The organism is Novosphingobium sp. G106, from assembly GCF_019075875.1.
Classification (GTDB): Bacteria; Pseudomonadota; Alphaproteobacteria; order Sphingomonadales; family Sphingomonadaceae; genus Novosphingobium.
Genome location: NZ_JAHOOZ010000001.1, coordinates 1 through 908,489 on the forward strand (window position 1 = coordinate 1; position 908,489 = coordinate 908,489).

The window sequence follows — 908,489 nt, forward strand, 5'->3', positions numbered from 1 at the left end:
GCCACCGCGACGACGTCGCCCGAGGCGGCCGCGGCCTGCTTGGCGGTCTTGTCGCCCTCGAGCACGAACAGCGAGCCGGTGCGTGCCGATCTGTCGCCGACGATCAACTCGTCGCCCCTCGTGGGATCCTGCACCGAGCACGCGGCCGAGCGCGAGCCGGCTCATGGCGCCGCCGTTGGCGATCTTGAACACGTGCAGCGCGTGCTGTTCTCGACGCCGAGCCGGATCGCGGCGATCTCGGGCCTGGGCACTTCCGGCGCAGAAGCTCGAGCAGCCGGTGCACGCCGCCGCCGGTCAGCGCCGCCGAGCCGAGCAGCACGTGGGCACGACCTTGCCCGTCGCCGTATCGATCGCGAGGTCGGCCATGACCAGTGACGGATCGGGCGTTTCGTCCATCAGCAAGGTCTCGAGCAGCGCGTCGTCGAAATCGGCCAGCGTCTCGAGCAGATGGCCGCGCTCCTCGCGCTCGCGCTCGAGCAGTTCGCCGGGGATTTCGATTCGTTCCGATCTCTTTGCCCGGCCGGTAGCGGTAGGCGGCGCGCTCCATCGCGAGATCGACATAGCCGGTGACGTGCTCGCCCTCGCGAACGGGAATCTGGCGCAGCGCCAGCGGCTCGCCGCTCATCGGCTGCAGTTCGGCGATCAGGTCGCGGATTGCGCCCGCGCGGGCGTTCTCGATCTTGTTGACGAAGATGGCATGCGGCACGCCCAGTTCGTCGAGCCGGCGCAGCATCGGTTCGGCCAGCGCCGCGCGCTCGGGCGCGGGGTCGATCACGACGAGTGCCATGTCAGCGGACTGCAGCGCGGCGAGGCCGTCGGCGGCGAAGCCGGTGCCGCCGGGCATGTCGATCAGGGCGAAGTGGTCGCCCAGGTAATCGAGATGCATGAGGTTGATTTCGGTCGAACCGCGGCGGGCCCGCGCCTCGGGGCTGGCATCGCCGACCGTGGTTCCGGCCTCGACGCTGCCTTGTCGGTTGATCGCGCCGCTGGCGAAGAGCAGCGCCTCGGCGAGGCTGGTCTTTCCCTGTGCCCGCCGGCCCCACCAGCGCTATGGCGCGTGTCAGGGGAGCACGGGCAGAAACTGCCGCCGTTGGCGGAACCTTTATGTGTGACGTTGCCCATCGTCGCCTCCTCTCTTTGTGAAGGCGCGCTGGCGCTGTTTTGCGCTCAGACGCGCAAGACGGGATGGGGATGCTGTGCCTCTATGCGATGAGTCGCAAGTGGAATCTTGCTGTGCCGGGCGGCCTGTCTTCCTACTTTCCTAGGTTCCGGCGCGAGGAACAGAGCCGCCTCGCGGCGCATTGTGGCGATTGTCATGGCGAGCCCGCTTCCAGTGCTGATCAACCATGCCGGCGGCACCCGCCGCGGCGCTTGGCGAATCGCTGCGTGAGACGGTGGAACAAGCCTTTGCCGCGGCCGGCCAGGAGATCGAACTCGAGCTGGTCGACGGGGCCGGGATGGCCGAAGCCGTGGCGCGCCACCGCGGCAAGCCGCGCGTGGTAGTGGGCGGCGGCGACGGTACGCCAGGCTGCGCCGCGACCGTGCTGGCCAATACCCCTACCGCTCTCGCGATCCTGCCGCTGGGCACGCGCAACCACCTTGGCGCGCCAGCTAGAGATCCCGCTCGAACTCGACGCTGCGGTGGCAGTGGCGGTCGGCGGCCAGCGCCGGCGCATCGATCTCGGCGCGGCGGGCGAGCGGGTGTTCGTCAACAATGCCTCGTTCGGCATCTACACGCGGTTCGTGCGCCAGGCGACCAGCAGAACGGGCCCAGGTGGCTGAATTCGATCCTGGCGACCTGGCACGTGCTGCGCCATATGCGCGCGCAGCAGTTCACGCTCGACCTCGACGGCGAGCCGCGCACGGTGGCCACGCCGCTGCCTTCGTCGGCAACAACCAGTATTCGATCGATCCAGGGCGCCTCGGCGAGCGCGAGGCGATGGACGATGGCCAGCTCTCGATCTTCGCCGTGGCCGCGCAGGGACCGCACAAGCTGGTCGCTTTCGCCCTGCGCGCACTGGTCGGCCTGGCCCGGCCCGAGCGCGACTTCGCAGAGTGCGCAAGCGCGGCCGAAGTCGTGATCGACGGGCAGGGCTGGATCGAAGGCGCCTTCGACGGCGAGCTCGAATGGATGGCCCTGCCGCTGCGCCTGCGCAGCCTGCCGAGCGCGCTCGGCGTGGTGACCCGCGTGGAAACCACGCAACCCGAACGGAATCTGTTCAAGATTCACGGTTCCAGGACGCACTGAGCCCCGCTTCCTGCTTGTCGCACGCCCGCGCGTCGCTTATCGGCGCGTCTATGAGCTCGACCAACGGAAATCCGCCGGTCCTTCCTCGACTATTTCGCGGCCAACGGCCACGAGGCCGTGCCGTCCGCACCGCTGGTGTGCCGTACAACGACCCGACCTTGATGTTCGTCAACGCGGGCATGGTCCCGTTCAAGAACGTCTTCACCGGCCTCGAAGCGCGCGGCGTGCCGCGGGCGGCCTCGTCGCAGAAGTGCGTGCGGGCGGGCGGCAAGCACAACGATCTCGACAACGTCGGCTATACCGCGCGGCACCATACCTTCTTCGAGATGTTGGGGAATTTCTCCTTCGGCGACTATTTCCCAAGGAACAGGCGATCACCCACGCCTGGACCCTGCTGACCAAGGAATGGGGCCTGCCGGCGGACAAGCTGACCGCCACGGTCTATCACACCGACGACGAGGCCTTCGACCTCTGGCGCAAGATCGCCGGCCTGCCTGAGGAGCGGATCATCCGCATCGCCACCTCGGACAACTTCTGGTCGATGGGCGACACCGGCCCCTGCGGACCCTGCTCGGAAATCTTCTTCGACCACGGCGATCACACCTGGGGCGGCCCCCGGGATCGCCCGAGGAGGACGGCGATCGCTTCATCGAGATCTGGAATCCGTGTTCATGCAGTTCGACCAGCAGTCGGGCGGGGATCGCATTCCGCTGCCCAAGCCGTCGATCGACACCGGCATGGGGCTGGAGCGCATCTCCGCGGTCATGCAGGGCGTGCACGACAACTACGACACCGACACCTTCAAGGCGCTGATCGCGGCTTCGGAGAGCCTGACCGGGGTCAAGGCCGAGGGCGATACCCAGGCCAGTCACCGCGTCATCGCCGACCACCTGCGCTCGACCTCGTTCCTGCTCGCCGACGGCGTGCTGCCTTCGAACGAGGGCCGCGGTTACGTGCTGCGCCGGATCATGCGCCGCGCCATGCGCCACGCGCACCTGCTCGGCGCCAAGGATCCGCTGATGCACCGCCTGGTGCCCGCGCTGATCGCCGAGATGGGCCAGGCCTATCCCGAGCTCGGCCGTGCACAGCCGCTGATCGAGGAAATGCCGCAGCGCGAGGAAGTCCAGTTCCGCCGCACCTTGACCAACGGCCTGCGCCTGCTCGACGAGGCGACGCAAAGCTTGGGCGAAGGGCGACAGCCTGCCCGGCGACACCGCCCGGCTCTACGACACCTTCGGCTTCCCCTACGACCTGACCGAGGACGCGCTGCGTGCCCGCGGCATCGGCGTCGACAGCAGGGCTTTGATGCTGCGATGGCGCAGCAGAAGGCAGCGGCACGCGCGGCCTGGAAGGGCTCGGGCGACGCAGCGGCGGGCGAGGTCTGGTTCGACATCGCCGAGCGCGAAGGCGCGACCGAATTTACCGGCTACACCGCGACGAGCGGCGAAGGCGGTGTCGTGGCGCTGGTCAAGAACGGCGCCGAAGTCGATGCGGCCCAGGCCGGCGACGAGGTCATCGTCCTGACCAACCAGACGCCGTTCTACGGCGAGAGCGGCGGCCAGAGCGGCGATACCGGCGTGATCAGCGGCGGTGACGGACTGAAGCTCACCGTGTCCGATACCGCGAAGCCGCTCGGCCGGCTCCACGCGCATCACGCCAAGGTCGAGAGCGGCACGATCCGCACCGGCGACACCGTCCACCTCGAAGCCGATCTCGAGCGCCGCGACGCGATCCGCGCCAACCATTCGGCGACGCACCTGCTGCACGCCGCGCTGCGCGGCCGCCTCGGCGGTCATGTCACGCAGAAGGGCTCGCTCGTCGCCGCCGACCGGCTGCGCTTCGACTTCTCGCATCCCGCCGCGCTGACCGCCGGGGACATCGCTGCGATCGAAGCCGAAGTGAACGCGGAGATCCGCCACAACGAACCCGTCACCACGCGGCTGATGACGCCCGAGGACGCGATCAACGCCGGCGCCATGGCGCTGTTCGGCGAGAAGTACGGCGACGAGGTTCGCGTGCTGTCGATGGGGCGGACCAACTGGCAGGACAGCGGCCATAACTATTCGGTCGAGCTCTGCGGCGGCACCCACGTTGCCGCCACGGGCGACATCGGCGTGTTCCGCGTGATCAGCGAGAGCGCGGTCAGCTCGGGCGTGCGCCGGATCGAGGCGCTGACGGGTGAGGGCGCGCGCAAGTGGCTGGTCGGCCGCGAGGACGCGCTCAAGGGCACCGCGAGCCTGCTGCGCACCACGCCCGAAGACGTCGAGGCGCGCGTCGCCGCGCTGCTTGACGAGCGCCGCAAGATGGAACGCGAACTGGCCGAAGCGAAGAAGGCGCTGGCGCTCGGTGGCGGCGGGGCGAAAGCCGAGGCGGCCGACGAGGAAGTCGGCGGGGTCAAGTTCTCCGGCCAGGTCATCGACGGACTCGACGCCAAGGAACTGCGCGGCCTGCTCGATCAGGAGAAGCAGCGCATGGGCTCGGGTGTGGCCGCGATCGTCGTGGTCAACGAAGGCAAGGCCAGCATCGCGGCGGCGGTGACCGAGGACCTGACCGGCAAGGTCAGCGCGGTCGACCTGGTCCGCGCTGGCGTCGAAGCGCTCGGCGGCAGAGGGCGGCGGCGGCCGACCCGACATGGCCCAGGGCGGCGGTCCCGACGGCGCCAAGGCGGCCGAGGCGATCGCGGCGGTGAAGGCGGTGCTTGTAGGTTAATGCGCGCGGGGCTGGCTTCTCGCTATGCTCGTATCGCTAGCCCCCGGTACTGCATTGGCCAAGGCGCCGCTGTCTTGGCCGATCGGACTTTTCAGCAATGTGCGAACGAGCCACGAAACCGGCGATCTGATCGGTCTCGAGGTGCGGTTCTACGAGGAAGCGGGGCGGCACATGGCCGAGCTCGCCAATTGCGAGGGCTGGTGCAACGAAACCCATGTCACCGAGGTTACCCGCGGCGACAGCGGCTTTGTCCTTCACTACACCGAGATTTTCACTGGCGCGCAGGGCGACGTGCCGGTCGAAATCCGCTTCGTCGTCTGGCCTGGGGGAACGGGACTAAACTTCTCGACCTATCAAGGCGGTGAGAACATCGACCCGAACGGCAAGCCCCAGCGCCTGCGCCGTGCAACCAAGCTTTTCGGGATCGCCGTCGCCAAGAGCGGCAAGGAATAGGCGACTACGCCAGCCGTTCGCTGAGCGAGGTGCTCTTGAGCTTCGGCTTCTCGACCAGTTCGCCTTCTTCCATGATCTGCGCGCGCAGTTCGTCGCGCTTCTCGTGGATCGAGGCGATCACCGGGCCCATCGCCACGCCGAGGTCGACGAGCACGGCTTCGGAAAGCTGCAGCGAGGCTTCGAGCGTCTCGGGCACGGCATGGCTGGCGCCGGCGCGGTAGAGCTGGGCGGCGTGGCTGGCGTCGCGCGCACGGGCGATCAGCGGCAGGACGGGGTAGCGCCTGCGCAGCTTCTTGACGAGCCGCTGGATCGCGACCGGCTCGTCCATCGTAAAGATGATCGCGGTCGCATTGTCTGCGCCCAGCCGTTCGAGCGCGTCGGCGCGCGAGGCATCGCCGAACACGGCGCTGTAGCCCTCGCGCTGCCCGTCGCGGATCAGGTCCGCATCCGAATCGACCGCGACATAGGGCTGCTTGTGACTGGCGAGCATGTCGGCGACGAGCCGGCCGACGCGGCCGAAGCCGACGATGATCGCATGGCGCTCGGCCACGTCGGGCTGCTGCATCGCCGCGGCATCGACGTCAACCGAGCGCGCCAGCCTGCGACCCGCGAGCGCCAGCAGCGGGGTGACCATCATGCCGAGCGCGGTGACCGTCTGCCAGAACCGTCCCGTCTCGGGCGAAATCAGCTGGGCCGAAAGCGCGGCGGTCAGAACGATCAGCGTGGTTTCCGACGGACTCGACATCAGGATGCCGGCCTCCGTCGAAGTGCCGCGGCGGGCGCCCATCACGCGCAGCAGCAGCGCTGTGACCACCGCCTTGAGCAGCAGCACGGCGGCCGTCGCGAGCAGGATCGGGCCGAGGTCGTCCCACACGGCTTCGAGGTCGATCGACATGCCGATGGTGATCAGGAAGATACCTAGGGCGAGGCCCTGGAACGGCGCGGTGATCGCTTCGACCTCGGTGTGATATTCGGTCTCGGCGATGAGCAGGCCTGCGATCAGCGCGCCGACAATGGGGGGATAGTCCGACCCCCGCGGTCGCCAGCGCGGCGACGATCACCACGAGCAGGCTGGCGGCGAGGAACACCTCGGGGCTCTTGGTCCGTGCCGCCTGGGCGAACAGCGGCGGCAGCAGGAAGCGCCCGAAGACGAGCAGCCCGAGGATCATCGCCAGCCCCAGCAGCAGGGTGTGCAGCAGGTCGCCGATGCCGCCGCCCGCCGCCGGGGCGAGCGCGCCGAGCAGGAAGATGATCGGGACGAGCGCGATGTCCTCGAACAGCAGCATGGCGAGCGCCGCCTTGCCGACCGGCGTGCCGCTGTCGGCGATCTTCAGGACCAGCGCGGTCGAGGACATGGCGAGCGCCAGGCCCAGTGCCAGCGCGCCGGTGGGCGTTTCGCCCGTTGCGACGAGGCCGATGGCGAGCGCCACGCCACAGACGATCAGTTCGAGCGCGCCGACCCCGAACACCTGCTTGCGCATCTGCCAGAGGCGGTTGAACGACAGCTCTAGCCCGATCGTGAACAGCAGCAGGATGATGCCGAACTCGGCGAAAGGCCCCAATCCTTGTGGATCGGTGATGGTGAAATGGACCAGCCACGGATAGTCGCGGACATGCGCGCCGAGGCCGTAGGGGCCGACCAGCAGGCCGACGAAGATGAACCCGATGATCGGCGTGATCCGGAAGCGCGCGAACAGCGGGATGACGATCCCAGCGGCCCCCAAAATGACAAGTGCGTCGGAAAGTACGGGCGAATAAAGTTCTGAGCCTGCCATTGTCCGGCATTATGGCATGATGCGCCGAATTGTCACGGAGGCAGCATGACACAGGCAGACAAAAAGCCCGATGTGATCCCCGACGTCATCATTGTCGGCGGCGGGCCGGCGGGCATGATGGCGGGCATGCTGCTCGCCCGTTCGGGCATTTCCACGCTGGTCCTGGAGAAGCACGCGGATTTCTTCCGCGATTTCCGCGGCGACACGGTGCACCCCTCGACGATGGAGCTGCTGTCCGAGCTCGGCATGCTCGATCGTTTCCTGGCCCGGCCGCACCACCGGCTGAATGGCGCCGAGATTTCGTGGGAAGGGCGGCTGTTCAAGGTCGCCGACCTCAGCCACCTGCCGACGCCTGCACCGTTCATCGCGATGATGCCGCAGTGGGATTTCCTCGATTTCCTGCGCGACGAGGCGGCGGCTTTCCCTGCGTTTCAGCTGCGCATGACGGCCCCGGTCACTGGCTTCATCGAGGAAGCCGGCCGGATCGTCGGAGTAACCGTGGCGCCGGGCGAGGACCTGCGCGCGGGCAAGCTCGTGCTCGCCTGCGACGGGCGCGATCTGCTGGTGCGGGGGCAGCAATTGCTCCCGGTCGAAGACCTCGGCGCGCCGATCGACGTGTTCTGGTTCGCGGTGCCCAAGCCTAAACAGGGCCACGCGGTGCGCGGTGCCATTCGCGGCAACCACATGATCGTCCAGATCGACCGCGGCGACTACTGGCAATGCGCCTATGTGATCACCAAGGGCAGCGCCGAGGCCATTCGCGAGCGCGGGATCGAGGCGTTCCGCGCCGAAGTGCGCGCCTCGGCGCCGCAACTGGAGAACCTGGAGAGCGCCTTGCCCGATTTCTCCGCCGTAAAGCTGCTGTCGGTCTCGCTCGACCGGCTGACGCGCTGGCATCGGCCGGGCCTGCTGGCGATCGGCGACGCGGCCCATGCGATGAGCCCGGTCGGCGGTGTCGGCATCAACCTGGCGATCCAGGATGCCGTGGCGACCGCGAACCTGCTGGCCGAGCCGCTGACCTCTGCGGGCCATGCCAATGCTGACGATGACCTGCACCGCGTCCAGGACCGGCGCCTGCTGCCCACGCGCGTGATCCAGGCCGGCCAGCGCGCCGCGCACGAATCGCTGCTGCGGCCGCTGATCTCGGGCGAGCCCGAGCAGCGCAGCGAGCCGCCGGCCTTCCTCAAGCTCTTGAACCGTTTCGCCGTGCTGCAGCGCCTGCCGGCGCGTGCAATCGGCCTGGGCTTCCGGCGCGAGCATCTGACCGCGCCGAAGGCCTGATGCACACAAAGAAAAACCCTCTCCCCGGCGGGGGAGAGGGTTTTCTGTTCAGCCCGAAAGGGGCGTGAGGCTTAGTTCCACTTCGCCATTTCGGCGTCGAGGCCCTTGACGATTTCCTCGAAGAAGCCCTCGGTCGTCAGCCAGTTCTGGTCGGGACCGATCAGCAGCGCGAGATCCTTGGTCATCTTGCCGGCTTCGACGGTCTCGATGCAGACGCGCTCGATCGTCTCGGCGAACTTCACCACGTCGGGGGTGTCGTCGAACTTGCCGCGGTACATCAGGCCGCGCGTCCAGGCGAAGATCGAGGCGATCGGGTTGGTCGAGGTCGACTTGCCCTGCTGGTGCATGCGGTAGTGGCGGGTGACCGTGCCGTGGGCGGCTTCGGCCTCGACGGTCTTGCCGTCGGGCGAGAGCAGCACCGAGGTCATCAGGCCCAGCGAGCCGAAGCCCTGGGCGACGGTGTCCGACTGGACGTCGCCGTCGTAGTTCTTGCAGGCCCAGACGAACTTGCCCGACCACTTGAGCGCCGAGGCGACCATGTCGTCGATCAGGCGGTGCTCGTAGGTGATGCCGGCAGCGTCGAACTTGGCCTTGAACTCGGCGTTGAACACCTCTTCGAACAGATCCTTGAAGCGGCCGTCATAGGCCTTCATGATCGTGTTCTTGGTCGACAGGTACAGCGGCCAGCCGAGGTTGAGCGAATAGTTCATCGAGGCGCGGGCGAAGTCGCGGATCGAATCGTCGAGGTTGTACATCGTCATCGCGACGCCGGAGGTCGGGAAGTCGAATACCTCGAGGTCGATCGTCTTGCCGTCGGCGCCGTCGAACACCATGCGCAGCTTGCCGGGGCCCGGGATCAGCGTGTCGGTGGCGCGATACTGGTCGCCGAAGGCGTGACGGCCGATGACGATCGGGTCGGTCCAGCCGGGCACCAGGCGGGGCACGTTCGAGATCACGATCGGCTCGCGGAAGACGACGCCGCCCAGGATGTTGCGGATCGTGCCGTTGGGCGACTTCCACATTTTCTTGAGCTTGAATTCCTCGACGCGCTGCTCGTCGGGCGTGATCGTCGCGCACTTCACGGCGACGCCGAATTCCTTGGTCGCGTTGGCCAGATCGACGGTGATCTGGTCGTTGGTCTCGTCGCGCTTCTCGATCGACAGGTCGTAATACTTGAGGTCGATGTCGAGGTAGGGGAGGATCAGCCGCTCGCGGATCCACTGCCAGATGATCCGCGTCATCTCGTCGCCGTCCATCTCGACGACGGGGTTCTTCACCTTGATCTTAGCCATAGCGCTCAACACTCCCGGGGATTGGAAAACGGGGAGCCTCTGACACGTCCTAAACCGGCTGGCAAGGCCAACCGCGGCGCTAATATCGACTGGACAGGGGCGCAAGTGCGGGCCACTTCGAGGTAACGAAACACGAGAGGAGCATTCGATGAGCGAGGAAGTTCTGGTCAGCGTCGCCGACGGCGTCATCGAGGTGACGATCAACCGGCCCGAAGCGCGCAACGCCATGTCGAAAGCCGCTGCCGAGGGCATTTCCGCGGCGATGGACCGGCTCGATGCCGAGAACGACCTGCGTTGCGCGATCCTGACCGGCGCGGGCGGCACCTTCTGCTCGGGCATGGACCTCAAGGGCTTCCTTTCGGGCGAGATGCCGGTCGTGCCGGGGGCGCGGTTTCGGCGGGCTGACCGACTGGACGCCGAAGAAGCCGGTGATCGCCGCGGTCGACGGTTTCGCGCTCGCCGGCGGCATGGAACTGGCGCTGGCCTGCGACCTCATCGTCGCCAACGTCAACGCCAAGTTCGGCGTCCCCGAAGTGAAGCGCGGCCTCGTCGCCGCGGGCGGTGGCGTGGTCCAGCTACCGCGCCTGCTGCCGCGTCCGCTGGCGATGGAACTTGCGCTGACCGGCGATCCGATCACCGCGCAGCGCGCTTATGATCTGGGGCTGGTCAATCGCGTCACCGACGGCCCGGCGATCGAGGCGGCGCGCGAACTGGCGCGCACTATTGCCGAGAACGGCCCGCTGGCGGTCGCCGCATCGAAGGGCATCGTGCGCGACTCCTGGCTCTGGGACGTGTCGGAGATCAATGCCAAGCAGGGCCCCTACATCGCCCACGTCTTCACCTCCGAGGATGCGCGCGAGGGCGCCACCGCCTTCGCCCAGAAGCGCAAGCCTAACTGGCAGGGTAAGTAAGGGCCTTTCCAGCCTGACGGGTGCCGCAAGGCAAGGACGGATGTCCTTGCCGTACCCGATAAAAACGAAAAAGGCGCCCCGGGTGCGGCGCCTTTTCAAGCCTGGCGAATGGTGGGCGTAGCAAAGGATTGAACTTGCGACCCCTACGATGTCCTCGACAATGTCACGCCGTTCTGGCTGACCAATACGGGCGTCTCGTCGGGCCGTCTCTACTGGGAAAACAAGACCGGCTTTTTCAGCCCCAAAGGCGTCAAGGTTCCGGTGGCTGTGAGCGATTTCACTGACGAAATCTACGGCACGCCGCGCGCGTGGGCCGAGCAGGCATATCCGGGCCTCGTCTACTACAACCAGCCGGCGAAGGGCGGTCACTTCGCCTCCTGGGAACAGCCCGAACTGCCGGTCCACGATCTCCGGGAAGGCTTCCGTTCGCTTTGCTCGGTCTGACCGTTGCCGGGCGGAGCTTGGGCGCGGCACCTGCATTCCCCGCAGGTGTCGCGCCCACCTTTCATCGACATGCGCGAGGTACCATATGTACCCGCGCGCAATGGAGGCATTCATGACCCAGTATCGCAAGACAACAGAAGCCGTCGCCGCCCTTTCATCCGAAGAGTTTCGCGTGACGCAACAGAGCGGCACCGAGCGGCCCGGCACCGGTAAATACCTGAACAACAAGGAATCCGGTATCTACGTCGATATCGTATCCGGAGAACCGTTGTTCGCATCATCCGACAAATACGGATCGGGCTGCGGCTGGCCGAGCTTTACCAAGCCGATCGAACCAGCGAACGTCAGCGAGCTCAAGGACAACACGCACGGCATGATCCGCACCGAAGTGCGCTCGGCAGGCGGCGACAGCCACCTCGGCCATGTCTTCGACGACGGTCCGCCCGATCGTGGCGGGCTGCGCTATTGCATCAACTCGGCCTCGCTCCGCTTCGTCCCCCGCGCCGAAATGGAGGCGCAAGGCTACGGCGCTTATCTCGATCAGGTGGAGGACGTGGCATGAACCAGGAACGCGCTATCCTCGCCGGGGGCTGCTTCTGGGGCATGCAGGATCTCGTCCGCCGGCAGCCCGGCGTAATCTCGACCCGCGTCGGCTATTCGGGCGGTGAAGTGCCCAACGCGACCTACCGGAATCACGGCAACCATGCCGAAGCGCTGGAGATCATATTCGACCCCGACCAGACTAGTTTCCGCGCTCTGCTGGAGTTCTTCTTCCAGATCCACGACCCGACGACGGTCAACCGGCAGGGCAACGATATCGGCGCCAGCTATCGCTCGGCCATCTTCTACACGAGCGAAGAACAGAAGCGGGTTGCCGAAGATACTATCGCCGATGTCGAGGCTTCGGGGCTCTGGCCGGGCAAGGTCGTGACCGAAGTGACCCCAGCTGGCGATTTCGGGGAGGCAGAGCCCGAGCACCAGGACTATCTGGAGCGGATTCCGAACGGTTACACCTGCCATTTCCCCGGCCGGGCTGGAAATTGCCGCACCGTTCCGTTGCAGGCTGACGCATCAAAGGAAGGCGCATCAAAGCCGGAGATGCGCCTTCCGTCCAATCTCGGGATCCGGCGCGCGACTTTCAGGATCATCGTGATGAAGGGCTATATTGAGGCTTTGCTCGCCGCTACGGTTGTCACGTTCTCCGCCCCGTCTGGAGCGCAGGTTTCCCCTGGAGGTGTCACGCGCACGGATCTTCAACGTCACGATCTCTCGATTGCCGGGCATGAGACAGTTCAGGCGCGGATTGATATTGCCCCCGGCGCTGTCGCGCCGTGGCACAGACATCCTGGTGAAGAGGTGATCTACATAATCGAGGGGACGCTCGAATATCAGCTTGAGGGACACCAGCCCGTCACGCTGAAGGCAGGACAGATTCTCTTCGTCCCCGCTGGCGTGGCGCATATGGCGCGCAACCGCGGGAGTACCAATGGCGCGGAACTCGCGACCTATATCGTGGAAAAGGGCAAGCCACTTCTCGTGCCCGCGCCCGACATCACGCCCTGATACCGTAGGAAGTCCCAGCTTATTTGGCTTGGCGGTCAGTGCCGACAAAGCCGACATTCAGCCGGCGCTACCCGCTCCCTGAAAGCGGTCATTCGTTCATGCCGCATCTCTGCTGCCTTGCGCTGAAATTACTTGGGTGGGCGTGAAGGTGCCAAGTCCAGCGCTTGTCCATTTCCGACGAGCTTTAGCCCGATCACGCCTGCGAGGATCAGTGCGATGGACAAGATCTTGAGGGGCGACGCGGACTCACTCAAGAGTGCGATGCCGATGATTGCGGTGCCTGCCGCACCGATACCCGTCCGCACAGCGTAGCCGGTCCCAACCGGTAAAGTGCGGAGCGCGTTCGAGAGAAGGACGACACTCGTCAGACCCGTAATGACGGTGAGAGCCGCGGGAGGCCCGCGCCGGCACGTTGGCCGTAGTAAGTGGCCATCATGGCGTTGGGAATGTCGCCTTCGGATGTCCGGGTGCGGGTCATCGGCGGCATGGCGATGCGGTTCTTGAGCGGAACGATGCCGCCAAGCAGATGGGGCTCGAACAAGTCTGTCATTGCATTTTCCTTCGATCAGATTTGATCGGAGGTTCACTTTCCGGCGGCCGCGACCATCTACACACCGTTTGGTAAGTGGTGGCCTATGAAGCTCATCAACAGATTGCCCGGCCTGCCCGCGGAACGTGCGCTCAAGATCCTTTCGGGGCGCTGGAAAGCGGTGCTCCTGCACACGCTGCTGGAGGGGCCTCAACGTACTTGCGACTTGCAGAACCGGATCGCCGGCATTTCGCAGAAAGTCTTGATCGAGCAGCTTCGGGCGTTCGAGGAGCATGGCATGCTGGTGCGACAAGACTGCGCCGTCCACGAGCAAGGGGTCGAGTATCTTCTGACCCCGCTTGGCCAAAGCATGCGGCCCATCCTGGAAGCGTTGATCGACTGGCGCGCGCATCACGCCCATGAGGTGGGTGAGGGCCACCGCCTGTTCCCCTGCGAAGCCGTCGTAGGGGCTCGGACGGCAAAGGAGGGTTCAAGCGCGCCCGCGAGCTTCGAAGCGGTCGATGACGTCGAAGAGCCTGCCGCAGGTCAGGTCGATGTTTCGCGTCGGCGCCGTCGCGACGCCAAGCAGCAGGCCGGTCCCGGCGTTGTCGGCTGAGGCATACCAGGCCGAGAGCGGTGAAGGTGATATGCCGAAGGCAAGGAGTTCGCGGGCGACAGCAACATCCGGGACGCCGCGCGGCAATCTGAGCAGAACGGCAAGGCCGGGCGCAGCGAGTTGATTCGCGTCAGCGCTCATGCTCAGGCAATCGAGGATCGCCTGCCGCTTGGCAGCGTAGGCGCGCTTCGTTCGGCGCAGGTGCCGCATGTAGTGGCCCTCGCGGATGAACTCTGCCGTCGCGCGTTGCAGCGCGGGCGCCGGGGCTGGTGCCAGGCAGGCGGCAATGTCGGCGAACCGGGAGGTCAGCTCGACCGGCGCGATAAGGAAGCCGAGCCGAAGGCTTGGGCTGATCGTCTTGCTGAATGATCCGATGTGGATGACCCTGCCGTCCCGATCGAGCGACGCGAGTGCCGGCGCTGCCCTGCCAGCCAGTTGCAGTTCGCTGAGATAGTCATCCTCAATGATCCAGGCGGAATTGGCGGCAGCCCATTCGAGCAGGCGGAGCCGGCGCTCGAGTGAAAGCGTGAAGCCGAGCGGTGCCTGCTGGCCCGGGGTCACGAGTGCTAGCTTGGCATCGCGATGGTCCCGGATGCCGCGATCGATGTCGATACCGTCAGCATCCACAGGTATCGGGGCGACGCTGAGGCCTGCGAGCTCAAGGCCCTTTCGGGACCACGGAAAGCCTGGCTCTTCGAACCAAGCTGTCCGGCCCGCGAGCTTGAGGACGCTGAGCGCGAGGCCAAGCCCGCCTGAGAAGCCGGCCGTGATGAAGACCTGGGACGGCAGGCAGGTGATCCCCCCGCGCGACGGCGAGATAGCCGGCGATTTCGCGTCTCAGTTCCAATTCGCCGCGGGGATCGGGGTAGAGCGGGGCCGAGCTTGCCTCCGCGCGGACCGATTGCGCGCGGAGCCGAGTGAACAGGGTCGCGGGGAAGGTGTCGGTCGCAGGAATGCCCATCTGGAAGAGCGCTGGGCCCTGCGTCATCTCCTGATACAGGCCGATGAACCCGCCTTCATCCGGTGGCGTTGCGGAATGAATGATCGCGCGCGGCCGCCGGGCGACGCGTGTCCCCGCCGCACGCGAGGCTTCGATCAGCTGGGCCGCCGAGAGTTTCTCATAGGCGGTCCGTACAGTCCCGCGCGCGACGCCGAGTTGGGCGGCGAGATCCTGCCATGAAGGGAGGCGAGCGCCCGGTTCCAGGACGCCGCCCTCGATCGCTGCGACGATACCGCATCGTATCTGTTCGGCCAGAGGCGTCCTCGCCGAGCGATCAAGGGCGAGTTCGAAGGGTTCGGTCATGCCGGCGTGGTCCAGCCTTTATTGGGGTTCTTGGTGCTTTTCTGTAGCCCAAGTGGGGCGCATCTTGAACGGGTAGTTGGAGAAAGCCCATGAAAGGCCTCGGCATCCTTGCTGCCGGTTGTGCAGTCCTCAGCCTCGCGATCGCAAGGCCCACGCCCGCAGATGCGGCGGAGGCCGCCACGGTCGGCGATCTGTCGGAAGTCGCCATTCCCGCCAGCCCATTGGCGCGCGACGCGGCTGAGGCCGTGCGCAGCGCCGAAGGCGAATTCCTCTATCAGCACTCGGTACGCGTCTATTACTGGGCGGCTCTGGCCGGCAGGCGCAAGGGCCTGAAGTTCGACCCCGAACTGCTCTACATCGCGGCCATGTTCCACGATTTCGGCCTGACTGCCGGCTATGGTGGCAGCCACCTGCGCTACGAGGTCGACGGTGCGAACGCGGCCCGAGACTTCCTGCGGAAACATGGCGTCTCGGAAGCCGAAAGCCAGAAGATGTGGTTCGCGATCGCGCTGCACACGACGAACGGGGTCTCGCCGCATCTGCATCCGATCGCCGCATTGCTTGCGGAAGCTGCGAACATGGATCTGGTCGGCGCCGGCTACAACGACTTCACCGCCGCCCAGCGGAGCGCCGTCGATGCAGTGCATCCCCATCCTCCGCGATTTGCCGAGGATTTCCTGCAGACGCTCTACGACAGCCTCAAGCATCGGCCCGAGACGACCCAGGGCACCGGCCTTGCCGACGTTATGGCCTACAAGGATCCCGATTTCCGCCGCCGGGACTTCAGCAGCCTGATGCTGAAGTCGCCCTGGGCCGCCGCAAAGTGACCATTGGAAGGAGAATGCCGATGACGCCCCGCACCCTCGTCACTGCCTTTGCCTGCGCTGCTCTTGCGATCGCGGGGGCCAGCCGCGGCGCATGACGGCCGCGCCGAAACTGTCACGCCAAAATTCGACCAGGCGATCCCGAACATCCCGGGAAAGTCGCTGGTCGCGGTCGAGGTTGACTACGCGCCGGGTGCGGCCTCTCCGCCGCACGCCCATGCCAAGTCCGCTTTTATCTTCGCCTATGTCGTCGCGGGCGCGATCGAGTCAAAAGTGAACGACGGCGATACGCGGGTCTATCGCGCCGGCGAGAGCTGGTCCGAGCCGCCAGGCGCGACCCACAGCGTCAGCCGCAATGCCAGCAGCAGCAGTCCCGCCAGGCTGCTCGCAGTCTTCGTCGTCGATTCCGATGACAAAACGCTCACCACCCCCTTGAAGTAGGACCGAAGAGGAGCGAACCTATGTCGCAGAGACTGGACTATAACCGGGTCGCACCCGGCGGCGCCAAGGCGCTGGGCGGGGTCTATGCCTACGTCATGCAGAGCGGCCTCGACGCCGAGCTGGTGGATTTGGTCTACTTGCGGGTCTCCCAGATTAACGGCTGCGCCTATTGCCTCGACATGCACACGCGCGACCTCGTCAAAAAGGGTGTTAAGATCGAGAAGCTGGCGCTGGTTCAAGCCTGGCGCGAAGGTGGCAGCCTGTTCACCGAGGTGGAACGCGCCGCCCTGGCCTGGGCCGAGAGCGTAACCCTCGTCGCTGAGACGGGCGTGCCGGACAGCGCCTATGAAGCCGCGCGCTCCGTGTTCGACGAGAAGCAACTCGTCGACCTCACGATCGCGATCAGCCTGATGAACGGCTACAACCGCATGGCAATCAGCTTCCGCAACAGGCCGCAGGCGGTCCACGAAAGCTGATGGGGGCGGAGCCATGACGATCGCCGAAAGAGCGGGGATGAAGATTCCAGACAGCAAGCTCGCACGCGAGGTGACGCAGTTCATCCGCGACACGGAAAGCGACCTGCTCTTCCGCCATTCCCAGCGCGTCTACTGCTGGGGCGCCCTTATGGGCGCGCGGACCGGTCTCAGCTTCGATCCGGAACTGCTCTATGCCGCGGCGATGTTCCACGACATCGGCCTTACCGAGCACTACGGACATAGCCATCATCGCTTCGAAGTGGACGGGGCCAATGCGGCCCGCGATTTCCTGAGGCAGCGCGGGATCTCCGAGCGCAATGTCGAGACGGTATGGAACGCCGTTGCGCTCCATACGACGCCGGGCATCCCGGAATTCATACGCCCCGAGATCGCGCTGGTGCAGGCAGGCGCCGGAATGGACGTCGCTGGCCGTGGCTACGAGACGTTCACGGATGCCCAGCGCGATGCGGTCGTCGCTGCCTTTCCGCGCGAGGACGACTTCAAGCACGGGATCATCGACGCCTTCTATCAGGGCATGAAGCATCGCCCGGACAGCACGTTCGGAACGTTCAACGACGATGTGCTGGCGTTCAAGGATCCGCAGTTCCGGCGGATCGACATGTGCAGCGTAATCCTGGCTTCAAGCTGGAGTGGCTGATGCGACCTGTGCTGGTAGCCCAGTCGTAGTGCAGGAATTTTCCGCGTTCTTGGTCCTTTCCCTTGATCCAGCGAGTGCCATCTTGGGTTCGAAAAATTGACCGAGGAGAGTATGGCCATGAAGGCGATCGTGGTGACGGACCTAGCTGCTGGAACGGCAGGGATGAAGCTGGTGGAACGGCCTGCGCCGCAACCGTCGATAAACGATGTCGTCGTTCAGATTCATGCAGCGGGCTTCGTCAACACGGAGCTCGATTGGCCTTCTACCTGGACGGACCGCCTGGACCGCGACCGGACGCCTTCGATCCCCGGGCACGAACTGGCCGGCGTGGTCACCGCTCTCGGCTACGGCACGACAGGGCTATCGGTAGGGCAGCGGGTGTTCGGCCTTTCGGATTGGTCGCGCGACGGCACTCTGGCGGAGTACGCGGCAATCGAGGCGCGCAATCTCGCGCCGCTGCCGGGTGATGTCGATTTTGCGACAGGAGCGAGTCTGCCGATCTCGGGCCTGACGGCGTGGCAGGGATTGGTCGTGCACGGCCAGCTTCGGGCAGGGCAGGCGGTCGTAGCGCATGGCGCGGCGGGGGCGGTCGGCTCAATGGTGACCCAACTCGCACGTGAGCTAGGGGCTTATGTCATCGGCACGGGGCGCGGCGCCGATCGCCAGGCTGCGCTCGATTTCGGAGCCAATGAATTCGTCGATCTCGACAACGAGCGACTGGAAGATGTCGGCGAAGTCGATCTCGTGTTCGATCTCATTGGCGGCGATATTGCCGCACGATCGGCGCGCTTGGTTCGGGCCGGTGGGACGCTGGTGTCCATTGTCGGACCGTCCGACGTACGACCGAAAGAAGGTTTGGCGATCGATTTCGTCGTTGAGGCCGATCGGGCCCAACTGACCGAGATCGTCCAGCGGGTCAGGGACGGGCGGCTGCGGACAAACATTGGCATGGTTGTGCCTCTGGAAGAGGCTGTCGTTGCCTTCAATCCGACCAAGAGGCGACCAGGCAAGACGGTCATTTGCGTTCACCCTTGAGGGCGCGGAAGGGGGACGGCTCCTGCCGCGCAGAATGGCGTCGTCCTCCCCGCGGTCCGCATGCGGCGAAGCGGGCTAAGCGCTGCGCCTCAACGCTTCGCCTTTCCGAGGTCTTATGTCGCAAGTCGACTGGTTGAGCACACTCCTTCAGATGATCACGATCAGCGGCCGGATCGAGGTGCGCTGCGCCTACGGCGCGCCATGGCGCGTGGCTTGGGACCGAGCTCCCGCCCGCGAGATTCCCTATCACGTCGTCCTCAAGGGAAAGGCCATTATCGAAGATCCGGAAGGCAGGACCGTCAGAGAGCTGGCAGGCGGAGATATCGTCCTGTTGCCACATGGTTCGTCGCACGTGCTTCACGATGGCAGCGGAAATGCGCCTGCCCCGACGCACGAGCGCTTCGTGGCAGGACTGATGGTCAGCGAAAACGACAGCCATGGCGAGCCACTCGACATGTTGTGCGGCCGGTTCCTCGTCGGGCCACCGCACGATCGCCTGATCCGCAGCTACTTGCCAACGAATCTGATCGTTCGGGCCGGAAACGACGATGATCCTCCTGGCGCTGTCCCGGCGTCTACGCAGCTGGCCGACCTCGTCGGGCTGATGCGGATGGAGTCCGCCGGTGACAAGGCCGGAGCCCAAGCCGTCCTGAACTCACTCTCTTCGGCGCTTTTTGCTCTGGTGCTTCGAGCGGCAAGCGCATCGAACCAGGTTTCCGAAGGTCTCTTGGCGCTAGCTGGTCACGTTCGTCTCGCTCCCGCCATTTCGGCGATGTTCGCCGACCCGGCGCGCGCCTGGAGCCAGCCAGACCTGGCAGGCCTATGCGGCATGTCGCGCGCGACCTTCGTTCGCCACTTCCAGGACAAGCTCGGGCGCTCAGCCGCCGACCTGTTGATCGACATTCGCATGAGCCTAGCGGCAAACGAGCTGAAGAAGCCTGGGGTTGGCACTGAAGCCGTCGCCGATCTGGTCGGGTATCAATCCGTTTCAGCTTTTCGGCGCGTTTTTAGCGCGACCATGGGCATGACGCCCGGCCAATGGCGTCGTCAGGCACGCGAAACCGCGTAGCCTTTTGTGGGCATCGAATGACTCCGGCAATTTTGAGCGTTCGGAGCACTTATTTGAGCCGTTCGCGTCTCGAAGGAAATGGCTGCCCGCGGTTAGAAATGGCCCGTCAAATCCATGAATAGGAATGTGCCATGACAAACCAGGTTATAGAAAACATTCTCGGTCGAAGTGCGGCCAAGTATTATGATCCGACGGCGGTGCTCAGTGACGAGCAAATTCGTGAACTCGTGCGCATCGGAACTTCTGCGCCGACTTCATTCCATCTGCAGAACTGGCGCTTCATCGCCGTCCGAACGCCGGAGGCGAAAGCGCGCCTCAGTCCGATCGCCTGGAGCCAGCCGCCGATCACCGAAGCAGCGGTCACCTTCATCATCATCATCGGCCAACTAGCCGATGCCAGCGTCGTTCCGCATCGCCTGGCTCCTGTCGTCGAGGCAGGCATCATGCCGGCGCATCTGATCCCCGAATGGGAAAATCCGGCGCGAGGTCTCTACGACAGCAATGCGCAGCTCCAGCGGGACGAGGCAATCCGCACCGCCACCTTTGGCGCCGCCGCGATAATCTACGCTGCTCGCTCACTCGGCTGGGGATCGACACCGATGATTGGGTTCGACTTCGATGCGGTGTCCCGCGAGTTCAGTCTCGCCGACAACGAGGTGCCGGCGCTGCTCTTGTCCGTAGGGCCTGAGCGTCAGGGGAACTGGCCGCAGAAGCCGCGGCTCCCGGTGCTCGACGTCCTCCATTTCGCATAATTTTCCGACAGTAACTCAATATCTTCAGGAGACCACCATGCCCCGCACTACCGCACTGCGCCCGGAACACATCCCGGCCGAATCCAGGCCCGCGCTCGACACCTTCACCAAAAATATTGGCTTCACGCCCAACATGATGACGGCCTTCGCGCATAGCCCGATCGCCTTCAATGCGTGGGCGACACTGCTCGGATCGCTCAGCAAGGCGCTCGACGTGAAGACCCGCGACAGCATCGGCCTCGCCGTGTCCGAAGTGAATGGCTGCAATTACTGCCTGACCGTTCACAGCTACACGGCCGAGCACATGGCGAAACTGCCGGAAGACGAGATCATTCTCGCTCGAAAAGGCCATGCCAGCGAGCCGAAGCGGGATGCCGCCGTCCAATTCGCGCGCAAGGTCATCGAAACTCGTGGTCACGTCACGGACGCCGACTTGGAGGCCGTCGTCGGCGCCGGTTACACCCATGCCAATGTGATGGAGATCGTTGCTCTGGTCGCGATGTTTTCGCTGACGAACTTCTTCAACAATGTCTTCGACCCCGAGAAAGACTTTCCGGCTGTCTGGCCAGCAGGCTCACTCTGACCGGAACTGTCCCCCGTAGCATCCGTCGTTCGTCGGAGGCTACGGGGTCGTGGGACTTGCCACTTACGCACGTCGGAACGCGAACGTGTCGCCGGCGCGGGTGGACGTAAACACGAAATGACGGAAGCAATAGAGATGGAAGATGCACCTCGCATCGGTGCGAGGATCACCGACAAATCGGCAATACCCGATGACGAAATGGTCCATTCTTGGATCGGAACTGAGGCATTCGCATATTGGCTCGAACTGCGGGCCTGGATCGAGCAATTCTACCCTGGCCTTTTCATGCCTGAATGGTTGTATGGCGGGCAGAACAAGGGCTGGTCGCTTCGTTACAAAAACATCAAGGCCTTCTGCACCTTTTGTCCCTGAATACAGGCAACTTTCTGCGATTGTGGTGCTGGGCGGCGTGGAACGCGAGAAGTTCGACGATCGGCGGTCGCGCTGGCGCCCGGAACTGGTGAAAATCTATGACGAGGCCAAAATATATCCTGACGGGAAATTTCTGACCGTGCCAATTTCATCAACGGAAGATAGTCAGGAACTCAGGGAGCTTTTGGCGATGAAGCGTCCTCCCATCTTGCCCGGCTGAAATGCCGCAAGTCTGAAGCAAGATCCGCCGACATAGCAGACATCCGACGGCGCAAATTGCGTCCCTGAAAGCTGTCGGATATTCACGGCGTCCGGAGCTTCCAGCGCGGTGATCATTGCCAACATAGCAGTCATCGCGTCGGGCACTCGCGCGTTGAGCAGTCGTAGTGTTGAAAGGGGGGATCAGGGTGCGGCTCTTCATTTCTCGTAGAAGTAGTAGCAGCCGACCAAGGTCGTCTTGTCGTTCGGTTCATCATAGGACATCAGCATGACAGTCCGCTGTTCTGCGATCGAGAGTTCACACGTTCGCATTCCGTCGCTGGCTTCGCAGCCTTGGAGCGGCTTGCCGAGATCTCGCTCAAGCGCCTGCTTGGCCACGTCGAATGACGCATCGACCATGACTGAAAAGCCCAGGCCCATGCCGATACTCTCCGGGAACACCTGGGTGACCTTAAGCCCACCGACAGACATGGCCGACTTTGGCGTGAAAAACGCGTCATTTTCGCTGTGCGTGAAGTCCGAACGCAGAAAGGCGCCGAAACTTTGTAACTTGGCAGGCGCGATGCTCTTCCAGTCCAGCCAGGAGTCACGGCACAGCGCGAGATTTTCGATCCCGGGGTCGCTTGTACTCCAGGCCGGCGCGGCCACGGGCAGAACCATGAGTATCGTCCCTACTCGCCATGCGCATTTCATGATCGTTGGTCCTCAGCCAGGCGCGGCGGCGAATGCCCGGGTTTTGGCTACACGTGCGACATTAAATCTGCGAGGAAATTGCAGAACTCCCTGCAGTCAGCCTTTCAGGCACCAGAATATCTGAATGCCGCAACGATGATCGGGTAGGAAGTTGCCAGAGAGCTGGCGGCAAAAAGACCCATCGACGTCCAGTACCAGAACGGGCCTTGCTGCCTCGTGATGGCGCTTCCCGCGGTCCCCTTTCTTAAGCCCTCAAACAGGCAGAACACACTCAGCGCAGCACCGGCCGTCCACGCGGGCAACTCTCCATCAGCCCCGGCCTGCCGAGCCTTCCTCAGGCTGAGAACAGGAGCGACGACCGACTAGCGAAGCCGCGTTCAAATCCGTGAGCACGGGGTGCCCTGCCCTTGAGGCCGTCGACCTACCGGTTCCCTGTACAAGCTGCCTTTTCAAGGCGAGCTTGGATGATGCGTGAGACTTGTGTCGCCAACAATTCCCACGCCTTGGCAGCTGCGAGATGCTTCTCGCGAACGTTTTCGAGGACTTCGGTCTTGGCTGCAGCGCGAGCATGCATTGCACGGGCCAAACATTCCTTGGGGTTTTCGGTCTCAGGCCATCTCCAGTCGGCGCATAAATTGCGCCTTCGGATCGACTCCGATTGGCCTCGCGCCTCGCCCCGCGACAATCCCCGAATACCTGGGCGCTGCCTTGCGCTGTGCGATGTGCCAGACGCCGCGCCGGCCGTGACTGACGGTGCATTGGTAGGATCCGTCACGGTAGACATCGGTCTCACCAAGCGCTGAGCGCATGGCGATTTCCAGGATGGATGAGGCGCTAACGGCATCAAACTCGATGCATCTTAGCTGGTTATTCAATGGTATCAGCTTGAAGTGAGCCACTGCACCGCTTCCCTTTTTGGGCGGGAGCACGAGCGATGTCTCTCAGGCGCCGGCATGCCGAATCGGAGCTGGCGATAGCGCTCAGTACACCTACCGAAGGCTAAAGGCACGCGGTTGCTGCAGTGCGGCAGAATGGGCGGCGCAGCGTCGGGAGCGCGACGGGCACTATCGGCCGACCCACCCCGATTTTGGCCCCGACGGCTTCTCGGAAAGCCTGCCAATCTTCAACGCCTGTAATGGCATTTTGCCTCGAAAGGCCGATTGAGCGCGCTATCTCCGGCCAGAGCGAGTAGGCGGTACCGGCGGCCGGATATCGCAACCGATGCGAGCGGCGCGTTTCCTGCCTGGCACATTGTCACCGGCCGCGATTGTGGCTGTCGAGCCAGTTTTCATCTTTGAGAGATCTCACGCCGCAATGTCGATATTAGATTTGTTCTCCCTAACGCCGGCCGGCCTGGCCATCGATCTTGGTACCGCAAACACCGTTGTTTATGTGAAAGGTACGGGAGTAGTTCTTGCCGAGCCATCGGTCGTTGCCATCGAGACCGTCGATGGGATCGAGCGTGTCCTGGCCGTGGGCGAAGATGCCAAGCTGATGATGGGCAAGACACCCGAGAACATCAAAACGGTTCGACCCCTGCGCAACGGTGTTATCTCCGATCTCGAAGTCGCAGAGCAGATGATCAAGCACTTCATCGGCAAGGCGCTGGGGCGACAGGGTTTCTTTCATGTTGGGCCTGAAATCGTCATCTGCGTGCCTTCCGGTTCAACCCAGGTGGAGCGCCGGGCCATTCGCGATGCTGCCTCAAACGCGGGCGCCAGAAAGGTGTGGTTGATCGATGAACCCATGGCGGCTGCGATCGGGGCAGATTTGCCGGTTACGCATCCCGTGGGATCTATGGTCGTCGATATCGGCGGCGGGACGACCGAGGTCGGAGTGATCTCGATCGGCGGCATGAACATGAGCATGTCGGCCCGGGTAGGCGGCGACAGCATGGATGAGGCCATCACGCTGCATGTTCGCAGGCATCACAATCTCCTGATCGGGGAGGCGACCGCGGAGCGTGTTAAGAAGACGCTGGGAGCGGCGATGGTCGACGACGCTGCCGCGGCCAAGCCAACGACGGCGCTGATCAAGGGCCGCGATATAGGGCAGGGCAGACCCAAAGAGATCGCTATCACCCAGGTCGAAATCGCAGACGCTCTGGCCGATTGCGTCGGCCAGATCGTTCAGGTCGTTCGCAGCACGCTTGAAAGCACGGCGCCGGAGATCGCAGCGGATATCATCGAAGGTGGTATCATCCTGACGGGAGGAGGCTCGCTTCTCACCGGGATCGATACAGTTCTGGCCCTCGCCACCGGGCTGCCTGTCCGCGTCGCGGATAACCCGCTCAATTGTGTAGCGATCGGAGCGGGCCGGACGCTTGAGGACCCAGTCTATCAGAGCGTACTCCATGGTGCCTAAAATGGTGCCGGAGAACCGATCGCTTGATCTGCGGCTCGACGGCGAAGGCATCATTTCGTGCATCGGCCCGGCGTGCCAACTATGCTTCCGCAAAGGGACGTGAAGGGTACTCCATGGCCAAGCTGCAACTGAAAATCGGCGATCTCGTCCGGCGTGATCCGGGAGACGTTTGGCGCATCCTCTCGATACCCGCCGGCTACAATCCGGTTACAGACCGAGCAGAATGTCTTTGCGAGCGGCCGCCTCTTGGTTGGCTCCAGCCCGATGGAAAGCGCGGTACGCCTTGGGCAAAGCAAGGGCGAACAGAGCGCTTCGATATTTCGGATCTCAAGCTTCTCGACACGGATACGCTCGAGCGGCCGCAGGATTGAGGCAGTTTTGCACTTCGTCGCGAAAGGCAAATTCGCTGGTCAGCTGAACGTGAGGTCGATCTGCGCCCACATTGCTGCTGTTCGAAGGTCAATTTCATTCTCTCGAAAGCTGCCACCCCTTCAGTCGTCTCGGCCGAGGTGCGCCAGCAAGCCAGACGCGGCCAGACTTCGGATCTATCCGATCATATTTGCCTACGGCTCGACGCATGGTGGACGGCCTCGGAACATGCGCTGGAATCGCCAGTTTAGTGATGCAGGGCATTGCCAGTGGGAGCGAGCTATGAAGAAGCTTATCGGAACATTGGCGTTGATTTCTGCGGTCGGCATTTCCGGATCTGCTGAGGCCAAAGGTGCGGTTAAGGGGGCAGTCGTGGGCGCTGCCGCCGGTCACATGGTTGGGCACGGCCATGCGGTGGCAGGGGCCGCCGCGGGCGCGGCAATCGGACATCACCACGCAAAGGTAAAGGCGCGCAAAGCCGCGGCGGCCTGATCTCCTGCATCAACATTGTCGATTTCGTAGCTCGGTAGCGTCGCTGGCGTTTTGCTGCGGCCCTGAACGTCCGGGACTGGCGAAGCAGCTAGGACAAACCTGTGCGCAAGCTATTTGACCGCCTGACGGCTGGGTGTGCTCGATTCACCGGCCGGCCAGCGATGTTTGGAATTTGCATTCTCCTGGCACTCATAGGCGTCGCAGCCTATGTTTCAGGCGACGATCACTTCTTGAATGGCGCTAACCTCGGCCTCAGCGTTGTCACTTTGCTATTGCTGCCGATCCTCCAGGCCACACAAAATCGCGACGGCGCGGCTCTCCAGGCAAAGCTGGATGAGCTAATCAAATCGAACATCCATGCCCGAGACGCGCTCATTGGGCTCGAAAGCAAAGGCGAACAGGAAATCGAAGCGCTACGCCAGAGCGTCGTTGATCCGGCGCGAGAATAGCGTGCGCCACTTCGCGCCGCTGGTCCCTGGAATGGTCGGCGCCCTATGCGTTTCGAGCGGGAACGCAGCATTTGCAGACGACAAGGCGCCACCATCGTTCTCTCTTTCGCTGCGCGATACGCTGGATGGCTGGGACAATGCAGCCGGGCGTGTGACACGCGGCGCCGACGTCCTGAATAAACTGCAGGTGGCCGCCACGCTCCAAGGCGATCAGTTTGCATTGGACGGTCTGAGTACTCATCGCCAGATATTTCTGGAAGGCAGGGCCTGGATTAGGCATGTTGATTGTGCGGCAGTGAGTTCGAGCGTGATTGGCGCGGGTTGATGCTTCAGTTGGTTCCACCACTGGCGTTGGAACTGTGACCTGTATCCCGTCGTTGTATGAGCAGATGACGATCACAGCCTGGACTCAGCAATGCACACGATGACAGATGCCGACCGAGAAGCGGCAAATGCACTCCGCGAGATATTGGCGGATATCTCAGGGTTCTGGCACCGAGCCGGCGATGATAGTCCGCTCTGCCAGGCCATGGCGCGACATCGTATGGAAGCCGAGCATCGCCTTGCCGATAAACTTGCACCTTTTGTGACCGTTCCTCCGCCCGCAAAGGCCGCGCCGGCCTACGAGCAAACTGTCAGATCGGTGCAACAGGAAATGATATCGCTGCCGCGCTTTCACGGACCGGTGCTGGCGCACGCGCACAGGGGAATCAAATCCTAAACGCCGTCTATTGGAGGACTAAGCATCGGGTCTGCTCAAACATCGGGAGAGGCTTTCGCTTCCTCCATCGCTTGCGCCAAAATCCGGGCGATACGCTCCCATCCCCGCTCGTCGAAAATCTCGTTCTGTCTTATCTCGAGTTCGACGTATGGAATTTTCGCCGCGAAGGCATGGCTTGGAACGGTGAAATCGGTTTCGTCCATCCGGTAGGGCTCGTTGTCTCCGATCGTCAAACCCTCGATGGATTGTAGGGACGCAAGCACAGCTTGGGCGAAACGCGTGTTGCCTTCCGAATGCAGCACGCCGATTTCCCAAGGCCTGTCGATTTCGCCAAGCCGCGGCGTGAAGCTGTGGAGCGATACCAGGATTGTCGCCCGTCCAGCGGCGTTACGCTCGGCGAGCAGGCCCGCGATCGCCGCGTGATAGGGAAGAAATATCGCGTCGATGCGCTCCTGCGCGCTCCGCAGGGACAAGCCGATGTTGCCAGGAATGGCCGTTCCATCGCAGACCTGCGCAATCGAACCCCCATGGCCGACTTGGCGATTGCAGTCGATGACGAGCCGCGAATAGCGCTGCTCGACGAACGGCGCGTCGAGGATCGCAGAGAGCCGCTGACCGAGACGCGACACCCCGATGTCGAGTGCGATGTGTCGGCTGAGCTCCTGCGCGGCGAGGCCGAGGTTGTCGAGGCGTTCGGGGACCAAATTACCGGCGTGATCGCCCAGCAGCAGGAACAATGAACTTCCGCTGCGGTTAGTGATCCTGACCGGCGCAGCATCCCGAAAAGTGAGCAAGCCGCGGCTCGAACTGCTTGTCATGCTTCGTGGATTTCCGATGCCTTTGGTAAACCTGTCACACGTCACCACCTATACCTACAGCCAGCCGGTGCGTTTCGGCGAGCATAGGCTCATGGTGCGTCCGCGCGAGAGCTATGACCAGCACCTCCTGACCGCCGAGCTTGCAATCGATCCGGAGCCAAGCTCCGTTCGTTGGCTCCACGACGTCTTCGGCAATGCGGTGGCCATCGCCACCTTCGATCACCGCGCCGACTATCTGCGGATCGAGAGTACTGCCCGCCTAATCCACCATCCGAGCGAGCTCGAGGACGTTCACATCGAGGAATACGCGCGAACCTATCCCTTCACCTACTCTTCTGAAGAAATGCCGGATCTCCTACGCTCGATCGAGCGCCAGCATCTGGATCCGGCCCGCGCGATCGATACCTGGGCCAGGCGCTTCGTCGGCGCCCCCGACGCGAGCACGCTCGCCATGCTCACCGACATGACGAGCGCGATAAAGCGAGAGTTTACCTACTTGCCGCGCTATCAGAAGGGTACTCAGACGCCGCTCGAAACGCTGGAGCGCAAGACCGGCACTTGCCGTGACTACGCAATGCTGATGATCGAGGCCGTGCGCGCGCTCGGCCTCGCTGCGCGGTTCGTCTCGGGCTACGTCTACAATCCCTCGGGCCGTCGCCGGCGGCTCGGCGGCGGCAACACCCATGCTTGGGTGCGCGTCTACCTACCGGGATCGGGCTGGGTGGAGTTCGACCCGACCAACGCGATCACCGGCACAAGCGGCCTCATCCGCGTCGCGGTCGCGCGCGACATCTATCAGGCTATCCCTGTCTCCGGGACGTGGTCGGGTTTTCCCGGAAGCTACCTCGGCATGGACGTTTCGGTCGATGCCCATGTCGAGATCTCAGAGCCGTCCGGCTCGACCCCGCCAACCCTGTCTTCTGGAGTTTCCTGAATGCTCATCCGGGCCGGCTACAACATCCGTTTGGAAAGCGACGTGGCGACGCCGATGCTGGCGGCGCTCAGCATTCACCCCTCGCGAAACAAGGATCTGCGCACACCGCATCGGATCGTCACGACGCCGGAGGTGCCGATCTACGACTATATCGACCAGTTCGGGAATATCTGCTCGCGCGTGACGATCCCAAGCGGCGGGCTGACCTTGGCCTGCGATTTCACCATTGAGGACGATGGACAGCCGGATCCTGCCGCACCGGACGCGATCCAGCATGCGATCGAGGATCTGCCCGATGACATCCTCGTCTACTTGCTCGCCAGCCGCTACTGCGAAACCGACCGGCTCGCCGAGACAGCCTGGTCGCTATTCGGTGCCACGCAGCCCGGTTGGGTCCGTGTGCAGGCGATAGTCGCTTTCGTGCATGATCATATCGAGTTCGGCTACCATCACGCGCGGTCGTCGCGCACGGCTTGGGAAGGCTATCAGGAGCAGATCGGCGTCTGCCGCGACTTCGCGCACCTGGCGATTACCCTGTGCCGCTGCATGAATATCCCCGCGCGTTATTGCACCGGCTATCTCGGTGATATCGGCGTACCGGCGGTCGACGCACCAATGGACTTCTCTGCCTGGTTCGATGTCTATTTGGGCGGTGAATGGTACACTTTCGATGCGCGCCATAACGCACCGCGGATCGGTCGCATCCTGATGGCGCGGGGGCGGGATGCGACTGACGCAGCTCTGACCACCACCTTTGGGCCGACAAGTCTTGCCAATTTTGAAGTCCATACAGATGAGGTCGCCGGGGATAATTTACGCTAGGCCAAGTTTGGCCGATGGCAGTTCACCCAGGCGATCTCACAGGCGGAATTCGGGTAAGACCATGTGCTCAGGCACCAAGGGTTCGGGTCATATATGTTGCGCCCGCGCCGTAGCTGGCGAGCTTCTCCCTCATTGCAGGTTCGTCAGCCTCCGCAAATCCCGCTTTGGCCCAGAAGGCGGTGGCGTCATTGACTGCGACAAGCGCGATCGCGCGCCAACCGTCGCGGCGTGCCTGATCGGCTAACCGGTCGATGATGATCCGCGTGAGGTTCTTGCCCTGCGCCTCGCGGAGAAGAGCCAGATCATGCAGATAGAGCACCTCGGCGTCGTTCGGGAGGGCTTGGACCAGGCTATTGAGCGGCGGCGCGCTTCGCGCCGTCCACGGATAGGCAATGAGGTACCCCAGCATCCTGCCGGTTCCCTCGTCGAGTACGAAGCATCCCTGAGGAAAGAGCTTAAGCCGCTCGGCAAAGCAGCGCCTGTCCTCGAAGTGATCAGGAAAGGCTTCGCGAGCAACGCGAATGACACCATCGAGATCACTGATCGCCATTTCGCGCCAGAAGGCCTCGCTTGCCGGCCCTCCCATATCAAAAGCCGGTTTTCGCGCTGAACCGGTAGGGATCAAAGCAGGCTGCATCAGGATCGATCCGTCCGGCGAAGCCCTCGGACAGCAGATCGGCCGCGAGCGCCGCAAATGCGATGCCGTTGCCGCCGAAGCCGGCGGCAAGCCAGACACGGTGCATATGGGCGGCACGTCCGATGGCAGGGAGGCCGTCGGGAGAACTGCCGAAAGTCGCCGACCACGCGCTATCGACGGGCAGCGGGTCCGAACCCAGCAAGGCAGCAAGCTTGGCGGCGATCGTGCCGGCCTTGGTTCCGATCAAGGCATCGCGTCGTTGGGCATCGATCACGCTTTCGTCCTCGCCGCCGGCGATGACCCGGCCCTCGGCATCCACGCGGATATAGAGATAGGGATCCGATGCCTCCCAGATCATGGCATTCTCGCGCCACAGCGGCGCAGTGCCCGGGGATGTGGCCATGACGAATGTCGAAAGGAGTTTGAACTGCGACGGCAGAAACAGCGTCGCACGCTCATAGCCGCTGGCTAAGACCACCTGACGCGCCTCTAGCCTATTCCCCTCGGCCAGCGAGAGGGTCACGCCCTGTTCGTGCTCGTCCATCGCGATGACGTCGCAGGGGTAGTGGACCCGCGCGCCGCGCGCTCTCGCGATATCGAGCATCCCGTGCGCCAGTTGCACCGGATCGACTTCGAAGCCGCCATCGGAAACGATCGCCGCGCGCGGCCGAATGCCGAAGCGCCGTGCGACCGCATCGCCATCCAGAAAGGCGCTGGGCAAACCATGACGCTCGTGGAACGCCGCCTCTCGTCGCAGGCCGTCCGCATCGAGCTGGCCGCCCGCAAGATAGACGGTGGGGCGATCTAGCCGCGCGCAATCGATCCCGAGCGCGTCGATCCGATCGGCGAGACCGCGAACCGCGTGGTAGACGCGCGTCCAGCGCCGCGCGGCTTCCGCCTCTCCGATATCCGCCGCAAGCGTGCTCATCGGAACGTCCATCGCCCACATCGATTCGGCCGTCGAAGCTGCGGTGCTCCCCATTCCGGAAGGGCGACGGTCGAGCACTACTACCGAATGTCCCTCGGCGCTGAAGCGTTCGGCGAGGATCGAACCCATGACGCCCGAGCCGATGACGGCGACGTCGCTTCGCCCATCCGCCAGCGGATCGGCCCGAGGAATGTCCCAGGCATCCTCATTCCACGACGGGCGCCCGCCGCGTAGATCCCGGGATTCGGTCAGGGTCACAGGCGCTGTGCCAGGCGTGCGAATTCGATGGCCGCGAGCCTCATGCCAGGGTTCGAAGCTTTGGCTCGCGGGCGTAGAAGCGGCGCGAAGCAGCCTTCAAGAATTTCGCGTCGAGGCCCGTGACCCCGTCGTCCGGCTCCACGCCCGCCTTGTCGAGCAGAGGTCTGGCAGCCGAACTCGCGCCAATGGCCTTGAGGTGGCCGAAGGCATCCATGACGAACTGGACCGCGGCGCCCTCCTTGAGCAGGGCGGCGGTGCCCGCCTCGGACAGTACGAGTGCGACTGCATCGAAAATCTGACTGGGCGATCCCGCAAGTTGGCCATCGGCCTTGCAGACCCTGCCGTCGCTCAGCTTCGCGCCGCCCACCTTGGGTGCGACGATGACAGGCTTGCCCTTGGCTTTCTTCACCGCTGCGACCACGGCGTCGAGCTCCGTCGCATCGGTTCCGTCGGCGATCAGAATGCCGACCGCGCGGCCTTCGAGCGTGTCGTGCATGTTCTTGTGGATCGACAGGGCATCGGATTGCGGCATGTCCACCGGCGCGCGGGCGGCCGGCGCCTTCTTCGGCAAAGGAATGCCCAGCCCTTCGGCGACGCGCTTGGCCAGGTCCTCGTCGACGTTGCGCAGATTGGCGACCATACGACCAGGAACCTGGTCGAGCAGGCCGACCTTCGACAGTTCGAACACGAAGGACGAGGCGATATGCGCCTGCTCGCTTTCCGTCTGCGAGATAAAAAACAGCCTGGCCTGGCTATAATGGTCGGCAAAGGTCTCTGAGCGCACGCGCAGCTTGTCGCCTTCCTCGCTTTCGCCGGTCGGCTCGGTCGTCGTGGCGAAGCCCTTGGCCGGGGTCTCGCGCGGCCCGCCTTCCTCGCCGTGATCGGTGAGGCTGTTGGGTTCGTAGTTGCCGCGGCCCTTGGGCACCATCATTTGCATCTGGCCGTCGCGCTGGAAGTTCTGGAAGGGGCAGCGCGGTGCGTTGACCGGGATCTGGTGAAAGTTGGCCGTGCCCAGGCGCGATTTCTGCGTGTCGAGATAGGAGAACAGCCGGCCCTGGAGCAGTGGGTCGTTCGAGAAGTCGATGCCCGGCACGATATTGGCCGGACAGAAGGCAACCTGCTCGGTTTCGGCGAAGAAGTTGTCGACGTTGCGGTCCAGCACCAGCCGGCCGATGATGCGGACTGGCACGTCGTCTTCGGGGATCAGCTTGGTGGGGTCGAGCACGTCATAAGGCTGAGCTTCCGCGAAAGCCTTGTCGAAAACCTGAATGCCGAGCTCCCACTCGGGGAAATTGCCGCTGTCGATCGCCTCGAACAGGTCGCGGCGATGATAGTCGTTATCGGCGGCCTGGAGCTTGAGAGCTTCGTCCCAAATCGTCGACTGCAGGCCGAGCTTGGGTTTCCAGTGGAACTTCACGAAGTGACTTTCGCCCGCCTCATTCACCAGAACGAAGGTGTGGATGCCGAAGCCCTCCATCGTGCGCAGCGAACGTGGCAGGGTGCGGTCGGACATCGCCCACATCAACATGTGGGTCGTCTCCGGCATCAGCGAAGCCCAGTCCCAGAAGGTATCGTGCGCGCTCCCCGCCTGCGGATAGCCGCGGTCGGCCTCCATCTTCACGGCATGGACCAGGTCGGGAAATTTAATCGCGTCCTGGATGAAGAAAACCGGGATGTTGTTGCCGACGAGGTCCCAATTGCCTTCGGTGGTGTAGAACTTGACCGCGAAGCCGCGGACGTCGCGCGGTGTGTCGACCGAACCTGCGCCTCCGGCGACGGTGGAGAAGCGAACGAAGGTCTCGGTCCGCTCGCCCTTACGGAACAGCGCGGCCTTGGTGAGATCGGAAATGTCGGCAGTCGCTTCGAAATAGCCGTGCGCGCCCGAACCGCGGGCATGGACGATCCGCTCGGGAATCCGTTCATGGTCGAAGTGGAAGATCTTCTCGCGCAGGACGAAGTCCTCAAGCAGCGTCGGCCCGCGCGCGCCACTGCGTAGCGAATTCTGGTTGTCCGAAACCGCGATGCCCTGGTTCGTCGTCAGCATCTCAGCCGAGGCGCGGCCGTCGACTGTCTGGTGGGTCTCGCCGCCATTGCTGCCGGGGGTCTTCTTGGTGGGCTGGGCCATGATCGATCCTTGTGCGGGCTAAGTTACCGTCCAACACGCGAGGCGCGGATTTGATGCGTGCCGGATGTTTTTCGGCTGGGCATTCGCCATCCCATGGCGCGACGCAGGACCGCTGGTTCGGAACGTTCGCTCACCCCGCGCATTTGCAGGCGATGATCCCCGCTCGGCGGCAAGTCAAAGTCGCCATCATCCTTGCCGCGGTCTTCACCGCTTTTTTGGCTCTGGTCGCGGGTGCCTTTCCGGCGAGCTGGCTCAAGGGACTTGCAGAACGCAAGCTTAGCGCCGAGCTCGCGCGCCCGGTGACGATCGCGGCGCTGGAGCGCGAAAGCCCGTTCTCGTTCACGCCGATCCTCCGCGTGAAGGGTGTCGACATCCCGCAGGCCAAGTGGGCAGGGCCGGGCAAACTCGCGTCGATCGCGTCATTGCGGGTGCGGGTTGCGGTTCTGCCCGCGATTTTCGGCCGTGCAAATCCGCAAGTGCTGTCAGCCGAAGGAGTCACGCTCGATTTCGTGCGCGATGCCGACAAGCGCGTGAACTGGCGGAATGGCACGCCGGGCGAAGACGGATCGGGCACTCCTATTTCGCTCGCCGCAATCCAATCGGTAAAGGCTGAAGTTCGCTACCGCGACGCGCATCAGAAGCGCTCGCTGCGCCTCCAGGTCACGATCGATCCGCACCGCGGGCTTGTCGCGGCGGGAACCGGAGAGATAGACGGCAATCCCGTCACGCTCGCCTTGAAAGGCCCCGCGAGCAAGGCCGACGAGCGCTGGCCGTTCGAAGCGAGCATTTCGGGGCCGGCGATCGACATGCGCATGAAAGGCGAGATGGTGGGCCCGTTGCGCACCGATGACATGACGCTGCGCATGACCGCACGAGCCAGCGACCTGAAGCTCATCGATCGCGTGATCGAGGCTGGCTTGTTCGGGACGCAGCCCGTCCATCTCGCCGCAGACGTCACTCACAAGGCTAGGCGATGGACGATCAGCGATCTGTCCGGGACGATCGGAACGAGCCGGCTTGCCGGCCGGCTTGTCGTCGACAAGGTCGGCGGCCGGTCCAAGCTCGACGGCGATATCCGGTTCGCTCGCCTCGACTTCGGGGACCTATCGACCGATGCCGGGCAGGCGGCTGCGCGCGCGTTGGAACAGCGCGAGGGCAAGAAGCTCATTCCCAACACGCGGATCAACATCCGCAAGATCAAGAACACCGACGGGCGCCTCGCGATCCGCATAGACAACATAGTGGGTGCCGGCTCTTCGGCGCTGCGCAGCATGGAAGGCGTGCTCACCCTCGACCACCGCCTGCTGGTCGCCAAGCCGTTCACGATGCGCCTCAGCCGAGGGGTCATTGCGGGCGAGGTTCGCGTCGACCAGCGCCAGGGTCAGGCGCAGCCGACGGTCGCCATCGCGCTCGACATGCGCGGCAGCAGCATCGATGCGCTCGCCGGCGGCACGGGCGAGATCGACGCACCGGTCGACGGGAGAGCACGCCTGACCGGCGTGGGCGACACCATCCGTGAGGTCGTGGGGCAATCCGACGGCACGATCGGCGTCATGGCTCAAGGTGGCTCGTTGCCGGCGAAACTCGCGAGCCTGCTGGGCTTCGATGTCGGTAAAGGACTCTTCACCGGTGAGGGCAAGCAGGCCGCGCTGCGCTGCGCGGCGCTGCGCCTCGACATGCGTCGCGGAATCGGTACGGCGGCGCCGGTCCTTGTCGACACCAGCGAAAGCCAGACGCGAGGCGTAGGCACGATAACGTTCCCCGAAGAGCGGATCGCCTTGACGCTGACCGGCGCGCCCAAACGCAATTCCGTTCTTCGCCTGCCCGGATCGGTCTCTGCGCTTGGAACGATCCGCGATCCCTCGATCATGGTCCCGCGAGACGTCAAGTCGTTCGGCAACGTGCTGAAGGCGGTCGGCCGCGCGTTGACCGGCAAACAGGGTCCCGAGGCGGTCGATACCGATTGCGCGGCGCTGCGCAATCGAACGCTCGGCTTCTGACGCCAACATAGCCGACCTTCAGCGGTTCAAAACGGCTCCCCAATATCTGCCATCGGTTCATCTGCTCCTTGCCGAACCTAGGTGGATCAGGATCCACAACCCTTCGACAATCGTTTGGCATAAGTCGTGGACGATGGACTGACCGATCGCTGGAATTATCCGGCAGAGATTGCCGACGGGCGTGACGCCCTATGTTCAAGGCATGGTCTGCTCAAGGCCGCTTTTGAACTATGCCTTCAAGGCCCGCCGCACCGCTACGTCCCACCGCTTACGCACAAGACCCGCAACCAGGTGACGCCGGGGCGGACGTACCGACTGTCTGTGAATGCGATCGGCGAGCTTCTGGACTATAGTGTGCGCGGGGCGGGGAACTACGCTGGGCACGCGGATCGGCTTCTTCCCTTTCGCCGATATCTGAGCGCCGCGATTTGCACGCTGGCGCGCCCCGACGCGATCTACGACATGAACGTAGATCGCAACCGCGAACAGTGGATGCAGAACGAGCGGATGTTCGCGCTCAATCCGGCCGGGAGGATCCAGACCAAGAAGTTCCGTCCGATCGGCGGTTGTAGATCTCCTGCATTTCTGGCTTTCGTCGACGGATGAGTGGTTCGTCTGTTCGGAACGCAGCAGCTACGATGACTCCGAGGGGAGGGATGTGGTGACCCAGGTCAAGCCGGCCTCGTCCGCTCCGCCTGGGATGGCGCGCGCCAGCACCTTGGCATCCCAGACGGCTGAGGTGCCAAATTGATCCGCCACAGCATGGCGACGATCCTCGCGGATCGCCGGGTCGATCTCATCGAGCTCGAGATGGCGCTAGGGCATAGGGTTTTTGGCAGAACAACGAGCCGCTATGCCGTCTTCGATCCGGAGTATCTGGGCACCATCGCGGGGGGAATCGACGACGTGGTTTCGGACCTAGCCAAGATGGCTGCCGCTTTCATTTCACGCAAAAAATCCAATGAAATACTGGCACTGCCGAGCTTAGGGCGAGAGCAAAAAGCCCCGCTAACGTCTTGCGTTAGCGGGGCTTTTTACTGAATGGCGACTGGTGGGCGTAGCAAGGATTGAACTTGCGACCCCTACGATGTCAACGAAATGGTTGGCGTCAAAAATGGCGGTTTTCCGTCATTTTTCGCATTCATAACCGCGGAACGTGCCATGAACATATCGTGATTCTGCGCGAAGTTCACCCAAGTTTCACCCAAAAATTTTGGGCACAATAGCCGCCAAGGAGCTTAGCGGCGTCGCTAGCTGATCGGTCGCTTGTCGCGGACTGATAGCCCACTTATTTCGTCTCGAACTGCCGTGTGAGAAAACCGCGACCGCGCCTCATAAATTGAGACTGCACGTCGTTGTTTCCCAGAACGAGGACAAGCGAATCACCCCAATGAGCAATCCCAGGTCGATGCGTGTCGACGAATCCCGAGCGAATTTCATCACGATCAACGAGTTTGCGGCCATCGTAAAACCCCCTGATCACGGACATTCGACCGCGGGTGATGGGCTCTCAAAAGCGGTGATCCATTGAGGTCGCTGCCAAGTCTGCGAAGCCGCTTAGGACCAGTTTTATTTCGGAACCTGGACAACCGTGACCGAGCGCGCGGGCAGAGTGAAATGCAGTTTCTCGTCTTTGAGCGGTGCTCGAATGAGACGGGGCGGGACTGCATTGGGTCTCTCGAAGCTGTTGATCTCATCGAGCCTCTCGGCGGTCAGTGTTTCACCCTGGGCTCCTTTGGCTGGAACCCCGTCATTCGCCAAGTCCAACTCTACCGACTTGTCGGGATCGAGATTGGTCATTGCCAGCCAAATGTGGCCGTCTCTCGCCTTTGCAGCCATCGCATCGAGACTCGGCAGATTGATCTGGCCCGAGACATAACGCCCGGCGTCGATTTCAATGGGCAGCGCCGTTGCATCCTGAAAAGGAACGTACATGCGAAACACGTGGTAGCTCGGCGTAAGGTTCAATCTGGGTCCGTCAGTCAGGACCATCGACTGCAGAATGTTCACCACCCGCGCGATGTTCGCCATGCGCACGCGGTCGGCGAGATTGATCGCCGCGGTGATGGCGTCGCGAATGGAGTTCTGTTGTTGAATGTACATGGCGGGGGTTCCTGCCAGAGGCTTGAGCCAGTTCCCCCATCCATCACGACGAGCGCGACCTGCTTCTGCGGATCGTATTTGTCCATGTTCGCCGAATTTTTTTGGATCAGAAGATCCATCTCATAAGCGTTATGGACAGGCCCTCGTCTGTGGAGATATCGACTCCGCCGCTACGCTTGCCGCAGTTCGGGTGCTTCATCATGCCGTTGCGCAGCGGATCGACCTTGCGACCGAACGAACTAATGAAGCCGCGCTGGGTGTCGCCGGGCACCGGGCGCTCGATTTTGATAAAATCCGCCCCCCAATCGGAAAGCACTCCGCCCGCCGCCGGTACGAAAGTGAACTGCGCCACTTCAAGGGCCCCCAATGCCCTTCATAACTTGCGTCATCGATGGTCCTTCCACTGTGCCATTATGTCACCGCGACGACGGGTAAAGGCCGTCCGTCGGCAGGCACATAACTTCCGACTATGCCCTGGTCGCGATGACCTTGGTTTCGAGATATTCCTCGAAGCCTTCGAGGCCCCATTCCTTGCCAAGCCCGCTCTGCTTGTATCCGCCGAAGGGGAGATCGACATCCATCGACATACCGCCGTTGACACCGACCGTGCCGGTGCGGATGCGCTTGGCAACGCGGACCGCGCGGGCCTCGTCGCCCGACACGACACTGCCAGACAGTCCGTATTCGCTGTCGTTGGCGATACGGATCGCGTCTTCATCGTCTTTGAAAGGTATGACTACGAGAACGGGACCAAAGATTTCCTCACGCGCAATTGTCATGTCGTTGGTAACGTCGACAAAACAGGTCGGCTCGATGAAGAAGCCGCCGCCCTTATCGGTGGCTATCTGACCGCCGGCGATCAACCTGGCGCCTTCGCTTTTGCCGGCTTCGATATAGCCCATGACCCGGTCACGCTGGCGCTGCGAAATCAACGGTCCCATGAAATTCGTGGGGTCCTCTGCCTTGCCCCACAACTGCGCGTAAGCGTCATAGGCGTGTTCCAGCACCGTCACCGCTTCGTCGTAGCGGCTTTCCGGTACCAACAGTCGCGTGATCGTCGCGCAGCCTTGCCCCGCGTGATAGCAAACGATCGACTGACCCACAGCCTCGGCGAAATTGGGGGCGTCCTCGAAGATAATAGCTGCGGACTTGCCGCCCAGCTCAAGGAACAGGCGCTTGAGCGTCGGAGCGCCTATCTCCATGATGCGGCGGCCCACCCCAGTCGAGCCGGTGAAGGAAATCACGTCGACGCGCGGATCGGTAACCAGTATTTCACCCAGCAGGGCCGGCTCCTTGCCGCTCACCACGTTCAGCACGCCCGCGGGGAAGCCGGCCTCGGCTGCGAGTTCGCCGATGATCGTGCTCATCAAAGGCGTGTCCGGCGCCGGCTTCAGGATCACGGTACAGCCGAGCAGCAGCGCAGGGATCACCTTGCCCACCGTGATATAGAGCGGCACGTTCCAGGGTATGATAGCCCCCACCACGCCAGCCGGCTCCTTGACCAGGAGGCGGCGATGGACAGAGCCCCAAACCTCCTTGTCGAGCATGGCCTTCTCCCACTCGATCGTGCCGTAGATCTCGAATAGCTTGTCGAAGTGATTCAGAGGGCCATCGACATTGGCCATATTGACGGCGCCCATGGCCGCCCCCGTTTCGTGGATGGCAATGTCGACTAGCCTCTGGCGATTGGCCTTCATCAGTTCGGCCAGCTTGTGCACCAGCGCCAGGCGTTTGTCCGAATTGGTGGGCCAATCGCTATGATCGAACGCGCGCCGCGCCGCGGCGATCGCTTCTTCCATGTCCTCGGCGGAGGCATCGGCCGCATAGGCGACCACCTCACCGGTCCAGGGACTGATATCCTCGTATTTGGCGCCGTTTGCCGCATCGCGCAGCTGGCCATCGATGTAGAGTTTGCCTTCGGGAAGAAATGTCATGGAGTAATCCTGCTCAATTGAGACCGGCCTTGCCGTGCCATAGCGATCAAATGGAAACGATCAGCCGGACTTGCGCGCTTGGTAGGTGGCTATGTCGAGATGCATATCGGCGGGTAGATCGATCAGATACCGAAACAGGCCGGTCGCCGATTCATATTGGGTCGAGCCCCGCTCCATCGGATTGAAACCTCGTTGGAGGCACGCTTGGAAGAAACGCATCCCTGCTTCGGGTTCCATGACGGCCGACTGGCCCGGCCCGGTCATTTGACCCGCGCGAACCGTTGTGACCCGGATATCCCGGTTTTCCAGTTCGAGCTGCAGGCCCTTGGAGAAACGCTCCAACCCTGCCTTTGTGGACTGGTAGACCAGCAAGTGCGGGAACGGCATGTCGACCGATTCCGAGCTGATGTTGATAATCAGCCCTCCCCGTTCCAGCATGGGAATGGCCGACCGCGAGCAGAGCATTGGTCCCGCAAGATTAGTTAGGATGCCGTTCATGATCTGATCGTCGGACGCTTCTTCGATCAAGAAAGGATCGAAGACCGCGGCGTTGTTGATCAAAACGTCGATCCGGGGATGGACGCCGGCGATCTCCGCGAATGCGGCCTTGACCGATGCGGGCGACATGACGTCGCAGGCGGCCGCCATGGCACGCTCGCCGATGCTGCTTGCCACCTCCTGCACCTTGGCCAGCGTACGGCCCAGCAACACGACCTGCTCCCCGTCGCTCGCAAACCGCTGCGCCAACGCCCTGCCCAAACCACCATTTGCACCCGTGATCACGATCACCTTATCGACCATTCGGATACTCCCAATAACGCCGTAAGAGCCTGTATCAGGCGGTTTCGGCGTGCTTCATGAACATCTGCACGATGTCTCCAGACGTGATCGGACGCGCCTCTTCCCCTTCGGCGAGGGGGGCCGAGCCGCCGCTCGAGCGAACTGACGTATCGACGCCCTGCTCCGCCGCTTGGCGCCGCAGAGCCGCCACGGTTAGGTCTTCGCGGCGATGATGCTGGAACGGATCGAACTTGAAATCCCGCATGGCATTGCCGTGGGTTATCTTTTCGATCTGGACCTCTGTCAGATGCTTAATCGTATCCCACAGGCGTTCTGGAACGTGGGGCCACAGCGTGTCGGAATGCGGATAGTCGCATTCGTAGGCGATATTGTCTTCGCCGATTTCGTCGATGTTCTTCAGGCCATAGGCATCGTCGATGAAGCAGCTCGTGAAGTGCTGCTTGAACACTTCGCTCGGCTTTCGCGACCCAAAAATTGCGTTAGAATGGGTCCAGGCCTTGTGCTGTTCGTGCGAGAAGTCGGCGCGTTCCATCAGATAGGGAACCCAGCCGATGCCGCTTTCCGACAGGGCGATGCGTAATGTCGGATGGTTTCGGAGCGCCTTGAGGTTCAGCCAATCGGCTGCGCCGATCGACACCGACATCGGCATTGTCGTGATCCAGGCTTCAATCGGCGTTTCCATCGACGCGTGCGGCGCGGGATTGCCGCCGCCAATGTGCAGGCAAAGCGTTGTGCCGACTTCCGCCGCGACCGCATAGAGCGGTTCCCAATAGGGATTGTGGATGCTGGGCAGCCCGCGCACGGTCGGATTATCGTTCAACGAAACGGCATGACAGCCCTTGTCCGACAGTCGCCTGATCTCCGCCACTGTCGCGTCCATGTCCCACACCGGCAAGAGCCCGCAGGGGATAAAGCGGCCGGGATAAGCGCCGCACCACGCGTCCACATGCCAATCATTGTAGGCCCGCAAGTGGGTAAGTGCCTGCGCCTTGTCCTCCGCCTGGATGAACAGCCCCCCGTCGATCATCGGGAAGCTGGCAAAATTGAGCGACGCTGCGACACCGTTGATGTTCATGTCGGCGATGCGGGCATCGACGTCGTAGCACCCCGGGCGAAGCTGGTCGAACGAGGTTGGCTCCATGCCGTATTCCTCGCGCGGACGCCCGACGACGGCATTGAGCCCGACCGACGGGATGCTCTTGCCTTGGTATTCCCAAAAATTGGTGCCGTCGGTTTTCGTGCGCAGCTTGGGTGCGGTCGCCAGCGCTTCACCCGAGAGGTGCTTGTCGAACATATCTCCCGGCTCGGTGATGTGATCGTCTACGCTAATGATCACGAGATCGTTCATACCCATGATGTGTCGCCTTTTTACGGCCGTCAGGCCTTGAGTTAAGCTCAATCCCAGCGCCGCGGCAGGGAATCGATCGCGATGATGTTACGAGCATGGAACGTCGCCGCTGTGCTCTCATCGAAGCCCGGCGCCAGCCGGCACATTTCCGTATCCGCTCGTCAAAATTAAACACACCGTCGGAACGTCGATAAACGTATTTGTCCTGCCATGGTTGAACTGATGCCGCCGGCCAAGAGTCCCGTCAGAACAGGACACCAAGACGCGCACCCGCGGTGACGGGCTGTGACCAGACCGCGTAATCGCCCGTGAAGGAGCCATTATAGGCCATCTTGTAAGACTTGTTTGTCACGTTATTTGCATAGACTGTGATTTTGTAGCGATCGTCCATGTCCGAGAGGCTCGCCTGCAGATTGAGCGTGGCATACGCGCCCTGACGGAAACGCTGTACCTTCTGCATGGCCGGCGAGGCGGTTGAGCCATAAAGCGAGGGATTGTTGGGGACGAAGGATGATGTGAACTGCACGTTTCCGGCGAGGTTAAGTTTGCCGCCCGCGATCCCTTCGATCGTATAGTCCAGCGCGGCATTCCCCGAAAATTCCGGTGCCCGCGCCATCTCTTGATCGGTCCAATCCTGGACTTGATTAGTGATGTTAGTCTGAGTGAGGGAATTTAAGCCCGTTCCCAGTGCATTGGCAAATGCACCATATCTTGCATGTAGATAGGCAACCCCAATTCGCGCATTGAGGTTGTGCACCGGCTGGGCAGAGAGCAGGGCATCTACCCCGTAAACCTTTGCCTTGGGCGAGTTGCTAACGATATTGATCAAGCCGCCAGATGGAAGGAGCTGTGTTTGACCAACTTGCAAATCACGGTAATCATAATAAAAACCCGCCGTCTCGAATTGAAACACAGAATTGGCGGTTTTTAAGCCTATCTCGTAAGCAGTGTTTCGTTCGGGTTTGAACGGGTTAAACTGTCCATTCGCGTCGGGACCATTGGGATTGAACCCGCCGGTCCGAAATCCTCTTGAAATAGATGCATACACATTAGTGCGGGGGCTGATCTCGTAACGCACAGACGCCTTCGGCGTAAAAGCGTCGAACTTAACGTTTTGATCCATAGGGGCAATTATTACCGCATTTGTGGTGCGGCTGTATCTGGCAAATCGTACACGTTTATCTTCGTGTGTGTAACGCGCGCCAACGTTGAGAACGAACTGGTCCGTTACGTTAAGCGAAGCATCCACGTAGCCGGCGAAGGCCTCCGCGTTGAGTTGGATCGAGGTTCGCGTGTTGCCAGAGAAAGGGCCAAAACCGAGGGAGTTGGTCGACTTCAAATCATCGTGATAGTAGCTGGCGCCGACTATCAAATTCAATCCCTCGATAGTAGTCACGTTGAAATCGAGCGTCTGTTGGATCGTCTTTTGAGTAAAATCGGCCGTCGAGATGATGAGGTCTGCAGGACTGGAGTCGAAATCGTAGGCGCTTTTTGTCTTGCGAACCGCATAGCCAGTGTACGAGGTAATTTTTCCGGATCCGGCACTATGCTCGAGCTTAAAAGTGCCCTCGCCGAGTTTTACTCTTTGGACGGACGGAATTGTTCCCGAGGCTGTCCGGGGTTGGGCAGCCCTGGCGGGCGGCGCAGGCAGCAGTGGCGAGGCATGATCAAAGACAGTGAAGATGACACCGCGGGGATCCGATGCCAGCGCGTAATTGGCGCCGATGGTCGCAGTGGTGTTTTCACCCAGATCGAATGCGAGCTTCGCGCGCGCCGACCTCTGTTTTATCGGGGCGGCGTTGCCGACAACCCGGCCAGTGCTGTCGAGCTGCTTGTAGTAACCATCGCTTTCGCGGTTGTAGGCGGACAGGCTGAAGCGGATCTTGTCCGTCACTGGGCCAGAGAGGTAACCGCTGAGGGAGACTTCGTCGTAACGGGCATACCCTGCTTCAAATTTGCCGGTCAGTACATCGGACGGCGCCTTGGTGTTCATGAGGATGGCTCCGCCCGTGGCGTTGCGTCCCCACAGCGTGCCCTGCGGACCCTTCAGAATTTCGATACTTGCCAAGTTGGAGATGTCGCCGTTGATCGAAAGATTGTCCGGAACATAGAAGCCATCGACGTAGATCGCGACGTTATTCTCGAACCCCACGCCGGTAGTCAGGGTCGTAATGCCGCGGATTGCGGGCTGCGTGCAGCAGCCGGCAAAATTGATCTGAACGCCTGGCGCCAGTCGGTTAAGGTCGTGCACACTGACTACGCCGGATTTTGCGACGGACTCTTCGGAAATCGCGACGATCGACATTGGCACATCGGCCAGTCTTTCGTCACGGCGCTGACCAGTAACAACGATGTCAGCCGGAGAGTACGCAACAGCAGACTCGGAAGCAGGGGAGGGCTTCGACTGGGCGCAAGCGGGACTGGTCGCCAGCGACAACAATGCCGCTCCGCTGAGCAAAGCAATCTTGAACGGATCGAATATGCGTGAACCCATCATTATCCCCCCTCGGCGGACCTTAGCTATCTCGCGAAAACAGACGTCACAGCCGGTTCAAAAAATGCAGCTATAGGCGCGTATTGCATTTGTCAACGACGGGCCATTGGTGGCGGAGCGCTATATGGTTCATCGGTCAAGACGGCGGTCACTGCGACGTTCATGCCATTGCGGCGGGTGGCGAAAACTACGCAATCGAGTCCGGCGAACCGGATGCTGAAACCCTCGGCCTGTGGCTTGAAGCCGCGGTGTTCCAGCCTTTCTAAGAGTGAAATAAACATAGAGAGTTGCAAATTATATATGCGTGCGTATCAGGGTCTCTCCCGTGTGAATGCATGAGCAAAAGAGCATTAGATCCTTCGCGGTTCTGCACAGCTCGAAGTCCATCCCGGATGACGTTACGAAACATTCCAGATTTCGAGAGCCAGTTATGAAATGGACTGAAAAAACCGATCCTAGCGGCTTCCAGACTCGGTGGTCGGACGAACTCGCCCAACGTTATCTCGGGGAGGGTCACTGGACCGATAGTACTCTCGTGGATGCTGCCCGCACCGCAGTGGCCCTGGATCCGGACCATCTCTTGCTCATAGAAGGCGAGAGGCGACTAACCCGCCGGGACGCCTGGGAACAGGCCCTCAGGCTTGCTGGGTTCTTCCTGTCACGCGGCCTCAGACCGGGCGACGTCATCTCTTTCCAGCTTCCCAACTGGATTGAAACCGCGATCATCGCCCTTGCCGCGCGAATGACCGGGCTTGTCATCAACCCGGTTCCACCGATCTACCGAGAATCGGAACTCGCCTATATCCTCGCCGATTGCCGCTCGAAGCTGATCTTCGTTCCTGGCACGTTCCGGAAGCACGATTATCGCGCAATGCTGGACGGATTGCGAGCCTCGCTGCCGCACCTACAGGAGGTCGTGGTCGTGCGCGACAATGGGGGGGCTCACTTGGGAAGACGCGATGACCCTCGCGCCCGCCGACGAGGCGTCCTTGCCGGAGGTTGATCCCGCCTCCGTGATGATGGCCATGTATACCTCTGGCACTACCGGCAAACCGAAGGGTGTGCTGCACACCCACTACAGCTATGACCATCGTGCCCGTGCCATGGGCGAGGCTTGGAAGATCGGCCCGGACGATGTCGTGTTCATGCCCTCGCCGGTCACCCACATCACTGGTGCGCTCTGGGCATTCGATATGACCTGGATCCATGGCTCGGCCAGCGTGCTGATGGACGTCTGGACCGCCGAGGAAGGCGTTCGCTGCATCGAGGAGCACCGCTGCACAGTGAACGGCGGTGCAACACCCTTCTTGCAGCAACTGCTGGATACGGCTGGCGATCGCCCCGAAGCCATCGCGTCGCTGCGCCTGTTCTTCTGCGGCGGCACGACGGTTTCGCCCGATCTCATCCGCAAGGCGAGCGAAACCTTCCCGAATTGTCTCTTCTTCCGTTGCTATGGTTCGACCGAGATGGTTACCGCGACACTGGGCATCCGGGATCGTTCGCAGGCCCGACTTGGTGCCGAAACGGACGGCGAAATCGTCTATCCTGCGGAGTTGAAAATCGTTGACCCGGCCGGCGACTCGCCGCTTCCCGAAGGTGAGGAAGGAGAGATCGTCGCCCGCGGTCCGGGCCTGTTTTTCGGTTATGCCCATCCTTCGGACAACGATGGCAATTTCGACCAGGAGGGCTTCTTCCGCATGGGTGACCTCGGCCGCATTGTGCACGGCAACTATATCGTCATCACCGGGCGCAAGAAGGACATCATCATCCGTTCGGGCGAAAACATCAGCCCCAAGGAAGTGGAGGACCTACTCTACACGCATCCGGCTGTGGCGGATGTCGCGATCGTCGCGATGCCGAGCCCAACGACGGGCGAGAAGGGCTGCGCTTTCATCATCCCACGTCCAGGCACCTCGGTCGACCTGCCCGAGATCCGCCGCTTCCTGGACGCGGCGGGTCTCGCGCGGCAGAAGTTTCCCGAACATCTGGTCTTGGCCGAGGATTTGCCTCGTGTTCCGTCAGGCAAGATCAAAAAGGATGTTCTGCGCATCCGCGCCAGAGAGATCGCAGAAGCAGAGGGCTTGCCCCGCTAACTGGGCCCGGGACACGGATGCAACGCGCGCATCGATATTGGGAGAGGAAGCATGATCTTCCGTAAGACGATCGCCCGCGCCGCGGCAGGTCTCATTCTATCCGTCCAACCCGCGGCAGCGGCCAGCGAATCCGCTGGTGCTCCGGTCGCCGCTGCTGATCGAGCGCTGCCGCAGGTATTGGGCCCGATTCCGGTGACCGCGCAGTCGAGGCCGTTTCTCGGTGCGCCAGCAGCAGCAATCCAAGCCGCCGGCTATGTCGAGGAAGAGTATTTCCTCTCCGGCAACGCTAACACTTATGATTAGACCGGATATCGCCGCAATGTGAAGGTGGTCGCAGGGTCCGGCAAATACGTCACGCGGATACTGGTGATGCGGCCGCGCGATCCGGCGAAGTTCAGCGACAATGCCGACCATCGTGCCTATGTGGCCAAATTCTCGTCAGCGACTGACCGGTTGCTCTCAGAGCGACGGATTTCTGCATAGGATGCTGCCCCCATGAAGGTGTTCGCCAATGAGTCACCCTTTCGGCCAAACATTGACCGACTGGTCCCTGCTCAATCACTGATCTGGGCAGAGTCTGCAAGAAGCTGGGCCAGCCTGTCTGACTGAATCCCCGAACGTTTCTGTGTGGGCCCCGCACCGCGAACAGTCCAAAAGAAACCAGAGCGGGACCGCGCGCCCAGTACCCGGCGTGCCGGCGCCCACGGCAAGTTTCGCAATATATATGCCCGAAGCTGGGAGGTGTCGATGATCAGGCAGGTGGGGCCGGACAGCGCGGTCATCCACCAGATCCAAGCCGCTCGGCCAGCGTCAATCATTCCAAATCGATTTGCCAATGAAATGTATCTGTTGCAATAAGATTTGGCGCAGAAAATCCCGCTTAGCAGGCGTCCGGGTGCCCACGCCGGCACAGATCGCTTCTGCGAAATCGTGCGCGGATTTGCCAATGCCTGGTGTCACGCGATGAAGGCGGACGCCCGGGAAGAAGGGAAGGGACTGCCTCATGCGAATCGATTCCACCATCGCCGCCGTCGTCACCGGCGGTGCATCGGGCCTCGGCCTCGCCACGGTGAACGCGCTGTGCGAAGCGGGAGTGAAGGTGGCGATCTTCGACCTCAATGCCGAATCCGGCGCTCGCGCGGCCGAGGCAACCGGAGCCGTCTTCTGCCAAGCCGACGTGCTGTCCGACGACAGCCTCGACGCTGCCTTCGCCAAAGCGCGCGCGGCGAACGGGCAGGAACGTATCCTCGTCTCCTGCGCTGGCGGCGGCAATGCCAGGACCACGATCCGCAAGGACCGCGAGACTGGAGCGCTAATGGTGTTCCCAACGGCGGAGTTCGCCCGGGTGGTCAACCTCAACGCCGTGGGCACATTCGCCACGATCACGCGCTTTGCGGCGGGAGCCGCGACGCTCGATCCGGTCGGCGGCGAGCGTGGCGCGATCGTCTGCACCGCCTCTGTCGCGGCGCAGGACGGGCAGATGGGGCAGGCGGCCTATGCCGCCGGCAAGGCGGCGATCGCCGGCATGACGCTGCCGATCGCGCGCGACCTCGCGCGCTTCGGCATCCGCATCAACACTATCCTGCCGGGCATCTTCAGCACGCCACTGATGAACCAGGCGGGGCAGGAGATGAAGGACCGGCTGAGCGCGATGACCGCCTATCCGAACCGTTTCGGCGATCCGGCGGAATATGCCAGCCTCGCGCTCGAGCTCTGCCGAAACACCTATATGAACGCGCAGGCTATCCGGCTCGACGCCGGTATACGCTTCGCGGCGAAGTAAGGGGAATACAGTGATCGAACTGATTCCGCTCTGCACCGCTATCATTGATGTTGCGCCTCCGCTTGCCGTCGGAGCCGGGCCGGCAGGCGTTCGAAGCATCAGCGATATCCGCTCTGTCCGAGTTGAGGGCGACCGCATGCGCGCGAGCCTCGCAGGCGCTGCCGCGGCGGATTGGATGGTGCTGAACGGCGTGGTCGGGATCATCGACGTGCGCATGACGCTGCGCACCGACGACGATGCGCTGATCTTTGTTCAGTACGGCGGCAGGCTCGATCTGGCGAATCGGGCCGACGGCCTCTTTGCGCACGTCGCGCCCGTATTCGAAACCGGTGACGAGCGCTATGCGTGGCTGAATGCGATACAAGCGATCGGGAAGGGCCGGCTCGTGACGGGCCCCGACGGTACGCGGATCGAATATGAGTTCTGCGAAGTGCGCTAATGAACGACATGACGCTCGAAGATCTGAACGCCTTCAACATCGAATGGCTGCGGTCTTGGACCGCGAAGGACATTGCCCGCATCGCGGCGATGTACGCCGAGGATTGCAGCTACAAGGACGGCGCCAACACCATGGGCCTGAGCGGGCGCACGATGCTGGTGGCCTATATCGAGAAGCTGTTCCCGGCGGTGCCCGACTGGATCTACACGCCCGACGAGATCTGGCCGGTCGAAGGCGGTTTCTGCGCGCGCTGGTTCCTCGACATGGGCGGGAAGAAGTTGCGTGGCTTCGAACTCGTCCTGCTCCGCGGGCGCGAGATCGTCGCCAACGAGGTCTATACGCACGAACTCTAGGTAATTGCTGCCAGCCCGTCCCAATCTTGCACCGCTGCGGTATTGCGGGTGACAAGCACCTCGAGGAGCTGTGCGTTGTGTGCGTTTCGCTCGACAAAAGCGGCGGCGATCACCGTAAGCCACAGGCCCGAGACGATGTGGCGCCGATAGCTCTCGAGCGCTCTCTCGACCGTGTAATGCGGATCGGCCGCGGCCATCAGGCGCGCATGTTCGGCAATTAGATCGCGCTCGCAGGCGCGTCGCTCTTCGACCGACAGGCTGCCGGAGAGAAAATAGGCGACGTCGTGCTGCGGATCGCCGCTGCCGAGGCTCTGCCAGTCGATCAGGCAGGCGCGCAGGCTTTCGCCCTTGTCCTCGAACAGGACGTTGTCGACCCGCGGGTCGCCGTGAATCAGTGTGCGATAGGCGGGTACGTGTTCGAGCCAGCGTTCGGTGAGCGCACCGAAGCGATCGATTACGGCGAAGGATGCAGCGGGGATGCGGTCGCCCAGCCAGTCGCGCAGCTCGGCCGCGCCCTTGGCATAGGCTGGGAGCAGCGGCCTGGGGCGGCTCAGCCAGGCGAGTTCGAACAAGTCCGGCCGCTGGCAATAGCCGCGGTGGAAGCGCGCCAGTTCGCGAACGACGGCGCCGGCTTCGGTAACCGAGCAGCCGGCGATCTGGTCGCCTGCGCGCGCCGTGCCGGACAAGTCCTCGATTAGCAGGTTGCTCAGGCCGCTATTGTCGCTGGCGCCATAGTAGAGCCGCGGCACGCGAAAGGCGGGCGCGTCGCCGAACAGCGCATAAGCCTGGCACTCGCGTTCGAACGGGCTGATCGCGCTGGCGCCGCCCGGCCACTTGCCGATCTTGCAGATCGCGCTGCGCGGCGCGATGATGTGGCCGTCATTGTAGGCCGCGCGCACCCGCACAGTGGCGCTGGTGGTGCCGTGCCCGATCGGGGTGATCTCGGGTTCCATTGCCAGACGTTGCACCGCGACCGCACCGCCCGCGGCGAACGCGCGCTGCAGCCAGTCGGCAGTGATCCCAGCCGGCGCCTCGATCAGCAGCGGCGGCTCCAGCGCGGCGAGATCGAACATGTCGCCGTCCTCGCCCCAGAAACCTTTGGCATAGCTCGAGTTCCAGCAGCGGGTGAAGCGACCGTCTTGCGCCTCGAACACTTCGATCCCGCACAAAGTGATGTCGCGCCCGTCGCGGCTCACCATGTTCCAAACCGAGGTGACGAATGTGTCGTCGGCATGGAGCACCCGGTGGGTGAACAGCGGCTTCATCGCCAGGCTGCGGTGGATGCGGACGATCTGCTCGTCGTGGCTGAGCGTGGTGACGAAGCCCGGATCGTGGCGGATGATCGGATCGGCGCAAACCTCACGGACGAGCTCGACCTCGCCGGCATTGTAGATCTGCTCCCAATAGATCTCGATCAGCTCGCGCGGCGTGCGGACGGTCATGGCGTCGTCGCGAACTCGGCCACGCCCTCGGGTACGAGGTGGAAGGGCTGGCGATCGACCAGGAAGATCGCGGCCTGCGGTTGACCGTAACTAGCGGGATCGTCGAGCCCGCCGACCTTGAGCACGACCGAGGGGAAGGCCTTCAGCCGGGTGACGAGATGCGTGCCGCAAGTGCCGCAGAACTCGCGCGTGACGGGGTTCGCGATGTCGCTGCGGGCGAAGCTCGCCGGGGTGCCGGCGACATAGCGGAATCCGTCCTGCGGCATCATCATGAAGTAGTTGGGCCCGCCGCCGGTGATGTACTGGCATTCGCGGCAATGGCATTGCGCGCGCAGCGTTGGTTCGCCCTCGGCGACATAGCGCACCGCGCCGCAGTAGCATCCGCCGGTCAGCTGCATGGCGTTCTATCCCCTGAAATCACGCGATGTAGTGCTCGCCCGAGGCGCGCACCGTGATGTCGCTGATCGATATGCCCCACGGCTGATTGACCGTGTGAACGATGGCGTCGGCGATGTGCTCGGGGGTGAGGAAGGCGTAGCCGATGTTTTCGGGATCGGCCAGCGCGCCCGGTGCGTCGCCCTTCAGCTTGCCGTAGTCCTCATAGAAGCTGGCGACGTTATGGCCCATGATGCCGACGCCTGCCGCCTGGTTGACGACGGTGCCCATCAGGGCCGTCGCCATCACGCCGGTCGGCTTGATCACTGTCACCTTGATCCGCCCACGCGCCTCCTGGCGCAGGGCGTGCGAGAAATAGTCGACCGCCGCCTTGGTCGCGCCATAGACCGCGGCACCGGCGGAGGGACGATTGCCGTAGATCGACGAGAGATTGACGATATGGCCGCGCCCCTGCGCCATCATCTGGTCGTAGACGGCGATGCTGCCATGCATGACACCCTTGAAATTGATGTCGATGCAGCGGCTCCAGGCGGGCAGGGCAGCGGCATGATCGGCGATGAAGGCGAGCGGCATTGTCCCGGCATTGTTCACCATGACGTCGATCGCGCCGTAGGCGGTGATCGTGGTGGCGGCGGCGCGGCGCATGTCGTCGATGCTGGTGACGTCGGCGACGAACGCCTGCGCCTCGCCGCCGCCGGCACGGATCGCCGCTGCGGTCGTTTCGGCGGCGTTGCCGTCGATATCGAGGCAAGTGAGCCGGGCGCCTTCGGCGCCCAGCTTCTCGGCCGTCAGCTTGCCGAAGCCGCTGCCCGCGCCGGTGATGATGACGGACTTGCCGGCGATGTGATCACCCATGGCTATTCCGCCTTCTTCGGCGCGCTGGCCATTGCCGGCAGGTTCGTAGTGTCCATGCCATAGCCGAACAGGCGGAAATTCTGCTGGTGGCAGAGGTGGTGGAGCGAGAAGGCCAGGTCGATGGCGTTCATCTGCCCCTGGATATCGAGCGTCTTGTTGACCGCCTCCTTGGCCAGCTTGAGCGCGAACGCGGGCTTGGCGGCGATCTTCTGCGCCATGGCGAGAGTGAAGCTCTTGAGCTCGGCCAGCGGCACGACATGGTTGACCATGCCCAGCCGGTGCGCTTCCTCGGCGTTCCAGGCATCGGCGGTGAACAGGAATTCCTTGGCCTTGCGCGCGCCGAGTTCCCAGGGATGCGCGAGCCACTCGACGCCCGAGACGCCGAAGTTCACGACCGGATCGGAGAACAGGGCATTGTCCGCGGCGATGATGATGTCGCAGACCCAGGCATAGATCAGCGCGCCAGCGATGCATTTGCCTTGCACCGCGCAGATCGTCGGCTTCGAGATATTGCGAATGCGCCGCGCGCTCTCGAGGTAGCCTTCCTTTTCAGAGGCGTACCAGCCATGCGCGCCGGGCTCCATGAAGCCGCTCCAGGTCGAGACGCCAGGGCTCGAGTCCTGCATTGCCTGCTGGTACTGCTCGACCGTGTCGGCGATGTCGTGGCCGGCGGAGAAGTTGCGTCCGTCGGCGGCGAGGATGATCACTTTCACACTATCGTCGCGCAAGGCGCGGTCGAACGCCTCGTTGATCGCGAAGATCAGCGCGGGATTGATGGCGTTGTGCTTGTCCGCGCGGGCGAGGACGACGCGGGCAACGCCCGGTGCGGGCTCGTCGTAGCGGACGAGGTCTTCGTTGCAGACGGGAGCTTCGGTCATGAGACGGAATCTTTCGGTTCTCGGGAGAAATTCAGGCGTTGAGTAAGGGGCGCTTTGCCGACTTCCACGCCTCGCGGTGCTGGGCGGTCTGCTCCACGACCTTGTCCCAGAAACCTTCGTTCTTTGCCAAATTGACGAAGTTGAAGCTGGCGGCTTGGCGGATTTCGAGCAGTTCGACGCCGTCGGGGCCGGGCTTGTAAGTGTAGGGCACGCCGGAAGGAATGAAGAAGCTGTCGCGCGGGCCAAGCTCCTCGGTGCCGAGCCGGATGCTGCCGGCGATGATGTAATAGAGGCAGTCGCAATCGTGGCTGTGCAGGGGCAGGACGTAGCCTTCCTTGAACCAGACGTGGGTCAGGCTGAAGCCCGGGAGCTGACAGAGTACCTGGATCTCGTCGCCTTCGAGATAGCCGGCGGCGAGCGCCCTATCCATTCCAGCGCGCTGGATGGGCGTGAAGGGCTCCACCGACATGCATTCTGCTTCCATCAATCCCGGCGCATCCTTGGCGCGGAAAATCTGGAACCGGGGCGTGTCTTGTTGATCCTTTGCCATGTTCAAAACCATCCTGTCATCTGCCTTGGCCTTGGATTCGGCCTTCCGGCGCATGCCTAGGGCTCTTTTGTAATGAATGCATTGCAGATTGTGAATTGCTTTATTGTCAGGCCTGATCGAGCATTAGGGCGATATGCGCGCGTCAGCGCCAGCGATCGAAGAAGCCAGCGACTTCCGAGGCAAACAACTCGGGCTCTTCCCAAGCCGCGAAGTGCCCGCCCTTTGGCATATCCTGCCAGTGGACGATGTTGAAGCGCTTCCCGGCCGCTTCGCGTGGCGGCGGAGCAGTCTCGCGCGGAAAGCGGGCGAAGCCCATGGGCACCGCGATCGGTCCCCCGTCGGTCGGCCGCGCGGTCACCATTGAATTGTAGAGCCACATCGCCGCCTGGACGTTGTCGCTGACCAGGAAGGTCATGATATTGGTGATCAGCTGGTCCTTGCTGAAAGCGGTTTCGATATTGCCATCGTTGTCCGACCAGGCGCGGTATTTCTCGAGGACCCATGAGGCAAAGCCGATCGGTGAATCGGCCAGCGCGAGGCCGATGGTTTGCGGCCGCGAGGTCATCTGCTTCGAATAGGCGCCGACGTCATTCATCCGCTTCTTGGCGGTCTTGAACCACTCCGCTTCCTCGGGAGACATCGCGCCACTCGGTCGATAGGCGAGGTAATTGAGGTGAAAGGCTGCGACGACGTCTTTGTGGTCGCGGGCAAGCGCGGTGGTTACCGAGGCACCCCAGTCGCCGCCCTGTGCGCCGAAGCGCGCATAGCCAAGCACCTCGACCATGAGCGTGCGCCACATCCGCGCGATGTCGCCTGCGCCGATTGGCCGCCGGGGCCGTCCGGAAAATCCGTAGCCGGGCAGCGACGGCACGACGACGTCGTAGCCGCGCGCCGCCAGCAGCGGCAATGCCTCGAGAAATTCGAGCACCGAGCCCGGCCAACCATGGCTGAGGATGATCGGGTAACCCTTTTGCCCATTGGTCGCCGGCAAATGATAGAAATGGACCGCGACGCCTTCGATCTCGGCGACATATTGCGGGTAGGCGTTGAACGCCTCCTGAGCGGCCGCCCAATCGTAGCGGTCGCGCCAGTAGTCGCGCAGCTCGGCGAGGTAGCGCGCATCGGTCCCATATTTCCAGTCGGCGTCATCATCGGGCGCATAGCCGATCACCGCGTCTGCCACACGGCGCGAGATCCATTCGAGCCGGGCTTGCGGAATCGCGAGGCGGAAGGGTCTCTGCACGAAGGTTGCTTCCGGTGAAAATGTCGCGAAAGAAACGTGAACGTAATCTCTGATCATGTGAAACGCAAATAACGCGTTGCATTTATTCCGAGGTCGGGATTACGCTCGCGGCCATTGGAAGAAGGAACATGCAGAGGCACAGGCCTGCTTGCCTACGATCAGGCGCATGTCGATACGGGGCGGCGAGCCGGCCCGCGTCCGAAGCGCCGAGCATGCCTTTTTTCGACTATGAGGCCTACGACAATCTGACTTGCATCAACGAGCAGGTCTTCATCGATTCGATCAGTAATCCGCAAGGCATGGCGCGGGTCGCCGAGAACGAGGTTGGCCGCCGGCGCATCAAATGAACGAAAGACCGACGATGGCGAGTGAAAGCGAAAGGCAATCCGACAAACGCTGGTCGATCCGGCCCGAGGGCTCCAACTGGGGCGATTTCGGCGTCGACGACCAGATCGGGCGCCTGAATCTGATCACTCCCGAGCGCCGCCGCGCGGCCGCGGCCGAAGTGACCGAGGGGCTGGCCTTCTGCCTGTCGCTGCCGCTCGACTGCCCGCGCGTACAGCTCAACCCGCGCCGTTTCCCACCGCAGATGTCGTTTGCGATGCGTGGGCAAGATCCGGCGATGAACTATCCCTACGACCGGACCTTTCCCGGCCAGAAGGACGTCGTCTGTGATGACCGCGCGCTGCTGAGCCTGCAGTATTCGACGCAGTGGGACGCGCTCTGCCACATGGGGTTCCTGTTCGATGCACAGGGGAACGGCGAGGCGGAAGCGACCTATTACAACGGCTACCGGGCGAACGAGCACATCCATGGTCCGTTCGATTACCTCCATGACCGCGAGCCCAAAGACGGCCCCTATGGCGCGCATGCACTGGGGATCGAGAGGTTGGCCGAGACCGGGCTGCAGGCGCGCGGGGTGATGATCGATCTCTTCGCCCATGTCGGGCTGGAGGCGGTGGCGGTCGGCTACGACCGGCTCATGCGCATCCTCGACGCGGATCGGGTGGTAGTCGAGCCGGGTGACGTGCTGTGCTTCCGCACCGGCTTCGACCGGGCTCTGTTGACGCAATATGCCGACCCGGCCGCGCCGTTCGATCCGCACCGCTGTTCGGGCCTCGACGGTTTCGACGAGGGTGTCCTGCGATGGATCGACGAGTGCGGCGCGGCGGCGCTGGTATCGGACAACGAGGCGGTGGAGTTCATGCCCGACTTCAAGCGCGAGACGCCGCATGGCTCGCGCGTGCCGCTGCACAACCACTGCCTGTTCAAGCTGGGTATCCCGCTCGGCGAGCTGTTCCTGCTGAGCGACCTCGCCGACTGGCTGCGCGCCAACGGCCGCTCGCGCTTCCTGTTCACCGCGCCGCCGCTGCGTCTGCCGAGCGCGGTGGGGTCGCCGGTGACCGGGGTAGGGACGGTATGATCTCAAGGATGGATTTGCCGGCGGGGGCGCCTCACGCCCGCGCCCAAGTCGTCTGCCCGATCCTGCCAGCCTGGATGAGTCGCCGTCGTCTTCCGGTTCTGGATTGGACTCTACGGCTTGCTGGAACGGCAGTCTCAAGCCTCCGCCACAGCGTCGATGGGGAAATCTGGCGCGCCATGCGCGATTTCGAAATGGCGCGCGCGCCCGCGCGGATGACCGCCGCTATTCGCGCGGCGGCAGCCCCAGCACTTTGGCGGCATTGTCGTAGAGGAACTTCGGCCAGACCTCGGCCTTAAACGGCACTTCGTCCATTTCGGCGAAGATCCGCGTCAACTCGAGGCCCATGGGAAAATAGCCGCCATAGATCACCTTGTCGGACCCGCGCGAGTTGGCGAACCTGATGATCGCCTCGGGCCAGTATTTCGGCGCGAAGGCGGAGGTCGAATAATAGAGGTTAGGCCATTTCAGCAGCAGCTTTACCGCCAGGTCCTCCCAGGGCTCGGCGCCGTGGCGCATGACCAGCTTGAGCTCGGGCAGGTCGTAACAGACCTCGTCGAGATGGCCGACATATTGCGGCATCATCGGGATACGCGGGCCGGGCACGCCGACGTTGACGAAAATCGGCAAGTCGAGTTCGATGCACTTGGCGTAGATCGGATAGGCGCGTCTGTCGTTGATTGGCACCGGCGGTTGCTGGCCCGAGGGGAAGAAGGATACGCCCTTGATTAGCCCCTCGTCGTACTCGCGCTGGATCAGCCGGACCGCGTCCATGCCCTTGTTGGGATCGACCGGACGGATCGCGGCGAAGCGGTCCGGATGGCGGCGCATTGCCTCGAGCGCGCGGTCGTCCGACATGTGGATCACGCCGACGCGGATGTTGTGCGCGTCCATCTGGGCAAGCGTTTCCGCGATCGAGGCGAGGCGGTCGTCGGCTTCCCCGATTTCTTCGGGAATGTCCTTGAACATATATTCGGCCGGGTGGCGCTGCCAGTCGCCCTTGGTGCTGGCGACGCCCATCTGGTGCGTGTCGCGAAAGCCGATCAGCGTGTCGATCACGGGGATATCGTGGGGGCGTGGCACAGATCGGCGTCCTTTTGATTGCGAGCGGGTGGACCGCGACCGCACGGCGATATTGCAACAGGCGCGGAGTATTGTAAAGCTGCCAGCCGATCCGAACGGCTCCGGCGGCGTCGACGAACGGGCTGCGCTGCTAATGCCCGGCCGCGAGCTGGCTCTGCTTTTGTTCCTGGCGCCAGCGCGTCTCGAGGCCGCCGGGATCAGTCTTCATTGCCGACTCCATCGGCGTGTTCTGAGGTCTCTCAGCGTTCTGTTTCGATGTCATAGGGCCTGACGTTATGTCCTTCGCCCGATGCTACCTCGATCGCGTCGAGCAGGCGGTGTAGCTTTACCGCCATGTCGAAGTCGGCGACCGTTCTATTGCCCGAGCGGATATCCTGTTCGAATCGGCGATAGAGCTCAGCGACGTTGATCGCTGCGCCCTCGAGTCCCTGCAGGTCCGACGACGGTTGCGGCTCGCTCCCCGGCGGGCCCGTAACCGTGAGCGCGGCACACTGATAGCCGCCGGGATGGCGTCCGGTGATCTCCAGCTTACCCTCTGTGCCTTGGAGCTCGAAGCGCAGCGGCATGCCGTCGCCGCTGACGATCTCGATGCTGGAGACGCAGCCGCCCGCATGCCGGCCATGGATCAGCAGGTGATCGGCGCAGGTCCGCTCGACCAGTTCGCCGGTCCCGGCGATCTCGACGCGGTCGCGCAGGATCGAATTGCAGGCACCGACCTCGACGAAGGGCCCGATCACTGCGGCAGCCATGGCGAGCGTGTGGCCGCCGGCGATCGTGGCCAGGGTCGCGCCGTTGCGCCGGTCCTGGAGATAGGCGTAGTGCGGCGGCGCTATCGCGCCCCAACCGGCGGTCGCCGACACGACTCGGAGATTGAGCGGCCGCCCGATCGCCCCTTCGTGCACCAGCCGGGAGGCATGGCGCACCGCGAGCGAATTTGCACCCTGCAACCCGATCGCGACATGGACGCCGGCCTTGTGCGCTGCCTCGGCGAGCTCCTCGGCCTCGGCCGTGTCACGTGCCAGCGGCCATTCGCAGTAGACATGCTTGCCGGCTTGCAGTGCGGCTAGGACGATGGCCCGGTGCTCGGGCACCTTAACCGTAACCGCGACAACATCGATTTCTGGATCGCGCGCGAGGTCGAGCGAATTGTCATAGGCGCGGGCAGCGCCGAAGGCGCTTGCTGCCTGATCGGCGATCTCTCGCGTCCGCGCCGATACTGCATGGATCACCAGACCCGGCAACGCCTTGAGTGCCGGGATATGCGCATCGCGCGCCCAGCCACGCTCCGCATTGGCGCCTGCAAAGCCGATCCTGAGCGGGGCGCCTGTCATCAGCGCGCCCTCGGCAGCCCGAGCACCCGGTCCGCGGTGATCTCGCGCTGGATCTCGTTGGTGCCGCCGGAAATCGAGAAGACCCAGCTCCACAGATAGTCGTAGGTCCAGGGATGGGCGCTGCGGTCACCATCGAATTCGAGGAAGCTCCAGCCCAGGATATCGCTGACGACTTCGCTCAGCGCCTTGTGCGTCGCCGTGACCATCAGCTTCATCATCGATCCCTTGGGACCGGGGACGCCGGTGCGGTCGGTCTCGGTGATGTCGCCCAGCGTCATCGAGCGGATGGCGATGCAGTCCGCCTTGATCGCGGCGAGGCGTTGGGCCACGCCGTCGTCCTCGATCGCCCGGCGGCCGTCTTCCAGTCTGGTCTTCTCGGCCAACTCGATTGCGCGGTTCACGCGCTCGTAGAGCTCGAGCTGGTCGCCGATGAAGCCCAGGCCGCGCTCGAAGCTCAGCGTCGCCAGTGCGGTTGACCAGCCCTGGCCGATCTCGCCGACGACATTCGCGATGGGTATGCGCACGTCGTCGTAGAACACCATGGAGACGTGCTCGTCCTGCAACATCGTGCGAACCGGTTTGATGTCGATGCCCGGCGTCTTCATGTCGCAGATGATCCAGGTCAACCCCTTGTGTCGTTCGGAGCCGGGATCGGTGCGGATCAGCAGTTCCTGGAAGTCGGCATATTGCGCGTCGGTGGTCCACATCTTGGCGCCCGTGACGACGATGTGGTCGCCGTCGATCACGCCGCGCGTCTTGAGTGCGGCGAGGTCCGACCCGGCGTTGGGTTCGGAAAACCCCTGGCACCACAGCACCTCACCCGACAGGATGCGGTGCAGGTGGAAGCTCTTCTGTGCGTCGGTGCCGCGCGCGATTACGGTGGGGCCCGCGTGCATCATTGCGACATAAGTGGTGTTGATGTGGTGCGGCGCGCGGGCGCGCGCCAGTTCCTCGTACCAGATGACCTGCCGCAGTCCGGACAGGCCGAGGCCGCCGTACTCCTTGGGCCAGGCGACGCCAGCCCAGCCATGATCGTAAAGCTTGCGCTGCCAGTCGCGGTCGAATTGCGCCGCCGCAAAGCCTTCGGCCGGCCGGCTATGCTGCGGGACATTGGTTTTGAGCCATTCGCGGGCCCTGGCGCGGAAGTCCCGGTCGGCATCGGAATATTGGAGATCCATTTCAGTCCTCCACTCGCGCGTCGAGCAGCCGGCCGAGCAACATGCGCTTCGCGCCGAACAGGCGCGAAAGCAGCAGCGCATGCTTCATCAGTAGATGCGCATTGTGCTCGTCGGTCACGCCAATGCCGCCGTGGAGCTGGATATTCGCGTCGGTATTGGCGAGCGCGGCGACATTGGCCATGTGCTTGGCGACGTCGAGATGGACGGCGGCGTCAACGCGCCTTTCCTTGACCGCCGCAGCGGCATACCAAAGCTGCGAGCGCGCCGCCTCGAGGCGCACTGCCATGTCGGCGCAGGGGTGGCGCACGGCCTGCCACGAGCCGATCTTGCGGCCGAAGGTCTCGCGGATCTTGGCATAGTCGACGATGAGATCGAGCGCCGCCTCGGCGATACCGACCAGCATGGCGGCCGCGCCGAGTTGACCGAGTTGCCAGGTGCGCTCGCTGTCGATGCTCTCCAGCGGCGCGGGCAGCGTCTCCACGATGCGCAGCGAGTTCGCTGGATCGAGCGAAGGACGCGGCGCCGCTGGCACTGCTGCTAGGGAAAAGAGACGTGCGCATCCGAGTTCGACCGACAGCCCAAGATCGCTATCGGCCGAGCCGATCAGTCTGTGCGCTTCGCCATCGGCGACCAGCAGCGCGACTCCGCGTCTACCGGCGATGATCTCACCGCGCAGCCCGCCATCAATAGCCGCATTCGCGGCAAGGCACTGCGCGAGAACGTCGACTGGACCGCATTGCCGGCCCACTTCGCGAAAGAACAAGGCATGCTCGACCGCCGATAGCCCGCTGCCGCCCTCACACTCGGGTACGGCAAGAGCGAACCAGCCCATGTCACCGAAGAGCCGGCGCACTGTGGCAGTCGTGTCGGCGGAACCGGGCGAATGAAGGCGGTCGATCGGCATCGCGTCGGCGAGGAAAGTGCCTGCCGCATCCGCGATTTCGACTTCGTCTCCGTCAGGCGCGAGATACATGCCGCGCCCCCCGTTCCTGCGCGATCGATTTGCTCATCGTAGAATGATCCACAGCTTATGCATTAATCCGAATTGCCTCTCCTACGCGAGCGTCAAGGAATTGCAACAGGCGAAGTTTATTTAGTTCCATAAGTGCCTGCAAAAGAGCCAAGAACCATCGCTTTTCAACCGGTGAACGGCACTTCAGCGACACCGGTCTCGCCAGGCTCGAAGGCGAAAAGGGGTCCGTTCGACACGGTTGAGGCCGTGACGGGGGGCATCGCCATCTGCGTGCTCGTGACATAGAGCGTCTTGAACTCGGGGCCGCCGAACGCGGGCTTGGTCGGATTGGAGAACGGCAGGGCGACGATCCGGTCGAGCGTCCCGTCGGGCAGATAGCGGCGCAGCGCGCCGGCGGCGACATTGGCCAGCCAGTAGCCGCCCTCGCTGTCCACGGTCGCCCCGTCGGCGAAGCCTTCGCCATCGCCCAGCTTCACGAAAGAGCGGCGGTTCGAGAGCTCGCCGGTGGCGGGATCGAGGTCGAAGGCTTCGACCTGGCGCGTCGGCGAGGTGACCGCGTACATCGTCGAGCCGTCGGGGCTGAAGGCAAGACCGTTGGCGACATGGACGCCGGTGATCACGAGGGTCAGCCGGTCGCCGTCTAGCCGGCAATAGCCCGAATCCGCCGATGTCCGGTCGGTGGGATAGCGGGTGTCGAAGCCGCCGATCCAGAACCGTCCCTGCCGGTCGCAATGGCATTCGTGGAGTTTCACGTGCGCGGGGAAGGGTGAGGGCACGCGGAAGGACAACTCGCCGCTCTCCGGATCGAAATCGTAGAGCCCGTCGGCGAGTGCCACGAGCAGGCCGCCTTTCGCCTTGGGCACGAAGCCGCCGATGCGTTGTGGCATCGGCCACATTGCGTGTGCGCCGCTTTCTGGATGCCAGCGATGCAGTTCGGGCGGATGTTCGCAATTGACCCACCACAGCGACTGTTCGCTCGCCGACCAGATCGGCGTTTCGCCGAGATGGTTGCCGGCGTCGAAGGCGACTCGAACTTCGGTCATTAGGCGGTCTCCAGCAATTTGCCGATGAAGTCGGCGGCGCGGCGCAGGCCTGTATCCTCGCCTTCCGCCTGCAGCCGCGGTCCGATGATCTCCAGATCGAACCACCCGGTAAAGCCCGCGCGGATGATCGCCGGGATCAGCCGGTCCAGCGGTACCGCGCCGTCGCCCGGCACCGCCCGGCAAGGCAGGCCGCGGTCGCCGTAGACGTAGTCGCTCACCTGGACGAGCGCGGTGAGCGGCGCGGCATCGGCCATCGCGGTGTCGATGTCGGTATCGACCCAGCAGGCGAAGAGGTCGATCGTCACGTCGATCCCCGCCCTGCGCGCCAGCGTCGTGGGATCGGCAAGCCGGTGCGCGAGCGAGGCGTCGGCATAGAGATGCGAGGTGGGTTCGATTCCGAGCCGGATTCCCACCGCGCGCGCGGCCTCGGCGTAAGGCGCCATCGCTTCGGCGAAGCGCTCGGCGGCTTGCGGCCAGCTCAGCGCGCCGCGTCCGCCGGTGGTCATGGTGATCGTCCGCGCGCCGATCTCGCCCGCGATGTCGATCGTCCGGCTGAGCCGCTCGCGGCCCGCCTCGGCTTCGGACGGTGTGGCATAGGCAAAAGCGCGATGGGTCAGCGTCGCCACTTCGAGGCCGGCGTCACCCATCGTCTGCGCGCTCTCGCGCACGCCGAAGGCTAGGATCTGCTCGAGATCGGGGCTGATCCCGCGCGCGCCGATACGCGCCACTCGATCCGCCAGGGCGCCCAGCGGAGCGAACGGCAGGCACAGCGTGTTGATCGAGATCGCGGGATGCATCGTTCAACCCGCCAGCGGCGTCGACTGGACGGCGACGAGGCGCCAGTCGTCGCCCGCCTTGCTCCAGACGGTGATGACCCGGTTGTTGAGCCGCTTGTCGACGCCTTCGACACGCACGTCGGTGGTCATCCGTCCGGTGAGCAGGGCGGCATCGGGCCCGAGCGGCGTCACCTTCTCCTCCGACCAGGTGATGGCGACATAGTGGATACGGCCGGCGGCCATCTTGGCGAGCAGGGCGGCCTTGTCGTCGATCGCGCCGGTGGCGTGGCTGAAGTGCAGGCGCGGATCGAGCAGGGCCTCGAGCGCGGCATTGTCGTTCGCCAGCATCGCGTCGCAGCGCCGCTTTTCGGCCGCCAGTACCGCGCTTTCGATAGATCCGCTCAAGTTCCGTTCCTTCCCGGTCCGCGCCGAATCGCGGCACGCCTACAGGCCACAGGCATAGCCACTCGCATCGCGCGGAAAAAGGAAATGCACCAGAGGCATTGACTAAATACCGCGATTACCCGAGCCAGCGATGAAACGTGAGGAAGGTGGATGATGGCAAGGTTTGACGGCAAAGTCGCGATCGTCACTGGCGGCGCGCGCGGGATTGGCGCGGCGATCGTCGCGCGGCTCGCGTCCGAGGGCGCGAAAGTGATGATCGCCGATGTCAACGCCCCGGCCGAGACAGGCGAACACGTCGCCTTCCTCAAGACCGATGCGACCGTGGCCGCTGATGTTCAGGCCGTCGTCGCGGCGACGCTCGATCGCTGGGGGCGGCTCGATATCCTGGTCAACAACGCCGGCATCGGTGCGCTGGTGGAAACGCCCGAGATGGCGGAGGAGGTCTGGGACCGGGTCTTCGCCATCAACACCCGGGCGATCTTCCTGTTCTGCAAGGCGGCGATCCCGGCCATACGTGAGGCCGGCGGCGGCGCCATCGTCAACATCGCCTCGATCTCAGGCCTGTTGGGCGATTACGCGATGGGGGCTTATAACGCGTCCAAAGGCGCCGTGGTGAACTACACGCGCTCGCTGGCACTGGATTGCGGGCGAGACGGGATTCGGGTCAATGCGCTCTGTCCAGGCCTGATCGAGACCGAGATGGCGAGGGCGGCCGTCGCCGATCCGCTCGACCGGGCCTTCTGGTTCGATCGCATACCGCTGGGCCGCTCGGGCACACCCGAGGAGATGGCAGCGGTGGCCGCGTTCCTGGCGTCGGACGACGCCTCCTACCTGACCGGTGTGATCCTGGCGGCCGATGGTGGTATCACCGCCCATTCCGGCCAGCCCAACGCCCCGCAGCGCATTCGCGAACGCACCCGGCGGCAGGGCTGATCCGACGCACAAACTCGCGATGCGCGAGGAATAGGCACGCATCTGGCTGAGACGCGGAGACGAGCAGAACGAGGATATCGTGAACACCAGCCCCGCTGGTCGATGTACTTTTTGCCGGGTGGAGCGCAAAGGATAGCCAGCGGGTGAACGCCGGTTTTGCGGCAGGTGCCGATCATGCTTGCTACAAGTCGCCGGAGTCAGCCACGGCCGCGATATCGTTATACTTGGTCCTGCTTGGCCGAGCTGGCGGCCGCGTTGCCATATGCGCGCTTCGGGCACTGGCCGGCCGCAAGGCGTGCTTCGTGCCCGATGCCGCCGTCAGGTTGAGTGAAATGCATCGTTTCAGAATCATTCTATTTATGTTACGCGATGTCACACTAAGCAGCGCGTCCAGTCTCTGGCTGTCTGGACGGCCAAGTCGGGAATGGAGGCATGCCATGGAAATTCGTTTGCTGATCAAAGGTGGAACAATCGTCGATGGGTCTGGTGCGCCGGCTTATGCGGCGGATGTCCGCGTGGCCGACGGACGAATCACGGAGATCGGAACCGGCCTTCAGGCTGGCCCGGGAGAGCGCATCATCGATGCCGCTGACTGCTATGTCGCCCCGGGCTTCATCGAGACGCATAACCATTGGGATGGCGGCGTCTGGTGGAATCCCAATCTCGAGCCGCTTCCGGGCTATGGCGCTACGACCTCGATCAACGGCAATTGCGGCTTCTCGCTCGCGCCCGCGCCGCAGACCGACGAAGACCGGCAGAACGTCATCGATATCTTCAATTACTTCGAGGACATCCCCGAAGAGCCGATGCGCCAGATCGTCCCGTGGGACTGGAAGAAATGGAGCGAGTACAAGGCTTCGATGCAGGCCAAGGTGAAGCTGCCGCTGCATTTTGGCGCCTTCTGCGGCCACATTCCGCTGCGCCTCTGCGTGATGGGCCAGGAGGCCTGGAACCGCGCGGCGACACCTGCGGAAATCGACCTAATGTGCGAACTGCTCGACGATGCGCTGGCCGCCGGCGCGATGGGGCTGTCGTCGAACTATCTCGACTACGACAAGTTCGAACGTCCGCTGCCCTCGCAGCAGGCCGACGATGCGGAGTTCGAGGCGCTATTGGGTGTGCTGGCCCGTTATCCCGGTGCGACCTTCCAGATCATCCTAGACTACTTCATGCGCAAGACCGCCAATGCATCGCTCGAACGCTTCGGCCGGCTGGCGAAGGCGGCCGGTATCCGGATGCAATGGGCCGGCATGCCGGCGCTCGAATACATGGCCGACCAGCTGCCCCGGGCCGAGGAACTGCACGAGGAGTTCAAGGCCGAGGGCCTGGAAATCTACACCTCCTTCAACGTGATATCGCCGACCTCGGTGATCAATTTCGGTCGCACCCTCGTCTTCGGGCAGAACGGCAATCCGGTGTGGCAGGAACTGGTCAACACGCCGGGCTGGGACGCCAAGGCGGCCATGCTTGCCGATCCGGAATGGCGGGCGCGGGCGCGTGCCTCATGGGATAACCAGTTCGCTCATTCGTACCTGCATGTCCCCAGCGCCAATCTGCTGCGCGAGAGCGAATCCGGCTATGGGCCCACCGGCGTCACGCTAGCGGACTACATGGCGCAGACCGGTATCGAGCACGCCTCGGACGCCATGGCGGAATGGGTGCTCAACAACGGCCAGGAATCGACCATCCTCAAGAAGAGCTGGGAGAAGAGCGAGCCGGTACTCGAGAAGCTGCTGGTCGATAGCCACTCGCTGGCCAACGTCAGCGACGCCGGCGCGCATGGCAAGCTGTTCTGCGGCGCGGGCTACAACGTCTTCCTGCTCACCGACTATGTGCGCGACCGCAAGGTGATCTCGCTCGAACAGGGCGTGCACATGCTGACGTGGCGGCTGGCCGATTTCTTCGGCCTGCACGACCGCGGACTGATCGAAGTGGGCAAAGTGGCTGACATCACCGTGTTCAACCTTGATGAGATAGAGATGCGGCCGGAAAAGAAAATCTGGGACGTGTGGGACGGCACCGGTGGACGCACCTATCGCTACACCCGCGACCCGGCGCCGATGCGGCTAACGCTGGTCGCCGGCGTTCCGACTTTCGACAACGGCGAGTTCACCGGGCGTTATCCGGGTGAATTCATCGGCCCGGAAACGGCGCACGCCCATTCATTGGCAGAGGCCGCGGAGTAGGCACGTGTCAGCCGTGCCAGCAGTATCGCGCCCGGCGTTGGGGGAATTCCAGCGCCGGCGCAAGCAGGACAGCCGCCAGCAATTGCTGGCGGCTGCGACCGAGGCCTTTTGCGCGAACGGCTATTTCGCGATTTCCGTGGACGAGATCGCCACCGCGGCCGGGGTCAGCCGGATGACGTTCTACCGCCATTTCAGCAGCAAGGCAGCGCTTGCGGCCGAGCTGTTCCGCCAGAGTTCCGAAGCTGCCATGCCCCGCCTCCTTGCCATCGGCCAGCGTGATTTCCGCGAGCGTCAGGTCGTTCTGGCCTGGATCGCCGAGCTTTTCGAAGCCAATCGCGCCAGTGGCCCGATCCTGCGCGTATTCATGCAAGCGAACGCCGAAGAGCTCGGCTTTACCCAGACGGGCCACAGCTTCATCACTGATCTGATCGTCCGCCTCGGTCAGTACATTCCTGCATTCGCGCTTGATCCCGATGATCCGAGAGACCGTCGTGGGTGGGTTGCGGCCTGGCTGCTGCTTTATGAAATTCTCGATCAGGGTAATCATGCCGCGCGCGGCGCGGGCGTCGCCACGGATCCGCTGGCTATCGAAATCCTGGGCGAACGTTTCCTTGGCTTTGTGAACGCGGAGGTACGTCGCGGCAGGTAAAGCCGGGCATGAAGTTTCTCCTGCCTCTGAAAACGAACCCGCCAAACGCTGCACAACATTGTGCTTAGAGGCATTTGAATAGCCAAGAGCCAGCTGGTGATCTGGGACCAATGGGCAAAGGCCGGACGTCCCCAATTTTGTGCCGGCCGGGGAAGGAAAGCCATGAAATCTATCGCGCAATATGCAGGCAACCTGCTGAACCATGTCGAGGCGCTGTACCGCCCTGGCGAGCGGGAGCTTGCGATCGAATTGGTCGAAGCGCTCGGCTGCGCAGTTACCGATACCGGCTTCAAGGGCGACGGAGTCGATACCTTTCTGGCTGTTCACCCTAATCCCGACGACAGAAATCCAAACAACAACGTCTTCTATATTTCTCAGATAAGGTCGAATCAGCTGGCAGTTGAAGAGCGATTGAGGCGGTTGAACGAGGAAGATAGCGAATTCGCCGCGCTGCTCGAAAATTATCGTCAGGAGGCCTGCACGAAGCCGTTCGGAATACCGCATTTCGCGCTACGATACCCCTCGTCGCAAGACGTCGACGACGTTTCAAAACGTATCAATGCCTCGCTGAAGCACCGGCTCAAGGATCGGCTGCACCTCCGCATCTTTCGCCCGGGAGATGCAGATGCGGCGGTCTGCAGCCTGACTCAGGGATTCCTTTTTCAGGATGTGATCGTTTCGGGCTCGTTCTTGATGGGCCAACTCATCGAGCTTCAAACCCAATCCTGAGGCGATTGCCTGCTCCACCGATATCAGCGCATACGATAGCGCACGGGTAGATATTTCACCCCGCCGACAAAGCTTCCTTCAACGATGCGCGGCGTGTCCGCCAGTTCGATGTGCTCGACCCGTGCGATCAGTTCACGGAAGAAGGAAACAAGTTCAAACCGCGCCAGATACTGGCCGAGGCAGACATGGGGCCCGGTTCCGAAGGCGAGGTGGCGATTTGGTTGGCGATCGATGCGGAAGGTGAAGGGATCTTCATAGACCGTCTCGTCGAAGCTCGCGGAAGGATAGCTGAGCAACAGGTGATCGCCCGCCTTCACCTTTTTTCCTGCAACTTCGCTATTTTCGACAGCTGTGCGGCAGAAGTGCTTGACCGGCGTGGTCCACCGCAGAATTTCCTCCACGGCAAGCGGCAGCAGCGACGGATCGGCACGCAGTTTTGCCATTTCCTCCGAATGATCGAGCAGAGCGAGCAGGCCGCCCGTCAGGCTGTAACTGGTGGTGTCGTGGCCGGCCGTGGCAATGATGTTGAAATAGCCGAAGACGTCGCGGTCGGAGAGGTGTTCGCCGTTGATACGTGCATTTGCGATCACGCTGGAAAGATCGCCATTAGGTTTGCTGCGCCGGTCCGCGATGATTTTCTGGAAATACGCGTACATTTCCATCATGGCCGTTCGCGCGCCACCACCTTCCGCCTGGAATTCCGGATCCTGGCTCGACAGTGTCTGTTGGGTCAGGCGCATCATCATCGGCTCGTCTTCCTGCGGCACGCCCAGCATTGACATGATAACACGCAGCGGGAACGGCATGGCGATCTGGGCGAAATCACATTCGCCATCGCTCTTCGCCATCTGGGAGATGAATTCGCCGGCCAGCGTTTCGATGTCCCGAAGGGTCGCTTCAAGGCCCTTGGGGGTGAAGTAGCTCTGGGTTATCGCACGATAGGCAAGGTGCTCTTCCCCATCCATCAGGATGAGGTTGCGCATGAAATCCTTGGTATCCTTTCCGCCTGCTGCCTGCCGTGCCATCGCCTCATAGGACAGGGGCAATAGTACCTGGCGAGGTTCATTGATGAAGCGCTTCGCGTTCCGTTCAATTGCCATGATATCTGCGTGGCGGGTCACTAGCCAGAACGGCGCGTAATCCTCGGCCTGGATATAGGGCAGTGGATCGGTCCGCCGCAGCCTTGCGAGCAATCCGTGCAGCGCCCGATTGTCGGTAAAGGTGCGGGGGTCGGCAATGGCTTCTGCCGGCAGGTCGGTGTCATGCATGCGTTCTCTCCGATGCGATGTACTGCAGGGCCTCGGGACGGCCAGCAGCGGCAACGGCCGACGGTGTCGTGACCTGTCGATGCAATGCTTGCTCCTCTCGGCGTACTCGGCAATAAGGTACGTAGAAAGAAATGCAACAGGTGCCTTGCAATGCGAATCGGTAGGTCCAGTTCGGCCGTGGTCACGGGCAGGGCATCCGGCCTCGGCCTAGCCCGCGTCCAGGCCGCCGGCGTAGAAGCGGCAATCTTCCGACCTCGACCCCGAAGCAGGGAAAAAAGCTGCAGCGGAAACCGGCGCGCGGTTCTGCCAGGCCGCGGTGCTATCAGGCAACGGTCCCGACGCCGCCTACGCCAAGGCGCGCGCGGCGAACGGGCAGGAGCACATCCTGATTACCGGCGCTGGCGGCGGTAAAGCCATGATTACGATCCGTAAGGACCGCGAGACCGGCGCGATGAAGCTGTTCCCGACCGCCGAATTATGGCCGCACAGGCAGCTGTTCGTAGATGCCCACGGCGGGCGCCCCCATTTTGAATCCTGTGAAATCCGCTGACGGGAATACGCAGTCCATGCTGACCAAGGCGGATGATATTGCGATTCATCGAACGTCGAAGCCGATCGGCCATGCGTGCACGGACCAGAGTTTCTGCGGCCGCTATTTCTTAAGCGACAATTGCAAGGGAGTCTGAGAGCGATGGAGCGGCGCCTCAAGCATTACATTGCCAGCCACATGCCCGATGCGAGCGATCTATCGGTCGACGGACTGACCCGGATATATGGCGGCAGCAGCCAGGAAACGTTTCGCTTCCGAGCGTGCTGGAATGAGCGTGGCAAATCGATCGAACGGCGGCTGATCCTCCGACGCGACGCGGCCGCGGGCTTGGTGGTGGCCGAACGCGACCTCGAATATAAGGTTTACAGGGCGCTGGCGGGCCACGGTATTCCCATACCTGCGGTCTATTTCCTGGAACTCGATCCGCAATGGCTCGACCGGCCCTTCTTCATCATGGATCTTTGCCCGGGCAAGCCAGGAAACCCATTCATTACCGCCGACCCCTATGAGGGCCATGGCGAGGCGATCGGTCGGCAGTTCTGGGCGATCATGGGCAGGCTGGCGGCGATCGACCATCGCGCGGTCGGTCTCGAAACGCTGCGCAATGGAAAGGCAGGAGGTGGTTTCTGGTCGCTTGAGCTCGATCGCTGGGAAACGATCCTGGACGAGGGCGAGTGGGTGATCGAGCCGATCGTGCGAGGTTCGCTGCGCTGGCTGCGGCGCAATCCGCCGCCAGAGCCCATGAAACCTGCCATCGTGCATGGCGATTACCGTTCGGGTAATTTCCTGTTCACTCCGGAGGGGGAAATCAGTGCGATTCTCGATTGGGAAATGTGCCACATCGGCGATCCCATGGAGGATATCGCTTGGGCCATCGATCCCTTCTGGCCGATCACCCGGCATCTCCCGCTGGAGGAAGGGTTGGTCCGGTGGGAGCAGGCCAGCGGCTCGCCAGTCGATCGCTCGGCGCTCGGCTGGTGGCGCCTGTTCAGCGCGGTCAAGGCCTGCGCGATCTGGACGACGGCAGAAGCGAGTGTTGCGTCCGGTGCCAGCTACGAGATGACCGTCGCCCTATCTGGCATTCGTGCCGGACATTTCCACCGAAAGCATTTGCTGGCGCTGCTGCGCGAAGTGGGAGCAATCGCATGAAGTTGACGCTCGAAGCTTCGCTCCAGCGGATCGGCCAGATGCTGCGCGAACGGGTCGCTCCCGAACTGCAAAGCGATTTCATTGCGCAATCGGCACGTCTGGCTGGCGGCCTACTCAATATCTGTGCCAACTGGGTCGATGATGCAGCCGAACTGCGCGTTCTGGAAAACGCGGCGATCCGCGCGCTGCTGGGTGAGGCGGCGACCGTTGTGAGCGGCGAATGGTCGATGCGGCTTGCCGAGGCTGCGCGGTCCGCCGATCCCGGATTGAAGATCAGCGTCCTTGATGCCGAGAACCATCGCCTGCGTGCGCTGCTCGTGGAACTGCATGCCCAGGTTGAAACATTGGCTGATTCCAATGCCAAGGCCACAGACCAGCGCATCTGGCAATTGCTGGAAGACATCGAATTGAAGCGCGCCCCGCGTGAGTAAGCGCTTCTAATTTGCGGGCCAGTAACGAGCCTTCAGCTCCTTTTTGTAGAGCTTACCGGTTTCGGCGCGGGGCAACTCCTTCTCGAAATCGATGCTGCGAGGGCACTTCACGTTCGCCAGTCGCTCGCGGCACCAATCGATCAGTTCGTTGGCGAATTCTTCGGTAGCGGACTCCCAGCAGGCTGGCTGGATCACAGCTTTCACTTCTTCGCCGAAATCGGGATGCGGCACTCCGAAGACCGCGGCATCCGCCACCGCGGGATGAGTCGCCAGCAGGTTTTCGACTTCCTGCGGGTAGACGTTAACGCCGCCCGAAATGATCATGAAGTCCTTGCGATCCGACAGGAAGAGGTAGCCTTCCTCGTCAACGTGGCCGACATCGCCCATGGTCGTCCAGTCCGGGCGCAATGGGTTCTGCGCCGCAGCGGTCTTTGCCGGATCGTTGTGGTAGCGGAACGGCTTCCCGCCGCTAAAAAAGATCGTTCCGGTCTCGCCTATCGGCAACTCCGTGCCGTCGTCGTCGCAGATGTGGATCTCGCCAACCACCGCGCGGCCGACAGAACCGGGTTTGCGCAGCCATTCCTCGCTGTTGATCGTGACATGGCCATTGCCCTCGGATCCGGCGTAGAATTCGTCGATGATCGGGCCGAGCCAGTCGATCATCGCCTGCTTCACCGGAATGGGACAGGGGGCGGCCGCGTGGATCACCGTCTTCAGCGAAGAGATATCGTAGCGGTCCCTGACCTCCTCGGGCAGCCTGAGCAGGCGGATAAACATGGTCGGTACCACCATCGCCGCGTTGATCCTCCACCGTGCGATCGCACCCAGGAAACTTTCCGCATCGAACTTGGGCATGATCACGGTCGTGCCGCCCAGCGCCTGGATCCCGGCGGTGAAGCCGAGCGGTGCGGCGTGATAGAGCGGGGCAGGTGACAAGTAGATCGTGTGCTTGCCCACCCCATACAGGCGGCCGAACAATTGCGCGCCGGGATTGGGTTGGACAGGCGACCCGCCAGTTGAGGCGTAGCGAATCCCCTTGGGGCGGCCGGTCGTACCCGACGAATAGGACATTCTTCCGCCGATCTGCTCATCGTCAATCGGCGACGCGGGCTGGTCGAGGCAAAGACCCCGCCACTCCGGAAGATTGCCAACGGTGCCGATCGTCAAGACATGAGCCAGCCCCGGCATGCCGCCGCGTTTCGTCGCAACATCGCGCGCGGTATCCGCGAGCGCGTCGGACACCAGCAGTGCCTTTGCCTCGCTGTCGTTCACGATATAGGCGATTTCGTCGGACTTGAGCCGGGCCGAGAGAGGCACCAGAATCAATCCGGCACGCTGAGCCGCCCAGTAGATGTCGAACACCTCGGGCCGATTGTCGCTGGCCAATGCAAGCGTGTCGCCGTTGCCCAGGCCCAGTGCTCGGAGCGCATGAGCGCCGCGATTGGCACGCTCCTCAAGTTCGCCATAGCTGATTGTCTCACCTGTCCCGGCCATGATCACGGCAGCCTTTTCGGGGAAGGTCTCGGCATGGAGGCGTGGATGCATGGACGTCGACTTTTTTTGAGATGGAATGGCTGGCGAGCCTTGAGAGACCCGTCTCGGCGTGTAAAGGGTGTCGGAAAATATCGCAATGAATCGATTGCAATTCGAAAATAGACACCAGCAAGATTCCCGGCCTGGCCCGCCGGAAACCCGAAAGAGGATGCCATGGGAACGACAACGGCGCGGCAGGAATGGGCCTTGATGTGGCCGCTACCGCTCGCCTCGACGGTGGGCGTCTCGAGCGGCGCCATGTTCGCCTTCTCAAGCGGCGTATTCATGGAGGAAATGACCGGCGCCTTTGGCTGGACCCGCGCGCAGTTCTCGTCGACTTTCGTGATAATGATGGGGCTTGGCCTGTTCCTCGGGCCGGCGGTCGGCTGGCTGATCGACCGGATAGGGCCGCGGCGGGTGGCGCTGATCGGCATCTTGCCCTTCGTCGTCACTTTTTCGATGCTGGGGCTGGCGAGCGGACCGCTGTGGCAATGGTCAGCGCTTTGCGTCCTGTTTGCGCTCTTCCAGATCGCTCTCGGCCAGGTGACCTGGGTTACCGCAGTTATCGGCCGTTTTGAGGCTTCGCGCGGGCTGGCGCTGGCGGTGACACTGGCGGGTTTGGGGCTTGGCAGTTTCGTCTGGCCGCAACTTGCTGCCATCTATATCGAGCGGTTGGGCTGGCGTCTGGCGTTTCCGGCAATGGCTTTGACCTGGATGATCGTCGCGCTGCCCCTGACACTGGCCTTCTTCTACGGGGCCAATGATCGCAGCGCCTTACCCCGGCAGAAGCAGGTGCGGAGGCCCTACGGTCCTGCGCTCAGATCACGCAGCTTCATCGGGCTGGTGTTGGCGGGCGGGCTGTTCGCCAGCGCCTATTTCGGACTTCAGGTCCATCTGGCGCCCTTGCTCAAGAGTGGCGGAATGACGTTGACCTCAGCCGCGGGCATCGTCGGGCTGATCGGTATCTTCTCGGTAATCGGCCGACTCGCGACCGGCCATTTGCTCGACCACCTGCCGACGCGGCTCATCGGCGTCGTCGCCTTCCTGCTCCCGGCGGTTTCGGCGCTACTGCTGATGCTGTTGCCCGGTTCGGTGCCGGCGGCCATCGCCGCGGTCGCGTTGCTCGGACTAGCTTCCGGGGCGGAGCTGGACATCATCACATTCATCGCGGCACGCCGCTTCGGTCGTGACGTGTTCGGCTCGATCTATGCGCTGTTCATGGCGATCATATCGGTCTGTGCGAGCGTCGGGCCGGTTGTCGCCGGAAGTCTGTTTGATGCTGCGGGATCTTACCACGGCTTCCTTGTCTACATGGTCGCGGCGGTCGTCACTGCCGCCGCATTGATCGCGTGGATTCCGATCAGCTCCGAACGGGAGACCGCTCCAGTTCCCGCCACAGCATAACTGGCGAAGGGCGGTTCTAGGCGCGGCTTCGCGGCAGGCCCAGGCGCCGTTCCGCGACCATGCTGCGAAGCACTTCGCTGGTGCCGCCATAGATCGAGGTTGCGGTCGAGTGCCGGTAGCCCTTTTCCACGACCCCGAGCCCTGTCTTGCCTCGGATGAGCGATGCCGGCGCAGCGAGGTCGAGCAGATCCGCCGAATCGTCGATGAAGGCCTGGGTCGAGAAGATCTTCGATGCTGGGCCGTAGGCGAGATCGGGCTGGCCGATCAACCGCATCCAAAGGGCCCGTGCGGATAGCGCCTCGCCGATGCAGGCATCGGTATAGACGTCGGCGAGCCGCGCAAGCGTACCGGCATCCTCGATGGCCGGCCGCCCGTCGCGCTTGGCACCGCGCGCCCATTCGGTCACCGCGTCAATCATGGCGTGGAGCTGGTGGTGATAGTGACTGCCGCCCTGTTCCATGGTTAGCGCCGCCGCCATGACCTTGACCCCACCGTTGACCTCGCCCAGCCGGTAGCGATCCGGGATGCGGACGTCGGCATAGAAGGAAGCGTTGGTGCGTTCGTCCATGAAGGTATGGACGGGATGGATTTCGACTCCCGGCACATCGAGTGGCACCAGGAACATCGTTAGTCCCTTGTGCTTGGGCACTTCGGGATCGGTCCGCGTCAGCAGCAGAACATAGCTGGCGAGCTCTGCGCCCGAAGTGAACATCTTCTGCCCGTTGATGATCCAGCCGTCGGCATCGCGCACCGCACGCGTCTTTGCGGCGAAGACGTCGGACCCGCCCGATGGCTCGGTGAAGCCGAGACAGGCGGTCTTCTCGCCGCGGGCAAAAGGCAGCAGAACTTCATCCTGGAGTTCCGGCGATCCGAAGCGCAGCGCCATGATGCCGGCCATACCGGTCACCCCGCGGGCCAGGCCGGCATAGCCAACCTCTGCCCAGACAGCGTTGCAGGCACGCGCCGCATCGGCATCGGCGTCGCGCCCGCCCCATTTTGCGGGCCAGTCGGGGAAGAGCAGTCCGGCCTTGCCCATGGCGCGGTGGACCTCCCAGTCGTGCGCCTCGAAATTCTCTTCGCCCAGTTGATGCTTCTCGGGATCGATAATCCCCGCGAAGATCGCGCGTGTCTCGTCGGCCAGCATATGCTTCTCGTCGGGAGCCCGGAAGTCGATTTCGACCGGTCCGGTATCCGGCAAGCTTGCCGCCTCGCCCAGCAGCAGCCGTCGGCCAGCTGTTACTAGCTCTGCTCGCGGGTCGCCCAGTGCCAGGGCCCAGGCCTTGGCACGCCGATGATAGAGCTGGATGTCGTATTCGTTGGTCAGGCCGTAACCGCCAAACGTGTGGAGGGCATGGGCGACACTGCGGGTCGCCGTGCGGCTGGCGCGGGCGAACAGCATCGAGATCAGCGCGCCGGCGTCGGGCTTGCCGTCGGCAATCGCGCGCAGCGTCCACCAGAGCAGATAGGCGGTGCCGTCGCCATCAATGATGTCCACGGCAAGCGGATGGGCGAGGCCCTGGTTTGCGCCGATCGGCTGGCCGAAGGCGAAGCGCTCGGTCGCATAGGCGGCGGCCATGGTCACCGCTTCGCGGGCAAGGCCGACAAGCGCGGCCGACGTCAGAAGCTTCCATTCCTCGACGCCCGCCTGCCAGATCCTCTGGGCGTTGGCATTACCGTCGAGCGGAATGCGTTTGCCCGTTCCGGGAACGAACCATGCCAGCGCCGCGCCGCCCAGGGTCTCCGACGCATTGAGGGGAGCTGACGGAATTTCGATGGCGAGCTGCTCACCGTCAAACAGGAGTATCCCCTTGGCCACCGCGCCGCCGGGGACGAGCTGCGGCGCGCCGTCGCGAACAGGGCCGAGCGCGAATGCAATGGGGCCTTCACCGTCGCGGACACGAGCGATCCAGTCGCGCGCGGTTGCGCCGCCGATTTCGCCCAGGATGCGCAGCGCGACCACTGCTTCCGCTAACGGGGCAGGGGCAAGCCTGCGCCCTGCCTGCTCCATCATCACACAGGCGTCGAACAGGCTCATGCCGGCCCCACCAGCCTCAGCATCGAGCCGCAAGAACGGGGCATCGAGCGCCACCAGGTCATTCCACAGCGCGGGATCGAAGCCCACCGGTTCCGCCGCGCGCACGCGCGCCGAAGCGGCTTCGGAGGCGAAGAAGCGTTCGAACATATCCTGGACGGGAATGCTTTCGCTGGGCAGGCTGAGTTGCATGGGGCGGGTCCTCTGGAAGTCGGCTGTTGGAATCAGGCGGGCACGTATGCGGTTCTGGATAGGCCCCAAATACGACAGACCGTATCGTCAAAATAAAGTAATTGCATCGTTGCATTTTATTGATTTGCACCATAGTCGGCAAGCGATTTCCCGCTCGTCTGGCGGCGGGAGGCGGGTAATCGCGTAGGGTCGATGGCCACGTGCACCGACAGGCAATGCCCGCTTTCGTGCATAGGGAGGGAAATGACATGCCGTTAGAGACCGTGACCGAGGGACCAGTTCTCTTCGAGCGCCTCACCACTCATATCGGGCAAGCGACTCTCAACCGGCCCGAGAAGCGTAACGCCGTGAACGCCGAACTGGCCTCGGCGCTGGAGCGGATTGTCGAGGGCGCCGAAAACGATCCCGAGATCCGCGTCATGATCCTTACCTCGTGCGATGACCGCGTGTTCTGCGCCGGAGCGGACCTCGGCGCGGTTGCCGCAGGCAAGGCAGAGGGTCTGGAAACCTCACGCGGCGGCTTTGGCGGTTTCGTCTATTCCACTCGTGTGAAACCCTGGATCGCCGCGGTAGAAGGCATCGCGGTCGCCGGGGGCATGGAACTGGTGCTCGCTTGCGACATGCTCGTGGCTTCGGAAAACGCCCGCTTCGGCCTGCCCGAAGTCAAGCGCGGGTTGATGGCGGCGGCGGGCGGGATCCATAGAATCGCTTCAGCCGTTCCGCGCAACATCGCCAGCGAACTGCTCGCGACAGGCGAACCCATGGACGGTGCAGCCGCCTTCCGCTGGGGCCTTGCCAACAGGCTGACCGCGCCAGGGGGAGACCCGCGCGCAAGCGCGCAAGCTCGCCGAAGCGATCGCCGAGAATTCACCGCTGGCCGTGCAGCGCACGCTGTGCGCGGGACGCGAGAGCCTCGGTCAGGCCGATGGCGCGGGGCGAGCGCTGGTCGCCCGGCACCTGAACGCGCTTCGCCATACGGAGGACTTTCGCGAGGGCCCGCGCGCCTTCGTCGAAAAGCGCGCGCCGGTGTGGAAGGGGCGGTAGCGGGTTAGCCCTGCCAGACGACCAGAGCGTCGAGTGCCTCGACGGCATCGCCCCGCACCCAAAGCGGGTTGATTTCCAGTGCCGCAAGTCGCGGTCCGAGTGCGAGCGCGGCGTTGCCGATTGCCACGATCACTTCCGCCAGCCGGTCCAGATCCGCGGCCGGTGCGCCGCGATAGCCGTCGAGCAGCGGGGCCGCGCGCAGCGAGCGGAGCATTTCGTGTGCATCGGCCTTGCCAATGGGCAGCAGCCGCACTGCGCTGTCCTTAAGAATCTCGACCCAGACCCCGCCCAATCCGACCGCGATCGCCAGTCCCCAGTCGGCATCGCGCGCTACGCCGACGAAAAGTTCCAGGCCGCCCGACCGCATCGGCGAGACGATGACGCCGTCGATTCGTGCATCCGGCAGCGTCCGCGCCACATTGGCGCGGAGCTCGTCGTGAACATGCCCGGCGTCGCCTGGGGCGATCCCGAGCCTAATGCCGCCCGCCTCGGTCTTGTGCGCAATGTCGGGGGAGGCGATCTTGAGCACCACCGGTCCGGCCAGGCTTGCGGCTCCGGCCATGGCCTCGCTGGCGTTCTGCGCCACCATTGCCGGCACCACGGGAACACCACTCTCGGCCAAAAAGTCGAGCGCGGCACGCTCGCCCTCGAGCATTGGCGGATCTTCAAGCGCCGAGACTTCGGCGGCCAGTTCGACGGCATTGTTGATGCGCTGTGACCACCGCGCCAAATGGCCAAGCGCACGGGTGCCGAAATCCATGCCAAAGACGATGTCGCGCAGACCGCTCGACTCCGCAACCTGCCTCGCCTCGGGTCCCATCGGCTGGATCACCTGGCTGAGAAGCAGCGGACGCTTGCCTGCATCGCGATAGGCCTTGGCGATCACCGGCCAATGGACCTGGCAAGTCGGCATCTCAGCGTCGGCGCCCGGCATTGCTATCAGCGTAACGACAAGGCCTATGGTCGGATCGTCGAACAGGATCGGCAGCGCCTTGCTCCAAAGCGAGGTGTCCTGGAGCACCACCCCGGTCATGTCGAGCGGGTTGAGCGTAGAGGCGAAGGACGGCAGCACTTCGGCCAGCTTCCGCCGTGTCTCGAGCGCGAAAGCCGGCGTCGGCACGCCGTGCTGCTCAGCGAGATCGGCGAACATGCCGCAGCCGCCGCCCGAGACCGAGGCGAGTGCAATACCCGGACGGTCGAGCGGGCCAGTCGCCTCGATCAGCGCCGCCGTCACCATCATTTCCTCGATCGAGCGAACGCGGATCAGACCAAGCTGCCGGCAGGCCGCGTCAAACACGCGGTCATCGCCAACCATCGCGCCGGTATGCGCCTTGGCGACTTCGGCGGACATCGCGCTCGAGCCGACCTTGAGCACGATGATCGGCTTCTTGGCGGCAAGCGCGCGGCGCGCCGCTGCGCCGAGGCGGTCGGTGGCGCTGACCGCCTCGATATAGGCGGCGATCACGCGTGTCGCGGGATCGTCGACCAGATAGTCGATGACATCGGCGGTCGTGACCATCGCTTCATTGCCCGTGGCGCAGATGAAACTCAGGCCCATGCCCTGCTGATGCGCGAACTTGCCGATCTCGTTGGCGACCGCGCCCGATTGTGAGACGACCGCGATCCTGCCTTTGAGGACGGGAGCGCGCGTGCCGATGGCCGTCGCCACCGCGCCGCTGGCGATATTGGCGAAGCCCAGCGAGTTGGGCCCGAAGAACGTCACACCGCGCTGCCTTGCGGTCTCGACCAGCTCGCGCTGGAGCCTTTCGCCATCTGCTCCCGCCTCGGCAAAGCCCGAACTGAGCACGACCGTGCTGGCGATCCCAGCATCTGCCGCATCTTCCAGCGCGCCCGCGACGCTGTGCGCGGGAACGAAGATGATAGCCGTATCAGGTGGCTCCGGAATGTCGCGGCACGAGCGGTAACCGGGCAAGCCGTGCGCCTCCTTGCCATCGCGATTCACCGCGTAGAGTCGTCCCTGATGGCCGAAATCGTGGAAGCGGCGGACAATCATTTGGCTCCAAGTGGAGCGTTCGGACGCGCCGACCAGAGCGACGTTCTGCGCGGTGAACAGCTGGCGCAGCACCTCGAAGGTCACGCGCGGATCGGTCATTGGGCACTCCAGATCAGGCTGTCGCCCGACCTCCGATTGCGACCCATCTTGCCAACCGGCTCGACGCTACCGTCGGTGAGGAAGGCGAGCGAGTTCGCATCCTCGCCCTCGACCTTAGCAATGACCCGCTCGCCGTTCGGCCCGCGCGACAGGACGACGCCTTGCCGCGGCGCTCCCTCTCGATCGTAGAGCACTGTGTAGGTCTCCACCGGGAAATCCCCCTCCACCGCATCGGTCAGCGGCGGGATCGGGCCGCGCCGGGCATCGGCGATCGCCTGCGCATCGTAATCCTGCGGAAAGACGGCGCGCGCCAACGCATCGCGCGAAAGCACGATGCAGTGATTATGCTCGCAAAATCCGCCGTTGCCGAACAGGAAGCCGGTCCGCCCTTCCACGCGCAGCTTTCGGACCATCGCCGCGATCGCATGGGTCATGTAGTTGGCCACAGGACCGCCGCCGAAAGTGAGCCGGCCATGGACGGTGGCCGGTCGCTCCGCCGGCCAGTCGAGCAAGCGCCGCGCCATCTTCGGCACGCAGGGGAAGCACGAATAGAGCTCGACATGGTCGATGTCGCCACTCGTCAGGCCGTTGCGCGACAGAGTCTCCTCGATCGCGACCTGCATGCCCATCGGCGTGGTCCATTCGGCGCGCGACATCGCTTCATGCGCCTCATGCGCCGCCGCGCCCGCGCCGATACGCACGAGCCTGTCCTCGGGCAAGCCGGCCTTCCTCGCCGCCGCCAGGCTCGTGACGAGTACCGCCGCGCCCTGGTTGACCGAAGCGTTGGCGACCATCAGCTTGGTATAGGGAAAGGCGATCGGGCGATTGTCCGTGGTGGGCTCGATGATCTCGGCCGGCGTCTTGCGGCTGCGCAGCCATGCTCCCTCGCTGCCTTCCGCAACCTCGGACATCAGCGACCAGAGCAGCCCGGTTTCCGCCTGGCCCTCGGCGAGCGACTGCCCTTCCTCAGCACGGAAGGCGTTTTCATAGAGCGGATAGATTTCCGCTGGCTGGAGCAGGCCATAACGCCGGCGCAATTCGGAGGCGCTCTTCTGTGCGTTGGGAAACAGCGGCTTGCCGGCGCGCAGTGCGGTGCGCATCGCTTCTGCGCCGACGATGGCGCACGCGGTGACCTCGCCCGCACCGATAGCATTCGCGGCATCGTTCAACAGGCGAACCGGCGTGTCGCCCGAAGGCACTTCGGCCTGGCGGATCGCCGACAAGTCCCGCCCCATCGCGACGGCAAGTTCCCGCGGGACATCGATTTCGCTGAAGGAAAGCTGCGGCACGACGAGGATGCGCTCGCAGCGCTCCAGCCAGCCGCCGCCTGCATCGGTGTCCGCCGCCGTCAGCGCGGCCAGCATGAGCTGCAGCGAGTCACGTGCCGCCTCGTCGCAAAGGGGCCGGTCGTTGACCTCGCCGACGCCGACGATCACCGGCACGCGTGAGGCATCCTGCTGCAGCATGTCTATTTACCCTCGCCTTGCGGTTCGACCAGACGTCCACTGTCACTGGAGCGCCCGTCCTCGATCCTCGGGTCAGCGCCAGGAAAAACCGCCATCGACCGGGAGTTCCGTACCGGTCGTAAAGCCGGAATCCTCCGTACTGAAAAACAGCGCCGCACGCGAAACGTCATCTGTTTCTCCCAGCCGCTTGAGTGACACGCGTTCGGTTGCACGGGCCGTGTGCTCGGGATTTTCCCAGAGGAAGCGGGTCATTTCTGTCCTGATCACGCCCGGGCAAATGCTGTTGGCGCGGATATTGGGCCCGAGATCCATGCCGAGGCATTTGGTGAACATGGCGACGCCGGCTTTGCTCGCCGAATAGCCGCTCGTGCCGGGCATCGGCATCAGCGCGCTGACCGAGGCGATGGTGACGATCGTTGCCCGTTCAGCCTGTCGCAGGAACGGCAGCGCCGCCTTGACGACGTTGAACGGCCCGGTGAGGTTGACCGCGATCATTCGGTCCCAGCTGTCCGGATCAAGATCGTCGAACGGTGTGATATCGAGGATGCCCGCGGCATTGACCACCCCGTCGAGCCCCGCCAGCGCTTCGCCTGCCGCAGCTACGATCCGGCCAACCGCCGGTCGGTCGGCGACATCGCAGCCAAAGGCCTTGGCCGAGAGCTCGTCGGCGATGGCCTTAACTCCGGCTTCATCCCGGTCGAGCAGGGCCAAGTCCGCTCCCTCCCGGGAAAACAGCCTGGCAATCTCGCGGCCCATGCCGCTTGCGGCCCCGGTAATCAGGATCCTGCGACTCTCGAGCTTTCCAATCATCGTACGATCTCACCCATATTCTGTTCGCCTCCGGCCGTGATCGCCGCAGGGGGGTCGGACTCAGTCTGCGGACTCATGATGAACCCGCGGTACCTGTCGCGGGCGATATCGGCGCAACGCGCGGCATAGCTGTCGAAACCGCCCGCGTAGGCGAGGAACCGGCGCGGCTTGCCCGGCACGTTGTCGCCCATGTACCAGGAGCGTGCCAGCGGATAGAGCGTCCTTGCGCCAACCGCCTGCACTTCGTCAGACCAAGCCGCTTCGGACGGCCCGTCCGGTTCGATGGTGTCGATACCATTGTCCAGCATGTGCCCGATGCATTCCGCGATCCAGTCGATGTGGTGCTCGATGGTTACCAGCATGTTGACCAGCACCGAAGGGCTGCCCGGACCGTTCACCGTGAACAGGTTGGGGAAACCCGCCATCATCAACCCGAGATAGTTGGCGTGGCCGTCGCGCCAGTGTTCGCGGAGCGTCAAGCCCTTGCGGCCGACGATGTTCATCGCCAGCAGCGAACCGGTCATTGCATCGAAGCCGGTGGCGAAGACGATCAGGTCGGCCGGATATTCACGGTCACCGATCCGTATTCCCAGCGGCGTAATCCGTTCGATGGGCTGCTCGCTGATATCCACCAGCTCGACATTGTCGCGGTTGAAGGTCGCGAAATAATTGGTGTCCAGGCACAGGCGCTTCGCGGCGAAAGGGTAATCGCGCGGGGTGAGCAGCGCCGCCGTCTTCGGATCGCTGACAATCTCGCCAATCTTCGAAGCCACGAAATTGGCGGCTATCTTGTTCGCCGGCAATTCGGCGAGGATGTCGCGGTACAGCACCTGCATGCCGGGGCCGCCGAACGTCCAGGCGTGTTCGAAAGCTTCCGCTCGCTCGGCCTCGGATACTTCGTGAACCGATAGTCCGGTAGCAAGGCGCGACTGGGTGCCGCCTTTGGTCAGCTTGTTGCGGACCGTATGCGCGACGTAGTCCGCGCGCACCTTTGCCTCGTAGTCCGGATTGATCGGAGCGTTGCGCGCAGGCAGGGTGTAGTTGGGCGTCCGCTGGAATACCGTGAGGTGCGCTGCCTCCTGCGCAATCAAGGGGATCGACTGGATACCGGATGATCCGGTGCCGATGACCGCGACGCGCTTGCCGGAAAGCTCGACCGGTTCCTTCGGCCAGAGCGAGGTCTGTATCCATTGCCCGGTGAAGTCCTCCAGCCCCGCGAACTCGGGCGCCTTGGGCTCGGACAAGCAGCCGCTCGCGGCAATGACGAACCGCGCCGAGACCCGGTGGCCGCGATTGGTCTCGACGATCCAGCGCCGCGCCGACTCATCGAACCGCACCGATATGACCCGCGTGTCGAACGCGATGTCGCGGCGCAGATCGAACCGCTCGGCGACGTGTTCGATGTAGCTGAGGATTTCCGGCTGGGTCGCATAGCGTTCGCTCCAGCGCCACTCGTCGAGTAGCTCGGGCGAGAAGGAATAGCAGTAGTCGAGGCTTTCGACATCGCAGCGTGCGCCGGGATAGCCATTCCAGAACCAGACGCCGCCAACGTCCGGGCCGGCCTCGAAGCCCATAAGCGACAGGCCGAGGCCGCGCAGCCGGTAATGGGCATAGAGCCCACTGAATCCGGCCCCGACGATAACGACATCGGTCTCGATGTCAGGCCGGGCCACTGATTGGTCTGGGTGTGCCATGGGCATTTCCTGTCCGTACTATTGCGCGGCCTTTGGCGCGGTCTCGAACACCATGGTCTTGGCTTCTAGATAGGGGTGCAGACCTTCGATTCCGCCTTCACGGCCAAGGCCCGACTGCTTGAAGCCGCCGAAGGCAATGCCGAAATCGGTCTTGAAGCCGTTATGGCCGACCGTACCCGCGCGCAGTCGGCGGCCGACCGCATAGGCACGTTCGGGATCATCAGTGAACACACTGCTGTTCAGCCCGTAGATAGTGTCATTGGCGATCTCGATCGCCTGCTCCTCGCTAGCGGCCGGGATAACGCTTAGCACCGGTCCGAAAATCTCCTCGCGCGCGATGGTCGAGTTGTTGTTGACGTTGGCGAACACGGTCGGTTCGATGAAATAGCCGCGGTTGAGATGCGGCGGACGCCCCCCCGGTCGCGAGCCGCGCGCCTTCAGCTTGCGCCCGCGCAATTAAGCTCTCGACCCGGTCGCGCTGCCGCGCCATCGCCAGAGGCCCCATCTGGCTCCCAGGGTCGAAGGGATCGCCGACCTTCAGGCTACCGAACGCGCTTGCAAGCGCATCGACGAACTCGTCATGGCGCTTTTCGCTGACGATGATGCGGGTGAGCGAAGAGCAGACCTGTCCGGTCATCAGCGGCGCGGTGCGTGCGATCGAGGCCGCTGCCTTGCCAACATCGTAGTCATCGAGGATCAGCGCGGGCGACTTGCCGCCCAGCTCCAGCGTGACGCGGGCGATCCGCTCGCCGCAGATCGACGCGATCTTGCGGCCCGCCGCGGTCGACCCGGTAAAGCTCACCTTGTCGATGCCGGGATTTCGGACCAGCAGTTCGGACACCTCCCGGTCGGCAGTCAGCACGTTGACCACGCCCGCTGGCAGGCCCACTTCCTCGCAGATTTCAGCAAAGAAATAGGGCGACGCCGGCGCTTCGGGCGAGGCCTTGACGATGATCGTGCAGCCCGCAATGAGCGCAGCTGCCGCCTTGTAGGCCATCAGCGAATGCGGCGCGTTCCAGGGAATGATCGCCGCGACCACGCCGACGGGCTCGCGCACCAACAGCGCCGGCTGCCCGGTCGAAGAGGTGTGCTTCTCCTCCCAGGCGAAAGTTTCACCCAAGCCCGCGTAGTAGCGGAAGACGTCCGCGACGCCTTTGGCGGAATGGATCGACATCGAGCGTAACACGCCAGATTCGAGCGACCAGGTATCGGCGAGCGCTTCGCCGCGGAGCTCCCACGCGTCCGCGATCTTGCCAAGCCAGACACCCCGCTCCGCCGGGCACATTCGTGGCCAGGGCCCGTGATCGAAGGCGTCGCGCGCGGCCGCGACCGCACGTTCGACATCCGCAGCTTGTGCTTCGGCAACCGTGAGGAATACCTCCTCGGTGGCGCTGTCCACCACGTCGAACGTCGATGACGACGACGGGGCAATCCATGCACCGCCTATGAACAGTGAACGGGGGTTTCGGACATGGCCCTGGCGGACGGTGGCAATCGTCATCAATACTCTCCTGCGTCTACGCGATGTGGCGCGCGGCTGATTTCCAACTGTGTGCTTGGTTCAATGATCGAACATGATCACGCTGCGGGCGGTCTCCCCGGCTATCAACTGCTCGTACCCCCGGTTGATGTCCTCGAGCGCAATGCGTTGAGAGATCAGCGGGTCAAGCGTCAGGCGGCCGTCCAGATAGAGCTGAGCGTAAGTCGGTATCACCCGCTGGAAGGGGATCGAGCCCATCAGCGAGCCGATCACGCGCGTCTCGCGGGTGATCATTGCCAATGCGGGGATGCTCAGCTCCGAGCCCATCTTGGGCAAACCAACCAGCACCAAGGTTCCGCGCCGGCGCAACATCAGGAACGCTTGTCGCTGGGCTGACGCGAGTCCGATCACCTCGAACGCATAGTCCGCACCGCCCCCGGTCAGCTCCAGAACCCGCTCGACCAAGCCCTCACCGGCTTCCACCGTGTCGGTCGCCCCAAATGTGCGCGCGAGTTCCAGCTTTGCCGGGTTTAGGTCGATGGCGATGATCTGCGCCGCCCCGGCGAGCCGCGCGCCCTGAACGACATTGAGGCCGACGCCGCCGCAGCCGACCACTACGACGCGGCTTCCCGGACGGACTTGCGCGCCCTCGGTGACCGAGCCGATACCGGTAAGAACTGCGCAGCCCAGCATTGAGGCAATGTCGAGCGGCATCCCCTCGGGAAGCTTTGACACGGCGCTGTTGTGCACGACCATTTCTTCGGCAAAAGCGCCAAGATTGCAGAACTGATGAATCACCTCGCCGTTCTGCCGGATCGGTGAACTCGGCTCCGGCTGCTGTCGGAGCGGCTTGTCGGTGCAGAGGTGATTGTGCCCGGCCTGGCAATCATCGCAATGGCCGCAGTAGATCGAGGTGCAGGTCACAACTCGGTCGCCTCGCGCCAGGCCGCGCACATCGCTGCCGACCGCCTCGACGATGCCCGATGCCTCATGCCCGAGCACGATGGGGAACGCCGATCCCAGATCGCCGGAGATGACGTGATAGTCGCTATGGCATAGCCCGCTTGCCGCGATCCGGATGCGGACTTCCTCGGGACGGGGACCATCGAGTTCCACCGTCTCGATTGTTAGGGGCGTGCGCGCGGCGCGAAGGATGGCAGCTTTCATCGTATTTCCTCAAGATCGGCTAATTGGGCTGCGAGCGATGTCGAGGGGAGGGCGGGACCACCACGACGTCCACCATTGGCGACACATGTCGTCCGGTGTTGCCCGTCTCGCCACGGTGTCGCGTTGCCCACTCAATCTTCTCCCAAACTGATTTTACCCGCCTTTTTTCCAGGGCCGTTCTCCGGCGGCGGCGCCGCCTTCGAACTAGGTCGATGAAACGGTCTGCCAACACCTCGATCATCATCGGATTGGCTATCCCGGGTAGCTCCATAGTGCGCCTGACGAGGCGTAAACACTCATCTCACGACTTACAAGAAATTTGCATCGAACGAAACGCATTGCGATTTTCGGAAAGGGATATATGCCACAAACCGGAAGCAGGAAAGCGATGACCTCTTCCGGAACATCCGGCCATGAGGCCAGCATTTTGCACCAGGACACATGCATTGCGCATGACGTTCTATCGGCGCCGGCAGCGGCAACCATGACGTTTGGAGGGAACATGAGCCGCCATCTGGTCGATCCCGAGCTTAGCGTCGGACTCGACGCGAACATGCCGCAACAGAAACTCGATGCCGAAACGCTGCCACAGTATCGTCAGATGTTGCTCGACATGGTCGCGGCGATCCCGAAGCCGACGTCGGAGGCCATGCTGAACGTCGGACGCGCGGATCGGCGGATCCCGGGTCCGGAGGGTGCGCCGGACGTAAATGTGCTTGTCTACACTCCCGGTGACCGCGGCGAAGACCTTCTCCCGGCGATCCTGCACATCCACGGCGGCGGTTTCGTCAGCGGCAGTGCGGCAATGAGCGATCCAAACAGCCGCTCCTATAGCGCGGAGATGAACTGCGTTGTGGTCTCGGTCGACTATAGACTGGCACCCGAGACGCCCTTTCCCGGGCCACTGGAGGATTGCTACGCAGCCTTGCTCTGGCTTCACTCCGCAGCGCAGGAGCTGGGTATCGACCCGGAACGCATTATGGTTGCCGGCGAAAGTGCGGGCGCCGGTCTCGTCGCTGCCCTTTGCCTGGTCGCTCGTGATCGTGGACACATCCGTCCGTTCTTCCAGTATTTGGCTGAGCCAATGCTCGACCACCGCAGCGTCAGCAGCGATCATCCGCATGTCGGCCACTTCGGCTGGACGCGGGACCATAACCGCTTCGGCTGGTCGTCGATGCTTGGCGGAACGACGGGCGAGGAGACATCGCCCTATTGCTCGCCTGCCATGGCAGAAGACCTGTCGGGACTGCCGCCGACGTTCATTCACATCGGTGCCATCGACCTCTTCCTGGAAGAGTCGCTCGACTATGCCCGGCGACTCACGCGGGCTGGTGTCAGCGTCGAGCTGCACGTCTGGCCGGGCGCTTTCCATGCGTTTCAATCGACTGATGCGCACGTTTCGCGCGAGGCCCGCCGAGTGGCCCGGACCGCCATTCACCGTGCGCTGCACGGGCCAACCCAAGGCTGAGCTGCTCGGCCCGCTCTGCGCGGGCCGGCGGATATCGAAGGTGAGATGACGTGAGCAAAATTGTCAAAATCGGCGCGGCCACCGCCTTCTTCAACGACAGCCGCATGGGCATTGCCCAGCTGCTCGGGAAAACCGACGGGCTCGATTACATCATCTTCGATTTCCTCGCCGAATCCGTCATGGGCGGGCTTGGCCGCGGCATGGCCGACGGCACCGGCCCGGGCTTCGCCGCGGATTTCGTCGACGGCTACATCCTGCCGCATCTGCGGATGCTGCTCGACCGGCGCATCCGCATCGTCGCCAATGCCGGCGGCCTCAATCCTGCGGCTTGCGCCCAAGCGTTGCGGCGCGGCGCCGAGGCAGCGGGATTGCGCCTGCGCGTCGGCGTCGTCGAAGGCGACAATCTCACCGCAGACCTTGCCGCCGTCATCGGCCCGGACACGTGCGACATGTTCGATGGCTCCTCCGTCCAGGAGAAGGTCGAGCGTGCCGACCGCGTCAACAGCCTTGTCGCCTATACCGGCGCCTTTCCGATCGCGGCGGCGCTTGCCGCCGGGGCTGATATCGTCATCACCGGCCGCGCGGTCGACAGCGCCATGGCGCTCGGGCCGTTGATCCACGAATTCGGATGGGGACCGGACGATTTCGATCTTCTGGCCGCGGGAACGCTGGCTGGCCACCTGCTTGAATGCTCGGCGCAAGTCACGGGCGGCACTTTCACCGACTGGCGGGATGTGTCCGACTGGGCCGGCATCGGCATGCCGATCGGCGAATGCAGCGCCGATGGCGGGCTGGTCATAACCAAGCCGGAATGCACCGGCGGACTCGTTTCGGTTGGAACGGTCGCGGAGCAGCTGCTCTACGAAGTCAGCGACCCGCAGCGCTACATCGTCCCGGATGTGATTTGCGACTTCACCGCAGTGAGCCTGACGCAAGTTGGACCGGATCGTGTCGAAGTGACGGGTGCCCGCGGCCTTGGACGAACGGCGACCCACAAGGCCAGTCTGACCTATGACGCCGGCTGGCGCGCAACGGCGCTCATTCCGATCATCGGCCTGGAAGCGGCGGCCAAGGCGCGCCGCGTCGGCGAGGAACTGTTCGCCCGGGCCGACACCATGCTCCGCCAGAGCCAGCTTCCTCCCCTGACGAGAACGCGCTGCGACGTCATCGGTGGAGACGGCGACGGTCCGGCCACCGCCTTGTGCCGGCTTGTCGCCGATCACCCGGACCGGGCGGGCGCGCAATTGCTGGTTCGCGAGCAAGGCTCCGCCATCAGTCACATGTCGGTAGGTGTTACCTTAGGGTTGGGCGCCTCGGTCCGCCCGGTGCAGTGGATCAGCGGCTTCTTGATTCCAAAATCCTCCATTTCGCTCCGCGTCACTCTCGATGGTGATCTGGTGCCCTTTGCGCTGGAGGCAGACGCCAAGGCGCATGGGGGTGCCATCGCACCCGCGCTGCCGCCGGCGCCGGGCGATGCGGAACCCACCCGGACAGTGCCCTTGATCCGGCTTGCCTGGGCGCGGAGCGGCGACAAGGGCAACCTGTTCAATGTGGCGGTGATAGCCCGAAAGCCCGAATACCTCCCGTACATAGCCGCCGCGCTGACGCGGACGGCGGTGGGAGAGCAGTATGGTCGGATCCTTGGTCAGGAGGGTCCGCTCGCCGTCGAACGCTTCAGCGTACCGGGCCTGTCCGCGCTCAACTTCGTTGTGGCCAATTCGATGGACGGCGGCGTGCTGGCATCCACCTGGATCGATCCCGTTGCCAAGGGCATGGCACAATTGCTGCTCGACTTCCCGGTTCCGATCAACGCTGCCTTGCAAGGGGCGTTGGATCTGTAAGTGCGAAGAAATAGTGCACAGAGGAGGAGTGTGTTTCACAGTTTTTCGCGGATATGCCGAGATTAGTTGCGTATTTACCGTTCGATAGGGGTGGATTATTCAATAATAATATCTCTCAATTTAATTGATGCGTGAATTTAGTGACGACATTAATTTTGGTTTGTCTACTGGATAGAGGAGAATGTTCGTGCCAACGCAATGGCGTCTTGCCTTGATGTTCGATGCATCCGGCAATAACCTGGCGGCGCTTGAGGAGAATCTCAAGCGCGTCGGTGATGCAATTCGCACTGCAGCGCGGGCGAATCCAGTGCGTCTGGGCGTGGCTGACCGTCACCCCGATCTCGTCGCCGGTGCGCGAAGCGTCGATGGTGCGGTCGAAGTTACATTCGCGAATGCGCGGCTCGAGGAAATCGTTGCAATCAGTCGCGCCTTGCATCCCTTGGTTGCGGGTCTGGCAGAGCTGTCCTCGATTGAAATCATGACCGGGCCAATGTTCTCTATGGTTCCGGTGCGCCAAGGGGGCACATTTCTGTCGCTGGCCTTCCGCCGCTTTCCCGGCACAACCTCGCGGCAGTTTCGTGACTGGTGGTTCAACCAGCATTCGCAAGTGGCAATCCCCGTGCTCGGGCCGGGCTTGCTGGCCTACGACCAAGTGCATGTCGAACAAGCGGCGAGTGAAGCGGCAGCGGAGGCGTTTGGCGTTCCTGCCGTGGAATATGATGCCTATGACAATCTGACCTGGGCCGACCGCGATGCTTTCCTGCACAGCTGCAGCGACACCGAAGGCATGGCTACGATCGCCCAGGACGAAGTCGGGCGCATCGATGATCCCAGCCGGCGGTCTGCGCTCATGTACGAGGTCCATTGACCAGGGCCGGGTTCAGGTCGTTTTTATGGGAGTTTCGATGAAGACACTTACTGATCGCACCTGCCTCATCACCGGCGCCTCCTCGGGCTTTGGCGCCCATTTCGCGCGGCTTGCGGCCGGCGCCGGCGCGCGCCTGGCGCTGGCGGCGCGGCGCAAGGAGCGGGTCGAGGCGCTGGCCGAGGAGCTGCGCGCGGGCGGCGCCGAGGCGGTCGCCCTAGCCATGGACGTGACCGACGAGGCCTCGGTTCGCGCCGGCTATGACGCGGCCGAGGCTGCGCTCGGGCTGGTCGACACGGTGATCGCCAACGCCGGGGTTTCGGCGCCCGGCCGGTCGACCGAGGTGCCGGCCGATGCGCTCGGCGGCATTCTCGACACCAATGTCTTGGGCGTGTTCCTCACCGCCCGCGAAGGCGCCAGGCGACTCATCGCCGCGGGCAGCCGCGAAACGGGCAAGGGCCGCATCCTCCTGATCGGCTCGATGGGCGCGGAAATGCCGGTCAAGGGCGAGGTCATGTACTGCGCCAGCAAGGCCGCGGTGGCGAGCCTCGGGCGCAATCTAGCCGGCGAATGGCTGCGCAGCGGGATCAACGTCAACGTCATCCAGCCCGGCTTCATCCAGACCGAAATGGCCGGCGAATGGTTCACCAGCGAGGGCGGCAAGGCGCAGATTGCCGGCTTCCCGCGCCGCCGGCTGCAGCCGATCGAATCGCTCGACGCCATGATACTCTATCTCTGTTCCGATGCGTCTTTCGGCATGACGGGATCGGTCATCACTCTCGACGACGGACAATCGCTATGACCACGCTTTCTCCGGTTTCTGACCGCGCCCTCCAAATCGCCGACAAGGTCGAAGCTTTCGTCCGGCAGGTGGTCGTCCCCTACGAGCAGGACCCACGCCGCGACCACCACGGCGCACCGACCGACGAGCTGGTCTTCGAATTGAAGGACAAGGCCCGCGCCGCCGGTGTGCTGAGCCCGCATATCCTGCCCGGCGGCGATCACCTGACCCAGCGCGAGACCGCGGTGGTGCTGATCCGCTCGGGCCTTTCGCCGCTGGGGCCGCTCGCCTGCAACACCAACGCGCCCGACGAGGGCAACATGTACCTGCTCGGCAAGGTCGGTAGCCCGGCGATCCAGGAGCGCTTCCTGAAACCGCTGGTCGAGGGCCGCGCGCGCTCGGCCTTCTTCATGACCGAGCCCGCCGACTGGGGCGGCGCCGGCTCCGACCCGTCGATGATGAAGACCACCTGCCGGCGGGACGGGAACCACTGGGTGATCGACGGGCGCAAGACCTTCATCACCGGGTGCCTCGGCGCCAGGGTCGGCATCGTCATGGCCAAGGCGCCAGATGTCGAACAGGGCGGAGGCGCCTGCATGTTCCTGATAGACTTGCCCGACCCGGCGATCCGCATCGAGCATATTCCCAATACGATCGACAATTCGATGCCCGGCGGCCATGCCACGCTCACCATCGACAATCTGCGCGTGCCGGCGGACCAGATGCTGGGCGAGGCCGGCGAAGGGTTCAAGTACGCCCAGGTGCGCCTCAGTCCCGCCCGCCTGTCGCACTGCATGCGCTGGCTCGGGGCGTGCATTCGCGCGCACGAGATCGCCACCGACTATGCCTGTCGGCGCGAGGCCTTCGGCAAGGTGCTGATCGACCACGAGGGCGTCGGCTTCATGCTCGCCGAGAACCTGATCGAATTGAAACAGGCCGAGTTGATGATCGACTGGTGCGCCGCGGTGCTCGACACCGGCTCGCTGGGCACCGCCGAAAGCTCGATGGCCAAGGTCGCGGTGAGCGAGGCGCTGCAGCGCATCGCCGACCGCTGCGTCCAGGTCATGGGCGGCACCGGGGTCACCGACAAGACCATCGTCGAGCAGGTTTACCGCGAGATCCGCGCCTTCCGCATCTACGACGGCCCGACCGAGGTCCACAAATGGAGCCTCGCCAAGAAGATCAAGCGCGACTGGCGGCAGGCCCAGGCGGACAAGGCGCAATGAACGACGACCTCACCGCTGCCAATTCGGGCACCGATCCGGTCCGCGAGGGCTATGGCTTCGACGAAGCGGCTTTGGCCAAATGGATGACGGCCAACGTCGAAGGTTTCCGCGGCCCGATGGAGGTCCGCCAGTTCAAGGGCGGGCAGTCGAACCCGACCTATCAGCTGGTCACGCCGGCGCAAAAATACGTCCTGCGCCGCAAGCCGCCCGGCGAACTGCTGCCCGGCGCTCATGCCGTCGATCGCGAGGCGCTGGTGCTCTCGAAGCTTGGCGCGGCGGGATTCCCGGTCGCGAAGGTCTATGGCCTGTGCACCGACGATGCGGTGATCGGCACCTGGTTCTTCGTCATGGAGATGGTCGAGGGCCGCATCTTCTGGGATGCGACCTTTCCCGAGGTCTCCCGCGACGAGCGCCCGCGCTATCTCGATGCGATGAACCAGACGATCGCGCTGCTGCACAGCTACGATCCCGCAGCCATCGGGCTTGGCGAATACGGCAAGCCGGGCAACTACTTTGCCCGCCAGATCTCGCGCTGGTCAAGGCAGTACCTGGCCGACGACCTCGCCGGCCGCAACGCGGACATGGACGCGCTGGTCGAGTGGCTGCCGGGCAATATCCCCGAAGGCGACGAAAGCACCGTCGTCCACGGCGACTTCCGCTGCGACAACATGATCTTCCATCCCACGCAGCCGCGTGTGCTCGCGGTGCTCGACTGGGAGCTGTCGACGCTCGGCCATCCCATCGCCGATTTTGCCAACCACGCGATGATGTACCGCATGCCGCCCGACATCGTCGCCGGTCTCGAGGGGGCGGACCTCGCCGCGCTCAATATCCCGAGCGAGGCCGAATATGTCGCCGCCTACTGCGCGCGGACGGGGCGCAGCAGCATTGAAAACTGGCACTTCTACCTGGCCTTCAATCTATTCCGGCTCGCAGCCATCTTCCATGGCATCAAGGGCCGCGTGCTGCGCGGGACGGCATCCTCGGTCAACGCCCGCGACCGCGCAGAGGCCTTTCCCCGACTTGCCGGTCTCGCTCGCGAGGCGATGGAACAATGCCGAGGTTAACCGGCGCCTCTCCCAATATATTGTAGGCCGGTCCTTGCTTGAGCCGCCCTGTCTTTTCCGGCGCGGTCAGACGGCCAGCAAGGGCCAGAGCACCATGCCAAGTCCGATCACGCTGACCATAAAGATCAGCGTCCTGACTTTGGGAACTCCCAGCGCGTAGAGCGGCAAGTAAACCACGCGGGTGCCGAGCCAGATCCAGCCACCGATCGCGGTCCACTCGCTGGTCCGCCCGGCGATGACGACACCGATCAGCGCGGCGATGGCAATTGGGAAAGTCTCCTGGAAATTGGCCTGCGCTCGAACCAGCCGGCCGGGGAGAGGCTCCATCGGCGGTAGCATCTCGTCGCGGGCGCCCATGTTCCATTCCGAGCCATACTGGCGCGTCTTTACGATTGCGGCAGCGAAGATGTGAACGAGCAGGAGTAGAGTTCCGAGCCCGAGAATCAGGATTTCCGTGTGCATCTTCTCTCCGTTGCGTGAGTCAGCGGCGTGATGGCAACCCCATGGTCCCCATCACGCCGCATGGCGTTTGCAGCTTTCATGCTCTCTCAGGCTATGCGGCCGATGCGATCAGATGCCCGGCCGCCTGGATCATCCCGGCCTTGGTTAAAGCATCGCTTGCCGGCATTGACTCCGACCCCGACGCGGCGCGGATTGAATCGATGATGGATCCGGGGTCGTCACCTTCGAGTTCGTAGATCGTCATCAGCGTCCACTGCGGCGCCTCGTCCAGCTCATAGACACGTTGGAAATCCATGCGGAACAGCTTGCCGCTGATCACGCCGGGCATGCGGCAGACATCGGCCAGGTGACGATCGCGATACCAGGCGATAAATTCCTCTTCCCGGCCCGGAACCGCACGAGAGAGAATGGTATAATGGAAGCGGGCCATCTTTGCGTTTGTCCTTGTCCCTATGGCTTTGCGTGTCAGGCGATTACGCTGGCGCTTTTCAGGATTTCGATCCGGTCCCACTCGAGGCCCAGTTCCATCAGGAACATCTCGGTATGTTCCGAAGCCTGAGGTGCGCGGGTGGAGGCGATCGGTGTGTGATTGAACTGAACCGGATTGCGCACGAGCTTGATCGGAGCACCGCCGTCGCTGGCCTCGACCTCAAAGATCATGTCGTTGGCCAGCGCCTGCTCGTCGGTTGCAAGGTCGAGGAAGCTCTGCACTGGTGCCCACTGGCCCGAATAGGTCCTGAGATGGCTGCGCCAGTAATCAAACGTCTGGCCGGCAAAGGCAGCGGCGATCAGGTCGCTGGCTGCCTTCCAGTTGGCCATCAGCTTTTCGGCGCTGTCGAAGCGCGGATCGTCTGCCAGTTCGGGCATCCCCATGTGGGCAAACAGATCTCGGGCATAGGGACCAGGCGTAAGCGTGCACAAGTTGATCGTGCCGCCATCGGACGTGCTGAAATTGCCGAGGAACGGATTGCCTGCGCCAGAGCCCGATATCGGCATCGACGCGCGTGAAACGCTGCCAGCCTCGATCGCCTGATCGATGGCGGAACCACAGGCCCACCAGCCCGTGCTGAGCAATGAGACGTCGATTTCGACCACTTCGCCCGTGCGTTCGCGGTGGAACAGCGCCGCCGAGATGCCGCCGGCAATGTTCATGCCGCCCATGGAATCGCCGAATGCGCCGATAGGCTGCATGAAGGCGCCGCCCAGCTCCTCGGGAGTCATCGCATAGGCAACACCGCTCCGCGTCCAGAACGCAGTGTTGTCAAATCCCCCCGCCTCGCGTTCCGGGCCCTTATCGCCGAAGGCGGAGCCGCGGGCATAGATGATGTTCGGATTGGCGGCGCGGATATGTTCAAGATCGATCTTCAACTTCCGCCGCGCAGAGGGTAGATAATTGGTCAGGAAGACGTCGGCGGTCCTGGCGATCTCGTAGATCAGCTGCTGGCCCTCCTCGGTCGAGATATCGATACCGACGCTGCGTTTGCCGCGGTTGGGATGCTCGATCATGCCGTTGCGCAGCGGATTGATCTTCTTGCCGAACGAATTGATGAAGCCGCGCTGTGTGTCGCCGCGAACCGGGTGCTCGATCTTGATGACGTCAGCACCCCAATCGGCCAGTACCGCGCCAGCGGCGGGTACGAAGGTAAACTGCGCCACCTCGAGAACCCGAATACCCTTCATGACCTGCGTCATCGTCAAATCTCCTAAGCGGGGAAGACTGCCAAAACGTGCTTTGCGCTGTGCACTTCTCGTGGTTCGTCGCACGCTGCCCACTGGCCCGATATTAATGCACATAGTGGCGAGCATTAGTGCTGGCTAGTCTTTGATTCCATAAATATGGATCGGACAAATCGCGTGGTGGCGGACTGGCGAGATGGCAGCAATGACACGGGGCATGGTGAGCGGCGCCTTCCAGCCCGTTGCAGGCGCATCAAGTGGGATCAGCGTTCGTATCAAACCGACGATCCATACCGCTCCCTGTCTGGATAGGGGCCGAGCAGCAGGAACAGCAGCGCGGAAAACAGGCAGATTGGGATCGCCGCCCATAAGGCGTAAATGTACGAGCCGGTGGCATCGAAACTGGCGTTGAGGAGGATTGGGCCATTGCCCCCGGCAAGCCCGATGAAACCGCCGATCGTGCCGAACAGGAAACCGAAGTTCTCCACCTTGAAATATCGCGAAGTCAGGTAGGCTATGAGGTCCAACTCAGCGCCGAGCGAGAGCCCCAGGATCAGCACCGCGAGCGATGCTGCCAAAGTGGAACCAGGACACTGGATCAGGATCAGGATGCCGACAATCGGTAGTGTCACGCAGAAAGCTGCGAGGAAGCGGCCGCTCATTCGGTCGAGCAGCGTCCCGATCGCCAGACGCCCCGCAATTGAGGACAGGCCAAGCAGCGAGGCGATGCCGGCTGCCTGTCCGCGGGTGAGGCCATTGGAAGAGAGAAGCGGGACAAGGCTGACGCCCAGCGTCACGACAACTCCGGCAATACAGACGCCTGCTACCAGCAATTGGGGAAAACGGCGCGTCAGTAGGCCGCTTTGCCATAGCGATCGCGGAGGACCCGCAGTCGCTGGCGCTTCTGCCGGCGCTGATAGCCGTTGCCGGTCTTTCGCGCTGGAAAAGAAGAACCAGATCGGCGGTAGCGTCAACACCGCCCAAAAAGCGGCCAGACCCGCCCAGGCCATGCGCCAGCCGTAAGTCTCGATGAGGAAGTAGGTCAGCGGCGGGATGACGATCGCGGCGACGCTCGACCCGCAAAGAGTAACCGCCAGCGCGAATCCGCGACCAGAGTCGAAAAGACTGGTCACCGCCGCGGTCCACACCGATGGCTGGATCAATACGATGGCGAAAGCGATTGGCAGCCACAATGCCCGCCAGCCCCAGATGTTCGATCCGGTGAGGCCGAGCATAGCGGTTGATGCGCAAAGAGAGACGACCGCGGCGATGCCGAGGCGACGAGGTCCGATCTTGTCGACAAGCAGGCCGGTGAACGGTGCGCAGATCACCCCGGCGACCGAAGCGATTGCGTGGCCGGACATGGCCTGCGCCCGCGTCCAGCCGAACTCGTGCTGGAGCGGCTCTATGAACAGGCTGCTGGAGTAGGAAATGATGGTCGAAACCGCGACACCTGCGAAGGCAGCCATGACAACCTTCCAATTCTGCCGCCACTCGGCCGCGGCAGAGGCGTGGTGTCCTTGGGAGTCCTGGTAAACTGCCGACAAGATGTTTCTCCCAAGTCAAAATGCATTTCTTGCATTGCATAAAGGCAATGATGTAGCTTGTCTTGCGTCATGGTCGATCGAAGATGCAGGAGCCAAGTGGTCGGATGACCTTTCCTGTCTCATGCGCAATCGGAATTTGGCGCGGAGAGAAGGTCGGGAGAGTAGGCAATGTCGCAGGATTTGGCTGGTTTTGCAGGTGAGAGCGCAAATGCTCGGCCGGTCAACCTCAGGGACCCGCTGGCCGAGCGGATGCTCGGCCCGGGCGGTTCGCATACGCTCGAAACCGTTGATGTGGCGGGCTTTCCGCAGCAGGTGTTCAAGGGTGCGGCCCGCAACCTAGCCGGCCTCTACCGGCAGGGCATGGTCTTTGGCGATCGCCTGATGGTGGTGCAGGACGATTTGCAGCTGACCTATGCCGATGCCTTTGCCCGCGCCGCCGCGCTGGCCGACGCCTTGCGGCATCGGTTTGGCGTAACACATGGCACCAGGGTTGCCGTCGTGATGGGCAACCGTGCCGAATGGATCGTAAGCGTCCTGGCGATCACGGCGGTGGGCGGCGTCGCGGCCCTGGTCAACAGCCGCGGCGCGGCAGAGGAAATGTTGCGCGCCATTGCCACGGCGAGCTGCGAGTTGGCGATCCTTGATGCGGAGCGCGCCGCCATTGTCGCGGCCGAAAGACCAGATCCGGTGTGGCCGCGAATCGTCGTCGGCGCTGCGGCCGCCTCCTTGCGTCCCGGCAAGGACGGCGACTTTGGCGAATTGTCTGAACCGCGCCCGGAAATTGCTTTCGAGCCGAACGATCTCGGCCCGGAAGACGGTGGGATCATCCTGTTCACATCTGGCACCACCGGCTTTCCCAAGGGCGCGTTGCTGAGCCACGGTGCCTTGGCCCATTCGGTGTCGATCGCATGCTTCATGGGCCTCGTGCAGGACGCGCGCTATGAAGAGGAAACCGGCGAAGTCCTGCCGCCGGAACGCCGCTCGATGGCAACGCCTGCGGTGATCCTCGGGCCGATGTTCCACCTTTCCGGCATCATGCCAATCTTTCGGGCGATAAGCCTGGGCACGACGATTCACATCATGAGCAAGTGGAACGTCGATATCGCGTTTGATACGATCGAAAATGTTGGGATGAGCCGACTGTCCTTCGTCCCCGCCATGCTGTGGGACATGCTGCGGTCCCCGCGCGCCACGTCGGAGACGCTGGGCAAAGTAGCCTACATGGCCAATGGTGCGGCCTCGCTCAATCCAACGCTGCTAGCGGAAATCCGCGCACGCATGCCCAATTGCCTGTTGTCCAATACCTATGGGCAGACCGAGACGACAGCCTGGACCTGCTCGATCAGCGGTCAGGCCTATCTGGATAATCCCGCGTCGTGCGGCTGGGCCGCACCGACCATTCGGGTCAGCGTGCGCCGTGACGATGGTAGCGAGGCCGAAATCGGCGAGGCCGGCGAACTGTGGGTCAGCAGCGCCGGACTGATGAGCGAATACGTCGGCGATGCCAAATCCACTGCGGAAACTTTGCAAGAGGGCTGGCTCGCTTCGGGCGACGTGGCCATCGTCGATGCCAACGGTATCTTCACCATCGTCGACCGCAAGAAGAACATGGTCATCTCGGGCGGCGAGAACATCTACTGCGCCGAGGTCGAACGCGTGCTTTCCGATCACGCCGATGTGCGCGATTGCATCGCCTATGGCCAGCCAGACGAGCGCCTGGGCGAGCGGCTGGCGGCGACTTTAGTGGTTCCCTCGGGATCGGTGGTCAGCGAGGACGACATCAAGGCGCACTGCCGTAAGCATCTTGCCATCTACAAAGTGCCGCGCAGCGTCGTGCTGACCAGCGATCCGTTACCGCGCACCGCATCGGGAAAAGTCGATCGCGGCAAGTTCCTCAAGCAGCTTCACGGCAAGTAGATCCTGTGAGTTATGCATTCATCCGCTACCAGGTAGCCGACCAAGTCGCCCTGCTGACGCTGGCCCGGCCCGACAAGCTCAACGCGATCAGCGGCGCGATGGTCGCCGAACTGCGAGAGGCGCTGGAACGCGCCGATACCGACGATGATGTCCGCGTCCTCATCGTCACCGGGGAAGGCCGCGCCTTCTGCGCCGGGGCGGACATGTCGCGCGGGGCGGAAACCTTCAAGGCGCCGAAATCCGATGGCCTATTCGCTGCCGATGGCACGGCGGATTATGCCGCCGAAGCCGCGCGCGAGGTGGGCGGCATCTTCGCGCTTCAGCTCTATGCCATGACCAAGCCGGTGATCGCCGCAATCAACGGTGCGGCGGTAGGCATGGGGGCGACAATGATCCTGCCCATGGACATCCGCATCGCCAGCGAGGAGGCGCGCTTTGGCTTTGTTTTTGCCCGCCGCGGAATGGTGCCAGAAGTTGGATCGTCGTGGTTCCTGCCGCGAGTCGTCGGCATTGCCAAGTCGCTGGAATGGTGCCTGACCGGACGCCTGGTACCGGCAACCGAAGCACTGCGCGAGGGCCTGGTGAGCGCCGTCGTGCCAGCTGCCGATCTGTTGCCCGAAGCGCACCGAGTCGCGCGTGAAATCGCCGAGAATACAGCCCCGGTCGCCGTCGCACTAACACGGCAGATGTTGTGGCGCGGGCTGGGCATGAACCATCCCATGGAAGCGCACCGGATCGAAAGCCGCGGAACGCTTTCACGCGGTCGTAGCACGGATGCTGCTGAGGGTGTGGCCGCCTTCCTCGAAAAACGCGCGCCAGAATTCCCCGGCCGCGTGTCGACCGACATGCCCGACTACTATCCCTGGTGGGAAGACCCGAACTATTCGTGAAAGCGAAGTTCGGCTCGTCCTCGCAAGAGGTGGGGCCTGACGGAAACCCGCCCGATCGCCAAATGCATCAGATCAGGGCTTGTGCGAGCGTTCGCCATGCCGGCCGCAACGCACCGATATCGGCGATCCCCGGGCGAGGACCGACCACCTGCAGGCAGACATGGTCGGCGCCGGCGGCAAAATGGGCGCTAACCCGTTCGGCAATCCTGTCCGCACCGCCCCAAGCGAACAGGGCATCGACGAGCCGGTCGCTGGTATCGGCGATATCGGCCTCGGAAAAACCCAGGCGCCGCCAGCTGTTCGCATAGTTCGCAAGCTGGCCATAGCCTTTGACATAGGGCCGCGCGATATCGCGCGCGCGCGCCGGATCGGTTTCCAGCACGACACCTTGTTCTGGCGCCAGCAGGGGGCCGATGCCCAGCGCTTCGCGCGCGATGGCCGTGTGTTCCGGCGTCACCAGATAAGGATGCGCGCCGGCGGTCCGGTCACGGGCCAGTTCGAGCATTTTTGGCCCCAGCGCAGCAAGGCAGATCCCGTCAGCGGACAATCCTTCGCCCGAAAGTTTCGCCAGATAGTCCTTCATGGCGCTGAGCGGCTTGCGATAGGCGTCGCCGACGGTGGCACCGTGGCTGACGCCAAGGCCGAGCAGGAAGCGCGCGCGATGGTCCTCGGACAGTTCGCGCCACCAGTTGGCGACATCGTGCGGATCATGCATCCAAATGTTGAGAATGCCGGTGGCAATGGTCGCGGTCTTCGTGGCGGACAGAAGTCGGCTGACGTCTTTCAGAAGATCCCCGCCCATGGCCCCAGGTATCCATAGAGCGCCGTAGCCAAGATCGTCGAGTTCGCCTGCCGCGTCGTTGATCTCACCTGGGTCGCCCTGACGTAGCTCCATCGACCATATGCCGATTCGTCCCAGTCGCGAGGCAGTGGCCTGGTGGGTCATGGTTTCTGTTGTCCGATTTCACGAAGCATCATGGGACCTGAGTTTCGCATCAGTTCCCCGGGCATCGTGGCTAGGGTCATGGGATGGGTGATCCGGCCACTTCGCTGGCGAAAGCGAACTCCGGCCCGGTCGGCAGAGTCCGCATGCGGTCGATCACCTGTGCCCTGTGTCCGGCCGGCGTTCCGAAAGCGGTCTTGAGCGCGAGAGCGCGCTTGAGGAAGAAGTGGACGTCGACTTCCCAGGTCATGCCCATGGCACCGTGGACTTGCACGGCGGTGCGGGCCGCGAGGTCGGCCGCTTCGGCAGCGGCAAGCTTGGCGTGGGCGACGCGTGCCTTCGCCGCGACGTTTCCTCGCGACAGCTCCGCCGCAGCGGCGTGGACCACCGGCCGGGCGAACTCGATCTTCACTTGCGCGGTTGCGAGGAGGTGCTTGACCGCCTGGTAGCTGCCGATCGGTTTGCCGAACTGGTGGCGATCCTTGGCATAGGCGACCGCCATGTCGATGCAGCGCTGGCCGAGGCCGAGCATCTGCGCCGCTGCGAGGACGGCGCCGCGTTCGGCGGCATCGCCCCAAGTGCTGCCGACGCGGGTTTTGTCCGAGGGCGTCCACTTGACGCGGAACAGGCGGCGGAAGGGATCGAAGCTTTCCGCGCGCGTCAGCGCGACGGCATCGCGTTCGACCAGATGCAATTCGTCGCCATGGCCGAGCAACAAGGCGGCGGCGCTGTCGGCATCCGCGACGAAGGGATTGGCGGGATGGCCGATGGCGACGATCTCGCCCGACAGAACACGCGCGAGCCAGCCCTTGTCGTCTTTCAGACCGGCCAGCAGCGGCACGGCAATGCCCGCCTGCTCGACCAGCGGTTCGGGCAACGCAACATAGCCGGCCGCCTCGGCAATGCCGACCAAATCGATCAGGCCGAGCCCGAGGCCGCCCTTGTCCTCCGGGGCACAGATGCCGGGCAGTCCCATGTCGACGATCGTCTGCCAGCGTATATTGTCCAGCGTCTCGCCACTCGCCAGCAGGCGGCGCAGGTCGGCAGGAGTGCAGCTTTCGACCAGCATCTCGCTCGCGGCTTCGGTGATCGCGAGCTGGTCCTCGGTGAAGGCGAAATGCATGGCGCTCTAGCCTTTCGGCAGTCCGAGCATGCGCTCGGCGATGATGTTGCGCTGGATCTCATTCGAGCCGGCGTAGATCGGGCCCGCAAGCGCGAAGATGTAGTAGTCGAGCCAGCGTTCGGGATCGCCATCCACCAGTTCGGCGCGCGCTCCCAGGATGTCGAGCGCCGTCTGGGACAGCGCCATGTCCATCTCGGACCAGAAGATCTTGTTGGTCGAGCTTTCGGGCCCGATCGTGCCGCCGGCCGCGAGCCGCGAGCACATGGCATAGATCGCCAGCGCATAGGCGTCGGCGTCCATCCAGCTCTGCGCGACGCGTTCGGCGATCGAGGCTGGCAGGTCTTCCTTGTGGCGTTCGTACAGCGCAATCAGCTTGGCTGCGGCGTGCTGGTAGCGCGCCGGCGAGCGCAGCAGCAGCCCCCGCTCGAACCCGGCGGTGGCCATGCAGACTTTCCAGCCTTCGCCTTCGCCGCCAAGCCGGTCGGCCACGGGGACGCGGACGTTGTCGAGAAAGATCTCGGCGAAGACCTTCTCGCCGTCCATGCGCTCGATCGCGCGGCGGGTGATGCCGGGCGCGTCGAGCGGGAACAGGATCAGGCTCATGCCCTTGTGGCGTTCGCTGCCCGGTTCGCGGAACAGGCCGAAGGCCCAGTCCGCGAAGACCGCGCGGCTCGACCAGATCTTCTGGCCGTTGAGGACGTAGTGGTCGCCGTCACGCGTGCAGGTCGAGCGCACGCCGGCGAGATCGCTGCCCGCGCCGGGTTCTGACCAGGCCTGGGCCCAGATCACGTCGCCAGCGGCCATCGAGGGCAGGAAGCGCTGCTTCTGCTCTTCGGTGCCGAATTCCATCATCGTCGGGCCGAGCAGGAAGATGCCGTTCTGGTTGACCCGGGTCGGCGCTTCGGCGCGGTAGTATTCCTCCTCGAAGATCAGCCAGCGGATCAGGTCGAGCCCACGACCGCCGAGTTCCTCAGGCCAGGTGACCATGCCCCAGCGGCCATCGCTCAGCTTGCGCTCCCAGTCGCGATGCGCCTCGAAGCCTTCACGCGTGAGGTCGAACGAGGGCAGGCGCTCCTTGGGGACGTTAGCTTCCATCCAGTCGCGCACTTCCTGGCGGAAGGCGCGCTGTTCGGCCGTATACTCGAGGTTCACTCGCCAGCCGCTTTCTTGTTCGCCGCCGCCGCCGCCTTGCCGCTCATGCCGCCGATCGAACTGCCAGTGACCAGATCGTTCTGGGCATGGGCGAAGTGGTGCATGTGGAACACGGCGTCCATCGCCGAGCGCTTGCCGCGCAGTTCCTCGACGTGGTTGACCGCCTGCTTGGTCAGCCAGTTGCCGAGGCGGCCCTGGCCGGCGAGCTTGGTCGCCCAGGCTTCGGTTGCCGCGCGCAATTCCTCGCGCGGGACCACCTTGTTGACCATGCCGAACTGTTCGGCGCGTTGCGCGGTCATGCGCTCACCCAGCAGCAGGAATTCCTTGGCGACGCGCGGCGGCAGTTCATAGGCGTGGGCGAAGTATTCGACGCCCGGGATGCCCATCAGCGGGTTCACGGGATCCTGGAAGAAAGCGTCCTCGCTGGCGACGATCAGATCGCAAACCCAGGCGAGCATCAGCCCGCCGGCGATGCAGGCGCCCTGGACCATGGCGATGGTCGGCTTGGGCACGTCGCGCCAGCGGCGGCACATGCCGAGGTATTGCTCCTGCTCGCGGGTGTAGAGCAGCTCGGCCGCGGGCTTGTTGGTATGGCCGGGCAGTATCTCGCGCTTGTCGAACTCGTGGTGCAGGTCGCGCCCCGGGGTGCCGATGTCGTGGCCGGCGGAGAAGTGCTTGCCGTTCCCCGCCAAGACGATGCAGCGCACGGCGTCGTCGTTGGTCGCACGGCGGAAGGCATCGTCGAGCGCATAGGTCATCTGCCCGTTTTGGGCATTGTTGAACTGCGGCCGGTTCATCGTGATCCAGGCGATGCCATCCGCCACTTCATAGAGGATCGGCTCGTCGGTTTCGTAGACGATGTCGACCTCTTGCGGGGTCACCAGGTCGTCGCTCATGCCAGTTCCTCCTCTTGGCTGGCGACCGCATTCAGCAGCACCAGCGCATCGACCGCAACGGCGCCCTTTCCTTCGGGCAGCACCAGCAGCGGATTGATCTCCACTTCGCGCAGCCGCTCTCCGCCAGCCAGCACGGCCTCGCCCAGCGCGGCGATAGCTTTGGCGGCAGCAGCGACGTCGGCCTTCGGCGAGCCGCGGTAGCCGTCGAGCAGCTCGAAGCCCTTGAGGCTGCGCAACATGGCCTCGGCCTCGCCGGCATCGACCGGCAACAGGCTGTGGCAGGCGTCCTGCATCAGCTCGGTCCAGACCCCGCCGAGCCCGACGGTCAGCATCCACCCGAACACCGGATCGCGGGTGACGCCGGCCAGAATCTCGACCCCGCCCTGGAGCATCGGCTCGAGCGTGACGCCTTCGATATGGACGCCGGCCATCGAACGAGCCTTGGCCGCCATCGTGTCGAAAGCGTCGGCTACGGCATCGGCGTTTTGAAGGCCGAGGCGGATGAGGCCGTGTTCGGTCTTGTGCGCGACGTCGGGGCTGACCAGCTTGGCAACCAGCGGGTAGCCGATCTTCTCGGCGGCTGCACGGGCCTCAGCGGCGCTGTGCACCAGGACATCATGCACAACGGGCACGCCGAAGGCGGCAAGCGCGTCTTTGCCTTCGGTCTCGGACAACGCGCTGCGGTCGGCGGGGAGGGCGGGCCAACTAGCCTTGGATGTCGGCGCGCTAGCATTCTTGCCGCCGGCCTTCTTCCATTGACCATAGGCAGCGATGGCACGGGCCGCGCGGTCGAAGTCCTCGAAATAGCCTATTCCCGCCGCCGCGAGCCGGTCACGGTCGGCCATGGCGAAGGTATCGATCACGACGATCGCCTTGCCGCTCGCCGCCGCCGCCTTTTCGACCTGGTCGAGCGCGAGGAAGGCGCCCGGCGTGTAGAGCAGCAGCAGGTCGATCTCGTCGGGGCTTAGCGCCAGGCGAATGCACTCGCTGAGGAAGTCGTTCGAATTGACCACGTTACCCGTCATGTCGATAGGGTTGGAGACCATCGAATGGCCCGGGATCTGCTCGCTGAGTGCGCGCTGCACGGCATCCGGCAGCGTCGGCACCTCGGCACCATTCAGCGCCAGCGCATCGGCGAGGATTGCTCCGGCCGCGCCCGAAATCGACAGGATCGCACAGTTGCTGCCACCGATCCTGCCGCCGAGGCTGTGCAGGTAGGCGAGATCCGCCAGCACCGACAGCTCGCTCGCCCGCGCGACGCCGGCCCGCGTGAAGGCGGCATCGTACGCGGCCGAATCCCCCGCCAGAGCGGCGGTGTGCGACCGCGTCGCCTCGGCGCCCTTTTCGGAGGCACCGACCTTGTAGACGGCCAGCAGCTTGCCTGCCTCGCGGAACCGGGCAGCGGCGGCGAGGAACTTCGGGCCATTGCGCAGTTCTTCGATGTAACAGAGCGCCGAGGTCGTGTTGGGATCGCCGGAAAGGTTGTCGAGATAGTCGCTGAGCTCGACGCTGGCCTCGTTGCCCGTGTTGATCACCTGGCTGAAGGTCACGCCCGCGCGCCGGGCGATGCGGAACACGGTCGCGCACATGTTGCCGCTCTGGGTGACGAGCGCCGTGTTGCCAGCCGCCTCACCTGGCTGGAAAGACTGGCCGAAGGTGGTGAAGACCGCCTGGTTGAAGTTGGCATTGCCCATACAGTTGGGGCCGGCAACTTTCATCCCGGTGCGCTGCGCGAAGGCGGCCAGTTCCGCCTGCTTGGCTGCTCCTTCCGGCTCGCCCGTCTCGGCATAGCCCGAGGCGAAGACAATGGCCGCCGGGATGCCGAGCGCGTGGCAGCGTTCGAGATAGGGCAGGGTGGTCTCGGCCGAGAGCGCGACGATCACGAGGTCGACGACTTCGGGAACGTCCTCGATGTCCTTGTAGGCGGCAAGCCCCTGGATCGTCTCGTTCTTGGGATTGACCGGATAGAGCCTTTCGAAGCCCGCGCGCTTCAACAGATCCACCGGCACGCCGCCGATCCGCTTGGGATTGTCGGACGCGCCGACGACGGCGATCGAGCGCGGGCTGAGGAGGGGGTCGAGGCTCACGCGTTCACCTTGGCATCTTTTGGGGCGGTCTTGATGTCGTAGTCCGCGGGATCGAACGCTGCGGTCATGTTGCGATAGCGCGAAAGCGGCCAGGGGTTGTTCGTCACCACGCGGCCCGACTTGTTGCGATACCAGTTGTTCACGCCTGGATGTGACCAGACAAGCTGTTCGTGCTCGGCGTCGAACTCCGCCTGATAGGCGTCGAAAGGTTCGCGGCGAACGTCGAGGCTGCCAGCCTCGCGCTCGATCAGCTCGCGCAGGGCCAGCATGGTGTATCGGACCTGGCATTCGGAATTGAATACCGCGCTGCCGCCATGTCCGCCGTTCGTGCCCGGGCCATAGAGAATGAACAGGTTGGGGAATTCGGGCACGGTGATCCCGAGGTGTGCGCGCGGATCATCGTCGCCCCAGTGATCGCGGAGCGACCCGTTGGTGCCGACGATCTCCATCGGGAACAGCGGTGTCTGCGCCTTGAAGCCCGTCGCCAGGACCACGACGTCCGCGCGATGCTCGACTCCGTCCTTGTCGACGACGCCAGTCGCGATGATCTTCTGCACCGGGCCCGTGACCAGCTCGACATTGTCGCGGGTCAGCGTGCTGAACCATTTGCTGTCGCGCAGCATGCGCTTGCCGTAGGGCGGAAAAGACGGCGTGACTTTGGCGAGCAGTTCCTCGTCACCGTTCAGCTCGGCGCGCATTTCCGCGATTAACTGTTCGCGGATCGCCTTGTTGAAGGCGTTGAGTGAGGTCTCCGGTTCGGGCCAGTTCGGATCCCTCCGCAAGTGGGGCAGCATACCGTCCGACGTTGCGTAGAGGAGCTGGAAGCGCCACCACTTGGTGTAGAATGGGACGTGCTCCAGCCCCCATTTGAGGCCGTCGCTCACCTCGGCGAAGAGCAGAGGGTTCTTGCGCGCCCAGTGCGGCGAGCGCTGGAAGATGGTCAGATGGCCGACCTTGGGCGCGATCGACGGGCCGAGTTGCATGCCGCTCGCGCCGGTGCCGATCTGCACGACGCGCTTGCCGGTGAGGTCGACGCCGTGATCCCAGCGCGCCGAATGAAACATCGGGCCCTTGAAGTCTTCAAGGCCCGGGATTGGCGGGATCGACGGGCGGTTGAGCAGGCCGGTGCCGCTGACCAGCACGTTGACCTTCATCTCGTATTGGGTGCCGTCCTTGCGCCGGATCGTGACGGCCCAGAGCTGGCTTTCCTCGTCCCAGACGGCGCGGACGACCTCCTGCTCGAAACGCATGTAATCGGCCACGCCGGACTCGCGGTAGACGGTCCGGATGTAGTTGATGATCTCCGGACCCTGCGCGAAATAATGGTCCCAGTCGGACGAGGTGCGGAACGAGTAAGAATAGAAGTGGTTGGGCGTGTCGACCGCGACGCCCGGATAGGAGTTCTCGTACCAGGTGCCGCCGACGTCGTCGTTCTTCTCGATGACGGTGAAGGGGATGCCGGCTTCCTTGAGCTTGATCGCCATGGCGAGGCCTGAATAGCCCGAGCCGATCACCAGCACGTGATAGCGGTCCATCACTTCGCGCGAGACGGGCTTGCGCCAGGGGACGGACTTGGCATCCGCCTTGTCGAAGTTGAGCTCTTCGAGGACCATCGGCAGGTATTCGGGCGGAACGGCCTGACCGACGGCGACGTCGCACATATGCTGGAGGCGATCTAAGTCGGGCGCCGGTGGCAGCGGGCGATCGTTCTCCGCATAGTCCTTGAACGTCGCGATCACCTTTTCGCGCAGTTCGGCCTGGAGCGCTTCAGGCACGTCGACCTCAAAACTCCAGGCCCCATTGATATGGGGATGAAACTTTTCGAGCAGCGACTCGTCGCCCGAAAGGTGCGTGTACACCAGCAGCAAGGGCACCGGATCGAGCGCGGCGAGATGTGCATCCAAGAGCTGCGGTTCATTGGCGACGAGGTCCTTCAGCGCCTGCAAGTCGGGATTGCTTGTCATTCCGATCCAGCTCTCGAAGTGGGGCGGCGCGTGAATCCGGCCCGCAGTTTCCTATTCCAGTCGCGTTGCTGCTTGTCAGGACGTTCGCGTCGGCAGCGGCAAGCTGGTGTGCATCGCTGCCCTAGCTGTAAACGAAAATATTGCAATAGGTCGTATTCATTCTTTACTCGCATCGTCGCTGCGCTATGACAATGCACGCTTCTCGCGACTGACCATGGATCAGATGAAGTTTCCTGCAATGAGGGTTGGGCCGGGTGCGCCGAGGAGAGATGACTTGACGGCAGATAGCATGGTGGCGCCGAAGCCCGGCAGTAGCGTGATCCGCATCGGTGCGGGCGGCCGCCCCTCGATCGAAGGGTTTCGTTGCGGTGACTGCGGCGCGGTCGTTACCGAACAGACCATGGCCTGCCGCAGTTGCGCTAGTCGCACTGCCCCGGAGGCATTTCGCGCGGCCAATACCGGCAAGGTCCATAGCTGGTCGGTGGTCCATCGCTCCTATCCGGGCATCGCGGTGCCCTTCGTTTCGGCGATCGTCGATCTCGATGACGGCCTGACACTCAAGGGCACGCTGCGCGGCGTCGATCCGGCGGCCGTGCGGCAGGGAATGCCGGTCGGGCTGGTGTTCGACGATGCCGGCGGCGCGCGCGACAAGGAAGGCGTGCCCTACGTCGGGTTCCACTTCGTGCCCCAGGGAGATGTGCAATGAGCGACGTCTATATCGTCGGCGCCGACATGATCGCCTTCGGGCGCTATCCCGACAGAACCTATTACCAGCTCGGCGCCGAAGCATCGCTCAAAGCTCTCGACGACGCTGGGCTGTCGATCAAGGATATCGGCGCGGTCTATGCCTCGTCGTGCTTCAATGCGCAGTCGATGCTCGGGCAGAAGGTGCTCAAGGAGATCGGCCAGACCGGGGTGCCCTGCATCAACGTCTCCAATGCCTGCGCCTCGGGTGCAACTGCGGTGCGCGAGGCGTTCATCGGCATCAAGAGCGGCATCTACGACTGCGTGCTCGCGGTCGGCGCCGAGAAGAACCCGCGCGGTATGCTCGGCGGTGCGCCCCAGGAAGGCCCGCCGCCAGAGGGACTGTTCGGTTCGGGAATCGATGCCCGCGGTCTTCGCCGAGGCAGGCATGGTCCATGCCGCAGCCTATGGCACGACGATCGAGCAGTTCGCCCAGGTCGCCGTCAAGAACCACCACCACGCGACGATGAATCCCAAGGCGGCGTACCGCAAGGAAACGCCGCTCGAGGAAGTGCTCGCCAGCGAGATGATCGCCTGGCCGCTAACCAAGCTCATGTGCTCGGCCAATGTCGATGGCGCCGCGGCGCTCGTGCTTGTCTCCGAGAAGAAGGCGCGCGAACTCGGCATGAGCCGCGCGGTGCGCATCCGCGCCTCGATGCTGACCTCCGATCCCTACGAGCTGCGCAACCCGGTGATGTTCGATGCCAATTCGGTGACGCGGCTCGCGGCTGCGAAAGCCTACGAGATGGCGGGCCTCGGTCCCAAGGATCTCGATCTCGTCGAACTGCACGACTGCTTCGCCACGGCAGAGATCCTGCATTACGAAAACCTCGGCCTCTGCGGCGAAGGCGAGGCGGGCCGCCTGATCGACAGCGGCGCCACCGCGCTCGGCGGGCGGATCCCGGTCAACGTTTCGGGCGGTCTTCTCTCCAAGGGGCACCCGATCGGTGCGACCGGAGTCGCTAACATGGTCGAGATCGTCGAGCATCTGCGCGGCGAGGCGGGCGCGCGGCAGGTTGCGGGCGCCAGGATCGGCCTCTCTCACGTGCTGGGTTTCGGCGCCGCCGCTGGAGTGCATATCCTCGAGAGCGCGTGAGGATTTAGACATGACAGGCACTTCCGAAGGATGGATCGACCTTACCGGCAAGCTCGCGTTAGTGACCGGCGCGGCGGCGGGCATCGGCCGTGCCTCGGCCATGGCGATGGCGTCTGCCGGCGCCGTGACCATCGTCCTGGACCGTGACGAACACGGCGCCGCCCAAGCGGCCAATGCAATCCAGGCGGCAGGAGGCAGGGCCATCGCGCGCCAGCTCGACGTAACCAGCGAGCCCGCCTGGCATGATCTCGCGGACTGGCTCGAGCGCGAATGGGGCCGGGTCGACATCCTGGTCAACTGCGCTGGCATCGCCCGCTTCGACCGCGTCGACGAGGCGATGTTCGAGACCTATCGCGAAGTCTTCGGCGTCAATGTCGATGGAACGCTCTTCGGCATGACGATGGCTCTGCGCTTCATGCGCAAGACCGGGCAGGGCGCGATCGTGAACATCTCTTCGACGGCCTCGCTCAAGGGTAACCCGGCGATGGCGTCCTACGGCGCCAGCAAGGCGGCTGTGTCGCATTTCACCCGCAGCGCGGCCCTCGAAACCAACCGGGCCGGGCTCGACATCCGGATCAACGCCGTGCTGCCGGGCTTCACCGACACTGCTATGGCGCAGGCGGTCCATGACCGGTTCGACGAGAAGCTCGGCGGTCACGACAAGACCCTCGCGATCTTCAGCAGCGGCCGCGCCGCGCAACCCGAGGAAATCGCCAACCTCGTGCTGTTCCTCGCCTCGGAGCGCGCCAGCTTCGTCTCCGGGTCCACAATCTCCATCGATCGCGCCCAAGGTGCCTGATCGCCCCAAAGGACTTTCTGTGATTGATCCCGTGCTGCAGTCCTTTCAAGACAGCAGCCTGACCTTCGGGAACCTACGGAACTACGATTCGCGATGCTGCCTTTCTGGCATGCCCGTACCAATGCAATGCAACTGGTGAAAACACGCATGCAAAGGACTTGTCTCCAGGGCCGAAATTGACCATTTGAGCGGTATCGCGTTGCATTTTCTGTTCTGTAAGCACGTGTTTCCGCCGCTAGCGAGGTGAAATGTTGGATAAAGTTGCCCCAGCTTCGAAGAAGGCTAGCGGCCGGAAACTCGCCGCAACTTCGCGCGCCAAGGCGCCGGCCAAGCGCAAGCGCAACCGCGCGGGCAGGCCGACGGCGGACGAGCTCGAACGGCGCAAGCTCAAGGTCATGGAAGTCGCGACCGCCATGTTCGTCGGCCGCGGCTTTGCGGCGACGACACTGCTCGACATCGCCAAGAAGGCCGGCGTTGCCACGCGCACGCTCTATCAGCACTTCGGTGACAAGGAGGCGATCTTCCGCGAGGTTATCTTCGCGCGCGACAGCGCCAGGATCGATCGACCGGAGCTGGGGGAGGGTGAGGATCTCGTCGCGGCATTGCACAAGGCGGCGAATTATTCCTACGAGGTTGCGCTGCGCCCGCGCTCGATCGAGCTGATGCGGCTGATGATCGCGGAAAGTGCCCGCTTTCCCGAATTGATGAGCAAAATTGCGACAATGATTTTCACCCGCTTCACCGGCAATGTCGCAGTTCTCTTCCGCGAGCTTGCCGACAAGGGTCTGATCCCTGAGGGCGATCATGACGAGTCGGCCGATCTGTTCGTCGATCTCCTGCTGGGGAACCGCACGGTCATGATCTATTTCGGCTGGGCGAGCGTGGCACCGACCGAAAAGGATATCGAGGTCAAGATCGCGCTGTTCATCAATGGCCGGTTTGGCGGACAAAGCGCTAAGGCCGGGGCCAAGGCTGCTAAGGCGGCATTCAAGCGCAAGGCCTGATCCGCCGCCGCATTCAGGGCTACCGAACCCACTCGTACCAGAGTGGCGCATGATTACTTTGGGCCCGCCCAGCAGGTTGAGTGCGTAGCTCGTCGAGCTGTACAAGCAGATTGCACTGCATTGGCGCAGGCTGCTTGTGCGCTTAATCGGTCGATTCGGCGCGTATTGCGCGTTTTTGCCATGGCGTCGGCTCCCGAGGCTGAGTCCGCGGGGGCGGCCCAGAGCAGTTTGGCGGGGTTGTGGTGGAATGACTTCGGTCAAGTCCTGTTCCTAATTGGAAACCTGTCCATTTCGCCGAAGACGCGCGATGCCCAAGGCGCATGGGAAAGTGCCGGGCGATATCACCCTTGCTAGTGCCGCGCGAGTTGATGAACCGGTGATCGCCATGGGCCAATGGGGCGAAATTCGAGCTTGGCAATAGCAGCCGGCCAGGCGAATATCATCGAAACTATTGCAACAGGCGTGGAGTATTGTAAAGCCGATCGGCCGCCGGGAGGAATGCCGTGAATTTCGACTATACCGATGAGCAGAAGGCGTTGAAGGACGAAGCGCGGCGTTTCCTCGCCGCCGTGTCGCCGCTGTCGGTGGTTCGCACCGCGCTGGAAAACCCGACCGAGGGTTTTGACCGGGCGCTGTGGCAGCGCATTGGCGAGCAAGGCTGGTGCGGCGCCGCGATCCCCGAGGAACATGGCGGCATCGGCATGGGCTACGTCGAACTCTGCGCGCTGGCCGAGGAACTGGGCCGCGCGCTGGCGCCGGTGCCTTTCGCCTCCACGGTCTATCAGTTCGCGGAAGGCCTGCTGCTTGCGGGCTCGGAGGCGCAGAAGGCGGATCTCCTGCCGCAAGTCGCCGCGGGCACTCTGATCGGAACGCTGGCCGTGACCGAAGGGCCGGGGGTGCTGACGGCCGAGCGGATTGCGACACGCTTTTCGGGCGGCGCGCTGACCGGGAGCAAGCTGCCGGTGACCGATGGTCTTGCTGCCGATCGCGCGATCGTTCTCGCCATGGCCGATGCGGAGCCGGGACTCTATCTCGTCGATCTCACGGGTGAAGGGGTCGAGCGCCGCTCGGTCTCGACGATCGATCCCACGCGCGGCGCCGCCGAGATCACTTTCAGTGGAGCACCGGCTCAGCCGCTCGGGCAGCCCGGCAAAGGTCTCGAAGAGCTGGCGCGGATAGAGGATCGCGCGGCGATCCTTCTCGCCTTCGAGCAGCTCGGCGGCGCCGACCGCTGCCTTGAGATGGCACGCGACTATGCGCTGGAGCGCTATGCCTTCGGCCGCCCGATCGGCAGCTACCAGGCGATCAAGCACAAGCTCGCCGACGTCTTCATCCGCAATGAGGTCGCTCGCGCCAACGCCTATTACGGCGCCTGGGCGCTCTCGACCGACGCGCCCGAGCTGCCGCTGGCCGCCGCCGCCGCGCGCGTCGCGGGATCGGCGGCCTATCTCCTCGCTTCGCGCGAAAACATCCAGACGCATGGCGGCATCGGTTTCACCTGGGAAGCCGACTGCCACTTCTTCTACCGCCGCGCTCGCCATCTCGGGCTGATTCTTGGCGCCCCGCGCGACTGGAAGCGCCGCGTCGCCGACCGGCTCGAACAGCGCGTTGCCTCGGAAAACGAAGGGAAGGCCGCATGAACTTCGACGAAAGCCCCGAAGAAGCCGCCTACCGTGCTAAGGTCCGCACCTGGATCGCCGCCAATGCGCCCGATCTGAGCGTGCTATCACCGACCGAGCAACGCCAGTGGCACCCGCGGCACAAGGAGGTCGCGCGCCTGTGGCAGACGGCCAAGGCAGATGCCGGCTATGCCTGCATCTCCTGGCCGAAAGCGTGGGGCGGGGCGGATGGCACGGCGATCGAGGAGGCAGTCTTCGGCCAGGAGGAGACCCGCGCGGGAATGCAGTTCAACTATTTTCGGACCGGGCTGGACATGTTGCTGCCCGCGCTGATGGAGCACAACAAGGACGAGGCCTCGCTCGCCCGCGTGCCGCCGGCGGTGCGCGGGGAGGAGATTTGGTGCCAGCTCTTCTCGGAGCCGGCGAGCGGTTCCGACTCGGCCGGCGTGCGCTGCGCGGCCGTCCGCGACCCCGGATCGGGGTCCGGGGCAGGTGGCGACGACTGGGTGATCAACGGCCAGAAGGTGTGGAACAGCGGCGCGCAGATCGCCGACTACGGCATGCTGGTCGCGCGGACCAATCCCGACGTGCCCAAGCACAAGGGCCTGACCGTGTTCTGGCTCGACATGAAGACGCCCGGCGTCGAAGTCCGACCGATCCGCATGATGTCGGGCGACAACGAACTGAACGAGGTCTTCCTCACCGACGTGCGCCTGCCCGACAGCCAACGCGTTGGCGAAGAGGGTGGCGGATGGAAGGTCATCATCACCACCTTGATGAACGAACGCGCCTCGCTGGGCTCGGGCACCGGACTAAATTGGCGCGATATTCTTGACTTGGCACGCGAGACGCCTTCGTTTGACGGTCCGGCGCTCGATGATCCGGCATTCCGCGAATGGCTGGCCGATCTCTATGTCGATGCCGAGGCGATCCGCCTGCTGAGCTTCCGCACGCTAACCTCGCTATCCAAGGGCGCGACGCCGGGACCAGAGGGCTCGGCGGGCAAGCTGCTCTGGTCGAACCTGGCGCAGACGCTGACTGACAAGGCGCTCGACATTCTCGACCATCAGGGGCTGCTCGATGATCCCGACGAAGCGGCGATGAACGGCGCGTTCCAGCACCGTTTCCTGTGGGCGCCAGGGCTCAGGCTCGGCGGCGGGACGGACGAGATCATGAAGAACATTATCGCGGAACGCGTGCTCGGCCTGCCGGGCGACATCCGCGTCGACAAGACCGTGCCCTTCCGGGAGATCCCGACCGGGCGATGATCGTCGGCGCGTTTTGACCTGCTCGCCGCGGCACGATAGAATGAAATCCACCTAGTGCATTAATTGAGTCGATGCGCCGGGCTTTTTCGGAGTTTGCGATGGACGCTGCCACCTCTCCCCTCGATCGCGGCTTTGCCAAGTTTCCGATCCCCTTCGGCTGGTTCGCGGTCGCCATGTCGGGCGACATCGCACCGGGCGAGGTGAAGACCTTGCGCTACTTCGCCACCGAGTTCGTCATGTGGCGCGGGGCGGATGGCGAGATCCACGCGGTCGATCCCTTCTGCCCGCATCTCGGCGCGCATCTGGGTGTCGGCAGCGAAGTTGTCGGCAATGACCTGCGCTGCGCCTTCCATCATTGGAGCTTCGACGGCAAAGGCGCGGTGACCAACATTCCCTACACCGACGTCATCCCCCCGCAGGCGAAGCGCGGCTGCCTGCCGACCTGGCCGGTCACGGAGTCGGACGGGGTCGTCTACGTTTGGTACCATCCCAGGAGGGTGGCGCCGAAGTGGGAGGTCGCCCGCCTGCCCGAATGCCCCGACGGCGAATGGACGCTGCACAGCACTTACGACTGGGTGATCAACATCCACGTCCAGGAAATCACCGAAAACGGCCAGGACCACGCCCATTTCGGCGCCGTCCACGGCGTGCCTTTCGCACCCAAGGGCGAGTTCAAGCTCGATGGCTGGATGCGCCGCAATACGGTGGTGGCGGAAATGAACACGCCGCGCGGTCCTATGACCGGCAGGATCGAAACAACTGCTGTCGGCCCGGGCCAGTCGATGGTCGAATATGTCGACGTCTGCCATGTCGTGCAGGCTCAGCAAGTGACGCCGATCGACGCGGAACATACCCATCTGCGCTGGCAGATGTTTACCCCGCCGGGGATCAGCGAGGGCAAAGCCCGGGTTACTGCAGCGCGCATCCGTGACCTCGTCAAGCAAGTGCACCAGGACATTCCGATCTGGAACGCCAAGCGTTTCCAAGAGCAGCCGATGTTGGTCAAGGGCGACGGCCCGCTGCTCGCCTACCGTCGGCAATACGCCCGCTTCTATCAGTTCGACGATCCCGAACCCGAGAGCGCCGCAGCATGAGCGCGATGGGACCCGGCGGCAGGCGTATCAAAAAGACCCGGCGAACGGAGTGGCGGAGGAACGATCTTGCCACTCATCGAACAGCCCGGGATACCCTTGCAATTGCCGCTTCTTGACAATTCCAATCGCTCATACTGGAAAAGGGGAGCCGATGGACGGCTTCGCATTTGCCATTGCGGGGACTGCGGTCGGTATACCCATCCGCCGCAGCCGCGCTGTAGCGTTTGTCGTAGCGCATATATCGACCGAGTCTGTGTAAAAACGGCGTTTATGTTTGCAGGATCGCCCGCGCTGGCTCGAAGGTTTTGTCGGCGATGACGTGTATTTTCAGGTGTGGTCGCATCGATCAGCGGTTCGATACCCATGATGCTATTTTGGAGTCGTCGTGATGGGACAGGGAAATCTTGGAATCGAACCCGAAATCCTCAAGGCGATCTACGGTCAGATGGCGCGCATCCGCGCCGTCGACAAGGCGGTCCAGGCCGGGCTTTCGTCGGGCAGGTTCCAGTTCACCTACTGGCCGATGACTGGCCAGGAGTGCATCCCCGCGACGATCTCGCAGCTCACCACGAGCCGCGACTACATGATCACCACCTATCGCGGCATTCATGACCAGGTGGCCAAGGGCGTCGACCTCTACGGCATGTTTGCCGAAGCGCTCGGCCGCGAGGACGGCGTCAACAAGGGCAAGGGCGGATCCCCGCACATTTCCGATCCCTCGTCGGGTTCGATGGTCACCACCGCGATCGTCGGCGCCGGCGCCCCGATCGCCAACGGCCTGGCCATCTCGGCCAAGGAGCGCGGCGAGGACCGTGTCACCATCGTCAACTTCGGCGACGGCGCCACCTCGATCGGCGCGGTGCACGAAGCGATGAACCTTGCCGGCGCCTGGAAGCTGCCGGTGATCTTCCTATGCCAGAACAACGCCTGGGGCGAATACACGCGTATCCCGACCTACACCGCCAGCCCGAACTTTTTCGGCCGCGCCGAAGCCCTAGGCTTCAAGGGTGTGCAGCTCGACGGCAACGACCCCGCAGCCTTCTACAAGGGCATGAAGGAAGTGATCGACTACGTCCGCGCCGGTAGCGGCCCGGTCTTCGTGGAAGCCATGACCTATCGTCTCGGGCCGCACGCGGGCGTTGGCGATAACTACAACGCCACGAAGGAAGAGCTCGCCGCCGGCAGGGAGCGCGCGCCCTACGAGAAGACCCGCGCGCTGCTGCTCGAGGCCGGCATCTCCAGCGAGGAGGAGCTCACCGCGCTCGAAGCTGCTGCCAAGGCCGAAGTCGACGACGCCATCGTCCGGGCGCTGGAAAGCAAGGTCACGCCCGCGAGCGAGACCCTGGTCGACGTCTTCGCCGACGTCGATTGCGTGCCCAAGCGCGGCCACTATCCGGTCCGCGAAGCTGAAGGCGAGTTCTCGGGCTCGACCGAAACGATGACCATGGCTCAGGCGATCCAGAATGCTCAGCACATCGCCATGTCCGCTAACAATGAGGTCTTTATCCTCGGCGAGGACGTCGGCGATCCGCATGGCGGAGCATTCGGCACCAACAAGGATCTAGAAACCGATTTCGGAGGCCGTCGCGTGCGCCCGACGCCGATCGCCGAACAGGCTATTATCGGCGCCGCGATCGGCTCGTCGATCGCAGGTATGAACCCAATCGCCGAGATCATGTTCGCGGACTTCATGGGCGTCTGCCTCGATCAGATCGCCAACCACGCCGCCAAGCAGCGCTACATGTCGGGTTCGGCCACACATGCGCCGATGACGATCCGCATGCAGCTGGGTGGCGGCATGGGCGGCTTCGGTGCGCAGCATTCGCAGTCGCTGGAGGCCTGGCTCACTCATACGCCTGGTATCAAGGTGGCGTTTCCGAGCAACCCGATCGACGCCAAGGGCCTGCTTCTGTCGGCAATTGACGATCCCGATCCCGTGGTCTTGTTGGAATCGATCATGCTCCTCTTCGCCCAAAAGGGCGAAGTCCCGACTGGCGCTTACAAGATCCCGCTGGGCGTCGCCAAGGTGAAGCGTGAAGGTACTGACGTCTCCCTGATAAGTTATGGCTGGATGGTGCACCAAGCGCTCGCCGCCGCCGAGGAACTGGCCAAGGAAGGCATCAGCGCCGAAGTCATCGACCTGCGCTCGCTGGTGCCGATCGACTATCACCGCATTCTCGAATCGGTGAAGAAGACCGGCCGTGCCGTGGTCGTCCATGCCGCCGTCGAGTTCTGCGGGTTGGGCGCCGAGATCTGCAGCACGATCAACGAGGAACTGTGGGGCAAGCTCAAGTCTCCCGCCATCCGCCTCGGCGCCGAATATGCCCCGATCGCCTATTCGAAGGAGATCGAGACAGGCCAGGTGCCGAGCGCCAACTCCATCGCTGCACGTGTCCGAGCGGCCGTCAAATAGGCCTGCACCGTAAAAAGGATTGAGATGCTATGTCGGATGATTGCCTACGAAAGGTCGCAGACGAATTGGCTATTCGCCGAGTGCTCGATGAATATTGCCTGCGACTTGAAATTAACAAGTTTGACGAATGGTTGGACCTCTTCACCCAAGACACGGTCTATGATGTATTCCGCCAAAGCCTTCGTGGCCGCGAGGAGGTTTCCGCCATGCTTTCGCAGGCACCACATGGCGTGCATCTTCCCGGTGCGGCGCGGATCGACCTTGAGGGCGACCGCGCCGAGACGGTCCAAAGCTATCTGTTCATACCGGCGAGTGATGACCGGTGGAACTCGGGCTGGTATCTGCGAACCCTGGTACGCGAGGGCGATGAGTGGAAGATCGCCCATACCCGGGTCAAGATCGCTCGGATCGGTGAACTGGCTCCCGACGAGAAGGCGCGGCAGCTCCAGTTTCCGGTCTCGTTCGGATGAATTGGAACGTGCTACTGGGCATCGATCACGTCACGATCACCGTGGCGGATCTTGAGGTGACCAGGGCTTCTACAAACGCCTTTTCGGGGCCCAGGGGCTGTTTTCGCGCGGTGCGTGCCCATTAATGCGCGTCGAGGGACTGCTCGCCGCGCCCGTTAAGACCGTCCAACCATTCGGAGCGACACGTGCCCTAAGTCGGCAAACGAGCGATTTGCTTGGCCTACGGCAATTGTAAACCATCTCGGAGTTTCCTGCGGGATGTGTCCGAGCTGGGAATGTGGGGTACGGTCGGGGGTGTCCCGACCGCGCTCCCCGGCCGACATCAGCAAATCGATGCGGAACGGCGCGTTGCTGAGCGTCGATATTTGTCCACTCAACGGTTCGTCTGAAGACCGCCAAGCAGGGCGAGGAAAGCCTTTCCGACTTCCTCACTGGCTTGTGCGGGATTGTCCGAGTTAGCGATCGTCAGTGCGGCATCGTTCAGTGCCGCTTGCAGCAGGTTTGCCAAAGGCGCCGTCGGCTGCCGTGCAACGTGACCGCTGTTCATTAGCATTTCGAGAGCATCAGCAGTTCCGCTCGCAATGAACTCGGACTGCAGATGGCGCCATCGGGCCCAACCTAGTACGGAGGGTCCATCGATGAGCAGGATGCGCTGATATTCCTCATTTTCCGCAACCAACCGCAGATACTGGGTGAATGCAGCGCTTATTTGTGCCTGAAGATTGCCCGAGAGCGTTGCGACCGAAGCGTTTGCTTGATTGACCAGTTCTTCGGCTACGGTACGGAAAACTTCCGCGAACAAATCCTCCTTGTCGGCGAAGTGATGGTACAATGCGCCGCGTGTCATGTCCGCCCGTGCAACGATATCTGTCGTGCCGGTGGCGTGGTATCCCGCTTCTGCGAACAATTTGCGGGCGGCTTGAACGATGGCGGCGCGGGTCGCGACAGCCCTGTCTCGCTGCGCCTTTAGGGTGCCGCCGCGATTTGATTTTACTTGCTCGGTCATGGCCAGCAGCGGCCTTTGCGGCCGAAAAGTCATACCACGCGAACGCCGGGGTATTCGCCGAGAATGATGCTTTCCATGTCGCCGTATCCCGTATTCCCACCCTCACTTATGCGCACCGGCCGATCGCGAATCTGCCAGCGATAGGTTTCCGCCAGCTTCACCGAATTATTGACATCGTCGATGCATTCACCGTCCAGGAATTCCTCGCCTTTGAAGCTGCCATGCACTTGGCCTTTCCACTCGCCATACATGCCGGGGAGCAGGCGGAAGCCCATTTCCGGATCGATCGCTTCGATCTCGAAGACGCGCTCGACCATTTCCTTGCCTTTGCCTGCCAGCAATGCCGTCACCCGGCCGCGCATCGCGCCTTTATCGGAGGCGCGGTAGTCGATCTCCGGGTAGAGGTGCAATATCGGTGTCTGCCGGCCGTCGCTTTCGTTGATGTAGCCGCTGAAGAAATCCGGAGGGCCGTCGCCGCCGAAGTCCCGGAAATAGTAGGCGAGGTCGTAGCTGCTGCCGTCGGGCCGGTCGATCTTCGATACCAGCCAGTTGAAGTGATAGCCGCCGGTCTTGGCGCTGCCAGTGTTGCCGACACTGCCAGGCACGAGGTCGGTCGGATCGAGGCCGACATGCTCGCGAACGCCCCAGCTGCGGTCGCGGAACCCGAACCACTCTTCCGGGTCCACTGAAATGCGCTCGCCCTCGATATCGATCCAGCCGGAGATGGTGCCCGCCTGGTGAAAGCGGATGACGTCTGAGGCGGTGCGGCCGGCGCTAATCACGACGTCGCGCTTCTCGAAGAAGGCGGGCATGGCCGAGTGGAACGTTAGCTCAAAGCGAAGTGGCTGCGCCGTGTTCTCGGCCAGGGTCAGCCGGATGGTCTTGAACGGCTCGATCACCTCGTAGCCGAGCGGACCGACGCTCATGTCCTCAATGCGCGGCGCAAGCACCCGGCTGGCACGCACGGTGCGCTGCTGCGTGCTGCGCTGCACGCCGGCGAAGCCGTCAAGCACGTTGCGGTTGGCATATTTGCCCAGCCCGAAATTGATCTGCAGCTGGCCGTCCTTGCGCATCAGCGTGAACCAGGCCTTCTCGGTCCAGGCCCGATCGGCGGTGCCCACGGCGGCATGGGTATTGACGATCTGGTGATTGAAGAACTCATCGGCGTCGGTCAGCAGCGCAATGGTGTCGATCATGGTCTTTCCTTGAAATCTCAGAAGCCGCCGCCGTCCAGCATGGCTTCCATCACGCCGAGGTAGTAGTCGAGGTTCTTCTGGAATAGGGCGAGCTTCGGGTCGCTGCTCCGTCCTGTGACGTACATGTTCGTGCCTTCGGCGATGATCGCACCGATCTTCCCAATCTGCGCGATCTCGTGCCAAAAAAGACCTTCGGCTGACCGGCCCGAAACATCCGACCATAGCGCGATCACTTCGTCACGCGTCAGCATTCCCGGCAGCTTCTGGGCCCGGGTTGCGCCGTGGTATTCGCTTTCGAAGGAATAGAGCATGTAGCCGAGATCGGCGAGCGGCTCACCGTTCAGGGCCATTTCCCAGTCGAGCACGGCGCTTACTTCAGCGTGCCGCCACATGAGATTCGACAGCTTTGTATCGCCATGGACGACAGCGGGTGGGCCGCTGCGCGAAGCCGGCTCGGCGAGCAGGCGATCGAAGAGCGCGACGAGTCTACCGCTGTCGGCCCGCCCGGCGAATTCGCGCCACGTCCTGGCATCGTCCTCGGGCGTGAGCGCCGGGCCAAGAACCCGCAACGGAGCCAGCTTCGCCAGCTGCGCGAACGACGACACCCAATTGCGGCAAATCTGCCCACGCAATGCGTCGGTCCCCTCGGCGAACCAAGGTTGCATAGAAATGTCGTCGATGGATTCGCCGGGCACGCGCTCCATGACGAAGAAGGGCGTGCCAATCAGAGTGTCGTCTTCGCCGATCGAAACGATCTGCGGCACCGGCGGCGCGTCATCGATCGAACCGAGCTCCGCATAGATACGCGCTTGCGCCAGGACGTCATGTCCATCCAGCATCGCACCCGCCGACGGGGGCAGCCGAAGGATCAAGTCGGGGCCCTCGATCCGGTAGGTCTCGTTGGAAAAACCGGTAGTGAGGGGGGTGATCGCGGTGATGCGCGTGCTTCCCGGCAGGGAATCCTGCAACGCGCTGGCAAGGTGGCCCAAGTCCCGCATTAGCGACAACCTTGATTTAAGCGCGCCGCTGGCGGGCAGATTCTCGTCATTTCACCGCCTCTAAAATAATGCATCGCATTTTGCTCAATTCATCTACATACAGGCTGTATCTCGATTCGGGCTGCCATAGCAAGCCCCCCGACCAGCAGAGCGGGGAAAGACTTGGCCGGCCTGTGCGGATTGCCCCTTGGGAGGACCAGTGACCGATCCACTTCTGCAGCCGTTTCAGACGCGCAATCTGACTTTCCGTAACCGGATGGTCCATGCGCCGACGACGATGAACATGTCGGACGACCGCGGTTATGTAACGCGCCAGGCGGTTGGCGCCTATGAGGCCCTTGCGGCGGGTGGCTTCGGCGCTGTCTGCGTTGGCGCCACGAACGTGCGCTGGGACGGCCTGATCAACGAGCGCATGTTCGGCTTCTACGACGACACCTACATCATCAGCCAGCGCGAGCTGGTCGAGGTCATCCACAACAACGGCGCACTCGCAGGCATCCAGCTGTTCTACGGCGGGCTGATTCCCGGCGTCGGCGCGACCTTCCCGCTCGAGCCGGGCAAGGGCTGGATTCCGGGCACGGTGTCTTGGGGGCCGACCGGCAAGTACCCGATCGGCAACCAGCAGCCAGGGGTTGTGTCCACAGAAACCTATCGCGAACTCGTCGAGGCCTATGCCCAGGCTGCCCGCCGCTCGAAGGAAGCGGGCTACGACTATGTCTCGTTCCACTTCTGCCACGGCTCGCTGCCGCATGTGACGTTGTCGCTGCTCGAAAACACCGGCCGCAACGACGAATATTCTGACCGTTTCCTGTTCTGCGAGCAGATCCTGCAGCGCACGCAGGAGCTTTGCGGCAAGGACTACCCGATCATCCCGCGCCTGGTCTGCGACGAGAACTTCGTCGGCGGCTACGACCTCGACTACTTCATCGAGAACTACGCGCCGCGCCTCCACGCGCTGGGCATCGACGCGCTCGACTGCACCTTCGGCTCAATGCTGCCCGCCAAGAGCCGTGATCCCGAGGTTTCCTCCGGCGAGATCATCGGCGGTGGCTTCTACGTGCCGAACCTCGTGGCGCTGCCCTACATCAAGCGCATGCGCGAGGGCCTCGATGCACGGGGCATCGGCATGCCCCTGATGGGATCGTGCAACATCAACACGCCCGCGCAGATGCGTGCGATGGTGGGCGAAGGCGCGGCGGACTTCTTCGCCTCGTGCCGCCAGTCGCTCGACGATCCCGACTTCCCGCGCAAGATCGCCGAGGGCCGCGAAGACGAAATCCGCAAATCGACACGCACCGGCGCCTCGCTGCTGGCCGGCAACATCTTCGGCAAGGGCGTTGCCGGCTCGGCGCAGAACGCGGCCTTCAGTCGCGATCGCGAATATCGTCTGGTCCCGACGCTGCATCCCCGCCGCGTGCTGATCGCCGGCGGCGGCTCCGGCGGCATGGAATATGCTATTACTGCAAGCGAGGCCGGCCATCGTGTCACGCTCTTTGAGAAGAGCGGGCAACTGGGCGGGGCAATGGCCTGGGCGGGCAACTACCGGACTCTGCCGAACATGGAGCAGATCGCCTACCAACCCGACTGGCACCGGACGATGATCGCGAAGCTGGGCGTCGACGTGCGGCTGAACGAGGAACTCAGCCTAGAGAGGATTCTCGCGGAAAAGCCCGACGTGGTCGTCGTCGCGACCGGAGCGCTGCCCGCCATGCCCGAGGCTCCGGGCCTCGATGCGGCGCTCGAATCCGGATCGCCCGCAGCATCGACCGGGTGCTGTGCGCGGGCCCCGAGGCGCTGCCCGATGGCCCGATAGTAGTCTGGGGTGCGGGGGAGGGTGTGGAATTGGCGCTCGACCTCGCGCGGGCCGGCCGGCAGGTGCGCTTGCTCGATCCGGCCCCCCGCTTCGTGCCTGCCGCGTACATCGGTTCGCGCTCCAAGGCGGTGCTTCGCTGGGCCGAGGAAGCGCGCCTCGTTACGGAATCGGGCGTCGAACTCGTCGAGATCGGACAAGATGCGATCCTGGTCCGCCATGCCGATGGTCGCTCCGAACGCATTGCCTGCAAGGTCCTCGCCATTGCGCCGGGCCGGGTCGCTCATGACCCGCTGTCACAAGCGCTGCTGGGCTCGGGTATCCAGGTGCAGGTGGTTGGCGATGCCCGCAAACCCCGTTCCTATGGCAATGCGATCCACGAAGCGGCCTATCTGGCGCGACGGATTTGAGGGAGAAATGCAAGCGATGGACTGGCTGAGCGAAGACCAACGCGCGCTGCGCGACATGGCCGCGACTTTCGCCCGCAAGGAGGTGGAGCCGATCGCCAACCGGATCGATCTCGACGAGCACACGCCCGACGAACTGATCTCCAAGGCAGCGGAGCTCGGTCTCTTCGGCCTCTACACCTCGCCCGAGTACGGCGGCGTCGGCGCCGATCTCGTTTCGGTCTGCCTCGTGAGCGAAGAGCTGGCCAAGGCGAGTCCTGCTTTCGCCGGCATGCTTACCGTCCAGATCGTGCTCTGCCCGAAGACGGTCGAAATTCTGGGCACCGAGGTGCAAAAGCAGCGCATCTTGCCCAGGAACGCCTCGGGCGAGCGTCTCATGGCATATTCGCAGAGCGAGCCAGCCGGCGCCGCCAATATCGGCAGCCATCTCACCCGGATAGTCCCGGATGGCGACGGCTATCGGATCGATGGGGCCAAGTTGTTTTGCACCCAGGGCTCCGCAGAAACCTATCTCGTCATGGGCAAAACCAAGGACCGGGCTGGCAATGAGGGCTATGGCTGTGTCATCGTCGAGCGCGAGGACGCGGGTTTTCGCGTCGACCCCTATGAAGACAAGCTCGGCTGGCGTGGTACCAATACCGGGCCGATCTCGTTCAACAATGTCTTCCTCGAAGCGGACGACATCCTCGGCGACATCCTGACTGGCGGGTTTTCGCACAGGGCGGCAAACCAATCGAACCTGCTGGCTCACGTCGCCACGTCGATCGGCTGCGCCCAGGGCCTGTTCGACAAGACGCTGGACTATGTGAAGCAGCGCCGGCTCTACGGGCGGGACATGGCCGACCTGCAGCCGTTGGGCTATTGGCTCGCCGAAGCGCATGCCAGGATCACCGCCTGCCGCGAACTGCTCTACAACGCCGTGCGCCAGTTCGAGGCGGGAACCATGGCGCCCGAAATGCCCAATATCTGCAAGGCCTATATCGGCGAAACGTGCTTTGAGGTCTGCGTCAAGCTCGTGCAAATGTGGGGGGAAGCGGCATCATGAATTCGACCGGAGTCAACCGCTACATGCGCGACGCAAGAGCCAAATGCGTGGCCGAAGGCGCGACCGAAATGCACTATGCGATCATCGCAAACCAGCTGCTTCACGGCCAGCCCACATTGGTGCCCAAAAATATCGTCAAGACGGCGGACTGACTATGACCGATCCGCTTCTGCTGCGCCCCATCAGCACGCTCGACATGATCGCGCAGGCGCTATCGCGAGACCTGGACCGGCTCGTCGCCGTAGGGGCCAATGGCGAGCGCCTGACCGCTGGGGAATTCGCACAGGAGATCAGCCGCTACAGGCAGTATCTTGAGGCCCTGGAACCGCGCCCGCAGCGTGCAGCGCTGCTCGCGAAAAACCGGATCGAGGTCCTCTACGTCTCGAACGGTCTGAACTTTGCCGGCATCGTCAGCACCGCGCTCCATCCGATGGGGTCGGTGGAGGATTACCTCTATGTCCTCGAAGACGCCGGGATCGATACGCTGGTTTTCGATGCCGATCACTACGAGGAGATGGCGACTGCTCTGCGTGACCGGGCGCCGGGCCTCAGGCACCTGCTGGCGCTGGGCGAGAGCAAGGTCGGCCGCCCCATGGCCCGGGAGGTCGCCGGCCATGCACCGGACAGGCTGATCGCGCCTGCAAGCGATCCGGAAGCGCTGTTTCGCATTGCCTATTCGGGCGGCACGACCGGAAACCCCAAGGGCATCATGACGACCCATCGGACGGCGGCCACTTCCGCGCTGATCCAGTTGATCAGCTGGGAGTGGCCGAAGGAGGTACGCCACCTCATCTGTGCGCCACTCAGCCACTCCGGCGCTGCGGTGCTGAGCTCGGTCCTTGTCAAGGGCGGCGCGATGTTCGTCCTGCCCGGCTTCGAACCGGTCGCCGTGATGGAAGCGATCGAGCGGCACCGGATCACGTCGGTGCTGATGGTGCCTACGATGGTTCTCGCCATGATCGACCATCCGCGCTTCGGCGAGTTCGATCTCTCCAGCCTCGAAGTGATCTTCTATGGAGCCTCGGCCTTTCCGGCGGCGCGGCTGAAGGATGCGATCGCCCGGCTGGGACCTGTCTTCTTCCAGTTCTACGGCCAATCCGAGGCGCCGATGTCGATCACTGTCATGCGTCGTGACGAGCACGACGTGAATGATCCGCTGCGGCTCGCGAGCTGCGGGCGGCCGACGCCGCTCGTGCGCGTCGCGCTGCTCGACGACGATGGCAACGAGGTTTCCCGCGGCGAGCCTGGTGAGATTTGCGTCCAGGGGCCTCTGTTGATGGGCGGCTATCTCAACAAGCCCGAAGAGACCGCCAAGGCGCTTGAGGGCGGCTGGCTCCACACCGGCGATATTGCCATCGAGAGCGCGGACGGCTTCCTTCGCATCGTCGATCGCAAGAAGGACATGATCATCACCGGCGGCTTCAATGTCTTCGCGCGCGAAGTGGAAGACGTGCTAGTTGAGCACCCGCTGGTCCGCCAGGCGGCGGTTATCGGGGTGCCCGACGCGAAATGGGGCGAGGCGGTGAAGGCAGTTGTCGTGATCGAACCGGGCGCAGAAGTGAGGGCAGAAGAGCTGATTGCCCTCGTCCGCGAGCGCAAGGGAGCAGTGCAGGCGCCCAAGAGCATCGAATTTGTAGACGCCCTGCCGCTGTCCGCCCTGGGTAAGCCTGACAAGAAAGCGCTCCGCCTTCAATACACCAGTTGACCCGTTGAAGCCCAAGCCAGGAAATGCAGGCAGGCCGGCGAAGCGGCAGCGCTTTGAATCTTCAACAATCGCAGCGTATTTTCCGTTAGCCGTCTCGCACTCTTTTCGACGCGGATGACGGATCAGACAAGATGTTACCGATTTTGGCGTATTACCGCGCGTCAGTTAGCGGCTACTTAGCTCCAGTCCCGCAAGTGAGCCTTCTGCGCGCCAGTCGGCGATGATCCTGTAGAAGGCGAGCGGGCCTCCGCCATAGGCGCTGTTGCGGGCGTTGAGCCGGCTAACGTCGCCTTCATGGTTGAAGTAGCTCGGCGTACATTCGCGCAGCGCTTCGACCATCGAGACGGCGGCCCTGTCGATCTCTGCGACCCAGGAGTCTTCGGCCTCGCGCGTCACCTCGATGCGGGTCGCGTCCCGCTCTCGCGCCTCGCACAGGATGTAGGCGATATGCCGCGTCTGCTCGCCGATCATGTGCGGGAAGTTAAGCGAGAGGCCCGTCTGGACATGCGCCATGATGAAGAGGTTGGGGAAGCCGTGCGTGCCGTAGCCGTGGAACGTGGCCGCGCCGTTCGCCCACTTTTCCTTCAGGGTCAGCGCGCCGCGCCCGGCGATGTCGAAGCTGATGCGTTTGGCGAAAGGGCTGCTCGCGTCATAGCCGGTGCTGTAAATCAGTCAGTCGAGTAGATACTCGCGCCCGCCTGCAACCACGCCGTTCGGCGTAATTCGCTCGACTCCGTGCCCCTCGGTGTCGATCAGCGTCACGTTTGGGCTATTGAAGGTCGGCAGGTAATCGTCGTGGAAGCAGGGCCGTTTGCAGAAGCGGTCGTACCAGGGCTTGAGCGCTTCGGCGGTCGCCTTGTCGGCGACGACATCGCCCACCCGCGCGCGGATCTCCTCCATCTTCACGAAATCGGCGAGCGGTGCGACCTCGTAGGGATCGCCTATTTCGATACTCATTTCCTGCGCGTGGCCGAGCAGCTTGAGGATATTGCGCGGGATCGAGGTCCAGCCGTCGCCGACCAGGTCCTCCTCGAGGATCGCGCCGCCGACCAGCGCGGTGAAGTTCTCCATCCGCTTTTGCTGCCAACCCGGCTCCAGGCTCGCGAATTCGGCGGGATCGAGCGCCCGGTCGTCGCGCCGGTCGATTGAGGACGGGGTGCGCTGGAAGACGTAGAGCTGCTTTGCCGATGCGCCGAGGTGCGGCACGCATTGGACCGCGGTCGCGCCGGTGCCGATAATGCCGACGACTTTGTCCGCAAGCCCTGTCAGCCCGCCATCGGAGGTGCCGCCGGTGTAGCCATAGTCCCAGCGACTGGTGTGGAACGCATGGCCCCGGAAGTCTTCGAGCCCCGGCAGGTCGGCCAGCTTCGGGCGGTCCATCACCCCGGCCGAGACGACCACGAAGCGCGCCTTCATGGCGTCGCCGCGGTCGGTGCGGATGGTCCAGAGGCCGCTCGCCTCGTCCCAGGCGATTTCGGTGACGTCGGTGTGGAAGCAGGTGTCGCGGTAGAGGTCGTAGGTCTCGGCGATCAGCTTGCAATGCGCGTGGATTTCGGGGCCTTTGGCATATTTGCGCTCGGGCAGGACACCGAGTTCTTCCAGCAGCGGCAGGTAGATCGGTGCCTCGGTGTCACAGGCGGCGCCCGGGTAGCGGTTCCAGTACCAGACCCCGCCGAAGTCGCCTGCGCGGTCGATGAAGCGCAGGCCCTCGATGCCCGCCTTGCGCAGCTCCGCGCCCAGGAGGAGGCCGCCGAAGCCCGCACCGATCACCGCGATCTCAATCTGATCGGTCAGCGGCTCGCGGTCGGGGCTGCCGGCAAATCCCGGATCCTCCTCGTAGCGATGGTGGTGGCCGCGATCGATCCGGACGAACTGCCCGAGGCCGTCAGGCGTCAGGCGCCTGTCGCGCTCGGCGCGGTACCGGGCGCGCAGGACTGCGGGATCGATGCCATAGGCGTCCGCCAGCGGCTTCAGCTTGTCCGTCATGGGAGCATTGCCAGCGTCTGGCGCACGACCAGCGCCTCGTCGTAGACGCTCAGCGGCTCGACGAGCACGCCGGCATCGCAGATCTCCGGCCAGTGCGCGGCGATGTCCTCGGCGCTCGGCAGCGCGGGAGCAACCCAGCCTGTCGCGGCGCTGATTGCCACGCGGGCATAGCGCCCGCTGCAGGCGGAAAAAAATGCCGTGCGTCATCCCCGAATCTTCGCTGACGAGATGCATCGCCAGTGGCACGACCCAGTCGGCATCGAGCCGTTCGCCGCCGCCCGAAGGCGTGGCAATTAACTCGTCCAGCGCGGCGCCGACTTCGCTCACTTCGGCCTTCCAGCTAAAGTCCACGCTGTCGGCCATAGACGTGCGCGCGTTGGGCATGATGACGTTGCACAGCACTCCGTGGTCCTTGCCTTCAAGCGCGATCGTGTTCGCCAACCCTACGATCCCCGCTTTCGCGGCGGCATAGCTCGCTTGCCAGGGATGGCCGAACAGGCCCGACGAGGATGCCGTGAACAGCATGCGGCCATAGCCCTGCCGTTTCATCGCGGCGAAGGCGGGCTGGCCGACGTGGAAGCTGCCCTTGAGATGGACGTCTATGACGCTGTTAATGTCCGCCTCGGTCATCTCGTCGAAACGGGCATGGCGCAGGATGCCGGCGTTGCTGATCAGGACGTCGATCCGACCGAACGCCTCAATGGCGAGGTCGACGATGGCCCTGCCGCCGGCGCGCGTTGCCACGCTATCGCGATTTGCCGCGGCCAAGCCGCCCTGGGCGGCGATTTCGGCGACGACCTTGTCCGCAGCGGCAGGCCCGATATCGTTGACCACCACGCGCGCGCCGCGCCGGGCCAGTTCGAGCGCATAGGCGCGGCCGAGCCCGCCGCCCGCGCCAGTAACGATCGCGACCCGGCGGTCGAAACGTATTGTACTTTCGCTTCCGTTCATCGGCAGTCCGTTCCCTTACGCGCGCCTGTTCGGCCTAGGCGGCCGGGCTGAAGCTGCCGGCACGGTCGAGGTATTCGTCGAGCCGCTTTATGCGCTCGCCATCCATGACAACGACAACGCAGACTTCCCAGGACAAGCGATGTCCATCGGCGGTGCGGACCGTCATCACATGCTGCCGGATGAAGCCGCTGGCCGTTGGTTGACTGCGGATATCGGTGAAGGTCCGCCCGGGAAAATTGTCGACGAAACGGGCCCATTCGCGTGCAGTGCCTTCGCGATCATGCGCGATCCGATCGAAGCAATGCGAGATATGCGCGTCGGGGCTGAGCCATTCGAGCGCCGCCGCAACATCGCCCGCGGCCAAGTGGTCGAACACGATATCGAGCACGTTCTCGTTACGCATATTAGATCCTCTCCATTCCGTTCACACGGCCCATCACCTGGGATCGAAAGCCGAACAAGGTCTGCAAGATTTCCGAGCCGAACTGGCGCACGGCCGGGTTCAACGAGACGAACCAGTTCTCCTGCGGGGGGCGGGGGGGGCAGGGAAGGGGCTGCAGCTCGATGAGCTGTCCCATGAGGAGGCAGCCCGAGACGATCGCATCCTGATTGCACGAGACTGCCGGCGGCCGCGTCCTCGTCGCCCGGCCAAAAGATCAGCATGTTGAGCCGATCCTGCAATTTTGGCTTGAGCGATATATTGATCCGTTCCGAAACGTCCTGGACTTCCCGACCCGACCCATACCGCAAAGCGAAATGCGGAACGCCAGAGGCACGGTGCGGGCTGCTTGGCGATATCGCTTCCGGTCTTCCGCAAGATCATCATCTTCTAGGCTGAGGCGCTGCAGTCGCTCCTCGATCGCCAACTGCTCGGGCCTGATCTGTGACATATAGAATACATTGTTTTGGACGTTCTGATCGTCTCGATTGGGGTCGACGGCGAGAAACGTGTCCACGCCATCCCCCTTGAAGCCCGTGTCGGTTACCACGCACCCGAGCGCTTCGACCGGTTCGAACGCTAGCTGGCGCTCGCCGGGCCAATAAAGGGTCTCCACAGGGTTTAGAAGCCGACCTTCATAGTGGGCGATCTGTTTCATCTTCTCGATGTCCTCGACCAATGTTCATGCGTCCAGCACGATGTCTATGAATCGCCTTGATTTCCCAAATGCGCAGCGTGTTTGGCCGCGATGTAGCCGAAGACGAAGCTCGGCCCCACGCTCGATCCCGCGCCGGGATAGATCCGGCCCATGACCGAGGCGGTGCTGATGCCGGTGGCGTAAAGCCCCTCGATCACCGAGCCGTCCTGGCGCAGCACGCGGGCGTTCTCGTCGGTCACCACGCCACCATAAGTGCCAACGTCACCGGGCACCACGGGCGCGGCGTAGAACGGTCCCGTCTCGATCGGCCCCAGCGTGTGTGAGCCGTCCTTGCGGTGGAAATCGCCGAGCCAGTTGTCGTAGGCGCGGTTGCCGCGGCCAAACTCCGCATCGATGCCCTTGCGCGCGCCGTCGTTGTACGTGTCGATAGTCTTGCGCAGTACCGCCGGATTGATGCCGATCTGGCCCGCCAGCCCTACGATCGTTCTGTCTCGCTTTATGAAGCCGGAGTCGAGCCATGCCTTCGGCGGGTTTCCGCCGTGGTAGTTGTCCCGCCCCCTTTGATCGCCGATCCACCAGCTCGGCACCGCGGGCACGATCTTGTCGCGTGTCAGCATGTTCTGGCAGAACTCCATGTAGGAGCCGCCCTCGTTCATGTACCGCACACCTGATTGGTCGACGACGATCGAATGCGGCTTGGCGTAGTGCATCTGACCGCCCGCGAGTTCGCCCAGCGCGACACCATTGCCCTGGTTTTCCTTGCCCGGCGGGATCGACATCTGATTGCCGACCATTTCCTCCATCTGGCCGATGGCGGCGCCGATCTTCATCATCTCCAGGATCATCTCGCCGGTGCTGCCCGCCGTGGCGGCAGTCCACTTGGCGGAGGTGCCAGGCTGGTACTTGTCGCGCATCTCCTGATTGTGGCTGAAGCCGCCGGCGTTCACCAGCACGCCCAGGTCCGCGCCCACACGCCACGGCTTTCCGTCCTTCTGAGTGACGACACCCTTCACCGCGCCGCTCTCGTCGCTGATGAAGCTCGTCACCTTGCTGTTGACGCGCAGGTCAACGCCCGCGGCCAGGCTGGCCTGCAGCATCCGGCCCTGCAGCGCGCCGCCCGCCGTGACCCAGCGCTTGCCCGTGAGCTTGGCCATGATCATGCGCATGCCGACCTTGAGCATTTCGGTCTTGCCCTTCCACGAGGTCTTGGCGAGACCGATCTCGAACCCCTCGTAATGATAGGCCGGGACATTGCCGAGGAAGTTGGGTTCGAGCCGGTCGCGCCACCCGCCGAGTTCGTTCGAGTTGAACAGGTCGGCGACGATAGTACGGCCGGGGACCGAGCCGCCCGGGCGATCGTCGTAGTAATCGGGCCACCACGGGCAGCGGCGCATCTTGATGCCATTCGCCACCAGGAAATCGACCATCTTGGGGCCTTCAGTAACGTAGGCTCTGCGTTTGGCTGGCGTCGTACCCGGCGCATCGATCGACTGGCCCGCGGTTGCCTCCATGTAGGTCATGGCTTTTTTCGTAGCTGTCTTCGACCCCTTCTTCCTTCATGAAGCGGTTGTTCGGGATCCACATGACCCCGCCCGAGCGCGAGGTCGTGCCGCCGATCAGCCCGGTTTTCTCCAGCACCACGACGCTCTTGCCGAGCCTGCGCATGAGCAGCGCCGAACACATCGATCCGCCCCCGCTGCCGACGCTGATGAAATCGAAGGTCTCATCGAATTCGAGATTGCTCATTCAGCCCATCCTCTTGTTCTATCGAAATATCGTGGTGTTCAGGCCTGTTCGCGCAGCGCCTTGAGAAACTTGCCGCGATCGACCTTGCCCGAGGCCGTGCGCGGCAGCGCCTCGCGGGTCACGACGACCTCGCGTGGGACCTTGTAGATCGCCAGCTACGCTTTTATGCGCCTTGATCTCGTCCTCGGTCACATATCACTCGAGCTAGCCAACACGCCTTGCTCCAAAAATGTATTGCGCGCGATGCATATTCTTCTGCGGCAGATTGGCAAGTGCCCGTCGAGCGAGAACAGCCGCGATAGGAGCGAATGGCAGAAGGGGTTTCTTCCCTGATGCCTCTCACACATTGAGGACGAGCGCAGCCCCTAAGCCTTTTCGGAAAATCACCTGGAAGTCAGGCGGACGCAAAACGCAAAATCGGCGTGCGGTTCCTCGGAAAAACTGTCTGCCGGAGATGCAGAATAGTATCCCTTCCGATCATGTGGCTTGAGCCAGTGTGGCTCTTCGTCGCGCAACCCGGTGCCGCCGGCTTCCACTTCAGGTTTCGGCGCATACGTGGAGGCATTTGCGACTCGTTTTTCGAGCGGTTCAAGATCAGATGGAGGAGCTTTGTGGCAGCGTCATCTCTGAGGAAGTAGCCCCTGGCCAGGACCGCCCGCCTGAGCTTCGAGTACAAAGCTTCAATGTCGTTCGAGACGTTCAAGGATGTCGCCGCTTTTGTCGTTAGTCGACGGCATCTACAATCGAACCCGGCTGCATTCCGCTTTGGGCCATCTCAGTCCTGTTCTGTTTGAGGAGCAACACGCTCGCCTGAGGGTTAAATCTGCCGCCTGACTTCTGTCAGACCGCAGGGCCTGGTCCACGCCGATGGCGCAGTCCCAAATACTTCGCCCAATGGAAGTTAACCCGGTCAGTCGATGCTGCGCCGCTGCGCCCACTCGTCGTATGATGAGATTGACGCCGAAGACGTCCTACGGGTCTCAAGCCCCTACGGAACCGCGCGCCCGAAGTGGCGAATAGCCTCAGAGGCCACAATGAAATGGTACTGGATGCCGCAAAGGCGTTGGGACTTCGTAACGGCAAAAATTCCGCCGCGTTGGCCCGGGCACCTTGACCAATTTCTGCCCAAAGCGACCCTGCTGATAGAGGATTGACTAGTACCCGATCGAAGACGCCCGGACCCATGGCCCGGGCGCCCCGCATTAGTTGATGGTTTTCAGAATTTCAGGATCAAATCGGCACCGATCGTACGTGCCGGGACGTAGTTCGCCGAACCGTAAACCCCCAGCGTAGTGAGCGCGAAGGTCGCCTCGCGATTCTGCGTCAGGTTCTTGGCCCAGACTGCGAGTTCAGTATCCACGCCGCCGATCTTCATGTTTCTAAGGGCAGCGCGGGCGTTTACAATCCAGCTCGCTCCGACCTGTCGGATGCCGGCAAACTGCGGAATCCCTCTCAACCCTGTTCTGGGCCAACCAAAATGAGGAATGCCAGTTGCCATCGGCCCGTAGCAGCAGCGTAGTATCGCCCACGAGCGGTTCGGTTTCGAATTGGCCCCACAGACCGCCGGTCCATTTCGCCCTAAGCGCGGGCTGATAGTCGCCGCGATTCTGCGCGATCAGCACGGGATTAACGGCCTCGAACTTAGTGTCGGTATAAGACAGGCTGCCGCCGATCGTCAGGCCGTGCGCCGGTGCTGCAGTCGCTTCGAATTCGAAGCCTTGGGCCTTCACCGGGCCGCCCTGCGGAACGACGATGGTGCCGACCGTATTGCTAAATCCGATTGGGAATGGCGGCGTGGGAAACAGAGCCGGGAAATTGCCGCCGCTCTGCGCCGTTTGCAGATTCTTATAGACCACATGGAACAGCGACAGATTGGTGCGCAACCGTTTGTCCAGAATATCCGCCTTGATACCAGCTTCCCATGAGGTCGCGGTCTCGGGGAGGAACTCCAGTCCCGAGACGGAGCCACCCGACACGAAGGCCGTCGAGAACTTGCCGTAGAGCAGGATATCGTCGCTGGGCTTGTAGTTCACACCGACCAGGTAATTGGGCTTGGTTTTCTTGTAGTCGAACGGCGGAAAGCTGATGCGCGCGTTGGCCGGGCCCGCTACCAGCTGGCCAGTCTTGTGGTCGTAGGTAATGCGGGCGCCGCCAATTAGGTCGAGCTGCGGAGTGACATGGATTTCGAGCTGCGCATAGCCGGCCAGCGATGTCGCTTTGTTGTAGTTGACCGCCTGGCTGCCGGTGATCACCCCGTTTGGAACGACTGAGAACGAAGTGGTGCCGGGAATGTTGAGCGCCCCGTTACGTTCATTCGAATGGTACCAAATGCCGCCAGCGGTCAGGGTGAAGAGATCGGAATCATAGTTGATCTGGACCTCGTCGCTCCACTGCTTGATATACGATTCGGCTTGAACGCCAAGCGCTACAAACGGTTGCCCAACTCTCGCCTGAAGGCCTGCCGCAATCACCGGAATGAATGAGGCCGGAAGCCCGCCGGCAATCGCTTGGAACGTCGCCAGGGGCACAACGGCCTGCTGGGTGAAAGGCAGTCCGCTGAAGCCGTCGATAGGAGATGGGGCGAAGATATGCGAATAACGATAGGCGAAGATATTCTTCACTGACAGCCGGTCGTTGAGCACGAGCGTGCTCGTCAGACTATGGCCGTAGGTCTTCTGGTCGGATGGAATAACCCAACTGTTGTTTACGACCGAGGGTCGCTTTCCGTCAGCCGCGATATTGACCGGAGTGCTTTGACTGGTGAGAAGCGCATTGGTCAGTGGGCCGAGCAGCGCGCCAATTCCAGGCGCCGCCGCATTGATGCCGACGAGTCCAGTGCCTTCCGGCGTTCCCTCCTCGCGGCTGTAGTCGAACTTGTAGACGGTCTTGAAGCTATCGCTCGGCTCGAACTTCACGGCGGCGAAATAGGAATCGGACTTCCTAGTGCCGAGCCAATCAGGCGAACGACCGACACCCAATCCAGCCACCGTACGATCCCAGATCGCGCCTGCGCCAGCATTGCGGATGTCGCCGCGCTTATAGTTGTGAACGAACGTGCCATAGGCGCTAAACGGTCCGATTTGCGGCGTGTCGACGCTCAAACGCATGCGATATTGATCATAATTGCCCACGGTGAAGGCAGCCTTCACCCCGACCTCGCCGCTGGGGTCACGTGTCGAGATGCTGACAGCGCCAGCCGTTGCGTTGCGACCGAACAGAGTGCCCTGCGGCCCGCGCAGCATTTCGATACGCTCGACATCGGGAAGATCGAAAATACCGCCGCGGCCCGAACCGATGTAGACCCCGTCGATATAGATCGACACCTGCTTGTCCGATCCGGGCACGACGCCATAGCTAATCGCGCCGCGGATCGAGAACGACGGCACCTGCGAACCGCCAGCCGCTGTGCGTACGATCACGCCCGGCGCAAGACCTGATAGATCGGAAACGCTGCTGACGCGATTGACCTCGAGCGTGTTCCCTGTGAGCGCAGTGACGGCGATTGGCACATCTTGGAGGCTCTGCTCACGCTTCTGCGCGGTGACGACGATTTCTTCGAGTCCACCGCTGTCGCTCGCGGCCTGGGCGTGGGCGGCGCTAGCCAACAGGCCGCTTGTCACCAAGGCTGAGGTCAACAGCAGGCCGGTATGAAAACTGTGCGGTTTAACCATTAGTCTCTCCCCTGATTGTATGGCGCAGCCTTCAAGAGCGTGCGTTCGGTAGTGAGTGGCTCGAATCGCTTCGAGCGGCTCAGAAAACTAATTCCTAACGACCGTTAGCCTAAAGCATGCGATATTCAAATGCACCTTATGAAATGCAATGTGCATCAAGCAAGCTTTTGAGTTGGTCTGTGACTTTGTGGCCACACGAAGCGCTGCGCAGATGGGTGCCGCCCGGCGGGGCGACTATGAAGATGATCGACCCGGTGTGCGGTTATGGGGACAACGTCAGTATGGCATCGAGCGCAGCTCGCTTCCGCAAGTGCGACGTTGCCGACTCTCGCGCCACACCCTCTACTGACCGCTTGCCGAGCTCCGGTGGCTTCTTGTGGTTGGTGATTACCCTGGCACTACCAATGGCTTCGCATAGGCGAACAGAATCGCCGATAACAGTGATGCCACCACGGCCGCCCACAACGCCGGTGCGTAAGAGCCAGCGGCGTCGTGAACGACACTTGCCAAAAGCGGCCCAAGTGCACCGCCAAGCGCTGTCAGGCTCAGTAGCACCGCATACACCGAGCCGAATACCGACGGCGCAAAGAAGCGCGGAGTCAGGCAAGCGAGCAGCGCCACCAGGCCTCCAGAGCAGATGCCCATTAAAAGACTAGCTGTAAGCGCAATAGTAATACTTGAGGACGGGAGTGCCATCAATGCGCAGGCCAGGGCGAACGTCACCATCACTCCGACGGAAACAACGGCTGTCCCCGCCCGATCAAATAGGGCTCCGAGAGCAATCTTTCCGGGAATGGCAGCCAGCCCCGCAGATCCCGCAATGGACGCCGCAGTCATCGGGGAGAAACCCCTGTCGGAGAGTGCAGGGGCCAGGTGAATCAGGCAGCCCGCAGAAGCGGTAAACGAGACGAGCACGGAAATGGCCAGTTTTAGAAATGTCGGCGAAAGGTAGATCGCACGCAGCGGAGGGCGAACTATCGGCAACGGGGCACCTACGTGCCGGCTTTCCCCAAATGATCGACGGTCGAAGAAGAAGACTGTGCAAACAAAAAATGCCGGCAGTGCAACGACGACCGCCAGCAACTGGTAAGCACTCCGCCAACCAAATTCATCGATCAGCATTCTGGCAAGCGGCGGTGCGACGGCCGCAGGCAGGCTGACGCCGCACAGTGCGACAGCCATTGCGAGACTGCGACCCTTGTCGAATGCATGAGCGATCACTGCCAGCCACACCGCTGGACCTATAAGGGCCGCGGCCAGAGCGTGGCAGGCCCAAATTACCAGCCATAGGGCTGGGCTGGCGGTTGCGAGGGAAAATCCGGCTAGCGCCAGCGCCGAAAGTACGATGCCAGGTATCACCAAGCGGCGAGCATTGACCCGATCCACCACGCGGCCCGCCAACGGCGTGACGAGGAACGATAGGATGAGCGCGGCCGACATGCCGGCTGAGGTCTCGGTACGGGACCAGCCGAATTCGTGTTCAAGCGAAGGAAGGAATTGGCCTAACGAATAAATCGCGAAAATGGGCACTGGAATGCCGAGTAAGCTGCAAAGGACCAAAGGCCAGTTATTTGCCCATTCGCGCCTTGCACTAATCTCTCGCTCGGGGGCCATGGCCGCATCCTCTTTGGGACTCGTTAAAAACAGAAAACGTGAAGAATCTCATGGTACTTTTAGGCAAGGAAACGCTTTTGATAGCATTCACAATTTTTACCACTTGCGTCGCATCTGCGCCCCCAAGCGACGATCACGCACTCGCCGATCACGCTCATCAGATGATATCCTGAGCGTATTGGCGGGTAAGACTTTTGATAGGTTGCTTAGTTTGACCACTGTCGCAGTCGGCACCGGCGCTGAATCGCAAGTGTTCCAGCGCCCCTGGATTACGCCTTCGTTATACCCGCCGGTATCGAGCCAGTTCGCCACGCCGGGATCGCGCTTAGCGATCACTGCGCGGAACTTTCCATCGCTGTCGAGCGTCGCCTGCACGGCATTCAGACTCGCCTGATGATTAGCATAGTCGACGGTCCTGAATTGCATGTCCCCGACCAGGAAGGACCAGTAAAGGCATTTACTGGGAACCGTCGTCTCGAGAACCAGTGCCTCATCGTCGGCGATGCGGTACAATCCTTCAAGATAGACCTGTCCGGGGAAGGTTCCCCATGGCTCGACCGCCACGCGGTTCCACATGTTCTTCGCCTGCAGATCCTTCATGTGGTTGAACCAGACCATGCTGTCCCTCTTGACGAAGTCAACTACCGACTGGAGCCTAGTCGAAATGGCTCTGGCCGAGGGGCGGCCGGCGCCGACTGGCGTGTCGAGCCGCTCGATTCCGACAACAGGGTCTCGTTCATTTAGCCAATCGTAGGCGACTGACCGCATGAACATTCCCGTTGAGCGCGGATCCATCTGAACCCACTCCCCGGTATACCCTTGCGGTCGTTCCGCGCTGAGAATAAAGTCGAATTTACCGTCCGCGCTGACTGACATTTGATCGAGGCGGAAGAAGTTGAACATCGACGTTTTATTTTGCTTCGGATCTTGGGAATTGTTCGTGCCTATTAGCTGGATAAAGGTGAAGAGGTTGCTCCCCTTGAACCCGCGCAGCCGATAGATGCCCTTCCCATCGAGCGGAGTGCCATAATAGACGTAGTCCGGATTCGGTGCGGCAATGTTGTAGCCCATGTTGAAAGTCGGCACGAATTGAGGGTTATTAGGATCAACAGTTGCATAGGTTAACCATGCCCGCGAGAGCTGCCCGAACAAAAGATTCCAGGCTTCTTGGCGATTTTGAGGGTCATGCGAGTTGTAGACACTCCCGATCACGTCGTCGCCGGCAGCCGAAAGTGTTGCTATATAATCTTTCCACTCGGGCAGCCTATTTGCCGCCGGAGACTCCGCAGACAGAGGGCTAGCGGTCACAAAAAGGCTGAATATCGCCAATCCATTTATCAGCTTGCGTTTCGGCATATTGATCTCCTGTTTGAGTTCAGAACCGGTAGGCTGCAGATACACCGTATGTTCGTGGATCGCCCGGATAGCCGCTTAGGAACCCCAGCGTCGGAATCGAGGTTGTTCGGTTAAGATACCGCTTGTTAGCGAGGTTCTTCCCGAACACCGAAAAGGTGAATCCATTCGCTAGCTTCGCGGCAAGCGATGCGTTGATTAGCCCGTAGCTCGCCTGTTGGTTGAGGGGGTCATTAGGTGGAACCGGCGCGAAGTAGACGCGCGAGCGCCAAGCGTAATCGGCATGGAGTACAACATCTGTCGAGGCTAGCGACACCGTGTAGTCTCCGCTCAGCGTAAAGGTTGTCTTGGGCGTGTACGCGAACGGCGATCCGGCCACGAGGCCAACCACGGTCGGCGAGAGCTTCTTGTATTTGGCGTCCAGTAAGGCCAACGAGCCGCTGAGCCGGAGGGCGCCCAGCGCAGCTTCGGCTTCAAGCTCGAGACCCCTGATGCGCGCGGTGCCGGCGTTCTGACTAAGGGCGACCGTTGTGCCAGGACCGAAGGCGACATTTGCCAATATCTGGATGTCCGTGAAATCTGACTGGAAGACATCGCCACTGACGCGAAGAGCGCGAGCTACCTCAAACTTGGCACCCAGCTCGTAACTGTCAACTTTCTCCGGCCCGAACGGAAGCAAGGTGTTGGCAGAGACGCCGCGCGTATTGTAACCTCCTGAACGGAAGCCGCGCGACCACTTGAGATAGATTAGCGCATTACTGCTTGGCTTGTAATTCACACCCACGGTCAGCGGCACATATGAAAAGGTCTTGTTCGGCAGTGGAACAAGGCAGGTCGGAACGGTCGCTCCCGTGATCGCGCAGGAAGCAATTGTGCCGGGGGCGCCATTGGTGGTGGATGCATTGCGGCTGTAAACATCAAGCCGCCGCCGGTCGCTAGCATAGCGAATTCCACCGACGAACTGGATCTGGTTGGTTATCGAATAGGTCACTTGGCCGAATACCGCGAGATTCCGGTTGAACGCCGTTCCATCGGTTATAGTAAAGTTTGGCCCGAGCGGGTAGACGAAGTGAGAAATTACTTCATCTCTACCTTTTTCAGAAAAATAATAGGCGCCAACTATCCAGTCTAGGTCGTTGTCCAGCGCTTTGCCGTAAAACTGTAGTTCTTGACTGAATTGATGTTGCTTGGACGAATTGCGGTATATCTGCAGCATCTCGAACGGCGTGGCGTCTTGGTCGAGGTTGTTAAGTGTGCGGTTCACCTCGCGATAAGCCGTAATTGACTTAATGCTTGTTTCCCCGATCGCGCCCTCGACCACCAGCGAGCTCCCCCAACTGCGGGACATTAATGGGCCCTTCGTCTGGGAGCTCGGTCGGGTGCTAAATGGACTGACGAACTGAGCGGCCGTTTGCGTTCCGCCCGAGACTGTTTTTGCGAGCGTCTCGCCAATGGGGAAGGTTTTGAGCAAGGTGAACCATTGTCCGTCTGAGTGCAGAATCGGAGTAGTCGGCACTGGCCAGCAGTTGCCATCCATCTGCCACGTCAGCTCTGAGCGAGGCCCGTCCATATTCCTGATTCTGGCCGTTAAGGTCCGCGCCAGTGACCGCGCTCTTAGCATAGCCATCGTGCTGGGTATGACTTCCAACTACGCGGATGGCGGCTTCCTCCCCGAGCGGGATGTTAAGAACGCTGGTGAGTGACAGGGTATTGAAATTGCCAATTCGGCCGCTGACCATTCCCTCAAATTTGTCCGTCGGGTGGTTGGGTGTGATGGAGACTGCCCCGCCGATGGTATTACGGCCAAACAACGTTCCTTGCGGACCGCGCAGCACCTCCACCCGTTCGACGTCGAGGAACGCCATGTTGCCGCCCGTGAATCGGCCCAGGTAGACCCCATCAATATATATTCCAACAGCCGGATCGACGGCCGCGACGATGTCTTGTGCAACCTGTCCGCGAATTGTGAGCAACTGACTGGACCCGTCGCCGAACGGAGCAGCCGAAAGGCTTGGTGCGATGCGTTGCAGCGATTCCACGTCTGAAATTTGGCGCGTTTCCAGCGTGTTTGCCTGAAGCGCAGTGACGGCAACAGGAACGTTCATGAGGTTTTCCTCACGTCGGGTCGCAGTTACAATGATCTCCTGCAGCCCGTCCTTGCTCGCGTCACGTTCGTTTTGCGCAAGCGCGAGCCCACCGTGGAGCACCGCCGCTGCGCTAGCGACGCCAGAAAGCAATCTCCAATATTTTCGCCCTAGCATAGTCACCACCCTATATAGTCTGGAGTGCGAAAAGATCGTGACATTCTCGTGCATATGTCGCCGGTCTGTTCGGTAGTTTGTTTTATCCCGATTTATCGGAGCGCGAAGTATAAAGTAAGTCGATTCATCGTGATGGGAAAAGTCTGCCAATTGCGCCGGGCATGATTAGAGAAATCAAACTAGAATCTAAACTCTGCCCGCACGCCATACGTGCGAGGATCGCCGTAGTTTCCGCCATCTGCGAAATTGGAAACGAGGAAATTTGCCAGATAGGCCTTGTCGGTCAGGTTCTTTCCCCAAAGAACCAGTCGAAGACCTTCCAGCGCCGAGGGTGAAAAGGCCAGCTCACCGGAAACCGTTGCGTAGTGGCTCGGCCCCAGCCGGTTCGACACTTCGTAGCCATAGCCATCGTTGTAATATACAGATCCAAACGCCTCGACGCGACCGGCACTGATCTTCACAGTGTAGTTCGCGGAGAATGTCGCGGTGACTTTGGGAGTGCGCAGCATCCTCTTGCCGCTCAGGTCAACTGCGATTGTGTCATTGGCGCCGCCGGTCGCGTTAAGCGTACCTGCCGGAAGGTGTGGCACGAAGACCTGTGCGCCGGGAAACTTGCGGTATTTGCCGTCAAGCAGGCTGATACCGCCCGCCAAGGTCAGTTGGGGCGTTACAGCCCAGTTTAGGTCGACATCCACTCCCTTGATTCTAGCTGACGCGGCATTTTGCTGGATGTAAACTGGCGGCGCATAGGCGACGACCTGCAGGTCCTTATAGTCATAGTAGAAGGCGGCCAAATTGAAATGAACGCCGGGAAGAGGGGTCCCCTTGTAACCGACCTCGTAGGCAGTGATTACCTCGGGATTGACTGGATCCTGGCTCAGGTTGGCCGCGTTGATCACTCCGCTCTTGAAGCCCTGGCTGTAGCTTGCATAGATATTCGAATGTTGATCGAGCTCATACCGTGCCGTCACCCGCGGGGTAAACTTCGAGAAGCTTGCTGGTCCTTTCGGCCGCTCCTCTAAATTGCCGGTCGTGAAGTTTTTTGCGAAACCGTGCTGCTTCTCGTACGTGAAGCGGCCGCCAGCGGTTAGAACTAGCGATGACGTTGGACGATACGTTATCTCAGCGTATCCAGCATAGACTTCCTTGTCGAGCCGCTGCCAGTTCTCAAGCAGGAAGGTTGGCGCTATTGGCGCGCTCGGGGGGAGGTTGGGTGACCTTAGTCGAAAGATATTGGGGAACAGCTCCTCGGTTCCGGTCAGGTACAGCCCGCCGACGATGAAGCTTACGGGTCCCATATCCTTCGATACGAAGTTCATTTCCTGAACGAAGTAGTGGCCGCTATTGGTCGCTTGAGATTCTGCAAAGTTTGTGGGGCTATAATCGACGTCGGCTAGCCAGTTTATTCGGTTATTCGTGTATGCGGTCATAGTGTTTAGCGTGCCCGGACCGACATCGATCTCGGCATGGATATTTCCACCGTAGACCCTGGCTGTGAAGAATACGTCGGGGTTAGTTCCGAAATTCTTGGCGCTCGTCACACGCGGTGCGCCAGGGATCAGCACATAGCCCGTCGAATTCCCATTCAGCGCGAACCCAGCATATGCGCTGGAATCTGTCCGTTTCGAGTAGAATCCAGTTACTGTGACACGAGCTGTTTCCGATAACTCGAACAACAACTTGCCGCGCGCTACGGCCGACTCTAAGCCGCTTTCGCGCTGCCCAGTTACGATATGGGTACGAAAGCCGTCGCGGTTCTGAATACCACCCGAGAGGCTGGCGGCGATATTATTATTGATAGGACCGCTGACGAACCCGCGCACGTTGATGTCGTTGTAATTGCCGTAGCTGGCGCTAATCTTTCCGGTAATGTCGAAGCTCGGGGCCATCGTGCTGATGAGGATCGCACCTCCTGTCGCGTTCTGACCGTAAAGTGACCCTTGTGGACCTTTAAGCACCTCAATACTTTGGACATCAGGCAAATCCATCTGGGTGGCGGATTGCTGCGGCTGGTATACGCCGTCAAGATAGATGGCTACGTTTGAGTTGTCCCCTACGTTGGCACCGGTCGACGACACGCCCCGGATTGCGGGCTGCAGGAAGCCGCCCTGCAGCTGCATCACTACGGAAGGCGCGACCTGCGCGATATCGGAGGTCGAATTCACACCTGACCGGGCCAAATCATCCGCGGACAGCACTTTGATCGACATCGGGACATCCTGAAGCAATTCCGATCGCCGCTGTGCTGTCACGACGATATCGCTGCCCGTGTCGACCGCTTGTGCGGCTGGACCTTTAACCTCGGTTTGCGCGAAGGTCTTTGCCGGTAAGAGAAGAATAGCGCCAGCAAACAAGGCACTGCGAAACTGTGGTCCCGTACTATTCATGAACGGCTCCCCCCGTTGTTGGATGTAGGTAGATTATTTTGCAAGTATAGGTATTGTCTTGTGCTAATTAGGTATTAACAATCCCATCACTCTGTAAGAACAATGTCGTTCTTAGAATTCAATTCAATTTATGGTGACGCGGAGTCCGTCTTTTTTTCGCAGACTCCCGGATCGCATCAATGACCTTCATGCAGGCAAGGCCATCAGCGAAGGTTGCCGGTGCCGCCGGACTGGGAGAGCACTTGCCTTCGATCCGCGCTCGCAGCACCTCGCAGAGCCGCGTATAGGGAGCGATCTCGTGCGAAGTGAGGAACTGCCATTCGGTGCTTTCGTGACGAGGATCCAGAAGGGGCTCAGTCACTGTCGGCAGGGCGAGATCGGCGGGAACGGTTAGCTCGCGCGCGCCTTCCATGTTGGCGAGCCACACCGCTTCACCCTCGGTCCACAGTGTTCCTTTGGTGCCGGCGACGCGGTAAAGGCCGGTCGCTGGTCCCAACGCGCCCGAGGTCTGCTGCATGATACCCGACACGCCGTTGACCAGCCGAAAGCGCACCACGAAGGAGTCTTCTATTCGCTCAGCTGCATCGCACACTTTCGTCAAGTCGGCGCTCACTGAGGCGAATTCGCCGATCTCGGTGCGGATCTGATCGATGATGTGCGACCCCGACGCGCCGAGCCAGCCTCCCCCCATTGCAGGATCGAACCACCAGCGCGGCAAGTCGGAAGCAAAATCCCTTACGTAGCCGCCAAAGCCGACGAGCGATGCAAAGCGGGGCTCGCCGATCAGGCCCTGAGCAATCGCGCGGGCAACGAGCGCGCGTTGCGGGACGAAGCGAAACTCGTGGCCAAGCATGTGCACCTTGCCTGCAGTCACCGCCGCGTCGAGCAAGGTTTGTGCTTCGCCTACGCTGGTGACGAAAGGCTTCTCGCACAGGACGTGGCAGCCGAGCGCCAACGCATCGAGCGAAAGCGCCGAGTGTTCATACGGCGGCGCGGCGATCGCAACGGTGCCGGCGCCAGTATGCGCTATTGCCTCTGTGAGGTCAGTGAACGAATTGGGGACTTGGTTGATGGCCGCGCGAGCGGAGGTTCGCGCGCGGTCGGTGCCGACGAGGCCCACCACGTCGAAACCCGCTGCGCGCAGGGCCGGAACCTGGATTCTGCACCCGAAGCCCGTGCCGACGACTATCGCGCGCAGCGCAGGATTCGCGGCGGAATTATCTAATGTCATGGTAAATCCTCATTCAATATCGCGGCATGGAGCGGAGCCGGCGCTACATCACCACGTGGACCTTCGTCTGGTCGTTGGATGAGCGTAGCTGCTCGAACGTCGCGGGCAGGTCGTCGAGGCTGACCTCGGAGGTGATCATCATCTTCGGGTCTACTTTGCCCGCCAGCATGATGTCCGCGACCCGCTCGAACTCCTCGGGCGAGTAGGTGAGCGGAAAGCTAATTCGGACCTGCTTGAAGGCCGCTGTGGCGGGAACGACTGCGTCGGGAGACGTGCAGAAGCCGAGCGACACCACTTGCCCGAACACGGCGACGTGGTTGATGGACTGCTCGAGGAGGCCGAGCGCGCCAACGCATTCGAAAACGATCTCAGGGGAGTTCCCCAGTGCTTCGATGACTTCTCCCACTTCGTCAGGGCCGGTCTGTACGAATACGTCGGCACCCATAGCCAATGCCATCGGCGACCTGGCTACCGAGCGTGATGCGGCGACGATACGACCCGCTCCGAGACGCCGAGCCCAGAAAATGGTCGCGAGGCCCACGGATCCTGCCCCGATAACGAGCACTCTCGCACCGAGCCGCATATTGGCCATGGCGACGCCATGCATGCCGATCGCCAGCGGCTCGACAAGCGCGCCATCGGCAAGCGAAAGGGTCGCTGGAAGGCGCGTCGCGGCCCGATCGTGGATGCGCACGTATTCGCCGAAGCCACCGCCCAAAGTCATCGCGCCATTTGGACAGAACAACGGCAAACCGCGAAAACAGGCTTCGCAAGCACCGCAGCCCGCCTTGGCCATTCCGCTGACCCGGTCTCCTACGCGATGGCGTTCAACGTCCCTGCCGACCGCAACAACTTCGCCTGCAAATTCATGACCGAGTACAGATCCCACCGGGAAGTCCCAGCCATGTCCTGAGGTCATATGCAAATCCGTCCCGCATATTCCGCAGCGGCCGACCTTGACCAATAGATCGCTCGGCCCTGGTACAGGGTCCTGTAGCGTCTCGATTTGGAGGGCCTGGGCACGGTTGGGCCCCTTGAACACCGCCGCCTTCATAGCACTGCCTCTCCCGGTTTCCCGCGCCCTTTGTGGCGGCGCCCGGCGAAATCCCAGTTACCCGTCACGCTGCCGATCTCAGAGCGAGATCATAGCGCTCGACGTAATCGCCAAACCGATCGCGTATGGCTCCTTCAGTCAGGCCGAAGTCGCGCACGTCGTAGCGATGGGCGCCGTGACTATTTTCAGGCGACGCCTCTATGCGCTTGGCCATCCTGGCCTCGACTTCGGGGGTGAATTCGAGCCCCACGAAAGCATAGATCTTTTGAACCGTGGCGATCGGATTTGAGTGGAAGTCGGAATGCATGACATCGAGTACTTGAGTGGGATGCCTGGCTCGCACGCCCTCCGCCTCGCGAACGCCCTTGGCCCATTTTGCGACCTCGCGTTCGCACATGTTCCGCGCACGTTGCGCGGTTCGCCCAAGTTCCATTACGGCATGACTGTGCATAAGCAGCGCACAAAGTGACGGAATGGCCTTCGCCGGATCGCGGTGCGTCTGGATTATGCAGGCGTCGGGAAACATTTCGAAGACCCGATCGAGATGCAGGATATGCGATGGGTTCTTCAGCAGCCATCGCCGTTCGGGGTCATTGCTACCGATCAGCTGAATGCACTTGCGCACGTAGCGGGCCGAGTTGCGCTCATCCTGTGCCTGCCACCACGCATCATAAGTCGCAGCCGACCATCCGCCGTTCCAAAAGTTCGATACAAAGCTCTGACGTTGTAAGAAGATGCACTCGTCCACCTCGTCGGCGACAATATTGTGGGCAGCGCGCTGCTGGGGGCCCCAGCGCGCAGCAAGCGACGCGACTTCGGCCTGGAACAACTGATGGGAGGGCCAGCTTTCTCGCGGCGGCCGCGGCATCGGCGCGGTCAGCAGCCATTTCTCCAGTCCCTGGAACCGCGGATCGACGGCCAGCAGTTTGTGCAGCGCCGTGGTCCCTGTCCGAGGCACGCCGGTGATGACGATTGGCTTTACGATCCTAACGTCCTTGAAGCGCGGATTTTGCGCCATCGACTGATGCGCCACGGCCCGGCTGCCAAGGGCCTCGATCAACGCCGCCCAAGCCATCGCGCGACCCTGCTCAGAGAAGCTTGGGTCGTAATCCATTGACTGCAAAAGCACGTCCAAGCCTTCGCGGTAGTCGTCGCTACCGAAATCGTCATAACCCACTTTCCCGGCGGCGGCAGCGTGTAGTTGATCGAGCGCATGCCTGAAGGCTCGCGGCGCTGTTGCTGGATCGGTCATGACCTCACCACCTCCGGCGGCGTTGTGCAGCGCGTACTCGCGCGCGTAGGGCATCGGCGCGCTCTTCTGGCGTCACAACCGGCGTGTCGGGAGGCAAATGCGCGCGCAATTCGCTCAGCGCCACGCGGTGGATGACGGGCATCGGGTTCGGATCGCAATCGTACCATCGCCCGTAAATGGTGCCCTCGTTGAACCCGCCAGGATCAAGCCAGTTTGGCACTCCCGGATCTTCAAACGAGACGACGGCACGCAGCTTTCCATCAGAGCTGATGACAGAATTGGCGGCATTGAGACTAGAAAAGCGATAGACAATCTCAATTGCGTTGAAATACGGATCATTGATTTGGATATTCCAATAATGCCGTTTTTTCGGCATTTCCGTCTCTAGTATGAGCGCCTCGTCGTCATTGAGTTCGAACACGGCGGGCCAGTAAATCTGCTTTGAAAGTCCGCCGCCAGGGTATTGCACGTGAACGAACTTGTTAACGCCGACCTGGGCCTTGACTTCGTTTTGATTCCTATAAAACGCGGTGTTGTAACGAACAGGAAGTTTCGTCATTTCCTGAATGCGCTCGATAATTTGATCGGGCGTGAGCCTTGGCTTATAAGGTACGGCGTCTAGGCATTCTATCGATAGCTGCGGATCGCGCTCGTTGATCCAATCCACCATACGATAGCGAAGGATCATAGTGTCTGCCTCGCGGGCGATCTGGTGCCAGGTGCCGGTATGTCCCACTGGCCTCTCGGCGCTGAAAATCATGTCGATCTCACCGCTAGGGCCGACTTCGATGTCGCGATCGTCGAAGTCCCGCGCGAATTCCGGGTTCGACGGGCCATCTGATAGGCCCACCCAGCCCTTTTGAACGTTGAAGGTCAGCAGCGCGCACGTGCCTCTATTGCCGCTGACGCGATAGGTCAGGTCTCCCCGAATGGGCGTGTAGAGATAGATGTCATCGGGATTGGGCTGATCGGTGTAGACTGGGTTCCACAGTGGCGCCCAGTCAGGATGCTCAGCATCGGCGTGGAATTGCGCAAAATAGGCATAGGACAGGTTCATCATGATCTGCCGATAGACGTCAGCGCGATAGCGCGGGTCATCGGGCTTCCAGGTATCCGAAAGCTGGTCCACGGCGGTCTCTAATTCGGCGAGATACTCGCCAATAGTTGGTGCAACTTTGGTCATTTAATTCATCCTTCGAAACATTTTAATCACATGGCATAGTGAGCCGAGCTCAAGACCCCGGGATGCTTTCGAAAAAGGCAATTCCTTCTGCATCAAGAAGAAAATACTCCAAGTAGTGACCCAGTTCCTCGGCGTAAACATAGCAGAACCTCATATATCCCGGTGTATCGCCGCGAAGTGGAACCGATCTCTCTTCTGCCGCAATTCGATCCTCCAACTCATTCCACGCCGTAAGTCCGTCGAGAATGTAGGCCACATGATGAAATTGGATGGAAAACTGATCGACCGGTAATCGATCAGTATAAAATGCGGTGCCGGGTCCGCTGGCCTCGATAAGCTCCAACATCGTGCCGCCAGACCAGGCAAGCTTCACCCGCATATTTCCGCCTGCGGGAAGATCTGCGTCTAGGTTTGCAAACTCCTTCACCCCGTAGCGATCGCAGAAGATCGCGCAGGCACGATCGAGATCGTTTGTCACATAGGCGATTTGAACATGCTCACCGCACAGCAAGCCATTGCGGGGACTGCCATTCGTTTTGGGACGATTTACGATTTTCGTCACGCTGATCCTCTCAAGCCACTGTTATGGCGGCGCCCCGCTTCAAGCGGCTTTCCCAATCCGCAATCGACGCGCCTCCGCTACGGCGACCGGCGGCCAAATCGATAGTGGCTACTATACCTTGATTCGCTGCGCGGTCAATCATGGCTAGGCGTTTTACCACGCTTCCGCCTGAGATCCGCTCGACGGAGCTAAAATTGGAGTGATGCTCTAATAGGAATAGGATACTGAAAATATGAGAAATGATATGAAAACATTCCGTCGAAGAGCATATTTGTTCGGCGGGAAGTGCCCCTCGCAATCCCAGCGCTCCCGTGCTCTCCCGGTGGACATAGAATGATGTTCCTACTATCAAATGGCTTACGGTGTGGGAATGGCCGCCAAGGGGCCATATAAGTTTCCGCCGCGGTTTGGATCATGGTAGGACGCTGGCGTCGGCTTAATCGCCAGGCCGAAGAGCCTCGCCATCGGTACCAATCAATTGTGTCGCGGTGTGATTGAGCTGCTGTCTTGATGCACGACGAAAGGAAAAAATCCGTGCGAGACGAGATGAGGAAAAGAAAGTATCGCTCCACTGAGGAAATTGTTACCCGAATACGGGAGGCAGCCTTAGTAGAATTCAAGGCAAATGGTTTCGAACGGTCGACGACATCGAGTATAGCCAAGCGAGCGGGCGTTACCGAGCCTCAGATATTTCGGCATTTCGGATCCAAGGCGAAGTTATTTCGCAGTGCAATCTTTGAAACACTGAGCGAACAGCTTGATGAGATTTCGAAAGAGTTTCATTGGGAGGAGACGGGTCTGATGGATGCCCGTCGAAAGACTGGCTCTTTGCGACATACGGAGAGGTTGCAGGCGTTCTTGCTAGACAATTCCGATCTGATAAAATCCTTATTCATCGCGAATGCCTACGGCGCATTTGATGCGCCGCAGGTCGGTGTCGATGACAGTTTGGCAAATTACTTTCAGCTTGGAACCTCGATAATGGAGCGGCAGTCTCCCGCCTCCGACGGTGTCCCACCGCGGATCATGGTTCGCGTTTCATTTGGCGCGATTCTAGGCTGTGTGTTGTTCCGGGACTGGCTTTTCCCGCCAGGTGTGGCGAGCGAAGAGGAAATTATGCACGGTATCTCGCAGTTTGTATTTGCCGGTCTTGACGCGAGTCATCCGGAGCGGAGCTCCACATAGCTGCAGGGGTTCGATATTTTCGGTTTTCCGCTGTCGACTACTAGAATTTAGCCGAGAGGTCTTGGGGGTAATGCGGTTGCGGTCAGATGCTGGACCTCATTCCCCTGTCGGCGGCGGAGAGCGCGGGAGGGGGGCTGGCCCTTCAGCTAGAGACCAGTGAGGGAGTACCTCTGCCTCAGGCCACACCTCAAGTTCACCGAGACGCGGCATTGGTTGTCGTGGGGTGCGGGCAGCTTGCCCGCCGGTATGTCGTAGTAGCTGGGTGTCCCGACAAGGTCAGGCTCTGCGTTGTGCCTGCCGGGCTTTTGCGCCAATGACAAGCCGAGCTTCGCCGCCTCGCCTCAGGTTGCCGGTTGTCCAATTAGCCCTCACTTGAGGGCGAAACAACTTGCCCGACAAAGCCCCGCGCCCGGCGATGGCGCTGACACTGCCAGGTTCAACGTGAGTCGAGCAATGGCGATCATTCTGACCGATATCAGGTAGCGCCGGTGACAAACGTTTCTGGGCGACGACGGAAGGAACCGATCTTGGATTGGGAGAGCAAAGCACTACGTAAGCACTGCTACAGCCTCGTCCATCCGATGAGCGACGCTGGCAGCCCCGATGACTATGAAGCGCGCCCCGTCCATCGAGTTCCGGCCTTGCGCTCCCGATGTCATGCAAAATCAAGAAAACACGTCACCTCGTCGAAATTGAGCCTCAATGATCGCGGCCCGACTTGTGGGTCTTTCCTCGCTCTCGGCGACCCGGCACTCATTGCAGCCCAAACGCGACTTCAGCCGGATAACGCCATCACATGATCGACATCTCCAAACTAATTCGAACCGCTACTGAGGACACGGGCTTGTCGAATTTCGGCGAGGACACGTGGCAGGAAGGGCTGGAGGTCCTGGCAAAATCCGTCAAGGAGGAAGCCGATCTCAACGCTGCAGGGCAGGCTTCATTTGAAAGGACGGTCGTCTCGCTTCTAAGCCGGAGACTTGAAGTCGAAGATTGGCACGTGCGTTATCCCGAAATCGATGAGGAAAGCCTCGAGGCGCCGCTGATCGTGCTTGGACTCCCCCGCACCGGCTCAACTGCCCTGCATAACCTACTCGCGCAAGACCCCAAGGTCCGGGTGCTGCGCAACTGGGAATCAACGTTCCCTTGCCCGCCGCCGGAAACGGCAACTCAGTTCAGCGATCCACGCATCGCGCTTGTCGAGCGTCAGTTAGCGCTCGGCGATAAGGCCATGCCGCGGATGAAGCAAATGCTACCGATGACGGCAACGTCACCGATCGAAGACCAGTTCATCATGGGCCACGATTTCAAGTCCCAGGTCTTCATGCCGATGTTTCACGTCCCTTCCTACGTGAAATGGTTCGATGATGAAGCCGACCTGGTTCCAACGTTTCGCTACGTAAAACGCGTTTTAAAGCTACTGCAATGGAGGTGTCCGCCAAAGAAATGGCGACTGAAAAATCCAAGCTACTCGCAGTGCATAGACGCGCTGGATCAGGTCTTTCCTGGCGCGCAATATTGCATGACGCATCGTCCAGTAGAGGAGGTAATTCCATCGATGGCGGATCTCTATCTTGAGATCGCCAGCGTGAACACCGACTCTGTTGACCCCCTTTGGCTCGGTGAGGTTGCTGCAAATAATTGCGAAAATGGTATGCGCCGGATGCTTTCATTTCGAGAGGCGGGCAATGAGCATCGCTTCTTCGATATTCATTTCAAAGCCTTGCAGACCGAACCCATTCAGGTGATCGAAAATCTCTATGTCTTCCTCGGAGAAAAGTTCACAGCCGATGCTGGAGCAGCGATGCTATCTTGGCGTGAGGAGACGCCCCGTGACAAACATGGTCGTCATGAGTACAGTGCCGCGGATTTCGGATTGGACCGGGATACTTTACGCGAGAGATTCAGATTCTACTCAGAAAAATTGGGTTCGTCCATTGTTTGACATCAATCCACGCGGTGGATCAATAAAGGGTAGCATCGGTATCGTATCTCAGTTGGGTCACAAGGTCGATCTTACAGCACCTTTTGAAGGGTTTGGCGGTCTTCTCCCCGATGCGCGGCTGAATTCGATTGCCAGCCATCATCAACGATTGGACCCCTTCGTCGGGGGGGCGATCGCAATGAAGACCTCTCGACGAGAATGGGCGGCAGACTGGCCATTGCCGTTCCTCGCCATGCTGGGCGTCATGGGTTCTACGATTTTTCCTTACGTCAGCGGGCTGCTTATGGAGCCGCTGACCCATTCCTTTGGCTGGACACGCTCGCAATTTTCATTCGCTTTCTTGCTTCAGGTACTCGTTGGACTGGTTGCGGGGCCATTTTTTGGTCGACTGATTGACCGCTATGGCCCCCGCCGCATTATCTTGGCCGGGATACCCGTGGCGGCCTTCGGATTGTCGCTGCTCGGCTTGGTTGGGCAACACATATGGCAATGGTGGACCCTCGTCGTCTTTCAGGGCCTGACGATGGCGCCGGTGCTGCCTGTGGGATGGATGGCGGTGGTGGTTGCACGTTTTGAGATCAATCGCGGGTTGGCGCTGGCTGTCGCGCTCGCAGGCGTTGGCCTCGGTGCCGCGGTCTGGCCGGTACTGGGTACTCTCGTTATGGGTACTCTCGGCTGGCGAGCAACGTTTCCAGCACTCGGAGGCAGCTGGGGGGCTCATAGTGTTCGCTCTTGCGTACCTCCTCCTAAAGGACGAGCCGAGAGGCCATGACACGAAAAGCAAGGAGCGTCCCGACGGGTCGCTCAGCGCTGCGTTGAGATCACCGACATTCCTTCTACTGACGGCGGCGGGGAGCGTTTTCATCACCGTTATCTACGGCTTCAACCTGCATCTTGTTGCGATACTCAAGGGGCTAGGATTTTCACTGACCGCAGCGGCGACTGTGGCTGGGTTCGCTGGGGTTTCAGCCGTTGTGGGCCGACTCCTGACGGGCCTTCTGCTCGACCGATTGCCGACCAGACCAATGGCAGTGGGTATTTTCATGCTCCCACTTCTCGCGATTGCGCTGTTCTGGAGCGCCAATGAAGCGAATTGGGTACCGATGGCTGCCGTCATCCTCCTGGGTTTGTCCCTGGGCGCTGAAACGGACATCATTGCCTTCGTCGCATCGCGTCAGTTGGAGGCTCGAGTGTTCGCGTCCTCATATGCCGTTGCGGCCGCTGTGTTCGGCGCCTGCTCAGCGGTGGGGCCACTTCTGGCAAGCCTGGCATTTGACTCAACGCACTCATATAAAGCGTTTTTTTCTTGCAGCTTGCCCAGCGATTTTGTTCGGCACGGCCTTGATCGCCATGCTTCCGATGAGACCTAAAACAGGCTGAGTGCGGTTGGTTGCCTTGGGAATGACTTCCTGCTATTGCATTTTCATAAGTCGGGATGGGATGCAGGAAACAGTCGATGGCGCAGGTCGAGCATCTGGAAGCTGGAACCGATGGGTCGGTTAGCGCTCTGGAAACGCATGAGACCAAGTACGAATTTGCTTTTTCGCAAGGCGAAGTCAGCGTTGTTGAGCACTCTTGGAAATGCCCGACCTCGGACCTTTGGCATTCAGAAGACTATTTTCTGAATGCCGCCCTTTCCGGGAGGACAGGGCCAGCCTTCGCGAGCTACCTGGACGGGAACAGGGGAATATCAGAAAAAATTGGCCGCATCATGGTCGTTCCACCAGGCAACACTGTGCGCAGCGGTGGCTGCGAGGGTAACCAGCGGACCATGCTGTGCGTTCTGAGGCCCGCAGCCGTGAATGAATTGCTCGAACATGCCCCCTCATGGAGCAAGGCCTCGCTGCTGGAAGGGCTTCACCTCAATAGTCCTGAGGTCGAATGGTTTTTAATGAAAATCCATGATGAACTGGCTCGTCCGGGATTCGCCCAGGGTGTCATGATCGACTGTCTCGCGAGCAGCCTGGCTGTAGCCATTGTTCGTGCCTTCCACCTTCAGGACGATGGCGATCGGCGCAATATCGGTGGGCTCGCGCCATGGCGAATGCGTCTTGTTCGAGAACGCATTCATTCGGATGGACCTCTGCCGCAGTTATCCGAGCTCGCAGAACTGTGCGGCATGTCGGTGCGGCAATTGACCCGCGCGTTTCGGGCCGATGCGAATATGACTGTCGCTAAGTACGTCGAAAACGCCATGGTTGAACGCGCCCGAAAGTTGCTCGCGACGTCACAATCCGTCAGCGAGGTTGCAAGCCTCCTGGGCTTCTCTGGCTCGAGCAGCTTCGCGTACGCATTCCGGCGCGCGACCGGAATGCTTCCAAGTGACCTGCGTCATTACGCTTAGCGCTTTATCCCTGTGGGCTGGTTGCACCGGTTGAGCCGGTACGAGAGAGTCCAAGGACGATGAGCGGCGCCACCAGACGCTCATCGTCGATTTTGGAATGGCGCGCATGCCAATTTTCTACTTAAGGCGCCGGCTCGGGAGCGAGACGACCATTCATTCAACTGAAGCTCGCCCTGCGGTATTGAATTTGGCCTCCCGTTCGACGGATTCAGCCAAGACCTCAAGACCTTCCTGCCAAGTGCCCGCGCCGAAGTTGGAAAGTCCAGTATTGTCAGTTGCAGATCGAATGAATTTAAAGATGTCGATTATGAGATGGCGCCATCCGCCTGGAATCGTGCCTTCAGCGCACTGAGTGCCGGCAAGCCGATGGCGAGGAAAAACCCTGAAATCTGGCGACGATCATTAAGGCTCAAATTCGAGGAAGTGTCGCATTTTCTTGATTTCGCACTGCGTCGGAATTTGCAATGGCTTGGTGCGGCCGAGAACACTCGGCAGTATCAATTCACGTCGGGGGGTTGGAGCATGGTTAGGTCGGTTAAGGTTGCATTGTTGGCTGGAGCGGCCTTGCAGGTTGTAAATCCGGCAACGGCGTTCGCGCAATCTGGCCCAGATGCCGCCGAAAGAGAGATTCTGGTCACAGCCCGTCGCGAGGCAGAGAATCTGCAGGATGTACCGGTGTCGGTGCAGGTCGTGTCCGGCGATGAAATCCAGAAGCTTTCGATCGCGACCGTAAATGAAATCGCCAAGCTCAGCCCTGGCCTAACACTGGCTGGAAATGCTTCCAACGAAACCGTCATAGTTCGCGGAGTTCGCTGGACACCGGGTGCGGGCACGCCGGCAACTCCGATTTACCTTAACGAAATCTCTTTCGATCCCGCCAACGTGTTGCAGACTCTATTCGACGTTGGTCAGGTTGAAATCCTGCGTGGCCCGCAGGGAACGTCGCGCGGCGCGGCCTCCATCTCGGGCGCGATCACGTTTACTACGCGTCGCCCCGATCTGGACGAATTCGGTGGTTACGCACAAGGTTCTTACGGATCGGGCGACCGCGTGAATCTGCAGGGGGCCATCAACATTCCGGTGGTCAAGGATGTCCTTGCGCTTCGCCTTGCGGCCAATTACGAGCGCAACGAATTTGACCGGGTGCGCAGCCTCAACAGCAATGTGGATCCGCGATTGAAGGGCACAACGCTAAGGCTGTCGGCTTTGTTCAAGCCGACCGACGCGCTCTCCGTCGATGTTATGTTCCAACGTAGCCGACAGACGGCACGTTATTTCAACCAGGTGGTTGGCACAGGCAGTCCGGGTTTCGCCGCGCTTGGCATTCGAGCGAATTACAATGGCCCGGCGCTCACGGTCGAGGACCGAAAGTCGGTTCAGGATGGCCCTGCCTACTATCCCAAGGACACGGACCTGCTAACCGTCAACGCAAGCTGGGACATCTTTGGTCAGCGGTTGAGCTACAACTTCGGCCGCCAGTTTGCCTATAATGCGGACCGCTACTGGAGCGAGACTGACGCTGCGAACGTCCTGCCGGGATTTTCGCCGCAACAGTCGGTTCGCAACTTGGGAATGCCCAAATTCAACATTCACGAAATTAGACTATCTTCGATCCGGAAACCCGATCGTTTCTTTGATTACGATATCGGCTACTACCGGAAGAGCTCTGGCGGGACGATCCAGATTCGCGGCCAAGCCTTTCTACCGGGAGCGTTCGGAGCGCCTTTCGTATCTGCTCCTGGTGCGGTCACGAACCCAGTTTCTCGCTACACCATCGACACTGTAACGGACTTTGGGCTCGCCCAGACGTATGAGTCCATCTACGGCAATGTTCAGCTGCATATTGACGATAAGACCGAACTGAGCGCTGGCATTCGCCAGATCTGGGACAAAGTGCCCATAAGGCTGCAAACTTCGCTTTCCACCTCTTTCGTCACGTTCCCCCGTTTTCTGCCTGCGGCATCTGGCGGATGTCCTTCTCCATTGCTGCCTAACAGCCCAGTCTACGGCGCCGGCTATTGCGACGCACAGGCCACGACTGCAGGCCCTCTGCCGGCCGATGCTCACAACGACAAGCATACAGCGACAATCTACAACGTTTCGCTGTCACGAAAGTTCTCGGATAATGTAATGGTATATGCGACCGTAGGCAGCTCGTTCCGGACAGGCCTGCCTTCCATCGGCGGACAGGGGCTACCCGCCAATCTCGTCACTGCCCTGCCAGAGAAAGCGACGTCCTATGAGCTTGGTGTCAAGACAACACCGACCAGGGCTGTTCGGTTCAATGCCGCAATCTTCCAGATAGACTACAAGAACCAGCTGACCCAGTTCCAAGGCGTTGAATACCTCGACCGATTCACCGGTCAGAGTTCCCGAACCAGCTTGTCCTTCTACACCAATGTTGACTCCCGTATCAGGGGCATCGAAGCAGAACTGGTTTTCAGTCCAGTTGAAAATCTCAACCTTTCAGCGAATATTGCTTATTCTAAGACGGAAGCCCTTGGTAGTCTGGTGCCCTGCAACGCAGCGACCCCGCTAACAACAGTCAATCCGATCAATTACTGCCCGTTAGCTAAAGGAGCGAAGATAAACTCGTCAGCTCCGTTCCAGGCAGTGTTCAACGGAGATTACACGCATTCGCTGGGTGCGGTAGACGGTTATTTCCGTTTCAACATTAATTATCAGGGGAGTAACCCTAACTTCAGCACGTCCACTGTGGCGGCGAAGGCATATACTCTGGTCGATCTGTTCGCGGGCGTGAATGGCAACGATGGAGCCTGGGATGTGGGCTTTTATGCTAAGAACGTTTTCAACAAGCGTGTCTTGCTGACCAGCCTGCCGATTTCAAACCCCTATCCACTCTTCGCTGCGCCTCTCGGCTACGAAACGGTGTCGTCAAATCTTCCGCGTGAATTGGGAGTGACCGTTCGTTGGAGTTTCGGCTCCCGCTGACGTCGAGCGGCGACTATCCTCCCTACGCGATCCAACTGGCTGATTAATCCTACCGCGCAGGTCAGCGTTGAAATCGACATCAGTTCGATCGAGGCGGATGGTTCCGGACGGGCCGAGTCCTTGGCCGGTCTGGGCGGGCCAAGGGAGACGTCAGGTTGCATCCTTGCCGCCGCACGTCGCTTTTGCCGAGCATCGGGCGTCCGTGCCTGAGCGGGGCGCGTCAGCAAATACGGACGCCAATCACGAAAACTAGCCACAACCGTCTGTGGTCCGCATCTCCCCCTATGGCGTCTTCAATCGGATGCAGCCAGTCCGTGCACACCGCATGTGCGCGCATCTTTTGCGTCACGGCAACTTGCCCGCAGGCACGATCATAAAACAGGGAGACGTTTGAGTGGGAACTGGGGAACGAGGATCGATCAATTCATGTGATTGCCTAAAGTCAGTTGCCTCGCTGCGGAGGACTAATACGGTTTTGGTTGGCGGCGTATCGGCGACGGCCTTGTTCCTTTCCATGCTGGGCTCGGCGATCGCGGCAGAGCCGGCGAGCGAGGCGACCTCCACGGGCGTCGAAGAAATCATCGTCACCGCGCAGAAGCGCGAGGAGCGACTGCAGGACGTGCCGATCGCGGTCACAGCGATCGGGCAGAACACGCTCCAGGTGAACCGTGTCGCCAGCGTGACGGATCTCAATGGCCTCGCCCCAGGCCTCGCTGTGCGGGCCAATGCAGGTGGACTCAGTGCGCCCGCATACACACTGCGCGGAGCGTTCGCCACCGCAGCAGTGGCAGCACAGGACCGCCAAATCTCAAGTTATATCGACGGAGTCTACGTCGGCGGCACCCGCGGCGCCGTTTTCGATCTGCCGGACCTGGAGCGGATCGAGGTTCTGCGGGGCCCGCAGGGCACTCTATTCGGGCGTAATGCCACGGCAGGCGCGGTCAACGTTGTCACGCGGGACCCTAGCGGCAACCTGCACTTCCGTCAGGAAGTGACCGTCGGAAACCTATCGCAACTGCGCACCCGCACGACTATCGAATCGCCTCAAATGGGGATCCTCAGCGCCTACGTCACCTTCGTGCATGACGAGCGCCGGGGTGACGTACGCAACTTGGGCGCGGGAACGGTGTTCGACCGAACCAGCCCTGTTCAGAACATCGTTGGGCGCACCACCTCGCCAAAATGGCTTGGAGGCAAAAACGCCAACAATGTGTTTGCCGCAGTCAAGCTGACGCCGAGCGACAGCTTCGCACTGACCTATAAATTCGACTACTCGCACAACCACTTCACTCCTGAAGCGCGTGCGACTCTCGTCATAAATCCGACCGATTTCGTCGGCGGTGTACTGAACGCGGTCGTTGCTGCCCAGCCGGCCGGTGGCGGCGCGTTCGGTCCCGTTCCGCTGTTTCCCGATTTCAAACGACCTAGCGCTGTCAACAACGCCTGGACCATGCCTGGCTTTGTAAAGTCCTCGGGTCACAACGTAACGATGACGTGGCAAGCGACGGACAGTTTGTCGTTCAAAAATGTCACCGCCTACCGCCAGGCCGAGGCCATGGGTATTTCTTCGATCATGGGGCTGGACGGGCTCGAATATACGCCGGCAGCAAAGGCGTTCTTCACGGCACCCCGAGCGTTTCTCGGCGGCGCTTCCTACGCTCAGGCTCTCGGCGCGAATGGGGGGCTGCCAGCCGGAAGCTATTTTGCCGGCTACGAAGGCCAGAGCTACGGTAAATATTGGCAGGTGAGCGACGAACTGCAGGCCAATTACCAGTCCGAATTGCTAACGCTTACGCTGGGCGCTATCTGGTTCCATTCGCACGAGCTGTCGAGCGGCGTACCCGGATTCGCCCCCAACGTGGCCTTCACGCCGACGCCTTCGCTGCTCGCGCCGGGCAATGTGCAGCAGACCGTGCAAAATACCACGTCGATCGCGGCCTACAGCCAGGCCGAAGTCCACGTGAACAAGAAGCTTGACATCGTGCTCGGCGCCCGCCTCACCAGCGACAGGAAATACAACTATTTCACGTTTGGGGGGGCGTACAACGCTACCCAAAATATGATTTCCGGCGCCACTTTGACGCAGAACACATACAAAAAGACCAAGCCCAGCTTCAACGTTGGGGTAAACTATAAGGTAACTGACGACGTCCTTGCTTACGCCAAGTTCTCTACTGCCTTTCTATCTGGTGGTAGCTCTGGACCACTCAATTTCGAGCCCGAAACCGTCGCATCTTGGGAGGCGGGTCTGAAGTCGCAATGGCTTGATCATCGCCTCCTTTTCAATGCCGCGCTTTTCCTTGCAAATTACAAGCATTCGCAGTCCGCACAAAGCGGCACCAATGTGATCCTCAACGGTCAGAGACTTTCCCAGTACGGTGTGGTCGTAGTCGATAATGGGTCCATCAGAGCGAAAGGGGTGGAGCTCGAACTGTCGGCATCGCCGGTGATAGGCCTGAACCTCGGAGCTTCGTTCAGCTATACCGACACGACTTGGTTGAGTCCCAGCCCGCTGCTCACATCCAATGGGGCACATCCGGCCAAGCCCAATGGCCTCCCAGACTTCATGGGCGGCGTGAACGCCCAGTACGTCACCCCTGCGTTGTTCAGCGAGGCGACCCTTCTCTTCCGCATCGACGGCATTTATCAGGGTAAGTATCGCAATTCGGCTCTCAGCGACTTTGCGATCACCAACCCTGTTTTAGCGCCTTACACCTCCACGCCTGCGCGGTGGATCTGGAACGGTCGAGTGGCTCTGCGTGATGTGCCCATCGGCCCGCTCAAGGGTGAAATCGGGATTTGGGGACGTAATCTTTCCAACAATCGAGACCCGATTTACACGCTCATATTCGGCACGATCCAGGCCAACGCCAGCTACCAACAGGCGCGGACATTTGGCGCTGATTTCATGGTCAAATTTTAGACTTAGGCCGGCTGCGTTGCTTCAATCACGGGTACCGGATCGCAACCGTCAGTTCTTTTGATCTGAATATGAAAAGAGGAAATTCAATGACTATTGATCTCACCGGCGGTCTTCCCAGGGAATGGGACCATGTGTTTTCCGAAGTTCCGGAAACACCGGAGATGCGCGAGGCGGTCAATATTTGGGTTTGGGACGATAGCGGTGAAATTGGTTTTCCGCGGTTTGCCGTCGAAGCGGTTGCACCGGAATGGGATGAACATGAGTTATATCTAAGCGTGGCGTTTCCGAATGGACGATTGCTTCGGAACTGGAGCAAAGGACCTTCTCATCCCGTGATCGGGCCCTCTGGTGAGCCCTCCGTTTTTGGCGCCGGTCCGCTTGAATTCCAGTGCATCGAACCTTTCGCCAAATTTCGGACCGTGTTCGATGGTGACGCCGCCGACGCGACCTTCAGTGAAATGGTTCGGCCCGGCTTCCAGGCGGACAAGCGCGCGCCGATTAAGTTCGAGATCGACTACGAACCGATTGTTCCTCCCTTCATCCAGGGCACCTTGTCCGAGGAGGCGAAGGCCATGATGGCATCGGGCACAGAAGCGGATTTCATGGGCGGCGACCGTCTTGAACAGCTTTGCAGGGCTCGCGGCCGCGTGACTGTAGACGGGGTTGAACGAGAGTTCACCGGCGGTGCACTGCGTATCCGGCGCAGAGGAGTACGCAAGATATCCGGCTTTTGGGGCCATTGCTGGCAATCCGCGGTTTTCCCCAGTGGTAAGGCATTCGGCTATATCGCCTATCCGCCGCGAAAGGACGGCTCACCATCATACAATGAGGGTTTTGTCTTCCTTGGTGATGGCGAACTCCTTCCCGCTCGTGTCGTTAAAGCGCCCTGGCTCACGCATTTTCAGTATTCGGGCGAAGATGTGAGTGCGGTAATCGAGACGCCTCAAGGCGAAATAATAATCACGGCCGAGTCTACAATGGGCATGCCGTCAATCTCGCGGGGCGACGGTTCGTCTCCCGCCTATCCGCATCTCTTCCAATCAATCGCTCGCTACCGGTGGGATGGAGAGGAGACCTTCGGAATGATGGAGCGCTCCAGCCTTCCAGAGCGTGTCACTCTCCCGGCTTGATGTTTGAATAGGATTCCTCGTGACTTTCATCGCTAATGTTGGCCTTCCATTCGATCAACTCGACGCCGAAGGTGAGTTCGTTTCCATGGCTGCTATCCGTGAGATATCACGGGTGGCGGAGGAAGCCGGGTTTTGCGGGGGTTCGGTTACCGATCATCCGGCCCCTTCGAACAATTGGCTCGAGAATGGCGGTCATCATGCGCAGGATCCCTTTGCGCTGCTCGGTATGGTGGCTGCGGCGACGGACAAATTGAGACTTCAGACTGGGATTTTGGTTCTTCCTTACCGGAACCCCTTTATCACCGCGCGCGCCGTTGCCACCCTCGATGTATTCTCGGGCGGGCGGGTGACGCTAGGCGTTGGTGCGGGCTACATGAAGAAGGAATATGCTGCGCTTGGCGTCGACTTTGAGACGCGAAACGATCTGATGGACGAGTTCATCCTGGCAATGAAGGCTGCCTGGACCGGCGATGAATTCAGCTTTGTCGGTAGCGACTACAGCGCTAACGGCATCCGTATAAATCCCCCGCCAGCGCAGCGGCCGCACCCACCCTTGTTGATCGGCGGCAATGCCAAGCGCGCCATTCGCCGCGCAGTGGATCTCGGCGACGCTTGGTATCCCTTCCTGTCGCCGGAGATGGTCACCAATACGGCTCGTACGGTAAATCTCAGCGACGAGGCGGATTTGCGTCGCAGTCTCGACTATTTCCATGACTATGCTGCTAAGTCTGACCGACCGACGCCCCCCATCGTCGTATGCTCGGGCCTGTTCAGCGTCCAGCCGGGCTGGAGCGCCCAAGAGGCGCTCGATAGGATTGGGAAGTATCGCGAGCTTGGATTTTCTGGAGGTGATGTAGGTATCGTTGCGGCAAAGCGATCTGAATGGTGTGATCAAGCTAGAAAATTTGGCGAAGAGGTTTTGGCGAAGCTGGGCTAGATAACGGCACCGAGACCTCAGTATGTCAATCTGCGGGCACCATCGCCGTCGTGTGCCACAGACGTTGCTGGACATCAGGACAGGATCTCTCAGATCGCGAACAATAGGTTTTTCGCTTATACCGGCGGAGCTAGGCGTATCAAATCGCGGACGCGTCCGTGCGGATAGCCGACAAGTCCGGATCGAGAGCTGTCTCGAAATAGTATCGCGGACACCTAAATACAAATCGAGTCGGGCAATCCGCGGGAATAAGTCCGCGCATCTGGCTCATGCCTTTTCCAGAACACTGGCGCTCCCGGTGAACGCACTTTCGCTCAGAATAAATTCTGCGGCCCGCAAGCCGATCATCATCGCCGGGCCGTTGGTATTCCCCGAAACAAGCGTAGGCATAATAGAGGTGTCGGCAACGCGCAGTCCGGAAACGCCGCGCACGCGTAGCTGCGGGTCCACCACGGCGAGCTCGTCCGAACCCATGCGTGCCGTTCCTGCCGAATGAAAACACGATCCGCCCAGGCTCATCGCGTTAGCGAGAATATCGTCATCGCTTTCGAGAGAACGGGAAGGCAAGCATTCCTCTACCACCCAAGCCTTGAGTGCGGGCTGCTGCCCGAGGCGCCGGTTCCAGCGAAACGCCGCGACAAAGCGCTGACGATCGATCTCTGCGGACAGGTGATTGGCGTTGATATAGGGCGAGGTGCCGTCAGCCTTGGTGAGCCGAACTTCTCCCTGGCTTTCCGGACGGGTAAAGTACGTGACAAACGTAATGCCGGGAAAAGGGTCGAGCGCGATGTCTCCCTCTTTGCCGGAGCTGCTGGCAGAAACCGTCATCAGGCCAAACTGCAAGTCGGCATGGGGAAGGGCAGGGTCGGACTTGGCGAAGCCGCCGACCTCGTGCGCGGAGTGAGTCATCGGCCCTTTGCGCCCGGCCAAATATCGGAACATCGAAAGGCCCGCTCGCCAGCCGCCCAGGTCACGGTTCTGGCTGCGGCCACGCACCTGCAAACGCAAGTCGGCATGGCGATGCTCGCGCAAATTGCGGCCTACCTCGGGCGCATCGACGACAACCGGAATATCGAGGGACTGCAGAAGCGAAGCCGGGCCGATGCCCGATCTCTGCAGCAGCAGCGGGGTCTCGATCGCGCCCGCAGAGACGATGACTTCGCGCATCGCGGCTACGCTGCGTTCGCCCGACTTGCTTCTGATCCGGATACCGTGGGCGCGCTGGCCATCGAATTCGACACGCAGCACATCGGTTTCCGTGGCAACGTGAAGATTAGGCCGACCCCGTGCGCCTTCCAGGAAAGCCCGCGCCGAACTGTAGCGCTGACCCTGCCACCGTGTGGAGGGCTGATAGCCTATGCCACCTTCGCGCACCGCCTCGGTGCCATTGACATCCGCCACGCGGCTGATTCCCATTTCCTGCGCGGCATCGAGGATGGCGTCGCACAGCGGATCGCCAGCCGGATGCGTGGTGATACGTTGGGGGCCGCCTGCGCCGCGATCGGGGCCAGGCCCGAGATCATGGTCTTCCAGAGCCACGAATACTGGTGCGACATCGCGCCAGTTCCACCCATGGCAGCCCATCGCTGCCCAGCTATCATAGTCTAGCGGCGCTCCGCGCATGTAGATCATGCCGTTGACTGAACTCGAGCCACCCAGGGTGCGCCCACGGTACCAGCGTTCGGTAGGTCGATTGTCGCCGGTCTCGACCTGATAGTCCCAGATGTATTTGCTGCCGGGATTAAGCAGGAGGCCGAGCCCGCGCGGCATGTGAACGAAGAGGCTTTTGTCGGGCGGACCGCTCTCAACCAGCAGCACTGTGCGCGCCGGATCCGCCGAGAGCCTCTCTGCAAGCGGGCATCCGGCCGAACCGGCGCCCACGATGATGTAGTCGTACTGATCTCTCATGACAGTGTTTTCTGCGGCAGGAATCGTGCAAGTGCCGCGCTCGAAGGCGACCAACCGCCGAGCCGCTCACACTCAGGCTGCATCAAATTTCTTCTTCGACGATTTTGATAATGCGTTCCGGGCACGCTCTGGCGCCTCTTCGCGCGAGTAACTCGTCCTCCGATCTCACAGTGAAGCCTTCGATCGCGACGTAGCCTTCGTCGTCGAGCGGAAACAGGGTGCCAGCGACAGCATGGCAGCGGGCATTGCCGACGCATTGCGCCTTCTCGATCCGGACTTTCAGCTTCCCCACCACGACTCTCCAGAATTGGCCAGATTTTCGCCGCCCTGAAGACTGCGCGAAGCGATATGCTCACGCCCTAATAGCACATAACGGAATGCTCGTACAAGGATTGCACTTCGTGGCACGCATTATCCGCGTTGCAGCCGAAATACCAGTATATACCGACTCAAAATGGGCGTGGCAGTTGACACAATGAACATCGACAGCGGCGAAAACGTCCCGAGCTATCCCTTTCACCAGCAATGGCTCGCGACGGGAGGCTGGGGAATCGAGGGTTTAGTCAATCTCGGGTCGGTACCACCCAAGGGCGCGATACTGATTGTGGGCGTGCCACCCATAGAATCAGCAACAGGGATGCCACTCCGCGCCATTGCAATGTTCTAATCTGGCGCCGCTAGAATCGGGTAATTTGTCGACGAGCAAGTCTTGGCAAAGAGTCCAGCTTTCATCGATCAGGCATCCTCGTCCACGGGTCAGGTGTGTACTCATCATAAGAGGCCACGCCATAGTGGCGGTGTCTGGCGTTTGCGCCTATATCGGATCCGATACCAATATGGCGGCAGACGTTCCAAGATCCCCCACAAAATCCGCCGCACGATCATTGCCCCTTGGTATCGCAGCATTATCGGGTCGGTGGCATACGGGCACCGGCGAAATCCGCAGCGAAAGCCCATTGAATGGCGTAGGGGAAACATATGGCCTCAAAGAATTTGCGATACCCGACATCGAGCATTCAGACGGCCGAAATTGTTCATGGAGCCTGGAGCTATTGACTGGAAGCCGGCTCGGTCGAACCGGCTTCCAGATACCGCTTCCTGCAGATGAGGCGCTTAGCCGCAATCATCGGCAGCTTACATCGGCTGAGGGGCCAGTCGCTACGGCGGGGCGCTCCGTGAATGACCCACTGCTGGGGCGAATTGTGACCCCAACCTCGCGCGCGCCGCGGGCTTGCTGAATAACCAGCCAGGCAGAGGTTGGCGAGGAGACCACCTTGCCTCCAGTAACCTCGGCGGTGTATCCTTGTGGATAATGCCGCGCGGGCACGAATATCTCGGTGTCTGCTCCCGCGCATGGCCTGCGTTTACCGACCGGCTTCGTCGAGTAGCCAAAGCGCACAACCTTGGTGCTACGGTCGAAAGACCAGGATTTTGGGGTGCCCGCAACGAGCTGGGGGTAGGGCACAACCATCGAATCGAAACGAGCGGACTTCACGTTGGCGTCGGAGGCAGGGAGAGACGGATCAATCAGCAACGACGTGTTTTCAGCACCCGGGTCCGGCATCCCCTTGTAGGTATAAAAGAACCAGGGGATGAAGCGGCTGCCAAGGAGATCGGTGAGAATCGCATACTGCTCTTCATTTTTTGCAAGCCGATAACCAGTCACCACCAGCGCAACGTCGGCGCGACGCGCGTAGTTGCTTGCCGTACTCATAGTTTGACCGAGCTTCTCGACAAAGTCGTTGTTAGAAACGCCACCCAGATCAGAAGGCCCGAAATGGAAACTGAGCCCGAGATTCGGGTCGTTCGAAAAATGAGGCGGGACGTGGATTCCGGCCTTCGCCGTATTTTCTAGCGTCCAATAATTCGATATCTGGAAATAGATAGAAGGGTTTGGGGCGGAATGGCGTACCCCATCGGCGACCGTTTTGTAAAATGGCGGCAGGCCATCGCGTTCGAACGTTGCCGGCTCACTAAAGAACCTTCTCTCGCCCTTCCGGACATACCGCAAACCGGGTGCCGGCTCGTGGAATAGATCCAGCGCGAAGACATTATTCTTGTCTTTTAGCCGCCCCGCAAGTCGCTGCCAGGTGCGAGTGAAATGGGTCAGTACTCCAACACCGTCGGGCGCAGGCGCATTATCGTAAAAGTTGTCCCAGGCCTCGTATTCACCGTCCAGTCCGAGATAACGATCCTGGATATTCTTGAGGCAGATTCTCTGCTCATCAGGTTTGGTACAATATTGCCGGTTCACCGAGGCCCAAAGTGGCGCGCCGAACCCACCAAATTTTGAGGAGAAGGAATTGTTCGCTGAGCCGATTAACGTGCGAATGCCGTATTTGGCCATTTGGTCATTCAAAGCGACGACCTGGTCAAAGTGGCCATCTTCAAAATGGCCGGGGCTTGGTTCCGCCGCTTCCCAAATCCAGTTGATCCGAAACGCGTTGAAACCTTCGCGCGTCACATAGTCGAGGTCGCTGTCGCTCACCTCATCCAAGAAAGGCGGTTTCTTCTTGTACAGAGTCAGTCCGTGCAATTGTACGACGCGGCCAACCGAGTCTACGAGCCATGGGCCCACATGCGTAAGCGGACGCATGGAGGCGGGATCGGCCCCAGCAGACCGTGTCTGGACGGTTTGTCCGTGCAGCGGTTGCACCGTTGTCGACGCAAGGGCGGCGATACCCATCAATCTAAGTGCTCTAATGGCGCCGAATTTCGGCTTGCCAAATGGGGAACGTTTCATAGTACCTTCTTCTCAGTAAAACAGCTAAAACGAAAAAAAGAGTAATTTGTATGGCGATAGTAAAAGAAAGCCACTTTTCCAGGGCATCTCAAAGAATATATTGTCTCGATTGCAAGGGATGTATCTGGAGTAAACCTTAGAATCCAAGCTGACTTGCGATTTCACGACTCATTTGATTCGCAGTATGAACGAGTGTCGGTCCCATCTCATCAATCCGCGATTGGCTGAGTCTACCGACGCTGTCCGAGATAGAGAGCGCTGCTTTAGGCAAGCCATGACGATCGAACACGATGGCCGCGACGCAGCGCAAGCCATCGGCATGCTCCTCGTCATCGATTGCGTAGCCCCGATTTCGGATAGTCCCGAGCTCGTCGCGCAGAGCAGCGGGGGCGACGATGCTGCGTGCAGTGCTTTTCTCGAAGAAGCGGCGGTCAAGGAACCGCTCGAGTTCGTCATCCTGCCAGTGAGCCATAAGCACCTTGCCGGAGGCTGTCGTATGCATGGGCAGGCGGGCACCCGTACGAATAAATGGACGGCTACCGCCCTCGGCCGTCTCCTGTGCAACGTAGTACATTCCGCCTAGTCCAGGCAGCACAAAATTGATGGGGTGATCAACTTCACTCATGAGCGAGCGCATGATGGGTCGTCCGAGTTGACCGAGATCGCGGCTCTGCGCGAAGGCCGCACCGACCGTGTAGGCCTGCAGTCCGATTGCCCATTCGTGTCTGTTTCTGTGGAACTCGACGTAGCGCATCGCCTCCATCGTCGTCAGCAGGCGATGGACCGTGGAGCGCGGCAGTTTCACCCGCCGGGTGAGTTCACTGAGACTGAGGCCTTGGGTCATTGCCAACTCATCGAGGAGCGCGAACGCACGAACGAGGGACTGGACTCGCCCCAGAACTTGATCGCCCTCGTCGTTCGCGACCCCGCTGTGCACAGCTCGCTCCCTAAACTCGCCGCTTCATCAATGAATCCATTTGAACATTGAATCCGCCCGGTGGCATGGAACTGGGAGGCGTCCGTACCACCGGGCAGACCCGACCTCGGCCTATCTGGAGCCGAAGGCGTAGCGAAGGGTGACACCGATTTCGCGCGGAGAAGACACGCTTGCGGAGTAATAACCTGGAGGAGCCGACGCGTAGTTGGGGTAGAGATTGCTCAAGATCGTCGCGCGGTTCAGCTCAACCTGTCTGTCGAAGATGTTCTTTGCATAAAGGCCGAGATCCCAGGCGCCGTCCCCGCCGGATACGCCGGCAAAAAGGTCGAGGATCGCATAAGCGGGCGTCTTTACAGCATTTCCGTAATTGGGGTTATTGCCCTGATAATTGAGATTGAAACGAACGTAACCCTCTACGGAAGATGCCAGGGGCAATTGATAGCTCCCGTTCAAGGCGGCTTGGAAAGGCGCAGTCTGACTCAGCACCTGCCCCTTGACCGACGGACAGAGATTGATGCGGTTGGTGGCCGTGATCGGACGGGTGGCATCATTGCAAGGAACAGTGCCGCCCTGCGACTTGATCTGCGAATAACTGACGTTCGCGCTCAACGACAGGTTATCGATCGGCTCTGCCGCCATTTCCAGTTCGAAGCCACGGAGCCTGGAATCTACATTGCGGTAGAACGCTAGGCTGGTTTGAGAGACGGCGTTCCTCACGGAATTGTAGTAGTTAATACCCTGAAATGTCGTTAGCTGATTGTCGTAGTCTATCTGGAAAACTGCGGCATTGAGCCGTACGCTCCGCCCCCAACTGGTTTTTACACCGAGTTCGTAGGACTTCGCTCTTTCCGGTGCAGGGACCAGAAAGCCTGCGGGGAGGCCGCTGTTAGCGATTGCTGGTAGTCCGGAACGGTAGGAGCTGCCAGTCGTAACATATGCGAGTACCTCATCCGAGAATTTGTGCGACAAAGAGAAGTTATAGATGGTCGCGTGGTAGAGGTCATTGTGTGTTTCGACGAGATTACCCGATCCCGCAGGAACATTGGCATCGCAGAAACCAGGATAGACGCTGTTGACAAGGCCGGCCGCGCTGCAGGGCGCACCGCGAAGGTTGGCGAGCGCAGTCGCAACAGTCGAGGCGGCGCTTGTCGTCACGTTGAGATCTACCGGAACTCTATCGCGGATGCGGCGGAGGCCGCCGCTGAGCTCGGTGTTGTTGCCCAAATGAAACTGAAGGTTGCCGTAGAAGGAATCGTATACCTGCCCAAGCGCGATGCTGGTGTTAGGTGTCAGGATATATCGCGGGTTTGGTGTCGTCACCGCCCCGGGCGGAGTGCCTGGCGCCCCAAATGCGCCCGACAGAAAGACCGGCGAACTGACCAGAATCGTGCCGCTGGAATGCTTCTGGAAAAAGCCGATATCATAGTCGAAGAAGCGACCTTCTTCGCGAATGGAGGAAAGGCGGACCTCTTGTGTGTGAAAATGCGGTCGTCCTGCCCTTCCTTGGGTTTGAAATGGCGTATACCCCGGCAAGTAATTGCCGGGATCCTGTGCGCTGAACATAGTCGGGCCTTGGTCGAACTGGCGGCCGTAGTTATAGTTAAACTGCTGACCAAGTATGTCCCAGCTGGCGTGGGTAGTTAGCAGGTCGGTGTTATTGAGGAGCCCTGACGGACTCTCCTGAACAGACTTTCGGTCAGCCACGGTCAGTGCGGGCCCGTTGAAGTTGGCCGGAATACCTGCCGCCGCGGCGCCCGGGCTACCGGTGCCGACGACTTGGGCATAAGTCCGCGTCAACTGGCGGCGGCGTTGGTACATAGCTTCGAAGGTGAGAGTGTCGGTCGGTTTGAATAGTGCTGAGATGCGATAGGTCCGACTTCTCAGCTTGGGCTTCACCGAACTATAAATGCTATGTACGCGGTCAGCTTCGCTGTCTTCAATATTGGCAGCAGCGCGGATCGCGAGCACGTCCCTTATGACTGGTACGTTGATCGCTCCTTGCACATCCCAATGATTGGCCGTGCCGTACATGCCCTGAACGTAACCGCCGATGTCTTCCAGGTCGGGTCGGCGGGTCGTAATCGTCACAGCGCCCGAGATCGAGGGGGCGCCGCGCGTGGTGCCCTGAGGCCCGCGCAGTACTTCGATCTGGCCAATGTCGAAGACCGACTGAACGACCTGCTGCGGATCGAAGGGAATTTCGTTCAAATAGATTGGGGTTGCGGGCGTGCCCGAACCGGGTTTCCAGGCTACTCCGCGCAGCACGACCAGTGTACTGGGGCCGTTGTTGACCAAGTTCAGGCCTGGCGCGACTTTGCTGAGCTCGCTGGCATCGGTAATCGACAGCTTCTGGATCGTATCGCCGGTGACCACCTTCACGGAAACCGGCACGTCCTGGATATTCTCACTCTCGCGGCGGGCGGTGACGATGATGTCGCCCCCGCCGTTATCGACGCCCTCTGCGTCAGCGGCCTGCGCAAACGCTTGAGATGTTGCGGTTAGCGCCGTGGTGGCAGCGAATAAGAATAGAAGCTTTCTGGCCATCTCAATCCCCCCTCGGATGTTTGGCGAACGCCCCGCCTCATGCGCAGAGAGCAAAGTTCGCCAGCACGCTACCCGTGTTCGGATATTGCAATGCTTGCATCGCATTTGCAGGATTCTGAGGCTGCGTCAAGCTGACCATACAACCGGTCAGTGAAATAATTTTTGTCAGGATCTGGCGGCGCGCGCTCGTGCCGCAAGCCGAGGCGTTAGGGGCCGCTGGGACTGAGCGGACGAATAGTGGGAGCGTCGCGCGGAGAAGAAGCTCCGCGCTTGCCGTCCTGAAAAGGGGACAGAAGAGAGGCATGCCGGCCAATACGACGATGGCTTCCGGTTAGGAGCCATCCGCTGGCTTCGGCCGCTCCTTAGTCCCAGCGGATCGGGAGAGAGTCGATGGCGATGATGTTGCCAGCGTGAAATTTAGCGGGCTGGTTGGGATCCAGACGAAATTCGGGCAAGCGCGCTAGCATCTGCTCGTAGATTACTTGCAGTTCGATTCGCGCAAGGTGGGAGCCCAGGCAGCGATGTGGTCCAACCCCGAATGCAATGTGGACATTATTTTCCCGACCGAGGTCGAAGGTATGGGGATCGGCAAATTCTCGGGGATCGAGGTCTCCACCTGGAAGGAAGAGCTGGACCCGTTCACCCACCTTCATCTGCCACCCAGCGAACTCGGTATCCTTGGCCACTCGGCGCGTCGGGACGGTAAATGTGTATCGACGCAGCAACTCCTCTGCCGCGTCCACAATCAGTTTGGGATTGGCGCGCAAGGCCTTTTGAAAATCAGTGTGGAGTGCGAGATGACGGACGCCGAAGCCCATGCCGTTGATCACCGTATCCAGGCCAGCGATAAACAGGAGAACGCCGAAATCCTCCATCAATTCGGCGGTCATCGGCCGGCCTTCGATCTCGGACGCCCAGAGCAGACTCAATAGATCGTCTCTCGGCTGAGTACGGCGGGCTTCTATGTCGTCCTTCATCGCGTCTGCGACCTTGCGCATGCGTAGGATGGGGTCGATTGGCGAGGTCGGGGGAGCAAGAAATTCGTGGACCAGCGCACGAAATTCGGCGAGCCGCTCAAGGGGAAGCCCGAGCATCTTCAGAAACACCTGAACCGGCAAGGGTTCGGCGATATCGGGAATGAAATCGCAAGACCCTCTGTCGATCACTTGATCGATAAGCTCATTGGCCAGCTCGCGGATTTCCTCCTTCCGAGCCATCATTGCGCGCGGCGAGAATGCGGCCTGCAAAGGGGCGCGAAATTTAGTATGGCTCGGGGGGTCAAGATTGATCGGCGTCGGAAGCGGAATGTGGGTGACGTCGGCGGGCAACAAGGGGCGGATCATCGCGATCATTTCAGCCGGAATAAGCTCGCTCGAGAACGTCTCGGTATTGCGCGAAGCCTCATAGTTCTCGGCGTAGCCCACGATCATCCAATGTCCACCGTTTCGCGGCGTCCAGAATACCGGGGGAGCGTCCCGCAGAATTTCGCGAACGCGTTCGTGCGGGTCCAACAGGAGGCCGGCATCCAGGAACATATCAAAATCGAATACCGCGGCGTCCGGGACATGGTTGGGGCGATCCGCCATCTGGTTTTCCAACATCAATCAATATCTCCAATTTGGGGTGCCGCGTCGCGGCACGATTGCGCCGGGCGAGACATTGCACCTTGCATGGTGCATTAAAAATGTTCTTGAGGGAAGGGGCGCGGCGAAATTCTGCCGGCACTCCTCGGCAAGGCGATGCTTCGTCAGATTCGCCTGGACCCAGGCCAAGCACTGTGTTGCAACTGCGGGGAACTAACCGACACTGCCCATGACATAGCGCAGCGGCAGGTGTTTTACCCCTCCGACAAATGTTCCTTCAACTCGAGTGGGCGTCCCAGAGATCTCAACTCGATCCGTGCGTGAGATGAATTCCTTCAGCAACGCGACGAGCTCGAATCGGGCGAGGAACTGTCCCAGGCAGACGTGCGGACCCGTGCCGAACGCGAGATGGCGGTTTGGCTTTCTGGTCACGGAAAAGCGAAACGGTTCATCAAAGACCGTTTCGTCCCGGTTCGCGGACGGATAACTGAGTACCAAAATATCGCCTTTGCGAACGCTGTGCCCGAACAGCTCGCAGTCCTCGGTGGCAGTTCGGCAGAAGTGCTTTATGGGGGACGTCCATCGCAAAATCTCTTCCACTGCGTTGGGCAGCAGCTTTGGATCCGCTCGAAGCCTTTCCAGTTCATCAGGATTTTCGAGCAGCGCGAGAATACCACCCGTGAGGGCATAGCTCGTAGTGTCATGCCCCGCCGTCGCCACAACGAAGAAGTAACCGAGAATTTCTCGGTCCGGTAGGTGCTCGCCGTTCAGCCGCGCGTTGGCGATGACACTGGCGAGATCGTCGCCCGGCCGCGCTCGGCGCTCGGCGACGATACTAGCGAACAGTCCGAACGCCTCGAATAGCACTGCTGCCGGGCCGTCTGCATGCCTTAGGTCCGGATCTTGGCTGGTCAACGTCTGCTGCGTCATGCGCAGCATCAGGGGCTCGTGTTCCGGTGGTACGCCAAGCATCTGCATAATGACGCGAAGCGGGTAGGACATCGCCACTTTGGCGAAGTCGCACTCGCCGCCCTCGGCCGCCATTTCGTCGATGTAGTGCGCTGCCAGCCCCTCGATGTCGCGTAGCAGGCCAGCTAGGCCTTTTGGTGTGAAGTACGACTGGGTGATCTCGCGATAGTCTTTGTGTTCCTGGCCGTCCATGCCGGCAACGTTGCGCATAAATTGGGCGGGATCAGCGCCGTTCGCCATACGCAGCATTGCGGTCTGCTGGCTGAGCGATAGGAGGCCTTGACGCGGAGCATTGATGAACCGCGCGGAATCTTTCTCGATCGCCAGGATGTCTGCATGATGGGTCACCAGCCAAAAGGGTTCGTAGTCCGGTGCCTCTATCCTGTGCATCCTATCACTTGCCCGGAAGCGGGACAGGAGATCATGCAAGCGCTGGTCATCCGCATATGTGCTCGGATAAGCGATCGCTTCCGGCGGTAGCTGGTCGGGAATATCTTGAATCTTGGACATACTGAACCGTCCTCAATCTGGCCGACTGGCTGCGAGCTACAGCCCCAATGGTGCTTTCAACGCCGGCCTGCAGCTTAGCATCATGACCGGGGCGCGAAGGATGAACACGAGCTGTTCGCGGTCACAGGAGCACCGCCCAACATTTGACAATTGCCGCATCCACCCTCTCCGGCAGTGAAGAAATTGCAGCCGCCGCAGCGGCGCTTGGGATCAACTGCCACATCCATAAATCCGAGCGAGCGCCGTCGGCTCTTCTGGCTAAATGTCAGTGCTTCGGGCGAATAACAAGGTGCCGATTGAGCCAGCGCATTTCCTGCTCCTAGCAGGACTAACGGCGAGAGCCCCGCGAACGCCAGAAAGCGGCGTCGATCACTTTCCATCAGTCTTCATTCCTATTTGACAAGGTTGCCTTGCACGAGTTCGAGGTAATTTTGGTCTGGGTCCGACGCGGTCATCACGCGAAATCCCTGGCCGACATCATGGATCGGACTGTGCACGAATCCGGCCCGGTCAAGACGTGCGGCGAGGGCATCAAGGTTCGATATTCGTAATATGATTCGCGTGCTGCCCTGGCCCTTGACCTTGCTTTCGCCTGAAGCCGGAGTGGCGCTCACCAAGAGAATTCCAGGCTGTGCCGCATCCCCGCCGAAGCTCAGCATGTGTTCGTGTTTCGCGCCGAGATCGCGTTCCATTGACAGCCTCATGCCGAGCGTATCGCGATAAAATGTCAGCTCGCGCTGGGGTTCGGCAGTCCTTATGACCACGGACATGAGCGCTGCGGTAAAATCGGGCGTCGCCTGCTCAGCTGAGGCGGGTGATACCATCGATATTGCCACCGCGGCCAACATCCATCTCATGTGAGTATCCCTTGATGCCGGGCGGCCGGCGCCGCAATCTGAGGCGGGGCGAGCGCGGTAACGCGTACATAAATGTTTGCGATGCGGAGCAGCGGCCTTGACATAGACTCTCCGAACGCATGCTCGCGACATCGGTCATTTCAGAACCAGGCCCTCTATGGGCATGGGCCTCAAATGCCAGCGTGTTGTTGTGCTATCCCACGATGCGGGAAATCGTAGGCGTCGCCCCCCCCCGCGGGCATATGGGAGAGCGAACTGCGAAACGCGCAGTCAGCTATGCGGCGGCACCAGCCGCCAAGCAGCCGCGCGGGCCTAGATCATTGCCTCAGCCGCAAAGGAAAGTTTTCCGTCGTATGTGGCATCGTAGCGAAGCGCGGTTTGCTAAGGGGCGCAGCCCATTTCGCGCGGTCACTAGGTTTGTAGTATCCAGTCACTGTGGTCCGAATCGTCCGCGGATGAAAAGGTCTACCTTCACCTTGATGTCTGTCTTCGTAGGCGGGCTGGGCAGCCAACCGAAGTAGAACATCACGGTCTGATTTCCGAGCAAAAGGTCGACAAACAGTTCGGCAGACTGATCGTGATCACCGTGAGGAATCACTTTTTGAGCAGCCAATTGCTGAAAGAGAACGGAAAGGTTGCCCTGCAGTCGGGTGAAAATTTCCGTAGCCACCTGGCTCATCAAGTCAGGAAACCGCCCACTTTCTGCAATAAGCAAGCGTATTAGATCAACTGTTCTTGCCTGGCGTGTAGTATCGTAGCAATATTGGGCGGCATGGGCTAGTGATTCGGACAGGCTACCCGAGAAATCCCGTAAAGGGTCGGGCATGGAAAGCGTCGACATGGCCAAGACTGCCTGACGGAAGATTTCGTCTTTGTTGCCAATATGCTTGTGGATCGTTCTGCTGCAAACATGGGACTTCTTCGCAATCGCAGAAACGGTGGTGTCTTCATATCCGTGTCTTGCGAACAATCGTTCGGCGACAGTCCTGACGCGGGTCTTTCGCCGTTCCATATCAGCTACTGTCGTGCGCCCTGCGCGGCTCCGCCTCCGGCGTCTATCTGCAATTGTTTTTACCACGGCAGGATTTCCACCACGTTTGCTCGCCTGCGGCACAGGCAGGATTGAAGCGCCCCTTCGACCGGGAGATTCCCTATTGCCGGACGGCCCTGATCCTATTGAGATGTGCTTGGAGCATTTATCTGTATAATCGCTCGCGTCAAGCTGACTGACTGGCTGGTCATTGATATTTGGTTTTCGACAGGTGTGCTGAGAATGACGACAGTAGCAGTTGGTAGCCGCGCGGCTCAAAAGCAGGCCACCCGTCGCCGCATCCTGGACCTAGCTGCCCAGATAATTGGCGAGAAGGGCTATTACGGCTTTAGCCTGCACGATCTAGCCCAACGTTGCGGGCTCACGAACGGCGGCCTGCTCTACCATTTTGCTTCCAAGGATTCGTTGTTGGTCGCAGTGCTGCGGGATCGCGACACCAAAAATGCCGAGGCCATCATGGCGGAATTCGGCCACGACAAAGCCGTGTATGAAGATCTCGACGTACTGATTAAGACCCTGCACGCGATCGCGGTGCGCGCGAGCCGACAGCCCGAACTCGTTCGATTGTTCGCGATGCTGCAGGGTGAGGCCCTAAGTCCCGAGCACCCCGCGTATTCCTTTTTTGAAGATCGAGATGCTGCATTGCAAGCCGGCTTCACGGCGATGGTTGCGCCTCATGTGTGCGATCCTCAAGCAACGGCCTGCCAGCTTTTAGCCATGCTTTCCGGCCTGGAGATGATCTGGCTGAAGGCGAATTGCAGCCTTGACCTTGTCGAGCTGTGGGATCGATCGCTTGCTTTGCTGCTGCCGGCGCCCAGCTCCCGCGATTAGCGCAGGCACAAGCGTCCACTGGCCAGAATCTACTTCATATTCGGAACTTGCTTATTTCATTTTAAGAAATAATATACATCCCTCCGATGCCGAGATGGCACCGAGCGAGAGGATAGTATGAAGCGGGTTTTCTTGATCGGCCTTCTGGCGGCCGGCGCCTTGGTTATAGGGTCTTCTGCGCTTCTCGCAGCGCCTTCGGATGTCGTCAGAGCGCGAATTACGGGCCTGCGCGAGCTTGGTGCCGCTTTTAAGGCTGTGAACGACGGCCTGCGCGGGAGCGAAATGCAATCGGTCCTTATCCAACAATCGGCGCGCCAGATACGCAATGCCGCTCGCGACCAGTATCGCTGGTTTCCGCAAGGCAGTGGTCCTCAACCCGGCGTAAAGACGGCGGCGAAACCGGAAATCTGGTCGCAGGCGGCGCGGTTTCGCGCCGCGCAAGATGCATTTGCTCGGCAGGCAGATGTCTTTTTTCAAGCGGCGAGCGCCGGCTCTCCCGCTGCAATCCGGGCAGAAGCGCGCAAGCTGGGTGCCAATTGCAAATCATGTCACGACACTTTCCGTTTACCCCAGAGCTGATCCATGAGACTTGCGAATGCCAAACTAGCCGCTTTCTCCTGCCTGGCCGTCGACCTCGCCGTCGCGGCTTGCACTTCGCAATCGTTCTCGGCGATTGCCGCCGCGCAGTCGGCTGCGGCACCGAAAGATGAGCCCGACCCAGCCGCCTATCCTCCTGCGGTCAAGACGATCAGGTATAGCGAGGGCTATCGCTACGTCACGCCAGCCGGGCTGACGCTCTACCTTGTCGATCCGCGGGTGGCTCGTCCATCGCGCGGGACAATCATCGAATACTGCGTGGCGGCATGTGCAGCGAACTTCAAGCCGCTAGCCGCTGCGCCGAACGCCGAGCCGATTGGTCTCTGGCGGCCCGCAGACAGCAGCCGAGGCCGGATTTGGACCTATCGGCAAAGCCCGGTTTTCACGTTCAACGCAGACCAGCGCCCAGGCGATGTCGGCGGAGCGGGCTTCGAGAATGCCTTGAATCCGATAGACTACGTCCCCCATCCACCTGCCTATATAGCGCCGCCCGCCGCAACGGCGCTCTACGCCAAGGGCACTTGGTTTCTCGCTGACAAGGACGGCCGCGGACTCGTTACGGCAAGACGCCCGATGGCCTGCACAGAGGCTTGCGAGCCGCCCGAGCCCTTCCGCGCGGGCAGTGCTGCCCTCCCTGTTGGCGCCTGGACCAAAGTGCATGCGGGAGGCTTCACCCAATGGGCGTGGCGCAAGCAGCCCGTTTTCGTTGCCCCTCTCGTAGATGGAATGCCGTCGGCACCGGGGCTCGATCCAATTTTGCTGGGATCAAAATGAGCAAGACGCGAGGAAAACCGGAAATGGAAAACAAGTCCCGGCGAGTTCGTGCTTTCATAGGTGTGTCGGGCTGCGCTGCGCTTGTGGCGCTGGGGGCGGGTGCCGGAGCGTTCTTGCCTGGCACCGCTGAACCCGCTCTCGCACAGCAGCAACTTCCGGCTCCGCCCGCGAACGGCGAGATGGGGTTTGTTTTCAACGTTTTTGCCCCTGCCATTTATCACGGAAAGGATGATTGCCCGAACGGGCTGGCTGGAACCGTTCGCGAAAATTACCTCGCGACTTTACCTGCGGCCGAGCAAGCCCGCTTGAACCTGAAAGAGAACGAGGAAGAGCTCACTCGGCGTTGGAAGACCTGGACCCAAGGACCGGACAAGACCAATATTTGCTCCAACCCGGAGATGTTTAGTCGCTCAGTCCAGCGCACGGTACAAGGCAAGACGTCCTACGGTCTCAACCTTGACGGACAAGTGAACGGCGCTGCGGAAAATGGCTGCCAGCACGAGGATTTTACCGGGGTCGGCGGTGAGGCAGGGGTCGACAACCAGCTTTACCGGGCGATGGGTTGCTCGCGGATCTGGCGCGGCGTTGAAGGCACGACCACGGGAGAGATCTATACCGCCGCCAACCACTCGTTGGAGACCGGAGAACACACGATCGTTATGCTCCTGCGCGGTGTCGACAGTCTCAAAGACGACGACAGCGTTGAGGTCATTCTGGCAAGCTCCGACGATCGTCCCGTATTGGATAGTCGGCGCAACTTCATCGCCAAGGCTAGCTTCACCATTGCGAGCAACCCGCGATGGCGCAATGTGCTGAAGGGTCACATCCATGATGGCGTCCTCACCACTGATCCACAGGACATCAAGCTTAATCGTCGGCAGGGGATTGGCGGCAAGCGCGGCGAGCGGGCGGAACACGACCTGCGCCAGGGTCGTTTCCGTCTGACATTGAAATCGGATGGTGCCGCCGAGGGCGTGCTGGGCGCTTACCAGATCCCGTTGACCCTCCTGGATTCGATGGTGTTTGGCGGGTCTGGTACCGCGACGGTCGCTGGTATCGATTGCGCCGCGCAGCTCACTACGCTGTTGAAGTTGGCAGATGGGATCAAGGATCCCGTGTCCGGCAAATGCACCGCTGTCTCGTCAGCCCTCAATGTTGCCGCCGTACCCGCTTTCGTCATCGACAGACCAGAACTCGCCGGAAAGAGCGGAGCCGCCCGATGATCGCGCGTAAGCTGAGAATTAGCGGGTTGGCGGCGCTAGCACTGGGTGTGGCAGGTATCGCGATAGCGGACGGGCCCAGTTACGCTCGCGATGAGAGCTCACCCGCTGTGAGCCAGTCCAGGCATATCGTCGCCCTCCGCCGCTTGACCGAAGCCCAGTATCGAAACTCGATCGCGGATATCTTTGGTCCTGATATTCAGCCGGCCGGCCGGTTCGAACCTATCGTGCGTGTCGCGCACCGGTTGATTGCAAGCGGCGCCAGCTCTTCTGCGATCTCGCCGACAGGGCTCGAACAGTTTGAGGTTATGGCCCGTGTCATATCCGCGCAAGTTTTTGACGAGCGGCATCGCTCCACCTTTGTGCCATGCAAGCCGAGGAACGAGACGGACAGCACATGCGCCGCGGCGACGCTGACGGCAATAGGTCGGCAGGTTCTACGCCGCCCTCTCACTAAGCCTGAAATTGACCGCTACGTCGGCATGGTAACAGCAGCAGCTGTCCGCACGGGATCTTTCTATGAAGGGTTGGAACTGGGACTTGCAGCCATGCTGGTCTCTCCTGAATTCCTCTACATCATTGAAATTGCGGAGCCTGACCCGGAGCACCCGGGGCAATTCCGGCTAGACAACTACTCCCGCGCCTCGAGGCTGAGCTATTTTTTGTGGAATTCCACGCCCGACGACGAGCTGCTGGCCGCTGCTGCAGCTGGCGAGCTCTCTAATCCGGACGAACTTCGCAAGCAGGCACAGCGGCTAGCTGGCAGCGTTCGGCTGGAGCAAGGTGTGCGTGCGTTCTTTGCGGACATGTTGATGTTCGAAAAGTTCGATGGGTTGGCCAAGGATCCAATCGTCTATCCGCGCTTCAATCAGGACGTCGCCAAGGCCCTCCCTGAGCAAATGGCTTTGACGATTGTCGATCATTTGGTCCGGCGTCGGGGCGATTACCGCACCCTGTTCACCACGCCGCGCACATGGGTGAGCCGACCGCTTGGTGCGCTGTATGAAATCCCGGTCAAGCGTCAGACCGGCTGGGAGCCCTATGAGTTCGCCGAGGGCGATGGCCGCGCGGGTCTCGTCGGGCAGGCTGGGTTCCTGGCGATGTATTCGCAATCGGGACGAAGTTCACCCACTCTGCGGGGGCGGGCGGTCAGGGAGCTCTTGCTATGCCAACCCGTACCCGATCCTCCGGGGAACGTGAATTTCACCGTCGTACAAGAAACCACCAATCCGGTGCTGCGCACGGCGCGAGAGCGCCTTTCGGCGCACGCGACTGATCCGTCGTGCTCCGGTTGTCACAAAATCACCGATCCGATCGGTCTTTCGCTTGAAAGTTTCGATGGAATGGGTGCGCATCGTTGGACCGAGAACGGCGTCAAATTGAATCTGGAGGGCGAGATGGGGCCTGCGAAGTTCGATGGACCGCTGGGTCTTGGACAGACTCTGGCGAAGGACCCTGCACTCGGTGAATGCGCTGCCTCGCGGACCTTGGAATACCTGATGGGACGGCCGGTAGAGGATGACGGCGATTTGATAGAGGCAGCGCTCTCAGCCTTCGTTGCCAGCGGATATAAGTTCCCGGATCTCATGGTGGCTGTCGCTACCATGCCGCAGACCTTTCAGGTGAAGTCCAGTCCCTTGTCCGCACCGCTCAGAGTTACCCAGGCCGCGGTCCCTAACAACTCGGGAGGCATTCGATGAAATTTGACCGTCGCTCCGCTTTGCGCGGAGTCCTGAACGGCGCCGCGATTACAGTGGCCTTGCCAGTGCTCGACCTGTTTCTTGACGGTAACGGGACGGCGTACGCCGCGACCGGCGCACCTCTCCCGGCCCGTTTCGGCACATGGTTTTGGGGGTTAGGGTGCAATCCGCAGCGGTTCTTCCCGAGCAAGGTCGGAGCCGACTACGATCTCAAAGTCGAGCTCGAGCCCATCAAGGCCTTCAAGCAGAAGGTCAATATATTCAGCGATTTCAATGTGCCGCTCGACGGCGTCGCGAACCTGCCGCATATCAGTGGCGGCATTGGCATTCGAACTGGTATGGCCACGAAGGCGGAAGGCGGCTTGCCCGCTCCATCTTTCGATGTGCTGATCGGTGATGTCATCGGCGCCAATTCCCGGTTCCGCAGCCTGGAAATCTCCTGCGTTGGCGATCCGCGCAACAGCCTGTCAGGTCGCGGGAATGGCAATCTCAATCCGGCGGAAATTTCACCTGTCGCCCTTTATCAGCGAATGTTCGGTACGGGTTTCCAAGATCCAAATTCCGGAACATTTACGCCAAACCCGAAGGTCATGGCACGGCGCAGCGTCCTTTCAGCGGTCGGCGATCAGCGCAAGGAGCTTGAAGCGAGCGTCGGCGCCACCGACCGGCAGCGGCTCGACCAATACTTCACCTCATTGCGGCAGTTGGAAAACCAGCTCGATGTCGAGCTTTCTCCGCCTCAACCGCGGGAGGCCTGCTTGATCCCTAAGCTGCCCACCGAGGCAAAAATCGACGCGATGATCGACAACGTAATCAGCAATCACAAGCTGATGGCTGATCTACTGGTCATGGCCCTGGCGTGTGACCAGACTCGCGTTTTCAATCTCAACTTCAACAACGGGGCCTCCTCGCTGACTCGGCTGGGGAGCACGATCACACACCACCAGCTTACGCACGAGGAGCAGATCGATAATCGGCTGGGTTACCAGCCGGAGTCGACCTATTTCGTAAACCGGATCATGGAGGGATGGGCCTATTTCGTAGCCGCGCTCGATGCGGTGAAGGAGGGCGATGGAACGCTTCTCGACAACACTCTAGTCTTTGCACACTCTGAGACGGACTTGGCCAAATTCCATAGCATTGATACCATTCCGATGATGACCGCCGGCAGCGGTGGAGGTCGAATCAAGACGGGTGTGCATGTCGCAGGAAACGCGACGCCGGCCAGCCGGATCGGGCTCACACTGCAGCAGGTCATGGGGGTACCGGTTGAAAAGTGGGGTGTGGGCAGCATGGAAACACGAAAGACCGTAAGTGAGATCGTGATTTGAAGTCAGTTCGTCCCTTGTTTGAGGCCATGCAGATCGTTGAGGTAAGTCTTTAATGGCTTCGCCTACTCGAGAAGAAATCCTTGCCTGGCTGACCAAGAATCTGAGCGATGGGGTGCCGCCGCCTGAACAAGATACTGGCGGCGATCTTTCACGAGTTGAGCTGGGTTTGATCTTTGATGGTCTCTCCCAGGCCCTTCGACCAATTCGCGTTGCGGTATCGGAAATTACAAAGGAATTTGATCTCGGCCCGCGGGGTGCCTTTATCCTTTCGCTGATCGATGGTGGCGTCGTTCACCCTCTAGACGTGGCAGTAGCACTTGGGATACGGCCCAGCTCGGCGACGGCGGAGCTCCGGCGCTTAGCAGATGCGGGGCTGGTGCAGTCCCGCCAGGACGAAATTGATCGCCGAAAGACCGTACTTTCCTTAACCCCGGACGGGCAGGTCGCCAGCAATAGGAATTTTCAGGCTATGACGAGGGTCGTCCTTGAAAATTTAAAGGGCTACTCATCCAGTGAATTGCGGCTGTTTTCGCGAATGTTGAGCGACGTTCGCAAGGGATGCTCTGTGATCGAGGAGTGATCGCTTAGTCATTCTGAATAGTCGATGTTGCATCAACGGATGCACGCGGTCCGGATCAACCCAATGCTAAACGTAGTCGTCGTTGTCGGGCCGTTCGATCCGGTGAATAGTTCCGTGGGTAATCTTGCGCAGCTGCGACGGGTCGAGCCCGCTGTAGCCCAGAATTATACAGCGAATTGTAATGTGCATGGCATCGCCTGGGAACCGATCTGAACAATTTGGCGAAGCTGGGAAGATGCGCGTCGGCGAATTTTGGCACGTCCACATTCCGTCCGAGCTTGCCTATGGACCGGCCGGTCCTGCGCCCCTCGGTGGCAAAGTTCTGCAATTTCGCATTTTCCTCTTGGAGATCGGCGAACTTCCTCCGCAAGGACCACCGTTTCTGCTCGTGATGCCGCGCGAGCTCCCTTATCGATTCTCGTTAAGATGAACTCATGCTCTGGCATGATACCAAGTTGACTACAGTCCTGATAAATTGGCTTGCGTGCGTTCATCCCGACGTAATTCGATCGCGTTGAAGAAGCGACGAAGATCGGTCAGCAGCAGCGCCGGTTGCTCCAACGCGGCGAAATGACCTCCCGCCGGCATGTCACACCATTGGACGACGTCGTAACTTTTTTCGACCAAGGACCGGGGAGGCATCAGGAAGACAGGATCGCGAAACGCCGCGATGGCGGTCGGAACAGTAACGCGGTGGCCTGGCTCAAAATGCCTCGAGCTCTCAAGGACGTTACCGCGATAGAACCAGGTCGACGTTACAATCGCATTGGTCGCCAGATAAAGCATAAGATTGGTCAACAGCAACTCTTCGTCGAATGCCTTCCACACGTCGGGACGCCCCTCGGCATCGCGTGGCACGTCGGACCATGCGGCGAACTTTTCCAGGATCCAGCCCGCCACGCCGACTGGGCTGTCCGCGAGGGAAACAGACAGGGTCTGCGGCCGGGTGCCCTGTTCGATGGCATAGCCCATCTCCTCAGCAGTCGTGCGCTGGCGAGCCTCAGCCCACAAAAGCTCATCCTCTGTTGCGGCTATCGCATCGCGCGTTTGAACCATAACCATATTGAGGTGGAGCCCCAAACAGCGCTCGGGGAAATCATGCGCGATCCAGGCTGCGACAGCGGACCCCCAATCACCTCCCTGCACAAGATAGGGCATTTCACCAAAGAGCCTATCCATGAGCTCATTGCACAACATTGCGGTCCGACGCGAACCGATCGGCGAGGAGGGACGCCCTGAAAAAGCGTACCCGGGCAGCGACGGGACCACGATGTCGTGCCCGTCGGCCACGAGAGGGGCGATGACATCCTTGAATTCGAGGAACGAGCCCGGCCAGCCGTGCAGCAGGAGGACCGGCGCTCGGGTCCCATCGCCCTTGCTGTGGAGGAAATGAAGATCCTGATCATCGATTGTCGTAATGAAGTGCGGTTGACTATTCAATTGCGCCTCGGCGGCCCGCCAATCATACCGGTTCAACCAATAGGCCATGAGCCGGCGCAGATCAGCTATTCCGACGCCAGACTTCCATCCGCCTGCGTCCGACAGATCATCCCAATTATATTGTTCAACCCGCTCGCGGATTTGATCGAGACGGGCCTGCGGGATGTCGATGCAAAAGGCGCTAATCACGTCCGTTCTCCCAGAATGGATCTGCCACCCGAGCAGGTCTGACAGCTTGCAGGTACAACGTTGAAAAGAAGGGCTGCACCAATCACCGAAACCATGCCCCTGATCGCACGGCAATCAGCATTGTCAGCCCATAGGTAACCAACGCCAGGCCGAGGGCACCAAAAAGCCCGTCGAGCGAGCCGGTCATTCGCAAGGCGACCTCCCCCCCCGCCAAGCGCGATGGTGATGCGCAGGACGCCACCGGCGAATGGCCAGAGTGGTCGACCGGCGCCTTGTGCAACAGAGTATAGCGCCAGCCCAAGGCCGAAAAAGCCATAAGTCGGCCCGACGATCCGCAGATAGGCGCTTCCGGTTTCGATCATATCGGGCTCGGAGCTGAACAGCCTCAACCACTGTTCGGGCCATATCGCCGCAACCAGACCGATCGTCTCGGTCAGGGCAAATGCGACCGCCCCGCCCGTGATGGCCATCGTGAGGGCGCGTTGGGGCTGTCCGGCTCCCATGTTCGTTGCGACCATGACGACGAGCGGTGACCCGAGCCCGAAAATGAGGGGAACGAGGAGATAATCGAGGCGAACGCCCGTGCCGAAGCCTGCGACCGAACCAACGCCGCCGACCGAGGCGACCAGGGCGGTGGCGCCAGCGATGGTGACATTTGTCTGGATCGAGGTGAAAGCCGAAATCGCCCCGACCCGCATGATGCTGGCGATGGTGATGCCACGAAGCCCGGCCCAACGGAGGCGGACCGCGCACTTTCCAGCCAGGATATACCAGGCCATAGCTCCCGTGCCGGCGACGTAGAAGACTACAAGTGCCGTTCCGCCGCCAGCAATTCCCATCGCCGGGATCGGGCCAAAGCCGAAAATCAGAAGCGGCGAAAAGGGGACGAGGAAAATGACGCCCGAGCACGTGACTATGGCTGGGTATAGCATATTGCCGGTTCCGCGAATGACACTGGCGAGTCCATTCATCAGCCAGATGAAGATATTCCCGGCGAACACCACGTTCGAATAGATCAGGGCAGCTTCAAGTTCCGCTCCCTCCCCACCAAGTAGTTGGTAGAGCGGCTTTCCAAACAGCAGGAATATCACGGAAAAGGCCGCGCCCAAGACGATGTTGATCACAGCCGCGTGCAAGACCAGTGAATCCGCGTCGTGACGGCGAGCACCGCCGAGTGCTTGTGCGACCGCCGAAGCTATGCCCCCGCCCATGGCGCCGGCCGATATCATCGACATCAGCATCACTGCGGGGAACACCAGTGCCATTCCGGCGAGTGCTGCAGTTCCGAGTTTCGCGACCCACCAGGTTTCGATCAGACCGGTCGAGGCCTGCGCAACCATGATCAGGACGTTGGGCGCCGCCATTTGCAGCAGCAGCGGGAGAACTGGCGCCTCCAGGAGGCGCTGGGTGCGTCCGTCTATCTGGTTGCTATCGGAAGTGATCGGGGCAGTATGTGTCACAATCTGTCCCAAGGAAGCTGCCGCGCGTTCTTCCGCCGCGGCGGCTGTTAATGCCTGTATTGCAGGGGTTTTTGCCCGGACTTGTCCGCGCTGCAGCATCGCCGCTGGATCTTGCGGGCCCTACAACTTCATGGTGACGGATTTCACCGAGGTATAGGCTTCCACGCCTTCCTGGGCTAGTTCCTGGCCCCAGCCTGACTGCTTGAAACCACCGAAGGGAAGATGCGGATCGAATACGCCGTGGCAATTCACCCATACCGCGCCCGCGCCGATCTTTCTGGCCATCATGTGGGCCGTCGAAAGATCGCGGGTCCAGATGCTTGCCGCCAGCCCATATTCGTCATGGTCGGCCAGGGGCAGGACCAGTTCGGCACTGTCGAACGGCGTGGAGCAGAGCACGGGTCCGAAGATCTCCTCCCGCTGCACCACCATATCCGGCGTGGTGCCCAGAAGCACCGTTGGCGGGTAGAAATAGCCCGGACCGTCAAGCGGTTCGCCGCCCAAAACAATTTCCGCTCCAGCCTTTCGCCCTTCCTCTACATAGCCGGCGACGCGATTGCGCTGCACCGCCGAAACGAGCGGTCCAAGATCCGTGTCCTCGTTGAGACCAGCGCCGATCCGCAGCGTCTGGGCATGGTCGATAATGCCCTGCATCACCTTGTCATAAATAGGACGCTCCACGAACAGGCGCGAACCTGCCACGCAGACTTGGCCGCTATTGCCAAAAATGGCGTTCGCTGCCGCGAGAATGGCGACGTCCAAGTCTGCGTCTGCGAAAATTATGAGCGGTGACTTGCCACCCAGTTCGAGCGATACGCGCTTCAAATTTCCCGAAGCCGCCTGCACCAGCATCTTGCCGACCTGAGTAGATCCGGTGAACGACACTTTGCGCACCAACGGATGATCCACCAGCGCCGCGCCGGTGATGCGTCCAAAGCCGGTCAGTATGTTGACGACCCCTTTGGGAAAGCCGGCTTCGACAATCAGTTCGGCCAGCCGGATCGCCGTCAACGGCGTTTGCTCGGCGGGTTTGAGGATCATCGTGCAGCCAGCCGCCAGCGCTGGTCCCAGTTTGAAGGCCGCCTGGAGGAAGGGGTAATTCCATGGGATAATGCCCGCAACCACGCCGATCGGCGCTCTCAGAGTATATCCATGATAGTCGTGCGACGCCAGCGACAAGCCGAACGTCTTGCCCGTCAATTTGGTGGCCCAGCCCGCATAGTAGCGGATGATCTCGATCGCGAAGGGAATATCAAGCGAACGCGTCACGCTAAGCGGCTTGCCATTGTCGAGACTTTCAAGCTCCGCCAGTTCATCGACATGCTCCGTCAGCAGATTGGCAAGCCCGAGCATGAGCGCCGCCCGCGCCGCCGGCGTCGTGTCGCGCCAGCGATTCTCGAAGGCATCGTGGCTGGAGCGGACGGCCGCGTCGACATCGGAAGAAGTCGCTGCGGCAAAATCGCAGATTTTGATCCCGGTGGCCGGATCTTCGGAGGCGAACACGCCGCCATCGACGGCATCGCGAAACGTATTGTCGATAAACAACTGCTTCGGCCGCGCTGCAAATGCGGCAGCCTCCGCGGAAATCTGCGTCTTGGCGTCGTGAAACAGGCGGTTCTTAAGCGGAGCATTCATGTGATTTCTCCTCGTTGCTAACGCGGAAGCGGTGTGGTGGTGGAATGTGCCGGTCGGACTGAGGGCAGGCTGTCGTGAGCAAGCGACAGCGCTGATACCCTAGCCGATAAAATCGGCGCGCCCGTAAGCGGGACCGGGATAGGTGTAGAATCCCTCACCGCTCTGGATGCCGAGCTTGCCCTTATCGATGAACTCTTCTTTGAGATATTGCATGATCGGCAGAAATTCAGTCTTGCCGGCCGTATCCGATAGGTTTTTCAGCCCATTATAGACCGTTTGGATGCCCATCAGATCCACCATCGCGATCGGGCCGTATGTGGATTTCGTACCGAACATCCAGAGCCGGTCGACATCGTCATATGTGGCCACCCCGCGCATCACCAGATCGAGGCCCGCGATGACGAACGGCGCAATGATCGAATTGGAAACATAGCCGACCTGTTCTTTGAGCAGCACGATCGGAATGAGGCCGATCCGGCGGGAAAATACCCTGATCTCGTCCAAGAGTTCGGGATCGGTCCCTTCGTGCGGCATGATTTCGAGCAGCTTGGCCTCCCAGACCGGGCGACCGACATGACAGGCCAGAAAGCGGTTCGGGCGATCGGTAAACTTGGCGAGCTCGCTTGGCAGCATTGTCGACGTATTGGTCGTAAAGATGGTTTTGGGAGGGCAATGATCCGAGAGAGCGCGATATGTCGCCGCCTTCACCTCCCATGTTTCCGTGACAGATTCGCTTACGATATCCGCGTCATTGGCGGCGATCGCTATATCGGTTTCATAGCTGATGCGCGCTAGTAGCGCGTCGGCCTCGACATCCGTCAGTCGACCATCCTTCTGAAACAGCTCCGCGAACGCGGCATGGCTCGCGCGCGATGTATCGAGTGATTTCTCCGAGATGTCGAACATCGCAACCTCCAGCCCGCCATAGGCGCACTGGAACCCTATTTCCGAACCCACGACACCCGCCCCAGCAATAAGTGCTTTCATTTGCTCGTCATCCTTTGCTGGCCCGACGGGAATTCGATGTCTGATTGACGCCCCCGGTTACCCGGGGCCTAGTCAAATACCGCATTGAAATAGCTGCGTGCTCCGGCATTTGGATCACTCTCCAAATCGATAGCGCAATGTCGCTCCGTAGGTCGCAGGCATGCCCGTATACCTGTAGACATAGTCCGAGATACGATTGGCGTTCGTCGCGTAATATTTGTCGGTGACGTTCCGGCCCCAAATTTCCAAGCGCAGGTTGCCATCCGCTGTCTCGATACCCGCCCGCAGATCCAGCAGCGTATAGCCGTCTATGACCAGAAGCTTCTCCAGTGACGAAATGGTCGCATCGCCGTTGAACAGAGCGGCGGTCGTTTTCGAGCGTGAGGTAATGCTTCCACCGAGAAACGCATCAATGTGCGACGATAAGGCGAATTTATAGGTTGCGTTGACAACGCCCTGCCATTTTGGCGTGAACGGAAAACTATTCCCGATGAAGCTTCCTTGGCTGCCAAACGCTCCGGTCGGGTTGACCGGATCGGACAGAACCCTGGTTTTCAGATAGGTTCCGCCGCCATCGATGGTCAGCCCTCGGAACGGGGCCGCGCGGAAGCCGAGTTCCAACCCTTCGACCCTGGACTTGGGAATACTGACCAGGCCAGGCAGGAACCCGAACGGGAACACCGCGCGCGTGCCGACCAGCTGCTTCTTGCGGTAATCATAGTAGAATGCCGCAGCGGTTAGTTCCAGTTTGCGATCGAATATATCGACTTTCGTACCGACTTCATAAGCTAAAACGGACTCCTGCTTCACGGGTGCAAGTTGCGATACGGCCGCTGCAGGCAAAGTCGGGAAGCTGCCCGCTTTATATCCTTTGGTGATGTTGGTATATACCAGAGCATGGTCGCTGAACTTGTAGTTTGCGCTGACCCGCCACGAGAGGCTGTTTTCATTGAGGTTGTCGGTGACAATCGGTACTGCGAGACCGGTCTGGTCGCTCAAGGTTACGCATGCACCCGGTGCAATCGTTTGCTGCTGCCCGGTTATGAGGGAAGACAGAAAGCTCACCGCCGCTGCAAGGTCGCCTGCTCCACCGTCGCGGGTGCAGCCTCTGAATTTTCTGTCCTGATCGGAGTAACGCAGCGAACCCTGCAAGGTCAGATGGTCGGTCAGGTCGAAATCCAGGCTGCCGAAGGCGCTTTTCGTTTCGATGTTCTGAAAATTCGTGGCGATGAAATCGTTATAATAAAAAGGGCCGATCTTGACCTGCGTCGCGATCTGCGGGTTCAGCCGGATACTTTCGTCAACCTTATCCTTCTGGTAGTTCCCCCCCGATCATCCAGCGCAAGCCAGAGCCAAAGCTTCCTGCGAGACGAAGTTCCTCAGAGAAGCTCTTGATCGTGCCGTCTGTCGAATTTCTGGCCGCCGGGTAGATTGTACCGTCGAGATCAAGGGGGATATGCGTTTCAAATCGCGCGTAGGACGCGATGTTCGTCAGTTGGATGCGATCCGACAGATCGACATCTCCGCGCATGGCGAACTGATAGAAACTGTCGTTTTTCGAGAAATCGAAGCCGGGATCCCATGACGCCGCATGCGCATTATCTGGTGCCTTTGGGTAGGTAGAGATCGGGAACGGGAGAGGCCTGGGATTGGGATCCGACGGATTTTGCCCGCGGAAAAGCTGGAATTGCTCCTGCTGCACATCCGACTTGTCCCGCCAGCCTGTAGCAGAGAAGGACAGTTTAACAGCCTGGCTGGGTTCCCAGTCGATAATCGCACGCCCATTCAGGAATTTCTTTTTCCCGATCATGTTGCCGTTTACGTAGTCCTTTTGCCAGTCGCCGCGATATTCACGGCGAACGGCGACGCGCACTTTCAAGGTTTCGGTTATCGGCCCGCTGATGAAGCCTTCGACATCCACCGCGTCAAACCGGCCACCCGATAGATCGAATCCGGCGACCAAATGATCAGTAGGCTTGGCGGCAATATAGTTGATTGCGCCGCCGGTTGAATTCTGTCCAAACAGCGTACCTTGTGGGCCCTTGAGCACTTCGACGCGCTCAAGATCGAGCGTCGCGCCTCGCGACATTGGGGAGAAGGGCAGAGGCGTCTGATCTACATAGACTGTAACTGCCGGGCTCACGCCGAGCGTCGTGTCGCTGAAACCGATACCACGGATAAAATAGACCGGGAGGCCATAATTGCCCTGCAAGAACGTAAATCCGGGAACGAGCTTGCCGAGATCATCGGTGCTGGTCACGCCCAGATCCTTAAGCTGCTCAGCTGAACTTGCGGTGATCGACATGGGAACGTCACTTAACCGCTCTGATCGCTTCTGCGCCGTGACCACAATGTCGGCTAGCGAATCTGCCGAGCCGGAACCGCTTGATTCCCCCTTGCGAGCATCACTTCCTGGCTGGGAAGGTTGAACGTCAGCGGACCGAGCATATGACGATGTCGCACACCATAACGTCACGATCGGAATTATCGCTCCAAAATAGTGCCTAGCATTCATTTCATCCTCCCCGTTTTATATACTTATTTGTATCAGGAATTATTTTGCGTGTATTTCTGAGCTAAATTTTATGACGAAGCCGTTGCCAATTCAACGAGCTGTCATTGCCGTATTCTTTTCAAGTGCCCGATTCTGGATAGAGCGAGGTCCTTCGCTTGAGGTACGACCTGTACGACGACAGCATCGAGGTAATTTGCTCTTTGGCGCCATATTCATGGCGGATTACGCCATTGCCCCGCGTGGTTGGGTTCCGTCAAAAGGCGGCGTCCGAGTTCGATGCCCGGATAGAGCGTTGGCGAGATGGTCTCGTCGGTTCCTTCGACAATGGCATCGTCCGCGACATCGCAGCTGTTCGCGCTGCCGTTGCTATTAGCTGGTCTAACAGTCAGCACGAGAGACAGGTCTTCATGCTTAAGCTCGTCAAACGAGATGTACGGGGCGCGGCAGGCTCGTCCTGCTGGGGGCCTGACAAGCTGCGTCTTTGGCGTACAGGATCATCAAGAGCGCGTCAGAGCCCTTCTTGCACGCCGGACTCCACCTCGGGGAAGGGCGTGAAGGTTGCGTCGAAGCTCTCGGGTTCTGGCATCGGCAATGTCGAAAGGATTTCGATGCGGGCCATATGATGGCAAAGCGCATCCAAATATTCCGGCGCGGCGAACCTGATCGATATAGGGTTCGAGATAGCTGGCGAAGGGCTCGATCACATCGAGGCCGAAATAGCGGAGCGTGCCTCGGAGAAATTGCCGCAACATACCGGTTTCAAGTTCGCCATGGAGCGATCCGGGGCCGAACATATGATCGCGTCCGCCCAGGCTGAACGCGGCCAGCGTGCGATTCCGCCCTTTAGTCAGCCGCTGCGGCAGATTTACCGTCCGTCGTAAAAGAGGCCGGAGATGAATACACGGTCGATCCATCCTTGCAGGAGCGCCGGAACGCTGAACCAGAAAACCGGGAAACTGAACATGACGAAGTCGGCCGCTAGCACGTTGCCGAGCTCGGCCATGATGTCATCGGGAAGCGTGCCCGCGTCGTAGTCACGGCGCTGTTCAAGGGCGTAGACGAAATGGTCGTCATTCTTCCACGTGGAAAGTCCGTTTGGGAGAGGACAGGATTGACATCCATTGCATGGAGATCGAATCTCGCGACCGTAAATCCGGCGACGGCCAATTTGCTGCAGATGGTGGCGCGCATGGCAGCGACGAGGCTGTCCGCCGGATGGACATTGAGATGATCAAGGCGTGGCGCCCCGTGGCCGATCCTGGAGGTGGCTGCTTCCCATCAATCATTCCTCATCGTATTATTGTTTCCTATGCTCACACAGCCTGCTGGCGGAAGATCAGTACTATCTGGCGCGCGATTTCCTTTGGCGCCAACCGGCCGTCGCGATACCAGCCGCTTACATTGTTGAGCAGTGTGAGGAGCAGCAGGCGATAGACGCCGCGATCCACCGACGGGTCCAATGGCAGGTCGCGCACGAGGTTGCGGAAAATCGTCTCGAACGCATCGCGCTTGGCGACCAGCCGCTCCCGGATTTCCGGCGGCACAGTCCCGAAATCATTCATCAGCGGCATCGTGAGGGAAGCCGGGTCGAGCTGGATTTCCAACATGGTCACACACGCCGCTTCCAGCCTGTCCCAAGGATCGACCGCTCGCGAAACGGCCAGAGCTATGCGATCCTCGGCCATCTGCAGCGCAATATCGTGGACCCGGACAAACAGCGCTTCCTTCGACTTGATGTGGTGATAGAGCGAGCCGCCCAGCAGGCCGACCTGTTCGCCAATGTCACGCACAGAGGTCGCCGCATATCCACGCTGCGCAAACAAGGTTGCCGCGGCCTCCAAGATATCCATTTGGCGATCGCTCGAGCCCTCCTGCTTTAACGCGTACGTCGGTTTGCCCGCCACTTTTGCTGACCTGGTGCCGCGGTCTGTTCCATCGATAGTCAATCCGGCTGCCTTCCCTGAATGACGTGCGCGCACCGGCTGATGGCACACCTCCCAACAGCGCTGCGCTACCATTCCCTTTCCCAACACACAATTTCGCTTGCTGACTGTATCAAACGTTTGTTACAGAATGCGAGGCGGGCCGGCAACGTTTCTTATGCCCGCCCGATAGCGGCGCCGATGCGGCGCCTTGCGGTGTTCACGGGAATTGAAGGAAGAGACATGACCGCAGCCTATATCGTCGACTATCTGCGCAGTCCGTTCACGCCGGCCTATCGCGGTGCGCTCGCTGAGGCGCGCCCTGACGATCTGGCCGCAGCCGTCATCAAAGCGCTGGTAGGGCGCTCCGGGATCGACCCGGCCGATATTGAGGACATCATCCTGGGCTGCGCTTTCCCAGAAGGGGAGCAAGGTCTCAATATCGCTCGGTGTGCAGCGCTAATTGCGGGCCTGCCCCAGTCGGTGGGGGGTAGCACGATCAATCGCTGGTGCGGATCGTCGATGCAGGCTGTTCAGATGGCCGCGGGGGCCATCGCAATGGGGGCGGGCGACGTCTTCGTCGCCGGGGGCGTCGAGTCGATGAGCCGGGTGCCGATGATGGGCTTCAACCCCATGCCCAACCCCGCCTGGAGCGATGCGCAGCGCACCGCTTTCCTCAACATGGGCCTGACGGCCGAAAACCTTACCGACCGTTATGCCATCTCGCGAGAAGCGCAGGATACCTATTCGCTCGGAAGCCAGGCAAAGGCCCTGGCCGCCCTTGCCGACGGGCGATTGGCCGCGGAACTGACGCCGATCGGCGACGTAACGGAAGATGGTTGCCCGCGTGCGACGGACAACGAGAAACTGGCCGGGCTGAAGGCTGCGTTCAAAGCGGACGGGTCGGTCACGGCGGGCAATTCCTCACCGTTGACGGATGGCGCGTCGGCGGCGCTGGTCTGCTCGGAAGATTTCGTGAAGCGCCATAATCTGACCCCGCTGGCGCGGATCGCCGGCTATGCGATCTCTGGATGCGCCCCCGAAATCATGGGCATCGGCCCGGTTGAGGCCAGTCGCAAGGCATTGAACCGCGCCGGCCTTACCGCCGGGCAGATCGACGTCATTGAAATGAACGAAGCCTTCGCCGCCCAGGTTCTGGCCTGTTGCCGCGATCTTGATATCGAGCCGGCGCGCCTCAACCGCGATGGCGGGGCCATTGCGCTGGGTCATCCGCTGGGCGCGACCGGCGCCAGGCTGGTGGGCAAGGCTTCGCTTCTGTTGAGGCGTGATGGCGGCCGTTATGGGCTGGCGACCCAGTGCATCGGCGGCGGGCAAGGCATTGCCATGGTGCTGGAGGCGGCATGACCATGAGAACGATCCGCACCGCCGCTGTCATCGGCGCAGGCGTCATGGGTTCGGGCATCGCCGCGCACCTCGCCAATGCAGGGCTCGGTGTGGTCCTGCTGGACCGGGAAAAGGCGCTCGCCGACGCCGGGATCGTCCGGCAGCTGAAGGCAGGCGGCTTTATGGACCCCGCATTCGCCAGGCGGATAAGCACCGGGTCCACACAGCAAGATTTGGCGCGCCTCGCCGATGCCGATTGGATCGTGGAGGCGGTGGCCGAAGACGTCGCGATAAAGCAGACGCTCTATCGTAGCATCGACCGAGTGCGGAAGGCCGGATCAATCGTGTCGTCCAACACATCGACCATCCCGTTGGCGGATCTGGTTGCGGACATGCCACAAGGGTTCGCGGCCGACTTCCTCATCACCCATTTCTTCAATCCGCCCCGCGTCATGCGCCTGCTGGAATTGGTTTCGGGCGAGGCGACCAAGCCAGACGTGACCGAAACGATCCGCGCTTTTGCCGACCGATCGCTCGGCAAGTCCGTCGTCATCTGCAACGATACGCCCGGTTTCATCGGCAATCGCATCGGCAACTACTGGCTATCCGCGGCGCTTAACGAAGCGATTGCGCTGGGCATCGATGTCGAAGAAGCCGATGCCGTCATCGGCAAGCCCTTCGGCATCCCGGCCACCGGCATATTCGGACTGATTGACCTTATCGGCATAGACCTGTTGCCGATGGTCTTGCGAAGCTTGCAGGGCGCGACCGGGCGTGATGATCCCATCCAGGATTATCCCGCCGAGCCGGCGCTGATCGCAAAGATGATCGCACAGAACCGTCTCGGCCGTAAAAGCGGCGCTGGTTTCGCGCGCCTTTCACCCGATCGCAAGACCCGCGAGGTGGTCGACCTTGCGACGGGTGACTATCGACCACATCGGTCGGTCGCGTCGGAAAGCCTGGCCGCTGCCCATAGCGACGCGCGCGCGTTGATGGAGCATCCTGGGCTGGGCGGCCGCTACGCCGCCATCGTCATGGAAAAGATGCTGGCCTATGCGGCGTCTCTGGTGCCGGAGATTGTCAACACGCCCGATGCGGTGGATGAGGCCATGCGCTCGGGCTATGGCTGGCAGCAGGGACCGTTCGAGCTGATCGACCGTCTGGGCGCAGGCTGGCTGAAGGCCCGGCTGGAAGCGCGCGGCGCTACCGTTCCGCCCTATCTGGCGATGGCCACCGAACAGGGTGGCTTTTATGCGCTCCGCGACGGCGAACGCGCCAGCCTTCGGCCCGATGGCGTCGTAACCCACTTGTCCCGCAGCAAGGATGTACTGCGGCTGTCGGACGTTACTCTGGTAGCAAAGCCGGTGGCTTCCTGGGCCAGCGCGAACATATGGGATCTGGGCGATGGCGTCGCCTGTCTCGCAATCCGTAGCAAGATGAACACGTTCTCTCCCGACCTGCTCGATGCGATCGGGCAGGCGCTGGACCACTGCGGCACCGACTTCCGGGCGCTGGTGATCGGTAGCGACGCTCCCTATTTCAGCGCCGGGGCGGACCTTCGGATTTTCGTCGAGACGTTTGAGAAGGGCGGTCGCGAAGCGATCGGCGCCTTTATTGACCATGGTCAGCGCACGTTCCAGGCGATCAAATATGCGCCTTTCCCGGTCGTGGCGGCAGCAACCGGAGCGGCACTGGGCGGCGGCTGCGAGCTGCTGCTGCACTGCGACGCCGTTCAGGCCCATGCGGAACTATCGATGGGACTGGTCGAGACCAGCGTCGGGCTGATCCCGGGCTGGGGCGGCTGCAAGGAAATGATGATCCGGCTCGCGTCCGCTTCCGTTGCGCCGCACGGGCCGGTCGCTGCGGCGCTGGCGGCCTATAACCTGATCGCGTCGGCCAAAGTCTCCACAAGTGCCTTCGATGCTCGCGCGCGGGGGCTTCTGCGCTCCTCTGATGCGATCTCCATGAACCGGGATCATTTGATCGCGGACGCCAAGGCAAAGGCGCTCTCCTTGGCCGACGGCTATGTGGCGCCGGAGCCGTCATTGCTGTCGCTCTCCGGCCCGTCGGGCGCCAGCGCGATCGCCAATGTGATCGACGGCGAAGTGCTGGCCGGCCGGATCAGCGCGCATGACAAGGTAATAGGCAAGGCGCTTGCCAATGTCCTGACAGGTGGCCCGGCCGCCGACCCCCTCAGGCCGCTGACCCAAGAGGCCGTTTTGCTGCTCGAACGCACGGCGTTTGTCGATCTTCTCGCGACGCCCGCTTCCTTCGATCGCATCCGGCATATGCTGAAAAGCGGCAAGCAGCTGCGTAACTGATCTTCGAGACAAGGACATGCCATGGCCGGCTATACGCCTCCGATGAACGATGTGACATTCCTGCTGGGCGAAGTCTTCGACTTCGATGCTGCGATGGCGGCCCTACCGGAATATGAAGGCGTGGATACGTCCCTCGCCACAACCATTTTGGAAGAAGGCGGGAAATTCTGCGCCGAAGTGCTGGAACCCCTCAATCGTCCAGCGGACGAAGAGGGGTGCCGCCTGAAGGACGGGCTGGTCACGACGCCCAAAGGCATGGCGCAGGCCTATAAGGCATTTGTCGAGGCCGGTTGGGCGGGCCTGTCGGGCGATACCGACTATGGCGGGCAGGGGCTGCCGCGCGTGATCCAAATATTGCTCGACGAAATGCTTTCATCGGCCAATCTCTCCTTCGGCCTGTTTACGGGTCTGACCCGCGGCGCGGTCGAAGCCATCAGTCATCATGCGAGCGACGACCTGAAAGCTCGTTACCTGCCGAAGCTGATTTCCGGCGAGTGGACGGGAGCGATGGCGCTGACGGAGTCCTCGGCTGGCACCGACCTGGGACTGCTTTCCACCCGTGCGGAACCGGTCGGAGGCGGATCCTACGCGATCACGGGCACCAAGATATTCATCTCGTCGGGCGATCATGATTTTGGCGGCAATATCGTCCATCTCGTCCTCGCCCGCCTTCCCGGCGCACCCAAGGGGGTAAAGGGAATCAGCCTGTTCCTCTCGCCGAAATTCCTGGTCGAGGAGAACGGTGCGCTTGGGGCCCGCAACGGCATGTCGGTCGGGTCGCTCGAACACAAGATGGGCATCCACGCGCAGCCGACCTGCGTCATGAACTATGACGGGGCGATCGGATGGCTGGTCGGCGAACCGGGGCGCGGACTGAACGCCATGTTCACGATGATGAATGCCGAACGCCTGTTCGTCGGTATCCAGGGGCTTGGGGTCGGGGAAGCCGCCAACCAGAGGGCAGTCGCCTATGCCCGCGAACGATTGCAGGGCCGGTCGGCGGACGGCGCGCGCAGCCCTGTGCCGATCATCGAGCACGCCGACGTGCGCAAGATGTTGCTGACCGGACGCGCGCTCACCGATGCCGGGCGTGCGCTGGCCGTCTGGACGGCGTTGCAGATGGACATCGCTGCGCGCCACCCCGATCCCGATACGCGGCGCGTGGCCGATGGCTTCGTTTCCCTGCTGACACCTGTTGTGAAAGCCGCTTTCTCCGACTTTGGTTTCGAGATCGCCGTCATGTCGCAACAGGTGTTCGGCGGCCATGGCTACATCCGCGAGTGGGGCATGGAGCAATATGTCCGCGATGCCCGCATCACGCAGATTTATGAAGGCACCAATGGCGTGCAGGCGATGGACCTGGTCAGCCGCAAGCTGCCGATGGAGAATGGCGATCTTGCCCGGCGTTTCTTCGCGCTGATCGGTTCGGATCTGGGCGCGGCCGATGGTGCCGCAGATCTTGGCGAAACAGTCGACGCGGTCAGGCAATCGCTGGCCCGACTGGAAGGCCTGACCGACCATCTGCTGACGAACGGCGCCGATCTGGAGGAAGCTGGCGCGGCAGCCACCGACTATCTGCGCCACTTTGCGCTCGTGACCTATGGGTGGCTGTGGGTGCGAATGGCCGCCCGCGCGACGGCAGCGGACAGGACGTCGGCATCGATATCCCGCTACGTGGATCTAGCCCGTTTCTTCACGGCCCGTCTTCTGCCCCAGACACTTGCGCTCGACGCGGCGATCCGAGCCGGCGCCGCCCCTGTCGTTGCGTATGACGCCATTCTGCCTTGAGGAACGAAATGCCAAATGGACTTCGCCAAAAGGCAAGCCTGTCGGTCTGCGTCGCGGCAGCCTGTCCATAGGATTCAGGGTTGAGAATCTGGCCTGACGCCACTTTTGCCCGTGCCTGCCGAAGCAAGACCGGACGCATCACCGTGTCGATCCGGGCATGATACACCAGGAGGCCGATTGCGCGCAGCCCGGAAGTGTTCGCTGCAGATGTGAACGAGGATGTGCTCCACTACGATCCGAAGGGATAATTTACCATGCCTGTGACGTCACATCGGTCGTTGATTGGCAGTGCGGCGACCGTCCAGGCTAGGCCGTTGCCCCGAGCATAATACTCCTGCCGAGCGCTGCTCAACCCGTGGCCATCCCCTTTCCGGCATCAGAGGGCAGGGCGGCGGCGTGATCAGTGGTGGCCGCGTTCTCCCCGGCCGCCGCCGCAATGAGCACGGGCACGCGATCAATCGCGATGAGGAACGCGCCCGTTCACGAGAATGTGGAACCGTCGCTACAGGCGACCAATTTCACCGGACATCCAGCTCATCGTGCGATCCCGACGCGACGCCGAGCGGGTGCTCAACACCGCCAGTGCCTCCAACGTATTAAGTTGAAAAAGACAAGAGTGCCGCGCTGACAACTGCCGATTTCCAGCAGCTGCTCGCAGGTAACCCTGCGCGATGCTGTACGGTCAAATTTCACCGAGTTGGCCTTCGGCGGCGTCGGCCATCGATCAGCGACAAAAAGTATATTTATATTGACGTGATACATATCACGTAATAGTATCTATCAGCAACGGGGCCGTGAGGCCGGTTTCCGGTTGCGCTGATTGTCGAGCCGCTGGGCTCAGGAACGGAACCCGAAAGCCAAGCTATTCGAAATTTTGTGAATCGCGACGTCGAGGCAATCGGCGCAATCCGATCGGAGGGGAAAAGCATGCTCTACAAACACTTTTTGCACGTTTTGATGGTGTCCACGGCTTTGCTTCCGGCATCTGCCCTTGCGCAGTCTTCGGGAGCCGCGGCTGAAGGTTCCGCCCAGGAAGTCGGCGAGATCGGGGATATCGTAGTTACGGCTCAGAAGCGTAGTGAATCGGTCCAGAAGGTTCCACTGGCGGTCACGGCAATCGGCAGTGACGCGCTTCGCGAGGCCGGCATCACCAATGTTGATGCACTGTCTTCAAGCGTGCCGGCGTTGCAAATCGGCCAGAGTTACGGCTCGGCAAATATTTCGTTGCGCGGCATCAGCCTCAACGCCGTCAATTTCGGAGCTGAGAATCCCGTTGCTTTCCATGTGGATGGCGTCTTCCTCGCGCGTCCGACGGGGGTGCTCGGCAGCTTCTTTGATATGCAGCGGGTCGAGGTTCTGCGCGGCGCGCAGGGCACGCTTTACGGCCGAAACGCGACGGGTGGGTCCATCAATCTGATTACCGCGGACCCGACCCGGGAACTGTCGGGTTATGCGCAACTGACCTATGGTGAGTATAATCACATCGGCGGCGAAGGAGCGATCAGCGGTCCTCTGGGCAGCGAAGACCTGCTGTTCCGCTTGTCCTTTCGTACCGACGACCGCGACGGTTGGGGGAAGAACGAATTCACCGGCCGGGATATCGACGACAACAAGGAAAGAGCAATCCGCGGCAAGCTGCTCTTCAACGCGACCGACACACTTCGGATTAAGTTGCAGGCCGACTACGCCGAGTCAGACGATCATCAGACGCCGCACTATGGCGGAACCCCGTTGGGTACTGTGCCATGGGGCGTGTTGCTGCCCAGTGCCTTTTCGCCGGCCCCGATCCCGCTTGGCGGCACTCTGCCGACGCGGACGCGCGATATATCGAGCGAGGCGGAGCCATCGCGGCACAACAGTTTCTGGGGCGCTTCGATGACCGTGGACTGGGCTCTGGGCGCGGTCGATCTGAAGTCGATCACCGCCTATCGCGGCATCGATACGACGAATCAGGGCGATCTTGACCAGACCAGTGCCGTGCTTGCGGTGGCGGGGTTGTTCGAGAAATCCCGGCAGGTGAGCCAAGAATTCCAGCTCTCCCATCAGGGCGACAAGTCGAACTGGATCCTCGGCGCATTCTACTTTCATGAGAAGGACGATGGACAGGCGCCGGTCGCGTTCAGTGACATTCTGTTTCAGCCGCTAGGGATCGCGCCTATTCCGGCTCCAGGTACACTCAGGCAGGGATATTATGCTGGGTCACAGGTGAAGACGGATGCCTATGCGCTGTTTGGCCAGTACACGCGCGAGGTCGTCGATCGGCTGAGGGTCACCATAGGCGCGCGATACAGTATCGAGCGCAAATCGGCGATCAACCAGGGCGCATTCAACCTGGTCGATGCTTTCGATCAGCGCGTTTTCGAGACGCGGCCCGATTCATCGACGCTCACGATCCAGTGCGGCAAGGGGCTACCGACGATCGGGTTCGGCACCGTGCCCTGCACGCCGTCCAAAACGTTTCGCGCTTTCACGCCGAAGCTGGGCCTGGAGTTCCAGGCAACATCGTCCACGCTGCTCTATGCATCGGTGTCGAAGGGGTTCAAGAGCGGCGTCTACAATCTCGGCGCGGTCCAGCCGCCGGTCAATCCGGAGAATATCTGGGATTACGAGGCCGGCATCAAATCGACGCTTCTGGGCGGGCGCCTTCGTGCCAACCTCTCGGGCTTCTACTATGACTACAAGGACCTGCAGGTAAACCGGGTCGTCATTGCCAACGCGCTTCTGGAGAATGCTGCAGTGGCGAAGATCTATGGTCTCGAGGCTGAGATCGTCGCCAAGCCGACGGAGGCTTTCCAGATTGACCTGACGGCCGCCTATCTGAACGCCACTTTCTCCAGTTTCATCACGGCGGACAATGCCCGGCCGGCTGGCGACGGCGTCACGATCGACGAGTTCGGCAATCCGGCCTTCAACCTGAAGGGCAATCGTCTGGCACAATCCCCGAAGTTTTCTGGCAAGTTCGGGGCGACCTACACGATCCCGGTGTCGCCGGGCAACATCTCCGTGCGCGGAGAGGCGGTCTACACCAGCAAGATCTTCTGGACGCCCTACAATCTCGAGGCGACATCAACCGCCGCACGCACCCGGTTCAACGCTTCGATAAACTTCGAGAGTGTCGATCGACATTGGACCGCAAGCCTGAACGCCCGGAATATCGCCAACAAGGTACGGGTGACGAACGGCTTCGTTTCCACCTTGCTGACCGGCTTTGTAGTCAACGGATATGTCGAGGCGCCGCGTACGATCGACTTCACTGTCGGATATCATTTTTGATATAATTGTTGAGGCAAGTGCCATGAAGGTAACCTTGACGTTTGACAACGGGCCCAGTCCGGAAGGGACCACCGATCAAGTTCTCAAGCTTCTTGACGCGCGTGGGATCAAGGCGACCTTCTTCGTGACGGGTCAACAGATCAGACGTCCCGGCGGGCGCGTATTGGCAGAACGCGCCCATGCCGAAGGGCATTGGATCGGAAACCACACTTTCAGCCATACAGTCATTTTCGGCGATAACGGGACACCGGAGTCTCCGCGTGACGAGATCGGCGTGACGCAGGATCTGCTCGATGGACTGGTGCATAGAGACAAGTTTTTCCGGCCCTATGGCGGCGGCGGTATCATCGGCCCCAAGCTGCTCAGTCCACACGCCGTCGATTATCTGACCGCTGGTGGCTTCAGTATGGTTCTGTGGAATTCCGTTCCCCGCGACTGGGAGGGGGATGCAGCCTGGATTGACCGTTGCATAGACGATGTCCAGCGCAAGGACTGGTCGGTGGTCGTCGTGCACGACCTTCCAACCGGCGCGATGGACCACTTGCCGCGCCTGCTGGACAGGCTCGACGAAATCGGCGCCGAGCATGTCCAGGATTTCCCAGCATCATGCGTTCCCATCCGCCGCGGGGCCATACAGGCGGACATTTCTGGCATGGTCACCCTACCCTTGGTTCATCATGCCTGATTGCCGCATCACCGATTGTCTCGTCGAAACGGTCCCAATGGACTTTCCCCACCGACCGACAAGTCCCGGAAAGGATGACATATGGCCAAGCATCTCATGCTGGCGATGACCAACCCGCTGTCTGGCCGGGAAGCGGAGTATAATAGATGGTATGATGAGGTTGCTTATCCCATCTATAAATCTCTTCCGGGACTGGCGCCGCTAGGCCGTTTCAAGGCGGTCGATGTTCCGGCCATGTTTCCGTTCCAGATGGACAACAATTTCCAATATCTGTCGCTCTATACGTTTGAGACCGAAGACCCGGTGGCGTTTGTTGAGAAGGTCGGAATGACGCTTCACAGCAGGGGCGACTATTATTTTTCCGAAACGATTGATCAGAGCCGTTTTTGCGAACCTATCTATGTGTCGATCAACGAAATCAATTTCGAACCGATTGATCGCTATGAGCGGCTAAAGTCGCGGTTACCACATTCGACAGAATGCGGCGATCTGCACAACGGACAACAGTGAGCAAGAATTTAATCTATTTTTACGATGGAGTCTTGGTATGAGCAATCGCCTCAACCCGATTTTTAACAGTAACAGGATGAAGCTGGGCACTTTCGGAACGAATGGCGTCGGCCCGCTCACCACCGTGCCGGAAAATTACACGGCAGAATGGGCGAATTCGCTGCAACTCGCGCAGACGGCGGATCGCGCGGGGCTGGAAGCGATCATTCCCTATTCGCGATGGAAGGGCTATGTGACCGGACAGCCCGACGATCGAACGGGACGGGTCATGGATGCCTTCACTTGGGCAGCGGCAGTTGCGGCGTCCACAGACTATTCCGCCATCTTCTCGACGGCGCAGGCGCCTACCTTTCATCCGATCGTCGCGGCGAAGCAATGCGCAACCATCGACATAATTTCCAATGGCCGCTTCGGCCTGAACGTCGTTGGCGGATGGAATCGCCCCGAGCTCGAGATGTTCGGCGCGCCCATGAAGGAGCATGATGAACGCTACGCCTATCTTGCCGAATGGCTCGAAATCATGACCAGGCTGTGGCAGTCGGACACGGCGTTCGATCATCATGGGCAGTTCTTCGATATCGTCGGGGGCGCGGCCGCGCCCCGGCCGATCCAAACGCCGCGGCTGCCGATCATGAATGCCGGCGGCTCGCCGCGCGGAATGCAGTTCGCGGCGGAACATGCCGACATGTGTTTCGTCATCGTCCAGGGCGACGATCCTGCAAAGATCCGCGCCCAAGTGGACGAATATAAGCTGATGGCCAAGCGGGACTACAATCGCGACGTGCAAGTGTGGAGCAGCGCTTATGTGGTCCAGCGTGACACGGACGAGGAAGCCCAAGCCTACCTGCAACACTATAGTGTCGATCATGAGGATACGGCCGCCGTCGACGCTTGGTTGAAGCTCCTGTCGGTAGAATCCAAATTGATGGCGCCGGACGCATTACGGGCGGCAAGGCAGCGTTTTGCGGCGGGCGCCGGCGGCTTCCCGCTGGTGGGGACACCGGACCGCATCGTTTCGCGGCTTCAGCTACTCTCGGACAGCGGCATCGACGGGGTCGTGCTTACCTGGGTCGATTTCGTCGACGGGTTGGCCCGCTTCATACGCGACTGCCTCCCCTTGATGGAAGAGGCCGGCCTGCGCGAAAAGTTCAGTGGAGCAAGAATGCGCGCAGCGTAAGCCGCAGCACGACCCCCTGGCAAACCAAACAGGTCGACCATTAGTCATACTACGGGCTTTTGAGAGTGTCTTTCGGCGTGCAACAGCATCATCAGGAGGTTTGGTAGTCGGTCGGGCCACCTGAAGCGAGAGTACCGTCAAGCTTCAGATAATTTGTCATCGATATTGTCTAAGGAGACTCTCGAAACAATGTCAGCTGTCCGTTGCAGATGCTGGGCCATCAAGGCGCAGGCGAGATCAGCATTGCGCTCGAGCACAGCTTCCATGATGGCGCGATGCTCGTTGACTACGTCACGGTCCACCTTAGTGGAAATGGCCATGAGGCGCCGATACCGATCAGCTTGGTCGAAAAGCATCGCACGAATGCGAAGCAGCCAGTTGCTGCGACAGGCTGAAACCAAAGCGGAATGAAACGTCTCATTCGCAGAACTCCAAGCCTGAACGTCCGTGGCTCCACTGATCGCGAACGCGTCGGGTAGGCGCGATAGCCTGTGGAACGCTCCGACGATGTCCGTTTCCCATTCAAGCTCGCCGAGTTTAATCGCTTCGCGAAGACACAGGTCTTCGATCGCGATGCGCGTTTTGGTGAGGTCTTCGAGATCTTCTACCGAGACGGGAGAGACTCTGAAGCCCTTCTGAGCCGAGGATTCCAGAAAGCCTTCTGCCGCCAGACGGGACATCGCTTCGCGTACCGCCCCGAGGCTGGCTCCCATCTCGTCACATAGCATTTTGATGTTCAAGCGCGTCCCAGGCCGATGGCGGCAGGACAGAATGTCGTCCCTGATCCGGAAATAGGTCTGCTCGGTAAGACTCTTCATGGGCATTGCGGTCATGCGACTCTCTCAAATGTAACGTTGATACGATCCTAAGTTAGGACTCACGCTCGCTCAGAGCCAGCGTCAAATATGAATCGCAGCGTTAAAACCGAATTCCGGCAAGATAAATATATTTTAATTGACGTAATAGATTGTCGTGACTTAATATTTATCTGCAAGGCAAGGCGCGGCTTCTCGTGCGACGGCGTCCCGAGAGCGCATCGCAGGTGCAATCCCGCTCAGAACTGGAGTAGGCATGAAACTCGTTTCCTTCATACAGGACGGTAGAACTGGGCTAGCGGCCGAGTTCGATGGTGGCAGGCTGGTGGGCCTTGATGAGAGCGATGCTGCATACCCTGGCAACCTGCACTTGCTACTTTCGAGGGGAAATGGATCGCTGCAGGCGGCCGAAAAGGCACTTGCAGGAGGACGCGAGATTGACCGAGCCGCTATCGAATTCGCTCCGCCGATTGCGCAGCCGGGAAAGATCATCTGCATTGGGTTGAACTACAAGGATCATGCCGACGAAAGCGGCATGGAGGCGCCGACCCATCCGACCGTTTTCGCCCGCTTCGCTTCGGGTCTCGTCGGCAGCGACCAGCCCATGGTGTTGCCGAATGACTCTGCGGCGTTCGATTACGAAGGTGAATTCGTCGCCGTGATCGGCAAGCGAGGGCGTCGGATTCCTCGTGAACGGGCCCTCGATCATGTTGCCGGTTATTCGCTGTTCAACGATGGCTCGATCCGCGACGTCCAGTTTCAGACATCGCAATGGACCGTCGGCAAGAATTATGACGGGACCGGCGCTTTTGGCCCCTATTTCGTGACGGCCGATGCATTGCCGAAGGGCTGTGAGGGGCTTCGGTTGGTGACGCGCCTCAACGGGCAGGTTTTGCAGGACGCCTCGACGAGCGACATGATCTTCGATGTCGCGACCCTCATTTCGCAGTTGAGCAATGCCTTCACGCTGGAGCCGGGCGATCTCATCGTCACCGGCACACCCTCCGGCGTGGGCGGCGCGCGCAACCCGCCGCTGTACATGAAGGAAGGCGATGTCTGCGAGATCGAGATGGAAGGGCTTGGCATCCTTCGCAATTCGATCGTCGCGGAAAAGGTCGGATGACGATGCGCTCGTTCGGCCAGGTCGCTGCAACATCCTGCTTGCTGTGCGTGCGCCTTTCATGATCGCGCGTGCTGCGCTCCGAACCTGAACATCAAGGACGATCCATGCGTGCCCAGATCCCGATCATCGATGCCCATCACCATATTTGGCGTATGACTGATTGCCCCATGATTTCGGGACCGATGGTCCCCCGATTGTTCGGCGACTATACCGCGATAAAGCGCGATTACCTGATGGAGGAGTTCCTGGAAGACGTGCGTCCCTCGGGCGTCGTCAACTCGATCTACGTCAAGGGCGCGTGGCCATTCGAACAGGCGGTCGAGGAAGCGGAGTGGGTGCAGGCGGAGTTCGACCGCACGGGCTGGCCTCTGGGGATAGTCACCTATGCGGATTTTACCGGTCCCGACGTGGCCGCCACACTCTCTCGGCTGGCGACGATCCCTAATGTGAAGGGGATTCGCCAACAGTTGAACTGGCACAAGAATCCGTTGCTGACCTATACGAAGCGACCGGACGTGATGGCGGACCCGCAGTTCGTTCAGGGCTTTTCATACATACAGGATCATGACCTGCTTTTCGAGTTGCAGGTGTTCAGTAGCCAGATGCAGGACAGTATCGATTTCGTGGCAAGGTTTCCGAACGTGCGCTTCGTGCTGTTGCATGGTGGAATGCTCGAAGATCTCAGTCGGGAGGGCAGGGCCGAATGGAAGCGCATGCTCCACGGCCTGGCGGCATTTCCCAACGTATCGGTGAAGCTGTCTGGCCTGGGTACCTTCGTCCATCGGGTGGACCCGACTCTGGTCGACAATATCATAACCGAATGCCTGGCCGCGTTCGGCGTGGAGCGCTGCATCTATGGCAGCAATTTCCCGATCGAAAAGATCTGGAGCGACTATGACACACTGATCACCACCTATCGCGCCTCGCTCGACCATCTGGACGAGAGCGAGCAGAGGGCGATCCTGCACGACAACGCCGTGCGAACCTACAAATTATAAGGGGGAGGCCCCGCGTTTCGGCGGCATCGCCGCCGAGGCTCGATCGAACTGTTTCGTCGCCTTTCCTGGCGAGTGCCGCAGCCTTGCATTGCCGGACCAACCATAATCCTCGCGCATAGGCGACGGTCAGGCGGTCGATCGACACAAACATTCGAGCCCTTGGCGCTGTGATCGAGGGAATATGAGGAGGGGACATCATGAAATTATCACTAGGATTGGGTGTGACCTTAGGCGCCTGCGCGGCCATGCTCCTTTATGCGCAGGTCTGCGCCGCTGCGACCGAACAAGCGACGGAGACCACACGTGCGGAAATCCACGAAGAAGACATCATCGTTACCGCACAGAAACGGTCGGAAAATGTTCGGGACGTTCCGCTCGCGATCTCTGCCTTTGGCAGCGAAACGCTCGCGAAAAGCAATGTAGTCCAGCTCTATGATCTCCAGCGCCTGGCACCCAGCCTGCGCGTCGACCTGGGTGCGCGTGCCGACAAGCTGCGCATCGTCATACGCGGTGTAGGGTCATCGGGCGGAACGGCAATCGAACCCAGCGTCGCGACCTTCCTCGATGGTGTCTACATCCCTCGTGAAGGGGCTACCACCGCGGCCTATCTCGATATCGAAGCGGTTGAGGTGCTGCGCGGTCCGCAGGGGACGCTGTTCGGTAGAAACGCATCGGTCGGCGCCATCAACCTTCGATCCGCAGAGCCGGGCAACAGCATGGACGGCCGGTTGAGTGCGGAATTCGGGACAGGCGAGCGCTACAAGCTCGACGGCTTCGTTAACCTTCCCCTGAACGAAAAACTTTCGGTGCGGTTCGCGGCCATCGGGGAAGTTTTCAACGGTCTTTACGACAACAAGGCCGATGGGCGTCGCGTGGGCGGCATCGACACGTTGTCGGTCCGCGCGAGCGCAAAACTCGCCCTCACGGACTCGCTCACCAATGTCTTGCGGATCGCTTACTCGAGCAGGCAGGGCAACGATATCAATAATATGTATGCGCTGCTGCCCGACAGTTTTCCGGCCGGCGGCCTGGCGACCTACCTCGCTCGTTTCGCTGCGATCGGCAGTCGCGACGTCGATTTGAACCCCTTCGACCGCAAGGTGAACGAGTTTATCGACGACCGGCTCGACGACACGCGCTTCAGCGTTACCAACAAGCTGTCCTGGGAAAGCGAATCGGGTTTCACCGTCAATCTGATCGGCGCCTATCAGGATTGGCGTAACCGGCAGGAGGGCAATTATATCCTGTCAACACAAACCCAGTCGCTGATCCAGTTTGGACAGGCCGACAGCGAATCCCATTCACAGGAACTCCAGCTCATTTCGCCCGAGAATATGCTTGGGGGACGGCTGAGCTTCGTCGGGGGGAATTTATTATTCGCACGAAAAACTGCGGATCGGCGAGGCATTCCAGTTCAAGTCGGATCTCTGCAATCTCATCCTGCCCGCGAATGCCCTTTACGCATCGTGTTTGGCCGGCACGGGCGGCCTCGCGACGAATGCCCAGTTCCATCAGAAGACGGACAGTATCGCCGCCTACGGCCAGGCGACGGTCCATGTCGTTCCAACGGTCGATCTGACGCTTGGCGCGCGCTGGTCACAGGACAAGAAGACGGCTCTTCTCGACCAGCAGGCGGTGATCGCGGCTGGTGGGCTTCTGGTCGCCAGCGAGACCGTCCCGCTCAAGCTGAAGGAAGATCGTCCGACCTATCGGGCCAATCTGAGCTGGAAGCCTTCGGACCGGGCGTTGCTGTTCGTCAGCTACACGACCGGCTTCAAATCCGGCGGTTTCAATTCGGCGACATCCAACGTTCGCTTGGGACAGACCCGAAAGCTCAATCCCGAAACGGTAAAGAGTTACGAATTCGGTGTGAAGACGAGCTGGTTCGATCGCCTGCTGCAACTGGATGTCGTGGCATATCGGATGGATATTTCGAATTTCCAGGATCGCAGCTTCAACGGCCTCGCGTTCGCGCTCCAGAACGCAGGAGACATCCGGAACAAAGGCGTGGAGATCGACGCGGTCCTGCGCCCGATCAGGGGGCTTCGTTTCAACGCCAATGTCGCCTATCTCGACTCGGTCTTCACCAGCTACCCCGGAGGTTCGAACCTTCCGGGCCGCCCCGGTACGCAGGATCTTTCCGGGAAGCGGCCTACCTTCACACCGAAATGGAGCGGTTCCATCGGTGCCGAATACGAAGGTGGCCTGGGGGCGACCGGATGGACCTGGCTGGCGCGAACCGACCTGTCCTTCACCGCCCGCGCCAACATCGGCGGTGTCAATAATGCCGATCCCAACACCGTGTGGCCATCCTATGCGCTGCTCGGTGGACGTATAACCGTTTCCAGTTCCGACACGAAATGGTCTGTCTCGATCTTCGGACAGAATCTCACCGACAAGGGCTATTGCACCTCGGTCGCGTACCAACCGTTCGGCGCGCTGCTAGGTGCCATCGCCGGCGGGCAGTCGGCCCTGCGCTGCAATGTCGTAGGTCCGCCGCGAACCTTCGGCTTGGCCGTCTCCCATCACTTCTAGTCCCATGCTTCCGGCGGCTGGCGCGTCTTCGCCATCCGCGGTCGGGTACATGCGAAAGTTCAGATGCACGAAACCGCTGCGATACCATCATCCCCGCGCCACGACGCATTATCGGGGCGTTCGGAGTTGCGGCGGCATTGGAAGGCCCTTCTTGGTGCCTGCCTTGGCATGGGTGTCGGGGCGGCCGCTTATCCGATCTACATTATCCCGGTGATTGGACTGCGGCTCGAGGACTCGTTCGGCTGGACGCACACCCAGACCGCTTCGCTCTCTTCGCTTGCCCTTCTTGGCGGTGCGGACGGCGCCCCCTTCGCTGGACGGTTCGTCGACACATCGTCGGTGCGCATTCCAGCCCTGACCTCAACGGTCGCCGTCTGCCTGCTTCTGTTCATGGCCGGTTTCGCGGGCGAGCACATCCTGTCCTGGCAGATTGGCGCGTTCCTGTTGATGTGCCTTGGATCGGCGTCGCTCTCCGGCGCCTATTCCAAACTGATCTGCTCGCTGTTCTTAGAGATGCGCGGCCTGGCTCTGGGCATCGTCCTGGGCAACGCCAGCCTTCTGAGCCTCTCGAGCCTCAGCCTGATGGACGCGCTGTTCGATAGGCTTTCGATCAGAAGCGCGTTCATCGCTGCGGGCATGATCTATGTTTTGCTGTTTCTTCCTCTTCTCGCGTTTCTCCTCCCCCCTGCGCAGAGAGGCGCCAGCTATGAAGATGACCTGGTCACAGAAGCGGCAGTGTCGGTCGATTGGCGCGCGCTTGTCCTGATCAGCGCTGCTGCGTTGCTGATCACGATGGCGACCACTGGTAGCGCGGCGCAACTCCCTCAGATAGCAAGACAACAAGGCGAGGTTTCCCCGGTCGCGCTCGGTTCGATACTGGCGTTCGGAGTGCTTCTTGTGCGCCCGGCCACAGGGTTCCTCGTGGATCGGCTCCCCGCATGGGCGGTGACGTCTGCCGTATTCGGCGCTGCCGCGGTGGGCCTCATTTTGCTAATGCTGCAGATCCCTGGCGTGGCGGTCGCGGGCACGCTACTGATTGCGGGCGCGCTGGGAGGCGAACTCGACCTCATCGCCTATCTGGTGGCGCGTTACGTCCCGGCTAGGCGGTTCGGAACGGTTTTCGGAAGGATATATGCTGGAATGCTATTGGCGGGCGCGGCCGGACCGATTTTGCTGGCGACCGTCCGCGATCGGACTGGCGACTATGGGGCCGCCTTCGGGCTTGCAGCCGGAGCGGCGGCATTGGCAGCCCTGTTGATCACAATGCTCGCCGCGATGCCGGCCCGCCGCTCGGCGTTATGAGTAAGGTCATCTTCCATTGACGCAAAATACTATGGCGCCATCGACCAGCTTGGTATGTCTGCATGATTGAAATGCAGCCGCCACCGGACGACCGGGGAGGTTCAACCAGATCGGCAGCGACACCCCGATGTTGACGATAACGCAGCCCTCGCCTTTCGACATCTTCCAGTGGCTGCCGATCGATGTGCGCGCGGCGTTTGAGAGCGAAGCGCGCGTTCAGCATGTTCGCAAGGGAGATCACATCTACATCGAGGGTGATCCCGGAGATGCGATGTATCGTCTGGTGTCGGGAAACGTACGGTTGTCCGTCGTGGATGCTGACGGCCGTGAGTTATTGTATCTTCTTTTTGAACCGGGAGATTGTTTCGGTATCAGCAGTTGTATCGACGACGAACCGCGGCCGCACACAGCTCGGGCGAACAGCGACGTCGAGTTGCAGGTTCTCGGCAAAGCGGCAGTCGATCGCTTGCGCACGCTCCATCGGCCGTTCGATGACGCCATCATGAGGCTTCTTGCGCGGCATATGCGTATGCTTAGCCAATTCTTCGCCGAGACATCGTTGAAATCCCTGCGCGAGCGGGTGGCGAGCCGCCTACTCTCCACCGCTCGATCCTTCGGCGTGAAGACACCTGAGGGTATAGCGCTCTCGATCGAACTGCCTCAATCGGAGCTGGCATTCATGGTGGGCGGTTCGCGCCAATCCATCAACAAGACACTCCAGCGGTTTCGGGACGAGGGAGCGATCGAGATCAATCACGGCAAGGTCATCATCACGAATATCGAGCGACTCCGGGGCGCTGCGGGCAACCAGTGAGCGTTCGGTTCCTGCTTTACGGGCAAGAGAGTCAATGGGAGCCACATGTCGCCAAACCCTCTTCACGTCATGAGCTAATCTCTGCGATCGGCGTTGATGGGGACGATAGGGGCGGCGACAACATGACGAGCTCGCAGCAAACCTTCCCGTTGAGGCAAGCATCGCCGGCTGGTTCCTGAAAATTTGGCGCTGCATGACCGATGCTTCGAATAGATGTAACGCCGAGGCCACCAAGCCCAAGCGCTTCATAACAGGTCAAACACTCCGCATGGATCATTTTGGAGGAGGCCATCGGGACGCCCGGCTCTCCAGCAAGCGCGATGCCTGGTGACAGCGCAAGGGCCAATAGAAGCCACACTGTTACCCAATCAGGTTCTGAAAATATCGCGGGATATACCGGACGCCTCGAACAGATAATCGCGGCTGGCTTCCAGTTCGCTCCTGAGTTTAGCAACATCTACGCCGACGACTTCCCCCCGCCATTTGCGGATCGCACCGGCGACCATCACGGTGTCGACGTTGGAGCGTTCCATCAGCGTGACGATGGCCCCGGTCACATGGTTGAGCGGGGCGACGTTAATCGCCGATGCGTCGAGCAACAGGATGTCGGCGTCCTTGCCGGGCGTCAGGCTGCCGATCTTGCGATCAAGTTTCAGGCCTTTCGCGCCCTCGATCGTCGCGAAGCGTATCGCGTCGCGTGAGGTCACCATATCCGGCAGGTCGCTGTCGCCACTGAGTGCCCGTTCGTTGACGAAGGCACGCTGGAGCGTCATCGCGCTGCGCATCTGCGTGAACGGGTCGGCCGTCATCGTGCATTCGACATCGCTCGAGAGCGACGGCTGCATGCCCAGATCGAGCGCCTTCTGGATCGGCGGCATGCCGTGCCGCATCGTCATCTCGATCGGGACCGACAGCGAGATATGGGCACCCGCATCAGCCGCCGCCTTCCAGGCGAGATCGGACATGCCGGTCATATGGATGAAGATATTGTCCGCACCGAACTGGCCGGAACGGGCGAGCTCATCGAAGGCGGCTTGCACGCCGAAGGTACCAACCACATGCAGGGCGATCGGAATGGCCAGTTCCCGACCGATCTTCCAGGCTTCCGCATGGCCGGGCATATAGATTTCGCCGCCCATGGCCATGGTCAGGAGCTGGTCGTCAGATGAGAAATGTTCCGATTTCAACCGCCGTGCATCGAGCGGGTATTGCGCGCGGTCGCCCCAACCCTCGAAATAACCGAAAACCGCACGACGACCGGCTTCACGCAGCGCCTGTATGGCGGCATCCGAATGTTCGGGAGAATGATGGATCTGGGACACGTCCATGACAGTCGTCACCCCGGCGTCGATCTGCGACAGCGAGCCGAAGAGCTCGCTAATGTAGACGTCCTGCGGACGATAGACCATCGAGAACTTCTGGAGGATGTCCTCATGATAGTTGATCGCGCTATGCGGAAGCCCGTCGTTGATCAGGATGCCGTCCGCCAGGAAGCCGCGCAGCGCTGTCTCGAATTGATGGTGATGGGTATCGACGAAACCCGGCAGCACGATCATGCCCCGCGCATCGAGGATCGCGGCGTCCCCCGCGTCGATATTTGGACCAACGGCCTCGATACGCCGGCCGGACACGAGGACGTCGGCGCAGGCGAAATCGCCGACGTGTGGATCCATCGACAAGACGCTGCCCCCACGGATGAGAAGCCGCCGACCAGCCTCGCCGGATGCGCTCGGCATCTGTGACGGTGTCGACCTCCGGGCATTGTCTAGAATAGGCGAGCCGCCGCCAGCCTCGCCCCCAGGATGATATTGGCCGGGCGTTGCGGCCGTCGGCAGCGCGCCGGCATTATCCTGGCTACGGTGCTTGCACATACGGCTTCTCCCCAAGATTTCGATATTATCCTTGGTTTCCGCCGATGGATTGTCCGCGATCGACGCTGATCTCCTGTCCGGTGATTTCTGATGCGCCGTCAGACGCCAGGAACATATAGGCGCCAGCCAGATGCTTGGGATCTATCAGGCCGGGGCGGATCACCATCTGCGCCATCAGCGCCGCCTGATCGTCGGCCGTCAGCCCGTTCATGTTCATTTCGGTCGCCATTGAACCAGGACATACCGCGTTGACCGTGATGCCCTTCTCCCCGAGATCGCAGGCCAGAGACCGCACCATGCCCAGGACCGCGTGCTTGGACGAGATATAGGCCAGGAAGTTGCCCTTCATCGCCAGGCGCGCCCAGATCGACGCCGTGAAGATGACCTTCCCGCCGGGCTTCATGCGGGCGATGGCTTCCTGCGCGCACCAATAAAGGCCGAACACGTTCACCTCGAAATGGCGAACGAAATTCTCGGCATTCTTGTCGCTGCGATCGTCCGGAGGGGTCGGGATGCCGATGCCGGCGTTGTTCACCAGGACGTCGATATCGCCAATGTCCGCAAAGGCGGCGATCACCTCCTCCCGGCGAGAAATATCGAATTTCAGGGCGGTGACTTTCGCGCCGGTCTCCTTCTGGATAGCGTCCCGCGCCTCAAAGACGTCGTCGAGATGCGAGGTAATTGTCAGATCTACGCCTTGCCGCGCAAATTCTGTCGCAACGGCCAGTCCGATCCCGCTGCTTGCGCCCACGAAAACGATCTTCTTGCGCGACAATCCGTAATTAGCCTTGGTCATTGGTAAATCCTCTCATGATTCATTGTGCAGACATCGCGTTGTCACCCGGCCCTCACGAGCGGTCGCGGCGTATCGCTGGCAATCGGGGTTTCTCGAAAGGCGGCGTCGAGTTCGACCAGCTTGGTCCGATAAGCGGCAACCGCCTGTTCCTTCACAGGACCGTAGCCGCGTATCTCATCCGCCGCGGCCAGCAGCGCTACGGCCCGGTCGTAATTGGCCGGCATGAGGGCTGCGAGTGTCGCCGACAGCAGCTGCGTATAATCCGCGATCAACCCGCGCTCCATACGGCGTTCGGCGGTATAACCGAAGGGATCGAAAGCGGTGCCGCGCAAACCACGCAGCCGGGCCAGCACGCGGAGCGGGCTGAGTATCCAGGATCCGAACTCGCGCTTGCGCGGCCTGCCGTTCACCAGGCCGCCTCCCAGGATCGGCGGGGCGAGGTTGAAGGCGATGCGGGCCCTGTCGTCGAACGCCTTGGCGATATCCGCGCGCAGGCGATTGTCGGTCAGCATTCGGGCGACCTCATATTCGTCCTTATAGGCCAGCAGCTTGGCGTAGGTCCGCGCTACGGTTCGCGACAATGTATCGCGACCTGACGCGATGCCCGCGTCGACAGCCCGAACCTGCGCCATGACGTCGCGATAGCGCTGCGCCAGTGCCGCATTCTGATAAGCGGTCAGATGCGCGGCGCGATGTTCGATGATCTCATCGACGGTATCTGCGTGTGGAGCCTGATGCGGCGTGGCGCCCCGCGCCATGTCCAGCACAGCCTGCGGATCGGCGGCATAAAGCCGTCCCAGCCGGAAAGCGCGGATATTGAATGGCACCGCCACGCCATTCAGCGCCACCGCCTGCTCGATCGCCTCGACCCCGACGGGCAGCTTGCCGCCCTGCGCCGCCACGCCCAGCAGGAACAGATTGGCGCCGATCGTGTCCCCCATGATGGCCAGCGCGATCGCGGAGGCGTTCGCCCCGGTGAAGTTGTCCGTGTCCACCGCGCGGCGCAATTGCGCGGTCAGCAACGTGGTATCGGGATCGAAGTCGCGGTTGAACTGGAACGCCAGCGTCGGGGACACATCGCCATTGACGACGGCGCTGGTGCGCACCCGACTGAGCGTCATCGCGGCCTCCGCGCCCAGCGCAGCGACCAGATCGAACGCCAGCAACAGGTCCGCTTCACCCCGGCCCAGCCGCTGGGCATGGACCGCGCCGTGACTGGCGGCGATCCGCACATGGCTGTAGACCGCGCCGTTCTTCTGGCTGAGGCCGGTCATGTCGAACAGCGACATCGACAGGCCCTCGATATGCGCGGCCATGCCCAGCAGCGCGCCGACGGTGACGACGCCGGTGCCGCCGATGCCCGTGATCATGACATTATAGCCCGCGTCCCCGATCATGGCGCGCGGCGCATCCGCAAGGTCGGCAAACAGTGCCTCGTCGATCGTCAACGCCTTGGGCTTGCGCGGTTCGGCGTCGTACACCGTCACGAAGGAGGGGCAAAAGCCGTTGAGGCAGCTATAATCCTTGTTGCAGCTCGACTGGTCGATCGCGCGTTTGCGGCCAAACTCGGTTTCCATCGGGACCAGGCTGACGCAGGTGGATTGCACTGAACAATCCCCGCACCCTTCGCAGACCGATGGCGCGATGAACAGCCGCTTGGGCGGATTGGGAAAGGCGCCGGTCTTGCGGCGGCGACGCTTCTCCGCCGCGCAGGTCTGTTCGTAGATCAGGACCGTACAGCCGCTGACCTCCCGCAGCCGCTTCTGCACATCGTCCAGCGTGTCGCGATGCCCGATCTCTACACCCGCAGGCAGTTCGCGATTGCCCTCGTGCCGCGATGGATCATCGCTCAGCAGGATGATGGTCTTCACGCCCTCATCCTGCACCTGCCGTGCGATTTCGGCGACGGAGATGGGACCGTCAACCGGCTGCCCGCCGGTCATCGCCACCGCATCATTGTAGAGGATCTTGTAGGTGATGTTGACGCCGGACGCGACGGCCGCGCGGATCGCCAGCAGACCCGAATGATAATAGGTGCCATCACCCATATTCTGGAAAATATGCGGCGTGTCGGTGAACGGCGCCAGACCGATCCAGTTGCCGCCTTCCCCGCCCATTTGCGTGGGCAGCAACGCCACGTCGGGGCGGACGAAATTGACCATCGTGTGGCAACCGATGCCGGTCATGCTGACGCTGCCGTCCGGCACGCGGGTCGACCGGTTATGCGGGCAGCCGGAGCAGAAATAGGGGCTGCGACGTAGCGGTGCCGCGACCGCCTGGCCGGCACCCGCCAGACGGGATCGCGTCGCCCGCACAGCATCATTCGACAGGCCGAGCCGGTCGAGTCGATCGGCGATGGCAATCGCCAGCCCGGACGGGTCAAGCTGCACGATCGACGACAACAAGGGGGCGCCGTCCTCATCGGCCTTGCCGATGATCCGCGGATGACCGGGGATATTGACCAGCGTGGCCGCGATCTGCTGTTCGAGGAAGCTGCGCTTCTCTTCGATCACCAACAGCGTATCCTGTCCCTGAGCCAACTCGATCAGGCCGACAGGTTCAAGCGGCCAGATGCACCCAACCTTGTAAAGCGAAAGGCCCAGGGCAGCGGCGGCACCCTCGTCCAGACCCAGCAAAGCGAGCGCGGCGCGGACATCGCCATAGGATTTGCCTGCCGCGACGATACCCAGCGCTCGCTTCGGCGCGTCAATCACTACCCGGTCAATGCCGTTGGCCCGCACGAAGGCATGGACCAGGGGAAGACGATGCTCGACGACAATCTGCTCCTCGCGCAGCGGATTATAGGTCGCCTGCTCGATATTGATCCCGATCGGCAGGTCAGCGGGCCGTTCGGGCACCACTATCTCGAACCCATCAAGGTCGAGGTCGATGGTGGCGGTCTGCTCGGCCACCTCGTTGACGCATTTGATGCCAACCCACGACCCGCTGAAGCGGGACAGCGCGATGCCGAGTAGCCCGAAGCGCAATATCTCCTCTACATTGGCGGGATAGAGCGACGGGATGAGGCTTGCCGCCACTGCTTGTTCGCTCTGGTGCGCGACGGTGGAGGATTTGCCCCCATGATCGTCACCATAGAAGACGAGCACGCCACCGTTGCGATGCGCGCCGACATAATTGCCGTGCTTGAACGCGTCACCGGACCGGTCGACCCCCGGACCCTTGCCGTACCAAGCTGCGAACACACCATCATAGCGTGGGTTTGGCACAGCATCGAGCTGCTGCGTGCCGCGGACGGCGGTGGCGGCGATGTCTTCGTTGACCCCAGGCTGGAACCGGATATTCGCAGCTGCCAATCGATCGCCGATTGACCATAAGGTGGTATCGACATTGCCCAGCGGCGATCCACGATATCCAGTGATGTAGCCTGCGGTATTGAGTCCGCGGCGTTGATCCAAATCCTTCTGCGCGAGCATCACGCGTGCAATCGCCTGCGTGCCGTTCATTACGACACGCCCCCGGCTCAAGGCCCATTTGTCGTCCAGAGACACCGTCCGTAACGCCACAATCGCTGATCCAGGCACACCATTCTCCCAATGGAATGGCACTTTAGCGGGGGATCGTCCCGTCCGCTGTCAATCTGGCGACACCCACCCACAAAAGATCTGCGGTGTCGCGAAAGCGACAGCGAAAGCACATCGCGCCCGCTAGGTTGCTGACAGGGGGGACGGACTCATCCATGCAAAATCATCATAATATTATGGACCTGCGTCGTGCGGCCGTACGGGCGTTACCGCGTCCGATCTTCGACTATCTCGACGGCGGGGCGGAAGACGAAATCGTTCTGCGCCGTGCGACCAGCGCTTATGATGACATCGAGTTGCTTCCGCAGGCGCTGGTTGATCTATCGGCGTCCAATCACGAAACGCAGATTTTCGGACGCACCATCCCGTTCCCCTTGATGCTAGCGCCGACGGGTCTGACCCGCTTGTTTCACAAGGATGCCGAAGTCGCGGTCGCCGAAGCAGCTAACAAGGCCGGATTACCTTATTGCCTTTCCACCCTGGGCACGACCACGATGGAGGAGTTCGCACGCATGACCACAGCGCCGCGGCTGTTCCAGATCTATATCTTTAAGGATCGCGGGCTGACCGAGGAGTTCATCTCGCGCGCCCAGGAAGGCGGATATGACGGTCTGGTATTGACTGTCGATACGCTGGTCGCGGGCAAGCGTGAGCGCGATCTCGTCAATGGCCTCAGCCTTCCGCCCCGTCTTAACGCGCGAACCTTCCTGCAATTTGCAGCAAAGCCGCGATGGTCGCTTCCCGCTCTGTTTGGACGCAAGTTCGATTTTGTCAACGTCGCGCACCGCGTCGCGACGATGTCGGACAAGCAGGTACCGCTACACGTTTATGTCGCCGGGCAGTTCGACAATTCCATAACTTGGAAAGATGTCGAATGGCTGGCTGCACGGTGGAAGGGTCCGCTGGCGGTCAAGGGCATCCTGAGGGCAGAGGATGCCTGGCAGGCGAGCGAATGCGGAGCCGACACGGTGATGATCTCCAACCACGGCGGCCGCCAGCTAGAGACGGCGGTGGCGCCGATCGACCAGATCGCGTCCGTTGCCGGTGCGGTCGGGGGCAGGGTCAAGATCATCTGCGACGGCGGGATCCGGCGGGGCTCGCATATGGTCAAGGCCTTGGCGCTCGGCGCCGATGCCTGCTCGATCGGCCGTCCCTATCTTTACGGGCTTGCCGGCGGCGGCGCGCAGGGCGTGTCGCGCGCGCTGGACATCATGCGAGAAGAATATGAGCGCACGATGGCGCTGCTCGGCGCGGCGACGCCGCGGGATCTTAAGCCGTCCATGCTCAAGAAGATCGGGCCACGCGCATCAAGTGCCTGCTGACGACCAGCGAGGCGCTGCGCATCCAGCCCTGAGACAAGTAACCCTTGGCTGGCTATACGCCCCGGGTAGCGAAGAAGGCTGCCGGCTGGAAGACGGGCTGGTGATGTCGACGACGGAGATGATCGAGGCGGTAGAGCGTCCGTTGCGACCGACTGGCTCGGGCTTTCGGGCGACGCGCAATTCGGACGCCAGACCTGTTGCGGGTGCGTCAAATCCTGTCCGACGAGAGGCTGTCCTCGGCCAATCGTTTATTCGGCTTGTTTCCAGGTCTTGCCTGCCGCGCGATGGATTTGATCAACCACCATGGGAGCGACGAATTAATGGCTCTCACCGGCGCAGGATAGGTTCGAGGGAGTGGTCAGGCGCATTGGCGCTGACAGAAACAAGCCGAGTAAGCTGGTCGTCGCTGGCATCTTCGCCACGCTTGCTCGTCTCTTGGTGTTTCACCCCTGGAGGCCTGCTCGCCAGTCGGCCAAACGATCCAGTGCCGGCCGCAGAGTATCCGCCATGGGGGCGAGCTCATAGACATGGCTCGCAGCGGGTGGCGGAAGATAGTTGCGTCTCACTAGTCCTGCAGATTCGAGCGCGCGCATGCGCGTAGTCAGGACGTTTGCGCTGATCGCAGGGAGGGCATGTCGCAGATCCGAGAAGCGCCGCTGCCTTTCTCGCAGTAAGAGCAGGATTTGCAACGTCCATCGATTTTCGAGGACCTCGAACGAGCGTTCGGGTTCAGGCGCATCCAAAATTGCGGGCTTATGCAGCTTGGTTATCGTACATACCCCGATCACTGGTGGATATGTTCAGCGTACACCGCGACGATGCGATTGTTCGGGTGTGTCAGGAGCAATCGGGCCATTGGCATGACGCCTGTCGTGTTGCAGTTTCGGCACCAATACGTTACTTCAATGATTGAAGTCAACTATTGGCCGAACACGATGAAGCCGAAATCTTTCGCCGGAATGCGTTGCTCGATCGCCGGCGCTCTCGATCTTGTTGGGGATCGGTGGACACTCCTGTTGGTCCGGGATTTGTTGCTTGGCGTTGGTCGTTATGATGATCTGCGGGCGAGCACCGGCATACCCGATGCCACGCTGGCCGCACGTTTGAAGTATATGGCACTGCATGGCGTTGTGGAACGGGTGCGGTATCAGGACAGGCCCCCGCGTGATGAATATCAGCTAACGCCCAAGGGGCTAGATCTCTGGAAAGTCAGCCTAGCGTTGCGTGAATGGGGCGATCAATGGGACGCGACCGGCTTCGGCGCGCCGACGGTTGAAACGATCGACAGCGAGACTGGTCGCCCGCTCCGCCTCGCGCTCGTCGATCTAGAGAGCGGAATGGCGGTTCCTGATCACCGCCTGCGGCTACGAGCCACGCCTAACGCCGACGACACTATACGAAGCCTTCTCGATCGTTCCAGCAGGGTATCCCGCTGATAATCGATCTGCCGGCAACTTCACGCGGGAGAACCCGAGGATGTAGGCCCTTTTCGTGCACGACGACTACCAAGGTCACCCGGTTAACTTTAGGCGACGCCCGCGGAGAAGGCACGCAAGCGTCCTGCCTTGAGCTTTGTGCCCCGGAACCAAGGAGATAAATACCTGCTCGGAACCTGGCAGTAATGGCGTGATCGTGCGCCAAAGGCCTGCCTTGGGATATCTTACCGGCTTTTGTGGCCCATATGTTCATCAAGGGCGCTGGCGATCGCCGTCATCGCTCCAATGTTTGGGTGATACGGAGAAAATTGCCAGGCGCCTTCCACGGGAATGAAACCCGTAACCCATGGTTCGGCAGCGCACACATGATGGTCTCGCGACAGGGCCGACGCACGGACAATGTCCGCCCCCGATCGCTTTGCGACTGCGGCCGTAATCTCCGCAAGACGGGCAGCGGTGGTTCGTGTCTGGGTGGCCGCAATTCCTTCCAGGGGAAACTGCTGGCAGCCATGATCAGGCGGAGCGACCGTGACGTAGTCAACGAATATCAGACGAGCTTGTGGTGAGCGGCGCCGAACCTCCTGAGCAATTCGATAAAGTCCTGCCTCCACTTTCTCCCAAGCATCACCGGATCGTGCGCCCGCGGCGCTGGGTGCCTGCGCTGCTGACGCTGCCCATCTCGCCGTCATAGCGTCGCAAATCCTGGCGGCCGCCGACGATCGTGATGCGGGATCGCCGTTGCCCATGCACGTTCCCGCGAGCAGATCAGCAATGAATCCGACGTCGTTACCGCCGATCGTCACCGTGACCAGGGCCGTATCAGGAGTCAGCGCGTCAATTTGCGCGGGCAAGCCCTGTGATGGACCTAGCACGTCGGCAGTGGTCGCACCGCTGCAGCTGACATCGACCAGGCGGAGCATATGATTGCGCGCGAATTGATGCGCATAATTGTCGGCCGATCGCGCGCACCGATTGCTCGGCGTCTCGGTCGGCCCCCCACGCCAGGCCCGGCCGCGAAGGAGCTTCCCATGGCCACATATTTCGCCCCGGCGGCGATCAGATGTGAAGTTGGCCTCGGTCCAACGGAGCAGGCATTCAGGATAAGCACTAGGCAGGCGGGAACGGCGGCCGAAAGCCCCAAGCCCCATCTGTTCGTCGCGTTTGCCAAGATTATCCTCCTTCGTATCGGGATGCCTGCTGACCTCGGAATCGGCCTGCTGACGATTTGGCGAGCCATCCCGCATTGATGTCTGTGATAGTGTCGTCCGCGTCCGAGCTGGTCTCACTAGATCACGTTCGCGCGTGCGATGTGGCCCAATACAGCCGCGCTTGGCTTTGGCGTTCGCACAAACGTGGCACGATCCACGGAAGCCAGACCAAACGCCGGATGATATGCCAGCGACGCCGGGTGGCAACATCCATCGGAAGGTGCTGGCCGAACTCCCTCCATTTCAGGCGGACACGGCCATTCTCCGGTGCGCGATCAATGCCCGAGGGGATTGGTCGTGCCAGCGCCGGCAGGCGCGGGAATAGCTGCTCTGCTCGGCATAGCCGAGCATCGTCGCGATCTGGGCGACTTGCATGCCCGTCGCAGAGAGTTGCCAGGACATGTCGCGTCGAACATTGTCGAGGATGCCCTCGAAGGACGTGCCGATTTCGGCCAATTTGCGCTGGAGCACCCGAGGATGAAGCCCCATCTCGTGCGCAACGACTACCAGGGCCGCCCGATTTACTTTCAGCAATCGATGGACCATCTCCTGAACGTGATCGTGCAAGCTGAGCGCGGGCTTGATCTGGGCAAGGTATGTTTCGGCCAGCGCGAATGCCGCTGCGTCCCGTCCGCGGATCGGCTTGTCCAATGCATCGTTGGGCAAATGAACAGAATTCACCTCGCTCTCAAACTCCACCGCACAGCCGAACTGTTGGCGATATCGTTCCGGGGGAGAGATGCGGCGATGCTGCATCGTAACCCGAGCCGGAACAAAATCCTCGCCGAGCAGAAACCGGAATGCGTCCATGGCGATCACCAGCCCCTTCTCGACCATCTGCTCCCGATAGGCGATCTGGCGCAGCGCGATGCTGAGCGTAAATACAGCTGAACGGCCTGAGCGTTCCAGCGTGGCGACGTCGGGCGGCGCGCAGCAATATAGAAAACGACAGACGCCCTGGATCGCGCAAGCTGCCGTTTCGGAATGCCGGATAAGAACGGCGACGGGACCAAGAACGGATATGCCTTGCTCGGTGCCGAGGCGCAGACCGAAATCAGGGCACTTGAGGATCACTGCCGCCTCGCCGATGGCCGCGGCATAGCTTGTATAGGGAATTAGGAATTCATATTCCCCCCACCATCGATGGATCGACGCCCTGCGCACGCAGGATAGCATCGGCGTCTCCACCCATGCTGGAAACCAGCTCCTTGAAGTGCAGGAGCGAACTGCCGCGAATCAAATCCGTCATAGTCGCCAAATGATAAGGTAAATTCGTATTGAGACAAGTCTCAAGCGGCCTGATCTGTCATAATCGGATTCCGAACAAGTGCATTGCCAAGCAAGGTCATCGGCGAGGATGGGGCTAATGGATGGCAGCGTACTGGATTACGCTCGCGATACCGCGAGCCACAAATATGCGGACATGGTTCGGCAGGACGCGCGCATCGAGCCGTCATCAAGCCAATTGTCGCGAAATCATCGCCGCTGCGCTGCTCCCCGCGAGTCCGGTGGCAACACGTGCGTGAAAATGAACGCTTGGCTAAGACTTACGGAGAAAAAATGACCGCAGAACTGACCGAACGCAAAGCTCCCGTATTCTCGCTTCCGCAGGACCGGCTGCTGACCCTGAACGTGAATGATATTCCCGTGTTGAAGGATGCGGCAGGGCCGGGGGTCAGTTTTCAGCCGCTTTACCTCGATCCGGAAGTCGGCCTGTGGACCGTGATGGGTATTTTTGCTCCCGGTGCCGAACTGCCCGCGCATTTGCACACGGGCGCGGTTCATGGCTACACGCTCAGCGGCAGCTGGATCTATAAGGAATATCCCGATCAGGTCCAGATAGCCGGGTCCTATCTCTATGAGCCTGCATCTTCTTTCCATACGTTCTACGTGCCCGACACGAATACGGAAGAAACGCTCGTACTGTTCATCGTATATGGCGCCAATGTGGGTTTCACTGATGACGGTCAGTTCCACTCCATTCTCGACGCGCTGACGGTTCAGAAACTTGCGGAGCAATGGGCTCAGGCCAATGACGCCGGTACCATTCATTACCTGAAAGGCGGCAGCGCGGGATACACTAACGGCGCGTAATTCGCCCGTGGTCAGCCGCAATTGATTGGGCATGGAATGAAGGGCAGGCAATGACTATCGCCAAATGGGAAACGAAGACCGTCCAAGCCAACGGTCACCGCATCCACCTGACAATTGCGGGGACATCCGGCCCGTTGGTCCTGTTGTGTCATGGCTTCCCTGAGTCTTGGTACGCATGGCGCCACCAGCTTGGTGCCTTGGCCCAGGCGGGATATCGCGCCGTCGCGATGGACATGCCGGGTTACGGACGGTCTTCAAAGCCCACAGACGCCGTCGCATACCGGATGTTGGAACTTGTCGAAGTCTGCGTTGGCGTGGTCCAGGCTCTTGGTGAAGCCGGTGCGGTGATCGTCGGGCATGACCTGGGCGCCCCCGTCGCCTGGACGGCCGCCTGGACCCGGCCCGACATCTTCCGCGCCGTCGCGGGCATCAGCCTGCCGTTCGGTGCGCGCGGGCTGGCCTGCCTTCCGGGCAACCCCTTTGGCGAATTGCGGCCGGGCGTGGCGAGCCGGGCGTTGGCCGGGCCGGGCATGATGTTTTATCATGAGTATTTTGCCCTGCCCGGTGATGTCGCGGCACGGGAAGCGGAAAAAGATATCAGGAGCTGGCTGACCAGCACGCTCTACACCCTGTCCGCAGACCGACCGTTGCCGCCCGAACTTGCGGGCGTCGATCTCACCAGACTGCCCAAGGATATGCTTTGCGGGTTGGTCCGCGCGGCAATGGCCGTCCCCGGAGCGGGTGCTCTCCAATCCGTGTTGGAGTTGCCGGATGTGTTGCCCGGCTGGCTCAGTCAGGAAGATCTGGATTATTGCGTGGCGGAGCTGGAATATAGCGGGCTGCGCGGTCCGCTGAACTATTATCGCAACGCGGAACTGGATTGGGAAACGCTGGGCCAGTATCAAGCCACACCCGTCAGCGTGCCCGCCCTGTTTATCGGCGGCGACCGCGACATCGTTACGATCTGGAGTCAGGAGGCGATCGCGCGCGCCGGCGAGGTAGTCGCAGATCTGCGCGGCACCGTGATCATTCCGAATTGCGGGCATTGGATTACGCAGGAGCAGCCGCAAGCCGTCAACGAGGCGCTGCTCGCATTCCTGCAATCCCTATGACCGATAGGCCATCAATCTGGAGTTCTACATATGGCGGAGCCTAAGCTGCTCGCAATGGCAGGACGGGAAGCATATCACTATCCCCTGCTGCTCCGACAATTGCTCCTGAATGTCGGACAGCAATCGACGCAGATAGTAAGCGCCGGCCGACGGTTTACCTATCCGATGTTCCTCGAGCGGATAAACCGGCTCGCCTCAATGCTTCGCGGTCATGGCGTTCGGCCCGGCGACACGGTTGCCGTGATGGATTGGGACAGCCACCGTTATCTCGAATGCTATTTCGCGGTGCCGATGATGGGGGCGGTTCTCCAAACGGTGAACGTGCGCCTGGCGCGCGACGTCATCGCCTTCACGCTGCGTCAGGCAGAGGCGAAAGTTCTTCTATATCATTCCGATTTCGCGCCCATCGTGAACGAATTGTGCCAGGCGCTGCCAAACCTTGAGCATGTCATTCGTCTCAGCGACGATAATGAGGATGGTACTTACGAAGTCTTGATCGGCAATGCCGCTCCCGACTTCACCTTCGAGGATTTCGATGAAAACGCCATAGCCACGACCTTTCACACCACGGGAACCACGGGTGACCCGAAACAGGTCTTCTTCAGCCACAGGCAATTGGTGCTCCACACGCTTGCCGTAAGCGCCACATTCGCAAATCAGCCGGATGGGCAGTCGTTTCGACGCAACGATGTCTATATGCCCATGACCCCCCATGTTTCATGTCCATGCCTGGGGCATGCCCTATGTTGCCACTATGCTGGGGGTGAAGCAGGTCTATCCCGGCCGCTATGACGCCGCGACACTTCTTTCGCTGAAGGCAGGGGGAGGGGGTTACTTTCTCCCATTGCGTGCCCACGCTCCTGCGCATGATACTCGACGCCGCCAGCTCCGGAGGGCATGATCTGGCGCCTTGGACAATCGTGATCGGCGGCTCCGCGCTGCCTCCTGATCTGCTGGAAGAAGCGGTGCGCAGCGGCATCACAGTGTTTGGCGGCTATGGAATGTCTGAAACGGGGCCGATTGTTTCGGTTGCGCGCGTGCAACGGGGCGAAGGGGCGCAGACCGCCGCCCGCGCAGGGCTTCCCATTCCGCTGGTCGAAGTGCGTACCGACCCGCCCGGCCGCGGGGAGCTGCTGCTGCGCGCGCCCTGGCTGACGGCAGGCTATGGCGTGCAGAATTCTTCCGATCAGCTTTGGGAGGGCGGATGGCTGCACACCCAGGACATCGCGGAAATCGACGCTGACGGGGGTGTTCGCATCGTTGATCGTATCAAGGATGTCATAAAAACGGGCGGCGAGTGGGTTTCATCCATCGAGATCGAAGCGCTGCTGGTTGAGCATCCAGGCGTCGCCGAAGCGGCGGTCGTTGGGGAGCCGTGCGCCAAATGGGGCGAGCGGCCCGTGGGGTTTGTCGTCCAGACCAGCGATGGGCCTGCTTTCACGGCGGACGAACTACGCAATTTTGTCGCAAGCCATGTGACTGAAGGTCGGATCAGCCGCTACGCGGTGCCGGACAGGATCCTATTTCAGGAGGCGCTGCCTCGGACCAGCGTCGGGAAAATCGACAAGAAGCTGCTGCGTCAAAGCCTGTAGCGTCGGAGCGGGCCGCGGCCGTAGCTCGTCGTGAAATGATAAATTAAATTCGTGTACGGGCAAGTCTCGCGCGACGCTATCTGCCATTATGACTGGGCAATAACAACGAGCGGGAGATGCTTCCCGCCGCGGAGGATCGGCGCGATGCCATTCAGTAATTTCAACGAAATCAATTCCGATGCGAGGCGCATGCGATGAACATGCAGGCCGTCATTATGCGCCGAGGCAAGCTCGCGATGTCCGAAGCGCCCATCCCGCAACCGGGCGCGGGCGAGGTGCTGGTCAAGGTGCTTGCCTGCGGCATCTGCGGAAGCGATCTGCATTGCCTCACGCATGGCCCGCAGCTTCTCGCGAGCGCCCGTGAAGTCGCCGGTATCGAGCTATTCGACCCGGAAGAGCCTATCGTCCTGGGCCATGAAATCTGTGCGGAGATAGTTGATTACGGCCAGGGTGCGCGGCGGGATAGTGCGATCGGCACCCGCGTGGTTTCGGCCCCCTTCCTGCTCCGGCCGCAGCCGGTTACTTTGGGTTTCGGTGGTCTGGATACGCCGGGTGGTTTTGCCGAATATATGGTGCTGTCGGAAGATCTCCTGATCCCGGTGCCGGACGATATACCCAATGACATCGCGACCCTCGCCGAACCGCTTTCCGTCGCGCTGCATGCTGTAAACCGTGGCAATCTCGGGTCCGATGAAGTGCCGATCGTCATTGGCTGCGGTCCCATCGGGCTTGCCGTGATCGCGGTGCTTAAGATGCGCGGCATCGGCCCGATTGTCGCTGCGGACTTCTCGCCGTCGAGGCGGGCTATGGCAGAAGCGCTGGGCGCCGACATCGTGGTCGATCCGCGAGAGGCGTCGCCCTATGACTCATGGAGATCGGTAGCTGCCGCGCCAGACCCGTCGCGCAACGGGCGCCAGACCCAGATGTTTCCTGGATTTCCATTCCGTCCGTCGGTCATATTCGAATGCGTCGGTGTTCCCGGCATTATCCAGCAGATACTAGCGGGTGCGCCGCCCTGCTCAAAAGTTATCGTCGCTGGCCTGTGCATGGAGCCGGACAATTTCTACCCGACCTTTGCAATCATGAAGGAGATCGATCTGGCCTTCTGCATTGCTTACACGCCGCAGGAGTTCGCGGAAGCCTTCGCCCATATCGTCTCGGGCCGATTGCAGGTCGGCGGGTTGATAACCAGCCATGTCGGACTTGGCGGCATCGAGGACGCTTTCGCCAGGCTCGGCGATCCCGAGGGGGGGGTCAAAGTCGTCGTCCTTCCCCAATCGGGCGGCGCCTAGCAACTCGCGAACAGAAAATCAGGAAATACCCCTTCGGGTCGCACCGAAATTCGGGGCCACAGGAGAGTATCATGAACGACCAAACGGCATCCAGAGCACCTGTCTTTTCGCTTCCGCAGGATGAACTGCTGACCCTCAACGTCAACGATATCCCGGTCATGAAGGACGCGCTTGGACCGGGGATTCACTTTCAGCCGCTGTTAGCCGATCCTGAGGCAGGGATCTCCGCGGTGATCGGCATCTTCTCGCCTGGTATTGTCGTGTCGTCTCACCTGCACACCGGCGCTGTCCACGGATACACGCTCAAGGGCAGCTGGTTCTATAAGGAATATCCGGATCAGGTGCAGGTCCCGGGCTCGTACCTGTACGAGCCGTCCTCGTCGATGCACACCTTCTGCGTCCCGGAAACCAACACCGAAGACACGGTGGTCTTCTTCATCGTCTTCGGCGGAAACATCCATTTCGACGACGAGGGCAGGTTCGTGTCGATCCTCGATGCCATCACCATCCAGAACCTGGTCAAGTCGTGTGCTGCGGCCCAGGGCCTCGGTGCCGTCCAGTATCTGAAGGGCGGTTCGGCCGGCTATGCCGTCGAAAAGGTCAAGGAAAGCGCGCGCGTCAGCGAACCGGTCTGACGGATCATGCCGGCATCGGCGCTGGCGTCCGTGACGGCACGCTGAGCGGCGTGCGCAGGCGCCACCTATGCCGTCTACGAGCCGCACCGGGCTCAAAATACGGTCATTCAGGCGTGAACGATAATTGTACCGCCTGACGCAAACAGGAGATGATCTATGACCATTGGCACTGCCCTGGTGACCGGAGCATCTTCCGGCATTGGCGCTATCTACGCGGACCGTCTTGCCAAACGTGGTCACGACCTCGTTCTCGTAGCGCGCAATCGTGCTCGTCTGGACGCGATCGCCGAACGGCTCCGGGGAGAGACGAGCCGGCGGGTCGACACGGTGGCTGCCGATCTTGGTGATAGCGGCCAACTACTCGGTGTCGAGCAACTACTACGCACGCGGGACGATATCTCCATGCTCGTCAACAATGCAGGTGTTGGAGGGGTGGCACCGTTGCTCCAGTCCGACGTCGCTGCAATGGACGCGATGATCAACCTGAACGTAAGTGCCTTGACCCGGCTGACTTATGCTGCGGTTCCGGGCTTTGTGTCGCGTGGCGGTGGTACGATCATCAACATATCATCCATCGTCGCGGTATGTCCCGAGCTGCTGAATGGGGTCTACGGCGCGTCGAAGGCCTTTGTCCTGGCGCTGACGCAATCCTTGCAGCACGAGCTTTCGGACAAGGCCGTCCGTATCCAGGTGGTGTTGCCCGGTGCCACGGCGACGGAATTCTGGAGCATTGCCGGACTGCCCCATGAAAATCTCCCGCAAGAGATCGTGATGGGGGCCGAAGAAATGGTCGATGCTGCCTTGTCAGGGTTGGACCTCGGCGAGGTGGTGACGGTTCCCGCGCTTCAAGACGGCGCTGATTGGGATCGCTTTGACGCCTTGCGCCGCGATTTGGCACCCCGGCTGTCGCTGTCTTTTGCAGCCTCTCGATACAAGGCTCCGGCGCATGCAAGTCAATGAATGAACTGGCGGGATACCTGAAATCGTAAGTGACATTACTAATAGATTTTAGAAATCCAAAGTAATGAGCTTAAGATCAATATATATAATGTGCGCTTTATAAATTATATTAATATAATAATATAATTACAGGACGAGGGTGACATGGACAGAAAATATTTGCTCTTCGGTAGTGCTTTGGCTGCTTTTACGGCAACACCGGCGTTTGCGCAGGATGCAAACGCGCCACAGTCCGATGCCACATCCGGACTCCAGGATATCGTAGTAACTGCACAGGCGCGTAATCAAAGCCTCAAAGATGTGCCCGTTTCAGTATCTGTCGTCGATGGCGCCACGTTGCAGGATAAAAACCTGTTGAGACTGGATGACATCCAGTTCTACGTTCCAAACTTTAAGATGACGGAAGTCGGGATCACCACAAGTATCTTCATCCGGGGCATCGGCTCTGGTGAAAATCAGGGATTCGAGCAGTCGGTCGGCTTATATATCGATGGCGTGCACTATGGGCGCGCGAAGCAAACGCAGGCGCCCTTCCTCGATATCGATCGGGTCGAGGTTCTGCGCGGGCCGCAGTCGATCCTGTTCGGCAAGAATAGCGTCGCCGGCGCGCTTTCCATTACCACGGCGAAACCGACCCGTTCGTTCAAAGCCTCGGTTGTGTCGTCTTACGAATTCAACGCCAACGATTTCGTTACCGAAGGCTATGTATCAGGCCCGATAACGGATCATGTGCGTGCGCGTCTCGCGATGCGGTACCGTGACGCGCAGGGCTTTGAGTTCAATCTACGCACGGGCAAGAAAAACCCGCAGCGTGACGAATTCGCCGTGCGCGGAACGGTTGAGGTCGACTTGACGGATAACCTCACCGCGACGGCCAAGGCGGAAATGTCGAGGTTTGACCGAACCGGACGCACCGGCCAGACCTTCGTGTCTGACCCTATCGCGGTGGGCCCCTTTGCCGGCCTCACCTATGGCCAAGTTCTGTATAATGTGTTCGGCCAGGACGCCTCTGTCCTTGACGAAAAGCGGGATGGACGCAGGGCGGCGACGGGCGAATTTTCTAATAATAAAATGCAGACTTACTCCCTTGGTCTGGATTGGAAGATCGGTGACTACACTCTGAAAAGCACATCGGCCTTTACGAGGTTAAAATATAACGATAATTGCGATTGCGATTTCATCGGCGCCGATATTTTTAGCGCCGGGTTTCGGGAGAAATTTGATCAGACCAGTCAGGAGATTCGTCTGATATCGCCGGAGTTCGACAGTTTCGACTTCATTCTCGGTGGATACTATGAACACACCAAGCAAGATTACGGAGACCAGATCGTCGTCCCCGGCAACTCGCTCTTGATCCCTGCAATCAACGCCCAGGCACCGGGGTTTGGCAATCTGCTTGCGAACACGCAGGCTGCTCGAACAGCCCGCGTGAAGGGGGGATGTGCTGTCAGCCTTCGCGCAGGCGAATTGGCATTTCACGCCTGACGTAACGCTGCAACTCGGGGGGGCGCTATACCTACGAATGGAAGACCGGCTCGCGTGGTATGGTGATCCGTGGCACCGATGGAAATGCGTTGCCGGCCGCTCAGGTCGCCGCGCCGCTGGTCTATGCAAATCTGTTCGGGATCACGTCCGAGAACCTTGCTGGTCTTGGCGCGCAAGGGGCATTCTTCATAGACCAGTTGGGTCGGCTTCCCATTTCAGGCTCACTGAAGAAGGGCCGGTTTTCACCGGACGTGAAGCTGAAATGGGAAATCGCACACAATCGAATGATTTATGCGTCCTGGTCGCGCGGGTATAAATCGGGCGGTTTCGATTTTCGAGCCAATAATCGCTCCGTTTTCCCCACCCTTGCAGACTCATTTCAGTTCAAAGATGAGTCGGCGACAAATTATGAGATTGGCGGGAAATTCAGTTTCGGCCGCAAATTCGAAATCAACGTGGCGGCATACCACACCGTATATAAGGATCTTCAGGTCGCCATCTATGATGGCATTCTCGGATACAACGTCGGAAATGCTGCCAAGGCCAGGGTTCAGGGCGTCGAGGTCGATGGCCGCTGGGCGGTAACTGACCGCCTGACCCTTTCGGGATCGGCTGCTTTTACGGATTTCAAGTTTACCGACTATCCTAATGGCCAGTGCTATTTTGGGCAGGCGCCGACCACTGATTTGAATGGCGACGGGATATTGGACCATTGCAGCTATAACGGTCAGTCGAACCAGCTCGTCTCAAAATTGGAAGGAACGCTGGCGGCGGATTATCATTATCCAATAATTCCCGGATATGCTCTCGACGTGACCGCGGACATGTCCTTCAAGAGCAAGTATAACGCCTCTCCGCTCTTCGATCCACATGCCATCCAGGGGGCCTACCAACTGGTCAATCTGCGTCTCGCCTTGTCGCCTGATAGCGAAAGATGGCAGATTGCCGTGCTCGGCAAAAACATCTTCGACCAGCGGCCTTTGACCTACGCGGGTGCTCTGCCGTTAGCGTCTGGTACGTTCGGCTCCGACGCCCTTACCGGTTTATTCCTGCAAGGTCGTCAGATATCCATACAGGGTCGTATCAACTTCTGAAATGGCGTTCATCGAGACATGATCCTGCGCACGTGAGCAGTTCCATATCTGAGCGATTGGAGCTTCCCGGCAGCTTTTTTCCGGGAATCGTCTAAAGTTCGCTCGGTGTGAGTGATCAACGATGGGGTGGTCGATCTGTTCGAGCCCGGCGAATAGGCGAACCGATCGACCATATCCCGCTGCCGGGCGGGGCGCTCGAAGTGTGGATTGAGCCAATCTGGCCGGTGGCCGAAATTCCGGATATCGATAATCGCAATTTCGAAGGGAGGGACCAAGGGTCGTACCGTGGTCGACGCCAATGCCTGACCGGCTGTCCCTATCGAAGCTTTCGGGCGCTCAGCATCCCTTGGAGAACGTACGGCATGAAAACCCTTATCCTCGATCGCGGTCAGAGGAAGAGAACAACAACGGCTTCATTTCTCCGCAACGTCCGGTTTGTCCCTCCCAGACAGATCTGTAGCGCGGTGAGCAGGGCGTTGCGCCTATCGATTGGGAACCCAGGGTGATTATGTCTCGACCCGCCTGTTACGCTGACTCAGGGGCATCATTGCCGACGTTCAAACACGAGCAGAGTTGACGCCGCGGCGCAGAGGCGGCCCGCACCGTCTGAAGGGTTGCTTCGGCGAAGGCGACGCGCCTTCCCATCGACGCGACGCGGCCTACGGCTCTCACGGTACCGCTCGCATCGCTCAGACCGCGAAGGTACGAGAGACCTTCAGCTCGAGGGTCGTATATCCCTGATCGGCAGTCAGGCTTGAATGGACGGCGACGCCGCAGGCACTATCGAGCAGTGTCGCCGCATAGCTCCCAAGGTCCATCGACGGCGATCTTGGCTACTGCAGATGCCTTAAATAGTGCGCAAAAGGGTGCCAATCAGCCGATCCCTTAGGTCGAGTGCCTGCCGAGAGTCGCGTAATGACAAACTAATATCGTGTGCAGGCAAGTCTCGGGTGGCCCGATCTGCCATACAGAGTAAGCAAATTGCAGCGAGAGAATTCGCGACGCCTTCGCTCAAAGTGCTTTCGCCAGGCTCGGCGATCCCGAGGGGGGGTCAAAGTCGTCGTCCTTCCCCAATCGGGCGGCGCCTAGCAACTCGCGAACAGAAAATCAGGAAATACCCCTTCGGGTCGCACCGAAATTCGGGGCCACAGGAGAGTATCATGAACGACCAAACGGCATCCAGAGCACCTGTCTTTTCGCTTCCGCAGGATGAACTGCTGACCCTCAACGTCAACGATATCCCGGTCATGAAGGACGCGCTTGGACCGGGGATTCACTTTCAGCCGCTGTTAGCCGATCCTGAGGCAGGGATCTCCGCGGTGATCGGCATCTTCTCGCCTGGTATTGTCGTGTCGTCTCACCTGCACACCGGCGCTGTCCACGGATACACGCTCAAGGGCAGCTGGTTCTATAAGGAATATCCGGATCAGGTGCAGGTCCCGGGCTCGTACCTGTACGAGCCGTCCTCGTCGATGCACACCTTCTGCGTCCCGGAAACCAACACCGAAGACACGGTGGTCTTCTTCATCGTCTTCGGCGGAAACATCCATTTCGACGACGAGGGCAGGTTCGTGTCGATCCTCGATGCCATCACCATCCAGAACCTGGTCAAGTCGTGTGCTGCGGCCCAGGGCCTCGGTGCCGTCCAGTATCTGAAGGGCGGTTCGGCCGGCTATGCCGTCGAAAAGGTCAAGGAAAGCGCGCGCGTCAGCGAACCGGTCTGACGGATCATGCCGGCACGCCCAGGGTTACCTACAAGTGGCGGGAGGAATCGTGGGCGGCGAATCGAAAATAGTCTAAAAATCAGGCTTGTAGAACGATTGCGTTCCCCACCGAGGGGGTAAGGAGATGATCGATGTCCATCGGCGGTGGTCAGGGTGTCGCGCTGGTTCTTGAAGCGCTGTGAACGGCAACGCGGTGCCCGTGAGCGATACTGTGTCGCGAGATTGTGTCCTGCAGAAGGAGGCGGTCATCGATGAAAGCACGCGGCGCCTGCTCGAGGCGCCGATCCTGCCGCTCCTGATCCGCCTTGCCTGGCCGAATATGGTGATCATGGTGGCGCAGGCCTCTACGGGCTTGATTGAGACATGGTGGGTGGCCAAGCTGGGCACTGACGCGCTTGCTGGTATGGCGCTGGTCTTTCCGCCAGTCATGCTGATGACAATGATCTCGGGAGGCGCACTCGGGGGGAGCGATCTCATCGGCGGTGGCCCGTGCGCTGGGGGCTGGGCGCCGGCAGGACGCGGACGCGCTTATTCTACACGCGGTCGCCATCAATATCGTCGTCGCGCTGGGGTTCACGACCTTGTTCCTGTTTTTTGGGACGCCGATTTACCGAATGCTGGGCGGCAGAGCCGGAGAACTCGAGGCAGCGCTCGTCTATTCCAACGTTGTCTTTGCCAGTGTCGTCTTCATCTGGCTGATGAACGGGCTCGCGAGTGTCATTCGGGGCACTGGAAATATGCTCTACCCTGCGTTGGTGACTTGCGTTGGTGTCATCGTCCTCATTCCCATCTCGCCGGCGCTGATCTTTGGTTTTGGCCCGATACCGGCGATGGGGATCGTCGGAGGCGGGTTGGCAATGGCTGCCTATTATGTAGCGGGAACGCTCGCCATGGCGTGGTACATCCTCGCCAATAGAACTCCTGTTCGGTTTCGTTGGGTGCGGCTGGACTGGACGTTGCTCGCAGGAATCCTGCGGGTCGGCGCCCTCTCCGCTGTAAATTCGATCCAATCCAATGCCGTCATCGCAGGAGCAACGGCGCTTGTCGCGACGAGTGTTGGCGTCAGCGCGGTTGCTGGCTTCGGAACTGGCGTGCGACTCGAATATCTGCTCGTCCCGTTGATCTTCGGTATTGGAGCGCCAATGGTCGCCATGATCGGTACGAATATCGGCGCGGGACGGCAGGATCGGGCGCTCAGTATCGCCATGGCTGGCGCCGGCATTGCCTTTATCGTTACTGAGGCCCTTGGTCTCGCAGCAGCCCTGTTTCCCGAGGTGTGGCTCGGCCTGTTCAGCGCCGAGCCGGACATGATCCTAGCGGGCACCGCCTATTTGCGGATCGTTGGCCCGGTGTACGGATTTTTTGGCCTAGGGCTTTCGCTTTATTTCGCTTCGCAGGGTGCAGGAAAACTGTTCTGGCCGATCACGGGTGGGTTTCTCCGCGTGGTGATCGCACTTGGCGGTGGTTGGCTTGCCCTTAAACTCACGGGGTCGATCGAGTGGCTTTTTGTAGCGCTTGCCGTTGCGCTCGTGGTTTATGGGTTGATTGTCTTTGCTGCCGTCCGCTCGGGACTTTGGTTTCGCCCACTGGCGATAGAGCGGCCGCGAGCAGCCATTTCGCCTACGGTGTCATAGCATCCCAAGGCGCAGTTCGCGGCGCCTCGGATGAAGTCGTCAGGAGCGCTGCCGAACGAACGGCTTGGGTCTGCATCAACCAGTCGTACGCCGAGACGGGGTGAAGACGCGGTGCGATCACCGCCAGTCGTGCGGGCGTGGGGGCGCCGAAGTCATAGGGGGCAATCAGGCCTGACTCCGAACGAACTCGAACAGCCTTTTGGTACGGACTCGCACGAGCCGGGTTGAAAAGAATCATGATAGTCATCATATATCGCTAAGAATGACCGGCATCATCAAAAAGTGGCCGAGTCTGGCTGCCTTCTGCGGCGGCCGCCGGCGGTGTATAAAGGAGTAAAGGTCAATGGCGATGAATGGGGCAAAGGCGCTCAAGAAAACAGCGCTTCTCACTGGGGCATCGAGTGGTATCGGCAAAGCTGCAGCTTCTGCGCTGGTGAATGCAGGTTACCGTGTAATTGGCACGAGCCGTGGCGCTACGCCTGACGAGGTACGCGACGGCATCCGGATGATTGCATGCGATGTCACATCCGACGAGTCCGTCGCAGCGGCTGTGGCGCTGGCGCATGCCGAACTCGGGCAGATCGATTTGCTCGTCAACAATGCCGGCTTCGGAGTCACAGGCGCAGCCGAAGAAAGCTCGATCGCGCAAGTCCACGCTCTGTTCGAGACCAATTTTTACGGTGTCGTTCGGATGACCAATTCGGTCCTGCCGATCATGAGGGAGCAGGGTAGTGGACGCATTCTCAATGTTGGTTCTGCGTTGGGGTTCATTCCCGCCCCCTACAGCGCCTATTATTCGGCGACCAAGCACGCCGTGGAGGGCTATTCGGAATCACTCGATCATGAGGTCCGTGAATTCGGTGTCCGCGTCGCGGTGATCGAGCCTGCCTCTACACGGACATCATTCGAGAGCAGCAATGTCCCCTCCGACACACGGCTTGCGGCCTATGATGCGAGCCGAGCGAAGTATCTTGTCGCCTTCGGGAACGCAATGTCCGTGGCGGATACCGCGGAAAGCGTCGCGGAAACCATTGTGCTGGCGGCACGCAACGAAAACCTGCTTCTTCGCTACCCTTCTGGCAAGGCGGCGCGACAGACCGCATTCGCCCGTCGTTTCCTCCCTCGGTCTCTCTTCGACAAGATACTGCATAAGCAATTCGGCTTGGCATAATCAGCGAGAGTGATCCCCATGCGCGCACTGGGAATTCCCTTCACGGCGAAGGTTTGTTTTTCGAAGCCTTATAGTCAGCGCCGGACAAAGGAAATCGATGAGAGTTCCTCATAGAAGCGTTGGATTGGGTTCGCGTTTTATCGAGGCGCTTTTATTTTCTTCCGATAGGTGGCCGTTGGTATTTTACTCCATCTGTGACGTTTACGAGCAGACCGGAGCCGTGGGCGCCATCGATCTCGCGCCGCGGGTAAGTCGCGAACTGAAGCCATCATCTTGGTGCGTGCCGACGTTGTGGCGACGGCCGCATTATATGGGCGATTTTCATAGGAGCCGGGAGACAGGCTATGTTTGAGGGCTTCAGGACCGAACGCATAGCGCAGTCTAATGGCGTTTCGATCCAAACCCGGATCGGGGGTATTGGGTCGCCAGTGCTGTTATTGCACGGCTATCCCCAGACCTCGGCCTGCTGGCATGCCGTTGCCCCAAGGCTTGTCGCGGCGGGATTTAGCGTGATCGTGCCCGATCTTCGAGGATATGGGGCGTCCGATAAACCCGAGTCCAGTGCCGACCACGGCACCTATTCCAAGCGCGTCATGGCGGCGGATCAGGTCGAACTGATGCGCCATCTCGGCCATCAGCGCTTTTTTGTGGCTGGTCATGACCGGGGAGGCAGGGTCGCCCATCGCCGCGCGCTCGATCACCAGGACAGTGTGAAGCGGCTCGCGGTACTGGACATCGCACCGACTGCAACGATGTATGAAAGCACCGACCGCGACTTTGCGACAGGCTATTATCACTGGTTTTTCCTGATCCAGCCGGCCCCTCTGCCAGAGACGCTTATCGGCGCCGATCCCGACTTTTACCTCAAGAGCAAACTCGCGGCATGGAGCAAAAGCGGCATGGATGTTTTTGCCAGCGACGCTCTGGAGGAATATTGCCGCGCGTTTCGCGAGCCTGCCTGCGTCGCCGCTACCTGCGAGGACTATCGCGCCGCCGCGAGTATCGATCTGATTCATGACGCGGTCGATAAGGATCGTCGGATCATGGTGCCCCTGCTGGCCCTTTGGGGGACGAAAGGGCTGGTGGGCCGGCTGTTCGATGTTCTTGCATCGTGGAGTGCCAAGGCATCCACCGTAACGGGCCAGGGGTTTCCAGTGGGACATTTCCTGCCGGAAGAAGCTCCCGCTGAAACTGCCGAGGCGCTCGTCGCGTTCTTCTCGGCCGACGAATGATGTTTGTTCGTGATACTTGGCGATCTTTGGGCGAAGGCTGCAGGGAGCAAGAAGCTGCAGCAAAACCACGGTCGTGGATCGCCTGTGTCGATTCCGGTGAAGATGCGCATCCTTGGAGCCTGATCATCGAAGAAGCGTAAGGATATCGGCAATTGCAAGGGACCAGGCAGGCGATCACGAGATCGAGAACAGCGTCGATCGCTTGTGACTATTGGTCGTTTCACATTATCGATGAGATTGACGCTGGCCTGGTTCGCTTTAAGGATCTGCTTGCGGCGTTGCCAATTGCGCCGAACATATTGGCCCGAAGGCTCGCTGACCTAAGGGAGCTTGGTCTGATCGATCGCAGGCAATGCGAACGAGACTTGCGCTGTTTCAACTACAAAATCACTAAGCAGGGCCGTCAATTGTTACCCGTGATCGCTGCTCTTCGGGAGTGGGAAGGGTGGGACGGCCGGCTTGGTGTGCACACAGCCCAGGACGTCCCGGGCTCGGTCGGGGAGCGGAGCTTTCGCCCGGACGTGAGAGTGTAGACTAGGGGGATTTCCTCAGGACAAGGCGGGTGCCGGGTTGATCCCTCCATCAATCCACGCGCGCGTCTGTTCCAGGACTTCATCCGACAAAGCCGGATCGTCGACTGCCCTAGCGAGGATCACTGCTCCTACCATCGCTGCCCACGTCCCGATTGCCGCCCGGCGCCGGTCTTGTGCGCTTGCTCCGGGTACCGCCGCGCTGACGCGATCGATCTGCGATCGCAGGCCATCTGTCATGGCCAAGCGTACCGCCTCGCTCTGATGCCGAATGTCCGCGGCCAGACCGGCGGTTGGGCAGCCTTCGCCAGCATTGTCGCGGTGGTGCGGCGAAAGATAGGCGTCAAGATATGCACGAATGTCTCCCGCTCCGCCTGGCTCCCTGGCGAGAACATGCGCCAGGGTCTGAGCTATCAAATCGTCTTTCGAACTGAAGTGACCATAGAAGCCGCCATGGGTGAGGCCTGCGGCTTTCATAACCTCCACGACGCTGACCGCGTCGAAGCCTTTCGACCGAAAAAGCCGGCTGGCCTCATCAAGAATCCGCCCTCGATTCTCCGCCATCCGTTCTCGACTGACTCTCATTCCAAATTCTCCGCTCGGTCCGTTGACATTGGCATGACGCGATTCATATCTGCCATCAATCATGATATCGGTCATAAATATAGGTTCGCGGACAAGGAGCGCAATATATGATCACAATGCCCGCCGCAGACATAGTTTGCTCAACGTTCTGAAGGGCGCCTAACCCTTGGCATGGGCGATGCGATTTTGCGCATCAGCCTCAATGCAGAGCGGCAGTGGCAGACGCTTGCAGGAAAGAACAATAAGGAGCCGGCTTTTGATAATAACCGAACTGAACGATCGCATAGCCTTTATCAAGCTCGCGCGGCCCGCAACGCGAAACGCGTTGGCAATCGAGGACTGGGTTGCGTTGAAAACAGCCATCGAGCGTATCGCCTCGACATCTGCGCGGGTCATTGTGCTGGCGTCTAACCTCGACGCCACATTTTGTGCCGGCTCTGACCTCAAGGCGATGGAAGCTCTGGTGGGGCAGCCAGAACTGGTCGTGGAATTTCGCTTGGCCATGCGCGAGGCGATCGAAGCTTTAGCTGCTGCGGCCATTCCTACCGTGGCGAACATCCAGGGCGATTGTTTCGGCGCAGGCGTTGCTCTTGCTCTGGCCTGCGATATTCGCGTGGCGGGCGAGCGGGCTCGGTTCGGCGTTACTCCGGCGAAGTTGGGCATCTCCTATCCGGCTGAGGATATCGCGCGTCTGATTGGGGCCGTCGGATCGGGACAGGCTAGCCGGTTGCTGCTGGTCGCCGACACGATTTCTGCAGCCGATGCGCATCGCGCAGGTCTCGTGCAATTGCTTGGCGAGGCCGTTGAGGCAGAGCGGATCGCAATGGCGATCGCCAACAATGCGCCGCAAAGCGTAGCTACCATGAAGCGGCTAATCCGGGCCACCATGCAGGGCAGCGAACTTGCGTCCGACGAAATCTTCGACGGCTTCTTCGCATCTGAGGCATTCGCGGAAGGGTTGAACGCATTTAAGGCCAAGCGTCCGCCCATTTACGCTGACGAGCCTCGCTCGCTCGAGAAATGACGATCCGCAGGCGATCCGCTTCGTGCACTCGGCCCGGCTTGAGCGGGTGCCGAGTGTCTCCGTTGCCCGGTTGACATTTAGATGATGCACATCATATTGGCGCTAATCATGATAAATGTCATGAATAATAAAATTGTGTCATGGAGTGCGAACAGGCCATCATGAAAGCGTTCATCCTTGATCGATATAAGAACAAATCACTGCGCTTTGGTGATTTGCCGGAACCCGTTTTGGGTTCAGGCGATGTGCTGGTTGAGGTCCATGCCGCTGGGCTGAATCCTCTCGATGTCAAAATCCGCGATGGGGAATTCAAGCCGATCCTGCCGTATCGCCCGCCCTTGGTCCTAGGGCATGACGTGGCCGGAACCGTGGTTCAGGTCGGCACTGGCGTCCGACGCCTCAAACTGGGTGACGAGGTCTACGCCCGGCCGCGGGATGGCCGGATCGGGACATTCGCGCAGTTCATCGCCATCGACGAAGCCGATGTGGCACTCAAGCCCAGGAGCTTGAGCATGAAGGAGGCGGCCTCCGTTCCCCTGGCCGGTCTGACCGCCTGGCAGGTGCTGGTCGAACGAGCGAACTTGAAGCGGGGGCAGAAGGTGCTGATCCATGCCGGCTCCGGTGGCGTGGGCATCTTCGCGATACAGTTGGCAAAGCATCTGGGCGCCACGGTCGCAACGACCGCAAGCACGACGAACGCAGCGCTGGTCAAAAGCCTCGGGGCCGATATCCTCATCGACTACAAGAAGCAGGATTTCGAAAAAAATCCTCTCGGGCTATGACGTCGTCCTCAACAGCCTGGACGGCAAAACGCTCGAGAAATCGCTGGGGGTGCTGAAGCCCGGCGGCAAGCTAATCTCTATCTCGGGCCCTCCCGACCCCGATTTCGCAAGACAACAGGGACTGAACTGGGTCCTGCGGCAAGTCCTGCGGCTGTTGAGCGCGAGCATCCGGCGCAAGGCCCGGGGCAAGCGGGTCGGCTATTCCTTCGTGTTCATGCGCGCGAACGGCGAGCAGTTGAGCGAGCTTGCCTCGTTGATCGATGCCGGGATCATTCGCCCGGTGGTGGATCGAACCTTCCCGTTCGAAGCGACCAACGAAGCGCTGGCCTATGTCGAAACGGGACGCGCAAAGGGCAAAATCGTCGTCACGCTGAAATGAAGGGCGTGCCCCAAGACATGATACCGCCGCTCAACAAGGTGGCGCGTCCGAGCATACCAGCGAACCTCCAATAATACGGGCCGAGCGCGCCGCTATGGCCATCCGTTGCGATCGCGGTCTGAGCGCGCGGCCGCAGCGCATCGAGGATCTCGATCAGCCGCGCGGCGAACGAATAAACCTGCGTCTCGACCAGTGGCGCCAGCGCGAGCAGATTCTGGAACGCGGCGCGATCATTTGCCAGAATGCCCTGCATGGCGCGTTCGGCGAGCGTGTCTGCCTTTGACCATGATGCACTCCGTTGGACTTTATTTGTGACGGCCTGTGATTGGGAGAGTGCGGTATATGGCCTTTCGGGATGACGCGGACCGTTCGTCCGCGCAACCGTGGAGGATGGTGCATCGATAAGCAGCCATCCATCGGAGTGGGCCAGCTTGAACGCCAATGCTGGCTCGCCATCGAGCGCAGCCAGACGCGCCGCCTTGTCGTGCGCGAGCGTCAGGGCGAAGCGGAGCTGGGCGTGAATCCCCGCCAATGCCTCGCTCATCTTCACCTGAAGGTCGTTTTCAATCGGAAGGCGCATCAGACGAGCTCGCGACGCTCCTTGAGCGGACGCCAGAACGCGTGGAGAGTTTGGTTGCCTGTCGGTTCAAGCGATGCCGCATAAATGCTTTCCTACGGTCATATCCTACCTCCCGATATTCAATCCGCAGACCAATCGTAGAGCGAATGAACGGCGTCTCGGGGCGAGCTGCGACACGGGTAGGCCGGTCAACAGCGTGAATTTCATGTTCTGGCGCCCGCTATGTCCTGATGCGGCGTCGTGGATTGTGCGTCGCTTGCAGCAATGGGGTCACGATGCTGGGCTTCGATATGACGAATGCGCGCCTCGAGGCTGAGCAGATAGTCGCCACGGGGATCGTCGAGGCCCGCAAGAGCCTCGAGGAAGGTTCGCGACTTGTCGATCAGCTTGGCAGTCAATGTTCTAATCGTCCTGAGCATCTTCTCTCCTCCCTGGTTGACAATGGTTGAGTGCTTTCCATCGATGGCGGCGCTCAAAGCTCGAGGCGACTGATCATGCGTTGACGTCGACCACCGTGCGGCCCTGGACCTTTCCTTCAAGGATGGCGGCTGCGATATCTGGCACCTCTGCGAGCCCGATGACCTTCATCGCCCGGGCGAGCTTTTTGAGATTGAGATCGCGTGCCAGACGCGTCCAGGCTTCAACGCGAACGGCCTGCGGTGCGTTGACTGAATCGATGCCGGCAAGGGTGATGTTGCGCAGGATGAAAGGCAGCACCGTTGTTGCAAGATCAAGGCCCTGGGCGAGGCCACAAGCCGTAACCACACCGCGATATTGGGTCTGCGCGAGCGCATTTGCCAGTGTATGGCTGCCGACGGAGTCCACAACGCCGGCCCAGCGTTCCGCCGTGATAGGCGCACCCGGTTCAGATAGTGTGCGGCGGTCGATGATTTCGGCTGCGCCAAGATCGCGGAGATATTCGGTCTCTTCAAGACGCCCCGTTGAGGCTACGACACGGTAGCCAAGCCCGGACAACAGCGCGATCGCAATCGATCCGACGCCGCCACTGGCACCCGTCACGAGGATGTCGCCTCGATCCGGCGTTATCCCGCCATGTTCGAGTGCAAGCACGCACAGCATGGCCGTGTAGCCTGCCGTACCAAGCGCCATGGCATCCTTCGTCGAAAAAGGCTGCGGGATCTTGACGAGCCAGTCGCCGCTCAGCCGCGCTTTCTGGGCGTAGCCGCCGTGATGTGTCTGGCTAAGACCCCAACCGTTAGCGACGACCTTGTCACCGACGTCAATGCCTGGATAGGAGGACGCTTCGACAATGCCGGAAAGATCGATACCGGCGATCAGTGGAAACGTCTGGATGATATCTGCGCGACCCGAAAGAGCCAGTCCATCCTTGAAGTTCACCGTCGAGTAGTCGACCGCGATCGTGACATCGCCCGGCATGAGGACCTTTTCGTCCAATTCGACCAGATCCGACGAGATTCTACCGCCGGCTTTGCTGGCCAGAAGCGCCTTGAATGTCATGGGTTCATCCTGTGAGGGAAGCCGCCGATTGCAGCGAGAGGCTTAATCGGCCGACCGGTAGCGCTCGGCGGGAAGGGCTTGGGCGAACCCTGGAAGCATTGCCTGCCGCAGCCCTTGGTAGGCGTCCCATTGCCCGGCGTCATAAAGCGGCGGGATGGTGACCGGTTCACGGCGATCGAAGCCGATCAGCGCCGCGTCGACGAGGTCGGCGACTTCCATGACCGCAGGAAGCGTGTCGACGTCGACGCCGGTATGATCCCAGATTTCCGTGCGCGTCGCGCCGGGAAGCACGGCCTGGACATAGACGCCCCTGGGGCCAAGCTCGAGACTAAGCCCCTGGGACAGGAACGTGACGAAGGCTTTGGTCGCGCCGTACACCGCCATACCGAATTCCGGCGCGAGCCCAACCACCGATGAAATATTGACGATAGCGCCTTCCCCGGCTTCGGCAAGCCTTGGCGCCACGGCGCTGGCGAGGCGCGCGACAGCCGCCGTGTTCAGCGCTACAAGTTGGGCGACATCCCCGGTCTTCTGCTCAACGAAGCTTCCACTGAGGCTGCCTCCGGCATTGTTGATGAGCACGCCGATCCGGCGATCGTCCCGCAGTCGCGTTTCGACCGCGGCAATCTCCTCAAGATTGGTAAGATCGGCCTGCAGGATGTCGATCTTTACACCCGTTTCTTCGCGGAGCCGTGCCGCGACGTCTTCCAGCCGCGTCCCGTTGCGCGCGACTAGCACGAGGTCATGCCCGCGGCGGGCGAAGCGATCCGCATAGGCGGCGCCGATTCCAGTCGACGCTCCGGTGATGAGGACTGCGGGGGTAGCGGTCATGGTATTGCTCTTTCTTCGCTCTAGCGATTATTCATGATGGACATCATCTTTGATGTCCATCATCAAAATGTCAACACGGCCGAGAAAATCAGCCTGGCGTCGGTAGCGGCCATCGAATTTTGAACCATGCCGACGTTCCTCATGCCGCCGGATATTCGATGTCGGAGGCGACCTTGCCGCTGCCGAACGACCAGTCTTCCATTACCGTGTTCGCTGAGAGGCGGACGAAAACGTCGTTCGGCGCCAGGCCTGGCGATGTGGCGAGCTTTTCAACGAGGCGGGCCACGAACGCCTGCTTCTCGTCGCGCCGCCGTGCGTCGGACTCGATGTTGATGAGGACGAAATCGTCGCTTCGCTCGCCCTCGATCCCGAACCGCCGGTCGTAGATGAGCGCCTCAGGTTCCAGCTGTTCGATGATCTGGAACATGTCATTTTCGGGCATGAGATATGCCTCGACAAGGCTCTCGTAGATGCTCTGTGACAGCTGCTTGATATACTCAGGGGACTTGCCCTTGATCATAGTGACGCGAACGAGTGGCATGGTCTTTTCCTCCTTTTATGTGGTTCAGGGTGACCGCAAGAATGATCCTTCGAGCAACAAACCTGTCTGCTACGCTGGCTTGAACCGCTATTCCTCGGTGCTGAAGCTCACCCCTGCGTGCATTTGCAGCCGCTCGACCAGACGGCCCTGGAGCGCAGCGCCAGGGGTCCAGATGCCACCGGGCACATCGGGTGCGCCGGCCAAGGCGATCGCCGTTTCGGCCAACATCTTCGATGACGCGCCATAGCCCGGGTCGACGTCGCCTTTTACCGACGTGCGCACCTGACGCCCGTCCGCGGCGATTGCGATGAACACGATGTGGTAGAAGCCGGCTTCGCGCTCCTCTTCGGTCGGCCCCTCGCCAGGCTTGGGCAGTTCGCCCATATCCTCGACGCTCGGTATTTCGCCGCCGCCAATCACCATCTCGTCGTAGACGAAGTCTCTGCCATAGGGATGACCCATCAGCATGTTCGAGCGATGGACATTCTTGGTGTCGACCGGCGCCATGATGAACGGTCCGACAGGCCCCACATCGGGATCCTCTCCGACCTGGTCGCCAAGCGGTTGATCTGGCCCCTCAAAGCCGGGCGTGAGGCCAAACGGGCTCATCATCACCGCGCGCTGCACAGCATCATTCTGGACTGCGGCCATCGTCGCCATCACGCTCGCGACCGAGCCGCCCGAGGGACCGCCCTGCATGCCCCGCAGCCGGGCCTTTACGCGCGGCACGGTAGCGCCCAGCTTGGCTTTTGCCGTTTCCTGGGCGTGATAGACTCCCAATTCGAACGCCATCGAATCGAACCCGCATGAGAATAGGATTCGTGCGCCGGCCGCTTTTGCTGTCGCCTCGTGCGCATCGATCATCTGGCGTATCCAGGCGGGCTCTCCGCACAGGTCCAGATAGTCGACCCCCGCTGCCGCGCAGGCGGCCACCAAATTCGAACCGTACAACTGATAGGGGCCAACGGTGGTGATGATCGCCCTGGCGCTCCCGATCATCGCGGCGAGCTGGACCGGGTCGCTTGCGTTGGCCACCACCAATGGCGTGTCCTTGGGGGCGCCGATCTGCTCGCGCACCTCTGCCAGCCTGGCTTCGCTGCGACCGGCCATGGCCCAGGTCAGCTCACCGTCCACGCCATAGCGCTTTACCAAATGCTCGGCGACGAGCCGGCCTGTGTAGCCACTTGCCCCATAGAGGATGATGTCGAACTTCGCCGCCAGGTTCATCGCGGGCTCCTTGGTTTGTGAATTCGTCGCGCGCGCCGGGCGCGCGACCAGATTGTTGAATGGGCCCTTTTGAGGCCAGGTCAGATGTGGCTGGCATCGAATAGATCGTCCCAAAGGCCACCATCAATCGCCGGAGGGATGGCGCGTCCAGGCTAATGATCAGCACTCCCCGCACCAGCCATCCGGCCCCCAGGGAAGTGAACGACCCTGGGGAAACGCTTCTCAAACGGGCCTTCTCTATGCCCATGGCTTGAGGATCGTCTTGCCGATGGCATGACGCTGCTCGATGAGACGATGCGCGTCGGCGGCGCGCTCCAGCGGGAATTTTTCAGAAATCTCTACCTTGAGGTGTCCCGCTTGGACGAGGCTTACCAAAGTATCGAATGCCCTCTTCGATTCCACAGGCCGCGCGGCAAACCATTGCCCGACATAATAGCCCGCCACGCTTTGCCCCAACCCGAGTAGTCGCACGGGCGCAAGATTGGCAAGTTCACCCGAAGCATTACCATAGACGACGAGACGGCCGAAGGGAGCAAGAGCATCCAGGCTCTGGTCAAAAAAGCTCCCGCCGATCATATCCAGAATGACATCGGCGCCTTTCCCATCCGTCAGTATTTTGACTTCATCGGGCCAGGTCGCGAGGCCGTAATCGAGAGCATGGTCCGCGCCATTGGCCAGCGCCTGCTTGCGACGATCCTCACTGCCGGCAGCCGCGATAATGAGTTTGGCGCCCAGGATGCGGGCGATTTGCACTGCATAGGTGCCAACTCCGCCGGCAGCACCAGGAATGAACACGGTATCGCCGGCGTCTACTCGCGCGACTTCCGCCAACATTTGATAAGCGGTCACCCCAGCGACGACGAGCGTGCAGGCAATGTCGAGATCGAAGCCCTCTGGGAGCTTGAATGTTCCCTGCGCCTCCGTGACCAGATACTGCGAATATCCGCCCAGGTCTGTGATGCCGAACACGGCGTCTCCGACCACCAGATCCTCGACGCCTTCACCCACCGCCTCAACGAACCCGGCGACCTCGCTGCCAGGAACCGCGGGGATCTGGGTTGGAACCGGGTAGGGATCGCCGCGCCGACGCACCACATCGGCGAAGTTTACGCTCGCCGATTCGACGCGGATCAGCACCTGACCAGGACCTGGTTCCGGCCGCGCCACTTCCGCCACCTTCAGAACGTCCGCGCCGCCAGTTTCAGAGAATTGCACTTGTTTCATACTTTGCGCTCCATATGTCCGCGCTGGCGGATGCGAAGGGCATTCTTCGCATGGCTGCAGTCACGGCCCGAATGTCGAACGATTCCGGCATTCTGGTTTAATTCTGCAACTATGGTGGACTCACTGCCCTGCATGGTTTAAATTTGCAACTGGAATCTTGTCGGGCGGCCGATTTGGTACAGAATGCGAACGCCGGATGGATTTTGGCACTAAAGGGCCTTAATCGTCGGAAGCGACAACGGCTGGTCAGGCACCGGCGTGAAGGAGTGCAATGAAGGGGAAACGGACGACGCTGGAAACGAGCGCATGCGCGATCGCGCGATCCCTTGGGGTAATCGGCGATTGGTGGTCGCTGCTGATCGTTCGTGACGCTTTGGCCGGGACGCGTCGTTTTGGAGAGTTTCAGCAAAGCCTAGGATTGGCCAAGAACATCCTGACCACCCGTCTGCGCAAGCTCGTGGCCTGCGGCGTTCTGACCACGGCACCTGCCTCCGACGGGTCCTCCTATAAGGAGTATGTCCTGACCGATAGAGGTGAACGGCTCTATCTGGTGGTCGCCGCGCTTTGGCAATGGGGAGAAGAATTCTGCTTCGAGCCCGGGCAACTTTCCTACGATCTGGTAGACAGCCAAAGTCATAAAAAACTACGCCCACTTGAGCTGAAGTCGCAGGACGGCCGTACTCTCGGCCCGCACGACTTTATCCCACGCGCGCGTGGAGACTGAGCATCGCTTCCGCCGAATGAACGCCTTGCCGCACGCCATTTATTTGTTGGCCTGCAATGGAAAATGCCAGCCGAGCCATAGTTCTATGGCTCGGCCAGTGTCATAGTATCTCTGCAGCGTGTCCGGTTCTCAATCCTTTACGGATTGGCGCAACTAGAACATTGTATTGCTGTTTGCTGCTTCAGCCGGCACTTCTTGAATGACGTCCCAGTGCTCCACGATCTTGCCGTTTTCGACACGGAATATCTCGACTGTTGCAAGCTCCTTCCCGAAGAAAAAGCTCTTCGCATGAATCCAGACCAGATCGCCGTCGGCGGCCACACGCTTGACTTCCGCGTTGATCGGCACACCGCTGTCGATGGCGCCCTGAATAAGTGCTCGAATCTGTTCCTTCCCATCAGGGTAGAGCGGGTTGTGCTGAATATAGGTATCCCCCCAATAACGATCGATCGCGGTCAGATCCAGATTGCCGAAGAGCTCCTGCGCCGCTGTGAGGACGAGTTGCTTATTGGTCTCGGCCGTCGATGATGATGTCGTCATGATTTTAGTCCTTCTTGTTGATGATTATGGGGTAGGGTGGTTGGACAATAGGGGAGGGTGCCCTGTCTGGCGGTTCTGAACGTCAAGAGTCCCATCGGCCGCTCAAATCGCCTTCCCCCGATACATTGAGATGCGCACTCGGGATGGCTCTTCGCCGCGTTACCCATGCAAAGACGGATGCCCCGGCCTAGATCAGTTCGCCGATCGCTGCGGGATCGAAGCCCTTCATGCCGCCGCGATGGTTTCCTCTGACCTTTTCGACCCAGTGGGAATCGCTGATAAGCGCGCGACCGACCGCGATCAGGTCGAACTCTTCGCGCTCCATTCGCTCGATCAGCCGGTCGAGACTTGCCGCACCGGAAAGCTCGCCGCCATTGGAACTGAAGAAATCGTTGGTCAATCCGACAGAGCCGACGCTGATGGTCGGCGCACCGGTTAGCTTCTTCGCCCATCCAGCGAGGTTGAGACCGTTCTCGCCGTCAAGTTCCGGGAATTCCGGGTCCCAGAAGCGGCGTTGCGAGCAGTGAAGGATGTCGACCCCGGCCTCGACCAACGGAAGCAACCAATCTTCCAATTCCTGCGGTGTCTCAGCGATGCGCGCGGCATAGTCCTTCAGTTTCCATTGGCTGACGCGCAAAAGGATCGGGAAATCGGGACCGACCGCCTTGCGGATCTCGGTGACGAGTTCCATTGCGAAGCGCGAACGATCGCGGATGCCCGGACCGCCATAGCGATCATTGCGCTCGTTGGTGCCGGACCAGAAGAACTGGTCAACCAGATAACCATGCGCGCCGTGGATCTCGACCGTGTCGAAACCGAGGCGTTTCGCATCGGCGGCCGCAGCAGCGAAGGCAGCGATGGTGTCCGCGATATCTTCCTCGCTCATGGTCTTGCCATGCGTGGCGCCGGGCGCGAGCAGGCCAGACGGGCTTTCAACGAGGCCCTCGGGCGTCCAGTCAGGGTCAACCGGCTCAGCGGCGCCAGTGTGCCAGATCTGCGGGCCCATGCGTCCGCCGGCGTCATGTACCGCATCGATCACAGTCTTCCATCCGGCCAGGGCTGACTCGCCGTGGAAGAATGGGATAGCGGCATGGCTGCGCGAGGCAGGTCGGCCGACGACTGTTCCTTCGGACAAGATAAGCCCGACCTGTCCTTCGGCGCGGCGCCGATAGTAAGCGGCGTTGCTCTCGCCAGGAACGCCAGCCGGCGCATGGAAGCGCGTCATCGGCGCCATGACGAACCGATTTTTCAGTTCGAGGGACTTCACGCGAAAGGGTCGAAACAGAACGTCATTGGGGGCTGAGGACATTTGTAAGGCTCCGCTAGGGACGGCCTTAGAGGTATAAATTGTAAACCTGGCGTCAATAAGGTACTTTGGATCGCCCAGGTATCTTTAAGGAAACCGCCTCATGGAAGCTTGCCAGGCCACGCGTTTCGCCGCCGAATGTCCCGCCCGCGTGCTGTTTGATCAGATCGCCGATAAGTGGTCGATGATGGTCCTGACTGTCCTGGATTCAGGGCCCTTGCGTTTCAATGCCGTAAAACGTCAATTGGAGGGCGTCACGCAAAAGGCGCTTACGCAATGTCTCCGCCGGCTAGAGCGCAACGGGCTGGTCACTCGCCGGGTGATCCCTGCGTCCCCGGTTGCCGTTGAATATGAGATCACGCCGCTGGGCCGTTCGCTGCAAGAGCCGTTCAAGGCGCTTTACGAATGGACTCTTGCGAGTTTGCCGCAGGTGGAACTGGCGCGGCAATCCTTTGACGAGCGCATTGCGGCCTGACTACTGACACTGCAATCCCGGCTCCAGGGGCCGCCCTACTGCGACGCGAAGATGCCGCCGACCCGGCGGCGCACCTTGAGAACCGAACTGCAGGGCCGCGCTTTATCCGGTACGCCACGAACCGTCGCGCTACGATGCGGGTTTATGTGCTCGAATTCTTGCCCGCATCACCAACAACTTCTCCGGATCGAGATCGCTACTTGCGCCCGCCAACTCCCCTCCGGCCCGGTGACGTAACTCGCCAACAGTTTGGCGTCTTTGGGCAAGTTAGACGAACCCGGCGGACTTAGTACCCTTCTCCATGACGTGCGCTCGAATGAGCGTGAAAAGCATCCAGGAGAGCGGCATGAACGGTGGGGTTACCGGTTTCTCGATCGACGGCATCGATGTGGACGGCTTGCGCACGAGGTACGCAGAAGAACGCGAGCGGCGCCTTAATCCGGCGAAGTTGGACCAATATGCCGAGGTCGAGGGCAAACTGGATCATTTTCGCGACGATGCTCGCGTGGAAACGCCACTCATCCGCGATCCCGTCGATGAAACCGTTGAAGCACTCGTCATCGGTGGCGGTTTCGGCGGGCTGCTGATGGCGGGAAATTTGAAGAAGGCGGGCATCGACGAACTTCGGATCATCGAAAAGGCAGGCGACTTTGGCGGGGTCTGGTATTGGAACCGATATCCCGGCGCGCAGTGCGACATCGAATCCTACATCTATCTACCGATGCTCGAAGAAGTCGGTTACGCTCCGAAAGAGAAATACGCTTACGCAACTGAAATCTTTGAACATGCCCGCCGCCTGGGCAACCATTTTGACCTTTACGACAAGGCGCTGTTTCAAACGCAGGTCGAGAGCATGACCTGGGATGAAGCGGCGGCGCGATGGACTGTCCGCACCGATCGGGGCGACATTGTCAGGGCGCGCTATGTCATGACGGCCAGCGGGCCGCTCAATCGCCCCAAGCTGCCTCGCATTGCGGGCATCGATCGTTTCAACGGCAAGCTGTTCCACACCAGCAGATGGGATTATCGCTATACGGGTGGCGATCAGGATGGCGGTCTGACGGGTCTTGCGGACAAGCGGGTGGCCGTGCTGGGCACAGGCGCGACGGCCATTCAATGCGTGCCCTTTCTAGCGCGCGACGCAGAGCATCTTTATGTCGTGCAGCGCACACCCTCGAGCGTCGGAAGGCGCGGCAACGCGCCCACGGATGCGGCATGGTGGGGGTCGCTTGTCCCCGGATGGCAGCGTGATCGGATGGACAATTTCAACGCGATAATCGCCGGTGCCAAGACCGAGAAAGATCTCGTACAGGATGGCTGGACGGAGATATTCCATGATCTCTTCGTCGGCTGGCGTCCGGACGATGACCAAGCACTGACACCGCAGGAGGCGGGGCGCCTCGCCGAGCTTGCCGATCTTCGCAAGGGCGAGCAGATGCGGGCGTGGGTAGAAGCGCATGTGGATCGCACGGAAGTCGCCGAAGGCCTGAAGCCCTGGTATGGTGCGCTGTGCAAGCGGCCAGCGTTTAACGATGACTATCTGCCGACATTCAATCGCGACAATGTGACCCTGATCGATACGCGCGGGCTCGGATTGGACGAGGTTACCGAAACGGCGATGATTTTCGCTGGCGTAGAATATCCGGTCGATTGCATCATTTTTGCAACCGGGTTCGAGGTTGGCACCGCAAAGAACCGCAGTTCCGGTGTCGCAATACGCGGCGTCGGTGGCGAGTTGCTGACCGATCATTTCGCGAACGGCCCTCGGACATTTCATGGCTTTTATGTCCATGGATTCCCGAACCTGTTCCTGCTCGGATCGGGCAACAACGGCATAAAGGCTAACTTTACCGACATGTTGGGGGAGCAGGCCGAACATATTGCCGGGGTCATTGCCCGCGCGCGCGCGCGCGGCGCGCAGCGGATCGAAGCGACCGCCGAGGCGGAAGCCGCCTGGCGCGAGACCATTGTCGAGAAATCACAGCCGCTGCGGTCGGTTCTTGCCCACTGCACGCCGGGCTATTTCAGCGGAGAAGGCGACATCGAGAAAAGCTGGTCCGCAAACACATATGGCGGCGGACCGTTAGAGTTCTCCGCGCTGCTCAAAGACTGGCGCGACCGCGGCGACCATGCGGGTCTGAGCATCACCTAGGATACCGATCGAGCTGGCCCTTAAGTTCCCGCAGACATCAGGAACTCCGGCAGATGCCGTTGAAATTCACCCATAACACGCCGGAAGCCTATCCCTTCCCGCTGCTGATCGGAAAACTTTTGGGCGGACTTGGCCAGCGCCGTGATCAGCATATCATCAGCAATGGAACGGCCTTCACGCACGCGCAGCTGGATCGCCGTAGCACGCAACTGGCTGTGGGTCTGTTGGCAAGTGGTGTCATCCACCGCCCTCGAGGAATCACTGTGCTGCGTCGCCTCCGTTTCGAAGACGAGCGCCGGGAAGATCGACAAGACAGCGATCCGAGCGCCGCCGATATCGATGCAAGGTCAATAATTTATAAGGTGAGAGGATTAGGCATGTCGGACGTCGAATTTGAATCCAGGACGATTTATGCAAATGATCACCGGATCCATATGAGGATTGCGGGTTCATCTGGTCCGCTGGTCCTGTTCTGCCATGGCTTCCCGGAATCCTGGTATTCCTGGCGCCATCAACTTCGTGCATTGGCGGCGGCTGGGTATCGCGGCGTTGCGATGGACATGCGCGGCTATGGGCGATCAGGCAAACCCGTCGAGGCTTCGGAATATCGTGTGACGAAGCTGGTTGCCGATTGCATCGCGGTTGTAGAGGCAATGGGCTCGAGCGACGCAGTGATCGTCGGCCATGATCTGGGCGCGCCGGTGGCCTGGACAGCGGCCTGGACCCGGCCCGACATTTTCCGCGCCATCGCCGCCCTCAGTGTTCCCTTCAGCGGGAGCGGCTTTGCCGCTTTCCCCGGCAGCCCATTTGGCGAACTGTCCCCCAGTGAAGTTCAGAAGCAGATCGCCGGGCCGGACAGGATTTTTTACAGCGAATATTTCTGTCTGCCGGGCGATATCGCGGCGCGTGAGGCCGAACGCGATGTGCGAGCCTGGTTGACCAGCGCCATGTACGCCTTGTCCGCGGAGCCTCCGCTTCCGCCCGAACTTCAGGGCGTCGACCTGTTGAAACTACCGCGAGACGCGCTTCAGGCCTTCGTCCGGGAAGTGATGAGTGTGCCGCGCGACGGCGACATCGCGGCGATGCTCAAGGCGCAAGGCCAGCAACCGAGCTGGCTGAGCACCGAGGATCTCGATTTCGGGATTGCCGAGCTGGAATATAGCGGGCTTGCTGCCCCGATGAAGAATTACAGGAATGGCGAGATCGACTGGGAAACATTGCGGCAATATGGCGACATTCCGGTGACAGTGCCGGCCCTTTTCATCGGTGGTGACCGCGATATCAACACGATCTGGGGCCAGGAGGCGATCGCGCGCGCGCATGAGAGGGTGCCGCATCAGCGCGATGTCATCATCGCCAATTGCGGGCATTGGATCCAGCAAGAACATCCCGAAGAAGTCAATGCCGCGTTGCTCGACTTTCTTGGTTCGCTTTGATCCACCTTCGGGCCGGGGCAGGCGCTCTCGCGCCGCCCATACCCTTCCCTGATCGTTTGGAAGGCGCAGGCCTCTAGAAGAATGTCCAACGCTTTCCCTGGAGCGCGGGTGGGTTGTCAAGAGATCCGGACGCGACTGCTCCTACCTTCCGCGGCCCATCGCTCAAAGCGCGGCCGCACCTCCCGTCTACGTGACATTTTCGCTCACATCGGATGGCTGACGAGATCGGCTAAGCGACTGGTCCCCGTGGCGCAAGCATGGCTCAGGAAAGCCATGGTCAGTCTTGGGGCGGGCAAGGGTGCCACTGCGGTTCGTTCGCGCATTGCCGCAGACCGTCCGAATATGCTCATTAAAATATATTTCTATTGTTATGATACATATAATGAGGTAGTATCTATCTTCTAACGTTAGGGGGGAGAGGTTAATGACAAAAGATCGCCTTGCGCTTGCCGCACAGACCACGGCGTCGCAGTTCGTAATGGGGATTGCATTGTGTTTGGCTGGGGCAGCCTCGCAGGCACACGCTCAAGACGCGCCCGTAGCCGAGAATGCCGCCCCCGTGAGTGGCGATATCCTCGTCACCGCTCGGAAACGAACGGAGACAGTGCAAAGGGTACCGGCAACCGTCGGCGTTGTAGGCCCGGAAACGCTTGCGGCGACAAGTTCGACAAGTCTGTTGGAGCTTCCCAGCGTTGCCAGCGGCATCAATATCACCAGGCCGGGTATCGGCAACGAAGTCGGGATCACGATCCGCGGTCTCGGGTCCGATGCATTCGAGCCGTCATTCCACACATCGGTTGGTCTGTTTGCCGATGAGATTTACATCCCTCACAATAGAGGGTTCGCTACATCGATGTTCGATGTCGAGCGCATTGAAATCATTCGCGGTACCCAGTCCGCGTTGCTGGGCAGGAACAGCACCCTGGGGGCCGTCAAATTGGTCAGCCGTAAGCCGGGTAATGAATTTTCTGCCGACTTTCGTACTTCGTATGAATTCGAGCGGGGTTCGACCCAATTTGCTGGCGGTGTGGATATTCCGATTGCAGAGAATCTGGCCGTGCGTGTCGCGGGTTTGGTCTCGGATGATCAAGGCTGGGTTTATAATCGGGTTAGCCAGGACTATGGGGCGCATCGCAAGGATACGGCGTACAGAGCGGTGCTACGCTGGCAGCCCAGCGATCGCCTGGACATCACTGCCATAGCGCAACATGGGGTGAGCCAGAATCATGGATTGGCGATCGAATTCATCGACGACAACGGGGGGCACGGCTGAATTTCTCGCCGCGCTTGCCGGCTATCCTGGGGTTGTCGATGAAAAACTGGATCTGGTAACTGCATACGGCGGCAAGATAAGACCGATCGATCGTCTCGGGGCTGATCGCTACTTGTTGGCGGCGAACCTGCAGCTGGGCGATTACACACTGACCTCCGCTACCGGGTATTACGATTATCATGAGAATGACATTCATGACGTAGATGTCCTCCCGGGAGATTATTACCAGCGTATTGTGAACGAATCGGGCCAGCAGTTCAGCCAAGAAGTTCGCATCGCGTCACCCACCGATCGTCCGTTCGACTTCATTGCCGGGGCTCTCTACCTTCACGAAAAATTCGACAACAAGACTGTCTATGACCTCAACTATCCCTTCGGGCCTGCGCCGGGGGGTGAACCTCGCAGGCGCATTCCGGGTCCATTTAGCCCAGGATACTGACGTTTTCTCCGTCTTCGGCCAGGCGAACTACAAATTTACCGAGCAATTGCATATCTCGCTTGGCGGTCGTTGGACTGATGAACGCAAGAATGGCAATCTGGGTCGCGAGATCGTGAAGCCGGGCCTCGTATCACTTTTCGCGTTCCCTGCTTACGCCCCTTTTCCCGTCAAACGCACCGACAGCACCTTCGATTATTCGGCTAGCGTCCAATATGATGTAAGCTCCAATGCGATGCTCTTCGCCACTTATAGCAAAGGCGCCAAGGCTGGCGGTTTCGCTCTAACGCCCATGCTTCTGCAGAATGCGGGCTATGGTAGGGAGACTGCCAGGACCGCCGAAATCGGTCTCAAGTTGCAGGATGCAGGCCGCCGATGGCTCTTCAATATTTCCGCCTTCAATACCAATGTAGACGACTTTCAGCAGGTCTTGATCAAGGGGCCCGTCGTCATCGTAGAAAACGCTGATCTCAGAAGCAGGGGGGTGGAGTTGGAAGCTTATTGGCGACCTGTTGCGGGATTTCAAATTCGGTTGAACAACACATATGCCGATGCCAAGAATAAGACTACCGCAGAACCCGCCCCGATTGCACCAAAATGGTCTGGGAGCGCGGGGATTAACTATCGGGCCGGAATCGACCGGGATGTCGACGTCATCCTGGATTGCTCGGTGGATTATCGTAGCCGTCGCTACTACCTGCCTACCGCTACTACGCCCAGCGGAGCGCCATTTACACCGATCAATATCAGCCTTGCGGTCGCCAAGCACGACGATAGTTGGGAAGTGCGGCTGATCGGGAGAAATATCACCAACGAACTGGTGCTGGCATCCGCCGGTCCGGCACCGGGAATGCCGTTCGGCAGCATCGGTATTGCCGAGCGAGCGCGCACATTCGCGCTTCAGTTGAGCGGTCGATTTTAACAGGCATGAGGATTCTGGCTTGGGTCTTCTTCCCAGGTCCAGCTCAATATTACGAAGATCGTGCGTCGCGACTTGGCGGTCTTTGGGGCAATCATCCAGCAATGCGAGTGCGTGCTTCCACTTCCAAATTTCGCAAAACTCTCGCGCCGGCGTTGAAATGTCTCTTGAGGTATCGGCTGGCACTGGTTGCGTCGCTATAACCTAATCGATGCGCGAGCTGGATTATGTTAGGTCGTCGTTCGGTACGAAAATATTCGACCACAATGCGCTGGCGAACTCTATCGAGGATGGTCGCGAAATTGGTTCCGAATGCCGATAGCTGTCGTTGTAGCGTCCGTTCGCTCATGGCAAGTGCATGTGCGACTTGATTGAGTGTTGCACGACCATCCGTGATGTTTGCAGTTACGATCTGTTCAACTTCATATTGCAGGTCGATGGGAAGGTCACGCGCCAAACTCTCCAGATGTTTTTCAAGATAGGCGAACATGTGCGGATTGCCGCTAGCAGATGGACGGGTGAAATCGCTGCGACGAATAATCATTGCATTGCGATCGGCTCCGAACTCTAGCGGACAGCGAAAAATAGTACGGTGACATCGCGTGTTGCTTGGGGCTGGGTGATCAAATTCGATCCTGACCGGAGACCAGCTTTCGCCAAGCACCAGGCGTGCGATACGCAGGTCGAGGGTTATTGACGCCTCGATGAACTGCGATCCTCCATAACGTAGCGGTATCATCAGCAGATGCTGGAGGGCCAACTCCTCGCCCTCATCTTCAATGTGGAGTGCGATGGCAGCGTTTGAAGTATGAACAAACCGCTCGTTCACCCGGATAGCGTCCTTAAAAGTGGGAGCGTGATCCCAAAGGAGGCTGAGCGGACCATAGGCTCCGCGGAAATTGGCCCAAGTCGCCGCCGCAGCGCCAAGGTCGGCACGACCGGTGATCACCGAGCAAATCTGCATCATGTCGATTAGGGCGTGTGCTGGTACACGATCGACAGTGGCGCTGGCCACAAGGATTGCTCTGAGTTCATCGTCAAGCAGCGGTTCGAGAGCTATGCCATTCTCCCGTACATAACGCTCAAACTGGCGCAGAGCGCCAGCATTCGCCATAGCCTCCATTACCTCTCCTCCGAACTCACATTCTCACGTCATCGCGGATGATTGGTCGATCTGCACGCCGATCCACTTGCGTGTTTGTTCCAGAACCTCGTTCGAAAACGCAGGGTCGTCGATTACTAGGGATGAGGATCACTGCCCCTACTATCGCCGCCCAGCTTCCGATTGCGATGCGGCGCCGGTCGGCTGGGTGATCCCCTGGAAGCTCCGCACTTGTGCGGTCGATCTGCGATTTTAAGCCGCTGCTCATGGCCAACCGCGCCGCCACGGTCTGATGGCGGATGTCGGCCAGACCGGCCGTTGGGCACCGGTGGGCCGCATTGTCGCGCTGGCGCGGCGACAAATAAGCATCCAAATAGGCAAGAATATCGTCCCCGCCGCCAGCGACCTTAGCGAGAGCATGGGCAATGGATTGGGCTATCAAGTCATCCTTCGAGCTGAAATGCCCATAAAAGCCGCCATGGGTGAGGTCCGCGGCTTTCATCGCTTCCGCCACGCTGACCGTTTCGAACCCCTTCGCTCGAATAAGCCGGCTTGCCTCATCAAGAATCCGACCTCGGTGCTCCGCCATCTGTTCTCGACTAGCTCTCATTCCATAATTCTCCGCCCGCTCCATTGACATTGGAACGATGGAATTCACATTCGGCATCAATCATGACGAATGTCATGAATATAGACTTCATCAACGAGGACCGCAATACGGCCGCTCGTTGTTCGTTAACGCCAGCGTGGACGATCGCGGGCTGTTGAAGGCGCCCACCCTCACGGTCGCGCGGCTGCGCGAGTAGGTGATCCGGTGCGGCGTTGATCTCGCGACTCATATGAGGGCGAACAGTTCGCCACCGGCCAGACAATTGCGACGGCGCTCGATAGCTCGCAGGAGGGCGGCGCTGGTTTCTCGCACTGCTTGCTCGGCCAGGCACTTTCACAGATGTGGAAAGGGTGAAGAAGGCGCATGGACGTCTGGATCTGCTATTTCATCGGCATCCAGATTTGTCGGCAATTGAAAGCTTCAAACCAAGCTTGCATCAATGCGGCATCCTCAGCGGGGTGAGGCGAAGAGGCGATCAATCGCATTCAACACGAACGCCTTGACACTGGCGGCTGAATTCCCGGGGCGGCGGGGCGCCAGATGCGCAAGAGCGATGCGGCCGTGAGCGAGCGAGATCAAGAGCAGGGTGGAAGATGCCTTGTCATCGCTTGGCAGACGCCCCCCCTCGGCGATGAACGCTTCAATGCTTTGGAGCACCTGGCGGTAAGCAGGGCGCAAGTGCCCCTGCATCTCGTCTTCTTCCTTCGCCCCGATCGGATGCAACGCGAACAGCAGTTGATACCGGGACGGTCGCCCCATGGCATAATCAACGAACGCGCTGAACTGTCTCTTGAGCCGGGTTAGCGCATCCGCTGCTGGCGAGGTCGCTGCCGCCTCGCCCATCTCCTCGCCGACCTGTCGCCAGCATTCCCGCACAATTTCGGTCATCATCGTACGCACGTCGACGAAGTGCGGATAGACCGATGGCGCCGCGACACCAGCCTCGCGCGCAACCAGGCGGAGGCTGAGCTGGCTTCCTGGAGCGCTGTCGAGAGCCCGCATGGCGGCCTGGATCAATTCCTCTCTAAGGCGGGATCCTTCCCCCTTCTGATTGCGCTGCCGCTTGGCTTCTGGTTGGATTTCCTGACTTGCCATCACCGCTTCATTCCCTGTCGTTCAGGTCGAACGATTGTCTGTGTCCGAGCAAGGGCGTTACCGAAAAAACGGTTGGTTACTCGGCAGCGTCGCGAATTTCATCGTCGTCCAAATGTGTCCCGACCCGGGCCAGTTCGTAACCTTCTGGATAAATCTGACGGACCATCTTCTCAAGCTCGTTGGGCGCCCCGTCGGGGACGGGGTCGCGCCGGCCGATGCGCTTCATAATAGAATGGGCGACAGCGCGGATTGGCGCGGAAGGAATTGGCACGCCGCATGCGTCTGCGATCCTGGGGTCCAGGTGTGAAAACAGGAATGGTGCGATCAGCGGGCGTAAGGGGGAGGGCAGCAATTGCCGAAACCAGGCGACGAAGGCGTCTGCCATTCGCCGGTTCTGCAGCTCGAAGCCCAATTGTGTGTCGAGGTACCTTTCGAAAAACGCGCGCATTTCGGGCACCGAACCTGGTAGCGGCTGAGGTGAGCCGAACGCCCTCGCCTGGTAGCTGTAAAAAATGCGCACGCCTTCGCGTTCGATTTCCGTAACCGGGCGCCACCCGAATTTTTCTGCAAGGTCGAGCGATCCTATCGTCTCTTCGATACCGACCGCGACGAAATCATCAGCATGGATGTCATATCGGCTATGCATGTCGTTCACGCGCCGGGCAGCCTCGCGGCCTTTGGGCGTGCCAAACCCATGCTGCATCACCGCAGTCGACAGTAGTGTCGTATCCAAGATGCGCTTGGCAATGCGATGGTCGATCTCCCCCGTAGCGCCCAAAATGCGAGAAATCCGGGGCGCGGCAAAAGTGAACATGAAACCGTTGAAGGCCTTGAGCAGCATCACCGACTGAAAATCGGCGTAGAAGAGATTGGTGATCTCGAGGTAGTCCTTGGCGGGATCGAGCTGCTCGATACGCCGTAAGCGCGCATGGGGATCCGGCTGGCCGAGCCAGAGCGGCTTCTGCTTCATCGATCGTTATTCCTGTTCGAGCGTCGGCGACATGCGCACATGGGTGCGCTTGAGCTGACGAGTGGTGAAAAGCCAGGTCCCATCGCGCTTCTCATAGGTCTCGTGATAGAAGCCGAAGCCGTGGATCAGGAGCTCCTTGGTCTCGGCGTCGAAGATCATGTCTTCCATGCCCCAGATGCCCTTCGCCCGGGTCGGCGTCTCGAAAGTGATCTCGGGCGTGTGCGAGTGATGGACCGTGATGCGGTGATCGCCCATCAGCTGGCTGACGTTGTCGATCATTTCCTGCGCGCTGCCCCAGCGCGGAAAACCTTCGTTGTGCGAGACGTGATCGGGCGCATGCAGCGCGAGGTACAGCGCCCAGTCCTTGGTGTCCGCCGCGCGGTCTCGCCGCGCCTTGAGCAGCTTGATGTCTTCGAGCGCGAGTAGCCGCTCGAGTTCGGTCATGCCTTCCATGTCTGCATCCTTTCCATTGGTCAGTTCGCCGCACCGTCGATCGGCGGAGGGAAGATCGCGCCTGGTGAACGCCAGGTGTGGTAATATTTCAGCCGCCGGCTGGTGAAGTGCCAGCGCCCGTCGCGCTTCTCATAGGTTTCGTGATAATGCCCGAAGGCTTGGAACCAATGCTCCTCGCCGCCCTGCTTCCATAGCGACAGGCCTTCCATCGCCCAGATGCCGTTCGCCTTGGTCGGCGATTCGAAGGTGATCTCAGGCGTGTGCGAGTGATGCAGCGTCGTCAGGTTCGCCATCGACGCCTTGACCGTCACCATCATCTCGGCGGCGGTCGCCGTGCCGCCGTAGTCGTCATTGTACGAATGGTGATCGGGCGCGTGCAGCGCCTCGTAGAGCGCCCAGTCCTTGGTGTCCGCGGCACGATCGCGGCGCGCCTTGAGCAAGCCGATTTCATCCAGCGCGGCGAGCCTCTCCAGGCCGGAGACGTGATCAGCCATAAATTCCGTTCCAGCTATCTTCAAAACCATCTTGACCCATTACCTAACATACGTTAGCTGACAAGTGAATAATGCATTACGTGGGACGTATTGTAGAGTTGGGGAACGGAATGACGGGACGGCTCGAAGGCAAGGTTGCCATCATCACCGGGGCGAGCTCGGGGTGCGGTCCCGTCATGGCCAGGCTCTTCGTCGAGCAGGGCGCGAAGGTGCTGCTGTCGGCACGGCGCGAGGAGCTCGTGCTCGAAGCGGCGAGGGCAGCTGGCGAAGGTGCAATTGGCCTGCGCTGCGACGTCACCGACGAAGCCGACGTTCACGCCATGGTCGACCGTGCCATGCAGGAGTTCGGACAGATCGACATCCTGCTCAACAATGCGGCTGCGCCCGGCCAGGATAAGTGGGTCTGGGAACAGACCGTCGAGAACTTCAACGACACGCTCGCGATCGATCTGACTGCGGCGATGATTTGCACCCGGGAGGTGCTCAACCGATCCATGCTCGAACGCAAGACGGGGTCGATCATCAACTTCTCGTCCACCGCCGGCTGGACCGGCATGGTGCGCAAGACGCACTACACCGCCGCCAAGGCGGCGCTGCGGGCGATGACCAAGACGATCGCACTCGAAGTCGGCCAGTACGGCATCCGCTGCAACTGCCTGGTGCCCGGCAGCATCGAAACCGAGCTCTGGGTCAATTGGGGAAGGCGGATGGCGGCGGAGCAGGGCAAGACCTACGAGGAATGGAAGGAGAAGACGCTGCAAGGCGTGCCGCTGCGCACGATCTCGCAGCCGATCGACGTCGCCAACCTGGCGCTGTTCCTCGCCAGTGAAGAGAGTCGCACGATCACCGGGCAGTCGATCAACTGCGATGCCGGCGGCTACATGGTCGGCTGAGGGAGACGAGATAATGGTATCGGCAAGGCTCTCGGTCGAAGAGCGGCTTCTTGCGCTCGAGGATCGCCAGGCGATCTACCAGGTGGTCTGCGGCTACGGCTATTCCGTCGACGGCTGCAACACGCAGTCGGTCGGCGATTTCTATGTCGAGGACGGCGTCTACGCGGTGGGCGACATGCCCGCATGGGTGGGGCGCGAATCTATCGCGAACATCACTCGCGATCCGGGCCACCTCAAGCTCGTCGGTGCGGGCTGCGCACATATGTCGACGCTGCCCTTTGTCGTGATCGATGGCGAATACGCTGTCGCCACCTGCCACACGATGGTTCCCATGCATGGGGAGAAAGGCTTCTTCATCGGCCGGCTCAGCGCGTCGCGGATAGAGCTCGCGCGCCAGGACGATGGAGGCTGGAAGATCGTGCGCCGCCAGAACTACATGCTCGACGGAAGTCCCGACGGCCCTGCGCTGTTGGCGCGGCTAAAGGACGGCCCTGAAAACATGGGAAGGATTGCGCATGGCTGACACGATCGCAACGGCACTTGACCAGGTTCCGTACCGGATAACCAACCCAGAGTTGATCCCGACCAGGCGCTATTACGACGAGGCTTTCTTCCAGCTGGAGAAGGAGAGGCTCTGGCCGCACATGTGGCAGATGGCCTGCCGGCTCGAGGAGATTCCCGACGTCGGCGACTACACCGTCTACACCATCCTCGAGCATTCGGTGCTCATGCTGCACACCCAGAGCGGGGTGAAGGCGTTCAAGAACGCCTGCCGCCACCGCGGCGTGCGGCTCGCCCACGGTCCAGGCCATTGCGGAGCGGAAGGCCTCGTCTGCCCGTTTCACGGCTGGCGCTGGAACGCGGAGGGCGAGAACACTTTCGTCTTCGGTCGGCAGATCTTCTCCGAGGAACTGCTGGACCGCGCCGAGATCGACCTCGCCCCGGTCCGCGTTGAATTCTGGGCGGGCTGCGCCTTCATCAATTTCGATGACGACGCCCCCTCGCTGCGCGAGTTCCTCGGCCCAGTGGCGGATCGCATGGACGCGCGCCATGCCGACAAGCTCAAGATGGATTGGTGGTGCGGCACGATCCTGCCGACCAACTGGAAGTTGGCAATGGAAGCCTTCCAAGAAGGCTACCACACGATGCAGACGCATCCGCAGCTCTTCCACGTGTCGCCCAATGCCACCAAGTCCCTGGGCCGGCGCGCTGATGGACAACCCGTCAACGAAGACCTCGACGCGCGGCAAACGATCGACATGAGCGTCGATTTCATGGCGAAGCTCAGCGAGGGCATGGACGGCATGGTCCACAAGACCGAAGTCGCCGTGCTCGAAAAGATGCGCGACATGGACGTACCCGAGGACCCCGCGATCGCCGGCCAGATGTTCTACGGCCGCGCCTATCAGGACGTCACCGAGGACGCCCGGGCCCGCGGCGCGCCGATCTTCGATCTGCTCCAGGTAGCGCAAAGCCAGGAATTCCATGCGGTGGAGTTCATGTTCCCGCACTACTTCCTGCTGCCGATGCTCGGCGCAATGTCGTCGTACCGCATCCGTCCGCTGACCGCCGAGACCTGCCTGTTCGAGATCTGGTCGCTGGTTATCCGGCCCGAAGGCGAGCCTTACGAGACGCCCACCGAGCCGACGATGTTGCCCTACAATTCGCCGGACTTCCCCGAAATCCCGCGCCAGGACTATTATAACCTGCCGCTCCAGCAGCTCGGCTTGCACGACATCGAGCACATGCGCTTGTCGAAGACGAGTGAGGGCATGTTGAGTAACTATCAGCGGCTGATCGACGGCTACATTGCGCGCCTCGACCGCGAGCTGCTGACCAAGGCTGGCCAGCTCGTCAACAGCGGTTTCGAGGCGCCCGTTCTCGACATCGGATTCTGAGTACAATCATATGAAATTCACCATGGCCATCCCGCTGGGCGATATCACTCCTGGCGAATACCAGACCCCGAAGGCGATCCGCGAGATGTCGGTCGCCTTGGAAACTGCAGGCATCGACGCTTGCTACCTGACCGACCATCCGGCCCCCGATGCCGGCTGGCTACATGCAAATGGCCACGATGCGCTCGATCCGTTCGCCGCCTTTGCTTTCGTCGCCGCCGCCACGACGCGCCTGCAGATGCACACCAACATCGTCGTCATGGCCTACCGCAACCCCTTTCTGACCGCCAAGTCGGCCGCGACCGTACAGGTGCTGTCGGGTGGCCGCCTGATCCTGGGCGTCGGCGCGGGCTATCAGAAGGGGGAGTTCGAGGCGCTTGGTGTCGACTTCCACAAGCGTGGCAAGCTGTTCGACGAAGCGCTGGAAGTCATCCGTCAAGCCTGGGCTGGCGGGCCGGTCGAATATCGCGGCACTAATTTCTACGCGGCCGGCAACGAACCGCGGCCCGCCCCGCATGCGCCGCCACCGATCTGGATTGGGGGCGGCAGTGACAAGGCCGTAGAGCGTGCCGCACGCTGGGGCGACGGCTGGAGCCCGTTCTACGCGGCGCCGACAATGTCGCAGCTCAATCGTGACACCGGCATCCATACCGTTGACCAACTTGGCGAGAAAATCGACATGCTCCAGGTGCTGCGCCAGCAGTTGGGCAAGACCGCACCGTTCGATGTCGCCATCGGTCCCAAGGCGCGGCTGAACTATGGACAGCCGGGCGGCGCCGACAGGTTCCTCGATGAATTGCGCGGACTGGCGAACGTCGGCGTAACCTGGGCAATGGTGGAGCCGCCGCATCCCAGCCGGCAGGCCTACATTGAGCACGTCCAATGGTTTGGCGACGAAGTCGTCGCCAAGCTTCGATAGGCCCGGCGATGATCGAACACATCTCGTCCGACCCTTACCGCTACGCCGGCAAGCATGTGGTGGTGACCGGCTGCGCGTCGGGCATCGGCCATGCCGCCGCGCGCCTCCTGATCGAGGCCGGCGCGGAAGTTCACGGCATCGACTGGCGCGAGCCAGACCTTGCGCTCGCGCACTTTTCGAAGGTCGATCTAAGGGATCGGTCGGCAATCGACCAAGTCGCTCGCGCAATCTCCCGCCCGGTAGATGCGCTCCTCAATTGCGCTGGCCTCCCGCCGATGCATCCATGGGCGGACGTCATGAAGGTAAACTTCATCGGCATGCGCCATCTGAGCGAAGCGATAGCAAGCACGATGCCGCCCGGCAGCGCCATCGTCACGGTTGGCTCCAACGGCGGCGCTGGCTGGCGTCAGCGGCTTGCGGAACTGCGCGACTTCATTGGGACCACCACTTTCGAAGATGCGGTCCGCTGGTGTGAAGCGCGCGAGGCGCCGCAGACTGCGGCTTACAATTTCGCGAAGGAAGCGATCGTGGTCTGGACCCTGACTTGGTCCGCCCAGACCATCGCCCGCGGGATCAGGCTGAATTGTACGAGTCCGGGAGCGGTGCAGACACCAATGTTGGCGGCGATCGAGGAGGTCACACCAGCAGGCCTGATCGACGCCGTCGCGCAGCCGATTGGCCGTCGGTCGACGCCAGAGGAACAAGCCGACGTCTTGCTCATGCTGAACAGTCAGCAAGCCTCCTATGTCAACGGTGTCGACCTTCCCGTCGATGGGGGATTCATCGCTGCGCGAACGGTCGCTGATTGAACGCGGTTTCATCCGATCATCGCAGAGGTAATTGGGATATGGACGAGGAATTCGATTTTGTCGTGGTCGGTAGCGGCGGGGGCTCGATGTGTGCAGCGCTTGTCCTGCGCGCAGCAGGCAAGTCTGTCATTGTGCTGGAAAAGACATCGCTACTCGGCGGCACGACCGCGCGTTCGGGCGGCGTCATGTGGATCCCGAATAACCGCTTCATGAAGCGTGACGGGGTCGAGGACAGCCTGGAGCAGGCCCGCACATATCTCGATGGCGTGGTCGGCGATCACAACGATACGCCCGGCGCCACAGCTCAGCGCCGTGAAGCCTATTTGGTCGAAGCGCCTAAAATGGTCGATTTTCTGGTCGATCAGGGGATCAAGCTAGACCGCGTGTCCTATTGGCCGGATTATTACGATGATCGACCGGGCGGCTCTGAACAAGGCCGTACCGTTGTCGCCGAACTGTTCGACGTAAATGAACTCGGCGAATGGAAAGCCAGGCTGCGCCCCAATTTCATCTCGATGATGAGCACGCTCGACGAGATGCTCAAGCTGCGCTTCATCAAGCAATCGTGGAGTTCGAAGATAATCGCAGTGAGGATGGTGCTGCGAACCATCGCCGCGAAGCTGACGGGCAAGCATTATGTGACAGCGGGTGGGGCGCTTCAGGGCCGCATGTTGAAGGCTTCGCTGAATGCTGGCGTGGAATTGCGTACAGACTCTCCGGTCGATGAGCTGATCGCGATGAACGGTGCTGTCAGGGGCGTCGTGACGTCGAAGGACGGCAAGCCATACCGGATCGGGGCCCGGCTCGGCGTGCTCGTCAACGCCGGCGGTTTTTCGCGCAATCAATCGATGCGTGACCAGTATCAGCCCGGAACTCAGGCAGACTGGAGCCTCACCGCGGAAGGTGACACGGGCGAGATGATCCTCGAGATGATGCGTCACGGCGCCTCCATCGCCCAGATGGAGGAAATGGTCGGCAATCAGATCGCAATCCCGCCAGGCATGGAGAATGAAGCGGTCAAGCCGGTTGTCCAGGGCGTGACGGCTGCGCCCCATGCGATTCTCGTCGACCAGTCGGGCGTGCGCTACATGAACGAAGCGGGCTCCTACATGGCCTATTGCAAGGGCATGCTGGAACGGAACCGCACGGTTCCCGCCGTTCCCAGTTGGGCGATCATGGATGAACAGTTCATGCGCAGCTACATGCTCGCGGGCACTATGCCGGGATCGAAGAAGCCAGCCATTTGGTTCGAAAAAGGCTTCCTGAAAAAAGCCGATACAATCGAAGACCTTGCCGCATTGATCCGCGTCGATCGGGCCTCGCTACGCACAACGGTCGATCGCTTCAACGGCTTCGTGGCGCGCGGCCGCGATGAGGATTTCCATCGGGGCGAGCGCGCCTACGATCGTTGGCTGGGTGATCGCTACCATGAGCAAAACGCGTCTCTGGGTTCAATCAACCGCGCCCCCTTCTATGCCATGAAAGTCATGCCCGGGGATGTTGGCACTTACGGCGGCGTCGTCACGGATGCCAACGCCCGCGTGCTGCGCGAGGATGGCTCGGTGATCGAAGGCCTCTACGCGACCGGAATCTCAACCGCTTCAGTCATGGGCCGCTTCTACCCTGGCGCAGGCGCGAGTGTCGGGCCCTCCTTCGTCTGGGGCTACGTCGCTGCCAAGCACGCCGCGCAGTCCGGCGGCGAGACGGTTTAGATGAAAGAAGGGTATGGCACTAATGCTGAACCATCTTGAAACGCTCTATCGTTTAGGCGAACGGGAGGTCGCGTTTGAGTTGGCCGAGGCGCTTGGCTGCGCGGTCAGCTATGCCGGGGCCAACGGCGATGGCGTCGATACGTTTCTGGCGGTCCGCCCCAATCCGGACAATCATAATGTGCAGAGCAATGTGTTCTACATGTCCCAGGTCACGCCGGAGCAGCAGGCGCTCGAGCGGGAATTGCTGCGGCTGAGCGGTGAGGCCTCCGACCTTGCCCAAAAGTTGGAGAGCTATCGCCAGGCTGCCCGCGTGCGGCCTTATGGTTTGCCACATTTTTCGTTACGCTACGGGTCCGCAGACGAGATCGAGGAAGTGGTCGATCGGATCAACAAGTCTTTGACAAGCAGGCTGCCGGACCGGCTTCACCTCCACATTATTCGGCCCGGCGCCGAGAACGCGGCGGGGAGCGCTTCCATTCAAGGTTTCCTCTACCAAGACGTGATCGTCTCGGGCTCGTTTCTTATGGGGCAGCTCATCGAGCTGCAAATTCAGCGCTAGGATAGCAAGCCGCTCACAGTTGGCCCGCTCATGCTGATTGCACGCCAGCGACGATGATCTCTTTGGCGACCCGCGGCACGGTAAGAACGGCCGGACATGCGCAACTGTCGATGTTTGAGCTGACGACCGCCTTCGGTTGCGCTTGAAGGCCAGTATCCGCGGCCCTGCAAGTATCCCCAAGCACTGTTCTCAGCGCAAAAGGATAACATGTTACTCCTGAACGAATGTCACGGCAATCCTGAGGAACGGTCCGCGATCGAGAAATGTAAAATCCCTGAATTGACTGCCATAAAAGACAGCCCGACCAGTTATGGCCGGGCTGTTTAAGGTGTGGAGAGAATGCCATTCAAGGCAATGGTACCTTGCTAGAATGCCAAAATAGCATCAAGAGCAAAATGCTAAGCATGCTTTGGTTATCAGCCTATATCGTGATCGCGATGATAGGTGCACCCCCTGGTTCCACCAGCGGGTCGCGTCACGGACGCTATTCCCCCGCCAGTTTCTCGCGGCAGCGGCGCGGTAGGGTGAATTGCTTCTGGTCTGCTAACTGGTCCGAGTTTGATTCGATTTGGAGCAAGCGTCTAACATGGTGGAGGAGTCTTCTCTGGTCAAAGCAACGAGGGCTCGCTCTGCGCGCATGACGCCCGATCAACGACGCGACGAGATACTGGCGACAGCAACGCGGCTCATCTCTCAGTCGGGATTTAACGCAGTCTCTCAGGCTGACATCGCCAATGCCTGTGGCGTAGGTAAGTCACTGGTAACGCATTATTTTGCGTCTATGAAGGCTCTCCTGGCGGCAGTTCTCGATGCCAAGGACATGGGCGACTTTGCCACACTGTCGGACGCAACCTATCCGCCCAGCCGACCTGCTCCGGTGCGCACTTTCTTTACTCGGCACATCGAGAACAACTTGAAGCGATGGGAGCTCATCCGGCTGCACCGGATGCTGGACGCCGAGGCACTGGATCCCGCGCACCCAGCGCATGACTACTTTGTCGATCGCTACCGTCGGACGCGGGAGGTGGCCCGTGACTTGCTGGCCTTCAAGCGAGATCCTGAGTGCGCCACGCAGGAGCTGTTGGCGTTTTGGCATGGACTGGAATTGGAATGGGTCCGCAACCGGGATCTACCTGTGCTGCCCATTTGGAACAGCTTTGCAGATCGGTTTTTTGCCTCAGACGCGCAGGGATCGCCACCGCGATAGCACACTCCCCTCATTGAATCGCGAGAAGTGTAATAAACACCGTTATATAACAATGATATAAGTTCATTCTTCTTCCAGAATTCCCTCGCGACTTGACGCGGGAGAAAGACCCTCATAACGCTGTTGTCCGATCGGACAATAGTTTGATGTTGAGTCGATTTGGCACATTCCATCCCGACAGGGTGGAAGGCGATATGGGGGATGATGAGGATGAAAGCACGAATTCCAACCGGTAGCGAACCACTCCGTAAGGTCCTAGCCGCGGCCTTGGCTTCCGCGGGCATAGCAGCCCTTTGCACTCCTGTAATCGCACATGCGCAGCAGGCTGAATCGAAAGCAGACCAGCCTGCTGTAGATGATAGTGCCATCGTCGTATTCGCCCGCCGCGAAGCGGAAAACGTTCAAGACGTCCCGGTCTCCATTCAGGTCGTGACCGGCGAGACCCTTCAAAAGCAACTGATCACCCGGGCCGAAGATATTTCCAAGTTTGCCGCAGGGCTGCGGCTGACGAGCCAAAATGACAGCAGCGGCGGGTTGATCATCCTGCGCGGCGTTCGCTGGGCGCCCGGATCGGGCACGGAAGCAATTCCGATCTATTTGAACGACATCAGCTTTCAGCCGGGCGACGTCCTTCAAAGCCTGTTCGATATCCAACAGGTCGAGGTGCTGCGCGGCCCGCAGGGAACCATTCGCGGCGCCCCGTCAATTGCAGGCGCTGTAACGATTACCTCTCGCAAACCCGACCTCGATCAGTTCGGAGGATATGCGTCCGGTCTGCTTGGCACGCACAATCGCTGGTATGTCCAAGGGGCGATCAACGCACCGATCATCACGGACAAGCTTGCAATCCGCATTGCCGGCATGGTCGACAATAGCGAGGCCAATCGCGTCCACAGTTTGGCGCCCGGTGCCAAGGGCCCAAGGCTGAGAACCGAGAATATTCGCGCATCGTTGCTTTTTCAGCCGACCGACACATTGTCGATCAATGCGTCTTATCAGTACATGAAGAACAGCGGCACGATCTATTCCCAGGTCGCAGGACCCGGTAGTCCGGGAGTTCAAGCCCGCAACATCCGCGCTAATTACAACGGGCCGGCTTTGCAGGCCGACGACTACAACGCGGTATCTGATCTCGGTAGGGATGCAAAAGCCAGCCGGCAGCTGATCACGGTCAATGCCAGTTGGGACATCCTGGGCCAAAGATTGAGTTACAACTACGGATACCGCCACGCGGGTGACGGTGGTTCAGCCAACGTTGACGTGGGCAACGTCGTGCCGGGGTTCGATCGCCGCTCAAGCGATGGCCCGCAGCCACCACAAGGCAAAAGCTATTACAACGTTCATGAATTGAGACTTTCATCGATCAGGGGCGGGGACCGTTTCTTCGATTATGACATCGGCTATTATCGTAATCGGGCCGAAGGCACGCCGACGCCAACATCGCTGATCTACCGGCCAGGCTCCTTTGGCTTGCCGGGCACCGAGGTTCCGGGCGCAGTCACGACGCCCGTGGATCGCTATGCCATACCGATCACGACCCGGATCAAGTTGGCGATCCGTAATGAATCGTACTACGGCAATCTCCAGCTCCATCTGCCGGGCGATACCGAATTCAGCGGCGGCATTCGTCACATTCGTGACCGGCGCCCAGCCAACATCAACATCACCAGCGGCAGCTTCTTCTCGCTATTCAGGAATCCCACCGGCGGCTTTCTGCCATGCACTAGCCCCCTTTTTGGTGGCGCCATTACCAGTCCAGTCTATCCTGGCTATTGCGACTTTCCCGTCGCCGCGGGCGTCGCGTTCTCGGCGACCGAGAACTACAACAAGCAGTACTCCGCGACGATCTGGAATGCGTCGCTGTCGCACAAATTCACGCCAGATATTCTCGGTTATGCGACGGTCGGCACCTCCTGGCGGCAGGGTCTTCCTGCTATCGCTAACACCGGCCTCCCGTCGAGCCTGCTGTTCCCAAATCCCGAAAAGGCCACGTCCTATGAAGTCGGCCTCAAGACGACAATCGACGGAAAATTGCGAATCAATGTCGATGTGTTTCAGATCGACTACAAGGGTCAGCTCACGACAGGCGAAGGCGTAAACTATTACGACGCGGTCAACCAGAATATCGGCACGACGAGCCTCGCCTTTTACACTAACGTCGACGCCAAGGTACGCGGCGTCGAGGCCGAAGTGAACTTCCAGCCGACGCGAGCAATCAACCTCGGCCTCAACCTGAGCTATTCCAAGATCAAGTCTCAGGGTGGGATCGTCCCCTGCAATGACCCGTCCAGGCCGCTTTCGCCGGCAAATCCGATCAATACCTGCCCCTCTCCCAAGGGGAAGACACTAAATGTGTCGTCGCCATTCCAGGCTAGTGCGAACGGCAGTTACACCGTGCCCCTGGGTCCGGTTGAAGGCTACTTCCGGTTCAATGTCGATTTCCAGGGCCGCAATCCCAACATTTCCTCCTCGGCTCCGGCCCGCGGCCGCTCTGTAACGCCGACGCCGGCCTACGCGATCGTGGACCTTTTCGCTGGACTGACCGGTGGAGAAGGCGGCTGGGACGTCGGTGTCTATGCCAAGAATGTCTTCAATAAGAAGCAAGAACTAAGCAGTCTGCCACTAAACAATGGCGTATTCTCTGATTTCGGACCTCCCGGATATGACGTGATCAACACTACGGTCCCGCGCGAAGTGGGTCTTTCCGTGAGGTATTCGTTTGGGTCACGGTAAATAGATCAGGGTAATAGGAGACTGCCGGTTCGTCTCTAGGTTGAACCGGCAGTCTCCGTCCTACATTGAATAAGTTTGTTGACGAGCGGGCAGGGTCCTCAAATCTGGAGTCCTTGAAGTGATAGACAGAAGGGCACTTATAAGAGGGGGCGCGAGCGCACTGCTTGCGTCATTTTATTTTGAACCGCTACAGGCTGTCCCTCACCCATTTTTCTTGCATCATCGCCTTCCGATCGGCCTTCAGATGGGCGTGATGGGGCCCGACTTTCTAGCCGCGCCGCTCGAGACCCTGCAACAGATCCGTGCGATTGGTTATCGATCCGTCGAGGTCAGCGTTGCAACTCCGGATCCAGCCCTACTGCGCAAGCAACTCGATGATGTCGGTCTTGCTTGTACCAGTGGCATGGTGGGCGGCGGTCCAGTCAACCTGTCGACCCCCGACGCATTGATTAAGGCGGCCCACAGCCTTCGTCTCACGGATGTAGTGCTATCCGCCTTGAGCCCACCCGGAGGTTTCAAACCCACCAAGGCCACCGATATCATAGGTGCCTATGTCGAGATGACAACGACGCTAACCGCGGATGACTATCTGAAGACAGCGGAGCAGCTCAATCGTCAGGGTCAGGCGCTCGCCCGGGAGGGGCTACGCCTGGGATACCACAATCATAATTTTGAGCTGCGTAGGTTTGGAGATCTGAGCGGCCTGGAGATCCTGTTGCAGAACACGGATCCTTCGGCCGTTTCATTCGAGATGGACGTGGGCTGGATCACCGCGGGCGGCTTGGACCCGATACCGCTGCTCGACGCTCACCCCGGGCGCTTTACACAAATGCACGTGAAGGAAGTGGCAAGAGGGACTGCGCCTAATACGGTCTTGAACATCGTCGCCGCGCCGATTGGTATGGGCCAGATCGATTGGCCGCGAGTCCTTAGCGCTGCCCGGGCCCATGGCATCAAACACTTCTATGTCGAGCAGGATCCTCCCTTCACTATCCCGCGCTCGCAGATGATTACCGAAGCGTTCGGTTACCTATCTCGGGTCCGGGCACCGTGACGTCCGAACCTGCCAACGGTCCGCACAATGGGAGCGGTAAATGATCAATCGACGGACAATGCTGAAAGCGGCTGGCGCTACGGGCGCCGCAGGGACCGCCGAGCTGATCTGGAAACAAAACTCGGCTTCTGCCGCCGAGACCAGCAGCACCAGCACTGGGGAGGTGGCCCTTCGGCCTGATGAGTTCGCACTCATTGCGGCAATGGCGGAAGGGGTCATTCCCAAGACAGATACACCGGGCGCCATAGGGGCGGGGGGTGCCGGAGTTCTTTCGGCTGATTTTTGACGAGTGGTTCTTGAAAGAGCAGCAGGTGGCGTTCCGCTTGTCCTTGCAGTCTTACGATAAGCAGGCCCGAGAGCTATTCGGTCGCGATTTCGTCAAATGCAGCGCCTCTGAGCAAATGAAGCTGCTCACTGAATGGGACAAGCAGGGATCGAACCCTTACGCGAGTCCGCCTCATCCTTTCGGCGAGTTCAAGAGGCTGACGCTGCACGGATATTATACGTCCCAAGTCGGTCAGAACGAAGAACTGAAGACGACGATGGACGGCGCGGAGGACAATCCGAACGGCCCGGTCATGTACGGCATAGCCGGCATGTTTTGATGCTCGAAAATACATTCAGATCAGGAATTTCTCATGGAAGATAGCTATGACGCAATCGTCGTCGGATCGGGCATCTCGGGCGGATGGGCCGCCAAAGAGCTGACCGAGCGCGGCCTGCGGGTCCTGATGCTCGATCGCGGCCGCATGGTCCGGCATGGCGAAGACTATCCCACCGAACATCAGCCTTCCTACGAGATGAAGTTCCGCGGGTTAGGTGACAATCGCAAGTACCACATGGAATACCCAGGCCGGCCAGGATCGGGGAACGAGGCGAGCGGTCACTTTTTCGCGAATACACGCGATCATCCCTACACAACTGCCCCCGACCGGCCGTTCAAATGGACCCGCGGCAATCAGGTTGGCGGCAAATCCTTGATGTGGGCGCGTCAGAGCTACCGCTACGCACCCATCAATTTCGAGGAAAACGCTCTCGACGGGCACGGCGTGGACTGGCCTGTGCGGTATTCCGACATCGAACCATGGTATGATCGCGTCGAGCAGTTCATCGGCATTTCTGGGTCGGTTCTTGACTATCCGACGGCACCGGGCGGCAAGTATTTTCAGCCCCCGATGCCGATGAATCCGATTGAACGCGACATGCAGGCGCGGATGAGCAAGGCGTTTCCGGACCGGCCACTGACGATGGCGCGGCTTGCCAATCTAACGCAGGCCATCGGCGATGACCGTCAACCATGCCACTATTGCGGCCCATGCGACCGAGGCTGCTCAACTGGCTCCTATTTCTCGACCCAGTCCTCGACGCTGCCGGCGGCGATGGCCACCAAACGCCTCACGGTCATGGCGGACAGCATCGCTACTCGAATCCTGACTAACGAAACCGGCGAACGCGCGACCGGTGTCGAAGTGATGGATGCGAAAACGCGCCAGAAACGCACCTATCACGCCAAGATGGTTTTCGTCTGCGCTTCGGCACTCGAAAGTGTCAGGTTGCTGCTGCTTTCCGCAAACGAAAAGCACCCCAAAGGCCTCGGAAATTCCACTGGCCTGGTCGGGAAATATATCATGGATCATCTGCTTTCCGACTTTGCGACTGCAACAACTCCTGGGCCCCAGATGCCGCACATCACCGGTGGCCGGCCAGGTGCTCTCTGGATGCCGCGTTTCAGGAACATTCGCGGCGAAGAGCGCCAAGACTATGTGCGGGGCTTCCAGTGCAATGCAGTCGTGTTCAACGATGACTGGCAGCGCGGTGCACGTACGCCGGGCATCGGGGTGGGTCTCAAAAATCAACTGCGTCAGACGGGCGACTGGCATGTCCTGATCGGAGCATTGTGCGAGATGCTGCCTTCGCTGAGCAACCAAGTTACTCTCGATCCCAAGGTCCGCGACGCTTGGGATAGCCCCGTGTTGCGGATGGATGTGACATTCGGACCGAACGAGCTGGCCATGAGCAAGGCGGCCGGGGACGACATGGTCGAGATGATGAAAGCGCTGGGCTATCAAGGCGTGATGCGTATCGGCGGCGAAAAGCCAGTTCCTGGTTCGCAAATTCACGAAATGGGCGGCGCGGTAATGGGGCGCGACAAGCGGACGTCGGTGCTTGATGCGCACAATCGCTCTCACGACATACCCAACCTGTTCGTCACGGATGGCGCAGCCATGTCATCGTCTTCGCAGTCCAATCCGTCGATCACCTATATGGCGTTCACGGCACGGGCAGCCGCTTTCGCGGCGGGCGAATTTAAAGCGGGAAGGCTGTGATTCCGGTCTTCACTGGGATGGTCCTGAACCTGCCGAAGTGGCGCGGCCGCGCTGCTGGCTGCATGGCCAAGTCCGAGTTGCGCTTGGCGCTTGACCCAAAGGCGAGGCCAACTTCCACTGAGTTTCTGTGCGGCCACGCGCCAATCTCGCGGCGGCGGACATTTGTAGCCTACGCCCCGCCGGGTTCAATGAACTCAATCTCACAAAAATACCTGATGGAAAGCCAAGGTGCCCGATGCGACTGAAATCTTTTATTGTCATTATTTTGGTCACCATAGCTTCGACCTCGGCGCAGCAGGCGGCCGTCGCGGCGACAGGCCGATCCGATGGGGAAACCGTGTTCCGCCAGCGGTGCCAAGCCTGCCATAGTGTCGTGGCGGGGGCAACCTAACCGGGTTGGCCCAAATCTGGCTGGCGTGGTGGGCCGCAAGTCAGCCTCGGCTCGGGCGTTCAACTATTCGGCCGCGCTCAAGGCTTCGGGCCTCACTTGGACGCGGGCCAATCTCGATCGCTTTCTGCAAGGGCCGGCGCGTATGGTGCCCGGCACGCGCATGGCCGTTGCATTGACCGACAACGCCCAACGTGCCGCGGTGCTCACTTATCTGGCTGCACAGAAATGAGGCGCATTGGCACAGTGCCCCAAGGGGGGGCTTCCGCGTGAAAAAAACGATCAAGCGCGTAGTGCTCTGGGGTTTGCTGCCAATCGCGACAATCATCGCGATCATGGTGGTGTTCAATTGGGACCTCGTCGAGCGCGTGTTTTTGGGCGGCGTAAAAGTCTACGAAACCCAGCCGCCCGCTCTTCCGGGCGACCTCAAGCATCCGGCTGTCCTCGTTTTCTCCAAGACCAACGGTTATCGTCACGAAGAGGCGATCCCGGCGGCCAATGCGCTGTTTGCCCAGATCGCGAAGGACAAGGGCTGGGGCTATTTCCAGACCGAGAACGGCGCGACCTTCTCGCCCGAGATCCTTTCGCGTTTCGACGCTGTCGTGTTCAACAACGTCAGCGGCGACGTGTTCACTCCGGCACAGCGCGAAGCCTTCAAGACCTGGCTCGAGAGCGGCGGCGGCTTTGTCGGCATCCATGCGGCGGGCGACAGTTCGCACGAGAAATGGGGCTGGTACATGAACGACGTCATCGGCGCCGTCTTCACCCAGCACACGATGAAGCCGCAGTTCCAGAAGGCGACCGTTCATGTCGAGGATGCGAGGCACCCGGCGACGCAGGGCCTGCCGGCCTCTTGGGCTCGCACCGAGGAGTGGTACTCGTTCGCCAAGTCGCCGCGCGGCAAGGGCTACGGCATTCTCGTGACGGTCGACGAGAAGACCTACAATCCCGAGGGTGTGTTCGGGAAGGACCTGCACATGGGCGATCACCCGATGGTGTGGTGGCACTGCGCGGGCAAGGGCCGGGTGCTCTACTCCGCCTTCGGTCACCAAGCGGCCGCCTATGCCGAGCCGGAATACCGCACGCTGCTGACCAGCGCCGTTACCTGGGCCGCGCACCAGCAGGGCAGCGAATGCGGCGCGACGCCGGCTGCTCCACCCGCAGCGGAGAAGGTGCCGTGAAACCCGTCCGCTACGGCATGGTCGGCGGCGGCCAGGGCGCCTTCATCGGCTGCGTCCACCGCACTGCTGCGGCGATTGCCGGCAACTGGCAACTCGTCGCCGGCGCATTCTCCTCGACGCCGGAGAAGTCGAAGGCTTCGGGTCTCGAGATCGGTGTCGATCCCGAGCGGACTTACGGTTCGTGGGCCGAAATGCTCGAGGCCGAGGTTGCGCTGCCCGCCGACCGGCGGATCGAGGCGGTCTCGATCGTCACGCCCAATCACATGCACGCCCCGCCGGCCATTGCCGCGATGGAAGCGGGCTTCGACGTCATCATCGACAAGCCGCTCGCCGATAGCCTGGCGAACGCGCAGGCCATCGCCGATGCCGCCGCGCGCACCGGCCGCAGGATCGCGGTGACGCACACCTATACCGGCTATCCGCTGGTCAAGCTGATGCGCAAGCTGGTCGCGGGCGGTGAGGTCGGGGCGGTACGCCGTGTCTCGGTCAAATACACGCAGGACTGGCTCAGCCGCGCCGAGGACCTCGAAGGCAACAAGCAGGCCGAATGGCGCGTCGATCCGACGCGCTCTGGCGACGCCGGCGCATTCGGCGACATCGGCACCCATGCCGCTAACCTCGTCGAATTCATCACCGGCGAGCGCATTGCTGCGCTCTGCGCCGAGCTCAGCATGCTGCCCGGGCGCCGCATCGACGACGACGGCGCGGCGCTGTTCCGCCTCGCCGGCGGCGGCAAGGGCACGCTGACCGCGAGCCAGGTCTGCGTCGGCGACATGAACGACCTCGCCATCGCGGTCTATTGCGAGGAGGCCGGGCTGCACTGGCGCCAGGAACAGCCCAACACCTTGACGATCAAGCGGCGCGAACGGCCCGACGAGGTGTACCACGCCGGTGCCAACCGGGCCTACGTACCCGGCGACATCGCCGCGATCCAGCGCACGCCCGGCGGCCATCCCGAAGGCTACCTCGAAGCCTTCGCCAACATCTACCGGGCCTTCGGCGAGCAGCTCCGCGGTGCTCCGGCACCGCAGGACGAGCCCGGCTATGCGACGATGGCCGACGCGCTCGCCGGCATGAATTTCCTGCGCGCCGCGCTCCAGTCCAGCCGCGACGGCGCGGTCTGGATCGACCTCTGAAGAGGATGCAATGATGAAGGGTCCCGCCATCTTCCTCGCCCAGTTCGCCGGAGACGAGGCGCCGTTCAACTCGCTGGGTGCGATCACGAAATGGGCCGGTTCGCTCGGTTACAAGGGCGTGCAGATACCAACCTGGGACGGCCGTCTATTCGACCTGGAGAAGGCGGCTGAGAGCCAGGACTACGTCGATGAAGTCAAAGGCATCTGCGCCGAGGCCGGCGTCGAGGTGACCGAGCTGTCGACGCATCTCCAGGGCCAGCTCGTCGCGAGCCACCCGGCTTACGATACGCTGTTCGATGGCTTCGCCCCGCCGCAGGTCCACAACAACGTCGGCGCGCGCACCGATTGGGCGGTCGAGCAGCTGGGCCTCGCCGCCAAGGCCAGCCGGCGCTTCGGCTGCACGGCCCACGCGACTTTCTCGGGCGCGCTGATGTGGCACATGGTCTACCCCTGGCCGCAGCGCCCCGCCGGTCTGGTCGAGGAAGGCTTCGCCGAACTCGGTCGCCGCTGGAAACCGATCCTGGACAAGTTCGACGAGAACGGCGTCGACGCCTGCTACGAACTACATCCCGGCGAAGACCTGCACGACGGCGTCACTTTCGACCGCTTCCTCGAAGCGGTCGGCAACCATGCGCGCTCGAATATCCTCTACGATCCGTCGCACTTCGTGCTGCAGCAGCTCGACTACCTGGCCTTCATCGACATCTACCACGAGCGGATCAAGGCCTTCCACGTCAAGGACGCAGAGTTCCGCCCGAACGGCCGCGCCGGGGTCTATGGCTCCTATTCGGGCTGGGTAGACCGGCCGGGCCGGTTCCGCTCGCTGGGCGATGGGCAGATCGATTTCGGCGCCATTTTCTCGAAGCTGACGCAGTATGGCTACGACGGTTGGGCGGTGCTCGAATGGGAGTGCGCGCTCAAGCATCCCGAGCAGGGCGCGGCCGAGGGCGCACCGTTCATCGCCCGCCACATGATCCGCAAGGCAGAGAAGGCGTTCGACGACTTCGCCGGAACGGGTTCCGACAAGGCCCTGATCGCCAAGGTCCTCGGGCTCGGCGCGTGAAACGATAACAGAACGGGATTGAGGGATATGGCCGAAGGTTACAACCGCAGAAGCATCTTCTGGATCTGCGTGCTGGCGCTGTTCACGGCGGCGCTGTCGTTCTCGATCCGCACCGGTGCGTCGGGCGCGATCAAGGCGGCGGTGCTCGATCCGGCGGTTCCGGCCCATTCGGGCGAATGGATCGCCGCGGCGCTGGGCAACTCGTTCCTCGGTTTCGCGCTGAGCCTGCTGGTGATCAGTCCGTTGCTCGATCTGATCGGCGCCAAGCGGGCGATCCTCTTCGCCTCGGCCTGCTTCATCGTCGGGCCGGCGTTGATTCTGCTGTCGCCGAGCATGACCGGGATTGGCCAGGTCTATGGCCTGCTGACTGCGGGTATGGTCGTCTCGGGCTTCGGTTGGGGGGCCTCCGAAGCGTCGATCAATCCCGTTGTCGCGACGCTCTTTCCGGACGAGAAGACTGGCAAGCTCAATGCTCTCCACGCCTGGTGGCCGGCGGGCATCGTCACTGGCGGCCTGGCCAGTCTGCTGTTCTTCCAACAGCTCGGCCTGAGCTGGCAGGCGCTGATCGGCCTGATCCCTATCTCGGGTGCGGTGTTCGGGCTCTGGGCGCTGACCCAGCGCTTTCCCAAGACCGAGAGCACGGTTCAGGGCGTGCCGTTCATAGCCATGCTGGCGGAGCCGTTCAAGCGGCCGACCTTCTGGATATTCCCGGCGATCATGTTCCTCACCGCCTCTGCCGAGCTAGCGCCGGGGTCCTGGGTCGATATCGCGCTGACCCAGACCGTCGGCATGCCGGGCATCCTGGTGTTGATCTACGTCTCGGCGATCATGTTCGTCATGCGCCATTTCGCAGGTGCGCTCGAAAAGCGCTTCTCCGACATGGGCCTGCTTTGCATGTGCACGATCCCGGCCGCTATCGGGCTCTACCTGCTCAGCGTGGCGAATTCGCCGTTGACCGCGATCGTCGCGGCAACGCTCTGGGCCTTCGGCGTCTGTTTCATGTGGCCGACGATGATCGCCGCCTCGGCGCGGCGCTTTCCACGCGGCGGGCCGTGGTCGATCGGCATCGTCGGCTTCGCCGGGGCCATGGCGATCTATTTCGTGCTGCCCGAGATCGGCAAGATCTACGACAAGGCCAAGCTCGACAAGGCCGGCGGCGAGAGCGCCTTCGCCGCGCTCCAGCCCGGCCCCGAGCTCAGTCATGTCCTGGCCTATGCCGCCCAGCAGTCGTTCCAGGTGATCGCGCTCGTGCCCACCGTACTGTTCTTCATTTTCGGCGCGGTCTGGCTGGCCGAACGCGGCGGCAGGGCCAAGCGGGGCGGTGCCGTGGCAGCGGAGCAATCGGCATGAAGATTGGCATGAACCTGTTGCTCTGGACCGGCCATGTCGGCGAGGAGCATGTCCCCGTCCTGCGCGCGCTCAAGGCCGCCGGCTTCGACGGGGTCGAGGTGCCGGTCTTCGACGCCAACGACGGACAAGTCTACACCGAGAGCTACCAAATCATCCGCGATTGCTGGGACCGCGCAGCATGATCGGCACCGGTCGCCGCGCGTTCCTGAAAGGAGGGATCGCCACTATCATGGCCCTGTCTACGAAATCCGCCTCGGCGCGCAGCGCGCGCGGCTTCTTCGCACGGAACGGTCGCCCTATCGGTCTGCAACTCTACACGCTCGGCGAGGAAGCGGGGAACGATCTCGATGCGACTTTCGCCGCCGTAGCCGAGATCGGCTATCGTGACATCGAGCTGCCCAATCTATACGGTCACACTCCGGCGGAAGTGCGCGCTGCCGCCGACAAGGCGGGCGTTTCGATCAGCAGCCTCCATCTAGCGATGAGCACGCAGGGTGCCACCACGGGACTTTCGCTATCGAGCAGTCCGTCTGAGATCGCCGATGGGCTCGGCGCACTCGGTGCCAGACGGGCGGTCTTGCCTATCGCGCTGTTTCCCGAGAACTTCCGTCCGAAGATGGACGCCAATATCCAGGCCGCGATCGTGGAAGCGTTCGCTGCAGCCGGCGCGGACATCTGGAAACGCACCGCCGCGGTGCTCAACGAACGTGGCACCGCGTTGAAGCCGCTCGGCGTCAGCCTGGGCTATCACAATCACAACCTCGAGTTCGCGCCAATCGGCAACACGACGGGCTGGGACATCCTCGTTGCCGAATGCGATCCCGCGCTGGTCGATTTTGAGGTCGACGTGGGCTGGATCGCGACCGCCGGGCTTGATCCCGCCGTGTTCCTCGCGAAGCACAAGGGCCGTGTCAGTCAGCTTCACGTCAAGGACGTCGCGGCGTCCAATAGCGTCAATTTCGCGCTGTCTATGCAGCCCGCCGAAGTGGGTTCGGGCAAGCTCGACTGGGCTCGCATCCTGCCAGCCGCGCAGGCGGCGGGCGTGCAGCACTTCTACGTCGAGCAGGAAGCGCCCTTCGCCTTGCCGAGGTTAGAATCCATCCGCCGATCCTTCGCATTCCTGTCCGGACTCCAGGCATGAGCCGCAGTGCAACGACCTTCGATATCCATCCATGCCAGGCGTCAGATCCGGCAGAAGGGGAGTACCATCCATGACTGACATTTCGCAGATCGACCGCCGGTCGCTGCTCAGCGCGGCGCTCACGTTGGTGGGCGCGACGGCCGCCGCGGGCTTCAGCCCCGAGGCCTTCGCCAAGGCCGCGGCGCGGCCCAAGCCCTATCTCGATCCGGCGAGCTTTGCGTTGCTCAGCGCGATTGCCGATACGATCATTCCGCAGACCGACACGCCCGGCGCAATCGGAGCGCACGTGCCTGCGAAATTCGATGCCTTGTTGATCAACTGGGCTGCGCCCCAGCGCCGGGCCGAGCTTTCCGGTGCGATGGCCGGGATCGACCGCGAGGCCAAGGAAAAGCGAGGCAAGGGTTTTGCCGAGCTATCGCCAGATCAGCGCAAGGAGCTACTCGCCGCGCACGATATTGCCGGACTAAAGCCAGTCCCGCGCACCGACAAGCTGACGGGCATGCGCGCGATGATGGCAGGCCCGTCCGTGGCGGACCCCGGCTACGCGAAGCTCAAAGAGCTGATCGTGCTGCTCTATTACTATTCCGAAGAGGCCCTGACCACCGAGCTCGTCTACGAGCACGTCCCCGGCGGCTGGACACCCTCGGTCAAGGCAACCCCCGAAACCCGCAACACCGGCGGGTTGGGCATGTTTTAAGCGGAGATCCAGACAATGTTCGATGCAATCGTAGTCGGCTCCGGCATGAGCGGCGGGATTTCCGCCAAGGAACTGTGCGAGCGGGGCCTCAAGGTCCTGGTGATCGAGCGCGGGCGCAAGCTCGTGCACGGCGAATCCTACACGGACAATCTCCAGCCCTGGGAAGTGCCCAATGCGGGCATGGTCCCCGAGGAGGATCTCGCGCGCCACTACAAGATCCAGGGCGAGAGCTTCATGACCTCGCCGACCCAGCGATACTGGGTGAAGGACGACGAGAACCCCTACATCACCCCCGAAGGCAAGCCTTTCGACTGGATCCGCGGTTATCACCTGGGTGGCCGCTCGATCATGTGGGGCCGCCAGTCGTACCGCCTGTCAGCGCAGGACTTCGAAGCCAATGCCAAGGACGGCCATGGCTCGGACTGGCCGATCCGCTACGACGACCTTGCGCCGTGGTATTCGCATATCGAGAAGTTCATCGGCGTCGCCGGCGACCGGGACGGCCTGCCGCAACTTCCCGACGGCGAGTACCTGCCGGCCTTCGGGCTCAACGACGGCGAACTCATGTTCAAGGCCGCGATCGAGAAGGCGTTCCCGGGCCGCAAGGTGATATCGGGACGCACGGCCAACCTGTCGAAGGCCCAGCCGCATCACGAGGAGCTGGGCCGCACCGATTGCCAGGCGCGCTCGCTCTGCGATCGCGGCTGTTCCTACGGCGCCTACCACTCGAGTCTGTCCTCGTCGCTGCCGGCTGCCGAGCGCACCGGCAACCTGACGATCGTCACCGATGCCATCGTCCATTCACTGGTCCATGACCCGAAGACCGGCAAGGTCACCGGCGTGCGGACGATCGATCAGAACACCAAGGTGGGCAAGACCTACCAGGCCAAGGTCGTATTTCTCAACGCCTCGACGATCGGCACCGCGCAGATCCTGCTCAACTCGAAGTCCGAGGCCATGCCGCGTGGGCTCGCCAATTCGTCGGACATGGTCGGGCGCAACCTGATGGACCATCTGTTCGCGCTGTCCGTCTCCGGGATTTTACCAAACGGCCCCCAGGACAGCTTCTACCACGGCCGCCGTCCGACCGGGATCTACATTCCGCGCTTCCGCAATGTCACCGAGCCCGGCGACTTCCTGCGCGGCTTCGGTTATCAGGGCGGCGTGTCCCGGATGAGCTGGCGGGCAGCCGTGGGACAGCCGGGGATCGGCGCGGAGCTCAAGGCGCGCACGCGCAAGCTGGGGCCTTGGTTTACCTACGTGTCGGGCTTCGGAGAAATGCTTCCGAACCGGGAAAACCGCGTGACGCTAAGTGCTACCAAGATTGATAAGTGGGGCATTCCGATCGTCGAGGTCAACTGCGCGCACGGTGAGAACGAGGCAAAGATGGCCAAGCAGATCATCGAGGATGGCAAGGCTATGGTCCAGGCCGCCGGCGGTATCGTCGTCTCGGTGAACGAAGAGCCGGGGGCGCCGGGCCTTGGCATCCATGAGATGGGCACGGCCTGCATGGGCAAGGATCCCAAGAGCTCGGTACTCAACAAGCACAACCAGTCGCATGACGTGCCAAACCTGTTCATCACCGACGGTGCTGCGATGGCTTCGAGCGGTTGCCAGAACCCGTCGCTGACCTACATGGCGCTGAGCGCACGCGCGGCGCACCATGCCACCGAGTTCCTTAAGGCGGGGACTATCTGAGGGGAACGCAGACGTGGCCAGCAATCCAGGCATGGCTGCTGTCGCCGTTACCCCGCTTCAGGTGCCGGGGCGGCGCGGTCGGCCAACGGCCCCACATGTTGCGGCGATCGAGGACGAAATCCTCGACGCCGCGCACGCGCTGTTTCTCGAATTTGGCTACGCAGCCGTCTCGATGGAGGGCATCTCCGAGCGCGCCGGTATCTCCAAGGGCGCGCTCTATGCGCGGTACGCGGGCAAGGAGGCGCTGTTCCGCGCGGTCATCCGCAAGCGGTCGGACATATGGTCGGCCGAAGCGGGCACGCAGGATCATCTTATGCCGCGCGAGCTTGGGCTGCGGCTAATTCACCACGCCCGGATGCTTGTGCGCATGTTTGCCCGGACCAAGTACTGTCAGACCTCGCAGTTGATCCAAACTACTGCAATCTCCTTTCCAGATATCGCGATCTACTGGCAGCAAAATGGCGCCCGGAAATACATTGATTACCTGGCAGCGGATATGGCTTCGGTCGAGGGCCCAAACCGAGGAGACTGTCCAGATTGGCAGTTCCTCGCGTGGCTGCTCCTCGATGGATTGTCCGGCTGGTACGGCCTCGAGGCTTTGTTAGGCGCGGTTTCGGACGAGCGGATGGATTGCTTTGCCGGGCAACTCATTGAAACGATCCTTGCGGCGATTGCCGCGCATGAAAATCCGCTGTGATCGCAGTTCAACTAAGGGGCATCCCATGAAACGCTTCGTAATCGCTTTTGCAGCGCTAACCGCTTCTCATCTGGCGAGCACTGCCGCATCCGCCGCCGCGCCCGTTACCGATTGCCCACTGCGCGACGCGCCGTTCTCTATCGACTCTCCGCTGCTCGACATCCTGCTGAGCCCCGCGGCCAAGGCGGTGATGGAGAAGACGGCTCCTGGTCACCTCGACAAGATTCCCGCGCAATTCGCAGGCACGACTCCTCCGACCTTCGCCGCCATCCTAAGCGGACGGGAGGCCAGCATGTTCACCGGGATCAAGCCTGAAGCACTGCCTGCGATCGATGCCGCGCTGCGAGCACTGCCGGTGACGGCTGCCGACAAGGTGGCCCGCTGCGCTCGCTACGACAACGATCGTCCCGCCTTCAACCTGCCCGCCGGCAAGTCGCACCTGCTGCTGTTCGAGAAGATCAACGGCTTCAAGGATGAGCCCTCGGTCAATGCCGCTCACGCGGCTTTCGTCGCCATGGCCGCACGCAAGGGCTGGGCGGTCGAAGTGACAGACAAGGCCGGCGCGTTTAATCCCGCGACGCTGCGCCAATTCGACGCGGTGATCTGGAACAACATCAGCGGTGACGTCCTGACTCTGTCGCAACGCCGTGCGTTCCAGGGCTGGCTTGAGCAGGGCGGCGCGTTTCTGGGCGTCCACGGCACCAACGGCGATCCGGTCGCATTCTGGCCCTGGTTCACAGATACATTGATCGGCGCCCGCTTCCTCATGCATCCGATGGCGCCGCAGTTCCAGGACGCGCGTGTCGTGGTCGATGATCCGAGCCATCCGATCGCGAAGGGGCTCCCGCGCGAATGGGTGATGAACGACGAATGGTACTCGTTCAAGAGCAACCCCCGCGCTGCTGGCGCCAGGGTGATCGCGACGCTCGACGAGGGCACCTACAATCCCGCAGGCATGATGAAGATGAATCTGCGCATGGGCGACCATCCGATCGCCTGGACCAAATGCATCGGCAAGGGACGCATGTTCTATTCGGCGATCGGCCATCGGCCGGAGACCTATTCGGAACCCCACTACGTCGCGATGCTCGAAGCTGCGGCCGACTGGGCGGCGGTGTCGGGCAAGGGCGATTGTCCGGCGCGCAAATGAACGAGGAATATTGATGGGCAACCGCGGATCGCTGCTTGGCATCGCGCTCGCCGCGGCCACTGCCATGTCTATCTGGCCTGCGCTTGCCGAAACTCCCCCCGCGGCGCCCGTCGCCGCTCAGGAGCCTCAGACCTCGCTCGAGCAGCAGTTTCGCGACCCGCCGGATTCCGCCCGTCCGCGCGTCTGGTGGCACTGGATGAATGGGAACATCACCAAGGACGGGATCGCGAAAGACCTTGCCTGGATGAGGCGCGTCGGCATTGGCGGTCTGCAGAACTTCGACGCCGACTTGATGACGCCGCAGATCGTCACAGACCGGCTGGTCTACATGCACCCCGACTGGAAGGACGCGTTCCGCTTCGCCGCGAGCGAGGCTGACCGGCTGGGCCTCGAGCTAGCGATCGCCTCGTCGCCAGGCTGGTCCGAGACCGGCGGACCCTGGGTCAAACCCCAGGACGCGCTCAAGAAGCTCGTGTGGAGCGAGACCGAACTCGCTGGCGGCAAGCGCTTCACCGGCAAACTTGCGCCGCCGCCTGTGGTGACGGGACCATTTCAATCGCTCGGGATCAACGACATCATGGCCGGCCCGCCGAGCAAGGATGCCAAGCCGCCGCCGACCTATTATGGCGATGTCGCAATCATCGCATATCCGCTCGCCGATGATGTCGCGTCGCCATCGCCAAAGGTGGAAACGCTTGACGGTCCGGTGACCGATCCCGCCGCACTCTTCGACGGTGATCTCGACAGCGGCATCAAGGTCAATCGCGGCACAGTAAACAGGCCCGGTGTAGTGACGATCAGTTATGCCGCGCCGCAGACGATCAGATCGGCCACGTTGTTTCTGCCTGATCCGCTGGCGGCACTGATTGGATCGACCGTCGTGCCTCGGCTCGAGGCGAGCGATGACGGCGCCGCTTGGCGCACCGTCAAAGAGATCCAGTCGGGCTCGGTCCCTGTTACGGTCAGCTTTGCTCCCGTCACTGCGCGGCACTTTCGGATCGTTCTTGCGCCGGGTGCACCTTTGGACATCTTGCGCGCCGATTCCGCGCCGGGCGTCGCCATGCCCGATTATAAAACTATGCTGGCCAGCATGGCCAGCGAAGGGCCGACCACGGTCAACCAGTTCACCCTGTCACCGGACGTCAAGGTCGATCGCTTCCAGGCGAAAGCCGGCTTCTCTATCGAGCGCGACTATTATGCGCTGAGCGCGGGCTTGCCCGACGAGCCCGGCGTGCCGGCCTCGCGGGTCATCGACCTGACCTCGCGGCTCAAGCCCGACGGCACGCTCGACTGGATCCCGCCGAAAGGCCAGTGGCGCGTGCTGCGCCTCGGCTATTCGCTGCTGGGCACGACCAACCACCCTGCGCCGCCCGAGGCGACGGGGCTCGAGGTCGACAAGTTCGACGGAGCCGCGGTACGCCGCTACCTCGAGCACTATATCGGCATGTACAAGGACGCCGCCGGACCGGGAATGGTCGGCGACAAGGGCGTCCGCGCGATCCTGACCGACAGCATCGAGGTGGGCGCCGCGAACTGGACGCCGCAGATGGTCGCGCAGTTCAAGCGGCTGCGCGGCTATGACCCGACGCCGTGGCTGCCGGCACTGACCGGCACGGTGATTGGCTCGCGCGCCGAGAGCGACAAGTTCCTCTACGACTACCGCCGCACGCTGGCCGACCTGATGGCCAGCGAGCATTACGGCACCGTCGCCAAGGTCGCGCATGAGAACGGTCTGAAGGTCTACGGCGAGGCGCTCGAGGACCACCGCCCGTCGCTCGGCGACGACATGGCGATGCGCCGCCATGCCGACGTGCCGATGGCGGCGATGTGGACCCATTCGCGCGAGCAGGGGCCGAAGCTCACCTATCTGGCGGACATCAAGGGCGCCGCGTCGGTCGCGCATATCTATGGCCAGAACCTCGTCGCGGCCGAATCGATGACCGCGTCGATGAACCCATGGAACTATGCGCCGCGCGACCTCAAGCGGGTCATCGACCTGGAGTTCGTGACCGGGGTGAACCTTCCGGTGGTTCACACTTCGGTGCACCAGCCGGTCGACGACAAGATTCCCGGCCTATCTCTGTATGTCGTCGGCCAGTACTTCAACCGCCACGAGACCTGGGCCGAGATGGCGAAGCCCTGGGTGGACTACATGGCGCGCAATTCGCTGATGTTGCAGCAGGGGCGTAACGTCGCCGACGTCGGCTATTTCTACGGCGAGGAACCGCCGCTCACCGGCCTATATGGTGACAAGGCGGTGGCCGATGCGCCGACGCGCTACGCCTATGACTTCGTCAATGCCGATGCCCTGGCCGGTGCGCTGACCAACGATGGCGCCGAGCTCGCGGCGCCCGGCGGCGCGCGTTATCGCGTGCTGTACCTGGGCGGATCGTCACGGAAGATGACGCTGGGCACCCTGCGCAAGCTGGCCGCGCTGGTCGAAGGCGGGGCGACCGTCGTCGGCATGAAGCCCGAAGGCGATCCGGGCCGCGACGGTGCCGCATCCGAATACGCCGCGCTTACCGCCAGGCTCTGGGGCGGGGGCGCGGAGACCACGGTGGGCAAGGGCCGCGTCATCGCCTCCGCCGACATCGAAGCGGCCCTTACCCGCATTGGCGTCGCGCCCGATTTCCGCTTCACCGGCGGGCAGGGCGGGGCGGACATTCCCTTCGTCCACCGCATGCTCGCGGATGGAGACAGCTACTTCCTGGTCAACCGCAAGGACCGTGCCGAGACGATCGAGGCGCATTTCCGCGTGACTGGCAAGGCGCCCGAACTGTGGCACGCCGACACCGGAACATCCGAAAAGGTCAGCTACCGGATCGCCGGCGGCGAGACCGTGGTACCGCTGACGCTGGCGGCCGACGAGTCGGTCCATGTCGTGTTCCGCCAGCCCTCCCAGCACGATGCGCTGGCGATCAAGAAGCTGGTTCCCGCGCCGCTCGCCGAGCTGGGCGGGGCCTGGATGGTCAGCTTCCAGAAGGATCGCGGCGCGCCGGCGTCGGCGAGCCTGCCCGCGCTCGCGCCGCTCGACGAAAGCACCGATCAGGGGATCAGGTATTTCTCCGGCATCGCCACTTACGCCAAGGACTTCTCCGCCCCGCGCGGCTGGAAGCCCGGCCAACCGCTGTGGATCGACCTCGGCGACGTGCGCGAGTTGGCCGAGGTGACGGTCAACGGCAAGAGCATCGGCACCGCCTGGCACGCGCCGTTCCGGCTCGACATCGGCGGCGCGGTGCGCAGCGGACGCAACCGGCTGGAGGTTCGGGTCGCGAACCTGTGGGTCAACCGCCTGATCGGCGACGCCCGGCCCGGCGCGAGCAAGATCACATGGACCGCGACGCCGAGTTACAAGCCCGATGCGCCGCTGCGGCCTTCGGGCTTGATTGGGCCGGTACTGCTACTGGGGCAGCGAGGCCCATAGATCAGACACCTTACTCACATTGGCAGACATCCGCAGCGGTCATGTTTGCACGTTCAGCGTAGGTGCCGCACCATGCGAGTGCATCGTGAAGGTTGCGCCTGTCCGTTTGACGCGCAAACCGTGATCAACCTCCAAACAGACTTTAGGCGACTATCCGTCATCAAGAAACGGATTCAAGATGACGGCTAATTTTGCACCGAGTTGGATGTTTTTTCAATATTTTCTGAATTGAAATAGTGGGTGCACAATTGTACGAAGAAGAAATTCCGTTCGCGTGAGGAGTGCGGCGTTGTCACTGCAAACCGATGCACAAGATTGCCTGCTCGACGCCGTTGCAGATCGAAATGGCGTCGATGTGCCACCCGAAAAGATGGGAGATGTGAAACCATCGGACGGCGAAATCGGTGCGCAAAACGGACTGGCTTGGCAACTGACGCTCGAGGATGCGGCCAACCGTCTGCGCGACCGCCAATATTCCACGCGGGAGCCGACGCTTGATAAGGCGAACATCCTCGTCAACAAGGTGCTTACGGCGTCACAGGCCTATCTGGAGGAGTTGAGTCGCCCAACCAAGAGTGCCGCCGGCACGTTCTTGCTTTGGGGCGGCGGCGCCGCAGCGGCCGGAATAGTCGCTGCGATAGTTTATCATTTGTCGCAGCGCCGCTCATGATGCGGGTGTTTTCTTCCTGCACTGGTCTCGCGGCGCTTCTGCTCGCCCACGGCGCGTCTGCTCAAGAATTTGCAAAAGCGCTCTGTGATGATGCTCCGGCGGCAGACCGGACAATCGATCCCATCACGCTTCGCAGCACTGCTCTTCAGGGTGTCGACTACGACACGCTCGACTACGATCATGATGGAACGCCGACAGCCGATGAAATATTTCGCGCGCTGACGACCGATGCCTACCTATTCTGCACCGTGAAGACCGCAGATACGGACGGTCGAGCGAAGGCTTGCGGGGACGGTCAGGAACAAGCTCTGCGTGTGGCCAATGCCAAGCTGACGGGGTTCTGGCAGCAGAATGGCGCGCTCTACGATGTAACCGTTGTAGCAAAGCCAACCAATGAAGATGTGCGGCTGCGGCCTGGGTTGAGTGCCAGACCCTGGGCGGCATTGCTCGATGAGCGCGGCCGCTACGCTAAGGCAGTGTGCCGAAGTGCGCCTGGCGTCCAGATCGCGGCCGCGGGAGAAGAGAAGAAGCGACCTGCATTTCTACTTGGTAAAGATATCGACAGCCTGACGGTGTCTCGAGAAGGCGAAGGGCGGGACCGTCTGGCTAAGGTAACGCCGGCCGAAGTCAGTTTTATGTCTGACAATGTCGCCGACACGCGAACCTTTGCCATCGATGCCGTGGCGGGCCTGCGCGTGGCCGACAGTGCGCGCTTTAAGTTTACGCCGTTCCTGCAATATTCTCGGTCGGAAGTACGGGATCGGAAGGCCGGGACAAGCGAACTGACCGGCAAATTCGCTGCCGGTGCGGTCAGCACCGTCATTTTGGGGTTCGATCAGTTCGACCTCACACCTCTCTATGCGCGTGATCTTAAAAATCATGCCGAGCTATTGACGGGCCGCATAGCATGGCGCCCCGGATTTCTTTATCGTGCTCGACCCTTCAATAACTCATGGCATTTCGCATGCAAACGGTCACCGCGAGGCGCCTGTGAATTCGGTAACGGTCTTGCGGTTTGGGCTGATTTTCAAGTCATCAGTTCGTTCGGCACTGTCCTAGATAAGGGCAATGATCCGACGTTCATCGACGGCAAGAGTTATGTTCGCTTTGGCCCCTCCGGAGCACTGCACATATATGGGCTGAGCGGCCTTGCAGAAGACATGTCGCTCGACGTAACCTACAAGCGGCTGTTTCGGATTTCAGGCGACGGGAAGCCGGTGTACGCTTTCAAAGCAGACCTCAGCTATTGGATCGCCGGATCCGAGCATGTATCGCTGACAAGCGGCTATGAACGCAGCCGTGACGAAGATACTCTCGAGCTGTCCGACGAGTGGAAAGTCGCGCTCGGGGTGCGTTTCTGATTTGGAAGAGTATTGTCGCGCGAGAACCCGGCGGTAAGCGTCGGGGATAGACGGACGCCGCCGATCCGTCTCGGTTACCCGCGCGAGCCCTGCGCCTTGTCACGCATCAAGAGCGGAAAATTCTCCTTGGTCAAGCTCCGGCTCAGCAGCGACCATTGAGCGCGGCCATCCAGCCCGCGATGTCAGCGGATCGGCGGCGCGCCCTCACGAGCGTATCCTTGAGTCAGCGCCGGACTAGCTCTCTCCATCATCGACCTGCAGAGACTGTCGCAAAGGGTCGATTACGGAATAAGTCCAGGCATCTTGGAGCCGCTGATGCACTGCTTGAGCGGTGCTGTGAGCGGCAGGGCTGATTTCAAACCACTCACGCCAGATCGCCGCAACGTCGTGCTTGTAGCCGGCGCCAAGTCCGTAACGCCCATTGCTTTTCGCCCAGCTCTCGCTCTCGCCAGAGAGCAACAGCCCAAAAGCATCGCTTCCGATAGCGCGCGCGGTGGCGAGAAACTGCTGCCGATGCTCGTCCATACGCTCCCTGATTGCCTGCAGGGTCTGCACGATCGTCGGGAGGTCCTGGTATTGATCCTGCAATTCGTCGAGCTTGTGCGCAATGCGCAGCGCCATCGGCGCGGTTCGCAGATTGGCGTCTATGCGAACGCCTTGCCCCAGGATGTGATCGAACTGGAACTGATTCCAGTCGCCTTTTCGGGCGATTGAGGCGGCGATCGAGCTGTGATGCCCGACAGCCATTTGATCGATCAAGTTCTGATGGGCAGGGCGGATGCCGATCGGAAGTGAGGCCACCATGTCCAGGATGCGGCCGAGCTGTGTTCCGACATCCCGGCGCGCTTCGGCGGCTCGAACGTCCTGAATGTTCTCGCGTAGATTTTGGACGCCGGCAGCTGCCGTGTTTGCGCGCTCAACGTAGTGGCCTCGCATCGCGCTGATTTGACCGCGCAAAGTCTTCCAGATCTTGTCCGGATCGTCATTGCGAGCATCGAAGAAGTAGATGGGAGTCTTGGGAAGGTTCGCGCTGACGAGTGCTTGATCGACCTCCTTCCGGCGCACGGCGTAGCCTTGCTGGCGCGAGGAAGGCGGCGTCTCGAAGCCCGACATTTCCAGCGCCTCGTCGCCACGTGGAAGAACGAGGATGCATTGCCGCATATTCGTGGCAACGTCGTATCCGGCCTCCACGGACTCCTGCAAGAGGCGTTGTACGGTGGCATTCGGCGCGTCGGCGAATTTGGTACACAGCACCATCAAGGTGCGAGGGTCTTCGGCCAGATCTGCAAGGTCGGGGCGTTGCGTCACGCTTTCGACCCCTTTGGTGTCGACGACCTGGAGCACCTGTCCATCCGCGCTTAGATGGCGCGATGGCATGAGAACGGTAATGCGGGCGGGTACGCTGAAACGCGGGTCGAGGCCGCCGTTGATGGCGGATACGAGCCGGGACAACCACAATAGGCCATCTTCGCTGCCTTCCGGAAGCAGGATCTGGCGTTCCTTGCGAGCGGGAAGGTCCATTTTCGAGACCACCCGGTCCGTAACTTCGTCGATGCCAATTCCTGAGGCGAGTAATTCTGCGATCGGGTCATTGGAGACGGTCTCGTCGTCGACGACTGTTTCTGTGGTGCGCATCGCCGACATCGTCCGCAGGACGCGGCTCACTTCCGCAGGCACGCCCACGCCCGCGGCCCCCGGAGCAAGGCTGGAGACAAGGTCGCGCGTCAGTCGCAGCACTTCCTCGTCTTCGATGGTGTCGACCATAATGCCGAATGTGGGGGCAACCCGGATCGCGGTCTCGCACACTGTAGTTCGTCCCGATCCCACGGGAAAGGCCGGCCGGCGGCCGCTTCTACCATCGCCTACGAGCAATCCCACAGCATGAGTGAGGGCAGTCGTCTTCCCAACACCAATATCGCCGACCCACGCCACAACATGGTCGCGTCGACGCAGATAGGCCTCCGCCATGCGCAGCTTCGCTCGGAGCAAGCCAATCGGACTACGCAGGATCGGGTCGTCGTTATCTACCTCGAACTCTTGGAGGTCCCGAAGAGCCTGATCGATCGTCCAAAGGGCATCCTTGTCGGGATGGAGAAATGTCGGGGGTTCCTGTTGGAGCCAGGAACGGGCGTAATAGTCTCGTACATCGTGGGCGAGCTCGGATCCGATTGCGCTCAGATAGCGATCTGCCATTTCGGCATCGGCTTCGTCGGCCTTCTCCAGCTTGGATAGGACACTCGCAACGGTTCCCATCGCCTTGGCAAGCGCGGTCTGGCTAAGCCCACTCGCTTCGCGCACGTGCTTGAGCACGTCTGCTGGTATGGTGTAGACCATGGAATTCTCCGACTTTCTCCATTCCATATTCCATATAACGCGAAATTTCGCAAGATAGGATTAGGTTTCTTGGAAAATCATCGGATAAAGTCCAATTCTAAGCGCACTCCTATGAAAACGAGTGCAATCCACTCGAAAGTCACCTAACTTTCGCGCATCTCAGATGCGGAAAAGTTATGGCGCTCCATTTGGTGGGGGAAACCCTCGACAGGCATCGCGCCCACGCGTTGGCGCGCACTGGCAAACTCCTAAGCTTGCACCGCGGCGTCTATGTGGACGCGGATGACGATATCGACAAGGTCGTCGTCGATCACGCGGTCCGCATAGCGGCTTTCCTCTATCCGCAAGCCTACCTTTCCGGTGCAAGCGCTAGCCGGCTGGCTGCTACGGAGGATGGCCAGCTGTTCCTCTCGGGCCGGCGCAACAACCGCACGCGCATCCGCGGGCTGGAGATCATTCAGAACCAGGCGCCCGCGCAGCCATCCACGATCCCCGTCATCGTAGGCGATGACATGGGCGAACTCCATCTTACCGCCTCTTCACTTCGTCAGCGCTTTCTTGAAGCTTTTCGCCAACGCAGCCAGCATGCCAACGCGATTGACCCCGCAATGCGCCGGCAGATGGCAGATCGACTGATCGAGGAATTCGGCCATGCCGATGCCGCTGCCGACCAGCTGTGGGCGCTTGGCCGGGTTAACCAGTGGATCCGGGAAACGGAAGCTGCCGAACACTACCTCAGGACCGACGCTCGCCAGGCGGCGCCCATAAACAAGGCCGGCTTCGAACTCGTAGTCGCCTGGCATGGAGACGTGGTGGGGCACCTCACGCACGACGGCGCAGAGTGGAGGTGGATTGCAGCGGACGGTCCGAACCCGCCGTTGGTCAGGGAAAATCGTCCGGGGAGCCTACCCGCTTTTATCGAATCCCTATTGCCAGAAGGTTGGCTCGCTCAGGTCCTTGACCAGCGCGACGAGCGAGAGACCCTGCGAACGGGAAGCAGGTACATGTCGAACATCGCCATCGTCGCCGACCTTGATCAGTTGGCGGAGCTTCCTGCCGACGTCATCGAGGGACGTCTCGCGCAGTTCGATGACGCTGGCCTCTTCACCGGCCGATATCTTGGCCCTGCCAAGCAAGCGCTCGAAGATTCGTTCCAGGAAAAACTGGCCCGCCTCTTCGCCGACCGGCATACTCCGCGACTGTCAGGCATCCAGATCAAGGCTCCCATGTCTCTGCGTGTGGACGGTCATCTGATCCCGGCGGTGGAAGCGCCCTTCACGCACATCCTCAAGCCTGCGGGTACAGGGGGATACGAGCAGCTGCCCATTGTCGAATGGATATGTCTCGGCCTTGCGCGCGCAGCGGGCTTCGAACTTCCGGAAGTGGCCTTGATAGATATGCCAGACGGCATGGCGCCTGCGCTGCTCGTCGAGCGCTTCGACATACGCCGATCCGGCAACGATACGCGGCGCCTGGCTCTGGAGGACTTCTGTTCGGTGCTCGACCTTCCTCCAGCCCGAAAATACGATGGCACGGTCGAGCGAATGGCACGGGGACTTCGAAGCCTGTCCACTGACCCCGCAGCCGATCTCGAGATTCTATTTCAGCGTGCACTATTCGCCTGGCTCATCGCGGACGGCGACATGCATCTTAAGAATCTCGCGCTTCTCAAGGTCGCCGAGGCTGGCGCCGACCGGTTTAGGGATGTCCGCTTTTCCCCCGTTTACGATGCCGTCACCACGCACGTCTTCCCAGGGCTCGAGAGCGATCGAATGGCTTTCAAACTCAACGGCAAAGACAATCGTCTGACCCCTGACGACTTCCATGCGTTGGCTCGGACAATTGAACTGCCGCAGGCACGCGCAAGTGAGCTGATGGCATCTTGCGCGCGCCGAGTGGCCGATGCAGCGCCGGCCCTCGCACTGCCCGCGCCCTTCGCAAATCGAGGCGATCGCACGCTCGACCGCATTCGTCAGATCGTCCAGGAACGCGCTCAACCATTCGTGTGAGCGGGGAGGAGGGGCGCCTCATCGGCCCTGACGGACCTTCGCGCGTCACTTTTACGCTTCCTCACAAAGCGGGCCCGTGATGTCGGCGATGGGTGATGGGCTCGTTCGCAGATAGCAAATGCGCCCACACGATGCCCTCGCCAAGCATATCGGTGATCTGTCCAAAGACATCACGATTGATCTTCACGCCCGACTAGCTTGGCGGGAGGAGTCTATTGGGTTCTCGTTCCGCCGACTTTCGGCCATTCAACGCGCCAAATCGGATTCCCGAGAACTGCCGTACATTCAGCAGTCAATCGTTGTGGTTCCGAAAAGAAACGAACCCTTTGGGGCGTCGTTGATATCAACCGCTGGATCGCCGATGTAAAAGGCGATGTCGGGGCGTGACCCGCGCCAAGCGCACGACATGTCATGGCCTGGCACCGCACGAGTGAACGCCAATTCGCCACAATCTTGTAAGCGAGAAATAGTAAATCTAACGGTCGGAGCACAATGCTTGGAGACCCTCGCAATCTACACTAGATTGACGGCCTCGACGGCAAGGGAGGGGAAATTGGCGAAAGACGTTCCGATTCCGGAAAAGATATTTGTCGCTATCTCGGTCGCCAATCCTGAAAAGCTGACTCCGCTTGCTGGTGCCACGACCGCGGCTCTGCGGATGGCCAGGTGGGCGCGCCGCATGGGTTACCTGGTAGTTCCGGTCCACGACGCCGACGGAGAGGTCACCATCTCGCTCCTTCAACGAAAAATCGTGGAGGCTATCGAACTTGTTCAGCAGGAAAAAGTACTGCGGAGGATTGTCGTATTCTTCGCGGGGCACGGCGGGACCAAGGATATCGAAGAGCCCTATTGGCTCCTCTCCAATTGGTGGAGCCAGCCGCAAGAAGCTGTCGATATCATCCGGTTTCGCCGGATGCTTCGATACTATGCTCCGATCCAGGTTACGCTCATCGGCGACGCCTGCCAAGTCGTTGATAAGGCCTTTCTTGAGCTAAAAGGCAGTGGGGTCCTCGACCGAAAGGACGAGGACAATCCATTCCCCGAGCTCGATCAGTTCTTTGCCGCAGACGCCGGCGAAGAAGCCTTCATGATCAAATCACGAAGCGCAGACGGCGATTTCTGCATTTTTACCGAAGTCTTGCTCGATGCCCTCGAGGGCGATGCGCCGAACGCGTTCGATCAGCACCGACAAGGCGACCCTGTCGTCACCAGCACGTCGTTGGCGCGCTATCTGCAAGAACAAATTCCGATCGAGGCGGGGCGGCACAATGTCTCGATGAAGCCTTGGCCAGTTCCGGGGTTCTTCACCGATACCGTCTACGCCCAGTTTCCCTCCGGTCTCGGCACCGACGGGCTGGATGTCCCCATCGATTGCACTGACGCGGGGCCGCGCGCTGGCGAATTGATCGTGACCGACATGGATGACCAGCTTGGTCCCAAGATCGATTTCGCCGAGATCAAAGCGCAGAAGCAGTCGCGTGCTGTCGGCATATTTCGGGATCTTATATTTACCGACACGCCCAACTACTCGATCTCGGGCAGCGGGCTTGTCGTTATCGGTCTCAAGGTCGCGGCAATCCATGGTGGCGGGTACGAGGCGGATCCCGGTCATCACGGCGCGTTCCGGCTCTATTTGTCTAGTGAGCCAAACAATCTGTCTTGGAAGGATTATGTCGTCGAGCTCGTCGATGGCCGCTGCGTCTATGTGTGCGGGGTCCAGTGGTTCATGGCCAAGCTTTTCGTGCACGAGCATGGCGAGATCAGTCTCGTGCACCGTCACATCTCCGAGAAAGCCAAGCCCGCGCCGGTCGTCTCCGGTGCGCTCGCCGATCTTGCCGCGGGCCGGATCGGACGGGTCAGCGCCGTCGACCTGGCAGCTCAGGTGCGGCGCGGCAAGCATCTCGATTACACGCTGGGGCTGCTCGCGGCCTACCTCTACAACGCGATCGGTGACATTGACGGCATTCGGTCGATCGCCTGGTACTACCACCGGGAAGGGCAAGTCATTCCGCTCGACATCGCGTTGCTGACGGGCGGGAAGCTCCATATGGGCGATGACGGGACGCTAACCGTCGACATTCCCGCAACGCAGAAGCGCAAGCCGCGCACCGATGTTGAAGACGGCCTTGCCTTCACCACCTCGGCCACATCGGCAGTCTCGGGAGCGGCGGTAGGCGGCCGGGCTCCTTGGCTGCGCAGCGGGTGGCGGGCAATCGAAACGGCACTTCTCCACGAAAGCGCGGAGGAATGGCGCCAATGCGCGATGAACGTCGTGCCCCATCTTACCGAAGGCCAGTTCCTCACCGTGCGACCCGAGGGGAAAGCGGCATTGCTGAAGTTGATCGAACGGGCGCGGTCGATCTCGATGGAAATGGTTAGGGACGCGTGAGGCGATGAGACTGGTCTTTGTTCACGGTATCAACCAGCAAACGAAGAGCAGCGCCTCGATCCAACAGGCTTGGCTCGACGTGCTGCGGCCGACCGGGAGCCCCGGGGATTGGCCCGGTGATGCTGTCAGCGGCGTCGCGACCCCGTTCTACGGCGACCAGCTCTTCGCCTTGTCCGAGGCCGGCCGAAGGGCCGCGGCGATTGCCCAGGGCGCTGGCGAAATTCCCGATGAGTTCGCAGAATTCGCAGGCCCGGCGTTGGCCGAGATGGCGTTTCGGGCGGGCGCCGACGAAAGCGCTATGGCGGCCGAGGCCGATAAGATCGCCATCGCCCAGGGCGCTGGACCGCACAAGACCTGGCTCAAGGCAGCGGCGCGCGCGATTGAGGCGATCTCGCCGCTCAAAGGGGAGATCGCGCTTCGCTTGCTCGGTCAGGCACATGCCTATCTGAAGCGACCTCACATTATGGCGGAGATCGACGATGTCGTGCGACCTGCGCTCGAAGGTGATGAGCCGATGATCATCGTCGCGCACTCGCTTGGCACGATCGTCACCTACAAGCTGCTGCGCGAATTCTCCGCTGCAGGAAAGCCCCGGCAATGCCCACTCTATGTCACGCTCGGCTCGCCTTTGGGAATCGACGTGGTGCGCAAGAGCTTTGCCCTACCGCGGGGCCGCCCGGCCGACGTCGCCCGCTGGGTCAACGGGGCCGACCCAGAGGACTTCGTCGCACTACGGTCCGTGCTCGATGCGACGACCTTTGGCAGCGGCATCGAGAACATCTCGAATATCGAAAACGGCTATGACGATCCGCACGCGATCACCCGCTATCTGGCCAATGCGGATATCGCGTCATTGATCCGCACAGCGATCGGATGACCCAGCCACTCTAGGGTCATTGCGTCCATTCGAATGTGGGACACCCGGTCCTGCCTTGCTCATCGCCGTCGACGGGCGTTGCCATAAGCTTTCGCGCCACCGAGGTCAGACCGTGCATGCCGTGCATAATCGCGGTGAAGAGCACTTTCGGCGACCCCGTCATCGCGTCTTCCAATTGCCGTAGCATCGTTGTGTAGCGGATATTGAAAAGGTGATTGAGCTCCGCAGCGCGCGAGCCGACCGTGTAGTCCGCCGCTTTTGCATTCTCGAGGATCGGGTAGACCTTTGCATAGTCGATCTCGATCGCCGGCCCCGTAGGCTTGCCGGCCGGATCGTCCGCCGGCGTAAAATGCTTGCCGAAATGGATCTCCGCAAAGCGGTAGTAATGGCCGATACCAAACGGCCGCACGACATCCTCGGCGAAGCCGGCAGGGGTTGCGGGCCATGAACCCTCGCCCTGGGTTATGGCCTGGGTAAGCGCGGCCTTGGCGCTTGCCAGATCAGTGACGGGCGTGACCTGGCCGCCTCCGGCCCAATAATAGTCGCTGTCCAGCTGCCGGGCGGGATCGCCGACGAACAATGATCCGGGCGCTTCCGCCTCGATTTCCTCGAGCAGCTTGATCAGGTCGTCGTAGAATTGCCCGATGGTCGGCGCGGGAACATCGATCTTCCCGCCCAGCGCGACGGCTGCGATCATCGACGCGGGCTTCTCGATCTCCATGAAGGTCTTGATGGTGTTCGGCGAGAAGGCCGCGAGCGGCACCGGAAAACGGCGATCAGCAAAAGCCTTGCCGTTGAATTTCAGCACAAGAGGGTAGACGGGATTGGCGTTTCGATCGATCCGGACAGTGCCGCCGACGGCGTTGATGACATTGGCGACCAGCGCCAGATGCAGCATCTCCTCGATCGCAACGCTGCGGATCCGCTCGGCGGCGTCGCGGTTTTGCGGAAGCTTGATGCTGAGCAGCGCCACGAGATAGGCAGGGATGGTCGCCAGTTCGAGCTCGAGCGCGGTCTGCAACCCCGCCGACAGAGCTGCGCGCTTTTCGTCGATCGACATTGCCATCTTATGGGCCCGTCCTTACGAGATGATCGCCGAGCCGGTAAGCGAGCGCGGCAAGCGTGAGGGTGGGATTGACCGACCCAAGGTTCGGCATCACGGCGTTCGAAATCACGTAGACGTTGTCGGTGCCATGCACTTTGAGGTTGGCGTCAACCACACCCACCTTCTCGTCTTCACTCATCCGGCACGTCGAGGCGGCGTGGTCCGCCCGCCACGAGACGGTATAAGCACCATCGAGTTTGGCGCCCATGGCGGCGAAGATCTCGCTGACCTTCTTCTCGATCGTCAGCATTCTGCCGTTGAAGGCGCCGTCCTGAGCAAATGAGACGGTGGTCATTGGCAGGCCCACCTTGTTGAGGGCGCCCATATTCCTGACGGTATTCGTCGAGCGGCCGAAGACCTCGACCATCCCCTGGATCGTGACCTTGTTGGGACCGGCAAGGTTCTGATCGATCTTCGCCCGATCGGCTCCGCCTTGCATCTGAGCCGCGAGCGAGAAAGCGGGCGTGTCGGGTGGTGCCACCATCATGAACTTTCCCGCCGCCTGTTCGGTCGGGCTGTCGAAGTGCCGCGAAACCAGCGTCGGGAAATTCAATTCCGGTTGCAGCCGCAGCTTGTTGTCCGGCAGGATGGCCGTCATGACGAAATAGGGGTGCGTGATCAGATAACGCCCCACCTGGTCGTTGTGATTGCCGATCCCGTCTAGCCAATCATCGGATTTCGATCTGAGAAGCAGCTTAGCGGACTCGATCGCGCCGGCCGCGACGATCACCCGATCAGCCGCGACACGAACGACGTCGCCGCTCGCCTTGTCGTAGTAGACTACGGCGCTGGCCTGGCGTTTTGTCCCGGTCTCGATCGCCAGCACCGGCGTACCGGTTCTGATCTCGAGGCCCGGAAAATCGTTCCATTCGATGAGGTCGTCGAGATAGTTGCTGGCCACGTAGCGTGCGCCAAACGGGCAATATTTGCAGGTTCCGGTGGTTTGGCACGGCGCGTGGCGCGACGGCACCTCCGAAACGCCGCGGCGGGCGATCGGTAGCTGTCCATAGCCTATACCGAGCTTATCGAAGGCATCCGCGTAGATCTTGTCTTCGAGCGTGAAGGGGAAAGCCGCGAATGGAAACTCGCGCGTGCGCGGCACAACCGCATCCTTAGAATCCCCTGAGACCGCGAGATGATGTTCGGCTTGGCAATAGAATTCCTCGAGCTCCGCATAGCCAAACGGCCAGTCGATGCTCTCGCCGGTGTTATGTTGGAGCAGGAAATCCTCCGGCTTCATCCGGAACGCCCAGCCGCCCCAGTGCAGCGTCGTGCCGCCATAAGCGAAGAGGCGGGCACCGCGCAGCGGGACCTCGGTGGCCCCCGCGTTCTGGTTCTCGCCAGGATCGTCACGCTGCGGATAGTTGGCGTCGCGGGCGTTGTCGTAAGGCAGTCCGCCCGTTACGAGATAGTTCTCCCACAGTCCGAAATCCTTCGTCGTCACGCGGCTGCCGGCCTCGAGCACGACGATCTCGGCATGCCTGTTATTGGCGAGCAAAGTCTCGATGACGACAGTGGCGGCAACGCCCGATCCAATGATGACCGTCTTCATCAGGCGCCCTCGTCGATGCCGCGATACGGTCTATCCGACGGGTCGTTCGTGCCCCCGAAATAGCCGTTGAAATTGCGGGCTCCGAACGATTTGAAGCCGCCAAAGGCCAACCTCATGGTGATGAATTCGTTGACGACGAAGCGCTTGGCCACGTCGATCGCGGTGCTGGGCACCCCGTCCGGGACCTTGATCTTGAACAGCGTCTCGAACGCCTTCTCGTTACCCTGCGCCGCAATCAAATCCGCGATCACTTCGGCGGCGGTCGAATAATAGCCGCGATACAGCGGACTGATCGCGATCCGGTTGTCCATGAACACTTTGAGGCGCGATCGGTAGGGCTCGGGATCATCCCCAAGCTTCCAATAGGTGCCGATGGCGACGAACATCGTCCACAAGGGCTCCGGGATGCCATAGGGCGCCTCGAGGATCTCGCGCGACAGCGGATGGACAATCTTGTTTTGATACATGCGAGAATTCCCTGGAGGAGTTGCCGTCAGACCTTCAGTGTGATGCTCGCTCCCGGGTTGAAGGCAGCGCTGAGCGTGCCGTTCGATTGCTGGACCAATTGCGCGATATGGGCTTCCACGGCGGCATAGGTCTTCTGCTCGTCGCTGCCCGGCTCCTGCGCGGACGAGGTGGTGCTGAACCAGAACTTGAATTTGCGCCCTTCCGCGGCCGGATTGAGCGTACGCTGCGCCGCCTTGCCCAAGCGCGATTGATAGATGAGGTCGATCACCGAAAGCTCGGGATTCCCATTCTCGCCGTTCCCGCAGAAGATGTAGTGGTCGGCGGAAACGTGCTTAGCGAAGTTCTCGTCGAGATTATATTCCGAGGCGTGATGCTGCACTTTGAGCACATCAAGATGAATGCTGCCGCCTTCGAGAAAACCCGTCTGCTCAAGACCCGCGAGGATGAAATCCTGCTGCGAGTCTCCGGTGAGGAGGAGCCGCTTGCCATTCTCCTCGACCATGAACATCAGCGAGGCGATGTTCGGCGCTGTCACGCCCTTGTAGGGCGCGATCCCATTCCACCGGCTGCCGACCGTGGTGAGATCGCTCACGCCGTCGAGCTTCTCCTTGATCTCGCGGCGAACCCGGGCGAGCCCTGCATGCCCATCGGTGGATTCGAGCCAGGTATTCCAGCCCTTCTTCAGCGCCTCGAGCTCCTTGGTTCCCGGGCCGACGATTGTCAGGATCATCGAGCCGACGGGGATGGACTGCTGGTCGCGCCGCATCATAAGCAGTTTTGCCGGCCCCTGGGCGCCAGGCAGCTGGTTGGTGGGAATCTTGAGCAGATCGGCGGACGCGAGGCGTGACACCTTCAGTGCCTCGGGGATCGACAGCGCGATCTCCTGATAGACGATCCCCAAGCCCCTGAGCTCCGCGTCCCCAGTGGCGAGCAGGGTGGCGGCCGATGCCGCCAGCAGCTCCTCTACCTTGTCGGCGTTTTGTCCCACCTGGTCACGGAAGGCATTGTGCCAGATACCGCCGATCTCAGGCGGGCGGGGCACCTTGGGTTTGGGCTTCGGCGTGCCTTTCGCCTTGTGGTGATCGTAGAGCCGCCACTCGAGCTCGTCCTCGAGCAGCGCGAGGACGCCGGAAATGTGATCCTGATCGATATGCGACACGTAGACGTAGTCGATCTTGATGTTCCGGGTGCGTAGCTTCGCGAGCTCCTTGCGCACCACGCCTCGCATGCTGTCGTGCATGCCGCCGTCGCAGAGTATCCGGGCGCCGTCATTGGCCTCTAGGAGCAGGCAATCACCCTTCGACGATTGGAAGATTTCAATCTTCATCGCTCAGACCTCCCTGCGATCGCTGAACGTGCGCGCTTCGGCCACCGCCGCGGCAGCGTCGATGACGCCGAAACCGGCATCATTCGCCCAGCTGTATGACGCGCCCGGAAGCGGCTTTGCCGTGCGTTGCAGGATGCCCGAGCATTGCGCGGAGGTGAGATCGGGATTGACCGCGAGCATGAGCCCCACGACGCCCGTGACATAGGGGCTCGCCATGCTGGTCCCGGTCATCGAGAGCCATGCCTTGCCATCCTCGCTGAACCCTTTGGCCGCGACTATGTCGGTGCCGGGCGCCGATACCTCGGGTTTGCAGCGACGGTCGCGCGTGGGACCTTGGCTGCTCGACGCGTTGATCCGCTGCTTGGTCTCGTCGAGATTGGCGACGGCGATGACGCGGTGGCCGCAAGCCAGCGAGCTGATCGAATGGGAATCGACATTGCTCTCCTCGGAAAAGAACGATGGGAAGCGGATGAGGCGCACGCCCCGCTGACTGCCGACATCGATCGGATCGTCGCGCTCGATCCAGCAGTCGAAACGCCCATCTCTGACTTCCTCGCCAACGAGCCTGACCGTCCAGACGCCCGATGCCACGCCGCGCAGATTCGCCCGGTCAAGATTGGGCGTGAGGTAGATTGCGGCGTAATTGGCGCCGTTGGTTGGATGATAGAGCTCATTGTAGATCGAGACCGTCGTGCCGCTCGGCAGCCGCCGGTTCTCGACATATTCGCACGGCTTGACGGTGATCCATTCGCTCGACCCTGGGGCCTTCAGCATGACCGTCAGCCGATCTTGCGCGCCGTACCAAATTTCGAGCTCGTTCTCCGACATGTCCTCCATGCCGTTGCCGATCACCGTCCATTCCAGATCAACCGCAAGTCCGCTAGCGGCGATCTGACCGCTTGCGTGAATGCGCCCCATGACGAAGCCGAGATCGTCGTCACTCAGTGCTTTTTGCTGGCCGGCGTTGCCTGCCGCCACCGAGATAGCGCGTCCCGGGGTCGAGAGAAGCGCATCAAGCCAGCGTGAGACCCCGTTCGAGCCGTCATGTGCTGCACCGTTGGTGCCCAGACTGATGTTGATCGAGATGGGTTTCTTCTCGCGCGCGGCGATCTCCAGAAGATATTCGACGGCATCGACTATCCGTGTCGTGTCAGTGAAAGTGGCCCGCCGTTCTTCGAGCGCCGTGTTTTGCAACGGTACGGAAATCAGCACGGCAGCAATCTCCGCCTTCGGGCAGACGCCGGCGTTACCCGCTGCGATACTGGCAACGTGCGTGCCGTGCGATCCCTCGCTCGATTGCGACTGCCTTTCGACATAGGTCGCGGGGAATTCCCCGGCCTTTTCCGCGGCGATCGCCGCGTTCAGCAGCGGCGCGGTCAATTCGCTCCCATAATCGAACCGCGTCTTGCGATTGCCCGACGGCGGTTTGCGGGAGTCGCCACCCTGATCCCAGATCGAGAGGAACCGGGTTTTGCCTTGCGCATCGAGAAAATCCTCGTGGGCGAAGTCGAAACCGCCGACATCGATAATGCCTACGATGACACCTTGACCGTCCTTGTGCTCGGCTATCAGCGCGGCGTCGCCGACCGTTCGCGGCGTGGGAGCAGGGCCGCCATTGCGCACGACCGTTGGTCGGTCCAAGGTCAGCGGCTCGGAAGGGTGGACAAAGGCTATCTCGGGATCGCGCTCGAGATCCTTCAATGCCGAGACGGGGATCGCAGCTGAGACGAAATTGCGTCGGACAAGCACCTGCCGCCGCCGCTGCATCTCGCCGTCGCCGTCCTTTGCCGCAAGCGCTTCCAATTTTCGGATCGTTTTAGGGCTGGTGTCTCCAGACTCTCCAGATCGCACCAGTTCCACAAACACGTTCACGAAGGAGTTGTTCGCCTGCGGCTCATTCTTGAGCTTTGGACGCCTCTTAAGCCGCGGCCGACTTTCCCTTGGGGCTTCGGCCAGGCCGGACGAAAGAAGGTCGAGCCCGGCAGCCAGGCCAGGGGAACCTACTAAAGATTTGAGAGTCTGCAACGGTGCCTGGGCAGGAGCCGGAGAGCTCGCGACAATCGAACTCAGGTCAGAACGGAGAAGATTTACTTCGGCCGCACCGTTTCGGATGCATCGGAGTCGCGGATGAAGTTTGCGTGAAAAGCGGTCCTTACTTGCCACAACCTGTCCCCCGGCCCATCTGTTGCTTGGATAGCACGTGGTCGGCGAACCGTCTCAAAGAAATTGCTCCATTTAGGCGCTTTTAGGAGCAGGGAAGCGCAACATTATTTTTAACAGTCGCTATCTTGAGTGTTCGACCGGCGGCGGTCGCCGAGGAAAGCGCTTAAAGTTGTCGTACTGGTGGAGTGGGTCCTTTCCGTGCTGACATGGTTCGTTTTCAGCCCACGCGGCACTGCTTATCGTCGGTAGTGCAGACTGACGTGCGGGTTCAGCGGCTGGTGCGTTTGGCCTTAGCAGGCATTCGGCATTCAATTGGTCGATAGCGATCGCATCAAAACTGTGCGCATTAGCGCCCGTCTCAAGATTCCAACAATATTTACCGGTCAAAATTCATGGCATTTGCTCTGATGTTCACCAGCGTGTTTCTGATAACATCCATTATTAATAAATATAATATTTAAAAAGTTCGAGTCCCTCCCGTTAAAGCAATTGGTCGCCTGCCGCCGAAATTCCGGCCGTTCGAGCGCAGAAATGCGATCCCTCAAAGGTGCCGCTCGTTCAGATTAGCCTTGCCTGCGAGGGGTCCAGCACCAACGAAAAGTTCGGTTGCCTGATGCGCCCATGCACGCCGTTGCTCGGAATCAGGCAAGCGCGAAGTTAGAATTGCGGTGCTGAGCCAGCCAGAAAGAAGAGTAAGGAACAGTTCGGCGATTTCTCGCGGTTCTCTGTATTCACCTGTCTCGCGCTGCAAGCGTGCGGCGATTTCGTCAGTGAGATATTCTACTCCCAATTTCATTCTCTCTTCCGCGATCGCCGCAAGTTCCGGGAACCTCCCGGACTCACTGTAGAGCAAGCGATTGATGTGAATGAACTCGGGGCTCGTGCCAGCACGAATGGCGAGATCTCCATAGGCAAGCAGCAACTCGCTCACGCTGGTATCAGTCTCGATTGGTGTGCTGTTCGCGCCGCTGCCCCATTCGGCGGTGTGCTTTGCGACCATCGCTCTGAAAAGGTCAGCCTTCGTCGGGAACCTAGAATAGAGCGTGGTCTTGGAAACCCGCGCTGCCGCCGCCACAGCTGCCATAGTTGCATGGCCATAGCCCTTATCGAAGAAGACCAGGCTGGCCTCGCGGATCAGGTGATCCTCGATAGCCCCCAGATCGTTGGCCTTGGGTCGCCCGCGCGAACGTCGCTCGATCATCAATAGTTATCTCCGAACGGTCTTGCGGACTGGTACATGGGCCTGATAAACCGGAAACGTACAAAATTGTACTATTGTTTGCGCCCAGGCTCCGTTAGGCACCGCACGAGACAAAGGCTACGGGTGAGGTGATCATGCAGCGGCGGACCTTCATGGGGGAATATCGGGCGCCTCAGGCGGCAAACTTGCGACTGCGCAAGCGGGCGCTCACTCAGCGATCCCTTGTTTGCGCCGCGTTCTTGGTTGGTGCAGCCACAATGGCTGCGGCGAAGAGCGGGCAGGATACCGACTGGCGCGTCTATGGCGGCAATGCCGCAGGACAGCGCTATTCCGAGCTGGACCAAATCAATCGATTGAATGTTTCCCGCCTTCAAGTGGCGTGGCGATATGACAGCGGGGAAGGAACGCTTCAGACCAGCCCGCTGGTCGTCGGGCGAACCGTGTTCGGCTATACCCCGGAACAGGCGGCCATCGCGCTCGATGCGACGACGGGCCGCCTCTTGTGGCGTTTCCAGCCCGGCAGTGGCAGCAAACAGCCTGCCCGCGGGATGACCTACTGGGAAAGCGGATCAGATCGGCGGCTGTTCGTGACCAACAAGAATGACATGTGGGCACTTGATCCCGCGACCGGAAATCCCATCGCCGCCTTCGGCGAGGGCGGCAAGATCGACCTGCGCAAGAACCTGGGGCTGGGTAGCGCCAACAGCAACGCGGTGTTCCTGACCACGCCCGGCGTTATCTACAAGGACGTCATCATTACGGGGTTCCGCACCTCCGAAGCGCCCCCCGGCGGCGCCCGGCGACATCCGTGCATACGACGTGCGAACTGGCAAACTGCGCTGGACGTTCCACACGATTCCCCGGCCGGGCGAGGCCGGTCATGAGACCTGGCCCGCCGAAGCATGGCGCACCGCCGGCGGCGCCAACGCATGGGCGGGAATGGTCGTCGACGAGAAACGGGGAATCGTCTTCGCCCCGACGGGGTCGACGGCCTACGACTTCTTCGGCGGTGATCGGCTGGGTAACAATCTCTATGCCAACAGCCTGATTGCGCTCGATGCCAATACCGGCAAGCGCCTGTGGCATTTCCAGGCCGTGCACCACGACATCTGGGACCGCGACTTTCCTTCGCCGCCCGTGCTGTTGACGGTTCGGCACAACGGGAAAATGGTCGATGCGGTCGCACAGGCGACGAAGCAGGGCTTTCTGTTCGTGTTCGACCGCGTGACCGGCAAGCCGCTTTTTCCGATCGAGGAACGCCCGGTTCCGGCCAGCGACGTTCCAGGCGAAAAGGCCGCGCCCACACAACCGTTCGCGCTCAAACCCGAGCCGTTCGCGCGGCAGCTCCTGACGGAGGACATGCTGACGACGCGAACGCCGGAAGCGCGTGCCGCCGTGCTCAGTCGGTTTCGCGAGATGCGCAGCGCGGGGTTGTTCGTTCCGTTCGCGCTCGACAAGCAAACGGTCGTCTTTCCGGGATTCGATGGCGGCGCGGAATGGGGCGGCCAAGCGGTCGATCCTTCGGGAGTGATCTACATCAACGGGACGGACGTCCCCTATTACTCGGGTTTGCGCCCAAACAAGACGACCAGCGCAACTCCGCTCGGCGAACGGATTTATGTGGAACAATGCTCGGGTTGCCACGGTGTCGACCGCCAGGGCACCCCGCCGCAAATGCCGACGGTGGTAGGCGTCCAGTTCCGCCGTGAGCGCCCACAAGTCGATGCGCTGATCCAGAGCGGAACAGGGCGCATGCCAGGCTTTCCGCAATTGAGCGCAGAAGAGCGGGCCTCAGTCATCGATTACCTGATGGGCGCGTCCCGCATGGGGGATTCCGATTTGCACTCCTTGATCGGAGACATGCGGGGCCTTCCCTATCTTTTCTCCAACTATAACCGCTTCAACGACCCCGATGGCTATCCCGCAGTCAAGCCGCCGTGGGGCACCCTGAGCGCGATCGATCTCAACACCGGCGAATATCGTTGGCGTGTCCCATTGGGCGAATATCCGGCCCTGGTCGCCCAGGGGGTGCTCGGCACGGGATCCGAAAACTACGGCGGACCATTGGTGACGCGAAGCGGGCTGGTAATCATTGCCGCCACCGTTTTCGATCGGAAGATGCGCGCGTTCGATAGCCGCAACGGAGCGCTGCTGTGGCAGACCGAGCTTCCTTACACCGGACTGGCGACGCCGATCACTTATATGATCGATGGACGACAGTACGTGCTCATTGCGACAAGCGGTGGCCGTGACCCGAAAGGCCCGAAGGGCTCAGCGTATGTTGCGTTCTCGCTTCCAAGCCGATGATGCAGTCAGAAACGGCAGGTCTGGTCGCGAAGCTTTTATCGCATTGGTCGCGCCTTGCTGTGGAACCCGAGTGATCGACGGTAGCTTCAGGAGCCGCCGACTTTTCGGCCGTTCAACCGCACGCAACCGTCTCCCGAAAGGGGGCCTTCGTTCAGTCGGCCCGATGCGCACCTAATTGCAGACGCATTTCGGGGTGACCGCGGGCCGCGGGAGGTTTGCCAGCCGCCTTATGTACGATCCTTCGGTTCAGGCCCCGCGAGCACCTGGGCAGCATAGACTCCCGCTGCAAGGATACGATCCGACAATGGCGTACCTTCCACCGATCGCGCGAGCTGCAGCGCGCCGATGAGGGGCGCGTAGATGCCGAGCGCAACGCCCTCCGGATCATCGGTCTCCGGCGGAAGCGTCAACGCCATCTCAAACCCGGCATGTTTCAACGCTGCGGGGGCGATATCCTGTGGGCCCCGGTAAAAGCGCCCACTCACGGTCTAGGCAATGCCTTTGCGCCGGATTAGGCCCTGCGCTTTGCTGCAGGTGCGAAGGAATCTGGAATGAGTGTCGTGGGGGTCATTGGTGCGGGGCAGATGGGTCAGGGTATTGCCCAGACCGCGGCACAATTCGGCCACTACGTCCTGCTGACCGACGTCTCCCTGGACGTCGCGGAGAAGGGCAAAGCGGGCATCGCCAAGGCGCTCGACAAGCTGGTGAGCCGCAGCAGGCTCGATGCGGCCGAAGCCAAGACCATCCTCCAGCGCATCATCCCAATCAGCGAGTACGGTCCGATGACTGAAGCTGGGATCATCATCGAGGCGGCGACCGAGCGTGAGGAGATCAAGCACAAGATTTTCGAGGAAGCGGTGAAGGTGCTGCGCCCGGATGCAATCCTGGCATCCAACACCAGCTCGATTCCGATCACCCGCATGGCCGCGCGCGTTCCCGATCCCTCGCGCTTCATCGGCATGCACTTCTTCAATCCGGTGCCGGTGATGGGCCTGATCGAAGTGATCCCGGGCCTACCCACCTCGAAAGAAACCACCGCCAAGGCCCGCGCCTTCTGCGAAAGCCTGCGCAAGGAAGTGGTGCTCGCGGGCGACGAGCCGGGCTTCGTCGTCAACCGCATCCTCTGCCCGATGCTCAACGAGGCGATCTTCGTGCTCGGCGCCGGCATGGGCTCGATCGAGGATATCGACACCGGTTGCCGCATCGGCCTCAACCACCCGATGGGCCCGCTGACGCTGGCCGATTTCATTGGGCTCGACACGCTCTTCGAGATCATTAAGGTGCTCTACAAGACCACCGGCGACAGCAAGTACCGCCCAGCGCCGCTGCTGGTGAAGTACGTCGAAGCCGGCTGGATCGGCCGCAAAGTCGGCCGCGGCTTCTACGACTACACAGGCGACAAGCCCGTCCCGACGCGCTGACCAAGTCCATGGGAAAAGTGTGTCTTTCCGCCAACCGAGCCGACGTTCGGCCGCCCGAACGGCATCCGTGGAAGCTGCCGTTCGTTCAGCGGCTCCGGCGGGGCGATTAAGCCCCTCAAGGCGCAGATTTGCGCCTCGACCCGCTATGCCCAGTAGCAGTCGTTGGATGGCAGAAAATTTTTTCCCTCCTGCGAAGCGCTTAGAGGATGAGAAGTCGCGTCACTTTTGCGTATCGAGCGCGTGTCGAGCAGGTCCGCAGAGGATGACGAACGGCCCGCAGTCCCCCATTAGTTTCAAAGTCTATCGATGGGCCAGATGGATGGCATTTGCGTGAAAATAGACAATCCGTGTGGCGCATTGCAGAATCAAAGCTATGATATACTGATGGGGTGGGAGCATGATCATTATCGGGCGACGTGCACAGATTGCGGCCGAACAGGAACCGTCATAATATCATCTGATGACTGGGGAAGGCGTGCGCGCCGTTATGAGGGCTTCGATAATATCGAGCCTTCAAGCACGGCGGTCGGACGGGCACGGCAAGATCGCCGCGAGATGATCGGTCGCTGCGCATGCGGCAGCACCAAAATAGCGCAAGGCAGTCCGGTACCGCCGCCCATATCCAACGACAGTGGATTTTCGCGCTGACAACGCGGTGCATATCAGCCAGTAGGATCGGAGTGGCCTCGCGGAAGAGGCAAAGTGCCGATTGGCAGGGGGGAATTATTGTTTTCGACCAATCCAGTAGCGCTTGCTTTTGATCGGGTGTGGCGACCATTAATCAGGCATTGCAAGGGATTGGCCGCATGAGGTTCCGCGTAACCGCGCGCACCATCCTTCATCTTGGGTCCGACCTCATCAGCTCCGATGGGGTGGCCTTCTACGAGCTGGTGAAAAACTCGCTGGACGCGAAGTCGCCCGAGGTCAGGGTGGACGTACTTGTCCGCATGCCGTTCGAAGTATACGACGAGCTCCTTCGCGAGCTTGGCGAGCGCAGGGAGCCGAATGAGCGCGGCATCGCTGCGCCCGCGCGTGCCCCCAGGACCTGGAAGCATCTACGTGAGACCGCCATTGCCGCGATCGACCAAGAAGCCCCGGAGAGTGGCGATCTGATCGAAGCGCTTCGAGACGCCGATACCAAGCGAGAGTTCGTGGCGGCCCTGCGGGACGCCAATAGGATCGACGTCGATGACGACGGCGACGGAATGGACATTGAGACCCTAGAGAGCGTCTACTTGACGATTGGGACGGGGCAGCGAGCGCGGGAGCGCGACGCGCAGGCGGCTCGACCACTGGATCCCCTCGAAGACGAGGATCAGGCGCATGTAATACTGGGCGAGAAGGGGCTTGGCCGTCTGTCGGCCATGCGGCTTGGAGACGCACTTGAAGTTCTGACCGCCACAGCCAGCGACAGGCATTGGAATGTCCTCAACATCAACTGGAACGAGTTTGCGGACGCCGCGGACGAGGACATCTCTTCGGTTGAGGTGACTCCAGAGGAGGGCGGGCCGAAGGATTCTATCCGCAAGGGAACTCTCATTAGGATTACGGCGCTCACGTCTGCGTGGAGCTATGATAAGCTCGAGCTCCTCGCGCGGGAGCACTTCTCGAAGCTTGTGGACCCGTTCAGCAGGCGAACATTGCCATTAAGGCTCAAGTTCAATGAGATCAGCGTGGAGATCCCGCCGTTCTCATCCTTCATCCTCGACCATGCGCACGGCGTCTTCGATGCGCACCTGGGTTTCGATGAAGGCGGGCAGCCGATCTTGTCCGGAATGATGAACTACCGCATGCGCGGTCGCCGGCGTCCGTTCGCGTTCCGGGGGTGGAGGTCGCGAGTCTGGCGGGCGATGTGACGGCCGAGACGCTCCGGCGCATGGGCCCGTTTCGTGTGGAAGTCTACTGGTTCAATCGGCGGGTTCTGAAGAAGATCGAGGGCATTGGCGACTTAAACGCTGTCCGCCGGCTGCTGGCCCTCTGGGCGGGCGGTGTGATGCTGTTCCGCGACGGCTACAGGGTCAATCCCTATGGAGGGCAGAACGACGATTGGCTGGATCTGGACCGAAACGCGTTCTCAACGAGCGGTTTCAAGTTGAACCGTGGTCAGATCGTAGGGCGCGCTCTAATCACCAAGTCTTCGAACAAGTATCTGGTCGATCAGTCCAACCGCGAAGGATTGAAGGACACGCCCGAGAAGGCCGCCTTCGTTGCGCTGCTGGGAGAGACCATGGAGTATTTCCGCGGCTTCGTGGTGCAGATCGATGAGGAAATATCTCGTGCCAACAGGGTTGAGGCGGGCGACGCCCTAGACCGGTTCAGGGCGGAGGATGCTAAGCTTGAGGAGATCATGCCTGCGCTCCTCGCGCTGTTGAAGACGACTCCCGACGGGCGGCTCCTTTCAAAACAGGTTAAAGACGCGGTTACTTCGCTTCGCGAAGCGGCGTCGGAAGTCGAGACGGCGGCGCGGGCGCAAGAACTCGAACGCAATCGGGTCATGCATCTCGCCAGCGTGGGCTTGTTGATAGAGGTCTTGGCGCACGAACTTTATCGTGCCACAGCCGGTGGCTTAAAGACGATCGCTAGCGCGCGCGCTGCACGAGATCCCCAGTCTACGGGGACCCAGTTGCGCGTTCTCGACGCCCAGCTTCGGACACTGCAGAAGCGTCTAAAGGTTCTGGATCCACTCTCAACCAATGCAAGGCAGACCAAGGAGGAGTTCGATCTTGCCGATTGGGTGAAGGACATCGTCGAGGGATACGCGACCCAGAATGCGCGTGCGAACATCCTTATCCGGACAGTGGTGAGGCCCCGGGGCGCGCAACGACGGGTCCGAGCCGTCAAGGGGATGTTCGTTCAAATCATTGAGAATCTTCTTTCGAATTCGGTTTACTGGATCAGGCAGCAAGACAAGTACGACCGGAGCATCGTCGAGCCCGCGCACGATGGGCCCATCGGTCACATCACGGTGCTCGTGGAACCCGAGGCGGGTCGGGTGACCATCACCGATGATGGGCCGGGCATCCCGGAGGATCGCCGCGAGCTCGTGTTCGAACCCTTCTTCACAACGAAGCGCCAAAAGCAGGGACGGGGCTTGGGACTATACATTGGCCGGGAGATTGCGGCCTATCATGGGGCGACACTCTCGTTGGGCGACGAGGACGACGACGGTTACATTCACTCCGTCATACTGGAACTGGGGCACGATGACTGACAATCTGGCAGTGGCTGAGGCGGCTGCGCCCGCGGCCGTTTTCACCGCGATCGCGATGATCGATGACGACCTGCAGCCGCTAACATTCAAGAGGGTTCCGGAGGACCAGAGAGCGGCCGTCATGGAGTTGCTCAAGGACGCCGACGTCCTTGAGGACCTGGCTGCTCGCGGGATGAATTCAGAAGCGGTGGCGGCAGACCCCGATGCGGCGATTGATGCCCTGACGGATCCGGCGTTAGAATTGGGTCTGGCATATGCCAAGATGCGGGACGTCTCGGAGACCACGCAGGTTCTGATTGAGCGTCGCAGGACAATGAGACAGATCGCCTCTTCGATCCGCAGCGGTGGGGGATGCGAGGTTATCGAGCTTGGTCCGGACGACAGCCTCACTGACATCGCTCGGTTCGACTTAGTCTTTATTGATTATTATCTTGACGAAAAGTCCGCTGACGGAAGCCGCGCCGAGGCGATCGCGGGCCAGGTTCGGGATCGCAAGGAGGGCTCTCAACAGATCGTTCTCATGTCGACAAAGGAGGGCGTCCGCGCGATCAGAGCGGAGTTCCGCAAGATAGCCCGCATCGAGGCGGCGTCCTTCGCATTCGTTTCGAAGATGGACCTAGACGAGGACTGGAAGGTCAAGGCGCACCTGGAGATGCTTGCCCGTGGGATGCAGCACTCGGGAGCTCTGGGCGAATACATCGACGCTGTGAAGAAGGGGGCGAAGGCGGCCGCTAAGGCCCTCGCGGCGACGGTGGACGACCTGGACATCGGCGACTTCGCCTACATCCAGCGCATCGCGTTGCACGCGGACGGGCATCCCCTTGGCGATTACCTGTCTTGGCTCCTCTCCTCGCAGCTCACTGCCATGGCTTTCGAGACCGATCTACGAACGCAGCAGGCCGCTGTCGATCGGATGGAATTTGCCGATGGTCCACTAAGCCCGACCGAGCCGTCGGTCGCGGTGGCGGCATTGTATCACAACGCCCTCTTCGCCCGAAACCTGGGGCCTCTCGGAGGCCATCCGCGCGCCGAGGTGGGCTCTGAGTTCGCGGACGTACCGTTTGTGCAACTTGGGGACGTGTTCCTGAACGAGGACCGCTCGCGCTCGGTCGTCGTCCTAAGCCCCGACTGCGATCTGGCCTTTTCCACCCATGGCCGCCCGCCGGAGCGCGACCTAGGGGTAATTCTCCTCTTCGGTGATCCGAACGCAGTCACGGAACCGGCTGCCAAGGACACGGATTCGTCGACTGAAGGCCTGCTTCACGGAGCGGAGGTCTATCGGATCGACTGGCGGTTCAACACATTCCGCACGGTTCGGCTTGGAGAATTGACAAACTTTCTAGTGGAGGAGGGGTTCGACCTTACCAACCGGGATCGGTTGCGCCCCATCTACTCGCTGAAGCTGCAGCAGGAGCTCAGCAGCCATCTCACCAGGGTGGGCCCCCCCGGTAATGCCGCCGATCGCTCGTCATACGAAGAGCAAGATACGGTATCACTCCCGTGACGGGGTAGTTGAGATTGTCCTGCCCGCCGAAGAGGTAGTCACCTCACGGTTCAAAAAGATCAGCACGGTTCGGCTGACACCGGCGCTTATTTCGAAGCTCAAGGCCGCATGTGCTGACCATCTCGTCTACCTGCAGGGTCAGCTCGCCGTGATGAAGGAGGACACGGAGGATGAGGTGAAGGCGCGTAGGCCGCTGGCATCAAAAGTAAAATCTCTTGAGGACCAGCTTGGGGGTTCCGAGACGTGGCTCGGCCTATTCGGCGACAGGGCGCTTCCAGCAGTCGGAAAGTGCGACAAGATGCGCGGATGCATATACGTCGCCCAGGGCCCTGGCTGGACTCACCCTGCGCATCCCGCTGTAGTATTGATCGTCGGCGAGGAAGAATCCGAGCCGAAAGGAGATAATCCGGTGGCTGACGATGGAGAGGTCGCCGCTGGCCAAGCGAGATCTCAGCAAGTGGATCTCGAACTCGTGGCAGACGTTGGCGGCAAGGCAGCCGTGGAGCCTGTGTTGATCAGAAAAGATCAGGGCCGCGAAAGGCGAGCGAAGCCATTAAGAGAAAAGCCCGAATCTCGTCGCGACTGAGCTTCCTTTTGAAACGGCCGGAATTATGCGGTCCAGTGGAGCGATGCTACAAGGTGCAGATGAGGCAACCCTCGGGCTCTTCCTCCTCGACCTCCGCGCCAGCGAGCACCGCCGCCAGCGGAAGATTTTCCCGGCGAGCCGCGCGGTCTGCGTTCTTCTTCTCCCAGTTCTTCTCGATCTGGGCCATCCGCTCCGGCCGTTCTAGTTCGGCCAGGGATTCGCGGCTGCACCACGTGAAGCCCGCGCTTACCATTGCGCTGCGCTCCTCATATTCTTTGGCACGGTCGAACAGGGCGGGGTGCTGTCGCTTGAGGCGGACCCACTCGATCTTCTGCTGATAGAAGCAAAAGTAGCAGCCCGAGCGCGTCCTTCCCCATTCCATATAGGGCGGCAGGCCGAGGCCGCTGTCGTGCAGGATACGGAAGACGTCGGCGCGGACTAGACCGTCATCCTGAAACGGATAGACCGCCGTGATATTGGGCTTCGTGCTGATGTATCCGGTGCGTTTCTCGTCCGCGCGCAGGCCCACGTAGTTTATGCAAGGATCGTCGCCGATGTAATTCTCGAACGGCTTCAACTTGAGCATTTTGGTGCACCAGCGTCGATGGTTCGACGGTAGCATATCGCCGTAGACGGCCAGCCAGTGCTCGAACGGATCCTCCGGGGTAGTGCGGGTGACGGGCCGGCCGAGAATGCTCTCCAGCCGGGCCATGTAGTCGTAGGTCTCGGGCAGCTCCTTGCCGGTGTCGTGGAAGATGTATTCCATGTCCGGCACCCGGTCGCGAAGATAGACCGCAAGGGCCGCACTGTCCTTGCCGCCCGAGAGGCTGAGGATGTGTCTTGTCATGCGCTTTCCCGCTTCTCGTCTGGCTGCGACGGTGCCGCCTTTTCGCGCTGCATGCTGCCGAGCGATAGCAGCGCTGCGACTATGTCCAGGCTCAGTTCGGCGGTCTTCGCAAGGCGTTCGATCGCGCCGATTGCCTTGGACTGCTCGTCGTTCAGGCCGTCGATATCGACAACTACGGCACGTTCATGGCCGTCCGCCCGCGTCAAGCACACCCGAACCGCGTTGCGTTTCGTCGCGCCTTTGCCGAACGCCGCGGCCTCGACGCGGAGGAACTGGCCAACCAACTCGGCCATCTGCGATCGCCATGATTCCACGTCATAGTCGAGCCACCGCATCGGCGGCTTGCCGATGACCGCCCCTCCGAGCGCTTCGGTCCACGGGTCCTCGCCGAGCGCGTTGTCCGCAAGCCGCATCGCAAAGGTGCGGAGATTCTGCTCGTGCACGCGAAACACCATCGCCGCCGCGCGCTCGGCGAGCGAGGCTCGGTCTGGGGCCCCTAACGCCTTCAGCGTTTCCTCGCGCATCGTCTCAAGGAGTCTCGGGTAACAGCTGCGCAGTTCTGAAACCGCTTCGCTGAGAAGTGAGACGAAACGGCCTGCGGCGTCGGCGTCGGGCGTCGCGCACGGAGCGAACGGCTCCACGCCCAGCGCCGTGGGGAGTTCGGCGAACAGAAGGTCGACAGGGCTGCGGGATTGCGACAGCAATTGACGGACTGCGCGGGCCTCCGGACCTAGCACAGCCGTGTGAGTCACGTGGAAGGGCAGTCCGACTCCGAAGTGGATCAGGGGATCGACGACCAGGCGGATGCCCGAATCCGCGGGAGGCTTGTCTAGAAGCTGGGCAAGCCGGTGGAACACGTCCGCGCGAATGCCCTCCAGGGCGACCCACTGGAGCGCGAAATGGCCGGGCGCCTTGAGGATGCGCATGAATGCGGCGCCGTCCAGCCGGGTGCAGTATGTTCCGCGTTCGAAGAGGGCGACCCTATGCCCCGCTGAGACCAGCTTTATCGCCAATAACAGTGGAGCGAGTCCCCGCCGCACGCCGTAGGGCGCCGTCTCCACGAGCTGGTAGATTTCGGGGAGCGGGACGCGGCCGCTGTCGCCTGCCAGGCGACGCTCGATGGCATCCAGCGCGGGAAGCAGCCTGAGGGGGTCATCGCTGGCCTTAGGTGGCGTGATCGACCATTCGCCATCCACCTGCCGGTGGACGCGACCGCGACGGAGCAGCGACAGGTAAAGGGCGCGTTCCGGCGGGTTCTTTCCCGATGCAAAGCCGAGTTCAGGATCGTGCCCGTAGTCGAACATGCTCTCGATGAGGCGCTGGCGCCCCCCGGCGCCGGCGCTTGTCAGCGAGTGACGGTTGACCAGCTCGTTCTCGACCTTCGGGGCTTCGCGGTAGATCTCGTCGCAAAGCGTCGAGACAACAGTGTGGATCGGTGCGTCGAGCTTGATGGCGGCGCCCTTGCGGAACACCTCTAGCTCGGCGGTCGGTGCGTGCCCCCGTAGACCTAGAGCCAGCTCCATTGAGCTGATGAGCCTGGCTTCGAGATCCGTCACCGAGCGCTCTATCTCGGCCATTGCGAAGGCGTCCTCCTGGAGCGCCGCGGCGTTGGACACGACCCACCGATGGCGTAGCAGATCGACCATCAGCGGACCGAGTTCGGGCATCGCTGGCACGACCAGCGCGAGCATGGCGTCGTCGCCGGCGGTGATCTCAGCCGACAGCGCGCGGGCCATGAGAAGGTCCTCGTCGTTCCCGCAGAGTACCGCCACAATGGCTCCGTCGCCATCGCCGTGTCCCGCGTCGGCGACCTTCCCCGAAGCGTGGGTGAACCGGACGGAAAACCTTCGGCTCGTGCCCGTCAACACGGAGTGCTTCCGCGCCATGACGTGCTGGCGCATTGGAAGCACGGCGAGGTGGCGTGGAAGGTCGCGTGTCACATCCCGCGTGTCGACAGCGGTCTCGGCCTCTGCCCAGATCGTCGAAAGGTCGACGCGGCGACTTGTCCATAGACGCAGATCGGATCGGCCGGGGCGCGTGAATACCAGGCCGTCTGTCACAAGGCGGTCGATTGCACCGTCTACCTCATCCGCGGAGAACGCGGGGACTAGGCTTTCTCGGACCGTGTCGGCGTTCGCGAAAAGGTCAGGCGCGTCCAGAAGGTTCAGCATGCCGATCGTTTTGAGGACCGTCGTCTCCGCGGCGTCAGCGTCTGCGGCGCGATCGAGGACGGCGCGGATGCGATCCCATTCGCCGGCGCCGCCGCGCGACGTCAGGCGATGTCCGAAAGACGAGGTCACATAGTCGAAGAAGTGGTGAATGCCGTAGAGGGCGTTTCCCATCGGGGTTTCGGCCGCGAAGGCTCGAAGCGAGTTCGGCTCCTCGCTAGCGGCAAATCCAAACAGGGAGCGCTCATTCTGACCGAAGCTCGCGAAGAAGCGCGCCATCACGGGGACCGCGGCGGGATGCACGGGCCAACTGCCCGTGGTCCCCGTCGCGTTGCGGGGACCCAGCCAGCCAAGTGCGCGCACGCGCTTCAGCACGTCCTCGTGCGAGCGCCGCACCCTTGCCAGCATGGCCGCCTGGTCGACGCCCAAGGCCGCCGAGAGCAGTGCCGCGGTGTGCGAAAGAGGATGATCAAACACCATCTCCTCGAATCGCTCCGAAACCTTCTCCCATTCGCTTCGGCGGGCGGTGCGCCAGTCTTCCGTGTAGGATTGGAAACCCTTGTGGAGAATCAGCACGACCCCCAGCGGCGCCTTGCCAGACCGCGATGCCGTCTCGGCGAGCGCTTGGAGCTGGAAGACGTCGAAGCCATGCTCCTCGCCTGAGACCTCCAGGAACTTGCCCATCTCGTCGATGACTATGAGTAGGCCATCGAATTGTTTGGTGGCGCGCAGCGCGTCGCGAAGCGCGGTGACGGCAGCGAAGGGATCGTCGAATGACCTGACCTTCTTGGCGGATGCCCGGGGGAGAAGGTCTTCTGTGCCGAGCACGCCATCTATGGCCGTCGCAAGCGCTACCGACAGCCCGTCCTTTGAGCCGGTGACGAGGAGCGGGAACATCCTCGGCACGTCGCCTAGCCGGTCGGCGAGCTGGCCCATCGGCATCTCGGCCTCGCGCACGCGGGGATCCAAGGCTTGGAGAAGGGCCAGGGCGAGCGCCGATTTCCCCACCCCGAAATCACCGATGATCCGCCAGGCGCGACGGGTACCACCGGGACGCATTCCGGAAATGATTTCGGAGGCGCCGCGCTCCAGCCACGGCGTTAAGACAAATGAGCGGCCTGCCGAGGGATCGGCCGCGTCCCGCTCGAGTGCCACGGAGCGATAGAACATTCCTGGCCGGCTCAGCAGGTCGGCGATGGTCGATGCACGCTTCACGCGTAAATCTCCGTGAGTTGTCGATTTGCATCCGGAGGGATGACGGCGATGACACTGCCTGCATCACCGGACGGGCGGTAGGACCAGAGCGCCTTGGACCGCTCGAGATGGTCGCGAAGGTCTTCCGCCTCGAGCCGTAGGGTCGCGCCGGGCGAGCCCTCTGCGTGCGCGAGGTCGCGGAACGTCACCATCGTCTCGCTCGAGCGGCGATTCTGCCAGAAGTCCGCGATGGCGTAATCGACGACGGAGGGGCCGACCTCGTCGATGGAGACGCGGCCTAGCGCGAAAACGGGCTCCATCCGATCGGCTCCGCCACGGCGGCGGCCAAGGCGCCGAACCAGGCCCAGGTCGACCAGTGGGCCGTCGAGGGTGTCCTCGGGTGACGTGGACGTGAGTGATCCCACGTAGCTGTGGAGGAAGGCGTCGGCGTGTTGGAGGAGGGTCACGTCGGAATGCTCATAGCCCAGTCGCTCCCCCTCCGACCGCATTTCGGCGAGAAGCTCTGACCGGGTGAAGTCAGCGCGCATCCGCCGGTAGAGTATATGTCGCCAAGCGAAGAGCGGAGCCTCCACCGGTGTGCTGAGCTGCCAGTGAAGCAGCCACTGCGTCTCGACTCGCTCGAGGTAGGGATCCCGGCCGTCCTTCCCAAAAATCGCTTCGCCGAAGGGCAGCAGCGACCATTGGCCCGACTTGGCGAATGCGACGCCAAAAGCCTCGAGCCAGAATCGAAGTGCCCGGACCATGTTTTTGCCGATGCCCAGTTCGAGGATAGCGGTCTCATCGTCGGAGAGCGCGGCGGGTTCTCGGGCCATCAGCTTGACTGCCTTCGGCAGCCAGGCGAACCGGCATGCAAACGTCTCGTGTCCGGTGAACCGGGGACGAACTGCTAACATAGTCATGCTCGCCTCCGTGCTGGTTCGGACGGAGCGAGGGCGGCAGCGATGATCTCGCTGGCCTCATCTATCTCGTCATCTGTGTTGAAGCGCCCTACGCCGATGCGGACGGCGCCTTCTCGTGCCCACTCGGGAATCTCCATAGCCGTCATCACGTGAGACGGACCTGGGACGCCGGATTGGCACGCCGCACCAGTGGAGACCGCGACGCGCGCCCATAGCCGGCTCACTGCGGCCTCGCCGGGTAGATGCGGCGTGGAAACATGGAGGCAACCCGAGATCCTGGCCGCCTGCATGCAATTTATTCGCAGTTCGGGCACAAGCTCGAGCAACCGCACCTGGATGCGATCGCGCAATGTTGCGATCCTGGCTTCATCCCGGCCGCGCTCACCTTCTCGCAGGTCCAGCGCAAACGCTAGCGCGGAGGCTGCGGGTGCATCGGGGCTACCGAAGAGGTCGTGAGCGAGCTCCGAGGCTTGACGGCTTATCGTGCCGATCAGCGCTCCGACCCGGCGCGGACCGTAGACCTTTGCCCCGCTGACGACCACCAAGTCGGCGGCGACGATATCGCCCATCTCGATGCGTCCGGCTGCTTGACTGGCATCGACCAGGTGGCGGGTCCCATGACGCGCCGCCAGGGCGCCCATCGCCCGGACGTCGGAGATTGTCCCGACCTCGTTGTTCACCGCCATCGTGCACAACAGGTCGACACTGCTAGTGAGCGCTGCCTCCACCGCATCCAGGCGCGGGGTGGCGGTATCGTTCACCGGCAGGAGCTCCAGATGAATTCGCCCATCTTGCTTGGCGCGGCGAAGGGCACTCAGGAGCGCGGGGTGCTCAACGACGCTAGCCGCAATGCGCGCCTGCCGGGGGAACGCGCGTGCGATCGCGTCCTCTACCGCGAGCCAAAGCGCGGCAGATGCGCCTGGCGTGAAGGTGACGGATTCGACTTCCGACCCCAGCGACCGCAGGACGGCCGCGGCCGCGTCATCAAGTGCAGCACGCGCTTCCGCGCCAGCCTTGTGCTCGACGCTGTGCGCGTTCGCGACGAGACGTGTCATCGCCGCACCATGATGCTCGGTAACCCTCGGGTCGATTGGCGTGGCGGCCATATTGTCCAAGTAAATCGTCAAGTTGGATCTTCTTCGTTAAATCTTCGCTCGACGCTACACGACCGAGACTCTGGGGTCATTAGGGCAACAGCGACGATGCACACGTTAGTGGGCCGATCTCAAACTCATTCATCGCCTTCGGCAGGACCCAGCTCCATTGCGTCACGGGCGGAAGCGGGCCAGCGGACGGCGAGGTACTCGACCACCTCCTCGATGAACTCGGGCGAGGCGAACGGCACTTGCGCATAGATCAGATCGCTTTCGCCTTCGAGCTTGGCGATGAGGTGCCCGCGGCCAAGCAGCCTCTCAGCGCCCCGCTCGCCGAGTGCGATCTCTGAAGTGCCTTCCAGAATCGACGCGGAGGATTAACCTGTTGCCGAGTTGCGAGCGCAACTGCATCGGCATCACGTTTGCCTCCGGCCTCTGCGCCGCGAAGATGAGGTGTATCCCAGCGGCGCGCGCTTTCACGCCCAAACGCCCGACAGTCGAAGTGACCGCGGCCTTGTATTCGTCGGTCAGCATCCAGTCGGCGAACTCGTCGTGGATGACCCAGTAGGTCGCGAGCCGGTGCGCCGGCGACACCTTCGCGTTATAGGTGCCGACACCGTTGGCCCTGTGCTCGCGGAAGAGACGGTATCGGCGCTCCATCTCCGCGACCAGCCACTCTAGCCGTTCCACCGCCGCGTCCTGCGTGTCCACTACGCCGCCGTCAAGATGGGGAAGGGCGTCGAAGGCGAAGTAGTCGACGCCCTGCTTCGGATCGATGAGGATTATCCGGGCTTGTTCGGGTGAGTTCGTGACCGCCAAGCCCAGGAGGATCGACTGCATGAGCACGGACTTGCCTGAACCGGTGCTGCCGGCGATGAGGGTGTGTGGCGCGTGGAGATTGCCGGGCGAGAAGGTAAGGAGCGAATTGTCGTCCTCCTTCAGGCCGATCACGACGTCCTGGTTGGCGGCCTCCGTCGCCTGGGGGGACCAGCGGTCCCAGACCTGCTCGATCGTCACCAACCGCCGCTTAGGCCTGGCGATCGCGATCGCGACGACGCCCGGTTCCGGCCGTACGGATATCACGTTCAGCCCGAAGGTCGTCAGCAGTTCCGAGCGTTTCCGATTGACCTGATCCACCGTCAGGTTCGCGCTTCCCGCGAACCGGAGGATGGCGGAGTTCGGCGTGAGCGTCTGCCCGACCGGCTTGGCCTGCAGAGAGAGCTGCTGGAGCGCGCTGCGCGCCGCTGTCGCCACGGTCGCGAGCCAGGGCTCGTCGTCCTCCTCGACGCGAAGCGTCGAGCGCACGATCTGCGCGATGGCGTCGCCTTTCCCAGCAGGGATCTGGTCGATGGGCGCAGGCGCGTGGACGGGCTCCGGGCCGGGGAGGCGGGCGGGTTCTCGGACGATGGCGCGGGTTGGGGCGGTGAGGAGGGCTCGGCTTCGATGGCAATGCCGGCGGATGAACCCGCCTCTCGCCGGATCGAGGTCGGATCCTGGTCCGCGGCAAAGGCCAGAAGGAGCCTCTTGAGATCCGCGCGGCCATACACCTCCTGCTCGCACCCTTCCACACCAGCGATCGGCGCCACGTCAGTCGGGCTCGCCGCGTCTCCTCCCGTGGGGACGAATACGTGGCTGTAACCCCGGACCCTGACGTCGCAGTCGCCTTCGCGGATCATGCGCCGCCAGATGGAGAGGTCGATGGCGCTCGCGGCCGGCAGCTGTATGCCGTCCAGCACGAGGTCCGCCAGTCGGGAGCGCCATGCCTCGCGGTCGAGCCGGTCGCCCGAACCGAGGAGCGCCTCCCGAATCCGTCTTACCGTGTCGCGCACCTGGCGTTCCGACTCCTTCCGCTTGGCAGAGAGGATCCCGGCGCTGACGTATTTGGCCTCCGTGACCAGGATGGTCAGCTCGAGACGACCGTCCTCCCCTTCCTTGGGGGACAGCGCCAGAATGTCAGCCTGCGTCTCCTCGCGCGCGCCGAGCCAGGCAGCGTAGTCGTCCAGGAAATACCATCCGACCTGCGTGTCGATGCCGATCTCGCGGCTCGCCAGGTAGCGGCTCAGGACGACGCCGATGAGCTCGCTCGCGGCCTCCCCGCGCTTCGCCGCACGCAGGACGATGTCGCCCGAGACGTCGTTCGCGGCCTCTATGAGCCGCTCGGCGAGTGAACCGAGCTCCGCGTCGGCAAGTCCGAGGTTGAGGTCGGCTAGCCTTGAACGGACCATAGCCCGGAGCAGGCCGAGCGGAGCCTGCGAGGAGATCACGACGTTGCGCCCCTGCGTGGCCGACTGCTTAAAGCGGATCACGCGCACGTTCTGGTTCCTGAGCTGCCGGCGATCCAGGAGCTCGTCGTAGTTCACGACCCAGGCGCCCAGGTCGTGAGTCTCCGAGAAGATGCGCGCCGTCTGCGGATCGTGGAAGTCGAGCTGCCGGGTGGGAAGGAGCCGGCGGCCGGCCTCCTCGCGCAGATCGCCCTTCAGGAAGGTCGTGGCCGCGGACAGGAAGGACCATCCCTCCGCGCTCTGCACGGGGCAGCAGAGGTAGACGGCCGACTTGAGGTCGTCAGCGGCGGCCGGACGGCGCCGCGACCAGCGGGCGGGTAGCAGGGTCTCCAGGTCGGCGGGCCGTGCGCTCTCGTGATGCCATTCCAGCACCGCGTGACGCGATATCACGTCCTGGCTGAAGACGATGTCGTAGGGCCTTCCGTCGCGCGGGTCGGGCGGAGGGGCCTCGTCCGCGATCACGCTGATGCGGAGCCTCGCCATGAAGTCCTGTGTGGCCTCGGATGCTGAGTAGGCGTCGGCGTCCTCGTCGTCCATCAAGATGGACCGGTAGAGGTCGCGCAGGCGCGATGGGTCGATGTGGCGCAGTAGGACTTGGCACCGCACGTCCTCAGCGTCGTCGTTGATGCCGCCCATGCCCTGGACGACCTGCTGGGGGAGCCGGGCGGAGTCGCAATTGAAGAGGACGACTGACATGTTGGCGCGTTCGTGCGGATGGAGCGCCAGGTATCTCCGGACGAGTTCGAGGACGGCGGAGGCGCCCTGGGTCGGATCGTCATTCACGTCGGCGGAAGCGTCAGCGCGCCAGACCGGGAGTTCGTGGAGCGAGTAGTCGGAACGCGAGTCCACGAGGGAGAGCAGGTCCGCCTTGCGCTCGGTCCAGGAAACCACGACCTCCGGATACATCGGGTGCTCAAGGTCTGCCGCGAGGTCCCGGAAGTAAAGGCGGGTGTCGCCCTCCTGCACCGTGCCCGCGAGAGTCATCCTAACGACGGAGGCGACAAGTTGCGCCTTCCGCCACATCGCGGCCAATCGCAGGGGGTGCCAAGGGGCGACGATCGCCGCCGGATCGCCGTCGTCGACCGCCACCGTTCCGAGTTCCAGCACCGGGCGCAGGAGCGCCTCGCGGTTGCGGTCGCCCGGCGTCAGCCGGGTGAGCACGTCCAGGAGCTGCGCGTATGCGGCGGCCTGGTCGCGGTTGGTCTGGGCGCCGGCGCCGTCGCTGCGGAAGACCGCCACGGCGGCCGAGTAAGCAGCTTCGAACTTACGGAAGGCGTCCTCGACGGCCTGCAGGTGCTCGGCCGCAACTAGACCCGCGTCGGCTTGCTCCTTCAGCCTCTCGGGCCACACCCGGGAGAGGTCGTTCGCCCGCCGGTAGGCGGGCAGTAGAGAGCCTCGGTCGCGATCGTATGCCGGGACGAGCGTCCGGACGTCCGCTAGGTCGATTGAGCCCGCCCGCCGCCCCAGGACTGCCGGTTCGCGGGCGGTCCTTCCCGACGTGAGGGGGTGGGCCTCGAGCCGAGACCAGTCGTCGACGAACTGGGACGAGATCGCCTTCGGGTCGTAGCGCCAGATTAGTTGCGTCGACCATGTCTGGCTCGATCCCGTCATGGACTCCGTCTCGAAATCCAAGTGGAAGCGGAGCTGGTAAGCGGGTTTGGCTGTCGATCGGTTAGGAACGCCCTTCACCTTGTCCCGGCGCCAGGTCTCAACCAGCTCGGGGAAGTCCAGTAGATGGCCCAGGTCTAGCTCGACCTCTGGGCCCAACAGCCGCTGCAGGCCGGCATACCTCAGCGCGAAGTATTCGCCCGCGTCGACATTGAGGCCCTTCAGGTCGCGCTTCGTGGCCTTGTCGCACCGGATACGCAGCTTCCGGCTGGTTCCCGGCTGGAGCATGAAGGACTCCATGGCGGCCGCGATACCGGCCAGGAAGTCGGTCGTCTCGCGCGCCTTGCCGTAGATCAGCTTGTCCCACGCGGACCGGAGCTTGCGATCGCCGCCGAGCTCGTCGCGGTGGGCCTCATAGAACTCGTTGTCGTCCTCAAGCGGCTCGGACGGATTGCGTATGACGAGGAGGCGGAGATACTCCTCGTCCTCCGGTGTCAGCACGCCCGCCTCTCCCTCGGCGTAGAAGCGCTGCGTCTCGGTCCCGATGTTGAACTTCTCGCGCGCTAGGCCCTCGAAGAGCGGCTTCACCTGCTCCCAATCGCGCTCAGCCAGTTCGGCCGCCGCCTCGTTCCAACCGGGATGGGCGGCGATGAAGGCATCGATGGCCGCGTGGTGCTCTTCCGGTATGACGTCGCGCGACTTGGCGAAGGCGGTGCGTAGATCGTCTTCGTTGAGGATGAGCTGGGTCGAGGTCTCCTTGAGCAGGTATCCGCGCCGGCGGCGGTAGAGGCCGGCGAACTCGCGCTGCCAGGCCGACGTGTGGCGCCTAGAACGCTCCTTCACGCCCGCGAAGGCCTTGCGGTCGTTGGGGAGGCGCAGCGCGGGCAGCGCGGCACCGAGTGCGTCGACTAGCGGGTGGCCCTCCGTCTCGACCGCCGCCCTCACGCGCAGGACGTAGCTGGCGAACCGGTCGAGCGAGGTCGCGCGCAGCAGCGCGAGTCCGTTCAACGCCCGCTCGAAAACCATTCTGGACTCCTCGTCGAGCCCTAGGCCATCGTCGACGGCGTCCACCCAGCCCGCCATCCGCTCCAGCATTTCGGCTCCGCCCAGACGGCTGAGGTCCTGAAGCGACTGTCCTTCTCCGCCCTCGCCGACGCTCGTGACGAGGTATGCGGCTCGCTCGCAGTCGGCGTCGCGGAATACCGTTGCGGGATGGACGGTCAGGACCTCGTCCGGGAGTCCTTCGGTGGCGAAGACGTCCACTGGCAGCCGAATGGCGACCCGGTCAGCGATCAGAGGGTCGGCGAGCACGGCCCGCGCCACGGCGGCCGTCTGCTCGACGCCCAGGCCGTCGATGACGTAGCGAGCGACGCTGTCCTCGTCGTTGCCCGAAAGTTCCCTTCGCAGGTAGGCGGCCGCAACGCGGCCAATCAACTCGCGCGACGTCATCGGGCGATCCTCGTCATCGGGTTCTCGACATAAGCGCAGGCATCGGAGAGACGGCGCAGCATACCTAGGGTCCGCAGACGTCGCTCAAGCCTCTCGGAGTTGGCCGCGAAGGCCTTCTCGTCGTAGTCGTCGGGGTCGAGGGCGAGCTTGGCTTCGGTCTCGCCGATGACGAGCCCGTAGCGCTCGTGGAGCTGCTGGAGGAGCGCGCGGTAGTCCATGCGGGTCTCCACGTTGGCGAGAATGAGCGCCTTGAGGAGGGCGTCGGTGGGGGCGTATCGCATGCGCGTCGTGCCGCGGCGGGAGACCAGGCCGGAACCGGAGCCGTAGGACTTGTGCACGTTGGCGACGTGGTTGCGGTGCCTTCCGACGGCCGCCCGGCGGAACTCGGCCAGCAGTTGGTCGGGCTCGTGGGGGCCTTCGTAATCGTCGGTCGAGGGCCACCTGACGCGCTCGACCAGGATCCGACGGCAGTCGGTGTAGGGCGCCTCGCCGGAGACCGCGGCCAGCCAGTCGGGGGCCTCGCCGATCCTGGCGACGAAGCTCTCCACAGCGCGCTCGGGAAGCGTGTTGTTGCGCTGGTAGCTCGTGACCGACAGTTCGCGCACCAGGGTCTTCCTCGGCGCCACAATCTCGCAGACGAAGTTCGGAGCCTCCCGTCCTGACAATTTCGCCGCGACGACAAGATGGTAGCGCAGCAGGTGCAGGGTGCCCAGTGTCGCCAGGTGCGGATAGGCATCGAACCGGGGGAGGCCGAGTTCCAGCACCGCGAGCCAATCACGGCCGAGTTCGTCAAAGCAGTCATGGCGCCGGTAGGGAAGGTATGAGTTTCCGCGCGTCTGGCGATCTTCCTCGTAGTCCGGCTCCACGAGCGCCAGGAGGCGGTCGCAGGGATCGCCCTCGAATGCCTTTTTCAGATGCGGACGGAGAGCCTCCGCAGAGGACGATCGGCATAGCATCTGGTAGATGAGTTCACCCGGGAGGCCGAAGTTGATATATTCGCGGGAAGCACTGCCGGTCGAAAGATTGAGGTCCTCGTAGAGCGCGTGTCGTCCGAACGGGAAGACGAAGCGCGAGCTCCAGCGCTTGTTAGCGCTGCTCTCGATGGCCGATGAGCGGAGCATGCCCATCAGGTTGGCGAAGTCGCGGAAGGATGAGAAGCGTCGGCGAAGGTAGGCGAATTCGCGCACGGGCACGCCCTGCGCCTTCTCGTTCATGAACGAGATCCAGTCGTCCCACGCGGCAGCGTCGTTGCCGCCGCGGTTTGCGATCCGCGTCAGCGACTCACTGTTGAAGAGGATGTTGCGCAGATAGAGGCGGCGGGCCGGCTTGAACCTGAGGGGGTAGGGCTGCCCTCCGTCGTCGAGCAACCGGCCCTCGCGGTCGCACGCTTCCGCGACCCCGAGGAATTCGAGGAAGATCAGCCACGGCGTGGTCGAATCCCAGAGGCGATGGCCCCAGATCTGTTCGTCCACCCACATGTCGTTCCGCGGATGGTCGTGGACGGGCGGCGAAGGGAGCGCGTCAAGCATCGAGCACCTCGATGACCTCGTCGGCGGGCTCGCCCGCCGCGTTCAGGGTGAGGAGCTTGAAGACGAGGTCGCCCAGCTCCTCGGGCGGCCGCACGCGCTCCAGCGCCGACAGGATCGCGCTTTTGAAGGCGAGGATGTCCTCATGGCACTCGCGCGAGAAGCTTCCGGGGAGCGCGCCGGATGCGACGCGCATCAGGAATTCATAGCGGACTAGGTTCAGGGGGGAGCCTACACCTGACGTCCTGGTCGAGCTGGACGACGAGGACCGCTTGGTCGCCCTCCAGGACGATGTCGACTCGCTCGTGGCGCTTCGGCGCCACCGAAAGGCGCTCCTCCAGCAGCTGGCTCACGCCGGCGCCGGTGTATGAGAGGTTGGTCGCTAGCAGCAGCTCGCGCTCGGTGGTCACGAGCATACCGGTGAAGACGCGGTTCAAACCGTTGACGAGTCCCGACAGGATTCGCCTCGGCACGCGACTTTCTCTGCGGAGCGGTTCGACGAGCTCCCGGAGGTACTCCCCGGCCCGCGAGAAGACGCTCAGGCTCCAGGGGCTCATCTCCTCCGTCATCTTGTCTGGAATTCGGAAGAACATGGCGCGCCTTTGCGAGGCAAGGGTGGCGAGGAACGGGTGGCCGCCGTCGGCTTCTGCGTCCGGCGATTCGAGGTAGGCCGCGCGGGCGGTCCGGAGCTCGGCCAGCCGCCGAGGAGATGCGTCCTGTTCAACGAGGAGCTGGAAGTAGTCATGGAGGACATCGTCCTCGGATCCGAAAAGTAGGATGTTGTCGATGCGGTTGGTAGTCTCGCCGCCGATTCCGAAACGCGAGAGGAATTCCATAATCTCAAGCCCGTCCCTGCGAGCAGGCGTCAAGTTCTCGCCAAAGGCGTTGTCATAGATGTCGGACCGGTGCGCGGTGCCTTCGGCGATCATGGTCGGGACGTCCGCGGGGACCAGGAGCCTGTCTCTTGCCCCGGGGTGGCCCAGCAGGATGTTGGCGAGGAGCAGGAGCACGCGGCGGATGGGAACGTGCAGTCCGCTGTGGTCGAGCAGCTCGACAAGTTCGCGCAGACGGGTGCGGAACAGCGGCTGGCCGAGCGTCTCGTAATTCCGGCGGATCGGACACTCCGGGCCGAAAAAGCCGAACTCAGTCGCGTCCTCGTAGGCGGCTTTCCATCCCTCGTGGGAAAGGATGGTCTCCAGGGCCAGGTCGAGGATGTCGGCCCCGGGGATCACGCTCAGGTTGAAGAACGCCAGTCCGGCGGCTGCTGGATCGGGCTCGCCAACCAGTAGGTTCTCGAGCACCCGGTGCGCTCGGATTCCGTCGGCGTCCTCCAGGCGGCGCCACGTCTCCATCAGCTGCCCGTCATTGGCGGCGACGAGGAAGATGCGGTCCGGATCCGACGAGAACATCGCGCGGCTGATCTCCAGCAGCAGCTCCCCACGGCTCGCGTAGGATCCGAAGGAGCCACCGCGCAACTTGGTAAGGTCGCGGATCACTCCTACCGTGCGCTGTCGTCCGGCGACGTTGGCCACCGTCTCGTAGTAGACCTCGTCCGCCGCCCAGACCTCCTCGTCGCCGCCGATCAGTGTCCAGGCGTGTGCGCAGAGCCGGCTTTTCCCGTCCCCCGCGGTGCCCGTCAGGATCACCGACCTGGCGCGGTCCGCATCCGCCGCCAGGACCTTGTGCACCTCGCCTTCGATGGGGTGGGGGAACGTGATCGGACGCACGCCCAGGCGCCTTGCGGAGCGTTGGATGTGCTCGTCGTACATGTTCTCGTTCTTCGGCGTCGGTCCGTAAAGTCGAAGAAATCGAACCCAACGCTCTCCTAATCCGTTCATTCATTCCCCCGTTCGAAGCGGTTCTGGCCGCTTCGCGCCGCAGTTGTCGAGCCAATTTCCTAGAGAGCGGTGAATCCGGACGGGGCGCCGTCGTGAAAGATGGTATTCGGCAAACGGCTGCGGACCGAAAGGATGCCGCAGTGTGGTTTGAAATGAGTGTCCGCGCGATTCGGTCAAGTTGCCCTGGCCGATACGAAAGGCTCGCCGCGCCGGCTTCACTCGCCGGACTTCACCCGTTCCCACTCCTTTTTTAGGATGGCCTGCGTGTGGGCCACGATCTTCTCGCGGCGAGCCTCACTCAGGCCCTCGGTCTGCGCGGCCTGCAGCATTTCCACGAGCGCGGTGCTCTCGCCCTCGGTCGGGTTGATCAGCAGCTTGACCTTGAAGACGTGGGCGGTCAGCGCGCGGGCCGCCCGGAACTGCTCAGCGCCGCGTTCGGTGGAGATTGGCATCTCGTCGCGCACGACGTCAATCATGTGCGCGTCGGTGAGAAAGCCCGTCACCTCGTCGCGCAGCGAATTGATCCAGGCCTGCCGGTTGTTGGACACAGAGGTCGCGCGGGCCTGTATCACCGCGGCGTCGCGGACCGCCTCGAGCTGGCGATCCAGGGCCTGCGCGGCGGCAGCGATCTGAGCCGACACGCTCTCGCCGGAGGCGACGATCTGGTCGTGCGCGACCTCGCGCGCCGCTTGGACCGCCCGCCGCGAGGCCGTGTTGGTCCACAATGCCAGGAGCAGCGTCGCCCCGGCGTAGACGCCGCCCACGATCGCGAGCCAGGCGTTCGAACCCAATCCGAGGAACCTGTCCATGATGTTGACCTTGCGCTGAGGGTTGGATGCATGTCCGCGGGAGCCGGGAGCCGGGAGCCGGGAGCCGGGAGCCGGGACGTATCCGGACCTCGGCAGCGACGGAAGCTCAATCGTCGGCTATCAGCGTAAACGCCTGCGCGAAAGTGGCGTTCAGCGCCTCCAACTCCTCGATCGCCCCGTCGTAGACGGTTTCGAGGATCTGTCCCCAGCCGCCTGCCGAAGTGCGGAGGTTGAGGTCGAATTGCGCGAGTGCACCTTCGATCTTCGCGTCCACTTCCTTCTTCCGGTTCGACCTCTTTGCCTTCGATTGAGTGGCGAAAGGGAAGGGGGTAGGTGAAGGCATCGTCGTCGAATAAATTTGCCGCTGATCTCTTGCTGGGGAGGCTTGCCGCCAAGCCGGATCGGTTCGGGCTGTTCATCGACGCAACCCTCCAATAGGAATGCCACAAATGCGAACCGATCTCGACCATCTGCCTCCCGAAAAGCAGCGCGAGCTTGAGCACGTGATTCAAGTGCTCTTCGAGGAATTCTCGGCGGCACAGGAAAATGCCAAAGGGCGGCGTACCAGAGGGCGGATCGTGAAGGTCGTGCTTTATGGAAGCCACGCCCGCGGCGGCTGGGTGGACGAGCCTCACACCTCGAAAGGCTACGTGTCGGACTTTGATGTGCTGGTGATCGTCAATCAGAAGGAGCTAACGGAAAGGGCAACACATTGGACGAAGGCGGACGAGCGCCTGATCGAGGAAAAGCTGGCTGGGCACCTTCGCACGCCGGTCAATTTCGTCGTTCACTCATTGCAGCAGGTCAACGATGCCCTGGCCCACGGCCGGTTCTTCTTTATGGACATCGCGCGCGACGGGATTGCCCTGTTTGAAGCGGATGAAAAGCCGTTAGCGGAGCCGAAGCCGAAAACGCCGGAGGCCAACCTCGTGATGGCGAAGGAATACTTCGACGAGTGGTTTCCAGGAGCCGCCGCGATGAAAGAGGGCGCCGAGTTTTTCGTTCAACGTCGAAGGCCGAAGGAGGCCGCGTTCTCCCTGCATCAGGCGGCGGAGCGCCTGTATCACTGTGTGCTTTTAGTCTGCACGTTTTACTCACCACATAATCACAATTTGGCATTTCTACGTACCCAGGCCGAGCGCATCGACATCCGCCTCGTTGACGCTTGGCCGCGCACAGCACGCAAGGATCGCGCGATGTTCGAGAAGCTGAAGGAAGCCTATGTGAAGGCAAGGTATTCCAAGCACTACCGGATCAGCGTCGAGGAGCTTTCGTGGCTAAGCGAGCGTGTTTCCGAACTTGGCAGCATCGTACACGTAGTTTGCACGGATCGGATTTCTGCGCTGGAAGCGACTGCGAGGACTGCATGACTGAATTGGCGACCCGCCTGCAATTCGAACCTTTCATTCGGCGCCAATATGGTTGGATCAGCTTGTTCGTTGGTTGCTAGGTGTGGTAATATTCTGGCCCAGGAAGCTTTCCCATGACCGACGCGACCATCTCTTCTGAAGTTGATCAGACCGAACCCGTGATCGAACGTCCGATCCTGTCCCATTGGGTCTGGCGTCCGTGGTACGCAAAGCTGTGGTGGTCGTCGATCGCCGTCTACTGGACGTTGGGGCTGGGAGCTTTGCTGTTCGAGCCTCTCTCCGATTTCTATTCGTCGACCTTGGCCGGATTCCTCAACATCGCGTTCTACCCTGTGTTCGCGCTCTTCATCCTATCTATTGGTTGGATGATGGCGTGGAAGGACGCCCTGGACTACGTGGCGGAGCATCCTGAGACAGAGAACACGCTCGGGTGGGAATGGCAGCCGTATGATTTCGCGGGCGAATGGACGCGTCGCCTTAACGACACAACTGACCCTGCCAGCCCATCATACATCGCCGGCAACAATCATCGACTGTTCGATCACTGATTACTCACCTCTCTCCGTCTCCGGTGCCGTTTTCCGGATCCAACGAGAAGCGGCCCGTTCCCAGGATCGAGCGTTGATCGATTGACGTTATGGGCCCGGTTGCGTCGAAAGTGCCACGACCAGCACGCGCGTCTTCCAGATAGCGGTTCCTAAGCCCCCCCACGCCGGTGATTTGGCGGCCGAGCTCGTTAGCGAAGGCAGATTCAGGGCTATTGCTCCGTGCTGCGGCGCGCTCAGCAATGCTAATGGCACTTCGAACATCGTAGTTCATTACGTCCAAATTGGCGCGCGCCGATTCACTCTCAATCCCAACATCCCTGCTGGTGAACCCTATTTTCCCGCCAACTTCCCCCGATGCAGCGGAAGTCGACTTTGTCGGTGAGGAAGCCCTGCCGCCACCTCCAGATGCCCTTGAGCTACCGACCGCCCCTCCAATGCTGGCGTCGATTGACGTTCCCATCGTCACCTGATCTTGGGCACTCCTCTCAATCGAACGCTGCCATCCTGTCTGCGCCATGATGGCCTGGACGTCGCGCTGCAGCGTGTCGGCGACCTGGGGCTTGAGGCGCCAGTTGCCGTTGCGGTCCATCTCGAACCCGCCTTTGAGCCAATTGGCCATCTGGGCCTGGCCTTCGGGGCCGGCCGAGAGAAAATGCTCAATCGTGTCGGGGCCCGCCTGCTTGCCGGCTTCGAAGCGCGTGCTGGTGTCGCTTCGGGCGGATTGCTGCGAGCTGGTGGCGCTGGAGACGAGGACGTCATTGGCGGAGAAACTGAACCTTGCGGTACCGCCGTTGGCGATGGCACCGAGCTGGCTTTCGTTGATGAGGCCGCCGCGCCAGAGCTGGGCGGCCTGTGCGGGGCTGACGTTGAGGCTGACGTCGCCGTTTTGCGCAAGGGCGATCTCGCGCTTCGACATGGTGACGCCGTTGTCCTTGAGGAGCTGCTGCATGCGGCTGAGGCGTTCGTTTTCGACGTTTCTGCTGATCCGCTCGTTTCGGGCCCTGTCGGCGATGCCGGCAGTCCCGCCATCGGCGATGTCCTCCTGGTTGCCGGCACCTTGCGAGAGGGCCCTGATGAAGCTGTCGAGATTGGCCGCCTGGCGCACGGGCATACCTGCAGCCGCGGCACCGTCGGCGAATCCGGCGTTTTCTGCCTGCCGGCGTTGCTCGCCGATTCTGGCATTGGCGCGCGTGCCCGCCTGGTCGACTTCTCGCTGGGCATCGAGTTTCCCCGAGCGCTCCGCAAAATCGAAACCGGCAGCCTCCCCGGTGCGGGCATAGACGCTCGTGCCCTCGTGCGCCGCCTCGGCGCTCGCCCCGTCGGCCGTGCCGACCTGGACGGCGGCATTGTAGGTCTCGAGTGCCCGCATGACCTGGGCTTCGTTTCTGCCGGTGGCACGGGAGAGTTGGCTGATGGCGCTGGAGCGCGCTTCGCCCGAGAGGGCGTTAATGAAGGTAATGCGCCGAGCGATCTCGCTGACCGGCAGGCCGAGCTGGCCAGCGGCCTCGCGCTGGCCGACATTGCTCCCCATGCGGTGGGCCTGTTCTGTCGCAACATTGCTGCGCTCGACCTGGGCGACGATACCTTCTGCAAAATCGCGCCGCCCTGCCATGGCACCCGCCTGGATCTCGGCGCCGGTGAGGTCATTTCGTAGCATCGCTTCCTGGTCGTAGGCGTTGGCGATGAGCTTGGCGAAGACCGGGTCCGCCGAGGCTTGGGCGACGACGTTTGATGCCTTGAGCACGGCGTCCTTGGGCGTGTAGCCTTTGCGTTCGTAGTGCTGCTGGGCGCCGGTCAGGAGCATGTCATAAGCCTGCGCATCGCCGAAGGCTTTCCACTGCACGAGGCCCTGCGAGAATGCGGCGAAAGCAGTTTCGCCCTTTTGGCCCTCCCCGAAATAGGCCGTGCCGAGCTCGCGTAGCGCGTCTTTCTCCACGAAATTGTGGATGGCCGTCGTCGTGGCGTTGGCGCGGACCGCCTGGACCGTCGCCGGGTCGCTCAAGTCCTTGCCCTTGAGGGCTGGGGAGAGGCCGCCAAGTTCGCGGGCGCCATCGGTGCGGCCCATGCCGAATGCCGCGCCGCCGGGAAGCGCGTTGCCGTGCTCGCCCAGGACCGCGCCGGCGGCACCGAACGCGCGATTGCTGCCGAAATTCGTGCGCTCGCCGAAATCGGCGAAGCTCGAGGACCTGGAGGCGCGTGCCATCGTGCCCGCGGCCGAAGCATGGGCTTCGAGCGCCGAGGCATAGCCTTCCCGGGTGGCGAGCGGTGCGGCGGCCGATACGCCCTGCTGTTGGACGCCAAGCGCGCTGCCCGTGAACGACGAGAAGACGTTGCCGGAGAAGCGGAAGATCGTGAAGACGAACGCACCGGCGAGGCCCGCAGCGGCCGTGCGAAACGAGCCGAAGATCGCGAGGGCCTTTGTGGCCGCAGATGGCGCGAGCATCCAGGCGTTGGCCGCGACGTTGTTAGCGCGGATTTCGGCCAGCATGTCGGTCGCTCGGCCCAGCGTCAGTTGATAGATGCCCGCATCGATCACGCCCCACAGGCTCACGAAGACGAAGAGGCCGATGGCGAAGCTCGCGACGCGCATGTTGATCGGCGTCAGGATGAACAGGAGCGCGATCGGGATCGTGAAGAGCATGATGCCGAAGACCGCCGCCCTGATCGTTGGCATCCATTCATTGGCCGTCGACATCGTCGAGAGCCCGCTCGAAATGACCGCCCGGTTGGCCATGACCCTTGCCGCGGAAGCCGGACTGTCCTCGAACAGAACGTCGCCCACAGTGTTGCCGAGCATGACGTCGGTCAGGAACTGTTGGAGCGTCAGCGGCGTCCCCAGCATCATCTGGCCCATCTCGCCGAGGTTGCTGCGGCAGCGCGCAATCTGCGCGGCATTGGTGACGTCGTAGCCCGTTCGCATGCACACTTGGCGGCTGTATGAATCGAAGAGAGCAGGCTCGCTGAGGCGCGTCGCGATATGCGACCAAGCCTCCTCACAGCTCACGGTCGTCCCGCCCTTGTCCGCGTCCGTGTAGACCGTGCTGAAAGTGGCGGGGCCGGCCATGGCGGCGAAAGCCGCGGGCAGGTCGGTCGCCGTTCGAAACAGCTTGTCATCATCGATGCCGTAGGCCGCCGAGACGCGCGCGACCGGATAACACTGCCGCACGTAGTCCTTGATCGTCGCATCGAGGAACGTGTCGGTCATCGGACCGCGAGGGGAAACGGCATTGAGGAACAGATCGAACGAATGACCGCCGGCGCCGAACTCGAGCTTGGCGTTTGGATCGAGCGTGTTGTCGTCGATGATTTCGGCAAGCGCCCGCTCGGTGAGGTTGGTCACGCCGGCCACCAGAATGAGAAGATTGGGAACATCACCAACGGGTTGGTAGGCATTCCTCACGCGATCATAGATATGAACGGTACCCGTGGTCGCGACCAGGCCAACGAAGAGGCCTATCCCGACGAGGATCTGGAAGCCGAAGGCGACGAGGCCCATGCCCTGGCCGCGGACGCTTGCAATAATTGCGCCCAGCGCGATGCCGATGACCGCGAAGATCAGGACGAGCGTCTCGTATCGCGGGTCGCCGAAAATCATCGACACGAGCCGGAAGGCGTCCACGGTTTCGGCAAAGCCATCGTAAGTGTGAAAGCTGGTCTCAAGGGCCAGTGCGGGCTGGGCGATGAGAGCGAGGGCGAGCGCGAGAATCGCGAAGATGCGGCGGGACATCGGGCGTTTCCTTGGGTTAGCGGTTGCCGTAGGCGGCGGCGCCGGCCGCATCGCGCGCGTCGCGGTCGCGCTGGCGGATGAGCCCTGCGTAGCTTGCCGAGAGGTTCGCCTGGTTCATCGCCGCCATGTAGGATTGGCGCATCTGCGCGCGTTGGCGCAGGACCTCGTCGCGCAGTCCTCTGAGCTGCTCGAGCCCCTTGGTCAGGATTCGCGTCTGGCAGGCCTTCATATTGGTCTCATCGGCGGCGCCCGCGGTGCTTGCGCCGCGCTCGGCGTTCGAGACCGCGAAGTCGATAGTCCGCGTAAGATCGTTGAGCATCTGATAGGCGAGGGTTAGCGCGACGAGTTCGTCGGTATCCCCGATGACCGAATCGACCGTCCCCTGGCGCACGCCCCATTCGAGCATGCGGTAGACCGGGAGCGTCTTCACATTGGCAACGAACTGGCGTTCCTCGTCCGTCAGCGCGGCACGGCCGCGGATCTTGGTCGCGATCGTTTCCATCCTTGAGCGGGCGAGAACGAGCGCGCCCTTGCCGCTGCCGTCGAGGCTGCAGTCTGAACCTGTCGCGGGGACAGCAAGCGAGCGTGTGCGCACCTTTCCTGTCAGGAAATCATCTACGCTTTCTGTATCTTGTGCGGCACAAGCAGGAATCGCTGTGAAGATCGGAACCTTGTCGGCCGGATCCCAGCGCATGTAGATGTCGCCGACCCTTGCCCGCATGACGCCGGTCCATTCGGCCGCGCCGACGCGGCTTGCGGCATGGGCTAGCAGCGAGCCCGTCCGGAAGATGTCGGTCACTTCGGCGGGGCAGTTCTCGAGCGCGTCCTTCAGATCTTCTGTGGGATTGTTGCGGTTGGCCTCAATCTTCTCGCGGCTCTGCTGGTAGCTCTTGGCGAAGCCTTCCTTGACCGACTTGTAGCCCGTCATCTCCTCAATGATCCCGCTCATATTGTCGTCGCCTTTGGCGATCTGGACCATGCGGTTGGCGAGGCGGCAGTCGTTGACCTGGATCGAGTTCAGGAAGTTGGTCGCCGCCTCCATCTTCGAGATGATATTTCCCATCTTCTCGTCGAGCGTTTCGAGAAGATACTGGAAGGCCACCGCGGGCGCTGCCTGCAGGATGCTTTCGAGCTTCTGGACGAGATAGTCGGGGTCGAGGAAGCTCATGCCGCCCAGGAACATGTCGATGCCGCCGCAGCCGGCGCGGACCTTGGGGAGCGCGAGCGTCATCAGATAGTCGTTGTGGACATCGACGCGCCCCGACATGCCTCCTGCCGTGACATAGCCGCGGGTCTGATCGCTGAAGCTGCCGGGACTCGTGTAAGTGACATTGTCGAACCAGGTTTCCGCCCATCCCTGGGCTCTGGCGGGCGCGGTCGCTGCACCGAGGCAGGCGAGGGCGAGGGCAAAGGCTAGGGGGTAGCGGATATGACGCATGGCGGGTTTCCTCGTTCGATTTTTCGAGAGAGCCGCTCCGCCAAGCGCGGCTGGTTTTGGAAAATAACCTTGCAAATTCGGAATTGAACTCCGAAAATACATGGATGATTGAGCGCAGAATAAGATCCGAGCTGGTTGATCGGTTGGACCAGGCCCCCGCCGTTGCCCTTCTGGGGCCGCGCCAGGTCGGCAAGACGACACTGGCGCGCGAGATCGGGGATACCCGGTCTTCGCTCTATCTCGATCTCGAATCGGATGCCGATCGCGCCAAGCTTTCCGATCCAGAACTCTATCTCGAGAGTCACGAAGACAAGCTCGTAATTCTCGACGAAGTGCACCGGTTGCCGGGCCTTTTCCAGAACTTGCGCGGCCTCATCGACCGAGGAAGGCGCAAGGGTCTGAAGGCCGGCCGGTTCCTTTTGCTCGGCTCGGCCTCGGTCGATCTTCTGGCCCAATCGGGCGAAAGCCTTGCCGGCCGGATCAGTTACCTTGAGATGAACCCGCTCGACGCGTTTGAGACGGGCGGCGAAAACATCGATCGCCTTTGGACGCGAGGCGGATTTCCAGACAGCTATCTGGCTACAACGGATCCGCAGAGCATGCAGTGGCGGCGGGATTTCATCCGCACCTATCTCGAACGGGATATTCCGGCGCTGGGGCCGCGAATCGCTGCTGAAACCCTGCGGCGCTTCTGGACCATGCTCGCGCACAACCAGTCGGGACTGCTGAATGCCTCCGAACTGGCGCGCAGCCTCGGCGTCGATTCCAAGACTGCGGGCGGCTATCTCGATCTTCTCGTCGACCTGCTGCTCGTGCGCAGGCTCGAGCCGTGGCACCGCAATGTTGGAAAACGCCTGGTGAAATCCCCCAAGATCTACATCCGGGATAGCGGCTTGCTGCACGCGCTGCTCGGCCTGCCGACCCGAGACGACGTTCTGGGTCATCCAGTGGCAGGTGGAAGCTGGGAAGGCTTCGCGATCGAGAACCTGATCGACGCAGCGCCCGTGGGCAGCCAGGTCAATTTTTACCGCACGTCGGGCGGCGCGGAAGTCGACCTGCTTCTTACCTTGCCGGGCGAGGCCGTCTGGGCATTCGAGATCAAGCGTAGCTCCGCCCCGAAAGTCGCACGGGGATTTCATCAGGCTTGTGAGGATTTGCAGCCGGCGCGCCGCATCGTGATCTATCCGGGTGCCGAGACCTACCCGGCTGGCAACGGCATCGACGTGATGCCGCTCGAGGAAGCCGGGCGGCTGCTTTTCGCGCACTGAGGAGTGGTTGCGGTGGGCGGCTGACATTGTCACCGCCCTCCTGTGGGGCGCTCGCGCGAAGCGCCCACGATCCCGGTGAATTTCGCCATGCCGCGCACACCGACGGCCGGCTTGACGCCCGTCAGCATCTTTGCCGCCAGATAGAGGTTGCGGGCGAGATTGGGGGCGTGGTCCGTGCCGATCGCGACCGGGATCGTTCGTCTCTGGTCGGCGATCGGACGAACCCAGGCCACCGGATGTCCGACCCAGGGCAGCCCCAGGCGTCCCGACCGGGTCATGGCTTCGCTTTCGTTTATCGCGCGCAGCCGCCAGCCGTAGCGGCGCGCGAGAACGCGGAGTCGCGCCCAGAGGTCCGCGCAGGGCAGGCAGTCCGGGGCGGTGCTCATCTCGACGACGAGGAGTTGGCCCTGGCCTTGCAATGTTTCTGCGAAGTCTGGCGGCCAGTCCCGCGTCACCGGCACCCGGGCGAGCCAAGTGTTCATCTGGGCGGCGTCGGCAACGGGATGGACGGCTGCGCGCGCGGCCTGCTGCGGTGGCACGGGCTGCGCTAGCGCAGAAGTAGAAGGGGCCAAGTTAACGGCTAAAGCCAAATAGATAGCCTGGCTTTTCACTGCTTTGCCTCAAGAAGGTTTGCCTCGGATCTGCTTGTGATCGAACGAGGGTCAGATGCGGAGACCGGACCATTGGCGAGGGCGTCGAAGAAGCCATTCTCCTCGCCGGCACCTGTGAGAAACTGTTCGGGGCGGATGTCGCCCGAGAGCAGGCGGACGGCCTGGTACGCCGTCTGGACGAGGTTGGGATAGGCCTCGACGCCCGTTGCGATCACCATGCGTTGCCGGCTATTCCGCCGGATAAGCATGGTCGTCGGCGTCACCTCGACGCCGAAGCGGCGGCCAAGGTCCGGCTTCATGTCCATGTCCTGAAGGGTGACTTGCCAGCCCGTCTCGTCCTGGAACCGCTGGATGATCGGCCACTGGACGCGGCAGTAGCCGCAAGCACCACGCGAGAACATGACGAGCGCGAATTCCTGGGCGCGGCTGCGCAGATAGCGCCGCCGGAGCGCGTCCTTCTCGGCCGTCATCTCGGCGCGCGCATCGCCGACCATCGGATTGGCCGAGCGGGAATTGAGCTCGGGGTTCTGGAGCATGGCGAGCTGGGTCACGCCGGCAAAGGCGCGGGCCTTGCGCCGCGCGAAGTCCTGGAGGCGCCAGAAATCGGCGACGGCATCGATCGTGAGCACGGTTGCGGCATAGTCGCGCTGCTGCTCGATCAGCTTGCGGATCTTCGGCGGCGTCCAGCTCGCGAGCTCGGCCATGGGCGGGATCGCGGGTTTCGCGAGGGCATCGAGCTCTGGCTGGACCGGTTCCCTGGGCGGCGGCGCTTGATACCACCAGTAGCCCTGCTTGGGCTCGCCATTCTCCTCTTTGGCATGGGCGATCGGCGCCTGAGTGACGGTGAGCGCGGCACCCACGCAGGCGAGCGCAAGGCGAAGGCGAGTGCGGATCACAGGATCTTCTCCATTCGGGTCAGCCGAGTAGTCGCCACCGGGCCATAGTAGCGGCTGTCGAAGCCGCTCGGATGAGTAGAGCCTACATAGACGAAACCTGGGGGGATGATTCGGTAGGCGGGGCGCCAGAACGCGAGGGGCCTGCCGTCGTGGCCCTTGGGCTTGCTGATCCCGAGGAGCCGGTCCTCGCAATAGTACCAGGCTTCCCAGGCGCCCCGCCTGGTCATGGCCGGCTTCTCGAGCCAATCGATGTGCTCGCCGGGCAGGCACAGCGCATATTTGGTGACTCGGACAGGCGCGGGGCCCGCGAGCGGATGCGAAAGGACGAACGTGACGAGATCGCCACGGTGGATCGTGCCGGGCGCCTCGTGCAAGAGCACGGCGTTGATCGAGGGGCTCATGACCAGCGTCAGACGCGGGAGGACGATAGCAGCAATACCCGCGATGGGCAGGATGATGGCCATGGCTTGCCATAGACGGGCGCGAGCGGGCGTCTGCTCGGGCCCGCTAGCGCCCAGGGCTGTTGCTGCCTGACGCGGAAGGCGGATCAAGGCTGGGATGAGCCGCTTAGCGGCTCTCGATGCGCGCAGCAGCATCGCTGACCTCCTCTTTGCCGCCGAGGCGGGCATATTCTTCGAACAATCCGCCGAGCGCTGCGTCGCCGAGCACGAGATGATGCCCGCGCTCGCTGTCATCCTCGCGCTCGCAGTAGGGCTGGGCCGGATCTCCCGAGATCATGGTCAGCGCGGGAACCCGCGTGACCCCGTGCTGGCGGAACAGGAGCGGATCGACGATGAGCTGGACATTGCGCATCGCGCAGGCGGGACCCTCGCAGCCGGCGTCCAGGCGCAAGATCTGGGCCGCAAGCTTTGCCATCGGCGCGACCTTGGTGAGACCGCCAGGCAACCCCCGAAATGCCAAGACGCCGCGGGCGAGTTCCAGCTGAGCAGCATAGGCGCGCAGCGTGGCGACCGGCATCGAGGATGAGGCGAAAAGCACCGGTACCCAGGCTTTGCTGGCCGGTGGCGCGGCCACGCCGGCGATCGCCTTGATGTCGGGAGCCTCTAGGCCGAGTGCCTGACCAAGCCGGCGGGCCATGGCCTCACGCTCCGCTGTGACACCGTCGCGCGCCTTTTCGAGCGCGGCGCGCGCGGGCATCGATGTCAGGCGCGCGCGCGCTTTTGCGCAGACCCTCGAACGCTCGCTTTCGCTGGGTCTCGGAGGGGATGGAAATCGATGTCGGACCTTGCACCGCGGCGGGTGCCGCTTGCCTGGCCCGCGCCGCGCGCAGCCTTTCGAGCGGGTTCGGAGTGCTGGTCTCGGAAGGCGAGGACTCACTCTGGTGGCTCGTTCCATCCTGCGCAGACGCGGGGATTGGCAGAATGGGCAGTAGGGAGAGCGCCAGCAAGGCGCGCGCGCTACTGGCCCGTGGCTCGCATGAAGCCATCGATCTTCTCCTTGATATCGACCTGGATTTGGGATTGGGCTCGGGCCTCGATGTCCGCGTAGTATTCGGACAGGTCCATCTTGCTGAAATCGAGCGCTTGGAACTCTTCAGGCGTGAAGCCGCGGCAATAGGGCGCCTTAGGTGTTCCCCATCCTTGGGCATTGAAGCTTCTGAGTTGCGGCCGGCCCTGTTCCTGGATGATCCGGCCGAGCTTGGTGTTGAAGCAGCAGTGGCCCTTCGATTTCTGCACGCAGATCCCAAGGATCTTGGTCGAGCAATAAGTGCCGACCTCGTGGCACATGCCCGAGCCGCGCAGCATGCCCACTTCCATGTCCTGTTGGTCACAGCCGGACAGCAGGAAATCGACCATGAAGTTGACCGCGAGGCTGATCGCGATCGAGGCGGGATCGAAGCCGGCGATGATCGCGTTAGCACCCGCGCCGGCGGCCTGGCCTGCCGTGGCGCCCGCCTTGAAGGCGACGTAGGCGGCCTTCATCCCCGTGAACACCGCCTTGGCGACGGCGATTTTGGTCTGCAGCGAGGCGAGCGACGAGCCCATCCCGTCCTTCACGATCTTGCCACGGTCCTTGCAGCAGTTCGAGAACGTGGTCCTGAGCCCTGGCGGCCGGCAGCGCAGCGCGCGGCCGGCAAAGATCTCGATTGAGCCCAGGCAATTGCCCTGGCTATCCACCAGACCATCGGCCGGAGCACCGGGATCGTCTGCCACCGGCTCGTCGACGATCTCCGAACTGCTGGTTGCCGTGCAGCTGGCCGGCGAACACATCGGTGTGCCGCCGCCTTGCGGGGTGATGCATGCGTGCTCGGCCCCGAGCGGGCAGCTATAGGTGCCGGTAGGCTCCTGCGAGCAGGCCACGCGCTGCAACGGGCATGACCAAGTGTCCGTGTCCTCTCCAGCCTCGCAGGCAACAACTTCGCCGGGGTCGTCCGCTGCGCCGCTGGCGTTGAGATCGAGGGCGCAGATCTGCTCAGCGCGGGCATGAGACGCTCCGGCAATCAGGAAGAGCGCAGCGCCGATGGCGGCGAGAAGGCTCGGGCGCCGCAGGGCGGAGAGGAGCATGGGCATCACCGCGCGGCGCCCGTGCAGACGAGATCGGCGCCGCCGAGGCGGACGGTCTGCATCATAACCACGGCTTCGGGAAAATCGTCGAGACAACCGCAAGCCGAAACGAGTTCCTCGCCGGGGCCTAGCGGGCAGCTGTTGGCATCATCGCAAGCGTGGTAGAATGTGTCCCAGCCCGCCGGATCGTTTTGATTGGACCCGACGACGCCGGCGGGCGCCACCGCGGTGTTGGCCGTGCGCGCGCGGGTCTTGCACACCGGTTCGCAGGCCGCGACCGAGCCACGATCGGGCAGCGCGAAAGCGCGAGTTGGGGTCTGGGCCGTACCATCGGCCGTCGTGATCCGATCGGCGAGCATCGTCTCGGTCGAATGATCGATGATGTAGGCGCCTCGGCTCAGATCGGGCTGGGCCTGGCCCGAGCTATCCGTTTGGCACAGGTATGTTCGCTCGCGCTCGAAGAAGTCGCGGGTCAGTTGAAGCGTGCAGGCTCCCGTGCCGAACAGGCGGGTCATGGGCAGGGGCTTCAGGCCCGTCGCGACACCGCTGCGGAAGATCTCCACCCCATCGACACTCTCTTCCGCGAGCTGACATTTGGCATCGCCGGCATAGCCTGCGCAAAGGTCGACGACGCGTTCGCTCGTCAGGCAGCTCGTATCGACCTCGGCATGGATCTGTGCGTAGCCATTGCCTTTGTCGGCGACCGCGATCCGCAGCCAGATCTCGTGGCTGCCCTTTGCGAGATAGGGCTTCAGGTCGGTGTTTGGCGTGAAAGTCGTCGTGCCGTCGCGCTCGCACTTGCCCGGCGGGAGGCCGGAGCCTGTCCAGGACGCGGGGCCCGCGGTGACCAGCTGGCCGTCGATTCGGAGCTGGGCCCAGTCGTCGGCAGAGAGCAACGGGAGGGTCACGGCGCGCAGGCGATCAGGATCCCCGACTGTCAGAGTCATCCGGAAATCGAACAGGCGGCAGCCACTCGACCTGAGACTGTGGGTGGTCGGCGATCCCAAGACGAAATCGACGCCGCTTGCGCCATCGCTGTAGGCCGCGACGCCGCCCGCGGTGCGCGCGATGACGTCATCGATGGTGACTTCCTTGATCGTGATCTCGCGGCTGACCGTGCATCTGCGCCGCTGCTGCGCCGAACCCGCGCCTGCCGGTGAGGCGGCCAGTGTCTGGAAGACCTGGCTAGTCCGCGACGCCGCGAAAGCATCGCCCTGGATCGCGGTCGGATTGGAGCGATAGGCGGTTCCAGTGACCGCGGGGTTGTTGGTGCAAGAGGTGGTCTGCGCGCCGGTGTAGCGAATGACCGGACCATCGATCAGCGCCTGAGCGACACCGAGGCGCGGATCGGCGGTTGTGATCGCGCCAATGACCCCGCCGCCCAGGTCCTTCAGCACCGAAGCCATGTTGCCCCAAGCGAGGTTCGCGCCGCAGCTGTTGTTGATGCAATAGCAGCCGGCAAGGTCCTTGAGCTCGACTTCGCCGAGAGACAGGGCGCCGCGGGCCGCCTTCCACTGAAAGCTGCGGCACTGCGCCCAGGTGCCGGGCTGGCACGAGACGATCCCGTTGGCGCAGACCCCCGAGACCGGCATCGGGAGGGTCAACGTCTGGTCGTAGGTGCCATTGAGATCGGTGTCGCGAGAGATCCGCAAGGCGCCGATGTCGCCGCTCGAGGACGGCTGGGCGATCAACTCCAGGAGATTTGCCGTTTTCTGGCAGGCGATCGTGGGGACGAAGGCCTTGCTGCTGTCGATCGTGGAGATGGCTTGCCCTGCCATGCCCGGCGTCACGTAGTTTTGCTGAAGCCTATCGCTGTCGCTGGTCTTGGCGCGCGATGCGGCAGCGGCCGCTCGCGCGCGATCCTGGACACTTTGCGCGGCCGCCGGGGTAAGCGGAAGGAGGGTGGCTGCGGCAAGTAACGCGAGGCGGGCGGGGAAATCGCGATGCCGCAAGGGGAGCGACAAAGCGGCCGGCACGGCAGCGATGGTAGCGGACGACGGGGGGGATGTCGTCCGGGACCTGAATGGCGGCCGTGCCGGCCTGAGGTGAAGCGCCGACCGGGGAGGAGGGGTCGTGCGGCGGCGCTTCTTCCCCGCGGGGGACCAGGCAGCCCGTAAGGCTGTGGCGGGCAGACCGGTGGAATGCTGGTCCAGCCGCGGGAACGGGTGACGCTGGGAATATTGGGCGGTCTCGGCTCACGGGGTCGATACTCCCGCGCAACAGATCGCCTTTTCGAAAACCATGAACTGAGCGTTGTCTTTGCCCGGCGCATGTTTGCCCGAGCTCCACAGGGCGCCGGGGCGGCCTATGTTGACGCACTTGCCGCCCTTCACGGGCTCCATGATCTGGAGTTTGTAGCGGCTCTTGGTCCAGATCGGCTGCGGCTTGAACGAGCAGCCGTCTTCGGAGCTGATCGTCAGGAGCCCGAGGCGTCCCATCATGAAGATCCCGCGCGAAGCAAGGCCTGCCCAGGCCTCGACCCGGTCGCTCATGTGGATGTCGCCGGCGACGGGATAGGTTGAACCCCACGACCCCATGCACCAGAACAAGGCATCGGTCGCCTTGCCCGCCGCCGCTGCGGCGCTGTCGGCCATGCAGGCGAGCCCCGCGGCCGGATTGCCGAACAGGATGCCTTCGGGCTGGATGATCGCGCCGAGCGTTCCCGATTGCCAGGTCGGCAGCACCTCGGTGATCATCGCGACGTCGAAACCGTCGTCCTCGATGCACGGTAGGTCGGTGAACATGTCGAGCATCTTCCAGACCGGCGCGATGTAGTAGTGCATCTGTGCGAAGAGCTTGGTCGTGTTGGTACCGTCGGCCATCGAAGACTGGCTGCCTTGCAGTTTGCCACCCGTGGGCATGAGATCGGCGCCGAGCGCCATCATGCAGCCGGGCTCTGTCACGACATCGACCATACGGTTCGGCGACCAGAAGCTGACCTTGACGCCGAACCAGAACGTCGCGCCCTTGCGGCAGGCGCAGAGCGGCTTCGACGCCGACTGCGCGTCGAGCGCCTTTTCGAGCTTGTCGTAGCTGCCGACCCGGACACCGCCGATCGTGATCGGAAAGATGCAGTTCCAGCGGACCTTGGTGATGGGATTGAACACCGTGCCCGCCTCGCATTTGGAGGCGTGCGCGGCGCTCGGGACTAACAGCAGCGCGAGCAGGGCCGCGGCTGACGAGGCGCGCAACGCATTCACGAGGCCGCGCGTGCGAGAAAGGGTCATGGCCTGACCTTTCGCGCATTGTTCGGCGCGAGGCGCACTTCGGTCAGCTCGAGCCGCTCACCGACCTGGCGCACGATGACGGGCGCGACCGTGAGGCCGAGGCGCTGCTTGACCCGCTCTTCGAGAATGAAGACTGGCCGGCCCAGCCTCTCGCCAAGCGATAGGGCATCATCCCCGATTTGCAACGAGTCCGGCCGCCTTCCCGCGGTCAGCAGGATCCAGTCGGTCAGCGAGGCGGTCCGCGCTGCCCAGCCAATGTCGGCGGGATCGACCACGATCAGCCGCTGCGGCAGCGATACGTAGGCGAGCGGGTTGAACGTGTAGCCTTTGGGATAAAGGACCTTCCCGCCCGGCAGGGCGATGTCCATCGCCAGCGTGTAGAACGGGAAGACGCTGCGCACGCGGGTTTGGGTCGTTTGCCCGAGCGATGCGGCCTTGAGCGCACTCCAGTCGGATCGCGCCCCGAACTGTGCTGCCATGCTGGAGGGCTGCCTGGAGGCGCGGGCCTCGATCTCCTGCAAAGCATCGGGTTCCGTGATCGGCCAAGTCCGGCCGATCGTCGCGGTGCCGGCATGGGCCGTCGCGGCGAGAAGCAGGGCGCCGGCGAGTAGGGCTGCGATCATGCCGGACTGGAAGGCGACCACCCGCCATTGTTCCCTGACTGCAGGGTGCCCGGTGCTATTGGGGTCAGGCAGCATCGCGGCGCCTCCCTGAAATACGCGCCAAGTTACGAGGGCGCGCGGCGAACCGGCCGATCGCGGCCCAGATGAGCGCTGCCAGAGAGACGCCCGAGATTGCGGCGATACCCAGCCGCGCGGCGCCGAGTTCAATCCCGGACGAGAGGATCAGCAGCGACTGGATGAGCAGCAGCAGGTGGGAGCCAATGAGCAGCCGAGCCGCGGCGGCACTCGGGAAACGAGATACGATGCGGGTGGGCATTGGACCCTGGGCTGCGTCCTCTCGCGCCCGCGTTTCTTCGAGCGCGGGGACCGGGCGGCGTCCGATCGGAGGAAGAGCGAAATGTTGGCTCACCGGGACCTCCGTTGGCGAATGCGGGAAAGGAGCCGGGCACTGGCGGCGGACAGCGCGGTCAGAAGCGCGCCCGTCACAAGGCAGCCGGCAGCGACGATCGCGGCGCCGCGCAGAACCAGTTCGGGCTTCTGCCCAAGGACGAACCCGGCGATGAGCACGAGCAGCGCCAGGATCACGGTCTCGATCAGCACCAGCCGGAAGCGCCAGCGCGCAGCTTCGCTTTGGGCACGCTCGGCGACGCGCGCTTCGATGTACTGGTCGATCGCTTCGTCGTCGCTGAGGTCCCAGTTCGCTCGGATTCCCGGGCGGCGAAGACGGGGAGGGAGACCCGGCATCATGCCGCTGCCCTCGCGCCCGCAGGGTGGGACGGCCCCAGGATCTCGCGAGGGTCGACGCCGGCGAGCTCGCAGACCGCTTCGAGCGGGCTGCGCCCGGCGCGCAGGCGCGCCTCGAAGGCGGCGACTTCGTTCGGCGCCGAGGTGTTGATCCAGTAGGAGAAGGGATCGACGACCAGCCGTGCGATGCCGAGCCCCAGCGGAGAGTCGATGAAGACCTCCGAGTAGTTGGGCTTGTTGTTGCGGACCGATTTCAGCAGTTCGAGGACGAATCCGGAGTAGTCGAGGATCTTGTTCTCGACTGCCTTGTCGTAGGTCGAGCCCTGCAAGAGGAACCGTGTGGCAGCGTTTTCCAGGATGACCTGACCCGTCCCTTCGAAAAGGAGGAGGTCGTTCATCGATTGCAGGACGACGCCGAAACTGCCCTGGTACTTGCGCGCCCGCCGGTAGCCCTGGCCGAAGGTCTCGGCGAGGCGCGAGAGATCCTGGCCGGCAGACTTCGTCATGAACTGTGCCGCCTCGTCGCACAGGACGAAGCGCGGCCGGTCGCGCGCCGAGAGGTAGAGCTCCTGCGTGACCGCGTTCACCACGACCATGACGATGACGTTGAACAACTCAGGGACGGACTTGAGCCGTTCTAGCTCGAGCACGACGAACTCGTCCGAGGTGATGTCGAGCGTCGAGGGGCCGTTGAAGTAGTGGCCGTAGGCCCCGTCCGACGCGAAATCCCTTAGGTTGAACGCGAGCTCGCGCGCGGTCGGCACGAGATGGTCGACCCGGTCGAGATCGCGCGAGGTATGGGCGGGATAGGACCCGAGCCATTCACGGACGGCGTCGATCCCTTCCTCGGCCCGGCCGGCATCGATCGCCCACTGGACCGCGGACTTAATGAGGTTCCATTCCGAGGTCGAGACGCCCTTTCGGGTCGCAGCGTTGGCCATTTCAGCGACGATCGCCACCGCCATCGAGATTGCGGACTGCAGGTCGTCGCCGTCGAGCGCAAAGCCCATGTCGAAGGGATTGAGGACGAGGCGCTCCTCGCCGATGTCGATGTAGCGGCCCGAGCACAGCGTGCAGAGCTTGCGGTAGGAGCCGCCGATGTCGACGATGCGGATGAGCGCGTTCTGCGCGTAGTATTGCTGGCATAGGTTGTTGAGCAGGAAGCTCTTGCCCGCGCCGGACTCGGCCGAGACGATGAAGTTGTAGTTGTTGATCCTGGGATCGAAGAGGTCGAGCGTGATGAGCTGGCCCTTGCGGCCCGCGTAGAGGAGCGCGGGCCGCCCGCCGCCGCGAAAATCGGTCTGCGCCGGCGCAAGCAGGACCGCCGCCTTCACCGGCATCTTGAAGTCCCGCTCGAGCATGCGGATCGTGCGTTTCTCGGGGTAGAGGCCGAAGGGCAGGGCCATCGGCAGCAGCACGGGCAAGAGGTAGCTCTCCTCCTGCATGAGCCAGGGCATCGGCTCGCTTTCCCAGAGCCGCTTGGCGCGCGCCGCCATCTCCCGTGCCTGGCCGCGGTCGCGGCCGAACACCCAGACCATCGGGATGACCGAGACGAACCGGCTATTGCCCGCCTCGTCGAGGACCCAGCTGATCTCCTCGATCTGCTTGCCGACTTCGACCGCGAAGCTGCCTGCGGCCTTTTGTGCCGACAGGACCTGGGCGCGTTTGTGGATATCGAACTGGCTGTGATCGAACAGGATATTGAGCGTGACGAGGAAAGGCCCGCCAATCTGGTCGCTGTCCTCGGCAGCGCCCCGCATGCCGCCAAGCAAACGGTTGGCGCGCTCGGCCGTTATGCGACGGGCCGGCGCGCGCGGCGTCAGGCAGCGCGCCACCTGGTTTCCCAGGAAAACCTCGGCGCCCTCGAACCTCAGATCAGGCCCGGCTTCGATGATCTGCTTGCGCACCGCCCGCGCGGACGTTCCATCTCCGCCATCGGCAAAGACTCCCGGCGCATCGGTGAAGACGCCATTGAACACGCGCCGGTAGAACGTGACGAGTTCCTCTGGCGGCATGCGGCGGATGCCGAGCTTCGCGAGCTGCTCTTCAACCTGACGGCGCAGATCCTCGCCAAGGCGAGCGCGCGTTTTGATCGAGAGGAACAGCCGGAAATTGCGCAAGGGAATGCCGTGCAACGCGTCGAGGCCTTCGGTGCCGGCACGCAGATAATCGGCCGTCCGGCGCGCTGAGGCCTGGATCAGCGGGTCGGGCCTCGTCTTGAGGTCGAGGAACGCGTCGAGCGCCCCGTCGATCAGGGGATCGGCGAAGCTGTGCAGCTGGAGCACGGTCCCTTCGGGGAAATGGATGTTGAGAAGCCCGAGCAGCGCCTGGTGCACGTGGGCGAAGAGATAGGCCGACGGTACGAGTTCCCAGGCCTGCCCCCAGCCGTCGTCGATGGTGAGGAAGGCCTCTTCTTCGGGCGCCCAGGCTACGAGCGGCAGGAAGTCGGAATAGGCATCGCGCGCGACCGATCGCCGAAGCTGCGCGATCGTGAGGCCGGCCCGGTCGCCAAGCACGCTGGCGCTCATGGCTGCATCTCCCCCCGGTACAGCGGCGGGAGCGGCGGTGTCGCCGGGGGCCGCGTTATCATCCGGATTCTTCTCGCGCACCTGCTCGAGCACGGGCGAGCGCCCCGCCGGGGCCAGCGGGTTCACGAGATAATCGCCGACGACCCACTGCGGTCTATCGAGGATCGAATAGACGAAGCGCGGCATATAGAGGCGGTCGGGACGCGCCCGGTCGGCATAGGGCAGGATCAGCGTGCGCACGGTGCGTCCCTGGCGCAGCATCGGCGTCTCGGGCGCGTCGATCAGACCTTGAAGCTCGCGGTAAACGCTATCGCGGTACCCAGTATAAGGCGCTGCGCTGCGTTTGGATCTGCCCCCCGCGCGACCCTGCAGAGGTCTCAAGCAGGGCCTTGTCGCGCGTGACCGCCCGGTTCGACCGCGACGGCACACCGGCGACGGCATCGGCATGCGCCTGAGCGGGATCGATGCATTGGCCATGGTCGCTGTTCTTGCAGGAGAATGTCTCGCTGTAGGGCGACATGACTTTGCCGAGCGTCGCGCAGCCGCCGAGCAGGATGACGCCCGTCAAGGCTGACAGGACCTGCGTGGTTCGTGTTGAAATTGTCAGTCGTTGCATCGGAAATCTCCAAGAAGAGGGCGGGGCCTCCCGTTCAAAACTTGCTCCCTGCAGTCGGCTTGATCTCGAGAGCGACACCCTCCTGGATCACCACGACGACGTCCTTCGCAGCGCCGACCTCGACGATCGGGCCAGCCTGGCGGGCGAGATCGAGATAGAAATCGGTGAGCTTGTCGGACGAGCGCGAGAGGCCGCCGGCGATCCCGGTCTTGGCGGCATCGCCGGCATCGAGCGTTCGCACCGAGCCCAGCGCCGAGGTCGAGACATCGCCGAAGGTGTTCTCGACCGACTGGCCGATGCCGGTGATGGTGCCGGCGATGAAAGCCCGGGCGAGCGTGGCGCCCGCCCGCGTCACGACCCGGCCGGAAAGGCCCTTCTTGCCGTCGGTATCGACGAAGAAGCCCTTGATCGGTTGGTCGACCACCGAACGCTCGTCGAAATCGACGCAAGAGAGCGAGACGAGCTGGACCTCGACGCGCTCCTTGGCGAGGCTGCCGGTCGCGTTGCCGATGACGAAGCAGCCCGAGAGGTTGGCCTTGACGTCATTGGGCAGCACGGCGGGCGCCTGGACGCGGGCGATGAGTGGCTCGGGATTTGACGTCGCATCCCGGCTCGCCAGCGCATCGACGCCGGTCAGGAGCCGAGCCTTCATGAAACCAGGCGGCAAATAGATCGTCCGATTCTTTTTTTTGGAAGACGGCCCAGCTCCTTCGCCGCTTGCCGGGGCGAGCGCGGACGTCGCCGCGCCGATTGCGCCCACGGTCTTTTCGACGGGCGGCGCGGGCGGAGCTGCAGGCGCGCTCGGCACCGGTGGTGGCGGAATGTTGGCGCCCGCGAGATCTGCATCGCTCGGTGGTGGCGGCAGCGAGGGAGCCGAACCGGGCAGGGCCGAGGGCAGTTCTCCTGGTTCCTCGTTTCCTTGAGTTCGGGTCCCGGGACCGATCTTGCCTTCCTCGATCGCGGTGATGCGCTCGCCAAGCAGGTCTTGACCGTCGAGCACCTTCTTGAGGTCGCCGCGCAACTTGGTCTCCAGGCTGTCTCCCCTGAGGCCCGCGCCCATGTCGAGCTTCGAAGCGGTCGGCGCGGTCTGGACCGGGGCGTCGCTCGAGGACGAGGCCGTGTAGAGCAGGTAGCCCACGACTGCGACGAGGCCTGCAATGGCAGCCTGGCGCAGGCGCAGCTTCTGCTTCGAGCTGAGTGCTTGCCAGCGGGCCTTCATGTCCAAGGGGCCGGCTGATCGCTCATCCTCGCCGCCATCGCGCCACGGCGGGCGGGAATGCGACTGGAGCCTTACGCGCGCGGCGCCGGTGTCATTGAGATCGGCAGCCTGGTCCATGGCGTCGTCCGCCAATCGGCCATGGGGCGTTTGACCATGAGGCGCTTGATTATCGGAAGCGCTCATCTTGCGTCTCCCCGGCGAACGACAATGAGGCGCGCGGCTTCGCCGGCCTTGAGCGCCAGACGGTCGACGCTGACCGCGAAGATGCGTGCGCCGAAAGTCCGGTCCAGGAACTGGCGCTCGTCGATCGCAACGTCAGCATTGGCATCGATGCGGTATTCGGAGGCTGACAGCTCCGAGCCCTCGATCTCGACGCGCCGGCGCTCGCGGACGAGGAGGCTTGGCAGGCTGGCCAGCACGATCATCTGCCGCCCCGGCGCGACCTCGGTGAAGCTTGCCGGGATGCGCTCCTCAAGCATCGACAGAGTAATGGACACGGCGCGCTCTTCCTCGACCAGCGGTCCGAGGAGATCTTCGTTTGAACGGGCGCGCTGTGCGCTGCCAGGCGTCAGCGACACCGTCTGCGCCGGAATGTCCGAAGGCTCGGCGTAGAGCGGGTAGATCGCGCCATTGCAGGAGACGAAGAACTCGGACGGGGCCGTGACGTAACTCTTCGTCACCATTCCGGCGTCGTCGCTCTCCTTGACCAGGAACTTGATCCAGGCGTCGGACCCTGCCTTTTCGACGGCGATCGCCTTCTCCGCGGAGAATTTGACGTCGTCGATCTCCCCGCCGACGCAGACGATGTGGTTGATGTCGCGGTTCGAGAGCCGGATCGTGCTGACTTGATCTGGCAAAGCGCTGATGCCCTGGCCGTGGGCAAGAGTTGCCATGAAGAGTGATGATGTTGCGAGCATCGCCAGCAGCGAGCAGGCACACGCGGTCCTACCGAACCTCGGCATCGAATTTCTCCTCGGACAGGCGGATGAGCCAGAAGCGGCCGTTGTCGACCAGGTAGGCAATCCTGAGATTGCCGCGGAACTTGCGGATGACGCCGCCGATGACGCGGACCTTCTCGACCGGGACGAGGATCTCGTGGGTAGTCCAGGTGATCGGCTGATCGGAACGGATGTATGTCGCGATCGACAGGGTCGGATTGTCCGAGAGCTCGTCGATCAGCGCTGTGAAAGTATCGCGCATCCCGTTGTAGGCCGACGGGTGGGCGATGCTCAGCAGCTCCTGGAACTGCCGGTCGGCCGAATAGGCGGAATAAGTCCCCGAAAGCGCGACGATGTTGCGGGTAATGGTCCTCAGGTACGTGGCCGATGGCTTGTTGCCCGTCACGTAGAGGTCGCCGCCCGCGCCGAACGGCACGATCACGGTGCGCCGGTTCTGGTCCGAAGAATAGACGACTGCGCCCAGGACTGCGCTGATCCCGAAAAGCCCGACAATCGCGAATTTCAGGAGGCGGTTTTCCTCGAAGAGGTTCGAAGATCCCTGCAGGTAGCGGTGGATGCCAAAGCTAGGCGGCTTGCCGAGCAGCGGATCGGCCTCGGGGCCGGTGCGGCGCGTAAATAGCGACATGGTCTCGCTCACTCGAAAAAGCGGGTCTGGGTCGGACCCGGATAGCCACGGAAGGTCAGGAGCCCCCAGCGCCAGGCGAGATGCGGCAGAAAACCGCGCGGCTTGGACCGCTTCCAGGGCAGGAAAAGGAGAAGGGCGCCGATGAGCATCCAACCGATCAGCCCGCCAACGATTGCCGCGACGAACACGGTCGACATGACCAGCACAAACTCGTCGGATCCGAACCACAGGATCTGGACTGGCCGATGGAGGTACTGGGGCAGACGCTCGTCCAATGCCCTTCTCCTTCTGCTTCGAGACTCCCGTCGGGAGCTCATTTCCAGCGGCCGACCATCGGCCGCCGGCTCGGAGGCGGGCGCTTGCCCCATGCGCTGGGCAGCGCCCACCAACCTGGTCAGATCAGCATTCCGAAGGTCTGGAGGATTGAGTCCGCCTTGATCAGGCAGACCGCCGCCACGATCGTCGGGATGCCGATCATGATGTTCGAAAACAGGCGCGAGACGCCGAACAGGAAGGCGGCGACACCGCCGACGAAGCCGAGCGGGCCTTTGACGCCCTGGTTCACGACGATGTCGTAAATGTCGTAACCGAGGTCGCCGGCGGCCGGCGCGGTGAAGGCGTTGGCGACGCCCATGGTCACCATGAGGGCGAGAGCCGCCATCAGGCTGTAGTCGGCCGCCGTGAGCGAGGCTCTGCCAAGTGCTTTGATCATCACTGTACTCCGAGAATGGGAGCCGTCCGGAACGATGCCTGGCCGCTCAGCGAGTGCCCCCAAGCGGGGCAAAGCCCTGATCAGGTTCTGGCGCTGTCGGACGATGGCCGTGTCGGACAGCTCCGGTGAGCCGCGGTCATCGGGCATGGCGGGCCGCCGGCCGGCTGAACGTCCGGCAGCTGACTGCCTCACGCCGCTGGACTGCGAAGGAAAGGGAAGGGAATTTTTAGCGAGGAGCACTGGTGAGGGCTTTTGCGGATCCCTTGGCGCTGGCGGCCACCAGGAAGGCTTCGAGCTCACCTTGACGGAACCCCGAGATCACCTGATCGCCCGCGATCAGCGTCGGCGTGCCGCCGATCTGAGCCTCACCGACGATCTTGGTCTGGGCCTCCAGCACCGCGCGGCCCTCGAGGCAGGTCAGGAGCTGCGCGGGCGCAGCGCCGGCGTAGATCGCCTTGAAAGCGGCCTCCCTGTCGGGGGAGCACAGAATGTGCTCGGCCTTTGCCGCGGCGCCGGCGTGAATCCCGGTGACGAAGAAGATCAGGCGCCGGACGGCCTTGCCCTCGGCCGCTTTGGCGGACCAGAAGCGATCGAGCGAATGGCAGTACGGACATTCGGGGTCGGTGAACTCGATGATCGTGGGAGCGTCTGCAGGTCCGATCGCCAAAGCCTTGCTCGCGTCGATCTTCGTGAGGCTTTGGCGGGCTCGCGCCTCTTCCGAGAGCGCCGTCAGGTTGACGCCGCTGCGATCGTAAACCGACGCGAAGATCAGATGCTCGCTCTCCGGCGCGTAATAGAGGAGCCGGCCGCCCGCGAGAGCCTGGTAGATCGGCCCCTTGATGGGCGAAGGGGCGAAGTGTTCGAAGCGAAGGCTGGTGAAGGTCTGCTGAAGGCGCCGCTGGGCATCTTCGCCTGCGGCGGTCAGCTCCGTGTCAACCTGGCGGTTTGCCTGGCCAGCGGAGGCGGGCGTGTCGGCAAAGGCCGGCGGTGACGCTGCGATGACCGCGGCCAATATCCATCTGTTAGCGTGTTTCATGGGTGCCTCCCTCTTTCGGGCTGGTGTTAGAAACGGGTTTCGGAGCCTGGCCCGGTGCAACAAGGGCGCGGTCCAGTTGGATGGTTGTTCCGAGCCTGAGTGAGGGTCGCGGAGCGCTTCGCTCAGCCATTACGCGGATGACGAAGCTTCCATCGACCTGGGCTATCGCCATATCCTTGGTCTCGGGCCGTGCTGCGAGTTCTTGCGCACCGGCATCGACAAGCGGCATAAGGATCGCCAACGAGACGACCGGGCCCATGAATCTGGAAATGCCGCGAGGCATGGTTCAGCTTCTCCTTTGCGGCGCGCCGTGGCAGCCGGTCTGATGGGATCGGTTCGGGCGTGGGAGCTTTGGTCGTTCGGGTAAGCTCGCCGTTACCGTGGCTTGGTGTGAACCGAGGCATGGCGAGGTTTGCCCCAGCCCCGCAAGGCGCGGGGCATTGCGGTGCCGCACCGGGGTAATGGGCTTCCCGACAAGGGAAGCGCCGTTCCGCGAAGCGGCACTCTATTTCCGTTTTGTAACGAGGCCGACACGCCTGCGCTCAGCTTGCCTTGATAGGCTGCTCGCGAATCTGGCGTGTCGTATACTCATGATCGGAGACTACGCGTGGCCGCACGACCATCACGGGCTTACAAGCTCAAGCTATCGAGGGAAGGGATCGCGCTCTTCATCGAATGTCACTGCCGGCTGTGCCATCTCGTTGGCGATCTGCTGCCTTATGGAACGACGCTCAGGGTCTCAGTTACTATGCTCGAGGCCACACCGCTTGACGAACTCGCGTCGGAACTCGTCTCTGGCGAGCTCACGGCCTTTGGCGGGAAGGAGATACGCTTCGTCGGGACATCCCCGACCCTTGCCACCTTGACCGCGCAGCTTTCCGATCGTGCGGCGGCGAACAGTGCGATCGGCTCGGCGCCGCAGACCTGGCGATTGTTTCTGGCTGCGCTTTCATTGATGCGCATTGCGGAGGATGCCTTCGTGGTAAGAACTTACGAGACCCTTCGCGAATGCGACGAAACCCTGCGCATGCGACGGGGGGAACTGAACGGGACCGGCTTGGTGCGCTTCAATACTCTCGTGTGCGAGACTAATTCGATTTGACCCTTGGTGTTTTATGCACCAACTTTCCCGCGTCGGGTAAATGCCGTTGGGAGATTTGAGCGATCGTCAGGGGGGACCTGCATGTTGCCTCAAATACTGCCAGCTAGTGATGGCGTATCTGTTATCTCAGTAATCAAGGAAAACTCGGGGAAGCGTATCGAGACGCGTCGCCGCAGGGACCGGATTTCACAGCGAATGCTTGCTGCTGCGGTCGGTCGCTCTGTGCGCTGGCTACGCGAGATCGAGGCAGGCATCGCGAGTTCCGCCCTTGAGGATCACATCCGCTGCGCACACGCGCTCGGCATGTCGACTGCACACATCTTCGTGCCTCTCCTCTTTGTGGAGCACAACATGCCCGTACCGCGAGAACTCTTGCTGCTCGATGACCTGTGGGACGCCGAGCGCGCCTGCCTCAACATCCTCCACGAGCACCAATCGGCCGCGCAAAATAGGCACGCGCTGAGATCAGTGCCCTCGCCTGGGGCGAGGGGCTGACGAGTCCGTCATCGATGGCAGCGGATCCCGTTACCTCCGAGCGAATCTACGCGCTCCTCAAAGCGGACCTCATGAGCGGTGTCTATTCACCTGGCGAGGTCCTGGTCGAGCGCAGGATCGCCTCCGACTTTGGTATAAGTATCTCACCGGTTCGTGCCTGTGCTTACCGGCTCGTGGGCGAGCGAATGCTCGAGCTAAATGTCGGGGGCGGCTTTAGGGTTCCTGAAGTGACCGAGGCAGGCTTGCGCGACCTCTACTTCTGGCACGGACAACTGGTGCGGAACTCGGTCAACGCGGGCGACCAGTTCGCCATGGAACGCGGGCTACAGTCCGCGGTACATTCTTCTTTCGCCGATACGGCGGCGATGGCCAGAGGCCTCTTCGAGAGGATCGCGATACGGTCGGCAAATGCCGAGATCCTGGCCGCCATACGGTCTGCAGGCGAGCGACTTCACGTCGCCCGACTCCGGGAAAGTTCGGTGATGCCCGGCATCGACGACGAGCTCGCGGCAGTTCAGACCCTCACCGAAGAGGGTTCAGGCCATGACCTGCTTCGAGCCATGTGGGCATACCACCGCCGACGTCTGCGCCGCATTCCAGAACTCGTGGCCGCGGTTCACCGACCACTGGATAGAAACCTAAGCTCCTGAAAACACGGTGCCGAATGAAGCTCCGGTGGTCACCGCCGCACTGGAGATCCAGGTTTGCGATGCCGTTATTTGCATCAGTGAGACCTTATCAGCTGCGTGATGAAATTGCCCCGGACCTACACTTGCATTGGCTGAATGGTTCAGCCGCAGATGGAGGTACTTATGGACCGAACAAACGAACAGGCCGACCTGGACGTGATCGAGCTCGGCATGGCCAGCGAAGAGACCAAGGGTCTCGAGCAGGGCCAGGGCGAAGGCATCGCCAAGCGCGTCACCGGCATCAGCAACGACTGATCGGAAGGGGGCAGGCGCGGGTCTCTCGCGCCTGCCTCACGCGCCATGCCCGACCTCGACCCTCATCATCGTTCGCCCCATTTTACCGCATCCCCGGCACTGTCCTTTTGCGTTCTGGAAGGCACCGTCATCGTCCTCGACATAGTGGCTGATCGCTATTTCGCGCTCGGGGCCGAGCGCGGCGGCAAAATCCTCGCAAGCCTTGCCGGCAAGGACGATCTCGATCGCTTGCCTGTTAGCGGGGTTGCGTTGACCGGCGATCGTTTTGCCGGGGCAATCTACGTCATTCGCAAGAAGCTCGCACCGCCCGCACGAAACTTCTCGGCGCAGGCGAGGCCTCGGCAGATCCCGCTCATCGTAGAGACCTGGCGGGCACTATGGCTTCAGATCGCCGCGATCGGCCGCCTCAAGGCGCTCGGCTTCGAGCGGACCCTGCACTGGGCCACCCACCACGGCGCGGGAAAAAAGTCGGCCCAGAATGGACGGGAGCGCGACGGGGAGACCGTAATCCGTGCCCATCGCTGGGCCAGATCGAACCTGCCATTCAAGGGTGTATGCCTGCCGGCATCGCTGGCCCTCTCCCGCGCGCTCGGGCAGGCCGGCACCAACTACGCCCTGGTCGTCGGCGTCAAGCTCAACCCGTTCGCGGCCCATTGCTGGGTCCAGGCGGGCGACATGGTGCTGAACGACGACCTCGAGACGATACGGGCGTTCACGCCGATTCGCGTCGTGCGAGGATAGACCGGCGTGAGCCACTTCGCCTTACTCGCATCGACCGGACCTTCGGAGGAGGCCGCATCCTCTCGCAGCCGCCTCGCTGCCCTGGCGCGCGCCAAGGGAATGATCGAGATCGCCCGAAATGCCGTCGGCATCCTGCTGGTCGAGCCCGAGAGTGTTTTTTCGCGAGTGACCTGCGGCGAGGCGCAGGCCTTCCTGTTCGGCGAGGCATTCGAGAAGGAGCTGCGCGGCCGGTCGCGTTCAAACGGAATCCAGGCGCTCCTCGAAGGACTATGGGGCGACTTCACCTGCATTGCGGTCAGCATATGGCCCGAGCCCCGGGTGGAAGTTGCGCCCTCGCTCTTCGGTACGATGCGCGTCTTCGCTTGGGATCCAGCGCCAAACTTGCGGCTTTACACCTCTTCGCTCGACCTTGGCCTCGCGCTGGTCGGGGCCGCACCGGGCATCGATCTGAGCGAGCTATCCGCCTTTCTCTTGCGCTCGACCTTCCCGCGCAGGCGCACTTGTCTTTCCGGGATCGAACAGGTGCTGCCGGGGACGATCGACAGTTACGGGCCATTCAGCGCGTCGACCAGGCTCTGGTGGGATCCCTGGCAATTCGTGCCTTCCCAAAGTGCGGGAGAATGGGCCGACCGGCCCGACAGCTTGCGGCGCATCATCTTGGACTGCGTTGCGAAAACGGCGCGCGGGACCCATCCGCTGCTCGAGCTTTCCGGCGGGTTCGACTCGTCCATCCTGGCGCACAGTCTGAGCGAGGTGGGCATCGCATTCGAGTCAGTGACACTCGTTAGCTCGGCGGCGGACGGGGACGAGCGCGACTTCGCCCGGATCGCGGCCGGACACGCCGGCGCGTGTCTCGCCGAACTGTCCATGCGGGTGGAGGACGTGAATGTGACCCAGCCGCCCGCGATCCGGACAGTTCAGCCGGGACCGCATATCCTCGCGCAGCACATGGACCGTCTCTCGACGGCCGTTGCGGCCGACCTCGGCTGCGATTCTTTCATCAGCGGCGGCGGCGGCGACAACGTCTTCTTTGCCACCTATTCAGTGGTCCCAATCGTCGATCTCTGGCGAAACCGTAGATCGCTGGCTGCGACCTGGCAGGCCATCCGGGACGTCGCCGCAATTACCAATGTCGCACCGAGTGATGTGGTCTGGCGCTCGATCTACCGCTCCTGGTGGCGAGACGAGGCCCCGCGCTGGGAGCGCGAAACCGACTTCCTGGCGCCAGCCCTTTGCGAAGCGCGCGGCATCGAACATCCCTGGTTCTCGAATGCCGATCTGAGCCGACCCGGCGTTGTCCGGCACGTGCGATCGCTGATCGGCATCCTGCCATGCCTCGACGGTTATCCGCGTGGGCGAGGCAGCCGCCTCAAATTCCCGCTGCTGTCGCAACCGATAGTAGAACATTGTCTCGCCGTGCCAAGTTGGGAATGGATCCGCAGTGGACGCGACCGGGCCTATGCGAGGCGCGCGTTCGATGGTTTTGTCCCGGATGCGCTTCTCGCTCGGCGACAGAAGGGCGCGCTGGACGGCATGTTCGCCCAGCTGTTCAATGCCAACCGCCAGATCCTCAGAGATCACCTTCTGGGCGGCTATCTTGCCGGGCAGGGACTGCTCGATGCGCGAGCGGTCGATCTGTACCTTTCCGCGCGACCCGTGCTCACAGACAAGCAGTACTATCGGCTTATTGAGCTCGCCGGATATGAGAACTGGTGTCGAACATGGACCTAAGGCGCTTGCGCGGATTCTGGCCGGCACCAAGTTGGGATTCCGAACGCACACTTTAGGGCGGGCGAGGGTGAGTGAGCGCGTTTTTATCGAGATGGAATTAGAGCCGCGCGCTAGACCGATTGAGGATGTCCCGGAATTGCGCCGCATGCTGGGTCCGGGCCTTTCCGATCGTCTCGCGGGCAAGATTCTGAAGGGTGGAGGCGGCTGCGGGCGTGACCTTGTCGAGCCCAGCTGCCTTGGCTTCTTCGGCCGAGGGAGCCTTGTCGAGCCTAATATGGCGTTTTCCCAGCGCCTGCTGCGCCAGATCGAGCGACAGTTTCTGCTGAGATTGTAGGGTCAGCGCAAAGAGGCGTGCACCGTCGAGCAGGAAGCCAGGGGACCGTGTCTTGCGGGCCGCATGCCCTCCAACGGCCCCTGCCGTCCCGAGACTAACGATCCGGATATTCTCCAAGGCGTGCCCTCGCGCGAGCGCCCGCGTCATCGCCACGATATCCGGCGCATTGGCCACAAGCCCGCCGTCGATGAACAGCCGGTCGCCGATGGCATGCTCCGGAAAATAAGTCGGTGCGGCCGAAGTCGCGAGCGCGATATCGCGCAGCAGCACGGTCTGGTCGCCCACGCCATGTTCAAACAGCACATGGCTGTCAGAGAGCACCTCGATCGACGGTATGAGCAAGGTAGCTAAAGCATCGCCCAAGACCTTCTTGTCCGACTTGGCGAGCACTGCATCAATCGTGGTCGCCAGTCCCTTGGAACTGTAACGGGCACCGAAGGCTCCGAGCCGGATGCGCGGGAACACGCGCTTTCCCTTGATCCGATAATAGGTAGGGAAGATCGCGTCACCATTGTCGAGAAAGGCGTCGAACAGATCACAAGCGGACACGCCGCATGACAGTCCGATCCCGAGGATGCCGCCGATCGACGTACCGGCGATCATGTCAAAGACCTGGTGGAGCGGCCGTCCCGCCTCTTCCTCGAGCGCCACGAGGATCGCGGCACTGTAAAGGCCACGGTAGCCACCGCCGGTGAGCGCGAGTATCTGATAGGGACGCGGAGCCAGCGTAGGGGGCTCGTCGTTTGGCCGTAGCTCAGGTGCCGACATCAGGGCGAAACCACGCTGAGCTTCACCTCGGTATGATAAGGTTGGGTTGCCTCAACCAAGGTGCCCCCCCGAGCCAGACAGGTGGCGACGATCATCCGAGCGGCTGAGCTGAGCTCGGCTTCCCGGCCGCTCGGCGAACGCCCCATCAGGTTCGGGGTCGCTTCCAGATCGGCCCAGATGCGCGCGGCGTTTTCGTCGAAAGGAGCAATCCCCTGATATCCGGCGGCGATTGCCACGAAGATATCGAGCGCACTTCGCAAGGCCCGGCGTCGCGCGGCGTTAGTCACCTCTTCGATTGTCTTAAGCGCTTCACCCACCGAAATGGCGCTGATTTCGACTGTGTTGACCGGCGTCTGCCTACGCCACGTGGCTATCGCGGGCTCATCGGTAAGAATATCCAACAGAGCCTGGGTCGACAGCAAGTAGATCACCGGCGCGGCCTAGCGGAGCGGACCTGGGTCAACGGATTTCGACCAACGTATCGCGCGGGTGACTTTCGCTTACCTCCAAACGCCCCGGAACTGCGCGAAAACCTGAAGCTTGCAGGGCATCGTCCAGCGATACCGCGGATGCGGCGCTCTGGAGCATGGTGGCGAGATCCTTGATCGACAGCAGGACGGTTTCCTCGCCCGGATCACTCCGGACGAGTTGGGCATGTCCTTGCTTGGCCGCGTTGTTATAGGCGCTGAACTTGTCTCTGACCGTCTTCACGGGTTGTGGGGCGGAATTGGACAGGCTAGACAATACCTCGAGCAGCGCCGCTTCGAGCTTGCTTCGATTGCCCACCGGCAGCGATCGGAAGGCAGCCATGTAATCGGCGTTCATAAGGACCTCCTTGATGAAACCGGTATAACAAGGTGGCCACCAATTTGCAAGATTGGTGGCCACCTTGCTTATTGCTCGTTCAGCCGCGCCCGGCTGAATTTGAACAACTCATAGATGAGGCGGCCGTCATAGGATTCAAATGCGGCGGTCTTGTCCATTTCGAAATGCGTCACGGTACGCGAAGGCGGAGCGGCACTGAGCGTCTTTAGGGTCTTCTCGAGCACGTCGAGCACGTCTGGGAAGCGGTGAAACTGCTGCGACTCAAGGATGATGACAAACTCGGCCATGATGCCGCGACTGCCGGGATCGACGAAGACCTCAACCTCGCTGAAGACCCGCATCTTCGACAGCTGGCTATGGATCTTCTCCCCGATCACCTCGGCGAGGTCGCTGGTGAGCGGGGTGGTGGCGACAGCGCGGCAAATCGCGCGGATGGCCTTGTTGGTCTTGTCCTTTTCGCGGTGGGATTTGGTTTCGCCGGCGATAATCGACCCACGGCGGCGCATCATACTCCTTCCCGCCGCCACGTCATCCAGCAAAGCGAGCCCGTCCGACTGCTGCTTGAGACCCAGCCGATCAGAAGGGGGTGACAGCGGCCAATGGAGTTTCGGCTCGAGGAGGAGATAGGGCCCACGCTCAGCTTCGAATCGCTTGAGCAGCCCGTCGAGGACGCCCCTATCCGAGGGCCGGCGCCACACCCTCAGCAGATCGTTATATTCGCCGAGCAGCCGCATGATAGTGAAGCCGAACAGCTTTTCAGCTTTGAGCCATTCGGCAAGGGCCTTTGCGTCGGCTTCTCGGTTCCCGCCCCGAAGGAAAACAAGTACCTCTTGTTCGCCGAACAGGTGATGCAGCGAGTCCACCCAACGATAGCGGTCGATGAGATCGGGAAAGTGAAGTCCTAGATTAGGCGTATTCCAGTAGGGATCGGACTGGATGATCTTCCTCAGCTGCTCGATCACCTCAGAGATTTCAGGCCGCATCTTGGGGTCACGCGCGCACATGCGCTCGATGAGCTCGACCAAATCCTTACCAGACTTGCGGTGTGCATCGCTGAAATCGATGTAGTTGTCGGTGGAATAATATCCCTGCAACGCCTTGATCGGATCGCGATTCTTCACGATCTCGATAAGCGGATGAAATCCCATCATCGTTTCGTAGAAGACGAGTCCAAGCGAAAAGACGTCAGTCTTGAACGATGGATCCGCTTCCTTGAGCACGAGCTCGGGCGCCATATAGATACCCGTCCCGCCATAGACAGGCGGCTCGGTCTTACGGAAGGCATATCCGAAATCCGCGAAGCGCGGATGAATACCGTTCCCTTCGCGGAAGATCAGAATGTTCTTCGGTTTGATGTCATTGTGGTAGATTTTAAAGTGCTGCATCGCCTGGACTCCGAGCGCCATCTGCTCGAGCAAGCGCACCCGCTCCAGCGGCAAGTAGGAGCTGAACTCCGCGGATCCGAAAAACTTCTCAAGGCTGCCTTCCGGAGCGAAATCCATCACCAGGCCAAAATGCGCGTAGCGCTCGCCACGGAATTCGGCCTTGCCCTCGATCTTGAAATGGGGCTGTACGATGTGGATGCTGTTAGAACTTCCGAGCAGGTCGACCTCATATTCGAGCCGGGCATCGCGCGTCCGAAATTCCCGATCCGATCGATCCTCCCAAGGGATGTAGCGAAGCTTCAGCGCGAGATTGGAGTGATTGGGAAAGTCCATATCCTCGACGCGCCAGATCTCGGCTTGACCACCGCTGTCGAAAAGTTCGATCAGGCGGATGCGGTCGGACAGGATGTCACCCTTCTCAAAAACGCTCGGCATGGCCGTCCTCCTCCGGCTCGAGATCGACGATGATCACAGAGTAATTGTCAGGCACGCGACACCGCTGGCCGCGGGCCTGGAGCACAGCGGCCATCTCACCAGCCGGCCGATCGATTGCGCCCAGCTCGGCCTGGGTGACGATCTCGAACAGGCCGTCGGTGCACAATAGCGCTCGGCAGCGATCGACGATGGGGAGGGGAGGGTAAGATATTGGCCGCGGCGGGAACCGCCCGACAGTGTTGACGAGGACGTTCGAACCGCTCTGCGACTTGAGCGCGGTGAAGTCGTTGATAACCTGGTTCTGATCGACCGCAGTGTGATGCTTGGTGAGAAGGGACGCAACACCGTCACGCAACAGGAAGACAGGAGAATCCCCAACGCTCGCGTAATGAAGCGCATTCTCCGCGATGATCATCACCGTCAGCGTAGTTCCGGGAACCCTGGCCTCGCTGGCGAAATGCTCACGGAAACGCCTCGCTGCACGATCAATCAGCGCGGCGACACCGCATGCGGGAAATTCGGAACGCAAGTCCAGAAAAGCTTGGTGCGCTTCGATCACGGCCAATCGGCTCGCCTCGGCGCTCGTTGGCCTTGAGCCGATGCCATCGGCAATCGCGTAGAAGTGGTGGGCGTCGTCGGCTAGCAGCGCGTCCGCGTTGAGGTGCCGGACGGGACCGCATTGGGAGAAGGCTGCCGAAATCCCCATAACCACCCTCCAAGAGTGAGGTCGCGAACAATAGCGGCCGATACTCACTGGAAAGATGGTACGAGGCGTCTACCTTCCTCGTCTAACTATCCTCAACAGGTGGCCTTAGGCACCTGTAGCCTAGCTTCCCAAAATGAACAATATGTCGTGACAAAAATAATCACCACTATTTATTCAACTTGGTCGGAGCGATGCCCTGTCGCCGCGGCGCGCTATGCGGCGGGCTTCGCGCACACTGATCGGGCTCGCAAGTTGGGCGTCCAGCGCCTCGGACTTGGTCGGAATGGGTAGGTCATTCGGCAACTCGTTGCTGCGCAGCCAATTGGCGAGCGCCGTATAGGCCTTGGGCGCTTTCTCGCGAATCAGAGGCCGTGTAAGCACGCCGCGCCCGGCCGCAACCCACGGGCCAAAGCCTTCGGGCGCCCGGAGATAATTGAGAATGCCTTCGCCCGGAGTATAGTCGCGCTCAGGCTGGTCGGGCAGCATAGTCCTGCTTGTCGCGAGCTTGAAACTCTCCGCGCACTCGGTGACGGCAGCCTTGAAATCTGGGACAAAGGCCTCGGCAATCTCATGCTCGGTCATCAAAATGACGACAGCGTCATCAACGCCCTGCGCGAACTGATCCTGGTATCGATAATCAACAAAGGGAAGCGGAGGTTCGGCCGCGCGTCTGGCCATCAACGACCTACCGGCTGCCGTGCTGGGCTGGGCGGCGACTTCCCCCACCTGTTTCGTCGTCGTCGCCGTGCTGACTTTGGCCTGGAACGTGTAGGCTAGGGCAAGATTCTTCTCTTCGTTGTGGATGACCATTGCATCCTGCCGATTTCCATCGGCATCGTTTCGCAGGCCCAAATCCGCCACAAATTCGTAGTCGTGCAGGATAACGGGCTCATGGAGATCCCCTTCTTCGCTCATTCGAACTCCTCTTGCTCGCTGCGGGACTCATTCGTTCTGAACATCCTCTCACTGGCGTTGCCAAGGCCGGGTAGGACATAGAGGTTGTCGTCGAGTTGGGGATCCTCCGCTATGGCGAAGATGTCGACGTCGTCGGTGATCCCCTTGTTTTGAGGATTGCCGTAGAAGTTCTCCCTGCCCGGCTCCGATACGATCAGGCAGCCGACGCGGACGTTTTCGCCCTTGAAGCCCTTTCGGACCAATGACCGTACGGCAAGCGCTGCGGTTTCCCCCTGAGAAATGACCGGATCGACGATGAGAAATTTAGTGCCGCTTGAGGTGCGCGGAATCGAGAGCATGTAGCAATGGTGTTCGTTGTTGGATGTCCGGTAGATGCCAATATGGCCGGTTCGTGCCATTGGTAACAGTTCGGAAAAGGCTTCACCCATCACGAGGCCCGCACGCAACACGGGCATGATGACCAGGTCTGACTGGTCACGAACATACCCCGTCGTGCGGACGCCGTTGGCGGTCACGATTTCCTTGGCTGCAAGGTCAAGGTCTCGTGTCATTTCGCTGCACAGGATCAGGCTAGCCTGCCGCATTAGCCGCCGAAATCGGTTTGGTGCACATTCACGGTCCCGCATGTGCGACAGCTTGTGCAGCGCCAGATTGTGATCGATCAGCCTTAGGCGGCCAGCCATGATGATGCCCCTATCTGTCAGGACTATAAAAGCGCTTCGGGTCGATAACAACGAAAAGATAAAAACGTTGTTACGGCGCGCGTTTTAAGCGACCAGTTGGCCTTGCTGAGCGGCAAGCTGCAATGCCAGTCGGAGGTGTAAGTGCCGAACAGGCAGGCGGGCCAGTCCTCGTCGATTTCGATTACCAATGAAGCACTGCCGACAGGATGGACGCTCTCCTATTGATGCGGCACGTGACGCCGCGCAGTCGGCCAATGGCACCTGCGAGCGGCGGCGCAGGTCTGCGCCGCCGCTGCTGCCTCGATCTTTGAATTAGGACTGAGGCGCGGATTCGGGAGCGGCATTTCTCGCACGGCGCTGCGCTTTGGGTTTGGCGGCCTTGGTATCAGGCTTGGTCGCCGACTTCACCGCTGCAGGCTTCTCCACGGTTTTGGTCGCTGCAGGCTTTGCTGAGGACATCACTTCATCGATCTTTGTTGCGGCTTTGACCGCAGAGACTTTGGTCCCCGGCTTGCGGCCGAGACCGATCTTCTTGGCGAGGCCGCGCCGCATTTCGGCATAGCTCTCGGCCACCATCGGATAGTCGGACTTCAGGCCATAGCGCGCACGATAGTCAGCCGGCGTAAGACCATGACCAGAAAGATGGCGCTTCAACGTCTTATAGGGCTTACCGTCGATCATCGAGATAATGTGATCCTTGGAAGCCAGCGAACGCCGCACCGAAATGGCCGGGACAAATCCAGCGGCAGGTGCTGCCTCTTCAGTCGAAGTGGATCCCGTACCCAGACTTGTAACAGCTCCATGCATCGACTGGAGGAATGCCGGGACTTCCTCGGCCGAAGCTCTCGTGTTGGGATTGGAGAGCCATGCCATCGTGAGTTCAGTCGCCAGTTCGAGAAGGCTGGAATCGGTGGTTTCGTCGGCCATGTTGGGAATTCCTCTCTATTGAAGTTCCGCCATTACTGGCCAATGTATTAACGTCAATGCATAGCCCTTTAGCGATGAGCCCACTCCCGACGTAAATTGGTCGTTGCTATGTGAATTGGCGGAGTGCCCGATGGGGCGCCCTCGCGTTCAAGCGCAAAAACTTCTAGCCGTTTTCATGCGTTACCAAACACTTCTGGCCGAAGAGCGATTTCTTCCTGAGGCCGACGATCACGGCGAGGAGTAATAACTCGCGCCAGTCTCGGGCGTCGCGTACGGCAGCAACCACCGCTCGAACCATGCGAGATTGCGCTCATAGACTGCGAGTTTGTGGCGTGGCTGAACCTTCGCGTGAGGTTCGTCGGGAAAGACGTAAACCTCGGTGGGTGTCTTCGCCTCGGACAGTTTGGCGATCAGCTCGAGATTGTACCGATACTCCTGCTCAGGCAACTGCATGAGGACCGCCGCCCTGATGCGGTCCGTATTCATTGCTGGCGACACTTCTTTCCATCGCGCGGGTGTTTCGTTGGGTGCGCCAAGCCCCCACCATTCGCGCAGTTTCGCATGAGCATCGCGTCCTGGCGCCCCGTTGAACCAATAGTAGGTAGGCTCGAAAAGGACGGATGAGAGCGAAACTGCTCGCAAGAGATTTGAATGCATCGCGACCCATGCGGTTACTTCCCCGCCGAAGCTAAGCCCTCCCATGCCGATCCGTGCGGGGTCGATTGCGCCGCGCCGGCTCAAGTCTTGGGCTATGCTGCTGATTCCCTCCAAGGCAAGACGGTAGTCAGCGACGGCATCGGCCTTCCTGCCGAGATCCTCCTGGGTGACCGCGTTGATGCACAGCACCGCGATCCCGGCATCAACTAGCGCAGCGAGCGGCCATTCGTCGCCGGTCCCACCACGCAAAAAGCCGCGGCACTGATAGTAGGTGATGAACAAGGGCGGCGGAGAACCGGTTTTGCCTGTCGGCGCGACGAATTGGCCGGTGAACATCTGTCCATCTGCTGTGCGCCATTCGATCGGTTTTGCGGCGATAGAAGGCAAGTCCGCGTTGGGCTCGGCGACGATGCGGCGCGCTCGGGTCCCAAGATTGATAGCATCAATACGCGGCGGGCGTGCGGGACCTGCGATCACGCACGCGACCACGGTACGCGCGACAGCGCAGTTCGAAGCGATGCTGCGGCTGCTCCCCATCAGGCCGTCGTCGCTGGCGAGAAGGTCGGAGGCGCCATTTCGGATGTTCCAGCGGAACAGCGATTGCGCCTTGTAGATGTCCGTGATCGTGACAAGCAGCGTCTTTTCGTCTCGAAGCCAGGTCACGCCGCTCACGCGGCCCTTGCCGCAGAGCGCGATTGGACAGGGGTACTCGATTCGATCGGCCACCGATCGAACCCGAAGGCCACTCTTCGGGCCATGCATCGTCAATTCGGCGACAAGGCTTCCATCGCGATTGGGCCGTTGTGCCGCCTCACCGTATTTTGAGGGTGCATCCTGGCTCCACGCCGCGAGCTCTGCGGGGCGGGCGTCTCGCGCGGCGGGCGAGCCAGCGATTGCTATGCGGTACCGATGGGGTGTGCCGCCCAGCAACCCACGCCGGTCGAACCATTCGCCGGACAGTCTCTGCGTCGCGCGGCGTCCATTGATCAGGGCGCCGCGAAAGATCGCTTGCCCCGGTTCGATCGACTTGTCGAAGCGGATGCCTTGGTCATATTCGCGCTGCTCGGCATCGATGATCGCTTGGCGAGTGGCCCCCACCCGGTAGATGAGGGAGCCATCGTCCCGGACCTGAAAGGCGATCACGTCGGCCTCGTCATGCGTCACTTGCTCGGCTTGACTACCCGCCGCCGTCGCGCGCCAGACCTGAACTTGGCCGCCAACGAGGGCGCGATAATAGATCCAGCGCGAATCCCTCGACCACTGGGGAGACTCGAGCGCGAAAGTCTCCCCGTCGAATATTGCCTCGCCGCCGCTCGCCACGCGCGCGGGCTGCCCCCCGGACAGACGCGCGACGAGCCAGGTGGTCGCGATCGCGTTCCCCTCGATCGAGGGGTGCTCTTCGCGGAACGCCAGCCATTTCCCGTCCGGCGATGCCGCGAGACCCGATATGTCGACAAGCTCGACGAGCTGCCGCGAGGTGGGTCCGGCAAGCGCGGGCGACGGAGCGAGGACAAGCGCCACGAGGGCGGCCCCCGTCAGCCTTACCATCGCTTCGTCACCTGCAGCGAGATGACCCGCCCCAGTGGATCGGCATTTTCCGGGTCGTACCCGATGGCCGTGTCGCCATTATAGTATTCGACATAGGGCGGGTCGCGGTCGAACAGATTGGTGGCGCCGAGCGATAGGGTGAGGCCGCCGAGCAAGCCCTGTTTCTGGGGAAGCTCGTAACTAAGCTGCAAGTCGACGGTCGTCCACGAAGAGATCTTCGGCTCGGCTGCGAGCAAGGTATTCCGGTAGTTGCCCGTGTAGTTCACGAACGCGGCAAAGCCAAAGCCATCGCGGCTCCAGGCAAGCCGTCCTCGCAGGCGCAGGTCGATCGGACTTCCCACCGCGTTCACGATGTTTTGCGGACTGCTGGCCGATGTGACGGCTTGGTCGATCCGAAAGATATAGCTGCCATCGACGCCTGCCTGGGCCGCTCCGCCGCCCAGCTGGAAATCGTAGTGCAGGTCGAAATCGAGGCCAGACTGCTTGACCGACGATAGGTTCTGGCGCTGCGCATTGATGATTGCCGTGATGTCCGTTTCCGCGAGGCCGAACGGGTTCGAGAACTCGGGCCTCGTGAAGAGGTCCGCGATTTGGGCAGCGGTCGGCTGCTCGTTGATGATGGGCGCATAGATCGCCCGCTTCTCCAGGAAATTGAACGCGTCGGCTGTTACGTCGGCGATGCGGTCCTTGTAGCTGACGCTGTAGTAGGTCAGCGTAAGGCCAAGGCCGGGTAGGAACTTGGGCTCAAGGTCGAGGCTCGCGGTCCAAGTCGTCGCCCGTTCGGGCCCCATGTTCGGATCGTTGCCCAGAACCAGCAGCACGTTCGAAAATCCGACAGGCTTGCCGCTGTCGGGCAATTGATAGGCGAGATAGCCGTTGTAGATCGGGCCCTGCGCGACCTCCGAGGGAAGCGGGGCCCTGAAGGATTTACCGTAGGTACCGCGCAGGCGGACGCCATCGATCGGTTCCCAGGTCACGCCCACGCGCGGATTGGTCGTTGTCCCGAAGTCGCTGTAGCGCTCGATCCGGCCGGCGAGCGAGAGCGCGAGCTTGTGCAGTCCGCCCCGAGCGTTCTCGTGCGAAAACAGCGGAATGTAGAGTTCGCCGTAGCTGGCAAGAACGTTGCGGCCGCCGGGAAAATCGGTTCGCACCGAGCTGGCCGGCGCGAGCGTCGCCGTATCGAGCGTCTCGGTCGATGTCATTTTCTCCTCACGGTACTCGGTCCCGAAAGCGAGTTTCACGTCGCCGCCGGGAAGCGCAAAGAGCGGACCATCGGCCTTGGCGCTCGCGGACCAGTATTCGTTGCGGGTCCGGTATGCGTAAGAGCCGCGGATGCGGTCGATCGTCGCCGGGTTCGTGTGCGATCCATCGCCCAAGGGATTGAAGGCGCTCGCAGGGTTGGGATCGGCCAGAACCTGGGCCAGCCGCGCGCTATTGCGGACATTGAGAGTCGCCTGGCTGTCTCGCTCCAGACCGTAGATCCCCGTGAACTCGGCCTGCCAAGGTCCGAGTTCGAGTCGGCCTCCGCCTGCTGCGGAAAACACCTTGACCGTGCCGACGCGCAGCGGCTGTCCGAGATCCTTGACGAAGCTGTAGCGCAGGCTGACTGGACGGGCCGTGCCGACAGGATCGACGTAGAAGGGGTTCGTCGTGGGCACCGTGATGGCCGTCTGGGTATCGGCCTGGCTGTAGAGCCGATGGAACTTGCGGCTCGCGTAAAGCGCGTTGCCGAACAGGGTAAAGCCTGCCGCAACCTCTTGCTCCAGCGAGGCATAGGCGGAGTGGCGAGACTGCCGGGGCAGCAGGTCGGCGCCCTCGCGGCTGTCGCGCTTGTTCGATTGCCCGGCAATCAGATCGCTTGGTGACAGGTGTGTGCCGTCCTGTCCCGCGGGAATGGCGAACAGTCGTCCACCCGCGACGATCGTGCCCGGGTTGGCATAGCCGGACCGATAGTCGCCGCCGCCGAATGGCCTCAGATCTTCACGCGCAAAAGCGCGCTTGTCGGTAAGCAGGTTGCCGCGGTGATAGTATTCGTAGGCGACGACGAAATTGCCCGTCTCCCAGGCGCGCCCGAAGATCTGGCTCGCCTGGATCTCGCTGTAGTCGCCGTCCGCAGTGCCGTAGCGCGCGCGCGTCTCAGCACCCTCAAACTTGTTTCTGAGCGCGATGTTCACGACGCCCGCAACGGCATCCGACCCGTAGATGGCGGAGGCGCCATCGGCGAGGACCTCGATATGGTCGATGGCCGTCGTCGGGATCAGGGATATGTCGGTGAACGAGCCGTAGGCCCCTGCCGGCTGCCGGTGACTGTTTACTAGGACCAGCGTCGAGCTGACGCCGAGACCGCGCAGGTTGACGCTCGCGCCGCCCCAGGTCCCGTTCGAAGCCCCGTTGAAGTTGCTGATGCCGAAGGTCGTGTCGCTGACGCCGCCGCCGTAATTCTGCGGCAGCTTCTGCAGCACCTGTTGCACCGTCACGTAGCCTGACTTGTCGAGGTCCGAACGGGTGATCTGCGTCACGCTCGAACCGACGGGGCCGGTCCCGCGGATCTGCGATCCGGTAACGACGATCTCATCTCGCTCGGCCGAAGCGTCTATTTCGGCCGACGAACCTCGCCCCCGGATCAGGATCAATCCTTTGCGGTCGAGGGCAACGAGGCCGGTCCCGCGCAAGAGGAGGTCGACAGCCTCCTTCAAAGTATAGGCGCCATCCAGCCGAGGCGATCGCTTTCCCTCCACTGCGTCCGCCGGGAAAATGATCTGGCCTCCTGAAGCCTGGCCCAGCGAGCGCAGCGCAGTTCCAAGATCCTGCTCCTCGAGATGATATTCCCGCTGTCGTTCGGGCGCCGCGGTTGCCGTTGAAGCCACACCGATTGCCAGGCAGGCAGCCGCCGCCAGAAGTCCCTGAACCCCGACTTTTTTCATTGTCGCCCCCATCTTTTGCGCGCGCCACGAACTGGCGCGGTGGGGCTTCAACGAGGCGAGCACTCAATTTATGAGGGTGGCCTGCAATTTTTCTCCGTGCTCGGCGGACATGTTCGTACCAGCGCGATGCCGTCGGCGTCGGTGACTTGCGCAAGGCCCAGAACATCGGCGATGTTCGCCGCGAGCGTGACGCTTTCGTCCACTCGGAAAGTGCCCGAAATTCGAGCATTCGCGATGTCAGGCGTTGCCACTCTCAGGGGTACGCTTGCGTAGCGGTTGGCGTCAGCGATGACGTCGGCAACGCGCACCCCATCGAAATCCCGAAGGCCGGCCGGCCAGTTCGCGTCCCCGGTCTTGCCCAGAATCGAGATGCGCGGCTGCGCCGATCCGCCGAAACTTAGGGCTTGCCCCGTGACCAGCCGACGAACTGGCTCACCGCGATTTGTCCGTGATTCTACAGCGACCTCGATGGCGCCTTTGAGGAGTCTGACATCCACGCGTCCCCCTACCGTCAGTCCGACGTCGAACACGGTCCCGACAGCTTTCACCGAGCCGCCGCCAGCTGCGACGAGGAACGGACGGGTTTCATGCGCCACTGCAAATCGCGCCCGGCCTCGAACCAACGTAAGATCGCGCCTTTCGATGCTGAACGAGGCGAGCAGAAGGCTGTCCGTGTCGAGTGTGGCAATCGATCCATCGGCCAGTCGGAATTGCCGGATCTCCCCGAACCGGGTGGCCAGACGTTGCTGCGGGACCTCGCCATTTCCCTGCGCGAGCGTAGAGCCAGGTCGGAACGCCTGGTTCGGCGTCAAAACAGCCCAAATCATGACTGCCCCTACGGCAGCGAACGCGAGCAGGGCGGCTATCAAGGCCATCCGACCGATAGTTCCTTTCGGAACTGCCGGCGCGCGCGCGGGGTTGTGGGCAGAGAAGTCCGCGTTCTTCAACGCCTTACCCAGGCTGAATGTCTCGGCGATCCGATTATAGGCCTCGCGGTGGAGTGCGCCTTCGTCGAGCCACGCCTCGAAATCGGCGCGTCGTGCTTCCGCATCCGGGCCGCGCATGACCGCGAACCATTCGGCCGCTTCATCGCGCAGGCTGCCGCGCGAGGCCGGTAAGTCTGAGGCCCGTGTCATCCCCGCTCCAGAGCAGCGTCTATGTAAGCCAGCGCCCGAGCGACATGGTATTGCACCGTGGGAACCGAGATCGCGAGCTTCATTCCGATCTCGCGATAGGTCAGCTCTTCGACCCGGTGAAGCAGGAAGATTTCGCGGGTGCGCTCCGGCAGCTCCGCCAAGGTCCGCCGGTAGATGCGCATGACATCCTCGGCTTCGATCCCGTGCGACTGGTCGGCATCGACAGCCGGCTCGGTGCCCTCGCCGATGGGCAAGTGAAACGCGGCGAGCCGGACTTCCAGGCGCTTGGAGCGATCGTAGAGCAGATTGCGCGCGATGCGTTGCAGGTAGGCTCCGGGCCGAGGCAGGGCCTTTCGAGCCATGAAACCGGCGAGCCTCGCGAAGGCTTCCTGGACGAGGTCGGCCGCCTCGTCGCCCTGTCGCAGTCTAGCGCGAAAGTAGCGGGCGAGGCGGGGAGCTTCCAGCCGGTAGACCTCTTCGAGCGCTGTCGCGTTCCCGGCCGGCGAAAGCTGGATCTCGCTCGCGGTGACGGGCGGCACCGGAGGGTCTTCCGGATCGCGGATCCGGGGTTCGGCATTTGTGGGAGGCATGAAACCGCGTGGCCCTGCGGCCGGCGACGCTGCGCTCCGGCCTGCGCCGGAGCGTCAATCGACTGGGTGATAGCCATGAACGACGCTGCTACACGGAGTTCCGGCCGACCGACCGCCATGGTCGGACGTGTTGATGCCCGGCAGGATGATCCTACAGGTTCGTCACCGGATGTCTCGAACCTGCCCGCGGATCATACCGCAGGCTCCGAGCACCGCAAGAGTCCTCGTGAAACCGAGCGATCAGGCCCGATGATGGAATAGGACGGGTGCTGATGGAACGGCGGCAGCCCTTATCGAGACCTTGCAGCAAATTCCCGGGTGGCGGCTTCCACCGCGTCCATGAAATGGTCGAGCACGGCCTGCATGTCCTCGGTCAGCATGACATTCTGGCGCCGGTGATCACTGGTGTCCGGTGAGCGCGATACGGCGCCAAGCGCTTCAAGCCGGGCTGCCTGGCGATGTGCCGTAGCCGGCGGCCCGCCCGGTGCAAGGCAGGACTGATACACCTGTCTGTTTTCGAGCCGGGCCTCGTAGAGGTCGAGCAGGATTTCCTGATACGCGCTGGGTGAGAGCGCCTTTCGGGCTTCGACTGACAGATTTTTGCCGAACACGGTAACCTGGAGCCGATAAACGCGGAGCAGCCAGCGGCAGATGGCCAGACGCCGCGGTAGGATCGCTTCAGAATCGCCCGACATCGGCACCCTCCGCAGTGTCCGGTATTGCCGCCGCTTCGAAAGTCATGCCACCGTCAGGCGTCCTTCGCGCCAGGCGAGGATAAGCGCTTCCTGGTCGTCACGAAGGCTGTCGACCGCGCCGAGCGATGACCCTTCCGCCTCCAGCAATGTCGACGGGCAGCGCCCCTCGTAGGTGCCGAGATTGGGCCGATGGGCCCGATAACCTGCAAGATCGGCAAGGGGCTGCGACAAGGTCTTGGCGAATTCGGGCGGATAGGCCAGCCAGGGCAGTTCGTACGGTTTCAGCCAGCCCAGGCTGTAGCTGATGATCATCCCCTTTCGCGACAAGGCGGTCGAATTCGCGCCGCCACCGTGGAGAGTCGAGCCGAGGAAGATCAGCGCGTCGCCCGGGTTCATCTCTACGGCAACGGCATCTTCCTCGCCGATCAGCATCTCGTTCTGCCGCCGATGGCTTCCCGGCCAGATCCGTGTCGCGCCATTCTGAGCGGTGTAGGGGGTAAAAGGCCACATCACATTGACCAGATATTCCACCCCTTGTGCATGAATGGGCCACATGTCCTGATCACGGTGCGGCGCCTGGGCTTCACTGTTCGCTTCGATTTCGATGGCCTGGGTCAGGTTAAGTTGAACGCGTTCGCAATGCGGTCCCAGGACTGACTCCACGAGCTCCGTGATGAGCGGTTGAAGCACGAAGTGCTCCGTCCGTAAGGAACGTCGGAGCAACCCATGAAAGCGCTTGGTGCGATTCCCGTAAAATGAGCCAATTGAGTGCGGAGTTATCGCGAAGGTATCTGCAAAATCGTCCGAAATCGCGGTCACTAAAGCGGTCGGGACGACTCCTTTCGCGATGCAGTATCCGTCGTCCAGAAGTTGCCGTGTGAGGGAAGAGGTTTGGTCGTTCGCCCTGATGTCCATGACCCGATCCTCAGCAGTGGGCGGCATCGAGATCGTCGAGCATGACAAGGCGTGACGGCACCCAGGTCCCGGCATCGCGGAGCAGATCCGGTGTCCGAGCCGAAATTTCTATGAGAAGCGCCCCCGTCATGGTTCGGTCCAACTTACGCGGCAGGCCGAGAGGCCTGCAATCCCAACCCAGCGCAAGCACCTGCGAGAGCCAGCCCGAATCTGCGATGCAGGTATAGGCGTTGATTCGGCGAAGCCGGGCATATTCGACGACAGCCGTCGTCAAGGCGTTGCGCACCAGCCTGCGCTCGCTGGCCCGCAGCGATGGAGACAGGCAGCCACGCGTCAGTTCCCAGATGTCCGCGCCCGTGGGGACTTGCCCTTCACACAGGTCCGGGAAGATGTCGCCCAGGATGTGAGGTTCGTTCGTGGGGATCAGTCGGATCGAGCCGCGGTGCGAACCGCGCTCGTCGGTGGAGATGCAATAGACGGTCCGCGGGCCGTCAAACTGATCGATCTCATATTGCCCGTCAATGACGGGCACATCCCATTTACGAAAGTCGACGAATACGCGTTTCCGGTCGCGAAACATTGCATCGAACACGGGGTCGCAGCCCGGCCTTTGCGCGCCTTCGATAATCTGGATCATGGATGCACTCCCCTGTTGAACACAGGGAGTGCATCCACTGAGGTACGGGCTTCCTCATATCCTCTGGCTAGAGGATTGCCTTAGAATCCAAAGATATCGGCGAAAGTGATGTTGCCGTCATAGAGCGCCCGCAACACCATGTAAGCGCGCTGCGCATTGCCGTAGGCGCGGCGCCCGGCTTCGACATGATCGTGCGCCGTCGTCTTTGATATCCTCATAACGGCGGCGATCTCCGCGTCGGTCTTGCCGCGACCGACGAGTATCACGGACTCGCGTTGACGCTCGGTAAGATGCGGCACGGCGTCAGGTTCTTTGCCGTCCATCAATCGCATCAACCTGCGTGCGCATTCGAAAGCAAAAGTCGCTGCCATCTGGGCGAGCGCAAAGTTGTGCGGATGAATGTTCTCGAAGCTGCGGGCGACGAACGAGCAGGTTCCATTGTATTCGCCGGGCTGGTGCACTGGAATTGTGAGACCTTCGATCAGGCCATAGCGCCTGGCGCGCTCGATAATGTTGCGGTGCGGGTCTGTCATGTCGAGGCAGTTTGGGATCTCATCCCAGCGAAATGGCCTCACCATCTTGGCGCTTGCAGCATGGACCGGATCGTCCGCAAAAAAGCGTTTTTCCAAGGACTGTTCGATCCAGTCCGGAGCATAATTTGTCAGCCGGACGGCATTGCCTGGAGGCCGGGTCAGGTCGACGTGATGCCCAAGAGCAAATTGTTCGAAGCCGAGTTGACGGGTGATTTCCATCATGGTGGCTTCTAGGTCGGCAATCTTCACTGCGCCGCGCATCTCCTCAAGATATCGATTGAGATTGAAGGTATCGAGCATGTGAGCACCCCATTTCGCTGATGAACACGTTTCTCCTCCCCCCTCGTCAGGGAGAGCCGTTGCTCAACCGGCGAACTTGCTCTCAAGCGGCCAATCCCGTGACAGTCCCCACCGGGCCGTCTCTTCTAAGATGTCCACTTGAGTAGGCTGTTGTCCTCGCAAATCCAATATCAGTAGAGTGTGGCGACCCTGTCGTAAAAGTATCACAAATCGATCCGCCGTTGCGCGGATAAAATCCCACTTTGGACGATAGAGCCGGTGGATCATCGCCCTGCAGGATGGATCGGTCTTCTTGGGGCAAGCGGCAGAATTTGATCGCCACGGCGTTGCTCGCCTTGAAGCGAAGGAAGGTTGGGGGAGAGGGAGGCAGGCGAATGGAGTTTGCCATGGACAGAACAATCGAGCCCCCCCAGCCGCCAGACCCTTCGCAGCATCGCCTCCGATTTGGCCAAGCAACTTGGCGGCTATCAAACCGGCGCCGGCTTCATGTGCCGGTGTCCCGCTCACGCTGACCGGGAGCCCAGCTTGTCGATCCGGCTCGGAAACTCGGCACTTCTGTTCAAATGCTTTGCAGGCTGCGACACGCTGGACGTCCTGCGCGAGCTGAGGACGATCGATACCCGCGTCTTCGAGACGGTATCGGGGGCCGGCGATGCTTCGCAGATCGCCGCGCGCCAGGACTGGCTGCGTGGTCGCGCCCGCGACCTCTGGGACCAAGCTCGGCCTCTCGGCGGCACACTGGCCCAGGCTTACCTCGAGAGCCGAAGCCTGAACGCGCGAGCGCAAGGGCTTCGATTCGCCCGCCGCGCGCCGCTGGGGCCGCGCCGTTCGGTGATCTACCGGCCGGCGCTGATTGCAGCGCTTCATGATGCGGGCCGGCTAGTCGCTGTTCAGCGCATGTTTTTCGAAGAGGGACTGGGCCAGCTTGCATCGGATCTCGGCAATCCTCGCCGTTTGCTTGGGCGCCCTTTGGGCGGCGCCGTCATTCTTACTCGGGCCTCCGAGGTGCTCGGCCTGGCGGAGGGTGTCGAGACGGCCATGTCGGCGGCTTTGCTCCTCGGTATTCCGGTCTGGGCAACGCTCGGTAGCGAGAGGCTCCCGCACATCACGGTACCCGAAAGCGTTACGCGCCTGCTCATCCTCCCCGACAACGATCGCGCCGGTCGCCTCGGCGCGAGAAAGGCGATGGCGGCCTATGCGCGATCCGGCCGCACTGTCGAGACGGTTTGGCCGCCATCTGGCTTCAACGACTGGAACGATGTCCTGCGCTCCGATGGGGATAGCGCCTTGTCCGCCGTTTGAATTGCCGCCTGTTCGCGCTTTTCTGAACTGCGCAAGTGTCTCGGAAGGTACGGCTGCCGCGGATTCAGGCCGCCGCGGTCCAGGAGGAAAAGGTGGGGGGAGGCTGATGCGGTCGGCTGCCCGATGGTCGGGGGGCGTCCGCATTGGAGAACGCAAATGTCCAATCCCAACATCATCTACGTGCGCGCACTCGACTGCTTCAAGTCGCCGCACAACGTTCGCACCCAAAGCGATGAAGCCGCGGATGCCGAGCTCGAAGCCAATATCGGCGAGACCGGCATGGTCTTGCAGAACCTCATCGGCGTGAAGGTTCCCCGCCAGCGCAACAAGTACGAGATCTACGGCGGCGGCCGGCGTCTCGAGGGGGTTCACCGCAACATCACCAGCGGCAAGCTGCCCGAAGATTTCATGGTCGCCGTGCACGTGCTCAAGTCCGCAGACGATGCCATCCAGATGAGTCTCGTCGAGAACTATCATAGCCTGGCGATGAATCCGGCGGACGAGTGCCGCGCGTTCCAGACGATCATCGAGCGCGAGAACAAGACGCCGGCCGATCTCGCGAAACGGCTCGGCGTCACCGAGAAATTCGTCCTGGGCCGCCTGCGTCTGGCAAACCTGGCAGAGCCCGTTTTTGCCGCTTTGCAGTGCGGTGACATCACGCTCGACGTTGCCAAGGCCTATGCGAGCACCGCCGACACAGATCGCCAGACCAAGGTCTTCGAGCAGCTTGCGGAGTCCTACTACGGTCACAACGTCAACGAGATCCGGCGCAGCCTTGCTGCTGGTTCGTACAAGGGCGCGGACCCCAAGGCTCTATTCGTCGGCCGCGAAGCCTATGAGGTGGCCGGCGGCAGGATCGAGGGCGATCTGTTCTCCGACACTGCGAGCGAGGTCTGGCGCGACGGCGAGATCCTCGACCGCCTGGTCGAGGAGAAGCTTGGCAAGGCCGCAGAGGCCATGCGTCAGCGCGAAGGGGTGCGCGAGGTTCGGACGGTCGCAGCAAGCAGCGTGCCCTACAGCGAGACTTTTCAGCTTGCGCGCGTTACCGGCACACCCGTGCCGATGAGCGAGGAAGCCGAGCGGCGCAAGGCGGAGATCGAAGCGGAGATCGACCAGATCGAGGCCGCGGCGGCCGAAGTCGAAGACTACACCGAAGAACAGTCCGATCGCCTGGAAGCGCTCGAGGAAGAGCTTGGCGGTATCGTCGAGCCGGCCTGTATCGTCAGCGATGAGGAACGCGCCTCGGCGATCGCCTACCTCATAATCGGTCCGGACGGTGAACCCGTCCTCCACGAGCAACTCTACGTCGAGCCGGCGGATTCTGCGGAAGTCGACGGTGAGGGCGAGGACAATGCCGATGGAGGCTCGGGCGATCCGGACGATGAAGACGAAGCTGTCCCTCCCGGTGAGACCTACAGTCAGCGTTTGCGCGACGAACTGGCGATCATGAAGACCGAGCTGCTTGCGCTCCACATCGCGAACGACCCCCCGTTCGCGCTCGATCTCGGCATCTTCATCATGGTCGATGACGCCTGCCGGCTCGGCTACAATGGGATGCCGAGTGAACTCAGGGCAAAGGCGCCAAGCTCGCGTGTTACCGGCTTCGAGAGCCAGACCGCTGCGGCAAATGCCTGGGCCGAGCTCGACAAGGCGCTCGATCGATCCTGGCTCGACCACCGCGAGATCCACGAGCGCTACGACGCGTTCTGCTCGCTCGAGGATGCAGCGCGGGCGGCCTGGCTTGGATGGGCCGTCGCGCGGACGATCCATGCCGTACCTGAAGGCCAGACGGGCAGCACCTTTCTGTCCCACCTCGGCGCCAAGCTCGGGATCGATGTGGCGGCGTGGTGGCGTCCGACCGCGCGCAACTTCTTCGACCGTCTGACGAAGCCCGCAATTCTGAAGCTTCTCGAGGTGATTGGCGGTCCTGCGCTGAAGAGCCGCTACGGTGCCGCGCGCAAGTTCGATCTTGCCGTATCCGCCGAGAAGCTCTTCGCGGGCGATGTCATCGCCGACGTCGACGTTAAGGAGAAGGCCCTGGCCTGGCTGCCGATGTCGATGCGCTTCATCTCTCCAGCCAATATAGACAACGAACTCGTCGAGACCCCCTCGAACGGGACTGTTATCAAAGGTGACGTCGATAAGCCTCAAACTGGCGAGGGTCTGCCCGAGGCTGCCTGATGTGATGGCCGGGATCGCGCTCAATTGGCGCGATCCCGGCTTCAGAAGTTTCGGTTGTTCGGTGCGACGTCCATGTATCGGGCAATGTGGCTTGGCTAGCCAATCGTATATTGTGGCTAGCCAATCTGGATTTGCATGCTATATCTGTGCAAAGGAGATCTGCCGTGGCGCGTGCTGACCAAACGCAATTTAATGTCCGTTCTGCGTTCGCGCGCGCGCGGGCGCACGAACTGGCAAAACTGACAGGCATGACGGCGACTCAGATCGTCGAGGAGGCCTTGCGCGGCTACGTACCTCCGACAGCTGCTGCAAAGGTTAGCGGCCTCGTCAAACGCGGACCTATTTTGGTCAAGCCAGCAGGCAGTAAAGTCATCAGCGCTGCAGAAGCCGAGGCTGCGCTGGACGCCGCTCGAGAGCGCGGTCATGGCGATTGATGCGCTGCTCGACAGCAACGTAATCATCGCGGTAGTCGCCGAAGCGCACGAGCATCACGCACTTTCATTGGGATTGTTCACGTGCGAGAGCGAGCGAAGCTTCGCGGTCTCAGCGCACAGCTACGCGGAGGCGTATTCCACGCTGACCCGCAAAGGCGAACACGCCCCCTTTCGATTTTCGCCGGACGAGGCTTGGGCTGCGCTCGAAAGCGTTCGCGCGGCAACGATTCTCATTGGCCTGACGCCGTCGCAAACGTTCGATACCGTGCGAAGCTATGCGCAAGGCGGCGGCATTGGGGCGAGGCTTTACGACCGTCTGATCGGTGAGGTCGCTATTTCGCACGGTCTGTCGGCGATCGTGACTTGGAATACCGGTCACATGCGAAGTCTCTTTCCTGCTCTGCGGGTCACAACACCACGAGACTTCTCTCATGCGCCGAATTGAGTAGCAGGGGGCCGGACCGGGTAGCAGGCCAGCTTTCCACTACCACAAGGACCGGCTTCTCGATGTTGACCTGCTTTTCCTGCATTTCAACAGTCCTGGCGCCACCTTCCGGCTAAACCCAGCCGAGCAGTCGGAGAGAAAGAGGGAATGAGCTCGGCCAGGACGCGTGTGTCCTCGCTCAAGCAGGAGCTCAGCCATGAACCTTTCGCTCTTCCCCGAACCTGATGTCGATCTCGCTGGCGACGACGCCCGTGCCACCTTGCTCATGAACGTCGCGCGCGCTCTCGCCGACCGGCTCGCCAGCGGTACGCCTGTGTCGCGCCAGCTGCTCAAAACCCTTATTTCCCACGCGCTGGGTGGTTCCGACGCCTGCGGCGACTGGTCAATGCGCGAGGCGTACGACGCGCTCGAAGCGGCGCAGGTCCTGTTGATGCTGCGCGAGGGCGGCGCGCGCTTCGATTCTTCCGATCCCGCAGCCGCACTCGCGGCGCACCAGCGGCTCTTGGCGCTCCTGCCGACGCAGACCTACCGCAGCGAAAATCAGGTCGACCTCCAGCAATTCTCGACACCGATCGACCTCGCCTGGATGGCAACCCGCGCCGCGCGGCTCCAAGCGGTGGATACCGTGCTCGAACCCTCCGCTGGCACGGGCATGCTTGCAGTTCACGCGCGGCAGCAAGGCGCGGCGTTGTTCCTCAACGAACGCGATCCCGCTCGCGCTGCCTTGTTGGCACAGGTCCTTGGGGCTGAGGTCTCGCGTCACGATGCCGAATTCATCGACGACAATCTGGGTGAAGGGGCCAGGCCCAGCGTCGTTCTCATCAATCCGCCGTTTTCGCGGAGCGAGAGCCGCGGTCGCGACCGGCACGCGGGAGCCCGCCATCTCCGCTCCGCCCTGATGCGCCTTGCGTCCGGCGGCCGCTGCGTGGCGATCATGTCGCCCGCTTTCGCTAAGGGCGGGACAGACGCCCGCGGCTACGAGGCCGTGGCCGAGATCGCAGTGCCGCGCTGGGAGATGACCCTTGGTGGTCAGCCCTTTGCCAAGCATGGCACCGGAATTGCTGTCCGCCTTCTCGTGTACGACAAGGGCTGGTCCGGGCCTTCCGAGACTTACACGGCGCAGTCGCTGAAGTCCGCATTGCCGCTGATCGAGGCGATCCCTGAACGCCTGGAACTGGGCGACAGCGTCGCGATCGTGCGCCTTGTTCCTGTGCCGCGGCCGGTGCTCTCAAAGCCCGCTGCTGCGGTGAGCCTCCTCGCGGGACTGGGCTCCCGGCGGCCTGCGGCCCCGCCGCCCAAGCCGGTCATAAGCGATGTGGCCGAACCGCTCGTCTTCGAGGCCCTAGAGGAGCCGCCGGCGCATGGCGACCCGGTCGGAGTCTATGTGCCCTGGCGGCTGACGCGCTTCGCTTTGCCTGAGCCCAAGCCGCACCCCGACCAGCTCGTCGAATCCATGGCGATGTCGTCGATCCTTCCGCCTGCGGCCATCTATCGACCGACCTTGCCGCCGTGCGCGGTCGCGACGCTCTCCGACGCGCAGCTCGAGACGGTTATCTATGCGGGGCAAGCCTTCTCCCGCGATCTGCCCGGACGCTTTTTGCCGAACGAGGCGGGGACACTGCTCCGCGCCGATGCGGAAGGTCACGTCTATCGTGCAGGCTTCATGGTCGGCGACGGGACCGGCGTCGGAAAGGGTCGGCAGATCGCCGCCTGCATTCTCGACCGATGGTGCCAGGGGCAGCGCCGAGCCGTATGGATCTCGAAAAGTGCCGCGCTTCTGGAAGACGCGCGCCGTGATTGGAGCGCTCTGGGTGGGCTCGCCATCGACGTCCAGCCGCTCGATGCCTTCACGCTTGGTAGTTCCATTCCCATGGACAGAGGCATCCTCTTCCTGACCTTCGCGACCCTGCGCTCACAGCGCGACGATGTTCAGTCACGCCTCCAGCAGATCCTGTCCTGGCTTGGCGCCGACTTCGACGGTGTCATCGCTTTCGACGAGGCTCACGAACTCGCCAACGCGGCCGGCACGGAAACCAAATTCGGGACGCAGAAAGGCTCTGAGCAGGGCCTCGCGGGCGTGCGTCTGCAGAATCTGCTCCCGCGCGCCTGCATCCTCTACAACAGCGCGACGGGGGCCACGGATCCTGCAAACCTCTGCTACGCGAGCCGCCTCGGTCTTTGGGGCAATGCCGCCTTCGAAACCCGCGAGGCTTTCATGTCCGCGATCGGCGAGGGCGGCATCGCCGCCATGGAAATCGTCGCTCGAGACTTGAAGGCGCTAGGACACTACACAGCCCGGGCTTTGACCTTTCAGGGCGTCGAATACGACCCACTCGAGCACAGGCTCTCACCCGAGCAGATTGCGATTTACGACGCCTATGCCGATGGCTGGGCGATCATTCATCGCAACCTTCACGAGGTGCTTGCCGCCACGAACATCGTCGACCGCTTCAGCGGCAAGGCGCTCAATGCCCAGGCCAAGGGAGCGGCGCTGTCGCGCTTCGAAAGCGCCAAGCAGCGCTTTTTCGGTCAGCTCCTCATCGCGATGAAGCTTCCTACCCTGCTTGCGGCGATCGAGAAGGACGTCGGCGAAGGACGGCACGTCGTGGTGCAATTGGTGACCACCTCGGAGGCTATACTGCATCGCCATCTTGCAACTCTTTCGGCCGATGAGCGCGCGCAGCTCGACATCGAGCTCAGCCCGCGCGAGTACATGATCCAGTATCTCGAAAACGCCTTCCCGACGCGCCAGATGAAGGTCTTCAAGGGGCCCGATGACGAGCCGCGATCCGAGCTGATGGTCGACGAGGCCGGCAATCCGATCCATTCAAAGGAGGCCTTGCGCCGCCGGGGCGAGCTTATCGAGCAGCTCTGTGCCCTGCCGGCGATCCCCGGCGCGCTCGACGAACTCATACGCCACTTCGGCACCGATTCGGTCGCGGAAGTCACGGGCCGAACGCGGCGGCTCGTGCCGGATGTAGCGGGCCGCCAGCGTGTAGACCGGCGCACGGCGCGCAGCAATCTCGTCGAGGCCGAGGCCTTCATGACGGGCGAGAAACGCATCCTCGTCTTCTCGGACGCCGGCGGTACCGGCCGCTCCTACCATGCGGATCGCAACTGTCCGACCGCCGACCGCAGGCGCGTCCACTATCTGCTCGAGCCCGGATGGAGGGCCTCGTCCGCGATTCAGGGGCTCGGGCGGACCAATCGCACCAACCAGGCATCCGCGCCGATATTCCGGCCCGTGACCACAGACTGCCGCGGCGAGCGCCGGTTCATCAGCACGATCGCGCGGCGCCTTGACAGCCTCGGCGCGCTGACACGGGGACAACGCCAGACGGGCGGGCAGAACCTGTTCGATCCGGCGGACAATCTCGAAAGCGACTACGCCCGGGATGCGCTCTCGCAATGGTACTCGCTGCTTTACCGGGGCAAGCTCGCGAGCACGTCGCTGACCGAGTTCACCGAGATGACCGGGCTCAAGCTCATCGCCGACGATGGCGGCGCGCTCCTCGATGACCTGCCGCCCATCCAACGCTGGCTCAACCGGCTGCTCGCGCTTCGAATCGGCACGCAGAACGCGATCTTCGAGGAGTATCTCGCGCTGATCGAGGCACGGATCGACGCCGCGCGCGAACGCGGCACGCTCGATGTCGGTGTCGAGACCATCGCGGTCGAGAAGATCGAAGTGCTGGACGAGCAGGTGCTCCGGCGCGACCCGGCGAGCGGGGCCGAAACAAGGCTGGCACGCCTCGCCCTTCACCGGCGGCGGCGCGCGAGGTCCCTGGCGGATGTCCTCGCCGGTTGGAGCGGTTCGGACAGGACCGCCTATTTGCGCAACACGCGGTCCGGCCGCATCGCCTTGCGGGCGCCCTCCTGGTCGATCCTCGACAATGACGGAGAGGCGATCCAGGTCTGGGAGTTGATCCGGCCGGGCGGATCGGAGCGCATCCGCGAAACGCGCCTCGCCGAAAGCAGTTGGACCGAAACCGATGAGGCTACCTTTCACGAGCTGTGGTCGGCCGAGTGCGCGGAGATCGAGGGACGGGTCGAGGTCGATACGATCAATATCGCCACGGGCCTGCTCCTGCCGGTGTGGAACCGTCTGCCCGACGACGATCTGCGCGTCTGGCGGATCTGCGACAATGCTGGCATCTCGATGCTCGGGCGGATCATATCGCCGGCGGGCTTCGAGAAAGTGGCCCAGGCCTTCGGTGTGGCGATGGCGATTTCGCTTTCGCCAGCCGAGCTGGTCGACGGCGCGCGGGGCGGCGGCGGCGTCGCCGTACCCTACCTGCCGCCGGCGCGCCTCGTGCGCTCCTACGTCAACGAAGACGTTCGGCTCGAGATCAGGGATTTTCCTGCAAGTCGGCTCGCCTGGCTCAAGTCGCTCGGTTGCTTCACCGAGATCATCGCCTACAAGACGCGGCTCTTCGTACCGATCAATCGCGGTGTCGAAATTCTGGCGCTGATCGAGGCTGCGATGTCCGATCTCGGCGCGGCCGCCTGAGCGGAGGTTCCGCAGGTGCTAGCGCTGGCACCGTGAGACGGCGAAGGGGAGCGGGAAGGGGTAGGGCGCCGGCGATCGGCCGGTGATCCGATGGAGGCAGTCATGCCCGATCCCACTTCCCGCACCATTCCGCGCCCGATCGATGAGGCGCTCATCGAGCAGTTCAACCGTGAGCTCGGCGCGTTGTCGTCGCCGGCGCGCGTGGCCTTGCCGAACACCAACCTCGCCGAGCATATGATCGAACTGCAGGACGACGAAGGTTGCCTCGTTGGCTTCATCCCGGCCGACACCGCGCCGCGAATGGCGGCGATCGCCTACCGCCTCTACGGACAGGCCTTCAATCGCGGCGTGCGTGCCGGCGAAGAGGCGGCCTGGGCAAAGCTGCGTCACCTGGTCGGCGCGGCTGCCGCTGAACGCTGATCGGGCGCTCCAGCAGGGGTAATCTCGCCCATCACTTCCACCATCATGACGGGAGGGCCTAATGGCTGACCGTGTTTCTGCCTCGATCAAGCTGGGCGGGGTCCTGCCGCGCAGCTGGATCGCCAAACTTCTCGAAGTAATCGCTGCCGAACGCCTGTCCACCGAGTGGGACGGCGCCCCGTTCAGCGCCGACCAGATCCCGAGCGACGCGCCGATCGAACTCTTCGCCCAAGAGGTTGCCGGCGGCAGCTTCTACGAACTCGAGTACTTTTGCATATCGCACGCTCTTCCTTTTGTGCGCTGGTGTGATGGGTACAGCGGCGGATGGAGCCCCGAGCGCCAGGTCTTCAACGGAGTGAACGAGCCGCAATCCTATAGGGTCACCGAAAGCGACCAAGTCGTGATCACGCGGGCCGAGGCCCGCTCGCTCGGTTCGCTGGCCGCCATCGAGGCGCATTTCGCCGCCTCGGAGCTCGATATCCCCCCCGCTTACCTTCACCGAACAGGAGACCTGCCGTGGCTGACACCTACGTTCAAACCTGCTTCGCGTTCGACTGCACGGCCTCGGAATGGGCTTTGCTCCAGCAAGCGTTTCTTCTCAGCCTCGACCTCAATTTGGAGGCCGAGCCGGAGGAGATGTCTTCAGACTTTAGGGCTGTCTTCCCGCCGACTGGCGGCGATCCTTGGTCAGGCTTTCGGGAACTCTTCGACGATCCCGATTACCCGGACTTCGGCGCCGACCTCGCCGGCGGTGAAACCCCCGACGAAGCGCGCTGGCAGGCGATCATTTCAGCCGAAGTCAGTTTTGACCCGGCGGCAGTGTCCCGTCTGATCCAGCGCTGCTGCGCCGAAACGCTGTCTTCGGGACCCATCGGCTTCGAATGGAGCATCTCCTGCTCGCGCCAGCGTATCGATGAATTCGGTGGTGGCTGGTGTGCAGTCTTTGCCGACCGGATCGAGCTGGAGGGCACCCACGAGGCCCTTCGGGCGGCCCTGTTGGGAGAGACGCACGATCGCCGGGTCTGAACCGAAGACCTCTTTCCCCTGACAAGAGGACCTCGTCATGGACGAACCCACGATGGATATGTGGCGCGCGCTCATCGCCTTTCGCACGCGCTACGGCCGCAACTGGAAGAGCGCGCTGACGCTGCGCTGGATGAACGGAACGGATGACAACGAGGCATTCGGCGCCTCACTGCGCGAGCTGCGCAACCATTTCGGGCCGTCCTGGCTCCACGCGCTTCGCCCGCGGTTCTTGCACGAAGCGGCGCGGCGGATCGCGCTGCTCGATCGTCTTCCGCTGATGTGCGCGACCCGCAATCTCGAGACTGGCGGGGCTATCATCCTGAAGCGCGGCGAGAGCGGCTACTGGCCCTTACCCGCTGACATGACGATCGAGAGTTTCAACGCATCGTTCGCTCCCACGCCCGGTCAGATCGCGGCCATGGAAATCGGATCGGCCTTCGGATGGGGCGTGCCGGGCGCTGATCCTGCCAACTACGACACTGACGGCGGCCCGTTGGTGCCGGACCAGCGGAGGGAAGGGGGCTGAGAAGGGATGCGGTCGGCTCGATGAGCGGCCGCATTCCCCTCTTCTCAGGAGAAGCTTCCATGAACACGATCACGACCACCGAACGGCCGGTTGTCGCCGGCGATTGCCGTGCCGGCTACAAGGTAGACATCAGCCGCGGCTGCAATGTCGGCCGCGTTTCTTCGGAGTGGTTCAGCAGGCCAGACGACGAACGTTTCTTGTCGCTCGATCCCTCCATGCCCGTGTGCGAGCACGCGCCGATGTCGCCGCCACGCGCATCGTCGAAAGCCGTGCGATCCGCGTCGAGGCTCAGAGCGACAATCCCGAACGCCTGGCGCTGCTGGCACCGGGCAGCGATGGCCCGGTCGCGCCGACCCATTGGTCCTTTGGCCAGCTTTGCAGTCTCGTCGGCGCGCCGGCCGGCTACCTGCGCGAACTCCCTGCGGCGCTAGCCGGCATCAACCTTCAGCACGGCCTCATCGCGCACCGCGGCGAGCACGTGAAACTGCTGGAAACGAGCGATGGCCGCACCGAGCTCAGGGCCGTGACCGGGCCGGACTATGGGCGGATCTGGGATCATGAACTGGTCGAGGCCGTCATGCGCTTCGCCGGCAACGGTACAGGGGACACGCGCTGGAAGGTCCCGGGCGTGCTCGACTGGGGCTCGATGGTCTACAACCCTCACGTCGACGTCAGCCAGGAGACGACGACGCTCTACGCATCCGATCGAGACGTCTTCCTGTTCCTCGTCGATGACACCCATCCAATCGAGGCAGGCAAGCTGCCTAACGGCGATCCGGACCTCTATTTTCGGGGCTTCTATTGCTGGAACAGCGAAGTGGGCGCCAAGACGCTTGGCATCGCCACTTTCTATCTCAGGGCGGTCTGCATGAACCGCAACCTCTGGGGCGTGGAAAACTTCGAGGAGATCACCATCCGCCATTCGAAGTTTGCGGCGAGCCGCTTCGCCAGCCAGGCGGCGCCGGCGCTGACACAGTTCGCCGACTCTTCGCCCAAGGACTTCGTCGAGGGCGTCCGCGCGGCCCAGGCCAAGATCGTCGCACGCAAGGACGAGGACCGCGAGAGCTTCCTGCGCGGCCAGGGTTTCTCCAAGGCCGACACGCAGCGGATCGTTGTCTCGGTCCTTGCGGAGGAAGGTCATCCGCCCGCCTCGATCTACGATTTCGTGCAGGGGATCACCGCCGTCGCGCGAACCCGCACCAATCAGGACGCGCGCCTCGAGCTCGAAGGCAAGGCGCGGCGCCTGCTGCAAAAAGTGAACTGACCCCTCCGGGCGCCGAGCACGGTTTCGCCGCCTTCCTCCCTTTGTTTTAGGAGCCAAGCGATGACCGATCGTCAGCGCGAGGAGACGCGCGCCTATTCCGTCTCCGTAACCTTCCGCAGCGGTTGCGAGCCCTATGCGATCCAGGCCTTCGAGGTGTTCGCAATCGACGAATTCGACGCCGAACGTCTTGCGCGTGACCGCGCTTCCGAGAGCGTCTACCACGACGTGCGAATCCCCGATCTGAGCTTGGACGTGACTGTCGAGCTGATCGAACCCACGGATCCTGACGATCCGCCCCCGTCCGCGGCTTCGCCGGCGGCGGGGACCGGTTGGTCCCGTCCGGCTAGTTGATCCCGGCCGGGCGGGACCTTCCTCGCTTTCGCTCTGTCGCTCTCGCAGCTTCCCGCAAATCGGAGCTTCTTCATGCTGTCCGCCCACCTGCGAGCGCGTCTCGCGTCCTTTTCGCACGCCTATTCGGTTGCTTTGCGCCTTCGCGAGCAGACCGGGCTGGACCAATACATTGTCCAAACCGCCGATCCACTTCAGCCGGTCCGCGTCAGCGCAGTTCCGCCCAAGGATGCGAATACGCTCTTGGCGCTGGTCGCATGACCATCCGTCACCAGCCGGTGCTCGCGGCCTGGGGCGCCGGCGTCGATTCGACCGCCATGATCATCGAACTGGTGGCTCGGGGAAGTCCGCCCGATGTCGTCCTCATGGCCGACACGGGAAGCGAGCGGCCCGAGACCGACGCTTTCGTGCCTATTTTCCGCGAATGGATGGACCGGCACGGCGTCGAGAATCACATCGTTCGCTATGAGCCGCGGCGCTTCAAGCATTGGCCGCCCTATCATTCGCTGCTCGAGAACCTCCTGACCAATGGAACGCTGCCCTCCATCAACTTCGGACGGCATTCCTGCTCGCAAAAGCGGAAAATCGCGCCCCAGGATGCCTGGGCCGAGCTATGGCCAGCCGCCCAAGCGGCCTGGGCACGCGGGGATCGCGTCGTGAAGCTGATCGGCTATGATTGCTCGACTGCGGACAATCGGCGCTATGCGCACCAAGAAGGGCATTGCGATCCACGCTTCGCGTTTCGCTATCCTCTGCGCGAGTGGGGCTGGGACGCGCGCTGACTGCATCGCCCGAATAGACGCCGAAGGCCTGCCCGTCCCGGTCAAATCGTCCTGCTTCTTCTGCGCTGGCATGAAACCCGGCGAGGTCCGATCGCTGCCGCCCGCCTATCTTCGGCTGATCGTGCTGGTCGCGGCGAGGGCGGCTTCCAGGCTTCGCACCGTCGAAGGTCTCTGGCGAAAATCAGTCCAGGGCAGGGGGGCGCTGCGGCCCGGCCGGGCTCCATGACCGCTTTCATCCGCGAGCAAGGCTTGCTGGTGACGGCGGAGATTGACGAATTCGTGGCGCAGGCGCCGGTGAATCTGTTGGCGTTCCAGGAGGGAGCCGCTCGTGTCCCACTCGGTGCGCGCGATTCCATGCGCAGTTGGCTCGCCCAGTTCGAGGCTGGTTGGAATGGCTTCGATTGATTTTGGGATATGAGTATGGCATATCCCATATTATTGGAGGATATTCTATGGCGTTGTACGTCAAGGATGACGAGGTCGATCGACTTGCCGATCGCGTCGCCACACTGCACCGGGTCAGCAAGACGGAGGCCGTCCGGCGTGCCTTGATGCATGAACTCGAGCGCGAGGGTGTGGCGAGCCCCCTGGTGGAGCGCGGCATGGCATTTGTCCGGGCCTTGCGCAAACGCGCGGGCGAGGGGGCGGGCCAGCCGGCGGACAAGGCGTTCATCGATAGTCTTTACAGCGACAACTGATGTTCATCGATGCTTCCGCTTTGACGGCGATCCTCGCCGACGAGAAGGATGGGCCCGAACTTCTGGCGCGAATGGACAAGAGCCGCATTCGCATAACGTCGCCCTTGGCGACCTGGGAGACCACGGTCGCGGTCGCACGCATTTTGGGATTGTCGATCAAGGACGCCGAACAGGCGGTGGAAGAGTTTCTCGCGCTCGCCGCCATTCGCGTGGTCGCCGTCGATCCCTCCGTTCGTGCCTTGGCAATCGAGGCCTTCGATCGATATGGCAAATCGCGGCATCCGGCCGCGCTCAATTTCGGCGATTGTTTCGCCTACGCTTGTGCTCGCCATGCTGGCCTGCCCTTGCTCTACAAGGGCGATGACTTTCCGCAGACGGATATTGAAACGGCGTAGAACAGACTTGGCGTCAGGTCCGGTGGTGGAGACTGGATTATGACCGAGGCCAAGGGATGTCGCAGCGAGATAGCAGGCGCGGTCCATGAACCGATGAGCGGCGCCCACGATGCCGGAGTCGTCAGCCAGGCGACTTTGCGCTCATTCGGCGAGGCATGCTTCGCGCCTGCTCCTGGTGTCGACGGCGCCGGGATTAGGTCGGTATGTGAACCGAGGACTTCCGAGTAGTCTCAGCCGACGCGGCTCATCGCGTCGCGGGCGATCCGGGCCATATCCGCGCGGTCCATCATCCGCTTCGAATGATCGTACAAATGCAGCGCCGCCGAGCGGGGAGAGAGCTGCTTCACCTCGTCATAGAGAATGTGCGTGTAGGCGCCGGCGCGGCCCAGAAGCTCGGTGAGCTCGGTCCGCGCTTCGCTGCCATCGTCCTCGATACCGCAGGCAACTTCGGCCCACAGGTGCGATACCGCGTCGGCCAGGGCCTCCGCATCATAGTAGCCGCTGTCGAGACTTTCACCGAGCGAGAGCGCCGCGAGTCGCGCGTCGATATCGTTCGCATCGGGGTCGTTGACGACATCGAGGAGCGGCAGGTTGTAGTTATAGGTGGCAAGCCAGGCGCGCATGTCGGGAAGGTCCTTGGGGTCGAGGCGTGATAGGAACATAAGTCGAACGAGCGGGCAAGCGGAAAGCGCAGGAAGGACGGAAGGCGGCTGCCCGCTGGCGCGGGCACCGCGGCTCTCGTCTCCGCTACGCTTCGACCGCGCTCCGCCTGCGCCGGTTTTCGGCCTTGGCGGGCTTCGATCCGCTGCCGGGTGCGGCGCAGGTTGTCGAACCGGATCAGCGCTTGCTGCGGCTGCACGGAGTCGCGCGTCGGCGCTGGACCGAGATCGACCGCGAGCTGACGCAGCGCGCGCATGGCGCCGAGGCGCAGTGCACAGTGGCTAGCGCTATTTGTCCCTTTCACCCTTGCCGCTGCGCGCGCTGCCTCTTTCCGTTCTTGGCCGACTTTAGCGGCCGTGCAGTCCGTAGCTCTCTGAGAACTTTCTCGGACGAACGGATCTCTTCGAGATCATAGAAGTGCCCCCCGATCCAGTCAGCAAGATAATCGTACGCATAGCGGGCGAGTATGTGTCCGCGCGTAGATTGTTTGTTCAGGTCGGCATCGAGAACATGGAGCACAGCCTTCCAGTCGACGGGGCGGGAGCGCACCAGCTGTTCCAACAATCGCCCCAAGGCGCGGCCCTTTTGCCAATGGGGGAGTTTGGTCAGCCAGATTCGGCGCATCAGTTGGAGGGTCACGCCGATGTGCGATCGCATGTCAGCTTTAGCGCCGCCCATGAACCGAATAGCCGCCTCATACAGACCAAAAGCGCGTGGATCGTCGAGCTCCAACATGCCGATCAGTATCGAAGCATCGAGCGCGAGATGATCATGAAGCATCGCGCCGAGCTTGCCGACAGCAACCAGATATTCGCGCTCCGTCAGGACGTCTTCGGTGCTAAGGACGCCCAGCACGACCTGGAGCCAGGCACCGCCTACAACCTTATTCTGCGCGGCGAACTGGCGCAGGTTCAGATCTTCCGAGACAATGATAAGGTCCTGGTCGAGCGCGACATGAATGGAATCGAACAGCTGCTGGGCGACGACGGCACCCATCGCCTTCTCGATCCGGTAATCGATAATCCCATCGGCCGGGAGGATTTCGCAATTGGCTTCGAGGTCGGCGATGACCCCGTTTACCATCGCGAGTTGGGCCTCGGTCTCCTCGGGCGTGTGGATCCTGCGCCAAGGCTGATCTCCGTCGAAGCCCATCGTCATATACTCGCGGCCGCGATTGGATTCGATCTTGGCGCGCAGCTCGAGAATGTCGTCGAAGCTCGATTGCGCTATGCACAGCCGCCCGAAATAGGCCTTCGCCGCGATCAGATGGCCTAGCTCGCGCAGCTGCCAGACAGTCAGCGTGTCGAGGACGATGCCCTTGCCACGCGCAGCCCGGACAAACTGCGCAGCCTCGATGCGCTCGTGTTCCACGCCGACGCACGTCCGCAGGTTGGTTCCCGTCGATTGTAGATGCTCGGCCAAGGCCAAAACGGACTTGTTGGCCATGGCCGCTACCAAGGCCAAAGGCACGGCTAGATCGGAATATGTCGTCGCTAAGACGTCGTTCTTGTCCTGGAATTCGCGGACGACGTCGAGTACCGGCTGCACATCGCCGTCCTTCATGTTCATCTCGAACATTGAGGTAGCATCGGGAAAACGCGCGGCATGGCTCGCCATGATGTCGTGGAGCAGCCAGATGTATTTGTGCTTGAGTTCGCGGACCCGATAGCGCCGATCGCCGCCGAATTCTGCAGGCATGATCAGGTCATCGCCCACGGCTTTCCCCTGCAAAGCCGCAGCGAGCGGATGATCTGGCGCGAAAGTCTCTATACCGTCACGTTGGACCGCGTCGATGACGCCCGCGACGTCCCGGGTACCATCGAGACCCTCGAGACTGAACCAGAAGTCCTTCTGCGCAGGTCCGGCTTTTCCGATGGGCGCGGGCAAGAACTCGTCGAAGAAGATGAGGCCGGGATAGGAGGCCATGACCTCCTCGTCCTGACGATTGGCTGTTGCAATCCGGTATCCCAGCCTTAGCGCCCGCTCGGCCTCTCCCGCGCGGCGATGGTTATGCGCGAGCCGCATCAAATCGCCTGCCGCCCCTTGAACGGCGTCGTCGTCAACGTCCTTCAGGAGGGCTGCCGCATCTGCGGCGCGGTTCCCGCGCATCAGCGTGCTGGCGAGCAGCAACATGGCCCGCAGATCGGTCGGATCGGCGGCGATCGCCGCACGCAGATAGCGTTCGGCGGCCTTGAGATCGCCGCGATTGTGCTCGGCCGCTCCCGCTAGGCGTGCATAGCGCGGGAGGGCGATGACATCGGGGGCGAGCTCTCTGAAAAACGGTGCGGTCCTCGGCCGGGTACTGGCGTTCGCGAAAGCAAAGCACAGCCACGCGAGCGGGTCGGATGGGCGGCTGAGCGCAACACGGCCATCGAGCACCTCGATAACGTCGTCCCAGGCATCGCGAAACACCGAAAGCTGCGCAAACATCACGCGGTCCGAGAAGCTCGTGTCTTCATCGATCAGCGACTTCGCCTTGGCGGCGGTGGCAGCGGCTTCCTTCGGTCGGTGGTCCCGAAAGACCTCCGCGACCCCAATATGTGCCGCGATACCCAGCGGCCACGCTTCGAGGAGACTCTCGACTTCCTGATCGAGATCGAAATCTGGGGCGGCCTCCCGGCGAGCGCGGAAGACGAGAACGTCGTATAATTGCCGTTCGGCCGGCGCTAGGGCTTCGCGCGTTTCTGGCCTTCGTGCCTCGAGGGCACCCTTCCAGTCATGGGAATTCGACAATGCCACCATCAGCGGCAGGTTGTTTGATATGTCCTGCGGAGCACGCCGAAGGAGGCGAGCCGCTTCGTCGAACTCATCGCGGTCGATGGCCACCCAGGCGGCCGTCGCGAACGTCTCGGCTGCTGTGCTTCCCAGTGCCAGCATCTGGTCACTGACTGCCTTTGCGCTGTCGAGATCACCAAGCGCCCGGTAGGCCGTGATGAGGTTGTAGGCGATCATGATCCAATTGGACTCGGTCGCGTTCTCGAAGTGGCGCACCGCCTCCCAGTGACGCTGCAGCAACTCGGCGCCCTGTTGAAGCTTGGTGCTGCGCGCTTCGGTTAGCGCCCCGAACCTTCCAAGAACTCCCATGTTGAGCGCTTCGTCAACGAGGGCATCTCCGGCCGACCGCAACGCATTGCCGTCTTCCGGAAACCGCTCAAGGGTCTCCCCAGCAAGGCTCCACCAGCTACCCGGCGCGCCTTTCTCGCGCAGGTAGCTGATCCGATGGATGCGCACGGCCAGATCGTCGAGGAGGGCCTCGGGGACGATTGCCATCGGATCGTGCGGCTCGGACGACATGGAGGCCGCCTGGAATGACAACGCGGCGGCACCGGCGTTGGAAGGGTCTTCGTGCAGTACCTCTTTTGCAAATGCCCAGGCCTCGGCGATTTTCCCTGTCAGCAGTAGGGCCAGAATGTTGTTCGCCCTGACCTTGGGATCGCCCGGATTGAGCGCATAGGCTTCAGCCAGGAGATCGGCCGCATCTGTCTCATCACCAAGCTTGAGGCGGGAAAAGGCGATGTTCGACTTTACGCGTGCTCGGATCGCGGGAGCGCTCGTTTCGTTCAATGTGGCGTCGAGCTTTTCGAGGAGCTCGAGCGCGGTCCGCGGTTTTCCGGCATTCATCAAGTCGCGATATTGGTCGACCTGGAGATCGAGGTGCTGGTCGAACGCGCTGCGCGCGGTATCGAGCGGCGTCACGCTGATGCTCGCAGCGAGAACCTTCAGTTCCTGCAGAACGCTCTCGCCCTGGGCCTCGATGCGCGACTGCCCCTCCAAGGTCTCAATGCCCAATCTGACGAGTTTGTCGGTCGACGCGCTGTAGTCGGGATCGAAGGCGGCAAGTGCCTTGGCATCGGCGCGTATCTTGTCCTGGAGCGTGTCCCAACCCCAGACCTGGATATCGATCTTGCGCCCCGCAACTGCCTGTTCCTGACTCAGTTCGATGGCCAAGAGATCGAGCACCGGCTCATCGGTAGCAGTCGTGACAATGTAGAACTCGGTAAGCAGCGGTTGAACGGTGAGCGCCCGTGCGACCTCCGCGCACACTATTGCCTTGGTCAGCTTGGCGCCGCGCGTGATGAGCTTGCATTGGATGCCGACGGGTTGGTTCGGATCCCGATCACGGCGACCTATCAGGTCGAGCCCGGACTGTTCTTTGCCGCGCGTGCCATACAATTTGACGTTGGGGTCGTTGAGATGGGCCGCGAACACAGGCACGCAACTTCGCTCGAAGACCTTTTCGTCGGTCGGGATCCCAATAATCGTCGAGGAACTCACTGGTCCATTCCGCCTGCTTCTGCGAACTCATGCAACCGCTGGCGCCAGTTCGTCCTTCGTCACACGTTCTCCTATCGTTCCTTCTCGCCGATACGGGGGACCGGCGCAATCTGCGGTGGCAGCGAGAACGGCTATTCGCACTGGTTTATGCGCAGGAAATAGCGGCTGCCCGCTACCCCGGGCGGCGCGGTCAGGAAAGCCGATCAGCGCTTGCGACGGACGCGTGGGGTCACCGCGTCGGCGCTGACTTCGAGATCGGCGGCGAACTGGCGCAGTGCCCGCATGGCGCCCAAGCGCATCATCCCGTCGCCCTCGGCGTAGTGTTCACGGACCTTGGCGCGCTTGCGCGCGAGGTCCGCGATGGCCCTGACCGTCTCTGCGTCCATGCCGGCGATCCTACACCTTGCGGCCGTCTGGGGGAAGTCGCGCGCGGCGTGAGGGCCGCCTTCTTCGGGCCGCGCTGGCTTCTGCGGTGACCGATCGCTGGAGAGAAGAGGGGGCTTTTGAGGGGTGTCGCTTGGAGTGGCCGAGCGACATTCGTCAAAGGAGAAGTCCCATGAATATCGGAGAGTTCAAGAATGTGGGCGGCCGTCTGTTGGGTTCGATCGCGACCCGCACCATCGATCTGCCCCGGCTCGGTTTGCGCCAGGTTGAAAGCACGAACGAGCGTGCGCCCGTCTTCGAGATCCTCGCGCTCAACGTCGGAAATCGCTGGGTGCAGATCGGTGCGCTCTGGGAAGCGGTCGCCAAGAATACCACCGGCGAGGCTTTCCTCCAGGGCACGATCGACGATCCGAGCCTGTCCGAGCCGCTGCCCATCGCTCTGTTCGGCAGCGACGAGGAAGGCTTCCGCGTGGCCTGGCGCCGGCCGCAGCCGCGCGATGCATTCGCGCCGCTGAACCGCGGGGCTCCCCGCCGCGAGGACGAGGGCGCAGGTGCGGGCGGGTTCGGCGACAGCACCGCCGGTGAGGGCGGGGCGCTTGGAACCGGGGCCGAGCTCGACGACGAGATTCCATTCTGAGTCGATCGGATCGCCGTCGTCATTCGGGCCGGGGGAGCAGCGCTTCTCCGGCCCTTCTTCTTTTCCGACTTTTGAGGAGCAGGGCCATGACCCGCACCCATTCTGAGAGCGTTCATCGTTTCGCTGACCTGAAGCAACTCTACGCCGAGATGACCGCCACGCCCGAGTTCCAGGCGATATTCGGTGAGCCGCTCGGCCTCACCATCGCAGGCGCCGGCGAAGAGCCTTCCGAGCTCGACATGCCCGAGCCGCTCGCTGTCCAGGCCGATTGCGGCGGGGTCATCGCCTGCCTCTTCGATCTGCTGACCGACACCCGCCTGGAGGCGCTCGCGCCTGAGATCGCCTGGGGCTTTGTGAATTCGTTCCACTTCGTCGCGGGAAAGCTCGAGCGGCGCGAGGACACGCTCGCGCAGGAACTGCGCGAGATGGCGCGTACGATGGATATGAGCGAGGTTTTCGTGCGCGAGCTCGAAGAAAAGCAGCTCCTCTGCCAGTCGGTCGCCGAGCAGCGCGAAGCCCTCGAGGCGATGCGCGACTACGCCGCCGAGATGTACCGCGCCCTGTCGGGTTGGCCCTGGTCGCCGTCCCGCGGCAGCAAGACTTCGAGGGCAGGCGCGAGCCACATCGATGCGCTCGACTTCCTGAGGGCCCGCCAGCTTGCCGCGCGGGAACGGCACATGCCCGAAGGCCCGATCGTCGTCTTCTCGGGCCCCGCGGTCTGGCACGATCATCGGCTGATCTGGGAGCGGCTCGAAGCGATCCGCGCGCGCATTCCGAGCATGACCCTGGTCACGACAGGGCAGCGCAAGGGCGCCGATGCAATCGCGGCGGCTTGGGCTGCGCGCAGCGAGGTCCGAGTGCCGCTTGTCGCCTACGGCCTCTACGGTACGGGATCGAAGGTCGCCTTCACCCGTAACCGCAAGCTCGTCGAGCTGAAACCGGTCGAGGCCGTACTCTGCGAAGGTTCGGGCCTGCAGTCGAACCTCTACCAGCTCCTGCGGCAGGCGGGCGTTCCGATCCATGCCTTCAAGAAGTCCGACCAGACCGAAGATGCGGCGCCCACGCGGCGGCGCATGGGGAGACTGTGACCATGGCGATCCCGGAACCCTATCGACGCAACTTCGAGACCCTGCTGCGCGCGGCAAGCCAAGGCGACCTCGCGCTCATGGAGTGCGCCGACGCTGTGACGGGCGAGGCACGCTACGTCATCTGCGCGGTCGGGCGCGACGGCAGCGACTACCTCTTCACGCCGTTCGGCCATCTCCACGACGGCAATCCTTACGAGGCCTATGTTCCGCCGGCTTAGGTCGGCGAAACGCCTTCCGGGATCGGGGCCTATTCGGTCAGCAGGGCGAGCTTGCGCAGGCTGGCGGCGAGGATCTCGGCCTGCTTGTCGGCATCGACGAAAGCGGGCCCGCCGCGCGCCTGAAACGTGACCTTGGTCCCGTCACGATCAGGCTCGAATGTGGTCGTAAGCGTCATCGAACCGGCGAGGTTCGGATCGTCCGTGACGACCCGAATAGCCTCGACGATCCGCTCTTCGCCGACGAGCTCGACGAATTCGACGGCGAGATCGAGCGTACCGGGAAGGGCAGGGCCAAGGGCGCCGGTCAGCGAGCGTATCCTGATGCGGTAGCCGCCGCCGATGCGCGCATTGAGGGCCGAGAAAGCCAAGTCGACACCATCAAAGGCACGCCACCCGGCCATTGTCTCGGGGTCGAGGAACGCGCGGAACAGGGCGCGCGGACTCGCGAGAACCACGCGCGCCGCCTGGACGACCTCGCCCTCTTCGCTCGACCTATCCAATGCTCTTCTACCCCTTCGAATCTGCATCCGGCGCTGCCGATACTAAAAGTGGTGCTCGCGTCACACCGGCATTGCCAGCGGCGATCTGGCGGTGAGGATGTCGGAGAAATCAGGCACGCGAGGAGACGGCCACTAGCCGCAGATTGGTTCCGTTCCAAGAGCGCCCGGCTTGCCGGCCTTGCGAAGGCGCACTATCCCGGCCTTTCGCCATCGCAAAGGCTAAGGAAACGCATGATATGATCACGCACACGGTGTTCTTCTGGCTGAAAAACGCAGATTCGATCGAGGACCGCGACAAGCTCATCGCCGGTGTCCGCGGCCTGGCGGCCATCGAGGGCGTGCGTTCGCTCGTGGTGGGCGTGCCCGCAAAGAGCGGCGATCGAGAGGTACTGGACAAGTCTTACAGCGTGTCCGAAATCCTGACCTTCGACAGTGTCGAGGACGAGGCGATCTATCAGGTTCACCCGTTGCACAAGCAGTTCATCGCAGACCACAGCCACCTTTGGAGCAACGTGACGGTCTACGACATCGAGGCCGTGTAATTAGGTCAGCGATTTCGACGCAGCCGTAATCCTTCATCCCGTTGAAGGGAGCGGCAAAGGGATTAAGCCGCCTAGCGGATAAACTTCGCCCTTCGCGCCCGGACGCAGTGCCCTGCGCGGGGCATCGAGCCCCCCCCGCAGGGCAGCTCTTCTTTCTCTCTCAAGTCCTCCAAGTGTGGCACGGGATCGCACCGGCCTCAAGGACGGCGGGGCCCCACCATTTTGCTTCGCAAAATCGTGACCCCCACCGCCGCTAGCGCGGTCACGGGCTGCGCTCGCGATCCTTGACCCCGGCGCTCGGAGCCCGTGCCGAGGAGGGGACCTCTTGCAATTGAAGGAGGTTCCCATGACGAATGCTACCCGTTCCGCCGCCCGCTTTTCCGACGTCGCCGCGTTCCTCGCCGAGGAGACGACCGAACTCTCTGAGCGGTTCGCCGCCGCCTTCCATGAGACCGCGGACGAGGTGCGTCTTGCCGCCACCGATGAGGCGATCACGGCGGACATGCCGGACGCTTGCCAAGCGCAGCTGGGCATCGAGATGATGGTGACGACGCTCTTCGATCTTTTGCGCGACACGCGCCTGGAAAGTCTCTCCGAGAGGCTCGCCTGGGGACTGGTTCACAGCTTCCACAAGGTGGCGGATCAACTGGATGGCGAGGCGGACCGGGCCGCACGCAAAGTCGGCGATCTCGTCCGCGAGAACGATGGCAGCGAGATCGCCGCGACCGAGCTGGAGGAAGCCCAAACGCTCTGCCAAGGGCTCGATGAGGCGCGCGATGCGGTCGCATGTATGCGCGATCACGCCGCGGAAATGTTCCGCATCGAGACCGGCAGGCCCTGGTCAAGCCCGCGCGCCACGCTTGCCTCGGGCAAGCGCACGGCCTCGGTGATCGCGGCGGCCGACTTCCTCGCCGCGAGGCGTGCACGCCGGATAGATGCCCATGCTCCGCAAGGGCCCGTGGTGATCTTCTCGGGCGGCCAGGTCTGGGAGGATCACGCGCAGATCTGGGATCTGCTCGATGCGTTGAAAGCGCGGATCCCGAGCATGATCCTGGCGACGACGGCACAGAGCAAGGGATGCGATGCCATTGCCGCGGCCTGGGCAGCGCGCTCGGGCGTCAAGCTCATCGCCTTCACCCCGGACCTGCGTCTCGGCAAACGGGCAGGCTTTGCGCGCAACGAAGCCATGATGCGGTTGAAGCCGGTGGAAGCCTTGGTCTGCGAAGGCTCGGGGCTGCAATCGCATTTGGCGCGCCTGGTTCGCGCCGGAGGTGTTCCGGCATGGTTCCTGACCCTGGCTGGGCAGGCCAAGCGGGCGTGAAGGTGATGAAGCCGGCGGTGGGTTCGTCCCGCCGCCGGCTCTTCTTTTTGCTTCGGGATGGAATCGGCGGGCTCAGGGAGCCGGCGATGCCGGCCCCGTCGCCTGCCGATGCACCGCCCGAATGGCGGTGGCCTCCTGCGCGCGGCTTCGCCGTGCTCGTCGCTGGGACGCCGTTCCGGCGAGTTTTACGCAGTGCTGGGGAGGGCCTTGAGCGCGGCGATGGAAGCTATCCCGCCGGCGCGAATCGCGTGGGCAAGGAGCTCGCGGAACTGGCGTTCGGTCAGCGTTTCGACGGCGAGCTCGGAGGCGAGGGCGCCATAGCTGGCGCGCAGGGCGCGACGGACACCATCGGCTTCGTCAGCAAGTTTTCGCTGGTCGGCTTCGATTTTCGTGAGCCGTTCGCGGTCGGTCATTTTGGGCATGGGAACTCCTATGCATAGGAGGTCTGCCCGCCGCCCATGAATATTCCCGAGAGGTCGCCGCCAGGCAAGAACGATTGCGGGACCGGCGTACCGCCGGTCAAGGAAAAGCTCCCCTTCGGATTGCCCCGCGCTTTCCGGCACGAGGCTGCGCAGCGCACAAAGGCGCTGTGAGGGCAGGACGCACGCCGAGGCGTTTGTAGTGCACGACCTCTGCGTGGCGTTTCCCAATGGGCAATCCCCTTCTGTCCGCTCCGCCTGAGGCAAAGAAAAAACGCCTTATTGCGGAATTATGGCCATAAAAACCGCCTGGCACGTCCTCTGCTAACGAATGGCATTCCTAAAAATGCCCGTAGCGTATTACATTGTTGGGACGGCAGATTTCTAGCTTTGGACAAGTGCAAGCTGTCGCGACCGATGAAGGACCCGACACCCCGACGATGGCCGGCTTCAATGGGTCGATGATAATGCAGAAGACATTCGTCTTTTGCCGATAAAGAACTACGAATTGGGAGAAATTCATGAGCCACAATGCTGAATCTTTGAACGCAGGTCGCCAAGTGAATATCAGGCCTGCCATGCGACTGCTGGCCAGCTCAGTATCTGCAGCAGCAATAGTCGTCGGATTTCATGGTACAGCCCTGGCGCAGTCAAATGCCGAAAGTGGGGACCAAACGGGCCTGGCAGAGATCATCGTTACGGCCCAGAAGCGCGAGCAGCGCTTGCAAGATGTTCCGGTCGCGGTCACCGCAGTTACGCAGGAGACGCTGCAGGCCAACCGCATTCAGAATGTTGCTGACCTTTCGGGCATTGCCCCGGGGCTTTCCGCAAGAAACCCCGCGGGCTCCACGGGGGGCAGTCTCGTTCACTCTGCGCGGAAATGTCGCCAATGCGGCAGCGCCGGGTTCAGACAAGGCGATTTCCACCTACCTCGATGGCGTCTACATCGGGGGAATCCGTGGCTCGGTGTTCGATTTCGCCGACATCGAGCGCATTGAAGTCCTGCGCGGGCCCCAAGGCACGCTTTTTGGCAGGAATTCGACCGCCGGCGCGGTTAGTGTCTCGACCCGCGATCCCTCGGGCGATTTTCACGTAAGGCAGGAATTTTCGGCCGGAAACCGCTCCTTGTTCCGTTCGCGCACCTCGGTGGACTTGCCGCAAATCGGGGCGTTCAGCGCCTACGTTACCTATGTTCACGACGAGAGACGCGGAGACGTGCGCAATCTTGGCGCAGGAACGGTCTGGGACCGAACGAAGACGACCAGCGGCATCGGTGTCCAGACTTCACCCAAGTGGCTTGGCAGCAAAAACGTCGACAGCGTGTTCGCTGCGGTAAAGTTCGAACCCAGCGATTCCTTCAAGATGGTCTACAAGTTCGATCACACCGAAAACAATTTCACGCCCGAAGCGCGCGCCACACTTGCCATCAATTCGGCCGATCCTCGCGGCGTGGGGGGGCTGTTGACCGCCATTCTTGCCACCCAGCCGCCGGGCGGCGGTCCGTTCGGACTTGTCACCTTGGCACCGTCGGGCAAGCGGCCAGACGCGATCAATAATGCCTATTCGGTCCCGGGGGTGATTCGAGCTACCGGCCACAGCCTGACCACGACTATACAACTCACCGACACTTTCTCGGTCAAGAATATCACCGCCTACCGCAAGGCGTTCTCCTATGCTCCTGCCACGATTGCCGGCTTGGACGGCTTGGTCATTACTCCGGCGCTGGCCGCGATCATTCCCTCATTCGCGCCGTCGGTTGGAAGGCAGTTTCTCACCTTTGACGGGAATAACCAGGGCGACAATAAGCAGTGGAGCAGCGAACTTCAGTTCAACTATAACTCAGATCTTCTCACGCTTACCTTCGGCGGCCTATATTATTACGAGAAAACCCGGAACGGCAGCGTGCCTGGCATGCCGGCCAACTATGCGTTCACGACGGTCGGCGCGAATGGTGTTCTGGCGACGGGCGGAGAATTGAACGATTTCACTACGACAAAGTCGTTGGCGGGCTATGTCCAGGCGGAACTGCACGTCACACCGCAGTTCGACATTATCGGCGGTGCTCGTCTCACAAACGACAAGAGGCGTGGTTCTCACATCGACGCTTTAGTTGGGACCTTGCCGTTCACCTATGAGAACACGAAGCCGAACTTCTCGATCGGACTAAGTTACAAACCCATTGACGACCTGCTTCTCTATGGCAAGTTCGCCAACGGCTTCGTCTCGGGCGGATCGGTGGCCGGCTTCGCGTTCAAACCCGAGACCGTGCGATCATTCGAAGCCGGTGTGAAGGCAGACTTGCTCGACCGCCGCCTGCGCATCAATTTGGCGTTGTGGGATGCCCATTACAACGAATTGCAGACCTCGCAAGGAGGAGCCTCGTTCGGTTTGCCAACTGTCCCAGTGCTCGTGGTGAATGCTGGTAAGCTGAAGGCATATGGTTTCGAGCTGGAAGTAACTGGAGCTCCAACAGATGGAATCTTGGTCGGCGGATCGCTAGGCTATACACATAACAAGCTCGAAAACCCGCCGCCGTTTCTTACCGTCCCGAATGGTGGAGTCTACGTCCTGGGTGGCAATCCGGAGTGGACCGCCAACATCAATGCGCAATACGAATCTCCGGCGCTTTTCGATAATACGCGGCTGGTCCTTCGCGCCGACGCCAATTACCGGTCCAAAAGTTTCGGCGATCCCAACCCCAATATCGGCCAGTCCATACCGGCCTTTGGAGCCTATTCCGAAGTGCCCCGTCGCTGGTTACTCAACGCGCGTGCTTCGCTCAAGGATATCACTTTCGGACCGATCACAGCTGACCTCGCGCTTTGGGCAAAGAACCTCACTAACGACAGAACTATGACCTTCCCGGTCGGGTTCGCGACGATATTCCGCACCACGAGCTACGAAACCGCACGGAGCTACGGTGTAGACCTGATTTTCAAGATGTAAGGGTTGCTCAGTCCGGCGGTGCCGCTCCAGTCAGTCGGAGTTCGGCCCCGCTAGAGCGCGAGCCAAAGGTTTTGCTCCCTGACGAAATCGGCAGGCGCCTTCCGTCATGATCAGTTCGGGCTGGTTCAGTATCCAGCCGGGCTCGAGCGAGGAGGAGGCCCACGATGCCATCGGGAGGCCTCGCGAGCTCGGCTTCGCGGGTGGCGGCGTCGGCATCGTAGCCCAAAGCCGCAAAGAATGGTGCGATCAGACTCGCAAAGTGGGCGAAGAAGTCTTGAAAGAGATTGTCTGATCGAAACGTAGAATAAATCGAAAGCCGTCCCATTGGCGGAAGGGATTTTTATGCACGAAGAAGTACCGAGCAGACTCTCTTACGGGTTGAGACGCCGCGCCATGATCGCGGCCGCAGGTGCGACAGGAATTGCTGCGATGTTGCCATCCGCCGCTGCGGGACGAAAAGGAGAATCATCCGTGAAGGCTGATCTGACAGGCGGCCTCGATGCCGCGCGCGACTATCTGTTCGCCGAGGCCCCCCTTGACCCTCAATCTGCGTGAGGCGGTGAATATTTGGGCCTGGTCCGATGACGGACAGATCGCCCTACCGCGCGTCGCAATCGAGGCGGTCGCGCCAGACTGGAGCACATTCAACGTCTTCCACAACATGACCTTTCCCGACGGGCGCGTGCTGCGCTACTCGGCCGATGACAAGTCTCTGCCGACGATCGGGCCCAAGGGCATGCCCACAATCCCTGGGCGCCGGGCCACTTAAATTCGAGACAATCGCACCCTTCGGCGCCTTTCACGCCAGCTTCGATGGGGAAGTCATCGACAGCCGTTTCGAGGATATGGTCCAGCGCAATCCGGGGACGCGCAAGACGCGCCTGCAATGGGAAATCTTTTACGAGCCCAGCGTGCCGCCATGGGTGCAAGGCTCGATGAACGCGGAGGCGAAATCGCTGCTTAACTCCGACACCTTCGAAAGCCGCTCCATGGGCGGCGACAGGTTTGAGCAGCTCTGCCATGCCCATGGTGTCGTCCGTGTCGATGGTGTTGAGCGCAAATTCAAGGGCGGCGCGCTACGCATCCGACGCCGCGGCGTGCGTAATGAGACCGGCTTCAAAGGGCATAACTGGCAATCGGCGCAGTTTCCCAGCGGTCGGGCCTTCGGGTGCAATGCCTTTCCGCCACCCCCCCGATGGGCCCACTTATAATGAAGGCTATATTTTCCTGGGCGAGGGAGAGCTGATCCCAGCGAAGATCGTCGAGGCGCCGTGGCTTTCCAAGTTGGAGAACGGCGGCGACGATGTCTCGTTGGTGCTGGAATCGAAGCTTGGGCGTACGCGGATCGAAGGCGTTAGCGTCAGCAGCATGCCACTGATAGGTGGCACGGGGCAGGGGGGAGTGCTTTCCCGCCGCTGCTGGAAGGAATCGCGCGCTATCGCTGGGACGGCGAGCATGCCTATGGAATGGTCGAGCGCTCGAACCTGGCGGAGCGGGTCATCTAATGTCGGGTGCCGGATTACCTTGGGTGACGAGTGGAGTAGCGAAACAGAATGGATATCGGGGTGCGACCGTCAGCTTATGTCGCCGTCATACGAATTCTCATGCGGCAGATCCATTTGGTTTGATGGCACCTTTGGGCGGGTCTTCGAAGCTATGTCGGTTGTTGAAAAGTCGGTCGTGTGAGCACGTCGCCTGACCGAAGGGCTCCATAAATCCCGGCCGTGAGGCCGGCGGGAGCGCGTCCGGGAAAGTTCCCCAGGACGCGCGGGGATTTGTGGAAAGCGGTAGATCGAACGGCACGACCAACCCACCGGGCCGGTCCTTGCCGATCCTTCGGAGCGTCGAATGTTCCCCTCAAGATCAGCGATTTACCCCCCCGAATCTTGTCGGTCGTTCGCAGGAGCAAGCTCTTGCGGGAGGGTCGACGCACGCCCCTAAGGGCGTAAGTTGTAATGCGCCGTATGCCGGCTTGTCTGCTCATAAATGTCTAAATTCAATAGGTTATGGGGCGGCCTCGTTCCCCTGTCAGGACACAATCTGGCGAGAACCGGGGCTCGAATCAACCCAAATTTTGCGTCCGGCGCGGGGTGATTCGGCGACTGATTCGCGGTGTCGATCCAGGCAGTCTTGATGATAGCGCGGCGGGAGTATCGGTCGCAATGTCTCCTTAGTCGGGTTTCCTAACAGTCCGGTTTCAGGCTCAGAAGCCGCGATAGCTGCCGTCAGGGCGCAGGCATGCTGATGTCGCAAGGTCGCCCAGAGTGCGCCGGTCATCGAGAGACTCTGGCGCGGATTTTTGGTCCTCTCCCAACCTGGCGACTTCTGCGCTCTGCTACCGTAAGTGGGGAGCTGCGGCGCGGTTGCAACAACGGTGTTTGCGCGTAGCCTTAGGCAGTTGCAGGTTGAGGTGTCATTCTCTTGCATCGCGCAGCCTTTGCCGCAGCAAGGATGCCATTGCCCTGCGCATGCCAGGTGCGCATATGGCCGCGATATTTAGGGTGAGATCCGCATGCAGACGAAGAGTTCACCTGTAGTCGCTCGGGTGGTCGGTGTACTGAATTTTTTCCTCGAGCATCCCGACCACCCGTTCAGCCTCACTCAGATTTCTAAATCGCTTCGTTTAAGCCGAGCGACGACCCACCTTATTCTGCTGAGCTTCGTTGAGGCAGGCTATTTGTACAGGCGCACTGATAAATCATACATTCTGGGATCAATGATCCCGGCCCTGACAGCAAGCGCTGGCCAAAAAGTCTCGACGTTTCCCGTGGGCCGTGATGAGATGCGCGCGCTGGCCGACGATCTCGATCTCGTCGCCTCCGCCTTGTTCATTGAGGAAGGTGAAATCGTTGTTCGCGAGCGTATTGCGGCAATCAGTCACCTGGGAAGGCCGGCGCGGATGACGGTGATTCGCTATTCCCTATATCCTGCGAATGGAGCGTTCCTCCTGCCGCTCAGCGACCGTGAGATACGGACAAAGCTGGCGATGGCTTTGCCGCCCTTGTCGCAGCAAGACCTCGAAATGATCTGGAAACAAGTGGCATTCGGTAGGAAGTACGGGTTCGTCCTGACATTGGAGGGTCCAGATCGCTCGTTCGATCCAAGCGTGCTCTCAGCCAGCATGTTTGTCGAGGATCTGGCGGCAGGTGAGTTTGTGTCTCCCTGGTTCTTGGCGGCGCCCGTCCTAAGCGCGGATAGAACGGTACAGTTTGTGATCACAATCCACGGCTTAGAAGGTCCTACGAGTTCTGAGCGCATCTTCGCGATTGGCCAGCGTCTGAAGGACGGGTGTGACGCCATCGGCCGTTTCTACGGCCGCTGACCGACGCATGGCTTCGCGCTTGTGGTAGAGCAAGGCAGCGCTAGCACTGGCAGGCTGTCTGTGTCCGCGGACCAAAAGTGGGACACGGACGACATTATGAAATCGATCCCTGCTCCCCGCCATTATGATGTGAAATGAACCGTTTTGCGATGAACGGCGGCGCCTGATCGACAGAAATACCGTGGGGACGACATCGAGAGGCAACGCGGGTTGATTGCGAGTGCAATCCGATATATTGGATTTCATTACGAAATAATGTTGCATTGGGAATCACAATCTGGCTCGACCGATGGTCGTAAGCCGCCGGCCCACTTTCAGGGGCGCGGAAGAAAGTGGGCAGGAGAAGCATGGAAGGCCTAAAGGAAATCATCGATAGCGCCGCCTCAGATGGCGAGGCCCGTGCAGACGCTCACCACGCAATGGTGAGATCTGACGTACTGTTGAATTACGATGCGCTGGTGCGCTCATTGGGCGGCGATGCCGAGGCGATCATGCGAACGGTCGGTATCTCATCATCGCTTCTCGCAGAGCCAAACGCCGTAATCCCGTTCCGCGCGGTCGCGCAGTTGCTGGAGCGGTCTGCCGCCGTCCTCGATTGCGACGACTTCGGACTTCGATTGGCGAGCATTCAAGGAGGTGCGAAGGTCCTGGGACCCCTGGAGGTCGTGATGCGCAACTCTCAGTCTCTGGGCGCAGCCTACCGCTATTGTGCTGATCATGTGCATGCTTACAGCGATGCAACCCGGATAAGCCTGCAGCAATTGCCTCATGGCACCATGAGTTTCCTGCGGTTTGACATCCTCATACCGAAATTGCCTTACCAGCGGCAAGCGGTAGAACAGGCCATGCTCCTGGCTCAGGAAGCCGCGAAGATGATCACCTCGGGGCGCACGCGCGCACGAGAGGTCTGGTTTCTTCACGAAGCGGCTTTGCCGGCCTCCATGTATCAGAAGTATTTCGGAACCACCGTGAGATTCTGCCAAGGCAAAAATGGATTGGTGTTCGAGAATGGCGATCTTGCACTCCCGCTTCAGGAACGAGATCCTCAATTGCTTGAGATGGCGAAGTTCTTCATCGATGCCAGATTTCCAACTTACTTACCGCAGTTCTCCGTCAGGGTTCGCAACATGATAGAGCAGACGCTGGCGTCTGGCGATTGCTGTAACGCGAATGTCGCAACTCAGCTTGGTATGCACCCGAGAACGATGCAGCGCAGGTTGAGGGAGGAAGGAAGCTGCTTCGAAAGCATAAAGGAAGAGGTCCGCCGTGACTCGGCGTTACGATACCTGACCCAGACCAGGATGCCGCTTATGCGAGTTGCTGAAATGCTGGGCTACTCCGAGACTTCTGTCTTGTCGCGCAGCTGTTTCCGTTGGTTTGGGGCTTCTCCCAGGAGGGTAAGGGAGCAAAAAGGGGCGTCCCCGGCTTTGTCAGATCCTGCTCAGGTCGCTGCCTGACTTTTGCTCATGTCAATCGAATTGAGACAGCGATTCCTGTGCGCTATCAGTTTCTTCCCCTTGAGTTCGCAAGGCCCGCGGTTCGAAATCCTCAAACGCCCCAGGCTGGAACCCAGGCCACTTTGTAGATCGCATCAACGAAGCGGCAATTAGACCGCTATTCCTTGCCCGCAATGCACAATCGGGGTTTGAGGTCACCAGCCTGCCGAGATCGGTAACGCCATTGGTATCTCGCCGTTTCGTCAGAGGGCACTGTGATTGTAGATTTATGCTGCCGAAATTATCGAGAACCGCTTGGAATGGTCGGCCCATCGGAGGCAGAGTAACGGCCGTTCTGGCGCCGGCCACGTATGATGGTACGAAATTTGGGAATCGATCGCGTTATGCAGACCAAGAGTTCGCCGGCTGTTACCCGCGTGGTAGCAGTCCTAAATTTCTTTCTCGAGCACGCCGACCAGTCATTCACGTTGACGCAGGTGGCCAAGTCGCTTCACCTTAGCCGAGCGACTGCGCATTCAATTCTCCTCGGATTCGTCGACGCGGGCTACCTTCATCGACAAGGGGACAAAAGCTACACGCTTGCATTGCTGCTCCCTTCGCTGGCTTCAAGCGCGCGGCAACGCGTTTCGTCGGTTCCAATGGTTCAACATGAGTTGCGCGCCCTGGCAGATGAATTCGATCTCATTGCCTCCGTCCTGTTTGTGGAAGGCGAGGAGATCGTCGTGCGAGACCGGGTCGCGTCGGTATCTCACCTCGGACGTGCTCATCCGCAGAGCCGTGTGCGCTACCCATTCATTCCTTCGGGAAATGTGTTCCTTCTCCCGCTAGCGCCGGAGGTCATTCGGGACCGGATATCTCAGATCGTCAGCCAGCCATCCGCAGCTATGATAGAGAGCATTCTCAATGAAGTCGGTTATGGCAAGCAGCATGGATTCATTGCCGGTTTCACGACGTCGCGAGACAAGCCGGAGAAAAATGACCTTCACCTCAGTGACTTTGCTTCCACCGAGGACCAATCCCAGTCGTTTGACCCCTGGTACATCTCTGCGCCAGTCATGGGAATGCGGCGTGAGGTCCACTTCGCAATTTCCCTATCTGGATTTGCCTCCCCTCTCGATCGCGCCCAAATTCTGCACATCGGCAGGACACTACGAATGACATGTGATCGTATAAGTCAATTCTACATAGAACGTGCGGACTGACAGCTGTTGCTGCAAGTCTCTGGTTCCCTGGGATGAATGGATTGATTACGATCGGGAGCGCGACGACGGAATATCAGGCACCGCTCTAAGCCAGCAAAAGACATTTCCGGGTGGACAGCGAATGATGTCGCGTTCCGTGGGCTAGCTGTCGTCGATGATCAAGACCAGTACCTGCAAGGAGGATAGGTTCTCTATCCTCGGAGCGCAGGGTTTCGTTGTCTGGGAGTTGTGAGGTCGGATTCTAATCGGAAGCGGCGCCTCAGGTCCGTCGGCACGGTGTGTGAGAATGGTCGATACTAACTGCAATGGTTGGGTGCTCATCGTCAGCCACAAGCCTGGTATCAACGAAAGTTCGAGCAGGGCTAGAAATTGATGAAAGGGCCCTTGTACGCGCGGTGCATCAATACGGTGGGTGGATCAAACGATGACGCGAATCGCGGAGAGCCGTACCGACTCGCCACATGAACGGGGAGTAGGTGGATGGCGCTCGATTCAGAAGGATAGCTTATGAAGAAAATCTCTCAGTACGAAGGCAATCTGCTCAATCATGTTGAGACGCTTTACCGACCCGGTGAGCGGGGACTGGCGGTCACGCTGGCAGAAGCCCTCGGATGCACGATTTCCGATACCGGGTTTGTTGGAGACGGCGATGAAACCTTCCTTGCTGCCCACCCTTGGCGGCAAGATCTGGATGTTCAGCGCAACGTATTTTATATGTCACCGATGCGGCCCGAACAGAGCGCTCTCGAGGCGCGGCTTCGGGCCGTTGCCTACGCGGACCCTCTGCTAGCTGACGCCCTCGATAGCTATCGCGCGATTGCCCGGACCAAGCCATTCGGCGTTCCGCACTTTGCCATTCGCTATCCGTCTGGTGACGAAGTCCGAGAAGCTGCCACACGGGTCGAGCAAACGATCTCGTCGCAGGCTTCCGGCCGCGCCCATGTACGGATATTTGCCCCCGGTGAGGCTGACGCGGCAGTTGGAAACCTGGTTCAAGCCTTCATCTATCAGGATATCATCGTCTCAGGATCTTTCCTTCATGGCCAGCTGATCGAGCTGCAAAGTCTGCCCTGACAGGCGGCTTCCCGGACCGAACCTTGCGGAATGTCCTAGCTGCCGCGAACTCCCCTTGAAGGGAAAGATGTCTCGTTTTGTCTTAGTTTGATGCGAGACACCTGGGAATTTGCGGTTGATGGGCAAACGCGAATGTTGGATCCGGACAATCTCGTGGCAAAGACGCTGGATGATTTGCTCCCGGACAAAAGCATCGCTAATTGGCATGGCTTCGGTTTGCGCGGTCATTTGCGCTCGAAATCATATATGGCCAAGAGATCCCAGTGTTGCGAGGCTGCTTCATCGTGCGTTTCGTCAATCTGATGAAGGCCTACTTTGACCAGCCCCTCGATGCGCAGACATCGGGAAGGTAATGCTCTGAGTACCACCTTGTCAATTTGGCGCCCGTCCGCTGCGCAAGAAAGAAGGACCGAGCGGCAATGATCCAACTCTGATGCTCACAGCCGCGGCGCATCTGTGAATGCAGGGTCCTGGTCCAGTCGCTAAAGCGATTTTGGCGTCATTTCTCGAAACGGCGCGATCTGTGGAGCCGAAAAATTCGAACTCGGCTTGGCTGCTGCTGCCTGGCCAGTGTCAATCGCGAGGATCTGCCCGGTTACATAGGGAGACATGTCGGACAAGAAGAATGCCGCCGCCTTGGCGATGTCCTCCACGGTGTCGCGACTTCGCATGGGGAGGCCCCTCGTGCGTGCTTGCTCGATATCTGGTGACGCCTGCGCAAGCTCGCGCGACACGACATTTCCAGGCACTATGACGTTGACCCGTATTCCGTACTCCCACCATTCGGAGGCCATTGACTTCACCAATTCGGCCAACCTTGCATGCCCGAAATCGCTGGTGGCGCGGCCTTCGCTCGCGATGTCCCTCGGTGCCGCGACCACAATTGACCCCGAAGTGCCGCGAGCGATCATCTGCTTTGCTACATTCCGCGCCGCAATGAAAAAGGAGTGCAATTTCGGGCTGAGATCTTGGTTCCTGCGCTCTTCGGTCAGGTCGACGACGCTCAGCATGCCGTCGAGGGGGCCGATTTCTTGCTCCGCTGCTTCGATGGCGGCGGCAACGGCCGTCTCGCGGCCAACATTCGGGCCGAAGGCAAATGCGTTCGCTTTTTGAGAGCACCTTGCGAACGCTGACGCCTCGGCCCGCTCGAGATCGGCATCTAGAAAAGCGACTTTACTCCCGAAACTTGCCAATAGCTGGGCGCTGGCTTCGCCGATCGCTTGCTCGCCGCCCATAAAAAGGAAGCGCTTTCCGTCGAGCCCGAACAGTTCGAGCATCATCTTTTCCCAAAGATTTAGTTCGAAATGTTCGAGCATGGATTTATCCGGCCGCTCCGGCATTGACTGTCGATTGGCGGTCGGCCGATCTTATCTGCAGCTTCGAGGAGCTCGATGGAATCGATCATTGCTACCCGTCCCTTGGCAGAAGTGAACGACATCGCGCAGATGTCAGGCGAGCGGCAATTCGACCTCAGCAACCGCTTTCGCCATCACCTGACCTGTCTGAGTGGTCATGGAGATTGTGATTTCCGCAATTCCCACGTCTGTTTCCTGCCTGAGGCCGGTCACGACACCGTCGATAAAAGTCGCGTCCCCGGTGAATGCCGGGTTGCGATACTGCGCTGCCACGTGTTGGACGAAGCCCCATTCGCCCGCCCAAGCCGCAAGGGAGTCGATGATCCAGGCTCCCATTGACGCGCCGTAGCCATAGCCGCGAGGCATGCCGATTTTTCGTGCCCACTTTGGTTGCAAGTGACCACGCGAGGGACCGTAGTAGGCGCCATCGGTCAATTCGGGATTGAAGCGTTCCATCACAGGATCTCCCTCGTGACCCTGGAAATCATCTGCGTAACCGGCCTCCGCAAACTGATCAGCGGACCAGAAATCGCGTCTTGCCCCGTACCAGGTCGTGAACGGAAACGCGCGCCATTCCGTCGTGAACGAGGGCAGGCTATGGGGACCCAGGACGTTGGTCGCGAGTTTGTCGCCTTCCTTCACGCTTGAAAATAGACGTTTCTCATGGCCCAGGGCTCGGATGCTTTCGATGAACTCGACCTTTCGGGCATCGAGCTCGGCTAGGGCCTCGTCCGTCCATTCAGGTTCGTCGGTCACCTGGAAGGCTTCTTTCTTTCGCGCATTCTCTACGTTGTAGCGAATGGTCGTTGAGCGCTGGAGCGCCACTCGTTCGCCGTTTGTATTGATGTAAGTCGTGTCACCCCGCTGGAAACATGTCGGACCGGCAAAGCCCGTGTTTGTTACCTTGTAATCGAAAGGCATAGGGTAGCACTTGATATGCTCGCCCGCCTTAATGCGGGGCCCGAAGAACCACCATTCATCGCCGCCAAATAGCAAAGCGGAATTCTCGATCTTGCCAACGTTGGCTGGCCAAACACCATGTGCGATCTCGGTCGAAGCAACGAAACTCTGGGGCGCCACGATGTCGCCCCAGCGGCCTTCTGCCGCGTAATCTGGGTCGAAGTGAAGCGGGTTCGGGTAGTGCATACCTTGGACCCAACGACGGATGTCGTTCACGGCGACGGGTTCGCGCAGCTGATGAACAGGCAACGGACGTCCGACGTAGTTGTCCAGGTCGGACGCATCGAGCGGAAGATACTCGTCGGTATTGCTCACGGAATCCCCTTCCAAAAGTCTATTTAGGAGCCGAAGCATCGTCCACGTCGGCGGCCGGGTCTTGACCGCGAACGCCAAAATCGCGGTCGGCGACGACACGCGCCACCTTTTTGAGCCAACTTGGTTCCGTTTGATAACGAGACTACGTCGCGTGCGGCTCCGCGTGAGCGCCGAGGCGCGCCGCGGCTAGCGCCCGTAATTCGGCGTCTTTCACCTTGCCTGATGGCGTGAGCGGATAGTCTTCGATCGCGAAGAACAGCACGGATTTGGGCACCTTGTACGCTGCCAACTTATCTCGAAGCATAGAGCGGATGGCCGTTTCGTCGGCGTCAGCTCCTTCTTCTAGCACTGCGCACAGCACGATTTTCTCCCCGAGGCGATGATCCGGGATTCCGAGCGCGCGGCAAAGTTTGAGCATTCCAAATGAAGCGGCAGCCGATTCAATTTCGCTAGGAGAGACATTCGCTCCGCCCGTCTTGATCATTTGCTTGATCCGACCGGTCCAATGCAAATAGCCATTTACATCGATGAACCCGATGTCCCCCGAATGGAACCAGCCATCGGGATCGAAGCTGTCTTCCCGCCGCATTCCGACATAGTGAGGCATCAGGGTCGGGCCTCTCACGAGGATCTCCCCTTCCTGGCCGCCTTGCAGCACCTCGTTGCCGCCAATGGCGATAATACGAAGTTCGATGCCGGGCAGGGGGGAGCCCTGAACTTTGCAGCTGTATCCGAGTTGGCGTCGTCGAAAGATGACTGACAACTGATGTGCAGCTCTCGCTCATCCCGTAAGCCACGACATGATTCCAATTGGGATCGGGTTTCGTGTTTGGATGACCGTCAAATTCATTGTTCCCTTGGACTCGGGTCAGCGATGTAAGGTCGGCGTGCTGCCAGTCGGGGTGGTCTGCGAGTGCCGCTGTGTGCGTCGGAAACCCGTAATATTCGTCGATTTTCTCCCGGGCGATAAGTCTGAGCGCAGCTCCAGGCTCAAAAACCTCCTCAGCAACATAGGTGCCGCCGGCCACGAGGGTGGACCCAAGTACGGAGACAAGTCCAGCTGACCAAAAGAGCGGGAAAGGTGAGGCAATGCGAGTATCAATATGGCGCCCGTATACTTGCGATTCCCACCTAAATTGCTTTACGACTGTGGAGTGCAGGTGGATCACGCCTTTGGGGAGAGCGGTTGTGCCCGACGTATAGATTATGACGGCCTCATCATTGCCGCTCACCCGGGCGGCGCGAGCGTCAAGCAAGGCATCGCTTACACTGTCGCCACTACCAAGCCATTCATCCCAGGATTCCGACCGATCTTCTGGCATTGCGCCGAGCGTGACAACCCGCCGCAAAAAGGGATACGCGGCGTGGGGAAGATGCGCTAGAAGAGTATCTATCTCCTTCGCGAGATTCCTGCGCGCAATTGTGCGCTGGGTTATCAAGACGTCTATATCGGATAGGGCGATTAGCTGCGCTATCTCGTCGGGAGTTGCAAATGTCGACAGAGTAACTGCGGTGGCCCCCGCCAGAGCGATGCCAAAAATGCTCGATACGAATTCGGGTCGATTGCCGAGAAGTATACCGACTCGTCCGTTTTTGCCGACCCCTGCGGCGATCAACGATTTGGCCACGCGGCGCGACTGTTGAAGCAGCGCCCGGTAATCCCAACTGGTTCGGCGCGCAGAATTCAAGGGATCGTCGAAAACAATAGCCTCGCGCGGACCGTATCGCTCAGCAATTTCGCTCGCGAAGGCTCCGAGCGTCAGCGGCAAATCCGGATCGAGCGCGGGTAAATCTATATGGGGATATTGGGACATGCGTCGCGCTCCTAGTCGCGCCAGTCGTTAGTCTCCCTTCCCTCGGGAAATCTCGATACCACGCGACAAAGGCCCGACCGGTTCCGACAGTGCATGGCAATCAGCGCACCGGGTGCGGCGATCCCAAGCCGCAACGTGACAGAAGTCGCTGGTGCGAAGTCGAAGACGTGGCAGTTCTCCCAGACGAGCGCACCGGCGGAACGTCAGGGCAAAACCGACACCTGTAGTCCATCAATCGCCATCCGGATCTGAATTTGGCAGCTGAGGCGGCTGCCTGGGCCGAACTCGTCGGTCAATTCCAGCAGCTTTCGCTCTTCGAGACCTGGGGGGCCTACCGCTTTTCGCCAAGCCTCAGATATACGCACATGGCAGGTGGCGCATGCCCGATTTCCCCCCGCATTGCCCGCCAATGCCCGGTACGTCGGCCTGTTGCGCCGCGGCCAGCACCGAATAGACCGATCCTTCCGCCTGTACCGTGCGGATAGAGCCATCGGGCATATTGAAATGAAGGACAGGGTGTTGGTTGGAAGGCAAGTGATGTCTCGTGGATAGGATTGAATCTCGAACAGCCGCCGATTTAGCACCTTAACTTCGGCATCGCTGGATCAGGGCGCAGTCACGGTTTTCTTCAGCGCGCCGCATGTGGGCTAGTGCCATTGCCAGCCCACGTCTTGATGGTGAGCGACATTTCTCCGTCACCACGCGACGCAGCATCCAGCAATGTCGCGCCAACACCTAAGAATGTCGCCCGCCATCAAGACGCGAAGCCCGCGTCCGCATAGTTCGATCCCGTCGGCGAAGGGCAAGGCGTAGCCCGTAAGGTGGTGCCGGGCTCTTGGGCGGCGGCTCTGATCTCGGAGAAGAATCAGGAAGCAACCGGATAGGTGCATGGCGATCATTGCTCCGATCGAACGGCAAGATCTCGCGCAAAAGACCAGCCTTCGGGCATCGACTTGGAGATTAGGAATGCCTGCCTCACCATATTCACCCGGTGACGTTCGGGACGACTATGTTCCTAATGAAGATTATTTCGAGGCTGCATTTGCCGCTGCCGAAGCCGAGCACCTTTGGCCAAAGGTGTGGCAAATTGCGTGTCGCCTTGAGGAAATTCCCAAGGTCGGCGACTACTACACCTACGATATCCTGAGAGATTCCATCATTGTGGTTCGGACTGGGAAGGGGGTGGACGACGTGCGCGCCTTTCACAACGCATGCCCGCACCGTGGCACGACTTTGACGATTGGATGCGGGCATGCAAAGCAATTCGTCTGTCCATTTCACGGCTGGCGTTTTTCGACGGATGGACGAAACCTCGAAGTTGTCGATCGCGATGACTGGGGCGACAGTCTGGCGGACGGCGACGCAGACCTTGCGACGGTCCAAGTTGGGGCCTGGGGTGGTTGGGTCTGGATCAACATGGATCGCAACTGCCAGCCACTGGATCAGTTTCTTGAGCCAATGAAGTCGCGCTGCGACTTACTCGAGTTCGATAAACTCAGATTCTCATGGTATAAAACAACAGTTGTTCCGGCCAATTGGAAGACTGTTGTTGAGGCATTTACCGAATTCTATCATGTTCAGACGACCCATCGACAAATGCTAACGTACACACGCGACTATTCTACCTCTCGTGGGATGGGGCGTCATGGTTGGATGAGCTATGAATTCGGAACAGGGCTTCCGATTGGCCGCTCGGACCGGCTCGAACCACTTGAGGTCGAGCCCGACTTTCGGGAATACCTATATGAATACGGCAAGCAGTTCAAAATCGACCTTGCTGCCATGCAATCTGAGCGTGCGTTCCAAGTCATCCAGAGTTTGCGCGAACTGCCCGAGGGCACCAGCCCAATCGATGTCCTGACGAAATGGGGCGAAGGAATCTATCAAGCTGCCATTGAAGAAGGTTCCGGGTGGCCGGAAGGTCTCACGCCGGAATACATGGCCGAAACCGGTTTTGATTGGCACGTGTTTCCCAACACCGTCTTTCTTCATCCCGCCGTAGAGGCAGTACTTTGGTACAGAATGCGGCCCTTCGGGGACGATCCTGAGAAATGCCTGTTCGATGTGTGGTCGCTCGAACGGTACGCACCGGGAAAGGAGCCGCCGCTCACCCGCGAGTTCTACGAGAATTTCGCCGACGGTGATTGGCCTTTGATTTACCGCCAAGACTTCGAGAACATCCCGCGCGTGCAGAAGGGCCTTCGCTCAAGAGGCTTTAAGGGTGCCCGCCCTAGCCCCGTGCAGGAGCGAGCCATCGCTAACTTTCACCGTCGGCTTCGGCAATTCATGCAAGATCCGCGCGCCGATGATGACCTTGGTCCCGAGCCGAGACGACACAAATCATAAAGGAACCAAGCGATGAACCTTATTCCATTATGCGCAGCGCGTTTCGACGTCGATCCGCCCATCCAGTTTGGCCGCACACCAACGGGCCAGCGCTCGCAGAGCGATATTCGGGGAGTGGTTTTCGAAGGCGAGCGGCTGCGTGCGACACTCGCCGGGACGGCTTCAGACTGGCTGGTTTTGAACGGCGACATCGGGACGATCGACGTGCGCATGGCGCTCAAAACTCATGACGGTGCGCTGCTCGGATTTCGATATAGCGGCAGGCTCGATGTGGCCGATCCCGCCAATCGTTGCAGCCGCGTGGCTGGCCTTTTTGACACTGGCGATGAGCGTTATCGCTGGCTCACACGGTCGCAGATCGTTGGCAAGTCCAGGCTAGAGCGGAACGGTCAGGAATGGATCGTCAGCTACCAATTCTACGAGCTCGATTAATTGAGGCCGGCTGCCACCCCGATGCGGCCGCTGCGGATTTTCAAACATTAAAGCGAGTTGGAGTTCCCATGGAGTGCTGCAGGGACGCTCGGCCGATTGCCAAGCAACAAGCCTCATCCCCACAATTTCTTCGCGTTCTGCGATGACGGGCGACGTATGGGACGAGGAAGTCGATCTCGTAGTGATCGGCAGCGGTGGGGGCGGGCTGGTTGCCGCAATCGAAGGGGTGCGATCGGGCATGAAAGTGGTCGTGCTCGAGAAGAACGAAAAGATCGGTGGATCGACGGCGATGTCGGGAGGAATTCTGTGGCTTCCAGGGAATTCCGTAATGCGGCGGGCCGGTGAGAAGGACTCCATAGCAGAAGGCCGCCGCTACCTCGACAACCTCATTGGCGACCGCGATCCTGCGTCGTCGCCGGAGCGAAGAGAAGCGTTCCTTCAAGGCATCGGACCGATGCTGACAATGCTCGAGCGCGAAGGTCTGCGCTTCTACGCCTGCAAGGGCTACCCCGATTATTACGATGAAGAGTTGGGCGGACGGCCGCAGGGGCGCGCTATCGGAGCGCACATGATTGTCTCCGGCGCGCTGGGCGACGATGCCGGACGTCTCCAGTTGTTGCCGGGCTGGAACATGCCGGTTGCGACTGACGAATTCGCTGCGCTTTCGCGTGCCGGGCGCACGCTAAAGGGGAAACTCATGGCGCTGCGCGTGGCGGGGCGGACGTTACGTCAAAAGCTTGGCGGTCATTCGCTCTTGTATCGAGGTGCCGCTCTTCAAGCCCGCATGCTGCTGGCCGCCCGCAAGCTTGGCATTGACATCCGCACGGGTCAGAAGGTCGTCGCCTTGCTTGGCAAGGACGGCGTCGAAGGCGTGGAAATTGCAGGCGCCGAGAGCGGCACGACCCGCTGCATTCGAGCGAAGCGGGGCGTGCTTCTGGCGGCAGGTGGATTTTCGCGAAACGCAGATCTTCGTCGGCGATTCCAGGCGATGGAAGCCGGTGCCGATTGGTCGATGGCGAACCCCGGCGATACGGGCGATCTACTTGAACAGGCGCGGGCGCGTGGGGCGTCTCTGGTACACATGGACCAGAGTTGGTGGGTTCCCGTCTCACTCAAGGCGAGTGGGCAGCTGGCCGGCTTCCACTCACCTCAGGAGATGCAGAAGCCGTTCTGTATAGCCGTCAATCGAGATGGAGAGCGCTTTGTTAATGAGGCGGCATCTTACATGGAGATCGGCCAGGCTATGCGCGCAAGGGGCGGTGTGCCGGCCTGGATCATCATGGAGGCGCGGCATCGCAAATATTACCCGTGGGGTACGGTGCCGCCCCGCATCATGCCGGCCAGTTGGCTGAACTCAGGTTATATGAAGCGCGACGATACCCTGGAAGGATTGGCAGGGCAGTGCGGCATCGATCCGATCGGATTGCGCCGCACGGTCGAACGATTCAACGCGTTCGCAGCAGCGGGCCACGACGCAGACTTTCGGCGAGGGGCTCGCGCCTACGATCGATATCAAGCCGACCCCCGTGTCAAACCAAATCCGTCGCTCGGACCATTAAGCCAGGCGCCATTCTATGCTGTACAGATCGTCCCTGGCGACGTGGGTACGGCTGGAGGCTTGATGGCGGATCCAGCCGGAAGGGCGCTCGACTCCGCCGGCCGGCCGATCGCTGGCCTCTATGTCTGCGGAAATGCGGCTGCACCGGTATTCGGCGCTTTCTATCCGGGCCCCGGTGCCAGCATCGCCGCGTCCTTCGTCTTTGGCTACTTGGCGGTGCGCCATATGGCCGGTTCCAACCGGAGTTGAATCCATGGATGTGCTCGTCTTAGGCGCGACAGGTTACGTCGGTCGTCACGTGGTGAAAAGACTGGTGAAGGGGGGGCATCGTGTGACGGGCTTCATCAGGTCGAAAGCCCAAGCTGCCAGCTTGGCTGAAGCTGGAGCGAGACATCTCGCCGGTACGCTCGATGACATGTCCCAGATGGTGAGCGCGCTCGCCCCTTTCGATGCGGTCTTGTGGATCGCGCAATTGATGCTGGAAGACGAGGCGCGGGTCGTGACGGCTCTCCTCAACGGGCTAGCCGGGACTGGAAAGACTTTCGTCTTCACTGGCGGGACCAGCCTCATCTCAGAGCGCACCGACGGCGCCTGGAGCGAAAATACGTTCGCCGAGGATGACGCATTTGTACCACGGCGTCAGATCGCCCCGCGCTTGGATATCGAGAATAAGGTGCGCGAAGCAAACGGTGCGGGGTTGCGCACACTGTGTATTCGTCCGCCTCTGATCTGGGGCAATGGCACCTGCAAGATAATTTCCGACATGTATCATTCCGCCCGTGAAACAGGCGCGGTCTGCTACATGGGCGCAGGCCTGAACTGCTATTCCAATGTCCATGTCGATGATCTTGCGGAAGTTTATGCTCTTGCGCTCGAGAAGGGCATCGGTGGCGCGCTATATCATTCAGTATCTGGCGAAGTGAATTATCGGCAGATGGCGGAAACCATTGCCGGCCACCTCGGCGTGCCAACGCGGTCGATTGGGTTCGAAGAGGCCGTCGAACTTTGGGATAAGTTCACGGCCCTGATCGTGTTCGGCTCATGCAGTCGGTCCCGCTCGCCGCGCGCGCGAGATGAACTGGGCTGGTTACCCCGTGCCGACCGGCTCGATCTTCTGGCCGAGTGCCTGAATCCGATCTTCACGAGCGGCGCCTCCCGCAATCTATCCTCATGGGTTCGCTCCAATGGGGCAGGGTGAGCCGAAAGCTGCCTTTGCAAGGGGCAGGGCTCGACGTTCGGATCGATGACGGAAATGGAGACAGCGCGATGAAAGTTGTCATTATAGGCACGGGATTCGGCAACCGTGTAATGGCCCCAGTCTACGGGCGCGCGGGCTTCGAAGTCGAAGTCATATCTCCGCGCGATGGCGAGAGGCTGTCCCGCGTCTGCGCGGCCGGCGCCGATCTCGTCTCCATTCATTCTCCGCCCTTCATGCACCGGGACCATGTCATGGTCGCGCTGGACCACAATATTGCTGTGCTTTGCGACAAGCCTTTTGGGCGGAATGCGGCCGAAGCGAGCGAGATGCGAAACCGCGCCCGTGAGCTCGGAGTGTTAAATTTCGTGAACTTCGAATTTCGCCGCTTTCCGGTGCGAGTGAAGATGCGCGAGCTCATTCGGAGCGGTGCGATTGGAACTCCACAGCACATCAACTGGGAACTCTTCACCAACGGACTTCGCACGAGGAAGTACGGCTGGCTTTTCGACAATTCTCGTGGCGGTGGCTGGATCGGAGCCTATGGGTCACATTGCATCGACACGCTGCGGTGGTTGTTCGACAGCGAAGTGACCCGGTGTGGCGGCACTGTGCGCACGGATATTACCGCCCGTATCGGAGATGACGGGGCTGTACATGACGCCACCGCGGAAGACGCGTTCTCGGCCTGGTGCTCCATGACCAATGGCATTTCTGTCCTGATCGACACGGCGTGCGCAACTTCAGTGGCGATGCCGCAACGAGTTCAGGTTCTCGGCAGCGAAGGCGCCATCGAGCTTATCGGAGACCAGAAACTGGTGTTGCGAAAGCCCGGCGAAGAGGACCAGAAATTTACCCTGCCGCCGCCAGAAGGCGATGGGCACGAGCCTGGCTTAGGGCCTTGGATCAGCGACGTGCGAAATGCTCTGCAGTCGCAAAGTCAGATTTCGCCGTCATTCGACGATGGTTTGGCCACTGCGAAGATCATGGACCAAATCCGTGCTGATGCCTTCCGGACTGACCGATGAAAGAGCGTACGCAGATTGGCAGGATGCGATCATTTATTGAGCAAGTATATGGCGCACGTTGCCCTCGGCGTCGGGGCAGCGCCGGGGACCGACCTTCGGGCGCAGATAGAGTTGCGATGCTGCACCGTCAGCGAGCGATCGAACTGTCTATTCATATATCGGAGATACCATGACCATAGCCGCCAAGCTTGCCGCTATTCGAGCAGCGGCAACCGCGCCAGAAAATGTGCCCGCCAACCGCGTGTTCGATCTGCACTGGGCAATGGGGTCGGTGGCAAACGATCTCACTGATCCCTATGAGCCGTGCCGTTGGCTCTGCGGAGAGAGTGTGCCGAGGCTTCTCTACAATGCTGCGTTGCCGTCCGGCGAAGGAGAGGGCGTCGCTGGCATCGGCAATGGTGCATGGGTGGTCACGCACTATGAAGACATCGAGCGCGTCTACACCGACAACGCGCACTTCTCAAACGACGGTGCGGCCAATTTCCAGGCACTGATCGGCGAGACATTTCGTTCGATACCCTTGGGCGTCGATCCTCCAGATCACGCAAGATATCGCCAATTTCTCGTGCCGCACTTTTCTCCGGCATCGATCAATCGACTGGACGCGCAGATCCGCGCGATTGCCGTCGAGATGATCGACAGCTTTGTTACTACTGGAGAGGTCGACATCGCCTGGGATTTCGGACGCGTATATCCGGTGCGGATCTTCATGAATCTGATGGGTTTCCCCGAGCACATGTTCGAGCAGTTTCTCGACTGGGAATGGGATATCCTACATTCTAACTCTCGCCTTAAAATGGCGGCTGCCCTTCGCGATGTTCTCGCATTTCTCCGCAGTTTCATCGCCGAAAAGCAGCGAAATCCGGATGCGACCCTGGTTTCAAAGATCGTCCACGGCAAGATATCAGGTAGAGCGGTGACGGACGAGGAACAGATCGGTATCGTCTGGTTTCTGTGGCTTGGAGGGCTCGATACTGTGGCTGCGACAATCAGCCAGATGTTTCGTCGCATGGCGCTGGAGCCCGAGATTCAGCGGCAGATCAGAAACAATCCTGAACTGGTGGGATCGGCGGTCGAGGAGTTTCTGCGAACGCAGCCGATCCTGTCGACAAGCCGTACCGTTACGGAAGACTTCGAGTGGCACGGCATCCAATTGAAGCAAGGAGACAAGGTCTCATGCCTGAATCCGGCCGGCAATTTCGACCCGGACAAATTTGCGGACGCCGCGAAATTCGATCCCAGCCGGCGTCCAAATCGGCATTTCACCTTTGTTGCCGGGGTCCATCTGTGTCTTGGGGCTCCTCTAGCGAGGCGCGAGCTGCGAATTCTTCTCGACGAATGGCTCAAGCGTGTGCCGGAATTCAGGATCAAGCCCGGCACGGATACGACAGTATTTCCTGGCCTCCTCTCGATCCGGAACCTTCCGATCGTTTGGGATCATTCCGTTATATCCGAGGGCATATAGTCAAACTGAGCAGATCAGTGGGCTGATCGCTGCAGCGCCGGGCTAGCACCATTGGCCCGGGCTAGTTCTGCAATGTCGGGCCACTATCGGTTGCTGGGCTACACTAGCCCATGTTGGCTTGGCGCATTTCTGGCCGCGCTGTCCATGGTCGGGTCGAGATACAATCTGCCGGAAGGCAAAGAGGCGCTCCAAGCGCGATTCCAGGTGATTGGAAAACCACATCTTCTCGCCACGCCTAGGAGCATGTTCGGAATTTGAGGGGCAGTATTTAAATGTCCTGGTCATTGTTCTTTTGCAGATGACCTCGGGGGGGGCACGGCCTTCTATCCGAAGGCAACATTCGGCCATGCTGCCGTTTGAGCCCTTCGCTGATCACTGTCGTCAGTCGTCTGTCGGGGGTGCCCCGCATGTCGTAAGCGGTGCCGTTAATGTCGCGCACTGCCAAGACAAAATTGGCCGCTCCGGGCAGGTCAATGTCCTGAAAAAAAGTGAAGTCTGGGCAGTCTGCAATGCGCGGTCATAGTGACTAAAAATATTAGTAAAGGTTATCGATTGAGAATGTAAGAATTATGCAGTTGTAGTATTGTATCCATCTAGGTGATTGCGAATATTCCGAACGATCCTATCTATATATTCGATAATCACGATGATTAGATCGCCGTATACAGATGAAGATAGTTTAATTATGTAGCTAAATGGTAAATTCACACCCATTTAATTCATAGAATTATATAGAAATAAGTTGTTACATAAAATGTGGCCAAGCGAGGCGCGATTTTTCGGTTCTATAAATAAAAATGGGAGGAAGACGAAATGAACTCATGTAAAGATAGCCCCGCGGCGGTGCGGCGCATGCTTAGGCTCTCCGGCATTGCCGGAATGACCGCTGTTGCATCGTTCCTCGCATCGCCCGCCTTTGCTCAGTCCGCCGATGAGGCGGCGGTGGACGGCGATGCGATCATCGTGACTGCTCAGCGTCGCAACGAATCTCTTGTGAACGTGCCAATGTCCGTCGCGGTTGTCTCACCGGAAACGCTGAGTTCTCTGGGGATTAATTCGGCGCGCGAACTCACCAATGTGACCAGCGGCTTTCAGATAAATTTCGGCGGATCTTATCCGCAGCCGTCTATCCGGGGCATTAGCACGACAGCTGGTACCTTTGAGAACAACGTGGCCCTTTTCATGGATGGTCTCTATCAAACGGCGCCGCAGGTCCTGAACATGGATCTGCCGAACGTTCAGGGCATTCAGGTGCTCAAAGGTCCGCAAGGCACGCTTTACGGCCGCAACGCAACGGGCGGCGCGATTCTGATCGATACGCTGGATCCGAGCGCCGATTGGACCGGAAACATCGAAGCAACTTACGGTCGTTTCAGCGACAGGCGCGCGCGCGGATATGTGTCGGGCCCTCTCTCGGACAGGATCGGTGTGAGCCTGGCAGGGACATTTCGCAAAACCGATGGCTACTACAAGCGAGCCAGCCGGACGACGCCTGGGCAATTTGATGGACGCTTCCTCGGCCTCGAACAAGAAGGCGTGCGTGCGAAGATCAAAGCCGAACTCACGGATACGCTCCGCGTGACGCTGGCATACAATTATTTGCGTGCCAGCGATCCGCGGGGAACGATTTTCACACCGATCGAGAACACAACGGCTCCGTTCACCGCACCTGGCAACAATACGAGACCGACCGGTCTGGGTGAAGCCTCCGGCGACGTGTTTAGTCAGCCTTTCTGGCAAAACGAAGGCTCCATCAAGCTGGAGATCGATACCGGTATTGGCACCTTGCGCTCGGTGACCGGTTATAGCGATGCGAAAAGTAAGACTGTCTATGATTTCAGCGGGAGCTATGTGCCGGATAGCTACGGTTCATCGATTATTCGTGACAGGACTATCCAGGAAAATGTGGATCTGAATATCGACAAAATCAAGGACGTGGATCTTATTGTCGGCGGGAATTACTACAATATACGAACAAATTATGATCCCAAGATGCCAAATTCAGTGTTCCTGGGCCCCGCGAGCTATAGGCCATTTTCATACCCGGACCCCGCGACGACCCTAGTACCTCTGTCGGCCTACCGGCGCGCGTCGGACACGTATTTCTTCCGCACGAAGAACGCATGGGCAATCTTCGCGGACGCAACCGTTCACGCCACCGAGCAGCTGACACTCAATGTGGGCGCTCGTTATAGCAGCGAAACTCAGGACGTGTCTGGCACGAAGAACGTGTTTTGCTCTGATCCGCTGAACCCCGCCACATTGAACTGCACGCTCGGGACCCTTCTGCCAGGCGCGCAAGGCACGCCATATACGGTGGCGAGTTCCGCAAGGACCGCCAGTTATTCCAAGTTCACTCCTCGTGCGTCCATCCGGTACGCATTGTCGCCGGGTACGAACGTCTACGCCTCCTATTCGAAGGGTTTCCGCAGCGGAGAATACAATCTCACAGTGCCCAACGACAACCCGGCTCTTTGGCGAGATGCGAAGCAGGAGTCCGTGGATTCCTTCGAAATCGGCCTGAAGTCGCAGGGGCGTCGTTATCATTTCGAGCTGGCCGGCTTCTATTCCGATTACCGCAATCTCCAAGTCAGCTTCATTCAGAACATTGGCGGTGTTCCAGTTGCCACCCTCGCAAACGCACCCAAGGCAAAAATCTACGGTGTCGACCTCAACGCAGACTATGAGATTTTCGACAACTTCAAGATCCGCGCCGGCGGTACCTGGCTCCACGCGCGTTATGGCGACCGCTTCTTTTTCACCGGCTCAGGTGTGAATCCTGCGGTTGCCGCTTTCAACACGAACACGACCGATCCGCTCAAGAAGCTTGTGAATATGACGCTCCAACAGGACCTTTCGGGGCTGCAGATGGCGCGAGCACCGGATTTCGCGGGCTTCGTCGGCTTCGATTATCTGATCCCCAAGGGCGAGGGCGGACTGCGCATTGCTGCCAATTTGAAGTATACAACCAGCTATGTGGCGACTAATCCTTCTGTGTGGGGCGGCGAGCCATTGGCGTCCTATAACGCGAGATTGGCCCTCGATCCCAACGCAGCGCCGAACAACGCTGCGTTGTTGGCAGGGACCCCTTACGCGAACCGGGCGAGCGAGCAACGTGCGCGTCAAAGCGCCTTTGCGCTGATCAATGCCTCAGTGACTTGGACGGATCCATCGGACCATTATTATGTTCGCGTCTGGGGCAATAACCTCACCGACGTGAAGTACAGGCAGCATTATGCTCCCTCTTCGGGAGGTACCTACGTACCGATGGCAGAGCCCCTGACCTTCGGGGGGAACTGTTGGGTATAAGTTCTGATCTGACGAGCATCATTAGGAACGAGGTTGGCCCGGCAGCGTCGCGGCCAGCCTCGTTTGGATGCGGCAGCTCGACGACTTCAAGCGGCATTAACCCATTCGGTTTGGTCGATGGACACCAAGAATGATTGTATCGGCGCGGGACGAGTGGTCCAGAAATTGGGCACTGCCTTTCGTAGGAATGCTGGGCGTCGCAGGCTCAACGCTCCTTCCCTCGGCTAATGGCATCCTGCTGGAGCCGTTGACCCACGAATTCGGCTGGTCCAAGTCGCAGTTCTCATTTGCTTACTTGATCCAGGTGATTGTGGGCCTTGCAACGACGCCTCTGGCCGGGCGGCTCATCGACCGCTACGGCTCTCGGCGCGTATTACTCAGCGGACTTCCTTTGGCCGCCGTTGGAATGGCCATGGTGTCGCTCGTCACTTCGCATGTTTGGACATGGGTGCTGCTCACCGTATGTCAGGGTCTGACGATGGCACTGGTTCTACCTCTCGGCTGGATGAGCGCCGTAATCAGCCGTTTCGACGCGGCGAGAGGTATGGCCTTGGCCATCACGCTGGCTGGGGTTGGCTTTGGAGCTGCCCTGTGGCCGGTTCTCGGCGCGCAAGTCATGAGCTGGCTCGGATGGCGAGCCGTTGTACCTGTTCTGGGTGTCGGTTGGGCCTTATTGTTGCTTCCAATCGCCGCCCTGCTGCTTCCACGCGAGCCGTTTCTTGCGCCTGCCGACGAGGCGAAGGGCAGGGGATTGTCCTGGCTCGGTCCCATCCTCAGGTCGCGGTCGTTGCTTTTGCTAATCGCGGCGGGCAGTCTTTTTATCGGCGTCGTCCATGGCTTCAATCTGCACCTGATCGCGCTGCTGCGCACCTTGGGGTACGGCAAGGTCGCCGCTGCAGGCGTCACGTCGCTAGCGGGTGTCTTTGCGATAGTCGGTCGGCTTGGCGCCGGCATGCTACTGGACCGGTATTCAAGCAAGCCGCTTGCGATCGGTGTGTTCCTTGTTCCGATCGTCGCATCCGTCCTTTTGCTGCTCACAACCACCACGGGTTGGATGCCGGTCACGGCCATCGTCCTGCTCGGCCTTTCACTTGGGGCGGAATCCGACATTATTGCCTACGTTGCATCGCGTGAATTCGACCGCAGGGCCTTCGCTTCAGCTTATGGCGTCGTAAGCGCGGCGTTCGCTCTCTCGGCCGGATCTGGTCCGTTGCTTGTCAGCATGCTGTATGATGTCAGCGGTTCCTACGAGCCTTTTTTGATTGTGGCGTGTCCGGTACTCTTGATTGGCGCTGGTCTGATCGGCCTGGTCCAAATGCCCGGCAGACCTCAGAGAAGCGAGGGTGGGTAAGCGCACAATTCGCTTCAGGTCTTTGGTCGCATTCGCGATAAGCCGGTGCTCTGGATAAGGAAAAAACGGTTGAATGTTCAGCTCGCTCGCTGTTGGAGGTAACCCTCAGGTTCGGAACCCTCCTCATCATAAGCAACAGGTTCAGCTTCATGAACCAACTCGTCGATTGCGACGTCGATCAGTTGCACAAGGTAGGCTTCGCCCGGGATCTCTTGAGAGTCGTGCACGAAACCCACTACGAACGGATGGTCAGGCGAGTGGCCAGGGATGACTCGCCCAGTCATCATCGCCGTGCTTCCAAAGCCCATGGCGTCATTCTGGCCTTTCGCCTCGAGTGATATCTCAATACGGGGTCCAGCCACCCCTTCCGCGCGCAGAAGGCTATCATCAGACGCGGATGATATTTGGTGAACGAGCTCTTCCCGGCAGGGCTGTGAAACAGCACGGAGCAAGAGCTTTCCCGCGGTGGCGTCGCAGAGCCGGCATTGGATCCCGGCACGCAGTCCTTTGGTCGACTGCGACATGTACTGATTGGGCCGCCAGTGAACGATTTGAGCGTTGATCCCGTTCCGGGCCACGATCGCGACCGGGAAGCCGACAAGCGACACGAGGCGATCGACCAGGCGCACCACTCTGCCGTCACGTAGAATAGCTGGCTGGCCAAAAGTGCCGATCAAAGCCGCTCGAGGCGAAAGGTGGTATGTTCTCCGCGTTGGATCACGCCAAATCATACCCAATTCAACAAGTGTCAAAAGGATTTGCGACGTGCTGGACTGCGGCCTGCCAAAATGGCGAGAGATACCCATGACGGTCGCAATCGATGTGCCATCTGCAAGATAGTCAAGGATCTCGAAGATTCTCTCTACGTATTTAACTTGTAAACCACTCGATTCCATCACTTGGTCCTTATAAGTCGGACGCGCGGCGATGTTGGATGGTTCGCCCCTGAAATATTATCGATCAAGGTTATCTCGGCGAATGGCTTTTATTAGGTGAGATGGCTTGCCCAGTTGGATCGTTCAATCATGCCAAACGCGGTTTGGTCTTCCCAAGTATATCTCACAGCTCCCTGATGTAAAATAAAGCCAGGAGCGTCATCAGATATTCCGACTTTGAACGTATTGCAGGAGCTTACGCCGCCAATGTGCGCAACCCCAAGTTCATATTCCAATTCTAACGACACATCCTCGGCGGTCGCGACAAGTCCCTTGATGTGGGGTATCTTGCGACCCCTTGCGCGGTACATCTTTCCGTCAATGTAGACATAGCCGTCATTGTACGTGGTACCATCGTTGCGTGGCGGATAGGCGCAAAGTGCGAAGGCGCGCCCGTCGGGAAATACTGCTGCCTGCCAGCAGTGCCCGCGAAATGCGCCGAGCGGGCGCACGCTTTGCCGGTGAATTCGATTGCCGACACCGCGAAACGACCTTTCCCGGCCATCGAGGGTGAGTTTGCCCTCGGCCCTAAACGTTTGCTCGACGCGCCAGCCAAAGCCCATAAGTCCGGCATCAATTCGCTCGGCCTCATTCATGGTGGCGAGTCTTTCGGGTCGGAGATCTTGGGTCCACGCGGGCGCTGCCATCGTAATCTCCACCTCGAGGCAAAGATCCGCGCGGTGCTGTTGGTTTACCGCCCCTTGGATCATGGCTTGTGCTGTCGTATCAATCGGGCGTCCCTGGTAGCTGGCCCGCCATTTGTGAAACGGCTCGATGCATTCGAGCCTGAGGCCACCGGTTCCCAGGATGGTCGGCTTCCCGTTCGGGCCAAACGGAGAATGGCTTAAAGTTGGTCCTGGCCGGTCGACCATCGCTCGACCATCAGGAGTGGCGAAGTTCAACTGGGGATCATGGCGATCCCAAGACGCTCCAATCGCCTCGATGCCGATGCGAGGAAACGCGAATTCGCCGTTTTCCTCGTATAGCCAGATAGATGCGCTTTCCCGAAGTTCGAGATTATCCGGTTTGCCTGTCAGCATGAAGTCGATTTCCGGCTCGAGTCCTCCGGTCCAGCCATCGGTGAATTGGTTCATGTCGAGGTCTCCATTGTCCAGACGGCGACGCCACTCTCAAATGGGGCGTCGGTTAAGATATTCTCGGTCAAACGGCGCAAAGCGCGAGCTAAGGGCTATTGCTCCAGGCGATCGCAAAATCGCGATGGCGCCGAAACATCTTGGGCGTCGATCATCGCCCCGACCACTTGAGCCGTTGCTCGCACTGCATCGACGTGGCCGAACGCATCGATGCGTGGACCGATCAGTTCCAAGTCGAAGTTGCCCTGATAGCCGGCGGCATTGAGCCAACCCATGAGTCTCTCGAGCGGGATCGCGCCAGTGCCTGGCACGGCTCGGCATGGCATCGCGCGATCTCCCGGAACGTAGTCGCTTAACTGAACCAAGTGGCAGCGCGGCATGGCCCGCTGAATCGTCTCTTTGAGACCCGCTTCCGCCCAAACGGGAAAGACATCGATGCACACTCCGAGGTCGGCCATTTCCGCGAGCAGGACAGTGTCACGCAGCGAATGCGCAAGATGGCTGTCCGCATAGAAGATCGGTGCCGGCTCGATTAGAAGCAATATGCCGGCCTCCCGAGCCTGGGATACGCAAGGCGAAATCGCCTCGCTGAAGGCTTGTGCTGCATCCTCCCATGCTTCGTTTCCATGCCCACCTGTGAGCATATAGACCGATCGAGCGCCAATTGCCTCGGCCGACCTAATCAATCTATTCAAATCCGCACGTGCTGCCGGCCAAAGCTCGCGCTGCGTCACGGCAGCGTCAGAAATGAAGGCATGAGAGATCGTCTCTACACGGAAATGGTTCTCGCGAATGTTCTCGATCAACCGAGGTGACAGTTTGTCCGTCAAAAGATTGCTTCTTAAGCTCACGATTGTTGGCGACAAATTTCGCCAGCTTTCGAGAATCTCAGGAATTTCAGCACCGGCGAAGCAAAGCGAATTGACTGAAATGCGCGGATGAATCGCAGACATTCAAAGTTTCCTATCGTGACCTATGATCTAAAAAGGTCTGACTGTTTGGGTTGACGCATTCGAGGCATCCGGAACCCAAAAATACAGTCGGAATAGGCCCCGAGCAGGAATCCTGGCTTGCGTCTTGCTTCGGCTTTGATTGGCGAAATTATTGTGAAAATGAGAGGCTGGGGCAGATTACGGAAAGTATAGGCAGTTATATTGCCTATCAAGGTATGGCGCGTATTGATGTGAAGCGACAATTGTTTGTGTCCGTAAGACAGGCGAGGAAATGATTTCACCTTTCTCCGGTCTCTCTCTATCGTAAAGCCCAATTGCAGTGTCATGCGAGCAGGAAATCCCAAGAGAATCTGTCCCCACCACATCAGCCTAGTTTCACCAGGCGCCAAGCACCTTCAAAATTCAGTCATCAAGAAGACTGCGCGAGGCTTGACCGCTCAACGCGGCACCGCACTTTTCTCAGGCGATTGACCGATGCACACGACTTCCAAGCATATGCTGTCGAGACAGGAGTGGGCACAGCACTGGCCACTGGTTGCGGTTTCGGCAATCGGGATCTCGATCATTTCGATCCACTTATACTCGCTGGGCGTCCTTATAGAGCCGCTGCAGCGAGAATTCAGGTGGACACGGACCGAAATTATGCTCGGACCGGCGATCGCTTCGGCGAATGGGATTTTTCTTGCGATCGTAAGCGGTTGGCTGATGGATCGCCTTGGGCCAAGACGCATTGCGCTTCCCGGTCTAGCCGCATTCTGCCTTTCGATGATCAGTTTCGCCGCGATGGATGGCGAACTTTGGAAATGGTACGCGGTCTGGATCTTGCTTTCACTGAGCACGATTGGGTTGCTGCCCAACGTTTGGTGCGGCGCGGTCGCAACGCGTTTTGAACGCTCTCGCGCATTCGCCTTTGCCGTCACGATCTGCGGGCTTGGACTTGGCTCGGCGGTCATACCAGGTCTGACAACAGAGCTTCTGGCGCATTTCGGCTGGCGAGGTGCTTATGTCGGACTTGGTTTGATATGGGCTGGACTGACGTTGACGCTGTCCTTTCTGTTTCTGCGGACGCCGCGCGATGTCGATGGCATCAGGCGCGCGCCCAAGCAGCAAGGCGCCGCTGCCTTACCCGGCGTCGCATTTCGCGAAGGCGTTCTCTCATCGGCTTTTTTCAAGCTTCTCGCCTTTGGCTCCTTTTTCAGCTTCTCTGCAGTAGGTGTGATCATGAACTTGGTCCCGCTGCTTCGAGACAAAGGGCTTTCGGCCGAAATGGCCGCGGCCGTCGCCGGCTCCGCCGGTTTGATGTCGATTGTTGGACGTCTCGGTACAGGCTTGCTGCTCGATCGCTGCAAGGGGGCTGTAGTTGGGGGCATCGTCGCGCTGATGCCGGTCATTCCAACGCTCGTCCTGCTGCTGTTGCCAGTCAATCCTCCCACTGCTTTTCTTGCAGCAGGCTTGCTCGGGATCTGCCTGGGCGCGGAAGTCGACATGATTGCCTATCTTGCCTCAAGGCACTTTGGCCTTCGCAGCTACGGCGTTCTTTTCGGTTTTTTGGTGAGCGGCACTGCCGCGGGCACCTCGCTCGGCCCTTTAGCCGCCGCGGCTCTTCGAGATAGCACCGGAAGTTATAACGCGATGCTTTGGCTCACGTTGCCTTGCTACGCAATTTGCTCCATTTGTCTAGCGGTGACGGGAGCCTATCCGGTCTTCCGTCCGTCGACTTACGAATAGCATCGCCCTGTCATTCTGCCCGATTTTCGATCTTCGCAACCAGATGCGCGCATTCCAGCCTTGGTGCCGACCTATCGATGTCTTTCTAGCGTACCATAGCAATTATGATGATAGTTATAGGGGAGCCAAAAGCGCAGGAGGCGGCCGAGTTGTTCGATAGGCAGAAATGACCTACATCGTTCGGGCGGACTTGATCAGGGAGCCGTAGCTATGGCTGTCAACGCTGAGGCAGTCTCGTCCGGTCGTTCGATGAACGAGCCGTTCACTGGGATCATTGCTTCGATGTCGCGCTTGACTGCGGCAACCAGTAGCTGGGACTCGACTTGTGCGGTACGTGGATAGAAGATCCCCAACGCCATCCTTGTCTGACCGAGGTTCTCCGGCAGCAAGATCGCGCTGATTTCTATGTTTGCACTAAAACATGAGAGGCCGGAGGACCAACCTTTAGAGCCAAAGTAGGCAATGCGATTTCGCACCACTCCAGAATCGAATTTTTCTTCAGGACGCGCTTCGCTCTGGGTGCGCCAGAGGAGGCCCGTAAGCCTAGTTTCTGAAAGTGTCGACAGAAGAAGTTGACCAACGACGGTCGAAGTCAAGAGAGGAGGTCGATTCAGGTTGCAGTCCTCGATCTCCGTAGAATGCCGCCAATGGAGGACTTGAACATCGACCCCCGACATTCCGAAGAGGCCGACGCCGAATTTATGGATTCGCGCAAGGTCGTTGATGTAGCTAAATAGGCGCCCGTTTGTTGCTTCGGCGTCTACGCCATAACCGAGCGCAGCGAGCCGCGGGGACGCACGGTACCGCCGCGAGTCCGTCAGCTTGTAGAGAATACCTAAATCTACCAGGGTGGTGAGAAGTTCGGAAGTACTCGATTGTGGCCACTTATATCTCCGAACGATTTCCATCACGGAGGCTTCATCTCTCCCTTGCGAAAAATACGTCATCACCTCGACGACGCGCTTGGCCATTTCGCATTTCTTCGATCGCTGAATTTTTGGCACGATTTGCATCTGTCCACTGGTAACATCGAGAACTCACTCGCCGGATCAACCGATAATCTCGAGGCGGTTCGCGCGCTCTCCGGCTGGAAGTCTCGCTCAAGCGATGAGGCTCGGCCGCGTGCGCGCGAGTATGTCTTGGATCGAGGCGAGCGATCCACACGGAAAGGGTCCCTGAACAAAAAGTAGGCGTCTGTCTTGACCCGTCGCGTCAAAAAACAGGCGGTTCGCGCCATCTGGGGACGAGCGCGGGTTGAGCAATGGCCAGCGCAGCGTAGCCCGTAGGGCGAGCGAAGCAGGCCATTGCTTGTGCAGTTCGGCAGCGAACGCCGCTGTGGATTCGTATCCAAGGGCCGAGCGCGGGCGTTCCTGGTTAAAGTCTTCCGCCCATTCGCTTCATTGACCGTCCTTTCATTGACCTGCCTCCCGAATCCTCGACCGTTTTGAGCTGGAAAATTCCAGTTATGATCGGAGGGTCAGGAGACGGAATGAACGATGAAGAGGACTAAGTTCAGCGAGGCGCAGATTGCCTTCGTGCTGAAGCAGGCCGAGGATGGCACGTCAGTCGGCGAGGTGTGTCGCAAGGCCGGGATCAGCGAGGCGACCTACTACAATTGGCGCAAGAAATATGCCGGGCTGATGCCGTCGGAGATGAAGCGTCTGCGCCAACTCGAGGAGGAGAACGCCAAGCTCAAGCGGCTGGTGGCTGACCTCAGCCTGGACAAGGCGATGCTGCAGGATGTCGTCTCGCGAAAGCTTTGAGGCCTGATCGGCGGCGGCAGCTGGTCGATGAAGTTCGCGGCACATGGCAGGTCAGCATCCGGCGGGCCTGCGCCGTGCTTCGGGCGGAACGATCGAGCTACCACTACCGCGGTTGCCGCACCGATCAGGCCGACCTCAAGAAGCGCATCCGGGAAATCGCGGAGACGCGGGTTCTCTACGGCTATCGCCGTGTTCACGTCCTGCTCTGGCGCGAGGGGTGGGAGATCAACGGCAAGCGGGTCTACCGGCTTTACAAGGAGTTGGGCCTGCAATTGCGCAAGAAAGCACCCCGCCGGCGAGTGAAGGCAAGGCTGAGGGAAGGCCGCTGCGCGGCCTCCCGCGTCAATGATGTCTGGGCCATGGACTTCGTCCATGACCAGCTTGCAACGGGACCGAAGCTGCGCATCCTGACGGTGGTCGACACCTTCAGCCGGTACTCGTCAGCGGTCGAACCCCGCTTCCGCTTCCGTGCGCCGGACGTGATCGAGGTACTCGAGCGGGTCTGCGCGAAAGTTGGCTATCCCGCATCGATCAGGGTCGACCAGGGCAGCGAGTTCATCTCCCGCGAGCTGGATCTTTGGGCCTACATGAAAGGCGTGACGCTCGACTTCTCGCGGCCTGGCAAGCCGACCGACAATGCGTTCATCGAAAGCTTCAACGGCAAGTTCCGGGCAGAGTGCTTGAATGCCCACTGGTTCATGAGCCTCGATGACGCGGTCCGAAAATGCGAGGCTTGGCCGGTTCTTCTTCATGGATATCGCGCGCGACGGCATCGCGCTGTTCGAAGCCGATGATAAGCCGCTGCCGGAACCCAAGCCGAAAACGCCAGAAGCTAACATCGCAATGGCGCGGGAATACTTCGAGGAATGGTTCCCCGCTGGCGCGGGGATGCTCAAAACCTCGCGCTTCAGTTTGAGCGAAGGCCGGCTGAAGGATGCCGCATTTCTCATGCATCAGGCGGCCGAGAGACTTTACCACTGCGTCCTGCTCGTCAGCACCTTTTACACCCCGCATAATCACAATCTCGCGTTTCTGCGTACTCAAGCCGAGAGACTCGATCTTCGGCTGGTCGATGCATGGCCTCGTGACACCCGGAAGGAACGGGCAACGTTCGAGAAGCTCAAGGAGGCCTACGTCAAAGCTCGGTACTCCAAGCACTATCGCATCAGCGCGGAAGAGTTGGCGTGGTTGGACGAGCGCGTCGAAGCGCTTGGGCAGATCGTGCACGTCATTTGTTCCGAGCAGATCGCTGCGCTTGAAGCGAGGGCCAAGGCGACTTGAGTTTTGCCGGAGGGGCCAGGATTGCGGGGCACGAGTGCGAGTGAAAGTTGGAAGTTCCTGCGGGCGCGTTTTGGGTTTGCTGCGAACGGCGACTCTTACCGGTCAGGGTTCAGCCTGCCAAATAGGCGGGGCCGATCCGCCCGAGGCACCGTCCCTTTCCAAGACTGAAACAGGCCCCTGACCGAAGCAGGTCAGCACACGCAACCCGCGCGCCTTCAGGGCCGAGTTGTCGCCCTTCGGGCTACTGCCCGCACCACCCCTTAGCCGCGTAGTTTCCCTCCCTGCGGTCGGTGCGGTCCTGCCCGTCTTCGGTCCGATCGGGGCTCAGTCAAAGGGACGGTCCCTTGGACGAACAACAGCTTCGGAAGGTCAGAACATGAAAAACTCGGTCACTCTCGTCGGTTTCGTCGGCAACAACCCGGAAGTCCGCAGCACCCGCGGCGACAGCTCCATCACCAGCCTGTCACTGGCTACCAATCGAAGCTATCGCGACAACGCCGGCAATCGCCAGACCGACACCGAATGGCACCGCATCACCTGCTTCAATGGCATCGGCAAGGCCGTGGCCGAGCACGTCAAGAAAGGCGCGCTGATCATGGTCTCGGGCCGCATCCACTACACCCGCTGGACTGACCAGGCCGGCGCCGATCGCTTCGGCAGCGAGATTATCGCCGAGCAGGTCGACTTCCTCGCCAAGGCGAAGGAACTCTCTGAGGTCGGAGACGATCAGCGGCACCTCTCGTAGGTGCCGCTAACAGATCGGAAGCTTGAGCCCGGCGGCAATGCCGCCGGGCTCTCGGTTCGCGAGGAACACCAGGGATCGAGCGGTGCTGCTCGCGCTTCGTCTCGGGCGGCAGCAGGCTATGCCCGCTGACCTTTCCTGAGGATCGTGCCGATCCTCTCCGCGGCCGCAAGGAGCGCCGTATCGGCGAGGTGCGCATAACGCCCCGTCATCTGAATGCGGCTGTGACCCAGCAGGCGCGATGTGCAGAATAGGGTCTCGCCCGACATGATCGCGTGGCTGGCGAAGCTGTGCCGCAGGTCGTGGATGCGTAGTGTATCGGGAAGCTCTGCTTCCCGTCGCACCAACAGCCATACGGAGCGGACAACCTCGTATCGCTGACCGCCGACCAGTGGAAAGACGGGGTTGCGTGGTCCGCGGGCACGCCGATCGAGCGCGGTCTTGTGGTCCTTGAGGAAACGCCGCGTCACGATGCCGAGCGCGACGTCGCGGGCGCCCGTCTTGCTGTCGCGGAGCCGCAGCCGGTCGGGCAGAACGTCGCGCCATTCGAGATCGATCGCTTCGCTCACGCGGCACCCGGTCAGCGTCAGGAACTGAAGGAGCGCCGATGCAGTGCAGCCGCCGGCAATGCGGGCGTCGAGGACGGTCCCGAATCTCGCCATCTGCGCTTCGCTCAGGAACGCGCCGACGACACGCCGCCGGTTGGCCTTGATGCCTGCAACCGGGTTCCGCCAGTCCTCAGGCATGTAGCCCCATGCCTTCGCCCGACCGAGCATCTGACCAAGGATGCCGAGCGCCCGATTGGCACCGCCGGGGGCTCTCGCGCTGTACTGCTCGAACCAGCGGACGACGTCCTGCCGTGTGATCGTGTCGATCCGCTTGCCGGAGAAGGCTGGCATCAGTTCGCGCCGGACATAGGACCGATAGGTGTCCAGCCCTTGGGGCTTGTAGAAAGCGCCGCATCGCCCTTCGTGCTCAGGCTGGAAGGCTTCGAAGAAGGGTGCCGTGGAAGGCGCCTTCGGCGCTTCGGCGCCGTCCGCCAGCAGAGCGTTCCCGCGAGAGCATGATTCACGTCCGCGCGCCGGAGGCACGCAGGCGCAGGGCGAGGCCATGGACTGCTGAGTCGCGCAGCAGGGTCTCGCCAGCGAGCGACAGGGCAATGGTGCGAATGTCAAACATCGAAAGGTCGGTCTTGTCGGTACGTCGCATGACGTCGGGCTCCATATATCCCGGCCTTGGAAGGCCGGCGGAGCGCGTCCGGGAGAAAATCCCCAGGACACGCGGGGATTTATGGGCAGCCAGGTTTTGTACGGCGCGACCGGCCCGCTGGGCCGGTCATTGCCGATCCTTCGGGGCGTCGAAGTTGCCCTTCCAGATCAGCGATTTACCCCCACTACCAGTGTCGTTTCGGCGCAGGAGGCAAGCTCCTGCGGGAGGCTCGACGCACGCCCCGAAGGGCGTAAGTTGTAATGCACCGTACGCACGGGTGCTGCGGGGCGGGAAATGCGGCGATTTCAGTTGGTTGATGCGTCGGCAAAGCGGCTGACGAAATGTCACTAAGCGTCTGACGCGTCCGACGGTCGATTTGCCCGCAAACGTAAGTGATTGGATTCTATCGTCACTAAGCGTCCGACACCGTCAGCCGATGTAAAATGCTGGAAATGCTCGATGAATTGGCTATATTGAGGGTGCTTCAAGACTTCTGCCGTCGGGGCTCCATCGAAGGAGCCTCACGTGCCCCGGCTTACGATACGTCTCGACGACGAGCTTTATGATCGTCTGATCGATCGCTCCCGAACCACTGGCACCACCCCGTCCGCCTACCTGCGGGATCTGCTCGTGCGCTTCGAGGGCACCGATCCCCTCGGCTATCACGCCCGTTTCGACGACATCTATGCGACCACTCTCCAAACTATGGCCATGCTTGGCACGTGGATGGCTCAGGTGGCGCCCAAGGCCTTTGAGGACGGGATCACCGAGGCCCGGGCTTTGCTCGTCGAACATGGCCTCCCCGTTATCGAGAGGCCGGAATGAGTATCTTCCGCAACGACACGCTCGGCTCCTGGACGAGGGGCGGGCAGGCCATCGTCCATAACGTGCGCATGACCACCCAGGTCTTCTTCCAGACCGTGAGCGCCGGACTCATCCTCTGGATCATTGGCATAGTCTGGTACGCGCTCGAGAAGTCCTCGGACTACGAGCGCTTCGTCCTTGCGAAGCTCGCCGAGGCAGTGATCAAGGCCAAGGCCGCGCCAGGTACCAACGATCCCGTCCTCTTCAAGACCCCTGGCGGCCAGGAGTACTGGACCTCTGCCGATTGGCTGCTCGCCTCAGGCATCGCCAAGCAGACGCTCCATACGTTCGAGGCCGCCCTGCTGCAGGGGGCTTTGATCTCGGGCATCTTTGCTCTCGCGGCGCTCAGCTATGCCTGGTTCTACTTCACCCGGACTGGCCGCGGTCTCGGCTCGAACGAGTATCTGCGCGGTGCCCGGTTCGGGACGATCCGGCAGGTAAAGCGCGCGCTCTGGCGGTATCAGAAGGGGAGCTTCTCGATCGGCGGCGTGCCCGTTCCGAGTGCCTTCGAGACCGAGCACGTCCTCCTGGTTGGCGCACCGGGGACTGGCAAGACCAACCTCATCGTCAAGATGCTCGCCGGCATCCGGGCGTCGGGCAAACGGGCGATCGTCTATGATGCGGCCGGGACCTTCGTGGAGAAGTTCTACCGGCCCGAGATCGATACGATCCTCAATCCGCTCGACCAGCGCACGGCGACTTGGTCGCCGTGGGTCGATGTCCCGCGCGAGTACCACTACGACCAGATCGCGGAGTCGACGATCCCGGACAAATCGGGCGATCCGTTCTGGGCCAAGGCGGCGCGGGGAACCCTGGTCGCGGTCCTGCGCAAGCTCGCCCAGCAGAAGCACACCTTCGTCTCGCTCCTGCTCGACCGGCTACTGCGCTCGAAACTCAAGGAACTCGCTGCCTTTGCCGCCGGCACCGACGCGGCCGCCTTCATCAGTACGGAGGGCGAGCGGACCTCTGCTGGTATCCAGGCTGAGCTCGCCTCGGTGATGCGTAGCTTCTCCTATCTCGACGATACCGAGGACGGCTTCTCGATCCGCGAATGGGTCGAGGAGGGTAGGGACGACAGCTGGCTTTTCATCAGCGTGAAGGCTGACCAGCTCCCTTCGCTGCGTCCCCTCATCACGGTGTGGATCGACATCGCGATCTCCGCGATCATGAGCTTGTCGCCGGACCAGGACCGCCGCCTGTACTGCGTGATCGACGAACTCCCGACGCTCCAAAAGCTACCCTCGCTCTCGGACTTTCTCGCCCGTGCGAGGAAGTATGGCGGATGCGGAATCCTGGGCTTCCAGAGCTATCCGCAGCTCGAGGCCACCTACGGCATCCAGGATGCCGCGGCGATCACCGGCTACTGCTCGACCTGGGTCGCGCTTCGGGCAAACGATTCTCCGACGGCGAAGCACGTCAGCGAGAACCTGGGCCAGGTCGAGCAGGTCGAAGCCAACGAGGGCATGTCCTACGGCGTCAACGATATGCGCGATGGCGTGAACCTCAGCCGGCTGCAGGTGACAAGGCCTCTCGTGATGCACACCGAAGTCACGAACCTGCCCAACCTGACTGGGTTCTTGAGGTTCGGGCGCAATCTGCCGGTTGTCCGTTTCGAGGATCGCTACAACGATGTGCCCACCCGGTCCGCGGCATTCGCCGAGCGGACAGCTCCACCTTTCCGGCATGCGATGGCGGGCGAACTGGTCCGCATCGCGCACGCAGAAGCCAAGCTCAGGGACCGCCTCGAACAGGAGCCGGTCTCTCAACCGCCCGCCCCACCGACAAAGCCCGCGCGGCGACGCGCGGCCAAACCTTCCGAGGCTCAAGCAGACCTGTTCACGGAGCCGGCGCCGAAGCCCGATGAGATCCAGACCGAAGCGATCCTTTACGCTACCGAGGGCGCGCTGCCGATCGATACTCGGCGCGCCTGGGAGCAACTTTCGGCGCGGCAACGCCGTATAACCTCAAGCCTTGTCCAGCACGGCCGGGCGGACGGCGGCCGCGAAACTGCGAAGCCGGCGTGATCCATCCGCGCCGCCTCAAGGGCACGGCGTCCAATATCGCCCGCTACTACGCGGTGGGCGACTACTACTCCAAAGGGGCGGGCGAGCACTCGGAGTGGGGCGGGGCTATCGCGCGCGACTTGGGGCTCGAGGGCAAGGTCGATCCCGCCGCGCTCAAGGAACTGATCGCCGGGCGGGTTGCGGGCCAGCAACTCGGACGCCACCGGGCTAACGGGGAAATCGAACATCATCCCGGATGGGACTTTGCGGTCAACGCACCCAAGAGCGTTTCGATCATGGCGCTCGTCGCTGGCGACGACCGAATCATCGCCGCTCATGAGCGCGCGGTCAGCACAGCGCTGGGCTACCTGGAGGAACATGCGACGCTCCGGCGGCGGGACAGCGGTGAGATCGTGCACGAGACCACCGGGCGCCTGATCTTCGCCCGGTTTACCGAGCACGCCAGCCGGGAACTCGACCCGCATCTGCACACGCATGCCGTCGTCATGAACATGACCAACCACGAGCCCGGTGAGCAGATGGCGAGCCTCGAGACGCGGGCGATGTATGCCGAACAGATGGTCGCCGGCCAGGTCTACCGAAACGAATTGGCTCATGATCTGCGTTCGCTTGGCTATGCTGTCGACCACGACCCGCGCTCGGGCCTGTTCGAGATACGTGGAGTACCGGCGGAACTCATCGCCACGTTTTCCCAGCGTGCCGAGCAGATCGACGCCCATGCCAGCGAGCACGGCCTGACCGGCCAGGCCGAGCGGAGAAAGTCCTTCTACGAGACGCGCCCACCGAAAGCGAAGCAGGGGCTTGATGCTCTTCACCAGCAATGGACCGTGCGGAGTGCTCGGCTTTCCGAAGGTCTGGAACGAATGGTTGGCGAGGCGGTGCTGGCTGCGTCACCTGATCTCCAGATTGAGCAGAGAGTGGCGGCCCGTGCTGCGCTCTTCGGGATGCGTCAGGCGGAGACTGGCGAAGCAATCAACAACCTTGGCAGGATGATCAGGTTAGGTCTTGCAAGCCACGTCGGTGAGGTTCGTCTCGGCGACGTCCGACCGTTGCTCAACGAGCACGAGGAGCGCGGTAAGCTCCTCGCAACCCGTTCGGAGAGCGGCGACCAAATTCACACGCGCGGTCGAACCACGCGGAAGACTGCCCGCCTTGAGCAGTCGCTGGCCTGGCACCTTGCGCTCGCGCTCGAGGATGGACGCCCTATCGCGTCGTCGGATCGACTGCTCGCCGTCCTCGATACCGCGGGCCTCACTCCGGCTCAGGAGCGGGCGCTCGTCGATGCGGCGCTGTCGCGCGATAGGGTGACGGCGATCCACGGGGTGGCGGGTTCGGGCAAGTCGACTCTCGTTCGAGCGCTCAGCGTCGCTGCCGGGCAGGACACGACGTTCGTCGCGGTAGCTCCGACGTCATCTGCGGCGGCGAACCTTGGGGACACCGCCAGAATTGAATCACGCACCGTTGCCAGCCTCATTGCGAGCGGTGGCCGCGACATCACGGCTGCTCACGTCATGGTGTTGGACGAAGCGGGACAGCTCGGAAGCAGGCAGGCGCTTCGGATCCTTCAAATCAGCCGTGACACGGGCGCGAGGCTCCTCCTGCTCGGCGATAACAAGCAGACAGGTGCCATCGAGCAGGGCAAGCCGTTTTGGCTCCTACAGAGAATGGGCATGCCCACGGCGCTGCTCACCGAGTCCGTGCGCCAGCAGACGAAAGCCATGCAGGCCAGCGTCGCCGCGGCCAGATCGGGAGACTATGCTGCTTCGCTGGCTAGCCTCGACAGGGTCGTGAGTGGGGCGAGCGCCGACACGCTCGCCAAGATGTTGGTTTCGGAGTGGACCAGGCTGAAACCGGAAACCCGCACCAGCACGAATATCCTGGTCCTCGACAATGCCACACGATTGATCGTGAACGGCCAGATCCGCGAGGTGCTGAAGCGCGAGGGTGTCATCGCTGCAGAAAACACTCGGTTGGGAGTGCTGACGCCTTCTGGCATGTCGGCTGAGGAGCGGCATCACGCGCGGTTTTACGTCCGTGGTCAGGTCGTCACGTTTGGGCGCGATATCGCGGGTCTCGGTGTTGCCAAGGACACCGAATACCGGGTTCTTGGTCTTCGGCGGAATGGAAATGGCCGCCAGGTCGTTCAACTCGTAGATGAGCATGGCCGGGTCATCGGGTGGGATCCGAGGCTCGGCAGCGCACGCCAGGTCAACGTCTTCGCGTCCGAGGAAAGAAGTCTCGCCGTCGGTGATCGCATCCAGTGGCGGCTGGTCAGCAAGGAACTCGCGATCAAAAACGCCGAGCGCGGCACGGTTGAGAGCCTCGCCGGAACTGTCGCGACCATCCGATGGGATCGCGGTGATCGCCGCCAGGAAATCGATCTCAATCGGCACAAAACCTGGGATCACGGCTACGCCGAGACAATCTACTCGTCCCAATCGAAAACCTACGACCGCGCCTACGTGCTCGCGCCGGTGAACTCGAGCCTCGTCAACGGGCAGAACTATTACACCGCGATCACCCGCGCCCGCTTCGGCGTGAAGCTCTGGACCGAAGACGAGAAGCGGCTTGCGGAGAGGCTATCGAGCAGATCGGGAGAAAAAACATCTGCCCTTGAGGGGCTCGGGAGGCTCGGGCGTGATCGCGCGGATGCGCTCTCGGACCGCCATTTCGCTCAGATCGAAGTTCACCGAGCCGAGCAGCACCATCTTCGGGAAGATCGGCGCATGCGCGATTTCGAACGCTCGCGGACGCGTTCGACGCGTCTCGCTGTCGCCCAGACCCTGGCGGGCAATGCTCGAGATATATTCGCATCTCTCGAGCGCTTTGCGAGGGACGTTCTTGAACCCGCTCAAAGGTCGGAATCGAGGCCTGAGCGCGAGCTGCAGCCGCCCAATCATCAACACGAACGCTGAGGGTCCTCGATGATAGCCCGCCGTATCTTTCTTTGCCGCGCGCTCATTTCGCTGACGCTGGCCGTGAGCCTTTCAAGTCCGGCCTGGGCGCGTCTCCCGACGCGTGGAGCGGAGGAAGAAAGGGTAGGGCGTTGCATTCGTGTTGCCGCACGGGGAAGCGCCTGGCTGGAAAGGACACTATGGGGGCTGAGAGACCAGGAGGGTGGTTGGGTTGGCGCGGCGGTCCGCAATACCAACGGAACCCACGATCTTGGTCCGCTACAGGTAAACAGTTGGTGGGCGCCGCGGATCGCGGCGTTAGTCGGTCGCCCGACCGGACACGTCCGCCAGTGGCTGCAAAACGACCCGTGCTTCAATGTGCAGGCAGCGCGGTGGATCTTCCTGACCGGCCTCGCGATCACCGGGAACTATTGGGAGGCCGTGGGAACGTATCATAGCCCCACCGGATGGCGTCAGCGCAGTTATGCGCGGAGCGTAGCAACGCACCTTCGAAAGCGATTTGGGGCAGACGTCTTCGCCGCCGCAGCGAACCCGGCGGCCAGCCAGTCAGCGGACTAGAACGATGCCGCGCCCAACCATCTCGATCGACCAGGCGTCATCGTCTCATAATTCCAGTTTCCCGGTCGTCGTTTGATGACGGATCCCAACCTCTGCGAAGCTCTGGTGAAGCTCGACCGCAAGGTCTCGCGCGCTCTGCAGAACGGAATTGGAATCAAGCTGTCGTCAGCAGACTTGGAGCTGCTCGCGGCAATTGGAGTGATCGGCACTCTCGCTGAATCAAAGGCGAGGGCCTTGGAGGAACATGCTAAATGTCGGCGATCAAAGGGGGCGTCTATCAACGCGGACCCTTCTGGCTCGATCTTGTCAGAGGAAAAGACGGGGAAGCCCACCAGCGACCGATGGTACATCTGGTGGTATGATCCCTCCACCGGACGTCAGCAGCGGAAGACTACGGGCGCATCGAATGTTCGTGCAGCCTGCAACGCCTTAGACGACCACTACCTCGCCACCCACACGTCAACGGTCCTGGAGCAGGAGACCTATTCCGTTGGCGATGCCATGAGCGACTATTGGATCGAGCACGGGCAACACCTGGCCAGCGCGGCCGGGATCAAATCTCGATTTGCCCTGATGCAACGCTTCCTCGATGCCGAGGTTGCAGAGAGGCGGCTAAACGATCCGATCCTACCTGAGCACATCGATGATCGCCTCCTTTCGCGTTTTCGCGCCTGGGCGATCAAGATACCTATCGTAGCGCGAAAGAAGGATGCCGCAGGCAACTGGGTCGACGGCAAAAGCCGCCCAAGGACCGCATCGACGGTCGAGGAGAGCGTGATCCAGCTCAAGGCCGCGTTGAACTATGCCTTCAAGGCCCGCCGCACGCGCTACGTCCCCCCGCTCGCCCATAAGACTCGCAACCAGGTCACGCCGGAGCGGACCTACCGGCTGTCGGTGAATGCGATCGGCGAGCTTCTCGACTACAGTGTGCGCGGGGCGGGGAATTACGCTGGGCATGCGGATCGGCTTCTCCCCTTCCGCCGATATTTGATCGCAGCAGTTTGCACGCTGGCTCGCCCGGACGCGATTTACGACATGAGCGTAGATCGAAATCGTGAACAGTGGATGCAAAACGAGCGAATGTTCGCGCTCAATCCGGCCGGGAGGATCCAGACCAAAAAGTTCCGGCCGATCGTGCCCGTGGTCGATCTCCTGCATTTCTGGCTCTCATCGACGGATGAATGGTTCGTCTGTTCGGAACGCAGTAGCTACGATGAATCCGAGGGGGCACATGTCGTGACCCAGGGCAGGGTAGCGTCGGTCCGCTCCGCCTGGGACGGCGCCCGCCAGCAACTTGGCATCCCAGACGGCTGGGGTCCCAAATTGATCCGCCACAGCATGGCAACGATCCTCGCGAATCGCCGGGTGGACCTTTTCGAACTCGAGATGGCGTTAGGGCACAGGGTTTTGGGTAGGACGTCGAGCCGCTACGCGCTGTTCGATCCCGAGTATCTGGGCACTATCGCTGCAGGTATCGACGATGTGGTTTCGGACCTCGCCAAGGTGGCCGCTCCCGCATTTCACGCAAATTTCACGCAAAAATCCGACGAAATCCTGGCATTGCCGAGCTTAAGTCGAACAAGAAAAAGCCCCGCTAACGTCTTGCGTTAGCGGGGCTTTTTTCTGGACCGGCGAATGGTGGGCGTAGCAAGGATTGAACTTGCGACCCCTACGATGTCAACATAGTGCTCTACCACTGAGCTATACGCCCGCACCATTCGCCAGCCGGGCGGCTAACCGCCTCGGCGAGGGCAGGCCTCTAGCGAGGCTGCCTCCAGGATGCAATACGCTTTCTTAGATTAACGCTTGCGCCGAATGGCCGAACACCCGCTGCACTTCCAGAACCAGATCGCGCAGGTGGAATGGCTTCGACAGCACCTTGGCCTGCGGTGCTTCGCGGCTGGCCTTGAGCGTCACCGCGGCAAAGCCGGTGATGAACATCACCTTGGTTTCCGGGCACAGTTCGGCGCATCGCTGGGCGAGTTCGATGCCGTCCATCTCGGGCATGACGATGTCGGACAACAGCAGGTCGAAATGCTCGCGCTCCAGATAAGGCAGGGCTTCGGTGCCGCGGCTGACCGCGACGACTTCGTAGCCTGCATTTTCGAGCGCGCGCGCGAGATAGACGCGCATCGCTTCCTCATCTTCGGCGAGCAGGATGCGAATCATGGGTCTCCGGTCCGTCTATTCTTTGGGCGAGCCTCATAACGCTCGCGGTCGACAGGCTATAGAGGCTTTCGGGTTAAAATTCTCGTCCCAATAACGGATGGCCTACTTTGACACAAAGCCCGCTAAAGTTCAGCTTCGGCGCATGAACGGTACCGAATCGGAAGCAGGCGAATCGCATTTGTCGACAGGTGGGCAGATTCCGGGGTCCGCAGGTGTTCATGCCTTCACCGTGTCGGGGCCGCTTCCCTCCGCGATTCCCGTACTGATCGCCGTGCCGCATGCCGGGCGCGCCTATCCGGGTTCGTTGCTCGAGCGGATGCGCAATCCGGGCTTTGCTGCGCTGCGGCTCGAGGATCGCTATGTCGACCTGCTGGCCGAGAAGGTCGCGGCCGAGACGGGGGCAACCTTGCTGATCGCCCACGCGCCGCGTGCGATGATCGATCTCAACCGCGCGGCCGACGATGTCGACTGGGACATGTTCGGCTGCGGCGCGCCGGCCGATGTCGGCAGCTATACGCCGGGCAAACGCGCGCGTAGCGGCCTCGGTCTGATTCCGCGGCGGCTACCGGGAATCGGCGAGCTGTGGAAGCGGCGTCACGACGAGCACGATCTCGCCGCGCGCATCTCGCAAATCCACGAGCCCTATCACGTCGCTCTGGGTGAGGAACTGGCCAAGCTGCGCGATCGTTGGGGCGCGGCGCTGCTGTTCGACCTGCATTCGATGCCGCCGCTCGCCCTGCGCGGGGGCCAGGCGCCACCGGAATTCGTCCTCGGCGATCGTTTCGGCACGAGCTGCCACGGCAGCCTGATCGGATCGTCCTTCGCCTATCTCGCCGAGATGCGGCGCGGCGCGGCGCACAACCGGCCCTACGCGGGCGGCTATGTGCTCGAGCGTCACGCGGCGCCGGGCGAGGGGCTGCACGCGTTGCAGCTCGAGATCGACCGCAGTTCCTATCTCGATCGCGGCTGAACGAACCAGGCAAGGGATTCGCCGCGATCGCGCATCTGCTGACCGGATTGGTACGCAGGCTCGCGGTCGAGGTCGCCGCGCTTGGCCGCGTTAGTTCGTCGCCGGGCTGGGCCGAAGCGGCCGAATAAGCCCCGAGGCGGATGGCCGATAAAAAACCACCTCGTGCAATGCACGAGGTGGCCAAGGTTCAGGGAGGAGGTGCACGATGTGCACCAAGTCCCATCAGGCCATGAGGGTAGCGCTGACAGGACTCACCTAAAATAGGCCTAGCTGCCCGGCCTTGCAACCCCCGAACCGCATACTGGCACAAGACATAGGTCGAATGTGGAGTAGGCTTGGCTCGAATCCGGAGGCAAGCCCCATGCGAAGAAGGGCGCGGACCGCTGCCGGCCGCGCCCTTCCTGCGATTTTCTACGCTCTCCCAGATCGAGAGCGGCTTCTAGATCAGGCCGGCACGGGCGCGGGAACCGGACCCTTGCCGAGCTGCACCTGGCGGCTGAAGATATCGCGGACGAGTTCGAGCGAGAACAGGTGCGCATAGATCAGGGGCAGCAGGCCGCTCTGGTTCCAGCCGCGCAGCACGTCGCCGCGGACTTCGCGCAGCTTGCTTTCGTCGACCATGCGGAAGCCGCGATAGGTGAAGGGCTGTTCTTGGCCTTCGATCTGCAACGCCAGTTCGCCGTCCATCAGCAGGTCGTGCTTCTTGAGCTCGGCCGTGAAGGTAGCGGTCTTCTGCCCGGCGATCTCGAACTGCTCGCAGAACTGCAGCGTCGCCTTGGTGCTTTCCGACGGCTCTTCGCCTTCGAACAGCGGCTGACCTTCATCGAACTCGCCGATGAGCCCACTGGTCGGGTCGAAGCAGAGCGACAGTTCTTCCGACTCCGGCTGAAGCTTGGCCAGCATGAACGGATAGCGGCGGGCATAGGCGGGGATGTAGACCGGGTTGGTCAGCGCGCCCTCGTCATCGACGTAGACGTTGATGCCCTCGTTCATGCCCATCAGCGCGAGCGGCACGGAATCTTCGCCGCTCGAGAAGACGATCGGGAAGTGGCGCTGCGCCATCGGGAATTCCTCGACGGTCAGCGGGATAGCGTGCTGGCCGACGAGCCAGGGCGCGCGATCGGTGCCCTTGCTGTTCCAGCCGGCGTGATCCTGCCGGTTAAGCGGAGCGAGATCCTTGTAGAAAATCGGCAACGAAGCATTCTGCGGCGCGCTGGCCATGAAAGGTCTCCTGTGGAGCGCTGGAAGTCGCGCTGCCCTTTAGGCGCTGGCCGTTACCCGCGCAAGCTGAGGAAGGCCCCAGTTTGCGCTAAATCAGCTCGAAATTAACTTGCCCGGATTGAGCAGTCCGGCGGGGTCGAGCGCAGCCTTGACGCGGCGCATGATGTCGAGTGCGACCGGGTCGCCGAGCCTGGCCAGTTCGTCGCGCTTGAGCTGGCCGATGCCGTGCTCGGCCGAGATCGAACCGCCCCAGCGGGTGACCAGATCGTGGACCTGGCGGCTGATCGCCTTGCCATCGCCGAGCTGCCAGTTCGGCTCGGTACCGGCGGGCGCGATGACATGGAAATGGACGTTGCCGTCGCCGAGGTGGCCGAAGGCGACCGCCTCGGTTCCAGGCCAGGCCTTTTCGATTTCCGGCACGGCGGCCTCGACGAATTCGGGCATGCGTTCGACGGGCACTGAGATGTCATGCTGGACGGCAATTCCGCGCGCACGTTCGGCCGGGGCGATCGATTCGCGCAGCAGCCAGAAGGCTTCGGCCTGGGCCTCGCTGGCGGCGAAAGTGGCGTCCTCGACTAGACCCTGTTCGAAGGCTCCGGCGATGGCTGCCTCGCAGCGCTCCCGCAGGCCTTCGGCCGAGGCGCGGTCGGCGACGACCTCGACCAGTGCGTGCCAGGCGTGCGGCCCCCCCCAGCGGGGCACGGGCGTCGGGCAGATGTGCGAGCACGGCCTCTAGGCAGCTCCGCGGCAGGACCTCGAACTGTTCGACCGCCTCGCCGATCGCATCCTCGCAATAAAGCAGCAGCGCGCGGGCGGCCTTGAGCGAGGGCAGGCCGGCCCAGATCACCACGCGGTCGGCCACCGCGGGCAGAAGCCGCAGCGTCGCCGCGGTGACGATTCCCAAGGTTCCTTCGGAGCCGATCAGCAACTGCTTGAGATCGAAGCCGCGGTTGTCCTTCTTCAGCGGCGTCAGCTGCGAGAACAGACTGCCGTCGGCCAGCACGGCTTCGAGGCCGAGTACTTGCGCCCGCATCGAGCCGTGGCGCAGCACCTGGCCGCCGCCGGCATTGGTCGAGATCAGCCCGCCGATCGTGGCCGAGCCCTTGCCGCCGAGCGTCAGCGGGAAGCGCAGCTCCTTCTCGGCCGCGGCTTCGTGCAACGTCTGCAGCACTACCCCGGCCTCGCAGACAGCCTTGCGGCCTTCGCCGTCGACTTCGCGTATCGCGTTCATCCGGCGCAGCGAGAGGAGCAGTTCACCACCTTCCTCGTCAGGCGTCGCCCCGCCCGACATCGAGCTGTTGCCGCCCTGCGGCACGATCGGCACGCGGTGCGCGGCGCAGAGCTTGACCAGTGCGGCGACCTCCTCGGTGCTCGCCGGAGATGCCATCGCGAGCGCCCGGCCGGTGAATCGCCCGCGCCAGTCGGTGAGCCAGGGGGCCATGAGGTCCGGGTCGCTGGTAAGGCCTCGGGGCCCGAGCAGGGAACCGGCTTCGGCGAGGAAGGTGTCGCTGGCAGTCATGCCGCAGCTATGGCACAGACGAAGCGGGGTTGCATCCATCATGGCGTCCAGAAGGCTGGCCAAAGGGCTGGATTGTGCGGATTGCCGGCCTCCCGTCTCTTGCTCCGGCTGCCCAGTTAAGCGATGGTTCAATTAAGCGGCGTATTGGGTGGCGGGGGATAGGCCGCGCCTCCCGACGTTGGCACGCGCACCTTTGAGCAGAATTGACCGATGAGCTTCGCCGCCGTTTTGCTCACACCCTTCGTGCTGCTGTTCCCGGCCGCGGGCGTGATCGAACTGCGCGATCCATATGAGGTGCCCTACGCGGCGATGGGCGAGAACCCGCCGCCTCGGCCCGATATGCTCCCCAGTGGCTCGGCCGAGACCGCGAAGTGGATATTCAGCGACGTCGCCGAAACCTTCCGTGTCCAGGCCCAGAACCAGGTGCGCATCGAGCAGCACATGTCGATCCGCATCACGCCGTTATCGCGGCCGATGCCGGTCCCGCGGCCGGTGATCATGGATTTGCCAGGTCGCGAACTCGCGCCGCGCATGGTCGAGCGCAACATGGGGCGCTGCGTTTCGGTGGCCAATATTTCGGGTGTTCAGCCGGACAACGGCGGCCGCCTGATCCTGTTCCTGCGCGATCGACGCATGGTCAGTGCCGTGCTCGAACGCGCCTGCCGTGCGCGCGATTTCTACTCGGGCTTCTACATCGAGCGGACCAGCGACGGGCAGCTATGCGTCGATCGCGACACGCTGCTCTCGCGCAGCGGCGCCAATTGCAAGCTGACGCGCATCCGCCAGTTGATCGATGCCGACGAATAGGGCCGACGAATAGGCGCCATTTCCAGCGTCATTTCCTTGACTTTGCCGCTCGATTGAGCCTAACGCGCCGCAGTTTCCAGCTCGGGCGACCGAGCGGGGTAGGGGCTGGCACGTGAGCGCCGGCCCATCTGTTTTTCGGACATCAGCCAAGCCTATGAATTTCGCCGATCTCGGCCTGTCAGACGAATTGCTGCAATCGGTCACTGCGGCCGGTTACGACACGCCGACCGCAATCCAGGCGCAGGCGATCCCGCCGGTGCTGATGATGAAGGACATCATCGGCATTGCCCAGACGGGCACGGGCAAGACCGCCAGCTTCGTGCTGCCGATGATCGACATCCTCGCCCACGGCCGCCGCCGCGCGATGATGCCGCGCTCGCTGATCCTCGAGCCGACGCGCGAGCTTGCCGCTCAGGTCGCCGAGAATTTTGAGAAGTACGGCAAGAACCACGACCTCAAGATGGCGCTGCTCATCGGCGGCGTGCAGATGGGTGACCAGGTCAAGGCGCTGAACGAGGGCGTCGACGTGCTGATCGCCACGCCGGGCCGGCTGATGGACCTGTTCGAACGCGGCAAGATCCTGCTGACCGGCTGCGATCTGCTCGTCATCGACGAGGCCGACCGTATGCTCGACATGGGCTTCATCCCCGATATCGAGAACATCTGCACGAAGCTGCCGGCCAACCGCCAGACGCTGCTGTTCTCGGCGACGATGCCGCCGCCGATCAAGAAGCTGGCCGACCGCTTCCTGACCAATCCGAAGTACATCGAGGTGGCTCGGCCGGCTTCGAACAACGCCAACATCGCCCAGCACAAGGTCAAGGTGCAGTCCAGGCAGAAGCGCGAAGTTCTGCGCCACCTGCTGCGGACCGATAACGTCGGCACCGCGATCGTCTTCGCCAACCGCAAGACCACGGTGCGCGAGCTGGCCAAGAGCCTCAAGCAGCACGGCTTCTCCGCCGGCGAGATCCATGGCGACATGGACCAGTCCTCGCGCATCGCCGAGCTCGACCGGTTCAAGGCGGGCACGATCAACATCCTCGTCGCCTCCGACGTTGCTGCGCGCGGGCTCGACGTCAAGGGCGTCAGCCACGTCTTCAACTTCGACACCCCCTGGCATCCGGACGACTACGTCCACCGTATCGGCCGCACCGGCCGCGCGGGCGCCACGGGCCGCGCCTTCACTTTCGTCGCCGACGAGGACGCCGAGGCGATCGCCAATGTCGAGAAGCTGACCGGCGGTGCGATTCCGCTGTTCGAGGTTCAACTCGAAGGACGCGATGAACGGCCGGCGCGCGAAGAACGGCCTGTCCGGGAGGAACGCTCTGCTCGGGAGGAGAGGCCCCGCCGCGAGCGCGATGCGCGCAGTCCGTCACGCGACCGTGAGGAAAGGCAGCCCCGGGACCAGCGGCCCGATGGCAGGCGCCCCGAAGAACGCGCACCGCGCCGCGAGCGCCGGCCTGAAGCCGAGCCCGCCAGCGAGGGGTGGAACGGGCCGATCCCGGACTTCCTGGGCATTTCAGCACTGTAACGCGCGGCGGTCCTCGCTTAGGGCCACGGTTATTGTGACAAGCCGTGGACAGTTCGGTCATTATACGTATAGCTGACGGGGTCGCCGCTTGGGCCGCGCCTTTGTGCCGGTGACACGTCGAGCGTCATCGTCAGGGGTTTACATTGGGCCGATTCAACGACTTGCGCCGCTTCCACCGTGAGCGCGCCCGATGACCGTGGCCTCCTTCGCCCTGTCGCTCGCCCTGAGTATGGCTCCGGCCGCCGATGCTGCTACCGATGCGGCACAGAGTGGCGCCACCAGCACCGCCACGCCCGCCAGTATGGGGGCGGCGCCCATTCCGATGACACCGGTTGTGCCGGCGGAACTAGACCCCGAAGCCCGGCCGTCCATTCCCGGTGCTCCGCCAGCACCCGCCGTTCCCGCTGCTCCGCTTCCACCAGCCGCGGCCGCTACGCCCCCCCCCGCCGCAGCCCGATCACAAGCCCGCCGCCGGGGGCGATATCGTGGTGACCGCGCGCGAAAAGGACCCGGCTGATCCGATGGCTGACCTTAACGCCAAGTCCTATGTCGTCGTCCAGGCGGTCGATCAGGCTGTCGTCGGCCCGGTGTCGATGGGTTACAAGAACGTGATGCCCAAGCCGATCCGGCTAGGGCTCAGGAACTTCCTGCGCAATCTCGAAGAGCCCATCACCGCTCTCAACTTCCTGCTGCAACTCAAGCCGGGCCGGGCGGTCAAGTCGGCCGGACGGTTCACTTTGAACTCGACGATCGGCGTCGGCGGTCTCGTCGATGTGGCGAAGCGTAAGCCGTTCAATCTGCCCTATGTACCCAACGGCTTCGCCAACACCTTCGCCTGCTACGGTATCGGGCCGGGACCCTATTTCTTCCTGCCGCTAGTCGGCCCGACGACGCTGCGCGATGTGATCGGCGTCAGTATCGACCGTTTCCTGATGCCCGCGGTGATCGGCAAGCCGCTCGATCGGCCATACTATGCGATCCCCGCGAATATCATCGATTCACTCAATGATCGCATCGATATCGACGAACAGCTCAAGGAAATCCGGGCCAATTCGTCCGACCCCTATGTGGCGACTCGCGAACTCTACCTGAGCCAGCGCAGGTCCGAAATCGCGTCGATCTGCCCGAAGAAAGGCGAGAAGGTCGATCCGAAGCTGGTACCGCGTCCGGGCAAGGGCATCGACTGAGCGGGCAGCTCAACCCGCCAGCTTGACGAAGCTGTCGATCACGCGCTTGAGGCCCCCCGGTCTCGAAATCGATTTCGAGCTTGTTGCCTTCCTGCGCGACGACCCTGCCGTAACCGAACTTGTCATGGAACACGCGCAGACCAATCTCTATGTCACTCCGTGGCTTGGCAGCGAAACTTGCTGCACTTCGCGAGGGTTCTGCCAGCCTTTTGGGCGTAGGATCGTAGCTCTGGGCGGCCGCGCGCTGCCACCCCGGACCGCGGGTCATCGTGCGCGCCGGTTGAGCGCGAGCGACATCGGCGAAGGGGTCGCCGTGCTCGGACCACTGCGCGCGCCATAGCGAGGCCCCGCCCGACAGCGTGGTTTCCTGCTCGACATGCGCCGCGGGCAGTTCGGCGATGAAGCGCGAGGGGATGGAACTGGTCCACTGGCCGTAGATCCGCCGGTTCGCCGCGTGGAGGATTGTGCAGCGCCGGCGCGCGCGCGTGATCGCGACATAGGCCAGCCGCCGCTCCTCCTCGAGCGCGGCGAGCCCGCCCTCGTCGAGCGAGCGCTGCGAGGGGAATACGCCTTCCTCCCAGCCGGGCAGGAACACGTTGTCGAATTCGAGCCCCTTGGCGGCGTGGATGGTCATGATCGTGACCTTCTCCACGTCACTGGCCGCGTCGTTGTCCATGACGAGGCTGACGTGTTCGAGGAAATCGCCGAGCGTGTCGTATTCTTCCATCGCGCGTGCGAGCTCGGCGAGGTTTTCGAGCCTCCCGGCCGCCTCGGCGCTGCGTTCGGCTTGAAGCGCGGCGGTATAACCCGACTCGTCGAGTAAGGTCCGCGCGAGCTCGGCCGGGCTCACGCTTTTCGCCAGATCGCGCCAGCGCGCGAAGTCGCGCATCAGCGCGAGGAGGGTGTTGCGCGCGCGAGCGGGCAGCTCGTCCGTGTCGACAATCTCGGTGGCGGCAAGGGCCAGCGGCACGCCGCGCGCACGGGCATGCCGGTGAAGCTTTTCGAGACTCTTGTCGCCCAGTCCGCGCTTGGGCGTGTTGTAGATGCGCTCAAATGCGAGGTCGTCGGCGGGCTGGGCGATCAATCGCAAATAGGCCAGAGCATCGCGCACTTCGGCGCGCTCGTAGAAACGAAAGCCACCGATTATCTTGTAGTTGAGGCCGATAGCTATGAAACGATCTTCGAACTCGCGGGTCTGGAACTGCGCGCGCACGAGAATGGCGATGCGGGCGAGTGGGGCGCCTTCGCGTTCAAGCCGCTCGATCTCGTCCCCCACGCGGCGCGCTTCCTCGGGCCCGTCCCAGACGCCGATGACGCGGACCTTGTCGCCACCATTCGCCTGGGTCCAAAGCGTCTTGCCGAGCCGCTCGCTGTTGGCGTTGATCAGCCCCGAGGCAGCGGCGAGGATGTCGGGCGTCGAACGGTAGTTCTGTTCTAGCCGGATCACCTTGGCGCCCGGAAAATCCTTTTCAAAGCGCAGGATGTTGGCGACTTCTGCGCCGCGCCATGAATATATCGACTGGTCGTCGTCACCCACCACGCAGATGTTCTGCCGCACCTGCGCGAGCAGCCGCAGCCATAGATACTGAACCTGGTTGGTATCCTGGTACTCGTCGACGAGGATATATTTGAAGCGCTGCTGGTACTGTTCGAGCACCTCGCGGTGCTGGCGAAAGATGTTGACCATGTGCAGCAGCAGGTCGCCGAAGTCGCAGGCATTGAGCGTCTTCAGCCGTTCCTGGTAGAGCGTGTAGAACTGCTTGCCGCGGCCGTTGGCATAAGCCTCGTTCTCGGCGGCATCGAGGTCGGCCGGATTGAGCCCGCGGTTCTTCCAGCGGTCGATCAGTCCGGCAAGCTGGCGCGCAGGCCAGCGCTTCTCATCGAGGTCGTTCGCCTGGATCAACTGCTTCAGGAGTCGCAACTGATCGTCGGTATCGATGATCGTGTAGTTAGACTGCAGATCGACCAGCTCGGCATGGCGGCGCAGCATCTTCGCGGCGATCGAATGGAAGGTGCCGAGCCAGGGCATGCCCTCGACCGCCGGTCCGATCATGTGCCCGACGCGCTCGCGCATCTCGCGCGCAGCCTTGTTGGTGAAAGTGACGCAGAGTATTTCCGAAGGCCAGGCCCGGCGCGATCGGACGAGGTGTGCGAGTCTTGCGGTAAGCGCAGCGGTCTTGCCCGTGCCCGCCCCGGCCAGCATCAGCACTGGTCCCTCGCAAGTCAGCACCGCCTCACGCTGCGGCGGATTCAGCCCGGAAATCAACGTTTCATCGATGGCTTCGGGCAGGGGGGCAGGATGGTCGGACACCCGTGAACAGCTAGGGAACAAGCCGCCGCTGCGCAAGGGCGCTTGGTCCCTGGGCGCGGAACAATCGTCGGAAGGGCGGGTTTTCCGGTCACCAAGCTTCTACTGGAGAGTGACATGCGAAACCTGCTTCTTACGAGCGCCGCTGCGCTCGCGCTGGCCTGCGGGACCAGTGCCGTTTCCGCCCAGAGCGCCCCTTCCAACGTGGCGCCTGCCGCCCCGGCGATGACCTCGACGCAGAAGGCGAGCTATGAGTCCTGGCCTGCCGACAAGAAGGTGTCGTATGACAAGTGGCCGGCCGAATATCAGGCCTACTTCTGGAGCCTGTCTTCGAGCCAGCAGACCGGCTGGTTCGCGCTGAGCGACGCCCAGCGCAAGCAGGTCTACGACATGCCGCCGGCCAGTCGCGCTGCCGCCTGGGTGTCGATCGAGCAACAGCTGGCAGGTGCGTCTGCTTCGGCGGCACCGCCGTCGGCCTCCACCTCGACGCCACCTGAAGCTACAGCCGTTCCGCCGCCGAGCGACAGTGATGCCGCCGCTGCGCCCGAGCAGGTCCAGGCCAATCCAGTCGGCTCGTCGCAGGCCGCAGACCCGGCGCCGGATCCGGCCAACGCTGGTGCGCCCGTAGCCCCGTCGATGCCGGCCGATCCGAGCTATAACGCCGGCCCGTACAAGGGCGCGCTGTCCGCGCCGCCGGCTGACGCGATGAACAAGACCTATCCGGTGTGCTCGCGCACGATCCAGGATAGCTGCCGCAATCGCGGCGGGATTTAACCAGGCGGGGCCTTCGGGTCGCATCACCCGCCGAGGAGGGCGCCGGGAAACCGGCGCCCTTTTTGCCAGAATCTCTTTTGTCTTGACGCTCCGCCCGCGAGCGGAGAGCGGTGCGCGCCATGCATCCCTTACGCGCCCACCGCCGCATCCTCGCCGCCGCCCTCGTTGGCACTGCGGTCGAGTTCTACGATTTCTACATCTACGCGACGGCGGCGGCGCTGGTATTCGGGCCGCTATTCTTCCCCGCGGAAAGCGCCGCGGCACAGACGCTGTTCGCGCTGATGAGCTTCGGCATCGCTTTCATCGCCCGGCCGGTGGGCGCCGTGGCTTTCGGTCATTTCGGCGACCGCATCGGGCGCAAGTCGACTCTGGTCGCCTCGTTGATGCTGATGGGCGCCTCGACGCTGCTGATCGCCTTCCTGCCGACCTATGCCATGGCAGGCTGGGTGGCCCCGCTGCTGCTCTGCATCCTGCGCTTCGGCCAGGGTTTCGGGCTTGGCGGCGAATGGGGCGGGGCGGCGCTGCTGGCGGTCGAGAACGCACCCAAGGGCTGGGAAGCGCGGTTCGGTGCGGCGCCGCAGCTTGGCGCGCCGGTCGGCTTTCTCGCCGCCAACGGGCTGTTTCTGCTGCTCGGGCTCGGCCTGTCCGACCAGGACTTTCGCGAGTGGGGTTGGCGCGTTCCTTTCCTCGCCAGCGCCGTGCTCGTCGGCGTCGGGCTCTGGGTGCGGCTCAGAATCGGCGAGACGCGCGAGTTCCGCGAGGCGATCGAGCGCGAGGTACCGCCACCGGTGCCGCTTGCCCGCTTGCTCGCGCACCACTCCGGGGCGGTGCTGGCCGGGAGCGCGGGTGTGATCGCCTGCTTTGCGATCTTCTACCTCGCCACGGCCTATGCGCTCGCCCAGGGCACTGGCGCGCTCGGCTATCCGCGCGAGACCTTCCTGGCGGTGCAGCTCGCCGCCAACTGCTTCCTTGCGGTGGGCATCGTGCTGGCCGCCCTGCATTCGGACCGGGCAAGTCCGCGCCGCGTGCTGATGATCGGTGCCCTGGCGACCGTGGTGTTGGGTCTGGTGTTCGGCGCGGGGCTCGGCTCGGGTTCGCTCTGGCTGGTCTTCGCGACCCTGGCCGCGGCCCTGCTTGTCATGGGCTATGTCTATGGCCCGCTCGGGGCATGGCTGCCGACGCTGTTCCCGGTGCCGGTGCGCTACAGCGGCATATCGGTGGCGTTCAATGCCGGCGGCATCGTCGGCGGCGCGGTGACGCCGGTGCTCGCGCAGATGCTCGCGGTCGAGGGCCGGGGCGGGCAGGCGGGGCTGCTGCTCTCGGCCGCGGGGCTAGTGACCCTGCTCGGCGTGAGCCTGGCCCGGCCGCCGCGCGACAGTGTATCTTAGTGTAACGTATCGAAACCGGGCCATCGGCTCGATCGTTGCTCCTCCGCAGGGCGACTCCTTCGAGGAGGTTTCCTATGACCACCAAGACTGTCATGGCCGCCGTGCTGCTCACTGGAATGCTGCTGAGCGGCGCGGCTATGGCCAACGCGCGGCCAACTAGCGACAATCAGGAGGCGACCGTGGTTCAGCGCGATGCCGCGGGCCACGCGGTGCGCGTGCAGGTCGACGGCACCGAATATGCCGTTTGCCGCGGCGAGATGCAGGACGATTGCATAAATCCGCGCCAGGCCGGGCTGCACTTCGGCAACGAGCCGCTCGATCACTGGCCGGGCCGGCCGGCCTCCGAGGCGGAATAACCTCTAGCTCGCCAACCGCAGCAGCGTGAGCCGTGCCTTTCCGACCTTGCGGTCGGCCACGGCTTCGAGGCTGCGGACGCGCGGTTCCTCGTCGGCCGCGGTCTCGAGGCTGATCCAGGTGGCCTCGCCGATCCAGCCGAGCCGGACCAGCTTGTCGAGCGCGACAGCGCCGGCGCCGCTGCCGTAGGGCGGATCGAGCAGGATCAGGTCCAGCGGCGCCTTGGCGGGCCCGAGCGCCATGACCGAGCTCGCCCGCACGTCGCATTCGCTTTGCGCCCGCAGCGCCGCGATGTTCTGGCGTAGGGCACGGATTGCGGGGGCATCCTGCTCGACGAAGATCGCGCTGACAGCACCGCGCGATAGCGCCTCCAGCCCCAGCGCCCCCGAGCCGGCGAAGAGATCCGCCACGGTCAGCCCTTCGAAGGTACCGAGCCGGCTGACCAGCATGGAGAACAGCGTCTCGCGCGTGCGGTCGGCGGTCGGGCGGGTGGTGTCACCCTGCGGCGCGACTATGTTGCGACCGCGCCATTGGCCGGCGATGATCCTCACTTGCGGGGCCCACGGCGATCGTTGGGTCTGCCGCCGCCAGTCTTGCCACCGTGAGGCTTGCGGGCACCGGGCTTGCCGTCTGGCTTGCCTCCGGGCCTGGGCGGACGCGGCTTGCGCGTTTCGAGACCCGCCTTCTCAGGATCGGGCTTGCGCGCCAGCGGCTTCTTCACTGCGGGCTTCGGCTTGGACAGCGGGCGCTCGGGCTCGCGTGCTGGGCGCGCCGGTTGGGTGCGCGGCCGGTCCTCCACGGTGCGCGGCGTGAAATCGGCCGAGCCCGGCACTTTCAGGCTCTTGCGGAACTTTTCGACATCGACCTGGCGGATTTCCACCGCCGCGCCGCGCGGCAGATCGAGTAGCTCGAAGGGCCCGTAGGAGGTGCGCAGCAGCCGGCTGACTTCGAGCCCCAGATGCTCGAGCACGCGGCGGACTTCGCGGTTCTTGCCCTCGGTCAGCGTCACTTCGATCCACTGGTTGGCGCCGGTGCTGCGCTCCATATTGGCGTCGATCTTGCCGTAGCGCATGCCGTCGATCTCGATGCCCTCGATCAGCTCTTCGAGCTGGGCCTGGGTCACCGGGCCGAAAGTCCGGGCTCGGTAGGTGCGGGGGATGCCGGTCGCGGGCAGTTCCAAAGCCCGCTTCAATTCGCCGTCGTTGGTGAGCAGCAGCAGCCCCTCGGTGTTGAAGTCGAGCCGGCCGACCGGCATCAGCCGTGGCGTGCCCTCGGGCAGCGCGTTGCGCAGCGCTGTGTAGATCGTCGGCCGCCCGGCGGGATCGCGCTCGGCGGTGATCAGGCCCGACGGCTTGTGGAACACGAACAGCCGCGCCGGCTCGGCCGCTTTCACCGGCTTGCCGTCGACGCTCACGCCCTTGAGATTGGCCAGCACCGTATTGGGCGTGGTGATCACGTCCTCGCCGAGCTTTACCCGGCCCTCGGCGATCATCCGCTCCACCTCGCGCCGGCTGGCGATGCCGGCACGGGCCAGGAGCTTGGCGATGCGTTCGCCGGCTCTGGCGCCGGCAGGGGTTTCGGATGGTTCTGGGGTGGGGGACATCAGCGGCCCTTAGCCTTGTGGACAAGGGGCGTCAAAAGCTTGGCCTCGGGGTGCCCTGCCGGGAATTACCCGCTAGCCTCGCCGCGTTCAGGGCTGGAGTACGAGCATGACCGAAACGGTGGCCGAAGCGCCGCGCAGCCTCTGGGATTCGGTGAAGCCCTATTTCGAGAAGGAATCGCTCGCCGCCTTCTTCCTCGGCGTGTCCTCGGGCTTTCCCTATGCGATGCTCGGTGCGACCCTGACGACGCGCCTGGCGCAGGACGGGATCGACAAGAAGACCGTCACGGCCTTCACGCTCGCATTCCTCGTTTACAACCTCAAGTTCCTCTGGGCCTGGGTGGTCGACGGCGTCCACCTGCCGCTGATCGGTCGGCTGGGCCAGCGGGTTTCGTGGATGCTGGTCTGCGGCCTGCTGGTCATCGCCGCGGTGGTCAACCTAGCACTGGTCGATCCCGCCGCGGACATCAGCGCGACCGTGGTTGCTGCGGTGCTGCTCGGCGCTGCCGGGGCGACCTTCGACATCGTCATCGACGCCTACCGGATCGAGACCTTGAAGCCCTACCAGCTCGGCACCGGTTCGGGCATGTCGCAATACGGCTGGCGGATCGGCTCGGCCGGAGCGGGCGCGCTGGCGCTGGTCGTCGCGGCGCGCTGGGGCTGGGCTTCGGCCTATGTCGCCTGCGCCGGCCTGGCGATCCCGGCCATGCTGACCGCGCTGCTGATGGGTGAGCCCGAACGCCACCGTGAACCGGCAGCGAAGAAGGGCCTGGCCGAGGTCTGGGCCTCGATCGTCGGGCCTTTCGCCGAATTCTTCCAGCGCAATGGCGCCTTCCTCGTGCTGCTGTTCATCCTGGTTCACAAGATCGGCGACACGCTGGCGAACCTGACCTTCCGTCTGCTGTTCGACGACCTCGGCTTCAGCAATGACGAGATCGCCATCTTCGACGTCGGCGTGGGTTTCTGGGCCTATCTGATCGGCATCTTCATCGGCGGCGTTGCTTACGCCAAGCTCGGCCTCAAGCGTTCGGTGCTGATCGCGCTGGTGCTGATGGGGGTATCGAACCTGTCGTTCGCGGCTCTCGCCGCGGCCGGCCATTCGAACATCGGCATGGCCGGCGCGATCGGCTTCGAGAATATCGCTTCGGGCTATGGCGGCGTGGTCGTGGTCGCCTATTTCTCGGCGCTGGCCGATCTGCGCTTCACTGCGACGCAATATGCGCTGATCTCGGCCGCGGCGAGCGTGGTGGGGCGGTTCTTGACCGGCACGACGGCCGGCGCAATGATCGAGTCGATGGGCTATGTGAACTTCTACCTGCTCACCACGGTGCTGGCGCTGCCGGGGATCGTGCTGTTCTGGTGGATGTGCCGGACGGGCCTGGTCGACGCGGCGATGGGCACGGCGGGAGAGGCCGAAGGGTGACACAAGTTACACCCCGTAACCTTCGTGTTCCGCCTCTAAGTAGTATGATTTAAATATGAAAAACCCCATCTGTGCCGGGTGACACTGAAGGGGGGAGTAGTTTTTCCCGTTACCAGCGATGTCAAGGAGCGTGCGGCGTAAGTGCCGTCAGGCCTTTCTGACACAGTGTGGCGATGTAGGAAAACGGCGCGGTACTAGTCCGGTATCTCGCCATTTAGCCGCAGGACTTCGCCGGCGAGGTAAAGCGAGCCAGCGATCAGCACGTCGCCCCCATCATCTTCATTGGCCGGCGGCAGCGCGCCGAGCGCGTCCTCCACCTTGGCGAAGCTGCGGATCGGCAACGCGGTGAAGGGCGCGAAATCCTCGGGAGCGTGGGCGTCGTGGCCGGGGGCCGGGACGACGGAGATGCTCAGAAGTTGATTCGCCAGTGGCGCTACGATCGCCGAGGGGTCCTTGTTGGCGAGCATGCCGATGACGAGGTGTAACTTGAGGCCGCCGAAATGGCGTGCGATCGCCGCGCCTGCGTCGGGATTGTGGCCGCCGTCGAGCCAGACCTCGCGGCCCGGCACCAGCGCGGCCAGCGGGCCGGCGCCCAAAAGTTGCAGCCGCGCCGGCCAGCGGGCGGAGCGGATGCCTTCGGCCATTGCCTCTGGAGAAACCTGCACCGCGTCCTGGTGTCGCAGCATGGCCACGGCCAGCGCGGCGTTGTCGGCCTGGTGCGCGCCGGCGAGCGCGGGGAGGGGCAGCGTCAGTTCGCCGCGCGCGTCGCGATAGACGATGGCTTCGCCCACGTCGGCGAACCAGTCCAGACCGCGCATCGCCAGTTTCGCGCCGTGTTCTTGCGCCGAGGCGATCACGGTCTTGGCGACGTCCAGCGGATAGGCCTGCGTCACCAGCGGCGCGCCGGGGCGGGCGATGGCCGCCTTCTCGAACGCGATGCGAGAGAGTGGTTCCTGCGGCACGCCTTCCTCGGGACGCAGCAGGAAGGCCTCGTGGTCGATGCCGAGCGAGGCGATGCCGCAGGCCGCGGGATGTTCGAGCACATTGGTCGCATCGAAGCGGCCGCCGAGGCCGACCTCGATCACACAGGCATCGGCCGGATGCTCGGCGAAGGCGAGGAAGGTGGCCGCCGCGGTGACTTCGAAGAAGCTCGGGCCGAGGTCTGCCGAGACGTCGAGCACCTGCTTGAGCCGCGCGGCCAGTTCCGCGTTCGAGATCAGGCTGCCGCCAATGCGGATGCGTTCGTTGTAGCGCACCAGATGCGGTTTGGTCGCGGCGTGGACCGTAAGGCCCTGGGCTTCGAGCATCGCGCGCAGATAGGCGCAGGTCGAACCCTTGCCGTTGGTTCCGGCGACATGGAAGGTCGGCGGCAGGCGCTTCTGCGGGTCGCCGAGGCGGGCCAGGATTTCGCGGATCGTCTCGAGCCCGAACCGCCCCTGCGGCAGCGACAGCGCGCCGAGCCGGTCGAGTTGAGCCTGGACCTCGGGATCGTCGGAGATGGCAAAGTCTACCAAGGATTGCCCTTTTTCCGTCTATCCTGAGCCTGTCGAAGGACTGTTCTTTACTGTACGCCGCGCTGAAGGGAAAAGCGGCCCTTCGACAAGCTCAGGGTGAGCGGGCGAATAATCAGCGCGCCCCGTGCACCGCATCCGCCAAAGCCTGCGTCGCCGCGCGCACAGGGCCGGCAGCATTGGCGCCGTGCTGGCCGACGATCTCGACCAGCGCCGAGCCGACGACCACGCCGTCCGCATGTTTCGCGATCGCCGCGGCCTGTTCGGGCGTGCGCACGCCGAAGCCGACCGCGACGGGCAGGTCGGTCGCGGCCTTGAGCCGGGTGACAGCTTCCTCGATCGAGCCGAGCGCCGCCTGCTGTTGGCCGGTAATGCCGGCGACCGAGACATAGTAGAGGAAGCCCGACGAGCCATCGAGCACCGCGGGCAGCCGCTTGGCGTCGGTTGTCGGCGTGGCGAGGCGGATCGGCGAGACGCCGGCGGCGCGCAGGGCCGGGCCGAGCTCGCTGTCCTCCTCGGGCGGGATGTCGACGCAGATGACGCCGTCCACGCCGGCCTTTGCGCATTCGGCGGCGAACCAGTCGGCGCCGCGGATCGTCATCGGGTTGGCATAGCCCATCAGCACCAGCGGCACCTCGGGATGGCGCGCGCGGAAGCCCGCGGCGATGCGCAGGATGTCGGCGGTCTTGGTGCCCGCGGCGAAGGAGCGCAGGTTTGCCTTCTGGATCGCCGGGCCGTCGGCCATCGGATCGGTGAAGGGCATGCCGAGCTCGATCACGTCGGCGCCGCCTTCGACCAGCGCATCGAGGATCGCGGGCATCGCGTCGGGTGTCGGGTCACCGGCGGTGACGAAAGTGACGAGGGCGGGGCCCTTAGCGAAGGCTTTTGCGAAGCGGGTCACAGGTCGGCTCCCAGCGCTTCGGCGACGGTGAAGATGTCCTTGTCCCCGCGGCCCGAGACGTTGACGACGACGAGCTTGTCCTCGTCCAGCGTCCTGGTCAGATCGGGCAGCGCGGCGAGGGCGTGCGCGCTTTCGAGCGCGGGGATGATGCCTTCGAGCGCGCAGCAGAGCTGGAAGGCTTCGAGCGCCTGCTTGTCGGTGATCGGCACGTATTCGACGCGGCCGCTTTCGTGCAGCCAGCTATGCTCGGGGCCGATGCCCGGATAGTCGAGGCCCGCGCTGATCGAATGGGCTTCGGTGATCTGGCCGTCCTCGTCCTGCAGGAGATAGGTCTTGTTGCCGTGGAGGATACCCGGCGAGCCGCCCTGGATGCTGGCTGCGTGCTCGCCGCTGTCGATGCCGTGGCCCGCGGCCTCGATGCCGAGCATCGCCACGTCGGGATCGTCGAGGAATGGGTGGAACAGGCCGATAGCGTTCGATCCGCCGCCGACCGCGGCCACCAGCATGTCGGGCAGGCGGCCCTCGGCCTTGAGGATCTGCGCGCGCGCCTCGGTGCCGATGACCGACTGAAAATCGCGCACCAGCTCGGGATAGGGGTGCGGGCCGGCGGCCGTGCCGATGATGTAGAAGGTGTCGTGGACGTTGGCGACCCAGTCGCGCAGCGCCTCGTTCATCGCGTCCTTCAGCGTCTGCGCGCCGCTGACCACGGGCACGACTTCGGCGCCGAGCAGCTTCATGCGGAAGACGTTGGGCTTCTGCCGTTCGACGTCCTTGGCGCCCATGAAGATCACGCAGGGCAGGCCGAAGCGCGCGGCGACGGTCGCCGTGGCGACGCCGTGCTGGCCGGCGCCGGTCTCGGCGATGATCCGCGTCTTGCCCATGCGGCGGGCGAGCAGGATCTGGCCGATGCAGTTGTTGATCTTGTGCGCGCCGGTGTGATTGAGCTCCTCGCGCTTGAAATAGAGCTTGGGACCCTTGCCGGCGGGAGCGAGGCCGCGGAAATGCGCGGTCAGCCGTTCGGCATAGTAGAGCGGGCTAGGCCGGCCGACGTAGTGTTCGAGCAGATCATCGAATTCCGCGCGGAACGCGGGATCGACCTTGGCCGCGTTGTATTCCCGTTCGAGGTCCAGGATCAGCGGCATCAGCGTCTCGGCGACGTAGCGGCCGCCGAACTGGCCGAAATGGCCAGTTTCGTCGGGAAGGTTGCGCAGCGAGTTCGGCTTGATCGGGTCGGCTGTCATGACGCGCCGCGATTGGCAGACTGCCCCTGCGAAGTCCAGTCTTTCGGCCGATTGCGGCATCTCTGGATAATTTGTAACAACAAATCCAGCTATTGATACAATGTGTGTTAAACTAGTAACACTATGTCTTCCTTAAGATATTTCTGAACAACGAGTTCATCCGAGCGCAAGATCGAGGCTCCTAGCTATCGTCATGCCCCTGTCATCGGGGTGAATGGAATTAGGAGTTTGACATGCGTAAGATTCTTCTCTCGCTCGCGACCACGCTGACCCTCGGGGCAGCTCTCGCGACGCCGGCTCTCGCCAACGAGGGCCGTGTTGAGGCGCGCGGGGGTGTGATCTGGGATCAGGGCGACACCCAAGCGATCGCCGGCGTTGCCGCCGGCTATGACTACGACCTCGGCACCAGCGCCTTTGCCGGTCCGGAAGTGTCGGCCGACAAGATCCTGACCGACAACCAGCGCGTGACCTTCGGCATCGGCGGCCGCGCCGGCATCAAGGTGTCGGACGCCGGCAAGCTCTATGCCGTGGGCAGCTACCAGACCAAGTTCTGCGCCACCTGCGACCATTCGTGGACCGCGGGTGCCGGCTACCAGCAGAACTTCGGCAGCAAGCTCTACGGCAAGGTCGAATACCGCCACTATTTCGTCGGTAACGGCTTCTCCGATCCCGACGCGGTGACGGCCGGTCTCGGCGTGAAGTTCTGATCTTCTGATCGGAAAAGATCCTGATCGAAAGCCACCGAGTCGATCAGCGGGGCGGCCTGGAAACGGGCCGCCCTATTCTTTTGCATTGCGGTGTAGGCATTCCGCTTTCGAGGTGTCTTCGAACCGTCACATATTAACAACACGTTGAAAAATATGTCTCCGAACCATGCTCTTTCGTGTTGCTGCACCGCGGCGACACACCTAGGGGCGCCGTCCCCGCAAGGGGCAATATATGTTTCAGGAGTACTCAAATGCGTAAGATTCTTCTCCCGCTCGTCGCCTCGATCGTGATCGCCAGCCCCGCCGCTGCGCGCGATTTCGCAGGCCCCTATGTCGGCGCGGGTGTCACTCTGGACAACGTCCAGGGTTCGGGTCCGAACGAAGGCCTCGGCGTCTCGGGCGTCGGCGGCACGATCTTCCTCGGCTATGACCTGCCGCTCGGCGAGAAGGCCTTCGCCGGCGTCGAAGCCAATGCCGACCTCGCTTCGGCCGACGACGATGCCAACACCGGCCTCGAAGCCAAGTGGGGCTGGGGCGTCAGCGGCCGTCTGGGCTACAAGCTGAACGACAGCACCGCCGCCTATGCCCGCGTCGGCTATGCCCGCGGCCAGTTCGGCGTGAAGGGCTGCGGCAAGGCCTGCAACTCGTGGGGCGATGCCGTCCGTTACGGCGCCGGTCTCGAGACCTCGGTCTCGCAGAACGTCTCGCTGCGCGCCGAGTTCAGCCAGTACAACTTCGAGTCCGACGTGATCAACAACCAGGTGAGCGTCGCGCTTTCCTACGGTTTCTGATCTCCCGGAACCGGGAAAGATGGGAGGGGCGGTTCCGCAGGGAGCCGCCCCTTTCCTATGTGGCCCGCACAGCGGCGCAGAAGGCCGCGATCCGGTCGCCGTCCTTGACGCCGGGAGCGCTTTCGACGCCCGAGGAGGTGTCGACCAACGGGGTACCTGTCTGCCGTATGGCATCCGCGACATTGTCCGGAGTCAGCCCCCCCCGGCGAGGCCCCAGGCGACCGGGCCCTTCCAGTTCGCCACCAGGCTCCAGTCGAAGGCCAGGCCCATGCCGCCGGGCAGCGTGCCCTTGGGCGTCTTGGCATCGAACAGGATCAGGTCGGCGGCGCCGGCATAGGCCGCGGCACGGGCGACGTCGGTCTCGGAAGCGACCGACAGCGCCTTCCATACCGGCAGGCCGAACCGCGCCTTCACTTGCGCGGTGCGCTCGGCCGTCTCGCTGCCGTGCAATTGCAAGGCATCGAGCTTTGCCGCCGCTACCGTCTCGGCAATAGCCTCATCGGTTGCGTCGACGAACAGGCCGACGCGGGCGATCCGCCCCTGCGCGCGCGCGGCCATGGCTGGGGCCTCCTTGAGCGAGAGGAAGCGCGGGGAGGGCGGGAAGAAGTTGAAGCCGACGTGGTCCGCACGCGCCTGGATCGCCGCTTCGAGCGTCTCGGCGGTGGTCAGGCCGCAAATCTTGATGGCAGTGTGCGTCACGGGTTAGTCTGGCTCCTCGAAGGCCGGCCTTTGGCACAGCTGGGGGGGAGACAACAGATGCGGATTGCATGGACGATGCTGGCGGCGACCTCTTTGGCGCTCGCCGGATGCAGCGGGCCGGGCTCGGTCCAGGACGGGAGGGCCAAGGTCGACCTCTTTCACCAGCGGCTCGACGCGGGCAACATCGAGGCGATCTGGAAGGACAGCGGACCTGAAATCCAGGGCACCGACAAGCAGGCCTTCGACCGCTTTCTCACCGCGATCCATGGCCAGCTCGGCAATGTCCGCGAGAGCAAGCAAGTCGGCTGGAGCGCCGCCACCGAGAACGGCAACAGCAGCGCCGAGGTGATCATGCAAACCACCTTCGAGCGCGGCAGCCGCAAGGAGACCTTTGTCTACAAGGGTAGCGGCGAACAGCAGAAGCTCGCCGGCTACCATATCGAGTGAAGGCGCTTAGGGCGCCAGCTCGAACTGCACCGTGACGTTGACGTTGAGCGAGACCTCACCCGCGGCAACGGGGGCCGCCGCCGAATCCTGCGCAACCATGCGGTACATCACCGGCATCGGCGGCGGGGCATAGCCGCCGCCTTCGCTGATCGAGACGATGCGCATCACCTTGAGGCCAGCGGCGCGGGCGTAGAGATCGGCACGGGCGCGGGCCTTGCCGATCGCCTCGGTCCGCGCGGCGTCGAGCGCGGCATCGGGCTTGTCGAGCGAGAAGCTCGGCCCGTTGACCTGGTTGGCGCCGGCGGCGACCAAGGTGTCGATCACTTTGCCATAGTCGCCGAGCTGGCGTTGGCGCACCGAAACCGAATTGTTGACCTGATAGCCGACGATCTCGGGCGCGCGCTGTTCGGTCGAGCCGTCGGGCAGGCGGCGCGGCTCGGAATAGACCGGGTTGATGCTCAGGTTGCTCGTCTGGATGTCGCGGTCGGCGATGCCGGCGCGCTTCAGCGAGGCGATCACGCGGTTCATCGCCGCCGAATTGGCGCCCAACGCTTCGCCCGCGGTCTTGCCCTGGGTGGTCACCCCGGCGTTGAACACCGCGAGATCGGGCGCGCGCTCGGACTTGCCGTCGGCGCTGACCGTCAGCAGCGTGTGTCCGGCCTCGATCGCCGGTACGGGACCTGCCTGCTGCGCCAGCGCGGGCGAGGCTATGGCGGTCGCGGCTGCGATCAGGGGGAGGGCAAAACGCTTCATCTGTTAATCTCCTGTCATCCTTAGATGAACAAATGGCGGAGGGATGCTTGCGCGTGCCTGAATGAAGGCGAGGATTTAAAGCGTCCCCTCGATCGCCCTTGCGGCGGCCAGCGGATCCTCGGCGCGGCTGATCGGGCGGCCGATGACGAGCACGCTGGCGCCGCCGTCGCGCGCCTCGCGCGGGGTGACGATGCGCTTCTGGTCGCCGTTGTTCTTGCCGTCGGCAGGCCTTAGGCCGGGCACGACGAAGAAGCCGTCCTTCCACTGGCGGTGGATGTCGGCGACCTCGTGGCCCGAGCAGACGATACCGTCGAGCCCGGCGGAATGGGCCAGTTCGGCCAGCCGCAGCGCCTGTTCGTGCGCCGTGCCAGTGACGCCGGTACGCGCCAGATCGCGCTCGTCGAGGCTGGTGAGCACGGTCACCGCGACGACCTTGCAATGCTCTCCGGCCGCCGCCTTGGCATCTTCCATCATCGCCCGCCCGCCTGCGGCGTGGACCGTGACGATCGCCGGTTCCAGCACGTGGATCGACTGCATCGCCGCGGCGACCGTGTTGGGAATGTCGTGCAGCTTGAGGTCGAGGAAGATCGGCAGGCCGATCTTGGCGATCTCGTGCACGCCGTGGTGGCCGTGGGCGCAGAAGAATTCGAGCCCGAGCTTCAGCCCGCCGACATGGCCCGCAACCTTGCGCGCGAGAGCGGTAGCGGCGTCGAGGCGGGGGACGTCGAGCGCAAGATAGATTGGATTTCCGGACATATCAGGTGGTGGGTTCTTCGGACTGTTGCTGGGCGGCTTCGAGCTGGGTCGAGGTGGCGAGAGGCGGGGCCACGGCAGTGGCGCGAACGCTGTGCTCCAGCGCGCTGATCCGGCGCTGCCAGCGCCATTTGCCGGCGCGGTGGTAGAGCCACATGGGCACGAAGCCGAGCAGGAAAAACACCAGCGCGATAAAGCCGACGGGCCAATCGAGCTGCAGGTAATTCGTTTCGAGCGGCCAGATGTTCACCGGCGCGCGATGCCAATTCATCGCGATGAAGGCCACGAGGACGATCGTCAGCATGATCCACATCAGAGTGCGAATGATCTGCACGGCCTGTCTCCTCTGTCCCTCGGACTGTCGTGCGATGCTAGCAAGATTGCTGAGTAAGGGAAGGCTTTGACATCAGCATCTTCCCTTAAGCCGGGCTGAGAAAGAGATATCTTCCTCAAGTTCGGCCGGGAAAGAAATGCCGACTATTCGCCGAACACGCGTGCGAAGATGTGATCGACCGCCTTGAAATGATAATCGAGGTTGAACTTGTCCTCGAGTTCCTGCGCCGACAGCGCCTTGCTGACTTCGGGATCGGCCTTGAGCAGTTCGAGCAGCGAGAGCTGGCCGTCGCTCTCCCAGACCTTCATCGCGTTACGCTGAACGAGGCGGTAGGAATCGTCGCGGGTCAGGCCGGCCTGGGTCAGCGCCAGCAGCACGCGCTGCGAGTGGACGAGGCCGCCCATCTTATCGAGGTTCTTCTGCATCCGCTCGGGATAGATCACCAGCTTGTCGACCACGCCGGTCAGGCGGCCCAGTGCGAAGTCGAGCGTGATCGTCGCATCGGGGCCGATGTAACGCTCGACCGAGGAGTGCGAGATGTCGCGCTCGTGCCACAGCGCCACGTTCTCCAGCGCCGGCGTCACCGCCGAGCGGACGACGCGGGCGAGGCCGGTCAGGTTCTCGGTCAGCACCGGGTTGCGCTTGTGCGGCATGGCCGACGAGCCCTTCTGGCCGGGCGAAAAATATTCCTCGGCCTCGAGCACTTCGGTGCGCTGCAGGTGCCGGATCTCGGTGGCGAGGCGCTCGATCGAGCTGGCGATCACGCCGAGCGTCGCGAAGAACATCGCGTGGCGGTCGCGCGGGATGACCTGGGTCGAGACGGGCTCGACCGACAGGCCCAGCTTCTCGGCGACATATTCTTCCACCGCCGGATCGATGTTGGCGAAGGTCCCGACCGCGCCCGAAATCGCGCAGGTGGCGATCTCGGCGCGGGCATTGACGAGGCGCGCGCGGCAGCGGGTGAACTCGGCATAGGCTTCGGCGAGCTTCTTGCCGAAAGTCGTCGGCTCGGCGTGGATGCCGTGGCTGCGGCCGATCGTCGGCGTGTACTTGTGCTCCAGCGCGCGGCGCTTGATCGCGGCGAGCAGCGCGTCGAGGTCTTCGAGCAGGATGTCCGAAGCCTTGGCGAGCTGGACCGACAAGGTCGTGTCGAGCACGTCCGAGCTGGTCATGCCCTGGTGCATGAAGCGCGCCTCGGGGCCGACCTGCTGGGCCACCCAGTCGAGGAAGGCGATGACGTCGTGCTTGGTCACGGCCTCGATCGCGTCGATCGCGGCGACGTCGATCGTCGGGTTGGTCGCCCACCAGTCCCACAGTGCCTTGGCGCCACTCGCCGGCACGACGCCCAGTTCGCCCAGCTTCTGCGTGGCGTGGGCCTCGATCTCGAACCAGATGCGATAGCGCGCTTCGGGTTCCCAGATCGCGGTCATCGCGGGGCGGGCGTAACGGGGGGACCATGTTCGACTCCGGTAATTGGGCGGTTGCAGTTTTTGCGCTCAAACGCGCCCGCTAGGGGGGAGGGGGCGCGGAAGGCAAGCACCCGGTGCCGGCAGGGGTCACGTAAGTGACATGCCCGAGCGACAGGATATCGCCCAGGGGGAGTATGGTTAGTCGCGTATGATTCGCGCGTAAGGAGAGGTAGTTATGTTCATCGCCATGAACCGCTTCCAAGTGGTCCGCGGGGAGGAGGGAGCCTTCGAGAATATCTGGCTCTCGCGCGATACCTACCTTGCCGGTGTACCCGGTTTCATCGAATTCAACCTGCTGCGCGGGCCGGCCGAGGACGACCACACGCTGTTCTCGTCGCACACCGTCTGGCGCTCGCGCGAGGATTTCGAAGCCTGGACGCGCTCGGACTCGTTCCGCAACGCGCACCGCGGCGCGGGTGACAACAAGCCGCTCTACCTCGGCCACCCGCGCTTCGAGGGCTTTGAGGTGCTGCAGACGGTCTCCGCCTATGTGCCCGAGGTTACGGGCTGAGCCTTACCGAAACGCCGGCAGCACTTCCTTCTCGAACAGCTTGAGGCTGTCCCAGGCCGTTGCGATCGGCATGCCGCCGCAGAGCGGATGGAACTGCGCCACGGGGAAGGGCGAAGCCTTGAGCTGGGCGATGTACTCGTCGGGCGTGACGATGTGATAGAACTCCGCTGCGCGCAGCGCCGCGATATCCGGGAAGACGTTGTAGGGCGTGTCCTCGCCCGCGGCATCCTTCCAGGCGCCGTAGGCATTGGTCTCGTGGAGGAAATAGGGCCCCATCGCGTCCCAGCCGGCATCGACGTCGCTGGCGAGCGCGGTGACCTGAGCATTGCCGGACATGCCCGGGCCCGGATCGGGCTTGCCCAGCTTGATCATCTCGTCGCGGTAGAATTCCCAGAACTCGGGCGCCGAAGGCACGAAAGCGTCGGCGATCCGTGCGGCGCGGCGGGCGGCCGGCTCGCTGGCGCCGCCCATGATGACCTTGGGGCCGCCGGGCGTATAGGGTTCGGGCGTGACGTGGACCGTGCGGCCGCGGTATTCGAAGGGCTTGCCGGCGAAGGCGGCCTTCAGCGTGTTGACCATTTCGGTCACGCGCTTGGGGCGTTCCTTGACCGGCACGTCGAACATGGCGAACTCGCTGGGCGCATAGCCGCCCGCGACGATCAGGTCGACACGGCCCTTGGTTATATGGTCGAGCACGCAGAAGTCCTCGGCGATGCGCAGCGGATCGTGGAACGGCGCGATCGTCGCCGCAGTGCTGAAGCGCACGGTCTTGCTGCGCGCGGCCATGGCCGCGATCATCAGCTGCGGGCTGGGGATGTAGCCGTCTTCCGAGCCGTGGTGCTCCGAGATCGACATCGAGGCCGGGATACCGAGCCCGTCGGCCCATTCGGCGATGTCGCAGGCGGCCGCATAGCGGTCGGCCATCGAGGTGCCGGCGAAAGCCGGGTTGCGGAAGTCGAAGCGCATCGAAAGGTACATCGGGCTTTTCCTCTCTAGTCCGGCCATTGAAAGGCCAGTGTCGTTTCTCCGGTGCTCCCGCTCTCCGCCGAGAAGCGCCGTTCGATAATCGTGCCGCGTCCGTCGCGATCGATCGCGACGACGATGCTGCAGCGGGTGCCATAGATGCGGTCGCGAATGAAGACCGGTGTTTCGGGCGCCTCGCGCGGCACGTCGGACGGCTCACGCGGGGGTACGCCTACATCAGCAAGGTGCTCGTTGCGCAGCGCGGAAAACAGCGGTTCGAAATCATCGCTGCTGCGATTGAGCCAGCTCAGCAGCGCGCTCTTGAGCTGCAGCGTCTTGGGCCAGGGCTCGTCGAGCGTGCCGTTGGACAGGCCGTAGATACCGTGGGCGAGGCCGGTACGCAGGTCGTCGGGGCGGTTCGTCAGGAAATGCGCCTGTGCGCCGTCGGCGAGCAGCAGATTGAACGGGTTGAACTCCTGCAGTGGGGCGGTGATCGGGTCCGAATAGCGACCCTGGCCGGTGAGCAGGTCGGTCACCAGGCTCCCTCGCGATGCGCGGTCGGGATCGGCGACGCCATGGCCGCGCAGGTTGGTGACCAGCGCGAAACGGCCCGCATGGGAAACGCCGAGCCAGGTCCCGCCCGACTTGAGGTCGCGACCGGCGAGGATGCCGTTGTCCCATTCGGCGAGCGCCGCCGCGGGACGCTCGTGGAATTCGTCACGATTGCCGATCGCGACGAGCAGCCACTTGGGGTGCGCCTGCCAGGCAAAGGCGGCCACACACATGTCAGATCAGCCCCTTTGCCTTGAGCGACACATGCCCCTCGCGGCCGATGATGACGTGGTCGTGGACGACGATGCCGAGCAGCCGCCCGGCCTCGGCGATGCGGTTGGTGATCTGGATGTCGGCGCGGCTCGGCTGGGGCGAGCCCGAGGGGTGGTTGTGGACCAGGATCAGCGCGGTCGCGCCGAGATCGAGCGCGCGGCGGATCACTTCGCGCGGGTGGATCGCCGCCTCGTCGATCGAGCCGTCGCCGACGTGCTGGTCGTCGATCAGCATGTTCTGGTTGTTGAGATAGAGTACGCGCACGCGCTCGACCGTCAGGTGGGCCATGTCGATCGTCAGGTAATCGATCAGCGCCTGCCACGAGCCGAGCACCGGCTGCTCGCGCACCTGCTGCCGCGCCAGGCGGCGGGCGGCGAGCGCGACGATCTTGAGCGCGGCGGCGCTGGTCTCGCCCATGCCGGGGTGCTTGGCGAGCGCGGCCGCATCGGCATTGAGCGCGCCGGCGAGCGAGCCGAACCGCTGGATCAGCGCGCGCGCCAGCGGCTTGACGTCGCGCCGCGGGATCGCGGTCATCAGCAGGTATTCGATGACCTCGTGATCGCCGAGCGCCTCGGCGCCGCCGTCGAGCAGGCGCTTGCGCAGGCGGGCGCGGTGCCCTTCGGCGCCGTGCCCGAGGGACTCGGACTGGCGCTTCGGGTCCTGTTCAGGAAAGAGTTCACTGGTCTCGCCCATACATGTCGATGCATTGCCTTTCCCGGCCATGCGCGCAAGGGTGGGCGCAATGTCTCAAGCTGACGAGGAACCGCCGATAGAGGTGCGCCGCCGGCGCTGGCCGGCCGTGCTTGTCGTGGTTCTGGGGCTGATCGCGCTAGCGCTTGCTGTGGCCTGGTTGTCGCGCGAGCGCTTCGCCGGGACGATCATCAGGGGCCAGCTGCAGAGCCTGGGCGTGCCCGCCACCTACAAGATCGGATCGATCGGCCCGAGCCGGCAGGTGCTGCGCGACGTCGTGATCGGCGATCCGGCCCATCCCGACATGACCATCGAGCGCGTCGAGACCGAACTGACCGCGCGTTTCGGCACGCCCACCATCGGCGCCGTGACGATCGTCCACCCGCGGCTCTATGGCAGTTACCGCGGCGGCAAGCTGAGCTTCGGCACGCTCGACAAGCTGTTTTTCGGCGGCGAGGGCAAGGAACCGTTCCGCCTGCCCGACCTCGCGCTGACGCTGGTCGACGGGCGCGGGCTCATCCAAAGCGACTATGGCCCCGTTGGCCTGAAGCTCGAAGGCAAGGGGCCGCTGCGCGACGGATTCGCCGGCACGCTCGCGGCGATCGCGCCCAAGGTCGAAGCGCAGGGCTGCTACGCCGAACGCGCGACGGTCTACGGCGCAATCAAGGTCAGCGACGAGAAGCCGCGCTTCACCGGGCCGCTGCGCCTTTCGGGGCTGGAATGCGAGGGTTCCGGGCTCAGCTTCGACAATATCGGCCTCAGGCTCGATGCGACCTTCGACAAGACGCTCGATGGCGTGGAGGGCAAGGCCGGGCTCGAAACCGACACCCTGGCACTCGGCGACAACCGCGTGCTCGGCACCGATGGCACGGTCAGCTTCACCTGGCGCAAGCAGGCGCTGACAGCGCGCTATGATTTGAACGGTGACGAACTGTCGAGCGCGCAGGCCGGGGCGGTCAAGGTCAAGCTGTCGGGCGTCGTGCGCAGTTCGGCTAGCCGAATCGAGATCGAAGGCACGCTCGGCGGCAGCAACATCGCGATCGGGCCAGGTCTCGATACCACGCTGGCGCAGGCCCAGCGCTCGACTGCTGGCACGCTCGCCGCGCCGCTGCTCGGGCAGATCCGCTCGGCGCTGCTGCGTGAGGGGCAGGGGAGCGACCTGTCGGCGCAATATATCCTGCGCAAGGCCGGACCGGCGACCAATCTCGTCGTGCCGCAGGCGGCGCTGCGCGGCGGCAGCGGCGCGACCCTGCTGTCGGTTTCGCGCTTCCAGCTCACCTCGGACGGCAAGCCGGCGCCGCGTCTCTCCGGCAATTTCGCGACGGGCGGCGCGGGCCTGCCGCAGATCGCCGGGCGGCTCGAGCGCCAGCCGGGCGGACGGCTGGTTACGCGCATGACCATGCCCGACTACCGCGCCGGAGACGCCCGCGTCGCCGTGCCGCGGCTGACGCTGGTGCAGTTGCCGACCGGGGCGCTCGGCTTTGCCGGCGAGGCGCGGCTTTCGGGCGCCTTGCCCGGCGGGCATGCCGAGAACCTCGTCCTGCCGCTCGAAGGCAACTGGAGCCCGGGCCGCGGGCTCGCCGCCTGGCGCGATTGCACGACCTTGCGTTTCGACCGGCTTGCGCTGGCCAACCTGCGCTTCGACCGACGCAGCCTGGCGCTTTGCCCGCCGCGGGGCGGGGCGATCGTCGCGGCCGATTCGCGCGGGGTCCGGGTCGCGGCGGGGGCGACGGGGCTCGATCTCGCGGGGCATCTCGGCGAGACGCCGATCCGCATCCGGTCGGGACCGGTGGGTCTGGCCTGGCCCGGTACGGTGGCGGCGCGTGCGCTCGACATCGAGCTCGGACCGGCCGCGACCGCCTCGCATTTCCGCATCGCCAATCTCGGCGCGCAGATCGGCCAGGACGTCGCCGGGACCTTTGCTGGCAGCGACATCAAGCTCGCCGCGGTGCCGCTCGACCTGCTCGATGCCGGCGGCGCCTGGCGCTACGCCGGCGGCAAGCTCACCTTGAGCAGTGCGACCTTCCGGCTCGAAGATCGGCAGGCCGACGACCGCTTCCAACCGCTGATCGCACGCGACGCCACGCTCGAACTGGTCGACAATCGCATCACCGCCAACGCGCTCTTGCGCGAACCCAAGAGCGGCCGCGAGGTGGTGCGTACCGTCATCGTCCACGATCTCGGCACAGCGCGCGGCAACGCGGACCTCACTGTCGCCGGCATCCAGTTCGACGACGGGCTCCAGCCCGACACGCTGACCAACCTCGCGCTCGGCGTCATCGCCAATGCCAAGGGCAGCGTCCACGGCAGCGGCCGGATCGACTGGACGCCCGAGACGATAACCAGCACCGGCAGCTTCACCACCGACGGGATGGACTTCGCCGCCGCCTTCGGCCCTGTCAAAGGTGCAGCGGGAACGATCCGCTTTACCGACCTGCTCGGCATGGTCAGCGCGCCCGACCAGCAGCTCAGGATCGCCTCCATCAACCCGGGCATCGAGGTGAACGACGGCGTGCTGACCTATCAGCTGGAACCCGATTCGGTGCTGGTCGTGAAAGGCGCCGCCTGGCCCTTCGTCGACGGCACGCTGACCCTGCTGCCGGTCAGGATGCGCATGGGCGTGGCAGAGGTTAGGCGCTACACGCTGATGATCGAGGGCCTCAACGCGGCGCGCTTCATCGAGCGGATGGAAATGGCCAATCTCAGCGCTACGGGGACTTTCGACGGTACGCTGCCGATGGTCTTCGACGAGAACGGTGGGCGGATCGATGGCGGCCAGCTCCGCTCGCGCGCGCCGGGCGGCAATGTCTCCTATGTCGGCGCACTGACCTACAAGGACCTTTCGGCCATGGCGAACTTCGCCTTCGATGCGCTGAAATCGATCGACTACCAGAACATGGGGATCACGATGGACGGTCCGCTGGCGGGCGAGATCGTCACCCGCGTCCAGTTCTCCGGCATCCGTCAGGGCACGAGCGCCAAGCGCAATTTCCTGACCGAGCGGATCGCCAAGCTGCCGATCCGTTTCAACGTCAACCTGCGCGCGCCGTTCTTCCAGCTCGCCTCGTCGTTCCGCTCGCTCTACGATCCGTCCTATGTCCGCGATCCGCGCTCGCTGGGCCTGCTCGACGACAAGGGGCGGCCGATCGCCATTCCCTCGCCGGCTCCTCAAACCTTGCAGAATGGCGTAAATGGCATTCAGCCTCCCGAAAGCGGGAAAAAGCCATGATCGTGCCCGGATTGACCGATCTCTCCCGTGCTGCGATGACCGCGTTCATGCAGTTGATGGGGCAAGGGGCAGGGCGGCTGATCGGCCGCACCATGGGTGCGGCGGTGTTGCTGGGCAGCGCGTGGGCGCTTTCGGGGTGTATCTCGGTGACCGCACCGGACAAGCCGATCGTCATAGAGCTCAACATCAACATCAAGCAGGAAGTGATCTATCGTCTGGCCGACGACGCCAAGAAGACGATCGATACCAATTCGGGGATCTTTTGATGCTGCGCTCGTTCTCTCTCAAGCCTCTCGCCCTCGGCGCCGCGCTGGCGGTGCTTGTCGCCGGTGCCGAGCTCGCCCAGGCCGAGCCGCGCGATCCTGCCTATTCCGCAGCGCGCGAAGCGGGCCAGGTGGGCGAGAAGATGGACGGCTATCTCGGCGTGGTCGGCGGCGGTTCGCCCGCGCTGCGGGCTATGGTCGACGATCTCAACATCAAGCGCCGCGCGGTCTATTCGCAGAAGGCCCAGGCGCAGCACGCGACGGTGGAGGAATATGCCTTCACCTCGGGCTGCCTGCTGATCGGCCAGACTTCGCCCGGCGAGAAGTACCAGGCGCCCGACGGCTCGTGGCAGACCCGTGGCAGCGGAGCGCCGCAGCGCGACAGCCGCTGTCCTTAAGTTCTAGTTCGCCTCGGGCACCGGTAGGGCCGGATAGGCACCCCGCGCTCGCGAGACGTCGATCGGGGCGAGATCAAGCTGGGCGATATTGCCTTGCGCCCAGCGCAGCACGGCGCGCTGTTCGTGGTCGGGGCCGACCATGACCGTCACCGCGAGGCCCGGCTCGAACTTCACTGCGCTGCGGTTCTGGCTGCCCTGCTGGGGCGCCGCGGAAACCGCGCCTTGCCTGCCGTTGAGATAGTCGAGCGTCGCCCGCGCCTGGGCGGCACTGCGCGCGCCGTCGGCGGCGTCGAGCAGCGCGGCGCTGTTGACCGGGCCGTCGAAGGCGATGCCGCATTCGTCGCCGTTGATCCAGGCAACCCTGCCGAACAGCACGACCGAGGGCGACAGCGCAACGCTGACCTCGTCGTTGAGCACGAGCGGGGTCGTCAGATCGAGCTTCATGCCCGTGTCGGAGAAGTCGTGGCAGCGCGCATAGGCGGCGTCGCCTTCGTGCGCGACCTGAACCACTCTCCCGAGACGGCCGCGCGACTGTCCACGCCGGTCCCGCATGCGGCCCGCCAGCATGAAGCCGTCGGTAGAGCCCAGCCTTGAGGAGGCCATTGTTCTAATCCTCATCTCATCGCCCCCGCGTCATTGCGGATGCGATCTTCCCCGTTTCCCTCGACCTCGCAATTCTACCCAGGTGCGCTTAAGGATTGGTCGATCGAAAGCCTTAACACGGCCCTAAATTCAGCGTTTCGTCCCGGATTCTGCCCGATTTGCCCGTTAAGGTTCTGCCATTCGTTAAAGCGCGCTGTACGTGCGCCGGGGACAAGCAGGTTGCGGTTGACAGTCTGCGGCATTCCCTCGGTTGACTCGGGTGACCCCCCCGCCTAAGGGGCCGGTGCCCTCGGCGGGCACCCGTTGCGCCTGTTACGAGTTCCCTCTCAAAAGGAGCCAGGACATGAGCGACGAGCCGCCCGCACGAGACCCTATCGGCGAAGATACGCGCATCGACGCGCTCGACCAGCGGCTAGCAGCCGCACGCGAGCGGGAAGATGAGCGCAATCGGGCGGTCGCTGGCGGGGGGGCCGATGCGAATGAACGCATGGGCAACCGCGTCTTGGCCGAATTGATCGGGGGGGATCGGCGGCGGTGCGTTTCTGGGATGGGTCATCGACCATTTCGCGGGGACCACGCCCTGGGGTCTGCTGGTGGTGATGTTCCTCGGAATCATCGTCGCCTTCAGGAACATAATCCGGATTTCGAACCGGCGTCCCGATTGACCCGCGCGGCTTAACCGAGCGGGGGGCATGAGGGGCGCTGTCGTGCATGTGAAGCAAGAACGAGGGTAAGGCGTGGCCGAAGCGGGCAAAGTCGATCCGATGCATCAGTTTACGATCGAGCCGATGTTCGGCACCGATCACTGGCAAATCGCGGGCTATCACATTCCCTTCACCAATTCGGCTCTGTGGATGGCGCTCGCCACCGTGGCGCTGTTGGTCTTCGTCTGGGGCGGCATGAAGCGCGGCCTGGTCCCGGGCCGCTGGCAGATGGCGGTCGAATCCATGACCGGCTTCGTCGACAACCTGCTCGCCGCCAACGTCGGCCCGGCCGGCAAGAAGTATGTGCCCTACATCTTCTCGCTGTTCATGTTCATCCTCTTCGCCAACGTCCTCGGCCTGCTGCCGCTGGGTCTGTTCGGCATCCATCCCTTCACGTTCACCAGCCATTTCAGCGCCACCGGCGTGCTCGCCATCCTGTCGTTCTCGATCGTCCTGATCGTCGGCTTCTGGCGCCATGGCTTCCACTTCTTCTCGCTGTTCGTGCCGCACGGCACGCCGCTCTGGCTGATCTGGTTGATCCCGGTGATCGAGCTCGTCTCGTTCCTCGTGCGTCCCTTCAGCCTTGCTCTCCGACTCTTCGTCGCGATGATGGCCGGCCACGTCCTGCTCGAAGTGCTGTCCAGCTTCGTCATCGACAGCACCAATTCGGGCGCGCTCTGGGGCACGGTCGTCGGGCTGCCCAGCTTCCTGCTGATGATCGCCATCTGCGCGCTGGAGATCCTGGTTGCCGGCATCCAGGCCTACGTCTTCGCGCTGCTCACGTCGCTCTACCTGAACGACGCCGAGAACCTTCACTAAGACCTTTTTCGTCCAACTTACCGAAAATCCAAAAGGAGTTTTATCATGGATCCTCAAGCCGCCAAGCTCATCGGTGCCGGTCTCGCTGCCATCGGCGCCGGCATGGCCGCCATCGGCGTGGGTAACGTCTTCGGTTCGTTCCTCGAGAGCGCGCTGCGCAACCCCGGCGCTGCCGACGGCCAGCAGGGCCGCCTGTTCATCGGCTTCGCGGCCGCCGAACTTCTGGGTCTGCTGTCGTTCGTCGTCGCGATGATCCTGATCTTCGTCGCCTGATCGATTGACCTTATACTGACCCGGCCGGGTCTGCCCTCGTCCTGAGGGTTTCCGGCCGGGACTGCCACGGATTCCGCCATGCCTCAAATCGCGCAGCTGTCAGAGACGTTCGCCAGCCAGGTCTTCTGGATGCTGATCTTCTTCGGCTTTATCTTCTTCGTCATCGGCCGGGGCATGGTCCCCAAGGTGATGGCGACCGTCGAGGCGCGCGACAAGCAGATCGCGGGCGACCTCGCCGCCGCTGAAGCGGCGCGCAAGGCGGCGGATTCGCAGGAAGAGGCTTGGCGCCAGGCTGCCAATACCCAGCGTGCCGAAGCTCAGGCGCTGATCGCCAAGGCCAAGGCCGAAGCGGCCAAGGCCACCGAGACCCGGCTCGCCGGCGTCAACGTTGTCCTCGACAAGCGTCTGGCCGAGGCCGAAGACCGTATCGCCGGTGCCCGTGCGGGTGCCCTCGGCGAGATCGAGGCGGTTGCCAGCGAAGCGGCCAGCGACATCGTCGCCCGTATCGCCGGCGTCACCGTCGATGCCGCTGCGGCCCAGGCCGCGGTGAAGGAGGCGCTCCATGGCTAATCTGCTGACCCTGCTGTCGGCCGCGGCCGAACACGGCGCTGAACACGCTGAGCCGATGGCTTTCGGCTTCATCACCCCCGGCATGTGGGTGGCCGGCGCGATGACCGTGCTGATCCTGATCGCGCTGTTCCTCGGCGTGCCAAAGATGCTGACCGGAGCGCTCGACACGGGCATTTCTGAAATCAAGAAACAGCTCGACGAAGCCAAGGCGCTGCGCGCCGAAGCCGAAGCGCTGCGCAAGGAATATGCCGACAAGATCGCCAATGCCGAAAAGGATGCTGCGGCGATGCTCGAGCATGCCAAGCACGAGGCCGAGGCGATCGTCGCCAAGGCCGAGGCAGACACCACCGCCGTCATCGCTCGCCGCGAGAAGATGGCCGAAGACAAGATCGCCGCTGCCGAGCGCGGTGCGATCGCCGAACTGCGCGCCAAGGCGGCCGAAGCCGCTGCCACGGCGGCCCGCGGCCTGATCGCGGCGAACCACGGCGCCAAGGCCGACAAGAAGCTGGTGGACGAGGCGATCGGTTCGATCTGATCGCTGCCGCACGTCGGAGCAACAGAGAACCCCCGCAGTTCTGCGGGGGGTTTTCGTTTGTGGGGCTCGCCAGATCCGCGCGCCGTTTACCGCTCGTTAGCTTCCAGCGGCGATCTTCCTCCGCGAAAGGGGGGCCGCATATGGCCTGGTTCGCGTTGCAGGCGGAATTCTCGGATGGCCCCGACGGCGCGGGCCGGCGCCGCGCCGATCGCCGGACAGCGACACGCCGCAAGCTCGCTTTCGATTCCCTGGCCGTCCCTGCCGGGCCGGCGGCGAAAGTCGTCGTGCTGGACCTGTCCGAGGCCGGCTTGATGCTGCACGCGCAGGACGATCTCGCCGTTGGCGAGGTGTTCGAGGTGGCGTTGCCCGGGGCGGAGGCGATCGAGGCGCGCGTCGTGTGGAAGCGGACCACGCTCTACGGCTGCAGATTCCTCTCGCCGGTATCGCGGGGCATGATCAGCGCCATCGTGCTTAAAGCTCGGTCGGGCGCTCCCATAGCGACCGGATGTTAGCGCGAGGCGGTGAATGGAGCGCGGAGATAGCGAAAAGTTAACTGCCTTGGGCCGACATTTCTCCCACTTCGGGAGATAGTAATGATGGTTATCGCAGCACATTTCGAGGATGCGCAGACAACGGCTGGCCGGCCGCGTGAGCCGCGTCGCAAGCTGCAGTTGGAAGCGCGCGGCGCCTTGCCCTCGGGCGACGCCTCGAGCGTGCTGATTCACGACATATCGCAAACCGGCATGTTGCTCGAAAGTCCGGTCGCCCTGGCGATCGACGAGCGGATTGGTGTCGAGCTGCCCCATGCCGGCGAGACCTGGGCGAAAGTCGTCTGGCACAGCGGCAAGCTGTTCGGCTGCGAGTTTCACACGCCGATCTCCGCCGCCGCGCTGAGCGCCGCTCAACTGCGCAGTGCGGTCGGCCAGCCGGTCGATCTCACACCCCAGCGGCGGCAGGATGCCGCCCCCGATGCCTCGTTCGGCGCCCGGCTCGAACGGCTGCGCAAGGCCCGCGGCATCAGCCAGGCGCATATCGCCAACCGCCTCGGCGTCAGCAAGCCGACGGTCTGGGCCTGGGAGCACGGCAAGGCCCGCCCGGTCGGCAGCCGGATAGCGGCGCTGGCGGACGTGCTGGGCGTGGGCAGCGCCGAACTCGTGTCGTCCAACGGGACGTCCGAGCTCGACGATCTGCTTACCCGCAGCCGCGATCAGATCGCCGCGGCTGTCGGCACGACCCCCGAAAAAGTGCGGATCTGGGTCGAACTCTAGGCCCACTTCGCAAGACGAAATGCCCCCCACGCACGACGATCAGTTGAATCTGCTTCTCAAAATGAAAAATTATGGTAAATGATTCGTAAGTAACGGATTTCATTAGAGAACGTTATATAACGTTTCTAATTTAAATCGGTCACTTTGCTTTTACATGAGGGGCAAAAGCCGTGCGTATTATGTTTGGATCTGTTTTCTAGAGCAGCGCTATTAGTTCGGGTTAGCTAAACAAAAGGCTACGGTTCAATCGTCACGGGCGCCGGGGGGCATTCGACGATGAAAGTGAAGATAACCCAGCGGGAGAGCTCCGCGCTCTACCGGCTGCTGGCAGACACGACTTCGGACATCATTCTCAAGACGGATCGCAAGGGCTTCATCGTTCACGCCTCGCCGGCGATCGAACGGTTGGGCATTTCGCTGCCGTCGATGCTGATCGGGCCGCATATCCAGGATATCGTCCATCCCGCAAGCGCGGCGGAGATCGAGGGCCGGCACCAGGACGCGATCGAGGGGCGCCAGGGCGCCGACTGGATGGAATTCCCGGCCCTGACCAGCGACCGTACCGAGCGCTGGTTCGAGATCCAGATGCGCCGCCTCGTCGACGACCGGCAGCGGGTCTATGGTGCGCTCAGCATCATGCGCTCGATCGAGGAGCGGCGCTCGTTCGAGGAGCAGCTCTTCGCCGCGGCGATGACCGATCCGCTGACCCGGCTTACCAACCGCAGCGCCTTCATGACGATGCTGCGCCATGTCGTCGAGGAGAGGGGCGGCGAGGGCTGCGTGGCGCTGATCGCGCTCGATCACCTGAAGGCGATCAACATGAAGCACGGCCAGACGGCCGGCGACGAAGCGCTTGTGGCCTTCTCCGAGGTGGTGCGCAGCCATCTTCGCGCGCAGGACATCATCTCGCGGATCGGCGGCGATAGCCTCGGCGTGCTGCTGCCGGCGGCGAGCGCCGAGCAGGCCGAAGCGGTCTGCGCGCGGATCGTCGGTGTGCTCTCGGAAAAGCGCCAGATCGCCGGCGGCGGCACGCTCTCACTGACCGCAAGCGCCGGCGTCGCGCGGATCGAGCGCTCGGTCGACGATACCTTGAGGCGGGCCGAGATGGCGCTGTTCTTCGCCAAGTCCGGCGGCCGCAACCGGCTGGAAATCGACGGCAAGCTGCAGCGCGGCTGGTCGTGGAAACCGGGGAACGCCTGACGCGCAATCCCTCGCCTCGTCCCGGACCCGATGCTATCGACGCGTGATGGATGGGCTGGACGTCATCGTCGGGGAAATCGCCGCGGAAATGGCCGCGGCGGCGGAGCGTGGCAAAGTCGCCGACTATATTCCCGATCTGGCTTCGGTCTCGCCGCGCCATTTCGGCATCGCCGTGATCATGGCGGACGGCACGTGCCACGTCGCGGGCGATGCCGACCTGGCCTTTTCGATCCAGAGCATCACCAAGGTCTTCACACTGACCATGGCGCTGGGCGCGGTCGGCGATGCCCTGTGGAAGCGCGTCGGGCGCGAGCCTTCGGGCTCTGCGTTCAATTCGATCGTCCAGCTCGAGACCGAGCACGGCATCCCGCGCAACCCCTTCATCAATGCCGGGGCGATCGTCGTCGCCGACGTGCTGCTGGCACGCCACCAGCCCGGCGAGGTGATCGCCGAATTCCTCCGCTTCATGCGCACCTTGGCGGGCGACGAGTCCATCGTCATCGATCACGAAGTGGCGCAGGGCGAGCAGCGGACGGGCTTCCGCAACATGGCGCTGGCCAATTACATGCGTGCCTTCGGCAACGTGCATCACCCGACCGAAAACACGCTGGGGATCTATTTCCACCAGTGCGCGCTTGCGATGAGCTGCCGCCAGCTGGCCCAGGCCGGGCGTTTCCTTATGAACGGCGGGCGCAATCCCGAGACCGGGCGCTCGGTGGTATCCGCGCAGCGCGCGCGGCGCATCCTGGCGCTGATGCTGTCCTGCGGCCACTACGACGGCTCGGGCGAGTTCGCCTACCGTGTCGGCCTGCCGGGCAAGTCGGGGGTCGGCGGCGGGATACTGGCGATCGCGCCGGGCGTGGCCTCGATCGCGGTTTGGTCGCCGGGGCTCAACGAACGGGGCAATTCGCAGCTCGGCACCCTGGCGCTCGAACGGCTGGTCCAGCGGACCGGCTGGTCGGTGTTCGAGCCGGTCGTGCAGTGCGGGGTTTGATCGGGTTTATTTGATCCCCAGGATCAGCCGGTCGTTGTCGTTGAACCGCACGGCGATGCCGGCCTCGCGCAGTTCGTTGAACGTCATGTAGCTCTGCGCCGCCTGCGACGCGCTGAGCTTCTGGTAGAGCACCGGATCGAGCGAGGGCTGCACCGCGGCGAGCAGGTCGGCGAGGCGGATCGAGATGTTCTCGCCGTCGCGGATCAGCAGCGAGACCTTGCCCACCGAGGTGCCGTTGACCGTCGTTGCGACGTCGAAGGTGAGGCCTTGTGCGGTCCGGCGATAGCGGCTGACGCCATCGTCGTCCTGCATGCGGATGCCGGTCATGCCGACCGGCGAGGCGGCGCGCGGCGCGGCTTCTGCCAGCGAAGAGCGGTCCGGGGCCATCGAGAGCGCGGGGCGGGCGGGCTGAAGCGCATCCAGCCGCTCGGTCCCCGAAGGAGGAGGCGCGTCGTCGCCGTTCATCCGTGCAAGCGCGGCGCGGCTGTCGGCATCGACCATCGGGATGGCCTTGGGCGCCGGACTGGCCGTGATCGTGCGCATCGCGGCCGAATAGTCGGCCTCGCTGATGCCCCGCGCGACGGCCAGGCCTGGGGCCGGGGCCTTGCGCTGGGGAGCGCTCGCCTTGGGCGCGCTCATCCGAGACGGGGCGACCTGGGGCATGCTCATTGGCGCTGCGCTGACCTGGGGTGCCGCGCTCATCGGCGGCGATGCTTCGGCGGCGAGCGGAACCATGCGCAGCGGCGCAGCGGCCGGCTTGGGCAGGCTCTGCGGGATGGCGGGGGCGATGGTGCCGAGATCCGGCGCGATCGCACCGAGACGGCTGGCGGTAAAGCCCAGCAGAATCGTCGAACCTCTGGTGCCTGGGCCGGGTCAGCGGGGCTGGCGGCGGCAGGACGATGCGGACGGTCTTGGCATGGACCGCAGTCGGTACCGCTGCTGGGGCGAGCACCGGCGGGGTCAGGCTACGGACGGGCTCGGGGCGCGGCTCGATCGGCTCGGCGATGGCGGCGACGCCCGCGCTGGTGACCAGAAAGGCCGCCAGGGCAGGGGCTGCCGCTTTCGCGGGCCCGGCGACGAAGCGCCAACTGGCCTTGACCTCCATGAGTCGTTCCCGTGAAATGGTGCCGCAGGTTAGCTGCGTTAACCATAACACGAAAGCGTCTTTTCAGCGGGTTAACGTCCACCGCGGGCGTATCGCAGGCGGGACAGCGATTAACCGCGCTCTAGAAACTGTCCTTGGCACTGCGCAGCGCGGCAAACGTCGCAACGGGATCGCCGACCTTGCCGCCCTGATCCGCCCAGCGCCTCTGCAACGCCGGATCGTCGGCGCGCAGGAAGGGATTGGCAGCGAGCTCGCGGGCCAGGTTGGTGGGCACGGTCCATTTGCCTTCGGCGCGGCAGGCTTCGACCTTCGCGGCGTAGCGCTGCAGTCGCTCGTTGTCGGGATCGGCGTGGAGCGCGAAGCGGGCGTTCGACTGGGTATATTCGTGCGCGCAGTAGAGCAGCGTCTCGGGGGGCAATGCCTTGAGCCGCGACAGGCTTGCCCAAAACTGCGGCGCCGTGCCCTCGAACATGCGCCCGCAGCCCAGCGAGAACAGCGATCGCCGACGAAGGCGAGGCAGGCGCCGGGCACATGATAGGCTATGTGCCCGTTGGTGTGGCCGCCGACGTCGATTACGTGGGCTTCCCAGTCGCCGATCTGGACGACGTCGCCCTGTCTCACCGTGCGGTCGATGCCTTCGATCTTGTCTGCCTCGGCGGCGGGAGCGACGATGCTGCAGCCGGTCGCCGCCTTGATCGCGGCGTTGCCGCCGGCGTGGTCGGGGTGCCAGTGCGTGTTCCAGATCTGGGTGATCTGCCAGTGCTTCTTGCCGGCCTCGCGCAAATAGGCCTCGGCATCGGGCGTATCGATGCAGACCGTCTCCTCGCTCTCCGGATCGTGCAGCAGGAAGCCGTAGTTGTCGGACAGGCAGGCGAACTGGTGGACTTCCAGGGGCATCGGGACTCTCCTCAAAGCCCATGTAGGTTAGGCGGCGGATGAGCAAAAGCCCGTCCAGCGGGATGCAGGACGATTGTGAGCCCGGTCAGGAGCCAGTCTGCTTCTTCCTTCGTGCGACCCGCGCCGCCAAATACTGATCGAGTTCGCGTGTGAGCATGATTCCCAAGTACAGAAACACCCACCAATGTCGGTAGTCAGGTGCCCAGATGAAAATCGCAATCACCCCGCATAACATGCCGATTTGCAGCGTTAATCTGAGCCAGGCGGGCATGAAGGTTGGCAGGGGACCCGGAGAAATACTTCGGCCGTTGGAGTCTCGACGATCCCCATACTGCTTCAAGCCCCGCAGAAACACGCCCATGAAAGCGAGAAAAAGTGGGATTGTGAGTAATAAACGCCAGTCCATCTCGTATAAATTACATCATAGGCTCACAAAGCAAAAGCCCGCCCGGATCGCTCCGGACGGGCCTTTGTTTGGCTAGCTGAGCCCCGCTTGCGCGGGAGCGCAGATTACGAGCGGTTCTTCAGCGCTTCGCCGAGGATGTCGCCGAGCGAGGCACCCGAGTCCGACGAACCGTACTGCTCGACGGCTTCCTTCTCTTCGGCCAGCTGGCGGGCCTTGATCGAGAAGTTGGGCTTCTTCGAGCGGTCGAAACCGGTGACCATGGCATCGACCTTCTGGCCGACCTGGAAACGGTCCGAACGCTGCTCGTCGCGATCGCGGCCGAGGTCCGAGCGCTTGATGAAGCCGGTCGCGCCGTCTTCGCCCTGCTGCACTTCGAGGCCGCCATCGCGGACTTCGAGGACGGTGACGGTGACGACTTCGCCGCGACGCAGCGAACCACCGCCCGCGGCACCGCCGGCAGCAGCGCCGCCGACAGCCGGGGCACCCTTCTCGAGCTGCTTCATGCCGAGGCTGATGCGCTCCTTCTCGACGTCGACGTCGAGAACCACGGCCGAGACCTGCTCGCCCTTGCGGTGCAGAGCCAGCGCGTCCTCGCCCGAGATGCCCCAGGCGATGTCCGACATGTGGACCATGCCGTCGACGTCGCCGTCGAGGCCGATGAACAGGCCGAACTCGGTGGCGTTCTTGACTTCGCCTTCGACGATCGAACCGACCGGGTGCTTCTCGGCGAAGCCTTCCCAGGGGTTCTGCTGGGCCTGCTTCAGGCCCAGGCTGATGCGGCGCTTGTCGCTATCGACCTCGAGCACCAGCACGTCGACTTCCTGCGAGGTCGAGACGATCTTGCCGGGGTGGACGTTCTTCTTGGTCCAGGACATTTCCGAAACGTGGACCAGGCCTTCGATGCCCGGCTCCAGCTCGACGAAGGCGCCGTATTCGGTGATGTTGGTGACCACGCCGCGCAGCTTGGCGCCGACCGGGTACTTGGCGGCAACGCCTTCCCAGGGATCGCTTTCGAGCTGCTTCATGCCGAGGCTGATGCGCTGCGTGTCCTGGTTGATGCGGACGATCTGGACGCGGACGGTGTCACCGATGTTGATGACTTCGCTCGGGTGGTTGACGCGCTTGTAGCTCATGTCGGTGACATGGAGCAGGCCGTCGATGCCGCCGAGGTCGACGAAGGCGCCGTAGTCGGTGATGTTCTTGACGACGCCGTCGATGATCTGGCCTTCGACCAGGTTCTGGATCAGGCCCGAACGCTGCTCGGCGCGGGTTTCCTCGAGGACGGCGCGGCGCGACACGACGATGTTGCCGCGGCGGCGATCCATCTTGAGGATCTGGAAGGGCTGGGGAACGTCCATCAGCGGCTGCACGTCGCGAACCGGACGGATGTCGACCTGCGAGCCGGGCAGGAAGGCCACGGCGCCGTCGAGGTCGACGGTGAAGCCGCCCTTGACGCGGCCGAAGATCACGCCTTCGACGCGCTTGCCTTCGCCGAACTCGTTCTCGAGCTTGTCCCAGGCGGCTTCGCGGCGAGCGCGGTCGCGGCTGAGCATCGCTTCGCCTTCGGAATTCTCGACGCGGTCGACATAGACTTCGACTTCATCGCCGACCGACAGGCCGTGCGGCTGGCCGGGCATGGCGAATTCGCGCAGGGCAACGCGGCCCTCGCTCTTCAGGCCGACGTCGATGACGGCCTTGTCGTTTTCGATCGCGGTGACGGTGCCCTTGACGACGCGGCCTTCGAAGCCGCCGCCGGCGGCGCCGCCGAGCGATTCGTCAAGAAGCGCGGCGAAATCGTCGCGCGTGGGGTTTGCCGTAGAGGCCATTCAGTGTTTCCTACGTCTATGTTTCCGGCCAGGCGGTTTTGTCCGCCGGTCTTTCTCCGCATACGGCACCATGCCGGATACGGGCCAAAAGGGCCGATGTCTCCGCCAGGCCGGATGCCGAGGCGAAGGCTCGCGGGGCCGGAGCCCGTTGAACCGGGCGCGCTTAGGCGCGGACGGCGCGAAAAGCAAGGAAAATGGGGGCGAAAGACCGTCATGCAGGGAAACGCGACGGTAAGTCTTTGCTGCTAGACCGCGGCCGGGCGCCAGGGGTTCGTTATGCAGCCGATGCACAAAGGCAGGTTCGCCGATCCGGCGGTGGAAGAGCGGTTCCAGCAGGTGGGACGCCGTTACCGCGTGCCCTTCGTGCGCGTCTACGGCGTGCTCTTCATGCTGATCGCGCTGGCCTACTCGGTGTCGAACCCGCTGCTGCTGGCCCCCGCGGCCAATGCGCGGGTGGCGGTCTGGCTGGGGCTGACCCTTTTGGTCGCCGGGGCCTATGTCGGCGCGACGTTCTGGGATGGCTACGTCCGCAAGCCGGTGGTCGATTTCTCCTGTCTTGTCCTGCTCCAGCTGCTGATCGGCCAAGTCAATGTGACCCTCTTCGAACATCTGGCCAACGTTCAGGCCCACCTGCATGCGGTCGCGACGATCAACCGCCTGGCGGTGACCGCCTTCGCCGCGGTGACGCTCGCTGCGCGGCCGCGGCTGTTCTTGCTCTGGCTCGGTTGTGACGTGCTCCAGTGGCTCGGCCAGATCTTCGCCGACGGAACATTTCCGGCCGAGATCGTCTATGCCCTGCTAAGCTATGTCAGCGGCGCCGTCGTAATGGTGGCGATCAACCTGGCCATCGGCGTGTCGAGCCGCTGGGCCTTCGCTCTGGCCGAAGCGCTCGATGTGGAGCGCGGCAAGAACGAGGCGATGGTCCACAACATGCTGCCCGCCGCCGCGGTCGAGAAGATCCGCGATGGCCGCATGGTCGCCGATGCCTATGCCGACGTCAGCGTGATCTTCATCGACATGGTCGGCTTCTCGAAGCTCGCCAAGCGCGTCTCGCCCGGGCACCTGGTCGAACTGCTCAACGGCTTCTTCAATCATGCCGATCGCTGCGCTGCCGAGCATGGCGTGGAGAAGGTCAAGACGATCGGCGACGCCTATCTCGCGATTGCCGGCGGCAACGTGGCCTGCGGCAACAGCGCCGATGCCGCCATCGCTTTCGCCCGCGCGGTGCTTGCCGGGGTCGACGAGATCGGCCGCGTCGCCGGGGTCGAGGTCGGCCTGCGCATCGGCATCCATAGCGGGCCCGTGGTCGGCGGCGTCATCGGTGCGACGCGCATGGCCTACGACTATTGGGGCGAGACGATGAACATCGCCGCGCGGATCGAAAGCACGGCGCCGGTCAACGGCATCGCCATTTCCGAAAGAACCTGGTTGCGCGCCCGCGACCGTGCCGATTTCGGCGCGCCGCGTTCGGAATTGCTCAAGGGCGTGGGCGATACCTGCGTGTTCCACGCCGGGCCGGCCCAGCCTGACGACCTCGCTCCCGATCCCGAACTGCCCGGGATCAGCGCCGCGGCGTGATCCGGCTTTCGACCAGCGCGATGGCGCGGTCGATCGAGGCCTGGGCCGAGAGATCGGAATTGTCGAGCAGCAGCGCGTCGTCGGCCTGGCGCAGCGGCGCTTCCTTGCGATTGCGGTCGCGCTCGTCGCGCAAGGAGAGGTCGGCGGCGATGGCATCGATATCGGCCTCGCGCCCCGAGTTCACCATTTCGAGATAGCGCCGCTTGGCACGCGCCTCGACGCTGGCGGTGACGAAGAGCTTGGCTTCGGCCTCGGGCACGATGACCGTGCCGATGTCGCGCCCGTCCAGCACCGCGCCACCTTCCTGGGTGGCAAAGGCGCGCTGGCGTTCGTAGAGCGCCTCACGCACGGCATGATGCACCGAGACACGGCTGGCGAGGCCGCCGGTGGCTTCGGAGCGCAGTTCGGGATCGCCGAGCAGGGTGGGAGGAAAGGCGCAGGCGGCGAGGGCGTCGGCCTCGCTGTCAGGATCGCCGCCCGCGAGCAGCACCTGATAGCCGACCGCGCGGTAGAGCAGTCCGGTGTCAAGATGGGGCAGCCCGTAATGCGCTGCGAGTGCCCTGGCGATCGTGCCCTTGCCCGAAGCGGTCGGGCCATCGACGGCGATGATCACGAAGTACGACCTCCCTGGCCGCCACGGCCGAGGAAGGCCTTGACCAGCCCCCAGATCGCCACGCCGCCCCAGACGAATTCGAGCGCCATCGAGGCGGGGTTCATGTTCTTGAGCAGCGAAATGCCGAGCAGCACCGCGCCTGCCAGGTTGGTGCCGTGCTGGAGCCAGGGGCTCGGGTTCGCCTTTCCGGTCTGGTAGGCATAGGCGAAGACCACGCAGGCCATGCCCGCGAAGCCGGCGATGTTGGCTTCGAGTTCGGTCATGCCGAAAGCCCGTCGAGCAAGGTCTCGAACATCGGGAAGCTGGTGGCGATCGGCCTCGTGTCGTCGACTTCGACGCCCGCCTTGCTGACGAGGCCGGCGACGGCCATCGACATGGCGATGCGGTGGTCGAGGTGGGTGGCGACCGAGTGATTGCCGCTGCCGCGCAGGGGCTCGCCGCCGGTCCCGTCGATGGTCAGGCCGTCCTCGGTCTCCTGCACCCGCGCGCCGGCGGCGGTTAGCGCCTCTGCCATGACGGCGAGGCGGTCCGATTCCTTGACCCGCAATTCATCGAGGCCGGTGGTGACGGTCCGTCCTTCGGCCAGCGCGGCGGCGACGAAGAGCACGGGGAATTCGTCGACCATACTCGGGACCACGGCGGGATCGACTTCGATTCCCTTGAGCTCCGAATGTCTGACCAGCAGGTCGGCCACGGGTTCGCCGCCGACTTCGCGCGGGTTCACTTCGGTGATGTCGCCGCCCATCTGGCGCAGCACTTCGATCAGCCCGGCGCGGGTGGCGTTGAGGCCGACGTTCTCGATCGTCAGCTCGCTGCCCGGCACGACCAGCGCGGCGACGATGAAGAAAGCGGCCGAGGAGGGATCGCCGGGAACCTCGATGCGCTGCGGTTGCAGCTCGGCTTCACCGCGGATGCGGATCGTGCGCGTGCCGCTTGTATCGACCTCGACCGTGAGTTCGGCGCCGAAGCCCTTGAGCATGCGTTCGGAATGGTCGCGGGTCGGCACCGGCTCGATCACCGTGGTGATTCCCGGCGTGTTCAGCCCGGCGAGCAGCACCGCGCTCTTCACCTGGGCCGAGGCCACGGGCAGGCGGTATTCGATCGGCACCGCCGGCGAAGCGCCGCGCAGCATCAGGGGGAGCGTGCCGCCGGGCGAGGCGGTGATGTCGGCGCCCATCAGCGAGAGCGGATCGGTCACGCGCTTCATCGGCCGCTTCGACAGGCTGGCGTCGCCGACGAAGGTCGCGGTGATCGGATGCGAGGCGACGAGGCCCATGAGCAGCCGCGTAGAGGTGCCGCTGTTGCCCATATCGAGCGCCGCCTGCGGTTGCAGCAGCGAGCCGACGCCGACGCCGTGGACCAGCCATTCGCCTTCGCCGGTGCGCTCTACCTGCGCACCCATCGCGCGCATCGCAGCGGCCGTCGCCAGCACGTCCTCGCCTTCGAGCAGCCCCGAAATCCGGCTCTCGCCCACCGCCAGGGCGGACAGCATCAGCGAGCGGTGGCTGATCGACTTGTCGCCCGGCACGCGGATGCGTCCCTTCAGCGGGCCGCTCGCGGCGAATCGGCGCGGGCGCATCTGCGAAGGGTCGGCTGCGGTCACGGGCGGGACTATCCTGCAAGAGCTAAAATCGCGCGGCTTTTGACAGCGCTCACCACCTATGGCAAGGCGCGCGCCCTGTGAGACTTGGGCGCTTGATTTCGGCGCCAGTGGTCACCATCAACACCACAGTTTCCGGCTCTCTGCATCCGTGGCGAGCCTAGCGAGGAATTTTCATGGTCAAGGCTGAATGGGGCGCCAAGCACGGCTGCCCGAAATGCGGCACCCGCTTCTACGATCTGGGCAAGGACGATCCCGTCACCTGCATCGAGTGCGGCTATGCCTGGAACCCGGAGCCGGTGCTGAAGTCGAAGCAGCCGATCCCCTATGAGCAACTCCAGAAGGAGAAGGTCGAAGTCGTCGAAGACAACGATCTGGCCGATGAGGATCTGGACATCGATGACGACGGCGATTCGCCCGACAACGATGTCGATCTCGGCGGCGACGACGATCTGGGCGTTGCCGGCGTCGATGATGACGGGGACGAGCATTAAACCTCTTGCCAAGCTCGGGAGCCCCCACTAAGGGCGTGCCTCCCGAGCCGAGGCAAGGGAATCGGAGATCTCCCCAAGGTCGCCGGTGATGAATGGAAATGGGGCCTTAGCTCAGCTGGGAGAGCGCCTGCATGGCATGCAGGAGGTCAGCGGTTCGATCCCGCTAGGCTCCACCATTCAGAAGGATTCTAGTGAGATCTGGTTCGGGCCGGGCGACGGTCCGGTTCGATCCAAATCTCACTATGCTTCGGGGCCCACAAGCCTCCGAAGGGTGAACAGATAGCACGCTGGCTGACGAGGTTTCGTCCGCCGGCGTTTTTGGCTTTGGAGTAGGCGGACCTATGTTCGATACACTGTCAGACCGGCTCGGCGGCGTGTTCGACAAGCTGCGCGGGCGCGGCGCCCTGAAGGAACAGGACGTCCGCGATGCCATGCGCGAGGTGCGCATCGCGCTGCTCGAGGCCGACGTCGCGCTGCCCGTCGTCCGCCGCTTCATCGATGATGTCACCGAAAAGGCCGTCGGCGCCTCGGTCCTGAAGTCGGTCACGCCCGGCCAGCAGGTCGTCAAGATCGTCAACGACGCGCTGGTCGAAATGCTCGGCGGCGACCAGACCGTCGGGCTCGAGCTCGACCACGTTCCGCCCGTCGTCATCCTCATGGTCGGCCTCCAGGGCTCGGGCAAGACGACCACTACCGCCAAGCTCGCCAAGCTGCTCAAGGAGAAGCAGGGCAAGAAGGCGATGATGGCCTCGCTCGACGTCAACCGCCCGGCCGCGCAGGAGCAGCTCGCGGTGCTCGGCGAGCAGGTCGGCGTTGCCACCCTGCCGATCATCGCCGGCCAGCAGCCGGTCGACATCGCCACGCGCGCGCTCCAGGCGGCCAAGCTCCAGGCCGTGGGCGTGCTGTTGCTCGACACCGCGGGCCGCCTCCACGTCGACGATCAGCTGATGGCCGAGATGAAGGCGGTTGCCGCCATCTCGGCTCCCAAGGAAACGCTGCTCGTCGTCGATTCGCTGACCGGCCAGGACGCGGTCAACGTCGCGCAGAGCTTTGCCGGCCAGGTCGACCTCACCGGCGTCATCCTCACCCGCATGGACGGCGATGCCCGCGGCGGCGCGGCGCTGTCGATGCGCCATGTCACGGGCAAGCCGATCAAGTTTGCCGGTACCGGCGAAAAGCTCGACGCGATCGAGCCCTTCCATCCCTCGCGCGTCGCCGGCCGCATCCTCGGCATGGGCGACATCGTCTCGATCGTGGAGAAGGCCGCCGCGCACATCCAGGAGGAAGAGGCCGAGCGCATGGCCCAGCGCATGGCGAAGGGTCAGTTCGACATGAACGACCTGCGCATGCAGCTGAAGCAGATGCAGAACATGGGCGGCATCGGCGCGCTCGCAGGCATGATCCCCGGCATGAAGAAGGCCAAGGCGGCCATGGCCCAGTCGGGCATGGACGACCGCGTGCTGCTGCGCATGGACGCGATCATCGGCTCGATGACGCCGAAGGAGCGCACGCGCCCCGACCTGCTCAACGCCAAGCGCAAGATCCGCATCGCCAACGGTTCGGGCGTCCAGGTTCAGGACGTCAACAAGCTCATCAAGATGCACCAGGAAATGGAGCGCGCGATGAAGCAGATCAAGAAGATGGGCGGCATCAAGGGCCTCGGCGCGCTGTTTGGCAAGGGCGGCCTCGGTGCGGCCATGCCGGGTCTCGGTGGCGGCGGTGGTCTGCCCGGCCTCGGTGGCGGAGGCGGTGCGCCAGACCTCACGAATTTTTTGAAGAAATAAGTTTTAGCAATTGATTGAAAGGTAGAATTCTATGTCGGTTTCCATTCGTCTGTCGCGCGGCGGCTCCAAGAAGCGCCCGTACTACAAGGTCGTCGTCTCGAACAGCCGCGCCCCGCGCGACGGCAAGTATCTCGAGCAGCTGGGCACCTACAACCCGCTGCTCGCCAAGGACGACGTCAACCGCGTCCGCCTGATCGAGGACCGCATCAAGTACTGGCTGGGCGTCGGCGCGCAGCCGACCGACCGCGTCGCGCGCATGCTCGACAAGGCCGGCATCAAGGAGCGTGCGGCCACCAATAACCCGACCAAGGCCGAGCCGGGCAAGAAGGCCAAGGACCGCGCCGAGGAGAAGGCCGAGAAGCTGCGTGAGGCCGAAGAGGCCGCCGCCGCTGCTGCCGCCGCTCCCGCGGTCGAGGAAGTTGCCGAGGAAGCCCCTGCTGCCGAGGAAGCCGTCAACGAAGCCACGCCCGACAGCGATGCCGGCGACACCGGCGAAGTGGCCGGCGAAAGCTCGCAGGAACCGGCCGAAGGCTAAGGCGGCATGAGCGACCGCCCCGTCACGCTCGCCGTCATCACCGGCGCGCATGGCGTGACGGGCGAGGTCCGGCTCAAGTTGTTCGGTGAAGGCGTGGCGGCGCTCAAGCGCTACCGCGCCTTCAACGATTCAAAGCTTTCGGTTGAAAAGCTCAAGGACGACGGCAAGGGCGGCGCCATCGCGCGCTTCGCCGAAGTGCCCGACCGCTCCGCCGCGGAAAAGCTGCGCGGAACCGCGCTGACGGTCCCGCGCTCGGCGCTGCCGCCGCTGGGCGAGGGCGAATACTACCACGCCGATCTGTTGGGCCTGCCCGCGGTCTCCACCAGGGGCGAGGCGCTGGGCACCTGTGTCGCGGTAGAGAACTTCGGCGCGGGGGACGTGCTCGAGATCGAGCGGCCGTACGAGGAAGGCAAGAAGGCAACGCGCTTCATGGTGCCGATGCGGCTGGAAGCGGTTCCGGAATGGAATGAAGAACGCCTGCTGATCGAGGCCGCATACGCGGCCGAATAGAGGCTAGCGCTGCGCAGTGTTCCAGGGGGCCGACCAGCGCTGGCGCTGCAGCACTTCGAACGGCAGCAGGATGGCCTGGGCATAACGCTGGCCCACCGCGACGAGCGCGGTTTCCCGCGATCCATATAAACCCGGCTGATAAGAACGGCTCATGTCTCTTCTCCTTCGAATGCTCGGAAAGAGCGGGTTCGATATGGAGAGTCTGCGCCCATGCGTCCAACAAAAGGCCCGGCGAATTACATCAGTACACCTTATGATTTCTGACTCGGCGCCTAATGCGAGGACTGGCTCGGGAACGGTGCCATCTCGAAGGCAGAATATTGACGCGTTCCTGCAATTAGTATATACATCATGTATATACGGAGGCCGTGATGGGCAAGGAATACACTGCCAAGAGCTTCAAATCGGGAAACTCGGTGGCGATCCGCATGCCTGCCGCCCTCGGGATCGAGCCGGACAAGGAGTGGATCGCCGAGTGGGTCGACGGCGAACTGCATCTGCGGGCCAAGGCTCCGGCCAAACGGAAGATCGACGTCAGCGGTTTCGCAGGGAAAGCGCCAGGGCTTCGCCTAGCGCCGCGCGAGGATTTCGAAGAGCGGCCCAGCGCCATAGCTGCGCGTAAGGCGGCAGGCCTCGAGTGATCCGCTATCTGATAGATGCCAATTCTGCCGTCTATGCCATGAACGTCGGGCATGGTCCGTTGATCGATCGCCTGGCGGACTGCGAGATTGGCGAGGTTGCGATATCGGTCATCAGCTATGCCGAGGTGGCCTATGGAACCTACGTTGGCAAACCGCCGGCGGCAGAAGTTCTAGAAGCCTTTATTCAAGCAATCCCGCTCGTGCCGTTCGATGAGGGCGCGGCGCGCGAGTACGCTCGCTTGCCGTTTAAGCGTGCCCGCTTCGATCGCTTGCTTGCCGCGCACGCTTTGAGCATCGGCGCGACTGTGGTTACCAACAATGAGGCCGATTTCGTAGACGTGCCAGGGCTAAAGGTTGAGAACTGGACGGAGCCGGGGTGCTAGATTTGCTCTTCATTCCCTTTGTTTCGCTGGTGGCGGGTTGGGCCGTATCTTGGTTCATGGTTGTCCTGACCCGACGGCCATGGGTGGCATATATGGCCGTCTCCGCGGTTACGATCGGCTTGGCATACCGCGTCATGGGGTTCGGCTTGGCCTTCGCGCGCGAGCCAGTGGAGTTTGGCGAGTTCGTCCTGCTCGTCTCGATGATGAGCGGAGCTCTTCTGATCTTTTCGTTGCTCGGAGGCTGGATTTCGGTGCGCGAGTGGCGCAGGCGCACGCGGGCATGACCTTCGCTGCCACCGTCCTCACGCTCTATCCCGAGATGTTTCCCGGCCCGCTCGGCGTCTCGCTTGCCAATCGTGCGCGCGAGGAGGGGAAGTGGTCGCTCGATACGGTGCAGATCCGCGACTTCGCGATCGACAAGCACCGCACGGTCGATGACACGCCGGCCGGCGGCGGGGCGGGAATGGTGCTGCGGGTGGATGTGCTGGCAGCGGCTGTTGACCACGCGCTGAGCCTCCACCCCGACTGCCCGGTCATCGCCATGACTCCCCGAGGAAAGCCGCTCGATCAGGCCCGTGTGCGCCAGCTTTCCGCCGGCCCCGGCGTCACCGTTCTCTGCGGCCGTTTCGAGGGTTTCGACGAGCGGATCTTCGCCGCGCGTGCCATCGAGGAGGTCTCGATCGGCGACATCGTCCTCTCGGGCGGCGAGCCGGCGGCGCTGATGCTTCTCGACGCTTGCATTCGGCTGCTTCCCGGCGTAATGGGCGCGCCTTCCAGTGGGGCCGAGGAGTCGTTCGAAAGCGGCCTTCTCGAATATCCCCACTATACCCGTCCCGCTGAGTGGGAAGGGCGCACGATCCCCGAAGTGCTGCGATCGGGGGATCATGCGAAGATCGCGGCCTGGCGGAAACACCAGGCGGAAGTCGATACTCGGTCACGCAGGCCGGACCTTTGGGAGCGCCACAAGGGCGTTCGGGTTCAGTCTGCCTCTGGCGCGCGGCGTGAAAATGAGGACCAGGGTCAATGAACCTGATTCAGCAGATCGAGGCCGAGGAAATCGCCAAGGCCGCGAAGGATATTCCGGAATTCCGTCCGGGCGACACCCTCCGCGTCGGCGTCCGCGTCGTCGAAGGCGAGCGCACCCGCGTTCAGGCCTACGAGGGCGTCTGCATCGCCCGTTCCAACAAGGGCATCGGCTCGAACTTCACCGTGCGCAAGATGTCGTTCGGTGAGGGCGTCGAGCGCGTTTTCCCGCTCTATTCGCCGAACATCGATAGCATCACCGTCGTCCGCAAGGGCGTCGTGCGTCGTGCGAAGCTCTATTACCTGCGCGGCCGCACCGGCAAGCGCGCGCGTATTGCCGAGCGCCGCGACGTCCGGACCGGCGAAGCCGGCTGAGGTTGCGCGGAGGCTGATCGCACCTAGATCAGTCCGGCAGACAGACCGAAAGGGCCGGCTCCCATCTGCGGAGACCGGCCTTTTCTTTATTCTTCGAGGAACAGACCATGGGTTACCGGGTAGTTGTCGTGGGCGCGACGGGCAATGTCGGCCGCGAAATGCTGAACATCCTCGCCGAGCGCGAGTTTCCCTGCGACGAGATCGCCGCCGTGGCGTCGAGCCGCTCGACGGGCAGCGAGATCGAGTTCGGCGACACCGGCCGCATGCTCAAGTGCAAGAACCTCGAGCATTTCGACTTCACCGGCTGGGACATCGCGCTGTTCGCCGCGGGCTCTGAACCGACCAAGATCTATGCGCCCAAGGCGGCCGCGGCCGGCTGCGTGGTAATCGACAACTCGTCGCTCTACCGCATGGACCCCGACGTGCCGCTGATCGTGCCCGAGGTGAACCCGGATGCGATCGACGGCTATAAGAAGAAGAACATCATCGCCAACCCCAACTGCTCGACCGCGCAGATGGTGGTCGCACTCAAGCCGCTGCACGATGCGGCGAAGATCACGCGCGTGGTGGTCTCGACCTATCAGTCGACCTCGGGCGCGGGCAAGGCGGGCATGGACGAGCTGTTCGAGCAGAGCCGTGCGATCTTCGTCGGCGATCCGGTCGAGCCCAGGAAGTTCCCCAAGCAGATCGCCTTCAACGTGATCCCGCACATCGACGTGTTCCTCGATGACGGTTTCACCAAGGAAGAGTGGAAGATGGTCGTCGAGACCAAGAAGATCCTCGATCCCAAGATCAAGGTCGTCGCCACCTGCGTGCGCGTGCCGGTCTTCGTAGGTCATTCCGAAGCGATCAATCTCGAATTCGAGAACGAGATCTCGGCCAAGAAGGCGCAGTCGATCCTGCGCGAGGCGCCGGGCGTCATGCTGATCGATAAGCGCGAGGACGGCGGCTATGTCACACCGATCGAATGCGTCGGCGACGGCGCGACCTATGTCAGCCGCGTGCGCGAGGACCCGACGGTCGACAACGGCCTGGTGATCTGGTGCGTCTCGGACAACCTGCGCAAGGGCGCGGCGCTCAACGCGGTGCAGATCGCCGAATTGCTCGGCCGCCGGCACTTAAAGAAGGGCTGATAATTCTGAACGCATAAAAATGGGCCCGCCCTCGCGAGAGGACGGGCCCATTTTCAATGCGATGGGTTTTTAGTTTACGGCCTGCTTGACCGTGGTCGTGGTCGTCGTTGCGGTGGCCGGCGGGGCGGTGCGCGTCGTCGTGGTCTTGCGCGTTACCGTCCGGGCAGCCTTGCGCGGCGCCGTGGCCTGCTGCGTCGTCACGGTCGTCTCGACCGCGGCCGGCTGCGACTGCGCGGCGATGCGCGCGGCATTGGCTTCGGCGGCCGAGCGGGCAGCCGAGTTCTCGGCCGACGCAGCGCGGGCATTGGCGTCGGCGGCCTGGTTCTGCGCGGCTACGGCCTGCTGCTGCGCGGCGTTTACGTCGGCGTCGCGCGAAGCGTTGGCATTGGCCACCGCGGCGTCCTTGCGGTGCTGCATTTCACCGATCGTCGCGTCGGCCAACGCGCCCGCGTGGATTGCATCGTTGATCGCGGTCGACTTGTGGCTGGCGCTCAGGTTCTCCTTGGCGCGAGCAAGCGCCGCGCGCGCTTCGGCAGTGCGCTCGGGCATATCGGTGGCGGAGCCCATCTGCTCGGCCGTGTGGATCTTGGCCTCGGCGGCAGCGATCGCCTCGCGCGCCCGGTCGGCCTTGCCGGCATAGGCGGGCGTGACGGTCAGCGTCATGGCGGTGGCTGCGAGCAGCGGCGCGATAAAAGACTTGCGAAACATGGCATTCTCCTCGTGATAACCTTGGGGCCTCGAGCCTCGAATGCCCCCCGCCCGATCAACCGTTCGCGCCGAGCGCTGTTCCGTCGGCTGCAACGCTTCGTCGCATATGGGGGCTCGGCTCGACCCGGGTTCATCGGGGAGAAAGCTCCATCGTTGGCGCAAAGCGGCGGAGAGGCTAGGCAGACGGCATGACCAAGACTCTCACTGGCGGCTGCCAATGTAGCCGCGTTCGCTATACGGCGACGATCGAGAACGACGACGCCTACCTCTGCCATTGCCGCATGTGCCAGCGCGCGACCGGCGGCTTCGCGGCCGCCTTCGTCAACCTGCCGCTGGCCGGCCTGACTTGGGACCGCGCCGCCGACTGGTACCAGAGCTCGCCGATCGCGCACCGCCCGTTCTGCTCGGCCTGCGGCACGCCGCTGGGCTTTGCCTTCCTAAAGAACGCGCAGGGCATCGACATTACCGTCGGGAGCTTCGACGATCCCTCCGCCTTCGTGCCGACCCAGCATTCGGGTGTGGAATCGATGCACGAGGCCTGGCTCGACACCGCCGGCCTGCCGCGCCAGAGGAGCACGGAGATCGAGAGCGTGGTCGGCCACTGGAAAGCCGCGGGCATGGAGATACCGGAGTGAGCGAAGCGCGTGTCGAATTCGTTGAAGGTGTCGGCGGTGCCCGTCTGGCCGTGCATCGGCTGGGGGAAGGGCGGCCCGTGCTGCTGCTGCACGGGCTATTCTCCAGCGCTTTGGTCAACTGGATCAAGTTCGGCCACGCCGCGCGGCTGGCCGAGGCGGGATTCGAGGCGATCATGCCCGATCTGCGCGCGCACGGCCAAAGCGATGCGCCGCACGATCCCGCAGCCTATCCCGCCGACGTGCTGGTCAAGGACGTGCTGGCCGTGGTCGCAGCCTGCGGGCTGACCGACTTCGACCTCGGCGGCTTCTCGCTCGGCGCGCGGACGTCGGTGCGTACCGTGCTAGCCGGGCTCAGGCCGCGGCGGCTGGTGCTCGGCGGCATGGGGATCGAGGGGCTGGGTGAATGGTCGCGGCGCAGCGCCTTCTTCGTCGGCGCGATCGACCGCTTTGATGAGATCCAGCGTGGCGATCCCGAATATATCGCGCAGCAGTTCATGAAGTCGCAGAAGATCGACCGCGTCGCGTCGCGGCTGCTGCTAGGCTCGGTCGATGATACCCCGCGCGAGGCGCTGCAGGAACTGACCATGCCGACGCTGGTCGTCTGCGGTGCCGAGGATGACGACAACGGCTCCGCGCCCACGCTGGCCGCAACGCTGCCCGACGGGCACTACGTCGAGGTGCCGGGCACGCACATGTCCTCGGTGACCAAGCCCCAGCTCGGCGAGGCGATCGTGCGCTTCCTGTTGGGCTGACATTGTTGTAAGCGATAATTTTACAAGAATATGGGAGGTTGCACTCATGCATAAACTGGTGTCGATCGCTGCTCTCGGGGCGGCGCTTGCGGCGAGTCCCGCCATGGCCCAGAATCAAACCGCGCCCCAGACTCCGCAGGCTTTCGTCACCCAGGCCGAGGCGGCCTTCAACAAGGCGACGATCGAGGCCGCGCAGGCCGACTGGGTCTACCAGACCTATATCACCCCCGACACCGAAGCGCTGACCGCGCGGGCCGGCGCCAAGCTGACCGAAATGCAGGTCGCCAATGCGGTGATCGCGGCCAAATATGCCGCTACCGCCGGACTCGACTACGATACGACGCGCAAGCTCAGCCGCATGCGCACGGCCATCGTCCTGCCCGCGCCTGTCCGTCCCGGCGCGGCCGAGGAAGCGGCGACGCTGACCGCGCGGCTCCAGGGCATCTACGGCAAGGGGCAGGGCACCTTGAACGGCAAGCCGATCAACGGCTCCGACATCGAGGCGGCGATGGGCACCAACCGCAACCCGGCCGAGCTCAAGGAGATGTGGACCAGCTGGCACGACAACGTCGGCAAGCCGATGGCTGGCGACTATGCCAAGCTCGTCTCGGTGACCAACGAGGGCGCCAAGGATCTCGGCTTTGCCGACACCGGCGCGCTCTGGCGGTCTAACTACGACATGACCCCCGAAGCTTTCGCCGCGCTCACCGAGAAGCTGTGGAACGAGGTCAAGCCGCTCTACGAGCAGCTTCACTGCTATACGCGGACCAAGCTCAGCGAACGCTACGGCGACGCCGTCCAGGCCAAGACCGGCCCGATCCGCGCCGACCTGCTCGGCAACATGTGGGCGCAGGAATGGGGCAACATCTACGACATCGTCGCGCCGCCGGGCGCGGGCGACGTCGGCTACGATACGACCAAGCTGCTCGTCGACAAGGGCTATGACCCGCTGAAGATGGTCAAGACGGGCGAGGGCTTCTTCTCCTCGCTGGGCTTCGCGCCGCTGCCCAAGACCTTCTGGGAACGCTCGCAGTTCACCAAGCCCGCCGACCGCGAGGTGGTCTGTCACGCCTCGGCCTGGGACATCGACAATGTCGAGGACCTGCGCGTCAAGATGTGCATCAAGGTCAACGGCGACGACTTCACCACGATCCACCACGAACTCGGCCACAACTACTACCAGCGCGCCTACAACAAGCAGCCGGCGCTCTATCTCGACGGCGCCAACGATGGCTTCCACGAGGCGATCGGCGATACCATCGCGCTGTCGATCACGCCCGAATATCTTGTCCAGATCGGCCTGCTCGACCGGTCGCAGGTGCCCAGCGCCGACAAGGACATCGGCCTGCTGCTGCGCCAGGGCATGGACAAGGTCGCCTTCCTGCCCTTCGGCCTGATGATCGACCGCTGGCGCTGGTCGGTGTTCTCGGGCGAGGTCTCGCCGGCGAATTACGAGAAGGCGTGGAACGACATGCGCCTCAAGTACCAGGGCATTGTCCCGCCGTCCGAGCGGCCTGCCGATGCCTTCGATCCGGGCGCCAAGTACCACATCCCGGCCGGCGTGCCCTATACGCGCTACTTCCTCGCACGGATCCTCCAGTTCCAGTTCTACGAGGCGGCCTGCAGGATCTCGGGCTGGAAGGGGCCGCTCCATCGCTGCTCGTTCTACGGCAACAAGCAGGTCGGCGAGCGGCTGAACGCCATGCTGGAGATGGGCGCCTCGAAGCCCTGGCCCGATGCGCTCCAGGCCTTCACCGGGACGCGCGAGATCAGCGGCAAGCCGATGATCCGCTACTTCGCGCCGCTGACGCGCTGGCTCGAGCAGCAGAACAAGGGCAAGCAGTGCGGATGGTAGGTTAGGGGAGGTTCCGCACTCCTCTCCATTCCAGCCCATTCCCCTTCCCGTCGCCCCTGCGGAGGCAGGGGCCTGGATAAGCTCGCCTCAACACCGCCACGGCAGCGCTTAGGCGTGAGGTCGGATGGACCCCTGCCTCCGCAGGGGCGACGGGGGTGAGCGGACAGGGAACTCCCTCACCGCTCCGTTCATTGCGCCTAAAGGGCAAGCGAGTCAGTGTCAGAGAGAAGTCGCTGGAGCCCAACAATGAAAACAATCGCTTATCTGGCCGCTGGTTGCGCCGCCATGCTCGCAATGCCGGCCTTTGCCCAAAGCACGCCCTATAGCCCTCGCTACGAAAGTCGGACCACCGGCGGCTCGCCGGACATCGAGCGGCAGATTCAAAGTCTCGACGATGCAATCTACTCGGCGGATCGGCAGCGCCGGATTTCGCCAAGCCAGGCGGACGCCTATATTCGCGAGCTGCGCGACATCGAAACGCAGTTGCTCGATGTGCGCGAGCGGACGTTCAGCGGGCGTAGCGACGATAGCGACCGGCAGCCCAGTCCGGCGCCGTCCTATCGCGAGCCCGACCCCTATCCCAGCCAGGACGATCAGCGCGACAGTCGCGAGCCGCCTGCGGCGCCGGCTTCGCGCGACAGTAGCGATTGGAACAGCGAGCATTCGTAACCGGGGTTATGCCGGCATCACCCGCTCGAACAGGTGCTCGTAGCTTATGACGAGGCCTTCACCGTCGACGGTCAGATCTGCCTCGAAACCGCATGACAAGCCAAGGTCGACATAGCGCAGCGTCCTTGCACCGTGGCGATCGTAGCGCTGGCTCGATCGCGCGACAGTGAGCGCCGGGCCGTCGATGAAGGCGGTGTCGAGCGACAGGCTGGCACCCGGCGTTTCGGGCGTCCGGCGGATGGGGAAGGTGTTGCAGAACGGGGTCACCGACAGGTCCGGCTCCTCGGCGCCGTCGAGGTCTGGCCGCAGGGCGCCGTCGACGCGCCAGCCGCTGCCGGCGCGCTCCAGCAGCAGCCTGCCGTGGCCGTTTTCGTTCCAGCGCTCGACCGTGACCGCCTGGGCGCGCCAGCCCGAATCGAGCTGCCAGCTATGGTCGAGGCGGAAGCCCCCGGCTTCGAGGCAGATCACCGTCGAGCGTGCCTCGATGCCGAGCGGCGAGACGAGGAGTTCGAGCCGCTCGAACCCCTCGATGTCGGTCCGACGCCAGAAATAGACGGGGTCCATGCTGGCTATCCGGCCGTTAGCCGACCGGATTGTCCGCCGCCGGCCGCAGCCCGCGCAGATGACCCGTGTTGTCCTTGCCCGCGATAAGCGAAGGCTGCGGACAATTGCTTTCGATACGCAGGTAGGAGAGCGCCATGGTCTTGATGTACCAGCGGTTGTCGCGCTTCACGTAGGTTTCCAGGTAGTGGCCCCAGCCGTGGTTCTGGCTGCCGTCTTCCCAGATGTTGTAGTCCTCCAGCACCCAGACGCCGGTGGCGGTATCGGGGCCGGTCAGGTCGATTTCGGGCATGTGGCCGTGGTGGACGCTCTGCACCATTGTCAGCGAGCTGGCATAGGCGGCGAAGTCCTTGCGGCCGCGATACTGCGGACCGCCCGCGCGGCTCAGGTCGACCACGCAGTCTTCGGCGAAGACACCGGCGTAGGTCTCCCAGTCCTTCAGATCGAGCGACCGGAAGTAGCGGGCCTTCAGCTTCTTGATCTCTTCGACGTCGTCCATTGCGCTCTCCCATTTTTGTGCGTCACTGTGTCGCAGGAGCGGAGGCTATCGAACACGGGTGGGGGAAGGCAAGCGGCGTTCTTTGGCAGGAGGCGCAATTCGGCTGGCTCAAACTCTACTCAATTTGTCGACATTTTCGCCCGGCGAGCCGATAGCCTATTGTCTATCAAATCAATTGAGTTATCGTGGCCCATATCGGGACGTTGCACGAGTCGGTCGGCCTGCACCGTCATAGGAGATTGTCGATGGCCCAGGTTCATGCATTCGCATCGTCGCGTCCGAGCTTCACGGTTCCGGTGATCCGGCGTGCGGCCGTCGCGGGTCACGGGCCAGCCCATGGGCATGCAGACGACGGTTCGAGCAGCCCGGCCACAGGTATCGTGATCGCAGCGGCGCTGGGCGCTGCAATGTGGTACGGCCTCGCCTTGCTGGTGCTCTGAAGACCCAGCTTCACCGAATTTTTAGCGGAACGGTGGCTCGTTGAACGCGCGCAGCTTGCGGCTGTGCAGCCGGTTGCCTTCGGCGCGTAGCAGGTCGCAGGCGACGACGCCGATCTTGAGGTGCGCAGCGATCGCCTGTTCGTAGAACCGGTTTGCCTGGCCCGGCAGCTTGATCTCGCCGTGGAGCGGCTTGTCCGAGACGCAGAGCAGCGTCCCGTAGGGCACGCGGAAGCGATAGCCCTGGGCGGCGATCGTCGCGCTTTCCATGTCGATGGCGACGGCGCGCGACAGGCTGAGCCGGCGCGCCGAATGGGTGTAGCGCAGCTCCCAGTTGCGGTCGTCGGTGGTGACGACGGTGCCCGTGCGCATCCGCTTCTTGAGGTCGGCACCGCCCGTGCCGCTGACCAGCTCGGCCGCGCCGGCCAGAGCCACCTGGACTTCCGCGATGGCAGGAATGGGAATCTCGGGCGGCAGCACCGGGTCGAGCACGTGGTCGTCGCGCAAATAGGCGTGGGCGAGCACGTAGTCGCCGATCCGCTGCGTGTCGCGCAGGCCGCCGCAGTGGCCGATCATCAGCCAGGCCTCGGGCCGCAGCACGGCCAGGTGGTCGCAGATCGTCTTGGCGTTCGACGGGCCGACGCCGATGTTGACCAGGCTGATGCCGCCACGGTTGGGCGCGATCAGGTGATAGGCGGGCATCTGGTGCCGGCGCCAGGCGGTGTCCGACAGCCGCGCGCGGGCGTTGTCGGTCGCATCCTCCAGATAGAGCCCGCCGGCGCCCGACAGAGCGGTATAGTCGGGCGTGCCGAGATGCTGGCCGGCCCAGTCGACGAATTCGTCGACGTAGCGGTGATAGTTGGTGAACAGGATGTAGCGCTGGAAATGCTCGGGCGGCGTTCCCGTGTAATGCGCGAGGCGGGCGAGGCTGAAATCGGTCCTGAGGCCGTCGAACAGGGCGAGCGGAATCGGCGCGCCGGGGGCGCTGATCTCGATCCCGTCGGCCAGTTCATCGCCGATGTGCGCGAGTTCGGTCGCCGGGAAATGCAGCGCCAGTTCCATCGGGCTGACGCTGCCGAGCTCGGTGCTGGCATCGACCACATAGGGGAAGGGGATCTCCTGGCTCGAGCGGCCGACCTCGACGCGGATGTCGTAGTCGGCGGCTAGCAGGCCGAGCTGTTCGGCCAGATAGTCGGCGAAGAGCGCGGGGCGCGTCACCGTCGTCGCATAGGTCCCCCCGCGCGCGAGGCGGCCGAACGAGCGCGTCACGTCGGGGCGGTGCTCGCGGCCGGCGTAATGGATACGCAGTTCGGGATAGCACCAGGCATTATCGCGGCGCCGCTCGGGCGACGGCACGGTGCCGTCGGCGGCATAGGCGGCGACGTCGGCGCGCAGCACGGCGACGGCCTCGTCATAGATCTGGGTGAGTTCGGTGATTATCGCGTCGGCAGATTGCATCGCCGGAAGATAGGCCCGGACTATTGCAAAAGCAAAATGCCGACGGAGAAATGCAGGCACAGAAAAGGCCGCCATCCTTGCGAATGGCGGCCTTTCTTGTCTGAAACTGAGAAGATCAGGCTTCCGGAGCGTCCTCGGCGGGCTCTTCGGCAGCGATTTCGCCCGGCTCGGCGTTCGGGTCGAAGGCTTCGATGAAGCCCGCGGTGTCCTGTTCGAACATCGCGGCCATGACGTCGACGCCCTGCGACTGAAGCTCGGCCTCGTCGGGCGAACGGGCGACGTTCACCTTGACGTTCACCGACACTTCCGGGTGCAGCTGGACGCGCACGTCGAACACGCCGATCGTCTTGATCGGACGCTCGAGGATGACCATCGCCTTGGCGACCTTGGCGCCTTCGGCGTTCAGGCCATCGACGATGTCGCGAACCGAAACCGAACCATAGAGCTGGCCCGAGTTCGACGAAGCGCGGATGAGCACGATGCTCGTGCCTTCGACGTCCTTGCCGTGGATCTCGGCTTCACCGCGGCGCGAAGCGTTGTCGGCTTCGATGCGGGCGCGGTTGGCTTCGAACACCTTGCGGTTGGCGTCGTTGGCGCGGAGCGCCTTCTTGTTGGGCAGCAGGAAGTTACGCGCGTAACCGTCCTTGACGGTGACGACGTCACCGATGGAGCCCAGCTTCTCGATGCGTTCGAGGAGGATGATCTGCATGGTCTTTCCTCCCTTACTTCACGAGGTACGGCAGAAGGCCGATCTGGCGGGCGCGCTTGATGGCCTGGCCGAGCTCACGCTGCTTCTTGGCAGAAACGGCGGTGATGCGGCTGGGCACGATCTTGCCACGCTCGGACATGAAGCCCTGCAGCAGGCGCACGTCCTTGTAGTCGATCTTCGGTGCGTTCTTGCCCGAGAACGGGCAGGACTTGCGGCGGCGGAAAAATGCACGTGCCATGGCTTACATCTCCTCGCGGTCGCGGCGGCGCGTACGCTCGCGGTCGGACTTGCGCATCTGCACCGAAGGACCTTCTTCGAGCTCGTCGACGCGGACCGACATATAGCGGATCACGTCTTCGTTGATCTGGGTCTGGCGCTCGAGCTCGGCGATGACGCCGGCGGGCGCCTCGATGTTGAGCAGGACGAAGTGCGCCTTGCGGTTGCGCTTGATCTTGTAGGCGAGATTCTTGAGGCCCCAGGCTTCGGTCTTGACGACCTTGCCCTGGTTGGCTTCGACGATCTCGGTTGCGGTGGCGGCCAGGGCATCGACTTGCGCCTGGCTCAGATCCTGGCGCGCCAGGAACACGTGCTCGTATAGCGGCACGGCGGCTTCCTTCATCTGTCTAACCGATCGCTGGCTGATCCGCGGTATTGCGGGGCCCCTCCGGCTTTCTTGGTTTCCCTGCTGTTGCGGGGAAGCGGCGGCCCTTAACCGATCGGCGGGGAAAAGCAAGCCGTACGTGACTTGCCCCGTTTAGTGGGTTGTCCCGATTGACCGCTTTCCGAGATCGGCTATGAGCCATTATGGATCATATGGAGGGTGCGGCATGAAATATCTTTCAGGAGCCCTGGCTCTGGCGGTTCTGGGCGCGCCCATCGCGGCCCATGCTCAGGCGGCCTGGTTGACCCAGACCTCGAAAGTCGGCGATCTCCTTGCCAATCCCGCAACGCGCGCCGTGCTCGAGCGGCATTTCCCCGGCGTCTCGAAGGACTGGCGGATGAAGATGGTGAAGGGCAAGACCTTCCGGCAGCTGAACACGATGGCGCCGGACCGCTTGCCGGCCGCCAAGCTCGATGCGGTCGACCGCGATCTCCAAGCAATCCCGGCACGCTGATGAAAGGGGTTCGGCCAGCGGCTTGGTCCGAGCCGCTGGCCGAGGGGAGATAGTGGACGGCTTATTCCCACGTGCCTTGGGGGCGGCGAAGCGGCCGTCCGCGCTTCGCTTGGGGGTCACGAACAGGATCGGGAGAGCTATCGTGACAGCTCGTTTATCGCACCCGGCGCCGACGATTGCGGTGCGAGTCCGCACACCGGCAATGTGAGTCTTCTCACATCCCCGGTTGCTTGAAGACTAGTCGCTGGAGTTCGCTGCCCGCTGGGTCACGCCGACGTCGCCTGCGGCGGCGCGGATGATCTCGGCCAGTTCGGCGACATCGTTGACGCGCAGCTCGCGACCCTGCTGGACGACGATGCCCTGCTTCTGGAGGTATTGCAGCTCGCGCGTCACGGCTTCGCGGTGCGTGCCGATCCGCGCGGCGAGCTGGGCGTGGGTCGGCACGGAAGCGATCACTGCCGCGTTGCCGTGGACCCCGACGTCGAGGCTCATGCGGAGCAGTTCGCAGTGGAGCCGGCTGCGCACGGCCAGCGCGTTCAGTTCGAAGATGCGTTCGTTCTGCAGGCGGATGCGGCCGACCAGCCGCCGTGCCAGCCATTCCGCATTCTCGGGCGTGCTCAGCGCCGCGCGGCGGAAGTCCGTGCTGGAAATGCAGGCGAGTACGCTGGCCGTGGTCGCGGCGACCGTGGCGGAGCGCGTCTGGTCGTCGATCGCGGCATATTCGCCGAACAGGTCGCCGGGCCCGAGATCGGCAAGGCTGATTTCTCGGCCGCTCAGCGAATAGAGCTCCACCCGCAGCGTGCCTTCGATCACGACGAAGACGTCGGTGGTGCGGTCCTGGTGGCCGATGACGATCTGGCCGGAGCGGAGTGTCACCAGGCGGGCATGGGGTTCGAGCTGTTCCCCGAGGGTTTCGGGCAGCAGCCGGGACAGCGCCTGTAGCTGGCTGTTCGATTTGACCATGAAGTTCCCCACGCCGATTTCCGCCCAACCTATTCCGCCGCGCCGCGCCCGTCCAGCATGCGTCCATCGGGGGTTTCCGGACTCGCCCGGTGACGGCATAGTGCCGCGGCACGATCGGGAGAGCGCAATGGACTATATCAGCGTCGCCGAGGCGCGCGGGCTCAAGGGCTTGCGGCTGGTATTGAGCGCGGGCGTGCCCGGCCCCTGGGGGATCGCCGCCAAGGCGCTGTTCAAGGTGCGCGCCGTGCCCTTCGTCGCAGTGCGGCAGGAAATCATGCAGCCCAACGAGGATCTTGTCGCCTGGACCGGGCGCCGCAATGCGCCGGTGGCGGTCTATGACGACGAGCCCGGGCTCGACAACTGGCTCGACATCGTGATGCTGGCCGAGCGGCTCGGCAGCGGGCCCTCGCTGCTGCCGGCCGATCCGATCGACGAAGCGTTGTGCCTGGGCTTTTCCGCGCAGATCTGCGGCCACGGCGGCTATGCCTGGTCGCGCCGGCTGATGATGACGCGCGAAGGCACGGCCGCGCCGCAGCCCCCCGAACTCATGGCCAGACGCCAGGCGATGATGAGCGGCTATGGCATGCGCCCCGATGCCCCGGAGAACGCGCCGCAGCGTGCGATCAAGATCCTCCACGGCCTGGTCAAGCAGCTCTACCACCAGCGCGAGCGCGGCTCGGACTATCTGGTGGGCGATCATCTCAGCGCCTGCGACATCCACTGGGCGGCCTTCTCGCAGATGGCGCAGCCGCTGACCTTGGAGGAATGCCCGTTCCCGGTGGGGATGCGCGAGATGTACGATCAGATGCCGCCCGAAGTGCGCGCCGCGGGCGATGCGATCCTGATCGAGCATCGAGACCGTATCTTCGCACGGCACATCGGGCTGCCCATGGAGTTCTGAGGGCGCGCGCACTTGCGGAAGCAGGCGAGCCATTGCACACAGCCGCTTCCCGTCCCCAAAGAAAGCCCCGTTCCCGATGCCATCCGGCCTGGTTGCCCTGCTCGACGATATTTCCGTGATCGCCAAGCTCGCCGCCGCCTCGCTCGACGATGTCGGTGCGGCGGCTGCCAAGGCCGGCACCAAGGCGGCGGGCGTGGTGATCGACGACGCCGCGGTGACGCCGTCCTACGTCACCGAGTTCACGCCCGAGCGCGAGATCCCGATCATCGTCAAGATCGCGCGCGGCTCGCTGATCAACAAGCTGGCGATCCTGCTGCCTTTGGCGCTGCTGCTCAGCGAGTTCCTGCCCGTCGCGATCACGCCGCTGCTGATGATCGGCGGGCTCTACCTGAGCTTCGAGGGCGCCGAGAAGGTCATCGAGAAGCTCAGCGGCGCCAAGCACGGCGAGACGCTGGCAGACCCGATCGAGGACTTGGCCGAATTCGAGCGCCAGCGCGTCTCGGGCGCGATCCGCACCGATTTCATCCTCTCGGCCGAGATCATGGCCATCGCGCTGAACGAGGTGGCCGACACGCCGCTGCTTGAGCGTGCGATCGTGCTCGCCGTGGTCGGCATTGCGATCACCGTCGCCGTCTATGGCGCGGTCGCCTTCATCGTGAAGATGGACGACATCGGCCTCGCGCTAACGAAGCGCTCGAGCAGGCTCGCCAAGCAGGTCGGCCGCTTCCTGCTCTGGTCGATGCCCAAGCTGATGTCGCTGCTGGCGTCGGTCGGGACGCTGGCGATGCTCTGGGTCGGCGGCCAGATCATCGTCCACGGCCTCCACGTGCTGGGCCTCCACGGGCCGTCGGATATCATTCACGGTGTCGAACATGTGGTTGCTGGTGCCACGGGGCCGCTCGGTGGCCTGCTCGGCTGGCTGACCAATGCCGCGCTCTCGGCCGTGGTCGGCGTGGTCCTGGGCAGCGTGGTCGCGGTGATCGTCCACATGCTGCAGAAGGCGGGCGTGCTGAAGTCGGTCAGCGCCTGACGCGAAACGCGTTGCGATTCGTCGCAAGGACAAGCAATCTCCGCGCGCGGGTCGAGATGCTTGCGGGGGTGCTTCTATGGGTACGAATCTTCTCTATCGCTTCGGCGGGCTGCTCTGTCTCGCCATAGCGGCCGGTTTCGGCTGGTTCTTCATCTGGCAACCGCTGCAGGAGGCCCAGGCCCACGCGCCTGAAGTCGACTACAGCATCAAGGCTTTCGTCCTCGTGCCCTTCGCCGCGGTGTTCGGTGTGTTCTTCCTGCTCTTCGGCGACAGCGTCGAGTACCGCAACGTCGAGAAGCAGACGCCTACCGCCGCCGGTTGGGTGCTGTTCCTGATCGCCGCGGTGGCGAGCGGCCTCAGCTTCTGGTGGTTCGACAGCCAGTTCTCGGCGCTGGGCTATCACTACTAGCGTTCCAAAAAAAAACGGGAGCAGGACATGGGAGAGTTGGATGGCAAGGTCGCGTTCCTGACGGGCGCGGGCCGGGGCGTTGGCGTCGGTATTGCCCTGGCCCTGGCCAAGGCGGGGGCGAGCATCGGCCTCTTCGGCCGTACGCGCGAGACGCTCGATGAAACGGCAGCCAAAGTCGGCGAGCTGGGTTGCCGCACCGTGGTCTGCGTCGGCGATGTGGGCCTGCGCAGCGATGTCGACCGGGCGGTGGCACAGGTCCAGGGCGAACTTGGACCGATCTGGGCGCTGGTCAACAACGCCTATTCGGCGGTGACCACCTCGGTCGAGGACATTACCGACGAGGCGCTCGACAGCACCTTGCGCGCCTGCCTTCACGGCTCGCTCTACTGCATGCAGGCCTGCTTCCCGACGATGAAGGAGCAGGGCGGGCGGATCGTCAATTTCGGTTCGGGCGCGGCGACGATGGGGACACCGATCCTCGCCTCCTACAACATCGCCAAGGAAGCGATCCGCGGCCTCACCAAGACTGCGGCGGTGAACTGGGGGCAGTATGGCATCACGGTCAACACGATCTGCCCGCTGTCGGCTTCGGATGCCTATCAGGGCTGGTTCGATTCGCTGAGCCCCGAACGGCAGCAGACCCACCTCCAGGGCATTCCGCTGCAGCGCATGGGCGATCCCGAGAAGGACATCGGTTCGCTGGTCGTGTTCCTGGCGGGACCGGGCGGCGGCTACATGACCAGCCGCACGTTCCACGTCGATGGCGGCAATTGCTACTACGATCGCTAGGCCAGATTCTCGCGGAAGAAACCGATCATCGCCTGGTAGGCGTCCTGCGATTCGGGAAGCTGGAAGTTGTAGTAGTAGCAGTGGCCCATCGCCTCGCCGACGATCAGCGTCGAGCGCACGCCAGCCTTGAGCAGCGCCGAATTGGTGACGATCGCTGGGCTCATGTCCATCGCGCGCGTGCCGGTGATGATCAGCGTCGGCGGGTACTTGGCCATGACCTCGGGATGGAGCGCCGGCGATATGCTGGTGTCCTTCATGTCGTGCCCGGAGAAGTAGCCGTTGGTGATATCGACCGGTTTTTCGCCCGGCGGCGGGGGCGGCGCGAAGGAACCGTCGATGTAGCCGGCGATATAGGCGGAATCGCCCGAATTGAACCGCACCGCGCCTGCGCCGAAGATGCCGAGCGCGGCGGCCTGGGGCAGGCCATGCGCGGGCAGCCACGCGCCCATCTGGCCGGTCAGCGCGCCACCGGCCGAGCCGCCATAGATCACGATCCGGCTGGCGTCGTAGGTCTTGAGCAGCTCGGCATAGACCGCGGCGACGTCCTCGGCCCCCGCGGGATGCTTGTGCTCGGGCGCCATGCGGTAGTTCACCGAGACGACTTTGTAGCCGCCGAGCACCGCCACAGGGGGCGATTCCAGCATCGCGCAGCTCGGCCAGCCCATGGTGAAGGCGCCGCCGTGGAGGTTGATCAGTACCCGTTCCTGGTCGAACGGCTTGTCCTTTGGCGTGAAAATCTTGACCGGGACGCCCGCGATCGTCTCATCGACCACATCGACAGGGAACGCGGCGAGCACGCCCGCAACCTGGGGGGCGAGCATGACCTCCAAGCCCGCGCGGACTTCGGCGATGTCTCGGCCAGCCGTGACGGGCGCGGCGCCCGCCATTTTCGCGCGGTATGCCTGCGCGGCCTGCGCCTGGGGGCTGGAGAACGCCGAGGCGGGAAGATCGAAAGCCGGGACGTGGGTAGTGCCGTCTTCCTCGAATACAGGCCGTGCAGTCATCGTGTCTCTCCCTCGTTGCGGCTTAGGTTGCATTCGCGATTTGCAGAGTCAAGTCACGTGACTTAAAGGGAGGAAATGGCCACTCAAGCACCTACTACCGCAGCGGCGGACATGCTGGTCGATACGGCCGAGCGGCTGATCGGCGAGCATGGCTTGGAAGCCGTGTCGCTGCGCCAGATCAGCCGCGCGGCGGGGCAGGGCAACAACTATGCCGTGCAATACCATTTCGGCGATCTCGCGGGGCTGATCCGGGCGATCCAGGATCGACGCATGCCTGCGGTCGAGCGCCTTCGCAGCGCGCTGCTGGCGAAGGTTCGTGCCGCGGGCAGGCAAGACGATACGCGGGCGCTGACCGAAGTGCTTTACCTGCCGCTGCTCGACCTGCTCGATGCGAGCGGCGAGCGGCGGTTCGCGCGTTTCGTTCTGGCGATGCTGAGCCTGCCCGATGTCGAACGTTTCGGTGACGGGCTGGTGGAAGCGATGCCCTCGGCGATGGAGGCGCTCGAACTGCTCTGCGCCTTGCATCCGGCCCTGTCGATGGAACTGATCCTCGAGCGGCAGCGGCTGCTGGCGATCATGGTGCTGACCAGCGTGTTCAACCGGCGGCCGCCGTTCGACTTGCCGGACAACGACGCGGCAGCGATCGACAATGCCCTGGCCATGGCGAGCGCGGCCTTGGCTGCACCGGTCGGTTCCGGTGTCGCCGCGATCGTCTAGGGCAGGCGCGCCAGCAGATCCTTGGCGAAAAGGGTCAGCGTATCGTCTCGCGCGCCCATGATCACGACGCGGTCGCCCGACTGGGCCAGTTCGACGATCCGGTCTCCGCAGGCGGCGCGTTCGGGAATATGCTCGGCCTGACCGCCGGCTTCGCGGATCAGCCGAACGATCCGCTCGCTGCCCTCGCTGCGATCGACGGTGCCGCCGAAATAGACCGGGTCGCAGAGGATCGTGACGTCGTCGGGCGAGAGCTTGCGCGCGAAGACTTCGGCCAGTTCGTGGCCCATCTGGCGCAGCGGGCCGTAGCCGTGCGGCTGGAAGAAGGCGATGACGCGGCCGGGATGGGCCTTGAGCGTCGCCAGTGTGGCCGAGACCTTGTCGGGATTGTGCCCGAAGTCGTCGATCACGGTAACGCCCGAAGGCGAAGTGCCGACGATGTCGAAACGGCGCGCGAGGCCGGCGAAGGAGCCTAGCGCTGCCACCGCATCGGCCACGGACACGCCGGCGGCATTGGCCGCGGCGATCGCGGCGAGGGCATTGGCGAGGTTGTGGCGACCGGGGACCTTGAGCGCCAGTGCGTGCGTGCTGCCGTCGCGCCGGTCGACGATCGTCGCGGTCAGGCTGGTGGGGCCTTCGGCAAGGCTATCGGGCGCGACGCCGATCTGCGCCTCGGGACTGTCGATGCCGAAAGTGACGAGTCGCTGGGCGCGGTGGGCCAGGCCCGCGGTCTCGGCATCGTCGACGTTGATCGCGGCGACGTTGGCCTCGGCAAGGAAATCGCCGAACAGGGCGCGCAACTCCTCCAGGCTCTTGTGGTCGAGGCTGACGTTGCCGAGCACGGCCACCTTGGGCCGGTAGAGCGCGATCGAACCGTCGCTCTCGTCGACTTCCGAGACGAAGACACCGCCGCTTCCGACCCGGGCACTGGCGAACGGCGCATCGTCGCGCACGAAGTTCTTCATCACCGCGCCGTTCATGATCGTCGGATCGCGGCCGGCCTGGGTCATGATCCAGCCGGCCATGCCGGTAACGGTCGACTTGCCGCTCGTCCCGCCGATGGCGATCCCGGTTCCGGCGGCGTTGAACAGCCTGGCCAGCAGTTCCGCGCGGCTCATCCGCGGGCAGCCAAGCTCCTTGGCGCGCACCACTTCGGGCACCGTGTCCTCGACCGCGGCCGAGGCGACGAGCGTCTGGTCGGCAGAGACGACGCCGCTGCCGTCTTGAGGGAAGAGGGTGAAGCCCAGGCTTTCCAGCCAGGCAAACTTCTCCGCCGTGCGCCCCTGATCGCGGCTGCGGTCCGAGCCCGCGACTTCGGCACCCTGGCCGCGCAGGATCAGCGCCAGGGGCAACATGCCCGAGCCGCCGATGCCGCAGAAGAACCAGGGATGGGCGGTGAGCGAAGGGGAGTCAGTCATCATCGCTTCGGTATGCGCGCGCGGGTGATTACACAACCTCACCGCTTTCGCGCCGATGACGATATCGTTACACCGCAGGCATGCCACGTGTCGCCATCTGCGCTCCGTCGACCCCGATGACCGAGGAGGACGCGGCGCGGGTGAGCCGTCTGGCCGGGGCCGAATTCCCCGGCATGGAGCTTCACTTCCACCCGCAGTGCTTTCTTTCGGACGGGCATTTCGCCGGGTCGGACGCCCAGCGGCTCGACGCGCTGCTCGAATGCGCCAACGATCCCGCTTTCGATGCCGTGTGGTTCGCGCGCGGCGGCTACGGCGCTTGCCGGATCGCCGAGGATGCGATTGCCAAGCTCGATCATGCGGCGCAGGACAAGGCGTTCCTCGGCTATTCGGATGCGGGCTATCTGCTCGGTGCGCTCTATCGCGCGCGGATCGGACATCCGATCCATGCGCCGATGCCCAACGACATCCGCCGCGAGGGCGGCACGGCGGCGGTGCGCCGGGCGCTCGGCTACATCTCGGGCGACCGTTCGGGGCTGGAACCCTCGCTCGACCGGCATCCGGCCGTGGCCTTCAACCTGACCACGCTGGCCATGCTCTGCGGCACGCGCCTGATGCCCGGCCTCGCCAATCACATTGTCATGGTCGAGGAGGTCAGCGAGCATCTCTACGCGGTGGATCGGCTGTTCTTCCACCTGACTGCACACCTCGGCGGGATTGCCGGACTGCGGCTCGGGCGGGTCAGCGATGTGCCCGAGAACGACAGGCCGTTCGGCCAGGAATCCGAAGCGATCGCGCGCCATTGGTGCGGGCGTCACGCGATCCCCTTTCTCGGCGCTGCGGACATCGGCCACGATGCTGCCAACAGGATTGTCCCGTTTGGGCTTGCGGGGCGCGCGCAAGGGCAATAGTCCGCCGCGCTTCGATTCGCGGTACGCCGCATTTTAGGAGAGGTCGCCATGCGAGCCTTCGTATTTCCCGGCCAAGGCAGCCAGAAAGTCGGCATGGGCGCCGACCTCGCCGAGGCCAGCGCCGCCGCGCGCGAGGTGTTCGAGGAAGTCGACGACGCCCTCGGCCAGAAGCTATCGGTACTCATGCGCGAAGGTCCCGAGGACCAGTTGACGCTGACCGAGAACGCCCAGCCCGCGATCATGGCCAATGCCATCGCCGTGCTGCGCGTGCTCGAGAAGGAAGGCGGCATCAGCCTGGCCGACAAGGGCGACTATGTCGCGGGCCACAGCCTCGGCGAATATACCGCGCTCTGCGCTGCCGGCGCCTTCAGCCTTGCCGATACGGCGCGGCTGCTCAAGTTGCGTGGCCAGGCGATGCAGGCGGCGGTGCCGGTGGGCCTAGGCGCCATGGCGGTGCTGCTCGGCGCCGACATCGACAAGGCGCAGGCCCTGGCCGAAGCCGCGGCCGAGAACGAGGTCTGCACCGTCGCCAACGACAACGATCCTACCCAGGTGGTCATTTCGGGCCACAAGGGCGCGATCGAGCGCGCCATCGCGCTGGTCAAGGAATTCGGTATCAAGCGCGGCATGGCGCTGCCCGTCTCGGCACCGTTCCACTGCCCGCTGATGCAGCCCGCCGCCGACGCCATGGCTGAAGCGCTGGAGAAGACCCCGCCGGGCGTGCTGCGCCTGCCGCTCTTCGCCAACGTCACCGCCGCGGTGGTCAGCGACCCCGCCGAAGTCCGCCGCCTGCTGGTCGAGCAGGTCACCGGCCGCGTCCGCTGGCGCGAGAGCGCGATCGCGATGAAGGCGGCCGGTGTCGAGCGCTTCGTCGAACTCGGCGGCAAGGTCCTCGGCCCGATGATCTCGCGCAGCGCAGAGGACGTGACTGTGACGAGCGTCGTCACTATGGCGGACATCGAAGCGCTCGCGAAGGAACTCTGAGAGGATGGAAAACCGGATGTTCGACCTGCATGGTATGACCGCCCTCGTTACCGGTGCCTCGGGCGGGATCGGCTCCTCGATCGCGCGCGCGTTGGCCAGGCAGGGTGCGCGGCTGGCGGTGTCGGGCTCCAATGCCCAGAAGTTGCGCCTGTTTCGCGACGAGCTCGACGAGCACACGCCGCAGCATCTGCAGGAAGTCGATCACGTCGCCATCACCTGCGACCTGTCCAATCCCGAAGACGTCGAGAAGCTCGTGCCCGCGGCGGTGGATTCGCTGGGCAAGCTCGACATTCTGGTCAACAACGCCGGCATCACGCGCGACAATCTGGCGATGCGGATGAAGGACGAGGAATGGGACGCGGTGATCCGCGTCAACCTCGAAGCCGCCTTCCGCCTGATGCGCGCAGCGACGCGGCCGATGATGAAGGCCAAGTTCGGCCGCATCATCACGATCACATCGGTCGTCGGCGCGACGGGCAATCCCGGGCAGATGAACTACGCGGCGGCCAAGGGCGGGCTTACGGCCATGTCGAAGAGCCTCGCGCAGGAAATCGCCAGCCGCGGGATCACCGTGAACTGCGTCGCGCCCGGCTTCATCCGAACGGCGATGACCGAAATCCTGCCCGACGCGCAGAAGGATGCGCTCAACGGCCGCATCCCGATGGGCCGGATGGGCGAGGGCGAGGACATCGGCGCCGCGGTCGCCTATCTCGCCAGCCGTGAGGCGGGCTATGTGACAGGCCAGACCTTGCACGTGAACGGCGGCATGGCGATGTTCGGCTGAGCCGCACGAGCGCGCGGGCTGAATCGAACAATTATCCCCAGAATCGCTCCTTCTGCCGCGCTTCGTGCTTGCCGCTCGCTGCCCCGGCGTTAAGGAATGTGGTCCGAATTCAGCGCCGGCGGACGACTCCCGTCGCCGGCCGATGGGGGACATGAGACCGTCATGAAGGCCACTATCGAACGCGCGACGCTGCTGCGCTGTCTGTCCCACGTGCAGTCCGTCGTCGAACGGCGCAATACGATCCCGATCCTGTCGAACGTGCTGATCGACGCGCAGCCGGGCGGCACGCTCCGCTTGATGGCGACCGACCTTGATCTGCAGGTGGTCGAAACGATGGGCGCGGTCTCGGTCGAGGCGCCTGGTGCGATCACCGTTTCGGCGCACCTGCTGTTCGACATCGCCCGCAAGCTGCCCGACGGTGCGCAGGTCTCGATCGAGACTGCCGACAACCGCATGGTGGTCAAGGCCGGCCGCAGCCGCTTCACCCTGCCGACGCTGCCGCGCGACGACTTCCCGGTGATTGTCGAGGGCGAGCTGCCGACGAGTTTCGAGCTTCCCGCGCGCACCCTGGCGGAACTGGTGGACCGCACCCGCTTTGCGATTTCGACCGAAGAGACGCGCTACTACCTCAACGGCATCTTCCTCCACGTCACCGAAGAGGAACTGAAGGCCGCGGCTACCGACGGCCACCGGCTCGCCCGCTTCACCCTGGCCAAGCCACCCGGTGCTGACGGCATGCCCGACGTGATCGTGCCGCGTAAGTGTGTAGCCGAACTGCGCAAGCTGCTCGAGGAAGCGCTCGATACCAATGTCCTGATCGATCTCTCGGCCTCGAAGGTGCGCTTCACCTTGGGCGGCGAGAACGGCGTCGTGCTGACCAGCAAGCTGATCGACGGCACTTTCCCCGACTACAGCCGCGTCATCCCGACGGGTAACGACAAGCTGCTCAGGCTCGACCCCAAGAGCTTCTACGAAGGCGTCGACCGCGTCGCGACGATTGCCACCGAGAAGACCCGCGCGGTCAAGATGGCGCTCGACAACGACCGCGTGACCCTGTCGGTCACTTCGCCCGACAACGGCACCGCCGCCGAAGAGATCGCCGCCGACTATTCGGCCGAAGGTTTCGAGATCGGCTTCAACGCCGGCTACCTCAAGGACATCCTCGGCCAGATCGAAGGCGACACGGTGGAACTCCACCTCGCGGATGCCGGCGCGCCGACCTTGATCCGCCAGAACGAGAAGAGCGCCGCGCTCTACGTCCTGATGCCGATGCGAGTCTGACGCTCCGCATCGATTCGTTGCGAATTTTCGGCCCGTCGTTCGCAGGAACGGCGGGCCGAGCCTTTGTATCGGCCAGCCGAGATCGCTTTCCTGAACATGGGACAACGGCTCGTTCATCTTGGCGAAAGATGGGACGGGGCGAGCCTCCCGGCACGACCAGTGGCCGCCACACCCCTGAAATTCCTCCGCTTTCCGGCCTAGGTTGAACGAGTTGATACAAACCGGAGAGAACACATGCGGAAATTCATGATCGCGTCGATTGCCCTCGTTGGCCTCGCTGCCGCCCCGGCCGCGTATGCGCAGGTCGGCGGAGCAGTCGGTGGCACCGTTGGCGGCGCGGTAAATTCCACGGTCGGGACCCCCGGCACCACGGCCCAGGGCACGCTCGACAGTACGGCGCAGGGTACGGCGGCTACGCCCGACACCTCGGCAACGACCGACACCACGGCAGACGCCGCGGCCAATGCGCACAAGGGCCGTCACGCCCGCGGCAAGGCCAAGGCTTCCGCCGATACCTCGGCTCAGGCGCCCGCCGGCAGCGCTGAAACCGGTGCCAACGCGACGGGAACGGCCGGCAACTGAGCTGGAACTAACAAAGAGCCTGGGTCGCAAAAGCCAGGAGGAGAAGGGGCGGGCTTCGGTCCGCCCCTTTTCTGTTGGGGTCAGCCCCTGGCCGCTGCGATCATTTCCTCGACCGCGATGAACTTCTCGCGTGGGGCTCCGTCGCGGGCGCGTTTGACTTCGGCTTCGTCGATCTTCTTCCAGTCGTCGAAAGCCATGACCGCTAGGTTGCGCTCGTTCGCCAGCTTGTCGAAACCGTCGCCGCCCGGCTTGCCGGCGCCGTCGCCGATGTCCCCGGCGATCTTCTCGATCACCGCGAAACCGTCCGGACGATTCGTACCGATTGTGCCCGTGGGGCCGCGGCGTGCCCAACCGACGCAGTAGAGGCCGGGCCGGATGCGGCCTTCCTCGTTGGCGAAACGGCCGTTCTTCTCGTCGAAGGGCACGTCGGGGATCGGTGAGGTCTGGTAGCCGATGCAGATGACCACGAGTTCGGCGGGCACCGTGTAGATCTCGCCGGTGCCGACGGCTCGGCCGTCCTCGAGCTTGGTGCGTTCCACTTCGACGCCGATGACCCGGTCGTCGCCGCCGAGGATCGCCTTGGGCGACGCGAAGAAGTCGAAATCGACCTCGATCGCCTTGGCCGCATGATCGGCCTCGGGGATGGCCGCGAAACCGCGCAGCAGGGTGACCGACTTGCGCTGGCCGGGATCGAGCGCGGCGTCCTCGCTTTCGGGCGGCAGATCGGCCGGATCAAGGCGTGGGCTGGCGCGCTCGAGATGGCCGAGCTCACCGAGCTCCTTGGGCGTCATGGCGATCTGGTGCGGCCCGCGCCGGCCGAGCACGGTGACCTTGGCGACCTTGGAATGGTCGAGCACGTCGAGCGCGTGGTTGACGATGTCGCTGCCGTGGAACTCGTCGCGCGTCTTGGCGAGGATGCGCACCACGTCGAGCGCGACGTTGCCGTTGCCGATGACGACTGCGTGCTTGCCAGAAACCTTGGGGTCGAGGGAAGCGAAGCCCGGATGGCCGTTGTACCAGCCGACGAAGGCCGCGCTGCCGAAGACGTTACCGAGGTCTTCGCCGGCAATCCCGGTCTTCTTGTCGTGCGGTGCGCCGGTGGCGAGCACGACCGCATCGTAGAATTCCTGCAACTCGCCGATGGTGACGTCCCGGCCGATCGTGACGTTGCCGACGAAGCGGACGTTGTCGGAAAGCGAGGTTGCCTCGTAGCGACGGTAAACGCCTTTGATCGACTGGTGGTCGGGCGCGACACCGAATCGGATCAGGCCGTAGGGCACGGGAAGCGAGTCGAAGATGTCGACCCGCACGTCGTCTCCCCAGAGCTTCTGGGCCGCTTCCGCGGTGTAATAGCCTGCGGGGCCGGAACCGATGATCGCAATGTGCCGCACGTGGCCAACTCCCTATTTATCAATCTTTAAGGCCGTTCGTTAGCCGGCACGGAGGCAGGCTAGCAGTAGTCTGCTGCGCGAGGAAAGGGGGATGAAGGCAGATCCCTTTCACGAGACTAGGCGATTTGAGGAATGGCCAGGTTGGCAGGGGCAGAACCGGAAGACCGCGTCGGCGGCGGCGATGGACGGGTGCGCGAAGCACCTGCCCACGCCGCGCGCGCGCAATCCGTCGCGCCCCGGCCCGAAGGGGCCAGTTCCTATTCGCCCGACATCCTGTTCCACATTCCCGCCTATTGGATATTCATCGCATCGGCGATGGGCCTGGGCCTGGCGCCGGCTCTTGCATTCACCGGTGCGCTGCCGGGATTGCGGGTAACGACTCCGGCGATCGCCGCCATCCTGCTCGCCACCATGGCGCCCGTTTTCGTCAGGCTCGAACGCCAGCGCGCCCGCGGCCTGTTCCAGCGGATGGTCATCATGCTGTTCGCGGTCGCCCAGCCGATGCTGCTTTACGGTCTGGCCGCGGCGGAATGGGCGCGCGAACGGGGCGATCCGTTCTGGATCGGCGCGGTCGGCATGGTCGCCCTGACGGGTGCCTTCAGTTCGCTCCTGCTCGCTCGCCGGCCGCCGGCGATGCTTGCGGCGTTGAGCGCGGTCTGGTTGCCGCTGATCGCGGCCGGTACCCGCCTCGACGCCTGGCTGATCTTCGGCTGCGGCGCCATCGGCGGCGGCCTGCTGGTCTGGCGCCAGATGCGGATCTATGGAGACGCGATGGCCAAGCGGCATCAGCAGCAGCGGGTGCAGGAACGCGCTTTCGATATTCTCGTCGACTATGAGAAGACCGGCCAGGGCTGGTTTTGGGAAACCGATGCCGATGGCCTGGTCACCTATCTCTCGTCCAGCCTGAGCGATGCCTTCGGCTGTCCGGTCGAGGAACTGCACGGGCGCCCTTTCGCCGAACTTTTCGGGCTGGAAGTGACGGAGCAGGAAAGCGCGGCGGCCGGGCTGAACGTCCATTTCGCGGCACGCACCGGATTTCGCGACGTCCTCGTCAGCGCGGCGGCCGACGGCCAGGAGCGCTGGTGGTCGATTTCGGGTGCCCCGCTAGAGGATCGCTTCGGCGTCTATTTCGGCTTTCGCGGCTTCGGCTGGGACCAGACCGAGAAACGGCGTTCGCAGGAGCGTTCTTCGCGGCTGGCGCATTACGATTCGCTGACGGGCGCAGCCAACCGCCTGCAGATGTCGCAGTCGCTCGAGACGATCCTCAACGCCCCGCACGAGGAATCGCGGCGCTGCGCCGTGCTGCTGATCGACCTCGACCGCTTCAAGCAGGTCAACGACACGCTGGGCCATCCCGCGGGCGATGCGGTGCTCAAGGAGGCGGCGGACCGGCTGCGACTGCTGATCGACGGACGCGGCCGGCTCGGTCGGCTCGGCGGTGACGAGTTCCAGATCATCCTGCCGGGGCATTGGGCGCGCGACGAGTTGGCGGACCTTTCCCAGCGCATCGTCGCGAATCTGGCACAGCCCTACATACTCGACCGCGAGCACGCGTTGATCGGCGCTTCGGTGGGAATTGCGCTGGCGCCCGAGGACGGCGTCACTTCGGAAGCGCTGATCCGCAACGCCGACCTGGCGCTCTACGCGGCCAAGGACGCCGGGCGCGGTTGTTATTTCTTCTACGAGCCCGATCTCCACAGCGACGCCGAGGAGCGCCGCCAACTCGTGCAGGACCTGCGCGATACCGTGGCGACCGGCGGGCTGGAGCTGTGGTACCAGCCGGTGATCCATACCCTGACCGAGACCATCACCGGCTTCGAGGCGCTGCTACGCTGGACCCATCCGCGGCTCGGGCGGCTCTCGCCGGCGAAATTCGTGCCGATCGCCGAAGAGGCCGGCCTGATCGCACCGATCGGTGAATGGGCCCTGCGGACGGCCTGCAAGGACCTTGCGAGCTGGCCGGAATCGATACGCGTCTCGGTCAATCTCTCGCCGCTGCAATTCGCCAATCCGGCCCTGCCGGCGATTGTTACCCATGCTCTTGCCTCGGCCCAGGTCGCGCCCTCGCGGCTCGAACTCGAGGTCACCGAAGGCGTATTCCTTAACGAGGACAGCTCGACCGACGCGATGTTCACGGCGCTCAAGCGGATCGGCGTGCGGCTGGCGCTCGATGACTTCGGCACGGGCTATTCGTCGCTCGGCTATCTCGAGGCGGCACCTTTCGATCGGATTAAGATCGACCAGAGCTTCATCCGCGGTGCGGTCGCACCGGGCAGCCGCAACGGGGCGATCCTCGCCTCGATCGTCGGCCTTGCCGAAGCGCTCGGCATGGAGACCACGGCGGAAGGAATCGAGACGGCCGAGGAACTCGAGCTCGCCCGGATGCTCGGCTGCAGCCATATCCAGGGCTACATCTACGAAGCGCCGATGAGTCTGGACGAAACCGCCGTGCGCCTCGCCGGCGGCATGACGGCCAAGGCGATCGGCCCGCGTGCAAGTCGGCCCACGCGCAGCGATGCGGCGGGCAAGGTCGTGGTCGAGATCGACGGCGAGCGCGTCGACGGCCATGTGCGCAACGTGGCGATGAGCGGTGCGATGATCGAACTGCGCTGCAGCATTACGCCGGGCACCCAGATCGCGCTGCACATCGCCGGCGAAGAGAGCATTTGCGCGACGGTCCGCTGGTCCGAGGAGGGCCGCATCGGCGTCCAGTTCGCGGAGCCGGTGACGATCGAGAAACCGCGGCGCATACTCGGCTCAACGCTCGCTGCGGTCCGGGTCGGCGAAGGCGAGCAAGTACGCCGCACCGGTTAGCTGCAATATTCGTGAAAATCGGCCAAGGTTAGCCCTTCTTAAACCAACGCTCAGTAGAATACCGCATGGGAAATCATGGGGTTGTGGTCTTGGCGCCTTTGAGAAAATTCGGCCTGCCCAAGCTGGGTGGTGGCGTTGGCGGCAAGTCATCGGCGGCCGAGATGCAGCAGGCCGTGCAAATTCTGCGCGACTACGAACAATCGGGTCATGGCTGGTTCTGGTCGACCGATGCCGGTGGGCGCATCGATTACCTTTCGGAATGCGTCGCCGAACGTCTGGGCAAGAACCGCAGCGAAGTTTTGGGCCAGCCGTTCAGCAGTCTCTTCACGCTGGACAGTGTCGATACCGAGCAGGTCGAGCGGACGTTGCCGGTAATTCTGAGCAAGCGGAAGACTTTCGCCGAGTTCGCCGTGCGCGCAGCAGTCAGGGGCGAGGAGCTCTGGTGGTCGATCTCAGGCCGGCCGCAACACGATAGCGCGGGTAACTTCGCCGGTTTCCGCGGCAACGGCGCCGACGTCACCGAGCGCCGCCGCAGCCAGCGCAAGGCCGAGCGCCTGGCGATGTACGATTCGCTGACCGGGCTCTCCAACCGCCACCGCATGTCGAGCCACCTCGACAACACGCTCGCCGCATTCCGCCAGGCCAAGCGCAGCTGTGCGGTGATGATGCTCGATCTCGACAGGTTCAAGCAGGTCAACGACACGCTCGGCCACCCGGCCGGCGACGAACTGCTCAAGCAGGTCGCGGACCGCCTCAGCCGGGTAGTGGATTCGGGGTGTGAGCTCGGCCGCCTCGGCGGCGACGAGTTCGAGGTGATCCTGCCGGATCTCGACGACCGCGGCCGGCTGGGCGAGATCGCCAAGAAGATCATCGACATGGTCTCGCAGCCCTATGCGCTCGAAGGCGCGCGCTGCGTCATCGGCGTCTCGGTTGGCATCGCCATTGCGCCCTATGATGGCGTGACCAGCGACGAGCTAATCCGCAATGCCGACCTCGCGCTCTATTCGGCCAAGGGCGGCGGGCGCGGCCAGTTCCGTTTCTACTCGACCGAACTGCACAACGAGGCCGAGACGCGCCGGCGGATCGAGGAAGACCTGCGCGACGCGCTGTCCGAAGGGCAGATCTCGCTCAATTACCAGCCGCTGGTCTGCACCAGGACGAACGCGGTGGTGGCGATGGAGGCGGTGATGCGCTGGGCGCATCCCGATCTCGGTTCGATCAGCCCCGCGCTGTTCATCCCGGTGGCCGAGGAGAGCAACCAGATCGCCCAGCTCGGCGAATGGGCGCTGCGTCAGGCCTGCGAGGACGCCTCGCGCTGGCCGGGCAACGTCAAGGTCTCGGTCAACGTCTCACCAGCGCAGTTTGCCAACAAGAACCTGCCGTCGCTGGTGACACAGGCGCTGGCCAATTCGGGTCTGCCGGCCGAACTGCTCGAACTCGAGTTGACGGAATCGATCTTCCTTAACGACAGCGAATCGACCGAGGAGATGTTCGCTGCGCTTAAAGGCGTGGGCGTGCGGCTGGCGCTCGACGATTTCGGCACCGGCTATTCGTCGCTCGGCTATCTGCGCAAGGCGCCGTTCGACAAGATCAAGATCGACCAGAGCTTCATCCGCGGCGTTACCGAGCCGGGCACCCGCAACGTCGCCATCATCAAGGCGATCGTCAGCCTGGCCGAAGCGCTCGATATGGACACCACGGCCGAGGGCATCGAGGCGCACGACGAATTGGACCTGATGCGCGAGCTCAAGGTCAGCCAGATCCAGGGCTTCATCTATTCGAAAGCGATCTCGGGCGAGGATGCGCTCGCCGCGATGCAGAGCGGCGAATGGATCATCGAACCGGAAGGTCCGAGCAAGGCACGCTCGGATCGCAAGACCGTGTTCCGCAAGGTTGGCCTGATCCATGAGGATCACCGCTATGAAGTAACCATGCGCAACCTCTCGAACACCGGCTGCCTGATCGAGGGCCTGCTCGACGTTCCGGTCGATACCGTGTTCGTCGTCGATTTCGGCGAGGGCCAGCTCGCGGTGGCCACGGTGCGCCGGTCGCGCGGCACCATGCAGGGTATGGAGTTCGAGCACACGTTAGTCGCCGACGGCGCCGGCGGCCTCGTGACACGCAATCGCGTATCGCCCTATATGCTGGCAGCCGCGGGAATGCCGCTGGGGGCACTGCCGCCGGGACAATACCCGCTGGGGCCGCAGTCGAACGGGTCCGGGACTTTCACCATGCCCCGCTTCGCGCACCTCAACGAGGCGGCGAAGAAGGGCGAAGTCCAGCGCGCGGCAGAGGCTAAGGCCGCAGGCTGATCAGTCGAGCTTGAAGTGCTGCATCGAACCGCCACCGCCGAAGAAGGGGCTGGCGTGCTCGATGAACTTGGCGAAGCCCGGGCTGCTCTTGCCCGCAGCGTGGGCTTCGGCCGAGTCCCATTCAACGAGGAACAGGACGGTGCCGGGGTTCTCGACGCCGGGCAGGACCTTAACCGAGCGGCATCCGGGCGCGGCGAGCAGACCTTCGGTGCCGCCTTCGTTCATCGCCTTGATCAGGCCGGCGGAATCACCGTCCTTCGCCTGCAGAATCGCGACTTCGAGGTCCATCTGTTCTCTCCGCTATGGGGTTCGCGCGCCTCATGCCTGCGCGTCCGGGCGGGCGCAAGCTCAGACCTGCGGAAGGTCCGCGCCGGCGCGCGCTCCGCCGATACCCTTATCGCGGGTGGCGATGCCGGTGAGCAGACTGTCGGCGATCATCCGCGCGCGAGTGCCGACCATGCGGGTCGCGGCTGGATGCCGCTCGAGTTCGCGTAGCGTGGCATAAAACAGGTTGAGCCAATGCGCGAAGTGGTCGCGCTCAAGACCCGGGATGGCAAGATGCTTGGCCATCGGATTGCCCGCGAACTCGCCGCTGTTGTGCAGGATCGAGCGCCAGAAGCTTTTCATCCGATCGCGATGCAGTGGCCAGTCGGCGATGCGTGCGGCGAAGATCGGGCCGAGCAGGGCGTCCGCCCGGATGCGCGCGTAGAAGCTCTCGACCAGCTGCGCGACGAAATCGTCGTCGATGCCGATTGCTTCGGCTTCGGCGCGCTTACGGGCGCGGGCAGCCGCGGCGTGGGCCGTGATCTCCGCTGGCGTGGGGTTCGGATTATCGTGGTGGGAATGGCGAGGCATGGCCCCGATATAATCATTCTGCGCCGAGAGAGGAGGGCCGGTTCAGACCTCGAATCCCGGACACTCGCGTTCGGCCTTGCGCAGCATCGCCGGCCAGAAGCGCTCTTCGGCGAAGGCGTTGACCCAGTCCGAGCCCATCATCGCGCCCTGCTTGTCCTGCACCGCCTGGCTCGGCAGCTGAAGCTCGCGGCCCATCGACAAGGTGCGGACCTGCGCGGTGCAGGCCCATTCGAGCATGTAGAGGCGGGCGAAGGCGCCACCGATCGAGCGGCCCAGCGTCAGCGTGCCGTGGTTGCGCAGGATCATCAGGTTCTTGGTGCCGATGTCGGCCGCCAGCCGCGCCCGCTCGTCTTCGGCCGAGGCGATGCCTTCGAACTCGTGGTAGGCGATGTCGTGCCAGACGTTGAGCGCGTTCTGGCTCAGCGGCAGCAAGCCCTCCTTGAGCGCCGACACCGCGACGCCGTCGCGCGTGTGCAGATGCATGACGCTGTTCGCATCGGCGCGCGCGCCGAGCATGCCGGCGTGGATGTTGAAGCCTGCCGGGTTGAGCGGGAAGTCGCAGGGCTCGACGAGCTGGCCGTCCATGTCGAGCCGCATCAGGCTCGACGCGGTGATCTCGTCGAACATCAGCCCGAAGGGATTGAGCAGGAAAGAGCCGTCGGGCAGCCGCATCGACAGGTGCGTGGCGATATGGTCGTCCCAGCCGAACAGAGCGACCAGCCGGTAGGCGGCCGCCAGCTCGCAGCGCATCCGCCAGATGTAGGCGCTGTCGTTGCCTTCGATCTTAGCTGCGGTGGCCATCGTCTCTCTCCTCGCCAGGGCGCGTATTCGCGTTGCAGAGGCGCATAGTAGATCATGCCGGCGGCCAGCGCGATTGCAGAAACGCCATCGCCCTTGATCGCGCGCCTATCGGCGCCGGTTCGACAGCGGATTGGCCTGGTGGAGGATATAGATCAGCCGGCCGTCTTCGTCGAACACCGGCGTGTTGATCGGCTGCCAGCGCTTCTCGACGAACGACCCGTCGGCATCGCGCACGTCATAACGCTGGATCGCCATGACATGGGGGCGGCCCGACTGCGCGGCCTTCTGGATCGATTCGTAGAGGTTGCTGACGCCGTCGGCTTCGAGATCGGCCGGGTTGTCGGGAAAGACATCGAACAGCTTATCGCCGGCGGCCTTGTCCCGTGCGGTCATCGTAGCGGCCGCATAGGCGTCGTTGATGTCGATGATGTGCAGGCCCGGTCGTGGGTCGATCACCATGAACGGGTCGGAGGTGTCCTCGATGGCATTGCGGAAGCTGCTGCGGTCGATGCGCGCTGCCTCGCGATGGGCGGGATCGAACTGTCCGACGAAGCTCTGCGCGCCCATCATGTCCGAGGCGAAGACCGCGAGCTCGCGGCGAGTTTCGGCCATCATCGACTGGATCGAGGAGTCGCGAACCTTCTCTACCGGCCGCGGGGCAGGGAGCAGCAGCGAGCCCAGAAACTCTCCGATCAGGAAGTTCTTCATGACGCCCGAGTGCCCATTAGCGACCGGCCTTACTGCGAGCGCGTAAATAATCGCCGAACGTGCACCCCTCGGTTTTGCAGTATCTGCCGATGGGCTTGCGCCATCTGCCGCGCGGGCTTGCCAGCGCCGTGGAACAGGCCGAAATCATGCGCGGAAGAGCGCCCGCAGCGGGAGGATGACAGATGGCCGAAGGCCCAAGCAATTCGGACGGGGTGACGCTGGATACGAGCGACGTCGACAAGTGGATCGGCAAGCCGCTGGTCTTCGCCGAGATGTGGGACCCGTGCAACGCCACCGACATCCGCCGCTGGGTCCAGGCGATGGACTATCCCAACCCGCTGCACTGGGACCAGACCTTCGCCGAGAATTCCAAATTCGGCGGCATCGTCGCGCCCCAGAGCTTCACCGTCGCGATGGACTATGGCCACGGCTGCCATCCGTCCTGCGTCGGCAAGATCCCGGGTTCGCACCTGATCTTCGCGGGTGAGGAGTGGTGGTTCTACGGCAACCCGATCCGCCCCGGCGACAAGCTGACGCAGGAGCGCACCTTCGCCGGCTACAAGGTCACTGACACGGGCTTTGCCGGGCCGACGATGTTCGCGGACGGCGATACGGTCCACCGTAACCAGCACGGCGCGCTCGTCGCCAAGGAACGCGCGACTTCGATCCGCTACCTCGTCGAGGAAGCGGCCAAGCGGAAGGTCTATGACAAGGGCAATGTCCCGCCCAAGCTCTGGACGCGCAGCGAGCTCGAAGAGGTCGAGCGCGTGCGCATGGCCTGGATCCTGTCGAACCGCGATGGCGTCTCGCCGCGCTATGGCGACGTCAAGGTCGGCGACAAGCTGCCGCGCCGCGTGATCGGCCCGCACAGCCGGGTGACTTTCGCGCTGGAATGCCGCGCGCATCGCCAGAACATCTGGGGCACCTGGCGCTGGAACGTGCCCGAGGGTGTCTATGACCCGGCCAAGGACGACGCCGGCTTCGGTGCCGACATGACCTACGACCACGAGGCCCGCAAGATCGACCCGCGCGAGGGTGACGGTCTCCACGCCGGTCCTTCGTCGGGCCACATCAACGCCGAGAAGGGCGAGAAGGTCGGCATGGGCGGGGTTTATGGCTACGGTTCGTCGATGAACGCCTGGCACGTCGATACGGTCGCCTACTGGGCGGGTCACGACGGCTATATCTGGCATTCGGTCACCCAGTTCCGCAGCCCCGCCTTCGAGGGCGACGTGACCTATGTCGATGGCGAGGTGATTGAGAAGATCGACCGCTCGCCCTACGGTATGCCCGTGGTCAAGGTGCAGACCAGGATGACCACGCAGAACGGCGATACCATCCTCAAGGGCACGGCGGAGGTCAGTCTGCCGGTCTGATTTCGGAGACAGGCACATGAGCGACTTTTCGATCGACCGCCGCGAGATGCTCTCGGCGGGAGCAGTGCTTGCAGCCGGCGTCGCCGTGCTGAGCCCCGCGGCGGGCGCGGCGCAGGGAGCCGCGGCACCGGCGCATGCATCCTATGCGCCGCAGCCGCTACCGCTTCCCTTCGATCCAAAGACGATCACCGGGCTCTCCGAAAAGCTGCTCGTCAGCCATCACGACAACAATTACGTCGGCGCGGTGAAGCGGATCGCGTCGATCACCGCGCAGGTGGCCGCGCTCGATCCGGCGACCGCGCCGGGCTTCCAGCTCAACGGCCTCAAGCGCGAGGAGCTGATCGCCTGGAATTCGATGGTGATCCACGAGATCTATTTCTCGCAATTCGGCACGCCCAGTCGCCCCGGAGCGGCGCTGGCCGCGGCGATCGAGCGCGACTTCGGCAGCGATGCGCGCTGGCGGGCGGAGTTCTCGGCCATGGGCAAGGCGCTCGGCGGCGGCTCGGGCTGGGTGCTGCTGACTTACAGCCATCGCGACAAGCGCCTCGTCAATCAGTGGGCGGCGGATCACACGCATGTGCTCGCCGGCGGGACGACGATCCTGGCGCTCGACATGTACGAGCACGCCTATGCCATCGACTATGGCGCCAAGGCGCCCGCCTATGTCGACGCCTTCATGGCCGCGGTGAACTGGACCGCCGCCGATGGGCGCTTCGCCAAGGCGAGTGCCTGACAAGATCAACGGGAGAGAAGCATGGCCGACCGCGAGGACATCATCGAGCTGATCAACCTCTATGGCTTCGCCATGGACACCCAGCGCTGGGACCTGTTCGACCGTATCTTCACCGGGGACGTCGATGCCGACTACGGCCCGACCTCGCACTGGACGAACCGCGCGCAGTTCAAGTCGGACTTCGGTTCGTTCCACGAGCTGTTCGACGCGACCCAGCACGTCATGACCAACCACCTGGTCAAGATCGACGGCGACCGTGCGGCTTCGCACACTTATGGCGCCTGGCGGCTGATCCGCCACGCTGCGGGCGATCCGCCGGTCTGGGACGGCACCGGCTGGTATGACGATCAATGGGTCCGTACGGGCGAGGGCTGGCGCATATCCAAGCGCGTCTGCGGCGTGGTCTACTGGACCGGCAACCCGCGCGTGCAGACGCCGATGGAGGAGATCGAGTTCAAGCTTGACCTCGTCTCGATGCGCAAGGAAGGAGCCGAGGGACGGCTCAACTTCCTGAAAGCGATAACCTGATGGCCAAGATGCGCGACGCGATCCGGATGACGGAAGGTGAGATCGTCGCGCTGCTGGATGAATGCAAATCGCTTCAGGTGGCGACGCTCGACAAGGATGGCGCGCCGCATCTGACGACGGTGTGGTTCGCCTATCAGGGCGGCACCTACCTGTTCGAGACCTATGGCAAGTCGCAGAAAGTGGTGAACCTGCGCCGCGACCCGCGCGTTTCGGTGCTGGCCGAGCAGGGCACCGAATACAGCGAGCTGCGCGGCGTGTCAGTTCAGGGCAGGGCCGAGATCGTCGATGGCGGCGAACCGCTGCAGCGGCTGATGGAGGTCATCGTCGCGCGCAACCACCGTGGGCTCGATGCCGGCGACGTCACCAAGATCGCGGCTTCGATGGCCGAGAAGCGTGTTGTCGTTATCGTGCGGCCCGACAAGGTCATCAGCTGGGATCACCGCAAGCTGGGGATGGGCTGAAGGCGGCGGCGAATGGATGTCGGCGCCCTCGAAGAGTATCTGCATCGGCAGATCCCGCTTTCGGCCGCGATGCAGGTATCAGTCCGTTCGGCGACGGTGGATTCGGTCGTTCTCGCGGCGCCGCTGGAGCCCAATATCAACCACAAGAGCACGGCTTTCGGCGGGAGCGTCTCGGCCCTCGGAATACTGGCCGCGTGGTCGCTCGTGCATCTGCGTCTCGTCGATGCGGGGCTGGCCTGCGAGGTGGTCATCCAGTCCAATCAGATGGACTACGATAGGCCAATCCACGGTGCATTCACGGCGCGCTCCTCGCTCTCCGAAGGTTCGAATTGGCCGGGCTTCCTCAAGCTGCTGACGCGCAAGAGGCTTGCGCGCATCGAGGTGCACTCGGCGCTGATCTACAACGACCTCGTGGTCGGCAGGCTCAGCGGCAAGTTCGTCGCTTTCCTCAACCCGGCATCCTAGTTCGGCCGCAAGTGGCGGGATGCGATAGGGCGGCGCTCCGGCGATATCGCCGCTATGACACAGCCTATCGACATGCGCGTGGACGCGCTCGACGCCGACGCCCTGAGCAGAGACCTCGATCACCGCGGCTGGACGCGGGTGCCGGGGTTACTGACGGCCGCCGAATGCGAGGATACCGTGGCGCTCTATGACGAGCGGGCGCTTTTCCGCAGCCATGTCGTGATGCAGCGCCACGGTTTCGGCAGCGGCGAATATCGCTATTTCGCTTATCCGCTGATGCCCCGCATCGCCGCCCTACGCTCTGCCGGCTATCGGCTGCTGGCCCCTCTCGCCAACTGCTGGCACGAACGCATCGGGCTGCACACGCGCTTTCCCGCCGAGCATGCGGCGTTCCTCGCGCGCTGCCATGCCGACGGCCAGAGACGGCCTACGCCGCTGCTGCTGCGCTATGGGCCGGGCGACTACAACAGCCTGCACCAGGACCTTTACGGCGAGCACGTGTTTCCGCTGCAGATGGCGGTCCTGCTGTCGCAGCCCGGAGAGGATTTCACCGGCGGCGAGTTCGTCCTGACCGAGCAGCGCCCGCGCATGCAGTCGCGCGCCGAGGTGGTGCGGCTCGAGCGGGGCGACGCGGTGATCTTCGCGGTCGGCGACCGACCGCAGGCGGGGACGCGCGGAGACTACCGCGTGAAGCTGCGTCACGGTGTCAGCACGCTGCACTCAGGCCGGCGGCACGCGATGGGCATCATCTTCCACGACGCGCCGTGACGGCTATCGCCCTTTCCACTCGGCCTTACGCTTCTCGGCAAAAGCCTTCGGACCTTCGCGGGCGTCTTCCGAGGCCATCCAGCGGTGGAATGCCGGGCGCTCGACCTGGCCTGTCAGTGCATCGGCGAGCGTCGGCTGGTCGAGGCCCCACATCGCCAGTTCCTTGGTGAGCTCGACCGCCAGCGGCGCATTGGCGACGATCTGGGCACAGAGTCCGGCCACCGCATCGTCAAGACAGTCCGCCGGAACTAGTTCGCTGACGAAGCCCATGGCGAAACCCTCCTGCGCCGAGATGGCGCGGCCGGTCAGCAGCGGCCCCATGGCACGTTTGAGCCCCGCCTGCCGCACCAGCCGATGCACTCCGCCACCGATCGCGATCAGACCGACCTTGGGCTCCGGCAGGCCGAACACGGCCTTCTCCGACGCGACGACCATGTCGCAGGACAGCGCCAGCTCGAACCCGCCGCCGACGCAGATGCCGTTGACCGCGGCGATCACCGGCTTGGTCAGGTCGTAGCGCTGGGCGAGGCCGGCATAGCCGCTCTTGGGATAGGGCGTGCTGCCATCGGTCTTGAACGCGGTGAGGTCGCTGCCGGCGCAGAACGCACGGTCGCCAGCGCCCTTGATGACGCAGACACGCAAGGCGTCGTCGCTGGCGAACCGGTCGAAGGCCTCTTCCAGCGCCATGTGCATCTCGGGCAGCAGCGCGTTGAGCTTCTCCGGCCGGTTCAGGGTAATCGTGAAGACCCCGTCTTCCGCCGAGGTGAGGATGAACTTGCTGGCCAAACTTCGACTCCCTGGCTGAATGTCATGGCTATCGGACAAATCCCCGGTCTCGACAACGCGGCGTTCTTGCCTGAGACAGTGCGGCAACGGGTCGGAAACGCGGCCGAAACAGGTGAGGGGCTGCGTGAGCTATTTCGGTGAACTGCGCGACAACGCGAAGCCGCTGCTGGCGGCCAGCCTGGGCTGCGGCACCAGCCTGCCGCTGTTCGCCTATACGACCACGGTCTTCTCGCCGCACCTGATCAAGGAATTCGGCTGGTCGCGCGCGCAATTCGCGCTGATCGGGCTGACCATGCTGACGACGATCTTCCTGCTCCCCTTCATCGGCCGCTTCACCGATCGGCTGGGCGTGCGGAAGGTTGCCATGCTGGGGACGGGTCTCGTGCCGCTGTGCTTCGTTGCCTACAGCCTGCAGTGGGGCAATTTCTATTACTTCATGGCCTGCTCGATGGCGGTGCTGGCGGTGGGCAGCACGACCGGGCCGCTGGTCTATTCGCGGCTCATCGCGGAGAATTTCGTCGAGGCGCAGGGCCTGGCGTTGACCGTGCTCAACTGCGCGCCGGCATTTCTGGCGATGATCGTCATGCCGCTGCTCAACTGGACGATCATCGAATATGGCTGGCGCGTTTCCTACCTCGGCATCGGCGCGCTGTCGCTGGTAGGCGGGGTGACCGCGTTAAGCCTGATCAAGCCGGCCAAGACGGCGCCTGGCGAGGCTCCGCCACCCAGACCCAAACCAGTCCCCGGATCGGCGCGGCGGGACTATCGCGTGATTCTGCGCAGCCCGGTCTTCTGGGTCATCGTCGCCGGGATGTTCCTCTGCATGCTGCAGACCCCCCTGCATGCCGCGCAGATGAACGTCATGCTGCAGGAGAACGGCATTTCGACGCAGACGGCAGCGACCATCGGCTCGGTCTATGCCTTCGGGACGATCATTGGGCGCATCCTCTGCGGGCTGGCGCTCGACCGCTTCTCGACGCGGATCGTCACCGCCATTGCCATGGGGATCCCGGCGATCGGGTTCTTCCTGCTCGCCACCGACTTGAATGCCGTGCCGGTGATCGCCGGCTCGATGTTCCTCGTCGGCGTGTCGATCGGCGCGGAAGCGGACATCATGGCCTTCCTGGTGGCGCGCTATTTCAACCTGCGGATCTTCAATTCGACGCTGGGCCTGGTCCACGTCGTCACCTTCCTCACCTCGGCGGTCGGGGCGGGATTGATCAGCCTGACGCTGAAGCTGACCGACAGCTTCTCGCCCTTCCTTTATGGCGTCTCGGGCTCGATCACGCTGGGTGCGCTGCTGTTCCTGCTGCTGCCGGGCGGGAGGACCTCGCCGAAGATCGGCTAAGCACTCGACAAGCGGGGAATCTTTCCCGACAACACGGTCAAACGAGCCCGGACCTGCGGCCGAGAACACTGAGGGGGAAGCCGCTTGAGCTATCTGGGCGAGGTACGCCAGAATCTGCGTCCGCTGCTGGGCGCGAGCCTGGGCATCGGCACGAGCCTGCCGCTGTTCGCCTATACCAACAGCGTCTTCGCGCCGTTCCTGATCAAGGAGTTCAATTGGACCCGCGCGCAGTTCGCGCTGATCGGGCTGACCATGCTGGCGACGCTGCCATTCTTCCCGATCATCGGCCGGCTGACCGACCGGTTCGGCGTCCGCCCAATTGCCCTGGCCGGCACCCTGCTGACCATACCGGGCATCATCGGCTACAGCCTGATGACGGGCAGCTTCATGGTCTATGTCGTCCTGTTCACTTACGTGCTGATCGTCGGGAGCATGACGAGCACGCTTACCTATACGCGGATCGTCGCCGAGAATTTCAAGCGCGCCCAGGGGCTGGCGCTGACGATCGTCAACTGCGTTCCGGCCATCCTCGCGATGCCGATCATTCCGCTGCTCAACTGGATGATAGAGCACGTCGGCTGGCGGCAGTCCTATGTCGCGCTGGCGGTGTTCTGCCTGGTCTGCGGCCTGATCGCGATCGCGCTGATCCCGCCATCCCGGCCGCGCGATGTGGAAGATCCCGCCGTGTCGCAGGCGTTGAACGCAACCAGGCCCGGCGATTACCGCATGATCCTCGGCAGTCCGGTCTTCTGGATCATCCTCGTCGGCATGTTCCTCTGCCTGCTGCAGACCCAGCTCCATTCCTCGCAGATGAACCTGATGCTGATCGACCAGGGGCTGACGACGCAGGGGGCATCCAACATAGCGCCGTTCTATCTTGCTGGGACGATCATCGGACGCGTCGCCTGCGGACTCGCGCTCGACCGCTGGTCCACGCCGATCGTCACGGCCGTTTCGATGAGCTTCCCCGCGCTCGGCTTCTTCCTGCTCGGCACGCCGCTCGACACCTATGGCGTCATCGCCTTCTCGATGTTCCTCATCGGGCTGACGGTCGGGGCGGAGACCGACATCCTGTCCTTCCTCGTCGCGCGCTATTTCAAGCTCCGGATCTACGGAACGACGCAAGGCCTGCTGTTCTGCTGCTCTTTCCTAGCCTCGGGCGCAGGGGCGGTGGGGGTCAGCTATTCGCTCGCCCACTACGACAGCTTCGCGCCGTTCCTCTTCGTCCTCACGGGCACGATCACCGCCGGCTGCCTGCTGCTGCTGTTCCTGCCGAAGTCGCGCGATTTCGAGAAGATCGGATGACATATCGCTGTCACGAAGGCGGACCAGTGGGAGAGGCGCGGTCCCTGCGCTACAGCGGCTGCCTCACTGCAATCCCGGTCTTCTGGAGCCTGAAACGATGATTCGTCCCATCCTGTTGCTGTCCGCTTTCGCGCTCGCCGCTCCCGCGCTGGCCGAAGTCCCCGCGGCCGCACCGGTCGCCGCGCAGGCTCCCGCCCAAACCTACGACAGCCGGTTCATCCTGCTCGAGGGCGGGCGCAATTTCCGCGATCTCGGCGGGCTGCGTACGACCGACGGCCATGCGGTCAAGCCCGGCCTGTTCTACCGCGGCGGGCCGCTCGGCAGCCTGACCGAGAAGGGCCGGGCGGACTTCGCCAAGCTGCACGTCACCCGCATCGTCGACCTGCGCACCACCGAGGAACGCAGCCACGACGCCTACAGCCAGAAGGACGTCTGGGGCCAAGCTTACTGGACGCGCGACTATGGCATGTCGATGGGCAACATGGGCGCGATGTTCTCCGATCCGTCGAAGCTGACCGCCGAAAACATGCGCAACATGATGGTCACGGCCTACCGCACGATGCCCAAGGAGCAGGTGCCGGCTTACCGCGAGCTGTTCGCCAGCCTCGTCGCCGGCCAGGGTCCGGTCGTGGTCAACTGCACCGCGGGCAAGGACCGTACGGGCATCGGCACGGCGCTGGTGCTGACCGCGCTCGGCGTGCCTTACGAGGCCGTGCGGGCCGACTACCTGCTGAGCAATGGGGCGCCTGGGATGAACACGCTCGGAGCCGCAATCTCGCCGGGACTGGCGCGGCTGCCGGCCGACGTAACCGCACCGCTGATCGGCGTCGACGGCGCCTATCTCGACGCCACTTTCGCCCAGCTCAAGCAGGACTACGGCTCGGTCGAGGGCTTCATGCAGACGCAGCTCGGCGTCGGCCCCAAGGAGATCGCGGCGATGCGCGCGCGCATGCTGCAGTGACCGAATGACGGAGGGGGACGATGGCTGACAAGACCTACTGGAAGATCCTGCTGCTGATGAAGCGCAAGCCCGGCATCAGCATGGAAGAGTTCCGCAACTACTACGAGAACAACCACGTCCCGCTCTGCGCGCCCTATATGTCGGGCATTTCGCGCTATGTCCGCCGCTATCTCGAGCCCCAGCCGCATGCCGAAAGCGGTACCAACGAGGAACTGCCCTACGACGTCGTCACCGAGATGTGGTTCGACAACGAAGCGGGCTGGAAGGGCACGCTCGACTACATCACCACGACGGTGATGCCCGACCAGGTCGTGCAGGACGAGCTCAACTTCTTCCACCGCCCGACGATGCGGATCGCCACGGTGGTGGAGTGCGATTCGGTGATGTCGCCCGAGGGCACACCGATCGTTTGAGCCCGGCCGACCCGATCAGCCGATCGGGTCGAACTTCAGGTGCAGGCTCCTGAGCGCGCGCAGGATGTAGGTCGGTTCGTAATGGAAATGCCGGTCGCCCTCGGGACCGTGGAAGGCTTCGTCGAGCCGGATATTGCCCATCCGCGCGAGCAGCCGCTCGATGCTCACCGCCACTTCCTTGCGCGCCAGCGGTGCCCCGATGCAGGTATGCGCGCCGCGGCCGAAGGCGAGGTGCTCCTTGATCTTCGGCCGGTTCATGTCGAAGTGGTGCGGGTTTTCGAAGCGCTTGCCGTCGCGGTTGGCGGCCATGTGCGAGAGCAGGATCGTCGTCCCGGCCTTGATCTCGACCCCGCCAACCGTCGTCGTCTTGACGCAGAGCCGGCCACCGCTTTTCACCGAGCCTTCGAAGCGCAGCAGTTCCTCCAGGAACGCCGGGATACGCTTCGGATCGGCGCGCAGCTCTTCCTGGATGTCGGGCCGTTCAGCGAGGATGCGGAAGCCGTTCGACAGCAGCCGGTTGGTCGTGTCCTGGCCTGCGCCGAACAGGAAGGCGCCGAGCGCGGTCACGTCGATCAGCGAGGGCGTCGATCCGTCGGGGAACTTGGCCAGCGCCAGCTCGGTCAGGATCTCACCACTGTCGTCGCTGCCCAGCAGCTTGCGCAGCTCGCGGACCACCGGCTTGTTGAGCAGGCGGCGCTTGGTCATGTAGCCGAAGATGTGCTTGCCGATTTTGGCGAAGCCGCTGTTGGCCATGTCGACCTCGCCGCCCACTTCGGCGGGAATCGCGTCCTTCAGATAGTCGCGGAACAGCAGCCGGTCCTTGGCCGGCACGCCGAGCAGGTCGGCGATCACCAGCGTTGCGTAGGGCCCGCCGTACTGGGCAACGAGATCGACCTTACCGTCGTTCGCGAATTCGGCGATCATGCCGTCCGCCGTTCCGCGCAGCGTGGGTTCGAGTGCTTTCAGCCGGCTCGGCGTGAACAGCATCGCCAGGATCGAGCGCAGGTCCATGTGGCGCTTGCCGTCCTCGGTCACGACCTGGTCCGAATAGGCGATCTTGCCGCGCGCGGCGCGGACCTGTTCGGTGATGTCGTCGCCCTTGGGCTCGAACGGCAGGTCGGGAATCGGGCCGTTGACCGCGTTGACGCTGGAGAAGTGCTCGGCATCGAGCATGACCTGGATGGTCTCTTCGTAGCCGGTCACGGCCATGACGTTGCGGTGGGGCAGCTTGGTCACCGGGTTCTGCGCGCGCAGGAAGTCGAAATAGGAATGCGGATCCTCGACCAGCGAGGTGTCGGTGTAGAAATCGACGTCGGCGTAGTCGCGCATGGTGCCTCCCCTGGCCGGATCGCTTGTCCGGCGGCGTGGGTGGATGTCTGCGGCAAAACTGAGACAGAGTCAAATTTTATGATACGGTATGGATCATAGTGTCCGCAGCAAACTCTGGGGCGCCAGAGCTGCGCCGTGCTATAGGCAGTGCCATGGCCGACCTCTCGATCCGCTCGCGGCATGAAGAGCAGATGGACGCACCGGACCTCGATCCGGCGGTCTACGAGCGCGTGCTGCACGACCTGGCGCGGGTCAACCGTTGGACTTTTACCGCATGGCCATCGCTGGCATTTCTCGGCCGAGCCGTCGGTGATGCGAAGCGCTTCCGCTTGATCGACGTCGGTTTCGGCGATGGCGACGTGCTGCGCGCCATCGCCCGTTGGGCGCGCAAGCGCGGGATCGCGGCCGATCTCGTCGGAGTTGATCTCAACGAGAAGAGCATCAAGGCCGCGCGCGACGCGACGCCCGCCGATCTCGCCATCGACTACCGCGCCGGCGACTACCTCGACCAGGCGGGGCCGTTCGATTTCATCATTTCGAGCCAGGTCACGCACCACATGACCGATGCGCAGCTCCTGACCTTCATCCGCCACATGGAAGCCGAGTCGCGGATGGGCTGGCTGATCTGCGACCTCCACCGCCACGGCTTTGCCCATTGGGGCTTCCCGCTGCTCGCGCGCCTGCTCGGCGTTCACCGGATCGTCCGCGAGGATGGGCAACTCTCGATCCGACGCTCGTTCCGGGCGGACGACTGGCGCGCGATCCTGAGCGAGGCGGGTGTTCCGCTCGATCAGGTCCAGATAGTGCGCCGCTTTGCCTTCCGCCTCTGCGTCGAGCGCGTTAGAAGCGCGCCAAAGCCGTAAATCCGAGGGACTGCCGTGACCAAGTATCTCCACACCATGATCCGCGTGAACGATCCCGCGACGACGATCGCCTTCTTCAACCTGATCGGGATCGAGGAAGTGCGCCGCTTCGACAACGAGAAGGGGCGCTTCACTCTGATCTTCCTCGCCGCGCCGGGGCAGGAGGGCGTCGCCGAGGTCGAGCTGACGCACAACTGGGGTCACGAGGAATTCCGCGGTGGCCGCAATTTCGGCCATCTCGCCTATGGCGTTGAGAACATCTACGAGATCTGCCAGCGGCTGGCCGATGCCGGCGTCACGATCAACCGCCCGCCGCGTGACGGCCACATGGCCTTCATCCGCACACCCGACGGTATCTCGGTCGAACTGCTGCAGCAGGGCGGGAGCCTGCCCGTGCAGGAACCCTGGGCGAGCATGGCCAATATCGGCGAGTGGTGACGGCTAGCGCGCGCGCGGTGCCCACCTGAGCACCGCGAAGCCGAGCAGCGCCGAGGCCAACGAGCCCGCGAGGACGCCGAGCTTCGCTTCCTCGACCAGTAACGGATGCGCGGGGAAGGCCAGCGCGCCGATGAACAGGCTCATCGTGAAGCCGATGCCGCAGAGCAGCGCCAGCCCCCAGAGCTGGAGCCGGCTCGCGCCCTCGGGCAAGCGGGCGAAGCCGGTGCGTTCGGCCAGCAGGATCGCACCGAAGATGCCCGCCTGCTTGCCGACGAACAGGCCGGCAGCGATGGCCAATGGTAGCGGCGCCAGCAGGCCTGCAAAGCCTAGTCCGCCGAGGCTGACTCCGGCATTGGCGAAGCCGAACAGCGGCACGATCAGATAGGCGTTCCATGGCACCAGCGCGTGTTCCATGCGCAGCAGCAGGCTGTCGCCGGAATCGTGGGTCTTGAGCGGAATGGCGAAGGCCGCGAGCACGCCGGCGACGGTCGCGTGGACGCCCGAATGCAGCATGCAGTACCACATCGCCATGGCCAGCAGCAGATAGGGCAGCGGCCGCGTGGTCTTGAGCTGCCCGAGCGCTACCAGACCGGCCAGGAAAGCCGCGCTAGCGACCAACCAGCCGAGTGCGATCTGGGCGGTATAGAAGACCGCGATGATCGCGACCGCGCCGAGATCGTCGACGATCGCCACGGTCAGCAGGAACAGCCGCAGCGATGGCGGTACGCGGTTGCCGAGTAGCGCCAGCACGCCCACGGCGAAGGCGATGTCGGTCGCAGCGGGGATCGCCCAGCCGCGCTGCAGGTCGGGCGCATTGCCGGCGACGGCGAGGAAGACCAGCGCAGGCACGGCCATGCCCGCGGCCGCGGCGAGCACGGGCAGGCGCCGCCGCGCAGGGCTCGACAGCTCGCCGCCCAGCAACTCGCGCTTGATCTCGAGCCCGACGGTGAAGAAGAACACCGCCATCAGGCCGTCGTTGATCCAGTGGTGCAGGGTCGAGAGCTTCGGGATCGGGCTACCCGTCAGCGGATCGTGAAACAGGGCATGATAGGCATGGGCGAGCGGCGAATTCGCTGCGAGCACGGCCGTCAGGGCAACCAGGATCAGGATAACCCCCGCCGCGGCATCGCCGCCGAGCGCCCGCGCCATCGCGCTGGCGAGCCGATTGGCGAGGTGACGGCGTCGCTGTTGCATCGGTTCACTTATGGTCACTTGCATGATCGTTGCAAGCGGATCGCAATGACCTTAGGTTGTTCATCCAAGAGACAGAATCCTCAGGAGGATTTCGGCGCGTGGGTGCAGGGGGCATCACCATACTGCCGCAGCTCCTCGATTGGCTGACGCTGGTCGAGCACGAGCTGCTGCTGTTTGCCGCCTTCTGGTTCCTGGTCAGTGCGGTCGACGAGTTCGCGGTCGATTGCATCTGGATCTGGCTGTGGTTCCATCGCCGCAGGGGCGATCAGTGCTTGCCCAAAGGGATCGAGAACAGGCCGCTGCTCGGCCGCGCCGCGGTCCTCGTGCCGACCTGGCATGAGGACCAGGTCATTGCCGATACGATCGTGCACACCCTGCAGGTCTGGCCGCAGCAGGACCTGACCCTCTATGTCGGCTGCTACTGCAACGATCCGATGACGGTCGCAGCGGCCATCGCGGGCGCGGGCGACGATCCGCGCGTCCGGCTGGTGATCAACGACCGCGCCGGGCCGACGACCAAGGCCGATTGCCTCAATCGGCTCTATGCCGCGCTCAGCGAGGACGAGGTGCGCAGCGGCGCGCCGTTCTCGAGCGTGATCCTCCACGATGCCGAGGATATGGTTCATCCCGCGGCATTGACCGTGATGGATCGCGCGCTCGCCCGGATCGATTTCATCCAGTTGCCCGTGCGCCCCGAGCCGCAGCCCGCGTCTCCCTGGATTGCGGGCCATTACACCGACGAGTTCACGGAGGCCCATACCAAGGCCATGGTCGTCCGCGATGCGTTAGGGACGGGGATCCCGGCAGCCGGCGTGGGCTGCGGCTTTGCGCGTCAGACCCTGGCCAGGCTCGCCGCACTGCGGACCGAGCAGGGCAGCAGCGGGCCGTTTGCGGCTGATTGCCTGACCGAAGACTACGAGCTTGGCATGCTGATTTACCGCAGCGGTGGCACCAGCCACTTCCTGCGCTTGCGTGACAGCAACGGCGATCTCGTTGCGACGCGATCCTATTTTCCCAGCGAGCTGGAATTCGCCGTACGCCAGAAGGCGCGTTGGATGCACGGCATCGCCTTGCAGGGCTGGGACCGTCTGGGCTGGTCGCGCAAGCCGCTCGACATGTGGATGACGCTGCGCGACCGCCATGGCCCGATGACCGCCGCGGTGTTGGGCACGGCCTACCTGCTGATCGTGATCGAACTGATCCTCGGGATCGCGAGCCTGACGGGTTGGCAGACAACGAAGCCGCTCTCGCCGATGCTAAGCCTGCTTTTGTCCTTGAGCTTCGCCGCCTTCGCCTGGCGTTCGACCCTGCGCTTCTGTTTCACCGCGCGCGAATATGGCCTGGCCGAAGGCCTGCGCGCAGTGCTGCGTATTCCGGTGGCCAATGTCGTTGCCATTCTCGCCGGGCAGCGAGCGCTGTTTGCCTATGTCCGCACGCTGCGCGGCGAACTGGTGAGATGGGACAAGACCGCCCATAGCGCGCATCCGGCGACTGCCTCCGCAAGGCTGGACCCGGCATGACTCCTGCCGCCTCCTATCGCGGGCAGCCGCTGGTCGTGCTGGGCCTGCTCATCGGCGGCTGGGTGGCCGGGCGCATGATCGTGCTCGAGGCCGAGGACGGCGCCTCCGTACCTGCTAAGCCCGTCGCTTCGGTCAGGGTGCACAAGGAGCGCGTGCCGTCGCCGCAATTCGCCGTGCCGGTACGGCCCTCGCTGCGGTCCGAAACCGTCGTTCCCTATGCCGCGCCGGCTGCGCTTATGCCGCTGCCGCCCGCGATGCGGGTATCGCCGATGCCGCGGGAACCGATAGCTCCGCCGCCGCCGCCCGAACCCGTTTCCGTGCAGGTCTCGGCTGGCCACCAGTTGTTGTGGATGGCGGCGCTTTCGCGCGTGCCACTGCCACCCGGCTTCCCCCGCCCAGTCCGCGGTTCCGTCGTCGATCGGTGGTGGCCCTTCGGCACGGGCATCGGATCGCCAATCGCGCTGGTCGGCCGATGGCTGGCTGCTGCTGCGCGACGGCGGGAGCGTTCCGCCGGCGGGTGGGGTGGCGCCCGCGACCTATGGTGCGAGCCAGCTCGGCGCTGTCGTCCGCTATCGTCTGGCGCCCCAGAGCCCGCATCGGCCCGCGCTCTACCTGCGGGGAAGCGCGGCGCTTAACGGCTCGCGCGAGCGTGAGGGCGCGCTCGGTTTGTCGGTCCGGCCGATCGCCGGGCTGCCGGTGGTCGTGGCCGCCGAGGCAAGGCTCAACGATCAGCCGACCGGCAGGCACGTGCGGCCGGCCGCCTTCGCCTATACCGAGCTTCCGCCGGTGGGCCTGCCGCTCGGCACCCGCGCCGAATTCTACGGCCAGGCCGGCTACGTTGGCGGCGACTTCGCCACAGCCTTCGCCGATGGCCAGGTGCGGGTCGATCGACGCGTCGTCCGGGTCGGGCGCGGCGAATTCCGCGCGGGTGGCGGCGCCTGGGGCGGGGCACAGAAGGGCGCCTCCCGGCTCGACGTCGGCCCGTCCGCCATGCTGGGCATGCCGCTGGGCGGCAGTGCCGGCCTGCGCGTAGCCGCCGACTGGCGTTTCCGCATCACCGGCAATGCCGCGCCGACCTCCGGACCAGCGCTGACGCTGTCCGCAGGTTTCTGAGGTTTCGCCTTCCAACCGTCACTAGGGTGGGTTAGCAAAATCGTCCAAAGATGGACGTCTATCTCCCAATCGCCAACCTTTCGGTCAACGGCCTGATCATCGTCGGCTTGGGCGTGCTGACGGGCGTCCTGTCGGGCCTGTTCGGCGTCGGCGGCGGCTTCCTCACCACGCCGCTGCTGATCTTCTACGGCGTCCCGCCGACCGTCGCGGCGGCCTCGGCGGCGAGCCAGGTGACCGGCGCGAGCGTCTCGGGTGTTTTCGCTCATTCCAAGCGCGGCGGCGTCGATACGCTGATGGGTGCGGTACTGGTCGTCGGCGGCGTCATGGGCACGGGCATCGGCGCTTTGCTGTTCAACGTGCTGCAGCGGCTCGGTCAGATCGATACGGTAATCAACATCCTCTACGTTGCGCTGCTCGGCTCGATCGGCCTGCTGATGGCACGCGAATCCATCCAGTCGATCCGGGCGACGCGCAGCGGCGTGGCCATCCCCGCCAGGAAGCGGCGGCACCATCCGCTCGTCGCCAACCTGCCGCTGCGCTGGCGGTTCTACAAATCGGGCCTCTACATCTCGCCGCTCGCGCCGCTGCTGCTCGGCATGGTGACGGGTATCCTCACGATGCTGATGGGCATCGGCGGCGGCTTCGTGCTGGTTCCGGCGATGCTCTACATCCTCGGCATGAGTGCCAGCGTGGTCGTCGGCACCTCGCTGTTCCAGATCCTGTTCGTCACCATGGCGACGACGATGATGCATGCGCTGACTACCAAGGCTGTCGACATCGTCCTGGCGGCGTTGCTGCTTCTCGGATCGGTGACGGGCGCGCAGCTCGGCGCGCAGTTCGCGCAGAAGGCTAGCCCGGTTTACCTGCGATTGGTTCTGGCGGCGATCGTGCTGATGGTCGCGTTCCGTCTCCTGCTCGGGCTGACCTACCGGCCGGACGAGATCTATACGCTGGCTCCCCTATGAGATTCCTGGTCGCCTTGCTGGCGCTAGTCCTGCTTACCGGCGCGCGCGACCCGATCCTGGTGCCCGAAATCTCGCAGCACGAAGTCGAGGTACGCCAGGGCTTCACCGGCACCGAGTTGCTGCTGTTCGGCGCGATCCTCAATCCCGAAGGCACGCGCGCCGGCGGGGACTACGACATCGCCGTCGTGCTCAAGGGGCCGACCGAGTCCGTCCTGGTTCGTGAGAAGCGCAAGTTCGCAGGGCTCTGGATCAACGCCGACAGCACCGGCTTCCGGTCGGCACCGCTGTTCTACGCAGTCGCCTCGTCGCGCCCGATCGACCAGATCGTCGATGAGAAGACCGCGGCGATCTACGAGCTCGGGCTGCCCTCGCTGCAGCTCTCGCCGATCGGGGAGATCGATTCCAAGGAACAGGCGCGCTTCGCTTCCGGCCTCGTCGATCTCAATCGCCGCGGCCAGCTCTACCAGGAGCAGGACAAGGGCGTGAAGCTGTCCGAGCAGGTGCTCTACCAGGCGCGCATCAAACTGCCGTCGAGCGTCCCCACGGGGATGTACACGGCCGAGACTTTTGCCATCCAGAAGGGTCGCGTCGTCACATCGGCGATCAGCCGGGTCGAGGTGCGGAAGATCGGCATGGAAGGTGCGATCGTGCGCTTCGCCGACCAGCAGAGCTTCTGGTACGGCTTGCTCGCGGTGAGCGTGTCGATCCTCATGGGCTGGATCGCCGGGCGGCTTTTCGCGCTGGTCTAAGGGCCGACCAGGGGCTCCATTTAGGCGGATGTTAACGCCTCGGGCCTAGTTTCGGCGGGTGGATCGGGGAGCCCGCTGAATGTCGGACATGAGCATGAACGGCTTTGACAAGGCCCTGCCGGTGGGCGCGGGCGACGTTTCCGGTACTTTCGAGCCGGCCGGTCTTCGCGACGCCGCGGGCGCGGTCAATGCCGCTCAGCCGATCGGCGTCGTTCTCGACGTCGGCGGTTCGGGCAGCCAGATCGCCTTCGACGCGCAGCGGCTCAATGAATGCATGCAGGATGGCGATCCCTCGGTCGCGCTTGCCGGCCAGGTCGGCAGCCAGATCAAGATCCGCGTGGGCAAGGGCTGGCTGCTCGCCAGCGTGCGCAACCAGAAGCAGGACAGCCGCGGCAACAGCGGCGGCATCCTGTCGGCAGTCGATTTCCTGGGCGAGGGCGAGGAAGAACGCCTGACCGGCCGCATCCACTCCTTCCGCCGCGGCGTGACCGGCTATCCGATCCCCGGCGCGCTGGTCTATCCGGCCACGAGCCAGGACCTAAAGCAGATCTACGCCAGCGACGGCCGGCCGAGCATTGAGATCGGCAACGTCTATCCCACCCGCGACATCCGCGCCGGCCTCTACATCGACGCCCTGCTTGGCAAGCATTTCGCGCTGCTCGGCTCGACCGGCACCGGCAAGTCGACCAGCGCCGCGCTGATCCTGCACCGGATCTGCGACATGGCGCCCGAAGGCCACATCATCCTGGTCGATCCGCACGGCGAATATTCGGCAGCCTTCCGCAACAACGGCATCATCCTCGACGTCACCAACCTGCAGATGCCCTACTGGCTGATGAACTTCGAGGAGCATTGCGAGATGTTCCTCACCTCGTCGGGCAATGCGCGGCAGGAAGACGCGGACATCCTCTCCAAGTGCCTGTTGCAGGCGCGGATGAAGAACCGGCTGGCCGACCAGATGGGCAAGATCACGGTCGACGCGCCGATCCCCTATCTGCTGTCGGACCTGACCAACATCCTGCAGAACGAGATGGGCAAGCTCGACAAGGCGAGCACCAGCGCGCCCTATATGCGGGTCAAGACCAAGGTCGACGAACTCAAGAGCGATCCGCGCTACCAGTTCATGTTCTCGGGCATGCTGGTGGGCGACACGATGGCCGAATTCATCGCCAAGATCTTCCGCCTGCCGTCGCGCGGCAAGCCGATCTCGATCATCGACGTTTCGGGCGTGCCTTCGGAAATCACCTCGACCGTGGTCGCTGTGCTGAGCCGGCTGGTGTTCGACTTTGCGGTCTGGGGTCGTGAGGAAAAGACGCGCCCCGTGCTGCTGGTCTGCGAAGAGGCGCACCGCTACGTGCCCAACGAGAAGAACGCGGACAGTTCGTCGGTCGGCAAGATCCTCTCGCGTATCGCCAAGGAAGGCCGCAAGTACGGCATCTCGCTGGGCCTCGTGACGCAGCGGCCGTCGGACCTTGCCGAAGGCGTGCTCTCGCAATGCGGCACGATCATCTCGATGCGCCTCAACAACGACCGCGACCAGGCCTTCGTCAAGGCGGCGATGCCCGAAGGTGCGCGCGGTTTCCTCGACTCGATCCCGGCGCTGCGCAACCGCGAGTGCATCATCTGCGGCGAGGGTGTCGCGATTCCCATCCGCGTGGCTTTCGACGATCTCGAGGAATTCAAGCGCCCGGCGTCGGAAGATCCCTCGTTCACCCACCTGTGGAACGCGAGCGGCGGCGACGAGGAAATGGTCCAGCGCACCGTCCAGCGCTGGCGCGCCGGCGGCAGATAACTCTAACTCTACTCGGCCAGTATCGCCTCTTCGGCTCTTAACTCTGCCGGCGAGACATGCGGCGGATGCTGCCGCCAACCGCCGCGCGTGTAGATCAGCCAGGTCAGCGCCAGCGAGGCGAAGGTTCCCGCCGGGAACGACCACCACACCGCATCGACGCCTATATGGGGATAGGCCAGCGCGTAGAAGCCGAGACGCGCCGGGTACATCGCGATGACCATCGCGATCAGCGGCAGCATCACCGCGCCGTAGGAGCGCATCGTGCCCGAAAGGACCATGGTCACGCCCATAAGCACGTAGGACCAGGTGACGAGCACTTGGACGTGCTCGGCAATCGGAATGGCCTGGCTGCCATGCCCGAGGAAAAGGCTGAGCAACGGCCCGTCGAACAGCAGGAGCAGCACGGCGAGCAGGCCGGTCATCAGGATGTTGGCCTTGACCCCGGCCATGGTGACGGGCTCGACCCGGTCGTGCCGGCCTGCGCCGACATTCTGCGCGACCATGGCGCTGACCGCGGTGCTGATCGCAAAGGCGGGCATCTGGATATAACTCCAGATCTGCAGGCAGGCGCCGTAGGCCGCGGCGGCCATCAGGCCCTCGCGGTTGACCAGCCCGAACATGATCACGCCCGCCACGGTGGTGATCGCCATCTGGCCGCCCATCGGCAGGCCCTTGCCCAGGACATAGGCGAGCTCGGAGCGGTGCGGCAGCAGGTAGCGCAGCTCGCGGCCTTTCAGCCGGATCGGGATGTCCTGCCAGTAGATGTAGGTGATCATCGCGGCGAGGCCGATGAAGCTGGCCAGCGCATTGGCCAGCGCCGATCCGGCGATGCCGAGCCGCGGCGCGGGGCCGAGACCGAGGATCAGCACGGGGTTGAGCGCGATGCCCAGGATCGTCGTCAGGATCATCGCATAGAGCGGCGTCTTGGGATCGCCGGCGCCGCGCAGACTCATCGAGACCATCATCGAGACCGTGCCGAAGGGCATGGTGAGGAAGACGACGTCGAGATAGGCGCGCGCCATGTCGTGGATGGCGGGCGGGGTCGACAGCGCGCGCAGCAGCCAGTCGGACGACAGGAAGCCGGCGAATCCGCCGACCAGTGCGAAGGCCGCGCAGAAGCCCGTGCCCGTGCCGAAGATCCGCCGCGCCGCGTCATAGTCGTGGGCGCCGAAATACTGCCCGACCTTGACCGTCGCGGCCATGCCGAAGCCGAAGACGAAGGCAAAGACCAGGAACATGACCATGTTGGCATTGGCCGTCGCCGCGAGCGCACGATCGCCGATCAATTGGCCGACCCAGATCGTGTTGATCGTGCCGCCCAGTGTCTGCAGCACGTTGGAAACCAGCGTCGGGACTGAGAATGCAAGCAAGGTGCGCAGGATCGGGCCCTGCGTCAGATCATGCCCTCTCCGGGGATGCTGAGCTTGCTTACTATTATTCACGTTCCTCTCGTGTCGCCGAAGAGATGGATATGCAAGCGGTCGCTGAGATTAAATTCGCGATCCGAACAGATTTGCGCCAGCCAGCGTGCGCGGGTCCGTACGGTCGCGCTGTCGCGGCCTTCGGGCATCAGGAAAATCCGTGCCGGGGCTATAGCGTGGGCCTCCTGGACGGCGACAACCTGGTCGACATCGGCGGGTTCGGCGACGACGAACTTGAACCAGGCGCGCGGCTCGGCGGCCCAGTGCGCGAGTCGCTCGGGTGGTAGCGCGAGCTCGGCCGGATTGCCGCTGTGCGCCAGCTTGGGGCTGACGTTGTACTGATGGACCAGCGCGTCGAGCGCGGGGGTGGGGGCGACGGTCCCGTTAGTCTCGATTTCGATGTGGGTTTCGGGCAGGTGCGCGATCATCCGGGCGAGGGCCGGGGCCTGGAGCAGGGGCTCACCACCGGTGATGACGAGGCGGTGCTGGCCGAGCGCGACGATGCGGGCGGCGGTTTCCTCCTCGCTCAAGGTCACCTGGTTGGCGGTGCGGGCGTAGGTCTCGTCGTCGCGGTGCGGGCGGTTGTCGCCCTCGAAGCGCCAGGTGTAGGCGGTGTCGCACCAGACGCAGGCGAGATTGCAGCGCGACAGCCGCACGAATGTGCAGGACTTGCCCATCGAGGCGCCTTCGCCCTGGATCGAGGCGAAGATCTCGGGTTCGCCCGGTGTCGTGGTGGCGAGAGTCAGGGGCATGCGTGCACGGTCCGGGCCGGTTGAGGGTTACACAAGTTACACCCTGTCACCCTGCATGGCGGAAGGTAACCTACGGGTGGGAATAGCTAATTTTCGCCGCGCGACAGGATGACGTTTCTGCAGAAAAAATATCATCCCTGCCGTTGCGAGGCTTGGCAAAAGTCTCACGCGGTACCGGAGTAGGAAAGCGAATTCGCGCTCCTTACCCTAGCCGCGCCAGTGCAGCCGCCAGCCGTTCCGCTTCCGCCGCATGGGCGGCATGGTCGGCGCGGGCTTTTTCGACGGCTTCGGGCTTGGCCTTCTCGACGAACGACGGGTTGCCGAGCCGGCCTTCGAGCGACTTGGCTTCCTTCTGCGAAACCGCCAGCGCCTTTTCGAGCCGCGCCTTCTCCGATGCGATATCGATCACGCCTTCGAGCGGGACGATGATGTTCGCGTCGCCCGCGCCGATCTGCATGGCCGCACCCGCCGGAGCGGGCGCGAACTGGATCGCGTTGACACGGGCCAGGCGGTCTATCGCCGCGGCATTGCCCTCGATGATCGCGCGTGTCGCGGCGCTGGGCTCGGGCAGATAGGCGTCGAGCTTGGCGCCCGGCGTGATGCCGAGCTCGTTCTTGGCCGTGCGCAGGTTGCCGACCAGCGCGATCAGCCATTCGACCTCGCGCTTGGCCGCGGCATCGACCGCAGCCTCCGGCGCCGGCCATTGCGCGACGATCAGCTCGTAGGGGCGTGTTCCCAGCTTCTCCCACAGCTCCTCGGTGACGAAGGGCATGAAGGGGTGGAGCATGACGAGGATCTGGTCGAGCACCCAGCCGGCGACGGCCTTGGTCTCGTCGTCGAAGCTGCCCTTGATCAGCTCGATGTACCAGTCGCAGAACTGGTCCCAGACGAAGTGGTAGATCGCATTGGCGGCGGCGTCGAAGCGCAGCTCGGCCATGGCCCTGTCGAGTTCGGCCAGGGTCTCGACGACTTCGCCGACGATCCACTTGTTGACCGCCGAAGTGGCCGCGGGAGCAGAAACCGATTGCGAGGCGCCGATGCCGTTGCTCTGGCAGAAGCGCGCGGCGTTCCACAGCTTGGTGGCGAAGTTGCGGTAACCCTCGACGCGGCGCTCATCCATCTTCACGTCGCGGCCCTGGCTTTCCATCGCCGCCATGAAGAAGCGCAGCGCATCGGCGCCATATTGGTCGATCAGGCCCAGCGGATCGACGACGTTGCCCTTGGACTTGGACATCTTCTGCCCGTCGGCGGCGCGGACGAGACCGTGCAGGTAGAGCCGCTTCCACGGCACCTGCTGGTCGTTGAAGTGCATGCCCTGCATCGCCATGCGCGCATCCCAGAAGAACAGGATGTCGAAGCCCGAGATCAGCAGGTCGTTGGGATAGTGGCGCTCGTAAAGCGTCGTGTCGTCGGGCCAGCCGAGCGTGGCGAAGGGCCAGAGCGCCGAGGAGAACCATGTGTCGAGGACGTCGGCATCCTGGAACAGGATCGCCTGATTGGGATTGTCTCCGACGCCCCAAGGATGGACAAACGCATCGCTGCGCGAAGCTTCAATCGTAACTTTGACGTCCGATCCGTAGTATTCCTCCGTCTGTCGGCGCAGTTGGGCTTCGTCTTCTGCAACGAAGATCTTCTCTGCGAACGACGTAACGACACCGTGTTCGTCTGCGAGGGGCCCGAACCACGCCGGGATGCGATGGCCCCACCACAACTGGCGGCTGACGCACCAAGGCTGGATGTTCTCCATCCAGTTGAAGAAGGTCTTCTCCCAGGACTTGGGGACGATCTCGATACGGCCGTCGCGGACCGCCTTCATTGGCGGCTGGGCGAGCGTGGCGGCATCGACGTACCACTGGTCGGTCAACCAAGGCTCGATCACGACGCCGCCACGATCACCGAATGGGGTCGCGACGGTGCGCGGCTCAGCGTCGTGCTCGTTGCCGTCTTTGTCGATGTAGGGAACGAGGTAGCCGAGTTCCTTCATCTTTTCGACAACGAGCTTCCGCGCATCGAAGCGGTCAAGCCCACGTCGCACTATCTCGCGATGTGTTTCAATACGTTCAGTGCGCTCGAAATTGTCTGAGGTCGACGAGCTCGTTCCGGTGACGATTGTAACGTCCCGCTCCTCATCGACGAAAAATTCGTCGGGGATCAGCCCATCTGCGGTTTGCACCACCCTTGCTTCGGCATCGAACATGTTGAGCATTTCGCCGGGCTTCATCCCGGCGCGCTTGCCCACCTCGAAGTCGTTGAAGTCATGCCCCGGCGTAATCTTCACCGCGCCCGAGCCCAGTTCGGGATCGGCATGCTCATCGGCGACGATGCGAAGGCGCCGACCCGTGATCGGCTGGTCGATAAACTTGCCGATCACGCTCTTATAGCGCGGATCGTCGGCGTTCACCGCCACGGCCATGTCGGCCAGCATCGTCTCGGGCCGCGTGGTCGCCACGACGATATGGTCGGCTCCGCTATCCAGCTTCACGCCGTCGGCGAGCGGATAGCGGAAGTGCCAGAAGCCGCCCTTGATCTCCTGCGTCTCGACTTCGAGGTCGGAGATTGCGGTCTTGAGCTTCGGATCCCAGTTCACCAGCCGCTTGTCGCGGTAGATCAGGCCCTGGTTGTAGAGGTCGACGAAGACCTTCACCACGGCCTTGGTGAAGTGCGGGTCCATGGTGAACTGCTCGCGGCTCCAGTCCATCGAGCAGCCCAGCCGGCGCAGCTGGCCGGTGATCGTGCCGCCGCTTTCGGCCTTCCATTCCCAGACCTTGTCGACGAACTGCTCGCGCGTGTAGTTCGTCCGCTTGTCCTGCTTCGCTTCGAGCTGGCGCTCGACCACCATCTGCGTGGCGATGCCGGCGTGGTCGGTGCCGACCACCCACAGCGCATCCTTGCCGCGCAGCCGCTCGTAGCGGATGACGATGTCCTGCAGCGTGTTGTCGAGCGCGTGGCCGATGTGCAGGCTGCCGGTGACGTTCGGCGGCGGGTTGACGATGGTATAGGGTACGGCCTCGGGCCGCTCGGGGCGGAACAGCCCGTTGCTTTCCCAATGCGCGTACCATTTCGCCTCGATCGCGGCGGGGTCGAAAGTCTTGTCGAGAGCAGTTGCAGTCATGGCCCGGCCTTTGCCAGCGGCGGCGGCGAGGCGCAAGCGAAGCGGTTTCGCTGTGTGCGCCGGGAACAACATGGCAGCCACTGCGTCTCCCCGGCACTCGACCGCTCATCGCCGGGGATGCACTTGCCGCCGCTGCCATTTTACCGCATGAACCGGCTCTGATGCGCGAATGGGCCGACTTCACGACCGAAGAGGAGGAGGGCGGGGCAACCACCATCGCGCTCACCGGTCCCTTTACGGTTTCCTCGATCGGCCTGGTGGACCGGCGGCTGCGCGAATTCGATCAGCCCGTAGCCAAGGTCGATCTCTCGGGGATCAGCGAAATCGACACGGTCGGTGCCTGGACCGCCTGGCGCATCGCGCGCGACAACGATGCCGAAATTACCGGCGCCAGCGAGCAGGCCGAGCGGCTGATCTCCGCGATCAAGGATTCCAAGGGCACAGCCGACATCTCGCCGCCGCGGGCTGATATCATAGAGCGCGTGCCCGCAGCGGTCGGCGATCTCGTGGTCGGCTGGGGCCAGGGTTCGGTCGGGGTCATCGGCTTCCTCGGTTCTCTGGTGGTCTCCATCGGCCACACGATCCGCAGCCCCAGGAAACTGCGCGTGAAGGCGCTGGTGCGCCAGTTGGAGCTGGTCGGCGTCTCGGCGCTCGGCATCATCGGCCTGATGCTGTTCCTGGTCGGCATCGTCATCGCCCAGCAGGGCGCGGTGCAGCTCCGCCAGTTCGGCGCCGAATTCTATACGATCAACCTGACCGGCCGCCTCGCGATGCGCGAGCTCGGCGTGCTGATGACCGCGATCATGGTCGCCGGCCGCTCGGGCTCTGCTTTCGCGGCGCAGCTCGGCACGATGAAGCTGACCGAGGAGATCGACGCGATGCGCACGATCGGCGTCTCGCCGGTCGAGGCGCTGATCATCCCGCGCGTGCTGGCCTGTACGTTCATGATGATCCTGCTGGGCTTCTATGCCTCGATCATGGCGATCGTCGGTGGCGCCTTCCTGTCGAACTTCGCGCTCGACATCCCGTTCTTCACCTTCCTCTCGCGGATCCAGGAAGTCGTGCCGATCCACGACGTCTGGGTCGGGTTGATCAAGGCGCCGTTCTTCGGCCTGATCATCGCGCTGGTCGGCTGCTACCAGGGCATGCAGGTCGAGGCGAACGCCGAGGAAGTCGGCCTGCGCACGACGATGGCCGTGGTCCAGTCGATCTTCATGGTGATCGTGCTCGACGCTTTCTTCGCGATCTTCTTCACCAGTGTGGGGTGGGGATGAACGACCATATCGCCCAGCGGGTCGAACGCGAAGCGCGGCCCGAGATCGCGCCCGAGTTCACCGGGGACTATCCGATCGTCATAAAGGGGCTGCGCAACAGTTTCGGCGAGCATGTGATCCACGAGGACCTGTCGCTCGAGGTCAAGCGCGGCGAGATCATCGGCGTGGTCGGCGGTTCGGGCACCGGCAAGTCGGTGCTGATGCGTTCGATCATCGGCCTGCAGATTCCCGACGAAGGAACGATCGAGGTGCTCGGCCGTTCGATCACCGATGCCCAGGACGACGAAGATATCGACATCCGCTCGCGCTGGGGGGTGCTGTTCCAGGGCGGCGCCTTGTTCTCGACGCTGACAGTCGCGGAAAACGTCGAGGTGCCGTTGCTCGAGTTCTATCCCGAGATCGAGCCGGAGCTGCGCCACGAGATCGCGCGGTTCAAGGTGATGCTGTCGGGCCTGCCCGAAGACGCCGCGAGCAAGTATCCGGCCGAGCTTTCGGGCGGCATGCGCAAGCGCGCCGGCCTGGCGCGGGCCTTGGCGCTCGATCCCGAACTGCTGTTTCTTGACGAGCCGACCGCGGGCCTCGACCCGATCGGCGCCGCGGCCTTCGACCGGCTGACCAAGGAACTGCAGGAAACGCTGGGACTGACCGTATTCCTGATCACGCACGATCTCGACACGCTCTACGAGATTTGCGACCGAGTGGCGGTAATCGCCGAAAAGAAGGTGATTGCGGTGGGGACGATTCCGGAACTGCTCGCGCTCGACCATCCTTGGATACAAGAATACTTCAATGGCCCGCGCGGGCGCAATGCGCAGGGGGCGCAGGAGCGGAGCAAGAGCGTGGACAATCAGACCGGCGCGGGGGCATAGGGCGGGCAATGGAAACCAGGGCCAATCATGTCTGGGTCGGCGCGGTCACGCTGGCGCTGCTGGCGCTGCTCGCCGCCTTCATCATCTGGATCGCCCGGCTGAGCGAGGGCGACCGCCAGCGCTACGACATCTTCTTCAAGCAATCGGTCGACGGGCTGGCGCAGGGCTCCAAGGTCTCGTTTGCCGGCGTGCCCGTCGGCAAGATCGAACAGATCGAGTTGTGGAAGAAGGACCCGAGCTTCGTGCGCGTGCGCATCGGGGTGAAGAAGGAGGTGCCGATCACCGTCGGCACCACCGCGACGATCCAGGGCAGCTTCACCGGATCTTCGGACATCCAGCTCGAGGGTGCGATCAAGGGCGCCCCGCCGATCCAGGAGCCGGGGCCAGAGGGCGTGCCCGTGATCCCGACCAAGCAGGGCGGGCTCGGCGCCATCCTCAACAACGCGCCGCTGCTGCTCGAGCGGCTGGCGACCTTGACCGACCGGCTCAACATCCTGCTTTCGGACGATAATCAGAAGTCGATCCGCGGCATCCTTGCCAATACCGACCGCATGACCGGCGAACTCGCCGATGCCTCGCCGCAGGTGAAGAGCACGCTGGCCGACCTCCAGGTCACGCTCAAGCAGGCGACCGCGACCTTGGCGAAGTTCGAAGGTGTCGCCGGCAAGGCCGACCAGATGCTCGGCGAGAACGGCGCGACGCTGGCGAACCAGCTGCGCGAGACGCTGGCCTCGGCCAAGGGGGCGGCGGACCAGCTGCAGGGCGCGCTCAGCGATGCGCGGCCGGCGGCGCGCCAGCTCTCGGCCTCGACATTGCCCGAGGCCGAAGCCGCGATCCGCGACCTGCGCGCCACCGCCCGCGCGCTGCGCCAGGTCACCGAGAAGATCGACGAGCACGGCGCAGGCGCGCTCGTCGGGGGCGGCGGCAAGCTGCCGGACTACAAGCCATGATTATTCGGGCCATCAGGGGGGGCGATCGTGCCAGGATTTGGGAAACGCGCGGGCGTGCTGGCCGGCATTCTGCTTCTGGGCGGCTGCGTCAGCTTTGGCGGCAAGCCGCCCAAGCAACTGATCGGACTGACCGCCACGACCACCGCGCCCGCCGGCGAACTCGCCAGCACGACAAGGGGCGATGCGATCGTCGTGCTCGATCCCGAGGCCGAGCGCCGGCTCGATGTCCAGCGCGTGCCGGTGCAGGTCGACGATACGACGATTGCCTATCTCAAGGACGCGACCTGGGTCGAGCGCCCCGCGCGCCAGTTCCGCCGCCTGCTGGCCGAGACGATCCGCGCCAAGGGCAAGCGGCTGGTGGTAGAGGCCGGCGATGCCAGCGAGCTCGGCAAGACCACGCTCGGCGGTCGGTTGCTCGATATGGGCTATGACGCGCGGAACCAGTCGGTCGTGGTGCGCTTCGACGCTTTGCGTTCGGACGTCGGCGGCACTGTAATGTCGCGGCGCTTCGAGGCGACCGTGACGGGCGTTTCGCCGAAGACCGAAAGCGTCGCCCCCGCACTCAACAAGGCGGCGAACGAAGTGGCAGCGCAAGTCGCGGACTGGGTCGGCTAGGGCCGAATATAAGAATCCTTGTCGCCTCTGCGAAGGCAGGGGCCCAGCCGAGCCATCGTTTTAAACGCCGCGCCGGCCGATGACGCGAGCTTATCTAGGCCCCTGCCTTCGCAGGGGCGACGGAGTTGGGCTTCGTGATAGCCTGAGCGAGTTCGTCAAAAGCCGCACTGACGGCTGCCGGGTTCTCGATCCAGGGGAAGTGTCCGCCCGCCGCGATCGTGCGGAACTGCGCGTTGGGAGTGCGGAAGCGTTCCGCTTCCCAGCCGCCTTGCCAGACGATGCGATCCTCGGCGCCGGCCAGAACGAGCACCGGAACCGCGCTCGGCCACCAGGCGGCCTCGTAGATGTGGTCGAAATTGTCTTCCGACCAGTCCACCGCTGCGCTGTTGTAGGGCATCCGCGCCAGCAGCTCGCGTCCGGCGGCGAGGCCCGCCGGGGTGAAGTTCCATTTGGCGGAGGCCAAGGCGATGGCGGCGATATTCTCGTCTCTTCTGTCGCGTTCGTACAACTCTGTGGCGGCTTCGGGCAACGGATGACGCGCGGTCATTTCGACGAAGCGCGGATGCCAGGTGCAATCCGGTGCGGTGTCGAGCAGCGCGATCCCGCGGACCAAGCCTTCGAGCGCAGGCGTGGCGAGCAAGTACATTCCGCCGGTCGAATGGCCGACGAAGACCGCGTCGGGCACAGCCTCTGCCGCTTCGATCAGCACTTGCGGCCAGTTAGCAAAGGGATCGTCCGCCATGCCCGGCGCGGCGCGGTTCGAGCCGTCGCCTGGCAGGTCGATCAGCCAGATCGTGCCCGGCACATGCAGGCAGCCGGCCAGCTCGACGAGGCTCTCTGAACCGATCCCGGGACCGCCGGGCAGCAGCAGCCAGTTCAGGCTTCCGGCGCGGGCAGTATGCTGGCGCAGGCGCACGCCGGAGGGAGTGAAGCGTTCTTCCATGCCCGCGCTATAACGGGCTGAGCGGTGCGATCTAGCCGTGCGCGCGCTTGCGGCGGGTGTCCCAGCCTTTGCGCGCAGCCGCCGAGCGTTGCTCGAAAGAGCCGGACTTGTGCGCCTTGCCGCCGCGCGAGGATGAGACGTGGGTATCCTTCCTGCCGCGGCCCGAGCCCGACTTGTTGCCGCCGCCGCTTTCCTTGTTCACCGTCGCCCAGGCGCGGCTTTCGGCTTCCTTCTTGGGTACCCCGCGATCCTCGTAGCCTTCCTCGATATGCTGGGCCTTGCGCTTCTGCTTGTCGGTATAGCTGCTCTTGTCGCCTCTCGGCATGACAGATCTCCTTTGCGGAGATAACTTTAGCGCTGCTTTGGAAGTTCCCGCCCCGGACCCCGAACACGCCGTCCCTATGCCGCCTCTCATGTTTGTTTAACCGGAAGGCGGCTAATCTGCGTCCGATGCGGGAGAAGCTCGATGATGTGGCGTATCGCATGTGGACTTGCCTTGATCGCGACGATGGCCGGGAGCGCGGCGGCCCAGCCGCTGACGCCGTCGCCACTCACGCCCGATCAGAAAGGCTATATCGTCTATGATCGCTGCATGATGCATGCGGCGATCGTGGCGTCTCACACGGACGCCAGCGACGATGAAATATTTGCCCTCGCGAAAAGCCGCTGCGCATCGACCCGCGCGGCGGTGATCCTGGGGCAGGAAAACAACCGCGGCTACCTGGCCGCGCTGGACGCTGCCGATGCGGACAAATCGGCGCACTTCCCGGCCTGGATCAAAGGCGTGCGCGAGCGGCGCAGCACTGCCCAGGCAGGCATAGCCGTCAAGTAGGAGCGGCCTTCGCTACTCGCGCGCCAGCCGGGCGAAACGCATCGCGGTTTCGAACGTCGCCAGGCGCCTTTCGCGCAAGGCCTGCGCCTCGTAGTCCTGGCCCCAGAGTTCGACCTGCCAGTCTTCCTCGAGGTTGGCGACATTCCATAGCGCCTCGGCTTCGGCCTCGGGCGTCAGCGCGGCAAGCGCGATCACCAGCGAGGCGGCCAGGCTGGTCAGCGTGTTGAGCGCGGCGAGTTCGTGGTCGCTCGTCGCTTCGAGCACGGCCTGCATCCGCGCCAGCGTCGCGGCAGGCTGCGGCCGGTGCATGATCCCGCCGATCCGCTCGAAATGGACGTCCCAGCGCTGTTCGGCGGCGTGGAGCAGCGGCTCCCACATCTCCTCCTGGCGCTCGCGCAGCGGCTCGTCGGGCTCGGCGCGGTAGCAGAGCGTGTCGGTGCCCGCGAAAGCGACGAGGCTGCGGATCACGACGGCGCGTTCCTGCGGGACGACGTCGAGCGCATAGTCTGCCATGTCACGCAGGACGAAGTCTTTGGGATCGAGTTCCTCGCCCTGATCGGCCCATTCCTCGGCGAGAGCCTCGGCGAGCCTGCGGGTCGGCAGAATCTGCGGCTTGCCGGCGACGGTCTTGATCCCACGCCCGTCGAGCAGCACGCGCCAGCCACCATCGCCCTCCGCGACGCTCACGTCCTTGTAGAACCGTTTCATTGAGCCAAGGATTTCATGGGGGAGGCGACTTCCAGCGGCGGGCGAGCACCGAAGGGACGATCAGCGCGTCGATGATGCCGATGAGGAACAGCACGTAGCCGGCCTCCTTCGGCAGGTCGATCCGGCGGTAGATGATCATGAGGCCGAAGATCACCAGCGCCATGCCGGCCCAGCGCATCGCCAGGATCGTCTGGTAGCGCCGTTTTGCCGGATCGGGGGCGCCGTTGCTCATCGCAGCAGGTACTCCTTGAGCGCTTCCGGGCTCGTGGCGACGAATTCTGCGCCGGCCGCGGTCAGTTCTTCGGGCGCATGATAGCCCCAGTCTACGCCGATGGCACGCACGCCGGCGTCGCGGGCCATCTGGATGTCGTAGACCGTGTCGCCGATCATCACGGCCTCGGCCGCATCGGCATCGGCTTCGAATAGCGCAGCTTCGAGCATGGCCGGATGCGGCTTCGAGGGATTGTCGTCGGCGGTCTGGAGCGAGACGAACTGCCGGGTCAGCCCGTGCGTCGCCAGGCAATGGTCGAGCCCGCGGCGCGACATGCCGGTCGCCACGGCAAGCTGCCAGCCGGCGCCGTGGAGCGCGTCGAGCACCTCGGCGATCCCGTCAAACAGAGGCTGCGACAGCTCGCCCGCCTCACGCTGGGCGCGGAAGGCGCGCTTGTAGGCGTCGACGATGTCGCGCTGCAGGCTCTCGTCGATGTCGGGCACGAGCTTGCGCACGGCCTGCGGCAGGCTGAGGCCGACCATGCGGCGGATCTGGTTCCTGTCCGGTACGGGCAGGCCGGCCTCGGCGAAAGCCGCTTCCATGGCGTGGCAAATCGACGCCTGGCCGTCGATCAGCGTGCCGTCGCAGTCGAATACGGCGAGCTTGGTCATGGGGCGAGCGTCCGCATGAGCGCAGCGATGCCGGCGGAGCCCTGCCGTTCGAGGCCGTCGGCAACGCGGGCGCGCTCCTCGGCGGACTTGTTCTGCGAGAGCTTGAAGGTCGGCCGCCAGGCCTGCACTTCGAGCTCGAAGCCGACGATACCCGGGAGCATCGCCTGCAGCTTGGCTTCGGGCATCTTGGCGGTGGTCCAGGGCACGCCCTCGGTCACGCGCGCTTCCTCGCGAGCGATCAGCGCTTCGAGCAGTCCGAGCAGCCCTGCGGAATCCATCCGCCGGACGTGGCCCTCCAGCTCCAACGCCACGTAGTTCCATGTCGGCACCTGCTCGGGGTCGGCATACCAGCGCGGCGAGACATAGCCCTCGGGGCCGTTGATGACTACGAGCGCGGTCGCGCCGTCGATGTGTTTCGTCAGCGCATTGCCGCGCGCCAGGTGAAAATGGACCGCGCCGTCCCCGGTCCAGGTGATCGGCGTATGCGCGACGCGCGGGCCGTCGGGCGTAGCCGCGAAGACCATGCCGAAGCCGACCTCCTCGATCAGCGACTCCATCAGCACGCGGTCTTCGGTGCGGAAGGCGGCGTTGGGATGCATCAGCGCGGCTTTCCGGGGCCCCCCGGAGCGGGGTTTTGCGGTGGTCTTGGCGGCCGGACGCCCAGCCGGTTTCGCGGCAGCGCGCGGCTTGGCTGCGGGCTTACCTGGCGGTTTGGGCTTGCCTGCCGCAGCCTTGCCTGCCGGACCACGCTCGCCGCTCTTGCGGCCGCGCCGTTCGCCGCGGCGTTCCTTGCGGTATTGCTTGGCGTGGGCCTTGGCGGCGGCCTTGTCCGCTTCGCGGGGAGCCTTCGCCGGCGCTTCGGGCAGAGCCTCGCCGTCGGCCTCGTCGAAGCCGAGCTGTTCCATGCCCATGGCGAAGTGCTCGGGCAGGGGGGCAGTGACGTCGAGCGGCGAGCCGTCGGGGTGGTCGATGATCAGCCGGCGCGCGTGGAGGTGCATCTTGCGGCTGATCGAGCCGGTGAGAAACGCATCGGGGCCGCCGTACTTGCCGTCGCCGACGATCGGATGGCCGATCGCCGCCATGTGGACGCGGAGCTGGTGGGTGCGGCCGGTCAGCGGCTGGAGTTCGACCCAGCAAGCGCGGTTGCCGGCGCGGTCGATCACGCGATAGCGCGTGCGGGCCGACTGACCGTGCTCGCTCTCGTCGACCATCATCTTCTCGCCGCCGGTGCCCGGCTGCTTGGCCAGCGGCAGTTCGATCAGGCCGTCCTCGATCGAGGGAACGCCGACGATCAGCGCCCAGTAGATCTTGCGCGCCGATCGCGTGGAGAAACGCTTCGAGAAGAAGGCCGCGCTGCCCGGCGTGCGGGCGATGAGGAGGACGCCCGAAGTGTCCTTGTCGAGCCGGTGGACGAGTCGCGGGCGCGGACCGTCGGCCGAGAAGGCATCGAGCAGGCCATCGACATGCTCCTTGGTGCCGCTGCCGCCCTGGGTCGCGAGGCCCGGCGGTTTGTTGAGCACGATCGCGGCGCGGTCCTGGGTCAGGACCATGGCTTCGGCCTTCTCGATCTGCTCCTCGGTCAGCTCGCGGCGGGCATTCGGTGACTTGGCCGGGGCATCGCCGCCCGGCGGCACGCGCAGCTTTTGCCCGGTGACCAGGCGGTCGGCGGGATCGGCGCGCTTGCCGTCGACGCGGATCTGCCCGGTGCGCGCCCAGCGCGATACCGTGGCGAAGCCGATCTGCGGCAGGTGGCGCTTGAACCAGCGGTCGAGCCGGACGCCGTCGTCGTCGGCCTGGACGGTGAACTGCCTGACGTTGTCGCTTGCGTCGTCCTTGCTCATGCCAGCGACCTCATCACGAAGAGCCCGGCGAACATGCCCGTGAAGCCCGCTGCCAGCGAGATCGCGACGTAAAGCGCCGCGGTACCGATCGCGCCACGCTCGACAAGCAGCGCGAATTCCATGCTGAACGAGGAGAAGGTGGTGAAGCCGCCCAATATGCCGACGCCCAGCGCAAGGCGCCAAGCCTCACCGTGCGCTCCGAAACGCGCCAGCCAGCCGACCAGCAGCCCCATGGCGAAGCTGCCGACGACATTGACCGTCAGGGTCGCCCAGGGAAACGCGCTCGACGCGACAGGGCCGATCGCCAGGGTCCAGGCACGGCCGACGAGAAAGCGCAGCCACGAGCCAAGCGCGCCGCCCACGGCGACGTAAAGCGACGCGGTAAGGAATGAAGGTGGAGACATCGGCCCGCCTTAGCGGCGGATCGCCGCGAAAGCCACCTACTCGCTGTCGTCTCGTGCCGCGGCGCCGTGCTCGGGGCCGGCAAAGCCCGGCAGGTACTCGGCCTCGCGCCCATTGGCGAGCCACAGGGCCTTCTCCAGCGCCTTGCCGAACTTGTCCTCGACCAGCTTGCGGCCGATCCGGTCGCGGAAGAAGTCGGCCCAGAGGAATTCGGTATAAGGCGTGGGCATCTTGGCAAAGCCGCCCGCACGCCGCACCTCGCCCGCCAGCGAGCGATAGGGATCGTCGGTCAGCTTTGCGACATGCCGCGGGATGTCCTTCCAGTCGCAGCGGCGGCCTTCGTGGTCGTAGGGATGCAGCCAGTTGTGCCGGTCGAGGAACGAATAGAATCGCCGCTTGGGCAGGTGGTCGAGCTTGGCGATCACCGTCACCAGCACTTTCTCGACGCCTTCGTCGTGCAAGGCGCGGGCGAGGTGGTGGTGGTCGACGATCCAGTAAGCGCCGCCGGGCCCGGTGACCGCGGGCAGCAGGTGGGCGCCGAGATATTCGCCGCCGTCCTTGTTGCAGCGGTCGCGCCAGTCGGCGCGCTTGCGCTCGACCTCGGTCATGCCGACGGTCATCTGCGTCGGCCGCAGATCGTCGATCTCGACGGGGTGGAGGATCGGTTCGATCGGGTTGATCATGGCCATTATCGGCTCTCCTTTTCTGCAAGCGCAGCGGCGTCGGCGACGCTGAAGGTCGATCCCGCGGCGAGGTTGTCCAGCCCGTCCTTGTCGAGCACCTCACGCACGCGGTCATGGACGCGCGCGAGGATCACATGGCGGCCGGCCTTGTCGAGCTGGCTGGAGAATTCGCCCAGTGCATCGGCCGCGGTGCTATCGAGGTCGTTGCTTTCCTCCAGGCTCAGCACGACGCAATGCGCGTCGCGCTTCAAGGCCCGCTCGGCGATGGCGAAGAGCACGCTTTCGGCATTGGCGAAGATCAGCGGCGCGTTGGGGCGGAAGATCGCGAGGCCGGGGAGGGCGCGGGCTTCCTTGTGGCGGGCGATGTCGACGAAATCGTGGCTGTCGCCGACGCGGCCGAGCTCGCTGATCGAAGGATGCGCCAGGTCGTAGAGCAGATTGGCGATCGAGAGGGCAACTGCGACGAGCATGCCGTCGAGCACACCGAAGGCGAGGACGCCTGCTGCGGCGGCGAGCGCGGTTCCCTGATCGCGGTTGATGCGAAACAGGCGGGCGAAGGGCATGGGCGATAGCGCATGAGTCAGCGCGGCGATCACCACGGCGGCGAGGATCGGCTCCGGGATGCGTGCTATCCATTCGCCGGCGAACAGCGCGAGCAGCAGCAGCGCCGCAGCGCCGACCGCGGCCGATAGCCGGCTCGCCGCGCCCGCCGCCTCGTTGGCCGATCCTGCCGAGAAGCCCGCGCCCACCGGCATGCCCTGGACCGCGGCGGCGGCGAGATTGGCTGCGCCCAGCGCGCCGAGCTCGCGGTTCGCCGCGATCCGGTCGCCGTGTTTGAGCGCCAGCGCGCGCATCGTGCCCCAGGACTCGGCGAAAAGGATCAGCGCGATCGGCGCTGCGAGTTCCACCAACAACATCCAGTCGGGCAGGTTAGCGGACATGGCGAAGCGGGGCAGTTCGAGTGTGATCTTGCCAGCGGTGGCGATCCCGAGTGCATCGAGATCGGCAAAGCGGTCGAGCGCGATCCCGCCGAGGATGACTACGAGCGCCGCCGGGACCTGCGGCAAGCGGCGCAGCGCGAGCAGCGCGGCGAGGGCACCGGCGCCGAGCAGCAGGCTGGCGACGTGCCACTGGGGCGCCGTGGCCGCGAGCGCGGCCAGCTTGGTCCAGATCGGGCCCGACGCGGCGCCGACACCGGTCAACTTGGGCAACTGGCCGATGATGATCGTCAGCGCGAGGCCGAAGGCGAAGCCGTGCAGCACCGGGCGCGAGATGAAGCTGGCCAGGCTGCCGAGCCGGAACAGGGCGAAACCTAGGAACAGCAGGCCGACGATCGCGACCAGCGCTGTCGCCGCGGCCTCACGCATCGCCGCGTCTCCCGGCAGGCTGGCGAGCGAGGCCGCGAGGATCGCGGCAGCAGACGACGTCGGCGAGACCACCGCGAATCGGCTGCGGCCGATCAGCGCATAGGCAAGCCCGCCGGCGACCGCCGCGATCAGCGCGCGGCCGGGAGCGAGTACGGCGATCTGGGCATAGGCGATGCCTTCGGGCAGCATCAGGCCGGCAATCGAAAGTCCGGTAACCGCGTCCCGGACTCTGGTGGAATTGCCTGTGGCCTCTGGCATCGACGCGGTGCGATCCCTCCCGTTCTGCTCCGCAGAAATCGGCTCGTGCCGGCTGCAAGGCAAATGAATTCTGTGTCATAGGCCGCACAGTCCAGCCGAATTACCAGCTTGAGGGCCGGATTCGGCCGCTTGCGGGGTTGCCTTTGCTCCCATGCTTTGGTAGCGGGCCGCCATTCCGAGCCGATCCAAGCGGATTCGGCTTCGCTTTTCTATTGTTCAATTTCGGGCAATCCCCCGCCATTTGCATTGGCGGGGTTCTGGCCTTCGATCTGTGAGGTGTGTCGGTTTATGCAAATTCTCGTCCGCGACAACAATGTCGACCAGGCCCTGCGCGCGCTCAAGAAGAAGCTGCAGCGTGAGGGCGTGTACCGCGAGATGAAGCTGCGCCGTCACTACGAGAAGCCCTCCGAGAAGCGCGCCCGCGAAAAGGCCGCGGCCGTCCGCCGCGCCCGCAAGCTGGAGCGCAAGCGGCTGGAGCGCGACGGCGTCAAGTAGGTTGCTGGTGGCAAGCCTTCCGCAGGTTTGCCAGCAAGCTTGAACCACGCCTTGCGATACGCCATGAGGGCGCGGAATCACGTTCCGCGCCCTTTTTGCTGCCTTTCAGGCACGAGATGTCTTTTCAGGATAGCCAGATGACCGAGATCACCCGCGTTCCTCTTCAGCCCATCGCCAAGGGCTCGCTCACCAAGATCTGGCTCGGCGTCGCCGCTGCCGCGCTCGCCGCCGGCGGGATCGCCTGGGCGGCCATGCCGCCGCGCGTCGATATCGACACGATCACCAAGGGCGCGGGGCCTTCGCCGACGCTGACCGACGTCGCGCTGATCAACTACAAGGGCACGCTGCCCGACGGGAAGGTGTTCGACCAGCAGCAGAACGCCGTGTTCCCGCTGCAGGGCGTGATCCCGGGCTTCACCAAGGCGCTCGAGCAGATGCAGAAGGGCGGCAAGTACACGGTCCATATCCCGTCCGAGCTCGCCTATGGCGCCAAGGGCGCGGGCGAGATCCCGCCGAACACCGATCTGACTTTCGAGATCGAGCTGCGCGACTTCATCAGCGGCCAGGAATACCAGCGCCAGATGCAGATGATGCAGCAGATGCAACAGATGCAGCAAGGCGGCGGCGCGCCGCACGGTGCCCCCGGCGGCATGCCTCCGGGCGGAATCCCCGAGGGCATCCCTGGTGGCGCTGGGCCCGAGGGTGCGCCGCATCCCTAATCCGTTTCGCAGCTTAGATTGAAGGTACAGCCATGTCGGTCGATACAGCCACCGTGGCCAAGATCGCCGCTCTCGCCCGCATCAAAGTGAGCGAGGCGGAAGTCGCGGCCATGGTCCCCGAACTCAACGGAATCCTCGCCTGGGTGGAACAGCTCGGCGAAGTCGACGTCACCGGCGTCGAACCGATGACCGCGGTCATCGAGAACCATCTGCGCCTGCGCGAGGACGTGATCGACGCCGATCCGCTGACCGGCGGCAACAAGCGCGACGCAGTCCTGGCCAATGCCCCCGCCGCCGAGCATGGCTTCTTCGGCGTGCCGAAAGTGATCGAATGACAGACCTGACCGAACTCGGCGTCGCCGCCATCCGCGAAGGCGTGGCCAAGGGCGATTTCAAAGCCGTCGAAGTGGCCGCGGCGTTCAACGCCAACGTCGCCGCCGCCCAGCAGGCGCTCAACGCCTTCATCGTGCCGACGCCCGAAAAGGCGCTCGAAGCCGCGAGCAAGGTCGATGCCGACCGCGCCGCCGGCACGGCGCTGGGCAAGCTGGCCGGCGTGCCGATCGGCATGAAGGACCTCTTCGCGACCAAGGGCGTCCAGACTACCGCGGCGAGCCACATCCTCGAAGGCTTCAAGCCCGAATACGAGTCCACCGTTTCGCAGAAGCTGTGGGACGCGGGCGCGGGCATGCTGGGCAAGCTCAACCTCGACCAGTTCGCCATGGGCTCGTCGAACGAGACCAGCTATTTCGGCAATGTCATCTCGCCGTGGAAGCGCAACGACGGCGGCAATGCCTCGCTCGCCCCCGGGGGGTCCTCGGGCGGTTCGAGCGCGGCCGTCTCTGCGCGCCTCGCCCCCGCGGCGACGGGCACCGACACCGGCGGCTCGATCCGCCAGCCCGCGGCCTTCACCGGCATCGCCGGCATCAAGCCGACCTACGGCCGCTGCTCGCGCTGGGGCATCGTCGCTTTCGCCTCCTCGCTCGACCAGGCGGGCCCGATGGCGCGCGACGTGCGCGACTGCGCGATCATGCTCGAAGCGATGGCCGGTTTCGATCCCAAGGATTCGACCAGCCTCGACCTGCCGGTCCCGGCCTGGGAAGCAGGCCTCTCGGGCGACCTCAAGGGCAAGAAGGTCGGCATTCCGCGCGAATATCGCATGGACGGCACGGCCGACGAGATCGTCAAGTCGTGGGAGCAGGGCATCGCCTGGCTCAAGGACGCCGGCGCCGAGATCGTCGACATCAGCCTGCCGCACACAAAATATGCGCTGCCGGCCTACTACATCATCGCGCCGGCAGAGGCCTCGTCGAACCTCGCGCGCTACGACGGCGTACGCTACGGCCTGCGCGACCTGCCTGATGGGGCCGGCCTGCAGGACATGTATGCCGCCACCCGCGCCGAGGGCTTCGGCGCCGAGGTCAAGCGCCGCATCCTGATCGGCACCTACGTGCTCTCGGCCGGCTTCTACGATGCCTATTACACCCAGGCTCAGAAGGTTAGGACGCTTATCTCACGCGATTTCGCACAGGCCTGGAGCCAGTGCGACGTGATCCTCGCGCCGACCACGCCCAGCGCCTCCTTCGCGCTTGGCGAGAAGAGCGCCGATCCGCTTGAGATGTACCTCAACGACGTGTTCTCGGTCCCCGCGAGCCTCGCCGGCCTGCCGGCGATGTCGGTGCCGGCCGGTCTCAACCTTGAAGGCCTGCCGCTCGGTCTCCAGATCATCGGCAAGCCTTTCGACGAGCAGGGCGTGCTAAACGCCGGCCTCGCGATCGAGCAGCGGACTGGCTTTACCGCCAAGCCCGGGAAGTGGTGGTAACATGAGCGAATATCGCATCCAGGGCGCAACCGGTGACTGGGAGGTCGTGATCGGCCTCGAGGTCCACGCGCAGGTCGTCTCGAAGTCGAAGCTGTTCTCGGGTTCGGCTACCGAATTCGGCGCCGAGCCCAATTCGCAGGTGTCGCTGGTCGACGCGGCGATGCCCGGCATGCTGCCCGTGCTGAACAAGGAGTGCATCCGCCAGGCGGTGCGCACCGGCATGGCGATCAATGCGCCGATCAACAAGTGGTCGCGCTTCGATCGCAAGAACTACTTCTACGCCGATCTGCCGCAGGGCTATCAGATCAGCCAGCTCTACCACCCGCTGGTGGGCGAGGGGCAGATCGACATCGTCCTCGACGAGAAGAACCCCGACACCTCGACCAAGCAGATCGGCATCGAGCGCATCCACGTCGAGCAGGACGCGGGCAAGCTGATGCACGATCAGCACCCGACGATGTCCTATGTCGACCTCAACCGCTCGGGCGTGGCGCTGATGGAGATCGTCAGTCGGCCGGACATGCGTTCGCCTGCTGAAGCAGGGGCTTACCTGCGTAAGCTCAGGACGATCCTGCGATATGTCGGCTCGTGCGACGGCAATATGGAAGAAGGCTCGATGCGCGCCGACGTCAACGTCAGCGTGCGCAAGCCCGGTGACGAGTTCGGCACACGGACCGAAACGAAGAACGTCAATTCGGTGCGCTTCGTCATGGCCGTGGTCGAGCAGGAAGCCCGCCGCCAAGTCGACCTGATCGAGGACGGCGGCAGGGTCGTCCAGGAAACCCGGCTCTACGATCCCGACCGCAACGAGACCCGTTCGATGCGCTCGAAGGAAGACGCGCACGACTACCGCTACTTCCCCGATCCCGACCTTCTGCCGCTCGAGCTCGACGATGCCTTCCTCGAGGACTGCCGCGCCAGCCTGCCGGAATTGCCCGACGCCAAGCGCGGCCGTTACGAGACCGCGCTGGGCCTGAGCGCCTACAACGCCAACATCCTCACTGCCGAGGCCGAGACCGCGCGTTGGTTCGAGGCGCTGCTGGCGGAGAGCGAAGCGAAGCAGGGCAAGTCGGGCGCCGATGTCGCCAAGCAGGCGGCCAACTGGCTGACCTCGGAACTCTTCGGCGCGCTCAACCGGCTTGGCAAAGACCTTGAGACTTCACCGGTAAGTCCTTCGCAGGCGGCGGAATTGCTTGCGCTCGTTGCTGACAGCACGATCTCGGGCACGATCGCCAAGCAGGTCTTCGAGAAGATGCTCGAAACCGGTGATGGCGCTGCCGTAATCGTCGAGCGCGAAGGCCTCAAGCAGACCTCCGACACCGGCGCGATCGATGCCGCCGTGGCCAAGGTCCTCGCCGACAACGCCGACAAGGTCGAGCAGTACAAGGGCGGCAAGGAAGCCCTGTTCGGCTTCTTCGTCGGCCAGACGATGAAGGCGATGCAGGGCAAGGGCAACCCGCAGCTGGTCAACGAAGCGATCAAGAAGGCTCTGGGCTGAGCGATTGATCCATTTTGGCTGCAATTGTTCGCGCTTGTCATTGTTTCGCTAGACGCACTCGTTAACCATTCCGCCCAGGGGTAGTCTTTGGGGGGATTGATGCGGAGAATCGCGCTTGTGGGCGCCATGTGTGCAACCGTGCTTCAGCCGGTTGCCGCGATGGCCGGTACCAAGGATTTTGCCCTTCAGGGATATGCGCTTCCGGCCGACAAGCCGGTGACGATCGTGCTGATGCGGCCGGACGTTTCTGTCGGCGAGCTGACCGCGGGCGGCTTGCCCCAGCCGAACGCCGATTGGACAAAGTCGGCGCGCGAGCAGATCGAGAAGGCGCTGACCGCCGAGATGTCGGAGCGCCAGCTCAACTTCTCCAGCATGGAGCAGCGGATATCCGACTATAACCAGCAAAAGGCGGCGGTGGCCCAGCGCTGCGCCGCAGTACCTGCCGAGGCCGCCGTTCCCGCGCCGACCATTCCGGCCGAATGCGCTGCACCGGTACCAGCACCGGCATCGGCCGACGCCGATCCCGAGCTGACCGTCTCCGAATACAACGCGCTGCATGGCGCGGTGGTACAGGCGGTCCTTGCCCACAAGTATGGAATGGGCGCCGGCAAGCTGCCGACCAAGAAGGAAAACTTCTCCTACACGCTGGGGCCGGGCGCCGGGACGCTGGGACAGCTCGCCGGAGCGAACTACGGCCTCTTCGTCATGACCAATGACCAGTTCGCCAGCGACGGCCGCAAGGCGATGCAGGTGATGGGCGCGCTGGGATGCATCATCGGCGCCTGCATGATCGTGAGAGGCGGCGTCCATGTCGCCTACGTTTCGCTGGTCGAACTCGATTCGGGCAATATCGTCTGGTTCAACGTGCTACGCGGATCGGACGGCGACGTGCGCGAGGCGGAGGGCGCCCGCACGATGGTCCGCTCGATCATGGCCGGCATGCCCACCCGGCCCGGAGAGTTGCGAACGGCCGCGGTCGCGAAAAGCCGCTGACCAGGGCGATGGCGCGCCTGGAGACCCGCGGGAGGCTGGCCGCCGCCATGGCGATGCTGGCGCTTGCCCAGCCTGCTGCCGCCGAGCCGCCTGCGGTTCCCCCGACGCCGGCGCCAGCCGCGACTGCCGAGTACCAACTCTACCAGCCACAGGATGCCGACGAGCGCGGATTGTGGATGACCGTGGACGAGGCCGAGCGCAGTCTGCGCAACTCGCCTTCGGTAATCCGTGACCCGGCGCTCAACGCCTACGTGCGCGGCGTGTTATGCAAGACGGTCGGCGCGGATCGCTGCCGCAACGTCCGGCTCTACATCGTCCGCACGCCGCAGTTCAATGCGACCATGGCCCCGAACGGGATGATGGAGGTCTGGTCCGGCCTGCTGCTGCGCACGCAGAACGAGGCGCAGCTCGCCGCGGTGCTGGGGCACGAATATACCCATTTCGAGAAGCGCCACACGGTCAAGCTGTTCCGCGACATCAAGGCAAAGACCGATGCGGCGAGCTTCCTCAGCCTGATTCCCTATGCCGGGATCGCCGGCCTGGCGATGGTCAGTTCGGTTTTCGGCTTCTCGCGCGATATGGAGCGCGAAGCGGATACCGGCGGCCTCGCGAAGATGGCCGATGCAGGCTATGACACGCGCGAAGCGGCGACCGTCTGGGAGCGTCTTCGCGAAGAAATGGACGCCACGGCCGTGGCCCGGAATACCAAGTCGCGCAAGGACAAGAACGGCGGCCTGTTCGCCACGCATCCGCCCTCCGCCGAACGCGTCGAGAACCTGCGCGCTGCCGCCGCCGCCAATCCGGGCGTGGCCGGCGCGAACGATGCCGAAGCCTATCGCCATGCGCTGGCGCCGCTGTGGCCGGCCTTCGTCGACGACCAGCTCAAGCTCAACGATTTCGGCGCGAGCGAATATCTGCTGACCAGCCTTGCTTCTGCAGGGTGGACTCCCGCGCTGCTCTATGCGCGCGGCGAGCTGTACCGCCGCCGCGCGCTTCCCGGAGACCTGGAAAAAGCCGTGGGCTTCTACGGCGAGGCGGTAGCCGCAGGCGGGACGATGCCGGAATTGTGGCGCGGACGGGGAATGGCGCTGCAGAAACTCGGCCAGGCCGACGCCGGCCGCGCCGACCTGCGCGAATATCTGCGCCGCGCGCCCTCGGCGCCCGACAAACCGATGATTGCTATGCTTGCTGGAGAAGGATCATGAGGAAGCTTCACATCTCCATCGCGGCGGCCACGCTGCTTGGCTTGTCGGCTACGCCTGCCATGGCCGGATGGAAAGTCGTCCCGCACGGCATGGCAACGGCGGTTGCCAAAAGCACCCTTCGGGTCACGCCGGGCGAGGACTGGAACCAGAGCTCCGTGCGGCCGGTTAAGCAGAGCGAGGTCTGGACGCTCGACGGAGACTCGCTCAACCAGCTCTATTTCGTCTCCGGCCTCGCCGCCGGCGGCACCCTGCTGCGCGACTCAAACAAGAAGAGCCGGCCGCTACCGAAGATGAACGGTGCGATGCAACTCGCGGACATTCCGGAATTCTTCGAAAGCTCGTGGCGGCTGGGCTTGAACACCTCGCTGTTCGAGATGGGCGCAATCGAGCCAACCAAGCTCGACGGGCACGACGCCGTTCGATTTGCCTATCAGTATACGGTCCAGGGAGAAATGCTGACTCGCAAGGGCATTGCGGTCGGCACCGTCGTCAAAGGGCAGCTCTATCTGATCAATTTCGTTGCACCGTCGACCTATTATTTCGATCGTGACAGATCGAAGGCGCAGGCGATCTTCGATAGCGCCAGACTTTAGGGGCATATCGTCCGGCATCCCAGCCGGCCCTTCCTGCGAGGAGCCGGCTGGCAAACCAGGACGCTTTAGATCAAGATAATCATTCTCGGGACGGGCGATTTTCTTATCGCCAGGCAAAAGCACGCCAGCCCGGGTGAACTCAGCCCGCGCGCGTGCCCGACATTGCCATCGAGCCGAACATGCCGGCCTTGATCGAGCCGCTGATCGCGTCGCCCTCCACCGTCGCATCGCATTCGAGCGTCATCGGCATCGGCACTTTCATGTCCATCGTCCAGGTGGCGGTGTCGCCGGCGATCTTGCCGTCGGTGATGTCCATCGAACCCATCATGTCGCTGGTGACGCTGCCGGTGAAGCTGTCGCCCGCCGGATTGATGGTCAGCTTGCCCTTCTGGTCGCCCATCGGGGTCTTGATCGTGACGTCATAAGTTCCGGCAACGGACATGGGTATTCTCCTCCTGCTGGGGGCAGTTGTGTCGCCTTGTGCGCCGAAGTCAATCGCCGCTGGCGGGTGCTCCACCGTCGACCGCGGGTGCGATTTCGATCGGCATGCCCAGCGCCTTCAATTGCGGCTCGACCTGCTTGCGCTCGCCCACGACCACGAAGGTCAGGCCTTCGGGCTGGAGATAGGTCCGCGCCATCGTGTCGATCGTCTTGGCATCGACCGCGCGGTAGCGGCTGGCGAGCGTTGCGTAGTAATCATCGGGTCGGCCGAGCACCTGGTTCGTCAGGATCGTGCCGAGCACGTCGCCGTTGCTTTCGAAGCGGTTGGGCAAGGAACGGATGTTTCCATCGGTGACGCGGTTGAGTTCCTCGGCATCGACGCCCTTCTTGGCAGGGAAGGCCTTCATGTCGGCGACGATGGCGCGGATGGCTTCGCCGGTCTTGTCCGCCTGTACCGGCGCGCCGACAAGCAGCACACGCGGACCCGCGGGCGTACGGACAGCGCTCGATACGCCGTAGGACCAGCCCTTGTCCTCGCGCAGGTCCATGTTGAGGCGCGAGAGGAAGCCCCCGCCGATGACCTCGTTGGCGAGGTCGAGCGCTTCCAGGTCTGGCGTGCGGCCGGTCACGGGCAGAACGCGGCCGGCGTAGATCACCGATTGCGGCGAGTTGGGCCGGTCGATCAGGACGATGCGCGGGTGCGGGGCGGGGATGGCGGCCGTCAGGTCCTTGACCGGCTTGGGCGTCGTGGGCGCCTGCCAGGAGCCGAAGGCCTTTTCGAGCAGCGGCTGCAGCTCGGCCATGGTCACGTCGCCCGTGACGGTGATCCGGGCAAGATCGGGCCGCACCCATTTGCCGTGAGCGGCGCGCAGCGCGGCCGGGGTGAGTGCGGCAACCGACTTGGCGTCGCCGAGGCCATCGGCCGGCATGCCATAGGGATGGCTGCCGAACAGCACCTTGCTGAGCTCGCGGTTGGCCAGCGCGCGCGGGTTGGCCAAGGTCTGCGACAGCGTGGCGAGCTGCTGGTCGCGGACGCGCGCGACCTCGCCGTCGGCGAAGGCCGGATTGCGCGCGATGTCGGCCATCAGCGCCAGCGACGGCGCGAGATTGGCGGTGAGGGCGGAGAGGTTGATGCTGCTCGTATCGATCGAGCCGCCGATGTTGATAGTGGCGCCGAGCCGCTCCTGCTCCTCGGCGATCTGTGTCGCGCTGCGCGTCGCCGTGCCCTCGTCGAGCATCTTGAGCATCAGCGACTGCGTGCCCGGCGTGTCGAGCGCGTCGGCCGAATAGCCGGCGTCGAAGCCGAGCGAGACCATGACTTTGGGAATCGCGGTGCGCCGGGCGAGCGTGACCGGGATGCCGTTGGACAGCGTGGCGTGCTCGATCGCGGGCACGGCGAGGTCGCCGACGGGCGCGACCGGCGGCGTGGCACGCTTCGGTCCGGCCGGCACCGCGGCCCCGGGCTTGGCAGGCTTCGGCGCCGGCGCGCCGGGCACTTCGTCGCCCCAGCCGCCCATCGTCTCGCCCTTTTCGGTGCGGTTACCCGGCACGACGGCTAGCGAGAAGGTCGGCCGGCCGAGCCAGCGCTGGAGCGCGGCCTTGACGTCCGCCGGGGTCAGCGCGGCGATACGCTCGAGGTCCTTCTTGTACTGCGCGGGATCGTCCGAATAGAGCTGGCCCTCGGCGAGCGTCGCGCCCTTGCCGTTGAACCCGCCGACTTCCTCCAGAGCGCCGATCTGGCTCGACAGGATGCTCGTCGCGGCGCGGCGCAGCTCGTCCTCGGTCGGACCCTCCGCGACATATTGCTGGATGAGCTGGTCGAAGCGAGCCTCGGCCTTGGCCCGGTCGACGCCGGGCTTCACGTCCATCGAGGCGGCTAGGAACGAGACCTGCTCGAACGGTTGCGACCCGGCCGAGACCGAGACCGCGAGTTGCTCGCTGCGCACCAGCACGTTGTCGAGCCGCGAGCTCGACAAGCCGCCGAGGATGTGGAGGCCCACCTGCAGCGCGATCGTATCGGGATCGTTGAGCCCGGGGCCGCTCCAGTTGCGGCTGAGGCGCAGCACGGGCACCTGGTCGGCCATCTCGCGCTTGGCCGGGGCGGTGAGCGTGACCGGCCCCGTGACGATCCGCTTGACCTCGGGCCCGCGCGGAATGTCGCCGAACCACTTCTCGACGAGGGGCCGAGCCGTGGCGGCGTCGATGTCGCCGGCGAGCGAGAGCACCGCATTGTTCGGGCCATAGTGATCCTTGAACCACTGGCGCACGTCATTGAGGCTCGCCGCATCGAGATCGGCCATCGAGCCGATCGTCGCGTGGCGATAGGGGTGGCCGATCGGGAACAGCCCGTCGCCGACGGCATAGTCGGCCAGACCATAGGGCTGGTTGTCGTTCTGCCGCTTCTCGTTCTGGACAACGCCGCGCTGTTTATCGAGCTTGTCCTGGGTCAGCGCGCCGAGCAGATGGCCCATGCGGTCGCTTTCCATGAACAGCGCCATGTCGAGCGCGCCCTTGGGGACGGTCTCGACGTAATTGGTGCGGTCATACCAGGTCGAGCCGTTGGACGGGGTGGAGCCCGCGGCTTCGAGCGGCTTGTCGAAATTGGGCACGTTCTCGGAGCCGCCGAAGAAGATGTGCTCGTAAAGGTGGGCGAAGCCGGTCTTGCCGCGTGGCTCGTACTTCGAGCCGATGCGGTAATAGGTCGTAACGCCGACGATCGGCGCCTTGCGGTCGGTATGGACGAGGACCGTCAGGCCGTTGGCCAGGGTGAAGCTCTCGTAGGGAATGTCCACCGCCTTGACGAGCGCGCTCAGCGGCGCCGGCTCGGGCGCGGCGGCGGGTGGCGGGGCGGCGGTGGCTACCGGGGCGGTGGGCTGGGTCGCGCAGGCGGAGAGGGCCAGGGCGGAAAGCGAAGCGAGAAGGAATCGACGCATGGCGCGCCTTGTGGCCCATTCCCCTTCGTCGGGGAAGCGGGGACGACGCTATGCCTCTATCCGCGCTGGAATATCTGCCCGCTGTCGAACCGGCTGATCTTCCAGTCGCCCGTCTCGTCGCGGCGGCATTCCATGCGCACGTCGGCGACGGCCAGCGGGTCGCAGTAGCCGACGAAGGGCGGCTCGCCGACCTTGGCGAAGAACAGCAGCTGGAAGGTGATCGCAGCGTGATCGTCGGCCGCGAACTTGATGCGGTAGTTGCTGTGCAGGTGCCGCATCACCGGCGCGCCGCCGGCGGCGGTCAGGCGGTCCCACCGGTCCTGATAGAACTGCGCGGTCGCAGCGAGGCTCTCGCGCCATTCGCCGCCGACGAAGTACTGGACGTCGTCGGTCAGGACCTTGGCTTCGGCGATCTTGAGGCCACTGTTCTGGTCGAGCTCATCGCCCCACTCGTTGATGACCTGCTGGATCGCGGCAACCGCCGCTGCCTGCTCCAAGCTGAATTTCGCCACGCCGTGTCTCTCCGAAAGCCGTATTCCGGCGCGTGCATATGCGGAACTGGGCGAGTGGCCAAGTCCTAGTCGGCAGCTTTCAGGCGCAAGCCGCGCGGCGTGACCGCGGTCTGGAGCAGATGGAACAGCGCTTCGATCACCAACGCCATGACTGCGGCGGGAATCGCGCCTTCGAGGATCAGGCCGGTGTCGTTCAGGCGGATGCCGGTAAGGATCGGCTGGCCATAGCCGCCTGCGCCGATGATAGCGCCCAGCGTTGCCAGACCGACGGCGATCACCGCGGCGGTGCGGATGCCGGCCATGATCGTCGGTACGGCAAGCGGCAGTTCGATCCGCTTAAGTCTTGCGGCGCGCGACAGGCCCAGAGCGTCGGCGCTGTCGAGCAGGGCGGGGGAGATGCCGGTCAGCCCGGCATGGGTGTTCCGCACGATCGGCAGCAGCGAATATAGGAACAGTGCCGCGATCGTCGGCGCCGCGCCGATGCCTAGGAAAGGGATCAGCATGACGAATAGCGCGAGGCTGGGGATCGTCTGCAGCACGCCCGTCGCCGACAGCACTAGCGCGCCGAGGCGTGGATTACGGGCAGCGGCGATGCCGAGCGGCAAGGCGACGATCAGCGCGGCAATCAGCGACACCGCGACCAGCCAGAGGTGTTCGAGCGTGCGTTCGACCAGGCGTTGCCACAGGCCGTCCTCGTGGCTTGCCGTCTGCGCTTCACCCAAGGCGAGGCCGGCGGCAGCGGTCTCGCTGAGCTTGTCCACCGTCACCTTGCGGTTGAGTTCGCGCATCTTCGCTTCGTCGATCGAGCCGGCGAGGCCGTTGAGCGCGGCGACGGCTTTGCCGGGCAGGCCGGCGCGATAGACGAAGACCGCGTCGTAGCGTGGGAAGAACCCGCGGTCGTCGCGCAGCACGGTGAGCTTGTAGGTCGCGATTTCGGCGTCGGTCGTATAGACGTCGGTCACCGCGATCTGGTCGGCGGCGAGGGCGCGGTAGGCAAGGTCGTGGTCGATCCCGCGGACCTTGAGCCCGGTCAGGTCATAGGCGCGCGACAGTGCGGGCCAGCCGTCCTGCCGGTCGACGAATTCGTTGGAGAGCCCGACGGCGAGTTCGGGGTGCTTTGCCAGATCGCCGATCGTTGCGATGCCCAGCCGCTGCGCGACATCGCTGCGCATCGCCAGCGCATAGCCGTTGCTGAAGCCGATGGGCTTGGACATGGCGAGGCCTTGTGCGGCGAGAGCGCGGGGCAGGGCGGCGTCATCGGGCAGATGCTCGCCCGACAGGATCTCGAAGCGCAGCGTGCCCGTGTAATCGGGATAGACGTCGATATCGCCGGCCTTGACCGCATCCCACAGGATACGGCTGCCGCCCAGCTCGCGGCGGTGTGTGGCGGGCACGCCCGCGCGCTCCAGCGCCAGCCGCGCGACTTCGCCGAGGATCACGCCTTCGGTGAATTTCTTCGAGCCCACCGTCTCTGCCTGCGCCGGCAGCGCGAGCAGCGCGAGGATGATCAGCAGCCACCTCATCACAGCGCTTCCTCGGCGGCCAGGAATTCGGTGACGAAGGGGTCGGCTGGCTTCTCCGCAAGGTCGGCGATCGGCCCCTGCTGGACGATCTCGCCGCCGCGCATCAGCACGGCTGTGCCGCCGAAGAACCGCGCTTCGCCGAGGCTATGCGTGACCATCACCACGGTCTTGCCGAGCTCGGCAAAGATGTCGCGCAGTTCGCCGGCCAGCCGCACGCGGGTGATTGGGTCGAGCGCTGAGAGCGGTTCGTCGAGCAGCAGCACCGCGGGATCGAGCATCAGCGCGCGCATCATCGCCACGCGCTGGCGCTGGCCGCCCGAAAGCTCGGCGGGGAAGCGGTCGAGCTGGGCCGGTTCGAGCGCGACCAGCCCGGCCAGTTCCTCGACCCGCGCAGCGATGCGCGCCGCATCCCAACCCAGTTCACGCGCCATCAGTGTGACATTGCCACTTGCGGTCAGGTGCGGGAACAGCCCGCCGTCCTGAATGACGTAGCCGAGCCGCCGGCGCACCGCGCGCCAGTCGGTCACCGGCGCGCCCTCGAAACGCAGGGTACCGGTAAACGGTGTCAGGCCCGCCAGCGAGCGCAGCAAGGTCGACTTGCCCGAGCCCGAGGGACCGAGCAGGACCAGCGTCTCGCCGGCCATGATCGACAGCGAGGTCGGGGCAAGCGCAGGCGTACCGCCATAGGAAACCGCAACGTCGCTAAGCTCGAACATCGGCGGGTTCTAGCGGCTCGACCGGCCGCCGCGCAAAGTTTCCGAAAGCGGCGATCACGAGATAGCAGAGCGCCGGCACGACCAGCGCAAAGGCCAGGTGTCCACTGAGATCGGCGACGTGGCCGGTCAGCGGCGGGATCACCGCGCCGCCGACGATGGCTACGCAGATTACCCCGGAACCGTCGGCCGCGCGCGCGCCCAGGCCTTCGCAGCCGAGGCTGAAGATGGTCGGGAACATGATCGAGTTCATCAGTCCGATCGCCAGCAGACTGTAGCCTGCGACAGTGCCCGTCGTGTTCGCCGAAACAAGGATCAGCGCGATCGCGCCCAGAGCCTGGAACGCCAGGATCTTGCCCGGATTGATCACCCGCAGCAGCGCTGAGCCGAGAAACCGCCCGATCAGCGCACCGCCCCAGTAGAGCGGGATCAGCTTGCCTGCCGCCTGCTCGGCCAGTCCCATCACTTCGGGCTGGCGGAGGTAGTTGACGATCATCGAGCCGATCGACACCTCGGCACCGACATAGAGGAAGATGCAGAGCGTGCCGAAGGCGAAGCGCGGCCGCTTGAGTAGGCCGAAGCCGGCGAGCACGCCGCCCTCGTGATCCTCGTGCTTCAGTCGGTTTCGATTGAGCCAGACGACGCCCGCGACGACGGCGAGCGCCGCGGCCAGGCCGAGGTAGGATTGCACCACGATCTGGGTTTCCCTGACGCGATAGGCGTCGAGCGCCGCGCCTGAGAGCGTACCGGCGCTGGCCTGCGCCAGTGTGCCGAGGATGAGAATCGACCCGACATAGGGAAACAGCGTCGTGCCGAGCGAATTGAACGCCTGCGCGAAGGTAAGCCGGCTGGGTGCGGTCCGCGGCGGGCCGAGTAGCGAGATCAGCGGATTGGCGACGACCTGGACGATCGTGATCCCGCTCGCCAGAACGAACAGTGCGAACAGGAACACGCCGAAGGTCGCGCTGCTCGAGGCCGGCACGAACAGCAGGCAGCCCGCCATCATCAGCAGCAGCCCCGCCACGGCGCCGCGCATGTAGCCGATCCGCTTGACCAGCGCTGCGCCGGGGATCGAGACGATGAAGTAGGCGGCGAAGAACGCCGACTGCACGAGCATCGCCTGCATGTAGTTGAGCGTGAACAGCTCTTTGAGCTTGGGAATGATGACGTCGTTGAGCGAGGTGATCCCGCCGAAGATAAAGAACAGCGCCATGACGAAGGGCTGCAGGCCCGGCGCTTCGATGTGGCCGTCCGCGGCGTCGGCAGGCGAGGCGCCGGGGGTCAGTGCGGCCATGCCCGCTTCCTCATTTCGATCATGTGGATTACCCCTCCCGTCGGCCAGGAACGAAACGACGGATCGCCCCGTATAGGAAGGGGGCGGAGTCATCATGCACAAGAAAATTGCTGCGGTGTAATCTTGTGTGGCCAATCCGCAACACTATCTCCTAGCCGACAGGAGGCAGTTACCCCATGAACCTCGAGAAATTCACCGACCGCGCCAAGGGATTCCTGCAGTCCGCGCAGACGGTTGCAATCCGCATGAACCACCAGCGGATCACCCCCGACCATATCCTCAAGGCCCTGCTCGAAGACAGTGAAGGCATGGCCGCGGGGCTGATCCAGCGCGCCGGCGGCAATCCCGCCTTCGCCGTGCAGGAAGTCGACAAGGCGCTGGCCAAGGTACCGGCGGTGTCGGGCGGCGGCGCGCAGCAGACGCCCGGGCTCGACAACGATGCCGTGCGCGTGCTCGACCAGGCCGAGCAGATCGCCCAGAAATCGGGCGACAGCTTCGTCACCGTCGAGTGGCTGCTGGTCGCGCTCGCGCTCGCCACGACCACGCCTGCGGGGCAGGCATTGAAGGCGGCGAACGTCACGCCGCAGGCGCTCGAAGCCGCGATCACCCAGCTCCGCGGCGGCCGCACGGCCGACAGCGCGGGTGCGGAGAACGCCTATGAGGCGATGAAGAAGTATGCGCGCGATCTCACCGAAGCGGCGCGCGACGGCAAGCTCGATCCGGTCATCGGCCGCGACGAGGAGATCCGCCGCACCGTCCAGATCCTCGCCCGCCGGACCAAGAACAACCCCGCGCTGATCGGCGAGCCCGGCGTCGGCAAGACCGCGATCGCCGAGGGCCTGGCGCTGCGCATCGCCAACGGCGACGTGCCCGACAGCCTCAAGGACCGCCGCCTGATGGCGCTCGACATGGGTAGCCTGATCGCTGGCGCGAAGTATCGCGGCGAATTCGAGGAGCGGCTGAAGTCCGTGCTCGACGAGGTCAAGGGCGCCGAGGGCGAGATCATCCTGTTCATCGACGAGATGCACACGCTGATCGGCGCGGGCGCGTCCGAAGGCTCGATGGACGCTTCCAACCTGCTCAAGCCCGCACTGGCCCGCGGTGAGCTGCACTGCATCGGCGCGACCACGCTCGACGAGTACCAGAAGTACGTCGAGAAGGACCCCGCGCTGCAGCGGCGGTTCCAGCCGGTCTTCGTCGGCGAGCCGACGGTCGAGGACACGATCTCGATCCTGCGCGGGATCAAGGAGAAGTACGAGCTGCACCACGGCGTGCGCATCGCCGACAACGCGATCGTCGCCGCGGCGACGCTGTCCAACCGCTACATTGCCGACCGCTTCCTGCCCGACAAGGCGATCGACCTGATGGACGAAGCCGCCAGCCGCATCCGCATGGAAGTGGAGAGCAAGCCCGAGGAGATCGAGAATCTCGACCGGCGCATCATCCAGCTCAAGATCGAGGAAATGGCGCTGGGCAAGGAGACCGACCAGGCCTCCAAGGACCGGCTCACCGCCTTGCGCGACGAGTTGGCCAACCTCGAGCAGCAGTCGGCCGAGCTGACCACGCGCTGGCAGAACGAGCGCGACAAGATCGCTTCCGAAGGCAAGATCAAGGAAGCGCTCGATGCGGCGCGGATCGAGCTCGACCAGGCCCAGCGCGGCGGCGACTATGCCAAGGCCGGCGAGCTGACCTATGGTCGCATTCCCGAACTGGAGAAGCAGCTTGCCGAGGCGGAAGGCCAGGCGGGCAACGCTCTGCTGCGCGAGGAAGTGACCAGCGAGGACATCGCCGCGGTCGTCAGCCGCTGGACCGGCATTCCGGTCGACCGGATGATGGAAGGCGAGCGCGAGAAGCTGCTCAAGATGGAAGAGACGCTCGGCAAGCGGGTGATCGGCCAGCGCGATGCCGTGGTCGCGGTGTCGAAGGCCGTGCGGCGCGCGCGGGCGGGTCTGCAGGACCCGAACCGGCCGCTGGGCTCGTTCCTGTTTCTCGGCCCCACGGGCGTCGGCAAGACCGAGCTCACCAAGGCGCTCGCCGGCTTCCTGTTCGATGACGACAGCGCGATGGTCCGCATCGACATGTCCGAATTCATGGAGAAACACTCGGTCAGCCGCCTGATCGGCGCGCCTCCGGGCTATGTCGGTTATGACGAGGGCGGCGTGCTGACCGAGGCGGTGCGGCGGCGGCCCTATCAGGTCGTGCTGTTCGACGAGGTCGAGAAGGCCCACGGCGACGTGTTCAACGTGCTGCTGCAAGTGCTCGACGACGGGCGCCTGACCGACGGACAGGGCCGCGTGGTGGACTTCACCAACACGCTTATCATCCTGACCAGCAACCTTGGTAGCCAGTACCTCGCCAACCTCGGCGAGGGCGAGGACGTCAGCCATGTCGAGCCGCAGGTCATGGAAGTGGTGCGCAGCCACTTCCGGCCCGAGTTCCTCAACCGGCTGGACGAGATCATCCTGTTCCACCGGCTCGGGGTCGAGCACATGGCGCCGATCGTCGAGATCCAGGTCGCGCGGGTGGCCAAGTTGCTCAAGGACCGCAAGATCACGCTCGACCTTACGCAAGCGGCGGAGCGCTGGCTGGGACGGGTCGGCTACGATCCGGTCTACGGCGCAAGGCCGCTCAAACGCGCGGTGCAGCGCTACCTGCAGGACCCGCTTGCCGAGAAGCTGCTCGGCGGCGAAATTCCGGATGGCTCGACGGTGAAGATCGACGAGGGCGACGGGGCGTTGCAGATCGACGTGGCTTGATGTGACAGCCCCTCCCGTTCTGTGCGGGGGGGCGCGTCACGCTACGAGATCGGTTCGGCCCAGCCTTCCTTGCTGGTCTCCTGCTCGCCGACCCGGCAGCCCGATGAACCGCCGTCGATCGGCAGGACCACGCCGGTGATGTATTTCGCTTCGTCCGACGCGAGATAGACGCTGCCCCAGGCGATGTCGTCGGGCTCGCCGATGAACGGGAGCGGGATGTTCGCGGTGACCGCGGCCGCGACCACCGGGTCGGCCATCATTGCCGCGACCCCGCCGCCGTTGTTGACGAGGCCGAGCGCGATCGCATTCACGCGGATGCCCGAGCGCGCATATTCCCCTGCCATCGAATGGGTGATGCCGTTCATTGCGGCTTTGGAGGCGACATAGGCGTCCATGTCGTAGCCGCTTTGGGCCGCGCCGGACGAGATGTTCACGATCGAACAGCCGGGCCGGCCGTGGGCCAGCATGGCCCGCAGGGCATAGCGGCAGCACCAGAACAGCCCGTAGAGATCGCTCTTCCACATGATGTCGAGCGTTTCGTTGGATAGCTCGTGCATCCGCCGGTCGGCGAACTCGTGCAGGGTGCCGATCATGTGGGTCGCCGCGGCATTGTTGACCAACGTGGTCAGCGGACCGAACCGTTCTTCCGCTGCCTCGATCATCCGGCGACAGTCTTCTTCGACGCTGAGGTCCGCGCGCACGAATGCGGCCTGTCCCCCGGCATCGGTGATTTCGCGTTCGACCGCGCGGCCGAGATCCTCGGAGCGTCCGGTGAACACCACCGAGGCGCCCTCCTGCGCGAAGCGATGCGCGATGCCCCGGCCCACGCCCTTGGTGCCGCCGGTGATGACGGCGACCTTGCCTTTCAATCTCATGCCACGCTCTCCTCTCTGCCGCTCGGCTGATCGCGAGTCGGGTGGAGGGGAGTGTTGCAGTTCGACGCCGGTGCACAATAAGCCCTGCGGCCCAGGGTGCGTTTGATGTCCCTATTTCGCCCTTGGCGCCTCAGGCCGGCGGAATGAACACCTGTTGGATCGCCTTGAACTCCGCGCGGGCTTCGGCGCGCGCGGAATGGTCGGCCAGCGCCGGGAAGTCCGCCAGCTTGACGATGTGCGCATAGACCTCGCTGGTGAAGCGCGCGATGCAGGCGGCGATATTGTCGTCGTGGCCGGGTTCGGCGCCGAACCACCAGTCGCCGCTGCGTGCGGCGCATTCGCGGTCGAGCTCGGCCAGTCCGGCGAGGATCTGGCCTTCGGTCCGCGCGACGAATTCGGGTGCGAGCGCGGTCGCGAAAGTGCGCGCGTAGAAGAAGTTCACCGCCTTGTCGGCGATGCCCGTGGCGATGGCGCAGCGGTGCAGGGCTGCGCGGCGTTCGGGCCCCGAAGCGGCGATCAGCGCGCGGTCGCGGCCGTGGACCTCGTCGAGGTGGTCGAGGATCGCGTAGCTGTCGATCAGCACTTCGCCGCTGTCGGTTACCAAGGTCGGTACGCGGCGCAGCGGGTTGTGCTGGACGAAGCGGTCGCTGTCGCCGAAGCTGCCGTAGGGCAGGTGCTCGAAGGCCATGCCGTAGCGCGTCAGCGCGAGGCCGACGCGGCGGACGAAAGGGCTGTCGAACTGACCGATGAGCTGCATTGATCCTACCACTTCCTGGCGACGCCCACCGCGAAGCGGCGGCCGAGCGCGTCGTTGATCGAGAGCGGTATGACGTAGCCGAAATATTTCTGGCCGACTCTATCGAACAGATTGGTGACCGATAAGGTCAGCTTGTAGGAGGCGGCGTTAAAGAACAGCGCGCCATCGATAGTGGCGAAGCCGCCGAAGTGGTCGAACTCGCGCGTGTCGTTGGGGCTGTCGCCGCGCATGGTCAACGCCACGGCGCGGCCGCCGGTGTAGTTGACGAAAGCGCCGAAGCCCCAGGCCTCGGCGGCGTAGCGGATGCGGGCCTGGCCCTGCCAGTGCGGATCGCCGACGATGCCGTCCGACCGCGTCGGCGCGACACCTGTCAAGTCGATCAAGCGGTTGCGCAGGTTGAACAGGTCGCCGCCGATCGACAACGCGCCGGGGAGCCGGACGCCCGACAGTGCAGTGGTATAGTCGAGCGTCGCTTGCACGCCGCTCATCCTGATGCGCTTGCCGTTGACGTAGCCGAGCGTCACCGCCGGGTTCTGCGCATCAGAGACCACCTGGCCATTGCTGTCGCGGTGGATCAGCGAGCAGAAGGCGTTGCCGTTGGCCGGATCGGCTGAGTTGAAATCGGGATTGTCGAAGCAGCCCTGCGCGATCTGCGTCACGGTCAGGCTGGCGATCGGGTCGCTGATCTTGATGCTCACGTAGTCGATGGCAAGCGTGAACCCGGGCACGAAGCGGGGGCGCACCTGTGCGCCGTAAGTAAAGCTGTCGGCGCGCTCGTTGCGCAGGTTCGGGTTGCCGCCGCTGAAAGCGGGGACGCTGGCCGTCGCGGCGATCAAGGGCGTCGCATTGGGGTAGCGCGCAAGGAAGGCCGTGCAGTTCGCGCGGCGGATCGCAGGGACCGGGCCGGTGCCGATGTTCGCGGTCGAGCATAGGTCCATGACCGAAGTGTTGACCACGGCGCGCGGCGAATAGAGCTCGGTTATCGCGGGCGCGCGGAACGAGCGGGTGAAATTGCCGCGCAGCTCGACGTCGGCGATCGGTGCGAAGACCCCGCCGGCCGACCAGGCGGTGAAGCCGCCGTTGGCGCTGTTGTCGACGTGCCGGACGCGACCGAAAGCCGTCAGACGCGAGAACAGGGCGTTGTTCTCGGGCGTGATCAGCGGCAGCAGCACTTCGCCGAAGACCTCGTCGAGGTTGTAGCTGCCGGCCGTCGGCGCGACCGCGGCAGAGCGGCCCAGGCCGGCTTGCAGGAAGGCATCGGGGCTGAAGCGCGCCTTCTCCTCGTGGTGCTCGAAGCCGAGGTTGAAGCTGGCCGGATTGCCGAACAGGTCGAACGGCGAGCCGCCGATGTTGGCATTGATCACGATCTGCTCGAGCCGCGATTTCGAGACCGTGTCACGCAGGATGTAGCCGAGCGCCGCCTGCGACGGCGCGCCGTCGCCGAACAGGTTGAGCGGGACGCAGGCCGGATCGGCGATCGGGCGCTGGCCGGTGGGGAACCCCGTGACCGTCGGCGCCGTCACGCAAGCGATCTGGCCGTTTACCAGGCCGACGTTCACCGCATTGACGAAGCGCTGCTGGTCGATCGTCTGACCATAGTCGGTGAAATCGCTGCGGCCATAGTCGAGCGACACCTCGAACTTGTAGTCGCGCCCGCCGAGCGTCAGGCCGCCCTGGAGCCCCGCGACGCCGTGATAGACCTTGCTGTCCGACCGGCCCGACAGGTCGGCGAGATCGGCATTGACGCGGCTGAGCTGGAACGTGCTCGTATAGCCCAGCGCCGCGAGCTGCTGGCGGGCCTGCGTGGTCAGGAACGGATTGTCGGTGCGGAAGGTCAGCGGCGCGGAGGTGCCGCCGGGGAATTGCACCGCATTGAAGTTCGGCAGCTTGACCGGGAGGTCGGCCTGGCCGCTGTAGAACAGGCCGTCGGCGAAGAATTGCAGGCGGTCGGTAAGGTCATAGGTGAGCGACAGGCTGGTGTTGAGCCGGCGCAGGCTCGATGTCACGGCCAGGAAATCGTTGAGACTGAGGCCGTCGCCGCCCGAGGCCATGGCCGCCGCCGCCAGCACCCCGGGCACGGGCGCGCCGTAGATCACACCCTTGTCGTAAGGCACCAGCGCTCCGCCCGGGGCGAACTGGTAGCTATAGGCGCCGCTGCCGCTCGACAGCACGCCCCCGCGCGACACGGCCGGCAGTCTGAGATCCTTGATCAGAACCGAGCCCGGAAAGCCGTCGCTCAGGCTGTTGTTGAAACCGATGTTCGGATTGACCCGGCCGTCGTTCGCCGGCGTGCGTCCCGCTGGCCCGAGCGCGGCCACAAGGTTGAGCGCCGAGCAGACCCCGGTCTGGATCACGGTGCAAGGGTTGGTCGCATTGCCCAGGTTGGCGCGGTACGCCTCGCGCTGGCTGCCCGAGACTCCGCGTACCCGATCATAGCTGACCGCCGCGGTCACATTGCCGCGCCCGCCCGCGAAGTCGAAGCCGCCGGCCGCCGACAGGTTCCAGCGGAAATTGTCGCCGTCGCTGCTGACGCCGCTGGTCGCACGCGTTTCCAGCCCGGTCAGCCGGCGTTTGAGCACGAGGTTGACCGTGCCCGCGATCGCGTCGGTGCCATAGACCGGCGCGCCGCCGATCGAGACGCGCTCGACCCGGTCCACCAGGATCGAAGGGATGACGTTGAGATCGACCTGGGTGCCGGGTGTCGCATTGCCGAGCACGCTGGGCACGTTCGAGCTGACCACGCGTCGCCCGTTCACCAGGGTCAGCGTGCGGTTCGAGCCCAGCCCGTAGAGGTTGATGAAATTCACCCCCTGGCCGAAGCTCGCCTGGTCGCCCGCTGGCGTGATCGAGCCGCGATAGCCGGGCAGCTCGTTGAGCGCGTCGGCGACATTGGTTAGCGCACGGTCGGTGAGATAGTCCGCGCCGATGGTGGCGAGGGGTTCGGTCCCGGCCACTTCTGGCTGGTCGATGCGCGATCCGGTCACGACGATCGCGGTGTCGCGTTCCCCGGCCTGCGCCGCCGTGGGAAGGCAGGTTGCAAGCAAGGCGATACGGCACAAGGCCGCGCGCGCTGTTGGTGAGTCCAAGGACTCGACTCCCTGTTTTACATTATGCGGCCCGGCGGCTTTATGCGGGACTGCGCGAGAAGTGCAATCTCATTGACCGGTTGCATCGCGCCGTTTAACCGGCTGCTTAAATCGCACTTTCAGCGCCCCGGCGCGAACCAGAAGGAGTTCTGCATGAAGCTCGACAGCAGCATTGCCGCCGTCGTCACCGGCGCCGCCTCGGGCCTGGGTGCCGCCACTGCCCGCGCGCTTGCCGCGCAGGGCGTCAAGGTCGCCATCTTCGACTTGCAGGAAGAGAAGGGCAAGGCGATCGCCGAGGAGATCGGCGGCATCTTCTGCGAGTGCAACGTGACTTCGGACGAGAGCGTGGACGCGGCTTTCGCCAAGGCCCGCGCCGCTCACGGCCAGGAGCGCATCCTGGTCAACTGCGCCGGTATCGGCAATGCGATCAAGACGGTCAGCCGCGACAAGGAAACCGGTGCGATCAAGCACTTCCCGCTCGATGCCTTCAACTTCGTCATCCAGATCAACCTCGTCGGCACCTTCCGCGTGCTCGCCAAGTCGGCGGCGGGCATGTTGACCGTCGATCCGATCACCGAGGACGGTGAGCGCGGCGTGATCATCAACACCGCTTCGGCCGCGGCCGAGGACGGCCAGATCGGCCAGGCGGCCTATGCCACCTCGAAGGCCGGCGTGGTCGGCATGACCTTGCCCGTCGCGCGCGACCTGATGAACGAGGGCATCCGCGTCAACACGATCCTGCCGGGCATCTTCTTCACCCCGCTGATGATGTCGCTGCCCGAGAAGGCGCGCGACGTGCTCAACGCCTCGGTGCCGTTCCCCAAGCGCATGGGCCAGCCCGAGGAATATGCCAAGCTGGCGCTGGCGATGATCGACAACCCCTACATGAACGGCGAGGACGTCCGCCTCGACGGCGCCATCCGCATGCCGCCGCGCTGATGCAGATCTAGTGGCCGAAGCCGATCTCGGCGCGCCGGCGGGCGCTCGGGCGCAGCTGCTCGACACGGCGAGTGCGATCATGCGCGAAGGCGACGTGATCGACATCTCGCTGTCCGAGCTGTCGCTGCGCTCGGGGCTCAATTCGGCTTTAGTGAAATACTATTTCGGCAACAAGGCGGGGCTGCTCAAGGCCCTGCTCGACCGCGACTGGCAGGCGATCGTCACCAGCGTCGACGCGTTGATCCACAAGGACGGGTGGGGCCCCGAGGCGAAGCTGCGGCGGCACATCTCGAAGGTCGTCGATACCTTCTACCAGGTGCCCTACCTGAACCGCCTGACCATGCGGCTCGTGCGCGAGAGCGACGATTCCGAAGCGCGGCGCATTGCCGATTGCTACCTCTCGCCGATGTACCATGCCTACGAGGTGCTGATCGAGGCGGGGGTCAAGGAAGGTGTCTTCCGCCCCGTCGATCCCCAGCTGTTCTATTTCACCGTCACCGGTGCGGTCGACCGCTTCTTCTCGGCGCGGCTCGTGCTCAAGCACTGTTTCGACCAGGATACGTTGACCGAGGAGCTGCGCGACCGCTATCGCCAGCACACCGTCGACATCATCATGGCAGGTATCCTTGCACGCTGAAGATCAGGATTCCGCGGAACCCAACCGCTGGGAGAAGCCCGACCGCTGGCACATCGGCATCATCGGCGGCTCCGGCCTCGCCGACGGCGTCGGCCTCGACGACGCGCAGGAAATCACGGTCAAGAGCCCCTTTGGCGAGCCTTCCGGCCCGGTCACGGTGGGCAAGCTCGGCGGTCTGCGTTTCACCTTCCTGGCGCGGCATGGAGCGGGGCACCGCATCCCGCCGAACGAGATCAACTACCGCGCCAATATCGACGTGCTCAAGCGCTGCGGCGTGACCGACGTGCTGGCGCTGTCCGCCATCGGTTCGTTGCGCGAGGAACTGGCGCCTGGTCACTTCGTCGCGGTCGACCAGTTCATCGACCGGACCGTCCATCGCGGCCACAGCTTCTTCGGCCCCGGCCTCGTCGCCCATGTCAGCCTGGCCGATCCGATCTGCCCGTCGCTGGCCGAGCTCGCCGCCGGCGCCGCCGAGCAGGTCGGCGCGACCGTGCACCGCGGCGGCTGCTATCTCGCGATGGAAGGCCCGCAGTTCTCGACCAGGGCCGAGAGCAAGATGTACCGCCAGTGGGGCGCGGATGTGATCGGCATGACCGCGATGCCCGAGGCGCGTCTCGCCCGCGAGGCCGAGCTTCCCTACGCGCTGCTCGGCATGGTCACCGATTACGATTCCTGGCGCGAGGAAGAGGAAGGCGTCGACATCGCCGAGATCCTCGAAGTCATGCACGCCAATGCCGCCACCGCGCGCGATACCGTGCGCGCCCTCGCGGCGGCGCTGCCCGAACGGCGGCCGGCAAACCCGATCGACCGGGCGCTGGACTACGCGCTGATCACGGCGCCCGCCGGGCGCGACCGGCAACTGATGGCCAGGCTCGACGCCGTAGCGGGCAGGGTGCTGGGCTGACGCTTCCGCAGGCCTAAAAGAACTCGGCCTCCCCGCAGCTTGTCGCTGCGAGAAGGCCGGTCTCCCGTAGGTCTTGGTCTTTAGTGGCTGCCGGGACCGCCGCCCGAGAAGGCGTCGCCGATCGAGCAGGCCGCGGGGCCGAGGATGACGATGAACAGCACCGGCAGGATGAACAGGATCAGCGGCACGGTCATGATCGCCGGCAGACGCGCGGCCTTTTCCTCGGCGCGCATCATGCGGTCGTTGCGGAATTCGGCCGAGAGCACGCGCAGCGCCGATGCCAGCGGCGTACCGTAGCGCTCGGTCTGGATCATCGTCGTGACCACGCCCTTCACCGCCTCGAGGTTGACGCGGTAGGCGAGGTTCTCGAAGGCCGAGCGACGGTCGGTGAGGAAGGCCAGCTCGATCGAGGTCAGGGTGAATTCGTCGCCCAGTTCGGGATAGGCGCGGCCGAGTTCGCGGGCGACGCGGTTGAACGCGGCATCGACGGTCAGGCCGGCTTCGGCGCAGATCACCAGCAGGTCGAGCGCATCGGGCAGGCCCTTGCGGATCGCGTCGGTGCGCTTCGAGATCAGGTTCTGCACCCAGAGGTCCGGGCCCTTGTAGGAAAGGCAGGCGATGAACGCGAAGAGCATGAACTTCTTGAAGCTGCCCCATTCGGGGAAGTAGTTGACCCAGTAGATCATGATCGCGGCGAAGCCGCCGAGCACGATCGGCAGGACCATGCGCGCGAAGATGACCGCGACGGCATATTCCTTCTTGCGGATGCCGGCCTGGGCGAGCTTCTGCTGGACCTGCTTGACCTGGCTTTCCTGCAGCACCTTCAGCGACGACAGCGTGTCGCGCATGCGGTCGGTGGTCTCATTCTTGCGGATGAGGCTGGCGCGCTTGCGCGGCGAGGCGACGATGCCGGCCTTGAGCTGCTCGCGGCGCTCGTTGAGCGCCTTGACGCGGCGGGCCATCGGATCGCGCACGGTGATCGCGGTATAGATCGCGAAAAGGACGGCCATCGAGGCGATCGCGGCAAGAATCGTCGCGACCCAGATGACGTCGAAGCCAAGGAGCGTGGGTCCGGGCGGTGTGTTCAACATGATGTCTGCCGTCCCTCGCTCAGATCTCGAAGCTGACCATCTTGGCCATGATGAATGCGCCGATGCTCATCCAGGTAAGGCCGCCGAGGCCCGCCACGATCAGCCGGTCCTCGGTGAAGAAGCCGCCGATGTAGGTGGGGTTGATGTAGTAGATCATGCCGAAGACGATGAACGGCAGGCTACCCACGATATAGGCCGAGGCCTTCGATTCCGAGCTCATCGCCTTGATCTTGAGCTTCATCTGCGCGCGCATGCGCAGCACGTTCGCCAGGTTCGACAGCGTTTCGGCGAGGTTGCCGCCGGTCTCGCGCTGGATCGCCAGGGTGATGCAGAAGAAGCTGAATTCGGGCGTGTTGAGGCGGTCGGCAGTTTCCTGCAGTGCCTCTTCCATGGTCCGGCCGATCTTGATGCGTTCGATGACCAGCTTGAATTCCTGGCCCACGGGCCCGGGTACTTCCTGGGCGACTACGCCGAGCGTCTCGGTCACCGGCAGACCCGAGCGCAGGCCGCGGACGAGCAGCTCGATCGCGTCGGGGAACTTGGTGGTGAACTTTTCGCTGCGCCGCTTGATGAAGAAATTGACCGTCATGTGCGGAACGCCGGCACCGACCAGCAGACCGACGCCGAGCGCCAGCGCCGGCGCACCCGACTTGAGCAGGATGAGCACGGTCACCGTCAGCGCGAGGCCGACCGAGGCATAGACGTACTGCTGGAGCGTCCAGCCCTTGCCGGTCCGGTGCAGGCGCAGGGCCAGAGCCTCGATCCGCGAACTGGAGCCGGCGATCTGATGGAGCTTCGGCTTGCGCGCGGCGACGGCCTTCTTGAGCTGCGCTTCGACCTTGTCGATCGTGTTCTCGGAGTGGCGATAGCGCACCGCCTGCAGGCGCCGCGCGCTCTCCTTGGCCACGGAAGGCCCGGAGAAGGCATAAGCCACCAAGCCAAGCGTGGCCGTGAGGCCGAATGCAATGAGCAGTATCTGGAACAGGCTCATCGGCGCGTACCGCCTTCCTTTTCATTGCTGCCCGCGGCGTTCGAAGCCGCGAGCTCCTGCGGCCGCATGGCCGCAGGCGTTGTCACGATCAGGCCGGCTGCGAAGCCTTGGCCGGGGCCTTCTTCAGCATCGACTTGAGGTCGATCTTGCCGAGAAGCGACTTCTTGGCCGGAGCAGCGCCGTCGTCGGCAGCGATGTCGCTCGCACCCATAACCATCTTGGCGATGTCGCGGATTGTGCCGCTCGCCTTGCTGGCGCGGTTCGCTTCGCAGAAGGTCTGCCCCAGCTTTGCGGCATTGGCGGCGGCCTTGAGGTCGTAGGAGACGCTGTAGCCGATATTGCGCTCGATCGAGCTCTCGAAGTCGGCCTTGCTGATCTCGCCGACGCCCGGCTGCACCTTGTTGGCGACGACCACGACGTGCGCGTGCGCGGCGTTGGTCTTGAGCCAGGAGAGCAGGCGGATCGTGTCGCGCGCCGAAGCCAGCGTCAGCTCGGTGACGATCAGGATCACGTTCACGTCGTTGAGCAGCTGCGGGAAGTTGATCAGCATGTTGCGCGGCAGGTCGATCACGGTCATCTCGAACGCGTGACGGAACTCTTCCTCGAGCTGAAGGAAGGCTGCGCCGTCGGTCATCAGCGGCGAGTTGATCGGCGCTTCGGCGGACAGGATCGCGAGATTGTCGTTGGCGCGGATCATCGCGCGCTCGATGAACAGTCCGTCGATGCGGCTCGGGTTCTCGATCGCGTCGGTCAGGCCGCGGCCCGGCTCGAGGTCGAGCGAGAGCGCGCCGGTGCCGAAATGGATGTCGAGATCGAGCAGTGCAGTCGGCAGCTTGTTGTCGGCGCTGAACAGCCAGGCGAGCGAGGTCGCCAGGGTCGAGGCCCCGACGCCGCCGCGCGTGCCGATCACTGCGGTCGAGATGTGCTGCTTGGCCGAGGCTGCGTCGGTGAACTTCGGCGCCGAGAACACAGCCTGGGCATTGACCAGCGCATCGCGCAGCAGGCCGGGCTGCAGCGGTTTGAGCAGATAGTCGTGGATGCCGCTGGCAAGCAGGTCGCGGTAGAGGCGCACGTCGTTGACCTGGCCGATCGCGATCACGACCGTGCCGGGTTCGCAGACTTCGGCCAGGGCGTTGATGTCGTTCAGCGGATCGCCGCTTTCCGACAGGTCGACCAGGAGAATGTTGGGGCTAGCCGAGATCGACAGCGCCTGGACGGCGTTGCGCAGGCCGCCCTTGTTGCACTTCTCCGGCGCCCAGCCCATTTCGACCGCGACGGGGCGCAGTACGTCGAGTGAGGCCTCGTCGCAGATGAAAGCAGCATAGGGGTCACGCCCGCCGGCCGCTCCGGATTTCCACGGTGCGTTCATTGGATCATTCCCCCTTCGTGCTGTTCTGCTTGAGGCCGCCGGTGCCCGTGGGCGCCTGGCTGCGGTAGGCGCCAATCGCCTTGTTCGAGCTCATCACCAGCGTATCGCTGTTGGTCGTCTCACCCTTCAGCAGGTGCTCGGGGTTGGCGACCATCGCGGCAAGATTGCTGTTCGTCGCGCAGCCGTAGTTGGAGCTGGTGGCGTTGTTCGGATTGAAGTCGTTCTTGGCGGACCAGTCGGGGCAACCGGGGACGGATGCCTTCGAGCGGGTCACGATGATCCGGGCGTTGCCTGCCGCGACGCTGCCCGTGGTCGGGGCGTCTTCGCTGACGATCAGGCCATAGCGCCCGGCCAGCTGCGCGATCGCAACGCGGGTCGCTTCGCTCTGGAGCGGATCGTCGATCGAGATGCGATCGCCGTACTTCAGGTCCATGGCTTCGAACCAGCCAGCGACACGGCTCTGCTCGGGATAGGACAGGCCACTGGGACTGGCCGAGACGTCGAGCGTGTAGTTGACCCGCTCGACCACCGGCTGGTGGATCGACTCGAGCGAGGCGTTGTTCGCAATGCCACCGCAGCCGCCGAGAGTCAGGCCGAGCGAGAGAGCGAGGGCAGCGCCGAAGGTCTTCGGCGATCGGTAAAGGGAAGTCATCGTGCGAACCTCTCTCACTTAAGGTTGAAGCCGGGCGCGGGCACTTCCGCCGCGGCGCTGCGCTTGCTCGAACTGCCCGGCATAGGGGCGGGCGTCGCTTCGCCGACGGCGGGAGCGTTGCGTTCCTGCGGCGCCGCGCTGGGCAGGGGCCGCTGGACGCCGCTCTTGCCGTCGGACTCCTGGTTGCCGAGGATGCGCTGCAGCTCGTTAGGCGCGTTGTAACCATCCGTGGGCAGCTTGATGTCCTTGGCGTCGACCGGATTGACCAGGTACGGCGTCACGACGATCACCAGCTCGGTTTCGCCCTTCTGGAAGCTCGTCGAACGGAACAGGGCACCCAGGATCGGCAGGTCGCCGGCACCGGGCATCTTCTTGATCGCGTTCTGCGACGAGTTCTTCATCAGACCGGCGATCATGAAGCTCTGGCCCGAGCCCAGCTCCACCGTCGTTTCCGTGCGACGCACGGTCAGCGCCGGGACCTGGAAGCCGTTGAGCACGATCGCGCCTTCGCTCGACAGCTCGGACACTTCCGGGCGGACGCGCAGCGAGATGCGGCCATTGGCGAGCACCGTCGGCGTGTAGGACAGGCTGACACCGAACTTCTTGTATTCGATCGAGGTCGAGCCGAGGCCCTGGCTGAGCGGGATCGGGAACTCGCCGCCGGCGAGGAAGTCGGCGGTTTCGCCCGACAACGCGGTCAGGTTCGGCTGGGCCAGTGTCGAGACGAGGCCGATGTTCTCACCCGCGTCGAGCGTGCCGAGAATGTCGAGACCGAGGAAGCGGCCCAGGCCGGCAACGGTATTGAGGCCACCCGTAGCCTGGGTGACGTTGGTACCGGGCATCTGCACGACCGCACCGGTGATCGGGTTGATGGTATAGCCCTGGACGCTCTGGCCGATGCCGAGCGGCAGGTTGGGATCGGTGGTGATGAACGAACTGGCCGCGCGGCCCTGGCCGTAGCCGAACTTGAAGCCGCCGCTGCCGTCGATCGTCGTGATGTTGGAGGCAAGCTGCTTGACCATCGTGCGGCTGACTTCGGCGAAGCGGACCTGCAGGTTCACCTGCAGCGGCGTCGCGGTCTTCAGGCGGCTGACGATATTGACTTCGCCGGGGGTCTTGCCGCCGACGAAAGCCTGGACCAGCCGTTCGGCTTCGGCCGCATCCTCGGGGGAGGCGACGGTGCCGGTCAGCAGGTAGGTGCCGGTACCCATGGTCGCGACGCCGACTTTGGCGTCGGGCATGGCGAGGCGGAGCATCTGGTCGATGGAGTCGATGTTCGAGCCGACGCGGACGTTGGCCGACCAGACGATGTCGCCCTGGGCGTTGCTGGCATAGACCGTGGTCTCGCCGCCGGCCTTGCCGAAGACGTAGAGCTGGCGGCCGGACTTGACCTCGACGTCGGCGACCGCGTCGTTGGCGACGAAGACGTCGGTCATCGGGCCGCCGGTGGTCACGAGCTGGCCGCGGCCAATCGAGAGAACCATGTCGTTGGCCGGGCGCATGACCGACGGCGGCGGCGCGGCAAGGGCCGGCGCGGCGGCGGCGAGCGGTGCTGCGGCACAGGCGGCCGTCAGCAGGGAACGGATCATGCGGCGGTTCATGCTATTGCCCCCAAGTGGCAAGAAATGCTAGACGAATGCTTGGCGTGTTTGCCGGTGTGCAGGCTCATCTCAGTTCCTTCCCACCGACACGACTTCGGTGCTCTTGCCACGCGTCACGCGGACCGTCGGACCGAGCCGGACCGGAATGCCCGTGGCCGTCATGGCCGGAGCGGCGGCCATCTGACGGGCCATCTGCTGGTCGCGCGCGGCCGGTACCGTGCTGCGCTGGAAGCGCGAGACGTCGCCGCCGGTCTGGAAGGTCGTCGGACCCTCGACCGGGCGGTTCAGCGCCTGGCTCAGGATGCGATCTTCCTGTTCCTTGCTCGCGCCCTCGGGCAGCTTGACGGCACCCGACGCGACCATCTTGTCGAGTTCGGACTGGTTGTCGGCGAGCGAGCGCAGCGACAGGCTGAGCTGACCGATCGTCTCGGCGACGGTGACCTTCTCGGCGATGCGCGGCGTGACTTCGAGCGTCACGGTGCTCGAGGTGCGGACCACCGATTTGCCTTCGACGGTCTCGGTCGAGGTCGCCTGGTCGGTCGCGAGGACGCGCAGGTTCTTGAGGATCGTCTCGGAAGCCTTGAGCTGCTGGCCGTCGCCGCCACCCTTGACCGACTGGGTCAGGACGAGGTCGACATGGTCGCCCGGGAAGACGAAGCCGGCGACGCCGGTCTTGGCCGAGACAGGAATGGTGATGGCGCGCATGCCCGGTCCGAGCGCAGCGGCGAGGAAGCCGCGGTCGCCCGGCGCGACGAGCGCACCCTGGGTGAGGGGCTGGCCGGCGGTGACCGGATAGCGCACGACTGTGCCGAGCAGCTTAGACATGTCGGCTTCGCCATCGATGAAGTAGGCGTCCTGCACCATGTCCTTCGGCCAGGCCTGATAGGAGACGGAGTCGGCCGTGATAATCGTGCCGACCGGAAGAGCGCGCTGAGCGACCAGGACCTTCGGTCCCTTGGCTTCCGGCGCCGCTGCCGCCGCGGCGGATGCCTGCGGTGCCGCTGCGCCGACAAACAGGGTGCGCGCGCCAAGGGCCGTTCCGACCGCTATGACCAGCGCTACCAGCAGCAGCGTCAGCTTTTTCTTGTCCATGGCTAGACTAGCCCCCTCGAAAAGTGCCCAAGTTCCCGTAGAAATCGGGCATATTGGTTAAGATCAGGTTGTCACCCGAACAGACCGGCGTTTTGCAGCGACGGAACGTATTGGCTGGCCAGTGCCCAGAGGCCTGCGCCGGAGATGGCGATGCCGTAGGGAATGGCCGGTTTGTCCTTGCGGCGGGTGGCGAAATGCCAGGCCCCGAAGATTATGGTCAGCACTCCGCCGGCTACCGCCATGACGAAAATGAGCTGGGCGAACCAGAAGGGCTGAATCCACAGCGCCAGCGCCGTCAGCAGCTTGACATCGCCCCCGCCCATCCAGCCGAGCGCGAAAAGGCCCGCGAAAATAACGAATGATCCCAGCGTGATAGCGATCTGCCAGCCGATCTGGCCGAGCGACAGGCCCATGGCCAGCCAGAATAGCGGTGCGCCCAGCGCGATCGCGGCATTGAGCCAGTTGTCGATCTGGCGGCGGCGCAGGTCGGTCACGGCAGCGACCAGCAGCGCGATTGCCAAGGCGGTCAGCAGTCCGTAAGTGATAACCCCGCCTTGCATGCAAGAATGCCCCAAATACCCCGGGAACATCTAGCCCACATGGCTTACCAAAAAGTAACCAACGACCGCAGGACGGATTTAGCCAAGTGAGCCTGGACACGGTCTGCGAGGCGGCAGAAAAGGATCTGGGGGCAAACGATCGCCGTGCCATAGCGGCCGATGCGCGCGAGTCCCGCTGGCTGGCCGCCGACGGCCACGCCATCCGCCGGATCGACTGGGCGGAGCCAGCCGGGAAGCCCCGCGGCTCGATCCTGTTCATGCCCGGACGCGGCGATGCCTACGAGAAATACCTCGAGACGCTGGGTTACTGGCATGCGCAGGGCTGGCGGGTCACCGCGGCAGACTGGCGTGGGCAGGCGGGCTCGGGCCGGCTCGGCACCGATGCGGTAACCGGCCATGTCGACGACTTCGCGATCTGGATAGCTGATCTTGCCCGGTTCTGGGCAGAGTGGAAGAAAGAGACGCCGGGGCCGCATGTGCTCGTGGGGCACTCGATGGGCGGGCACCTGGTGCTTCGCGCGCTGGTCGAACGCAAGGTCGATCCCGAAGCGCTGGTCATGACCGCGCCGATGCTCGGGCTGCACCCGCGCTTCGTGCCTTCGGGCGTGCTCCTGGCTGCGGCGCAGCTGATGAGCGTGCTCGGCGACCCGCGCCGGCCGGCCTGGAAATGGAGCGAGAAGCCTGGCCAATTGCCGCGCGGCCGGGCCAACCTGCTGACCCATGACGCCGAGCGCTATGCCGACGAGCACTGGTGGCGCGAGGTGCGGCCCGAGCTCGTCATGGGGCCGGGCTCGTGGGGCTGGACTCGCGCGGCAATCGCTTCGATCCGGCTGCTCGAACGGCCCGGCGCGCTCGAAAGCGTTCAGACGCCGGTGCTGATCCTGGCGACCGATGCCGACCGCCTCGTCGAATACGGTGCGATCGAGCGAGCCGCCCAGCGGCTACCGCATGCTAAACTGATCCGCTTCGGCGCCGAGGCGCGCCACGAGATCCTGCGCGAGGCCGATGCCGTACGCGATGTCGCGCTCGCGGCGATCGGCGATTTTCTCGACCGCACCGCGCCGGCGCGCTGACATGAGCGGCCAGTACGACATCGCCATTGTCGGCGCGGGCATGGCCGGCGCCTCGCTCGCCGCGGTGCTGGGGAACCGCGTGCGGGTACTGCTGCTCGAAGCCGAGGATCGGCCCGGGTACCATGCCACCGGCCGCTCTGCAGCGTTCTGGACCGAGAGCTACGGCGGCCCCGGAGTGCAGCCGCTGACCACGGCCTCCGGCGTCTTTCTAGAGGAAAACGGCTTTCTCAGCCCGCGCGGCGCACTGACGATCGCTCGGGCAGGGCAGGAGGCCGAACTGGAACTGTTCGCTGCCAGCTTCGCCGCACTCGGCGTGCGCGTCGAGATGTTGGGGCGGGCCGGCCTGGAGGCGAAGATACCTGGCCTCAGACCCGGCTGGACGCTGGGCGCCTTCGAGCCCGACTGCCGCGACATCGACGTCGCCGGCCTGCACCAGCACTACCTCGCCACGGCGAAACGCGCCGGGACCGAGCTCCGGTGCTCGGCGCGGCTGGCCGGGGCTGCGGAGCACGCCGGCGGCTGGCACCTGCGGCTCGACGACGGGCGCGAGGCTGCGGCCACGATCCTCGTGAACGCGGCCGGGGCCTGGGCCGACCCGGTGGCCGAAATGGCGGGCGTCCGGCCGCTCGGCATTGCCCCGTTCCGCCGCACGATCGCCCAATTGCGCGTCGCGCCGGCGGTTCCGGACGACCTGCCGCTGGTGCTCGACCTCGCCGAGCGCTTCTATTTCAAGCCCGACGCCGGCCGGCTCTGGCTCAGCCCGCACGACGAAACGCCCAGCCCGCCCTGCGATGCCGCGCCCGAGGAAATCGATGTCGCGACGGCCATCGCGCGGCTGGAGGAGGTGACCGACTGGGCGGTCGAGCGCGTCGAGCACCGCTGGGCCGGCCTGCGCAGCTTCGCGCCCGATCGCCTGCCGGTCTATGGTTTCGATCCCGCCGTCCCGCGTTACTTCTGGTTCGCCGGCCAGGGTGGCTTCGGCATTCAGACTGCGCCCGCCGCTGCCGATCTGGCCGCGCGGCTGTTGTGCGGCGATCCGCCCGGTGCAGTCGATCCGACGCCTTATGCGCCAGATCGGTTCAGCTAGCGTAAAAGCAGATTTGCGTTAGATTGCCCTCGGGATTCACAGGTAGCGAGGAGACCCAGGATGGCGCACCGTTTCGAAATCCGGAAGAACAAGGCCGGCGAGTTCGTCGCTTATTTCTGTCACAATTCGGAATCGATCTTCTGGACCGAAGGCTATTCGAGCAAGGCGAGCGCGAAGAACGCCATCGAATCCATCCTCAAGAACGGCCCCGGTGCCGAAGTGGTCGACAAGAGCGACGCCTGATTTCTCGAAACCTCCCCGGTGACGGGGAGGTTTACTTGCCCACGCTGAGCGCTGCGGCGCTCGCAAGCTGGTCGGCGCGTTCGTTTTCCGGATGCCCGGCGTGGCCCTTGACCCATTCCCAGCTGACCTGGTGCTGCTGCGCCGCGTCGATCAGCTCGTGCCACAGGTCGGCATTGCGCACCGGCTGCTTGCTGGCGTTGATCCAGCCGTTGCGTTTCCAGCCGTGCACCCATTTGGTGATGCCATCGATGACGTACTTGCTGTCGGTGTAGAGCGTCACTTCGCAAGGCTCGATCAGCGCGCGCAGGCCCTTGATCACCGCGGTCATTTCCATGCGGTTGTTCGTGGTCTGCGCTTCGGAGCCCGACATTTCCTTTTCGTGCGGCCCCATGCGCAGGATCGCGCCCCAGCCGCCCGGGCCGGGATTGCCCTTGCAGGCGCCGTCGGTGAATACTTCCACTTTCTTCAGGGCTCTGTCCTCATTCTTCGGCCGGGCCGAATAGCCCAGCATTGGCGGGATCGGCGTAGAAGTCCAGCCGCCGGGCGAAAGCCAGCGGGTCCTTGCGCGTGACCAGCGCCCCCTCGGGCGTGTTCATCCAGTCGTAGGCGCGGGTCATCAGGAAGCGCATCGCCGCGCCGCGCGCCAGGACGGGAAGCGCGGCGCGCTCTTCGGCGAGCAGCGGGCGCACGGCCTCGTAGCCGGCGAGCAGCGCTTCGGAGAGCGCCGCGTCGAACTGGCTGCCATCGTTGCTGAAACACCACGCCGCATGAGTCACCGCGAGGTCGTAGGCGGTGATATCGTAGCAGGCGAAGTAGAAATCGATGAGTCCTGTCACCCTGTCGCCGGTTTGCGGGTCGCCGAGCATCAGGACATTGTCGGGAAACAGGTCGGCGTGGATCACCGAATGCGGCAAGTCGCGCGGCCACTGCCGTTCGAGCCGAGCCAGTTCGCGCTCCACAAGCTTGGCCAGTTCGGGATGGATCGAGGCGAGGCCTTCGCTGCCGCAGGCCTTCGCCAGGCTCTCCCAGTCTTTGGGTCCCAGCGAATTGGCGCGCCGGCCGGCAAAGTCCGCAGCCGCTATATGAACTTGCGCCAGCGCCGCGCCGACCGCGCGGGCCTGGGCCGGGGTGGGCTCGCTGACCGAGATGCCGGGCAGGAACTCGATCAGCGCCAACGCCTTGCCTTCGTGCAGACGGTATGCCTGGCCCACGCGGTCGTGGATCGTGCGCGGTACCGGGCAGTCGCGGGCTGCGAGGTGATCGAGCAGGCCGAGGAAGAAGGGCAGGTCGCCGATGTCGGTGCGCGCCTCGTACATCGTCAGGATGAATCGCGCGCCGTTTCCGTCCTGGCCGGCCGTGTCGATCAGCCAGTTGCTGTTCGACACGCCCTCGGCGATGCCCTTGGCCGAAACCAGCGCGCCGACGTCGAATTCAGCGATGATCGCGGTGAGGGTCTCAGCGCCGAGCTGGGTATAGACTGCCACTATGCTGACTCGATCACACGAGCTGCCGCGGAAGCTTGAAGGTGATCTTCTCCTCCGCGGTGATCACCTGCTCCTCGGCGAGGTCGCGGAACGCGGCGAGGTGATCGATCACCTCGCGCACCAGAGTCTCCGGCGCGGAGGCGCCGGCGGTCAGCCCCACGGTATCGACGCCGTCGAGCCAACCCCGTTCGATCTCTGCGCCGCGCTGAATCAGCTTGGCCGGAATACCCATGCGCTCGGCCACTTCGGCAAGCCGCAGCGAGTTGGAACTGTTCGGCGCGCCGATCACCAGCATCAGCTGGCATAGCGGCGCGATCGCCTTGACCGCGGCCTGCCGGTTCGACGTGGCGTAGCAGATGTCCTCGGCCTTGGGCGCGGTGAGTGCGGAAAATCGGGCCTGCAGGGCGGCAATGACCGCCGCGGTATCGTCGACCGACAGCGTCGTCTGGGTCAGGTAGGCCACTGCGGCATCGGTCGGCAGGTCGAGCGCGGCGACGTCTTCGACCGTCTCGACCAGCGTCATCGCGCCTTCGGGCACCTGGCCGAAGGTGCCGATCACTTCGGGATGGCCGCTATGCCCGATGAACAAGATATGTCGCCCGGCCTCGATCTGGCGCTCGGCCTGGCGGTGAACCTTGCTGACCAGCGGGCAGGTGGCATCGAGCCATTCGAGCCCGCGCTCGTTGGCTGCCGCCGGCACCGATTTCGGCACGCCGTGGGCGCTGAAGATCACCGGCACGCCATCGGGCACTTCGTCGAGCTCCTCGACGAAGACCGCGCCCTTGGCCTTGAGCCCGTCGACGACGAAGCGGTTGTGGACGATCTCGTGGCGCACGTAGACCGGCGCGCCGTAGCGTTCGAGCGCGCGCTCGACGATCTCGATCGCGCGGTCGACGCCAGCGCAAAAGCCGCGCGGCGCGGCGATCAGGACCTTCAGCGCCGTTTTTTCCTGAGAAAAGGGGCGAACTGTGGGAAAGGGCGCGTTCATATTCGCGCCTCTAGCGCTTTGCTGCGCGCCCCGCTAGGGCATGAGCCATCAAACAAGGATGCCCCGATGAGCCCTCGCTACCGTCTGCTTGCCGCTGCCGCGCTTACCGCTGCGCTTGCGGGTTGCCATTCCAAGGGCGAGCTGGTGGTCGATGAGAGCGTGGGCATCACCGCGGTGCGCGGTGCCTGCCCGGCGATCGGCATTCCCGACTATACCGGCGACGTTACGCTGTTCCGCACGCCCGGAGACAGCACCGCGGGCAATATCGACGTCGTCGCCGCGATGACCAACGTCAAGTCGCAGTGCAACGACGGTAGCGACGCCGATACGAGTGCGAAGGTGTTCGTCAGCACCACGTTCGACGTGCTGGCCCGCCGCACCGACACGCGCGGTGCGCGCCAGGTGCAACTGCCCTATTTCGTTGCCGTCCTGCGCGGCGGCAGCGCCGTCGTCAGCAAGCGCATGGGCACGGTGACGCTGAATTTCGCCGACGGGCAGGAGCGCGCGCAGGTGACCGGGCAGGGCTCGGCCTATATCGACCGTGCCGAAGCGACGCTGCCCGCCGAGATACGCGAGCGCATCACGCGCAAGCGCAAGGCCGGCGAGGCGGACGCCGCCGTCGATCCGCTGTCCGAGCCCGACGTGCGCGCAGCGGTGCAGCGCGCCAACTTCGAGCTGCTGCTGGGTTTCCAGCTCGATCAGACGCAGTTGTCGTACAACGCCACGCGCTGATCTAGCGGGTCTGCATCCTACCGAGGATCGCCGCGCGTGCTCCCGCGGCCATGGTCTTGCGGTTCGCCAGCGCGTCGCCGGTCAGGGGCGCGACGAAGTGCAAGGTCAGCGCGATCGGCCGCCAGCGTGCGAGGATGCGCAGGAAGTTGTCGAGCCCGTGCTCTTCGCCGACCCAGGCGATGTCCGCCGCTTCCGTGCCGTAGTCGAGCCAGAGCGGCTGGACGACTATGCCGGGCGGCAGCGGATCGAGCGCGGACAGCAGTGAGCTCTTGAACGGCAGCAGGTCGGTGCCGTCGCTGGTCGTGCCTTCGGGGAAGATCGCCAGCGCGCCGGTCTCGCGGATGGCTTCGCGGACCTGGGCGACCTGCTCGGCTACGCTGGCGCGGTCGTGCCGGGCGACGAATACCGTATCGTTCATCCGGCAGAGCCAGCGCAGCACGGGAACCGCCGCGAGCCCGTCATGCGCGACGAAAGCCGCGCCCGATGCGCTCGCTATCGCCGGGATGTCGATCCAGCTGACATGGTTGGCGAGAAGAATGGCGCCGCGACGGGTCGGCGTGCCGGTTACAGTGACATCGACGCCCGCGATCCAGGCGATGCCGCCCAGGAAAAACCGCGGCCAGGGGTTACGCGCCCCCGCGATACGCCAGAGATAGTAGAACAGAATACAGGCGCCGAGCCAGCCGATCATCGCCACGAGGCGCAGCGCAACGGCCAGCCAGCCTAAAGGCGAGATCAATCTTGGCGCCCGCTCAATCCTGGCGACTACCTTCGCGGTCGAGTTTCACTCCGTAGAGCTCCATGCGGTGATCGACCAGGCGGAAGCCCAGCTTGTCGGCGATCTGGCGCTGCAGTGCCTCGAGCTCGGGATCGACGAATTCGATGACCTTGCCGGTCTCGACGTCGATCATGTGATCGTGATGCGCCTCGGGGGCGGCTTCGTAGCGCGCGCGGCCGTCGCCGAAATCATGCCGGTCGAGAATGCCGGCTTCCTCGAACAGGCGGACCGTGCGGTAGACGGTCGCAATCGAGATGCCGGGATCGATCGCGGCGGCGCGCTCGTGCAATTTCTCGACGTCCGGGTGATCGTGACTGTCCGAAAGGACGCGTGCGATCACGCGGCGCTGCTCGGTGATACGCAGGCCCCGTTCGGCGCAAAGGGCTTCGATGTCGATCGGCTGCTGCACAGGAACTCCGCTAGCTCGGGGGCTGCACCAGCTTTACGCTGGTGCAGCAAAATCTACAACCCGGGGGAGCGGTGTTCAGGCCTTGACGGCAGGCTTGCGGCTGCGGCGCGGACCGGGCTTGCGGCCGAGGCCGATCTTCTTGGCGAGATCGCGGCGCTTCTCGGCATAGTTGGGCGCGACCATCGGGTAGTCGGCGGCGAGGCCCCAGCGCTGGCGATACTGGTCCGGCGTGAGATTGTAGTGCGTCATCAGGTGACGCTTGAGCATTTTCAGCTTCTTACCATCTTCGAGGCAGACAATGTGGTCGGGCTTTACCGACGAACGGATCGACACTGCCGGCTCGGGCAGCTTCTCGACTGCGGGAGCGGCCTGGCCAAGCCCGGAAAGCGCGCCATAGACATTGGTAATCAGCAATGGCAAATCTTCGACCGAAACGCTGTTATTGCTCACATGAGCAGCGACGATGTCCGAAGTAAGCGTGATCAACGTTTCATTCATGTCGTTCTGCGGGATGTCCATTAATCGATCCTCGGTATTACAATGCGGCCCTGCTCTGTTCTTGCCAGCATGACTGCCGGGACAGAGCTGTGCATCGCATTGAACCAAGCCTCGGGCCAACACAAGTGGCAATTTCTCCGTATTTGGGACTATCGAGGTTAACTACTAACCTAGGTTGGCAGTCTCATCGAATGGTTACTTTTCACATGTCGAAACTGAATGTGATCGCATCGATGGTTTGCCCATCACGGCTGCGGTAATAGTTGGGGCGCTCGCCGATCGGGGCGAAACCGAAGCGGCGATAGAGCGTCTCTGCGGGATTGCCGCGCCGCATCTCGAGCAGCAGCCGGCGCGCGCCGCGGTTCCGGGCGGCATCGGCGAATTCGCGAAGGAGGGAGAGGCCGAGGCCGCGACGCCGCCAGGCCGGATCAATCGCGAAGAGCAGAAGCTCCTCTTCCTCGAAACCGTGGCGCGAAAGGTAGAAGCCGGCGGCTGGCGTACCATCGTGGGGATCGTCTCCGCTCGGCGAGATGAGTTGGTAGTGGCAATTGCCGATGACTAACGCATCCTCGACCTGCCGCCGTGTCCAAGCCTCGCCGTATAGTGGGTCGAAGGCGGAGTTCATGACCGCCATCAACCGGTCGAGATCGTCGAGCGGCGGGATCACGGGCGTGCCTGCGGGAGCTTGGCATCGGGCGCCCGGCCGTAGAGCGGGTGGACTTCGCCGGTCAGGGCCGCCGGCGGCAGCAGCGGCAGTGCGCGGGCATCGGGCAGCAGCGGCAGTGCCTCGCCCGAACCGCGTGCCGCGACCAGCGCCTCGGCCTGGCTGCCCGCGACTAATGCTTCGCTGCACGTCGCGGCTGCCTCGGTCGGCGTCAGCGAAGCGAGGGGGCGGGTCACGGCGCCCGCGGCGTCGAAGCTCGCGACGAACCATTCGCCGTGGCCTCCGGTCGTCGCCACGGCGAGCGGACCGCCGCGCTGCGCCCGGGCCATGGCGGCGACGAGGTCCAGCGTCGGATAGCCAACCAGGTCTGCCCCCCAAGCGAAAGCCAGCGCCCGCGCCGCGGCGAGGCCGACCCGCACTCCGGTGAAGCTGCCGGGCCCGAGAGCCACGGCGATGCGGTCGGCGCGGCCGCCTCCCGGCAACGCGGCGATCATAGGCACGAGCTGTTCGGCATGACCGCGCCCGAGCGTGCGATAGTCGCCCGCGACCAGCCTCTCGCCGTCGAACAGCGCGACAGAGCAGGCTTCGGTCGCGCTATCGATCGCCAGCGTCAGCATCGCGACTCACGGGGGATCACAGGATGGTGTTGAAGGTATCGAAGTCGGGCCGCGGGGACCGATCGAAGATCGTCGCCGGATCGCCGTAGCCCAGCGTCGATATGAAGTTCGATTCGACGTTCGGCGTATCGGCGAAGAAGGCGGCGTTCACCGCGGCGTTGTCGAAGCCCGACATCGGTCCGGTATCGAGTCCCAGCGCGCGCGCGGCGAGGATGAAATAGCCGCCCTGCAGCGACGAATTGCGCAGAGCCATGACCTCGCGATCGGGATGGTTGGCGAAGACGTCGGCGATCTGCGGCGCGTGCGGGAAAAGCTCCGGCAGGCGGGTGTGAAAGTGCAGGTCGGTGCCGATGATGACGGTCACCGGCGCCTTGCGGATCTTGTCCCCGTTTGTGCCCGAGGCAAGCGCGGCCAGCTTGTCCTTGGCTTCCGGCGTGGTGCACCAGATCATCCGCGCGGGCAGCATGTTGGCCGAGGTCGGCCCGAATTTCATCAGGTCCCAGATCGCGTGAAGCTGTTCGCTGCTGACCTGCTTGTCGAGGTAGCCGTTGTACGTGCGCGCGGTGCGGAACAACTGGTCGAGCGCGGCATCGTCGAGCGGCTGGGACATTCGGGCCTCCGGTAAGGCTTTGTGGAGATCAGGCAGCGCGGACTTCGGTGACCTCGGGAACGTAGTGCTTCAAGAGCCCCTCGATCCCCTGCTTGAGCGTCGCGCTCGACGAAGGGCAGCCCGAGCAGGCGCCCTGCATCGTCAGATAGACCACGCCTTCGCGGAAGCCGCGATAGATGATGTCACCGCCGTCGTTGGCCACCGCAGGGCGCACGCGCGTTTCGATCAGTTCCTTGATCTGGTCGACGATGTCGGCATCGGCCGGATCGCTGCCGATCTCGTCGTCCTCGGGCGGCGGCACGGCGATGCCGTTACCCGCGTCCGCAAACAAAGGGGCGCCGGAGACGAAATGGTCGAGCAGCATCGAGACGACCTGCGGCTTGAGTCCGCTCCAGTCGACGCCTTCGCCGGCGGTCACCGAGACGAAATCGCGCCCGAGGAACACACCCGTCACGTCGCCCAGCGAGAACAGTGCTTCGGCCAGCGGCGAGGCGGCGGCGTCCTCCTCGGTGGTGAATTCGCGCGTGCCCGCGGTCATGACCTGCTGGCCGGGAAGGAACTTGAGCGTCGCCGGGTTCGGCGTGGTTTCGGTTTCGATGAACATGATGGAAGGCATGTAGGCCATGTCTAAGGCGGGTCAAGGGCCGCGTGCGCGCTGCCGGGCCGGTCCGCGTTCCTTTCGCGCCCGGCGCGTGGTATGCATCATTTGGTACACAGGGAGGCCAGCCCATGTTCTTCGCGCTCTTCCGCGACGGCGAGGGATGCAAGTCCTATATCCTCGGCTGCGAGGAGACCTGCGCCGCGGCGATCATCGATCCCGCGCTCGATCTGGTCGACCGCTACATCGGCGAGGTCGGCAAGCAGGGCCTGCGGGTGCGCTACATCATCGACACGCACACCCATGCCGATCATTTTTCCGGCGCGCGGGCGCTGCGCGACCATTTCGGCGCGCCGATCGTCATGCACCGCTTCTCGCCCGCGCCCTATGTCGACCTGCATGTCGAGGACGGCCACTCGCTGCCGCTGGGGGTGATGCGGATACAGATCCTGCACACGCCGGGGCACACGCGCGATCTGATGGCGGTCCATGTCGAGGATCGGGTGTTCACCGGCGACACTCTGCTGATCGGCGGCACCGGCCGTAGCGATCTGCCGAGCGGCGATCCCGACCAGCTCTACGACAGCCTGTTCGGCAAGCTGCTGGCGCTGCCCGACGAGACGTTGGTCTTCCCCGCGCACGACTACAAGGGCCGCGACAACACCACCATCGGCGCCGAACGGGCGGCCAATCCCCGCCTGGCCAAGAGCGAGCGCGTGGCTTTCGTCGAACTGATGAACAGCCTGAACCTGTCGGCGCCGACCCACCTGACAGAGGCGCTGCGGACCAACATGTCGGGCGGCAAGACCGTCCGCCAGCTCCTGGCCGAAGCCGGCGCACGGGTTCCGTTCCTGTCGATGGCAGAACTGCGCCACCGCCTGGACGCGCGGCCGAACGACTTCATCATGCTCGACGTGCGCGAGAAGGAGGCCTTCGCGGCCGGCCATGTCCCCGGCGCGATCCACCTGCCGCGCGGCCAGCTCGAGCTGCGGGTGAACGACATCCTGCCCGATCCCGGCGTGGAGATTCTCGCCATCTGCGAATTCGGCAAGATCTCGACGCTCGCCGCCGCTACCCTGCGCGACCTTGGTTTCGCGCGCGCCGCGGCGCTCGACGGCGGCATGGCCGTCTGGCGCGAGAGCGGTTATCCGGTGGAGCAGAGCTCCCCGTAATTATCAGGCGTAACGATCAGGCGAGGTCGTAGGCGACGGTCCGGCGCTGCCGCCGGCGCAACGCGCCTCCCGCCAGGCCGATGCCGACGATCATCATGCCCCAGGTCGCCGGCTCGGGGACCGCTGCAGTTCGCGCTACAGAGAAACGGACCTCGTCGATGTTGTTGCCGTTGCCGCGCAGGTTGTAGCTGATCGTCTGCAGGTTGTTGGCCAGGGCGCCGAGGCTGAAGCTGTCGTTGCCTTCGAGGCCGCGGCCGGCGGTGCCGGTGGGATAGCTCACCCCGGCGACGCCGTATTGCGCGTCCTGCGCATCGAGAGCGCTCAGCGAGTTGGGAAGGATCGAGACGACGTTCGAGCCGGCATCGAGCTTGATCTGGAACGTGCCCGCAACATCGCCGCCGTTGTTGCCAGGGGAGTCGAAGTGAAACAGGAAGATCTGCTGGGTCGTCAGACCGTTCACGATCGTCTTCTCGAGGAAGATGTAAGGCGTCGTTCCGCTCGTATAGGTTCCGGCATCGTTGGCCAGGCTCTGACCAGCGGTCAGCGTCCCGACCGTGCCGTTGAAATTGATAATGGTCGCAGCGGAAGCCGGCATGGCGAGCGTGAGCAACGAAAGAGCCGTCGATGCGGCAGATGCCTTCAACTTGTTCATTCTGATCCCTTGTCCCGGCTGCGAGATTTTGCGGCCCGTTCGGCAGATCGGGCCCGTATCGGTCGTTACCTTAACCGCTAATGATTGTCGGGCGGTTAAGCCGTACTCGGGAGAGGGATTGAGCAGGACTCGATCTGCCATCGTTCCGCCTGCGCCCAATTCCCAATCGCTCCTTCCCGCGATAAAGCCCTCGGCAAAGGAGACAGAGACATGGCGCGTTCGATCATCGTTACCGGCGGATTCGGGGTTCTGGGGCAGGCGGTTGCCGAGGCTTTCGCCAGGCAGGGCGACAAGGTCGCGCGCGTCGATTTCGCACCCAGCCCGGCCGCGCCGCTGGCCGGCTCGCTCGACATCGGCGGGGTGAACCTGACCGACAGCGATGCCACCGCGGCCGCGCTCGACAAGGTCGCGGCGGCGCATGGCGGGATCGACGTGCTGGTCAACGTCGCCGGCGGCTTCACCTGGGAGACCCTGGAAGAGGGCACCCTCGACAGCTGGGCGCGGATGCAGGCGATGAACCTGATGACCAACGCGACGATCACCAAGCTGGCGCTGCCCGCGCTGAAGGCTGCGGATCACGGGCGCATCGTCAACATCGGTGCGGGCGCCGCGATCAAGGCCGGCATGGGCATGGGCGCCTACACTGCCTCAAAGTCTGGCGTGCACCGGCTGACCGAAGCCCTGGCCGAGGAACTTGGCGGCACCGGCGTCACGGTCAACGCCATCCTGCCGAGCATCATCGATACGCCGACCAACCGCGCCGACATGCCCGACGCCGATACCTCGGGCTGGGTGAAGGCCGAAGCGATCGCCGACGTGATCCTGTTCCTCGCCTCGCCGGCCGCGCGCGGCGTGACCGGCGCGCTGATCCCGGTGACGCGCAACGGGTGAGGCCATGCGGATCCTCCCTGTTCCGCGCAGTGGGACGGGGAGGTTGCTGCGATCTGACGCGATCTGGGCTGTCCTACACAGACAAGTTCTGTGAAAATCGCGGCCGTTCTTTGAAATCGTCCTCTCTCTCTGAAATCAGGCGTGAAAGCCTGCGCGCAGCCGACTCACCGTACAGAATCTCCACGCGCCATTTGTGTGAAGATCGCGAAGTTCGGGAAAATCACGGACCCCCGCCTATTCACTGGTCCTTAATCGCTGGCCTCCCTATATCCGGCCGCGATGATACTGCTCTCGCGCTTCTCCCGCACGCTCGCCTGTTTGCTCCCGCTCCTGCTGCTTCCGGTTGCGGCTCCCGCACCGGCCAAGGAGCAGGTTCCGTGGCTCTACAAGGGCAGCGACGTTCCGCCCGATCGCGAATGGACCTTCGGCGAATTGTCCAACGGGATGCGCTATGCCGTGCGCAACAACGGCGTGCCTCCGGGCCAGGTCTCGATCCGCATCAACATCGACGCCGGCTCGCTCAACGAGACCGATGAGGAACAGGGTTTCGCCCACCTCCTCGAACACCTGCTGTTCCGCCAGTCGAAGTATCTGGGCAATGGCGAGGCGATCCCCACCTGGCAGCGGCTCGGCGCGAGCTTCGGCAACGATACCAATGCCGAGACCACGCCGACGCATACGGTGTTCAAGCTCGACCTGCCCAATGCGACGCCGGCCGCGCTCGATGAAAGCTTCAAGCTGCTCTCGGGCATGGTCACCGCGCCGACGCTGAGCGAAGCCAATATCCGCACCGAAGTGCCGATCGTGCTGGCCGAGATGCGCGAGCGCGGCGGTGCGGCACAGCGCGTGCAGGATGCCAGCCGCAAGGTGTTCTACGCGGGCCAACCGCTGGCGAGCCGCGCGCCGATCGGCACCGTGGCGACGCTCAACGGCGCGCATCAGGACGCTGTCCGCGCCTTCCATGCGCGCTGGTACCGGCCCGAGACCACCACCATCGTCGTCGCGGGCGATATCTCGCCGGCTGAAAGCGCGGCGCTGATCAAGAAGTGGTTCGCCGATTGGAAAGTCGCCGGCAAGCCGACCTCGGCGCCCAGCTATGGCGATCCCGTCGCGCCCAAGGATGCCGATCCAGCCAATCCGGTCGGCGAGACGCAGGTGCTGGTCGAGCCCGATCTGCCGCGCAACATTTCCTATGCGATCCTGCGCCCCTGGCGAAAGGTCAACGATACGATCGTCTATAACCAGGGGCTGATGACCGACAGCCTGGCCCAGGCGATCATCAACCGTCGGCTCGAGGCCAAGGCGAGGGCGGGCGGCAGCTACCTCGTCGCCCAGGTCAGCCAGGACAATGTCAGCCGCTCGGTCGACGGCACTTTCGTCTCGGTGACGCCGCTCGGCGATGACTGGCAGGCGGCGGTGAAGGACGTGCGCGCAGTGATCGCCGACGCCTTGGCCACGCCGCCGTCGCAGGAGGAGATCGACCGCGAAATCGCCGAAATGGAAGTCGCCTTCCAGACCCCGGTCGAGCAATACAAGCTGCTGCCGGGTTCGCGCGTGGCCGACGACCTGATCAACGCGCTCGACATTCGCGAGACCGTTGCGGCGCCCGACGCCGTGCTCAGCATCTTCCAGAAGTCGAAACTGTTGTTCACCCCGCAGGCCGTGCTCGATCACACGCGCAAGCTCTTCAAAGGCACGGTGACCCGTGCGCTGTTAGTGACGCCGAAGTCCGGCGAAGGCGACGCAGGGGCGCTGCGCCAGGCCTTGCTGACGCCGGTCACGGGCGACGCCAGCGTGCGGCTTGCCGGCAAGCCGATCCGTTTCGACGAGATGCCGCCGATCGGTGAGCCCGGCAGGCTTACCGCCCTCGCACCGATGGGCTTGCTCGGCATCGAGCAGATCGAGTTCGCCAACGGCGTGAAAGTCATGATGTGGCCGACCCAGGACGAGCCGGGCCGCGTCGCGGTCAAGGTTCGCTTCGGCGGCGGCTATCGCTCGTTCGCTTCGGGTGATGCGCCCTATATCGCGCTCGGCCAGATGGCGCTGGTCGGCTCGGGCGAGGGCACGCTCGGCCAGGAGGAACTCGATCGGATATCCACGGGCCGCAAGATGGGTTTCGATTTCAGTATCGAGGATGCTGCCTTCGAATTCTCGGCGGACACCCGCCAGGCCGATCTCGCCGATCAGCTCTATATCTTCGCTGCCAAGTTCGCGATGCCGCGCTGGGATGCCAACCCGGTGCTGCGTGCCAAGGCTGCCGCGCGGCTGCAGTACGAGACCTATGCGACATCGCCGCAGGGCGTGCTGGAGCGCGATCTCAAGTACCTCCAGCGCGATCGCGATCCTCGCTTCCGTATGCCGCCGCCCGCCGAGCTCGACCAGGCTACTGTCGATGGCTTCAAGAAGGTCTGGTCGCGCGCACTGGCGAATGGCCCGATCGAAGTCCAGGTCTATGGCGATTTCGACCGTGTCGAGACGATCGCTGCTCTGCAACGGACCTTCGGCGCGCTGAAGACGCGTCTGCCGCTGCCCAAGGATACGGCACCGGCCACGGCTCGCTTCCCTGCCGGCAATGGCCAGCCCGTCGTGCTGACCCATCGCGGCGATGCCAATCAGGCTGCGGCGGTCGTCTCTTGGCCGACCGGCGGCGGTTCGATCGGCATCACCGAGTCGCGCAAGATCGAGATCCTGACCCAGCTCTTCACCGACCGGCTGCTGCAGGCGATGCGCGAGAAGCTCGGCGCCAGCTATGCGCCGCAGGTCTATTCGACCTGGCCGCTCGATCTCGACAGCGGCGGCTCGATAACGGCCATGGCGCAACTCCAGCCCGATGGGGTGTCGGCGTTCTTCACCACGGCGCAGGAGATCGCGGCCGACCTCGTCGCCAAGCCCGTCACTGCCGATGAACTCGAGCGGGTGGTCGAACCGCTGCGTCAGCGCATAACCCGCGCTTCGACGAGCGCCGCCTTCTTCATGTACCAGCTCGAAGGGGCGACGGCCGATCCGTCGCGCGTAGCCGGTATCCGTTCGATCCTGCACGACTATACCGTGACGACCCCGGCCGAGATGCAGGAACTGGCGGCGCGCTATCTGCAGCCGGGCAAAAGCTGGCGCCTGGCGGTGCTGCCGCAGCAGCAGACTGGAGCACCGGCAACCCCCGCCGTGCGGTAATATCGATCACACTGGGCGGAAATCCAGCTTTTGCAATTGCCGCGTGCGGCAGCTATGGCGCGCGGCCTGCATAAGGAGTGTTTTGACGTGGCGAGTAACTGGACACCTGACGGCTGGAAGGCGCAAGAGGCACGGCATCTGCCCGCCTATGGCGATTCCGCGAAACTGGGCGAGGTCGAGGCGACCTTGACGAAGTTTCCGCCGCTGGTCTTCGCCGGCGAAGCGCGTGCGCTTAAGCATGACCTTGCCGAAGTCGCCGCGGGCCGCGGTTTTCTGCTCCAGGGCGGCGACTGCGCCGAGAGCTTCGCCGAGTTCCATCCGGACAACATCCGCGACACGTTCCGCGTGCTGCTGCAGATGGCGGTCGTGCTGACCTTCGCCAGCAAGCAGCCGGTGGTGAAGCTGGGGCGTATCGCCGGCCAGTTCGCCAAGCCGCGCTCGGCGCCGACCGAGACGATCGGCGACGTCGAGCTGCCAAGCTACCTCGGCGACATCATCAACGGCGTCGAGTTCGATGCGGCCACCCGCAAGAACGATCCCGAGCGGATGCTGCGCGCCTATAGCCAATCGGCCGCGACGCTGAACCTGATCCGCGCCTTCGCGCATGGCGGCTATGCCAACCTGCGCCAGGTGCACCAGTGGACGCTCGACCACATCGGTCGCAGCCCCTGGGCGGCCAAGTTCTCCGATCTCGCCGACCGTATCGGGGAGGCGCTGGACTTCATGCAGGCCTGCGGGGTCGATCCGCAGACCGTGCCGCAGCTTCAGGGAACGAGCTTCTACACCAGCCACGAGGCGCTGCTGCTGCAGTACGAGCAGGCGCTGACCCGGCGCGATCTGCTGACCGGCGACTGGTACGACTGCTCGGCACACATGCTGTGGATCGGCGACCGCACCCGCTTCGAAGGTTCGGCCCATGTCGAGTTCCTCCGCGGCGTCGGCAATCCGATCGGCATGAAGTGCGGCCCGAGCCTCGAGCCCGACGCGCTGCTCAAGCTGCTCGACACGCTGAACCCGGGCCGCGAGGCGGGCCGGATGACGCTGATCAGCCGCTTCGGCGACGACAAGGTCGAGGAAGGCCTGCCCAAGCTGGTACGCGCGGTGAAGCGCGAAGGTCATCCGGTGGTGTGGTCGTGCGATCCGATGCACGGCAACGTCATCAAGACCAACACCGGCTACAAGACGCGTCCGTTCGACCGTATCCTCAACGAAGTGCGCGGCTTTTTCGCCGTTCACCGCGCCGAGGGCACCCACGCCGGCGGTATCCATATCGAGATGACCGGCCAGGACGTGACCGAATGCACGGGCGGCGCGATCGCCATCACCAACGAAGGGCTGGCCGACCGCTACCACACGCATTGCGATCCGCGTCTCAATGCCGCGCAGTCGATCGAGCTGGCTTTCCTGCTCGCCGACATGCTGAACCTCGAGGCGACAGAGCGCACGCGGCAGGCGGCGTAAAACTAACTATTGCAAATTCATGGGAGCCTGACACGGGTTGGCGTGTTAGGCTCTCCATGCACGGAGGCGCGATCCGGGAGGACACCGAGGTGGGGGCTGCTCTTGCCGACAGCTATCGCGTCGATTCGTATCGTGCCGTCCGGGCGCTGAGCGAAGCGCTCGTCGCGCCGCTGTCTGACGCCGACGCTACGCTCCAGTCGATGCCCGATGCCTCACCGGCGAAGTGGCACCTGGCGCATACCACCTGGTTCTTCGAGACCTTCCTCCTGCGCGATCATCTCGACGGCTATCGGCTGTTCGACGAGCGCTGGCCCTTCCTATTCAATTCCTATTACGAAGCCGAAGGGCCGCGCCATCCACGCGCCGCGCGCGGCATGCTCGCGCGTCCGGCTGTGTCCGAACTGCTGGCCTATCGCGCGCATGTCGATGACGCGATGGCGGCGCTATTGGGTCGCGCAGAGCTGGCCGGGCTGATCGAACTGGGGCTGGCGCACGAGCAGCAGCATCAGGAACTGCTGCTCACCGACGTCAAGCACGCGCTGTGGAGCAATCCGCTCGGACCGGCCTATGCGCTCGCTTCGCCGGGCGCAGGCTCAGGCGGCGAGACGGGCTGGATCGAGCATCCCGGCGGCATCGCCCGGATCGGCCACGCCGGCCAGGGTTTCGCCTTCGACAACGAAGGGCCGTCGCACCGCGTGCTGCTCGAACCTTTCGCGCTGGCGGATCGACTGGTGAGCAATGCCGAATGGGCCGCCTTCATTGCCGATGGCGGCTACCGCACCCCCGCGCTCTGGCTGTCCGATGGCTGGACCTGGGTCCAGCAGGAGAAGATCGCCGCGCCGCTCTATTGGCACGAGGGCGAAAGCTTTACCCATGCGGGGTGGCAGGATCGCGATCCCGCAGCGCCCGTGACGCATGTCTCCTATTACGAGGCCGATGCCTTCGCGACCTGGGCCGGGGCGCGGCTGCCCACCGAGTTCGAGTGGGAAGCGATCGGGCAGGGGCATGATGCCGCGGCCGGCAACCAGTTGGATGAAGCGCGCGCAGTCCTGCCCACGGGCTCGGCCAGCCTGTTCGGCGATTGCTGGCAATGGACCCGCTCCGCCTATCTGCCTTATCCCCGCTTCCGCCCGGCCGAAGGCGCGGTGGGCGAGTACAACGGCAAGTTCATGAGCGGCCAGTTCGTGCTCAAGGGCGCGAGCTGCGCGACGCCGCGCGGCCATTCGCGGGCCAGCTACCGGAATTTCTTCTACCCCCACCAGCGCTGGCAGTTCACCGGCCTGCGCCTGGCCAAGGATATCTGATCATGGCGCTGCTCGCTGAATGCTCCTTGGCCGAACGCGATCTGATCGAGGCTCCCGACGATGGCCTCCACGCACAGTTCCGCTGCGACGTGCTGACCGGGTTGGCCCGGCCCCAGAAGGTCATCCCGGCGCGCTGGTTCTATGACCGCAAGGGCAGCGAGCTGTTCGAGGAAATTACCCGGCTGCCAGAATATTACCCGACGCGCGCGGAGATCGAGATCCTGCGCGAGCGCTGCGGCCAGATTGCCGCCGATGTCGGCGCGGGCCGCGCGGTGGTCGAATTTGGCGCCGGCAGCACTGCTAAAACCCCGCTGTTGCTCGATTGCATCGCGGCTGCGAGTTATGTGCCCATCGACATCTCGGGCGATTTCCTGCGCGAATCCTGCGAGGGGCTAGCGGTGCGTTATCCGGACCTCCCGATCGTTCCGGTCGAGGGCGATTTCACCCATCCGCTGGTCCTGCCCAAAACGGTGGCAGGGCGCCCCGCGCTCGGCTTCTTCCCCGGCTCGACGATCGGCAATCTCGGCCCGGCCCAGGCCGTTGACCTGCTGCGTGCCATGCGCGCGACGCTGGGCGAAGACAGCATGCTGCTGATCGGCATGGACATGATCAAGGACCGTTCGGTCCTGACCGCCGCCTACGACGATACCGCCGGCGTGACCGCCGCGTTCAACCTCAACGTCGCCGCGCGGATCAACCGCGAGCTCGGCGGCACGATCCCGGTGGAGGCGCTGCGGCACAGGATCGTCTGGAACGACGAGCAGGCGCGGATCGAGATGCATCTCGAAGCGACGCACGACATCGCCTTCGAGATCTGCGGCCGGGATTTCGCGATGCGCGCCGGCGAGACGATCCACACCGAGAACAGCCACAAGTACGACCTGCGCAGCGCCACCCAGTTGCTGCTCGCCGGGCACTGGCAGCCCTTCGCGCACTACACCGACAGCCAGAACCGTTTCATGGTGGTACTCGCCAGGGCTCGCGAAGAAGCGATCACTGCTTGACCGCGCCAGCGCGCGGGTTAAGCCTTGTCGGGGTGACCTTGCGCAAAATAATCGCGGGGCTTCTCTTGGGAGTTCTCGCCGCTTCGCCGCTCCATGCTGCGCACAACAAGTCCGCAGCATTGGGCACGGACCCGATCCAGAACGACAAGGTCGGCAGTTACGACTGGGTGCGTCCGCAGGCCGATTTCGTACGGCGCGAGGTCATGGTGCCGATGCGGGACGGTGCCGAACTGTTCACCGTCATCGTCTTTCGCAAGGGCACGCGCGACGCGCCGATCCTGCTGAGCCGCACGCCCTACAATGCAGCCTCGACCACGGCGCGCAACCGCAGCCAGACTATCACCGAGATCCTGCCGATCACCGACGCTGACTTCGTCAATGACGGCTATATCCGGGTCTATCAGGACGTCCGGGGGATGGACCGGTCCGAAGGCGAATATGTCATGACCCGCCCGCTGCGCGGGCCGCTGAACAAGACCAGGGTCGACCATTCGACCGACGCCTACGACACGATTGCCTGGCTGGTGAAGAACGTGCCCGAAACCAACGGCAAGGTCGGCATGATCGGTTCGTCCTATCTCGGCTTCACCACGCTGATGGCGTTGATCGACCCGCATCCGGCGCTCAAGGCGGCGGTGCCGCAGAGCCCGATGGTCGATGGCTGGAAGGGCGACGACTGGTTCCACAACGGCGCATTCCGCCCTTTTTCCTTTGACTACCTGTTGGCTCAGACCGCGGCGCGCGGAGGCGGCCCGCTGCCGGTCGGCAGCATGGTCGACGAATACGAGACCTATCTTGAGACCGGCTCGACGCGTGACATCGTGCGCAAATGGGGCATCGAGGACATGCCGGCCGTGCGCAAGGTGCTCGAGCATCCCACCTACGACGACTACTGGCAGGGCCAGGCGCTCGACAAACTGCTGGCGGCGCGCAAGCTGACGGTGCCGATCCTGCTCGTCGTCGGGCAGTGGGACCAGGAGGATTCTTATGGCGCCCCGGCGGTCTATCGGGCGTTGAAGCCGCAGGATCCCGACGGACAGATGGTCCACCTGGCGATCGGCCCCTGGCGGCATTCGGGGGTCAACTACGACGGGACGACGCTCGGTCCGCTGAAGTTCGAGGGCGATACCGCGGAGCAGTTCCGCAGCCGCTGGATGAAGCCCTTCCTCGACTGCCGGCTCAAGACCAATCCGCCGCCCTGCCAGACACCGCCGGTGATCACCTATGCGACCGGCGCCGACCGCTGGGAGACTTCGCAGCGCTGGCCCGACGGCGCCGAGCAGCCGCTCTACCTGGCCCCCCAGTTCGGCCTCTCGTTCCAGAAGCCCGGGGAGGCGTCGTCGGACGACTACGTGTCTGACCCCGTCAAGCCGGTGCCGATGCGCCCGCGCCCGGTGCATCTCGATGGCGACGACTGGAAGACCTGGCTGGTCCACGACCAACGCTTCGCCGACGGGCGGCCCGACGTGCTGAGCTATACCGGGCCGGTGCTCGACAGGCCACTGCACATCAAGGGCGCGCCGCGGGTAGAGCTGCACGCCGCCACCAGCGGCCGCGACGCCGATTGGGTGGTCAAGCTGATCGACGTCTATCCGCGGGAAAACACGCGCGATCCGACGATGGCCGGCTATCAGCTGCCTATCGGCATCGAGATTTTTCGCGGGCGCTACGTCGGCGGTTTCTCCACACCGGCGCCGCTCGATCCGGGCAAGCCCTATACGTTCCAGTGGTCGCTGCCCAACGTCGACCATGTCTTCCTGCCGGGCCACCGGATCATGGTGCAGGTCCAGTCGAGCCTTTTCCCGCTCTACGACCGCAATCCGCAAAGCTGGGTTCCGGTTGTCTTCGACGCCAAGCCCGGCGACTATGTCAAAGCGACTCAGACGATCTACCGCGGGGGGGATGCCGCGAGCGCCGTCTGGCTGCCTGTGACAAAGGATTGAGCCGGCCGGGAAAGGCCGGTCGGAGAGGAAGCTATAATGGATCTTGCAAAATATGGTCCCTGGGCCCTGATCACCGGGGGCTCGGAAGGTGTCGGCGCAGCTTTTGCACGGCAACTCGCGGCCGACGGCTTCAAGCTGGTTCTGGTGGCGCGTAAGCCCGAGCCGCTCGAGGAACTGGCCGCAGAACTGCGCGGCAAGGGCGCCGAAGTGCGCGTGCTGTCGGCCGATCTCAGCAAGCCCGACGTGCTCGATCACGTTCGGGCCGTGACTGACGACATCGAGATCGGCCTGCTCGTCTACAACGCCGGCGCCAACAACACGCGCGGCAACTTCATCGAACTGCCGCGCGAAGTGCCGGACTCGGTGATCGCGATCAACGTGCTCGGCCAGACCGAATTCGCCCGCCATTATGGTGCGCCGATGATCGCGCGCGGGCGCGGCGGCATCATCCTCACGGGTTCGCTCGGCGGCTATCTCGGCTCGGCCACGCTGGCCGCCTATACCGCCGCCAAGGCCTTCAGCCGGGTCTTCACCGAGGCGCTCTGGGCCGAATGCCAGCCGCTGGGCGTCGACGTGCTGCATCTCAACATCGGCTTCACTGCGACTCCGGCGATGGCGCGGCTCGGCCTGCCGATCGAATATGCCGAAGCGCCCGAGAACGTCGCGCGCGAAGGCCTCGATAACATCGCCAACGGGCCGGTCTGGATCGTCAGCACCAAGGGTAATCTGGAACAGGCGAAGCGGACTTCGATCGTGGAAAACCGCGCTGAGACCGTGCGCGCTTTCCAGATCGGGCCGCGCGAGGATACCGGCAAGGCGGCCATCGAACAGGAAGAACTCGCTAATGGATCTTGAGAAATACGGCCCCTGGGCGCTGATCACCGGGGGCTCGGAAGGCGTCGGCGCGGCCTTTGCACGCAAGCTGGCTGCGCAGGGTTTCAAGCTCGTGCTGTCGGCGCGCAAGCCGGGGCCGCTCGAAGAGCTCGCCGCCGAACTGCGCGCGGGCGGAACCGAGGTGCGGATATTGTCGGCCGATCTCAGCAAGCCCGACGTGCTCGACCGACTGCGCGAAGTGACCGACGACATCGAGGTCGGTCTGCTGATCTACAACGCCGGCGCGAACAACACGCGCGGTAACTTCGTCGAGCTGCCTGAGGAAGTGACCCAGTCGGTCATTGCGATCAACGTGCTGGGCCAGGCTAACCTTACTCGGCACTACGGCGCGGCCATGGCCAAGCGCGGGCGCGGGGGGATCATTCTGACCGGATCGCTGAGCGGCTACATGGGCTCCCCCCTCGCTGGTCGCCTACACCGCTTCAAAGGCGTTCAGCCGGGTCTTCACCGAAGGGCTCTGGGCCGAGATGCAGCCGCTCGGCGTTGACGTGCTGCACCTCAACATCGGCTTCACCGCGACCCCGGCCATGGCGCGGCTCGGCATGGACCTGACCCACGCCCAGGCGCCCGAGGATGTCGCGCAGCAGGGGCTCGACAATATCGCCAACGGCCCGATCAAGATCGCCGGCGATGAAGCCAATGTCGAACGCGCACGACAGCGTTCCGTGGTAGATCGCCGGGGCGAAGCAATCCGGGCTTTCTCAACGCCGCCGCGCGAGGCTACCCTGAAGAAATGAGCGCATTCGATCTCGCGGGAAAACTCGCAGTCGTCACCGGCGGTGCCAGCGGCATCGGCGTCGGCATTTCCGAACTGCTGGCCGAGGCCGGGGCGACGGTGGTCATCGCCGACATCGACGCCGCGCGCGCCGCGGACCAGGCCGATGCGCTGAAAGGCGCCGGGCACAAGGCGGCGTCGGTCGCGGTCAACCTGGCCGACGAGGCTTCGGTCGTCGCCGCCTGTGCCGAGATCGTCGCCGAGCACGGCACGCCCTGGGTGCTGGTCAACAACGCGGGCCTCCAGCACCGCGAGCTGCTGCTCGAAGGCAGCGTCGCGCATTGGGAACGCAACAATGCGGTCAACGCGCGTGGGCCGTTCCTGATGATCCGCGAGATCGGCAAGGCGATGGTCGCGGCGGGGCGGGGCGGACGGATCGTCAATGTCGCCAGCTCGGGCCTGATCGGCCAGATGGTCCACGGCCTCTCGGCCTATCTCGCCTCGAAGGGTGCGCTCGCGGCGCTGACCCAGGCGAGCGCGATGGAACTCGCCGAGCACGGCATCACGGTGAACACGGTGCTCCCTGGCGGCGTGGGAACGCCCGGCGCGATCGGTGCTGAGGGTCCGCCGCCCGTGGGCCCCGGCAACCGCCGTCCGCCGCTGGGCATGTGCGAGCCGCGCGACATCGGCTCGGCCGTGCTCTATTTCGCCACGCCGATGGCGCGCTATGCGACCAACCAGACGATCTGCGTCGACGGCGGTTTCTCGATCACCTGATACGAAAAAGGGGCCGCGCTTTCACGCGGCCCCTCGCTATTTCCGGCGTTGCCGCGCCTACTTCGGCGGCATGCGGATCGCGCCGTCGAGGCGGATCAGCTGGCCGTTGAAATAGGTGTTGCGCGTCAGTTCCATCACCAGGCTGGCGAATTCCTCGGGCTTGCCGAGGCGCTTGGGGAAGGGCACCGCGGCGCCGAGGCCGTTGAACACCGCCTCGTTCATTTCCTTGACGCGCAGCATCGGCGGCGTCGCGAACGTGCCGGGCAGGATCGCGTTGACGCGGATGCCGAGGTCCATCAGGTCGCGCGCCATCGGTAGGACCATGGCGTTGACCGCGCCCTTGCCGCCGCCATAGGCGACCTGGCCGATCTGGCCGTCCTGCGAAGCCGCCGACGAGGTGAAGATGATCGCGCCGCGCTCGCCGTCGTCGTTGAGCGGATCGGCATTGGCCATGCCCAGCGCGGCGATCGAGGCGACGCGGTAGGAGGCGACCCAGATACCTTCGGCCGACTTCGCGATCTGCTCGGTCGCGGTACGCTTGTAGCCGCCCGTGGTCTTGTCGAACGAGATCGTCTTGCCGCCGCCGGCGACGACCGCGCAGTGCACCACGACGCGCTCCTGGCCGTGCGCGGCGCGGGCCTTGGCGAAGCCGGCTTCGACGCTGGCCTCGTCCATGATGTTGACGTTGCAGAACACGCCGCCGATTTCCTTGGCGAACGCTTCGCCGGCTTCTTCGCTGATGTCGAAGATGGCGACCTTGACGCCCGCGGCGGCGAGCGCCTGCGCGCTGGCACGGCCGAGGCCCGAGGCACCGCCGGTGACGACGGCGGCGATGGTATTGTCGATTTTCATGAGGCAAATCTCCCGGCTTATGGGCGAATCAAACTGGTGACACGCGCCTAGCTCAAGCCGCAGGCCGTGTCGAAGGCTTCGCGGATTCCATCGCAGGGGCGTGGCTCAGGTCCGCACGACCTGCGCGAAGCCGCCTTCGGTGGTGCCTTCGACGACGATCATGTTGCGGTGGAGCGCGGAGCCGCGGATAGCTAGGGCCTCGGCATATTCGGGCGAGGCGTACCAGCGGTCGACGGCATCGCGGTCGGGGAATTCGACCAGCACGATGGCGAGCGGGGACCAGTCGCCCTCGATGACGCCGATCTTCCCGCCGCGGGCGAGATAGCGGCCACCGTACTGGGCGATCGTGGCTGGGGCCTTGGCGATGTACGCGTCCCACGCCGCTTGCGCTTCGGGTGCGACGGGGCCGACATCGGAGATCAGATAGATCGGCATGCTAGGTTTCCCTTTCGCTGGGGCGGGGGCTGACAGTTCGGCCCGGTGTCGCTAAGGGCGCGGCATGACCGAACGCTCGAAAATCCGCAACTTTAGCATCATCGCACATATCGACCATGGCAAGTCGACCCTGGCGGACCGCCTGATCCAGTTCACCGGCGGCCTGACCGAGCGCGAGATGAGCGCACAAGTCCTTGATAACATGGATATCGAGAAAGAGCGCGGGATCACCATCAAGGCCCAGACCGTCCGCCTGCAATACAAGGCCAAGGACGGCGAAACCTATGAGCTCAACCTCATGGACACCCCCGGCCACGTCGACTTCGCCTACGAGGTCAGCCGCAGCCTCGCCGCCTGCGAAGGCGCGCTGCTCGTGGTCGACGCCGCCCAGGGGGTCGAGGCGCAGACGCTGGCCAACGTCTACCAGTCGATCGAGCACGACCACGAGATCGTCCCCGTCATCAACAAGATCGACCTCCCCGCCGCCGAACCCGAAAAGGTCCGCCACGAGATCGAGGAAATCATCGGCATCGACGCCTCCGAGGCGGTGATGACCAGCGCCAAGTCGGGTATCGGCATCGCCGAAGTGCTCGAGGCCGTGGTCAAGAAGATCCCGCCCCCCAAGGGCGACGAAAAGGCCCCGCTCAAGGCCATGCTCGTGGACTCGTGGTACGACCCCTACCTCGGCGTCGTCATCCTCGTGCGCGTGATCGATGGCCGCATCACCAAGGGCCTCCAGGTCAAGTTCATGGCCGGCGGCACCGAACACCTGATCGACCGCGTCGGCTGCTTCACTCCCAAGCTCGAACAGCTCAGCGAACTCAGCGCCGGCGAGATCGGCTTCATCACCGCGCAGATCAAGGAAGTCGCCCAGGCCAAGGTCGGCGACACGATCACCACGGTCAAAGGCGGCGCCACCGAGCCGCTCGAAGGCTTCAAGGAAGTCCAGCCCGTGGTGTTCTGCGGCCTGTTCCCGGTCGACGCCGCCGATTTCGAGAAGCTGCGCGAGTCCATCGCCAAGCTGCGCCTCAACGACGCCTCGTTCAGCTTCGAGATGGAAAGCAGCGCCGCGCTCGGCTTCGGCTTCCGCGCCGGCTTCCTCGGCCTGCTCCACCTCGAGATCATCCAGGAACGCCTGACCCGCGAATACGACCTCGACCTCATCACCACCGCCCCCTCGGTCGTCTACCGCATCCAGCTGCGCAAATCGAAGACCGATGACGCGCGCGAGATCATGCTGCACAACCCGGCCGACTACCCCGATCCCAGCCGCATCGAACAGATCGACGAGCCCTGGATCAAGGCGACGATCTACACGCCCGACGAATACCTCGGCTCGATCCTCAAGCTCTGCCAGGACCGCCGCGGTATCCAGACCGGCCTCACCTACGTCGGCGGCCGCGCCCAGGTGAACTACGAACTGCCGCTCAACGAAGTCGTCTTCGACTTCTACGACCGCCTCAAGTCGATCAGCCGCGGCTACGCCTCCTTCGATTACGAGCAGATCGGCCTGCGCGAAGGCGACCTCGTCAAGATGTCGATCCTCGTCAACAACGAGCCGGTCGACGCCCTGTCGATGATCGTCCACCGCGGCGTCGCCGAAGAACGCGGCCGCCACATGTGCGAACGCCTGAAAGACCTGATCCCCCGCCACCTGTTCAAGATCCCGATCCAGGCCGCGATCGGCGGCAAGGTCGTCGCCCGCGAAACCATCGCCGCGATGCGCAAGGACGTGACCGCCAAATGCTACGGCGGCGACATCAGCCGCAAGAAGAAGCTGCTGGAGAAGCAGAAGAAGGGCAAGGCGCGGATGCGGGAGTACGGCAACGTGCAGATCCCGCAGGAGGCGTTTATCGCGGCGCTGAGAATGGGTGAGGAATAGCCACAGGCGCCTAGGTGACGTTGCGTAGCAACGGTAGACTAGAAGCTGCTGCGCGACAGAAGCGGAATTGAATGCGAGGGCCATCGCCCTCGCGCTCCCGGGAGCGGGTTCTAGTCTCTCGTTGCCGAAATTTCTTTAATAAAATAAAAGATTTAGTAGGCTATTGCAGGTCCGGGCCAACCTCCCGGCCACCTTCAGTTGGAGTGGGCTCGCGAGATAATCGAGACAACTGCACTGGTCGATGCAGTCGCTTCCACGCACAATGCGGCAAGTTGCCGGGTAGCGGTTCGGCGGTGCTGGAGGTTCAGTGCTAACGCAAGCGACGCGCGAGCATGCGCCCTCAATTCCTTGTAGCTGGCACCAGGAAAGACATGTCCGATATACGCTTCAAGCATTCGGTTCGCGTCCGTTTCGCTTGGAGTAACCCCATCAAGCGATTCGTGGATTTGCGGATCATAGACCGCTTGCGCCAGAGATATGATGACTTCCCGACAAATCAGGCCGATTGCTTGGAAGTCTTCTTCGGCTTTGGCCAATTCGAGTTGATCACGAGCCTTCGCCAAAGCACGGTCGACGCGCTCCCATCCAGTCGCCTCTCGGGGTTCTGATGGCAGTGATGATTGTTTTGCGATTGCCTCAATAGCAGCGCCAAAAAGTTGGCGAACATGCTGCCTTCGTTCCCGGTATTGGCCGAAGTGTTCGCTCCAGTAGTGATACCATGCCCACAGGTCTTCATATGGGTTCTCGTATGCGACGCCTTGCGGAAGGGTTTGGCGAATGCGCACTTCCCGCGCCCGATAGTAGTCGTTCACGTCCTGAATACGCTCACCGCCGGTTGCGACGGAGATCATTACGGCGCGTTGAATCAGCAGCTCGGCCAGCAGCGCCGGTGCGCCCCGCACAGCGGCGGCGTGGTCAGCTAGAACAGTGATCTTATCGAAAGTCTTCCAATGAAGGCTGGAGACGGCTTCGGCGATCCGCTTCCGATCTTCATGCGGGAGTGCTTTCATTGCGTCCGCGATCAGCTTCGGAGCGCGAACGACCACGGCGTCTTCGAGTATGTCGATTTCCCATGTGCCGACGTCGACTTCTTCGATCGACGCTTGGCAGTGACGTAGGAGCATCGAAAGGTCGAGACGTTGCAGGCTCTCCAGGAATTTGCAGGCTGTTTCTGTCAGGTCAGACATTCGACGGTTATGATCATTGTGCGGACACCGTTCAATCTTCTAACGTTGACCAACGCGGTTTGCCGTGGAGGAGATTCGTCTTGGCGGTGAAGCCGTCCGCATTTGTTCTAATGCCATTCGAAGAAAGCTTCGCTGACATATATAAGCTCGGCATACAGGCCGCAGCGACGGAATGTGGTGTTATCGCTGAACGGGTTGATGAGCAGACATTCTCCGAGACGATCTTGGAGCGTATTTATCGACAGATCGAAACCGCCGATTTTGTGATCGCCGATATGACCGGGCGGAATCCAAACGTTTTCTACGAAGTGGGCTATGCTCATGCGCGCGGCAAACTCTGCACCCTCTTGACCCAAACTGCAGATGACATTCCGTTCGACCTGCGCCACCATCGTCATATTATATATAATGGGTCCATTCAGACGCTAAAAGAAAGACTCCTAAAAGAAATTGAATGGTTAAAGCGAGAGCGGGAAAAGCAAAGTACAAATTCGTTTACAGTTGAGTTAAAGGCGCCTGACGGTGAATTAATAAAAAATTCTTATTCGGCTGAGGCTCAGGTGGAATTTGTTTTTGATATAAACAATAAAACAAAAATGAAATCTCCAGAAATAGAGGCTATTTATCTATATACTGGAGAAAGGTGGAAATTTAAACAAGCTGGAGAGGAATGTCCATCATCTCCAAGCCATATCAAAGATAAGCAGTTGAGGCATTTTATTAAATCTCCAGTTCCAAGGTTGTCTCCCGGTGCGTGGGCGCAAATTAAGGTTGAGGGGACAAAAAATGTCTGGTCGAAATGGTCGGGAGATGAGCTTAAGGAAAAGTATACGCTCTCAGGATTTTTGACACTTGAGATATTTACTTCTGAAGGCGCCTTCAAAGAGCAGATTGATGTAAAATGCGAGGTAGAGGAATTCCCATTCTGATATTGGCGGATATAATATCCGCGTCATGAACGCGCATCCGTCGCCCCTGCGGAGGCAGGGGTCTAGATGACGGCGCGTTCCCGCATCTTTCGTTTAAGGGGGGAGCTTGGTTGGCCCCTGCCTTCGCAGGGGCGACGGAGGTTGTTGGGGCTGGGGTTTCGTGGATACACCTCGCCAAAGGTAACGGGGGCGAGGGGGGCAATGGCCCCCCTCATGATCCTCCCTCTCACCACCTGCCCCTAAACGGCGTAGCCCGCCCATCATCGGGCCAGCCGTGCTTGATCGAGACCGTGCGGTGGCTCGCCGGCTCCTCCGGGGCGGTCGGCGCTGCGGGCTCGGCGGGGGCGTCTTCGAAATCGGCCTCCTCGACGTCGGCGGCATCGTCATCCGCCTCCGCTGGCCCGGGCAGGGCGAGGCGGCGTTTGCGGGCGGCGTCCAGTTCGGCTTCCAGGCGCCTTTCCTCGGCGCTCATGTCGGCGCGGCGGCGTTCGGCCATCAGGTCGAGCTTGCGGTTGAGGCGCTCGACGACCGCCTCGGATTCGGTGCGCTTCTCGGTCTCCCATTCGTGGCGCCACTCGGCCTTGAGCTTTTCGAGCTGCTGGCGGGTGTAGGCGTTCTCCTTGTGCGCGCCGCCCTCGCCGAAGCGCTTCGGCGCGCGGTTGCGCAGGAGGAACATCAGCAGGCGGTCGTTGTACTTGCGGCGGGTGCCGATGAGCTTGCCGTAGGAATAGACGGGCACCTCGACGCCGTTGAGGGCGCGATCCATGGCTATGTCCTCGAGCCGCTGGACGCCGCAGGCGAGCGCGGCGTCCCAGGCCTTGCGGAACTCGCCCGCCTGTTCGTGGCGGCGCAGCAGGTAGGCGCCTTCGGGGGTCATGTTGACGGCGTGGGCGGCGGACTTGACGCTGCCGGTATCGGCCAGCGCTTCGATGAAGCCGCGCTGGCGCTCGGGCGTCCAGCCGTCGTGGCGGTTGTAGTGGCGGGGGACGGGGGTGAACGCGGGTATTGTACCCTTTTTGTTCTTTTGGCGGCTGTGGTCGATCATCGGGCGGAGGCTCCGGCGGTGTGGGGATAGCTCGGGAGCCTGGCATGGGTTGGGGGATGTAGGAAAGTGGAGAAGGGCCCCGAAGGAGGGAAGGGCCCACCCCCAACCCCTCCCGCAAGCGGGAGGGGGGAGTTTTAGCGCTGGCTCCCCCTCCCGCTTGCGGGAGGGGGCAGGGGTGGGCCTGTCAGGCCATGGTCGCCAGGGCCGTGCCGATCGCGACCATGACGAGCACGGCGAGCAGCAGGCCGATCAGCCAGGCGGGGATGCCGTTCCACTCGGTCGGCTGGACCGCGGGGAGGCGGGGCCAATCGGCGAGCGGGGGCTCGTCGGAGTCGCGCGGCGTCTCGGCGCGCACGAGGGGGTAGACGTTGGAGGTTCCGGCGGCCTCGTCTTCCGCCGACTGCGGCGTGCGGCGCGGCTCGGGCTGGCGGAAGCCGTGAGCCCCGTAATCCGATTTAGGCCGCGAGACCATGTCGGGGCCGCTGATCTCGCTGACCATGGCGAGCTTCTCGAAAGCGAGCGACAGCTTCTGGTCGGCGAGGTGGCGGGCGATGGCCTGCCATTCGGCGTGGGCGGGGTTCTCGGTGCCCGGCTGGGGGAGGCGTTCGACGATGCGCTCCATCTCGGCGTCGACCGCGTGGAGCCGGTCCATCGCCGCCATGGCCGCGTGGCGGTCGCCGCACTTGATCGCGAGTTGCAGCCGGGTGAGCCCGAGCGCGCCGGCGCGCGAAAGCTGGAGCGTGCGGCTGAGCTCGGCCGCGAGGTGGGAGACGGGGTCGAGCGGCACGGCCGGGGCGGTGGGCTCGGCCTCGGGGGACACCTCGGGCTCCTGGAAGTGCGGGCCGAGGTAGGGATTGGGCGCGAGCGTCGCCGGGCGCCGCGGCAGATCGGCCATGCGGTAGGCGATCGTCGGCGCGGATGTACTGGCTGGCGTTGATGTCGGCTGCTTCGGCGAATTCGTCACTGTGTCCTCCCGGCCCCGCGGGTTCCTAAGGGCAAAACGGGGCGGCAGGGAACCGCGTTCCGTCCGGGCGTTCGCGGCCTGCGGCGAGGGACAGGGCGGCGGTTGGTTAGCCGATAAGTTAACCATATCACGGCCTTGGCGGCGGGGCTTTCGCCAATCTGTCAGCCAAGTGCCATGGGCGTCCGGTAAGGCATTCTGGGGCTTGGTGGATCTTCACGAGAAGACCCTTGGCAGCGGAGAATTGCGATGAAAATTACGGGAACGACGGATTCGGACATCCTCAACGGCACGGCGGGCGACGACCAGATCTTCGCGCTCGACGGTGACGACACGGTCCACGGCAAGGACGGCGCCGACAAGATCTACGGCAGCTTCGGCGACGACGACCTGTTCGGCGATACCGGCAACGATTCGCTGTTCGGCGGCGACGGCAACGATTCGCTCAACGGCGGCGCGGGCATCGACATCCTCAATGGCGGCGAAGGCGACGACAAGCTGTTCGGCGGCGACGACCGCGACCGGCTGGCGGGCGGCAACGGCATCGACGTGCTCAACGGCGGCAACGGCGACGACGACCTCGCCGGCGGCGGCGACAACGACACGCTGGTCGGTGGCAACGGCATGGACTTCCTCACCGGCGGCCTGGGCAAGGACGTGATGACCGGCGGCGCCGATGCCGACACCTTCTTCTACTACTCGCTCGACGAGACCGGCGTGGGCGTGGCCGACCGTGACGTCATCACCGACTTCCAGGTCGGCATCGACAAGATCCACCTCGCCGGCTTGGGCCTGACCGCGGACAACATCAGCTTCCAGCAGACCGCGGCCTTCACGCTGGTGAACATCGACCTGGATGCCGACCACGTGCCCGACTACCAGATCCAGCTCAACAAGGCGGTCGGGGTGACGCTGAACGATATCCTGCTCTGATCGGGCTGCTCTGAGCGTCAGGCGGCAGTTCGCTCCCATGCTGGCGCGTGCGGGCAGTGCAGCTTTTTGCACTTGCCCCGCGCGCGCCAGCGTTCAAAGGTGCCCGTAAACCGACAAACACGGGAGAATCCAATGCCGCGCGCGACAATCAACGGAATAGGCATCGAGTACGAGCTGCACGGGCCGGAGGGCGGCAAGCCCGTCGCGCTGACGCCGGGTGGGCGCTTCCACATGGACACCCCGGGCATCCGCGAATTCGCGCTCGAGCTGGCCAAAGGCGGCCGCCGCGCGCTGATCTATGATCGGCCGAACTGCGGCAAGTCCGACGCCTATGTCGGCGGGCTCAGCGAGAGCGAGAACCAGGCCGAAGCGCTGACCGGGCTGATCCGCCACCTCGGCCTCGGGCCGACGGCGATCATCGGCGGCTCGGGCGGCAGCCGCGTCTCGCTGCTCGCCGCGGCGCGCGATCCCGAGATCTGCTCGCACCTCGCGCTCTGGTGGATCAGCGGCGAGCCGATCGGGCTGATGCAGCTTGCCGGCTACTATTGCGGCGAGGCGGCGGGGCTGTGCAGCGTCGGCGGCATGGAAGCCGTGATGAACGCGACGTCCTGGGCCGAGAACTTCGCGATGAGCCCGACCTCGAAGGACTATGTCCGCAATTTCGATCCGGCCAAGTTCATCGAGATCATGCAGCGCTGGGCGACCTCGTACCAGCCGTCGGACATCTCGCCGGTGCCGGGGATGAAGCCGGTCGACTTCGCGCGCATCCGTGTGCCGGCGATCGTCTTCCGCAGCCATTCGAGCGACCTGTCGCACACGCGCACGACCAGCGACTGGGTCGCGCGGCTGTTGCCGCAGGCGCAGTACCTCGATCCGCCGTGGCGCGACGACGAATGGAACTACCAGTCGGGCAGCACCGCCGCCGGCAATGGCCATTCGCTCTTCATCTCCTGGCCGAAGCTCGCGCCGAAGATCCTCGAGCTAACTGCCTAAGAAACGGCAAACTGAAATATTTGTACGGTAAACGACGGCCCGGGAACCAACCCGGGCCGTTAGTCGTTTTTGTCACAGGGTCTCCGCATTTCGACTATCCGAACCCATAATTGAGGGGGCGTGATATGGAGCGTAGCTATCCGATCGTGCTGATCGTCGAGGACGAGCCCATCGTCCGCTTCTACGAGAGCGAACTTGCCGAGGGCGCCGGTTTTCTCACCTTGATGGCCAGCAACGCCGACGAGGCGCTACGCGAGCTCGAGGGGCCGGTCGCGGTGCGGATCCTGCTGACCGACGTCTCGATGCCCGGCTCGATGGACGGTCTGGAACTGGCCAACATGGTGCGCGAGCGCTGGCCCGACGTGCGCATCGTCGTCGCCTCGGGCCACGTCGACAGCCAGCCGGGCGACGGCTGCGAAGAGATCGTCTACGTCCACAAGCCCTTCACGCCGCACGAACTGATCGCCGCGCTGCAGAGCGTGGTCTAGCCTTTCCGGCGCTTCAGACCGGTTGGTATCGAACGGAAACCTTCGCCCGTCGGCGCATGGCGGCACCGATCATGCCGACGCCGGCCAGCATCATGGCCCAGGTCTGCGGTTCCGGCACGGGCGACGATGCCAGCGTGATCACGCGGAAATGGTCGCCCGGCGCGTCGGTCGAGAGGAAATTGAGCCGCAGGCTGTTCGCGCCCGGGCTGCCCAGCGTGATGAAATCGACACTCGGTTCCAGCCCGACCGAGGCCGGATCGAGATAGGTGACGCCCGCTGCGCCGAGATAGTTCGAGGCGATCAGCTGCGAGCGCAGGGTGATCGCGGCCAGTACCGGCGTGTCGAAAGTGATCGTTCCCTGCAGCGTCTCGCGCGCGAGCGGATCGAAGAAGACGAAATGGCTGTTGACCCGCGTGCCCGCAGCGATGTTGGTCAGCCCGAAATTGGCGATCAGTTCGTCGGTCAGAACGAAGTTCTGCGCCTCGTCGAAGGCGTAGAAGTTGTTGGTGTTGAAATTGTCCTGACCGACCGTGAACGGGCCGGTGCCGGTCAGGTTCACGAAGCTTCCGGCGCCCTGGACCGATCCGCCGTCGATCAGGCCGGACAGGACGGTTGCACCGGCCGGGACCGAGGTCGCGGCGAGAAGAGTGACGAGACCGGAAAGAAGCTTCTTCAAAATGACACCTGCTAGCCCGAGGGAGGAGCGGGCGTTTGCCCGCTCGATTGGGCTTGCGGTATCGGCGCCTTGTTACAGATAAATTTCGTTTCGGCTGTCGGCTGCGACAGCCGAATGACATTGTGCCATTTCCGTTCATTCTGCCTGCAGGCATGGGGAGCGCGGCAGTCGGCTCGCCTCGTGCCCGATGCCCGCGAAATGCGCCCCCGGCCACTTTAATGGGCACCCGGAGGCGCATCCGTTCACCAGTCGCCGAGGTGCTGAAGCTCGACCGGCAGCCCCAGAGATAGCACGTCGATGCCATATTGGGATGTTGCGAAGTCGCAACTTTGATTGCTATTTGGCAAGCAAGGCTTCTGAGCTTTACCCATCTTGTTTGCGTTAAAGACAAGGAAAATCAGTCTTATATGGTTGAAGTGAGGCTTAACTTTACCTGGGCCGGATAATTACTTTCGATAAAGTTTTAAAGTTTTTGTTAACTGCTCGACGCTATCGATATGGCATCGGGGTCGGTACCCCCGATTCAGGGACGGTACCCCTGGTAACGACAAAATCACGCCCCATCCTGGAGCCCCGCTTCGGCGGGGCTTTTCTTTGATGCCAACGAGGCAGGGGCCCGTTGCCGCACTCCATGCGGCCAAGCGCCGGTCGGGCTGCGCCTTCGCCCGTTCATCTGCATCAAGAATTCGTAATTATTCAAAGCGCGCCTGGCGGTCTATCTTCACCCCATGAGAGCGGATCGGCCGGATGGATAGGAATGTGGTCAGTCGCCTCGCACCGGATGCCGAGGCCATCGTGCAACTCTACAGGGAGGGGGCGTCCCTGGCCGACCTGGGCATTCGCTGGCACTGCCATTCGAACACGATCAAACGGTTCCTCGTTTCGCAGGACGTTGTCCTGCGTCGCTCAAGGCCAAAGCGCGGTCTGGATGAGGCGGAGATCGTCCGAATGCTGGATGAAGGTTTCGATGCGCACGAAGTGGCGCGGATGTTCAAGGTTCATCCCGAAACCCTGGCCGAGTTCCTCGTCGCAAAATGCGCAGTGATCGCATCGAACCCCGTGCGCCGACGTCGCTGACTGAACTCGGTTCGGGCCTCAGTGGTTCGTGGGGATGACGAACCTGATGGTTTCCTGGTTCGCGGCGCAGGCGGTGCCGCCGGATGGCCGAAAACTGGCCCTTCCTCAGGGCGTCGAGGGGGCAATCGCTGCCGTTCGCCCCGGTGGAACACAGCGCCGGCTTGGCTCCGATCAGGGCGCGTGCCTGAACCCTCGATAGCAGCCTTCGCGCCGAAAATGTCTGTTTTGTGCCCTCCCTGCCGCTGCAAAACCTAGGCAGGCAGGCGCCGCTGGCCGATGGAAGCTGGGAAGCACAATTCGGGAGACAGATGATGGAACGCCAGAAGGAACTGGATCTGACCGGCAAGGTCGTGATCGTTACGGGCGCCAGCCGCGGCGTGGGCAAGCAGGCCGCGCTCGACTTCGCGCGGCGCGGGGCCAGGGTGGTGCTGGCCGCGCGCACGGTCGATCCCGATCCCACCCTGCCAGGCAGCATGGGCGAGACGCTGAAGGAAATCGAGGCGCTCGGCGGCGAAGCGCTGGCCGTGCAGACCGACATCGCCAGGCAGGCGGACCTGAAGAAGCTGGTCGATACGACGGTCGAGCGCTTCGGCGGGATCGACGTGCTGGTCAACAATGCCGCTTCGACCGTCGGTTCGGTCTGGTCGAAGAAGTTTGCAGACCTGACTTTCGCGGAATGGACCAACGACTTCGATATCAACCTGCATGCGCCGTTCACGCTGATGCAGCTCGTCACGCCGATCATGGCCGCGCGCGGCGGCGGGCGGATCATCAACGTGACCACGGGCAGCGGTGAAGTGTTCCGCATGACCGAGGAGCACGTGCCGCCGAGCGAAGTCGTCGGGCGCAACCTCGTCGTGCCGAGCTATTTCGCCAGCAAGCGCGCGCTCGACCGGCTGAGCAACGTGATCGCGCCCGAACTGCGCAAGGACAACGTCTACGTCATAGGTCTGCACCCTGGCTGGGTCGCGACCGAGATCGTCAGCAAGCGGCTGGAGGCCCAGGGCTTCGATCCCAAGGAGGGCGACAACCGGCCGGTGCTGCCGACCGTGCCCGCGCGGATGATCGTCTATTTCTCCAGCTGCGAGAACCCGAACGAATACACCGGCCGGCTGTTCTGGGCTGAGCGCGAGATGGCCGACATGGGCGTCTCCTTCGATCCGACCGTGACTGAGGGACGGGCCGAGATCGAACTGGCCGAGACCAGGTACTGAGCGCAAGTACTGGGCGAGCGCCGTCAGCCTTTACCTGCCCCTGCTGCCGTGTTTAGCTGCTGCTCCGAGGTGACGCCCTGATGGGCATGTGGAGTGGTGCGGTGAACGACGGCAGCAGCGGCGACGTGCGGCAGACCGGTGCCGCTCTCGAGGCGCGCAAGCGCGACCTGTCGCGCTGGGTGGACATCCGCAAGTCGATCTTCGACGACGTCGACCGATTCACCGCGGAGCGGCAGGTCAGCTTCGCGGGCGGGGCGATCGAAGTGCGCCGTTACAGCTGGTCGAAACCGGTCGAGTCCGTCTGGACCACGGGCCAGCGCTGCTATCTGTTTCACATGGCGCTCGATGGCGGCGGGCCGCCCCACGTCGTCACCAACCTCCGGTCGGGCCGGAACGCGCCCGGCCACATGGGCCGGCTCGCCATGGTGCCGCCGGGGCAGGAGCTCTCGTCGATCTCGCAGCCCGGCTCCTCGCGCGGAATCCGCTGCCTGCTCGACGCGGCGCTGCTCGAGTCTTTCCTCGACGACGTGCCCGACTGGCGGGAGGCTTCGCTGCACGAGGCCTTCCACCTGTCGGGCGGCCAGATCGAGTGGCTGATGCGGCGGATGTACCGCGAGACGGCCGAGCCGGATTTCGCGACCGTGCCGATGCTGGAAGTGCTGTCGAAGCAGCTCGCGGTCGAGATCGTCCGCAAGTTCCGGCTGCGCAGCATCAACGACTTTCGCGCTGGCGGCCTCGCCCCCTGGCGCATGCAGCGCATCCGCGAGCGGCTCCATGCCGACGCTCCGTTGCCCGACCTGACCGAGCTCGCAATGCTCTGTGATATGACCGTTCGCCATCTCGCCCGCGCCTTCCGCACCGAGACCGGCCAGACGCTCGGCAAGTACCGCGAACAGGTCATGGTCGAGCGCGCGACGCAGATGCTTGGCAAGGGCATGACGATCCGCGATGTGGGCATGGCGCTGGGCTTCTCGGGCGCCGGAGGGTTCCGCTCGGCCTTCCGCCGCGCGACCGGCTTCCTGCCGGGCGAGATCAAGGCGCCGCGCTAGTCAGTGGGGCGCGGGATGCGCTTGCCCTTGGTCCGGCTGGTGAGATGGAACTGCCGGCAGCGGTCGCAGCGATAGATCCGCAGCGGAACGCGGCCGGCCTGCGCGGCGATCAAGGCCTCGGCTTCCGACGTGTAGTGCACCTTACGGTTGCAAATGCTCAGCCTCGTGCGCACTGCCGTGCTTCTCCAGGAGCGTGGGGCCGGGCAAATCCTGGCGGCAATAGCGTTTCGGCGATGGCCCGGACTCGTTCGGTCTGTTCAGGATACCCGTTGCATGCGGCTCTGAAAGAGCCAAGGCAGCCGACCCAGCCTGATGCCCTTGCTCAGTGAACTTCGCGCCAGGGCCCATGACAGGACAAAGATGACCGCGATAGATCCGGCCCGGATGGCGAGCTGCGTTTCCGCTGGCTGGCCATGCGCCAGCGCGCGCGAAGCGGCAAGGACGGGTACGTGGATCGCATAGAGCGGATAGGATATGCTCCCCAGGAGGAGTAGCGGGCCGGCGAAACGCTCTCCGACCTGCGCGCGGATTGCCAGCCAAAACGCCATGGGCAGCAGGACCAGCACGGCGAGGCAATCGCCTGCAGCCCGCGGCAGCGGTACGACCGGCAGCAATATCAGGATCATCGGCACTATCGCCAGTCCCCAGAACCAGAGCAGTGGGGTTCCGGGCTGCGAACGGCCAAAACGGCGCGCGAAGAAGACGCCCAGCCCATAGCCGAAACCGACACGGAAGAAGCCGCCCCACCAGTTGCCGACGGTATCTCCGATCGCCAGGTTGCCGAACTTTTGTCCTACCAGAACCAGCATCACGGCCGACCCGCCGACGAAACCGAGCAATTGAGCATCGCTCAACCGAGACAGGAACTTGGCGTGCACGAAATTGGCGATGAGTTCGAACGTCACCGACCATTGCGGCCCGTTCAGCTGATAGAGGCCGCAGTTGCCGGCGAACACCGGCAGGAACAGCAGGCTGAACGCGGTAATCGCCAGGACCATGCTCGTATGATTGGGTTCCCATATGAACTGCTGAACAGCGCCCATCACGATGCCGACAGCGAGCAACGGCCACAATCTGCAGATGCGGAAGATGAGGAAGCCAGACGCGGAGCTCGTTCTGAGGCGCTCCTCGTAGGACAGCGTAAGGACGAAGCCGCTGAGCATGAAAAAGAAGTCTACGGCGAGATAGGCGCGCGGGAACAGGCCCTCGTAGCCAAAGTAGGTCGGTTCGTGATGCAGCATGACCAGTATCGCGGCGATGCCGCGCAGGCCGTCGAGCAAAGGCAATCGCGACGAAGCCGCGTCCGATTTGTGCGTTGCTGAGCGGGCGCCGTCGATTGCAATCACCGATACGGATCCGATCCTCCGCCGCGGCTAGGCCGCGACGACCTGCACGAATTGCGGCCGGCTGGGCTGGCCGCCACCGACCAGCGTCGGGATCGGCTGGCCTTCGGACAGGGCGACGAGCGGCATCCCTGCGGCGGCGAGGGCATAGGGCGATACGCGGTGGCGGGTGCAGAGGCCGCCGGCGCCGTCGCTGACCAGCGGCGTCTCGAACTCGACCCCCAGCTTGTGCTCGGCCACGCGCATGACCGTGCAAACCACGAGCTGGCCGCCGCCCATGTCTAGCACCAGCCCGGTGCCGACGGGCACGCCGAGCAGGCCCTCGATCGAGGCGCCGGTGCGCGAAAGCTCTCGCATCAGCGCTTCGTAGCGGTGGTCCTCGTGGATCACGCCGACGCGGCGGAACATCGAGCGGCGCTCCGAGCGGTGGCGGTCGGGCCCGGCGGGCTCGATGCGGAAGTTCTGCGCGGCGATGTTCTCGAGGATCTGCTGCTGCGGCAGCGCCTTCGAATAGATCCAGCCCTGGATGTAGCGCGCGCCCTTGTCGCAGACGACGTGGTACTGGTCGAAGGCCTCGACGCCCTCGACCGTGGTTTCCATGTTCAGCGCGTCCGACAGGCCGATGATCGCGGCAATGATCTTTGCGCTGTTCTGGTCCTTCTCGGTGCAGGAATCGACAAAAGTGCGGTCGACCTTGATCTTGTCGAAGGGCGCCGAGCGCAAATAGCTGAGCGACGAATAGCCCGTGCCGAAATCGTCGAGCGCGAGCCGGACGCCGAGGCCCTTGAGCGCGCGGAAGGTCGCGTCGGTCTCCTCGCTGTCGCCCATGAAGATGGTCTCGGTGAGTTCCAGCTCGAGCCGGCCAGGGGCCAGGCCGCTTTCGGCCAGAGCCGCCTCGACGATGCCGACGAAGGCGGGGTTGGTGAACTGGCGTGCCGAGACGTTGACCGCGACGCGGACCGTTTCGGGCCAATGCGTCGCGTCGGTGCAGGCGCGGCGCAGCGCCCATTCGCCGAGCTCGTTGATGAGGTTCGATTCCTCGGCGATCGGGATGAAGACGTTGGGGCCGACCGCGCCGCGTTCAGGGTGCTGCCAGCGCGCCAGCCCTTCGAAGCCGATGACGACGTGGTCGGAAGCGCGGACGACGGGCTGGTAGTGCAGCTCCAGCTCGTCGTTGAGCAGCGCCGCGCGCAGGTCCTCGTCGACGAGTCGGCGCTCCTCGGCCTCGCTCTTGAGGTCGGCCGAATAGAAGCGGAACTGGCCGCGGCCGCCGTGCTTTGCGGCATAGAGCGCGAGGTCGGAATGGCTGATCAGCTCTTCCATCTCCAGCCCGTCGTAAGGCGCGATGGCGATGCCCACCGACGTGCCGATCGAGGCACGCTTGTCGCCGATCGGATAGGGCTGCGAGATCATCTGGATCAGCTTGTCCGACAGCTCGCCGAGCTTACCGCGGTCGTCGATGTCCGGAAGGATGATCTGGAACTCGTCGCCGCCGAGCCGGCCGATCTCGCCGCGCTCGCCGATCACGCGCCGCAGCCGCTGCGCCACCTGCTTAAGCAGGTCGTCGCCGGCGGGGTGGCCCATCGTGTCGTTGACCGCCTTGAACCGGTCGAGATCGAGCATCATCAGCGCGCAGGAGCGCTTGGCTGCCTTGAACGCGGACAGCGTCTGGCCGAGCTGGCGGCCCATACGGTGGCGGTTGGCAAGGCCGGTCAGCGAGTCATATTCGGACAGGTGCAGATCCTCGAGCTTGCGCTCGTATTCGGTGGTGATGTCCTTGGCGCTGCCGCGATAGCCGACGAATTCACCGTTCGCATCGAACTTGGGCTGGCCCGAGAGCGACCACCAGGCGGTGCGCTCTGCCCGGCTGGGCGCGAAGCGTACCGGCGTGTCGGCGATCTTGTTGTGTGCGGTCAGGCGGAAATTGAGCGAGCGGCCCGAGCTGTCGCCGTCCTCAAGATCGGGCTCGAACAGCGCGGCAAGCGGCTGTGCGAGCAGCTGTTCCAGCGGGCATTCCAGCTTCGCGGCGGCATGTTCGGAAATGTAGATCAGGTGCCCCGCGGCGTCGGTCGCCCAGAGCCAGCCGCTCCCCGCGTTCTCGAAGTCCTCGAGCACTTCCAGGCGCAGATTGGCATTGCCATAGGCGCCGGCCCCCGGCTTTCGCGTGCCTCCGATGCCCTTGAAGATGTTCGCTACCGCCATGCCCGGCAAATCATTCCCTGTGTCGCAGGCCAACCTAGGCCTGACACCGGAAGACACCTCTAAACGGGTTTGGTATCTAATCTCCTAAGATGCGTTTCCGACCTCGGCGGGAGCGGAACGGTCATAGCCCTAAATAGCGCGGCGCGACGACGGACTGCGGCCGGCGTGATCGGCGGCCTTCTTGGTAAACATCGGGTGAGCGGCCGGGCCGCGGGATCGTCCACGCGGTCCGGCCGGCCATTTCGCCGCTCAAGCCATATGGAGGACGCGCAGTTCGGCCGCGGGCAGACCGCCGTTGGCCACCTTGCGCATCAGCTCCGCCTTGCGCGCCGTCATCTGGTCGCGCAGCGCGACGAGGTCGACGCCGGCCTTGCGGCACTGGGCGAACATGCCTTCGCTCGGCATTTCTTCCTCGTGCACGTGGTGCTTGATCTCCTCGGACAGCACATGGACCTTGGCGTCGTAGAAATCGTCCTCGGGAGAGGCCGCCATGATATCGTTGATCAGGACCTTGGCGCCGTCGTGCTCGACATAGGCTTCGGCCAGGGTGTCTTCCTCGATCTTGCCCTGGAAGGCGGGGTAAAAGATCTCTTCTTCGATGGTCGTGTGGATCTTGAGCTCGTTGCAGATCTGCGTTGCGAGCGCCTGCTTGCGGCTGGCACCGCTGGCTTTCTCGAACTGTTCGAACAGACCTTCGACCTTGCGGTGATCGGCCTTGAGCAGGGCAACGGCGTCGGTGAATTCGGGTTTGGCTTGAGGCATGTCTCGCTCCATCGTGGTTGCAATCAAGAACCGGGCGAGGGGCACTAGGTTCCCCGATTTGCGACAGGCCGCGGCGGGGGGATGTGCTCGGCCTGGGCGGAAATAGCGGGGCCGAGACCAGTGTTTCCGGCCGCCATGCAAAGCTGCGGCGCGCCTTGCCGGTATGCGCAAAAAAAGGCGGCCCATTTCTGGGCCGCCGTTAAGTTGAAGGATCTACTAAAGGGCAGATTCTTCGGGTCGCATCGGGGGTGTATCGCGACTCGCATCTGGATAATTGTATGAACGCGACAGATAGTCTTGTGGAGTAAATACTAATACAAATAACTAGTAGATTCTCGTTATAGGGTATTTTCTTAGGCCAAAACCCGTATTTTTTGGTAGAGGAATTTGATCGTAACTTTTGGAGTTATCTGATAAATACCCTGTTCGATGTTTCCGGAAATGCGGGAGCTGTATTATGGGTTTAGGAAAGTCTCGCGCAATCCTGCCCTTCGGTAGAACCCCGAGAAGCCTTGACGGGTGTAACCCCGAAGCGCCCTTCCTGCTCGCTCCGGACTTGCCATGTGATCTCAACGATCCCAGCTATCCCAGTGATAGGGGTATATTCCAGGCCACGATCGATAATCTGCCCGACCAGGTCGCGCTCGTCGACGGTGCGGGTCGGATCGCCATGGTCAACCAGGGCTGGGCCGGAATGGCGCGAACCTTTCATCTCGGCCCCTTCGGAGTCGGTGACAATTATCGCCAAGTCTGCCTGAAATTTGCCGAATACGGTTATGAAATAGGCTTTGCCGTCCTCAGGGCGCTCGACGAATTCGATGAGGGGCTGCGGTCGCACTCGGAACACACCTATTCGATCCCGGGTCCGCAGGGCGAGAGTTTCTACAAAGTCGTCCTATCCAGCATAGAGTTGCAGCGGACCCGATTCATTGCCGTGTCCAGCCAGGAGATCACCGATCTGGTCATGCTGAAGCGCCGAAATCGCGAACTGGAGCGCGAAAGGCTATCTATCCAACAGCGGGAAGGGCGCCGGATCGGGCGAGAAATTCACGACACCACCGCCCAGGAGCTTTCGGTCCTGAATCTTTCGGTCGAGCGGCTCAGGAGCCTGCACAGCGACAAACAATCGCTCGAAGTGTTCGGTGTGATCGACAGCGCCCTGACCCACGTCATCGACGAGATCCGCACGATTTCCTTCATGCTACATCCGCCCTCGCTCGATCATGGGCTGGTGGAAGCGCTCAACGCGATGTCGCGCGGCTTCGCGCGGCGGACCAAGCTTGCGATCGGTTTCACCTTCGGCGGCGAAATCGAACCGTGGGGAGAGGAGATCGAGCAGGCGCTCTACCGGATAGCCCAGGAAGCGCTCACCAATGTCTATCGCCATGCCCAGGCGAGCCAGATCACCGTGCGGTTGATCTCGCGAAGGAACGCGCTTCACCTCGTCATCGAGGACGACGGTATCGGCATGTCTCCGCAGGCCTGCAAGGTCGACGCCGAGGGTGGGGGCGTGGGCATCGCCAGCATGCGGTCCCGCATGCTGGAACTGTCCGGGCGCCTGTCAATCCAGAGCCGGAAGGCCGGCTGCCGGGTAACCGCAAGCATTCCACTGCCCGCGGCGATAGTCGCGCTGCGCAGCGCGAGCTGATCGTCGAGGGTTTCAGCCCCCGACGATCGTCTTAACCTCGAGGAAGTCGCGCAGGCCGTAGACGCCGCCCTCGCGGCCGTTGCCCGAACGCTTGTAGCCGCCGAACGGCGCCTCGCTCGACGGCCCCCAGGCATTCACCCCGACGAGGCCGGCGCGCAGTTGCCCGACGACGCCCTTGGCCAGTTCGGGATCGCCCGTCACTGCCGCGGAGAGCCCGTAATCGGTGTCGTTGGCGAGTGCGATGCCCTGGTCGAGCGTATCGTAGCTGGTGATCGTCGCGACCGGTCCGAAGGTCTCCTCGCGGAAGATGCGCATCTGGGGCGTCACGTCGCTGAACACGGTCGGGCGCACGTAGTAACCGCGGTTGACGTTGTCGGGCATGCCGGTGCCCCCCTGGACCAGCGTCGCGCCTTCGTCGATCGCCGACTGGATCAGGCCCTGGATCTTCTCAAACTGGCTCTTGTTGACGACGGGACCCAGGTGGCCGCCTTCTTCGGAAGGATTGCCGACCTGGGTGGCGGCGAACATCCGCTGGGCAAAGGCCTCGACATCGGCCTTCTGGTCCTGCTGGACGATCAGCCGCGTCGGCGCGATGCAGGTCTGGCCCGAATTGCCGAGCACGCCCGACAGCGTCTTGCCGAGGTGCGCGTCGAGATCAGCGCCGGGCAGGACGAGGTTGGGTCCCTTGCCGCCAAGCTCCTGGTGGACGCGCTTGACCGTGGGCGCCGCGGCCTGGGCGATAGCGATGCCCGCGCGGGTCGAGCCGGTGAAGCTGATCATGTCGACATCGGGGTGCGACGACAGCGCCGCGCCGGCCTCGGGCCCGTTGCCGTTGATCAGGTTGAACACGCCCGCGGGCACGCCGGCCTCGGCGAGGATCTCGGCGAAGATGATCGCGTTGGCCGGGCATTCCTCGCTGGGCTTGAGCACCATCGTGTTGCCGCCCGCGAGCGCGGGGCCGACCTTGGCGGCGATCTGGTTGATCGGCCAGTTCCACGGCGTGATCATGCCGACGACTCCGATCGGCTCATGCACGACGCGGGCGCCGCGCAGTTCCTCTTCCCACTGGAACGCCTCGAGCGCGCGGCGCGCGGACTTGAGGTGGCCTAGCCCGGCGGGCGCCTGAGCAGCATTGGCGAACGAGATCGGTGCGCCCATCTCCTCGCTGATGGCCGCGGCCATGTCGCCGAGGCGGGCCTTGTAGAGATCGCAGATGCGGTCGAGCAGTTCGAGCCGCTCGGCGACCGTGGTGCGCGAGAAGGCGGGGAAGGCGGCGCGCGCGGCGGCGACGGCGGCGTCGACGTCGGCGGCGGTGGCCATGGTGATGACCGTGCAGGCTTCCTCGGTCGCGGGGTTGATCACCTCGTGGCGCTTGCCGCCCTGGCTATCGACCCACTGGCCGCCGATGAACTGCTGGAGGTATTCGCGCATGACCTGATCCTTCCCGGAAGACTTGAGCCGTCTCTGGCACAGGCCTTCCCGGGCGGCAACGGATCAGGGGACGGGCTGGGGTTCCGGTTCGCCACCCGAGCGCGAAGCCGTCGGGGCGATATCCGTAGCGCGCAGGTTCAGCCGGATCTTCGGCACGACCAGCATGGCGCCGACCGCCATCACCGCGAAGGCGACGAAGATCGGCGAATAGGAGCCAGTCTTGTCGTAGATGAGCCCGAAGACCGGTGGTGTAACCAGCAGGCCGACCAACTGGGCGAGGCTCAGCAGACCAACTGCCTTGCCGACCACCGCCGGACCGAAGATCCGCGGCGCCACGAAGCTCTGCAGGGGCAGGATCATCCCGCCCAGTCCGACGAGGCCGGCACCGAGTAGGATCATCCAATAGCCAGTCGATGCCATCGACAGCGCGACCATGCCCGCGGCGAAGACTGCAAGGATCGCCGTCATGAGGATGCGCGGGCTGATGCGGTCGGCCACGGCTCCGAAGGTCAGCTTGGCGACGAAGGCCATGCCGGCATAGACCGAAACGACGAAGGCTGCGGCATTGGCCTCGACACCCAGGTCGCGCGCCATCGGCACGATGTTGGTCACCGAACCCATCATGCCCGCCAGGATCACCGTGACGACCAAAGCCAGGAGCCAGAAGGCCGGATCGCTGATGATCTCGCGTGCGGACAGCGCCACCGGTGCGCTGGCGCCCTTGGCCAGCGGGGGAGGCGCGTCGGCACCGTCGGGATAGAGCCCGCGGTCGCTCGGGCGGTCGACGATCAGCAGCAGCGCCGGCACCGTGATGCAGGCAAGGATCAGCGAGAGCACGCGCAGCCCCTCGCGCCAGGCGAAATGATCGAACAGGCCCTGCATCACCAGCGGGAAGATCATGCTGCCCGCGCCGATCCCCGAGACGGCGATGCCCAGCGCGGCGCCGCGGCGTTTCTCGAACCAGCGCGTCAGCAGGACCGTGCCCGAGATCGGCCCGGCCATCGACTGGGAGGCGGCCATGAGCAGGCCATAGACCACAAGCACGGCCGCGAAGGAGGTGACGAAAGACAGCGCGAAGAAGCCGCCGACCATGCCGGCGACGCCGATCATCATGATCCGCCTGAGCGAGCTCTTGTCCATGAACCCGCCGGCGATGGGCGAGATGATTCCGGCAGCAACCGACATGACCGTGATCGCCAGCATCAGCACCATGCGGCTCGAGCCGAACTCGCTGGCGAGATGGACGGCGATGATGCCGTAGGTCGGCGCGATCATGCCCGAGCAGGCCATGACGACCATCGAGGCGAAAACCTGGCGCCAGCCAACGCCGAAGCTGCGATTCGTGCCCATTCCCTCGTTCCCACTTTTCCTTATTTCGACGGTCTTATCGCCGGAACGAACGGAATTGCAAACAAGCGATTGATCGGCTCGCCACTTTGGCCGCGAACGGGAGCCTGTTCGCGGCGCATGCGTATTGGTTCCATGCCCGCTGCCAAACGCCTTAAGGTCTACCGCACTGCGATCGGCTTCCACGACGCCTATGTTGCAGCGCCGAGCAAGAAGGCTGCGCTCGCGGCCTGGGGCGCGTCGAAGGACCTGTTCGCCATCGGCGCGGCTGAGATCGTCACCGATCCGGCGCTGACCAAGGCGGCGCTGGCCTCGCCGGGCGAGGTTGTGCGCCGTTCGCGCGGCAGCCTCGCCGATCAACTCGCGGCGCTGCCCGAGGACGGCAAAAAGGAGGAGCCGTCGCCGCGCCGCGAGCCGGCCAAGCCCGCACGCAAACCGAGGCCGCGGCCCAGCCGCGACAAGCTCGACGCTCTCGAAACAGCACTGCGGGTGTTCGACGAGCAGGCCGAAGCGCAGATCGCCGCAATCCGCGAGCGCGAGGACGCGCTGCGGCGGGAAAAGGCGGTGCTGGAGAAGCGGCAGCGTTCGGCGCGCGAAGCACTCGAGGCCAGGGTTTCACGCGCAAGCGAACGGTACGAGGGCGCCCTCGCCGGCTGGCGAGAGCAGGAATGAGAGTCAGATCTCCAGCTGGCTTCCCAGCTCGATCACGCGGTTTGTCGGCAGCTTGAAGAATTCCATCGCGCTCTGGGCGTTGCGCACCATCCAGGCGAACAGCTTCTCGCGCCAGATCGCCATGCCGGGCCGGTCCGAGGCGATCAGCGTTTGCCGGGCGAGGAAGTAGCTGGTCTCCATCGGCTTGAACGGCCCGCCGGCGCGCTGCTCGGTGGACAGCTCGGCCGGGATATCTACCTCGTCCATGAAGCCGTGATCGAGGACGATGCGGTAGAACGACTGCCCGAGATCCTCGACTTTCATCCGCTTGTCCGGCGCGACGTGCGGCACCGGCTTGGTCACCACGGTCAGCAGCACCACCCGTTCGTGCAGGATGTGGTTGTGCTTGAGGTTGTGGAGCAGCGAGGGCGGAACACCTTCAGTGGCCGAGGCGAGGAAGACCGACGTGCCGGGGATCCGGCGCACCGACGATCCGGTCGAGCGGATGAACAGCTCGATCGGCATCGAATCCTCCTCCAGCCGCTCACGCATGATGCGCCGGCCGTTGGCCCAGGTGGTCAGAAGCATGAAGGTTACGGCGGCGACCAGCAGGGGGAACCAACCGCCGTCGGGAATCTTGGTGACGTTCGAGGCGAAATAGGCGCCGTCGACCAGCAGGAAGGCGCCGGTGACGAGCACGGCGATCGGCTTCGGCCATTTCCACACGGTGAAAGTCAGCACGCCAAGCATGCAGGCGGTGATGAACATCGTGCCGGTTACCGCGATGCCATAGGCGGCGGCGAGATTGCTCGAGCTCTTGAAGCCGAGCACGAGCAGGACGACGAGCACCAGCAGGCCCCAGTTGACCAGCGGTACGTAGATCTGACCCGCCGCCTTGGCGCTGGTGTGGGTGATGCGCAGTCGTGGCAGGAAACCGAGCTGGACGGCCTGTTGCGACACCGAATAGGCGCCGGTGATCACCGCCTGGCTGGCGATGATCGTCGCGAAAGTCGCGAGGATCACCAGCGGCAGCCGCGCCCAGTCGGGCGCCATCAGGAAGAACGGATTCTCTACGGCCGCGGGGGTGTGCAGCAGCAATGCCGACTGGCCGAGATAGTTGAGGAGCAGGCAGGGGAAGGCGATCCACAGCCAGGCGACGGTAATTGCCTTGCGGCCGAAGTGGCCCATGTCGGCATAGAGCGCCTCGGCACCGGTCACCGCCAGCACGACGGAGCCCAATGCCAGGAAGGCTAGCGCGGGATCGATCAGGAAGAAGTCCAGCGCGTAGGCCGGGCTCAGCGCCAGCAGGACTTCGGGCGCGCGGGCGATGCCCATGATGCCGAGCACGGCGAGAACCGCGAAATAGACCAGCATGACCGGGCCGAACAGCTTGCCGACCGCCGCCGTGCCGCGCGACTGGATCATGAACAGGCCGATGAGGATCGCGACCGAGATCGGCAGGACGAGCTGGGCGAAGCCCGGATGGACGATCGTCAGCCCCTCGACCGCCGAGAGTACCGAGATGGCCGGGGTGATGATCGCGTCGCCATAGAACAGCGCGGTCGCGATCACGCCGAGCATGGCGATGGCCGGAGTCCAGCGCGTCACGCCCAGCTTGCTGCCGATCAGCGCGAGCAGCGCCAGGCTGCCGCCTTCGCCTTTGTTGTCGGCGCGCATGATGACGAGGACGTACTTGATCGTGACGATCAGCAGCATCGTCCAGAAGATCAGCGAGAGCACGCCGAAGACGTGCGCCTTGTCCACGGTCAGTGGGTGGTGGCCGATGAAGCTTTCCTTGAGCGCGTAGAGCGGCGAGGTCCCGATGTCGCCGAAGACGACGCCGATCGCGCCGATCGCCAGCGCGGGGAGGCTTTCTGAATGGGCGTGATGCCCGTCGGTCTGGTCCATGATCGGCAGCTAGGAGCGGCCCGGCCGCCCTGCCACGGATTTTACGCTTTCTTTATGCCGGGCGCCCGCATTCCCCATGGAAGCTTAACGCGCATCCGCCCCACATCGCCCCTGCAACGAGAAGGCAAGTGCGGTGCGCAAGATACGACACAGACTGGAAAGCAGTGAGCGCTGGTGGGCGGCGGAGATCGTGCTGCGCCTGATAGGCTTGGCGCTGCTTGGCGCCTGCGCGGTGCTTAGCCGTATTGTCCTCCGCCTGGTCGGCCATCCACCGCCGCATCAGGGCTCGCCGGCCGAGTTTGCCGTCGCTGTGCTCGCTTTCGTCTGCCTGACGAGCGGGCTGGCGCTGCTGTTCGAAGGCCCCGGCCTGTTTCGCCTGCTGCCGATGCCGCCGCGCGCGCTCCTGACATGAGGACAACCCGATGAACGATCTGATCTGGCTCGCCGTGCTCGGCGGGCTGTTCCTGCTGACGCTCGCCTACGTGCGGCTCTGCGACAACGCTTGAGGAGCCATAGATGACCCTATCCCTGACACTCGCCGGGCTCACTGCGGTGGGCCTTCTCATCTACCTCGTGGCCGTGTTGATCCGGCCCGAGCGGTTCTGACGGAGCCCCGCCATGACAATCCAGGGCTGGATGCTCATCCTCCTGTTCACCGCCATCACCGTGGCGCTCGCCAAGCCGATGGGGCTGTGGCTTTTCGCGGTCTACGAAGGCCGGCGGACGCCATTCCATGCCATACTCGGCCCGGTCGAGCGTGGCTTCTACAAGCTTGCCGGCATCGATCCCGCCGCCGAGCAGGGCTGGCGCCGCTATGCGGTGCACATGCTGCTTTTCCAGGTGGCGACCCTGCTGTTCACTTACGTCATCCTGCGCTTCCAGGACCTGCTGCCGATGAACCCGCGAGGGCTCGCAGGCCTCAGCCCCGACGGCGCGATGAACGTGGCGATCAGCTTCACCACCAATACCAACTGGCAATGGTATTCGGGCGAGGTAGCGCTGTCGAACCTCAGCCAGATGCTGGGGCTGACGATCCATAACTTCCTCTCGGCCGCCACGGGCATCGCCATCGCCTTCGCGCTGATCCGCGGCTTTGCGCGGCGCGAGACCAATGGCATCGGCAACTTCTGGGCCGATATGACGCGCATCACTCTCTACGTGCTGCTGCCGATCTGCCTGCTTTATGCCTTCTACCTGATCGCCAGCGGCGTGCCGCAGACCTTCGCCGCCTCGGTCGACGCGACCACGCTCGAAGGCGTCAAGCAGTCGATCGCGCTCGGCCCGGTCGCCTCGCAGGAGGCGATCAAGATGCTCGGCACCAATGGCGGCGGCTTCTTCAACGCCAACTCGGCGCATCCCTTCGAGAACCCGAGCGCGTTGACCAATCTCGTCCAGATGCTGTCGATCTTCGCAATCGGCGTCGGCATGACCTGGGTCTTCGGCAAGGCCGTGGGCAACACGCGCCAGGGCTGGGCGATCCTCGCCGCGATGATGACGCTGTTCCTCGCGGGCACGGCGATCACCTATTGGCAGGAGGCCGCGGGCAATCCGGTGCTGCATCAGCTCGGCCTCGCCGGCGCCAATATGGAGGGCAAGGAAGTACGCTTCGGCGCGGCCGCCTCGGCGCTGTTCGCCGTGGTGACGACCGATGCGTCCTGCGGCGCGGTCAACGCGATGCACGACAGCTTCACCGCGCTCGGCGGCATGATCCCGCTGTTCAACATGCAGCTCGGCGAAGTGGTGATCGGCGGCGTAGGCGCGGGGCTCTATGGTTTCCTGCTGTTCGCCCTGCTGGCGATCTTCGTCGCCGGGCTGATGGTCGGCCGCACGCCCGAATATGTCGGCAAGAAGATCGAGAGCCGCGAGGTCAAGTTCGCGGTGCTCGGGATCGCCGTGCTGCCGCTGATGATCCTCGGCGGAACCGCGCTCGCCTCGGTGCTGCCGGCAGGGCTCGCGGGGCCGCTCAACAAGGGCCCGCACGGCTTCACCGAGATCCTCTACGCCTTCTCCTCGGCAACGGCGAACAACGGTTCGGCCTTCGCCGGGCTGACCGCGGGCACGCCGTTCTACAACGGCCTCCTCGGCGTCGCGATGTGGGTCGGGCGGTTCTTCATGATCGTCCCAGCGCTCGCCATCGCCGGCAGCCTCGCGGCGAAGAAGGTCCACCCGGCCTCGGCGGGCTCGTTCCCGACGACCGGCCTGCTCTGGGTCGGGCTGCTCGTCGGCATCATCCTGATCGTCGGCGGACTGACCTTCCTGCCCGCGCTCGCGCTCGGCCCGATCGCCGATCATCTCGCGATGATCCGCGGCCAGCTCTTCTGACAGGTATCACGGACATGACCACGACTTCCGTATTCTCGGCGAACCTGATCGGCCCGGCCGTCGGCGACGCCTTCCGCAAGCTCAATCCGCGCGAGCTGGTGAAGAACCCCGTGCTCTTCACCACCGCCGTGGTGGCGCTGCTCCTGACCGTGCTGCTGGCGATCGGCGCGGAGCCGCTGCCGATCGCCTTCCAGCTCCAGCTCATCGTCTGGCTCTGGCTGACCGTGCTGTTCGGCACTTTCGCCGAAGCGCTGGCCGAAGGGCGCGGCCGCGCCCAGGCCGCCTCGCTGCGCGCCGCCAAGGCCGACCTCGTCGCCAAACTGCCTTCGGGCAAGGTGGTGCCCGCCTCGCAGCTCAAGCGCGGCGATGTCGTGCTGGTCGAGACCGGCGACCTCATCCCGGCCGATGGCGAGGTGATCGAAGGCGTCGCCTCGGTCAACGAAGCGGCGATCACCGGCGAAAGCGCGCCCGTCATCCGCGAGGGCGGCGGCGACCGCTCGGCCGTGACCGCGGGCACGCGGGTGATCTCGGACTGGATCAAGGTCCAGGTGACGCAGGAGCCCGGCCAGGGCTTTCTCGACCGCATGATCGCCCTGGTCGAAGGCGCCGAGCGGCAGAAGACGCCCAACGAGATCGCGCTGACGATCCTGCTCGTCGGCCTGACGATCATCTTCCTGATCGCCGTCGGCACGATCCCGGGCTTCGCTTCATACGCCAGCGGCGGCGTGCCCGTGGCGATCCTCGCAGCGCTGCTGATTACCCTGATCCCGACGACGATCGCCGCGCTGCTTTCGGCCATCGGCATCGCCGGCATGGACCGCCTTGTCCGCTTCAACGTGCTCGCCAAGTCGGGCCGCGCGGTCGAGGCGGCGGGCGACATCGACGTGCTGCTGCTCGACAAGACCGGCACGATCACCATCGGCGACCGCCAGGCGAGCGAGTTCCGCGCGCTGACCGGCGTGGCCTCCGACGAACTGGCGCACGCCGCGCTGCTTGCCAGCCTGGCCGACGAGACGCCCGAGGGCCGCTCAATCGTCGTGCTGGCGCGCGAGAAGTACGGCATCGCAACGCGCGAGCTGGCGGCCGGGGTGGAGATCGTTCCGTTCACGGCGCAGACCCGGATTTCGGGCGTGAATGTCGCCGGACAACTCACCCAGAAGGGCGCGGTCGACGCGATCCTGCGCGCCAACCCCGATGCAGCGTCCTCGCCGGCCGCGGCCGAGCTGCGTCGGATGACCGAGGACATCGCGCGCTCGGGCCAGACCCCGCTCGCCGTGGCGCAGGACGGCCGCCTGCTCGGCATGATCGCGCTCAAGGACGTGATCAAGGCCGGCGTGCGCGAACGCTTCGCCGAGCTGCGCCGCATGGGCATCCGCACGGTGATGATCACCGGCGACAACCCGCTGACCGCCGCGGCGATCGCCGCCGAAGCGGGGGTCGACGATTTCCTCGCCGAAGCGACGCCCGAGGACAAGCTCGCGCTGATCCGCAAGGAGCAGCAGGGCGGGCGGCTCGTCGCGATGTGCGGTGACGGCACCAACGACGCACCCGCGCTGGCCCAGGCCGACGTCGGCGTGGCGATGAACACCGGCACCCAGGCCGCGCGCGAGGCGGGCAACATGGTCGATCTCGACAGCGACCCGACCAAGCTCATCGAGATCGTCGGCCTCGGCAAGCAGATGCTGATGACGCGCGGCGCACTGACGACCTTCTCGGTGGCCAACGACGTCGCGAAGTATTTCGCGATCATCCCCGCGATGTTCGTCGCGCTCTATCCAGGGCTCGGCGTGCTCAACGTCATGGGGCTGGAATCGCCGAGCAGCGCCATCCTCTCGGCGATCATCTTCAACGCGCTGATCATCCCCGCACTGGTGCCCCTGGCGCTGCGCGGGGTGACCTACCGGCCGATCGGTGCCGGCTCTCTGCTCGCGCGCAATCTAGCGATCTACGGCGTCGGCGGCCTCGTCGCGCCCTTTATCGGCATCAAGGCGATCGACCTCGTGGTCGGCGGCCTTGGCCTCGCCTGAGGACAGGACAATGCTCAACGACTTCACTTCCGCCATCCGCCCCGCGCTGGTGCTGACCCTGCTGTTCGCCGCGCTGCTCGGCCTTGCTTATCCGGCGGCGATGACCGGGATCGGGCAAGTGATCTTCCCCGCCCAGGCCAATGGCAGCCTGATCGAGCGGAACGGTCAGGTCATCGGCTCCGAACTGATCGGCCAGACCTTCACCGGTCCCGCCTATTTCCACGGCCGGCCTTCGGCCGCGGGCAAGGGCTACGACGCCATGGCGTCGAGCGGCTCCAACCTCGGCCCGACCAGCCAGGCGCTCGCTGACCGCGTCAAAGGCGATCTGGCTGCGTTAAAGTCATCAGGTCTTCCCGTCGCCCCTGACCTGGTGACCACCTCCGCCTCGGGGCTCGATCCCCATGTCAGCCCCGAGGCGGCTCTCTACCAGGTGGCGCGCGTGGCCGCGGCGCGTGGCCTGCCCGAGGGTGAGGTCCGCGAGCTCATTGCAAGCCGTACCGAGCACCCGCTGCTCGGCTTCATCGGCGAGCCGCGTGTCAACGTGTTGCTGCTCAATCTCGCTCTCGACTCGATGGCTCACAAAGGCGCACAAGCGGCCCGATGAACGGGCAATCATGAACGACGAGCCGCGACCCGATCCCGAGGCCCTGCTGCGCAGCGCTGCGCAGGAGGGCCTCGGCCGTCTCAAGGTCTTCCTCGGCGCGGCGCCGGGCGTCGGCAAGACCTATGAGATGCTCGGCGAGGCGGCGGCGCGGCGCGATGCCGGCGTCGATGTCGTCGTCGGCGTGGTCGAGACCCACGGCCGGGCCGAGACCGAGGCGCGGCTGCACGGCTTCGAGATCGTCCCGCGCAAGCTGATCGAGCATCGCGGCCAGGCGCTCGGCGAGCTCGATATCGACGCGGTGCTCGCGCGGCGCCCGCAACTCGTGCTGGTCGACGAACTGGCCCATACCAACGCGCCGGGCAGCCGGCACGACAAGCGCTATCAGGACGTCGAGGAACTGCTCGCGGCGGGGATCGACGTATATTCGACGCTCAACGTCCAGCATCTCGAAAGCCTGAACGACGTCGTCGCCTCGTTCACCAAGGTGCGCGTGCGCGAGACGCTGCCCGACCGGGTGATCGAGAACGCCGAGGTCGAGATCGTCGATATCCCGCCCGACGAACTGATCGAGCGGCTGCGCGAGGGCAAGGTCTACGTTCCCGAGGAAGCGACCCGCGCGCTGGGCAACTTCTTCTCGAAGTCCAACCTCTCGGCCCTGCGCGAGCTGACCCTGCGCCGCGCGGCGCAGGCGGTCGATGCACAGATGCTCGACTATATCCGCGCCAATGCCATCGCCGGCGCCTGGGCGGCGAACGAGCGGCTGGTCGTCGCGGTCAGCGAGCAGCCGGGCGCGGCCGAACTCGTCCGCGCCGCCAAGCGCCTGGCCGATGCGTTGCGCGCGCCCTGGACCGCGGTGCATATCGAGACCGCGCGCGCGGCAACCTTCAGCGATGCCGAGAACGCCCAGCTCGCCGCGACGATGCACCTCGCGACCCAGCTCGGCGCACAGGTCGCGAGCGTTCCGGCGGAGAGCATCCTAGAAGGGCTCCAGCGTTTCACTGCGGAGGCGAGGGCGACTCAGCTGATCGTCGGCAAGTCGGCGCGCTCGCGCTGGTTCGAGCTGCGCCACGGCTCGGTCGTTGATCAACTGGTGCGCGAAACGCCGGGCATCGCGGTCCACGTCCTGCCGATGGCCGAGACGGTGCGGGCGGCGGTTCGGCCCAAGGTCGCTATCGGAGCCTGGGGCAAGCCCGAAGGCTATGCCGTGTCGCTCGGGTTGACGGTGCTCGTGACCCTGCTGGGCATCGCGATCTTCGGCCGTGGCAGCATTACCAACGTCGGTCTGCTCTATCTGCTCCCGGTGATGGTGGCGGCGACACGCTACGGCGTCAGGACCGGTGTGGTCGCCGGCCTGCTCTCGTCGCTGAGCTACAACTTCTTCTTCATTCCGCCGACCCACACGTTCACGATCCAGGACCCGCAGAACATCATCACCGTGCTGGTGCTGCTCGGCGTGGCCGTGGTGTCGAGCCAGCTCGCCGCGCGCGTGCGCGAGCAAGCGCTGCTGGCGCAGAGCAGCGCGGCCCAGAACAGCGCGCTCGCCGGCTTTGCGCGGCTGCTCACCGGGATCAGCCGCCGGGATGAACTGGCCGAGTTGCTCTGCGCCGAGATCGGCCGGCTGCTCGATGTCAGGGCGGTGGTGTTGATGAACGGCACCGACGGGCTCGAGATACGCGCGGCCAATCCGCCGGGAGACGAACTGGAGATGCTCGATATGGCGGCGGCGCGCTGGGCGTCCGAGCAGAACCAGCCGGCCGGCCGGGGCTCGGACACGCTGACCGCCAGCGAATGGCTGTTCCAGCCGATCTCGGCCGGGGGCAGAGCGCTTGCCGTCTTCGGCCTCGCCCGCGACGATGCACGCGCGCCGATCCGTTCGGACCAGCTGCCGCTGCTGCTCAGCCTGCTCGACCAAGCCGGGCTTGCGCTCGAACGCATCGCGCTCGAAGGCGAAATGGCGCAGCTTTCGCAGATCAAGGAGCGCGATCGGCTGCGTCATGCGCTACTCTCGTCGGTCAGCCATGACCTGCGCACGCCGCTGACCACGGTGCTGGGCATGCTGCGTGAGCTGCGACCGAGCTCGCCCGACCAGGCCGAGCACCTCGCCACCGCCCGCGCCGAGGCCGAGCGGCTGCACCGCTTCGTCGGCAACCTGCTCGACATGGTGCGGATCGAGGCGGGCGCGCTGCACCGCACGACCGAGCCGATCGACCTTGCCGAAGCCGTCGCCAGCGCGACGCACGACCTGCGCGGCGCGCTGCAGGATCATCCGGTGAAGCTCGCCATCGCGCCCGACCTGCCCTTCGTCATGGCCGACCCGCAGCTGTTCCACCATTGCCTGATCAACCTGATCGAGAACGCCGCCAAATACGGCAATTCCGGCTCGCCGATCGAGGTTGCGGCGCGGCGCGATCCGCAGGGCCTCACCTTGACCGTGATGGACGAGGGCCCAGGTCTGCCGCCAGGCGAGGAGGCGCGGCTGTTCGAGACCTTCACCCGGATCGAGGGGTCCGACCGCAAGGGCGGCACCGGCCTCGGCCTCGCCATCGTCAAGGGCTTTGCCGAAGCCATGGGGCTGACCGTATCCGCGGCGAATCGCACCGACCGGCCTGGCGCCTGTTTCTCGATCCGCTTCGACGCCGCGCATCTGAAGACGAGCTGGAGCGAGCAATGAGCCGGCAGGTTACCGTCCTCCTGGTCGAAGATGAGCCGGCGATCCGGCGCCTGCTCCATGCCGGGCTCGCCCGCGCCGGCTACAAGGTGGTCGAGGCGGGGACGGGGCGCGAGGCGCTGTCCGCGCTCCATATCGACAAGCCCGACATCGTCCTGCTCGACCTGGGCCTGCCCGACCGCGACGGGCTGGAGCTGATCGGCCTGATCAAGTCGGCCGGCACTGCCGTTGTTGTCGTCTCGGCGCGCGATGCGACCGAGCAGAAGGTCACCGCGCTCGATCTCGGCGCCGACGACTACGTCACCAAGCCGTTCGACACCGAGGAAGTGCTCGCGCGCATCCGCACGGCGCTGCGCCACAAGCTTTCGACCGATGCCGAGATGCCGGTGGTGGCGGTGGGAGCGATCGAGATCGACCTGGCCGCGCGCATTGTCCGCAAGGCCGGTGAGGAGGTCCATCTGACCCCCAAGGAATACGGCTTCCTCGCCGAACTGGCCAAGCGACCGGGCAAGGTCGTGACGCATAGCCAGCTTCTCCACGCGGTCTGGGGCGCCGGGCACGAGGGCGACGTCGAGTACCTGCGCGTCGCCGCGCGGGCGATCCGGCGCAAGCTGGAGGACGATCCCTCGGCCCCCTCGATCCTGCGCAACGAGCCGGGAGTCGGCTACAGGCTGATCGTCAGCCGTTAGGCGCGGACGACATCGATCACGGCCTGCGCAAAGGCCTGGGGCGCTTCCTGCGGCAGGTTGTGGCCGATCCCGCCGGCGATCGTCCGGTGCTCGTAGCGGCCCGTGAACTTGGCAGCATAGGCGCTGGGGGGCGGATGGGGTGCGCCGTTGGCGTCGCCTTCCATCGTGATCGTCGGCACGGCGATCGCCGGCGCGGCGGCAAGCTGCTGCTCGAGGCTGGCGTAGCGCGTCTCGCCTTCGGCCAGGCCCAGCCGCCAGCGGTAATTGTGGATCACGATCTCGACATGGTCCGGGTTGTCGAAGGCGGCGGCGGAGCGATCGAAAGTGGCGTCGTCGAAGGCCCATTTCGGCGAAGCCAGCCGCCAGATCAGCTTGGAGAACTCGCGGCGGTATTTCGTATATCCGGTGCGACCGCGCTCGGTCGCGAAGTAGAACTGGTACCACCATTGCAGTTCGGCCTCGGGCGGCAGCGGCTGGCTTCCCGCCGCCTGGCTGCCGATCAGGTAGCCGCTGACCGAGACGAGCCCGTGGACGCGCTCGGGCCAGAGCGCCGCAATGATGTCCGCCGTGCGCGCACCCCAGTCGAAGCCGCCGAGCACGGCGCTGCGGATCTTCAGCGCGTCCATCAGCGCCAGCACATCGGCGGCGAGCGCGGCCGGCTCGCCGTTACGCTTGGTGTCGGCTGAGAGGAAGCGAGTCGTTCCATAGCCGCGCAAGTGAGGGATGATGACGCGGTGGCCCTTGGCGCTGAGGATCGGCGCGACTTCCTCGAAAGCATGGATGTCGTAGGGCCAGCCGTGGAGCAGGATGACGGGTGGGCCGGCTGCCGGTCCATATTCGGCATAGGCGACTTCGAGCAGGTCGGTCCGCACGGTCTTGAGCGGCGGCATCGCGGGAGGCGCCGCCACAGGCTGGGCCAAAGCCGGTGTGAAAGGGATCGAAGCGGCGATGACTGCGGCGCTCATCACGCGGCGGCGACTCAAGTCGAAAGTGGACATGGCAGGGCTTTACCGCACCATGCCGGCGCGCGCAGCCTAATAGGCGTCGCAACCGCTACGCCGCGACGGTCCTTGCCGGCAAACCAATAATATTTGTCCAGATTCTGACCGTTGTAGCGGAACTGTCATGGACGCGTGAAATAGGGCCACTCGAGTCAACACAGGGCGCCGGGGGACAACCGTCCTTTCGGCGCCTTTGTAATCTTTCGGGGGGTCTTGATGTTGAAGAAGTCCGTGTTCGCCTTGACGGTTGCCAGCTGTCTCACCCTCGCGACGACTGCCAGGGCGGAGGATGCTTCATCCGCAGACTCCGCCACCACGGAATCCGGGGACATCGTCGTCGTCGGCAGCGGCGAGACCCGCTCGGTATCAACTCTCCTGCCGTCCAACTTCGACGTGCTGCCGCCGGGCACCAGCATCCAGAAGGCGCTGAACTTCCTGCCGGGCGTGAGCGCGCAGTCGATCGACGCGCTGGGCGTCAACGAACAGTCGCTGTCGCTGCAGGTGCGCGGCTTCAGCACGACGCACCTCGGTTACACGCTCGACGGCATGCCGCTGGGCGACGGCGCCTACAACAATTACAACGGCCTCACGATCAGCCGTGCGCTGATCTCCGAGAACCTCGGCCGGGCCGATCTCGCGACCGGCATCGCCGGCCTCGGCATCGCCTCGACCAGCAACCTCGGCGGCGCGCTGATCTATACGAGCAGCGATCCGAAGAAGGACCTGGGGCTCAAGATCAGCCAGACGGTCGGCAGCGAGAACAGCCTGCGCACTTTCGCGCGGATCGATACCGGCGAGCACGGCGGTTTCTCGGCCTATGTCTCCGGCCAGTACACCGAGCAGGACCTGTTCGTGAATCAGGGCGCGGGCAAGAAGTCCACCGGCAAGCAGTTCAACGGCAAGGCGCAGTACGAGTTCGACGGCGGCAAGATCACCGGCTTCGTCGACATCTCGCGCACCAACCAGGCCGACGACGCCTATTTGTCGAAGGAAATGCTCGGCCGGCTCGGCTACGACTGGGGCGGCTATGCGCCGAACTGGAATGCCTACCTCGGCGTCGCCGCCTGCACGGTGACCACGACGCCGATCAAGTGCGCCGCTGCGCCGGCGCCGCAGAAGAACGCCGACGTCACCTACACCAACGGCCAGATCCTGCGTAACGACGAGCTGTTCTACGTCGCCGGCGACTACAGCTTCACCAAGAACCTCAGCGCGCGGGTGCAGGTCTATCATCACGCAGACAAGGGCGCGGGCAACAACTTCATCACCGGCCTGTCCAACCAGGGCACGACCTCGACGGCAGACGACCTGCCGGTCCAGATCCGCGACACGCGCTACACGATCGACCGCACCGGCGTGCTCGGTAGCCTGAGCTGGCATGTCGGCTTCAACCACTTCGAGGCTGGCTTCTGGATCGAGGACAACACCAGCAGCGCCGCGCGCTATATCCGCACCGATGTGACCGGTCCGATCGATCTCGGCCATTTCCTGGGCGGCCAACCGTCCACGGCGCAGTGGGTCCAGGAGACCAAGTGGAAGACGCGGCAGTTCTACGTCCAGGACACCATCTCGCTGCTCGATGACGCTCTGAGCTTCGATTTCGGTTTCAAGAGCACCTATGCACGCTCGGATGCCACGGCGCTGCCCGGCATTTCCGTCACGCCGCCGCCGGCTTCGACCCAGTTCGCGACCGGCTCGTTGACCGCCAAGGACAACTTCCTGCCCGAAGCGGGTCTGCGCTGGAACGTCGGGGGCGGCCACGAACTGTTCGCCAGCTACGCGGAAAACATGGCCATGTATCAGGGCGGCTTCAAGCTGGGGCCGCAGTCGGTCACCCAGACCGTCTGGAACGCCCAGGGAAGCACGCTGAAACCCGAGACCTCCAAGAGCGTCGAAGGCGGTTACCGCTTCGTGAGCAATGCTCTGCAGGTCTCGCTGTCTGGCTACTACGTGAAATTCGACAACCGTCTGCTGCAGTACAATCCCTGCCCGACGAACCTCCAGCAGAACCCGGGCTGCGGCAACTCGTTCCACAACGCCGGCAGCGTCACCAGCAAGGGTGTCGAGCTCGGCGTCCTGTGGAAGCCGGCGCCGTGGCTGAGCTGGTACAATTCGGCCTCGTTCAACAAGTCGACCTACGACCAGAACCTGGTCTGGAGCCTCGGTACGACCACGGCGATCCTGCCTACCGCCGGCAAGCAGCAGGTGGATACGCCCAAGCAGATGTTCAGCAGCGTGGTCAGCGTGAAGTACGAAGGCTTCTCGGCTTCGGTCCAGGGCAAGTATACCGGGCGGCGCTACTACACCTATACCAACGACCAGAGCTTCGGCGGTTATGCCACGGTCGACCTCGGCCTCGGCTATGACTTCGGCACGTTCGGCCCGCTGAAGGGCGCGAAGCTGTCGCTGAACGTGACGAACCTGACCAACAAGCGCTATGCGTCGAACTTCGACAACAGCGTGTTCGCGCCGAACGATTCCGGCTCTGTCGCAGGCGGCGATTCGAACGCCGTTGCCGGCGACGTCCTGGTGTTCCACTCCTCAGCGCCGCGGCAATTCTTCGGGACGCTCAGCGTTGATTTCTAAGCATCTGCGCGCCTGCGCGCTGGCGCTGTTGTGGCTCTTCCCCGCCTTTGCCGGCGCGGAAGAGCCTATAACCCGGCCGAATATCGACCACGCCGCCGGCGCGCGCAGCGTCACGCTGCATGGCCAGACTTTCGTCGATCAGGGGCTGGTCGGCGCCAGCCGGCTTCCGGCCGATACGGTCGATTTTCTCGGCGACACGCTCGGGTCTTTTTCCTCGCTGCAGATCGCTCCGGGGAGCTGGAAGCGGGTAGGGGACCACTACGAAGGCGTGCTCTGGACGCTGCCCGATCGCGGGCGCAACGATCCAGGCGCCAAGCTGTTCTTCGACTATGCGGCGCGGCTCGAGCGTTTCCGCGTCAGCTTCGCCCCGAGCGACGGCCGGTTCACGCTCGTTCCTGACGGCGGGTTGAAGCTGCGCGATTTCCGCGGCCGGCCGTTCACCGGCGCCGATCCGGGCGCGGGCACCTTGACGGAGAGGGGCATCCTTCTGCCGGCACCGGATCAGGGCCTGGGCAGTGGCAAGGTATCGCTCGACGCGGAATCGCGGCAGTTCAAGCGCGACGGCAGCTTTTATGTCGGCGATGAATATGCGGCCAACGTCTACTATTTCGACCCGCACGGCCGCTTGAAGGGCGTGATCCGTCCCCCCGAAGCGATCGCCCCGCGCCGCGGTGGTCATCCCGCTTTCGGTTCGCTGCAGCCGCCCGAAAGCGGCCGCCGCAACAACCAGGGCGTCGAGGGCATGTCGCTGTCTCCCGATGGCCGCACCTTGTTCGTGGCCTTGCAAAGCGCTCTCGTGCAGGACACTGCAACCGGCAATGCCGCTGGCCGGACCGACATTCGCGTGCTGGCCTACGACGTGAGCAGCGTGCCGACACCGGCGCAGCCGACCGCGCACTACGTGATGCAGTTGCCGGCCTACAACGACAAGGGCGACGGCGGCGCACCCAATCGCACGGCTGCGCAGAGCGAGATCCGCGCGCTCGACGGCCACCGGTTCCTGATGCTCTCGCGCGATGGCGCGGGCGTCGGCGCCGCGGACAAGGCCCCCGTCGTCTACAAGTCCATCCTGCTGGTCGACGTCGCCGGTGCGACAAATCTTGCCCGCAGCGAATACGAGACCGGCACCGCATCGGTGCTGCAGGATCCGGCAGGAACGGCGCTGCGGCCGGGCATCGTGCCGGCCGAATGGACCGAACTGGTGAACATGCTCAATCCCGTGCAGCTGGCGCGTTTCGGTCTAACCATCGAAGCCTTGTCGGAGAAATGGGAAGCGCTCGATCTCGTGCCGGTGCTCGAGCCCGACCATCCGGCCGACTATTTCCTGCTCGTCGGCAACGACAACGACTTCATTGCGCGGCACTGCCGGATGTCGGGACAGACCTGCGATCCCGATTTCGATAACGACAACCGGATATTGGTCTATCGCTTGAGCCTGCCCACATCCTTGAAGTGAGCGGTCGATGGCGCCGGGCAGAGCAGCGGGCCGCTCTCAGCTTGCCGCCAGCGCCTGGGTAAAATCCGCGATGAGATCATCGGCGTTCTCGATCCCGATCGAGATCCGCACGAGGTTGTTGGTGATATTCAAGGCCGCCTTGCGCGCGGGGGGCACCGACAGGTGGGTCATGGCCGCCGGGTGGCTGGCGAGGGTTTCGGTGCCGCCCAGGCTGACGGCCAGTTTGGCGATCCTGAGCGCATCCAGGAATGCGAAAGCCTCGGCCTCGCCGCCCTTGAGATAGAGCGAAAAGGTCGATCCAGCGCCGGTGCAGTGGCGGCGATAGATGTCTGCCTGGCTGCTGCCCTCGGCTAGAAAGCCCAGATAGCCCACGCTCTCGACCTTGGGATGGCTCCGCAGCATGTCGCAGACCTTCGCGGCGTTCTCCCCGGCGCGGCTCATCCGCAGCTCGAGCGTTTCGAGACTGCGCAGCAGCATCCAGGCGGAATGTGGATCGGTGATCGTGCCGATCGTGTTGCGCGTGGCCCGGACCGGCGCGATCGCCGCGCTGCTGCCGATCACCGCGCCGGCGACGAGGTCCGAATGGCCGCCGACATATTTCGTCAGGCTGTAGACGACGAGGTCGGCGCCGTGCTCGAGCGGCTTCTGCCAGAGCGGGCCGAGGAACGTATTGTCGATCGCGATGAGAGGGCGGTCGGTGGGGAACACCGTGTCGCAGGCGGCGCGCACCGCTTCGATGTCGACGAGCGTGTTCGTCGGGTTCGAGGGGCTTTCGAGGAAGATCAGCGGCACGCGGCGGTCGCCGGCCCGTCTGAGCACGTCCTCGATCTCCGGCTGCGAGGCGCCCGCGGGAAAATCCAGCCACTCGATGCCCATCCGGCCGAGGACCTTGCCGATGAGCGTCTCGGTCGCGGCATAGAGCGGCGCCGAGTGCACGATCGTGTCGCCCGGTCTCACATGGGTGAGGAGCAGCGTCGCGATCGCCGACATCCCAGAGGAGAAGGTCAGCGCATCTTCTGCGCCATCCCAGATGCTCAGCCGGTCCTCGAGGATTTCCTGGTCGGGGCCGTTGAACCGCGAATAGACCAGGCCTTCGACTTCGCCCGACCGCGCGCCGGTGACGAACTCGAAATGCCGCTTGCCGGCCGCCGCGCTCTCGAATGCGAAGGTGGAAGTCAGAAAGATCGGCGGCTTCAGCGCGCCTTCGGACAGCGCCGGATCATAGCCATATCCCATCATCAGGGTGGAGGGATCGAGGCGTCTCCCGCCGATCTCCAGGATGTTCTTCTTCGGGCGCCGCCGCTGTGACACGCCGGTCATGCTGGCTTCGGTTTCATTCGATTGGGCCATTTTGCGCCTCCAGTGCTTCGCAATCCGCGGGATCGAGCCAGACTACTCTCATTGGGCTCACTGCGGCACCATCACTTCCAGGAGATCGTCGACATTCGCCACGGCGAAGGCGGTGAATTCGTCGGCGACGCCGTAGGGCAGCAGTATGCGACGGTCATGGAGCAACGCTCCGCAACTGTAGGTGACGTTGGGAACGTATCCGCCCCGCTGTTCAGCGCTCGGGAAGACTATCGGTGCGCTGGTCCTGGCCAGGACCCGCGACGGGTCGGCCTTGTCCAGCAGGCAGGCGCCGATGCTGTAACCGCGCATGAGCCCGACGCCGTGAGTGAATACCAGCCATCCCTCGGCGATTTCGATCGGGGATCCGCAATTGCCGATCTGCACGAACTCCCAGGGATAACACGGAGCCACGATCTGCTCGCCGCTTTCCCAGGTGAACAGATCGTCCGATCGCAGGAGACAGATGTTCTCTCCGTCCTGCCGCCCGAGCATGGCGTACCGGCCATCGATACGTCGCGGGAAAAGAGCCATTCCCTTGTAGCCCGCCATCGCGCCGCTCAGCGGCCGCATCTCGAAGGTGCGCAGATCGATGCCGCGCAAGATCTCCTGGCGGACATTGCGGCCGTCGAAGGCCGTGTAAGTCCCCATCACCTGTTCGCGGCCGCCGTCTTCGCGAAAGCTCACCATCCGCAGGTCTTCGACGCCTTGCCGTTGCGACGGGAGAACCGGGAATACCACGGTCTCCGATACGTCCTGGCTGTTGTCGCATTGCAGGCGCACCCAGCCTTCGTCCTCGCCCTCGATCACTGGCGGGACGCAATTGGGACTGGGCTCGTCTATGGTCAGGGCGAGATCGCCATCCCACGTACCGGTCCTGAACGTGACCGATGAAACATGGCCTTCGCCAATACCGCGAAGCGACAGGATGAAGCGCGCCCGGCCATCGTTTTCCACTTCCGATCCGGGGATACGTACGATGCTGGGGTTGAAGAGCGCCGCTGCTTCGAAGGCATATTCCTCGCTGAGATAAGCGCCGAGCAGAAGCCGCTCGTCTTCGCTCAGCCCCGAGATGTCGCCGAGTTCGTCCTTCGAACCGTCCACCTGACGCAGGAATATCTCTTCCGCTTGCCGGTGCCGCTGTCGCATTGGCCCGCGAATGAACGCCAGCATCCGTTCGCGAACGTCGCTCTCCAGATCGAGGATGCGCCGCACGACCATTTGCAGGCGCGACGTTCGTGTCCCGGCAAAGGCTTGCGGATAGGCGAAATGGAACGGTCGGATAACGGTTCGCGACGGATCGGGATGGAGTTCGCACTCCAGCTTGGTGAATACGTCCGCAGCGTCCATGTCCGATCTCCATCCCAGCGGCCGCGCGCCGGGCAACGGATGAACGCTTCACGCCGGCCGAGGTTCTAGGAATAAACAGATAGGCTCTATGCGGAGTGGAGGCGCGCCCATGCAGTGCCTTAGAACCCTGGGGTCATGTCCGCAGACACGATCAAGTCTTTGTCTGCCTGCGTGCCGACAAGTCAACTGACGGCGCTGAGCCGGTCTTGCTCCGGCAATTGAGGGCGCGCGAAGGGCGACGGGCAGCCATTGTAGAAGCCCGTCGCCGTATGGATCAGGATTTGGGCAGCTTGTTGAGATCCGCCTGGATCGCCGCGAGTTTCTCGTCGGTCAGCGCGTCGCCGGCATAGCTCTGCAACTGCTTCAGCGTCATGCCGCGCGCCATCGAGATCTGGTCGTTGGCGATCAGGCCGGGAACATGCTTGGCCAGAACGGCCTTGGCGGCGGGATTGTCGAGCAGGGTACCGAGGTCGGTATTTTCCACCGACAGGGGCGCGGCGGCGGTGGTTTCAGCCATGGCCGGCAGAGCCGTCAGGGCGCTTTGCGATGCGATCACGACCAGTGCCGCAACAAGGGCTTTACGCATTTCACTTCTCTCCTTGGATTAATCGGTGATGGCACGCGCGTCCGGCGCGGTCGTGGCCTGTGCGTGGGCGATCGAGACGAGCATGACGTCGATGACCCGATCGGCGAATGCGAGAACCTCCTCGTCGGGCACGACCCGCCGGCTCGTCTCGACCCGGTGCCATCCGGAAACGGCGGAAATAAACAGGTTGGCGAAGAATGCCCAGTCGGGGCCGGTGCCCCCGGTCCGGGCCATGTCATAGGTCAACCAGTCGACGCCGCGCTGCATCACCTGATCGTTCCATTCGCGAACGAGGTCGGGGAACGTCTGCGCGGAGGTTTCGACCAGCGTCGCGATCCGCTGGAACTCGGGCCAGTTGTAGGCGCGCACCATCGAGCGGGCGTAGTGGCGCAACCGGCCTTCGAGATCGTCGGGCAACAGATGGTTGTTCTGCGAGGAGCGTTCCGACCACTCCTCCAGCTGCTCTTCCAGAATGGCTCGAAACAGCGGCTCTTTGCTCTCGTACCGGGCATAGAGGGTGCCTTTCGACACCTTGGCGGCTACGGCGATCGCATCCATGCTGGCGGCTTCGAAGCCCAGTTCGACGAACAGATCGAGTGCGGTCGCCTTGATCGCGGAATCGATCGCGGCGACGCGCTCGGCGGTGGGGCGGCCGCGCCGCCCCGCGGCTTCTCGCGCTACCTCCTTCGATTTGCTGGACGGCCGCGCCATCGTTCGCTCCTAGATCGTGCCCTCACGCAGGAACTCCACCGCATGATGGGCCGCGCGCGCGCTCAGCGCCATGTACGTGAGCGAGGGGTTCTGGCAACCGCTCGATGCCATGGCCGCGCCGTCGGTGATGAACAGGTTCTTCACGTCGTGCGCCTGGTTGAACTTGTTGAGCACCGAGGTCTTCGGGTCCTTGCCCATGCAGGCGGTGCCCATCTCGTGGATGCCAAGGCCCGGCGTGCCGGGCTCGGTGGCGGCCGAGACGACGAAGCCCCCGCCGCCTGGATCATCGCCTTGCCGTCCTCGAGGATCTGTTTGGTCATCGCCTGCTCGTTGGGCCCGTGCGCGCAATCGACCTGGACCACCGGGATGCCCCACTTGTCGACCTGGGTCGTGCTCAGTGTGACGCGATTGTTCGGGTTCGGCAGCATTTCGCCGAAGCCCGAGATATAGGTGAACCATGGGCCCAGCTTGCGCGTCCGTGCCTTCAGCTCCGCGCCGATTCCGGGCTGGCCGATGGCGGTGCGCCAACCCATCCGCGAGACGCCGCCCTGATAGCCGAAGCCGCGCAGGAAGTCGGCGGGCTCGGTGACGTTGCGGAAGCGCGGGATGTAGATCCCGGTCGGACGGCGGCCGTGATAGAAGCTGTCCTTCGGGCCGTTCGGCAACAGGCCCGCGACCGACAGTGCAAACAGGTGGTCCATCAGGTTGCGCCCGACCATGTCCGACGAATTGGCCAGCCCGCGCGGCATGGCTTCGGACTTCGAGTTGAGCAGGATCTGCGCCGTGCCGATCGTCGAGGCGTTGAGGAATACGATCTTGGATTCGTAGGTCCGGTGCGCCTTGGTGTTCTGGTCGATCGTTCGCACGCCGGTAACCTTGCCGGTCTTCGGATCATGCACCAGCGAATGGACGATGGCGTCGGTGACGATGGTCAGATTGCCTGTACGATCGGCGGCCGGCAGCGACGAGGACAGGCTCGAATGATAGGCGCCGTAGCCGCAGCCGCGATCGCAGAGCGAACGAGCCTGGCAACTCATGCGCCCGAGTTCCTCGTGGTGCGGCTGCGCCTTCGACAGGTTCGCCGTGCGTCCGGCAATGACCTTGCGGCCTGGGAACGCCTTCTCGATCGCGGCCTTGAACATGAGTTCGCCGTCGTTGAGCGCGAAGGCCGGCAGGTACTCGCCGTCGGGAAGCTGCGGCAGGCCGTCACGGTCGCCGGCGACGCCGATGAACTTCTCGATATGCGAATACCACGGCGCGAGGTCGTCATAGCGGATCGGCCAGTCCGAGCCGTGGCCGTCCTTGGCGTTGGCTTCGAAGTCCTGCGGCGACAGGCGGTAGGACTGGCGACCCCACATGATCGAGCGGCCGCCGAGATGATAGCCGCGGATCCAGTCGAAGGGCTTGCCCTCCGGCGTGATGTAGGGGTTCTCGTCGTCCTTGACCCAGTATTGCTGGGTTGCGGCGGTGATGAAGCTCTCGCCCTGGATCTTGTAGTGACGCGCGAGATCCTCCTCGGGGACCATGCCTGCGTTAGGCACTTCCCAGGGCTGGAGGTTGTCGGTGTAGGATTCGCCGTGCACGAGCTTGCGCCCGCGCTCGATCACCAGGACCTTGAGGCCCTGTTCGCACAGTTCCTTGGCGGAAATGCCGCCGCTCATGCCGGAGCCGACTACGATTGCATCGAACATTGTCATCGCCTCCGTTCAGAACATGCCCAACCCGCCGGTGGCGCGGGTTTCGGGGGTCGCCTTGACCGAGGGAGTCCAGCCGCCGGGGGAGTGCTCGTAGACGAGCTCGGTGGTGAGGGCCTCTTCGGAATAGTAGTAGAGCAGCACGATCAGCTCCTTGAGCTTGGCGTAGCCGGGCTCCGCCACCGAGGGACCAGCCATCATCGCGCGCATCCCCGTGAGCTTGTCCGTGCGCGGCACGGGCTTCAGCGCGGCTGTGTCATGCGCCGAGAGCAACTCCTTGCGCTGGTCCGGCGTCAGCTCGGCGAAACCCTTGGCCTGCTTTTCCCTGGCAAGGTCGTCGATCTTGGTGATCGCACCCGCCAGTTGCACGCGGTGCTCGGGCGAGGCCCAGTTGACCAGCAGGGCGTCGAACTTCGCGGGCACGTGGGCGTCGACCGCGCCGGGCGTATCGGTCTTGGGGATGATCGTATCGGCGATGGCGCTCAGCAGTGTGAAGCTCTTCTGGTCGAGGAACGGCTTCGGGCTCGCCGCAGCTTTCGCGAAGGCCTCGGTGCTGAAGCCGGCGGTTACGGTCACGCCCATCAGCAGCAGGGCGCTTTCGAGCAACGAGCGCCGGTCCATGTTTGGAATCGTCATATCCGCCTTTCACCCTCTCGTATGTTTGCGCTCCCATAAGCTTCTCTCCGGGGCGTCACAAGAGAAATCGAACGTAATCGTTCGATTAAGCTTGATGGCCTTGGAGTGCCGGGATATCTGGTCGGAAAGAACAGGTGAGGGGAGCTGTGATGATCCAGCAAATCAACCGCCGTTCGCTGCTGGCGGGCGCTGTTGCGATGGGAGCTTTTGCCATGATCGAGGGAACCGCAAAGGCGGCCGCGAAGAAGCTGTTCTTCCAGCGGATCGGGCTGCCGATAGGCCTGCAGGTCTATACCCTGGGAGATGAAGCGGGGCGCGATCTCGATGCGACCTTCGCGCAGATCGCGGCGATCGGCTATCGCGAGATCGAACTGCCGAGCCTTTACGACCGCAAGCCGGCCGAAGTGCACGCTGCGGCGCATAAGGCGGGGCTGACTATAACCAGCTTTCACATCCCGCCGGTCACCGGCGCAGGGGCAGGATTGAACATCGCCAGTCCGCCGGCCGAACTCGCCGAGGCGCTGGGCGCGCTCGGCGCCAGTCGCGGCGTGTTGCCGATTGCACCGTTTCCCGCGAATTTCCGTCCGCAGGCGGGTGAATCGATGCAAGCGACGATCGGCCGCGCTTTCGCCGAGGCCGGCGCCGACCACTGGCACCGCGCCGCCGCCATGCTCAATGAGAAGGGTGCGGCGCTGAAGCCGCTGGGCATCGCGCTCGGCTATCACAACCACAATATCGAGTTCGCCCAAATCACTGACAAGAATCGTGGTGCGACGAACGGCTGGGAGATTCTGATTGAGGAGACCGATCCCGCGCTGATCCACTTCGAAGTGGACGTGGGCTGGATCGCCACTGCCGGGCTCGAGCCCGCGGAGTTCCTGCACCGGCACAAGGGCCGCGTGGCACAGCTTCACGTCAAGGATGTTGCGGCCGGCAACACGACCAATTTCGCGCTGTCGATGAAGCCGGCCGAAGTCGGCTCGGGTACGCTCGACTGGGCGGCGATCCTGCCCGCGGCCTACGACGCCGGCGTGCGGCACTTCTATGTCGAGCAGGAGCCGCCCTTCGCGATCCCGCGCATCGAAGCGGCGCGCAAGTCTTATGGGTTCCTGTCGCAACTGCGTGCCTAGGCCGCCAGATCCCAGGCCGACCGGATAAGGTCGAAGCCCTCGGTATAGACCTCTTCCTCGCTGGCGAAGAAATCGCGCCAGACGCGCGTCGCGGCGGCGAGATCGGGCACGCCGCGACCGAAGGCCTCGATCGTCAGCCAGCCGTCGTAGCCGAGCGTTTTGAGTTCCCCGATCGTCTTGCGGATCGGCGCATGGCCGCGCCCAGGCGTGCCGCGGTCGTTCTCCGAAATGTGCACGTGGCTAAGATGGCCCGAGGCGTGCAGCGCCCGGAGCGCGGCGAGCGGGTCCTTCTCCTCGATATTGGCGTGGAAGGTGTCGTAGAGAATGCCTATGCCCCCCACCCGCTCGGCATAGGCGATCGCCTGCTCGCAGGTGTTGAGCAGGTGCGCCTCGAAGCGATTGAGCGGTTCCAGCCCGGGCGTCAGGCCGGCATCGCGCATCGCCGGCAGGATCTGGCGGTGCACCTCGGCGCAGCGGTCGAGTTCGGCCGCGCTCGGCTTTTCGCCGGTGAAGACGCCCAGTGGCTGGAACCAGGGGCCCGCCACGACCTGCCCGCCGAGCGCCGCAGAGCAGTCGATCACGCGGCGCAGGTGGTCGACCGCGCTTTGCCGCGCCGCCGCATTGGGCGAGATCGGGCTGTGCGCCTCGTCGGGGATGATTGCGACGACCGTGCGTTCGAGGCCGAGGTCGTCGAGCACACCAGCGAGGGTGGCGTAATGCGCGGTGTCGGACACGTCGAAAACGGGCACCTCGACCCCGTCGAAACCCGTGTCCTTCAAGGCCTGCAGCACGCCGTAGTGGGCTTCGGTGACGTGCCCGGTCCAGAGCAGCAGGTTCATCCCGATCTTCATGACGCGGCCTCCAGCGGAACATTGCGTGCGCTATTCGCGCGGCTGCGGCGCTCGGCCAGCCAGACCGCGCCGAAGATGAAGAACAGCGCGATCGGCACGAGCGCGATCACCTGGAACGACTGCTCGGCGGCATAGGCAAGCGCCTGGCTCAGTTGCGGTCCGGGCTGGAGGGCGGCGAAGGCGGTCTCGCCGCCAGCCTTCTCCAGCTTGGCGCGGTCGTAGATCTTGCCGATCTCGGGCAGCACCAGATAGATCGCCATGGCGCCGGCGAAGCCGACGATGCCGATCGACCACGGCCCGCCGCGCGGAAAGCGCCGTGCCGAGGCCGCGAGCATCGTCGGCCACATGAAGCAGACGCCGAAGGCCCAGAGCGTCGCCGCCAAGATCGCGGTCAGTGGCGAGGAGGCGATCGACAGGCCGTAAAGCCCCAGCGCCGCCGGGATCGTGCAGGCGCAGAGCAGGCCCATGTCGGAAAAGCGATGTTCGAGCGCGCCGGCGAAGTGGCGCATGACGAACATGATCGCCGAGACGTAGACCAGCACGAGGATACCCGGCATGCCGACGGTCTGGGTCAAGGCGATGTCCACCCACGAGCCGGGCGCCAGCTCGGCCGAGGCGGTTAGGAACATGATCGCGGGGAAGATCCAGAACGTGGGCCGCTTGAACGGTTCGGCGATCATCTGTTTGAACGGCACGCCCATCGTTGTGCTTTCGGTCTTGGGGAATTCCTGAGTCAGCGCCCAGGCGCCGAACACTGCGCCCGGCACCATGATCAGGCCTATCAGCGCCTGCCAGCTCAGCCCGAGCTGCTGAAAGAACAGCAGGCTGGCGAGCCCGCCGGTGACGATCCCTGCCGGCCACCAGGCGTGAAGGATGTTGAGCTCCTTGGTCTTCTCCTCGGGGTAGAGCGCCGTGGTGACCGGATTGATCGAGGCCTCAGTCGCGCCCCAGCCGAAGCCGCAGACGACCATGCCGACCGTCAGCAGCCGATAGACCGCATCGATCCCGCCCATGGAGGGCGAGGCGATGATCAGGATTGGCCCGAGGATGAAGCAGAGCGAGGCAAACAGGATCACGCGCTTGGCGCCGATCACGTCGAGCAGCGGGCTGATCACCAGCAGGCTGAGCGCGAAGCCGAGGAACGAATTGCCCAGCGCCGCGGCGATCATCTCGCCCGAGTGCATGGGCACGGTCGGGTCGAACAGCGCCGCCTTGATCGCGCCCGAAGCGCCCGTGCGGATCGAGAACGAGAGAGCCGCGGTGAACAGCGCGAGTACGCAGATCACGAAAAGCGATCGGCGGTTGTAGGTTTTCCCTTCCATTTCCCTCCCCTTCGATCCCGGTTCAGTCGATGCCCAGAACCTTGTGAATCAGTGCCTTGTCCGCGCCCGTTCCGGCGAAGTCGTCAAAGGCCTTGTCGGCCTTGCGGATCATGTGGCGGGCAATGAACGGCGCACCCTCGGCGGCGCCCTGCTCGGGGTGCTTGAGCGCACACTCCCATTCGAGCACGGCCCAGCCGGGGTAGCCGTACTGCGTCAACTTGGAGAAGATCGCGCCGAAATCGATCTGGCCGTCGCCCAGCGAGCGGAAGCGGCCCGGCCGATCGACCCAGCTCGAATAAGAGCCGTAGACCCCGGCGCGTCCGTTGGGGCGGAACTCGGCGTCTTTGACGTGGAAGGCCTTGATCCGTTCGTGGTAGATGTCGATGAAGGCCAGGTAGTCGAGCTGCTGCAGCACGAAGTGCGACGGATCGTAGAGGATGTTCGCGCGCGGATGCTGGTCGACCGCGTCGAGGAAGCGCTCGAACGTCACGCCGTCGTGCAGGTCCTCGCCCGGGTGCAGCTCGTAGCAGGCGTCGACGCCGTTCTCGTCGAACCGGTCCAGGATCGGCTTCCAGCGGCGACCGAGTTCGGCGAAGCCTTCCTCGACCAGACCGGCGGGGCGCTGCGGCCACGGGTAGACCATGTGCCACATCAGCGCCCCCGAGAAGGTGGCGTGGCTCGTGCAGCCGAAACGCCGGCTGGCTCTGGCGGCGAGGTTCAGCTGCTCGACCGCCCAGTCGGTCCGCGCGGCGACGTTGCCCTGAACCTGCGGCGGCGCGAAGCCGTCGAACAGTGTGTCGTAAGCCGGGTGGCTGGCGACAAGTTGGCCCTGGAGATGGGTCGACAGCTCGGTCACCTCGACGCCGTTCTGCGCGCAGATGCCCTTGATCTCATCGACGTAGTCCTGGCTCTCGGCCGCCTTCTCGAGGTCGAACAGGCGCCCATCCCAGGTGGGAATCTGCACGCCCTTGTAGCCGAGCGAACCGGCCCATTTTGTGATCGCGTCGAGCGAGTTGAACGGCGCCTCGTCACCGGCGAACTGGGCGAGGAAGATGGCGGGACCCTTCATCGTTGCATCCCTTTCAGAGGTCGATCCAGGCAGCACCGTCGCGGCTGGACTGGAGCGCGGCGCGCAGGAAGTTCATGCCGGCCAGGGCATCTGCCATCGTGGCGTAGCCGGGCTCGCCCGCTGGCGCCGGAGCACCGCGGAGTTGCTCGCCAAAGGCGCGGTAGATGTTGGCGAAGGCCTCAAGGTAGCCTTCGGGATGACCGCCCGGCGTGCGCTGGATCGCGACGATGTCGCCGGGTAGATAGGCGCGGTTGGCACCGGCGTGATAGACCTCGTCGGGACGGTCTCGGCGCTTGATCGTCAGGGTGTTGGGCTGTTCCTGGCGCCAGTGCAGCCCGGCCTCTTCGCAATAGACCGCGATGGCGAGATCGTTCATGTCGCCGACGCAGACCTGGCTCGCTGTCAGCGTGCCCTTGCCGCCGCCCGCCAGGCGGAACAGCGCGGCCCCGTCGTCATCGATGCGGCGCCCGGGCAGCATGTTGAGCTCGGCGCAAAGCGCGGCAATGCGCTCGCCGGTGATGAATTCGACGAGGTTCGCAGCATGGGTGCCGATGTCGCCGAAAGCCCCGGCATCGCCCGACCGCGCTGGATCGACGCGCCATTCGGCCTGCTTGTTGTCTTCGAGATCGGTGGCGCGCGAGAGCCAGTCCTGCGTATATTGGACCATGACGCGCCGCACCCCGCCGAACTCGCGGCCAGCCACCAGCTTGCGCGCGAGCTTGACCAGCGGATAGCCGGTGTAGGTGTGGGTGACGGCGATCTTCCGGCCGGTACGCGCGGCGGCGTCGGCGATGGCCCTGGCCTGGTCCAGCGAGTCCGCCAGCGGCTTGTCGATGATCACGTCGAAGCCCGCTTCCATCGCTGCGATCGCGGGCGGCGCGTGCATGTGGTTGGGAGTGACGATCGAGACCGCCTCGATCCGCTGCTCGGCGGGGAGGGCGCTCTCGCGCTCCAGCATCTCGGCCCAGGAGCCGTAGGTGCGATCTTCGGGCAGGCCGATCTCCGCGCCCGAGGCCCTTGCCTTCTCAGGGGTCGACGATAGCGCGCCCGCCACGAGTTGCCAGTTGCCCGCGATCGCCGCTGCGGTGCGATGGACGCCGCCTATGAAGGCGCCCCGGCCGCCGCCGATCATGCCATAGCGAATGGGTTTCATCGTGGCTGCTCCTGTCCGGTGACAGGCGCGGCGCAGTCCTTGCCGTGCAGCGCCCAGTCGATCGCGCCCCGCAGCATCGCGCGGTATTCGGGCTCGGCGTAGGCCGCGGCCTGGTGTCCCATCGCCGAGTAGAGCACGCGGCCCTTGCCCACGCAGTGCCACCAGGCGATCGGGTGGTCGGCGCCCATCGTCAGGTCCTTGCCCATCATCTTGTGGTTGGCGAAAGTCCGCTCATCGAGCGTCAGCAGGACGTGATAGCCGGGGCGTCGCGGCGCCTTGTCGAACGAATACCATTCGTCGACGCGCTGCCAGCTCTCGGGCAGGCCCTGCATGGCCGGATGCGCCTTATCCTCGACACGGACCGTCGCCTGCTGGAACTGCGGACCCAACGGGTGACCCTTGAACTGCGCGCCTATCAGATCGTCGACGTACCAGCGCCAGTCGTAGGAGAAGTCCCCGCCCGCGCCATGAATGCCGACGAAGCCGCCGCCGTTCTCGATGTAGCTCTTCAGCGCTTGGCGCTGATGCGGTGTGAAGACGTCGCCGCTGACGTTGTTGAACACCACGGCGTCGAAGCGCGAGAGGATTGCGGGATCGAAAGCCGCGCCATTTTCGGTCTGGAAATAGCCCCAGCCGTTGTCCTTGGCCATCTGTGCGAACAGCCCATTGGCCGCGGGGATCGCTTCCTCATGGCGGAAGCCGTTGGTCTTGGAGAAGACCAGGATCGCCGGCCGCTTGATGTCCGCAGGCAGGGCAGGGGGCGTCGTCTCGTAGACGTGGAGGCCGCCCAGCATCGTGCGCCGGATCGTGTCCCAGTTCCGCGCGAGCTGGATGCCGAACAGGACCAGCAGGGCCAGCAGCGCCCAGAGGATCCACTTGATGATCTTTCGTGCCACGGAGCTCTCCCTCGGCCCGTCAGCGCCGGCTGGCGAGATAGTCGAGCACTGCAGCCCGCTGCGCCGGGTCGGTCACGCTGATGACCATCTTCGTGCCCGGCACCATTCGTGCCGGCGCCGTCATGAAGCGGTCGAGATTGGCGCGGTTCCAGGTCAGGCCAGATGCCTTGAGCGCGGTGGAGTAGTTGAACGCCGTCGACGCCGCCTTGCGTCCGACCACGCCGGTCAGGTTTGGGGCGAGCGTCGACGGACGATCGGGCGCGCCGTGGCACGAGGCACAGCGCTGGCGATAGAGAACGGCGCCGTCGGGCTTGTCCGCCGCGAACGATGGCGCCGCGACAAGCGTCAGCACGGCAATCGGCAAAAGACGATGGAGTTTCACAGGCATCCTCAAAGCGATTCGCAGCGATCCGCTTGACTTGCGGTGCTTTTATCGAACGATCGCGTTCGTTTTACTCGAACGACTTTGAAGTGCAAGAGCGGTCAGACCAATTTTGCGGCGCCTAGACCGCGATGATCAGCTCTACGCCCGTCTTTCGCACCATGTCGGCCATGTCCGGCGAAATACCGCTGTCGGTTACCAGTACGTCGACCTCGCCGAGCTCACAGACGATCGCGCCTGACGTCGAGCGAAACTTCGAACTGTCGACCAGCAGGATCAGTTGCTCGGCACGATCGATCAGGCGGCGCTCGGCGGCGACGAGGATAACGTCCTGCTGCATCACGCCCTGCGCCGCGACAGCGGCGGCGCCCATGAACAGCTTGGGCGCATGGAAGCGCGGCATGGATTCCTCGCCGTGCGGGGCGAGGATGATGTTCTGCTCGCGGAAGATCACGCCCGAAGGCACCAGCAGCCGCGTGCCAAGCTGGGGCAGCAGCGCCTCGATGATGTGCAGCGAATTGGTCAGGACCTGGAGGTCGAGTCCGTCGAGATGCGGGCACATCTGCAGCGTCGTCGTGCCGCCGTCGATCATCACCGCTTCGCCGGGCGTGCACAACGCAGCGGCGGCGCGACCGATCGCCTGCTTGCGCGCGAGGTTCTGCGTGATCGACTGCTCGAACGGCGTGCCGACGAGGCGGCCGGCCTTGCTGTCGGCTGCAGGCTTGGCACCGCCGTGGACGCGGACGATGGCGCCCGCTTTCTCCAGTCGCGTCAGGTCGCGGCGGATCGTTGCAGGTGAGGCCTCGAGGCGCGCTTCGAGGTCGCGATAGGTGATGAAGCCGCTCGCTTCGATGGCATCGAGGATCAGTCGTTCGCGTTGTTCTGCGTGCATCATGCGATCCCCGGGCGAGCGATTGCCATCCACTTTCGCCTATGGCCGGGAAGTGTGGAGAAATCCATTCCGTGCTAGCCTCCGATTGCTGCGCGCCAGCGCGCGCGATAGGCGGCAAGGTCACCGGGAAGTGGCTCGAATAGCCGTAGCTCTCCCTGTGGTCGCAGTGCGGGATTGACGAGCCGCAACGCGCCGAACGAGACGTCGTTGTGCGCGTTGGCGGTATAGACCAGGGTTCCGGGCCGCAGCGCCGCCAGCGCGCGGACGAAGACTTCGGCTTCAGCGAAGCGGCCTTCGACGAGCAGTCGCTCGCGCGAGCCGATCAGGTCGAGCGACGCGTCGGTAACCAGCGCCGCGTAAAGCGATGCGGCGGCGCGGCGGGCGAAGTCGTTCTGCGGTTCGCCGATCCAGCAGGTCTCGCCTTGCGGGAATGGGCCGAAGCCGGGTGCCAGCGTAGGCAGGACCATGACGCCGGCTTCGATCGCTTGCGGCGCTGCGGCGAGCAAGGCCGGCTGATCGGGCTTGATGTCGATCCGCCGGGTGTCGAGCTCGATCAGGGTTTCGATCTCGCGCCCGCCCATGAACCGGGCCGAGGGGACGGGGCGGCCATGGATATCGACGTTGACCAGGCAATCGCGCGCTTCGGGCAGGTTCGCCAGGTCGACGGGCTCGCCAGGCAGCCGCATCGCGATGAACCAGGTGCCGGTCGAGAGGACTGTCGTCTCGTTGTCCGCGATCTCGGTAAAGCCCCCCGCCGCCAGCAGCGCGGCGTTGGAATCGTGCAGGCCGGCTAGGACTTTCACGCTCGCGGGAAGACCGGTGCGAGCAGCCAACTTTGGCCTGAGCGTGCCGACGACCTCTCCGGCCGGCCGCAACGGCGCGAAACGCTGCGCCCAGCCTAGCCGCTCCGCCATGGGCGAGAGCCGGCCTTTGGTTGGGCTCCACAGGTCGCTGTGACAGCCGAGGCTTGTCACCTCGCTGACGGCCTCGCCCGAGAAGAACCAGCTCCAATATTGAGCCCAGGGCAGTAGTGTCGCCCGGTCCATCCGCGGATCGAGCCGTTCTAGCCAATAGAGCTGTGCGCCGAAGTTCAGTCCATCGGGCAGCGCGGGCGAGCCGGTGACGGGAAACGGATCGCGTTCGCGCCGATAGGCTGCCAGAACCTCGCCGGGAATGACCTGCTCGTAGTCGAGCGGCGGGAAGGCCAGGCCATCGTCGATGATGCCCGCGACACCGGCCCCATGAACGACTGGGATCACATATTCGATCGGCTTGCCGCCATACGCCATCAGCGCTTCGATCAGCCACTCGCCGATACCCGATACGTCGAGCCGGCGTAGGCCATTGCTCTCCACTACCGCGTTCGGGTGCACCTGACGGTCGAGCATCGCGCCTTCGCACGACCAGAGCGTGACCTTGCTCATGGTCTTGCCGATGTCGACGACGATGGCGAACGCCTCGCTCAAGCCCTGTTTTCCTCGTGATATGCGCGTTTATGATTGTTTGTTATCGAATACGATTGATCGCGCAAGTTGGAATCGCTAACACGCCAGGCATGAACGCTCCGACGTCGCTGTCCGCCGAATCCGCCACTCCCTTCGCCGTTCCCGCTAACCGCTGGGACGACACTGTCGCTGCCGGCCTCTCGCCCGCCGAACTGCTGCTCTATCGTTCGAACCTGCTGGGTTCGGATCTGACCGTCACCAATTTCGGTGGCGGCAACACTTCGGCCAAGCTGGGCGAAATCGATCCGCTCACCGGCGAGGCGGTCGAAGTCCTGTGGGTCAAAGGTTCGGGCGGCGACATCGGCTCGATGGCTTCGCCACGCTCTACCAGTCCAGGCTGCTCTCTCTGGAAGCGCACTACGCAGGCCCCGAGGATGACGACAAGATGGTCGGTTTCCTGCCTCACTGTACCTTCAATCTCAACGCGCGCGCAGCCTCGATCGATACGCCGCTGCATGCGCTGCTGCCTTTCGCCCATCTCGACCACGTTCACCCCGATGCGATCATCGCGCTGGCCGCGAGTGCAGGCGGCGAGACGGCGACGCGCGATATCTGGGGCGGGCGGATCGGCTGGCTGCCGTGGAAGCGGCCGGGTTATACGCTGGGCATCCAGCTTCGCGACTATGTCAGGGCCAATCCCGGCCTCGAGGGCGTCATGCTGGCCGGCCACGGGATCATCTGCTGGGGTGACAGCGCGAAGACCTGCTACGAGCATACGATCGGCCTGATCGCCGATGCGGCTAATTTCCTGAATCGCAAGCTTGCCGGGAAGCCGGCATTCGGTGGAGCGGTCCTGAAATCTCCCTCTCAGGATCGCGCTGCCGTGGCTGCCGACCTTATGCCGCGCCTTCGCGGTCTGATGACCGGGACACGGCGTAAGGTCGGCCATTTTTCCGATGATTCGGAAACGCTTGAATTCGTCAATTCACGCGACTTCGAGCATCTGGCGGCGGTCGGCACCTCATGCCCCGACCATTTCCTGCGCACCAAGATCGCCCCGCTGACGCTCGATCCGGCGAAGTTGCGGGACGACGGCTATCTGGCAGCAAAGCTGGCGGAATATCGGGTGATGTATGCTGCCTACTACGAGCGCTGCAAAAGGCCCAATTCCCCGGCGATGCGCGATGCGAACCCCGTGGTCGTGCTGGTGCCGGGCCTCGGCCGGATCACTTTCGCCACCGACAAGACCACCGCACGGCTCGCGGGCGAATTCTATGGCAATGCGATCAATGTGATGCGTGGGGCCGAAGCGATTGGTGGCTATATCGGCCTCGACGAGCAGGAAGCTTTCGACATCGAGTACTGGCTGCTCGAGGAAGCCAAGCTCCAGCGCGTGCCGGCGCCCAAGCCGATGGTCGGGCGCATCGCACTGGTAACCGGCGGCGCGGGTGGCATCGGTGCGGCCTCCGCCGCGCGGCTGCTGGCGGATGGCGCCTGCGTCATGCTGGCCGACCATGATGCTGCAGCGTTGGAAGATATCCGCGCCGCTTTCGCCAAGCGTTTCGGCAAGGATGTCGTCCGCGCTGCCGTTTGCGACGTGACCGACGAGGCCCAGGTTCAGGCCGCCTTCGACGCCTGCGCGCGCGAATTTGGCGGGCTCGACATTCTGGTCGCCAACGCCGGCGTCGCCTCCTCCGCGCCGATCGAGGAAACCACGGTCGACCTCTGGAACCGCAACTACAGCGTGCTGGCCGAAGGCTACTTCCTCACCAGCCGCGCCGCCTGGCCGCTGCTCAAGCGGATGAAAGAGCAGGGCGGCAGCGCGGTGGTCTTCATCGGCTCGAAGAACGGCGTGGCCGCGGCGACCAATGCGAGCGCCTATGCCTCGGCCAAGGCGGCAGCGAACCACCTTGCGCGCTGCCTGGCGCTCGAAGGCGCGCCCGAGGGCATTCGCGTCAACGTGGTCAATCCGGACGCGGTGATCCGCGGTTCGAAGATCTGGGACGGCGATTGGCGCCAGGAGCGCGCTGGCGCTCACGGCATCGATCCGGGCGACGAACTGGAAGCGCATTATCGCAACCGCTCGATGCTGAAGCGCGACGTGCTGCCCGAGGACATCGCCGAGGCCGTCTATTTCCTCGCGAGCGACATGTCGGCGAAGTCCACCGGCAACATGATAAACGTCGACGCCGGGAACGCCCAGGCATTTACCCGCTAGGCCCGCGGGAGAGGAAAAGAGAGAATGACGAACCTGCCGCTCTCCGACGAGCTGATCGCCGAAGCCAACGCGCGCGAGATCGAGGCGCTGGAAGAAGACTATGCGGCGCTGGGCCGCAAGCTGGCGCGCAGCAGCGTTGCCATCGACGCGATCAGGGACCGCGTTGCCGGTTTCTCGGTCGCGGTGCCGACGTGGGGCGCCGGGCGGGGCGGTACGCGCTTCTCCAAGTTCCCGATCGCAGGTGAGCCTACGAATATTCACGAGAAGCTGGAGGACTGTGCGGTCATCAACCAGCTCAGCCGTATTACGCCGCGCGTGAGCCCGCATTTCCCCTGGGACAAGGTTAGCGATTATAAGGCTTTGCGAGATGAAGCTGCGAGCCTGGGTTTGGGTTTTGACGTGGTCAATTCGAATACCTTCCAGGATCAGCCGGGCCAGGTGCAGACCTATGCCACCGGCTCGCTCTCCTCGACCGTCGAGGCGACGCGCCAGCAGGCGGTCGAGCATAACATCGAGTGCATCGAGATCGGCGTAGAGCTCGGTGCGCGGGATCTCACCGTCTGGGTCGGCGACGGCACCAATTTTCCCGGCCAGCAGGATTTCACCCGCTCGCTCGACCGTTATCTCGAAGCGGCTGCCCAGGTTTATGCCGCGCTTCCAGATGGTTGGCGCATGCTCCTCGAGCACAAGATGTTCGAGCCGGCGTTCTATTCCTCGGTGATCTCGGACTGGGGCAGCTCGATCCTCTCTGCCCAGGAACTGGGGCCCAAGGCCAAGTGCCTCGTCGATCTAGGGCACCACGCGCCAAATACCAACATCGAGCAGATCGTCGCCCGGCTGCATCGCTTCGGCAAGCTCGGCGGCTTCCATTTCAATGACAGCAAGTACGGCGACGACGATCTCGATTCTGGCTCGATCAACCCGCACCAGCTGTTCCTGGTATTTAACGAATTGGTCGAGGCGGAGCAGCATCCGCGCGACAATTTCGATCCGGCCTATATGATCGACCAGTCGCACAATGTGACCGATCCGATCGAGTCCATGCTGTCCTCGGCCGAGGCGATCGCAGGGAGCTTCGCCAAGGCGCTGCTGGTCGATCGTGAGGCGCTGCATGCGGCGCAGGACGCCAACGACACGATGATGGCGTTCCAGGCGCTGCGCCGGGCCTACACGATCGACGTCGGCCCGATCCTGGCCAAGGCGCGCCTCGAAGCGGGCGGCGCGATCGACGTGCTCGGCACCTACCGCGAGAGCCGCTGGCGCGAACGCAAGGCGCAGAAGCGCAAGCCCGTGGGGCTGGGCGCCGGGATCGTCTGAGCAGAATTTCGGAAAAAGGGGATGAGGATGATTGTGAGGAACCTGCGCGCCGGCCTGGCCTGCGCCACTGCCTTGAGCGGCCTCGGTCTGGACGTGGTCACGGTCTCGGCCCAGGAAGCTGCGCCGGCGGCTGCTACCGCCCGCGCATCCACTCCCTCCCTCGAAGACCAGTTCCGCGATCCGCCTAACAGTGCCCGCCCGCGCGTCTGGTGGCACTGGATGAACGGGAACATCACCAAGGACGGCATCGCCAAGGACATGGCCTGGATGAAGCGCATCGGAATCGGCGGGCTGCAGAACTTCGACGCCAACCTGATGACGCAGCAGATCGTCAAGGATCGGCTGGTCTATATGACGCCTGCCTGGAAGGACGCCTTCCGCTTCACCGCGAGCGAGGCCGACCGGCTCGGCCTGGAACTGGCAATCGCCGCCTCGCCGGGCTGGTCTGAAACCGGCGGGCCCTGGGTCAAGCCCGAGGACGGGCTCAAGAAGCTGGTCTGGAGCGAGACCGAAGTGGTCGGCGGAAAACGCTTCGTGGGCACGCTGTCGCCCCCGCCCACGGTGACCGGGCCGTTCCAGTCGCTGCCCAAACAAGGCGGCGCTGGCGAGATGATGCAAGGCATCGAGCGCAAGGTGCCCGACGCGACCCACTACGCCGATGTCGCCGTGCTGGCCTATCCGATCAGCGGCAAACCGGCACCGGTGCCGACGGTACACGACGGCGCCGGCAAGCAGCTCGACGCAAGTTTGCTGGCCGACGCCGACATTGCCGCTGGCGTGACCCTGACGCAGCAGAAGGACGGTCCTGCCCCGTCGATCGTCCTCGAATACGCCAAGCCGCGAACCGTCCAGGCCGCCAGCGTCTTCGTCAAGGGCGCAGCGGTGATGTTCTTCGGCGCGCTCTACACCGCGCGGCTCGAAGCGAGCGACGATGGGAAGGCCTGGCGGACGGTCTCGGATATCCCGTTGGGCCTGGTGCCCAGCACCTTCGCTTTCGCGCCGGTCACGGCACGGCAATTCCGCATCGCCTTCGCGCCGGTGAAATCGGGCGGAATCAATCTCGGTCAACCCGCGCCGGGTATTGCGATGGATATTCGTGCGGGTTTTGCGGGAACCGGTTTACAGCCGTTGCAGGTCAACGACTTCCGCCTGTTCGATACGCCGCGGATCGACCGCTACGAGACCAAGGCCGGCTTCGAACTGGCGCAGGATTACTACGGGCTGGCAACGTCGGCGCCCGATTCCGCCGGGGTCGCGCCGGCGGCGGTGATCGACCTGACTTCGCGGCTCAAGTCCGACGGCACGCTGGATTGGACGCCGCCGAAGGGCAATTGGCGCGTGCTGCGCCTCGGCTATTCGCTGCTCGGCACGACCAACCACCCGGCACCGGCCGAAGCCACCGGGCTCGAGGTCGACAAGTTCGACGGCGCCGCAGTGCGCCGCTATCTCGAGCACTACATCGGCATGTACAAGGATGCCGCCGGACCGGACATGGTCGGCGACAAGGGCGTCCGTGCGATCCTGACCGACAGCATAGAAGTCGGCGCGGCGAACTGGACGCCGCAGATGGTCGCGCAGTTCAAGCGGCTGCGCGGCTACGACCCGACGCCGTGGCTGCCGGCGCTGACCGGCAAGGTCATCGGCTCGCGCGTGCAAAGCGACGAGTTTCTCTATGATTACCGCCGCACGCTGGCCGACCTGATGGCCAGCGAGCACTACGGCACTGTCGCCAAGGTCGCGCACGAGAACGGCCTCAAGGTCTATGGCGAGGCGTTGGAGGACCATCGGCCTTCGCTCGGCGACGACATGGCGATGCGCAGCCATGCCGATGTGCCGATGGCGGCGATGTGGACCCATTCGCGCGAGCAGGGGCCCAAGCTGACTTATCTCGCGGATATCAAGGGCGCGGCATCGGTAGCGCATATCTACGGCCAGAATCTCGTCGCAGCGGAATCCATGACCGCGTCGATGAACCCGTGGAACTATGGGCCGGGCGATCTCAAACGGGTGATCGACCTGGAATTCGTCCAGGGCGTCAACCGTCCGGTGGTCCACACCTCGGTCCATCAGCCGGTCGACGACAAGCTGCCTGGCCTCTCGCTGTTCATCTTCGGCCAGTATTTCAACCGGCACGAGACCTGGGCCGAGTTGGCGAAGCCGTGGGTCGATTACATGGCGCGCAATTCGCTGATGTTGCAGCAGGGGCGCAACGTGGCCGACGTCGGCTATTTCTATGGCGAAGAGGCGCCGCTGACCGGGCTCTATGGCGACAAGGCCGTGGCCGATGCGCCCAAGGCTTACGCCTATGACTTCGTAAACGCCGATGCGCTGACCGGCGTCCTGGCGAACGATGGTTCGGACCTGGTCGCTCCGGGCGGTGCCCGCTATCGCACGCTCTATCTCGGCGGATCGTCGCGCAAGATGACCTTGGGAACTTTGCGCAAGCTGGCGGCCCTGGTCGAAGGCGGCGCGATCGTCGTGGGCATGAAGCCCGAAGGCGATCCGGGGCTTTCGGGCAATCGTGCCGAATATGCGGCGCTGACCGCCAGGCTCTGGGCCGGCGGCGAGGAAACCCAGGTCGGCAAAGGCCGGGTGATCGCTTCCTGCGACATCGAAGCGGCGTTGGGCAAAATCGGCGTCGCGCCCGATTTCCGCTTCGATAGTGGCCAGGCCGACAGCAAGATTCCCTTCGTCCACCGCAAGCTGGTCGATGGGGACAGCTATTTCCTGGTCAACCAGCAGAACCGCACCGAGACGATCGAGGCCCGCTTCCGCGTCACCGGCAAGGCGCCCGAACTGTGGCACGCCGAGACCGGCCTGTCCGAGCCGGTCAGCTATCGTACCGAAGGCGGCGAGACCGTCGTGCCGCTGACCCTGCTGGCCGACGAATCCGTCCATGTCGTCTTCCGCAAAGCCGCCGTCGCGCCGTCGTTGATGTTCAAGAAGCTGGTGCCTTCTGAGATCGGCAAGGTCGACGGACCCTGGCAGGTCGTTTTCCAGGCCAACCGCGGTGCGCCGGCGAAGGCGACTTTCGCCCAACTCGCGCCGCTCGACGAGAGTGCCGATCCGGGGATCAAGTACTTCTCCGGCATCGCGACCTACTCGAAGGACTTCGTCACGCCCAAGGGCTGGAAGCGCGGCGATCCGTTGTGGATCGATCTGGGTGAGGCAAAGGAAGTCGCCGAGGTTTCGGTCAACGGCAAGCTCGCCGGCTCTGCCTGGCACGCGCCCTATCGCGTCGATATCGGCGCGGCGGCGAAGCCGGGCAGGAACGCGCTGCAGGTTCGGGTCGCCAACCTCTGGGTCAACCGTCTGATCGGTGATGCTCAGCCCGGTGTGACCAGCAAGATCACCTGGACCGCGCTGCCGACCTATAAGGCAAACGCGCCGCTGCGCCGCTCGGGCTTGATCGGGCCGGTGACGCTGCTCGGCCAGCAAAAGTAAGGGAGGGGCCCTAGGGCTGTGCGATCGTGCGCAGCCTTAGGCTGGCCGACGCGATGCCACCCGGCGCGAGCATGGCGGGCTGGGCGCAGCAGCGGATGTCTTCGCCTGGCGCGGTGAGGCCGGTGATCGCGAGGTTGTCCGACGGTTCGAGCACCAGCGTCAGCGCGTGCTCGCGCCAGCGCATTTCGAGCGGGCGGTTGCAGGGTACCGCAGCACGCCGGCCGCCGGCCGATAGCGCCTGAACGCCTAGCGCGGCCGGCATGGCATCCGCGCCGAGATTGACGAGACTGACGGTGACGATCAGCCCATGTCGGTCGAGGATGAAGGTCTGGCTGGCGACGAAGGGTGCACCCTCCTCGGTGGCGCAACGGCTGTCGAGCAATGTCGCCGCACTGGGCGTGGAGGTGACGACCGACCATTCGCCGAGCCACTCTAGAACCGGCAAAGGATCGGCCCCCAACCAGACCCGGCTTCGGCGGGCTGCGGGTGCATCTTCGCCCACCCCGAGCGAGAACGGAACAAGCGGGCGCTGGGGCGCGTCGAGGATGTCCGGACCGCAGACCGGCCGCATCAGCGGCTCGCCGCGCCAATCGAAAGCCAGCACCGCGCCGCCGCGCTCGGGGGCGAGCGTCAGCGCATAGTCGCCGGCCGCGAGCCGCAGCATCAGAACCGGGCCACGAGGTTCTCGAGCCATTCCTGGCGGCCCGAGCGCGGCTCCGGCCCGCGGTTGCTGTGGATGGCGATGTCGGCGACCGAGGCCAGCGTCGCATCCGGTGCGTGGATCGCGTGGCCGAACTCGCCTTGCCAGCCGGAATAGCGCTCGGCGCGGAACCGATCGAGCTGGCCGTCCTCGACGATCGCGGCGGCGCGTAGCAGTGCCCGCGCGATCGTGTCGATCCCGCCGATGTGGCCGTGGAACAGATCCGCCGCGTCGATCGACTGGCGCCGCACCTTGGCATCGAAGTTGAAGCCCCCCGTGGTGAGGCCACCGGCGCGGAGCACTTCCAGCATGGCCAGCGTCAGTTCCTCGACCGAGTTGGGGAATTGGTCGGTATCCCAGCCGTTCTGCGGATCGCCGCGGTTGGCGTCGATCGAGCCGAAAATGCCGAGCGCCCGGGCCATGGCAATCTCATGCTCGAAGGTATGGCCCGAAAGCGTCGCGTGGTTGGCCTCGATGTTTACCTTGACCTCGTTCTCCAGCCCGAAGCGGCGCAGGAAACCGAAGACGGTCTGGGTATCGAAATCGTATTGGTGCTTGGTCGGCTCGTGCGGCTTGGGCTCGATCAGGATCGTGCCTTTGAAGCCGATGCGGTGCTTGTGATCGACCACGAGGCTGAGGAACCGGCCGAAGTTCTCCTGCTCGATGCCGATCTCGGTATTGAGGATCGTGTCGTAGCCCTCGCGGCCGCCCCAGAGCACATAGTTGGAGCCGCCCAGCCGATGCGTCGCGTCGAGGCAATCGCGCACCTGCATCGCGGCCCAGGCATAGACTTCCGGGTCCGGATTTGTCGCAGCGCCCGCCATGTAGCGCGGATGGCTGAACAGATTGGCGGTTCCCCAGAGCAGCTTGCGGTCGTGCCGCTCCTGCAGTTCTTCCAGATGGTCGACGGCTTCCGCGAAGCTTGCGCGGAATGCGGTGGCGTCTCCAGCGTCGGCCATGACGTCGACATCGTGGAAGCAGTAGAACGGCACGTCCAGCTTCTCGACGAAGGCTAGAGCGGCCTCACGCTTGGCGCGCGCCCGCTCCGCATCGTTGGGCCCGGCGTGCCAGGGCCGGTAGAATGTGCCAGCGCCGAACACGTCGCTGCCCGGCCAGCAGAAGGTATGCCAGAAGCATACGGCAAAGCGCAGGTGATCTTCCATACGCTTGCCGAGAACGAGCCGATCCTTGTCATACCAGCGATAGGCCAGGTGGTTCTGGCTGTCCGGCCCCTCGAAGCGAATGGTGTCGAACGGGGCGAAGTAGTCGGCGGACATCGATTTCCTTTCAGAGCGCGCGGACGACGGAAGAGGCCGCGCGGAATCGGGTAAGTTTGGGGGCGAGGCGTTCGGCCAGCACGGAGTCGGGCTCGATGACATGCGAGACGGGCGGGCGGACGCAGACTTGCGCGGGTGCGGCGCCAGTGACGGCGATCTGCGCGAGACGCGCGGCGCCGAGCGCGGGGCCGACCTCGCCGCCTTCGAGATAGACGAGCCGGACACCGAGTGCCGCGGCCAGGATTCTGCCCCAATGGTGCGAGCGCGAGCCGCCGCCGATCACGGCCAGTTCCTCGATATGCGTGCCTGCCTCGCGCAGGGCGTCGAGGCCGTCGGCATGGGCGAACGCGACGCCTTCAAGCACGGCAGCGGCTAGGCGGCCTCTGTCGGTCTCGTTGTCGAGCTTCAGGAATGCGCCGCGCACGTGCGGGTCATTGTACGGGGTGCGCTCGCCCGACAGGTAAGGCAGGAACAGTTCCGGCCCCACGGCCACGCCGGCGCGTTCGGCTTCGGTAAACAGCATGCCAGGGCCGTCGAGCCCGGTGATGCTAGCGGCCCAGTCGATGCAGGCCGCGGCGGACAGGTGGACCGCCATCTGGTGCCACATGTCGGGCAGGCAGTGGCAGAAGGCGTGGACTGCGCGCGCCGGATTCGGACGGAAATCGTGCGTCGCGACGAAAATCACGCCCGATGTGCCGAGCGACAGCAGCGCATCGCCGTCGCCGATCACGCCGACACCGGCCGCGCCGGCAGCATTGTCGCCGCCGCCCGCCGCGACAGGTACCTGCGCCATGCCCCAGGCGGCGGCGGCGTCGGGGCGCAGTGTGCCAGTGACGGTGCTGCCTTCGAACAGGCGCGGCATCTGCGCCCGCGTCAGCCCGCTCGCCGCAAGCATCGCGTCGCTCCACTCGCGCGCCGCGACATCGAGCCAGAGCGTGCCGGCGCTGTCGGCCATGTCCGAGGCCTTGTCGCCGGTCATCCGCAGCCGGACGTAGTCCTTGGGCAGCAGCACCGTGCGAAGCTTGTCGAGCAGGGCCGGCTCGTGCTTGCGGATCCAGGCCAGCTTCGGTGCGGTGAAGCCGGGCATGGCGATATTGCCCGTGATCGCACGCAGCCGAGGTTCGGCCACTTCCAGTTCCCCGCACTCTGCGAAGCTGCGACCGTCGTTCCACAGGATCGCAGGTCGCAGGGGGCGGTCGTCATCGCCGAGCAGCGTCGCGCCGTGCATCTGGCCGGCGAGGCCGATGCCGGCAACCTGCGCGCGCGTCTCGGCGGGGAGGGCAAGCACGGCCGCTTCGGTGGCAGCCCACCAATCGTCCGGCTCCTGCTCCGACCATAGAGGGTGGGGCCGAGACACCGCGAGCGGCGCGGATCGCTGCTCGTGCAGTTCGCCGTCGTCGCCCAGCGCTACGACTTTCACGCCCGAGGTGCCCACGTCGATTCCGAGGAACATCGATTCTTTCGCTCTCCCTGCGAAAGCAAAGATAGCGCTAACATAACCACAAGCGCAAGCCCTTGCTTTGAGCCGGACCGGCGCATAGGCAAAAGCGATGAACGAGATTGCCAAGGTTCCACGGAGAAAGCGCCGGGCGCAGAGCGCACCAACCGTCGCCGATGTCGCACGTGCGGCCGGCGTATCTTCGATGACCGTCTCGCGCGTGATCAACGGCGAGGCGAACGTCGTCGAGGCGACGCGCCAAAAGGTCCGTGATGCGGTTCGTTTGCTCGGCTACGTGCCCAATCCGGCGGCGCGCAGCCTTGCCGGCGGTCGGCAATGCCGGATTGCCCTGCTCCACAGCAATCCCAGCGCGGCCTACCTCAGCGAGTTCCTGGTCGGCACGCTGGAAGAGGCGAGTGCCACCGACGCGCAATTGGTGGTCGAGCGCTGCGACGGCTCCGAAAGCGCCGAGGTGCTCGTGTCGCGGCTAAAGGCGCACCGCATCGACGCCGTGCTGCTGCCTCCGCCGCTCTGCGACGACAATGCGCTGTGTGAAGCCTTGCGCGCGCGCGCCATGCCGATGGTCCAGATCGCCACTGGCCGCCCGGTCGATTTTGCCCATGCTGTGACGATCGACGACGAAGGAGCGGCGCATGCCATGACCCGCCACCTGATCGGACGCGGACACCGGCGCATCGGTTTCATATCGGGGAATGCCAATCAGACGGCCAGTCACTCGAGGCGCCGCGGCTACGAACGCGCGCTGGAAGAGGCCGGCATTGCTGCCGATCCGGAACTTATTGTCGAAGGCGACTTCACTTACCGTAGCGGTCTTGCCGCGGCGGAAGTCCTCCTCGCGCGGGAGCCGAGGCCTTCGGCGATATTCGCCAGTAACGACGACATGGCCGCGGCCGCGTCAGCCGCCGCGCATCGCAACCGGTTGGAGGTGCCGCGCGACATCTCGATCGTCGGTTACGACGATACGCCGATCGCGACGACCGTCTGGCCCGAGCTCACCACGATCCGCCAGCCGATCCAGGAGATGGCTCGGCTCGGCACACGTCTGCTGATCGAGGCCGTGCAAAACAGGCGATCGGGCGAGGGGCTGGCGGTGCGCCACGAGCGCCTGGACTTTGAATTCGTGGCCCGAGCCTCGGATGCGGAGCGGGCCTAGGGCGATAGATATATCTGCTCGAGCACCATGGCCGCAGCGCCTCTGGCATAGTTGGTGTCGTTCATGATCTTGAAGGTGACGCGATCGGGATCGCGCAGCACGGGCAGCGTGTCGCGATGCAACGCCTCGAAAAACGGGTCGGACAGGAGTGCGATCAGCGCCGGACTCTTGGTGAGCACCGCGATCCGCGCAGGGTCCTGCATGTTGACGTGGTTGGCCATCGCGCGACCGAGATAGCGCGCAGCCTGATCGAACAGGGCGAGTATTGCGGCTTCGCCGGCCATGGCCCGCTCGGCAAGTTCGGCGAACCTTCTGCGCAAAGAAGGCAGGGATGGGGTCTCCTCGCCCGCCAACTCGGCAGCCTGGAATACAATGGCACTCATCGAGCTATATGCCTGCAGGCAACCCTCAGCACCGCAGTGACAGCGCCTGCCGCCTTCGGGCACAACCTTGGTGTGGCCCATCTCGGCTTCGACGCCGTGGCTACCGATGAGCAATTGGCCTTGTTGGTAACGCGCGCCGCCGAGGCCGAGATCGACCAGCACAAGCGTGAAATCGTCGACGCCGGCGTCGTCGCCAAACCAGTGTTCAGCGCGCGCCAGCAGGTTGACGTTGTTGTCCACCCGCGTCGGGATGCCCAGATCGCGCTCTACCGCATGGGCGAAGGGGAAGGGCAATCCTCCGAAAGTCTCGAAGAACTTGATGATGCCAGCGCGGCTTTCAACGATTGCGGGGAGGCCGATGCCGATCTGGGCAATGCGATCGCGCGCAACGGGGCTGGCCGCGATGGCCTGCGCGATGAGTTGGGCGAACTGCTTTGCCAGCATCGCCGGATCTGACGTGGGTATGTAAGATGCGACATGGGCCGGACCTATGGGCTTTCCGCGCAGATCGACGATTTCCGTTATGAGGTGGGCGTCGTCGTTCATGGTCGCGCCTGCGACGAAAGCGCCTTCCGGATTGATCCGAAGATTGACGCGCGGGCGTCCGCGGTGGGGGAGGGTACGCGCTCTTCGATCACGAGGCCGCGCTCGACCAGATCGCGGACGATCGCGGTGATCGTGCCCCCGTTCAAGCCCGACAGCTCGGCCAGATCGGTGCGTGAAACGGGTTCGGCCGCCCGCAGCGCCTTGAGCACCGAGAGACGATTGTAGGCTTGATCGGACATTCGCATGCGCGCCTGTCTTCCAGACTTGGGCGCGTCCAACAAGGCGGCACATGTATTATTTTATACGGTAAAATAAATTTGACAGCAGAAGCAGGTCGAATTATCCGGTGATTGCAAGCCGCTTGAGGGAGCGGAGCGAGACCACCCGGCAAGCCGTCTCGAAGGTAAAACTGAGACAGTTGCGTTTTGGTTATGGTAGCGCTATCAATACAAAGCGATCATATTCGATCTAATTAAGTCAAGAATGATGGCGGATGCGATCCGCTCAGAGGATGCATTTTCAGGGAGGCAATCATGTCGAGTTCGTTTGCGCGTGCGTTTCGTGTTTCCACGATCGTGGGGATTTCCGCTCTCGCCTTGATGCCAGGGCTGGCTGTGGCGCAGGACGAAGGTTCCGGCGACGAGAACGGCAAGGAGATTGTCGTCACCGGCACACTGATCCGTGGCATCGCCCCCGTCGGTTCAAACACCATCGCGATCGGGCAGTCCAAGATCGAGGAAACCGCCTCGCTCACCTCGAACGAGTTGTTGGCGACGATCCCGCAGGTCACGAACTACTTCAACAACGTTCCGGCGGCCGATCTCGCGATCGCGGTGAACCAGTTCCAGGTGTCGCGCCCGAACATCCGCAGGATCTCGCCCAACAATGCGTCGAGCTCGGGCACGCTGATCCTGATCGACGGGCATCGAATCGCTTCGGCCGGCGTCTCGCAGGCTTCGACTGATCCCGACGTCATTCCGACCGGCGCGATCGAGCGCGTCGACGTGGCGACCGAGGGCGGTTCGGCCACTTACGGCAGCGACGCGGTCGCGGGCACGATCAACTTCGTCACCCGCAAGCGGTTCGATGGGCTCAAGGTCGATGCCCACTACGGCATTGCGGACGATTACTGGCAGTGGGACGCCAGCGCGACTGCGGGCAAGGACTGGGGTTCGGGCTCGCTCTGGGTGTCCTACACCTATACCAAGAACCGCCCGCTGTTCGGTGGCGACCGCGATTTCATCCACCGGCTGAACTACTCGGCCGCCCCGGTCAACGGCGTCTATCCTGGCCGAAGCGCCCAGTGTGCGGTGCCCAACATCAATATCGCCACCAGCCTGCCGCCCCCGCTTCCTGGCGGTGTGCAATCGCAGACGACCTATCCCTACAAGCCAGGGGCAACCGGTGCGACTCTTGTGGCCGGCGTGCCAAATAGCTGTGACGAGTTGACGAATACGGCGATCGTTCCCGCGGCGGAACGTCACGGCGTGATGGCCGGGCTCTACCAGGAGTTGGACGATTCCACTACTATAACGGCGCGCGCCTTCTTCAGCCGGCGTTCTACCCTCGGAACCGCGCCGAGCCTCGGTACGATCACCATGAGCACGAGCAATCCCTTCGCCATAACGCCGGCGGGCGCGCGTCTCGGGCCGGGTGCGGTCTGCAGTCCGCAGATCCCGTTCGCTATCTGCAATGCGAGCGAAACAGTCGATTTCAGTTTTTCGCCGCTGCTGGGCAATGCCAGCAAGCAGCAGAAGACGCTGCTCGAGGAATGGGGCGCCAATGCCGAGCTGACCAAGAAGCTGGGCGAAAATTGGGAAGTGCGCGGCCTGTTCAACTATAGCCGCAGCAATTCCGGCTTCGAGCTGATCGATGCCAATACCACGCGGCTCAACGCTGCCGGCGCCGGCACGACCGCGGCGACCGCGTTCAATCCGTTCAATCTCGCACAGACCAATCCCGCGGTGATCGCCTCGATCATGAACAACGAGATCGCCGGCCAGGCCAAGGACGAATTGCTCGACCTGCGCCTGATAGCCGACGGCAAGCTGTTCGAGCTGCCGGGCGGCGACGTACGGATGGCGATCGGTGCTGAATACATGCATGATGGCTTCAGCAAGCGGTACCAGACCGACATTGCCATCGGCGCACTGAGCGGCTTCCCGTTCGTCAACTACGGCCGCAACGTCAAATCGGTGTTCGGCGAACTCAACCTGCCGATCATCGGCGGGAATGGGCCGTCGCTCGTGATCTCGGCCGCGGGCCGGTACGACGACTACAGCGATTTCGGACACACCTTCAATCCGAAGCTGGGTGCCACTTTCAAGCCGGTCGACTGGCTGTCGCTGCGCGGCAACTGGGGGACTTCGTTCACCGCGCCTACGCCGCTCGATCAGCTGGGATCGCTGGCGAACACGATCAATGCGTTCCCGTTCGTCGCTTTCACCAAGCCCGGCGACACCACGGCACCGGGATCCTACACGATCGCGCTCCAGGGTTCTGCGCCCAACCTTCAGCCGCAGAAGGCCGATACCTGGTCGGTCGGTTTCGATGCCGATCTGCCGTTCGTCCCTGGCCTCAAGACGAGCCTCAGCTACTATCGCGTGATCTTCAAGGACATCCTCTCGACGCCGGTAGTGAACTCGCAGATCTTTACCAACTTCGGCAGCAACATCACCACGAACGTCGCGGGCCTCAGCGCAGCCCAGCTCAATGCTTTTGCCGCGCTGGCGCCCAACGGCCATGCCGTGATCGATCCGCTGATCGGTACGCGGACCGTCTATGAGACCGTGGATTTCCGCACCAACAACTATGGCACGCTGAAAGTCGGCGGTCTCGACGGTTCGGTGAACTACGCGACTGCGACCAATTTCGGCGGTGTCGATTTTGCCCTGAACGTCAACTACCAGTTGGAGCGCAAGTCGCAGGTCACGCCCACCGCGGCGGTTGTCGATCTGTTGGCCAAGGACGATGGGCCGAAGCTGTTCCTGCAGGCCAGCACGGGCATCAACATCGGTGGTCTGCGCGCGCAGGTCACATGGAACCACAGCGGCGGCTATGACATCACGCCGACCGCCAGCGTACCCGTGCAGAACCACATCGGCGCGTTCAACGTGTTCAACCTGTTCTTCAAATACGAAGTGAAGAGCGATGCGACGATGTTCAAGGACCTGAGCTTCACGCTGAACGTCAACAACGTGTTCGATCAGGATCCGCCGGTCTCCTTCCTCACCGGTCCCGCAGACAACGGCTATGCCAACGGCTTCACGCTGGGCCGCATGTTCGTTCTGGGCGTGTCGAAGAAGTTCTAAATCAAGCCTCGGGCCGCCATGTCGTAAAGAGCATGGCGGCCCTGCATATTTCGGGAGAAGTAAGGATGCTGCGTCGCTCGCGCGTGCTGGCAAAGGGGCTGGCTTTGTCTTTGGCGGTGGGCTTGGCCGCGCCGGCGGTGCAGGCTGCCGATCCGGCGCCTGCCACGGCCACCACGTCCGCGCCGACGCTCTATTCGCCGGATAGCGATCCCTATTTCGCCCAGCCCTATGTCGACATCGACGAATGGCGCGATGCGCCGGTCCGTCACCGGTACGTCCACGGCGGTTTCAAGGGCACCGATACGAAGTTCTCGTTCTATTTCCCGCCCAAGGCGCAGTACCAGGGGCGCTTCTTCCAGCACATCACCCCGGCGCCGGACAGCGAGAACCTGGCCCAGCTGGTGCCCGCGGGCGAGTTCAACAAGATCGGCTCGTCGATCGCCGCCGGCGCCTATTTCGTCGAGACCAACGGCGGCGGCAAGATCGACCTCGCCAAGGGTTCGCTGGCGCTCTCCGATCCGATGATCACGGCCTACAAGGCAAACGCGGCGGCCGCGGCCTATTCGCGCAAGGTTGCGCTCGAGATGTACGGCGGCAAGCGGCCCTATGGCTATGCCTATGGCGGTAGCGGCGGCGCTTACCGCACGATAGGCTCGATCGAGAACACGCATGGCGTCTGGGACGGCGTGGTGCCCTATGTGGTCGGCTCGACCATGGCGATCCCGAACATGTTCACCGTGCGCATGCAGGCGCTGCGCGTGCTGCGCGACAAGTTCCCGCAGATCATCGATGCCGAAGAGCCCGGCGGCAGCGGCGATCCCTATGCCGGCCTTACACCCTACGAAGCCTCGGTCCTGCACGAGATCGAGCAGATGGGTTTCCCGATGAAGAGCTGGTTCGGCTACAAGACCATGGGGCTGCACGGCTTCGCCGCGCTCTATGGCGGCGTCGCCATGGCCGATCCCACCTATTTCAGCGATTTCTGGACCAAGCCCGGCTATCTCGGCCACGACCACCCCGAGTACTTCACCAAGGATCGCATCCAGTTCAAGACGACGGTCGGCGCGCCGATCACCGCGGCGGAAGCGGCCCGGCTGGGGCTCAGCACCAATCCCTTCGAGCAGAAGAACCGGGGCGGGGTGGATACCGCTTTCAAGGGAACGCCCGATGAGGCGAACAAGGTCGTCGGCTTCCGGCTGAACACTCCGCCGCCGCCGGTCTATTTCCTCGGCGGCGAGCTCGTCGTCTCGAGCGGGGCGGCGAAGGGCAAGCGGCTGATGCTGCTCAATCTTTCCGGCGATTCCGTGCTGCTGGGCTTCGCCGATCCGACCGCCGTGGCGCAGGTCGAGGCCGGGGATGAGGTTACGGTCGACAATTCGAACTTCCTGGCGATGGAGACCTATCATCGCCACCAGGTACCGGGACCGGAATTCACCGTCTGGGACCAGTTCCGCAAGCCCGATGGCACGCCGATCTATCCGCAGCGGCCGATGCTGCTGGGGCCGATCTTCACCAAATCGACCGCGGGATCGCTCCAGACCGGCGTTTTCGAGGGCAAGATGATCGTCGCCGCTTCGCTCTGGGATCGCGAGGCGATGCCCTGGCAGGCCGACTGGTATCGCGAGCGGGTGAAAGCCCATCTCGGCGCGAAGACCGACGAGAACTTCCGTCTCTGGTACAGCGACCACGCGCTGCACGGCGACGAGCCGACCAGCGAGGCGGCGAGCCGGATCGTCACCTATGTGCCCGTCCTGCAGCAGGCGCTGATTGACCTCGCGGCCTGGGTGGAGAAGGGCGTCGCGCCGCCGGCTTCGAGCGTCTACCGGATCGACAAGGGGCAGGTCGTTCCTGCCTCGACCGCGGCGCAGCGGCGCGGAATTCAGCCGGTGGTGACGCTCAGGGTCAACGGATCGGACAAGGTGGAGGTCGCTGCCGGGCAGGCGGTGTCGTTCACCGGCACGATCGACGTGCCGCCGGGAGCGGGATCGGTCGTGGCGGCGGAGTGGGACTTCGAGGGGACGGGCAACTTTGCCGAGACCTCGGCAGTGCCGCGCGGCGCAAAGCGGGCGACGGTCATCATCACGCATCGCTTCGACAAGCCGGGCACCTATTTTACGGGGCTGCGCGGCGTGTCGCAACGGCAAGGCGACCGCGCGACACCCTATACGCGCATCCGCAATCTGGACCGCGTTCGTGTCATCGTGAAGTGACGGCCAATGCGACACCTGCTTGCCGACCAGTTGCACCAAGCCCACCAATAAGCGCGACATAGCGTCATTACGCCGGTTGCGTACGGCCTGGCTTCGAGCTAACGATCTAATTCAACCAAAAACGATCTTAAAAGATCAAATCGGGATGATGGATGCAGGAAGCCGTTGCCCTGGCCGGGGTCGTCGAGACCGAGCCCGCCAAGACCGGATCGCCGATGCGCGATTCCATCCTCGCGGGCCTCGCGAACTACATCGACGCGGGGTCGATCGTCGCTGGCTCAGCGGCCCTGGCCTTGTGGGCCGAGCTCTATGCGATGAGCCCGACGATGATCGGCCTGATCGGCGCGTTCAGCGCCAATGCGATCTCGGCTGGCGTCGGCGCGCTGATCGGCGGCGTGCTCTGCGACCGGTTCGGGCGCAAGCGCATCTACCAGTACGACATGCTGTTCTACGCCTTCGGCATGGGCTGGCTGACTTTCGCCGTTGCGCCGTGGATGATCGTGCTGGGCTTCGTCCTCGTCGGCCTCGCGGTGGGCGCAGATATCCCGGCTTCGTGGTCGCTGATCGCCGAGCTGGCGCCCCAGCGCGAGCGGGCGCGGTATAGCGGCATCGCCCAGATGCTCTGGTATCTGGGGCCGGTCGTCGTGCTAACGCTGGGGCTGCTGCTCGCGCCTTTCGGCCTGCTCGGCATCCGCCTGATCTTCGCGCACCTGTTGGTCCTGTCGCTGGTATTGACCCTGGCGCGGTCGCGGATGCGCGAGTCCCGTTACTGGGAAGCGGCGAAGGCGGCCGAGGATCATGTTGCCAGGGCCGACTGGCGCCAGCTGCTCCAGCCCAAGTACCTGAAGTCCATGCTGTTCCTCATCGGCATGTACGGCTTCTGGAACCTCTGGGCCGGGACCAACGGCTTCTTCTTCCCCTATATCCTGCGCACCGTCGGCGGGCAGAGCCAGCAGGCGAGCGTTGCCTTGCAGGCGCTGACTTTCGCCCTCGGCATGGCGTCGATCTGGTTCGTCTTCATGAAGCTGTCGGACCGGGTGAACCAGCGTGCGCTGTTCCTCGTCTCGGCGCTGATGCAGGTCGGCGGCATGACCTTGCTGGCGGTTCTGCCGCTGACCGGGCCGGTCGCCGCGGTCCATGTCGTCGTCATGGCCGTGGCGATGGGCTTCGGAGCGCAATCGTTCTTCCAGCTCTGGAGCGCCGAACTGTTCCCCACGCTGTTGCGCAGTACGGCGCAGGGCGTGACTTTCGCGGTGGTGCGGATCGGGCTGGGCGTGTTCAGCTTCTTCGTGCCGCTGCTCACCGCGACGGGCTTTCACATGCTGGCTTGGATACTCGTCGGGTTCTTGCTAGTTAGCGCTATCATAGGATGGCTCGGCGCGCCACGTAACGAAGGCAAGAGCCTTGAAGAGATAGAGGCCGAGCGCGCCTGACGGCCACGAAAGGGAGAGATAGCATGAGGATATTAGCCGGCCTGGTACTGGCCGCTACGTTGACCGCAGGAATCGCGCAGCCTGCCATTGCCGCCAATGCCTCGGCGCGACCGGTCACGGATTGCCCTCTGCGCGACGCGCCGTTCTCGATCGATTCGCCGTTGGTCGACATCATGCTGAGCCCCGCCGCCAAGGCCGTGCTCGACAAGGCTGCGCCGGAGCGCTTCAGCAAGCTGCCACCGCGCTTCGCCGGCACGACGCCGCCGACATTCGCGGCGATCATCACTCCGCGGGAGGGCACTGCAATGGCGGGTATCAAGCCAGATGCACTGCCGGCTATCGACGCCGAACTGCGCGCGCTGCCCGTCACTGCCGCCGACAAGGTCGCGCGCTGCGCCCGCTACGACAACGACGTGCCGCGCTTCGACCTGCCCGCAGGCAAGCCGCACCTGCTGTTGTTCGAGAAGATCAACGGCTTCAAGGACGAGCCCTCGGTCAATGCCGCCCACGCCGCTTTTCTCGCCATGGCCGAGCGCAAGGGCTGGGCGATCGCGGTCACCGACAAGGCCGGCGCGTTCAACCCGGCGACGCTGCGCCGGTTCGACGCGGTGATCTGGAACAATATCAGCGGCGACGTGCTCAGCCTGTCCCAGCGCCGCGCTTTCCAGGGCTGGCTTGAGCAGGGCGGGGCCTACATCGGCGTGCACGGCTCGGCCGGCGATCCCGCCTATTTCTGGGACTGGTACGCCGACAAGCTGCTCGGCGCGCGGTTCCTGGCGCACCCGATGGCGCCGCAGTTCCAGAACGCGCGCGTGGTGGTCGACAAGACCCATCCGATCTCGCAGACGTTGCCCGCCGAATGGACGATGAACGACGAGTGGTACTCGTTCAAGACCAACCCCCGCGCCGCCGGCGCCAAGGTGATCGCGACGCTCGACGAGAGCACCTACAAGCCCGTCGGCATGATGAACATCGACTTGCGGATGGGCGACCACCCGATCGCCTGGACCAACTGCATCGGCAAGGGCCGCATGTTCTACTCCGCGATCGGCCACCGCCCCGAGACCTATTCGGAGCCGCACTATGTCGCGATGCTGGAGACGGCAATCGACTGGGCAGCGGTGTCGGGGAAGAACGCCTGCCCGGCGAAGCGCTGAGATTGGATTGACAGGACTCGCCCTGTCCGAATAGGTGGTCTGACCAATTTGAGGGAGGGCCATTGTGGGCAAGCATATTCTCTTGGCGTCGGCGCTTGTCTGCGCGCCGCTGCTCCCCGTGCTTGCTCAGGCGCCCGCTACTTCGGTGCATGCGCCCGCGCAGTCCGCCCGCTCTGTCCTGCCGCTCGCCGACGGCTGGAGCTTCCAATATGGCGTCGAAGGCGATGGCCCTGTGGCACCCGGGTTCGACGACAACGGGTGGGAACGCGTCTCGGTCCCGCATAGCTGGAACCGCATCGGCGAATATGCGCTGACGCGTTCGGGCCAGCACAACCAGCAGGGCATAGGCTGGTATCGCCGCACCGTGGACTCACCGGCGGCGGCCAAGGGACAGCGCCAGTATCTGGACTTCGCCGCGGTCGGCAAGATCGCCGACGTCTGGGTCAACGGCGTCCATATCGGCCAGCACAAGGGCGCATTCGCGCGCTTCCGCTTCGACGTGACCGCGCAGTGGAGGCCCGGCGCCGCCAACCTGATCGTCGTGCGCGCTGATAATTCCAAGCCTGCAGTCGGCAGTTCGACCGAGGACGTGATCCCGCTCTCGGGCGACTTCTTTCTGCATGGCGGCATCTACCGCGAGGTCTCGCTGGTCACCGCGGACGAGGTGGGGATCGACCTGCTCGATCACGGCGGCCCGGGCGTCTATGCGCGGACCTCCGAAGTGACCGAGGGCCAGGCTTTCGTCGAGGTCGTCACGCGGCTGCGCAACAACGGCAGCCGGCCGCGCAGGCTGACGGTCGTGACGAGGATCGCCGACGCCGCCGGGGCGGAAGTCTCTTCGCGCTCGCTGGTCATACCGGTCAAGGCCGGCGCGACGGCTCAGGCCGTGCCGACGCTCAACGTGTTGAAGCCGCACCTGTGGAACGGCCGCGCCGATCCCTATCTCTATTCGGTCACCGCGGAAGTCTGGGACGGTAAGCGGCTGGTCGACCGCGTCACCCAGCCGCTCGGCATCCGCACCTTCCGCTTCGATCCGAACGAGGGCTTCTTCCTCAACGGCCAGTACCTCAAGCTCCACGGCGTCTCGCGCCACCAGGACCGGCCCGACAAGGGCTGGGCGCTGACCGCGGCCGATCATGCCGAGGACATGGCGATGATCGCCGAGATGGGTGCCAACACGATCCGTCAGGCGCACTACCAGCACGCCGACCAGTGGACCGAGGAAGCCGACAGGGCCGGCATGGTCGTCTGGGCCGAGTTGCCCTACATCACCACGCCTTCGTTGCGCGGCGGGCAGGGCTCGCCGGCGCTCTGGGCCAATGCCGAGGAGCAGCTGCGCGAGTTGATCCGCCAGGACTACAACCACCCCTCGATCATGATGTGGTCGATCGGCAACGAAGTCGATTCGGCCAAGGGTTTCGGCATCAAGGGCGATCCGCCCAAGCCGCTGGCGCTACTCCAGCATCTCGCCAAGGTGGCCAAGGAAGAGGATCCGAAGCGGCCGACGACTTTCGCCGACTGCTGCGAGGATCTGGGCATGATGCAGACCGCCGGCGAGCAGCTTGCGGGCACGGCGGACCTGATCGGCTACAACCGTTATTTCGGCTGGTACATGCCGCAGCCCTTGAAGGCGCGCCCGCAGCTCGGCGCGCAGATGGACCGGTTCCATGCCAAGCATCCCATGCTGCCGATCTCGATTTCCGAATACGGCGCTGGTGGCGCCACCAGCCAGCACAGCGACAACATCACGGCCGGCTTCCTCAACTTCATGGGCCGCCCACAGCCCGAAGAGTTCGAGAGCTTCGTCCACGAGGAGAACTGGCCCGCGATCCGCGAACGCAAGTTCATCTTCGCGAGCTGGGCGTGGAACATGTTCGACTTCGCCAGCGACCTGCGCGACGAGGGCGACAGCGTCGATCTCAACACCAAGGGGCTCGTCACCGCCGATCGCAAGATCAGGAAGGACGCCTTCTACTATTACCAGGCGCAGTGGACCGATAAGCCGATGATCCACCTCACCGGCACGCGCTATGCCGAGCGCGCCTATCCGACGATGGAGGTCAAGGCCTACAGCAATGCCCCGCGCGCCAGCCTAACGGTCAACGGGCAGGCGCTGGGCGAAGTGGCCTGCGAAGACCGCATCTGCCGCTGGCCTGATGTCGCCTTGCGAGCGGGGCCGAACGAAGCAGTGGTGAGTGCGTCGACCGGGCCGAGCGACCGCGCGACCTGGACCGGGCCGGATGCGGCAAAGGGCCTGTTCGTCGAGGCGGGCGACATCGCCGGTCACGTCGTCGGTGGCAAGCGCTTCGGTTCGGACAACTTCGTCACCGGCGGCGCGCCCATGTTGCTCAACATGGGCGGCTTCGGCGGCCAGCGGCTCGGCCCGCCGCGCCAGGTCCAGGCGCAGAACCCGGCGCTCTACGACTATTGGCGTGAGGGTAACGCCTTCAGCTATGCCTTGCCCTTGCCGAACGGGAAATGGACGGTGACGATCCACACCTTCGAGCCGCGCCCCGCGACCGATCCGGTGACGATGACGGTTACGGCGAACGGCGCGGTGGCGGTGAAAGCGCTCAACGTGAAGGAAGCTGCCGGCGGCGCGCTCAAGGGCATTTCGCGCAGCTTCCCGGTGAGGGTGAAGGACGGCGTGCTGCGGTTAGATTTCGCCGGGCAGGGCGGCCGTGCCGTGGTCGCCGCGATCGAGGTGACCAAGTGAGCCTGCGCCGCCGCGAGGTTCTGCGCGGCGGCGCGGCGCTGGCGCTGTTGGGATCGGCGGCGCCTGTGGCCGGACGGAGCAAGGCGCCGCTCGGCCTTGCCGACATCACCGTCCTCAAGGAACTGAACCGCGACTATGCCGGCACGCTCAGAGCTGCGGCTGCGCTCGGCTACACCCATTTCGGCTTCCGCCTCGCGTCCTATGGCGGCGGCAATGAACCTTCGCCGCAGGACAAGGCGAAGATGGTGCGCGATGCCGGTCTAGAAGTCGGCGTCGTCCGCTTCCCGCCCGTGCGCGCCGACCACGATCGGCTGATCGCCGAAGCGGCCGGGATCGGGGCCAAGGTCATCGCGATGAGCGCGGCACCGCCGTTCATCTCGCGCCAGCTCGGCGTGGCGACGCGCGCGTCGTTCGAGGCCTGGCTGCCCGAACTGGTTGCGCTCGGTGCCAAGTGCCGCGCGGCCGGGCTGATTTTCGCCTATCATAACCACTGGTGGGACGTGATACCGCTCGAGGGCGGGGAAACGCCGCTCGACATCATCCTGCGGAGCACATCGCCGACCGATGTAGCGATCGAGCTCGATCTCGCCTGGGCCTGGTACGGCGGCGTCGCGCCGCTCGACCTGCTCGCTCGGCTGGGGCCGCGGGTGGCGTCGATGCATTTGAAGGATATCGACCGCCAGCTCGGCAAGAGCACCACCGATCATGCCGTGGTGATCGGCGCGGGCGAGATGGACTACGCTGCGCTGCTGCCGCGCATCCGCCGCCTGACCACGGCGGTTGGCTATATCGAAGTGGATTCGCCACCCGACGGACTGGCTGCGGCAGCGGCCGGCGCGCGGTTCTTCCGCGAACATCGCTGATGCGTCCGGTCAAGCACCTGCGCTGGTGGATCATCGGCCTCGTAACCTTGGGGACGGTGCTGAACTACCTGGCGCGCTCGACACTGTCGGTGGCGGCGCCGACGCTCCAGGCCGAATTCCACATGTCGACCGAGCAGTACAGCTGGGTCGTGCTGGCTTTCCAGGCTAGCTACACGGTGATGCAGACCGTGGCCGGCTCGGTGCTCGATGCGCTCGGCACCCGGCTCGGTTTCTTCCTCTTCGCGGTAGGCTGGGCGCTGGCCAACATGGCCCATGCCTTCGCAACCGGATGGCCGAGTCTCGCGCTGTTTCGCGGGCTGCTTGGCGCGACCGAAGCGGCGGCGATTCCGGCCGGAGCGAAGACCGTCTCCGAATGGTTTCCCCCGCGCGAGCGGCCGCTGGCGACGAGCGCCTTCCAGATGGGCACCAGCCTGGGTAATATGGTCGCGCCGCCGCTGGTCGCTTTCTGCATCCTCTGGTGGGGCTGGCAGGAGGCTTTCCTGATTACCGGGGCGCTGAGCCTTGTCTGGGCCGCGCTCTGGTGGTTCGGTTTCCGCAGCCCGGCCCAGCACCCGCGCCTGTCGGCCGAGGAACGTACCTACATCGAAGCCGGCCGCGCGGAGGACGATCTCGGCGGCAAGCCGGCGACCCGCGCGGCCGTGCTGAAATCGCGCGGTTTCTGGGCCATCGCCGTGCCGCGGTTCCTTGCCGAACCGGCCTGGCAGACGTTCAACTTCTTCATCCCGCTCTATCTCGTCGCGGTGTGGAAGCTCGACCTCAAATCGATCGCGCTTTGGGCCTGGCTGCCGTTCCTGGCGGCAGATTTCGGCTCGCTGGCGGCGGGGTTGGTGCCTCCGGTGCTGATGAAGCGCGGCGCTTCACTGGTCACCTCGCGCAAGGTGACGATGACCTTGGGGGCGATCTGCATGATCGGGCCGGCCTGTATCGGCCTCGCGGGATCGCCGGGCGCCGCCATCGCGCTGTTCTGTGTCGGCGGCTTCGCACACCAGATGCTCAACGGGGCGCTGGTGACTCTGGGCACGGACCTGTTCGACAGCCAGACCGTGGCGACCGCGACGGGCATGGCCGGCAGCGCGGCGTGGATCGGCGGCATGCTGTTTACTTTCGCGATCGGCAGGAGCGCCGACGTGTTCGGTTATAACCCGCTGTTCGTGGCGCTGGCGGCGCTCGACCTGCTGGCGGCGGCCGTGCTCTGGAGCCTGCTCAGGACCCGGCCGGCGGAATCGCCCCGGGACGCATGATCGTCCAGCCGGCGAGCGCATGGCCGGCCCTGGCGGACTCGTCGATCGATAGGCCGTTCAGGCGGGCGGAGAGATAGCCGGCGTTGAAGGCATCGCCGGCGCCGCTGGTGTCGATCGGGGATAGAACGCGCTCAGGTTCGATGACGTTGCCATCAGGTAGAAGCGCCCCTTCCGCGCCCAATTTGACCAGGGTTTCGCGGCATCCGAGACGATGCCAATCGGCTGCCACTTCGCACGCATCGTTCGCATTGCTCAGTGCCGTTTCGTCTTCGAGCGTCGGCAGGCCGATGTCGGCAACGGCGATCGCGGCATTGCGGGTAGCGAGAGCCTCTTCCTGGCTTGCCCAAAGACGGGGCCGGTAGTTGCCGTCGAAGGCGACTTTGCGCGCCCGTTCGGTCAGCGCGAGCAGGTGGTCGCGTCCTTCGGGCGGCAGGATCGCCAGGGTGATCAGCGAGAAGTAGAGCAGATCCGCCTCAGAAGCCTCTGCGCTCGCCGCCTCGCTGCCCTCCAGCGCGAACATTTCGCGCGCCGCGCTGGTGTCGCGCCAGTAGGTGAAGCTGCGTTCGCCCGCCGCGTCGGTGTCGATCGCGTAGAGCCCGGCGTGGCGTGTCGGATGGGTCAGGACCAGCGAAGTATCGAGCCCCTCCGCTGTCCACTTGGCCTTCATCTCCTGGCTGAACGGATCAGCGCCCAACGCGGTCAGGTAGGCGACGTCATGGCCCAGCCGCACCAGATGGATCGCGGTGTTGAGCGTGTCGCCGCCATAGCCGAGCTGCCAGTCGTCGCCCCGGCGCGACAGTTCGAGCATGCCTTCGCCGACGCAGACGATGCGGGCCATGTCACCAGTTCCACATCGTCCCGTCCTCAAGCCGGGCGACCGGCAGGTAGGCGGGCTTGTAGGGATATTTGGCGGCAAGCTTCTCGTCGATGTCGACGCCGTGGCCCGGCGTCTCACCACAGAACAGCTCGCCTGCCTCGAAGCGGTAGTCGTGCGGGAAGACCGCGTCGGTCTCCTCCGAGTGGCGCATGTATTCCTGGATGCCGAAATTGGGCACCCAGGTATCGAAATGCAGCGCCGTGCCCATGGTGACAGGCGAGAGATCGGTCGCGCCGTGGCAGCCGGTGCGGATCTGGTAGAGCGCGGCGAGGTCGGCGATGCGGCGCAGGTGCGTCACGCCGCCTGCGCCGACGATCGTGCAGCGGATATAGTCGACGAGCTGGTTCTGGATCAGGTCCTTGGCATCCCAGATCGTGTTGAAGATCTCGCCCACGGCCAGCGGCGTTACCGTGTGCTGGCGGATTAGCTTGAAGGCTTCCTGGTTCTCGGCGGGCGTCGCGTCCTCCAGCCAGAACAGTTGGTAGGGCTCGAGCATCTTGCCGAGGTTGGCGGCTTCCTGCGGCGTGTAGCGGTGGTGGCCGTCGTGCAGCAGGTGATGGTCGAAGCCGTAGGTTTCGCGCAGCTTGTCGAACAGCTTGGGCACATAGTTCAGCGCCTTGCGCGTGTCCCAGCCGGTGACGCTGGGCAGCGCCGCATCGGCGGGCTCGTAATAGAGCTTGCCGCGGCCGACACCGTAGGCGTCCTTGATCCCAGGCACCCCTGTCTGCGCGCGGATTGCCTTGTAGCCCATGTCGATGTACTGGCCGACCGCCTCGACGGTCTCGGCGATGTCGCTGCCGTTGGCGTGGCCGTAGACCATCACGCTGTCGCGGCTGCGGCCGCCAAGCAGCTGGTAGAGCGGCATCCCTGCCATCTTGGCCTTGATGTCCCACAGCGCGACGTCGACTGCGGCGATCGCGCGCATCGTCACGGGGCCGCGCCGCCAGTAGGCGCCGCGATAGAGGTACTGCCAGATGTCCTCGATCCGTCGCGGGTCCATGCCGATCAGGCAGGGGGGCAACGTGTTCCTGGAGGTAGGCGACCACCGAAAGCTCGCGTCCGTTCAGCGTCGCATCGCCAATGCCGTAGACGCCCTGATCGGTTTCGATCTTGAGCGTGACGAAATTGCGCCCCGGACAGGTGACGACGACCCTGGCAGCAGTGATCTTCATGGGCAGCAGAAACTCCGGTTCGCGGCGAGCCTTGGCGCTTGACGCCGCCAATGCCGAATGTCATGCCCATATTGGTCAGGCCAATGGAAAGCAATATGCAGGATCACGCCCCCAGGTCGAGCGATCGACTTTATCAGGACCTCGCTCGCAAGCTCCTGGAAGAGCTGGCGGCCGGGCAACATCCCGTGGGGAGCCGCCTGCCGGCCGAGCGCGAACTGGCCCAGCAGCACAACGTGAGCCGGCCTACCGTGCGCGAAGCGATCATCGCCCTCGAAGTCCAGGGCTTGGTCGATGTGCGGATCGGCTCGGGCGCCTATGTGCTGCGGCTGCCCGGCAAGGGTGACATCCCCGGCTTCAACATTACCGCTTTCGAGCTGACCGAGGCGCGGCTGCTGTTCGAGGGCGAGGCCGCGTCGCTGGCCGCGATGCAGATCACCGATGAGGAAATCGAGGAGATCGAAGAGCTGGTGCGCAACATCGCGCGTGAGAACCAGGACCCCAAGGGCACCGATACGGCCGATCACGCCTTCCATCTCGCGATTGCCAGGGCGACGCGCAACAATGCCGTGGCCGAGACGATCGAGCAGCTCTGGAACTTGCGCTATACCTCGCCCGAGGCGGCGCTGCTGCACGAAAAGGCGCGTACCGCCAACGTGAAGCCGGTGGTGGAGGAGCATACCGCGGTTGTCGCCGCGCTTAAGGCGCGCGATCCAGTGGCGGCGCGCGCCGCGATGCGCGCGCACCTTGCCGCCGTGCTCGACAGCCTGCTTTTCGCAACCGAAGAGAAGGCGGTGCAGGAGGCGCGCCGCGCCGTCGCCGCCAAGCGCGCACGCTATGCCCAGGCGACGCGCTGAGCGCCGTGCCCCGCCGTCTCAAGCTTTATCCGGATCGGTTGTTCCCGGCCGATCCCGAGATCCGCGCGATCGCGCGCGAGCTCCATGCCGAAGTCGCAGGGCTGCCGATCGTCAGTCCGCACGGTCACACCGATCCGGCATGGTTCGCCGAGAACGCCCCTTTCGGCAATGCCAGCGAACTGCTGCTCATCCCCGATCACTACGTTTTCCGCATGCTCTATTCGCAGGGCGTGCCACTCGAAGCGCTAGGCATAGGCAACAGCGGGGCCGACCCGCGCCAAGCTTGGCGGCTGTTCGCGGCGCGCTATCACCTGTTCCGCGGCACGCCTTCGCGTATCTGGCTCGACTGGGTTTTCGCCGAGGCTTTCGGCCTGGAGGTGCGGCTCGATGCCGAGACTTCCGATCACTACTACGATGCGATCACGGAGGCCTTGACGACCGAGGCTTTCCGCCCGCGCGCGCTGTTCGACCGCTACGGCATCGAGGTGATCGCGACCACCGAAAGCCCGCTAGATCCACTCGATCATCACCGGGCCATTCGGGTCGAGAACGGGAGGCCCGGCGGCTGGCAGGGCAGGGTGGTGACCGCCTACCGTCCCGATCCAGTGGTCGATCCTGAATTCGAAGGATTCCGGGGCAATCTGCTGCGCTTTTCCGAGCTTACCGGCGAGGATTGTCTGTCCTGGCGGGGCTACCTCGCCGCGCACCACAAGCGCCGGGCCTATTTCGCCGAAATGGGCGCCACTTCGACCGATCACGGCCATCCCACGGCACAGACTGCCGACCTGGCGCCGGGCGAAGCCGAAGCCCTGTTCCGCAAGGTCTCGGCCGGTGAGTTTACCCCTGCCGACGCAGAACTGTTTCGCGCGCAGATGCTGACCGAGATGGCCGCGATGAGCCTTGCCGACGGATTGGTCATGCAGCTTCATCCGGGCTCGTTCCGCAACCACAACGCAGCGGTTTTTGCGCAGTTCGGGCGCGACAAGGGCGCCGACATTCCCACGCGCACCGACTACGTCCACGCGCTGAAGCCGCTGCTCGATCGCTTCGGCAACGAGCGCGATTTCCGGCTGATCCTCTTCACTCTCGACGAAAGTGCCTATGCGCGCGAGCTGGCGCCGCTGGCAGGGCACTATCCCTGCCTGCGCCTCGGTCCGGCCTGGTGGTTCCACGACAGTCCCGAAGGCATGCGCCGCTTCCGCCGCATGACCACCGAGACTGCGGGATTCTACAATACCGTCGGCTTCAACGACGACACGCGTGCCTTCCTTTCGATCCCCGCCCGCCACGATGTCGCGCGCCGGATCGATTGCGGATTCCTGGCCGAGCTGGTCGCCGAGCATCGGATCGAGGACTGGGAGGCGGCCGAGCTGGCGCGGGGCCTGGCCTACGACCTGGTCAAGCAGGCCTATCGCCTGTGAGGCTCAGCCAGGAGACGCTCGACCAGCTATCGCCCGCGGTATCGCGCTTCGGTTACGACCGTGCAAAGCAGGCTGTCGGTATCGTCCATCTGGGCATCGGCGCGTTCCATCGGGCGCACCAAGCCTGGTACACCGACGCTGCGATGGATCAGGGATGCCGCGACTGGATGATCGCCGGGGTTTCCTTCCGATCTCGCGATGCCGCCGTCATGTTGTGCCCGCAGGACGGCCTCTTCACCGTCGCCGAGCGGTCGGGTGAGGGGACCGCCTACCGCCTGATCGGATCGGTCCGCAACGTCGTGCCGTCGACCGGTGTCCGGCCGCAGGCGCCGGCCTTGATCGCCGCTTCGCCCACCCGGATCGTGAGCCTGACGATCACCGAGAAAGGCTATTGTCGCTTGCCCGACGGGAAGCTCGATCAGGTTCGGGCGGCCGCACCGGCAAGCATCTACCCGGCCCTGATCGACGGCCTCCGCCGCCGCCGCCAGGCGAAGCTCGGCGGGGTGACGATCCTGTCCTGCGACAATCTTGCCGGCAATGGCGCGCAACTGGCTCGGCTGGTCCAGGACTATTGCGGGTGCCACGATGCCGAACTGGGGGGCTGGATCGCGGCCGAGTGCAGCTTTCCTTCGACCATGGTGGACCGCATCGTGCCTGCGACCACGTCGCTCGATCTGATGCAGATCGAGCGTTTCCTGGGCCTGCGCGATGCAGCGGCGGTGGTGACCGAGCCGTTCAGCCAATGGGTGATCGAGGATCGCTTCGCGGCCGGCCGACCAGCCTGGGAGAAAGTGGGCGTCGAACTGGTGCAGGACGTCGCGCCTTATGAAACCGCCAAACTGCGCATGCTCAATGGCGCGCATTCGGCGCTGGCCTATCTCGGGCTCGCGCAGGGACATGCCTTCGTGCACGAGGCGGTGGCCGATCCCGCGATCCGGCCCCTGATCGAGCGCCTGATGCGGCAGGAAGCCGCGGAGAGCCTGAGCCCGGCTGATGGCCAGGATCTCGAGGCCTATGCCGACTCCCTGCTCGCGCGTTTTGCCAATTCGCAGCTTCGTCACCAGCTGAGCCAGATCGCCATGGATGGCAGCCAGAAGATCAAGCAGCGATGGCTCGAGACCCTGGCCTGTCATCAGCGCGAAGCGCGTCAGTGTCCGGCAATCCTCACCGCCGTGGCAGCCTGGCTTCGGCATGTCCGCGGCGATAACGGCATGGTCGACGATCCGATGGCCAATGAACTGAGAGCGGTTTGGCAACGCGAAGGAGCCGGCGGCATCGTTGACAGGCTGTTCGGTGAAGGAGGCCTCATGGCCTCGGCGTGGCGGCCTTCGCCGGCGGATCGAGAGTTCGTGATTGATCGGATCGCTGCACCGACGAGGGCGTAATCGCGGGCCAGTGTTGCTTTCTTGCGTCACCATCGCCTTAGCGATGCTAATCGACCCGAATCCTCTTGATCGGTCCGACCAATTATTCCAAATGGTCTGATCTTGTGACCGCTCACATATCCAGGGCGGCACAGGCAAGGCGAACCGGCCAGAAACAGGGGGATCGGATGAAGGGTATTCGTATGTTGGCGCTCGCGGGCGTGAGCCTCGTGAGCATCGCAACACCAGCGTTCGCAGCGGACCAGGCGAAGGATACGGAAGAAGTCGGTCTTTCGGACGCCGACATCGTCGTCTCGGCCCGCCGCCGCGAGGAATCGCTGCAGGACGTGCCGTTGGTGGTCAACGCCGTGCAGGCCGAGACGCTCGACAAGCTCAACATCCGCGAATTCAAGGACGTCGCGGCGCTCGTCCCGGGCTTGCAGCTCGGGCAGAGCCAGAACGGCATCGGCGCCCAGGTGACGTTGCGCGGCGTCGCCTTCGACGTGAACGCCAGCGGCAACAACGGCACGGTCGAGTTCTACCTGAACGAGGCCCATCTTTCAGCCGGCCAGCTTTTCGTCTCGATGTACGACGTCGGCCAGATCGAAGTGCTGCGCGGCCCGCAAGGTATGCTGCGCGGCCGCGCCTCCCCGTCGGGCTCGATCACCGTCACCACCCGCAAGCCGAACCTCAACGAGGCGGGCGGCTATCTGAACGGGTTCGTCAACGACATCCACGGATGGAACTTCAACGGCGCGATCAACGTCCCGATCATCGAGGACAAGCTCGCCATCCGCGTCGCCGGTGTAACGGATCAGAACCAGGAAAACCGGGTTCGCAGCATCAACAATTCGCTGACGCCGCATCAGGAAACCCAGTCGGGCCGCGTTTCGGTCCGCTTCGAGCCGTTCGACTTCCTCTCGCTCAACGGCAACTACACCCGCACCGTCCGTAAATCGCGAAGCTTCTATCAGTCGGAATCGATGAACGTTCGCGATCCGTCACAACCCGCGTCGCCCAGGTTGATCCGCGCCGAGGATCGCCTTTCGACCATGTTCAATCCGGCCGTCTACCGGCAGGACTACGAGATCTTCAACTGGTCCGCGCAGGTTCGTCAGCTCGGGCAGAAGCTCGACTACGTCGGTGCGGTCAACAAGCAGCACTACGTGACCAATGTTCCGAGCGACACCGGCGGCTTCTATGGCACGGGCTATCCGGCCAACCTGCAGGCGGCGAACCAGGCTACCGATTCCCGCGGCAAGGAGACCACGCACGAAATCCGGCTCTCGAACGACGAACGGATCGCCGGGATCTTCGACTATGTCGCCGGCTATTTCTACGACAAGCTCGATTCCCCGACTTCACTGATCCAGCAGACGCCGGTCTTCCGCGGTATCGTTGCGCCGACCACGCTGCTGACGATCGCCAACACGCCGATCACGCGCGGCGGCGGTTCGGTCGAGAAGTCGATCTTCGGCAACGTGACCGCGCATCTCCTCGACAACCGGCTCGAGATTGCCGGGGGCCTGCGTCACATCAAATATCACTCGACCGGCTTCCTCAACATCGCCGGCGCGCCGGTGGCGGCCGCTGCCGAGGATCGCAAGCTCAACACCACGATCTATTCGGCGTCGATCACCTATCGGGTCACGCCGGACATCATGGTCTATGCCTCGACCGGCAGCTCCTGGCGTCCGGGTTCGAGCACCAACCCGACGATCCTGCGCGAGATCGTCAATCCCAGCCCGCTGCTGTCGTCGTTCTATTTCCCCGAGCCCGAGAAGTCGAAGTCCTATGAAATCGGCTTCAAGTCCGAATTCTTCGACAAGCGCGTGCGGCTGAACGTCACGGCCTATCACCAGAATTTCGACAATTACGCCTATTCGTCGCGCAACGTTTTCATTGCGGCGAACCGGCTGGTGAACGGTGTCCAGGTGCCCAACGTGTTCACCGCGGGGCCGGCGATCGCGGTCGGCGTTCCGGCGAAGGTCGACGGCGTCGAAGCCGAGATCGACTTCAAGGCAACCGATCATTTCAACATCGGCGCTACGCTTTCCTACTCGCTGAGCAAGATCAAGAACGGCCGCATTCCGTGTAACGACTACGCGCCGAAGGACGGCAAGCCCGACGCGTCCGGCACCGTTCCCACTTTCGCGCAGATTCAGGCGGCCAACAATGGCGAACAGGTCGCCACCTGCACTGTGAACTACCGCGCCGGCGTCGGCGCGCCGTTCAACGCGACGGTCCAGTCAGAATACGTCCAGCCGATCGGTGCGGACAACGGCGCCTATCTGCGCGGTCTGTTCAGCTACTACGGCAATTCGCAGAACGATCCGGCCAATGCTTTCGATGACGTCAAGGCCTACGGCATTCTCAACCTCTATGCCGGCCTGCGGTCCAACGACGGCACCTGGGACGTCGGCGTCTATGCGAAGAACCTGACCGATGTCGGCCGGGTGCTGATCAATGACGCAACGCCGCAGACGGTCAGCTATCAGGTTGCCGGAGCCACCGGTGTCGTCGGCGGCACGGGGGTCACCACTTATCGCGCGGTCAAGCTCTACACGCCGCCGCGCGAGTTCGGCCTGAATCTCACGGTCCGCTTCGGCTCGCGCTGATCGCTCCCGACACAAGATAGAGCCGGGCTTTTGCCCGGCTCTTTTTTGCGCGAAGCGAAGGGGGCGATACGCCCTTCCGGTGTTAGACGGCTTTCCGCCTCACATCGGCGAGCATCCGAGCGAAGAGCTCGATCTGCTCTCGCGAGTAGCCCTGCAGATTGCGGCTGATGATCCGCATCATGTCTTCGCGCACCGCTTCGGCGGCCTGCTTTCCCGTCTCGGTCAGCGACAGTTCGCTGCGGCGGGCGTCGGTCTTGCCGGGGGCTGAGGCGACGAGCCCGGCATCGGTCAGGCGGTTGAGTTCGGCGGTGATGAGGCTGCGCCCGACCTGGAAGACGGTTGCGAGCTCCAGTGGATAACGCAGGCCGCGCGACAGCAGGATGAGAATGAAGGCGCCGCGTCGACCGAGGTCATATTTGCGGATTATGCTTTCGCTGGCCTCGTCGAGCGGCCGGGAGGCGAAGGATAGGCCTTCGCAGACGAGGCCCATGAGCTCCCAGCTCGCTTCATCCGGTTTGCCCTTGGCTTCTTTCCGTTGCTTACTCAGGCCTTCGGAGCGGACGCGGGCCAGCACCGCCTCGCGTTCGGGCAGGTTCTGGGGCGCGGTCCTTTTAGGGTCGGTCATGCGCGGAGAGAAACGAGGATCGGCAAAATTGCAAGGGCCACCTGGATCCGGCGCTTAGGTTGCCGACTTGCGCGCGAAGGAATTGCACACGCTGCCACCGTTGACCGCACCGCCACTGAGCATCGTGCAAGTGCCGCAGCCTGGCGCTGCAGCGGTGAAGAAGCTGCAACGGCCGCATTGCTTCGCGGGATCGGGCGACGCATCGACGTAGCCCAGCGCGCGGCGGCGCGAGCGCTGACTGAGCGGCAGAGCGTTCGGATCGTAGCAGACCGCCGGCTCGGCACTCGCCTTGCCGGCGAGGGCCAGCGGGGCGAGCGCGGCGGCGGCCAGGAAGCTTCGGCGCGAGGCGATCATGGCAGTATCCTTCAAGGCTTCGGCCGCGTCTCGACCAGTTCGAGCTTGTAGCCGTCGGGATCGGTCGCGAGCATCATGCGATAGCCCATCGCGACATCGTGAATGGGTGTGGTGGTGAAGCCGCCGCTCTTGAGCCGGGCTTCGATCGCGGTCAGATCGCCGACGCGCAGGACGACGCGGTCGTAGCCGTGACCGTGCTCGATGGGGGCCGGAGTCTTGGCGGTCTGGTCGGACAGCAGGATGATGCCGGGAGCGCGGGGATCGCCGCCGAAGGTCAATATGGTTTCGTGGCGCGCCGGCGCTCCCATCTCGATGCCGACCTTCATGCCGAGCCCGTCGCGGTAGAACGCGAGCGCACGAGGGACATCGCTGACAAAGAGCGCGGGGCCGATGAGACCGTCCGCAGAAGGCGGCGCGGGCTGTGCCCAGGCCGCGGGCGCGAGCAGCGCGGCTGCGGCGAAAATGAGCGCGTGCCTCACGCGACGATCTCCCCGATGGACTTGTTGGTCTCCATGCTCTTGCTGCCCCAGCGGTCCACCGAAACGCCCATGAGCTGCTGCAGCGTCAGGCCGACGCGGCTCACCGGCGTGCCCATGCCGTCGACATAGAGCCCGGTCTTCACCCGTCCGCCGGCGCTGCCCGCGGTCATCATCGGGATGTTGTCGATCGTGTGGAACTTGGCGAACTCGGTCTCGGAGTGCGCGAAGACCAGGGTATTGTCGAGCAGCGAGCGATCGCCCTCCTTCACCTTGTCGAGCGCGCCGACGAAGTAGACCCAGGCTTCCATGATTCTGGTCAGGAAGAAGGTCGCCTCGGGCTGGTAGCCGAGCTTGTTGTCGAGCACTTCCTCGTGGGTGAGCTGGTGGTGCGTCACAGTGCTGCCGATCCGCGTCAGCGCCGAGGCGCCGTTGTTGAACATCATATTGAACACGCGCGTCTGGTCGCAGGCGAGGGCCATGACCATGAGGTCGGTCATGATCTCGTGGTTGCGCATCACCGTCTCGATCTCGCCGTTCACCGGCAGCGCCGTCGGGACCTTGCCGGGGACGACGCAGGCCTTGAGCGGTTCGGGCTTGGTCAGCTCGACGTCGAGCTGGTTCTCGAGCTGGCGGACCGAGGTGAAATATTGATCGAGCTTCTGCTTGTCCGCCGCGCCGACCGACCGCTCGAGCGCCTGGCGCTGCTCGGTCACCGCAGAGAGCACGCTGCGGCGGGCCATGACCTGCGGATCGGGCGTGAAGTCGGCGCTGTTCGGGTCCTTGAAGCCGGTGCCGAAGATGCGCGTGTAGAGGCTCGCCGGGGTCGCCTCCGACGGATTGAGATTGCCGCCGCCGCGGCCGCTCAGCGAATTGCGCGGGTCGCCGATCGCCGAGACTTCCAGGCTGCGGAAGCGGCTGCGCGTGCCGATGCGATCGCCGATCGTGACGTCGAAGCTCTCGCCCGGCAGGCCGCGCTCGGCGGTCAGCGCGCGGCCGGTGCGGATTGCCGGGCCGCCGCTGGCGTGCGGCAGGTTCGGCGCGCCGTCGAGCATAACGTTGAAGTTGCCGAGGATGTTGATCTTGGACTGGAAGTCCTTGATCGGCGCCAGCTCGGGCTTGAGCTCGTAGTTCGCGCCGGCCTTCGAGGGAAACCAGCGGCTGGGATTGACGCCCAGGCCCCAGAACCAGGTGCCGAAGCGGATCGGCACCGGCGCGCCCGTCGCCGCTAGCGCGGTGCCGTTGCCGTCGAGGAAGATGTCGAGAAGCGGCACGCCGACGGCAATCGCCGCGCCGTTCATGATGCCCCTGAGTGCGCCTCTGCGGGAAAGCTTGGCCATGGGTATCTCCTTGTCTAGCGCCGGAGCAGGCTGACGTGGGTTGCCGGGGAAAGGTCGGGGGTCCTGACGCGATAGGTCGCGGGCGCGGCGGCAACCTGCCGGAACAGCGCGCGAATGCGATAGTTCTGGCCGGCAAAGCCCTTTTCCAGCGCCTCGACCATGTCGCCGTCGGCATCGCTGGGCACGCCGCGGACATATTCGAGCGCGCGCGAGGCCACGCACATCGAGGTGTCGGGGCTCTGCGCGAGGACCTTGCCGAGTCCTTCGGCGCCGGTGAAATGCACCTCGTCGAGCTGGCCGGCAGGGTCGATCGGCGCGTCGTTCTCTTTCGTGCGGAACGAGCCGATGCCGTCGAACCGTTCAAGGCTGAGCCCCAGCGGGTCGGTCAGCTTGTGGCAGCCCGCGCAGTTCTCGTCGGTCACGTGCGCGGTCAGGCGGATGCGGGCGGTCGGCGTGGCCTTGTTGGCGACGTCCTGGACGGCGGTGAAGTTGACGTTGCCCGGCGGGTTGGGGACGGGCTGGCACATCAACAGCTCGCGGATCGCGCGGCCGCGCAGGGTCGGCGAGCTGCGCCCCGACTGCGAGTAGATCGCCAGGAATCCGGCTTGGCCGAGCAGGCCGGCGCGGTCGTCACCAGGGGCGAATTCGTAGGGCTGCCAGCCTTTCGCCTGGGTCACCGGCACCTGATAGAGCCCGCCGAGCGCGCGGGTCATGAAAGTGCGGTTGGTAGTGAAAAGCTCGCGGTAGTCCCCGTCGCGCTTCAGCAGGTGATCGACGATCGTGCGGAGCATCTGCTCGGGCATTGCCTGGGCAACTTGCGAATTGAAGTAGGGGAAGATGATCGGGTCCTTCGACAGCTCGTCGAAGCGCTCGAACAGCAGCATGTCGGCGAAGAAGCCGCGCACGCCCTGCTCGAAGCGCGGCGAGTTGACCATCCGGTCGGCGATCTGGCCGAGTTGCGCCGGATCGCTGAGTTTGCCCGCCGCGGCGGCATCGAGCAGCATCGGGTTGGGGGTCGAGTTCCACAGCGTGAAGCTGAGCCGCGAGGCGCGCGAATAGTCGTCGAGGACGATCGTCCCCGGCTCCTTGGGGTCGGGCTGCCCCGTCTCGATCACGTAGAGGAAGTTGGGCGAGATGAGCATGGCCGAGAGCGCAAGCTCGAGGCCTTTGGTGAACGAGCCCGAGCGGGTGGCCGCGTCGTTCGCGATCTGGACGAAGCCCGCGGTCTCGATCGCATTCATCGGGCGGCGGAAAAGATAGCGGCCGAGCGGTGCCAATGTGGCGCTGGCGCAGGCGCCGTCCGCCGCCGCTTCGTTCTGCGGCTTGCAGGGCAGGAACTGCGCGCGGTGGCTCTCGTCGAACACCTGGGCCGCGACGTTGCGCGCCATGGCGTCGAACTGCTCGAGCCCGGCGGGCGAGATCGAGGATTCGCGCGCGCCGCTGGCGATCAGTTCGTGCACCGGGCGGACGATCGGCTCGAAGCGGCCGGCGACCTTGATGTCGGGACCGAACACGTCGGAGATGGTCTGGCGATACTGCGCCTCAGTCAGGCGCCGCATGCCGACGATCTGGGCGGACGGAGCGGTGGCGGCGGTCGGCTCCGCCTTGAGCGCGACGTTGGACACGGCGAGTGAGCCGAGGCAGGCCGATCCCGCGAGGCCGAGCGCGATCCGGGAGAGCTTGGAAGCAGAAGCGCTCATCGCGATGCGGTCCTTGTCGCTGGCAGGTCGGTGACGAAGGCGGGAATGGCCTCGATCCGCATGGCGCTGGAGACGGCGGTACACTGGCCGGTCTTGGGATCGCGCACGCCGTCGGCGGCTTTCTGGAGCGCGGCATATTCGGAAGCGCAGTCGATCCCCGCGACCACGGCCGAGCCGATGCCGCCCAGTGCCGGGCTGACGATCACGTCGAACAGCGGGCGATAGCCGCCGACGAGCCCGCGCAGCGCGCCGTCGGACTGGAACGACAGCCGCAGGCGCCCCTTGATGTAGTGGTATTGCGAGCGGTTGCCGCGGATGTCGCGGGCGCCGCCCTGGCCCCAGGTCTGTGCCAGGCGGATGTCGGTGGGATCGGTGGTCAGCACGCCGTCGACGATGCGGCCGTGGAGCACGTTGCGGTGGCGCGCACCTTCCTCGCTGACGGTGAAGCTCTGCCCGCGCAGGAAATTGCCCTTGGAGTCGAGCTCGGGCCGGTCGGCGGTATTGGCGTAGATGACCTCGACGTCGGGGTCGTTCACCAGGCTGTCGACGCCCTTGAGCAGGATGACCTGCGTCCATTCGCCCGAATTGTGGAACTGCCGCATGCCGGTGAGCTGGTCGCCGCCCTGGCCGTCCTTGCCGCGGAACTCGAGCGTGCAGCCCATCGCGCGGTATTCCTGGTTGTCGATGCCCTGTTCGCCGGTGGGCGACTGGAAGTTCTCGTGCATGCAGCCGTCGGCGCCCGGCGAGCCGCCGTCGAGATCGAGGCCGATGCCGTGCTTGCTGGCGACGAGCGGATAGGCGGCATGCGAGAACTTGTCGGGTTGCGAGCAGATGTTGCTGCCGTCTGGCCCCGAGGCATAGGCGTGCCAGAGCCGGGTCAGCTCCTGCTCGTTCTGTTTCTGCATCAGGCGGGCGCGCTCCGCCTCGGGTACCGTGGCGAGATAGACATCCCGCAAGCGTGGCGCGGTGCCGGTCGGGCAGGCGTCCATCCCGGGCACGATCGGCGGCGCGAAAGTCTGGACGACGAAGCCGATGACGCCATTCGCCGGCGGCGCCGGAAGCTTAGTTTCGGGTGCCGGCTCCGAATAAGCGGGCGTGCTCACCGGTGCGAGTTCGCTGGCGAGCGGCGCGAGCACGCCGAGCCCGAAGGCCAGGCCGACGAGTGATCCTCCCTTTATCCAGGGGCTGATCCGGCGCGATGTCTTGTCTGTACTTGGCATCCTCTAACCCGCTTTTCTTATGGTTGGATCAGCTTCCCGGCTGATGGGACGTCATCTGGTTTGCCGCCCTGGCCGATGAAGACCGGCTTGCCGCGATAGGCCCATTGGGGGGCGTCGCCCTCGGTCCGGACCGTCCACTGTCCCATGGAAGAGGAGGCCATCGCGGCGGGGAGCGGCTGCCAATCGGCGCAGGCGCCGGCACAGTCGCCACTGAACAGCAGGCGGCCGTCCTCGGTCGTCAGCACATAGCGGCCATCGACGAAAGCCGGCTTGATATCGTTCGGCGCCGCTACCTTGGGAGCCGGCGACACGAATTTCAGCGTGTTCCAGACGCGGTTCTCGTCGCCGTCGTGCGCGATCGATCCGGCCCGATCGCCATGCCGGGTGAAGACCATGTGCCAGCCCTTGTAGACCCACTGCGGCCCCTGCGGCCCGGCGATCACGGTCCAGTCGGGCGCATTGGCCTGGGTGACGAAGCCGTCCTTGGAAGGGCTCTCGCGGTTGCCCATGGGGAAGCGGATGTTCGGCGCGGCATCGGCGGGGGCCAGCAGCGGCTCCCAGCTCTGCGCGCAGGCTTGCTGGCAATAGCGCGACGGATCCGGCCCCGCGCGCAGCAGTGTGCGCATGTCCATGCCGTAGAGCACGCGGCCGCGGCTGTCGGTGTAGACCGAACCCTGTGCGGTCTTGGCGACGCGCACGCCGGGCGGGAACTGGTCGGTCGTGGCTGCGGGGATGGGCAGGTCCACCGGCTGGGCCTGGGCCGCGCTGGCGCCAAGCAGCAGCGCCGCTGCCAACAGGCTCGGGAGGGTACGTGATCCGATCGTAGGCATCGCCGCCTCTCCTCAGGTGCTCGGGACGCGGAAGCTGTCGTGGCAACCCTTGCAGGTCGCACCCAATGCACGTGCCTTCAGGCGCATCGTGTCGATGTTACCGCTGCCGACCGCCGCCTGGAATTCGCCTGCCTGCGCGACGAAGGCGTTCTGCGCCGCCTGGAAGCGCGGCGCCTGAGTCCAGATCTCCGGCTTGGCCGCCGTCTTCAGCCGCGTTTCCGGGCCCGAGCCGCGCGGGAACCAGCCCGGCATGGCACTGGCGGCATTGCGGATCTGCCGCGCCGACTGCTGGAGCAGGATCGTCTGCGGCTCGCTCGACCGGAGTCCGTCGTTCACCGCCTTGAAGGCAGCGCCCAGCTCGCGCAGCCCCGCGACTCGCGTGCGAATCGTATCGGCGGGAGCAGCCAGAAGCGGAGTCGCGAGGACCAGAAACGCCAGCGTCGCGGCACGGCGGAAATGCATTGAACTCACGATGTCTCCCTTCTTGCGGCCATCACTTAGTTACCGCTATCATTCTAATTCATCGAATAAACCGGTCAAACGCCGATCATCCGATTCCTGTCGTGAAAGCCCTTCGCAGCGCCGGGCTCCCTAGGGCTATGAATTATTCATAAAATGAACTATATTGCAAGAGCAAGCGACGGGCCGATCGGCCTTCACCAGAAACAAGGGTAGCTAAGTGGAATCTTTCAGCGGCGAGCAGATGCTCAGGCTCTGGGTCTTTGCCATGATCGCGGTCGGGATCGTGGCCGGCGTGGCGACGGGCTATTTCAAGGCGCGCAAGATCCAGCCCAACGGCTTCAAGTGGAAGCGGTTCGGCTTCGAGGCGCTGGTCGCGGCCATCACGCTGGGTATCTCGGGCGTGGTCCTGGGCGGTCTCAACACCTACCTCGTCAAGCACGGCTGGATCGCCTTCAAGACCGAGACGCCGGCTTTGTGGCAGATCGCCGTCGAGTACGCGCTCTATTTCGTGCTGTTCGACACCTGGTTCTACTGGCTGCACCGCCTGATGCACATCGAGCCGTTCTATGCCTGGATCCACAAGCTGCATCACAAGTCGACCTCGCCGAACATGCTCACGACGTTGTCGGAAACCCCGTTCGAGGCCTTCGTCAATGGCGGCTTCGTCCCGCTGTTCCTCACGGTCTTCACCGTCCACGACGCGACCGCGGCGCTGATCCTGCCGACCAACATCGTCATGGGGCTCTACGTCCATTCGGGCTATGAGTTCTTCCCGCGCTGGTGGAACAAGAGCTGGGCGACCAAGTGGTTCATCACCGCCACCTTTCACGACCAGCACCACCGCTACTTCACCGGAAATTTCGGCGGCTACACCACCGTCTGGGACCGGATTTGCGGCACGATGCGGCCCAAGTTCGAGGCCGATTTCGACAAGCTGAAGGAGCGGGCCCAGCTCGCGCGCCCGACCAAAGCGAGCGTCTGAAAACAGAGCTCCATCCATAATTGAAAGAGGATTGTCCATGAAAGCCGGCACGATCGGAGCGCTTTGCGCTGCCGCCGCCGTTACCTGCACGACCATTGCGGCCGCGCAGGACACCAGTACCGTCCAGGCAGTGGACAGGGAAATCGGCCGCGTGCAGATCGCGACCGTTCCCGTCCCTGCGAACCGCATCCTGCGGACCGCCACCTTCACGCCGTCGGGCAAGATCCTCGTCACCTATTCCGACAAGGATGATACCGACCGCCAGCTTGTCCGGCTTGCGATCATGGACGAGGATGGGCGCAATTTCCGGCCGATCTTCGCGCAGGTGCTGCCCAAGGTCGAGAAGGACAACGGCCTGCGCTACATGGTGTTCGCCGACAACAAGCGCGTATTCCTCGGCGACTTCGTCGTCGAGTGCGTGTCCAGCCTCGACGCCTGCACGAAATCGTCGCTGCTTCCCGTCGAATATCCCGCAGAGGTCGCCGCCGGCGATCATATCTCGCACCGCTGGTCCGAGATGATCATTGCCCCGGATAACTTGCACGTCGCCTGGACGACGCTGCTGTCGAACTACTCGGCGATCGTCTTCGTCGGCGAGATGCGCAGGCAGGGGCAGGGCTACAGGATCGTCAACCCACGCATCATCAGTACGCTCGATCCGTTCCGGAAGGACCCGGCACATGCCGACGGTACGCTGGCTATCCCCGTGAACGGAGGCGAAGTGAAGCAGTTCGTCGCCGGCGGCACCGGCATCTCGCTCGTCGGTGCGGTGAAGCGGGATCTACCCGATTCTGTCGTCCAACATCTCGACACCGACCTAACCGAGGGGATCACCGACACGCCGGGTTATACCGAGACGACGATCTTCTCGCCCGACGAGCGCCTGGGGATCACCATGACCGCGCGGTTCTCCAAAGCCGATCCCGCCATCCTGGGCCTAGTGCCGCGGCCCTACCCGACGTCGCTGAACATGAGCCTGCCGATGCTGGCCTATACCTATGCGGTTGACGGTGTGCGGGGCGAGCGCAGCGGCAACATCGGTCCCGCGCTGATCGACATCGCGAAATCCAAGACGAGGGAAGGCTACCTCGGGACCAATCTGAGTGCCGACGAGCAGTGGGTGTTCCGTTCGCCGATGTCCTGGCATCCCGGCGGCGGCAAGGCCATGTGGATCGAGGGGCATCGCGGCGACGGTGCGGTGCGCATCCGGGTGGCGACGCTGCCGGATTACAAGGCGGGGCCAAAGGCCCGCATGCGGCCGTTTCCCCGTAAGATCCCGGGCAGCAGTTCGGATATGTCGCTGGTCAAGCCCTACGCTGAGAAGAGCCAGAATATCGACGTAAAGGTCTATGGCCGCAATTCGGGCTTCATTACCTACCGCCGCACGCCCGAAGGCGTGATCGAAAAGACCTATTCCAACTTCAGCGATACGCCGCAGGCGGTGTACTCGGGCAACGAGCGGATCGAGGTCAATCTCGGCGGCCGTTCGACCTATACGGCGAATGTGAAGCTCAGCGGCGCGAAGCCCGGCGTCATGGACCTGAAGATGACCTTTGGTCCGCTTCGCGCCCGGCTTCCAGCTCAGCTGATCTTCGACCGTGATGCTTCCGGAATGCCGCTGACGCATGGCTACGCCGAGTATGAGGGGCGCCGGCTGGACGCTCAAAACCTGGCTCCTTAGTCGGCGACGGTAGGCACGCACGCGTTCGATGTCCTCGGGCGCTTTAGTGGCCCTTCGCCTTTCGCGCGGATGATTGCCATTGCGTGCTTCAGCACCGTTTTTGTGTTCTCATCGAAAGATCCAGGCCGAGTTCGACAAGCTCTATCCGCGGGACAAGGAAGACTATCTCCGCCGTTTTACCGCCGGCCTCGACGACGCCATTCGCGCCGGCCACATCCCGGGCGACGACCAGGAGGAGATCCTCGCGATCGCTGAGATCAATTTCGGCGTCATGCCTTAGGCCCAAGTCGACCGGATCCCACAATCTATAGGGCTTCGCGCCCGGCAGGCGCGCTCGATGGAAAAGGATCGGACGCATATCGTTTTTCGATATTATCGATTGACAATAAGGTCGACTTGCCATATTGAATTTCGATATCGAGTTTATCGGAGAACGATCAATGACCCGCACCACCAACTCCTTCGGCGCGCTTGCCCTGACGGTTCTGACGGTTTTCGCACTGTGGACTTCGACGCTGGCCGCGCCTTCTGACGCGGCGCCGACAGCGGCTGTGGTCGTCGACAAGGCGTCCGTGTGACCGGAAAGTCGGGGATCACTCCACGCGACCCACTCCTTGCCGTCGTCCGTCTCATTCTCGGCGTCGCGATGGCGGGAGCCGTCATCGCTGCGATAGCGTTCGCTCTGGCCGTGCCGCTCGTTCTCGTCTGGCACGAGCGGACGATCGCCTGGGTCGTCGGCCAAGGCGCACCTCCCGAGACGATCTGGGCGCTCGCGCTGATCCCGGGGTTTACTGCGGTCATTGCCGTGCTGGGCTTCTATTTCATGCGCCACCTTTATCGGCTCATCGGCACGGTCGGTCAGGGTGATCCCTTCGTTCCGGACAATGCTCTGCGCCTGCAATCGATGGGATGGATCAGCGTCGCGGTCCACGTAGTCGCCATTCCGCTCTCGGCGCTGGCGAAATGGACCCAGTCGGTCACCCACGACATGCATTTCCAGGTCGACCTGCCGCTTGCGGGGCTATTCCTCGCTCTCGTCCTCTTCATCCTTGCCCGCGTTTTCCGCGAAGGCACGCGGATGCGTGCGGATCTGGAAGGGACCGTTTGATGTCGGGCGAACCTGCCGAAGGTAGCCGGATAGGGGTCAAGCTCGACGATCTGCTCCACGCCCGTCGCATGACTTTGACCGAACTGGCCGAGCGGATCGACATCACTCTCGCCAACCTGTCGATCCTCAAGACCGGCAAAGCCAAGGCGATCCGCTTTTCGACGCTGGAAGCGATCTGTCGCGAGCTGAATTGCCAGCCCGGCGACCTTCTGGCCTACCACACGGAAGGCTCTTGATGTCTTTTCGGCCGGTCCCTGTCATCCGGGACCGTGGCAAACTGTCGTCGCCGACAAAGCGGTCGTTGGTTCAGGAAATTGGATTGCGCCGATGTTTTCGATTCGATGCGTTTCCCGGGCAGTGGAAGGGCGGAAGCATGGCTCCCGCCCTGTAAAATAACTAGAAGGAAATTGGCCTAGAACTTCTTGCTGACTCCGAATTGAATCAGCCGGCCAAGGGTTGAACCATTCACGTAGCCATTGTTCTGAACCTGAAGCGAGTTGGCCAGAAGATAAAGCGGCGGATCCTGATCGAATACGTTGTTGACGTTCAAGGTAAAGGACAGGTCGCTGAGGACTCCCTTCGCCGGCACGTCGTATTTGAAGAACAGGTCTACGACGTTGAACGAGCCGACGTGCGTCTGGGTCGTGCCGACGCCCACGGCCGGATTGAGATCGTAGCCGTGGGTGTGGCTGAGCGACACCTGGGTGCGGAAGGTTCCGATATCCACGCCGAGGCTGGCCCTTGCGCGGAAGCGGCTGGCATTCGCTCCGATCTGGTCGAGGAACTGCGCGGTCGGCGTCGCCTGTTGCGTGCGGGTCAGTTCGTAGTTCGCGTTCAAGGCGAAGTCGATCGCGCCGAAGTTCGTGGCCGTGCCATAGCTCGCCGAGAAGTCGAGGCCGCTCAGCTTGGTGCGCGCGAGGTTCTGCTTGCGGGCGTCGATGATCACGTAACACCCGGTCGGCGTGGCACCAGGCGTATTGCCGCCGCAGCTGATCCCCGCCGTCGCGGTGTTGGGCAGGAAGTAGCTGGCTATCTGCGCCGCCGTCGGATTGAAGACGACCGCCGGAGTTCCGATGAAGTTCTGGTAGAAATTCGCCGAGGTGAAGCCCGGCAGAGCGATGATCTGGCTGTAGTCGATGTTCCAGTAGGTCGTGCTCAGCCGCAGTCCGGGCACGAAGGGCGGTTCGACGTCGATGCCCACGCTCCAGGTCTTGGCCTTCTGCGACTGGATGTCGGGCTTGTTGCCCAGAATGACGACCTGACCGCGTGAGCCCGCCGCACCGGCGAAGCTCGGCACGACCACGCCGTTCACCGTTGTCCCGACCAGTGCGGGCTGCGGTAGCAGGAAGGTGTAGTTGACGTAATTGACCGAGGAAGCAGAGGTGGATGGATCGTCGGCAAGGCTGGGCGCAACGAACGACTTGCCCCAGGCGCCGCGCAGCTTGATCCAGTCGACCGGCTTCCAGGTGATGCCGAACTTCGGATTGAAGGTCCCGCCGATGTCGCTGTAGTGATCGTAGCGGCCGGCGGCGGACAGAGTCAGTTCACGCAGTCCGGAGGTAGCATTGTCAGCGCCGAAGATCGGGATCACGACTTCGCCGAACAGCGATTTCGTCGTGCGGCTGAGCTTGGCAACGGGCAGCGGTGCGCTGGGCGCAACGATCTGGACGCCGCTTACCGAAAGGCCCGCATAGCCCGTGTTCTGGGTACCGGGCACGATGGTGCCGTTGCGATTGTCGAAGCCTTCGGCAATGATTTCCGCACCGGCCGCCAGCTTCACCGCGCCCCCGGGCAGCGACACGAGATCGCCGTCGATGACCACGCGGCCATCGAACTGGCGCTGTTCGGTATGTCCGTAGGTCTGGTAGTTCGTCACGGCAGCGAGCGCCGCGGGATTGCTGGATGCCACGTTGTAGGGATTGAAAAGGCCGGCAGCGGCCGCGACGCTGATGGCATTGTAGTTGGGCTGGATGTTCTGGAATTCGGCCGTGCTCTCGCCATAGCTGGCCAGCGCGCGGAGCTGCCAGTTGGCGTCGAGCTTTGCCGTCAGGTTCTGCGAAACGCCCCAGGTTTCGAGGCTATTGCGCGCCGGCTGGGATTTGGCATTGCCCCAGGAGTAGTAGACGTTCTGCGTCTCGCCGCTGCTGGCAGGAAGCGGGAAGGGCACGCCGGGCAGCGTGACGGTGCCGGTCGCCAGCTTCGGCGCTGCGGCATAAAGCGGCCCCTGGAGGAACCCGAAAGAGGCGAGGGCGGCGGGCCCGAAGTTCGTGTTGTTGCGGAACGGCCCGGTCTGGCTGTCGATCACGCGGTTGGTGTAGAACGCCCGCGTCTCGATCGAGATGCTGTCGGTCAGTTCCTGATTGAGCCCGGCCATGGCCGAGTGGCGCCGCTGCGACGGGTAGATCGTCGTGTCGTCGGTCTCGTCGCACTGGTTCACTTGTCCGGCCACTGAGGTACCCGGCACGAAGGGCAGCTTGAAGGTCCGAGGGGCAGCGCCGGTGAAGATATTGCCGATCGTCACGTTGCCGGGCGAGCAGCGCAGGCTGGTGACCGCCAGTCCATCGACGAGCGAAAGCGGCGAGAACGACCAGTCGCGATCGCGTCCATAGATCGCGTCGTTCTGCTGGTAGTTGTAGGAGGCAAAGATCGAGCCCGTCTCCCAGCTGTGGCCGACCGTCGCATTGGCATCGAACGTGTGGTAATTATCGGCGAAGCCATAGCGTGCTCCGACGTCCACCCCGTCGAACTTCTTTTTCGTGATGAAATTGATGACGCCGGCGACCGCATCCGAACCGTAGATCGCGGAACCGCCATCGGGCACGATCTCGATGCGTTCGATAAGCGCGGGCGGGACGATGTCGGGATCGGGGCTGGTCACCGAAATGCCTGCTCCGACGACGCGATGGCCGTCGACGAGAACCAGCGTGGGCGAGGAACCGGAGGTTCGGTCGCCCGGAAGGTTGCGCAGGTTGGGTCGGTTGGTCGTCACCGTGGTGAAACCGCCCGTAGGCGACTGCAGCGTGTTGAACGATCCCAACTGCGGGATGGTCTGCAGCAACTGCGCGGTGCTGGCGGCGCCGGTTTCCTTGACGGATTCGCTGGTTATCCCGATCACATTGGTGCCCGGGGGCGCGATGCCGCGCACCAGAGTGCCTGTGACAACGATCTCGTCGCCATTGGTGGAAGCGTCATCGGCTGCATCTGCCGCATGGGCAGGCATTGCCCCGGCAATCAGCAGCGCAGAAATGCCGACACCGCTCCTGAGCGCCCCGCGCACGACGGAATGCAAGTTGGAATTCTTCATATAGCCCTCCCCAAGCGGCCATTCGGCCACGACTGTTCGCGCACACAGCGCATTGTTCTGACGGATAGGATTCGTCGCTCCCTCGGCGACGATCTTCCCAAGCTGTCCTCTTCCCTTTCCGGCTCTCGGGAGCGTGGGCTTCCCAATTCCGGTATTGCCGCCTTGCGGCCTGAATTGCGTTGTGAAGCTAAAATGACATCTGCTAAACCCCCAGATGGGGGGTGCTTTGTGGCGGAGATTAAGAGAGCCAAGGGCTGGGATGCCCAGTTGCTCAAACTCGTAACGGCCCTCGTCGAGGGAGCGTTTCAAACGCCTTTGTGGGCGAGCTTTCTCGAAGGCCTTCGACTGGCCACGTCCGCGGACTACGCCATCCTGATCTTCGATCCACCGGGCCGGCCCATGGACGAAGGTCTGCAGCTGGCTTCGGGCTGTGAGGCGGGGGCGCCGGTTTCCAGCCTGCTGAGGGCGTGCATCCATCCCTCGGCACACCGTCGGGCAACCGAGGAAGGCAAGGTGCTTTCGCTGGAGGAGCTATTCCATCCGGGGCAGGCACGCAGCGAACCCGCCTACTGCACGCTCGTTGGCGAGTGGCGCATTGGCGGTGCCCGGCTCGTGCGCGTCGTCGAACCACGCGGTGTCGACGGTTGGCTCATCATCGCCCGTCGCGACAAGGATTTCGCGGAAGAGGCCGAGGCGGTGCTGTCGGAAATGGCGCGGCCGCTGAGCGGGGTTCTGCGCGGTTACGTCGCCGGAGAGAGCGACCGCTTCAGATCGGCGATGGCGGCGGAAGCGGTTCGGCGTCTGCAGTGCGGATGGTTCCTGCTCGACCAAGGCGGCCACGTTCTGGCGGCCGATAGTTTCGGGGAGGCCATTCTGTCTAGCTCGGGCGCGCTATCTCGCAATGCCAGCGGCCGACTTGTGGTGCGTCCGGCCAGCCTTGAGCGCGAGGTATTGAAGAATGTCGCGGAACTGGCGGACAAGCCTGCGGCGCGGCCCCGCGCAATATCGCTGCGCAGCGATCCCTGGCTCGACATGCTGCTGGTTCCCGCGCGCAAGCGGATGCTTTCGGATACGGCGGTGCCTTCGGTGATCGCCTATGTTCACGGCGACAACTGGCATTCGGCGGATCGCTGCGGCCAGCTTTCGGACATGTTCGAACTGTCTCCGAGCGAGGCGCGGCTGGCGCTCGCGCTCTGCCGCGGCAAGAGCATCGCAGAGGCCGCCGCCGAACTGGGGCTCACGCTCGAAACCGCGCGGAGCTATTCCAAGGCGATCTATATGAAGACCGGCACGCGCGGCATGGTCGACCTCGTGCGGATCGTCATGGGCAGCGTTCTTACCCTGGCACCCGACGCCTGATTTCCAAAGTACCCCCAGATGGGGATACTCGCGCTCCCTAGCTTCACTCATAGGCTGATCTCATCCCTCCGGTGCCCGGCATCAGAGCGGCAAGGTCGATCAAAAATCGTGAAGGGGGAGTGTCATGCGCCGTGTCAGATTGGGCCTGCTGGCATCGGCCGCGGCTGCATTGCTCCTCGCCGGTTGCGCTGGCGGCGGCCCGGCTCAGCCCGAGCAGGGCGTCGGCACCCAGGATGACTGGACCGCGGTCGGCGGCAGCACGGACGAGGCCAGTTACAGCCGGCTCAGCCAGATCAGCGCCGACAATGTCGGCAAGCTCGGCCTCGCCTGGTCGATGGACTTGCCCGACGAGGTAACGCTGGAGTCCACGCCACTCGAAGTCGGCGGCACGATCTATGTCGCCGGCGGTCACGCCGCGGTCTATGCGGTCGATGCGGTCAGCGGCAAGCTCAAGTGGAAGTACGATCCGCAGACCTGGAAGCGCCGCCCCGACAAGCTGAACTTCGGTGCCAATCGTGGCCTCGCTTACGAGGACGGCCGGATCTTCGTCGCCGAGAACGACGGGCGCGTCGACGCGCTCGATGCCAGGAGCGGCGCCGTGCTGTGGAGCGCGGACTCGGTTCCCGAGGGCCCCGGCTACCAGTTCAACAACAGCAGCGGCGCGCCGCGCACGATGAATGGCAAGGTCATCATCGGCGGTGCCGGCGCTGACGCCGGAGGACGCGGCTTCGTCACTGCATTCGATGCCAAGACCGGCAAGCTGCTCTGGCGCTTCTTCACGGTTCCGGGCACCGCCGAGCAAAACAAGGGCGATGCGGCCATGGAAGCGGCGGCGAAGACCTGGGGGCCGGACTTCGCCAAGCACACTGGTGGCGGCGGCACCGTGTGGAACGGCATGACCTTCGATCCGGAGACCAACCGCATCTATATCGGCGCGGGCAATGCCGGCGGTTACGACCCGACGATCCGCGATCCGGGCAGCAAGGGCGATAATCTCTATACCTCGTCGATCGTCGCGCTCGATGCGAACACCGGCAAATATATCTGGCACTACCAGGAGAACCCGCGCGATAGCTGGGATTATAAGGCGACGCCGAACATGGTCATGGCGACGCTGAACATCGACGGCAAACCGAAGAAGGTGCTGATGCACGCGCCGACTAACGGCTTCTTCTACGTGCTCGACCGCGAGACCGGCAAGTTGATCAACGAGCCCAAGGCGACAACTTTCCAGAACTGGGCGAAGGGCATCGACCTCAAGACCGGCCGTCCGATCGAGAATGCCGACATTCGTTATGAGAAGGGCCGTACCGAAATCTGGCCCGGCACGATCGGCGGGCACAACTGGCAGGCGATGAGCTACAGCCCGAAGACCGCCCTCGTCTATATTCCGGTCCATCAGGTTGGGGCGCTGTTCTCGCGCAATCTCGCCGACCAGACCGACGACGCGGTCAACATCATGGGCCTGGTGGTGAAGCCGATCGAAAAGCAGCCAGGCGACGGCAAGGGCTACCTCGTCGCCTGGGACCCGGTGACCCAAAAGGAAGCCTGGCGTGTGACGCACGACTATGTGTGGAACGGCGGCACCGCGGCAACGGCTGGCGGGCTCGTCTTCCAGGGCACGGCCGACGGCTACTTCAAGGCTTACGGCGCGAAGGATGGCAAGGAGCTCTGGAGTTTCGACGCAGGGCTCGGGATCATCGCCGCGCCGATGAGCTACTCGGTCGGCGGCAAGCAGTACGTTTCGATCCTGGTCGGCTGGGGCGGCACTTCGGCGGCGATGTCGGGCGTGCTCGACGTGGGCTGGAAATACGGCGCGCAGACGCGCCGGCTGCTGACTTTCGCGCTCGACGGCAAGGCGACACTGCCCAAGGAGCCGGGCCGCGACATGAAGGTCGCCGCGCTCGACGATCCCGCGCTCGTGCTCAACGAGGCCGACGTCATGGCCGGCAAGGGGCTCTCGCTCGCCTGTATGTCGTGCCACGGCGCGGGCTTCCGCGGCGCAGGAGCTCCGGGACCCGATCTCAGGGAATCGGGCATCGCGCTGCGGCTCGACACCTTCACCCAGATGCTGCGACAGGGCCGTCTCGAACGGGGCATGCCGCAGTTCGGCTGGATGACCGATACGCAGATCCGCCAGGTCCACGCCTATCTCCGCGCCCGAGCGCGCGAAGCGCTCGGGCTGCGCAAGCCGGTCGCGCCGCCCGCGGCGAAAGCAACACCGAACCGTCCGGCCAATGCCAAGGGGCCGGTCACTTACTGATCCGGCGACGCCAAAACAGCCTTGAGGACATTGTCGAATGAACCAGCCAGCCACGATGATTCCGATCATCGATCCTGTCAGCGAAGAGCAGATCGGTGCAATCGCCGATGGCGGGGCCGCAGCGGTCGATGCTGCCGTGGTTCGGGCCCGTGAGAGCTTCGATGCGGGCCTCTGGCGCGGCAAGACGCCGTCCGACCGGGCCAAGATCCTCTGGAAGGCTGCCGATATTCTGGAAAGCCGAGCGGAAGAGATCGGCGCGATCGATTCCCGCAACGTCGGCAAGACCCTCAGGCAATCGCGCAACGTGCTCTTGGCCTCGGTCGAGCAGCTTCGCTACTATTCGGGCTGGTGCACCAAGATCTACGGCAAGTCGGCCGACATGAAGTCGCCCGGCGGAATCACCGGCCAGGCGCAGGATCTTCTCGGCTATACTTTGAAGGAGCCGGTAGGCGTCGCCGGCGCGATAATCCCGTGGAACGGGCCGACGATCAACGCGATCATCAAGCTCGGCCCAGCGCTTACCGCCGGTTGCAGCGTGGTCCTCAAGCCCGCCGAGGAGACGCCGCTCTCGGCGCCATTGATTGCCCAGGTGTTCGCCGAGGCGGGCGTGCCTGATGGCGTGATCAACCTGTCAACGGCTATGGCCACACCGTCGGCGCGGCGCTCGCCGCCCATCCCGATGTCGACAAGATCGCCTTCACCGGATCGACCGAGGTCGGCAAGATGATCGTCAAGGCCGCGGCGGGCAATCTCAAGAAAGTCATGCTCGAACTCGGCGGCAAGACGCCGGTTCTCATTTTCGACGACGCGGATCTGCCCAAGGCGATCGCCGGGGCGGCGCTCGGCATCTTCATCAACTCGGGCCAGGGCTGCGTCTGCGGCTCGCGCATCTATGCGCACCGCAAGGTCTATGACCAGGTTGTCGAGGGCATCGCCAAGGCCGCCAGGGCGCTCAATCTTGGCGGCCCGAACGATCCCGGCGTCGATATCGGACCGCTGATCAGCCAGAAGCAGCTCGACCGCGTGATGGGCTACATCGATGAGGGCCGCCGCGACGGCGTCGAGGTCGTCACCGGGGGCAGACGGCTCGATCCCAAAGGCTATTTCGTCGAGCCGACCGTGCTCACCAATGTCCGACCCGACATGCGCCTGTTCCGCGAGGAAATCTTCGGACCGGTGGCAGCAGTCATGCCGTTCGACGACGAGGAAGAGGTGATCGCCTCGGCCAACGACTCGCTCTACGGCCTCGCCGCGGCGGTCTGGACCAATGACCTCGGCAGAGCCCATCGGCTGGCCAAGCGGCTCGAGGCCGGGACTGTCTGGCTCAATGCCCAGTTCGCCCGGGATCCGGCGATGCCGCTGGGCGGCTACAAGCAGTCGGGCTGGGGACAGGAATACGGGCTCGAAGGCGTCGAGGCCTATATGAAGACCAAGTCCGTCTATACTGGGCTTTGACCGTGGCATCCTAGCCGACAACCTGCGCGATTTTTTGAGCTGACCCCCAGATGGGGGTGCCTATTCGCAGGCCGGTCGATCAATCTGCTCCTGAACGAAAACTGGCTTCAGCCGGGTCTTGGGGGTGGAAGTATGAATCGTTGGCGCGCATCAGTCGCGAGCGTGATCGCCATTCTGGCGATGGCCTCCGCATCCGTCGCCGACGCGCGGGTCACACGTTTGGTGGTCGAGCAGCGCGAACCCTATGCCGGCGGGCATTCCTGGGGCGAGGCCGGACCTTACGAGCGGATCGTCGCGACCGCCTATTTCGAAGTCGACCCCGCCGATCCGCGCAACAAGGTCATCGTGGATCTCGACCAGTCGCCGCGCAATGCCGCGGGCAAGGTCGAATTCAGCGCGCCGGTCTTCCTGATCAAGCCCGTCGACATGGCACGCGGCAACGGCAAGCTGTTCTACGACGTCAACAACCGCGGTAACACCGATCTGGGGCCGGTCGCCGATCCGGCGAAAGTCGGCGGGCAGGTGGCGCAGCAGCTCAAGATGGGCTTCGCACTCGTCGATGCCGGCTGGCACGGCGACGGCATCGCCAATCCCAAGCAGCTGTTTCCATCGTTTCCTGTCGCCACCAGGAACGATGGTCAGCCGATCGTCGGGCCATTGCGGCTCGAGTTCTCGGTCGCGGCGCCGGCGTACAGCCAGCCGCTGGCCCAGTTCTGGCGCGCCTATGAAACGGCGGACGCGAACACGGCAGCCTCGCGCCTCGTGGTACGTGAAAGGGCAGGCGGTCCGGCCACGCCTATCCCCGCGGACAAGTGGGCTTTCGGCACCTGTCCCGAGGGCAAGGCGAGCTTCAAGTCCACGACCCGCGACATCTGCCTGTTCGACGGCTTCAGTCCCGACCGACTTTACGACCTGGTCTATCCTGCCAAGAACCCGGTTGTCATGGGACTGGCCTATGCCGTGACGCGCGACCTCGCTGCGTTCCTGCGTTTCCAAAAGGCCGACGATGCCGGCACGCCCAACCCGGTGGCGAAGCCCGGCCAGGCTTCGCCCGCACGGCTCGCCTATGCCTACGGCGCCTCCTCGACCGGCATGTACATGCGCGAGTTCCTTTACCTCGGCTTCAACGAGGACGAGAAGGGGCGCAAGCTGTTCGACGGGGTGTTCATCAACACTGGCGGCGCGAACCGGCTTTTCGCCAATGTCGAATTCGCTCACCCGACTTTCTACTCGGCGCAGGACAATCATCAGGACTACGTGTCCAACGCCATCGGCCCGGCGACCTTCGGTGTCACGCTCGACCCCGTCACCGGACGCCGCGACGGCATTCTCAAGCGGCCCGCCACCGATCCACTGGTGATCGAGGCGGTGGACGAGAACAGCTTCTGGAACTGGAAGAACTCGCTGCAGGTGCTCGATGGCCGCGGAAAGGCGCTGCCGATCCCGCCGAACGTGCGGCTCTATTTCAAGGCGGGGTCAGGGCATCTCGGTATCCACGGTCTGATGAGCCCGCCGCTCGCGCCGCACGGGTTTCTCGGCGAATGCCAGTACCCCGCGCAGGCGCTCAATGCGCCGGGGTTCAATCCGCAGGCCGTCGAGCGGTCGCTGCCCGGACTGGGCGGGGCCATGGTCGTGGTTCTCGACGACTGGGTCGACCGCAAGGTGGCGCCGCCGGCCAGCACTTTTCCGACGGGCGGCGATCTCATCAGCCTTTCCGACTATCGGGCGCTCTACCCCAAGATCCCAGGCTTCGCGCCGCCCGCCGTCATGGCACAGCTCGACGTTCTCGACTTCGGGCCCGGGTTCGGCCCGACCGGCGGTCGCATGACTCAGTTGCCGCCCAAGCATGGCGCTTCATACGCACTGCGCGTACCGCGCCCGGACGGCGACGGGATCGCCAGGGGAGCGTTCCGCCCGATGGAAGCTGCCGCCCCACTCGGCACCAACGTCGGCTGGAACCTGCGGCGCGACGGGCATCGGGCCGGCGACATGTGCGGGCTCGAAGGCTCGTTCGTCGCTTTCGCGAAAACCAGGGCCGAACGCCTCGCCGCCGGCGATCCGCGTCTCTCGCTCGAGGAGCGCTACCGCGACCATGCGGGTTTCGTCGCGGCGGTAGGCAAGGCGGCGGACGACCTGGTTCGCGCCCGCTTCATGCTGCCCCAAGAAGCCGCGGCCTGGAAAGCCGTGGCCGAGGAGAGCGACGTGCTGCGCGCTCCGGGCGCAGCGGCTCGATGAGCCACCGTCAGCTCAACGATCGGGACATCATGCGCCTGCAACTGCGTTCGCTCATCGGTTTCACCAAATTGCCGCTGGCGGCGATCGCGCTATTGGGATTTGCTTCGGCCGCCTCGGCGGCGGGCCTGCGCTTGCGACGATACGATCAAGTCCGCCTTCAGGCCCGACGAGCAGACCCATGTCGTGCTGGTGAAGCCCTTTCGGCAGGGTGACGCCCTGGTCATTTCGGAAGCCGCATCAAAGAACACGCCGACCGCGGCGTCCGATCTTTGCCTGGTCAAGCTCATCGTCGGACCGGGCAATCCGGGACCGGTCGGCGCACCCTCGACCTCGCCGGGCATCGGCATAGAGGTATGGCTGCCGGCCCCGGCAAAGTGGGATGGCCGCATCCACAATGTCGGCGGACGCGGCGGCTTCGACGGCGGCACGCATAGCTCGATCAGCGAAGTCGCCTGGCCGGTCGCCGCGGTAACCGCCGGCAGCGAGGGTGCTGTTTCGGCAAGTACCGACATCGGTCATTCGCCAACCGACGGCAGCTGGGGAATGGACCCAGACGGCACGCTCGCGAAGCCGCTGTGGCAGGACTACGCGCACCGCGCGATGCACGAGATGGCGCTCAAGACCAAGGCGCTGACCGCTGCCTATTACGGCCGCCCGGCCAAGCATGCCTACTACGAAGGATCGTCGACCGGCGGCCGCCACGGCTATCGGCTGGCCCAGCAATATCCCGACGACTACGACGGGATCGTCGCCAACTTGCCGGCGCTCAACTGGGCCGAATGGACTACGGCCGGCGTCTATCGTGCATTGGTGGTCGAACGCGATCTCGGTGGCGTCGCGCTGACAGATGCGCAGCAGGACCTCGTCTCGAATGCAGCCATTTCGGCCTGCGACGTCGTCGGTGGCCAGCACCTCGGCTACGTCATGGACAACGCAGCCTGCCACTACGATCCGGCCAAGGACCCAGCCGTGCTCTGCGCCAGCGAGGGCGGCACGAACGGCACTGCCGATTGCGTGACCCGGCTCCAGGCCCAGGCGGTCGACAAGATGTGGTACGGCATCACGGTGGACGGCTCGGCACCGTCGCCCGCCGTCGACAACGGCGCCGGCGCGCGGCTGGACGGCAAGCATCGCTGGTACGGCATGATGCGCGGCACCTCGCTGTACAACGCCTATTTCTCGAGGCTCGGCTACCGGAGTTCCGCCAAGGACGGCTACATCGCCGGCCAGGTCGCGCTCGAGCTGCAGAACCCGACGCTTGCCGAGCCGACCTTCCGGAACGCCACGGGCAACGGCCAGGGCCTCTGGCAGGATATGTCCTACAAGCAGCTCGCCAACGCCTTCGATCGCGGTGTCGCGCTCGATCCCGTGTTCGGCGACCTCGCGAGCGACAACCCCGACCTCTCGGCCTTCAAGGCACGCGGCGGCAAGTTCCTGAGCTGGCACGGCTGGAACGACGAGGCGATCCCGGTGCAGGGTTCGATCCGCTACTACGACCGGGTCATCGAGAAGATGGGCGGGGTCGCCCAGGTCCAGAGCTTTTTCAAGCTCTACCTCGTGCCGGGCGCCGGTCACCTTTCGCCCAACGGCACCGCCAATCCCAAAGCGATCCCGCCGCTGCCCGCACCGGGCCAGCTCTACAAACTCGTCGTCGATTGGGTCGAGCGCGGGGTCGAGCCTCGCGGGGTAGTCCTGCAGGCGCCAGCGAACAGCGGCGTGACCCGTAGCGCGCCCGCCTGCGCCTATCCGCAGATCGCGACCTACGTCGCCGGCGATCCGAACGTGGCGACAAGCTTCAAATGCGCTGCGCCGGCGAGATCGAACCGGTGATCGTTCCGACGCAGATTGTCAGGCCTAGAGATTTTTACTAACCAGTTAGTAGAAATCGAATCGACAGGGGATGGGAATGTCAGAGGCAAAGCGGAAATCATCGATGGGCGCGTTCGCTCGCCTGGCTGCGGCGAGTGCGATCATCGCACTGACGGCGGGCTGCGCAACGCGGGAACCCGTGGCCGAAGTGGTCGCGGCGCCATCGGCCGGCAGGATGAACCTGTCCGAGGTCTGCACGCCCGACGCCGTCCGGGCGATCGCCGTAACGCTCTCGACCAAGGTCAGCGTGGGCAAGATCGCCAACCAGCCCGGGCCGTTCTTCGCCGACGGCACCAAATACTTCGCGGCCAAGGGCGACATGCCGGCCTACTGCCAGGTCACCGGCAGCTATGTGACCAATCCGGCAACGGGCAAGACGGCCAACTTCCTCGCGACCTTCCCGGAGAACTGGAACGGTAAATACCTGCAACTCGGCTGCGGCGGCCATTGCGGCACGTTCGCGGTCAGCAACCCCGGCGTGTTCACGATCACGATCACCAACCAGGGCCTGCCCGGGGAGATCATCCAGAAGGGCTACGCCGCCTTTGCCACCGACCAGGGACACACCGAGATGACCGGCGGCACCTGGGCCGTAGAAGGCCCGGGCGAGGTCAGCGAGGACGCGATCACCGACTATCTGTGGCGCTCCTCGAAAGTGCTCACGCAGATGGGCAAGGCCTTTACCCGCGCGTTCTATGCGCGCGAGACGGGTGCGCCGGCGGCGATCGCCCGCTCCTATTTCAGCGGCTGCTCTGGCGGTGGCCGCGATGCGCTGGTCGCCGCGTCCTATTTCCCCGAAGAGTTCGACGGGATCATCGCCGGCTCGCCCTATAACCTGATGGGCCGTGCCTTCCACTCGGCCGGGACGACCTTCGCCACGCTGCGCGCGCCCGACGCAGCGATCTCGCCCTCGCTACTGGCCTTGTTCAACCAGAAGGTCATGTCGCAGTGCGACGGGCTCGATGGCGTCAAGGACGGGCTCATCCAGAACCCGATGGCCTGCAATTTTACCCCCGAGCGCGATCTGCCGAAGTGCGACGGCGACAAGCCGGGCGGGCAATGCTTCACCAAGGCGCAGATCGAGACGATCAGCACCGTGATCACCGCGGTCACCGACGAGCACGGCAACATCGTGCAGCCGGGCTATTCGGTCAGCGAACTGCAGGGCTCGTTCGCTCCTGCCGTGGCGCCGAAGGATCCCAATGCCGAAAGCCCCTGGCCCGACTCTCCGCTGCAGGAAGGCGGGCTTTGGCCGCTGGCGGACGCCGCGATCAAGGTCTTCGCGCACCACAACGATCCGGCCTTCAAGACGCGCGCGATCCTGACCTACCGCGATGGCGGTCCCGGTGCGATCACCGCGTTCCGCACGGTAGTGCCGAGCGCCGAAGTCGCCCGCGCCCTGGCTGCGGGCCGGCTCGGCATCGGACACTTCCCGGAGAACTACGCCAAGCTGATCCGCCAGAACCGCAAGCTGCTGATCTGGCACAACCTCAGCGACGAGAAGCTGACGCCCTACATGTCGGTCAATCTCTACAAGCAGCTCGCCGCGCGTTATGGCGGCTTTGCCAAGCTGCAGAACGACGTCCGCCTGTTCGGCCTGCCCGGCACGGCCCATTGCAGCGGCGGCGGCCTGCCCGTCGGGCCCGGCAGCTTCGATGCGATCTCGGCCATGGAGAACTGGGTCGAGAAGGGCACGGCGCCCGATGCACTGGTCGCCACGCTCTATCAGCCGACGCCGATCAGCGCCGACTATTCCAAGCCGCTCGGCCGGACGATGCCGCTGTGCAAGTTCCCCGAAATGGCACGCTACAAGGGGGCGGGCGACGTCAAGGACGGCGCGAACTGGTCCTGCCCGAGCGGCGACCGGTCGATGCTGACGATGGGCGAAAGCGGCCGGCGCGCCGGCGTGATCCAGTGAGGGGAATGACGATGAAGGCAAGGTTCGGGCGCTATGCGCTGACGGGGATGGTCGCGGCGGGTCTTGCTGCGGGCGGTGTGACCGCTGCGACGCCCGACCGCCCCGAGCGCGGCAAGCAGGGCGAAACGATCGAGGGGGAGGCGGTCGTCCTGCCGGTGCCCTATTCCAAGGGCGTCGACGTCGTCGGCCACGATGCCATTGGCGGGCGCACCGGCAACCTCATCATGGCCTGGTCGGGGCAGTGCGCCTATGTCGCGGACGGCATGACGCTCAAGCCCGACGGCAGTCTTCTGCAACTGCCGATAGGTCCGAAGTCGGGCGTAGCGGTGATCGACGTGAGCAATCCGGCGGCGCCGAAAACGCTGCGCTACCTGACCGACAAGGGCGCGCTCTACGCGACCGAGACGCTGCACGTCTCGCCGGGGCGCGGCCATCCGATCCTCGCCGCAAGCACCTATGGCGGCGTCGAAGGCATGAGCGCACCCAAGGAAGGCTGGCTGTCGCTCTACGACGTTTCCGATTGTGCCCAGCCGAAGCTCCTGGCCGATGTCCAGTGGCCCGAGCCGGTGCACACGGTACGCGTCTCGCCCAGCGGCCGCTATGTCTATGGTCCGGTGCTCAATCCCTTTATCGGCGCCGGCGGGATCGCAGTGATGGACATCTCCGATCCCAGAAAGCCGCGCTTCGTCGGCAAGTTCGGCGTAACCCGCGCTGACGGCACGAGCTACGAATTCTCGCCGCACGAGCTCGTATTCAGCCCCGATGAAAAGCGCATCTACGTTGGTGTCGTCGCCTCGCAGGGCGGCGATCTCAACCATCATTTCAAGAACACCAAGCCCGGCGTTCCCAGCGCGGAATCGGTCGGCCGAGATGCCGGCGGCGTCTATATCCTCGACAACAGCGACTTCGCCGCAGGCAAGCCCGATCCCAAATTCCGCCTGGTCGGCACGGCGCAGCATGCCGGCTGGCATTCGCCCGCCTTGGCTTCGTTCGGCGGCAAGCCTTATGTCGTGAACGCCGGCGAGCTCGGCGCCTGTCCGGGGGCCTGGCCGCGGATCACCGACATCTCGGACGAAGCCGATCCGAAGCTCGTCGGCGAGTTCCGGCTGGCGATGAATCACGAAGAGAACTGCCCGTCGCCCACCGCAATGGAAAAGGCTTCCGGCGGCCTGGTCGGCCGGCCCGGCGTCGCCTCGATGCATTTCAACGATGTCGACAGCGCCGAGGACACCCGGCTCGGCCTGTTCACCTTCATGTACGCGGGCCTGCGCATCGCCGACCTGCGCGATCCGCGAAACCCGGTCGAGGTCGCCTATTTCAAGCCCGGCGACCCCTGCATGTCGCATGTCCACTACGACAGCGCGCGCGGCCAGATCTGGTTCGCCTGCAACGCCAGCGGTTTCTGGGTGCTTTCGCTGAAGCCCGAACTGCGCGCTGCGCTGAACCTGCCGAGGGTCGGACGGCGGCGCTGATGCGGAGGAGCGGAAATGGACGAATTCATCACATCGCGGCGGTCGGTGCTGGCGGGAACCCTGGCAGGCTCCGCCTGCATGCTGGCGGGTCGTGCCATGGCCGATGATGCCGGTGCGCCGACTGCCGCGGTCGAAACCACCTCGGGAAAGGTCCGCGGCCTGCGCGCGGGCGGTCTGTCGCGGTTCTTCGGGATTCCCTATGGCGCCGATACCGGGCAGCATCGCTTCCAGCCCGCACGGCGGGTAGCGGCCTGGACCGGCGTGCGCGATTGCAACGCGCTCGGCCCCAAGACCCCGCAAGGCCCGATCACCTTGCCCGGTATCATGGGCAAGGTCGATCCGAGTGCCAGGGCGATCCCGGTGATGATGGCGGTCGCCGGGATCACCAACGCCAAGATCCCCGAAAGCGAGGACTGCCTCGTCCTCAACGTGATCACGCCCGATGCGTCGCGCGTACGCAAGCGCCCGGTGATGGTCTGGCTGCACGGCGGCGCTTTCGCGATGGGCTCGGGCTTCGACTCCATGACCGACGGCAGCCTGCTCGCCGGGCAGGGGGACGTTGTCTACGTCTCGCTCAATCACCGCCTCAACGCGATGGGGTTTCTCTATCTGGGCGCGCTACACGACGACTTCGCCGATTCCGGCAATGCCGGGATGCTCGACATCGTCCTCGCGCTCGAATGGGTGCGGGACAATATCGAGGCATTCGGCGGCGATCCCGGCAATGTGACCATATTCGGTCAGAGCGGGGGCGGGGCCAAGGTCTCGACCCTGCTCGGCATGCTTCCCGCCAAGGGGCTGTTCCACAAGGCCATCGCCATGAGCGGGCCGATCGTCACGCTTGTCGAGAAGCAGGACGCGGCGGCGATTGCCGAACAGACGCTCGCCAGCCTGGGCGTGGCCAAAGCCGACGTCCACAGGCTTCAGACCTTGCCCTACGGCCAAGTCATTCAGGCGGCATCGGCGGTGCGGCTTCCGCCTGCGCTCGACGGCGGGCTCGCCAGCCGCACGCTGGCGCCGATGGTCGACGGCCGATCGATCCCGGCGCATCCGTTCGATCCCGGTGCCACCGAGATTAGCCGCGACGTACCGCTGATGATCGGTACCGCCAAGGACGAGGCGACGCTGTTCATGGCCGGCGATCCCGAACTCGGCCATATGAGCGAGGACCACGCCCGCGAGCGCTTCCGGACCGCGCTAGGCGACAAGGGCGACGCTGCGTTCGAACGCTACCGCTCCGGCTATCCCAAGGACGATCCAAGCTACTGGGTCAGCACGATGATGACCGACCGGCTGTTCCGCAGCCAGTCGATCGTGCAGGCCGATCGCAAATCGGCGCAGAAGGCGGCGGCGGTCTACATGTACCGCGTCGACTACGAGCCGCGCGTGGTCGACCGAATCCTGCGCAGCCCGCACGGCACCGAGGTGCCCCTGGTGTTCGGCACCAAGGTGCCCGTGCAGTTCGTCAGCTCCGGGCCGGAGGTCGATGCGCTGTCGGCCCGGCTGATGCGCGCCTGGCTCAATTTCGTGCGGACGGGCAACCCTTCGCAGGAGGGGCTCGAATGGCCGCGCTACGATACGCGGCGCCGGCTCAACATGATCTTCGACGCGCCGTGCCACGTCGTGGCCGACCCCGATCCGGTGGCGCGTGACCCGGTCGCGCGGGGTATCGCATGACCCAGCGCGTCCGCGACCTGTTGGAAATCTATTCCGCGCCGGAGGCCTGCGCGGCGCGGCTCCTCTGCGACCACCGCGATCCAGCTGCGCTGGCCTATCGGATCGTCGCTGCCGACCTCTCGGTGCAGGACGTTACCTATGGCGAACTGCGCCGCGAATCCGAACGCTTCGCCGCGGTGCTCCAAGCGCTCGGCGTCGGCCCGGGTGACCGCGTCGCGACGCTGATGGGCAAGAGCCGGTCCTATCTGGTGACGCTGATGGGCATCTGGCGGCTGGGCGCGGTACACGTTCCGCTGTTCACCGCCTTCGCCCCGCCGGCCATCGCTTTCCGGCTGAATGGCAGCGGCGCGCGCGCTGTGGTTTGCGACGACGGTCAACTGGCGAAGCTGGCTTGTGAAGATGCGTCCTGGCGGGTGATAACGACGGGAGAGCCTGCGGGTTCGGCGCTATCGTTCGATGCGCTGATGGCCGATGCCGAGCCCGGAATTCCCGCTGCGGCCGCGGGCGGCGATGCGCCGCTCATCCATATCTACACATCGGGTACGACCGGAAACCCGAAGGGCGTAGTCGTCCCCCTGCGCGCGGTGGCGGCCTTCCAGACCTATGCTGAGTTCGGCCTGGGCATCCGCGCCGCTGACGACGTGTTCTGGTGCGCGGCAGATCCCGGTTGGGCTTATGGTCTCTACTTCGGCGTGCTGGCGACGCTTTCGACCGGTGTGCGGAGTCTGCTGTTCGAGGGCGGTTTCACGCCCGAGTCCACGCTTGCTGTCCTGGCGCAAGAGCGCGTCACCAACTTCGCCGCGGCGCCCACGGTCTATCGCGCGCTGCGCGCCTCGGGGCTCAGACCCGCCGCCGACGTCCTCCTTCGCTGTGCTTCGAGCGCTGGCGAGCCGCTGACGCCCGACGTCAACCTCTGGGCGAAAGACGCGCTCGGCGTCGCCGTGCACGATCACTACGGGCAGACCGAAGCCGGGATGCTGATCAACAACCATCATCATCCCGCAGTGGCCGAGCCGATCAAGGATGGCGCGATGGGCCGCGCCATGCCCGGCTGGACGGCTACGATCCTGCACGAGCAGCGCGACGAAGAAGCCGGTGCCGGCGAAGTCGGCCGTGTGGCCATGGTGCTTCCGGAAAGCCCACTGGCCTGGTTCCAGGGCTATGACGGCGATCCCGCGAAATCCGCCGAAAAGTTCGCCGGCGCCGGCCGCTGGTACGTCACGGGCGATACCGGGCGTATCGACGCCGATGGTCAATTCCACTTCTCCGCGCGCGACGACGACGTGATCATCATGGCCGGTTACCGCATCGGCCCCTTCGAGGTGGAATCGGTCCTGGCGACGCACCCGGCCGTCGCCGAATGTGCGGTGATCGCGGTACCTGACGAGGTTCGCGGCGAGGTCATCGAAGCCTATGCCGTGCTGCGCGAAGGCCATGCGGCCGACGCCGAGCTTGAGCGCGACATCCAGCAATGGGTGAAGCGTAATTACGCCGCGCATGCCTATCCCCGGCGCGTCCATTTCACGCCGGCCATGCCCAAGACGCCGAGCGGCAAGATCCAGCGCTTCGTGCTCAAGCAGCAGCGACTGGAAGAACTGGCGCGACAGCAGGGCGAGCGCTGATGGTCGGCGTCGCCTCGACCATCTTGGCGGTGGATGCGGTCACAGGTCGCCGTTCGGTACGCGCCTTCCTGCCGACGCCGGTGGAAGACGATGTCGTGCGCGCGATCCTCGCCGGCGCATCGCGCGCCGCATCGGGCACCAATATCCAACCCTGGCTCGTCCATGTCGTCACCGGCGAGGCCCAGGAGCGGCTCTCACAGGCGGCGCTCGGGGCCATGGAAGCAGGCGAGATCCATCTCGAATACGCCTATCTGCCCGAGGCGATGAAGGAGCCCTATCTCTCGCGGCGGCGGAAGATCGGCTACGATCTCTTTGCCAGGTACGGCATCGCCCGCGACGACTATCCGGCGCGCAAGGCGGCGATGCTGCGCAACTTCCGCTTCTTCGGCGCACCGGTCGGCCTTTTCTTCACGATGGAGCGCGATAACGCCCTCGGCGCCTGGCTGGACTGCGGCATGTTCATGCAGAACGTCATGGTCCTCGCCCGCGCCTATGGGCTCGAGACTTGCCCGCAGCAGGCCTGGTGCGATGTCGGCCCGGTCGTGCACCGTGAGCTGGGAATCCCCCAAGGCCACATCGTGCTGTCGGGAATGGCGCTCGGCCACGAGGACATCGACGCGTCGGTGAACGGCCTCGTCAGCGACCGGGCGCCGGTCGACGAATTCACCACCTGGCATGGCGCAAAAACTGCAGCGGGGAACTGCCATGCCTCGACAAGTTGAAATGACGGGCAGCCACGCTGCTGCCCACAAGATGGAGAATGCAATGGTTCTGGAACGCGCTGAAATCAGCATCAAGGACGGGATGATGGACGAGTTCCTCGAGGTCTTCGTCAACCGCGCGCTGCCTCTGACCGAGACTTTCACTGGCCTGATCTCGTTCACCGCACTGCGCGGGGTCGAGGACGCGGACTCGGTGATGTTCTTGGCCGAATGGGAATCGGTCGAAGCGCACCTGGAATCGCGCGTCGAGGAAACGCACGCTGAGTTCCGCAGCATCGTCGTTCCCTACACTTCGGGCGCCAAACAGACCGTCCACTTCTCACCGGTCGGAACCCGTAAGGGCCGTTCGGCCTGAGCCCCACGAAAGGAAAGTTGAATGAGTAGCGAAGACCGCCTCGCGGCACTGGAAGCCAAAATGCAGGAACTGATGGACCGCCAGGCCATCTTCGACTGCATCAAGCGCAATTCACGTGGCAACGACCGTTTTGACGTCGACCTCGTTACGAGCAGCTACCATTCCAACGGCCTGCACGAACTCGGGAGCCAGCAGATCTCGGGACGCGAATATGGCGAGCATGCCAATCACGCGCACGGCATGCTGTTCGACAACAACCTGCACAACGTGACGATGCACATGTGCGAGATCGACGGCGATGTCGCCCACGCCGAAAGCTACAATATCGGCCTTTTCATGGACAAGGGCAGCGAGACGGGCCGCATCCTGGCGGGCCGCTATATCGACCGGCTCGAGAAGCGCGACGGCGAATGGCGGATCGTTCTGCGCCGCGCCACGGTCGAGATCGCCCTGGAGGGCAAGGCGACCCTGCCCAACGGGCAACCGCTGCCGGGATCCGGCTATCTCAAGGGCAGCCGCGATCGCAGCGATCCCGCTTACGAGCGCCCGCTTTCGGTCGAAAGCGGCGGCCGTTGGTAATGGGCTCTGGAAGGTTCAGCACGATGCTAAATGGAAAAGTTGCGGTCGTTACCGGTGCTGCGCGTGGACTGGGCCGGGCGATCGCGCTCAGGCTGGCACGTGATGGAGCGGATGTGTCGGTCTGGGACCTCAATCTCGAAGGGGCGCAGGAGACCGCCGAGATCATCCGCCAGGAAGGCCGGCGGGCGATCGCCTGCGGGGGCGATTCCGCCAATCCCGCGGATATCGCGCATGCGGTCGAGCAGACGCATAGGGAACTCGGTCCGGTAACGATTCTCGTCAATAACGCCGCGCTGTCGCCCTTCGTATTCTGGGACGATCTCACCGAGGCAATCTGGGACGACCTGATGGCCGTCAACATGAAGGGGCCGTTCCTCTGTTGCAAGGCGATCATCCCGGACATGCGCGAGGCAGGGACGGGGCGGATCATCAACATCTCATCGTCTTCCGCTCAGGCAGGTTCGGGGTTCCACGCCCACTATGCGGCTTCGAAAGGCGGGGTCATCGGCTTCACCAAGGCGCTCGCTATCGAATTTGCCGGAACCGGCATCACCGCGAACAATGTCGCGCCGGGGTTCGTGAACACCGAAGGTCTTCGCGCCGCGCCGCTCGAGGTGGACAAGGTCGCGTCGGTCTCGCCGATGAAGCGCGCGGGGCGGCCGGAGAACATTGCCGCTGCCGTCGCCTTCCTGGCCTCCGACGATGCCGACTATGTCACGGGGCATACGCTGAGCGTCAACGGCGGGCGCTATCTCAATTGATCCGCAAAGCGCTTGCGGGACAAGGTGACGTCGGTTATCTACTAACTGATTGGTAGAAGTGAGTGAGCGAAATGTCTGAACGCACGCGAAATCGTGAGGATGCCGTGGTCCGCAAGGCCCAGATCATCGATCAGGCGCTGCAGATCGTCGGCGAACTCGGCTACTATGGCTTCACCATCCAGGGCCTGGCAGAGCGGTGCGGCATCTCCAATGCCGGGCTGCTTTACTACTTCGGGTCGAAGGACAAGCTGCTGCTGGCCTTGCTCGACGAGATCGAGCGCCGCGGCGAGGACCGGGTCGAGCATCTGGTCGCCGCCGCGACCCAGGATGCCCAGTCCTCCGAACAGACCTACGCGGCGACGGTCGTGTTGTTGCAGGAGATGGTTGCGCAGTTTCTTGCCGACGTGACGCAGACCCGTTTCGTCGCGGCGCTCCAGCTCGAGTCCATGAACGAAGCGCATCCGGCGCACGCCTGGTTCCGCGACCGTGAGGCTGAGACGATCGATCTGTTCACGCAGCTCGCCTCGCCCTGGACGGACGAGCCGCTGTCGGCTGCGCGGCAGCTCAATGCGCTGATGAACGGGCTTGGCCAGCAATGGCTGCGCGCCGGCGAGACGTTCGATCTGGTCGAAGAATGGGGCCGGGCGCTGCGCGTCGTCCTGCCGGGGCCGGGCGCTCGCTAGTCGAAAATAGAAAGCGGTCAGGATCGGCCGCGAGGGGAAGACGATGCCAACTAAGAATGATGTCCGGCTCGCGCCGGCGGTAAGGACGCTTGCGCGTCGCGGAAAATCGCTGAAGGCCGCGGCGGGCGTTGCAAGTGCAGCGCTGATAGTCGCCGCGACCACTGCCAATACTGGGGCCAGCCCGCCGGCTGCGCGGCCTTTCGATCTGGCCGGCTCGTGCACGCCCGAAGCCATGCAGGCGGCGGTAGCCAATCTGTCGACGAAAGTGACGGTCAGGCAGATCGCCAACGGTCCGCGTTTCGCCGGGGGCACCAGGCTGGTCGCCGCGACCGATAAGCTCCCTGCTTTCTGCCAGGTGACGGGTAGTTTCGTCACCAATCCGGCGACGGGCAAGACCGCAAACTTCCTCGCGACCTTCCCGGCCAACTGGAACGGCAAATACCTCCAGATGGGCTGCTCGGGCCACTGCGGCCAGTTCGCGGTCAGCGATCCGGCACAGCCGCAGGCCACTATCACCAACCAGGGACTGCCCTACGACACGATCGCGCGCGGCTATGCGTCCTTCGCCACCGACGAGGGCCATGAGGGCTTCTCGGGCGGCACCTGGGCGATCAAGGGACCGGGCCAGGTCGACGAGGAAGCGATCGCCGATCTGTTCTACCGCGCCGACAAGGTCCTGGCGGGCATGGGCAAGGAGTTCACCGCTGCGTTCTATGGCCGGGCGAGCGGCGCGCCGCAGAAGATCGCCCGGTCCTATTTCAACGGCTGCTCGGGCGGCGGGCGCGATGCCTTCGTCGCCGCGTCCTATTTCCCCGAGGCATTCGACGGCATCATCGGCGGTTCGGCCTACAATGGCATCGGCGCCGCGTTCCAGTTTGCCGGCATTCCCAGCGGCCAGCTGCGCTCGGCCGGCGCGGTCGTGCCGCCCAGCCTGATCGCGCTGATCGATCCGATCGTGAAGGCGCAGTGCGACGGGCTCGACGGGGTCAAGGACGGGCTCATCCAGAACCCCGCGGCCTGTAATTTCCGCCCCGACCGCGACTTGCCCAAGTGCACCTCCGGTTCGCCCGCGGGCCAGTGCTTCACGCCCGAGCAGATCGAGACGGTCAGCCTGCTGCTGAGCGCGGTCACTGACGAACGCGGCAATGTCGTCCAGCCGGGCTTCTCGGTAAGCGAGATCCAGGCCGCATCGTTCCTGACGCCGCCGCGTCCCGCCGATCTTTCGGCGAGGGATCCGTTCCCCGGATCCGATACCGGCGCCTTGAACGGCGGCTACTGGCCGCTCGCCGACGCCTATCTCAAGGTTTTCGTTCACAAGAACGATCCCAATTTCTTCACTCGCCAGCTCTTCACCTTTCGCAGCGGCGGCCCGGGACCGATCAACGCCTTCCACGTCATCGCGCCGAGCTCGGAAGTGGCGCTCGTCAAACGCGAGGCGCGCATGGGGATCGGCCATTTCCCGGAGAACTTCGATCCCTTCATCCGGCAGGATCGCAAGTTCCTGATGTGGCACAATCTCAGCGACCAGGTGCTGACGCCCTATATGTCGATCAACTTCTACAAGGAGCTTGCCGCACGGCATGGCGGCTACGGCAAGCTCCAGCGCAACGTCCGCCTGTTCTCGCTGCCGGGCACGCCCCATTGCAGCATGGGCGGCGTCGGTCCGAACAGCTTCGACGCGCTGACCGCTATGGAGAACTGGGTCGAGAAGGGCATCGCCCCCGATGCGCTTCCGGCAAAGCTCTATCCGGCCAATGCCATGGGCTTCAAGCAATTCGATAAGCCGCCGACGCGCACGATGCCGCTCTGCAAGTTCCCGACGATGGCCCACTACAAGGGCAGCGGCGACGTCAACGACGGCGCGAACTGGTCGTGCCCCTCGGGCGACACATCGATGCTGCGCGTGGGTGAGAGCGGCCGGCAGGCGGGCGTCGTCCAGTGAGAGCTTCAGGAGGGGAGCGATAATGCCCGACGAAACCATGCTTGAGGTTCCTGCCCGCAGCATTCCGGCGCCCAGCCACCTCAGCGCCGAGGCACGGGCACAGCTTGCCCATTGGACGCTGTCGAACCCGCCCTGGCCCGTGCAGGACGACATCCAGGGCTGGCGCGACCTGATCGCCGGCATGAACGCCATGGGCGAGGCAGGGCTCGGCATGATGAGCCAGCACATTGCCGCCGAGGTCGAGGAGATCGACGCCGATGGTGCGCGCGTCTTCGTCGTGACGCCAGCCGGCATCACGGCCGACGACGACCGCGTATATCTGGATTTCCACGGCGGTGCGATGCTCTGGGGCGACGGCGAAAGCTGCCGCGCGATGGGCAAGATCACCGCCGCGATGATGGGCGCCCGCGTCTGGGCGGTTGATTATCGAACGCCGCCCGACCATCCCTATCCGGCGCCGCTCGACGATTGCGTTGCCGCTTACCGCGCGCTGCTGCGCCAGTACTCACCCGATCGCATCATCTTCGGCGGCGCTTCGGCCGGCGGCAATTTCTCTGCGGCGACGATCCTGCGCGCCCGCGATGAAGGTCTGCCGCTTCCCGCCGCCTGCGTGCTGATGACGCCCGAGATCGATCTCACCGAATGCGGCGACAGTTTCCGGACGCTGCTCGGCATCGATACGGCGCTGACTTCCAGCCTGATGCCCGCAAATCTGCTTTACGCCGGAGGGCACGATCTCGCCGATCCCTACGTCTCGCCGCTGTTCGGCGATTTCACCAAGGGCTTTCCGCCGACCCTGCTGCAGAGCGGCACGCGCGACCTGTTCCTGTCTAACACCGTTCTGATGCACCGCGCGCTGCGCCGTGCCGACATCGAAGCCGAACTCCACATTTTCGACGCCGCAACCCACGTCATGTTCATGAGCGGGCCGGAAGCCGCCGATCGCACGCGCGAAGTGCGGTGTTTCGTCGACAGGCACTGGCGATAAGCAGGATATTATCGAGGAGAAATGAAATGCGTATCATCCTGACGGCAGCTCTAATGGTTCTGGCAGCACCGACAGCTCTCATGGCCGCGCCGGTCGCTGCGGGCGCACCCGCAGCCAACGCCTTGTCGGTCGAAACGACGGACCTCGGCACCTTGCTCGACAATGCGGATGCCAAGGCGGTGCTGATGAAGCATATTCCCGCGATTGTCGGCAACGACCAGATCGCCATGGCTCGGCCCATGACCTTGAAGCAGCTGCAGCAGTATTCTGGCGACAGCCTTACCGACGAAAAGCTGGCTCTGATCCAGTCCGACCTGGACAAGCTTGCAAAACGCTGAGTTTGGAACCGTTTCGGCCCGGCTGCGCCGCATAGAAAGGACATCGCAATGTCTTCCGAGATCTCGGGTGCGCCGATCGATAGTGCGGCCAGCCACGCGCGGCCTTCTACCCCCGAAGAACTTCGGGTCATGAAGGTGGTGGCGGCGAAGCTCGACGAGGCCAGGCACAGGCAGGACGGCCCCGCGTTCCTGGAGACCTTCCATGAGAGCGCGATTTGCGAGTTCAAGCCGGCGGGATTGCGAATAACCGCACGGGCAACGATCGCCGAGATGTTTCAGCGATCGGCGCCCGTACTGGCACCATCGTTGGCCTCAAGGCGACAATTGAGGGAGTGGTCGAACCAGAACGGGCTCCTGCGTGAATGGTCCTATCCGGTCCGATTGTCCTCGGGCGAAGAACTGCCGACCACCCAGCTGGAGATCATCGAGTTCGCCGACGGCCTCGAGAGCATATTATCCTATCGCCTCCGCATGAACGCCCTGTTCTCGAAACTGTTCGTTCGAGCGCTAGGAGAGGATTTTTCGTCGCTGCCCGGCGTAGAACGCGTCTCGGGCTGAAACCCTGCGAGAGGAGAACCAACGATGCCGACCCATCTCGACCTCAAAGGCATGATCGACGTTTCCAGCGTCCACACGCGATACGAATTCACCCATGAGATCGAACCGCTCATGGCGACGGTGCATCCCGAACCCTGTTGGATAATCGAACCCATCGGCTGCCGGATTGCCAGTACCGAGGGCGTGTCGCAGATGTACCAGCGGATGTTCCCGCTTATCGGCGCCATGGCCAATCCGGAAGTCGTCAACACCTGGTTCGCCGAAGACGGTTTCATCGGCGAGGTTCGGATCAGCAAGCCATCAAATGACGGCACCGTGCACTGTTCCTCCCAGTTCGCATGGTGCGAATTCAACGGCGATCTGATCAGCGGAGAGGGTAACTATTTCGACGAAGGCGACGTGGGCTACGCAGCCCATGCACTCGGCGAAGATTTCTTCCGGCTACCAGGCGTTACGGTGACACCGAGAGATATCTAGGCATTTGAGACATCGTCAATGCGGCCCCATCGCTAAGGGTCGAGAGCGGCAAGGGAGAAGCAGATGACCAGGCTTCGTGTGGTTGTGATCGGCACCGGAAACATCGGCGGCATCGCTGTCCGCTGCCTGCAGGGCAGGGATGATGTCGAACTTGTCGGGGTCTGGGGACGCTCTCGCAACATCGGGACCGATGCCGGACTGCTCGATACCGATCAGGCTTGCGGTGTGATCATCACGGACAGCGAAGAAGATATCTTCGCGCTACGACCGGATTGTGCCGTGATGGCTCTGAATATCAGGGATCCGATCGAGGCGGTCCGGGTCAATGGCGAATGGCACGTAAAGCTGCTCGAGCAGGGTATCAACGTCGTGACCGCCAGCGACGGCTCGCTGGTCTTTCCGCCGTCGCATCCCGAACAGGACTATGTCGCCCGCCTCGAGGCCGCCGGGATCAAGGGTGGCGCCACCTTCTACGCGAATGGACAGGAGCCTGGATTCGTCGATCATATGGCGATGCTGGCCACGACGCTGAGCAATACCATCAAGTGCATCACGTCCTACGAGCTGTTCAATTATTCGATGGTCCAGGAGCGTGCTGAAATGGCGGACATCTTCGGCTTCGACGAACTGCCCGAGAAGCAGGCGATTCTCGAACAGCCGGGTGCGCAACTTTACGTTTGGGGCGGTCCGCTGATCAATGTCGCCGACAAGCTCGGCTACAAGGTCGAAAGGTTCGAGGAACTCTACGAAAAGCGCGTGGCCGAGCGCGACATCAAGGTGGCTTTCGGAACGATCGAGAAAGGCAAGGTCGCCGCCATTCGCATCCGCACCAGCGCGATCATCGAGGGGCGCGAAGCCGTCGTCGTCGAGCACGTGAACCGGATGTGCGACGACATAGCGCCGGAATGGAGGAAGGCTGACACACACGGCTGCATGCGCATCGAAATAGAGGGCGATCCCAACATCGCTTTGGAATGCACGATTGGCGATCGACGCAAGCCCGAAGAACTGGGCTATGACGGGTACCTGATGACGGTGACACGGATCGTCAATGCGATCCCCTATGTCTGCGCGGCACCGCCAGGGCTGACTAGCTTCCGCGAATTGCCCTTGACTACGCCGAGCAGTGCCTTGCGCAGTGACGCGGTTTCGATCGACCATAAGATACTGCGCCCAGGCGGATAGTGCCGGCGGCGACTGGTCGCGATCTCAACTGTTCTCCTGCTGCTTACGACGTGCGATCGTTGAATCGCTCGGGCCGGTTCAAGAATTCCCCGCAGGGACATGTAGCTCGGCCTGATCGTCCTTTGATCACGAGCAACCTTGTGTCGACCAGGATGAGGTCTGCAACGGGTAGGGCAGTGGAGTTCCTAAAGGGGGAAGTGGAGTTCCGCTTTTTAATCCACTGTTCATGAAAGAAGACCGTCGGGCGCCGCTGTTCGCCTTGACGGTGAGACGGGTTTCGACGTCCGATGGGACCAGTCATTGTCTGCCGATCATTCTCTGGCTGCGTAGTTTCAAGCGATAGAATTTTCGGCGCTCGGCTGCTGTCGAATCTGCATCTACTCGCTTTTAAGGCGGCCCTACGTTCAGGTACACGACTAGGTCACGTGAGGGCCTCAAGCTTCTTTCGGCTGTATGTGATCATCGCTCCGCAGCGATGGCCTTTTGTACCTCGGCCCAGGACACCAGCTTGAAATTCTGAGCGTAGGGCGCGTTGTCGCCATCCTGCGCAACGAACAGTCCGGTCGGATAGTCGGGCCCGAAGCTTCCCCCCATCAGCGCGATGCCGTCGGTCTCCGATGTCGCGCCATAGCGTCCGGCGACAATGCGAAAGCGGCCGGCAGGCTCCATGTCCGGCAGCCGGTAGAGCGCATAGGAGCTGTCGCCCTGGCTCGAGACGACGAGCATGCCGCTGTCAGTGCCTTCGGTGATCAGCGCAACGCCTTCAGTGTCGGCGACGAGATGCTTGTTGTCGACCGCCGCGACCAGCTTGGGACTCGTCATTCCCTTGCCGAAGCGCCAGACACCGACGTCTTCCTCGCCGACATAGACCGTGCCGTCTCGCGGATCGACGACACAGCCCTCGGCCTGAGAAGCCAGCTTGTGGGTCGCCAGCAGCACCGACCTAGGCACACCGCCCAGGTCGATGCGATACTCGTTGACCGTGCCGTCCTTGAGCACCGAATAGGCGCGGAGGTCACCGCCGCTGGTGCCAAGGCAGATGCCATAGCCTTCGCCGCTGCCGCCATCGACGGCGCCCAGCGGCACGAGCTGCGCCGCGGCAGTGTCGAGCCGGAACAGCTGGAGCTTGGCATGCGCGATGTCGTTGCGGTCGCTCGCCGCGATGATCACACCCTGCGCGCCAAGGTCGGCGAGGTCGACGTTGTTGACCCGGCCGACATTGGCAAACGAGCGTCGCCTGCCGTCGAGGTCGTAGACGTGAAGTCCTGCCTTCTTGTCGGTGGCCACGATCAGGCTCGCTGCCGGATCGGCGGCATTGCGCCAGATCGCCGGATCATCTGCCGCGTCGGCATTGGCCGTACCCACCGGCTCGGTCTCGCCGACCGCCGTCACGGAGACGGCGGTGGGCGAGCCTACCGGCGGCGGCACCGTAGCGCAGCCGGCAAGGCCGGCCACGCTGCAGGTTAGCAGCAGTCGCCGCATCAGAAGTTGATCCGGATACCGCCGGTATAGCGGCGGCCGAAGCGCTCCCACTCGATCGTCTGACCGGTGGTGCTCGGCGAAGGGATGCCCGTCGCGGTCAGCAGGTTGCCCGGATCGGAGTAACGGCGGCCCGGGTGGTTCAGCAGGTTAGAGGCATCGAAGTAGATCTCGAAATTCTTGGTGAACGCGTAGCGCGCCGAGAAGTCGAGTTCGTCGTCCGAAGCCCAGTAGGTGTCGCCTGCATCGGCCAACGTGTCGGCGACAGTATCGAGCCACTTGCCGCGGTTCTGGTATTGCAGGCGCAGCGACAGGCCGTACTTCTCGTAATAAGCCCCGAGATTGTAGACGAAGTCCGACGTGCCCGGCAGCCGCACCTTGCGCGCTGCGACAGCGCCGGTGGCCGGCTTGGTGACCCTGCTGTTGTTGAGCGTCACGTTCGCCGAGATGCCGAAACCGCCCATGAAATCGGGCAGGCCGAGATCGTCGGTCCAGGGCTCGAGCTGCAGCTGCGCGGCGGCTTCCATCCCGTAGATGCGGCCGTCGCCGCCGTTGGTGATTCCCGAGAATCGGTAGCCCGAACGATCGATGCCGCCGCTGTTGAGCGCGTCCGATCCGAAAGTACGCGACGTTGTGTAGAGGACGTCCTTCACCTTCTTGTAGAAGGCGCCGATCATCAGATAGCCTTGCGGGCGCATGTACCATTCGAAATAGGCGTCTACGCCATAGGCGCGCTCGGGTTTCACGGCCGGATTGCCGCCGGAAATCGTCTCGTTGGTATCGTTGATGACGACATTGGGACGGAGCTGGTCGTAGTCTGCGCGCGCCGCGCCCGAGTTGAACGAGAGCCGGAATTTCTTCGTGTCATCGACGTTGTAGTTGATGTGCAGGCTGGGGAAGACCAGCGTCTGCTCCGCCTCGGCCGTGACCGGCCCGCTCGTTGCACCGATCGTGGCTACGGCGATGCCGCGGTTCTTGATGTGCTCGATGCGGGCGCCGCCGATCACCGATCCCCAATCGTAACGCACGGTACCCATGAGGAACCCGGCAAAGACCTGCTCGCGCACATTGTAGTTGTTCGCGGTTACCGGCGTCAGCGGGAAGGCAGCTCGCGCCTTCTCGGAGGCCGTGCGCATCTTGTCCGTATCGAAATAGCGGAACGTGTAGTCCATCGGGATCTTGCCGAGGAATGCCTGGTCCAGCGAGAACTGATTGTAGTCGGTGGGGAGGACCGTCGCGGCCTGAGTGGCGTTCAGTGCGATCTGGTTCTCGTTGGCGATCTTGGTGCGCTGGTCGAACTGGAAGCCCAGCTTGAACGTCGCGTCGCCGCCCAGGAATGCCGCTTCACGTCCGAGCACGAGCTTGCCGGTACAGGCCTTGGTCGTGTCGACGGCGTCGAGCACGGTGAAGCCCGACAGCGGCTTGGTGAAGGTATCGATCGCGGTGACCGCATCGCCGGCCTGGAACCGGGTCGGGCTGGAGAGCTGGATCGTGCGGAACAGTTGCAGGCGCGAGCGGTTGGGGTCGGAGAAGTCGTAGGCGACGGTCGGGCGCAGATTGCGCGTGCTGGGACTGTCCCAGGTCGCCTCACCGACGACCGAACGATCGTCCTTGGATTCGGTGTAGTTGCCGACCCACGACAAAGTCCAGGCGCCGTCCCCGAACTTGTGGTCGCCGGCCAGCGTGTTGGTGAAGACCGATTGGCGGAACGCGCGCAGGGTCGAGCGCTGGCGGATGTCGATGCCGTAGACGACGCCCTTCTGGGGCGTGTTTCCGATGCAGATGTCGCCATAACCCGAAGTTGTCGGCGTGGCGTTTACCGCCGGGGTGCAGGCGGCCGTATTGCCGACGAGATCGCCTTCGCGGTCGTCGAGGTCGAAGCGATAGTTGTCGCGCGCCTCGTCGTCGGTAAAGATCGTGTAGACCGAGCGTAGCGAGATCGTGTTGTCGGCGTCGGGCTTGTAGTCGACCCGGCCTGAAACCGACCAGTTCTTGCGGGTGAGGCGGTACAGCTTGTTCTCTGCCTCATGCGCCCAGAAGCGGTTCTGAAAGCCCGGCCGCTTGTCATTGGGGACGGGTTCGTAGTCGGTCTCGAAGTTGTCGGTGATCATGTTGCGTTCGTAGTAGCTGCCTGACAGCAGTACGCCGATCTCGCCGTCGCCCGCCTTGAAGCGGTTCGAGAGCACCAGCGAGCCTTCGTATTCCTTGCGGTCGCCGAGCTCGGCGAAGCCCATGCCCGCCTTGGCAGCGACGTGGAGGCCCGCATAGTCGAAGGCCGAGCGGGTGACGACGTTGACGTTACCGGCGACGGTTTCGCCCGGCATGTCCGGCGTGACCGCCTTGGACACGATGATCTGTCCGGCAATGGCCGAAGGGATCGAATCGAAGCGCGCGTCACGACCTTCGGGGCTGACGACATTGATCCCGTCGAACGACAGCGTCGTCCAGGTCTTGGGCGCGCCGCGCAGGTTGATGTAGCGGGCCTGGCCCTGGTCGCGCTCGACGCTTACGCCGGGAAGGCGGCTCGTCGCCTGGGCAATGTTCTGGTCGGGCAGCCGGCCGACCGAGTCCGATGCCGCGACGGTCACCAGCGAATCTGAAGCTTTCTGCACAGCGAGGGCGGCGGCCTCTGATTCTGCGATCGGGCGCGTGCCGGTCACGATGATGTCGCTGCCGGCGTCGCCAGCTTCCTCGGCTTGCGCAGCGCTAAACGGCAGAAGCGCAGCGGCGCCGCAAAGCAGCACGGCACGTCGATTGACGGATTTTAAAGTCATGGATCGCCCCCTGAACATTACCAAAAAATTACCTATTGGTAATGTTGGGCGCGCCTAGGGTGGGTTCGTGACCCTACGGCGTCAGATTTGCGTCGTTTTAATGACATTTGGGCGCGGGCCTGCTGCAAAATATATCCGGTCGAGCGACGGGTTCGGTTTTGGCGTGCGTGTAAGCTGTGTCGCGTCGGGGGATGCGGCAGTCATGGGGGCGCTTGGAGATAAGAACCATGATGAAGCAGATCATCGCCGCAGGACTCGCCGCGGCCACAATGCTTGCCGCACCGGCCTATGCCCGGGTCAATGCGCGCCAACACCACCAGCAGGACCGCATTGGCCAGGGCGTGCGCTCGGGAGAGTTGACGCGCCGCGAGGCTCGCGGGCTCGAGCAGCAGCAGATGCGTATCGCACGCAGCGAAGCCCGGATGCGTGCCAGCGGCGGCGGGCTGTCGCCGGCTGAACGTTCGAGGCTGGCTTACCGGCAGGACCGCGCCAGCGTGAACATCTACCAGCAGAAGCACGACGGGCAGGTGCGTTGATGCGCGCGGCGATGCTTTTCGCGCTCGCCATCTTGGCTTCGCCTGCCCTTGCGGCGGGCGGAGCTTCGGGCGATCAAGGCATGAGCCTGGCCGATTTCCAGGCTGCATTCCGTCAGCGCCTGTTGGCCGGGGACAGCAACCATGACGGCAAGATCAGCCAGGCAGAGCTCGCCGCAGCGCGCGAAGCGCTGGGCAGCGGCCGCGCCGGCAAGCGCGATCCGTCGCGGCTGTTCAAGCGCATCGATGCCGATGGCGACGGTGCGCTCGGTCCGGCCGAGATCGACCGGATCAGTGCTCGCCGCTTTGCGCGGCTCGATGCAAACCACGACGGTAGGGTCACGTCCGCAGAGCGCGGCGCGGCGCGGGGCGCTGCTCGCGGTAAAGGCCTCGGCATGGCGCGGCGCGGTGGCGGAATGGGAGAGCCGGGAGATTGAGGCGCGAGGGTCTCGGCCTTGACCCCGCTGCCCATCGGCGAGGATCCCGATGCGGACCTGCTGCGGCGGATAGCCCGCGGCGATGCCGCTGCAGCGCGTGCGATGGTCGGGGCCAAACTCCCGCGACTGCTGGCGCTGGCGACGCGGCTGCTCGGCGATGCGGTCGCGGCCGAGGACGTTGCCCAGGAAGCTATGCTGCGCGTCTGGCGCCAGGCGCCGCGGTGGAAGTCGGGCAGGGCGAAGTTCGATACCTGGCTTCACCGGGTCGCGCTGAACCTCTGCCACGACCGGATGCGGCGCTCACGACGCGAAGTTCTGGTGGACGAAGTGCCCGATCGGGCGGACACCGATCCGCTGCCCGACGCGGTATTGCTGACCGCGGCCACGAGCGAGCGCGTCGGCGCCGCGCTTCAGGCCCTGCCGCTGCGTCAGCGCGAGGCGGTTGTGCTGCAGTACTATCAGGAATTGTCCAACGTGGAGGCTGCGGAAGTGATGGAGGTCAGTGTGGAAGCGCTGGAAAGCCTGCTTTCTCGCGCCCGGCGCCGGCTGCGCCTGCTGCTCGTGGAGGATGGCCATGACGCCTGAGCGCCTGACGCAGATATTGGCGGCCTACGGTTCGCGTCCAGAGCGCTGGCCCGAGGGCGAACGCGCGGATGCGATGGCCTTGCTGGAGTCTGGCCAAGCCGGGCATCTGGATGCCGAAAGGCTCGACCGGGCGCTCGATCGCTTGACCGTAGCGCATCCCGATGCGGCATTGGTCGGGCAGGCGCTCGCCGGCTTCGCCGCGAGCAGCTCGCTTCTGCGCCGCTGGTGGTTCGCGCCGCTGCTGGCGGGATCCGGAGCGCTCGGAGTGGCAACGGGCGCGCTGATCCTGGCGTTGACGCCGATCGATCGCCGCGCCGGCTGGGGCGACGAGCACATGACGATATTTTCCGCGCCCGCGGACCTCGAGGAGAGCTCGCTGTGAAAGGCCGCGGCCTCCAGATCCTGCTCATGTGCTCGCTAGTGCTGAACGTCTTCGTCATCGGCGGGATCGGCGGCGCGGCGATCATGTGGCATCGCGCTGAGGCGCAGCGCCCAGTCGCGGCAGGCGGCCTAGGCCGCGCCGGGCGGCTGCGCCAGGCGGCCATGGCGCTGTCCCCGCCCTATCGCCGCGAGCTGAGGCTCACGGTTATCGAGACAATGAAGAACCTGCGGCCGCAAATCCAGGACGCCCGCGAAGCAAGGCTCGAAGCGGGCCGGCTGCTCGACCAGCCCAAGCTCGACGGGCCCGCGCTCAAGGCCGCGCTCGACAAGGCGCGTACCGCCGACGTTGCGATCCGCACGCGGCTGGAAACGGTCGTCGCCGACTTTGCCGCGCGGCTGCCTGCGGAGGAACGCGAAGCGCTCGCCCGCGCGCTCACCCCGCGGGGAGCGAAGCCATGATCGCCGCGATTGCGCTAAACCGCTTTGGCCTCGGCGCCCGTTCAGACGAGGCGGCGCCGGCTGACCCCAGGAAGTGGCTGCTGGGCCAGTTTGAGCGCTACCAGGCGAAACCGGCGGCCTGGGCCGCGCTGCCGTCGACCGGTGCGATCGCCACCGAATATCTCGTCGATCGCCAGCAGATGCGCAGCGCGGCCGATGCGGACAAGGCCGTGGAGCGCAAGCTGCTGGGCCAGGAGAGCCGCGAGACCTACCGCATGGCGGTCAATGCCCGTGCGGCCAGCGCGCTCGCCAGCGACACCCCCTTCGTCGAGCGGCTCGTGCATTTCTGGTCGAACCATTTCGCCATCTCGGCCGACAAGCTGGTGGTGATCCCCTTCGCCGGCGCCTTCGAGTCCGAGGCGATCCGGCCGCATGTGCTCGGCAAGTTCGAGGATCTGCTGCTGGCCGTCGAGCGTCATGCAGCGATGCAGCTCTATCTCGACCAGGCCCAGTCGATCGGGCCGAATTCGGCACTCGCAGGCCTCGCCGCGCAGCGCAATCCGCAGCGCAAGGAAGGGCTCAACGAGAATCTCGCGCGTGAGATCATGGAACTGCACACGCTCGGCGTGCGCACCGGGTACACCCAGGCCGACGTCACCGAGTTCGCCCGCGCGCTGACCGGCTGGAGCACGGGCGGGCTGGGCAGAGGCCAGCGGTTCGGCGGCGAGCCGGGCAGCTTCGTCTTCCGCCCCGGAATGCACGAGCCCGGGCCGCGAACCGTCATGGGCAAAACCTATGCCCAGCCGGGCGAGGGGCAAGCGGGCGCCATCCTGCACGACCTTGCGGCCGCGCCTGCGACCGCGGATCACATTGCGACCAAGCTTGCCCGACATTTCGTCTCGGACAGTCCCCCCGCCAGCGCTCGTGCAGCGCCTCTCCGCGGCCTTCGCTTCCAGCGGCGGCGATCTTCCCACGGTCTACCGCGCGCTGATCGAGGCGCCCGAGGCATGGGCGTCGCAGCCCGCCAAGTTCAAGACGCCCTGGGAGTGGCTGATCTCCGCCACACGCGGCATCGGTATGCGCGAACTCGGCGACGTCCAGGTTGCCCCAATGATGCAACAGCTCGGCCAGCCGGTCTGGCGGCCGGGTTCGCCGGCCGGCTTCGACGACATCGCCGCAAGCTGGGCTGCGCCCGATGCTCTGGTCCGCCGTGTCGAAGTGGCGCAGCGCATCGCCATGCGTGTCGGCGACCGGCTCGATCCGCGCGAACTCGCGCCAAAACTCCTTCCGGGCGCCTTGAGCGGTGAGACCGGTCAAGCGATCGCGCGTGCCGAAAGCCCGCCCACGGGCCTTGCGCTGCTGCTTGTGTCCCCCGAGTTCCAGAGGAGGTGAGGATGGATCTCGCCCGTCGTTCCGTGCTGTCCGCGATCGGCCTCGGCGCGGGTTTCCTGATCGCGCCGCGCATGGCTTTCGCCACGGTTGGGGGCGAGCGGCGCTTCGTCTTCGTCATTCAGCGCGGCGCCGCCGACGGGCTGAACACGGTGATCCCTTATGGCGATCCCGACTATGTCCGGCAGCGCGGGGCACTCGCGATCGATCCGGGCACGGCGATCAAACTCGACAGTCTGTTCGCTCTCCACCCCTCGCTGGTCGAGACCGGTAAAATGTATGCGGCGGGCCAGGCACTGTTCGTCCATGCCGTCGCCTCGCCCTATCGCGATCGCTCTCATTTCGACGGGCAGAACGTGCTCGAGACCGGTGGCGCCGCGCCCTATGCGGTCAAGGACGGCTGGCTCAACCGGTTGGTGGGGCTGCTTCCGAGCACGGCAGAAGCGCCGATTGCCATCGCGCCTACGGTGCCGCTCGCCCTGCGGGGACCGCGGCCGGTTAATTCCTATGCGCCTTCGACGCTGCCGCAGGCCTCCGACGATCTGCTTGCGCGCGTGACCCAACTCTACGCCGGCGACGCGCAGCTCCATGCGCTCTGGGCCGAGGCGATGGAGACGCGCGGTATGGCGGCCGATGGCAGCGGCGGGCCGCGCCAAGACCCTGCCAGCCTCGGCAAGCTCGCGGCCGCATTCCTCGCCAAGCCCGAGGGCCCGCGCATTGCCATGATCGAGATCGGCGGCTGGGACACGCACAGCGGCCAGAACGCTCGGCTCGCGTTTCAGCTCAAGAACCTCGACGCGCTACTCGCGGCGCTACGCGACGGCCTCGGTTCGGCCTGGGGGGGTACGACAGTGCTCGTCGCCACCGAGTTCGGCCGGACCGTAGCGGCCAACGGCACTGGCGGCACTGACCACGGCACGGCCTCGGCTGCGATGCTCGTGGGCGGCGCCGTTGCCGGCAAGCGCGTGGTCGCCGACTGGCCGGGCCTCACCGCTAGCGCGCTTTACGAGGGTCGTGATCTGAAACCGACCCAGGACATGGACTCCATGATCGCGGCCGTCACTGCCGAGAGCTTCGCGATCGAGCGTGAACAGGTATCGCGCGCGTTGTTCAAGCGCACTTTTCAGCCCGGATACGGCAAACCATTCTTGCTAGGGTGACCATTGTCGCCGACAAATCGGCCGTTCGACGACCTTTGACGCGCCCCTGGAAGCCGGGACGGTGCGAGCGCAGAGCGGATACAGGGGACCGAGGAAGGCTTCGATCGACCTGTAGCGCTCGTCGCACAGGAGGCGAGCGATGCTGTCTAGTTTCAGCAGAGCGTGCATTGTCGCCGTCTCCGCATTCCTGTGCGTATTCAGCGGTTCGCCCGCCGGTGCATAACCTGTTGCAACAAGTGGCCTTGGCGGCCTCATGGGTACCTGGGCCTCGTCCAGAAAACGGCGGGACTAGATAAGCGCTCGCCGACTTAGCTGCCGTTCCGTACATCGAAGTGCGTGCCGATAGCTGCTTTCTGTTCATCAACCCTCCATGCTGTTTCGGATCTGAAGGCCGTCCTCTCGGTCCTAACCGATTGGGCTGTCTCAGATTGTCGGCCCCCGTGCCCGGACGACGTTGACACGGCGGTAGTTTCGACCCACCTCGCGATCGACTCTGATGAGTCGCACCGCCACTCCTCCCAGAGGGACCAATGGACAACGATCATAGTCGAAGGACCGTCCCGCTGAGGGAGCTGGCGAGGTGACCTGAGGCCACTCACCGGCGACCGCAGCGGTACGGTCGCAAGAGGTGAGTTATGAATGCAGCGATCCGTTTCATCGCCGGACAGCTCCGGCGCGTGTCACATACCCGCAACCTGAACGAAGTATTCGACGAACGCCTGAGCTTCGGCGAACGGCTGGCCGACCGCGTCGCGGCGATCGGCGGCTCGTGGGCGTTCATCGTCGGGTTCGGTTTGTTTCTTGTCGGCTGGGCGGTGATCAACACCGTCATACTGACCACACGGGCTTTCGACCCATTCCCCTTTATCTTCCTCAACCTGATGCTTTCGATGCTCGCTGCTTTGCAGGCACCGGTCATCATGATGAGCCAGAACCGGCAGGCGGCCAAGGACAGGCTGGAGGCGCGACTGGACTATGAAACGAACCTTCGCACCGAAGCCGAGATCGCCTGTCTCCATGAGAAGATCGATCTCCTTCTTGCCATGGCTGGAGAACAGGCGGGCCCCGCCACGGTTGGCGGTCAGCCGATCAAGAGCTGATCACGAGTCGTAATTCGTGATGCTGAGCAAATTGATGAAAGCAGCAATCCTGACAGCGGCCCTTTGCGGGCCGCTGTCGAGCCCTGCTATTGCCGCGGGTGGCGCCCACGTCGTCGATGACGTCGATGTCGAAACGCCCGGGCGTTGCCATGTCGAAACTTGGGTTACGGAAGACCAGGGGCATGGCCTTGCCGATCTATCGCCGGCCTGCACGCCTGCCGCGCTTCAGTCCGTAGAGATCGGCGCGGTCCTTATCCATAGCTGGGACGGGCAATCAATCACCACCGCAGGCCCAGCCGTCAAAGTGAATCTACGATCGACCCAAAAAGGCATCGGCCTTGCCGCGTCCTTCGGAGCAACCTGGAACCTCCGGTCCGGCCGTCTCGACACGGCGAGCGTCACGGTGCCGATTACCTTCACGGTAAGTTCCAAAACCAGGTTCAACCTCAACCTTGGTTACAGCTACTCGGCGACTTCCAAAGATCGGCATTCGCCATTCTGGGGCGGACAGATCGAGACGCAGCTAGGCACGGACCTGAGCGCGATGGTCGAAGGCTTCGGGCGCGAGACTGGCCCTGCCGGTGCCCAGGCCGGGTTGCGATGGAATCCTGGGCACGGCGATCTTGACGTCGACCTCCTTGTCGGACGGTATGTGGATGGCAGCAGCCCCCGATCGGCAACACTGGGCGTCACCATCCGTGGCTAAGGGAGCGACCGCCGACGTTGCGGTCATCCAGGCGGCCTCCGTGCCTTCCCGATACCCGCCATTCGTTCGGCTTGGAATTTCAGGGCACGAATGAGCGGCAGTCAGATGTGCCAACGCACCTACGGGTTCAAAGTGGACGCGGGGCCCACAGGATCGTCGAGCAAGGGCAGGAGCGCGTCGGGCACGTTCTGCATGTGCGCTGCCGACGACGAGATGAATATGCCTGCGCCGCCTGGTTCGAGAACGTCAAAGAATGCGTCGGCCATGCGGCTGGTGCCGGCAAGACTGACGGCCATGATCATGTGAAAGTCCTGCGCGACCGGAGACAGGCCTACCACATTGGCGAGGATTCGCACCGCCGGCCGCGTAGATGCTCGTGCTGCAATGCCGACGATGACGTCGGGCCGCGTCACGTCCAGCTTCTAGCGGGTAAGTGAAATCAAATATCCGTAACCTGGAAACTCAAGCCTCGCTCGTCTTGTCGCATCCGGCCAGCGTGGGGAAATGGCAAATGAGCGGGAATGAGAAGCATTCCGCGCACCAGGCTATCATGGGCGAGGCGGCGACGTGTTTCGATCACCGCGTCGAAGTCGTCCCCGTCGCCGAACCTTATCGAAGGCTCGATGAGCTGCAGCGGATGGTGGAATGCGTCGCCCGAGAACATGGCTTCTTCACCCGCAGAATTGAGGTGCAGCATGGAGTGGCCGTCGGTGTGGCCTCGTCCTGGCTCGATGCACAGGCTCGGCGTCGGCCGGTGCATGTCGAGCACGAGGTCGGCCAGCCCGGCCTCCACGATGGGAGCGATCGAGCGCTCGTAGACGCCATCGTTGTAGGGCAGGTGCTGGAAGTTGCCGGCATTGTCGGGGTGCCAGCGGTCATATTCGCGCTTCACGAACAGATAGCGCGCCTTCGGAAAGGTCGGCACCCAGCGCCCGTCGCGCAGCACCGTGTTCCACCCGCAGTGATCGTGATGCATGTGGGTGCAGAAGACATAGTCGACATCATCGACCTTGACGCCGGTCGCTTCGAAACGTTCGAGAAACGGGACGTCGAGCATGTCGAACATCGGCATCGGGTTGGGCCGGCCGTTGCCGTTGCACGGATCGATCACGATTACCTTGTCATCGACTCGAACGATCCAACTTCGGAAATTCAGGCTCCAGGTATCGCCGTCTTCGAGGAAATGGGGAGCCATCCACCAGCGGTTCGCCTCGATCAATTCGGATGCGGCTCCGAGCCACGCCACCGGCCTGGCGTTGAGTTCGAGTTCCAGTGCGGAACCGATCTCCGCCGCCCCCACCCTGAACATGGTCATTTCAAGCCTTTCAGTGATTGGAGCCGGCGAATTGCCCGCCGGCCCCAGCCACTACTTTTGCCTAAATGCTCGCCGAAAAAGAACGGCTAGACTATCAGAACTTCTTGCTAACCCCGACCCGGATCAGGCGACCGAGCGTGAAGCCATTGGCGAAGCCGACCGAAGTGTTGCCGCCGCCCGAATAGGTACCGCGATAGAGCGGCGGAGCCTTGTCGAAGACATTGTCGACGTTCAGCGTGAAAGACAGGTCCTTCAATAGCATGCTTTCGCCGGGCACGTCGTATTTCATAAAGAGATTGAAGATGTCGAACGCACCAATCTTGTTCTGCTGCAGATTTGCCGGGGTTGGCGTGGTCGAAAAGCCGCTGGCGTGATTCCAGGTCGCCTCGGCCCGCCCGTCTCCCTTGTAGGCGCGCGCGCGAAGGCATACGCGTCGAACAGGAACAGCGCCGACAACAGCAGCGCGATCCCGCCCCAGCCCCCCCGCTAGCCACACATAGGCTGCCTGCCAACCGACAGTGGCGATCAACCAGTTCGCCAGCGGCGGAACGATCACTTGTGCGAGCGCCGTACCCGAAAGCGTGACGCCTAGCGCGAGGCCTCTGCCGCCTTGAACACGCTCGCCACCGCCGTCGACCAGACCGCGGCCTGCACCAACAGCGAACAGGCACCGAACGGGACCCAGAAACCGATCCATTGGGCAAACGAGCCATTGAGCAGCGAGAATGCCGCGATCGCGGCTGCGGTGGCCACGAGGCCCGGCAGCACCACCCGCCGCGTCCCCCACTTGTCTACCACTACGCCGACCACGGGAACCAGGAAGAGTGGCAAGATGGCGGATATTGCCTGGCCGCTCGAAAGCTGCGCCCGGCCCCACTCGAACTCCTGCGTGAGCGGTCCCATGAACACGCCGGTCGCCGGTATCATGAAGGACATGAAGGACAGGCCGGTCAAAGCGGCCAGCGCCAGCGGCCAATGGCTCCGCCATTCGGCCGCGGCCGTCATCTCGCTATCCGACACGATTTTCCTCCCCGTGCGCGGCGGATCGCGGCGCATTCTTCCTGCCGATCACGAAAACGAAATGCAGACTTTTTGGGCTTCGTTCGGATTCGCGGCGAGCCTGATCGCGTCCTCTATCCGGTCGACCGGGAACTCGTGAGTTACCAGCGACGCGAGGTCGTATTTGCCGGAGCGCATCATCGCGAGGATCTCGGGCAGCAGGTCCTCGGTCGCACCGCTACCGCAGCCGTGGATGTGCCAGTTGTTGAACGCGACCTCGGTGAAGTTCAGCGTAGCCGGCGCCTTGTGCACGCCGACGATCGAAATCTCGGCCTGCGGCGGTGCCAGCATGGCGAAATTGTCGATGATCGAAGGGATGCCGACGCAATCGACGAAGAGCCGGGCGCCGCACTTCTCGGCCGGATAGCCGCGCTGCTTGCCAAAGACGGCGAAGGCCTTTTTCTTCAGATCTTCCTGGCTGGGATTGCAGGTCTCGAATCCCAGGCGGCGGGCGTTGTCGAGGCGGTATTCGGAATAGTCGACGACCATCACTTTCTCGCAGCCGTACCAGTCGAGCATGACCGCGCTGGTGATGCCGATGATGCCCGCGCCGAATACGACCGCGCCGTCGCCCTGCCGCGGCGTCAGCCCTTTCACGCCGCGCGTGCTGATCACGAAGGGCTCGAATAGCACGGCGGCGCGCAAGGGCAGGTCATTGTCGATCGGCAGCAGGCTGTAGCCGACCTCGCATTGCGGAATCCGCAGATAGTTGGAGAAGCCGCCGGTCGCCGACACGCGCCGCGGATCGCGGAAGGCCTTGTCCTGGTTGACGAAGACCCGGTCGCCGACCTTGAGGCCGGTCACATTCCTGCCGAGTTCGACCACTTCGCTGATCGCCTCGTGGCCGAATTCCTCGTCGATCCAGATGCGACTTTCTGGACCGTGCTTGGTGAAGGCGAAGATATCCGAACCGCAGATACCGGTCAGAACATTGCGAACGATCGCCTCGTCCTCGCCGCATTCGGGATAGGGCAGATCGACCACATCGACGTTGCCGACGCCGCGGAACAGTGCGGCCTTGTAGGTTTCCGGCTTCATGGACGAACTCTCCCGGTCAGAAAACAACTTTTCCAAATATGGAAGCAATGATTTGATAGATGGAAACCTTTGGGCTACGCCTCGTTCTTGTCAATGCGATTCGGCGAGTGGTTTTCTGAAAGTGGCGACTGCAATCGACAGTTTTGGCTCCACCGGGGCGGGCTCGAACGGAAGAGTGGTGGAAGTGATCAACTTCCTGGCCGCGCACCCGACCGAGTCTTTCACACTGTCGGAGCTGGCCGGCCATCTCGGTCTCAGCAACGGTTCGGCGCATCGCGTGCTGACGATGCTGACCGACGCAAGGTTCCTGACGCGTCACGTCAAGCACAAGACCTATTCGCTGGGCATGGCTCTGGTCGCCGTTGGTCAGGCCGCGTTGGAAAAGCACCGCGGCCTCGATGTCGCCCGTCGCGAGATGGCACGGCTGACCAGCGAAATCAGGGGGCAGTGCATAGCCAGTACTTTCGTCGACGACGAATTGCTGCTGCTTGCCAAGGAAGGCCTGCCGCAGACGCACGACGTACTGATGCGCGTCGGTGAGCGCCGGCCTTTCGTCCCGCCTGTCGGCCTGGGCAAGATCGCCTGGAGCGACGAGCAGGAAATGGAGAGCTATTTCGCCAAGACGCCTGCCGGGATGGCCGTTGCGGTGAAGACCCGTATGCGGGAGTCTCTCGAGCTCATCCGACAGCGCGGCTATGCCATGGCGTCGATCGGCGATGTTCTGCGGAACTTCAGCCAGGCCGCGATCCTGCCGGTCGGGCAGCGCCGCGATACGGCCTACTGGAGCAGAGTCAACGACCTGCTCGCCCGGCTCACGCCGAACGAAGTCCAGCTGATCGACGCAAAAGAGGCGGCCCAGACCGGCCTGGGACATATGTCGGCGCAGGTTTTCGCGCCCAACGGTGCAGTGGTTTTCGAGCTGACGCTGAGCGGAATACCCGCGGGCATGAGCCCTTCCGAGATCGAACAATATGCGGACCGCTTGCGCGCGGCAGCCGCGATCGTGACGGCCGAAACGCATGGGCGGGCGCCGCGATGATACATCCGCCCATGCGAAGCCGGGAAAATTCCTGACAACCGGACCGAGAGAGGATCATTGGCCATGAGAAGAGAGCCCCATCCACTTACCGGCACGATGTACGAAGACATCGGCGACGGGAAGATCAAGGTCCAGAAGGAGGGCAGCAATGCCTACGGCATCTTCACCTGGAAGGGTGAATGGCTGGAAGGCGAGGTCACCCAGGCCGATCCGCACATGCTGCTGTACATCGGCGGTCCCGACCTGCCGCGCGATCATGAGGTGATCTGGATGAGCGCGCCCTCGAAGACCTTCGACGGCTCCATCCCGATCGAGCATTTCCCCGGCAGCCACATGGACGAGATGCAGCGCATCGTCGCCAACTATCGGCCCGACACCGGCATGGAAACCGACGAAGGCTGGCGCTCGAACGGCAACCACGATCCCGAGTTCTTCCTCGACAACGACCGCGTGCCCGAGCGTGTGCCTGAGGCCTATCGCCTGCGCGGCTTGATCCCCGGCGGCCCCAAGCGGATCTCGACCGACCGCTACTGGAAGCAGGAATACCACGACCTCGAGGTCGAGAAGATCTGGAAGAAGACCTGGCAGATGGTCTGCCGCGAGGACGAGATTCCCAATGTCGGCGACTATTACGTCTACGATATCGCGCATTTGTCCTACCTCGTCGTGCGCACCGAGGACGGGGTAAAGGCCCACCAGAACATCTGTCTCCACCGCGGCCGCCTGCTCAAGGACTGTTCGGGCAAGGGCGAGAAGGAGTTCCGCTGTCCGTTCCACGGCTGGGCCTGGAAGCTCGACGGCAGCCTCAAGGAGATCACCACCGAGTGGGATTTCCCCGGCGTGCGCGAAGAGGCGAGCCAGCTGCCCGCGGCCAAGTGTCAGACCTGGCAGGGCTTCGTCTTCATCAATCCCGATCCCGAGGCCGGGCCGCTCGAGGACTTCCTCGGCCCAGTGATGATGGAGCACTATACGCGCTACGGCTTCGAGCACCGCTACATCCAGGCCAATGTCTCGAAGCTGATCCGCGCTAACTGGAAAGTGGTGATGGAGGCTTTCATGGAGGCCTATCACGTCATCGCCACGCACCCGCACCAGATGCTGACCAGCGGCGACCTGTCGAACACGCATTACGACGTCTTCGGCAACTGGGGCCGTTCGGGGCAGTACCCCTCGATGGGCAGCCCGCAGCGCGGCATGTTCCTCAACCTCGACGAGGCGCTGGTCCAATATCGCGCCATGGCCGACGGCCAGCGGGGCCTGATCGGGGCACTCACCGGCGAGGACCTGTCCGCCTGGTCGGATGCCGAGCTCAATGCCAACGGCTTCAACGACCTGTTCCCCAACCTCCACCCCTGGGGCGGCTGGATGCGCATCTGCTTCCGCTTTCGGCCGAACGGCGACAATCCCGAAGAGAGCATCATGGACATCTGGCTGCTCGCGCCCTGGCCGAAGGACAAGCCGCGCCCGGCACCCGCCAAGCCCCGCAAGCTGGGCTTCGATGATGCCTGGACCGCAGCACCCGAACTGCTCTCGCTGAGCAAGATCACCGATCAGGACGTGCTCAACGTCCCCTCGGTGCAGCGCGGGCTCAAGGCCAAGAACCCGCCGCACGTCTGGTATTCTAACTACCAGGAAATGAAGATCCGCAACTTCCACAACAACTACGAGAAGGCGCTGGGGCTGGCGGACGAAACGCCGACCAGCTGACGAAAACGACAACGGGAGAGGATCGCAAATGGCGGGCAAAGTCGGCTTCATCACCGGTGCGGCGCGCGGGCTGGGCCGGGAAATCGCCCTTGCGCTCGGGCAGGACGGGCATCGGCTCTATCTGGTCGACATCCTGGCCGACCGGTTGGAGGCGACCGCGGCCGAACTGCGTGAAGCGGGCCATGAGGTTATCGCGCAGGTCGTCGACGTTTCAGTCCACCAGCAATGCGTCGACGCCGTCGCCGATTGCGTCGCCCGTTTCGGCGAGTTGGCGGTGCTAGTAAATTGCGCCGCGATCATGCGCATGGAGCCGTTCACCGATACGCCCGTGGAGACCTGGAACCGGATCCTCGCGGTCAACCTGTCGGGGCCGTTCTTCCTGATGCAAGCAGCGCTGCCGCATATAATCTCGGCACGCGGCAACATCGTGAACGTGGCCTCGTCGAACGGGCTGATGGGGACGGCCTATACCGGCCCCTATAGCTCCACCAAGGCGGCGTTGATCAGCCTCACCAAGACGCTGGCGATCGAATATGCCGAAGAGCCGATCCGGGTGAACGCCGTCTGTCCCGGTCCGATGGCGACCGAGATCGCCGACGGCGTGCGCCCGCCGCCGACGATCAAGCACGACAAGATCGTCCGCTATTCGGGCCTGCGCGGGCTGGGCGACGCAGGCGATGTCGCCAAGGTCGTCGCCTTCCTTGCCTCCGACGCGGCGGTGGGCGTTCACGGCGCGATCTGGACCGCCGATCTCGGCACGTCGGCCGGTTAGAGTTCGAGGGAGAGACAAGAGATGACGCAGGACGTCGACTATGACCTGATCGTGATCGGCGCCGGCGGTGCCGGCATGTCGGGCGCGATCTGGGCGGCCGAGGCCGGTTGCAAGGTCATCATCCTCGAGAGCGAGGATCGCATCGGCGGTTCGACCGCGCTGTCGGACGGGGTGTTCAACGCTGCCGACACCAGCCTGCAGCGCAAGCTCGGCCTGACCGACTCGATCGACGACTATTACGATTACTACATGACGCTCAACGCCTGGCGGCAGCCGGCAGCGCTGATCCGGCGCTTTTGCGAGGAAGCGACGCCGACGCTCGAATGGCTGTTGTCGATCGGCGTGACCTATCCCGAGCGGATCGCCCACAAGCCCAAGCAGCCGGTGTTTCCGGGATCGGTCGAGGGTGGCGGGCTCTATTCGGCGGGCGTCGAATGGCCGCCGCGCGGGCATTGCCCGGTCGAGGGTGGCAGCGTCTACATCAACGCCATGGAGAACCGCCGCGCGGTGCTCGGTGTCGAGCTCGTGCTCAATACCCGCGTGCGCCAGCTCATCGTCGAGGACGGCGCGGTGAAGGGCGTCGAGGTCGACGGCCAGACGCTGCGCAGCCATGCCGTGCTGATCGCCTGTGGCGGCATCGCCAATGCCGATCACGAGATGGTCAGGGCCTGGTTTCCCGACGCCTACGACACATTGCCCGAGGGCTATCATCCGCGCGCCGGCTCGGCCGTGGGCAGCCGCGGCGATGGCGTGCGGCTGGGCGAGCAGGCCGGCGCCCACATCATCGGCAAGAACTGCGGCCTCGCGGTTTCCGGCCCGTTCCTGCCCAACGCGCCGCAGGGCTTCCACGGCTACCAGCCGACCTCGGTGGTCTATGTCAACGGCCGCGGCCAGCGCTTCGCGCCCGAAACCGCGCCCTATGCGGTGATGCCCGGCCTGATCAAGGAGCAGGGCTTCAAGGTCTGGGGCGTGTTCGACGAAGGCGCGCGGCTGCGCTCCGATCCTTCGCGCAGCGGCTTCGCGCGCGGCTGGGACCCCGATTTCGTGCTGCAGTCCGTAGCAAACGGCGACATCATCGTTGCCGACACGCTCGAAGCTCTTGCTGGCAAATGCGCGATGCGCCCCGGCGCGCTGCGCGTGACGGTCGACCAGTTCAACGAGGATATCGGCGCGGGCAAGGACCGCTGGTTCCTGCGCTCGATGGAAGACATCCATCCGATCTTGGAAGGCCCTTTCTACGCTTTCCGCCACGTCAACGGCGGCTTCACCCTGACCGGCGTCGGCCCGCGCATCGATCCCGATGCCCATGCGCTCGACGAGGACGGCCGGATTATCCCGGGCCTGTTCGCCGCGGGCGAATCGGGCGCCGGCGTTCTGGGCGAACGCTATGTCGGCGGCGGCAATTCGGTCGCCAACGCAATCACCATGGGTCGCGTTGCGGGTATGACGATTGGGCGGGAAGTGAAGGGGCTCTAGAATGGCGCAGAAATTCTCGATCGACGATCTTACCGATCCCCAACTGAGCCCCGAGCAGCGCGCCTACATCGCCTCGGTCGAGGCTAACCCGCCGGTGCTGACCGAAGACGCGATCCTCTCCGCCGCGCGCGACGCCACCGGCCTCTCCGACTTCGGGCCCGACGACTTCCGCGAGCGGCTCAAGATACTGCTCGACGAGTGGAACGGCGACACCCGCGCCTATGCGCTGAAGCGGGCGTTTCTGCTCAACTACGGTATCCGCTATGCGAGCAATAGGCTGCTGATCCACGACCTGCTGACGCGGCACCCCGAAATCCATGACGAGCCGATCGAGCGGCCGATCATGGTGGTCGGCATGCCGCGATCGGGCACCACCCATCTGCTCAACCTGCTCGGCGCGGATAGCCGTCTGCGCTCGACCCCGCTGTGGCAGACCTATGCTCCGGTGCCGAACCCGAAGGAGCCGGTCGGACCCGACGGCGTAGACCCGCGCTATGCCCGGGTTGCCGCGAGCTGGGAGGTGCAGCTCGCGTCCAACCCGCTTTCGGCCGCGATGCACGCAATGGAGCCCGACCATTTCCACGAGGACGTGGAGCTGATGGGGCCGAATTTCGCCGGCTACAATTTCGAATGGCTGGCCCGTGCCCCCAAGTTCCGCGACTATTACCTCTCGACAGACCAGACGCCGCACTACGAGTACATGAAGACTGTACTCAAGATCTTCCAGTGGCAGGACGTCCAGGCCGGCGGAACGCGCAAGCGCTTTGTCACCAAATGCCCACAGCACCTCGAACAGCTGCCGGTGCTCAAGAAGGTTTTCCCCGACGCCACCGTGGCGATCACCTACCGCGATCCCGTGGAGGTTATCCAGTCGGCGATCACGATGATCGCCTATGGCGAGCGCATGAGCTACCCGACGATCGATACCCAGGGCCTGCTCGCCTACTGGACCGATCGCGTCGAGAAACTGCTGCGCGCCTGCGTGCGCGACCGGCCCATCTGGCCCGAGGAGCAGAGCGTCGACGTGCCTTTCGACACGTTCATGAAGGATGACATGGCAGTGGTGCGAGAAGTGCGCCGCAAGGCCGGATTACCGGAGACCGATCAGGCCAACCGCGATGTCGCTGCCTACATCGAAAGCCATCCGCGCGGCAAATACGGCCAGCTCGTCTACAACCTGGAGCGCGACTTCGGCGTCTCCCCCGACGAGCTGCGCAAGCGTTTCGACTTCTACTACGAAGCCTACCCCTTCCTGCGGCGGCCCGCGAAGTAGCTCTTCACAAGGAAGATACCGATGATCGAAAAATCGTCCGTCGCTGGCTGGCAGGAACTCGTCGACAGCCTGCAGACTCTGCCCGATCGCATGCTGGCAAAACTGCCGGACGACATGGCGCGCGATCCCCAGGTCCAGCAGGAAGTGGCCCGGATCGCGCTCGAGGCCCTGGTCAGCTCGGGGCTGAGCGCGCTTGCCGGCGATGGCGATTCGCCGCAATTCGTGCCTTCGCTTGGCCAGTTGCTCAATATCGGCCAGCCCAATGCCGATACGATCTACCGCAGCGCGAAGCTGAGCCCCGGAGCCAGCTATCGCCTGCGCGGCAAGCGCGGCACGATCAACCACACGGTGGTCTCGCAGGTGCTTCCGAGGAACGCGCCGAATGCCAAGGATCGCCCGCATCTCCCGCTGTCGAGCCTGAAGGTCGATGCCGACGGACGCTTCGACGTCCTGATTACTGCGCAGCGCCCTGACGGGTACGACGGCGACTGGTGGCCACTCGATCCGGCGGCAACCGGCCTGGCCAGCCGGATGGTCAGCTCGGACTGGTCAAAGGAGGAGCCCTCGACGCTCGCGATCGAGCGGGTCGACAAGCCGGTCGGCCGGCCTCGCGCCACAGCGGATGACCTCGAGAAGCGCCTGCGCGGCCTGGTGCCGCAGACCGAATTCCTGGCGCTGATGTTCCCAGATCATGTCGAACAGCTTCGGCAGGAGGGCTACGTCAACAGCCTCAAGGTGTTCGACGTCGGCTTCGGGGCCCTCGCCGGGCAGTTCTACTACGAAGGTGCATTCGACCTGGCCGACGACGAGGCGCTTATCATCGAATCGCCGGTTCCGGCGCGTTGCCAGTACCGCTCGCTAATTCTGACCAACGACGTTTTCGAGACGATCGACTGGTACAACAACCATTCGAGCCTGAATGATGCCCAGGCGCTGCCCGACCCGGACGGTAAGCTGCGCATCGTGGTTTCCGCCCGGGACCCTGGCGTCCGGAATTGGCTCGACACCGCGGGCCACCGCCGCGGCGTCGTCCAGGGCCGCTGGACCGAATGCGACAGCCAGCCGATGCCCGAGGTGCGCAAGGTGAAGCTGGCGGATGTCGCAGCCTCTTTGCCGGCCGATGTCGCGCGGGTCACAACGGAGCAGCGGCAGGAACTCATTCGTGAACGGCGCCGGGCCTATTTGGAGCGGCCGCAGTGGTGACGATCGTTAAGCGAGATCGGAAGAGGAGAATTCGGTGAGCGAAGCATTCGAGAAAGGCCTCAAACTGTTCGGCGAGGTCTATGGCGAGGAACAGGCAAACGGTTTGCGCGAGTATGTCGGCGGCGATAGCGACGGCTTCGGCAAACTCCAGGCTCAATGGGCGATGGAATGGGCGTTCGGCACGATCTGGACCCGCGAGGACCAGCTATCCCGGAAAATGCGCAGTTGCGCTGTGCTTGGAATGGTGATCGGTCTCGGCACCTACGAAGAGATCAAATACCACACCAAGATGGGCACGGCGAATGGCCTGACCAAGGACGAGATACAGGAAATCTACTACTCGGCGATTCCCTATTGCGGTTTGCCCAAGTCCAATATTGCTAAGGCGGCCATCATTGCGGGCTATAAGGAGCTCGAACACGAAGCGGGGCGCTAGGCGTGATATTTCAAGTCAGTCATTCGATGCTTGGGTAGGGCCAAATATTCGCCCCTTTCTAAAACGATTTTTCGATTGATGGCATTAGCCTGACTTTGCAAATCACAATCTTCCGATCACGTTTGCGTCCGGTACCGCCGACATTTCGGCCATTCAAGCCGAGCTATGCGCGCCTTGAAACCGGGCATTCGTTCAGCGAAGCGGTAGCGTCCTGCCCCCACTCGCGCCGTCTCCTTAAGCACGCCAGCGTGGGAAGAAGCCGCGAACCCGGCAGCTAGGCGAGGTAGCGCCCGCCGTTTAGGCTGAGGGGTTGCCCGGTCACATATGCAGCCTCCTCCGAGACGAGATAGGCACACGCGGCTGCCACTTCCTCTACTCGACCGGCGCGCTTCATCGGTACCGCTGCAGCGACTGCCTCCATGTCGAGCGGCGCGGCGCGCATCATCGGAGTATCCACGAAGAACACCGGAAGGTGGTTCACCGTGACGCCGCGGTCGGCCACCTCGATGGCCAGGTCCTTAGTCATCGCGGCAAGTCCGCCTTTCGACGCCGCGTAGTGCGCCATGGCGCCGATCCCGTCCTGCATGATGCTGGAAGTGATGTTGACGATGCGGCCCCAGGCGCCGGCCAGCATGTCGGGAAGTACGGCCTGAGTGCAGAGGAACGGGCCGATTACGTTCACTCGCAGCATTTCCTGGAAGTCGGACTCGCGGATTTCCAGGAACGGGCAGTGCTCCGCCATTCCGGCGTTGTTGACGAGTATCGATACCGGCCCCAGTATCTCGTGCGTCTTGCGTAAGGATCGTTCGATATCCCGATTGCAGGTGGCGTCCCCGATGCAGGCGATCGCCGTTCCGCCCTGCTGCGCGATCATCTCGACCGTCTCGTCCGTCGAACTCGCGGTTCTGCCCCAGACAGCGACTGCGATCCCATCGCGGGCAAGGCGTAGCGCGATCGCCCGGCCGATCCCACTGCCGCCGCCGGTCACGACCGCGACCTTGGCAGCGTGCTCGCTGTCACGGTGCGTCATGGCGCGCGAGTGCCGGTCGATAGATCAGGCATACGCGGCCGGCATGTCTTCGAAGGCGATCGGCAGCGTCGTGATGCCCCAGACCCCGGGGAACAGTTTCCAGTTCACCTCGCCGACGAGCCGCGGGGCGGCGATGCGTTTGGCGATCTGGTGCAGACCTTCCTCGACGTTGGCAATCGCCAGGAACTGACCCAGGCACATGTGCATGCCGCGTCCGAAGCCCTGGCTCGGGCTCTTCTCGGGACGCTCGGGATCGAACTCGTCCGGCCGGTCGAACACCTCGGGGTCGCGGCCGGATACCGAGAGCGGAAAGATCAGCATCGTGCCCGCGGGGATGCCGACGCCGCGGTAGTCGAACTCCTCGGTGACGATCCGCATAGTGTTCGATGGAGTCAGATAGCGCATCTGCTCCTTCACCACCTTTCTCACGTAGTCGAAATCGTCGGCGCAGCGCGCGTAGACCTCGGGATTGGCAAGCAGCGAACGCATCAGCAGGATCAGCAGGTTTTTTGTCGTGTCGTATCCCGCGGCGAAGATAAGGATCAGCAGCTGGCGGAGCTCGTCGGCGCTGAGCCGCCCTTCGGCATTCGCCGCGATCATCGTGTCGAGTAGGTCACCGCGCGTCCCGTTCGGTCCGCGCTCCTCGATCACGCCGTCGACGAAGCGCCACAGTTTCTGATAGCCTTCCTCGATGATCGCCATCTTCTCGACCTCGAGATTGAAGCTCTCGCCGTGGATCTCGAGCGACTTCTTGATCTCGGCCAGTTGATCGGTCGGCACGCCCAGCAGGGCGAACATGACGCGTACGGGGAAGTTGGAAGCGAACTCGGCGAAATCGAAGGCGCGCTTGGGCCCCCATTCGTCGAGGATCGCCGATATCGTCTCGCGCATCACCGTGCGCAGCCGCTTGACGCTGCCGGGGCCGAAGGCGCTGCTGATGCTGCCGCGCAGGCGGCTGTGGCGGTCGCCCGAGCTGACCAGCATCTGATCGACCGCGAAGCGCCCCCAGCCAGTCCCATGCGCGCCCATGATGTCGACGATCTCCTCGCCCGGCATCTTGAGGTGGCCGTCAAGCCGCATGATGTCCTCGATCGCGCGATAGGACGTGACCAGATAGCCGATGTCGCTGGCGGCCAGCCAGTCGTGCTCGCGCCGCGCCGCTTCGATGAAAGGGATCGGATTGTCGCCGAACTCTTTCGTCGAAATCGGCACCTGCGCCATGGCGACCTGATCGATGTTTGGCATGTCTCGTTCCCGTCGCGGCCGATCCGGATCTCGGCCTACTTACCGTATTTGCAGCGCGGGGAAACGTTTCAGGTTGCAGAAGGCCCTATCGGCGCCAAGCGGGTTATGGGCCAAGTTGAGGCAGCCCGATCATGGCGATCTGGAGCTGTGAGATCGCCAGCCAATCGCTGCCTTCGCCGACAAAGGCGACATTCGTCGGAAAAACGGCTCCTAGAAACCGTCCCTTCGTTCATCAGGCTATCGGTCGACCCGCAATGAAGGATGTAGCGATGCGGCATGCTCGACCAGCCGACACCCGATCCCATGTTCTCGAGGCGAAGACTCGATGAACAGGGAATCGATTTGTTCTGGGCTCAACCCCATGAAGCCGGCGGCCAGACCGTCACCATCGCTGGCAAGCCAGAGCGTTGCCTGAGGCAGGAACCGTTGCACCATCTTCGTTGATGGCCAAACGATCTTCGGCCGACAGGAAATCATGCGTAGCGTCGACAGCGCTCTGAAAGGCCTGGATTACCACCTCAGCAAGCGCGGACCGACCAAGGCGCCGATAGCCGCGGCCAAACCAATTCCGAGCGTATACCAGGTAAGGACGAAGAGGGCCGACACCTCCGGGCAATGCAGGCAATAGAGTGTCGCCGCCCAGGCTCCTGCGGCGAGACCGGCGGCAGCGCCTGTTGCGCGCAGGCGTGTCGGCGCGAGCCGCCGGAACGACCACAAGAGGCCGATGAAAATGGGCGCGGCCAGCATGAGGACGAGCCATGGGCATTTCGTCCACGAACGGCCGAGCCACATGGCGAACCATTCGCCAGGGGGGAACATGCGCCATCTCCGCGATGGCGACCGCCGCGAGCAGAAGAAAGGGAACTGTGACTGGCCAAAACGCGCGCAAGGAAACCGGTTCGGGCCTGGCAAGCTGCGCCACGACGCCAATAGCGGCGGCTCCCAGCGAAATCGTGTAAGCCCATTTCATCCAGAAGTTGAGGCCGCGCATGGCAAGGCCAAGATCGCTCCGAAATCCAAGGCCCATCGCAATCAGCAGAATAGTGACACCGCTGCCGATGAGTATTCCGAGCAGTAGCCGCCGGCGCACGGCATGCCGTGGAACAGGGGTTACATCCTTTGCCAGTTCGTCGATCAGGGAGTCGGTATTCATGGACGCGCCCCTCGGATGCGGGCCGCCAGGGCCTTGAGGCCACGGTGGACTGAGACTTTGACGTCGGACTCGCTGATATCGGTAAGACTTGCTGCCTCGGCGGTACTCTGACCCGCGATCCTCGTCTGGCGGATCGCTTTGGCCTGCTTTTCGGGAAGTGTGGCAAGCAGCCGTTCGATGTCGATCGAGGCACTCACCGCGTCTTCAAAACCTTCGGAAAAGAGCATGTCCTCGGCATCTTCGATGGAGCAGGTCTGCCTGGTTCGGCGAAAATGATCGATCATCTTGTAGCGGGCGACCGCGAACAGCCAGGCCGTGAACGGGCGCTCTGGGTCGTAGGTCATGCGGCGGGTGTGAACGGCGATCAGTGTTTCCTGCACGAGATCCTCGATGACATCGCCATCAGCGACGCGGCGACGGTAAAAGGCGCGCAGCAAGGGAACCAGCGCCCGCAGCAAGATGGCATGCGAAGCCGCATTGCCGCCGAGACCCTCGGTCATCCAGGATTTGAGCTGGTCTTCGCCCGGCTGCATTCGCACTCCTGGAGAGCTATTCGCAGGGAACAGATCTTTGGTTACAAGGCGCCGCGATATTTTGCGATGCGCTTCTTAGGAGCCGCTCGGGAGACCACCAGGCGGTGACACGGATAAATTTCGCATCGCTGTAACCGGTCCGAGGTTCGACGCGAACTCCCTGCAGCACCGACCGATCCGGCCGGTGATCACATGGGAAGACTTCCGATGCAGCCGCGCAAACACTTTGCCATCGCCCTGGCCGGCTGCGTCATCTTCGTACTGAGCGGCTGCGACACGTCCAAAGCTTCGTCGCTGCCGAAAGGGGCCGCACAGACATCCAGCCGCAATCCTGTTGTCGTCGAACTGTTCCAGAGCCAGGGCTGCTCGTCCTGTCCTCCGGCAAATGCCGACCTGAATGCCATCGCCGACCGGCGCGATGTGCTCGCTCTGTCCTTCGCGGTCACCTACTGGGACCGGCTCGGCTGGAAGGACACCTTCGCCTCGCCGCTGTTTACCGCGCGGCAAGAGGCCTATGCCCGGGCCGGGCGAGGCGAGGTGGCGACGCCAGAATTCATCGTCAATGGCGAGGCGGCCGTGCTGGGCACCAATCGCTCGGCCCTGGACGCCGCTATTGCGCGCGGCTTCGCGCCAGCTCCAGGTCCTACCATTTCCGCCAACCCGTCGAGCGTTCGTATCGAAGCGGCGGCTCGTGGAGCGCCCGCGACCGTCTGGCTCGTCCGTTACGATCCACGAACGCGGCAAGTTCCCATCCGGGCCGGCGAGAACGGCGGCCGCACGTTGCCCCACCGCAACATCGTCCGCGAGCTCATCAGGCTGGGCGACTGGACGGGTCAAGCAGCCACTTTCCCACTCGCCCCGCAGCGCGAAGCGGGACTGGTCTCGGCCATTCTGGTTCAGCGTGGCAGCGGCGGTCCGATCGTCGCTGCGCGCAAGCTTTGACAGTTTCTCAGCCGCCGGCGTCGCGGCTGCCATTCACCATGCGACGCCAAATCCAAGGAGATTATTTCATGCGCATTCTAACTATTCTCGCCCTGTCGGCGATGTCGTTTTCGACCGCTGCACCTGTCTTTGCCCAGGACACGATGATGAAGGACGGCATGCATTCGGGCGCGATGGCGCACATGTCGGCTGCCGACACACGCCGGATGAACAGCTGCAAGGCGATGTCGCACGACGCGATGATGCGCAACGCCTCGTGCCGCCGCATGGCACAGATGCATCCGGACATGATGCACCACGACAACATGATGAAGCACGACGGCGCCATGGCTCACGACAACATGATGAAGTCGGGTCACTGAGCCTAGGCTGGGATGACGCCCGCCGACGTCATCCCGGCAAACTTTCGATCAGGAAGGTGCACTATGGATGTTTCTGCCTCTCGCGGCCTCTGCGGCGGCGATCTGGTCTACCGTCAGCGGCGGCCGGTGCGCCTTTGGCATTGGATCAACGCGTTGTCGGTCTTCGTCATGCTGATGAGCGGTCTGATGATCTTCAACGCGCATCCACAGCTCTATTGGGGCCAGTACGGCGCCAACCACGAGAAGCCTTGGCTGGCGATCGGCGCCAAGGATGATGCGGGGTTCCTGAAGCTGGGCACGGTGACTATCCCCACGACGGGCGTGCTGGGCCTTTCGGGCGGCATCGAGCGGGCGTTTCCGCCGCTCGTTACCATTCCTTCCAGCTACGATCTCGCGGGAGCCCGGCAATGGCACTTCGCCTTCGCCTGGCTGCTCGTGGTCCCTGGCCTGATGTTCTGGCTCTGGGGGCTGGTTACAAGGCACGTCCAGCGCGATCTCGCGCCAACGCTGGCAGAACTCCAGCCGCGGCATCTGTGGCAGGATATCAAGGATCATGCCCGGCTGCGCTTCCACACGGGAGAGGCAGCGCGGCGCTACAACGTGCTTCAGAAGCTCAGCTACATCAGCGTGCTCTTCGGGCTGCTCCCCGCCATGGTGCTGACCGGTCTCACCATGTCGCCCGGGATGGATGCCGCCTGGCCCTGGCTGCTCGACATTTTCGGCGGCCGCCAGTCGGCGCGTTCGATCCATTTCATCTGTGCAGCCCTCCTGGTGCTTTTCATTCTTGTTCACTTGCTGATGGTCGTCCTCGCCGGTCCGCTCAACGAGATGCGCTCGATCGTCACCGGCTGGTACCGCCTGCCCAAGGAGAAGGCTCGATGACTACCCTCACGCGCCCCGTCCTTACACGTCGGCGCCTGATCGGTTCGCTCGGGGCCGGTGCCGGCAGCTTGCTGCTTTCCGGCTGCGACAGGATCGCCGCTGTGCCTGCCGTGCAGCAAGTACTGGGCGCCGGCGAGGGACTGACATTCCGCGCGCAGCGCCTGCTGTCCGACCGCACTGCTCTGGCCCGCGAGTTCTCGGCGCTCGACATGTCGCCGGTGTTCCGGACCAACGGCAACACTGCCCCGACCGCCAATGATTATGAACGACATGCCGCGGAGAAATTCGTCAACTGGCGGCTCGTCGTCGACGGGCTTGTCAGGCGGCCGCAGTCGCTATCGATGACCCAGATCCGGGCAATGCCGGCGCGCACGCAGATCACCCGTCACGACTGCGTCGAGGGTTGGAGCGCGATCGGCAAGTGGACCGGGCTGCCGCTCAAACTGGCGCTCGACGCGGCCGGTGTCCTGCCCTCAGCGCGCTACGTCGTATTCCACTGTGCCGACGATTTCGACGGTGATCCCTACTACGAGAGCATCGACCTGATCGATGGCTATCATCCTCAGACGATCCTCGCCTGGGGCATGAACGACGAGATGCTGAGCGTCGGCCACGGCGCGCCGCTGCGCCTGCGGGTCGAGCGTCAGCTCGGCTACAAGCAGGCGAAATACGTGATGCGGGTCAGCCTGGTCGCCAGCATGGCCGAGATCGGCGCGGGGAAGGGCGGCTACTGGGAGGATGCGGCCGGGTACCAGTGGTACGCCGGGATCTAGGGAAGCTTGCGAACGCGGCCGTTGAAGTCGCGTTTGCCGATCGAAACGCCCTTCATCCGCAGGATGTCGTAGGCCGTCGCCGCGTGGAAATAGAAGTTCGGCTGGGAGAACGAGAGCAGAAACTCTTCGGCGACAAAATCCATGTGGTTCGCGCCAAACTCGAAGCGCATGAGCCGTCCTATGAAGCTCTCCACTTCATCCCGGTCGAGCGCTTCAAGCGCGGCGATCGTCTGATCCACCCGCTCGCGCAGTCCATCGAAAGTGTCCGGCGGCGTTGTGGTGTCGGGAGAAAACGTGCCTTTGCGCACGCCTTCGATCGCGCCAAGCGAATGAACCGCGGTCGACTTCACCTGATAGGCGAAAGGCAGCATGTCCTCGGCGAGCTTCGCCTGGATCAGGGCTTCTGGTTCAAAGCCTTGATCGCTGCAAAAGGTCTCGGCCTTGCTGATGAGCCGCGAGACCGAGCCGAGGATCTGGAGGTAAGACGGGATGGTTGCGGCATAGAGCGTGAAGGCCATGATTTCTCTTCCCCGAACAGGCGCGATCAAGATTTCCAGTTGGCGGGGAACAGCTTGTGCAGCGCTTCCACCTTGGGCCGATCGTTGAAGACGATATAGGGGTAGTTGGGGTTACGGGCCATGAAATCCTGATGATAGGGCTCGGCGGGATAGAACGCCCGGTTCATTTCGATCCGCGTCGCGATCGGTCGCGAAAAGACATGCGCAGCGCTCAACTGGGCGATGTAGGCACGGGCTACCCGCTCCTGCGCAGGCGAAACGGGAAACAGCGCCGTGCGATACTGGGTGCCCGTATCGGGACCCTGGCGATTGACCTGTGTCGGATCTGCCACCACCGAAAAATAGATGCGCAGCAAGTCCGCGTAGTTGACCTGGGCCGGGTCGAACACGACCCGCACCGATTCCGCATGGCCCGTCGTGCCGCTCGAGACCGTCTCGTAGCTCGCGGTGGAGGCGCTGCCGCCCGCATAGCCCGAAGTCGCACTGATCACGCCGTTCACGTGCGAGAAGACGCCTTGCACGCCCCAGAAACAGCCGCCCGCAAAAACGGCGGTCTCGCGGTGCCCAGCTACGGGCTCGGTCATGGCAGCTGTCGGCGCCTTGACGCTTCCTTCCGCGGCGTTCCCCGCGCCCATGAAAAAGAACAGCGCGGTGCCGGCAGCAAGGGCAAGGGCGGTGGAAGCGATACGCGACATGGCGGATATCCTCTGTGGGAGATTTTATTCCTATTCGCGCGGCAACGCCTAATGGTTACAGCGCTTCGAGCGAGCCAGCCTGAGATAGGTTTGCCGGGTGTTTTTGCGAGCGCCAGCTCGGAAGTTTCCTGGCTTCTGGAATTGCGATGCTGCGGAGAAAGTGCTGCCCTCGCGTGGATGCACAGACCGGTTGCTTTGTTTCCAGATGGGCGTCTGTAACCATTTGCGCTGAGCCCGCGAATAGAGGGCCATGACCAAAGTCCCTTGTGAATCACAAACATCGGATCGCAATCTGGCCGCGCAGATCCGATCCGCGCGAAGTGCCGACACAGCGTTCTTCCCTGCAATCGAGCGTTCGGCTGGACTAGCCTTTCGCGAAATACCCGAGCTCGCGTGGATCGCGTATGGCGATGACCTGCCTCCCGATTTCCATTGGCCGCTTGTAGAAGCAGGGACATGCTGGACGGCAGCAGGCTGTGATGATCGTCCGATCGGTTTTCTAAGCGCGCAGATTTTCTCCGGTGATCTCCACATATGGGAGCTGTCGGTGCGCCTCGATCGGCAGCGTCTGGGAATAGGGCGTTGTCTACTCCGGGCGGCAATCCATGAAGGGAGGCTGCGGAACCTCGCTTCCGTCACATTGACGACATTTCGTGACGTGCCCTGGAATGCGCCGTTCTATGCAATGCATGGTTTTCTGGAGCTCGGGGGTTCGGAGCTCGATCCGCGTCTCCTGGCTCGTCTTCAGGATGAGGCGAAACGCGATTTCCCGCGTGATCAACGCTGCGCGATGCGACTGCCCCTTCAAGTCGGTGACGAACAGTGAACCTCATTGCTCGGCACGACCTCTCGGCGTTCGAAATCGACGAGATCGAGAATGACCTCTATGCGTTCAACAGCCGCGCTACAGGGCGTGCTGATGCGGCTTCGATGGGTTTTGAGATCCGCGGGGCGACCGGCGAACGAATCGCTGTTGCCACGGGCTTTTCTTGGGCCGGGATCGCCGAGATCAAGCAAATGTGGGTAGATGGGCCCCACCGGGGGCTGGGTCACGGGCGCACTTTGCTGAATGCCATGATTTGCGAGGCGCGGGCGAGGGGCGTGAGGCGGATCTGGGTTGCGAGCTTTGAATTTCAGGCGCCGGCGATGTACGAAAAAGCGGGTTTCTTGAGTATGGCTGACCTGGCAGGGTGGCCCGAGGGACATAGGCACATCGTTCTTTGCCTCACGCTTCAGTAGGCTGAACTCGCCCACATTTCAGCCGTTCGAACCTCCTTCGAAGTGCTCCGATAGCGGTCATCTGTTCATGTGATGGGGGCAACCGCTTTCGTAGTGGCTTTGCGCCATTCGATGGCCGCATAGACGAGTGCTGATATGCCGACCACGACAGCAGCTGCCAGCAACTCGCGCCATGACAGCGTCCAAAGCAAGCCGACGATGAGCGCAGATGCCGCAAGGGGAACCACTGGACCGCCGGGTGCGACAAATGGGGGACCGGCCATGGCAATCTGGCGGGATCGCATGCGCATAATTCCAAGGCAGCAAATGAGATAGAGGATAAGGGTCCCCGACGTGGTGAGGATCACCAGTTCGCGAAACGTCCCCGAGATGGCAAGTGCGAAGGAAAGCGCACAGTAGACCAGTATCGAAACTGCCGGCGTTCCGTGGCGGGAATCGATGCGCGCAAAGACTTGCGGAAGCTGCCGCGCCTCGCCCAATGCAAACAGCGCACGCGGACTGGTCAGGATGTCGGCAACCAGATAGCCGACCGCGGAGATGACTGTTAGCGCCACGATGGCCGCCGCGACCTTAGGGCCGAAGACAACCTCTGCCGTCGCCGCCAATGGCGCCGATCCGCCGGCTAAGCCTGCGCCAAGTACGCCTTGGGTTACCAACTGCAGCCCGATATAGAGCGTTGCCACGAAGACCAGGGTCACCGCGATCGCTCGAGGAATAGTGCGCGCGGGCGCCTTCGTCTCGCCACCGGGAACCAACCCTGTCTCGAGCCCGAAGAATGCAAAGATGAGCAGCACGGCTCCTTGCCCAACGGCCGACATGCTCGGCACGCCTGTCCAGGCCAGATATTCGGGCCGGATCGCGAAGGCTCCTACCGCCACGATCAGGACAAGCGGCAAGATCTTGATCGCGGCCATCACGCTGGTCAGATTTGCGCCCTGACGCGCGCCGCGAACATTAATCGCCGCCAGTGCCCCGTAGAGTATTGCCAAGAGAAGGGCACTTGCACCCCATTCGCCAGCCGGCGGCCAGATCGACGCCAAGGCATCGATCGCGAAGCGGGCAAGCGCTGCGCTGGAGGCGATCAGGTTGAAGAAAAGCGTTAGGATGCCGGCAACGCCGGACAAGACTGGACCATAGGCCGCGCGTGCGTACGCGTAGAGCCCTCCCGCTTCGGATACTCGGCTCCCAGCTTCCGCCAGGCAGAGCGCGAGTAGCGCCGCGAGCACAAGACAGACTACGTAGGCCAGGATCGCAGCAGGACCCAGCACGCCGGCAACGGCGGCGGGTAACCCGAATATCCCAACTCCGACCACGCCATTGAAGCTTGCTGCAGCTACACCGCGAACGCCGATGACGCGGCGCAAAGCAGAATGAGCGGCGTGAGCATTGTCCTCGACAGACTGCATGGCGGGCCCCCTGTGGGCGAGCCTATCGTGGCTGTCGGCGTCCGGCTACCGCAATCGGGTCGTCACAGCGTCCCTTGCACAATCACTACCGGCTTCGCCGACAGAGCTGATGTTTAAGCTCCAGATTGTGTTTCCTGAAAGCAGACGTCTGTTCAGGTCGTCATCTCTCCGGCTCAAGCTACGACGAGAGATCGGCGCACAGGCCGATTGCGCCGGTGAGAGAGGGCGGTCAGGCGGACGCGCCCATCGCATCGGCCATCAGAGCGCCGCGGGTGCTCGGGATATAGGCTCTGATTTCGGCGATGAGCCCGGCGGAATCGACTTCGATCCATGTGCAGACATGGTCGGTATAGGATTTGCCGTTGGGCTGGATCGCGTTGCCGTCGGACAGAGGGTAGGGCGACGAGAACCTTGCGCTTTCGATCATCTCGAACACCACCGTCCGGCCGCTCGCCATCACATTGACGATCTCCAGCCGGTAGTCGGAGAACGACATCAGATATTGCCGATAGGCGGCGATGTAATCGGGCTTGGCGATGACCATCCAGCTCGGCTCGCCGAAGCGTCGGCAATCGTCAGCCATACCGGCGGCAATCGCTTCGATATCGCAGCGGGCGGCTGCTTCCATCCAGGCGGTGGCGATCTCCAGCGGCGTTTTCATGTGCTCTTCCCCTGCACGTCGAGCGGCACGCCTTCAGCAAAGGGCGCGTCGCGTTCCTTGAACGCAGGGCCGAGGCCGATCTCAGCGGCGCGTGCCTGAAAGGCGGCCATCTCCGGCGCCATGTTGGCGATCGAATCCATTGGTGCGGCCATGTCCTGGAGCAGAGCGCGGCCCATCAGGTCGACGCCGCGATTGAGCACGTGCTTGTTGATCGCGACGATGTCGCGCCCCATGGCCGCGACGCGCGTGGCGAGCGCGAGGACGTGGTCGTCCAGCCGCTCGGCGGGCACCGCTTCCAGCGCGAAGCCGATCTTCTCGGCCATGCGGCCGGTGAAGGTATCGCCGGTGAACAGCAGCCGCTTCGCCCACTGCGCGCCGACATGATAAAGCCACATGTTGGTCGGCGGCGTGCCGCCCATGCGCAGCGCGGGATAGCCGATCGTCGCGTCCTCGGCCGCGACGACGAGGTCGCAATGCAACGCGAGGTCGGTTCCGCCCGCCAGACAGTGCCCGTGGACCTGCGCAATTACTGCGATCGGCGCGTTCCAGATGCGCGACCAGCCGCGCGCCATGTTGACCGTTTCCATGGCACGGCGCGGCAAGGATATTTCGGCGCCGCCATGCTCGGCTCCGCTTGCCGGTGAGATGTCGTAGCCCGCACAGAAGCTCTTGCCGGCGCCGCGGATGACCACGGCATGGATCGAGGGATCGCCGGCAGCGCCTTCCACCGCGTCGATCAGGTCGGTCTGCACGGCGCGGCTGAGCGCGTTGCGCCGGTCCGCCCGGTTGATCGTGATTCGCAGCACACGGTCCAGCTGTTCGACGAGCAGCGTGTCGAAGGTCTTTTCGGCCACTCTCATCAGACGGCCCGCCCGGCGTCCGCCCAATAGGGCTCGCGCAACTCGCGTTTCCTGACCTTGCCATTGGGGTCGCGCGGCAGCTTGTCGACAAAATCGACCGAGGCCGGGCATTTGTAGTGCGCGAGGTGCTCGCGGCAGAAGGCGATGATGTCCGCCTCGCTCGCTTGCGCGCGCAGTTCGACGATCGCTTTGACCTTTTCCCCCCAGTGCTGGTCGGGAACCCCAATTACGCTGGCGTCGCCCACGGCTGGATGGTTGAACAAGGTCGCCTCCACTTCGGCCGGATAGATGTTGGCGCCACCCGAAATGATCATGTCCTTGAGGCGGTCGGTGATGAACAGATAACCGTCCTCGTCGAGATAACCGATGTCGCCGAGCGTGAAGAGCCCGTCGCGCCAAGTCTCGCCGTCGAGCTCGCGGGCACCACGGTAGTTGAAGCTCATGATCGGCTGGCCATAGATCAGGCCTGGGGCGCCCGGCGCAACCGGATTGCCCTCCAGATCGAGAATCCTGATCTCGTTCCCCGGCGGGAAGGCTTGGCCGACGCTGCCGGGCTTCTCCAGCCACTCGCCTGGCGAGATCATCGTCATCGCGCCTTCGGTGCCGCCGTAAACTTCCCACAGCACGGCGGGCGGCAGCAGCTTGATCACCGCGGCCTTGACGTCGCGCGGACAGGGTGCGGCCGAATGCAGCACCGCCTTGAGCGAGGAGAGATCGTACTTTCCGCGCACCTCTTCGGGCAGCGCGAGAATGCGGATCAGATGCGTCGGCACGCAAGTGATCCAGGTGACCTTCTCGCGCGCGATCGTGGCGAGGCAGGTCTCGGCGTCGAACCCGCCACTCATCATGACGACGCGCTGGCCGGCGGCGAGAGCTTGGGTCGAAAAGCCGATCGGCTGCGAGTGATAGAGCGGCCCGGTCATCATGTGGACCTCGCCGGGTCCGTCGACGCCCATCAGCTTGGGCAGGTTGAACGCGCCCGACATCAGCCGCTGCATCTGCTCGGGCGTCGGCTGGCCGCGCTCGATCGCCTTGGGCCGGCCTGTGGTGCCCGAGGAATAGAGCTCCATGTTGAACTTGAGGCGGGTGCCGTCGATGCCCGGCGCAGGCGAGGCGGCCTGCAGCCGCATCTCGTAGTCCTCGAGCGAAATAGCCCCGGGAAGCCCGGCCATCTGCGCGGCGCTGTCGGCGTCGTAGAACACCGATCGGGCACCGGAATCGGCGATGAGGTAGGCGACTTCCTCGCGCTTCAGGCGCCAGGCGATCGGCACCGACTTGGCGCCTATCAGTCCCGCCGCGGCGAACAGTTCGAAGAATTGCGGACAATTGCGCAAGGCGACGCCGATGCAGCCGCCTTCTTCCACGCCGAGGTCGCGCAGCACGGTGATCGCGCGGGCGAGGCGGTCCGCATATTCGGCCCGGCTAACGCGCCAGTCGCCGGCGACGAGGACGATATCGTCGGGGCCGCTCATGCTGCGATCAGTCCGGCAATGTTGTCGCGCATGATCGCCTGCTTTTCCCCGTCCTCGAGGCCGTCGAGGCATTCGACATATTCGCGCGGCCGCGGGATCGCTTCGGCATGGGGCCAGTCGGAACCCATCAGCACGTGATCGGCGCCGATCGTCCGGGCGAGGCCGACCACGTCTTCTTCGGGAAATGGCGCGACCCACACGTGGCGCTTGAATATCTCCGATGGCTTGCCGTCGAGCGTACCGCCGAAGGAAGTGATCTTGCGGTTGACCAGCCCGCCGGCGTGGTCGAGCCGCTTCATCAGATAGGGCACCCAGCCGCAGCCCATCTCGATCGTCGCGACTTTGAGCCTGGGAAAACGGCCGAACAGATTATGCAACACCAGTGCGGTCAGCGTGTCCATCGCCGCGCTATCGACGCTCGCCATGACATGCGCGAGCAGCCGATGCTCAGGCCCGCGCGGGTGGGGCGGCGCAGCCCAGAGATTGTAGAATGCGTCGACCTGCTCCGACGGTCCCTCATAGGCGTGATAGGTGACAAGCACGCCGGCTTCCTCGACGCGCGCCCAGAAGGGATCGAAGTACGGATCTGCCGGCGACCGGCCGTAGGCGGGACCGGGGCGGATGGTGATGAGTTTGGCTCCGGCCTCGAGTACACGTTCGAGCTCGGCGATCAGCCGGTCGCGGTCGAGCATGATCAGATATGGCGCGGCATAGATCCGGCCCTTGAAGTCGAAGCCCCAGTCCTCGTCGAGCCAGCGGTTGAAGGCTTCGAAGGCATCGTAGAGCAGGCCGACGTCGTCTTTCATGAAGCCTTCCATGGTGACGCCGAGCGTGGGGAACAGCAGCGTGCGGTCGACCCCTTGCTCGTCCATCACGCCCAGCCGCACTTGGCGATCGCGATAGGCGGGACGGATCGGTTCGAGCTGACCATAGGCCGCGGCCGAGCGGTCCTGGCCGGTTTCGATCAGCTTGAGCGTCTCGTGATAGACGCCGGGCTGGGCGCAGGGATCGAAGGTCGGATTCCCGATGACGTTGGCGTCGCGCCCGCCAACGAACAAGCGTCTGCGTTTGCCGTCGGCCTCCGTTACCCAACGGATGAATTTCTCGGACCTCATCCGCAGGCTGGCGAAGCGCGTAAAGCAGTCCTCCGCCTCGTAATAATGCTGGTCGGCATCGAAGATCTCGAAACCCATCGCACCCATGCTCCTGTACTGTCGATGAGTGCCAGTCCCATCCGCCACCTGTCGCCGCAGGTCTCCCGGTCGTTGTTATGGCGCAATGCAGTGGCGTTGCGCTATGCGAAATTTGCTACCTGCTATGACCCCTTTTGCGAGGCACTATTTGCCTAGCGATCGCTGTCGGTTGCGTCGTGAGAGAACGCACTAGGAATCGTGGCAGCACTGCGTTTGGTCGCTCGAGATGTATCTTCGGTTTACCGATGTCTTAGTGAAGCGGGACGACCGGTGGCAGTTGGTTGTGCAGCGAACTAGCTCTACGACTGGATTTAAGAGGCCAGGATCGGCAAGCCGCATTCGGGTTTGAGTGTCCACTGCTGGAAGGTTAGTTACCCCGGCGCACTCTACGGATGTGACTGCGTCATGGCGCCGATCTGGAGCAGTGCGCTGCCCCTCTTGGCGCAAGGGCCGATTCTGCGGCCTCCTGATCGATCATCTCGTTCATCACGACGATGACTGGGCCAGCACGTTGAACCTGCTGGCGCGGGTGATCCAGACGCTTCGTGGCAGTGTCTTCTACCGACGCGATCTGGCTATCAACTATCTGCTGGGATGGCGTATCGGCACTTCATTGATGCCTGCTATCAGGAAAAGCGACGGGAAGTCAGGTCGAAGCGCCAACGGCGACAAAGCGGCATCATGCACAGGTGTTTCTCGCTGCAGGAGTTGTCACTGTGAGAAGAGCGATCTCGGCTGATCGAGCTCAGCAGGAGCCTATCGTCGCAAACATCCAGTCAAACGCACAAGGGCATGTCGGATTAGAACCGTGGGTGGCCAAAAAATATCCGAAAACCAATATGTTACGTAGTTGCGATTGGCCAGATGTCGGCGATCAACGTCCGTGAAACAAAAAAATGGCGCAATTCAACGCCCTAGAAAATTGGTCGGGGAAAGAGGATTCGAACCTCCGGCCCCTGCCTCCCGAAGACAGTGCTCTACCAGGCTGAGCTATTCCCCGACCGTTCGCGTGACATCCCAACTTTCGATGGGGTGCCCGTGAGGCAGGAGCGGGCCTATAGTGATGGTTTCGCAGGGTGGCAAGCGTGCAATCGCACGGTTAGGGTGAACTATGGCTACCGCTCCCGCACAGACCGATTCTCCGACCGATTGTGGGGCGGCACGCCCCGAAGCTCGTCATTGGGAATGGCAATATCTCGACCTCATGCGGCGAATCTGGGAGCAGGGGGACGAGCGGGCGGACCGTACCGGAGTAGGCACGCGTTCGGTTTTCGGCGCGGAGATTCGCTTCGATCTGTCGGGTGGACGGATGCCGTTGCTGTCGACCAAGCGGGTCTACTGGAAGACCGCGACGCGTGAGATGCTGTGGTTCCTCACCGGCGATACCAATATCCGCGAGCTCTGCGCGCAGGGCGTCGAGATATGGACCGATTGGCCGCTCGACCGCTATCGCCGCGAGACCGGGACTGAAATCTCGCGTGCCGATTTCTCGAAGCGGATCGTCGAGGATGCCGCTTTTGCCCAGCAATGGGGCGATCTCGGACCAGTCTATGGCAAGCAGTGGGTCGACTGGCCGGTCTATGAGCCTGCCGGGGACGGGTTGTTCCGCCAGCGGCCATGGGGCGTGAACCAGGTCGCCGAAGTGGTCGAAAGCCTCAAGGCCAATCCGGGCAGCCGCCGGCACATCATCGAGGGCTGGAACGTCGCCGAGCTCAATGCGATGGCGCTGCCGCCCTGCCATAAGACCTATCAGTTCCACGTCGCCGGCAACCGCTTGTCGGGACTGCTCTATCAGCGCAGCTGCGACCTCGGGCTAGGCTTCGCGTTCAACGCGTGGTCGGCGGCGCTGCTCGTGCGGATGCTGGCCGACCAGACGGGGCTGGAACCGGGCGAGCTGGTGTGGGTTGGGGGAGATGTGCATCTCTATCTCAATCACGCACCACTGGTGGAAGAACAGCTTGCCCGCACCCCCTCAGGTGATGCGCGTCTCAACATCCTGCGCCGGCCGGATTCGATCTTCGGCTACCGGATCGAGGACTTCGAAGTGACCGGCTATGCCCCTCAGGCTCATATTGCGGCGCCCGTCGCGGTCTGAAGCAAAGCAAAATTGCGTGGTGGCCCAGGAATTCGCAATTGAAATAATATAACACGGATGTAGAACTTTACTTCAATCTGACCCGAGCAGTGGGAGAGAGTAAAGGGATGGGCGAATCGTCCTCTAAGGCAGGCGCGAAAAACGGCCGAAAGCGCGGCAATCTGCCGCCGCTCGAGCTGCATGTGCCCGAGCCCAAGTACCGGCCGGGCGATCCGGTCGACTATTCCGATCTCGCTATTCCCCCCGCCGGCGCGCAGCCCCGGCCGGACGAGAATTGCCCGGCCGCGGAAACCCATCCGCTGTGCCTGGACATGATCCGCGTGCTCGGCGAGGACGACCGCGCGGTGGGGCCGTGGGACCCCCGGCTCGATGCCGACACGCTGCGCCGCATACTGCGCGTCATGGCCCTGACCCGCGCTTTCGACGACCGCATGTACCGCGCCCAGCGCCAGGGCAAGACCAGCTTCTACATGAAGAGCACGGGCGAGGAGGCGACCTCGATAGCCACGGCGTTCGCGCTGGCCGACGACGACATGGTGTTCCCCTCCTACCGCCAGCAGGGCATCCTGCTCGCGCGCGGCTATCCGATGATCGAGATGGTCAACCAGATCTACTCGAACCGCGCCGACAAGCTGAAGGGCCGCCAGCTGCCGGTGATGTATTCGGCGCGCGACTATGGCTTCTTCTCCATCTCCGGGAACCTGGCGACGCAGTTCCCGCAAGCCGTGGGCTGGGCGATGGCCTCCGCGATCAAGGGCGACAGCCGCATCGCGACTGCCTTCGTCGGTGACGGATCGAGCGCGGAGGGCGACTTCCACGCTGCGATGACTTTCGCTGCCGTCTACAATGCCCCCGTGGTGCTCAACGTGGTCAACAACCAGTGGGCGATCTCCAGCTTCTCGGGCTTCGCCGGCGCCGAGCGGACGACCTTTGCGGCGCGTGCGATCGGTTACGGCATTGCCGGGCTGCGCGTAGATGGTAACGATGCGCTCGCCGTCTTCGCGGCGATGCGCTGGGCGGCCGACCGCGCGCGGGCCAATATGGGGCCGACGCTGATCGAGCATTTCACCTACCGCGTCGAAGGCCATTCGACTTCGGACGATCCCAGCTCCTACCGTTCGGCGCAGGAGAGCGCTGAATGGCCGCTGGGCGATCCGATCATGCGGCTGAAGCGCCACCTGATCGCGCTTGGCGAATGGTCCGAGGACCAGCAGGCCGAGATGGACCGCGAGGTCGCCGAGCAGGTCAAGGCGGCGTCGAAGGAAGCCGAAAAGAGCGGCGTGCTCGGCCACGGCCTGCACCATCCGTTCCACACCATGTTCGAGGACGTGTTCGAGGAACTGCCCTGGCACCTCGAGGAGCAGGCCGAGCAGGCCATCCGCGAGCGGCGGATCAAATGGCCGGATTGGAAAGAGTGACGATGATGCTCGAGGAATCCCCCATTTCGCTCCGCGATGCGCCCACGCGCCGGCTCAACATGATCGAGGCAATCAACGACGCGCTCCATGTCATGATGGAGCGCGACTCCAACATCGTGATCCTGGGCGAGGACGTCGGCTATTTCGGCGGCGTGTTCCGCGCCACGGCCGGCCTGCAGAAGCGCTATGGCAAGAACCGCGTGTTCGACAGCCCGATCAACGAATGCGGCATCATCGGCGCGGCGGTGGGCATGGCCGCCTATGGCCTGCGCCCCGTGCCCGAGATCCAGTTCGCCGACTATATCTACCCTGGGCTCGACCAGCTCATCTCAGAGGCAGCGCGGCTGCGCTATCGCTCGGCGGGCGAGTTCACCGCGCCGATTACGGTACGCTCGCCTTTCGGCGGCGGCATCTTCGGCGGGCAGACGCACAGCCAGAGCCCCGAGGCGCTGTTCACCCATGTCGCGGGGCTCAAGACCGTGATCCCGGCGACGCCGCACGACGCCAAGGGCCTGCTGATCGCGGCGATCGAGGACAACGACCCGGTCATCTTCTTCGAGCCCAAGCGCATCTACAACGGCCCGTTCGACGGCTATTACGACACACCCGCCATACCCTGGGCCAAGCACCCCGGCAGCGTCGTGCCCGAGGGCTACTATTCGATTCCCTTGGGCAAGGCGCGCACCGTGCGCGAAGGCGAGGCGATGACCGTGCTCGCCTATGGCACGATGATCCACGTCGCCGAGGCGGTTTTGGCCGAAAAGGGCGTCGATGCCGAGATCATTGACCTGCGCACGCTGGTGCCGATCGACATAGAGGCTGTGGAAAAGTCTGTGCAAAAGACGGGGCGTTGCCTGGTGATACACGAGGCGACCCGGACGTCGGGCTTCGGCGCCGAGCTCGTCGCGCTGGTCCAGGAGCGCTGCTTCTACCACCTCGAAGCGCCGGTCGAGCGGGTCACCGGCTTCGATACGCCTTATCCGCACAGCCTCGAATGGGCATATTTCCCCGGACCCGTCCGTATCGGCGAAGCCGTCGACCGGCTGCTGGGGGCCTGAGGCGATGGGCAAGTACGTCTTCAGGCTGCCGGACATAGGCGAGGGCATCGCCGAGGCCGAGATCGTCGCCTGGCACGTCAAGGTGGGCGACCGGATCGAGGAGGATTCGCCGCTCGCCGACATGATGACCGACAAGGCGACGGTCGAGATGGAAAGCCCCGTGACCGGCGTGGTGCGCGAGGTCGCTGGCGAGGTCGGCGATACCGTGACGATCGGCTCGCCGCTGGTGGTGATCGAGACCGAGGGCGGGGAGGACTTTGCAGCCGAGCCCGCACCGGAATCCATGCCCGCCCGCCCTGAGCCTGTCGAAGGGCCTGCGCCACGCGAGCCGCAAGCGCCTGCGCCGAGTGCTTCGACAAGCTCGGCACGAGCGGATGTCGGGGGAGGCCGCTTCGTCTTCCGCCTACCGGACGTCGGCGAGGGCATCGCCGAGGCGGAGATCGTTGCCTGGCACGTCAAGGTCGGCGACCGGATCGAGGAGGATACGCCACTCGCCGACGTGATGACCGACAAGGCCACCGTCGAGATGGAGAGCCCGGTATCGGGCGTGGTCCGCGAGATCGGCGGCGAGGTGGGGGATCGGATCGCCATCGGCTCGGCGCTGGCCGTCATCGAGATCGAGGGGGCTGAGTTCACCGAACAGATCGCCGCGGAAACGCCGAGTGCCAGGAATGAGGAGCGCGCGGTTGCTGCGGGCAAGCCTGCGCCGTCCAAACCCGCAACCGCTGCTCGCCCTGAGCCTGTCGAAGGGCGTGCGCAAAGCTTGCCCCGGGCGATCGGCGGTAAGGCGCTCGCCTCTCCCGCGGTCCGCGCCCGCGCGCAGCAACTTGGCATCGACCTCACGGCCGTTCGCACCGGCCCTGGCGGCATCGTCCGTCACGAGGATCTCGACGCGTTTCTGACTGCGCGCGCGGCCCCGGCGGTCGCTGCTCCGGCCGCGCCGAAAGCGGAGCCCAAGCGTGCCGCCGAACCGCTCGAAGGCGCGGGCGAGCAGATCAAGGTCATCGGCCTGCGCCGCCGCATCGCCGAGAACATGGCCGCCTCGAAGCGCCACATCCCGCATTTCACTTATGTCGACGAATGCGATGTCACCGACCTCGAACGCTGGCGCGGCGAGTTCAACGACCAGCGCGGCGGGCGGCCCAAGCTGACCCTGCTGCCCTTCCTGATCACCGCGATCTGTCGGACGCTGCCCGAGTTCCCGATGATCAACGCTCGCTACGACGACGAGGCCAATGTCGTTACGCGCTACACCTCCGTTCATCTCGGCATGGCGACGCAGACGCCCGCCGGGCTTATGGTGCCGGTGATCCGCGACGCGCAGAACCTCACGCTGTGGGCTCTCGCCGCCGAGATCGGACGGCTGGCCGCAGCGGCGCGCGAGGGCACGGCGAAATCCGAGGAACTGTCGGGCTCGACCCTGACGATCACTTCGCTCGGCCCGCTGGGCGGCATCGCGACGACGCCGGTGATCAACCGGCCCGAAGTGGCGATCATCGGTCCGAACAAGATCGTCGAGCGGCCAGTCTATGTGGAAGGCGACCGGCTGGAGAAACGCAAGCTGATGAACATTTCGATCAGCTGCGACCACCGCGTCGTCGACGGCTGGGATGCGGCGAGCTTCGTCCAGGCGGTCAAGAGAAGGATTGAAGCCCCGCTGCTCATGCTGGCAGGATAGGTCGATGACGACCGATCCGCGCATAGACGCCTATATCGCCGAGGCCGCGCCTTTCGCCCAGCCGATCTTGACGCATTTGCGCGGATTGATCCACGCGGCGGTGCCGGGGCTCGACGAGACGATCAAGTGGGGCATGCCGCACTTCATGCTGGGCGGTAAGAACCTCGCCGGGCTGGCCGCGTTCAAGGCGCATGCTGCGCTCGTGCTCCATGGGGAGGGCAGGGTCTCCGCCAAGGATGAGGATGGCATGGGCGGCTACGGCAAAATCCGCAGCCTCGAAGACCTGCCGCCCGATACCGAACTGACCGCAACGCTCCAGGCCTCCGCCGCGCGGCTGGCGAATGGAGTCAAGAAACCGCGCGAAGCCAAGGCCAAGCCGGAGATCGCCATGCCGAACGACTTTGGCGCGGCCCTGCCGGCCGATGCGCGCGCCTTCTTCGATGGCCTCGCGCCGTCGCACCGCTACGAATATCTGGAGTGGATCACCGGGGCCAAACGGCCCGAGACGCGTGCCAAGCGAGTCGCGCAGGCCGCGGAATGGCTGGGCGAAGGCAAGCGGCTCAACTGGAAGTACGAGCGTTAGCCGTCATGGTGTTCCCGCGCGCGGTGGAAGCCGTTGTCTTCGACATGGACGGGCTGCTGTTCGACACAGAGGAGCTGTTCTTCCAAGCCATGCGCGCGGCCGGTGCCGAAGCTGGCCACGATGTCTCGCGCACCTTCTTTCTGGGACTGGTCGGGCTGCCGGCTGATCGGAACTTCGAACGGATGCGCAATCACTTCGGCGCGGATTTTCCGGCGGAGGCGTTCCATGCGTGCTGCCACGATCATTTCCATGTGCTCGAGCATCGCATGGCACTGAAGCCCGGTGTCATCGAACTGCTCGACCGGATTGACCAGCTGCATCTGCCGAGGGCCATTGCCACGTCATCGGCGCGGGAGAACGTCGAGCGCAATCTCGATCGGTTCGGGCTGGCGCACCGGTTCGACGCGTCCTCGCCGCTGGCGATTACGCACATGGCAAGCCGCATCCGGCACCCTATCTCGCGGCGGCCGAGGCGCTTCGTGTGGCGCCGATTGACTGCCTGGCGCTGGAGGATTCGCACAACGGCGTCCGATCGGCCGCGGCGGCGGGGATGATGACGATCATGGTGCCCGATCTGCTGCACGCGACGGACGAGATCGCGGCGCTCGCCCTACACGTAGCGTGCGATCTGCACGAGGTGCTCGATCTGCTAGGCGCTCAGCGCACGATGCCGCTGTAAGCGATGCGGCCCTGGCCGCGCGCGGCGGTGCCGGCGGGCACACGCCATCGCATGTGGGTGACGTCCTCGGGCGAGGCGAGGCGGCCCGCGATGCGCAAGGTACCGAGCTTGCCCCAGGTGCGCCCGCCGTCGACCGAAACTTCCTGGTCGTCGCGCGCCGAGCCCTGGTAGGCAATCGCGCGGGGCAGGGGATTGGTGATGGTGAAGCCGCCATCGCCGCCCATGCGGTACCAGTTGACGATCGTCACGACGCGGTCGCCGCGGCTCAGCCGGTTGGCCGGCTCGAGGCTGCGCTGACTGCCGTTCTCGATGCGCTCGACGAAGACGGCGCTGTCGGTGGCGATGGCCGGCTGCGCGCTGGCGGCCGACGTCAGGCTGATGGCGATGCCGGTCATGGCGTAGCCGGCCCAGATGTAGAATTTCACGGTCGATTGCCCCCCGTTGGACTGTGGGGAACAGTATCTCTGCGGTGTCCAAAGGAATGGTTAACGCCGCGCTCACCATGTTTTGCCCAGGGTTTGCCCAGCGTTTGCGTTGCTTCTGCGAGCGAAAACCGGCCTGTCGCGGCTCTGTAAAAAATCGCCCGGAGACCCGGTTGACAGCCCCGGTTCGCTGGCCTAGTGCGCGGCCTCCCAAGTGGCTGCGCGGGTGTAGCTCAGTTGGTTAGAGTGCCGGCCTGTCACGCCGGAGGTCGCGGGTTCGAGCCCCGTCACTCGCGCCACTTGGGAATTTCCAGACATTCGAAGACTTGAGTGCGCCTTCTGCAAGGCGCCTCGCTATGTCGTGTCAGACGTCGCGGGGTGGCGGGCTCCAGCGGCCCGTTTCCATCCAGATCAGGAAGCGGCGCAGCGGCAGCAGCCAGACCACGCCGAGCACAAGATAGAGCGGCGCCTGGGCCAGCGACGGCCAGGGCGCGATCAGCGGCGCGATCACGCTGGCGACGACCGCGCCATAGATACCCAGCCCGACGAGCAGTGCCAGGATGCCCACGGGAATCCGCCAGGTAGGCTCGCGGCGATTGCCGCCGCCCTTGGTGCCGAAGGCCATCAGGCGTCTCCTTCGTAAAGCCGCGTCGGCGTGACCACGGCGCGTAGGTGCCGGTCGTGCGGCTCGAGCGGCAGTGCAACGACCAGCTGGTTGTCCCAGGCCATGCCGACCGGGATCACCTCGGGATGGCTCTCCAGCCAGCGATCATAGTGGCCGCCGCCCTGGCCGAGTCTTCCGCCGTCCGCGGTGAAGGCGATCAGCGGCACTATGACGAGCCCCGGCGCGGCCGGCTCGGCCTCGGCGGTGGGCTGGAGATGGCCATAGGGGCCCTGTTCGAGATCGCTGTCCTCATAGGGATCGCGCCAGATGCGAAAGTCCATCGGCGCGCCGCGGCTGGCGAAGCGGGGCAGGGCGACATGGCGCGAGTTCTCGAAGAACCACTTCGCGTAGCCGCGCGTCGGCGCCTCGTTGGGATTGGCGTGATAGAGCCCGACCGTGGACCGCTCGGGCGCCAGCGCGGCGAGCGGCGTCGGCGGGCGCAGGAACAGGAGTGCACGCGTCGCCGCGGGCAGAGCTGCGACATGCTTGCGGCGCAAGGCACGCATCTGGGTGCGCAGCTTCTGCTTCTCGTCCACGTGGATTCCTCGTTTGTGCGGCCGGGACATCCGTCCCTGCCTTGCGGCACCGGCCCGCTCCCTCACCTGGCCTCCTGACGAGAATCTATGCTCTGGGAGGCCGGGTGGGGGAGCGGGCCGATGCCGCAGCCGATACAGCATCGCTGCATCGGAGAACAATGGGTGACGGGCCCACCATGGGTCGTTGCCGGGAAATCCTCTGACGCGTTCACGTCAGGTGGGGACCATTTGTGCCGGACCAGGGTCCAACCAGGGACAGCCCCCATGGATTTGCTTATAGCCTCAGGGATTTTCATGCGGCTCGTGCCGGGCAGATCCCGTCGCCGTCTATCTAGGGCCTAGCGGCCTAACCCTCAAGCCTGCTGGCGAGATTTTCCAGCCGGTCGGCGATCGTCTCGAGCCGCTGGGCAGTGCCGCGCGGCAGGCTGGGGGTGGGCGCTTCGCCCGAGCGCGCGGTCGCATCGTGCAGTTCGTCGGCGAGCAGCAGCGCGGCGAACAGCAGCATGCGCGTTTCGCTCTGGCTCGATATGTCGCCCATCGCGTCGATCTTCGAGGCGATCATCTCGCCCAGGCCGGTGACGTGGTCTTCCTCGCCCTCCGCGCAGGCGACGGTGAAGTGTCGCCCGCCGATCGCCAGTTTGACGTTGCTCATGGAACCTGTCCCGCGAGCAGCTGATCGAGCTGCTGCAGCGATTGCGTCACCGCCACGCGCAGGCGTTCATGCCTGGCTGCGAGTTCGTGATCAGCCTGGGGTTCGCGGGAGGCAGCGTTCTCGATACGGGTCAAGGCTGCTTCAATACGTCCCAATGCTTTTTCGATGGATGCCCCTTCCATTGCATGATGCTAGCGCAAAATCAGGACGCTGCAAAGCTTTGTGCGCAATAGAGGTGACGTCATGACGTCAAATGCGTCACCTATTCGTCATTCGTTGTTGAGGCCGCGTGCTTGACGGGGCGTCGCCTCACCCTAAAGGAAGCCCCCATCGAATCGGCACTTTCAGCCGCCTTCGGGAGCATTTTTCCAGATGAGCTTTGATCCTTCCCGCCTGGGCCCCATGGCCAATGCCATCCGCGCCCTGTCGATGGATGCGGTCCAGGCCGCCAACAGCGGTCACCCCGGCATGCCCATGGGCATGGCCGACGTGGCGACGGTGCTCTATTCCAAGTTCCTCAAGTTCGATCCCGCCGCGCCCAAGTGGCCCGACCGCGACCGTTTCGTGCTGTCGGCCGGCCACGGCTCGATGCTCATCTACTCGCTGCTGCACCTGACCGGCTATGCCCAGCCGACGATGCAGGACATCCGCGACTTCCGCCAGATCACCAGCCCCTGCGCCGGTCACCCCGAGAACTTCCTGCTACCGGGCGTCGAATGCACGACGGGCCCGCTGGGCCAGGGCCTGGCCATGGCCGTGGGCATGGCGCTGGCCGAACGCCATCTCAACGCGACTTTCGGCGACGATCTCGTCGATCACCGTACTTTCGTGATCGCCGGCGACGGCTGCCTGATGGAAGGCATCAATCACGAGGCGATCGGCCTCGCCGGGCACCTGAAGCTCGGCCGCATGATCGTGCTCTGGGACGACAACCGCATCACAATTGACGGCGACACCTCGCTGTCGACCAGCGAGGACATCCCCGCTCGCTACCGCGCCGCCGGCTGGCATACCGAAGCCTGCGACGGCCATGACATGGCCGACATCGAGCGTGCGATCGCCGCCGCGATCGCCGACGGGCGTCCGTCTCTGGTCGCGTGCCGTACCATCATCGGCAAGGGGGGCGCCCAACAAGCAGGGCAGCCATTCGGTCCACGGCGCGGCACTCGGCGACGCCGAAATCGCCGCGGCGCGCGAATATCTGGGCTGGACCGCGGCGCCGTTCGAAGTGCCTGCCGAAATTCTGGCCGACTGGCGTTCGCTCGGCTCCAAGGGTGCCGAGACTCGTGCCGGATGGGAAAAGCGCCTTGCGGGCAACGCACAGGGTCCTGAACTTTCGCGCCGTATGGCCGGTGACCTGCCTTCGGGCGACGAGGCCGGCAAGGCTTTCGAGGCCTGGCTCGGCCAGTCGCAGAAGGTGGCGACGCGCAAGGCCAGCGAAATGGCGCTCGAGATCCTGACCCCGGCGATCCCCGAGATGGTCGGCGGTTCGGCCGATCTCACCGGCTCTAACAACACCAAGGCCAAGGCCACCGGTCCGCTGACCGCCGAGGACTATGCGGGCCGCTACGTCTATTGGGGCATCCGCGAATTCGGCATGGCCGCGGCGATGAACGGCATGGCGCTGCACGGCGGCGTTATCCCCTATGGCGGCACTTTCCTAGTGTTCTCCGACTATTGCCGCAACGCCATCCGCCTCTCGGCGCTGCAGCACGCCCGCGTGGTTTATGTGCTGACGCACGACTCCATCGGCCTTGGCGAGGACGGCCCGACGCACCAGCCGGTCGAGCACGTCATGTCGCTGCGCATGATCCCGAACCTCGAGGTCTTCCGTCCGGCCGACATCATCGAGACCGCCGAGTGCTGGGAACTTGCGTTGCAGAATAGCACGAGGCCTTCGGTGCTGGCGCTGAGCCGGCAAAATCTGCCGCAATTGCGCACGACCGCTGGTTTGAGTGCCAAGGGCGCCTATCTGTTGAAGGGCGCCGAGGCGCCGCGCAAGGCGATCATCGTCGCCACCGGCTCGGAAGTCGAACTGGCGGTCAAGGTGCGCGAGGCCCTGGAAGCCGAGGGTATCGGAGCGGACGTCGTGTCCATGCCATCCATGTCGCGCTACCTGGCGCAGGATGCGGACTATAAGAAGACGCTGCTTCCGGGGGATGTCTTGAAGGTATCGATCGAGGCGGGCGTGACGCTCGGCTGGGAACGCATCGTCGGTTCCGACGGTGTGACGATCGGCATCGACACGTTCGGTGCCTCGGCTCCCGCCGAAGTGCTGTTCCCGCATTTCGGCTTCTCCGTCGAAGCGATCGTTCCGCAGATCAAAGCAAAGCTGAACTAAGAACCTAGCAGGAGTTTTTCATATGGCGACGAAGGTTGCGATCAACGGTTTCGGGCGTATCGGGCGCAATGTCGCACGCGCCATTCTCGAGCGTACCGACCATGATCTCGAGTTGGTCTCGATCAACGATCTCGCCGATGCCAAGGCCAATGCCCGGCTGTTCCAGCGCGATTCGGTCCACGGTCCGTTCAGCGGCACGGTCGAAGTCGACGGCAACGATCTGATCATCAACGGCAAGCGCATCCAGGTGACCGCCGAGCGCGATCCCGCCAACCTGCCGCACAAGGCCAACGGCATCGACATCGCCCTCGAATGCACGGGCTTCTTCACCAACAAGGCGGGTGGCCAGAAGCACATCGACGCGGGCGCCAAGCGGGTACTCATCTCGGCTCCGGCCAAGGAAGTCGACCTGACCGTCGTCTTCGGCGTCAACGACGACAAGATCACCGGTGAGCACGTCATCGTCTCGAACGCCTCGTGCACCACCAACTGCCTCGCGCCGATGGCCAAGGTCCTGCACGAGAAGATCGGCATCGAGCGCGGCCTGATGACGACGATCCACTCTTACACCAACGACCAGAAGATCCTCGACCAGATCCACGACGATCCGCGCCGCGCCCGCGCCGCCGCGATGTCGATGATCCCGACCAGCACCGGCGCCGCCGCCGCGGTTGGCCTTGTCCTGCCCGAACTGAAGGGCAAGCTCGACGGTTCGTCGATCCGCGTCCCGACCCCGAACGTCTCGGTCGTCGACCTGACCTTCACGCCGAAGCGCGACACGACGAAGGAAGAAGTCAACCAGCTGCTCAAGGACGCCGCGGCGGGCGAACTCAAGGGCATCCTCGGCTTCACCGACGAGCCGCTGGTCTCAATCGACTTCAACCATGATGCGCACAGCTCGACCATCGACAGCCTCGAAACCGCGGTGATCGACGGCAAGCTGGTTCGCGTCCTGTCGTGGTACGACAACGAGTGGGGCTTCTCGAACCGCATGCTCGACACCGCGGGCGTGATGGCCAAGTTCCTGTGAGCTAAGCGATGGCGGTCGGGCGTCTCGGGGGCATAGCGCGGCACGATCGGCCGCACGGACCCATCGAGACGCTCGGCCGCGTCGCCGTTACCGTGGCCGAGGGTGTCCATGGCGACATCCGCGGCGCGGTGGCTTCGACCAAGAAGACACGAAAGCGTCAGGTCTCGCTGCTAGAGGCCGAATGTTGGGCTGCAGCGCTCGATGATTTGCAGATCGCCGAGCAAGACAGACCATTGTGGTTTGCACGCCGTGCCAATCTCTTGGTCGAAGGACTTCGCCTGCCTCGTGAACCAGGCAAGGTGATCGCCATTGGCGCGACCTTGCGGATCGAGACCACGGTCGAGACCGAGCCCTGCGAGCGAATGGATGCCCTGCTGCCGGGGCTCAAGGCGGCGATGATGCCCGACTGGCGCGGCGGCGTCTGCGGAAGAGTTCTGACCGACGGCGAGATCGCCGTGGGCGACGAAGTGAGGATCGAGGAATGACCGCTTTCAAGACGCTCGACGATCTCGGGGATGTGACCGGTAAGGTCGCGCTGGTGCGCGTCGACCTGAACCTGCCGATGCAGGACGGTGCGGTCACCGACGACACCCGCATCCGCGCGGCGATGCCGACCGTGCTCGAACTCGCCGACAAGGGCGCCAAGGTCCTGCTGCTCGCTCATTTCGGCCGGCCCAAGGGTGAGCGCTCGTCGACCCAATCGCTGTCGATGGTCGTCGGCGCGGTGCAGGATGTCTTCGGGCGCGAGGTGATGTTCGTACCCGAAGTGGCTGGCGACGTTGTCAAACAGTCGATCGGTATCCTGCGCGCGGGTGACATCGCCATTCTGGAGAACACCCGCTTCTGGCAGGGCGAAGAGAAGAACGATCCCGAACTGGCCAAGGCGATCGCCGCCAACGCCGATTTCTACGTCAACGACGCCTTCTCGGCCGCGCATCGCGCGCATGCCACGACCGAGGGCCTGGCGCATGTCCTTCCCGCCTATGCCGGCCGCTCGATGCAGGCCGAGCTCGAGGCGCTGGAGAAGGCGCTCGGCAAGCCGGTTCGGCCGGTCGCGGCCGTGGTCGGTGGGGCCAAGGTCTCGTCGAAGCTCGACGTGCTCAAGCACCTTGTCGGCCAGGTCGATCACCTGATCATCGGCGGCGGCATGGCCAACACCTTCCTCGCCGCGCGCGGCGTCGATGTCGGCAAGTCGCTTTGCGAACACGACCTGACCGGCACGGCCGAAGAGATCATGGAAGCAGCCGACAAGGCGAATTGCACGGTCCATCTGCCCTACGAGGTCGTGGTGTCGAAGGAATTCGCCGCCAATCCGCCGAGCCTGCGCACCTGCAACGTCCACGAAGTCGCCGCCGACGAGATGATCCTCGACGTCGGTCCGACCGCGGTCGAGGCGCTGGCCGACGTGCTCAAGACCTGCCGCACCCTGGTCTGGAACGGCCCGATGGGCGCTTTCGAGACGGTGCCGTTCGACGCGGCGACCGTCGCGCTCGCCAAGACCGCCGCGGCGCTGACCCGCGAGGGCGTGCTGACCTCGGTCGCCGGCGGCGGTGACACCGTGGCGGCGCTGCATCACGCCGGCGTGGCCAATGATTTCAGCTATATTTCAACCGCTGGGGGCGCTTTCCTAGAATGGATGGAAGGTCGTGAACTGCCCGGTGTGGCTGCGCTTCAGCGCTGAGGGACGTTCATCGTTAGCTGCGCTGGCGCGGCCGGCCGTGATTCGCGCAGCAGCGGCACGAGCACTTCGTTGAGCTTGTCGAGATCGAAGGCGCCCGCCGCCGCGTAGCGGACCACGCCGGCGCGATCGATCACGAAATTGGTCGGGACTCCGCCGAGCGGACCATAGGGACCGTTCACCCGGTGCACCGGCTCGATCGTCATGTGGCCGAACAGGTTGTGCAGATAGCGTTCCGGGATCGAATCCTCGGTCGTCGCGGCGAAGACGCGCAGGCCGCGCCGCTTCTGGATCGCGTAATAGGCGTCGAGCGTCGGCAGCTCCGCGCGGCACGGCACGCACCATGTCGCCCAGAAATTGATCACGACCACTTCGCCGCGAAGCTCGCTGAGGCGCACTTTCTGGCCATTGACGAGCGAGAGCGTGACGTCGGGCGCGGGCTGGCCGATCTTCGGCTGGCGCGCTTCGGCCGGCATGCAGACTAACAGCGCCAGCGCAGTCGCCAGCGAAAATGACCGAAAGGTGCTTATCATGCCGATCCTTTGCCCTCGGCACGGGATGTGGCATCGCCGACCAGGCGCGTCAATCGAGACCCTGGGGCTTGTTCCGGCCGCTCGGCTAGTTCACCGTGCCCGTCAATCGACGGGCATCAAGTCCCGCGTGGGTGAGGAATTGCGCATGCCTTCCGAAAAGGCCGCAACCAGCGGTGCCTACCTGCCGCTGGGCGCCTGCCTTGCCCTGACCTGCATGGGCCCGCTCAGCGGCTTGGCGCAGAGCGCGCTGGGGCCGATCCTGCCGCAGATCAGCGCCCATTTCGCCGCGAATCCCGACGCCGGCGTGCTCGTCCGGCTGATGGTGTCGGGCCTCAGCGCAGCGATGATCCTTGGGGCATTGGCCAGCGGATTCCTGGCCGAGCGGATCGGCGAGTTGCGGCTGCTGCTGATCAGCCTGGCGCTCTATGGCCTGACCGGCGCGGCTGCCTTTATGCTCGACGATCTTTACGCCATGGTCGCCTGCCGGCTGCTGCTCGGCATGGCCAATTCGGCCGCGGGCGGTCTCGCCATGGCGCTGATCACTACCGAGATCGCGCCGGGCGCGCGCGATCGCTGGCTGGGTTTCTACGTTGTCTCGGGCACGGTGGGCGCGGTCCTCCTGATGGGCCTAGTGGGCGTGATCGCGCATTATGACTGGCGTTACGTATTCCTGCTCTATCTCGTCGCCTGGCCGATCGCGCTGGCGGCTGCGCTGACTTTCCCGAAGCGCGACAAGGCGGCCCGCGCCGCTGCCGCGGCCGAAGCGGCGGTGGGCTATCCCATCCCGTGGCGGCTGATGCTGGTTGCCATGCTGATCGGCGCGCTGGGGACGACCGGATTCATGTATATCCCCTATCACCTCGTCACGATCGGGCAGGGACGGCCGGAACAGCTCGCACCCCTGCTGATGGCAGGGGGGCGGTCGCGAGCACCGCCTCGTTCGGGTACGGTTGGGTCAGGCGCTTTCTTGCGACGATTCCGCTCTTCGCGGCGGGGCTGGTGCTGTTCTCCGTCGGCGTCCTGGTGATCGCCGCGGTCAGCGACCGTGCGCTGGTCTTCTTCGGATTCGCGATCAATGGCGCCGGGCTGGGCCTGCTCATGCCGCACCTGTTCTCGGCCTGCGCCGCGGCGACGCCGCCGATCTACCGGCCGCGGATGATGGGCCTCGTGCGGGCGACCTTCTATGGCGGTCCCCTAGTCGCGCAGTTGGCGCTCGAGCCGGTTCTCGCCCGGTTCGGTCCGACCGCGGCGGTCGTCGGGATCGCGCTGATCGGCCTGTTTGCCGTGCTCGTCGTGCTGTGCTTCCGCCGCGCTTTCGTGCCCGCGGAATGAGCGCGGAACATTTGGTTACCGGCATTGCGGGATCGCGGGCGCGAGTTTAAGGGCTCGGTTAATACGGCTAGACAGGATTCACTGACGATGAACACTTCCGAAATGACCGCCAAGATCGCCGCCGGCCAGGGCTTTATCGCCGCGCTGGACCAGTCGGGCGGTTCCACCCCGAAGGCGCTCAAGGGCTATGGCATCGAGGAAGGCGCCTGGAACTCCGAAGAGGAGATGTTCGGCCTGATCCACCAGATGCGCAGCCGCATCATCACCTCGCCCGTCTTCACCGGCGAGAAGGTGCTCGGCGCTATCCTGTTCGAGCGGACGATGGACGGTATGGCCGGCGGCAAGCCGGTTCCCGCGGCGCTGATCGCCAAAGGCATTATCCCGTTCATCAAGATCGACAAGGGCCTCGAGGACGAAGTCAACGGCGTCCAGCTGATGAAGCCGATGCCCGAGCTCGACGCGCTGCTAGCCAAGTCGAAGGCGCTCGGCGTCTATGGCACCAAGGAACGCTCGGTGATCAATTCGGCTAACCGCGAGGGCATCGCGGCGATCGTCAAGCAGCAGATCGAAGTCGGCCTGCAGGTGCTCGCTGGCGGCCTGGTGCCGATGCTCGAGCCCGAGATCAACATCAAGAGCCCGTCCAGGGCCGAATGCGACGCGATCCTACTCGACGAGCTGGCCAAGCAGCTCTCGGCCATGCCGGGCGACGCCAAGGTCATGCTGAAGCTGTCGCTGCCGGTCCAGCCGGGCCTCTACGATCAGCTGGTCGACCACCCGCGCGTGCTGCGCGTCGTCGCGCTGTCGGGCGGCTATCAGCGTCCCGAGGCCTGCGCCGAGCTGGCCAAGAACCGCGGCATCATCGCCAGCTTCAGCCGTGCGCTGCTCGAAGACCTGCGCGCGCAGATGAGCGACGCCGAGTTCAACGCCTCGCTGGGCGGCGCGATCGACGAGATCTTCAAGGGTTCGACCCAGAAGGTCGGCGCGGCCGTCAGCGCCTGATTTCCCGCGGTCCGCCTCCCTGGGGAGGACCGCTATTCGCCGATCAGCTCGATCCGGCCGTCGCTCTGGAAGATGAATCCGAAGCGATAGGCGCTCGGCGGGATCGGGCGGTTCTGCACGCCGCGCGGCGGCAGGACCGCGGCGAGTTGCAGCGTGCCGCCGGGCATCGGGATCGGCTTGCCCAGCACCATTTCGCGTGTCTGGCCACTCGCGCCGCCCAGCCGCACCGATAGCCGCACCCGGCCGGCCCAGACGCAGCTCACGTTCTGCGGGCAACGACTGTCCTCCAGCACTTCGATCGGTCGCAGCCGGACGCCATGGACGTGGACGGTCTCGCCGATTCGGGCCGTGACGGTGCGCGGTGGCGGCGCGGCGCTCGCCAGCGTGGCAGTAAGGGCTATCGGCACGAGCAGGATTGCGGCAGTCTTCATCGCGGGCAGATTGCCGCTGCGGCCCTGAACCGTTTCCGAACGGCGGTCGCCATTCGAATGCGGAGACATGAAATGGCCGAGTCCTGGCAAGCGGTTGACGACTATATTTCCGAGCGACTGCTCGGCCCCGATCCCGCGCTGTCCGCGGCGCTGCAGGCCAATGCCGCGGGTGGGCTTCCGCCGATCGACGTTTCGGCGGCGCAGGGCAAGATGCTGCACCTGTTCGCGCGGATGCTCGGCGCGCGGCGTGTGCTCGAAGTCGGTACGCTCGGCGGCTATTCGACGATTTGCTTCGCCCGCGCGCTCGGTGAAAGCGGGAAGGTCGTGACGCTGGAGATCGATCCGCACCATGCCGAAGTAGCGCGCGGCAACATCGACGCGGCGGGCGTCGGCGGCATCGTCGATATCCGCGTCGGGCCGGCGATCGACAGCCTGAAAGCGATGATCGCCGGCGGCGAGGCGGCTTTCGACCTCGTCTTCATCGACGCCGACAAGCAGAGCAATGCCGACTACGTCCGCGCCGCGCTCGACCTGACGCGGCCGGGCAGCGCGATCATCGTCGACAACGTGATCCGCGACGGCAAGGTGATCGACGCGGGCAGCGGCGACGCCATGGTCCAGGGCACCCGGCGGCTCTACGACTACCTCCACGGCGAGGCGCGGCTCGATTGCACAGCGGTACAGACCGTCGGCTCGAAGGGTTGGGACGGGTTCATGCTGGCGCTGGTGAAGGGCTAGGTCTTGCGCAAACGGCGCAGCGGCGCGATGAGCGCCGGATGATCGAACCCGCCGACGAAAAACGCCCTGCCTGCCAGCTCTATTTGATCTCGCCGCTCGAAGTCGGGAGGGCCTTTCCCGACCGGCTGGTGCGCGCGCTGGATGCGGCGCCGGTGGCGGCGTTCCAGTTCCGCGTGAAGGGTATCGACGAGCATGCCGCCGCGGCACTGGCCGAACCGCTCCAGCGGATCTGCGCCGACCGCGAGGTCGCGTTCATCGTCAACGATTCGATCAGTCTGGCCAAGCGGCTGGGCGCCGACGGGGTCCATCTCGGCCAGTCGGACGGCGAGGTTGCCGATGCGCGCGAGCGGCTCGGTCGCGATGCGCAGATCGGCGTCACCTGCCACGCCAACCGCCATCTCGCGATGGAAGCCGGCGAGGCTGGGGCGGACTACGTCGCTTTCGGCGCCTTCTTCCCGACCACGACCAAGGTTACCGAGCATGTCGCCGACCTCGAGATCCTGACCTGGTGGCAGGCGGTGTTCGAGCTGCCCTGCGTCGCCATCGGCGGCATCACGCCCGATAACTGCGGCCCGCTGGTCCACGCTGGCGCCGACTTCCTCGCGGTGTCGGGCGCGGTATGGAACGGAGACGAGGCTGCGGCCGTGCAGGCATTCTACAAGGCGATGAAGCCGCTGCGTGGCTAACGCCGGTTAGCTTAATAGTCGCCGGGACGCCGCGATGCACGGCGCCAGGGCATCGCGCAGGTTGATGCCGGCCTGGGCTTTCGACACCATCGGCACTTCCAGGCCGACGGTGAGGCCAGCGGGCAAGGCGCCCAGGAAGTCGGCGAGCGGCAGGTCGCCTTCGCCCGGGACGAGGCGGTCGTGACGCGCTTCCTCGCCGTAGTTGTCGGTCAGAGCCGGCATCGGCACGTCGCAGATCTGGATATAGCCGATCATCGCGGGGTAGATCGCCGCGACGTCGGTGGTGCTGGCGCCCGAGCGATAGACGTGCATCGAATCGAGCAGCAGCTTGCCGTTGATCGCGCCGACGTCACCCAGGAAGGCGAGGGCTTCGGCAATCGTCGCGGGCCACATCAGCGGCATGAATTCGATCGTCGCGACGAGCGCGCGCTCGGCCGCCATGGCCGCGAAACGGCCGAATTCGTCTATGGCGCGCTGGCGGTCCTGCTCGATCACGACGGCATTGACCACCGGTGCGCCGAGTTCGGCCATGATGTCCATCGCCGACTCTGTATCGACGATCTCGATCCCGGGCATGACGAGGAAGCCTTCGCCGAGCGCGATGGCGACGCCGTGCTCCTGCGCCGCAGCCTTGGTCGCACGGACCAGCGCCGGGTCGCTGCGCAGGTCCCAGGGCGCGAAGCCGTGCGGGTTGGCGGTGATCGGGCTGGGCGCGATGCCCGTGCGGTGCACGCCGAGCTCTGCGGTCAGGCGGATCGCATCCACCGGGTTCATGCCGAGCGTGGAAATGAATTCGAGTCCGAGGCGATCCACGTCTTTCTCCTTAGATCGCCGGCATGGGTTTCTCGCTCAGCGGCGCTTCCGGCGTAACTGGAGCGAAGACCGGATAGGGCCCTAGCCGGAAAACCGCCAGTGCCGCGACCACGGCCACCGGAATGCCCGCCGTAAGCAGCAGCGAATAACCGCCGGTCGTGTCGAAGATCCATCCGGCTATTACCGGCCCGACGCCGGCACCGGCGGCCATCAGGCTGGAGATGATGCCGAAGATCGCACCGAAATTGCGCAGGCCGGCATACCGCGTGGTGAGGTAGGTGCCGAGTTGCATTGAAGCGCCCGAGCAATAGCCGAGGACGAATACGGCGAAAGCCAGAGCCGCCATCGAACCTTGGGCCTGGAGCAGCAGCGCATAGGCAACTCCAGGCCCGCTATAGGCGATCATTGGCAGGAGGCTGCCCGGAATGCGGTCGATCAGTCCGCCGGTCACGAGCTTCCCGGTGATCGAGGCGATGCCGAGCACTGCGGCGATCGTCGTCGCCTCGGCCGCCGTAAGACCATCGGCCGTCAGCATCGGCACGATGTGGACCATGATCGATGCGCCCATCAGCGCCTGGAGGAACATGGCCAGCGCGATCCGCTGCATGACCGTCGTCCTTACCGCCTCGCGAAGCGTCAGGCCGCCGGGAAGCTCTTTCGGCGCCTCGTTGGCGGCCGCGGTTCTGGCGCGGGCGACGGGTCCGGTGACGTCGTGGAAGAACAGCATCGCCAGAGTCAGCGCCAGGCCGGCCCAGCCGATGCCGAGCCCGACATAACCACCGCGCCAGCCCCAGGTCTCGATCAGCAGCCGCGCGACCGTCGGACCCAGAGCCGTCGCGATCGCGCTGCCGCAGAGCATCACCGCGAGCGCGAGGCCGCGCCCGCTGCTAAAGGCGGCGGAGATCGAGCTGCCCCATACCAGCGTGCGCGTGAGCAGCGAGGCGAGGGTATAGGCGACCCAGATCAGCACCCACTGGTAGTACGGCCCGCTCATGAGGCCGAAGGCGGCGAAGCAGGTGCCACTGAGCAGCAGGCCGGGGAGTGCCACGCGCCGTGCGCCGAAGCGATCGACCAGGATGCCGGCGAAAGGCGCCAGCGGCATCGAGACCAGCGCGAAAATGGTCAGGCCGATCGATATCTCGGTCCGGCTCCAGCCGAATTCGTCTCCGAGCGGCTGCATGAACAGTCCCAGCGTGGCCGTCGGCAGCGTGCCCACCGACATGCCGAACATGCCGGCAATGACCAGCAACCAGTAACGACGCCACTCCTGCGAGGCGGGTACACTGCCTGGATTTGCATTCGTCGGCATTGTCTCTCCTCGAATTTTCTTTTTATAGCCCGGCCGGTCACTCCGCCGGGGCGAGCTGGCTCCCTGCAATGGCCTCATCGGGCCTGGCGAAAGTGGGATAGGGGCCGAGCCCGACGAACATCAGCGAGCAGAGCAGCATGACCGGCATCGCCGTCCACAACAGCGCGGCGTAGGAACCGGTGGCATCGTGGATCGCGCCGGCGATCAGCGGGCCGAAAGACGAGCCGAGCATCATCGAACTGGCGATGACGCCGAAGATCACCCCGAAGTTGCGCAGTCCGGCATAGCGCGAGATCAGGTAGGTGCTCACCTGCAAGCCGGCGCCGGCGGAATAGCCGAGGCACAGAGTGCCCGCGAGCAGGGCGATCGGCGTGTGGAACAGATCGATCAGCAGGAAATAGCCGATGGCACCGACCGCGAAGCTGCTGAAGGGGACCACGCTACCCTGGACGCGGTCGAGCAGCCAGCCCGAAAGGAACTTGCCGGCAATCCCGCCGAATCCCGCAAAGGCCGCGATTTCCGCCGCCTCGGTCTTGCCCACGCCAGTCTGCGCGATCAGTGGAACGAGGTGCACGGTGATGCCCGCGCCGACGAAGGACATCAGTAGATTGGCCACCGCGATGCGGATGACCCGCGAATTGCGGCAGGCTTCGCCGATGGTCAGACCGGGCAGACGGGTCACCTCACCGGCAGCATTGGTCCTGCGCTGGCCCAAAGCATGGGCGTCATAGAACATCAGCGCCACCAGAACGGCTCCGAGGCCGGCCCAGCCAAAGCCGATCCAGACATAGGCGGCGCGCCAGCCCTGGGTCTGGATCAGCGCATTGGCCACCAGCGGCGCAAAGGCCTGGCCCAGCGCCGAGCCGGTGAGCACGGCGGCGAGCGCGAGGCCGCGGCTGGCAGTGAAGACGCTCGACGTGCCGGCGCTCCACACGGTCGACTTGATCATGACCGAACAGAGCGAGAAGACGATCCACAGCACGACCCATTGCGTGATCGAACCGGTCGCCAGGCTGAGGCAGGCGAAAGTCGCGCCCGACAGGATCAGCCCGAACAGCGCCATGCGCCGAGACCCGAACCGGTCGATCACCGCACCCATCACCGGTCCTGCGAACGTCGCGGAAAGCCCGAAGATGGTCAGGCCCAGCGAGATCTGGGCGCGGGTCCAGCCGAAGGCCTGTTCGAGCGGCTCCATGAAGGTGCCGAGCGAATAGGTGACCATCGAATAGAACGAAAAACCGATCATCCCCGCGATGACCAGCGGCCAGTGCGCCTTCCATTCCTGGAGCGCGGTCCGTTCGGTTTGGCTCATCGCGGGGTATCGTCTCCCTTCCGGCTTAGAAATCGATCTTGCTGATCACTTTCTCACCGAACTCCTGCGCCATGTCGCACCATTCGCTGCGCGTGGTGGCCGGGATGCTGGTGCCCGAGGCGGCGACGCCGATCGACTTGAGATGCGCGTAGGAATCGATCGCTTCCTGGGCGCTCCAGCCCGGCGTCATCGCGAAAGTGCTCGAGGCGATCACCGACGGCGGCGTCTTGCGGCCGACCTTCTCGCAGTGCTCGGCCATGTATTCGATCGCGGCGATGATGTCCTCGTCGCCCGAGATATTGGCGGTGCGCGCGGTGTCGGTCACCATCTTGGGGACGATGAACGGATGCCAGGCATCGCCGAGCTCGACCGTGCGGCGCAGCGCGCGCTTGGAATTGCCGCCGACCAGCAGCGGCGGGTGCGGCTTCTGCACGGGCGTAGGCAGCACGCGGTTGCCGACGGCGGTGTAGCCGGTGCCTTCGAACGAGAAGTCCTCCCCGGTCCAGGCCAGCTTCATCGCACGCATGTATTCGTCCATCAGGTCGTTGCGGCTATCGAAGTCGACGCCAAGCGCCTTGTATTCGGGCTTCAGGTAACCCGCGCCGAGGCCGAGCAGGACGCGGCCGTTCGAGAAGGCATCGAGCGACGACACGGCGCGCGCGGTGATGAACGGGTTGCGGTAGGGCAGCACGACGATGTTGGTCTGCAGCATGAGCTTGGTTGTGCAGGCCGCGACCATCGACAGCATGACGAAGGGATCCTGCGCATAGTGCCCGCCGTTATCGAGCCAGCGGTAGGACGGCACCGGGTGGTCGGTGACCGTGCCCGAATAGAAGCCCGCGGCTTCGGCTGCCTGCGAGCATTCCTTGACCGCGGCCATCGAGATGAACTCGTCGCCGTGCTGGATGTGGTCGAATGGAAGGGTGACGCTGAGTGTGAAGGTCATTTAACAATATCCTGATAGCAATAAAAAATCAGTCGGTGACTTCGGGCGGAAGGATCCAGTTGTCCTTGGAGTCGCGCACCCAGCCGCTCGAGGCCCAGGAGCCGCCGTCGACGGGCAGGATCGTTCCGGTGACATAGCTCGCCATCTTCGAGGCGAGGAACACCGCAGCCATGCCGCATTCCTCGTCGATGCCGGCGCGGCCCTGCGGCACGCGGGCGCGGACCGAGGCTTCGGCGCTGGGGCCGGGCTTGTACCATTTGCTCTCGTCGACCGGACCCGTGAAGTTGCCGCGGATGCCCGGCGTGACGGTGATGTCCGGGGCGATCGTGTTGACGCGGATGCCGTGTTCGGCAAGCTCAACCGCCAGGGTGCGGGTGAGGTTGTTGATGCCGGCCTTGCAGGCGGCATAAACGGCATAGCCCGGCGCCGCGCGCGAGCCTTCGATGCTCGACACGTTGATGATCGAGCCGCCGCGGCCGCCCTCGATCATGATCGGGATTGCGGCGGAAGTGGCGGCCAGGTTGCTGACCAGGTTGAGGTCGATGTGGCGCCGCCAGTTCTTTTCCAGCAGGTCCTTGAACGCCCGCCGGGTGACGCCCCCGGCATTGTTGACCAGAATATCGAGCCGGCCGAAGCGCTCGCCCGTCGAGGTCACTGCTTCGGCGACCTTGTCGGCTTCCATGACGTTGTAGGGGAAGGTCAGCACTTCGCGGCCGCGCTCGCGGACTCGCGCGGCTACTTCGTCGCAGCGCTCGGGAATGTTGTCGATCACCGCCACGTTGGCACCCATGTCGGCCATGCACAGCGCGATCGCGCGGCCGATGCCGCCGCCGCCGCCGGTGACGAGTGCCACCTGTCCGGTCAGATCTATCGCGCTTGCATCCATTTCCCAGCTTCCTCTTCCTGGCGGCCTACTCTTTCAGCAGCGCCGCCGCATCGATCAGATCGTCAGGCTCATCGACATCCCGCGCGAGGCCTTGACTGTGAATTTCCTCGAGCCTCAGGCCGATCCGATCGGCTTCGGCCTTGTGCCGTGCAAAGCTGTCAGTCCCGAAGGCGAATGAAAAGCCCTTTGCTGCCGGCAGCGGCAAGGAAATCGCATTGGTCCCGGTGCCGTGGCGGTCCGGTGCAATCGCGATCGTTCCGGCGGGCGCTGCGGCCAGCAGTTCGATGTCCTGCGCGGTGACCAGTGGCAGGTCGGCGTGGATTACGATGAGGCGGCTCGCTTCCGCCTGGGCGAGGGCCGAGGCGGCCGCGGCATTGAGCCCGCCGCCCGGATCGCTCAGCACCGCGACATCGCCAGGCAGCGCCGTCCGCGACGTGCCCATCAGGCAGACCCGCGAGACGTTGCGCGCGCCGCATGCCGCGTCTACCACCCGTTCCAGCATCGCATCGACCAGTGCCGCGCGCGCCGGGGCGTCGAGCACCCCGGCGAGCCGGCTCTTGCTGTCCGGCGTGGCCCTCAGCGGTATGACGGCCCAGACGGTCATCTTATGGGATCGCGGGGGCTGCGGTCAGTCCGGTGAAGCGGATGCCCGCGCCGTCGGCCTTGTAGGTCTTGTTCATGTAGATCAGCAGCGAGGTGATCGCTTCGGCCGCGGCCGAATTGACCAGCGCGCCGCCAGAAAGCCCGCGCAGGTCCATGTCGTTCACCAGACCGACGACGGTGTTGCGCGCTTCGACGTCGTCGCTGAACACCAGAACGTCGCAATCAACTTTGGCATCCGTATCAAGGATATGCGCGGCGACATTGTGAAACGCCGTGACGAAGCGGATATCGGGTCCCAGGTGCTCGCGCGCTTCGGCGGCGGCGCTGCCTGCGGCGGGAAGCTGGACGCGCATGACCTTGGGCGGCACCAGCGGCACCGTCGTGTCGACGACGATCGCCGAGCCGACCTTGTCCTTGATCTGCTTTAGCGTGGCTTCCTGGTTCTCGTAGGGGACGGTGACGATCACTACGTCCTTGCCGACCGCGGCGTCGTCATTCGACGCGCCCTTGGTGCCCAGGCCCATTTCGGCGGCGATGCCTTCAGCCTTCTCCGCCGCGCGGCTACCGATGGTGACATCGTGTCCGGCTTTGGCCAGACGGCGGGCAATGCCCTTGCCGAGGTGGCCCGTGCCGCCGATGACTGCGATGGATGCCATATGAACTCTCCGGATTCTGTCGTTGCTTGCACGGGCTCATGCCGATAGCGGCTGGGTACGCCAAGCCATAAAAGCGAAATTGCGAAAGATTTTTCCTGTGAGCGAACAGAACGAGATGTCCCGCGCGCTAACCGTCACGCCTTTGCATGGCATGCCTCTGTTCACTACCGGAAGTTCGGTCGCGCGCGAAATCGCAGCAGCGATGCAGCGTGCGGACGTCGCGCTGGGCGACGGCGACGTCGTGGTCGTGGCGCAGAAAATCGTCTCGAAGGCCGAGGGAAGGACCGCAAGGCTGCGCGACGTTACGCCAGGCGACGAGGCGGTGCGGCTGGCCGGCGAGACGGCGCGCGAGCCGCAGGCGGTGCAACTGATCCTCGACCAGTCGAGCGAGATCCTGCGCGCGCACCCCGCTGCAATCATCGCGCGGCATCGGACCGGGCACGTCCTGGCCAATGCCGGGATAGATGCTTCCAACGTCGAGGGCGGCAATGTCGAGGGCGGCGAGGACGACAAGGTCCTGCTCTGGCCTATCGACCCGGACGCCAGCGCGCGAGCGATCCGTGCCGAACTGTTCGTGCTCACCGGCCGGCGCCCGGCCGTGGTCATAGCCGACTCGATGGGCCGCGCCTGGCGGATCGGCACGGTGGGCACAGCGATCGGCTGCGCCGGGCTCTGCGTCGTCGATGACCGGCGCGGCGTGGACCAGGACCTCTATGGGCGGACATTGCAGGCGACGATGATCGCGGTGGCCGATGCCGTCGCGGGCGCGGCGGTGCTGGTCATGGGTGAGGGCGCCGAGGGCGTCCCCGCGACCTTAGTGCGCGGCGTCAGCCGCTGGGTTTCGGACGACGACGGGCCGGGAATGGTCGCGGGCCTGCGCCCGGTAGAACAGGATATGTTTCGATGAGTGGTCATGTACTTGCGCTTTCCGGAGGCGTCGGTGGCGCGAAGCTTGCGGCGGGCCTCGCCGCGGTGCTGCCGCCCGAGCAATTGACGATCGCGGTCAATACCGGCGACGACTTCGAGCATCTCGGGCTCACCGTCTGTCCGGACATCGACTCGGTGACCTATGCACTCGCCGGGCTCAACGACACCGAGCGCGGCTGGGGTATCGTCGACGAGTCGTGGCGGACTATGGAGCGGCTCGGCGCGCTCGGTGAGGCGACGTGGTTCAACCTCGGCGACCGCGACATGGCGATGCATATCGCCCGCTCGTGGCGGCTGCGCGCGGGCGAAAGCCTGTCCGAGATCACCGCGCGGCTGACTTCCGCGCTGGGCATTGCCCACAGGGTCGTGCCGATGAGCGACGCACCAGTGCGCACCCAGGTCGAGACCGGGGACGGCTGGCTCGACTTCCAGCACTATTTCGTCCGCGAGCAATGCCGCCCGGCTGCCAGGGCGATCCGCTTCGAGGGCACGCCGGGCGCGGCGATGTCTCCGGGGCTGGCCGAGGCGCTGGGGCGCGACGATCTCGCCGCGGTGATCCTCTGCCCGTCAAATCCTTTCCTCAGCGTCGATCCGATCCTTGCGGTCGACGGGGTGCGCGACGCGCTGGCGGCACGCGACGTACTTTTCGTCGCGGTGTCTCCGCTGGTTGGCGGCCAGTCGCTCAAGGGACCGCTGGGCAAGCTGCTCGGGGAGCTCGGCCGCGAGAATAGCAACCGTGCCATTGCGGAGCACTATGCCGGCCTGCTCGACCATCTGATAATCGACGAGGCCGACGCCGCTGACGCTGAGGGCTTGCGCGCCATGGGAATTTGCGCAACGGTAACGGGAACAGTCATGTACGGAGCTGCTGAACGGGAGCGGCTCGCGCGCGTAGCACTGTCAGCTGCCCGACTTGGATAGGATGACATGGCACTTGCTGACCGTGAGCTGATTACACGCCTCCTGACTTCGCCTCTGGAAGATGTCCTCGCCGAAGCCTGCGCGCGCCGCGATGCGCGCGGTCCGGCCCGGATGACCTACTCCCCGAAGGTCTTCATTCCGCTGACACGGCTCTGCACCGACGTCTGCCACTACTGCACTTTCGCGACCACGCCCTCGCAGGTTCACGCGCCCTACCTGACGCCCGAGGAAGTGCTCGACATCGCCCGCGCCGGTGCTGCCGAGGGCTGCAAGGAAGCGCTGTTCACGCTCGGCGATGCTCCCGAGCGCCGCTACGCCGCCGCGCGCGACTGGCTGGCCGAGCGCGGTTTCAGCCGCACGATCGACTATGTCCGCCACTGCGCCGAGCTGGTGCTCAAAGAGACCGGCCTGCTGCCGCACGTCAACGCGGGCGTGCTCGAAGAGGCCGACTACCTGATGCTGCGTCCGGTCGCGGCCTCGTGCGGGCTGATGCTGGAAAGCACTTCGACCAAGATCCTCGAAAAAGGCGGGGCGCATTACGGCTCGCCCGACAAGGTGCCGGCCGTGCGCTTGGCCTCGCTCAAAGCCGCTGGCCGCGCGCGGGTGCCGATGACTTCGGGCATCCTGATCGGCATCGGCGAGACGCCTGAGGAGCGCATCGAGTCGCTGATCGCGCTGCGCGACGTGCATCTGGCCCACGGCCACCTCCAGGAAATCATCGTCCAGAACTTCTGCCCCAAGCCCGGCACAAAGATGGCCGAAGCGCCCGAGGCGACCGAGGCTGATTTCCTGCGCGTGATCGCCGCCGCGCGGATCATCCTGCCAGACGAAGTCTCGGTCCAGGCACCGCCCAATCTCAACGACGAGCGACTGGTCGAGCTGATCGGCGCGGGCATCGACGACTGGGGCGGCATCTCGCCCGTCACGCGCGACCATGTGAACCCCGAGGCGCCCTGGCCCGAGATCGAGCGGATGGAAGCGATCTGCGCGCGCGAAGGCCTGCCATTGGTCGAGCGTCTGACCGTCTATCCACGCTTCGTCGCCACCGATGATCTCTCGTGGATCGACGCCAAGCTGCGTCCGGCCGTGCTCAAGCTGTCCGACGCCGAGGGCCTCGGCCGCGACAGCCGCTGGAGCCCCGGCGTTTCCGATCACGCGCCCGCTACGCCTGCGCTGCCGCTCGGCCGTCGTTATGAGGGCCCGACCACGCCGGCGCTGCACCGCATCCTCGATCGTGCCGCCGGTGGCAACGAGCTGTCGGTCGAAGACATCGTCGCGCTGTTCGCCACGCGCGGCGCCCAAGCCCAGGCCGTGGTCGAAGCGGCTGACACGCTGCGCCGCGAGGCCAAGGGCGAGACGGTGACCTATGTCATCAACCGCAACATCAACTACACCAACATCTGTACCCATTCGTGCAGCTTCTGCGCCTTCTCGAAGACCAGCTCCAAGGGCGGTTTCCGCGACAAGCCCTACAACCTCGACCTCGGCGAGATCGCCGACCGTGCGCGCGAGGCCGTAGCCAAGGGCGCGACCGAGGTCTGCCTGCAGGGCGGCATCCATCCGACCTACACGGGCGACACCTATGCGAGCATCGTCCGCGCGGTGAAGGACGCCTGCCCGGATCTCCACGTCCATGCCTTCTCGCCGCTTGAAGTGTCGCAGGGTGCGAAGACGCTGGGTGTTTCGGTTAGCGACTACCTGAAGCGGCTCAAGGACGAGGGGCTGGGCTCACTGCCCGGCACCGCCGCCGAGATACTCCACGACGACATCCGCGCGCAGATCTGCCCCGACAAGCTGACCACGGCCGAATGGCTCGGCGTGGTGCGCGACGCCCACCTGGTCGGCCTGCCGACGACCTCGACGATCATGTACGGCCACCTCGAGCGGACCGAGCACTGGGCGCACCACTTGCTCGCCCTGCGGCGGCTTCAGGAGGAAACCGGCGGCATCACTGAATTCGTGCCGCTGCCGCTCGTTCACATGGAAGCGCCGATGTACCGGCGCGGGCAGAGCCGCAAGGGTCCGTCCTGGCGCGAGGCGCTGATGATGCACGCGGTGGCGCGGCTCGCGCTCTACGGGCAGATCGACTCGATCCAGTGCTCGTGGGTCAAGCTCGGCGTCGATGGCGCCGCGGCGGTGCTCGCGGCCGGTGCGAACGACCTCGGCGGCGTGCTGATGAACGAAAGCATTAGCCGCGCGGCGGGCGCCAGCCACGGGCAGGAGCTCAGCGTCGACGAACTGTTCCACGCCGCGGCTTCGGCCGGGCGGCCGCTCAAGCGGCGCACGACGCTTTACAAGATGCTGGACGAGGCGGAGCCGGAGATCGCTTAGGCGCGATCTTCTCTCAACCGTCACCCCTGCGAAGGCAGGGGTCCAGCTAAGCTCTCGTCACGGCACGGTTGGTGCGATGATGCAGCGTTAGCTGGGCCCCTGCCTTCGCAGGGGTGACGGTTCGTTTTGTGGTTTGGTCTCAACCCCGCATATAGACCGTCAGCGACCTGATCTTGCCCTCGTCGTCGAACCGGTAATGGTTCGTCGTGTGCCGCACGCTGCCGTCGGGCAGCTGCGCCTCGATCTCCGCCGCTATACCTTCCGATCCCACGAACCGGCCGCCCGGATTGGGGAAGGGAGAGCCCGAACCGAACACCATCGTCTGGAACTCGCGGATCGCAGCCTTACCCTCGAAGACCTGGCCATTCGGCAAGGCATAGGTCGCGTCCTCGGCGAACAGCGCCATCCAGGCGTCGATGTCCTTGGCGCGCACGGCCGCGAAATAGGCGTCGACCGTTGCCGAGCGATCGGCAGGGGCGGGCTTGCCTTCGGCCTCCGCGGCGGCGCGACGGAGCCGAGCCAGCATGACGTCGCAGGAGGCGAGCAGGCCGGCGAGCTGCGTGGTCTCGCGCACCTCCAACTCGCGGCAGTGATCGACGTCCTTCTTGAGCAGATCGTGCAGGCCCCGGATGCTCCCGGTTGCGCCCGTGCCTTCGCGCGGCAGGACCATGCCGGGACCGACGCGCAAGGCGAAGCTCTGCGCCGAACCGGCCATGAAGGCGTCGATCAGCTGCTGACGATCGAAGCCCATGTCGACGCCGATATCGACGATCGCCGCCGACATGCCGTAGTTGGCGATCGAGATCAGGTTGTTTAGCAACTTGCCTTCCTGCCCCCGGCCGACGGGGCCGAGGTGGGCGAGGTTCTTGCCGATCGCCTCGAGCCAGGGCCGGGCACGTTCCAGGTCTTCCGGTTCGGCGCCGACGTAAAGCGAGAGCTGGCCCTCGATCGCCGCCGGGCCGCCGCCCGAGACGCCGACGTCGACGAAACCGACGCCGTATTCCCTGGCTTTGGCAGCCAGCTTCTGCGCGAGCTCGGGCGAGACGGTCGAATGCAGGATCACCGTGCCGCCTTGGCCCAGCGCCTCGAACAGCCTGCCGTCGCCGGCCACGCTTTCGAGCTGATCGTCGGTCCGTACGCAGATGCCGAGCAATTCGGATTTCCCCGCCGTCTCGATCGGATCGCTGGTCGTCTCGGTTCCCGGCTCGTCGAAGGCGGCGAGCATTTCGGGCGAGTTGTCGCAGCCGATCACGGCGAAGCCGCTGCGCGCCAGCCGCCGCGCGATCGGCGCGCCCATGGAACCGAGGCCGATGAAGCCTGCGCGCGGCGTGCTCACGGCCGCATCACCCAGCCGCCGTCGATGTGGATCACCTGGCCGGTGATCCAGGCGCCGGCTTCGGAGCACAGCAGGATCGCCGCGCCGACCAGCTCATCGGGCTCGCCGCGGGGGCGGGTCGCGCAGGTCATCTGGAGGAACTGGATGAACGGGCTGTCGTCGGGTACGAGCAGCTTGCCGGCGTCGGACTTGACGTTGCCCGGCGCAATCGCGTTGCAGGTGATGTTGTCCTTGCCCCACTGCTTGGCGAGCGAGGTGGTCAGACCTACCAGCGCCAGCTTCGAGATGCCGTAGAGGCTGGTCGCGGGGAAGGCACCGCCCGAGGTCTGGTTGACTATCCGCCCGCCGCCGCGCTCGCGCATCGAGGGTGCGACCGCTCGGGCGCAGAGGAGCGCGCCGGTCAGGTTGACCGCGAAGGCCTTGTTCCAGGCCTCGACCGAGACCGTGTCGATCGAGTCGTAGGACACGTCGACCATCAGCGCGGCGTTGTTGATCAGGATGTCGACGCCGCCGAAAGCCGCTTTGGCCGCTTCCGCCATGGCCAGCGTCTGTTCCTCGTTGGAGACATCGACGCCTACCGCGATGGCCTTGCCGCCCGCCGCATTGATCTCGTCGGCGACGATCTGGGCGCCGTCCTTGTTGAGGTCTGCGACGACCACCGAGGCGCCGGCATTGGCGAAGCCCAGCGCATAGGCGCGGCCGATCGAATTGCCGCGGCCGCCGGCGCCGGTGACGACGGCGACCTTGCCGTCGAGGCGGAACTGGTCGAGCGAGAATGCCATTTTCGATTTCCTATCAAAATCCGTCCATCCTGAGCTTGTCGAAGAACTGTCCTTCTTGCGGCAGGTGCTGGGACGAAGAAAAAATGCAGCCCTTCGACAAGCTCAGGGTGATCGGGGTTAGGTGGTTAGCGGATCATTCCGGATTGGCCGCGGCGAGGAAGCGCGCAGAAATGGCGGCGATCTCGTCCGCGCCTTCATGGCCGGGGAGAACCGCCTTGAGCAGGTTCATGTCCTTGAGCAGCATCGGCGCGCCGGTGGCGAAGGCCGCGGGCGAAGGCAGGCGGGCGAAGACGCCGAAGCCGAAGCTGTTGCCGCTGCTCGCGGGGATTAGCTCGACGAAGGCCGCGCGGTCGATGCCGAGCGCCTGCGCCGCCTCGATCGCCGCCTGAGCTACGCCCATGTGCGCCGAGAGCATGGCGTTGTTTACGATCTTGGCGCGCTGGCCGGCACCGGCGGGGCCGAGCAGCGGGATCAGCCGGCCGAAGGTCTTGAACACCGGCAGGGCAGCCTCGTAAGCCTCCTGCCGCCCGCCGCACATCACGGTCAGCGTGCCCGCCTCGGCGCCGGGTGAGCCGCCGCTGACCGGGGCGTCGATGAGCTGGAGGTCGCGCGCGTCGCACTGGGCTTCGAGCTTGGCGACGGTCTCGGGCAGGATCGTCGAATGGATCGCGATGCGGCTGCCGGGCTTCATCACGGGGATGAGCTGGTCGGTGATCGACAGCACGTCGGCATCGTTGACCACGCAGATGCCGACATGGTTGCAGGCCGCGCCGAGCTCGGCGACGGTAGCCGCCGCTTTCGCACCCTTGGCCGTATAGGCCTCAAGCACTTCGGGCCGCCGCGCCCAGACGACGAGGTTCATGCCCGCGTCGACGATGCGGTGCGCCATGGGGCCGCCCTGGCTGCCGACGCCGATGAAGCCGATGGTTTCGCTCATATGCCCTCAGCCTGCCGTTATGCCGGCATCGATCGAGATGCAGGCGCCGTGATAGGAACGCCCCGCGGGCGAGGCGAGCAGCGCGAAGAGGTCGGCGACGTCGTCCACCTCGACCTGGCCGCGCAGGCCCGAGAAGCGCTGGATCAGATCGTACTCGACGCCCTCGGGCATGGTCATGCCGTTGGCGATGTTGGTTATCATCCCGCCCGGCGCGACCGCGTTGATGCGGATCGGCTTGCGCGAATATTCCATCGCCATGGACTTGGTCATGTTCAGGATTCCCGCCTTGCTCGCGCAATAGGCCGCGGCATAGGCCTCGCCGATGAGCGCTGCCGAGGAGGCGCAGTTGACGATCGCGCCATTGCTCTCAAGCAAATGCGGGATCGCCGCCTGCGAGAGGAAGAACGGTGCATTGAGGTTGACCGCGATGGTCAGCAGGTAGTCGCTCTGCGCCATCTCGTGGCTGTTGGCGAACTTGACGATCCCCGCGATGTTGCAGAGCGCATCGAGCCGGCCGAACTTCGCCACCGCCGCCGCCACCGCGCCCTTGCAGGCCTCGGGCTCGGCGAGGTTGGCGACGTGGGTCAGGACCTGCACGCCGTCCAGCATCGCCGCGGTCTCGGCCAGGGCATCGGCGTTGACGTCGACGATGCAGAGGTCCGCACCGGCCTGGGCGAGCTTGACCGCGGTCGCGCGGCCTAGCCCCGATGCGGCGCCGGTCACCAGCGCCGCTTTGCCCTTCATGTCGATTTCAATGCCCATGTCTTACTCGTTCCAGCCAAGGCCGGCTTCGACCTTCTGTGCCATCTGCATGATGATCCCGTTGACCAGCGAGGCGCGCGGCCAGCCGGCGTGGACGCCGTATTGAAGCGAGAACTCGAGCATCTCTTCGCGGGTGCAGTTGCCGCTCTTCATGCCCGCATAGAAGTGCGACTTGATCGGGATTTCGGCAGCGCTGTTGGCGACGGCGACCAGCGTGATCCAGCGGCGCGCGCGCTCGTCGAGACCCGGACGCCACCACATCTCGCCGAAGACGAAGTTGTTGATCGCTTCCTGGAACGGGTTCGACGAAGGCCCGCCGGGGAAGGTCATCGTCTTGGTGAATTCGGCCTGGCCCTTCTCGCCGCGCTCGACGGGATCCCAGGCTTCACCACGGATCGGCGGACATTCGGCGGGCTTGAGGCCCAGCGCCTGCTGCGCGCGGTTGATCGCCGCGTCGAGTTCCTGGCCGCGCGGCCAGCCGCCATAGACCGAGAGATGCAGCGCCGCCTCGCGCAGTTCGGCAAGGCTCAGCTCGCCGCTTTTCAGCGCACCACGGACGTAGCCGTCGATCATCGCGTCGCCGGCGGCGCTCATCACCGCGCCGGCCATCGAGATCAGATAGCGCGAACGGCGGTCGAGGCCGGGCCGGCTCCAGACTTCGGCATAGACGAAGTCGCGGACGGACTCCTCTACCGGCGTGCCCGCTGGCGCAGGAGACTGGCCGTTGACCTCGGCCTGCAGCGCAATGCCGCGATCGGTTCTTTCCCGGGGATCGAGTAACTGGCTCACTGTCCGCCTCCCAGCTTTGCGACGTTCATGTAGACGTTCTTGGGTTGCATGAATTCGTGCAGCCCCTCTATGCCGCCGAGCCGGCCGTGGCCGCTCTGCTTCCAGCCGCCGAACGGGACGTTGGGCTGCATCGCCTCGCCCGAGCCGTTGACCTGGATCTGGCCGGCCTGCAGCTCCCGCGTGACGTAGTGCGCGCGGTGCAGGTTGGTGGTGTGGACGTAGGCGCCGAGGCCGTAGGGCGTGCCGTTGGCCAGCGCGATCGCCTCGTCCTCGGTGTCGAAAGGCGTGACCGCCAGAACCGGTCCGAACACTTCGTTCTGCGCGATTTCGCTCTCGTGAGCGACATCGGCGAGGATGGTCACCGGCAGGTAGAAACCGTCAGCATGGTCGCCGCCCAGCCGCTCCCCGCCCGAGACGAGGCGGCCGCCCTGCGTGATGCCGCGCTCGACCATGCCGAGGATGCGGCTGATCGCCGGCTCGGAGATGACAGGGCCGAGCGTGGTCGCCTGATCCATCGGATCGCCGACTTTGATATGGCCGGCCATCGCGCTCAGGGTCTGGAGATAGGCATCATAGACGCCGCGCTGCACGAGCAGCCGAGTGCCGTTGACGCAGCCCTGGCCGTTCGCCGAAACGGCGCCCGAGAGCCCGCGCTTGGCCGCATCCTGCAAGTCGGCGTCGTCGAAGACGATGACCGCCGATTTGCCGCCCAGCTCCAGCCCGACAGGCTTCAGGCTCTGCGCGGCGCTGGTGAGGATCTTCTTGGCGGTCGCGCCCGAGCCGATGAATTCGATCTTGTCGACACCCGGATGCGCGACCAGCGCCTCGCCGGCATCGGGGCCGCCCGTGACGAGATTGACCACGCCCGCCGGAAAGCCGGCTTCCTGGATCAGTTCGACCAGCTTCATCGGGCTGTACGGCGCGAGCTCCGGCGCCTTGAGGACGATGCAGTTGCCCGCCGCCAGGGCCGGGGCCATGACCATCGTCGCTGCGAACAGCGGGCCGTTCCACGGCACGATGACGCCGACGACGCCGTAGGGTTCGTAGTTGACGAAGTCGTGCACCTCGCCCTGCCACATCGGGATCGTGCGGCCGTGGATCTTGTCGGCCCAGCCGCCGAAGTAGCGGAACTTCTGCGCGGCATCGTAGCCCATGTAGTTGGCGAAGGCCGCAAGCGAGCCGTTCTCGGCAATCAGCGAGGGGCCGAACTCGGCCGATTTCGCCTCGAACAGGGCGGCGAGCTTGAAGAACAGGTCGCGGCGCTTGTCGCCGGGCATGGCGCGCCAGGCGGGAGCGGCGGCGCGCGCAGCGGCCACGGCGCGATCGACGTCATCGGCATTGGCCATCGTGATCTCGCGGGTGACAGTGCCGGTACCGGGATAGACGTGAGCGAGGGTCGCGCCGCTGCCCTTTTCCTCACGGGTGTCGCCGATGATCAACGGATAGCGCGGCAGCGCGTCGAGCGCCGGTTGCCTGAAGGCCATGATGTCCTCTCCATGGGCGAGGCAAGGGGCCTCGCGAATCGTCATAATTAAATAGGCATATTTTTAGGCTGGCAAGCGGAATATGATGCGAGTATCATCGTCCTATCGATAAAAACATGCACATAATTGGATTATGCCGATGGTTGAGGAGGTTGAAGCCAAGAGCGGTGCGGGCAAGCGCCAGCTGGTCCAGCAGACCACCGATGCACTGCGCGAGCTGATCTTCGCGCGCGAGCCCGACGAGTTGATCGGATCGCTGCCCGACCTGGCGCGATTGCTGGGCGTAGGCATCGTCACGGTCCAGCAGGCGGCGCGCATCCTCGAGCACGAGGGGGCGCTCGAAGTGCGACGCGGGCCGGGCGGGGGCTACTACGGCAAGCGGCCCGATGCGGCGGCGCTCGAACGCTCGCTCGCGGCCTACATGCGCACGCGGCCGCACGGCTGGGAAGAGGCGCTCGACATGACCTCGCTGCTGTTCAACGAGCTCTGCGCCGCCGCGGCGCGCGAGGGCGACGCGGCGCTCCATCCCGAACTGCGCGGAATCGCCGACCGCATTGACCTCTGCCTGCGCGAGATCGATACGGGTGAGTGGGAAGAGGAATTCCAGGACCTGCTGTTCCGCATGGTCGAACGGCCGCTGTTCGAGCTGCTGACCCGCGTGACGCTTCGCTTCTCCACTACCCGCCCGCGGACCGAGCCGATCTATCGCGACGCCGCCGCGATCGAGGGTTGGAAGGCGGGCCGGCACCGGATCATCGACGCGATCCTGGCGCGCGACGGCGAACTGGCGCACTTCGAGGCGAACCGGAGTAACCGCGTAGTCGTGCTGGACTGGCTGCGCCGGGCGCGGGGATAATTCCTCCTCAAGCAAGCTCGAGGAGGAACCGAAATTACATCTTCCGGGTCTGTTCCCAGGCCGCGTCGGTCATCCAGGTATATTCGAGGTAGTGGCCGAACTTGGCGCGGCCATCGAGGTAGAGAAACTTGAGGTTGTCCCCGCCCATGTCGCGCTCCATCGCCACGGGCAGATCCTGCTGATCGACGCGGGCGCGGAAATCGGCCCAGTCCTTTACCCGCATGCATGTCTGATGGAAACGGATCGGACCGCCGTTCGACGGAGCATTGGCATAGATGCCGAGCGGGTCCTTGATTGCCTGGATCAGCTCGTACTGCATCTCGCCGATCCAGATGAAGCAGAGCCGGATGTGGTTGATGTACTCGCGGCCGTTGGCGTTCACCGGCTGCTCGACTTCGATGATGTGCGGTTCGTGCGTCATCCCGCGGCCGCGGAACTGGGCGATCCCTTCCTCGAGATTGTCGCATGCGTAGCCGAGCTGGTAGAGATGTCCTTCAAGCATTTCCGTTTCTCCCGATGTTTTCTCGCCAAAACCCGCACCGTCATCCCGGACTTGATCCGAGGTCCCGCTGTTCTTCCAGCGGTCGCAGACAACCGCGAGAAGTGGGACCCCGGGTCAAGCCCGGGGTGACGAGAATGGGGAGGCGCCTAGTTTACTTCCCTTCCGGCTCCACGTCGTAGCGCGACAGGTAGCGCTCGAAGTGCGGCGCGAGGCTTTCCTTCGACAGGCCGAACTGCGCCAGCTTGTATTCGTGGACGCCGAACTTGTCCTGCGGGTTGTCGTCGACCCAGCCCTGGATGCCGGCTTCGGCCTCTGCGGTGAATTCGTCGCCGAGCTCGGCATAAAGCTTCTTCGTCGTGCCGATCGGGTCGCGCGTCAGATCGGCGTAGTGGACGTCGATGATCTTGTCCTCGCCGAACTTGTCGCGGAAATCCATGATCCGGTTGACGTGCTGGAACTGCTGCCACGAATAGTTCTCGCCCAGCCACTGATGATCGACCTTGCCCATGAACATGTTGTGGCTGAGCTGGATCAGGCTCGCGAGCGAACCGGTGGCGGTATAGGGATCGCGGTGCGTCCAGATCACCCGCGCGTCCGGATAGACCTTGAACAGGTATTCGAGGAACAGTGAGTGCGACGGTTTCTTCAGGTTCCACACGCCCGGCGCCTTGTGCTGGAGCACCTGGAGGAACTTCTTGTGGTACTCGTAGGACGAGGTCATGTCGGTGCTGAAGATGAAGTCGCGGTACTTGGGCAGGATGCCCTTGGACTCGATCATCAGCGTCTTGAAATCGCCGGCCATCATGAACACGCATTCGTTCGGATAGACCGCCGAGCCGCGGTAGAACTTGCCCGCGGCGGGATTGGCCGCGAGCATCGCGCGCTCCTGCTCGAGCCGGGCGAGGGCGCGCGGATCGGTGTAGAGCGTCTCGGGCGTCGCCGGCGGTACCGGATCGTCGATCTCCCAGGTCAGCGGCGAGCGGCGGCCGGGATCGGCGGCGAGCAGGTTCGACATCAGCGTGGTGCCGGTGCGCGCCATGCCCATGACGAAGACGGGGCGTTCGATCTTGCGTTCGAGCAGTTCGGGGTTCTGCTTGAGGTAGCCGGCGATCTTCAGGCGGCTGCGCAGGTAGTGCAGCGTATCGTCCTTGGCACGCTGGATGCCCGCGTCGACATAGCGGCCGATGGCGATGCCGTCGTTGAAGTCCTCGACGAAGACTTCGAGGCCTTCGCGGTAGGTCTCGGCATCGAACGCGTCGATGCCGGTATCCTTGTGCGCCTGGTCGATCAGCGCGTCGACGGAGATGAGCTCGGCCATCGTCAGGGTCCTTCTTCCCGATGTTCAGTGACTAAGGCCCTGCGGCCCGTTGTGCGCGAGGTAACCCCTCCGGGGAGGGGGTTGGCAATGCGCTTGCAACCAGAGAACGGGACGGCTCGTCGAAATCGGGACAAGACCCGTCAGCCCGCGCCAATTCCCCCGCATCTGCCTTTGCCGGAACTGGCTGGGGCTGATCCCGACCGCGCGGCGGAAGGCGAAAGTGAAGCTCGACGGTGAGGAGAAGCCGAGCGTGAAGGCGATCGTCTTGACGTTCTCGCCCGCCACCAGCAGCCGCTTGGCGCCTTCCATGCGGCGGCTCTCGACATAGTCGCCGATCGAGCAGCCTCGGCTGACCTTGAAGCCGCGCGTGAGCTGGCGGACCGAGATGTTGCAGAGGTCGGCCAGCTCGCCGAGCGAGGGGAAGGTCGGATCGTCGGCCAGCCGCTCGTCGATCAGCCGCAGCCGCCAGCCGGCGAGGCCGCCCGTGGTCGGGCGCTCGTCGACTTCGAGGCAGAAGCGCGCCAGTTCGATCGCCAGTTCGCCGGTAAGGAATTCGAGCATGCGGCCGGCGGCGAAGCCGGGGTGGCGGACTTCCTGGGTCAGGCGGAACAGCAGCGCGCGGATGCGGGCGCTGGTGAGGTCGATCGTCGCCGCGAGCTTCTGGTCGGTCCAGGCGAGCTCGTGGCCGATCACCGCGCCCACCGCGGCGCGGTCGAGGAAGCAGAGCAGCGAGGCCTGCCGGCCGCTGTCGCCCTTGATATGCATGGCCTCGCCCGGCGGGATCATAAAGATGTCGCCGAGCCGTTCGAAGCGATGCGGCCCCCAGTGCTCGTGATAGCAGGCGCGCGCGTTGAGCGGGCGCGGTGTGAGGCACATGTTGATCTGATAGCATTCGGCGTCGCCGAGCGTGGATTCGGTCGCCGCGGGAATGTCGTAGCGGACGAGCTGCGCGACTGCCGCCTCGCCGCGCAGTTCCGCGTCGACGATGATCGTTGCCTCGCGCGTGGCTATCGGATCCTGTCCCAGCGGCATCGGAGCATTGTGTCTCTGATTAAACGGTCTGTCCCGGAATCTACAGATAGCGAGGTTGCGGCACAAGCGCGTCGGGAGGAAATCTGCGCGCCATAACGCGCCTGGGAAAAGGCGCCGTTCGCTCATGCCGAGGAGAGATGTTCATGGCGAAGGGCCTGTTCGATTGCACCGGCAAAGTGACCATGGTCACGGGCGGCAACAGCGGCCTCGGCCTTGGCTTCGCCATGGGCTGCGCCAGGATGGGCAGCGATGTCGCGATCTGGGCGCGGAACGAGGAAAAGAACGCCGCGGCCAAGGAGAAGCTGCTCGCTGCCGGCGCACGCCGGGTCGAGACTTACAAGATCGACGTGAGCTCGGAAGAGCAGGTCGCCGAAGGCTACAAGCAGCTCAAGGCCGACTTCGGCCGGCTCGACTGCGTCTTCGCCAATTCGGGCCGCAGCGCGAAAATGGGGCCGTTCATCGACATGGACTCGGCGGAATGGCATGATCTACTCGCGGTCAACCTGCACGGCGCCTTCTATACGCTGCGCGAAGGCGCGCGGCTGATGATCGAGCGCGCGGAAGCGGGCGAACCCGGAGGCAGCCTGGTGTTCTGCGGCAGCCTCTCGATGTTCCACGGCGTTGCCGGGATCTACAACTACGCGGCCTCTAAGGGCGGCATGGGTGCGGTCATCCGCAGTATCTCCTCGGAACTCGGCAAGTACGGCATCCGTGCCAACACGATCGCGCCGGGCTATATCAAGACGGGCATGGGCGAGGGCGGCGATCCCGCGCAGATGGCGCAGGTCGATGCGCATTTCTCGGCCAAGACGCCGATCCATCGACCCGGCTATCCCGAGGATTTCGAGGGCATCGCCGCCTACCTCTGCAGCGATGCTTCGAGCTTTCACACCGGCGACACCATCGTGATCGACGGCGGCAGCGTGATCCAGCCGCCCTACGCATTCAATTGAACGGTATTCGCGCGGCCCGTTTCGCCGCGCTTTAGGAGGAATAATGGCTAAAGGTTTGTTCGACTGCACCGGCAAGGTCACGCTGGTCACCGGTGGCAATGGCGGCATCGGCCTGGGCTTCGCCATGGGCTGTGCCAAGATGGGTGGCGACATCGCGATCTGGGCGCGCAATGCGGAAAAGAACGCCGCCGCCAAGGCCGAGCTGCTCGCGGCGGGCGCGGGCCGGGTCGAGACCTACATCGTCGATGTCGGGTCGGAAGAGGCCATCATCGCGGGCTACGAGCAGCTGATGGAAGACTTCGGCCGGCTCGACTGCGTCTTCGCGAACTCGGGCGCCAGCCCGCGCTACAATTCGGTCTTCGAGATGTCGACCGAGCACTGGCACGACTTCCAGAGCGTCGCGCTCCACGGCGCCTTCTTTACCCTGCGCGAGGGTGCGCGGCTGATGAAGGCGCGCGCCGAAGCCGGCGAGCCGGGCGGCAGCCTCGTCGCCTGCGGTTCGCTCTCGCTGTTTCAAGGGCTGGCGGGCAAGATGGAATATGCCGCTTCGAAGGCAGGCGTCGCCGCGGTCATCCGCTGCCTTGCCGCCGAGATGGGCGAATACAATATCCGCGCCAACATCGTCGCTCCGGGCCTGATCATCACCCCGATGATGGGTGACCGCGAAGGCCCTGCCGCCAAGTACCTCGAAGGCACCTATGGCCCGACGACCCCGCTCAAGCGCACCGGCTACCCCGAGGATTTCGAGGGCATCGGCGCGTTCCTCTGTTCCGACGCTTCGTCGTTCATCACCGGTGAGACCATCACCGTCGATGGCGGCTACATGATCCGCGCCTGATCGGCGACCTGGGAGAAAAGACGATGAAGGTCCTCAACATCCACGAAGTCGGCGATGTCCGCCTCGACGACTACGAGCTGCCCGAAGCCGGTCCCAAGGACGTGGTGGTCAAGATGAAGGCCGTAGGCATCTGCGGCAGCGACCTGTCCTACATCAAGTGGGGCGGGATCATGCGCAAGCCGGGCGGCGTGACGCCGATCGGTCACGAGGGCGCGGGCGAAGTGTTGCGCGTGGGCAGCGAGGTCACGGGCATCACGCCTGGCGATGCGGTGATCATCAACCCGATGAACACGCCGAGCGCGGTCGGCAGCGGCGGTCCCGAAGGCGCCTTCGTCAACGAGCTGCTGGTGCGCGAAGCGCGCCTCAACGACTCGATCCTGCCGATCCCCGAGGGCATTCCCTACGAGATCGCCGCGATGTGCGAGCCGCTGGCGGTCGCGATGCACGGCGTCAACCGCATGGAGGTCAAGGCCGGCGACAAGGCCGTGGTCTTCGGCTGCGGCCCGATCGGGCTGGGCATGATCCTCTGGCTGGTCGACCGCGGCGTGACCGACGTCATCGCGCTGGATCTCGCGCAAGAGCGGCTCGACCGCGCCTTGGCGCTGGGTGCGCGTGCCGCGTTCAACCCACGCGAGGTGAACATCGCGGAGGAGATCGGCAAGCTCCACGGCACCGAGATGTGCATGCACAAGCAGGCTGTCGGCACCGACGCCTTCATCGATGCCGCGGGCGGCCCTACTGTCATTAGCGATGTGATCAACATGGCGAAGTTTCATTCGCGCCTAGTCGTTACGGCGGCCTACATGAAGCCGGTCGAGACGCCGTTCTCCACGATGCTGACCAGTGAGATGACGATCACTACTGCGGTCGGCTATCCGACCGAGATGCCCGACGTGATCGCGGCGATGCCGCGGCTCAAGGACAAGATCGCCTCGTTGATCAGCCACCGTGTGGCTTTCGACGACGTGCTCGACGGGCTGAAGATCGCGGCGCAGCCGGATTCGGCCAAGGTCATGGTGCATTTCGACGGGGCTGGGGCATGAGCGACACCAAAGAGGTCAACCCGCTCGCCAAGCTGGTTCGTGCGGGTGACGTGCAGACCGAGGCCGTGCAGGTCACCCCCTTCATCTTCCTCGCGCACGGCGTTTCGAACGCGCACCTCGTCACCACGAGCGATGGTGACGCCATCATCAACGCCGGCATGCCCGAGGACGGCGAGCGCGCGAAGAAGCTGTTCGCGCCGCATCGCACGGGGCCGGTGCGCTACGTCATCCTGACGCAGAGCCACGCCGACCACTTTGGCGGCGTGCCCGAGTTCCTCGAAGAGGGCACGAAGATCGTCGGCGGTCCCGACTATGTCGGCGCGCGCGACGACATGATGGGGCTGCAGTCGTTCTTCGGGAAGCGGACCTTCAAGCTCTGGGGCACGGCGCTCAAGCGCGACAAGCCGCCGCTGCCGATCCCGCACATCACGCCGGACATCTTCGTCGACCGCGAGCTGACGCTCGAAGTCGGCGACCGCACCTTCCAGCTGATCCACGCGCCCGAAGGCGAGACGGTCGACAACATCGCGGTCTGGATGCCGAAGGAGAAGGTGGTCTTCACCGGCAACACCTTCGGCCCGATCTGGCTGTCGATGCCGTTCCTCAACACGCTGCGCGGCGACAAGCCGCGGCTGGTCAAGACCTACCTGAAGTCGCTCGAGAAAATCCGCGATCTCGGCGCCGAGATCGTCGTGACCGGCCACGGCGAGCCGATCGTCGGCAAGGACAAGATCAAGGCGGATCTCGACAAGATGCACGCCGCGGTCAGCTATGTCCGCGACTACACGCTCGAGGGCATGAAGAAGGGCAAGACCGTGCACCAGCTGATGCACGAATTCGCTTTTCCCGACGACATCCGGATCGGCGACTTCCACGGCAAGGCGATGTGGGCGGTCAAGTCGATCTGGCGCGAATATTCGGGCTGGTTCCACTATGAGGACGGCACGACGGAGCTTTACGGCGTGCCGCGGTCGAGCATCGATGCCGACATTGTCGAGCTCGCGGGCGGGGCGGACAAGCTCGCAGCGCGGGCGCAGGCGCGGCTCGATGCCGGTGAGCCGCTGCAGGCGCTGCATCTCGTCGCCATCGCTCTCGGCGCCGAGCCGAGCAACCGTGCCGCATTGGGCGTGAAGAAGGCGGCTTCGCAGCTCCTGCTCGAGCGCTCGGGCCAGGGCAATCTCAGCGAGACGATGTGGCTGCGTTCTGAGATCGCCGAGGTGGACGCGGCGCTGGGGGAGTAGCTCTCACTTATCCTCCATCGTCACCCCTGCGAAGGCAGGGGCCCAGCTGACGGCGCCTCCATGCGCCCTTCGTTTCGAGCCGAGAGCTCGGTTGGGCCCCTGCCTTCGCAGGGGTGACGGGCTTTACATTAGGGGCCGACCAAGCGGGCTTGCTAGGCAAACGGCACCAGCCCCGTCAGCATCATCCGCACTAGGTCGGCCTGTCCGCTCGCCCCGGTCTTGGCATAGATCCGCTTCGAGTAGTTGCGCGCCGTCTCCTGCGTGAGCTGGAGCTCGGCGCCGGCCTCGACGATCGAGCTGCCCTGGCTGATCGCTTCGGCCAGCGCCGCCTCGCGCGTCGACAGGCCCAGGGTTGCGGCCACAACGGGCACCGCGCTTTTCGCGTTTTCGCGCCGGTCGCGGCGCACGAGGCCTATCGAATAGCCGCTGCTGAGCGGGCTGTCGGCGGCGATCGGCGCGCGCCGCAGCAGCATGTCCTTGCCCAGCCGGTCGTCGAAGCGGACCGTTCGGCGTGCGTCGGACCCGGCGGTCGACAACTCCCGGCAGGCAGCGCTGAGTGCTTGCATCGGTCCGGCGCGGAGCTGGGCGCGGCCGGTGCTTTGCCCGGTGCTCTGGATGTCGAGTTCCTCGGTCGCGATGCGGTCGGCAATGATCGCCTGGCTGCTGGCGTCGAAGATCGCCTGGCCGACGCCGAGCAGGGCCAGCGCGTCCTCGGCGATCGTCGCACGCAGACGCAGGCCGCGCAGTTCCATGAGCAGGCCCAGCGCCAGCGCGACATGCGGGGCGAGCGCGGAAAGCAGCGCGCTGTCGCCCGCGCCGAAATCGAGCCGGTCGTGCAGCAGCACCAGCCATGCGTTGTGATCGCCGCGCGCGACGATGCGGATGAAGCGGGCATGGGCGACCCAGGCCGCATCGAGCACGCCCCGCTGGCGCCGGATCGCCTCGGGGCTTTCCGACAATGTCGTCTCTTCGAGCGAATAGACGCGATTGGGGCGCAGCGCAGCATAGGGCAGCAGGCCGGCCTCGCTGAAGGCTTCGAGATCGAACGGCGTCGCGCTCGGCGCATAGCCGTGGACGCGGATGGTCCGTTTGATCGGCGGCATGCCCGACATCCCGCCCGGTCGGATGAACAGGTGCAGCCGCTGCGCGCGGGTGCGCGCGAGCAGGCGGTGAAGGAAAGTGTCCCAGAGCGGCTCCTCGTCGACGCCGGTGAACAGCGGCAATAGGAGGTCGCGTTCGTCGATCGTACCGAGCGCCATGCACTTTGCTCCCATATGGGAGCGTTCTGGTCAAGCGCGACTCGTCATGTAGCCGTCAACCGCACCCGAGAAAACGCCGGGTGCTGGAGAGGGATCGATGAGCACACTTTCCAGAACCACACTGACGCACCTGCAGCGGCTCGAAGCCGAAGCCATCCACATCATGCGCGAAGTCGTCGCCGAAGCAGAGCGCCCCGTGCTCATGTATTCGGTCGGCAAGGACAGCGCCGTCATGCTGCACCTGGCGCGCAAGGCGTTCTATCCGTCGCCGCCGCCGTTCCCGCTGCTCCACGTCGACACGACCTGGAAGTTCCAGGAAATGTACAAGCTGCGCGACAAGATGGCGACCGACAGCGGCATGGATCTGATCGTCTATCAGAACCCCGAAGCGATCGAGCGCGGGATCAACCCGTTCGACCACGGCGCGCTCCACACCGACATGTGGAAGACCGAGGGGCTCAAGCAGGCTCTCGACAAGTACGGCTTCGATGCGGCCTTCGGCGGCGCCCGCCGCGACGAGGAAAAGAGCCGCGCCAAGGAGCGCATCTTCTCGTTCCGCACGGCCTCTCACGGCTGGGACCCGAAGAACCAGCGGCCCGAGCTGTGGAACCTCTACAACGCCCGCAAGAACAAGGGCGAGTCGATCCGCGTCTTCCCGATCTCGAACTGGACCGAGCTCGACGTCTGGCAGTACATCCACCTCAACGACATCCCGATCGTGCCGCTTTACTTCGCGGACGAGCGCCCCACGGTGGAGCGCGACGGCATGCTGCTGATGGTCGATGACGACCGCTTCCCGCTGAAGCCCGGCGAAGAGCCGGTGATGCGCTCGATCCGTTTCCGCACGCTCGGCTGCTACCCGCTGACCGGCGCGGTCGAGAGCCATGCCAAGACGCTTCCCGAAATCATCCAGGAAACGCTTCTGACCACCACGTCGGAGCGCCAGGGCCGCGCCATCGACAAGGACGCCGGCGGTGCCGGCATGGAAGTCAAGAAGCAGCAGGGGTACTTCTGATGTCGGATACCAACACCCAGGACCCGATCTACGTCACCGAGGCGCTGATCGCCGAGGACATCGACGCCTATCTCGACCAGCACCAGCACAAGACCATGCTGCGCTTCATCACCTGCGGGTCGGTGGACGACGGCAAGTCGACGCTGATCGGCCGTCTGCTCTACGATTCGAAGATGATCTTCGAGGACCAGCTCGACGCGTTGACTGCCGATTCCAAGAAGGTCGGCACCCAGGGCGCCGAGATCGACTTCGCGCTGCTCGTCGACGGCCTTGCCGCCGAACGAGAGCAGGGTATCACGATCGACGTCGCCTACCGCTTCTTCAACACCGAGAAGCGCAAGTTCATCGTCGCCGACTGCCCGGGCCACGAGCAGTACACGCGCAACATGGTGACGGGTGCCTCGACCGCCGACCTCGCGGTCATCCTGATCGACGCGCGCAAGGGCGTGCTCGTCCAGACGCGGCGGCACTCGTACCTGTGCCACCTGATCGGCATCAAGAATCTGGTCCTCGCGGTCAACAAGATGGACCTCGTCGACTACAGCCAGGACGTCTTCGACAAGATCGTTGCCGACTATACCGAATTCGCCAAGTCGATCGGTATCGAGAGCTTCACCGCGATGCCGATCTCGGGCTTCAAGGGCGACAACATCACGGGCTCTTCGGAGAACACGCCCTGGTACAAGGGTCCGAACCTGATCGAGCACCTCGAGGCTGTCGAAGTAAATTCGGCGCGCGACGCCAGCAAGCCGTTCCGCATGCCGGTGCAGTGGGTCAACCGCTCGAACCTGTATTTCCGCGGCTTCTCGGGCCTCGTTGCCACGGGCAGCGTCAAGGTCGGCGACACCGTTCGCGTCCTGCCCTCGGGCAAGACCTCGACTGTGTCGAAGATCGCCGCAATGGGGTCATCGACCGCGCTGCCCGACGCCAAGGATCTCACCACCGAGCAATACCTCGAACACATCACTGGCCAGGACGAGGCCGTCGCGGGTGAATCGGTGACGATCTGCTTCGCCGACGAGATCGACTGCTCGCGCGGCGACGTCATCGCCACGGCGGACAATCCGCCCGAAGCGGCCGACCAGTTCGAATCGACCGTGGTCTGGCTCAACGACGAGCCGCTCCACGTCGGCCGCGCCTATTGGCTGAAGCTCGGCACGCAGACCGTCTCCGCGACGGTCCGTGAGCCAAAATATACGGTCAATGTCAACACGATGGAGCACGTTGCGGCCAAGACGCTCGAACTCAATGCCATCGGCGTCGCCGAGCTTTCGACCGACAAGCCGATCGTGTTCGAGGCCTATGCTGAGAACCGCACGCTCGGCGGCTTCATCCTGATCGACAAGATCACGAATGCCACCGTCGCTGCGGGCATGCTGAACTTCTCGCTTCGCCGCGCCCAGAACGTGCATTGGCAGGCGCTCGATATCAGCCGCGAGAAGCACGCCGATCTCAAGAACCAGAAGCCTGCGGTGCTGTGGTTCACCGGGCTCTCGGGCTCGGGCAAATCGACGATCGCCAACCTCGTTGAGAAGAAGCTGCACCGGATGAACCGGCACACCTTCCTGCTCGACGGCGACAACGTGCGCCATGGCCTGAACAAGGACCTGGGCTTCACTGAGGCCGACCGCATCGAGAACATCCGCCGCGTCGGCGAAGTGGCGAAGCTGATGACCGACGCCGGTCTGATCGTCATCACCGCCTTCATCTCGCCGTTCAAGGCGGAGCGCGAGATGGTGCGGTCGATCCTGCCCGACGGCGAGTTCTTCGAAGTGTTCATCGATACGCCGCTGAGCGTGGCCGAGGAGCGCGACGTGAAGGGCCTATACAAGAAGGCGCGTGCGGGCGATCTCAAGAACTTCACCGGCATCGACAGCCCCTACGAGGCGCCGGCACGTCCCGAGATCCGCATCGACACGACCAGCGTGACGCCCGACCAGGCGGCCGAGATAATCGTCGACAAGCTGCTGGGAGACGCATGATGACCATTTCTCCGGAGAACATGACCGACGCCGATCTCGCCGCCCATCTCGCCGAAGTCTGCGGCAAACTGCTTCTCGAAGTCCGTGCCTCGGGCATGCTGTCGCTGAAGGCGCTGGGCAAGGCAGGCGACGCCACTGCCAACCAGTTCCTCTGCCACGCCCTGCGCGAGCAGCGGCCGAACGACGGGCTGCTGTCCGAGGAGGAAAAGGATAATCCGGCGCGGCTCGAGCAGAGCCGCGTGTGGATCGTCGATCCGGTCGACGGCACGCGCGAATATGGCGAGGAGCGCGCCGACTGGGCGGTCCACGTCGGCCTGGCGATCGACGGTGTTGCCACGGTTGGTGCGGTGGCGCTGCCGGGGCTGGGCGTGGTCCTGCGCACCGACACGCCAACGCTGATCCCCTCGGCGCCTGAGAAGCTGCGCATGGTCGTCAGCCGCACGCGTCCGGCGCGCGAAGCGACCGAAGTGGCGGAGCGCATCGGCGCCGAGCTGGTGCCGATGGGCTCGGCCGGGGCCAAGGCCATGGCGATCCTGCGCGGCGAGGCGGATATCTACCTGCATTCGGGCGGCCAGTATGAATGGGACAGCTGCGCGCCGGTTGCCGTTGCGCTGGCGCACGGGCTCCATTGCTCGCGCATCGACGGCAGCCCGCTCGTCTACAACCAGGCCGACGTCTACATGCCCGACCTGCTCATCTGCCGGAAGGAACATGCCGAGCGCGTGCTGGCGGAAGTTGCCGCGATCGGCTGAAATCCGCGCTTTCCTGAATGATCGAACGCGAGCGCGCATCGGCCTCCAATAGGGCCGGTGCGCGCTCTCTGTTTGAACCACGTATTTTTCCCTAGGCCCCAAAAGACACACCCGCAAAAAAACTGAGGGTATCTCGTTAAAAAGAAGAGAACGCCTCGTTTTTGCTCTGGCCAAGCATTTGCACGGCCTCTAGCAGCCCCTCCCGTGCCTGGTCAGGAGTGACCGGCCAGCGTCGTTCCGTTGACCGGAACGGAACGATACGTGCTCACGGGCCCGCAAGGAGGGCCCACAGGGAGGAACTGCTCTTGAAACGCATTAGCTTTGTTGCATTGGCCAGCGTCAGCCTGCTCAGCCTTGCCGCGCCCGCCATGGCTCAGGAAGCCGCCGCGAAGGATGGGGACGAAAACGTCGCCGATACCGGCGATATCGTCGTCCAGGCGCGCCGCCGCGACGAATCGTCGCAGGAAGTGCCGCTGGTGGTCAACGCCGTTACGGCGGACTCCATGGCCAAGCTCAACATCCGCGAGTTCCAGGATGTCCAGTCGCTCGTTCCAGGCCTGCAGATGTCGAGCAGCGCCAACGGCATCGGCACCCAGGCCACGCTGCGTGGCGTCGCCTATGACGTGAACGCCAGCGGCAACAACGGCACGATCGAATTCTATCAGAACGACGCGCCGATTTCATCGGGCATGCTGTTCCAGTCGATGTTCGACGTCGGCCAGGTCGAAGTCCTGCGCGGGCCCCAGGGCACGCTGCGCGGCCGTGCCTCCCCGTCTGGCTCGATCACCGTCACCACGCACCGTGTCGATCTCAACGAGGCCGGCGGCTATGTCCAGGGCACGGTCACCGATACCGGCACGACCAATGCCAATGTCGCGCTGAACGTGCCGATCATCGAAGACAAGCTCGGTGTTCGCGTCGCCGGCGTTTACGACGAAGGCGACGGCAACGAGGTTCGCAGCGTCAACAATGCGCTCGATCCCTACATCAAGACCCGCGGTGGCCGCGTCTCGCTGCGCGCCGAACCGGTGGACTTCCTCAGCCTGTCGGGCAGCTACACGACGACCAACCGCAAGGCGCTGCAGTACGACCAGGTCGGATCCATGTCGATCTCGACGGTCGGCGGTGCGACCGGACCGGTCCTGATCGACGCCGACGATCGCCGCGCGGTGCAGTTCATCCCGCGCAACTACGAGCAGACTTTCAAGATCTGGAACTGGCAGGCCCAGGCCCGCTTCGCCGGCCAGAAGCTCGACTACGTCGGCTCGCACTCGACGCAGAAGCTGCACACGGTAGATCCCAACGACGACGGCGGCTTCTTCAGCGCGACCAATCCGGCCGCGCTGCTCGGGGCCAACCAGACCACCAACACAGGTGCCACGCAGACGACGCATGAGCTTCGCCTGTCGAACGAAGAGCGCATCGCGGGCATGTTCGACTACGTTGTCGGCGGTCTCTACAACAAAATGAGCACGAGCACGTCGCTGGTCACGCAGACGCCGCTGTTCGCCGGTCCCGGTCCCAGCTTCTTGGCCATCGTAAACACGCCGGTAGCGCGTCCTTCGGCGACCAAGGAGCAGTCGCTGTTTGGCAATGTCACCGCGCACATCGGTGAGAAGACCGAGATCTCGGTCGGCACGCGCTACATCGACTACCACGCCGAGGGCAATCTGATCATCAGCGGTGTGACCATCCCGGCGGCTGCGGAAAATCGCGATGCAAGCCACTGGATCTACTCTGCCTCGGTCAAGCACAACGTGACGCCGGACCTGATGGTCTACGCCTCGTTCGGCAGTTCGTGGCGTCCGGGCTCTTCGACCAACGCGATCCAGTTCCGCGATCTCGCCAACCCCGGTCCGCTACTCTCGTCGTTCTACTTCCCGGGTGACGAGACCTCGAACTCCTACGAAATCGGCTTCAAGTCGAGCTGGCTGGACCGCCGCCTGCGCGTGAACGTCACGGCCTATCACCAGGACTTCAAGAACTACGCTTATTCCTCGCCGAACGTCTATGCGGCCGGCCTGGACGCCACGGGTTCGCAGCGCGTGTTCCTGGCGGCCCCCGCCATTGCGGTCGGCGTGCCGGCGAAGGTCGACGGTGTCGAAGGCGAGATCGATTTCCGCGCCAGCGATCGCTTCAACATCGGCGTTTCGGCCAGCTACTCGCTCAGCAAGATCAAGAACGGCGTGGTTCCGTGCAACAACTACGGTGGTACGGTTCCGACCTATGCGCAGATCATTGCCGCCAACAACGGCCAGCAGATCGCGACTTGCACGGTGAACTACCGCGCCGGTCTCAGCGCACCGTTCGCCGCGACGGCCCAGTCCGAGTACAAGCATCCCATCAATGACACGATGGAAGGCTACGTTCGCGGCCTGATGACCTTCAGCGGCAAGTCGCAGAACGATCCTGCCAACGCGTTCGACGACGTCAGCAGCTATGCCCTGTTCAACTTCTTCGCCGGCATCCGCGCTGCGGACGGTGGCTGGGAACTGGGCGGCTACGTCAAGAACGTGTTCAACGCGGAGCGCGTGCTGTCGCGGACCGCGCAGCCGCTGGGCGTGAGCTACACGCAGATCACGTCCACGGGGGCCATCGGCCAGTCGGGTGCCAGCGCCTATCGCGGCATCACGATGACCGCGCCGCGCGAGTTCGGCGTGTCGCTGACGGCGCGCTTCGGGTCGCGCTGAGCTCCGTCGGAGCGACAAAGAGAGGCCGGCGGGAAACCGCCGGCCTTTTCGTTTGACCGGGCGGCTCGCGGGAAATAGGCGACAGTGCTGATCATCAGAGGGTGAAGGCGAGAGGATGGAAAGTCGACCCAAGCGGCGGCCGCGCGATCCCGATGCGACGCGCGAGGTGATCCTCGAGGCCGCGCGTACCCTGTTAGCCAAGGACGGGCCCGAAGGCATCAGCCTTTCCGAAGTCGCCCATCTCGCCGGCGTCAACCGCGGCACCGCCTACCAGCATTTCGAAACGCGCGAGAAGCTGATCGAGGCGACCGTCGCCTGGGCTTCGGACAAGCTGTTCCGCGCAGCTTTCGGCGATCCCGAAAAGATCGGCGAGCGCCGTATCGAAGAGACCGACATTGCCGCCATGACCGAGCGGCTGGCCGCTTTCGCCATGGAGAACCACGAGCTCTGCCGCGTCTGGCTGATGCAGGTGCTGGCTTCGCCGGACCCGTCGCAGGACCCGTTCTGGCGTGAATATTGCGGCTCGCTCGAACGCTGGGCGGCCAGCGATCTGGCCGTGCCGGGGATCGACGCAGAGGTGCTTTCGGTGATGAACCTCGCCGGCATTTTCCTCTGGCCGATCTGGGCGCGTGCCCATGCCGAGGATGACGCCGGCCGCGCCGCGCTGGGGCAGCGTTTCGCCCGCGAAACGCTGCGTTTGTCGATGTATGGCTCCTTGCGGGCCGAGGCTTACCCCGGCATAGCTGAACGCCTGCGCAGCATGCGAGACGGAGAGTCGGACGCAGGCGCCTGACCCCCATTCCACGGTCCGAAAGACCGACCCAGATCGACCATCATTCAAGGGAGTTCTTATGTTTAAAGCGATCCTGATCGAAAAGACCGACGACGGCCAGAAGGTCTCGGTGACTGAGCTCGACGAGAGCCAGCTGCCCGAAGGCGACGTCACGATCGACGTCGACTATTCGACAATGAACTACAAGGACGGCCTCGCCATCACCGGCGACGGCCCGGTCGTGCGCCGCTGGCCGATGGTCCCGGGCATCGACCTTGTCGGCACGGTCAGCGAGTCGTCGAACCCGAACTTCAAGGCGGGCGATTCCGTCCTGCTCAACGGCTGGGGCGTGGGCGAAGTGCACTGGGGCGGTTTCGCCACCAAGGCGCGGCTCAAGGGCGACTGGCTGGTCAAGCTGCCGTCGACCTTCACCGGCCTTCAGGCCATGGGCATCGGCACTGCCGGCTACACCGCTTCGCTCAGCGTCGACGCGCTGGTGAACTTCGGCGTGACGCCGGCCGACGGCGAAGTCCTCGTCACCGGCACGCCCGGTGGCGTCGGCTCGGTCGCGGTGGCGCTGCTCAAGAAGGCGGGCTTCACCGTCGTCGCGTCGATCGGCGACGAGAGCGAGAAGGACTATCTGACCAGCCTCGGCGCCGACGACTTCGTCTTGCGCTCGGACTATTCGGAGCCCGGCAAGCCGTTCCAGAAGGAGCGCTGGGGCGCGGTGGTCGACTCGGTCGGCAGCCACACGCTGGCCAATGCCATCGCCCAGACCAAGTACCGCGGTACGGTCACTGCCTGTGGCCTCGCCCAGGGCAGCGACCTCGCCACTACCGTCATGCCGTTCATCCTGCGCGGCGTCTCGCTGCTCGGCATCGACAGCGTGATGTGCCCGCAGAAGCCGCGCCAGGCTGCCTGGGATCGCCTCGGCCGCGATCTCAATCCGGCGCTGCTCAACACGATCGCCACCGAGATTAGCCTCGGCGAGACGATCCAGGGCGCGCGCGATCTGATCGACGGCAAGATCCGGGGGCGCCTGATTGTCGACGTGAAGCGCTGAAGACTTCCTGTCGGTCGCAGTCGATCGGGCTGCGACCGACGGGGCTAGGGAGAGATGAGGACATGACCAGCAAGGTCCAGGTAGCGGACGGCCTGTCGATCGCCCGCGGCATTCCGCTTGCCGAAGAGACTGGCATCGGCCCTCTGACGCTCGGCCGCTACGTGCGCGAGATCGTGCAGCGTTACGGCCCGCGCGAGGCGGCGATGATCGAGCTCGATGGAAAGGTCGAGCGCTGGACCTATGACCAGATGCTGGCCAAGTCGCTTGAAGTCGCCAAGGCGTTGATCGCCAGCGGCACCGGCAAGGGTACGCGCGTCGGTATCCTCGTGACCAACCGGCTCGAATTCCTCTCGAGTGTGTTCGGCGCAGCGCTGGCCGGTTGCATCGCCAATCCGATCAGTACCTTCTTCACCGCGACCGAGCTCGACGAAGTGCTCAAGCAGTCGGGCTGCTCGGTGCTGCTGCTCGAACGCAAGGTCCTCAAGAAGGACTTCGCGAGCATGATGATCGAGCTCGAACCCGCGATCGCCTCGGCCAAGCCCGGCGAGCTCGCCTCGCAGCGCTATCCCTATCTTCGCCACCTGGCGTTGGTCGACAGCGACACGGGTGAGGGCGCGATCGAGGGCTGGAGCACGTTCCTCGCGCGTGGCCGCGGCGTGGCTGACGAACTTGTCGAGGCGACGACCGAGCAGGTCTCGCCCGCCGACCCGGGGCTGCTGTTGTTCTCCTCGGGCTCGACCGGTAAGGCCAAGGGCATCCTGAGCGCCAATCGTGCGGTCTGCCTCCAGATTTGGCGTTGGCCGCAGTGGTACGACATTCAGCCCGAGGCGCCGCCGCGGACCTGGTCGGCGAACGGCTTCTTCTTCTCGGGCAATTTCGTCATGGCGCTCGGTGGCGCGCTGTCTTTGGGCGGCACACTGCTGCTCCAGCGTTGGTTCGACGCCGAGGAGGCGCTGGCACTGATGGACAAGGAAAAGGCGACGATGCCGCTCGCCTGGCCGCACCAGTGGGCCCAGCTCGCCGCTGCGCCGAACTACGACAGCGTCAACCTTTCGTCGCTGCGCTATCTCGACAAGACGATGCTGTTGGCCAAGCATCCGACCGTCCATACCGAATGGACGGAACCGGGCCAGGCCTATGGCAATACCGAGACCTTCACGCTGATCACGGTGTTCAAGGCGGGCACGCCGCGCGAGGTGGCCAGCACCAGCCACGGTCAGCCCACCGCCGGATCGACAGTCAAGATCGTCGATCCGCTGACCGGCGAGACGATGCCGCTGGGCGAGGAGGGCGAGATCGCGGTCAAGGGTCCGACCCTGATGCTCGGCTACGTCGGCATCCCGCTCGACCAGAGCCTCGACGACGAGGGCTTCCTACGCACCAGCGACGGTGGCTATCTCGATGCCGAGGGTCGGCTGTTCTGGAAGGGCCGGCTCAACGACATCATCAAGACCGGCGGCGCCAACGTTTCCCCGCTCGAGATCGACGCGGTCATCCGCGATCACCGCGGCGTCAAGCTGACCCAGACCGTCGGCGTGCCCGACGAGCTTCTGGGCGAGCTGGTCGTCGCCTGTATCGTGGCGCGTGAGGGCGTGACCCTGACCGAGGACGAGATCAAGGCCTTCGCCAAGGAGAAGCTCGCCGCCTACAAGGTGCCGCGCCGCGTGCTGTTCTTCGCTGAAAGCGATTTCGCGACCACCGGCAGTTCCAAGATCAAGACCGCGGATCTGCGCAAGCTCGCCGGCGATCGTCTGAAGGAGAGTGCATGATGGCCGATTTCTCGGACTGGCTGGCGATCGCCAATCTCAAAGCTGCCTATTGCCGGTTGCTCGACACCAAGGACTGGGAGGGCTGGGGCCAGCTCTTCACCGAGGATTTCCTGCAGGACGTCTCGCCCAGCGGCGGCGGAGTGTTCCATGGCCGCGAGGCTGCGGTCGCAGCGACCCACGCATCGATCGAAACCGCCAAGACCGCGCACCAGGTGCATTTCCCCGAGATCACCATCGACGGCGACGAAGCGCGCGCGATCTGGCCGTTGCAGGACCGGCTGATCTGGGAGGACGGCCGCTCGCTGAATGCTTTCGGCCACTACCACGAACGCTATGTCCGCACTGCCGAAGGCTGGCGCATCGCCGAGCAGAAGCTGACCAGGCTGATCGTGGATTATGAACAATAACGAGATTGCTCAGCTGGTTTGTTCACCTAGCTGAGGATAAGACTGGATTATAGTAAGCTTTGTTACTAATTGCCCGGCATGGACGAGAACATCGGTACAATGCTGGCCCAGGTGTCCCGCCTGTTGCGACGCAGCTTCGATGCGCGTGCCCGCGGTATCGGCGTGACGCGGCCGCAGTGGCAGGTTCTCAGTCTGCTCAGCTTCAACGCCGGGATCAACCAGGGCGGGCTGGCTGAACTGCTCGAGGTCGAGCCGATCACGCTCGGCCGCATGATCGACCGGTTGCAGGACGCGCAGCTCGTCGAGCGGCGGCCCGATCCCTCGGACCGCCGCGCCTGGCGGCTGTTCCTGACCGACAAGGGCCAGTTGCTGCTCGACCAGTTGCGGCCTTTCGCGCTCGAGACCTACGACATCGCGCTCGACGGCATCGACGAGACGGAGCGCGCGGCGCTGATGGCCGCGCTTGGGCGGATGCGCGCCAATCTCTCTCGCCGGCAGTCGCTCGAAAACGCCGCCGATGACTAAAGCGGCGGTCGGATCGCTGCCGCTACCAGCCGACATAGTCTCCTGCGCCGGGCGGTTCACGCATGTCGAGAACAATAGCTGCCGCTAGTCCGAGCGAGGGCGCGTCCGTTGTCGCGCCACTGCTCGACGACCGGCCAATGCTGCAAACCAGGAACCGGCCGTTGCTGCTCGCCGCGGTCATGGCCGTATCGATCTGCCAGTTTCTCGATGCGACGATCGCCAATGTGGCCCTGCCGCATATGCAGGCGGCGCTAGGCGCTTCCTCGGGATCGATCAGTTGGGTACTGACGACCTTCATCGTCACCACCGCGATCGCGACGCCGATCACCGGCTGGCTGTCGGACCGGGTGGGATCGCGGCGGCTATTCATCTCCGCGACCCTGCTTTTCCTGTTGACCTCGGCCGCCTGCGGGGCAGCGACTTCGCTGCCGGAAATGGTGCTGTTTCGCGGGCTCCAGGGGATCGCGGCAGCGTTCATCGGGCCGTTGACGCTGACGATCATGTTCGACATCAGCGCACCCAGCAAGCAGGCCATGACGGTGGCCGTATTCAGCATGATCGTGATGGTCGCGCCGATCAGCGGACCTTTTCTCGGCGGTTTCCTGACCGAATACCTCAACTGGCGCTGGATATTCTACGTCAACCTGCCGCTAGGGATTCCCGCGCTCGCGCTGCTGTGGTTGTTGCTGCCGAGCCGCCCGCTCGAACGCCGCCCGCTGGACATCTTCGGTTTCGTCATGATCGGGGTGGGCCTCGCGTCGCTGCAGCTCATGCTCGATCGCGGCCAGCACAACGACTGGTTCAACAGCTGGGAAACGATCTTTGAGCTGCTGATAGCGCTATGCGCGATCTGGGTGTTCGTGCTGCACAGCCGGGATACCGCAACGCCGCTGTTCAAGCGCGAGCTCTACAAGAATACTAACTTCCTCTTCAGCCTTGCTTTCATGGCGGTCATGGGCATCGCGGTCGTCGGCCTCTCGTCGGTGCTGCCGATGATGTTCCAGACGATCTACGGTTACCCGGTGATGGAGACCGGACTGATGATGGGGCCGCGCGGGATCGGCGTGATGATTTCCTCGTTGCTGGCAGGTGTCCTCGCGCGTCAGGTCGATCCGCGCCTGATCATGTCGGTGGGCTATGTCATCGCTGCAGCGGGCATGTTTTCGATGACGCGCTGGGCGATCGAGATGGATTCGACCCCCATCCTGCTCGCCAGCTTCGTCCAGGGAATCGGCTTCGGCTTCGTCACTTCGCCGATGAACCTCCTGGCCTTCGCCACGCTTAGCCCTGCAGTGCGTCCCGATGGGTCCAGCCTGAGCTCGCTGTTCCGCAGTCTTGGCGGATCGATCGGCATCTCGATCATCGTCATGATGCTGGCGCGCAACCAGCAGGTGAGCCACGCCGATCTTGCCGCGCACGTCGTGGGCTACAGCACGCCGGCGCTCGACATGCAGGCTTCGCCCGACCAGGTCTCCGAGCTGGGCGCGGGCACGCTGGCGGCGATCGAGGGACAGGTCTCACGCCAGGCCTTGATGATCGCCTATCTCGACAATTTCTACATGTTGAGCTGGGTTCTGCTTGCCTTCGCGCCGTTGCCCTATCTGCTGAAGCGGCCGCCCCGAATGGGCGCCAATCCGCCGCCGCCGATGGAATAGCCGAGGTGCAGCTCACTTTTTGCCAAGCCCGAGATATTTTGTGCCAAGCATCGCCCGCGCGTTGCGCAAAGCCCCTTGTGAACGTGACGGCTTTCTGGGAACCGTGCGCCCGATAACAATCATGCGAGTGTAACCGTGGGTAAGACGATCGTCATAACGGGAGCGGGAGTTGGTCTCGGCCGGGCGCTGGCACGGCGCTTTGCCAGCGAAGGCGAGACGGTGATCCTGCTCGGCCGGACTTTCTCCAAGGTCCAAGCTCTGGCAGAGGAACTCGGCGAGCCGCACTTCGCGGTGGAATGCGATGTCGGTTCGGCCGACTCGGTGCGTGCCGCTTTCGCGAAGATCGCCGAACGTCATCCCAAGATCGACGTGCTGATCAACAATGCCGCGATCTACGAGCCGTTCATGGTGGAGAAGGCCACGGACGATCAGATCCTGACGATCATGAACACCAATTTCGCCGGGCCGATCTTCACCTGCAGGGCCGCGATTCCGATGATGGAGAAAGGCGGCACGATCCTCAACGTCACCAGCGAATCGGTGGCGCTCGAGTTCCCGATGCTCTCGCTCTACGCCAGCACCAAGACCGGGCTGGAGCGCTTCACCGACTCGCTGTCGCTCGAATTGCAGCCCGCCGGCATCCGCGTCTCGACCGTCCGCGCGGGGCCGATGTACGAAGCAGGCAAGGACATGAACGTGCATTGGGATCCGGCCGCGGCCCAGCAGTTCTATCAGCTCTGCGGTGAGGCCGGCATCCACCTGGCTAAGCGCCCGATCAGCAATGTCACCTCGGTCACCAGCGTGTTCCGCGCAATGATCGATCTGCCGCCCGATGTTCGTGTAACCCACGCTTCCATCGAAGCCCGCCACGCTTAATATAACTCCCAACACTCAAAACTATTCCAGATAGGGAACGAGGACCATGACGACACTTCCCGACGCCAAGCTTTTCATCAACGGCCAGCTGCGCGACGCCACCGGCGGCCGCACCTATGACGTCATCAGCCCCTGGACCGGCGCGCCCGTCGGCAAGGCGGCCGATGCCACGGCCGAAGACGTCGAGGCGGCGATCGTTGCCGCGCGCAATGCCTTCGACAACACCGACTGGTCGACCAACAAGGAAAAGCGCCTCGCGCTCGTGAAGAAGTACCGCGAGCTGTTCGAGGCGAACCGCGAGAAGCTGGGCGCCCTGGCCGTTCACGAAGCCGGCGCCGCGCTGGGCGCGGTCGACAAGGCCCACGTCTCGATGGCACTCGGCGGCTGGGACGATTACCTGGCCGTGTTCGACCGTGTCGTCTGGGAAAAGGACTACGGCAACAAGTTCGGCTACGGCTATGAGAGCAAGCGCGTCGCGCATTACGAGCCGGTCGGCGTCGTCGCCGCGATCACGCCGTGGAACGTGCCGCTCTACGTCAACATCGGCAAGGTCGTCGCAGCGCTGCTCGCCGGTTGCACCGTGATCCTCAAGCCTGCTCCGGATACCCCCGGCGCCGGCGCGATCTTCGGCGAGCTGGCCAAGGAAGCCGGTTTCCCCGACGGTGTGATCAACGTCGTGTTCGGCGCCGATCCGGCGCTCGCGGGCGAGATGATGGTCAAGGACCCGCGCGTCGATCTGGTCTCGTTCACCGGCTCGACCGCGGTCGGCAAGCGCATCATGGAGCAGGGCGCGCCGACGCTGAAGCGCGTCTTCCTCGAACTCGGCGGCAAGTCGGCCAAGATCGTGCTCGACGATTCGCAGAACTTCGCGATGGACGTGCTGACCACGATGCTCGTGTTCCACGCCGGCCAGGGCTGCGCCGTGCAGTCGCGCCTGCTGGTGCCCGAGAGCCGCTATGAAGAGGCCAAGGCCATCCTCAAGCAGGGCTATGCCGGCCTGGGCGACAACTGGGGCGACGTCAGCAATCCCGAGCACATCATGGGCCCGGTGATCAACAAGCGTCAGCTTGAGCGCGTGCTGGGCTACATCCAGCTCGGCAAGGACGAGGGCGCCACGCTGCTCCACGGCGGCGCTGCGCGCCCCGACAAGGGCGACGGCTACTTCGTCGAGCCGACAGTCTTCGTCGACGTCACCAACGACATGCGCATCGCCCAGGAAGAGATCTTCGGCCCGGTGCTGGTCGTCATCCCCTACAAGGACGACGAAGACGCGATCCGCATCGCCAACGAAAGCGCCTATGGCCTTTCGGGCGGCGTTTCGGGTAGCTTCGACCGCGCGATGAAGATGGCCAAGCGCATCCGCACCGGCTCGGTCGGCGTCAACAACGGCATGTGCATCGCCGGCGACATTCCGTTCGGCGGCTACAAGGCCAGCGGCATCGGCCGCGAATGGGGCGTCGAGGGCATCGAGGAATTCCTCGAGACCAAGATGATTGCCTATCCGGTCGCAGCGGCCTGATACGGAGCAGGGGATGGGGGCAGCGAGCAAGAGAGTGACGAGCGAGGCCACACCGGCCTTGTCCGAATTGCCAGCCGCTGCCGCCATCCATCCGGTCAGCCACAACCTCAACGGGCAGCGGCTCGGCCGCAAGGGGCGGGATACGCGCGAGCGCATCCTCGCCGCCTGCACCGAACTGCTCGCCGATCCCGAGGAAGTGCTGACGATGAGTGCGGTCGCTCGGCGCGCATCGCTCGGCATGACCTCGCTCTACAACTACTTCGCCGATCTCACCGAACTACTGCTGGCCGTGCTCGAGCCGGTCATGGCGACCGCCGAGGAAAGCTTCCTCGGTATCTTGCGCGAACATTGGCCCGACACCGAACTCGGCACGCGGAGCCGGGCGTTCATAGACGCCTACCACGGCTTCTGGGCGCGCCATTCGCGCCTGCTCCACCTGCGCAATACCATGGCCGACAGCAACGACCATCGCCTGATGATCCAGCGCGTGCTGTCGACCCAGCCGCTGATCGCGCTGTTTGTCGCACAGATGGGCGGCGATGCTGATGACATGCAATCGCCGGTGCGCGGCCTGGCGACCGTGCTGATGACGGGGATCGAGCGTACCGTGACGGTGGCGACCGATACCGGGCTCACCAGCCTGTTCGGCGATGGCCAGCGCCGCAGCAAGGATCACTATCTGGTTCCGGCCTCACGCATGATCGAACTCATGCTCGCCGATACGCGTGCGCGCCTCGCACAGGGCGAACTGGGCTAAGGCCCCCCTCTCCCGCCGGGAGAAGGGGCAGGCATTCCGCCTTACTTCTTGCCGCCGACACCCTTCAGGTACTCTTCCATGCCCTTGATGTAGGACGGGTTGAGCATCAGCCCCGAATTGCCCATGCGCTCGACATGGCGTCCGGCCTCGCGGCCCAGATCGGCGCAGAGTTCGATTGCGACCTTGGCCGCGCCCATCTGTTCGCCGTTCTGCTTGGTCAGGTGGCGGCAGAAGTCCATGACTTCCTGCTCGAAGGTCTCATCGGGGAAGACCTGGTGGACGAGGCCCATGGTGAAGGCCATGTCGGCCGGAGCCGGCTTGTTCGCCATCACCAGCCAGCGCGCCCAGTGCGGCCCGCAGATGCGGGTCAGCCGGCTGACGCCGTTCGAGGCGGGCAGCACGCCGAACAGGCCTTCGGGGAAGGCATAGCCCGCGCTCTTGGCCGCGAAGCGGAAGTCGCAGGACAGACTCATCTCGAGCCCGCCGCCGACGCACATGGCATGATGCGCGACGACGATCGGCTTCTCGATATGCTCCATCTCGTCCCACAGCTGCTGCATACCGTTGAGATTGAGGCGGTGGTTCTCGCGGATCGCTCGGGCGCTGGAAACGCCGCTGACCGATGGTGAGACGACCTTCTGGTTGCCCGCCTTGAGATCGGCACCAGCACTGAAATAGCGCCCCGTGGAGCGGATCAGCATGACCTTCAGCTCGTCGGCGTCGCGGAAGCGCAGCACGGCTTCGGTCAGCAGGTCCATCATCTGGCGCGAGATCGCGTTGAGCTTGTCGGGCCGGTTGAGCGTGGCGATGAGGATGCCGTCTGCCTCCTCGGTCAGCAGGTGGGGGGCTTCTTCGGTCATGGTGCTCCTTCCAAGTCCATCCCTTGAGGGATTGGTCTATTGGATATGAAAATCCGCTCATCCTGAGCTTGTCGAAGGACTGCTTTTCTTTCGGCCAGCGCTGAGGCGCAAGGGGAAGAACAGCCCTTCGACAAGCTCAGGGTAGTGGGAATAGGGGGGTTAGCTCTGCTCCTCCCCCATCGTAGGGGAGGAGCGATACGTCGTCACTGGCGCGAACGCGGCAGGCCGAGGCCCTTTTCGGCGACCATCGAGCGATGGACCTCGCTCGACCCGCCGTAGATCGTCGTGCCATGGGCATGGCGATAGTCCTGATTGAGCGCGCCCGCCGGGCCCTTGCGCTTGGACAGTGAATAGGGCGCGGTAAGGTCGAGCAGATCGCGCGAGTCCGTGGTGAACTTCTCCGACGAGAACACCTTGGTCATCGGACCATAGGCGTAGTTCGTCTTCTGCTCCACCTGCGCCCAGTTCGCGCGGTACTGGAGCAGTTCGGCGGCCAGATAGTTGGCATGGGCCCTGGCGAGGCGGGCCTGCGCGTTCGGCTGGTCGATCAGCTTGCCGCCACCAGGCGCCTTGATCTCGCGGCAGAGCTCGGCTGCTTCCTCAACCATGACCCGCTGCACCTTGGCGAAGCCACCGCCGTGCTCGAGCTCTAGGCTCGCGGCCATGGTCCGTGCGCCGCCGTCGACTTCGCCCAGGCGCCAGGAATCGGGGATCTTCACGCCGTCATAGAAAGTGATGTTGGTGCGCTCGTCCATGAAGGTGTGGACGCCCTGGATCGTCACGCCCTCGGCCTTCAGCGGCACGATGAACATGGTCAGGCCCTTGTGCTTGGCCGCTTCGGTATTGGTGCGCGTCAGCATCAGAACGTAGTCGGTCAGGTTGGCACCGCTGGTCCACATCTTGGTGCCTTCGATCTTCCAGCCGTTGCCGTCCGGAATAGCGCGGCACTGCGCGGCGAAGACGTCCGAGCCGCTGCCCGGCTCCGAATAGCCGAGCGAACAGATCGCATCCCCCGACATGACCTTGGACAGCACGTCCTGCTTGAGCTCGTCGGTGCCGAAGCGGTGCATGATCAGCGCGACCATCTGCGCGACGCCGGCGACCGGGTTGTTCCAGCCCTCTTCCTCGAAGGCATCGCGCGCGGCGGTAACGGCATAGGCGTTCAGGCCGCGGCCGCCGACGTCCTTGGGCATCTGCAGATAGGCAAGATCGTTCTCCACCAGCAGCTTGTGGATGCGCGGGTTATGGCCCTCCCACGAATAGTGGAACTTCTCGCGCTCCTCGGCGGTGACGTGCTTGGCGAAGAAATCGTGGATTTCCTTCTGCACCGCGCGCGCCTCTTCACCGAGGTCGAACTCGATTGGCAGGTCGCCGACGTCAGGTAGACTGGGGGCCAGGCTCGCGGTCTCGTTGCCGTAGAGCCGCCGACCGGCTTCGCCCAGCAGCAGCTGCGGGTCGCCTGCGACCAGCGGCCAGGCCTTGGCGCGCAGGTTGTAGAGGTGGATGTCGTGCTCGAGCGTAAGGCCGATGCCGCCGAAGGTGTGCAGCGACTGGGTGACCGTTCGCGCGGCGGTTTCGGCATTCCACCAGGCGGCCAGCGAGACCTGCCCGGCGGCATCGGCCTCGCCGTCGGCGATCGAGCGGATCGCCTTCCAGACCATGAACTTGCCGCTGTCGATCTCGGCGATCAGGTCGGCCATCGGGTGGCTGATCGCCTGGAACGTGCCGATGAACACGCCGAAGGCCTTGCGCTCGCCGGCATAGGCTGCGGCCAATTGCAGCGCCGCGCGCGACAGGCCCGCGAGCGCCGCGCCGAGCAGCAGCTTCCACTCTTCGATACCGGCCGCAAAAGTCGCCAGCGCGGTTTCGCCGCTGCCGAGTACTGTGGCGGGCAGGGCGGCCAGATCGATCTCGGCGATCGGCGTCGAGGCCAGGTTCTCTTCGGCGACGCGCGCTGCGGCGGGCACCTCGATCAGCACCACGTCATTGCCCTTGCGCGCCACGACCGCCTCGGCCACGAGGCCGCCGGCGATCCACTGGCGCGGGAATTCGGCGACGTCGCGCATCGCGATCGTGGCGACGGTCTCGCCGCCGATCACCTTGCCGAGCAGTTCCTCGGAACCGCCGAGCTGGGCCAGCAGCCGCGCGGCGACCAGCGCTTCTGCGAGCGGGCCGGAAGCGAGCGTGCGCCCGGCCTCTTCCATCACCACTGCGGCATCGAACAGGCCAAGACCCAGACCACCGGATGCCTCGGGTACCCGCAGCGCGAAGGCGCCCAGTTCGGCCAGGCCCTGCCACAGCGCGGGATCGAAGCCACTGGGCAGCGCGGCGCGGACGCGCGCGGTCGAGGAATTGTCGTCGAGGAAGCGGGCGAAGGTGTCGCGCACCATTTCCTGTTCGTCGGTGAGGTCGAAATTCATGGGTGCTCTCTTCCCGGTCTATGGCGTGCAAGCCTTGCGGCTCGGCCCGATTATGGCTTGAGCCCGCGCGTTTCCGCGCCGCTCTGGACGATCCGCCTCAGCACGGAATCACCGGGTCCGGCAATGGGAATTTCTCCCCATCGCGACGACGATGCCCAAAAGAAAGCGGCGCCTCCCGAGGGAGACGCCGCCTTCAAGGTCAACAATCTATGTGTCTGATTTATTCGGCGCCGAAGCGAACCTTGGCGCGGAAGCCGAACATGCGCGGCTCGCCGACGATCGACGAGATGAAGCCGCGGGCCGTGTTGTCGTTGATCTGCAGGATCACGTGCTCGTTGGTCACGTTGGTCATGAAGAAGCTGAGGTCGAACGGATGACCTCCGACGTTTTCCCAGGTGGCATTGAGGTTCAACACGCTGGACGAGGGCGCGACGCCGCTACCGGAGGTGATGGGCAGCGCCGGATTGGTCCGGTTGACCACGCCGTCGGCAACGATACGGCGGCGCGACTGGTAGACGAAGGTAGCGCCGACCGAGAACTTGCCGATCGATTCGGGGAACGGCAGCGTATAGTTGCCCCCGGCGACCACCTGATGCGGGGGCCCGGAGTTGGCGATCGTATTGCACTGTTCGCCGCCGCAAGGTTGCGTCAGCGAAGGCGTGATGTCGTTGTAGGGCGCCGGTACCGTCGGAATAACAATCTTCAGCAGCTTTGCGTTGATGTAGCCATAGGCCAGATCGAGCCGCAGACCATCGAACGGCATGACGTTCAGGTCTGCTTCGATACCCCAGATGCGCGACTTGCCCGCGTTGATGATCGTCGCGTTGCCCGAGCAGTTCACGAATGTCGTCTGGCCGGGCGGAAGGGGCTTGGCCGGATTACAGGCGACGCCCAGCTGCAGCTGCTGGTTGCGCAGGTTGTTATAGTAGCCCGAGACGTTGAAGCTGCCCGGCAGGGCGCCGCGCCAGCTGGTCTTCGCGCCCGCCTCGAACGTATCGACGGTTTCCTTGTCGTACTTCTGGAGAGGGTCGGGACCGAAGATCGCGATGCCGCCCTGGCGGTAGCCACGCGACCACTTGCCATAGACCATGACGTTGTCGATCGGCTTGTAGTCGGCCTGGAGCAGCCAGGTCGGTGCCGAGGTGTTCTTCTCGAGGTTCTGCTGGCAGTTGTTCAGGGTCTGCGCGAACGTATAGGGGAATGTCGCCGGGTTCGCGGGCGAGGGGATGCCCGTGTATCCGGGCGCCGTGGGATTGGTGCAACCGAACCTGACGTTGCTGGGCACGGTCTGGAACACGGCGGTCTCGTTGATCAGGAACGTGTGCATCTTGTCCCAAGTATAGCGGATGCCGCCGGTCAGCGTCAGCTGATCGGTCAGCTTGTAGCTGGCTTGGGCATAGAGCGCGTAGTCGCGGAACTTTGTCTTCTGCAGCGAATAGGATCCGGTGCCGCCCGAGATCGTGCCCTGGCCGGTGCCGGCCGGGAAGGCCGGGCCGCCGACAGCAGAGGAGGGAAGGCAGGCGAAGCTGGGGACGTCGGTGCAGGCCGTGAACGAGGCGGTCTGGACGCCCGAGAAGCCTAGCGGATCGTTGATTTCGGCATAGCCGCCCGCCTGCCAGGTGAACGTGCCGTCACCCGGATGGCCCTGGAACTGCAGTTCGCCGACCATCGAGCGTTCGGCATTGGTGTAGCCGGTAAGCCCGTTGTTATGGGTGAAGGCGAAGCCGCGGACCTGGAGGCCGGTCTCGGTGCCCGGGACTACACCGGGAAGAAGCGAGTAGTTGCCGAACAGGTCGAGGTTGGTCTTGCCCTTGAACTCGCCGTAGGAAAGGATGTTCTTGACCGTCAGGCTATCGCTGGCGGTCCAGGTCAGCGTGTTGATGATCTGGAACTGGTCGCTGATCGACTGAGAGTCGGGCAGGCGGTTCGATACCGACCAGAAGCCGGCCGAGGCTTCGCGCGCTATCTGCGCGACCGATTCGTTGCCGAAGAATGCTTGGTTGGAGCTGGTCGGACATGGCGCGGTGACGCCCTGGGCGCAAGGGAACGCCGCCGTCACCTTCGGGATGACGCCGTTGCTCTGCGAATGCGTATAGGTGCCGACCGTGTAATTCTCGAGGTCGGGGGTCACGTCCCACAGCGCGCTGACGCGGCCGGCCCAGTAGTTGACGTCGCCCATCCCGCGGCCGGCGAACTTGCCGTCGCCGAACCGGCCGAGGTTCTTGAGATAGCCCTCGCGGTCCATGTGGTCGACGCCGAGCCGGAGCTTGAAGGTGTCGGACACCGGAAGGTTGATCACGCCCTGCAGGCGCCACATGTTGTAGTCGCCGGCGCTGCCTTCGACATAGCCTTCGAGCTTGTCGGTCGGCTTGCGCGGGACAAGCAGTACGGCGCCGCCGGTCACGTTGCGGCCGAACAGGGTACCCTGCGGGCCCTTGAGCACCTGGACGTTCTGCAAGTCGAACAGTGCGCCCGGGCCCGCGCCATCGCCGCCGAAAGTCGCGCCGGAACCACGCGGCGCGACGACGTCGTTGAAGAACACGCCCACTGTCGCGAAGCTGCGCTGCTCCTGATAGAAGCCCCGGATCGTGAAGGTCGTGTTGTCGGCGCCGTAGCGGCTGTTGACTGCGAAGCCCGGAGTCAGGTTTGCCACGTCTTTCAGATTGCTGATGTTGTTGTTGGCCAGTTTGCCCTGATCGAGCACCGTGATCGAAATCGGCACGTCCTGCAGGCGCTGTTCGACACGCTGCGCGGTGACGATGATGTCGTTGCTCGAATTTTCGTCTGCGCTCTGCGCCCAGGCGGGCGTGGCAGTGGTAGCGCCCAGAACCGTGGCGGCCAGCAAGGTCGCCCTGAAGCTATTCGTCATTAGCATCTTCCCCCAATCTGCACGGCCGGTTCCCCATGGAATCCTTGTGCTGTGCAGATGTTCAAACCTAGGCGAAGCGCGCCGAGTGGCGAGGGAAAATTGCAACGAATGCGTCGAAAGTCATGATACCGTTGCGTATATGCAACGCATTTCAAAAGTTATGATAAATAGTGTCTACGTTCTGCTAACCTATAATATGGTAAGCATCCATAGCATCTATTCCTCGATAACTTCGATGACCCGTTCGGGACAAGCGCGGGCGCCACGCTTTGCTATGGCTTCGAGCCCTTCGGGAACGTCGAAACCTTCGATCGAAATATAGCCGTCGTCGTCCAAGGGATAAAGATCGGGCGCGATCGCCCAGCAGCGGGCGTTGCCGACGCAGCGTGCCTTGTCGATGCGGATCTTCATGTCATCCTCTCCCTTAACGACGCCGTGCCTGCGCCTGATCCGCAGTTGATTGCCATTCTGCGGTGCGGATTGTCGATGCCCGGCACAGCCATCGCTCGGACGATGTGCCCTTTGCGGTCGACAGGTGCACCGGCCTGTGAAATCGTGCCCGACATGACCCGTGCCGCCGACGATCTCCCGGGCTATCGCCGCCGCATCCGCATAGAACCGCGGGACGGTGCCGTGCTGGCGATGCTCGAGGACGACATGCACTGCATGGCCGTGACCTTGCGCCACGAGAGCAGTGTCGTGACCGCCGTCGAAGCGGTGATGGAACGCGCCCCATGGACGACCTGTCCGGGCGCGCGCGACCAGCTCGTTCGGACCTTCGCCGGCCAGCCGCTCGCCGAAGTCACCGCGCGGCGCGAGAAGCGGGCGAACTGCACTCATCTCCACGATCTCGCGGTCCTCGCCGCCGTCCATGCTTTGGACCGCAGGCCTATGATCTACGACCTATTCGTCAGCGATCCGGCCGAGGGCGAGCGCCTCCTCGAACTGTGCCGCGACGGCGAGCGCCTGCTGCATTGGCGCGAGCGCGATGGCGTACTGACAGAGGCCGGCGGCGTGCCGCTGACGGCGCTGCGCGACTGGATCGCGACGCTGCCGGCCGAGCAGCAGGAACCGGCGCGCCTGCTGCAATGGGCAGGGCTGGTCGCGCACGGCCGGACGATCCCGATCGAGCGGCAGTCGCGCGCCACGGACCTGCCGCCCAACTGCTACAGCTTCCAGCCCGAGCGCGCGGTGGTGGCCGAACGCATCGGTCTGCTGCGCGATTTCAGCCACGGCCCGCAGGCGCCGCTCGATGGTTTTGCAGACAGGGAACTGGCCCGGGTGCACGGGCATTAGGCGAAGAACTGCGCACTCCGTCGGAGCCCGAGAATGACGATCACGATCACCGCCTTCGAAAACTCACCGGACAAAGGCAGGGGCCTCGCGCGCGACATGCGGGTGCGCTGGGCGCTGGAGGAAGTGGGCCAGCCCTATGAGGTGCGCTTGCTTTCGTTCGCCCAGATGAAGGAGCCGGCTCATCTGGCGCTGCATCCGTTCGGCCAGATTCCGACTTACGAGGAACGCGAATTCACCCTGTTCGAAACCGGCGCGATCATCCTCCATATCGCCGAGCGCTATCCGGGCCTGCTGCCCGAAGGCGCCGCGGCCCGTGCCCGCGCGATCACCTGGATGTTCGCTGCGCTCAACACTATGGAGCAGCCGATCGTCGAACTCGAGACTGTGCGGCTGCTGGAGAGCAAGGAGCCCTGGTACGAGCAGCGCCTGCCAGCGGTCCAGGGGCGCGTGCGCAACCGGCTGGGCCAGCTGTCGCGTCGGCTCGGCAATGCCGAGTGGCTCGACGGTGGGTTCAGCGCTGGAGACCTGATGATGGTTGAAGTCCTGGTCCGCCTGGAGAGCTCGAGCCTGCTCGACGACTATCCGAACCTCATCGCCTACGTCGCACGCGCCAAGGCGCGGCCCGCTTTCGAGCGCGCCTTCGCCGCGCAGCTTGCGGTTTTCACGGCGCAATCGTCCGCCGGCTGACCGAAAATATTCGCGCCGGCCAGTGCTTGTCCGCCGCTCGCTGCGATGCAACAAGGTTCTCCGGCATCGGAGACCGCTGTATGTTGAAGCGAGTTGGCGCAGTTCTGGCGGTCTTGTTCCTGTCGTCTATCCCCGCCAGCGCTTTCGCGGACGAGCCCGACGCGGCCACGCTCGCAGCGATCGACCGCAATTTCGACGAATGGCGGCTCGAAGCCCATGTGCCGGGCCTCGTCTATGGCGTGGTCAAGGATGGTCGCGTGATCGTGATCAAGGGGCAGGGCGTTCAGGACCTGGAGGCCAAGCGCCCGGTCGATAGCGGAACGCGGTTCCGCATCGCCTCGATGAGCAAGGCCTTCACCGCGCTGGCCATCCTCAAGCTGCGCGACGAAGGGAAGCTGTCGCTCGACGCGCTGGCCGAAACCTATATCCCCGAAATGCGCGGCTGGACCTACCCGACCAGCGACAGCCCGCGCATACGCGTGCGCGACCTGCTGAACCACGACGCCGGATTCGTGACCGACGATCCCTGGGGCGACCGGCAGCAGCCGATGTCGGAGGCTGACTTCACCGCCATGCTCAAGACGGGCGTGCGGTTCGCACGGCCGCCCGGCCTGACCATGGAATATTCCAACTTCGGCTATGCGACGCTGGGCCGGATTGTCACCCGCGTCTCGGGCAAGCGTTTTCAGGACTATATCCGTGACAGCTTCTTCATTCCGCTCGGAATGACCTCGACCACATACGACATCGCCCGGTCTCCGGCCGACCGGCGCGCGCTCGGCTATCGCTGGCAGGACGAGGCCTGGCTGCGCGAACCCGACATGCCCGATGGCGTGTTCGGCGCGATGGGCGGGGTCGAGACCACGGCGCAGGACTATGCGCGCTGGACCGCCTTCCTGCTTTCCGCCTGGCCGCCGCGCGACGATCCCGACACCGGGCCGGTGAAGCGGGCCACCGTGCGCGAGATCGCCGAAGGGTCGAACTTCGTCCAGACCGCGATGCGCGCGGCCGCGATCGGCGGCGCGCCGTGCCGCCAGGCGATCGCCTATGGCATGGGCTGGCGGGTGGTCGACGATTGCGACCTCGGCCACGCGTTGATCCATGCCGGCGGCTATCCGGGCTATGGATCGAACGTGCTGCTGCTGCCCGACAAGGGGCTGGCCGTCTTTGCCTTCACCAATCGCACCTATAGCGGCCCGTCCGTACCCGTATTCAGGACGGCCCTGGCGCTCCATGCGGGGAATGCCCTTACGTCGCATCCGATCCCCGTGAGCAAGGCGGTCGCCGACGGCTACGCCCTGGCCAAGGCGATCTGGGCCGCGGGCGATGCGTCCGTCGCGCAGGATAGCCTGGCGATGAATTTCCTGCTCGATCACGACCTAGCGCACCGGAAGGCCGAACTGGCCGAGGTAAGAAATCAGGTTGGGCTCTGCCCGGCCTCGGAGCCGGTGGTCGCCGAAAGTGCGCTGGCGGGGAACTTCACCTGGACCTGCGAACGCGGGCGTCTCAAGGGCAGCCTGCTGGTGGCACCGACCCAGAAACTGGGGCTGCAGGCGCTCGGCTTCGAGGTCGTGAAGCTTTAGGCCGCCGTCGGCAGCTTTTCCACGGTCGAGTCCGAAACTGGCTCGCCCAGCGCCTGCGCGATCGCGTCGTCGAGGCAGCGCAGCAGGCTGTCGCGGCTGACGCGGTCCTCGTCGCCATAGACGATGCCGATGGCCAGCGGGTGCGCCTCGTCCTGGCCCGGCAGCAGCGCGGCGACGACATCGGCCTGAGAGCCGAAGCCGAGCTTGCCGCGAACGTGCCGGCTGTCGCGGCAGGCATCGAGCTTGGCGCTCATGTCGGCTACCGCGAACTTGCGCTCATCGGCGGCCTCGGCGTTGAGCCGTCGCACGACGCCGTCGCGGCGCGGCTGGTCGACGGTGGAGAGCAGCAGCCAGCCGGGGGCGCCGTCCGACATCGGTTCCTGCAGGCCGCCGTAGATCCCGCGCACGGCCTTTGCCGAGGCACGCGGGCCGGCGTGCCAGGAGACGATCTGGGTCTTGAGCGCGACGCGGCCGAACACCGCGACGGAAAGGCCGGTCTGCGCGGCCAGCCGGTCGATCAGGCCGACGAGGCGGCCATCGCGGATGACACCGCTCTGGCCGGCGGCCCCGATCAACGCGGCGCGCGGGGCGAGGCTGTAGGAGCGCGAATTGGGATCCTTGTAGAGCAGGCCCAGCTCGACGAGGCTCGAGAGCAGCTCGGACGTGCTCGACTGCGGCCGGTCATAGCGGCGCACGATGTCCATCACGGTTGCCTCGCGGTGCGCGTCGTCGAAATATTCGAGCACCTCGATCACCCGGCGGGCGATCTTGGCCTTGTTCGAAGGTGCTTTGGACACGGCTGACGCGGCAGGCATGGAAGCTCTCCTCAATCCCTTATGCGCTCAGAGTCGCGCGATTTGCGGTATTTGTCAATATAAGTGAGAATGCCTCGTTTTTCCCTGACCTTGGTTAGCGTTCCACGGGCTGAACGCGATGTCCAGCCCGATTCGATTTGGCGAACTAAGCACTTGATGAAACAGGCCCGATTCGCGAGGGAAGAGGCGTGAACATCGGCGAATGGACCATCGATCCGGCGCGGCTCTGGCCGGGCGAGGCGGCCTGGGACGGGCCGGTGGCTTTCGTCGATCTTGACGCTGCGCGCGAGGTTCCGGCGGAGGTCGCACTGCCGGCCTGTCCGGTGATCGGGCTGGGCGATTCGTCTCATCCGCTGGCGGCGGCACTCGACGCGGTGGTGGAGCCCCCGGTCGGTGCCGACCTGCTGGTGCGGCAGATCCTGGTGGCGCCGCAGGCCGCGGCCGTGATCGTGCAACTGTTGCGGTTGCTGCCGGCGCTGTCGGTGGAGCAGGGGCTGACTGCGGAATCGCTTGCCTACGCGGTCTTGCAGGGGAGCGGGGAGCACCTGGCCTGGCGGGGGGCGAATATTGTGGGCGTGGCGCCTGCGCCCGGCCGTCTCGCGGTGATGCGCGAGGGTGCGCGGCTGATGTTGACGCTCGATAGCCCGGAGAGCGGCAACGCCATCGACCGAGCCATGCGCGATGCGCTTTACGAGGCCTTCTCGCTCGCAGCGCTCGATACCGAGATTGCCGCGATCGAACTGCGCGCGAACGGTAAAGCCTTCAGCCTCGGCGCCGAACTCGGCGAATTCGGCACGACCACCGATCCCGCGACCGCCCACGCGATCCGCGGGCGCACGCTACCGGCGCGCGCCGCTGCGCGCTGTGCAGACCGGCTTGCGGTGCATGTTCAGGGGGCCTGCGTCGGCTCCGGGCTCGAACTCGCGGCATGGGCGCGGCGCGTCACGGCTTCGCGCGAGGCATGGTTCCAACTGCCCGAGCTCGCCATGGGCATCCTGCCGGGAGCGGGGGGCTGCGTTTCGCTGAGCCGGCGGATCGGACGGCAGCGGACCGCGCTGATGATCCTGTCGGGCAAGCGGATCGGCGCCGCGCAGGCGCTAGGCTGGGGCCTGGTGGACGAGATCGCCTGAGAAGATCGTGGCGCGCACGGCCGTGGACGAGAGCGCTTCGCGGGCGGCCGACCAGGGTTGGTTTAGCAGGCAGAGGTCTGCGGGATCGCCCGGCGCGATGCGGCGCCGACGCGTGAGGTCGAGCGGATCGGCGACGTAGAGCGCCAGCGATTCTTCCGGCGTCAGCGCTTCCTCGGCGCCGATGATCTGCCCTTCGCGGGTCCGGCGGCTGACCGCAGCGGCCATCGCCTCCCATGGATCGTGACTGACGAAAGGCGCGTCACTGCCGCCGGCGAGCGGGAGGCCGGCTTCGATCAGGCTGCGCAGGCGATAGAGGTCGCCGTGGTGCTGCGGTTCGACATCGGCGAGATAGCGGTCGCCGCGCTCGGCGACGAAATGCGGCTGGACACAGACCGCCAGTCCGAGGGCTGCCATCCGCGCCACCAGTTCGAGCGAGGCGACCGATGCATGCTCGATCCGATCGCCACGCTGCGCCCCGGCCGCCTCGAGCACGGCCAGCGCGAAGACCAGCTCGATCTCGGACACGCAATGGACCGCCACGCCGCGCCCCTGGCCGTGGGCGGCGGCGATGAAGCCCACGGTTTCGTCGAAGTCCGGAAAGGCAGCCTCGTGCAGGTGGAGCTTGGCCGGGCCGAGCCCCCAGTTGCCGGGCAGTGCGTCGGCGAGCGACAACTCACCCGCCAGAACGCAGTGTTGGAGTAATGCACCGGTGGCACGTTGGCGGCTGACATGTGCCGCGTTGGCTGCGTCGTTGCGCGGCGACATGTCGGTCACGCCGGTCACTCCGAAGCGCCCCAGTTCGGCGGAAATCCGCGCGAAATCGGGCGGACTGCTGCCCAGCGCCGCCTGCAGCCAGCGGTCCTCGTCGAACAGATGGCCTTTCTCCCGATCGAGCCCCGGCGGCGCTTCCGTCCGTTCGAGCAGTTCCGCCAGCGCCAGCGAATTGAGCAGCCAGAGCCGTCCCGAGCGATGCTGGATGCGCAAAGGGCGGTCTGCCACCAGCCGGTCGAGCGCCCTGGCATCGGGCAGGCCCATTACGCTCTCGTGGTAGCCGATCCCGCGGATCCAGCCGCTGCCCGGCTCCTGGAGTTGGCGAGCCAGTGCGTCGGCCGTTGTCACCTCGGGCGGCCCGCAAAGCAGGGAAGAGGCACGCACGGCCAGGCCCGCAAGGTGGATGTGATGATCGTGCAGGCCCGGCAGCAGCGCGCCGCCAGCAGCATCGACCACCGCTTCGCCGGGATGCGGACTGAGGGTTCCCACTTCGGCGATCCGGTCTCCAGTCAACCGAACGTCGGCAATGCCGTGATCCCAGACTTCGGCGCGGCGGATCAACACGGCGCGAGGCCCGGGAAATAGCGCCCTGTGTCGGCGCCGATAGGCCGCACGTCGCCGAGCATCGGCCGGCGCGGCACATGCGGGAAAACCATGCCCACTGCCGCAGCCCAGCCGCGCAATTCGGCACCGAGTGCGGCGGCATCGTAGGCGCGCTCCTCGGCGAGCGCCTGCGCCGTCACCGCGCTCATCGCGAAACCGAGCCGCTGGGCCTGGCCGTTCCTGTAGGCGCGCCAGCCTTCGATCGCCGCGAAAATACCGGTGAGCGGATCGGCCAGGGCGTCGCCGACATAGCCGATCTCGCCGCTCGCCTGCTCCATCGCGCGGGCGAGCCCGCCGGCGACGCCGCAGTCGTGGCCGATCCCCGCCCAGTTCGCCGCCTCCCCGCTGGCGCCGTGGCCGGTGACCGAGAGCCAAACGAGCCCCGGCACCTCGCGCACCAGGGCATCGGCATCGATGCCGAGCTGGCGCAAGGCGCGCGGTCGCGAGCTTTCGATGACGATGTCGGCGCGGCGGATCAGCGCGATCAGCGCAGTGCGGTCGGCCTCTCGCGCGAGGTCGATCGCGGCATTGGCCTTGCCCTGGTTGATGATTTCGAAAGTCGCCGGGTCGTCGCGGCGGATCAGGTCGGGACGGCCGGCGCTCTCGACTTTCACCACTTCGGCGCCGGCCTGCCAGAGCAGGTGCCCAACGAGCGGCCCCGCCCAGATAGCGGAAAGATCCACCACCAGCGGTAGTGTGGCAAAGTCGCGTCGCCGGTGCGAGCCGGTGGCCAGCACCTCTACCGGCGCTGACACCGGAACTTCGTCGGCATCGGCCACTGTAAGGCCCAGCAGCCGCCCGCGTTCGAGCAGGTCGGCACCATCGAACCGCGCAACGGCCTGCGCAATCGCATCCTGGTCATGGACGTCGATCGCATCGTCGAGGAACAGCGCGGGCAGGTATTCGCGGTCGATCGGGCGGATCAGAGTCAGCGCGAACCAACGCCCGTCGCGCGTCGGCAGCAATCGGCTTCCGCCCATTCCCGCGGAAGTCCTGCCGGCGATGACGTAGCGATTGGCCGAACCGCGCTCGCCCACGATCGTAGCGCCGTCGAGCGCGGCAACTCGCGCCGAGCCGGTTTCCTCGGCGAATACACGCAGCTGTCGGTCGGCCCAGCGCGCCAGCGGGATCGCCGGTGTGCTGGAACCTTCGGGACCGTCAGCAGTCGGCAAGGATCTTCTTGACTTCGCGGCGCAGCAGCTTGCCCATTTCGTTGTAGGGCAGCTCTGCGACGAAGGCGACCTTGTCGGGCACGCGGCTCGAACGCAGGCGGCCGCGGATCAGTTCCTTGAGTTCGCTTTCGCCAGGCGTGTCGTGGCCTTCGCGCACGACGACGGCGATGCCCACGGCTTCGCCCCATTCGATCGACGGCACCGCGCAGGCGCAGGCATCGGCGATGGCGGCATGGGTCAGCAGCACGTCCTCGATCTCCCCCGGCGACATGTTTTCGCCGCCGCGGACGATGACGTCGTCGGCACGCCCGGAGAGGAAGATGTAGCCGTCCTCGTCGATGAAGCCGGCGTCGCGCGTCGGGAACCAGCCGCCTTCGACGAGCGCGCTCTTTTCCTTGTACTCGCCCGAAACCTGGTCGCCGCGCACGTAGATCTCGCCCGCTTCGCCCGGCGGCAGCGTCTTGCCGTCCTCGTCGCGGATCTCGATCTCGACGGTCGGCAGCGCCTGGCCGAGCGAGGTCAGGCGCGCGCGCACCTTGGGATCGTCCGAAGCCAGCGCCGCGCGGTGGTCGTCGGGGCCGAGCAGCGCGACGGTCGAGCTCGTTTCGGTCAGGCCATAGGCGTTGGTGAAGCCCGTGTTCGGGAACAGCGCCAGCGCCTTCTGGATCACTTCGATCGGCATCTTGCCGCCGCCGTAGGAGATTGCGCGCAGCGACGAGACGTCCGTCGGGTTCTTCTCGAAGGCCTCGATGATGCGGCCCAGCATGGTCGGCACGACGAAGGCGTTGGTGACCTTCTCGCTCTCCACCAGCTTGAGCCAGCCATGGGGGCTGAAAGCCGGCAGCATGACGATGCGGCGGTTCGAATAGACCGAGGACATGATCGCCGAGATGCCGGCAATATGGTAGGGCGGCACGACCATGATCGCCGCGTCATCCTCGCCCGCGGAGGCGAATTCGACCGACCCGAGGATATAGCCGAGCAGGTTCGAGTGGCGCAGGATCGCGGCCTTGGGCGCCGCGGTCGTGCCGCTGGTGAACAGCTGCACCGCCACGCCTTCGCCCGGATCGTATTCGCGGTCGACGCTCTCGGGGACCAGTTCCTGGACCTTGAGCGTGAATTCCTCGCGCGGGAGCACGGTATGGCCCTGATCGCCGGCGATCCGCGCAACGCGTTCCTCGTCACCGATCACCAGTGCCGGCGCGATCCGGCCGAGCAGCGCCGCCAGGTCGGTATCGGCCAGGCGGTAGTTCAGCGGGCAATAGGGAACCCCGGCCAGCGCCGCGCCGAACAGCGCGATCACTGCCGCTTCGCTGCTCTCGTCCAGCAGTGCGACATATTGCGCGCCGCTCTGCTCGATCAACTCGAAGGCACCGCGCGCCGCGCTCAGCAGCTCGGAATAGGTCCAACGCTTGCCGTCGCAGACGAGACCGACGCGGTCGGGAGCGGCCTCGGCGGCCATTTCGAGAAGAAGCGCGATGTTCATGCGGTTATCGGGGTCCTGTAGTGCAGATCAGTCGGAAGCAGGAAGCGGCTTGGCGTCCTTGACGACCAGCGCAACGCCGTCGACCGAAAGCGAGCCCTTGCCAGGCTTGACACAGAGCAGCTCGTATTTGCCGTCGGCATCGACATAGCGCTTGCCCATCAGCGTGCCGGCCGAGAAGTCGGGGCTCAGCGGGGCGGGTTCGGCAGGCTTGGCTTCGCCCATCGGCGCGCCGCCGCATTCGATCGTGCCGCCGCCGGTCTTGATCACCATGACTTCGGTGTCGTCGGCAGCGCTCTTCAAACGGGTTCCGGGCTTCATGTTTCAATCCTCTGTGTAGTTTCGTATGTCGAATATATGTTCGCGATCAGGCGATCGCACCCGACGCCTTTAGGCGCGCAATCCGCTCCCAATCAAGACCGAGCTCCAACAGTACCGTTTCAGTATGTTCTGAGTGCTCGGGCGCGCGGGGTGTCGTCATCGCGGCATGGTCGAATTGGACGGGACTGCGCACGACGCGAAGCGAGTCCGAACCGTCGATCGGATCGATGTTGAAGAAGGCGTCGTTGGCGATCGCCTGTTCGTCGCCGCCGAGATCGAGCAGGCTCTGCACGGCCGCCCACTGGCCTTTCATCGTCTTGAGATGCTCGCGCCAGTAGTCGAAGCTCTGCGAAGCGAAGGCCGCGACGATGAGCTCGTTGATCTCGGCGCTGTGCTCGGTCAGGCCGGCCGAACTGGCGAAACGCTGGTCGTTGGCGGCGTCGTGCAGGCCCAGGTGCTCGAAGGTGTCGCGGATGTAGAGGTCCGGCACCATGATGAACAGGCTGATCACCCGTCCGTCCGAAGTCTGGAAGTGGCCCATGAACGGATTGAACGCCGCGCCGCCGACCTTGGGCAGGCCGACGCGCATCATCTGGCCGCCGTGGAGGTAGGGGGCGATTACCATGCCCGACATCCACATCGCGCTCGACAGCAGCGATACGTCGACCTCGGTCGCCTCGCCGGTCTGAGAGCGGTGGAACAGCGCCCCGGCGATGCCGCCGGCGAGGTACATGCCGCTCATCGAATCGCCCATGCCGCCGATGCCCATCTGCAGCGGCACGTCGAATTCCTGCGGCGTCAACGCGTGGGCGACGCCGCTGTGGATCCAGAACGCTGTCATGTCGTAGCCGCCGCGGTCACGGTCGGGGCCCTTGTCGCCATAGCCGCTGCCGCGCGCGTAGATGATCTTGGGATTGACCGCGCGGATGTGCTCGACGTCGATCTTCAGCTTCTGGCGCGCCGCGGGGAGGTAGTTGGTCAGGAAGACGTCGGCGTCCTTGGCCAGTTCGTAGACGAGTTCCTGCCCTTCGGGATTATTGAGGTCGATCGCGATGCTGCGCTTGCCCCGGTTGGGGTGCTGGATCATCGGATTGGCGACGGGATCGAAGGTCATGCCCGCGATCGTGCGCATGCCGCGCTGCGAATCGCCGCGCACGGCGTGTTCGACCTTGATCACGTCGGCCCCCCAGTCGGCGAGGACGGCTCCGGCACAGGGCACGAAGACGAACTGCGCGACTTCGAGGACCTTCACGCCCTTCATTACCTGGGTCATTGGCGGCTTTCTCCCGGGCGGGCCGCCGATGGTAGCGAGCCCGCTTGCAGATACCCTAGCCGTACGATCCGCGCGAAGTCGAGGGCAGGGGCCGTAAAGGACCCGCGCCGCCGCCTCAGGCGATGGCGCCCTTGGCCTTCAACTGCTCGATGCGGTCCCAGTCGATGCCCGCTTCCATGAGCACGATCTCGGTGTGCTCGCTGGCCTGGGGCGCGCGGGTTGTCTCGGTCGGCTCGCCGTTCCACTGGACCGGGCCGCGCACGAGGCGCATCGGCGCGCCGCCGTCGGCGCCCTCGACCTCGATGATCATGTCGTTGGCGATCGTCTGGTCGTCGGTCAGCAGGTCGCGCACGGTCTGGATCGGCGCCCACTGGCCCTTCATCGTCTTGAGATGCTGGCGCCAGTATTCGAACGGCTTCTTCGAGAAGGCGTCGACGATGTAGCCGCTGGCAATCGCAGCGTTCTGGAACAGCTGGACCGGTTCGGCGAAGCGCGGGTCGTCGGCCATTTCGGGCAGGCCGAGATGCTCGAAGGTGTCGCGGATGATGCCCGAGGGGCTCAGCACGCAGAGGTTGATCCAGCCGCCGTCCGAGGTGCGGAAGTTACCCATGAACGGATTGACGCTGACGCCGCCCGACTTGGGCATCGAATTGGGGCTGTACTGGTCGGTCTCCATGACCTGCGCGATCAGCGCGCCCTGGGCCCACCAGGCGGTGGACAGCAGCGAAACGTCCATCTCGACCGCTTCGCCGGTGTTCTTGCGGTGGAACAGCGCGGCCGAGATGCCGCCGGCGATGAACATGCCGCCGATCGAGTCGCCGAAGGCGGGCATGCCCTGGCCGAGCGGACCGTCGAGTTCTGCCGGCGACATGGCGTGGGCGATGCCGCTACGCGACCAGAAGCAGGTGCCGTCGAAACCGCCAATCTCGCGTTCGGGCCCCTTGTTGCCCAGGGCCGAGCCGCGGGCATAGATGATGTTCGGATTGACCGCGCGGATGTGCTCGACGTCGAACTTGTTCTTCTGGCGGTGCTGGGGGAGGTAGTTGGTCAGGAACACGTCCGCGGTCTTGGCCAGTTCATAGAGCACTTCCTGGCCCTCGGGCGTCGACAGGTCGATGCCGACCGAGCGCTTGCCGCGGTTCGGGTGCTCGATCAGCGTGTGGCGCAGCGGGTCGAGCTTGACGCCGCCCATGTTGAGGAACCCGCGCTGCGTGTCGCCGCGCACCGGGTGCTCGACCTTGATGACGTCGGCGCCCCAGTCGGCGAGGATTGCGCCGGCGGCCGGCGTGAAGGTGAACTGCGCCACCTCGAGAATGCGAACGCCCTGCATCACCTTGGTCGTCATGATCGTCCTGTCCCTAGTTCGGAGCGCGTTGTCGCGCGCTGGTCTATAGTGAGGGGCGGCCTGGCCGCTCCATTGGCCTCGTCCTGCGCGGATTCTCGGCGGCGATCAACCTGCACGGCATCGCCGAGACGATAACGCCTGAAACGAGGCGTAAAACGAGGGGTTGATTTCTCGATGCTGGGTCGCGATATGCCGCGTTGCAACATAGTAAGCGTGCTTAGTTGTTTGCGAAAAACGCCACAGCTATTGCATTCTATGCAATTGACAGGGTGCTTATACTAAGCAAGGTTAGGGTTGCTTTAAAATTCCTCCCCCCTGGTCCATACCGGAGAATTGTCATGAAGAAGTTTGCTGCTCTCGCCGCCGTCGCGACCCTCGCCACGCTCGCCGCTCCGGCCGCTTTCGCCGCTGAATCGTCGCAGTCGGTTCGCGCCGCTACCGACGCTGCCGCGGGTTCGGTCGCCGTCAACGCCGGCAAGATGCTCTACACCAGCAACGGTTCGCGCGTCGCCGCGATCTATCGCGTCACCGCCGAAGGCAACCCGCAGGTCATCCTGAACGGCAAGCTGGTCACCGTGCCGGCCTCGACCCTCTCGGACGTCAACGGCAAGGTCACGACCTCGCTGTCGAAGGCCGAACTGGGCCGCGCTCAGTAAGCGTCGGACGCAACCGATAAAGCAAAGGGCGGCGCGATTGCGCCGCCCTTTCTGTTTGTGCGTCCTTTATTTGTGCAGTGCGCAATGCCGCCGGACGGATCTATGCTCGGCGGCGCTCAGCCCTTGAGGGTGTTGCCGTAGATCCGGTCCACGTAGTCCTGGAGCCGCTCGAGCTCGCTCGTCGAAAAGCCCTTGAACATGCGGTCCTCGGCTTCCCGGGCGATCGTCGCCAGCTTGTCGAGCAGGGGCTCGGCGGCATCGGTGAGGTAGACCGCGCGGGCGCGGCGATCGTCGTCGCGCTCCCGGCGTTCAAGCAGTCCGTCGGCGCAGAGCCGGTCGATCAGCCTTCCGGCCGAAGCTTCGGACATTTCCAGCGCTTCGGCGATGACCCGCTGGGTCGCGCCGGGTACACGGGAAACAACGGCAATCATGGCCCATTGCGAGCGGGTTACATGCAGGCCGGCGACCTGGCGGTCGAAATTGTTGCGGAGCAGGCGGGCGAGCACGGTGAGGCGCAGGCCGATAGCCCGCCGGGTCTCGTGATCGTTGTCTACGGTCGCCTCTATGATCATCTCCCACCCATTCATCGCCTCATCCGGCGAGAATTAGCCGGAATGTGGCGAGAATGCACGAATTTTTGTCGGCCGCACAATGTGATACACAGTGTATCAAGCGCCCGCTTCAAAGGGTGGTTCAGACGCGTTCGATGATGATCGCAGGAGCCATGCCGCCCGCGGCGCACATGGTGACCAGGCCATAGCGGCCGCCGGTGCGCTCGAGCTCGTCGAGAGCCGTGCCGATGAGGATCGCACCGGTGCCGGCGATCGGGTGGCCGAGGGCGATCGAGCCGCCGTTCGGGTTCACCTTGGCGCGGTCGAGGTCGAGGTCGCGGATGAACTTCTCGACGACGACGGCGAAAGCCTCGTTGACTTCCCAGACGTCGATATCGTCCTTGGTCAGGCCGGCCTTGGCCAGCACCTTCTTGGCGGCGGGCCCGGGCGCGTTCAGCATCAGCGTCGGATCGTCGCCGATCTCGGCCATGGCGACGATGCGCGCGCGCGGCTTGAGGCCGTGCTTGTCGGCATAGTCCTTCGAGGCGAGCAGGATCGCGGCCGCGCCGTCGACCACGCCCGACGAGATGCCGACGTGGTGGATCGGCTTGATGTCGACGTCGGGATATTTCTGGTTGATCAGCTCGGCATAGGTCTTGCCGCCTTCCTGCGAGGGCATGTTCAGGAACATCTCGAAAGCGGGCTTGAGCTGGGCCAGGCCTTCCTTGGTCGTGTCTGGGCGCGGGTATTCCTCATGGTCGAGGATCACGTTGCCTTCGTCGTCCTTCACCGTGATCGTCGACTTGTCGAAGCGGCCTTCCTTAAGCGCGACCGCGGCGCGGCGCTGGCTCTCGACGCCCATGTCTTCGAGTTCCTCGCGGGTAATGCCTTCCATCGCGGCGATCGCATCGGCGCAGACGCCCTGGTTCGACTGCGGATGCTTGGCCTGGAGGCGGGGGTTGCCCGTGCCCATGCCGCCGCTGCCGCCGAGGCCGGCCTCGCGCTGCTTCATGCCGTACCAGTTGACATAGGACAGCATGTCCATGCCGCCGGCGATGACGAGGTCGTGCATGCCCGACATGATCATGGCCGCGGCGAAGTTGGTCGTGGTGATCGACGAGCCGCAGAAGCGGTTCATCGTCACGCCGCCGGCCTTGACGTCATAGCCTGCGTCGAGCGCGGCGTTGCGGCCGATGTCGCCGCCCTGGAGGCCGATCGCGCCCGACACGCCCCAGATCACGTCGTCGACGTCGGCGGTGTTCAGGTTGTTGCGGTCGCGCAGCGCGGCCAGGACCGTGGCCGAGAGATGTTCGGGATGCATGGTGGAGAGGGCGCCTTTGCCCATCTTGCCGATGCTGCGATAGGTACGAACGGCGTCGATGATATAGGCGTCGGCCACGGATTCTCTCCTCGAACGGTGTTGGCCTGCTCATGCTAGGCCGACGGGGGGATTTGCAATCGCCAAACCACCGCCATCGCCGAGGCGATTGGGCGCGTTCGACACTAATGTGTCAATTTTTCGTGGCGCTACAAGAGGTCATTGGAGCAACCGTCGATCTTCGGACATTCTACGCTTCGAGCCTTGACGCAACTGCCTGGGGCGACAACTACAAGACCTCAGGAAAAGAGGGGATTCCATGGCCACCAGCGCTGACATGCCGAGCGAAGAGCGTGGCGGCACATTCGCGCCGCTGCGCGAAAAGACGTTCCGCACGATCTGGACGGCCAGCCTGTTCTCGAACTTCGGCCAGCTCATCCTGGGTGTCGGCGCGGCGTGGGAAATGGTCCGGCTCAGCAACAATTCGCCGAGCATGGTCGCGCTCGTGCAGACGGCGCTGATGGTGCCGCTGATGCTGGTCGCGCTGCCGGCGGGCGCGGTGGCCGACATGTTCGACCGGCGCAAGATCGCATTGGTCGGCCTCGGTTTCGCCATTCTGGCGAGCACGGTGCTGACGACGCTGGCCTTCCTCGGGCTGACGACGCCCTGGATGCTCCTAGGCTTCCTCGTGCTCGTCGGCGGCGGCGTCGCGCTTTACAGCCCGTCCTGGCAGGCCTCGATCGGTGAGCAGGTCAGCTCGCAGAACCTGCCCGCCGCGGTGGCGCTCGGCACGATCAGCTACAACGTCGCGCGCAGCTTCGGTCCGGCTCTGGGCGGCCTCATCGTGCTCGCCTTCGGTGCCAAGGCCGCGTTCGGCATCAATGCCGTGTTCTACATCCCGCTCTGGCTCGCCTTCTTCGCCTGGACGCGAAAGCACGTGCCGTCGCGCCTGCCGCCCGAACGGATCGACCGGGCGATCATATCGGGCGCACGCTATGCGCTGCATTCGCCGCCGGTACGCACGGTGCTGCTGCGGGCGCTGACCTACGGCCTCTCCAGCGCGACCGCTTCGGCGCTGGCACCGCTGGTGGCCAAGGACCTGCTGAACGGGAACGCCGGCGTCTATGGCATCCTGCTCGGCGCGACCGGGGTGGGGGCGGTCCTGGGCGCGCTCTTCGTCAGCCAGATCCGCGACCGCCTGTCGACCGAGACCGCGATGCGCCTGCTTGCCGTGGGCAGCGGCCTGCCGCTGATGGTGGTCGGAACCAGCCATTCGCTGGTGCTGACCTGCGCTGCGTTCTTCGTCATGGGCGCTTGCAACATCCTCAGCGTGTCGATGCTCAACGTCACGATCCAGCTCTCGGCGCCGCGCTGGGTGACGGCCCGGGCGCTGTCGCTCTACTCGTCGGCGCTCACCGCCGGCATCGGCATCGGCGCCTGGGCCTGGGGCGTGGTCGCTGCCCATACCGATGTGGGCTTTGCCTTCGTCGCCTCCGGGGTTGCGATGCTGGCGACCGTGGGGCTCGGTATGCTGTTCCCGCTCCATGCCGACAAGGAGGTCGATACCGACTCCGTCGACATCGGCTACGAGCCCGAAGTCGGCCTAGGGCTGAGCCTGCGCTCGGGGCCGGTGGTGATCGAGGTCGAATACGATGTCGACCCCGAGCAAGCCCGCGAATTCTACGGCGTCATGGTTCGGCTGCAGCGAGCACGCAACCGCATCGGCGCCTTCGACTGGTCGATCTCACGCGACATTGCCAACCCCGCGCTCTGGGTCGAGCGCTATCATTGCCCGACCTGGGGCGACTACTTGCGCATGCGCGACCGGTATACACAAACCGAGTTCGAACTGCAGGAAATGGCCGACAGCTTCAACCGCACGGGCCACGGTCATCGTGTCCGCCGGCGGCTCGAGCGGCCGTTCGGATCGGTCCGCTGGAAGGCTGATTCGCCCGATCTCTATCGGGGGACGGTCGGATACATCGGCCCCTGATTGTATCCACCGTGGTAAGTGGAACACAGGTGCGTTCTAAAATGCTCGTACTGATGATCGCCCACTGGACAGCGTAAACGCGGTTGGGATAGCGGCGTGAATTGTACAAGCGTCCAAAAAGCCTGGGAGGGGTTATGCGCACCGATACCATCCGCACCGCCACGTCTATTTTCGGCCTGATCGGCCTCGTCGCCGTTTCTGCGCCGGCCTTTGCTCAGGCCAGCGAGGCGGGCGCCATTGTCTCGGACGAGATCGTCGTCACCGCGCAGCGCCGCGAGGAGCGCTCGGTCGACGTGCCGATTACCATCACGGCAATCGGCTCTCAGCAACTCGCGACTGCAAATGTCCAGACCTTGACCGATATCAGCAAGGTGACCCCGGCACTACGCTTCGACAATAACAGTGCTTTCGTGCAGCCGACCATCCGCGGCGTCGGCACACCGGTGACCACCTCGGGTGGCGGCAGCAACGTCGGTATCTATATCGACAACTTCTATTCGCCCAATCCGCTTGCAGCCGACTTTCAATTCCTCAACGTCCAGAGCGTCCAGGTGCTGAAGGGTCCGCAGGGGACACTGTTTGGTCACAATACGACCGGCGGTGCGATTCTGGTGCAGACCGCCGACCCGAGCACGACCACCGCGATGCGGGCCAAGGTCTCGTACGCGCGCTTCAATGACGTCAATGCTCAGGCCTACGGCACGTTTGGCCTAGCCGATAACGTCGCTCTCGACCTCGAAGGTCTCTATCACCGCGGTGACGGCTGGAAGACGAACATCATCGACGGGAAGAAAGTCGGCGATTTCGAAGACTGGACCGTGCGCTCGGGCCTCAAGGTCAACCTGACCGACGGCGTCTCGGCGATGGTCCGCTATACCCACAGCAACACCAACGATCCGAACCCCGCGCTGGTGGCAAGCTATCGCGATCCGATCTTCGGCGATGGCGCGTATAATACGCCCGACAACCAGAAAACCTACGATCCCGACAAGATCGGTACCTACTATCCGATCTTCATTCACACCAAGTCCGACGTGTTCCAGGGCACCATCAAGGCCGACCTCGGCTTTGCCGATCTTTCTTCGTTCACGCAGTACCGCAAGGAAACCGTCGATTCGAGCATTTCGCTGAACTACGCTGGCGCTCCGTTCTTCGCGCTCGGCCTGCCGAACAAGAACTCGACCTGGAGCCAGGAAATCCTGTTGAACTCCAAGGCGGGATCGAAGCTCCAGTGGACCACCGGATTCTTCGCTTTCGGTAACAAGGACACCTACATCACCTACATCGACGGCCTCGGGCCGACGCTGTTCTATCCCAACCGTGTCCGGCTGGGCGGTTCCGGCACGAACACGCAGACCTTTGCCGGCTTCGTCGATGCGACCTACGAGGTCGTGCCGAAGCTGTTCCTGACCGCCGGCCTGCGCTATTCGCACGATCGCGTGATCGACGCCTATTGGAACACGCGCTCGCTTGCCACGTCCTACGTCAAGGATGGCGTGACGATCGCGGCCCCGAACGGCGTCGTGCCCGTGCCGGACATCTCCAGCAATCACTGGACTCCGCGCGTCGTGTTGCGCTTCAAGCCCGATAACAATTCGAGCATCTATGCGTCGTTCACCCAAGGCTACAAGGCCCCCATCATCGATGTGGGCGGATCGTGCCAGAACGCTTCGGGCAATCTGCCCACGGCCACTAATCCCACAGGTGCGGGTTTCACCTGCAATCCCGTGAAGCCGGAGAAGATCAACTCCTACGAGGTGGGCTACAAGTACAACAACAGCGTGTTCTCGGCGCAACTGTCCGGGTTCTATTACGACTACACGAACCTTCAGGTTTCGGTCTTCCTGGTCGGCGGCCAGGCTAACATCATCAACGCTGCCAATGCGAAGATCTATGGCCTCGACGGCCAGTTCAGCGTTCGTTTCGACGATCATTTCTCGCTCAACGCGGCAGGCGCCTGGACGCACGCGCGCTATACTAGGTTCGACGGCGCGCCGGTGTTCACCCGCACTCTTCCAGCCGGTACGCCGATCATACCGAACGCAGGCAATCCCTTCACGATCGGCTTGCCGTTCGTCACGCTCAGGGATTCGCAGGTGCAGCGGGCGCCCGCTTTCACCGGCAATGTCGGCGCGACCTACACGGCCGACGTTGGCGGCGGCAAGGCGCAGTTGAGCGGTCTCCTCAACTACAGCTCGAAGGTCTATTTCGGTCCTTCGGGTAATCAGTTCTTCCAGAACGGTTATGCCACGCTGGCGTTGCGCGCTCAGTGGACCGATCCTAGCGAACACTACACGGTCGCGGTGTTCGGCGATAACGTCACCGACAAGCGTTACATCACTGCGGTTCAGTCCGGCGGTAACGGTGTCGGCGCCAATTGGTCGAGGCCAGCGACCTACGGCATCGAGATTGGCGTGAAGTACTGATCGAACGCTGGGGCGACGCCACACGGCGTCGTCTTGGACGATCGAAGTCCTTTGTAAAATGCCGGGGCCGGGTGACCTGCTCCGGCATTTTCATTTTGCGCTCAGACTGCCGTCGCCGCGATCTGCTCGGCGACGGCCACGAGCCGCTGCGCCTGGTCGAGATGGAGCAGCTCGGCCATCTTGCCCTCGACCTGGATCGCGCCCTTGCCGGCGTTCTCGGGCAAGGCGAAAGCCGCGATGACCGTGCGGGCCCGTTGCAGTTCTTCCTCGCTCGGTGAGAACACCGCGTTGCAGGGATCGATCTGGGCCGGGTGGATCAGCGTCTTGCCGTCGAAGCCGAACAGCAGGCCCTGCTCGGCCTCGGCGCGGAAGACGTCGAGATCGCGGAATTCGTTGCAGACCCCGTCGAGCACGGCGACGCCATGCGCCCGCGCCGCGGCGACGGCCATCGACAGGAAGGGAAGGAATGGCGTCCGCTCAGGCGTCAGTTTGGCGCGCATTTCCTTGGCGAGGTCGTTGGTGCCCATGACGAACAGCGACAGCCGCGTCGACCTCGCCATGGCGGCGATGGCATCGAGCTGCGGCAGGCAGGCGCAGGTCTCGATCATCGCCCAGAGCTGCAGACGGTCCGGCGCCGCCGACAGCGCGTCCTGGCAGGCCTCGATGTCGGCGGGCGACGAGACCTTGGGCACCAGCACCGCATCGGCGCCCGATGTCGCGATCGCCGCGAGGTCCTCGGCGCCCCAGGGCGTGTCGAGCCCGTTGGCGCGGATCACCAGCTCGCGACGGCCGAAGCCGCCCTCTGCCACCGCGGCCAGAGCCGCTGCCCGCGCCTCGACCTTGGCTTCGGGCGCGACCGCGTCTTCTAGGTCGAGGATGACGACGTCGGCGGGCAGCGTCCGCGCCTTGGCGATCGCCTTGGCATTCGACGCGGGAAGGTACAGCGCGCTGCGGCGCGGGCGTTCGATCTGGCTCATTGCGGCGCGATAGCGGCTCGAACGGGGCCTGTCAGTATCCCATGCTCGCGAGCAGGATTTCGCTCTCGTTCCAGAGCCTTTCGCCGGCCGCCTGGTCCTTGCCGTGCGGTTGCACGGGCTGTTCCTGCATGTCGTAGAACATGCGGCCGCCCGGTGCGCCGGTCTCCGCCGCGGTGGCCATCCAGACCAGCGTTTTTGCCACGTCGACAGGCGTCAGGCCCGGCGCATCCTTGAGATAGCCCTGCATGTTCTCGTCGCCGTGGCTGGCGAAATTGGTGTGGACCACGCCGGGCACCAATGCCTGCGAGACGATGCCCTTGCCGCTGACGCGCCGATCGAGTTCGAGGCTGAAGAGCTGGTTGGCCAGCTTGACCTCGCAATAGACGCTCGAGGCCGGAAAATCGCCTTCGAGGTGCTGTAGGTCGCCCCAGTTGAGGCCGCCCGTCGGCTGGAGATAGGCGAGCGAGGAGACTGCGATCACGCGCACCGAACCCGGCGCGCTCTGCGCCGCGGCGGCTTCCAGCAGTGGCATCAGCTCGCGCGTCAGCAGGAAGGGGGCGAAGTGGTTCGCGGAGAAGGTTTCCTCCATCCCCTCGCTGGTGACATAGCGCTGGTCGCGCACGCCGCCGGCATTGTTGATCAGCACGTCGATCCGGCCGGTCTTCGCCTTGATCGCGTTGGCGAGCGCCTTGGTTTCCGCCATCAGCGACAGGTTGGCGCGCAGGAAATCGACCTTGCCGCCGTTCGCGCTGGCCGCGCGGATCTCGGCTTCGGCCGCGGCGCTGCGCCCGGCGTCGCGGCCTTGGCCGATCACGTGCCAGCCCAGAGCGGCGAAGGCCTTGGCGGTCTCCAGGCCGATGCCCGAACTGGCGCCCGTGACGACGGCAACGCGCTGGGAATTGTCGCTCATATGATCCTCTCTCGTTATTCTATGATTGGCGCGGACGGGCCCCGTCGAGGAACAGGCGCACGCCGAAGGCGACGCGTTTGGCGAGTTCGTCCGGGGGAAGGGGGCTGGCGGCCAGGATGTACCGGACGGGGCCGGTGACGACCATGCTCATGAAGGCGTTGGCGGCGCCGAACGGATCGTCGAGCGCGAGATTGCCCGCGGCGGTCTCGCGCTTGAATATCCGGGCCATGAACTTGATCGTCGGCATCGCGCCGATCTCGTAGGTGTCGGTGAAGATGTCGGGAAAGCGATAGCTTTCGGTCTGGATGATCCGCTGCAGCTTCAGTCCCTGCGGCGACGAGACGAGGTCGATGCGAAGCATCGCCAGGTTGGTCAGCGTCTGTGCCAAATCGCCGACGTCGCATTGGTGAATGCGCTCTTCGGAGATCGCATAGCGCAGGATCGCGCGGTGGACCGCGGCGCGGAACAGCGATGCCTTGTCGGCATAGCGCGCATAGACGGTGCGCTTGGTCATGCCGACGTCGGCGGCGATCGCCTCGATCGTGGCCTGCTCGAAACCCTTGTCGAGAAAGTGGTCGAGCGCCCGGTCGAGCAGTTCCTCGTGCCGTGCCTCGGCCTGCTCGCGCGTGGGCCGGCCCGCACGGGGACGACTGATCGCGGTTACCTCATTCATCGTTCATGGCCCCCTGTTGGGCGATCGGGATAGAATGATACGCATCAGTTGTCATTCTACGGGCGATCCGCGCTATGACAAGACAATAGGGTCGCTGTTTCGAGTGACAAGCTGGGTCCGACCCTTCGCCCACGGCGGAGAATGCGCTTGCCTGCCCGCGAAAGCCCGACATAATGACACGATAACGTATCCATTAATTTGATTCGGGAGAGCGACGATGGGCCAGGCCGCCGACAAGCTGACGAGTTACATGCCTGAGGCCTCGGGCTTCGACATTCCCTATTCGGAAATCCGCGACCTCCAGGTCACCGCGATGAACGAGCGGCTGCAGGAGCAGGGCTTCAGGATCAAGCTCGTCGCCCTGCGCGCGAAGGATGCCGAGATCACCGAGATCAACAGTCTGGAGGACGTTGTTCCGCTGCTGCTGCCGCACACGGCCTACAAGTCCTATCCCGAGAGCTTCCTCACCGAGAAGAAGTGGGACCGGCTGACCAAGTGGCTCGGCACGGTTTCCCCTTATCCGACCGACGACGTCGACCTTTCGGAAGTGAAGGAAATCGACGACTGGGTCGATGCCTGCGCCAAGGCCGGGCATTTCGTCGCCTGCTCGAGCGGGACGACCGGCAAGTCGGCCATGCTGATCGCGTCGCAGAAGGACATCGACTTTACCAGCAAGGACGGCGTGGCCGCGGTGCAGTGGGGATCGGGCATCCGCACGGGCGACATGCGCACGCCGGCCGGCGCGGCGGGCGCCGTGGCCTATACGCACAAGAATGCTGCCATGGGCATGGCCATGATGGGCGCCTTCACCGATCCCGAAGCCCCGCGGTTCCAATCGGGCCTGCCGCCTGTGACCGTCGGTTCGCTGACCAAGATGATCACGCTGCGCAAGGCGATTGCCGACGGCACGGCCAAGCCCGGGGAGATCCAGGACTACGAAGCCGAGAGCGAGGCCCGGCAGAAAGGGCTGGATCAGGCACAGGTCGGGGCGGTCGAAGACATCATCTCCAAGCGCGACAAGAAGCTCTACATCACCGGCATGTGGGGCGCGCTCTATCCCTTCGCCGAGGCGGTTCGCGCCAAGGGCTACAGCGCGAAGGACTTTCATCCTGAGAACGGCGTCTACCTCGGCGGCGGCCTCAAGCGCGCCCAGTTGCCGCCCGACTACCGCGAGTTCGTCTATGAGACCTTCAACCTGAATCCCGCCTTCATCTATCAGATGTACGGGATGCAGGAACTGGGCACCTCGATGCCGCGCTGTCAGGGCGGGAACCGTTACCACATCCCGCCGTGGCTGGTGCCGCTGCCGCTCGACAAGAGTGGCGACGCGCTGCTGCCCGGCGTGGGCGAGGGCAAGCACGAAGGTCGCGCGGCTTTCTTCGATCTGTCGATGGATGGCCGCTGGGGCGGCGTGATCTCAGGCGACCATATCGAAATCGATTACAGCCCCTGTGCCTGCGGCAACCGATCGCCCTCGATCGCCGACAATGTCTATCGCTATGCGGACCTCGAAGGCGACGACAAGATCGGCTGTGCCGGCACCGTCGATGCTTACGTTCGCGGTCTTTCTTGACCTGACTACGGGAGAGGGGGCGGCGCAGGCGGGAAAACCGCCGCGCCGCCGCCTGATACGAGAGGAAGTGCCAATGGGTGACGCGGTCGACCGGCTTCTGGCCTATCAGCAGGATGGCCGGTGCTACACGGTCCCCTACGCGGAAGTGCGCGACCTGCAGGTCGCGGCGATGAACGAGAAGCTTCAGGAGCAGGTCGGCAAGATCAGGCTCGTGAAGTTCCGCGCCGAGGAGGCGGGGATCGGCGAGATCCGCGAGCTTGTCGACGTCGTTCCGCTGCTGCTGCCGCACACCGCTTACAAGTCCTACCCCGAGAGCTTCCTCATCGAGGAGAAGTGGGACAAGCTGACCAAGTGGCTGGGCACAGTCTCGGCCTATCCAGTCGGCAACACCGACCTCGACGGCATCGCCGATGTCGACGAGTGGATCGAACGGCTCGAAGCGTCCGGGCATCCGGTTTCCTGTTCGAGCGGGACCACGGGCAAGTCGGCCATGCTGATCGCCTCGGACGCCGACCTCGAATGGACCTCGCAGGATTCGGTCGTTGCCTGTGCCTGGGGTACAGGGATCGCGCCGGCGCAGGATCGCCACGTATTCTCCATGGCGCCCGTCGCTGCGGTGCCGCGCAATCTGCGCATCATGGACGCCTTGCAGCAGGCTTTCGGTAAGCCGGATTCAACGCTGTTCCGCTATCCGGTGCCGCCGATCACCGTGGGTTCGATCACCCGGATGATCGCGCTCAGGAAGGCCATTGCCGATGGCACGGCCAAGCCCAACGAACTCGCCGAGTACGAGGAGGTCGGCGCCATGCGCGAGAAGGCGCTGGAGGATGCGATCGGCATAACCGTCGATGCGCTGATCGCGGTGCGCCACGAGAAGCTGTTCCTCACCGGCCTCTGGGGCAACCTCTACAAGGTCGCCGCGGCGATGCGCGAGCGCGGCTTCACCGCCAAGGACTTCCACCCCGAGAACATGATGTACGTCGGCGGCGGGCTGAAGCGCGAGCAGCTTCCGCCCGACTACCGCGAATTCGTCCGCGAGACCTTCAACGTCCAGCCCGACCGCAATTTCCAGCTCTACGGCATGCAGGAACTGGGCTCGGTCAAGGTGCGCTGCTTCAAGGGCGGGCGATATCACCTGCCGCCCTGGATGGTCTGCCTGCCGCTGAACAAGGAGGCGGATGCGCTGCTCCCGACCGAAGGCGAGATCGAATGCCGGGCCGGCTTCTTCGACCTGTCGCTCGACGGGCGCTGGGGCGGAGTGATCACCGGCGATCGCATCGAGGTCGATTTCGGACCCTGCGCCTGCGGCGCGGCGACGCCTTCGATCAAGGACAACATCGTCCGCTATGCCGACCTCGAAGGCGACGACAAGATCGGCTGCGCGGGCACGATCGACGCCTATGTGCGGGGCATGTCCTGACCGCTTGCCGGCAGGTGAATTGCGGCTAGAGTGCCGGCGAATTTCGTTTCGGGAGAGACAAGCCGATGGCCGCCTACGTCGTATTCATTCGCGAGGGAGAGGTCGTCGACCAGGCCTCGATGGACGCCTATCTCGGCAGCGGGGCCAGCACGCCGCCGCCGGCGCATCTCAAGGCACTGGCCGTCTATGGCGACATGGAGACGATCGAGGGCGAGGGCGCCGACGGCATCGTCATCCTCGAATTCCCAGATGTCGCGGCCGCACGCGAATGGTACAACGGCCCGTACAACGAGCGCGCCAAGCTGCGCCAGAAGGCGGCACCCTATCGCGGGTTCATCGTCGCCGGCCTGTAGAAATTTGTAGAAACACGACATCTGCCAGATTGCCTGGACAGGCACCGGCAAGCAGGAGCACAGTTCGATCATGACCAGACTCGCACTCGCCGCCGCGCTCCTCGCGCTTGCCATTCCCGCCGCCGCCCAGGCCGAACTCGCCGTCGGCGCGCAGGCGCCCGACTTTACCGCGCAGAGCGCGATGGCCGGCAAGGTGCAGAGCTTCAACTTGCGCGCCGCGCTACGCCGCGGGCCGGTCGTGCTCTACTTCTTCCCGAAGGCCTTCACCCAGGGCTGCACGCTGGAGACCCGCGCTTTCGCCGAGGCGACCCCGCAGTTTGCCGCGGCCCACGCCACGGTGATCGGCATGTCCGCCGACGACCTGCCGACGTTGCAGCGCTTCTCGACCGAGGAATGCCGCAGCAAGTTCGCGGTCGCCGCAGCGACACCGGCGATCGTCCAGTCCTATGACGTAGCGATGAAGATGGATCAGATCCCGGCCGAACGGCGCGCGCAGATGCCGGCGGGGATGACCGGACGAACATCTTATGTAATCGCGCAGAACGGGCGCATCACCATGGTCCACTCGAACCTGGATTACCGCGACCATGTCCGCCTGACGCTCGAAGCGGTCCAGGCGCTCAGCCACAAGCACTGACTCGCCCAAGCTTTACAAACTGCGATGCTCCGCTAAGCGGGCCGCTGCAGTTTTGGAGTTAGTGCAATGCGTGCCGAAGGGCAGGCTCACATCGATCGCATCGAGGCCGCGCTGGCGCTCGTCCGCAAGTTTCTGGACTGGGACCGCGCACTGCGCCGGCTCGACGAGCTCAATGCGCGCGTCGAAGATCCCAAGCTCTGGGACAATCCCAAGGACGCCGAGGCGGTCATGCGCGAGCGGCGCCGGCTCGAAGCGGCGGTCGGCACGGTCAAGCAGATCGCCCAGGAAATGGCCGACGCGATCGAATTCGTCGAGCTGGGCGAAGCCGAGGGCGACGACGATACGGTGAACGAGGGGCTGACCAGCCTTGCGGCCCTCGCCGAACGCGCCGATGCGGACAAGATCCAGGCGTTGCTCGCGGGCGAGGCCGACGCCAACGACGCCTATCTCGAGGTCCACGCCGGCGCTGGCGGTACCGAGAGCCAGGACTGGGCGCAGATGCTCCAGCGCATGTACACGCGCTGGGCCGAGCGCCACGGCTACAAGGTCGAACTGGTCGACTACCATTCCGGCGAGCAGGCCGGGATCAAGAGCGCGACGCTGCTGATCAAGGGCGAAAACGCCTACGGCTATGCCAAGACCGAGAGCGGCGTCCACCGCCTCGTCCGCATCAGCCCCTACGACAGCTCGGCGCGGCGCCACACCAGCTTTTCGTCGATCTGGGTCTATCCGGTGATCGACGACGACATCGACATCGAGATCAAGGAAAGCGATCTCAAGATCGACACCTACCGCGCTTCGGGTGCGGGCGGCCAGCACGTCAACACGACGGATTCGGCGGTGCGTATCACCCACATCCCGACCGGCATCATCGTCGCCAGCCAGAACGACCGCTCGCAGCACAAGAACCGCGCCACCGCGATGGGCATGCTGAAAGCGCGCATGTACGAGGCCGAACTCGCCAAGCGCGAGGCCGAGACGATGGGCGAGTACCAGGCCAAGACCGAGATCGGCTGGGGCCACCAGATCCGCTCCTACGTCCTCCAGCCGTACCAGCTGGTGAAGGACCTGCGCACCGGCGTCACCTCGACCGCGCCCGACGACGTGCTCGACGGCGCGCTCGATCCGTTCATGGCCGCGGCCCTGTCGCAGCGCGTGACGGGCGAGAAGGTCACCGTGGAGGACGTGGATTGAGCCTGGCGGGGCCGGGATTGAGAACGCGCGCGGCGCTGTTGCTCGGCCTGGCCCTGCTGGCCGGATGCAACGCGCCCAAGAAGGACGACCAGTCCGACCGGCCGGCGACCTCGCGTGCCTTCCCGCGTGCCGATCGCCCGGTGTCGAAGACGGGTTCCACTGCCTTCTCGACCGAAGTCCAGCGCGACAGCGTCAACGAAGCCAAGACGGTGATGGCGCTTGCCGACATCGACAAGGGCATGACCGTTGCCGACATCGGTGCGGGCGAGGGCTACTACACGGTCCGCCTGGCGCCGCGCGTCGGCAGCAAGGGGCGTGTGCTGGCGCAGGACATCGATGCGGCGGCGCTCCGCCGCCTGGGTGACCGCGTCCAGCGCGAGCGGCTCGACAACGTCTCGATCAAGCACGGCGCGCCCGACGATCCCATGCTGCCGGCGGCGAGCTTCGACCGGATATTCCTCGTCCACATGTACCACGAGGTCGCCGAACCCTATGCCTTCCTCTGGCGGATGCGCCCCGCGCTGCGGCCCGGTGGGCGGGTCATCGTCGTCGATGTCGACCGCACGACCGACCAGCACGGCATCCCGCCGGCGCTGCTGTTCTGCGAATTCAACGCCGTGGGCTTTCGTTTGACGCAATTTATTCGTAAGCCGGAAATGCAGGGCTATTATGCGCAATTCGAGGCTGCGGGCGAACGCCCCGCGCCCGAAGCGATTCGGCCCTGCCGGCAAAGCGACAAACCCCCGGTGACACGCTAGCCGCACGCGATAAGGAAAGTTAATCGCAATGAGTTTCAAGGGTCTGAAGCCGATACTCTATGGCGGACGCGAAGTCTGGCCACTGATCGAGGGCGGCAAGGGCGTGTCCGCGACCAACCACGCCAGCTCGGGCGCCTGGGCGGCTGCGGGCGGAATCGGCACGGTCAGCGCGGTCAATGCCGACAGCTACGATGCCGAAGGCAAGATCATCCCGCAGATCTACAACGCGCTGACCCGCAAGGAACGGCACGAGGAGCTGATCAAGTACGCGATCGACGGCGCGGTCGAGCAGGTGAAACGGGCCTACGAGATCGCCGGCGGCAAGGGCGCGATCAACATCAACGTGCTGTGGGAAATGGGCGGCGCGCAGCAGGTGCTCGAAGGCGTGCTCGAGAAGACCAGGGGCATGGTCGCCGGCGTGACCTGCGGCGCGGGCATGCCCTATCGCCTGTCGGAGATCGCCCAGCGCTTCAACGTCAACTACCTGCCGATTATCAGCTCCGCCCGCGCTTTCCGCGCGCTGTGGAAGCGTGCCTATCACAAGGTCTCCGAACTGATGGCGGCGGTGGTCTATGAAGACCCCTGGCTCGCCGGCGGCCATAACGGCCTGTCCAATGCCGAAGACCCGAACAAGCCCGAGGATCCCTATCCCCGCGTCAAGGCGCTGCGCGACACGATGCGCGCTGAGGGCGTTTCGGACGACGTGCCGATCATCATGGCCGGCGGCGTCTGGTTCCTGCGCGAGTGGGACCACTGGATCGACAATCCCGAGCTCGGCTCGATCGCCTTCCAGTTCGGCACGCGTCCGCTGCTGACGCACGAGAGCCCGATTCCGCAGGGCTGGAAGGACGCGCTGCGCGACCTCGAACCCGGCGACGTGCTGCTCCACCGCTTCTCGCCCACGGGCTTCTATTCGTCGGCGATCCGCAACCCCTTCCTGCGTAACCTCGAGGCGCGCAGCGAGCGGCAGGTGCCCTATTCCAAGGTCGAGGCGGGCGAGCACACGGTGCGGCTCGACGTCGGCGTCAAAGGCAAGAACTTCTGGGTCGCGCCCAAGGACCTCGAGCGCGCACGCAACTGGGCGGCGCAAGGCTGCACCGAAGGGCTGCGCACCCCCGACGACACGATCATCTTCGTGGGTCCGGCCGAGCGCGACGAGATCCGCCAGGATCAGGCCGATTGCATGGGCTGCCTGTCGCACTGCGGCTTCTCGGCGTGGAAGGACCACGACGACTACACCACTGGACGCCTTGCCGATCCGCGGAGCTTCTGCATCCAGAAGACGCTGCAGGACATCGCCCACGGCGGCCCGGTCGACCAGAACTTGGCCTTCGCCGGCCACGCAGCCTACCGCTTCAAGCAGGACCCGTTCTATTCGAACAACTTCACACCGACCGTGAAGGAACTCGTAGACCGCATTCTGACGGGCGACTGAGGCGGTTGCAGGCTAGTTGGCCTGCACCAGAGCATAATCTCTCTGATTACCGACACTCGTCACCCCGGACCTGATCCGGGGTCCCGCATTTTTGCCTCTCCAACCGCGAGGCAGACAGGCAGCGGGATCCCGGGGCGAGCCCGGGATGACGACAAGTGGTCCGGTTGAAGATGATCGCGCGCTAATCGGCCTTTACCAGAATCCGGCCGATTGCTGCGATCAGCGTTTCGAGACCTTGCACGTCGTCCGCATCGAAGCGGGCGGGCGAGGGGCTGTCCAGGTCGAGCACGCCGATCAACTGCTCGCCGACGACGATGGGCACGACGATCTCGGACCGCGAGGCGGCGTCGCAGGCGATATGGCCCGGAAAGGCGTGGACATCGGGCACGCACTGGGTGAGCCGCGTCGCCGCGGCCGTTCCACAGACGCCGTTGCCAATGGGGATGCGGATGCAGGCCGGTTTGCCCTGGAACGGGCCGAGGACCAGTTCGCTGCCGTCATGGCGATAGAAGCCCGCCCAGTTGAGGTCCGGTAACGTTTGCCAGATGAGCGCCGCGATGTTGGCCATATTGGCCACCGGATCGTGCTCGCCTTCCACCAGGCCTTGAGCGGCGGACACCAGGTCGGCGTACATTTCGGGTTTGGACGTCGCGTCGATCTTCAGCTCAAACATCGTCGCTACCTAGGTGCTGCAGGGTTCCGGTTCCAGCCCTAGCTGGCCGGCTCTTCCACCTTCTGCAGCGCATCGTGCAGGTAGAGATCGGTCGGCACCTGCTCCCAGTAACCGAAGTGTGCGATCGTTACGCGCTGCAAAGTCCGCGCCGCATTGCCCGTCGCCGAGCGGGCGTGCTGGACGGCCAGGTTGTCCCAGATCACCAGGTCACCCTCGCGCCAATGGTGTTCGTAGACGTTGTCCGGCGCGTAGAGATAACCGAACAGATCCTCCAGCAGCGCGTCGCTTTCGCCCGGCGCCATTTTCGTGATGCAGGCCGACATGTCGAGATTGACGAAGAGGTAGGGCCGGCAAGTGCCTTCCTGCTTGCCGACCACCGGATGGACGGTCGCCATGTCACCGGGATCGAGATCGGCGAGTGTCGTGCGGCGGCCGAGCATATGGCCGCGCACGTGCAATGCGTTGAGCCCTTCGACTTTGGTCTTGAGCGCGCTAGGCAGCCTGTCCCAGGCCCGCAGCGCATTGGCGAAGCGTGTCGCCGCGGCCCCTTCCGCAACTTCGAGCGCATGCAGCGAGCCGCCGAGGAACGGCGCGGGCACATAGGGAATGTCGTTGTGGAACAGCAGTTCGGCCTTGCCGAGGAAGCCGCCCTCGACGACGTTCGATACCACGTAATTGTCGAGTTCCGTCCGCAGCGCCGGGCCGAACAGGTCGCAGGCCGCCTGTTGCTGTTCGCGGCTGAGCGCTTGCCCGCGGAACAGGATCAGGCCGTCGCGCCGGTAGATGCGCAGCAGGGCGGCGCGCTGGGCCTCACTGAGTGGGGCGGTGAGATCGAGATCGCATTCCCAACCGAAGGGCGCGCCTGCGATCGGCTTGGCACCCGTCAGTTCGTCATCCTCTCGCTCGCTTGCCATGGAGCCTTCTCCTTTGGTTGCAGTCTACGCCGCGGCGGCGCGTGCTGCAAAGTCCGGCTTGGGCCGCAGCGCCGCGAACAGCAGCGCGGCGCCGAGGAAGCCGGGGACCGTCGCCCAGATCACCGGGTTGTATGACTTGCTCACGTCGTAGATGTGGTTGGCGACGAGCGGGCCGATGCCTTGCGCGAGCGTCGTCGTGATCGAGATCACGCCGTAGAACAGTCCGAAGCTGCGCGCGCCCAGGTGCGTGGAGGTCAGGTAGACGATGGCGTTCATCTTCATTCCGCCGGTCAGGCCGTAGGCGATCACCCCGGCCATCGAGGCCCAGAACACACCCGGCGCCAGCAGGAGCGACAGCGGCAGGCCCAGCGAGACGAGCGAGGCGATGATCGCGAGGCGCTGGACGTCGAAGCGATCCATCAGCACGCCGCCGATGAGCCGCCCGATGATGGAGGCGATGCCCATCGACCCGGCGATGGAGACCGCCTCGACGCGGGTGAGGCCCGTGAAGGTCAGTACGGGGACCAGGTTGAGGATCAGTGCCACCCCGGTCATCGCCGCGACCAGCGAGGCGCAGAACAGGATGTAGAGGTTCGCCGAGGCGAAGCCTTCGCGCGGGGTGAGGCCGGCGAGCGACGCCTGGCTGGGCGCGGCTTCGTCGAGCGCGTGGTCCTCGCTGTGCTGACCCGGCAGCCGGGGCACGAACAGCAGGACCAGCGGCGCGACGACCGCGCACCACATCACCGCCAGCGCCAGGAAACCGCTGCGCCAGCCGTGGTTCTCGACGAAGTATTCGGCGATGCCGGGCGCCAGCGCCATCGAGATGCCGGTGCCCGAAATGGTGATCGCGATCGCCATGCCGCGGCCGGCGTGGAAGATCGTCGAGATCGGCGCCATCCACACTGTGGAGGTAAAAGAGCCCGAGATGCCGAAGATCGCCCAGCAGGCCCACCAGTGCCAGAGCTGGTCGCCGATCAATGACATCGAGGCGATGGCGAGGAACGAGCAGATGACGGTGATGATCCCGCAGGTGCGCGAGCCCCACTTGTCGATCAGATAGCCGGCGGGCGTGGCCAGGAACAGGCCCATGACCGAGACCACGGCCGGGCCCGAGGAGATTTGCGCGCGAGTCCAGCCGAATTCCTCTTCGAGCGGCCCGAGCATCACGCCGAACACGGAAGAGAGCAGCGCGGCGAGCGACATGCCCATCGTGGTAGCGGCGACGAGCGGCCAGTACTTTCGCCATTCGCCCAGGGACGAGCCCGCTTGCATCGTTGCCATCAGGCCTGTTGCTCCTGCTTGGTGAAATCGGGGTAGGGCCCGAGCGAAAGGTAGAACAGCGCGGCAATCGCCAGGAACGGCACGGCGGTCCACATTACCGGGGTATAGGATTTCGTGAGGTCGTAGACGTAGTTGGCGACCAGCGGCCCGAGGCCGACGCCCAGCGCGATCGCGGTGTTGATCGCGCCGTAGAGCGTGCCGAAAGCCCGCGCGCCGAAGTGGCGGCTGGCGAGATAGGCGACGGCCGGCACCTTGGCACCGCCCATCAGCCCGTAGATCGCGACCCCGGTCGCGGCGGCCGCGGGCGAGCCGGGCGCGAGCAGCAGCAGCGCGGGCAGGGCGATCGCCCCGGCCGAGGACAGCGCGGCGATCGTGCCGGCGCTCATCCGGTCCATCAGCCAGCCACCGGCGATCCGGCCGGTGATGGTCGCCACGCCGATCACCCCGGCTACCGCTGCGGCCGTCGCGGGCGTCAGCCCGGTAAAGCGCAGCACCGGCACGAGATTGAGGATCAGCGCGACCCCCGCCGACATCGAGAGGAAGGCCGCGAGCGCCAGCTTGTAGAACTTGGGCGAGGCGAAGCCCTCTCGCGCGGTGAGGCCGGGGAGGGGAGCGCTCGGTTCCTGCGTTGCCTGTGTCGCGGCTTTGGGCCTGCCGGCGCCGCGGAAGAACAGCAGAATCAAGGGCAGCGCCACCGCCGCCCAGATCGCGCCCAGGCCAATATAAGCGCCGCGCCAGCCGTATTCGGCGAGGAGGTGGTTGGCGACGATCGGCACCAGCGAGGTGCTGATCCCCGACCCGCTCAGGGTAATGGCGACGGCGAGCCCGCGGCCCGTCTGGAACAGGCTGGAGATCGGCGTGAGCCACACCGTGGGCATGGCCGCTGCCGAAAGGCCGACGACGATCCACAAGCACCACCACTGCCAGAGCTCGCCTGCCACTGCCGACATCATTGCCACGCCCGCGCACATCAGCGTCGCCGCGACGATCCCGACGAAGCGCGCGCCCAGCCGGTCGATCGCGAGGCCGGCCGCGGTCGCCAGGAAGAACGCCATGAACGAGACGAGCGAGGTGCCGAGCGAGATCTGCGTCCGGCTCCAGCCGAATTCCTGCTCGAGCGGCTCCATCATTACGCCGAGCGACGACACGCTGACGGCGGAAAGCGAAACGCCCGCCGCGGCAGCCAAGACGACAGTCCAGTGGGCGCGCCATTCGGCACTCGCCGTGGCGGGTATGGTTTCCGGCAATCGCGTCTCCCTTGTCGATCGCATTGGTCCCAATTGCGCGGCGGCCTGTCAATCGCCGACCAAGCGCTTTTTTGTTTCGCACGGCAGTCCCGCGGGGTCAGACGGCAGTGGCCATCGTGCAACAGGCGGGCAGCGATTGCGCGAGCAGACAAGGCGGCGCACTTGACACTCTGGTTACATATGCGAAGAATTGCAGCCAGACAGGGCTGGAATTCGGGTTTTCAATTTAAAATGCGTGTCGCGCATTGCGAGTTCGCCATGGTGGTCGCAAAACTTGACAGTCGTCAAATATGGCCCACACTGGTATCAATGAAGACATAATTGGAGCTTGGCGGAACACCGCCATTCCATCGGTAGAGAGGAAGCCCGTTGGCCGCGAAACAGCGGCGGCGGCCTGAAGGTGGGGGGGTTACATGAATAGCAATCTTAGGCGGAATATCGCGCTCGCAGCGACCGCGATGGGCGTAGTCCTGACGACGCCGGCTTTTGCGCAAGATACCGGCGGCAGCGATATCGTCGTCACGGCACGCCGCGTCGAAGAGCGCCTGCAGGACGTGCCGATCTCGATCACGGTGTTCAACCAGCAGCAGCTGAGCAACCGGAACATCGTCAACAGCGCGGATCTTGCGACCTATACCCCTTCGCTGGCTGTCAACAGCCGATATGGCCCCGACAAGGCAGCATTCGCGATCCGCGGTTTCTCGCAGGATCTCAACACGGTGCCGACGGTCGCGGTCTATTTCGCCGACGTCGTGGCTCCGCGCCTCCAGTCGAACATCCAGAGCGGCAACGGCGCCGGTGTGGGCAGCATGTTCGACCTCCAGAACGTGCAGGTGCTGAAAGGCCCGCAGGGCACCCTGTTCGGCCGCAACACCACCGGCGGCGCCATCCTGCTGGTTCCGCAGAAACCGACCGACAAGCTCGAGGGTTATGTCGAAGGCACGGCCGGCAACCATGATCAATGGCGTGTCCAGGGTGTGATCAACATCCCCCCTGAGCGACACTATCCGTTTCCGCGCCGGCGTCGATCGCAACACGCGCGAAGGTTATCTGAACAATCGCTCGGGAGTCGGGCCGAAGGACTTCAATAACGTCAACTACTGGGCGGCGCGTGCCAGCCTCGACATCGATGTCACGCCCGACATCGAGAATTATACGATCTTCACTTACTCCCGCTCGCGCACGAACGGCTGGGTGGGCAAGTTGGCCTATGTCAACAACGGCACCGGCACCGGCAAGGCAGCCATCGCGGGTTCGGCCGCGATTCTGATCGCTGGCGGACGGAATCAGGCGATCGCCGAGGCCGGATACGGCCGCTACGATGTGGAGAGCAACACTCCTGATCCTTACGTGATCAGCCGTCAGTGGCAGGCGATCAACACCACGACCTGGAAGGCGAGCGACACCATCACGGTCAAGAATATCTTCAGCTACGGTGAATCGCGGGAAGCCTATTCCTCGAACCTCAGCGGCGATACCGGCGTGATTACCGGTCTCGGCACGTTCCCCTTTGTCATCACCTATCCGGGCAAGAACGGTGCCCAGGGCAACGAGCGGACGATCACCGAAGAACTGCAGCTTCAGGGCCGGACGAGCGATGGCGCCCTGACCTGGCAGGTCGGCGGCTATCTTGAGCACAGCAATCCGATTGGCCAGCAGGAACAGTTCACGCAGATATTCACGTCGCCGTGCATCGACGTTTACGCCTTCAAGTGCGCGCCGCTGGTTGCGTTCGGCAACTTGTTCGGCCAGATCGGCGATGCCAGGAACAACTATTACTACAAGAACTATGGCCTGTATGCGCAGGCGACCTACAAGTTTACCGAACAGCTCAGCGTTACCGCCGGTATCCGCAACACCTGGGATTGGGAAAAGGAAACCGCGAACAACGTCAAGGTCACGACCTCGACTGCAGGGCCGACCGCCTACGGCACGGCAACCTCGCCTTACAGTTGTTCACGCGCCGGAGCTTCGCAGCTCAGTCCGCCGCCTGCAGGCTCGGCTGCGCTGTTGACCAACGGGGCGTGCACGCGGACCTTCATCCTACCGATGAAAGGCACGCCGACCTGGCTCATCGACCTCGATTACAAGCCGACGCCGGACATTCTCGTCTATGTCAAATATGCGCGCGGTTATCGTGCTGGCGGCATCAACGAGGCGAACGTCGGCGGAGAGGTCTGGAAGCCCGAGAAGATCGACGACTATGAAGTGGGCTTGAAGACGACGTTCGGTGGCGCCGTGCGCGGGAACCTGAACATCGCGGGCTTCTGGAACGAGTTCAAGAACCAGCAGTACACGGTTTCGATCCCGGCCTGCACGGCGGTGACACCGGGTTGTACGAGCCCCGCGCCTACCGGGATCAATGGCGTCGTGAACCTCGACAAATCGCGGGTACGCGGTTTCGAGATCGAGGGTTCGATTTATCCGGTCGAGCCCCTGCGCATTGATTTCGGATATTCCTATCTCGATGCGAAAGTGCTCAAGTCGGGCGCTTCGTCCTGCGACGCAACCCGCTATCTCTGTGCCTCCGCCACTTTCCCGGTGCCGGGCACGCGCCTGCTGTTTGCGCCGAAGAACCGCTTCACGGTCAGCGGAACCTACACGCTTCCGTTCGACGAGGAGAAGATCGGCAAGGTCTCGATCGGCGCGACTTTCGTCCACACCGACAAGCAGTTCAACTCGCACTCGAACGATGATTTCTTCGCAGGGCATGCGATCCCGTACAATGCGAGCATCAGCCCGGCGACGAACTTGCTCAACCTGAACCTGAACTGGGAAAAGGTGGGCGGCAGCGCGCTCGACCTCGGCATTTTCGCCACCAATGTGACCAACAAATACTATTACGTTGCCGCGACCAGCTCGATTTCGACGATCGGCAGCGAATACATCATGCTCGGCGAACCGCGCATGTACGGCTGGCGGGCGAAGATCCACTTCGGTCAGTAGTCCAGCGCATTACCGCGGAACAACGAACGGCGGTCCCTTGCCAAAGGGGCCGCCGTTTCGTTTAAGCGTCCGATAAGTGCGGGAGTGATGGATGGGACAGGCTGCGCCGCGATCGGCGATGGCGGAGTGGCGGCGATACGGTGTGCTGCCGATAGCGGCGGGCATCGGCTATTCGACCATGGCCATCCAGACCTATGGCATCGGTCCCTTCGTCGCCTCGCTCGAGGCGCAGTTCGGCTGGTCGCGCGCGGAGGTGATGCTCGGCCTGACCATTTCTAACACGATCGGCGTCCTGCTCAACTTCGCCGTGGGCGTGCTCGCGGATCGCGTCGGGCCGCGCCGCGTCGCGCTGGGCGGGGTGATCGTCAAGACGAGTGCGATCGCGCTGCTGGCGACGGCGACCGGCTCCGTGCTCAACTGGTCGCTGCTCTGGATGCTGGTGGCCTTCGGCGCCGTGCTGGCCCAGGCGAACGTCTGGGCCAGCGCGGTTGCCAGCCGCTTCGACAAGGGCAGGGGCCTCGCGCTGGCGGTGACGCTGTCGGGCTCGTCGTTCTGCGCGGCGATCCTGCCGGTGCTCGCGGCCAAGCTGATCGGCATCTATGGCTGGCGCATGGCTTTCGTCGGCGTCGCGGCGATCTGGCTCGTGGTGGCGCTGCCGGTCGTGTTCTTCTTCTTCAGCGGCCGGCAGGACGAGCACCGCCGATCTTTGGAACCCGAGGTTCGGGCCGAGGTCTTGGCGACCCTGCCCGGCGTGACCGTCCGCGAGGGCATGCGCATGATCGCCTTCTGGCAGCTGATTATCGCCGCTTTCGCCTTCGCCTTCTACACGATGGCGATCGCGCCCAATCTCGTGCCGCTGATGACCGAGAAGGGCGAAACCGCGATGGCGGCGGCAGAGCTTGCAGCGATGATGGGCGTTGTCGGGATCGTCGCGCGGATCTCGGCGGGCTTCCTGCTCGACCATTTCTCGGCGAGAGTGCTCGGCACGATGGTCTTCATCCTGCCGGTGCTGGGCTGCGGCCTGATGCTGGTCGGCGCGCCCGGCTATCTCGTCCTGACGCTGGCGGTCATCAGCTTCGGCGTGACCATCGGCGCCGAGTACGACGTCGTCTTCTACCTCGTCTCGCGCCATTTCGGCCTCAGGAGCTTTGCGTCGCTGATGGGCGCGTTGCTGACCGCCGGGGCACTCGGCGGGGCCGTGGCGCCGGTCGTTGCGGGCTGGCTGCACGACCGCTTCGGCAGCTATGATCAGGTGCTTGTCGTGCTGATGGTGCTGATGGGCGGCGGCGCAGTCGCGATCGCGACGATGGGGCAGCCGAAGCAGGATTGGGGCGCAGCACACTGATGCATTCAGGAGACAAGCAGGCGGGCCCGGAAGCAGCCAGAGCCGAATGGCGCGCCTATTGGCCGCTGACCTTGGCGGCGCTGATCGGCTATTCGACGATCGGCCTGCAAAGCTATGGCATCGGGCCCTTCGTGCCGCATCTCGAGAAGGCCTTCGGCTGGACGCGGACCGACGTGATGATCGGCCTGTCGCTGTCGAACGCGGTGGGCGTGTTCCTGAACATCCTGATCGGCATGATCGTCGACCGTTTCGGGCCGCGCCGGGTGGCGCTGACCGGCCTGCTGGTCAAGACCGGCTCCTTCGCGCTCCTCGCTACGGCGACGGGGACGCTGCTCAACTGGTCGCTACTCTGGGTCGTGCTCGCGGTCGGCGTGGTGCTTGTGCAGTCGACGGTCTGGACCAGCGCGGTCGCCGCACGCTTCGACCATTCGCGCGGGCTGGCCATGGCCGTGGCCCTGTCGGGAACGCCGATCACGGCGGCGGTCGTCCCGGTCCTGGCGACCTGGCTGATCGGCGACTACGGCTGGCGCGTCGGCTTTGTCGGCGTCGCCGCGGCCTGGATCGTGGTGACACTCCCCGTGGTCTTCCTGTGGTTCAAGGACGGCCGCGATCCCGCGCAGCCGCTGCATGCGGCCGCGACCGGGCCGGTCTCCGGTCTGACCCTGCGCGAAGGGCTGCGTACGGCGGCCTTCTGGCGACTGCTCGTCGCCTTCGGCGCCTTCTCGCTCTACAACATGGCGATGTCGGCCAATCTCGTGCCGCTGCTCGGCGAGACCGGGCTGAGCGAGATGCAGGCCGCGCGGATCGCCTCGGTCATGGGGCTCGTCGGCATCGTCGCGCGGCTGACCGTCGGCTTCCTGCTCGATCGCTTTTCCGGCCCGCTGATCGGCGGGCTGACCCAGTTCCTGCCCGTCATCGCCTGCGGCATCCTGCTGCTCCATGATCCCGGCGTGCTGCTGCTGACGGTTGCTGTCGCGCTGTTCGGCGTGGCCACCGGTGCCGAGATCGACGTCGCGCTTTATCTCGCTACGCGGCATTTCGGCCTTCGGTCCTTCGCCGCGCTGTTCGGTGCGGTGATCACCTTCGGTGCGGTCAATGCCGCGATCGGGCCGATCGTGGCCGGTTGGCTCCACGACCGTTCGGGCAACTACGACGGCCTGCTGATGACGGTCATGGTGGCGATGACCGTCGGCGCGCTGGCCATGGCCACGATGGGTCGCCCGAAGCACGACTGGCGCGCGGCAGGCTGAAGCGGCGGATGTCCGTGTGGGCGATTATGCGCGCCTCCCTGAGCATACCCACCGGATCATCCGGCGGTTTCCTTGACTTGAGCGCGCGTGGTCCTACGTGAAAGGGCCTCAGTCAGGGGATTTTGATGGCAGTCGCGCCGCGCAGGGTTGGAGCAGAGAATTCGGCGACGCGCGCGCTGATCCTCGACGCGACAGAGCAGTTGATCCGTGAAGAAGGCTACGCCGCCGTCAGCACCCGCCGGGTTGCGGCCAAGGCCGGGCTCAAGCCGTCGCTCGTCCACTATTACTTCACGACCACCGACGACCTGCTGCTGGCGATGTCGCGCCGCGGTGCCGAGGAAAGCGACCGGATGATCGAGGCGGCGCTGCGCGCGGACGATCCAGTTCGCGCGCTCTGGGCCTTCCTCGTCGACAAGAGTCGCATTGCCATCGCGCTCGAATTCATGGCCATGGCCAACCACCGCTCCGCCATCCGCGCGCATATGGCCGAACACTGCGAGGCCATGCGCCGGCGCGAAGAGGAGATATTTGCCCACATCCTCGGTGAAAGGCTGGCGGCGGCGGGAGAGATCGCGCCGGCAGGGCTCAGTCTCGTGCTTGCGGGAATCGGGCGGGCGCTGGTGATGGAAGGCGGGCTCGGCGTCACGGCGGGCCATGCCGAGGCGCGCGCCTTCGTCGAGCAATGGCTGGACAGACTGGCACCGCTGCCGGAGAAGGCCAAGGGATAGACAACTGGGAGAGCGGCGCATGAAGCTCGCCTGTCGGGAGATCAAGCCGGAGATCGGCGCCGAGGTTCTGGCCGACAAGCAGGCGCTGCTGACCGGCGAACATGCTGCCGATATCCGCGAGCTTCTGGAGCAGCGCGGCGTCCTCGTCTTTCCCAAGGTCGATTTCACCGAGCAGGAACTGATCGCGTTCACCCGCACCCTGGGCACTTTCGCGCCCGACCGCGGCCCGGACGAGGTCACGCCGATCTCGATCGATCCCAGCGGCGGCACGACTGCCGACTACACCCGCGCCTCATTCTACTGGCACTTCGATGGCTACATGAACGAAGTGCCGATCCTCGGCTCGATCCTCTGCGCGAAGGTCCTCTCGGCCACTGGCGGCCAGACCGAATTCTGCAATACCTATGCAGCCTATGAAGCGCTGCCCGAGGAGCGCAAGCGCCAGCTCGAAGGCCTGCAGGCCGTCCACGCACTCGCCGGGGCGCAGCGCGCGGTCGATCCCGAGCCGAGCTACGAGACTTTCCAGCAGTGGCTCAAGATCCGCCGCAACACCCTGCCGCTAGTCTGGAAGCATCGGTCGGGCCGCAAGAGCCTCGTTATCGGCAATACGGCGGTGGGTGTCGTCGACATGGACCCGATGGACGGCTTGGAGGTGCTCGTCTGGCTGCGCGACTGGGCCACCCAAAAACGGTTCCGCTACAGCCATGAATGGTCGCTCGGCGATGCGGTTCTGTGGGACAACACCGGGACCCTGCACCGCGTCCGGCCCTATCCGGCCGACAGCGGCCGCCTGATGATCCGTACCAAGCTGGCGGGCGAGGAGCCTTTCGCCTGAGGCCGATTCAGCGTAGTTTAACGCCTGGGCGATCACAGTGATCGCTGCATCCGCCTTGACGCTGGCTTGCCTCTCGCGGCAATAGGCGAGGGTAGTTCATTTATTCAATCGCCGGGAGTTCGCCATGGCCACCGCCGCCCAGATCCGCCTGTCCGCCGAGAACGTGAAGCCGAAGATCGGCAGCCGTATTCTCAATACCAAGGAAGAGCTGCTGAGCGGCGAGCTTGCCGCCGAGCTGCGCGACCTGCTCGAACAGCGCGGCGTTCTCGTCTTCCCGACGATCAACTTCACCGACGAGGAGCACGTCGCCTTCACCAAGACGCTCGGCACTTTCGCGCCCGAGATGACCGACAAGGACAAGGACGAGCATGTCGTCCACGCGATCACCCTCGACGAGAAGGTGAACCCGGGTTCGGCTATCTACCTCAAGGGCTCGTTGTTCTGGCACATCGACGGCACGATGAACGACCTGCCGATCCGCGCCTCGTTGCTGGCCTGCAAGGTGCCGTCGCCCAAGGGCACCGGCAACACCGGCTTCTCGAACACCTATGCCGCCTACGACGCGCTGACCGAGGAACAGAAAGCCGAGTTCGACCAGTACAAGGTCCGCCACGGTGCCTGGGCGACCCTGATGTACTGGAGCCCCGAGCCCGACCAGACCCTGCTGGAGCGTATGCAGGCGATCGGCGACGTCGAGATCCCGCTGGTCTGGAACCACGAGTCCGGCCGCAAGAGCCTGGTGATCGGCAACACCGCCCATACCATCTCGGGCAAGAACCACTTCGATTCCACCCGCATCCTCAACTGGCTGCGCACCCACGCCACGAAGGAGGAGTTTACCTTCAGCCACGAATGGACCGTCGGCGACCTGGTGATCTGGGACAACACCGGCACGATGCACCGCGCCGAGGCCTATGATCCCGCCTGCGGACGGATGATGGTCCGCACCAAGCTAGAAGGCGAAGAGCCGATCCAGTAAGCTTCGCGATTGCTCCTCCCGGTGTGATGCTGTACATCTGTTCAGTATAACCGCCGGGAGAGAGAGCAATGGCTACGGCCGCCAAGGCGCGCTTCGCTTCGGAAGAGATCAAGCCCAGGATTGGCAGCCGTATCCTGGCGGACAAGGAAGCGCTGCTGAGCGGCGACTATGCCGCCGAAATCCGCGAACTGCTCGAGCAGCGCGGTGTGCTCGTCTTCCCCGAGATCCATTTCGACGATGCCGAGCAGATCGCCTTCACCTCGACGCTCGGCAAGTTCGCCCGCGAGATGCGCGGCGAGGACATCTACAAGATCACGCTCGACAAGAGCGTGACCGCCACCGCCGACTATCTCAAGGCGACGATCTTCTGGCATTTCGACGGCTTCTCGTCGCCCATGCCGATCCGGGCCTCGCTGCTGTCGAGCAAGGTGCTCTCCGAAGTGGGCGGCAACACCGAGTTTGCCAATACCTATGCCGCCTACGACGCGCTGCCCGAGGACGACAAGGCGATGCTCGAAGGCATGCAGGCGGTCCATTGCCTGGCCTCGACCCAGCTCGATATCGATCCGCAGCCGAGTTACGCCGAATGGCAGCGCTGGCTGGAGATGGGGCGCAAGGCGCTGCCGTTGGTGTGGAAGCACCAGTCGGGCCGCAAGTCGCTCGTGCTCGGCAATTCGGCGCACCACGTCGTCGGCATGGACCCGCTCGACAGCAAGGGCCTGCTGATCCGTCTGCGCGACTGGGCGACGCAGGAGCAATTCGTCTACAGCCACGAATGGACCGTCGGTGACCTCGTGATGTGGGATAACACCGGCAGCCTGCACCGCGCGATCCCCTATGAGGTGAACTCCAAGCGCATGCTCCACCGCACCAAGCTGGAGGGCGAGGAGCCCATCCTTTGACCGGTCGTGCCGCAGATAACCTCAAGACGCGCCTGCGTAGCGATCTGCGCGCGGCGATGCTGGCTCGCGATACGAAGCAGGCCGCGGTGCTGCGCGTCCTTCTCGCAGCGATCGACAATGCCGAGGCCGTGGCGATCGAGGAACGGCCGCAAAGCCTGCAGCGATTGGACTTCGCCGAGGGCGCGGCCGAAGTCTCGCGCCGGGTGCTGGGCGAAGATGAGGTTGCGGCGATCCTGACCGAGGAGATTTCCGCGCGCCGGCTTGCGGCCGATCAGATGGCTGCGCTGGGTCGTGCCGATCGCGCAGGCGAACTGAACGCCGAAGCGGATGTTGTTGCGCGGTACCTGCAAGATCAATCGTGATAGCGAATTTGGGTCGGTTGACGCCACTCCCGCCGCTGCTGTACATCTGTTCAAATAACTGACCGCCAGCGTCTGGGAGAACTGTTCGATGGCAACTGCCGTTTCGTCTCGTTGGGAAGTCGTCGATGTTGCGCCGAAGATCGGCTCGGCTATCCATACCGACAAGGCCACCTTGCTGAGCGGCGAGCGCGCCAAGGACATCCGGGAGATCATGGAACGCCGCGGCGTGATCGTCTTCCCCGAGATCAACCTGACCGACGACGAGCAGATCGCCTTCACCCACACGCTCGGCACTTTCGCGCACGAGGATGGCGAGGGCGCCAAGGACGGCAAGGATTCGGTCTATCCGATCACGATGGATTCGAGCATCAACCCGATCGCCGATTACCTCAAGGGCGCCTTCTTCTGGCACCTCGACGGCACGATGTCGGAAAAGCCGATCCTGGCCTCGATCATGAGCGCCCGCGCGTTGGCCCCGGTCGGTGGCGAGACCGACTTCTGCAACACCTATGCCGCCTGGGACGAACTGCCCGCCGACGAAAAGGCGCAGGTCGAGGATCTCAAGGTCACCCACGCCATGTGGCGCTCGCAGCTCTACTGGAAGCCCGAGCCGACCATCGCCGAGCTCGAAGCCTGGATGGCGCGCGGCGCGAACACGCTGCCGCTGGTCTGGAAGCACCGCTCGGGCCGTCAGTCGCTGGTGCTCGGCGCCACCGCGCTCGAGGTCGAGGGCATGGGCACGGTCGAGAGCGAGAAGCTGCTGGTCAAGCTGCGCACCTGGGCAACCCAGCCGCAATTCTCCTATCGCCATACCTGGAAGCTCGGCGATATGGTGCTCTGGGATAACACCGGAACCATGCACCGCGCCCTGCCCTATGACCACAAGTCTGGCCGCCTGATGATGCGCACCAAGCTGGAGGGTGAGGAAGCCTTCGCCTGAGGGGAGTCGCCCGCGCGGATTTCGAAAGGGCCGTTCTCGATCGCGAGGGCGGCCTTTTCCCTTCTTGACCACCGAACGGCCGCATCGCTAACAAGCTGACGAATCCAATCGAAGGGAAGAGGGAATGTCTCAGGCACCAGTCGCCATCGTCACCGGCGCCAGCCGTGGGGCGGGCAAGGGCATCGCGGTTGCGCTCGGCTCGCACGGCGCGACCGTCTACGTCACCGGCCGCTCGCAGAAGGAAGGCGACGCCTCGATGCCGGGGACGATCTACTCGACCGCCGAGGAAGTCACCCAGGCCGGCGGCAAGGGCATTGCCGTCCGCTGCGACAGCGCCAACGACGATGACGTGAAAGCGCTGTTCGAGCAGGTGATCGCCGAGCAGGGCCGCGTCGACATCCTGATCAACAATGCCGCCGCGATCTACGACGAGCTGTCGATGCCCGGCAACTTCTGGGAAAAGCCGCTCAAGATCGGCGACATGATCAACGTCGGCGTGCGCAGCGGTTTCGCCGCGTCCTGGTTCGCCGCGCCGCACATGGTCAAGCAGAACCGCGGATTGATCCTGTTCACCTCATCCCCCGGCGCCATGCATTACTGCTTCGGCCCGGCCTATGGCGCGCACAAGGCCGGCATGGACAAGATGGCCTTCGACATGGGCGTGGACTTCGCCGATGTCGGCGCGAACGTCGCTGCCGTGTCGATCTGGATGGGGGCGCTGACGTCGGAACGCCTGCTCGAGATGATGGCGGCCGAGCCCGAGAAGTTCAAACACCTCGAAGGCCAGCTCGAATCCACCGGCCTGACCGGCCATCTCGCCTGGGCGCTCTACAACGATCCCAAGCTGATGGACTACAACGGCAAGACCATGGTCGGCGCCGACCTGGCCAAGAGCTACGGCATTACCGATCTGAACGGCCAGTTCGCACCCTCTTTCAGCGAAGGCACCGGCATTCGGCCAGTGGAATACGGCGCCTACAAGGTGAAGTGAGCCGGCAGGATCAGGCCGCGACCGGCGCCACCTCGATCGGGATGCCCGTGTAGAGCACCATCCCGGTCAGCCGGTCGACGTTCTCGATGCTCGTCAGCAGGTTGACGTTGGCCACCTCGTGCCCGTGCGGGATCGAGGCGACGCCGCGGCGGATCGTGTCGCTGACGTTGGCGGTCAGGAATATCTCGCCGCGCGTCGTGCTGACGCGGACCTTGTCGCCGTCGGCAATGCCGTTGGCCTCGGCGTCGGCGGGGTGGAGGATGATGTCGGCCGGGCTGCCGAGGAAGGTCAGCGAGGCATTCAGCTTGCGGCGCTGGCGGCGCGAGATGAAGCAGAGCGGTCGAGGCTTGCCGAGCTGGGCCTCGTCCTCGGCGCGCAGCTCCTGCCAGAAGCCGACGAGCGCTTCCGGGGCGAGCTTCCAGCCGCCCATGCGCTCGATATGCGCGTCGACCCATTTGCCAGGGAATTCCATCGGCAGCACGACCGCGCCGGTGGCAGCGACTTCCTCGAAGCTGGCGCGCGCGCCGGGCATCAGCGCGGCGAGCATCGCCTCGTCGGCGCCCTGCTGCAGGTCGCTTTCGGGCACGTAGTCGGGCACCGGCAGGCCGCAGCGCTTCATGATCTGTGAAATCACCCACCAGGCCGAGCGCCGCTCGCCCTGCGGCTCGACCAGCGCAGGCGTATGGATCATCGAGAGGCTGCCCGAAAGCGTGTCCCAGAAGCCGATGTCGGCGCGTTCGACCTGATCCTTGGTCGGCAGGACATGCGTCGAGAGAGCGGTCGTGTCGTTGGCGATGATCTCGAAAGTGACATGCAGGTCGAGCCCGGCGAGCCGCGGCGCCAGCACGTTGGTGTCGGGGAAGGAGCGGGCGAGCGCGCCGCCGAAATTCATCATCGCGCGGATGTTGCCCGCCTCGATCTCGCCGGGGAGCGCGGCGCAGGGCCAGTCGCCGATGATGCCGGAGACCTCGGGCATGGTCGGCGCGCCGGGAGTGAAGGGATTGTCCATCACCGGCAGTTCGAAGCTGTCGAACTGGGTGATGAAGCCCGGGTGGAACCAGGTGCCGCCCCTGCGGTTCATTCGCCCGGTCAGGATGTTGAGCACCCAGCCGAGCCAGACGGTGATGTTGGCGCTCTTCGACATGGTGACGCCGGTACCGGTCTCGACCGTGACGTGCCCCTTGCGGCGGATCGCGGCGAGGAGGTCGGTCAGGTCCTGCTGCGGCACGCCGGCGATCTCGGCGGCGGTGGCGAGATCGAAGCCAGCGAGCGCGGCGCGCAGATCGTCGAGTCCCTGGACGGGCTGGGCGAGGTCCATAGGCCCGTTATCGATGATCTCGCGCACCAGCCAGGCGAGGATCGCGTAATCCTTGCCCGGATAGGGCTGGACGTGCCGGGTCGAGAACTTGGCCGTCTCGGTAAGCAGCGGATCGATCGTCCAGACCTCGCCGCGCCTGGCCATGGCCCGGATCGGGCCGGCGGGGTTGTACATGCCCGTGTTGTGCCCGTGGCTGACCATCGGGTTGACCCCGACATAGACGAGCATGTCGCAGTTCTCGTCGTCGGTCTTGGGATTGAGCCCGGGAAAGCCCCCGACCTGCATCGCCACCAGCAGCTTGGCCGTGCCGTCGATCGTCAGCGGCGAGAACTTGGGCGGGGCGCCGAGCGCTTTGTAGAAGGTATCGACCAGCCGGTAGCCCGAGGCATCCATGCCCAGGCCGCTGCCGAAATAGACGCCGATCGCGTTCGGTCCGTGCGCGTCGATCACCCCGCGCAGCTTCGCGGCGATGTCGTCGAGCGCCTCGTCCCACGACACCGGCACGAGTTCGCCGTTCTTGCGCATCATCGGCCGGGTGATCGCGTCGGGATGGTGGTGGATGCCGCCGATCGCGCGGCCCTTGGGACAGGAATAGCCCTTGCTCAGCGGATGCTCGCGGTCGGCGCGGATCTTGACGATCTGCTCGCTGCCGGTCTCGTCCCGGGCCACGTCGACCACCATGCCGCACTGGTTGGTGCAGATGCGGCAGTAGGTCTTCTTGCTGAGCGTCTCTATCATGACCCGGATCTCTCAATTCCCAATAAGTGGGCAATCGCCCACTTGGTCTATCTTGTCAACGCGATGCACTCTGATAGGCCAAGGTGATGGAGCTTGAAGCGGACCCCAAAGCCGATGCCAGACCTGGGCCGAAACGCCGCAACCTGGAGCAGACCCGCGGTCGGATTCTGGAGGCGGCGGCCGACACCTTCACGCGGTCGGGCTATGCCAAGGCAGGGCTTCGCGAGATCGGTGAGCGGGCAGGCGTGGCGCCCTCGCTGGTCAGCCGCTATTTCGGCACCAAGGCCGCGCTGTTCGAAGAGGCGCTGATCCACGTGCTGCGCGCCAACAGCGTGTTCACCTGGCAGAAGCAGGGCTTCGGCGAAGCGATGGCGCGGCTTATTCCCCGGCGTGCCAACATCAACATCACCGTCATGCTGGTGACCGCGCTGGCCGATCCCGAGGCCAAGGAAATCGCCCGCCGCGTCTCGCGCGAGCACATGATCCAGCCGCTGGTCGACTGGCTGGGCCCACCGCACGCACTGGAGCGGGCGATGGATATGTTCGCGCTGCTGACCGGCTTCGCGGTCCAGATGGATGGCCTCTATCCCGCACCGATCCCCGACCATTCGCTGCGCTGGCTGGCGCGCACGCTGCAGGCGATCGTGGACGGGAAAGATTAGGCGGGGGGGGCGCGACACGAAATCGCGGCCAAAAAATACGGATCGTTCCGTGTACGCGCCGAAGCGTTTCGGATCGAATTAATGCCGGTTCGATCGCACCGTCCTAAACGGCGTAACTGGATAATAGTTATGTCAGCAGGGTGAACTGATCATGACCATCGCCATTGGACAAACTTCCGCAGCGCAGACCAACGGCTCGACCGAGCGGAAGGCGAATTTCGGATCTCTCGTCTCCGCGATCAATCGCGGCGACGTCGAGGACGCGCAGGATGCTTTCGCGGGCCTGATCGACCTGGCGCCCAAAGCGCCCGGACCCCTCCGTAAAGGTGCACTCGACGCCATGGAGAAAGCGCTCAAGGACGCCGATCTGGCTGCAGCGACGAAAGCGCTGAAGGCGCTGCAGCAATTGCGACAGGCTCAATCGGGGGGATGTCCCGGCCGTGGCCGAAGCGCCGGGAACGGGTCTGGCTTCGGGTCCGATGATCAGTATCCTGCTATAGCCTGTCTTCGGTGGGGCTGGGCGCCAGGTTCAAGCCTGTAGACACCGCCTCCAACTTCACTTGGCGTTCAGGACGGTGCTGGCTATAGACCCCGCCATGCTCGAACGATCGCCGCTGAAGCTCACCGTCCTCGCTGTCGCCACCGGCGCTCTTCTCCTTACCGCCGGCTGCGGCGGGAAGGGCGGCAAGAACCGCGATACCGCCTATGTCGCGCGCGACGTGGACACGCTCTATTCCGCGGCGAAGGCCAGGCTCGACAAGGGCGACACGCGCCAGGCGGCGGCGCTGTTCGACGAGGTCGAGCGCCAGCATCCCTATTCGCCCTGGGCGCGCCGCGCGCAGCTGATGAGCGCGTTCAGCTATTACGTCGCACGCGATTACACCAAGTCGATCCAGTCGGCGCAGCGCTTCCTGTCGATCCACCCGGGCAACAAGGACGCGCCCTACGCCTACTACCTGATCGCGCTCTGCTATTACGAGCAGATCAGCGATGTGACGCGCGACCAGAAGATCACGCTCCAGGCCAAGCAGGCGCTGACCGACGTAATCCGCCGCTATCCCAACACGCGCTATTCGTCCGATGCCCGGCTGAAGCTCGATCTCGTCAACGATCACCTCGCGGGCAAGGAGATGACGATCGGCCGGCTCTACGAGCGGACCGGGAAGTGGGTCGCGGCGACGCTGCGCTTCCGCAACGTGGTCGACAATTACCAGACGACCAGCCACGCGCCCGAGGCGCTCTTTCGCCTGGTCGAGAGCTACCTGTCGCTCGGCGTGCCCAGCGAAGCGCAGAAGGCTGCCGCCGTGCTCGAGGCCAACTATCCCGACAGCGAGTGGTACAAGATGGCCTACGCGCTGATGAACAAGCACGCGCCGGGCAATAACGTCAGCTAAGACCGGGTTTTAGGCTGGTTTTTCTACCCCGCCGGTTGACAAGGGGGGCCGGCTGGGCGCTGACTGCAACCGACATGCTGTCGCAGAAGACTCGCTATACTATCCGGGCGTTCCAACACCTCGCCGATAACTGGCAGCAGGGGCCCGTGCGTCTCGATGCCATCGCCACGGCCCAGAACATCCCGCGCAAGTTCCTCACCGTCATTCTGTCGGAGATGGTCCGCGAAGGCCTGGTGATCTCGCACCGTGGCCGCGAGGGCGGCTACGAGCTCGGCCTGTCCCCTATCGACATCCGCTATGGTGACATCATCCGGCTCACCCGCGGCAGCCTGGCGCTGGTTCCTTGTGCTGCGCGCAACGCGCACGAGCACTGCTCCAATTGCCTGCCTGAGGCCGAATGCCGGCTGCGCGGACTGATGCTGACCCTGCGCGACGAGATGGCGGCGATGCTCGACCGCGTCTCGCTCGCCGATCCGATCACGCTCGAACCGTCGTTCGAGGGTGTGGAACCGCTGCCCGAAGCCGGGTGACGCGACGGGCGGCTTAGGTTAGAACGCCACGCGAACATGCTGACCCGGCTTTCCATTCGCAACATCGTGCTGATCGAAGCACTCGACCTGGATTTCGCGCGCGGCCTCGGCGTGCTCACGGGCGAGACCGGCGCGGGCAAGTCGATCCTGCTCGACGCGCTGGGGCTGGTGCTCGGCAACCGTGCCGACAGCGGCCTGGTGCGGGCGGGCGAGGAGCGTGCGAGCGCGACCGCGAGCTTCGAATTCGCCGCGCTGCCAAGGGGGATCGCCGCGCTGCTGGGCGATGCCGAAGTGGAGATCGAGCCCGGCGAGCCGCTGATCGTCAAGCGCCAGCTCAAGTCCGATGGCGGCAGCAAGGCCTTCATCAACGACCAGCCGGTCGGGGTTGCCTTGCTGCGCGAGCTGGCGGGCTTCCTCGTCGAGCTGCACGGCCAGCACGACGACCGCGGCCTGGTCAATCCGCGCGGACACCGGCTGCTGCTCGACCGCTATGCGCGCGCCGATGCTGCGGGCGTCGAGGCGGCCTGGCGGACCTGGCGCGCGGCCGAGGATGCCCTTGCCGATGCGCGCGCGCGGGTGGCGCAGGCCTCGGCCGACCAGGACCTGCTGCTCGCCCATCTCGCCGAGCTGACCGCCGTGGCGCCCGAGGCAGGCGAGGAAGAGGAACTCGCCGAGGCGCGCGCGACGATGCAGAAGGGCGAGCGGCTGTCGGGCGATCTCGCCGACTTGCAGCATCTCTGGGCCGGCTCGGATTCGGCGCTGGCAAACCTGCGCACCGCGGCCCGCAAGCTCGACCGCATCGCCGCCGAGCATCCGCTGCTGGCCGAAGCGCTCGAAGCGCTCGACCGCGCAGTAATCGAAGCCAGCGAGGCTGAGGACCGGATCGCGCGTGCGGTCGATGTGCTGGCGCACGATCCGCAGGCGCTCGACCGCATCGAGACGCGGCTGTTCGAACTGCGCGCGGCGGCGCGCAAGCATGGTTGCCAGGTCGACGACCTGCCCGAGCGCATGGCGGCGATGCGTACCGCGCTCGACGCGATCGAGGGCGGCGAGGCTGAGATCGCCGGGCTGGAGAAGGCCGCGCAGCTTGCCGCGCTCGACTACGGTGCCAAGGCCGAATCCCTGTCGGTGTCGCGCGTCGAGGCGGCGCAGCGGCTCGACAAGGCCGTGGCGGCCGAGCTCGCGCCGCTAAAGCTCGATGCCGCGCGCTTCCGCACGGCAGTCCTGCGCCTGCCCGAGGAGCGCTGGGGACCCTCGGGCATGGACGCGGTCGAATTCCTCATCGCGACCAATCCGGGCGCCGATTTCGCGCCGCTCGGCAAGATCGCCTCGGGCGGCGAGCTCTCGCGCTTCATCCTCGCGCTCAAGGTCGCGCTGGCCGAAGAGGGCGGCGCGGCGACGGTGATCTTCGACGAGATCGACCGCGGCGTCGGCGGTGCCGTCGCCAGCGCGATCGGCGATCGCCTGTCGCGGCTGGCCTCGGGCGGCCAGTTGCTCGCGGTCACGCACAGCCCGCAGGTCGCGGCGCGGGGCGGCCAGCACTACGTCATCGCCAAGTCGAGCGAGGGCACGGTCACGCGTACCTCGGTGAGCCTGTTGGATAGTGCGGGCCGCCAGGAAGAGATCGCGCGCATGCTCTCGGGCGCCGAGATCACGCCAGAGGCGCGGGCCCAGGCCGACCGGCTGCTGGAGCGGGTATGAGCGAAGTGACGGTTGCGCTCGTCTGGCTGGCGGTGATCGTTGCGGCCGGCGTGGTCGGCAGCCTGCTGATCGTGCGCCATCTGCCGGGCAGACGCGCGCTGGGCGGCTTCATTCTGTGGCTGCCCGTTCCCTACCTGGTGCTCGCCGCGATCATCGGTGCAAACGGCGATCCCACGCTGTCGTCGAGTCAGGCGACTTACAATTTCCAGCTGGCTTTCGTGCTTGCCTCTTTCGTCATCACGATCCCTTGGCTGATCGCGAACCTCGTCGGCGGGCTGATCGGCAGGCGGGGGCGGCGTAACAATCCGCCGCTTCCGGCAAACTGGGCGAATGTTCCCGCGCGTCCGGCCGCCGATACGGGCTATCCCAACTGGAGCCAGGGCGACAGTTCCTCGCTCTCGCTGGCCGACATCAGCGAGCTGATGCGCGGGATCGCGGCGCGGGCCGACATCGAGGAACGGTGGTTGCCGCAGGTCGGGCCGACCACCGACGACTGGGGCACTTTCATCGACCGTGACAAGTTCGACTTCATCTATTTCGAGCTCGAGCGCGGCGGCATGGTGTTCGATCTGCGTACGGTGGTCTCCGACCAGTTGATGTATTGGGTGTTCCGCGACCGCGCCTATGCCAAGGCGTCCAACTATCTGGCGCAAAATCCCACCACGCCCGATCGCTATGACCGGCTGCTGACCGACAAGCAGCAGGAAATCATAGCCGGGATCGATCCGCGCTGGGCTGTGCAGTTCGCCCATGAGCGGCGCCACAAGGCTGGCCGCTGAGCGCGGGCGAGGCTATGGATCGCCTCGACCATAGCGGAGGTGGTGTGAGCGCAGTCCCTGAAAACGAAGCCGACGCGGCCAACGAACTGATGCGCCTGGCGAAGGACATCGCGCGGGCCGACCGGCTTTATCACGCCGAGGACGCGCCCGAGATCAGCGATGCCGAATACGATGCGCTCGTCCGCCGCAATGCCGAGCTGGAAGCCGCGTTCCCGCACATGATTCGTGCCGACAGTCCGAGTCGCAAGGTCGGGCACGAGATCGCCGCCTCGCCGCTGAGCAAGGTGACGCACGAGGTTCGGATGATGAGCCTCGACAATTCCTTCTCGGACGAAGAGGTCGGCGAATTCGTCGCGCGCGTGCGGCGCTTCCTCAACCTTGCCGAAGACGCGCCGGTGATCATGACCGCCGAGGACAAGATCGACGGTCTGTCCTGCTCGCTGCGCTACGAGGAAGGCAAGCTTGTGCGTGCGGCAACGCGCGGCGACGGGCAGGTCGGCGAGGACGTTACGCCCAACGTCGCGCATATCCCCGACATCCCGCAAATGCTGCGCGGAAAAGTACCCGCCGTGTTTGAGGTCCGCGGCGAGGTTTACATGGATAAACAAGCATTTACCGCACTCAATGCTGCGCAGCAGGAAGTCGACGGCAAGATATTCGCCAACCCCCGGAATGCTGCAGCCGGTTCGCTGCGGCAAAAGGATGCGAGCATCACCGCAAAACGCCCGCTGCGCTTCCTCGCGCATGGCTGGGGCGCGGCGAGCGAGGTGCCCGCGGCGACGCAATTCGGCATGATGGGCCAGATCGCCGAATGGGGTCTGCCGATCTCGCCGCTGCTGGTGCGCTGCTTCACGCTCGAGGACATGCTGCAGCATTACCGCGAAATCCGCGAGATGCGGCCCGGCCTGCGCTACGACATCGACGGCGTCGTCTACAAGGTCGACAGCCTCGAATGGCAGGGCCGGCTGGGCTTCGTCGCCAAGGCACCGCGCTGGGGTATGGCGCACAAGTTCCCCGCGGAGAAGGCCGAGACGATCATCGAGGCGATCGACATCCAGGTCGGTCGCACGGGCAAGCTCACTCCGGTGGGCCGGCTCAAGCCGGTGCTGGTCGGCGGCGTCACCGTCACCAACGTCACCTTGCACAACCGCGACGAGATCGCCCGGCTCGGCCTGCGCGTCGGCGACCGCATCGTCCTGCAGCGCGCCGGCGACGTTATTCCACAGGTTGTCGACAACCTTACCCGCGAAGATGTCCGCGAGCCCTACGCGTTCCCCGACCACTGCCCCGAGTGCCAGAGCGAGGCCGTCGCCGAGGAGGGCGAGGTCGACGTGCGCTGCACGGGCGGATTGATCTGCCCGGCGCAGCGGACCGAGCGCCTGCGCCACTTCGTCAGCCGCGGCGCGCTCGACATCGAGGGGCTGGGCGAGAAGTCGATCGCCGAATTCTTCGGCCTCGGCTGGCTCGAAAGCCCGGCCGACATCTACCGCCTGCGCCGCCGCCGCTCCGAGATCGTCGGGCGCGAGGGGTGGAAGGACAAGTCTGTGGATAACCTGTTGGCAGCGATCGAAGCCAAGCGCGCGCCCGATGCCGCGCGGCTGCTGTTCGGGCTTGGCATCCGCCACGTCGGCGCAGTGACGGCGCGCGATCTGCTCAAGCGCTTCGCCACGCTGCCCGCGCTGCGCGAGGCGGCGGTCACCGCGCGCAGTGGAGTGGGCGAAGCTGCCAGCGACGCGGTCGCCGACCTTCTTTCGATCGAAGGCGTGGGCCCGGTCGTGGTCGAGGCGCTCGGCGACTTCTTTCACGAGCCGCACAACGTCGCGGTCTGGGACGACCTGCTGAACGAAGTCTCGCCGCCGCCCTATATCGTCGAGACCAAGGCCAGCGCCGTCGCCGGCAAGACCGTGGTCTTCACCGGCAAGCTCGAAACGATGAGCCGCGACGAGGCCAAGGCCCAGGCCGAAGCGCTCGGTGCGCGCTCTGCCGGGTCGGTCAGCGCCAAGACCGACCTCGTCGTGGCGGGGCCGGGCGCCGGCTCGAAGCTCAAGCAGGCCGAGAAGTTCGGCGTCGAGGTGATCGACGAGGCCGCCTGGGCGGAAATCGTCAAGGCTGCGGGTTAGGGGCGAGACCTACTCGCCGGGCTGCACCACCTGCATCTCGATCTCCGCCAGGGGCCTGCCCGTGGTGCGATCGACCACGATCGGCTCGATAACCGCACCCGTTTCGGCATCGGTCATGAAACTGGTCGGGCCCTCGCCGCAGTGCTTGCGGCCCCATTCGCCCATGGCCGAGAGGATCGGCAGGAAATCGCGGCCCTTGTCGGTCAGCACATATTCGTCGCGCGGCGGGCGCTGGCTGTAGCGGCGCTTTTCCAGCAAGCCGTCCTCGGTCAGCGCGGCCAGCCGCCGCGTCAGAATGTTCGGCGCTATGCCCAGGCTCGTGCGGAACTGGTCGAAGCGCGTGGCTCCAAAGCTCGCGTCGCGCAGGATCATCATGCTCCAGGCATCGCCGACGTGCAGAAGTGCGCGGGCGACGGGGCAGGGGCCGGCGGAATATTTTTCGGTGTCCATTGCATCTTGATAGCGACATAACTATCAAAATGCAAGTCACTCGCCGATGCGAGTCGATTGGAGACACATCATGAGCAAAACCACAGGCACCGCCCTCATTACCGGAGCATCGACAGGGATCGGTGCGGTCTATGCGGACCGGCTGGCGCACCGCGGCCTGAATCTCGTTCTCGTCGCCCGCGACGTTGCCCGCATGCAGACCCTCGCCGAGCGCTTGCGCCACGAGACGGGCGTCGCGATTGAGATCATTCCGGCCGATCTCACTTCCGACGCAGACGTCGCCAAGGTCGAGCAGCGGCTGGCCGCGGGAGACATCACGCTGCTGGTCAACAATGCCGGCATGTCGCTCGATGGCTCGGTGCTCGAGAACGGCCCGGTCGAACTCGCCCGGATCATTGCGCTCAACGTCACCGCGCCGACGCGGCTCGCCGCTGCTTCGGCCAAAGCTTTCGTAGCCAAGGGTGAGGGCGCGATCGTCAACATCGCTTCGGTCCTCGCGCTCGCGCCCGAGATGTTCGACGGCGTCTATAGCGGCACCAAGGCCTTCCTGCTCAACCTCAGCCAGGCGCTCTCGGCGCAGCTGTCGGACAAGGGCGTCTATACCCAGGCGGTGCTTCCGGGGGCCACGCGGACCGAGATATGGGAACGCTCGGGCAAGGACGTCGATGCCTTCCCCGAAGGCTTCGTCATGGACGTCGACGATCTCGTCGACGCCGCGCTCGTAGGCTTCGACCGGCGCGAGGCGGTGACCATCCCGCCGCTGGCCGACGAAAGCCAGTTCACGGCGATGCAGCAGGCCCGGCTGGCGATGGGGCCCAATCTGTCGAAGAGCGCGGTTGCCGATCGCTATGCGAAGGTCGCCGCCTAGGCTCGCAATGACCGAAGTTTTGGCATAGTCTCCCGGCGTCTTTTGGGGGGACTATGCCGATGCTGGGGAATTTCTTCCGCAATCTCGAACGCGACCTGACCGCGCCGATCGAAGTGCGCGGCTTCGGGTCGGGCTGGTTCGCCGGCTTCTTCGCGCTGCTGTTCGCCATCTGCGGTTTCGGCATGGTCATCGCGTTGCGCTATCCGGGCTGGTTCTCGATGCCCGAACTGCAGATGCTCAAGGATTGGCCCGAGTTCCGCGTCGCGATCCACATCATGCTGCTGGTTTCCTATGCGCTGGCGCTGCTTTCGCTGCTGCTGCGGCCGCGCAAGGCGCTCGGCGCGACGGCGCTGGTCATCGGGCTGACCGCGGCGCTGCTCGGCGGTTCGAACGTCCAGCCTGACGAGGCGAAGAGCTGGGGCATCTTCTTCGGGCTCGACTTCTTCGTCGTGAACCTGCTCGTCACCGGCTTCATGTTCGCCCCGATCGAGCGGTTCTTCCCGCACCGGCCGGCGCAGCGGCTGTTCCGCATCGAGTGGCGCGAGGACCTGTTCTACTACCTTATCAGCTCGATGATGGTGCAGGCGTTCACCTTCCTCGCGCTCGCCCCGCAGGCCTATGTCAACGCGCATACCAGCGGCTGGGGCGACTTCCGGCTGTGGGTCGCCTCGCTGCCGGCAGTGGTCCAGTTCGTCGCGGTGATCGTGCTCTCGGACCTGTTCCAGTACTGGTACCACCGCGCGTTCCACAAGGTGCCGTTCCTCTGGGGCTTCCACGCGGTGCACCATTCGGCGCCGGCGATGGACTGGCTGGCCGGGGCGCGGATGCATTTCGTCGAGATCGTGCTGCTACGCGGCGTGACCTCGCTGCCGCTGTTCACGCTCGGCTTCAGCCCGGCGGTGATGCAGGCCTATATCGGCTTCGTCTATGTCTATTCCTCGCTGCTCCACGCCAACCTGGGCGGCGATTTCAACCGG

At 63.6% G+C, this 908,489-nt stretch carries 837 protein-coding genes, 4 tRNA genes and 29 pseudogenes (1 of these 870 running past the window's edge); 488 read left to right on the forward strand and 382 right to left on the reverse strand.

Translation table 11 applies throughout. The annotated features are described in order from the left end of the window. Window positions 1-103 precede the first annotated feature (103 nt). Window positions 104-1,000 carry a GTP-binding protein gene (locus KRR38_RS37600; protein WP_217407047.1) on the reverse strand — a complete coding sequence of 299 codons (897 nt, stop codon included), beginning with the start codon at window positions 998-1,000 and terminating at the stop codon, window positions 104-106. Window positions 1,001-1,346: 346 nt separating this feature from the next. Between KRR38_RS37600 and KRR38_RS37605 the strand changes: the two are divergent. The 7 genes and pseudogenes from KRR38_RS37605 to KRR38_RS37610 form a co-directional block, all read left to right on the forward strand. Further along, a pseudogene (locus KRR38_RS37605) lies at window positions 1,347-1,541 on the forward strand (diacylglycerol kinase family protein); the annotation flags it as partial. 58 nt (window positions 1,542-1,599) lie between these two features. Continuing rightward, window positions 1,600-1,782, forward strand: coding sequence for a hypothetical protein (locus tag KRR38_RS35680; protein WP_254514567.1), 183 nt, complete (start codon window positions 1,600-1,602; stop codon window positions 1,780-1,782). Continuing rightward, the gene (locus KRR38_RS35685) at window positions 1,775-2,248 is read left to right on the forward strand and encodes a hypothetical protein (protein ID WP_254514568.1); all 474 of its coding nucleotides are present in this window, start codon (window positions 1,775-1,777) and stop codon (window positions 2,246-2,248) included. Before KRR38_RS35680 ends, KRR38_RS35685 begins: the two co-directional genes overlap by 8 nt. A gap of 50 nt (window positions 2,249-2,298) precedes the next feature. Next, window positions 2,299-2,646 (forward strand): alanine--tRNA ligase-related protein, encoded by a 348-nt coding sequence (locus KRR38_RS35690; protein WP_254514569.1) that lies wholly within the window; start codon window positions 2,299-2,301, stop codon window positions 2,644-2,646. Between the two features lie 14 nt (window positions 2,647-2,660). Beyond that, window positions 2,661-2,816 (forward strand): annotated as a pseudogene (locus KRR38_RS35695) (alanine--tRNA ligase-related protein); the annotation flags it as partial. Between the two features lie 103 nt (window positions 2,817-2,919). Further along, window positions 2,920-4,812, forward strand: a pseudogene (gene alaS, locus KRR38_RS00020) (alanine--tRNA ligase); the annotation flags it as partial. A 67-nt stretch (window positions 4,813-4,879) separates the two neighbouring features. After that, on the forward strand, window positions 4,880-4,957 hold the full coding sequence (locus KRR38_RS37610; protein ID WP_375293446.1) for a hypothetical protein: 78 nt from the start codon (window positions 4,880-4,882) through the stop codon (window positions 4,955-4,957). A 457-nt stretch (window positions 4,958-5,414) separates the two neighbouring features. Here KRR38_RS37610 and KRR38_RS00030 read toward each other — a convergent pair. Next, window positions 5,415-7,185, reverse strand: a pseudogene (locus tag KRR38_RS00030) (cation:proton antiporter). A 45-nt stretch (window positions 7,186-7,230) separates the two neighbouring features. On the opposite strand from KRR38_RS00030, the gene KRR38_RS00035 reads away from it, so the two are divergent. Continuing rightward, window positions 7,231-8,466, forward strand: a complete 1,236-nt coding sequence (locus tag KRR38_RS00035; RefSeq protein WP_217397394.1) for an FAD-dependent oxidoreductase — start codon at window positions 7,231-7,233, stop codon at window positions 8,464-8,466. A 71-nt stretch (window positions 8,467-8,537) separates the two neighbouring features. Here the strand turns inward: KRR38_RS00035 and KRR38_RS00040 are convergent, their stop codons facing one another. Continuing rightward, window positions 8,538-9,758 (reverse strand): NADP-dependent isocitrate dehydrogenase, encoded by a 1,221-nt coding sequence (locus KRR38_RS00040; protein WP_217397395.1) that lies wholly within the window; start codon window positions 9,756-9,758, stop codon window positions 8,538-8,540. 148 nt (window positions 9,759-9,906) lie between these two features. Here KRR38_RS00040 and KRR38_RS00045 point away from each other — a divergent pair. The 5 genes and pseudogenes from KRR38_RS00045 (at window position 9,907) to KRR38_RS00065 (ending at window position 12,676) form a co-directional block, all read left to right on the forward strand. Further along, window positions 9,907-10,669 (forward strand): annotated as a pseudogene (locus tag KRR38_RS00045) (crotonase/enoyl-CoA hydratase family protein). Between the two features lie 267 nt (window positions 10,670-10,936). Continuing rightward, window positions 10,937-11,113, forward strand: a complete 177-nt coding sequence (locus tag KRR38_RS00050; protein ID WP_217397397.1) for a hypothetical protein — start codon at window positions 10,937-10,939, stop codon at window positions 11,111-11,113. Window positions 11,114-11,225: 112 nt separating this feature from the next. After that, window positions 11,226-11,675, forward strand: a complete 450-nt coding sequence (gene msrB / locus KRR38_RS00055) for a peptide-methionine (R)-S-oxide reductase MsrB (RefSeq protein ID WP_217397399.1) — start codon at window positions 11,226-11,228, stop codon at window positions 11,673-11,675. Beyond that, a pseudogene (msrA, locus tag KRR38_RS00060) lies at window positions 11,672-12,180 on the forward strand (peptide-methionine (S)-S-oxide reductase MsrA). Before msrB ends, msrA (KRR38_RS00060) begins: the two are co-directional and overlap by 4 nt. 85 nt (window positions 12,181-12,265) lie before the next feature. After that, window positions 12,266-12,676: a cupin domain-containing protein gene (locus KRR38_RS00065; protein ID WP_217397408.1), complete on the forward strand. Its 411-nt coding sequence runs from the start codon at window positions 12,266-12,268 to the stop codon at window positions 12,674-12,676. A gap of 128 nt (window positions 12,677-12,804) precedes the next feature. On the opposite strand, the gene KRR38_RS37615 is transcribed toward KRR38_RS00065, so the two are convergent. Together KRR38_RS37615 and KRR38_RS00070 are read right to left on the reverse strand one after the other, a co-directional pair. After that, window positions 12,805-13,053, reverse strand: coding sequence for a DMT family transporter (locus KRR38_RS37615; protein WP_375293447.1), 249 nt, complete (start codon window positions 13,051-13,053; stop codon window positions 12,805-12,807). Next, complete coding sequence (locus tag KRR38_RS00070; RefSeq protein WP_217397410.1) at window positions 13,041-13,226, reverse strand: hypothetical protein; 186 nt, start codon at window positions 13,224-13,226, stop codon at window positions 13,041-13,043. Before KRR38_RS00070 ends, KRR38_RS37615 begins: the two co-directional genes overlap by 13 nt. Window positions 13,227-13,311: 85 nt before the next feature. Here KRR38_RS00070 and KRR38_RS00075 point away from each other — a divergent pair, with 85 nt between their 5' ends. Further along, window positions 13,312-13,821 carry a helix-turn-helix domain-containing protein gene (locus KRR38_RS00075; RefSeq protein ID WP_217397413.1) on the forward strand — a complete coding sequence of 170 codons (510 nt, stop codon included), beginning with the start codon at window positions 13,312-13,314 and terminating at the stop codon, window positions 13,819-13,821. A gap of 153 nt (window positions 13,822-13,974) precedes the next feature. On the opposite strand, the pseudogene KRR38_RS35700 reads toward KRR38_RS00075, so the two are convergent. Together KRR38_RS35700 and KRR38_RS00080 are read right to left on the reverse strand one after the other, a co-directional pair. Continuing rightward, window positions 13,975-14,592 (reverse strand): annotated as a pseudogene (locus KRR38_RS35700) (PLP-dependent aminotransferase family protein); the annotation flags it as partial. Continuing rightward, window positions 14,480-15,124, reverse strand: coding sequence for a GntR family transcriptional regulator (locus KRR38_RS00080; protein ID WP_217397415.1), 645 nt, complete (start codon window positions 15,122-15,124; stop codon window positions 14,480-14,482). The gene KRR38_RS00080 and the pseudogene KRR38_RS35700, both read right to left, overlap by 113 nt. A gap of 89 nt (window positions 15,125-15,213) precedes the next feature. On the opposite strand from KRR38_RS00080, the gene KRR38_RS00085 reads away from it, so the two are divergent. The 10 genes from KRR38_RS00085 to KRR38_RS00125 all read left to right on the forward strand — a co-directional run bounded on the left by KRR38_RS00085 (window position 15,214) and on the right by KRR38_RS00125 (window position 21,554). Beyond that, complete coding sequence (locus KRR38_RS00085) at window positions 15,214-15,951, forward strand: HD domain-containing protein (RefSeq protein ID WP_254514571.1); 738 nt, start codon at window positions 15,214-15,216, stop codon at window positions 15,949-15,951. 63 nt (window positions 15,952-16,014) lie between these two features. Next, window positions 16,015-16,389: a cupin domain-containing protein gene (locus tag KRR38_RS00090; RefSeq protein ID WP_254514572.1), complete on the forward strand. Its 375-nt coding sequence runs from the start codon at window positions 16,015-16,017 to the stop codon at window positions 16,387-16,389. A gap of 20 nt (window positions 16,390-16,409) precedes the next feature. Further along, window positions 16,410-16,865, forward strand: coding sequence for a carboxymuconolactone decarboxylase family protein (locus tag KRR38_RS00095; protein ID WP_217397417.1), 456 nt, complete (start codon window positions 16,410-16,412; stop codon window positions 16,863-16,865). 13 nt (window positions 16,866-16,878) lie between these two features. Then, window positions 16,879-17,523 carry an HD domain-containing protein gene (locus KRR38_RS00100; RefSeq protein WP_217397419.1) on the forward strand — a complete coding sequence of 215 codons (645 nt, stop codon included), beginning with the start codon at window positions 16,879-16,881 and terminating at the stop codon, window positions 17,521-17,523. A 117-nt stretch (window positions 17,524-17,640) separates the two neighbouring features. Further along, the gene (locus KRR38_RS00105) at window positions 17,641-18,558 is read left to right on the forward strand and encodes an NADP-dependent oxidoreductase (protein WP_217397421.1); all 918 of its coding nucleotides are present in this window, start codon (window positions 17,641-17,643) and stop codon (window positions 18,556-18,558) included. A 115-nt stretch (window positions 18,559-18,673) separates the two neighbouring features. Continuing rightward, the gene (locus tag KRR38_RS00110) at window positions 18,674-19,627 is read left to right on the forward strand and encodes an AraC family transcriptional regulator (protein WP_217397422.1); all 954 of its coding nucleotides are present in this window, start codon (window positions 18,674-18,676) and stop codon (window positions 19,625-19,627) included. Window positions 19,628-19,758: 131 nt separating this feature from the next. Further along, window positions 19,759-20,379, forward strand: coding sequence for a nitroreductase family protein (locus tag KRR38_RS00115; RefSeq protein ID WP_217397425.1), 621 nt, complete (start codon window positions 19,759-19,761; stop codon window positions 20,377-20,379). 37 nt (window positions 20,380-20,416) lie between these two features. After that, window positions 20,417-20,962: a carboxymuconolactone decarboxylase family protein gene (locus tag KRR38_RS00120; RefSeq protein WP_217397427.1), complete on the forward strand. Its 546-nt coding sequence runs from the start codon at window positions 20,417-20,419 to the stop codon at window positions 20,960-20,962. 198 nt (window positions 20,963-21,160) lie between these two features. After that, a complete protein-coding gene (locus KRR38_RS37620) occupies window positions 21,161-21,334 on the forward strand; it encodes a DUF3788 family protein (protein ID WP_375293448.1) in 174 nt (57 codons plus the stop codon). After that, window positions 21,264-21,554 carry a DUF3788 family protein gene (locus KRR38_RS00125; protein WP_375293401.1) on the forward strand — a complete coding sequence of 97 codons (291 nt, stop codon included), beginning with the start codon at window positions 21,264-21,266 and terminating at the stop codon, window positions 21,552-21,554. Before KRR38_RS37620 ends, KRR38_RS00125 begins: the two co-directional genes overlap by 71 nt. Before the next feature lie 197 nt (window positions 21,555-21,751). Here the strand turns inward: KRR38_RS00125 and KRR38_RS00130 are convergent, their stop codons facing one another. Continuing rightward, the gene (locus KRR38_RS00130; protein ID WP_217397429.1) at window positions 21,752-22,213 is read right to left on the reverse strand and encodes a hypothetical protein; all 462 of its coding nucleotides are present in this window, start codon (window positions 22,211-22,213) and stop codon (window positions 21,752-21,754) included. A gap of 1,347 nt (window positions 22,214-23,560) precedes the next feature. On the opposite strand from KRR38_RS00130, the gene KRR38_RS00135 reads away from it, so the two are divergent. The 6 genes from KRR38_RS00135 to KRR38_RS00160 all read left to right on the forward strand — a co-directional run bounded on the left by KRR38_RS00135 (window position 23,561) and on the right by KRR38_RS00160 (window position 26,641). Next, on the forward strand, window positions 23,561-24,610 hold the full coding sequence (locus KRR38_RS00135; protein ID WP_217407050.1) for a rod shape-determining protein: 1,050 nt from the start codon (window positions 23,561-23,563) through the stop codon (window positions 24,608-24,610). Between the two features lie 113 nt (window positions 24,611-24,723). After that, complete coding sequence (locus KRR38_RS00140; protein ID WP_217397431.1) at window positions 24,724-24,981, forward strand: hypothetical protein; 258 nt, start codon at window positions 24,724-24,726, stop codon at window positions 24,979-24,981. A gap of 280 nt (window positions 24,982-25,261) precedes the next feature. Beyond that, window positions 25,262-25,471, forward strand: a complete 210-nt coding sequence (locus KRR38_RS00145) for a hypothetical protein (protein ID WP_217397433.1) — start codon at window positions 25,262-25,264, stop codon at window positions 25,469-25,471. 101 nt (window positions 25,472-25,572) lie between these two features. Next, window positions 25,573-25,920, forward strand: a complete 348-nt coding sequence (locus KRR38_RS00150; protein WP_217397435.1) for a low affinity iron permease family protein — start codon at window positions 25,573-25,575, stop codon at window positions 25,918-25,920. Next, the gene (locus KRR38_RS00155) at window positions 25,901-26,245 is read left to right on the forward strand and encodes a hypothetical protein (protein WP_217397437.1); all 345 of its coding nucleotides are present in this window, start codon (window positions 25,901-25,903) and stop codon (window positions 26,243-26,245) included. Before KRR38_RS00150 ends, KRR38_RS00155 begins: the two co-directional genes overlap by 20 nt. Before the next feature lie 99 nt (window positions 26,246-26,344). Then, on the forward strand, window positions 26,345-26,641 hold the full coding sequence (locus KRR38_RS00160; protein WP_217397439.1) for a hypothetical protein: 297 nt from the start codon (window positions 26,345-26,347) through the stop codon (window positions 26,639-26,641). Window positions 26,642-26,676: 35 nt separating this feature from the next. Here the strand turns inward: KRR38_RS00160 and KRR38_RS00165 are convergent, their stop codons facing one another. Beyond that, complete coding sequence (locus tag KRR38_RS00165) at window positions 26,677-27,459, reverse strand: N-formylglutamate amidohydrolase (protein WP_217397441.1); 783 nt, start codon at window positions 27,457-27,459, stop codon at window positions 26,677-26,679. A gap of 16 nt (window positions 27,460-27,475) precedes the next feature. Between KRR38_RS00165 and KRR38_RS00170 the strand changes: the two genes are divergently transcribed. Then, window positions 27,476-28,393 carry a transglutaminase family protein gene (locus KRR38_RS00170; RefSeq protein WP_217397443.1) on the forward strand — a complete coding sequence of 306 codons (918 nt, stop codon included), beginning with the start codon at window positions 27,476-27,478 and terminating at the stop codon, window positions 28,391-28,393. After that, window positions 28,394-29,215, forward strand: a complete 822-nt coding sequence (locus KRR38_RS00175) for a transglutaminase family protein (protein WP_217397445.1) — start codon at window positions 28,394-28,396, stop codon at window positions 29,213-29,215. 67 nt (window positions 29,216-29,282) lie between these two features. Here the strand turns inward: KRR38_RS00175 and KRR38_RS00180 are convergent, their stop codons facing one another. Genes KRR38_RS00180 through KRR38_RS00190 form a run of 3 tightly spaced genes read right to left on the reverse strand, consistent with a single transcriptional unit; the run spans window position 29,283 to window position 33,163 of the window. After that, entirely contained in the window at window positions 29,283-29,852 is a 570-nt protein-coding gene (locus KRR38_RS00180; protein WP_254514575.1) for a GNAT family N-acetyltransferase, read from the reverse strand. Beyond that, window positions 29,803-31,038, reverse strand: coding sequence for an FAD-binding oxidoreductase (locus KRR38_RS00185; RefSeq protein ID WP_217397447.1), 1,236 nt, complete (start codon window positions 31,036-31,038; stop codon window positions 29,803-29,805). The genes KRR38_RS00180 and KRR38_RS00185 overlap by 50 nt, the downstream gene beginning before the upstream one ends. 40 nt (window positions 31,039-31,078) lie before the next feature. After that, window positions 31,079-33,163 (reverse strand): catalase, encoded by a 2,085-nt coding sequence (locus KRR38_RS00190; RefSeq protein ID WP_217397449.1) that lies wholly within the window; start codon window positions 33,161-33,163, stop codon window positions 31,079-31,081. Between the two features lie 53 nt (window positions 33,164-33,216). Here KRR38_RS00190 and KRR38_RS00195 point away from each other — a divergent pair, with 53 nt between their 5' ends. The 3 genes from KRR38_RS00195 to KRR38_RS00205 all read left to right on the forward strand — a co-directional run bounded on the left by KRR38_RS00195 (window position 33,217) and on the right by KRR38_RS00205 (window position 36,204). Beyond that, a complete protein-coding gene (locus KRR38_RS00195) occupies window positions 33,217-35,163 on the forward strand; it encodes an asmA family protein (RefSeq protein ID WP_217397451.1) in 1,947 nt (648 codons plus the stop codon). Window positions 35,164-35,289: 126 nt separating this feature from the next. Further along, the gene (locus KRR38_RS00200; RefSeq protein WP_217397453.1) at window positions 35,290-35,769 is read left to right on the forward strand and encodes a hypothetical protein; all 480 of its coding nucleotides are present in this window, start codon (window positions 35,290-35,292) and stop codon (window positions 35,767-35,769) included. A gap of 156 nt (window positions 35,770-35,925) precedes the next feature. Then, on the forward strand, window positions 35,926-36,204 hold the full coding sequence (locus KRR38_RS00205) for a hypothetical protein (protein WP_217397455.1): 279 nt from the start codon (window positions 35,926-35,928) through the stop codon (window positions 36,202-36,204). A 528-nt stretch (window positions 36,205-36,732) separates the two neighbouring features. Here the strand turns inward: KRR38_RS00205 and KRR38_RS00210 are convergent. The 6 genes from KRR38_RS00210 to KRR38_RS00235 all read right to left on the reverse strand — a co-directional run bounded on the left by KRR38_RS00210 (window position 36,733) and on the right by KRR38_RS00235 (window position 43,843). Further along, a complete protein-coding gene (locus KRR38_RS00210; protein ID WP_309141175.1) occupies window positions 36,733-37,344 on the reverse strand; it encodes an alpha-L-arabinofuranosidase C-terminal domain-containing protein in 612 nt (203 codons plus the stop codon). Window positions 37,345-37,372: 28 nt separating this feature from the next. Then, entirely contained in the window at window positions 37,373-37,618 is a 246-nt protein-coding gene (locus KRR38_RS00215; protein ID WP_309140937.1) for a CoA transferase, read from the reverse strand. Between the two features lie 115 nt (window positions 37,619-37,733). Further along, window positions 37,734-39,200, reverse strand: a complete 1,467-nt coding sequence (locus tag KRR38_RS00220) for an aldehyde dehydrogenase family protein (RefSeq protein ID WP_217397459.1) — start codon at window positions 39,198-39,200, stop codon at window positions 37,734-37,736. A 60-nt stretch (window positions 39,201-39,260) separates the two neighbouring features. Then, window positions 39,261-40,001 carry an SDR family oxidoreductase gene (locus KRR38_RS00225; RefSeq protein ID WP_217397461.1) on the reverse strand — a complete coding sequence of 247 codons (741 nt, stop codon included), beginning with the start codon at window positions 39,999-40,001 and terminating at the stop codon, window positions 39,261-39,263. 34 nt (window positions 40,002-40,035) lie between these two features. Next, window positions 40,036-41,355 (reverse strand): amidohydrolase family protein, encoded by a 1,320-nt coding sequence (locus tag KRR38_RS00230; RefSeq protein ID WP_217397463.1) that lies wholly within the window; start codon window positions 41,353-41,355, stop codon window positions 40,036-40,038. Window positions 41,356-41,593: 238 nt separating this feature from the next. Further along, complete coding sequence (locus tag KRR38_RS00235; protein WP_217397465.1) at window positions 41,594-43,843, reverse strand: TonB-dependent receptor; 2,250 nt, start codon at window positions 43,841-43,843, stop codon at window positions 41,594-41,596. 430 nt (window positions 43,844-44,273) lie between these two features. Between KRR38_RS00235 and KRR38_RS00240 the strand changes: the two genes are divergently transcribed. From KRR38_RS00240 to KRR38_RS00265, 6 genes are all read left to right on the forward strand, one after another. Continuing rightward, window positions 44,274-44,846 carry an AMP-binding protein gene (locus KRR38_RS00240; RefSeq protein ID WP_217397467.1) on the forward strand — a complete coding sequence of 191 codons (573 nt, stop codon included), beginning with the start codon at window positions 44,274-44,276 and terminating at the stop codon, window positions 44,844-44,846. After that, window positions 44,803-45,936 (forward strand): AMP-binding protein, encoded by a 1,134-nt coding sequence (locus KRR38_RS00245; protein WP_217397469.1) that lies wholly within the window; start codon window positions 44,803-44,805, stop codon window positions 45,934-45,936. Before KRR38_RS00240 ends, KRR38_RS00245 begins: the two co-directional genes overlap by 44 nt. A gap of 51 nt (window positions 45,937-45,987) precedes the next feature. After that, complete coding sequence (locus KRR38_RS00250) at window positions 45,988-46,239, forward strand: alpha/beta hydrolase domain-containing protein (protein ID WP_217397471.1); 252 nt, start codon at window positions 45,988-45,990, stop codon at window positions 46,237-46,239. A 700-nt stretch (window positions 46,240-46,939) separates the two neighbouring features. Next, window positions 46,940-47,719, forward strand: a complete 780-nt coding sequence (locus KRR38_RS00255) for an SDR family NAD(P)-dependent oxidoreductase (RefSeq protein ID WP_217397475.1) — start codon at window positions 46,940-46,942, stop codon at window positions 47,717-47,719. A 10-nt stretch (window positions 47,720-47,729) separates the two neighbouring features. After that, the gene (locus KRR38_RS00260; protein ID WP_217397477.1) at window positions 47,730-48,158 is read left to right on the forward strand and encodes a DUF3237 domain-containing protein; all 429 of its coding nucleotides are present in this window, start codon (window positions 47,730-47,732) and stop codon (window positions 48,156-48,158) included. Further along, window positions 48,158-48,511 (forward strand): nuclear transport factor 2 family protein, encoded by a 354-nt coding sequence (locus KRR38_RS00265; protein ID WP_217397479.1) that lies wholly within the window; start codon window positions 48,158-48,160, stop codon window positions 48,509-48,511. The genes KRR38_RS00260 and KRR38_RS00265 overlap by 1 nt, the downstream gene beginning before the upstream one ends. Here the strand turns inward: KRR38_RS00265 and KRR38_RS00270 are convergent. The 6 genes from KRR38_RS00270 to KRR38_RS00295 form a co-directional block, all read right to left on the reverse strand. After that, window positions 48,508-49,953, reverse strand: a complete 1,446-nt coding sequence (locus tag KRR38_RS00270; protein ID WP_217397481.1) for an aminoglycoside phosphotransferase family protein — start codon at window positions 49,951-49,953, stop codon at window positions 48,508-48,510. The genes KRR38_RS00265 and KRR38_RS00270 overlap by 4 nt on opposite strands. Further along, window positions 49,950-50,351 (reverse strand): GFA family protein, encoded by a 402-nt coding sequence (locus tag KRR38_RS00275; RefSeq protein ID WP_217397483.1) that lies wholly within the window; start codon window positions 50,349-50,351, stop codon window positions 49,950-49,952. Before KRR38_RS00275 ends, KRR38_RS00270 begins: the two co-directional genes overlap by 4 nt. A 19-nt stretch (window positions 50,352-50,370) precedes the next feature. Beyond that, window positions 50,371-51,204: an SDR family oxidoreductase gene (locus KRR38_RS00280; protein ID WP_217397485.1), complete on the reverse strand. Its 834-nt coding sequence runs from the start codon at window positions 51,202-51,204 to the stop codon at window positions 50,371-50,373. A 2-nt stretch (window positions 51,205-51,206) separates the two neighbouring features. Then, entirely contained in the window at window positions 51,207-52,082 is an 876-nt protein-coding gene (locus KRR38_RS00285) for an enoyl-CoA hydratase (protein WP_217397487.1), read from the reverse strand. 31 nt (window positions 52,083-52,113) lie between these two features. Continuing rightward, window positions 52,114-52,632, reverse strand: coding sequence for a cupin domain-containing protein (locus tag KRR38_RS00290; RefSeq protein WP_254514576.1), 519 nt, complete (start codon window positions 52,630-52,632; stop codon window positions 52,114-52,116). Between the two features lie 142 nt (window positions 52,633-52,774). Further along, the gene (locus KRR38_RS00295) at window positions 52,775-53,875 is read right to left on the reverse strand and encodes an alpha/beta fold hydrolase (protein WP_309140938.1); all 1,101 of its coding nucleotides are present in this window, start codon (window positions 53,873-53,875) and stop codon (window positions 52,775-52,777) included. Between the two features lie 212 nt (window positions 53,876-54,087). Between KRR38_RS00295 and KRR38_RS36925 the strand changes: the two genes are divergently transcribed. Together KRR38_RS36925 and KRR38_RS00300 are read left to right on the forward strand one after the other, a co-directional pair. Beyond that, window positions 54,088-54,222 carry a hypothetical protein gene (locus KRR38_RS36925; RefSeq protein ID WP_256449381.1) on the forward strand — a complete coding sequence of 45 codons (135 nt, stop codon included), beginning with the start codon at window positions 54,088-54,090 and terminating at the stop codon, window positions 54,220-54,222. Further along, window positions 54,219-55,298, forward strand: coding sequence for a cyclase family protein (locus KRR38_RS00300; protein ID WP_217397491.1), 1,080 nt, complete (start codon window positions 54,219-54,221; stop codon window positions 55,296-55,298). Before KRR38_RS36925 ends, KRR38_RS00300 begins: the two co-directional genes overlap by 4 nt. Before the next feature lie 222 nt (window positions 55,299-55,520). Here KRR38_RS00300 and KRR38_RS00305 read toward each other — a convergent pair whose 3' ends face one another. From KRR38_RS00305 to KRR38_RS00335, 7 genes are all read right to left on the reverse strand, one after another. After that, entirely contained in the window at window positions 55,521-56,378 is an 858-nt protein-coding gene (locus tag KRR38_RS00305; protein WP_309140939.1) for an amidohydrolase family protein, read from the reverse strand. Window positions 56,379-56,617: 239 nt separating this feature from the next. Beyond that, a complete protein-coding gene (locus KRR38_RS00310) occupies window positions 56,618-57,709 on the reverse strand; it encodes a Gfo/Idh/MocA family protein (protein ID WP_217397493.1) in 1,092 nt (363 codons plus the stop codon). Further along, a complete protein-coding gene (locus KRR38_RS00315) occupies window positions 57,709-58,887 on the reverse strand; it encodes an acyl-CoA dehydrogenase family protein (protein ID WP_217397495.1) in 1,179 nt (392 codons plus the stop codon). The genes KRR38_RS00310 and KRR38_RS00315 overlap by 1 nt, the downstream gene beginning before the upstream one ends. Window position 58,888: 1 nt before the next feature. Then, a complete protein-coding gene (locus tag KRR38_RS00320) occupies window positions 58,889-59,860 on the reverse strand; it encodes an acyl-CoA dehydrogenase family protein (protein WP_217397498.1) in 972 nt (323 codons plus the stop codon). 164 nt (window positions 59,861-60,024) lie between these two features. Next, window positions 60,025-60,903, reverse strand: a complete 879-nt coding sequence (locus tag KRR38_RS00325; protein ID WP_217397500.1) for an SMP-30/gluconolactonase/LRE family protein — start codon at window positions 60,901-60,903, stop codon at window positions 60,025-60,027. Next, window positions 60,903-61,700: a sugar phosphate isomerase/epimerase gene (locus KRR38_RS00330; protein WP_217397502.1), complete on the reverse strand. Its 798-nt coding sequence runs from the start codon at window positions 61,698-61,700 to the stop codon at window positions 60,903-60,905. The genes KRR38_RS00325 and KRR38_RS00330 overlap by 1 nt, the downstream gene beginning before the upstream one ends. A gap of 3 nt (window positions 61,701-61,703) precedes the next feature. Beyond that, on the reverse strand, window positions 61,704-62,084 hold the full coding sequence (locus KRR38_RS00335; protein ID WP_217397504.1) for a nuclear transport factor 2 family protein: 381 nt from the start codon (window positions 62,082-62,084) through the stop codon (window positions 61,704-61,706). A gap of 153 nt (window positions 62,085-62,237) precedes the next feature. Here KRR38_RS00335 and KRR38_RS00340 point away from each other — a divergent pair, with 153 nt between their 5' ends. The 4 genes from KRR38_RS00340 to KRR38_RS00355 all read left to right on the forward strand — a co-directional run bounded on the left by KRR38_RS00340 (window position 62,238) and on the right by KRR38_RS00355 (window position 66,581). Then, a complete protein-coding gene (locus KRR38_RS00340) occupies window positions 62,238-63,017 on the forward strand; it encodes an SDR family NAD(P)-dependent oxidoreductase (RefSeq protein ID WP_217397506.1) in 780 nt (259 codons plus the stop codon). Window positions 63,018-63,454: 437 nt separating this feature from the next. Further along, entirely contained in the window at window positions 63,455-65,203 is a 1,749-nt protein-coding gene (locus tag KRR38_RS00345) for an amidohydrolase family protein (protein ID WP_217397508.1), read from the forward strand. A 37-nt stretch (window positions 65,204-65,240) separates the two neighbouring features. Then, the gene (locus tag KRR38_RS00350) at window positions 65,241-65,852 is read left to right on the forward strand and encodes a TetR/AcrR family transcriptional regulator (RefSeq protein ID WP_217397510.1); all 612 of its coding nucleotides are present in this window, start codon (window positions 65,241-65,243) and stop codon (window positions 65,850-65,852) included. A gap of 162 nt (window positions 65,853-66,014) precedes the next feature. Next, window positions 66,015-66,581, forward strand: a complete 567-nt coding sequence (locus tag KRR38_RS00355; RefSeq protein ID WP_217397512.1) for a hypothetical protein — start codon at window positions 66,015-66,017, stop codon at window positions 66,579-66,581. A 23-nt stretch (window positions 66,582-66,604) separates the two neighbouring features. Here the strand turns inward: KRR38_RS00355 and KRR38_RS00360 are convergent, their stop codons facing one another. Continuing rightward, complete coding sequence (locus tag KRR38_RS00360) at window positions 66,605-67,849, reverse strand: cytochrome P450 (protein ID WP_217397514.1); 1,245 nt, start codon at window positions 67,847-67,849, stop codon at window positions 66,605-66,607. 316 nt (window positions 67,850-68,165) lie between these two features. Here KRR38_RS00360 and KRR38_RS00365 point away from each other — a divergent pair, with 316 nt between their 5' ends. The 3 genes from KRR38_RS00365 to KRR38_RS00375 all read left to right on the forward strand — a co-directional run bounded on the left by KRR38_RS00365 (window position 68,166) and on the right by KRR38_RS00375 (window position 69,979). Continuing rightward, entirely contained in the window at window positions 68,166-68,399 is a 234-nt protein-coding gene (locus KRR38_RS00365) for a hypothetical protein (RefSeq protein ID WP_217397516.1), read from the forward strand. 141 nt (window positions 68,400-68,540) lie between these two features. Then, a complete protein-coding gene (locus KRR38_RS00370) occupies window positions 68,541-69,548 on the forward strand; it encodes a phosphotransferase family protein (RefSeq protein ID WP_217397518.1) in 1,008 nt (335 codons plus the stop codon). Next, entirely contained in the window at window positions 69,545-69,979 is a 435-nt protein-coding gene (locus KRR38_RS00375; RefSeq protein ID WP_217397520.1) for a hypothetical protein, read from the forward strand. Before KRR38_RS00370 ends, KRR38_RS00375 begins: the two co-directional genes overlap by 4 nt. 6 nt (window positions 69,980-69,985) lie before the next feature. On the opposite strand, the gene KRR38_RS00380 is transcribed toward KRR38_RS00375, so the two are convergent. Further along, window positions 69,986-71,524, reverse strand: a complete 1,539-nt coding sequence (locus KRR38_RS00380; protein WP_217397522.1) for an acyl-CoA synthetase — start codon at window positions 71,522-71,524, stop codon at window positions 69,986-69,988. A gap of 162 nt (window positions 71,525-71,686) precedes the next feature. Between KRR38_RS00380 and KRR38_RS00385 the strand changes: the two genes are divergently transcribed. Further along, complete coding sequence (locus KRR38_RS00385; protein WP_217397524.1) at window positions 71,687-72,916, forward strand: MFS transporter; 1,230 nt, start codon at window positions 71,687-71,689, stop codon at window positions 72,914-72,916. 16 nt (window positions 72,917-72,932) lie between these two features. Here the strand turns inward: KRR38_RS00385 and KRR38_RS00390 are convergent, their stop codons facing one another. Beyond that, window positions 72,933-75,140, reverse strand: coding sequence for an acyl-CoA dehydrogenase (locus tag KRR38_RS00390; RefSeq protein WP_217397526.1), 2,208 nt, complete (start codon window positions 75,138-75,140; stop codon window positions 72,933-72,935). A gap of 248 nt (window positions 75,141-75,388) precedes the next feature. On the opposite strand from KRR38_RS00390, the pseudogene KRR38_RS35705 reads away from it, so the two are divergent. Beyond that, a pseudogene (locus KRR38_RS35705) lies at window positions 75,389-75,889 on the forward strand (enoyl-CoA hydratase-related protein); the annotation flags it as partial. Window positions 75,890-76,019: 130 nt separating this feature from the next. After that, window positions 76,020-76,184, forward strand: coding sequence for a hypothetical protein (locus KRR38_RS35710; RefSeq protein ID WP_309141176.1), 165 nt, complete (start codon window positions 76,020-76,022; stop codon window positions 76,182-76,184). A 4-nt stretch (window positions 76,185-76,188) separates the two neighbouring features. On the opposite strand, the gene KRR38_RS00400 is transcribed toward KRR38_RS35710, so the two are convergent. The 7 genes from KRR38_RS00400 to KRR38_RS00425 form a co-directional block, all read right to left on the reverse strand. After that, window positions 76,189-78,297: an acetate--CoA ligase family protein gene (locus KRR38_RS00400; protein WP_217397528.1), complete on the reverse strand. Its 2,109-nt coding sequence runs from the start codon at window positions 78,295-78,297 to the stop codon at window positions 76,189-76,191. Continuing rightward, entirely contained in the window at window positions 78,294-79,763 is a 1,470-nt protein-coding gene (locus KRR38_RS00405) for an acetyl-CoA acetyltransferase (RefSeq protein WP_217397530.1), read from the reverse strand. Before KRR38_RS00405 ends, KRR38_RS00400 begins: the two co-directional genes overlap by 4 nt. Window positions 79,764-79,835: 72 nt before the next feature. Beyond that, window positions 79,836-80,573 (reverse strand): SDR family NAD(P)-dependent oxidoreductase, encoded by a 738-nt coding sequence (locus KRR38_RS00410; RefSeq protein ID WP_217397532.1) that lies wholly within the window; start codon window positions 80,571-80,573, stop codon window positions 79,836-79,838. Next, complete coding sequence (locus KRR38_RS00415; protein ID WP_217397534.1) at window positions 80,570-82,267, reverse strand: NAD(P)/FAD-dependent oxidoreductase; 1,698 nt, start codon at window positions 82,265-82,267, stop codon at window positions 80,570-80,572. The genes KRR38_RS00410 and KRR38_RS00415 overlap by 4 nt, the downstream gene beginning before the upstream one ends. Before the next feature lie 18 nt (window positions 82,268-82,285). Continuing rightward, window positions 82,286-82,636, reverse strand: a complete 351-nt coding sequence (locus KRR38_RS37245) for an aldehyde dehydrogenase family protein (protein ID WP_309140940.1) — start codon at window positions 82,634-82,636, stop codon at window positions 82,286-82,288. Continuing rightward, a complete protein-coding gene (locus KRR38_RS00420; RefSeq protein WP_309140941.1) occupies window positions 82,554-83,768 on the reverse strand; it encodes an aldehyde dehydrogenase family protein in 1,215 nt (404 codons plus the stop codon). The genes KRR38_RS37245 and KRR38_RS00420 overlap by 83 nt, the downstream gene beginning before the upstream one ends. A gap of 60 nt (window positions 83,769-83,828) precedes the next feature. Next, complete coding sequence (locus KRR38_RS00425; protein WP_217397536.1) at window positions 83,829-84,914, reverse strand: Zn-dependent alcohol dehydrogenase; 1,086 nt, start codon at window positions 84,912-84,914, stop codon at window positions 83,829-83,831. Between the two features lie 502 nt (window positions 84,915-85,416). Between KRR38_RS00425 and KRR38_RS00430 the strand changes: the two genes are divergently transcribed. From KRR38_RS00430 to KRR38_RS00455, 6 genes are all read left to right on the forward strand, one after another. Continuing rightward, window positions 85,417-86,382, forward strand: coding sequence for an alpha/beta hydrolase (locus tag KRR38_RS00430; protein WP_254514577.1), 966 nt, complete (start codon window positions 85,417-85,419; stop codon window positions 86,380-86,382). Between the two features lie 50 nt (window positions 86,383-86,432). Next, a complete protein-coding gene (locus tag KRR38_RS00435) occupies window positions 86,433-88,223 on the forward strand; it encodes an acyclic terpene utilization AtuA family protein (RefSeq protein WP_309140942.1) in 1,791 nt (596 codons plus the stop codon). Window positions 88,224-88,404: 181 nt separating this feature from the next. After that, a complete protein-coding gene (locus KRR38_RS00440; protein WP_217397537.1) occupies window positions 88,405-89,091 on the forward strand; it encodes an EthD domain-containing protein in 687 nt (228 codons plus the stop codon). 37 nt (window positions 89,092-89,128) lie between these two features. Continuing rightward, window positions 89,129-89,890, forward strand: a complete 762-nt coding sequence (locus KRR38_RS00445; protein WP_254514578.1) for an SDR family NAD(P)-dependent oxidoreductase — start codon at window positions 89,129-89,131, stop codon at window positions 89,888-89,890. After that, on the forward strand, window positions 89,887-91,095 hold the full coding sequence (locus tag KRR38_RS00450; protein WP_217397541.1) for an acyl-CoA dehydrogenase family protein: 1,209 nt from the start codon (window positions 89,887-89,889) through the stop codon (window positions 91,093-91,095). The genes KRR38_RS00445 and KRR38_RS00450 overlap by 4 nt, the downstream gene beginning before the upstream one ends. Beyond that, window positions 91,092-92,162 carry a phosphotransferase gene (locus KRR38_RS00455; protein ID WP_217397543.1) on the forward strand — a complete coding sequence of 357 codons (1,071 nt, stop codon included), beginning with the start codon at window positions 91,092-91,094 and terminating at the stop codon, window positions 92,160-92,162. The genes KRR38_RS00450 and KRR38_RS00455 overlap by 4 nt, the downstream gene beginning before the upstream one ends. Window positions 92,163-92,228: 66 nt before the next feature. Here KRR38_RS00455 and KRR38_RS00460 read toward each other — a convergent pair whose 3' ends face one another. The 4 genes from KRR38_RS00460 to KRR38_RS00475 all read right to left on the reverse strand — a co-directional run bounded on the left by KRR38_RS00460 (window position 92,229) and on the right by KRR38_RS00475 (window position 95,770). Next, window positions 92,229-92,624, reverse strand: coding sequence for an MAPEG family protein (locus KRR38_RS00460; RefSeq protein ID WP_217397545.1), 396 nt, complete (start codon window positions 92,622-92,624; stop codon window positions 92,229-92,231). Window positions 92,625-92,715: 91 nt separating this feature from the next. Beyond that, window positions 92,716-93,054, reverse strand: coding sequence for a hypothetical protein (locus tag KRR38_RS00465; RefSeq protein ID WP_217397547.1), 339 nt, complete (start codon window positions 93,052-93,054; stop codon window positions 92,716-92,718). A 35-nt stretch (window positions 93,055-93,089) separates the two neighbouring features. Further along, window positions 93,090-94,316, reverse strand: a complete 1,227-nt coding sequence (locus tag KRR38_RS00470; RefSeq protein WP_217397549.1) for a CaiB/BaiF CoA-transferase family protein — start codon at window positions 94,314-94,316, stop codon at window positions 93,090-93,092. Window positions 94,317-94,576: 260 nt separating this feature from the next. After that, on the reverse strand, window positions 94,577-95,770 hold the full coding sequence (locus tag KRR38_RS00475; RefSeq protein WP_217397550.1) for an MFS transporter: 1,194 nt from the start codon (window positions 95,768-95,770) through the stop codon (window positions 94,577-94,579). A gap of 246 nt (window positions 95,771-96,016) precedes the next feature. Between KRR38_RS00475 and KRR38_RS00480 the strand changes: the two genes are divergently transcribed. Both KRR38_RS00480 and KRR38_RS00485 read left to right on the forward strand, forming a co-directional pair. After that, window positions 96,017-97,765: a class I adenylate-forming enzyme family protein gene (locus KRR38_RS00480; RefSeq protein ID WP_217397552.1), complete on the forward strand. Its 1,749-nt coding sequence runs from the start codon at window positions 96,017-96,019 to the stop codon at window positions 97,763-97,765. A 5-nt stretch (window positions 97,766-97,770) separates the two neighbouring features. Beyond that, window positions 97,771-98,655 carry a crotonase/enoyl-CoA hydratase family protein gene (locus KRR38_RS00485; RefSeq protein WP_217397554.1) on the forward strand — a complete coding sequence of 295 codons (885 nt, stop codon included), beginning with the start codon at window positions 97,771-97,773 and terminating at the stop codon, window positions 98,653-98,655. Window positions 98,656-98,722: 67 nt separating this feature from the next. Here KRR38_RS00485 and KRR38_RS00490 read toward each other — a convergent pair whose 3' ends face one another. The 6 genes from KRR38_RS00490 to KRR38_RS00515 form a co-directional block, all read right to left on the reverse strand. Beyond that, window positions 98,723-99,601: an LLM class F420-dependent oxidoreductase gene (locus KRR38_RS00490; RefSeq protein WP_217397555.1), complete on the reverse strand. Its 879-nt coding sequence runs from the start codon at window positions 99,599-99,601 to the stop codon at window positions 98,723-98,725. A gap of 76 nt (window positions 99,602-99,677) precedes the next feature. Beyond that, on the reverse strand, window positions 99,678-100,721 hold the full coding sequence (locus KRR38_RS00495; protein ID WP_217397558.1) for an acyl-CoA dehydrogenase family protein: 1,044 nt from the start codon (window positions 100,719-100,721) through the stop codon (window positions 99,678-99,680). 6 nt (window positions 100,722-100,727) lie between these two features. Further along, the gene (locus KRR38_RS00500) at window positions 100,728-101,873 is read right to left on the reverse strand and encodes an acyl-CoA dehydrogenase family protein (protein ID WP_217397560.1); all 1,146 of its coding nucleotides are present in this window, start codon (window positions 101,871-101,873) and stop codon (window positions 100,728-100,730) included. Continuing rightward, window positions 101,870-102,769 (reverse strand): enoyl-CoA hydratase, encoded by a 900-nt coding sequence (locus tag KRR38_RS00505; protein WP_217397562.1) that lies wholly within the window; start codon window positions 102,767-102,769, stop codon window positions 101,870-101,872. Before KRR38_RS00505 ends, KRR38_RS00500 begins: the two co-directional genes overlap by 4 nt. Continuing rightward, on the reverse strand, window positions 102,766-104,856 hold the full coding sequence (locus tag KRR38_RS00510) for an acetate--CoA ligase family protein (RefSeq protein WP_217397564.1): 2,091 nt from the start codon (window positions 104,854-104,856) through the stop codon (window positions 102,766-102,768). The genes KRR38_RS00505 and KRR38_RS00510 overlap by 4 nt, the downstream gene beginning before the upstream one ends. Continuing rightward, window positions 104,853-106,820, reverse strand: coding sequence for an NAD(P)/FAD-dependent oxidoreductase (locus KRR38_RS00515; protein ID WP_217397566.1), 1,968 nt, complete (start codon window positions 106,818-106,820; stop codon window positions 104,853-104,855). The genes KRR38_RS00510 and KRR38_RS00515 overlap by 4 nt, the downstream gene beginning before the upstream one ends. 274 nt (window positions 106,821-107,094) lie before the next feature. Between KRR38_RS00515 and KRR38_RS00520 the strand changes: the two genes are divergently transcribed. The 11 genes and pseudogenes from KRR38_RS00520 to KRR38_RS00570 all read left to right on the forward strand — a co-directional run bounded on the left by KRR38_RS00520 (window position 107,095) and on the right by KRR38_RS00570 (window position 117,327). Then, a complete protein-coding gene (locus KRR38_RS00520) occupies window positions 107,095-107,526 on the forward strand; it encodes a Zn-ribbon domain-containing OB-fold protein (protein ID WP_217397568.1) in 432 nt (143 codons plus the stop codon). Window positions 107,527-107,552: 26 nt separating this feature from the next. Next, window positions 107,553-107,792: pseudogene (locus tag KRR38_RS37625) on the forward strand (thiolase family protein); the annotation flags it as partial. 133 nt (window positions 107,793-107,925) lie between these two features. Beyond that, complete coding sequence (locus KRR38_RS00530; protein WP_217397570.1) at window positions 107,926-108,660, forward strand: hypothetical protein; 735 nt, start codon at window positions 107,926-107,928, stop codon at window positions 108,658-108,660. 10 nt (window positions 108,661-108,670) lie between these two features. Further along, window positions 108,671-109,459, forward strand: coding sequence for an SDR family NAD(P)-dependent oxidoreductase (locus KRR38_RS00535; RefSeq protein ID WP_217397572.1), 789 nt, complete (start codon window positions 108,671-108,673; stop codon window positions 109,457-109,459). A 248-nt stretch (window positions 109,460-109,707) separates the two neighbouring features. Next, window positions 109,708-110,463, forward strand: coding sequence for a TetR/AcrR family transcriptional regulator (locus KRR38_RS00540; protein ID WP_217397574.1), 756 nt, complete (start codon window positions 109,708-109,710; stop codon window positions 110,461-110,463). A 503-nt stretch (window positions 110,464-110,966) separates the two neighbouring features. Next, window positions 110,967-112,103 (forward strand): acyl-CoA dehydrogenase family protein, encoded by a 1,137-nt coding sequence (locus tag KRR38_RS37250; protein WP_217397576.1) that lies wholly within the window; start codon window positions 110,967-110,969, stop codon window positions 112,101-112,103. Then, entirely contained in the window at window positions 112,100-113,350 is a 1,251-nt protein-coding gene (locus KRR38_RS00550; protein WP_217397577.1) for an acyl-CoA dehydrogenase family protein, read from the forward strand. Before KRR38_RS37250 ends, KRR38_RS00550 begins: the two co-directional genes overlap by 4 nt. A gap of 98 nt (window positions 113,351-113,448) precedes the next feature. Then, window positions 113,449-114,444 (forward strand): aromatic ring-hydroxylating dioxygenase subunit alpha, encoded by a 996-nt coding sequence (locus tag KRR38_RS00555; protein WP_217397580.1) that lies wholly within the window; start codon window positions 113,449-113,451, stop codon window positions 114,442-114,444. Between the two features lie 102 nt (window positions 114,445-114,546). After that, entirely contained in the window at window positions 114,547-114,762 is a 216-nt protein-coding gene (locus KRR38_RS00560) for a zinc ribbon domain-containing protein (protein WP_254515057.1), read from the forward strand. Window positions 114,763-114,832: 70 nt separating this feature from the next. Continuing rightward, window positions 114,833-116,857 (forward strand): thiamine pyrophosphate-dependent enzyme, encoded by a 2,025-nt coding sequence (locus tag KRR38_RS00565; protein WP_217397582.1) that lies wholly within the window; start codon window positions 114,833-114,835, stop codon window positions 116,855-116,857. 29 nt (window positions 116,858-116,886) lie between these two features. After that, window positions 116,887-117,327: a nuclear transport factor 2 family protein gene (locus KRR38_RS00570; RefSeq protein WP_254514581.1), complete on the forward strand. Its 441-nt coding sequence runs from the start codon at window positions 116,887-116,889 to the stop codon at window positions 117,325-117,327. Between the two features lie 373 nt (window positions 117,328-117,700). On the opposite strand, the gene KRR38_RS00575 is transcribed toward KRR38_RS00570, so the two are convergent. Genes KRR38_RS00575 through KRR38_RS00585 form a run of 3 tightly spaced genes read right to left on the reverse strand, consistent with a single transcriptional unit; the run spans window position 117,701 to window position 120,527 of the window. After that, complete coding sequence (locus KRR38_RS00575) at window positions 117,701-118,333, reverse strand: TetR/AcrR family transcriptional regulator (protein ID WP_217397586.1); 633 nt, start codon at window positions 118,331-118,333, stop codon at window positions 117,701-117,703. 29 nt (window positions 118,334-118,362) lie between these two features. Continuing rightward, window positions 118,363-119,529, reverse strand: coding sequence for a hypothetical protein (locus KRR38_RS00580; RefSeq protein ID WP_217397588.1), 1,167 nt, complete (start codon window positions 119,527-119,529; stop codon window positions 118,363-118,365). Between the two features lie 17 nt (window positions 119,530-119,546). Further along, entirely contained in the window at window positions 119,547-120,527 is a 981-nt protein-coding gene (locus KRR38_RS00585; RefSeq protein ID WP_217397590.1) for a phosphotransferase family protein, read from the reverse strand. 199 nt (window positions 120,528-120,726) lie between these two features. Between KRR38_RS00585 and KRR38_RS00590 the strand changes: the two genes are divergently transcribed. Genes KRR38_RS00590 through KRR38_RS00610 form a run of 5 tightly spaced genes read left to right on the forward strand, consistent with a single transcriptional unit; the run spans window position 120,727 to window position 125,494 of the window. After that, window positions 120,727-122,340: an FAD-dependent oxidoreductase gene (locus KRR38_RS00590; RefSeq protein WP_217397592.1), complete on the forward strand. Its 1,614-nt coding sequence runs from the start codon at window positions 120,727-120,729 to the stop codon at window positions 122,338-122,340. 29 nt (window positions 122,341-122,369) lie between these two features. Next, window positions 122,370-122,747 carry a hypothetical protein gene (locus KRR38_RS00595; RefSeq protein WP_217397594.1) on the forward strand — a complete coding sequence of 126 codons (378 nt, stop codon included), beginning with the start codon at window positions 122,370-122,372 and terminating at the stop codon, window positions 122,745-122,747. A 16-nt stretch (window positions 122,748-122,763) separates the two neighbouring features. Next, the gene (locus KRR38_RS00600) at window positions 122,764-123,789 is read left to right on the forward strand and encodes an acyl-CoA dehydrogenase family protein (protein WP_217397596.1); all 1,026 of its coding nucleotides are present in this window, start codon (window positions 122,764-122,766) and stop codon (window positions 123,787-123,789) included. Then, window positions 123,786-123,941: a hypothetical protein gene (locus KRR38_RS36945; protein ID WP_217397598.1), complete on the forward strand. Its 156-nt coding sequence runs from the start codon at window positions 123,786-123,788 to the stop codon at window positions 123,939-123,941. Before KRR38_RS00600 ends, KRR38_RS36945 begins: the two co-directional genes overlap by 4 nt. A 2-nt stretch (window positions 123,942-123,943) precedes the next feature. Further along, window positions 123,944-125,494, forward strand: coding sequence for an AMP-binding protein (locus KRR38_RS00610; RefSeq protein ID WP_217397600.1), 1,551 nt, complete (start codon window positions 123,944-123,946; stop codon window positions 125,492-125,494). A 165-nt stretch (window positions 125,495-125,659) separates the two neighbouring features. Here KRR38_RS00610 and KRR38_RS35720 read toward each other — a convergent pair whose 3' ends face one another. The 19 genes and pseudogenes from KRR38_RS35720 to KRR38_RS00700 form a co-directional block, all read right to left on the reverse strand. Then, window positions 125,660-126,007 carry a hypothetical protein gene (locus KRR38_RS35720; RefSeq protein WP_254514582.1) on the reverse strand — a complete coding sequence of 116 codons (348 nt, stop codon included), beginning with the start codon at window positions 126,005-126,007 and terminating at the stop codon, window positions 125,660-125,662. 159 nt (window positions 126,008-126,166) lie between these two features. Continuing rightward, window positions 126,167-128,431, reverse strand: a complete 2,265-nt coding sequence (locus KRR38_RS35725; protein ID WP_254514583.1) for an NAD(P)/FAD-dependent oxidoreductase — start codon at window positions 128,429-128,431, stop codon at window positions 126,167-126,169. 34 nt (window positions 128,432-128,465) lie between these two features. Further along, entirely contained in the window at window positions 128,466-128,834 is a 369-nt protein-coding gene (locus KRR38_RS00625; RefSeq protein ID WP_217397602.1) for a nuclear transport factor 2 family protein, read from the reverse strand. Between the two features lie 253 nt (window positions 128,835-129,087). Then, window positions 129,088-129,528, reverse strand: a complete 441-nt coding sequence (locus KRR38_RS00630) for a hypothetical protein (RefSeq protein WP_217397609.1) — start codon at window positions 129,526-129,528, stop codon at window positions 129,088-129,090. A gap of 44 nt (window positions 129,529-129,572) precedes the next feature. After that, window positions 129,573-131,048, reverse strand: a complete 1,476-nt coding sequence (locus KRR38_RS00635; RefSeq protein WP_254514584.1) for an FAD-binding protein — start codon at window positions 131,046-131,048, stop codon at window positions 129,573-129,575. Further along, window positions 130,966-131,274, reverse strand: coding sequence for an FAD-binding protein (locus tag KRR38_RS35730; protein WP_254514585.1), 309 nt, complete (start codon window positions 131,272-131,274; stop codon window positions 130,966-130,968). Before KRR38_RS35730 ends, KRR38_RS00635 begins: the two co-directional genes overlap by 83 nt. Before the next feature lie 553 nt (window positions 131,275-131,827). Beyond that, window positions 131,828-131,968 (reverse strand): annotated as a pseudogene (locus tag KRR38_RS00640) (IS256 family transposase); the annotation flags it as partial. A gap of 522 nt (window positions 131,969-132,490) precedes the next feature. After that, on the reverse strand, window positions 132,491-132,634 hold the full coding sequence (locus KRR38_RS00645) for a hypothetical protein (RefSeq protein ID WP_217397611.1): 144 nt from the start codon (window positions 132,632-132,634) through the stop codon (window positions 132,491-132,493). 19 nt (window positions 132,635-132,653) lie between these two features. Then, a complete protein-coding gene (locus tag KRR38_RS00650; protein ID WP_217397613.1) occupies window positions 132,654-134,945 on the reverse strand; it encodes a TonB-dependent receptor in 2,292 nt (763 codons plus the stop codon). A gap of 387 nt (window positions 134,946-135,332) precedes the next feature. Continuing rightward, window positions 135,333-136,559: an MFS transporter gene (locus tag KRR38_RS00655; protein WP_217397615.1), complete on the reverse strand. Its 1,227-nt coding sequence runs from the start codon at window positions 136,557-136,559 to the stop codon at window positions 135,333-135,335. Between the two features lie 96 nt (window positions 136,560-136,655). Continuing rightward, window positions 136,656-137,915: a DUF1214 domain-containing protein gene (locus KRR38_RS00660; RefSeq protein WP_217397617.1), complete on the reverse strand. Its 1,260-nt coding sequence runs from the start codon at window positions 137,913-137,915 to the stop codon at window positions 136,656-136,658. A 19-nt stretch (window positions 137,916-137,934) separates the two neighbouring features. Beyond that, on the reverse strand, window positions 137,935-139,260 hold the full coding sequence (locus tag KRR38_RS00665; protein WP_254514586.1) for a TonB-dependent receptor: 1,326 nt from the start codon (window positions 139,258-139,260) through the stop codon (window positions 137,935-137,937). 34 nt (window positions 139,261-139,294) lie between these two features. Further along, window positions 139,295-140,017 (reverse strand): TonB-dependent receptor plug domain-containing protein, encoded by a 723-nt coding sequence (locus KRR38_RS00670; RefSeq protein WP_217397621.1) that lies wholly within the window; start codon window positions 140,015-140,017, stop codon window positions 139,295-139,297. A gap of 335 nt (window positions 140,018-140,352) precedes the next feature. Beyond that, window positions 140,353-142,560 (reverse strand): TonB-dependent receptor, encoded by a 2,208-nt coding sequence (locus tag KRR38_RS00675; RefSeq protein ID WP_217397623.1) that lies wholly within the window; start codon window positions 142,558-142,560, stop codon window positions 140,353-140,355. 118 nt (window positions 142,561-142,678) lie between these two features. Then, entirely contained in the window at window positions 142,679-143,791 is a 1,113-nt protein-coding gene (locus tag KRR38_RS00680; RefSeq protein WP_217397625.1) for a Gfo/Idh/MocA family protein, read from the reverse strand. 43 nt (window positions 143,792-143,834) lie between these two features. Further along, window positions 143,835-144,845 carry an alcohol dehydrogenase catalytic domain-containing protein gene (locus KRR38_RS00685; RefSeq protein ID WP_217397627.1) on the reverse strand — a complete coding sequence of 337 codons (1,011 nt, stop codon included), beginning with the start codon at window positions 144,843-144,845 and terminating at the stop codon, window positions 143,835-143,837. Between the two features lie 64 nt (window positions 144,846-144,909). Next, window positions 144,910-146,151 carry a sulfotransferase gene (locus KRR38_RS00690; RefSeq protein WP_254514587.1) on the reverse strand — a complete coding sequence of 414 codons (1,242 nt, stop codon included), beginning with the start codon at window positions 146,149-146,151 and terminating at the stop codon, window positions 144,910-144,912. Then, window positions 146,102-147,280, reverse strand: a complete 1,179-nt coding sequence (locus KRR38_RS00695) for a hypothetical protein (RefSeq protein ID WP_217397629.1) — start codon at window positions 147,278-147,280, stop codon at window positions 146,102-146,104. Before KRR38_RS00695 ends, KRR38_RS00690 begins: the two co-directional genes overlap by 50 nt. A gap of 49 nt (window positions 147,281-147,329) precedes the next feature. Beyond that, window positions 147,330-147,842 carry a VOC family protein gene (locus KRR38_RS00700; RefSeq protein ID WP_217397631.1) on the reverse strand — a complete coding sequence of 171 codons (513 nt, stop codon included), beginning with the start codon at window positions 147,840-147,842 and terminating at the stop codon, window positions 147,330-147,332. Window positions 147,843-148,376: 534 nt separating this feature from the next. Here KRR38_RS00700 and KRR38_RS00705 point away from each other — a divergent pair. The 9 genes from KRR38_RS00705 (at window position 148,377) to KRR38_RS00745 (ending at window position 161,258) form a co-directional block, all read left to right on the forward strand. Continuing rightward, the gene (locus tag KRR38_RS00705; protein ID WP_217397633.1) at window positions 148,377-149,027 is read left to right on the forward strand and encodes a TetR/AcrR family transcriptional regulator; all 651 of its coding nucleotides are present in this window, start codon (window positions 148,377-148,379) and stop codon (window positions 149,025-149,027) included. A 796-nt stretch (window positions 149,028-149,823) separates the two neighbouring features. After that, window positions 149,824-150,972, forward strand: a complete 1,149-nt coding sequence (locus KRR38_RS00710; RefSeq protein ID WP_217397635.1) for a sulfotransferase — start codon at window positions 149,824-149,826, stop codon at window positions 150,970-150,972. After that, window positions 150,965-151,744: an MFS transporter gene (locus KRR38_RS37255; RefSeq protein WP_217397637.1), complete on the forward strand. Its 780-nt coding sequence runs from the start codon at window positions 150,965-150,967 to the stop codon at window positions 151,742-151,744. Before KRR38_RS00710 ends, KRR38_RS37255 begins: the two co-directional genes overlap by 8 nt. After that, window positions 151,695-152,342 carry an MFS transporter gene (locus KRR38_RS00720; RefSeq protein WP_217397639.1) on the forward strand — a complete coding sequence of 216 codons (648 nt, stop codon included), beginning with the start codon at window positions 151,695-151,697 and terminating at the stop codon, window positions 152,340-152,342. Before KRR38_RS37255 ends, KRR38_RS00720 begins: the two co-directional genes overlap by 50 nt. An 86-nt stretch (window positions 152,343-152,428) precedes the next feature. Next, window positions 152,429-153,316 carry a helix-turn-helix domain-containing protein gene (locus KRR38_RS00725; protein WP_217397641.1) on the forward strand — a complete coding sequence of 296 codons (888 nt, stop codon included), beginning with the start codon at window positions 152,429-152,431 and terminating at the stop codon, window positions 153,314-153,316. Window positions 153,317-153,628: 312 nt separating this feature from the next. Beyond that, complete coding sequence (locus KRR38_RS00730; RefSeq protein WP_217397643.1) at window positions 153,629-156,268, forward strand: TonB-dependent receptor; 2,640 nt, start codon at window positions 153,629-153,631, stop codon at window positions 156,266-156,268. Between the two features lie 502 nt (window positions 156,269-156,770). Further along, window positions 156,771-159,191, forward strand: a complete 2,421-nt coding sequence (locus tag KRR38_RS00735) for a TonB-dependent receptor (RefSeq protein ID WP_217397645.1) — start codon at window positions 156,771-156,773, stop codon at window positions 159,189-159,191. Between the two features lie 86 nt (window positions 159,192-159,277). Then, a complete protein-coding gene (locus KRR38_RS00740; protein WP_217397647.1) occupies window positions 159,278-160,321 on the forward strand; it encodes a hypothetical protein in 1,044 nt (347 codons plus the stop codon). Window positions 160,322-160,340: 19 nt separating this feature from the next. Then, complete coding sequence (locus tag KRR38_RS00745) at window positions 160,341-161,258, forward strand: TIGR03619 family F420-dependent LLM class oxidoreductase (protein ID WP_309140943.1); 918 nt, start codon at window positions 160,341-160,343, stop codon at window positions 161,256-161,258. Between the two features lie 267 nt (window positions 161,259-161,525). Here the strand turns inward: KRR38_RS00745 and KRR38_RS00750 are convergent, their stop codons facing one another. Together KRR38_RS00750 and KRR38_RS00755 are read right to left on the reverse strand one after the other, a co-directional pair. Beyond that, window positions 161,526-163,220 (reverse strand): GMC family oxidoreductase, encoded by a 1,695-nt coding sequence (locus tag KRR38_RS00750; protein WP_254514588.1) that lies wholly within the window; start codon window positions 163,218-163,220, stop codon window positions 161,526-161,528. A 28-nt stretch (window positions 163,221-163,248) separates the two neighbouring features. Then, window positions 163,249-163,458: a ferredoxin gene (locus KRR38_RS00755; protein WP_309140944.1), complete on the reverse strand. Its 210-nt coding sequence runs from the start codon at window positions 163,456-163,458 to the stop codon at window positions 163,249-163,251. Window positions 163,459-163,641: 183 nt separating this feature from the next. On the opposite strand from KRR38_RS00755, the gene KRR38_RS00760 reads away from it, so the two are divergent. Further along, a complete protein-coding gene (locus tag KRR38_RS00760; protein WP_217397649.1) occupies window positions 163,642-163,833 on the forward strand; it encodes a hypothetical protein in 192 nt (63 codons plus the stop codon). 456 nt (window positions 163,834-164,289) lie between these two features. On the opposite strand, the gene KRR38_RS00765 is transcribed toward KRR38_RS00760, so the two are convergent. The 8 genes from KRR38_RS00765 to KRR38_RS00800 all read right to left on the reverse strand — a co-directional run bounded on the left by KRR38_RS00765 (window position 164,290) and on the right by KRR38_RS00800 (window position 174,321). After that, the gene (locus tag KRR38_RS00765) at window positions 164,290-165,654 is read right to left on the reverse strand and encodes a cellulase family glycosylhydrolase (protein WP_217397651.1); all 1,365 of its coding nucleotides are present in this window, start codon (window positions 165,652-165,654) and stop codon (window positions 164,290-164,292) included. Window positions 165,655-166,045: 391 nt separating this feature from the next. Beyond that, the gene (locus tag KRR38_RS00770; RefSeq protein WP_309140945.1) at window positions 166,046-166,846 is read right to left on the reverse strand and encodes an IclR family transcriptional regulator; all 801 of its coding nucleotides are present in this window, start codon (window positions 166,844-166,846) and stop codon (window positions 166,046-166,048) included. A gap of 111 nt (window positions 166,847-166,957) precedes the next feature. Next, entirely contained in the window at window positions 166,958-169,390 is a 2,433-nt protein-coding gene (locus tag KRR38_RS00775; RefSeq protein WP_217397653.1) for a TonB-dependent receptor, read from the reverse strand. A gap of 362 nt (window positions 169,391-169,752) precedes the next feature. After that, window positions 169,753-170,991: a cytochrome P450 gene (locus KRR38_RS00780; protein WP_217397655.1), complete on the reverse strand. Its 1,239-nt coding sequence runs from the start codon at window positions 170,989-170,991 to the stop codon at window positions 169,753-169,755. A gap of 195 nt (window positions 170,992-171,186) precedes the next feature. Beyond that, a complete protein-coding gene (locus KRR38_RS00785) occupies window positions 171,187-172,452 on the reverse strand; it encodes a cytochrome P450 (protein ID WP_217397657.1) in 1,266 nt (421 codons plus the stop codon). A gap of 80 nt (window positions 172,453-172,532) precedes the next feature. Further along, entirely contained in the window at window positions 172,533-172,832 is a 300-nt protein-coding gene (locus tag KRR38_RS37630) for a high-potential iron-sulfur protein (RefSeq protein ID WP_217397659.1), read from the reverse strand. 12 nt (window positions 172,833-172,844) lie between these two features. Further along, a complete protein-coding gene (locus KRR38_RS00795; protein WP_217397662.1) occupies window positions 172,845-173,309 on the reverse strand; it encodes a VOC family protein in 465 nt (154 codons plus the stop codon). Between the two features lie 430 nt (window positions 173,310-173,739). Beyond that, complete coding sequence (locus KRR38_RS00800; RefSeq protein ID WP_217397664.1) at window positions 173,740-174,321, reverse strand: TetR/AcrR family transcriptional regulator; 582 nt, start codon at window positions 174,319-174,321, stop codon at window positions 173,740-173,742. Window positions 174,322-174,582: 261 nt separating this feature from the next. Between KRR38_RS00800 and KRR38_RS00805 the strand changes: the two genes are divergently transcribed. From KRR38_RS00805 to KRR38_RS00835, 7 genes are all read left to right on the forward strand, one after another. Beyond that, complete coding sequence (locus KRR38_RS00805) at window positions 174,583-175,191, forward strand: TetR/AcrR family transcriptional regulator (RefSeq protein ID WP_217397666.1); 609 nt, start codon at window positions 174,583-174,585, stop codon at window positions 175,189-175,191. 117 nt (window positions 175,192-175,308) lie between these two features. Then, window positions 175,309-175,770, forward strand: coding sequence for a cytochrome c (locus KRR38_RS00810; protein WP_217397668.1), 462 nt, complete (start codon window positions 175,309-175,311; stop codon window positions 175,768-175,770). A 3-nt stretch (window positions 175,771-175,773) separates the two neighbouring features. Further along, the gene (locus KRR38_RS00815) at window positions 175,774-176,562 is read left to right on the forward strand and encodes a hypothetical protein (protein ID WP_217397670.1); all 789 of its coding nucleotides are present in this window, start codon (window positions 175,774-175,776) and stop codon (window positions 176,560-176,562) included. A gap of 23 nt (window positions 176,563-176,585) precedes the next feature. Continuing rightward, window positions 176,586-177,785 carry a hypothetical protein gene (locus tag KRR38_RS00820; protein WP_217397672.1) on the forward strand — a complete coding sequence of 400 codons (1,200 nt, stop codon included), beginning with the start codon at window positions 176,586-176,588 and terminating at the stop codon, window positions 177,783-177,785. Next, a complete protein-coding gene (locus KRR38_RS00825; protein ID WP_217397674.1) occupies window positions 177,782-179,482 on the forward strand; it encodes a DUF1592 domain-containing protein in 1,701 nt (566 codons plus the stop codon). Before KRR38_RS00820 ends, KRR38_RS00825 begins: the two co-directional genes overlap by 4 nt. Continuing rightward, a complete protein-coding gene (locus KRR38_RS00830) occupies window positions 179,479-180,813 on the forward strand; it encodes a DUF1552 domain-containing protein (protein ID WP_217397676.1) in 1,335 nt (444 codons plus the stop codon). The genes KRR38_RS00825 and KRR38_RS00830 overlap by 4 nt, the downstream gene beginning before the upstream one ends. 52 nt (window positions 180,814-180,865) lie before the next feature. Next, window positions 180,866-181,393 (forward strand): MarR family winged helix-turn-helix transcriptional regulator, encoded by a 528-nt coding sequence (locus KRR38_RS00835; RefSeq protein WP_217397678.1) that lies wholly within the window; start codon window positions 180,866-180,868, stop codon window positions 181,391-181,393. Between the two features lie 66 nt (window positions 181,394-181,459). Here KRR38_RS00835 and KRR38_RS36950 read toward each other — a convergent pair whose 3' ends face one another. Further along, window positions 181,460-181,582, reverse strand: a complete 123-nt coding sequence (locus KRR38_RS36950) for a hypothetical protein (RefSeq protein ID WP_256449385.1) — start codon at window positions 181,580-181,582, stop codon at window positions 181,460-181,462. A 46-nt stretch (window positions 181,583-181,628) separates the two neighbouring features. Here KRR38_RS36950 and KRR38_RS37635 point away from each other — a divergent pair, with 46 nt between their 5' ends. After that, on the forward strand, window positions 181,629-181,823 hold the full coding sequence (locus KRR38_RS37635; protein ID WP_217397680.1) for an FKBP-type peptidyl-prolyl cis-trans isomerase: 195 nt from the start codon (window positions 181,629-181,631) through the stop codon (window positions 181,821-181,823). A 29-nt stretch (window positions 181,824-181,852) separates the two neighbouring features. Here KRR38_RS37635 and KRR38_RS00845 read toward each other — a convergent pair whose 3' ends face one another. From KRR38_RS00845 to KRR38_RS00880, 8 genes are all read right to left on the reverse strand, one after another. Then, window positions 181,853-183,022 carry an epoxide hydrolase family protein gene (locus KRR38_RS00845; protein ID WP_217397682.1) on the reverse strand — a complete coding sequence of 390 codons (1,170 nt, stop codon included), beginning with the start codon at window positions 183,020-183,022 and terminating at the stop codon, window positions 181,853-181,855. After that, the gene (locus KRR38_RS00850) at window positions 183,019-184,581 is read right to left on the reverse strand and encodes an MATE family efflux transporter (protein WP_254514590.1); all 1,563 of its coding nucleotides are present in this window, start codon (window positions 184,579-184,581) and stop codon (window positions 183,019-183,021) included. Before KRR38_RS00850 ends, KRR38_RS00845 begins: the two co-directional genes overlap by 4 nt. Window positions 184,582-184,602: 21 nt before the next feature. After that, on the reverse strand, window positions 184,603-186,117 hold the full coding sequence (locus KRR38_RS00855) for an aldehyde dehydrogenase (RefSeq protein WP_217397684.1): 1,515 nt from the start codon (window positions 186,115-186,117) through the stop codon (window positions 184,603-184,605). A 99-nt stretch (window positions 186,118-186,216) separates the two neighbouring features. After that, complete coding sequence (locus tag KRR38_RS00860) at window positions 186,217-187,104, reverse strand: 3-hydroxyacyl-CoA dehydrogenase (RefSeq protein ID WP_217397686.1); 888 nt, start codon at window positions 187,102-187,104, stop codon at window positions 186,217-186,219. 114 nt (window positions 187,105-187,218) lie between these two features. Next, on the reverse strand, window positions 187,219-188,397 hold the full coding sequence (locus KRR38_RS00865) for a TonB-dependent receptor domain-containing protein (RefSeq protein WP_217407062.1): 1,179 nt from the start codon (window positions 188,395-188,397) through the stop codon (window positions 187,219-187,221). A gap of 13 nt (window positions 188,398-188,410) precedes the next feature. Next, window positions 188,411-189,409 carry a TonB-dependent receptor plug domain-containing protein gene (locus KRR38_RS00870; RefSeq protein WP_217397688.1) on the reverse strand — a complete coding sequence of 333 codons (999 nt, stop codon included), beginning with the start codon at window positions 189,407-189,409 and terminating at the stop codon, window positions 188,411-188,413. Between the two features lie 1,075 nt (window positions 189,410-190,484). Continuing rightward, window positions 190,485-190,796, reverse strand: a complete 312-nt coding sequence (locus KRR38_RS36955; RefSeq protein WP_256449544.1) for an NAD(P)H-dependent oxidoreductase — start codon at window positions 190,794-190,796, stop codon at window positions 190,485-190,487. Between the two features lie 136 nt (window positions 190,797-190,932). Further along, on the reverse strand, window positions 190,933-191,469 hold the full coding sequence (locus tag KRR38_RS00880; RefSeq protein WP_217407063.1) for a TetR/AcrR family transcriptional regulator: 537 nt from the start codon (window positions 191,467-191,469) through the stop codon (window positions 190,933-190,935). Window positions 191,470-191,784: 315 nt separating this feature from the next. Between KRR38_RS00880 and KRR38_RS00885 the strand changes: the two genes are divergently transcribed. The 7 genes from KRR38_RS00885 to KRR38_RS00915 all read left to right on the forward strand — a co-directional run bounded on the left by KRR38_RS00885 (window position 191,785) and on the right by KRR38_RS00915 (window position 202,639). Further along, window positions 191,785-192,906, forward strand: coding sequence for a thiolase family protein (locus KRR38_RS00885; RefSeq protein WP_217397692.1), 1,122 nt, complete (start codon window positions 191,785-191,787; stop codon window positions 192,904-192,906). Further along, window positions 192,903-195,206, forward strand: a complete 2,304-nt coding sequence (locus KRR38_RS00890; RefSeq protein WP_217397695.1) for a 3-hydroxyacyl-CoA dehydrogenase/enoyl-CoA hydratase family protein — start codon at window positions 192,903-192,905, stop codon at window positions 195,204-195,206. Before KRR38_RS00885 ends, KRR38_RS00890 begins: the two co-directional genes overlap by 4 nt. A gap of 21 nt (window positions 195,207-195,227) precedes the next feature. Continuing rightward, on the forward strand, window positions 195,228-196,994 hold the full coding sequence (locus tag KRR38_RS00895; RefSeq protein ID WP_217397697.1) for an acyl-CoA dehydrogenase: 1,767 nt from the start codon (window positions 195,228-195,230) through the stop codon (window positions 196,992-196,994). Window positions 196,995-197,921: 927 nt separating this feature from the next. After that, window positions 197,922-200,267, forward strand: a complete 2,346-nt coding sequence (locus KRR38_RS00900; protein WP_217397699.1) for a TonB-dependent receptor — start codon at window positions 197,922-197,924, stop codon at window positions 200,265-200,267. A gap of 22 nt (window positions 200,268-200,289) precedes the next feature. Further along, on the forward strand, window positions 200,290-200,952 hold the full coding sequence (locus KRR38_RS00905; RefSeq protein WP_217397701.1) for a polysaccharide deacetylase family protein: 663 nt from the start codon (window positions 200,290-200,292) through the stop codon (window positions 200,950-200,952). 81 nt (window positions 200,953-201,033) lie between these two features. After that, window positions 201,034-201,462, forward strand: coding sequence for a hypothetical protein (locus tag KRR38_RS00910; protein ID WP_217397703.1), 429 nt, complete (start codon window positions 201,034-201,036; stop codon window positions 201,460-201,462). A 37-nt stretch (window positions 201,463-201,499) separates the two neighbouring features. Continuing rightward, window positions 201,500-202,639: an LLM class flavin-dependent oxidoreductase gene (locus KRR38_RS00915; RefSeq protein ID WP_217397705.1), complete on the forward strand. Its 1,140-nt coding sequence runs from the start codon at window positions 201,500-201,502 to the stop codon at window positions 202,637-202,639. Window positions 202,640-202,776: 137 nt separating this feature from the next. On the opposite strand, the gene KRR38_RS00920 is transcribed toward KRR38_RS00915, so the two are convergent. Then, entirely contained in the window at window positions 202,777-203,472 is a 696-nt protein-coding gene (locus tag KRR38_RS00920) for a GntR family transcriptional regulator (protein WP_217397707.1), read from the reverse strand. A gap of 238 nt (window positions 203,473-203,710) precedes the next feature. Between KRR38_RS00920 and KRR38_RS00925 the strand changes: the two genes are divergently transcribed. From KRR38_RS00925 to KRR38_RS00950, 6 genes and pseudogenes are all read left to right on the forward strand, one after another. Next, on the forward strand, window positions 203,711-204,577 hold the full coding sequence (locus KRR38_RS00925; RefSeq protein WP_217397709.1) for a fumarylacetoacetate hydrolase family protein: 867 nt from the start codon (window positions 203,711-203,713) through the stop codon (window positions 204,575-204,577). Window positions 204,578-204,681: 104 nt separating this feature from the next. Continuing rightward, window positions 204,682-205,575 carry an amidohydrolase gene (locus KRR38_RS00930; protein ID WP_217397711.1) on the forward strand — a complete coding sequence of 298 codons (894 nt, stop codon included), beginning with the start codon at window positions 204,682-204,684 and terminating at the stop codon, window positions 205,573-205,575. 245 nt (window positions 205,576-205,820) lie between these two features. Continuing rightward, a pseudogene (locus tag KRR38_RS37640) lies at window positions 205,821-206,243 on the forward strand (TonB-dependent receptor plug domain-containing protein); the annotation flags it as partial. A gap of 802 nt (window positions 206,244-207,045) precedes the next feature. Continuing rightward, window positions 207,046-208,110, forward strand: a complete 1,065-nt coding sequence (locus KRR38_RS00940; protein ID WP_217397713.1) for a TonB-dependent receptor — start codon at window positions 207,046-207,048, stop codon at window positions 208,108-208,110. 63 nt (window positions 208,111-208,173) lie between these two features. Continuing rightward, complete coding sequence (locus tag KRR38_RS00945) at window positions 208,174-209,412, forward strand: nitrate/nitrite transporter (RefSeq protein WP_217397715.1); 1,239 nt, start codon at window positions 208,174-208,176, stop codon at window positions 209,410-209,412. Window positions 209,413-209,539: 127 nt separating this feature from the next. Further along, the gene (locus tag KRR38_RS00950) at window positions 209,540-210,226 is read left to right on the forward strand and encodes a Crp/Fnr family transcriptional regulator (RefSeq protein WP_217397717.1); all 687 of its coding nucleotides are present in this window, start codon (window positions 209,540-209,542) and stop codon (window positions 210,224-210,226) included. Between the two features lie 368 nt (window positions 210,227-210,594). Here KRR38_RS00950 and KRR38_RS00955 read toward each other — a convergent pair whose 3' ends face one another. The 3 genes from KRR38_RS00955 to KRR38_RS00965 all read right to left on the reverse strand — a co-directional run bounded on the left by KRR38_RS00955 (window position 210,595) and on the right by KRR38_RS00965 (window position 216,459). Next, window positions 210,595-211,962, reverse strand: coding sequence for an amidohydrolase family protein (locus KRR38_RS00955; protein WP_217397719.1), 1,368 nt, complete (start codon window positions 211,960-211,962; stop codon window positions 210,595-210,597). A 160-nt stretch (window positions 211,963-212,122) separates the two neighbouring features. Further along, complete coding sequence (locus KRR38_RS00960; protein WP_217397721.1) at window positions 212,123-212,893, reverse strand: SDR family NAD(P)-dependent oxidoreductase; 771 nt, start codon at window positions 212,891-212,893, stop codon at window positions 212,123-212,125. A gap of 41 nt (window positions 212,894-212,934) precedes the next feature. Then, window positions 212,935-216,459: an indolepyruvate ferredoxin oxidoreductase family protein gene (locus KRR38_RS00965; RefSeq protein ID WP_309140946.1), complete on the reverse strand. Its 3,525-nt coding sequence runs from the start codon at window positions 216,457-216,459 to the stop codon at window positions 212,935-212,937. A gap of 152 nt (window positions 216,460-216,611) precedes the next feature. Between KRR38_RS00965 and KRR38_RS00970 the strand changes: the two genes are divergently transcribed. Beyond that, complete coding sequence (locus tag KRR38_RS00970) at window positions 216,612-217,757, forward strand: alpha-hydroxy acid oxidase (protein ID WP_254514591.1); 1,146 nt, start codon at window positions 216,612-216,614, stop codon at window positions 217,755-217,757. A 443-nt stretch (window positions 217,758-218,200) separates the two neighbouring features. Here the strand turns inward: KRR38_RS00970 and KRR38_RS37645 are convergent, their stop codons facing one another. Then, a complete protein-coding gene (locus tag KRR38_RS37645; protein WP_217397727.1) occupies window positions 218,201-218,545 on the reverse strand; it encodes a helix-turn-helix domain-containing protein in 345 nt (114 codons plus the stop codon). A gap of 72 nt (window positions 218,546-218,617) precedes the next feature. Between KRR38_RS37645 and KRR38_RS00980 the strand changes: the two genes are divergently transcribed. Then, window positions 218,618-219,193: a helix-turn-helix domain-containing protein gene (locus KRR38_RS00980; RefSeq protein ID WP_217397729.1), complete on the forward strand. Its 576-nt coding sequence runs from the start codon at window positions 218,618-218,620 to the stop codon at window positions 219,191-219,193. Between the two features lie 224 nt (window positions 219,194-219,417). Here the strand turns inward: KRR38_RS00980 and KRR38_RS00985 are convergent, their stop codons facing one another. Then, window positions 219,418-220,308 (reverse strand): SGNH/GDSL hydrolase family protein, encoded by an 891-nt coding sequence (locus KRR38_RS00985; RefSeq protein WP_254515065.1) that lies wholly within the window; start codon window positions 220,306-220,308, stop codon window positions 219,418-219,420. Between KRR38_RS00985 and KRR38_RS35740 the strand changes: the two genes are divergently transcribed. Continuing rightward, window positions 220,222-220,440: a hypothetical protein gene (locus tag KRR38_RS35740; RefSeq protein WP_254515767.1), complete on the forward strand. Its 219-nt coding sequence runs from the start codon at window positions 220,222-220,224 to the stop codon at window positions 220,438-220,440. The genes KRR38_RS00985 and KRR38_RS35740 overlap by 87 nt on opposite strands. Window positions 220,441-220,644: 204 nt before the next feature. Here KRR38_RS35740 and KRR38_RS00990 read toward each other — a convergent pair whose 3' ends face one another. Further along, window positions 220,645-221,577 (reverse strand): AraC family transcriptional regulator ligand-binding domain-containing protein, encoded by a 933-nt coding sequence (locus KRR38_RS00990; protein WP_217397733.1) that lies wholly within the window; start codon window positions 221,575-221,577, stop codon window positions 220,645-220,647. Between the two features lie 384 nt (window positions 221,578-221,961). Here KRR38_RS00990 and KRR38_RS00995 point away from each other — a divergent pair, with 384 nt between their 5' ends. The 9 genes from KRR38_RS00995 to KRR38_RS01030 all read left to right on the forward strand — a co-directional run bounded on the left by KRR38_RS00995 (window position 221,962) and on the right by KRR38_RS01030 (window position 230,665). After that, on the forward strand, window positions 221,962-222,495 hold the full coding sequence (locus KRR38_RS00995; protein WP_217397735.1) for a 2,4'-dihydroxyacetophenone dioxygenase family protein: 534 nt from the start codon (window positions 221,962-221,964) through the stop codon (window positions 222,493-222,495). A 50-nt stretch (window positions 222,496-222,545) separates the two neighbouring features. Further along, the gene (locus KRR38_RS01000; RefSeq protein WP_217397737.1) at window positions 222,546-223,607 is read left to right on the forward strand and encodes an alpha/beta fold hydrolase; all 1,062 of its coding nucleotides are present in this window, start codon (window positions 222,546-222,548) and stop codon (window positions 223,605-223,607) included. A gap of 30 nt (window positions 223,608-223,637) precedes the next feature. Next, window positions 223,638-224,399 carry an AMP-binding protein gene (locus KRR38_RS35745; RefSeq protein ID WP_254514592.1) on the forward strand — a complete coding sequence of 254 codons (762 nt, stop codon included), beginning with the start codon at window positions 223,638-223,640 and terminating at the stop codon, window positions 224,397-224,399. Between the two features lie 74 nt (window positions 224,400-224,473). After that, window positions 224,474-225,199: an AMP-binding protein gene (locus KRR38_RS35750; RefSeq protein ID WP_254514593.1), complete on the forward strand. Its 726-nt coding sequence runs from the start codon at window positions 224,474-224,476 to the stop codon at window positions 225,197-225,199. Window positions 225,200-225,474: 275 nt separating this feature from the next. After that, window positions 225,475-226,491 (forward strand): zinc-binding dehydrogenase, encoded by a 1,017-nt coding sequence (locus KRR38_RS01010; RefSeq protein WP_217397739.1) that lies wholly within the window; start codon window positions 225,475-225,477, stop codon window positions 226,489-226,491. 71 nt (window positions 226,492-226,562) lie between these two features. Then, entirely contained in the window at window positions 226,563-227,126 is a 564-nt protein-coding gene (locus tag KRR38_RS01015) for a 2,4'-dihydroxyacetophenone dioxygenase family protein (RefSeq protein ID WP_217397741.1), read from the forward strand. Between the two features lie 156 nt (window positions 227,127-227,282). Continuing rightward, window positions 227,283-228,086 (forward strand): SDR family oxidoreductase, encoded by an 804-nt coding sequence (locus KRR38_RS01020; protein WP_217397743.1) that lies wholly within the window; start codon window positions 227,283-227,285, stop codon window positions 228,084-228,086. Between the two features lie 144 nt (window positions 228,087-228,230). Next, window positions 228,231-229,571, forward strand: coding sequence for a TonB-dependent receptor plug domain-containing protein (locus tag KRR38_RS01025; RefSeq protein WP_217397745.1), 1,341 nt, complete (start codon window positions 228,231-228,233; stop codon window positions 229,569-229,571). Window positions 229,572-229,630: 59 nt separating this feature from the next. Next, window positions 229,631-230,665, forward strand: a complete 1,035-nt coding sequence (locus KRR38_RS01030; protein WP_217397747.1) for a TonB-dependent receptor domain-containing protein — start codon at window positions 229,631-229,633, stop codon at window positions 230,663-230,665. A 689-nt stretch (window positions 230,666-231,354) separates the two neighbouring features. On the opposite strand, the gene KRR38_RS36960 is transcribed toward KRR38_RS01030, so the two are convergent. Then, window positions 231,355-231,483 (reverse strand): hypothetical protein, encoded by a 129-nt coding sequence (locus KRR38_RS36960; protein ID WP_256449387.1) that lies wholly within the window; start codon window positions 231,481-231,483, stop codon window positions 231,355-231,357. A gap of 342 nt (window positions 231,484-231,825) precedes the next feature. On the opposite strand from KRR38_RS36960, the gene KRR38_RS01035 reads away from it, so the two are divergent. The 5 genes from KRR38_RS01035 (at window position 231,826) to KRR38_RS37650 (ending at window position 236,959) form a co-directional block, all read left to right on the forward strand. Further along, entirely contained in the window at window positions 231,826-232,389 is a 564-nt protein-coding gene (locus tag KRR38_RS01035; protein ID WP_217397741.1) for a 2,4'-dihydroxyacetophenone dioxygenase family protein, read from the forward strand. 482 nt (window positions 232,390-232,871) lie between these two features. After that, a complete protein-coding gene (locus KRR38_RS01040) occupies window positions 232,872-234,023 on the forward strand; it encodes an MATE family efflux transporter (protein WP_309140947.1) in 1,152 nt (383 codons plus the stop codon). A gap of 343 nt (window positions 234,024-234,366) precedes the next feature. Continuing rightward, on the forward strand, window positions 234,367-235,194 hold the full coding sequence (locus KRR38_RS01045) for an oxidoreductase (protein WP_254514594.1): 828 nt from the start codon (window positions 234,367-234,369) through the stop codon (window positions 235,192-235,194). 344 nt (window positions 235,195-235,538) lie between these two features. Continuing rightward, on the forward strand, window positions 235,539-236,426 hold the full coding sequence (locus KRR38_RS01050) for an alpha/beta fold hydrolase (protein WP_217397749.1): 888 nt from the start codon (window positions 235,539-235,541) through the stop codon (window positions 236,424-236,426). Window positions 236,427-236,578: 152 nt separating this feature from the next. Beyond that, window positions 236,579-236,959, forward strand: coding sequence for a helix-turn-helix domain-containing protein (locus KRR38_RS37650; protein ID WP_217397751.1), 381 nt, complete (start codon window positions 236,579-236,581; stop codon window positions 236,957-236,959). A 15-nt stretch (window positions 236,960-236,974) separates the two neighbouring features. Here KRR38_RS37650 and KRR38_RS01060 read toward each other — a convergent pair whose 3' ends face one another. After that, on the reverse strand, window positions 236,975-237,616 hold the full coding sequence (locus KRR38_RS01060; RefSeq protein ID WP_254514595.1) for a TetR/AcrR family transcriptional regulator: 642 nt from the start codon (window positions 237,614-237,616) through the stop codon (window positions 236,975-236,977). Window positions 237,617-237,797: 181 nt separating this feature from the next. Between KRR38_RS01060 and KRR38_RS01065 the strand changes: the two genes are divergently transcribed. From KRR38_RS01065 to KRR38_RS01075, 3 genes are all read left to right on the forward strand, one after another. Next, complete coding sequence (locus KRR38_RS01065; RefSeq protein WP_217397753.1) at window positions 237,798-238,565, forward strand: enoyl-CoA hydratase/isomerase family protein; 768 nt, start codon at window positions 237,798-237,800, stop codon at window positions 238,563-238,565. Between the two features lie 161 nt (window positions 238,566-238,726). Beyond that, on the forward strand, window positions 238,727-239,347 hold the full coding sequence (locus tag KRR38_RS01070) for an NADP-dependent oxidoreductase (protein WP_217397755.1): 621 nt from the start codon (window positions 238,727-238,729) through the stop codon (window positions 239,345-239,347). 16 nt (window positions 239,348-239,363) lie between these two features. Beyond that, a complete protein-coding gene (locus KRR38_RS01075) occupies window positions 239,364-239,726 on the forward strand; it encodes a zinc-binding dehydrogenase (RefSeq protein WP_254515068.1) in 363 nt (120 codons plus the stop codon). On the opposite strand, the gene KRR38_RS01080 is transcribed toward KRR38_RS01075, so the two are convergent. From KRR38_RS01080 to KRR38_RS01110, 7 genes are all read right to left on the reverse strand, one after another. Then, window positions 239,713-240,306, reverse strand: coding sequence for a hypothetical protein (locus tag KRR38_RS01080; RefSeq protein ID WP_217397757.1), 594 nt, complete (start codon window positions 240,304-240,306; stop codon window positions 239,713-239,715). The genes KRR38_RS01075 and KRR38_RS01080 overlap by 14 nt on opposite strands. Before the next feature lie 203 nt (window positions 240,307-240,509). After that, window positions 240,510-240,725, reverse strand: a complete 216-nt coding sequence (locus KRR38_RS01085) for a hypothetical protein (protein WP_217397759.1) — start codon at window positions 240,723-240,725, stop codon at window positions 240,510-240,512. A gap of 73 nt (window positions 240,726-240,798) precedes the next feature. Then, window positions 240,799-241,785 carry an MDR family oxidoreductase gene (locus KRR38_RS01090; RefSeq protein WP_217397761.1) on the reverse strand — a complete coding sequence of 329 codons (987 nt, stop codon included), beginning with the start codon at window positions 241,783-241,785 and terminating at the stop codon, window positions 240,799-240,801. A gap of 42 nt (window positions 241,786-241,827) precedes the next feature. Then, window positions 241,828-242,616: an SDR family oxidoreductase gene (locus tag KRR38_RS01095; RefSeq protein WP_217397763.1), complete on the reverse strand. Its 789-nt coding sequence runs from the start codon at window positions 242,614-242,616 to the stop codon at window positions 241,828-241,830. Between the two features lie 139 nt (window positions 242,617-242,755). Beyond that, window positions 242,756-243,157, reverse strand: coding sequence for a tautomerase family protein (locus tag KRR38_RS01100; protein WP_217397765.1), 402 nt, complete (start codon window positions 243,155-243,157; stop codon window positions 242,756-242,758). 87 nt (window positions 243,158-243,244) lie between these two features. Then, window positions 243,245-244,384: a trans-acting enoyl reductase family protein gene (locus KRR38_RS01105; protein ID WP_217397767.1), complete on the reverse strand. Its 1,140-nt coding sequence runs from the start codon at window positions 244,382-244,384 to the stop codon at window positions 243,245-243,247. Between the two features lie 237 nt (window positions 244,385-244,621). Continuing rightward, entirely contained in the window at window positions 244,622-245,608 is a 987-nt protein-coding gene (locus KRR38_RS01110; RefSeq protein WP_217397769.1) for an NADPH:quinone oxidoreductase family protein, read from the reverse strand. A 271-nt stretch (window positions 245,609-245,879) separates the two neighbouring features. Between KRR38_RS01110 and KRR38_RS01115 the strand changes: the two genes are divergently transcribed. Beyond that, window positions 245,880-246,332, forward strand: coding sequence for a helix-turn-helix domain-containing protein (locus tag KRR38_RS01115; RefSeq protein ID WP_217397775.1), 453 nt, complete (start codon window positions 245,880-245,882; stop codon window positions 246,330-246,332). Between the two features lie 153 nt (window positions 246,333-246,485). Here the strand turns inward: KRR38_RS01115 and KRR38_RS01120 are convergent, their stop codons facing one another. Beyond that, on the reverse strand, window positions 246,486-246,872 hold the full coding sequence (locus tag KRR38_RS01120; RefSeq protein WP_217397777.1) for a nuclear transport factor 2 family protein: 387 nt from the start codon (window positions 246,870-246,872) through the stop codon (window positions 246,486-246,488). Window positions 246,873-247,059: 187 nt separating this feature from the next. Next, window positions 247,060-248,181, reverse strand: coding sequence for an NADH:flavin oxidoreductase (locus KRR38_RS01125; protein WP_217397779.1), 1,122 nt, complete (start codon window positions 248,179-248,181; stop codon window positions 247,060-247,062). 100 nt (window positions 248,182-248,281) lie between these two features. On the opposite strand from KRR38_RS01125, the gene KRR38_RS01130 reads away from it, so the two are divergent. The 6 genes from KRR38_RS01130 to KRR38_RS01155 all read left to right on the forward strand — a co-directional run bounded on the left by KRR38_RS01130 (window position 248,282) and on the right by KRR38_RS01155 (window position 254,872). Further along, window positions 248,282-248,653 (forward strand): helix-turn-helix domain-containing protein, encoded by a 372-nt coding sequence (locus KRR38_RS01130; RefSeq protein ID WP_217397781.1) that lies wholly within the window; start codon window positions 248,282-248,284, stop codon window positions 248,651-248,653. Window positions 248,654-248,999: 346 nt separating this feature from the next. Continuing rightward, window positions 249,000-250,805 (forward strand): NAD(P)/FAD-dependent oxidoreductase, encoded by a 1,806-nt coding sequence (locus KRR38_RS01135; RefSeq protein WP_217397783.1) that lies wholly within the window; start codon window positions 249,000-249,002, stop codon window positions 250,803-250,805. Window positions 250,806-250,864: 59 nt separating this feature from the next. After that, window positions 250,865-252,241, forward strand: a complete 1,377-nt coding sequence (locus KRR38_RS01140; RefSeq protein WP_217397785.1) for an alpha/beta fold hydrolase — start codon at window positions 250,865-250,867, stop codon at window positions 252,239-252,241. A gap of 424 nt (window positions 252,242-252,665) precedes the next feature. Continuing rightward, entirely contained in the window at window positions 252,666-253,514 is an 849-nt protein-coding gene (locus KRR38_RS01145) for a TonB-dependent receptor plug domain-containing protein (RefSeq protein WP_217397787.1), read from the forward strand. Then, window positions 253,468-253,953 (forward strand): hypothetical protein, encoded by a 486-nt coding sequence (locus KRR38_RS01150; protein ID WP_217397789.1) that lies wholly within the window; start codon window positions 253,468-253,470, stop codon window positions 253,951-253,953. Before KRR38_RS01145 ends, KRR38_RS01150 begins: the two co-directional genes overlap by 47 nt. Beyond that, window positions 253,907-254,872, forward strand: coding sequence for a TonB-dependent receptor domain-containing protein (locus KRR38_RS01155; protein ID WP_217397791.1), 966 nt, complete (start codon window positions 253,907-253,909; stop codon window positions 254,870-254,872). The genes KRR38_RS01150 and KRR38_RS01155 overlap by 47 nt, the downstream gene beginning before the upstream one ends. Before the next feature lie 91 nt (window positions 254,873-254,963). Here KRR38_RS01155 and KRR38_RS01160 read toward each other — a convergent pair whose 3' ends face one another. From KRR38_RS01160 to KRR38_RS01185, 6 genes are all read right to left on the reverse strand, one after another. Then, entirely contained in the window at window positions 254,964-255,992 is a 1,029-nt protein-coding gene (locus KRR38_RS01160) for an AraC family transcriptional regulator ligand-binding domain-containing protein (protein WP_217397801.1), read from the reverse strand. A 16-nt stretch (window positions 255,993-256,008) separates the two neighbouring features. Then, on the reverse strand, window positions 256,009-256,629 hold the full coding sequence (locus tag KRR38_RS01165; RefSeq protein ID WP_309140948.1) for a helix-turn-helix domain-containing protein: 621 nt from the start codon (window positions 256,627-256,629) through the stop codon (window positions 256,009-256,011). 402 nt (window positions 256,630-257,031) lie between these two features. Next, entirely contained in the window at window positions 257,032-257,676 is a 645-nt protein-coding gene (locus KRR38_RS01170) for a TetR/AcrR family transcriptional regulator (protein ID WP_217397803.1), read from the reverse strand. 76 nt (window positions 257,677-257,752) lie between these two features. Continuing rightward, complete coding sequence (locus KRR38_RS01175; RefSeq protein WP_217397805.1) at window positions 257,753-258,646, reverse strand: oxygenase MpaB family protein; 894 nt, start codon at window positions 258,644-258,646, stop codon at window positions 257,753-257,755. 6 nt (window positions 258,647-258,652) lie between these two features. After that, window positions 258,653-259,099 (reverse strand): nuclear transport factor 2 family protein, encoded by a 447-nt coding sequence (locus KRR38_RS01180; protein WP_217397807.1) that lies wholly within the window; start codon window positions 259,097-259,099, stop codon window positions 258,653-258,655. Window positions 259,100-259,119: 20 nt separating this feature from the next. After that, window positions 259,120-259,593 carry a nuclear transport factor 2 family protein gene (locus tag KRR38_RS01185; RefSeq protein ID WP_217397809.1) on the reverse strand — a complete coding sequence of 158 codons (474 nt, stop codon included), beginning with the start codon at window positions 259,591-259,593 and terminating at the stop codon, window positions 259,120-259,122. 110 nt (window positions 259,594-259,703) lie between these two features. Between KRR38_RS01185 and KRR38_RS01190 the strand changes: the two genes are divergently transcribed. The 27 genes from KRR38_RS01190 to KRR38_RS01320 all read left to right on the forward strand — a co-directional run bounded on the left by KRR38_RS01190 (window position 259,704) and on the right by KRR38_RS01320 (window position 289,660). After that, complete coding sequence (locus tag KRR38_RS01190; protein ID WP_217397811.1) at window positions 259,704-260,486, forward strand: SDR family NAD(P)-dependent oxidoreductase; 783 nt, start codon at window positions 259,704-259,706, stop codon at window positions 260,484-260,486. Between the two features lie 13 nt (window positions 260,487-260,499). Further along, window positions 260,500-261,009, forward strand: a complete 510-nt coding sequence (locus KRR38_RS01195; RefSeq protein WP_217397813.1) for a nuclear transport factor 2 family protein — start codon at window positions 260,500-260,502, stop codon at window positions 261,007-261,009. Further along, on the forward strand, window positions 261,002-262,384 hold the full coding sequence (locus KRR38_RS01200; RefSeq protein WP_217397815.1) for an SRPBCC family protein: 1,383 nt from the start codon (window positions 261,002-261,004) through the stop codon (window positions 262,382-262,384). The genes KRR38_RS01195 and KRR38_RS01200 overlap by 8 nt, the downstream gene beginning before the upstream one ends. A gap of 10 nt (window positions 262,385-262,394) precedes the next feature. Further along, a complete protein-coding gene (locus tag KRR38_RS01205) occupies window positions 262,395-263,303 on the forward strand; it encodes a TIGR03619 family F420-dependent LLM class oxidoreductase (RefSeq protein ID WP_217397817.1) in 909 nt (302 codons plus the stop codon). Between the two features lie 8 nt (window positions 263,304-263,311). After that, window positions 263,312-264,112 carry a coniferyl-alcohol dehydrogenase gene (locus KRR38_RS01210; RefSeq protein WP_217397820.1) on the forward strand — a complete coding sequence of 267 codons (801 nt, stop codon included), beginning with the start codon at window positions 263,312-263,314 and terminating at the stop codon, window positions 264,110-264,112. Between the two features lie 38 nt (window positions 264,113-264,150). Next, the gene (locus KRR38_RS01215; RefSeq protein WP_217397822.1) at window positions 264,151-265,824 is read left to right on the forward strand and encodes an FAD-dependent oxidoreductase; all 1,674 of its coding nucleotides are present in this window, start codon (window positions 264,151-264,153) and stop codon (window positions 265,822-265,824) included. A 22-nt stretch (window positions 265,825-265,846) separates the two neighbouring features. Further along, the gene (locus KRR38_RS01220; protein WP_217397824.1) at window positions 265,847-266,383 is read left to right on the forward strand and encodes a hypothetical protein; all 537 of its coding nucleotides are present in this window, start codon (window positions 265,847-265,849) and stop codon (window positions 266,381-266,383) included. Window positions 266,384-267,020: 637 nt separating this feature from the next. After that, window positions 267,021-267,590, forward strand: coding sequence for a TetR/AcrR family transcriptional regulator (locus KRR38_RS01225; protein ID WP_217397826.1), 570 nt, complete (start codon window positions 267,021-267,023; stop codon window positions 267,588-267,590). 210 nt (window positions 267,591-267,800) lie between these two features. Next, window positions 267,801-270,323 (forward strand): TonB-dependent receptor, encoded by a 2,523-nt coding sequence (locus KRR38_RS01230; protein WP_217397828.1) that lies wholly within the window; start codon window positions 267,801-267,803, stop codon window positions 270,321-270,323. A gap of 244 nt (window positions 270,324-270,567) precedes the next feature. Continuing rightward, the gene (locus KRR38_RS01235; protein ID WP_217397830.1) at window positions 270,568-271,377 is read left to right on the forward strand and encodes a sugar phosphate isomerase/epimerase; all 810 of its coding nucleotides are present in this window, start codon (window positions 270,568-270,570) and stop codon (window positions 271,375-271,377) included. Window positions 271,378-271,417: 40 nt separating this feature from the next. Then, window positions 271,418-271,663 (forward strand): twin-arginine translocation signal domain-containing protein, encoded by a 246-nt coding sequence (locus KRR38_RS37655; protein WP_217397832.1) that lies wholly within the window; start codon window positions 271,418-271,420, stop codon window positions 271,661-271,663. Further along, window positions 271,635-271,982: a gluconate 2-dehydrogenase subunit 3 family protein gene (locus KRR38_RS01245; RefSeq protein ID WP_217397834.1), complete on the forward strand. Its 348-nt coding sequence runs from the start codon at window positions 271,635-271,637 to the stop codon at window positions 271,980-271,982. Before KRR38_RS37655 ends, KRR38_RS01245 begins: the two co-directional genes overlap by 29 nt. Before the next feature lie 33 nt (window positions 271,983-272,015). Continuing rightward, on the forward strand, window positions 272,016-273,704 hold the full coding sequence (locus tag KRR38_RS01250) for a GMC family oxidoreductase N-terminal domain-containing protein (RefSeq protein WP_217397836.1): 1,689 nt from the start codon (window positions 272,016-272,018) through the stop codon (window positions 273,702-273,704). A gap of 419 nt (window positions 273,705-274,123) precedes the next feature. Next, a complete protein-coding gene (locus tag KRR38_RS01255; RefSeq protein ID WP_217397838.1) occupies window positions 274,124-274,324 on the forward strand; it encodes a cytochrome c family protein in 201 nt (66 codons plus the stop codon). 37 nt (window positions 274,325-274,361) lie between these two features. Continuing rightward, the gene (locus tag KRR38_RS01260; protein ID WP_217397841.1) at window positions 274,362-275,273 is read left to right on the forward strand and encodes a ThuA domain-containing protein; all 912 of its coding nucleotides are present in this window, start codon (window positions 274,362-274,364) and stop codon (window positions 275,271-275,273) included. After that, complete coding sequence (locus KRR38_RS01265; RefSeq protein WP_309140949.1) at window positions 275,270-276,409, forward strand: Gfo/Idh/MocA family oxidoreductase; 1,140 nt, start codon at window positions 275,270-275,272, stop codon at window positions 276,407-276,409. Before KRR38_RS01260 ends, KRR38_RS01265 begins: the two co-directional genes overlap by 4 nt. Window positions 276,410-276,422: 13 nt before the next feature. Beyond that, window positions 276,423-277,472 carry a sugar phosphate isomerase/epimerase gene (locus KRR38_RS01270; protein ID WP_217397845.1) on the forward strand — a complete coding sequence of 350 codons (1,050 nt, stop codon included), beginning with the start codon at window positions 276,423-276,425 and terminating at the stop codon, window positions 277,470-277,472. Window positions 277,473-277,499: 27 nt separating this feature from the next. Continuing rightward, window positions 277,500-278,822, forward strand: a complete 1,323-nt coding sequence (locus KRR38_RS01275; protein ID WP_217397847.1) for a sugar MFS transporter — start codon at window positions 277,500-277,502, stop codon at window positions 278,820-278,822. Beyond that, window positions 278,819-279,004, forward strand: a complete 186-nt coding sequence (locus KRR38_RS01280) for a hypothetical protein (protein WP_217397849.1) — start codon at window positions 278,819-278,821, stop codon at window positions 279,002-279,004. Before KRR38_RS01275 ends, KRR38_RS01280 begins: the two co-directional genes overlap by 4 nt. A gap of 47 nt (window positions 279,005-279,051) precedes the next feature. Further along, on the forward strand, window positions 279,052-279,963 hold the full coding sequence (locus KRR38_RS01285) for a sugar phosphate isomerase/epimerase (RefSeq protein WP_217397851.1): 912 nt from the start codon (window positions 279,052-279,054) through the stop codon (window positions 279,961-279,963). 70 nt (window positions 279,964-280,033) lie between these two features. Beyond that, the gene (locus tag KRR38_RS01290; protein WP_217397853.1) at window positions 280,034-280,660 is read left to right on the forward strand and encodes a gluconate 2-dehydrogenase subunit 3 family protein; all 627 of its coding nucleotides are present in this window, start codon (window positions 280,034-280,036) and stop codon (window positions 280,658-280,660) included. A 15-nt stretch (window positions 280,661-280,675) separates the two neighbouring features. Beyond that, window positions 280,676-282,358, forward strand: a complete 1,683-nt coding sequence (locus KRR38_RS01295; protein ID WP_217397855.1) for a GMC oxidoreductase — start codon at window positions 280,676-280,678, stop codon at window positions 282,356-282,358. A 13-nt stretch (window positions 282,359-282,371) separates the two neighbouring features. Beyond that, window positions 282,372-283,055 (forward strand): TetR/AcrR family transcriptional regulator, encoded by a 684-nt coding sequence (locus tag KRR38_RS01300; protein ID WP_217397857.1) that lies wholly within the window; start codon window positions 282,372-282,374, stop codon window positions 283,053-283,055. Between the two features lie 25 nt (window positions 283,056-283,080). Next, window positions 283,081-284,205, forward strand: coding sequence for a ThuA domain-containing protein (locus KRR38_RS01305; protein WP_217397858.1), 1,125 nt, complete (start codon window positions 283,081-283,083; stop codon window positions 284,203-284,205). Between the two features lie 13 nt (window positions 284,206-284,218). After that, window positions 284,219-287,629: a glycosyl hydrolase gene (locus KRR38_RS01310; RefSeq protein WP_217397860.1), complete on the forward strand. Its 3,411-nt coding sequence runs from the start codon at window positions 284,219-284,221 to the stop codon at window positions 287,627-287,629. Between the two features lie 289 nt (window positions 287,630-287,918). Beyond that, complete coding sequence (locus KRR38_RS01315; protein WP_217397863.1) at window positions 287,919-288,299, forward strand: hypothetical protein; 381 nt, start codon at window positions 287,919-287,921, stop codon at window positions 288,297-288,299. After that, a complete protein-coding gene (locus tag KRR38_RS01320) occupies window positions 288,296-289,660 on the forward strand; it encodes a hypothetical protein (protein ID WP_217397865.1) in 1,365 nt (454 codons plus the stop codon). Before KRR38_RS01315 ends, KRR38_RS01320 begins: the two co-directional genes overlap by 4 nt. A gap of 234 nt (window positions 289,661-289,894) precedes the next feature. Here the strand turns inward: KRR38_RS01320 and KRR38_RS01325 are convergent, their stop codons facing one another. After that, window positions 289,895-291,994, reverse strand: coding sequence for a helix-turn-helix transcriptional regulator (locus KRR38_RS01325; protein ID WP_217397867.1), 2,100 nt, complete (start codon window positions 291,992-291,994; stop codon window positions 289,895-289,897). A 176-nt stretch (window positions 291,995-292,170) separates the two neighbouring features. Here KRR38_RS01325 and KRR38_RS01330 point away from each other — a divergent pair, with 176 nt between their 5' ends. From KRR38_RS01330 to KRR38_RS01340, 3 genes are all read left to right on the forward strand, one after another. Next, window positions 292,171-294,003 carry a type II toxin-antitoxin system HipA family toxin gene (locus KRR38_RS01330; protein ID WP_217397869.1) on the forward strand — a complete coding sequence of 611 codons (1,833 nt, stop codon included), beginning with the start codon at window positions 292,171-292,173 and terminating at the stop codon, window positions 294,001-294,003. A gap of 523 nt (window positions 294,004-294,526) precedes the next feature. Further along, on the forward strand, window positions 294,527-296,392 hold the full coding sequence (locus tag KRR38_RS01335) for a hypothetical protein (protein WP_217397871.1): 1,866 nt from the start codon (window positions 294,527-294,529) through the stop codon (window positions 296,390-296,392). A 4-nt stretch (window positions 296,393-296,396) separates the two neighbouring features. After that, window positions 296,397-297,269: a hypothetical protein gene (locus KRR38_RS01340; protein WP_217397873.1), complete on the forward strand. Its 873-nt coding sequence runs from the start codon at window positions 296,397-296,399 to the stop codon at window positions 297,267-297,269. 16 nt (window positions 297,270-297,285) lie between these two features. Here the strand turns inward: KRR38_RS01340 and KRR38_RS01345 are convergent, their stop codons facing one another. The 6 genes from KRR38_RS01345 to KRR38_RS01370 form a co-directional block, all read right to left on the reverse strand. Then, window positions 297,286-298,329 carry a ferritin-like protein gene (locus KRR38_RS01345; protein WP_217397875.1) on the reverse strand — a complete coding sequence of 348 codons (1,044 nt, stop codon included), beginning with the start codon at window positions 298,327-298,329 and terminating at the stop codon, window positions 297,286-297,288. A 7-nt stretch (window positions 298,330-298,336) separates the two neighbouring features. Beyond that, window positions 298,337-299,926, reverse strand: a complete 1,590-nt coding sequence (locus tag KRR38_RS01350; RefSeq protein WP_217397877.1) for a GMC oxidoreductase — start codon at window positions 299,924-299,926, stop codon at window positions 298,337-298,339. Further along, window positions 299,926-300,312: a hypothetical protein gene (locus KRR38_RS01355; protein WP_217397879.1), complete on the reverse strand. Its 387-nt coding sequence runs from the start codon at window positions 300,310-300,312 to the stop codon at window positions 299,926-299,928. The genes KRR38_RS01350 and KRR38_RS01355 overlap by 1 nt, the downstream gene beginning before the upstream one ends. A gap of 107 nt (window positions 300,313-300,419) precedes the next feature. Beyond that, window positions 300,420-301,721 carry an MBL fold metallo-hydrolase gene (locus tag KRR38_RS01360; RefSeq protein WP_217397881.1) on the reverse strand — a complete coding sequence of 434 codons (1,302 nt, stop codon included), beginning with the start codon at window positions 301,719-301,721 and terminating at the stop codon, window positions 300,420-300,422. A 3-nt stretch (window positions 301,722-301,724) separates the two neighbouring features. Beyond that, a complete protein-coding gene (locus KRR38_RS01365) occupies window positions 301,725-303,524 on the reverse strand; it encodes a S8 family serine peptidase (protein WP_217397883.1) in 1,800 nt (599 codons plus the stop codon). A gap of 901 nt (window positions 303,525-304,425) precedes the next feature. Further along, on the reverse strand, window positions 304,426-305,085 hold the full coding sequence (locus KRR38_RS01370) for a TetR/AcrR family transcriptional regulator (protein WP_217397885.1): 660 nt from the start codon (window positions 305,083-305,085) through the stop codon (window positions 304,426-304,428). 134 nt (window positions 305,086-305,219) lie between these two features. On the opposite strand from KRR38_RS01370, the gene KRR38_RS01375 reads away from it, so the two are divergent. Together KRR38_RS01375 and KRR38_RS01380 are read left to right on the forward strand one after the other, a co-directional pair. Further along, the gene (locus KRR38_RS01375) at window positions 305,220-305,969 is read left to right on the forward strand and encodes a PQQ-binding-like beta-propeller repeat protein (RefSeq protein ID WP_217397887.1); all 750 of its coding nucleotides are present in this window, start codon (window positions 305,220-305,222) and stop codon (window positions 305,967-305,969) included. Then, window positions 305,905-307,392 (forward strand): c-type cytochrome, encoded by a 1,488-nt coding sequence (locus tag KRR38_RS01380; RefSeq protein WP_217397889.1) that lies wholly within the window; start codon window positions 305,905-305,907, stop codon window positions 307,390-307,392. Before KRR38_RS01375 ends, KRR38_RS01380 begins: the two co-directional genes overlap by 65 nt. Before the next feature lie 227 nt (window positions 307,393-307,619). Here the strand turns inward: KRR38_RS01380 and KRR38_RS01385 are convergent, their stop codons facing one another. Continuing rightward, window positions 307,620-307,802 (reverse strand): hypothetical protein, encoded by a 183-nt coding sequence (locus KRR38_RS01385; RefSeq protein ID WP_217397891.1) that lies wholly within the window; start codon window positions 307,800-307,802, stop codon window positions 307,620-307,622. Between the two features lie 141 nt (window positions 307,803-307,943). On the opposite strand from KRR38_RS01385, the gene KRR38_RS01390 reads away from it, so the two are divergent. The 5 genes from KRR38_RS01390 (at window position 307,944) to KRR38_RS01410 (ending at window position 314,114) form a co-directional block, all read left to right on the forward strand. Continuing rightward, window positions 307,944-308,813 carry a 3-hydroxyacyl-CoA dehydrogenase NAD-binding domain-containing protein gene (locus tag KRR38_RS01390; protein ID WP_217397894.1) on the forward strand — a complete coding sequence of 290 codons (870 nt, stop codon included), beginning with the start codon at window positions 307,944-307,946 and terminating at the stop codon, window positions 308,811-308,813. 806 nt (window positions 308,814-309,619) lie between these two features. Beyond that, window positions 309,620-310,669 carry an ATP-binding protein gene (locus KRR38_RS01395; RefSeq protein ID WP_217397896.1) on the forward strand — a complete coding sequence of 350 codons (1,050 nt, stop codon included), beginning with the start codon at window positions 309,620-309,622 and terminating at the stop codon, window positions 310,667-310,669. Beyond that, a complete protein-coding gene (locus KRR38_RS37260) occupies window positions 310,666-312,024 on the forward strand; it encodes a HAMP domain-containing sensor histidine kinase (protein WP_217397898.1) in 1,359 nt (452 codons plus the stop codon). Before KRR38_RS01395 ends, KRR38_RS37260 begins: the two co-directional genes overlap by 4 nt. Beyond that, window positions 312,017-313,528: a hypothetical protein gene (locus KRR38_RS01405; protein ID WP_217397900.1), complete on the forward strand. Its 1,512-nt coding sequence runs from the start codon at window positions 312,017-312,019 to the stop codon at window positions 313,526-313,528. The genes KRR38_RS37260 and KRR38_RS01405 overlap by 8 nt, the downstream gene beginning before the upstream one ends. After that, window positions 313,476-314,114: a hypothetical protein gene (locus KRR38_RS01410; RefSeq protein WP_217397902.1), complete on the forward strand. Its 639-nt coding sequence runs from the start codon at window positions 313,476-313,478 to the stop codon at window positions 314,112-314,114. Before KRR38_RS01405 ends, KRR38_RS01410 begins: the two co-directional genes overlap by 53 nt. A 46-nt stretch (window positions 314,115-314,160) precedes the next feature. On the opposite strand, the gene KRR38_RS01415 is transcribed toward KRR38_RS01410, so the two are convergent. The 11 genes from KRR38_RS01415 to KRR38_RS01465 form a co-directional block, all read right to left on the reverse strand. Further along, complete coding sequence (locus KRR38_RS01415; RefSeq protein ID WP_217397913.1) at window positions 314,161-314,961, reverse strand: phosphoadenosine phosphosulfate reductase family protein; 801 nt, start codon at window positions 314,959-314,961, stop codon at window positions 314,161-314,163. Next, window positions 314,958-318,344, reverse strand: a complete 3,387-nt coding sequence (locus tag KRR38_RS01420; RefSeq protein WP_217397916.1) for a hypothetical protein — start codon at window positions 318,342-318,344, stop codon at window positions 314,958-314,960. Before KRR38_RS01420 ends, KRR38_RS01415 begins: the two co-directional genes overlap by 4 nt. Further along, entirely contained in the window at window positions 318,341-319,237 is an 897-nt protein-coding gene (locus KRR38_RS01425; RefSeq protein ID WP_217397918.1) for a DUF4007 family protein, read from the reverse strand. The genes KRR38_RS01420 and KRR38_RS01425 overlap by 4 nt, the downstream gene beginning before the upstream one ends. Window positions 319,238-319,239: 2 nt before the next feature. Then, on the reverse strand, window positions 319,240-320,358 hold the full coding sequence (locus tag KRR38_RS01430; protein WP_217397920.1) for a cysteine desulfurase family protein: 1,119 nt from the start codon (window positions 320,356-320,358) through the stop codon (window positions 319,240-319,242). A gap of 297 nt (window positions 320,359-320,655) precedes the next feature. Next, window positions 320,656-321,591: an FtsK/SpoIIIE domain-containing protein gene (locus KRR38_RS01435; RefSeq protein WP_217397922.1), complete on the reverse strand. Its 936-nt coding sequence runs from the start codon at window positions 321,589-321,591 to the stop codon at window positions 320,656-320,658. Beyond that, a complete protein-coding gene (locus KRR38_RS01440) occupies window positions 321,477-325,676 on the reverse strand; it encodes a DNA translocase FtsK (RefSeq protein WP_217397924.1) in 4,200 nt (1,399 codons plus the stop codon). Before KRR38_RS01440 ends, KRR38_RS01435 begins: the two co-directional genes overlap by 115 nt. Further along, a complete protein-coding gene (locus KRR38_RS01445; protein WP_254514597.1) occupies window positions 325,673-327,154 on the reverse strand; it encodes a hypothetical protein in 1,482 nt (493 codons plus the stop codon). Before KRR38_RS01445 ends, KRR38_RS01440 begins: the two co-directional genes overlap by 4 nt. Before the next feature lie 43 nt (window positions 327,155-327,197). Beyond that, window positions 327,198-327,398, reverse strand: coding sequence for a hypothetical protein (locus tag KRR38_RS01450; RefSeq protein WP_217397929.1), 201 nt, complete (start codon window positions 327,396-327,398; stop codon window positions 327,198-327,200). 7 nt (window positions 327,399-327,405) lie between these two features. Continuing rightward, window positions 327,406-328,971 (reverse strand): hypothetical protein, encoded by a 1,566-nt coding sequence (locus tag KRR38_RS01455; RefSeq protein WP_217397931.1) that lies wholly within the window; start codon window positions 328,969-328,971, stop codon window positions 327,406-327,408. A 284-nt stretch (window positions 328,972-329,255) separates the two neighbouring features. Next, window positions 329,256-329,849, reverse strand: coding sequence for a hypothetical protein (locus KRR38_RS01460; RefSeq protein ID WP_217397933.1), 594 nt, complete (start codon window positions 329,847-329,849; stop codon window positions 329,256-329,258). Between the two features lie 106 nt (window positions 329,850-329,955). Further along, entirely contained in the window at window positions 329,956-330,123 is a 168-nt protein-coding gene (locus KRR38_RS01465; RefSeq protein ID WP_217397936.1) for a hypothetical protein, read from the reverse strand. 175 nt (window positions 330,124-330,298) lie between these two features. Between KRR38_RS01465 and KRR38_RS01470 the strand changes: the two genes are divergently transcribed. Together KRR38_RS01470 and KRR38_RS01475 are read left to right on the forward strand one after the other, a co-directional pair. Further along, complete coding sequence (locus KRR38_RS01470; protein WP_217397938.1) at window positions 330,299-331,219, forward strand: nucleotidyltransferase; 921 nt, start codon at window positions 330,299-330,301, stop codon at window positions 331,217-331,219. A 113-nt stretch (window positions 331,220-331,332) separates the two neighbouring features. Continuing rightward, window positions 331,333-331,767 carry a hypothetical protein gene (locus KRR38_RS01475; protein ID WP_217397940.1) on the forward strand — a complete coding sequence of 145 codons (435 nt, stop codon included), beginning with the start codon at window positions 331,333-331,335 and terminating at the stop codon, window positions 331,765-331,767. Window positions 331,768-331,771: 4 nt separating this feature from the next. On the opposite strand, the gene KRR38_RS01480 is transcribed toward KRR38_RS01475, so the two are convergent. Together KRR38_RS01480 and KRR38_RS01485 are read right to left on the reverse strand one after the other, a co-directional pair. Further along, complete coding sequence (locus KRR38_RS01480) at window positions 331,772-335,494, reverse strand: conjugal transfer protein TraG N-terminal domain-containing protein (RefSeq protein WP_217397942.1); 3,723 nt, start codon at window positions 335,492-335,494, stop codon at window positions 331,772-331,774. Between the two features lie 16 nt (window positions 335,495-335,510). Next, window positions 335,511-336,932: a conjugal transfer protein TraH gene (locus tag KRR38_RS01485; protein WP_217397943.1), complete on the reverse strand. Its 1,422-nt coding sequence runs from the start codon at window positions 336,930-336,932 to the stop codon at window positions 335,511-335,513. Window positions 336,933-337,036: 104 nt separating this feature from the next. Here KRR38_RS01485 and KRR38_RS35760 point away from each other — a divergent pair. Beyond that, window positions 337,037-337,390: pseudogene (locus KRR38_RS35760) on the forward strand (AAA family ATPase); the annotation flags it as partial. Window positions 337,391-337,426: 36 nt separating this feature from the next. Next, window positions 337,427-338,200 carry an ATP-binding protein gene (locus tag KRR38_RS01490; RefSeq protein WP_254515078.1) on the forward strand — a complete coding sequence of 258 codons (774 nt, stop codon included), beginning with the start codon at window positions 337,427-337,429 and terminating at the stop codon, window positions 338,198-338,200. A 29-nt stretch (window positions 338,201-338,229) separates the two neighbouring features. Here the strand turns inward: KRR38_RS01490 and KRR38_RS01495 are convergent, their stop codons facing one another. From KRR38_RS01495 to KRR38_RS01580, 18 genes are all read right to left on the reverse strand, one after another. Continuing rightward, on the reverse strand, window positions 338,230-338,772 hold the full coding sequence (locus KRR38_RS01495) for a hypothetical protein (RefSeq protein WP_375293402.1): 543 nt from the start codon (window positions 338,770-338,772) through the stop codon (window positions 338,230-338,232). 35 nt (window positions 338,773-338,807) lie between these two features. Then, entirely contained in the window at window positions 338,808-339,638 is an 831-nt protein-coding gene (locus KRR38_RS01500) for a conjugal transfer protein TraF (protein WP_309141178.1), read from the reverse strand. A 65-nt stretch (window positions 339,639-339,703) separates the two neighbouring features. Further along, entirely contained in the window at window positions 339,704-340,171 is a 468-nt protein-coding gene (locus tag KRR38_RS01505; RefSeq protein ID WP_309140950.1) for a peptidase, read from the reverse strand. Window positions 340,172-340,274: 103 nt separating this feature from the next. Then, window positions 340,275-340,865: a type-F conjugative transfer system pilin assembly protein TrbC gene (locus KRR38_RS01510; protein WP_309140951.1), complete on the reverse strand. Its 591-nt coding sequence runs from the start codon at window positions 340,863-340,865 to the stop codon at window positions 340,275-340,277. 260 nt (window positions 340,866-341,125) lie between these two features. Next, complete coding sequence (gene traN, locus KRR38_RS01515; RefSeq protein WP_217397949.1) at window positions 341,126-342,232, reverse strand: conjugal transfer protein TraN; 1,107 nt, start codon at window positions 342,230-342,232, stop codon at window positions 341,126-341,128. 5 nt (window positions 342,233-342,237) lie between these two features. Beyond that, on the reverse strand, window positions 342,238-344,010 hold the full coding sequence (locus KRR38_RS01520; protein WP_254514598.1) for a hypothetical protein: 1,773 nt from the start codon (window positions 344,008-344,010) through the stop codon (window positions 342,238-342,240). 417 nt (window positions 344,011-344,427) lie between these two features. Further along, window positions 344,428-345,459, reverse strand: a complete 1,032-nt coding sequence (locus KRR38_RS01525) for a TraU family protein (protein WP_217397952.1) — start codon at window positions 345,457-345,459, stop codon at window positions 344,428-344,430. Continuing rightward, on the reverse strand, window positions 345,456-346,157 hold the full coding sequence (locus KRR38_RS01530) for a conjugal transfer protein TraW (protein ID WP_375293403.1): 702 nt from the start codon (window positions 346,155-346,157) through the stop codon (window positions 345,456-345,458). Before KRR38_RS01530 ends, KRR38_RS01525 begins: the two co-directional genes overlap by 4 nt. Then, entirely contained in the window at window positions 346,147-346,398 is a 252-nt protein-coding gene (locus KRR38_RS01535; protein ID WP_217397954.1) for a hypothetical protein, read from the reverse strand. The genes KRR38_RS01530 and KRR38_RS01535 overlap by 11 nt, the downstream gene beginning before the upstream one ends. A gap of 89 nt (window positions 346,399-346,487) precedes the next feature. Next, window positions 346,488-346,829, reverse strand: coding sequence for a hypothetical protein (locus tag KRR38_RS01540; protein ID WP_254514599.1), 342 nt, complete (start codon window positions 346,827-346,829; stop codon window positions 346,488-346,490). Beyond that, on the reverse strand, window positions 346,826-349,735 hold the full coding sequence (locus tag KRR38_RS01545; protein ID WP_254514600.1) for a TraC family protein: 2,910 nt from the start codon (window positions 349,733-349,735) through the stop codon (window positions 346,826-346,828). The genes KRR38_RS01540 and KRR38_RS01545 overlap by 4 nt, the downstream gene beginning before the upstream one ends. Then, the gene (locus KRR38_RS35765) at window positions 349,662-349,970 is read right to left on the reverse strand and encodes a TraV family lipoprotein (RefSeq protein ID WP_254514601.1); all 309 of its coding nucleotides are present in this window, start codon (window positions 349,968-349,970) and stop codon (window positions 349,662-349,664) included. The genes KRR38_RS01545 and KRR38_RS35765 overlap by 74 nt, the downstream gene beginning before the upstream one ends. Before the next feature lie 34 nt (window positions 349,971-350,004). Beyond that, window positions 350,005-351,372, reverse strand: a complete 1,368-nt coding sequence (locus tag KRR38_RS01555) for a TraB/VirB10 family protein (protein WP_254514602.1) — start codon at window positions 351,370-351,372, stop codon at window positions 350,005-350,007. Continuing rightward, a complete protein-coding gene (locus KRR38_RS01560; RefSeq protein WP_217397956.1) occupies window positions 351,369-352,151 on the reverse strand; it encodes a type-F conjugative transfer system secretin TraK in 783 nt (260 codons plus the stop codon). Before KRR38_RS01560 ends, KRR38_RS01555 begins: the two co-directional genes overlap by 4 nt. Continuing rightward, window positions 352,135-352,773, reverse strand: coding sequence for a type IV conjugative transfer system protein TraE (locus tag KRR38_RS01565; RefSeq protein WP_217397958.1), 639 nt, complete (start codon window positions 352,771-352,773; stop codon window positions 352,135-352,137). The genes KRR38_RS01560 and KRR38_RS01565 overlap by 17 nt, the downstream gene beginning before the upstream one ends. Before the next feature lie 8 nt (window positions 352,774-352,781). Beyond that, window positions 352,782-353,048 carry a type IV conjugative transfer system protein TraL gene (locus KRR38_RS01570; protein WP_217397960.1) on the reverse strand — a complete coding sequence of 89 codons (267 nt, stop codon included), beginning with the start codon at window positions 353,046-353,048 and terminating at the stop codon, window positions 352,782-352,784. 119 nt (window positions 353,049-353,167) lie between these two features. Then, a complete protein-coding gene (locus KRR38_RS01575; protein ID WP_217397962.1) occupies window positions 353,168-353,485 on the reverse strand; it encodes a hypothetical protein in 318 nt (105 codons plus the stop codon). 226 nt (window positions 353,486-353,711) lie between these two features. Continuing rightward, window positions 353,712-354,497, reverse strand: a complete 786-nt coding sequence (locus KRR38_RS01580; RefSeq protein ID WP_254514603.1) for a DsbC family protein — start codon at window positions 354,495-354,497, stop codon at window positions 353,712-353,714. Window positions 354,498-355,128: 631 nt separating this feature from the next. On the opposite strand from KRR38_RS01580, the gene KRR38_RS01585 reads away from it, so the two are divergent. The 6 genes from KRR38_RS01585 to KRR38_RS01610 all read left to right on the forward strand — a co-directional run bounded on the left by KRR38_RS01585 (window position 355,129) and on the right by KRR38_RS01610 (window position 359,534). Next, on the forward strand, window positions 355,129-355,623 hold the full coding sequence (locus KRR38_RS01585) for a hypothetical protein (RefSeq protein WP_217397966.1): 495 nt from the start codon (window positions 355,129-355,131) through the stop codon (window positions 355,621-355,623). Between the two features lie 195 nt (window positions 355,624-355,818). Beyond that, the gene (locus tag KRR38_RS01590; RefSeq protein ID WP_254514604.1) at window positions 355,819-356,118 is read left to right on the forward strand and encodes a hypothetical protein; all 300 of its coding nucleotides are present in this window, start codon (window positions 355,819-355,821) and stop codon (window positions 356,116-356,118) included. Window positions 356,119-356,132: 14 nt separating this feature from the next. Beyond that, entirely contained in the window at window positions 356,133-356,768 is a 636-nt protein-coding gene (locus KRR38_RS01595) for a GntR family transcriptional regulator (protein ID WP_217397970.1), read from the forward strand. A 162-nt stretch (window positions 356,769-356,930) separates the two neighbouring features. Further along, window positions 356,931-357,062, forward strand: coding sequence for a benenodin family lasso peptide (locus KRR38_RS01600; protein WP_217397972.1), 132 nt, complete (start codon window positions 356,931-356,933; stop codon window positions 357,060-357,062). Between the two features lie 45 nt (window positions 357,063-357,107). Next, a complete protein-coding gene (locus KRR38_RS01605) occupies window positions 357,108-357,803 on the forward strand; it encodes a lasso peptide biosynthesis B2 protein (protein ID WP_217397974.1) in 696 nt (231 codons plus the stop codon). 6 nt (window positions 357,804-357,809) lie between these two features. Next, a complete protein-coding gene (locus KRR38_RS01610) occupies window positions 357,810-359,534 on the forward strand; it encodes an asparagine synthetase B family protein (RefSeq protein ID WP_217397976.1) in 1,725 nt (574 codons plus the stop codon). 97 nt (window positions 359,535-359,631) lie between these two features. Here KRR38_RS01610 and KRR38_RS01615 read toward each other — a convergent pair whose 3' ends face one another. The 16 genes and pseudogenes from KRR38_RS01615 to KRR38_RS01690 form a co-directional block, all read right to left on the reverse strand. Further along, on the reverse strand, window positions 359,632-360,636 hold the full coding sequence (locus KRR38_RS01615) for a CBASS cGAMP-activated phospholipase (protein WP_217397978.1): 1,005 nt from the start codon (window positions 360,634-360,636) through the stop codon (window positions 359,632-359,634). Continuing rightward, window positions 360,636-361,067, reverse strand: a complete 432-nt coding sequence (locus tag KRR38_RS01620; RefSeq protein WP_217397980.1) for a type II toxin-antitoxin system VapC family toxin — start codon at window positions 361,065-361,067, stop codon at window positions 360,636-360,638. The genes KRR38_RS01615 and KRR38_RS01620 overlap by 1 nt, the downstream gene beginning before the upstream one ends. Window positions 361,068-361,095: 28 nt before the next feature. Further along, window positions 361,096-361,461 carry a hypothetical protein gene (locus KRR38_RS01625; RefSeq protein ID WP_217397982.1) on the reverse strand — a complete coding sequence of 122 codons (366 nt, stop codon included), beginning with the start codon at window positions 361,459-361,461 and terminating at the stop codon, window positions 361,096-361,098. Window positions 361,462-361,529: 68 nt separating this feature from the next. Continuing rightward, a complete protein-coding gene (locus KRR38_RS01630; RefSeq protein WP_217397984.1) occupies window positions 361,530-363,281 on the reverse strand; it encodes a protein kinase in 1,752 nt (583 codons plus the stop codon). Beyond that, window positions 363,265-363,987: a PP2C family serine/threonine-protein phosphatase gene (locus tag KRR38_RS01635; RefSeq protein WP_217397986.1), complete on the reverse strand. Its 723-nt coding sequence runs from the start codon at window positions 363,985-363,987 to the stop codon at window positions 363,265-363,267. The genes KRR38_RS01630 and KRR38_RS01635 overlap by 17 nt, the downstream gene beginning before the upstream one ends. 174 nt (window positions 363,988-364,161) lie before the next feature. Further along, window positions 364,162-364,902, reverse strand: coding sequence for a hypothetical protein (locus KRR38_RS01640; RefSeq protein ID WP_217397988.1), 741 nt, complete (start codon window positions 364,900-364,902; stop codon window positions 364,162-364,164). After that, window positions 364,899-365,585, reverse strand: a complete 687-nt coding sequence (upp, locus tag KRR38_RS01645) for a uracil phosphoribosyltransferase (protein WP_217397990.1) — start codon at window positions 365,583-365,585, stop codon at window positions 364,899-364,901. The genes KRR38_RS01640 and upp overlap by 4 nt, the downstream gene beginning before the upstream one ends. A gap of 468 nt (window positions 365,586-366,053) precedes the next feature. Beyond that, a pseudogene (locus KRR38_RS01650) lies at window positions 366,054-366,512 on the reverse strand (MucR family transcriptional regulator); the annotation flags it as partial. 228 nt (window positions 366,513-366,740) lie between these two features. Beyond that, entirely contained in the window at window positions 366,741-368,717 is a 1,977-nt protein-coding gene (locus KRR38_RS01655; protein WP_217397994.1) for an Atxe2 family lasso peptide isopeptidase, read from the reverse strand. Further along, on the reverse strand, window positions 368,711-371,641 hold the full coding sequence (locus KRR38_RS01660) for a TonB-dependent receptor (protein ID WP_217397996.1): 2,931 nt from the start codon (window positions 371,639-371,641) through the stop codon (window positions 368,711-368,713). The genes KRR38_RS01655 and KRR38_RS01660 overlap by 7 nt, the downstream gene beginning before the upstream one ends. A gap of 68 nt (window positions 371,642-371,709) precedes the next feature. Then, complete coding sequence (locus tag KRR38_RS01665; RefSeq protein ID WP_256449389.1) at window positions 371,710-372,777, reverse strand: FecR domain-containing protein; 1,068 nt, start codon at window positions 372,775-372,777, stop codon at window positions 371,710-371,712. Further along, complete coding sequence (locus tag KRR38_RS01670; protein WP_217397998.1) at window positions 372,774-373,367, reverse strand: RNA polymerase sigma factor; 594 nt, start codon at window positions 373,365-373,367, stop codon at window positions 372,774-372,776. The genes KRR38_RS01665 and KRR38_RS01670 overlap by 4 nt, the downstream gene beginning before the upstream one ends. A 290-nt stretch (window positions 373,368-373,657) precedes the next feature. Then, window positions 373,658-374,062 (reverse strand): hypothetical protein, encoded by a 405-nt coding sequence (locus KRR38_RS01675; protein ID WP_217398000.1) that lies wholly within the window; start codon window positions 374,060-374,062, stop codon window positions 373,658-373,660. A gap of 42 nt (window positions 374,063-374,104) precedes the next feature. Further along, window positions 374,105-374,977, reverse strand: a complete 873-nt coding sequence (locus KRR38_RS01680) for a phytanoyl-CoA dioxygenase family protein (RefSeq protein WP_217398002.1) — start codon at window positions 374,975-374,977, stop codon at window positions 374,105-374,107. Window positions 374,978-374,987: 10 nt separating this feature from the next. Continuing rightward, on the reverse strand, window positions 374,988-375,614 hold the full coding sequence (locus tag KRR38_RS01685) for an acyl-homoserine-lactone synthase (RefSeq protein WP_217398004.1): 627 nt from the start codon (window positions 375,612-375,614) through the stop codon (window positions 374,988-374,990). A gap of 80 nt (window positions 375,615-375,694) precedes the next feature. Continuing rightward, the gene (locus KRR38_RS01690) at window positions 375,695-376,447 is read right to left on the reverse strand and encodes an autoinducer binding domain-containing protein (RefSeq protein WP_217398006.1); all 753 of its coding nucleotides are present in this window, start codon (window positions 376,445-376,447) and stop codon (window positions 375,695-375,697) included. 525 nt (window positions 376,448-376,972) lie between these two features. Here KRR38_RS01690 and KRR38_RS01695 point away from each other — a divergent pair. The 6 genes from KRR38_RS01695 to KRR38_RS35770 all read left to right on the forward strand — a co-directional run bounded on the left by KRR38_RS01695 (window position 376,973) and on the right by KRR38_RS35770 (window position 385,739). Next, on the forward strand, window positions 376,973-377,749 hold the full coding sequence (locus KRR38_RS01695; protein WP_254514605.1) for a toprim domain-containing protein: 777 nt from the start codon (window positions 376,973-376,975) through the stop codon (window positions 377,747-377,749). Between the two features lie 156 nt (window positions 377,750-377,905). Continuing rightward, window positions 377,906-379,930 (forward strand): ParB/RepB/Spo0J family partition protein, encoded by a 2,025-nt coding sequence (locus KRR38_RS01700; RefSeq protein ID WP_217398008.1) that lies wholly within the window; start codon window positions 377,906-377,908, stop codon window positions 379,928-379,930. A gap of 164 nt (window positions 379,931-380,094) precedes the next feature. Continuing rightward, entirely contained in the window at window positions 380,095-380,364 is a 270-nt protein-coding gene (locus tag KRR38_RS01705; protein ID WP_217398010.1) for a type II toxin-antitoxin system VapB family antitoxin, read from the forward strand. Then, complete coding sequence (locus KRR38_RS01710; RefSeq protein WP_217398012.1) at window positions 380,354-380,809, forward strand: PIN domain-containing protein; 456 nt, start codon at window positions 380,354-380,356, stop codon at window positions 380,807-380,809. The genes KRR38_RS01705 and KRR38_RS01710 overlap by 11 nt, the downstream gene beginning before the upstream one ends. Window positions 380,810-381,005: 196 nt before the next feature. Then, complete coding sequence (locus KRR38_RS01715; protein ID WP_217398015.1) at window positions 381,006-385,319, forward strand: strawberry notch-like NTP hydrolase domain-containing protein; 4,314 nt, start codon at window positions 381,006-381,008, stop codon at window positions 385,317-385,319. Window positions 385,320-385,421: 102 nt separating this feature from the next. Next, window positions 385,422-385,739 carry a hypothetical protein gene (locus KRR38_RS35770; RefSeq protein ID WP_254514606.1) on the forward strand — a complete coding sequence of 106 codons (318 nt, stop codon included), beginning with the start codon at window positions 385,422-385,424 and terminating at the stop codon, window positions 385,737-385,739. A gap of 58 nt (window positions 385,740-385,797) precedes the next feature. Here KRR38_RS35770 and KRR38_RS01725 read toward each other — a convergent pair whose 3' ends face one another. Next, on the reverse strand, window positions 385,798-386,196 hold the full coding sequence (locus KRR38_RS01725; protein WP_217398018.1) for a hypothetical protein: 399 nt from the start codon (window positions 386,194-386,196) through the stop codon (window positions 385,798-385,800). 59 nt (window positions 386,197-386,255) lie between these two features. Between KRR38_RS01725 and KRR38_RS01730 the strand changes: the two genes are divergently transcribed. The 8 genes and pseudogenes from KRR38_RS01730 (at window position 386,256) to KRR38_RS01760 (ending at window position 390,778) form a co-directional block, all read left to right on the forward strand. Then, window positions 386,256-386,765, forward strand: a complete 510-nt coding sequence (locus KRR38_RS01730; protein WP_217398019.1) for a hypothetical protein — start codon at window positions 386,256-386,258, stop codon at window positions 386,763-386,765. A gap of 37 nt (window positions 386,766-386,802) precedes the next feature. Beyond that, complete coding sequence (locus KRR38_RS01735) at window positions 386,803-387,291, forward strand: hypothetical protein (protein ID WP_217398020.1); 489 nt, start codon at window positions 386,803-386,805, stop codon at window positions 387,289-387,291. 59 nt (window positions 387,292-387,350) lie between these two features. Then, window positions 387,351-388,555 (forward strand): annotated as a pseudogene (locus KRR38_RS01740) (DUF932 domain-containing protein). Between the two features lie 60 nt (window positions 388,556-388,615). Then, on the forward strand, window positions 388,616-388,906 hold the full coding sequence (locus KRR38_RS01745) for a hypothetical protein (protein WP_217398021.1): 291 nt from the start codon (window positions 388,616-388,618) through the stop codon (window positions 388,904-388,906). A 254-nt stretch (window positions 388,907-389,160) separates the two neighbouring features. After that, the gene (locus tag KRR38_RS37265) at window positions 389,161-389,685 is read left to right on the forward strand and encodes a hypothetical protein (RefSeq protein ID WP_309140952.1); all 525 of its coding nucleotides are present in this window, start codon (window positions 389,161-389,163) and stop codon (window positions 389,683-389,685) included. A 222-nt stretch (window positions 389,686-389,907) separates the two neighbouring features. Next, on the forward strand, window positions 389,908-390,090 hold the full coding sequence (locus KRR38_RS37270; protein ID WP_309140953.1) for a hypothetical protein: 183 nt from the start codon (window positions 389,908-389,910) through the stop codon (window positions 390,088-390,090). A 47-nt stretch (window positions 390,091-390,137) separates the two neighbouring features. Continuing rightward, window positions 390,138-390,383 (forward strand): type II toxin-antitoxin system VapB family antitoxin, encoded by a 246-nt coding sequence (locus KRR38_RS01755; protein WP_217398023.1) that lies wholly within the window; start codon window positions 390,138-390,140, stop codon window positions 390,381-390,383. Further along, entirely contained in the window at window positions 390,383-390,778 is a 396-nt protein-coding gene (locus KRR38_RS01760; protein ID WP_217398025.1) for a type II toxin-antitoxin system VapC family toxin, read from the forward strand. The genes KRR38_RS01755 and KRR38_RS01760 overlap by 1 nt, the downstream gene beginning before the upstream one ends. A gap of 230 nt (window positions 390,779-391,008) precedes the next feature. Here the strand turns inward: KRR38_RS01760 and KRR38_RS01765 are convergent, their stop codons facing one another. The 3 genes from KRR38_RS01765 to KRR38_RS01775 form a co-directional block, all read right to left on the reverse strand. Further along, window positions 391,009-391,440, reverse strand: coding sequence for a hypothetical protein (locus KRR38_RS01765; protein WP_217398027.1), 432 nt, complete (start codon window positions 391,438-391,440; stop codon window positions 391,009-391,011). Window positions 391,441-391,738: 298 nt separating this feature from the next. Further along, window positions 391,739-395,713 (reverse strand): tetratricopeptide repeat protein, encoded by a 3,975-nt coding sequence (locus KRR38_RS01770; RefSeq protein ID WP_217398029.1) that lies wholly within the window; start codon window positions 395,711-395,713, stop codon window positions 391,739-391,741. Window positions 395,714-395,916: 203 nt separating this feature from the next. Beyond that, window positions 395,917-396,099: a hypothetical protein gene (locus tag KRR38_RS01775; protein ID WP_217398031.1), complete on the reverse strand. Its 183-nt coding sequence runs from the start codon at window positions 396,097-396,099 to the stop codon at window positions 395,917-395,919. Window positions 396,100-396,269: 170 nt separating this feature from the next. On the opposite strand from KRR38_RS01775, the gene KRR38_RS01780 reads away from it, so the two are divergent. The 3 genes from KRR38_RS01780 (at window position 396,270) to KRR38_RS01790 (ending at window position 398,040) form a co-directional block, all read left to right on the forward strand. After that, window positions 396,270-396,734, forward strand: a complete 465-nt coding sequence (locus KRR38_RS01780; protein WP_217398033.1) for a DUF736 domain-containing protein — start codon at window positions 396,270-396,272, stop codon at window positions 396,732-396,734. 86 nt (window positions 396,735-396,820) lie between these two features. Continuing rightward, entirely contained in the window at window positions 396,821-397,822 is a 1,002-nt protein-coding gene (locus KRR38_RS01785; RefSeq protein ID WP_217398035.1) for a DUF2493 domain-containing protein, read from the forward strand. A 2-nt stretch (window positions 397,823-397,824) separates the two neighbouring features. Continuing rightward, on the forward strand, window positions 397,825-398,040 hold the full coding sequence (locus KRR38_RS01790; RefSeq protein ID WP_217398037.1) for a DUF6117 family protein: 216 nt from the start codon (window positions 397,825-397,827) through the stop codon (window positions 398,038-398,040). Between the two features lie 29 nt (window positions 398,041-398,069). Here KRR38_RS01790 and KRR38_RS01795 read toward each other — a convergent pair whose 3' ends face one another. Beyond that, complete coding sequence (locus KRR38_RS01795; RefSeq protein ID WP_217398039.1) at window positions 398,070-398,540, reverse strand: SRPBCC domain-containing protein; 471 nt, start codon at window positions 398,538-398,540, stop codon at window positions 398,070-398,072. Between the two features lie 236 nt (window positions 398,541-398,776). Here KRR38_RS01795 and KRR38_RS01800 point away from each other — a divergent pair, with 236 nt between their 5' ends. Beyond that, window positions 398,777-399,082, forward strand: a complete 306-nt coding sequence (locus tag KRR38_RS01800; RefSeq protein WP_217398041.1) for a Dabb family protein — start codon at window positions 398,777-398,779, stop codon at window positions 399,080-399,082. 346 nt (window positions 399,083-399,428) lie between these two features. Further along, window positions 399,429-400,403 (forward strand): DUF2493 domain-containing protein, encoded by a 975-nt coding sequence (locus KRR38_RS01805; protein ID WP_217398043.1) that lies wholly within the window; start codon window positions 399,429-399,431, stop codon window positions 400,401-400,403. A 185-nt stretch (window positions 400,404-400,588) separates the two neighbouring features. Here KRR38_RS01805 and KRR38_RS01810 read toward each other — a convergent pair whose 3' ends face one another. Further along, entirely contained in the window at window positions 400,589-400,816 is a 228-nt protein-coding gene (locus tag KRR38_RS01810) for a hypothetical protein (RefSeq protein WP_254514607.1), read from the reverse strand. 795 nt (window positions 400,817-401,611) lie between these two features. On the opposite strand from KRR38_RS01810, the gene KRR38_RS01815 reads away from it, so the two are divergent. The 9 genes from KRR38_RS01815 to KRR38_RS01855 all read left to right on the forward strand — a co-directional run bounded on the left by KRR38_RS01815 (window position 401,612) and on the right by KRR38_RS01855 (window position 410,823). Continuing rightward, a complete protein-coding gene (locus tag KRR38_RS01815; protein ID WP_217398048.1) occupies window positions 401,612-403,768 on the forward strand; it encodes a TonB-dependent receptor in 2,157 nt (718 codons plus the stop codon). Window positions 403,769-403,874: 106 nt separating this feature from the next. Then, window positions 403,875-404,060 (forward strand): hypothetical protein, encoded by a 186-nt coding sequence (locus KRR38_RS01820; protein ID WP_217398050.1) that lies wholly within the window; start codon window positions 403,875-403,877, stop codon window positions 404,058-404,060. Window positions 404,061-404,161: 101 nt separating this feature from the next. Next, entirely contained in the window at window positions 404,162-404,323 is a 162-nt protein-coding gene (locus KRR38_RS01825) for a hypothetical protein (RefSeq protein ID WP_217398052.1), read from the forward strand. Continuing rightward, window positions 404,304-404,537: a hypothetical protein gene (locus KRR38_RS01830; RefSeq protein WP_217398054.1), complete on the forward strand. Its 234-nt coding sequence runs from the start codon at window positions 404,304-404,306 to the stop codon at window positions 404,535-404,537. Before KRR38_RS01825 ends, KRR38_RS01830 begins: the two co-directional genes overlap by 20 nt. A gap of 76 nt (window positions 404,538-404,613) precedes the next feature. Beyond that, window positions 404,614-404,979: a hypothetical protein gene (locus tag KRR38_RS01835; protein WP_217398056.1), complete on the forward strand. Its 366-nt coding sequence runs from the start codon at window positions 404,614-404,616 to the stop codon at window positions 404,977-404,979. Window positions 404,980-406,280: 1,301 nt separating this feature from the next. After that, entirely contained in the window at window positions 406,281-407,090 is an 810-nt protein-coding gene (locus KRR38_RS01840) for a helix-turn-helix domain-containing protein (RefSeq protein WP_217398058.1), read from the forward strand. Between the two features lie 347 nt (window positions 407,091-407,437). After that, window positions 407,438-408,547 (forward strand): AraC family transcriptional regulator, encoded by a 1,110-nt coding sequence (locus KRR38_RS01845; protein ID WP_217398060.1) that lies wholly within the window; start codon window positions 407,438-407,440, stop codon window positions 408,545-408,547. A 383-nt stretch (window positions 408,548-408,930) separates the two neighbouring features. Then, a complete protein-coding gene (locus KRR38_RS01850) occupies window positions 408,931-409,749 on the forward strand; it encodes a helix-turn-helix domain-containing protein (RefSeq protein ID WP_217398062.1) in 819 nt (272 codons plus the stop codon). Between the two features lie 507 nt (window positions 409,750-410,256). Beyond that, window positions 410,257-410,823, forward strand: coding sequence for a hypothetical protein (locus KRR38_RS01855; protein WP_217398064.1), 567 nt, complete (start codon window positions 410,257-410,259; stop codon window positions 410,821-410,823). Between the two features lie 482 nt (window positions 410,824-411,305). Here KRR38_RS01855 and KRR38_RS01860 read toward each other — a convergent pair whose 3' ends face one another. The 4 genes and pseudogenes from KRR38_RS01860 to KRR38_RS37660 form a co-directional block, all read right to left on the reverse strand. Further along, window positions 411,306-412,139: an SDR family NAD(P)-dependent oxidoreductase gene (locus KRR38_RS01860; RefSeq protein WP_217398066.1), complete on the reverse strand. Its 834-nt coding sequence runs from the start codon at window positions 412,137-412,139 to the stop codon at window positions 411,306-411,308. Between the two features lie 132 nt (window positions 412,140-412,271). Continuing rightward, a complete protein-coding gene (locus KRR38_RS01865) occupies window positions 412,272-413,453 on the reverse strand; it encodes a MaoC family dehydratase N-terminal domain-containing protein (RefSeq protein ID WP_309140954.1) in 1,182 nt (393 codons plus the stop codon). A 142-nt stretch (window positions 413,454-413,595) separates the two neighbouring features. Next, complete coding sequence (locus KRR38_RS01870; protein ID WP_217398068.1) at window positions 413,596-414,216, reverse strand: class I adenylate-forming enzyme family protein; 621 nt, start codon at window positions 414,214-414,216, stop codon at window positions 413,596-413,598. Between the two features lies 1 nt (window position 414,217). Further along, window positions 414,218-415,267 (reverse strand): annotated as a pseudogene (locus tag KRR38_RS37660) (AMP-binding protein); the annotation flags it as partial. A gap of 888 nt (window positions 415,268-416,155) precedes the next feature. On the opposite strand from KRR38_RS37660, the gene KRR38_RS01880 reads away from it, so the two are divergent. From KRR38_RS01880 to KRR38_RS01915, 8 genes are all read left to right on the forward strand, one after another. Further along, window positions 416,156-417,613, forward strand: a complete 1,458-nt coding sequence (locus tag KRR38_RS01880) for an SRPBCC family protein (RefSeq protein WP_254514608.1) — start codon at window positions 416,156-416,158, stop codon at window positions 417,611-417,613. 12 nt (window positions 417,614-417,625) lie between these two features. Further along, a complete protein-coding gene (locus KRR38_RS01885; RefSeq protein ID WP_217398072.1) occupies window positions 417,626-418,045 on the forward strand; it encodes a DUF3237 domain-containing protein in 420 nt (139 codons plus the stop codon). Between the two features lie 73 nt (window positions 418,046-418,118). Further along, window positions 418,119-419,852, forward strand: coding sequence for an FAD-dependent oxidoreductase (locus KRR38_RS01890; protein WP_217398074.1), 1,734 nt, complete (start codon window positions 418,119-418,121; stop codon window positions 419,850-419,852). A 4-nt stretch (window positions 419,853-419,856) separates the two neighbouring features. Continuing rightward, window positions 419,857-420,801, forward strand: coding sequence for an NAD-dependent epimerase/dehydratase family protein (locus tag KRR38_RS01895; protein WP_217398076.1), 945 nt, complete (start codon window positions 419,857-419,859; stop codon window positions 420,799-420,801). 68 nt (window positions 420,802-420,869) lie between these two features. Then, window positions 420,870-421,826 carry a Gfo/Idh/MocA family protein gene (locus tag KRR38_RS01900; protein WP_217398078.1) on the forward strand — a complete coding sequence of 319 codons (957 nt, stop codon included), beginning with the start codon at window positions 420,870-420,872 and terminating at the stop codon, window positions 421,824-421,826. 169 nt (window positions 421,827-421,995) lie between these two features. Continuing rightward, window positions 421,996-423,291: a cytochrome P450 gene (locus KRR38_RS01905; RefSeq protein ID WP_217398080.1), complete on the forward strand. Its 1,296-nt coding sequence runs from the start codon at window positions 421,996-421,998 to the stop codon at window positions 423,289-423,291. 813 nt (window positions 423,292-424,104) lie between these two features. Then, window positions 424,105-426,600 (forward strand): TonB-dependent receptor, encoded by a 2,496-nt coding sequence (locus tag KRR38_RS01910; protein ID WP_217398082.1) that lies wholly within the window; start codon window positions 424,105-424,107, stop codon window positions 426,598-426,600. A 130-nt stretch (window positions 426,601-426,730) separates the two neighbouring features. Beyond that, entirely contained in the window at window positions 426,731-427,951 is a 1,221-nt protein-coding gene (locus KRR38_RS01915) for an MFS transporter (RefSeq protein ID WP_217398084.1), read from the forward strand. A gap of 77 nt (window positions 427,952-428,028) precedes the next feature. On the opposite strand, the gene KRR38_RS01920 is transcribed toward KRR38_RS01915, so the two are convergent. The 3 genes from KRR38_RS01920 to KRR38_RS01930 all read right to left on the reverse strand — a co-directional run bounded on the left by KRR38_RS01920 (window position 428,029) and on the right by KRR38_RS01930 (window position 430,933). Beyond that, entirely contained in the window at window positions 428,029-428,847 is an 819-nt protein-coding gene (locus KRR38_RS01920; RefSeq protein ID WP_217398086.1) for a helix-turn-helix domain-containing protein, read from the reverse strand. Window positions 428,848-428,939: 92 nt separating this feature from the next. After that, on the reverse strand, window positions 428,940-429,980 hold the full coding sequence (locus KRR38_RS01925) for a hypothetical protein (protein ID WP_217398088.1): 1,041 nt from the start codon (window positions 429,978-429,980) through the stop codon (window positions 428,940-428,942). Between the two features lie 95 nt (window positions 429,981-430,075). Then, window positions 430,076-430,933, reverse strand: coding sequence for a sugar phosphate isomerase/epimerase (locus KRR38_RS01930; protein WP_217398090.1), 858 nt, complete (start codon window positions 430,931-430,933; stop codon window positions 430,076-430,078). A 474-nt stretch (window positions 430,934-431,407) separates the two neighbouring features. Here KRR38_RS01930 and KRR38_RS01935 point away from each other — a divergent pair, with 474 nt between their 5' ends. Further along, window positions 431,408-432,661: an MFS transporter gene (locus tag KRR38_RS01935; protein ID WP_217398092.1), complete on the forward strand. Its 1,254-nt coding sequence runs from the start codon at window positions 431,408-431,410 to the stop codon at window positions 432,659-432,661. Between the two features lie 194 nt (window positions 432,662-432,855). Here the strand turns inward: KRR38_RS01935 and KRR38_RS01940 are convergent, their stop codons facing one another. Beyond that, complete coding sequence (locus KRR38_RS01940) at window positions 432,856-433,632, reverse strand: helix-turn-helix domain-containing protein (protein WP_217398094.1); 777 nt, start codon at window positions 433,630-433,632, stop codon at window positions 432,856-432,858. 525 nt (window positions 433,633-434,157) lie between these two features. Between KRR38_RS01940 and KRR38_RS37665 the strand changes: the two genes are divergently transcribed. The 4 genes and pseudogenes from KRR38_RS37665 (at window position 434,158) to KRR38_RS01955 (ending at window position 436,450) form a co-directional block, all read left to right on the forward strand. Next, on the forward strand, window positions 434,158-434,424 hold the full coding sequence (locus KRR38_RS37665; protein WP_375293477.1) for a transposase: 267 nt from the start codon (window positions 434,158-434,160) through the stop codon (window positions 434,422-434,424). After that, window positions 434,421-435,218: an IS3 family transposase gene (locus KRR38_RS01945; protein WP_375293478.1), complete on the forward strand. Its 798-nt coding sequence runs from the start codon at window positions 434,421-434,423 to the stop codon at window positions 435,216-435,218. The genes KRR38_RS37665 and KRR38_RS01945 overlap by 4 nt, the downstream gene beginning before the upstream one ends. Continuing rightward, window positions 435,160-435,705, forward strand: a pseudogene (locus KRR38_RS01950) (HEPN domain-containing protein); the annotation flags it as partial. The gene KRR38_RS01945 and the pseudogene KRR38_RS01950, both read left to right, overlap by 59 nt. A gap of 376 nt (window positions 435,706-436,081) precedes the next feature. Further along, a complete protein-coding gene (locus KRR38_RS01955) occupies window positions 436,082-436,450 on the forward strand; it encodes a single-stranded DNA-binding protein (protein ID WP_217398100.1) in 369 nt (122 codons plus the stop codon). Window positions 436,451-436,566: 116 nt separating this feature from the next. Here KRR38_RS01955 and KRR38_RS01960 read toward each other — a convergent pair whose 3' ends face one another. Together KRR38_RS01960 and KRR38_RS01965 are read right to left on the reverse strand one after the other, a co-directional pair. After that, window positions 436,567-437,559: a site-specific integrase gene (locus tag KRR38_RS01960; RefSeq protein WP_217398102.1), complete on the reverse strand. Its 993-nt coding sequence runs from the start codon at window positions 437,557-437,559 to the stop codon at window positions 436,567-436,569. Continuing rightward, the gene (locus KRR38_RS01965) at window positions 437,516-437,656 is read right to left on the reverse strand and encodes a hypothetical protein (protein ID WP_217398104.1); all 141 of its coding nucleotides are present in this window, start codon (window positions 437,654-437,656) and stop codon (window positions 437,516-437,518) included. Before KRR38_RS01965 ends, KRR38_RS01960 begins: the two co-directional genes overlap by 44 nt. Window positions 437,657-438,181: 525 nt before the next feature. Here KRR38_RS01965 and KRR38_RS01970 point away from each other — a divergent pair. From KRR38_RS01970 to KRR38_RS01985, 4 genes are all read left to right on the forward strand, one after another. Beyond that, entirely contained in the window at window positions 438,182-438,481 is a 300-nt protein-coding gene (locus KRR38_RS01970) for a CopG family transcriptional regulator (protein ID WP_217398106.1), read from the forward strand. Further along, complete coding sequence (locus KRR38_RS01975) at window positions 438,478-440,544, forward strand: type IV secretion system DNA-binding domain-containing protein (protein WP_217398108.1); 2,067 nt, start codon at window positions 438,478-438,480, stop codon at window positions 440,542-440,544. The genes KRR38_RS01970 and KRR38_RS01975 overlap by 4 nt, the downstream gene beginning before the upstream one ends. Next, complete coding sequence (mobF, locus tag KRR38_RS01980) at window positions 440,541-443,459, forward strand: MobF family relaxase (protein ID WP_217398111.1); 2,919 nt, start codon at window positions 440,541-440,543, stop codon at window positions 443,457-443,459. Before KRR38_RS01975 ends, mobF begins: the two co-directional genes overlap by 4 nt. Window positions 443,460-444,122: 663 nt before the next feature. Continuing rightward, window positions 444,123-445,628, forward strand: a complete 1,506-nt coding sequence (locus tag KRR38_RS01985; protein ID WP_217398113.1) for a hypothetical protein — start codon at window positions 444,123-444,125, stop codon at window positions 445,626-445,628. A gap of 25 nt (window positions 445,629-445,653) precedes the next feature. Here KRR38_RS01985 and KRR38_RS01990 read toward each other — a convergent pair. Further along, a tRNA-Val gene (locus tag KRR38_RS01990) sits at window positions 445,654-445,728 on the reverse strand. An 83-nt stretch (window positions 445,729-445,811) separates the two neighbouring features. Next, window positions 445,812-446,186: a cell cycle two-component system response regulator CpdR gene (cpdR, locus tag KRR38_RS01995; protein ID WP_217398115.1), complete on the reverse strand. Its 375-nt coding sequence runs from the start codon at window positions 446,184-446,186 to the stop codon at window positions 445,812-445,814. A gap of 178 nt (window positions 446,187-446,364) precedes the next feature. On the opposite strand from cpdR, the gene KRR38_RS02000 reads away from it, so the two are divergent. Next, the gene (locus tag KRR38_RS02000; RefSeq protein WP_309140955.1) at window positions 446,365-447,156 is read left to right on the forward strand and encodes an N-formylglutamate amidohydrolase; all 792 of its coding nucleotides are present in this window, start codon (window positions 446,365-446,367) and stop codon (window positions 447,154-447,156) included. A gap of 444 nt (window positions 447,157-447,600) precedes the next feature. Here KRR38_RS02000 and KRR38_RS02005 read toward each other — a convergent pair whose 3' ends face one another. Further along, window positions 447,601-448,377, reverse strand: a complete 777-nt coding sequence (locus tag KRR38_RS02005) for a SapC family protein (RefSeq protein ID WP_217398117.1) — start codon at window positions 448,375-448,377, stop codon at window positions 447,601-447,603. A gap of 93 nt (window positions 448,378-448,470) precedes the next feature. Further along, a pseudogene (locus KRR38_RS02010) lies at window positions 448,471-449,896 on the reverse strand (FAD-binding oxidoreductase). 210 nt (window positions 449,897-450,106) lie between these two features. Between KRR38_RS02010 and KRR38_RS02015 the strand changes: the two are divergent. From KRR38_RS02015 to KRR38_RS02025, 3 genes are all read left to right on the forward strand, one after another. Continuing rightward, window positions 450,107-450,703 (forward strand): hypothetical protein, encoded by a 597-nt coding sequence (locus KRR38_RS02015; RefSeq protein ID WP_217398119.1) that lies wholly within the window; start codon window positions 450,107-450,109, stop codon window positions 450,701-450,703. A 154-nt stretch (window positions 450,704-450,857) separates the two neighbouring features. Then, window positions 450,858-452,234 (forward strand): DEAD/DEAH box helicase, encoded by a 1,377-nt coding sequence (locus KRR38_RS02020; protein ID WP_217398122.1) that lies wholly within the window; start codon window positions 450,858-450,860, stop codon window positions 452,232-452,234. Between the two features lie 377 nt (window positions 452,235-452,611). Next, window positions 452,612-453,421, forward strand: a complete 810-nt coding sequence (locus KRR38_RS02025) for a VacJ family lipoprotein (protein ID WP_217398124.1) — start codon at window positions 452,612-452,614, stop codon at window positions 453,419-453,421. Between the two features lie 9 nt (window positions 453,422-453,430). Here KRR38_RS02025 and KRR38_RS02030 read toward each other — a convergent pair. Next, window positions 453,431-455,732 (reverse strand): annotated as a pseudogene (locus KRR38_RS02030) (ATP-dependent helicase). A gap of 114 nt (window positions 455,733-455,846) precedes the next feature. Here KRR38_RS02030 and KRR38_RS02035 point away from each other — a divergent pair. The 3 genes from KRR38_RS02035 (at window position 455,847) to KRR38_RS02045 (ending at window position 458,247) form a co-directional block, all read left to right on the forward strand. Continuing rightward, window positions 455,847-456,503, forward strand: a complete 657-nt coding sequence (locus KRR38_RS02035; RefSeq protein ID WP_217398127.1) for a hypothetical protein — start codon at window positions 455,847-455,849, stop codon at window positions 456,501-456,503. Window positions 456,504-456,622: 119 nt separating this feature from the next. Next, entirely contained in the window at window positions 456,623-457,891 is a 1,269-nt protein-coding gene (locus tag KRR38_RS02040; protein ID WP_217398129.1) for an MFS transporter, read from the forward strand. 74 nt (window positions 457,892-457,965) lie between these two features. Beyond that, window positions 457,966-458,247 (forward strand): hypothetical protein, encoded by a 282-nt coding sequence (locus KRR38_RS02045; protein WP_217398131.1) that lies wholly within the window; start codon window positions 457,966-457,968, stop codon window positions 458,245-458,247. Between the two features lie 3 nt (window positions 458,248-458,250). Here the strand turns inward: KRR38_RS02045 and rsmD are convergent, their stop codons facing one another. Next, complete coding sequence (gene rsmD / locus KRR38_RS02050) at window positions 458,251-458,796, reverse strand: 16S rRNA (guanine(966)-N(2))-methyltransferase RsmD (RefSeq protein ID WP_217398133.1); 546 nt, start codon at window positions 458,794-458,796, stop codon at window positions 458,251-458,253. Between the two features lie 281 nt (window positions 458,797-459,077). Continuing rightward, window positions 459,078-459,848: pseudogene (locus KRR38_RS02055) on the reverse strand (pseudouridine synthase); the annotation flags it as partial. 106 nt (window positions 459,849-459,954) lie between these two features. Between KRR38_RS02055 and KRR38_RS02060 the strand changes: the two are divergent. After that, on the forward strand, window positions 459,955-461,268 hold the full coding sequence (locus KRR38_RS02060) for an MFS transporter (protein WP_217398135.1): 1,314 nt from the start codon (window positions 459,955-459,957) through the stop codon (window positions 461,266-461,268). A gap of 194 nt (window positions 461,269-461,462) precedes the next feature. On the opposite strand, the gene KRR38_RS02065 is transcribed toward KRR38_RS02060, so the two are convergent. The 3 genes from KRR38_RS02065 to trpB all read right to left on the reverse strand — a co-directional run bounded on the left by KRR38_RS02065 (window position 461,463) and on the right by trpB (window position 464,921). Next, entirely contained in the window at window positions 461,463-462,782 is a 1,320-nt protein-coding gene (locus KRR38_RS02065) for a folylpolyglutamate synthase/dihydrofolate synthase family protein (protein ID WP_217398137.1), read from the reverse strand. A gap of 112 nt (window positions 462,783-462,894) precedes the next feature. Continuing rightward, entirely contained in the window at window positions 462,895-463,680 is a 786-nt protein-coding gene (trpA, locus tag KRR38_RS02070; RefSeq protein ID WP_217398139.1) for a tryptophan synthase subunit alpha, read from the reverse strand. Continuing rightward, entirely contained in the window at window positions 463,677-464,921 is a 1,245-nt protein-coding gene (gene trpB, locus KRR38_RS02075; protein WP_217398141.1) for a tryptophan synthase subunit beta, read from the reverse strand. Before trpB ends, trpA begins: the two co-directional genes overlap by 4 nt. A gap of 233 nt (window positions 464,922-465,154) precedes the next feature. On the opposite strand from trpB, the gene KRR38_RS02080 reads away from it, so the two are divergent. Together KRR38_RS02080 and KRR38_RS02085 are read left to right on the forward strand one after the other, a co-directional pair. Beyond that, on the forward strand, window positions 465,155-465,628 hold the full coding sequence (locus tag KRR38_RS02080) for an outer membrane protein (protein WP_217398143.1): 474 nt from the start codon (window positions 465,155-465,157) through the stop codon (window positions 465,626-465,628). Window positions 465,629-465,879: 251 nt separating this feature from the next. After that, complete coding sequence (locus tag KRR38_RS02085) at window positions 465,880-466,419, forward strand: porin family protein (protein ID WP_217398145.1); 540 nt, start codon at window positions 465,880-465,882, stop codon at window positions 466,417-466,419. A gap of 55 nt (window positions 466,420-466,474) precedes the next feature. Here KRR38_RS02085 and KRR38_RS02090 read toward each other — a convergent pair. Beyond that, window positions 466,475-467,118 (reverse strand): annotated as a pseudogene (locus KRR38_RS02090) (phosphoribosylanthranilate isomerase). Between the two features lie 57 nt (window positions 467,119-467,175). On the opposite strand from KRR38_RS02090, the gene KRR38_RS02095 reads away from it, so the two are divergent. Next, window positions 467,176-467,565, forward strand: coding sequence for a hypothetical protein (locus tag KRR38_RS02095; RefSeq protein ID WP_217398147.1), 390 nt, complete (start codon window positions 467,176-467,178; stop codon window positions 467,563-467,565). A 6-nt stretch (window positions 467,566-467,571) separates the two neighbouring features. On the opposite strand, the gene KRR38_RS02100 is transcribed toward KRR38_RS02095, so the two are convergent. The 4 genes from KRR38_RS02100 to purB all read right to left on the reverse strand — a co-directional run bounded on the left by KRR38_RS02100 (window position 467,572) and on the right by purB (window position 470,892). Then, window positions 467,572-468,318, reverse strand: a complete 747-nt coding sequence (locus tag KRR38_RS02100; RefSeq protein ID WP_217398149.1) for an SIMPL domain-containing protein — start codon at window positions 468,316-468,318, stop codon at window positions 467,572-467,574. A 75-nt stretch (window positions 468,319-468,393) separates the two neighbouring features. Continuing rightward, the gene (gene pyrF, locus KRR38_RS02105; protein ID WP_217398151.1) at window positions 468,394-469,074 is read right to left on the reverse strand and encodes an orotidine-5'-phosphate decarboxylase; all 681 of its coding nucleotides are present in this window, start codon (window positions 469,072-469,074) and stop codon (window positions 468,394-468,396) included. Between the two features lies 1 nt (window position 469,075). After that, window positions 469,076-469,405 carry a LapA family protein gene (locus KRR38_RS02110; protein ID WP_217398153.1) on the reverse strand — a complete coding sequence of 110 codons (330 nt, stop codon included), beginning with the start codon at window positions 469,403-469,405 and terminating at the stop codon, window positions 469,076-469,078. A gap of 143 nt (window positions 469,406-469,548) precedes the next feature. Then, the gene (purB, locus tag KRR38_RS02115; RefSeq protein WP_256449547.1) at window positions 469,549-470,892 is read right to left on the reverse strand and encodes an adenylosuccinate lyase; all 1,344 of its coding nucleotides are present in this window, start codon (window positions 470,890-470,892) and stop codon (window positions 469,549-469,551) included. Window positions 470,893-471,049: 157 nt separating this feature from the next. Between purB and KRR38_RS02120 the strand changes: the two genes are divergently transcribed. After that, window positions 471,050-471,385 (forward strand): antibiotic biosynthesis monooxygenase, encoded by a 336-nt coding sequence (locus KRR38_RS02120; RefSeq protein ID WP_217398157.1) that lies wholly within the window; start codon window positions 471,050-471,052, stop codon window positions 471,383-471,385. A gap of 3 nt (window positions 471,386-471,388) precedes the next feature. Here KRR38_RS02120 and KRR38_RS02125 read toward each other — a convergent pair whose 3' ends face one another. From KRR38_RS02125 to radC, 3 genes are read right to left on the reverse strand one after another with little or no spacing between them, the layout of a single operon-like run. Beyond that, window positions 471,389-472,363 (reverse strand): LLM class flavin-dependent oxidoreductase, encoded by a 975-nt coding sequence (locus KRR38_RS02125; RefSeq protein ID WP_217398159.1) that lies wholly within the window; start codon window positions 472,361-472,363, stop codon window positions 471,389-471,391. Window positions 472,364-472,377: 14 nt separating this feature from the next. Then, window positions 472,378-473,133 (reverse strand): NRDE family protein, encoded by a 756-nt coding sequence (locus tag KRR38_RS02130; protein WP_217398161.1) that lies wholly within the window; start codon window positions 473,131-473,133, stop codon window positions 472,378-472,380. Window position 473,134: 1 nt separating this feature from the next. Then, window positions 473,135-473,866: a DNA repair protein RadC gene (gene radC / locus KRR38_RS02135; protein WP_217398164.1), complete on the reverse strand. Its 732-nt coding sequence runs from the start codon at window positions 473,864-473,866 to the stop codon at window positions 473,135-473,137. Window positions 473,867-473,915: 49 nt separating this feature from the next. Here radC and KRR38_RS02140 point away from each other — a divergent pair, with 49 nt between their 5' ends. Genes KRR38_RS02140 through KRR38_RS02150 form a run of 3 tightly spaced genes read left to right on the forward strand, consistent with a single transcriptional unit; the run spans window position 473,916 to window position 477,753 of the window. After that, the gene (locus KRR38_RS02140; protein ID WP_217398166.1) at window positions 473,916-477,092 is read left to right on the forward strand and encodes a YdbH domain-containing protein; all 3,177 of its coding nucleotides are present in this window, start codon (window positions 473,916-473,918) and stop codon (window positions 477,090-477,092) included. After that, a complete protein-coding gene (locus KRR38_RS37275) occupies window positions 477,089-477,358 on the forward strand; it encodes a YnbE family lipoprotein (protein ID WP_217398168.1) in 270 nt (89 codons plus the stop codon). Before KRR38_RS02140 ends, KRR38_RS37275 begins: the two co-directional genes overlap by 4 nt. Next, complete coding sequence (locus KRR38_RS02150; protein ID WP_217398171.1) at window positions 477,358-477,753, forward strand: YdbL family protein; 396 nt, start codon at window positions 477,358-477,360, stop codon at window positions 477,751-477,753. Before KRR38_RS37275 ends, KRR38_RS02150 begins: the two co-directional genes overlap by 1 nt. Window positions 477,754-477,756: 3 nt before the next feature. On the opposite strand, the gene KRR38_RS02155 is transcribed toward KRR38_RS02150, so the two are convergent. Then, entirely contained in the window at window positions 477,757-478,356 is a 600-nt protein-coding gene (locus tag KRR38_RS02155) for a PilZ domain-containing protein (protein WP_217398173.1), read from the reverse strand. A gap of 343 nt (window positions 478,357-478,699) precedes the next feature. Here KRR38_RS02155 and KRR38_RS02160 point away from each other — a divergent pair. The 9 genes and pseudogenes from KRR38_RS02160 to KRR38_RS02200 all read left to right on the forward strand — a co-directional run bounded on the left by KRR38_RS02160 (window position 478,700) and on the right by KRR38_RS02200 (window position 484,719). Continuing rightward, window positions 478,700-479,021 (forward strand): annotated as a pseudogene (locus tag KRR38_RS02160) (AtpZ/AtpI family protein). Window positions 479,022-479,093: 72 nt separating this feature from the next. Continuing rightward, window positions 479,094-479,879 carry a F0F1 ATP synthase subunit A gene (locus KRR38_RS02165; RefSeq protein WP_217398175.1) on the forward strand — a complete coding sequence of 262 codons (786 nt, stop codon included), beginning with the start codon at window positions 479,094-479,096 and terminating at the stop codon, window positions 479,877-479,879. 45 nt (window positions 479,880-479,924) lie between these two features. After that, window positions 479,925-480,152, forward strand: coding sequence for a F0F1 ATP synthase subunit C (locus tag KRR38_RS02170; protein ID WP_188769238.1), 228 nt, complete (start codon window positions 479,925-479,927; stop codon window positions 480,150-480,152). A gap of 78 nt (window positions 480,153-480,230) precedes the next feature. Next, entirely contained in the window at window positions 480,231-480,722 is a 492-nt protein-coding gene (locus KRR38_RS02175; protein ID WP_217398177.1) for an ATPase, read from the forward strand. Further along, the gene (locus KRR38_RS02180; protein ID WP_217398179.1) at window positions 480,715-481,257 is read left to right on the forward strand and encodes a hypothetical protein; all 543 of its coding nucleotides are present in this window, start codon (window positions 480,715-480,717) and stop codon (window positions 481,255-481,257) included. The genes KRR38_RS02175 and KRR38_RS02180 overlap by 8 nt, the downstream gene beginning before the upstream one ends. Window positions 481,258-481,397: 140 nt before the next feature. Further along, complete coding sequence (locus KRR38_RS02185) at window positions 481,398-481,769, forward strand: PilZ domain-containing protein (protein WP_217398181.1); 372 nt, start codon at window positions 481,398-481,400, stop codon at window positions 481,767-481,769. An 81-nt stretch (window positions 481,770-481,850) separates the two neighbouring features. Continuing rightward, window positions 481,851-482,525 carry a helix-turn-helix domain-containing protein gene (locus KRR38_RS02190; protein ID WP_254514610.1) on the forward strand — a complete coding sequence of 225 codons (675 nt, stop codon included), beginning with the start codon at window positions 481,851-481,853 and terminating at the stop codon, window positions 482,523-482,525. Between the two features lie 276 nt (window positions 482,526-482,801). Further along, complete coding sequence (locus KRR38_RS02195; RefSeq protein WP_217398183.1) at window positions 482,802-483,725, forward strand: sensor domain-containing diguanylate cyclase; 924 nt, start codon at window positions 482,802-482,804, stop codon at window positions 483,723-483,725. A gap of 46 nt (window positions 483,726-483,771) precedes the next feature. Further along, window positions 483,772-484,719: a glutaminase gene (locus KRR38_RS02200; protein ID WP_217407080.1), complete on the forward strand. Its 948-nt coding sequence runs from the start codon at window positions 483,772-483,774 to the stop codon at window positions 484,717-484,719. A gap of 6 nt (window positions 484,720-484,725) precedes the next feature. Here the strand turns inward: KRR38_RS02200 and KRR38_RS02205 are convergent, their stop codons facing one another. Next, window positions 484,726-485,388, reverse strand: a complete 663-nt coding sequence (locus KRR38_RS02205) for a hypothetical protein (RefSeq protein ID WP_217398185.1) — start codon at window positions 485,386-485,388, stop codon at window positions 484,726-484,728. On the opposite strand from KRR38_RS02205, the gene KRR38_RS02210 reads away from it, so the two are divergent. Then, window positions 485,381-485,839 carry a hypothetical protein gene (locus KRR38_RS02210; RefSeq protein ID WP_217398187.1) on the forward strand — a complete coding sequence of 153 codons (459 nt, stop codon included), beginning with the start codon at window positions 485,381-485,383 and terminating at the stop codon, window positions 485,837-485,839. The genes KRR38_RS02205 and KRR38_RS02210 overlap by 8 nt on opposite strands. Window positions 485,840-485,945: 106 nt before the next feature. Here the strand turns inward: KRR38_RS02210 and gloB are convergent. Next, window positions 485,946-486,721, reverse strand: a pseudogene (gloB, locus tag KRR38_RS02215) (hydroxyacylglutathione hydrolase). A gap of 510 nt (window positions 486,722-487,231) precedes the next feature. Next, window positions 487,232-488,953, reverse strand: coding sequence for a 30S ribosomal protein S1 (gene rpsA, locus KRR38_RS02220; protein WP_217398189.1), 1,722 nt, complete (start codon window positions 488,951-488,953; stop codon window positions 487,232-487,234). Between the two features lie 276 nt (window positions 488,954-489,229). On the opposite strand from rpsA, the gene KRR38_RS02225 reads away from it, so the two are divergent. Further along, the gene (locus KRR38_RS02225) at window positions 489,230-490,531 is read left to right on the forward strand and encodes an adenylate/guanylate cyclase domain-containing protein (RefSeq protein WP_217398191.1); all 1,302 of its coding nucleotides are present in this window, start codon (window positions 489,230-489,232) and stop codon (window positions 490,529-490,531) included. Here KRR38_RS02225 and KRR38_RS02230 read toward each other — a convergent pair. The 3 genes from KRR38_RS02230 to aroA are packed head-to-tail and all read right to left on the reverse strand — an operon-like array spanning window position 490,515 to window position 492,723. After that, window positions 490,515-491,144, reverse strand: a complete 630-nt coding sequence (locus KRR38_RS02230) for a d(CMP) kinase (protein WP_217398193.1) — start codon at window positions 491,142-491,144, stop codon at window positions 490,515-490,517. The two genes, KRR38_RS02225 and KRR38_RS02230, sit on opposite strands and share 17 nt — an antisense overlap. Then, entirely contained in the window at window positions 491,141-491,407 is a 267-nt protein-coding gene (locus KRR38_RS02235; RefSeq protein WP_217398195.1) for a permease, read from the reverse strand. The genes KRR38_RS02230 and KRR38_RS02235 overlap by 4 nt, the downstream gene beginning before the upstream one ends. Further along, the gene (aroA, locus tag KRR38_RS02240) at window positions 491,404-492,723 is read right to left on the reverse strand and encodes a 3-phosphoshikimate 1-carboxyvinyltransferase (RefSeq protein WP_217407081.1); all 1,320 of its coding nucleotides are present in this window, start codon (window positions 492,721-492,723) and stop codon (window positions 491,404-491,406) included. Before aroA ends, KRR38_RS02235 begins: the two co-directional genes overlap by 4 nt. 197 nt (window positions 492,724-492,920) lie before the next feature. Between aroA and KRR38_RS02245 the strand changes: the two genes are divergently transcribed. The 5 genes from KRR38_RS02245 (at window position 492,921) to rimM (ending at window position 496,067) form a co-directional block, all read left to right on the forward strand. Next, entirely contained in the window at window positions 492,921-493,238 is a 318-nt protein-coding gene (locus KRR38_RS02245; RefSeq protein WP_217398197.1) for a TIGR02300 family protein, read from the forward strand. A gap of 100 nt (window positions 493,239-493,338) precedes the next feature. After that, window positions 493,339-493,414: transfer RNA gene (locus KRR38_RS02250), tRNA-Ala, on the forward strand. Between the two features lie 165 nt (window positions 493,415-493,579). After that, window positions 493,580-495,022 carry a signal recognition particle protein gene (gene ffh / locus KRR38_RS02255; RefSeq protein ID WP_217398199.1) on the forward strand — a complete coding sequence of 481 codons (1,443 nt, stop codon included), beginning with the start codon at window positions 493,580-493,582 and terminating at the stop codon, window positions 495,020-495,022. Between the two features lie 31 nt (window positions 495,023-495,053). Then, a complete protein-coding gene (gene rpsP / locus KRR38_RS02260) occupies window positions 495,054-495,557 on the forward strand; it encodes a 30S ribosomal protein S16 (protein ID WP_217398201.1) in 504 nt (167 codons plus the stop codon). Between the two features lie 6 nt (window positions 495,558-495,563). Further along, entirely contained in the window at window positions 495,564-496,067 is a 504-nt protein-coding gene (gene rimM / locus KRR38_RS02265; protein ID WP_217398203.1) for a ribosome maturation factor RimM, read from the forward strand. Between the two features lie 3 nt (window positions 496,068-496,070). Here rimM and KRR38_RS02270 read toward each other — a convergent pair whose 3' ends face one another. Further along, window positions 496,071-496,220 carry a hypothetical protein gene (locus tag KRR38_RS02270; RefSeq protein WP_217398205.1) on the reverse strand — a complete coding sequence of 50 codons (150 nt, stop codon included), beginning with the start codon at window positions 496,218-496,220 and terminating at the stop codon, window positions 496,071-496,073. Between the two features lie 218 nt (window positions 496,221-496,438). Here KRR38_RS02270 and KRR38_RS02275 point away from each other — a divergent pair, with 218 nt between their 5' ends. The 6 genes from KRR38_RS02275 (at window position 496,439) to KRR38_RS02300 (ending at window position 499,622) form a co-directional block, all read left to right on the forward strand. Continuing rightward, window positions 496,439-496,708 carry a hypothetical protein gene (locus tag KRR38_RS02275; protein ID WP_217398207.1) on the forward strand — a complete coding sequence of 90 codons (270 nt, stop codon included), beginning with the start codon at window positions 496,439-496,441 and terminating at the stop codon, window positions 496,706-496,708. Then, entirely contained in the window at window positions 496,705-497,091 is a 387-nt protein-coding gene (locus KRR38_RS02280; protein WP_217398209.1) for a type II toxin-antitoxin system VapC family toxin, read from the forward strand. Before KRR38_RS02275 ends, KRR38_RS02280 begins: the two co-directional genes overlap by 4 nt. 2 nt (window positions 497,092-497,093) lie before the next feature. Then, the gene (locus KRR38_RS02285; RefSeq protein ID WP_217398210.1) at window positions 497,094-497,375 is read left to right on the forward strand and encodes a hypothetical protein; all 282 of its coding nucleotides are present in this window, start codon (window positions 497,094-497,096) and stop codon (window positions 497,373-497,375) included. Then, window positions 497,372-498,118 (forward strand): tRNA (guanosine(37)-N1)-methyltransferase TrmD, encoded by a 747-nt coding sequence (gene trmD, locus KRR38_RS02290; RefSeq protein ID WP_217398212.1) that lies wholly within the window; start codon window positions 497,372-497,374, stop codon window positions 498,116-498,118. Before KRR38_RS02285 ends, trmD begins: the two co-directional genes overlap by 4 nt. Then, complete coding sequence (gene rplS, locus KRR38_RS02295) at window positions 498,115-498,489, forward strand: 50S ribosomal protein L19 (RefSeq protein ID WP_217398214.1); 375 nt, start codon at window positions 498,115-498,117, stop codon at window positions 498,487-498,489. The genes trmD and rplS overlap by 4 nt, the downstream gene beginning before the upstream one ends. A 107-nt stretch (window positions 498,490-498,596) precedes the next feature. Continuing rightward, on the forward strand, window positions 498,597-499,622 hold the full coding sequence (locus KRR38_RS02300) for an aspartate-semialdehyde dehydrogenase (RefSeq protein WP_217398220.1): 1,026 nt from the start codon (window positions 498,597-498,599) through the stop codon (window positions 499,620-499,622). A gap of 69 nt (window positions 499,623-499,691) precedes the next feature. On the opposite strand, the gene KRR38_RS02305 is transcribed toward KRR38_RS02300, so the two are convergent. Then, window positions 499,692-500,330 carry a hypothetical protein gene (locus tag KRR38_RS02305; RefSeq protein ID WP_217398222.1) on the reverse strand — a complete coding sequence of 213 codons (639 nt, stop codon included), beginning with the start codon at window positions 500,328-500,330 and terminating at the stop codon, window positions 499,692-499,694. A 188-nt stretch (window positions 500,331-500,518) separates the two neighbouring features. Between KRR38_RS02305 and KRR38_RS02310 the strand changes: the two genes are divergently transcribed. The 4 genes from KRR38_RS02310 to KRR38_RS02325 all read left to right on the forward strand — a co-directional run bounded on the left by KRR38_RS02310 (window position 500,519) and on the right by KRR38_RS02325 (window position 504,241). Continuing rightward, window positions 500,519-500,965: a GFA family protein gene (locus KRR38_RS02310; protein ID WP_217398225.1), complete on the forward strand. Its 447-nt coding sequence runs from the start codon at window positions 500,519-500,521 to the stop codon at window positions 500,963-500,965. Continuing rightward, a complete protein-coding gene (locus tag KRR38_RS02315) occupies window positions 500,962-501,717 on the forward strand; it encodes an alpha/beta fold hydrolase (protein ID WP_217398227.1) in 756 nt (251 codons plus the stop codon). The genes KRR38_RS02310 and KRR38_RS02315 overlap by 4 nt, the downstream gene beginning before the upstream one ends. A 46-nt stretch (window positions 501,718-501,763) precedes the next feature. Further along, window positions 501,764-503,572, forward strand: coding sequence for a M2 family metallopeptidase (locus tag KRR38_RS02320; RefSeq protein ID WP_217398229.1), 1,809 nt, complete (start codon window positions 501,764-501,766; stop codon window positions 503,570-503,572). Between the two features lie 246 nt (window positions 503,573-503,818). Continuing rightward, window positions 503,819-504,241 carry a hypothetical protein gene (locus tag KRR38_RS02325; protein ID WP_217398232.1) on the forward strand — a complete coding sequence of 141 codons (423 nt, stop codon included), beginning with the start codon at window positions 503,819-503,821 and terminating at the stop codon, window positions 504,239-504,241. A gap of 6 nt (window positions 504,242-504,247) precedes the next feature. On the opposite strand, the gene KRR38_RS02330 is transcribed toward KRR38_RS02325, so the two are convergent. Together KRR38_RS02330 and KRR38_RS02335 are read right to left on the reverse strand one after the other, a co-directional pair. Then, complete coding sequence (locus tag KRR38_RS02330) at window positions 504,248-504,805, reverse strand: putative glycolipid-binding domain-containing protein (RefSeq protein WP_217398234.1); 558 nt, start codon at window positions 504,803-504,805, stop codon at window positions 504,248-504,250. A gap of 16 nt (window positions 504,806-504,821) precedes the next feature. Continuing rightward, window positions 504,822-505,301, reverse strand: coding sequence for a nuclear transport factor 2 family protein (locus KRR38_RS02335; RefSeq protein WP_217398236.1), 480 nt, complete (start codon window positions 505,299-505,301; stop codon window positions 504,822-504,824). A gap of 245 nt (window positions 505,302-505,546) precedes the next feature. Here KRR38_RS02335 and KRR38_RS02340 point away from each other — a divergent pair, with 245 nt between their 5' ends. Then, window positions 505,547-505,741 carry a hypothetical protein gene (locus KRR38_RS02340; RefSeq protein WP_217398238.1) on the forward strand — a complete coding sequence of 65 codons (195 nt, stop codon included), beginning with the start codon at window positions 505,547-505,549 and terminating at the stop codon, window positions 505,739-505,741. Between the two features lie 21 nt (window positions 505,742-505,762). Here the strand turns inward: KRR38_RS02340 and KRR38_RS02345 are convergent, their stop codons facing one another. The 4 genes from KRR38_RS02345 to rpsF all read right to left on the reverse strand — a co-directional run bounded on the left by KRR38_RS02345 (window position 505,763) and on the right by rpsF (window position 508,509). Beyond that, on the reverse strand, window positions 505,763-507,196 hold the full coding sequence (locus tag KRR38_RS02345; RefSeq protein WP_217398240.1) for an AMP nucleosidase: 1,434 nt from the start codon (window positions 507,194-507,196) through the stop codon (window positions 505,763-505,765). Window positions 507,197-507,311: 115 nt separating this feature from the next. Further along, window positions 507,312-507,905 (reverse strand): 50S ribosomal protein L9, encoded by a 594-nt coding sequence (rplI, locus tag KRR38_RS02350; protein WP_217398242.1) that lies wholly within the window; start codon window positions 507,903-507,905, stop codon window positions 507,312-507,314. Window positions 507,906-507,918: 13 nt separating this feature from the next. Next, the gene (gene rpsR, locus KRR38_RS02355; protein ID WP_217398244.1) at window positions 507,919-508,143 is read right to left on the reverse strand and encodes a 30S ribosomal protein S18; all 225 of its coding nucleotides are present in this window, start codon (window positions 508,141-508,143) and stop codon (window positions 507,919-507,921) included. Window positions 508,144-508,146: 3 nt separating this feature from the next. Beyond that, window positions 508,147-508,509 carry a 30S ribosomal protein S6 gene (gene rpsF / locus KRR38_RS02360; protein WP_217407082.1) on the reverse strand — a complete coding sequence of 121 codons (363 nt, stop codon included), beginning with the start codon at window positions 508,507-508,509 and terminating at the stop codon, window positions 508,147-508,149. Window positions 508,510-508,732: 223 nt separating this feature from the next. Between rpsF and KRR38_RS02365 the strand changes: the two genes are divergently transcribed. After that, window positions 508,733-509,020 carry a hypothetical protein gene (locus KRR38_RS02365; RefSeq protein ID WP_217398245.1) on the forward strand — a complete coding sequence of 96 codons (288 nt, stop codon included), beginning with the start codon at window positions 508,733-508,735 and terminating at the stop codon, window positions 509,018-509,020. A gap of 237 nt (window positions 509,021-509,257) precedes the next feature. Here KRR38_RS02365 and KRR38_RS02370 read toward each other — a convergent pair whose 3' ends face one another. After that, window positions 509,258-509,983 (reverse strand): Crp/Fnr family transcriptional regulator, encoded by a 726-nt coding sequence (locus tag KRR38_RS02370; RefSeq protein WP_217398247.1) that lies wholly within the window; start codon window positions 509,981-509,983, stop codon window positions 509,258-509,260. 127 nt (window positions 509,984-510,110) lie between these two features. Between KRR38_RS02370 and KRR38_RS02375 the strand changes: the two genes are divergently transcribed. The 4 genes from KRR38_RS02375 (at window position 510,111) to KRR38_RS02390 (ending at window position 513,112) form a co-directional block, all read left to right on the forward strand. Beyond that, window positions 510,111-510,884, forward strand: a complete 774-nt coding sequence (locus KRR38_RS02375; protein WP_217398249.1) for a hypothetical protein — start codon at window positions 510,111-510,113, stop codon at window positions 510,882-510,884. A gap of 76 nt (window positions 510,885-510,960) precedes the next feature. Next, window positions 510,961-511,914 carry a DUF808 domain-containing protein gene (locus KRR38_RS02380; RefSeq protein ID WP_217398251.1) on the forward strand — a complete coding sequence of 318 codons (954 nt, stop codon included), beginning with the start codon at window positions 510,961-510,963 and terminating at the stop codon, window positions 511,912-511,914. Between the two features lie 76 nt (window positions 511,915-511,990). After that, window positions 511,991-512,323, forward strand: a complete 333-nt coding sequence (locus KRR38_RS02385; RefSeq protein ID WP_217398253.1) for a hypothetical protein — start codon at window positions 511,991-511,993, stop codon at window positions 512,321-512,323. 27 nt (window positions 512,324-512,350) lie between these two features. Continuing rightward, window positions 512,351-513,112, forward strand: a complete 762-nt coding sequence (locus KRR38_RS02390) for an SDR family NAD(P)-dependent oxidoreductase (protein ID WP_217398255.1) — start codon at window positions 512,351-512,353, stop codon at window positions 513,110-513,112. Here the strand turns inward: KRR38_RS02390 and KRR38_RS02395 are convergent. After that, the gene (locus tag KRR38_RS02395; RefSeq protein ID WP_254514612.1) at window positions 513,109-514,116 is read right to left on the reverse strand and encodes an alpha/beta hydrolase; all 1,008 of its coding nucleotides are present in this window, start codon (window positions 514,114-514,116) and stop codon (window positions 513,109-513,111) included. The genes KRR38_RS02390 and KRR38_RS02395 overlap by 4 nt on opposite strands. Window positions 514,117-514,191: 75 nt before the next feature. On the opposite strand from KRR38_RS02395, the gene KRR38_RS02400 reads away from it, so the two are divergent. Further along, complete coding sequence (locus tag KRR38_RS02400) at window positions 514,192-514,833, forward strand: helix-turn-helix domain-containing protein (protein ID WP_217398259.1); 642 nt, start codon at window positions 514,192-514,194, stop codon at window positions 514,831-514,833. Here the strand turns inward: KRR38_RS02400 and KRR38_RS02405 are convergent. Then, window positions 514,830-516,248 (reverse strand): glutamate ligase domain-containing protein, encoded by a 1,419-nt coding sequence (locus KRR38_RS02405; RefSeq protein ID WP_217398261.1) that lies wholly within the window; start codon window positions 516,246-516,248, stop codon window positions 514,830-514,832. The genes KRR38_RS02400 and KRR38_RS02405 overlap by 4 nt on opposite strands. Window positions 516,249-516,328: 80 nt before the next feature. On the opposite strand from KRR38_RS02405, the gene KRR38_RS02410 reads away from it, so the two are divergent. From KRR38_RS02410 to KRR38_RS02430, 5 genes are all read left to right on the forward strand, one after another. After that, window positions 516,329-517,156: an LD-carboxypeptidase gene (locus tag KRR38_RS02410; RefSeq protein ID WP_217398263.1), complete on the forward strand. Its 828-nt coding sequence runs from the start codon at window positions 516,329-516,331 to the stop codon at window positions 517,154-517,156. Between the two features lie 48 nt (window positions 517,157-517,204). After that, window positions 517,205-518,140: an ACP S-malonyltransferase gene (fabD, locus tag KRR38_RS02415; RefSeq protein ID WP_217398264.1), complete on the forward strand. Its 936-nt coding sequence runs from the start codon at window positions 517,205-517,207 to the stop codon at window positions 518,138-518,140. A 16-nt stretch (window positions 518,141-518,156) separates the two neighbouring features. Continuing rightward, the gene (gene fabG / locus KRR38_RS02420; RefSeq protein WP_217398266.1) at window positions 518,157-518,924 is read left to right on the forward strand and encodes a 3-oxoacyl-[acyl-carrier-protein] reductase; all 768 of its coding nucleotides are present in this window, start codon (window positions 518,157-518,159) and stop codon (window positions 518,922-518,924) included. A 162-nt stretch (window positions 518,925-519,086) separates the two neighbouring features. Beyond that, a complete protein-coding gene (gene dnaN / locus KRR38_RS02425; RefSeq protein ID WP_217398268.1) occupies window positions 519,087-520,205 on the forward strand; it encodes a DNA polymerase III subunit beta in 1,119 nt (372 codons plus the stop codon). A 234-nt stretch (window positions 520,206-520,439) separates the two neighbouring features. After that, window positions 520,440-520,787 (forward strand): hypothetical protein, encoded by a 348-nt coding sequence (locus KRR38_RS02430; protein ID WP_217398270.1) that lies wholly within the window; start codon window positions 520,440-520,442, stop codon window positions 520,785-520,787. An 80-nt stretch (window positions 520,788-520,867) separates the two neighbouring features. On the opposite strand, the gene KRR38_RS02435 is transcribed toward KRR38_RS02430, so the two are convergent. Beyond that, window positions 520,868-522,178 carry an FAD-dependent oxidoreductase gene (locus KRR38_RS02435; protein WP_217398272.1) on the reverse strand — a complete coding sequence of 437 codons (1,311 nt, stop codon included), beginning with the start codon at window positions 522,176-522,178 and terminating at the stop codon, window positions 520,868-520,870. 132 nt (window positions 522,179-522,310) lie between these two features. On the opposite strand from KRR38_RS02435, the gene KRR38_RS02440 reads away from it, so the two are divergent. Both KRR38_RS02440 and KRR38_RS02445 read left to right on the forward strand, forming a co-directional pair. Next, complete coding sequence (locus KRR38_RS02440; RefSeq protein ID WP_217398274.1) at window positions 522,311-524,992, forward strand: EAL domain-containing protein; 2,682 nt, start codon at window positions 522,311-522,313, stop codon at window positions 524,990-524,992. 83 nt (window positions 524,993-525,075) lie between these two features. Beyond that, window positions 525,076-527,304 (forward strand): putative bifunctional diguanylate cyclase/phosphodiesterase, encoded by a 2,229-nt coding sequence (locus KRR38_RS02445; RefSeq protein WP_375293404.1) that lies wholly within the window; start codon window positions 525,076-525,078, stop codon window positions 527,302-527,304. Here the strand turns inward: KRR38_RS02445 and KRR38_RS02450 are convergent, their stop codons facing one another. The 4 genes from KRR38_RS02450 to KRR38_RS02465 all read right to left on the reverse strand — a co-directional run bounded on the left by KRR38_RS02450 (window position 527,305) and on the right by KRR38_RS02465 (window position 529,668). Beyond that, window positions 527,305-527,592 carry an antibiotic biosynthesis monooxygenase gene (locus tag KRR38_RS02450; RefSeq protein ID WP_217398278.1) on the reverse strand — a complete coding sequence of 96 codons (288 nt, stop codon included), beginning with the start codon at window positions 527,590-527,592 and terminating at the stop codon, window positions 527,305-527,307. 60 nt (window positions 527,593-527,652) lie between these two features. Beyond that, window positions 527,653-528,159 carry a group III truncated hemoglobin gene (locus KRR38_RS02455; protein WP_217398279.1) on the reverse strand — a complete coding sequence of 169 codons (507 nt, stop codon included), beginning with the start codon at window positions 528,157-528,159 and terminating at the stop codon, window positions 527,653-527,655. A 42-nt stretch (window positions 528,160-528,201) separates the two neighbouring features. Continuing rightward, window positions 528,202-528,960 carry a class II aldolase/adducin family protein gene (locus KRR38_RS02460; RefSeq protein ID WP_217398281.1) on the reverse strand — a complete coding sequence of 253 codons (759 nt, stop codon included), beginning with the start codon at window positions 528,958-528,960 and terminating at the stop codon, window positions 528,202-528,204. A gap of 105 nt (window positions 528,961-529,065) precedes the next feature. After that, window positions 529,066-529,668: a hypothetical protein gene (locus KRR38_RS02465; protein WP_217398283.1), complete on the reverse strand. Its 603-nt coding sequence runs from the start codon at window positions 529,666-529,668 to the stop codon at window positions 529,066-529,068. Between the two features lie 182 nt (window positions 529,669-529,850). Here KRR38_RS02465 and KRR38_RS02470 point away from each other — a divergent pair, with 182 nt between their 5' ends. The 6 genes from KRR38_RS02470 to KRR38_RS02495 are packed head-to-tail and all read left to right on the forward strand — an operon-like array spanning window position 529,851 to window position 533,999. Next, the gene (locus KRR38_RS02470; RefSeq protein WP_217398285.1) at window positions 529,851-531,044 is read left to right on the forward strand and encodes a MaoC family dehydratase N-terminal domain-containing protein; all 1,194 of its coding nucleotides are present in this window, start codon (window positions 529,851-529,853) and stop codon (window positions 531,042-531,044) included. 16 nt (window positions 531,045-531,060) lie between these two features. After that, the gene (locus KRR38_RS02475; protein ID WP_217398287.1) at window positions 531,061-531,777 is read left to right on the forward strand and encodes a superoxide dismutase; all 717 of its coding nucleotides are present in this window, start codon (window positions 531,061-531,063) and stop codon (window positions 531,775-531,777) included. Window positions 531,778-531,798: 21 nt separating this feature from the next. Continuing rightward, the gene (locus KRR38_RS02480; RefSeq protein WP_217398289.1) at window positions 531,799-532,305 is read left to right on the forward strand and encodes a nuclear transport factor 2 family protein; all 507 of its coding nucleotides are present in this window, start codon (window positions 531,799-531,801) and stop codon (window positions 532,303-532,305) included. Beyond that, window positions 532,305-532,766, forward strand: a complete 462-nt coding sequence (locus KRR38_RS02485) for a pyridoxamine 5'-phosphate oxidase family protein (RefSeq protein WP_217398291.1) — start codon at window positions 532,305-532,307, stop codon at window positions 532,764-532,766. The genes KRR38_RS02480 and KRR38_RS02485 overlap by 1 nt, the downstream gene beginning before the upstream one ends. 12 nt (window positions 532,767-532,778) lie before the next feature. Beyond that, window positions 532,779-533,231: a YiiD C-terminal domain-containing protein gene (locus KRR38_RS02490; RefSeq protein ID WP_217398293.1), complete on the forward strand. Its 453-nt coding sequence runs from the start codon at window positions 532,779-532,781 to the stop codon at window positions 533,229-533,231. Between the two features lie 54 nt (window positions 533,232-533,285). After that, complete coding sequence (locus KRR38_RS02495; protein WP_217398295.1) at window positions 533,286-533,999, forward strand: 2OG-Fe(II) oxygenase; 714 nt, start codon at window positions 533,286-533,288, stop codon at window positions 533,997-533,999. A gap of 3 nt (window positions 534,000-534,002) precedes the next feature. On the opposite strand, the gene KRR38_RS02500 is transcribed toward KRR38_RS02495, so the two are convergent. After that, window positions 534,003-534,785 carry an enoyl-CoA hydratase-related protein gene (locus KRR38_RS02500; protein ID WP_254514614.1) on the reverse strand — a complete coding sequence of 261 codons (783 nt, stop codon included), beginning with the start codon at window positions 534,783-534,785 and terminating at the stop codon, window positions 534,003-534,005. Window positions 534,786-534,909: 124 nt separating this feature from the next. Between KRR38_RS02500 and KRR38_RS02505 the strand changes: the two genes are divergently transcribed. From KRR38_RS02505 to KRR38_RS02520, 4 genes are all read left to right on the forward strand, one after another. Further along, entirely contained in the window at window positions 534,910-536,133 is a 1,224-nt protein-coding gene (locus tag KRR38_RS02505; protein ID WP_217398297.1) for an MFS transporter, read from the forward strand. Window positions 536,134-536,217: 84 nt separating this feature from the next. After that, window positions 536,218-537,438, forward strand: coding sequence for an MFS transporter (locus KRR38_RS02510; RefSeq protein WP_217398299.1), 1,221 nt, complete (start codon window positions 536,218-536,220; stop codon window positions 537,436-537,438). 97 nt (window positions 537,439-537,535) lie between these two features. After that, the gene (locus tag KRR38_RS02515; RefSeq protein WP_217398300.1) at window positions 537,536-538,399 is read left to right on the forward strand and encodes a tyrosine-protein phosphatase; all 864 of its coding nucleotides are present in this window, start codon (window positions 537,536-537,538) and stop codon (window positions 538,397-538,399) included. 20 nt (window positions 538,400-538,419) lie between these two features. Then, window positions 538,420-538,812: an EthD domain-containing protein gene (locus KRR38_RS02520; protein ID WP_217398302.1), complete on the forward strand. Its 393-nt coding sequence runs from the start codon at window positions 538,420-538,422 to the stop codon at window positions 538,810-538,812. Window positions 538,813-538,827: 15 nt separating this feature from the next. Here the strand turns inward: KRR38_RS02520 and KRR38_RS02525 are convergent, their stop codons facing one another. Beyond that, window positions 538,828-540,141, reverse strand: a complete 1,314-nt coding sequence (locus tag KRR38_RS02525; RefSeq protein WP_217398304.1) for a cytochrome P450 — start codon at window positions 540,139-540,141, stop codon at window positions 538,828-538,830. A 152-nt stretch (window positions 540,142-540,293) separates the two neighbouring features. Here KRR38_RS02525 and KRR38_RS02530 point away from each other — a divergent pair, with 152 nt between their 5' ends. Together KRR38_RS02530 and KRR38_RS02535 are read left to right on the forward strand one after the other, a co-directional pair. Continuing rightward, window positions 540,294-541,004: a methyltransferase domain-containing protein gene (locus KRR38_RS02530; RefSeq protein WP_217398307.1), complete on the forward strand. Its 711-nt coding sequence runs from the start codon at window positions 540,294-540,296 to the stop codon at window positions 541,002-541,004. Window positions 541,005-541,019: 15 nt separating this feature from the next. After that, window positions 541,020-541,442 (forward strand): VOC family protein, encoded by a 423-nt coding sequence (locus KRR38_RS02535; RefSeq protein ID WP_217398309.1) that lies wholly within the window; start codon window positions 541,020-541,022, stop codon window positions 541,440-541,442. A gap of 3 nt (window positions 541,443-541,445) precedes the next feature. Here KRR38_RS02535 and nhaA read toward each other — a convergent pair whose 3' ends face one another. Continuing rightward, window positions 541,446-542,636: a Na+/H+ antiporter NhaA gene (gene nhaA / locus KRR38_RS02540; RefSeq protein WP_217398311.1), complete on the reverse strand. Its 1,191-nt coding sequence runs from the start codon at window positions 542,634-542,636 to the stop codon at window positions 541,446-541,448. 98 nt (window positions 542,637-542,734) lie between these two features. On the opposite strand from nhaA, the gene KRR38_RS02545 reads away from it, so the two are divergent. Next, window positions 542,735-544,156 carry a glycosyl transferase family protein gene (locus KRR38_RS02545; RefSeq protein ID WP_309140956.1) on the forward strand — a complete coding sequence of 474 codons (1,422 nt, stop codon included), beginning with the start codon at window positions 542,735-542,737 and terminating at the stop codon, window positions 544,154-544,156. A 214-nt stretch (window positions 544,157-544,370) separates the two neighbouring features. Here KRR38_RS02545 and KRR38_RS02550 read toward each other — a convergent pair whose 3' ends face one another. Then, on the reverse strand, window positions 544,371-544,601 hold the full coding sequence (locus tag KRR38_RS02550) for a hypothetical protein (protein ID WP_217398313.1): 231 nt from the start codon (window positions 544,599-544,601) through the stop codon (window positions 544,371-544,373). Between the two features lie 77 nt (window positions 544,602-544,678). Between KRR38_RS02550 and KRR38_RS02555 the strand changes: the two genes are divergently transcribed. The 4 genes from KRR38_RS02555 to KRR38_RS02570 all read left to right on the forward strand — a co-directional run bounded on the left by KRR38_RS02555 (window position 544,679) and on the right by KRR38_RS02570 (window position 548,775). Beyond that, the gene (locus KRR38_RS02555) at window positions 544,679-545,269 is read left to right on the forward strand and encodes a hypothetical protein (RefSeq protein ID WP_217398315.1); all 591 of its coding nucleotides are present in this window, start codon (window positions 544,679-544,681) and stop codon (window positions 545,267-545,269) included. 50 nt (window positions 545,270-545,319) lie between these two features. Continuing rightward, on the forward strand, window positions 545,320-546,234 hold the full coding sequence (locus tag KRR38_RS02560; protein ID WP_217398317.1) for a sulfite exporter TauE/SafE family protein: 915 nt from the start codon (window positions 545,320-545,322) through the stop codon (window positions 546,232-546,234). Further along, the gene (locus KRR38_RS02565) at window positions 546,231-546,983 is read left to right on the forward strand and encodes a TIGR02186 family protein (protein WP_217398319.1); all 753 of its coding nucleotides are present in this window, start codon (window positions 546,231-546,233) and stop codon (window positions 546,981-546,983) included. The genes KRR38_RS02560 and KRR38_RS02565 overlap by 4 nt, the downstream gene beginning before the upstream one ends. A gap of 79 nt (window positions 546,984-547,062) precedes the next feature. Then, complete coding sequence (locus KRR38_RS02570) at window positions 547,063-548,775, forward strand: ATP-binding protein (protein ID WP_217398322.1); 1,713 nt, start codon at window positions 547,063-547,065, stop codon at window positions 548,773-548,775. An 8-nt stretch (window positions 548,776-548,783) separates the two neighbouring features. On the opposite strand, the gene KRR38_RS02575 is transcribed toward KRR38_RS02570, so the two are convergent. From KRR38_RS02575 to KRR38_RS02585, 3 genes are all read right to left on the reverse strand, one after another. Then, on the reverse strand, window positions 548,784-550,217 hold the full coding sequence (locus KRR38_RS02575) for an MATE family efflux transporter (protein WP_217398324.1): 1,434 nt from the start codon (window positions 550,215-550,217) through the stop codon (window positions 548,784-548,786). Further along, entirely contained in the window at window positions 550,214-550,948 is a 735-nt protein-coding gene (locus KRR38_RS02580; RefSeq protein WP_217398326.1) for a 7-carboxy-7-deazaguanine synthase QueE, read from the reverse strand. Before KRR38_RS02580 ends, KRR38_RS02575 begins: the two co-directional genes overlap by 4 nt. A 202-nt stretch (window positions 550,949-551,150) precedes the next feature. After that, window positions 551,151-554,060, reverse strand: a complete 2,910-nt coding sequence (locus KRR38_RS02585) for a valine--tRNA ligase (protein WP_217398334.1) — start codon at window positions 554,058-554,060, stop codon at window positions 551,151-551,153. A 161-nt stretch (window positions 554,061-554,221) separates the two neighbouring features. Between KRR38_RS02585 and KRR38_RS02590 the strand changes: the two genes are divergently transcribed. Genes KRR38_RS02590 through KRR38_RS02605 form a run of 4 tightly spaced genes read left to right on the forward strand, consistent with a single transcriptional unit; the run spans window position 554,222 to window position 557,768 of the window. Next, window positions 554,222-555,334: an ABC transporter permease gene (locus KRR38_RS02590; protein WP_217398337.1), complete on the forward strand. Its 1,113-nt coding sequence runs from the start codon at window positions 554,222-554,224 to the stop codon at window positions 555,332-555,334. Further along, the gene (locus KRR38_RS02595; protein ID WP_217398339.1) at window positions 555,331-556,203 is read left to right on the forward strand and encodes an ABC transporter ATP-binding protein; all 873 of its coding nucleotides are present in this window, start codon (window positions 555,331-555,333) and stop codon (window positions 556,201-556,203) included. Before KRR38_RS02590 ends, KRR38_RS02595 begins: the two co-directional genes overlap by 4 nt. A gap of 8 nt (window positions 556,204-556,211) precedes the next feature. After that, a complete protein-coding gene (locus tag KRR38_RS02600; protein ID WP_217398341.1) occupies window positions 556,212-557,153 on the forward strand; it encodes an MlaD family protein in 942 nt (313 codons plus the stop codon). A 54-nt stretch (window positions 557,154-557,207) separates the two neighbouring features. Beyond that, window positions 557,208-557,768, forward strand: coding sequence for an ABC-type transport auxiliary lipoprotein family protein (locus KRR38_RS02605; protein ID WP_309140957.1), 561 nt, complete (start codon window positions 557,208-557,210; stop codon window positions 557,766-557,768). A gap of 94 nt (window positions 557,769-557,862) precedes the next feature. Here the strand turns inward: KRR38_RS02605 and KRR38_RS02610 are convergent, their stop codons facing one another. Both KRR38_RS02610 and KRR38_RS02615 read right to left on the reverse strand, forming a co-directional pair. Next, a complete protein-coding gene (locus tag KRR38_RS02610; protein WP_217398345.1) occupies window positions 557,863-558,711 on the reverse strand; it encodes an alpha/beta fold hydrolase in 849 nt (282 codons plus the stop codon). 31 nt (window positions 558,712-558,742) lie between these two features. Beyond that, entirely contained in the window at window positions 558,743-559,036 is a 294-nt protein-coding gene (locus KRR38_RS02615) for a plasmid stabilization protein (protein WP_217398347.1), read from the reverse strand. 141 nt (window positions 559,037-559,177) lie between these two features. Here KRR38_RS02615 and KRR38_RS02620 point away from each other — a divergent pair, with 141 nt between their 5' ends. Further along, window positions 559,178-559,543, forward strand: a complete 366-nt coding sequence (locus KRR38_RS02620; RefSeq protein WP_217398349.1) for a hypothetical protein — start codon at window positions 559,178-559,180, stop codon at window positions 559,541-559,543. Between the two features lie 12 nt (window positions 559,544-559,555). On the opposite strand, the gene KRR38_RS02625 is transcribed toward KRR38_RS02620, so the two are convergent. From KRR38_RS02625 to KRR38_RS02660, 7 genes are read right to left on the reverse strand one after another with little or no spacing between them, the layout of a single operon-like run. Next, on the reverse strand, window positions 559,556-560,251 hold the full coding sequence (locus KRR38_RS02625) for an ATP12 family chaperone protein (RefSeq protein ID WP_217398351.1): 696 nt from the start codon (window positions 560,249-560,251) through the stop codon (window positions 559,556-559,558). A gap of 13 nt (window positions 560,252-560,264) precedes the next feature. After that, entirely contained in the window at window positions 560,265-560,483 is a 219-nt protein-coding gene (locus KRR38_RS02630) for a hypothetical protein (protein WP_217398353.1), read from the reverse strand. Continuing rightward, window positions 560,480-561,133, reverse strand: a complete 654-nt coding sequence (locus KRR38_RS02635; protein ID WP_217398355.1) for an HAD-IA family hydrolase — start codon at window positions 561,131-561,133, stop codon at window positions 560,480-560,482. Before KRR38_RS02635 ends, KRR38_RS02630 begins: the two co-directional genes overlap by 4 nt. Next, on the reverse strand, window positions 561,130-562,974 hold the full coding sequence (locus tag KRR38_RS02645) for an FMN-binding negative transcriptional regulator (protein ID WP_375293405.1): 1,845 nt from the start codon (window positions 562,972-562,974) through the stop codon (window positions 561,130-561,132). Before KRR38_RS02645 ends, KRR38_RS02635 begins: the two co-directional genes overlap by 4 nt. Next, window positions 562,971-563,378 carry a fluoride efflux transporter CrcB gene (gene crcB, locus KRR38_RS02650; RefSeq protein ID WP_217398357.1) on the reverse strand — a complete coding sequence of 136 codons (408 nt, stop codon included), beginning with the start codon at window positions 563,376-563,378 and terminating at the stop codon, window positions 562,971-562,973. The genes KRR38_RS02645 and crcB overlap by 4 nt, the downstream gene beginning before the upstream one ends. Window positions 563,379-563,414: 36 nt before the next feature. After that, the gene (locus tag KRR38_RS02655; RefSeq protein ID WP_217398360.1) at window positions 563,415-564,065 is read right to left on the reverse strand and encodes a ParB-like protein; all 651 of its coding nucleotides are present in this window, start codon (window positions 564,063-564,065) and stop codon (window positions 563,415-563,417) included. Continuing rightward, window positions 564,065-565,684: a SulP family inorganic anion transporter gene (locus KRR38_RS02660; RefSeq protein ID WP_217398362.1), complete on the reverse strand. Its 1,620-nt coding sequence runs from the start codon at window positions 565,682-565,684 to the stop codon at window positions 564,065-564,067. The genes KRR38_RS02655 and KRR38_RS02660 overlap by 1 nt, the downstream gene beginning before the upstream one ends. 288 nt (window positions 565,685-565,972) lie before the next feature. Here KRR38_RS02660 and rpsU point away from each other — a divergent pair, with 288 nt between their 5' ends. The 8 genes from rpsU (at window position 565,973) to KRR38_RS02700 (ending at window position 573,006) form a co-directional block, all read left to right on the forward strand. After that, on the forward strand, window positions 565,973-566,179 hold the full coding sequence (rpsU, locus tag KRR38_RS02665) for a 30S ribosomal protein S21 (RefSeq protein WP_217398364.1): 207 nt from the start codon (window positions 565,973-565,975) through the stop codon (window positions 566,177-566,179). A 137-nt stretch (window positions 566,180-566,316) separates the two neighbouring features. Beyond that, window positions 566,317-566,898 (forward strand): FKBP-type peptidyl-prolyl cis-trans isomerase, encoded by a 582-nt coding sequence (locus KRR38_RS02670; protein ID WP_217398366.1) that lies wholly within the window; start codon window positions 566,317-566,319, stop codon window positions 566,896-566,898. 32 nt (window positions 566,899-566,930) lie between these two features. After that, entirely contained in the window at window positions 566,931-567,233 is a 303-nt protein-coding gene (gatC, locus tag KRR38_RS02675; RefSeq protein ID WP_217398368.1) for an Asp-tRNA(Asn)/Glu-tRNA(Gln) amidotransferase subunit GatC, read from the forward strand. Further along, entirely contained in the window at window positions 567,230-568,717 is a 1,488-nt protein-coding gene (gatA, locus tag KRR38_RS02680; protein WP_217398370.1) for an Asp-tRNA(Asn)/Glu-tRNA(Gln) amidotransferase subunit GatA, read from the forward strand. The genes gatC and gatA overlap by 4 nt, the downstream gene beginning before the upstream one ends. A gap of 1 nt (window position 568,718) precedes the next feature. Beyond that, the gene (gatB, locus tag KRR38_RS02685; RefSeq protein WP_217398372.1) at window positions 568,719-570,215 is read left to right on the forward strand and encodes an Asp-tRNA(Asn)/Glu-tRNA(Gln) amidotransferase subunit GatB; all 1,497 of its coding nucleotides are present in this window, start codon (window positions 568,719-568,721) and stop codon (window positions 570,213-570,215) included. Between the two features lie 117 nt (window positions 570,216-570,332). Further along, window positions 570,333-571,208, forward strand: coding sequence for a hypothetical protein (locus KRR38_RS02690; RefSeq protein WP_217398374.1), 876 nt, complete (start codon window positions 570,333-570,335; stop codon window positions 571,206-571,208). Window positions 571,209-571,216: 8 nt separating this feature from the next. Next, window positions 571,217-572,413: a M48 family metallopeptidase gene (locus KRR38_RS02695; protein ID WP_217398376.1), complete on the forward strand. Its 1,197-nt coding sequence runs from the start codon at window positions 571,217-571,219 to the stop codon at window positions 572,411-572,413. Next, window positions 572,410-573,006, forward strand: coding sequence for a hypothetical protein (locus KRR38_RS02700; protein WP_217398378.1), 597 nt, complete (start codon window positions 572,410-572,412; stop codon window positions 573,004-573,006). Before KRR38_RS02695 ends, KRR38_RS02700 begins: the two co-directional genes overlap by 4 nt. A gap of 139 nt (window positions 573,007-573,145) precedes the next feature. On the opposite strand, the gene KRR38_RS02705 is transcribed toward KRR38_RS02700, so the two are convergent. From KRR38_RS02705 to KRR38_RS02730, 6 genes are all read right to left on the reverse strand, one after another. Then, on the reverse strand, window positions 573,146-573,448 hold the full coding sequence (locus tag KRR38_RS02705; protein ID WP_217398380.1) for a hypothetical protein: 303 nt from the start codon (window positions 573,446-573,448) through the stop codon (window positions 573,146-573,148). Between the two features lie 49 nt (window positions 573,449-573,497). Further along, a complete protein-coding gene (locus tag KRR38_RS02710; protein WP_217398382.1) occupies window positions 573,498-576,380 on the reverse strand; it encodes a pitrilysin family protein in 2,883 nt (960 codons plus the stop codon). 56 nt (window positions 576,381-576,436) lie between these two features. After that, window positions 576,437-576,892, reverse strand: coding sequence for a nuclear transport factor 2 family protein (locus tag KRR38_RS02715; RefSeq protein WP_217398384.1), 456 nt, complete (start codon window positions 576,890-576,892; stop codon window positions 576,437-576,439). A gap of 65 nt (window positions 576,893-576,957) precedes the next feature. Then, window positions 576,958-578,415 carry a glycine betaine ABC transporter substrate-binding protein gene (locus tag KRR38_RS02720; protein ID WP_217398386.1) on the reverse strand — a complete coding sequence of 486 codons (1,458 nt, stop codon included), beginning with the start codon at window positions 578,413-578,415 and terminating at the stop codon, window positions 576,958-576,960. Next, complete coding sequence (locus KRR38_RS02725; RefSeq protein WP_217398388.1) at window positions 578,415-579,131, reverse strand: ATP-binding cassette domain-containing protein; 717 nt, start codon at window positions 579,129-579,131, stop codon at window positions 578,415-578,417. Before KRR38_RS02725 ends, KRR38_RS02720 begins: the two co-directional genes overlap by 1 nt. Continuing rightward, window positions 579,118-580,422, reverse strand: coding sequence for a sugar MFS transporter (locus KRR38_RS02730; RefSeq protein WP_217398390.1), 1,305 nt, complete (start codon window positions 580,420-580,422; stop codon window positions 579,118-579,120). Before KRR38_RS02730 ends, KRR38_RS02725 begins: the two co-directional genes overlap by 14 nt. A gap of 176 nt (window positions 580,423-580,598) precedes the next feature. Between KRR38_RS02730 and clpB the strand changes: the two genes are divergently transcribed. Then, the gene (gene clpB, locus KRR38_RS02735; RefSeq protein ID WP_217398392.1) at window positions 580,599-583,178 is read left to right on the forward strand and encodes an ATP-dependent chaperone ClpB; all 2,580 of its coding nucleotides are present in this window, start codon (window positions 580,599-580,601) and stop codon (window positions 583,176-583,178) included. 41 nt (window positions 583,179-583,219) lie between these two features. Here the strand turns inward: clpB and KRR38_RS02740 are convergent, their stop codons facing one another. The 3 genes from KRR38_RS02740 to KRR38_RS02750 form a co-directional block, all read right to left on the reverse strand. Then, on the reverse strand, window positions 583,220-584,053 hold the full coding sequence (locus KRR38_RS02740; RefSeq protein WP_217398394.1) for an SDR family NAD(P)-dependent oxidoreductase: 834 nt from the start codon (window positions 584,051-584,053) through the stop codon (window positions 583,220-583,222). Between the two features lie 130 nt (window positions 584,054-584,183). Continuing rightward, window positions 584,184-584,810, reverse strand: a complete 627-nt coding sequence (locus KRR38_RS02745; RefSeq protein WP_217398396.1) for a glutathione S-transferase family protein — start codon at window positions 584,808-584,810, stop codon at window positions 584,184-584,186. A 5-nt stretch (window positions 584,811-584,815) separates the two neighbouring features. Continuing rightward, on the reverse strand, window positions 584,816-587,896 hold the full coding sequence (locus KRR38_RS02750; RefSeq protein WP_217398398.1) for a TonB-dependent receptor domain-containing protein: 3,081 nt from the start codon (window positions 587,894-587,896) through the stop codon (window positions 584,816-584,818). Window positions 587,897-588,049: 153 nt separating this feature from the next. Here KRR38_RS02750 and KRR38_RS02755 point away from each other — a divergent pair, with 153 nt between their 5' ends. From KRR38_RS02755 to mtnP, 3 genes are all read left to right on the forward strand, one after another. Further along, complete coding sequence (locus KRR38_RS02755) at window positions 588,050-588,835, forward strand: SDR family NAD(P)-dependent oxidoreductase (RefSeq protein ID WP_217398400.1); 786 nt, start codon at window positions 588,050-588,052, stop codon at window positions 588,833-588,835. Window positions 588,836-588,914: 79 nt separating this feature from the next. After that, window positions 588,915-589,472, forward strand: a complete 558-nt coding sequence (locus KRR38_RS02760) for a TetR/AcrR family transcriptional regulator (RefSeq protein ID WP_217407086.1) — start codon at window positions 588,915-588,917, stop codon at window positions 589,470-589,472. After that, the gene (mtnP, locus tag KRR38_RS02765; RefSeq protein ID WP_254514616.1) at window positions 589,462-590,376 is read left to right on the forward strand and encodes an S-methyl-5'-thioadenosine phosphorylase; all 915 of its coding nucleotides are present in this window, start codon (window positions 589,462-589,464) and stop codon (window positions 590,374-590,376) included. Before KRR38_RS02760 ends, mtnP begins: the two co-directional genes overlap by 11 nt. A gap of 80 nt (window positions 590,377-590,456) precedes the next feature. Here mtnP and KRR38_RS02770 read toward each other — a convergent pair whose 3' ends face one another. From KRR38_RS02770 to KRR38_RS02800, 7 genes are all read right to left on the reverse strand, one after another. Continuing rightward, window positions 590,457-591,467, reverse strand: a complete 1,011-nt coding sequence (locus KRR38_RS02770; protein ID WP_217398402.1) for a type II secretion system F family protein — start codon at window positions 591,465-591,467, stop codon at window positions 590,457-590,459. 19 nt (window positions 591,468-591,486) lie between these two features. Continuing rightward, complete coding sequence (locus tag KRR38_RS02775; protein ID WP_217398404.1) at window positions 591,487-592,458, reverse strand: type II secretion system F family protein; 972 nt, start codon at window positions 592,456-592,458, stop codon at window positions 591,487-591,489. Window positions 592,459-592,546: 88 nt separating this feature from the next. Further along, entirely contained in the window at window positions 592,547-593,827 is a 1,281-nt protein-coding gene (locus KRR38_RS02780; protein ID WP_217398406.1) for a pilus assembly protein CpaE, read from the reverse strand. 4 nt (window positions 593,828-593,831) lie between these two features. Further along, a complete protein-coding gene (locus KRR38_RS02785; protein ID WP_217398408.1) occupies window positions 593,832-594,479 on the reverse strand; it encodes a CpaD family pilus assembly protein in 648 nt (215 codons plus the stop codon). Window positions 594,480-594,493: 14 nt separating this feature from the next. Continuing rightward, a complete protein-coding gene (locus KRR38_RS02790; protein WP_254514617.1) occupies window positions 594,494-596,068 on the reverse strand; it encodes a type II and III secretion system protein family protein in 1,575 nt (524 codons plus the stop codon). 81 nt (window positions 596,069-596,149) lie between these two features. After that, window positions 596,150-597,172, reverse strand: a complete 1,023-nt coding sequence (gene cpaB / locus KRR38_RS02795; protein WP_217398412.1) for a Flp pilus assembly protein CpaB — start codon at window positions 597,170-597,172, stop codon at window positions 596,150-596,152. A 71-nt stretch (window positions 597,173-597,243) separates the two neighbouring features. Beyond that, complete coding sequence (locus KRR38_RS02800; RefSeq protein WP_217398414.1) at window positions 597,244-597,732, reverse strand: prepilin peptidase; 489 nt, start codon at window positions 597,730-597,732, stop codon at window positions 597,244-597,246. Window positions 597,733-597,818: 86 nt separating this feature from the next. Between KRR38_RS02800 and KRR38_RS02805 the strand changes: the two genes are divergently transcribed. From KRR38_RS02805 to KRR38_RS02815, 3 genes are read left to right on the forward strand one after another with little or no spacing between them, the layout of a single operon-like run. After that, window positions 597,819-598,805 (forward strand): alpha/beta hydrolase, encoded by a 987-nt coding sequence (locus tag KRR38_RS02805; protein WP_309140959.1) that lies wholly within the window; start codon window positions 597,819-597,821, stop codon window positions 598,803-598,805. Between the two features lies 1 nt (window position 598,806). Then, a complete protein-coding gene (locus tag KRR38_RS02810) occupies window positions 598,807-599,892 on the forward strand; it encodes an FAD-binding oxidoreductase (protein WP_217398416.1) in 1,086 nt (361 codons plus the stop codon). Between the two features lie 60 nt (window positions 599,893-599,952). After that, window positions 599,953-600,135 (forward strand): DUF1508 domain-containing protein, encoded by a 183-nt coding sequence (locus KRR38_RS02815; protein WP_217398419.1) that lies wholly within the window; start codon window positions 599,953-599,955, stop codon window positions 600,133-600,135. Window positions 600,136-600,166: 31 nt separating this feature from the next. On the opposite strand, the gene rnhA is transcribed toward KRR38_RS02815, so the two are convergent. Genes rnhA through ispH form a run of 3 tightly spaced genes read right to left on the reverse strand, consistent with a single transcriptional unit; the run spans window position 600,167 to window position 602,607 of the window. Next, window positions 600,167-600,604 (reverse strand): ribonuclease HI, encoded by a 438-nt coding sequence (rnhA, locus tag KRR38_RS02820; protein ID WP_217407089.1) that lies wholly within the window; start codon window positions 600,602-600,604, stop codon window positions 600,167-600,169. A gap of 10 nt (window positions 600,605-600,614) precedes the next feature. Beyond that, window positions 600,615-601,619, reverse strand: coding sequence for a homoserine kinase (gene thrB / locus KRR38_RS02825; RefSeq protein ID WP_217398421.1), 1,005 nt, complete (start codon window positions 601,617-601,619; stop codon window positions 600,615-600,617). A gap of 13 nt (window positions 601,620-601,632) precedes the next feature. Then, on the reverse strand, window positions 601,633-602,607 hold the full coding sequence (gene ispH, locus KRR38_RS02830; RefSeq protein ID WP_217398424.1) for a 4-hydroxy-3-methylbut-2-enyl diphosphate reductase: 975 nt from the start codon (window positions 602,605-602,607) through the stop codon (window positions 601,633-601,635). Window positions 602,608-602,673: 66 nt separating this feature from the next. Between ispH and KRR38_RS02835 the strand changes: the two genes are divergently transcribed. After that, window positions 602,674-603,339 carry a hypothetical protein gene (locus KRR38_RS02835; RefSeq protein ID WP_217398426.1) on the forward strand — a complete coding sequence of 222 codons (666 nt, stop codon included), beginning with the start codon at window positions 602,674-602,676 and terminating at the stop codon, window positions 603,337-603,339. Window position 603,340: 1 nt separating this feature from the next. Here KRR38_RS02835 and KRR38_RS02840 read toward each other — a convergent pair whose 3' ends face one another. The 7 genes from KRR38_RS02840 to KRR38_RS02870 all read right to left on the reverse strand — a co-directional run bounded on the left by KRR38_RS02840 (window position 603,341) and on the right by KRR38_RS02870 (window position 607,519). Beyond that, entirely contained in the window at window positions 603,341-604,078 is a 738-nt protein-coding gene (locus KRR38_RS02840; protein WP_254514618.1) for a 1-acyl-sn-glycerol-3-phosphate acyltransferase, read from the reverse strand. Window positions 604,079-604,091: 13 nt separating this feature from the next. Beyond that, complete coding sequence (locus tag KRR38_RS02845; RefSeq protein WP_217398428.1) at window positions 604,092-604,526, reverse strand: Fur family transcriptional regulator; 435 nt, start codon at window positions 604,524-604,526, stop codon at window positions 604,092-604,094. 75 nt (window positions 604,527-604,601) lie between these two features. Then, window positions 604,602-605,045, reverse strand: a complete 444-nt coding sequence (locus tag KRR38_RS02850; RefSeq protein ID WP_217398430.1) for a MucR family transcriptional regulator — start codon at window positions 605,043-605,045, stop codon at window positions 604,602-604,604. Between the two features lie 181 nt (window positions 605,046-605,226). Next, entirely contained in the window at window positions 605,227-605,658 is a 432-nt protein-coding gene (locus tag KRR38_RS02855; RefSeq protein ID WP_217407091.1) for a GNAT family N-acetyltransferase, read from the reverse strand. Between the two features lie 29 nt (window positions 605,659-605,687). Further along, the gene (gene tsaB / locus KRR38_RS02860) at window positions 605,688-606,305 is read right to left on the reverse strand and encodes a tRNA (adenosine(37)-N6)-threonylcarbamoyltransferase complex dimerization subunit type 1 TsaB (RefSeq protein ID WP_217398432.1); all 618 of its coding nucleotides are present in this window, start codon (window positions 606,303-606,305) and stop codon (window positions 605,688-605,690) included. A 16-nt stretch (window positions 606,306-606,321) separates the two neighbouring features. Then, a complete protein-coding gene (locus tag KRR38_RS02865) occupies window positions 606,322-606,915 on the reverse strand; it encodes a malonic semialdehyde reductase (protein ID WP_217398434.1) in 594 nt (197 codons plus the stop codon). A 28-nt stretch (window positions 606,916-606,943) separates the two neighbouring features. Next, on the reverse strand, window positions 606,944-607,519 hold the full coding sequence (locus KRR38_RS02870; RefSeq protein ID WP_217398436.1) for a NifU family protein: 576 nt from the start codon (window positions 607,517-607,519) through the stop codon (window positions 606,944-606,946). Between the two features lie 125 nt (window positions 607,520-607,644). On the opposite strand from KRR38_RS02870, the gene KRR38_RS02875 reads away from it, so the two are divergent. Then, window positions 607,645-608,685: an MBL fold metallo-hydrolase gene (locus KRR38_RS02875; RefSeq protein WP_217398438.1), complete on the forward strand. Its 1,041-nt coding sequence runs from the start codon at window positions 607,645-607,647 to the stop codon at window positions 608,683-608,685. 16 nt (window positions 608,686-608,701) lie between these two features. On the opposite strand, the gene KRR38_RS02880 is transcribed toward KRR38_RS02875, so the two are convergent. Continuing rightward, on the reverse strand, window positions 608,702-609,337 hold the full coding sequence (locus tag KRR38_RS02880) for a PEPxxWA-CTERM sorting domain-containing protein (RefSeq protein ID WP_254514619.1): 636 nt from the start codon (window positions 609,335-609,337) through the stop codon (window positions 608,702-608,704). 210 nt (window positions 609,338-609,547) lie between these two features. Between KRR38_RS02880 and KRR38_RS02885 the strand changes: the two genes are divergently transcribed. The 10 genes from KRR38_RS02885 to KRR38_RS02930 all read left to right on the forward strand — a co-directional run bounded on the left by KRR38_RS02885 (window position 609,548) and on the right by KRR38_RS02930 (window position 621,497). Continuing rightward, window positions 609,548-610,228 carry an SDR family NAD(P)-dependent oxidoreductase gene (locus KRR38_RS02885; RefSeq protein ID WP_217398440.1) on the forward strand — a complete coding sequence of 227 codons (681 nt, stop codon included), beginning with the start codon at window positions 609,548-609,550 and terminating at the stop codon, window positions 610,226-610,228. Between the two features lie 279 nt (window positions 610,229-610,507). Then, window positions 610,508-613,399: a pitrilysin family protein gene (locus tag KRR38_RS02890; protein ID WP_217398443.1), complete on the forward strand. Its 2,892-nt coding sequence runs from the start codon at window positions 610,508-610,510 to the stop codon at window positions 613,397-613,399. 87 nt (window positions 613,400-613,486) lie between these two features. Next, window positions 613,487-614,860 (forward strand): class II 3-deoxy-7-phosphoheptulonate synthase, encoded by a 1,374-nt coding sequence (locus KRR38_RS02895; RefSeq protein WP_217398444.1) that lies wholly within the window; start codon window positions 613,487-613,489, stop codon window positions 614,858-614,860. An 89-nt stretch (window positions 614,861-614,949) separates the two neighbouring features. Beyond that, the gene (gene egtB / locus KRR38_RS02900) at window positions 614,950-616,164 is read left to right on the forward strand and encodes an ergothioneine biosynthesis protein EgtB (RefSeq protein ID WP_309140961.1); all 1,215 of its coding nucleotides are present in this window, start codon (window positions 614,950-614,952) and stop codon (window positions 616,162-616,164) included. Window positions 616,165-616,166: 2 nt separating this feature from the next. Next, a complete protein-coding gene (gene egtD / locus KRR38_RS02905) occupies window positions 616,167-617,168 on the forward strand; it encodes an L-histidine N(alpha)-methyltransferase (RefSeq protein WP_217398448.1) in 1,002 nt (333 codons plus the stop codon). A 65-nt stretch (window positions 617,169-617,233) separates the two neighbouring features. Next, on the forward strand, window positions 617,234-619,111 hold the full coding sequence (locus tag KRR38_RS02910; protein WP_254514621.1) for a CocE/NonD family hydrolase: 1,878 nt from the start codon (window positions 617,234-617,236) through the stop codon (window positions 619,109-619,111). A gap of 36 nt (window positions 619,112-619,147) precedes the next feature. Next, window positions 619,148-619,966, forward strand: coding sequence for an SDR family oxidoreductase (locus KRR38_RS02915; protein WP_217398451.1), 819 nt, complete (start codon window positions 619,148-619,150; stop codon window positions 619,964-619,966). Then, window positions 619,956-620,492 (forward strand): SDR family oxidoreductase, encoded by a 537-nt coding sequence (locus KRR38_RS02920; protein WP_217398453.1) that lies wholly within the window; start codon window positions 619,956-619,958, stop codon window positions 620,490-620,492. Before KRR38_RS02915 ends, KRR38_RS02920 begins: the two co-directional genes overlap by 11 nt. Next, a complete protein-coding gene (locus tag KRR38_RS02925) occupies window positions 620,473-620,742 on the forward strand; it encodes a hypothetical protein (RefSeq protein WP_217398455.1) in 270 nt (89 codons plus the stop codon). The genes KRR38_RS02920 and KRR38_RS02925 overlap by 20 nt, the downstream gene beginning before the upstream one ends. Continuing rightward, entirely contained in the window at window positions 620,739-621,497 is a 759-nt protein-coding gene (locus KRR38_RS02930) for an SDR family NAD(P)-dependent oxidoreductase (RefSeq protein ID WP_217398457.1), read from the forward strand. Before KRR38_RS02925 ends, KRR38_RS02930 begins: the two co-directional genes overlap by 4 nt. A gap of 57 nt (window positions 621,498-621,554) precedes the next feature. Here KRR38_RS02930 and KRR38_RS02935 read toward each other — a convergent pair whose 3' ends face one another. Further along, complete coding sequence (locus KRR38_RS02935) at window positions 621,555-622,349, reverse strand: SDR family oxidoreductase (protein WP_217398459.1); 795 nt, start codon at window positions 622,347-622,349, stop codon at window positions 621,555-621,557. A gap of 105 nt (window positions 622,350-622,454) precedes the next feature. Beyond that, window positions 622,455-622,784 (reverse strand): DUF1330 domain-containing protein, encoded by a 330-nt coding sequence (locus KRR38_RS02940; protein WP_217398461.1) that lies wholly within the window; start codon window positions 622,782-622,784, stop codon window positions 622,455-622,457. A 64-nt stretch (window positions 622,785-622,848) separates the two neighbouring features. On the opposite strand from KRR38_RS02940, the gene lepA reads away from it, so the two are divergent. Then, window positions 622,849-624,666 carry a translation elongation factor 4 gene (gene lepA / locus KRR38_RS02945; protein ID WP_217398465.1) on the forward strand — a complete coding sequence of 606 codons (1,818 nt, stop codon included), beginning with the start codon at window positions 622,849-622,851 and terminating at the stop codon, window positions 624,664-624,666. 194 nt (window positions 624,667-624,860) lie between these two features. On the opposite strand, the gene KRR38_RS02950 is transcribed toward lepA, so the two are convergent. Then, window positions 624,861-625,853, reverse strand: coding sequence for a hypothetical protein (locus tag KRR38_RS02950; RefSeq protein ID WP_217398467.1), 993 nt, complete (start codon window positions 625,851-625,853; stop codon window positions 624,861-624,863). Window positions 625,854-625,933: 80 nt separating this feature from the next. On the opposite strand from KRR38_RS02950, the gene KRR38_RS02955 reads away from it, so the two are divergent. Beyond that, window positions 625,934-626,782 (forward strand): nucleoside 2-deoxyribosyltransferase, encoded by an 849-nt coding sequence (locus KRR38_RS02955; RefSeq protein WP_217398469.1) that lies wholly within the window; start codon window positions 625,934-625,936, stop codon window positions 626,780-626,782. A gap of 226 nt (window positions 626,783-627,008) precedes the next feature. Here the strand turns inward: KRR38_RS02955 and KRR38_RS35780 are convergent, their stop codons facing one another. Both KRR38_RS35780 and KRR38_RS02965 read right to left on the reverse strand, forming a co-directional pair. After that, on the reverse strand, window positions 627,009-627,827 hold the full coding sequence (locus KRR38_RS35780; RefSeq protein ID WP_254514622.1) for a hypothetical protein: 819 nt from the start codon (window positions 627,825-627,827) through the stop codon (window positions 627,009-627,011). A 184-nt stretch (window positions 627,828-628,011) separates the two neighbouring features. Further along, on the reverse strand, window positions 628,012-628,791 hold the full coding sequence (locus KRR38_RS02965) for a hypothetical protein (protein ID WP_217398471.1): 780 nt from the start codon (window positions 628,789-628,791) through the stop codon (window positions 628,012-628,014). A 246-nt stretch (window positions 628,792-629,037) separates the two neighbouring features. On the opposite strand from KRR38_RS02965, the gene KRR38_RS02970 reads away from it, so the two are divergent. The 3 genes from KRR38_RS02970 to KRR38_RS02980 all read left to right on the forward strand — a co-directional run bounded on the left by KRR38_RS02970 (window position 629,038) and on the right by KRR38_RS02980 (window position 631,202). Continuing rightward, window positions 629,038-629,721: a calcium-binding protein gene (locus tag KRR38_RS02970; RefSeq protein WP_217398472.1), complete on the forward strand. Its 684-nt coding sequence runs from the start codon at window positions 629,038-629,040 to the stop codon at window positions 629,719-629,721. A gap of 132 nt (window positions 629,722-629,853) precedes the next feature. Then, entirely contained in the window at window positions 629,854-630,714 is an 861-nt protein-coding gene (locus tag KRR38_RS02975) for an alpha/beta fold hydrolase (protein ID WP_217398474.1), read from the forward strand. A 125-nt stretch (window positions 630,715-630,839) separates the two neighbouring features. Beyond that, window positions 630,840-631,202, forward strand: coding sequence for a response regulator (locus KRR38_RS02980; RefSeq protein ID WP_217398477.1), 363 nt, complete (start codon window positions 630,840-630,842; stop codon window positions 631,200-631,202). A gap of 13 nt (window positions 631,203-631,215) precedes the next feature. Here the strand turns inward: KRR38_RS02980 and KRR38_RS02985 are convergent, their stop codons facing one another. Then, on the reverse strand, window positions 631,216-631,878 hold the full coding sequence (locus KRR38_RS02985) for a PEPxxWA-CTERM sorting domain-containing protein (RefSeq protein ID WP_254514623.1): 663 nt from the start codon (window positions 631,876-631,878) through the stop codon (window positions 631,216-631,218). A gap of 759 nt (window positions 631,879-632,637) precedes the next feature. On the opposite strand from KRR38_RS02985, the gene KRR38_RS02990 reads away from it, so the two are divergent. From KRR38_RS02990 to KRR38_RS37280, 3 genes are all read left to right on the forward strand, one after another. After that, entirely contained in the window at window positions 632,638-632,955 is a 318-nt protein-coding gene (locus KRR38_RS02990) for a hypothetical protein (RefSeq protein WP_217398479.1), read from the forward strand. Between the two features lie 311 nt (window positions 632,956-633,266). Continuing rightward, entirely contained in the window at window positions 633,267-634,169 is a 903-nt protein-coding gene (locus tag KRR38_RS02995) for an SDR family NAD(P)-dependent oxidoreductase (protein WP_217398481.1), read from the forward strand. A 101-nt stretch (window positions 634,170-634,270) separates the two neighbouring features. Next, window positions 634,271-635,218 carry an AraC family transcriptional regulator gene (locus KRR38_RS37280; RefSeq protein ID WP_217398483.1) on the forward strand — a complete coding sequence of 316 codons (948 nt, stop codon included), beginning with the start codon at window positions 634,271-634,273 and terminating at the stop codon, window positions 635,216-635,218. On the opposite strand, the gene KRR38_RS03005 is transcribed toward KRR38_RS37280, so the two are convergent. The 4 genes from KRR38_RS03005 to KRR38_RS03020 all read right to left on the reverse strand — a co-directional run bounded on the left by KRR38_RS03005 (window position 635,215) and on the right by KRR38_RS03020 (window position 639,525). Continuing rightward, the gene (locus KRR38_RS03005; protein WP_217398485.1) at window positions 635,215-635,391 is read right to left on the reverse strand and encodes a hypothetical protein; all 177 of its coding nucleotides are present in this window, start codon (window positions 635,389-635,391) and stop codon (window positions 635,215-635,217) included. The two genes, KRR38_RS37280 and KRR38_RS03005, sit on opposite strands and share 4 nt — an antisense overlap. An 84-nt stretch (window positions 635,392-635,475) precedes the next feature. Next, window positions 635,476-636,564, reverse strand: a complete 1,089-nt coding sequence (locus tag KRR38_RS03010) for an acyltransferase (RefSeq protein WP_217398486.1) — start codon at window positions 636,562-636,564, stop codon at window positions 635,476-635,478. Between the two features lie 27 nt (window positions 636,565-636,591). Continuing rightward, a complete protein-coding gene (locus KRR38_RS03015) occupies window positions 636,592-638,763 on the reverse strand; it encodes a bifunctional diguanylate cyclase/phosphodiesterase (RefSeq protein ID WP_217398488.1) in 2,172 nt (723 codons plus the stop codon). A 249-nt stretch (window positions 638,764-639,012) separates the two neighbouring features. Continuing rightward, window positions 639,013-639,525, reverse strand: a complete 513-nt coding sequence (locus tag KRR38_RS03020) for a hemerythrin domain-containing protein (protein ID WP_217398490.1) — start codon at window positions 639,523-639,525, stop codon at window positions 639,013-639,015. Between the two features lie 457 nt (window positions 639,526-639,982). Between KRR38_RS03020 and KRR38_RS03025 the strand changes: the two genes are divergently transcribed. Beyond that, on the forward strand, window positions 639,983-641,173 hold the full coding sequence (locus KRR38_RS03025) for a sensor histidine kinase (RefSeq protein ID WP_217398492.1): 1,191 nt from the start codon (window positions 639,983-639,985) through the stop codon (window positions 641,171-641,173). A 12-nt stretch (window positions 641,174-641,185) separates the two neighbouring features. On the opposite strand, the gene KRR38_RS03030 is transcribed toward KRR38_RS03025, so the two are convergent. Further along, on the reverse strand, window positions 641,186-642,604 hold the full coding sequence (locus tag KRR38_RS03030) for an aldehyde dehydrogenase family protein (RefSeq protein WP_217398494.1): 1,419 nt from the start codon (window positions 642,602-642,604) through the stop codon (window positions 641,186-641,188). A 63-nt stretch (window positions 642,605-642,667) separates the two neighbouring features. Then, the gene (locus tag KRR38_RS03035; RefSeq protein ID WP_217398496.1) at window positions 642,668-643,954 is read right to left on the reverse strand and encodes an MFS transporter; all 1,287 of its coding nucleotides are present in this window, start codon (window positions 643,952-643,954) and stop codon (window positions 642,668-642,670) included. Between the two features lie 117 nt (window positions 643,955-644,071). On the opposite strand from KRR38_RS03035, the gene KRR38_RS03040 reads away from it, so the two are divergent. Next, window positions 644,072-644,623, forward strand: a complete 552-nt coding sequence (locus KRR38_RS03040; RefSeq protein WP_254514624.1) for a hypothetical protein — start codon at window positions 644,072-644,074, stop codon at window positions 644,621-644,623. Window positions 644,624-644,626: 3 nt separating this feature from the next. Here the strand turns inward: KRR38_RS03040 and KRR38_RS03045 are convergent, their stop codons facing one another. Then, window positions 644,627-646,510 (reverse strand): potassium transporter Kup, encoded by a 1,884-nt coding sequence (locus tag KRR38_RS03045; protein WP_217398498.1) that lies wholly within the window; start codon window positions 646,508-646,510, stop codon window positions 644,627-644,629. 133 nt (window positions 646,511-646,643) lie between these two features. Between KRR38_RS03045 and KRR38_RS03050 the strand changes: the two genes are divergently transcribed. The 7 genes from KRR38_RS03050 (at window position 646,644) to KRR38_RS03080 (ending at window position 654,820) form a co-directional block, all read left to right on the forward strand. Then, entirely contained in the window at window positions 646,644-646,922 is a 279-nt protein-coding gene (locus KRR38_RS03050; RefSeq protein WP_217398500.1) for a hypothetical protein, read from the forward strand. Between the two features lie 104 nt (window positions 646,923-647,026). Continuing rightward, window positions 647,027-647,116 carry a K(+)-transporting ATPase subunit F gene (gene kdpF, locus KRR38_RS03055; RefSeq protein WP_217398502.1) on the forward strand — a complete coding sequence of 30 codons (90 nt, stop codon included), beginning with the start codon at window positions 647,027-647,029 and terminating at the stop codon, window positions 647,114-647,116. Window positions 647,117-647,128: 12 nt separating this feature from the next. Continuing rightward, window positions 647,129-648,832: a potassium-transporting ATPase subunit KdpA gene (gene kdpA / locus KRR38_RS03060; protein WP_217398504.1), complete on the forward strand. Its 1,704-nt coding sequence runs from the start codon at window positions 647,129-647,131 to the stop codon at window positions 648,830-648,832. Window positions 648,833-648,846: 14 nt separating this feature from the next. Next, window positions 648,847-650,859 (forward strand): potassium-transporting ATPase subunit KdpB, encoded by a 2,013-nt coding sequence (kdpB, locus tag KRR38_RS03065; protein ID WP_217398507.1) that lies wholly within the window; start codon window positions 648,847-648,849, stop codon window positions 650,857-650,859. Window positions 650,860-650,869: 10 nt separating this feature from the next. Further along, entirely contained in the window at window positions 650,870-651,463 is a 594-nt protein-coding gene (gene kdpC, locus KRR38_RS03070) for a potassium-transporting ATPase subunit KdpC (protein ID WP_217398509.1), read from the forward strand. A 10-nt stretch (window positions 651,464-651,473) separates the two neighbouring features. Next, window positions 651,474-654,134: a sensor histidine kinase KdpD gene (locus KRR38_RS03075; RefSeq protein WP_217398511.1), complete on the forward strand. Its 2,661-nt coding sequence runs from the start codon at window positions 651,474-651,476 to the stop codon at window positions 654,132-654,134. Next, a complete protein-coding gene (locus KRR38_RS03080) occupies window positions 654,131-654,820 on the forward strand; it encodes a response regulator (RefSeq protein WP_217398513.1) in 690 nt (229 codons plus the stop codon). The genes KRR38_RS03075 and KRR38_RS03080 overlap by 4 nt, the downstream gene beginning before the upstream one ends. Here the strand turns inward: KRR38_RS03080 and KRR38_RS03085 are convergent. After that, window positions 654,817-655,818: an alpha/beta fold hydrolase gene (locus tag KRR38_RS03085; protein WP_217398515.1), complete on the reverse strand. Its 1,002-nt coding sequence runs from the start codon at window positions 655,816-655,818 to the stop codon at window positions 654,817-654,819. The two genes, KRR38_RS03080 and KRR38_RS03085, sit on opposite strands and share 4 nt — an antisense overlap. Window positions 655,819-656,037: 219 nt before the next feature. Between KRR38_RS03085 and KRR38_RS03090 the strand changes: the two genes are divergently transcribed. Continuing rightward, the gene (locus tag KRR38_RS03090) at window positions 656,038-658,407 is read left to right on the forward strand and encodes a TonB-dependent receptor (protein ID WP_217398517.1); all 2,370 of its coding nucleotides are present in this window, start codon (window positions 656,038-656,040) and stop codon (window positions 658,405-658,407) included. Beyond that, the gene (locus KRR38_RS03095) at window positions 658,397-659,863 is read left to right on the forward strand and encodes an esterase-like activity of phytase family protein (RefSeq protein WP_217398519.1); all 1,467 of its coding nucleotides are present in this window, start codon (window positions 658,397-658,399) and stop codon (window positions 659,861-659,863) included. Before KRR38_RS03090 ends, KRR38_RS03095 begins: the two co-directional genes overlap by 11 nt. Window positions 659,864-659,899: 36 nt before the next feature. On the opposite strand, the gene KRR38_RS03100 is transcribed toward KRR38_RS03095, so the two are convergent. The 7 genes from KRR38_RS03100 to KRR38_RS03125 all read right to left on the reverse strand — a co-directional run bounded on the left by KRR38_RS03100 (window position 659,900) and on the right by KRR38_RS03125 (window position 666,187). After that, window positions 659,900-661,213 (reverse strand): cystathionine gamma-synthase family protein, encoded by a 1,314-nt coding sequence (locus KRR38_RS03100; protein WP_217398521.1) that lies wholly within the window; start codon window positions 661,211-661,213, stop codon window positions 659,900-659,902. A 57-nt stretch (window positions 661,214-661,270) separates the two neighbouring features. Beyond that, window positions 661,271-662,560, reverse strand: coding sequence for a glycoside hydrolase family 130 protein (locus tag KRR38_RS03105; protein WP_217398524.1), 1,290 nt, complete (start codon window positions 662,558-662,560; stop codon window positions 661,271-661,273). Window positions 662,561-662,834: 274 nt separating this feature from the next. Beyond that, window positions 662,835-663,146: a hypothetical protein gene (locus KRR38_RS03110; protein ID WP_217398526.1), complete on the reverse strand. Its 312-nt coding sequence runs from the start codon at window positions 663,144-663,146 to the stop codon at window positions 662,835-662,837. Window positions 663,147-663,164: 18 nt separating this feature from the next. After that, window positions 663,165-663,857 (reverse strand): TetR/AcrR family transcriptional regulator, encoded by a 693-nt coding sequence (locus KRR38_RS03115; protein ID WP_217398528.1) that lies wholly within the window; start codon window positions 663,855-663,857, stop codon window positions 663,165-663,167. 9 nt (window positions 663,858-663,866) lie between these two features. Then, window positions 663,867-664,055 carry a GMC oxidoreductase gene (locus KRR38_RS37285; RefSeq protein ID WP_309140962.1) on the reverse strand — a complete coding sequence of 63 codons (189 nt, stop codon included), beginning with the start codon at window positions 664,053-664,055 and terminating at the stop codon, window positions 663,867-663,869. Beyond that, entirely contained in the window at window positions 663,998-665,548 is a 1,551-nt protein-coding gene (locus tag KRR38_RS03120; RefSeq protein WP_309140963.1) for a GMC family oxidoreductase, read from the reverse strand. Before KRR38_RS03120 ends, KRR38_RS37285 begins: the two co-directional genes overlap by 58 nt. A 15-nt stretch (window positions 665,549-665,563) precedes the next feature. Further along, entirely contained in the window at window positions 665,564-666,187 is a 624-nt protein-coding gene (locus tag KRR38_RS03125; protein ID WP_217398530.1) for a gluconate 2-dehydrogenase subunit 3 family protein, read from the reverse strand. A 149-nt stretch (window positions 666,188-666,336) separates the two neighbouring features. Between KRR38_RS03125 and KRR38_RS03130 the strand changes: the two genes are divergently transcribed. Next, entirely contained in the window at window positions 666,337-667,317 is a 981-nt protein-coding gene (locus tag KRR38_RS03130) for a sugar phosphate isomerase/epimerase (RefSeq protein WP_217398532.1), read from the forward strand. On the opposite strand, the gene KRR38_RS03135 is transcribed toward KRR38_RS03130, so the two are convergent. The 8 genes from KRR38_RS03135 to KRR38_RS03170 form a co-directional block, all read right to left on the reverse strand. Continuing rightward, a complete protein-coding gene (locus KRR38_RS03135) occupies window positions 667,314-668,168 on the reverse strand; it encodes a sugar phosphate isomerase/epimerase (protein WP_217398534.1) in 855 nt (284 codons plus the stop codon). The two genes, KRR38_RS03130 and KRR38_RS03135, sit on opposite strands and share 4 nt — an antisense overlap. Continuing rightward, window positions 668,165-669,490 carry a sugar MFS transporter gene (locus KRR38_RS03140; RefSeq protein WP_217398536.1) on the reverse strand — a complete coding sequence of 442 codons (1,326 nt, stop codon included), beginning with the start codon at window positions 669,488-669,490 and terminating at the stop codon, window positions 668,165-668,167. The genes KRR38_RS03135 and KRR38_RS03140 overlap by 4 nt, the downstream gene beginning before the upstream one ends. A 22-nt stretch (window positions 669,491-669,512) precedes the next feature. Beyond that, a complete protein-coding gene (locus KRR38_RS03145) occupies window positions 669,513-670,559 on the reverse strand; it encodes a sugar phosphate isomerase/epimerase (protein ID WP_217398538.1) in 1,047 nt (348 codons plus the stop codon). A gap of 13 nt (window positions 670,560-670,572) precedes the next feature. Then, window positions 670,573-671,712, reverse strand: coding sequence for a Gfo/Idh/MocA family protein (locus tag KRR38_RS03150; protein ID WP_217398540.1), 1,140 nt, complete (start codon window positions 671,710-671,712; stop codon window positions 670,573-670,575). Further along, window positions 671,709-672,608, reverse strand: coding sequence for a ThuA domain-containing protein (locus KRR38_RS03155; RefSeq protein WP_217398542.1), 900 nt, complete (start codon window positions 672,606-672,608; stop codon window positions 671,709-671,711). The genes KRR38_RS03150 and KRR38_RS03155 overlap by 4 nt, the downstream gene beginning before the upstream one ends. A 19-nt stretch (window positions 672,609-672,627) precedes the next feature. Further along, the gene (locus KRR38_RS03160; RefSeq protein WP_309140964.1) at window positions 672,628-672,990 is read right to left on the reverse strand and encodes a c-type cytochrome; all 363 of its coding nucleotides are present in this window, start codon (window positions 672,988-672,990) and stop codon (window positions 672,628-672,630) included. A 121-nt stretch (window positions 672,991-673,111) separates the two neighbouring features. Beyond that, the gene (locus KRR38_RS03165; RefSeq protein WP_217398546.1) at window positions 673,112-673,882 is read right to left on the reverse strand and encodes a DeoR/GlpR family DNA-binding transcription regulator; all 771 of its coding nucleotides are present in this window, start codon (window positions 673,880-673,882) and stop codon (window positions 673,112-673,114) included. Between the two features lie 74 nt (window positions 673,883-673,956). Continuing rightward, complete coding sequence (locus tag KRR38_RS03170; RefSeq protein ID WP_217398553.1) at window positions 673,957-675,348, reverse strand: FGGY-family carbohydrate kinase; 1,392 nt, start codon at window positions 675,346-675,348, stop codon at window positions 673,957-673,959. Window positions 675,349-675,661: 313 nt separating this feature from the next. Here KRR38_RS03170 and KRR38_RS03175 point away from each other — a divergent pair, with 313 nt between their 5' ends. Genes KRR38_RS03175 through KRR38_RS03185 form a run of 3 tightly spaced genes read left to right on the forward strand, consistent with a single transcriptional unit; the run spans window position 675,662 to window position 682,306 of the window. Then, the gene (locus KRR38_RS03175) at window positions 675,662-677,545 is read left to right on the forward strand and encodes a bifunctional rhamnulose-1-phosphate aldolase/short-chain dehydrogenase (RefSeq protein ID WP_309140965.1); all 1,884 of its coding nucleotides are present in this window, start codon (window positions 675,662-675,664) and stop codon (window positions 677,543-677,545) included. A gap of 24 nt (window positions 677,546-677,569) precedes the next feature. After that, window positions 677,570-678,862 carry a TIM barrel protein gene (locus KRR38_RS03180; protein ID WP_217398555.1) on the forward strand — a complete coding sequence of 431 codons (1,293 nt, stop codon included), beginning with the start codon at window positions 677,570-677,572 and terminating at the stop codon, window positions 678,860-678,862. 27 nt (window positions 678,863-678,889) lie between these two features. Then, window positions 678,890-682,306, forward strand: coding sequence for a glycosyl hydrolase (locus tag KRR38_RS03185; protein ID WP_217398557.1), 3,417 nt, complete (start codon window positions 678,890-678,892; stop codon window positions 682,304-682,306). Window positions 682,307-682,316: 10 nt separating this feature from the next. On the opposite strand, the gene KRR38_RS03190 is transcribed toward KRR38_RS03185, so the two are convergent. The 3 genes from KRR38_RS03190 to xylB are packed head-to-tail and all read right to left on the reverse strand — an operon-like array spanning window position 682,317 to window position 685,736. After that, window positions 682,317-682,970, reverse strand: coding sequence for a hypothetical protein (locus tag KRR38_RS03190; RefSeq protein WP_217398559.1), 654 nt, complete (start codon window positions 682,968-682,970; stop codon window positions 682,317-682,319). Next, on the reverse strand, window positions 682,970-684,283 hold the full coding sequence (gene xylA, locus KRR38_RS03195; protein WP_217398561.1) for a xylose isomerase: 1,314 nt from the start codon (window positions 684,281-684,283) through the stop codon (window positions 682,970-682,972). Before xylA ends, KRR38_RS03190 begins: the two co-directional genes overlap by 1 nt. 10 nt (window positions 684,284-684,293) lie before the next feature. Next, window positions 684,294-685,736: a xylulokinase gene (xylB, locus tag KRR38_RS03200; protein ID WP_217398563.1), complete on the reverse strand. Its 1,443-nt coding sequence runs from the start codon at window positions 685,734-685,736 to the stop codon at window positions 684,294-684,296. 97 nt (window positions 685,737-685,833) lie between these two features. Between xylB and KRR38_RS03205 the strand changes: the two genes are divergently transcribed. Then, on the forward strand, window positions 685,834-686,895 hold the full coding sequence (locus tag KRR38_RS03205; protein ID WP_217398565.1) for a LacI family DNA-binding transcriptional regulator: 1,062 nt from the start codon (window positions 685,834-685,836) through the stop codon (window positions 686,893-686,895). Here KRR38_RS03205 and KRR38_RS03210 read toward each other — a convergent pair. Together KRR38_RS03210 and KRR38_RS03215 are read right to left on the reverse strand one after the other, a co-directional pair. Beyond that, the gene (locus tag KRR38_RS03210; protein WP_217398567.1) at window positions 686,892-687,824 is read right to left on the reverse strand and encodes an ROK family protein; all 933 of its coding nucleotides are present in this window, start codon (window positions 687,822-687,824) and stop codon (window positions 686,892-686,894) included. The two genes, KRR38_RS03205 and KRR38_RS03210, sit on opposite strands and share 4 nt — an antisense overlap. Next, window positions 687,821-688,063 carry a helix-turn-helix domain-containing protein gene (locus tag KRR38_RS03215; protein WP_217398570.1) on the reverse strand — a complete coding sequence of 81 codons (243 nt, stop codon included), beginning with the start codon at window positions 688,061-688,063 and terminating at the stop codon, window positions 687,821-687,823. Before KRR38_RS03215 ends, KRR38_RS03210 begins: the two co-directional genes overlap by 4 nt. Window positions 688,064-688,357: 294 nt before the next feature. Between KRR38_RS03215 and KRR38_RS03220 the strand changes: the two genes are divergently transcribed. From KRR38_RS03220 to KRR38_RS03250, 7 genes are all read left to right on the forward strand, one after another. Beyond that, window positions 688,358-691,135 (forward strand): TonB-dependent receptor domain-containing protein, encoded by a 2,778-nt coding sequence (locus KRR38_RS03220; RefSeq protein ID WP_217398572.1) that lies wholly within the window; start codon window positions 688,358-688,360, stop codon window positions 691,133-691,135. A gap of 65 nt (window positions 691,136-691,200) precedes the next feature. Next, on the forward strand, window positions 691,201-693,345 hold the full coding sequence (locus KRR38_RS03225; protein ID WP_217398575.1) for a PKD domain-containing protein: 2,145 nt from the start codon (window positions 691,201-691,203) through the stop codon (window positions 693,343-693,345). A 152-nt stretch (window positions 693,346-693,497) separates the two neighbouring features. Then, window positions 693,498-694,778: an MFS transporter gene (locus tag KRR38_RS03230; RefSeq protein ID WP_217398577.1), complete on the forward strand. Its 1,281-nt coding sequence runs from the start codon at window positions 693,498-693,500 to the stop codon at window positions 694,776-694,778. 23 nt (window positions 694,779-694,801) lie between these two features. Further along, entirely contained in the window at window positions 694,802-695,935 is a 1,134-nt protein-coding gene (locus KRR38_RS03235) for a ThuA domain-containing protein (protein WP_217398579.1), read from the forward strand. 82 nt (window positions 695,936-696,017) lie between these two features. Further along, on the forward strand, window positions 696,018-698,651 hold the full coding sequence (locus tag KRR38_RS03240) for a glycoside hydrolase family 2 TIM barrel-domain containing protein (protein WP_254514625.1): 2,634 nt from the start codon (window positions 696,018-696,020) through the stop codon (window positions 698,649-698,651). After that, window positions 698,648-699,514, forward strand: a complete 867-nt coding sequence (locus KRR38_RS03245) for a sugar phosphate isomerase/epimerase (protein WP_217398581.1) — start codon at window positions 698,648-698,650, stop codon at window positions 699,512-699,514. Before KRR38_RS03240 ends, KRR38_RS03245 begins: the two co-directional genes overlap by 4 nt. After that, window positions 699,514-700,776 (forward strand): MFS transporter, encoded by a 1,263-nt coding sequence (locus KRR38_RS03250; RefSeq protein WP_217398583.1) that lies wholly within the window; start codon window positions 699,514-699,516, stop codon window positions 700,774-700,776. Before KRR38_RS03245 ends, KRR38_RS03250 begins: the two co-directional genes overlap by 1 nt. Here the strand turns inward: KRR38_RS03250 and KRR38_RS03255 are convergent. Together KRR38_RS03255 and manD are read right to left on the reverse strand one after the other, a co-directional pair. Continuing rightward, window positions 700,739-701,614 carry a sugar kinase gene (locus tag KRR38_RS03255; RefSeq protein WP_217398585.1) on the reverse strand — a complete coding sequence of 292 codons (876 nt, stop codon included), beginning with the start codon at window positions 701,612-701,614 and terminating at the stop codon, window positions 700,739-700,741. The genes KRR38_RS03250 and KRR38_RS03255 overlap by 38 nt on opposite strands. Window position 701,615: 1 nt before the next feature. Continuing rightward, window positions 701,616-702,762: pseudogene (manD, locus tag KRR38_RS03260) on the reverse strand (D-mannonate dehydratase ManD). Between manD and KRR38_RS37670 the strand changes: the two are divergent. From KRR38_RS37670 to KRR38_RS03280, 5 genes are all read left to right on the forward strand, one after another. Then, window positions 702,676-702,867, forward strand: coding sequence for a hypothetical protein (locus tag KRR38_RS37670; RefSeq protein WP_375293479.1), 192 nt, complete (start codon window positions 702,676-702,678; stop codon window positions 702,865-702,867). The pseudogene manD and the gene KRR38_RS37670 overlap by 87 nt on opposite strands. 53 nt (window positions 702,868-702,920) lie before the next feature. Further along, a complete protein-coding gene (locus KRR38_RS03265) occupies window positions 702,921-703,679 on the forward strand; it encodes a FadR/GntR family transcriptional regulator (RefSeq protein ID WP_254514626.1) in 759 nt (252 codons plus the stop codon). Window positions 703,680-703,684: 5 nt separating this feature from the next. After that, the gene (uxaC, locus tag KRR38_RS03270) at window positions 703,685-705,100 is read left to right on the forward strand and encodes a glucuronate isomerase (protein WP_217398589.1); all 1,416 of its coding nucleotides are present in this window, start codon (window positions 703,685-703,687) and stop codon (window positions 705,098-705,100) included. Beyond that, on the forward strand, window positions 705,097-706,485 hold the full coding sequence (locus KRR38_RS03275) for a mannitol dehydrogenase family protein (protein WP_217398591.1): 1,389 nt from the start codon (window positions 705,097-705,099) through the stop codon (window positions 706,483-706,485). The genes uxaC and KRR38_RS03275 overlap by 4 nt, the downstream gene beginning before the upstream one ends. Window positions 706,486-706,652: 167 nt before the next feature. Continuing rightward, entirely contained in the window at window positions 706,653-709,082 is a 2,430-nt protein-coding gene (locus tag KRR38_RS03280) for a TonB-dependent receptor (protein ID WP_217398593.1), read from the forward strand. Window positions 709,083-709,164: 82 nt separating this feature from the next. On the opposite strand, the gene KRR38_RS03285 is transcribed toward KRR38_RS03280, so the two are convergent. The 8 genes from KRR38_RS03285 to KRR38_RS03320 form a co-directional block, all read right to left on the reverse strand. Further along, window positions 709,165-709,656, reverse strand: coding sequence for a MarR family winged helix-turn-helix transcriptional regulator (locus KRR38_RS03285; protein ID WP_217398595.1), 492 nt, complete (start codon window positions 709,654-709,656; stop codon window positions 709,165-709,167). Window positions 709,657-709,761: 105 nt separating this feature from the next. Further along, the gene (locus tag KRR38_RS03290; RefSeq protein WP_217398597.1) at window positions 709,762-710,061 is read right to left on the reverse strand and encodes a high-potential iron-sulfur protein; all 300 of its coding nucleotides are present in this window, start codon (window positions 710,059-710,061) and stop codon (window positions 709,762-709,764) included. Window positions 710,062-710,072: 11 nt separating this feature from the next. Then, a complete protein-coding gene (locus KRR38_RS36965; protein ID WP_217398600.1) occupies window positions 710,073-710,540 on the reverse strand; it encodes a VOC family protein in 468 nt (155 codons plus the stop codon). Next, the gene (locus KRR38_RS03300) at window positions 710,537-711,877 is read right to left on the reverse strand and encodes a DUF1552 domain-containing protein (RefSeq protein ID WP_217398602.1); all 1,341 of its coding nucleotides are present in this window, start codon (window positions 711,875-711,877) and stop codon (window positions 710,537-710,539) included. Before KRR38_RS03300 ends, KRR38_RS36965 begins: the two co-directional genes overlap by 4 nt. A 14-nt stretch (window positions 711,878-711,891) precedes the next feature. Continuing rightward, window positions 711,892-713,577 carry a DUF1592 domain-containing protein gene (locus KRR38_RS03305; RefSeq protein WP_217398604.1) on the reverse strand — a complete coding sequence of 562 codons (1,686 nt, stop codon included), beginning with the start codon at window positions 713,575-713,577 and terminating at the stop codon, window positions 711,892-711,894. Beyond that, on the reverse strand, window positions 713,574-714,797 hold the full coding sequence (locus KRR38_RS03310; protein WP_217398606.1) for a hypothetical protein: 1,224 nt from the start codon (window positions 714,795-714,797) through the stop codon (window positions 713,574-713,576). Before KRR38_RS03310 ends, KRR38_RS03305 begins: the two co-directional genes overlap by 4 nt. 17 nt (window positions 714,798-714,814) lie before the next feature. Continuing rightward, on the reverse strand, window positions 714,815-715,627 hold the full coding sequence (locus tag KRR38_RS03315; RefSeq protein WP_217398608.1) for a hypothetical protein: 813 nt from the start codon (window positions 715,625-715,627) through the stop codon (window positions 714,815-714,817). Between the two features lie 12 nt (window positions 715,628-715,639). Further along, window positions 715,640-716,089: a cytochrome c gene (locus KRR38_RS03320; protein ID WP_217407097.1), complete on the reverse strand. Its 450-nt coding sequence runs from the start codon at window positions 716,087-716,089 to the stop codon at window positions 715,640-715,642. 217 nt (window positions 716,090-716,306) lie between these two features. Between KRR38_RS03320 and KRR38_RS03325 the strand changes: the two genes are divergently transcribed. From KRR38_RS03325 to KRR38_RS03350, 6 genes are all read left to right on the forward strand, one after another. Then, a complete protein-coding gene (locus KRR38_RS03325) occupies window positions 716,307-717,071 on the forward strand; it encodes a sterol desaturase family protein (protein WP_309140966.1) in 765 nt (254 codons plus the stop codon). 37 nt (window positions 717,072-717,108) lie between these two features. Next, window positions 717,109-718,752 (forward strand): hypothetical protein, encoded by a 1,644-nt coding sequence (locus tag KRR38_RS03330; protein ID WP_217398610.1) that lies wholly within the window; start codon window positions 717,109-717,111, stop codon window positions 718,750-718,752. 100 nt (window positions 718,753-718,852) lie between these two features. Next, window positions 718,853-719,032, forward strand: coding sequence for a hypothetical protein (locus tag KRR38_RS03335; protein WP_217398612.1), 180 nt, complete (start codon window positions 718,853-718,855; stop codon window positions 719,030-719,032). 160 nt (window positions 719,033-719,192) lie between these two features. After that, on the forward strand, window positions 719,193-719,330 hold the full coding sequence (locus KRR38_RS03340; protein WP_217398614.1) for a hypothetical protein: 138 nt from the start codon (window positions 719,193-719,195) through the stop codon (window positions 719,328-719,330). Next, window positions 719,327-719,860, forward strand: a complete 534-nt coding sequence (locus tag KRR38_RS36970) for a DUF2975 domain-containing protein (protein ID WP_217398616.1) — start codon at window positions 719,327-719,329, stop codon at window positions 719,858-719,860. Before KRR38_RS03340 ends, KRR38_RS36970 begins: the two co-directional genes overlap by 4 nt. Continuing rightward, window positions 719,860-720,096 (forward strand): helix-turn-helix transcriptional regulator, encoded by a 237-nt coding sequence (locus KRR38_RS03350; RefSeq protein ID WP_217398618.1) that lies wholly within the window; start codon window positions 719,860-719,862, stop codon window positions 720,094-720,096. Before KRR38_RS36970 ends, KRR38_RS03350 begins: the two co-directional genes overlap by 1 nt. Before the next feature lie 176 nt (window positions 720,097-720,272). Here KRR38_RS03350 and KRR38_RS03355 read toward each other — a convergent pair whose 3' ends face one another. Continuing rightward, window positions 720,273-723,164, reverse strand: coding sequence for a TonB-dependent receptor domain-containing protein (locus tag KRR38_RS03355; RefSeq protein WP_217398620.1), 2,892 nt, complete (start codon window positions 723,162-723,164; stop codon window positions 720,273-720,275). A 228-nt stretch (window positions 723,165-723,392) separates the two neighbouring features. Here KRR38_RS03355 and KRR38_RS03360 point away from each other — a divergent pair, with 228 nt between their 5' ends. The 20 genes and pseudogenes from KRR38_RS03360 to KRR38_RS03460 all read left to right on the forward strand — a co-directional run bounded on the left by KRR38_RS03360 (window position 723,393) and on the right by KRR38_RS03460 (window position 747,622). Then, window positions 723,393-724,523, forward strand: coding sequence for a helix-turn-helix transcriptional regulator (locus KRR38_RS03360; RefSeq protein ID WP_217398622.1), 1,131 nt, complete (start codon window positions 723,393-723,395; stop codon window positions 724,521-724,523). Window positions 724,524-724,647: 124 nt separating this feature from the next. Further along, the gene (locus KRR38_RS03365; protein ID WP_217398624.1) at window positions 724,648-726,786 is read left to right on the forward strand and encodes a PQQ-dependent dehydrogenase, methanol/ethanol family; all 2,139 of its coding nucleotides are present in this window, start codon (window positions 724,648-724,650) and stop codon (window positions 726,784-726,786) included. A 55-nt stretch (window positions 726,787-726,841) separates the two neighbouring features. Beyond that, window positions 726,842-728,241 (forward strand): annotated as a pseudogene (locus tag KRR38_RS35795) (aldehyde dehydrogenase family protein). Window positions 728,242-728,373: 132 nt separating this feature from the next. After that, entirely contained in the window at window positions 728,374-730,476 is a 2,103-nt protein-coding gene (locus KRR38_RS03380) for an alpha/beta hydrolase domain-containing protein (RefSeq protein WP_217398628.1), read from the forward strand. A 99-nt stretch (window positions 730,477-730,575) separates the two neighbouring features. Then, complete coding sequence (locus KRR38_RS03385; RefSeq protein WP_217398630.1) at window positions 730,576-732,306, forward strand: tannase/feruloyl esterase family alpha/beta hydrolase; 1,731 nt, start codon at window positions 730,576-730,578, stop codon at window positions 732,304-732,306. 103 nt (window positions 732,307-732,409) lie between these two features. Further along, entirely contained in the window at window positions 732,410-734,263 is a 1,854-nt protein-coding gene (locus KRR38_RS03390; RefSeq protein ID WP_217398637.1) for a tannase/feruloyl esterase family alpha/beta hydrolase, read from the forward strand. A gap of 11 nt (window positions 734,264-734,274) precedes the next feature. Then, window positions 734,275-735,735: an LVIVD repeat-containing protein gene (locus KRR38_RS03395; protein WP_217398639.1), complete on the forward strand. Its 1,461-nt coding sequence runs from the start codon at window positions 734,275-734,277 to the stop codon at window positions 735,733-735,735. 15 nt (window positions 735,736-735,750) lie between these two features. After that, a complete protein-coding gene (locus KRR38_RS03400; protein ID WP_217398641.1) occupies window positions 735,751-737,412 on the forward strand; it encodes a carboxylesterase/lipase family protein in 1,662 nt (553 codons plus the stop codon). Then, window positions 737,409-739,034, forward strand: coding sequence for an AMP-binding protein (locus KRR38_RS03405; protein ID WP_217398643.1), 1,626 nt, complete (start codon window positions 737,409-737,411; stop codon window positions 739,032-739,034). The genes KRR38_RS03400 and KRR38_RS03405 overlap by 4 nt, the downstream gene beginning before the upstream one ends. After that, window positions 739,034-739,756, forward strand: coding sequence for a nitroreductase (locus KRR38_RS03410; RefSeq protein WP_217398646.1), 723 nt, complete (start codon window positions 739,034-739,036; stop codon window positions 739,754-739,756). Before KRR38_RS03405 ends, KRR38_RS03410 begins: the two co-directional genes overlap by 1 nt. Window positions 739,757-739,799: 43 nt before the next feature. Next, window positions 739,800-740,111: an antibiotic biosynthesis monooxygenase family protein gene (locus tag KRR38_RS03415; RefSeq protein WP_217398648.1), complete on the forward strand. Its 312-nt coding sequence runs from the start codon at window positions 739,800-739,802 to the stop codon at window positions 740,109-740,111. 21 nt (window positions 740,112-740,132) lie between these two features. Then, the gene (locus KRR38_RS03420) at window positions 740,133-740,690 is read left to right on the forward strand and encodes a nuclear transport factor 2 family protein (protein ID WP_217398650.1); all 558 of its coding nucleotides are present in this window, start codon (window positions 740,133-740,135) and stop codon (window positions 740,688-740,690) included. Between the two features lie 23 nt (window positions 740,691-740,713). Then, the gene (locus KRR38_RS03425; RefSeq protein WP_217398651.1) at window positions 740,714-741,451 is read left to right on the forward strand and encodes an SDR family NAD(P)-dependent oxidoreductase; all 738 of its coding nucleotides are present in this window, start codon (window positions 740,714-740,716) and stop codon (window positions 741,449-741,451) included. Between the two features lie 71 nt (window positions 741,452-741,522). Next, complete coding sequence (locus KRR38_RS03430) at window positions 741,523-742,134, forward strand: TetR/AcrR family transcriptional regulator (RefSeq protein WP_217398652.1); 612 nt, start codon at window positions 741,523-741,525, stop codon at window positions 742,132-742,134. 43 nt (window positions 742,135-742,177) lie between these two features. After that, complete coding sequence (locus tag KRR38_RS03435; RefSeq protein WP_254514627.1) at window positions 742,178-744,076, forward strand: tannase/feruloyl esterase family alpha/beta hydrolase; 1,899 nt, start codon at window positions 742,178-742,180, stop codon at window positions 744,074-744,076. Between the two features lie 22 nt (window positions 744,077-744,098). Further along, window positions 744,099-745,064, forward strand: a complete 966-nt coding sequence (locus KRR38_RS03440; protein ID WP_254514628.1) for an alpha/beta hydrolase — start codon at window positions 744,099-744,101, stop codon at window positions 745,062-745,064. A gap of 26 nt (window positions 745,065-745,090) precedes the next feature. Continuing rightward, window positions 745,091-745,402, forward strand: coding sequence for a hypothetical protein (locus KRR38_RS03445; RefSeq protein WP_217398654.1), 312 nt, complete (start codon window positions 745,091-745,093; stop codon window positions 745,400-745,402). 48 nt (window positions 745,403-745,450) lie between these two features. Next, complete coding sequence (locus tag KRR38_RS03450) at window positions 745,451-745,960, forward strand: hypothetical protein (RefSeq protein ID WP_217398656.1); 510 nt, start codon at window positions 745,451-745,453, stop codon at window positions 745,958-745,960. 24 nt (window positions 745,961-745,984) lie between these two features. Then, on the forward strand, window positions 745,985-746,437 hold the full coding sequence (locus KRR38_RS03455) for a hypothetical protein (RefSeq protein ID WP_217398658.1): 453 nt from the start codon (window positions 745,985-745,987) through the stop codon (window positions 746,435-746,437). A gap of 63 nt (window positions 746,438-746,500) precedes the next feature. Further along, a complete protein-coding gene (locus KRR38_RS03460) occupies window positions 746,501-747,622 on the forward strand; it encodes a hypothetical protein (protein WP_217398660.1) in 1,122 nt (373 codons plus the stop codon). 459 nt (window positions 747,623-748,081) lie between these two features. Here KRR38_RS03460 and KRR38_RS03465 read toward each other — a convergent pair whose 3' ends face one another. Next, the gene (locus tag KRR38_RS03465) at window positions 748,082-749,104 is read right to left on the reverse strand and encodes a phytase (protein ID WP_217398662.1); all 1,023 of its coding nucleotides are present in this window, start codon (window positions 749,102-749,104) and stop codon (window positions 748,082-748,084) included. Then, entirely contained in the window at window positions 749,104-751,875 is a 2,772-nt protein-coding gene (locus KRR38_RS03470; RefSeq protein WP_254514629.1) for a TonB-dependent receptor, read from the reverse strand. Before KRR38_RS03470 ends, KRR38_RS03465 begins: the two co-directional genes overlap by 1 nt. Before the next feature lie 227 nt (window positions 751,876-752,102). Here KRR38_RS03470 and KRR38_RS03475 point away from each other — a divergent pair, with 227 nt between their 5' ends. The 10 genes and pseudogenes from KRR38_RS03475 to KRR38_RS03515 all read left to right on the forward strand — a co-directional run bounded on the left by KRR38_RS03475 (window position 752,103) and on the right by KRR38_RS03515 (window position 758,604). Beyond that, a complete protein-coding gene (locus KRR38_RS03475; RefSeq protein WP_217398666.1) occupies window positions 752,103-752,411 on the forward strand; it encodes a hypothetical protein in 309 nt (102 codons plus the stop codon). 80 nt (window positions 752,412-752,491) lie between these two features. After that, a complete protein-coding gene (locus KRR38_RS03480; RefSeq protein ID WP_254514630.1) occupies window positions 752,492-752,845 on the forward strand; it encodes a signal transduction protein in 354 nt (117 codons plus the stop codon). A gap of 18 nt (window positions 752,846-752,863) precedes the next feature. Beyond that, window positions 752,864-753,430 carry an RNA polymerase sigma factor gene (locus KRR38_RS03485; protein ID WP_254514631.1) on the forward strand — a complete coding sequence of 189 codons (567 nt, stop codon included), beginning with the start codon at window positions 752,864-752,866 and terminating at the stop codon, window positions 753,428-753,430. Beyond that, window positions 753,420-753,812: a hypothetical protein gene (locus KRR38_RS03490; protein ID WP_217398670.1), complete on the forward strand. Its 393-nt coding sequence runs from the start codon at window positions 753,420-753,422 to the stop codon at window positions 753,810-753,812. Before KRR38_RS03485 ends, KRR38_RS03490 begins: the two co-directional genes overlap by 11 nt. After that, entirely contained in the window at window positions 753,809-754,270 is a 462-nt protein-coding gene (locus KRR38_RS03495; protein ID WP_217398672.1) for a periplasmic heavy metal sensor, read from the forward strand. The genes KRR38_RS03490 and KRR38_RS03495 overlap by 4 nt, the downstream gene beginning before the upstream one ends. Further along, window positions 754,267-755,094: pseudogene (locus KRR38_RS37290) on the forward strand (DUF1800 family protein); the annotation flags it as partial. The gene KRR38_RS03495 and the pseudogene KRR38_RS37290, both read left to right, overlap by 4 nt. Before the next feature lie 79 nt (window positions 755,095-755,173). Next, a complete protein-coding gene (locus KRR38_RS37295) occupies window positions 755,174-755,641 on the forward strand; it encodes a DUF1800 family protein (protein ID WP_309140967.1) in 468 nt (155 codons plus the stop codon). A 2-nt stretch (window positions 755,642-755,643) separates the two neighbouring features. Beyond that, complete coding sequence (locus tag KRR38_RS03505; RefSeq protein WP_217398674.1) at window positions 755,644-756,798, forward strand: DUF1501 domain-containing protein; 1,155 nt, start codon at window positions 755,644-755,646, stop codon at window positions 756,796-756,798. A 635-nt stretch (window positions 756,799-757,433) separates the two neighbouring features. Then, window positions 757,434-757,898, forward strand: coding sequence for a DUF1003 domain-containing protein (locus tag KRR38_RS03510; protein ID WP_217398676.1), 465 nt, complete (start codon window positions 757,434-757,436; stop codon window positions 757,896-757,898). A 34-nt stretch (window positions 757,899-757,932) separates the two neighbouring features. Next, on the forward strand, window positions 757,933-758,604 hold the full coding sequence (locus KRR38_RS03515; protein WP_217398678.1) for a hypothetical protein: 672 nt from the start codon (window positions 757,933-757,935) through the stop codon (window positions 758,602-758,604). 119 nt (window positions 758,605-758,723) lie between these two features. On the opposite strand, the gene KRR38_RS03520 is transcribed toward KRR38_RS03515, so the two are convergent. From KRR38_RS03520 to KRR38_RS03540, 5 genes are all read right to left on the reverse strand, one after another. Next, window positions 758,724-759,017, reverse strand: a complete 294-nt coding sequence (locus KRR38_RS03520; RefSeq protein ID WP_217398680.1) for a hypothetical protein — start codon at window positions 759,015-759,017, stop codon at window positions 758,724-758,726. A 26-nt stretch (window positions 759,018-759,043) separates the two neighbouring features. After that, a complete protein-coding gene (locus KRR38_RS03525; protein WP_217398682.1) occupies window positions 759,044-759,919 on the reverse strand; it encodes an MBL fold metallo-hydrolase in 876 nt (291 codons plus the stop codon). A gap of 94 nt (window positions 759,920-760,013) precedes the next feature. Further along, a complete protein-coding gene (locus tag KRR38_RS03530; protein WP_217398684.1) occupies window positions 760,014-760,448 on the reverse strand; it encodes a TonB-dependent receptor in 435 nt (144 codons plus the stop codon). A gap of 59 nt (window positions 760,449-760,507) precedes the next feature. Further along, complete coding sequence (locus tag KRR38_RS03535) at window positions 760,508-760,939, reverse strand: MFS transporter (protein WP_217398686.1); 432 nt, start codon at window positions 760,937-760,939, stop codon at window positions 760,508-760,510. Window positions 760,940-760,987: 48 nt separating this feature from the next. After that, complete coding sequence (locus KRR38_RS03540; RefSeq protein ID WP_217398688.1) at window positions 760,988-762,016, reverse strand: zinc-binding dehydrogenase; 1,029 nt, start codon at window positions 762,014-762,016, stop codon at window positions 760,988-760,990. A gap of 178 nt (window positions 762,017-762,194) precedes the next feature. Here KRR38_RS03540 and KRR38_RS03545 point away from each other — a divergent pair, with 178 nt between their 5' ends. The 7 genes from KRR38_RS03545 to KRR38_RS03575 all read left to right on the forward strand — a co-directional run bounded on the left by KRR38_RS03545 (window position 762,195) and on the right by KRR38_RS03575 (window position 769,922). Beyond that, a complete protein-coding gene (locus KRR38_RS03545) occupies window positions 762,195-763,055 on the forward strand; it encodes an IclR family transcriptional regulator (RefSeq protein WP_217398691.1) in 861 nt (286 codons plus the stop codon). A 63-nt stretch (window positions 763,056-763,118) separates the two neighbouring features. Further along, entirely contained in the window at window positions 763,119-764,762 is a 1,644-nt protein-coding gene (locus tag KRR38_RS03550) for an aromatic ring-hydroxylating dioxygenase subunit alpha (protein ID WP_217398693.1), read from the forward strand. Between the two features lie 28 nt (window positions 764,763-764,790). Continuing rightward, window positions 764,791-765,534: an SDR family NAD(P)-dependent oxidoreductase gene (locus KRR38_RS03555; RefSeq protein ID WP_217398695.1), complete on the forward strand. Its 744-nt coding sequence runs from the start codon at window positions 764,791-764,793 to the stop codon at window positions 765,532-765,534. A 21-nt stretch (window positions 765,535-765,555) separates the two neighbouring features. Next, entirely contained in the window at window positions 765,556-767,010 is a 1,455-nt protein-coding gene (locus tag KRR38_RS03560) for an FAD-dependent oxidoreductase (protein WP_217398696.1), read from the forward strand. Between the two features lies 1 nt (window position 767,011). Then, on the forward strand, window positions 767,012-768,283 hold the full coding sequence (locus KRR38_RS03565; protein WP_217398698.1) for a sulfotransferase: 1,272 nt from the start codon (window positions 767,012-767,014) through the stop codon (window positions 768,281-768,283). 21 nt (window positions 768,284-768,304) lie between these two features. After that, window positions 768,305-769,486, forward strand: a complete 1,182-nt coding sequence (locus tag KRR38_RS03570; protein ID WP_217398700.1) for a DUF1214 domain-containing protein — start codon at window positions 768,305-768,307, stop codon at window positions 769,484-769,486. A 34-nt stretch (window positions 769,487-769,520) separates the two neighbouring features. Continuing rightward, entirely contained in the window at window positions 769,521-769,922 is a 402-nt protein-coding gene (locus tag KRR38_RS03575; RefSeq protein ID WP_217398702.1) for a carboxymuconolactone decarboxylase family protein, read from the forward strand. 274 nt (window positions 769,923-770,196) lie between these two features. Here the strand turns inward: KRR38_RS03575 and KRR38_RS03580 are convergent, their stop codons facing one another. From KRR38_RS03580 to KRR38_RS03595, 4 genes and pseudogenes are all read right to left on the reverse strand, one after another. Continuing rightward, the gene (locus KRR38_RS03580; RefSeq protein WP_217398704.1) at window positions 770,197-770,952 is read right to left on the reverse strand and encodes an SDR family NAD(P)-dependent oxidoreductase; all 756 of its coding nucleotides are present in this window, start codon (window positions 770,950-770,952) and stop codon (window positions 770,197-770,199) included. A 24-nt stretch (window positions 770,953-770,976) separates the two neighbouring features. Further along, the gene (locus tag KRR38_RS03585; protein WP_217398706.1) at window positions 770,977-772,197 is read right to left on the reverse strand and encodes a cytochrome P450; all 1,221 of its coding nucleotides are present in this window, start codon (window positions 772,195-772,197) and stop codon (window positions 770,977-770,979) included. A 510-nt stretch (window positions 772,198-772,707) separates the two neighbouring features. Next, a pseudogene (locus KRR38_RS03590) lies at window positions 772,708-773,350 on the reverse strand (DUF1109 domain-containing protein). Beyond that, a complete protein-coding gene (locus KRR38_RS03595; protein WP_217398708.1) occupies window positions 773,347-773,883 on the reverse strand; it encodes a sigma-70 family RNA polymerase sigma factor in 537 nt (178 codons plus the stop codon). Before KRR38_RS03595 ends, KRR38_RS03590 begins: the two are co-directional and overlap by 4 nt. A 207-nt stretch (window positions 773,884-774,090) precedes the next feature. Here KRR38_RS03595 and KRR38_RS03600 point away from each other — a divergent pair, with 207 nt between their 5' ends. From KRR38_RS03600 to KRR38_RS03615, 4 genes are all read left to right on the forward strand, one after another. Beyond that, window positions 774,091-774,825, forward strand: coding sequence for a thioredoxin family protein (locus KRR38_RS03600; protein WP_217398710.1), 735 nt, complete (start codon window positions 774,091-774,093; stop codon window positions 774,823-774,825). A gap of 68 nt (window positions 774,826-774,893) precedes the next feature. Further along, complete coding sequence (locus tag KRR38_RS03605; RefSeq protein WP_217398712.1) at window positions 774,894-775,187, forward strand: hypothetical protein; 294 nt, start codon at window positions 774,894-774,896, stop codon at window positions 775,185-775,187. Between the two features lie 63 nt (window positions 775,188-775,250). Beyond that, complete coding sequence (locus KRR38_RS03610) at window positions 775,251-776,069, forward strand: cytochrome b/b6 domain-containing protein (RefSeq protein WP_217398714.1); 819 nt, start codon at window positions 775,251-775,253, stop codon at window positions 776,067-776,069. After that, window positions 776,066-776,842 carry a molybdopterin-binding protein gene (locus KRR38_RS03615; protein ID WP_217398716.1) on the forward strand — a complete coding sequence of 259 codons (777 nt, stop codon included), beginning with the start codon at window positions 776,066-776,068 and terminating at the stop codon, window positions 776,840-776,842. The genes KRR38_RS03610 and KRR38_RS03615 overlap by 4 nt, the downstream gene beginning before the upstream one ends. On the opposite strand, the gene KRR38_RS03620 is transcribed toward KRR38_RS03615, so the two are convergent. Then, a complete protein-coding gene (locus tag KRR38_RS03620; RefSeq protein ID WP_217398718.1) occupies window positions 776,839-777,360 on the reverse strand; it encodes a DUF1993 family protein in 522 nt (173 codons plus the stop codon). The two genes, KRR38_RS03615 and KRR38_RS03620, sit on opposite strands and share 4 nt — an antisense overlap. A gap of 26 nt (window positions 777,361-777,386) precedes the next feature. After that, a complete protein-coding gene (msrA, locus tag KRR38_RS03625; RefSeq protein WP_217398720.1) occupies window positions 777,387-778,055 on the reverse strand; it encodes a peptide-methionine (S)-S-oxide reductase MsrA in 669 nt (222 codons plus the stop codon). Between the two features lie 250 nt (window positions 778,056-778,305). Here msrA (KRR38_RS03625) and KRR38_RS03630 point away from each other — a divergent pair, with 250 nt between their 5' ends. Beyond that, entirely contained in the window at window positions 778,306-778,881 is a 576-nt protein-coding gene (locus KRR38_RS03630) for a GNAT family N-acetyltransferase (protein ID WP_217398722.1), read from the forward strand. Next, window positions 778,878-779,294 carry a GNAT family N-acetyltransferase gene (locus KRR38_RS35800; RefSeq protein WP_217398724.1) on the forward strand — a complete coding sequence of 139 codons (417 nt, stop codon included), beginning with the start codon at window positions 778,878-778,880 and terminating at the stop codon, window positions 779,292-779,294. Before KRR38_RS03630 ends, KRR38_RS35800 begins: the two co-directional genes overlap by 4 nt. A gap of 65 nt (window positions 779,295-779,359) precedes the next feature. On the opposite strand, the gene KRR38_RS03640 is transcribed toward KRR38_RS35800, so the two are convergent. The 6 genes from KRR38_RS03640 to KRR38_RS03665 all read right to left on the reverse strand — a co-directional run bounded on the left by KRR38_RS03640 (window position 779,360) and on the right by KRR38_RS03665 (window position 785,886). Then, window positions 779,360-780,700 carry an APC family permease gene (locus KRR38_RS03640; protein ID WP_217398726.1) on the reverse strand — a complete coding sequence of 447 codons (1,341 nt, stop codon included), beginning with the start codon at window positions 780,698-780,700 and terminating at the stop codon, window positions 779,360-779,362. Window positions 780,701-780,929: 229 nt separating this feature from the next. Beyond that, the gene (locus KRR38_RS03645) at window positions 780,930-781,361 is read right to left on the reverse strand and encodes a nuclear transport factor 2 family protein (protein ID WP_217398728.1); all 432 of its coding nucleotides are present in this window, start codon (window positions 781,359-781,361) and stop codon (window positions 780,930-780,932) included. Continuing rightward, window positions 781,358-782,221: an enoyl-CoA hydratase-related protein gene (locus tag KRR38_RS03650; protein WP_217398729.1), complete on the reverse strand. Its 864-nt coding sequence runs from the start codon at window positions 782,219-782,221 to the stop codon at window positions 781,358-781,360. The genes KRR38_RS03645 and KRR38_RS03650 overlap by 4 nt, the downstream gene beginning before the upstream one ends. After that, the gene (locus KRR38_RS03655; RefSeq protein ID WP_217398730.1) at window positions 782,221-783,693 is read right to left on the reverse strand and encodes an AMP-binding protein; all 1,473 of its coding nucleotides are present in this window, start codon (window positions 783,691-783,693) and stop codon (window positions 782,221-782,223) included. Before KRR38_RS03655 ends, KRR38_RS03650 begins: the two co-directional genes overlap by 1 nt. Then, a complete protein-coding gene (locus KRR38_RS03660) occupies window positions 783,690-784,886 on the reverse strand; it encodes an amidohydrolase family protein (protein WP_217398731.1) in 1,197 nt (398 codons plus the stop codon). Before KRR38_RS03660 ends, KRR38_RS03655 begins: the two co-directional genes overlap by 4 nt. A 923-nt stretch (window positions 784,887-785,809) precedes the next feature. Beyond that, window positions 785,810-785,886: transfer RNA gene (locus KRR38_RS03665), tRNA-Pro, on the reverse strand. A 111-nt stretch (window positions 785,887-785,997) separates the two neighbouring features. Here KRR38_RS03665 and thyA point away from each other — a divergent pair. The 8 genes and pseudogenes from thyA to KRR38_RS36975 all read left to right on the forward strand — a co-directional run bounded on the left by thyA (window position 785,998) and on the right by KRR38_RS36975 (window position 792,397). Continuing rightward, window positions 785,998-786,981 carry a thymidylate synthase gene (thyA, locus tag KRR38_RS03670; protein WP_217398732.1) on the forward strand — a complete coding sequence of 328 codons (984 nt, stop codon included), beginning with the start codon at window positions 785,998-786,000 and terminating at the stop codon, window positions 786,979-786,981. A 107-nt stretch (window positions 786,982-787,088) separates the two neighbouring features. Then, on the forward strand, window positions 787,089-788,399 hold the full coding sequence (locus KRR38_RS03675; RefSeq protein WP_217398733.1) for a 3-methyl-2-oxobutanoate dehydrogenase (2-methylpropanoyl-transferring) subunit alpha: 1,311 nt from the start codon (window positions 787,089-787,091) through the stop codon (window positions 788,397-788,399). A gap of 5 nt (window positions 788,400-788,404) precedes the next feature. Further along, entirely contained in the window at window positions 788,405-789,457 is a 1,053-nt protein-coding gene (locus KRR38_RS03680) for an alpha-ketoacid dehydrogenase subunit beta (RefSeq protein ID WP_217407102.1), read from the forward strand. A gap of 4 nt (window positions 789,458-789,461) precedes the next feature. Beyond that, window positions 789,462-789,680: pseudogene (locus KRR38_RS37675) on the forward strand (DUF2118 domain-containing protein); the annotation flags it as partial. A gap of 201 nt (window positions 789,681-789,881) precedes the next feature. Further along, on the forward strand, window positions 789,882-791,135 hold the full coding sequence (locus tag KRR38_RS03690; RefSeq protein ID WP_375293449.1) for a dihydrolipoamide acetyltransferase family protein: 1,254 nt from the start codon (window positions 789,882-789,884) through the stop codon (window positions 791,133-791,135). Between the two features lie 4 nt (window positions 791,136-791,139). Further along, window positions 791,140-791,718: a YdeI/OmpD-associated family protein gene (locus tag KRR38_RS03695; RefSeq protein WP_217398735.1), complete on the forward strand. Its 579-nt coding sequence runs from the start codon at window positions 791,140-791,142 to the stop codon at window positions 791,716-791,718. 44 nt (window positions 791,719-791,762) lie between these two features. Further along, window positions 791,763-792,269 (forward strand): annotated as a pseudogene (locus KRR38_RS03700) (HAD family hydrolase); the annotation flags it as partial. Continuing rightward, window positions 792,269-792,397, forward strand: a complete 129-nt coding sequence (locus KRR38_RS36975) for a hypothetical protein (protein WP_256449396.1) — start codon at window positions 792,269-792,271, stop codon at window positions 792,395-792,397. The pseudogene KRR38_RS03700 and the gene KRR38_RS36975, both read left to right, overlap by 1 nt. Here KRR38_RS36975 and KRR38_RS03705 read toward each other — a convergent pair. After that, window positions 792,376-792,822: a hypothetical protein gene (locus KRR38_RS03705; RefSeq protein WP_309140968.1), complete on the reverse strand. Its 447-nt coding sequence runs from the start codon at window positions 792,820-792,822 to the stop codon at window positions 792,376-792,378. The two genes, KRR38_RS36975 and KRR38_RS03705, sit on opposite strands and share 22 nt — an antisense overlap. Before the next feature lie 219 nt (window positions 792,823-793,041). Here KRR38_RS03705 and KRR38_RS03710 point away from each other — a divergent pair. Next, a tRNA-Asp gene (locus tag KRR38_RS03710) sits at window positions 793,042-793,118 on the forward strand. A 65-nt stretch (window positions 793,119-793,183) separates the two neighbouring features. Here KRR38_RS03710 and KRR38_RS03715 read toward each other — a convergent pair. The 4 genes from KRR38_RS03715 to KRR38_RS03730 all read right to left on the reverse strand — a co-directional run bounded on the left by KRR38_RS03715 (window position 793,184) and on the right by KRR38_RS03730 (window position 794,853). Then, window positions 793,184-793,444 carry a DUF2842 domain-containing protein gene (locus tag KRR38_RS03715; protein WP_217398739.1) on the reverse strand — a complete coding sequence of 87 codons (261 nt, stop codon included), beginning with the start codon at window positions 793,442-793,444 and terminating at the stop codon, window positions 793,184-793,186. Beyond that, on the reverse strand, window positions 793,444-794,019 hold the full coding sequence (locus tag KRR38_RS03720) for a 5-formyltetrahydrofolate cyclo-ligase (RefSeq protein WP_309140969.1): 576 nt from the start codon (window positions 794,017-794,019) through the stop codon (window positions 793,444-793,446). The genes KRR38_RS03715 and KRR38_RS03720 overlap by 1 nt, the downstream gene beginning before the upstream one ends. 346 nt (window positions 794,020-794,365) lie before the next feature. Beyond that, window positions 794,366-794,671: a cell division protein ZapA gene (locus KRR38_RS03725; RefSeq protein WP_217398742.1), complete on the reverse strand. Its 306-nt coding sequence runs from the start codon at window positions 794,669-794,671 to the stop codon at window positions 794,366-794,368. Continuing rightward, a complete protein-coding gene (locus KRR38_RS03730) occupies window positions 794,668-794,853 on the reverse strand; it encodes a hypothetical protein (protein WP_217398744.1) in 186 nt (61 codons plus the stop codon). The genes KRR38_RS03725 and KRR38_RS03730 overlap by 4 nt, the downstream gene beginning before the upstream one ends. Window positions 794,854-795,043: 190 nt before the next feature. On the opposite strand from KRR38_RS03730, the pseudogene tkt reads away from it, so the two are divergent. The 4 genes and pseudogenes from tkt to KRR38_RS03750 all read left to right on the forward strand — a co-directional run bounded on the left by tkt (window position 795,044) and on the right by KRR38_RS03750 (window position 799,723). Then, window positions 795,044-797,012: pseudogene (gene tkt, locus KRR38_RS03735) on the forward strand (transketolase). Between the two features lie 22 nt (window positions 797,013-797,034). After that, window positions 797,035-798,042 carry a type I glyceraldehyde-3-phosphate dehydrogenase gene (gene gap / locus KRR38_RS03740; RefSeq protein WP_217398746.1) on the forward strand — a complete coding sequence of 336 codons (1,008 nt, stop codon included), beginning with the start codon at window positions 797,035-797,037 and terminating at the stop codon, window positions 798,040-798,042. 8 nt (window positions 798,043-798,050) lie between these two features. Beyond that, entirely contained in the window at window positions 798,051-798,527 is a 477-nt protein-coding gene (locus KRR38_RS03745; RefSeq protein ID WP_217398748.1) for an MOSC domain-containing protein, read from the forward strand. Further along, window positions 798,524-799,723, forward strand: coding sequence for a phosphoglycerate kinase (locus KRR38_RS03750; RefSeq protein WP_217398750.1), 1,200 nt, complete (start codon window positions 798,524-798,526; stop codon window positions 799,721-799,723). Before KRR38_RS03745 ends, KRR38_RS03750 begins: the two co-directional genes overlap by 4 nt. Here KRR38_RS03750 and KRR38_RS03755 read toward each other — a convergent pair. Continuing rightward, a complete protein-coding gene (locus KRR38_RS03755) occupies window positions 799,714-800,253 on the reverse strand; it encodes a TlpA disulfide reductase family protein (RefSeq protein ID WP_217398752.1) in 540 nt (179 codons plus the stop codon). The two genes, KRR38_RS03750 and KRR38_RS03755, sit on opposite strands and share 10 nt — an antisense overlap. A gap of 145 nt (window positions 800,254-800,398) precedes the next feature. Between KRR38_RS03755 and KRR38_RS03760 the strand changes: the two genes are divergently transcribed. The 3 genes from KRR38_RS03760 (at window position 800,399) to KRR38_RS03770 (ending at window position 802,584) form a co-directional block, all read left to right on the forward strand. Then, window positions 800,399-801,280, forward strand: coding sequence for an MFS transporter (locus tag KRR38_RS03760; protein WP_217398754.1), 882 nt, complete (start codon window positions 800,399-800,401; stop codon window positions 801,278-801,280). Then, window positions 801,253-801,585 carry a hypothetical protein gene (locus tag KRR38_RS03765; RefSeq protein ID WP_217398756.1) on the forward strand — a complete coding sequence of 111 codons (333 nt, stop codon included), beginning with the start codon at window positions 801,253-801,255 and terminating at the stop codon, window positions 801,583-801,585. Before KRR38_RS03760 ends, KRR38_RS03765 begins: the two co-directional genes overlap by 28 nt. A gap of 87 nt (window positions 801,586-801,672) precedes the next feature. Further along, window positions 801,673-802,584 (forward strand): fructose bisphosphate aldolase, encoded by a 912-nt coding sequence (locus KRR38_RS03770; protein ID WP_217398757.1) that lies wholly within the window; start codon window positions 801,673-801,675, stop codon window positions 802,582-802,584. Window positions 802,585-802,616: 32 nt separating this feature from the next. On the opposite strand, the gene KRR38_RS03775 is transcribed toward KRR38_RS03770, so the two are convergent. After that, a complete protein-coding gene (locus tag KRR38_RS03775) occupies window positions 802,617-803,084 on the reverse strand; it encodes a hypothetical protein (RefSeq protein WP_217398758.1) in 468 nt (155 codons plus the stop codon). Between the two features lie 3 nt (window positions 803,085-803,087). Here KRR38_RS03775 and KRR38_RS03780 point away from each other — a divergent pair, with 3 nt between their 5' ends. Together KRR38_RS03780 and thiE are read left to right on the forward strand one after the other, a co-directional pair. Further along, on the forward strand, window positions 803,088-803,753 hold the full coding sequence (locus tag KRR38_RS03780) for an O-methyltransferase (RefSeq protein ID WP_217398760.1): 666 nt from the start codon (window positions 803,088-803,090) through the stop codon (window positions 803,751-803,753). A gap of 38 nt (window positions 803,754-803,791) precedes the next feature. Continuing rightward, the gene (gene thiE, locus KRR38_RS03785; protein WP_217398762.1) at window positions 803,792-804,439 is read left to right on the forward strand and encodes a thiamine phosphate synthase; all 648 of its coding nucleotides are present in this window, start codon (window positions 803,792-803,794) and stop codon (window positions 804,437-804,439) included. Between the two features lie 6 nt (window positions 804,440-804,445). Here thiE and KRR38_RS03790 read toward each other — a convergent pair whose 3' ends face one another. From KRR38_RS03790 to npdG, 7 genes are read right to left on the reverse strand one after another with little or no spacing between them, the layout of a single operon-like run. Then, window positions 804,446-805,252 carry a sugar phosphate isomerase/epimerase gene (locus KRR38_RS03790; protein ID WP_217398764.1) on the reverse strand — a complete coding sequence of 269 codons (807 nt, stop codon included), beginning with the start codon at window positions 805,250-805,252 and terminating at the stop codon, window positions 804,446-804,448. A gap of 10 nt (window positions 805,253-805,262) precedes the next feature. Then, window positions 805,263-806,561 (reverse strand): MFS transporter, encoded by a 1,299-nt coding sequence (locus KRR38_RS03795; RefSeq protein ID WP_217398766.1) that lies wholly within the window; start codon window positions 806,559-806,561, stop codon window positions 805,263-805,265. Between the two features lie 37 nt (window positions 806,562-806,598). Further along, the gene (locus tag KRR38_RS03800) at window positions 806,599-807,873 is read right to left on the reverse strand and encodes an MFS transporter (RefSeq protein ID WP_217398768.1); all 1,275 of its coding nucleotides are present in this window, start codon (window positions 807,871-807,873) and stop codon (window positions 806,599-806,601) included. A 25-nt stretch (window positions 807,874-807,898) separates the two neighbouring features. Beyond that, window positions 807,899-808,819 (reverse strand): LLM class F420-dependent oxidoreductase, encoded by a 921-nt coding sequence (locus KRR38_RS03805; RefSeq protein ID WP_217398770.1) that lies wholly within the window; start codon window positions 808,817-808,819, stop codon window positions 807,899-807,901. A 28-nt stretch (window positions 808,820-808,847) separates the two neighbouring features. After that, complete coding sequence (locus tag KRR38_RS03810) at window positions 808,848-809,705, reverse strand: SDR family NAD(P)-dependent oxidoreductase (RefSeq protein WP_217398772.1); 858 nt, start codon at window positions 809,703-809,705, stop codon at window positions 808,848-808,850. Window positions 809,706-809,730: 25 nt separating this feature from the next. Continuing rightward, entirely contained in the window at window positions 809,731-810,309 is a 579-nt protein-coding gene (gene cofC / locus KRR38_RS03815; RefSeq protein ID WP_217398774.1) for a 2-phospho-L-lactate guanylyltransferase, read from the reverse strand. 1 nt (window position 810,310) lies between these two features. Then, on the reverse strand, window positions 810,311-810,964 hold the full coding sequence (gene npdG / locus KRR38_RS03820) for an NADPH-dependent F420 reductase (protein ID WP_217398776.1): 654 nt from the start codon (window positions 810,962-810,964) through the stop codon (window positions 810,311-810,313). 97 nt (window positions 810,965-811,061) lie between these two features. Here npdG and cofE point away from each other — a divergent pair, with 97 nt between their 5' ends. The 3 genes from cofE to cofH are packed head-to-tail and all read left to right on the forward strand — an operon-like array spanning window position 811,062 to window position 815,143. Continuing rightward, window positions 811,062-811,871, forward strand: a complete 810-nt coding sequence (cofE, locus tag KRR38_RS03825; RefSeq protein ID WP_309140970.1) for a coenzyme F420-0:L-glutamate ligase — start codon at window positions 811,062-811,064, stop codon at window positions 811,869-811,871. After that, window positions 811,868-812,812 (forward strand): 2-phospho-L-lactate transferase, encoded by a 945-nt coding sequence (gene cofD / locus KRR38_RS03830; RefSeq protein WP_217398778.1) that lies wholly within the window; start codon window positions 811,868-811,870, stop codon window positions 812,810-812,812. Before cofE ends, cofD begins: the two co-directional genes overlap by 4 nt. A 6-nt stretch (window positions 812,813-812,818) precedes the next feature. Then, window positions 812,819-815,143, forward strand: coding sequence for a 5-amino-6-(D-ribitylamino)uracil--L-tyrosine 4-hydroxyphenyl transferase CofH (cofH, locus tag KRR38_RS03835; RefSeq protein ID WP_217398780.1), 2,325 nt, complete (start codon window positions 812,819-812,821; stop codon window positions 815,141-815,143). Between the two features lie 139 nt (window positions 815,144-815,282). Here the strand turns inward: cofH and KRR38_RS03840 are convergent, their stop codons facing one another. The 6 genes from KRR38_RS03840 to KRR38_RS03865 form a co-directional block, all read right to left on the reverse strand. Further along, window positions 815,283-816,479, reverse strand: coding sequence for an NAD(P)-binding domain-containing protein (locus tag KRR38_RS03840; protein ID WP_217398782.1), 1,197 nt, complete (start codon window positions 816,477-816,479; stop codon window positions 815,283-815,285). Next, window positions 816,476-817,261, reverse strand: coding sequence for an SDR family oxidoreductase (locus KRR38_RS03845; RefSeq protein ID WP_217398784.1), 786 nt, complete (start codon window positions 817,259-817,261; stop codon window positions 816,476-816,478). The genes KRR38_RS03840 and KRR38_RS03845 overlap by 4 nt, the downstream gene beginning before the upstream one ends. 133 nt (window positions 817,262-817,394) lie before the next feature. Then, a complete protein-coding gene (locus KRR38_RS03850) occupies window positions 817,395-818,198 on the reverse strand; it encodes an NAD(P)-dependent oxidoreductase (RefSeq protein ID WP_217398786.1) in 804 nt (267 codons plus the stop codon). Window positions 818,199-818,204: 6 nt separating this feature from the next. Then, the gene (locus KRR38_RS03855; protein ID WP_217398788.1) at window positions 818,205-818,960 is read right to left on the reverse strand and encodes an SDR family NAD(P)-dependent oxidoreductase; all 756 of its coding nucleotides are present in this window, start codon (window positions 818,958-818,960) and stop codon (window positions 818,205-818,207) included. Window positions 818,961-818,963: 3 nt separating this feature from the next. Continuing rightward, window positions 818,964-819,749, reverse strand: coding sequence for a carboxymuconolactone decarboxylase family protein (locus KRR38_RS03860; RefSeq protein ID WP_217398790.1), 786 nt, complete (start codon window positions 819,747-819,749; stop codon window positions 818,964-818,966). Next, window positions 819,746-821,233: an aldehyde dehydrogenase gene (locus KRR38_RS03865; RefSeq protein ID WP_217398792.1), complete on the reverse strand. Its 1,488-nt coding sequence runs from the start codon at window positions 821,231-821,233 to the stop codon at window positions 819,746-819,748. The genes KRR38_RS03860 and KRR38_RS03865 overlap by 4 nt, the downstream gene beginning before the upstream one ends. Before the next feature lie 139 nt (window positions 821,234-821,372). Between KRR38_RS03865 and KRR38_RS03870 the strand changes: the two genes are divergently transcribed. Further along, entirely contained in the window at window positions 821,373-822,089 is a 717-nt protein-coding gene (locus tag KRR38_RS03870; RefSeq protein WP_309140971.1) for an FCD domain-containing protein, read from the forward strand. Window positions 822,090-822,123: 34 nt separating this feature from the next. Here KRR38_RS03870 and KRR38_RS03875 read toward each other — a convergent pair whose 3' ends face one another. From KRR38_RS03875 to KRR38_RS03885, 3 genes are all read right to left on the reverse strand, one after another. Next, entirely contained in the window at window positions 822,124-822,591 is a 468-nt protein-coding gene (locus tag KRR38_RS03875; RefSeq protein ID WP_217398796.1) for a VOC family protein, read from the reverse strand. Between the two features lie 151 nt (window positions 822,592-822,742). Then, window positions 822,743-823,909 (reverse strand): sulfotransferase, encoded by a 1,167-nt coding sequence (locus tag KRR38_RS03880; RefSeq protein ID WP_217398798.1) that lies wholly within the window; start codon window positions 823,907-823,909, stop codon window positions 822,743-822,745. 24 nt (window positions 823,910-823,933) lie between these two features. Then, window positions 823,934-824,941, reverse strand: a complete 1,008-nt coding sequence (locus KRR38_RS03885) for an AraC family transcriptional regulator (RefSeq protein ID WP_217398800.1) — start codon at window positions 824,939-824,941, stop codon at window positions 823,934-823,936. A 143-nt stretch (window positions 824,942-825,084) separates the two neighbouring features. Here KRR38_RS03885 and KRR38_RS03890 point away from each other — a divergent pair, with 143 nt between their 5' ends. The 4 genes from KRR38_RS03890 to KRR38_RS03905 are packed head-to-tail and all read left to right on the forward strand — an operon-like array spanning window position 825,085 to window position 829,016. Further along, on the forward strand, window positions 825,085-825,894 hold the full coding sequence (locus tag KRR38_RS03890; RefSeq protein WP_217398802.1) for an SDR family NAD(P)-dependent oxidoreductase: 810 nt from the start codon (window positions 825,085-825,087) through the stop codon (window positions 825,892-825,894). A 43-nt stretch (window positions 825,895-825,937) separates the two neighbouring features. Further along, window positions 825,938-826,732: an SDR family NAD(P)-dependent oxidoreductase gene (locus KRR38_RS03895; protein WP_217398804.1), complete on the forward strand. Its 795-nt coding sequence runs from the start codon at window positions 825,938-825,940 to the stop codon at window positions 826,730-826,732. 23 nt (window positions 826,733-826,755) lie between these two features. Beyond that, a complete protein-coding gene (locus KRR38_RS03900) occupies window positions 826,756-827,775 on the forward strand; it encodes a zinc-binding dehydrogenase (RefSeq protein ID WP_217398806.1) in 1,020 nt (339 codons plus the stop codon). Continuing rightward, the gene (locus KRR38_RS03905; protein ID WP_217398808.1) at window positions 827,772-829,016 is read left to right on the forward strand and encodes an MBL fold metallo-hydrolase; all 1,245 of its coding nucleotides are present in this window, start codon (window positions 827,772-827,774) and stop codon (window positions 829,014-829,016) included. Before KRR38_RS03900 ends, KRR38_RS03905 begins: the two co-directional genes overlap by 4 nt. Before the next feature lie 152 nt (window positions 829,017-829,168). On the opposite strand, the gene KRR38_RS03910 is transcribed toward KRR38_RS03905, so the two are convergent. After that, window positions 829,169-830,275, reverse strand: coding sequence for a LuxR family transcriptional regulator (locus KRR38_RS03910; RefSeq protein WP_217398809.1), 1,107 nt, complete (start codon window positions 830,273-830,275; stop codon window positions 829,169-829,171). A gap of 97 nt (window positions 830,276-830,372) precedes the next feature. Here KRR38_RS03910 and cysD point away from each other — a divergent pair, with 97 nt between their 5' ends. The 13 genes from cysD to KRR38_RS03975 all read left to right on the forward strand — a co-directional run bounded on the left by cysD (window position 830,373) and on the right by KRR38_RS03975 (window position 846,057). Then, window positions 830,373-831,290 carry a sulfate adenylyltransferase subunit CysD gene (cysD, locus tag KRR38_RS03915; RefSeq protein ID WP_217398810.1) on the forward strand — a complete coding sequence of 306 codons (918 nt, stop codon included), beginning with the start codon at window positions 830,373-830,375 and terminating at the stop codon, window positions 831,288-831,290. Continuing rightward, window positions 831,290-833,272 carry a sulfate adenylyltransferase subunit CysN gene (gene cysN, locus KRR38_RS03920; RefSeq protein ID WP_217398811.1) on the forward strand — a complete coding sequence of 661 codons (1,983 nt, stop codon included), beginning with the start codon at window positions 831,290-831,292 and terminating at the stop codon, window positions 833,270-833,272. Before cysD ends, cysN begins: the two co-directional genes overlap by 1 nt. 20 nt (window positions 833,273-833,292) lie before the next feature. Beyond that, complete coding sequence (locus KRR38_RS03925; RefSeq protein WP_217407106.1) at window positions 833,293-834,024, forward strand: 3'(2'),5'-bisphosphate nucleotidase CysQ; 732 nt, start codon at window positions 833,293-833,295, stop codon at window positions 834,022-834,024. Between the two features lie 305 nt (window positions 834,025-834,329). Further along, window positions 834,330-836,714: a TonB-dependent receptor gene (locus KRR38_RS03930; protein ID WP_254514635.1), complete on the forward strand. Its 2,385-nt coding sequence runs from the start codon at window positions 834,330-834,332 to the stop codon at window positions 836,712-836,714. Window positions 836,715-836,829: 115 nt separating this feature from the next. Continuing rightward, window positions 836,830-837,507, forward strand: a complete 678-nt coding sequence (locus KRR38_RS03935; protein WP_217398812.1) for a TetR/AcrR family transcriptional regulator — start codon at window positions 836,830-836,832, stop codon at window positions 837,505-837,507. 58 nt (window positions 837,508-837,565) lie between these two features. Further along, window positions 837,566-838,549: an MDR family oxidoreductase gene (locus KRR38_RS03940; RefSeq protein ID WP_217398815.1), complete on the forward strand. Its 984-nt coding sequence runs from the start codon at window positions 837,566-837,568 to the stop codon at window positions 838,547-838,549. Window positions 838,550-838,611: 62 nt separating this feature from the next. Further along, entirely contained in the window at window positions 838,612-840,318 is a 1,707-nt protein-coding gene (locus KRR38_RS03945; protein WP_217398817.1) for a class I adenylate-forming enzyme family protein, read from the forward strand. Beyond that, the gene (locus KRR38_RS03950; protein ID WP_217398819.1) at window positions 840,315-840,725 is read left to right on the forward strand and encodes a nuclear transport factor 2 family protein; all 411 of its coding nucleotides are present in this window, start codon (window positions 840,315-840,317) and stop codon (window positions 840,723-840,725) included. Before KRR38_RS03945 ends, KRR38_RS03950 begins: the two co-directional genes overlap by 4 nt. 78 nt (window positions 840,726-840,803) lie before the next feature. Beyond that, on the forward strand, window positions 840,804-841,250 hold the full coding sequence (locus tag KRR38_RS03955) for a MarR family winged helix-turn-helix transcriptional regulator (RefSeq protein WP_217398821.1): 447 nt from the start codon (window positions 840,804-840,806) through the stop codon (window positions 841,248-841,250). A gap of 137 nt (window positions 841,251-841,387) precedes the next feature. Beyond that, a complete protein-coding gene (locus tag KRR38_RS03960; protein WP_217398823.1) occupies window positions 841,388-842,905 on the forward strand; it encodes a DHA2 family efflux MFS transporter permease subunit in 1,518 nt (505 codons plus the stop codon). Between the two features lie 135 nt (window positions 842,906-843,040). After that, complete coding sequence (locus KRR38_RS03965; RefSeq protein ID WP_217398825.1) at window positions 843,041-843,781, forward strand: SDR family oxidoreductase; 741 nt, start codon at window positions 843,041-843,043, stop codon at window positions 843,779-843,781. Window positions 843,782-843,827: 46 nt separating this feature from the next. Continuing rightward, window positions 843,828-845,300, forward strand: coding sequence for an aldehyde dehydrogenase family protein (locus tag KRR38_RS03970; protein WP_217398827.1), 1,473 nt, complete (start codon window positions 843,828-843,830; stop codon window positions 845,298-845,300). Window positions 845,301-845,334: 34 nt separating this feature from the next. Continuing rightward, window positions 845,335-846,057: a TetR/AcrR family transcriptional regulator gene (locus tag KRR38_RS03975; RefSeq protein WP_217398829.1), complete on the forward strand. Its 723-nt coding sequence runs from the start codon at window positions 845,335-845,337 to the stop codon at window positions 846,055-846,057. 41 nt (window positions 846,058-846,098) lie between these two features. Here KRR38_RS03975 and KRR38_RS03980 read toward each other — a convergent pair whose 3' ends face one another. The 4 genes from KRR38_RS03980 to KRR38_RS03995 all read right to left on the reverse strand — a co-directional run bounded on the left by KRR38_RS03980 (window position 846,099) and on the right by KRR38_RS03995 (window position 852,617). Then, a complete protein-coding gene (locus KRR38_RS03980; protein ID WP_217398831.1) occupies window positions 846,099-846,917 on the reverse strand; it encodes an enoyl-CoA hydratase/isomerase family protein in 819 nt (272 codons plus the stop codon). Window positions 846,918-847,120: 203 nt separating this feature from the next. Next, window positions 847,121-849,337 (reverse strand): acyl-CoA dehydrogenase family protein, encoded by a 2,217-nt coding sequence (locus KRR38_RS03985; protein WP_217398833.1) that lies wholly within the window; start codon window positions 849,335-849,337, stop codon window positions 847,121-847,123. 220 nt (window positions 849,338-849,557) lie between these two features. Beyond that, the gene (locus KRR38_RS03990; protein ID WP_217398835.1) at window positions 849,558-852,206 is read right to left on the reverse strand and encodes a TonB-dependent receptor; all 2,649 of its coding nucleotides are present in this window, start codon (window positions 852,204-852,206) and stop codon (window positions 849,558-849,560) included. A 216-nt stretch (window positions 852,207-852,422) separates the two neighbouring features. Further along, a complete protein-coding gene (locus tag KRR38_RS03995; protein WP_217398837.1) occupies window positions 852,423-852,617 on the reverse strand; it encodes a ferredoxin in 195 nt (64 codons plus the stop codon). A gap of 153 nt (window positions 852,618-852,770) precedes the next feature. Between KRR38_RS03995 and KRR38_RS04000 the strand changes: the two genes are divergently transcribed. The 3 genes from KRR38_RS04000 to KRR38_RS04010 all read left to right on the forward strand — a co-directional run bounded on the left by KRR38_RS04000 (window position 852,771) and on the right by KRR38_RS04010 (window position 855,772). Next, window positions 852,771-853,502: a DUF2889 domain-containing protein gene (locus KRR38_RS04000; protein ID WP_217398839.1), complete on the forward strand. Its 732-nt coding sequence runs from the start codon at window positions 852,771-852,773 to the stop codon at window positions 853,500-853,502. Window positions 853,503-853,535: 33 nt separating this feature from the next. After that, window positions 853,536-854,189, forward strand: coding sequence for a glutathione S-transferase family protein (locus KRR38_RS04005; RefSeq protein ID WP_217398841.1), 654 nt, complete (start codon window positions 853,536-853,538; stop codon window positions 854,187-854,189). Between the two features lie 80 nt (window positions 854,190-854,269). Then, a complete protein-coding gene (locus KRR38_RS04010; RefSeq protein ID WP_217398843.1) occupies window positions 854,270-855,772 on the forward strand; it encodes a serine hydrolase in 1,503 nt (500 codons plus the stop codon). On the opposite strand, the gene KRR38_RS04015 is transcribed toward KRR38_RS04010, so the two are convergent. Then, the gene (locus KRR38_RS04015) at window positions 855,769-856,587 is read right to left on the reverse strand and encodes a helix-turn-helix domain-containing protein (protein WP_217398845.1); all 819 of its coding nucleotides are present in this window, start codon (window positions 856,585-856,587) and stop codon (window positions 855,769-855,771) included. The genes KRR38_RS04010 and KRR38_RS04015 overlap by 4 nt on opposite strands. 188 nt (window positions 856,588-856,775) lie before the next feature. Here KRR38_RS04015 and KRR38_RS04020 point away from each other — a divergent pair, with 188 nt between their 5' ends. After that, the gene (locus tag KRR38_RS04020; protein WP_217398847.1) at window positions 856,776-857,717 is read left to right on the forward strand and encodes an enoyl-CoA hydratase/isomerase family protein; all 942 of its coding nucleotides are present in this window, start codon (window positions 856,776-856,778) and stop codon (window positions 857,715-857,717) included. Here KRR38_RS04020 and KRR38_RS04025 read toward each other — a convergent pair. From KRR38_RS04025 to KRR38_RS04050, 6 genes are all read right to left on the reverse strand, one after another. Continuing rightward, window positions 857,685-859,052, reverse strand: coding sequence for an amidohydrolase family protein (locus KRR38_RS04025; RefSeq protein ID WP_217398849.1), 1,368 nt, complete (start codon window positions 859,050-859,052; stop codon window positions 857,685-857,687). The two genes, KRR38_RS04020 and KRR38_RS04025, sit on opposite strands and share 33 nt — an antisense overlap. Further along, window positions 859,046-860,263: a CoA transferase gene (locus KRR38_RS04030; protein WP_254514636.1), complete on the reverse strand. Its 1,218-nt coding sequence runs from the start codon at window positions 860,261-860,263 to the stop codon at window positions 859,046-859,048. The genes KRR38_RS04025 and KRR38_RS04030 overlap by 7 nt, the downstream gene beginning before the upstream one ends. Further along, window positions 860,250-861,749: a class I adenylate-forming enzyme family protein gene (locus tag KRR38_RS04035; protein WP_217398851.1), complete on the reverse strand. Its 1,500-nt coding sequence runs from the start codon at window positions 861,747-861,749 to the stop codon at window positions 860,250-860,252. The genes KRR38_RS04030 and KRR38_RS04035 overlap by 14 nt, the downstream gene beginning before the upstream one ends. A gap of 27 nt (window positions 861,750-861,776) precedes the next feature. Next, a complete protein-coding gene (locus KRR38_RS04040) occupies window positions 861,777-862,067 on the reverse strand; it encodes a hypothetical protein (RefSeq protein WP_217398853.1) in 291 nt (96 codons plus the stop codon). A gap of 46 nt (window positions 862,068-862,113) precedes the next feature. After that, entirely contained in the window at window positions 862,114-863,340 is a 1,227-nt protein-coding gene (locus tag KRR38_RS04045) for a CaiB/BaiF CoA-transferase family protein (protein WP_217398855.1), read from the reverse strand. Between the two features lie 115 nt (window positions 863,341-863,455). Further along, window positions 863,456-864,685 (reverse strand): CaiB/BaiF CoA-transferase family protein, encoded by a 1,230-nt coding sequence (locus tag KRR38_RS04050; protein WP_254514637.1) that lies wholly within the window; start codon window positions 864,683-864,685, stop codon window positions 863,456-863,458. Between the two features lie 338 nt (window positions 864,686-865,023). On the opposite strand from KRR38_RS04050, the gene KRR38_RS04055 reads away from it, so the two are divergent. After that, window positions 865,024-865,341 carry a hypothetical protein gene (locus KRR38_RS04055; RefSeq protein ID WP_217398857.1) on the forward strand — a complete coding sequence of 106 codons (318 nt, stop codon included), beginning with the start codon at window positions 865,024-865,026 and terminating at the stop codon, window positions 865,339-865,341. Between the two features lie 116 nt (window positions 865,342-865,457). On the opposite strand, the gene KRR38_RS04060 is transcribed toward KRR38_RS04055, so the two are convergent. After that, complete coding sequence (locus tag KRR38_RS04060; RefSeq protein WP_217398859.1) at window positions 865,458-865,913, reverse strand: MarR family winged helix-turn-helix transcriptional regulator; 456 nt, start codon at window positions 865,911-865,913, stop codon at window positions 865,458-865,460. Between the two features lie 121 nt (window positions 865,914-866,034). Further along, on the reverse strand, window positions 866,035-867,291 hold the full coding sequence (locus tag KRR38_RS04065; RefSeq protein WP_217398861.1) for an acetyl-CoA C-acetyltransferase: 1,257 nt from the start codon (window positions 867,289-867,291) through the stop codon (window positions 866,035-866,037). Between the two features lie 238 nt (window positions 867,292-867,529). On the opposite strand from KRR38_RS04065, the gene KRR38_RS04070 reads away from it, so the two are divergent. Then, window positions 867,530-869,203: an MFS transporter gene (locus KRR38_RS04070; RefSeq protein ID WP_217398863.1), complete on the forward strand. Its 1,674-nt coding sequence runs from the start codon at window positions 867,530-867,532 to the stop codon at window positions 869,201-869,203. Between the two features lie 134 nt (window positions 869,204-869,337). Next, window positions 869,338-871,629 carry a TonB-dependent receptor gene (locus tag KRR38_RS04075; protein WP_217398865.1) on the forward strand — a complete coding sequence of 764 codons (2,292 nt, stop codon included), beginning with the start codon at window positions 869,338-869,340 and terminating at the stop codon, window positions 871,627-871,629. Between the two features lie 101 nt (window positions 871,630-871,730). On the opposite strand, the gene KRR38_RS04080 is transcribed toward KRR38_RS04075, so the two are convergent. From KRR38_RS04080 to KRR38_RS04090, 3 genes are read right to left on the reverse strand one after another with little or no spacing between them, the layout of a single operon-like run. Then, on the reverse strand, window positions 871,731-872,606 hold the full coding sequence (locus KRR38_RS04080; RefSeq protein ID WP_217398867.1) for a CoA ester lyase: 876 nt from the start codon (window positions 872,604-872,606) through the stop codon (window positions 871,731-871,733). A 31-nt stretch (window positions 872,607-872,637) separates the two neighbouring features. Continuing rightward, entirely contained in the window at window positions 872,638-873,516 is an 879-nt protein-coding gene (locus tag KRR38_RS04085) for an SDR family NAD(P)-dependent oxidoreductase (protein ID WP_217398869.1), read from the reverse strand. Between the two features lie 19 nt (window positions 873,517-873,535). Beyond that, window positions 873,536-874,189, reverse strand: coding sequence for a TetR/AcrR family transcriptional regulator (locus KRR38_RS04090; protein WP_217398871.1), 654 nt, complete (start codon window positions 874,187-874,189; stop codon window positions 873,536-873,538). Between the two features lie 217 nt (window positions 874,190-874,406). Between KRR38_RS04090 and KRR38_RS04095 the strand changes: the two genes are divergently transcribed. From KRR38_RS04095 to KRR38_RS04125, 7 genes are all read left to right on the forward strand, one after another. Next, complete coding sequence (locus KRR38_RS04095; protein WP_217398873.1) at window positions 874,407-875,762, forward strand: hypothetical protein; 1,356 nt, start codon at window positions 874,407-874,409, stop codon at window positions 875,760-875,762. A gap of 73 nt (window positions 875,763-875,835) precedes the next feature. After that, the gene (locus KRR38_RS04100; RefSeq protein WP_217398874.1) at window positions 875,836-877,182 is read left to right on the forward strand and encodes a hypothetical protein; all 1,347 of its coding nucleotides are present in this window, start codon (window positions 875,836-875,838) and stop codon (window positions 877,180-877,182) included. 65 nt (window positions 877,183-877,247) lie between these two features. Continuing rightward, window positions 877,248-877,535, forward strand: coding sequence for a DUF1330 domain-containing protein (locus KRR38_RS04105; RefSeq protein WP_217398876.1), 288 nt, complete (start codon window positions 877,248-877,250; stop codon window positions 877,533-877,535). A gap of 70 nt (window positions 877,536-877,605) precedes the next feature. Then, window positions 877,606-878,172 (forward strand): peroxiredoxin, encoded by a 567-nt coding sequence (locus KRR38_RS04110; protein ID WP_217398878.1) that lies wholly within the window; start codon window positions 877,606-877,608, stop codon window positions 878,170-878,172. Between the two features lie 66 nt (window positions 878,173-878,238). Then, window positions 878,239-879,366: a peptide chain release factor 2 gene (gene prfB, locus KRR38_RS04115; protein WP_217398880.1), complete on the forward strand. Its 1,128-nt coding sequence runs from the start codon at window positions 878,239-878,241 to the stop codon at window positions 879,364-879,366. Further along, on the forward strand, window positions 879,363-880,124 hold the full coding sequence (locus KRR38_RS04120; RefSeq protein WP_375293406.1) for a class I SAM-dependent methyltransferase: 762 nt from the start codon (window positions 879,363-879,365) through the stop codon (window positions 880,122-880,124). Before prfB ends, KRR38_RS04120 begins: the two co-directional genes overlap by 4 nt. A gap of 28 nt (window positions 880,125-880,152) precedes the next feature. Then, the gene (locus tag KRR38_RS04125) at window positions 880,153-881,559 is read left to right on the forward strand and encodes a nitronate monooxygenase family protein (RefSeq protein ID WP_217398882.1); all 1,407 of its coding nucleotides are present in this window, start codon (window positions 880,153-880,155) and stop codon (window positions 881,557-881,559) included. Window positions 881,560-881,740: 181 nt separating this feature from the next. On the opposite strand, the gene KRR38_RS04130 is transcribed toward KRR38_RS04125, so the two are convergent. The 4 genes from KRR38_RS04130 to KRR38_RS04145 are packed head-to-tail and all read right to left on the reverse strand — an operon-like array spanning window position 881,741 to window position 885,674. Beyond that, a complete protein-coding gene (locus KRR38_RS04130; protein WP_217398884.1) occupies window positions 881,741-882,232 on the reverse strand; it encodes a GAF domain-containing protein in 492 nt (163 codons plus the stop codon). Between the two features lie 38 nt (window positions 882,233-882,270). Then, window positions 882,271-883,146 (reverse strand): TauD/TfdA family dioxygenase, encoded by an 876-nt coding sequence (locus KRR38_RS04135; RefSeq protein WP_217398886.1) that lies wholly within the window; start codon window positions 883,144-883,146, stop codon window positions 882,271-882,273. A gap of 24 nt (window positions 883,147-883,170) precedes the next feature. Then, a complete protein-coding gene (locus KRR38_RS04140) occupies window positions 883,171-884,427 on the reverse strand; it encodes an MFS transporter (RefSeq protein WP_217398888.1) in 1,257 nt (418 codons plus the stop codon). Beyond that, window positions 884,427-885,674: an MFS transporter gene (locus KRR38_RS04145; RefSeq protein ID WP_217398890.1), complete on the reverse strand. Its 1,248-nt coding sequence runs from the start codon at window positions 885,672-885,674 to the stop codon at window positions 884,427-884,429. The genes KRR38_RS04140 and KRR38_RS04145 overlap by 1 nt, the downstream gene beginning before the upstream one ends. 413 nt (window positions 885,675-886,087) lie before the next feature. On the opposite strand from KRR38_RS04145, the gene KRR38_RS04150 reads away from it, so the two are divergent. The 11 genes from KRR38_RS04150 to KRR38_RS04200 all read left to right on the forward strand — a co-directional run bounded on the left by KRR38_RS04150 (window position 886,088) and on the right by KRR38_RS04200 (window position 896,952). After that, window positions 886,088-886,765: a TonB-dependent receptor plug domain-containing protein gene (locus KRR38_RS04150; protein WP_217398892.1), complete on the forward strand. Its 678-nt coding sequence runs from the start codon at window positions 886,088-886,090 to the stop codon at window positions 886,763-886,765. Window positions 886,766-886,832: 67 nt separating this feature from the next. Continuing rightward, window positions 886,833-888,620 (forward strand): TonB-dependent receptor domain-containing protein, encoded by a 1,788-nt coding sequence (locus KRR38_RS04155; RefSeq protein ID WP_309141179.1) that lies wholly within the window; start codon window positions 886,833-886,835, stop codon window positions 888,618-888,620. Between the two features lie 91 nt (window positions 888,621-888,711). Next, complete coding sequence (locus KRR38_RS04160) at window positions 888,712-889,965, forward strand: MFS transporter (RefSeq protein ID WP_217398896.1); 1,254 nt, start codon at window positions 888,712-888,714, stop codon at window positions 889,963-889,965. Beyond that, window positions 889,965-891,215: an MFS transporter gene (locus tag KRR38_RS04165; RefSeq protein ID WP_217398898.1), complete on the forward strand. Its 1,251-nt coding sequence runs from the start codon at window positions 889,965-889,967 to the stop codon at window positions 891,213-891,215. Before KRR38_RS04160 ends, KRR38_RS04165 begins: the two co-directional genes overlap by 1 nt. A gap of 125 nt (window positions 891,216-891,340) precedes the next feature. After that, window positions 891,341-891,943 carry a TetR/AcrR family transcriptional regulator gene (locus tag KRR38_RS04170; protein WP_217398899.1) on the forward strand — a complete coding sequence of 201 codons (603 nt, stop codon included), beginning with the start codon at window positions 891,341-891,343 and terminating at the stop codon, window positions 891,941-891,943. A gap of 19 nt (window positions 891,944-891,962) precedes the next feature. Then, a complete protein-coding gene (locus KRR38_RS04175) occupies window positions 891,963-892,778 on the forward strand; it encodes a TauD/TfdA family dioxygenase (RefSeq protein ID WP_217398901.1) in 816 nt (271 codons plus the stop codon). 124 nt (window positions 892,779-892,902) lie between these two features. Continuing rightward, window positions 892,903-893,757: a TauD/TfdA family dioxygenase gene (locus KRR38_RS04180; RefSeq protein WP_217398903.1), complete on the forward strand. Its 855-nt coding sequence runs from the start codon at window positions 892,903-892,905 to the stop codon at window positions 893,755-893,757. Between the two features lie 68 nt (window positions 893,758-893,825). Beyond that, on the forward strand, window positions 893,826-894,659 hold the full coding sequence (locus tag KRR38_RS04185) for a TauD/TfdA family dioxygenase (protein WP_217398905.1): 834 nt from the start codon (window positions 893,826-893,828) through the stop codon (window positions 894,657-894,659). Continuing rightward, window positions 894,656-895,021: a GatB/YqeY domain-containing protein gene (locus KRR38_RS04190; protein WP_217398907.1), complete on the forward strand. Its 366-nt coding sequence runs from the start codon at window positions 894,656-894,658 to the stop codon at window positions 895,019-895,021. Before KRR38_RS04185 ends, KRR38_RS04190 begins: the two co-directional genes overlap by 4 nt. Before the next feature lie 88 nt (window positions 895,022-895,109). Beyond that, window positions 895,110-895,961, forward strand: a complete 852-nt coding sequence (locus KRR38_RS04195) for a TauD/TfdA family dioxygenase (RefSeq protein ID WP_217398909.1) — start codon at window positions 895,110-895,112, stop codon at window positions 895,959-895,961. A 124-nt stretch (window positions 895,962-896,085) separates the two neighbouring features. Continuing rightward, entirely contained in the window at window positions 896,086-896,952 is an 867-nt protein-coding gene (locus KRR38_RS04200; protein WP_217398911.1) for an SDR family NAD(P)-dependent oxidoreductase, read from the forward strand. A 10-nt stretch (window positions 896,953-896,962) separates the two neighbouring features. On the opposite strand, the gene KRR38_RS04205 is transcribed toward KRR38_RS04200, so the two are convergent. Beyond that, on the reverse strand, window positions 896,963-899,008 hold the full coding sequence (locus KRR38_RS04205) for a molybdopterin-dependent oxidoreductase (protein WP_217398913.1): 2,046 nt from the start codon (window positions 899,006-899,008) through the stop codon (window positions 896,963-896,965). A gap of 86 nt (window positions 899,009-899,094) precedes the next feature. Here KRR38_RS04205 and KRR38_RS04210 point away from each other — a divergent pair, with 86 nt between their 5' ends. After that, window positions 899,095-899,670 (forward strand): TetR/AcrR family transcriptional regulator, encoded by a 576-nt coding sequence (locus KRR38_RS04210; RefSeq protein ID WP_217398915.1) that lies wholly within the window; start codon window positions 899,095-899,097, stop codon window positions 899,668-899,670. Window positions 899,671-899,797: 127 nt separating this feature from the next. Here KRR38_RS04210 and KRR38_RS04215 read toward each other — a convergent pair whose 3' ends face one another. Next, a complete protein-coding gene (locus tag KRR38_RS04215; protein WP_217398917.1) occupies window positions 899,798-900,091 on the reverse strand; it encodes a hypothetical protein in 294 nt (97 codons plus the stop codon). Window positions 900,092-900,266: 175 nt separating this feature from the next. Here KRR38_RS04215 and KRR38_RS04220 point away from each other — a divergent pair, with 175 nt between their 5' ends. The 5 genes from KRR38_RS04220 (at window position 900,267) to ligA (ending at window position 906,194) form a co-directional block, all read left to right on the forward strand. Next, window positions 900,267-901,064 (forward strand): outer membrane protein assembly factor BamD, encoded by a 798-nt coding sequence (locus KRR38_RS04220; protein ID WP_217407111.1) that lies wholly within the window; start codon window positions 900,267-900,269, stop codon window positions 901,062-901,064. 74 nt (window positions 901,065-901,138) lie between these two features. Next, window positions 901,139-901,594 (forward strand): Rrf2 family transcriptional regulator, encoded by a 456-nt coding sequence (locus KRR38_RS04225; RefSeq protein WP_217398919.1) that lies wholly within the window; start codon window positions 901,139-901,141, stop codon window positions 901,592-901,594. A gap of 36 nt (window positions 901,595-901,630) precedes the next feature. Further along, on the forward strand, window positions 901,631-903,295 hold the full coding sequence (gene recN / locus KRR38_RS04230; RefSeq protein ID WP_217398921.1) for a DNA repair protein RecN: 1,665 nt from the start codon (window positions 901,631-901,633) through the stop codon (window positions 903,293-903,295). After that, window positions 903,292-904,074 (forward strand): Imm63 family immunity protein, encoded by a 783-nt coding sequence (locus tag KRR38_RS04235; protein WP_217398923.1) that lies wholly within the window; start codon window positions 903,292-903,294, stop codon window positions 904,072-904,074. Before recN ends, KRR38_RS04235 begins: the two co-directional genes overlap by 4 nt. Window positions 904,075-904,163: 89 nt before the next feature. Next, on the forward strand, window positions 904,164-906,194 hold the full coding sequence (gene ligA, locus KRR38_RS04240) for an NAD-dependent DNA ligase LigA (RefSeq protein ID WP_375293450.1): 2,031 nt from the start codon (window positions 904,164-904,166) through the stop codon (window positions 906,192-906,194). A gap of 9 nt (window positions 906,195-906,203) precedes the next feature. Here the strand turns inward: ligA and KRR38_RS04245 are convergent, their stop codons facing one another. Continuing rightward, entirely contained in the window at window positions 906,204-906,644 is a 441-nt protein-coding gene (locus KRR38_RS04245; protein ID WP_217398927.1) for a helix-turn-helix domain-containing protein, read from the reverse strand. A gap of 70 nt (window positions 906,645-906,714) precedes the next feature. On the opposite strand from KRR38_RS04245, the gene KRR38_RS04250 reads away from it, so the two are divergent. Further along, on the forward strand, window positions 906,715-907,512 hold the full coding sequence (locus tag KRR38_RS04250) for an SDR family oxidoreductase (RefSeq protein ID WP_217398929.1): 798 nt from the start codon (window positions 906,715-906,717) through the stop codon (window positions 907,510-907,512). A 59-nt stretch (window positions 907,513-907,571) separates the two neighbouring features. Beyond that, window positions 907,572-908,489 carry the 5' portion of a sterol desaturase family protein gene (locus KRR38_RS04255; protein ID WP_254514638.1) on the forward strand. It continues 228 nt past the right edge of the window, so 918 of the gene's 1,146 nt are visible here — the first part of the coding sequence; the start codon lies at window positions 907,572-907,574; the stop codon falls past the right edge of the window.

Excerpts from the sequence above, each read along its gene's own strand:
- KRR38_RS35690 (WP_254514569.1), top strand. The coding sequence starts at position 2,299 with ATGAGCTCGACCAACGGAAATCCGCCGGTCCTTCCTCGACTATTTCGC.
- KRR38_RS37610 (WP_375293446.1), top strand. The coding sequence starts at position 4,880 with ATGGCCCAGGGCGGCGGTCCCGACGGCGCCAAGGCGGCCGAGGCGATC.
- KRR38_RS00035 (WP_217397394.1), top strand. The coding sequence starts at position 7,231 with ATGACACAGGCAGACAAAAAGCCCGATGTGATCCCCGACGTCATCATT.
- KRR38_RS00040 (WP_217397395.1), bottom strand. The coding sequence starts at position 9,758 with ATGGCTAAGATCAAGGTGAAGAACCCCGTCGTCGAGATGGACGGCGAC.
- msrB (WP_217397399.1), top strand. The coding sequence starts at position 11,226 with ATGACCCAGTATCGCAAGACAACAGAAGCCGTCGCCGCCCTTTCATCC.
- KRR38_RS00065 (WP_217397408.1), top strand. The coding sequence starts at position 12,266 with ATGAAGGGCTATATTGAGGCTTTGCTCGCCGCTACGGTTGTCACGTTC.
- KRR38_RS00070 (WP_217397410.1), bottom strand. The coding sequence starts at position 13,226 with ATGACAGACTTGTTCGAGCCCCATCTGCTTGGCGGCATCGTTCCGCTC.
- KRR38_RS00075 (WP_217397413.1), top strand. The coding sequence starts at position 13,312 with ATGAAGCTCATCAACAGATTGCCCGGCCTGCCCGCGGAACGTGCGCTC.
- KRR38_RS00080 (WP_217397415.1), bottom strand. The coding sequence starts at position 15,124 with ATGACCGAACCCTTCGAACTCGCCCTTGATCGCTCGGCGAGGACGCCT.
- KRR38_RS00085 (WP_254514571.1), top strand. The coding sequence starts at position 15,214 with ATGAAAGGCCTCGGCATCCTTGCTGCCGGTTGTGCAGTCCTCAGCCTC.
- KRR38_RS00095 (WP_217397417.1), top strand. The coding sequence starts at position 16,410 with ATGTCGCAGAGACTGGACTATAACCGGGTCGCACCCGGCGGCGCCAAG.
- KRR38_RS00100 (WP_217397419.1), top strand. The coding sequence starts at position 16,879 with ATGACGATCGCCGAAAGAGCGGGGATGAAGATTCCAGACAGCAAGCTC.
- KRR38_RS00105 (WP_217397421.1), top strand. The coding sequence starts at position 17,641 with ATGAAGGCGATCGTGGTGACGGACCTAGCTGCTGGAACGGCAGGGATG.
- KRR38_RS00110 (WP_217397422.1), top strand. The coding sequence starts at position 18,674 with ATGTCGCAAGTCGACTGGTTGAGCACACTCCTTCAGATGATCACGATC.
- KRR38_RS00115 (WP_217397425.1), top strand. The coding sequence starts at position 19,759 with ATGACAAACCAGGTTATAGAAAACATTCTCGGTCGAAGTGCGGCCAAG.
- KRR38_RS00120 (WP_217397427.1), top strand. The coding sequence starts at position 20,417 with ATGCCCCGCACTACCGCACTGCGCCCGGAACACATCCCGGCCGAATCC.
- KRR38_RS37620 (WP_375293448.1), top strand. The coding sequence starts at position 21,161 with ATGGTCCATTCTTGGATCGGAACTGAGGCATTCGCATATTGGCTCGAA.
- KRR38_RS00125 (WP_375293401.1), top strand. The coding sequence starts at position 21,264 with ATGGCGGGCAGAACAAGGGCTGGTCGCTTCGTTACAAAAACATCAAGG.
- KRR38_RS00130 (WP_217397429.1), bottom strand. The coding sequence starts at position 22,213 with ATGGTTCTGCCCGTGGCCGCGCCGGCCTGGAGTACAAGCGACCCCGGG.
- KRR38_RS00135 (WP_217407050.1), top strand. The coding sequence starts at position 23,561 with ATGTCGATATTAGATTTGTTCTCCCTAACGCCGGCCGGCCTGGCCATC.
- KRR38_RS00140 (WP_217397431.1), top strand. The coding sequence starts at position 24,724 with ATGGCCAAGCTGCAACTGAAAATCGGCGATCTCGTCCGGCGTGATCCG.
- KRR38_RS00145 (WP_217397433.1), top strand. The coding sequence starts at position 25,262 with ATGAAGAAGCTTATCGGAACATTGGCGTTGATTTCTGCGGTCGGCATT.
- KRR38_RS00160 (WP_217397439.1), top strand. The coding sequence starts at position 26,345 with ATGACAGATGCCGACCGAGAAGCGGCAAATGCACTCCGCGAGATATTG.
- KRR38_RS00165 (WP_217397441.1), bottom strand. The coding sequence starts at position 27,459 with ATGACAAGCAGTTCGAGCCGCGGCTTGCTCACTTTTCGGGATGCTGCG.
- KRR38_RS00170 (WP_217397443.1), top strand. The coding sequence starts at position 27,476 with ATGCCTTTGGTAAACCTGTCACACGTCACCACCTATACCTACAGCCAG.
- KRR38_RS00175 (WP_217397445.1), top strand. The coding sequence starts at position 28,394 with ATGCTCATCCGGGCCGGCTACAACATCCGTTTGGAAAGCGACGTGGCG.
- KRR38_RS00180 (WP_254514575.1), bottom strand. The coding sequence starts at position 29,852 with ATGCAGCCTGCTTTGATCCCTACCGGTTCAGCGCGAAAACCGGCTTTT.
- KRR38_RS00190 (WP_217397449.1), bottom strand. The coding sequence starts at position 33,163 with ATGGCCCAGCCCACCAAGAAGACCCCCGGCAGCAATGGCGGCGAGACC.
- KRR38_RS00195 (WP_217397451.1), top strand. The coding sequence starts at position 33,217 with ATGCGTGCCGGATGTTTTTCGGCTGGGCATTCGCCATCCCATGGCGCG.
- KRR38_RS00205 (WP_217397455.1), top strand. The coding sequence starts at position 35,926 with ATGGCGACGATCCTCGCGGATCGCCGGGTCGATCTCATCGAGCTCGAG.
- KRR38_RS00220 (WP_217397459.1), bottom strand. The coding sequence starts at position 39,200 with ATGACATTTCTTCCCGAAGGCAAACTCTACATCGATGGCCAGCTGCGC.
- KRR38_RS00225 (WP_217397461.1), bottom strand. The coding sequence starts at position 40,001 with ATGGTCGATAAGGTGATCGTGATCACGGGTGCAAATGGTGGTTTGGGC.
- KRR38_RS00230 (WP_217397463.1), bottom strand. The coding sequence starts at position 41,355 with ATGGGTATGAACGATCTCGTGATCATTAGCGTAGACGATCACATCACC.
- KRR38_RS00235 (WP_217397465.1), bottom strand. The coding sequence starts at position 43,843 with ATGGGTTCACGCATATTCGATCCGTTCAAGATTGCTTTGCTCAGCGGA.
- KRR38_RS00240 (WP_217397467.1), top strand. The coding sequence starts at position 44,274 with ATGAAATGGACTGAAAAAACCGATCCTAGCGGCTTCCAGACTCGGTGG.
- KRR38_RS00245 (WP_217397469.1), top strand. The coding sequence starts at position 44,803 with ATGACCCTCGCGCCCGCCGACGAGGCGTCCTTGCCGGAGGTTGATCCC.
- KRR38_RS00250 (WP_217397471.1), top strand. The coding sequence starts at position 45,988 with ATGATCTTCCGTAAGACGATCGCCCGCGCCGCGGCAGGTCTCATTCTA.
- KRR38_RS00255 (WP_217397475.1), top strand. The coding sequence starts at position 46,940 with ATGCGAATCGATTCCACCATCGCCGCCGTCGTCACCGGCGGTGCATCG.
- KRR38_RS00265 (WP_217397479.1), top strand. The coding sequence starts at position 48,158 with ATGAACGACATGACGCTCGAAGATCTGAACGCCTTCAACATCGAATGG.
- KRR38_RS00270 (WP_217397481.1), bottom strand. The coding sequence starts at position 49,953 with ATGACCGTCCGCACGCCGCGCGAGCTGATCGAGATCTATTGGGAGCAG.
- KRR38_RS00275 (WP_217397483.1), bottom strand. The coding sequence starts at position 50,351 with ATGCAGCTGACCGGCGGATGCTACTGCGGCGCGGTGCGCTATGTCGCC.
- KRR38_RS00280 (WP_217397485.1), bottom strand. The coding sequence starts at position 51,204 with ATGGGTGATCACATCGCCGGCAAGTCCGTCATCATCACCGGCGCGGGC.
- KRR38_RS00285 (WP_217397487.1), bottom strand. The coding sequence starts at position 52,082 with ATGACCGAAGCTCCCGTCTGCAACGAAGACCTCGTCCGCTACGACGAG.
- KRR38_RS00290 (WP_254514576.1), bottom strand. The coding sequence starts at position 52,632 with ATGGCAAAGGATCAACAAGACACGCCCCGGTTCCAGATTTTCCGCGCC.
- KRR38_RS36925 (WP_256449381.1), top strand. The coding sequence starts at position 54,088 with ATGCCTTTTTTCGACTATGAGGCCTACGACAATCTGACTTGCATCAAC.
- KRR38_RS00300 (WP_217397491.1), top strand. The coding sequence starts at position 54,219 with ATGAACGAAAGACCGACGATGGCGAGTGAAAGCGAAAGGCAATCCGAC.
- KRR38_RS00310 (WP_217397493.1), bottom strand. The coding sequence starts at position 57,709 with ATGACAGGCGCCCCGCTCAGGATCGGCTTTGCAGGCGCCAATGCGGAG.
- KRR38_RS00315 (WP_217397495.1), bottom strand. The coding sequence starts at position 58,887 with ATGGATCTCCAATATTCCGATGCCGACCGGGACTTCCGCGCCAGGGCC.
- KRR38_RS00320 (WP_217397498.1), bottom strand. The coding sequence starts at position 59,860 with ATGTATCTCGCGCCTGACGGAGACGAAGTCGAAATCGCGGATGCGGCA.
- KRR38_RS00325 (WP_217397500.1), bottom strand. The coding sequence starts at position 60,903 with ATGACCGAAGTTCGAGTCGCCTTCGACGCCGGCAACCATCTCGGCGAA.
- KRR38_RS00330 (WP_217397502.1), bottom strand. The coding sequence starts at position 61,700 with ATGCATCCCGCGATCTCGATCAACACGCTGTGCCTGCCGTTCGCTCCG.
- KRR38_RS00340 (WP_217397506.1), top strand. The coding sequence starts at position 62,238 with ATGGCAAGGTTTGACGGCAAAGTCGCGATCGTCACTGGCGGCGCGCGC.
- KRR38_RS00345 (WP_217397508.1), top strand. The coding sequence starts at position 63,455 with ATGGAAATTCGTTTGCTGATCAAAGGTGGAACAATCGTCGATGGGTCT.
- KRR38_RS00355 (WP_217397512.1), top strand. The coding sequence starts at position 66,015 with ATGAAATCTATCGCGCAATATGCAGGCAACCTGCTGAACCATGTCGAG.
- KRR38_RS00360 (WP_217397514.1), bottom strand. The coding sequence starts at position 67,849 with ATGCATGACACCGACCTGCCGGCAGAAGCCATTGCCGACCCCCGCACC.
- KRR38_RS00370 (WP_217397518.1), top strand. The coding sequence starts at position 68,541 with ATGGAGCGGCGCCTCAAGCATTACATTGCCAGCCACATGCCCGATGCG.
- KRR38_RS00375 (WP_217397520.1), top strand. The coding sequence starts at position 69,545 with ATGAAGTTGACGCTCGAAGCTTCGCTCCAGCGGATCGGCCAGATGCTG.
- KRR38_RS00380 (WP_217397522.1), bottom strand. The coding sequence starts at position 71,524 with ATGCATCCACGCCTCCATGCCGAGACCTTCCCCGAAAAGGCTGCCGTG.
- KRR38_RS00385 (WP_217397524.1), top strand. The coding sequence starts at position 71,687 with ATGGGAACGACAACGGCGCGGCAGGAATGGGCCTTGATGTGGCCGCTA.
- KRR38_RS00390 (WP_217397526.1), bottom strand. The coding sequence starts at position 75,140 with ATGCAACTCAGCCTGCCCAGCGAAAGCATTCCCGTCCAGGATATGTTC.
- KRR38_RS00400 (WP_217397528.1), bottom strand. The coding sequence starts at position 78,297 with ATGACCGATCCGCGCGTGACCTTCGAGGTGCTGCGCCAGCTGTTCACC.
- KRR38_RS00405 (WP_217397530.1), bottom strand. The coding sequence starts at position 79,763 with ATGCTGCAGCAGGATGCCTCACGCGTGCCGGTGATCGTCGGCGTCGGC.
- KRR38_RS00410 (WP_217397532.1), bottom strand. The coding sequence starts at position 80,573 with ATGATTGGAAAGCTCGAGAGTCGCAGGATCCTGATTACCGGGGCCGCA.
- KRR38_RS00415 (WP_217397534.1), bottom strand. The coding sequence starts at position 82,267 with ATGGCACACCCAGACCAATCAGTGGCCCGGCCTGACATCGAGACCGAT.
- KRR38_RS00420 (WP_309140941.1), bottom strand. The coding sequence starts at position 83,768 with ATGACGATTGCCACCGTCCGCCAGGGCCATGTCCGAAACCCCCGTTCA.
- KRR38_RS00425 (WP_217397536.1), bottom strand. The coding sequence starts at position 84,914 with ATGAAAGCTGCCATCCTTCGCGCCGCGCGCACGCCCCTAACAATCGAG.
- KRR38_RS00430 (WP_254514577.1), top strand. The coding sequence starts at position 85,417 with ATGAGCCGCCATCTGGTCGATCCCGAGCTTAGCGTCGGACTCGACGCG.
- KRR38_RS00440 (WP_217397537.1), top strand. The coding sequence starts at position 88,405 with ATGTTCGTGCCAACGCAATGGCGTCTTGCCTTGATGTTCGATGCATCC.
- KRR38_RS00445 (WP_254514578.1), top strand. The coding sequence starts at position 89,129 with ATGAAGACACTTACTGATCGCACCTGCCTCATCACCGGCGCCTCCTCG.
- KRR38_RS00450 (WP_217397541.1), top strand. The coding sequence starts at position 89,887 with ATGACCACGCTTTCTCCGGTTTCTGACCGCGCCCTCCAAATCGCCGAC.
- KRR38_RS00455 (WP_217397543.1), top strand. The coding sequence starts at position 91,092 with ATGAACGACGACCTCACCGCTGCCAATTCGGGCACCGATCCGGTCCGC.
- KRR38_RS00460 (WP_217397545.1), bottom strand. The coding sequence starts at position 92,624 with ATGCACACGGAAATCCTGATTCTCGGGCTCGGAACTCTACTCCTGCTC.
- KRR38_RS00465 (WP_217397547.1), bottom strand. The coding sequence starts at position 93,054 with ATGGCCCGCTTCCATTATACCATTCTCTCTCGTGCGGTTCCGGGCCGG.
- KRR38_RS00470 (WP_217397549.1), bottom strand. The coding sequence starts at position 94,316 with ATGACGCAGGTCATGAAGGGTATTCGGGTTCTCGAGGTGGCGCAGTTT.
- KRR38_RS00475 (WP_217397550.1), bottom strand. The coding sequence starts at position 95,770 with ATGGCTGCCTTCGCAGGTGTCGCGGTTTCGACCATCATTTCCTACTCC.
- KRR38_RS00480 (WP_217397552.1), top strand. The coding sequence starts at position 96,017 with ATGTCGCAGGATTTGGCTGGTTTTGCAGGTGAGAGCGCAAATGCTCGG.
- KRR38_RS00490 (WP_217397555.1), bottom strand. The coding sequence starts at position 99,601 with ATGACCCACCAGGCCACTGCCTCGCGACTGGGACGAATCGGCATATGG.
- KRR38_RS00495 (WP_217397558.1), bottom strand. The coding sequence starts at position 100,721 with ATGCATTTCGCCTTCACCGAGGACCAGCTCGCGATCACCGAAGCCGCG.
- KRR38_RS00505 (WP_217397562.1), bottom strand. The coding sequence starts at position 102,769 with ATGAGCGACGACCTGGTGACCCCGCAAGAGGTCGACATCGTCTACGAA.
- KRR38_RS00515 (WP_217397566.1), bottom strand. The coding sequence starts at position 106,820 with ATGACAAGCAATCCCGACTTGCAGGCGCTGAAGGACCTCGTCGCCAAT.
- KRR38_RS00530 (WP_217397570.1), top strand. The coding sequence starts at position 107,926 with ATGCCCGCGGTCTTCGCCGAGGCAGGCATGGTCCATGCCGCAGCCTAT.
- KRR38_RS00535 (WP_217397572.1), top strand. The coding sequence starts at position 108,671 with ATGACAGGCACTTCCGAAGGATGGATCGACCTTACCGGCAAGCTCGCG.
- KRR38_RS00540 (WP_217397574.1), top strand. The coding sequence starts at position 109,708 with ATGTTGGATAAAGTTGCCCCAGCTTCGAAGAAGGCTAGCGGCCGGAAA.
- KRR38_RS00550 (WP_217397577.1), top strand. The coding sequence starts at position 112,100 with ATGAACTTCGACGAAAGCCCCGAAGAAGCCGCCTACCGTGCTAAGGTC.
- KRR38_RS00555 (WP_217397580.1), top strand. The coding sequence starts at position 113,449 with ATGGACGCTGCCACCTCTCCCCTCGATCGCGGCTTTGCCAAGTTTCCG.
- KRR38_RS00565 (WP_217397582.1), top strand. The coding sequence starts at position 114,833 with ATGGGACAGGGAAATCTTGGAATCGAACCCGAAATCCTCAAGGCGATC.
- KRR38_RS00570 (WP_254514581.1), top strand. The coding sequence starts at position 116,887 with ATGTCGGATGATTGCCTACGAAAGGTCGCAGACGAATTGGCTATTCGC.
- KRR38_RS00575 (WP_217397586.1), bottom strand. The coding sequence starts at position 118,333 with ATGACCGAGCAAGTAAAATCAAATCGCGGCGGCACCCTAAAGGCGCAG.
- KRR38_RS00580 (WP_217397588.1), bottom strand. The coding sequence starts at position 119,529 with ATGATCGACACCATTGCGCTGCTGACCGACGCCGATGAGTTCTTCAAT.
- KRR38_RS00585 (WP_217397590.1), bottom strand. The coding sequence starts at position 120,527 with ATGCGGGACTTGGGCCACCTTGCCAGCGCGTTGCAGGATTCCCTGCCG.
- KRR38_RS00600 (WP_217397596.1), top strand. The coding sequence starts at position 122,764 with ATGGACTGGCTGAGCGAAGACCAACGCGCGCTGCGCGACATGGCCGCG.
- KRR38_RS36945 (WP_217397598.1), top strand. The coding sequence starts at position 123,786 with ATGAATTCGACCGGAGTCAACCGCTACATGCGCGACGCAAGAGCCAAA.
- KRR38_RS00610 (WP_217397600.1), top strand. The coding sequence starts at position 123,944 with ATGACCGATCCGCTTCTGCTGCGCCCCATCAGCACGCTCGACATGATC.
- KRR38_RS35720 (WP_254514582.1), bottom strand. The coding sequence starts at position 126,007 with ATGGCGCATGTCCAGACGGGCCTCTCGCTTAACTTCCCGCACATGATC.
- KRR38_RS35725 (WP_254514583.1), bottom strand. The coding sequence starts at position 128,431 with ATGAACGGAAGCGAAAGTACAATACGTTTCGACCGCCGGGTCGCGATC.
- KRR38_RS00625 (WP_217397602.1), bottom strand. The coding sequence starts at position 128,834 with ATGCGTAACGAGAACGTGCTCGATATCGTGTTCGACCACTTGGCCGCG.
- KRR38_RS00630 (WP_217397609.1), bottom strand. The coding sequence starts at position 129,528 with ATGAAACAGATCGCCCACTATGAAGGTCGGCTTCTAAACCCTGTGGAG.
- KRR38_RS00635 (WP_254514584.1), bottom strand. The coding sequence starts at position 131,048 with ATGACCTACATGGAGGCAACCGCGGGCCAGTCGATCGATGCGCCGGGT.
- KRR38_RS35730 (WP_254514585.1), bottom strand. The coding sequence starts at position 131,274 with ATGAGCAATCTCGAATTCGATGAGACCTTCGATTTCATCAGCGTCGGC.
- KRR38_RS00650 (WP_217397613.1), bottom strand. The coding sequence starts at position 134,945 with ATGGTTAAACCGCACAGTTTTCATACCGGCCTGCTGTTGACCTCAGCC.
- KRR38_RS00655 (WP_217397615.1), bottom strand. The coding sequence starts at position 136,559 with ATGGCCCCCGAGCGAGAGATTAGTGCAAGGCGCGAATGGGCAAATAAC.
- KRR38_RS00660 (WP_217397617.1), bottom strand. The coding sequence starts at position 137,915 with ATGCCGAAACGCAAGCTGATAAATGGATTGGCGATATTCAGCCTTTTT.
- KRR38_RS00665 (WP_254514586.1), bottom strand. The coding sequence starts at position 139,260 with ATGTCCCGCAGTTGGGGGAGCTCGCTGGTGGTCGAGGGCGCGATCGGG.
- KRR38_RS00670 (WP_217397621.1), bottom strand. The coding sequence starts at position 140,017 with ATGAACGTTCCTGTTGCCGTCACTGCGCTTCAGGCAAACACGCTGGAA.
- KRR38_RS00675 (WP_217397623.1), bottom strand. The coding sequence starts at position 142,560 with ATGAATAGTACGGGACCACAGTTTCGCAGTGCCTTGTTTGCTGGCGCT.
- KRR38_RS00680 (WP_217397625.1), bottom strand. The coding sequence starts at position 143,791 with ATGACATTAGATAATTCCGCCGCGAATCCTGCGCTGCGCGCGATAGTC.
- KRR38_RS00685 (WP_217397627.1), bottom strand. The coding sequence starts at position 144,845 with ATGAAGGCGGCGGTGTTCAAGGGGCCCAACCGTGCCCAGGCCCTCCAA.
- KRR38_RS00690 (WP_254514587.1), bottom strand. The coding sequence starts at position 146,151 with ATGCCCTACGCGCGCGAGTACGCGCTGCACAACGCCGCCGGAGGTGGT.
- KRR38_RS00695 (WP_217397629.1), bottom strand. The coding sequence starts at position 147,280 with ATGACCAAAGTTGCACCAACTATTGGCGAGTATCTCGCCGAATTAGAG.
- KRR38_RS00710 (WP_217397635.1), top strand. The coding sequence starts at position 149,824 with ATGATCGACATCTCCAAACTAATTCGAACCGCTACTGAGGACACGGGC.
- KRR38_RS00725 (WP_217397641.1), top strand. The coding sequence starts at position 152,429 with ATGGCGCAGGTCGAGCATCTGGAAGCTGGAACCGATGGGTCGGTTAGC.
- KRR38_RS00730 (WP_217397643.1), top strand. The coding sequence starts at position 153,629 with ATGGCGCCATCCGCCTGGAATCGTGCCTTCAGCGCACTGAGTGCCGGC.
- KRR38_RS00740 (WP_217397647.1), top strand. The coding sequence starts at position 159,278 with ATGACTATTGATCTCACCGGCGGTCTTCCCAGGGAATGGGACCATGTG.
- KRR38_RS00760 (WP_217397649.1), top strand. The coding sequence starts at position 163,642 with ATGAACATCGACAGCGGCGAAAACGTCCCGAGCTATCCCTTTCACCAG.
- KRR38_RS00775 (WP_217397653.1), bottom strand. The coding sequence starts at position 169,390 with ATGGCCAGAAAGCTTCTATTCTTATTCGCTGCCACCACGGCGCTAACC.
- KRR38_RS00780 (WP_217397655.1), bottom strand. The coding sequence starts at position 170,991 with ATGTTGGAAAACCAGATGGCGGATCGCCCCAACCATGTCCCGGACGCC.
- KRR38_RS00785 (WP_217397657.1), bottom strand. The coding sequence starts at position 172,452 with ATGTCCAAGATTCAAGATATTCCCGACCAGCTACCGCCGGAAGCGATC.
- KRR38_RS37630 (WP_217397659.1), bottom strand. The coding sequence starts at position 172,832 with ATGGAAAGTGATCGACGCCGCTTTCTGGCGTTCGCGGGGCTCTCGCCG.
- KRR38_RS00795 (WP_217397662.1), bottom strand. The coding sequence starts at position 173,309 with ATGAGATGGATGTTGGCCGCGGTGGCAATATCGATGGTATCACCCGCC.
- KRR38_RS00800 (WP_217397664.1), bottom strand. The coding sequence starts at position 174,321 with ATGGAACGGCGAAAGACCCGCGTCAGGACTGTCGCCGAACGATTGTTC.
- KRR38_RS00805 (WP_217397666.1), top strand. The coding sequence starts at position 174,583 with ATGACGACAGTAGCAGTTGGTAGCCGCGCGGCTCAAAAGCAGGCCACC.
- KRR38_RS00810 (WP_217397668.1), top strand. The coding sequence starts at position 175,309 with ATGAAGCGGGTTTTCTTGATCGGCCTTCTGGCGGCCGGCGCCTTGGTT.
- KRR38_RS00815 (WP_217397670.1), top strand. The coding sequence starts at position 175,774 with ATGAGACTTGCGAATGCCAAACTAGCCGCTTTCTCCTGCCTGGCCGTC.
- KRR38_RS00820 (WP_217397672.1), top strand. The coding sequence starts at position 176,586 with ATGGAAAACAAGTCCCGGCGAGTTCGTGCTTTCATAGGTGTGTCGGGC.
- KRR38_RS00825 (WP_217397674.1), top strand. The coding sequence starts at position 177,782 with ATGATCGCGCGTAAGCTGAGAATTAGCGGGTTGGCGGCGCTAGCACTG.
- KRR38_RS00830 (WP_217397676.1), top strand. The coding sequence starts at position 179,479 with ATGAAATTTGACCGTCGCTCCGCTTTGCGCGGAGTCCTGAACGGCGCC.
- KRR38_RS00835 (WP_217397678.1), top strand. The coding sequence starts at position 180,866 with ATGGCTTCGCCTACTCGAGAAGAAATCCTTGCCTGGCTGACCAAGAAT.
- KRR38_RS36950 (WP_256449385.1), bottom strand. The coding sequence starts at position 181,582 with ATGCACATTACAATTCGCTGTATAATTCTGGGCTACAGCGGGCTCGAC.
- KRR38_RS37635 (WP_217397680.1), top strand. The coding sequence starts at position 181,629 with ATGCGCGTCGGCGAATTTTGGCACGTCCACATTCCGTCCGAGCTTGCC.
- KRR38_RS00850 (WP_254514590.1), bottom strand. The coding sequence starts at position 184,581 with ATGCTGCAGCGCGGACAAGTCCGGGCAAAAACCCCTGCAATACAGGCA.
- KRR38_RS00855 (WP_217397684.1), bottom strand. The coding sequence starts at position 186,117 with ATGAATGCTCCGCTTAAGAACCGCCTGTTTCACGACGCCAAGACGCAG.
- KRR38_RS00860 (WP_217397686.1), bottom strand. The coding sequence starts at position 187,104 with ATGAAAGCACTTATTGCTGGGGCGGGTGTCGTGGGTTCGGAAATAGGG.
- KRR38_RS00870 (WP_217397688.1), bottom strand. The coding sequence starts at position 189,409 with ATGTCGATCACCGCAAGTTCAGCTGAGCAGCTTAAGGATCTGGGCGTG.
- KRR38_RS00880 (WP_217407063.1), bottom strand. The coding sequence starts at position 191,469 with ATGGATATCTTGGAGGCCGCGGCAACCTTGTTTGCGCAGCGTGGATAT.
- KRR38_RS00885 (WP_217397692.1), top strand. The coding sequence starts at position 191,785 with ATGACCGCAGCCTATATCGTCGACTATCTGCGCAGTCCGTTCACGCCG.
- KRR38_RS00890 (WP_217397695.1), top strand. The coding sequence starts at position 192,903 with ATGACCATGAGAACGATCCGCACCGCCGCTGTCATCGGCGCAGGCGTC.
- KRR38_RS00895 (WP_217397697.1), top strand. The coding sequence starts at position 195,228 with ATGGCCGGCTATACGCCTCCGATGAACGATGTGACATTCCTGCTGGGC.
- KRR38_RS00900 (WP_217397699.1), top strand. The coding sequence starts at position 197,922 with ATGCTCTACAAACACTTTTTGCACGTTTTGATGGTGTCCACGGCTTTG.
- KRR38_RS00905 (WP_217397701.1), top strand. The coding sequence starts at position 200,290 with ATGAAGGTAACCTTGACGTTTGACAACGGGCCCAGTCCGGAAGGGACC.
- KRR38_RS00910 (WP_217397703.1), top strand. The coding sequence starts at position 201,034 with ATGGCCAAGCATCTCATGCTGGCGATGACCAACCCGCTGTCTGGCCGG.
- KRR38_RS00915 (WP_217397705.1), top strand. The coding sequence starts at position 201,500 with ATGAGCAATCGCCTCAACCCGATTTTTAACAGTAACAGGATGAAGCTG.
- KRR38_RS00920 (WP_217397707.1), bottom strand. The coding sequence starts at position 203,472 with ATGACCGCAATGCCCATGAAGAGTCTTACCGAGCAGACCTATTTCCGG.
- KRR38_RS00925 (WP_217397709.1), top strand. The coding sequence starts at position 203,711 with ATGAAACTCGTTTCCTTCATACAGGACGGTAGAACTGGGCTAGCGGCC.
- KRR38_RS00930 (WP_217397711.1), top strand. The coding sequence starts at position 204,682 with ATGCGTGCCCAGATCCCGATCATCGATGCCCATCACCATATTTGGCGT.
- KRR38_RS00945 (WP_217397715.1), top strand. The coding sequence starts at position 208,174 with ATGCACGAAACCGCTGCGATACCATCATCCCCGCGCCACGACGCATTA.
- KRR38_RS00950 (WP_217397717.1), top strand. The coding sequence starts at position 209,540 with ATGTTGACGATAACGCAGCCCTCGCCTTTCGACATCTTCCAGTGGCTG.
- KRR38_RS00955 (WP_217397719.1), bottom strand. The coding sequence starts at position 211,962 with ATGCCGAGCGCATCCGGCGAGGCTGGTCGGCGGCTTCTCATCCGTGGG.
- KRR38_RS00960 (WP_217397721.1), bottom strand. The coding sequence starts at position 212,893 with ATGACCAAGGCTAATTACGGATTGTCGCGCAAGAAGATCGTTTTCGTG.
- KRR38_RS00970 (WP_254514591.1), top strand. The coding sequence starts at position 216,612 with ATGGACCTGCGTCGTGCGGCCGTACGGGCGTTACCGCGTCCGATCTTC.
- KRR38_RS00980 (WP_217397729.1), top strand. The coding sequence starts at position 218,618 with ATGACGCCTGTCGTGTTGCAGTTTCGGCACCAATACGTTACTTCAATG.
- KRR38_RS35740 (WP_254515767.1), top strand. The coding sequence starts at position 220,222 with ATGGCCACATATTTCGCCCCGGCGGCGATCAGATGTGAAGTTGGCCTC.
- KRR38_RS00990 (WP_217397733.1), bottom strand. The coding sequence starts at position 221,577 with ATGCTATCCTGCGTGCGCAGGGCGTCGATCCATCGATGGTGGGGGGAA.
- KRR38_RS00995 (WP_217397735.1), top strand. The coding sequence starts at position 221,962 with ATGACCGCAGAACTGACCGAACGCAAAGCTCCCGTATTCTCGCTTCCG.
- KRR38_RS01000 (WP_217397737.1), top strand. The coding sequence starts at position 222,546 with ATGACTATCGCCAAATGGGAAACGAAGACCGTCCAAGCCAACGGTCAC.
- KRR38_RS35745 (WP_254514592.1), top strand. The coding sequence starts at position 223,638 with ATGGCGGAGCCTAAGCTGCTCGCAATGGCAGGACGGGAAGCATATCAC.
- KRR38_RS35750 (WP_254514593.1), top strand. The coding sequence starts at position 224,474 with ATGATACTCGACGCCGCCAGCTCCGGAGGGCATGATCTGGCGCCTTGG.
- KRR38_RS01015 (WP_217397741.1), top strand. The coding sequence starts at position 226,563 with ATGAACGACCAAACGGCATCCAGAGCACCTGTCTTTTCGCTTCCGCAG.
- KRR38_RS01020 (WP_217397743.1), top strand. The coding sequence starts at position 227,283 with ATGACCATTGGCACTGCCCTGGTGACCGGAGCATCTTCCGGCATTGGC.
- KRR38_RS01025 (WP_217397745.1), top strand. The coding sequence starts at position 228,231 with ATGGACAGAAAATATTTGCTCTTCGGTAGTGCTTTGGCTGCTTTTACG.
- KRR38_RS01030 (WP_217397747.1), top strand. The coding sequence starts at position 229,631 with ATGGTGATCCGTGGCACCGATGGAAATGCGTTGCCGGCCGCTCAGGTC.
- KRR38_RS36960 (WP_256449387.1), bottom strand. The coding sequence starts at position 231,483 with ATGGACCTTGGGAGCTATGCGGCGACACTGCTCGATAGTGCCTGCGGC.
- KRR38_RS01035 (WP_217397741.1), top strand. The coding sequence starts at position 231,826 with ATGAACGACCAAACGGCATCCAGAGCACCTGTCTTTTCGCTTCCGCAG.
- KRR38_RS01045 (WP_254514594.1), top strand. The coding sequence starts at position 234,367 with ATGGCGATGAATGGGGCAAAGGCGCTCAAGAAAACAGCGCTTCTCACT.
- KRR38_RS01050 (WP_217397749.1), top strand. The coding sequence starts at position 235,539 with ATGTTTGAGGGCTTCAGGACCGAACGCATAGCGCAGTCTAATGGCGTT.
- KRR38_RS01060 (WP_254514595.1), bottom strand. The coding sequence starts at position 237,616 with ATGACCGATATCATGATTGATGGCAGATATGAATCGCGTCATGCCAAT.
- KRR38_RS01070 (WP_217397755.1), top strand. The coding sequence starts at position 238,727 with ATGAAAGCGTTCATCCTTGATCGATATAAGAACAAATCACTGCGCTTT.
- KRR38_RS01080 (WP_217397757.1), bottom strand. The coding sequence starts at position 240,306 with ATGCGCCTTCCGATTGAAAACGACCTTCAGGTGAAGATGAGCGAGGCA.
- KRR38_RS01085 (WP_217397759.1), bottom strand. The coding sequence starts at position 240,725 with ATGCTCAGGACGATTAGAACATTGACTGCCAAGCTGATCGACAAGTCG.
- KRR38_RS01090 (WP_217397761.1), bottom strand. The coding sequence starts at position 241,785 with ATGACATTCAAGGCGCTTCTGGCCAGCAAAGCCGGCGGTAGAATCTCG.
- KRR38_RS01095 (WP_217397763.1), bottom strand. The coding sequence starts at position 242,616 with ATGACCGCTACCCCCGCAGTCCTCATCACCGGAGCGTCGACTGGAATC.
- KRR38_RS01100 (WP_217397765.1), bottom strand. The coding sequence starts at position 243,157 with ATGCCACTCGTTCGCGTCACTATGATCAAGGGCAAGTCCCCTGAGTAT.
- KRR38_RS01105 (WP_217397767.1), bottom strand. The coding sequence starts at position 244,384 with ATGAACCTGGCGGCGAAGTTCGACATCATCCTCTATGGGGCAAGTGGC.
- KRR38_RS01110 (WP_217397769.1), bottom strand. The coding sequence starts at position 245,608 with ATGAAACAAGTGCAATTCTCTGAAACTGGCGGCGCGGACGTTCTGAAG.
- KRR38_RS01115 (WP_217397775.1), top strand. The coding sequence starts at position 245,880 with ATGAAGGGGAAACGGACGACGCTGGAAACGAGCGCATGCGCGATCGCG.
- KRR38_RS01120 (WP_217397777.1), bottom strand. The coding sequence starts at position 246,872 with ATGACGACATCATCATCGACGGCCGAGACCAATAAGCAACTCGTCCTC.
- KRR38_RS01125 (WP_217397779.1), bottom strand. The coding sequence starts at position 248,181 with ATGTCCTCAGCCCCCAATGACGTTCTGTTTCGACCCTTTCGCGTGAAG.
- KRR38_RS01130 (WP_217397781.1), top strand. The coding sequence starts at position 248,282 with ATGGAAGCTTGCCAGGCCACGCGTTTCGCCGCCGAATGTCCCGCCCGC.
- KRR38_RS01135 (WP_217397783.1), top strand. The coding sequence starts at position 249,000 with ATGAACGGTGGGGTTACCGGTTTCTCGATCGACGGCATCGATGTGGAC.
- KRR38_RS01145 (WP_217397787.1), top strand. The coding sequence starts at position 252,666 with ATGACAAAAGATCGCCTTGCGCTTGCCGCACAGACCACGGCGTCGCAG.
- KRR38_RS01150 (WP_217397789.1), top strand. The coding sequence starts at position 253,468 with ATGGATTGGCGATCGAATTCATCGACGACAACGGGGGGCACGGCTGAA.
- KRR38_RS01160 (WP_217397801.1), bottom strand. The coding sequence starts at position 255,992 with ATGGAGGCTATGGCGAATGCTGGCGCTCTGCGCCAGTTTGAGCGTTAT.
- KRR38_RS01170 (WP_217397803.1), bottom strand. The coding sequence starts at position 257,676 with ATGGCAAGTCAGGAAATCCAACCAGAAGCCAAGCGGCAGCGCAATCAG.
- KRR38_RS01175 (WP_217397805.1), bottom strand. The coding sequence starts at position 258,646 with ATGAAGCAGAAGCCGCTCTGGCTCGGCCAGCCGGATCCCCATGCGCGC.
- KRR38_RS01180 (WP_217397807.1), bottom strand. The coding sequence starts at position 259,099 with ATGGAAGGCATGACCGAACTCGAGCGGCTACTCGCGCTCGAAGACATC.
- KRR38_RS01185 (WP_217397809.1), bottom strand. The coding sequence starts at position 259,593 with ATGGCTGATCACGTCTCCGGCCTGGAGAGGCTCGCCGCGCTGGATGAA.
- KRR38_RS01190 (WP_217397811.1), top strand. The coding sequence starts at position 259,704 with ATGACGGGACGGCTCGAAGGCAAGGTTGCCATCATCACCGGGGCGAGC.
- KRR38_RS01195 (WP_217397813.1), top strand. The coding sequence starts at position 260,500 with ATGGTATCGGCAAGGCTCTCGGTCGAAGAGCGGCTTCTTGCGCTCGAG.
- KRR38_RS01200 (WP_217397815.1), top strand. The coding sequence starts at position 261,002 with ATGGCTGACACGATCGCAACGGCACTTGACCAGGTTCCGTACCGGATA.
- KRR38_RS01205 (WP_217397817.1), top strand. The coding sequence starts at position 262,395 with ATGAAATTCACCATGGCCATCCCGCTGGGCGATATCACTCCTGGCGAA.
- KRR38_RS01210 (WP_217397820.1), top strand. The coding sequence starts at position 263,312 with ATGATCGAACACATCTCGTCCGACCCTTACCGCTACGCCGGCAAGCAT.
- KRR38_RS01215 (WP_217397822.1), top strand. The coding sequence starts at position 264,151 with ATGGACGAGGAATTCGATTTTGTCGTGGTCGGTAGCGGCGGGGGCTCG.
- KRR38_RS01220 (WP_217397824.1), top strand. The coding sequence starts at position 265,847 with ATGCTGAACCATCTTGAAACGCTCTATCGTTTAGGCGAACGGGAGGTC.
- KRR38_RS01225 (WP_217397826.1), top strand. The coding sequence starts at position 267,021 with ATGACGCCCGATCAACGACGCGACGAGATACTGGCGACAGCAACGCGG.
- KRR38_RS01230 (WP_217397828.1), top strand. The coding sequence starts at position 267,801 with ATGAAAGCACGAATTCCAACCGGTAGCGAACCACTCCGTAAGGTCCTA.
- KRR38_RS01235 (WP_217397830.1), top strand. The coding sequence starts at position 270,568 with ATGGGCGTGATGGGGCCCGACTTTCTAGCCGCGCCGCTCGAGACCCTG.
- KRR38_RS37655 (WP_217397832.1), top strand. The coding sequence starts at position 271,418 with ATGATCAATCGACGGACAATGCTGAAAGCGGCTGGCGCTACGGGCGCC.
- KRR38_RS01250 (WP_217397836.1), top strand. The coding sequence starts at position 272,016 with ATGGAAGATAGCTATGACGCAATCGTCGTCGGATCGGGCATCTCGGGC.
- KRR38_RS01270 (WP_217397845.1), top strand. The coding sequence starts at position 276,423 with ATGAAGGGTCCCGCCATCTTCCTCGCCCAGTTCGCCGGAGACGAGGCG.
- KRR38_RS01275 (WP_217397847.1), top strand. The coding sequence starts at position 277,500 with ATGGCCGAAGGTTACAACCGCAGAAGCATCTTCTGGATCTGCGTGCTG.
- KRR38_RS01280 (WP_217397849.1), top strand. The coding sequence starts at position 278,819 with ATGAAGATTGGCATGAACCTGTTGCTCTGGACCGGCCATGTCGGCGAG.
- KRR38_RS01285 (WP_217397851.1), top strand. The coding sequence starts at position 279,052 with ATGGCCCTGTCTACGAAATCCGCCTCGGCGCGCAGCGCGCGCGGCTTC.
- KRR38_RS01290 (WP_217397853.1), top strand. The coding sequence starts at position 280,034 with ATGACTGACATTTCGCAGATCGACCGCCGGTCGCTGCTCAGCGCGGCG.
- KRR38_RS01295 (WP_217397855.1), top strand. The coding sequence starts at position 280,676 with ATGTTCGATGCAATCGTAGTCGGCTCCGGCATGAGCGGCGGGATTTCC.
- KRR38_RS01305 (WP_217397858.1), top strand. The coding sequence starts at position 283,081 with ATGAAACGCTTCGTAATCGCTTTTGCAGCGCTAACCGCTTCTCATCTG.
- KRR38_RS01310 (WP_217397860.1), top strand. The coding sequence starts at position 284,219 with ATGGGCAACCGCGGATCGCTGCTTGGCATCGCGCTCGCCGCGGCCACT.
- KRR38_RS01320 (WP_217397865.1), top strand. The coding sequence starts at position 288,296 with ATGATGCGGGTGTTTTCTTCCTGCACTGGTCTCGCGGCGCTTCTGCTC.
- KRR38_RS01325 (WP_217397867.1), bottom strand. The coding sequence starts at position 291,994 with ATGGTCTACACCATACCAGCAGACGTGCTCAAGCACGTGCGCGAAGCG.
- KRR38_RS01330 (WP_217397869.1), top strand. The coding sequence starts at position 292,171 with ATGGCGCTCCATTTGGTGGGGGAAACCCTCGACAGGCATCGCGCCCAC.
- KRR38_RS01340 (WP_217397873.1), top strand. The coding sequence starts at position 296,397 with ATGAGACTGGTCTTTGTTCACGGTATCAACCAGCAAACGAAGAGCAGC.
- KRR38_RS01345 (WP_217397875.1), bottom strand. The coding sequence starts at position 298,329 with ATGTCGATCGACGAAAAGCGCGCAGCTCTGTCGGCGGGGTTGCAGACC.
- KRR38_RS01350 (WP_217397877.1), bottom strand. The coding sequence starts at position 299,926 with ATGAAGACGGTCATCATTGGATCGGGCGTTGCCGCCACTGTCGTCATC.
- KRR38_RS01355 (WP_217397879.1), bottom strand. The coding sequence starts at position 300,312 with ATGTTCGTCGCCATCGGCACCTATTGGAAGCTTGGGGATGATCCCGAG.
- KRR38_RS01360 (WP_217397881.1), bottom strand. The coding sequence starts at position 301,721 with ATGAAGATTGAAATCTTCCAATCGTCGAAGGGTGATTGCCTGCTCCTA.
- KRR38_RS01370 (WP_217397885.1), bottom strand. The coding sequence starts at position 305,085 with ATGATCGAGCGACGTTCGCGCGGGCGACCCAAGGCCAACGATCTGGGG.
- KRR38_RS01375 (WP_217397887.1), top strand. The coding sequence starts at position 305,220 with ATGCAGCGGCGGACCTTCATGGGGGAATATCGGGCGCCTCAGGCGGCA.
- KRR38_RS01390 (WP_217397894.1), top strand. The coding sequence starts at position 307,944 with ATGAGTGTCGTGGGGGTCATTGGTGCGGGGCAGATGGGTCAGGGTATT.
- KRR38_RS01395 (WP_217397896.1), top strand. The coding sequence starts at position 309,620 with ATGAGGTTCCGCGTAACCGCGCGCACCATCCTTCATCTTGGGTCCGAC.
- KRR38_RS01405 (WP_217397900.1), top strand. The coding sequence starts at position 312,017 with ATGACTGACAATCTGGCAGTGGCTGAGGCGGCTGCGCCCGCGGCCGTT.
- KRR38_RS01410 (WP_217397902.1), top strand. The coding sequence starts at position 313,476 with ATGCCGCCGATCGCTCGTCATACGAAGAGCAAGATACGGTATCACTCC.
- KRR38_RS01415 (WP_217397913.1), bottom strand. The coding sequence starts at position 314,961 with ATGACAAGACACATCCTCAGCCTCTCGGGCGGCAAGGACAGTGCGGCC.
- KRR38_RS01425 (WP_217397918.1), bottom strand. The coding sequence starts at position 319,237 with ATGTTAGCAGTTCGTCCCCGGTTCACCGGACACGAGACGTTTGCATGC.
- KRR38_RS01440 (WP_217397924.1), bottom strand. The coding sequence starts at position 325,676 with ATGACGTCGCGCGAGTTGATTGGCCGCGTTGCGGCCGCCTACCTGCGA.
- KRR38_RS01445 (WP_254514597.1), bottom strand. The coding sequence starts at position 327,154 with ATGTGGGTGGACGAACAGATCTGGGGCCATCGCCTCTGGGATTCGACC.
- KRR38_RS01450 (WP_217397929.1), bottom strand. The coding sequence starts at position 327,398 with ATGCGCGTCGCATCCGGCGCGCTCCCCGGAAGCTTCTCGCGCGAGTGC.
- KRR38_RS01455 (WP_217397931.1), bottom strand. The coding sequence starts at position 328,971 with ATGTACGACGAGCACATCCAACGCTCCGCAAGGCGCCTGGGCGTGCGT.
- KRR38_RS01460 (WP_217397933.1), bottom strand. The coding sequence starts at position 329,849 with ATGGACAGGTTCCTCGGATTGGGTTCGAACGCCTGGCTCGCGATCGTG.
- KRR38_RS01470 (WP_217397938.1), top strand. The coding sequence starts at position 330,299 with ATGCGAACCGATCTCGACCATCTGCCTCCCGAAAAGCAGCGCGAGCTT.
- KRR38_RS01475 (WP_217397940.1), top strand. The coding sequence starts at position 331,333 with ATGACCGACGCGACCATCTCTTCTGAAGTTGATCAGACCGAACCCGTG.
- KRR38_RS01480 (WP_217397942.1), bottom strand. The coding sequence starts at position 335,494 with ATGTCCCGCCGCATCTTCGCGATTCTCGCGCTCGCCCTCGCTCTCATC.
- KRR38_RS01485 (WP_217397943.1), bottom strand. The coding sequence starts at position 336,932 with ATGCGTCATATCCGCTACCCCCTAGCCTTTGCCCTCGCCCTCGCCTGC.
- KRR38_RS01490 (WP_254515078.1), top strand. The coding sequence starts at position 337,427 with ATGAACCCGCTCGACGCGTTTGAGACGGGCGGCGAAAACATCGATCGC.
- KRR38_RS01505 (WP_309140950.1), bottom strand. The coding sequence starts at position 340,171 with ATGGCCATCATCCTGCCCATCGCGGGTATTGCTGCTATCGTCCTCCCG.
- KRR38_RS01510 (WP_309140951.1), bottom strand. The coding sequence starts at position 340,865 with ATGCCCGCGCGCGCCGCGCTCGAAAAGGCGCGCGACGGTGTCACAGCG.
- traN (WP_217397949.1), bottom strand. The coding sequence starts at position 342,232 with ATGCTCCTCTCCGCCCTGCGGCGCCCGAGCCTTCTCGCCGCCATCGGC.
- KRR38_RS01520 (WP_254514598.1), bottom strand. The coding sequence starts at position 344,010 with ATGGCAGGGCAAGCCATCTCCACGATCGACAGCAGCAAGGCCTTCGTC.
- KRR38_RS01525 (WP_217397952.1), bottom strand. The coding sequence starts at position 345,459 with ATGACCCTTTCTCGCACGCGCGGCCTCGTGAATGCGTTGCGCGCCTCG.
- KRR38_RS01530 (WP_375293403.1), bottom strand. The coding sequence starts at position 346,157 with ATGCTGCCTGACCCCAATAGCACCGGGCACCCTGCAGTCAGGGAACAA.
- KRR38_RS01535 (WP_217397954.1), bottom strand. The coding sequence starts at position 346,398 with ATGCCCACCCGCATCGTATCTCGTTTCCCGAGTGCCGCCGCGGCTCGG.
- KRR38_RS01540 (WP_254514599.1), bottom strand. The coding sequence starts at position 346,829 with ATGATGCCGGGTCTCCCTCCCCGTCTTCGCCGCCCGGGAATCCGAGCG.
- KRR38_RS35765 (WP_254514601.1), bottom strand. The coding sequence starts at position 349,970 with ATGCAACGACTGACAATTTCAACACGAACCACGCAGGTCCTGTCAGCC.
- KRR38_RS01555 (WP_254514602.1), bottom strand. The coding sequence starts at position 351,372 with ATGAGCGCTTCCGATAATCAAGCGCCTCATGGTCAAACGCCCCATGGC.
- KRR38_RS01560 (WP_217397956.1), bottom strand. The coding sequence starts at position 352,151 with ATGCCGAGGTTCGGTAGGACCGCGTGTGCCTGCTCGCTGCTGGCGATG.
- KRR38_RS01565 (WP_217397958.1), bottom strand. The coding sequence starts at position 352,773 with ATGTCGCTATTTACGCGCCGCACCGGCCCCGAGGCCGATCCGCTGCTC.
- KRR38_RS01575 (WP_217397962.1), bottom strand. The coding sequence starts at position 353,485 with ATGATCAAAGCACTTGGCAGAGCCTCGCTCACGGCGGCCGACTACAGC.
- KRR38_RS01590 (WP_254514604.1), top strand. The coding sequence starts at position 355,819 with ATGCTTGCTGCTGCGGTCGGTCGCTCTGTGCGCTGGCTACGCGAGATC.
- KRR38_RS01595 (WP_217397970.1), top strand. The coding sequence starts at position 356,133 with ATGGCAGCGGATCCCGTTACCTCCGAGCGAATCTACGCGCTCCTCAAA.
- KRR38_RS01600 (WP_217397972.1), top strand. The coding sequence starts at position 356,931 with ATGGACCGAACAAACGAACAGGCCGACCTGGACGTGATCGAGCTCGGC.
- KRR38_RS01605 (WP_217397974.1), top strand. The coding sequence starts at position 357,108 with ATGCCCGACCTCGACCCTCATCATCGTTCGCCCCATTTTACCGCATCC.
- KRR38_RS01615 (WP_217397978.1), bottom strand. The coding sequence starts at position 360,636 with ATGTCGGCACCTGAGCTACGGCCAAACGACGAGCCCCCTACGCTGGCT.
- KRR38_RS01625 (WP_217397982.1), bottom strand. The coding sequence starts at position 361,461 with ATGAACGCCGATTACATGGCTGCCTTCCGATCGCTGCCGGTGGGCAAT.
- KRR38_RS01630 (WP_217397984.1), bottom strand. The coding sequence starts at position 363,281 with ATGCCGAGCGTTTTTGAGAAGGGTGACATCCTGTCCGACCGCATCCGC.
- KRR38_RS01635 (WP_217397986.1), bottom strand. The coding sequence starts at position 363,987 with ATGGGGATTTCGGCAGCCTTCTCCCAATGCGGTCCCGTCCGGCACCTC.
- KRR38_RS01640 (WP_217397988.1), bottom strand. The coding sequence starts at position 364,902 with ATGAGCGAAGAAGGGGATCTCCATGAGCCCGTTATCCTGCACGACTAC.
- upp (WP_217397990.1), bottom strand. The coding sequence starts at position 365,585 with ATGGCTGGCCGCCTAAGGCTGATCGATCACAATCTGGCGCTGCACAAG.
- KRR38_RS01655 (WP_217397994.1), bottom strand. The coding sequence starts at position 368,717 with ATGGTAAGGCTGACGGGGGCCGCCCTCGTGGCGCTTGTCCTCGCTCCG.
- KRR38_RS01660 (WP_217397996.1), bottom strand. The coding sequence starts at position 371,641 with ATGAAAAAAGTCGGGGTTCAGGGACTTCTGGCGGCGGCTGCCTGCCTG.
- KRR38_RS01665 (WP_256449389.1), bottom strand. The coding sequence starts at position 372,777 with ATGACACGGGCCTCAGACTTACCGGCCTCGCGCGGCAGCCTGCGCGAT.
- KRR38_RS01670 (WP_217397998.1), bottom strand. The coding sequence starts at position 373,367 with ATGCCTCCCACAAATGCCGAACCCCGGATCCGCGATCCGGAAGACCCT.
- KRR38_RS01675 (WP_217398000.1), bottom strand. The coding sequence starts at position 374,062 with ATGTCGGGCGATTCTGAAGCGATCCTACCGCGGCGTCTGGCCATCTGC.
- KRR38_RS01680 (WP_217398002.1), bottom strand. The coding sequence starts at position 374,977 with ATGGACATCAGGGCGAACGACCAAACCTCTTCCCTCACACGGCAACTT.
- KRR38_RS01685 (WP_217398004.1), bottom strand. The coding sequence starts at position 375,614 with ATGATCCAGATTATCGAAGGCGCGCAAAGGCCGGGCTGCGACCCCGTG.
- KRR38_RS01690 (WP_217398006.1), bottom strand. The coding sequence starts at position 376,447 with ATGCTCGATACCTTCAATCTCAATCGATATCTTGAGGAGATGCGCGGC.
- KRR38_RS01700 (WP_217398008.1), top strand. The coding sequence starts at position 377,906 with ATGTCCAATCCCAACATCATCTACGTGCGCGCACTCGACTGCTTCAAG.
- KRR38_RS01710 (WP_217398012.1), top strand. The coding sequence starts at position 380,354 with ATGGCGATTGATGCGCTGCTCGACAGCAACGTAATCATCGCGGTAGTC.
- KRR38_RS01715 (WP_217398015.1), top strand. The coding sequence starts at position 381,006 with ATGAACCTTTCGCTCTTCCCCGAACCTGATGTCGATCTCGCTGGCGAC.
- KRR38_RS35770 (WP_254514606.1), top strand. The coding sequence starts at position 385,422 with ATGCCCGATCCCACTTCCCGCACCATTCCGCGCCCGATCGATGAGGCG.
- KRR38_RS01725 (WP_217398018.1), bottom strand. The coding sequence starts at position 386,196 with ATGCGCCTCGATGGCGGCCAGCGAACCGAGCGAGCGGGCCTCGGCCCG.
- KRR38_RS01735 (WP_217398020.1), top strand. The coding sequence starts at position 386,803 with ATGGACGAACCCACGATGGATATGTGGCGCGCGCTCATCGCCTTTCGC.
- KRR38_RS01745 (WP_217398021.1), top strand. The coding sequence starts at position 388,616 with ATGACCGATCGTCAGCGCGAGGAGACGCGCGCCTATTCCGTCTCCGTA.
- KRR38_RS37265 (WP_309140952.1), top strand. The coding sequence starts at position 389,161 with ATGACCATCCGTCACCAGCCGGTGCTCGCGGCCTGGGGCGCCGGCGTC.
- KRR38_RS37270 (WP_309140953.1), top strand. The coding sequence starts at position 389,908 with ATGACCGCTTTCATCCGCGAGCAAGGCTTGCTGGTGACGGCGGAGATT.
- KRR38_RS01755 (WP_217398023.1), top strand. The coding sequence starts at position 390,138 with ATGGCGTTGTACGTCAAGGATGACGAGGTCGATCGACTTGCCGATCGC.
- KRR38_RS01760 (WP_217398025.1), top strand. The coding sequence starts at position 390,383 with ATGTTCATCGATGCTTCCGCTTTGACGGCGATCCTCGCCGACGAGAAG.
- KRR38_RS01765 (WP_217398027.1), bottom strand. The coding sequence starts at position 391,440 with ATGTTCCTATCACGCCTCGACCCCAAGGACCTTCCCGACATGCGCGCC.
- KRR38_RS01775 (WP_217398031.1), bottom strand. The coding sequence starts at position 396,099 with ATGGACGCAGAGACGGTCAGGGCCATCGCGGACCTCGCGCGCAAGCGC.
- KRR38_RS01780 (WP_217398033.1), top strand. The coding sequence starts at position 396,270 with ATGAATATCGGAGAGTTCAAGAATGTGGGCGGCCGTCTGTTGGGTTCG.
- KRR38_RS01785 (WP_217398035.1), top strand. The coding sequence starts at position 396,821 with ATGACCCGCACCCATTCTGAGAGCGTTCATCGTTTCGCTGACCTGAAG.
- KRR38_RS01790 (WP_217398037.1), top strand. The coding sequence starts at position 397,825 with ATGGCGATCCCGGAACCCTATCGACGCAACTTCGAGACCCTGCTGCGC.
- KRR38_RS01800 (WP_217398041.1), top strand. The coding sequence starts at position 398,777 with ATGATCACGCACACGGTGTTCTTCTGGCTGAAAAACGCAGATTCGATC.
- KRR38_RS01805 (WP_217398043.1), top strand. The coding sequence starts at position 399,429 with ATGACGAATGCTACCCGTTCCGCCGCCCGCTTTTCCGACGTCGCCGCG.
- KRR38_RS01810 (WP_254514607.1), bottom strand. The coding sequence starts at position 400,816 with ATGACCGACCGCGAACGGCTCACGAAAATCGAAGCCGACCAGCGAAAA.
- KRR38_RS01815 (WP_217398048.1), top strand. The coding sequence starts at position 401,612 with ATGTTGCTGACCTTTCGGGCATTGCCCCGGGGCTTTCCGCAAGAAACC.
- KRR38_RS01820 (WP_217398050.1), top strand. The coding sequence starts at position 403,875 with ATGATCAGTTCGGGCTGGTTCAGTATCCAGCCGGGCTCGAGCGAGGAG.
- KRR38_RS01825 (WP_217398052.1), top strand. The coding sequence starts at position 404,162 with ATGATCGCGGCCGCAGGTGCGACAGGAATTGCTGCGATGTTGCCATCC.
- KRR38_RS01835 (WP_217398056.1), top strand. The coding sequence starts at position 404,614 with ATGGTCCAGCGCAATCCGGGGACGCGCAAGACGCGCCTGCAATGGGAA.
- KRR38_RS01840 (WP_217398058.1), top strand. The coding sequence starts at position 406,281 with ATGCAGACGAAGAGTTCACCTGTAGTCGCTCGGGTGGTCGGTGTACTG.
- KRR38_RS01845 (WP_217398060.1), top strand. The coding sequence starts at position 407,438 with ATGGAAGGCCTAAAGGAAATCATCGATAGCGCCGCCTCAGATGGCGAG.
- KRR38_RS01850 (WP_217398062.1), top strand. The coding sequence starts at position 408,931 with ATGCAGACCAAGAGTTCGCCGGCTGTTACCCGCGTGGTAGCAGTCCTA.
- KRR38_RS01855 (WP_217398064.1), top strand. The coding sequence starts at position 410,257 with ATGAAGAAAATCTCTCAGTACGAAGGCAATCTGCTCAATCATGTTGAG.
- KRR38_RS01860 (WP_217398066.1), bottom strand. The coding sequence starts at position 412,139 with ATGCTCGAACATTTCGAACTAAATCTTTGGGAAAAGATGATGCTCGAA.
- KRR38_RS01880 (WP_254514608.1), top strand. The coding sequence starts at position 416,156 with ATGGCGATCATTGCTCCGATCGAACGGCAAGATCTCGCGCAAAAGACC.
- KRR38_RS01885 (WP_217398072.1), top strand. The coding sequence starts at position 417,626 with ATGAACCTTATTCCATTATGCGCAGCGCGTTTCGACGTCGATCCGCCC.
- KRR38_RS01895 (WP_217398076.1), top strand. The coding sequence starts at position 419,857 with ATGGATGTGCTCGTCTTAGGCGCGACAGGTTACGTCGGTCGTCACGTG.
- KRR38_RS01900 (WP_217398078.1), top strand. The coding sequence starts at position 420,870 with ATGAAAGTTGTCATTATAGGCACGGGATTCGGCAACCGTGTAATGGCC.
- KRR38_RS01905 (WP_217398080.1), top strand. The coding sequence starts at position 421,996 with ATGACCATAGCCGCCAAGCTTGCCGCTATTCGAGCAGCGGCAACCGCG.
- KRR38_RS01910 (WP_217398082.1), top strand. The coding sequence starts at position 424,105 with ATGAACTCATGTAAAGATAGCCCCGCGGCGGTGCGGCGCATGCTTAGG.
- KRR38_RS01915 (WP_217398084.1), top strand. The coding sequence starts at position 426,731 with ATGATTGTATCGGCGCGGGACGAGTGGTCCAGAAATTGGGCACTGCCT.
- KRR38_RS01920 (WP_217398086.1), bottom strand. The coding sequence starts at position 428,847 with ATGGAATCGAGTGGTTTACAAGTTAAATACGTAGAGAGAATCTTCGAG.
- KRR38_RS01925 (WP_217398088.1), bottom strand. The coding sequence starts at position 429,980 with ATGAACCAATTCACCGATGGCTGGACCGGAGGACTCGAGCCGGAAATC.
- KRR38_RS01930 (WP_217398090.1), bottom strand. The coding sequence starts at position 430,933 with ATGTCTGCGATTCATCCGCGCATTTCAGTCAATTCGCTTTGCTTCGCC.
- KRR38_RS01935 (WP_217398092.1), top strand. The coding sequence starts at position 431,408 with ATGCACACGACTTCCAAGCATATGCTGTCGAGACAGGAGTGGGCACAG.
- KRR38_RS01940 (WP_217398094.1), bottom strand. The coding sequence starts at position 433,632 with ATGGCCAAGCGCGTCGTCGAGGTGATGACGTATTTTTCGCAAGGGAGA.
- KRR38_RS37665 (WP_375293477.1), top strand. The coding sequence starts at position 434,158 with ATGAAGAGGACTAAGTTCAGCGAGGCGCAGATTGCCTTCGTGCTGAAG.
- KRR38_RS01955 (WP_217398100.1), top strand. The coding sequence starts at position 436,082 with ATGAAAAACTCGGTCACTCTCGTCGGTTTCGTCGGCAACAACCCGGAA.
- KRR38_RS01960 (WP_217398102.1), bottom strand. The coding sequence starts at position 437,559 with ATGGCCTCGCCCTGCGCCTGCGTGCCTCCGGCGCGCGGACGTGAATCA.
- KRR38_RS01965 (WP_217398104.1), bottom strand. The coding sequence starts at position 437,656 with ATGCGACGTACCGACAAGACCGACCTTTCGATGTTTGACATTCGCACC.
- KRR38_RS01975 (WP_217398108.1), top strand. The coding sequence starts at position 438,478 with ATGAGTATCTTCCGCAACGACACGCTCGGCTCCTGGACGAGGGGCGGG.
- cpdR (WP_217398115.1), bottom strand. The coding sequence starts at position 446,186 with ATGATTCGCATCCTGCTCGCCGAAGATGAGGAAGCGATGCGCGTCTAT.
- KRR38_RS02005 (WP_217398117.1), bottom strand. The coding sequence starts at position 448,377 with ATGGCCAGCGCGCCGCAGAATGCTTCGTTGCCGATTTTCTACAAGGAT.
- KRR38_RS02015 (WP_217398119.1), top strand. The coding sequence starts at position 450,107 with ATGAGCTTCGCCGCCGTTTTGCTCACACCCTTCGTGCTGCTGTTCCCG.
- KRR38_RS02020 (WP_217398122.1), top strand. The coding sequence starts at position 450,858 with ATGAATTTCGCCGATCTCGGCCTGTCAGACGAATTGCTGCAATCGGTC.
- KRR38_RS02035 (WP_217398127.1), top strand. The coding sequence starts at position 455,847 with ATGCGAAACCTGCTTCTTACGAGCGCCGCTGCGCTCGCGCTGGCCTGC.
- KRR38_RS02040 (WP_217398129.1), top strand. The coding sequence starts at position 456,623 with ATGCATCCCTTACGCGCCCACCGCCGCATCCTCGCCGCCGCCCTCGTT.
- KRR38_RS02045 (WP_217398131.1), top strand. The coding sequence starts at position 457,966 with ATGACCACCAAGACTGTCATGGCCGCCGTGCTGCTCACTGGAATGCTG.
- KRR38_RS02060 (WP_217398135.1), top strand. The coding sequence starts at position 459,955 with ATGACCGAAACGGTGGCCGAAGCGCCGCGCAGCCTCTGGGATTCGGTG.
- trpB (WP_217398141.1), bottom strand. The coding sequence starts at position 464,921 with ATGACAGCCGACCCGATCAAGCCGAACTCGCTGCGCAACCTTCCCGAC.
- KRR38_RS02080 (WP_217398143.1), top strand. The coding sequence starts at position 465,155 with ATGCGTAAGATTCTTCTCTCGCTCGCGACCACGCTGACCCTCGGGGCA.
- KRR38_RS02085 (WP_217398145.1), top strand. The coding sequence starts at position 465,880 with ATGCGTAAGATTCTTCTCCCGCTCGTCGCCTCGATCGTGATCGCCAGC.
- KRR38_RS02095 (WP_217398147.1), top strand. The coding sequence starts at position 467,176 with ATGCGGATTGCATGGACGATGCTGGCGGCGACCTCTTTGGCGCTCGCC.
- KRR38_RS02100 (WP_217398149.1), bottom strand. The coding sequence starts at position 468,318 with ATGAAGCGTTTTGCCCTCCCCCTGATCGCAGCCGCGACCGCCATAGCC.
- pyrF (WP_217398151.1), bottom strand. The coding sequence starts at position 469,074 with ATGTCCGGAAATCCAATCTATCTTGCGCTCGACGTCCCCCGCCTCGAC.
- KRR38_RS02120 (WP_217398157.1), top strand. The coding sequence starts at position 471,050 with ATGTTCATCGCCATGAACCGCTTCCAAGTGGTCCGCGGGGAGGAGGGA.
- KRR38_RS02125 (WP_217398159.1), bottom strand. The coding sequence starts at position 472,363 with ATGTACCTTTCGATGCGCTTCGACTTCCGCAACCCGGCTTTCGCCGGC.
- KRR38_RS02130 (WP_217398161.1), bottom strand. The coding sequence starts at position 473,133 with ATGTGTGTGGCCGCCTTTGCCTGGCAGGCGCACCCCAAGTGGCTGCTC.
- radC (WP_217398164.1), bottom strand. The coding sequence starts at position 473,866 with ATGGGCGAGACCAGTGAACTCTTTCCTGAACAGGACCCGAAGCGCCAG.
- KRR38_RS02140 (WP_217398166.1), top strand. The coding sequence starts at position 473,916 with ATGTCTCAAGCTGACGAGGAACCGCCGATAGAGGTGCGCCGCCGGCGC.
- KRR38_RS37275 (WP_217398168.1), top strand. The coding sequence starts at position 477,089 with ATGATCGTGCCCGGATTGACCGATCTCTCCCGTGCTGCGATGACCGCG.
- KRR38_RS02150 (WP_217398171.1), top strand. The coding sequence starts at position 477,358 with ATGCTGCGCTCGTTCTCTCTCAAGCCTCTCGCCCTCGGCGCCGCGCTG.
- KRR38_RS02155 (WP_217398173.1), bottom strand. The coding sequence starts at position 478,356 with ATGGCCTCCTCAAGGCTGGGCTCTACCGACGGCTTCATGCTGGCGGGC.
- KRR38_RS02170 (WP_188769238.1), top strand. The coding sequence starts at position 479,925 with ATGGATCCTCAAGCCGCCAAGCTCATCGGTGCCGGTCTCGCTGCCATC.
- KRR38_RS02175 (WP_217398177.1), top strand. The coding sequence starts at position 480,231 with ATGCCTCAAATCGCGCAGCTGTCAGAGACGTTCGCCAGCCAGGTCTTC.
- KRR38_RS02180 (WP_217398179.1), top strand. The coding sequence starts at position 480,715 with ATGGCTAATCTGCTGACCCTGCTGTCGGCCGCGGCCGAACACGGCGCT.
- KRR38_RS02185 (WP_217398181.1), top strand. The coding sequence starts at position 481,398 with ATGGCCTGGTTCGCGTTGCAGGCGGAATTCTCGGATGGCCCCGACGGC.
- KRR38_RS02190 (WP_254514610.1), top strand. The coding sequence starts at position 481,851 with ATGATGGTTATCGCAGCACATTTCGAGGATGCGCAGACAACGGCTGGC.
- KRR38_RS02195 (WP_217398183.1), top strand. The coding sequence starts at position 482,802 with ATGAAAGTGAAGATAACCCAGCGGGAGAGCTCCGCGCTCTACCGGCTG.
- KRR38_RS02200 (WP_217407080.1), top strand. The coding sequence starts at position 483,772 with ATGGATGGGCTGGACGTCATCGTCGGGGAAATCGCCGCGGAAATGGCC.
- KRR38_RS02210 (WP_217398187.1), top strand. The coding sequence starts at position 485,381 with ATGCTCATTGGCGCTGCGCTGACCTGGGGTGCCGCGCTCATCGGCGGC.
- KRR38_RS02205 (WP_217398185.1), bottom strand. The coding sequence starts at position 485,388 with ATGAGCATGCCCCAGGTCGCCCCGTCTCGGATGAGCGCGCCCAAGGCG.
- rpsA (WP_217398189.1), bottom strand. The coding sequence starts at position 488,953 with ATGGCCTCTACGGCAAACCCCACGCGCGACGATTTCGCCGCGCTTCTT.
- KRR38_RS02225 (WP_217398191.1), top strand. The coding sequence starts at position 489,230 with ATGCAGCCGATGCACAAAGGCAGGTTCGCCGATCCGGCGGTGGAAGAG.
- KRR38_RS02235 (WP_217398195.1), bottom strand. The coding sequence starts at position 491,407 with ATGACCGAACTCGAAGCCAACATCGCCGGCTTCGCGGGCATGGCCTGC.
- aroA (WP_217407081.1), bottom strand. The coding sequence starts at position 492,723 with ATGCGCCCGCGCCGATTCGCCGCGAGCGGCCCGCTGAAGGGACGCATC.
- KRR38_RS02245 (WP_217398197.1), top strand. The coding sequence starts at position 492,921 with ATGGTCAAGGCTGAATGGGGCGCCAAGCACGGCTGCCCGAAATGCGGC.
- ffh (WP_217398199.1), top strand. The coding sequence starts at position 493,580 with ATGTTCGATACACTGTCAGACCGGCTCGGCGGCGTGTTCGACAAGCTG.
- rpsP (WP_217398201.1), top strand. The coding sequence starts at position 495,054 with ATGTCGGTTTCCATTCGTCTGTCGCGCGGCGGCTCCAAGAAGCGCCCG.
- rimM (WP_217398203.1), top strand. The coding sequence starts at position 495,564 with ATGAGCGACCGCCCCGTCACGCTCGCCGTCATCACCGGCGCGCATGGC.
- KRR38_RS02270 (WP_217398205.1), bottom strand. The coding sequence starts at position 496,220 with ATGAGCCGTTCTTATCAGCCGGGTTTATATGGATCGCGGGAAACCGCG.
- KRR38_RS02275 (WP_217398207.1), top strand. The coding sequence starts at position 496,439 with ATGGGCAAGGAATACACTGCCAAGAGCTTCAAATCGGGAAACTCGGTG.
- trmD (WP_217398212.1), top strand. The coding sequence starts at position 497,372 with ATGACCTTCGCTGCCACCGTCCTCACGCTCTATCCCGAGATGTTTCCC.
- rplS (WP_217398214.1), top strand. The coding sequence starts at position 498,115 with ATGAACCTGATTCAGCAGATCGAGGCCGAGGAAATCGCCAAGGCCGCG.
- KRR38_RS02300 (WP_217398220.1), top strand. The coding sequence starts at position 498,597 with ATGGGTTACCGGGTAGTTGTCGTGGGCGCGACGGGCAATGTCGGCCGC.
- KRR38_RS02305 (WP_217398222.1), bottom strand. The coding sequence starts at position 500,330 with ATGTTTCGCAAGTCTTTTATCGCGCCGCTGCTCGCAGCCACCGCCATG.
- KRR38_RS02310 (WP_217398225.1), top strand. The coding sequence starts at position 500,519 with ATGACCAAGACTCTCACTGGCGGCTGCCAATGTAGCCGCGTTCGCTAT.
- KRR38_RS02320 (WP_217398229.1), top strand. The coding sequence starts at position 501,764 with ATGCATAAACTGGTGTCGATCGCTGCTCTCGGGGCGGCGCTTGCGGCG.
- KRR38_RS02325 (WP_217398232.1), top strand. The coding sequence starts at position 503,819 with ATGAAAACAATCGCTTATCTGGCCGCTGGTTGCGCCGCCATGCTCGCA.
- KRR38_RS02330 (WP_217398234.1), bottom strand. The coding sequence starts at position 504,805 with ATGGACCCCGTCTATTTCTGGCGTCGGACCGACATCGAGGGGTTCGAG.
- KRR38_RS02335 (WP_217398236.1), bottom strand. The coding sequence starts at position 505,301 with ATGGACGACGTCGAAGAGATCAAGAAGCTGAAGGCCCGCTACTTCCGG.
- KRR38_RS02340 (WP_217398238.1), top strand. The coding sequence starts at position 505,547 with ATGGCCCAGGTTCATGCATTCGCATCGTCGCGTCCGAGCTTCACGGTT.
- KRR38_RS02345 (WP_217398240.1), bottom strand. The coding sequence starts at position 507,196 with ATGCAATCTGCCGACGCGATAATCACCGAACTCACCCAGATCTATGAC.
- rplI (WP_217398242.1), bottom strand. The coding sequence starts at position 507,905 with ATGCAGATCATCCTCCTCGAACGCATCGAGAAGCTGGGCTCCATCGGT.
- rpsR (WP_217398244.1), bottom strand. The coding sequence starts at position 508,143 with ATGGCACGTGCATTTTTCCGCCGCCGCAAGTCCTGCCCGTTCTCGGGC.
- KRR38_RS02365 (WP_217398245.1), top strand. The coding sequence starts at position 508,733 with ATGAAATATCTTTCAGGAGCCCTGGCTCTGGCGGTTCTGGGCGCGCCC.
- KRR38_RS02370 (WP_217398247.1), bottom strand. The coding sequence starts at position 509,983 with ATGGTCAAATCGAACAGCCAGCTACAGGCGCTGTCCCGGCTGCTGCCC.
- KRR38_RS02375 (WP_217398249.1), top strand. The coding sequence starts at position 510,111 with ATGGACTATATCAGCGTCGCCGAGGCGCGCGGGCTCAAGGGCTTGCGG.
- KRR38_RS02380 (WP_217398251.1), top strand. The coding sequence starts at position 510,961 with ATGCCATCCGGCCTGGTTGCCCTGCTCGACGATATTTCCGTGATCGCC.
- KRR38_RS02385 (WP_217398253.1), top strand. The coding sequence starts at position 511,991 with ATGGGTACGAATCTTCTCTATCGCTTCGGCGGGCTGCTCTGTCTCGCC.
- KRR38_RS02390 (WP_217398255.1), top strand. The coding sequence starts at position 512,351 with ATGGGAGAGTTGGATGGCAAGGTCGCGTTCCTGACGGGCGCGGGCCGG.
- KRR38_RS02395 (WP_254514612.1), bottom strand. The coding sequence starts at position 514,116 with ATGACTGCACGGCCTGTATTCGAGGAAGACGGCACTACCCACGTCCCG.
- KRR38_RS02400 (WP_217398259.1), top strand. The coding sequence starts at position 514,192 with ATGGCCACTCAAGCACCTACTACCGCAGCGGCGGACATGCTGGTCGAT.
- KRR38_RS02405 (WP_217398261.1), bottom strand. The coding sequence starts at position 516,248 with ATGACTGACTCCCCTTCGCTCACCGCCCATCCCTGGTTCTTCTGCGGC.
- KRR38_RS02410 (WP_217398263.1), top strand. The coding sequence starts at position 516,329 with ATGCCACGTGTCGCCATCTGCGCTCCGTCGACCCCGATGACCGAGGAG.
- fabD (WP_217398264.1), top strand. The coding sequence starts at position 517,205 with ATGCGAGCCTTCGTATTTCCCGGCCAAGGCAGCCAGAAAGTCGGCATG.
- fabG (WP_217398266.1), top strand. The coding sequence starts at position 518,157 with ATGTTCGACCTGCATGGTATGACCGCCCTCGTTACCGGTGCCTCGGGC.
- dnaN (WP_217398268.1), top strand. The coding sequence starts at position 519,087 with ATGAAGGCCACTATCGAACGCGCGACGCTGCTGCGCTGTCTGTCCCAC.
- KRR38_RS02430 (WP_217398270.1), top strand. The coding sequence starts at position 520,440 with ATGCGGAAATTCATGATCGCGTCGATTGCCCTCGTTGGCCTCGCTGCC.
- KRR38_RS02440 (WP_217398274.1), top strand. The coding sequence starts at position 522,311 with ATGGCCAGGTTGGCAGGGGCAGAACCGGAAGACCGCGTCGGCGGCGGC.
- KRR38_RS02450 (WP_217398278.1), bottom strand. The coding sequence starts at position 527,592 with ATGGACCTCGAAGTCGCGATTCTGCAGGCGAAGGACGGTGATTCCGCC.
- KRR38_RS02455 (WP_217398279.1), bottom strand. The coding sequence starts at position 528,159 with ATGCCTCGCCATTCCCACCACGATAATCCGAACCCCACGCCAGCGGAG.
- KRR38_RS02460 (WP_217398281.1), bottom strand. The coding sequence starts at position 528,960 with ATGGCCACCGCAGCTAAGATCGAAGGCAACGACAGCGCCTACATCTGG.
- KRR38_RS02465 (WP_217398283.1), bottom strand. The coding sequence starts at position 529,668 with ATGAAGAACTTCCTGATCGGAGAGTTTCTGGGCTCGCTGCTGCTCCCT.
- KRR38_RS02470 (WP_217398285.1), top strand. The coding sequence starts at position 529,851 with ATGGCCGAAGGCCCAAGCAATTCGGACGGGGTGACGCTGGATACGAGC.
- KRR38_RS02475 (WP_217398287.1), top strand. The coding sequence starts at position 531,061 with ATGAGCGACTTTTCGATCGACCGCCGCGAGATGCTCTCGGCGGGAGCA.
- KRR38_RS02480 (WP_217398289.1), top strand. The coding sequence starts at position 531,799 with ATGGCCGACCGCGAGGACATCATCGAGCTGATCAACCTCTATGGCTTC.
- KRR38_RS02485 (WP_217398291.1), top strand. The coding sequence starts at position 532,305 with ATGGCCAAGATGCGCGACGCGATCCGGATGACGGAAGGTGAGATCGTC.
- KRR38_RS02490 (WP_217398293.1), top strand. The coding sequence starts at position 532,779 with ATGGATGTCGGCGCCCTCGAAGAGTATCTGCATCGGCAGATCCCGCTT.
- KRR38_RS02495 (WP_217398295.1), top strand. The coding sequence starts at position 533,286 with ATGACACAGCCTATCGACATGCGCGTGGACGCGCTCGACGCCGACGCC.
- KRR38_RS02515 (WP_217398300.1), top strand. The coding sequence starts at position 537,536 with ATGATTCGTCCCATCCTGTTGCTGTCCGCTTTCGCGCTCGCCGCTCCC.
- KRR38_RS02520 (WP_217398302.1), top strand. The coding sequence starts at position 538,420 with ATGGCTGACAAGACCTACTGGAAGATCCTGCTGCTGATGAAGCGCAAG.
- KRR38_RS02525 (WP_217398304.1), bottom strand. The coding sequence starts at position 540,141 with ATGCGCGACTACGCCGACGTCGATTTCTACACCGACACCTCGCTGGTC.
- KRR38_RS02530 (WP_217398307.1), top strand. The coding sequence starts at position 540,294 with ATGGCCGACCTCTCGATCCGCTCGCGGCATGAAGAGCAGATGGACGCA.
- nhaA (WP_217398311.1), bottom strand. The coding sequence starts at position 542,636 with ATGCAACAGCGACGCCGTCACCTCGCCAATCGGCTCGCCAGCGCGATG.
- KRR38_RS02550 (WP_217398313.1), bottom strand. The coding sequence starts at position 544,601 with ATGCCCGTGCCGAAGGGCCACCACCGATCGACGACGGAACCGCGGACT.
- KRR38_RS02560 (WP_217398317.1), top strand. The coding sequence starts at position 545,320 with ATGGACGTCTATCTCCCAATCGCCAACCTTTCGGTCAACGGCCTGATC.
- KRR38_RS02565 (WP_217398319.1), top strand. The coding sequence starts at position 546,231 with ATGAGATTCCTGGTCGCCTTGCTGGCGCTAGTCCTGCTTACCGGCGCG.
- KRR38_RS02570 (WP_217398322.1), top strand. The coding sequence starts at position 547,063 with ATGTCGGACATGAGCATGAACGGCTTTGACAAGGCCCTGCCGGTGGGC.
- KRR38_RS02580 (WP_217398326.1), bottom strand. The coding sequence starts at position 550,948 with ATGCCCCTGACTCTCGCCACCACGACACCGGGCGAACCCGAGATCTTC.
- KRR38_RS02585 (WP_217398334.1), bottom strand. The coding sequence starts at position 554,060 with ATGACTGCAACTGCTCTCGACAAGACTTTCGACCCCGCCGCGATCGAG.
- KRR38_RS02590 (WP_217398337.1), top strand. The coding sequence starts at position 554,222 with ATGCGCGAATGGGCCGACTTCACGACCGAAGAGGAGGAGGGCGGGGCA.
- KRR38_RS02595 (WP_217398339.1), top strand. The coding sequence starts at position 555,331 with ATGAACGACCATATCGCCCAGCGGGTCGAACGCGAAGCGCGGCCCGAG.
- KRR38_RS02600 (WP_217398341.1), top strand. The coding sequence starts at position 556,212 with ATGGAAACCAGGGCCAATCATGTCTGGGTCGGCGCGGTCACGCTGGCG.
- KRR38_RS02610 (WP_217398345.1), bottom strand. The coding sequence starts at position 558,711 with ATGGAAGAACGCTTCACTCCCTCCGGCGTGCGCCTGCGCCAGCATACT.
- KRR38_RS02615 (WP_217398347.1), bottom strand. The coding sequence starts at position 559,036 with ATGCCGAGAGGCGACAAGAGCAGCTATACCGACAAGCAGAAGCGCAAG.
- KRR38_RS02620 (WP_217398349.1), top strand. The coding sequence starts at position 559,178 with ATGATGTGGCGTATCGCATGTGGACTTGCCTTGATCGCGACGATGGCC.
- KRR38_RS02625 (WP_217398351.1), bottom strand. The coding sequence starts at position 560,251 with ATGAAACGGTTCTACAAGGACGTGAGCGTCGCGGAGGGCGATGGTGGC.
- KRR38_RS02630 (WP_217398353.1), bottom strand. The coding sequence starts at position 560,483 with ATGAGCAACGGCGCCCCCGATCCGGCAAAACGGCGCTACCAGACGATC.
- KRR38_RS02635 (WP_217398355.1), bottom strand. The coding sequence starts at position 561,133 with ATGACCAAGCTCGCCGTATTCGACTGCGACGGCACGCTGATCGACGGC.
- KRR38_RS02645 (WP_375293405.1), bottom strand. The coding sequence starts at position 562,974 with ATGAGCAAGGACGACGCAAGCGACAACGTCAGGCAGTTCACCGTCCAG.
- crcB (WP_217398357.1), bottom strand. The coding sequence starts at position 563,378 with ATGTCTCCACCTTCATTCCTTACCGCGTCGCTTTACGTCGCCGTGGGC.
- KRR38_RS02655 (WP_217398360.1), bottom strand. The coding sequence starts at position 564,065 with ATGGCCATGATCAACCCGATCGAACCGATCCTCCACCCCGTCGAGATC.
- KRR38_RS02660 (WP_217398362.1), bottom strand. The coding sequence starts at position 565,684 with ATGCCAGAGGCCACAGGCAATTCCACCAGAGTCCGGGACGCGGTTACC.
- rpsU (WP_217398364.1), top strand. The coding sequence starts at position 565,973 with ATGCAAATTCTCGTCCGCGACAACAATGTCGACCAGGCCCTGCGCGCG.
- KRR38_RS02670 (WP_217398366.1), top strand. The coding sequence starts at position 566,317 with ATGACCGAGATCACCCGCGTTCCTCTTCAGCCCATCGCCAAGGGCTCG.
- gatC (WP_217398368.1), top strand. The coding sequence starts at position 566,931 with ATGTCGGTCGATACAGCCACCGTGGCCAAGATCGCCGCTCTCGCCCGC.
- gatA (WP_217398370.1), top strand. The coding sequence starts at position 567,230 with ATGACAGACCTGACCGAACTCGGCGTCGCCGCCATCCGCGAAGGCGTG.
- gatB (WP_217398372.1), top strand. The coding sequence starts at position 568,719 with ATGAGCGAATATCGCATCCAGGGCGCAACCGGTGACTGGGAGGTCGTG.
- KRR38_RS02695 (WP_217398376.1), top strand. The coding sequence starts at position 571,217 with ATGGCGCGCCTGGAGACCCGCGGGAGGCTGGCCGCCGCCATGGCGATG.
- KRR38_RS02700 (WP_217398378.1), top strand. The coding sequence starts at position 572,410 with ATGAGGAAGCTTCACATCTCCATCGCGGCGGCCACGCTGCTTGGCTTG.
- KRR38_RS02705 (WP_217398380.1), bottom strand. The coding sequence starts at position 573,448 with ATGTCCGTTGCCGGAACTTATGACGTCACGATCAAGACCCCGATGGGC.
- KRR38_RS02710 (WP_217398382.1), bottom strand. The coding sequence starts at position 576,380 with ATGCGTCGATTCCTTCTCGCTTCGCTTTCCGCCCTGGCCCTCTCCGCC.
- KRR38_RS02720 (WP_217398386.1), bottom strand. The coding sequence starts at position 578,415 with ATGAGGTGGCTGCTGATCATCCTCGCGCTGCTCGCGCTGCCGGCGCAG.
- KRR38_RS02725 (WP_217398388.1), bottom strand. The coding sequence starts at position 579,131 with ATGTTCGAGCTTAGCGACGTTGCGGTTTCCTATGGCGGTACGCCTGCG.
- KRR38_RS02730 (WP_217398390.1), bottom strand. The coding sequence starts at position 580,422 with ATGGCCGCACTGACCCCCGGCGCCTCGCCTGCCGACGCCGCGGACGGC.
- clpB (WP_217398392.1), top strand. The coding sequence starts at position 580,599 with ATGAACCTCGAGAAATTCACCGACCGCGCCAAGGGATTCCTGCAGTCC.
- KRR38_RS02740 (WP_217398394.1), bottom strand. The coding sequence starts at position 584,053 with ATGAGATTGAAAGGCAAGGTCGCCGTCATCACCGGCGGCACCAAGGGC.
- KRR38_RS02745 (WP_217398396.1), bottom strand. The coding sequence starts at position 584,810 with ATGCAGCTCATCGGTCAGTTCGACAGCCCTTTCGTCCGCCGCGTCGGC.
- KRR38_RS02755 (WP_217398400.1), top strand. The coding sequence starts at position 588,050 with ATGAAGCTCGACAGCAGCATTGCCGCCGTCGTCACCGGCGCCGCCTCG.
- KRR38_RS02760 (WP_217407086.1), top strand. The coding sequence starts at position 588,915 with ATGCGCGAAGGCGACGTGATCGACATCTCGCTGTCCGAGCTGTCGCTG.
- KRR38_RS02770 (WP_217398402.1), bottom strand. The coding sequence starts at position 591,467 with ATGTTGAACACACCGCCCGGACCCACGCTCCTTGGCTTCGACGTCATC.
- KRR38_RS02775 (WP_217398404.1), bottom strand. The coding sequence starts at position 592,458 with ATGAGCCTGTTCCAGATACTGCTCATTGCATTCGGCCTCACGGCCACG.
- KRR38_RS02780 (WP_217398406.1), bottom strand. The coding sequence starts at position 593,827 with ATGAACGCACCGTGGAAATCCGGAGCGGCCGGCGGGCGTGACCCCTAT.
- KRR38_RS02785 (WP_217398408.1), bottom strand. The coding sequence starts at position 594,479 with ATGACTTCCCTTTACCGATCGCCGAAGACCTTCGGCGCTGCCCTCGCT.
- KRR38_RS02790 (WP_254514617.1), bottom strand. The coding sequence starts at position 596,068 with ATGATCCGTTCCCTGCTGACGGCCGCCTGTGCCGCAGCACCGCTCGCC.
- cpaB (WP_217398412.1), bottom strand. The coding sequence starts at position 597,172 with ATGGACAAGAAAAAGCTGACGCTGCTGCTGGTAGCGCTGGTCATAGCG.
- KRR38_RS02800 (WP_217398414.1), bottom strand. The coding sequence starts at position 597,732 with ATGCAAGGCGGGGTTATCACTTACGGACTGCTGACCGCCTTGGCAATC.
- KRR38_RS02810 (WP_217398416.1), top strand. The coding sequence starts at position 598,807 with ATGAGCGGCCAGTACGACATCGCCATTGTCGGCGCGGGCATGGCCGGC.
- KRR38_RS02815 (WP_217398419.1), top strand. The coding sequence starts at position 599,953 with ATGGCGCACCGTTTCGAAATCCGGAAGAACAAGGCCGGCGAGTTCGTC.
- ispH (WP_217398424.1), bottom strand. The coding sequence starts at position 602,607 with ATGAACGCGCCCTTTCCCACAGTTCGCCCCTTTTCTCAGGAAAAAACG.
- KRR38_RS02835 (WP_217398426.1), top strand. The coding sequence starts at position 602,674 with ATGAGCCCTCGCTACCGTCTGCTTGCCGCTGCCGCGCTTACCGCTGCG.
- KRR38_RS02850 (WP_217398430.1), bottom strand. The coding sequence starts at position 605,045 with ATGGACATCCCGCAGAACGACATGAATGAAACGTTGATCACGCTTACT.
- KRR38_RS02855 (WP_217407091.1), bottom strand. The coding sequence starts at position 605,658 with ATGGCGGTCATGAACTCCGCCTTCGACCCACTATACGGCGAGGCTTGG.
- tsaB (WP_217398432.1), bottom strand. The coding sequence starts at position 606,305 with ATGCTGACGCTGGCGATCGATAGCGCGACCGAAGCCTGCTCTGTCGCG.
- KRR38_RS02865 (WP_217398434.1), bottom strand. The coding sequence starts at position 606,915 with ATGTCCCAGCCGCTCGACGATGCCGCGCTCGACCAGTTGTTCCGCACC.
- KRR38_RS02870 (WP_217398436.1), bottom strand. The coding sequence starts at position 607,519 with ATGTTCATCGAAACCGAAACCACGCCGAACCCGGCGACGCTCAAGTTC.
- KRR38_RS02875 (WP_217398438.1), top strand. The coding sequence starts at position 607,645 with ATGTTCTTCGCGCTCTTCCGCGACGGCGAGGGATGCAAGTCCTATATC.
- KRR38_RS02880 (WP_254514619.1), bottom strand. The coding sequence starts at position 609,337 with ATGAACAAGTTGAAGGCATCTGCCGCATCGACGGCTCTTTCGTTGCTC.
- KRR38_RS02885 (WP_217398440.1), top strand. The coding sequence starts at position 609,548 with ATGGCGCGTTCGATCATCGTTACCGGCGGATTCGGGGTTCTGGGGCAG.
- KRR38_RS02890 (WP_217398443.1), top strand. The coding sequence starts at position 610,508 with ATGATACTGCTCTCGCGCTTCTCCCGCACGCTCGCCTGTTTGCTCCCG.
- egtD (WP_217398448.1), top strand. The coding sequence starts at position 616,167 with ATGGCGCTGCTCGCTGAATGCTCCTTGGCCGAACGCGATCTGATCGAG.
- KRR38_RS02915 (WP_217398451.1), top strand. The coding sequence starts at position 619,148 with ATGGATCTTGCAAAATATGGTCCCTGGGCCCTGATCACCGGGGGCTCG.
- KRR38_RS02920 (WP_217398453.1), top strand. The coding sequence starts at position 619,956 with ATGGATCTTGAGAAATACGGCCCCTGGGCGCTGATCACCGGGGGCTCG.
- KRR38_RS02925 (WP_217398455.1), top strand. The coding sequence starts at position 620,473 with ATGCAGCCGCTCGGCGTTGACGTGCTGCACCTCAACATCGGCTTCACC.
- KRR38_RS02930 (WP_217398457.1), top strand. The coding sequence starts at position 620,739 with ATGAGCGCATTCGATCTCGCGGGAAAACTCGCAGTCGTCACCGGCGGT.
- KRR38_RS02935 (WP_217398459.1), bottom strand. The coding sequence starts at position 622,349 with ATGAAAATCGACAATACCATCGCCGCCGTCGTCACCGGCGGTGCCTCG.
- KRR38_RS02940 (WP_217398461.1), bottom strand. The coding sequence starts at position 622,784 with ATGCCGATCTATCTGATCTCCGATGTCGGCCCCGTCGCACCCGAAGCG.
- lepA (WP_217398465.1), top strand. The coding sequence starts at position 622,849 with ATGACCGAACGCTCGAAAATCCGCAACTTTAGCATCATCGCACATATC.
- KRR38_RS02950 (WP_217398467.1), bottom strand. The coding sequence starts at position 625,853 with ATGTCTGACCTGACAGAAACAGCCTGCAAATTCCTGGAGAGCCTGCAA.
- KRR38_RS35780 (WP_254514622.1), bottom strand. The coding sequence starts at position 627,827 with ATGATCGACCACAGCCGCCAAAAGAACAAAAAGGGTACAATACCCGCG.
- KRR38_RS02970 (WP_217398472.1), top strand. The coding sequence starts at position 629,038 with ATGAAAATTACGGGAACGACGGATTCGGACATCCTCAACGGCACGGCG.
- KRR38_RS02975 (WP_217398474.1), top strand. The coding sequence starts at position 629,854 with ATGCCGCGCGCGACAATCAACGGAATAGGCATCGAGTACGAGCTGCAC.
- KRR38_RS02980 (WP_217398477.1), top strand. The coding sequence starts at position 630,840 with ATGGAGCGTAGCTATCCGATCGTGCTGATCGTCGAGGACGAGCCCATC.
- KRR38_RS02995 (WP_217398481.1), top strand. The coding sequence starts at position 633,267 with ATGGAACGCCAGAAGGAACTGGATCTGACCGGCAAGGTCGTGATCGTT.
- KRR38_RS03015 (WP_217398488.1), bottom strand. The coding sequence starts at position 638,763 with ATGGCGGTAGCGAACATCTTCAAGGGCATCGGAGGCACGCGAAAGCCG.
- KRR38_RS03020 (WP_217398490.1), bottom strand. The coding sequence starts at position 639,525 with ATGCCTCAAGCCAAACCCGAATTCACCGACGCCGTTGCCCTGCTCAAG.
- KRR38_RS03025 (WP_217398492.1), top strand. The coding sequence starts at position 639,983 with ATGGGTTTAGGAAAGTCTCGCGCAATCCTGCCCTTCGGTAGAACCCCG.
- KRR38_RS03030 (WP_217398494.1), bottom strand. The coding sequence starts at position 642,604 with ATGCGCGAATACCTCCAGCAGTTCATCGGCGGCCAGTGGGTCGATAGC.
- KRR38_RS03035 (WP_217398496.1), bottom strand. The coding sequence starts at position 643,954 with ATGGGCACGAATCGCAGCTTCGGCGTTGGCTGGCGCCAGGTTTTCGCC.
- KRR38_RS03040 (WP_254514624.1), top strand. The coding sequence starts at position 644,072 with ATGCGTATTGGTTCCATGCCCGCTGCCAAACGCCTTAAGGTCTACCGC.
- KRR38_RS03045 (WP_217398498.1), bottom strand. The coding sequence starts at position 646,510 with ATGGACCAGACCGACGGGCATCACGCCCATTCAGAAAGCCTCCCCGCG.
- kdpF (WP_217398502.1), top strand. The coding sequence starts at position 647,027 with ATGACCCTATCCCTGACACTCGCCGGGCTCACTGCGGTGGGCCTTCTC.
- kdpA (WP_217398504.1), top strand. The coding sequence starts at position 647,129 with ATGACAATCCAGGGCTGGATGCTCATCCTCCTGTTCACCGCCATCACC.
- kdpB (WP_217398507.1), top strand. The coding sequence starts at position 648,847 with ATGACCACGACTTCCGTATTCTCGGCGAACCTGATCGGCCCGGCCGTC.
- kdpC (WP_217398509.1), top strand. The coding sequence starts at position 650,870 with ATGCTCAACGACTTCACTTCCGCCATCCGCCCCGCGCTGGTGCTGACC.
- KRR38_RS03075 (WP_217398511.1), top strand. The coding sequence starts at position 651,474 with ATGAACGACGAGCCGCGACCCGATCCCGAGGCCCTGCTGCGCAGCGCT.
- KRR38_RS03080 (WP_217398513.1), top strand. The coding sequence starts at position 654,131 with ATGAGCCGGCAGGTTACCGTCCTCCTGGTCGAAGATGAGCCGGCGATC.
- KRR38_RS03085 (WP_217398515.1), bottom strand. The coding sequence starts at position 655,818 with ATGTCCACTTTCGACTTGAGTCGCCGCCGCGTGATGAGCGCCGCAGTC.
- KRR38_RS03090 (WP_217398517.1), top strand. The coding sequence starts at position 656,038 with ATGTTGAAGAAGTCCGTGTTCGCCTTGACGGTTGCCAGCTGTCTCACC.
- KRR38_RS03100 (WP_217398521.1), bottom strand. The coding sequence starts at position 661,213 with ATGGCCCAATCGAATGAAACCGAAGCCAGCATGACCGGCGTGTCACAG.
- KRR38_RS03105 (WP_217398524.1), bottom strand. The coding sequence starts at position 662,560 with ATGGACGCTGCGGACGTATTCACCAAGCTGGAGTGCGAACTCCATCCC.
- KRR38_RS03110 (WP_217398526.1), bottom strand. The coding sequence starts at position 663,146 with ATGCGTAAAGCCCTTGTTGCGGCACTGGTCGTGATCGCATCGCAAAGC.
- KRR38_RS03115 (WP_217398528.1), bottom strand. The coding sequence starts at position 663,857 with ATGGCGCGGCCGTCCAGCAAATCGAAGGAGGTAGCGCGAGAAGCCGCG.
- KRR38_RS37285 (WP_309140962.1), bottom strand. The coding sequence starts at position 664,055 with ATGGGCAAGGACCCGAAGACCTCGGTGCTCAACAAGTTCAACCAGGCG.
- KRR38_RS03120 (WP_309140963.1), bottom strand. The coding sequence starts at position 665,548 with ATGTTCGATGCAATCGTAGTCGGCTCCGGCATGAGCGGCGGCATTTCC.
- KRR38_RS03125 (WP_217398530.1), bottom strand. The coding sequence starts at position 666,187 with ATGACGATTCCAAACATGGACCGGCGCTCGTTGCTCGAAAGCGCCCTG.
- KRR38_RS03130 (WP_217398532.1), top strand. The coding sequence starts at position 666,337 with ATGATCCAGCAAATCAACCGCCGTTCGCTGCTGGCGGGCGCTGTTGCG.
- KRR38_RS03135 (WP_217398534.1), bottom strand. The coding sequence starts at position 668,168 with ATGAAGATCGGGATGAACCTGCTGCTCTGGACCGGGCACGTCACCGAA.
- KRR38_RS03140 (WP_217398536.1), bottom strand. The coding sequence starts at position 669,490 with ATGGAAGGGAAAACCTACAACCGCCGATCGCTTTTCGTGATCTGCGTA.
- KRR38_RS03145 (WP_217398538.1), bottom strand. The coding sequence starts at position 670,559 with ATGAAGGGTCCCGCCATCTTCCTCGCCCAGTTCGCCGGTGACGAGGCG.
- KRR38_RS03150 (WP_217398540.1), bottom strand. The coding sequence starts at position 671,712 with ATGAAACCCATTCGCTATGGCATGATCGGCGGCGGCCGGGGCGCCTTC.
- KRR38_RS03165 (WP_217398546.1), bottom strand. The coding sequence starts at position 673,882 with ATGCACGCAGAACAACGCGAACGACTGATCCTCGATGCCATCGAAGCG.
- KRR38_RS03180 (WP_217398555.1), top strand. The coding sequence starts at position 677,570 with ATGACGAACCTGCCGCTCTCCGACGAGCTGATCGCCGAAGCCAACGCG.
- KRR38_RS03185 (WP_217398557.1), top strand. The coding sequence starts at position 678,890 with ATGATTGTGAGGAACCTGCGCGCCGGCCTGGCCTGCGCCACTGCCTTG.
- KRR38_RS03190 (WP_217398559.1), bottom strand. The coding sequence starts at position 682,970 with ATGCTGCGGCTCGCGGCCGGCGACTATGCGCTGACGCTCGCCCCCGAG.
- xylA (WP_217398561.1), bottom strand. The coding sequence starts at position 684,283 with ATGTCCGCCGACTACTTCGCCCCGTTCGACACCATTCGCTTCGAGGGG.
- xylB (WP_217398563.1), bottom strand. The coding sequence starts at position 685,736 with ATGTTCCTCGGAATCGACGTGGGCACCTCGGGCGTGAAAGTCGTAGCG.
- KRR38_RS03205 (WP_217398565.1), top strand. The coding sequence starts at position 685,834 with ATGAACGAGATTGCCAAGGTTCCACGGAGAAAGCGCCGGGCGCAGAGC.
- KRR38_RS03210 (WP_217398567.1), bottom strand. The coding sequence starts at position 687,824 with ATGAACGACGACGCCCACCTCATAACGGAAATCGTCGATCTGCGCGGA.
- KRR38_RS03215 (WP_217398570.1), bottom strand. The coding sequence starts at position 688,063 with ATGTCCGATCAAGCCTACAATCGTCTCTCGGTGCTCAAGGCGCTGCGG.
- KRR38_RS03220 (WP_217398572.1), top strand. The coding sequence starts at position 688,358 with ATGTCGAGTTCGTTTGCGCGTGCGTTTCGTGTTTCCACGATCGTGGGG.
- KRR38_RS03225 (WP_217398575.1), top strand. The coding sequence starts at position 691,201 with ATGCTGCGTCGCTCGCGCGTGCTGGCAAAGGGGCTGGCTTTGTCTTTG.
- KRR38_RS03230 (WP_217398577.1), top strand. The coding sequence starts at position 693,498 with ATGCAGGAAGCCGTTGCCCTGGCCGGGGTCGTCGAGACCGAGCCCGCC.
- KRR38_RS03235 (WP_217398579.1), top strand. The coding sequence starts at position 694,802 with ATGAGGATATTAGCCGGCCTGGTACTGGCCGCTACGTTGACCGCAGGA.
- KRR38_RS03250 (WP_217398583.1), top strand. The coding sequence starts at position 699,514 with ATGCGTCCGGTCAAGCACCTGCGCTGGTGGATCATCGGCCTCGTAACC.
- KRR38_RS03255 (WP_217398585.1), bottom strand. The coding sequence starts at position 701,614 with ATGGCCCGCATCGTCTGCGTCGGCGAAGGCATGCTCGAACTGTCGCGC.
- KRR38_RS03265 (WP_254514626.1), top strand. The coding sequence starts at position 702,921 with ATGCAGGATCACGCCCCCAGGTCGAGCGATCGACTTTATCAGGACCTC.
- KRR38_RS03280 (WP_217398593.1), top strand. The coding sequence starts at position 706,653 with ATGAAGGGTATTCGTATGTTGGCGCTCGCGGGCGTGAGCCTCGTGAGC.
- KRR38_RS03290 (WP_217398597.1), bottom strand. The coding sequence starts at position 710,061 with ATGATCGCCTCGCGCCGAAGCTTCCTGGCCGCCGCCGCGCTCGCCCCG.
- KRR38_RS03300 (WP_217398602.1), bottom strand. The coding sequence starts at position 711,877 with ATGGCCAAGCTTTCCCGCAGAGGCGCACTCAGGGGCATCATGAACGGC.
- KRR38_RS03305 (WP_217398604.1), bottom strand. The coding sequence starts at position 713,577 with ATGAGCGCTTCTGCTTCCAAGCTCTCCCGGATCGCGCTCGGCCTCGCG.
- KRR38_RS03310 (WP_217398606.1), bottom strand. The coding sequence starts at position 714,797 with ATGCCAAGTACAGACAAGACATCGCGCCGGATCAGCCCCTGGATAAAG.
- KRR38_RS03315 (WP_217398608.1), bottom strand. The coding sequence starts at position 715,627 with ATGCCTACGATCGGATCACGTACCCTCCCGAGCCTGTTGGCAGCGGCG.
- KRR38_RS03320 (WP_217407097.1), bottom strand. The coding sequence starts at position 716,089 with ATGCATTTCCGCCGTGCCGCGACGCTGGCGTTTCTGGTCCTCGCGACT.
- KRR38_RS03330 (WP_217398610.1), top strand. The coding sequence starts at position 717,109 with ATGAAAGCCGGCACGATCGGAGCGCTTTGCGCTGCCGCCGCCGTTACC.
- KRR38_RS03340 (WP_217398614.1), top strand. The coding sequence starts at position 719,193 with ATGACCCGCACCACCAACTCCTTCGGCGCGCTTGCCCTGACGGTTCTG.
- KRR38_RS03350 (WP_217398618.1), top strand. The coding sequence starts at position 719,860 with ATGTCGGGCGAACCTGCCGAAGGTAGCCGGATAGGGGTCAAGCTCGAC.
- KRR38_RS03355 (WP_217398620.1), bottom strand. The coding sequence starts at position 723,164 with ATGAAGAATTCCAACTTGCATTCCGTCGTGCGCGGGGCGCTCAGGAGC.
- KRR38_RS03365 (WP_217398624.1), top strand. The coding sequence starts at position 724,648 with ATGCGCCGTGTCAGATTGGGCCTGCTGGCATCGGCCGCGGCTGCATTG.
- KRR38_RS03380 (WP_217398628.1), top strand. The coding sequence starts at position 728,374 with ATGAATCGTTGGCGCGCATCAGTCGCGAGCGTGATCGCCATTCTGGCG.
- KRR38_RS03390 (WP_217398637.1), top strand. The coding sequence starts at position 732,410 with ATGGGCGCGTTCGCTCGCCTGGCTGCGGCGAGTGCGATCATCGCACTG.
- KRR38_RS03395 (WP_217398639.1), top strand. The coding sequence starts at position 734,275 with ATGAAGGCAAGGTTCGGGCGCTATGCGCTGACGGGGATGGTCGCGGCG.
- KRR38_RS03400 (WP_217398641.1), top strand. The coding sequence starts at position 735,751 with ATGGACGAATTCATCACATCGCGGCGGTCGGTGCTGGCGGGAACCCTG.
- KRR38_RS03405 (WP_217398643.1), top strand. The coding sequence starts at position 737,409 with ATGACCCAGCGCGTCCGCGACCTGTTGGAAATCTATTCCGCGCCGGAG.
- KRR38_RS03410 (WP_217398646.1), top strand. The coding sequence starts at position 739,034 with ATGGTCGGCGTCGCCTCGACCATCTTGGCGGTGGATGCGGTCACAGGT.
- KRR38_RS03415 (WP_217398648.1), top strand. The coding sequence starts at position 739,800 with ATGGTTCTGGAACGCGCTGAAATCAGCATCAAGGACGGGATGATGGAC.
- KRR38_RS03420 (WP_217398650.1), top strand. The coding sequence starts at position 740,133 with ATGAGTAGCGAAGACCGCCTCGCGGCACTGGAAGCCAAAATGCAGGAA.
- KRR38_RS03425 (WP_217398651.1), top strand. The coding sequence starts at position 740,714 with ATGCTAAATGGAAAAGTTGCGGTCGTTACCGGTGCTGCGCGTGGACTG.
- KRR38_RS03430 (WP_217398652.1), top strand. The coding sequence starts at position 741,523 with ATGTCTGAACGCACGCGAAATCGTGAGGATGCCGTGGTCCGCAAGGCC.
- KRR38_RS03435 (WP_254514627.1), top strand. The coding sequence starts at position 742,178 with ATGCCAACTAAGAATGATGTCCGGCTCGCGCCGGCGGTAAGGACGCTT.
- KRR38_RS03440 (WP_254514628.1), top strand. The coding sequence starts at position 744,099 with ATGCCCGACGAAACCATGCTTGAGGTTCCTGCCCGCAGCATTCCGGCG.
- KRR38_RS03445 (WP_217398654.1), top strand. The coding sequence starts at position 745,091 with ATGCGTATCATCCTGACGGCAGCTCTAATGGTTCTGGCAGCACCGACA.
- KRR38_RS03450 (WP_217398656.1), top strand. The coding sequence starts at position 745,451 with ATGTCTTCCGAGATCTCGGGTGCGCCGATCGATAGTGCGGCCAGCCAC.
- KRR38_RS03455 (WP_217398658.1), top strand. The coding sequence starts at position 745,985 with ATGCCGACCCATCTCGACCTCAAAGGCATGATCGACGTTTCCAGCGTC.
- KRR38_RS03460 (WP_217398660.1), top strand. The coding sequence starts at position 746,501 with ATGACCAGGCTTCGTGTGGTTGTGATCGGCACCGGAAACATCGGCGGC.
- KRR38_RS03465 (WP_217398662.1), bottom strand. The coding sequence starts at position 749,104 with ATGCGGCGACTGCTGCTAACCTGCAGCGTGGCCGGCCTTGCCGGCTGC.
- KRR38_RS03470 (WP_254514629.1), bottom strand. The coding sequence starts at position 751,875 with ATGACTTTAAAATCCGTCAATCGACGTGCCGTGCTGCTTTGCGGCGCC.
- KRR38_RS03475 (WP_217398666.1), top strand. The coding sequence starts at position 752,103 with ATGATGAAGCAGATCATCGCCGCAGGACTCGCCGCGGCCACAATGCTT.
- KRR38_RS03480 (WP_254514630.1), top strand. The coding sequence starts at position 752,492 with ATGAGCCTGGCCGATTTCCAGGCTGCATTCCGTCAGCGCCTGTTGGCC.
- KRR38_RS03490 (WP_217398670.1), top strand. The coding sequence starts at position 753,420 with ATGACGCCTGAGCGCCTGACGCAGATATTGGCGGCCTACGGTTCGCGT.
- KRR38_RS03505 (WP_217398674.1), top strand. The coding sequence starts at position 755,644 with ATGGATCTCGCCCGTCGTTCCGTGCTGTCCGCGATCGGCCTCGGCGCG.
- KRR38_RS03510 (WP_217398676.1), top strand. The coding sequence starts at position 757,434 with ATGAATGCAGCGATCCGTTTCATCGCCGGACAGCTCCGGCGCGTGTCA.
- KRR38_RS03515 (WP_217398678.1), top strand. The coding sequence starts at position 757,933 with ATGAAAGCAGCAATCCTGACAGCGGCCCTTTGCGGGCCGCTGTCGAGC.
- KRR38_RS03525 (WP_217398682.1), bottom strand. The coding sequence starts at position 759,919 with ATGACCATGTTCAGGGTGGGGGCGGCGGAGATCGGTTCCGCACTGGAA.
- KRR38_RS03540 (WP_217398688.1), bottom strand. The coding sequence starts at position 762,016 with ATGAAGCCGGAAACCTACAAGGCCGCACTGTTCCGCGGCGTCGGCAAC.
- KRR38_RS03550 (WP_217398693.1), top strand. The coding sequence starts at position 763,119 with ATGAGAAGAGAGCCCCATCCACTTACCGGCACGATGTACGAAGACATC.
- KRR38_RS03555 (WP_217398695.1), top strand. The coding sequence starts at position 764,791 with ATGGCGGGCAAAGTCGGCTTCATCACCGGTGCGGCGCGCGGGCTGGGC.
- KRR38_RS03560 (WP_217398696.1), top strand. The coding sequence starts at position 765,556 with ATGACGCAGGACGTCGACTATGACCTGATCGTGATCGGCGCCGGCGGT.
- KRR38_RS03565 (WP_217398698.1), top strand. The coding sequence starts at position 767,012 with ATGGCGCAGAAATTCTCGATCGACGATCTTACCGATCCCCAACTGAGC.
- KRR38_RS03570 (WP_217398700.1), top strand. The coding sequence starts at position 768,305 with ATGATCGAAAAATCGTCCGTCGCTGGCTGGCAGGAACTCGTCGACAGC.
- KRR38_RS03580 (WP_217398704.1), bottom strand. The coding sequence starts at position 770,952 with ATGACGCACCGTGACAGCGAGCACGCTGCCAAGGTCGCGGTCGTGACC.
- KRR38_RS03585 (WP_217398706.1), bottom strand. The coding sequence starts at position 772,197 with ATGCCAAACATCGATCAGGTCGCCATGGCGCAGGTGCCGATTTCGACG.
- KRR38_RS03595 (WP_217398708.1), bottom strand. The coding sequence starts at position 773,883 with ATGCAGCCGGGCGAAGACCAGCTCAAATCCTGGATGACCGAGGGTCTC.
- KRR38_RS03600 (WP_217398710.1), top strand. The coding sequence starts at position 774,091 with ATGCAGCCGCGCAAACACTTTGCCATCGCCCTGGCCGGCTGCGTCATC.
- KRR38_RS03605 (WP_217398712.1), top strand. The coding sequence starts at position 774,894 with ATGCGCATTCTAACTATTCTCGCCCTGTCGGCGATGTCGTTTTCGACC.
- KRR38_RS03610 (WP_217398714.1), top strand. The coding sequence starts at position 775,251 with ATGGATGTTTCTGCCTCTCGCGGCCTCTGCGGCGGCGATCTGGTCTAC.
- KRR38_RS03615 (WP_217398716.1), top strand. The coding sequence starts at position 776,066 with ATGACTACCCTCACGCGCCCCGTCCTTACACGTCGGCGCCTGATCGGT.
- KRR38_RS03620 (WP_217398718.1), bottom strand. The coding sequence starts at position 777,360 with ATGGCCTTCACGCTCTATGCCGCAACCATCCCGTCTTACCTCCAGATC.
- msrA (WP_217398720.1), bottom strand. The coding sequence starts at position 778,055 with ATGTCGCGTATCGCTTCCACCGCCCTTGCCCTTGCTGCCGGCACCGCG.
- KRR38_RS03630 (WP_217398722.1), top strand. The coding sequence starts at position 778,306 with ATGACCAAAGTCCCTTGTGAATCACAAACATCGGATCGCAATCTGGCC.
- KRR38_RS03640 (WP_217398726.1), bottom strand. The coding sequence starts at position 780,700 with ATGCAGTCTGTCGAGGACAATGCTCACGCCGCTCATTCTGCTTTGCGC.
- KRR38_RS03645 (WP_217398728.1), bottom strand. The coding sequence starts at position 781,361 with ATGAAAACGCCGCTGGAGATCGCCACCGCCTGGATGGAAGCAGCCGCC.
- KRR38_RS03650 (WP_217398729.1), bottom strand. The coding sequence starts at position 782,221 with ATGAGAGTGGCCGAAAAGACCTTCGACACGCTGCTCGTCGAACAGCTG.
- KRR38_RS03655 (WP_217398730.1), bottom strand. The coding sequence starts at position 783,693 with ATGAGCGGCCCCGACGATATCGTCCTCGTCGCCGGCGACTGGCGCGTT.
- KRR38_RS03660 (WP_217398731.1), bottom strand. The coding sequence starts at position 784,886 with ATGGGTTTCGAGATCTTCGATGCCGACCAGCATTATTACGAGGCGGAG.
- thyA (WP_217398732.1), top strand. The coding sequence starts at position 785,998 with ATGGCTACCGCTCCCGCACAGACCGATTCTCCGACCGATTGTGGGGCG.
- KRR38_RS03675 (WP_217398733.1), top strand. The coding sequence starts at position 787,089 with ATGGGCGAATCGTCCTCTAAGGCAGGCGCGAAAAACGGCCGAAAGCGC.
- KRR38_RS03680 (WP_217407102.1), top strand. The coding sequence starts at position 788,405 with ATGCTCGAGGAATCCCCCATTTCGCTCCGCGATGCGCCCACGCGCCGG.
- KRR38_RS03695 (WP_217398735.1), top strand. The coding sequence starts at position 791,140 with ATGACGACCGATCCGCGCATAGACGCCTATATCGCCGAGGCCGCGCCT.
- KRR38_RS36975 (WP_256449396.1), top strand. The coding sequence starts at position 792,269 with ATGATGACGATCATGGTGCCCGATCTGCTGCACGCGACGGACGAGATC.
- KRR38_RS03715 (WP_217398739.1), bottom strand. The coding sequence starts at position 793,444 with ATGGCCTTCGGCACCAAGGGCGGCGGCAATCGCCGCGAGCCTACCTGG.
- KRR38_RS03725 (WP_217398742.1), bottom strand. The coding sequence starts at position 794,671 with ATGAGCAACGTCAAACTGGCGATCGGCGGGCGACACTTCACCGTCGCC.
- KRR38_RS03730 (WP_217398744.1), bottom strand. The coding sequence starts at position 794,853 with ATGGAAGGGGCATCCATCGAAAAAGCATTGGGACGTATTGAAGCAGCC.
- gap (WP_217398746.1), top strand. The coding sequence starts at position 797,035 with ATGGCGACGAAGGTTGCGATCAACGGTTTCGGGCGTATCGGGCGCAAT.
- KRR38_RS03745 (WP_217398748.1), top strand. The coding sequence starts at position 798,051 with ATGGCGGTCGGGCGTCTCGGGGGCATAGCGCGGCACGATCGGCCGCAC.
- KRR38_RS03750 (WP_217398750.1), top strand. The coding sequence starts at position 798,524 with ATGACCGCTTTCAAGACGCTCGACGATCTCGGGGATGTGACCGGTAAG.
- KRR38_RS03755 (WP_217398752.1), bottom strand. The coding sequence starts at position 800,253 with ATGATAAGCACCTTTCGGTCATTTTCGCTGGCGACTGCGCTGGCGCTG.
- KRR38_RS03760 (WP_217398754.1), top strand. The coding sequence starts at position 800,399 with ATGCCTTCCGAAAAGGCCGCAACCAGCGGTGCCTACCTGCCGCTGGGC.
- KRR38_RS03770 (WP_217398757.1), top strand. The coding sequence starts at position 801,673 with ATGAACACTTCCGAAATGACCGCCAAGATCGCCGCCGGCCAGGGCTTT.
- KRR38_RS03775 (WP_217398758.1), bottom strand. The coding sequence starts at position 803,084 with ATGTCTCCGCATTCGAATGGCGACCGCCGTTCGGAAACGGTTCAGGGC.
- KRR38_RS03780 (WP_217398760.1), top strand. The coding sequence starts at position 803,088 with ATGGCCGAGTCCTGGCAAGCGGTTGACGACTATATTTCCGAGCGACTG.
- thiE (WP_217398762.1), top strand. The coding sequence starts at position 803,792 with ATGATCGAACCCGCCGACGAAAAACGCCCTGCCTGCCAGCTCTATTTG.
- KRR38_RS03795 (WP_217398766.1), bottom strand. The coding sequence starts at position 806,561 with ATGCCGACGAATGCAAATCCAGGCAGTGTACCCGCCTCGCAGGAGTGG.
- KRR38_RS03800 (WP_217398768.1), bottom strand. The coding sequence starts at position 807,873 with ATGAGCCAAACCGAACGGACCGCGCTCCAGGAATGGAAGGCGCACTGG.
- KRR38_RS03805 (WP_217398770.1), bottom strand. The coding sequence starts at position 808,819 with ATGACCTTCACACTCAGCGTCACCCTTCCATTCGACCACATCCAGCAC.
- KRR38_RS03810 (WP_217398772.1), bottom strand. The coding sequence starts at position 809,705 with ATGGATGCAAGCGCGATAGATCTGACCGGACAGGTGGCACTCGTCACC.
- cofC (WP_217398774.1), bottom strand. The coding sequence starts at position 810,309 with ATGACCGTCTGGGCCGTCATACCGCTGAGGGCCACGCCGGACAGCAAG.
- npdG (WP_217398776.1), bottom strand. The coding sequence starts at position 810,964 with ATGGCATCCATCGCAGTCATCGGCGGCACGGGCCACCTCGGCAAGGGC.
- cofD (WP_217398778.1), top strand. The coding sequence starts at position 811,868 with ATGAGTGGTCATGTACTTGCGCTTTCCGGAGGCGTCGGTGGCGCGAAG.
- cofH (WP_217398780.1), top strand. The coding sequence starts at position 812,819 with ATGGCACTTGCTGACCGTGAGCTGATTACACGCCTCCTGACTTCGCCT.
- KRR38_RS03845 (WP_217398784.1), bottom strand. The coding sequence starts at position 817,261 with ATGGCATTCTCGCTCGACCAGTTCCGCCTCGACGGCAAGGTCGCCGTC.
- KRR38_RS03850 (WP_217398786.1), bottom strand. The coding sequence starts at position 818,198 with ATGAGCGAAACCATCGGCTTCATCGGCGTCGGCAGCCAGGGCGGCCCC.
- KRR38_RS03855 (WP_217398788.1), bottom strand. The coding sequence starts at position 818,960 with ATGGGCATTGAAATCGACATGAAGGGCAAAGCGGCGCTGGTGACCGGC.
- KRR38_RS03865 (WP_217398792.1), bottom strand. The coding sequence starts at position 821,233 with ATGGCCTTCAGGCAACCGGCGCTCGACGCGCTGCCGCGCTATCCGTTG.
- KRR38_RS03870 (WP_309140971.1), top strand. The coding sequence starts at position 821,373 with ATGGTTGAGGAGGTTGAAGCCAAGAGCGGTGCGGGCAAGCGCCAGCTG.
- KRR38_RS03875 (WP_217398796.1), bottom strand. The coding sequence starts at position 822,591 with ATGCTTGAAGGACATCTCTACCAGCTCGGCTACGCATGCGACAATCTC.
- KRR38_RS03880 (WP_217398798.1), bottom strand. The coding sequence starts at position 823,909 with ATGGCCGAGCTCATCTCCGTCGACGCGCTGATCGACCAGGCGCACAAG.
- KRR38_RS03885 (WP_217398800.1), bottom strand. The coding sequence starts at position 824,941 with ATGCCGCTGGGACAGGATCCGATAGCCACGCGCGAGGCAACGATCATC.
- KRR38_RS03890 (WP_217398802.1), top strand. The coding sequence starts at position 825,085 with ATGGCGAAGGGCCTGTTCGATTGCACCGGCAAAGTGACCATGGTCACG.
- KRR38_RS03895 (WP_217398804.1), top strand. The coding sequence starts at position 825,938 with ATGGCTAAAGGTTTGTTCGACTGCACCGGCAAGGTCACGCTGGTCACC.
- KRR38_RS03900 (WP_217398806.1), top strand. The coding sequence starts at position 826,756 with ATGAAGGTCCTCAACATCCACGAAGTCGGCGATGTCCGCCTCGACGAC.
- KRR38_RS03905 (WP_217398808.1), top strand. The coding sequence starts at position 827,772 with ATGAGCGACACCAAAGAGGTCAACCCGCTCGCCAAGCTGGTTCGTGCG.
- KRR38_RS03910 (WP_217398809.1), bottom strand. The coding sequence starts at position 830,275 with ATGGCGCTCGGTACGATCGACGAACGCGACCTCCTATTGCCGCTGTTC.
- cysD (WP_217398810.1), top strand. The coding sequence starts at position 830,373 with ATGAGCACACTTTCCAGAACCACACTGACGCACCTGCAGCGGCTCGAA.
- cysN (WP_217398811.1), top strand. The coding sequence starts at position 831,290 with ATGTCGGATACCAACACCCAGGACCCGATCTACGTCACCGAGGCGCTG.
- KRR38_RS03925 (WP_217407106.1), top strand. The coding sequence starts at position 833,293 with ATGACCGACGCCGATCTCGCCGCCCATCTCGCCGAAGTCTGCGGCAAA.
- KRR38_RS03935 (WP_217398812.1), top strand. The coding sequence starts at position 836,830 with ATGGAAAGTCGACCCAAGCGGCGGCCGCGCGATCCCGATGCGACGCGC.
- KRR38_RS03940 (WP_217398815.1), top strand. The coding sequence starts at position 837,566 with ATGTTTAAAGCGATCCTGATCGAAAAGACCGACGACGGCCAGAAGGTC.
- KRR38_RS03945 (WP_217398817.1), top strand. The coding sequence starts at position 838,612 with ATGACCAGCAAGGTCCAGGTAGCGGACGGCCTGTCGATCGCCCGCGGC.
- KRR38_RS03950 (WP_217398819.1), top strand. The coding sequence starts at position 840,315 with ATGATGGCCGATTTCTCGGACTGGCTGGCGATCGCCAATCTCAAAGCT.
- KRR38_RS03955 (WP_217398821.1), top strand. The coding sequence starts at position 840,804 with ATGGACGAGAACATCGGTACAATGCTGGCCCAGGTGTCCCGCCTGTTG.
- KRR38_RS03960 (WP_217398823.1), top strand. The coding sequence starts at position 841,388 with ATGCTGCAAACCAGGAACCGGCCGTTGCTGCTCGCCGCGGTCATGGCC.
- KRR38_RS03970 (WP_217398827.1), top strand. The coding sequence starts at position 843,828 with ATGACGACACTTCCCGACGCCAAGCTTTTCATCAACGGCCAGCTGCGC.
- KRR38_RS03980 (WP_217398831.1), bottom strand. The coding sequence starts at position 846,917 with ATGACCGAAGAAGCCCCCCACCTGCTGACCGAGGAGGCAGACGGCATC.
- KRR38_RS03985 (WP_217398833.1), bottom strand. The coding sequence starts at position 849,337 with ATGAATTTCGACCTCACCGACGAACAGGAAATGGTGCGCGACACCTTC.
- KRR38_RS03990 (WP_217398835.1), bottom strand. The coding sequence starts at position 852,206 with ATGACGAATAGCTTCAGGGCGACCTTGCTGGCCGCCACGGTTCTGGGC.
- KRR38_RS03995 (WP_217398837.1), bottom strand. The coding sequence starts at position 852,617 with ATGAAGATCCGCATCGACAAGGCACGCTGCGTCGGCAACGCCCGCTGC.
- KRR38_RS04000 (WP_217398839.1), top strand. The coding sequence starts at position 852,771 with ATGACCCGTGCCGCCGACGATCTCCCGGGCTATCGCCGCCGCATCCGC.
- KRR38_RS04005 (WP_217398841.1), top strand. The coding sequence starts at position 853,536 with ATGACGATCACGATCACCGCCTTCGAAAACTCACCGGACAAAGGCAGG.
- KRR38_RS04010 (WP_217398843.1), top strand. The coding sequence starts at position 854,270 with ATGTTGAAGCGAGTTGGCGCAGTTCTGGCGGTCTTGTTCCTGTCGTCT.
- KRR38_RS04015 (WP_217398845.1), bottom strand. The coding sequence starts at position 856,587 with ATGCCTGCCGCGTCAGCCGTGTCCAAAGCACCTTCGAACAAGGCCAAG.
- KRR38_RS04035 (WP_217398851.1), bottom strand. The coding sequence starts at position 861,749 with ATGAACATCGCGCTTCTTCTCGAAATGGCCGCCGAGGCCGCTCCCGAC.
- KRR38_RS04040 (WP_217398853.1), bottom strand. The coding sequence starts at position 862,067 with ATGAAGCCCGGAACCCGTTTGAAGAGCGCTGCCGACGACACCGAAGTC.
- KRR38_RS04045 (WP_217398855.1), bottom strand. The coding sequence starts at position 863,340 with ATGACCCAGGTAATGAAGGGCGTGAAGGTCCTCGAAGTCGCGCAGTTC.
- KRR38_RS04050 (WP_254514637.1), bottom strand. The coding sequence starts at position 864,685 with ATGACGACCAAGGTGATGCAGGGCGTTCGCATTCTCGAGGTGGCGCAG.
- KRR38_RS04055 (WP_217398857.1), top strand. The coding sequence starts at position 865,024 with ATGAAGAAGTTTGCTGCTCTCGCCGCCGTCGCGACCCTCGCCACGCTC.
- KRR38_RS04060 (WP_217398859.1), bottom strand. The coding sequence starts at position 865,913 with ATGATCATAGAGGCGACCGTAGACAACGATCACGAGACCCGGCGGGCT.
- KRR38_RS04070 (WP_217398863.1), top strand. The coding sequence starts at position 867,530 with ATGGCCACCAGCGCTGACATGCCGAGCGAAGAGCGTGGCGGCACATTC.
- KRR38_RS04075 (WP_217398865.1), top strand. The coding sequence starts at position 869,338 with ATGCGCACCGATACCATCCGCACCGCCACGTCTATTTTCGGCCTGATC.
- KRR38_RS04080 (WP_217398867.1), bottom strand. The coding sequence starts at position 872,606 with ATGAGCCAGATCGAACGCCCGCGCCGCAGCGCGCTGTACCTTCCCGCG.
- KRR38_RS04085 (WP_217398869.1), bottom strand. The coding sequence starts at position 873,516 with ATGAGCGACAATTCCCAGCGCGTTGCCGTCGTCACGGGCGCCAGTTCG.
- KRR38_RS04090 (WP_217398871.1), bottom strand. The coding sequence starts at position 874,189 with ATGAATGAGGTAACCGCGATCAGTCGTCCCCGTGCGGGCCGGCCCACG.
- KRR38_RS04095 (WP_217398873.1), top strand. The coding sequence starts at position 874,407 with ATGGGCCAGGCCGCCGACAAGCTGACGAGTTACATGCCTGAGGCCTCG.
- KRR38_RS04100 (WP_217398874.1), top strand. The coding sequence starts at position 875,836 with ATGGGTGACGCGGTCGACCGGCTTCTGGCCTATCAGCAGGATGGCCGG.
- KRR38_RS04105 (WP_217398876.1), top strand. The coding sequence starts at position 877,248 with ATGGCCGCCTACGTCGTATTCATTCGCGAGGGAGAGGTCGTCGACCAG.
- KRR38_RS04110 (WP_217398878.1), top strand. The coding sequence starts at position 877,606 with ATGACCAGACTCGCACTCGCCGCCGCGCTCCTCGCGCTTGCCATTCCC.
- prfB (WP_217398880.1), top strand. The coding sequence starts at position 878,239 with ATGCGTGCCGAAGGGCAGGCTCACATCGATCGCATCGAGGCCGCGCTG.
- KRR38_RS04125 (WP_217398882.1), top strand. The coding sequence starts at position 880,153 with ATGAGTTTCAAGGGTCTGAAGCCGATACTCTATGGCGGACGCGAAGTC.
- KRR38_RS04130 (WP_217398884.1), bottom strand. The coding sequence starts at position 882,232 with ATGTTTGAGCTGAAGATCGACGCGACGTCCAAACCCGAAATGTACGCC.
- KRR38_RS04135 (WP_217398886.1), bottom strand. The coding sequence starts at position 883,146 with ATGGCAAGCGAGCGAGAGGATGACGAACTGACGGGTGCCAAGCCGATC.
- KRR38_RS04140 (WP_217398888.1), bottom strand. The coding sequence starts at position 884,427 with ATGGCAACGATGCAAGCGGGCTCGTCCCTGGGCGAATGGCGAAAGTAC.
- KRR38_RS04150 (WP_217398892.1), top strand. The coding sequence starts at position 886,088 with ATGAATAGCAATCTTAGGCGGAATATCGCGCTCGCAGCGACCGCGATG.
- KRR38_RS04160 (WP_217398896.1), top strand. The coding sequence starts at position 888,712 with ATGGGACAGGCTGCGCCGCGATCGGCGATGGCGGAGTGGCGGCGATAC.
- KRR38_RS04165 (WP_217398898.1), top strand. The coding sequence starts at position 889,965 with ATGCATTCAGGAGACAAGCAGGCGGGCCCGGAAGCAGCCAGAGCCGAA.
- KRR38_RS04170 (WP_217398899.1), top strand. The coding sequence starts at position 891,341 with ATGGCAGTCGCGCCGCGCAGGGTTGGAGCAGAGAATTCGGCGACGCGC.
- KRR38_RS04175 (WP_217398901.1), top strand. The coding sequence starts at position 891,963 with ATGAAGCTCGCCTGTCGGGAGATCAAGCCGGAGATCGGCGCCGAGGTT.
- KRR38_RS04180 (WP_217398903.1), top strand. The coding sequence starts at position 892,903 with ATGGCCACCGCCGCCCAGATCCGCCTGTCCGCCGAGAACGTGAAGCCG.
- KRR38_RS04185 (WP_217398905.1), top strand. The coding sequence starts at position 893,826 with ATGGCTACGGCCGCCAAGGCGCGCTTCGCTTCGGAAGAGATCAAGCCC.
- KRR38_RS04195 (WP_217398909.1), top strand. The coding sequence starts at position 895,110 with ATGGCAACTGCCGTTTCGTCTCGTTGGGAAGTCGTCGATGTTGCGCCG.
- KRR38_RS04200 (WP_217398911.1), top strand. The coding sequence starts at position 896,086 with ATGTCTCAGGCACCAGTCGCCATCGTCACCGGCGCCAGCCGTGGGGCG.
- KRR38_RS04205 (WP_217398913.1), bottom strand. The coding sequence starts at position 899,008 with ATGATAGAGACGCTCAGCAAGAAGACCTACTGCCGCATCTGCACCAAC.
- KRR38_RS04210 (WP_217398915.1), top strand. The coding sequence starts at position 899,095 with ATGGAGCTTGAAGCGGACCCCAAAGCCGATGCCAGACCTGGGCCGAAA.
- KRR38_RS04220 (WP_217407111.1), top strand. The coding sequence starts at position 900,267 with ATGCTCGAACGATCGCCGCTGAAGCTCACCGTCCTCGCTGTCGCCACC.
- KRR38_RS04225 (WP_217398919.1), top strand. The coding sequence starts at position 901,139 with ATGCTGTCGCAGAAGACTCGCTATACTATCCGGGCGTTCCAACACCTC.
- recN (WP_217398921.1), top strand. The coding sequence starts at position 901,631 with ATGCTGACCCGGCTTTCCATTCGCAACATCGTGCTGATCGAAGCACTC.
- KRR38_RS04235 (WP_217398923.1), top strand. The coding sequence starts at position 903,292 with ATGAGCGAAGTGACGGTTGCGCTCGTCTGGCTGGCGGTGATCGTTGCG.
- ligA (WP_375293450.1), top strand. The coding sequence starts at position 904,164 with ATGCGCCTGGCGAAGGACATCGCGCGGGCCGACCGGCTTTATCACGCC.
- KRR38_RS04245 (WP_217398927.1), bottom strand. The coding sequence starts at position 906,644 with ATGGACACCGAAAAATATTCCGCCGGCCCCTGCCCCGTCGCCCGCGCA.
- KRR38_RS04250 (WP_217398929.1), top strand. The coding sequence starts at position 906,715 with ATGAGCAAAACCACAGGCACCGCCCTCATTACCGGAGCATCGACAGGG.